At 55.7% G+C, this 914,751-nt stretch carries 838 protein-coding genes, 9 tRNA genes, 1 other RNA gene, 18 pseudogenes, 1 riboswitch and 2 other annotated features (2 of these 869 cut by a window edge); of the genes and pseudogenes, 373 read left to right on the top strand and 493 right to left on the bottom strand.

What is annotated here, in order from left to right:
- The 3 genes from AC1VYI_RS13270 to AC1VYI_RS13260 all read left to right on the top strand — a co-directional run.
- Positions 1–11, top strand: partial view of an Ig-like domain-containing protein gene (locus tag AC1VYI_RS13270; protein WP_482881730.1) — the final stretch only. The gene continues 17,995 nt to the left of window position 1, outside the view; 11 of the gene's 18,006 nt are visible here — the last part of the coding sequence; its start codon lies off the left edge, out of view; it ends in the stop codon at positions 9–11.
- Positions 12–187: 176 nt separating this feature from the next.
- Positions 188–2,368, top strand: a complete 2,181-nt coding sequence (locus AC1VYI_RS13265; RefSeq protein WP_134866291.1) for a type I secretion system permease/ATPase — start codon at positions 188–190, stop codon at positions 2,366–2,368.
- Entirely contained in the window at positions 2,365–3,540 is a 1,176-nt protein-coding gene (locus tag AC1VYI_RS13260) for an HlyD family type I secretion periplasmic adaptor subunit (RefSeq protein WP_048978818.1), read from the top strand. Before AC1VYI_RS13265 ends, AC1VYI_RS13260 begins: the two co-directional genes overlap by 4 nt.
- 35 nt (positions 3,541–3,575) lie before the next feature.
- On the opposite strand, the gene AC1VYI_RS13255 is transcribed toward AC1VYI_RS13260, so the two are convergent.
- The gene (locus AC1VYI_RS13255; RefSeq protein ID WP_032668361.1) at positions 3,576–4,460 is read right to left on the bottom strand and encodes a helix-turn-helix domain-containing protein; all 885 of its coding nucleotides are present in this window, start codon (positions 4,458–4,460) and stop codon (positions 3,576–3,578) included.
- A gap of 275 nt (positions 4,461–4,735) precedes the next feature.
- Between AC1VYI_RS13255 and AC1VYI_RS13250 the strand changes: the two genes are divergently transcribed.
- Positions 4,736–6,199, top strand: coding sequence for an EAL domain-containing protein (locus tag AC1VYI_RS13250; RefSeq protein WP_134866289.1), 1,464 nt, complete (start codon positions 4,736–4,738; stop codon positions 6,197–6,199).
- Between the two features lie 29 nt (positions 6,200–6,228).
- On the opposite strand, the gene AC1VYI_RS13245 is transcribed toward AC1VYI_RS13250, so the two are convergent.
- From AC1VYI_RS13245 to AC1VYI_RS13235, 3 genes are all read right to left on the bottom strand, one after another.
- Positions 6,229–6,501, bottom strand: a complete 273-nt coding sequence (locus AC1VYI_RS13245) for an ElaB/YgaM/YqjD family protein (RefSeq protein WP_023311651.1) — start codon at positions 6,499–6,501, stop codon at positions 6,229–6,231.
- Between the two features lie 119 nt (positions 6,502–6,620).
- A complete protein-coding gene (locus AC1VYI_RS13240; protein ID WP_023311652.1) occupies positions 6,621–7,289 on the bottom strand; it encodes an epoxyqueuosine reductase QueH in 669 nt (222 codons plus the stop codon).
- Between the two features lie 124 nt (positions 7,290–7,413).
- Positions 7,414–7,890 carry a GNAT family N-acetyltransferase gene (locus AC1VYI_RS13235; protein ID WP_023311653.1) on the bottom strand — a complete coding sequence of 159 codons (477 nt, stop codon included), beginning with the start codon at positions 7,888–7,890 and terminating at the stop codon, positions 7,414–7,416.
- A gap of 78 nt (positions 7,891–7,968) precedes the next feature.
- Between AC1VYI_RS13235 and AC1VYI_RS13230 the strand changes: the two genes are divergently transcribed.
- Positions 7,969–8,931 carry a LysR family transcriptional regulator gene (locus AC1VYI_RS13230; protein WP_134866286.1) on the top strand — a complete coding sequence of 321 codons (963 nt, stop codon included), beginning with the start codon at positions 7,969–7,971 and terminating at the stop codon, positions 8,929–8,931.
- On the opposite strand, the gene AC1VYI_RS13225 is transcribed toward AC1VYI_RS13230, so the two are convergent.
- On the bottom strand, positions 8,889–9,011 hold the full coding sequence (locus tag AC1VYI_RS13225) for a helix-turn-helix domain-containing protein (protein WP_126811362.1): 123 nt from the start codon (positions 9,009–9,011) through the stop codon (positions 8,889–8,891). The two genes, AC1VYI_RS13230 and AC1VYI_RS13225, sit on opposite strands and share 43 nt — an antisense overlap.
- A 59-nt stretch (positions 9,012–9,070) precedes the next feature.
- On the opposite strand from AC1VYI_RS13225, the gene AC1VYI_RS13220 reads away from it, so the two are divergent.
- Complete coding sequence (locus AC1VYI_RS13220; protein ID WP_045399165.1) at positions 9,071–9,964, top strand: LysR family transcriptional regulator; 894 nt, start codon at positions 9,071–9,073, stop codon at positions 9,962–9,964.
- A gap of 5 nt (positions 9,965–9,969) precedes the next feature.
- On the opposite strand, the gene AC1VYI_RS13215 is transcribed toward AC1VYI_RS13220, so the two are convergent.
- Positions 9,970–10,560: a LysE family translocator gene (locus AC1VYI_RS13215; protein ID WP_023311656.1), complete on the bottom strand. Its 591-nt coding sequence runs from the start codon at positions 10,558–10,560 to the stop codon at positions 9,970–9,972.
- 289 nt (positions 10,561–10,849) lie between these two features.
- Complete coding sequence (locus tag AC1VYI_RS13210) at positions 10,850–11,716, bottom strand: AraC family transcriptional regulator (RefSeq protein ID WP_045620237.1); 867 nt, start codon at positions 11,714–11,716, stop codon at positions 10,850–10,852.
- 224 nt (positions 11,717–11,940) lie between these two features.
- On the opposite strand from AC1VYI_RS13210, the gene AC1VYI_RS13205 reads away from it, so the two are divergent.
- Positions 11,941–12,246 carry a nitroreductase gene (locus tag AC1VYI_RS13205; RefSeq protein ID WP_134867377.1) on the top strand — a complete coding sequence of 102 codons (306 nt, stop codon included), beginning with the start codon at positions 11,941–11,943 and terminating at the stop codon, positions 12,244–12,246.
- 123 nt (positions 12,247–12,369) lie between these two features.
- Here the strand turns inward: AC1VYI_RS13205 and AC1VYI_RS13200 are convergent, their stop codons facing one another.
- A complete protein-coding gene (locus AC1VYI_RS13200; RefSeq protein ID WP_134866285.1) occupies positions 12,370–13,284 on the bottom strand; it encodes a LysR family transcriptional regulator in 915 nt (304 codons plus the stop codon).
- A gap of 169 nt (positions 13,285–13,453) precedes the next feature.
- On the opposite strand from AC1VYI_RS13200, the gene AC1VYI_RS13195 reads away from it, so the two are divergent.
- From AC1VYI_RS13195 to AC1VYI_RS13170, 6 genes are all read left to right on the top strand, one after another.
- Positions 13,454–14,776 (top strand): amidohydrolase family protein, encoded by a 1,323-nt coding sequence (locus AC1VYI_RS13195; RefSeq protein WP_134866283.1) that lies wholly within the window; start codon positions 13,454–13,456, stop codon positions 14,774–14,776.
- Positions 14,777–14,842: 66 nt separating this feature from the next.
- The gene (locus tag AC1VYI_RS13190) at positions 14,843–16,042 is read left to right on the top strand and encodes an arabinose transporter (protein WP_134866281.1); all 1,200 of its coding nucleotides are present in this window, start codon (positions 14,843–14,845) and stop codon (positions 16,040–16,042) included.
- Between the two features lie 55 nt (positions 16,043–16,097).
- Positions 16,098–16,868, top strand: a complete 771-nt coding sequence (locus tag AC1VYI_RS13185; RefSeq protein ID WP_134866279.1) for an SDR family NAD(P)-dependent oxidoreductase — start codon at positions 16,098–16,100, stop codon at positions 16,866–16,868.
- A gap of 101 nt (positions 16,869–16,969) precedes the next feature.
- Entirely contained in the window at positions 16,970–17,245 is a 276-nt protein-coding gene (locus AC1VYI_RS13180) for a metal/formaldehyde-sensitive transcriptional repressor (protein ID WP_003857256.1), read from the top strand.
- 31 nt (positions 17,246–17,276) lie between these two features.
- A complete protein-coding gene (locus AC1VYI_RS13175) occupies positions 17,277–18,395 on the top strand; it encodes an S-(hydroxymethyl)glutathione dehydrogenase/class III alcohol dehydrogenase (RefSeq protein WP_059445526.1) in 1,119 nt (372 codons plus the stop codon).
- 160 nt (positions 18,396–18,555) lie between these two features.
- Entirely contained in the window at positions 18,556–20,244 is a 1,689-nt protein-coding gene (locus AC1VYI_RS13170; RefSeq protein WP_134866277.1) for a methyl-accepting chemotaxis protein, read from the top strand.
- Between the two features lie 89 nt (positions 20,245–20,333).
- Here AC1VYI_RS13170 and AC1VYI_RS13165 read toward each other — a convergent pair whose 3' ends face one another.
- The 4 genes from AC1VYI_RS13165 to AC1VYI_RS13150 form a co-directional block, all read right to left on the bottom strand.
- The gene (locus AC1VYI_RS13165; RefSeq protein ID WP_155033215.1) at positions 20,334–22,715 is read right to left on the bottom strand and encodes a glucose/quinate/shikimate family membrane-bound PQQ-dependent dehydrogenase; all 2,382 of its coding nucleotides are present in this window, start codon (positions 22,713–22,715) and stop codon (positions 20,334–20,336) included.
- Between the two features lie 256 nt (positions 22,716–22,971).
- Positions 22,972–23,895, bottom strand: a complete 924-nt coding sequence (locus AC1VYI_RS13160) for a LysR substrate-binding domain-containing protein (protein ID WP_023311667.1) — start codon at positions 23,893–23,895, stop codon at positions 22,972–22,974.
- A 181-nt stretch (positions 23,896–24,076) separates the two neighbouring features.
- Entirely contained in the window at positions 24,077–24,961 is an 885-nt protein-coding gene (locus tag AC1VYI_RS13155; RefSeq protein WP_023311668.1) for an SDR family oxidoreductase, read from the bottom strand.
- A 64-nt stretch (positions 24,962–25,025) separates the two neighbouring features.
- Positions 25,026–25,415 carry a YdeI family stress tolerance OB fold protein gene (locus AC1VYI_RS13150; RefSeq protein ID WP_047174310.1) on the bottom strand — a complete coding sequence of 130 codons (390 nt, stop codon included), beginning with the start codon at positions 25,413–25,415 and terminating at the stop codon, positions 25,026–25,028.
- A 138-nt stretch (positions 25,416–25,553) separates the two neighbouring features.
- Here AC1VYI_RS13150 and AC1VYI_RS13145 point away from each other — a divergent pair, with 138 nt between their 5' ends.
- From AC1VYI_RS13145 to AC1VYI_RS13130, 4 genes are read left to right on the top strand one after another with little or no spacing between them, the layout of a single operon-like run.
- Positions 25,554–26,057 (top strand): hypothetical protein, encoded by a 504-nt coding sequence (locus tag AC1VYI_RS13145; RefSeq protein WP_134866274.1) that lies wholly within the window; start codon positions 25,554–25,556, stop codon positions 26,055–26,057.
- Between the two features lie 9 nt (positions 26,058–26,066).
- A complete protein-coding gene (locus AC1VYI_RS13140; protein ID WP_023311671.1) occupies positions 26,067–26,513 on the top strand; it encodes a DUF421 domain-containing protein in 447 nt (148 codons plus the stop codon).
- Positions 26,514–26,524: 11 nt separating this feature from the next.
- Positions 26,525–27,043 (top strand): 2-oxo-tetronate isomerase, encoded by a 519-nt coding sequence (locus tag AC1VYI_RS13135; protein WP_134866271.1) that lies wholly within the window; start codon positions 26,525–26,527, stop codon positions 27,041–27,043.
- A gap of 17 nt (positions 27,044–27,060) precedes the next feature.
- Positions 27,061–28,047 (top strand): SDR family oxidoreductase, encoded by a 987-nt coding sequence (locus AC1VYI_RS13130; RefSeq protein WP_134866269.1) that lies wholly within the window; start codon positions 27,061–27,063, stop codon positions 28,045–28,047.
- Here AC1VYI_RS13130 and AC1VYI_RS13125 read toward each other — a convergent pair whose 3' ends face one another.
- The 10 genes and pseudogenes from AC1VYI_RS13125 to AC1VYI_RS13080 all read right to left on the bottom strand — a co-directional run bounded on the left by AC1VYI_RS13125 (position 28,048) and on the right by AC1VYI_RS13080 (position 35,651).
- A complete protein-coding gene (locus AC1VYI_RS13125; RefSeq protein ID WP_134866267.1) occupies positions 28,048–29,673 on the bottom strand; it encodes an alpha-amylase family protein in 1,626 nt (541 codons plus the stop codon).
- An 8-nt stretch (positions 29,674–29,681) separates the two neighbouring features.
- A complete protein-coding gene (gene cydB / locus AC1VYI_RS13120) occupies positions 29,682–30,692 on the bottom strand; it encodes a cytochrome d ubiquinol oxidase subunit II (protein WP_134866265.1) in 1,011 nt (336 codons plus the stop codon).
- Positions 30,692–32,095 (bottom strand): cytochrome ubiquinol oxidase subunit I, encoded by a 1,404-nt coding sequence (locus AC1VYI_RS13115; protein ID WP_226483777.1) that lies wholly within the window; start codon positions 32,093–32,095, stop codon positions 30,692–30,694. The genes cydB (AC1VYI_RS13120) and AC1VYI_RS13115 overlap by 1 nt, the downstream gene beginning before the upstream one ends.
- 68 nt (positions 32,096–32,163) lie before the next feature.
- The gene (locus AC1VYI_RS13110; RefSeq protein WP_045354917.1) at positions 32,164–33,036 is read right to left on the bottom strand and encodes a manganese catalase family protein; all 873 of its coding nucleotides are present in this window, start codon (positions 33,034–33,036) and stop codon (positions 32,164–32,166) included.
- A 15-nt stretch (positions 33,037–33,051) separates the two neighbouring features.
- Positions 33,052–33,291: pseudogene (locus tag AC1VYI_RS13105) on the bottom strand (DUF892 family protein); the annotation flags it as partial.
- 53 nt (positions 33,292–33,344) lie between these two features.
- Positions 33,345–34,313, bottom strand: coding sequence for an IS5 family transposase (locus AC1VYI_RS13100; protein WP_016151349.1), 969 nt, complete (start codon positions 34,311–34,313; stop codon positions 33,345–33,347).
- Positions 34,314–34,345: 32 nt separating this feature from the next.
- A pseudogene (locus tag AC1VYI_RS13095) lies at positions 34,346–34,624 on the bottom strand (DUF892 family protein); the annotation flags it as partial.
- A 25-nt stretch (positions 34,625–34,649) separates the two neighbouring features.
- Positions 34,650–34,853, bottom strand: a complete 204-nt coding sequence (locus tag AC1VYI_RS13090; RefSeq protein WP_008502273.1) for a hypothetical protein — start codon at positions 34,851–34,853, stop codon at positions 34,650–34,652.
- A gap of 23 nt (positions 34,854–34,876) precedes the next feature.
- Positions 34,877–35,371, bottom strand: a complete 495-nt coding sequence (locus AC1VYI_RS13085; RefSeq protein WP_023311678.1) for a YciE/YciF ferroxidase family protein — start codon at positions 35,369–35,371, stop codon at positions 34,877–34,879.
- 94 nt (positions 35,372–35,465) lie between these two features.
- A complete protein-coding gene (locus tag AC1VYI_RS13080) occupies positions 35,466–35,651 on the bottom strand; it encodes a con-10 family general stress protein (protein WP_004150795.1) in 186 nt (61 codons plus the stop codon).
- A gap of 528 nt (positions 35,652–36,179) precedes the next feature.
- Here AC1VYI_RS13080 and hglS point away from each other — a divergent pair.
- Positions 36,180–37,523, top strand: a complete 1,344-nt coding sequence (hglS, locus tag AC1VYI_RS13075) for a 2-oxoadipate dioxygenase/decarboxylase HglS (RefSeq protein ID WP_134866262.1) — start codon at positions 36,180–36,182, stop codon at positions 37,521–37,523.
- A gap of 43 nt (positions 37,524–37,566) precedes the next feature.
- The gene (locus tag AC1VYI_RS13070; RefSeq protein WP_226483779.1) at positions 37,567–39,072 is read left to right on the top strand and encodes a carboxylesterase/lipase family protein; all 1,506 of its coding nucleotides are present in this window, start codon (positions 37,567–37,569) and stop codon (positions 39,070–39,072) included.
- Here the strand turns inward: AC1VYI_RS13070 and AC1VYI_RS13065 are convergent.
- Positions 39,059–39,901: a LysR family transcriptional regulator gene (locus AC1VYI_RS13065; protein ID WP_226483794.1), complete on the bottom strand. Its 843-nt coding sequence runs from the start codon at positions 39,899–39,901 to the stop codon at positions 39,059–39,061. The genes AC1VYI_RS13070 and AC1VYI_RS13065 overlap by 14 nt on opposite strands.
- 114 nt (positions 39,902–40,015) lie before the next feature.
- On the opposite strand from AC1VYI_RS13065, the gene AC1VYI_RS13060 reads away from it, so the two are divergent.
- From AC1VYI_RS13060 to rimL, 4 genes are all read left to right on the top strand, one after another.
- Positions 40,016–41,185, top strand: coding sequence for a pyridoxal phosphate-dependent aminotransferase (locus tag AC1VYI_RS13060; RefSeq protein ID WP_134866260.1), 1,170 nt, complete (start codon positions 40,016–40,018; stop codon positions 41,183–41,185).
- Positions 41,186–41,207: 22 nt separating this feature from the next.
- Entirely contained in the window at positions 41,208–41,981 is a 774-nt protein-coding gene (locus AC1VYI_RS13055; RefSeq protein ID WP_025756391.1) for a transporter substrate-binding domain-containing protein, read from the top strand.
- 242 nt (positions 41,982–42,223) lie between these two features.
- Positions 42,224–43,879 (top strand): glucan biosynthesis protein D, encoded by a 1,656-nt coding sequence (locus tag AC1VYI_RS13050; RefSeq protein WP_023311684.1) that lies wholly within the window; start codon positions 42,224–42,226, stop codon positions 43,877–43,879.
- A gap of 45 nt (positions 43,880–43,924) precedes the next feature.
- Positions 43,925–44,473 carry a 50S ribosomal protein L7/L12-serine acetyltransferase gene (rimL, locus tag AC1VYI_RS13045; RefSeq protein WP_134866257.1) on the top strand — a complete coding sequence of 183 codons (549 nt, stop codon included), beginning with the start codon at positions 43,925–43,927 and terminating at the stop codon, positions 44,471–44,473.
- Here rimL and ydcK read toward each other — a convergent pair.
- Positions 44,468–45,448: a YdcK family protein gene (ydcK, locus tag AC1VYI_RS13040; RefSeq protein WP_134866255.1), complete on the bottom strand. Its 981-nt coding sequence runs from the start codon at positions 45,446–45,448 to the stop codon at positions 44,468–44,470. The genes rimL and ydcK overlap by 6 nt on opposite strands.
- 133 nt (positions 45,449–45,581) lie before the next feature.
- Between ydcK and tehB the strand changes: the two genes are divergently transcribed.
- Positions 45,582–46,175, top strand: coding sequence for a tellurite resistance methyltransferase TehB (gene tehB / locus AC1VYI_RS13035; RefSeq protein ID WP_134866253.1), 594 nt, complete (start codon positions 45,582–45,584; stop codon positions 46,173–46,175).
- Here the strand turns inward: tehB and pepT are convergent.
- Positions 46,172–47,401, bottom strand: a complete 1,230-nt coding sequence (gene pepT / locus AC1VYI_RS13030) for a peptidase T (protein WP_134866251.1) — start codon at positions 47,399–47,401, stop codon at positions 46,172–46,174. The genes tehB and pepT overlap by 4 nt on opposite strands.
- A gap of 111 nt (positions 47,402–47,512) precedes the next feature.
- Between pepT and AC1VYI_RS13025 the strand changes: the two genes are divergently transcribed.
- The 5 genes and pseudogenes from AC1VYI_RS13025 to AC1VYI_RS13005 all read left to right on the top strand — a co-directional run bounded on the left by AC1VYI_RS13025 (position 47,513) and on the right by AC1VYI_RS13005 (position 51,504).
- Positions 47,513–49,108 (top strand): ABC transporter substrate-binding protein, encoded by a 1,596-nt coding sequence (locus AC1VYI_RS13025; RefSeq protein ID WP_134867376.1) that lies wholly within the window; start codon positions 47,513–47,515, stop codon positions 49,106–49,108.
- 135 nt (positions 49,109–49,243) lie between these two features.
- Positions 49,244–49,489, top strand: a pseudogene (locus AC1VYI_RS13020) (DUF3313 family protein); the annotation flags it as partial.
- Between the two features lie 70 nt (positions 49,490–49,559).
- Positions 49,560–50,680, top strand: a protein-coding gene (locus AC1VYI_RS13015) for an IS3-like element ISSen4 family transposase (protein WP_087451024.1) whose coding sequence is annotated in 2 segments (ribosomal slippage) — positions 49,560–49,818 and positions 49,818–50,680 — 1,122 coding nt in all. Because the reading frame shifts where the segments join, the coding sequence is not laid out codon by codon here.
- A gap of 71 nt (positions 50,681–50,751) precedes the next feature.
- Entirely contained in the window at positions 50,752–50,997 is a 246-nt protein-coding gene (locus AC1VYI_RS13010; RefSeq protein WP_134866180.1) for a hypothetical protein, read from the top strand.
- Between the two features lie 21 nt (positions 50,998–51,018).
- Positions 51,019–51,504 carry an Hcp family type VI secretion system effector gene (locus tag AC1VYI_RS13005; protein WP_023311839.1) on the top strand — a complete coding sequence of 162 codons (486 nt, stop codon included), beginning with the start codon at positions 51,019–51,021 and terminating at the stop codon, positions 51,502–51,504.
- 39 nt (positions 51,505–51,543) lie between these two features.
- Here the strand turns inward: AC1VYI_RS13005 and AC1VYI_RS13000 are convergent, their stop codons facing one another.
- A complete protein-coding gene (locus AC1VYI_RS13000) occupies positions 51,544–52,944 on the bottom strand; it encodes an MFS transporter (RefSeq protein WP_226483816.1) in 1,401 nt (466 codons plus the stop codon).
- A 117-nt stretch (positions 52,945–53,061) separates the two neighbouring features.
- Between AC1VYI_RS13000 and AC1VYI_RS12995 the strand changes: the two genes are divergently transcribed.
- The 11 genes from AC1VYI_RS12995 to AC1VYI_RS12945 all read left to right on the top strand — a co-directional run bounded on the left by AC1VYI_RS12995 (position 53,062) and on the right by AC1VYI_RS12945 (position 63,745).
- Positions 53,062–53,967: a LysR family transcriptional regulator gene (locus AC1VYI_RS12995; protein ID WP_134866181.1), complete on the top strand. Its 906-nt coding sequence runs from the start codon at positions 53,062–53,064 to the stop codon at positions 53,965–53,967.
- A gap of 382 nt (positions 53,968–54,349) precedes the next feature.
- Positions 54,350–54,877, top strand: a complete 528-nt coding sequence (locus AC1VYI_RS12990) for a fimbrial protein (RefSeq protein ID WP_047741878.1) — start codon at positions 54,350–54,352, stop codon at positions 54,875–54,877.
- A gap of 86 nt (positions 54,878–54,963) precedes the next feature.
- Positions 54,964–55,536 carry a fimbrial protein gene (locus AC1VYI_RS12985; RefSeq protein WP_134866182.1) on the top strand — a complete coding sequence of 191 codons (573 nt, stop codon included), beginning with the start codon at positions 54,964–54,966 and terminating at the stop codon, positions 55,534–55,536.
- Positions 55,537–55,538: 2 nt separating this feature from the next.
- Positions 55,539–58,043 carry an outer membrane usher protein gene (locus AC1VYI_RS12980; RefSeq protein WP_023311834.1) on the top strand — a complete coding sequence of 835 codons (2,505 nt, stop codon included), beginning with the start codon at positions 55,539–55,541 and terminating at the stop codon, positions 58,041–58,043.
- 59 nt (positions 58,044–58,102) lie between these two features.
- Positions 58,103–58,852, top strand: a complete 750-nt coding sequence (locus tag AC1VYI_RS12975) for a fimbria/pilus periplasmic chaperone (protein ID WP_047741876.1) — start codon at positions 58,103–58,105, stop codon at positions 58,850–58,852.
- Positions 58,853–58,930: 78 nt separating this feature from the next.
- Positions 58,931–59,467, top strand: a complete 537-nt coding sequence (locus tag AC1VYI_RS12970; protein ID WP_134866183.1) for a fimbrial protein — start codon at positions 58,931–58,933, stop codon at positions 59,465–59,467.
- A complete protein-coding gene (locus AC1VYI_RS12965; RefSeq protein ID WP_226483814.1) occupies positions 59,460–60,023 on the top strand; it encodes a fimbrial protein in 564 nt (187 codons plus the stop codon). Before AC1VYI_RS12970 ends, AC1VYI_RS12965 begins: the two co-directional genes overlap by 8 nt.
- Before the next feature lie 10 nt (positions 60,024–60,033).
- Positions 60,034–60,534, top strand: a complete 501-nt coding sequence (locus AC1VYI_RS12960) for a fimbrial protein (RefSeq protein WP_063409667.1) — start codon at positions 60,034–60,036, stop codon at positions 60,532–60,534.
- A gap of 9 nt (positions 60,535–60,543) precedes the next feature.
- On the top strand, positions 60,544–61,089 hold the full coding sequence (locus tag AC1VYI_RS12955) for a fimbrial protein (protein ID WP_134866184.1): 546 nt from the start codon (positions 60,544–60,546) through the stop codon (positions 61,087–61,089).
- Between the two features lie 48 nt (positions 61,090–61,137).
- On the top strand, positions 61,138–62,007 hold the full coding sequence (locus AC1VYI_RS12950) for a fimbrial protein (RefSeq protein WP_319003448.1): 870 nt from the start codon (positions 61,138–61,140) through the stop codon (positions 62,005–62,007).
- Between the two features lie 70 nt (positions 62,008–62,077).
- Positions 62,078–63,745: an O-antigen ligase family protein gene (locus AC1VYI_RS12945; RefSeq protein WP_134866188.1), complete on the top strand. Its 1,668-nt coding sequence runs from the start codon at positions 62,078–62,080 to the stop codon at positions 63,743–63,745.
- 171 nt (positions 63,746–63,916) lie between these two features.
- Here AC1VYI_RS12945 and AC1VYI_RS12940 read toward each other — a convergent pair whose 3' ends face one another.
- Positions 63,917–65,392: a Cu(+)/Ag(+) sensor histidine kinase gene (locus AC1VYI_RS12940; protein WP_134866190.1), complete on the bottom strand. Its 1,476-nt coding sequence runs from the start codon at positions 65,390–65,392 to the stop codon at positions 63,917–63,919.
- Entirely contained in the window at positions 65,382–66,065 is a 684-nt protein-coding gene (locus tag AC1VYI_RS12935; protein WP_023311824.1) for a copper/silver response regulator transcription factor, read from the bottom strand. Before AC1VYI_RS12935 ends, AC1VYI_RS12940 begins: the two co-directional genes overlap by 11 nt.
- 162 nt (positions 66,066–66,227) lie before the next feature.
- Between AC1VYI_RS12935 and AC1VYI_RS12930 the strand changes: the two genes are divergently transcribed.
- The 4 genes from AC1VYI_RS12930 to silA are packed head-to-tail and all read left to right on the top strand — an operon-like array spanning position 66,228 to position 72,396.
- A complete protein-coding gene (locus AC1VYI_RS12930) occupies positions 66,228–67,613 on the top strand; it encodes an efflux transporter outer membrane subunit (protein WP_226483800.1) in 1,386 nt (461 codons plus the stop codon).
- A 28-nt stretch (positions 67,614–67,641) separates the two neighbouring features.
- Positions 67,642–67,983, top strand: coding sequence for a cation efflux system protein CusF (gene cusF, locus AC1VYI_RS12925; protein ID WP_134866193.1), 342 nt, complete (start codon positions 67,642–67,644; stop codon positions 67,981–67,983).
- Positions 67,984–67,994: 11 nt separating this feature from the next.
- A complete protein-coding gene (locus AC1VYI_RS12920; RefSeq protein ID WP_134866195.1) occupies positions 67,995–69,245 on the top strand; it encodes an efflux RND transporter periplasmic adaptor subunit in 1,251 nt (416 codons plus the stop codon).
- Positions 69,246–69,255: 10 nt separating this feature from the next.
- Positions 69,256–72,396: a Cu(+)/Ag(+) efflux RND transporter permease subunit SilA gene (gene silA, locus AC1VYI_RS12915; RefSeq protein WP_134867371.1), complete on the top strand. Its 3,141-nt coding sequence runs from the start codon at positions 69,256–69,258 to the stop codon at positions 72,394–72,396.
- 42 nt (positions 72,397–72,438) lie between these two features.
- On the opposite strand, the gene AC1VYI_RS12910 is transcribed toward silA, so the two are convergent.
- Positions 72,439–72,927, bottom strand: a complete 489-nt coding sequence (locus AC1VYI_RS12910; RefSeq protein ID WP_332872521.1) for a hypothetical protein — start codon at positions 72,925–72,927, stop codon at positions 72,439–72,441.
- A 185-nt stretch (positions 72,928–73,112) separates the two neighbouring features.
- Here AC1VYI_RS12910 and AC1VYI_RS12905 point away from each other — a divergent pair.
- Positions 73,113–73,199, top strand: a pseudogene (locus AC1VYI_RS12905) (alpha/beta hydrolase); the annotation flags it as partial.
- 207 nt (positions 73,200–73,406) lie between these two features.
- Here AC1VYI_RS12905 and AC1VYI_RS12900 read toward each other — a convergent pair.
- A pseudogene (locus tag AC1VYI_RS12900) lies at positions 73,407–73,919 on the bottom strand (LysR substrate-binding domain-containing protein); the annotation flags it as partial.
- Positions 73,920–74,121: 202 nt separating this feature from the next.
- Here AC1VYI_RS12900 and AC1VYI_RS12895 point away from each other — a divergent pair.
- From AC1VYI_RS12895 to AC1VYI_RS12880, 4 genes are all read left to right on the top strand, one after another.
- A complete protein-coding gene (locus AC1VYI_RS12895; RefSeq protein WP_023311814.1) occupies positions 74,122–74,565 on the top strand; it encodes a PACE efflux transporter in 444 nt (147 codons plus the stop codon).
- Between the two features lie 37 nt (positions 74,566–74,602).
- Positions 74,603–75,031: a DUF4354 family protein gene (locus tag AC1VYI_RS12890; RefSeq protein ID WP_126795373.1), complete on the top strand. Its 429-nt coding sequence runs from the start codon at positions 74,603–74,605 to the stop codon at positions 75,029–75,031.
- 87 nt (positions 75,032–75,118) lie between these two features.
- Complete coding sequence (locus AC1VYI_RS12885; protein ID WP_023311812.1) at positions 75,119–75,490, top strand: VOC family protein; 372 nt, start codon at positions 75,119–75,121, stop codon at positions 75,488–75,490.
- Positions 75,491–75,639: 149 nt separating this feature from the next.
- Positions 75,640–76,002 carry a TIR domain-containing protein gene (locus tag AC1VYI_RS12880; protein ID WP_134866199.1) on the top strand — a complete coding sequence of 121 codons (363 nt, stop codon included), beginning with the start codon at positions 75,640–75,642 and terminating at the stop codon, positions 76,000–76,002.
- A gap of 38 nt (positions 76,003–76,040) precedes the next feature.
- On the opposite strand, the gene AC1VYI_RS12875 is transcribed toward AC1VYI_RS12880, so the two are convergent.
- A complete protein-coding gene (locus tag AC1VYI_RS12875) occupies positions 76,041–76,814 on the bottom strand; it encodes a DeoR/GlpR family DNA-binding transcription regulator (RefSeq protein ID WP_134867373.1) in 774 nt (257 codons plus the stop codon).
- Positions 76,815–76,900: 86 nt separating this feature from the next.
- Here AC1VYI_RS12875 and AC1VYI_RS12870 point away from each other — a divergent pair, with 86 nt between their 5' ends.
- Both AC1VYI_RS12870 and AC1VYI_RS12865 read left to right on the top strand, forming a co-directional pair.
- Complete coding sequence (locus AC1VYI_RS12870; RefSeq protein WP_045354996.1) at positions 76,901–77,485, top strand: NUDIX hydrolase; 585 nt, start codon at positions 76,901–76,903, stop codon at positions 77,483–77,485.
- A gap of 302 nt (positions 77,486–77,787) precedes the next feature.
- Entirely contained in the window at positions 77,788–78,480 is a 693-nt protein-coding gene (locus AC1VYI_RS12865; protein ID WP_023311808.1) for a helix-turn-helix transcriptional regulator, read from the top strand.
- Positions 78,481–78,494: 14 nt separating this feature from the next.
- On the opposite strand, the gene AC1VYI_RS12860 is transcribed toward AC1VYI_RS12865, so the two are convergent.
- The gene (locus AC1VYI_RS12860) at positions 78,495–79,133 is read right to left on the bottom strand and encodes an acyl-homoserine-lactone synthase (protein ID WP_155033125.1); all 639 of its coding nucleotides are present in this window, start codon (positions 79,131–79,133) and stop codon (positions 78,495–78,497) included.
- A 383-nt stretch (positions 79,134–79,516) separates the two neighbouring features.
- Between AC1VYI_RS12860 and tam the strand changes: the two genes are divergently transcribed.
- Positions 79,517–80,275 carry a trans-aconitate 2-methyltransferase gene (gene tam, locus AC1VYI_RS12855; protein ID WP_023311806.1) on the top strand — a complete coding sequence of 253 codons (759 nt, stop codon included), beginning with the start codon at positions 79,517–79,519 and terminating at the stop codon, positions 80,273–80,275.
- A 4-nt stretch (positions 80,276–80,279) separates the two neighbouring features.
- Here the strand turns inward: tam and AC1VYI_RS12850 are convergent, their stop codons facing one another.
- From AC1VYI_RS12850 to AC1VYI_RS12825, 6 genes are all read right to left on the bottom strand, one after another.
- Positions 80,280–81,470, bottom strand: coding sequence for a cytochrome c biogenesis protein/redoxin (locus tag AC1VYI_RS12850; RefSeq protein ID WP_047749468.1), 1,191 nt, complete (start codon positions 81,468–81,470; stop codon positions 80,280–80,282).
- A gap of 135 nt (positions 81,471–81,605) precedes the next feature.
- Positions 81,606–82,904 (bottom strand): ATP-binding protein, encoded by a 1,299-nt coding sequence (locus tag AC1VYI_RS12845; protein ID WP_134866203.1) that lies wholly within the window; start codon positions 82,902–82,904, stop codon positions 81,606–81,608.
- A complete protein-coding gene (locus AC1VYI_RS12840) occupies positions 82,901–83,641 on the bottom strand; it encodes a response regulator (protein WP_023311803.1) in 741 nt (246 codons plus the stop codon). Before AC1VYI_RS12840 ends, AC1VYI_RS12845 begins: the two co-directional genes overlap by 4 nt.
- A 44-nt stretch (positions 83,642–83,685) precedes the next feature.
- Positions 83,686–84,681 (bottom strand): alpha/beta fold hydrolase, encoded by a 996-nt coding sequence (locus AC1VYI_RS12835; protein WP_134866205.1) that lies wholly within the window; start codon positions 84,679–84,681, stop codon positions 83,686–83,688.
- A gap of 145 nt (positions 84,682–84,826) precedes the next feature.
- A complete protein-coding gene (locus AC1VYI_RS12830) occupies positions 84,827–85,267 on the bottom strand; it encodes a GNAT family N-acetyltransferase (RefSeq protein WP_023311801.1) in 441 nt (146 codons plus the stop codon).
- Between the two features lie 12 nt (positions 85,268–85,279).
- Positions 85,280–85,750: a GNAT family N-acetyltransferase gene (locus AC1VYI_RS12825; RefSeq protein WP_126787348.1), complete on the bottom strand. Its 471-nt coding sequence runs from the start codon at positions 85,748–85,750 to the stop codon at positions 85,280–85,282.
- Positions 85,751–85,867: 117 nt separating this feature from the next.
- Here AC1VYI_RS12825 and AC1VYI_RS12820 point away from each other — a divergent pair, with 117 nt between their 5' ends.
- Positions 85,868–86,416, top strand: coding sequence for a GNAT family N-acetyltransferase (locus tag AC1VYI_RS12820; RefSeq protein ID WP_045354973.1), 549 nt, complete (start codon positions 85,868–85,870; stop codon positions 86,414–86,416).
- Here the strand turns inward: AC1VYI_RS12820 and AC1VYI_RS12815 are convergent.
- The 9 genes from AC1VYI_RS12815 to sad form a co-directional block, all read right to left on the bottom strand.
- On the bottom strand, positions 86,404–87,318 hold the full coding sequence (locus tag AC1VYI_RS12815) for a bestrophin family protein (RefSeq protein WP_023311798.1): 915 nt from the start codon (positions 87,316–87,318) through the stop codon (positions 86,404–86,406). The two genes, AC1VYI_RS12820 and AC1VYI_RS12815, sit on opposite strands and share 13 nt — an antisense overlap.
- Before the next feature lie 200 nt (positions 87,319–87,518).
- A complete protein-coding gene (locus AC1VYI_RS12810) occupies positions 87,519–88,970 on the bottom strand; it encodes a tagaturonate reductase (protein ID WP_134866207.1) in 1,452 nt (483 codons plus the stop codon).
- A 118-nt stretch (positions 88,971–89,088) separates the two neighbouring features.
- Entirely contained in the window at positions 89,089–89,616 is a 528-nt protein-coding gene (locus AC1VYI_RS12805) for a GNAT family N-acetyltransferase (protein WP_134866209.1), read from the bottom strand.
- 82 nt (positions 89,617–89,698) lie between these two features.
- Positions 89,699–90,664, bottom strand: a complete 966-nt coding sequence (locus tag AC1VYI_RS12800) for a sensor domain-containing diguanylate cyclase (protein ID WP_023311795.1) — start codon at positions 90,662–90,664, stop codon at positions 89,699–89,701.
- 119 nt (positions 90,665–90,783) lie between these two features.
- Positions 90,784–92,223, bottom strand: coding sequence for a sensor domain-containing diguanylate cyclase (locus AC1VYI_RS12795; RefSeq protein WP_134866211.1), 1,440 nt, complete (start codon positions 92,221–92,223; stop codon positions 90,784–90,786).
- 113 nt (positions 92,224–92,336) lie between these two features.
- Complete coding sequence (locus AC1VYI_RS12790) at positions 92,337–92,693, bottom strand: DUF4186 domain-containing protein (protein WP_134866213.1); 357 nt, start codon at positions 92,691–92,693, stop codon at positions 92,337–92,339.
- Positions 92,693–93,619 carry a glutaminase B gene (glsB, locus tag AC1VYI_RS12785; RefSeq protein ID WP_226483798.1) on the bottom strand — a complete coding sequence of 309 codons (927 nt, stop codon included), beginning with the start codon at positions 93,617–93,619 and terminating at the stop codon, positions 92,693–92,695. The genes AC1VYI_RS12790 and glsB overlap by 1 nt, the downstream gene beginning before the upstream one ends.
- Positions 93,620–93,681: 62 nt before the next feature.
- On the bottom strand, positions 93,682–95,271 hold the full coding sequence (locus tag AC1VYI_RS12780; protein WP_134866215.1) for a methyl-accepting chemotaxis protein: 1,590 nt from the start codon (positions 95,269–95,271) through the stop codon (positions 93,682–93,684).
- A gap of 122 nt (positions 95,272–95,393) precedes the next feature.
- Positions 95,394–96,782, bottom strand: coding sequence for a succinate-semialdehyde dehydrogenase (gene sad / locus AC1VYI_RS12775; RefSeq protein WP_134866218.1), 1,389 nt, complete (start codon positions 96,780–96,782; stop codon positions 95,394–95,396).
- A 98-nt stretch (positions 96,783–96,880) separates the two neighbouring features.
- On the opposite strand from sad, the gene ptrR reads away from it, so the two are divergent.
- The gene (gene ptrR, locus AC1VYI_RS12770) at positions 96,881–97,759 is read left to right on the top strand and encodes a putrescine utilization regulator PtrR (protein WP_134866220.1); all 879 of its coding nucleotides are present in this window, start codon (positions 96,881–96,883) and stop codon (positions 97,757–97,759) included.
- Here the strand turns inward: ptrR and AC1VYI_RS12765 are convergent.
- The 4 genes from AC1VYI_RS12765 to dtnK form a co-directional block, all read right to left on the bottom strand.
- Positions 97,713–98,195: a GNAT family N-acetyltransferase gene (locus tag AC1VYI_RS12765; protein WP_024908460.1), complete on the bottom strand. Its 483-nt coding sequence runs from the start codon at positions 98,193–98,195 to the stop codon at positions 97,713–97,715. The genes ptrR and AC1VYI_RS12765 overlap by 47 nt on opposite strands.
- 80 nt (positions 98,196–98,275) lie before the next feature.
- Positions 98,276–99,037: a DeoR/GlpR family DNA-binding transcription regulator gene (locus AC1VYI_RS12760; RefSeq protein WP_023311787.1), complete on the bottom strand. Its 762-nt coding sequence runs from the start codon at positions 99,035–99,037 to the stop codon at positions 98,276–98,278.
- 1 nt (position 99,038) lies between these two features.
- Positions 99,039–100,025 carry a D-threonate 4-phosphate dehydrogenase gene (locus AC1VYI_RS12755; protein WP_023311786.1) on the bottom strand — a complete coding sequence of 329 codons (987 nt, stop codon included), beginning with the start codon at positions 100,023–100,025 and terminating at the stop codon, positions 99,039–99,041.
- Positions 100,018–101,235: a D-threonate kinase gene (gene dtnK, locus AC1VYI_RS12750; RefSeq protein WP_032668435.1), complete on the bottom strand. Its 1,218-nt coding sequence runs from the start codon at positions 101,233–101,235 to the stop codon at positions 100,018–100,020. Before dtnK ends, AC1VYI_RS12755 begins: the two co-directional genes overlap by 8 nt.
- Positions 101,236–101,408: 173 nt before the next feature.
- Here dtnK and AC1VYI_RS12745 point away from each other — a divergent pair, with 173 nt between their 5' ends.
- From AC1VYI_RS12745 to AC1VYI_RS12720, 6 genes are all read left to right on the top strand, one after another.
- A complete protein-coding gene (locus AC1VYI_RS12745; RefSeq protein WP_045354957.1) occupies positions 101,409–102,551 on the top strand; it encodes an iron-containing alcohol dehydrogenase in 1,143 nt (380 codons plus the stop codon).
- Between the two features lie 17 nt (positions 102,552–102,568).
- Positions 102,569–103,453 (top strand): dihydrodipicolinate synthase family protein, encoded by an 885-nt coding sequence (locus AC1VYI_RS12740; RefSeq protein WP_134866222.1) that lies wholly within the window; start codon positions 102,569–102,571, stop codon positions 103,451–103,453.
- A gap of 76 nt (positions 103,454–103,529) precedes the next feature.
- The gene (locus AC1VYI_RS12735) at positions 103,530–104,942 is read left to right on the top strand and encodes a sodium:solute symporter family protein (RefSeq protein WP_032640176.1); all 1,413 of its coding nucleotides are present in this window, start codon (positions 103,530–103,532) and stop codon (positions 104,940–104,942) included.
- Position 104,943: 1 nt separating this feature from the next.
- A complete protein-coding gene (locus AC1VYI_RS12730) occupies positions 104,944–106,107 on the top strand; it encodes a sialidase family protein (protein ID WP_134866224.1) in 1,164 nt (387 codons plus the stop codon).
- Positions 106,104–106,574, top strand: coding sequence for a NanQ anomerase/TabA/YiaL family protein (locus AC1VYI_RS12725; RefSeq protein ID WP_023311780.1), 471 nt, complete (start codon positions 106,104–106,106; stop codon positions 106,572–106,574). The genes AC1VYI_RS12730 and AC1VYI_RS12725 overlap by 4 nt, the downstream gene beginning before the upstream one ends.
- 1 nt (position 106,575) lies before the next feature.
- A complete protein-coding gene (locus AC1VYI_RS12720; RefSeq protein WP_023311779.1) occupies positions 106,576–107,253 on the top strand; it encodes an SDR family NAD(P)-dependent oxidoreductase in 678 nt (225 codons plus the stop codon).
- On the opposite strand, the gene AC1VYI_RS12715 is transcribed toward AC1VYI_RS12720, so the two are convergent.
- Positions 107,250–108,041 (bottom strand): PhzF family phenazine biosynthesis protein, encoded by a 792-nt coding sequence (locus tag AC1VYI_RS12715; RefSeq protein ID WP_134866226.1) that lies wholly within the window; start codon positions 108,039–108,041, stop codon positions 107,250–107,252. The two genes, AC1VYI_RS12720 and AC1VYI_RS12715, sit on opposite strands and share 4 nt — an antisense overlap.
- Before the next feature lie 27 nt (positions 108,042–108,068).
- Positions 108,069–108,857 carry a PhzF family phenazine biosynthesis protein gene (locus AC1VYI_RS12710; protein WP_134866228.1) on the bottom strand — a complete coding sequence of 263 codons (789 nt, stop codon included), beginning with the start codon at positions 108,855–108,857 and terminating at the stop codon, positions 108,069–108,071.
- Between the two features lie 177 nt (positions 108,858–109,034).
- On the opposite strand from AC1VYI_RS12710, the gene AC1VYI_RS12705 reads away from it, so the two are divergent.
- Positions 109,035–110,231, top strand: a complete 1,197-nt coding sequence (locus AC1VYI_RS12705; RefSeq protein ID WP_134866231.1) for a sugar transporter — start codon at positions 109,035–109,037, stop codon at positions 110,229–110,231.
- A 43-nt stretch (positions 110,232–110,274) separates the two neighbouring features.
- Here AC1VYI_RS12705 and AC1VYI_RS12700 read toward each other — a convergent pair whose 3' ends face one another.
- On the bottom strand, positions 110,275–110,940 hold the full coding sequence (locus AC1VYI_RS12700; protein ID WP_134866233.1) for a MarC family NAAT transporter: 666 nt from the start codon (positions 110,938–110,940) through the stop codon (positions 110,275–110,277).
- A 255-nt stretch (positions 110,941–111,195) separates the two neighbouring features.
- On the opposite strand from AC1VYI_RS12700, the gene marR reads away from it, so the two are divergent.
- Genes marR through marB form a run of 3 tightly spaced genes read left to right on the top strand, consistent with a single transcriptional unit; the run spans position 111,196 to position 112,282 of the window.
- Positions 111,196–111,630, top strand: coding sequence for a multiple antibiotic resistance transcriptional regulator MarR (gene marR, locus AC1VYI_RS12695; protein WP_008502236.1), 435 nt, complete (start codon positions 111,196–111,198; stop codon positions 111,628–111,630).
- A 20-nt stretch (positions 111,631–111,650) separates the two neighbouring features.
- The gene (gene marA, locus AC1VYI_RS12690; RefSeq protein WP_008502237.1) at positions 111,651–112,031 is read left to right on the top strand and encodes an MDR efflux pump AcrAB transcriptional activator MarA; all 381 of its coding nucleotides are present in this window, start codon (positions 111,651–111,653) and stop codon (positions 112,029–112,031) included.
- A gap of 32 nt (positions 112,032–112,063) precedes the next feature.
- Entirely contained in the window at positions 112,064–112,282 is a 219-nt protein-coding gene (marB, locus tag AC1VYI_RS12685; protein WP_023311774.1) for a multiple antibiotic resistance protein MarB, read from the top strand.
- Between the two features lie 32 nt (positions 112,283–112,314).
- Here the strand turns inward: marB and eamA are convergent, their stop codons facing one another.
- Complete coding sequence (gene eamA / locus AC1VYI_RS12680) at positions 112,315–113,220, bottom strand: O-acetylserine/cysteine exporter (RefSeq protein WP_134866235.1); 906 nt, start codon at positions 113,218–113,220, stop codon at positions 112,315–112,317.
- Positions 113,221–113,413: 193 nt separating this feature from the next.
- Between eamA and ydeE the strand changes: the two genes are divergently transcribed.
- Positions 113,414–114,607 carry an efflux MFS transporter YdeE gene (ydeE, locus tag AC1VYI_RS12675; protein ID WP_045354945.1) on the top strand — a complete coding sequence of 398 codons (1,194 nt, stop codon included), beginning with the start codon at positions 113,414–113,416 and terminating at the stop codon, positions 114,605–114,607.
- 46 nt (positions 114,608–114,653) lie between these two features.
- Here ydeE and zinT read toward each other — a convergent pair whose 3' ends face one another.
- The 8 genes from zinT to AC1VYI_RS12635 form a co-directional block, all read right to left on the bottom strand.
- Positions 114,654–115,295, bottom strand: coding sequence for a metal-binding protein ZinT (zinT, locus tag AC1VYI_RS12670; RefSeq protein ID WP_045399385.1), 642 nt, complete (start codon positions 115,293–115,295; stop codon positions 114,654–114,656).
- 52 nt (positions 115,296–115,347) lie between these two features.
- The gene (urtE, locus tag AC1VYI_RS12665; RefSeq protein ID WP_134867374.1) at positions 115,348–116,046 is read right to left on the bottom strand and encodes an urea ABC transporter ATP-binding subunit UrtE; all 699 of its coding nucleotides are present in this window, start codon (positions 116,044–116,046) and stop codon (positions 115,348–115,350) included.
- 9 nt (positions 116,047–116,055) lie between these two features.
- Positions 116,056–116,853 (bottom strand): urea ABC transporter ATP-binding protein UrtD, encoded by a 798-nt coding sequence (urtD, locus tag AC1VYI_RS12660; RefSeq protein WP_023311769.1) that lies wholly within the window; start codon positions 116,851–116,853, stop codon positions 116,056–116,058.
- Positions 116,853–117,926 (bottom strand): urea ABC transporter permease subunit UrtC, encoded by a 1,074-nt coding sequence (gene urtC / locus AC1VYI_RS12655; protein WP_134866240.1) that lies wholly within the window; start codon positions 117,924–117,926, stop codon positions 116,853–116,855. Before urtC ends, urtD begins: the two co-directional genes overlap by 1 nt.
- Positions 117,926–119,500, bottom strand: coding sequence for an urea ABC transporter permease subunit UrtB (urtB, locus tag AC1VYI_RS12650; protein ID WP_059445501.1), 1,575 nt, complete (start codon positions 119,498–119,500; stop codon positions 117,926–117,928). Before urtB ends, urtC begins: the two co-directional genes overlap by 1 nt.
- 22 nt (positions 119,501–119,522) lie before the next feature.
- The gene (gene urtA, locus AC1VYI_RS12645; RefSeq protein WP_023311766.1) at positions 119,523–120,794 is read right to left on the bottom strand and encodes an urea ABC transporter substrate-binding protein; all 1,272 of its coding nucleotides are present in this window, start codon (positions 120,792–120,794) and stop codon (positions 119,523–119,525) included.
- 201 nt (positions 120,795–120,995) lie between these two features.
- Entirely contained in the window at positions 120,996–122,099 is a 1,104-nt protein-coding gene (locus AC1VYI_RS12640; protein WP_047741843.1) for a cobalamin-independent methionine synthase II family protein, read from the bottom strand.
- Between the two features lie 156 nt (positions 122,100–122,255).
- Positions 122,256–122,669, bottom strand: a complete 414-nt coding sequence (locus tag AC1VYI_RS12635) for a rhodanese-like domain-containing protein (protein WP_047741842.1) — start codon at positions 122,667–122,669, stop codon at positions 122,256–122,258.
- 73 nt (positions 122,670–122,742) lie between these two features.
- Between AC1VYI_RS12635 and ftrA the strand changes: the two genes are divergently transcribed.
- Together ftrA and AC1VYI_RS12625 are read left to right on the top strand one after the other, a co-directional pair.
- A complete protein-coding gene (gene ftrA / locus AC1VYI_RS12630) occupies positions 122,743–123,750 on the top strand; it encodes a transcriptional regulator FtrA (RefSeq protein WP_047741841.1) in 1,008 nt (335 codons plus the stop codon).
- 40 nt (positions 123,751–123,790) lie between these two features.
- Complete coding sequence (locus AC1VYI_RS12625) at positions 123,791–124,327, top strand: dihydrofolate reductase family protein (protein WP_134866244.1); 537 nt, start codon at positions 123,791–123,793, stop codon at positions 124,325–124,327.
- Between the two features lie 163 nt (positions 124,328–124,490).
- Here AC1VYI_RS12625 and AC1VYI_RS12620 read toward each other — a convergent pair whose 3' ends face one another.
- Positions 124,491–124,853, bottom strand: coding sequence for a hypothetical protein (locus AC1VYI_RS12620; protein WP_023311761.1), 363 nt, complete (start codon positions 124,851–124,853; stop codon positions 124,491–124,493).
- Between the two features lie 243 nt (positions 124,854–125,096).
- Between AC1VYI_RS12620 and AC1VYI_RS12615 the strand changes: the two genes are divergently transcribed.
- Positions 125,097–125,327 carry a DUF2554 family protein gene (locus AC1VYI_RS12615; RefSeq protein WP_023311760.1) on the top strand — a complete coding sequence of 77 codons (231 nt, stop codon included), beginning with the start codon at positions 125,097–125,099 and terminating at the stop codon, positions 125,325–125,327.
- Here AC1VYI_RS12615 and AC1VYI_RS12610 read toward each other — a convergent pair whose 3' ends face one another.
- Both AC1VYI_RS12610 and AC1VYI_RS12605 read right to left on the bottom strand, forming a co-directional pair.
- Positions 125,328–127,292, bottom strand: coding sequence for a peptidase U32 family protein (locus AC1VYI_RS12610; RefSeq protein ID WP_023311759.1), 1,965 nt, complete (start codon positions 127,290–127,292; stop codon positions 125,328–125,330). It lies immediately after the preceding gene.
- Positions 127,293–127,372: 80 nt separating this feature from the next.
- A complete protein-coding gene (locus AC1VYI_RS12605; RefSeq protein ID WP_134866246.1) occupies positions 127,373–127,900 on the bottom strand; it encodes a helix-turn-helix domain-containing protein in 528 nt (175 codons plus the stop codon).
- A gap of 59 nt (positions 127,901–127,959) precedes the next feature.
- Between AC1VYI_RS12605 and AC1VYI_RS12600 the strand changes: the two genes are divergently transcribed.
- Positions 127,960–129,159, top strand: coding sequence for a benzoate/H(+) symporter BenE family transporter (locus AC1VYI_RS12600; RefSeq protein WP_134866248.1), 1,200 nt, complete (start codon positions 127,960–127,962; stop codon positions 129,157–129,159).
- Here the strand turns inward: AC1VYI_RS12600 and AC1VYI_RS12595 are convergent.
- A complete protein-coding gene (locus AC1VYI_RS12595) occupies positions 129,139–130,011 on the bottom strand; it encodes a helix-turn-helix transcriptional regulator (protein WP_032657103.1) in 873 nt (290 codons plus the stop codon). The genes AC1VYI_RS12600 and AC1VYI_RS12595 overlap by 21 nt on opposite strands.
- Positions 130,012–130,185: 174 nt before the next feature.
- On the opposite strand from AC1VYI_RS12595, the gene AC1VYI_RS12590 reads away from it, so the two are divergent.
- Positions 130,186–131,082 (top strand): DMT family transporter, encoded by an 897-nt coding sequence (locus tag AC1VYI_RS12590; RefSeq protein WP_045354932.1) that lies wholly within the window; start codon positions 130,186–130,188, stop codon positions 131,080–131,082.
- A gap of 34 nt (positions 131,083–131,116) precedes the next feature.
- Here AC1VYI_RS12590 and AC1VYI_RS12585 read toward each other — a convergent pair.
- The 6 genes and pseudogenes from AC1VYI_RS12585 to AC1VYI_RS12560 all read right to left on the bottom strand — a co-directional run.
- Positions 131,117–131,548: pseudogene (locus tag AC1VYI_RS12585) on the bottom strand (DUF3313 domain-containing protein); the annotation flags it as partial.
- A 31-nt stretch (positions 131,549–131,579) separates the two neighbouring features.
- A protein-coding gene (locus AC1VYI_RS12580; RefSeq protein WP_087451024.1) for an IS3-like element ISSen4 family transposase occupies positions 131,580–132,700 on the bottom strand; the annotation gives its coding sequence in 2 pieces (ribosomal slippage) (positions 131,580–132,442 and positions 132,442–132,700; 1,122 coding nt in all).
- Between the two features lie 199 nt (positions 132,701–132,899).
- Positions 132,900–133,292, bottom strand: coding sequence for a polymorphic toxin type 44 domain-containing protein (locus tag AC1VYI_RS12575; RefSeq protein WP_032668456.1), 393 nt, complete (start codon positions 133,290–133,292; stop codon positions 132,900–132,902).
- Positions 133,293–133,564: 272 nt separating this feature from the next.
- Positions 133,565–134,560 carry a DUF2891 domain-containing protein gene (locus AC1VYI_RS12570; protein WP_134866179.1) on the bottom strand — a complete coding sequence of 332 codons (996 nt, stop codon included), beginning with the start codon at positions 134,558–134,560 and terminating at the stop codon, positions 133,565–133,567.
- Between the two features lie 9 nt (positions 134,561–134,569).
- Positions 134,570–135,556 (bottom strand): DUF979 domain-containing protein, encoded by a 987-nt coding sequence (locus tag AC1VYI_RS12565; protein WP_047741882.1) that lies wholly within the window; start codon positions 135,554–135,556, stop codon positions 134,570–134,572.
- Positions 135,553–136,275 (bottom strand): DUF969 domain-containing protein, encoded by a 723-nt coding sequence (locus AC1VYI_RS12560; protein ID WP_045399817.1) that lies wholly within the window; start codon positions 136,273–136,275, stop codon positions 135,553–135,555. The genes AC1VYI_RS12565 and AC1VYI_RS12560 overlap by 4 nt, the downstream gene beginning before the upstream one ends.
- 200 nt (positions 136,276–136,475) lie before the next feature.
- Between AC1VYI_RS12560 and AC1VYI_RS12555 the strand changes: the two genes are divergently transcribed.
- A complete protein-coding gene (locus AC1VYI_RS12555; RefSeq protein ID WP_023311843.1) occupies positions 136,476–137,021 on the top strand; it encodes a winged helix DNA-binding protein in 546 nt (181 codons plus the stop codon).
- Positions 137,022–137,023: 2 nt separating this feature from the next.
- On the opposite strand, the gene glgX is transcribed toward AC1VYI_RS12555, so the two are convergent.
- Genes glgX through treZ form a run of 3 tightly spaced genes read right to left on the bottom strand, consistent with a single transcriptional unit; the run spans position 137,024 to position 143,367 of the window.
- A complete protein-coding gene (gene glgX, locus AC1VYI_RS12550; RefSeq protein WP_134866178.1) occupies positions 137,024–139,099 on the bottom strand; it encodes a glycogen debranching protein GlgX in 2,076 nt (691 codons plus the stop codon).
- Positions 139,100–139,114: 15 nt separating this feature from the next.
- Positions 139,115–141,583 carry a malto-oligosyltrehalose synthase gene (treY, locus tag AC1VYI_RS12545; RefSeq protein WP_134866177.1) on the bottom strand — a complete coding sequence of 823 codons (2,469 nt, stop codon included), beginning with the start codon at positions 141,581–141,583 and terminating at the stop codon, positions 139,115–139,117.
- A complete protein-coding gene (gene treZ / locus AC1VYI_RS12540) occupies positions 141,580–143,367 on the bottom strand; it encodes a malto-oligosyltrehalose trehalohydrolase (protein WP_332953977.1) in 1,788 nt (595 codons plus the stop codon). Before treZ ends, treY begins: the two co-directional genes overlap by 4 nt.
- Before the next feature lie 132 nt (positions 143,368–143,499).
- On the opposite strand from treZ, the gene AC1VYI_RS12535 reads away from it, so the two are divergent.
- The 4 genes from AC1VYI_RS12535 to AC1VYI_RS12520 all read left to right on the top strand — a co-directional run bounded on the left by AC1VYI_RS12535 (position 143,500) and on the right by AC1VYI_RS12520 (position 146,904).
- Positions 143,500–144,027 carry a GNAT family N-acetyltransferase gene (locus AC1VYI_RS12535; protein WP_029741295.1) on the top strand — a complete coding sequence of 176 codons (528 nt, stop codon included), beginning with the start codon at positions 143,500–143,502 and terminating at the stop codon, positions 144,025–144,027.
- A gap of 86 nt (positions 144,028–144,113) precedes the next feature.
- Positions 144,114–144,863 (top strand): 5'-nucleotidase, lipoprotein e(P4) family, encoded by a 750-nt coding sequence (locus AC1VYI_RS12530; protein ID WP_264181431.1) that lies wholly within the window; start codon positions 144,114–144,116, stop codon positions 144,861–144,863.
- A 141-nt stretch (positions 144,864–145,004) separates the two neighbouring features.
- Positions 145,005–145,991 (top strand): MBL fold metallo-hydrolase, encoded by a 987-nt coding sequence (locus AC1VYI_RS12525; RefSeq protein ID WP_047741889.1) that lies wholly within the window; start codon positions 145,005–145,007, stop codon positions 145,989–145,991.
- Position 145,992: 1 nt separating this feature from the next.
- Positions 145,993–146,904 (top strand): LysR family transcriptional regulator, encoded by a 912-nt coding sequence (locus AC1VYI_RS12520; protein WP_134866175.1) that lies wholly within the window; start codon positions 145,993–145,995, stop codon positions 146,902–146,904.
- Here AC1VYI_RS12520 and AC1VYI_RS12515 read toward each other — a convergent pair.
- The gene (locus AC1VYI_RS12515; protein ID WP_047741891.1) at positions 146,895–147,779 is read right to left on the bottom strand and encodes a LysR substrate-binding domain-containing protein; all 885 of its coding nucleotides are present in this window, start codon (positions 147,777–147,779) and stop codon (positions 146,895–146,897) included. The two genes, AC1VYI_RS12520 and AC1VYI_RS12515, sit on opposite strands and share 10 nt — an antisense overlap.
- 112 nt (positions 147,780–147,891) lie before the next feature.
- On the opposite strand from AC1VYI_RS12515, the gene AC1VYI_RS12510 reads away from it, so the two are divergent.
- Positions 147,892–149,379 carry a UbiD family decarboxylase gene (locus tag AC1VYI_RS12510; RefSeq protein WP_134866174.1) on the top strand — a complete coding sequence of 496 codons (1,488 nt, stop codon included), beginning with the start codon at positions 147,892–147,894 and terminating at the stop codon, positions 149,377–149,379.
- A 28-nt stretch (positions 149,380–149,407) separates the two neighbouring features.
- Here AC1VYI_RS12510 and AC1VYI_RS12505 read toward each other — a convergent pair whose 3' ends face one another.
- From AC1VYI_RS12505 to opgC, 5 genes are read right to left on the bottom strand one after another with little or no spacing between them, the layout of a single operon-like run.
- The gene (locus AC1VYI_RS12505; protein WP_047741893.1) at positions 149,408–149,833 is read right to left on the bottom strand and encodes an ATP-binding protein; all 426 of its coding nucleotides are present in this window, start codon (positions 149,831–149,833) and stop codon (positions 149,408–149,410) included.
- Positions 149,834–150,172 (bottom strand): STAS domain-containing protein, encoded by a 339-nt coding sequence (locus tag AC1VYI_RS12500; protein ID WP_023311854.1) that lies wholly within the window; start codon positions 150,170–150,172, stop codon positions 149,834–149,836.
- Complete coding sequence (locus tag AC1VYI_RS12495; protein WP_045356175.1) at positions 150,162–151,376, bottom strand: PP2C family protein-serine/threonine phosphatase; 1,215 nt, start codon at positions 151,374–151,376, stop codon at positions 150,162–150,164. Before AC1VYI_RS12495 ends, AC1VYI_RS12500 begins: the two co-directional genes overlap by 11 nt.
- Before the next feature lie 9 nt (positions 151,377–151,385).
- Entirely contained in the window at positions 151,386–152,285 is a 900-nt protein-coding gene (locus AC1VYI_RS12490) for a hypothetical protein (protein WP_226483830.1), read from the bottom strand.
- An 11-nt stretch (positions 152,286–152,296) separates the two neighbouring features.
- Positions 152,297–153,514, bottom strand: coding sequence for an OpgC domain-containing protein (gene opgC, locus AC1VYI_RS12485; protein WP_226483832.1), 1,218 nt, complete (start codon positions 153,512–153,514; stop codon positions 152,297–152,299).
- 280 nt (positions 153,515–153,794) lie between these two features.
- Between opgC and AC1VYI_RS12480 the strand changes: the two genes are divergently transcribed.
- From AC1VYI_RS12480 to AC1VYI_RS12440, 9 genes are all read left to right on the top strand, one after another.
- A complete protein-coding gene (locus AC1VYI_RS12480; protein ID WP_134866173.1) occupies positions 153,795–155,612 on the top strand; it encodes a glycosyltransferase family 2 protein in 1,818 nt (605 codons plus the stop codon).
- Positions 155,609–156,940, top strand: a complete 1,332-nt coding sequence (locus tag AC1VYI_RS12475) for a DUF3131 domain-containing protein (protein ID WP_023311859.1) — start codon at positions 155,609–155,611, stop codon at positions 156,938–156,940. The genes AC1VYI_RS12480 and AC1VYI_RS12475 overlap by 4 nt, the downstream gene beginning before the upstream one ends.
- The gene (locus AC1VYI_RS12470; RefSeq protein WP_134866172.1) at positions 156,937–158,484 is read left to right on the top strand and encodes a DUF3131 domain-containing protein; all 1,548 of its coding nucleotides are present in this window, start codon (positions 156,937–156,939) and stop codon (positions 158,482–158,484) included. The genes AC1VYI_RS12475 and AC1VYI_RS12470 overlap by 4 nt, the downstream gene beginning before the upstream one ends.
- Positions 158,469–159,863: a DUF3131 domain-containing protein gene (locus tag AC1VYI_RS12465; RefSeq protein WP_134866171.1), complete on the top strand. Its 1,395-nt coding sequence runs from the start codon at positions 158,469–158,471 to the stop codon at positions 159,861–159,863. Before AC1VYI_RS12470 ends, AC1VYI_RS12465 begins: the two co-directional genes overlap by 16 nt.
- Complete coding sequence (locus tag AC1VYI_RS12460; protein WP_226483834.1) at positions 159,860–160,285, top strand: globin family protein; 426 nt, start codon at positions 159,860–159,862, stop codon at positions 160,283–160,285. Before AC1VYI_RS12465 ends, AC1VYI_RS12460 begins: the two co-directional genes overlap by 4 nt.
- Positions 160,286–160,296: 11 nt before the next feature.
- Positions 160,297–162,963: a hybrid sensor histidine kinase/response regulator gene (locus AC1VYI_RS12455; protein WP_134866169.1), complete on the top strand. Its 2,667-nt coding sequence runs from the start codon at positions 160,297–160,299 to the stop codon at positions 162,961–162,963.
- The gene (locus tag AC1VYI_RS12450) at positions 162,960–165,131 is read left to right on the top strand and encodes a glycoside hydrolase family 2 protein (protein ID WP_134866168.1); all 2,172 of its coding nucleotides are present in this window, start codon (positions 162,960–162,962) and stop codon (positions 165,129–165,131) included. The genes AC1VYI_RS12455 and AC1VYI_RS12450 overlap by 4 nt, the downstream gene beginning before the upstream one ends.
- A gap of 93 nt (positions 165,132–165,224) precedes the next feature.
- Positions 165,225–165,512, top strand: coding sequence for a VF530 family protein (locus tag AC1VYI_RS12445; RefSeq protein ID WP_045399853.1), 288 nt, complete (start codon positions 165,225–165,227; stop codon positions 165,510–165,512).
- A gap of 7 nt (positions 165,513–165,519) precedes the next feature.
- Positions 165,520–166,812 carry a glycoside hydrolase family 10-like protein gene (locus AC1VYI_RS12440; protein WP_482881727.1) on the top strand — a complete coding sequence of 431 codons (1,293 nt, stop codon included), beginning with the start codon at positions 165,520–165,522 and terminating at the stop codon, positions 166,810–166,812.
- A gap of 39 nt (positions 166,813–166,851) precedes the next feature.
- Here the strand turns inward: AC1VYI_RS12440 and dsbG are convergent, their stop codons facing one another.
- The 15 genes from dsbG to AC1VYI_RS12365 form a co-directional block, all read right to left on the bottom strand.
- Positions 166,852–167,610 (bottom strand): thiol:disulfide interchange protein DsbG, encoded by a 759-nt coding sequence (gene dsbG / locus AC1VYI_RS12435; protein WP_023311868.1) that lies wholly within the window; start codon positions 167,608–167,610, stop codon positions 166,852–166,854.
- 41 nt (positions 167,611–167,651) lie between these two features.
- Positions 167,652–168,263, bottom strand: a complete 612-nt coding sequence (locus AC1VYI_RS12430; RefSeq protein WP_226483836.1) for a DsbA family protein — start codon at positions 168,261–168,263, stop codon at positions 167,652–167,654.
- A 7-nt stretch (positions 168,264–168,270) separates the two neighbouring features.
- On the bottom strand, positions 168,271–170,295 hold the full coding sequence (locus AC1VYI_RS12425; protein WP_226483838.1) for a protein-disulfide reductase DsbD family protein: 2,025 nt from the start codon (positions 170,293–170,295) through the stop codon (positions 168,271–168,273).
- Between the two features lie 47 nt (positions 170,296–170,342).
- The gene (locus AC1VYI_RS12420; RefSeq protein WP_134866167.1) at positions 170,343–170,714 is read right to left on the bottom strand and encodes a hypothetical protein; all 372 of its coding nucleotides are present in this window, start codon (positions 170,712–170,714) and stop codon (positions 170,343–170,345) included.
- A gap of 87 nt (positions 170,715–170,801) precedes the next feature.
- Complete coding sequence (locus tag AC1VYI_RS12415; protein WP_023311872.1) at positions 170,802–171,362, bottom strand: RNA polymerase sigma factor; 561 nt, start codon at positions 171,360–171,362, stop codon at positions 170,802–170,804.
- Positions 171,363–171,367: 5 nt separating this feature from the next.
- On the bottom strand, positions 171,368–171,787 hold the full coding sequence (locus AC1VYI_RS12410; protein WP_134866166.1) for a hypothetical protein: 420 nt from the start codon (positions 171,785–171,787) through the stop codon (positions 171,368–171,370).
- Positions 171,788–172,373: 586 nt separating this feature from the next.
- On the bottom strand, positions 172,374–173,843 hold the full coding sequence (locus AC1VYI_RS12405) for a YecA family protein (RefSeq protein WP_134866165.1): 1,470 nt from the start codon (positions 173,841–173,843) through the stop codon (positions 172,374–172,376).
- Between the two features lie 262 nt (positions 173,844–174,105).
- On the bottom strand, positions 174,106–175,656 hold the full coding sequence (locus AC1VYI_RS12400) for a methyl-accepting chemotaxis protein (protein WP_134866164.1): 1,551 nt from the start codon (positions 175,654–175,656) through the stop codon (positions 174,106–174,108).
- Positions 175,657–175,745: 89 nt separating this feature from the next.
- Positions 175,746–176,762, bottom strand: coding sequence for a LacI family DNA-binding transcriptional regulator (locus tag AC1VYI_RS12395; protein WP_047174371.1), 1,017 nt, complete (start codon positions 176,760–176,762; stop codon positions 175,746–175,748).
- Between the two features lie 28 nt (positions 176,763–176,790).
- Complete coding sequence (locus AC1VYI_RS12390) at positions 176,791–178,197, bottom strand: sucrose-6-phosphate hydrolase (protein WP_134866163.1); 1,407 nt, start codon at positions 178,195–178,197, stop codon at positions 176,791–176,793.
- Positions 178,197–179,567, bottom strand: coding sequence for a sucrose-specific PTS transporter subunit IIBC (locus AC1VYI_RS12385; protein ID WP_032656958.1), 1,371 nt, complete (start codon positions 179,565–179,567; stop codon positions 178,197–178,199). Before AC1VYI_RS12385 ends, AC1VYI_RS12390 begins: the two co-directional genes overlap by 1 nt.
- A gap of 66 nt (positions 179,568–179,633) precedes the next feature.
- Positions 179,634–181,151 carry a carbohydrate porin gene (locus tag AC1VYI_RS12380; protein WP_047741904.1) on the bottom strand — a complete coding sequence of 506 codons (1,518 nt, stop codon included), beginning with the start codon at positions 181,149–181,151 and terminating at the stop codon, positions 179,634–179,636.
- A gap of 173 nt (positions 181,152–181,324) precedes the next feature.
- On the bottom strand, positions 181,325–182,215 hold the full coding sequence (locus AC1VYI_RS12375) for an aminoimidazole riboside kinase (protein ID WP_134866162.1): 891 nt from the start codon (positions 182,213–182,215) through the stop codon (positions 181,325–181,327).
- A gap of 88 nt (positions 182,216–182,303) precedes the next feature.
- Positions 182,304–183,515, bottom strand: coding sequence for a diguanylate phosphodiesterase (locus tag AC1VYI_RS12370; protein WP_226483841.1), 1,212 nt, complete (start codon positions 183,513–183,515; stop codon positions 182,304–182,306).
- Positions 183,516–183,610: 95 nt separating this feature from the next.
- The gene (locus AC1VYI_RS12365; RefSeq protein WP_134866161.1) at positions 183,611–185,092 is read right to left on the bottom strand and encodes an alpha/beta hydrolase; all 1,482 of its coding nucleotides are present in this window, start codon (positions 185,090–185,092) and stop codon (positions 183,611–183,613) included.
- 266 nt (positions 185,093–185,358) lie between these two features.
- Here AC1VYI_RS12365 and AC1VYI_RS12360 point away from each other — a divergent pair, with 266 nt between their 5' ends.
- From AC1VYI_RS12360 to AC1VYI_RS12330, 7 genes are read left to right on the top strand one after another with little or no spacing between them, the layout of a single operon-like run.
- Positions 185,359–186,213: a MurR/RpiR family transcriptional regulator gene (locus AC1VYI_RS12360; RefSeq protein WP_109844120.1), complete on the top strand. Its 855-nt coding sequence runs from the start codon at positions 185,359–185,361 to the stop codon at positions 186,211–186,213.
- A 12-nt stretch (positions 186,214–186,225) separates the two neighbouring features.
- Complete coding sequence (gene ddpX, locus AC1VYI_RS12355; protein ID WP_023311885.1) at positions 186,226–186,801, top strand: D-alanyl-D-alanine dipeptidase; 576 nt, start codon at positions 186,226–186,228, stop codon at positions 186,799–186,801.
- Between the two features lie 15 nt (positions 186,802–186,816).
- Positions 186,817–188,349, top strand: coding sequence for an ABC transporter substrate-binding protein (locus tag AC1VYI_RS12350; protein WP_023311886.1), 1,533 nt, complete (start codon positions 186,817–186,819; stop codon positions 188,347–188,349).
- A 23-nt stretch (positions 188,350–188,372) separates the two neighbouring features.
- On the top strand, positions 188,373–189,395 hold the full coding sequence (locus AC1VYI_RS12345; RefSeq protein ID WP_032656950.1) for an ABC transporter permease: 1,023 nt from the start codon (positions 188,373–188,375) through the stop codon (positions 189,393–189,395).
- On the top strand, positions 189,392–190,285 hold the full coding sequence (gene ddpC, locus AC1VYI_RS12340) for a D,D-dipeptide ABC transporter permease (RefSeq protein WP_134866160.1): 894 nt from the start codon (positions 189,392–189,394) through the stop codon (positions 190,283–190,285). The genes AC1VYI_RS12345 and ddpC overlap by 4 nt, the downstream gene beginning before the upstream one ends.
- Positions 190,285–191,271 (top strand): ABC transporter ATP-binding protein, encoded by a 987-nt coding sequence (locus AC1VYI_RS12335; RefSeq protein WP_045399914.1) that lies wholly within the window; start codon positions 190,285–190,287, stop codon positions 191,269–191,271. Before ddpC ends, AC1VYI_RS12335 begins: the two co-directional genes overlap by 1 nt.
- Positions 191,264–192,193 carry an oligopeptide/dipeptide ABC transporter ATP-binding protein gene (locus AC1VYI_RS12330; RefSeq protein WP_045399916.1) on the top strand — a complete coding sequence of 310 codons (930 nt, stop codon included), beginning with the start codon at positions 191,264–191,266 and terminating at the stop codon, positions 192,191–192,193. The genes AC1VYI_RS12335 and AC1VYI_RS12330 overlap by 8 nt, the downstream gene beginning before the upstream one ends.
- Here AC1VYI_RS12330 and AC1VYI_RS12325 read toward each other — a convergent pair.
- Positions 192,190–192,939 (bottom strand): SDR family NAD(P)-dependent oxidoreductase, encoded by a 750-nt coding sequence (locus AC1VYI_RS12325; protein WP_023311891.1) that lies wholly within the window; start codon positions 192,937–192,939, stop codon positions 192,190–192,192. The two genes, AC1VYI_RS12330 and AC1VYI_RS12325, sit on opposite strands and share 4 nt — an antisense overlap.
- 133 nt (positions 192,940–193,072) lie before the next feature.
- Here AC1VYI_RS12325 and AC1VYI_RS12320 point away from each other — a divergent pair, with 133 nt between their 5' ends.
- On the top strand, positions 193,073–193,978 hold the full coding sequence (locus AC1VYI_RS12320) for a LysR family transcriptional regulator (RefSeq protein WP_045356126.1): 906 nt from the start codon (positions 193,073–193,075) through the stop codon (positions 193,976–193,978).
- Positions 193,979–194,001: 23 nt separating this feature from the next.
- On the opposite strand, the gene AC1VYI_RS12315 is transcribed toward AC1VYI_RS12320, so the two are convergent.
- On the bottom strand, positions 194,002–194,430 hold the full coding sequence (locus AC1VYI_RS12315; protein WP_023311893.1) for an OsmC family protein: 429 nt from the start codon (positions 194,428–194,430) through the stop codon (positions 194,002–194,004).
- Positions 194,431–194,545: 115 nt separating this feature from the next.
- On the opposite strand from AC1VYI_RS12315, the gene AC1VYI_RS12310 reads away from it, so the two are divergent.
- Complete coding sequence (locus AC1VYI_RS12310) at positions 194,546–195,505, top strand: hypothetical protein (protein ID WP_134866159.1); 960 nt, start codon at positions 194,546–194,548, stop codon at positions 195,503–195,505.
- 7 nt (positions 195,506–195,512) lie between these two features.
- Here AC1VYI_RS12310 and AC1VYI_RS12305 read toward each other — a convergent pair whose 3' ends face one another.
- A complete protein-coding gene (locus tag AC1VYI_RS12305; RefSeq protein WP_063409232.1) occupies positions 195,513–196,388 on the bottom strand; it encodes a LysR family transcriptional regulator in 876 nt (291 codons plus the stop codon).
- A 110-nt stretch (positions 196,389–196,498) separates the two neighbouring features.
- On the opposite strand from AC1VYI_RS12305, the gene AC1VYI_RS12300 reads away from it, so the two are divergent.
- The 12 genes from AC1VYI_RS12300 (at position 196,499) to AC1VYI_RS12245 (ending at position 210,796) form a co-directional block, all read left to right on the top strand.
- The gene (locus tag AC1VYI_RS12300) at positions 196,499–197,350 is read left to right on the top strand and encodes a Vmh family MBL fold metallo-hydrolase (protein ID WP_134866158.1); all 852 of its coding nucleotides are present in this window, start codon (positions 196,499–196,501) and stop codon (positions 197,348–197,350) included.
- A gap of 232 nt (positions 197,351–197,582) precedes the next feature.
- On the top strand, positions 197,583–197,798 hold the full coding sequence (gene bdm, locus AC1VYI_RS12295; RefSeq protein ID WP_013096534.1) for a biofilm-dependent modulation protein: 216 nt from the start codon (positions 197,583–197,585) through the stop codon (positions 197,796–197,798).
- A gap of 95 nt (positions 197,799–197,893) precedes the next feature.
- A complete protein-coding gene (gene sra / locus AC1VYI_RS12290) occupies positions 197,894–198,031 on the top strand; it encodes a stationary-phase-induced ribosome-associated protein (protein ID WP_008501714.1) in 138 nt (45 codons plus the stop codon).
- A 176-nt stretch (positions 198,032–198,207) separates the two neighbouring features.
- Entirely contained in the window at positions 198,208–199,905 is a 1,698-nt protein-coding gene (locus tag AC1VYI_RS12285; protein ID WP_023311897.1) for an NAD-dependent malic enzyme, read from the top strand.
- Between the two features lie 707 nt (positions 199,906–200,612).
- Positions 200,613–202,325: an ABC-F family ATP-binding cassette domain-containing protein gene (locus tag AC1VYI_RS12280; protein WP_134866157.1), complete on the top strand. Its 1,713-nt coding sequence runs from the start codon at positions 200,613–200,615 to the stop codon at positions 202,323–202,325.
- A 196-nt stretch (positions 202,326–202,521) separates the two neighbouring features.
- Positions 202,522–203,532 (top strand): alcohol dehydrogenase AdhP, encoded by a 1,011-nt coding sequence (adhP, locus tag AC1VYI_RS12275; protein WP_023311899.1) that lies wholly within the window; start codon positions 202,522–202,524, stop codon positions 203,530–203,532.
- Positions 203,533–203,681: 149 nt separating this feature from the next.
- On the top strand, positions 203,682–205,301 hold the full coding sequence (locus AC1VYI_RS12270) for a TIGR04028 family ABC transporter substrate-binding protein (RefSeq protein ID WP_226483845.1): 1,620 nt from the start codon (positions 203,682–203,684) through the stop codon (positions 205,299–205,301).
- A gap of 10 nt (positions 205,302–205,311) precedes the next feature.
- Positions 205,312–206,256, top strand: a complete 945-nt coding sequence (locus AC1VYI_RS12265; RefSeq protein WP_063409227.1) for an ABC transporter permease — start codon at positions 205,312–205,314, stop codon at positions 206,254–206,256.
- Positions 206,253–207,101, top strand: coding sequence for an ABC transporter permease (locus AC1VYI_RS12260; protein WP_047741919.1), 849 nt, complete (start codon positions 206,253–206,255; stop codon positions 207,099–207,101). The genes AC1VYI_RS12265 and AC1VYI_RS12260 overlap by 4 nt, the downstream gene beginning before the upstream one ends.
- Positions 207,101–208,708 (top strand): dipeptide ABC transporter ATP-binding protein, encoded by a 1,608-nt coding sequence (locus AC1VYI_RS12255; RefSeq protein ID WP_134866155.1) that lies wholly within the window; start codon positions 207,101–207,103, stop codon positions 208,706–208,708. The genes AC1VYI_RS12260 and AC1VYI_RS12255 overlap by 1 nt, the downstream gene beginning before the upstream one ends.
- Complete coding sequence (locus AC1VYI_RS12250) at positions 208,705–209,694, top strand: putative FMN-dependent luciferase-like monooxygenase (RefSeq protein ID WP_226483847.1); 990 nt, start codon at positions 208,705–208,707, stop codon at positions 209,692–209,694. Before AC1VYI_RS12255 ends, AC1VYI_RS12250 begins: the two co-directional genes overlap by 4 nt.
- 10 nt (positions 209,695–209,704) lie before the next feature.
- Complete coding sequence (locus AC1VYI_RS12245) at positions 209,705–210,796, top strand: alkylhydroperoxidase domain protein (protein WP_134867368.1); 1,092 nt, start codon at positions 209,705–209,707, stop codon at positions 210,794–210,796.
- Between the two features lie 6 nt (positions 210,797–210,802).
- Here AC1VYI_RS12245 and araJ read toward each other — a convergent pair whose 3' ends face one another.
- Together araJ and AC1VYI_RS12235 are read right to left on the bottom strand one after the other, a co-directional pair.
- Entirely contained in the window at positions 210,803–211,978 is a 1,176-nt protein-coding gene (gene araJ, locus AC1VYI_RS12240; protein WP_134866154.1) for an MFS transporter AraJ, read from the bottom strand.
- A gap of 120 nt (positions 211,979–212,098) precedes the next feature.
- On the bottom strand, positions 212,099–212,743 hold the full coding sequence (locus AC1VYI_RS12235; RefSeq protein ID WP_134867367.1) for a QnrE family quinolone resistance pentapeptide repeat protein: 645 nt from the start codon (positions 212,741–212,743) through the stop codon (positions 212,099–212,101).
- A gap of 179 nt (positions 212,744–212,922) precedes the next feature.
- On the opposite strand from AC1VYI_RS12235, the gene ppk2 reads away from it, so the two are divergent.
- From ppk2 to AC1VYI_RS12220, 3 genes are all read left to right on the top strand, one after another.
- Complete coding sequence (ppk2, locus tag AC1VYI_RS12230) at positions 212,923–213,765, top strand: polyphosphate kinase 2 (protein ID WP_045399953.1); 843 nt, start codon at positions 212,923–212,925, stop codon at positions 213,763–213,765.
- 102 nt (positions 213,766–213,867) lie between these two features.
- The gene (locus tag AC1VYI_RS12225; protein WP_023311934.1) at positions 213,868–214,056 is read left to right on the top strand and encodes a type II toxin-antitoxin system CcdA family antitoxin; all 189 of its coding nucleotides are present in this window, start codon (positions 213,868–213,870) and stop codon (positions 214,054–214,056) included.
- Positions 214,057–214,163: 107 nt separating this feature from the next.
- Positions 214,164–214,379 carry a CcdB family protein gene (locus tag AC1VYI_RS12220; protein WP_374114891.1) on the top strand — a complete coding sequence of 72 codons (216 nt, stop codon included), beginning with the start codon at positions 214,164–214,166 and terminating at the stop codon, positions 214,377–214,379.
- Between the two features lie 51 nt (positions 214,380–214,430).
- On the opposite strand, the gene fdnI is transcribed toward AC1VYI_RS12220, so the two are convergent.
- From fdnI to fdnG, 3 genes are read right to left on the bottom strand one after another with little or no spacing between them, the layout of a single operon-like run.
- Positions 214,431–215,087 carry a formate dehydrogenase-N subunit gamma gene (gene fdnI, locus AC1VYI_RS12215; protein WP_023311936.1) on the bottom strand — a complete coding sequence of 219 codons (657 nt, stop codon included), beginning with the start codon at positions 215,085–215,087 and terminating at the stop codon, positions 214,431–214,433.
- Positions 215,080–215,964, bottom strand: coding sequence for a formate dehydrogenase subunit beta (gene fdxH, locus AC1VYI_RS12210; protein ID WP_023311937.1), 885 nt, complete (start codon positions 215,962–215,964; stop codon positions 215,080–215,082). Before fdxH ends, fdnI begins: the two co-directional genes overlap by 8 nt.
- 11 nt (positions 215,965–215,975) lie before the next feature.
- Positions 215,976–219,023: a formate dehydrogenase-N subunit alpha gene (gene fdnG / locus AC1VYI_RS12205; RefSeq protein WP_148660536.1), complete on the bottom strand. Its 3,048-nt coding sequence runs from the start codon at positions 219,021–219,023 to the stop codon at positions 215,976–215,978.
- A gap of 221 nt (positions 219,024–219,244) precedes the next feature.
- On the opposite strand from fdnG, the gene yddG reads away from it, so the two are divergent.
- From yddG to AC1VYI_RS12190, 3 genes are all read left to right on the top strand, one after another.
- The gene (yddG, locus tag AC1VYI_RS12200) at positions 219,245–220,123 is read left to right on the top strand and encodes an aromatic amino acid DMT transporter YddG (protein WP_063409218.1); all 879 of its coding nucleotides are present in this window, start codon (positions 219,245–219,247) and stop codon (positions 220,121–220,123) included.
- A 620-nt stretch (positions 220,124–220,743) separates the two neighbouring features.
- Entirely contained in the window at positions 220,744–221,826 is a 1,083-nt protein-coding gene (gene ompC / locus AC1VYI_RS12195; RefSeq protein WP_023311940.1) for a porin OmpC, read from the top strand.
- Between the two features lie 77 nt (positions 221,827–221,903).
- Positions 221,904–222,344, top strand: a complete 441-nt coding sequence (locus tag AC1VYI_RS12190) for a GFA family protein (RefSeq protein ID WP_045399961.1) — start codon at positions 221,904–221,906, stop codon at positions 222,342–222,344.
- Here AC1VYI_RS12190 and AC1VYI_RS12185 read toward each other — a convergent pair.
- Entirely contained in the window at positions 222,334–223,278 is a 945-nt protein-coding gene (locus AC1VYI_RS12185; protein ID WP_045399962.1) for a LysR substrate-binding domain-containing protein, read from the bottom strand. The genes AC1VYI_RS12190 and AC1VYI_RS12185 overlap by 11 nt on opposite strands.
- Before the next feature lie 170 nt (positions 223,279–223,448).
- Between AC1VYI_RS12185 and AC1VYI_RS12180 the strand changes: the two genes are divergently transcribed.
- From AC1VYI_RS12180 to AC1VYI_RS12150, 7 genes are read left to right on the top strand one after another with little or no spacing between them, the layout of a single operon-like run.
- Complete coding sequence (locus AC1VYI_RS12180; protein WP_134866152.1) at positions 223,449–224,399, top strand: branched-chain amino acid ABC transporter permease; 951 nt, start codon at positions 223,449–223,451, stop codon at positions 224,397–224,399.
- Positions 224,400–224,407: 8 nt separating this feature from the next.
- Entirely contained in the window at positions 224,408–225,514 is a 1,107-nt protein-coding gene (locus AC1VYI_RS12175; RefSeq protein ID WP_226483849.1) for a branched-chain amino acid ABC transporter permease, read from the top strand.
- Entirely contained in the window at positions 225,511–226,278 is a 768-nt protein-coding gene (locus AC1VYI_RS12170) for an ABC transporter ATP-binding protein (RefSeq protein WP_039262838.1), read from the top strand. The genes AC1VYI_RS12175 and AC1VYI_RS12170 overlap by 4 nt, the downstream gene beginning before the upstream one ends.
- Entirely contained in the window at positions 226,271–226,990 is a 720-nt protein-coding gene (locus AC1VYI_RS12165) for an ABC transporter ATP-binding protein (protein WP_134866150.1), read from the top strand. Before AC1VYI_RS12170 ends, AC1VYI_RS12165 begins: the two co-directional genes overlap by 8 nt.
- A gap of 28 nt (positions 226,991–227,018) precedes the next feature.
- Positions 227,019–228,161 carry a branched-chain amino acid ABC transporter substrate-binding protein gene (locus AC1VYI_RS12160; protein WP_134866149.1) on the top strand — a complete coding sequence of 381 codons (1,143 nt, stop codon included), beginning with the start codon at positions 227,019–227,021 and terminating at the stop codon, positions 228,159–228,161.
- 18 nt (positions 228,162–228,179) lie between these two features.
- Positions 228,180–228,662: an L-2-amino-thiazoline-4-carboxylic acid hydrolase gene (locus AC1VYI_RS12155; protein WP_134866148.1), complete on the top strand. Its 483-nt coding sequence runs from the start codon at positions 228,180–228,182 to the stop codon at positions 228,660–228,662.
- Positions 228,659–229,885: a Zn-dependent hydrolase gene (locus AC1VYI_RS12150; RefSeq protein ID WP_226483851.1), complete on the top strand. Its 1,227-nt coding sequence runs from the start codon at positions 228,659–228,661 to the stop codon at positions 229,883–229,885. The genes AC1VYI_RS12155 and AC1VYI_RS12150 overlap by 4 nt, the downstream gene beginning before the upstream one ends.
- Before the next feature lie 39 nt (positions 229,886–229,924).
- On the opposite strand, the gene AC1VYI_RS12145 is transcribed toward AC1VYI_RS12150, so the two are convergent.
- The gene (locus AC1VYI_RS12145; protein WP_134866147.1) at positions 229,925–231,808 is read right to left on the bottom strand and encodes a potassium transporter Kup; all 1,884 of its coding nucleotides are present in this window, start codon (positions 231,806–231,808) and stop codon (positions 229,925–229,927) included.
- Positions 231,809–231,885: 77 nt separating this feature from the next.
- On the bottom strand, positions 231,886–233,373 hold the full coding sequence (locus AC1VYI_RS12140; RefSeq protein WP_134866146.1) for an MFS transporter: 1,488 nt from the start codon (positions 233,371–233,373) through the stop codon (positions 231,886–231,888).
- A gap of 116 nt (positions 233,374–233,489) precedes the next feature.
- Between AC1VYI_RS12140 and AC1VYI_RS12135 the strand changes: the two genes are divergently transcribed.
- Positions 233,490–234,083 carry a TetR family transcriptional regulator gene (locus AC1VYI_RS12135; RefSeq protein ID WP_045399983.1) on the top strand — a complete coding sequence of 198 codons (594 nt, stop codon included), beginning with the start codon at positions 233,490–233,492 and terminating at the stop codon, positions 234,081–234,083.
- A gap of 39 nt (positions 234,084–234,122) precedes the next feature.
- Here the strand turns inward: AC1VYI_RS12135 and nhoA are convergent, their stop codons facing one another.
- Complete coding sequence (gene nhoA / locus AC1VYI_RS12130; protein WP_134866145.1) at positions 234,123–234,968, bottom strand: N-hydroxyarylamine O-acetyltransferase; 846 nt, start codon at positions 234,966–234,968, stop codon at positions 234,123–234,125.
- A gap of 108 nt (positions 234,969–235,076) precedes the next feature.
- Between nhoA and AC1VYI_RS12125 the strand changes: the two genes are divergently transcribed.
- Positions 235,077–235,649, top strand: a complete 573-nt coding sequence (locus AC1VYI_RS12125) for a flavin reductase family protein (RefSeq protein ID WP_029741093.1) — start codon at positions 235,077–235,079, stop codon at positions 235,647–235,649.
- A gap of 34 nt (positions 235,650–235,683) precedes the next feature.
- On the opposite strand, the gene fusA is transcribed toward AC1VYI_RS12125, so the two are convergent.
- On the bottom strand, positions 235,684–237,783 hold the full coding sequence (fusA, locus tag AC1VYI_RS12120; RefSeq protein ID WP_023311955.1) for an elongation factor G: 2,100 nt from the start codon (positions 237,781–237,783) through the stop codon (positions 235,684–235,686).
- Positions 237,784–237,943: 160 nt separating this feature from the next.
- On the opposite strand from fusA, the gene AC1VYI_RS12115 reads away from it, so the two are divergent.
- Complete coding sequence (locus tag AC1VYI_RS12115; RefSeq protein ID WP_047174471.1) at positions 237,944–238,246, top strand: ArsR/SmtB family transcription factor; 303 nt, start codon at positions 237,944–237,946, stop codon at positions 238,244–238,246.
- Positions 238,247–238,315: 69 nt separating this feature from the next.
- Here AC1VYI_RS12115 and AC1VYI_RS12110 read toward each other — a convergent pair whose 3' ends face one another.
- Positions 238,316–238,771: a GNAT family N-acetyltransferase gene (locus tag AC1VYI_RS12110; protein ID WP_134866144.1), complete on the bottom strand. Its 456-nt coding sequence runs from the start codon at positions 238,769–238,771 to the stop codon at positions 238,316–238,318.
- Between the two features lie 164 nt (positions 238,772–238,935).
- On the opposite strand from AC1VYI_RS12110, the gene pdxR reads away from it, so the two are divergent.
- Positions 238,936–240,414, top strand: a complete 1,479-nt coding sequence (gene pdxR / locus AC1VYI_RS12105; RefSeq protein WP_134866143.1) for a MocR-like pyridoxine biosynthesis transcription factor PdxR — start codon at positions 238,936–238,938, stop codon at positions 240,412–240,414.
- A gap of 27 nt (positions 240,415–240,441) precedes the next feature.
- Here the strand turns inward: pdxR and AC1VYI_RS12100 are convergent, their stop codons facing one another.
- Together AC1VYI_RS12100 and AC1VYI_RS12095 are read right to left on the bottom strand one after the other, a co-directional pair.
- Positions 240,442–241,077, bottom strand: coding sequence for an ECs1377 family protein (locus tag AC1VYI_RS12100; RefSeq protein ID WP_059446785.1), 636 nt, complete (start codon positions 241,075–241,077; stop codon positions 240,442–240,444).
- Between the two features lie 121 nt (positions 241,078–241,198).
- A complete protein-coding gene (locus tag AC1VYI_RS12095; RefSeq protein ID WP_033145663.1) occupies positions 241,199–242,530 on the bottom strand; it encodes a 2-hydroxycarboxylate transporter family protein in 1,332 nt (443 codons plus the stop codon).
- Positions 242,531–242,934: 404 nt separating this feature from the next.
- On the opposite strand from AC1VYI_RS12095, the gene AC1VYI_RS12090 reads away from it, so the two are divergent.
- Positions 242,935–243,882 (top strand): AEC family transporter, encoded by a 948-nt coding sequence (locus AC1VYI_RS12090; RefSeq protein ID WP_023311961.1) that lies wholly within the window; start codon positions 242,935–242,937, stop codon positions 243,880–243,882.
- Positions 243,883–243,912: 30 nt separating this feature from the next.
- The gene (locus AC1VYI_RS12085; protein ID WP_094934992.1) at positions 243,913–245,598 is read left to right on the top strand and encodes an NAD-dependent malic enzyme; all 1,686 of its coding nucleotides are present in this window, start codon (positions 243,913–243,915) and stop codon (positions 245,596–245,598) included.
- A 45-nt stretch (positions 245,599–245,643) separates the two neighbouring features.
- Here the strand turns inward: AC1VYI_RS12085 and AC1VYI_RS12080 are convergent, their stop codons facing one another.
- The 11 genes and pseudogenes from AC1VYI_RS12080 to AC1VYI_RS12030 all read right to left on the bottom strand — a co-directional run bounded on the left by AC1VYI_RS12080 (position 245,644) and on the right by AC1VYI_RS12030 (position 256,047).
- Positions 245,644–246,645, bottom strand: coding sequence for a Kdo(2)-lipid IV(A) acyltransferase (locus AC1VYI_RS12080; RefSeq protein WP_134866142.1), 1,002 nt, complete (start codon positions 246,643–246,645; stop codon positions 245,644–245,646).
- Positions 246,646–246,836: 191 nt separating this feature from the next.
- Positions 246,837–247,067 carry a tautomerase PptA gene (pptA, locus tag AC1VYI_RS12075; RefSeq protein WP_023311964.1) on the bottom strand — a complete coding sequence of 77 codons (231 nt, stop codon included), beginning with the start codon at positions 247,065–247,067 and terminating at the stop codon, positions 246,837–246,839.
- Positions 247,068–247,104: 37 nt separating this feature from the next.
- A complete protein-coding gene (locus AC1VYI_RS12070) occupies positions 247,105–247,722 on the bottom strand; it encodes a glutathione S-transferase family protein (RefSeq protein WP_134866141.1) in 618 nt (205 codons plus the stop codon).
- A 166-nt stretch (positions 247,723–247,888) separates the two neighbouring features.
- Positions 247,889–248,776 carry an ABC transporter substrate-binding protein gene (locus AC1VYI_RS12065; RefSeq protein ID WP_023311966.1) on the bottom strand — a complete coding sequence of 296 codons (888 nt, stop codon included), beginning with the start codon at positions 248,774–248,776 and terminating at the stop codon, positions 247,889–247,891.
- A 9-nt stretch (positions 248,777–248,785) separates the two neighbouring features.
- On the bottom strand, positions 248,786–249,559 hold the full coding sequence (locus AC1VYI_RS12060; RefSeq protein ID WP_047060962.1) for an amino acid ABC transporter ATP-binding protein: 774 nt from the start codon (positions 249,557–249,559) through the stop codon (positions 248,786–248,788).
- On the bottom strand, positions 249,543–250,469 hold the full coding sequence (locus AC1VYI_RS12055; protein WP_023311968.1) for an amino acid ABC transporter permease: 927 nt from the start codon (positions 250,467–250,469) through the stop codon (positions 249,543–249,545). The genes AC1VYI_RS12060 and AC1VYI_RS12055 overlap by 17 nt, the downstream gene beginning before the upstream one ends.
- A gap of 9 nt (positions 250,470–250,478) precedes the next feature.
- The gene (locus AC1VYI_RS12050; RefSeq protein WP_008501765.1) at positions 250,479–250,988 is read right to left on the bottom strand and encodes a GNAT family N-acetyltransferase; all 510 of its coding nucleotides are present in this window, start codon (positions 250,986–250,988) and stop codon (positions 250,479–250,481) included.
- 9 nt (positions 250,989–250,997) lie between these two features.
- Positions 250,998–253,261, bottom strand: a pseudogene (locus tag AC1VYI_RS12045) (NtaA/DmoA family FMN-dependent monooxygenase).
- 16 nt (positions 253,262–253,277) lie between these two features.
- Positions 253,278–254,399: a M20 peptidase aminoacylase family protein gene (locus tag AC1VYI_RS12040; RefSeq protein WP_039262859.1), complete on the bottom strand. Its 1,122-nt coding sequence runs from the start codon at positions 254,397–254,399 to the stop codon at positions 253,278–253,280.
- Positions 254,396–255,397: an LLM class flavin-dependent oxidoreductase gene (locus AC1VYI_RS12035; protein ID WP_226483852.1), complete on the bottom strand. Its 1,002-nt coding sequence runs from the start codon at positions 255,395–255,397 to the stop codon at positions 254,396–254,398. The genes AC1VYI_RS12040 and AC1VYI_RS12035 overlap by 4 nt, the downstream gene beginning before the upstream one ends.
- Before the next feature lie 110 nt (positions 255,398–255,507).
- The gene (locus tag AC1VYI_RS12030; RefSeq protein ID WP_045354206.1) at positions 255,508–256,047 is read right to left on the bottom strand and encodes an AAA family ATPase; all 540 of its coding nucleotides are present in this window, start codon (positions 256,045–256,047) and stop codon (positions 255,508–255,510) included.
- A 345-nt stretch (positions 256,048–256,392) separates the two neighbouring features.
- On the opposite strand from AC1VYI_RS12030, the gene AC1VYI_RS12025 reads away from it, so the two are divergent.
- Positions 256,393–257,928 carry a methyl-accepting chemotaxis protein gene (locus AC1VYI_RS12025; protein ID WP_226483857.1) on the top strand — a complete coding sequence of 512 codons (1,536 nt, stop codon included), beginning with the start codon at positions 256,393–256,395 and terminating at the stop codon, positions 257,926–257,928.
- On the opposite strand, the gene AC1VYI_RS12020 is transcribed toward AC1VYI_RS12025, so the two are convergent.
- Positions 257,925–258,323: a (R)-mandelonitrile lyase gene (locus AC1VYI_RS12020; RefSeq protein ID WP_134866138.1), complete on the bottom strand. Its 399-nt coding sequence runs from the start codon at positions 258,321–258,323 to the stop codon at positions 257,925–257,927. The two genes, AC1VYI_RS12025 and AC1VYI_RS12020, sit on opposite strands and share 4 nt — an antisense overlap.
- Positions 258,324–258,435: 112 nt before the next feature.
- On the opposite strand from AC1VYI_RS12020, the gene AC1VYI_RS12015 reads away from it, so the two are divergent.
- Positions 258,436–259,350, top strand: a complete 915-nt coding sequence (locus AC1VYI_RS12015; RefSeq protein WP_045354159.1) for a LysR family transcriptional regulator — start codon at positions 258,436–258,438, stop codon at positions 259,348–259,350.
- 304 nt (positions 259,351–259,654) lie between these two features.
- Complete coding sequence (gene ansP / locus AC1VYI_RS12010; protein ID WP_023311978.1) at positions 259,655–261,151, top strand: L-asparagine permease; 1,497 nt, start codon at positions 259,655–259,657, stop codon at positions 261,149–261,151.
- Positions 261,152–261,202: 51 nt separating this feature from the next.
- On the opposite strand, the gene yncE is transcribed toward ansP, so the two are convergent.
- Entirely contained in the window at positions 261,203–262,264 is a 1,062-nt protein-coding gene (gene yncE / locus AC1VYI_RS12005; RefSeq protein ID WP_023311979.1) for a 7-bladed beta-propeller protein YncE, read from the bottom strand.
- Between the two features lie 242 nt (positions 262,265–262,506).
- Here yncE and pqqU point away from each other — a divergent pair, with 242 nt between their 5' ends.
- Positions 262,507–264,621, top strand: coding sequence for a TonB-dependent receptor PqqU (gene pqqU / locus AC1VYI_RS12000; protein ID WP_134866137.1), 2,115 nt, complete (start codon positions 262,507–262,509; stop codon positions 264,619–264,621).
- A 119-nt stretch (positions 264,622–264,740) separates the two neighbouring features.
- Here pqqU and AC1VYI_RS11995 read toward each other — a convergent pair whose 3' ends face one another.
- From AC1VYI_RS11995 to AC1VYI_RS11985, 3 genes are all read right to left on the bottom strand, one after another.
- Entirely contained in the window at positions 264,741–265,409 is a 669-nt protein-coding gene (locus tag AC1VYI_RS11995; protein WP_023311981.1) for a GntR family transcriptional regulator, read from the bottom strand.
- A gap of 254 nt (positions 265,410–265,663) precedes the next feature.
- Positions 265,664–266,704, bottom strand: coding sequence for an NADP-dependent oxidoreductase (locus tag AC1VYI_RS11990; protein ID WP_047741953.1), 1,041 nt, complete (start codon positions 266,702–266,704; stop codon positions 265,664–265,666).
- 65 nt (positions 266,705–266,769) lie between these two features.
- Positions 266,770–267,345, bottom strand: a complete 576-nt coding sequence (locus tag AC1VYI_RS11985; protein WP_023311983.1) for a helix-turn-helix domain-containing protein — start codon at positions 267,343–267,345, stop codon at positions 266,770–266,772.
- 148 nt (positions 267,346–267,493) lie between these two features.
- On the opposite strand from AC1VYI_RS11985, the gene AC1VYI_RS11980 reads away from it, so the two are divergent.
- Together AC1VYI_RS11980 and AC1VYI_RS11975 are read left to right on the top strand one after the other, a co-directional pair.
- Entirely contained in the window at positions 267,494–268,012 is a 519-nt protein-coding gene (locus AC1VYI_RS11980; RefSeq protein WP_134866136.1) for a GNAT family N-acetyltransferase, read from the top strand.
- A complete protein-coding gene (locus AC1VYI_RS11975) occupies positions 268,009–268,458 on the top strand; it encodes a DMT family transporter (RefSeq protein WP_045400041.1) in 450 nt (149 codons plus the stop codon). The genes AC1VYI_RS11980 and AC1VYI_RS11975 overlap by 4 nt, the downstream gene beginning before the upstream one ends.
- 3 nt (positions 268,459–268,461) lie before the next feature.
- On the opposite strand, the gene AC1VYI_RS11970 is transcribed toward AC1VYI_RS11975, so the two are convergent.
- Both AC1VYI_RS11970 and AC1VYI_RS11965 read right to left on the bottom strand, forming a co-directional pair.
- Positions 268,462–268,695 carry a YdcY family protein gene (locus tag AC1VYI_RS11970; protein WP_023311986.1) on the bottom strand — a complete coding sequence of 78 codons (234 nt, stop codon included), beginning with the start codon at positions 268,693–268,695 and terminating at the stop codon, positions 268,462–268,464.
- Between the two features lie 101 nt (positions 268,696–268,796).
- Positions 268,797–270,395: an ABC transporter substrate-binding protein gene (locus AC1VYI_RS11965; RefSeq protein ID WP_023311987.1), complete on the bottom strand. Its 1,599-nt coding sequence runs from the start codon at positions 270,393–270,395 to the stop codon at positions 268,797–268,799.
- Positions 270,396–270,678: 283 nt separating this feature from the next.
- On the opposite strand from AC1VYI_RS11965, the gene AC1VYI_RS11960 reads away from it, so the two are divergent.
- Genes AC1VYI_RS11960 through AC1VYI_RS11950 form a run of 3 tightly spaced genes read left to right on the top strand, consistent with a single transcriptional unit; the run spans position 270,679 to position 277,188 of the window.
- Positions 270,679–272,028 carry an SrfA family protein gene (locus tag AC1VYI_RS11960; RefSeq protein ID WP_134866135.1) on the top strand — a complete coding sequence of 450 codons (1,350 nt, stop codon included), beginning with the start codon at positions 270,679–270,681 and terminating at the stop codon, positions 272,026–272,028.
- 4 nt (positions 272,029–272,032) lie between these two features.
- Positions 272,033–275,014 (top strand): virulence factor SrfB, encoded by a 2,982-nt coding sequence (locus tag AC1VYI_RS11955; RefSeq protein WP_134866134.1) that lies wholly within the window; start codon positions 272,033–272,035, stop codon positions 275,012–275,014.
- On the top strand, positions 275,011–277,188 hold the full coding sequence (locus AC1VYI_RS11950; protein ID WP_226483861.1) for a virulence factor SrfC family protein: 2,178 nt from the start codon (positions 275,011–275,013) through the stop codon (positions 277,186–277,188). The genes AC1VYI_RS11955 and AC1VYI_RS11950 overlap by 4 nt, the downstream gene beginning before the upstream one ends.
- A 30-nt stretch (positions 277,189–277,218) precedes the next feature.
- Here AC1VYI_RS11950 and AC1VYI_RS11945 read toward each other — a convergent pair whose 3' ends face one another.
- From AC1VYI_RS11945 to ymcF, 9 genes are all read right to left on the bottom strand, one after another.
- Positions 277,219–277,974 carry an alpha/beta fold hydrolase gene (locus AC1VYI_RS11945; protein WP_134866133.1) on the bottom strand — a complete coding sequence of 252 codons (756 nt, stop codon included), beginning with the start codon at positions 277,972–277,974 and terminating at the stop codon, positions 277,219–277,221.
- 86 nt (positions 277,975–278,060) lie between these two features.
- Positions 278,061–278,234 carry a GhoT/OrtT family toxin gene (locus AC1VYI_RS11940; RefSeq protein ID WP_013096478.1) on the bottom strand — a complete coding sequence of 58 codons (174 nt, stop codon included), beginning with the start codon at positions 278,232–278,234 and terminating at the stop codon, positions 278,061–278,063.
- A 183-nt stretch (positions 278,235–278,417) separates the two neighbouring features.
- Complete coding sequence (gene patD / locus AC1VYI_RS11935) at positions 278,418–279,842, bottom strand: aminobutyraldehyde dehydrogenase (RefSeq protein WP_023311992.1); 1,425 nt, start codon at positions 279,840–279,842, stop codon at positions 278,418–278,420.
- Positions 279,843–279,866: 24 nt separating this feature from the next.
- Positions 279,867–280,673, bottom strand: coding sequence for an ABC transporter permease (locus AC1VYI_RS11930; protein WP_226483862.1), 807 nt, complete (start codon positions 280,671–280,673; stop codon positions 279,867–279,869).
- Positions 280,663–281,607: an ABC transporter permease gene (locus tag AC1VYI_RS11925; protein WP_023311994.1), complete on the bottom strand. Its 945-nt coding sequence runs from the start codon at positions 281,605–281,607 to the stop codon at positions 280,663–280,665. The genes AC1VYI_RS11930 and AC1VYI_RS11925 overlap by 11 nt, the downstream gene beginning before the upstream one ends.
- Position 281,608: 1 nt before the next feature.
- Positions 281,609–282,622, bottom strand: coding sequence for an ABC transporter ATP-binding protein (locus tag AC1VYI_RS11920; RefSeq protein WP_045354186.1), 1,014 nt, complete (start codon positions 282,620–282,622; stop codon positions 281,609–281,611).
- A 17-nt stretch (positions 282,623–282,639) separates the two neighbouring features.
- Positions 282,640–283,785, bottom strand: a complete 1,146-nt coding sequence (gene ydcS, locus AC1VYI_RS11915) for a putative ABC transporter substrate-binding protein YdcS (RefSeq protein ID WP_059446758.1) — start codon at positions 283,783–283,785, stop codon at positions 282,640–282,642.
- A 271-nt stretch (positions 283,786–284,056) separates the two neighbouring features.
- The gene (locus AC1VYI_RS11910) at positions 284,057–285,466 is read right to left on the bottom strand and encodes an aminotransferase-like domain-containing protein (protein ID WP_023311997.1); all 1,410 of its coding nucleotides are present in this window, start codon (positions 285,464–285,466) and stop codon (positions 284,057–284,059) included.
- 82 nt (positions 285,467–285,548) lie between these two features.
- Positions 285,549–285,737 carry a cold shock small protein YmcF gene (ymcF, locus tag AC1VYI_RS11905; RefSeq protein WP_023311998.1) on the bottom strand — a complete coding sequence of 63 codons (189 nt, stop codon included), beginning with the start codon at positions 285,735–285,737 and terminating at the stop codon, positions 285,549–285,551.
- A gap of 391 nt (positions 285,738–286,128) precedes the next feature.
- On the opposite strand from ymcF, the gene AC1VYI_RS11900 reads away from it, so the two are divergent.
- The 4 genes from AC1VYI_RS11900 to hslJ all read left to right on the top strand — a co-directional run bounded on the left by AC1VYI_RS11900 (position 286,129) and on the right by hslJ (position 289,233).
- The gene (locus tag AC1VYI_RS11900; RefSeq protein ID WP_045400073.1) at positions 286,129–287,529 is read left to right on the top strand and encodes a cytochrome ubiquinol oxidase subunit I; all 1,401 of its coding nucleotides are present in this window, start codon (positions 286,129–286,131) and stop codon (positions 287,527–287,529) included.
- A complete protein-coding gene (gene cydB / locus AC1VYI_RS11895; protein WP_023312000.1) occupies positions 287,529–288,539 on the top strand; it encodes a cytochrome d ubiquinol oxidase subunit II in 1,011 nt (336 codons plus the stop codon). Before AC1VYI_RS11900 ends, cydB (AC1VYI_RS11895) begins: the two co-directional genes overlap by 1 nt.
- Complete coding sequence (locus AC1VYI_RS11890; RefSeq protein ID WP_008501283.1) at positions 288,539–288,667, top strand: DUF2474 domain-containing protein; 129 nt, start codon at positions 288,539–288,541, stop codon at positions 288,665–288,667. The genes cydB (AC1VYI_RS11895) and AC1VYI_RS11890 overlap by 1 nt, the downstream gene beginning before the upstream one ends.
- Before the next feature lie 128 nt (positions 288,668–288,795).
- Entirely contained in the window at positions 288,796–289,233 is a 438-nt protein-coding gene (gene hslJ / locus AC1VYI_RS11885; RefSeq protein WP_023312002.1) for a heat shock protein HslJ, read from the top strand.
- On the opposite strand, the gene AC1VYI_RS11880 is transcribed toward hslJ, so the two are convergent.
- Positions 289,234–289,500 (bottom strand): putative hemolysin, encoded by a 267-nt coding sequence (locus AC1VYI_RS11880; RefSeq protein WP_023312003.1) that lies wholly within the window; start codon positions 289,498–289,500, stop codon positions 289,234–289,236. It lies immediately after the preceding gene.
- A 271-nt stretch (positions 289,501–289,771) separates the two neighbouring features.
- Between AC1VYI_RS11880 and nifJ the strand changes: the two genes are divergently transcribed.
- From nifJ to AC1VYI_RS11865, 3 genes and pseudogenes are all read left to right on the top strand, one after another.
- A complete protein-coding gene (gene nifJ / locus AC1VYI_RS11875; RefSeq protein WP_134866132.1) occupies positions 289,772–293,296 on the top strand; it encodes a pyruvate:ferredoxin (flavodoxin) oxidoreductase in 3,525 nt (1,174 codons plus the stop codon).
- 389 nt (positions 293,297–293,685) lie between these two features.
- Positions 293,686–294,795 (top strand): annotated as a pseudogene (gene ompC, locus AC1VYI_RS11870) (porin OmpC).
- 149 nt (positions 294,796–294,944) lie between these two features.
- Positions 294,945–295,070, top strand: a complete 126-nt coding sequence (locus tag AC1VYI_RS11865; RefSeq protein WP_258755365.1) for a hypothetical protein — start codon at positions 294,945–294,947, stop codon at positions 295,068–295,070.
- A 64-nt stretch (positions 295,071–295,134) separates the two neighbouring features.
- Here the strand turns inward: AC1VYI_RS11865 and AC1VYI_RS11860 are convergent, their stop codons facing one another.
- The 8 genes from AC1VYI_RS11860 to AC1VYI_RS11825 form a co-directional block, all read right to left on the bottom strand.
- Entirely contained in the window at positions 295,135–295,212 is a 78-nt protein-coding gene (locus tag AC1VYI_RS11860) for a hypothetical protein (protein WP_223239581.1), read from the bottom strand.
- A gap of 68 nt (positions 295,213–295,280) precedes the next feature.
- Positions 295,281–295,703 carry a GFA family protein gene (locus AC1VYI_RS11855; protein WP_023312006.1) on the bottom strand — a complete coding sequence of 141 codons (423 nt, stop codon included), beginning with the start codon at positions 295,701–295,703 and terminating at the stop codon, positions 295,281–295,283.
- A 3-nt stretch (positions 295,704–295,706) separates the two neighbouring features.
- A complete protein-coding gene (locus AC1VYI_RS11850) occupies positions 295,707–295,904 on the bottom strand; it encodes a hypothetical protein (RefSeq protein WP_023312007.1) in 198 nt (65 codons plus the stop codon).
- 90 nt (positions 295,905–295,994) lie between these two features.
- A complete protein-coding gene (locus AC1VYI_RS11845) occupies positions 295,995–297,026 on the bottom strand; it encodes a methyltransferase (protein ID WP_226483864.1) in 1,032 nt (343 codons plus the stop codon).
- Between the two features lie 261 nt (positions 297,027–297,287).
- Positions 297,288–297,737, bottom strand: a complete 450-nt coding sequence (locus tag AC1VYI_RS11840; protein ID WP_134866131.1) for a hypothetical protein — start codon at positions 297,735–297,737, stop codon at positions 297,288–297,290.
- Between the two features lie 143 nt (positions 297,738–297,880).
- Positions 297,881–298,225, bottom strand: a complete 345-nt coding sequence (locus AC1VYI_RS11835) for a DUF1294 domain-containing protein (protein ID WP_134866130.1) — start codon at positions 298,223–298,225, stop codon at positions 297,881–297,883.
- 497 nt (positions 298,226–298,722) lie between these two features.
- Positions 298,723–300,246: an EAL domain-containing protein gene (locus AC1VYI_RS11830; protein ID WP_226483876.1), complete on the bottom strand. Its 1,524-nt coding sequence runs from the start codon at positions 300,244–300,246 to the stop codon at positions 298,723–298,725.
- Between the two features lie 497 nt (positions 300,247–300,743).
- Positions 300,744–301,712 (bottom strand): IS5 family transposase, encoded by a 969-nt coding sequence (locus tag AC1VYI_RS11825; protein ID WP_165789347.1) that lies wholly within the window; start codon positions 301,710–301,712, stop codon positions 300,744–300,746.
- 387 nt (positions 301,713–302,099) lie between these two features.
- Between AC1VYI_RS11825 and AC1VYI_RS11820 the strand changes: the two genes are divergently transcribed.
- Positions 302,100–302,318, top strand: a complete 219-nt coding sequence (locus tag AC1VYI_RS11820) for a cold shock domain-containing protein (RefSeq protein ID WP_023312012.1) — start codon at positions 302,100–302,102, stop codon at positions 302,316–302,318.
- Between the two features lie 188 nt (positions 302,319–302,506).
- On the opposite strand, the gene AC1VYI_RS11815 is transcribed toward AC1VYI_RS11820, so the two are convergent.
- Entirely contained in the window at positions 302,507–302,671 is a 165-nt protein-coding gene (locus tag AC1VYI_RS11815; RefSeq protein ID WP_213751263.1) for a YnfU family zinc-binding protein, read from the bottom strand.
- Positions 302,672–302,767: 96 nt separating this feature from the next.
- Here AC1VYI_RS11815 and AC1VYI_RS11810 point away from each other — a divergent pair, with 96 nt between their 5' ends.
- Together AC1VYI_RS11810 and AC1VYI_RS11805 are read left to right on the top strand one after the other, a co-directional pair.
- Positions 302,768–302,995 (top strand): hypothetical protein, encoded by a 228-nt coding sequence (locus tag AC1VYI_RS11810; protein ID WP_045355860.1) that lies wholly within the window; start codon positions 302,768–302,770, stop codon positions 302,993–302,995.
- A 267-nt stretch (positions 302,996–303,262) separates the two neighbouring features.
- Positions 303,263–303,409, top strand: coding sequence for a YnaM/YnfT family protein (locus AC1VYI_RS11805; protein WP_409517032.1), 147 nt, complete (start codon positions 303,263–303,265; stop codon positions 303,407–303,409).
- 16 nt (positions 303,410–303,425) lie between these two features.
- Here AC1VYI_RS11805 and AC1VYI_RS11800 read toward each other — a convergent pair.
- Positions 303,426–303,650 (bottom strand): annotated as a pseudogene (locus AC1VYI_RS11800) (cupin domain-containing protein); the annotation flags it as partial.
- Between the two features lie 29 nt (positions 303,651–303,679).
- Positions 303,680–304,800, bottom strand: a protein-coding gene (locus AC1VYI_RS11795; protein WP_087451024.1) for an IS3-like element ISSen4 family transposase whose coding sequence is annotated in 2 segments (ribosomal slippage) — positions 303,680–304,542 and positions 304,542–304,800 — 1,122 coding nt in all. Because the reading frame shifts where the segments join, the coding sequence is not laid out codon by codon here.
- Between the two features lie 312 nt (positions 304,801–305,112).
- On the opposite strand from AC1VYI_RS11795, the pseudogene AC1VYI_RS11790 reads away from it, so the two are divergent.
- Both AC1VYI_RS11790 and ttcA read left to right on the top strand, forming a co-directional pair.
- A pseudogene (locus tag AC1VYI_RS11790) lies at positions 305,113–305,181 on the top strand (hypothetical protein); the annotation flags it as partial.
- A 35-nt stretch (positions 305,182–305,216) separates the two neighbouring features.
- A complete protein-coding gene (gene ttcA, locus AC1VYI_RS11785; protein ID WP_045400097.1) occupies positions 305,217–306,152 on the top strand; it encodes a tRNA 2-thiocytidine(32) synthetase TtcA in 936 nt (311 codons plus the stop codon).
- Positions 306,153–306,194: 42 nt separating this feature from the next.
- Here the strand turns inward: ttcA and dbpA are convergent, their stop codons facing one another.
- The 4 genes from dbpA to AC1VYI_RS11765 all read right to left on the bottom strand — a co-directional run bounded on the left by dbpA (position 306,195) and on the right by AC1VYI_RS11765 (position 310,333).
- Positions 306,195–307,568: an ATP-dependent RNA helicase DbpA gene (dbpA, locus tag AC1VYI_RS11780; RefSeq protein WP_134866128.1), complete on the bottom strand. Its 1,374-nt coding sequence runs from the start codon at positions 307,566–307,568 to the stop codon at positions 306,195–306,197.
- A gap of 27 nt (positions 307,569–307,595) precedes the next feature.
- Complete coding sequence (gene ynaL / locus AC1VYI_RS11775; protein ID WP_071786533.1) at positions 307,596–307,778, bottom strand: proline-rich small protein YnaL; 183 nt, start codon at positions 307,776–307,778, stop codon at positions 307,596–307,598.
- Between the two features lie 273 nt (positions 307,779–308,051).
- Positions 308,052–309,035, bottom strand: coding sequence for a zinc transporter ZntB (gene zntB / locus AC1VYI_RS11770; protein WP_023312017.1), 984 nt, complete (start codon positions 309,033–309,035; stop codon positions 308,052–308,054).
- A gap of 155 nt (positions 309,036–309,190) precedes the next feature.
- Positions 309,191–310,333 (bottom strand): methyl-accepting chemotaxis protein, encoded by a 1,143-nt coding sequence (locus AC1VYI_RS11765; protein ID WP_134866127.1) that lies wholly within the window; start codon positions 310,331–310,333, stop codon positions 309,191–309,193.
- Between the two features lie 456 nt (positions 310,334–310,789).
- Between AC1VYI_RS11765 and AC1VYI_RS11760 the strand changes: the two genes are divergently transcribed.
- From AC1VYI_RS11760 to AC1VYI_RS11745, 4 genes are all read left to right on the top strand, one after another.
- Positions 310,790–312,919, top strand: coding sequence for a bifunctional diguanylate cyclase/phosphodiesterase (locus AC1VYI_RS11760; RefSeq protein ID WP_134866126.1), 2,130 nt, complete (start codon positions 310,790–310,792; stop codon positions 312,917–312,919).
- A 92-nt stretch (positions 312,920–313,011) separates the two neighbouring features.
- Positions 313,012–314,244 carry a sensor domain-containing diguanylate cyclase gene (locus tag AC1VYI_RS11755; RefSeq protein ID WP_134866125.1) on the top strand — a complete coding sequence of 411 codons (1,233 nt, stop codon included), beginning with the start codon at positions 313,012–313,014 and terminating at the stop codon, positions 314,242–314,244.
- 74 nt (positions 314,245–314,318) lie between these two features.
- A complete protein-coding gene (locus AC1VYI_RS11750) occupies positions 314,319–314,459 on the top strand; it encodes an Ecr family regulatory small membrane protein (protein ID WP_032668497.1) in 141 nt (46 codons plus the stop codon).
- Between the two features lie 217 nt (positions 314,460–314,676).
- Positions 314,677–315,240, top strand: coding sequence for a DJ-1/PfpI family protein (locus AC1VYI_RS11745; RefSeq protein WP_023312022.1), 564 nt, complete (start codon positions 314,677–314,679; stop codon positions 315,238–315,240).
- 90 nt (positions 315,241–315,330) lie between these two features.
- Here AC1VYI_RS11745 and AC1VYI_RS11740 read toward each other — a convergent pair whose 3' ends face one another.
- Complete coding sequence (locus AC1VYI_RS11740) at positions 315,331–316,947, bottom strand: peptide ABC transporter substrate-binding protein (protein WP_047741805.1); 1,617 nt, start codon at positions 316,945–316,947, stop codon at positions 315,331–315,333.
- A 185-nt stretch (positions 316,948–317,132) separates the two neighbouring features.
- On the opposite strand from AC1VYI_RS11740, the gene mpaA reads away from it, so the two are divergent.
- The gene (gene mpaA / locus AC1VYI_RS11735; RefSeq protein WP_134866124.1) at positions 317,133–317,846 is read left to right on the top strand and encodes a murein tripeptide amidase MpaA; all 714 of its coding nucleotides are present in this window, start codon (positions 317,133–317,135) and stop codon (positions 317,844–317,846) included.
- Here mpaA and ycjG read toward each other — a convergent pair.
- Positions 317,837–318,802, bottom strand: coding sequence for an L-Ala-D/L-Glu epimerase (gene ycjG, locus AC1VYI_RS11730; RefSeq protein WP_134866123.1), 966 nt, complete (start codon positions 318,800–318,802; stop codon positions 317,837–317,839). The two genes, mpaA and ycjG, sit on opposite strands and share 10 nt — an antisense overlap.
- A gap of 107 nt (positions 318,803–318,909) precedes the next feature.
- Here ycjG and tpx point away from each other — a divergent pair, with 107 nt between their 5' ends.
- Entirely contained in the window at positions 318,910–319,416 is a 507-nt protein-coding gene (tpx, locus tag AC1VYI_RS11725) for a thiol peroxidase (protein WP_023335907.1), read from the top strand.
- 275 nt (positions 319,417–319,691) lie between these two features.
- A complete protein-coding gene (locus tag AC1VYI_RS11720) occupies positions 319,692–320,900 on the top strand; it encodes an aldose 1-epimerase family protein (protein ID WP_134866122.1) in 1,209 nt (402 codons plus the stop codon).
- A 37-nt stretch (positions 320,901–320,937) separates the two neighbouring features.
- On the opposite strand, the gene tyrR is transcribed toward AC1VYI_RS11720, so the two are convergent.
- From tyrR to AC1VYI_RS11705, 3 genes are all read right to left on the bottom strand, one after another.
- Complete coding sequence (gene tyrR, locus AC1VYI_RS11715) at positions 320,938–322,479, bottom strand: transcriptional regulator TyrR (RefSeq protein ID WP_023312028.1); 1,542 nt, start codon at positions 322,477–322,479, stop codon at positions 320,938–320,940.
- 112 nt (positions 322,480–322,591) lie between these two features.
- Complete coding sequence (locus tag AC1VYI_RS11710) at positions 322,592–323,644, bottom strand: YcjF family protein (protein WP_045355871.1); 1,053 nt, start codon at positions 323,642–323,644, stop codon at positions 322,592–322,594.
- Positions 323,641–325,038: a YcjX family GTP-binding protein gene (locus tag AC1VYI_RS11705; protein WP_023312030.1), complete on the bottom strand. Its 1,398-nt coding sequence runs from the start codon at positions 325,036–325,038 to the stop codon at positions 323,641–323,643. The genes AC1VYI_RS11710 and AC1VYI_RS11705 overlap by 4 nt, the downstream gene beginning before the upstream one ends.
- Positions 325,039–325,193: 155 nt before the next feature.
- On the opposite strand from AC1VYI_RS11705, the gene AC1VYI_RS11700 reads away from it, so the two are divergent.
- Positions 325,194–326,204 (top strand): LacI family DNA-binding transcriptional regulator, encoded by a 1,011-nt coding sequence (locus AC1VYI_RS11700; protein ID WP_023312031.1) that lies wholly within the window; start codon positions 325,194–325,196, stop codon positions 326,202–326,204.
- A gap of 34 nt (positions 326,205–326,238) precedes the next feature.
- Here the strand turns inward: AC1VYI_RS11700 and AC1VYI_RS11695 are convergent, their stop codons facing one another.
- From AC1VYI_RS11695 to pspA, 15 genes are all read right to left on the bottom strand, one after another.
- Positions 326,239–327,153 (bottom strand): OmpG family monomeric porin, encoded by a 915-nt coding sequence (locus tag AC1VYI_RS11695; RefSeq protein ID WP_023312032.1) that lies wholly within the window; start codon positions 327,151–327,153, stop codon positions 326,239–326,241.
- Between the two features lie 66 nt (positions 327,154–327,219).
- A complete protein-coding gene (locus AC1VYI_RS11690; RefSeq protein WP_063927776.1) occupies positions 327,220–328,302 on the bottom strand; it encodes an ABC transporter ATP-binding protein in 1,083 nt (360 codons plus the stop codon).
- Positions 328,303–328,312: 10 nt separating this feature from the next.
- Positions 328,313–328,981 carry a beta-phosphoglucomutase gene (gene pgmB, locus AC1VYI_RS11685; RefSeq protein WP_045355874.1) on the bottom strand — a complete coding sequence of 223 codons (669 nt, stop codon included), beginning with the start codon at positions 328,979–328,981 and terminating at the stop codon, positions 328,313–328,315.
- The gene (locus AC1VYI_RS11680; protein ID WP_482881538.1) at positions 328,971–331,250 is read right to left on the bottom strand and encodes a glycoside hydrolase family 65 protein; all 2,280 of its coding nucleotides are present in this window, start codon (positions 331,248–331,250) and stop codon (positions 328,971–328,973) included. The genes pgmB and AC1VYI_RS11680 overlap by 11 nt, the downstream gene beginning before the upstream one ends.
- Positions 331,244–332,302, bottom strand: a complete 1,059-nt coding sequence (ycjS, locus tag AC1VYI_RS11675) for a D-glucoside 3-dehydrogenase (protein ID WP_134866121.1) — start codon at positions 332,300–332,302, stop codon at positions 331,244–331,246. The genes AC1VYI_RS11680 and ycjS overlap by 7 nt, the downstream gene beginning before the upstream one ends.
- Positions 332,303–332,313: 11 nt before the next feature.
- On the bottom strand, positions 332,314–333,102 hold the full coding sequence (ycjR, locus tag AC1VYI_RS11670; RefSeq protein WP_023312037.1) for a 3-dehydro-D-guloside 4-epimerase: 789 nt from the start codon (positions 333,100–333,102) through the stop codon (positions 332,314–332,316).
- A 17-nt stretch (positions 333,103–333,119) separates the two neighbouring features.
- Complete coding sequence (ycjQ, locus tag AC1VYI_RS11665) at positions 333,120–334,172, bottom strand: D-guloside 3-dehydrogenase (protein ID WP_134866120.1); 1,053 nt, start codon at positions 334,170–334,172, stop codon at positions 333,120–333,122.
- A 28-nt stretch (positions 334,173–334,200) separates the two neighbouring features.
- Entirely contained in the window at positions 334,201–335,043 is an 843-nt protein-coding gene (locus AC1VYI_RS11660; protein WP_045400139.1) for a carbohydrate ABC transporter permease, read from the bottom strand.
- Positions 335,030–335,911 carry a carbohydrate ABC transporter permease gene (locus AC1VYI_RS11655; protein ID WP_023312040.1) on the bottom strand — a complete coding sequence of 294 codons (882 nt, stop codon included), beginning with the start codon at positions 335,909–335,911 and terminating at the stop codon, positions 335,030–335,032. The genes AC1VYI_RS11660 and AC1VYI_RS11655 overlap by 14 nt, the downstream gene beginning before the upstream one ends.
- A gap of 22 nt (positions 335,912–335,933) precedes the next feature.
- Positions 335,934–337,226 carry an ABC transporter substrate-binding protein gene (locus AC1VYI_RS11650; protein WP_134866119.1) on the bottom strand — a complete coding sequence of 431 codons (1,293 nt, stop codon included), beginning with the start codon at positions 337,224–337,226 and terminating at the stop codon, positions 335,934–335,936.
- A gap of 14 nt (positions 337,227–337,240) precedes the next feature.
- Positions 337,241–338,938: a sugar phosphorylase gene (locus tag AC1VYI_RS11645; protein ID WP_134866118.1), complete on the bottom strand. Its 1,698-nt coding sequence runs from the start codon at positions 338,936–338,938 to the stop codon at positions 337,241–337,243.
- Positions 338,939–339,135: 197 nt separating this feature from the next.
- Entirely contained in the window at positions 339,136–339,360 is a 225-nt protein-coding gene (gene pspD / locus AC1VYI_RS11640; RefSeq protein WP_023312043.1) for a phage shock protein PspD, read from the bottom strand.
- A gap of 12 nt (positions 339,361–339,372) precedes the next feature.
- Positions 339,373–339,732, bottom strand: coding sequence for an envelope stress response membrane protein PspC (gene pspC / locus AC1VYI_RS11635; protein ID WP_023312044.1), 360 nt, complete (start codon positions 339,730–339,732; stop codon positions 339,373–339,375).
- A complete protein-coding gene (gene pspB, locus AC1VYI_RS11630; protein ID WP_023312045.1) occupies positions 339,732–339,956 on the bottom strand; it encodes an envelope stress response membrane protein PspB in 225 nt (74 codons plus the stop codon). Before pspB ends, pspC begins: the two co-directional genes overlap by 1 nt.
- Before the next feature lie 49 nt (positions 339,957–340,005).
- On the bottom strand, positions 340,006–340,674 hold the full coding sequence (gene pspA, locus AC1VYI_RS11625; protein ID WP_023312046.1) for a phage shock protein PspA: 669 nt from the start codon (positions 340,672–340,674) through the stop codon (positions 340,006–340,008).
- Between the two features lie 166 nt (positions 340,675–340,840).
- Here pspA and pspF point away from each other — a divergent pair, with 166 nt between their 5' ends.
- The 7 genes from pspF (at position 340,841) to AC1VYI_RS11590 (ending at position 348,288) form a co-directional block, all read left to right on the top strand.
- Entirely contained in the window at positions 340,841–341,818 is a 978-nt protein-coding gene (gene pspF / locus AC1VYI_RS11620) for a phage shock protein operon transcriptional activator (protein ID WP_134866117.1), read from the top strand.
- Between the two features lie 88 nt (positions 341,819–341,906).
- Positions 341,907–343,547, top strand: coding sequence for an ABC transporter substrate-binding protein SapA (gene sapA, locus AC1VYI_RS11615; RefSeq protein ID WP_023312048.1), 1,641 nt, complete (start codon positions 341,907–341,909; stop codon positions 343,545–343,547).
- Positions 343,544–344,509 (top strand): putrescine export ABC transporter permease SapB, encoded by a 966-nt coding sequence (sapB, locus tag AC1VYI_RS11610; RefSeq protein WP_024907137.1) that lies wholly within the window; start codon positions 343,544–343,546, stop codon positions 344,507–344,509. Before sapA ends, sapB begins: the two co-directional genes overlap by 4 nt.
- Entirely contained in the window at positions 344,496–345,386 is an 891-nt protein-coding gene (gene sapC, locus AC1VYI_RS11605; RefSeq protein WP_032656751.1) for a putrescine export ABC transporter permease SapC, read from the top strand. Before sapB ends, sapC begins: the two co-directional genes overlap by 14 nt.
- On the top strand, positions 345,386–346,378 hold the full coding sequence (sapD, locus tag AC1VYI_RS11600; protein ID WP_008501228.1) for a putrescine export ABC transporter ATP-binding protein SapD: 993 nt from the start codon (positions 345,386–345,388) through the stop codon (positions 346,376–346,378). Before sapC ends, sapD begins: the two co-directional genes overlap by 1 nt.
- A gap of 1 nt (position 346,379) precedes the next feature.
- Positions 346,380–347,186: a putrescine export ABC transporter ATP-binding protein SapF gene (gene sapF / locus AC1VYI_RS11595; RefSeq protein WP_023312051.1), complete on the top strand. Its 807-nt coding sequence runs from the start codon at positions 346,380–346,382 to the stop codon at positions 347,184–347,186.
- A 160-nt stretch (positions 347,187–347,346) separates the two neighbouring features.
- On the top strand, positions 347,347–348,288 hold the full coding sequence (locus AC1VYI_RS11590) for an ATP-grasp fold amidoligase family protein (protein WP_134866116.1): 942 nt from the start codon (positions 347,347–347,349) through the stop codon (positions 348,286–348,288).
- On the opposite strand, the gene AC1VYI_RS11585 is transcribed toward AC1VYI_RS11590, so the two are convergent.
- Positions 348,269–349,333, bottom strand: a complete 1,065-nt coding sequence (locus AC1VYI_RS11585) for an ATP-binding protein (protein WP_045355882.1) — start codon at positions 349,331–349,333, stop codon at positions 348,269–348,271. The two genes, AC1VYI_RS11590 and AC1VYI_RS11585, sit on opposite strands and share 20 nt — an antisense overlap.
- The gene (locus tag AC1VYI_RS11580; protein ID WP_047741788.1) at positions 349,330–350,034 is read right to left on the bottom strand and encodes a response regulator; all 705 of its coding nucleotides are present in this window, start codon (positions 350,032–350,034) and stop codon (positions 349,330–349,332) included. The genes AC1VYI_RS11585 and AC1VYI_RS11580 overlap by 4 nt, the downstream gene beginning before the upstream one ends.
- Before the next feature lie 271 nt (positions 350,035–350,305).
- Here AC1VYI_RS11580 and crrC point away from each other — a divergent pair, with 271 nt between their 5' ends.
- From crrC to pdeR, 7 genes are all read left to right on the top strand, one after another.
- Positions 350,306–350,692 carry a colistin resistant protein CrrC gene (gene crrC, locus AC1VYI_RS11575; RefSeq protein WP_032668468.1) on the top strand — a complete coding sequence of 129 codons (387 nt, stop codon included), beginning with the start codon at positions 350,306–350,308 and terminating at the stop codon, positions 350,690–350,692.
- A gap of 126 nt (positions 350,693–350,818) precedes the next feature.
- A complete protein-coding gene (locus AC1VYI_RS11570) occupies positions 350,819–351,727 on the top strand; it encodes an ABC transporter six-transmembrane domain-containing protein (RefSeq protein WP_482883346.1) in 909 nt (302 codons plus the stop codon).
- A 4-nt stretch (positions 351,728–351,731) separates the two neighbouring features.
- A complete protein-coding gene (locus AC1VYI_RS11565) occupies positions 351,732–354,827 on the top strand; it encodes a multidrug efflux RND transporter permease subunit (protein ID WP_226483895.1) in 3,096 nt (1,031 codons plus the stop codon).
- 270 nt (positions 354,828–355,097) lie between these two features.
- A complete protein-coding gene (gene fabI, locus AC1VYI_RS11560) occupies positions 355,098–355,886 on the top strand; it encodes an enoyl-ACP reductase FabI (RefSeq protein ID WP_003856831.1) in 789 nt (262 codons plus the stop codon).
- 153 nt (positions 355,887–356,039) lie between these two features.
- On the top strand, positions 356,040–357,026 hold the full coding sequence (locus AC1VYI_RS11555) for a CMD domain-containing protein (protein ID WP_047741785.1): 987 nt from the start codon (positions 356,040–356,042) through the stop codon (positions 357,024–357,026).
- 88 nt (positions 357,027–357,114) lie between these two features.
- Positions 357,115–359,049 (top strand): exoribonuclease II, encoded by a 1,935-nt coding sequence (locus AC1VYI_RS11550; protein WP_482881445.1) that lies wholly within the window; start codon positions 357,115–357,117, stop codon positions 359,047–359,049.
- 323 nt (positions 359,050–359,372) lie between these two features.
- Positions 359,373–361,364 (top strand): cyclic di-GMP phosphodiesterase, encoded by a 1,992-nt coding sequence (pdeR, locus tag AC1VYI_RS11545; RefSeq protein ID WP_134866115.1) that lies wholly within the window; start codon positions 359,373–359,375, stop codon positions 361,362–361,364.
- Here the strand turns inward: pdeR and AC1VYI_RS11540 are convergent.
- Entirely contained in the window at positions 361,361–362,230 is an 870-nt protein-coding gene (locus tag AC1VYI_RS11540) for a crotonase/enoyl-CoA hydratase family protein (RefSeq protein WP_023312061.1), read from the bottom strand. The two genes, pdeR and AC1VYI_RS11540, sit on opposite strands and share 4 nt — an antisense overlap.
- Positions 362,231–362,423: 193 nt before the next feature.
- On the opposite strand from AC1VYI_RS11540, the gene AC1VYI_RS11535 reads away from it, so the two are divergent.
- The 3 genes from AC1VYI_RS11535 (at position 362,424) to osmB (ending at position 363,884) form a co-directional block, all read left to right on the top strand.
- Positions 362,424–362,606: a YciZ family protein gene (locus AC1VYI_RS11535; protein ID WP_029740522.1), complete on the top strand. Its 183-nt coding sequence runs from the start codon at positions 362,424–362,426 to the stop codon at positions 362,604–362,606.
- 43 nt (positions 362,607–362,649) lie between these two features.
- Positions 362,650–363,402, top strand: a complete 753-nt coding sequence (yciT, locus tag AC1VYI_RS11530; protein ID WP_063409339.1) for a DNA-binding transcriptional regulator YciT — start codon at positions 362,650–362,652, stop codon at positions 363,400–363,402.
- A gap of 263 nt (positions 363,403–363,665) precedes the next feature.
- Positions 363,666–363,884, top strand: a complete 219-nt coding sequence (osmB, locus tag AC1VYI_RS11525) for an osmotically-inducible lipoprotein OsmB (protein WP_008501216.1) — start codon at positions 363,666–363,668, stop codon at positions 363,882–363,884.
- 105 nt (positions 363,885–363,989) lie between these two features.
- On the opposite strand, the gene yciH is transcribed toward osmB, so the two are convergent.
- The 5 genes from yciH to pgpB all read right to left on the bottom strand — a co-directional run bounded on the left by yciH (position 363,990) and on the right by pgpB (position 367,640).
- Positions 363,990–364,316: a stress response translation initiation inhibitor YciH gene (gene yciH / locus AC1VYI_RS11520; RefSeq protein WP_134866114.1), complete on the bottom strand. Its 327-nt coding sequence runs from the start codon at positions 364,314–364,316 to the stop codon at positions 363,990–363,992.
- Positions 364,316–365,053, bottom strand: coding sequence for an orotidine-5'-phosphate decarboxylase (pyrF, locus tag AC1VYI_RS11515; protein WP_045355906.1), 738 nt, complete (start codon positions 365,051–365,053; stop codon positions 364,316–364,318). The genes yciH and pyrF overlap by 1 nt, the downstream gene beginning before the upstream one ends.
- A gap of 186 nt (positions 365,054–365,239) precedes the next feature.
- A complete protein-coding gene (gene lapB, locus AC1VYI_RS11510; RefSeq protein WP_023312066.1) occupies positions 365,240–366,409 on the bottom strand; it encodes a lipopolysaccharide assembly protein LapB in 1,170 nt (389 codons plus the stop codon).
- Between the two features lie 6 nt (positions 366,410–366,415).
- The gene (locus AC1VYI_RS11505) at positions 366,416–366,724 is read right to left on the bottom strand and encodes a LapA family protein (RefSeq protein ID WP_023335945.1); all 309 of its coding nucleotides are present in this window, start codon (positions 366,722–366,724) and stop codon (positions 366,416–366,418) included.
- Between the two features lie 148 nt (positions 366,725–366,872).
- Positions 366,873–367,640 carry a phosphatidylglycerophosphatase B gene (pgpB, locus tag AC1VYI_RS11500; RefSeq protein WP_023312068.1) on the bottom strand — a complete coding sequence of 256 codons (768 nt, stop codon included), beginning with the start codon at positions 367,638–367,640 and terminating at the stop codon, positions 366,873–366,875.
- Between the two features lie 197 nt (positions 367,641–367,837).
- Between pgpB and ribA the strand changes: the two genes are divergently transcribed.
- A complete protein-coding gene (ribA, locus tag AC1VYI_RS11495) occupies positions 367,838–368,428 on the top strand; it encodes a GTP cyclohydrolase II (protein ID WP_134866113.1) in 591 nt (196 codons plus the stop codon).
- Between the two features lie 37 nt (positions 368,429–368,465).
- Here the strand turns inward: ribA and acnA are convergent, their stop codons facing one another.
- From acnA to topA, 5 genes are all read right to left on the bottom strand, one after another.
- Complete coding sequence (acnA, locus tag AC1VYI_RS11490) at positions 368,466–371,141, bottom strand: aconitate hydratase AcnA (RefSeq protein WP_134866112.1); 2,676 nt, start codon at positions 371,139–371,141, stop codon at positions 368,466–368,468.
- Positions 371,142–371,302: 161 nt separating this feature from the next.
- Complete coding sequence (ymiC, locus tag AC1VYI_RS11485; RefSeq protein WP_032623144.1) at positions 371,303–371,401, bottom strand: small membrane protein YmiC; 99 nt, start codon at positions 371,399–371,401, stop codon at positions 371,303–371,305.
- A 311-nt stretch (positions 371,402–371,712) separates the two neighbouring features.
- Positions 371,713–371,853 carry a YmiA family putative membrane protein gene (locus tag AC1VYI_RS11480; protein WP_213327741.1) on the bottom strand — a complete coding sequence of 47 codons (141 nt, stop codon included), beginning with the start codon at positions 371,851–371,853 and terminating at the stop codon, positions 371,713–371,715.
- A gap of 338 nt (positions 371,854–372,191) precedes the next feature.
- A complete protein-coding gene (gene cysB, locus AC1VYI_RS11475; RefSeq protein WP_008502814.1) occupies positions 372,192–373,166 on the bottom strand; it encodes an HTH-type transcriptional regulator CysB in 975 nt (324 codons plus the stop codon).
- A gap of 187 nt (positions 373,167–373,353) precedes the next feature.
- Positions 373,354–375,951: a type I DNA topoisomerase gene (gene topA, locus AC1VYI_RS11470; RefSeq protein ID WP_045620487.1), complete on the bottom strand. Its 2,598-nt coding sequence runs from the start codon at positions 375,949–375,951 to the stop codon at positions 373,354–373,356.
- 399 nt (positions 375,952–376,350) lie between these two features.
- Between topA and AC1VYI_RS11465 the strand changes: the two genes are divergently transcribed.
- Positions 376,351–376,602 (top strand): YciN family protein, encoded by a 252-nt coding sequence (locus AC1VYI_RS11465; protein ID WP_023312072.1) that lies wholly within the window; start codon positions 376,351–376,353, stop codon positions 376,600–376,602.
- 34 nt (positions 376,603–376,636) lie between these two features.
- Here AC1VYI_RS11465 and sohB read toward each other — a convergent pair whose 3' ends face one another.
- The gene (sohB, locus tag AC1VYI_RS11460; protein ID WP_045355890.1) at positions 376,637–377,683 is read right to left on the bottom strand and encodes a protease SohB; all 1,047 of its coding nucleotides are present in this window, start codon (positions 377,681–377,683) and stop codon (positions 376,637–376,639) included.
- A gap of 251 nt (positions 377,684–377,934) precedes the next feature.
- On the opposite strand from sohB, the gene AC1VYI_RS11455 reads away from it, so the two are divergent.
- Both AC1VYI_RS11455 and cobO read left to right on the top strand, forming a co-directional pair.
- Positions 377,935–378,696, top strand: a complete 762-nt coding sequence (locus AC1VYI_RS11455) for a YciK family oxidoreductase (RefSeq protein ID WP_063409343.1) — start codon at positions 377,935–377,937, stop codon at positions 378,694–378,696.
- Entirely contained in the window at positions 378,693–379,283 is a 591-nt protein-coding gene (gene cobO / locus AC1VYI_RS11450; protein WP_226483908.1) for a cob(I)yrinic acid a,c-diamide adenosyltransferase, read from the top strand. The genes AC1VYI_RS11455 and cobO overlap by 4 nt, the downstream gene beginning before the upstream one ends.
- 35 nt (positions 379,284–379,318) lie before the next feature.
- Here the strand turns inward: cobO and rluB are convergent, their stop codons facing one another.
- From rluB to rnm, 8 genes are all read right to left on the bottom strand, one after another.
- Entirely contained in the window at positions 379,319–380,194 is an 876-nt protein-coding gene (rluB, locus tag AC1VYI_RS11445; RefSeq protein WP_023312076.1) for a 23S rRNA pseudouridine(2605) synthase RluB, read from the bottom strand.
- A gap of 350 nt (positions 380,195–380,544) precedes the next feature.
- Positions 380,545–381,665, bottom strand: a protein-coding gene (locus tag AC1VYI_RS11440) for an IS3-like element ISSen4 family transposase (RefSeq protein WP_087451024.1) whose coding sequence is annotated in 2 segments (ribosomal slippage) — positions 380,545–381,407 and positions 381,407–381,665 — 1,122 coding nt in all. Because the reading frame shifts where the segments join, the coding sequence is not laid out codon by codon here.
- A gap of 172 nt (positions 381,666–381,837) precedes the next feature.
- Positions 381,838–382,266 carry a hypothetical protein gene (locus AC1VYI_RS11435; RefSeq protein ID WP_134866110.1) on the bottom strand — a complete coding sequence of 143 codons (429 nt, stop codon included), beginning with the start codon at positions 382,264–382,266 and terminating at the stop codon, positions 381,838–381,840.
- A 215-nt stretch (positions 382,267–382,481) separates the two neighbouring features.
- On the bottom strand, positions 382,482–383,117 hold the full coding sequence (locus AC1VYI_RS11430; protein ID WP_134866109.1) for a DUF4145 domain-containing protein: 636 nt from the start codon (positions 383,115–383,117) through the stop codon (positions 382,482–382,484).
- Between the two features lie 17 nt (positions 383,118–383,134).
- Positions 383,135–383,416 (bottom strand): 7(1) septoil knot domain-containing protein, encoded by a 282-nt coding sequence (locus AC1VYI_RS11425; RefSeq protein ID WP_219284638.1) that lies wholly within the window; start codon positions 383,414–383,416, stop codon positions 383,135–383,137.
- A 5-nt stretch (positions 383,417–383,421) separates the two neighbouring features.
- Positions 383,422–383,574 carry a hypothetical protein gene (locus AC1VYI_RS11420; RefSeq protein ID WP_158513735.1) on the bottom strand — a complete coding sequence of 51 codons (153 nt, stop codon included), beginning with the start codon at positions 383,572–383,574 and terminating at the stop codon, positions 383,422–383,424.
- A 340-nt stretch (positions 383,575–383,914) separates the two neighbouring features.
- A complete protein-coding gene (locus AC1VYI_RS11415; protein ID WP_003856793.1) occupies positions 383,915–384,535 on the bottom strand; it encodes an L-threonylcarbamoyladenylate synthase in 621 nt (206 codons plus the stop codon).
- Positions 384,532–385,413, bottom strand: a complete 882-nt coding sequence (gene rnm, locus AC1VYI_RS11410) for an RNase RNM (RefSeq protein WP_134866108.1) — start codon at positions 385,411–385,413, stop codon at positions 384,532–384,534. The genes AC1VYI_RS11415 and rnm overlap by 4 nt, the downstream gene beginning before the upstream one ends.
- Positions 385,414–385,552: 139 nt before the next feature.
- On the opposite strand from rnm, the gene trpL reads away from it, so the two are divergent.
- The 6 genes from trpL to trpA all read left to right on the top strand — a co-directional run bounded on the left by trpL (position 385,553) and on the right by trpA (position 392,224).
- The gene (gene trpL, locus AC1VYI_RS11405; protein WP_071524153.1) at positions 385,553–385,597 is read left to right on the top strand and encodes a trp operon leader peptide; all 45 of its coding nucleotides are present in this window, start codon (positions 385,553–385,555) and stop codon (positions 385,595–385,597) included.
- Positions 385,574–385,667 (top strand) — a sequence feature (Trp leader region). Its footprint overlaps the gene before it by 24 nt.
- A gap of 24 nt (positions 385,668–385,691) precedes the next feature.
- The gene (locus AC1VYI_RS11400; RefSeq protein ID WP_134866107.1) at positions 385,692–387,254 is read left to right on the top strand and encodes an anthranilate synthase component 1; all 1,563 of its coding nucleotides are present in this window, start codon (positions 385,692–385,694) and stop codon (positions 387,252–387,254) included.
- Positions 387,254–388,849, top strand: a complete 1,596-nt coding sequence (gene trpD / locus AC1VYI_RS11395) for a bifunctional anthranilate synthase glutamate amidotransferase component TrpG/anthranilate phosphoribosyltransferase TrpD (RefSeq protein WP_023312079.1) — start codon at positions 387,254–387,256, stop codon at positions 388,847–388,849. The genes AC1VYI_RS11400 and trpD overlap by 1 nt, the downstream gene beginning before the upstream one ends.
- 3 nt (positions 388,850–388,852) lie before the next feature.
- The gene (gene trpCF, locus AC1VYI_RS11390) at positions 388,853–390,211 is read left to right on the top strand and encodes a bifunctional indole-3-glycerol-phosphate synthase TrpC/phosphoribosylanthranilate isomerase TrpF (protein ID WP_045355895.1); all 1,359 of its coding nucleotides are present in this window, start codon (positions 388,853–388,855) and stop codon (positions 390,209–390,211) included.
- Between the two features lie 10 nt (positions 390,212–390,221).
- Positions 390,222–391,415 carry a tryptophan synthase subunit beta gene (gene trpB / locus AC1VYI_RS11385; protein WP_134866106.1) on the top strand — a complete coding sequence of 398 codons (1,194 nt, stop codon included), beginning with the start codon at positions 390,222–390,224 and terminating at the stop codon, positions 391,413–391,415.
- Positions 391,415–392,224 (top strand): tryptophan synthase subunit alpha, encoded by an 810-nt coding sequence (trpA, locus tag AC1VYI_RS11380; protein ID WP_134866105.1) that lies wholly within the window; start codon positions 391,415–391,417, stop codon positions 392,222–392,224. The genes trpB and trpA overlap by 1 nt, the downstream gene beginning before the upstream one ends.
- Positions 392,225–392,357: 133 nt before the next feature.
- On the opposite strand, the gene AC1VYI_RS11375 is transcribed toward trpA, so the two are convergent.
- Positions 392,358–392,993, bottom strand: coding sequence for a response regulator transcription factor (locus AC1VYI_RS11375; RefSeq protein ID WP_134866104.1), 636 nt, complete (start codon positions 392,991–392,993; stop codon positions 392,358–392,360).
- A 618-nt stretch (positions 392,994–393,611) separates the two neighbouring features.
- Between AC1VYI_RS11375 and yedE the strand changes: the two genes are divergently transcribed.
- The 3 genes from yedE (at position 393,612) to AC1VYI_RS11360 (ending at position 395,518) form a co-directional block, all read left to right on the top strand.
- Positions 393,612–394,823: a selenium metabolism membrane protein YedE/FdhT gene (yedE, locus tag AC1VYI_RS11370; protein ID WP_134866103.1), complete on the top strand. Its 1,212-nt coding sequence runs from the start codon at positions 393,612–393,614 to the stop codon at positions 394,821–394,823.
- Positions 394,820–395,053 (top strand): sulfurtransferase-like selenium metabolism protein YedF, encoded by a 234-nt coding sequence (gene yedF, locus AC1VYI_RS11365; protein ID WP_003856774.1) that lies wholly within the window; start codon positions 394,820–394,822, stop codon positions 395,051–395,053. The genes yedE and yedF overlap by 4 nt, the downstream gene beginning before the upstream one ends.
- A 126-nt stretch (positions 395,054–395,179) precedes the next feature.
- The gene (locus AC1VYI_RS11360; RefSeq protein ID WP_047174179.1) at positions 395,180–395,518 is read left to right on the top strand and encodes a hypothetical protein; all 339 of its coding nucleotides are present in this window, start codon (positions 395,180–395,182) and stop codon (positions 395,516–395,518) included.
- Positions 395,519–395,564: 46 nt separating this feature from the next.
- On the opposite strand, the gene ompW is transcribed toward AC1VYI_RS11360, so the two are convergent.
- Positions 395,565–396,197, bottom strand: a complete 633-nt coding sequence (gene ompW / locus AC1VYI_RS11355) for an outer membrane protein OmpW (protein WP_023312086.1) — start codon at positions 396,195–396,197, stop codon at positions 395,565–395,567.
- Between the two features lie 282 nt (positions 396,198–396,479).
- Here ompW and AC1VYI_RS11350 point away from each other — a divergent pair, with 282 nt between their 5' ends.
- From AC1VYI_RS11350 to yciA, 4 genes are all read left to right on the top strand, one after another.
- Positions 396,480–396,884 carry a YkgJ family cysteine cluster protein gene (locus AC1VYI_RS11350; RefSeq protein ID WP_021240310.1) on the top strand — a complete coding sequence of 135 codons (405 nt, stop codon included), beginning with the start codon at positions 396,480–396,482 and terminating at the stop codon, positions 396,882–396,884.
- Between the two features lie 25 nt (positions 396,885–396,909).
- On the top strand, positions 396,910–397,653 hold the full coding sequence (locus AC1VYI_RS11345) for a YciC family protein (protein WP_023312087.1): 744 nt from the start codon (positions 396,910–396,912) through the stop codon (positions 397,651–397,653).
- A 56-nt stretch (positions 397,654–397,709) separates the two neighbouring features.
- Positions 397,710–398,249 carry a septation protein A gene (locus tag AC1VYI_RS11340; RefSeq protein ID WP_023312088.1) on the top strand — a complete coding sequence of 180 codons (540 nt, stop codon included), beginning with the start codon at positions 397,710–397,712 and terminating at the stop codon, positions 398,247–398,249.
- A 104-nt stretch (positions 398,250–398,353) separates the two neighbouring features.
- Positions 398,354–398,749, top strand: a complete 396-nt coding sequence (gene yciA, locus AC1VYI_RS11335) for an acyl-CoA thioester hydrolase YciA (protein WP_008502796.1) — start codon at positions 398,354–398,356, stop codon at positions 398,747–398,749.
- Positions 398,750–398,788: 39 nt separating this feature from the next.
- Here the strand turns inward: yciA and tonB are convergent, their stop codons facing one another.
- Entirely contained in the window at positions 398,789–399,511 is a 723-nt protein-coding gene (tonB, locus tag AC1VYI_RS11330) for a TonB system transport protein TonB (RefSeq protein ID WP_226484507.1), read from the bottom strand.
- 220 nt (positions 399,512–399,731) lie between these two features.
- Between tonB and AC1VYI_RS11325 the strand changes: the two genes are divergently transcribed.
- Positions 399,732–400,028 carry a YciI family protein gene (locus tag AC1VYI_RS11325; RefSeq protein WP_023312090.1) on the top strand — a complete coding sequence of 99 codons (297 nt, stop codon included), beginning with the start codon at positions 399,732–399,734 and terminating at the stop codon, positions 400,026–400,028.
- Between the two features lie 41 nt (positions 400,029–400,069).
- Here AC1VYI_RS11325 and AC1VYI_RS11320 read toward each other — a convergent pair whose 3' ends face one another.
- The 3 genes from AC1VYI_RS11320 to AC1VYI_RS11310 all read right to left on the bottom strand — a co-directional run bounded on the left by AC1VYI_RS11320 (position 400,070) and on the right by AC1VYI_RS11310 (position 402,035).
- Positions 400,070–401,023 (bottom strand): helix-turn-helix domain-containing GNAT family N-acetyltransferase, encoded by a 954-nt coding sequence (locus AC1VYI_RS11320; protein ID WP_134866102.1) that lies wholly within the window; start codon positions 401,021–401,023, stop codon positions 400,070–400,072.
- Between the two features lie 93 nt (positions 401,024–401,116).
- A complete protein-coding gene (leuE, locus tag AC1VYI_RS11315) occupies positions 401,117–401,752 on the bottom strand; it encodes a leucine efflux protein LeuE (RefSeq protein WP_023312092.1) in 636 nt (211 codons plus the stop codon).
- 109 nt (positions 401,753–401,861) lie between these two features.
- Positions 401,862–402,035, bottom strand: coding sequence for a YciY family protein (locus AC1VYI_RS11310; protein WP_086379783.1), 174 nt, complete (start codon positions 402,033–402,035; stop codon positions 401,862–401,864).
- Positions 402,036–402,179: 144 nt separating this feature from the next.
- On the opposite strand from AC1VYI_RS11310, the gene cls reads away from it, so the two are divergent.
- Both cls and AC1VYI_RS11300 read left to right on the top strand, forming a co-directional pair.
- Positions 402,180–403,640, top strand: a complete 1,461-nt coding sequence (gene cls / locus AC1VYI_RS11305; protein WP_008502791.1) for a cardiolipin synthase — start codon at positions 402,180–402,182, stop codon at positions 403,638–403,640.
- A 33-nt stretch (positions 403,641–403,673) separates the two neighbouring features.
- Positions 403,674–404,003 (top strand): HI1450 family dsDNA-mimic protein, encoded by a 330-nt coding sequence (locus AC1VYI_RS11300; protein ID WP_006810881.1) that lies wholly within the window; start codon positions 403,674–403,676, stop codon positions 404,001–404,003.
- A gap of 31 nt (positions 404,004–404,034) precedes the next feature.
- Here the strand turns inward: AC1VYI_RS11300 and AC1VYI_RS11295 are convergent, their stop codons facing one another.
- The 7 genes from AC1VYI_RS11295 to AC1VYI_RS11265 form a co-directional block, all read right to left on the bottom strand.
- Entirely contained in the window at positions 404,035–404,871 is an 837-nt protein-coding gene (locus AC1VYI_RS11295; protein ID WP_045355901.1) for an ion transporter, read from the bottom strand.
- Positions 404,872–404,917: 46 nt separating this feature from the next.
- Positions 404,918–405,922, bottom strand: coding sequence for a murein tripeptide/oligopeptide ABC transporter ATP-binding protein OppF (gene oppF, locus AC1VYI_RS11290; RefSeq protein WP_045355902.1), 1,005 nt, complete (start codon positions 405,920–405,922; stop codon positions 404,918–404,920).
- Positions 405,919–406,932 carry an ABC transporter ATP-binding protein gene (gene oppD, locus AC1VYI_RS11285; protein WP_023312095.1) on the bottom strand — a complete coding sequence of 338 codons (1,014 nt, stop codon included), beginning with the start codon at positions 406,930–406,932 and terminating at the stop codon, positions 405,919–405,921. The genes oppF and oppD overlap by 4 nt, the downstream gene beginning before the upstream one ends.
- Before the next feature lie 11 nt (positions 406,933–406,943).
- On the bottom strand, positions 406,944–407,852 hold the full coding sequence (gene oppC / locus AC1VYI_RS11280; RefSeq protein ID WP_023312096.1) for an oligopeptide ABC transporter permease OppC: 909 nt from the start codon (positions 407,850–407,852) through the stop codon (positions 406,944–406,946).
- A 14-nt stretch (positions 407,853–407,866) separates the two neighbouring features.
- Positions 407,867–408,787, bottom strand: coding sequence for an oligopeptide ABC transporter permease OppB (oppB, locus tag AC1VYI_RS11275; RefSeq protein WP_008502786.1), 921 nt, complete (start codon positions 408,785–408,787; stop codon positions 407,867–407,869).
- Between the two features lie 84 nt (positions 408,788–408,871).
- Complete coding sequence (oppA, locus tag AC1VYI_RS11270) at positions 408,872–410,503, bottom strand: oligopeptide ABC transporter substrate-binding protein OppA (protein WP_134866101.1); 1,632 nt, start codon at positions 410,501–410,503, stop codon at positions 408,872–408,874.
- Positions 410,504–411,273: 770 nt separating this feature from the next.
- Positions 411,274–411,921: a YchE family NAAT transporter gene (locus tag AC1VYI_RS11265; RefSeq protein ID WP_023312098.1), complete on the bottom strand. Its 648-nt coding sequence runs from the start codon at positions 411,919–411,921 to the stop codon at positions 411,274–411,276.
- Between the two features lie 478 nt (positions 411,922–412,399).
- On the opposite strand from AC1VYI_RS11265, the gene adhE reads away from it, so the two are divergent.
- A complete protein-coding gene (gene adhE, locus AC1VYI_RS11260) occupies positions 412,400–415,078 on the top strand; it encodes a bifunctional acetaldehyde-CoA/alcohol dehydrogenase (protein ID WP_045355904.1) in 2,679 nt (892 codons plus the stop codon).
- Positions 415,079–415,144: 66 nt separating this feature from the next.
- Here adhE and tdk read toward each other — a convergent pair whose 3' ends face one another.
- Positions 415,145–415,759, bottom strand: a complete 615-nt coding sequence (tdk, locus tag AC1VYI_RS11255) for a thymidine kinase (RefSeq protein ID WP_045355905.1) — start codon at positions 415,757–415,759, stop codon at positions 415,145–415,147.
- A 549-nt stretch (positions 415,760–416,308) separates the two neighbouring features.
- Between tdk and hns the strand changes: the two genes are divergently transcribed.
- Entirely contained in the window at positions 416,309–416,722 is a 414-nt protein-coding gene (gene hns, locus AC1VYI_RS11250; RefSeq protein WP_008502781.1) for a histone-like nucleoid-structuring protein H-NS, read from the top strand.
- A 201-nt stretch (positions 416,723–416,923) separates the two neighbouring features.
- Here the strand turns inward: hns and galU are convergent, their stop codons facing one another.
- The 3 genes from galU to rssA form a co-directional block, all read right to left on the bottom strand.
- Positions 416,924–417,832, bottom strand: coding sequence for a UTP--glucose-1-phosphate uridylyltransferase GalU (gene galU, locus AC1VYI_RS11245; protein WP_008502780.1), 909 nt, complete (start codon positions 417,830–417,832; stop codon positions 416,924–416,926).
- Positions 417,833–418,032: 200 nt separating this feature from the next.
- A complete protein-coding gene (rssB, locus tag AC1VYI_RS11240; RefSeq protein ID WP_023312101.1) occupies positions 418,033–419,046 on the bottom strand; it encodes a two-component system response regulator RssB in 1,014 nt (337 codons plus the stop codon).
- A gap of 91 nt (positions 419,047–419,137) precedes the next feature.
- Positions 419,138–420,040: a patatin-like phospholipase RssA gene (gene rssA / locus AC1VYI_RS11235; RefSeq protein ID WP_023312102.1), complete on the bottom strand. Its 903-nt coding sequence runs from the start codon at positions 420,038–420,040 to the stop codon at positions 419,138–419,140.
- A gap of 114 nt (positions 420,041–420,154) precedes the next feature.
- Between rssA and AC1VYI_RS11230 the strand changes: the two genes are divergently transcribed.
- The 5 genes from AC1VYI_RS11230 (at position 420,155) to AC1VYI_RS11210 (ending at position 422,040) form a co-directional block, all read left to right on the top strand.
- Entirely contained in the window at positions 420,155–420,613 is a 459-nt protein-coding gene (locus tag AC1VYI_RS11230) for a YchJ family protein (protein ID WP_032656686.1), read from the top strand.
- Positions 420,614–420,659: 46 nt separating this feature from the next.
- Positions 420,660–421,502, top strand: a complete 843-nt coding sequence (gene purU, locus AC1VYI_RS11225) for a formyltetrahydrofolate deformylase (protein WP_045908970.1) — start codon at positions 420,660–420,662, stop codon at positions 421,500–421,502.
- A gap of 157 nt (positions 421,503–421,659) precedes the next feature.
- A tRNA-Tyr gene (locus AC1VYI_RS11220) sits at positions 421,660–421,744 on the top strand.
- 35 nt (positions 421,745–421,779) lie between these two features.
- Positions 421,780–421,864 (top strand) — tRNA-Tyr (locus AC1VYI_RS11215).
- 45 nt (positions 421,865–421,909) lie between these two features.
- A non-coding RNA gene (locus AC1VYI_RS11210) (RtT sRNA) lies at positions 421,910–422,040 on the top strand.
- Between the two features lie 118 nt (positions 422,041–422,158).
- Here AC1VYI_RS11210 and AC1VYI_RS11205 read toward each other — a convergent pair.
- Positions 422,159–422,602 (bottom strand): Lrp/AsnC family transcriptional regulator, encoded by a 444-nt coding sequence (locus AC1VYI_RS11205; RefSeq protein WP_029740417.1) that lies wholly within the window; start codon positions 422,600–422,602, stop codon positions 422,159–422,161.
- 108 nt (positions 422,603–422,710) lie between these two features.
- Between AC1VYI_RS11205 and AC1VYI_RS11200 the strand changes: the two genes are divergently transcribed.
- A complete protein-coding gene (locus AC1VYI_RS11200; protein WP_134866100.1) occupies positions 422,711–423,607 on the top strand; it encodes a DMT family transporter in 897 nt (298 codons plus the stop codon).
- Here the strand turns inward: AC1VYI_RS11200 and narI are convergent.
- The 5 genes from narI to AC1VYI_RS11175 form a co-directional block, all read right to left on the bottom strand.
- Positions 423,604–424,281: a respiratory nitrate reductase subunit gamma gene (narI, locus tag AC1VYI_RS11195; protein ID WP_023312107.1), complete on the bottom strand. Its 678-nt coding sequence runs from the start codon at positions 424,279–424,281 to the stop codon at positions 423,604–423,606. The two genes, AC1VYI_RS11200 and narI, sit on opposite strands and share 4 nt — an antisense overlap.
- Positions 424,281–424,991 (bottom strand): nitrate reductase molybdenum cofactor assembly chaperone, encoded by a 711-nt coding sequence (narJ, locus tag AC1VYI_RS11190; protein WP_023312108.1) that lies wholly within the window; start codon positions 424,989–424,991, stop codon positions 424,281–424,283. The genes narI and narJ overlap by 1 nt, the downstream gene beginning before the upstream one ends.
- Positions 424,988–426,523 (bottom strand): nitrate reductase subunit beta, encoded by a 1,536-nt coding sequence (gene narH, locus AC1VYI_RS11185; protein ID WP_226483937.1) that lies wholly within the window; start codon positions 426,521–426,523, stop codon positions 424,988–424,990. Before narH ends, narJ begins: the two co-directional genes overlap by 4 nt.
- Positions 426,520–430,263: a nitrate reductase subunit alpha gene (locus tag AC1VYI_RS11180; RefSeq protein ID WP_134866098.1), complete on the bottom strand. Its 3,744-nt coding sequence runs from the start codon at positions 430,261–430,263 to the stop codon at positions 426,520–426,522. The genes narH and AC1VYI_RS11180 overlap by 4 nt, the downstream gene beginning before the upstream one ends.
- A 379-nt stretch (positions 430,264–430,642) precedes the next feature.
- A complete protein-coding gene (locus tag AC1VYI_RS11175) occupies positions 430,643–432,040 on the bottom strand; it encodes a NarK family nitrate/nitrite MFS transporter (RefSeq protein WP_482881160.1) in 1,398 nt (465 codons plus the stop codon).
- A 309-nt stretch (positions 432,041–432,349) separates the two neighbouring features.
- On the opposite strand from AC1VYI_RS11175, the gene narX reads away from it, so the two are divergent.
- Complete coding sequence (narX, locus tag AC1VYI_RS11170) at positions 432,350–434,146, top strand: nitrate/nitrite two-component system sensor histidine kinase NarX (RefSeq protein WP_023312112.1); 1,797 nt, start codon at positions 432,350–432,352, stop codon at positions 434,144–434,146.
- Positions 434,139–434,789, top strand: a complete 651-nt coding sequence (gene narL / locus AC1VYI_RS11165; RefSeq protein WP_008499531.1) for a two-component system response regulator NarL — start codon at positions 434,139–434,141, stop codon at positions 434,787–434,789. Before narX ends, narL begins: the two co-directional genes overlap by 8 nt.
- 3 nt (positions 434,790–434,792) lie before the next feature.
- On the opposite strand, the gene AC1VYI_RS11160 is transcribed toward narL, so the two are convergent.
- The 7 genes from AC1VYI_RS11160 to nasR all read right to left on the bottom strand — a co-directional run bounded on the left by AC1VYI_RS11160 (position 434,793) and on the right by nasR (position 447,107).
- On the bottom strand, positions 434,793–436,199 hold the full coding sequence (locus tag AC1VYI_RS11160) for a YchO/YchP family invasin (protein ID WP_023312113.1): 1,407 nt from the start codon (positions 436,197–436,199) through the stop codon (positions 434,793–434,795).
- 47 nt (positions 436,200–436,246) lie between these two features.
- On the bottom strand, positions 436,247–438,772 hold the full coding sequence (locus tag AC1VYI_RS11155) for a nitrate reductase (protein WP_226483939.1): 2,526 nt from the start codon (positions 438,770–438,772) through the stop codon (positions 436,247–436,249).
- A complete protein-coding gene (gene nirB / locus AC1VYI_RS11150; RefSeq protein WP_226483941.1) occupies positions 438,769–442,755 on the bottom strand; it encodes a nitrite reductase large subunit NirB in 3,987 nt (1,328 codons plus the stop codon). Before nirB ends, AC1VYI_RS11155 begins: the two co-directional genes overlap by 4 nt.
- 13 nt (positions 442,756–442,768) lie before the next feature.
- Entirely contained in the window at positions 442,769–443,557 is a 789-nt protein-coding gene (locus AC1VYI_RS11145) for an ABC transporter ATP-binding protein (protein WP_021240347.1), read from the bottom strand.
- 9 nt (positions 443,558–443,566) lie between these two features.
- Complete coding sequence (ntrB, locus tag AC1VYI_RS11140) at positions 443,567–444,445, bottom strand: nitrate ABC transporter permease (protein WP_109845039.1); 879 nt, start codon at positions 444,443–444,445, stop codon at positions 443,567–443,569.
- Positions 444,446–444,447: 2 nt separating this feature from the next.
- The gene (locus tag AC1VYI_RS11135; RefSeq protein ID WP_226483943.1) at positions 444,448–445,695 is read right to left on the bottom strand and encodes a CmpA/NrtA family ABC transporter substrate-binding protein; all 1,248 of its coding nucleotides are present in this window, start codon (positions 445,693–445,695) and stop codon (positions 444,448–444,450) included.
- A 227-nt stretch (positions 445,696–445,922) separates the two neighbouring features.
- A complete protein-coding gene (gene nasR, locus AC1VYI_RS11130) occupies positions 445,923–447,107 on the bottom strand; it encodes a nitrate regulatory protein NasR (protein ID WP_134866096.1) in 1,185 nt (394 codons plus the stop codon).
- A gap of 72 nt (positions 447,108–447,179) precedes the next feature.
- Here nasR and AC1VYI_RS11125 point away from each other — a divergent pair, with 72 nt between their 5' ends.
- From AC1VYI_RS11125 to AC1VYI_RS11115, 3 genes are all read left to right on the top strand, one after another.
- Positions 447,180–447,533 (top strand): DsrE/DsrF/TusD sulfur relay family protein, encoded by a 354-nt coding sequence (locus AC1VYI_RS11125; protein ID WP_134866095.1) that lies wholly within the window; start codon positions 447,180–447,182, stop codon positions 447,531–447,533.
- A gap of 106 nt (positions 447,534–447,639) precedes the next feature.
- Entirely contained in the window at positions 447,640–449,424 is a 1,785-nt protein-coding gene (locus AC1VYI_RS11120) for a methyl-accepting chemotaxis protein (RefSeq protein WP_134866094.1), read from the top strand.
- A 212-nt stretch (positions 449,425–449,636) separates the two neighbouring features.
- Positions 449,637–449,876, top strand: coding sequence for a DUF1883 domain-containing protein (locus AC1VYI_RS11115; protein WP_010432930.1), 240 nt, complete (start codon positions 449,637–449,639; stop codon positions 449,874–449,876).
- A gap of 30 nt (positions 449,877–449,906) precedes the next feature.
- Here AC1VYI_RS11115 and AC1VYI_RS11110 read toward each other — a convergent pair whose 3' ends face one another.
- Together AC1VYI_RS11110 and chaB are read right to left on the bottom strand one after the other, a co-directional pair.
- On the bottom strand, positions 449,907–450,602 hold the full coding sequence (locus tag AC1VYI_RS11110; protein WP_023312120.1) for a gamma-glutamylcyclotransferase: 696 nt from the start codon (positions 450,600–450,602) through the stop codon (positions 449,907–449,909).
- A 177-nt stretch (positions 450,603–450,779) separates the two neighbouring features.
- On the bottom strand, positions 450,780–451,010 hold the full coding sequence (gene chaB, locus AC1VYI_RS11105) for a putative cation transport regulator ChaB (protein ID WP_023312121.1): 231 nt from the start codon (positions 451,008–451,010) through the stop codon (positions 450,780–450,782).
- 270 nt (positions 451,011–451,280) lie between these two features.
- Between chaB and chaA the strand changes: the two genes are divergently transcribed.
- Positions 451,281–452,381 carry a sodium-potassium/proton antiporter ChaA gene (gene chaA / locus AC1VYI_RS11100; RefSeq protein WP_023312122.1) on the top strand — a complete coding sequence of 367 codons (1,101 nt, stop codon included), beginning with the start codon at positions 451,281–451,283 and terminating at the stop codon, positions 452,379–452,381.
- A gap of 94 nt (positions 452,382–452,475) precedes the next feature.
- Here chaA and kdsA read toward each other — a convergent pair whose 3' ends face one another.
- Genes kdsA through hemA form a run of 6 tightly spaced genes read right to left on the bottom strand, consistent with a single transcriptional unit; the run spans position 452,476 to position 457,779 of the window.
- Positions 452,476–453,330: a 3-deoxy-8-phosphooctulonate synthase gene (kdsA, locus tag AC1VYI_RS11095; RefSeq protein WP_024907070.1), complete on the bottom strand. Its 855-nt coding sequence runs from the start codon at positions 453,328–453,330 to the stop codon at positions 452,476–452,478.
- A gap of 36 nt (positions 453,331–453,366) precedes the next feature.
- Positions 453,367–454,176: an invasion regulator SirB1 gene (gene sirB1, locus AC1VYI_RS11090; RefSeq protein ID WP_023312124.1), complete on the bottom strand. Its 810-nt coding sequence runs from the start codon at positions 454,174–454,176 to the stop codon at positions 453,367–453,369.
- A 3-nt stretch (positions 454,177–454,179) separates the two neighbouring features.
- Positions 454,180–454,572: an invasion regulator SirB2 gene (gene sirB2 / locus AC1VYI_RS11085; RefSeq protein ID WP_134866093.1), complete on the bottom strand. Its 393-nt coding sequence runs from the start codon at positions 454,570–454,572 to the stop codon at positions 454,180–454,182.
- A complete protein-coding gene (prmC, locus tag AC1VYI_RS11080) occupies positions 454,569–455,399 on the bottom strand; it encodes a peptide chain release factor N(5)-glutamine methyltransferase (protein WP_134866092.1) in 831 nt (276 codons plus the stop codon). The genes sirB2 and prmC overlap by 4 nt, the downstream gene beginning before the upstream one ends.
- Complete coding sequence (prfA, locus tag AC1VYI_RS11075; protein ID WP_021240360.1) at positions 455,399–456,481, bottom strand: peptide chain release factor 1; 1,083 nt, start codon at positions 456,479–456,481, stop codon at positions 455,399–455,401. Before prfA ends, prmC begins: the two co-directional genes overlap by 1 nt.
- Positions 456,482–456,522: 41 nt before the next feature.
- On the bottom strand, positions 456,523–457,779 hold the full coding sequence (gene hemA / locus AC1VYI_RS11070) for a glutamyl-tRNA reductase (protein ID WP_023312127.1): 1,257 nt from the start codon (positions 457,777–457,779) through the stop codon (positions 456,523–456,525).
- A 201-nt stretch (positions 457,780–457,980) separates the two neighbouring features.
- On the opposite strand from hemA, the gene lolB reads away from it, so the two are divergent.
- From lolB to dauA, 4 genes are all read left to right on the top strand, one after another.
- The gene (gene lolB, locus AC1VYI_RS11065) at positions 457,981–458,592 is read left to right on the top strand and encodes a lipoprotein insertase outer membrane protein LolB (protein WP_023312128.1); all 612 of its coding nucleotides are present in this window, start codon (positions 457,981–457,983) and stop codon (positions 458,590–458,592) included.
- Complete coding sequence (gene ispE / locus AC1VYI_RS11060; protein WP_029741606.1) at positions 458,589–459,458, top strand: 4-(cytidine 5'-diphospho)-2-C-methyl-D-erythritol kinase; 870 nt, start codon at positions 458,589–458,591, stop codon at positions 459,456–459,458. The genes lolB and ispE overlap by 4 nt, the downstream gene beginning before the upstream one ends.
- A 125-nt stretch (positions 459,459–459,583) precedes the next feature.
- Positions 459,584–460,531: a ribose-phosphate diphosphokinase gene (gene prs / locus AC1VYI_RS11055; RefSeq protein ID WP_003856663.1), complete on the top strand. Its 948-nt coding sequence runs from the start codon at positions 459,584–459,586 to the stop codon at positions 460,529–460,531.
- A 124-nt stretch (positions 460,532–460,655) separates the two neighbouring features.
- Positions 460,656–462,335 (top strand): C4-dicarboxylic acid transporter DauA, encoded by a 1,680-nt coding sequence (dauA, locus tag AC1VYI_RS11050; protein ID WP_226483955.1) that lies wholly within the window; start codon positions 460,656–460,658, stop codon positions 462,333–462,335.
- 3 nt (positions 462,336–462,338) lie between these two features.
- Here the strand turns inward: dauA and AC1VYI_RS11045 are convergent, their stop codons facing one another.
- Both AC1VYI_RS11045 and ychH read right to left on the bottom strand, forming a co-directional pair.
- A complete protein-coding gene (locus tag AC1VYI_RS11045; protein ID WP_134866091.1) occupies positions 462,339–463,379 on the bottom strand; it encodes a MerR family transcriptional regulator in 1,041 nt (346 codons plus the stop codon).
- A gap of 120 nt (positions 463,380–463,499) precedes the next feature.
- A complete protein-coding gene (gene ychH / locus AC1VYI_RS11040) occupies positions 463,500–463,775 on the bottom strand; it encodes a stress-induced protein YchH (RefSeq protein ID WP_023312132.1) in 276 nt (91 codons plus the stop codon).
- A 274-nt stretch (positions 463,776–464,049) separates the two neighbouring features.
- Here ychH and pth point away from each other — a divergent pair, with 274 nt between their 5' ends.
- Entirely contained in the window at positions 464,050–464,634 is a 585-nt protein-coding gene (gene pth / locus AC1VYI_RS11035) for an aminoacyl-tRNA hydrolase (RefSeq protein ID WP_023336005.1), read from the top strand.
- A gap of 126 nt (positions 464,635–464,760) precedes the next feature.
- On the top strand, positions 464,761–465,855 hold the full coding sequence (gene ychF / locus AC1VYI_RS11030) for a redox-regulated ATPase YchF (RefSeq protein WP_010432886.1): 1,095 nt from the start codon (positions 464,761–464,763) through the stop codon (positions 465,853–465,855).
- Between the two features lie 54 nt (positions 465,856–465,909).
- Here the strand turns inward: ychF and AC1VYI_RS11025 are convergent, their stop codons facing one another.
- The 31 genes and pseudogenes from AC1VYI_RS11025 to AC1VYI_RS10875 all read right to left on the bottom strand — a co-directional run bounded on the left by AC1VYI_RS11025 (position 465,910) and on the right by AC1VYI_RS10875 (position 503,710).
- On the bottom strand, positions 465,910–466,212 hold the full coding sequence (locus AC1VYI_RS11025) for a YciI family protein (RefSeq protein ID WP_482881034.1): 303 nt from the start codon (positions 466,210–466,212) through the stop codon (positions 465,910–465,912).
- A gap of 392 nt (positions 466,213–466,604) precedes the next feature.
- A complete protein-coding gene (locus AC1VYI_RS11020; RefSeq protein WP_039263596.1) occupies positions 466,605–467,123 on the bottom strand; it encodes a hypothetical protein in 519 nt (172 codons plus the stop codon).
- A 410-nt stretch (positions 467,124–467,533) separates the two neighbouring features.
- A pseudogene (locus AC1VYI_RS11015) lies at positions 467,534–468,460 on the bottom strand (RHS repeat domain-containing protein); the annotation flags it as partial.
- A 134-nt stretch (positions 468,461–468,594) separates the two neighbouring features.
- Positions 468,595–468,951: an SMI1/KNR4 family protein gene (locus AC1VYI_RS11010; protein ID WP_045355831.1), complete on the bottom strand. Its 357-nt coding sequence runs from the start codon at positions 468,949–468,951 to the stop codon at positions 468,595–468,597.
- Between the two features lie 25 nt (positions 468,952–468,976).
- A complete protein-coding gene (locus AC1VYI_RS11005; protein ID WP_158513734.1) occupies positions 468,977–473,392 on the bottom strand; it encodes an RHS repeat-associated core domain-containing protein in 4,416 nt (1,471 codons plus the stop codon).
- 3 nt (positions 473,393–473,395) lie between these two features.
- A complete protein-coding gene (locus AC1VYI_RS11000) occupies positions 473,396–473,836 on the bottom strand; it encodes a DcrB-related protein (protein ID WP_023330599.1) in 441 nt (146 codons plus the stop codon).
- 75 nt (positions 473,837–473,911) lie between these two features.
- Entirely contained in the window at positions 473,912–474,988 is a 1,077-nt protein-coding gene (locus AC1VYI_RS10995; protein ID WP_134866090.1) for a hypothetical protein, read from the bottom strand.
- A 129-nt stretch (positions 474,989–475,117) separates the two neighbouring features.
- Positions 475,118–475,585: a hypothetical protein gene (locus AC1VYI_RS10990; RefSeq protein WP_482881012.1), complete on the bottom strand. Its 468-nt coding sequence runs from the start codon at positions 475,583–475,585 to the stop codon at positions 475,118–475,120.
- 55 nt (positions 475,586–475,640) lie between these two features.
- Positions 475,641–476,147 (bottom strand): hypothetical protein, encoded by a 507-nt coding sequence (locus AC1VYI_RS10985; RefSeq protein ID WP_223825968.1) that lies wholly within the window; start codon positions 476,145–476,147, stop codon positions 475,641–475,643.
- Position 476,148: 1 nt separating this feature from the next.
- Positions 476,149–478,734: a type VI secretion system Vgr family protein gene (locus AC1VYI_RS10980; RefSeq protein ID WP_134866089.1), complete on the bottom strand. Its 2,586-nt coding sequence runs from the start codon at positions 478,732–478,734 to the stop codon at positions 476,149–476,151.
- Between the two features lie 65 nt (positions 478,735–478,799).
- Positions 478,800–480,218 carry a serine/threonine protein kinase gene (locus tag AC1VYI_RS10975; RefSeq protein WP_047741747.1) on the bottom strand — a complete coding sequence of 473 codons (1,419 nt, stop codon included), beginning with the start codon at positions 480,216–480,218 and terminating at the stop codon, positions 478,800–478,802.
- 24 nt (positions 480,219–480,242) lie between these two features.
- Positions 480,243–482,858: a type VI secretion system ATPase TssH gene (gene tssH, locus AC1VYI_RS10970; protein ID WP_134866088.1), complete on the bottom strand. Its 2,616-nt coding sequence runs from the start codon at positions 482,856–482,858 to the stop codon at positions 480,243–480,245.
- A 38-nt stretch (positions 482,859–482,896) separates the two neighbouring features.
- Entirely contained in the window at positions 482,897–483,940 is a 1,044-nt protein-coding gene (tssG, locus tag AC1VYI_RS10965; protein ID WP_047741745.1) for a type VI secretion system baseplate subunit TssG, read from the bottom strand.
- Positions 483,937–485,808 (bottom strand): type VI secretion system baseplate subunit TssF, encoded by a 1,872-nt coding sequence (gene tssF / locus AC1VYI_RS10960; protein WP_023312147.1) that lies wholly within the window; start codon positions 485,806–485,808, stop codon positions 483,937–483,939. The genes tssG and tssF overlap by 4 nt, the downstream gene beginning before the upstream one ends.
- A 2-nt stretch (positions 485,809–485,810) precedes the next feature.
- The gene (gene tssE / locus AC1VYI_RS10955; RefSeq protein ID WP_023312148.1) at positions 485,811–486,374 is read right to left on the bottom strand and encodes a type VI secretion system baseplate subunit TssE; all 564 of its coding nucleotides are present in this window, start codon (positions 486,372–486,374) and stop codon (positions 485,811–485,813) included.
- Positions 486,367–487,179, bottom strand: a complete 813-nt coding sequence (locus tag AC1VYI_RS10950; protein ID WP_045404288.1) for a type VI secretion system accessory protein TagJ — start codon at positions 487,177–487,179, stop codon at positions 486,367–486,369. Before AC1VYI_RS10950 ends, tssE begins: the two co-directional genes overlap by 8 nt.
- Before the next feature lie 9 nt (positions 487,180–487,188).
- The gene (locus tag AC1VYI_RS10945; protein ID WP_047173189.1) at positions 487,189–488,187 is read right to left on the bottom strand and encodes a hypothetical protein; all 999 of its coding nucleotides are present in this window, start codon (positions 488,185–488,187) and stop codon (positions 487,189–487,191) included.
- 16 nt (positions 488,188–488,203) lie between these two features.
- Positions 488,204–489,001, bottom strand: a complete 798-nt coding sequence (locus AC1VYI_RS10940; protein ID WP_023336024.1) for a PP2C family protein-serine/threonine phosphatase — start codon at positions 488,999–489,001, stop codon at positions 488,204–488,206.
- Positions 488,998–490,761 carry a type VI secretion system-associated FHA domain protein TagH gene (gene tagH / locus AC1VYI_RS10935; RefSeq protein ID WP_482880972.1) on the bottom strand — a complete coding sequence of 588 codons (1,764 nt, stop codon included), beginning with the start codon at positions 490,759–490,761 and terminating at the stop codon, positions 488,998–489,000. Before tagH ends, AC1VYI_RS10940 begins: the two co-directional genes overlap by 4 nt.
- Positions 490,762–490,847: 86 nt before the next feature.
- Positions 490,848–491,201 carry a T6SS amidase immunity protein Tai4 family protein gene (locus tag AC1VYI_RS10930; protein ID WP_045908268.1) on the bottom strand — a complete coding sequence of 118 codons (354 nt, stop codon included), beginning with the start codon at positions 491,199–491,201 and terminating at the stop codon, positions 490,848–490,850.
- A complete protein-coding gene (locus tag AC1VYI_RS10925) occupies positions 491,198–491,689 on the bottom strand; it encodes a type VI secretion system amidase effector protein Tae4 (RefSeq protein WP_045355841.1) in 492 nt (163 codons plus the stop codon). Before AC1VYI_RS10925 ends, AC1VYI_RS10930 begins: the two co-directional genes overlap by 4 nt.
- 58 nt (positions 491,690–491,747) lie before the next feature.
- Positions 491,748–492,230: an Hcp family type VI secretion system effector gene (locus AC1VYI_RS10920; protein ID WP_008502640.1), complete on the bottom strand. Its 483-nt coding sequence runs from the start codon at positions 492,228–492,230 to the stop codon at positions 491,748–491,750.
- A 343-nt stretch (positions 492,231–492,573) separates the two neighbouring features.
- Positions 492,574–494,073: a type VI secretion system contractile sheath large subunit gene (gene tssC / locus AC1VYI_RS10915; protein ID WP_023336028.1), complete on the bottom strand. Its 1,500-nt coding sequence runs from the start codon at positions 494,071–494,073 to the stop codon at positions 492,574–492,576.
- A gap of 3 nt (positions 494,074–494,076) precedes the next feature.
- Positions 494,077–494,601, bottom strand: coding sequence for a type VI secretion system contractile sheath small subunit (gene tssB / locus AC1VYI_RS10910; RefSeq protein WP_008502644.1), 525 nt, complete (start codon positions 494,599–494,601; stop codon positions 494,077–494,079).
- A 75-nt stretch (positions 494,602–494,676) separates the two neighbouring features.
- The gene (tssA, locus tag AC1VYI_RS10905) at positions 494,677–495,693 is read right to left on the bottom strand and encodes a type VI secretion system protein TssA (RefSeq protein WP_134866087.1); all 1,017 of its coding nucleotides are present in this window, start codon (positions 495,691–495,693) and stop codon (positions 494,677–494,679) included.
- A gap of 11 nt (positions 495,694–495,704) precedes the next feature.
- Complete coding sequence (gene tagF / locus AC1VYI_RS10900) at positions 495,705–496,421, bottom strand: type VI secretion system-associated protein TagF (RefSeq protein WP_023312158.1); 717 nt, start codon at positions 496,419–496,421, stop codon at positions 495,705–495,707.
- A 16-nt stretch (positions 496,422–496,437) separates the two neighbouring features.
- Entirely contained in the window at positions 496,438–500,058 is a 3,621-nt protein-coding gene (gene tssM / locus AC1VYI_RS10895; RefSeq protein WP_134866086.1) for a type VI secretion system membrane subunit TssM, read from the bottom strand.
- Between the two features lie 2 nt (positions 500,059–500,060).
- Positions 500,061–501,299: a DotU family type VI secretion system protein gene (locus tag AC1VYI_RS10890; RefSeq protein WP_033145801.1), complete on the bottom strand. Its 1,239-nt coding sequence runs from the start codon at positions 501,297–501,299 to the stop codon at positions 500,061–500,063.
- A 17-nt stretch (positions 501,300–501,316) separates the two neighbouring features.
- Positions 501,317–502,660: a type VI secretion system baseplate subunit TssK gene (tssK, locus tag AC1VYI_RS10885; RefSeq protein ID WP_029740099.1), complete on the bottom strand. Its 1,344-nt coding sequence runs from the start codon at positions 502,658–502,660 to the stop codon at positions 501,317–501,319.
- Between the two features lie 28 nt (positions 502,661–502,688).
- Entirely contained in the window at positions 502,689–503,192 is a 504-nt protein-coding gene (tssJ, locus tag AC1VYI_RS10880; RefSeq protein ID WP_023312162.1) for a type VI secretion system lipoprotein TssJ, read from the bottom strand.
- A gap of 23 nt (positions 503,193–503,215) precedes the next feature.
- Positions 503,216–503,710: a hypothetical protein gene (locus tag AC1VYI_RS10875; protein WP_023312163.1), complete on the bottom strand. Its 495-nt coding sequence runs from the start codon at positions 503,708–503,710 to the stop codon at positions 503,216–503,218.
- Between the two features lie 1,001 nt (positions 503,711–504,711).
- On the opposite strand from AC1VYI_RS10875, the gene AC1VYI_RS10870 reads away from it, so the two are divergent.
- A complete protein-coding gene (locus tag AC1VYI_RS10870) occupies positions 504,712–507,000 on the top strand; it encodes an FdhF/YdeP family oxidoreductase (protein WP_134866085.1) in 2,289 nt (762 codons plus the stop codon).
- A gap of 22 nt (positions 507,001–507,022) precedes the next feature.
- On the top strand, positions 507,023–507,919 hold the full coding sequence (locus AC1VYI_RS10865; protein WP_023312165.1) for a LysR family transcriptional regulator: 897 nt from the start codon (positions 507,023–507,025) through the stop codon (positions 507,917–507,919).
- Here AC1VYI_RS10865 and AC1VYI_RS10860 read toward each other — a convergent pair.
- Both AC1VYI_RS10860 and AC1VYI_RS10855 read right to left on the bottom strand, forming a co-directional pair.
- Positions 507,898–508,656: a phosphate/phosphite/phosphonate ABC transporter substrate-binding protein gene (locus tag AC1VYI_RS10860; protein WP_482880916.1), complete on the bottom strand. Its 759-nt coding sequence runs from the start codon at positions 508,654–508,656 to the stop codon at positions 507,898–507,900. The two genes, AC1VYI_RS10865 and AC1VYI_RS10860, sit on opposite strands and share 22 nt — an antisense overlap.
- Positions 508,649–509,620 carry a fatty acid desaturase gene (locus AC1VYI_RS10855; RefSeq protein WP_134867365.1) on the bottom strand — a complete coding sequence of 324 codons (972 nt, stop codon included), beginning with the start codon at positions 509,618–509,620 and terminating at the stop codon, positions 508,649–508,651. Before AC1VYI_RS10855 ends, AC1VYI_RS10860 begins: the two co-directional genes overlap by 8 nt.
- 149 nt (positions 509,621–509,769) lie before the next feature.
- Here AC1VYI_RS10855 and AC1VYI_RS10850 point away from each other — a divergent pair, with 149 nt between their 5' ends.
- Positions 509,770–510,750 (top strand): GlxA family transcriptional regulator, encoded by a 981-nt coding sequence (locus AC1VYI_RS10850; protein WP_134866084.1) that lies wholly within the window; start codon positions 509,770–509,772, stop codon positions 510,748–510,750.
- A gap of 78 nt (positions 510,751–510,828) precedes the next feature.
- A complete protein-coding gene (gene gap / locus AC1VYI_RS10845; RefSeq protein ID WP_134866083.1) occupies positions 510,829–511,839 on the top strand; it encodes a type I glyceraldehyde-3-phosphate dehydrogenase in 1,011 nt (336 codons plus the stop codon).
- A gap of 47 nt (positions 511,840–511,886) precedes the next feature.
- Here gap and AC1VYI_RS10840 read toward each other — a convergent pair whose 3' ends face one another.
- Positions 511,887–513,074, bottom strand: a complete 1,188-nt coding sequence (locus AC1VYI_RS10840) for an MFS transporter (protein ID WP_033145809.1) — start codon at positions 513,072–513,074, stop codon at positions 511,887–511,889.
- A 115-nt stretch (positions 513,075–513,189) separates the two neighbouring features.
- On the opposite strand from AC1VYI_RS10840, the gene AC1VYI_RS10835 reads away from it, so the two are divergent.
- Together AC1VYI_RS10835 and AC1VYI_RS10830 are read left to right on the top strand one after the other, a co-directional pair.
- Positions 513,190–514,146 (top strand): AraC family transcriptional regulator, encoded by a 957-nt coding sequence (locus AC1VYI_RS10835; protein ID WP_134866082.1) that lies wholly within the window; start codon positions 513,190–513,192, stop codon positions 514,144–514,146.
- 102 nt (positions 514,147–514,248) lie between these two features.
- On the top strand, positions 514,249–515,934 hold the full coding sequence (locus AC1VYI_RS10830; protein ID WP_134866081.1) for an alpha,alpha-trehalase: 1,686 nt from the start codon (positions 514,249–514,251) through the stop codon (positions 515,932–515,934).
- Positions 515,935–516,422: 488 nt separating this feature from the next.
- Here the strand turns inward: AC1VYI_RS10830 and AC1VYI_RS10825 are convergent, their stop codons facing one another.
- A complete protein-coding gene (locus AC1VYI_RS10825) occupies positions 516,423–518,525 on the bottom strand; it encodes a TonB-dependent siderophore receptor (RefSeq protein WP_134866080.1) in 2,103 nt (700 codons plus the stop codon).
- 112 nt (positions 518,526–518,637) lie between these two features.
- Complete coding sequence (locus AC1VYI_RS10820) at positions 518,638–518,892, bottom strand: GlsB/YeaQ/YmgE family stress response membrane protein (protein WP_008502662.1); 255 nt, start codon at positions 518,890–518,892, stop codon at positions 518,638–518,640.
- A 208-nt stretch (positions 518,893–519,100) separates the two neighbouring features.
- Here AC1VYI_RS10820 and ycgR point away from each other — a divergent pair, with 208 nt between their 5' ends.
- On the top strand, positions 519,101–519,832 hold the full coding sequence (gene ycgR, locus AC1VYI_RS10815; RefSeq protein WP_023312174.1) for a flagellar brake protein YcgR: 732 nt from the start codon (positions 519,101–519,103) through the stop codon (positions 519,830–519,832).
- 37 nt (positions 519,833–519,869) lie between these two features.
- Here ycgR and emtA read toward each other — a convergent pair whose 3' ends face one another.
- On the bottom strand, positions 519,870–520,481 hold the full coding sequence (emtA, locus tag AC1VYI_RS10810) for a membrane-bound lytic murein transglycosylase EmtA (RefSeq protein ID WP_134866079.1): 612 nt from the start codon (positions 520,479–520,481) through the stop codon (positions 519,870–519,872).
- A gap of 107 nt (positions 520,482–520,588) precedes the next feature.
- On the opposite strand from emtA, the gene ldcA reads away from it, so the two are divergent.
- Positions 520,589–521,503 (top strand): muramoyltetrapeptide carboxypeptidase, encoded by a 915-nt coding sequence (gene ldcA, locus AC1VYI_RS10805; RefSeq protein ID WP_045356007.1) that lies wholly within the window; start codon positions 520,589–520,591, stop codon positions 521,501–521,503.
- 97 nt (positions 521,504–521,600) lie between these two features.
- Entirely contained in the window at positions 521,601–523,334 is a 1,734-nt protein-coding gene (locus AC1VYI_RS10800) for a potassium/proton antiporter (RefSeq protein WP_023312177.1), read from the top strand.
- Here AC1VYI_RS10800 and AC1VYI_RS10795 read toward each other — a convergent pair.
- The 3 genes and pseudogenes from AC1VYI_RS10795 to AC1VYI_RS10785 form a co-directional block, all read right to left on the bottom strand.
- A pseudogene (locus tag AC1VYI_RS10795) lies at positions 523,272–523,412 on the bottom strand (hypothetical protein); the annotation flags it as partial. The gene AC1VYI_RS10800 and the pseudogene AC1VYI_RS10795 overlap by 63 nt on opposite strands.
- A 14-nt stretch (positions 523,413–523,426) precedes the next feature.
- Complete coding sequence (dadX, locus tag AC1VYI_RS10790) at positions 523,427–524,497, bottom strand: catabolic alanine racemase DadX (protein WP_045356004.1); 1,071 nt, start codon at positions 524,495–524,497, stop codon at positions 523,427–523,429.
- Between the two features lie 9 nt (positions 524,498–524,506).
- Positions 524,507–525,805 (bottom strand): D-amino acid dehydrogenase, encoded by a 1,299-nt coding sequence (locus AC1VYI_RS10785; RefSeq protein ID WP_134866078.1) that lies wholly within the window; start codon positions 525,803–525,805, stop codon positions 524,507–524,509.
- Positions 525,806–526,126: 321 nt separating this feature from the next.
- Here AC1VYI_RS10785 and AC1VYI_RS10780 point away from each other — a divergent pair, with 321 nt between their 5' ends.
- Positions 526,127–527,659 (top strand): SpoVR family protein, encoded by a 1,533-nt coding sequence (locus AC1VYI_RS10780; RefSeq protein ID WP_023293929.1) that lies wholly within the window; start codon positions 526,127–526,129, stop codon positions 527,657–527,659.
- Between the two features lie 44 nt (positions 527,660–527,703).
- Here AC1VYI_RS10780 and fadR read toward each other — a convergent pair whose 3' ends face one another.
- Positions 527,704–528,423 carry a fatty acid metabolism transcriptional regulator FadR gene (gene fadR / locus AC1VYI_RS10775; protein WP_023312180.1) on the bottom strand — a complete coding sequence of 240 codons (720 nt, stop codon included), beginning with the start codon at positions 528,421–528,423 and terminating at the stop codon, positions 527,704–527,706.
- 200 nt (positions 528,424–528,623) lie between these two features.
- On the opposite strand from fadR, the gene nhaB reads away from it, so the two are divergent.
- Together nhaB and dsbB are read left to right on the top strand one after the other, a co-directional pair.
- Positions 528,624–530,162, top strand: coding sequence for a Na(+)/H(+) antiporter NhaB (nhaB, locus tag AC1VYI_RS10770; RefSeq protein ID WP_134866077.1), 1,539 nt, complete (start codon positions 528,624–528,626; stop codon positions 530,160–530,162).
- 143 nt (positions 530,163–530,305) lie between these two features.
- The gene (gene dsbB, locus AC1VYI_RS10765; RefSeq protein WP_023312182.1) at positions 530,306–530,836 is read left to right on the top strand and encodes a disulfide bond formation protein DsbB; all 531 of its coding nucleotides are present in this window, start codon (positions 530,306–530,308) and stop codon (positions 530,834–530,836) included.
- Positions 530,837–530,959: 123 nt separating this feature from the next.
- Here the strand turns inward: dsbB and AC1VYI_RS10760 are convergent, their stop codons facing one another.
- The 3 genes from AC1VYI_RS10760 to AC1VYI_RS10750 all read right to left on the bottom strand — a co-directional run bounded on the left by AC1VYI_RS10760 (position 530,960) and on the right by AC1VYI_RS10750 (position 532,476).
- On the bottom strand, positions 530,960–531,400 hold the full coding sequence (locus AC1VYI_RS10760) for a YcgN family cysteine cluster protein (protein WP_134866076.1): 441 nt from the start codon (positions 531,398–531,400) through the stop codon (positions 530,960–530,962).
- Positions 531,401–531,493: 93 nt separating this feature from the next.
- Positions 531,494–532,153, bottom strand: coding sequence for a fumarylacetoacetate hydrolase family protein (locus tag AC1VYI_RS10755; protein WP_029742142.1), 660 nt, complete (start codon positions 532,151–532,153; stop codon positions 531,494–531,496).
- A 47-nt stretch (positions 532,154–532,200) separates the two neighbouring features.
- On the bottom strand, positions 532,201–532,476 hold the full coding sequence (locus AC1VYI_RS10750; protein WP_059446849.1) for a YcgL domain-containing protein: 276 nt from the start codon (positions 532,474–532,476) through the stop codon (positions 532,201–532,203).
- 123 nt (positions 532,477–532,599) lie between these two features.
- On the opposite strand from AC1VYI_RS10750, the gene minC reads away from it, so the two are divergent.
- From minC to minE, 3 genes are read left to right on the top strand one after another with little or no spacing between them, the layout of a single operon-like run.
- A complete protein-coding gene (gene minC / locus AC1VYI_RS10745; protein WP_023312186.1) occupies positions 532,600–533,307 on the top strand; it encodes a septum site-determining protein MinC in 708 nt (235 codons plus the stop codon).
- 23 nt (positions 533,308–533,330) lie between these two features.
- Positions 533,331–534,143: a septum site-determining protein MinD gene (gene minD, locus AC1VYI_RS10740; protein WP_023312187.1), complete on the top strand. Its 813-nt coding sequence runs from the start codon at positions 533,331–533,333 to the stop codon at positions 534,141–534,143.
- A 3-nt stretch (positions 534,144–534,146) separates the two neighbouring features.
- Complete coding sequence (minE, locus tag AC1VYI_RS10735; RefSeq protein WP_008500504.1) at positions 534,147–534,416, top strand: cell division topological specificity factor MinE; 270 nt, start codon at positions 534,147–534,149, stop codon at positions 534,414–534,416.
- Between the two features lie 75 nt (positions 534,417–534,491).
- On the opposite strand, the gene rnd is transcribed toward minE, so the two are convergent.
- The 5 genes from rnd to yoaA form a co-directional block, all read right to left on the bottom strand.
- Complete coding sequence (gene rnd, locus AC1VYI_RS10730) at positions 534,492–535,619, bottom strand: ribonuclease D (protein WP_134866075.1); 1,128 nt, start codon at positions 535,617–535,619, stop codon at positions 534,492–534,494.
- A 71-nt stretch (positions 535,620–535,690) separates the two neighbouring features.
- On the bottom strand, positions 535,691–537,376 hold the full coding sequence (gene fadD / locus AC1VYI_RS10725) for a long-chain-fatty-acid--CoA ligase FadD (RefSeq protein WP_023312189.1): 1,686 nt from the start codon (positions 537,374–537,376) through the stop codon (positions 535,691–535,693).
- Between the two features lie 203 nt (positions 537,377–537,579).
- Positions 537,580–538,161, bottom strand: coding sequence for a Slp family lipoprotein (locus AC1VYI_RS10720; protein WP_032658483.1), 582 nt, complete (start codon positions 538,159–538,161; stop codon positions 537,580–537,582).
- 37 nt (positions 538,162–538,198) lie between these two features.
- The gene (tsaB, locus tag AC1VYI_RS10715; RefSeq protein ID WP_134866074.1) at positions 538,199–538,894 is read right to left on the bottom strand and encodes a tRNA (adenosine(37)-N6)-threonylcarbamoyltransferase complex dimerization subunit type 1 TsaB; all 696 of its coding nucleotides are present in this window, start codon (positions 538,892–538,894) and stop codon (positions 538,199–538,201) included.
- Between the two features lie 66 nt (positions 538,895–538,960).
- On the bottom strand, positions 538,961–540,871 hold the full coding sequence (gene yoaA, locus AC1VYI_RS10710; RefSeq protein WP_039263631.1) for a DNA repair helicase YoaA: 1,911 nt from the start codon (positions 540,869–540,871) through the stop codon (positions 538,961–538,963).
- A gap of 133 nt (positions 540,872–541,004) precedes the next feature.
- Here yoaA and AC1VYI_RS10705 point away from each other — a divergent pair, with 133 nt between their 5' ends.
- Entirely contained in the window at positions 541,005–541,349 is a 345-nt protein-coding gene (locus AC1VYI_RS10705; RefSeq protein ID WP_023312193.1) for a RidA family protein, read from the top strand.
- Between the two features lie 6 nt (positions 541,350–541,355).
- Here AC1VYI_RS10705 and AC1VYI_RS10700 read toward each other — a convergent pair whose 3' ends face one another.
- Positions 541,356–541,547, bottom strand: coding sequence for a YoaH family protein (locus AC1VYI_RS10700; RefSeq protein ID WP_033145823.1), 192 nt, complete (start codon positions 541,545–541,547; stop codon positions 541,356–541,358).
- 61 nt (positions 541,548–541,608) lie between these two features.
- On the opposite strand from AC1VYI_RS10700, the gene pabB reads away from it, so the two are divergent.
- From pabB to AC1VYI_RS10680, 4 genes are all read left to right on the top strand, one after another.
- The gene (gene pabB, locus AC1VYI_RS10695; RefSeq protein WP_134866073.1) at positions 541,609–542,934 is read left to right on the top strand and encodes an aminodeoxychorismate synthase component 1; all 1,326 of its coding nucleotides are present in this window, start codon (positions 541,609–541,611) and stop codon (positions 542,932–542,934) included.
- 6 nt (positions 542,935–542,940) lie between these two features.
- Positions 542,941–543,519, top strand: a complete 579-nt coding sequence (locus tag AC1VYI_RS10690; RefSeq protein WP_023312196.1) for a CoA pyrophosphatase — start codon at positions 542,941–542,943, stop codon at positions 543,517–543,519.
- Positions 543,520–543,703: 184 nt separating this feature from the next.
- Positions 543,704–545,068, top strand: a complete 1,365-nt coding sequence (sdaA, locus tag AC1VYI_RS10685; RefSeq protein WP_023312197.1) for an L-serine ammonia-lyase — start codon at positions 543,704–543,706, stop codon at positions 545,066–545,068.
- A gap of 130 nt (positions 545,069–545,198) precedes the next feature.
- Entirely contained in the window at positions 545,199–546,797 is a 1,599-nt protein-coding gene (locus AC1VYI_RS10680; RefSeq protein WP_196349797.1) for an EAL domain-containing protein, read from the top strand.
- Positions 546,798–546,803: 6 nt separating this feature from the next.
- Here AC1VYI_RS10680 and yoaE read toward each other — a convergent pair whose 3' ends face one another.
- Both yoaE and AC1VYI_RS10670 read right to left on the bottom strand, forming a co-directional pair.
- On the bottom strand, positions 546,804–548,363 hold the full coding sequence (gene yoaE, locus AC1VYI_RS10675) for a CNNM family cation transport protein YoaE (protein WP_045404368.1): 1,560 nt from the start codon (positions 548,361–548,363) through the stop codon (positions 546,804–546,806).
- Positions 548,351–548,509: a protein YoaL gene (locus tag AC1VYI_RS10670; protein ID WP_371287257.1), complete on the bottom strand. Its 159-nt coding sequence runs from the start codon at positions 548,507–548,509 to the stop codon at positions 548,351–548,353. The genes yoaE and AC1VYI_RS10670 overlap by 13 nt, the downstream gene beginning before the upstream one ends.
- Positions 548,510–548,826: 317 nt before the next feature.
- Here AC1VYI_RS10670 and manX point away from each other — a divergent pair, with 317 nt between their 5' ends.
- From manX to mntP, 5 genes are all read left to right on the top strand, one after another.
- A complete protein-coding gene (manX, locus tag AC1VYI_RS10665) occupies positions 548,827–549,792 on the top strand; it encodes a PTS mannose transporter subunit IIAB (protein WP_023312200.1) in 966 nt (321 codons plus the stop codon).
- 46 nt (positions 549,793–549,838) lie between these two features.
- On the top strand, positions 549,839–550,639 hold the full coding sequence (gene manY, locus AC1VYI_RS10660) for a PTS mannose transporter subunit IIC (protein WP_008500490.1): 801 nt from the start codon (positions 549,839–549,841) through the stop codon (positions 550,637–550,639).
- A gap of 12 nt (positions 550,640–550,651) precedes the next feature.
- Positions 550,652–551,503 (top strand): PTS mannose transporter subunit IID, encoded by an 852-nt coding sequence (locus AC1VYI_RS10655; RefSeq protein ID WP_006810994.1) that lies wholly within the window; start codon positions 550,652–550,654, stop codon positions 551,501–551,503.
- Between the two features lie 54 nt (positions 551,504–551,557).
- Positions 551,558–552,016, top strand: coding sequence for a DUF986 family protein (locus tag AC1VYI_RS10650; RefSeq protein WP_045404374.1), 459 nt, complete (start codon positions 551,558–551,560; stop codon positions 552,014–552,016).
- Positions 552,017–552,414: 398 nt separating this feature from the next.
- Entirely contained in the window at positions 552,415–552,981 is a 567-nt protein-coding gene (gene mntP, locus AC1VYI_RS10645; RefSeq protein WP_029741998.1) for a manganese efflux pump MntP, read from the top strand.
- Here the strand turns inward: mntP and rlmA are convergent.
- From rlmA to mgrB, 7 genes and pseudogenes are all read right to left on the bottom strand, one after another.
- Positions 552,978–553,793: a 23S rRNA (guanine(745)-N(1))-methyltransferase gene (gene rlmA / locus AC1VYI_RS10640; protein WP_134866072.1), complete on the bottom strand. Its 816-nt coding sequence runs from the start codon at positions 553,791–553,793 to the stop codon at positions 552,978–552,980. The two genes, mntP and rlmA, sit on opposite strands and share 4 nt — an antisense overlap.
- 65 nt (positions 553,794–553,858) lie before the next feature.
- The gene (gene ftsI, locus AC1VYI_RS10635) at positions 553,859–555,577 is read right to left on the bottom strand and encodes a peptidoglycan glycosyltransferase FtsI (protein ID WP_134866071.1); all 1,719 of its coding nucleotides are present in this window, start codon (positions 555,575–555,577) and stop codon (positions 553,859–553,861) included.
- A gap of 219 nt (positions 555,578–555,796) precedes the next feature.
- The gene (cspE, locus tag AC1VYI_RS10630; RefSeq protein WP_001062678.1) at positions 555,797–556,006 is read right to left on the bottom strand and encodes a transcription antiterminator/RNA stability regulator CspE; all 210 of its coding nucleotides are present in this window, start codon (positions 556,004–556,006) and stop codon (positions 555,797–555,799) included.
- Positions 556,007–556,019: 13 nt separating this feature from the next.
- A pseudogene (locus AC1VYI_RS10625) lies at positions 556,020–556,164 on the bottom strand (DUF2627 domain-containing protein).
- Positions 556,165–556,689: 525 nt separating this feature from the next.
- Complete coding sequence (locus AC1VYI_RS10620) at positions 556,690–557,679, bottom strand: MBL fold metallo-hydrolase (RefSeq protein WP_134866070.1); 990 nt, start codon at positions 557,677–557,679, stop codon at positions 556,690–556,692.
- A gap of 23 nt (positions 557,680–557,702) precedes the next feature.
- Positions 557,703–557,993: a YebO family protein gene (locus AC1VYI_RS10615; protein WP_023312206.1), complete on the bottom strand. Its 291-nt coding sequence runs from the start codon at positions 557,991–557,993 to the stop codon at positions 557,703–557,705.
- Between the two features lie 74 nt (positions 557,994–558,067).
- A complete protein-coding gene (gene mgrB / locus AC1VYI_RS10610; RefSeq protein WP_006175995.1) occupies positions 558,068–558,211 on the bottom strand; it encodes a PhoP/PhoQ regulatory lipoprotein MgrB in 144 nt (47 codons plus the stop codon).
- Positions 558,212–558,372: 161 nt separating this feature from the next.
- On the opposite strand from mgrB, the gene AC1VYI_RS10605 reads away from it, so the two are divergent.
- Positions 558,373–558,612, top strand: a complete 240-nt coding sequence (locus AC1VYI_RS10605; RefSeq protein WP_023312207.1) for a YobH family protein — start codon at positions 558,373–558,375, stop codon at positions 558,610–558,612.
- Positions 558,613–558,680: 68 nt separating this feature from the next.
- On the opposite strand, the gene kdgR is transcribed toward AC1VYI_RS10605, so the two are convergent.
- Positions 558,681–559,472 carry a DNA-binding transcriptional regulator KdgR gene (gene kdgR / locus AC1VYI_RS10600; RefSeq protein WP_134866069.1) on the bottom strand — a complete coding sequence of 264 codons (792 nt, stop codon included), beginning with the start codon at positions 559,470–559,472 and terminating at the stop codon, positions 558,681–558,683.
- 179 nt (positions 559,473–559,651) lie between these two features.
- On the opposite strand from kdgR, the gene AC1VYI_RS10595 reads away from it, so the two are divergent.
- Positions 559,652–561,025, top strand: a complete 1,374-nt coding sequence (locus AC1VYI_RS10595) for an MFS transporter (protein ID WP_059445104.1) — start codon at positions 559,652–559,654, stop codon at positions 561,023–561,025.
- 50 nt (positions 561,026–561,075) lie between these two features.
- Here AC1VYI_RS10595 and htpX read toward each other — a convergent pair whose 3' ends face one another.
- From htpX to AC1VYI_RS10575, 4 genes are all read right to left on the bottom strand, one after another.
- Positions 561,076–561,957, bottom strand: a complete 882-nt coding sequence (gene htpX / locus AC1VYI_RS10590; protein ID WP_014884290.1) for a protease HtpX — start codon at positions 561,955–561,957, stop codon at positions 561,076–561,078.
- A gap of 193 nt (positions 561,958–562,150) precedes the next feature.
- Positions 562,151–564,199, bottom strand: coding sequence for a carboxy terminal-processing peptidase (gene prc, locus AC1VYI_RS10585; RefSeq protein ID WP_134866068.1), 2,049 nt, complete (start codon positions 564,197–564,199; stop codon positions 562,151–562,153).
- Positions 564,200–564,218: 19 nt separating this feature from the next.
- Entirely contained in the window at positions 564,219–564,905 is a 687-nt protein-coding gene (gene proQ / locus AC1VYI_RS10580) for an RNA chaperone ProQ (RefSeq protein ID WP_014884292.1), read from the bottom strand.
- 96 nt (positions 564,906–565,001) lie between these two features.
- Complete coding sequence (locus tag AC1VYI_RS10575; protein WP_008500476.1) at positions 565,002–565,499, bottom strand: GAF domain-containing protein; 498 nt, start codon at positions 565,497–565,499, stop codon at positions 565,002–565,004.
- Positions 565,500–565,631: 132 nt separating this feature from the next.
- Here AC1VYI_RS10575 and yebS point away from each other — a divergent pair, with 132 nt between their 5' ends.
- From yebS to AC1VYI_RS10555, 4 genes are all read left to right on the top strand, one after another.
- On the top strand, positions 565,632–566,915 hold the full coding sequence (gene yebS / locus AC1VYI_RS10570; protein WP_023312213.1) for a membrane integrity lipid transport subunit YebS: 1,284 nt from the start codon (positions 565,632–565,634) through the stop codon (positions 566,913–566,915).
- On the top strand, positions 566,884–569,517 hold the full coding sequence (locus AC1VYI_RS10565; RefSeq protein WP_063408605.1) for a PqiB family protein: 2,634 nt from the start codon (positions 566,884–566,886) through the stop codon (positions 569,515–569,517). The genes yebS and AC1VYI_RS10565 overlap by 32 nt, the downstream gene beginning before the upstream one ends.
- A gap of 77 nt (positions 569,518–569,594) precedes the next feature.
- A complete protein-coding gene (gene rsmF / locus AC1VYI_RS10560) occupies positions 569,595–571,037 on the top strand; it encodes a 16S rRNA (cytosine(1407)-C(5))-methyltransferase RsmF (RefSeq protein ID WP_134866067.1) in 1,443 nt (480 codons plus the stop codon).
- 106 nt (positions 571,038–571,143) lie between these two features.
- Positions 571,144–571,383: a YebV family protein gene (locus AC1VYI_RS10555; RefSeq protein ID WP_008500472.1), complete on the top strand. Its 240-nt coding sequence runs from the start codon at positions 571,144–571,146 to the stop codon at positions 571,381–571,383.
- Positions 571,384–571,417: 34 nt separating this feature from the next.
- Here the strand turns inward: AC1VYI_RS10555 and pphA are convergent, their stop codons facing one another.
- Positions 571,418–572,062 (bottom strand): protein-serine/threonine phosphatase, encoded by a 645-nt coding sequence (pphA, locus tag AC1VYI_RS10550; protein ID WP_047173214.1) that lies wholly within the window; start codon positions 572,060–572,062, stop codon positions 571,418–571,420.
- Between the two features lie 165 nt (positions 572,063–572,227).
- On the opposite strand from pphA, the gene AC1VYI_RS10545 reads away from it, so the two are divergent.
- Positions 572,228–573,169: a VirK/YbjX family protein gene (locus tag AC1VYI_RS10545; protein ID WP_226483961.1), complete on the top strand. Its 942-nt coding sequence runs from the start codon at positions 572,228–572,230 to the stop codon at positions 573,167–573,169.
- Positions 573,170–573,576: 407 nt separating this feature from the next.
- Here AC1VYI_RS10545 and AC1VYI_RS10540 read toward each other — a convergent pair whose 3' ends face one another.
- The 3 genes from AC1VYI_RS10540 to yobA are packed head-to-tail and all read right to left on the bottom strand — an operon-like array spanning position 573,577 to position 575,174.
- Positions 573,577–573,915, bottom strand: coding sequence for a YebY family protein (locus AC1VYI_RS10540; RefSeq protein WP_023312219.1), 339 nt, complete (start codon positions 573,913–573,915; stop codon positions 573,577–573,579).
- A gap of 16 nt (positions 573,916–573,931) precedes the next feature.
- A complete protein-coding gene (gene copD, locus AC1VYI_RS10535) occupies positions 573,932–574,801 on the bottom strand; it encodes a copper homeostasis membrane protein CopD (RefSeq protein WP_134866066.1) in 870 nt (289 codons plus the stop codon).
- Between the two features lies 1 nt (position 574,802).
- Positions 574,803–575,174 (bottom strand): CopC domain-containing protein YobA, encoded by a 372-nt coding sequence (yobA, locus tag AC1VYI_RS10530; RefSeq protein WP_045355979.1) that lies wholly within the window; start codon positions 575,172–575,174, stop codon positions 574,803–574,805.
- Positions 575,175–575,310: 136 nt separating this feature from the next.
- Here yobA and AC1VYI_RS10525 point away from each other — a divergent pair, with 136 nt between their 5' ends.
- The 3 genes from AC1VYI_RS10525 (at position 575,311) to exoX (ending at position 576,989) form a co-directional block, all read left to right on the top strand.
- Positions 575,311–575,541 carry a DNA polymerase III subunit theta gene (locus AC1VYI_RS10525; RefSeq protein ID WP_013096102.1) on the top strand — a complete coding sequence of 77 codons (231 nt, stop codon included), beginning with the start codon at positions 575,311–575,313 and terminating at the stop codon, positions 575,539–575,541.
- Between the two features lie 110 nt (positions 575,542–575,651).
- Positions 575,652–576,302, top strand: a complete 651-nt coding sequence (locus AC1VYI_RS10520; protein WP_134866065.1) for a carbon-nitrogen hydrolase family protein — start codon at positions 575,652–575,654, stop codon at positions 576,300–576,302.
- A 24-nt stretch (positions 576,303–576,326) separates the two neighbouring features.
- The gene (exoX, locus tag AC1VYI_RS10515; protein WP_010432611.1) at positions 576,327–576,989 is read left to right on the top strand and encodes an exodeoxyribonuclease X; all 663 of its coding nucleotides are present in this window, start codon (positions 576,327–576,329) and stop codon (positions 576,987–576,989) included.
- On the opposite strand, the gene ptrB is transcribed toward exoX, so the two are convergent.
- Complete coding sequence (ptrB, locus tag AC1VYI_RS10510) at positions 576,986–579,046, bottom strand: oligopeptidase B (RefSeq protein WP_226483971.1); 2,061 nt, start codon at positions 579,044–579,046, stop codon at positions 576,986–576,988. The two genes, exoX and ptrB, sit on opposite strands and share 4 nt — an antisense overlap.
- Positions 579,047–579,131: 85 nt before the next feature.
- Positions 579,132–579,779, bottom strand: a complete 648-nt coding sequence (locus AC1VYI_RS10505) for a tellurite resistance TerB family protein (RefSeq protein ID WP_023312225.1) — start codon at positions 579,777–579,779, stop codon at positions 579,132–579,134.
- Positions 579,780–579,949: 170 nt separating this feature from the next.
- Between AC1VYI_RS10505 and purT the strand changes: the two genes are divergently transcribed.
- Complete coding sequence (gene purT, locus AC1VYI_RS10500) at positions 579,950–581,128, top strand: formate-dependent phosphoribosylglycinamide formyltransferase (RefSeq protein WP_023312226.1); 1,179 nt, start codon at positions 579,950–579,952, stop codon at positions 581,126–581,128.
- Positions 581,129–581,169: 41 nt separating this feature from the next.
- Here the strand turns inward: purT and kdgA are convergent, their stop codons facing one another.
- The 3 genes from kdgA to zwf form a co-directional block, all read right to left on the bottom strand.
- On the bottom strand, positions 581,170–581,811 hold the full coding sequence (kdgA, locus tag AC1VYI_RS10495) for a bifunctional 4-hydroxy-2-oxoglutarate aldolase/2-dehydro-3-deoxy-phosphogluconate aldolase (protein ID WP_014884307.1): 642 nt from the start codon (positions 581,809–581,811) through the stop codon (positions 581,170–581,172).
- Between the two features lie 39 nt (positions 581,812–581,850).
- The gene (edd, locus tag AC1VYI_RS10490) at positions 581,851–583,662 is read right to left on the bottom strand and encodes a phosphogluconate dehydratase (RefSeq protein ID WP_134866064.1); all 1,812 of its coding nucleotides are present in this window, start codon (positions 583,660–583,662) and stop codon (positions 581,851–581,853) included.
- Positions 583,663–583,894: 232 nt separating this feature from the next.
- Positions 583,895–585,370, bottom strand: coding sequence for a glucose-6-phosphate dehydrogenase (gene zwf / locus AC1VYI_RS10485; RefSeq protein ID WP_482880620.1), 1,476 nt, complete (start codon positions 585,368–585,370; stop codon positions 583,895–583,897).
- Between the two features lie 356 nt (positions 585,371–585,726).
- On the opposite strand from zwf, the gene AC1VYI_RS10480 reads away from it, so the two are divergent.
- The gene (locus AC1VYI_RS10480; protein WP_023312229.1) at positions 585,727–586,596 is read left to right on the top strand and encodes a MurR/RpiR family transcriptional regulator; all 870 of its coding nucleotides are present in this window, start codon (positions 585,727–585,729) and stop codon (positions 586,594–586,596) included.
- Between the two features lie 140 nt (positions 586,597–586,736).
- On the top strand, positions 586,737–588,179 hold the full coding sequence (gene pyk, locus AC1VYI_RS10475) for a pyruvate kinase (protein ID WP_134866063.1): 1,443 nt from the start codon (positions 586,737–586,739) through the stop codon (positions 588,177–588,179).
- 45 nt (positions 588,180–588,224) lie between these two features.
- Here pyk and lpxM read toward each other — a convergent pair whose 3' ends face one another.
- From lpxM to znuA, 3 genes are all read right to left on the bottom strand, one after another.
- Positions 588,225–589,196 (bottom strand): lauroyl-Kdo(2)-lipid IV(A) myristoyltransferase, encoded by a 972-nt coding sequence (lpxM, locus tag AC1VYI_RS10470; RefSeq protein ID WP_023312230.1) that lies wholly within the window; start codon positions 589,194–589,196, stop codon positions 588,225–588,227.
- 121 nt (positions 589,197–589,317) lie between these two features.
- On the bottom strand, positions 589,318–590,637 hold the full coding sequence (mepM, locus tag AC1VYI_RS10465) for a murein DD-endopeptidase MepM (RefSeq protein WP_023312231.1): 1,320 nt from the start codon (positions 590,635–590,637) through the stop codon (positions 589,318–589,320).
- 15 nt (positions 590,638–590,652) lie between these two features.
- Entirely contained in the window at positions 590,653–591,597 is a 945-nt protein-coding gene (gene znuA, locus AC1VYI_RS10460; RefSeq protein ID WP_045404493.1) for a zinc ABC transporter substrate-binding protein ZnuA, read from the bottom strand.
- A gap of 77 nt (positions 591,598–591,674) precedes the next feature.
- Here znuA and znuC point away from each other — a divergent pair, with 77 nt between their 5' ends.
- Positions 591,675–592,430 carry a zinc ABC transporter ATP-binding protein ZnuC gene (znuC, locus tag AC1VYI_RS10455; RefSeq protein WP_023312233.1) on the top strand — a complete coding sequence of 252 codons (756 nt, stop codon included), beginning with the start codon at positions 591,675–591,677 and terminating at the stop codon, positions 592,428–592,430.
- Positions 592,427–593,212: a zinc ABC transporter permease subunit ZnuB gene (gene znuB / locus AC1VYI_RS10450; RefSeq protein ID WP_029741768.1), complete on the top strand. Its 786-nt coding sequence runs from the start codon at positions 592,427–592,429 to the stop codon at positions 593,210–593,212. The genes znuC and znuB overlap by 4 nt, the downstream gene beginning before the upstream one ends.
- Before the next feature lie 57 nt (positions 593,213–593,269).
- Here the strand turns inward: znuB and ruvB are convergent, their stop codons facing one another.
- The 6 genes from ruvB to aspS form a co-directional block, all read right to left on the bottom strand.
- Positions 593,270–594,280, bottom strand: coding sequence for a Holliday junction branch migration DNA helicase RuvB (ruvB, locus tag AC1VYI_RS10445; protein WP_023312235.1), 1,011 nt, complete (start codon positions 594,278–594,280; stop codon positions 593,270–593,272).
- 8 nt (positions 594,281–594,288) lie between these two features.
- Positions 594,289–594,903 (bottom strand): Holliday junction branch migration protein RuvA, encoded by a 615-nt coding sequence (gene ruvA / locus AC1VYI_RS10440; protein WP_045355971.1) that lies wholly within the window; start codon positions 594,901–594,903, stop codon positions 594,289–594,291.
- An 80-nt stretch (positions 594,904–594,983) separates the two neighbouring features.
- Positions 594,984–595,505, bottom strand: a complete 522-nt coding sequence (ruvC, locus tag AC1VYI_RS10435) for a crossover junction endodeoxyribonuclease RuvC (protein ID WP_003859749.1) — start codon at positions 595,503–595,505, stop codon at positions 594,984–594,986.
- 34 nt (positions 595,506–595,539) lie between these two features.
- Positions 595,540–596,280 carry a YebC/PmpR family DNA-binding transcriptional regulator gene (locus AC1VYI_RS10430; protein WP_008500447.1) on the bottom strand — a complete coding sequence of 247 codons (741 nt, stop codon included), beginning with the start codon at positions 596,278–596,280 and terminating at the stop codon, positions 595,540–595,542.
- Positions 596,281–596,307: 27 nt separating this feature from the next.
- Positions 596,308–596,751 carry a dihydroneopterin triphosphate diphosphatase gene (gene nudB / locus AC1VYI_RS10425; RefSeq protein WP_008500446.1) on the bottom strand — a complete coding sequence of 148 codons (444 nt, stop codon included), beginning with the start codon at positions 596,749–596,751 and terminating at the stop codon, positions 596,308–596,310.
- Between the two features lies 1 nt (position 596,752).
- The gene (gene aspS / locus AC1VYI_RS10420; protein WP_482880562.1) at positions 596,753–598,525 is read right to left on the bottom strand and encodes an aspartate--tRNA ligase; all 1,773 of its coding nucleotides are present in this window, start codon (positions 598,523–598,525) and stop codon (positions 596,753–596,755) included.
- A 263-nt stretch (positions 598,526–598,788) separates the two neighbouring features.
- Between aspS and AC1VYI_RS10415 the strand changes: the two genes are divergently transcribed.
- The 5 genes from AC1VYI_RS10415 to cmoB are packed head-to-tail and all read left to right on the top strand — an operon-like array spanning position 598,789 to position 602,369.
- A complete protein-coding gene (locus tag AC1VYI_RS10415; protein WP_047061094.1) occupies positions 598,789–599,355 on the top strand; it encodes a hydrolase in 567 nt (188 codons plus the stop codon).
- Positions 599,352–600,170 (top strand): DUF72 domain-containing protein, encoded by an 819-nt coding sequence (locus tag AC1VYI_RS10410; RefSeq protein WP_134866061.1) that lies wholly within the window; start codon positions 599,352–599,354, stop codon positions 600,168–600,170. Before AC1VYI_RS10415 ends, AC1VYI_RS10410 begins: the two co-directional genes overlap by 4 nt.
- Positions 600,171–600,221: 51 nt before the next feature.
- Positions 600,222–600,617 carry an MAPEG family protein gene (locus AC1VYI_RS10405; RefSeq protein ID WP_021240443.1) on the top strand — a complete coding sequence of 132 codons (396 nt, stop codon included), beginning with the start codon at positions 600,222–600,224 and terminating at the stop codon, positions 600,615–600,617.
- Between the two features lie 40 nt (positions 600,618–600,657).
- On the top strand, positions 600,658–601,401 hold the full coding sequence (gene cmoA, locus AC1VYI_RS10400) for a carboxy-S-adenosyl-L-methionine synthase CmoA (protein WP_045355967.1): 744 nt from the start codon (positions 600,658–600,660) through the stop codon (positions 601,399–601,401).
- Positions 601,398–602,369 (top strand): tRNA 5-methoxyuridine(34)/uridine 5-oxyacetic acid(34) synthase CmoB, encoded by a 972-nt coding sequence (gene cmoB, locus AC1VYI_RS10395; RefSeq protein WP_023312242.1) that lies wholly within the window; start codon positions 601,398–601,400, stop codon positions 602,367–602,369. The genes cmoA and cmoB overlap by 4 nt, the downstream gene beginning before the upstream one ends.
- Before the next feature lie 262 nt (positions 602,370–602,631).
- Here the strand turns inward: cmoB and cutC are convergent, their stop codons facing one another.
- Together cutC and AC1VYI_RS10385 are read right to left on the bottom strand one after the other, a co-directional pair.
- The gene (gene cutC, locus AC1VYI_RS10390; protein WP_134866060.1) at positions 602,632–603,375 is read right to left on the bottom strand and encodes a copper homeostasis protein CutC; all 744 of its coding nucleotides are present in this window, start codon (positions 603,373–603,375) and stop codon (positions 602,632–602,634) included.
- Positions 603,376–603,453: 78 nt separating this feature from the next.
- Positions 603,454–604,014 carry a VOC family protein gene (locus AC1VYI_RS10385; protein ID WP_482880528.1) on the bottom strand — a complete coding sequence of 187 codons (561 nt, stop codon included), beginning with the start codon at positions 604,012–604,014 and terminating at the stop codon, positions 603,454–603,456.
- Positions 604,015–604,253: 239 nt separating this feature from the next.
- Between AC1VYI_RS10385 and argS the strand changes: the two genes are divergently transcribed.
- Complete coding sequence (gene argS / locus AC1VYI_RS10380) at positions 604,254–605,987, top strand: arginine--tRNA ligase (protein ID WP_047647442.1); 1,734 nt, start codon at positions 604,254–604,256, stop codon at positions 605,985–605,987.
- 35 nt (positions 605,988–606,022) lie between these two features.
- Here the strand turns inward: argS and bglB are convergent, their stop codons facing one another.
- From bglB to flhB, 5 genes are all read right to left on the bottom strand, one after another.
- Positions 606,023–607,162 (bottom strand): beta-galactosidase BglB, encoded by a 1,140-nt coding sequence (bglB, locus tag AC1VYI_RS10375; protein WP_134867364.1) that lies wholly within the window; start codon positions 607,160–607,162, stop codon positions 606,023–606,025.
- Positions 607,163–607,166: 4 nt separating this feature from the next.
- Positions 607,167–608,750 (bottom strand): MFS transporter, encoded by a 1,584-nt coding sequence (locus tag AC1VYI_RS10370; protein ID WP_134866058.1) that lies wholly within the window; start codon positions 608,748–608,750, stop codon positions 607,167–607,169.
- A 262-nt stretch (positions 608,751–609,012) separates the two neighbouring features.
- Entirely contained in the window at positions 609,013–609,405 is a 393-nt protein-coding gene (gene flhE, locus AC1VYI_RS10365) for a flagellar protein FlhE (protein WP_023312248.1), read from the bottom strand.
- The gene (flhA, locus tag AC1VYI_RS10360) at positions 609,405–611,483 is read right to left on the bottom strand and encodes a flagellar biosynthesis protein FlhA (protein ID WP_023312249.1); all 2,079 of its coding nucleotides are present in this window, start codon (positions 611,481–611,483) and stop codon (positions 609,405–609,407) included. Before flhA ends, flhE begins: the two co-directional genes overlap by 1 nt.
- Positions 611,476–612,624: a flagellar biosynthesis protein FlhB gene (gene flhB, locus AC1VYI_RS10355; protein ID WP_045355960.1), complete on the bottom strand. Its 1,149-nt coding sequence runs from the start codon at positions 612,622–612,624 to the stop codon at positions 611,476–611,478. The genes flhA and flhB overlap by 8 nt, the downstream gene beginning before the upstream one ends.
- 505 nt (positions 612,625–613,129) lie before the next feature.
- Here flhB and AC1VYI_RS10350 point away from each other — a divergent pair.
- From AC1VYI_RS10350 to AC1VYI_RS10335, 4 genes are all read left to right on the top strand, one after another.
- Positions 613,130–613,705 carry a fimbrial protein gene (locus AC1VYI_RS10350; RefSeq protein ID WP_045355959.1) on the top strand — a complete coding sequence of 192 codons (576 nt, stop codon included), beginning with the start codon at positions 613,130–613,132 and terminating at the stop codon, positions 613,703–613,705.
- Positions 613,706–613,842: 137 nt separating this feature from the next.
- Positions 613,843–614,535, top strand: a complete 693-nt coding sequence (locus AC1VYI_RS10345; protein ID WP_134866057.1) for a fimbrial biogenesis chaperone — start codon at positions 613,843–613,845, stop codon at positions 614,533–614,535.
- A 93-nt stretch (positions 614,536–614,628) separates the two neighbouring features.
- Complete coding sequence (locus tag AC1VYI_RS10340; RefSeq protein WP_226483975.1) at positions 614,629–617,085, top strand: fimbria/pilus outer membrane usher protein; 2,457 nt, start codon at positions 614,629–614,631, stop codon at positions 617,083–617,085.
- Between the two features lie 4 nt (positions 617,086–617,089).
- Positions 617,090–618,256, top strand: coding sequence for a fimbrial protein (locus AC1VYI_RS10335; protein WP_134866055.1), 1,167 nt, complete (start codon positions 617,090–617,092; stop codon positions 618,254–618,256).
- Positions 618,257–618,304: 48 nt separating this feature from the next.
- On the opposite strand, the gene cheZ is transcribed toward AC1VYI_RS10335, so the two are convergent.
- The 11 genes and pseudogenes from cheZ to AC1VYI_RS10280 form a co-directional block, all read right to left on the bottom strand.
- Positions 618,305–618,949, bottom strand: a complete 645-nt coding sequence (gene cheZ / locus AC1VYI_RS10330; RefSeq protein ID WP_023312251.1) for a protein phosphatase CheZ — start codon at positions 618,947–618,949, stop codon at positions 618,305–618,307.
- Positions 618,950–618,959: 10 nt separating this feature from the next.
- Positions 618,960–619,349: a chemotaxis response regulator CheY gene (gene cheY, locus AC1VYI_RS10325; RefSeq protein ID WP_008500431.1), complete on the bottom strand. Its 390-nt coding sequence runs from the start codon at positions 619,347–619,349 to the stop codon at positions 618,960–618,962.
- Between the two features lie 17 nt (positions 619,350–619,366).
- A complete protein-coding gene (locus tag AC1VYI_RS10320) occupies positions 619,367–620,416 on the bottom strand; it encodes a protein-glutamate methylesterase/protein-glutamine glutaminase (RefSeq protein WP_023312252.1) in 1,050 nt (349 codons plus the stop codon).
- A complete protein-coding gene (gene cheR / locus AC1VYI_RS10315; RefSeq protein ID WP_023312253.1) occupies positions 620,413–621,279 on the bottom strand; it encodes a protein-glutamate O-methyltransferase CheR in 867 nt (288 codons plus the stop codon). Before cheR ends, AC1VYI_RS10320 begins: the two co-directional genes overlap by 4 nt.
- A gap of 19 nt (positions 621,280–621,298) precedes the next feature.
- Entirely contained in the window at positions 621,299–622,900 is a 1,602-nt protein-coding gene (gene tap / locus AC1VYI_RS10310; protein ID WP_047741710.1) for a methyl-accepting chemotaxis protein IV, read from the bottom strand.
- Positions 622,901–622,944: 44 nt separating this feature from the next.
- Complete coding sequence (gene tar, locus AC1VYI_RS10305) at positions 622,945–624,612, bottom strand: methyl-accepting chemotaxis protein II (RefSeq protein WP_023312255.1); 1,668 nt, start codon at positions 624,610–624,612, stop codon at positions 622,945–622,947.
- A gap of 85 nt (positions 624,613–624,697) precedes the next feature.
- On the bottom strand, positions 624,698–625,660 hold the full coding sequence (locus tag AC1VYI_RS10300) for a Csu type fimbrial protein (protein ID WP_134866054.1): 963 nt from the start codon (positions 625,658–625,660) through the stop codon (positions 624,698–624,700).
- Positions 625,657–628,040 (bottom strand): annotated as a pseudogene (locus AC1VYI_RS10295) (fimbria/pilus outer membrane usher protein). The gene AC1VYI_RS10300 and the pseudogene AC1VYI_RS10295 overlap by 4 nt, the downstream one beginning before the upstream one ends.
- Positions 628,016–628,771: a fimbrial biogenesis chaperone gene (locus AC1VYI_RS10290; RefSeq protein ID WP_134866053.1), complete on the bottom strand. Its 756-nt coding sequence runs from the start codon at positions 628,769–628,771 to the stop codon at positions 628,016–628,018. Before AC1VYI_RS10290 ends, AC1VYI_RS10295 begins: the two are co-directional and overlap by 25 nt.
- Positions 628,772–628,787: 16 nt before the next feature.
- A complete protein-coding gene (locus AC1VYI_RS10285) occupies positions 628,788–629,336 on the bottom strand; it encodes a Csu type fimbrial protein (RefSeq protein WP_045356795.1) in 549 nt (182 codons plus the stop codon).
- Between the two features lie 12 nt (positions 629,337–629,348).
- Positions 629,349–629,921, bottom strand: coding sequence for a Csu type fimbrial protein (locus AC1VYI_RS10280; protein WP_023312260.1), 573 nt, complete (start codon positions 629,919–629,921; stop codon positions 629,349–629,351).
- 429 nt (positions 629,922–630,350) lie between these two features.
- Here AC1VYI_RS10280 and AC1VYI_RS10275 point away from each other — a divergent pair, with 429 nt between their 5' ends.
- Complete coding sequence (locus tag AC1VYI_RS10275; RefSeq protein ID WP_134866052.1) at positions 630,351–631,610, top strand: dicarboxylate/amino acid:cation symporter; 1,260 nt, start codon at positions 630,351–630,353, stop codon at positions 631,608–631,610.
- 104 nt (positions 631,611–631,714) lie between these two features.
- Here AC1VYI_RS10275 and cheW read toward each other — a convergent pair whose 3' ends face one another.
- The 6 genes from cheW to flhD form a co-directional block, all read right to left on the bottom strand.
- Positions 631,715–632,218, bottom strand: a complete 504-nt coding sequence (gene cheW, locus AC1VYI_RS10270) for a chemotaxis protein CheW (RefSeq protein ID WP_023312262.1) — start codon at positions 632,216–632,218, stop codon at positions 631,715–631,717.
- Positions 632,219–632,237: 19 nt separating this feature from the next.
- Entirely contained in the window at positions 632,238–634,274 is a 2,037-nt protein-coding gene (gene cheA / locus AC1VYI_RS10265) for a chemotaxis protein CheA (RefSeq protein WP_023312263.1), read from the bottom strand.
- 4 nt (positions 634,275–634,278) lie between these two features.
- Positions 634,279–635,208, bottom strand: coding sequence for a flagellar motor protein MotB (gene motB, locus AC1VYI_RS10260; RefSeq protein ID WP_008500418.1), 930 nt, complete (start codon positions 635,206–635,208; stop codon positions 634,279–634,281).
- The gene (gene motA, locus AC1VYI_RS10255; protein WP_008500417.1) at positions 635,205–636,092 is read right to left on the bottom strand and encodes a flagellar motor stator protein MotA; all 888 of its coding nucleotides are present in this window, start codon (positions 636,090–636,092) and stop codon (positions 635,205–635,207) included. Before motA ends, motB begins: the two co-directional genes overlap by 4 nt.
- A gap of 123 nt (positions 636,093–636,215) precedes the next feature.
- Complete coding sequence (flhC, locus tag AC1VYI_RS10250) at positions 636,216–636,794, bottom strand: flagellar transcriptional regulator FlhC (RefSeq protein WP_013096051.1); 579 nt, start codon at positions 636,792–636,794, stop codon at positions 636,216–636,218.
- 2 nt (positions 636,795–636,796) lie between these two features.
- A complete protein-coding gene (gene flhD, locus AC1VYI_RS10245) occupies positions 636,797–637,147 on the bottom strand; it encodes a flagellar transcriptional regulator FlhD (protein WP_226483977.1) in 351 nt (116 codons plus the stop codon).
- A 795-nt stretch (positions 637,148–637,942) separates the two neighbouring features.
- Between flhD and uspC the strand changes: the two genes are divergently transcribed.
- Positions 637,943–638,371, top strand: coding sequence for a universal stress protein UspC (gene uspC, locus AC1VYI_RS10240; RefSeq protein ID WP_023312265.1), 429 nt, complete (start codon positions 637,943–637,945; stop codon positions 638,369–638,371).
- 15 nt (positions 638,372–638,386) lie between these two features.
- On the opposite strand, the gene otsA is transcribed toward uspC, so the two are convergent.
- The 5 genes from otsA to araF all read right to left on the bottom strand — a co-directional run bounded on the left by otsA (position 638,387) and on the right by araF (position 644,342).
- A complete protein-coding gene (otsA, locus tag AC1VYI_RS10235; protein WP_029741334.1) occupies positions 638,387–639,811 on the bottom strand; it encodes an alpha,alpha-trehalose-phosphate synthase in 1,425 nt (474 codons plus the stop codon).
- Positions 639,786–640,589 carry a trehalose-phosphatase gene (gene otsB / locus AC1VYI_RS10230; RefSeq protein WP_047741689.1) on the bottom strand — a complete coding sequence of 268 codons (804 nt, stop codon included), beginning with the start codon at positions 640,587–640,589 and terminating at the stop codon, positions 639,786–639,788. The genes otsA and otsB overlap by 26 nt, the downstream gene beginning before the upstream one ends.
- 176 nt (positions 640,590–640,765) lie before the next feature.
- Positions 640,766–641,752: an L-arabinose ABC transporter permease AraH gene (gene araH, locus AC1VYI_RS10225; protein ID WP_023312268.1), complete on the bottom strand. Its 987-nt coding sequence runs from the start codon at positions 641,750–641,752 to the stop codon at positions 640,766–640,768.
- A gap of 14 nt (positions 641,753–641,766) precedes the next feature.
- Positions 641,767–643,281, bottom strand: a complete 1,515-nt coding sequence (gene araG / locus AC1VYI_RS10220; protein WP_047741688.1) for an L-arabinose ABC transporter ATP-binding protein AraG — start codon at positions 643,279–643,281, stop codon at positions 641,767–641,769.
- 71 nt (positions 643,282–643,352) lie between these two features.
- Positions 643,353–644,342, bottom strand: coding sequence for an arabinose ABC transporter substrate-binding protein AraF (araF, locus tag AC1VYI_RS10215; RefSeq protein WP_003859687.1), 990 nt, complete (start codon positions 644,340–644,342; stop codon positions 643,353–643,355).
- 787 nt (positions 644,343–645,129) lie between these two features.
- On the opposite strand from araF, the gene AC1VYI_RS10210 reads away from it, so the two are divergent.
- The gene (locus tag AC1VYI_RS10210) at positions 645,130–645,633 is read left to right on the top strand and encodes a non-heme ferritin-like protein (RefSeq protein WP_045356816.1); all 504 of its coding nucleotides are present in this window, start codon (positions 645,130–645,132) and stop codon (positions 645,631–645,633) included.
- A gap of 156 nt (positions 645,634–645,789) precedes the next feature.
- Complete coding sequence (locus AC1VYI_RS10205) at positions 645,790–647,133, top strand: anaerobic C4-dicarboxylate transporter (protein WP_023312271.1); 1,344 nt, start codon at positions 645,790–645,792, stop codon at positions 647,131–647,133.
- A 42-nt stretch (positions 647,134–647,175) separates the two neighbouring features.
- On the opposite strand, the gene AC1VYI_RS10200 is transcribed toward AC1VYI_RS10205, so the two are convergent.
- Both AC1VYI_RS10200 and azuC read right to left on the bottom strand, forming a co-directional pair.
- Positions 647,176–647,427 carry a DUF2766 family protein gene (locus tag AC1VYI_RS10200; protein WP_008500405.1) on the bottom strand — a complete coding sequence of 84 codons (252 nt, stop codon included), beginning with the start codon at positions 647,425–647,427 and terminating at the stop codon, positions 647,176–647,178.
- A 107-nt stretch (positions 647,428–647,534) separates the two neighbouring features.
- A complete protein-coding gene (gene azuC, locus AC1VYI_RS10195) occupies positions 647,535–647,618 on the bottom strand; it encodes a stress response protein AzuC (protein ID WP_014884364.1) in 84 nt (27 codons plus the stop codon).
- Between the two features lie 234 nt (positions 647,619–647,852).
- On the opposite strand from azuC, the gene yecR reads away from it, so the two are divergent.
- Both yecR and ftnA read left to right on the top strand, forming a co-directional pair.
- Positions 647,853–648,191: a YecR family lipoprotein gene (gene yecR / locus AC1VYI_RS10190; protein ID WP_023312272.1), complete on the top strand. Its 339-nt coding sequence runs from the start codon at positions 647,853–647,855 to the stop codon at positions 648,189–648,191.
- A gap of 204 nt (positions 648,192–648,395) precedes the next feature.
- Positions 648,396–648,893, top strand: coding sequence for a non-heme ferritin (gene ftnA / locus AC1VYI_RS10185; protein WP_014884366.1), 498 nt, complete (start codon positions 648,396–648,398; stop codon positions 648,891–648,893).
- Positions 648,894–648,929: 36 nt separating this feature from the next.
- Here the strand turns inward: ftnA and AC1VYI_RS10180 are convergent, their stop codons facing one another.
- Positions 648,930–649,271: a hypothetical protein gene (locus AC1VYI_RS10180; RefSeq protein WP_045404419.1), complete on the bottom strand. Its 342-nt coding sequence runs from the start codon at positions 649,269–649,271 to the stop codon at positions 648,930–648,932.
- A gap of 229 nt (positions 649,272–649,500) precedes the next feature.
- Between AC1VYI_RS10180 and tyrP the strand changes: the two genes are divergently transcribed.
- Entirely contained in the window at positions 649,501–650,712 is a 1,212-nt protein-coding gene (tyrP, locus tag AC1VYI_RS10175) for a tyrosine transporter TyrP (RefSeq protein WP_482880362.1), read from the top strand.
- Between the two features lie 317 nt (positions 650,713–651,029).
- Here tyrP and AC1VYI_RS10170 read toward each other — a convergent pair whose 3' ends face one another.
- The 3 genes and pseudogenes from AC1VYI_RS10170 to AC1VYI_RS10160 all read right to left on the bottom strand — a co-directional run.
- Complete coding sequence (locus AC1VYI_RS10170; RefSeq protein WP_134866050.1) at positions 651,030–652,205, bottom strand: hypothetical protein; 1,176 nt, start codon at positions 652,203–652,205, stop codon at positions 651,030–651,032.
- Positions 652,205–652,462: a PAAR domain-containing protein gene (locus AC1VYI_RS10165; RefSeq protein WP_134866049.1), complete on the bottom strand. Its 258-nt coding sequence runs from the start codon at positions 652,460–652,462 to the stop codon at positions 652,205–652,207. The genes AC1VYI_RS10170 and AC1VYI_RS10165 overlap by 1 nt, the downstream gene beginning before the upstream one ends.
- Positions 652,462–652,557, bottom strand: a pseudogene (locus AC1VYI_RS10160) (T6SS immunity protein Tli3 family protein); the annotation flags it as partial. The gene AC1VYI_RS10165 and the pseudogene AC1VYI_RS10160, both read right to left, overlap by 1 nt.
- 101 nt (positions 652,558–652,658) lie before the next feature.
- Between AC1VYI_RS10160 and AC1VYI_RS10155 the strand changes: the two are divergent.
- The gene (locus AC1VYI_RS10155; protein WP_000019450.1) at positions 652,659–653,639 is read left to right on the top strand and encodes an IS5-like element ISKpn26 family transposase; all 981 of its coding nucleotides are present in this window, start codon (positions 652,659–652,661) and stop codon (positions 653,637–653,639) included.
- Positions 653,621–653,806 carry a hypothetical protein gene (locus AC1VYI_RS10150; RefSeq protein WP_482880352.1) on the top strand — a complete coding sequence of 62 codons (186 nt, stop codon included), beginning with the start codon at positions 653,621–653,623 and terminating at the stop codon, positions 653,804–653,806. The genes AC1VYI_RS10155 and AC1VYI_RS10150 overlap by 19 nt, the downstream gene beginning before the upstream one ends.
- 273 nt (positions 653,807–654,079) lie before the next feature.
- Here the strand turns inward: AC1VYI_RS10150 and AC1VYI_RS10145 are convergent, their stop codons facing one another.
- Positions 654,080–654,748: a YecA/YgfB family protein gene (locus AC1VYI_RS10145; protein WP_134866043.1), complete on the bottom strand. Its 669-nt coding sequence runs from the start codon at positions 654,746–654,748 to the stop codon at positions 654,080–654,082.
- 422 nt (positions 654,749–655,170) lie between these two features.
- Here AC1VYI_RS10145 and AC1VYI_RS10140 point away from each other — a divergent pair, with 422 nt between their 5' ends.
- The 5 genes from AC1VYI_RS10140 to AC1VYI_RS10120 all read left to right on the top strand — a co-directional run bounded on the left by AC1VYI_RS10140 (position 655,171) and on the right by AC1VYI_RS10120 (position 660,177).
- Entirely contained in the window at positions 655,171–656,292 is a 1,122-nt protein-coding gene (locus AC1VYI_RS10140) for a branched-chain amino acid ABC transporter substrate-binding protein (protein ID WP_023312277.1), read from the top strand.
- Positions 656,293–656,391: 99 nt separating this feature from the next.
- The gene (locus AC1VYI_RS10135) at positions 656,392–657,306 is read left to right on the top strand and encodes an ABC transporter permease subunit (RefSeq protein ID WP_134866042.1); all 915 of its coding nucleotides are present in this window, start codon (positions 656,392–656,394) and stop codon (positions 657,304–657,306) included.
- An 11-nt stretch (positions 657,307–657,317) separates the two neighbouring features.
- The gene (gene livM / locus AC1VYI_RS10130; RefSeq protein ID WP_134867363.1) at positions 657,318–658,592 is read left to right on the top strand and encodes a high-affinity branched-chain amino acid ABC transporter permease LivM; all 1,275 of its coding nucleotides are present in this window, start codon (positions 657,318–657,320) and stop codon (positions 658,590–658,592) included.
- Positions 658,589–659,464, top strand: coding sequence for an ATP-binding cassette domain-containing protein (locus AC1VYI_RS10125; RefSeq protein WP_134866041.1), 876 nt, complete (start codon positions 658,589–658,591; stop codon positions 659,462–659,464). The genes livM and AC1VYI_RS10125 overlap by 4 nt, the downstream gene beginning before the upstream one ends.
- Complete coding sequence (locus AC1VYI_RS10120; RefSeq protein ID WP_134866040.1) at positions 659,461–660,177, top strand: ABC transporter ATP-binding protein; 717 nt, start codon at positions 659,461–659,463, stop codon at positions 660,175–660,177. The genes AC1VYI_RS10125 and AC1VYI_RS10120 overlap by 4 nt, the downstream gene beginning before the upstream one ends.
- 278 nt (positions 660,178–660,455) lie before the next feature.
- On the opposite strand, the gene AC1VYI_RS10115 is transcribed toward AC1VYI_RS10120, so the two are convergent.
- The gene (locus tag AC1VYI_RS10115; RefSeq protein WP_134866039.1) at positions 660,456–661,127 is read right to left on the bottom strand and encodes a DUF2076 domain-containing protein; all 672 of its coding nucleotides are present in this window, start codon (positions 661,125–661,127) and stop codon (positions 660,456–660,458) included.
- A gap of 710 nt (positions 661,128–661,837) precedes the next feature.
- Here AC1VYI_RS10115 and AC1VYI_RS10110 point away from each other — a divergent pair.
- On the top strand, positions 661,838–662,449 hold the full coding sequence (locus AC1VYI_RS10110; RefSeq protein WP_080262563.1) for a hypothetical protein: 612 nt from the start codon (positions 661,838–661,840) through the stop codon (positions 662,447–662,449).
- A 513-nt stretch (positions 662,450–662,962) separates the two neighbouring features.
- Here the strand turns inward: AC1VYI_RS10110 and AC1VYI_RS10105 are convergent.
- The 6 genes from AC1VYI_RS10105 to uvrY all read right to left on the bottom strand — a co-directional run bounded on the left by AC1VYI_RS10105 (position 662,963) and on the right by uvrY (position 666,500).
- Positions 662,963–663,049 (bottom strand) — tRNA-Leu (locus AC1VYI_RS10105).
- Between the two features lie 12 nt (positions 663,050–663,061).
- Positions 663,062–663,135: transfer RNA gene (locus tag AC1VYI_RS10100), tRNA-Cys, on the bottom strand.
- Positions 663,136–663,181: 46 nt separating this feature from the next.
- Positions 663,182–663,257: transfer RNA gene (locus AC1VYI_RS10095), tRNA-Gly, on the bottom strand.
- Positions 663,258–663,409: 152 nt separating this feature from the next.
- Positions 663,410–663,958, bottom strand: a complete 549-nt coding sequence (gene pgsA, locus AC1VYI_RS10090; RefSeq protein WP_023312285.1) for a CDP-diacylglycerol--glycerol-3-phosphate 3-phosphatidyltransferase — start codon at positions 663,956–663,958, stop codon at positions 663,410–663,412.
- A gap of 56 nt (positions 663,959–664,014) precedes the next feature.
- Positions 664,015–665,847 (bottom strand): excinuclease ABC subunit UvrC, encoded by a 1,833-nt coding sequence (gene uvrC, locus AC1VYI_RS10085; protein ID WP_226483991.1) that lies wholly within the window; start codon positions 665,845–665,847, stop codon positions 664,015–664,017.
- Complete coding sequence (gene uvrY / locus AC1VYI_RS10080; RefSeq protein WP_013096026.1) at positions 665,844–666,500, bottom strand: UvrY/SirA/GacA family response regulator transcription factor; 657 nt, start codon at positions 666,498–666,500, stop codon at positions 665,844–665,846. The genes uvrC and uvrY overlap by 4 nt, the downstream gene beginning before the upstream one ends.
- Before the next feature lie 372 nt (positions 666,501–666,872).
- Here uvrY and AC1VYI_RS10075 point away from each other — a divergent pair.
- Positions 666,873–666,941: pseudogene (locus AC1VYI_RS10075) on the top strand (hypothetical protein); the annotation flags it as partial.
- 25 nt (positions 666,942–666,966) lie between these two features.
- Positions 666,967–667,191 (top strand): DUF2594 family protein, encoded by a 225-nt coding sequence (locus AC1VYI_RS10070; RefSeq protein WP_008500345.1) that lies wholly within the window; start codon positions 666,967–666,969, stop codon positions 667,189–667,191.
- A 66-nt stretch (positions 667,192–667,257) separates the two neighbouring features.
- Here AC1VYI_RS10070 and sdiA read toward each other — a convergent pair whose 3' ends face one another.
- The 9 genes from sdiA to AC1VYI_RS10025 all read right to left on the bottom strand — a co-directional run bounded on the left by sdiA (position 667,258) and on the right by AC1VYI_RS10025 (position 675,168).
- Entirely contained in the window at positions 667,258–667,980 is a 723-nt protein-coding gene (sdiA, locus tag AC1VYI_RS10065) for a quorum-sensing transcriptional regulator SdiA (RefSeq protein WP_045356857.1), read from the bottom strand.
- A 221-nt stretch (positions 667,981–668,201) separates the two neighbouring features.
- The gene (gene tcyN / locus AC1VYI_RS10060) at positions 668,202–668,954 is read right to left on the bottom strand and encodes an L-cystine ABC transporter ATP-binding protein TcyN (protein WP_226483993.1); all 753 of its coding nucleotides are present in this window, start codon (positions 668,952–668,954) and stop codon (positions 668,202–668,204) included.
- Positions 668,951–669,619, bottom strand: a complete 669-nt coding sequence (tcyL, locus tag AC1VYI_RS10055; protein WP_014884380.1) for a cystine ABC transporter permease — start codon at positions 669,617–669,619, stop codon at positions 668,951–668,953. Before tcyL ends, tcyN begins: the two co-directional genes overlap by 4 nt.
- A 21-nt stretch (positions 669,620–669,640) precedes the next feature.
- A complete protein-coding gene (dcyD, locus tag AC1VYI_RS10050; RefSeq protein ID WP_064672745.1) occupies positions 669,641–670,627 on the bottom strand; it encodes a D-cysteine desulfhydrase in 987 nt (328 codons plus the stop codon).
- 106 nt (positions 670,628–670,733) lie between these two features.
- Entirely contained in the window at positions 670,734–671,534 is an 801-nt protein-coding gene (gene tcyJ / locus AC1VYI_RS10045) for a cystine ABC transporter substrate-binding protein (protein WP_023336163.1), read from the bottom strand.
- Between the two features lie 86 nt (positions 671,535–671,620).
- The gene (gene fliZ / locus AC1VYI_RS10040) at positions 671,621–672,172 is read right to left on the bottom strand and encodes a flagella biosynthesis regulatory protein FliZ (protein ID WP_008500339.1); all 552 of its coding nucleotides are present in this window, start codon (positions 672,170–672,172) and stop codon (positions 671,621–671,623) included.
- 54 nt (positions 672,173–672,226) lie between these two features.
- Positions 672,227–672,946, bottom strand: a complete 720-nt coding sequence (locus AC1VYI_RS10035; protein WP_014170714.1) for an RNA polymerase sigma factor FliA — start codon at positions 672,944–672,946, stop codon at positions 672,227–672,229.
- Positions 672,947–673,075: 129 nt separating this feature from the next.
- The gene (gene fliB, locus AC1VYI_RS10030; protein ID WP_134866037.1) at positions 673,076–674,281 is read right to left on the bottom strand and encodes a flagellin lysine-N-methylase; all 1,206 of its coding nucleotides are present in this window, start codon (positions 674,279–674,281) and stop codon (positions 673,076–673,078) included.
- Between the two features lie 62 nt (positions 674,282–674,343).
- Positions 674,344–675,168 carry a flagellin N-terminal helical domain-containing protein gene (locus tag AC1VYI_RS10025; RefSeq protein ID WP_023312294.1) on the bottom strand — a complete coding sequence of 275 codons (825 nt, stop codon included), beginning with the start codon at positions 675,166–675,168 and terminating at the stop codon, positions 674,344–674,346.
- 400 nt (positions 675,169–675,568) lie between these two features.
- Here AC1VYI_RS10025 and fliD point away from each other — a divergent pair, with 400 nt between their 5' ends.
- The 4 genes from fliD to amyA are packed head-to-tail and all read left to right on the top strand — an operon-like array spanning position 675,569 to position 679,338.
- Positions 675,569–676,993, top strand: a complete 1,425-nt coding sequence (gene fliD, locus AC1VYI_RS10020) for a flagellar filament capping protein FliD (protein ID WP_134866036.1) — start codon at positions 675,569–675,571, stop codon at positions 676,991–676,993.
- A 21-nt stretch (positions 676,994–677,014) separates the two neighbouring features.
- Positions 677,015–677,419: a flagellar export chaperone FliS gene (gene fliS / locus AC1VYI_RS10015; protein WP_023312296.1), complete on the top strand. Its 405-nt coding sequence runs from the start codon at positions 677,015–677,017 to the stop codon at positions 677,417–677,419.
- 5 nt (positions 677,420–677,424) lie between these two features.
- A complete protein-coding gene (gene fliT, locus AC1VYI_RS10010) occupies positions 677,425–677,799 on the top strand; it encodes a flagella biosynthesis regulatory protein FliT (RefSeq protein ID WP_023312297.1) in 375 nt (124 codons plus the stop codon).
- Positions 677,800–677,850: 51 nt separating this feature from the next.
- On the top strand, positions 677,851–679,338 hold the full coding sequence (gene amyA, locus AC1VYI_RS10005) for an alpha-amylase (protein ID WP_134867362.1): 1,488 nt from the start codon (positions 677,851–677,853) through the stop codon (positions 679,336–679,338).
- Between the two features lie 138 nt (positions 679,339–679,476).
- Here amyA and yedD read toward each other — a convergent pair whose 3' ends face one another.
- Together yedD and fliE are read right to left on the bottom strand one after the other, a co-directional pair.
- On the bottom strand, positions 679,477–679,890 hold the full coding sequence (gene yedD / locus AC1VYI_RS10000; protein WP_134867361.1) for a lipoprotein YedD: 414 nt from the start codon (positions 679,888–679,890) through the stop codon (positions 679,477–679,479).
- 74 nt (positions 679,891–679,964) lie between these two features.
- Positions 679,965–680,279, bottom strand: a complete 315-nt coding sequence (gene fliE / locus AC1VYI_RS09995) for a flagellar hook-basal body complex protein FliE (RefSeq protein WP_008500329.1) — start codon at positions 680,277–680,279, stop codon at positions 679,965–679,967.
- Between the two features lie 228 nt (positions 680,280–680,507).
- Here fliE and fliF point away from each other — a divergent pair, with 228 nt between their 5' ends.
- The 14 genes and pseudogenes from fliF to rcsA all read left to right on the top strand — a co-directional run bounded on the left by fliF (position 680,508) and on the right by rcsA (position 692,042).
- On the top strand, positions 680,508–682,187 hold the full coding sequence (gene fliF / locus AC1VYI_RS09990; protein ID WP_134865989.1) for a flagellar basal-body MS-ring/collar protein FliF: 1,680 nt from the start codon (positions 680,508–680,510) through the stop codon (positions 682,185–682,187).
- Positions 682,180–683,178 (top strand): flagellar motor switch protein FliG, encoded by a 999-nt coding sequence (gene fliG / locus AC1VYI_RS09985; protein ID WP_023312301.1) that lies wholly within the window; start codon positions 682,180–682,182, stop codon positions 683,176–683,178. The genes fliF and fliG overlap by 8 nt, the downstream gene beginning before the upstream one ends.
- Positions 683,171–683,878 (top strand): flagellar assembly protein FliH, encoded by a 708-nt coding sequence (fliH, locus tag AC1VYI_RS09980; RefSeq protein ID WP_023312302.1) that lies wholly within the window; start codon positions 683,171–683,173, stop codon positions 683,876–683,878. Before fliG ends, fliH begins: the two co-directional genes overlap by 8 nt.
- On the top strand, positions 683,878–685,248 hold the full coding sequence (gene fliI, locus AC1VYI_RS09975; RefSeq protein ID WP_023312303.1) for a flagellar protein export ATPase FliI: 1,371 nt from the start codon (positions 683,878–683,880) through the stop codon (positions 685,246–685,248). Before fliH ends, fliI begins: the two co-directional genes overlap by 1 nt.
- A gap of 21 nt (positions 685,249–685,269) precedes the next feature.
- On the top strand, positions 685,270–685,713 hold the full coding sequence (fliJ, locus tag AC1VYI_RS09970; protein WP_023312304.1) for a flagellar export protein FliJ: 444 nt from the start codon (positions 685,270–685,272) through the stop codon (positions 685,711–685,713).
- On the top strand, positions 685,710–686,942 hold the full coding sequence (gene fliK / locus AC1VYI_RS09965) for a flagellar hook length control protein FliK (RefSeq protein WP_134865988.1): 1,233 nt from the start codon (positions 685,710–685,712) through the stop codon (positions 686,940–686,942). Before fliJ ends, fliK begins: the two co-directional genes overlap by 4 nt.
- A 106-nt stretch (positions 686,943–687,048) precedes the next feature.
- On the top strand, positions 687,049–687,519 hold the full coding sequence (fliL, locus tag AC1VYI_RS09960; protein WP_023312306.1) for a flagellar basal body-associated protein FliL: 471 nt from the start codon (positions 687,049–687,051) through the stop codon (positions 687,517–687,519).
- A 4-nt stretch (positions 687,520–687,523) separates the two neighbouring features.
- Positions 687,524–688,528 carry a flagellar motor switch protein FliM gene (gene fliM / locus AC1VYI_RS09955; RefSeq protein ID WP_023312307.1) on the top strand — a complete coding sequence of 335 codons (1,005 nt, stop codon included), beginning with the start codon at positions 687,524–687,526 and terminating at the stop codon, positions 688,526–688,528.
- A complete protein-coding gene (gene fliN / locus AC1VYI_RS09950) occupies positions 688,525–688,938 on the top strand; it encodes a flagellar motor switch protein FliN (protein ID WP_023312308.1) in 414 nt (137 codons plus the stop codon). The genes fliM and fliN overlap by 4 nt, the downstream gene beginning before the upstream one ends.
- Positions 688,939–688,940: 2 nt before the next feature.
- Positions 688,941–689,315, top strand: a complete 375-nt coding sequence (fliO, locus tag AC1VYI_RS09945) for a flagellar biosynthetic protein FliO (protein ID WP_023312309.1) — start codon at positions 688,941–688,943, stop codon at positions 689,313–689,315.
- A complete protein-coding gene (fliP, locus tag AC1VYI_RS09940; protein WP_134865987.1) occupies positions 689,315–690,052 on the top strand; it encodes a flagellar type III secretion system pore protein FliP in 738 nt (245 codons plus the stop codon). The genes fliO and fliP overlap by 1 nt, the downstream gene beginning before the upstream one ends.
- A gap of 9 nt (positions 690,053–690,061) precedes the next feature.
- Positions 690,062–690,331 (top strand): flagellar biosynthesis protein FliQ, encoded by a 270-nt coding sequence (gene fliQ / locus AC1VYI_RS09935; protein WP_008500315.1) that lies wholly within the window; start codon positions 690,062–690,064, stop codon positions 690,329–690,331.
- 7 nt (positions 690,332–690,338) lie between these two features.
- Positions 690,339–691,131: pseudogene (gene fliR / locus AC1VYI_RS09930) on the top strand (flagellar biosynthetic protein FliR); the annotation flags it as partial.
- Between the two features lie 287 nt (positions 691,132–691,418).
- Entirely contained in the window at positions 691,419–692,042 is a 624-nt protein-coding gene (gene rcsA, locus AC1VYI_RS09925; RefSeq protein ID WP_008500313.1) for a transcriptional regulator RcsA, read from the top strand.
- A gap of 101 nt (positions 692,043–692,143) precedes the next feature.
- Here the strand turns inward: rcsA and dsrB are convergent, their stop codons facing one another.
- Positions 692,144–692,332 (bottom strand): protein DsrB, encoded by a 189-nt coding sequence (gene dsrB / locus AC1VYI_RS09920; protein WP_013097741.1) that lies wholly within the window; start codon positions 692,330–692,332, stop codon positions 692,144–692,146.
- Between the two features lie 129 nt (positions 692,333–692,461).
- Here dsrB and yodD point away from each other — a divergent pair, with 129 nt between their 5' ends.
- Both yodD and AC1VYI_RS09910 read left to right on the top strand, forming a co-directional pair.
- Positions 692,462–692,689 carry a YodD family peroxide/acid resistance protein gene (yodD, locus tag AC1VYI_RS09915; RefSeq protein WP_008500310.1) on the top strand — a complete coding sequence of 76 codons (228 nt, stop codon included), beginning with the start codon at positions 692,462–692,464 and terminating at the stop codon, positions 692,687–692,689.
- Between the two features lie 301 nt (positions 692,690–692,990).
- Positions 692,991–693,791 carry a mannosyl-3-phosphoglycerate phosphatase-related protein gene (locus tag AC1VYI_RS09910; protein WP_226483995.1) on the top strand — a complete coding sequence of 267 codons (801 nt, stop codon included), beginning with the start codon at positions 692,991–692,993 and terminating at the stop codon, positions 693,789–693,791.
- On the opposite strand, the gene dgcQ is transcribed toward AC1VYI_RS09910, so the two are convergent.
- The 3 genes from dgcQ to AC1VYI_RS09895 form a co-directional block, all read right to left on the bottom strand.
- Entirely contained in the window at positions 693,788–695,476 is a 1,689-nt protein-coding gene (dgcQ, locus tag AC1VYI_RS09905; protein ID WP_134865985.1) for a cellulose biosynthesis regulator diguanylate cyclase DgcQ, read from the bottom strand. The two genes, AC1VYI_RS09910 and dgcQ, sit on opposite strands and share 4 nt — an antisense overlap.
- Positions 695,477–695,549: 73 nt before the next feature.
- Positions 695,550–695,732 carry a YodC family protein gene (locus AC1VYI_RS09900; protein ID WP_023312315.1) on the bottom strand — a complete coding sequence of 61 codons (183 nt, stop codon included), beginning with the start codon at positions 695,730–695,732 and terminating at the stop codon, positions 695,550–695,552.
- A 78-nt stretch (positions 695,733–695,810) separates the two neighbouring features.
- Positions 695,811–696,722 (bottom strand): DUF808 domain-containing protein, encoded by a 912-nt coding sequence (locus AC1VYI_RS09895; protein ID WP_134865984.1) that lies wholly within the window; start codon positions 696,720–696,722, stop codon positions 695,811–695,813.
- Between the two features lie 178 nt (positions 696,723–696,900).
- Between AC1VYI_RS09895 and yedA the strand changes: the two genes are divergently transcribed.
- The gene (gene yedA, locus AC1VYI_RS09890; protein ID WP_134865983.1) at positions 696,901–697,815 is read left to right on the top strand and encodes a drug/metabolite exporter YedA; all 915 of its coding nucleotides are present in this window, start codon (positions 696,901–696,903) and stop codon (positions 697,813–697,815) included.
- Here the strand turns inward: yedA and AC1VYI_RS09885 are convergent.
- The 3 genes from AC1VYI_RS09885 to AC1VYI_RS09875 all read right to left on the bottom strand — a co-directional run bounded on the left by AC1VYI_RS09885 (position 697,787) and on the right by AC1VYI_RS09875 (position 700,437).
- Positions 697,787–698,278 (bottom strand): very short patch repair endonuclease, encoded by a 492-nt coding sequence (locus tag AC1VYI_RS09885; RefSeq protein ID WP_047173118.1) that lies wholly within the window; start codon positions 698,276–698,278, stop codon positions 697,787–697,789. The two genes, yedA and AC1VYI_RS09885, sit on opposite strands and share 29 nt — an antisense overlap.
- Positions 698,259–699,674, bottom strand: coding sequence for a DNA cytosine methyltransferase (locus tag AC1VYI_RS09880; RefSeq protein ID WP_134865982.1), 1,416 nt, complete (start codon positions 699,672–699,674; stop codon positions 698,259–698,261). The genes AC1VYI_RS09885 and AC1VYI_RS09880 overlap by 20 nt, the downstream gene beginning before the upstream one ends.
- Positions 699,675–699,735: 61 nt before the next feature.
- Entirely contained in the window at positions 699,736–700,437 is a 702-nt protein-coding gene (locus AC1VYI_RS09875) for a phosphohydrolase (protein ID WP_047741648.1), read from the bottom strand.
- Positions 700,438–700,721: 284 nt separating this feature from the next.
- Here AC1VYI_RS09875 and ompC (AC1VYI_RS09870) point away from each other — a divergent pair, with 284 nt between their 5' ends.
- A complete protein-coding gene (gene ompC, locus AC1VYI_RS09870; protein WP_134865981.1) occupies positions 700,722–701,897 on the top strand; it encodes a porin OmpC in 1,176 nt (391 codons plus the stop codon).
- 55 nt (positions 701,898–701,952) lie between these two features.
- On the opposite strand, the gene AC1VYI_RS09865 is transcribed toward ompC (AC1VYI_RS09870), so the two are convergent.
- Complete coding sequence (locus AC1VYI_RS09865) at positions 701,953–702,816, bottom strand: N-acetylmuramic acid 6-phosphate etherase (protein ID WP_134865980.1); 864 nt, start codon at positions 702,814–702,816, stop codon at positions 701,953–701,955.
- A 164-nt stretch (positions 702,817–702,980) separates the two neighbouring features.
- On the opposite strand from AC1VYI_RS09865, the gene AC1VYI_RS09860 reads away from it, so the two are divergent.
- Positions 702,981–704,597: a sensor histidine kinase gene (locus tag AC1VYI_RS09860; protein WP_045403177.1), complete on the top strand. Its 1,617-nt coding sequence runs from the start codon at positions 702,981–702,983 to the stop codon at positions 704,595–704,597.
- Positions 704,594–705,313, top strand: coding sequence for a two-component system response regulator DcuR (gene dcuR / locus AC1VYI_RS09855; protein ID WP_023312324.1), 720 nt, complete (start codon positions 704,594–704,596; stop codon positions 705,311–705,313). Before AC1VYI_RS09860 ends, dcuR begins: the two co-directional genes overlap by 4 nt.
- On the opposite strand, the gene AC1VYI_RS09850 is transcribed toward dcuR, so the two are convergent.
- A complete protein-coding gene (locus tag AC1VYI_RS09850) occupies positions 705,294–706,256 on the bottom strand; it encodes an FAD:protein FMN transferase (RefSeq protein WP_134865979.1) in 963 nt (320 codons plus the stop codon). The two genes, dcuR and AC1VYI_RS09850, sit on opposite strands and share 20 nt — an antisense overlap.
- 94 nt (positions 706,257–706,350) lie before the next feature.
- The gene (locus AC1VYI_RS09845) at positions 706,351–709,131 is read right to left on the bottom strand and encodes a flavocytochrome c (RefSeq protein WP_134865978.1); all 2,781 of its coding nucleotides are present in this window, start codon (positions 709,129–709,131) and stop codon (positions 706,351–706,353) included.
- Positions 709,132–709,735: 604 nt separating this feature from the next.
- Between AC1VYI_RS09845 and AC1VYI_RS09840 the strand changes: the two genes are divergently transcribed.
- The 4 genes from AC1VYI_RS09840 to AC1VYI_RS09825 all read left to right on the top strand — a co-directional run bounded on the left by AC1VYI_RS09840 (position 709,736) and on the right by AC1VYI_RS09825 (position 715,328).
- Entirely contained in the window at positions 709,736–711,244 is a 1,509-nt protein-coding gene (locus tag AC1VYI_RS09840) for an anion permease (protein ID WP_023312327.1), read from the top strand.
- Between the two features lie 53 nt (positions 711,245–711,297).
- On the top strand, positions 711,298–712,947 hold the full coding sequence (gene fumA / locus AC1VYI_RS09835; RefSeq protein WP_045356690.1) for a class I fumarate hydratase FumA: 1,650 nt from the start codon (positions 711,298–711,300) through the stop codon (positions 712,945–712,947).
- A 282-nt stretch (positions 712,948–713,229) separates the two neighbouring features.
- Positions 713,230–714,543 carry an MFS transporter gene (tcuC, locus tag AC1VYI_RS09830; RefSeq protein WP_134865977.1) on the top strand — a complete coding sequence of 438 codons (1,314 nt, stop codon included), beginning with the start codon at positions 713,230–713,232 and terminating at the stop codon, positions 714,541–714,543.
- The gene (locus tag AC1VYI_RS09825) at positions 714,540–715,328 is read left to right on the top strand and encodes a substrate-binding domain-containing protein (protein ID WP_023312330.1); all 789 of its coding nucleotides are present in this window, start codon (positions 714,540–714,542) and stop codon (positions 715,326–715,328) included. Before tcuC ends, AC1VYI_RS09825 begins: the two co-directional genes overlap by 4 nt.
- Here the strand turns inward: AC1VYI_RS09825 and psrA are convergent.
- From psrA to AC1VYI_RS09810, 3 genes are all read right to left on the bottom strand, one after another.
- Positions 715,303–716,202, bottom strand: a complete 900-nt coding sequence (psrA, locus tag AC1VYI_RS09820; protein WP_023312331.1) for an L-proline-binding transcription factor PsrA — start codon at positions 716,200–716,202, stop codon at positions 715,303–715,305. The genes AC1VYI_RS09825 and psrA overlap by 26 nt on opposite strands.
- Positions 716,203–716,294: 92 nt before the next feature.
- Positions 716,295–717,824, bottom strand: a complete 1,530-nt coding sequence (locus AC1VYI_RS09815) for a cryptochrome/photolyase family protein (RefSeq protein ID WP_134865976.1) — start codon at positions 717,822–717,824, stop codon at positions 716,295–716,297.
- Positions 717,821–717,967 carry a DUF2256 domain-containing protein gene (locus AC1VYI_RS09810; RefSeq protein WP_065454001.1) on the bottom strand — a complete coding sequence of 49 codons (147 nt, stop codon included), beginning with the start codon at positions 717,965–717,967 and terminating at the stop codon, positions 717,821–717,823. Before AC1VYI_RS09810 ends, AC1VYI_RS09815 begins: the two co-directional genes overlap by 4 nt.
- 215 nt (positions 717,968–718,182) lie before the next feature.
- Here AC1VYI_RS09810 and mtfA point away from each other — a divergent pair, with 215 nt between their 5' ends.
- Complete coding sequence (mtfA, locus tag AC1VYI_RS09805; RefSeq protein ID WP_023312333.1) at positions 718,183–718,980, top strand: DgsA anti-repressor MtfA; 798 nt, start codon at positions 718,183–718,185, stop codon at positions 718,978–718,980.
- Here mtfA and AC1VYI_RS09800 read toward each other — a convergent pair.
- Positions 718,977–720,188 (bottom strand): MFS transporter, encoded by a 1,212-nt coding sequence (locus AC1VYI_RS09800; protein WP_196350599.1) that lies wholly within the window; start codon positions 720,186–720,188, stop codon positions 718,977–718,979. The two genes, mtfA and AC1VYI_RS09800, sit on opposite strands and share 4 nt — an antisense overlap.
- Before the next feature lie 138 nt (positions 720,189–720,326).
- Between AC1VYI_RS09800 and AC1VYI_RS09795 the strand changes: the two genes are divergently transcribed.
- The 6 genes from AC1VYI_RS09795 to AC1VYI_RS09770 all read left to right on the top strand — a co-directional run bounded on the left by AC1VYI_RS09795 (position 720,327) and on the right by AC1VYI_RS09770 (position 728,533).
- On the top strand, positions 720,327–722,069 hold the full coding sequence (locus AC1VYI_RS09795) for an IucA/IucC family protein (RefSeq protein ID WP_134865975.1): 1,743 nt from the start codon (positions 720,327–720,329) through the stop codon (positions 722,067–722,069).
- Positions 722,069–723,016, top strand: coding sequence for a GNAT family N-acetyltransferase (locus AC1VYI_RS09790; protein ID WP_134865974.1), 948 nt, complete (start codon positions 722,069–722,071; stop codon positions 723,014–723,016). The genes AC1VYI_RS09795 and AC1VYI_RS09790 overlap by 1 nt, the downstream gene beginning before the upstream one ends.
- A complete protein-coding gene (gene iucC, locus AC1VYI_RS09785; protein WP_319003423.1) occupies positions 723,013–724,755 on the top strand; it encodes an aerobactin synthase IucC in 1,743 nt (580 codons plus the stop codon). The genes AC1VYI_RS09790 and iucC overlap by 4 nt, the downstream gene beginning before the upstream one ends.
- On the top strand, positions 724,752–726,077 hold the full coding sequence (locus tag AC1VYI_RS09780) for a lysine N(6)-hydroxylase/L-ornithine N(5)-oxygenase family protein (RefSeq protein ID WP_023312338.1): 1,326 nt from the start codon (positions 724,752–724,754) through the stop codon (positions 726,075–726,077). The genes iucC and AC1VYI_RS09780 overlap by 4 nt, the downstream gene beginning before the upstream one ends.
- Before the next feature lie 26 nt (positions 726,078–726,103).
- Positions 726,104–728,293: a TonB-dependent siderophore receptor gene (locus AC1VYI_RS09775; RefSeq protein WP_045356712.1), complete on the top strand. Its 2,190-nt coding sequence runs from the start codon at positions 726,104–726,106 to the stop codon at positions 728,291–728,293.
- 164 nt (positions 728,294–728,457) lie between these two features.
- Positions 728,458–728,533, top strand: a tRNA-Asn gene (locus AC1VYI_RS09770).
- Between the two features lie 83 nt (positions 728,534–728,616).
- Here the strand turns inward: AC1VYI_RS09770 and AC1VYI_RS09765 are convergent.
- Positions 728,617–729,006 (bottom strand): RidA family protein, encoded by a 390-nt coding sequence (locus AC1VYI_RS09765; protein WP_134865972.1) that lies wholly within the window; start codon positions 729,004–729,006, stop codon positions 728,617–728,619.
- Positions 729,007–729,147: 141 nt separating this feature from the next.
- Here AC1VYI_RS09765 and AC1VYI_RS09760 point away from each other — a divergent pair, with 141 nt between their 5' ends.
- Positions 729,148–730,068, top strand: coding sequence for a LysR family transcriptional regulator (locus AC1VYI_RS09760; protein WP_045403136.1), 921 nt, complete (start codon positions 729,148–729,150; stop codon positions 730,066–730,068).
- A 75-nt stretch (positions 730,069–730,143) separates the two neighbouring features.
- Here the strand turns inward: AC1VYI_RS09760 and AC1VYI_RS09755 are convergent, their stop codons facing one another.
- From AC1VYI_RS09755 to AC1VYI_RS09745, 3 genes are all read right to left on the bottom strand, one after another.
- Positions 730,144–730,446, bottom strand: a complete 303-nt coding sequence (locus AC1VYI_RS09755; protein ID WP_029741460.1) for a helix-turn-helix domain-containing protein — start codon at positions 730,444–730,446, stop codon at positions 730,144–730,146.
- Positions 730,447–730,450: 4 nt separating this feature from the next.
- Complete coding sequence (locus AC1VYI_RS09750) at positions 730,451–730,804, bottom strand: type II toxin-antitoxin system RelE/ParE family toxin (RefSeq protein ID WP_047744331.1); 354 nt, start codon at positions 730,802–730,804, stop codon at positions 730,451–730,453.
- A gap of 177 nt (positions 730,805–730,981) precedes the next feature.
- Positions 730,982–731,875: a LysR substrate-binding domain-containing protein gene (locus AC1VYI_RS09745; protein ID WP_134865971.1), complete on the bottom strand. Its 894-nt coding sequence runs from the start codon at positions 731,873–731,875 to the stop codon at positions 730,982–730,984.
- 170 nt (positions 731,876–732,045) lie between these two features.
- Between AC1VYI_RS09745 and AC1VYI_RS09740 the strand changes: the two genes are divergently transcribed.
- The gene (locus AC1VYI_RS09740) at positions 732,046–732,654 is read left to right on the top strand and encodes a glutathione S-transferase family protein (RefSeq protein WP_057060296.1); all 609 of its coding nucleotides are present in this window, start codon (positions 732,046–732,048) and stop codon (positions 732,652–732,654) included.
- A 43-nt stretch (positions 732,655–732,697) separates the two neighbouring features.
- On the opposite strand, the gene cbl is transcribed toward AC1VYI_RS09740, so the two are convergent.
- On the bottom strand, positions 732,698–733,648 hold the full coding sequence (cbl, locus tag AC1VYI_RS09735; RefSeq protein ID WP_010432106.1) for an HTH-type transcriptional regulator Cbl: 951 nt from the start codon (positions 733,646–733,648) through the stop codon (positions 732,698–732,700).
- Positions 733,649–733,744: 96 nt separating this feature from the next.
- Positions 733,745–734,662, bottom strand: coding sequence for a nitrogen assimilation transcriptional regulator NAC (gene nac, locus AC1VYI_RS09730; RefSeq protein ID WP_008499475.1), 918 nt, complete (start codon positions 734,660–734,662; stop codon positions 733,745–733,747).
- A gap of 320 nt (positions 734,663–734,982) precedes the next feature.
- Between nac and AC1VYI_RS09725 the strand changes: the two genes are divergently transcribed.
- Positions 734,983–735,058, top strand: a tRNA-Asn gene (locus AC1VYI_RS09725).
- Between the two features lie 157 nt (positions 735,059–735,215).
- On the opposite strand, the gene ldtA is transcribed toward AC1VYI_RS09725, so the two are convergent.
- The 3 genes from ldtA to AC1VYI_RS09710 form a co-directional block, all read right to left on the bottom strand.
- Positions 735,216–736,112, bottom strand: a complete 897-nt coding sequence (gene ldtA / locus AC1VYI_RS09720; protein ID WP_023312346.1) for a L,D-transpeptidase — start codon at positions 736,110–736,112, stop codon at positions 735,216–735,218.
- A 61-nt stretch (positions 736,113–736,173) separates the two neighbouring features.
- Positions 736,174–738,867 (bottom strand): cation-transporting P-type ATPase, encoded by a 2,694-nt coding sequence (locus tag AC1VYI_RS09715; protein WP_134865970.1) that lies wholly within the window; start codon positions 738,865–738,867, stop codon positions 736,174–736,176.
- Positions 738,868–738,914: 47 nt separating this feature from the next.
- On the bottom strand, positions 738,915–739,346 hold the full coding sequence (locus AC1VYI_RS09710) for a universal stress protein (RefSeq protein WP_063928012.1): 432 nt from the start codon (positions 739,344–739,346) through the stop codon (positions 738,915–738,917).
- Between the two features lie 395 nt (positions 739,347–739,741).
- Here AC1VYI_RS09710 and AC1VYI_RS09705 point away from each other — a divergent pair, with 395 nt between their 5' ends.
- The 3 genes from AC1VYI_RS09705 to AC1VYI_RS09695 are packed head-to-tail and all read left to right on the top strand — an operon-like array spanning position 739,742 to position 744,851.
- A complete protein-coding gene (locus AC1VYI_RS09705; protein ID WP_047741634.1) occupies positions 739,742–740,827 on the top strand; it encodes an efflux RND transporter periplasmic adaptor subunit in 1,086 nt (361 codons plus the stop codon).
- Positions 740,827–743,889 (top strand): efflux RND transporter permease subunit, encoded by a 3,063-nt coding sequence (locus AC1VYI_RS09700; RefSeq protein WP_059445025.1) that lies wholly within the window; start codon positions 740,827–740,829, stop codon positions 743,887–743,889. The genes AC1VYI_RS09705 and AC1VYI_RS09700 overlap by 1 nt, the downstream gene beginning before the upstream one ends.
- Entirely contained in the window at positions 743,886–744,851 is a 966-nt protein-coding gene (locus AC1VYI_RS09695) for an acyltransferase (protein ID WP_134865969.1), read from the top strand. The genes AC1VYI_RS09700 and AC1VYI_RS09695 overlap by 4 nt, the downstream gene beginning before the upstream one ends.
- Here AC1VYI_RS09695 and pagP read toward each other — a convergent pair.
- On the bottom strand, positions 744,848–745,423 hold the full coding sequence (pagP, locus tag AC1VYI_RS09690) for a lipid IV(A) palmitoyltransferase PagP (RefSeq protein WP_134865968.1): 576 nt from the start codon (positions 745,421–745,423) through the stop codon (positions 744,848–744,850). The two genes, AC1VYI_RS09695 and pagP, sit on opposite strands and share 4 nt — an antisense overlap.
- 255 nt (positions 745,424–745,678) lie before the next feature.
- Here pagP and shiA point away from each other — a divergent pair, with 255 nt between their 5' ends.
- The 3 genes from shiA (at position 745,679) to AC1VYI_RS09675 (ending at position 750,308) form a co-directional block, all read left to right on the top strand.
- A complete protein-coding gene (gene shiA, locus AC1VYI_RS09685; protein WP_134865967.1) occupies positions 745,679–746,995 on the top strand; it encodes a shikimate transporter in 1,317 nt (438 codons plus the stop codon).
- Positions 746,996–747,068: 73 nt separating this feature from the next.
- Positions 747,069–748,523, top strand: a complete 1,455-nt coding sequence (locus AC1VYI_RS09680) for an AMP nucleosidase (protein WP_047741631.1) — start codon at positions 747,069–747,071, stop codon at positions 748,521–748,523.
- A gap of 18 nt (positions 748,524–748,541) precedes the next feature.
- Positions 748,542–750,308 carry an aminopeptidase P family protein gene (locus AC1VYI_RS09675; RefSeq protein ID WP_134865966.1) on the top strand — a complete coding sequence of 589 codons (1,767 nt, stop codon included), beginning with the start codon at positions 748,542–748,544 and terminating at the stop codon, positions 750,306–750,308.
- 142 nt (positions 750,309–750,450) lie between these two features.
- On the opposite strand, the gene AC1VYI_RS09670 is transcribed toward AC1VYI_RS09675, so the two are convergent.
- Positions 750,451–750,526, bottom strand: a tRNA-Asn gene (locus AC1VYI_RS09670).
- Between the two features lie 103 nt (positions 750,527–750,629).
- Positions 750,630–752,084 (bottom strand): multidrug efflux MATE transporter EmmdR, encoded by a 1,455-nt coding sequence (gene emmdR, locus AC1VYI_RS09665; RefSeq protein ID WP_319003425.1) that lies wholly within the window; start codon positions 752,082–752,084, stop codon positions 750,630–750,632.
- 161 nt (positions 752,085–752,245) lie between these two features.
- Here emmdR and AC1VYI_RS09660 point away from each other — a divergent pair.
- Together AC1VYI_RS09660 and AC1VYI_RS09655 are read left to right on the top strand one after the other, a co-directional pair.
- Positions 752,246–752,321, top strand: a tRNA-Asn gene (locus AC1VYI_RS09660).
- Between the two features lie 53 nt (positions 752,322–752,374).
- A complete protein-coding gene (locus AC1VYI_RS09655) occupies positions 752,375–752,710 on the top strand; it encodes a gamma-glutamylcyclotransferase family protein (RefSeq protein ID WP_023312357.1) in 336 nt (111 codons plus the stop codon).
- 47 nt (positions 752,711–752,757) lie between these two features.
- Here the strand turns inward: AC1VYI_RS09655 and AC1VYI_RS09650 are convergent, their stop codons facing one another.
- From AC1VYI_RS09650 to dacD, 4 genes are all read right to left on the bottom strand, one after another.
- Entirely contained in the window at positions 752,758–753,093 is a 336-nt protein-coding gene (locus tag AC1VYI_RS09650; protein ID WP_008499467.1) for a DUF496 family protein, read from the bottom strand.
- 158 nt (positions 753,094–753,251) lie between these two features.
- Positions 753,252–754,310 (bottom strand): FUSC family protein, encoded by a 1,059-nt coding sequence (locus AC1VYI_RS09645; RefSeq protein WP_023312358.1) that lies wholly within the window; start codon positions 754,308–754,310, stop codon positions 753,252–753,254.
- A gap of 92 nt (positions 754,311–754,402) precedes the next feature.
- Entirely contained in the window at positions 754,403–754,876 is a 474-nt protein-coding gene (gene sbmC / locus AC1VYI_RS09640) for a DNA gyrase inhibitor SbmC (RefSeq protein WP_134865965.1), read from the bottom strand.
- Positions 754,877–754,995: 119 nt separating this feature from the next.
- Positions 754,996–756,162 carry a serine-type D-Ala-D-Ala carboxypeptidase DacD gene (dacD, locus tag AC1VYI_RS09635; protein ID WP_032646438.1) on the bottom strand — a complete coding sequence of 389 codons (1,167 nt, stop codon included), beginning with the start codon at positions 756,160–756,162 and terminating at the stop codon, positions 754,996–754,998.
- Positions 756,163–756,360: 198 nt separating this feature from the next.
- On the opposite strand from dacD, the gene sbcB reads away from it, so the two are divergent.
- The gene (sbcB, locus tag AC1VYI_RS09630; protein WP_406807672.1) at positions 756,361–757,797 is read left to right on the top strand and encodes an exodeoxyribonuclease I; all 1,437 of its coding nucleotides are present in this window, start codon (positions 756,361–756,363) and stop codon (positions 757,795–757,797) included.
- A gap of 118 nt (positions 757,798–757,915) precedes the next feature.
- On the opposite strand, the gene plaP is transcribed toward sbcB, so the two are convergent.
- The 4 genes from plaP to AC1VYI_RS09610 form a co-directional block, all read right to left on the bottom strand.
- Positions 757,916–759,274 (bottom strand): putrescine/proton symporter PlaP, encoded by a 1,359-nt coding sequence (gene plaP / locus AC1VYI_RS09625; protein ID WP_023312362.1) that lies wholly within the window; start codon positions 759,272–759,274, stop codon positions 757,916–757,918.
- Complete coding sequence (gene yoeI, locus AC1VYI_RS09620) at positions 759,264–759,326, bottom strand: membrane protein YoeI (RefSeq protein WP_099458931.1); 63 nt, start codon at positions 759,324–759,326, stop codon at positions 759,264–759,266. The genes plaP and yoeI overlap by 11 nt, the downstream gene beginning before the upstream one ends.
- A gap of 219 nt (positions 759,327–759,545) precedes the next feature.
- Positions 759,546–760,475: a LysR substrate-binding domain-containing protein gene (locus tag AC1VYI_RS09615; RefSeq protein WP_047173633.1), complete on the bottom strand. Its 930-nt coding sequence runs from the start codon at positions 760,473–760,475 to the stop codon at positions 759,546–759,548.
- Between the two features lie 41 nt (positions 760,476–760,516).
- Positions 760,517–761,341, bottom strand: a complete 825-nt coding sequence (locus AC1VYI_RS09610) for an SDR family oxidoreductase (protein WP_023312364.1) — start codon at positions 761,339–761,341, stop codon at positions 760,517–760,519.
- A gap of 175 nt (positions 761,342–761,516) precedes the next feature.
- On the opposite strand from AC1VYI_RS09610, the gene hisL reads away from it, so the two are divergent.
- The 9 genes from hisL (at position 761,517) to hisIE (ending at position 768,733) form a co-directional block, all read left to right on the top strand.
- Positions 761,517–761,567 carry a his operon leader peptide gene (gene hisL / locus AC1VYI_RS09605; protein WP_001364200.1) on the top strand — a complete coding sequence of 17 codons (51 nt, stop codon included), beginning with the start codon at positions 761,517–761,519 and terminating at the stop codon, positions 761,565–761,567.
- Positions 761,543–761,666 (top strand) — a sequence feature (His leader region). It overlaps the preceding gene by 25 nt.
- A 45-nt stretch (positions 761,667–761,711) precedes the next feature.
- Complete coding sequence (gene hisG, locus AC1VYI_RS09600) at positions 761,712–762,611, top strand: ATP phosphoribosyltransferase (protein ID WP_000886595.1); 900 nt, start codon at positions 761,712–761,714, stop codon at positions 762,609–762,611.
- A 5-nt stretch (positions 762,612–762,616) separates the two neighbouring features.
- Positions 762,617–763,921 carry a histidinol dehydrogenase gene (hisD, locus tag AC1VYI_RS09595; protein WP_482880049.1) on the top strand — a complete coding sequence of 435 codons (1,305 nt, stop codon included), beginning with the start codon at positions 762,617–762,619 and terminating at the stop codon, positions 763,919–763,921.
- Positions 763,918–764,979 (top strand): histidinol-phosphate transaminase, encoded by a 1,062-nt coding sequence (hisC, locus tag AC1VYI_RS09590; RefSeq protein WP_134865962.1) that lies wholly within the window; start codon positions 763,918–763,920, stop codon positions 764,977–764,979. Before hisD ends, hisC begins: the two co-directional genes overlap by 4 nt.
- Entirely contained in the window at positions 764,976–766,043 is a 1,068-nt protein-coding gene (gene hisB / locus AC1VYI_RS09585) for a bifunctional histidinol-phosphatase/imidazoleglycerol-phosphate dehydratase HisB (RefSeq protein ID WP_032636078.1), read from the top strand. Before hisC ends, hisB begins: the two co-directional genes overlap by 4 nt.
- Positions 766,043–766,633 carry an imidazole glycerol phosphate synthase subunit HisH gene (gene hisH / locus AC1VYI_RS09580; RefSeq protein ID WP_134865961.1) on the top strand — a complete coding sequence of 197 codons (591 nt, stop codon included), beginning with the start codon at positions 766,043–766,045 and terminating at the stop codon, positions 766,631–766,633. Before hisB ends, hisH begins: the two co-directional genes overlap by 1 nt.
- Positions 766,633–767,370, top strand: coding sequence for a 1-(5-phosphoribosyl)-5-[(5-phosphoribosylamino)methylideneamino]imidazole-4-carboxamide isomerase (gene hisA / locus AC1VYI_RS09575; RefSeq protein ID WP_047647359.1), 738 nt, complete (start codon positions 766,633–766,635; stop codon positions 767,368–767,370). Before hisH ends, hisA begins: the two co-directional genes overlap by 1 nt.
- Positions 767,352–768,128 (top strand): imidazole glycerol phosphate synthase subunit HisF, encoded by a 777-nt coding sequence (gene hisF / locus AC1VYI_RS09570; RefSeq protein WP_023330862.1) that lies wholly within the window; start codon positions 767,352–767,354, stop codon positions 768,126–768,128. The genes hisA and hisF overlap by 19 nt, the downstream gene beginning before the upstream one ends.
- Positions 768,122–768,733 (top strand): bifunctional phosphoribosyl-AMP cyclohydrolase/phosphoribosyl-ATP diphosphatase HisIE, encoded by a 612-nt coding sequence (gene hisIE / locus AC1VYI_RS09565; RefSeq protein ID WP_258755207.1) that lies wholly within the window; start codon positions 768,122–768,124, stop codon positions 768,731–768,733. Before hisF ends, hisIE begins: the two co-directional genes overlap by 7 nt.
- 40 nt (positions 768,734–768,773) lie before the next feature.
- On the opposite strand, the gene wzzB is transcribed toward hisIE, so the two are convergent.
- Complete coding sequence (gene wzzB, locus AC1VYI_RS09560; protein ID WP_258755205.1) at positions 768,774–769,754, bottom strand: LPS O-antigen chain length determinant protein WzzB; 981 nt, start codon at positions 769,752–769,754, stop codon at positions 768,774–768,776.
- Between the two features lie 192 nt (positions 769,755–769,946).
- Here wzzB and AC1VYI_RS09555 point away from each other — a divergent pair, with 192 nt between their 5' ends.
- The gene (locus tag AC1VYI_RS09555) at positions 769,947–770,951 is read left to right on the top strand and encodes an NAD-dependent epimerase (RefSeq protein WP_258755204.1); all 1,005 of its coding nucleotides are present in this window, start codon (positions 769,947–769,949) and stop codon (positions 770,949–770,951) included.
- A 52-nt stretch (positions 770,952–771,003) separates the two neighbouring features.
- Here the strand turns inward: AC1VYI_RS09555 and ugd are convergent, their stop codons facing one another.
- The 37 genes from ugd to AC1VYI_RS09370 form a co-directional block, all read right to left on the bottom strand.
- Positions 771,004–772,170: a UDP-glucose 6-dehydrogenase gene (gene ugd, locus AC1VYI_RS09550; RefSeq protein ID WP_059347010.1), complete on the bottom strand. Its 1,167-nt coding sequence runs from the start codon at positions 772,168–772,170 to the stop codon at positions 771,004–771,006.
- A 226-nt stretch (positions 772,171–772,396) separates the two neighbouring features.
- Positions 772,397–773,803 carry an NADP-dependent phosphogluconate dehydrogenase gene (gene gndA / locus AC1VYI_RS09545; RefSeq protein ID WP_024908082.1) on the bottom strand — a complete coding sequence of 469 codons (1,407 nt, stop codon included), beginning with the start codon at positions 773,801–773,803 and terminating at the stop codon, positions 772,397–772,399.
- A gap of 167 nt (positions 773,804–773,970) precedes the next feature.
- Positions 773,971–775,341, bottom strand: coding sequence for a colanic acid biosynthesis phosphomannomutase CpsG (gene cpsG / locus AC1VYI_RS09540; protein WP_258755203.1), 1,371 nt, complete (start codon positions 775,339–775,341; stop codon positions 773,971–773,973).
- A gap of 2 nt (positions 775,342–775,343) precedes the next feature.
- Positions 775,344–776,087 carry a glycosyltransferase family 2 protein gene (locus AC1VYI_RS09535; RefSeq protein WP_258755202.1) on the bottom strand — a complete coding sequence of 248 codons (744 nt, stop codon included), beginning with the start codon at positions 776,085–776,087 and terminating at the stop codon, positions 775,344–775,346.
- On the bottom strand, positions 776,077–777,504 hold the full coding sequence (locus AC1VYI_RS09530; RefSeq protein WP_258755201.1) for a mannose-1-phosphate guanylyltransferase/mannose-6-phosphate isomerase: 1,428 nt from the start codon (positions 777,502–777,504) through the stop codon (positions 776,077–776,079). Before AC1VYI_RS09530 ends, AC1VYI_RS09535 begins: the two co-directional genes overlap by 11 nt.
- A gap of 9 nt (positions 777,505–777,513) precedes the next feature.
- Positions 777,514–777,960 (bottom strand): GDP-mannose mannosyl hydrolase, encoded by a 447-nt coding sequence (locus tag AC1VYI_RS09525; RefSeq protein ID WP_258755200.1) that lies wholly within the window; start codon positions 777,958–777,960, stop codon positions 777,514–777,516.
- A gap of 9 nt (positions 777,961–777,969) precedes the next feature.
- On the bottom strand, positions 777,970–778,932 hold the full coding sequence (gene fcl / locus AC1VYI_RS09520) for a GDP-L-fucose synthase (RefSeq protein WP_374114827.1): 963 nt from the start codon (positions 778,930–778,932) through the stop codon (positions 777,970–777,972).
- 3 nt (positions 778,933–778,935) lie between these two features.
- The gene (gmd, locus tag AC1VYI_RS09515) at positions 778,936–780,054 is read right to left on the bottom strand and encodes a GDP-mannose 4,6-dehydratase (protein ID WP_252091710.1); all 1,119 of its coding nucleotides are present in this window, start codon (positions 780,052–780,054) and stop codon (positions 778,936–778,938) included.
- Entirely contained in the window at positions 780,051–781,085 is a 1,035-nt protein-coding gene (locus AC1VYI_RS09510; RefSeq protein ID WP_258755199.1) for a glycosyltransferase family 4 protein, read from the bottom strand. The genes gmd (AC1VYI_RS09515) and AC1VYI_RS09510 overlap by 4 nt, the downstream gene beginning before the upstream one ends.
- Positions 781,086–781,149: 64 nt before the next feature.
- A complete protein-coding gene (locus AC1VYI_RS09505) occupies positions 781,150–782,304 on the bottom strand; it encodes an EpsG family protein (RefSeq protein WP_309486628.1) in 1,155 nt (384 codons plus the stop codon).
- 29 nt (positions 782,305–782,333) lie between these two features.
- Complete coding sequence (locus tag AC1VYI_RS09500) at positions 782,334–783,236, bottom strand: glycosyltransferase family 2 protein (protein ID WP_258755197.1); 903 nt, start codon at positions 783,234–783,236, stop codon at positions 782,334–782,336.
- The gene (locus tag AC1VYI_RS09495; RefSeq protein WP_258755196.1) at positions 783,233–784,471 is read right to left on the bottom strand and encodes a flippase; all 1,239 of its coding nucleotides are present in this window, start codon (positions 784,469–784,471) and stop codon (positions 783,233–783,235) included. Before AC1VYI_RS09495 ends, AC1VYI_RS09500 begins: the two co-directional genes overlap by 4 nt.
- Positions 784,472–784,483: 12 nt before the next feature.
- Positions 784,484–785,032, bottom strand: a complete 549-nt coding sequence (gene rfbC, locus AC1VYI_RS09490) for a dTDP-4-dehydrorhamnose 3,5-epimerase (RefSeq protein ID WP_482879975.1) — start codon at positions 785,030–785,032, stop codon at positions 784,484–784,486.
- Between the two features lies 1 nt (position 785,033).
- Positions 785,034–785,912, bottom strand: coding sequence for a glucose-1-phosphate thymidylyltransferase RfbA (rfbA, locus tag AC1VYI_RS09485; protein ID WP_482883333.1), 879 nt, complete (start codon positions 785,910–785,912; stop codon positions 785,034–785,036).
- Positions 785,913–785,960: 48 nt separating this feature from the next.
- A complete protein-coding gene (gene rfbD / locus AC1VYI_RS09480; RefSeq protein WP_258755194.1) occupies positions 785,961–786,860 on the bottom strand; it encodes a dTDP-4-dehydrorhamnose reductase in 900 nt (299 codons plus the stop codon).
- Positions 786,860–787,945 (bottom strand): dTDP-glucose 4,6-dehydratase, encoded by a 1,086-nt coding sequence (rfbB, locus tag AC1VYI_RS09475; protein ID WP_482879966.1) that lies wholly within the window; start codon positions 787,943–787,945, stop codon positions 786,860–786,862. Before rfbB ends, rfbD begins: the two co-directional genes overlap by 1 nt.
- 358 nt (positions 787,946–788,303) lie before the next feature.
- Positions 788,304–789,200 (bottom strand): GalU regulator GalF, encoded by an 897-nt coding sequence (gene galF, locus AC1VYI_RS09470; protein WP_482879961.1) that lies wholly within the window; start codon positions 789,198–789,200, stop codon positions 788,304–788,306.
- Positions 789,201–789,376: 176 nt separating this feature from the next.
- Positions 789,377–790,768 carry a colanic acid biosynthesis protein WcaM gene (wcaM, locus tag AC1VYI_RS09465; RefSeq protein ID WP_482879956.1) on the bottom strand — a complete coding sequence of 464 codons (1,392 nt, stop codon included), beginning with the start codon at positions 790,766–790,768 and terminating at the stop codon, positions 789,377–789,379.
- Between the two features lie 12 nt (positions 790,769–790,780).
- Positions 790,781–792,001 carry a colanic acid biosynthesis glycosyltransferase WcaL gene (wcaL, locus tag AC1VYI_RS09460; protein ID WP_258755191.1) on the bottom strand — a complete coding sequence of 407 codons (1,221 nt, stop codon included), beginning with the start codon at positions 791,999–792,001 and terminating at the stop codon, positions 790,781–790,783.
- The gene (gene wcaK / locus AC1VYI_RS09455) at positions 791,998–793,278 is read right to left on the bottom strand and encodes a colanic acid biosynthesis pyruvyl transferase WcaK (RefSeq protein WP_024908095.1); all 1,281 of its coding nucleotides are present in this window, start codon (positions 793,276–793,278) and stop codon (positions 791,998–792,000) included. The genes wcaL and wcaK overlap by 4 nt, the downstream gene beginning before the upstream one ends.
- Positions 793,279–793,295: 17 nt before the next feature.
- Complete coding sequence (gene wzxC, locus AC1VYI_RS09450) at positions 793,296–794,774, bottom strand: colanic acid undecaprenyl disphosphate flippase WzxC (RefSeq protein WP_024908096.1); 1,479 nt, start codon at positions 794,772–794,774, stop codon at positions 793,296–793,298.
- 1 nt (position 794,775) lies between these two features.
- Entirely contained in the window at positions 794,776–796,170 is a 1,395-nt protein-coding gene (gene wcaJ, locus AC1VYI_RS09445) for an undecaprenyl-phosphate glucose phosphotransferase (RefSeq protein ID WP_482879944.1), read from the bottom strand.
- 46 nt (positions 796,171–796,216) lie between these two features.
- On the bottom strand, positions 796,217–797,587 hold the full coding sequence (gene cpsG, locus AC1VYI_RS09440) for a colanic acid biosynthesis phosphomannomutase CpsG (protein ID WP_148769850.1): 1,371 nt from the start codon (positions 797,585–797,587) through the stop codon (positions 796,217–796,219).
- A 111-nt stretch (positions 797,588–797,698) separates the two neighbouring features.
- A complete protein-coding gene (cpsB, locus tag AC1VYI_RS09435; RefSeq protein WP_482879935.1) occupies positions 797,699–799,135 on the bottom strand; it encodes a mannose-1-phosphate guanyltransferase in 1,437 nt (478 codons plus the stop codon).
- A gap of 3 nt (positions 799,136–799,138) precedes the next feature.
- Entirely contained in the window at positions 799,139–800,362 is a 1,224-nt protein-coding gene (wcaI, locus tag AC1VYI_RS09430) for a colanic acid biosynthesis fucosyltransferase WcaI (RefSeq protein WP_482879929.1), read from the bottom strand.
- Positions 800,359–800,838: a GDP-mannose mannosyl hydrolase gene (locus AC1VYI_RS09425; RefSeq protein WP_473721566.1), complete on the bottom strand. Its 480-nt coding sequence runs from the start codon at positions 800,836–800,838 to the stop codon at positions 800,359–800,361. The genes wcaI and AC1VYI_RS09425 overlap by 4 nt, the downstream gene beginning before the upstream one ends.
- A gap of 2 nt (positions 800,839–800,840) precedes the next feature.
- Complete coding sequence (gene fcl / locus AC1VYI_RS09420; RefSeq protein WP_024908102.1) at positions 800,841–801,806, bottom strand: GDP-L-fucose synthase; 966 nt, start codon at positions 801,804–801,806, stop codon at positions 800,841–800,843.
- Positions 801,807–801,808: 2 nt separating this feature from the next.
- Complete coding sequence (gene gmd / locus AC1VYI_RS09415; protein ID WP_014884502.1) at positions 801,809–802,930, bottom strand: GDP-mannose 4,6-dehydratase; 1,122 nt, start codon at positions 802,928–802,930, stop codon at positions 801,809–801,811.
- Between the two features lie 24 nt (positions 802,931–802,954).
- Positions 802,955–803,503, bottom strand: a complete 549-nt coding sequence (wcaF, locus tag AC1VYI_RS09410; protein ID WP_048224018.1) for a colanic acid biosynthesis acetyltransferase WcaF — start codon at positions 803,501–803,503, stop codon at positions 802,955–802,957.
- 15 nt (positions 803,504–803,518) lie between these two features.
- A complete protein-coding gene (gene wcaE / locus AC1VYI_RS09405; protein WP_290093374.1) occupies positions 803,519–804,265 on the bottom strand; it encodes a colanic acid biosynthesis glycosyltransferase WcaE in 747 nt (248 codons plus the stop codon).
- Between the two features lie 16 nt (positions 804,266–804,281).
- Positions 804,282–805,502, bottom strand: a complete 1,221-nt coding sequence (wcaD, locus tag AC1VYI_RS09400; protein ID WP_045908624.1) for a colanic acid polymerase WcaD — start codon at positions 805,500–805,502, stop codon at positions 804,282–804,284.
- Entirely contained in the window at positions 805,477–806,694 is a 1,218-nt protein-coding gene (gene wcaC, locus AC1VYI_RS09395) for a colanic acid biosynthesis glycosyltransferase WcaC (RefSeq protein ID WP_482879901.1), read from the bottom strand. Before wcaC ends, wcaD begins: the two co-directional genes overlap by 26 nt.
- Positions 806,691–807,182, bottom strand: coding sequence for a colanic acid biosynthesis acetyltransferase WcaB (gene wcaB, locus AC1VYI_RS09390; protein WP_023312402.1), 492 nt, complete (start codon positions 807,180–807,182; stop codon positions 806,691–806,693). Before wcaB ends, wcaC begins: the two co-directional genes overlap by 4 nt.
- Positions 807,182–808,024: a colanic acid biosynthesis glycosyltransferase WcaA gene (gene wcaA / locus AC1VYI_RS09385; RefSeq protein ID WP_023312403.1), complete on the bottom strand. Its 843-nt coding sequence runs from the start codon at positions 808,022–808,024 to the stop codon at positions 807,182–807,184. The genes wcaB and wcaA overlap by 1 nt, the downstream gene beginning before the upstream one ends.
- A gap of 151 nt (positions 808,025–808,175) precedes the next feature.
- The gene (wzc, locus tag AC1VYI_RS09380; protein WP_482879889.1) at positions 808,176–810,338 is read right to left on the bottom strand and encodes a tyrosine-protein kinase Wzc; all 2,163 of its coding nucleotides are present in this window, start codon (positions 810,336–810,338) and stop codon (positions 808,176–808,178) included.
- Positions 810,339–810,340: 2 nt separating this feature from the next.
- Positions 810,341–810,784, bottom strand: coding sequence for a low molecular weight protein-tyrosine-phosphatase Wzb (gene wzb / locus AC1VYI_RS09375; RefSeq protein ID WP_021241460.1), 444 nt, complete (start codon positions 810,782–810,784; stop codon positions 810,341–810,343).
- A gap of 6 nt (positions 810,785–810,790) precedes the next feature.
- A complete protein-coding gene (locus AC1VYI_RS09370; protein ID WP_008499413.1) occupies positions 810,791–811,930 on the bottom strand; it encodes a polysaccharide export protein in 1,140 nt (379 codons plus the stop codon).
- A gap of 683 nt (positions 811,931–812,613) precedes the next feature.
- Between AC1VYI_RS09370 and AC1VYI_RS09365 the strand changes: the two genes are divergently transcribed.
- Positions 812,614–814,197 carry a TerC family protein gene (locus tag AC1VYI_RS09365; RefSeq protein WP_482879879.1) on the top strand — a complete coding sequence of 528 codons (1,584 nt, stop codon included), beginning with the start codon at positions 812,614–812,616 and terminating at the stop codon, positions 814,195–814,197.
- A 90-nt stretch (positions 814,198–814,287) separates the two neighbouring features.
- On the opposite strand, the gene asmA is transcribed toward AC1VYI_RS09365, so the two are convergent.
- The 3 genes from asmA to udk all read right to left on the bottom strand — a co-directional run bounded on the left by asmA (position 814,288) and on the right by udk (position 817,475).
- Complete coding sequence (asmA, locus tag AC1VYI_RS09360) at positions 814,288–816,138, bottom strand: outer membrane assembly protein AsmA (protein WP_063436350.1); 1,851 nt, start codon at positions 816,136–816,138, stop codon at positions 814,288–814,290.
- A 22-nt stretch (positions 816,139–816,160) separates the two neighbouring features.
- Complete coding sequence (gene dcd, locus AC1VYI_RS09355) at positions 816,161–816,742, bottom strand: dCTP deaminase (RefSeq protein ID WP_023312408.1); 582 nt, start codon at positions 816,740–816,742, stop codon at positions 816,161–816,163.
- A 91-nt stretch (positions 816,743–816,833) separates the two neighbouring features.
- Entirely contained in the window at positions 816,834–817,475 is a 642-nt protein-coding gene (udk, locus tag AC1VYI_RS09350) for a uridine kinase (RefSeq protein WP_008500855.1), read from the bottom strand.
- A gap of 343 nt (positions 817,476–817,818) precedes the next feature.
- Between udk and AC1VYI_RS09345 the strand changes: the two genes are divergently transcribed.
- On the top strand, positions 817,819–821,148 hold the full coding sequence (locus AC1VYI_RS09345) for a diguanylate cyclase (RefSeq protein ID WP_134865939.1): 3,330 nt from the start codon (positions 817,819–817,821) through the stop codon (positions 821,146–821,148).
- On the opposite strand, the gene alkA is transcribed toward AC1VYI_RS09345, so the two are convergent.
- The gene (gene alkA, locus AC1VYI_RS09340) at positions 821,113–821,985 is read right to left on the bottom strand and encodes a DNA-3-methyladenine glycosylase 2 (RefSeq protein ID WP_045355492.1); all 873 of its coding nucleotides are present in this window, start codon (positions 821,983–821,985) and stop codon (positions 821,113–821,115) included. The two genes, AC1VYI_RS09345 and alkA, sit on opposite strands and share 36 nt — an antisense overlap.
- 130 nt (positions 821,986–822,115) lie before the next feature.
- Here alkA and yegD point away from each other — a divergent pair, with 130 nt between their 5' ends.
- The 7 genes from yegD (at position 822,116) to baeR (ending at position 834,618) form a co-directional block, all read left to right on the top strand.
- The gene (gene yegD, locus AC1VYI_RS09335) at positions 822,116–823,468 is read left to right on the top strand and encodes a molecular chaperone (protein ID WP_045355491.1); all 1,353 of its coding nucleotides are present in this window, start codon (positions 822,116–822,118) and stop codon (positions 823,466–823,468) included.
- A gap of 212 nt (positions 823,469–823,680) precedes the next feature.
- On the top strand, positions 823,681–824,883 hold the full coding sequence (locus AC1VYI_RS09330) for an MdtA/MuxA family multidrug efflux RND transporter periplasmic adaptor subunit (RefSeq protein WP_059444993.1): 1,203 nt from the start codon (positions 823,681–823,683) through the stop codon (positions 824,881–824,883).
- The gene (locus AC1VYI_RS09325) at positions 824,883–828,005 is read left to right on the top strand and encodes an MdtB/MuxB family multidrug efflux RND transporter permease subunit (protein WP_134865938.1); all 3,123 of its coding nucleotides are present in this window, start codon (positions 824,883–824,885) and stop codon (positions 828,003–828,005) included. Before AC1VYI_RS09330 ends, AC1VYI_RS09325 begins: the two co-directional genes overlap by 1 nt.
- On the top strand, positions 828,006–831,083 hold the full coding sequence (gene mdtC, locus AC1VYI_RS09320; protein ID WP_134865937.1) for a multidrug efflux RND transporter permease subunit MdtC: 3,078 nt from the start codon (positions 828,006–828,008) through the stop codon (positions 831,081–831,083).
- Positions 831,084–832,499: an MFS transporter gene (mdtD, locus tag AC1VYI_RS09315; protein ID WP_126303446.1), complete on the top strand. Its 1,416-nt coding sequence runs from the start codon at positions 831,084–831,086 to the stop codon at positions 832,497–832,499. It begins immediately after the preceding gene.
- A complete protein-coding gene (gene baeS, locus AC1VYI_RS09310) occupies positions 832,496–833,899 on the top strand; it encodes an envelope stress sensor histidine kinase BaeS (RefSeq protein WP_134865936.1) in 1,404 nt (467 codons plus the stop codon). Before mdtD ends, baeS begins: the two co-directional genes overlap by 4 nt.
- Positions 833,896–834,618: an envelope stress response regulator BaeR gene (baeR, locus tag AC1VYI_RS09305; RefSeq protein ID WP_023312418.1), complete on the top strand. Its 723-nt coding sequence runs from the start codon at positions 833,896–833,898 to the stop codon at positions 834,616–834,618. The genes baeS and baeR overlap by 4 nt, the downstream gene beginning before the upstream one ends.
- Before the next feature lie 40 nt (positions 834,619–834,658).
- On the opposite strand, the gene AC1VYI_RS09300 is transcribed toward baeR, so the two are convergent.
- The gene (locus AC1VYI_RS09300; protein ID WP_134865935.1) at positions 834,659–835,675 is read right to left on the bottom strand and encodes a PDDEXK family nuclease; all 1,017 of its coding nucleotides are present in this window, start codon (positions 835,673–835,675) and stop codon (positions 834,659–834,661) included.
- 337 nt (positions 835,676–836,012) lie between these two features.
- Here AC1VYI_RS09300 and trhP point away from each other — a divergent pair, with 337 nt between their 5' ends.
- Positions 836,013–837,374 carry a prephenate-dependent tRNA uridine(34) hydroxylase TrhP gene (trhP, locus tag AC1VYI_RS09295; RefSeq protein WP_023312421.1) on the top strand — a complete coding sequence of 454 codons (1,362 nt, stop codon included), beginning with the start codon at positions 836,013–836,015 and terminating at the stop codon, positions 837,372–837,374.
- A 161-nt stretch (positions 837,375–837,535) separates the two neighbouring features.
- Here trhP and AC1VYI_RS09290 read toward each other — a convergent pair whose 3' ends face one another.
- Positions 837,536–838,036 (bottom strand): 2-thiouracil desulfurase family protein, encoded by a 501-nt coding sequence (locus tag AC1VYI_RS09290; RefSeq protein WP_134865934.1) that lies wholly within the window; start codon positions 838,034–838,036, stop codon positions 837,536–837,538.
- Between the two features lie 141 nt (positions 838,037–838,177).
- On the opposite strand from AC1VYI_RS09290, the gene yegS reads away from it, so the two are divergent.
- Positions 838,178–839,077: a lipid kinase YegS gene (gene yegS / locus AC1VYI_RS09285; protein WP_134865933.1), complete on the top strand. Its 900-nt coding sequence runs from the start codon at positions 838,178–838,180 to the stop codon at positions 839,075–839,077.
- Positions 839,078–839,133: 56 nt separating this feature from the next.
- On the opposite strand, the gene fbaB is transcribed toward yegS, so the two are convergent.
- Entirely contained in the window at positions 839,134–840,186 is a 1,053-nt protein-coding gene (gene fbaB / locus AC1VYI_RS09280; protein ID WP_023312424.1) for a class I fructose-bisphosphate aldolase, read from the bottom strand.
- A gap of 250 nt (positions 840,187–840,436) precedes the next feature.
- Between fbaB and AC1VYI_RS09275 the strand changes: the two genes are divergently transcribed.
- From AC1VYI_RS09275 to AC1VYI_RS09265, 3 genes are read left to right on the top strand one after another with little or no spacing between them, the layout of a single operon-like run.
- Entirely contained in the window at positions 840,437–841,714 is a 1,278-nt protein-coding gene (locus AC1VYI_RS09275; RefSeq protein ID WP_482879818.1) for a nucleoside permease, read from the top strand.
- Entirely contained in the window at positions 841,711–842,715 is a 1,005-nt protein-coding gene (locus tag AC1VYI_RS09270; RefSeq protein ID WP_023312426.1) for an ADP-ribosylglycohydrolase family protein, read from the top strand. The genes AC1VYI_RS09275 and AC1VYI_RS09270 overlap by 4 nt, the downstream gene beginning before the upstream one ends.
- Complete coding sequence (locus tag AC1VYI_RS09265) at positions 842,712–843,665, top strand: PfkB family carbohydrate kinase (protein ID WP_134865931.1); 954 nt, start codon at positions 842,712–842,714, stop codon at positions 843,663–843,665. Before AC1VYI_RS09270 ends, AC1VYI_RS09265 begins: the two co-directional genes overlap by 4 nt.
- On the opposite strand, the gene AC1VYI_RS09260 is transcribed toward AC1VYI_RS09265, so the two are convergent.
- Genes AC1VYI_RS09260 through thiM form a run of 3 tightly spaced genes read right to left on the bottom strand, consistent with a single transcriptional unit; the run spans position 843,639 to position 845,995 of the window.
- A complete protein-coding gene (locus AC1VYI_RS09260) occupies positions 843,639–844,385 on the bottom strand; it encodes a GntR family transcriptional regulator (protein WP_023312428.1) in 747 nt (248 codons plus the stop codon). The genes AC1VYI_RS09265 and AC1VYI_RS09260 overlap by 27 nt on opposite strands.
- 42 nt (positions 844,386–844,427) lie before the next feature.
- Complete coding sequence (gene thiD / locus AC1VYI_RS09255; protein WP_023312429.1) at positions 844,428–845,228, bottom strand: bifunctional hydroxymethylpyrimidine kinase/phosphomethylpyrimidine kinase; 801 nt, start codon at positions 845,226–845,228, stop codon at positions 844,428–844,430.
- Complete coding sequence (gene thiM / locus AC1VYI_RS09250; RefSeq protein ID WP_134865930.1) at positions 845,225–845,995, bottom strand: hydroxyethylthiazole kinase; 771 nt, start codon at positions 845,993–845,995, stop codon at positions 845,225–845,227. Before thiM ends, thiD begins: the two co-directional genes overlap by 4 nt.
- A 35-nt stretch (positions 845,996–846,030) precedes the next feature.
- Positions 846,031–846,127, bottom strand: a riboswitch (TPP riboswitch).
- A 626-nt stretch (positions 846,128–846,753) separates the two neighbouring features.
- On the opposite strand from thiM, the gene AC1VYI_RS09245 reads away from it, so the two are divergent.
- From AC1VYI_RS09245 to AC1VYI_RS09230, 4 genes are all read left to right on the top strand, one after another.
- Positions 846,754–847,638: a YadA C-terminal domain-containing protein gene (locus AC1VYI_RS09245; protein WP_226484031.1), complete on the top strand. Its 885-nt coding sequence runs from the start codon at positions 846,754–846,756 to the stop codon at positions 847,636–847,638.
- 210 nt (positions 847,639–847,848) lie between these two features.
- Positions 847,849–848,283: a hypothetical protein gene (locus AC1VYI_RS09240; RefSeq protein WP_045402934.1), complete on the top strand. Its 435-nt coding sequence runs from the start codon at positions 847,849–847,851 to the stop codon at positions 848,281–848,283.
- Between the two features lie 313 nt (positions 848,284–848,596).
- On the top strand, positions 848,597–849,973 hold the full coding sequence (locus AC1VYI_RS09235) for a diaminobutyrate--2-oxoglutarate transaminase (RefSeq protein WP_014884533.1): 1,377 nt from the start codon (positions 848,597–848,599) through the stop codon (positions 849,971–849,973).
- 18 nt (positions 849,974–849,991) lie between these two features.
- Entirely contained in the window at positions 849,992–851,458 is a 1,467-nt protein-coding gene (locus AC1VYI_RS09230; RefSeq protein WP_023312433.1) for a pyridoxal phosphate-dependent decarboxylase family protein, read from the top strand.
- Between the two features lie 36 nt (positions 851,459–851,494).
- Here the strand turns inward: AC1VYI_RS09230 and AC1VYI_RS09225 are convergent, their stop codons facing one another.
- From AC1VYI_RS09225 to AC1VYI_RS09210, 4 genes are all read right to left on the bottom strand, one after another.
- Positions 851,495–852,010: a protein disulfide oxidoreductase gene (locus AC1VYI_RS09225; RefSeq protein WP_134865929.1), complete on the bottom strand. Its 516-nt coding sequence runs from the start codon at positions 852,008–852,010 to the stop codon at positions 851,495–851,497.
- Between the two features lie 76 nt (positions 852,011–852,086).
- Positions 852,087–854,267, bottom strand: a complete 2,181-nt coding sequence (locus tag AC1VYI_RS09220) for a polysaccharide biosynthesis tyrosine autokinase (RefSeq protein WP_134865928.1) — start codon at positions 854,265–854,267, stop codon at positions 852,087–852,089.
- Positions 854,267–854,716: an arsenate reductase/protein-tyrosine-phosphatase family protein gene (locus tag AC1VYI_RS09215; RefSeq protein WP_047749035.1), complete on the bottom strand. Its 450-nt coding sequence runs from the start codon at positions 854,714–854,716 to the stop codon at positions 854,267–854,269. Before AC1VYI_RS09215 ends, AC1VYI_RS09220 begins: the two co-directional genes overlap by 1 nt.
- Positions 854,716–855,855: a polysaccharide export protein gene (locus AC1VYI_RS09210; protein ID WP_134865927.1), complete on the bottom strand. Its 1,140-nt coding sequence runs from the start codon at positions 855,853–855,855 to the stop codon at positions 854,716–854,718. Before AC1VYI_RS09210 ends, AC1VYI_RS09215 begins: the two co-directional genes overlap by 1 nt.
- A gap of 487 nt (positions 855,856–856,342) precedes the next feature.
- Between AC1VYI_RS09210 and AC1VYI_RS09205 the strand changes: the two genes are divergently transcribed.
- Positions 856,343–856,675, top strand: a complete 333-nt coding sequence (locus AC1VYI_RS09205; protein ID WP_023336316.1) for an RcnB family protein — start codon at positions 856,343–856,345, stop codon at positions 856,673–856,675.
- Entirely contained in the window at positions 856,650–857,105 is a 456-nt protein-coding gene (locus tag AC1VYI_RS09200; RefSeq protein ID WP_226484046.1) for a GNAT family N-acetyltransferase, read from the top strand. The genes AC1VYI_RS09205 and AC1VYI_RS09200 overlap by 26 nt, the downstream gene beginning before the upstream one ends.
- A 95-nt stretch (positions 857,106–857,200) precedes the next feature.
- Here the strand turns inward: AC1VYI_RS09200 and apbC are convergent, their stop codons facing one another.
- Positions 857,201–858,310 carry an iron-sulfur cluster carrier protein ApbC gene (gene apbC / locus AC1VYI_RS09195; protein WP_023312440.1) on the bottom strand — a complete coding sequence of 370 codons (1,110 nt, stop codon included), beginning with the start codon at positions 858,308–858,310 and terminating at the stop codon, positions 857,201–857,203.
- A 166-nt stretch (positions 858,311–858,476) separates the two neighbouring features.
- Between apbC and metG the strand changes: the two genes are divergently transcribed.
- The gene (gene metG / locus AC1VYI_RS09190; protein WP_482879758.1) at positions 858,477–860,510 is read left to right on the top strand and encodes a methionine--tRNA ligase; all 2,034 of its coding nucleotides are present in this window, start codon (positions 858,477–858,479) and stop codon (positions 860,508–860,510) included.
- 106 nt (positions 860,511–860,616) lie between these two features.
- On the opposite strand, the gene AC1VYI_RS09185 is transcribed toward metG, so the two are convergent.
- The 3 genes from AC1VYI_RS09185 to AC1VYI_RS09175 are packed head-to-tail and all read right to left on the bottom strand — an operon-like array spanning position 860,617 to position 863,532.
- Positions 860,617–861,087, bottom strand: a complete 471-nt coding sequence (locus tag AC1VYI_RS09185; RefSeq protein ID WP_023312442.1) for a YehS family protein — start codon at positions 861,085–861,087, stop codon at positions 860,617–860,619.
- A 46-nt stretch (positions 861,088–861,133) separates the two neighbouring features.
- Positions 861,134–861,853 (bottom strand): two-component system response regulator BtsR, encoded by a 720-nt coding sequence (btsR, locus tag AC1VYI_RS09180; protein WP_134865925.1) that lies wholly within the window; start codon positions 861,851–861,853, stop codon positions 861,134–861,136.
- The gene (locus AC1VYI_RS09175) at positions 861,847–863,532 is read right to left on the bottom strand and encodes a sensor histidine kinase (RefSeq protein ID WP_023312444.1); all 1,686 of its coding nucleotides are present in this window, start codon (positions 863,530–863,532) and stop codon (positions 861,847–861,849) included. Before AC1VYI_RS09175 ends, btsR begins: the two co-directional genes overlap by 7 nt.
- A gap of 217 nt (positions 863,533–863,749) precedes the next feature.
- Between AC1VYI_RS09175 and mlrA the strand changes: the two genes are divergently transcribed.
- The gene (mlrA, locus tag AC1VYI_RS09170; protein ID WP_047741588.1) at positions 863,750–864,490 is read left to right on the top strand and encodes an HTH-type transcriptional regulator MlrA; all 741 of its coding nucleotides are present in this window, start codon (positions 863,750–863,752) and stop codon (positions 864,488–864,490) included.
- A gap of 69 nt (positions 864,491–864,559) precedes the next feature.
- Complete coding sequence (locus AC1VYI_RS09165) at positions 864,560–864,673, top strand: protein YohO (protein ID WP_008500895.1); 114 nt, start codon at positions 864,560–864,562, stop codon at positions 864,671–864,673.
- Here AC1VYI_RS09165 and AC1VYI_RS09160 read toward each other — a convergent pair.
- From AC1VYI_RS09160 to bglX, 5 genes are all read right to left on the bottom strand, one after another.
- A complete protein-coding gene (locus AC1VYI_RS09160) occupies positions 864,648–865,385 on the bottom strand; it encodes an ABC transporter permease (protein ID WP_047741587.1) in 738 nt (245 codons plus the stop codon). The two genes, AC1VYI_RS09165 and AC1VYI_RS09160, sit on opposite strands and share 26 nt — an antisense overlap.
- Positions 865,369–866,319 carry an ABC transporter ATP-binding protein gene (locus AC1VYI_RS09155; protein WP_226484049.1) on the bottom strand — a complete coding sequence of 317 codons (951 nt, stop codon included), beginning with the start codon at positions 866,317–866,319 and terminating at the stop codon, positions 865,369–865,371. The genes AC1VYI_RS09160 and AC1VYI_RS09155 overlap by 17 nt, the downstream gene beginning before the upstream one ends.
- Positions 866,312–867,469 carry an ABC transporter permease gene (locus AC1VYI_RS09150; RefSeq protein WP_134865924.1) on the bottom strand — a complete coding sequence of 386 codons (1,158 nt, stop codon included), beginning with the start codon at positions 867,467–867,469 and terminating at the stop codon, positions 866,312–866,314. Before AC1VYI_RS09150 ends, AC1VYI_RS09155 begins: the two co-directional genes overlap by 8 nt.
- 12 nt (positions 867,470–867,481) lie before the next feature.
- Positions 867,482–868,399, bottom strand: a complete 918-nt coding sequence (gene osmF, locus AC1VYI_RS09145; RefSeq protein ID WP_023312449.1) for a glycine betaine ABC transporter substrate-binding protein OsmF — start codon at positions 868,397–868,399, stop codon at positions 867,482–867,484.
- Between the two features lie 145 nt (positions 868,400–868,544).
- Positions 868,545–870,842, bottom strand: coding sequence for a beta-glucosidase BglX (bglX, locus tag AC1VYI_RS09140; protein WP_045355465.1), 2,298 nt, complete (start codon positions 870,840–870,842; stop codon positions 868,545–868,547).
- A gap of 189 nt (positions 870,843–871,031) precedes the next feature.
- Between bglX and dld the strand changes: the two genes are divergently transcribed.
- Together dld and AC1VYI_RS09130 are read left to right on the top strand one after the other, a co-directional pair.
- A complete protein-coding gene (gene dld, locus AC1VYI_RS09135) occupies positions 871,032–872,780 on the top strand; it encodes a D-lactate dehydrogenase (protein WP_047741585.1) in 1,749 nt (582 codons plus the stop codon).
- A 112-nt stretch (positions 872,781–872,892) separates the two neighbouring features.
- Complete coding sequence (locus AC1VYI_RS09130) at positions 872,893–873,447, top strand: GNAT family N-acetyltransferase (protein ID WP_023312452.1); 555 nt, start codon at positions 872,893–872,895, stop codon at positions 873,445–873,447.
- A gap of 93 nt (positions 873,448–873,540) precedes the next feature.
- Here AC1VYI_RS09130 and pbpG read toward each other — a convergent pair whose 3' ends face one another.
- Together pbpG and AC1VYI_RS09120 are read right to left on the bottom strand one after the other, a co-directional pair.
- On the bottom strand, positions 873,541–874,464 hold the full coding sequence (pbpG, locus tag AC1VYI_RS09125) for a D-alanyl-D-alanine endopeptidase (RefSeq protein ID WP_023312453.1): 924 nt from the start codon (positions 874,462–874,464) through the stop codon (positions 873,541–873,543).
- Positions 874,465–874,631: 167 nt separating this feature from the next.
- Positions 874,632–875,219 carry a Yip1 family protein gene (locus AC1VYI_RS09120; protein WP_023312454.1) on the bottom strand — a complete coding sequence of 196 codons (588 nt, stop codon included), beginning with the start codon at positions 875,217–875,219 and terminating at the stop codon, positions 874,632–874,634.
- A 157-nt stretch (positions 875,220–875,376) separates the two neighbouring features.
- Here AC1VYI_RS09120 and AC1VYI_RS09115 point away from each other — a divergent pair, with 157 nt between their 5' ends.
- Positions 875,377–875,949, top strand: a complete 573-nt coding sequence (locus tag AC1VYI_RS09115; RefSeq protein ID WP_023312455.1) for a DedA family protein — start codon at positions 875,377–875,379, stop codon at positions 875,947–875,949.
- Positions 875,950–876,023: 74 nt separating this feature from the next.
- On the opposite strand, the gene AC1VYI_RS09110 is transcribed toward AC1VYI_RS09115, so the two are convergent.
- Positions 876,024–876,788, bottom strand: a complete 765-nt coding sequence (locus AC1VYI_RS09110; protein WP_134865923.1) for an SDR family oxidoreductase — start codon at positions 876,786–876,788, stop codon at positions 876,024–876,026.
- A 50-nt stretch (positions 876,789–876,838) separates the two neighbouring features.
- Positions 876,839–878,257 (bottom strand): multidrug resistance outer membrane protein MdtQ, encoded by a 1,419-nt coding sequence (gene mdtQ / locus AC1VYI_RS09105; protein ID WP_226484051.1) that lies wholly within the window; start codon positions 878,255–878,257, stop codon positions 876,839–876,841.
- A 203-nt stretch (positions 878,258–878,460) separates the two neighbouring features.
- Between mdtQ and yohP the strand changes: the two genes are divergently transcribed.
- Complete coding sequence (gene yohP / locus AC1VYI_RS09100) at positions 878,461–878,544, top strand: small membrane protein YohP (RefSeq protein ID WP_015572324.1); 84 nt, start codon at positions 878,461–878,463, stop codon at positions 878,542–878,544.
- A 39-nt stretch (positions 878,545–878,583) separates the two neighbouring features.
- On the opposite strand, the gene AC1VYI_RS09095 is transcribed toward yohP, so the two are convergent.
- The 5 genes and pseudogenes from AC1VYI_RS09095 to dusC all read right to left on the bottom strand — a co-directional run bounded on the left by AC1VYI_RS09095 (position 878,584) and on the right by dusC (position 885,551).
- Positions 878,584–879,978, bottom strand: coding sequence for a glycoside hydrolase family 1 protein (locus tag AC1VYI_RS09095; protein WP_047174125.1), 1,395 nt, complete (start codon positions 879,976–879,978; stop codon positions 878,584–878,586).
- A 12-nt stretch (positions 879,979–879,990) separates the two neighbouring features.
- A pseudogene (gene bglF / locus AC1VYI_RS09090) lies at positions 879,991–881,957 on the bottom strand (PTS beta-glucoside transporter subunit IIABC).
- Between the two features lie 24 nt (positions 881,958–881,981).
- Positions 881,982–882,815 (bottom strand): BglG family transcription antiterminator LicT, encoded by an 834-nt coding sequence (gene licT, locus AC1VYI_RS09085; protein WP_032658940.1) that lies wholly within the window; start codon positions 882,813–882,815, stop codon positions 881,982–881,984.
- Between the two features lie 155 nt (positions 882,816–882,970).
- Positions 882,971–884,317, bottom strand: a complete 1,347-nt coding sequence (locus tag AC1VYI_RS09080; RefSeq protein ID WP_134865922.1) for a carbohydrate porin — start codon at positions 884,315–884,317, stop codon at positions 882,971–882,973.
- Between the two features lie 301 nt (positions 884,318–884,618).
- A complete protein-coding gene (gene dusC, locus AC1VYI_RS09075; RefSeq protein WP_045402866.1) occupies positions 884,619–885,551 on the bottom strand; it encodes a tRNA dihydrouridine(16) synthase DusC in 933 nt (310 codons plus the stop codon).
- Between the two features lie 167 nt (positions 885,552–885,718).
- On the opposite strand from dusC, the gene AC1VYI_RS09070 reads away from it, so the two are divergent.
- The 5 genes from AC1VYI_RS09070 (at position 885,719) to AC1VYI_RS09050 (ending at position 890,176) form a co-directional block, all read left to right on the top strand.
- Positions 885,719–886,114, top strand: coding sequence for a CidA/LrgA family protein (locus AC1VYI_RS09070; protein WP_023312463.1), 396 nt, complete (start codon positions 885,719–885,721; stop codon positions 886,112–886,114).
- Positions 886,111–886,806 carry a CidB/LrgB family autolysis modulator gene (locus AC1VYI_RS09065; RefSeq protein ID WP_029740398.1) on the top strand — a complete coding sequence of 232 codons (696 nt, stop codon included), beginning with the start codon at positions 886,111–886,113 and terminating at the stop codon, positions 886,804–886,806. Before AC1VYI_RS09070 ends, AC1VYI_RS09065 begins: the two co-directional genes overlap by 4 nt.
- A gap of 129 nt (positions 886,807–886,935) precedes the next feature.
- Entirely contained in the window at positions 886,936–887,820 is an 885-nt protein-coding gene (gene cdd, locus AC1VYI_RS09060; protein ID WP_029740399.1) for a cytidine deaminase, read from the top strand.
- A gap of 126 nt (positions 887,821–887,946) precedes the next feature.
- Positions 887,947–888,663 (top strand): outer membrane permeability protein SanA, encoded by a 717-nt coding sequence (gene sanA / locus AC1VYI_RS09055; protein ID WP_008500918.1) that lies wholly within the window; start codon positions 887,947–887,949, stop codon positions 888,661–888,663.
- Between the two features lie 124 nt (positions 888,664–888,787).
- Entirely contained in the window at positions 888,788–890,176 is a 1,389-nt protein-coding gene (locus AC1VYI_RS09050) for a glutamine synthetase family protein (protein ID WP_134865921.1), read from the top strand.
- Between the two features lie 49 nt (positions 890,177–890,225).
- Here AC1VYI_RS09050 and mglC read toward each other — a convergent pair whose 3' ends face one another.
- The 7 genes from mglC to AC1VYI_RS09015 form a co-directional block, all read right to left on the bottom strand.
- Positions 890,226–891,236 (bottom strand): galactose/methyl galactoside ABC transporter permease MglC, encoded by a 1,011-nt coding sequence (gene mglC / locus AC1VYI_RS09045; RefSeq protein ID WP_008500921.1) that lies wholly within the window; start codon positions 891,234–891,236, stop codon positions 890,226–890,228.
- Between the two features lie 15 nt (positions 891,237–891,251).
- Positions 891,252–892,772, bottom strand: coding sequence for a galactose/methyl galactoside ABC transporter ATP-binding protein MglA (gene mglA / locus AC1VYI_RS09040; RefSeq protein ID WP_023312467.1), 1,521 nt, complete (start codon positions 892,770–892,772; stop codon positions 891,252–891,254).
- A 79-nt stretch (positions 892,773–892,851) separates the two neighbouring features.
- Entirely contained in the window at positions 892,852–893,850 is a 999-nt protein-coding gene (mglB, locus tag AC1VYI_RS09035; protein ID WP_023312468.1) for a galactose/glucose ABC transporter substrate-binding protein MglB, read from the bottom strand.
- Between the two features lie 293 nt (positions 893,851–894,143).
- Complete coding sequence (gene galS / locus AC1VYI_RS09030) at positions 894,144–895,166, bottom strand: HTH-type transcriptional regulator GalS (RefSeq protein ID WP_045402849.1); 1,023 nt, start codon at positions 895,164–895,166, stop codon at positions 894,144–894,146.
- A gap of 155 nt (positions 895,167–895,321) precedes the next feature.
- Entirely contained in the window at positions 895,322–896,479 is a 1,158-nt protein-coding gene (gene yeiB, locus AC1VYI_RS09025) for a DUF418 domain-containing protein YeiB (RefSeq protein WP_047744322.1), read from the bottom strand.
- Between the two features lie 19 nt (positions 896,480–896,498).
- Positions 896,499–897,167: a GTP cyclohydrolase I FolE gene (gene folE / locus AC1VYI_RS09020; RefSeq protein ID WP_023312471.1), complete on the bottom strand. Its 669-nt coding sequence runs from the start codon at positions 897,165–897,167 to the stop codon at positions 896,499–896,501.
- Between the two features lie 102 nt (positions 897,168–897,269).
- A complete protein-coding gene (locus AC1VYI_RS09015) occupies positions 897,270–898,418 on the bottom strand; it encodes a YbfB/YjiJ family MFS transporter (protein WP_482879646.1) in 1,149 nt (382 codons plus the stop codon).
- A gap of 138 nt (positions 898,419–898,556) precedes the next feature.
- Here AC1VYI_RS09015 and fghA point away from each other — a divergent pair, with 138 nt between their 5' ends.
- Positions 898,557–899,384 carry an S-formylglutathione hydrolase gene (gene fghA, locus AC1VYI_RS09010; RefSeq protein WP_134867358.1) on the top strand — a complete coding sequence of 276 codons (828 nt, stop codon included), beginning with the start codon at positions 898,557–898,559 and terminating at the stop codon, positions 899,382–899,384.
- 111 nt (positions 899,385–899,495) lie between these two features.
- Here fghA and cirA read toward each other — a convergent pair whose 3' ends face one another.
- The 3 genes from cirA to yieE form a co-directional block, all read right to left on the bottom strand.
- Positions 899,496–901,466 carry a catecholate siderophore receptor CirA gene (gene cirA, locus AC1VYI_RS09005; protein WP_047174134.1) on the bottom strand — a complete coding sequence of 657 codons (1,971 nt, stop codon included), beginning with the start codon at positions 901,464–901,466 and terminating at the stop codon, positions 899,496–899,498.
- Between the two features lie 224 nt (positions 901,467–901,690).
- On the bottom strand, positions 901,691–903,160 hold the full coding sequence (locus AC1VYI_RS09000) for an amino acid permease (RefSeq protein WP_023312475.1): 1,470 nt from the start codon (positions 903,158–903,160) through the stop codon (positions 901,691–901,693).
- Positions 903,161–903,340: 180 nt separating this feature from the next.
- Complete coding sequence (gene yieE, locus AC1VYI_RS08995) at positions 903,341–904,207, bottom strand: DNA-binding transcriptional regulator YeiE (RefSeq protein WP_023312476.1); 867 nt, start codon at positions 904,205–904,207, stop codon at positions 903,341–903,343.
- A gap of 97 nt (positions 904,208–904,304) precedes the next feature.
- Here yieE and AC1VYI_RS08990 point away from each other — a divergent pair, with 97 nt between their 5' ends.
- A complete protein-coding gene (locus tag AC1VYI_RS08990; RefSeq protein WP_045402829.1) occupies positions 904,305–905,351 on the top strand; it encodes a YeiH family protein in 1,047 nt (348 codons plus the stop codon).
- A 64-nt stretch (positions 905,352–905,415) separates the two neighbouring features.
- Positions 905,416–906,273, top strand: a complete 858-nt coding sequence (nfo, locus tag AC1VYI_RS08985; protein ID WP_134867357.1) for a deoxyribonuclease IV — start codon at positions 905,416–905,418, stop codon at positions 906,271–906,273.
- A gap of 74 nt (positions 906,274–906,347) precedes the next feature.
- On the opposite strand, the gene fruA is transcribed toward nfo, so the two are convergent.
- Genes fruA through fruB form a run of 3 tightly spaced genes read right to left on the bottom strand, consistent with a single transcriptional unit; the run spans position 906,348 to position 910,118 of the window.
- Positions 906,348–908,033 (bottom strand): PTS fructose transporter subunit IIBC, encoded by a 1,686-nt coding sequence (fruA, locus tag AC1VYI_RS08980; RefSeq protein WP_023312479.1) that lies wholly within the window; start codon positions 908,031–908,033, stop codon positions 906,348–906,350.
- A 16-nt stretch (positions 908,034–908,049) separates the two neighbouring features.
- Complete coding sequence (gene fruK / locus AC1VYI_RS08975) at positions 908,050–908,988, bottom strand: 1-phosphofructokinase (RefSeq protein WP_023312480.1); 939 nt, start codon at positions 908,986–908,988, stop codon at positions 908,050–908,052.
- A complete protein-coding gene (gene fruB, locus AC1VYI_RS08970; RefSeq protein ID WP_134867356.1) occupies positions 908,988–910,118 on the bottom strand; it encodes a fused PTS fructose transporter subunit IIA/HPr protein in 1,131 nt (376 codons plus the stop codon). The genes fruK and fruB overlap by 1 nt, the downstream gene beginning before the upstream one ends.
- A gap of 361 nt (positions 910,119–910,479) precedes the next feature.
- Between fruB and setB the strand changes: the two genes are divergently transcribed.
- Positions 910,480–911,661: a sugar efflux transporter SetB gene (gene setB / locus AC1VYI_RS08965; RefSeq protein ID WP_134867355.1), complete on the top strand. Its 1,182-nt coding sequence runs from the start codon at positions 910,480–910,482 to the stop codon at positions 911,659–911,661.
- Here the strand turns inward: setB and AC1VYI_RS08960 are convergent.
- Entirely contained in the window at positions 911,658–911,912 is a 255-nt protein-coding gene (locus AC1VYI_RS08960; RefSeq protein ID WP_023312483.1) for a YkgJ family cysteine cluster protein, read from the bottom strand. The two genes, setB and AC1VYI_RS08960, sit on opposite strands and share 4 nt — an antisense overlap.
- A 164-nt stretch (positions 911,913–912,076) precedes the next feature.
- Between AC1VYI_RS08960 and yeiP the strand changes: the two genes are divergently transcribed.
- Positions 912,077–912,649, top strand: coding sequence for an elongation factor P-like protein YeiP (gene yeiP, locus AC1VYI_RS08955; RefSeq protein WP_008500940.1), 573 nt, complete (start codon positions 912,077–912,079; stop codon positions 912,647–912,649).
- A gap of 117 nt (positions 912,650–912,766) precedes the next feature.
- On the opposite strand, the gene uxuA is transcribed toward yeiP, so the two are convergent.
- The gene (uxuA, locus tag AC1VYI_RS08950; RefSeq protein ID WP_134867354.1) at positions 912,767–913,957 is read right to left on the bottom strand and encodes a mannonate dehydratase; all 1,191 of its coding nucleotides are present in this window, start codon (positions 913,955–913,957) and stop codon (positions 912,767–912,769) included.
- Between the two features lie 205 nt (positions 913,958–914,162).
- Between uxuA and AC1VYI_RS08945 the strand changes: the two genes are divergently transcribed.
- On the top strand, positions 914,163–914,751 hold the 5' end (the start) of the coding sequence (locus AC1VYI_RS08945; protein WP_226484061.1) for a mannitol dehydrogenase family protein. The gene runs 878 nt beyond the window's last position; the window shows 589 of its 1,467 coding nt (coding positions 1–589); the start codon lies at positions 914,163–914,165; its stop codon lies beyond the right edge, outside the window.

Genomic DNA, 914,751 nt, shown 5'->3' with positions numbered 1-914,751 from the left:
TAATTGCGTAAAACAACGCCGCGGGGAGCGATCCTCGCGGCCTTTTGCGTTTCTTTACATGAATAGCGATAACCCTATATTTCACAAGATTATTTTGCGGGCTCGTTTAGAGAGTGTTCGATTTTTAATCATTCCGTAAAGGTATCATTTCAGTGCGAAATTACCGCTCTGGACAGGACGTAGCATTATGAAGACACATCCACAGTACGAACCCTGGCTGCAGGGCATGCTCATCATCGCGAAGCACTACCGGCTGGATTTCTCAGCGGAGCATGTTCGGGTCACGATTAACCATGAAAGCCAGTCTCCGCGCCAGCTGGTGCTGGAGGAGATGGCGCGCCAGCTTGGGCTGGGGATGCGTATGGTGGCGGCTGAAGCGGTATCCCTCGATCCGTGGCGCCTGCCACTGCTGGCGGAATTCACCGGCGGACAAATCGCGGTCATTAACCGCATGGACAGCGAAGGCAACGTCAGCCTGCAGTTTAGCGGCGACGCGGGGCTGGAGACCACGCTGACGCGCGATGAGCTCGGGGCGCGGTTAAAAGGGCTGATGGTGCTGCGCCCGCTCGAGTCCACGCCGGATGCCCGCGTGGACGACTACATCAAACCCTATGAGAAAAACTGGTTCTGGCAGCTGGCGCTGAAGGACTGGCGACGCTACAGCGACATTATGCTGGTGGCGCTGGTTGCCAACGTGCTGGCGCTCTCCGGCATGGTTTTCTCCATGCAGGTGTACGACAGGGTGGTACCGTCGCAGTCGGAAGCCACGCTGTGGGTCCTGTTTGGCGGCGTGATGATTGCCATCGTGTTCGAATTCATCATGCGCATGCTGCGCGTGCATATTTCTGACGTGGTGGGGAAGCGCGCCGACCTGCGCATTTCTGAACGCGTGTTTGCCCACGCGCTGCGGATTAAAAACGGCGCGCGATCCAAATCAACCGGATCCTTTATCGCCCAGATCCGCGAGCTGGAGTCGGTGCGCGAGCTGATCACCTCGATCACCATTGCGGCGATTTCCGATCTGCCGTTCTTCCTGCTGTTCGTCTTTATTCTGTGGATGATTGGCGGCCCGCTGGTGCTGGTGGTCCTGCTCGCCGTGCCGCTGCTGCTCATCCCCGGCCTGCTGGTGCAGCGCCCGCTGGGGAAACTCTCCAGCGAAGGGATGCGTGAATCCGCCATCCGCAACGCCACGCTGGTGGAAGCGGTGCAGGGCATTGAGGACATCAAGCTGATGCGCGCCGAGCAGCGTTTCCAGAACCAGTGGAACAACACCAACGACGTCGCCGCCAGCGTCGGCATGAAGCAGCGCTGGCTGACGGGCCTGCTGCTCACCTGGACTCAGGAGGTGCAGTCCATCGTCTATGCGGTGGTGCTGCTGGTGGGCTGTTATCTGGTCATCAGCGGTGACATGACCACCGGTGCGCTGGTGGGAACCTCGATTCTGGCATCGCGCACCATCGCGCCGCTGTCGCAGATCTCAGGCGTGCTCTCGCGCTGGCAGTCGGCAAAGGTGGCGCGCAAGGGGCTGGACGACCTGATGCAGCGCCCGATTGACGATCCGCAGCACGGCAAGAAGGTGCATAAAGCCCACCTGCGCGGCGACTATAGCCTTGAGGACGTCGGGTTTTATTACGACGAGGAAGAGAAACTAACCGTGCTCAACATCAGCAAGCTGCAGATCCGCGCCGGAGAGCGCGTGGCGGTGCTCGGGCGCAACGGCTCCGGTAAAAGCACGCTGCTACAGCTTCTGGCGGGCATGCAGGAGCCGCAGCAGGGCAGCATCCTGCTCGACGATATCGCCCTCAATCATCTGGACCCGGCCGACGTGCGTCGCGACATGCAGCTGCTCAGCCAGCAGGCCCGGCTGTTCTTTGGCTCCGTGCGGGACAACATCCTGATGGGGAACCCGTTAGCCACCGACGATGAGATTCATCAGGCGCTGGTTAACAGCGGCGCGCTGGAGTTTGTGCGCAAGCAGAAAATGGGGCTGAACTACATCATCAACGAGGGCGGCGCAGGCCTCTCCGGCGGCCAGCGTCAGGCGCTGCTGCTGGCGCGTGCCCTGATTACCTCGCCGACTATCCTGCTGCTGGACGAGCCTACCGCCTGGCTGGACGAAATGAGCGAGAAGCAGTTTATTCAGCATCTTCACAAATGGCTGGGTAAACGCCGGACGCTGGTGGTGGCGACGCATCGCCTGCCGATTCTGGACCTGGTCGATCGCATCATCGTGCTGGAAAACGGCAAGGTGGTGATGGACGGCCCGCGCGATGCGATCCTGCACCAGCACGGCATGGCGCCGCAGAAAGCCGCGCAGCGTACGGTGACCATGAAGCCGGCGGCGGTTGCAGAGGAGGGCGCAGCATGAATGATTTCTCTCGTTTCAATAGCCGACTGAAGGAGCCGCGCCTGCCGCGCTCGTCGCTGGTGGCATGGTCCCTGTTCGCCCTGCTGGCGGTGTTTATCGCCTGGGCAAGCCTGTTCCATCTGGATGAAGTGACGACCGGCAGCGGCAAGGTCATACCGTCTTCGCATGAGCAGGTCATCCAGTCTCTGGAAGGCGGCATCATCCACAGCCTGATGGTGCGCGAAGGCGACATCGTGGAACGCGGCCAGCAGCTCGCGCAGCTTGACCGGACAAAAACCGAGTCGAGCGTGCTGGAGAGCGAGTCTCGCCTGAATGCGGCGCTGGCAACCGCTGCGCGCCTGAAGGCCGAGGTGAACGACACGGAGCTCGCGTTTCCGGACGAGCTGGATGACGACGTTGAGCTGGTCAAACAGGAAACGGCGCTCTATCAGTCCCGTCGTGAAAGTCTCGAAAAAGGGCTGGCCGGGTTGCGTCAGGGCGCCGAGCTGGTGCAGCGCGAGCTGTCGTTAACCCGACCGCTAGTGACCCAGGGAGCGGCCAGCAAGGTTGAGGTGTTACGTCTTGAGCGTCAAAAAAATGAGCTTGAGAATAAAATCACCGAGATGAAAAACCAGTATTACGTTCGCGCCCGTGAAGAGCTGGCAAAAGCCAATGCGGAGATTGAGGCCCAGCGTTCGGTGATGAAAGGGCGTGAGGACTCCCTGACCCGGCTGACCTTCAATGCCCCGGTTCGCGGGATCGTGAAGGATATTGACGTTACGACCGTGGGAGGCGTTATCCCGCCGAACGGCAAGCTGATGAGCCTTGTCCCGCTTGACGATCAGATGGTAGTCGAGGCGAAAATCTCGCCGCGCGATGTGGCGTTTATTCATCCTGGCCAGAAAGCGCTGGTGAAAATTACGGCCTATGACTACTCCATTTACGGCGGGCTGGAAGGGGAAGTGACCATGATTTCGCCGGACACCCTGCAGGATGAGGTGAAAAGGGATGTCTACTACTATCGCGTTTATATTCGTACCGACAGTAACCATCTGACCAATAAGCAGGGTCAGGAATTTCCGGTCTTTCCGGGCATGATTGCCACCGTTGATATTAAAACCGGCAGTAAAACCATCCTGGATTATCTGCTGAAGCCGCTAAACAAGGCGAAAGAGGCGCTGCGGGAACGATAGGGGAATGGCGTTCGGGACTCCGAACGCCTGCTGGATTATACGGTTGACGTCACGTTGTGAGCGTGGCGTCGCTCTTTAGGCACAACGTTGATGTAATGCGTAACATACGCAAAATATAAACCGGCATAATTTTCGACAAGGTCGATAAACGCCGGGTATATCGACATCCGACCATCACCACGATCTTTAAGATATCCCGCCTCTTGTGCCGATTTGATAATTCGGTTGACGTGGATGCGTGAAACAAAAAATTCTTTTGCGAGCGTGCTGGCTGAATAGTCAATGACCGCACCGTGAGCGGATTTATTTTTCATGGCCTGCAGATAGATATAAAGCATAATCATACGGCCGCCATCTTTATCAATAAATAATCCCACCTCAGGCAACACCTTTCTGAACGTTAATCCCCGAAAAAGATATTCAGCCGCGCGGCGGAAGAAGTTGTTTCTCAAAATATCATTATCCAGCAGATTAACATTAATATTAAATGCCGGATAAAGAATGCTGACGGGCAAAAAAGCGCCGGACATATAACGCTTAAGTTCATTGAGTCCTTTTTCAGTTGGCGCGATTCTCGTTTTGCGTCGATCATCCGTGCAGCGCCAGGTCCTGATGCGCCCGGTGGTTCTCAGTATCGTAATGATCGCAATCACGCTGTTGGGGCTGGCTATTTTATAGCGAGAGCATAGCTCTTTAATCTCTGAAACTGACTCGGCCTGATTTCCAAAAATAAAACAACACATGGAGAGAATAATGTTAAATCGTGATTCCTGCAGCATTGTCTTGTAGAACAAAGGTTGTTTTTTGTAGATGGTGTCATTAATTGTGTAGTGCTCTAATATTGCCTCACCGAATCGCGGATTGTTCTTTATAACATCCCTTCGATGTAGCAAGGCCCTGGATGAGATGTGATTATCCATAGCATTTTTCTCGTATTTGAATGAGCCGATAGATGAAGTGTCCACTCTTCTTTTCGGAATTTTCATTATACCCTGAGAATAAGATGTTTGCCGTTGTTATTTGCAAAGAAAAGTACATTTAAACGACGGTGATTAACGCAAAGATGTTCCTGTGAGTTCAGCTGATATCTGTTTCTTACCCTGAGGCGGTACTGTAAAATTAATGTTTATAACAGGTGCGTTAAATTTTACGTATTCACAAATGGAAATGGCGCCTTAGTGCCCAGGAGCAGTTTATGACCCACACAATTTCTCTCAGAAATGAGGCGTGCGATGAACATAAATTTGTCATCTCCGCCTGCGGTTTTACGTTCCAGGGATATCGTCTGATCCTTAACCAGTACGGAATACAGGCTTCGCATATTCACTTTGACGGGGATGAGGCATCCCAACAGGATCTGGAAAATATCCTTATAAATCAGAGTGCTCATATTGTGGTGTTTCTCGGAAAAGGTATCGTCAGTCTCCTGGAGAGCCTGAAGCGACTGGCATCCGTGCTCAATGCACTTCCCGTTATTCGACGCGTCACCCTGTATGGCGACATACCGGATGGCTGGCTATATCGCACCCTGGGCACTCTTTTAAATAATAGTTATCAATTATCATTGATTCGCATAGCCCGCGTTTCAGATGTCGTCACTGGTTCTCAAACGCACCATCATGTTTTTAAAGATCGTTCGTACTTATTACGCGATCGCTACAATAATAATTCTTCGCAAGACAACGTAAAATGGCTAACAAAAAGAGAGATTGACGTTTTATTAAATTTCTACCGCGGCATGTCCGTAAAAGAAATGTGCGATGAAATGGGGCTTTCTAATAAAACGGTTTATACGCACCGTAAGGAAGGCGTGCTGAAATTACGCTTAATTAAGCGGTGGTTACACGACTCGCACAATTTTAATGCGGAAAGAAGTATCAAGCGGCGGAGTCAAAATACGGAGTTTACGGATAAGGAAGCAGAGATTTTTAATGCATTATATAAAAAAGAGATCTTCCCTGCTTATCAGATCATTACCGATCGTGACAAAAAAGGCGTAGGCTTTGAGATACTGATCCGCTGGAATAAAAACGGTAAAATTGTCAAGCCGGCCAGTTTTCTCACGGATATTTCAAACCATGAGATATGGTTAAAAATAACGGCGTTAGTCATCCATGCCGCCGTGTCCGGGATTAATAAGTATAACGGTAAATACTATTTTTCTGTGAATATTCCGCCTCGCCTGGCTTCCGGGAATGCATTGCCTGATATGGCAAAGAAAGCTATCGACATGCTGCTCAAACCGCAGTGGGCCGAGAAGCTGGTCTTTGAATTCGCCGAAGATATTGACGTGACGAAGGACAAAAGGATCCCTGAAACCATGCGGCATTTGCGTAATACGGGGTGTCGATTGTTCCTGGATGACTGCTTCTCTAATCATCAAACTATGTTCCCGGTGCGACAGGTGCATTTTGATGGACTCAAGCTGGACCGGGACATCGTTGAGCATTTTGTGGCAAACGACAATGACTATAACCTGATTAAAGCGATACAGATTTACAGCGACATGACCGGAACGGACTGTATTGCCGAGGGGGTTGATAGTGAAGAAAAGTTTGAAAAATTAGTCGCGCTGGGCGTCAAAAACTTTCAGGGATATTATTTGTCGCGGGCCGTGAAAGAGGAAGAGTTAGATCGCATGGTCAGGATTTTTAGCTAATAAAAAATAAAGCCCCGAAGGGCCTTTTATTATTTTCGACCCAGCAGCAGGCCGAGAACAATACCTACCGCACCCGCTGCGACGAGGCCGGTGAGGGGATTATTTCTGACAGCTTCAGTAACGTCGGAAACGGCATCGCTGGCCTGTGCGGCATATTTTTTAGCCGCACCTTTTACCTGATGCTTTGGTGAATCGACGAATTCACCAAACTGCTGCTGCGCTGAACCTGCAAGCTCGTCAAATTTATTTTTTGCTTTATCTTCAGCAAACTGGGTGTTTTTATCAGTACCGAAATCAGACATTTTTACCTCCTTTTGTTGATAATTAAAGGATAGCCGCTCTTTCTGGATGTGGGAGACATAAGGCTAAATTCGGTACACGTCAGGGCTGTTTTCGGATATATCTCTATACCGGGAACCCGTTATTTCTCATTGTCATCCTGACCGTAATACAGTTTCCCGATGCGAATCAGCGGGCGTCCCTGAGACTTACGATGCAGGTTACTGTCCCTGAGTGAATAAACGCACCCGCAGTACTCCTGCTGGTAAAACTGCTCCCGCTTGCTGATCTCAATCATGCGAGAGGAGCCGCCCTGTTTACGCCAGTTATAGTCCCAGTAAACCATACCCGGATAGCGCGCGGCAGCACGCTGGCCGCAGTCATTTATCTGCTGCATGTTTTTCCAGCGGGAGATCCCCAGCGAGCTGCTGATGACGCTGAATCCATTTTCTGCCGCATAGAGCGCCGTACGCTCGAAACGCATATCGAAGCACATGGTGCAGCGGACGCCACGCTCGGGTTCCCATTCCATGCCTTTCGCGCGCTCAAACCAGTTATCGGTGTCGTAATCGGCATCAACAAACGGCACGCCGTGTTTTTCCGCAAACCGAATATTTTCCTCCTTCCGAATGAGGTATTCCTTCTGCGGATGGATATTGGGGTTGTAGAAGAAAATCGTGTAGTCAATCCCCGACGCCTGGATAGCCTCCATCACTTCACCCGAGCAGGGGGCGCAGCAGGAATGCAACAGCAGCCTGTCGGCACCGTCTGGCAGGGAAAGTTGTGGGCGGATAAAAGGGGCTGTCGTCATGGCGTTCTGCAATATGTTTATGAAATTTATGGAAGGGTAGCATAAATTCAGAATCTGTTGAGGCGGGATCAAGGCAGGACAGAGCGATCCCGCAGGGCGGGATCTTCTCCGGTACCACGTGTCGCTATTCGGCAAATTTCAGCAGCGCGTCGCTATCAAGACGATAGCGAACCCATTCGGACTGCGGCAGCGCGCCTATGCTCAGGTAAAAATCAATGGCGGGCTGGTTCCAGTCCAGAACGCTCCATTCAAGGCGGCCGCACTGCCGTTTTACCGCGAGCTGCGCGATATGTTTCAGCAGCGCTCTTCCCGCGCCTTTACCGCGATAATCCGGAGAAACGTACAGGTCTTCCATATAAATCCCGTTGCGTCCCAGCCAGGTCGAATAGCTGGTGAAGAACACGGCATAGCCGGCTATCTTGCCGTCAAACTCCGCGATCAACGCTTCGGTTTTTGTGCCTGCGCCAAAGAGCGTTTCGCGGATCTCCTCCGGCGTGGTAACCACTTCTTCCGGCGCTTTTTCATACACCGCCAGCTCGTAGATCATGGCGTATATTGCCGCTGCATCTTCGGGGCGGGCCTGACGAATGGTGATGCTCATTGTTTTTCCTGTGTTTCGATTGATGGCGTTAAGCATACGGAGTATTGTCCGAAGAATTAAGTGCAATGAAATCAACAAATGATGAATATTATGCATCCGATACTGAGGCGTCTTGATTTAAACCTGCTGCCCGTTTTCGACGCGATTTACCGCCACCGTTCCGTTCGGCTGGCCGCTGACGAGCTGGCGATGAGCACATCGGCACTGAGCCATGCGCTGTCGCGTTTGCGCATCACCCTTAATGACCCGCTCTTTTTTCGCGAAGGGCATCGCATGTCCCCCAGCGTGTATGCCACTCAGCTTGCGCCTTCCATTGCTTCCGCATTGTCGTTCCTCAATCATGAGCTGACCCCGCAGCCGGAGTTTGACCCGCCCAGCAGTACCGAAAGCTTACAAATTGGGATTACGGACTTTACCGCGCTGTGCATTTTCCCGGCGCTGATGCACAAACTGCAGCTTGCTGCCCCGGGTTTGCGTTTCGAATTGCGCTATCTGCCGCACAGCCCTGCGCTGACGGAACTGCTGGCGGGCGAGGTGGATCTCGCGCTGGGGTTCAGCACTCAGGATGATATCCGGCACCCGGAGCTGGAAGAGATCGACTGGTTTGAAGATGAGTATGTGGTCATCAGCAACGCGCGCCGGACGCGTCTCACGCTGGAGGAGTATCTCGCGGCCCGACACCTGGTGGTGACGCCATGGAATGAGAAGCAGGGCGTCCTGGACGTGCGGCTGGAACAACTGGGCTATACCCGACAAATCGCGATCAAAACGCCGTCGATGCTCAGCGCGCCGTTTATCGTTGCGGAAAGCGACCTGCTGATGGCGATCCCCCGTTTTGCCGCTGAGAAGCTGGCTGCGGCAGCGGACCTGAGAATATTTCCTTTACCGTTTTCGATACGCACGTTTGAGGTGAAAATTTACTCGCATAAACGCAGCGGCCAGCGGGGCGCAACGCGCTGGCTTAAGGAGGAGCTGCAAACGCTGGCGCAGGCGCGTCATTACGGGCTGTCCGGCTCCCAGGAGAGGATGTCGCCGGGTTGACACTGCAGCGCCTCGCAAAATGAGTAGGGCGCTAAAGTCCAAACGATAAAAAGAGATGCGACCGGAGAGGAAAGTACGATATCGTAACTCTATGATTAAACGCGTAGTTCGCAGGAACACCGTCGCGACAGGACGATAAATGATTGATGACATCCGTTATCTGATAGTGTTTGCAAAGATTGCTGAGGCAGGATCCATTTCAGGTGGGGCGGAAGCGTTAGGGCTTACAACCGCAACGGCAAGCGCGCATTTATCAAAGCTGGAAAAAAATCTTGGCTGCGCGTTACTGTACAGAAATACCCGTAAACTCTCTCTGACTCACGATGGCGCCAATTTGCTGGAAACGGCCAAATCGATGCTGGCGCTGTATGAGCAGGGGGTCATTGAATTTAAGCAGCGTTCGATCTCAACGGCGAATAAGCTGACTGTTTCTCTTCCTGCCGTTTTTCTGAAGAGTGCGTTTACCCGCCATCTGGCCGATTTTATAAAACGTCATCCGGGCATTTTACTGAATATCTCTTATAGCGATACGCGCAGAGATATTATTGCCGACGGTATCGATGTGGCATTTCGAATCGGCGAGCTTCCGGACAGTTCTCTTAAAGCGCGCCATCTTTTTGTGCTCCCGCGCCAGGTAGTTGCGTCCCGGGAATTGCTCAGCCATTACCCGACGATTACGCATCCTGATGACCTGGCGAAACTGCCATGGATTGGACTCAATATGAGGCAGAATAACCGGGAATTTCGACATAAAAATGGAGAAGTGGCCGTCGTAACGTATACGCCCACGGTGTATGTAGATAATGTCGAAGCCGCTTATGCCCTTGCCAGACAACAAATTGGTCTCGCAGCACCTCCTCGCTATTTAAGCGAAGAGGATGTTAAGCGCGGAGAAATGCAGGAAATACTTCCTGACTGGTCATTAGAACCGCTGAAAGTCTATGCCGTATGGCCTTCTAATATGTCGACCAGCAGTATTGCCTACAAATTGATTAATGATATTTATAACGCGATTGAGTTTCACGCGTTATAACGGGTTTAAAACGCTAAAAAGAGCATGTAACACGCCGTAATAAGCAACAGTCCGCCCATCAACACGTTAAACGTGCGGAGCTGCCGCGTGCTCCTGAGCAGCACAGATACTTTTTCTCCCATCAATGCCCATGCTGAAAGCGACATATAACAGACTAAAAAATAGACCGTGATAAAGACGAGAGCTGTCACAGGGCTAGAGGGTTCAGAAAACATCGCTGCCCCAGAGGCGCACGCGGTCCATGCTTTGGGGTTGATCCACTGCATGACAAAACCCTGAATAAAACCGGGTGAATCCGTTTTTGTTAATGACATATCGGACCGTGACGACGCTATCTTATAGCCCAGACACATGATAAATAAAGAACCGGCAATATTAAGATACCGGAAAAACACTGGATATTTTTCGATTGCAGCGTAAAAGCCGAAACATATAAAGATAAGTAATAACGTAAACCCTATCGTTGCACCGGAGACAAATGAGAAGGTCTTTCTAAAGCCGTGAACGGCACCAGACGATATAATCACCATATTAACGGGGCCAGGAGAAAAGGAAAGCGTCAGTGAAAATATAAACATTGTTAAAAATACCAGCATTTTATCTCCGTGGGTTGGTTTATCTGCATTAGAGGTACTACGACTATTAAGTCACAACTTTACTCGTCATGTGTCTGAATACTACCTGGGAACGTATGCCAGAATAAGTGGCCTTTATCTAAAGGTGTGTTTGATTTTTTGCACCGTTCGCGCAGGCGCGGATGGCCCATTAGTGACAGGGTTTCAGTTGCTATCTCAAGGAGGAACGGCAAACGCTGGCGCAGTTTGCAAGGGAGTCCTATGCCGGGCAAGCTCAGCGCTACCCGGAAAAGGTGGAAACAAGGGATAGTCAATTTAACGGCAGGTAGATATCCGTTTGCAGCGCATGTTCTGGCACCTCGTGAATGAAGTTGAGGTAGTGGAAAAATACCGGGGCATCGCGCAGCGTTTCGCCGCTGGCCGGTAGCCAGTCGCGAAACATCGCCCACACCGTGGCGGAAATGGTATCCAGAGAACCCGTGTGGCGGGCTACGGCGTAACGTCCACCGTCGATTTCACCACTGCAAACCCCGAATTCATTTTCTGGTATCGCTTCAGAGATACTGCCGCAGATATCGAAACGAAAGGCGTCTGCGGGTGTGGTTGCCGGGTCATCCCAGGCGATACCAAACGTGCTGCTTTCGTGTACTGGCGATAGGCCCGAGCTTTTACGCCAGGCAATAAATTTCGCCGCGCTGTCATTTACCCGATCCGGGTTGCCACGGTGCTGAAGCATTGCCACTTGGGTCTGTGGGAAATCGACAATCTTAATTTCCATCGTTTTTTGCTCCTGAAAGGTCATTTTCGGTACGCGCTGGTGCCAGTTCAGCCAGTCCGGCTGCTGCCGAAACTGACGCGGGCTTTTTCCAAACGCGTTTCTGAAGGCGCGACTGAACGATTCAGGGCTCTGGAACCCGGCATCGAGCGCAATATCAATCACCTTATCCTGAGGATTAAACGCCAGTCGCCAGGACGCATGACGCAGGCGCAGCCACTGAATATAGCGATACAAAGGCTGGCCGCTAAACGCCAGGAACTGCCGGTGAAAATGATAAGGCGAACAGCAGGCTAACGCGCTGAGCTTCTCCAGCGTGAGCGGTTCATCGAGATGTTGGGCGATATAGTCGCACACCGTCGTGAAGCGCTCGCGGTAAGCCGTTTTGATTGCATCGTTCATTGCATCCTCCTGATGACCTACTTTGCCTCACCGAACGGCCAAAATCCTGACCGATCTTGCTGATTATGGAGAGGTTATACTGGCGGTATATCGTTGTGCGACAGCAAACGTTCCGTCGTACCTAAGATACTGCTAAATGATGAATGAAGACTCACTTCCTGTACTTATATTAGGTTTGTCATAATCCAAATTTTCTTAGCTACAAAATTTTATGAGAGGTAATGATGGTAAAGGACTTAAAGCCAGAACAAATCGAAATCATAAACCGTATTGTATTTGAGCAAATCGAAAAGATGCAGGCCAGCGTGGCCAAAATTGTTGCTGAAACGGAGAGAACTACGCACCAGCAGCTGCAGGATAGCGGGATTGATATGATCGATTTTTATCCGGCTAATAAGGATTATTTGATGATGACTCTCGTTCAACACTTAATAAATCAAATACATGGCGGCAATATGGTTCTTGCCCAAAAAATGATATCCATGGAAGCAAAACGGCTGAACATCAGCGTACATGTTGAGGCAGATTAAATAATCTCGAATAAGGAATAAATTAATGGGGCCATGCTTGTGAGCAGACAAATTCTTTGATTATCGCTGAGGCTATCAGCTGCTCGCCGCTGAAGTGCGGCCAGCAGCTGATAGCTTCTTTTTTCAATTCGCTGCATGATTTGCGCAAATTTCAGCGCAAAATTCCATAAAGGCTTCGACAGTAGCGGGGGGCAGTCGACGAGATGGCCGCGTGATATACAGCGGATAGGTTTCGCCAGGCCATTCCGGAAAAAGTTCGACCAGCATTCCGTCAGCGATCAACTGCGTGACGCTGAGTGAAAGTACCTGGGCAATGCCAACACCACTTACGCAGGATTGCACCATCAGATCTACATCGGTTGTCGTCAAATGACCATGAGTATCAATAGCCAGTACTTCGCGATCACGACGGAATTCCCACTCAAACGGTTTCCCGCGGCGAGGATCGATATACTGAATGCACTCATGCGTGACTAGTTCTTCAGGATGCTCAGGTCGACCATGCCGTTTCAGATATGCCGGTGATGCCACAGTGAGTACGCGCGTCTGAAAGAGCAATTTCGAAGAAATAGTTGAGGGGAGTTGTGGCCCGAAACGCACCGCAACATCTATACCCTCTGTCACAAGATCCCCTACGTCAGGCTGCTGCACTACTGTAAGTTCCAGTTCCGGATGACGTTCGCGCAAAAGAGGCAGTTTCGGGGCCAAAATATAACGAGCAAAGATTGGATTAACGCTGACCCGTAATGATCCTCGTACAGCAATGGCGGCACCGGATACGTAGCTTGCCGCAACTTCAATCCCTTCAAGATGTGGCGAGGCGCGCTCATACAAAGCCCGGCCTTCGTTCGTCAGGTTCATCGTACGCGTCGTACGGTTTAGCAAACGCACACCGAGCCTCTCTTCAAGGCGATCTATCGATCTGCTCACGCCAGAAGCGGACAGTCCCAGCACCTCGCCAGCGCGACTGAAACTACCCGCCTCGACAACTGCGGCCAGCACGCTCAATCCTGACAGTAGCCTTCCGTCAAAACTCATAGAGACTCACCTTTGAATTTATTCAAATATAATTTGCATAAAACTACCTTTATCAAAAATGGTGCGCAACCTATTGTGTCAGCCAATTCGTTGCCAGGCGCTATTTTCCCTGTCCCCGGCTGGGCAAACCTCGCAACGAACTGCATCACTTAACCCTGAGGAATACGAAATGACAACGACGCGCACTCTTTTTAAAGGCGGCATCATCCTTACTTTGGATGCCGATATACCCAACCTCTCCGTGGGCGATGTTCTCGTCCATGGCGACCGTATCGCAGCTGTGGGTCCGGAACTGCAGGCGGATGATGCCCTGGTAATTGATGCAGCTGGCCATATCGTTATGCCCGGCCTGGTGGATGCTCATCACCATATGTGGCTTGGCGTAATGCGCCGCATGATGCCAAATGTCGACGATCTGTTTGATTACATTGATGTGGTCGCAGAGAAACTGGGCAAACATTATCGTCCCCTGGACATGTACCTGAGTACCAGTCTCACGGCACTTGCTTCACTGGATGCCGGTATTACTACCATCATTGATGCCTGCCACAACTCGCGCAGCCCCGAGCATACTGATGCAGCATTAGATGCTCTAAAGGAAAGCGGCATCCGTGCGTTACATATGGTCGGTGCAGCAATGGATAAAGAAGCTTCATCGGCGCATTTGCCTGCCGATTTGGAGCGACTCTCGCGAAGCTGGAATACAAGTGACAGCCTGGTGCACGTTGGTCTGTTTGGTCAGCTCAATCTTGACTGGTGGAAGGTCGCTCGCAAACTCGACATGCGCATTCTGACCGAATTCATCGGCGATCTCGCCAATCTAGGCCCTGAGTTTGCCACGCCGGGCGTACTGGGCACACATAACATCTTCAACCACTGTTCAAGGGTTCCTCAGGATACCTGGAAGCTCCTGGCCGATTCAGGAGTAAACATCACGGTCAATCCACGGTCGGATGCGCTATTTGGCTTCGACGATGAAAGTTTTGCCTACCAGCAGGCTGTCGATCGCGGCTTGACCCCGGCACTGGGCATTGACCTTGATACTGCCTTTGGCAGCGATATGTTCGGTGAAATGCATGCTCTGTTCGGGCAACAGCGATCGGCTATGCGCTACCGTCGCTTCCGTGGTGAGGACAATGTGCCGTCACCCATCACGGCCGAGGAGGTCCTGAAAGCGGCAACGGTTAATGGCGCGCGTGCGGCCGGTTTGGAGGATCAGATTGGCACCCTTACGCCAGGCAAGCAGGCCGACATTATCATGGTTCGCACCAGCGGAGCCGCTGTTTTCCCGGTAACCAACGTAATTGGTACCGTCGTGCAGGCGATAGAGCGGTCTGATGTGGATACCGTGATGGTGGCCGGCCAGCTTCGTAAACGTGCGGGCAAGTTGGTGGATATTGATCTGGCGGCGCTCAGTACAGAGATAACCGCTTCTCGTGATTACCTGCTCAACGCCAGCGGCTATCACATCGATCTTTTTAAAGCATCCTGATGACAGAGCGGCCTGATACACCGGGCCGTTCAACCCACTTAATCATATTTCATAAAGGATAATGACATGGGAGCCCTCGCCATTAAGCGGTTTGCGGAGGATAACACCCCGCGCGTCCTGCTTCCCCGCCCGGAAACGGGCGTTATTGCCGCACTTTTCTTTGGCTATCTGGCAGTCGGACTGCCACTGCCGGTGATTCCATTGTTCATCCATGGTCATCTCGGCTTCAGCAACCTGGTGGTGGGACTAGTGATCGGCATCCAGTTTCTGGCCACGGTGCTCACCCGCGGCTATGCCGGACGGGTTACGGACCAGCAGGGCGGTAAACGTTCTGCTCTGCAGGGAACAATCCTTTCAGCGATAGCAGGGGCGCTGTATCTGGTGGCTTCGGTAACGGATTTATCGCCTGCTGCAACCCTTTGCATTGTTATCGCAGGTCGTCTGATGGCCGGTTTTGGCGAAAGTCAGTTCGTGACGGGATGTGTGTCCTGGGCCATTGCCTCAGTTGGCCCTCAGCGCGCCGGTATGTCCATGTCCTGGACCGGCATCGCGATGTTCGCGGCGCTGTCGATTGGTGCTCCTGTTGGCATGGCGTTATATCAGCATTACAGCCTCACAATGGCGATGATTGCCTGTATTGCTGCACCGATGTTGGCCGCTCTGGTTGCATTTTGTACCACATCATATATATCGCCTGGAGGTCCGCGACTGCCATTCCATCGCGTAGTAGGGCGCATCTGGCGCGAAGGGCTGGGATTAATGCTGCAGGGCGTTGGGTTGTCAGGACTAACCGCTTTTGCCTCGCTGTACTTTGCGGCACATCACTGGCAGAACGCCGGCCTGGTGATGACTGCGTTTGGTCTGGGTTTTATTTTCATTCGCCTCGCCCTGGGGCATCTGCCAGACCAAACAGGCGGCTATCGCGTTGCGGTTTGGTCACTGGTGGTTGAAGCGCTTGGCCAGGCAATGTTGTGGTTGGGTTCAAACGAATGGATGGCACTAGCAGGTGCTCTGGTTACCGGACTGGGCTGTGCACTGGTTTTCCCCGCACTGGGCGTCGAAGCCTTGAGACGTGTTCCACAAGCCAACCGCGGCAGTGCAATGGGCGCATTCGTTGCATTTCTGGATGTCGCTTATGGAATCGCCGGGCCGGTAGCTGGCCTGATCGCCGGTCAGTTTAGTTATGCCGCTGTATATCTGTCTGGTGCGGCCTGTGCGCTGCTGGGGGCGCTGATTGCGAGCGCGTCTCGCATGCAGCAGTCCTGAATAAACATTCGAGCCGGCAGCCTTTGCTGTCGGTTTACTAATCTGGAGAAATTATATGTCACGCATTTTCATCTCCGGTTCGTCCACAGGCCTGGGTCTGATGGCGGCCGAACTGCTGGTTCAACAAGGACATCAGGTTGTGTTGCACGCGCGTAATGCGAACCGTGCAGAAGATGCGCAACGCGCCTTACCGCAGGCTGAAGCCGTCGTTGTCGGTGACCTGGAGGCAATTGAAGGTGCCAGGCAAACGTCATTACGTGTCAACGCCCTGGGACGCTTCGATGCCGTCATCCACAATGCTGCCGTTGGCTACAATGAAGCGTATCGCGTGACCTGCGACGGGCTGCCGCACGTTTTCGCGATCAACACGCTCTCGGCTTACATCCTCACCGCGGTGATTGAACGTCCGCATCGCCTCGTCTACCTGAGTTCGGGTATGCATCATCATGCCCGGGCAAACCTGGATGATATTCTCTGGCGCAAACGTCGCTGGAATGGGGCCGACGCCTATGCGGAGAGTAAATTGCACGACGCTATGCTGGCTTTTGCTCTGGCGCGTCGCTGGCGTGATGTGCGTAGTAACAGCCTCGAGCCTGGCTGGGTGCCGACAAAGATGGGGGGGCCGCATGCCCCGGACGATATGGACCAGGCGCACCTGACCCAGGCCTGGCTTGCCGCCAGCCGTGATACTGAGGCTGACGTAACGGGGAAATATTTCTATCACATGAAGCGCATGACGGCTAATCCGCAGGCGCACGACGTTGCATTGCAGGATCGTCTCATTAATATTTGTACTGAGATTTCAGGTATAGCGCTGCCGGAGTAATACGTAACGTTAATGAAATGCGCATTAACCATAAAAAACAGAGTGTTTACATATCAAGGATAAAATAGGTACCATACCCCCCTATAGTATCAGGAGGGCGTATGCCGCATTCACCCGAAGATAAAAAACGTATTCTTACTCGCGTCCGCCGCATTCGGGGCCAGGTTGATGCCCTTGAACGCGCGCTGGAGTCGGGCGACCCCTGTCTGGCCATCCTGCAGCAAATCGCCGCCGTGCGCGGGGCTGCCAATGGCCTGATGGGCGAAATGGTTGAAATTCACCTCAAAGATGAGCTGGTGACGGGGGAAACCACGCCGGATCAGCGAGCCGTACGCATGGCAGAAGTCGGCCATTTGCTGCGCTCTTATCTAAAATAAACCCACACACCTGACAAAAAGGGAAGACATGATGAAATCTCGCGCTGCAGTTGCATTTGGTCCCGGCCAGCCGCTGAAAATCGTTGAAATCGACGTGGCACCGCCGAAGAAAGGCGAAGTGCTGATCAAAATCACCCATACCGGCGTGTGCCATACCGATGCGTTTACGCTGTCCGGTGACGATCCTGAAGGCGTTTTCCCGGCGGTACTCGGCCATGAAGGCGGCGGGATTGTGGTGGAAGTGGGCGAGGGCGTGACCAGCCTGAAGCCGGGCGATCACGTTATCCCGCTGTACACCGCGGAGTGCGGCGAGTGTAAGTTCTGTAAATCCGGTAAAACCAACCTCTGCCAGGCGGTTCGCGCTACCCAGGGGAAAGGGCTGATGCCGGACGGTACCACCCGCTTCTCTTATAACGGTGAACCTGTTTATCACTACATGGGCACCAGCACCTTCAGCGAATACACCGTTTGCGCGGAGATCTCGCTGGCGAAGGTGAACCCGCAGGCGCCGCTGGATAAAGTCTGCCTGCTGGGCTGCGGCGTGACCACCGGTATCGGCGCGGTGCATAACACGGCAAAAGTCAAAGAGGGCGACACCGTGGCGGTGTTCGGTCTCGGCGGCATTGGTCTGGCGGTGATTCAGGGCGCGGTGCAGGCGAAGGCCGGTCGTATCATCGCGGTCGACACCAACCCGGAGAAATTCAAGCTCGCGGGTGAAATGGGCGCGACCGATTTCGTTAACCCGAAGGATCACGAAAAACCGATTCAGGATGTCATCGTTGAGCTGACCGACGGCGGCGTTGACTTCAGCTTCGAATGTATCGGCAACGTGAACGTGATGCGTTCCGCGCTCGAATGCTGCCACAAAGGCTGGGGCGAGAGCATCATCATTGGCGTGGCCGGCGCGGGCCAGGAGATTAAAACCCGTCCATTCCAGCTGGTCACCGGTCGCGTGTGGCGCGGTTCCGCGTTTGGCGGCGTGAAGGGCCGTACTCAGCTTCCGGGTATGGTTGAAGATGCTATGGTCGGCAAGATTCAGCTCGACCCGTTCATTACCCACCGTTTGCCGCTGGAGCAGATCAACGACGCGTTCGATCTGATGCACGAAGGAAAATCCATCCGTACCGTCATTCATTTCGGCGACAAGTAACTCTTCTGCCAGCGGTTTTTCACCGCTGGCGTTTCTTTAATAATCTTCTCTAAAGTGTGACCAGTGCGGCGTTTTTAGCCGTAATCTAAATCCCCACCGTGCCGATGACTATTTAACACGCATGTTTTTACGCATCTTACCTACAAGAGAGTCGACGGTCATGGACAACACTACTTCGATGCAGGCGCAGCGCAAGCTGAGCTTCTTGCATCACATCAGGCTGGTTCCGCTGTTTTCCTCCATTCTCGGTGGCATTATTCTTCTCTTCGCCTTGAGCTCGGGTCTGGCGGGGTATTTCCTGCTGCAGGCCGATAACGATCAGCAGGATGTCACATCCGAAATTCAGGTGCGTATGGGGCTGTCGAACAGCTCAAACCATCTGCGAACCGCGCGTATCAATCTGATCCACGCCAGTGCGGCAAGCCGCATCGCGGAGATGGATGCGATGAAGCAGAACATCAGCGAGGCGGAAAAGCGCATAAAGCAGTCCCAGGATAGCTTTACCGCCTATATGAACCGTACGGTGCGCACCTCTTCAGACGAAGCGCTGGACGCTGATCTGAAAGCACGCTACGAGGCTTATATCTCGGGCATGCAGCCGATGGTGAAATTTGCCAAAAACGGCATGTTCGAAGCGATTATCAACCACGAAAACGAAACGGCGCGCCCGCTGGATGACGCTTACAACGCCGTGCTGCTGAAGGCGATTAAGATCCGTACCGACCGTGCCAATGCGCTGACGGCGCAGGCGCACAGCCGCACGCAGCTGGGCCTGATGTTTATGGTGGGCGCGTTTGCGCTGGCGCTGGTGCTGACGGCGATGACCTTTGTCGTGCTGCGCCGTACGGTAATCAATCCTTTGCAGCGTGCAGCGAAACGTATCGAGAATATCGCCAAAGGCGACCTGACGATGCCGGACGACGTGGCCGGGCGCAGCGAAATTGGCCGCCTGACGCGCGATCTGCAAACCATGCAGCACTCGCTGGAAAACACCGTGGGCACCGTACGTCAGGGGGCGGAGGAGATCTACCGCGGCACCAGCGAGATTTCTGCCGGTAACACCGATCTTTCTTCGCGTACCGAACAGCAGGCTGCGGCCATTGAGCAAACCGCCGCAAGCATGGAACAGCTCACCGCGACGGTGAAACAGAACGCTGATAACGCCCATCATGCCAGCAAGCTTGCGGAAGATGCCTCCGGGAAAGCCAGCCGCGGCGGCCAGATGGTCTCCGGCGTGGTCAAAACCATGGGCAATATCTCCACCAGTTCGAAAAAAATCTCCGAGATCACCGCCGTCATCAACAGCATTGCGTTCCAGACCAATATCCTGGCGCTTAACGCGGCGGTAGAAGCGGCGCGGGCGGGCGAGCAGGGGCGCGGGTTTGCCGTGGTAGCAAGCGAAGTCCGAACCCTTGCAAGCCGCAGTGCGAATGCCGCAAAAGAGATCGAAAGCCTGATTAACGAATCGGTCTCGCTGATCGACCAGGGCTCCGGTGAGGTCGTGGCCGCCGGTAACACCATGAATGAAATCGTCGAAGCGGTTAAACGCGTGACCGACATCATGCTGGAGATTGCCGCCGCGTCCGACGAGCAGAGCCGCGGTATTGTGCAGGTTAGCCAGGCGATTTCTGAGATGGATAAAGTGACCCAGCAGAACGCCTCGCTGGTGGAAGAAGCCTCCGCGGCGGCGTCTCTGGAAGAACAGGGCGCGCGTCTGACCGAGGCGGTCGGGGCGTTTCGTCTGAGCGGTGCAAAGTCGGGCCGCGCGGTGACGTCTGCGCCAGCGGCGAAGAACGCGCCGTTGCGTCCGGCGGCGACGGTTTCCGGGGATAACTGGGAGACGTTCTGAGTTGTCGGCAGTGTCGGGTGGCGCTTCGCTTACCCGACCTACAAAATCTGACCTACAAAAAAGGGACCTTTCGGTCCCTTTTTCACATCTTATTGCTTATCGGGTAACGCGTACGCGATAACGTAATCCCCGCGATCCGGAGACTGGCGGGCGCCCCCGGCGTTAATGATGATGTACTGCTTACCGGTTTTCGGCGACACGTAGGTCATCGGGCCGGACTGGCTGCCGACCGGCAGGCGGTCTTTCCAGATCTCTTTCCCGGTGGCGGTATCAAACGCGCGCAGGTAGAAATCCTGCGTGCCGGCGAAGAACAGAAGGCCGGACTGGGTAGAGAGCGAAGCGCCCAGCGTCGGCATGCCGATTGGGATTGGCATGTGCATGCGAATGCCCAGCGGGCCGGTATCTTCCACCGTGCCGACAGGCACCTGCCACACCAGCTTGCCGGTTTTCAGGTCAACGGCCGACATGGTACCAAACGGCGGCTTCTGGCACGGAATGCCCAGCGGCGACAGGAAGCGTTCGCGCATTGCGCCGAACGGGGTGCCGTCCATTGGTACGATGCCCATCTCGATGCCGCTGGCGTTTTTCGCCACGTTAGCGCGCGGCACCATGTAGTTTGCCAGGCCCAGGCGCATATCGTTGACGAACATCAGGCTGTTGTTCGGGTCAACGGAGACGCTGCCCCAGTTCATCCCGCCGAGAGAGCCGGGGAACTGCAGGGAACGGTCGAGACCCGGCGGGGTGAAGACGCCTTGATGGCGCATCTCTTTAAACTGAATGCGGCACAGCAGCAGGTCGACAGGCGTCGCCCCCCACATGTCGGATTCGGTCAGCGTCTGGTTGCCAATCATCGGCATGCCAACGGAATACGGCTGGGTCGGAGAGTAGCGTTCACCCTCAACGTTACCTGCCGGAACGGGACGTTCTTCTACCTTCGCCACCGGCTTGCCGGTTTCGCGGTTAAGCATGAAGATCATGCCCTGCTTGCTGGTCTGCACCAGCACAGGCGTGGTGCCGCCTTTACCGTCAGGCAGATCGTACAGCAGCGGCTGGGAAGGCAGGTCGAAATCCCACAGGTCGTGATGGGTCGTCTGGAAATGCCAGCGCACCTGACCGGTGGTCGCGTCGACGGCGACGATGGAGGAACTGTACTTATCATCCAGCGCGGTACGTTCGCCCGCCCAGAAATCCGGGGTGGCGTTGCCGGTTGGCAGGTAGATCAGGTTCAGCTTAGCGTCGTAGGACATCGCTGACCAGACGTTCGGCGTGCCGCGGGTGTAGGTCTGGCCTTCCGGCGGCAGGCCGGTCAGGTTCGGATTACCCGGGTCCCACGCCCACGCCAGCTTACCGGTGTGCACGTCGTAGGCGCGCACCACGCCCGGCGGTTCGCCGGTTGAGTAGTTATCCGCGACGCGACCGCCGACGACGACAACATTGCCTGCGACCAGCGGCGTAGAGGTCTGCTGATAATATCCGGGCTTGATCTCGCCCATGCCGACGCTCAGATCCACGGTACCATGGTCGCCGAAATCTTCGCAGACCTTGCCGGTATCCGCGTTGATGGCAATCAGGCGGGCGTCGGTGGTCGGCAGGAACAGGCGGCGAGGGCATGCCGCAGGCTGTGTTTCTGCCTGTGACGTTGTCACGCTGGAATGATCTTCAAAATAGCCCAGACCGCGGCAGCGCTGCCAGTTAGGCGCCGTGGCTTTGGAATCGTAGCGCCATTTTTCTTTGCCGGAATCCACGTCCAGCGCCAGCACTTTACTGTATGGAGTACAGACGTACAGCGTGTCGCCAATCTGCAATGGCGTGTTCTGATCTTCCGCGCCGGAGCCGTTGCTCTGCGGAATATCGCCGGTGTGCGCAACCCAGGCGACCTTAAGGTCGCTGACGTTGTGCTTGTTAATCTGGTCCAGCGCGGCGAAACGGTCGCCGTGGGTGGTATTGCCCCAGTGCTCCCAGTTTTTTTGCTGCTCGCCGGGGGCGACGGGTTTCACCGGAACGGGCTCGTTCGCTGCCACGAGGGTCTGCGGCTTAAACATCCAGCCCAGGCTGACCAGCATCGCCACCGCGAGCACGGCCGCGACACCAAAAGCGGGAGCCTTGTTCGCGGCGCTGTGGTTTGCCGCGCGCAGGAAAGGCCAGACGATGGCGCAGAGGAAGGCCAGTACGGCAAAGGTAAACAGGCGAGAGAAGAGCGGCCAGAAATCCCAGCCCGCATCGCCTACCGCCCAGAACAGCGAGGCAATAAAGGCGATGCCGTAAAGCACGATCCCGCTGCTGCGATTGAGGAAAATCAGGATCGCGGCAATCACCATCACCACGCCCATTATCAGGAAGTATCCACTTCCGCCTACGGTGACGAGCTTAAAGCCCAGCCCGCCGACCGCCAGACCGATGAGCAACATCAGTCCGGCAAGAAGCCACTGCAGGATACGCGGTATCCCACGTGGCGCGCTGCCAAATGCCATTTCTGTCTCCTTAAGATCCCCCCGTCGTGCTGGGTATGTACCAGTTGGGTAATAAATGCGGAGGGAAGAATGATTAATACGGGTGAATTCGGAGTTACAAAATGCTTTGCGAACCATTTGGTGAATTCGCCGCTATGATAAAACTGTTAAATTGTTTTACGCAATTGTTAATGAATGATTTCGCATTAATTGATTAGGGCGCAGGACAATGCCCTCGCCCCGCTGGGGAGAGGGTTAGGATGAGAAGAGAAAGGTGTCAGACCGGCATTGATTTACGGATAGCGCTCAGCAGCGTCTGCGCGCCCGTTGAAAGCGGCGTGTCTACGCGGGTCAAAATGCCGATAGGTTCACCGGGGCCGGGGGAGGTAATCGGCAGGGCAATCAGCGTTCCCTGACGTAAATCATCTTTCACCGCGCCGGATGGGACGAACCAGACGTAGTCATAATCCAGCGTAAGCTGGCGCGAAAGCGAGGCCGACAGCGTTTCGATACATCCTGAGGGCAGCGTACACCCCTGCATTTGCAGCAAGGTTTCTGCGGTCTGGCGGGGAACTGTCCCTTTTGGGCAGACCACTACCGGCCACTCCATAACGCGGCTTAATGTGACTGTGTCCTGCAGCAGGGGGTGATCGGGACGAACCACCAGCTTCAGGGACTCCAGGAACAGCAGTTCATAGTTGAGGCCGCCCATCAGCTCAGGGTCGGACATGCGACCGATTCCGAGATCCAGTTCGCCCGATTTCAGCCCCGCGAGCAGCATAGTGTTATTCATGGTAGCGACCTGAATCGTGGTATGCCGCTGCTGCTTGTGGAACTGGCCGATAACGGGTGGAAGGATGCCCAGCGCCGCGGTAGGCAAAGCACCCACGCGCACCACCTCACTGGTTTGCTCTTCTTTTCTGTGCAGGGACTGGCCTGCGGTATTGAGCGCATCCAGCACTTTCACGGCGTGCGTGAGGAACTGTTCGCCCACGATGGTAAGCTGCGCCCCCAGCCGGCCGCGGTCAAAAAGACGGGCACCGGTCAGCTGTTCCAGCTCGTTGAGGGTTTTTGAGAGCGCAGGCTGGCTCAGGTTGAGAGTTTCAGCCGCACGCCCCAGCGTTCCCTGTTGAGCGACGGCCACAAATGTATGCAAATGGCGCAAGCGTATGCGCTGACTGAACAGACCATTTTTTTCCATAGGCGATGTTAAAAACAGAGCGATGCGGGTGACAAGTTAAGTTGTTTAATTTTGATAACCTGATAGCAAAATATTTTTAACATTTGATCTGTTTGAGTTACAACATGTTTTTTGGCGGGGGAATAAAAGCGAACATCCTTGTTCATTTATTGCTCATAGCGGAGGGGTATCGTTTAACGGTTTAGATCACGCCGTCACCGCCATCGGAACACCACACCTGGCCGGACGTGAATGAACATTCATCCGAGGCCAGCGTGACGTACAGCGGGGCAATCTCAACGGGCTGGCCCGGACGTCCCAGCGGGGTGTCGCCGCCGAACTCCTTCACTTTTTCCATCGGCTGCCCGCCGCTGGACTGCAGTACCGTCCAGTAAGGGCCAGGGGCAACCGCGTTGACGCGAATACCTTTCGGACCCAGCTGTTTGGCTAAGGATTTGGTAAACACCGCCAGACAGGCTTTCGTCTGGGCGTAGTCCAGCAGCACGGGGCTAGGCTTCACCGCCTGAACGGACGAGGTATTAATGATAACGGACGACGCTTTCAGGTGGCGCAGCGCCGCCTTGGTGATCCAGAAAGGGGCGTAAACGTTGGTTTTAAACGTTGCGTCAAAATCTTCCGTGGTCAGTTCCTCAAGCGATTCACGGAACTGCTGACGGCCGGCATTGTTGACCAGAATGTCCAGCCCGCCCAGTTTCGACACGGCTTCTTCGACCAGATTCTGACAGAAGGTTTCGTCCCGGACGTCCCCCGGCAGCGCGATAGCCTTGCGACCTTCGGCTTCAATCAGGTCGATGACCTCAGCGGCGTCTTTTTCCTCTTCGGGCAGGTAGTTAATGGCAACGTCAGCGCCTTCACGAGCATAGGCGATAGCGACCGCGCGACCAATACCGGAGTCACCGCCGGTAATCAGCGCTTTTTTGCCGGCCAGGCGGCCATGTCCTTTGTAGCTTGTTTCCCCGTGGTCGGGTACAGGCTGCATTTCGGATGCCAGTCCCGGCGGCGTTTGCGGCTGTTCCGGGAACGGGGGCTGCGGGTAAGCGTTCGTACGTTGTTTAGTATCACTCATAGCTGACTCCTTAAGCCAAGGGGTGAGATTTGATGGATAACTGCAGCGTTAACGCTTCGCTGAATTATTTCTGCAAACGATCGACACGGACGACGGCAGGAGATGATTTTTTATCAAGCGAACCGTTGATACTGATCATCTGGTCGGGTTTTACCGTTCTGCCGTCGAAGACTGCCTGGGGAATAATAACGTCGATTTTTCCGGTTTTATCCTGAAATATAAACTTATCGCCGCTACCGTCAATAAGATTACCGCGTAATGAAATTGTCGCGCCATCATGCAATTCTTTTGCCTGCTTGATGGTCATAATACGCGCGTCGTCGGTTCCGCGATATCCGCTATCAAGCGCGTGGGGAGGCGGTGGCGCTTCGCCTTTTTGTAACCCCCCGTTATTATCTGCCCATGCGGCCGGAACCAGAAATATCAATAAAGCGGAAATAAGTGATAATTTCATCCGATATCCTTCATTTTGCGTGTCTTGACTTATTAAGTATTGTTGCTATTCCTTTATGTGGCAAATGTGATAAGTCCTAAAAACATTCGCGTTAGAAATCAAAATTATCGGATAATAAGCGAAACGGTGACGATGGCCATGAAGCGTGAAAATGAAAAGTTACCCGGGATAGATGAGAGTTACCGTTTGCTGACGTTTGAATACGCGTTTCGTCAGGTGGGTTTTATTGTTCTGCTGGGTATTATCGTCGCGGCGATTGCCGGTTTTTTTTCCAGCGGAATGGTCAGCGACACGGTCAAAACGAATTCCGCTAAATCATTGACCATAAACTATGAACGCTTTGGGCGACGGGAGACAGAGACGCGGATGGCGCTCGCGTTTCCGGTGCAAACGGAGGGGAAGTATGTCCTCAGCATGGCCAGCGAGAGCAGCGATGCGTATGAGCCCGGCAGCGTCTGGCCGCAGCCGGATGCTATGTTCAGCCGCGGAAAGACCCTCTTTTTTGTCTATAACAACCTGAAAAAAACAGACAGCTTCTCCGTGTTACTCTTCACGACACCTTCCAGAGCCGGTAAATGGAACACCGTCTTCCGCGTCAACAGCGAGCCGGAAATTAACATCTGGCAATTTATTTACCCCTAGGAGGCTGATATGGATATGGTCTTTCGCGCGCTGGCTATTTATCTGTTTCTGGTGGTGGTATTTAAAGTGGCCGGGCGTCGCGCGCTGCTGCAGATGACCAGCTTCGATCTCATTCTGCTCCTTATAATTAGTGAAGCCACGCAGCAGGCGCTTCTTGGACAGGATTTTTCCGTGACCGGCGCGATGATAACCATTACCACGCTGGTGGTAGTGGATATTATTTTCGGGCTGATGAAGAAATATTTCTCGCCGGTTGAGAATATTCTGGATGGCACTCCTGTTATTCTTGTTGAGAACGGTGTGCCGTTAGCCGATAAACTGAAAAAAGTTGACGTGTCCTGTGATGATATTCTGGTGTCAGCGCGTCAAAATAATGGCATTACGGAAATAAGCGACATTAAATATGCCATACTTGAGCGCAATGGTCATATTTCAATCATTCCTTTCGAGAAATAAGAGGCGGCAAGATGAGCAATCTTTTTCACGACAGCAATAATACCGTGGGTGAACTGACGAAAAAACTGGCGAGCAAATTAACCGATCTCGGGCTTCGCTTAACCACCGCGGAATCCTGCACGGGCGGAAAGCTCTCGGTGGCGCTTTGCGCAGAGGAAAACACCGCCGAATTTTATGATGTTGGGCTGGTCGTGTTCAGCGATGAAGCCAAAGCGCGGATCCTCGGCGTGCACCCTGAGACGCTGGCGCGGTTTACTGCCGTGAGCGAGCAGACGGTAACCGAAATGGCCGCCAGTATCCGCGACATCGCCCAGGCGGATATCAGCATCGCCATCAGCGGCTACGCGGGCCCGGAAGGGGGCGACGACGGCACGGCGGCGGGGACGGTCTGCTTTGCGTGGAACATACGCGGCGAGACGAAGACCCGCACCGTGCTTTTCTCCGGTGACTGTCAGGACGTGGTCGAAAAAGCGGTGCATTACGCGCTGGCTGAACTGGTGACAACGTTGTCGGACGGGAATAACGAATAAACTCACGTGGAGGTTCTATGGCTGTCATAGTGATTACCGGCGGGACAGCGGGCGTGGGAAAAGCCACGGCGCTGCACTTTGCAAAGGCGGGTTACGACGTGGGGCTCATCGCCCGCGATGAAGCCAGCCTGCACTCTACCCAGGAGGAGCTACGGCGCTTTGGCGTTAATGCCCACGCCGTGCAGGCGGACGTCGCCGACAGCCAGGCGGTGGTGGATGCCGCTAACGAAATTGAGTATCGCCTCGGCGCAATTGATGTCTGGGTGAACAACGCCATGGGGGCCGTTCTGGCACCGTTCCGAACCCTCACGCCGGACGAGTTTCGCCGCGTGACTGAGGTGACGTACCTCGGCTACGTGAACGGCACTCGCGCCGCGCTCGAACTTATGGTTCCGCGCGACAGGGGCGTGATTATCCAGGTGGGGTCCGCGCTGGCCTACCGTTCCATTCCGCTGCAGTCAGCCTACTGCGGGGCAAAAGCGGCGATCCGCGGGTTCACCGACGCGGTGCGTACCGAGCTGATGCATGAGAACAGCCGGGTTCAGCTTTCGATGGTGCAGATGCCCGGGCTCAATACCCCGCAGTTCGAATGGGCGAGGAACAAGTTTGCCTGGGCGATGCGCCCGGTGCCGCCTGTCTTTGAGCCTGAGGTGGCCGCCAGCGCCATCTTCAGGGTGGCGCAAAAACCGGTTCGCGAGCTGTGGGTCGGCAGCAGCACCATCCAGTCAATTGTCGGGCAATTTTTCTTCCCCGGTTTTCTCGACCGGCTGATGGTGAAAAAGGCGTGGGAAGGCCAGATGACCGACGATCTCAACGCGCCGGATCGTCGGGACTACCTCGACCAGCCGGTTAACGATCTGCATAAAATCCATGGCCGCTTCACTAACGAGGCGAAAACCCGCGCACCGTCCGTCACCTCCGGCATGCCGGGTAAGGTGGCGCTGGGCGCCCTCGCGGTGGCGGGAATAGTGCTGACGCGTCTGATAACCCGCCGGAAACTGTAATCAGCGCAGCGCGCTACGGTGCGTCCAGAACCAGCGATAGCCGTAGCCGCCAAGACTGAGCTTTACGGTTTTACCGCAAATCAGCGCGTCATCGTAGCGCTTGTCCTCGAGACAGGCGGTCCAGGTGGCGTTGCGGATCCCTTTGGCGGTGAACTGCACCGGCTGGTTGCTGAAGTTGACGAAGGTCAGGATGCTGCGCTCGTCGGTCTCGTAATAGAGCCCCAGCACCGCGTCATCATCTATTGTGATAAGGCGAAAGGGCGCAACGGCAATTTCGGGGAACTCCGAGCGGGTGTTGGCAATATCGATGATCCGGTGCAGAAGCGAGTTGTGGTGAAGCAGCGAATCGGCGACGTTGACTTTCTGATAGCGGTAAGGGCCGTGGTCGATAATCGGTGCGATAAATTTTTCAGGGTCGGCTGCAGAGAAACCGCCTCCCTGTGACCCCGCCCACTGCATCGGGGTGCGGACGGCGTAGCGCTCCTCCAGATCCAGGTCGTCACCCATGCCGATCTCGTCGCCGTAGCGCATCACCGGGACACCCGGCAGGGAAAACAGCACCGCGTGGCAGAACGCCAGCCGCTTCCGATCGCCGTTGAGCATCGGGGCCAGGCGGCGGCGGATCCCGCGCTGATAGACGTTCATCTCCTCATCAGGGGCGAACGTGTCGAGGACAAACTGTTTGTCTTTCTGACTAATGCCTTCCAGATCCAGCTCGTCGTGGTTGCGCAGCCAGTTGGCAAAACAGCAGGAGTCAGGCGGGACGATCATCTTCTTCACCGCATTGCGCAGCGGGCGGGCGCTTTTGCGGGCCAGGCTGACGTAGAAATACTTGTTGAGCCAGAAGTTGAGCACCAGATTCAGGCGGTCGTTTTTGCCGAAGTAGTCTTTATAGGCCTCAACGTCTACGTCAACTTCGCCAAGCAGGATCGCGTCCGGATTGCGCTCTTCGATAAGACGCCGCATATGCTCGAGGATCCACAGACCCTTTTTTTCATCACCGTTCCCTGCCTGGGTGGTGAGGTGGGATGCGGCATCGAGGCGAAATCCCGACACGCCAAGCTTGAGCCAGAAGAGGATGATGTTTTCAATCTCTTTAAGCACCGCGGGCGAGGTGAGGTTTAGATCCGGCTCGTGGCGATAAAACATGTGTCGGTAGTATTGTCCCGCCTCGTCGTCCCAGGTCCAGATGCTCTTTTCCACGCCGGGAAACATGGGGGGCGTATCGTCCTCGTCGTTATCCGACCAGAGGTAGTAATCACGATAGGGTGACGCCGGGTTACGGCGGGCCTGCTGGAACCAGGGATGCGCGTCCGACGTGTGCTGGATCAGCAGCTCGATAATGACCTGCATGCCCAGCTCGCGGGCCTGTTCGATAAAAGCGATGATATCGGCCAGCTTTCCGAAGCGGGGATCCACCTGGAGGTGGTCGCTGACGTCGTAGCCTTCATCGAGAAAGGGCGTGAGGTAAAACGGGGTGATCCAGATGACCGTCGCCCCCATGCGGCGAATATAGCGCAGCTTGGCCGCGATCCCGGCGATGTCCCCGCAGCCATCGCCGTTCAAATCATAAAATAGCGCGGTATCAATCTGATAAATAATGGCTCGTGTATGCCAGTCGGTCATAGCGTTCCTCAGTGATAGCCTTCAGTATCCGACACTTTGCCCCGGAAGACGTAGTAGCTCCAGGCGGTGTACACCAGGATCACCGGAATAATCAGCAGCGTGCCTACCAGCATAAACAGCTGGCTGGCAGGCGGGGCCGCGGCTTCCCACAGGGTGATGCGCGGCGGAATAATGTTCGGCCAGAGGCTGATGCCGAGCCCGCTAAACCCGAGGAAAATAAGCCCCAGCGTCAGCAGGAAGGGGCGGGAGTGGCTGGCCGGGTTGCGGGTCAGGCGCCAGATCAGCACGCTGAAAAGCGCAACCAGCAGAGGCACCGGCAGGAACCAGAAGAAGTTGGGCAGGGTAAACCAGTGCTCGGCCACGTACTGCCAGCCGAGCGGCGTCCAGATGCTCACTACTGCAATAACCACGATCAGCGCCAGCAGCACGTGGCGGGTCAACTCGCGCATGCGGGCCTGCAGCGCGCCTTCACTTTTCATAATGAGCCAGGTGGTGCCCAGCAGCGTGTAGGCCACAACGAGACCGATACCGCAGAAGAGATTGAAGGGGGTGAGCCAGTCAAGCGCGGAGCCAACGAAACGCCGCCCCTCAACGTCGAAGCCGTTAATCACGGCGCCCACCACCACGCCCTGGCTGAAGGTCGCGAGCAGGGAGCCGCCGGCAAAGGAGTAATCCCAGAATTTGCGGTGCGACGGCGTGGCTTTGAAGCGGAACTCAAAGGCGACGCCGCGAAAGATGAGACCGATCAGCATCGCGGTGAGGGGGATCGTCAGCGCATCAATGATCACCGCATAGGCCAGCGGAAACGCGCCGAACAGACCCGCGCCGCCGAGTACCAGCCAGGTCTCGTTGCCGTCCCAGACCGGCGCCACGCTGTTGACCATCACATCGCGCTCCTTCGCATCGCCCACGAAGTTAAACAGCAGGCCGATGCCCAGATCAAAGCCATCCATGATGATGTACATCAGCGTGGCAAAGACGATGATGGCAAACCAGATAACTGAGATATCGACGCCCATCAGGTTCTCTCCTCTTCAGGAACAGACTCAGCGGCAGACAGCGGACGGGCGGGCGTGCCCGAGGTGTTTGACGTCAGCGTATCGACAGGCTGCGGTCCTTTTTTAATCAGCCGGATGAGGTAAACATAGCCCACCCCAAACACCGACGAGTAAACGACGAAGAACGCCAGCAGGCTGATGCTCATCTGCAGGGTGCTGTGCAGCGATACCGCGTCGATGGTGCGCAGATAGCCGTAAACCACCCACGGCTGGCGGCCCACCTCGGTGGTGACCCAGCCGGCGAGCAGCGCCAGCAGCCCGGCAGGCCCCATACAGAGGGCAAACAAGTGGAACGGGCGAGAGTGGTATAGCCGATGGCGATAGCGCAACCAGACGCTAATCAGCCCGAGGGTAATCATCAGCAGCCCCATCCCGACCATGACGCGGAACGACCAGAAAACGATGGTCGAGTTTGGCCGATCTTCTTTCGGAAAATCCTTCAGCGCCGGGACCTGCTTGTCCAGGCTGTGCGTCAGAATAAGGCTGCCGAGCGCGGGGATCTCCAGGCCGTATTTGGTGCGCTCCTCGTCCATATCCGGCAGGCCAAACAGCAGCAGCGGAGTGGCCTCGCCCGGCGGATTTTCCCAGTGTCCCTCAATGGCGGCAATTTTGGCCGGCTGATGCTCAAGCGTGTTCAGGCCGTGCATATCGCCCACGACCGCCTGGATGGGGGCGACCAGCAGCGCCATCCACATCGCCATGGAAAACATGGTGCGGACGGCGGGGGTATCGTTACCGCGCAGCAGGTGCCATGCGCCCGACGCGCCGACAAACAGCGCGCTGCTCAGAAACGCGGCGATAGCCATATGAATCAGGCGGTAAGGGAAGGAGGGATTAAAGACGATCGCCAGCCAGTCCTGCGGAATAACCTGTCCGTTTTCGATAGTGAAGCCCTGCGGCGTATGCATCCAGCTGTTGGACGCGAGGATCCAGAAGGTCGACATCAGCGTGCCGAGCGCCACCATGCAGGTTGAAAAGAAGTGCAGGCCAGGGCCGACCTTATTCCAGCCGAACATCATGACGCCAAGGAAACCGGCTTCAAGGAAGAAGGCGGTTAACACTTCATAGGTCAGAAGGGGGCCGGTAATACTGCCCGCGAACTGTGAGAACCCGCTCCAGTTGGTGCCAAACTGGTACGCCATGACCAGCCCGGAAACGACACCCATCCCGAAGTTAACGGCAAATATCTTGAGCCAGAAATGGTACAACGATCGCCAGACGTCGTTTTTGGTGCGCAGCCACATGCCCTCCAGCACCACCAGATAGCTGGCGAGGCCGATGGTGATCGCAGGAAAAAGGATATGAAACGAGACGGTAAAAGCGAACTGAATTCTGGCCAGATGGAACGCGTCGAGTTCGAACATGGTCCGTACCTCTGAAACGATGGGGCACGAGAATTGCCGGGCAGTTTATGGCTGCCCGGCAAAACCGATTACGTTTTAGTCTTACCGGCACCCAGCTCGGCACCGGTCAGCGGGTCAGAATGTGGATCGGACTTCGTGCGGGCAGACATCGCCTTGACCAGGGTTGCCTGTTCGGTCGTGAGCGTGACGCTTGCGCTGCCATCGCCGCCGTCAACCGCAGGCTGGGGGGACTCAACGTAATCGAAATGTTTATCGCTGTTCCAGCTTCCGCGAACCTCACCACCTTCAGACATATTGTAGTACTTGTTGGTGAATTCCTCGATTGGCGGCAATTTTCCCGGTGGGAAATTATTACGGATGGACTGCAGCGCCTTCTCAAAGGAGAGCTGGTGCGCCGCCTCGCGCGTCATCAGAAACGCCAGGGCATCCTTTACGCCGGGATCGTCGGTCACGTTGATCAGCCGTTCATAGATGATTTTCGCTCTGGCCTCTGCTGCCACGTTTGAGCGCAGGTCCGCCGTTGGCTCGCCGATGGTATCGACGTAGGCCGCCGTCCAGGGCACGCCCGCCGAGTTAGTGAGCGGGGTGCCGCCACCGTACAGCAGGGAGGTGATGTGGCTGTCATTGCCGTTTTCGGTCATGGAGCGATACAGCTCGGCCTCGTTTTCCACCCCTTCCGCCAGCGCGCCTTTGGCACCTTTATTAAGCATGCCGACCAGAGTACCGATGATTTCGAGGTGGCTTAGCTCCTCGGTCGCGATATCCATCAGCATATCTTTACGGCCCGGATCGTCATCGCTCAATCCTTGCGTAAAGTACCGGCAGGCGGCAGCCAGTTCGCCCTGAGGCCCACCGAACTGTTCCAGTAAAAGGTTGGCGAGGCCAGGGTTCGGTTCGGCAACGCGAACCGTGTATTGCAGCTGTTTGACGTGTCGGAACATGGCGATTCTCCCGGATTATTTTTTCGCTTCGACGCCCGATGCGTCTGAACGCAAAAGGAACTGTTCCGTGGTCTGCGGAATATGGCGGATCAGCCAGTCGGCCATTTCGCGCTCTTCCGCCAGAATCGTCTCGATGGCCGGCACCGAGGCGACGTCGCCTGCTTTCTTAGCCGCCGCGAGCAGGGAGGTATAACAGGCGATTTCAAACTGTTCGAAAACATAGCCGCTGATCGAGCCCTTTACGATCTCATCGGCTTTGTTGAATAAATCAGATTTCGGGTAAGTCTCCCCCGTAGCGGGTTGTGTTTTCAGGCAATACGCACGCTTTCAGGCATACCTGCTTTCGTCATTTTGTTCAGCGCTCGTACCAGGGCCATAGCCTCTGCAACCTGACCATCGTAGTCACGCAGTGTCAGTGAACCTCCGAACAGCTGTTTTACCCGGTACATCGCCGTTTCCGCTATCGAGCGACGGTTGTAATCTGTTGTCCATTTCCACCGCGCATTACTCCCGGTCAGCCGCTGATTCGCAACAGCACGGTTACGGTCTGCATATTCACCGGGCCAGTAACCCGCGCCTTTTCGGGGCGGGATAAGCGCGCTGATTTTCTTACGCCGCAGTTCATCGTGACAGAGCCGGGTGTCGTAAGCGCCGTCTGCCGATGCTGCCCTGATTTTTCTGTGAGTCTGCCGGATAAGACCCGGGAAGGCTTCTGAGTCCGTCACATTGTTCAGCGACAGGTCTGCACAGATGATTTCATGTGTGTTGCTGTCAACTGCCAGATGCAACTTTCGCCATATACGACGGCGTTCTTTGCCGTGTTTTTTGACTTTCCATTCGCCTTCACCAAAGACCTTCAGCCCGGTGGAATCAATCACCAGATGCGCGATTTCACCTCGGGTGAACGTTTTGAAACTGACATTAACCGACTTTGCGCGCTTGCTGACACTGGTGTAATCCGGGCAGCGCAACGGAACATTCATCAGTGTAAAAATGGAATCAATAAAACCCTGTGCAGCCCGCAGGGTCAACCTGAACACGCGTTTAATGACCAGAACGGTGGTGATGGCGAGATCAGAATAGCGCTGAGGTCTTCCCCGTGATGAAGGCGTTGCCGACTCATACCAGGCCTGAATAGCTTCATCATCCAGCCAGAAAGTTATGGAGCCACGGTTGATGAGGGCTTTATTGTAGGTGGGCCAGTTGGTGATTTTGAACTTTTGCTTTGCCACGGAACGGTCTGCGTTGTCGGGAAGATGCGTGATCTGATCCTTCAACTCAGCAAAAGTTCGATTTATTCAACAAAGCCGATCTCATCCGATGGGAACATGCCGCCAATGGACTGCCCGAGCGCCGCCATTTTGCTCATCGAATCTTTTAAAACCGAACGAGAAATATCATTACGGTCGAGGATTTCTTCCAGCAATGTAATTTGCCGTTTTGTCTCATTAATATGCTGCTCAATTCTGGCGCGAACATCAGGATAATTATCGATACGGCTGGCCATGGATTCCAGCATAGATTCGGCTTGCTTTTCCATCGCATGGGCATCGCGTAGCCAGTCATGGTAGTGTTCTACGTGATTCATCATTGTATCCTCATTAGGGGTTCGCTTATTTGGTCTCACTTTCAGCAGCCTGATCGGCACGCGCGGCACTGTAGCCAGATAAATGGCCGACAATATTGGCGTAAATACTGATGATAATGACCCATAGCACGCTATTCTTCCACCATATTACGGAGGGGATGGCGAGAATGAACCATATTATGGCTGCCGCTAAATGGCACCGTTTAATTGTCCTGGGACTGATGCTCATTTTATTTAACCTGTATTATTGCGTCATTTCTGCGCTTTTTGGTTAATATTTCCTACGGCCAGGTCGGTGAGTTTAAGGTCGGTCTCTTTTTCTTCTTCCAGCGTTTCGGCAAGAAGCTTAACGGCTTTTTTATAGCCCAGTTGCTCTGCTAATGTGGCAAGGGTACCGTAGCTCGCAATTTCGTAATGCTCGACTTTTTGCGCGGCGGCAATAAGTGCGGCATCACGTACTTCATTTTTTTCCGTACTTTCGATGACTTCGTTGGCTTCTTCAATTAAGCCTTCCATCGCCACGCACTTCATGCGTTTGATCTTAATACCGTCTTCCTGCTCAACGATTTGGTCAATACGTTCAATCTGACCCTGCGTCTCTTCCAGGTGGGCGGTAAAAGCTGCGCTCAGCTTCTCGCTGGAGGCGGCGCGGGCAAGCTTGCTTAACGCTCGGGTAAGCTGCTTTTCTGCGCTGTAGGTATCCGACAGAAGATGAATAAAGACATCCTCGACGCTTTTCATATTCATAATAATTACGCTCCGGTAAAATAAAGAAAGGGTACTGCGAGCTTTTCAGCCCGCAGCATGCTCTCTGGTTTTATTAAAAGAGTATTAAATAAGATCAGGAGTTATCAGATTTACGGCCTCCGCCGTGACTGTTCTGTCCCCCTTTCTTACCCGCTTCAGAAGCGCGTTGCGGATCGTTTTTAAAGTTCCCACCGCTATGCTGGCCACCTTTACGTCCAGCTTCTGATGCTTTTTCACGGTCTTCAGCGAAATTACCGGAACCACCACGATGCTCTGCCATATTAAACCTCATAGTCATATATTGGTTATGCCAGTACGATACGAAAATATTCCGTATCACTCGTCGTTCGAGTAATAACTCTAGTCGCTCTGCGGCATCCGTCAAATGCGTTTTGCTATTTGCGGTTGCGTTATTTTTAAATATTTGTAAATTTACGCTTCGCTTAGAAGGGAAATATGGATAGACAGGAAGGACTTGTAAACAGCCATTCAGATTAATCCTAACTTCGAGCTAAAAATTTGAAAGGTGAGGATAAAAATAATGGCTTACTCGAATTGGTTAATTGGCATTCAGGAGAGACCAAAAAAATACTCCTTTATAGCTAGAAAGCGGAACCCTAAATAATTATAAGGAAAATCCTGGATAAAAGCGTTCAGGTTTAAAGGGCGGTTCCGTTCGGCGCTGTTCAGGGACCAGTAGCACACGGTTTGACCACTGTCGTCTTAAGATCACAATTCAGAAATTCTTCCCCCCGGAAGGAACGGGTTTCTCTACACTCCAGGTAATATTCACTGGAGGCATGACATCATGGCGAACACCATCACGGCTGATGATATTCGGGAACACTTTTCGCAGGCTATGTCGGCGATGTACCAGCAGGAAGTTCCGCAGTACGGCACCTTGCTTGAACTGGTTGCGGACGTAAACCTGGCGGTTCTGGAAAATAATCCACTATTACATGAACAACTGGCTAACGCCGATGAGCTTGCGCGCCTGAACGTGGAGCGTCACGGGGCGATCCGCGTCGGCACGGCACAGGAACTTTCAACCCTGCGCCGTATGTTTGCCATTATGGGCATGTACCCGGTCAGCTATTACGATCTCTCTCAGGCGGGGGTGCCCGTCCACTCAACGGCGTTTCGTCCGATAGAGGATGCGGCGCTGTGCCGGAATCCGTTTCGTATTTTTACCTCGCTGCTGCGTCTTGATCTGATTGAAAACGTCGCGCTGCGCGAGCGTGCCGCGGAGATCCTGTCTCACCGCAACATCTTCACCCCGCGCTGCCTGGAACTGATCGACCTGCACGAGTCGGAAGGGGAGTTTTCTGACGCACAGGCCCATGAGTTTGTGCAGGAAGCGTTAGAAACCTTCCGCTGGCACCGTCACGCGACGGTCGATCGGGAGACCTATCTGGCCCTGAGCAACGAGCATCGCCTGATTGCCGACGTGGTCTGCTTCCCGGGCTGCCACATTAACCATCTCACGCCGCGCACGCTGGACATTGATCGGGTGCAGGAGCTGATGCCGAAGTACGGTATCGAACCAAAAATTCTGATCGAAGGGCCGCCGCGTCGCGAGGTGCCCGTTTTATTGCGTCAAACCAGCTTCAAGGCGCTGGAAGAGCCGGTGCTGTTTGCCGGTGAACATAAAGGCACCCACACCGCGCGCTTCGGTGAGATTGAACAGCGCGGCGTGGCGCTGACCCCGAAAGGCCGTGAACTGTACGATAGCCTCCTCGCCCAGGCCGGTACCGGTAAAGATAACCTGACCCATCAGCTGCATCTGCGGGAGATCTTTAGCGCCTTCCCGGATAGCGAAATGCTCATGCGCCGTCAGGAGCTGGCTTATTTCCGCTACCGCCTGACGCCAGCCGGGGAAGCGCATCGGCATGCGTTTCGTCCCGGAGACGATCCGCAGCCGCTGATCGAGCGCGGATGGGTGGTTGCCCAGCCCATCACCTACGAAGATTTCCTCCCGGTCAGCGCCGCGGGGATTTTCCAGTCCAACCTCGGGAACGAAACCCAGGCCCGCAGCCACGGTAACGCCAGCCGCGATGCATTTGAAGACGCGCTGGGATGCCCGGTGTATGACGAGTTTACGCTCTACCAGGAGGCTGAAACGCGCAGCAAACAGCGTTGCGGTTTGCTCTGAAATCGTTACTCTGCTGGGGTGTGATGGAAAAATTAAGGTCGTTATGCAAAATCCTTCCGCCCCTGTGGTTGAAACGCGCCAGGGCGCACTGTCTGGTTTAACCGATGAAAACGTTCACCTCTGGTGCGGTATTCCCTACGCCGCGCCGCCCGTGGGGGAGTGGCGCTGGCGCTCGCCCCGGCCGCCTGAACGCTGGGATGGCCTGCGCGAGGCCACGGCATTCTCGCCCTCAAGCTGGCAAAGCAGCGAGTATTGTCAGGAGCTAGGCGGCGGCGATCCGGGCCAATTTTCCGAAGATTGTCTCTACCTTAACGTCTGGTCCCCAACAGAGCGCGCCGAGCCGCTGCCGGTTATGGTCTGGCTGCACGGGGGCGGGTTTACGATTGGTGCCGGAGGCCTGCCGCCGTATAACGGCAAAGCGCTGGCCACGCGCGGCGTGGTTGTGGTCACGATCAACTACCGTCTCGGCCATCTCGGCTTTTTCGCCCATCCCGCGCTGGAAGGCGAGGAAGGGCGCGTGGTGCATAATTTTGCCCTGCTGGATCAGATCGCCGCGCTCGAATGGGTGCGGGATAACATCGCCGGGTTTGGCGGCGATCCCGCTAATGTGACCCTGTTTGGCGAATCCGCTGGCGCGCGCAGCGTGCTCTCGCTGCTGGCCTCTCCGCTGACAGCTGGATTGTTCCATAAGGCGATTGTACAAAGCGGTTACACCTTACCTGACACGCCGCGCGAGCTGGCACTGCAGAAGGGGGAAGCGCTGGCCGCCCATTTTGGCCTGGAAAATGCGACCGCCGAACAGCTGCGCGCGATCCCACCCGAGGCCTTTTGGCCGCTCACCGCGCCGCTGAACGTCGCCCCGGCGCCTATCGCTGGAGACTGTGTTCTGCCGGAAGCCATGCTGGACGTCTTTTTCGCCGCCCGTCAGCATCCGGTGCCGGTAATGATTGGCTCCAACAGCGATGAGGCCAGCGTGATGGCGGTGTTTGGCATCGATCTCGCCGGACAAATTCAGAAGCTTCGGCGCGAACGCCGCTTCGGGCTCGGGCTGATTAAATTGCTCTATCCGGGCGTGAAAGGCGATGAAGAGCTGGGCAGGCAGGTGTGCCGCGACATGGCGTTTACCACCATGGGCTACGTGGTGATGCAGGCCCAGCAGCGCGTCGGCGGATTGTGCTGGCGCTACTGGTTTGACTATGTCGCAGAGGCGGAACATGCCACGTACATCAACGGTGCCTGGCACGGCAACGAAGTTCCCTACGTCTTCGATACGCTCGGTCAGGTGGAGCCTTCGCGTCAGTACGTCAATGAGCGAGATCTGCAGTTTGCTGCCCACGTGGCGGATTACTGGGTGAGCTTTGCGCGTGACGCGGGTCCTCGCGACATCCTGCCCGGGCCGACGCACTGGCCCGCGTGCCGCAAAGGTCGGGACGTTCTGTTACGCATTGGCGTGAATAAACATGCAGCGTTCAGGCTTGAAAACCGCTTTATGCGCGCCCGCATGAGCCTCTTCAAGCGGGTAATGAAGCACCACGTCAGCCTCGATTAAGCAAACAGGCGCGAAACGCCGCGAGACCATTTTCCTCGTCTGGCGTTTCGCGCAGCACCAGCCGGTAGCTTGCGCCAGTTTTTATGCTTGTCTCATAGGGCCGTACCAGCCTTCCAGCGTGAATATCTTCTGCCACCAGCGTTTCGTCGGCGATGGCGACGCCCAGCCCCTGAATAGCGGCCGTAATGGCGAGATCCATCGTGTCGAAGTGTTGATTTTTGTGCATGGCAAAGCCCGGGCCTTCCTGTTTCGTCAGCCACAGCGACCAGTCCGTCTTATCCCTTGTGGGGTGAAGGAATGTTAACGAACCCAGCGCAACACCCGCCCGCACCGGGCTTATCACCGGGGTGAGCGCCTCTTCGAACAGCAGATCGCCTGCGCTCATGTGCGTGCCGAACACGATGGCCGCGTCGTAAGATTCGGTTTTGAAATTGACGTTGTGATCGGTGGTGGTGGTCAGCGCGATCTGCAGATCAGGATGCTCGCGCTCCACCTCCAGCAGGCGCGGCACCAGCCAGCGCATGGCGCAGGTGGGGGCCTTCAGCCGGATCACCCTGTGCTGGCTGCGGGCCTGGTCGGCCACGGACAGCAGCTGCTCGAAAGCGGACTGCAGCTCCGGAAGCAGGGCGCTACCCTGCGGTGAGAGGCGCAGCCCGCGCGCGTGGCGCTCAAAAAGCGGAAAGCCAAACCACGCCTCAAGGGAGGCTATCTTGCGGCTCACGGCCCCCTGCGTCAGACACAGTTCCGCGGCGGCATGGGTAAGATTGAGGTGACGCGCGGTGACTAAAAATGCGTCGATGGCATTAAGGGGGAGCGAACGGCGCGACATAAAAACACCTCAGCTATGCATTTTTCTCATGGCTATTATGACAACAATTCGATTGTCCCGACAGCACAGATGTTGTTTGAATAGTTATGCAATGTCCATGAGAAGGGAAAGAGGATGACTTTACGAACGCCAGTGCAAACGCGCTCCAAACTGCCGGATGTGGGAACCACCATTTTTACCGTTATCGGCCAGCTCTCGGCGCAGCATAACGCGATTAACCTTTCTCAGGGCGCACCGAATTTTTCCTGCGACCCGAAGCTGATTGCGGGCGTCACCCGCGCAATGGAGGCGGGGCATAACCAGTACGCGTCGATGACCGGTCTGCAGCCGCTCAAAGAACGTATTGCCGATAAAATTGCCACGCTCTACGGCACGCAGTACGACCCTGCCAGCGAGGTGCTGGTGACTGCCAGCGCCAGCGAAGGGCTCTATTCGGCGATTAGCGGGCTGGTGCACCCGGGCGATGAGGTGATCTACTTTGAGCCGTCCTTTGACAGCTACGCGCCGATTGTCCGTCTTCAGGGGGCAATCCCGATTGCCATCAAGCTCACCGTGCCGGATTTTGCCGTCAACTGGGATGAGGTTCGCGCCGCGATCACGCCGCGCACGCGCATGATCATCATTAATACGCCGCACAACCCGAGCGGTCAGGTCTTCTCCGCCAGTGACCTGCAGCAGCTGGCGGCGCTGACGCGCAATACCGACATCATTATTTTGTCTGACGAAGTGTACGAACACGTCGTTTTTGACGGCGAGCCACACCACGGGATGGCCACGCACCCGCAGCTGGCGGAGCGCAGCGTGATTATTTCCTCTTTCGGAAAAACCTATCACGTCACCGGGTGGCGCGTGGGTTACTGTGTTGCACCGGCGGTACTGATGGACGAGATTTGTAAAGTGCATCAATTTTTAATGTTTTCTGCCGATACGCCAATGCAGCACGCGTTTGCTGAGCATATGGTCGACCCGCAAACCTGGCTGTCGCTGTCGGCGTTTTACCAGCGCAAGCGCGATCTGCTGCACAGCCTGCTGGCCGATTCGCCGTTTACGCTGCTGCCGAGCGCTGGATCGTTCTTCATGCTGGCGGACTACAGCCAGTTCAGCGACGAGCGCGACAGTGAGCTGGTGAAACGGCTGATCGTTGAGTACGGCGTTGCCACCATTCCGCTGTCGGCGTTTTATGCGGACGGTACGGATAATAAATTGATTCGTCTCTCTTTTGCGAAAGATGAGGCGACGTTACGGGCAGGTGCCCAGGCCCTGTGTCGGGTTAAACCACGCTGAGATAGGCTCTGAGGAGTTGTAGATGAAATTACGCGCGTTAGTTGTCGGCATGGGATTGCTGTGTACTTTTTCTTCCTTTGCGGCTACCGAGCTGCGTTACGGGCTGGAAGCGGAATATCCGCCGTTTGAGAGCCGCAATGCGGCGGGCGAACTGGAAGGGTTTGACGTTGAACTGGGGAATGCCATCTGCAAAGCGGCAGCGCTGAAGTGCAGCTGGGTTGAAACCTCCTTTGATGCGCTGATCCCGGGCCTGGTGGCGAAGAAATTTGACGCCATCAACTCGGCGATGAACATCACCGAGCAGCGCCGCAAGAGCATTGATTTTACCCAGCCGATCTACCGTATTCCGTCGCAGCTGGTCGGCAAGGCAGGTACGGCGGTTGAGGCAACGCCTGAGGGGCTGAAGGGCAAAACCATCGGCGTGCTGCAGGGATCCATCCAGGAAACCTATGCCAAAGAGCACTGGGAAAAGCAGGGTGTCACCGTGGTGTCTTATAAAGATCAGAATATGGCCTGGGGCGATCTGCTGAATGGCCGTATCGACGCCTCGCTGGTCATGTCCGCGGCCGGGCAGGCAGGTTTCCTCAGCAAGCCGCAGGGGAAAGGGTTTGGCTTCATCGGCAAACCGGTGTCTGACGACACTATTCTCGGCAGTGGGATCGGTTTTGGGTTGCGTAAGGGTGACGAGGCCACCAAAAAGCAGCTTGATGCCGCGATCGATAAAGTACGTGCCGACGGCACGATCGCTAAACTCGCTGATAAGTACTTCCCGGGTATCGATGTCAGCGTAAAATAACCGCCTCATTAGCCCCGGCGAACGATGTCGCGCCGGGGCATTTTTCTACACATTTTCCAGGCTTTCTTTACACCACTTTCGGGCCGTTCTGGTCGACAGAAAATATTTCTCACTTTGTTCATATAATCACCGGCCAACAATTGGATTCTTAACCATTTTTGTTTAGGCTGTGCGTTCTTTCTTGCCGTCATTTCGCCGAGCGCGAAACACATTCACACGACCATAAGGACGTTTTTCCAGGCATGAATCGCAGACGTTTTCTAAAAGGCTCGCTGGCAGTGGCAGCCCTGAGCGGCACATCTGGCCTTGCTTCCCTGTTTTCCAAAGCGGCATACGCTGCCGACTCTGACATTGCTGACGGCCAGAGCCGTCGTTTCGACTTCTCCGTACTGCAATCCATGGCGCATGACCTGGCAAAAACCCCGTGGGGTGGCGCGCCGCGCCCGCTGCCGGAGACGCTGGCCACCATGACGCCGCAGGCGTACAACGCCATCCGCTACGATGAAAAACAGTCACTGTGGAACAACATAGAAGGGCGTCAGCTGGACGTGCAGTTCTTCCATATGGGGATGGGGTTCCGCCGCCGCGTGCGGATGTTCTCGCTGGACCAGTCGACCTCTATGGCGCGCGAGATCCACTTCCGTCCGGAGCTGTTCAGCTACGGCGAAACGGGTGTGGATACCAAACAGCTGGAAGGGCAAAGCGATCTCGGGTTTGCGGGCTTCCGCGCCTTTAAGGCGCCTGAGCTGGCGCGTCGCGATATCGTCTCCTTCCTGGGCGCGAGCTATTTCCGCGCGGTGGATGACACCTACCAGTACGGTCTTTCCGCGCGCGGTCTGGCGGTAGATACCTTTACCGACACCCCGGAAGAGTTCCCGGACTTTACCTCCTTCTGGTTTGAAACCGTCAAGCCAGGCGACACGACTTTTACCGTCTATACGCTGCTCGACAGCCCGAGCATCACCGGTGCCTATAAATTCGTGATCCACTGCGAGAAGAGCCAGGTGATCATGGAGGTGGAAAACCACCTCTACGCGCGGAAGGACATCAAGCAGCTCGGCATTGCGCCGATGACCAGTATGTTCAGCTGCGGCAATAACGAACGCCGCATGTGTGACACCATTCACCCGCAAATTCATGACTCCGACCGCCTGGCGATGTGGCGCGGCAACGGGGAGTGGATCTGTCGTCCGCTGAACAACCCGCAGAAGCTGCAGTTTAATGCCTATATGGACAAAAACCCGAAAGGGTTCGGTCTGCTGCAGCTCGACCGCGATTTCTCGCACTATCAGGACGTGATGGGCTGGTATAACAAACGCCCGAGCCTGTGGGTTGAACCGCGTAACGACTGGGGTAAAGGCGCGGTTGGCCTGATGGAGATCCCGACCACCGGCGAAACGCTGGATAACGTGGTCTGCTTCTGGCAGCCGGAAAAAGCGGTGAAAGCGGGCGACGAGCTGGACTTTAAATATCGTCTGTACTGGAGCGCCATGCCGCCGGTGCGCTCTCCGCTGGCCAACGTCTTCGCCACCCGTACCGGCATGGGCGGCTTCCCGGAAGGCTGGGCACCGGGGGAAAATTACCCGAAAGTGTGGGCCCGTCGCTTTGCTATCGACTTCGTCGGTGGCGACCTGAAGGCCGCTGCGCCAAAAGGCATCGAGCCGGTGATTACGCTCTCCAGCGGAGAAGCGAAGCAGGTTGAGATCCTCTACGTTGAGCCGTTTGACGGCTATCGTATCCTGTTTGACTGGTACCCAACCTCGGATTCGACGGAGCCGGTGGATATGCGCCTGTTCCTGCGCTGCCAGGGCGATGCCATCAGTGAAACCTGGCTGTACCAGTATTTCCCACCGGCGCCGGATAAACGTAACTACGTTGACGACCGGATAATGCGTTAACGATCGATTCCCTCTCCCTCCGGGAGAGGGTTAGGGTGAGGGGCAATGACCGCAGCAAAATCCGAAATTATCCCGGTATCTGACGCTCTCGAGCTTCGCGCCGTCGAAGAGCGCTACGCCGCCGATCTGCATAATCTCGTCGTCAAAAACAAAACCTTTCTGCAAACCGCCTTTGACTGGGCGCAGCACGTAGGCAGCGAGGACGATACCCGCCGCAACGTGCAGAGTAACCAGATGCTGCACCAGCGCGGCTACGCCAAAATGTTTCTGATCTTCAAGGATGATGCGCTGGTTGGCGTGCTGTCGTTCAACACGATTGAACCGACGAACAAGACCGGGTACATCGGCTACTGGCTGGATGAAGGCCACCAGGGGCAGGGGATCCTCTCCCGCTCACTGCAGGCGTTTATGCGCTACTACGCTGTACGCGGGGAGATCCGCCGTTTTGTGATCAAGTGTCGGGTGGCGAATCAGCACAGCAACGGCGTTGCCGTACGCAACGGTTTTACGCTGGAAGGGTGCCTGCGGGAAGCGGAATACCTGAATGGTCGCTTTGACGATGTGAACATCTACGGTAAGATCTACGCCCTATAACGCCCCCAGCAGCGGGGTGCGGGTGATGCGCTGGTCGCCGTTAATCACTTTTTCGCCGCGCAGGTGAATGCTCTCCCCGGCAAAGGCTTCGATGACCGCATCATCGGTGATTTCAACCCGGTGCTCGACGAGCACATCCCCGCTGATCCGCGCGCGTCCCTGGATCACCACCTTATCGTCCAGCATGATCGGCCCGCCGCGCAGCCAGGCCTGACCGCCAATCAGAACGTGGTGCTTGATGACGCAGTTTCCCTCGACCACGGCATTCTCCGCAATCTGCGAGCTGTAGCGCACCGTTGGGATGGCATCTTCATCAAAGCCGGCAATCACGCGGGCGTTACCATAGACCTTTGCGCAGTCGCACACCCACACGTTGTTGAGTTCGTTTCCCTCGAGGATGGCGTTGTCGAAGACTTCGGCGCGGTGCTCAACAAAGGCAAAATTCACCATCGCTTCGCCGTAGATTTGCGCCTGGTGCACAATGCGCGACTGGCTGACGGTCGCCTTATTGTAGATTTGCAGGATCTGGTCATGGTCCGGCGTCAGCCCTTTGGCGGCAATGATAACGCTATTGTGCAAAATGCGGGCGTCGCCGTAGAGATGGCACTCGCCCCGCACACAGGATTGCTGAATGGTGACGTTGTCACTTATTCGCGCCCCGTGGCTGACCTCTGCGCCGTCCAGCCAGCAGCTGTCACCGATACGGGCATCATGGCTCACGACGCACGGCAGGGTAAGACGCGCGTTGCCGGACACGGTCGCTCCGGCGAACACCACGCTGTTTTCGTCGTAGATCCAACAGTCGCCGTTCTGCGCGAGGGCGCGCTCATCGTCAATCCAGCCGCCTCTCGTCCCGACAGTCACGTCGTTAAAGTCCGCCGTGGCAATAATCTGCCGCAGCGTAGTGGCGTGGGTGGTTTCGCCATTTTTCCATTGCCAGAGGCGGGTCTCGTCGCTGAGGCGATATTTGTTCATCTTTATTTCTCTGATAAGCGTCTTAACTAAACGTAGCAAATTTTTCGATTTTCGAGCGGCTGGCAACCAGACGGTAAACGCCTTAAAATAGCATCCTGGATGCACTTTCACTTTATGAGAACGCAGGAAAACAATGACTGTCGATGAGAATTACTTCACAGAGAAATATGGCTTAACCCGTACCCATTCAGAAGTGCTGTACAGCGCGGAGATTGTGAAACCCGGTAAAACGCTGGATCTGGGCTGCGGCAACGGCCGCAACAGCCTTTATCTGGCGGCCAACGGTTACGAGGTGACCGCGTGGGATAAGAACCCGATGAGCATCGAGAATATCGAGCGCATTAAGGCGGAAGAAGGGATCGATAACCTCCACACGGCGATTAAAGATCTCAACAACCTGAGTTTTGACGGCGAGTACGATTTCATTCTCTCCACCGTGGTGCTGATGTTCCTGGAGTCAAAAACCATCCCGGGTCTTATCGCCAACATGCAGCGCTGCACCAAGCCCGGCGGCTACAACCTGATTGTTGCCGCGATGGACACGGTGGATTACCCGTGCACCGTCGGCTTCCCGTTTGCGTTCAAGAGCGGTGAGCTGAGCAACTACTATGAAGGCTGGAAGTTGCTCAAATACAACGAAGACGTTGGCGAACTGCACCGCACCGATGAAAACGGTAACCGCATCAAGCTGCGCTTTGCCACGATGCTGGCGCGCAAGCCCGCTTAACGGGCGGCCAGCAGGCAGATCTGCAGGGCCGTGTTGTAAGACGCTTCGAACGACGACAGCGGCAGGAATTCAAACTTCGAGTGGAAGTTATGCGCGCCGGTGAAGAAGTTCGGCGTGAGTAGCCCTTTTGCCGAGAGCGCCGCGCCGTCGGTACCGCCGCGCATGGGCGTCGGCTTCGGCGTGATGCCGAGCGATTCCATCGCCTCGAACATCAGATCGATAGCGCGCCGGTCCTCACCAATCGCATTGCTGATATTGCTGTAGGTATCTTCAATGCGATAGTCCACCCTGGCCGTTGGATACCGGGCGGCAACCAGCGCGGCTACGTCGGCAATCTGCTGCTTGCGGGCGGCAAAGCTGTCCTTGTCAAAGTCGCGGATATTGGCCTTAAGAATGGCCTCGTTTTGCCCGGCCTGAATGCCGTTAAACCAGATATAGCCCTCACGCCCCTCGGTGCACTCCGGCGTTTGCTGGCGGTCAAAATGGTTGATGTAGTCAGTCGCCATCAGCAGGGGGTTCACCAGCACGCCTTTGGCGGACATCGGGTGCGCCGTTACGCCGGTAAAGCGGATTTCAGCGGCTGCCGCATTAAAGTTCTCGTAGACAATTTCCCCCAGCTCGCAGCAGTCGATGGTCCAGGCGAAGTCGACGTCAAAGCGCTTAAGGTCCAGCGCTTTTGCCCCGTTCAGGCCGATCTCTTCGTCAGGCACAAACGCCACGACGATATCCCCGTGCAGATGTTCCGCCGTCAGGTTTTCCAGCACCGTCATGACCACCGTGACCGCCGACTTATTATCCGCGCCCAATACGCTGGTTCCGTCGCTGAAAATAATCTCCTCATTCGGATAAGCCAGAATTTCAGGGTGCTCGTTAACCCGCAGCCAGATGTCTTTCTCTTTATTCAGACAGAGATCTTCACCGGTAAACGTTAATATTTGTGGATGAATATCCGGTGATAATCCCACGTCCACGGTATCAATATGGGTTATAAAGCCGATGCGCGGCGCGCCGGGCACGTTGCCTTTTTTAACCGCCGTTACCGTGGCGAATTCATCAATCACAATATCGTCTAACCCCAGCTGTGCCAGCTCCTGCGCCAGCTCCCGCGCCATGTCGTGCTGGCCCGGCGTTGAGGGCAGGGTTTTGACTTTGGGATCGCTCTGGCTGGTGATGGCGAGATAGCGGAAAAAACGGTGCGTTAATTGTCTGGAAAGCGGCGAGCCCATAGTGATTTGTTCCTTATTTATTTTTCGGGTGTTTGCCACATCACTTTAATGTTATTTATGAAATGGCAAAAGAATTAATTAGCCGTCGAATTAAAAAGACAGGAATAAATGATGAAAAGCAAACTCACAACTATAACGCTGGCGCTCGCAGCACTCACGGTCAGTTCCACCGTCGCCGCGAAAACGCTGGTGTATTGCTCCGAAGGATCGCCGGAAAACTTTAATCCTCAGCTATACACCTCGGGAACCAGCGTGGACGCCAGCGCCGTACCGGTCTATAACAGGCTGGTTGATTTCAAACCCGGCACCACGGAGCTGGTGCCAAGCCTGGCGGAGCGCTGGGAGGTCAGCGACGACGGTAAGGTTTACACATTCCATCTGCGTAAGGGCGTTAAATTCCAGAACAATAAATCCTTCACGCCGACCCGCGACTTTAACGCCGACGACGTGATTTTCTCGTTTATGCGCCAGAAAGACGTGAATCATCCGTATCACAACGTCTCTAACGGCAGCTACTCCAACTTCGAAAGTCTGGAGTTTGGCAGCCTGATTACCGGCATTGATAAAGTTGATGACCACACCGTGCGCTTTACCCTGGCGCACCCGGAAGCGCCGTTTGTCGCCGATCTGGCATGGTATTTTGCCTCGATCCTGTCCGCGGAGTATGCCGACGCGATGCTCAAAGCGGGCACGCCGGAAAAGGTGGATATGGAGCCTATAGGCACCGGGCCGTTTAAGCTGGCGCAGTATCAGAAGGATTCGCGGATCCTGTTTACGGCGTTTGCCGACTACTGGCAGGGGAAATCGAAGCTGGATCGGCTGGTGTTTAGCATCACCCCGGATGCCTCCGTGCGGTTTGCCAAAATCGAGAAGAACGAGTGTCAGGTGATGCCGTTCCCGAACCCGGCGGACCTGCCGCGCATGAAGGCGAACAAGGACATCAACCTGATGAGCAAAGCCGGACTGAATACCGGCTTTCTGGCGTTCAATACCCAAAAGCCGCCGCTGGATAACGTAAAAGTCCGTCAGGCGCTGGCGATGGCCATCAATAAGCCGGCCATTATTGATGCGGTTTTCCACGGCACCGGCACTGCGGCGAAGAACCTGCTGCCGCCGGGCGTCTGGAGCGCAGACAGCGAGCTTAAGGATTACGATTACGATCCTGAAAAGGCGAAAGCGCTGCTGAAAGAGGCCGGTTTTGCCAACGGCGTGAGCGTCGACCTGTGGGCGATGCCGGTGCAGCGTCCGTACAATCCGAATGCGAAACGCATGGCGGAGATGATTCAGGCCGACTGGGCGAAAATCGGCGTACAGACCAAAATCGTCACCTACGAGTGGGGCGAATACCTTAAGCGCGTGAAGGGCGGGGAACACCAGGCCGCGCTGATGGGCTGGACGACCGCAACGGGCGATCCCGACAACTTCTTCGGTCCGCTCTTTACCTGCACCTCGGCAAACGGTGGCTCAAATTCGGCGAAATGGTGCTATAAGCCCTTCGATAAAATTATCGCGGAAGCAAAATCAACCACCGATCGCGATAAACGCGTGGCGCTGTATAAAGAGGCTCAGCAAATGATGCATGATCAAATGCCGGCGGTGATGATTGCGCATTCAACCATTTTCGAACCGGTGCGCAAGGAGGTGAAGGGCTATGAAATTGACCCGTTTGGCAAACATCTGTTCTGGCAACTGGATATAAATCAGTAATTTTTCACTGCCCGGCACGCCTCCGGGCAGTCTTTTCGCAATTTGTGCTCTCCGCATCATTTTTTGTCACAACAAACCCATCGGTCTTTTGCTATAACTTCAAATGCATACTTGCAGATAACATGGAAAACTATCATGCGTACTCAAACTTTTTTTAAAGTTGCAGTGCTTACTGGTCTGTTGGCGTTGGCGGGCTGTTCTTCAAAAGTTGCGGCTCCCGAACAATATTCTGGCTTTTTAAAAGACTATTCCGGCTTGCAGCAGACGACGTCTGCGACGGGTAAACCAACGCTGCGTTGGGTTGATCCTTCTTATAACGAAGCTAATTACGACAGTATTCTCTGGACGCCGATTACTTATTATCCTGCGCCTAAACCGACTGACCTGCCCCCCGTTGATTAGTACACCCCGATGTTAGTAATGTCTTCATAAGCCACATGAGGACATCCCCATGAAGAAGCGTTTTTCCGACGAACAGATCATCAGTATTCTCCGCGAAGCCGAAGCTGGGGTACCCGCCCGTGAACTCTGCCGCAAGCATGCCATTTCCGATGCCACGTTTTACACCTGGCGTAAGAAGTATGGCGGTATGGAGGTGCCTGAAGTTAAGCGCCTGAAGTCGCTTGAGGAAGAGAACGCCAGACTCAAGAAGCTGCTTGCCGAAGCCATGCTGGATAAAGAGGCGCTTCAGGTGGCTCTTGGGCGAAAGTACTGACGACAGACCAGAAGCGGGAAGCCGTGATGTTGATGTGTGATGCGACCGGTCTGTCGCAACGTCGTGCCTGCAGGCTTACAGGTTTATCCCTGTCGACTTGCCGCTATGAGGCTCACCGTCCGGCTGCTGATGCGCATTTATCAGGGCGCATCACTGAGCTGGCACTGGAGCGCAGGCGTTTTGGCTACCGTCGTATTTGGCAGTTGCTGCGCCGTGAAGGGCTTCATGTTAATCATAAGCGCGTGTACCGGCTTTATCACCTCAGTGGCCTGGGCGTAAAACGCAGAAGACGTCGTAAAGGGCTGGCAACAGAACGTCTGCCGCTGCTCCGTCCGGCGGCGCCCAATCTGACCTGGTCGATGGATTTCGTCATGGACGCACTTTCCACCGGTCGCAGGATCAAGTGTCTTACCTGCGTCGATGATTTCACAAAGGAATGCCTGACGGTCACTGTTGCCTTTGGGATTTCAGGCGTTCAGGTCACGCGTATTCTGGACAGCATTGCACTGTTTCGAGGCTATCCGGCGACGATAAGAACTGACCAGGGGCCGGAGTTCACTTGCCGTGCACTGGATCAATGGGCCTTTGAGCATGGTGTTGAGTTGCGCTTAATCCAGCCGGGCAAGCCAACGCAGAACGGATTTATTGAGAGCTTTAACGGACGATTTCGCGATGAATGTTTGAATGAGCACTGGTTCAGCGATATCGTTCATGCCAGGAAAATTATTAATGACTGGCGGCAGGATTATAACGAATGCCGCCCGCACTCCACGCTGAATTATCAGACACCGTCTGAATTTGCAGCGGGCTGGAGAAAGGGTCATTCTGAGAATGAAGATTCCGACGTTACTAACTGAGTGTTGTATCTAATCGTGGGGGCAGGTCAGTCACACTGTACATAACAAAGTATGATGACGGAGGAGCTACGGTGTCTGATGTTTACCGCTTCTATTTAGATAAAGACAACAGCGGGAACATTATAAAGGCCCTTAAAGATCGATCGCCGTTCCTTGAAGCCAATACAAGAAATGTTACAGCTTCTGCTTATGGGAACACGGTAAATATAAAAATCACAGGTAAGGTTTATTCATTCACTAATTCGGATCTGTTCTATGCAGATGGTGTAGCGATCATGCCTGTAATTAACCTCATAGCAAATGGAATAAGAGATTAATTAGCATAAGGAGTTTTAGAAATGGCTGTACCAGTACACCTCTTTTTGAAAGACGATGGTGGAGCAATGATCCGTGGCGGTTCTGATGTTGCAGACCGTGAAGGAAGTATAGAGCTTAGAGATCTGATCCATAACCTGAGCATTCCAACAGATGAGGCAACAGGTAAACTTACAGGTACAAGGCAACACTCAGCTTTCAGTTTAACAAAAGCAATTGATTCATCTTCACCCTATCTATACAAAGCAGTGGCTACAGGTCAAACGCTTCAAAGTGCTGAATTAAAGTTCTATCACATCAATGATGCTGGTCAGGAAGTGGAATACTTCAATATTCTTATGGAAGGTGTGAAAGTCATTTCAATAACTCCAGTTATGCATGATACAAGAGATTGTCCCGGTACTGGTCACCTGGAAAATGTATCTTTGCGATACGCAAAAATCACATGGAAAATCCTGGACGGAAATATTCAATACACTGATGCGTGGAATGAACGCCTTACAGCGTAGGCGTTATAAACGAGCAGCGCCGGAAGGCGCTGCAACAGTTTACGCTGATGCCCGAACTGCAGGGCGCAGCCGACTCACGCTAAATAACACCGATCCCGTTGAGGCTATCACGGCTATCCACAGCGCAAAATGCACGGCCCGGTCATGGTCTGATTCGGTCGTCGCCAACAGCACGCCCACCGCGGCGGCACCGAGACACTGGCCGAATGTCCTCACAATCGACAACACGCCGGAGGCGTAGCTGGCATATTCCCGCGCCACGTTAGAGAGCATCTCCCGGTTATTGGGGCTCTGGAAGCAGCCAAACCCAATCCCGCAAACCAGACTGCGCAGGCAGATATTCCATGCGGAAGGGCTTTCCGGCAACGTCGCCAGCAGGATCAGCCCACCGACAAAAATCATCAGCCCGATTGTCGAGATCAGCGGCGCGGAAATCGTATCTGCCCAGCGTCCCGCATGCGGTGCAATCAGCACGATGCCAATCGGCCACGGGGTGAACAGCAGCGCGGAGACCACAGGGCTGTAGCCATACACGCACTGAAACAGGAACGGCAGCGCGACAAAGGTGATGCCCTGACTGACAAACGAGGCCAGTGAGGTCAGCGCGGCGAGGGTGAAGCGCCCGTTGCTGAATATCACCGGGGGCAGTAACGGATGTTGCGCGCGCCGGATACGCCAGGTAAAGGCGAAGGCGCTGACCAGCGCGAGAACGCCCCAGAAGACGGCCTGCCGGTTAATGTGTTGCGTCACGTGCTGAAGGCTGTCGGCCAGCATGATCGCCGAACCTAACAGGACGGCGGAGAGCACGGCGCCCGGCGCGTCAAAGGGAGTACGGTCAACGGCCGATTCCCGCGGCAAGGCCCGCCATGCCAACAGCAGGGCGATGCTGCCCGGAATAAGGTTAATAGCGAACAGCCATTGCCAGCTCAGGGCGTCCAGTATTGTTCCGCCGAGTACCGGGGCTATCGCCGTGCTGGAGGCGATAAGCAGGGCGTGCAGCCCCAGAATACGGCCCAGCAGTCGCCCCGGAAAAACGGACCGCAGGATCGCCGGAGCGATACTCAGGGTCGCCGCGCCGCCGATGCCCTGCAGAATTCGCATCCCGGTTAACATTTCCGGCGTTGTTGCCAGCGCGCAGCCGAGTGAGGTGAGCGTAAAGGTGGCAAGCCCGGCAAGAAATACCCGGCGATAGCCCACGCGCGCCGCCAGCGCGGCGAAAATGGCCAGCGTCATCGCCGCTGACAGCAGATAACCGTTGGCGAACCAGACCGCCACGTTCGCGGGCACCTGCATCGCTCTTGCCATGGAGGGCAGCGCGATGTTGATCATGGTGCCGTCAAAGACGCCCATCAGCGTGGTTGTCATAACGGCGGCCAGGACCCGGGCGCGTTCATGCCCGGGTAAACCCTCATCGCCGGGCTGGTTTGAAAATAGCGTCATCGTCGTTACTCCGCATAAGAATCGTGATGACGAAACTATAATCATGCGGTATACAGGGCGGAAGACGCAGCATTTGCATTTAATCATTGCATATAACGCCATATCTGAGGAGCTACCGTGTCCGATCCTGATTTTAACCTTCTGGTTGCGCTCGACGTTCTGCTGGCAGAAGCCAGCGTGGCGGGCGCGGCGCGACGTTTGAACCTCAGTACCTCCGCCATGAGCCGCACCCTGAGCAGGCTGCGGGAGGTGACAGGCGATCCTATTCTTGTGCGGGCCGGTCGTCATATGGTGCTGACGCCCTGGGCCGAAGCCACGCGGGACCGCGCCAGAAGCGCCGTGCATGAGGCGAGGGCTGTGCTGCAGCCCTCCACCGACGCGCTGAAGGTAGAAAGCCTCGAGCGGCTGTTCACCATCAGAGCCAACGACGGTTTTGTGGTGGCGTTTGGGCCACTGCTGATTGCGGCGGTGGCGAGCGTTGCGCCCGGGGTGTGCATCCGCTTCTCGCCGAAACCTGAAAAAACCTCGCGCTATTTGCGTGAGGGGCTGGTCGACCTGGAGATCGGCGTGCAGAGCAATATGGGCCCGGAAATACGGCTGCAGCGGCTTTTCCAGGATCGGTTTGTTGGCGCGGTGCGCAAGGGACATCCGCTTTCATTACGGCCCGACGTCAGCCTTGACGATTATGTCGCGTGGGGCCATGTGGTGGCCTCGCCGGACGGATCGCTGCACGGGTTTGTCGATGACGCGCTGGCGGAACGGGGGATAAAGCGCAAGATCGCCAGCGTGGTGCCCGGGTTTCCGACGGCGTTATCCGTGGCGCTGGCCTCCGATCTGATTGCCATGGTGCCGGCGTTATACCTGCTCAATCAGCCGATGAACGAGCGCGTGCACGTCTTTGAACTGCCGTTTAAAACCCGGAGCATTACGGTGTCACAAATGTGGCATCCGCGCATGGAAAGGGATCCGGGGCATCGCTGGCTCAGGGAGAAGGTACTGGAGGTGTGCCGCGCTGTGCGCTGACGATGGGGTTCACGATGGCAAGTCCAATCGTGCTTTCCCCCGCGTGATGGTGGGATTATTCGGCGGTTAGCCAGCACGCCTGCGTATTGCGTCTTATTAAATTAACCACTAATATAAATAAGCCATATCAATTCCCCTGTAACTAAAATAACGTCAATTCTTTTTGTTCTTCTGAAATAAGCGGCCCGAGAACAGAGATGGATTGAAACCCTCAAGCCTGCATATCTTGCCATTATATAATCTTTTTTGAGTCTCATTTGACACTGTGTTGTTGTTGAAGCGACCCCATCGAAAGGAAAGAATATATACACATTGCTCTTGTCAGAAAACTGAGAAAGCAATGAACCCAAATGGGCAATATCTTATTGAAGAGAGTTCTTATATGAAGGCAAAGAAAATCGCTCTCGCGATTGCGATGATAGCTGGTGCTATGATCGCAAATGCGAATGCAAAAGATCAGGGACATGGTACCGTTACGTTTACGGGTTCTATTATTGATGCGCCTTGCTCCATTACACCAGACAGTGCTGACCAAACCGTTGATTTGGGTCAGATCTCTAACCTGGCGCTGGAAGATGGCGGCACATCTATTCCACAGGTTTTCGCTATCAAACTGCAACAGTGTGATACGACAACCAAAAAGACAGTGACCACCACGTTCTCTGGCACCGCATCTGCGGCTAACCCGGATCTGCTCGGTATTCAGGGCACCGCGAAAGGCGCTTCTGTTGCAATTACGACGGACACCGGTACTCCGATTAAACTGGGCCAGGCTTCTCCGGCGCAGGCACTGCTGAATGGTGATAACGACCTGACGTTTGCTGCTTTCCTTAAGGGTGATGGCGCGTCTGCGACAATCGTCCCGGGTAAATTCCAGGCTATTGCCAGCTTCGCACTGGATTACCCATAATCCCGGCATGACTTATTACGCAAGTAATTAACCCTGTTATTGTGCCGGTGATTAGTTAATTGTCTTAATCACTGGCACTTTTTTTCATGAAACCAGAGCGTATTTTAATGATTGTATTATCTGGACTTCGAGTGATTATATTTCCCTGTATATTGATACCGTGCGTGGCGGCGGCACATAACCCTCGCCATGCACAGGCCGATCAAGGCCACGGCATTGTCAATATGCAGGGAAGTATAATTGATACACCATGCGCTATCGCCACCGTCGATCGTGAGCAAAGCATTGAAATGATGACCACGACCGTGGGTGAAATTATTCACAATGGTCGTGGAAATAAAAATCCCTTTTCGTTAACGCTGGTCAATTGCAATCTGCATATAAATAAGGATGCGCAAACCCTGTCATCCCATTTCCAGACGACGTTTGATGGTCCATCTTCAGATGGACTTTTTTCCGTTGACGGCGCATCAGGCGTAGGGCTTGAAATTACGGATGTCGCCGGAAATGTGGCGCAACCAGGGAAAGCGCTCCCTCCGGGTACATTGAGCAACGGTTCACAAATTCTTAAATACCAGTTGCGTCTTATGGGTAATCGCGACCGCCTGAAAGCGGGTGAGTATACGGCCACGATACGTTTCAAAGTTGATTACTTTTGAAAATGAAAAAAGTCAATAAAACCATCTTTCTGGGCAAGTTACACCCTGTAGCGGTTGGTGTAATTCTTGCGTTTTTGGCAGTAAAAGGCGTTCACGCTGAAGATAATGTCGAATTTAATACTGATGTACTCGACATTAAAGAGCGGAATAATGTTGATTTAAGCCAGTTTTCCCGGGCGGGTTATTTAATGCCCGGCAAGTATCAGCTTACGCTAAAGGTCAATAAAACCGACATACCGGATCAGACGGTAGAGTATTTCCCGCCTGAAGATGATCCGAAAGGGAGCGAAGTTTGCCTCACAGCCGAGCATGTCTTACAAATTGGCCTGAAAGAGTCCATCGTTAAAGGTGTTTCATGGTGGCATAACGGACAGTGTCTGAATCTTCATTCTCTGGAAGGAATGGTAGCCAGAGCCGATCTGGGGACAAGTACACTCTATCTCAGCATTCCTCAGGCATACCTGGAGTATACGGCCGAAAACTGGGATCCGCCTTCTCGCTGGGATGAGGGAATTCCGGGCGTACTGTTTGATTACACCGTCAATGCAACGTCGTCGAAACAACAGGAACAACGTTCCAATTCCGTCACGGGTAACGGCACGACTGGCGCGAATCTGGGTGCCTGGCGCCTTCGGGGTGACTGGCAAGCGCAATACATACGCAACACAGGAAATGAGAGTCAAAAACAGCAAAGCTGGGACTGGAGCCGGGTTTATACCTATCGGGCCATCACCGCACTGCGGGCAAAACTGGTGCTGGGAGAAGACTATTTAAATTCCTCACTGTTTGACAGTTTCCGTTTTACCGGCGCCAGCCTGTCTACTGACGATAACCAGTTGCCGCCCAATCTTCGCGGATATGCACCGGAAGTGGTAGGTGTCGCGAAGACGAACGCCAAAGTGACTATCAGCCAGCAGGGCCGCGTGATTTATGAAACCACCGTCGCGCCAGGTCCGTTTCGTATTCAGGATCTCAACTCGGCCGTATCCGGAAAACTGGATGTCAAAGTGGAAGAGCAGGATGGCGCAACGCAAACCTTTCAGGTCGATACCGCCTCCATTCCTTATCTGACACGGCCAGGCCTGGTACGTTACCGGGTCGCTATGGGGAAACCCTCTGATTATGACCACCATTCTCAGGGGCCAAATTTTGCCACTGGCGAAGCATCATGGGGCGTGAATAGCGGCTGGTCATTATATGGCGGAACGCTACTGGCAGGGGACTATAACGCGCTCTCCCTGGGGGTCGGGCGCGATCTCTTGATGTTTGGGGCAATTTCCTTTGACGTCACTCAGTCCCGGGCCGCGATTCCGAATCAGGACACATTAAGCGGTAAATCATTTCGCGTCAGCTATTCGAAACGCTTTGATGAGTTTGATAGTCAGGTGACCTTTGCGGGTTACCGTTTCTCAGAACGTGACTTTATGAGCATGTCTCAGTATCTGGACCGCCGCTATCACAACGGCGATAACGGTGGGCGCGACAAAGAACTGTACACCATCACCATGAATAAACAGTTCCGCGAACAGAACATGAGCGCGTTTCTGAACTATAGCCACCAGACATACTGGGACAGGGAAGCGACGAACACCTGGAACGTTTCGCTATCGAACTTTTTTGACGTCAGTCGGTTTAAGAACATTAGCCTGACACTGTCTGCCTACAGAACAGAATATGACGACTCTAAAGATGATGGCGTCTATCTGAGCTTGTCTGTGCCGTGGTCCAACGGCGCAACAGTGAGCTACAACGGCCAGTACAGCGGAGACAGCAGTAGCAATACGGTGGGTTATTACCAGCGCATTGACGCCAACAATTATTACCAGGTTAATGCCGGCAGCACGACTGACGGCCGAGGTACCGGGAGCGGGTACTTTACTCATGATGGCGATAGCGCAAGTGTGACCGCCAATGCCAGCTATACCGGCAGCAAAACCAGCGCCGCAAGTCTGTCGCTACAAGGAGGCGTTACCGCTACCGCCAGGGGGGCGGCGCTACACAGAACCAATGCAACGGGAGGAACCCGAATGCTCGTCGATACGGCAGGAGTGGAAGGCGTTCCCGTGCAGGGCATGGCGGGGATCGTTCGTACCAATGCCTTCGGTAAGGCGGTCGTTGCGGATGTTAGCAGCTACTACCGAAGCAGCGTGAGCGTTGATCTGGACAGCCTGCCGGAAAACGTCGATGCCACACGTTCAGTTGTGCAGGACACGTTAACGGAAGGCGCTATTGGCTACCGTGCCTTTGGCATTCTCGCCGGGCAGAAGGGCATGGCGGTGATCAAACTGGCTGACGGCAGCGAACCGCCGTTTGGCGCAGAAGTACGCAATGGAGACAACATGACAACAGGGATTGTCGCCGAAAACGGCAGCGTCTGGCTTTCAGGTATACGTCCTGGAGAGCGCATGGACGTGTACTGGGGCAACGACGTGCAATGTTACATCGAGTTGCCGCCATCGCTGCCGGAAACAATCAAAAATCTGTTGTTGCCTTGCCTCTCACGCTGATCGTGGTGATGGGATCAGGCAAAACCGTCATTATCATTTTGTAATAAAGAGAGTGAGTTATGTGTTTTGTGCAGAAAAAGATCGGTCTAACGCTGGGTGTACTCGCACTGGCATTGGTCGCGCAGCAGGTAAATGCAGCCATTGCGCTGGATCGCACCCGGGTGATTTATAGCGGCAATCAGAAATCAATGAGTGTGACCGTAACGAATCAAAATAAATCCTTGCCTTATCTGGCCCAGTCCTGGATTGAGGACAGTAACGGCAATAAAACCGAGACGCCGTTTATGGCATTACCGCCGGTGCAACGCGTTGAGCCAGGCGCTAAAGGTCAGGTGAAAATTCAAGGTAATAACGCCCAGGCGTTACCGCAGGACAGAGAATCGCTGTTTTATTTTAACGTACGCGAAATTCCACCGAAGAGTTCTAAACCCAATACGCTTCAGCTTGCGTTGCAAACCCGCGTCAAACTCTTTTACCGCCCGGAAGCGTTGCAGTTACAAAACGGGATGGAGAACGAGGCCGCGAAAAAACTCACCTTAACTCGTCAGGGTGAAGGATTCCGGTTAAGCAATCCCACGCCTTACTACCTGACGATTGTCGCGGCAGCGACGTCAGAGAAGGGCGGTGATATCGAGAGTTTTAAACCTGTAATGGTCGCGCCTAAAGAAAGCATTGCGCTGGGCGCAACCGCGGCTTCACTGGGCGCACACCCGGTACTGACTTCCGTAAATGATTACGGTGGCCGGCCGAAACTTGTTTTTAACTGTGCGGGGAATACCTGTGCAGTGGACCATGTTAACGCGGGTTAAGGAGAGCAACCTGTGAACGGAAAAGCAATTTACCGCTACTCGCGCACGTGTGCGTTGAGTCTGCTTCTGAGCGGCAGCTTGGCGAATAATGCTCTGGCTGTCGATGACTGGAATGTCCAGGGTGAGAATGGTCAATTGCACGTTCATGGCGTTCTGCGTAACGGAAGTTGCCTGATCAGCATGCGTTCAAAGCTGCAGGATGTGGTAATGGATAACTCGGCGCTGGGGGCGATGAAACGTCCGGGCGATACCGGCAATCCGACACAAATCGTTTTTCGTCTTCTCGGTTGCGAAAGCACCGGTGGCCTGCAACGTCGCGGTCGAATAGGGCCATCGACATGGGATGAAACCCAACCGGTGGTCACCGTGAGCTTCATGGGCGCGACGGATCCTGACGATCCCACGTTATTACTGATCGCCGGAATGTCTGGCGTCGGCCTTCGCATTCTGGATAACAACGGCAGAATCGTTATTCCCGGGATGCGGGGCAAGCCGCAGTTTGTGACGACGGGCAGTGATGAGCTGACCTATACCGTTATCCCTGTTCGTACCATCGCCCCGCTGATTGCGGGAGAATTTCGCGCCTCAGTTGATTTCGGAATCAGTTATGACTAGTTCACGCGTGATGACGTTTATTCGCCTTGCCTGTACACCGCTCCTCGCACTGGTGCTGCTGGTCCCGACGGTAAGCCAGGCAAATAAAGGCGACACCTACTCATTAAACATCAATATCGATGGCACTCTGGTGGCAAACGGTTCTTGTCAGTTTAATCAGGGCGACAGCCTGACGGTCGACTTTGGTGATGTGAAATTGCTCCCGGAGGGGACGGACACCATGACGCTGGATGGGAATTACCGTAAATCGATTACCAGCGATTTTACCTGTACCGGTGATACCGCGGGGCTTCTTCAAATGCAATTGGCCAGTCTATCGGGCAGCTATAAAGCTTACAACGGAACCGACGTGATTGAGATAGACAAAGGGATGCTTGGTGTTGAACTGCTTGTGAATGGCGCCCCGCAGGCGTCGGGGAAGTGGTTCACCATCGACCAAAGCAAGCCACCCACGCTTGAGGCGCAGTTAGTACAAATCAGCACCACAAACAGTAAACAGGTGACAAATGGCGATACGTTCACGGCTTCTGCCACATTGCAACTTTCGTTTAATTGAACAGACGGTTATGAAGAGAATACTCCACATTGTCACCTTATCTGGTTTGCTGCTGACCGGGACGCCGCATGCCGCACAGGTTGGCGATCAGATGTCTGTCAATTTTAAAGGCACATTTATCATTACCACGCCCTGTACCGTTTCAGGCGATGAGGTGATCGATGTGTCGTTTGGCAGCATCAGCGTGGGTAAAGTGAACGGCATCGACAATAAACAGGACATTCCCTATACCGTTGACTGCCACGGCGCGCCGGATGATTCCGCACTCAATATTCAGGTGAGCGGGGTGGCCGAAATTTTCGATGACGCCGCCGTTACGACATCTGCTGACGGGCTGGGTATCCAGATTCAGGCTAACGGCGTGCCGATGAAGCTCAACCAGCCGCTGAAAACAACGCTTGGCGGCCTGCAATCCCTGGTGCTAAGCGCTGTACCGGTTAAAGATCCGAATAAAGTGCTGAGCGAACAGACGTTTACGGCCGTTGCGACATTAACCGCGGATTATTTCTGAGGCACAACCATGAACATTCGACTCGTGAAGGCGACAAGCCGGGGAATAGCGGCATTACTTGTCGCATCCGGCCTGACCATCACGCCCGCTCTGGCGATTGAGGATAACCTGCACTTTAGCGGGACATTGACCAGCGCGCCCTGCGGGCTGGACCCCTTAACTACCGATCTGAGCTTCGATTTTGACATGATCATGGAACCCGATTTGTATGCCTATGCCCGTACCAAAGGCGTACCGTTCACCATTACCCTGACGGACTGTGATTTATCGATAGCCAGTAAAGCCTCTATCACATTTAAAGGCACAGAGAGCACGGAACTGCCCGGACTGTTAGCGGTGACAGGGGAAGCTGCGGGGATCGCAATTGGTGTGGAGACCGAAGACGGTATCGCGGTACCGTTTAATAAACCGACACCGGAACATGTACTGAACAGCGGTGACAATACCTTCACCCTGATGGCCTATATTCAGGGGGAACCGACCCATCTGCGGCAGGAAACCATTACACCGGGGAATTTTACCGCGGTGTCTACCTTTATGCTAGCCTATCCTTAATGAAGAGAGATTAAAGTGAATATTCATAAACGGTGTCATCGCTATATTATGTCGATAGTAAATCTCTTCACCTTTGCCATGGTCATGCTGCTTAGCTCGGGTAGTGCGACTGCGACGATCATGGGCTTTTCTATCGATAACAATTGTGGTTTACCACGAAGTTATTCATACGATGCTCAGGAACACTCCTTACGGCAGGGGTACTGTTCCATAAAATTGGCATCAACGTTTTACGTACCAGTTTCCGGGTACTATACCATTGGAGCGAGAGGTGTTGACTCTAGTGGAAATATAGATTGTTGGGCAGTTTTCAGCAGCTATATTAACGCAACTCAACCATTAAATTCTCAGGATATTAATCCGGGGACGAATGGAGGGAGTCGGGTTTGTGGATGGCAACCGCGTTCTTCCTGGGATGCTTGCGATGTATTAAAAGGTACTGATGGAAAGATTTATTATTTAAACACTATAGGGCGATGTACTGGACAAATTCTGCCCCCAACGCCTGTAGTTAACACTTCATGTAGCATCAACAGCGGTAATGCTCTGAATGTATCCCTGGGCTCGCTGGATCGCGCTACGTTACCAACAACACCAAGCTCTGGCTCTGCAAACCATATTAAGATCCCGGTGAGTTGCACAGGTGGAGACGTCACCGTCTCAATGAATATCACCTATACGGCGATTACCATTGGCAGCACGCAGGCAGTAAAAACCTCAGCAAATGGGGTAGGCACGGCGATTATTTATAACAACGCTGCCGTATCCCCAACCAGCAAAGCCACAATTAACCTGAAAAGCGGATCGAATACGGTCGACCTCGGTTTTCAGGCTATTCGTGATTCAGCGGTGGCGGTGAAAGATATTCCCACCGGCGCGTTCACCGCCAGCGCGGTCATGGTCATGACCCAACAGTAATGCCCAAATAATCCTGCTTTCCTTTAACGGGGCGGAAATTTTTTCCGCCCCGATTTTTATGAAAATAGTCATGTTAAATATAAACTGTAATTATTATTCACCGCGCCGCGGTCTACTTTTTATCGCTGGCGTCTGGTTATGCGGTGGTCTGCTCTGGCTATTACCGAATCAGGGGGGCTCCGGACTGGCGTTACCCCAAAATCTGCTGGCCTGGTGCGCGATGGCGCTCATGGTGCTGTGGGGTTCACTCACCGAACGAAGGGTGAAATTTATTTATCCTGCTGGCACCCAACTGATTATAACGGGAGCCATTCTGTGGTCACTGCCGCTGCTATGGTCGCCGTCTTCCGCCTGGCAGTGGAACGCCGCGACGAAAGTGATGGCGCTGTGGGGGCTGCTCATCGTCTGGCTGGAACTGCTTAAAAGCCCCATAACGCCCATTATCAGACGTCACTGGCTGCTGATTATGGTGATATCGGCCTTTTTACAGACCATTTTCTGTCTGTATCAATTGACTGATATGGCGACGCTGCCCGGCGGACGCCCGTACGGCATCTTCCAGCAGGTAAACGTTCTGGCTTCTTTTTTAGCCACCGGCACGGTTTGTGCCCTTTGGCTTAATACAACGACGCGCCAGAAGTGGGTAACGCGTTTCTGTTCCCTGTCACTGTTTATGCTACCGGCCATGCTGGTGTTGTTGCAAAGCCGGGCAGGTTATCTTGGCGCTATCCTGGGCTGCCTGCTCGTGCTGGTAGCAGCAAACAAAACGCGCCGTCGCCACGGTTATGTTTCTCTGTTGCTGATGTTAGCGGGTATCGTTCTGGGTCTTGTCACGCTTCATGTTGGTCCACGGTTATTTCCTGGTTTTGCGCCTGGCGTGGTTGATAAAGGTGATTCCGATAGTCAACGCTGGTATATATTGCAATTGACCTGGCAGCTAATCCAGAACCATCCTGTCATCGGCAATGGCTACGGCAGTTTTGAAGCATTACTCGCCCAATTGGCGCAACAGGCGACTCGAGGACTGGAAAGCAAGACGATTCTCTATCCACACAATGAATTTTTCTATACATGGATGGAAGGGGGGCTCGTTGCCGTCGCGGGTGTGATTCTGATGATCGGCGGCATGCTGAAAAGGCTGTGGAGTCGGGGAGGGCGTCGATGGATTGGTCTGGCGATGTTATTACCCATTGCGCTACACATGAATCTGGAGTATCCGCTCTATCAATCAGTGACGCATGGTCTGGTTCTTGTCATCCTGCTGGGAATTAACGGCCCAACAGCGACGCCGGTTAAAAATGTCGGCCAGGGCAACATGATGACGGCCAACAGAATATTACGCGTTTTGGCCGCGAGTGCCGTTTTGATATTTATGGCAACCGGTGTCGTAACCGAAGTGCAAATGACCACTATTGAGCAACATGGGCTTGCACCGCTGGCCAGGGATGAAAGCACGGCTGTTGGAACATTACTCAATCCCTGGAGTCAACATGACAGGCTGGATTTTGACCGCCACGTAGCTCTGCTGCTGCGGTTCAATTTGACAAGAGATCCTGATTTATTAACTCGCTTCCAGTCCTGGGCCGAGCACTATCGGAAGGTTCACAATAGCCCTGATGTCAACTTCAGCCTGATGATGATCTACAGGGCGCAAAACAGCGAAAACGCTAAAGAGATATGTATGCAAAGCAACGCACTGTGGCCAGAGGATATCCGCTTTACGTGCGTGAAGTTATAGCGTCGCAATGAAAGGGTAAAAGCACGGATACAACAATCGCATTCAGCCTGCACTGATAATTCGGCGGTGCGCATCCGCCGATCTTCCTGATAAGTCGCACTGATTTTATCGAATGGCTTCTGTTTGCAGCATGACAGGCTAATGACATCTCTGTCATTTAAATATTTATTCTCAGTGTTGGGGATCCGGAATTATTTTCTCCAGTCTGGGTAGGGATAAAATAAAACGCGTCGAGCGTACATCCGATTCCACATACACTCTTCCGTGATGTGCTTCCACGATTGACTTCACAATCGCAAGACCGATGCCGCTGCCTTCTCCTTTTCGTTGTCTGGACGGATCCACCCGATAAAAACGGTCAAACAACTTTGATAAATGATCTTCAGGGATTGGTTTCCCCGGATTTTCAATCACAAGGTCAAAAAAGCTTCCCTGATTTCTTATTGAAACGGTGATTGCCTGTCCCTCAGGGGTATAACGCAGGGCGTTGGATAAAAGATTATTGATCGCTCTTCTGAACATTTGCGGATCTCCTTCAACCAGACAGGGCATTCCGTTAAATTTGAGCGCAATATTGCGTTCTTCGGCCCAGGCTTCGAAAAACTCGAAAACTTTTATGACTTCCGCTCTGAGGTCAAACATGACCCTGTCAGGTATCAGCTGATTATTATCAGCCTGTGCCAGGAACAACATATCGCTGACCATTTTGGTCATCCGGTTATACTCTTCAAGACTGGAATAGAGGACATCCTCAAGTTCCTTTTGTGTTCGATCCTGACTCAGTGCGATTTCAGTCTGCGTCACCAAATTGGTGATAGGCGTTCTGATCTCGTGCGCGATATCGGCAGAGAAATTGGCCTGGCGGGTAAAGACATCTTCAATCTTTTCGATCATATGGTTGAAGGAGATGACCAGTTGTTCCAGCTCAATCGGAACGCGTGTCGGCTCCAGTCGTGCATCCAGATTTTCGGAGGTGATGTTTTTAATGGCGTTGCTGACGTTACGCAGGGGCAAATGTCCCTGGCGCACCGCGATGCGGATAACAAGAATAATCAGCAGGCTGATAACGGCGGCAATCGCCAGAAGGTTTTTTTTCAGCGCCTCAAGGTAGTGGAGATGAAAATTAATGGAGAGCCCGATCAGCATAACGTAGTTCTGGGGTTTACCCTGAAGCGTCGCCGTGCCTGAGGAGGCGATAATCCGGTACGTTTCCATTTTCATGTTGGACCCGGCGTGCATGTTTTCGGCAGGGTCTTCAACCGTCCAGAGAAACACATCCTGCGCGCGGCGGTGTTCGCTAAAATCCGCCGTGTTCATCGCAGGGCGCAGTGTCGCCCCTTGCGCCGAGCTGAACAGGGTATTTCCCTGCGGATCCAGGAGCAGGACGACCACGTTGCGGTAGCTGGCCATCGACTCTTTGATTTTACTGATTTTCTTTTGGTCAGGATCGACCGGAGACTGCAGTATGCGGTGCATCGCGGTGCTGATTTGCTGCAGATCGCTGACATCCTGCTCGGCGAAATGCTTTTCAACGGAATGCAGCATAAACCAGGTAAAGGCGAAAAAGGCCAGTATCGTGGAGAGGCTGATGAAGAAGGTCAGCCGCAGGGCAAGTGAAAAAGGGCGCCTGGCAAGCTTAACGCGCATCCGGTACCTCCAGCATATAGCCCACGCCGCGCACCGTCTGGATCAGCTTCGGTTCAAAATCGTTATCGATTTTCGCGCGCAGCCGCTTTACCGCCACATCAATCGCGTTAGTGTCGCTGTCAAAATTCATGTCCCACACCTGGGAGGCAATCAGGGAGCGGGGAAGCACCTCACCCTGATGACGCATGAAAAACTCCAGCAGGCTGAACTCTTTGCTGGTTAACAGGATGCGGCTCCCGGCCCGGCTGACTTTTCTCGACACGAGGTCAACCGTCAGGTCAGCCACCTGAAGCTGGCTTTCCGCAATAACCGTATTTCCGCGCCTCAACAGCGTCCTTACCCGGGCAAGCAGCTCCGCAAAGGCGAAAGGCTTAATCAGATAATCATCCGCGCCCAGCTCAAGTCCTTTAACCCGGTGTTCAATCGTCCCGAGGGCCGTGAGTAACAGGATGGGCATCCCTTTACCGGCCGAGCGGAGCATGCGGACAATATCCCAGCCGTTCACATCGGGCAGCATGATATCCAGAATCAGCAGATCGTATTCCGCGGTCATAGCGAGATGGTAGCCGTTCAGGCCGTTATCCGCGTGGTCTACAACAAACCCCGCTTCCGTCAGCCCCTTACTCAGGTACTCACCGGTTTTCATTTCGTCTTCGACGATCAGTATTTTCATCGTGCTCCCCTGACTGGCTGCTGAGGACATTCTATGGCGCCCGCCACCGTTCACAATGACTTACGTTAAAAATGACAACATTGTCATTATCCTGTCACCCGTCAAACAGGATGCGTTGCGTAGAGTAGCCCTAAAACTACTCTGGACTTTATTTGAACCGTTATGTTCCTGTTAAAACGACTAAGCATCAGTACGGTATTTATTCTGGCAGGCTGCGTCTCGCTGGCTCCGGAGTACCAGCGGCCGGAAGCACCTGTCCCCCGGCAGTTTTCGCTCTCCCGTAACGGCCTGACGCCCGCGGCGGCTGGGTATCAGGACACCGGCTGGCGCAACTTTTTCGTCGATCCTCAGGTTGCCGGGCTGATTACGGAAGCCCTGAAGAACAATCGCGATCTAAAAATGGCCGCCCTGAAGGTCGAAGAGGCCCGGGCGCAGTTCAACGTGACGGATGCGGATCGCTATCCTCAGCTGAATGCCTCCTCGGGCATCACGTACAGCGGCGGGCTGAAAAGTGACAAACCCACCGCGCAGCAGTACGACGCGGGCCTTGCGCTTAGCTATGAACTCGATTTCTTCGGCAAGCTGAAGAACATGAGCGATGCCGACCGACAAAACTTTTTCGCCAGCGAAGAGGCCCGTCGCGCGGTGCATATCCTGCTCGTCTCTAACGTGTCGCAGAGCTATTTTAACCAGCAGCTGGCGTATAAACAGCTGCGCATCGCGCAGGATACGCTGACAAATTACCAGCAGTCTTATGCATTCGTTGAGCAGCAGCTGGTGACGGGCAGTACGAACGTCCTGGCGCTGGAACAGGCCCGGGGACAGATCGAAAGCACGCAGGCAGAGATTGCCAAAAGAGAGGGGGAGCTGGCGCAGGCCAATAATGCCCTGCAGCTTATCCTCGGCTCGTATCGCGCGCTCCCGGGCGACGGAGGCATGAACGCCAGCGATGTCGCCCCGGTAAAACTGCCTCCTCATCTTTCCTCCGCGATACTGCTGCAGCGCCCGGATATTATGGAAGCGGAGTATCAGCTTAAAGCGGCCGATGCGAATATCGGCGCGGCGCGCGCCGCCTTTTTCCCGTCCATATCTCTCACCAGCGGGCTATCAACCGGAAGCACGGAGTTGTCCAGCCTGTTCACGTCAGGGAGCGGGATGTGGAATTTTATTCCTAAAATCGAAATTCCCATTTTTAATGCGGGCAGAAATAAGGCCAACCTGAAGCTGGCCGAAATTCGCCAGCAGCAGTCGGTGGTTAATTACGAACAAAAAATTCAGTCCGCCTTTAAACAGGTTGCCGACGCGCTCGCGCTGCGGGACAGCATTAACCAGCAGCTTGCTGCACAACAGCGGTATCTGGATTCGCTCCGCATCACGCTTCAACGTGCCAGAGGGTTATATTCCAGCGGCGCGGTCAGCTATATCGAAGTGCTTGACGCGGAGCGTTCTCTTTTCTCTACCCAGCAAAATATTCTCGACCTTATTTATGCCCGGCAGGTTAATGAAATTAATCTCTTCACCGCGCTCGGCGGCGGTTGGGTCGAATAACGTAATTTAATTAAACAGGAAAATAACCATGCGCAATTCACTTAAGGCCGTTGTATTTGGTGCGATCTCCATTGTGTTTTCTGCCAGCCTCCAGGCTGAGGTTCATCAGCACGAGATGATGAGTGCTGCCAGCGAAGGGACCTCAGAGCAGGTCATCACGGGAACCGGCACCGTGAAGGACATTGATCTCACGAATAAAAAAGTCACGATTTCCCATGAAGCGATCCCGGAAATTGGCTGGCCCGCGATGACCATGCGTTTTACCTTTATTCAGGCTGACGAGAGTATTAATGCCTTAAAAGTCGGCAGCCACGTGAATTTCTCGTTTGTTCAGCAGGGCAATCTCTCTTTACTCAAGAGCATTAAATAGCGAGACGCGGCATGGCCTCATTAAAAATAAAATATGCTGCCGTGATAGTCAGCAGCCTTATTGCGGGAGGGCTGATATCGGTGACGGCATGGCAGGTTTTTCATTCATCTGAAAAAACAGAAAATAGCGTTTCTGAAAGAAAGGTGCTTTTCTGGTATGACCCGATGAAGCCAGACGTAAAATTCGATAAACCCGGTAAATCGCCGTTTATGGATATGGATCTGGTGCCGAAATATGCGGATGAAAACGACAATAAAAGCAGTGGCGGTATCCGTATTGATCCGACACAGGTTCAGAACCTGGGATTAAAAACGCAAAAGGTGACGCGCGGAACGCTGAACTATGCCCAGACCATCCCGGCCAACGTCAGCTACAACGACTATCAGTTTGTCATTGTGCAGGCGCGCGCGGAAGGCTTCGTGGAGAAAGTGTACCCGCTGACGACGGGCGATAAGGTGAAGAAAGGCACGCCGCTCGTTGATATAACCATTCCTGACTGGGTAGAGGCGCAGAGCGAGTTTCTGCTGTTATCCGGTACCGGCGGAACGCCGACGCAAATCAAAGGGGTTCTCGAACGGCTTCGGCTGGCGGGTATGCCGGATGATGATATTCAGAGACTGCGTGCGACCCGCACTATCCAGACCCGGTTTACCATCAGGGCGCCGATCGACGGAGCGATCACGGCCTTTGACCTGCGTACCGGCATGAATATTTCCAAAGATAAGGTGGTGGCGCAAATTCAGGGGATGGATCCGGTCTGGATCGGCGCGGCAGTGCCTGAGTCTATTGCTTATCTGCTGAAAGAGACCTCGCAGTTTGCGGTTTCGATACCGGCTTATCCGGATAAATCCTTCCCGGTTGAAAAATGGAGTCTTCTGCCGAGCGTGGATCCAACCACCCGTACGCTGCAGGTGCGCCTGCAGGTCGATAACAAGGATGAGCTGCTTAAACCGGGCATGAATGCCTACCTGAAGCTGAACACCCAAAGCCAGGAAATGCTGCTGATCCCCTCCCAGGCCGTTATCGATACCGGCAAAGAACAGCGCGTTATTACGGTTGATGCGGACGGGAATTTTGTCCCGAAAAGGATCCACGTTCTGCATGAATCTCAGCAGCAGTCCGGCATTGGTAGCGGACTGGAAGAGGGGGAGTCGGTAGTGGTCAGCGGTCTGTTCCTGATTGACTCGGAGGCCAATATTACCGGCGCGCTGGAGCGCATGCGTCACGCTGAAGCTGCTGGCGACGCGCACTCTGGCCATTAAGGAGACGATGATGATTGAATGGATTATCCGGCGGTCGGTCGCCAACCGTTTCCTGGTCATGATGGGGGCGCTGTTCCTCAGCGTCTGGGGCACCTGGACGATTATTAACACGCCAGTCGATGCCTTGCCCGATCTCTCTGACGTTCAGGTGATTATCAAAACCAGCTATCCCGGCCAGGCCCCGCAGATTGTTGAAAACCAGGTCACCTATCCACTCACGACCACCATGCTGTCGGTTCCCGGCGCAAAGACCGTGCGCGGTTTTTCGCAGTTTGGCGATTCGTACGTGTACGTCATTTTTGAAGACGGCACCGATTTGTACTGGGCCCGTTCGCGCGTGCTGGAGTATCTGAACCAGGTTCAGGGCAAGCTGCCTGCCGGTGTGAGCTCTGAAATTGGTCCTGATGCCACGGGCGTGGGCTGGATATTTGAGTATGCGCTGGTGGATCGCAGCGGAAAACACGATCTCGCTGAGTTGCGCTCATTGCAGGACTGGTTCCTGAAATTTGAATTGAAAACTATCCCGAACGTGGCCGAAGTGGCCTCCGTCGGCGGCGTGGTGAAGCAGTATCAGATCCAGGTTAATCCGTTAAAACTGGCTCAGTACGGCATTAGCCTGCCGGAGGTTAAGCAGGCCCTTGAGTCGTCTAACCAGGAGGCGGGGGGATCGTCAGTTGAAATGGCGGAAGCGGAGTATATGGTCCGCGCCAGCGGCTATCTGCAGACGATGGACGATTTCAATAACATCGTTCTGAAAACCGGCGAGAACGGGGTACCGATTTACCTTCGGGATGTCGCCCGCGTACAAACGGGTCCGGAAATGCGCCGCGGTATTGCCGAGCTGAACGGGCAGGGGGAAGTTGCGGGTGGCGTGGTGATCCTGCGTTCGGGCAAAAATGCGCGTGAAGTCATCACGGCGGTGAGAGATAAGCTGGAGACGCTGAAGGCCAGCCTGCCGGAAGGGGTTGAGATTGTGACCACCTACGATCGCAGCCAGCTCATCGATCGGGCAATCGACAACCTGAGTTCCAAACTGCTTGAAGAGTTTATCGTGGTGGCCATCGTCTGCGCCCTGTTCCTGTGGCACGTTCGATCTGCGCTGGTCGCGATTATCTCTCTGCCGCTTGGCCTGTGTATTGCCTTTATCGTCATGCATTTCCAGGGGCTGAACGCCAACATTATGTCGCTGGGAGGCATTGCCATTGCCGTCGGCGCGATGGTGGATGCCGCCATCGTCATGATTGAAAACGCGCACAAACGGCTCGAAGAGTGGGATCACCAGCATCCGGAAGAGCAGATTGATAACGCCACCCGCTGGAAGGTGATCACCAATGCCTCTGTCGAGGTTGGCCCGGCGCTGTTTATCAGCCTGCTGATCATCACCTTATCCTTCATTCCCATCTTTACTCTTGAGGGGCAGGAAGGGCGGCTGTTTGGTCCGCTGGCTTTCACCAAAACGTACTCCATGGCGGGTGCGGCTGCGCTGGCCATCATCGTTATCCCCATCCTGATGGGGTTCTGGATCCGGGGTAAGATTCCCGCTGAGACCAGTAACCCGTTGAACAGGCTACTGATTAAAGCCTATCACCCGCTACTGATTAAGGTGCTCCGCTGGCCAAAAACAACCCTGCTGGTTGCGGCCTTGTCCATCTTCACGGTGATCTGGCCTCTCAGCCAGGTGGGCGGCGAGTTCCTGCCGAAGATCAACGAAGGCGATCTGCTGTATATGCCGTCAACGTTGCCGGGCGTTTCTCCGGCAGAAGCGGCCGCGCTGTTACAGACCACGGACAAACTCATCAAAACCGTACCTGAAGTGGCCTCGGTGTTTGGCAAAACCGGCAAGGCCGAAACGGCAACGGATTCCGCGCCGCTCGAAATGGTGGAAACCACCATCCAGCTCAAGCCTGAGAATGAGTGGCGGTCCGGCATGACGATTGACAAGATTATTGACGAGCTCGATAAGACCGTTCGATTGCCCGGCCTGGCGAACCTCTGGGTTCCGCCCATTCGTAACCGCATCGATATGCTTTCGACCGGGATCAAAAGCCCGATTGGTATCAAGGTGTCGGGTACCGTTCTGTCGGATATCGACGCCACGGCGCAGAGCATCGAGACGGTAGCCAAAACGGTGCCGGGCGTGGTGTCTGCCCTGGCTGAACGTCTGGAGGGCGGGCGCTACATTGACGTCGATATCAACCGGGAAAAAGCCTCGCGCTATGGGATGACGGTGGGCGATGTGCAGCTCTTTGTCTCCTCGGCCATCGGCGGCGCGACGGTAGGGGAAACGGTGGAAGGCGTCGCCCGGTACCCGATTAATATCCGCTATCCTCAGGACTACCGGAACAGCCCGAGCACGTTAAAGCAGATGCCGATCCTGACGCCGATGAAACAGCAGATCACGCTGGGCGATGTGGCGGATATCAACGTGGTTTCCGGCCCCACGATGCTGAAAACGGAGAATGCCCGGCCTGCAAGCTGGATTTATATTGATGCCCGCGGCAGGGATATGGTGTCGGTGGTGAACGACATTAAGACGGCTATTAGTCAGAACGTAAAGCTGAGGCCGGGCACCAGCGTCTCATTCTCCGGGCAGTTTGAGCTGCTCGAACACGCCAACAAGAAACTGAAGCTGATGGTGCCGATGACGGTGATGATCATCTTTATTCTGCTGTATCTGGCGTTCCGTCGCGTGGATGAAGCGCTGCTGATCCTGATGAGTCTGCCGTTCGCCCTGGTCGGGGGAATTTGGTTCCTTTACTGGCAGGGCTTCCATATGTCTGTGGCAACCGGCACCGGTTTTATCGCTCTGGCCGGGGTGGCAGCTGAATTTGGGGTGGTCATGCTGATGTATTTGCGTCATGCCGTTGAGGCTCAGCCAGCGTTGTCCCATCGGGACACGTTCACAGAACAGGCGCTGGATGACGCCCTTTACCATGGCGCCGTGCTGCGCGTGCGGCCAAAGGCAATGACCGTCGCGGTGATCATTGCCGGTCTGCTGCCCATTCTTTGGGGGACGGGCGCAGGCTCAGAAGTCATGAGTCGGATAGCGGCACCTATGATTGGCGGGATGATCACGGCGCCGCTGTTATCGCTGTTTATTATTCCGGCGGCGTACAAGTTAATTTGGTTGCGCAGGCATAAAAAGCCATAAAAAAACCCGCCGGTAGCGGCGGGTTTTTTACGAGATGAACGCTTAGCGCGCTGTTTTAGCACGCGTCTGGCTGAGAAGCTTGCGCCAGGCACGATTATGTAGAGTAAACAGCAGCATCTTATAGAAGGGGGTGGAAAGGATACAGCTGCCGCTAAGCATTAGCATGACGATACTCACTAGCGCCGCGGTCAGACTGACGCCCGGAGCAGCGCTACCGCTCAGCGCGACCAGCAGATAGGCTGCCGTTAATACCAGGCTTATCACCGCCAGCGTAAGGTGTAACCGCACGGCGCGCATGCTGCCTTTGCCAATCATAAACATCGTCACGCCGTTAAGGCCAGCGAACAGAAGGGCGATCAGGACAACCCAGACGAATACGTGTTCCGCTGGCTGGTCGAGTCCAGCTAGTACGCCATACCCCAGCCACAGCTGAGGAATAGCGAAACTGACAATTACCCCGAGGGTACTGATCGCCGCTGGAATACCCATGGTGTGTAGACCTACAGGTTTGCCCATTTCGTCAGCCAACACAGTTTTTAGCTGTTGCAGCTGTGTCGGGGAGGCATTTTAAAGGTCCAAGTCAGAGAGGGGGTATCGACCCGTTACTAGTATTGTTAACGGAGCATGGTGCCAGACATCTCATCAACGAAATTGGTCTTTTGATGGAGCATGTTGATGACGGGATGGTAGTCTGTATACACCTTCATAGAGTTTCGATGTCCTTCATGAATTTCCCGCTGATGACTTACATTAAGGAAATTTCTCCGCGTCCAGTCCTGTTCATTCACGGCGAAAAAGCGCATATCAGGGTTTTGACTGAACGGTTTATGGCTTATTCTCTGATGCCCATATTCAATTTAACATAATATACATTATGCGCACCAATATGAGAACAGAAGGAATCTGGCATTTTATGGGCATCGTTGGGCGTTGGCCTGAATGCTAATGACCTCTGAGTGTATCTTCTCACGTGCTGCTATCGTCACGCTGATCGTCTCACAGTGCATGGCTTACCGTTTTGCCCTGTTGATATAAGCCTGTAAACCCTCAGCAAGAAAATCAAACACCGTTTTACAGGCCCGGCTTTGGCGTAAATCCTCATGCATCACCAGCCAGGTGTCCAGATGAAACGCAAAGTAATCAGGCATTATCCTCTGCAACGGCGGAGAAAAACCAGCCAGCTGTACCTGACGCATTCCGATACCAGCTCCTGCGCGAATAAGATTTAATTGTGCAATATCACTGTCGGACCGCACGGTAAACAGATCGCGGTTTAGCTGTGGGTATTGTTTAAGCGCCTGTAAAATAAAGGGCGTTAAATTATCGAAACCGACAAGCGTATGGGTTAATAACTCATCAATACTTTCCGGAGCACCACGCCGTGACAGATAGACTGGCGCGGCATGCAGACCTATTTCAACCCTTCCCATCCGACGTGCAATCAGTTGCTCCTGCACCGGCGTCGCCATGCATACGGCAATATCTGCCTCCCGATTCAGTAAATCCTGAACTCGATGGGAGATGCGCTATCTCTGGGAGCAGACAATAGAGATGGATAATGCAAAACTGATCGCCTTTTTAGGTCATGAACCGCAGACCCCCCTTACCGAGGCCGTGCGTTCTACATTAGCAGGCCTGGGGTGTATTTAACATAACCTGCACGTTTAGAAAAGGTTGAAAGACATCTGATATACTTCAGCTTTTGAAAAACGCTGCCGTAAGCAAATGGAAATTGAATTAAATAAGAGTGTTAAAGAGAGAGTTTTCCATGCTGTCATTTTTGAAGTGACGGCCAACGTTATCATCGCGCTGTCTCTCGCCTGGCTGATGAACGTGTCGGTACTCCAGTCAGGCTCGTTGTCCGTGATATCCGCCCTTACCGCCACGGTCTGGAATTTTATTTTTAATAAGCTCTTTGACTCCCTGCAGAAAAAACATCAGTTTCAGCGCACATTTCTCGTTCGCGCAATCCATGCGGTTGGTTTTGAAACGGGACTTATCATCTCCTTAATCCCTGTGGCAATGGTTATGCTGAACCTGACCGTGGCTGAGGCATTTTTTGTTGAGATTGGTCTGGTGCTGTTTTTCCTGCCCTATACGATGCTGTTTAACTGGCTTTACGACTACCTGCGCTGGACGTTCGTTGGACGAAAGCGTTCGGCGTTATAGCTAAGTGAATCAATGTAAAAAATGAAGAGGAAGAAAAATGCGAAGTCTCCTGACTAAAGGAATTTGTCTTGCGTTAGCGTTGTCCGCCGCCGGGACGGCGCTGGCCGCTCAGAAAGAGAGCCATGACGACAAGCTCAACGGGATAACCATTTTCGCTCAAAAAGAGTCTCAGGGAAGCCAATGGGACAGTACAACGGGCGAAGCAAAATATATGGTCAGCTATAAAGTTACGCTTGATAACGCGTCGGGTAAAAGTATTGAGCCGGGCAAAGATAATAAGATGTGTTTCTTCCTGTTTGATAAAAACGGAAAAACATTTATGAGCACCGGCATTGAGCTTGAGATGTTGAAAAAATACAACCCGCGGGACAACAGAACCGGATTGGTCTATTTTTCCAGCTCAAACCCTGACGTTTTAAATATGCCATTTGTCCGCTTCGGCATCGGAAAAGACTGCATAAATTGATGACTGTCTCATTGACACGTTCTTTCGTATGTTCGCCCCACTCTCCTTCTATACTGGTTATCTCTCCATCTCATAAAGGAAGGAACCATGTTCGATCATGTGAAATTCGGCGTCAGTGATTATGAAAAAAGTAAAACCTTCTTCCTCCATGCGCTTAAGCCGCTTGGTGTAGAACTCATTGATGAAGGCACGCCAGACTACGGTGTCGAAATGAGTTCAGGCGACGTTTCGCTTTGTCTTTTTCAGACAAATGATAAACCTGCTCCTCTGCATCTGGCGTTTGTGGCCGACACGCGCCAGCAGGTCGATGCATTTTACCATGCCGCCCTGCGCGCCGGCGGACGTGATAACGGCGGGCCGGGGTTGAGGTCATACGGTGAAAATTACTATGCCGCGTTTGTCATTTCGCCTGATGGCCATAATATCGAGGCGGTGTGCCATGCGCCGGAAAGTCTGTAGCTCAGCCCTTCTCTCAGAAGCGATTAAATGATCTGTCATGCATCTTTTTGCACGATAATGCACGAAAGTATTTCATAACGCGGCCACAATCCCGTATGGTATCGGTAGTAAACGTGCAACTTCATGCAATAACACTGACAGAGGTACCTATGACACAACAGCTAATTTTAATTGCCGGCCCCTATCGCAGCGGAACCGAAGGCGTTCAGGCACGTATTGATGAGAATCTGGCGCGTCTCGAAAGCGCAGCACTAGCCGTTTACCAGCGGGGTCACATCCCGGTCATTGGCGAATGGCTGGCTTTGCCGTTGGCAAAAGCCGCAGGATCGAAAGCGGTTGGTGATGAAATCAGTGAAGCGATGCTGTACCCCGTTGCTCACCGGCTAATAGCTAAATGTGATGCCATTTATCGTATTGCCGGTCCGTCTAAAGGTGCCGATATGGACATTGAGGTTGCCCGCAAACATGGCCTGAAGGTTTATACCGCACTTGAGAACATTCCTGAGGCTTAAGGCAGTCCGCCAGCCAGCCTGTGAGCACAGGCTGGCTATCAGAGAGTCTCACTCTCTGAGGTCAACACGACGGATACTCCCTTTTCCGATACCGCGCGGATCCACTCCTTATCGGTATTGTCTTCCACGACGATGGTATTCACCGACGACACATCGCCAATCACAAACGAAGACGCTGTGTTGATCTTTTCCGGAGAAGCCAGCACAACCGTCTCCGCGGCTCTGCCGGAAAATGCACGTTTGATGCACGCTTCTTCGAAATCGCCGGTTGTCAGCCCCGCCTCAGGATGGATCCCGGTCACGCCCATAAAGAACAGATCTGCATGAATATTTTCTATGCCTTCGATGGCCGCAGCGCCGACCGCAACAATGGAGTGCTTATACAAGCGACCGCCGATCAGAATCACCTCGATGGACGGATGATCCACAAGCCCCAGGGCGATGCTCGGACTGTGCGTAACCACCGTGATGCGCAGATCTGGAGGGAAAAACGTAATCAGCTCCGAAGTAGTCGTGCCACCGTCAACGATCACCACCTGGCCTGATGAAATCAGCTGCGCGCCTTTGCGGGCGACCCGTTTTTTCGCATCCATTTTCACGGATTGCCGTTCGGCAAAGGGAGCAATAGCAGAAGATGACGGCAGCGCGCCGCCGTGAACGCGCTGCAAACGCCCTTCTGCCGCCAGCTCGCGCAAATCACGCCTGATGGTGTCTTCAGAGACATCAAAGAACATGCTGAGCGCTTTTGACTGGACCTGGCCTTCGGTGCCGAGCTTTTCGAGGATCAATTGTTTTCGCTGACTGGTGAGCATCATGAATTCCTGATATTGCATGTTTTATCTTGAAGATGCACGATAATGCTGTTTATGATAATTACTCTACGTAAGGAGGAACAAACGTGCAATCAAAACGTGCAGATGTGCGCATCATTGACAGTGAAACCCTGTCAGATAACTGGTACAACCTTAAAAAGTACACCTTCGACCTGCAGCGCCGTGACGGCGAATGGCAACGACAGCAACGAGAGGTCTATGACCGTGGCAACGGCGCGACTATTCTTCTCTACAACCGTGAGAAAAAAACGGTGATCCTGACCCGCCAGTTCCGCTTCCCTGTCTTTATCAACGGCCATGAGGACGATTTAATCGAAGCCGCGGCGGGACTGCTGGACAACATGGATCCCGAAAGCCGCATAAAAGCAGAAGCGGAAGAAGAGACAGGGTTTCAGGTTTCGAGCGTGCAGAAAATCTTTGAAGCCTATATGAGCCCGGGCTCCGTCACGGAAAAACTTTATTTTTATCTTGCCGAGTACCAGCCGCAAGACAGAACCGGCGCAGGCGGCGGGATCAAGGCTGAGGGAGAAGATATCGACGTGCTGGAAATGACGCTCGAAGAGGCATTACGCGGCATTGAAACAGGCAAGATTGTCGACGGTAAAACCATCATGCTGCTTTATCATATTGCTCTTAAAGGCATTATGTAGACCGCGGGCTAAAATCCTGAATTTGAATCTGGGTCGGTACGCTTGTCCATTACTCAAATGTAAAGCGGAAAACCTCCTAAATTTTGCAGCCTACTATATTTAGTGAACTATTTCGGGATTTGACATAATCTTCTAAAATTCGCCGAGTCATCTGCATTTACCATTAGAAATGCCACACGTTGGCCAGGCTACCACTTGAGGTAGCCTGTCTTATCTGTTGGCTGGATTAAAATGCGACTCGCTACAGATAACGAAGCATATTATACTTGCTCCTCCACTCGAACAGGAGGCAAGCAACTCACGTGAAGGATACATATTACAACGACATAGCGATCAATACGCTAATTCAGAGTGAGCTGGACGCGTTTTTTGAGGATTTCAAAGGGATCGTCTTCGCCTACGCCATTATGAACAAGAAAGATCCTTCACAGATGCGGATAATCAATAACAGCCCCGAGTGGTTTGATATCTACCTCGACAGGAAATATCAGTTCATTGACCCTGTTATCATTCGGGCTTTGCGCTGTGTTGAAGATTTTTTCTGGGAAAGTGATGTCATCCTGTCTGATGGTTATAACCTGACGCGCATTTTCAACGAAAGCGTCCAGTATGATATCTACCAGGGGCAGACGTTCCCTCTGCATGACTATCTGAATAATCTTGTCGTCTTATCCGTCATCAGTCCTAAGCATTCTGGTATTGATATAGAAAAATATCGGCCACAATTTCTAAGCTTCCTTGTTCAACTGCATCAGAAGACACTCAATCTCTATAGCCAGCACCAACAGAAAAAGAATGTTTTTCTGTCGCCACGTGAGAGACAAATCCTTAAATGGGTCAGCGCCGGGAAAACCTACGCAGAAATTTCTGTTATTTTGTCTATTGCTGAACGCACCGTTAAATTCCATATGGGGAATGTAATGAAAAAACTCGGTGTGAATAATGCCAGACACGCAATTAAACTTGGAACAGAACTACGATTACTGGACGACTGAGCCTCAGCCACTGGTTATAAGTGGCGTAAATGCTCCAGCATTTCGCGAAGCCAGTGACTGGATTTATCTTTGCTAATAATGTCTTCAATAATGTTGATACTGGCAGGCATAAATATATAGTAAATAACCTCCCCTTTTTCAGACAAGCCGCGTTGAATAACTTCAACTTTCCAGTTTGCATGGCGAAAAATGGCATACATACCACGACTGACTACTGCGTACATTCCATGATACTTATTCTTAATGCAATAAATATTCATTGCAAGAAACAATGCCTTACTGGCGGGCACGCCCTGCAGACTTGAGGAGTCTCGTCTTTCTTTATCTAAAAATAAACGGCTAATTTCACAGCAGGGAACATCTGTCGGTAAAATAATGTTTTCGGCAAAATAATTGTGAAAAATTTCACTTATCATTGTCGGATGCGTCGAGTTAATGAATCGCGCGCCGCATAACAACTCTCCCTCATACATACCCAACAAGTATGTCGTGTTTGGGTTGTCAAATTGATCCTTTTCCATATCTTCAACGCATTCAACTTTCCAGTCGAGTCGGTCCCGAAAGGTTTTTCTCCTGAGCCGGAAGAGTTCGCGGGCTAATGCTGACGGTAAATCATCGTAATCATGCAAAAAAAACTCAATAACAGAATTCATTGCTCTTATTCCTGATAATAATACCTGAAACTATTATCCCCTGTCTTTTAGGACAGCTTTCATTGTGCATGGTATTCCTTATACTTGAAAAGTACCCGGCCACTAAGTCCTCGTGAAACTCAGTGGCCAGGAGGTCAAAGACCTACGAAACACCAGGGATATATCCATTCATGATTATCTAATATTTATAGTTTCGGGTACAGAGCGTAAGAAGCACTTAGCCGATAAAATATTAAAAAACGATAATTATAAAATAATTACAATTAAAGTATTGCCCCTTAAGAATTTAAGGGGTAATATTTCCTTTTTCTTATTTTTTCCCTATTATCTCTGTTCTTACTGCTGTGCTACTCTTGCAGAAGCATGCTAAACGGAGAACCAAAATGGCCGACTGGAATCCTTCTCTTTACCTGCAATACGGCGCGGAAAGAACGCGTCCTGCCGCAGAACTGCTCGCCAGAATTCCTCTGGATGAGGTCTCCACCATCGCTGATTTAGGCTGCGGGCCGGGAAACAGCACCGCGCTGTTGAAGCATCGCTGGCCTTCGGCGCACATTACCGGGGTCGACAACTCCCCTGCAATGCTCGAGGAAGCAAGAGCCGCATTGCCTGGCTGCCATTTTGTAGAGACCGATATCCGCCAGTACAAGCCTGGCCAGCCGCTGAGCCTGATTTATGCCAACGCTTCGCTGCAGTGGGTTCCTGACCACTACGATCTCCTTCCTCATCTCGTTTCTTTACTCACGCTTAACGGCGTATTAGCGATCCAGATGCCTGACAACTGGCTTGAACCCACTCACGTAGCGATGCGTGAAGTGGCGCTGGAGCAAGACTACCCTGACCGCGGCCGTGAACCTCTCCCGGGTGTGCATGCCTATTACGACATCTTGTCGGAGGCGGGCTGTGACGTGGATATCTGGCGGACAACCTATTTCCATAAAATGAGCTCGCACCAGGCCATTATTGACTGGGTAAGTGCCACCGGCTTGCGTCCGTGGCTCCAGGAACTGAACGAGAGCGAGCAGAAACGTTTCCTGAAACGCTACCATGAACTGCTAGAAGAGCAGTATCCGCTCCAGGAAAATGGGCAGATACTGCTCGCTTTTCCGCGGCTATTTATCGTGGCGCAACGCCAGCCCTGACGGGTTATGACCTGGCTTCTTTCAGCAGCTGCTGAATGATCTTTTCCTGCTGCGCATAATCTCCTTCGCCAAAGGCGGTATAGCGTAGCTGGCCTTTGGCATCGAAATAGTAATGCGCTGGCCAGTACTGGTTCCCGAAAGCGTTCCAGATTTGATAGTTGTTATCCGTCACCACCCGATACGGCAGCTGCCATTTCTCCACCGCGGTTTTTACCGACGAAAGCGGCTTTTCCCAGGGATATTCCGGCGTGTGAACCCCAATCACGACCAGCCCCTGAGACTGATACTTCGTGGCCCAGTCTTTCACATGGGGAAGCGTATGCTGGCAGTTAATGCAATCCCACGTCCAGAAATCAATTAATACCACCTTCCCTCGCAGAGATTCAGACGTGACAGGGTCACCGTTTATCCACCCTGTTCCCCCGCTTAACGAAGGCAGCTCGCTGCTGGGCTCTGTCATCACGACCGGCCGGAGCTTCACCGGCGCGGCAGTGGGTTTCGCCAGCGTCAAAAGTGTTGTCTCCAGACGATCCGCAACTCCATTTGCTCCTTTCAGAAGCGAAGTCATTCCTGTCGCGTTAAATACGACTGCCGCCAGCATCGCCACGCCAGCCCCCTGCCGCAGCCTTTCCATCAGCGCCGATTTTGCTCTTAACGGCGCAATCAGCGTGCGGCCGCCGAAAACGAGCAGGCTCAGCATCAGCGCGCATCCGATGCCGTAGGCCGCCAGCAGCGCGCCCGTCGTAATGGCCGAATGGCCCGCGATATTAATGCTGAAAATGGCGCCCAGTATGGGACCGGCGCAGGGAGACCAGAGCAGCCCCACCGCGAGCCCGGCCAGAAAAGCCGATACCATACCGCGCGTTTGCCCGCTTCGGGTGTTCAGGACATTTCCCGCGCTGACGGCCGGACCCGCAATACGCTGGGCGAATGACGGAAAAATTAAGGCCAGCGCGGCCGTGGCCAGAATGACTAGAGCGATCCAGCGCCCGACGATGGTTGCCTCTGCGATCCACTCGCTGGCGACGGTGACGGCCATCGCCACCAGGGTGAACATCACGATCATCCCCGCGAGCAGGGCCAGAATATGTCGTCGCTGTCCCTGAAAACCGGCGAACAGGAGCGGAATAACCGGGAGAGTACATGGGCTGAGCAGGCTTATCATCCCGCCCAGAAAAGCGATTACCAGAAACATAGACACCTCACAATACAAGTCCTGCGACGCTGCAGTGAGGCTATTTCATCGTGCGGATGTGTTCAGGATATGTGTAAAAAAGCAGGTTTTGTCTGACTCTGTATCACCCAGGCCGGGAGATACAAAGCCGTACAATTAACGGCGCGGTAGCGTAATGGAGACATCCAGTCCGCCTCCGGCCCGGTTCGTCAGGTTGAGCTTTCCTTCAAGCTGAGCGGTGAGCTGCGCGGCAATCGCCAGTCCGAGTCCTGTTCCGCCGGTATCGCGGTTGCGCGATGTTTCCACCCGGTAGAACGGCTGTAAAACCGCCTCAAGCTCGGCTTCAGGGATCCCCGGCCCGTCGTCCGTGATGTGGATAACCACCTCCCGGTCAGACGAATCATCGATGGCTATTACAGCGCGTTCGCCGAATTTGAGCGCGTTATCCAGCAGGTTAGTCATCACCCGGCGGAGCGCCTGGGGACGCGTAACGATTGGCAGGCGGGCATCGCTTGCCTGAAACTGCACGTTTTTACCGATGTCCTGATAATCGCAGGCGATGCTGTTGACCCAGGCGTTTAGCTCCAGCTTCAGCGGGCTCTCTTCCAGCGATTCTGATGACCGGGCATACGCAATCCCCTCCCGCACCAGACGCGTCATGTTATCAAGGTCGTTCAGAAGCTTGTCGCGAAGTTCTGGTTCCCCTGCCATTTCGACACGGAGCTTCATGCGGGTAATCGGGGTCTGGAGATCGTGAGAAATGGAGGCAAGGATCTGCGCGCGCTCCCTGAGATAAGACTGAATGCGTGCCTGCATTGCGTTGAAGGCATGCGCTGCACGCTGCACCTCAAGCGGACCTTTCTCCGTCATTGGCGTGCTGGCCGCCGGATCCAGCGAATCCACCGCGCGGGTAAATTGTGAAAAAGGCCGCACCACCTGCCGCACGGCAATCCAGGCGCACGCAGCCAGCAGCAGCAGCTGCAGGATCAGCACTACGGGCAACCAGCTGGCGACCGGCGGCATGCGCGGGATCAGGTCAATGGTCAGCGGCGCGCCGTCGCGCAGCGTCAGATGCGCCTGGATGTGTGAAACGGCACCAGGGACGGCGGTGAAGCTGAGCGGGTACTGTGTCGCGAGCGTCGCTTTTAAGGTTCGGATGGCGTCCTGCGAACGCCTATCAGTCGGCGCGTTGCCGGGCTCTCCCGGCCCCAGAATATAGCGATAGTTACCCCGTTCGAGGCGCGGAAGCCAGGCCGCGCGTTCGCTGGCCGGTAAGCGGTCTAAAATGGCGACGCTGGTTGCGACGTCGTTTTCCAGATTACCGAGCATCACCGTTCTGGCGCTGTGCATTCGTTCAATCATGACCAGCGTCAGGCTCAGGGCGTTGGCCAGCAGCAGACCGGACAGCACGACGAGCAGCAAGCGGGCAAGCAGCGAGCGTGGCCAGAACCTCATTCGTTAGCCTCTTTGATGGTGACCGGCATCGTAAAAACGTAGCCTTCGCTGCGCACGGTCTTGATATAGGCGGGCGTGCGGGCATCTTCGTTCAGGCGCTGACGGACCCGGCTAACCAGCAGGTCGATAGAACGTTCAAACAGCTCGGCGTCGCGCCCCTGCGTGAGGTTGAGCAGCTGATCGCGGGTCAGCACCCGCTGAGGATGGTCAAGGAAAACGCGCAGCAGGCGATACTCCGCCCCGCTGAGCGCCACGATCACCCCTTCCGGATCGATTAAGTGGCGGGCGACGGTATCAAGCTGCCATTCACCGAACATCACCAGCCGCCCGGCTTCTGTCACCTGCAGATTGGGCGGCATCGTGCGAAAACGTCGTAAAATCGCTTTGATACGCGCCAGCAGTTCGCGGGCGACAAACGGCTTCACCACGTAGTCATCCGCGCCCATCTCCAGACCCAGGATCCTGTCCGTCTCCTCATTGCGGGCCGTCAGCATCAGGATGGGCAGATCTTTATATTTCCCGACGCGTAGCTCTCGACACAGCGTAAGGCCGTCGTCGCCGGGCATCATGACATCCAGCACCACCAGGTCGATATGCTGTTTATCCAGCACGACGCGCATCTCTTTACCGTTGGCCGCGCCCGTCGCGCGATAGCCAGACTTACCGAGATAATCGACAATCAGTTCACGAATATCCCTGTCGTCATCGACGACAAGGATATGATCAATATGCTCCACCGAAATCTCCAGACCGAAGGTTAACGTACTGAAAATAGCACATTTCAGAGCTTGTCCGCGTCAACGACGGCCTTGACGAAATCCTGCGGATCTTCCTGAGGCGGATTGTGCCCCACGTTTGCCCCGAAGGTGCGGTGCTCATATTTACCGGTAAATTTACCCGCGTAGGCCTGAGGTGCCGGATGCGGCGCACCGTTGTTTCCGCCTTCGATGGTAATCGTTGGAACGGTGATATTCGGCAGCGTAGCGAGTTTTTGCTCGTAGCTGTCGTATTTACGCTCGCCTTTTTCCAGCCCTAAACGCCAGCGATAGTTGCTGAGCGTCACGGCGACGTGATCCGGGTTATCGAGGGATTTGGCGCTGGCGTTAAAAACAGTATCGCTAAATTTCCAGTCAGGCGAGGCCTGAGACCAGATTAAGCGCGCGAAGTCATGCGTGTTTTTGGCATAGCCCTCAGCACCGCGCGCGGTGGCGAAATAGAACTGATACCACCACTGCTGCTCCGCTTTTGGCGGCAGCGGCTGTTTGCCAATCTGCTGGCTGCTGATGAGATACCCGCTCACCGACACCAGTGACTTAACGCGCTCTGGCCACAGCGCCGCAACGATATCCGCCGTACGAGCGCCCCAGTCATATCCTGCAAATACCGCCTGCTTAATATTCAGGGCATCCATCAGGTTCACAATATCTTTCGCCATGGCTGAAGGCTGGCCGTTGCGCGGCGTTTTGGCTGAGAGGAAGCGCGTGGTGCCGTAGCCGCGCAGAGAAGGCACAATCACCCGATAGCCTTTTGCCGCCAGCGCGGGCGCAACGTCGGCGTAGCTGTGAATATCGTACGGCCAGCCGTGCAGTAAAATAACCGGCTGGCCATTTTTCGGGCCGATGTCGACATAACCGACATTCAGATCGCCGGCGTTAATTTGCTGTGGATGATCAAAGGCTGCCGCGAAATTTGTACCGGTGACTTCAGCCTGACAGGACATCACGGTGCCAAGAGAAACGGTCAGTGCGAGAGTTGAGTATGCGAATTTGCTAAACATGTTGGTATCTCCGGTTGAGTACAATTCACGGGGATATAACAACACGGCAATGTATAGCGGATATTTGCGAAAGCGGGTTTATTGCAAGCCTGTGTATGTATCCGGGACGCAGATACAGTGTGATACAAACACAGGCGTTGTCGCCTTAAAGGGAGAGGCGATAGCGGACGTAATCGTCAGCTTGACCGTATTTGTCATAGAGTTTACGCGCCGGGTTATTCTCACGGGTGACCCAGTACAGTTTTGACCACCCTTCGCGCTTGCCTTCCTCAATCAGAGCATCAATGAGCGCCTTACCGGCTCCCGCCCCGCGTTCGTCGGCATCAACAAACAGATCTTCCAGGTAGCAGACGGGGGCCGTTGACCAGGTTCCTTCATGCAGAATGCACATCGCGAAACCGATGACCTTTTGGTCCTTCTCGACCACCCGGCAGAACATCCGGGAATGCGCTGAGAGCGCCCTTTCCCATGTCGATGCGGTGACGGATTCCTCGAGGTAGCAATCATAAAAATGGGTATAGCCATCCCAAAGCGGTCGCCATTGGGAGTAATCGTCTTCGCATAGAGGTCTTACCGTGACAGCCATGTGTTCCTCACATTACAAATCGATCGCCATTTCGAAACAGCGTAAATCAGCCCCCGCCATACGCGAGTGATGATAGGTTTCGCTCAGCGTCACAAACCCCAGTTTCTGATAAAACGACTGGGCGTTAGGCGTTGCATCCAGCCTCAGGCGGGCTATCCCCCTGCTGCGGGCCTCATTTTTTAGCGCCTCGATAATCCGGGTCGCCATGCCTTTACCGGATGCAGCGGGCAAGGTGAATATCGCCTCCAGACAGTGGGTATCCAGATCCAGATAGCCGGTTGCCGCAATATCACCCTTTTCATCTTCCACCACGTAAAAAGGGTATTCAATGACCATCTGCCGATAGCGTTCTGGCATGAGATCCGGCGTCCAGCGCGCAATGACGTCGGCGCCGTAGCTGGTTTTACAGCCGTGACGAATCGCCTGATTGCGAATATTCCAGAGTATTTCGGCTTCCTGCGGGTTAGCCCGTCTTAATGCCATGATGACCTCTGCAATTCTTAGTAGTATGGGAAAAGAGCTCACTGGGATAGAGTGCCGTTAAGATGAAAATACCAGAACGCAAACAAAAGCATAACGCTTAAATATGGAGATCAGCGGATGACGATACCGACGCTCACGACAGAACGCTTACTGCTAAAGCCTCTGGTTGCTGAAGATGCGGCCCAGATACAAAAGCTTTATCCGCGCTGGGAGATTGTCCGCTATATGGTCTCTTCTGTGCCCTGGCCCTACCCGGACAACGGCGCAGAGAACTATGTCAACAACGTGGCGCTGCCGGATATGGCAAAAGGGATCGCCTGGTTCTGGAGCATCCGCCGTCGCGAGGTGCCGGATGAGTTGATGGGTATTATCTGTTTGTATGACGTCGAAGATAACAACCGTGGATTCTGGTTGGCCCCGGAGTTTCAGGGCCAGGGATACATGCGCGAGGCCAGCATTGTCGCGACGGATTTCTGGTTTAATACCCTAAACAAACCCGTATTGCGCGCGCCGAAAGCCGCCGCCAATAGCCGCTCCCGGCGTATTTCAGACAGTAGCGGCATGCGGCTTATCAGAACGGAACAAAAAGCCTACGTCAGCGGCATGCTGGATTCTGAACTGTGGGAAATCACCCGCGACGAGTGGAACGCCCGTCAGGTCAGCTGATAATGCTTATCCGGCATCAGCCTTTCCGGAATGTTCTCTTCATCGTTCATCTGCAGCAGATCGCGTTCCATCATGTTGCAGATGGCGTCCAGGGGCAGATCGTTATCTTCTGTGCCGAACGGGTCTTCCAGCTCTTCCGCCAGGGTGTCCAGCGAGATAAAGGTGTAGGAAATCAGGGCCGAGACAAAGGGCGTCATGTAGTGCAGATCTACAACCAGCGCGAACGGCAGCATGATGCAGAACAGATACACCGTGCGGTGCAGAATCAGCGTGTAGGCAAACGGTACCGGCGTTGTCGCAATACGCTCGCATCCAGAAAGGACGATGGACATATCGTTCAGACGGTTGTTCAGGCTATGGAACAGGATGTCTGAAAGCTGGCCGTTTCGTCGCCGCACGGCCAGCCACTCCCCCATGATCAGTAAAATACGGTTTGCCGGCGAATTGGCGCTCATCACCTGACGTAAATCATCCGGAGCAAGGTAGCGAGAGAGCTGTTCGGCGTTCAGCTCCCGGCGCAGGGTCATACGCAGACAGTTGGCAAAAGCTATCTGCAGGCGAACAAATTCCCCCAGATGCTTATCGTCAGGCAAGGTGTTTTTTACCTCGCGAAACAGCGAGCGTGCCGCTATCATCAGCTGCCCCCACAGCAGGCGAGCCTCAACGTAGCGTGAATAACAGGCGTTGTTTCTGAAACCGAGAAAGATTGCGATCGCCACGCCGAGAATGCTGAATGGCGCCACGGTAAATTTGATGCCCAGCGAGGTATACCACGGCAGCATCAGGATAACGGCGATAGAAAGCAGGAAGTTGAGCAGCAATCGGGTGTAGATTTTGGGAAGTACCGAACCGTGCCAGACAAAAATCAGTTGTAGCCAGTGCTGTTTAGGACGAACAATCATAGTGAGTTTCAAGCAGGAAAAGAGCGTGACTATTAAACGTGATCCCCCTCACGGTTGCAAGCATGTTAACGGAACATTGAATTTTATGACCTGCTTGGCGATAACTGCACGGTGTTGCATGTGGTTTTAAAAAAAGAGCAAATAGTATGTTGTAACTAAATTAAGATGTAATTAAACCCGGCCGAAGCCGGGTGACGTCATTAGCACAGGGGTTTCACCGCTGCACGCATTCCCTTCAGGAGAATGGCGTCAAGATCCAGTGTGACCTGGTCGACAAGTCCGGAGACCTGCGTGAGATCCTGTTCCCAGTGCTCGCTCAGGCTCAGCACAGATTGCACCAGCTCACGGGTGCTCAACTGCTGGTCGCGATGCTGTGCCCACAGCTGTTGATAACGTTCCAGCCAGAATGCATCATCCTGCACCGGATAGTTCTCCCCGTTACGCTCCCCGCGATAAAACGCTATCAATGCAGCCAGCGCGAACGTCAGACGCGCGGGCAGTTGTCCGCTTGCCTTCTGCCCTGCCAGCAGCTGCGGCAGTATGCGGGTGCGGTATTTCGTCATGCCGTTAAGCGCAATGGAGAGCAGCTGGTGTCTGATGTAAGGGTTGCGAAAACGCCCAGTTACCGCGCTGGCGAAAGATTCCAGCTCGTCACGCGGCAGATCGAGGACAGGAATAATCTCCTGATAAATCGCTTTTTCGACGAACGCGCAGATCTCTGCATCATTCATCGCCTCGCCCACCGTATCCAGCCCGGCCTGGAATGCCACCGGCACCAGCGCGGTGTGTGCGCCGTTCAGGATAGCGACTTTGCGCTCTTTGTAGGGCCTGATGTCGTCGACAATCAGCACGTTTAACGGATACTTATCCAGACGGAGTTCCTGTGCAAGGGATGCCGGCCCCTGGATAACGAACAGATAGAAATGTTCAGCCGTGTCCAGGAACCCATCGTGATAGCCCAGCTCGGCTTCCATCGTGGCCGCTTCGTCGCGCGGGTAACCGGTCACGATACGGTCGACCAGCGTAGAGCAGAAGCTGTTGGCGTCGTTTAGCCACCGGATAAAGGCCGCAGGCAGGGCCCACTCCCGCGCATAGCGCAGGACAAGTTCACGCAGCGCATCGCCGTTGTAGTCAATCAGCTCGCACGGAATGATGATCCAGCCTTTATCCGCTGCACCGTTGAAGTGGCTAAAGCGCTCAAACAGCAGCCGCGTCAGCTTCGCCGGGTAGCTTACCGCAGGGGCATCGTCGAATCTGTCCCCCGCGTGGTAGCTGATACCCGCTTCGGTGGTGTTTGAGAAAACAAAACGCATATCCGGATTGTGCGCCAGTTTCAGGAACGCATCATACTGGCCGTAGACGTCGATCTCCCGGTTAACCGATCGGATTAGACGGCTCTCGCTCACCGCTTCGCCCTGCCCGTTCAGGCCGCGAATGATAGTGGTATAGAGACCATCCTGAGTGTTCAGCGACGGCGGGAAGTCGCTCTGAATAGGACGAACGATAACCACACCGGCGTTAAGATCGGTATGTTCATTTAGCAGGTCAATTTGCCAGTCGACAAACGCACGCAGGAAGTTGCCTTCACCAAACTGAATAATGCGTTCCGGGTATTGAGCACCGGGAAAATCACGACGGTTGAGCGTGTTCACAAGAGGGTTCCTTTTATGATTAGTCATACAGCCTGATAAGATTGGTACGATAACTTATCAAAACTTAACGACCAGAAACCCTGTTTTGATCAATCCACGGTGTAGTTGTACAAAATAATCATAAGAACTTATAGAACACGGAGGTGGCCGTCATGGCGCCGTCCGGCATCAGGGCATAGCGCGGGACCTCCCCCACCTTTTGCCAGCCGGCGCGCTGGTAGAACGTCTCGGCGCCGCTGCCGGTGGAGGTATCGAGCACCAGAACCGAAATATCTCTGGCCCGCGCCTCCGCTTCAAGCGCTTCCATCAAGGCCATCGCGGCACCTTTCCGGCGCGCTTTCTCGTGAACCAGCAGCTTCGCCACATCGGCGCGATGCGGCTGGTTTTCCGGCTGGTCGACGATCAGCTGCACCGTTCCGATGACGCCGTCCTGCGGGTCGATACTGGCCAGGACGAGGCGCTCGTTGCGCCCTACGCTTTCAGCGATGCCGCGCCAGAACGAACGAGCCTTATCCAGACTAAAGGGAAGCATAAAGCTGACGGATGCCCCGCCGCTCACACAGTTTTCGAGGATCGCGGCCAGCGCATCAAGATGGGTGAGAATGTCGTCTCGGGTGAGGTTTTTAATTTGCAGTGAGGTATTCATTGTTTTTCCTTACGTTGAATACCGTCACTCTGCATTTAACATCTTCTTAACGCAAACGGATCGGACATACGCTTTTGTTATGTTACCGGGCGCGCTGGCGCTGCTGTTTCATGGCATACATCTTTTCATCGGCATCTTTTAACCACTGCTGCAGGTCGTTGCCGTTATGATCGAATTCACTGAGCCCCCACGAGAAATGGAGAGACCAGGGATGTAGCTTGCGGGCGTTATAGTTTTCTACCTGCTCGGCAAGATACTGCATGGCAATCCAGGCGCCCTGCTCATCCGTATCCGCGAACAGAACGGCGAACTCGTCCCCGCCAAAACGCACCAGCAGATCCGCCTCACGGAAAGAGGCGCGCATCAGCTGCGCCATCGCTTTCAGCGCCTTATCCCCCTCTTCATGCCCGAAGCGATCGTTAATTTCCTTAAAGCGATCCAAATCCAGCCAGCCGAGCGTGAGCGGCTCAGCGCGACGTCGGGCAACGGAAAGCGTGAACCGCACGAGCTGATTAAAGCCCCGACGGTTGAATAACCCGGTTAATTCATCCGTGGTCGCCGCGCTGATGGCAGCAAATTCATCCTCTGCCAGCGCGCCAAGGTCCCCCAGCACGGCGAGGTCGGCGGCAGAAAACTCACGGGGAGCGTAATCAATCAGGCACAGCGAGCCAACGCTTGCGCCGTCGCGCAGGCGCAGCGGGAAGCCCGCGTAAAACCGCACGCGAGGCTCACCGGCCACCAGCGGGTTATCCGCAAAGCGATCGTCCTGAAGCATATCCCCCACCACCAGCGGCGCTTCGGTGAGGATCGTATGCCCGCAAAATGAGATATTACGCGGAACGCTTCCGGGTGCCTGACCGTCGGCCGACTTAACGATCAGCGAATGCTCATCAATGAGATTGACCATCGCCAGCGGCACCTGGAAGAAGCGTTTTGCCAGACGCGTTAAGCGGTCAAACGCCGGGGAGCTGTCGATCTCAAGCAGACCTGATTCTCGTAGCGAGTTGAGTCTGTCTGTTTCATTTTCAGGGGTTGCAGGTGCTTTCATAATGTCTCCTGACGTAAAGCGTTACTAAAAGCGTAGCTTAAACAGAGACATTGTCAGTGTTCTGACGTCCTGTTAAGCCGCTTACTATTCACGTCAATGCCTTATGACGATTAACGCAGCTATGTTTCACTCCCGGAGGGCGCGGCAATCTGCTCGTCCGCCACCCGGGCGCTGGTACGGTTTCGACCCGCTTTTTTGGAACGATAGAGATGATCGTCCGCTTCGGCCATGAGCTTGTTGAAGACCTCGGTCAGCTGCCAGGACTCAGCCTTTCCGCTGCCGAGGCCAATGCTGACCGTCAGATAGAGCGTCTGGTGACGCCATGTAAAAGGATGACTGGCAACGGTGGATCGGATACGTTCAGCCAGTTCAAAACCATGCTGCGCGTCGCCTGAATTGACCACCACGGCGAACTCTTCCCCGCCCATGCGCGCCACCATGCCGTCTTCACCGACGACCTGCTGAACCTGTCGGGCAAACGACGCCAGCACGCGATCTCCGCACTCGTGGCCGTAGTTATCATTAATGCTCTTGAAATAATCAATATCCAGCAGCATGACGGTCAGAAAACGCGTATGCCGGTGCGTCTCTTCATGCTTTAACGCCTCATAAAGCCCGGAACGCGAGTAGACGTGCGTTAAAAAGTCATAATCCGCCCTCAGTGAAACCTGGCGGATCAGGGAATTAATCGCCGCCATGCTGACGGAAACCATCACCGGGCAGATCGCCATCGTGGCGATCCCCAGCCGGGCAGAAAACATCATTGGCGTCGTAAACGGCGTCGCCACGGCAATATTAATAATCGAGTTGGCGACCAGAATAATTTCAGCGGCGCCCGTGATAAACGTCAGCAGACAGGTTGCAGGCAACGAGTAACGAACCGCACACCAGATAAGCGCAGGCAGAGGAAACGAGAGGCTCCCCGCTCCGCCAATCACCACCGACGCGATCACCGAGACGATCAGCGCAATCACCGGCAGCAGCTGCTCCAGACGTAGCCTGAGCTCACGCCCGGGCATGCGTAACGTGAGCATACAGGGCACAACAAGCACGCCGGTTGAGAACTGCTCGCTAAACCAGTCGGCAAACAGCGGCCAGAAGGTATGACTGTCAATCCCGACCGACCCTACCGCGCCGAGCAAGGCGCAAAGCAGCGCGGCAATCAGACAGTAGTTAAACAGGCGTAATGCGTTAAGCGGATCGGGGGTTTTCTTCATCAGCCGCTTGTCGCGCTGAACCAGCACGGCGACGACGACGATAAAGATCATGTTTGACAGGTTGATCACTACGGAGGCCATACCCCAGTTGGTCGTTACCGCGTCGTACAACAGCATCGCGACATAACATACCGCATAGTAATGCAGGCGATTCAGGTAAACATAGCGGGCGAAGATCCCTGCCATGACGCCGTTCAGCGGCCAGAACAGAGACAGGGCCTCAACGAGCCGTAATTCCGCGCCCACAAAATAGAATAAGGTTGTAAGGATGAAGATCGTCGCTGCATTTCGCAGCGGCGTGTCAACCTGGAACGGCCTGAAAGCGGTAAGAGCAGAACGCATTAAATATCATTCCATATGAAAGCTTATGGCAATTATTGCGGTCGTCAGCATGATCGGGACTAACTTGGGATGCATCTATAACACAAATACCACGGGAGTATAACTCGTCAAATTTAGGCGTTCATCTGTAGCACCAGCCAGTGGTGGATGACGCTGACGATATAATTTTGTTGCTGCGCCGTGAGCGTTACGCCCTGTGGAATGTTATGCCATTTTGCCAGACAGCCCCGGCAACAGGTAGCGGTGGCATGCTGGGCGATAAATACCGGGTGACCGCGCATGGGCGTCTGTTTACCGTCGTTAGCGGGGTGCGCGGGCGCAAGGCGCTTTTCGACAAAATCCACGGCGTGCCGATCAATGGTTTCGGGGCCTTTGTCCCAGCAGTACTGTCTTTCCTTATCGCCTAAGCGAAAGCGCGAGCGAAATGTCGATCGCGCCAGGCGGGAAAAGAGAGGATCCAGATCGGACATCAGTATACGGAACGTCCCAGACGCTGGGTCAGTTTCTCCAGAACCGCCACGCCGGCAAGGGAATTTCCCGTTTCATCCAGTTCCGGGCTCCAGACGGCTATCGCCATTTCATGTGGCACAATCGCCACGACCCCGCCGCCGACGCCCGATTTAGCAGGAAGCCCAACGCGCCAGGCAAACTCACCGGCGTTTTGATACATCCCGCTGGTGGCCATCAGCGCGTTAACCTGCCGGGCCTGAAGCGGAGAAACCACCTCCTGATCGAGATGCGGCGCGTGCCCCTGGTGTGCAAGGAACAGGAACGTCTGGGCCAGCTCAACGCAGCTCATTTTCAGGGCGCAGTAATGGAAGTAGTTTTGCAGCACGGTCGCCACGTCGTTGTGGAAATTACCGAAGGATTTCATCAGCCACGCGATAGCCGCGTTACGGGCGGAGTGTTCAAACTCCGAGCGTGCCACCACCGCATCATAGGCAATATCGTCAACGCCAGAGAGCTGGCGAACAATCTCCAGCATTCGCTGACGCGGTGCGCTGAGGCGGCTTTGCAGCATATCGCAGACCACCAGCGCCCCGGCATTGATAAAGGGATTTCGCGGTTTACCCTGTTCAATCTCGAGCTGAAGCAGCGAGTTAAAAGGCTGGCCGGAAGGATCTTTACCGACACGCTGCCAGATCTCTTCTTCTTCATACTGGCGCATCGCCGCAACCAGACTCAGCACTTTCGAAATGGACTGAATGGAAAAACGCTCAGTCGCATCGCCTGCCTGGTATCGCTGTCCGTCGATGGTACAGATAGCAATCCCCAGCTTATTCCCGCTCACCGAGGCAAGGGCCGGAATATAGTCGGCAACCTTCCCCTTTCCAATTAACGGACGAACCTGCGCCAGAATCTCGTCCAACATGTCATTATGGATGACCGCAGCCACACTTTGCTCCTTGCCCTCAGGCTAAAACGGGCTGCGAGTATAACAGAGGCTTATGTATTGCGTCAGGCGCTAAGACGAAAACGCGAAACGGCCTGCAATAAAAGATCGGATTGCTTTTGCAGCCGCTCAGAGGCATCCGAGGCGTCTGAGACCAGAAGGTCCGTCTGACGAGAGACCTGATTCAGCGCCTGAAGCTGGCGCGTCATCTGGTGAATACTGTCTCCCTGGCTGAGCGTGGCGGTTGAGATCTCATTAAGCAAACTGCTTAAATTGCCTACCAGACTGGTGACCTGCTGCAGATTTTCTTCCATCAGGTTAACGGCAAGGGAACCGTCTTCAATACCCTGCAGCGAACGGTTGATCAGCTCCTGAATGGTCTGCGTCGAGTGGCTGCTTTTTCTGGCCAAAAGCCCGACTTCCCTGGCGACGACGGCAAAGCCGCGCCCCTGGTTTCCGGCATGGGCCGCCTCGATGGCCGCATTCAGCGCCAGAATGTTGGTCTGAAACGCCACGCTGTCGATCATCGCCACGATCCCGCGCATCTCAGAAGATCGGTCGACGATCGCCTGCATAGACGCATTCACGGTAGACATCATTCGGTCGCCGCCCACGGCCGCCTGACGCGCCTCATCGGCCCGCGAGCTGGCGAGCCTGGCATAGCCGGTATTCCCTTCCACATGGCTTTCCAGCGCCGCAATATGCGCCGTCACATCCTCAAGCTCTTTCGCCTGGCGCGCTGACTGCTGATACAGCTTCTGGTTACCCTGCGCAAGGGAGTCAATGTTCTCCACCATCGTGGCGGTGGCATGGCTGACCTGCGTCATCAGCTGCTGCAGACCGTGCTGCATAGTCGCTATACTGTCGCTAAGCTGACCTATCTCCCGGTTAAAGCGCATGACGTTCGGCGGGGTGCCAGAGAGATCCCCTGCCGCCAGCCGGTTAATATGCGCTATCAACCGACGCAGCGGCGTAATCACCCATCTGGACATGCCGAACCAGACGACAGCCGCGATGGCAAGCAACAGCACCGGCGCAAACAGGAACAACGTTTGCAGGCCGGAGAGCTGCGCCATTAAGCTCTGACGCCCCTGCATGGCCTGCTTCTCGCTTGCCTGCTGATAGCGCGCATAGTTGTCGTTAAAATCAGACTGAAACGCCTGAGCCGGTACGGCAAAAAACGCGTCGATGGTGTTGGTCTTAATCAAACCTTCAGCCTGCTCGTTGATCGCGCCGTAAAAAAGCTGATAGCTGTTCACCAGGGCGTCGTCTTTCGGCGGATTCAGCGCCAGCCAGGCCTTCCACGCCTGCTGAGAAACCGCCAGCGCCTTTTGCGCATCGTCCATCAGGCTGTGCCAGCTTCCGTCGGAGCCGGTCTCTTTATCCTGCATAAACCAGACGCCGGACCGGTTAAGCAGGTCGCTTGCCGCCAGCAGGGAAACACGGGCCAGATCCAGCTTGCTCTGCTGCTGCCAGGCGAGAAGGTTTTGCTGCTCGTTGCGCTGGGCGTCGTTCAGGGAAGCGTTAAGCAGGAATGAGGAGGAGAGCTGCAGCGCGGAGAAAAGGCCAATAATGCAAAAGATACCCGTCAGCAGGCCAAAGTGACGAGGGGTGAGACGCTGCGCAATACGGCGAAAAATTTGCGTTAGGTTCATAATTATCTTCATTAACAAGGCGTTAGACGCGTGCGAGTCTACGAAATGAAAATGACAGAACCATTGCAGATAAATGACAACGGCCCTCGTGATGAGGGCCGAAATCACAGGCGGGCGATAAATTACACGCGATCCTTCCAGACCGTCTGAACGTTGCAGAACTCGTGCAGCCCAAAGTGGGAAAGCTCGCGACCAAAGCCGCTTTTCTTCACGCCGCCGAAGGCCACGCGCGCGTCGCTGGCGCTAAAGCCGTTGATAAACACCCCGCCGCACTCCAGTTCGCGGGAGAATTTATCCGCCAGCGCTGCGTCAGCGGTGAAGACGGTAGCGGACAGGCCAAAGTCGCTGTCGTTGGCAAGCGTAAGGGCGTGCTCCGCGTCTGTTGCTACCGTAACGGCCGCGACCGGACCAAACAGTTCCTGGCGGAACGCCGTCATCGACGGGGTGACGTTGGTCAGCACGGTTGGCGCGTAGTAATTGCCCTCTCCGCTGATTTTCTCTCCGCCCAGCAGCAGCGTTGCCCCTTCGGCCAGGGTGGCCTGCACCTGCTGATGCAGCTCATCGCGCAGGCCAAAACGCGCCATCGGGCCCAGGTAGTTCTCTTCTTCTTCCGGCGGGCCCATCTTTAACGCGGCGACGGCGTCGACGAAGCGGCGGGTAAAGGTATCCGCAATCCCTTCTTCCACAATGAAGCGTTTGGCCGCCGCGCACACCTGCCCGGTATTCTGGAAGCGCCCCGCCACCGCCGCCTTCACGGCAAGATCCAGGTCGGCATCGTTAAGTACGATAAACGGGTCGGAGCCACCCAGCTCAAGAACGCATTTTTTCAGCGCGGCTCCTGCCTGCGCGCCAATGGCCGCACCGGCACGCACGCTGCCGGTGACGGCCACCGCCGCAATACGGCGATCGTTAATCGCCTGGCTTACGCCGTCATTGGTGGCGTTCACCCAGCCGAATACGCCTTCAGGGAAACCGGCATCCGCAAAGATCTGCCCAATAAGATCCGCAGAGCCGAGCACGTTTGGCGCATGCTTAAGCAGATAGCTGTTACCTGCCAGCAGGATCGGCACCGCGCCGCGCAGCACCTGCCAGAGCGGGAAGTTCCAGGGCATTACCGCGAGAATCGGCCCCAGCGGACGGTATTCAATAACAGCGTTGTGGTTTTCCACCAGCGTGGGTTCCGCACGCAGCATCGCCGGGCCGTGCTCGGCGTACCAGTCGCACAGACCGGCGGATTTTGCCACTTCCGCCCGCGCCTGCAGGATGGGTTTCCCCATTTCACGGGAGATGGTCTGCGCCATCTCTTCCGCGCGTTTTCGCAGCGCGGCGCCGAGATCCCGCAGCTTCTGCGCCCGATGGGACACGCTTTCGCGTCGCCACTGGCGATACCCCGCGTCTGACTGATAAATCGCGCGTTCAACCTCTTCCGGCGTCGCCCAGGCGAAGGCACCGAGGGTTTCCCCCGTTGCCGGGTTAACGGACAGGGCATGTGTAGCAGATGAATATTTCATGATGTTCTCCACGCATTTCGGTTGATTGATTGTGGCTCACTCTGCTATTTCTTAAAAATGAATAATACTAACCACCTTATTCACGAAACGAGAATGCTATGGACTTAACCCAGCTTGAAATGTTTAACGCCGTCGCGCTGACGGGCAGCATCACCCAGGCGGCGCAGAAGGTGCATCGCGTGCCGTCTAACCTGACGACCCGCATCCGCCAGCTGGAAGCCGATCTGGGCGTTGAGCTGTTTATTCGTGAGAACCAGCGTTTGCGTTTATCCCCGGCCGGGCATAACTTCCTGCGCTACAGCAAGCAGATCCTCGCGCTGGTGGATGAAGCGCGCATGGTTGTCGCGGGGGATGAGCCGCAGGGGTTATTTGCCCTCGGCGCGCTGGAAAGTACCGCCGCCGTGCGCATTCCGGAAACGCTGGCACAGTTTAACCAGCGCTATCCGCGCATTCAGTTTGCCCTTTCGACCGGGCCATCCGGGACGATGATTGATGGCGTACTGGAGGGAACCCTCAGCGCCGCCTTCGTCGACGGGCCGCTGTCGCACCCGGAGCTGGAAGGAATGCCGGTCTACCGGGAAGAGATGATGCTGGTCACGCCTGCCGGTCATGCGGAGGTCGCCCGCGCCACGCAGGTCAGCGGCAGCGACGTTTACGCCTTTCGCGCAAACTGCTCGTACCGTCGACATCTGGAAAGCTGGTTTCATGCGGACAGAGCCACGCCCGGCCGCATTCATGAAATGGAGTCCTATCACGGCATGCTCGCCTGCGTCATTGCGGGCGCGGGTATCGCGCTGATGCCGCGCTCGATGCTGGAGAGTATGCCGGGACATCATCAGGTTGAAGCCTGGCCGCTGGCGGAAAACTGGCGCTGGCTCACTACCTGGCTGGTGTGGCGGCGCGGGGCGATGACCCGCCAGCTGGAGGCCTTTATAGCGCTGCTAAACGAACGTCTTCAACCAGCGCCTTCTCCATAAACAGGCTGAGCGGATCATCAACGTACGGGGCAAACGCCGGGCGCAAATCGTATCCGCACTGTTCATAAAGACGCACCGCAGCATGCTGCTTGATGCCCGTCTCCAGCCGTACCGTATGGCAATGACGGCTCAGAGCTTCATCTTCCAGGGCAGCCAGCAGCGTCTCTCCCAGATGCTGGCCACGATGGGCCGGGTCAATATAGACCCGCTTCATCTCGCCCGTACCGTCGCCGTTGAGCACGATAGCGCCACAGCCAACGGCCTGAAGCTGCTGGTCGCGAATGATCATCAGGATCAGCGAGGCTTCCGGCAGCGCAGCCAGATCGAGCAGATGATTACTTTCAGCGGGATAGAGTTCGCTCTGATAGCGGTCAAGCGCCGCGATCAGGCTAAGAATGTCCGGGTGACGTGCAGATTCAGAGGTAATGGAATACATGGCAGGCTCCTTGCTTTTTTATGAGGCTAAATTTCAACATAGCGCAGGCCTGCCAGGGTGCTTCATAGTATTAACTTATGTCATGACGCCAGCGTCAACTGGACATCTAACGCCCTCAACCCGGCCTGTGTCGCTTCGTCCAGCCTGCTGTCCGTGACGATATCCGTCAGGGTATTAAGATGCGCCACGTTAAACAACGACCAGGCTCCGTACTTGGAACTGTCCGCCAGCAGCACGCGACGTTTTGCATTGGCAATCAGATCCCGCTTTAAGGCAGCCTTCTCTTCCGTTGGTGAGGTAATGCCGCGGGTGATATCCCATCCGTTACAGCTAACAAAAGCCACGTCTGGCCACACGTTCTGCAGCAAGCGACGCCCGTGCTCACCGATGCAGGACTGACTCGAATCATCAATACGCCCGCCAATTATCGTCACTTCAATCTGACGGAATTCCGAGAGAAACAGCGCGATGTGCAAGTCGCTGGTGATGACGCGAAGCGGCAGATGCGTAAGTTGGCGAGCGAGTTCAATCATCGTGGTGCCAGCATCAAGAACAATGGCGTCGCCCGCTTTAACAAAGCTTGCCGCCGCGCTGGCGATGGCGTGTTTTTCTGCCAGACTGCGCTGCATTTTTTCATGCGTTGTGGGCTGGGAAGGAATAAACCGGTTAAGGGTAACACCGCCATGGGTGCGGCTAATGACACCTTCCTGATCGAGCTTTATCAAATCCCTGCGGATCGTCGCCGGAGAGGCATCGGTAATTGCCACCAGCTGATCCACCGTCACCAGATTGTGCCCTTTCAGGTAATCCATTATCTGCTCTAACCGGTTATATCCCTTCATATCATTCCCGTGTAATTTGCATAGCCAACTGGATAGACACCGTCATGCTCTCAGACTTCGCTTTGCCGGTCCAGGCAATATCGAATGCGGTACCGTGGTCCGCAGAGGTACGGATAAACGGCAAGCCGGCGGTGATATTCACCCCGTCATAAAAGCCGAGTAATTTTAGCGGAATATGCCCCTGATCGTGATACATCGCAACGACCATGTCATACATTCCTTCGTGGCATTGCATAAATACCGTATCCGGTGGACACGGTCCGGTGACGTTTACCCCCTGCGCTTTCATCGCGTCGATAGCCGGGCCGACAATCTTGATCTCTTCATCGCCAAACAGGCCGTTTTCACCCGCATGCGGGTTAACGCCGGCAACCGCAATGCGCGGTTGTTGAAAGCCGACGCGTTTCAGGAATCTATCCGCAATCCCAATCACGGTTTTTACCCGATCCTGATTGAGCGTATCAAGGAATTTGCGCAACGCAATGTGGGTCGTGATGTGAATCACCTTCAGTTTGTCCGTATACAGCACCATGGCGTAATCTTTGCTGTCGGTCAGATGCGCCAGCAGCTCGGTATGACCCGGATAGAGATGCCCGGCCAGGTGCAGCGCCTCTTTATTCAGGGGAGCCGTTGCAATCGCCTTCACCTCACCCGCCATCGCCAGTTCGGTAGCACGCTTCACGCAGCGATAAGCCAGATCCCCGGCCTCAGCCTGAACGATACCCGGCTTCAGTGCATCAGGATCGGCCAGCGGTTCATCAAGCACGTTAATCACGCCAGCGGCAAAGCGCGCGCCGCTGACCGTTTCGATAGTGCGGATATCCGCCTGCCCGGTGATTCCTTTCTCAAGCACCCGCTGCAGCGTTCTGGCGCAGCCCACAACCACCACAGGCGCCCCTGACAACTCACCCTCGGTGAGGGATTTGATGATGATTTCCGGGCCAATGCCAGCCGGGTCACCCATGGTTACAGCAATAATTTTAGTCACTCAGTCTCTCCTCGATAAAATGCAACACCTCAAGCAGCGTCTCTTCGTTTCCGAAGCCCCCTGCTTTGGTCATTACCGGCTGCTGCCAGCCACAACCCAGAAATTTTCCGACTGGCACGCACTGTGCGACGCACCCGGTAATCTCAAACCCCCGAGCGTCCAGTGCCCTCGCGACAGCCATCGCCACGTCGCCACCGGAGACGTACAGCGCGTCAGGCGTCTGCGCCGCAAGCACCTGTCGGGTCAGTTCGCCTAAAAACGTACAGATTTTTTCGCCCAGGCCTGCGCGAGTGACACGATGCTGCTGGCAGAGTTGCTCGACCTGATGCCGGGCCTCGTGGCCCGCACAGGTATGCACAATGCAGTGATGGCCAGACTGAAGTACCTGCGCAATCTGTTCGAGATACCCGGACGTGTCTCCGCGCAGCGCGTCATTCACATCAATGAGTACCGACGAGACGTCCGCCTGGCTTACCGCCAGCGCAATCTGTCGTTGCGCGATCTCACTCATCGAGCCGACGACGGCCAGCAGTTGTTTACGCCGGACCGGGGCCAGATGACGGGCCAGCGCATCGCATAGTCCAGCAGAGCCCACCAGCAGCGGCGTCTGTGAGCAGGCCAACGCGGCATCGATAATGGCGTCCATCTCCTCATCGGTGTGCGCATCCACGATGAGCCATTCCGTTCCTCGGGCAAGTTCGGCAGTGAGCATTTTCACGGTCACGCTTTTAGCGCTCACCCCGGTAAACAGGTCAGCAATAGCGGCAGACGGGACGGGCGTTTTGGGATCGCTGGCAAATTCGGTTTCATTCACCGGAACGCCGTTTACCAGACACCTGCCGTACCGCGTGATCCGCCCTGCTGACGGGTATGCCGGCGCCACGATCACCTGCCGCCTGCCGCTTAATGCCTTAAGAACTTGAGATTCGGCTCCTGCGTTGCCGCGCAGCGTGGAATCCATCTTTTTAATGAGCCAGCGGGCATCCGCGATTTCAGCCCCGAGTGCGGCCACCCTTTCGGCCGCCTCCGATGCCTTCAGCGCCCGGGAGTCGGTGTTAACGATCAGCACATCGCTCGCCTGGGTAAACGGTGTATGAAACGCCACGCTGACTTTTTTGCCACACAGCGCCAGGCTGACACCGGCATCATTTGCGCCGGTAAAGTCATCGGCGACGACCACGACCACTCTGTTCACATTGCTCACTTTCATCCCCACTTCGGGTTAATCTTTCCCGTTAATGATTATATTCAATCATGATTGATTATATGTGAGCAAGATCAAGTTAATCAGTTTGCGAATAAATTATAAATTTAGCCACACGATGACCATGAAGCGTCTTGCTTGAGCGAAATCAATCATGGATACAGAGACAGGAGAAAAGCGTGGTTACGATCAACAGCACCCTGATTAGCGGGGCGAATGCCATCGCCGCCATCAGGCCATTACTTACTGATAAAACGCAGATCCTGCTGGTGACGGACGGCAATATTGCGCGTCTGGAGGCAGCAAAGCAGATCCGCGCGATCCTCGAAGAGGAGCAGCGCGGCGTCACAATTATCGACAATGTCCCGCCTGAGCCCACCCATCACGACGTGAACCAGCTGCTCTCGACGTTAAAGGGAACGTTTGGGCTGGTCGTCGGGCTCGGCGGTGGTAGCGTACTGGATGTAGCCAAACTGCTTTCAGTACTTTGTCACCCGCTTTCTCCGGGGCTGGACAACCTGCTCGCAGGCATAAAACCGGTGGCACGCATCGCGTCACTGCTGATCCCGGCCACTGCAGGAACCGGATCGGAAGCGACGCCGAATGCCATTCTGGCCATACCGGAGCAAAGCACGAAAGTGGGCATCATCTCCCCCGTCCTGCTGCCCGATTACGTCGCCCTGCTGCCGGAGCTGACGACCAGCATGCCCGCACACATTGCCTCATCCACCGGGATTGATGCCCTGTGCCATCTGATTGAGTGTTTCACCTCAACGGTCGCTAATCCGGTTAGCGATAACGCCGCGCTGATGGGCCTGTCTAAGCTGCTCAACAACATTGAAACGGCCTGCGCCGAACCGGGCAATCTGCTGGCGAAACTGGAGATGCTGTGGGCGTCTTACTACGGCGGGGTCGCCATTGCACATGCTGGCACGCACCTGGTTCACGCCCTGTCCTACCCGCTCGGCGGCAAATATCACCTGCCTCACGGGGTGGCCAACGCGATTCTGCTGGCGCCCTGCATGCGCGTGGTTCGTCCCCACTGCGTGACGAAATTTGCGCAAGTCTGGGATTTGGTGCCCGGCGCGGATACGTCGCTGTCAGACGAAGAAAAATCCCACGCTCTGGTGGAGTACTTTGCCGCGCTGGTTCGCAGACTCAACCTGCCGGATAACCTGGAGACACTGGGCGTACCGCGTGAAGATATCGCCTCCCTCAGTGATGCGGCCCTTAACGTTAAGCGGCTCATGAACAATGCACCCTGTCAGGTTAATCACGACGAGGTGCAGGCGATTTACCGGACACTGTTTCCCCAACATTAATAGCCAAGGAGTGTGTAATGCGTAACAACATCAGGGGCGTGCTAACGGCCGTTGTAACCCCCTTTGACACGGAAGGCGCGCTGAGCCTGTCGGGCCTGAAACGACAGATCGATCGTCAACTCAGTGCTGGCAACGGCATCTTCTGCGGCGGCACAAACGGCGAGTTCTTCGTGCTTAACGAAGAAGAAAAAATCGCCGTCACCCGCACCTGCGTGGAGACGGTGGCCGGGCGCGCACCGGTCGTGGCGCACATTGGGGAAATTTCGACCCGCGAAACCATCCGTCTGGGGAAACAGATCGCCTCGCTGGGCGTCGATGCCGTTTCCGTCATTACCCCTTACTTCGTTCCGCTGAAACAGTCTGAACTGGTCGCGCACTACACCGCTATCGCCGACGCGCTAGCCGTACCGGTATTTCTGTACAACATTCCAGCGCGTACCGGCAATACCATTGAACCCGCTACCGCACGCGCGCTGGCCGAACATCCCAACATCGTCGGTATTAAAGACAGTGCCGGGAGCTATGAAAGCCTGCGTGGATTCCTTAATGCGGTGAGGGACATGGATGGATTCGACGTGCTCAACGGCCCAGATTCGCTTATCCACCAGGGCTTCGTCGACGGATGTTCGGCCTGCATTTCCGGGCTGGCAAACGTGGCGCCGACGGCCATCAACGCTATCTGGTCACGCTTTAACGCGGGGGATATTGACGGTTCCCGCCTTGCGCAGGAGAGCGTCACCCAACTGCGCACCGAGCTGTACAACGTGGTGTTTTCCCCTGCCGCAGTCAAAAAAGCACTGCAGATCATGGGGGAAGACGTCGGTGAGAGTCGATATGCCGTGGCATTTAGCGAGCAGCAGTGCCAACAGATACGCCGAATAGTGACAACGTCACTTAACTAAACGGCGTTGGTTTCGTCAATAAGAATACCGGGTACCTGAGGTGCCCAGGATTCACTCGCCCTGAAGAGAGGCAAAGATGAATAATTTTACCGCTGAAGATACCCTAATCATTGTGGGCATTGTTATTGCTTACATCCTTTTCACCACCTGGCTGACCTTCCGGATCCGCAGTAAAAATTCCGGCGATTTTATGGAAGGCTCCCGCGCGATGCCGGCGTTTATTGTCGGGATCCTGCTGATGTCCGAGTATATCGGCGCTAAATCCACCATCGGCACCGCACAGGCGGCGTTTGAAGACGGCTTTGCCGCGTCATGGTCGGTCATCGGGGCCGCGATTGGCTTCCCGCTCTTTGGCCTGTTGCTGGTAAAACGCATCTACAACACCGGGAAAATCACTATCTCTGGTGCGATTGCTGAAAAATACGGTAACAGCACCAAAAACATTATCTCTGTCATCATGATTTACGCCCTGCTGCTGGTTAACGTGGGGAATTACGTCAGCGGCGCAGCGGCTATTTCCACCGTACTGAAAGTCAACCTGCCCGTTGCCGCCTTCATTACGGCCATCGTCAGTACCTTCTACTTCGCCTTTGGCGGCATGAAGGGGGTAGCCTGGGTGACCGTACTGCACAGCGCGCTGAAATACTTTGGTATCCTCGCTATCATGGGCTTTGCGCTCTCCAAAACCGGCGGCTTTACGCCAATGATTGAAAACATGCCGGCCTTCTACTGGACCTGGGACGGTAACATCGGTGCGTCGACCATTTTCGCCTGGCTCATCGGCACCATTGGCTCTATCTTCTGTACCCAGTTTGTAATCCAGGCAATCTCCTCCACCAAAGACGTGAAATCGGCCAAACGCTCTACCTGGGTCGCCTTCTTCTTCTGCCTGCCGATTGCGCTGGCCATTGCGGTGATTGGGGTGGCGGCAAAATACCTGCACCCGGAAATTAACAGCCTGTATGCAATGCCGATTTTCCTGCAGGACATGAACCCGTGGCTGGCCGGCCTGGTCACCACTTCTCTGGTGGCGTCTATTTTCGTCAGCGTCAGTACCGTGGCGCTGGCTATCGCCTCTCTGGTGGTAAAAGACTTTTACGTGCCGATGCGCAACCCAACGCCCGATCAGGAGTTTAAGGCCACCCGCTGGATCTCCCTGCTGATTGGTTTCCTGCCGCTGATTTTTGTTCTGCTGGTACCTGAAGTCCTGAAGCTCTCGTTCTTTACCCGCGCCATTCGCCTGTCGATTTCCGTGGTGGCCGTTATTGCGTTTTACGCGCCGTTCTTCCGCAGCACCCGCGGTGCCAATGCGGGCCTGATTGGCGCCTGCGTCGTCACCTCCGTCTGGTATCTGCTGGGCGACCCTTTCGGCATCAACAATATGTACATTGCCTTGCTGACCCCTGCCGTCATCATGGCGATCGATCGCCTCATTCCGGGAAAAGCGCAGGGTAAAGCGCCAACCCCCGCTCAAAATAATGGAGTCTGATATGTCTGTAACCGTAACCCGCGACGGGATTGTTCGACCACAACAGGATGCGCACGTGCAAACCGCCATGCTGCCCTCCTCTTGCCCACAAAACCACGCGGCGAATCTGCTGCCGCTGCCGGATGGCTCGCTGATGTGCGTCTGGTTTGGCGGCACTCAGGAAGGCATTGCCGATATCTCCGTGTGGGGGTCACGCCTGGCACCGGGCAGCCAGCAGTGGAGTGATGCGGTAAAACTGTCGGACGATGCCACACGTTCCGAACAGAACCCGGTTCTGTTCCTGGCCCCGGACAACGTCCTGTGGCTGCTGTGGACCGCGCAGATCTCAGGTAATCAGGATACGGCTATCGTTCGCTATCGCCAGTCCCGGGATCTGGGGAAAACCTGGGGGGAGATCGCTACCCTGCTCGATAAACCGGGCACGTTTATCCGCCAGCCGATTGTCGTGGTGGATAACGGTAACTGGCTGCTCCCGGTGTTTTATTGCCGTACCCAACCAGGTGAGAAATGGGTCGGAAACGACGATATCAGCGCGGTAAAAATATCCGGAGACGGCGGCAAAACGTGGCGCGATGTTGAAGTACCGGAAAGCCTCGGCTGCGTACATATGAATATTACCCGCCTGCTCAACGGCACACTGGTCGCCCTGTTCCGCAGCCGCTGGGCAGACAATATCTATTACAGCCAGTCAACGGATAATGGCGAAAGCTGGTCCGTACCGGAGCCCACGGATCTCCCTAATAATAACTCCTCTATCCAGGTGACCACGCTTGCGGGCGGTGAACTCGCGCTGGTCTTTAACCCCATTAGCGCCGACGGGGCGCGGGAACGTCGCGCCTCGTTATACGATGAAATTGACGATGGTGATGACCGCAAGGAGCCGGTTGTTACCCACGGTCGGGCGGCCTTCTGGGGCGCACCGCGGGCGCCGATGACCGTCGCCATTTCGCCTGACGGCGGAAAAAGCTGGTCGTGGCAGCGTCATCTGGACGAGGGGGATGGTTACTGCATGACCAACAACTCTTTGGAAAAGCTGAACCGCGAATTCTCCTATCCCAGCATCAAACAGGGGCCCGATGGCGCGCTTCATATCGCGTACACCTACTTCCGCCAGGCCATCAAATATGTGCGGGTGACCCCGGAATGGGTTAAGGAGTCCATATGATTATCGGTCATCTCAACGCCCTGCCGCTGGCAGGGCTTCCGTCGACGTTGTACGCCCTGCTATCCCGTCCGGACTGCACGCTGCAGGCGCTCAGCGAACGCGATGACGGGTGCTGGCAGCCGGAAAATGCAACCTGGTTTTGCCAGATTGGTCCGGCGCAGACGCAGCCACGTGCAGATCGGCATACGGAGTACCATCGCCAGTGGGCCGATATTCAGGTTGTACTGGCAGGAGAAGAACATATTTATGCTGGCGCACGCCCCACTGGCAAGCCGGAGGACGAAGAGCGTAAACCGGATCTCTTTATTACTTCACCCGCTGAACACAGCGTGAGGATCCGTCTTGCCGCAGGAGACTTTGCGGTCTTTTGTCCGGGAGAACCCCACCAGGCGCTGTGCGCCGCAGAGGCGCCGCTGACCGTTCGCAAAGCGGTATTTAAAATTCCCCGAGCGATGCTGGAGGTCTGACATGCGTCACGCCGTCGTCACCGGGGCCAGCTCCGGAATTGGTGAAGCCATCGTCAAGCGTTTACTGGCGGAAGGCTGGCAGGTCACCGGGCTCAGCCGCCGGGCAGTGATGCTGAATGCCCCTGGCTTCACGGGCCTGCGCGTGGATATCAGCGATCCTGCTGCGCTGTGCAGCGCCCTGCAAACCATCGCGACGCCCCAGGCAGTGATCCATGCTGCAGGGATGATGGCCGCTGCGCCCCTGGGCCAGCTCGAAAGCGATGTGAGCACCTCACTGTGGCAACTCCACGTCCGGGCCTGTGAGGCGTTGTTTAACCATTTTGCGCCCACAATGGCCGCAGGTGGACGGTTTGTGGCGATTGGCAGCAGAACCTCTCGCGGTGCAGCAGGACGATCGCAGTACGTTTCCACCAAAGCAGCAATGGTAGGGATGGTCAGAAGCTGGGCGGCGGAGCTGGCCCCGCGCGGGATCACCGCTAACGTGGTCGCGCCAGGGGCTACCCAAACGCCGATGCTCAGCGCACCGGGGAGAGAAACCTCGCCGCCGAAGTGTCCGCCAATCGGACGTCTGATCGCCCCAGAGGAGGTGGCGGGACTGGTGAATTTCTTACTTAGCAATGAAGCCGCCGCTATCACCGGTCAGGAGATGGTGATATGCGGCGGCGCCTCACTCGGCTAGCGCAGGAAAACACGCCCTTTCAGATACAGGGTGGCCTGACCGCCGATCAGCACGCGGTCGCCCTTCAGCTCGCAGCGCAGATCCCCGCCACGGTGTGACACCTGGCGGGCATTGAGTGACGTTTTACCCAGCTTTTCGCTCCAGTAAGGGATCAGCATGCTGTGGGCAGATCCGGTAACCGGATCTTCGGGCACCCCTTCGCCCGGGCAGAAAAAGCGGCTGACGAAGTCATATTTATCGCCCGGCGCCGTCACGCAGATCATTTTATCCAGCGGAAGCATTGCCCCAATATCCGGCGTTAACGCTTCTACCTGCTGCTGGCTCTCCAGCACCACCATGTAATCGCGTCCGACGCGCACCTCTTTTGCCGCGGTGATGCCCAGCGCGCTAAACAGCAGCGCAGGTGGGGTCTCGACAACCTCCGTCGACCACGCGGGGAAGTTCAGCGTCAGCCAGTCGCCGCTGCGTTTGACGGTCAGCTCGCCGACAAAGCGCGTGGTGAAGGTGATTTCGGTATTCGGGTAATCAAGGTATTCGAAAATGACGTGCGATGCGGCAAGCGTAGCGTGACCGCAGAGGTTAATTTCATCCAGCGTGGTAAACCAGCGCAGCTCAAACCCACCGTCGGTGCGCACGAAAAAGGCGGTCTCAGACTGGTTATGCTGCTGCGCCATTTTGAGCAGCGTCTCGTCCGGCAGCCACTCTTCCAGAGGACATACCGCTGCGGCGTTGCCGCCAAAGGTTTTGTCGCTGAAGGCATCCACCAGATAAAAATCAATTTCCTGCATTGTCTCTTCCTCTCTTGTTATGGGTTTTTAGCGCAGAAAAACTGTGCCTTTCAGATAAAGCGTGGCCTGCCCGCTCATCAGCACGCGCGAACCTTTCAGCTCGCAGCGTACATCGCCGCCGCGCGCTGAAACCTGACGGGCAAACATCGTGGTTTTGCCCAGCTTTTCGCTCCAGTAAGGGATCAGCATGGTGTGCGCGGAGCCGGTAACCGGGTCTTCCGGGACGGAAACGCCCGGTGAGAAAAAGCGGCTGACAAAATCATATTCCCCCTCACCGCGCGCCGTAACGCTCACCTTATGCTCGCCTGGCGTCATCGCCGAGAAGCGTGGCGCAAGCGCTTCAACCTGCTGGCGATTATCCAGAACGATCAGCCAGGCGCGCCCTTTACGGGCTTCAACGTAGCGGCTGATACCCAGCGCCGAGAGCATCTCCGGCGGGGGTGTCTCTTCATGGGTTGGACATGCCGGGAAATCCAGCGTCATCCACTCCCCCTCCCGGCTGACCGTCAGGCGGCCAGAGGCGGTATCAAAGTGGATCCGCAAATCCGGGTAATCCAGCTCGGTAAACAGCACGTGCGCGGCCGCAAGCGTAGCGTGGCCGCAGAGATTGACTTCGGTAAGCGTGGTAAACCAGCGTAGCTCAATGCCCCCTTTACTGCAGACGAAAAAAGCCGTCTCCGACTGATTATGCTGCTGCGCCATTTTCAGCAAGGTCTCATCGGGTAACCATTCCTTGAGCGGGCAAACGGCGGCCGGATTGCCGCCAAATGAGGTATCGCTGAACGCATCTACCAAATAAAAATCAATCTCCTGCATTGTCTTACCGCCTGTTTTTATTGTGTTGTTCTTTTATATTCAATGAAAACGGCGTTCCCGGCTACCGCTTTCATAAGGTAAATATTGAGATCTGCATCACATAATGGTTGAGTTTTCGCCGTTCAACGTTTTAAGATCGTCTCCTCTTCTTTTCAGCAACGAATCTCCGACATCCCTATGACAACGAACACAGTTTCCCGCAGGGTTGCGTGGCTACGCGTGGTCACGCTGGCCATTGCCGCGTTTATTTTTAACACCACAGAATTTGTTCCGGTTGGGCTGTTGTCTGACATCGCTGAAAGTTTCCAGATGGAAACGGCGCAGGTGGGCATTATGTTGACCATCTACGCCTGGGTAGTGGCGCTGATGTCCTTGCCGTTTATGCTTTTGACCAGCCAGATGGAGCGGCGCAGGCTGCTGATCGGTCTGTTTGTCTTGTTCATCGCGAGCCACGTGCTGTCGTTTATGGCATGGAATTTTACGGTGCTGGTCATGAGCCGTATCGGCATCGCCTTTGCCCATGCGGTGTTCTGGTCGATCACCGCGTCGCTGGCGATTCGACTCGCGCCAGCGGGTAAACGCGCGCAGGCGCTGAGCCTGATTGCCACCGGTACCGCACTGGCGATGGTGCTGGGTCTGCCGATTGGCCGCATCGTAGGGCAATACTTCGGCTGGCGTACGACGTTCTTCGCCATTGGTATGGGCGCGCTGGTTACGCTGGTATGCCTGATTAAGCTGCTCCCCGCGCTCCCGAGCGAACATTCCGGCTCGCTGAAAAGCCTGCCGCTGCTGATGCGTCGCCCGGCGCTGCTGGGTATCTACCTGCTTACCGTTATTGTGGTGACGGCCCATTACACGGCGTACAGCTACATTGAACCCTTTGTTCAGGTGGTGGCGGGCTTTAGCGCCAGCTTTGCCACCGTCCTGCTATTGATCCTCGGCGGAGCGGGCATTATTGGCAGCGTGCTGTTCGGTAAGCTGGGTAACCGGCATGCGTCGACGCTGGTGAGCTGCGCTATCGGTCTGCTGCTGGCCTGCCTGCTGCTGCTGATGCCTGCCGCAGGCAGTGAAAGCCAACTGGCGATCCTCAGCCTGTTCTGGGGCGTGGCGATCATGATTATTGGTCTGGGCATGCAGGTGAAGGTCCTGGCCCTGGCACCGGATGCAACGGACGTCGCCATGTCGCTGTTCTCAGGGATTTTCAATCTGGGGATTGGCGCGGGCGCGCTGGTGGGAAATCAGGTAATACTGCACGTATCAATGTCGGCGATTGGCTATCTTGGCGCCATTCCGGCTCTGGTGGCGCTGATCTGGTCGGTGCTCATCTTCCGTAAATGGCCGGTGGCGCTGGAGGAGCAGGGTCAGCACGGGTGAGCCTTCTTGCCGGGTGGCGGCTTCGCCTTACCCGGCAATCACATCAATGATAGGTCTTAATAATTTCCAGCACGCCGTTAATAATAAACTGCACGCCCATACAGACCAGTAAGAAGCCCATCAGCCGGGAAATCGCCTCGATACCGCCCTTGCCTACCCAGCGCATAATGGCGCCAGAACTGCGCAGCGACGCCCACACGATAACCCCGATAATCGCAAAAATCAGCGGTGGTGCAACCGTCAGCACCCATTCCGGGAAGGTTGCGCTGTCACGCACCGTTGAGGCGGAGCTGATGATCATCGCGATGGTACCCGGCCCCGCCGTGCTCGGCATGGCAATCGGCACAAAGGCGATATTCGCACTCGGTTCGGTTTCCAGCTCTTCCGATTTGCTGGCCGCTTCCGGCGACTCATGTGCTTTTTGCGCCGGGAACAGCATGCGGAAACCGATAAAGGCCACAATCAGCCCCCCGGCGATACGCAGGCCGGGGATGGAAATCCCGAAGGTGTTCATCACCACCTGTCCGGCATAGTAAGCCACCATCATGATGGCAAACACATACACCGAGGCCATCATCGACTGATGGTTGCGCTCGGCGCTGTTCATATTCCCTGCCAGCCCGAGGAACAGCGCCACCGTCGTTAACGGGTTAGCCAACGGCAGCAAGACCACCAGCCCAAGGCTGATTGCTTTTATTAAATCCAACATAGTGCGTTGTCGTCCTTATCCATATTTAACACAGCAATTATAGGGTGAAAGTGTGACATTGAGCCATGGGCGCAACGCAACGATTATTTCCGTCCTGGAAAGATAACTCACAGTTATCTATATGATTTGAAAGACCTCAAAAAAAGTTCATGAAACGTTTTAGCAATTCGTGGCATCGGCTGACTCATTCAGTTGACTTATACTTGCCTGAGCAATAATATCTGCCGTGACTAACTACTTGCCAGGGCAACCATTGTGAAAAGCACCAGTGATATCTTTAACGACGTTGTTCCGCTGGGTCGTCTTATTCATATGGTAAATCAGAAAAAAGATCGCCTGCTCAATGACTATCTGTCACCGCTGGATATCACCGCAACACAGTTCAAAGTGCTGTGTTCCATTCGCTGCGAAGTGTGTATTACACCGGTTGAGCTGAAAAAGGTGCTCTCTGTCGATCTGGGCGCGTTAACCCGCATGCTCGATCGTCTCGTCTGCAAAGGATGGATAGAACGAAGCCCTAACCCGAATGACAAACGCGGCGTACTGGTGAAGCTAACCAGCGATGGCGCGGCCATGTGCGAGCAATGTCATCAATTAGTAGGACAAACACTGCATCAGGAACTAACAAAAAACTTAACGGCAGATGAAGTGGCAACCCTTGAGCTTTTGCTCAAGAAAATACTGCCGTAAACAGAAAAAGAGGTATGACGATGTCCAGACGCAATACTGACGCTATCACCATTCATAGCATTTTGGACTGGATCGAAGATAACCTGGAATCGCCGCTCTCCCTTGAAAAAGTGTCAGAGCGTTCAGGTTACTCCAAATGGCACCTGCAACGGATGTTCAAAAAAGAGACCGGTCATTCATTAGGTCAATACATTCGCAGCCGCAAGCTGACGGAAATTGCCCAGAAACTGAAAGAAAGCAATGAGCCGATCCTTTATCTGGCGGAGCGTTACGGATTTGAATCGCAGCAAACTCTGACGCGTACGTTCAAGAACTATTTCGACGTGCCGCCTCATAAGTACCGAATCACCAGCGTGCCGGGCGAATCCCGCTACCTGTATCCGTTAAAACACTGTAGTTAATCATCGCCTGTAAAGACGTAACCGAGGAAATCATGAAAGTTACCGCCTCCGCCGCCCTCGCCTTGCTGGTGCTGTTCTCCAGCCAGACCTTCGCGGAGCAAACCCCTCGTGCAACGCAGCAAAATAATCCTGATACGATAATTTTGCCGTCCGCACATGACCAGTCGCCTTATGATTTCAATCATATGGGTGCTGGTAGCGACAAATCCGACGAATTAGGCGTGCCTTATTATAATCAGCACGGCCTCTGATTCGTTTTTGCCCCGCAGATGCGGGGCTTTTTTTATGCCTTTTCGCTTACCCGCGTCGCCCGACGAACCCGCAGACCAAACACGTTGATATACAGCCCGGCCATGATCAGCACGGCGCCAAACAGCTGCAGCGCGCTTAGCGTTTCACCCAGCAAAATCGCTGCGCTGGCCAGTCCCACCACCGGCACCAGCAGGGATAACGGTGCAACACGCCAGGTTTCATAGCGCCCCAGCAGCGATCCCCAGATCCCGTAGCCCACAATGGTGGCGACAAAGGCCAGATAGACAAGAGAAAGGATTGTGGTCAGATCGATTTCGACCAGACTGTTCAGCATCACATCCGGACCATCCAGAATAAACGACGCCGCCAGAAACGGGATTATCGGGATCAGCGCGCTCCAGACCACCAGAGACATCACCGCAGGGCGCGCCTCGTGCTGCATAATCAGCTTGTTGAAGATATTCCCGCAGGCCCAGCTCAGCCCCGCCGCCAGCGTCAGCATAAAGCCGAGCAGCGCCACATGCTGACCATTCAGGCTGGCTTCAATGAGCACCAGCACGCCGAACACCGCCAGCGTAATGCCCGCCAGCTGTTTGCCCTGCAGACGTTCACTAAATACGAAGGCGCCGAGAATAATGGTAAAGAACGCCTGCGCCTGCAACACCAGCGAGGCCAGACCGGCCGGCATACCGAACTTGATGGCGCAGAAGAGAAACGCGAACTGGCCGAAGCTGATGGTCAGACCGTAGCCCAGCAGCAGTTTAAAGGGGATCTTTGGACGCGCCACAAAGAAGATGGCCGGGAATGCGACCAGCAGAAAACGCAAACCGGCCAGCATCAGCGGCGGCATGTTGTGTAACCCCAGCTTGATGACCACAAAATTCAGCCCCCATACTATGACCACCAGCAACGCCAGCAGTCCGTCTTTACGCGTCATACCCTGCCCCTGAATTATTAATTATTTGTTAACAGTTCAAGGTAACAGAAAAAAGCGGGCGGCGAGAAGATCATTAATTCTGGCAGGCAGCTGAAGCACTTAGGGATAAATCAGGTGCTATACAAGCCCCTTATGTCGTGATACTCCTTTTAGGACACAACATAAAAAGCATAAGCAACTGTCGGGCAGGAATATGAAACCATCTCTCAGGCGCTCAACCGCAGCGCTGCTGGCATCGTCATTGTTATTAACCATTGGTCGGGGGGCAACGCTGCCGTTTATGACCATTTATCTCACGCGCGTCTACAGCATGAGCGTTGAGAATATTGGTTATGCCCTGACGATTGCGCTGACCATCGGCGTAGTGTTCAGCCTGGGATTTGGCATTCTTGCCGATAAGTTTGATAAAAAGCGCTACATGCTGATCGCGATCGTGGCCTTCATCGCCGGATTTGTCGCGATCCCGCTGGTCGATAACGTCACGCTGGTGGTACTGTTCTTTGCGCTGATCAACTGCGCCTATTCCGTCTTTTCGACGGTGCTGAAGGCCTGGTTCTCCGACGTGCTCACCACGAGCCAGAAAGCGCGCGTCTTCTCGCTTAACTACAGCTTCCTGAACATTGGCTGGACGATCGGGCCGCCGATTGGCACCCTGCTGGTGATGTACAGCCTGCAGCTGCCGTTCTGGCTGGCGGCCTTCTGCGCCGCGCTGCCGCTCGGATTCATCCATTTCTTCGTGCAGAAAAGCGTTGCGCTGGATACCGCAGAGGAGAAGATGCCCTGGCAGCCGTCGGTGCTGCTTAAAGACCGCGCGCTGTTCTGGTATACGCTCTCTGGCCTGCTCGCGTCATACGTGGGCGGATCGTTCGCCAGCTGCATTTCGCAGTATGTTCTGGCCGCCCATGCCGATAGCGATTTTGCGCAGAAGGTCGTTGCCGTGGTACTGCCCGTCAACGCCGCCGTGGTGGTGACGCTGCAGTACGCGCTGGGCCGCAAGATCTCTGCCAGCAATATTCGCCCGCTGATGACCCTCGCCACCCTGTTTTTTATCGTGGGGCTGGGGGGATTTATGGTCTCTGGAGAAAACCTGGTTTACTGGGGCATCGCTGCCGCCATATTTACCCTGGGTGAGATTATCTATGCACCGGGCGAATATATGCTGATCGACAACATTGCCCCGCCGGGAATGAAGGCAAGCTATTTCTCCGCTCAGGCGCTGGGCTGGCTCGGCGCGGCGGCAAACCCGATGATCACCGGTATTATTCTGACCAACCTGCCGCACTGGTCGTTATTTGTCATCATGATGGTCGCCATCGTCATTGCGTGGCTGATGATTTTGCGTGGGATGAGCGTGAAGGCGTGGTGCGAGTCACCGAAGGTGGCGTAGCGCTTCCAGGCCGGGTGAGGCGTAGCCGCCACCCGGCAATAAAGCATCAGTGGTGCAGCATTTCTTCTACCACCTGCTCTTTGTACATCTCATTCGGATAATAGGTCGGCCAGTTATCCATCTCTTTCAGCAGCGCCTCGTGGGAGGTGTTGCCCATGAAAATGTGGAAATGGGAAGAGGCCTTCGGCGCGATGGTGTGGTCGCTGAACTGAACAAACTTCGGCGCCTTGCTGCCGGCGTCCTTACATTCAAACAGATAGCGAACGCCTTTTTTGCCCGATGCGTAGGTCAGTATTTTGTAGCCGCTGTAATCATACTGACAGCGGCTGACCGCTTTGCCTTTATGAAATTCCATCACGTTGTTTTCGATGCCGATGGCATCCACGTCCGTTGCATATCCCTTACGGTAGTACGCTTTCACCTCGTCATAGGTTTTGCTTTTGTCCTTCTGCGCTTTCTGTTTAAACACCGGATCCAGCGAACCGTCCAGCAGGAACGGATAGACCGACTGCCAGGTCCCGTCCCAGTCTGACAGCGCTCTGTCCTTGACGTCCTTATCCTCAAACACGCCGTTTGCCGCCCGCTGTTCCGCTTCGGTCATCTGATGGCCGTGCGAGTGAGCAAACAGCTGGCCGCTGACCAGCAGCGCCCCCAGAGTCATGGCAAATTTTCCAATATGTGCAGCCAAAGTAACGCCCTCATTCCGTTTTATAAGAATGATAATGTTATAATATAACATTTCAAATCGCAACCAGGCCGCGCACGCCCTCCTGCTCCATGTTTTCGCCTCGCCCGCGCTGGATAATGGTGCCGCGGGACATCAGCAGGTAGCTGTCGGCCAGCTCGGCGGCAAAGTCGTAAAACTGTTCGACAAGCAGGATCGCCATGTCGCCTCGGTTCGCCAGGGTGCGGATCACCTGGCCGATCTCTTTGATCACCGACGGCTGTATGCCTTCGGTCGGTTCGTCCAGAATCAGCAGCTGCGGACGGCTCGCCAGGGCGCGGCCAATCGCCAGCTGCTGCTGCTGTCCACCGGAGAGATCGCCCCCGCGACGATGCTTCATCTCTTTAAGCACCGGAAACAGCTGCCAGATCTCATCCGGGACCTGCTTCGCCTCGCGGGCGGAAAATCGTGATAGCCCCAGCAGGAGGTTCTCCTCCACGGTCAGGCGCGGGAAAATCTCGCGGCCCTGCGGGACGTACGCCACGCCAGACTGCACCCGCTGGTGCGGCCTGCTGTGGGTGATCTTTTTACCCTGCCAGATGACGTCCCCGGTTTTCGCCGGGATCAGCCCCATCAGACACTTCAGCAGCGTGGTTTTCCCGACGCCGTTGCGCCCCAGCAGGCAGGTGACTTCTCCGGTGACGGCCTCAAAACTCACGCCGCGCAGGATATGGCTACCGCCGTAGTACTGATTCAGTTCGTTAACCTGTAACATCATCGCTCCTTAGCGCCCCAGATAGACCTCAATCACCTGCTCGTTGGCCTGCACCTCGCGAAGCGAACCTTCCGCCAGCACGCGTCCCTGATGCAGCACCGTGACGTGGTCGGCGATAGTCTCAACAAAGCCCATATCGTGCTCCACCACCATCAGGGAATGTTTACCCGCCAGCGTTTTGAACAGCTCGGCGGTGTATTCGGTTTCCGCGTCGGTCATCCCGGCGGCCGGTTCATCCAGCAGCAGCAGGTGCGGGTCCTGAACCAGCAGCATACCGATCTCCAGAAACTGTTTTTGTCCGTGCGAAAGTAGCCCGGCGCGGCGGTCGCGCTCGCTGCTAAGGCGCAGCAAAACCAGCATCTCATCAATGCGGTCGCGCTGTTCACCGTTGAGTTTTGCCCGCAGGCTCGCCCAGACGGATTTATCAGTTTTCATGGCGATCTCCAGGTTTTCCCACACCGTCAGCGCTTCAAAAACCGTGGGCTTCTGGAATTTACGCCCGATCCCCTGGCGGGCAATGGCCGCAGGCTCCAGCGCGGTCAGGTCGATGGACTGATCGTAAATCGCCCTGCCGCTCTTTGGCCGCGTTTTGCCGGTGATGACGTCCATCAGCGTGGTTTTACCGGCGCCGTTAGGGCCAATCACGCAGCGCAGCTCGCCCACGCCGATATTCAGCGAGAGATCGGTCAGGGCCTGAAATCCATCAAAATTGACGTTAATGGCCTCAAGCTGCAGCACCGGGTCGGTCTGTTCACGGTAACGATCGCCCGGCAACTGGCGGGTAAATAACCCTTCGGCTGGCTGCATTATTTCTCTCCCTTTCGAAACAGACCGTAGACGCCGCGCGGTAAAAACAGCGTGACGGCGATGAAAATCAGCCCCAGGAACAGCTGCCAGTATTCCGGCATCGCGACGGTGAAGAAGCTCTTGGCGCCGTTTACCAGCGCCGCGCCAATCACCGGCCCGACCAGCGTGCCGCGCCCGCCCAGCGCCACCCAGATCGCGGCTTCAATCGAGTTGGTCGGCGACATTTCGCCAGGGTTGATAATGCCCACCTGCGGGACGTACAGCGCCCCCGCCAGGCCGCACAGCACGGCAGAAAGCGTCCATACCAGCAGCTTGAACCCGCGCGGATCGTAGCCGCAAAACGTCAGGCGGTTTTCGGCGTCGCGAACGGCGGTCAGGATGCGCCCAAACTTGCTCTTCGCCAGGGCAAATCCGGTGCCCAACGCCAGAATCAGCAACAGCACGGTCGCCAGAAACAGCGCGATACGGGTGGTCGTTTCCGTCACCGAAAACCCGAGCAGCGTGGTGAAGCCGGTAAAGCCGTTATTGCCGCCAAAACCGGTTTCGTTGCGAAAGAACAGCAGCATGCCGGCATAGGTCAGCGCCTGGGTCATAATCGAGAAATAGACCCCTTTGATCTTTGAGCGGAAGGCGAACCAGCCGAACACCAGCGCCAGCAGGCCCGGTACCATCACAATCAGCACCAGCGCCCAGGCAAAATGCTGGGTTCCCCACCAGAACCACGGCAGTTCGCTCCAGGAGAGAAACGACATAAACGCGGGAAGACCTGCACCCGCGGCCTGGCGCATCAGGTACATGCCCATCGCGTAGCCGCCCAGAGCGAAGAAGATACCGTGCCCAAGAGAGAGCATCCCGGCGTAGCCCCACACCAGATCCAGCGCCACCGCAACGATGGCATAGCAGAGGATCTTGCCAATCAGCGTCAGCATCCAGGTCGACAGCGCCAGCGGATGCGTCGCAGGCAGTAAGGCGAAAAACGGTAATATCAGCAGACACACCACCAGCAGGCTGCCTGCAAGTTGCGTTGTGCGCGGCGCTTTGCGCGCCAGCGTTAAGGTCAGCGGCTGGCTCATCAGTCAATCACCCTCCCTTTCAGCGCAAACAGCCCCTGAGGGCGTTTCTGAATAAACAGCACGATCGCCACCAGAATCACGATCTTGCCCAGGACCGCCCCCATCTGCGGTTCAAGAATTTTATTGAAAATACCCAGACCAAACGCCGCAGCCACACTGCCTGCCAGCTGCCCTACGCCACCGAGAACGACCACGAGGAAGGAATCAATAATGTAGCCCTGGCCCAGCTCCGGCCCGACGTTACCGAGCTGCGATAGCGCCACGCCGCCTAACCCGGCAATCCCTGATCCAAGCCCAAACGCCAGCATATCGACGCGACCTGTCGGTACCCCGCAGCAGGCGGCCATGCTGCGGTTCTGCGTCACCGCGCGCACGTTCAGCCCCAGACGGGTTTTATTCAGAATGAGCCAGGTAAAGAACAGCACCAGCAGCACGAAGCCCAGCACCACGATGCGGTTCCACGGCAGCGTCAGGTTGGCAAAAACCTGCACCCCGCCGGACAGCCATGCCGGGTTGGCCACCTCCAGGTTCTGGGCGCCAAACGTCATGCGCACCAGCTGGATGAGCATCAGGCTGATCCCCCACGTTGCCAGCAGCGTTTCCAGCGGGCGACCGTACAAATGGCGGATCACGGTGCGCTCCAGCACCATTCCGATGCCCGCCGTCAGGCAGAACGCGACCGGAAGCGCGATAACGGGATAGAGCGCCAGCCACTGTGGCGCAAGCCCGGCCATCGCCTGCTGCACCATCCAGGTGGCATACGCCCCCAGCATCAGCATCTCGCCGTGCGCCATATTGATGACGCCCAGCAGGCCGTAGGTGATAGCAAGCCCCAGCGCTGCCAGCAGCAGCACCGACCCCAGGGAGAGCCCCATAAACGCCTGGCCCAGCAGATCGCCCCACATCAGTCGATGCTGGATCTGGCTAAGACTCTCCTGTGCGGCGGCGCGCACCCCGGCATCCGGCTCTGTCTGTGCCTGGGTAAACGGGGTAAGTCTGGACTCAACGTCCGGATCGTCGGACTGCCCTAATAATTCGACGGCCTTGCGGCGCACTTCTGCCTGCGGGCTGGAGAGCTGGAGATTCGCCACCGCCAGTAATAGCGCCTGACGTGCCACCGCGTCCGTTTCATCGTTTACCCGCTTTTCCAGAAAAGCGAGCATTCCGGGCTGGGCATCCCGCTGAAGCTGACGAGCCGCCGCCCGCCTTTCGGTGACACTGTCACTCACAAGCTGATGCGTAGCGATGGCCGTGGCGGCCAGCACACGCAGCCGGTTGGTCAAACGAACGGCTTTGGCTGCCCCTTCGATCGACTTAGCGTCACCGAGCGACACCATTTGACCGCTGCGCTGCGCAAAGGCGTGCTTTTGACTGTCGGTATAGAGATTTTCTTTTTGCAGTGCCTGCAGCAGCGGCAGCCTCGCGGCGTCCGGTGCTTCGGCCCACTGCGTCAGCAACTCCGCCTGCTGGCTGCGGCTGGCGGCAACAAAACGATCGGCATCCGATGCCTGCGCCATCCCTGGCAGCAGTCCGGAAAGCCATACAAGAGCGATGAACATGCGCATGGCGTTCATGACGTTTCTCCCTGGTGATGGCTTAGTTGCTGGCGGTTTTCATCGGCTGGTCGGGCTTTTTATCGTTTCCGGCGATGAACGGGCTCCACGGCTGGGCGCGCACCGGCTGTTCCGTCTGCCACACCACGTTGAACTGACCGTTGCCTTCGATTTCGCCGATCATGACCGGCTTATGCAGATGGTGGTTGGTGGCATCCATGGTGAGCGTGAAGCCTGACGGCGCCTTAAAGGACTGGCCGGCCATCGCCGCACGCACTTTATCCACGTCGGTAGTACCCGCTTTTTCCACCGCCTGCGCCCACATATGGATCCCCACGTAGGTAGCTTCCATCGGGTCGTTGGTCACCACGGTATCGGCATTCGGTAGCTTGTGCGCTTTGGCATAGGCTTTGTAATCCGCCACGAAGGCCTGGTTGGTCGGGTTATCCACGGATTCAAAGTAGTTCCACGCCGCGAGGTTGCCAACCAGCGGTTTGGTGTCGATCCCGCGCAGCTCTTCTTCTCCCACGGAGAACGCCACCACCGGCACGTCGGTCGCCTTCAGACCCTGGTTAGCCAGCTCTTTGTAGAACGGAACGTTGGAATCGCCGTTGATGGTCGACACCACGGCGGTTTTACCCCCCGCAGAGAATTTCTTGATGTTGGCGACGATGGTCTGGTAGTCGCTGTGACCAAACGGGGTATAAACCTCCTCGATGTCCTTATCCTCCACCCCTTTCGAATGCAGGAACGCGCGCAGGATCTTATTGGTGGTGCGCGGGTAAACATAGTCCGTGCCCAGCAGGAAGAAGCGCTTCGCCGCGCCGCCGTCTTCACTCATCAGGTATTCCACCGCCGGGATGGCCTGCTGGTTCGGCGCCGCGCCGGTATAGAAGACGTTTGGCGACATCTCTTCGCCTTCATACTGCACCGGATAGAACAGCAGACCGTTCAGCTCCTCGAAGACCGGCAGCACGGATTTGCGCGATACCGACGTCCAGCAGCCGAATACCACCGCCACTTTATCCTGACTTAACAGCTGGCGCGCCTTCTCGGCAAACAGCGGCCAGTTTGAGGCGGGATCCACCACCACCGGCTCCAGTTTTTTACCCAGCACGCCGCCTTTCGCGTTGATCTCGTCGATGGTCATCAGCGCGACGTCTTTCAGCGGCGTTTCGGAGATGGCCATGGTGCCGGAAAGAGAATGCATGATCCCCACTTTGATGGTCTCGGCCGCCTGCACGCCAAAACTCATTCCCATCGCCACGACGGACGCGGATAACGCAAAGGCTTTTAATAAGGTACGACGCTGCATATTTTCACTCCTGAAAAAGAACGCTGTGCGAAAACGTCCGTTACGGCGTGGACGCGGAAAAAATGTGTCAGCGAAGCAGGAGCAAAAAGGATGCCAGAATGAAGGAAGCGCTATTTCAGGAGGGGGAACGCAGGATGTAAAGAGAACGACTCAGAATGGCACAGCGCTGCACTTTTATAATGCAGCGCTGTGGAAGAGGCTTTACCAGACTTCGCTGGCGATCTGCGTGACCAGACGGACTTTGTCCCACTGCTGGGATTCACTCAGGCTGTTGCCCTCTTCGGTAGAGGCAAAGCCGCACTGCGGGCTGAGGCATATTTGCTCTTTTGCCACGTATTTTGCCGCCTCTTCCAGACGGGCTTTAATCCCCTCCGGGTTCTCCAGCTCACCGTTTTTCGTGGTGATAAGGCCGAGCACCACCTGCTGCTTGCCCGGGCGAATGAAGCGCAATGGCGCGAAATCACCGCTGCGGTCGTTATCGTATTCAAGGAAGAACGCGTCAACGTTGACCGTCCCGAACAGCACTTCCGCCACGGGCTCATAGCCGCCTTCGGAAATCCAGGTTGAACGGAAGTTACCGCGGCATACGTGCAGGCCGATGGTCAGATCTTCCGGCTTGCCTTCCAGCGCCTTGTTCAGGACGCGGGCATAGATGCGTGCCAGCTCATCGGCATCATCGCCGCGCTCGCGGATCTGACGGCGCTGGTCGTCCGAACAGAGATAGGCCCAGACGGTGTCGTCCAGCTGCAGGTAACGGCAGCCCGCGTCGTAAAATGCGCGGATGGCGTCGCGCCAGGTGGTCGCCAGATCGTCGAAATAGTCATTTAGATCCGGGTACACCGTCGCATCGATGTCTTTGCGCCCGCCGCGGAAATGGAGCACGCTGGGGCTGGGAATGGTCATCTTCGGCTGAGCATTGCCGCTGATGCTTTTCAGGTAGCGGAAATCTTCAAGCATCGGATGGTCGCCAAAGCCCAGCTTGCCGGTCACGCGCACGCCGTGGGCTTTGGTTTGTACCCCGTTGAACTGAATGCCCTGCTGCGAATCGTAACGCTCAACGCCCTGCAGACCGTCGAAGAAGTCGAAGTGCCACCAGGCACGACGAAATTCACCGTCGGTGACCACATGCAGGCCGCACGCACACTGCTGCTCAACGACGTGGCGGATGGCATCATCCTCTACCGCGCGAAGCTGTCCGGCGTCAATTTCGCCGCTGGCGAACTTCAGGCGAGCCTGTTTGATGGCATCCGGGCGTAAGAAACTGCCGACTACATCGGCGCGGTACGGGGCATGGTGTCGTTGCATGAAAATCTCCTCAGTCTGCCGGCGATAATTGCCAGCAGTGATAATTCATCATTTGAAGTTTTAGACTTCTGGATGTCTAAATGTCCAAAAACAATGTCATACCTCACTGGCGCCGGCAAACGAGAAAATTTCACGGGTGTTGAAAAAAATTCACGTTCACAGCGCGACGGCAGTTTCGCTGCTGGCAAAGGCGAACTTTTCATCCTCCCATCCGGTGATCCCCCCGAGCATGATTTTGACCGGCAGCCCGAGGCGCGCAAGCTTGAGCGCGGCTCTGTCCGCGCCGTTACAGTGCGGCCCTGCGCAGTAAACGACGAACAGCGTGCCTTCAGGCCATTCGGCCATGCGCTCGGCGGTAATCTGGCTCCGCGGCAGGTGCAATGCGCCAGGTACGTGACGGCGGGCAAACTGCTCCGGGCTCCCCACTACGTGCAGCAGCACGAAGTCCTGCTCATTATTGGCGATGGCATGGTGCACATCCGCGCAGTCGGTCTCAACGCTCAGGCGGCGCAGAAAATGGGTAACGGCTTCCTGCGGCTCGGCGGCCGGAAATTCAGTAACATAGCTCATGATCCTTCCTCATCTTTGGCGTTTGTGTTAACACTACTCTATCCACAAATTCAGCCCGTGAATGCGTTCGCTTATGCCAGAAAACAGCAAAAAGATGACAAACTTAAGACAAATTGCCCGCCCGCAGGTGGTGGTGCTGGCATATGACGGTCTGTGTACCTTTGAGTTTGGCGTGGCGGTGGAGATCTTCGGCCTGCCGCGTCCCGAGCTGGGCGATGAATGGTATCGTTTTGCCGTGGCGAGCGTGGACAGCGGTGAACTTCGGGCAACAGGCGGGATCCGCATCGTTACCGATGGTGATTTAAGCCTGCTTGCGTCTGCGGACCTGATTGTGGTTCCCGGCTGGCGGGGGATAGATTCACCGGTTCCGGACGCGCTCTGCGAGGCACTACGCCAGGCCAGCGCGCGAGGATGCCAGCTGTTCTCCATCTGCTCGGGAGTGTTTGTGCTGGCCGCAACGGGGCTATTGAACGGCCGCAAAGCCACGACGCACTGGCGCTACATTGACGCGCTGAAAGTCCGCTACCCTGACATCGACGTGGTTGAGGATGTACTCTACCAGGACGAAGGCGATATTCTGACGTCCGCTGGCAGCGCGGCGGGAATCGATCTCTGTCTGCACGTTGTGCGGCGGGATTATGGCATGGAAACAGCAAACAGCGTGGCGCGTCGGCTGGTCATTCCCCCTCACCGGGATGGTTCACAGCCACAGCAGCTGACCCGCCCGGTGGCGCAGCTGCGGGAAAGCCAGCGTCTCGGCCAGCTGTTTGATTTTCTGCACACGCATCTTATCGAGGCGCACAGCGTCGACTCCCTCGCGCGTCGGGTCGGAATGAGCCAGCGCACCTTCCTTCGTCGCTTCGAGGCGGCAACGGGGACGACGCCCGCACGCTGGTTAATCAATGAGCGCCTGCTGAGAGCAAAAGATTATCTGGAAAGCAGCCGGTTAAGCATCGACAGCATCGCTGAACAGACCGGGTTTGGTCAGGCGTCGACACTGCGTCATCATTTTCGCCAGCAGTTCGCGCTTTCCCCGGCTCAGTATCGCAAACAATTTTCACGTCCGGGTACTGCACGCTGAGGCGTCAGTTTAAGGGTTACACTGGCACACGGAGCACCTGATGGTCACTACACACGTTTTTATCGCGGTTAGTCTTGATGGTTACATCGCCCGACAGAATGACGATATCGACTGGCTGCTGCAGCGCGACGATCCGGCGGAAGATCATGGTTATGAGGCGTTCATCGCGGACAAAGACTGCATCGTGATGGGACGAGGGAGTTATGAGAAGGTACTGACCTTTGACGCATGGCCTTACGATCGTCCCGTGCTGGTGCTCTCGCGACGGCTTGCCGATACGCCCGTGCCGGAGGCGCTGAGGGGCAAAGTGCAGTTCTCATCCCGCACGCCAAAGGAGGTGCTTGACGAACTCGCTACGCAGAACGTTCATCGCGTCTATCTTGATGGCGGACAGGTGATCCAGTCGTTCCTGCGCGAAGGACTTGTAGCCGATATGGTGATCACGATCGTACCTGTACTGCTCGGGGAGGGAAAACCGCTGTTCGGAACGTTGTCCCGGGATATTGATTTGACACTGGTATCAAGCCGCAGCTTCCCTTCGGGCCTGGTGCAGTCGCATTATCGCCTGACGCCATAACCCTATCGCAACGGTCTGCGCAAAAAAAACCGCCAAAAAATGGCGGTAAATGCTTGCATGGATAGATTTGTGTTTTGGTCTCTACGTCCCGACACTCCATGGCCGAGCAGCGGATCTCACACAATCTAACACCTGTTGTCTTAACGAACGCTAAACAACCTTATTAACCAGTATGGGTATTGATCTGCAAATAACGCATAAGGCCCTGCTCAGCGCTCTGTTTTGCATCGTCATTAATGGCTTCCAGATAAAAGGAGCGAGCGACACCATAAGGTGCTTTTTCAGAGGGATACACCGCAAACTGGAATGTTTTTCCTCTCGCCTGATGAGTGCAGTCTAATTCCCAACGCTGATCGTTCACTTTTTTGCTGGCGCAGGCAACGCTACCATAATCGCTGGTTAAATAAGAACCAACGCGAATTTCTGCAGATTGAATATATTCTGGTTCGTCATTACCTGCATAACGAACCCCTGCAGCGGCTCCAACAGCCACTGCCAGAAGCGCAAGCGCTATTATTTTTTTCATTTATAAATGACCTGTTCCTTAGCCTAAGATTACTATTATATAAGATTAATCCGTAATGCATACCTCCAATTGTGGACCAGAAATGGTAGTTTACAAAGATTAAGATGTTTTTAGGAACTGTCCTAACCGCTATTTCGAACGCACATTATTTGACATTTTCTTTGCGCTAATTTTAATCATTGAATAATAACCCTAAGAAATAATCGACATGATTATTCCGCATTGTTTTTCAGCGGTGAATCCATGATTAAAAAAGGGTTATCTTTCGTCATGCTTATTTGTGCGCTGTTTTCAGGCCAGCTTATGGCCGGACACAAAGGACACGAATATTTATGGGTCAAGAATGTAGGGCATCAGCTTCGTCATGAAGCCGACAGCGATGAGTTGCGAAGCGCTGCAGAAGAGTCGGCGGAGGGTTTGCGCGAACACCACCTGTGGCAGAAGTCGCGCAAACCGGACACGCACGTTCGGTAATTAGCTGCCCTTGCGTTTTGGCAGGGTTTTCATCAGATCGTCCGGACTGACGGACGCCACAATACTGCCGGGCTGCGGCATTTTGAAGATGTGGTTTTTCATCTTGCCAATCACATGCATTTCGCAAGGACGGCAGTCGAACTTGAGGGTCAGAACTTCATCGCCGTTTACCAGCTGCATGGGGGTTGCCTTCCAGCTCTTAATATTCCCTTTTGCCTGCTTAGGACACAGGTTAAACGCAAAGCGCAGGCAGTGCTTGGTGATCATCACCGGCACATCGCCCTTCTCTTCATGCGCTTCATAGGCTGCGTCGATCAGCTGCACGCCGTGGCGATGATAGAATTCACGCGCTTTATGGTTATAAACGTTGGCCAGGAAGGATAAATGTGTCTCCGGGTATACGGGTGCAGGAACGGCTTCCGCTTTTCGGCTAGCGCGCGGATACTGTGCCAGGCGCGCGGCATCCAGCATCTCTGCCGTTTCACGACGGAACTGGTTAAGCAGGCTGTTTGGCACAAATAGCGCGTCTGGCAGATTCACGTCGATAGCGCGCGCGTAGTAAATCGTCTGGCCCAGCTTCGCCACGCCATCCTTCAGGCTGTTAAGCGCTTTTTCCGCGTTGTTTGCCACCTCGAAAAGGCCATCGAGCGTATGCGTCACGCTAATTCCGTCTTCGCAGGTCATCGTCAGAATCAGCTGCTCTTCCCAGCCGCCCAGCTCAATATCCACGGCGATACGGCGTTCGCTGGAGGTTTTCAGCAGCGCCTGCTGCCAGTTATGATCGAGGTTACGGTTAAGGGCCGCGTTCGGCCGCGCCTTGTAGAGATCGGCGGGCATTTCATTCGGCCAGACGCGGTAGCGGTTCTCGCCGGTTTTCTCGACCGTATTGGCACGGAAGCCCACGACCTCACGCTTAATCATCACGTTAAGGCCATCGCCGTTCGCCAGCGGTTCCGTCACTTCGACATCAAGGTGATCTTTCGCCACTTTCAGCACTTCGCCCACCGGTAAACCGATAAACTTCGGTGAGTCGAACGCGCCGATATCCCCTTTACGGGCATTCACAAAATAGTCCGTGCTGCCACGGTGGAACGTTTTGTCCGTCGACGGAATAAAGAAATGCTCGGTGCGGCCGGCCGACGCGCGCGCCAGGTCGCCGCGATCTTCGATAATGGCGTCCAGCATCTGGCGATAGTGCGCGGTGATGTTTTTCACGTAGCTCATATCTTTGTAGCGCCCTTCAATCTTAAAGGAACGCACGCCCGCGTCGATCAGCGCGCCCAGGTTGGCCGTCTGATCGTTATCCTTCATGGAGAGCAGGTGTTTTTCGAACGCCACAACGCGGCCCCGATCGTCTTTCAGGGTATACGGCAGACGGCAGGCCTGAGAACAGTCGCCGCGGTTGGCGCTGCGGCCCGTCTGCGCGTGGGAAATGTTGCACTGACCGGAGTAAGCCACGCACAGCGCACCGTGAATAAAGAATTCAATCGTCGCGTCTGTCGCCTGGTGAATATCGCGGATCTGATTCAGGTTCAGCTCTCGCGCCAGAACGATCTGCGAAAAGCCGACGTCGGAGAGAAACTTCGCCTTCTCGACCGTGCGGATATCGCACTGGGTACTGGCATGCAGTTCAATGGGCGGAATATCCAGCTCCAGAACGCCCATGTCCTGAACGATCAGGGCATCCACCCCGGCCTGGTAGAGATCGGTAATCAGACGTTGCGCAGGCTCCAGCTCATCATCATGCAGAATGGTGTTCAGGGTCACGAACACTTTCGCCCCGAAACGGTGGGCGAACGGCACCAGTTCAGCTATATCGCTCAGGCTGTTGCTGGCGTTATGGCGGGCACCGAAGCCAGGGCCGCCAATGTAGACGGCGTCAGCGCCATGAAGGATCGCTTCACGGGCAATGGCGGCGTCGCGGGCCGGGCTTAAAAGTTCAAGATGATGGGATTGCAGGCGCATACTTCGTCGTTATCCGTTATGGTCAAAATGGCGGCTATTGTAGTCAGAAGTATGCGTCAGCGAAACAGTTTTGCGTAGCGTCAGCGGGGATAATGAATCAGGGAGTGAAAATGCACCGTCCGGTCGCTGCTGTTGCGGTAGGCGTGCGGTTTATCGCCGGCGAAACGGACGCCCGAATCGGCAGAAATCGTCTGCCACGTGCCGTTAAGCTTCATCTCCAGCTCGCCGCTGACCACCACCACATGTTCAATCACCCCGGCCTCATGCGGCGTGGATTCACTGAGCGCGCCGGGTGCCAGGGTAATGGAGAAATAATCAAACCCGAGCGTCTCGTCCCACGGAAAGAGCGGTTTGACCACCATCGCCTGCTGCTGCGGGTCAAACACCGCCTGCCGGTCCGCCTCTGGCGTGATGAACGCGGAAAACGGCACGTTCAGCCCGGTGGCTATTTTCCACAGCGTCGACACCGTCGGGCTGGATTCATTGCGCTCGATTTGCCCCAGCATCGCTTTTGACACGCCGGTCTCGTCCGCGAGCTTCGACAAACTCCAGCCGCGCGCCTGGCGCAGCGTTTTCAGCGTTGTTGCAAGGTGTAGTGTGATGTCCATGGTCCCTCCTGATGGCGATCAGCATACCACTTGTACGCTATAGCGCACAGTGTTACCTTATGTTGGACGTTATAACGCACAACGGAGTTTTCATGCGCCCTTCCTCTCACCTTGTTCCAGTCGCACTGGCTGGATTTGTCGCCGTGCTGGTCGGTTACGCCAGCTCGGCCGCCATCATCTGGCAGGCCGCCGCGGCGGCTGGTGCCAGCGCACAGCAGATCGCAGGCTGGATGACCGCGCTGGGGATTGGGATGGGCGTCAGCACGCTGACGCTTTCCTGGTGGTACAAAGCGCCGGTACTGACCGCCTGGTCAACGCCCGGCGCGGCGCTGCTCGCCACCAGCCTGCACGGCGTGACGTTGCCGGAAACGATCGGCGTGTTCATCTTTGCTAATGCGCTCATTTTACTTTGCGGCATCACCGGGCTCTTCGCCCGTCTGATGAGGCTGATCCCCCATTCGCTTGCTGCCGCCATGCTGGCAGGCGTGTTGCTGCAGTTTGGCCTGCACGCGTTTGCGCACCTGGAGGGTCACTTTCTGCTGTGCGGCAGCATGATTGCGGCGTGGCTGTTGGCAAAAGCGCTGGCGCCGCGCTATGCCATCGTGGTCACGCTGCTGGTTGGCGGTATCGTGGCATGGGCGGGAGGTGACGTTGTCACTGATAAACTCGCGTTCTCCCTTGTGATGCCCGAGTTTATTGCGCCCACGTTCACCTTCACCAGCCTGGTGAGTATTGGCGTGCCCTTCTTCCTGGTCACCATGGCATCGCAAAACGCGCCGGGATTCGCCACGATGAAGGCCTCCGGTTACCCGCTGGCGGTCTCGCCGCTCATCATCGTTACAGGAGCGCTGGCGCTGCTGTTTTCCCCTTTTGGCGTCTTTTCTATCTGTATCGCAGCCATTACTGCCGCCATTTGTCAAAGCCCGGATGCGCACCCGGATCCCGCAAAACGCTGGCTGGCGGCCATCGCAGCCGGAGGATTTTATCTGCTGGCGGGGATTTTCGGCGGCTCGATTACCGGGCTGATGGCCGCTCTGCCGCTCAGCTGGATCCAGACGCTCGCCGGTCTGGCGCTGCTGGGCACCATCAGCGGGAGTTTATATCAGGCACTTAGCCATGAGGCGGAGCGCGACGCGGCCATCGTCACGTTCCTGATGACCGCGAGCGGCGTCACGATCCTGGGCATCGGTTCGGCATTCTGGGGGCTGGTGCTGGGCGGCGTGTGCTATGCCCTGTTTTCACGCGCTCGCCGCGCGTAGCTGCGAAGGCGTCATGCCCGTCGCGCTGCGAAAGCGGTTGCTGAAGTGGCTGGCGGAGTTAAACCCACAGGCAAGGGCGATGTCCGTCAACGGCGTCGCCGTGTTCTGCACCAGCGCCTTCGCTTTTTCCATTCTTCTCTGCATCACGTACTGATGCGGCGCCAGCCCCGTCGACTGGCGGAACATGCGGGCAAAATGGTATTCGCTGAGGGCGGCCTGCGCCGCCAGTTCAGCCAGCGTCAGGGGTTGCCCGAGGTTCTCTTCAATAAAGGCCAGCACGTTGCGCAGCACGAATGGCGATAGCCCGCCGGTGACGACCGGCAGCTTCCACTGAACGTTTGAGTAGTTTTGCAGCAGATGGGTCAGGAGCAGCGTAGAGGCCGTGCTCAGGGTGAGCTGGTTGGCGTGCTGCTGCCAGTCGCAGCCGAGCAAAAACTGGCGATAAAGCGCGGTGATCTTCGGATCGCTACCAAAAATGCGCTCGTCCAGCGTCAGCGAAAGCGGGCGCTTGTCCCAGATCTTTTCCCCCACGTCGCGCAGGTGTTCATCGGTGCAGTACAGATGCACAAACGACAGGTCGTCACGGATATCCCACGTCGATTCGCTCTCTTTTGGCATCAAGCAGAAGCGATCCGGCCCCCCGCCGTTCTTCCAGCCGCCCGGCGTTTTTTGATAGCTTTCGTAGCCATCCGCCACGTACAGGCTCAGGGTATGGTGGTTACTTTTTACCGTTATCGTATCGTGCTTGTTGTACCACGCTGCCAGCTGAATGCCCGAATTCAGCGAGACGGTTTCCCGCAGGACCGCATTCTGTTGGCAAAGCGTTTCAAAGGTATCGTAAGCGTGAGACATGACCGTAAGCGCGTGATTGACTGGAATATCAGTCTAAGAAGAGTTGTCTCCCGTTGCCAGCCCCCGGGAAAGAAAAAAGCGCAAGATTTTGCAAGTCGACCGCAAGCCGGTGAAAGCCCCTGACCGATCTCGGCGCCATACTGCGGGCTTCCGTGGTTTGAGAAGAGAAAAAGTATGAACGCATTATTATACGGACTGGTGGTGGTCATCTGGGGAACCACCTGGATTGCGATTTTCCTGCAGCAGGGTCCCGTAGCGGCGCCCGTCTCGATTTTCTGGCGTTTCGCCGTCGCCAGCCTCACGATGATGGTGGTGTTAATCGCCCTGCGCCGTCTGCGCAAGCTGGCGCTGCGGGATCACCTTTTTTGTATCCTCCAGGGATGCTGCGTTTTCTGCTTTAACTTCTGGTGTTTTTACGCCGCAGCCTCGCACATCAACACCGGGCTGGAATCGGTGATCTTCTCCATGGCCGTGCTCTATAACGCCATTAACAGCTTTATTTTCTTCGGGCAGCGCCCGCCCGCGCGTTTCTGGACGGCGGCAGCACTGGGCCTGACTGGGATCGTCACCCTCTTCTGGGACGATCTGCTGGCCAGCGGCTGGAGCGCGTCGCTCCTGACCGGGATTGGCCTCTCCGCGCTCGGCACCTACGGCTTCTCGCTGGGCAATATGATCAGCATGCGTCACCAGCGCAGAGGACTTGAAACCATGACCACCAACGCCTGGGCGATGCTCTACGGCACGCTGGTGATGGGCTGCATTGCCCTGTTCAGAGGCGACAGCTTCGCGCCAGAGTGGACCGTCAGCTACGTTGGCGCGCTGCTCTATCTGGCTGTATTTGGTTCGGTGATTGCGTTTGGCGCCTATTTCACGCTGGTGGGGCGCATCGGTCCGGGCAAAGCGGCCTACAGTACGCTGCTCTTCCCGCTGGTGGCGCTGACCATCTCCACGGTGTATGAAGGCTACGTCTGGCATATCAACGGTATCGTGGGATTAGTGCTGATTCTGGGGGGAAATATGGTGATGTTTACCAAACCAGAAACCTGGTTCAGACGCTTACGAATGGCGTAAATAAAAAGGCCTGCATTACGCAGGCCGTTTTATTTTATTTCGCGGTCTTTTTCACATCAAACATGGTGGCGTCCGTCGCCATGTCATCAACTACCTGCTTCAGCGTCGCAAAGGTCATCGGCGTACTTTCGTTGTTCAGATCTTTACCTTCGCCTTTACGCACCACCTTCATGACCGGTTTGTTGGTGGCCGCATCGATCAGCTCGCCTTCAAAGAAGAGATGCGTGTCCATGGTGCGATGCCCGGTTGCCATCTGCGTACCCGCTACTACCAGCGCGACCGGCACCACTTCATAGAACTGCAGACCCTCTTTCTGCGAACTCACCCCGGTAATTGCACCGCGGAAAATCAGGCTGTGTTTACCCGGCGTGGTCACAATTGGCTTACGGGTACCAATAGCGGTTTTCATTTTGTTATTGGTGTAATTCAACAGCTCATCAAGCGTTTTTTGACCAATTTGTGTGGTCGTGACCTGCCCCCACGATTAGATACAACACTCAGTTAGTAACGTCGGAATCTTCATTCTCAGAATGACCCTTTCTCCAGCCCGCTGCAAATTCAGACGGTGTCTGATAATTCAGCGTGGAGTGCGGGCGGCATTCGTTATAATCCTGCCGCCAGTCATTAATAATTTTCCTGGCATGAACGATATCGCTGAACCAGTGCTCATTCAAACATTCATCGCGAAATCGTCCGTTAAAGCTCTCAATAAATCCGTTCTGCGTTGGCTTGCCCGGCTGGATTAAGCGCAACTCAACACCATGCTCAAAGGCCCATTGATCCAGTGCACGGCAAGTGAACTCCGGCCCCTGGTCAGTTCTTATCGTCGCCGGATAGCCTCGAAACAGTGCAATGCTGTCCAGAATACGCGTGACCTGAACGCCTGAAATCCCAAAGGCAACAGTGACCGTCAGGCATTCCTTTGTGAAATCATCGACGCAGGTAAGACACTTGATCCTGCGACCGGTGGAAAGTGCGTCCATGACGAAATCCATCGACCAGGTCAGATTGGGCGCCGCCGGACGGAGCAGCGGCAGACGTTCTGTTGCCAGCCCTTTACGACGTCTTCTGCGTTTTACGCCCAGGCCACTGAGGTGATAAAGCCGGTACACGCGCTTATGATTAACATGAAGCCCTTCACGGCGCAGCAACTGCCAAATACGACGGTAGCCAAAACGCCTGCGCTCCAGTGCCAGCTCAGTGATGCGCCCTGATAAATGCGCATCAGCAGCCGGACGGTGAGCCTCATAGCGGCAAGTCGACAGGGATAAACCTGTAAGCCTGCAGGCACGACGTTGCGACAGACCGGTCGCATCACACATCAACATCACGGCTTCCCGCTTCTGGTCTGTCGTCAGTACTTTCGCCCAAGAGCCACCTGAAGCGCCTCTTTATCCAGCATGGCTTCGGCAAGCAGCTTCTTGAGTCTGGCGTTCTCTTCCTCAAGCGACTTCAGGCGCTTAACTTCAGGCACCTCCATACCGCCATACTTCTTACGCCAGGTGTAAAACGTGGCATCGGAAATGGCATGCTTGCGGCAGAGTTCACGGGCGGGTACCCCAGCTTCGGCTTCGCGGAGAATACTGATGATCTGTTCGTCGGAAAAACGCTTCTTCATGGGGATGTCCTCATGTGGCTTATGAAGACATTACTAACATCGGGGTGTACTAATCAACGGGGGGCAGGTCATGACGGTATCAGATAGTTTCTGTTTGCTGACAAAGCTATCGTGAGTAGGTGCATTAAAATAGTATTGATATGTCAGAAACCCACAAACAACGATCAATAAAATCGTTGTGAGTAAACAATGAAGCCGTTTAATAACCGTGTTTCTTTGCATATTCAATCCCTTGACTTATCCAAAACTGATCGTGAGGATCATCCCCATATGGCGGTTTTTGATACCAGTGTCCCCATTTCTTTTTGGAGGTTTTAGCTCTTTCCTGCGCCCATCCTGCCCCCATCAATAACGTTTCTGATGGTATCCCGGCAGCATAGCCAGCCGAACCATAATTGAAGTTCCCAAAGTTCGCTAACTCAGGGTGTCCCTGCTTGTAATCCCATGGCCCCTTATTTCTTACTTTTTGATAAAACCAAAGATAGGTTGTAGGAATAGCCATATTTCTACTCATACCATGCGCTCTTGCAATCCTCATGTTTGCTAATGCAAGCGCGATTCCTTCTTTTGGTAACAAAGGTATAACAGCCATATTAACCATTCTTTTCACAAGGATATATGACCGCGTATCGTACACTTTTGCGATAGTAAAAAAGATATCTGTTTCGAGACAAATGACTGAAAAATAACCGATTAAGATATTAACCGCATTAAAAATCAAAGAAATTTAGGCTGCGCCCTGCGGTTCGGGCATCAGCCTGATTCGCCCGGCGGCGCTACGCTTGCACGGGCCTACAAGGAAGCTTTGCACAATGTAGGCCGGGTAAGCGCAGCGCCACCCGGCAAGAAAGACGGTGCGTTCGTTTACTCCAGCGCCAGCAGCGCAAAGCTCGCCAGCCAGTGCCCGCCGCTGTAGTGGCTGCCGACCACATGCTCTACGCTTGCGGCCAGATGCTTCGTCACCGCCTCGCGCAGCGCTGGTTGTGCCGGATGGTTAACAGGGAGGGCTCTGGCAATATGCTTCATGCACCAGGCGCGGCTGAGGTTTAATCCGTCCAGATGGGCAATTTTCGGGTCGGTACGGTCGCTCACTTCCGCCGGGTTCATCAGTGCCGTAACGGCGCCCACCTCCGGGAGAAACGCGTCAAACCAGGCCGGGAAGCTCTCCGACACTTTGCTCATCAGCAGCGCCTCCGTCAGCCCCCCGGAAATATACTCATCACCGCCGGGCTCGTAGTGGGCCGGATAACGCGTGTCGGCGAGATAAAACCGCTCCGCCGCCGTCACAATCGCCTGTTCGAGCCCGCTGTCTTCCACGGCTCGCGCGTAATCGAGCGCCAGCGCCAGGGCAAACGCGGTGTTGTAGTGCGTCCCGACGCGGATCGGATAGGTGAGCTTGCCGAGATAATCCACCAGCCTGTCGCGAATATCCTGGGTTAAAGGCTCCAGCGTTTGATACCAGCCTGCGGCCTGCGGCAGCGACGACTGCTTTAGCTCCTGGGCCAGCGCCAGCAGCCAGCCGTAGCCATACGGGCGCTCAAACGAGGCGCGGAACGGCGCGGTGAAATAGGCCAGCTCCTTCGCCACGTTCTCTTCGGTCAGATGCTCGTCGACAAGCGCGACGATCGCGTCCCGGCACGGCAGCGCCGGGTAGAGGCGCACGCAGCGCAGCAGCAGCCAGTAGCCGTGTACCGCCGAGTGCCAGTCAAAACAGCCATAGAAAACCGGGTGCAGCTCGCGCGGCGGCAGAACGTCGCCATCATCATTCAGCAGGTGCATGATGTGGTTAGGGTATTCCTGGCGCAAATAGGTCAAAGGCATGCGGGCAAACGCGTCAGCCTGATGTTGCGTTAATTCCATAACAGCTCCTTAGCGAAACACGAGGAAATACATGAGGAACACGTTCACCACCAGCAGGGTTAACGCGGTCGGGATCTGGATCTTGATCACCTGATATTTGTCTTTCAGCTCCAGCAGCGCGGCGGGAACGATATTGAAGTTCGCGGCCATCGGCGTCATCAGCGTGCCGCAGTAGCCCGCGTACATGCCAATTGCCAGCAGCGGCGCCGGGTTGCCGTGATGCACGTTGATCAGAAACGGCAAGGCGATCCCCGCGCTCAGCACCGGGAAGGCCGCAAACGCATTCCCCATAATCATGGTAAACAGCGCCATCCCCACGCAGTAAATCACCACCAACATAAAGCGGTTATCCGGGTTAACGAACAGGCTCACCACCTTCTGCACCGAATCACCGGTGTTGGCCGCTACGAACACGCCGCCGAGCATGGCGAGCATTTGCGGCAGGATCACCGCCCAGCCGATGGTATCGACAAGACGACGAGACTGACGAATGGCGTGCAGCGGCGTGCCTTTGGTCAGCCACCAGCCGGTGAGGATCGCCGCGACGCAGGCCACGCACAGCGCCGCGAGGGTGAGCTGCTTCTGGTCGAGAAGATAAACGCCGCCAATCGACACGCCCTTCAGGAACAGCGTCCCGATAACCGTCACCACCGGGATCATCAGCGCGGGCAGAAATAGCCAGTTTTTAAGGCGGTTTGACGACGCGAGACGTTCGTCTTCGGTGGACATTTTATAGTGCCCTTTCCCGACGAGACCAAACCCCGCCAGCAGCGCGATAGCGATAACGCCCCCGCCGATAATCCGGTACGCCAGCGATTTGCCCAGCTCCTGAACCATCAGATCGCCAAACAGGAAGATCCCGCCGAATAAAAACCAGAACAGCGCCGTGGTAAAACGCTTCGGATTGGCGCGATCGCGCAGGGTCATCACAACCAGCAGCATCACGACGAAGCCGATCAGGTAGTACACGCGGTTAATGGTAATAAGCGTCATCATTGCGCGGCCTCCTGCGTGTCCTGCTCAGCACGCCAGGCCATCACGTCGCGACGGATGCTGGCATCGAGGCGCAGCAGGCGCGTCATATGAATAACCAGTGCCGCGATGGCGGTTGGGATAGCCCACAGACCGATATGCAGCGGTTCGATGCCCGGAATACCGTTTTCTTTCAGGAACGCGTCGATCAGCAGCACCGCCCCGAAGGCAATAAAGATATCTTCCCCAAAGAAGACCGCGATGTTGTCGCACGCGGCGGCATGGGCTTTGATTTTGTCGCGGATGTGCTGCGGCAGCTCGCCGTATTCGTTCAGCGCCGCTCCTTCGGCCATCGGCGCCAGCAGCGGGCGCACCGTCTGAGCATGACCGCCCAGCGACATCAGCCCCAGCGCGGCGGTGCCTTCACGGGCGACAAAATAGAGCATCAGAATTCGCGCCGAGGTGGCGCTGGCGATCTTCGCCACCCAGGCCTGGGCACGCTCCTTGAGCCCGTAATATTCCAGCAGACCAATCACGGGCAGGATCAGAATGAAGGTCGCCAGCGATCGGCTATTCACGAACTTTTCGCCAAAGGTCTCCAGCAGCATCCCGAAATCCATACCGACCAGCAGACCCGTTGCCAGCCCCGCCACCACGACCACCAGCAGCGGGTTGAAGCGCAGTGCAAAACCAATAACCACGATCGGTATCCCGATCAGCGGCAACAGCGTAGTACCGTCCATAACGTTTACCCTATCGAAAGTGAGCGTTGCGCGCCGACGGCTATTTTTTTAATTTGCGGCGAGCGATGTTGTGTTTTGTTGGCAGGCTTCACAAAACCTGCGCTAAAAAGCTATATCTGAACCTCAAAAACATGTAAACAAATTATCAATAAAATGTTCTTATTTTATCGATGAGTTTACATTTCTGGCTAAGGAACGTTATGACCTCGAAAAAGAGTGCTTCACCCGATCGCGACGATATCAACGATGGCCGGATCGTCTCTTCCCGCCATCTGGTGTCCGAGCGCTGCGCGGAGCTGTCAGAGCTGGAGTACGCGCTGATCATGACCAGCAACGCGTTCAATAAATGGATGGTGCGCTGCATGACGGCAGCCGGCGAACCCGATATGGGCGCATTTGACGTCTCGCTGCTGCATCATGTGAACCACCGCGACCGCAAGAAAAAGCTGGCCGATATCTGCTTCGTCCTCAACGTGGAAGATACCCACGTGGTGACCTATGCCCTGAAAAAGCTGGTCAAAGCGGGCTACGTGACGAGCGAGAAAGCGGGTAAAGAACTCTTTTTCTCTACCACGGAGGAAGGGAAAGCGCTGTGCATGAAGTACCGGGACGTGCGGGAAGCATGTCTGATTGCGATCCACGCGGAGAGCGGCATAGCCGGAAAGTCGATTGGCGAAACCGCGCAGCTGTTACGCACGATCTCCTCCCTGTATGACACCGCCGCCCGCGCGGCGGCATCACTCTAGGGCTAAGGACGTCTGAACAGCGTAATACTGCGTCCGGCCAGTTCGTACTCTACGGTTTCGGTGAACGCTGTCCCGGCGGCAGCGCCATCTGCCGTAGACAACTCCAGCACCCATCCCCCTTCGCCAAACTGCGGGATCTGGAAAGGCACGGTGCCTTCAAACGGGTTGAACAGCATCAGCACGTCGTGCCAGATACCGTCCTCCTGCCGCAGATCCGGCCTGCTGATGGAGACCCCAAGCGTCGAGTCTTCGTCCCACTGCTCGGCCTGCTGCGGACCGCCTCCGGCATTGAACCAGCGGATCTCCAGCCCGTCGCGCCAGCTCTCACGGCGCAGCAGCGGCTGCTGAGCGCGCAGGGCAATCAACCGCCGGGTAAACTCGCGCAGCGCTGCGTCGTTTTCGGATAGCCCCTTCCAGTCGATCCACGAGATCTCGCTGTCCTGGCAGTAACCGTTGTTGTTGCCCTTCTGCGTGCGGCCAAACTCGTCCCCCGCCAGCAGCATCGGCGTGCCGTGGGAAAACAGCAGCGTGGTCAGGAAATTACGCTTCTGTCGTTCGCGGGTAGCAATAATATCCGGGTTCTCCGTCGGCCCTTCTTCGCCATAGTTGTACGAGCGATTGTCATTATGCCCGTCGTTATTGTCCTCACCGTTGTCGGCGTTGTGCTTCTCGTTGTACGACACCAGGTCATTCAGCGTAAAGCCGTCGTGAGCGGTGATGAAGTTAACGCTGGCCCACGGACGACGCCCGCGCAGATCGTACAGATCCCCGGAGCCCAGCAGGCGTGCGGCAAAGTCGGTGGAGACGTTATCGCCCTTCCAGTACTCGCGTACGGTATCGCGGTATTTGTCGTTCCATTCACCCCAGCCCGGCGGGAAACCGCCGACCTGATACCCGCCGGGACCGATATCCCAGGGTTCACCAATCAGCTTGAGTCTCGATAACACCGGATCCTGCGATATGGCGTCGAAGAAACCGCCGCGCGGGTCAAACCCTTCCGGCTCGCGGCCCAGTATCGTCCCCAGGTCGAAACGAAAACCGTCAATGTGCATCGATTCCGCCCAGTAGCGCAGGGAATCCATCACCATCTGCAGCACGCGCGGGTGCGAGGTGTTGACCGTGTTTCCCGTCCCGGTGTCGTTGATGTAGTACCTGTGCTGGTCCGGCAGGGTGCGGTAATAGCTATAGTTATCAATCCCCTTAAACGAGAGTGTGGGGCCAAGCTCATTCCCCTCCGCCGTGTGGTTGTACACCACGTCCAGAATCACCTCGATGCCCGCATCGTGATACGCGCGTACCATGTCGCGAAAGCCCTGGATCCCCGCCGGGCCGTAGTAGCGCGACGCCGGGGCAAAAAAGCCGAGCGTGTTATAGCCCCAGAAGTTCTTCAGGCCGCGGTCGAGCAGGTGCTGGTCGTCGGGGAACCAGTGAACCGGCAGCAGCTCCACCGAGGTGATGCCAAGACTCTTGACGTAGTCGACCGAGGCTTTGTGTCCCATCCCCTCAAACGTCCCGCGCAGCTCGGGCGGGATGGCCGGGTTCATCTGGGTAAAGCCCTTCACGTGACTCTCATAGACGACGGTATGCGGCCAGGGCACGTTTGGCCGGTTGTTGTCCTGCCAGTCGAAAGCGTTCGGGTCGATAACCTTGCATTTCGGCGTGAACGGCGCGCTGTCACGCGTATCAAAGCTCAAATCTAACTCGTCATGCCCCAGCTCATAGCCGAAATGGGCGTCGTTCCAGTCGATATCGCCCACCAGTTCACGGGCATACGGATCGATAAGCAGCTTATGCGGGTTAAAGCGGTGACCGTTTTCCGGATCGTAGGGGCCGTAGACGCGATAGCCGTACAGCGCACCGGGTTTCAGGTCAGGCACATAGCCGTGCCAGACTTCATGGGTATACTCCGGCAGTTCCAGCCGGGCGATTTCCGTTTTTCCGGACGGGTCAAAAAGACAGAGCTCTACACGCTCGGCGTGAGCGGAGAACAGCGCGAAGTTAACCCCTTTTCCGTCATAATTCGCTCCCAACTGCTGACCATGACCGGCCCGAATTTCAAACGTTATATCCTTTGCCATTTTCGTTCTCCACGATTATTCGCAGGTAAGCAGAACCAGTACACATCCCTTTTCTGACGTTAAATCCAGCGTCTCTTGCAGAATGCGGCTTTCACCGCTGAACAGGTCCCGATAGCGCTTCCCGACCAGTTCGTCGGGTATCGCTACCGCGGTATTTACCCACAGCTGATGGTTATCGGTGATAGCAAAAGCCAGACGCGGCACGGCGACAATCAGCGCCTCCTCGTCCTCAACGCGCGCATAGACGATCAGGTTTTCCTCGCGCTCGCCGGAGACCTTAAGCGGAAGCCAGTCGCCGTAGCGGAATAGCGCGTCGTAGTGTGGTCGAAGCCGCAGCAGCGTGGCGGTAACGAACTGCTTAACGCGCCCGTCTCGCCAGCAGGCCGGGTTGTCAAACACCGTGGCATCCGCCGCGCTGAGGTTGTGCACCAGCGCGTTGAAGTCCGGCTCCCGTCGGTTATCCGGGTCGACAAGGCTAAAGTTAAGCGCCTCGCTGCCCTGATAGATATCCGGCACGCCGGGAGCCGTCAGCTTGATCACCGTCTGGCTGAGGCTGTTCATCAGCCCGGCCCGGATAAAGGGCTGCATCGCCTCGCTAAAATCATGCAGGAACAGCGCGTTGTCCGGCGAAAGCAGGTGCCGCGCGTAGCTCAGCACCACGCTCTCATAGCTCTCGTTGCTGTCGATCCAGTCGGTGCGCTGTTTTGCCTCGCGCAGCGCTTTCTCGAGGAAGCCGATAAAACGCGCTTCCAGTGATGCAAGCCCTTCAGCGTCGTCCGGAGACAGCGTGGCGGGCCAGACGCCCGCCAGCGCCTGATAGATCATCCAGGTATCGGCGGCGTTCGGCGCTGTGCCGTCATTGAGAAAACGTACCTGGGTCTGGTTCATCTGTCGCCAGCGGGCCAGGTTCTCACCCCAGCGTTCAGGCGCTTCCGTCAGGGTGTAGAGTCGCGCCCGGGCGTCTTCTCCGCGTTTGGTATCGTGCGTGGAGGTGCCCAGCAGCGCGTCGGGCTGTCGGGCCAGACGAATGCGCATCTCCTGGTGGAAGCGGGATAATGAAAACGCGCGCGGCGTCGGGTCGGTGCCCACTTCATTGAGCGCCAGCTCGAGGTTGTGGCGGAAGAACAGCGTATCTTCAACGGACTTCGCCATCAGCGGTCCGGTAAGCTGCTGGAAGCGGGTTCTGAAAAGCGCGGCGGACTCGCGACAATCTTCCGGCAGGTCGCCGGTAAGAATGCGCACAAGCAGGCTCAGCGCCGCTTCAGACGTCTCCACGCTGGCGACCACGCGGTTAAGCAGCACCACGTCAGGCGGGGTTAATCCCTCCCGGGTGCCGTAGGTGCGGTAGACCGGAAAGGCGATAAGCAGCTCGCGCAGCGCGTGGCGGATCTCCTCGCGCGGCAGCGCAACCTCATTGCGGCGGGCCAGATCGTCAGCAAGGTTAAGCAGCGTGGTGAACTCACCCTCAAAATTGCGATCGGTCATCAGGCCCTTGGCATCGCGCAGTTCCGCGTGGCGATCGACCGTTATCCCCAGCGTTTCGTCGTGGATGGTCTCCAGGCGCGACAGGTTATCATCGTCGACCAGCACTTCCGCCAGCGAGGCGATAAACTCGTAGCCGGTGGTGCCGGATACCGGCCAGTCGGCGGGGAGCTGTTCTCCCTTCGCGAGAATTTTTTCAACCGTGATATAGCAGTCGGGCCCGGTTTTCTGCCGCAGGCGCTGCAGATAGCCCAGCGGATCGGCCAGGCCGTCGACGTGGTCGATTCGCAGGCCGTCCATCACGCCCGCGTGGACCAGCTCCAGGATCAGCCGGTGCGTATCGTCGAAGACCGCCTCATCTTCTACCCGAACGCCGACCAGCCCGGTTATTTCAAAGAAGCGCCGCCACGACAGCTGCTTCGGCGCTTCCCGCCAGGACATCAGGCGCCAGCTTTGCGCGTCGTGCAGTTCGGCAATGCTTTTCTCCTCGCTGTACGTGCCGGGGTTGAGCGGGTACTCGGCGTCATAGTAAACCAGCGCGGCCTTACCTGTGACAGTGTCACGCTTTAGCGTGATTGCCCCCTTCTCCAGCTCCGCCTCAAAGGTGTCGCCGAGGAACGGCAGCGTTAGCGGGCGCGACCCGTCGATATCGAAATAGCGGAAATAGCGGCTCTGCTGGCCGTATTCAATTACGTCTCGCCACCAGGCGTTTTCCAGCGAGGTGGACATATGGTTCGGGACAATGTCCAGAATCAGCCCCATGCCGGCCTGCTTAAGCGCCGCGGCCATGCGGTCGAAACCGTCTCGTCCGCCGATCGCCGGGTCGATTTCATTCGGGTTGGTCACGTCATAGCCGTGGGTGGAACCCGCGGTGGCGGTAAACACGGGCGATGCGTAGAGGTGGCTGATGCCGAGATCTTTCAGGTATGGCACCAGCGCCGCAGCGCGGTCGAAGGTCATGCCGTTACGAAACTGGATGCGGTACGTGGCGGAAGGGATCATAACGATGCTTCTCCATCAGCAAAGCGAACGACAATACCGTTCGGGGGTAAAACGTCAGTGACTTCAGGCCAGGCAAAGCGCGTCTCACCCGCGAGATCGGGCAGCGCGGCGGGCTTATTACCGATATTCAGCGCCAGAGAGAGCGTCCCCGACGGGAAATGCCAGCTCACCGCCACCATGCCGGGCGCGGTCTTGATTACCTTGCCCTCAACGGCGCCGCCATGACGCAGAAGCGGAACGATATGGCGATGACGCAGCGTCAGCAGGTGGCGCGTGAAGCGCAGCCACGTTTTGCCTTCGTCGGTGGCAATCTTATTCCAGTCGAGTTTTGAACGGATGAAGGTGTTCAGGTCGTTCGGATCCGGGACGGTTTCATCGTGCCCGGCATGGCCGGTAAACTCTTTCGCGCGCCCTTCCCGCACCGCCTTTGCCAGATCGCCGTGAAAATCGGTGAAGAACAGGAACGGGTGCGTTTCACCAAACTCCTCGCCCATAAACAGCAGCGGGATATGGGGGGAAAGCAGCAGCGCTGCAAGCAGCACCCGCGTCTTGTCGGCACCGGCCAGGGCGATCAGCCGCTCGCCCTGGGCGCGATTCCCGGTCTGATCGTGGTTCTGAATAAAATCGACGAAGAACTGCGGCGGCTGCGTCTGGCACTCCACCCCGCGGGATTCGCCGGTTTGCAGCGAAATCTCGCCCTGGTAGACAAAGCCTTCCGCCAGCGCCCGGGCGAACTTTTTCTCCGGCTCAAAGGCAAAATCCTGGTAATACGCGTGGGTCTCGCCGGTGGCAAACACGTGGGCAGCGTTGTGGAAGTCATCATTCCACTCGGCGGTGAACAGCGGCGTGTTGCCCTGTTCATCGCGCGGATGCAGGAAAATCACGTTGCGGCTGTCTTCCGTGGTCAGGTGAACGTGGCGGTGCGGGATCGCCTCGCGGATTTTAGCGGCAATCTCCTCCAGAATGTGCGTCTCAGCGCTGTCTTTAATCTGGTCGATGGCGTCAAAGCGCAGGCCATCCAGACGATACTCCGTCAGCCAGTAGAGCGGCGCATCGGTGATGTACTGCCTCACCGGCTCGCGTTCGTAAGCGATGCCGTTGCCCCACGGCGTCATCCGATCTGCATCAAAGAACGCGGGCGACAGCAGAGGCAGATAGTTCCCCTCGGGGCCGAAGTGGTTAAGCACGATATCCAGCACCACGGAAAGCCCCAGCCCGTGCGCGGCGTCGATAAACGCGTGGAAATCCTCCGGCGTACCGTAGGCTGAGTGCGGGGCGTACAGCAGCACGCCGTCATACCCCCAGCCGCGGGTACCGCCAAACTGAGAGACGGGCATCACTTCAAGCTGGGTAATACCGAGCTCTGCCAGATACGGCAGCTTGTCGATGGCGGCCCGGAAGGTGCCCTCCGGGGTAAACGTGCCGATGTGCAGCTCGTAGATAACCGTGTCTTCCCACGGCCGCCCTGCCCAGTCCCGGTTGACCGGCTGATAGCGTTGGGGATCGATAACGATGGAGGGGCCGTTAACGTCGCCCTTTTGCGCGCGCGAGGCGGGATCGGGCACCGTCATGCCGTCCTGCAGAACAAATTGATATTCTGCACCGTGCGTGACGCCGGATATGTCTGCCTGAAACCAGCCGTCGCCAGCTGCCGTCATCGGCACGTCGCCGGCCGCCAGACGTAGCGTAAGTTCTTTCTGTCCTTCTGCCCAGACGCGAAAACGTACAGCGTCATCGGAAATAAACTCAGCACCCCACTGCTTTTGAAATGTCCTGAATTCCATTCATTGTCCTCGAATGACCCACATTTTACGCGGAACGAAGTACAAGCTTAGTTCAGGATTAAAAGTGTGTTAGGCCAGCGAATTTAACCGCTTCGTCTATTCTTTATGAAATTACTCACTACCGGGAATACTATGCAGATTCGAAAAGGACTCAGTACCGACCTCACGCGCCTTGAATGCTGTGACTTTTCTTTCACCATTAGCCACATTGCGCGAGAGCCCTTTATCCACTGCGATTTGCATATCGAAGCCGTCGCCGTGCCCTGGATTAAAACCTACGAGCTCGATATCCAAACCCTTGAAAACCACTGCGTTAATCCGGACGCCATATTTCTTATTGCCGAAACGGATGACGGGGAAATTGCGGGATTTATTACCGCGTCGATCGGCTGGAATAAGTTTATCTCGGTGGATTACATTGCCGTGGAACGCACGAAACGCAGAACCGGCGCCGCGCAAAAATTAATGGCCGCCGCGCACGTGTGGGCCCGCAGCGTAAACGCGCCGGGATTACGGCTTGAAACACAAAATGTGAACGTTTCTGCCTGTCTGTTTTACCGCAACTACGGGTTTACCCTGGGCGGATACGATCGTTATCTCTACAACGCCTTACCGGAAAAGGACGAGATCGCCCTGTTCTGGTATTACATGCTGGTCTAACGGCGCGGCCTTCATATTTCTGTCATTGAATTTCATTACGCTTTCGGGATTTTAACCACGGTGTTGAGGAAAGAAGTGTGAATTCAATGGCTAAGGCATTACTGCTGGCATTACCTGTTTTGAGTGCAACGGCAGCGGCGACGGCCGCCGGGGGCGAGCTGTGTGAACCCAAAGCGTATGAAATGGCGCTGCGCTATCAGCAGAAATCGGCAGAGATCGTGGCCCTTCAGCTGCAGACGTATCGGTTTGCCACCGAGCGTTTCAACGAAAAGGTAAAAGAGCTGAAAACGCCTGAAAATTACGCCGTGGTAATGGACCTGGATGAAACTGTGCTGGATAACACCCCTCTACTGGTGCGCGACGTGGAGCAGTGCCACGACTATACAAAATGGGACACCTGGAGCGACTGGGAGAAACAGGGAAAACCCGGCTTAATTCCGGGCGCAAAAGCGTTTCTTGACCATGTGAATCAAAGCAAGGTCCGTATCTATTATGTCTCGGACCGCATGCAGGAAAACAAAGCCGATACGCTCAGGACGTTAAAAGCTCTGGGACTTCCACAGGTGTCCGATGAAAGCGTGCTTCTGGACACGGTCAGCAAGGAAGAGCGTCGCCAGAGCATCCTCAAAAAGCAGCAGATCGTGATGCTTTTTGGCGACAGCCTGCCGGATTTCGCCGTTCAGTTTAAAAATAAAAAGCCGAGCGAGCAGCAGCGTGAGCTGGTTGAGGCCAGCGCGGAACACTTCGGTAACGACTGGATTGTGCTGCCAAATGCCGCTTATGGCTCCTGGTCCAAAGCCACGCCGGACAGCTGGAACGCACCTCTGAAAAAATAACGTGTTACGAGCCGGGAAAGGCAGCATCGCCACCCGGCTTCTGCGCTGTGCTATCCACTGCGTTTATAGGTCCTATCATTTCTGGGCAGGTTCTTATAATTTTACGAAGAAGTAAGATGAGCGCTTTCAAAGGAGACTCGTATGCTTACCGTGAAAAAACTTGCTCTTTCTACGCTGATTTCCAGTTCATTGCTTTTCTACCCTGCGCTGCAGGCGGCGGCAGAGACGCCCCAGCACGTCGTTAAACAACCGGCGGGCGGATACAGCGTTCAGGTCGGCGACGTTCTGGTCACCTCGTTTACGGACGGGACCGTCGCGCAGGATCTGCACAAGCTGCTGCGCCGGACAACGCCGCAAAAAATCGATGCGCTGCTCGCGAAAAATTTCCAGACCAACCCGCCTGAAGTGTCCATTAACGCGTTCCTGATTGCGATGCCCGGACATAAAATTCTGGTAGATACGGGCTCAGGCCAGCTCTTTGGCCCCGGCAACGGCGGACGTCTGATTGAGAGCCTCGCCACCCAGGGGGTAAAACCCGAGGACATTACTGAAGTCCTGCTGACCCACGCCCACTCCGATCACGCGGGCGGCCTGGTGAAAGACGGCAAGGTGGTGTTCAGCAACGCGCGCGTTTTCGTTGGTAAACCGGACGTCGACTTTTTCTTTAACGACGAGAATCAGAAAAAAACCGGCTACGGCAGGAACTACTTTGACGTCGCGCAGAAGACCTTAAAACCCTATCTTGACGCCGGTAAAGTGGTGCCTTTTAGCGGCACATCGGAGATTCTCCCGGGGCTGACCGGCACGGTTCATCCCGGCCATACGCCCGGCTCAGCCTTCTACACGCTGACGAGCAAAGGCGAGAAGATCACCTTTGTAGGCGACATCATTCATGCCGCGGCGGTACAGTTCCCGCAGCCTGACGTGACCATTACCTACGATGAAGATCAGAACAAAGCCGCAAGCGTGCGCGAACACGCGTTTGCCGACTTTGTGAAAAATAAAGACCTGGTCGCCGCGCCCCATCTGCCTTTCCCGGGTATCGGGTATGTCACCAAAGGCGAAAACGGCGGCTATGCCTGGGTCCCTGTGACCTATACCAACCGGGACGCCGGCAGCGCGAAATAAGATGACGCCCAGCCCTGACATGGACATAGACCTGATCCTGACCCTGGACGCCCTGCTTCAGGACAGGAATATCACCCATGCGGCCGCGCGGCTGGGCATCAGCCAGCCCGCGCTGTCCGCTCGTCTCGCGCGTCTGCGAACGCTGTTTGGCGAACAGCTGTTTATTCCTTCCCCACATGGACGTGGGGTGCTGCCCACGCCGCGAGCGGAAGCGCTTAAGCCTCAGGTGGAGAGCGTGCTGCGCGGCATCAGCGCGCTGTTTGCCCCCACTACGTTTGATGCCCAGACCAGTACCCGGACCTTTGTTATCGCCCTGCACGAAAACCCGGCGCTGATGCTGGGCACCGGGCTGCTTAACCAGGTGGGTACCGCTGCTCCCGATATTCGCCTGCGCTTCGCCCTGCCACAGATGTCCGAACTGGCGCAGCAGCTGGAAAACGGAGATGTGGATATCTACATCGGCGTAAGCGCGGGCGCCCATGACGGCTGGGTGAGACGCAAACTGCTCGACGATACGTTTGCCACCGCCCAGCGCAAAGGCCATCCGCGCGGGACCGGAGCGTTAGATCTGGAAAGCTACTGCGCGCTTTCTCATCTGGTGGTGTCATCGGCGGGAGATCCATTTACCGGCTTTGTCGATCAAACCCTGGCCGGGCTGGGCTACCAGCGGTACGTCGCGATGTCCACGCAGAGCTACGCCGTGGCGCCTGCGCTTGTTGCCGGTACCGACCTGGTGTGCACCCTGCCGGAACGGATGCTGAAACAGTTTGCCAGCACGCTGGATCTCTTTGCGCCGCCGCTGCCGCTCCAGCCGATTACCATCTACATGTACTGGCACCCGAAAAACAGCCAGGATCCGGCGAATGCCTGGCTGCGCGAGCAGCTGCTGCAGGCCGCCGGGCGTCAGGTCTGATCGAGGGTAATCAGGAATTTTTTAAGCACTTCTGAGCGAATAATCCGGTGGCAAACCAGCGTCAGCTCGCTTTCACGGAGCCGGTCGAGGATGTCCACGTAAACCACGTTCTCGACGCTCACCGCCTTTGCCGACGCGGGCAGCAGCGCCAGCCCAAACCCCGCCGAGACCAGGCTTATCACCGTGGGCACGTCGGTCGCGTTTTGTACCACGTCCGGCTGAAAGCCCGCCCCGCTGCAGGCGTCATAAAAATACTGTTCCAGCCCCATTCCCTCCGGGTCGCGCAGGGAGATCCACTTTTCGTCCTTCACCGACGAAAGAGTCAGCGCGGAAGATCCCGCCAGCGGATGCTGACGATACAGCGCCAGCACCGTTTTCTCTGACGTGAACGGGCGGCTTTGCAGATCGTCAGGCAGCGACGGCAGCGGCGCCCGGATAATAGCCACATCGAGCTGGTTGCTCTGCACGGCCGCGTAGAGCGTCTGCACGTTTCCCGTCACCAGCGACATGGTAATGGCCGGCCAGCGCGTATGCATCTGGCGCAGCGCGGCGGGCAGCCTGCCGTCAAACATCGCGCTCGACACGCACCCCAGATTTAATACCCCCTGCTCGCCCCTTGCCGTTTGCCTGGCGTCCAGAACCGCCTGCTCGGTGAGGGAAATGGCGAGCCTGGCTTTCACCAGAAACGCTTCGCCCGCAGGCGTCAGGGTTAAGCGGCGGTTCGCCCGGCTGAAAAGCGTGACGCCTAAACGTTCTTCCAGCGCCTTTATCTGCTGGCTCAGGGCCGGTTGCGCCATGTTCAGACGCTCAGCGGCCCGGTGCATGTGGAGCTCTTCGGCCACCACGATGAAATGGCGCATCTGACGAAACTGCACGGAACGCTTCCTTTTTTGATATGGATTTACTTATCAATTTAGCATTAACGATGCAATTGATGATATTGGTCATTGCCATAAAAATGGAGGTATTCAACCGAGGGAGTAAAATATGAAAAACAAGATTAACGATCTCCGCAGCGCCATCGCCCTGCTTCAGAGCCACGAAGGGCAGTATCTTGAAACTGATTATCCGGTCGATCCCAACGCGGAGCTGGCGGGAGTCTACCGCCATATAGGCGCGGGCGGCACGGTAAAACGTCCCACCCGTACGGGACCGGCCATGATGTTCAACAGCGTGAAGGGCTATCCGGGCTCCCGCATCCTGGTGGGCATGCACGCCAGCCGCGAGCGCGCGGCGCTCCTTCTGGGCTGCGAGCCCTCTGAGCTGGCAAAACACGTCGGCCAGGCGGTGAAAAAGCCGGTTGCGCCGGTTGTCGTTCCGGCCTCGCAGGCGCCCTGCCAGGAACAGGTTTTCTACGCAGACGATCCTGACTTCGACCTGCGCAAGCTGCTTCCGGCACCGACAAACACGCCGATTGATGCCGGCCCGTTCTTCTGTCTGGGGCTGGTGCTGGCAAGCGATCCGGAAGACAGCTCGCTGACGGATGTCACCATTCACCGCCTCTGCGTCCAGGAGCGCGACGAGCTTTCCATGTTCCTTGCCGCCGGTCGCCACATCGAAGTCTTCCGCAAAAAGGCGGAAGAGGCCGGAAAACCGCTGCCGGTGACGATCAATATGGGTCTCGATCCCGCCATCTATATCGGCGCGTGCTTTGAGGCGCCCACCACGCCGTTTGGCTACAACGAGCTGGGCGTCGCCGGGGCGCTGCGCCAGCAGCCGGTCGAACTGGTGCAGGGCGTGGCGGTAAAAGAGAAAGCGATCGCGCGGGCGGAAATCATCATCGAGGGCGAACTGCTTCCGGGCGTGCGCGTAAGAGAAGATCAGCACACCAATACCGGCCACGCGATGCCGGAGTTCCCGGGCTACTGCGGCGAGGCGAACCCGTCCCTGCCCGTGATCAAAGTGAAAGCGGTGACCATGCGAAACCACGCGATCCTGCAAACGCTGGTGGGACCGGGAGAAGAGCATACCACCCTGGCCGGTTTACCGACGGAAGCCAGCATCCGCAATGCCGTTGAAGAGGCGATTCCGGGCTTCCTGCAAAACGTCTATGCGCATACCGCGGGCGGCGGTAAATTCCTCGGGATCCTGCAGGTGAAAAAGCGCCAGCCGTCAGACGAAGGACGTCAGGGCCAGGCGGCGCTGATTGCCTTAGCCACCTATTCGGAGCTGAAGAACATCATTCTTGTCGACGAAGACGTGGATATTTTCGACAGCGACGACATCCTGTGGGCGATGACCACCCGCATGCAGGGCGATGTCAGCATCACCAATATTCCGGGGATCCGCGGCCACCAGCTGGATCCGTCCCAGTCGCCGGATTACAGCACTTCGATTCGCGGAAACGGCATTTCCTGCAAAACCATCTTTGACTGCACGGTGCCGTGGGCGCTGAAGGAACGCTTCGAGCGCGCGCCGTTTATGGAAGTGGATCCGCGTCCGTGGGCGCCGGAGCTGTTCGCTGATAAGAAATAGGGAAAGTTTCGGGCGTATGGCCAGCAGGTCATACGCTGATTTTCTTATCAAGCGTGGCAATATTTTTATCTGCCTTTCTCTCCACCGAGAAACGATCGACGCTCAGCAAAATGAGCATCAGCCCCCTGCCGCTCTCCAGTAACGGCGAGATTTCGCAGAAGCGGTCTCGTCGGGCGGCCTCAAGCCGCTCCAGCGGGAATGCATCGCCCGCGTCGGTAAAGACAACGCGGACATTATGGTCCCGGATGTCGAACTCTACGCTAAATGCGCGTGAGGCATCCTCATGCAGCGCGTGCCGGATAATATTCGTCGCCACTTCACAGACGGCCAGGTCGAGCGCGAAACGCCACTCATCGTCAACGGCAAGCGCGCTCAGACGGTCTCCCAGCCAGCCAGCAAGCGGCGTCAGGGAGCCGAGCTCCGCCGGAAATTCCGCATGCTCCGGCGTCTGCATCTACTGCCCCAGCTGCGCAAGCGCGCTGTTTTTATCCGGATAGATGCGGAAGATGCGATCCATTCGGGTCAGGGTGAACATATTCATGATCCCGGGATTCAGGGAGCACAGCGCCATTTCGCCCTTACCGTTCATCAGCTTAAACAACGACACCAGCATCCCCAGTCCGCTGCTGTCGATAAAGTCCACTTTGCTAAAATCGACAATTAAGGCTTTACGATCGTTGCCAATTTCTTCCGTGACAGTAGCCTTAAACGTCGCGGCAATGGACGCATCCAGCCGCCGGACCGCTGGCGTAAGAATGTTGGCATGCGGTAATCGTTCAGTGTTAATAATCATTCTGTTCTCCCTGACGCTCAATCGCTAACAGTGAAACGTCATCGGTTAAGGCGGTCGGTTCATGTCTATTTGCATTGCGCCAGCCGGTCAGGTGTTGGCCGAACCGCGGCAGGAGCTCGTCAACCGGCAGATGGGCATGCTCATGAAGCCAGCGTTCCAGACGTTGCGGGCCAAACTGCTCGCCATCGCTGTTCTCACACTCCGTGATGCCGTCACTGAATAAGCATAAGCGATCCCCTGGATTGAGGGTAAAAGCGACGTCCTCCCAGCTCAGGTCGGGCATCAGTCCGACAGGCGGTCCACCTTCGCCAACGTAAGTGACGGCACTCTCTGCGTTCACAATCACGGGAGTAGGATGCCCCGCCTGACACAACAGTCCCTGACCACTAACGGGGTCGATCACGCCGTAGATGATGGTGAAATAGCTGGTGATGTCGTTTTCTTCACTGCAAAAGCGGCTGTTCAGTATTCTGACGACCTCGGCAGGCGACTGAATTCCGCCCTCTGCGGTAAACAAAAAACGGTCCACCACCCGGCCGTGCAGGAACTGACGCGCCACGGCCAGGGACATCATCGCGGCCCCCACGCCGTGACCGGACACGTCCACGCAATAGAACCCCAGATGAGAGTCCAGAGGAAAAATATTGAAGACATCGCCCGATACCCAGGCAGACGGTAAGAAAAGCCAGTCGGAAAAGTAGTCCCCGAAGCGCAGGCGGTGTGAAGGCAGCACCGAGTGCTGAACGCGCGCCGCCAGTTCAAGATCCTGTTCAATCTGGCGTAACGCTTCACTCAGGCGCTTATTATGCGCCGCAAGGGTCGCTTCCAGCGTCAAAATACGTACCCCGGCATGGAGCCGCGCCCGTAGCTCAGCCTGTTCGACAGGTTTGCTTAAAAAATCATCCGCCCCGGCATCAAAACCCTGCGTTAAATCTCCTGCATTCTCGCGGGCCGTGAGCAGAATGATATACACATAGTGGCCAAACTGACGGCTGCGGATCGTCTGACAGAGCGTAAGCCCGTCCATTTCCGGCATCTCCCAGTCGCTTATCACCATGCTGATCGGCTGGCTGGACAATATTTCCAGCGCGGCGACGCCATTTTCCGCCTCGCTCACGATATACCCCCACTGGGTGAGCATTCGGGAGAGTAACCTACGATAAATCAGCGAATCTTCAACGATTAACACGTGCAGCGCTGACATGTATCCCTCCTATAGCGGTAAGAACCAGATGAGGCTCACGGTCCCTTCCCTGAATTTTGCGTTACCGTTGCCGTGCCCCGGATAGCGCGTCCCGGCATAGTTTGCGTACTGGATGGAGAACGAACCCGGCGTATAGCCCGCATAGCCAAAGCTGTAGCTGTAATCGCCGTTCCAGGGCTGCTGCTGGCTGCTGTCCGGGAACCAGAACGCCGTTGCGCGAACGAAGAAATGTTGTTTGAAGGTATAGCCGCAGCCGCCGAGCATGACGTTTTTATTTTTGCGGATGTCATCGCTGCTGAGGTCGTAGTAGCGCGGAACCCAGCTGTACCCGACCTGGCAAATGATAGAGTCGCCTTTATTAATCAGGAGCGAGTTTTCAACCGGTTTCGGTAGCGAAAACTTATAGGCCAGCGTAAAGGCGCCCTGCTCGAAATAGGTGTGTCTCCGACTACCCGACGTCCAGAAGTGGTTATCGCCGTAGTTGCCGTAGACCAGGCTGAACGTATTGGCATGCCAGTCGTCATAGCCGAAGCTGTAGCGAAAATCGGCGGTATAGCGGGTGGTATCTCTGACCGGCAACCGGGAGGTGATATTGGCAAACCAGAAGCTGTAGGGGGAATACTGCAGGCTAAGGTTCAGCGTCTGGTTAATTTTTTTCGCCTGAGCGGCACTATCCGAGCTGTTGGGCACGCTCACCATCTGCTCTTTCAGCCCAGAACTAAAGCTCAGGGCGCCTGAAAATTTCTTGTCATTTCCTGAGAACAGGCGCCCCCACCGGCTGGTAAATACGCCTGCCTGAACGGGCTCGCCGTTCTTATCGCGCAACGTCTCTTTCTCACTGCTTTGCGCCGCATCCGCCGCGGGTATTGCGGCGAGTAAGAAGCCCGCCAGGAGCCATTTTCCGCGCATAACCGCCATCCTTAGTTAGGTATCCAGCGTGCTGCGACGTTGTATTTTGCCATGAACCACAAAATGCCCAGTGCCGCAGCATGCACTAACGTATTTTCTATCCAGGCATGACGCCACAAATCGAAGGTGATGAACTGACTCACCAGCAGCACCACGTACACATGCAAAATGAAGGTATAAAGCGAGTGCTGGCCTAACGGAATAAGAAACCATCCCAGCAGGCGGTTGAGCGGCGTCCAGCAGTATGTCAGCACCAGATAGACGGTAACCATCAGGGCGATGTCGTTTAACACCCGCACCGGGCCCAGCCCATTTTTCGCCGCCCAGGTGTGATAAAAGGTGTTGAAGCTGTCAGGCGGAATCACGTGCATCAGCAGCGCGGGGGGCATAAACGGGTTGGTATGGTTCTGTGCTATGAACCCCAGAATGAGCGCCACTATCACCAGCGCAACCACCACCACTTTACCTGCAGGCGTGCGTGCGAAAGAGATCAGTTCGGCTTTATACCACCCGCTGGCCATGCCCAGAACAAAGATGAATTGCCAGGCCAGCAGCGGAAAGGCAAATTCGAATTCCGACGGCGTCAGCCGGAGCGGCCACCGCTGCCACAGGCCGTATACCAGCAGAGACGCCCCCAGCAGCCACCAGACGTTACCCTTCTGTAGCATCCCCAAAAATAGCGGACTCAGTAGCAGCAAAAAGATATACAGCCCCAGAATTTGGGTCTGATGGGGGCCAATCTGCAAATAGAGGATAATGTTGAACCAGGTCTCTTTTATTTGCGGAGTGACCGGATAAAGCGACCAGCTTTCACCCGAAAAGCGGTCGGTAAAATGAGTGACCTCGAAAAGATTAATATGCGGGATATAGGCCAGGAGAATAAACGACACTATGATAATGATATTTACACGATATATTTTCCACGCTCTGAGATAAAGCCCCCACGAAACCGTGAGTAATACAACCTTTTGCAGGCGAGCGCGATTCAACATCCCCAACATAAATCCCGAGAGAATGACAAAACCTTCTGCACCTGTGGTTAATCCAAAACGCTCCCAGGAGAATATATTAAATATCGACATGACCTCCGTATGCGCCACGACCATCATGACGAGAGCAATGCCGCGCATAAAGTCAATTCTCAGGTCCCGGGCACCTGCAATGGCATACCGCCATGATGTTGATTTTACTATATCCGCTTGCGCGATCGGCGGCGCAACATGGCTCATAGTGTGTCCTTTGCCTGAAAACGAAAATCAAGGTCTAAATAAAGTAGATAGACTAAAGGAATAGTAACTGCAATTTATCGCCGGCAGATGAGGTGTATTAAGTAGAATTAAATCCGAATTAACTGTTGCTACACATTAATAAAAACGGCGCTGGACACTTTTATTCGGCGTTCTACACTTATCTTAAATCTTGTTTAATCGCTATTTTCTTTCGCTTTTGGGCAACTGCGTGCGCAGCAGAATGGCTCTGCATATTCACGGAATCAGGAACGCCGGAACTATGGATTTTTATTTTTCCCGTTTTGAACATCGTCGACCTCCGGAACCGTTAAAAACGCCGCGCTGGGTAATGATGACCTGGCAGGTGTTAGCGGTCGCGGCGCTTATTCTGGGCGCAAATTATATTTACTGGCGCTGGACCGCTTCCCTGAATACGGACGCCTTATGGTACGCCATACCGCTGGTACTTGCCGAAACCCTGGCCTGGATCGGCACCGTGCTGTTCACCATCAACTTATGGAAAGAACAGGATCCTCCCCAGAGTCCGCCTCCGAGCGAGATTAACGACTGCCTGGCACCGGAGGAGGCCGTAGAACCCCGTCCCGTTAAGGTGGATCTTTTCATTGCCACCTACTCCGAAGACACCGAGCTGGTGAGGCTGTCCATTCGCGATGCCCTGAAGATGGATTACCCGTACCCGATTGACTACCGGATCCACGTCCTCGATGACGGCCGTCGCCCGGAGATGAAAGCCGTTTGCGATGAGGAAGGCGTCAATTACATCAGTCGCCAGACCAACATCGGCTTTAAGGCCGGTAATCTGCGCAATGGTCTTGAGCAAACCGACGGCGATTTTCTTGTCATCTGCGACGCCGATACCCGGGTATTTCCCACCCTTCTCAGCCATACGCTGGGCTATTTCCGCGACCCGGACGTGGCCTGGGTGCAGACGCCGCAGTGGTTCTTCGATCTCCCGGAAGGAGAAAGTTTGTCGCGCTGGGGCCAGCGGAAAGCGGGAAAAGTAGGCTATGGCCTGGGCTGGCTGATCCAAAAGTGTGTTGGCCCGGTCACGGTTGGCCGCGACCCGTTTTTTAACGATCCGCGCATGTTCTATGACGTGATCCTGCGGCGGCGCAACTGGGCTAACGCGGCGTTCTGCTGCGGCGCGGCGTCCATCCACCGTCGCGAGGCGGTTATGCAGGCCGCGCTGAGAAGCTACGTCTGGTCCGTCGAAGAGGAGATCCATCGCCATACCCGCGACATTCGCGATGACGAAACGCGGAGCGCGCTACAGGAGGCGATGCGCCCGCACGTGGCATTCGACACCGAACTCACGCCCTACAAGTTTCACGTCTCCGAAGATATTTACACCTCGGTGCTGCTGCACGGTGACGCCGCAAGACGCTGGCGTTCGGTCATGCACCCGCGCGTTGAGTCGAAGATGCTCTCTCCGCAGGATATGCTGACGTGGATGATCCAGCGCTTTAAGTACGCCGCCGGCTCGCTGGATATTTTATTCCATGACAACATCTTCAGCCGTCGTCGCTTCAGGCTTTCACTCCCCCAGACGCTGATGTATGCCACAACCTTCTGGTCCTATATGGCCTGCGTGTGGAACACGGTATTTTTGATCTCGCCCATTATCTATCTGTTCACCGGCATTCCGCCGGTATCGGCCTGGTCGACGCCGTTCTATCTCCACTTTCTCCCCTTTTTTATTTTCTCTGAACTGGCCTTTATGTTCGGGACATGGGGAATTTCGGCCTGGGACGGCAGGGCCTCCTACCTCTCCTTCTTTTCCATGAACCTGCGCGCGCTCAATACGGTGCTGCGGGGTGAACAGATCAAATTTCACGTTACGCCAAAAGAGAGGCAGACGGGCCGTTTTCTCTACCTGGTGAAGCCGCAGATTGCCATCGTGGTACTGACCCTCGCTGGGCTTATCTGGGGCGGCATTCAGGTTGCTCGGGGCCAGGTCGACGATCCTTCCGGCTACGTCATCAATATTTTCTGGGGAGGGGTAAACATCGCCGCCATGCTGCCGCTGATATTCGCAGCCATGTGGACGCCCGCCGAAGACGATGAGGTCACCCAATGAGAATACGTGATGCCCTGCTTTCCGCGCGCAGTTATCTCACTATTCTGCTGGGGTTCCTGCTCGGCTTTGCCATTGTGGTATGGGTTGAGAAACAAATGCCTTCGCGCGTGGAGAGCAGCGGCGGCATCGCGCTCAGTAAAGATTTCCCTCCGCTGCCCGCGAAACGCGAGCTGACCTACGACGAGGCCATCTGGGCGCGGGTGGCCTGGCAATACTATGTGAACAATACCCAGCCAAATGGCCTGGCAAATGCCAGCGACGGTGAGCCCTGGCTGAGCCTCTGGAGCGTAGGGAGCTACCTGTTTGCGACCGCCGCCGCAGAGCAGCTCAATATCATTTCCACCGATGAGTTTGACGAGAGGGTCAGCGCGGCCCTGTTTACGCTGGGGCAGCTGCCGCTCAATGAACAAGGCCTCCCTGCCGCGTATTACCATGCGGACACCCTCAAAATTCTGGGGAAACCCGACGCCTCTGCAATTGGGCTGAGTCGCATGCTGACGGCGCTGCAGACCATTCTGTGGCGCTATCCTCAGCACGCGTCCGCTATCCGCGATCTGTTTAGCGTCTGGCGCACCGGCGCGCTGATGGAAAACAGCACCCAAAGCCACGCGGCGGTACCGCTCCATCACTGGACGCTGGCTGCCGACGAGCAGCGAGATAGCTTTGGCTACCGGCTCTATGCCAGCCATACGCTGCGCTTGATTGACAGTGCGGCGGGACTGGCGGTCACCAATCCGCCCGAAGGGCAAAAGATGATCGACCTGGACGGGATCATGGTTCCCGATGAAGGGCTGCGCACGCCCTGGGGCAAGCAGACCTCTCTGATCAGTCTGCCCTATCTGCTAACCGGACTCGAACTGGGTTTTGACGCACAGAGCGCTGAAATTGCGTGGCGGATTATGCAGATCCAGCAGCGGCGCCACGGCCTGCGTTCACCAAAACCTCCCATCAGCACGGATTACGCCGAACCGGCACCGGATTACGTTACCGATCTGCCCAACAGGCAGCCGGTACAGGCGCGCGCCCTGCGTGACGAAGTGCCGGAGAAAGTCGCGATCGCCTCCACCCGCACCGCGTTTGCCTGGTATGCCCTGTTCCGCAACAGCTGGAGCGAGGCGCTGCGCCAGCAGGTTCTGCCGCTTCTGGTGCCGGGTAAAGGCTGGCAACGCGGCTTCAATCTTAATAACAGCGTTAATAGCGTCGTGGACGCCGACACCAACGCCATCGTGCTGGAAAGTCTGTCGTATATCGCGCACGGCCAGATGCTTTGTCTGGCCTGCTTCTCCACAGCCACTCATTCATCCACTCCCGCAGGAGCAACGCCATGAAGTCAAGATCCCCGATCCTTTTCCACCTGCTCACGGGAATAACGATCTGCTGGCTGGCGCTCTCGACCGCGCGCGCGGAAACCGGGCTGCCTGCATCAGGCTACGCCCCGCGCAGCGGCGAGCTGACGGCCCGAGAGATGACCATTGCGAAAAACGCCTGGCAGTATTTCGTCTCCAACTATCAGCCCACGACGGGGCTGGTGAATGCGGTCAACAAATATCCCTCCACCACCATGTGGGACAGCGCTTCCTATCTTGCCGCAATGACCGCAGCGCGCGAGCTAGGGATCATTGATAAAGCAGAGTTCGACCGCCGGATGCTGAAATTCCTCGCCACGCTTAACACCCTTGTGCTGTTCCGCAACGAGTTGCCCAACAAAGCCTATAACACCATCAGCGGCCAGAAGGTGGACTACACCAACAAGCCCGGCGAAATTGGCTTCTCGGCCCTCGATATCGGGCGAATGCTGGTCTGGCTGAAAATCATCAAAGAGCGTTACCCGGAATACGGCAACAGCGTTGATAACGTGGTGCTCGGCTGGGATTTCAGCCACGCGATCGACCCCTGCGGCACGCTGTACGGTGCCTATCTGGAGAACGGCCAGCCGAAGTATGTTCAGGAAGGCCGCCTGGGCTATGAAGAGTACGGTGCGGCAGGTTTCCAGCTTTGGGGGTTCAATACCTGTAAAGCCAGCCGTCCGCAGCCATACGAGCTGGCCGAGATTTACTGCGTGCTGGTTCCGTATGATTCACGCGACCCGCGCAATACGTCTCAGCATAACTACGTGGTGACGGAATCCTACCTGCTCTACGGTCTGGAGTTCGGCTTCGATAAGCCGACCGATCGGGATAACGCCCCGCGCGACTACTCCCTGACGTGGATGAAAAACTTTGCCGATCGCGTTTATCAGGCTCAGGAGAACCGCTATACCATCACCGGCGTCCTCACCGCGCGCTCTGAGCACCAGCTCGATAAAGCGCCATACTTCGTCTATGACACCGTCTTCAGCGACGGGTACAACTGGAACACCATTACCGACAAAGGACAATTCGTCTCTAACGCTGCTGCGATTTCACTGAAGGCGGCGCTGGGAATGTGGGTCCTGTGGAACTCGCCTTATACCGACCGCCTGCTGAATACCATTGAGAATGCCAACGAAGAGGGAAAAGGCTACTACGAAGGGCTGTATGAAAACGGCGACGGGCCGATCAAGGAGTTCACCGCGAACAATAACGGCATCATGCTGGAAGCCCTGCTGTTCAAAAAAGAGGGAAAACTGCTGGCCTTCAATACCGACAACCCGAAAAGCAAGGATTTTGCGCCGTCGCTGTGGGATCAAAAGCTGCTCGATCAGTTTGAAGAGAACAACGCCCTGCGCAGCCGCCCGTTCCTGACAAGCACGCCAGCCGTAAAAAGCTGGTGCGACCGGACCGGTGTCACGCAGCGCACCAAACCCGCCTGCCAGGCCTGTCAGTGCGCGTCATGCAGCGCGGACGAGCCGGTTAAACTGCCTCCGGTGACTGCGCAATGCTTAAAACCATAGCCAGAGGGCTCGCGGGATTACTCCTCGCAGGTGTGGTCATCTTTGCTCTGTTTGGCCATCAGGGGGCTGGCTGGCGTTGGCTAATCAATGGCGGCTGGCACTCCAGCGCGCGTATCGCTGCCCTGACGCCGGAAGAACAGAAATGGGCGGCGATCGCCTGGCGCTATTTCGTCAATAATACCCAGCCGCAAACGGGCCTGGTCAACGGAAACGACAAACAGCCACGCGTCACGCTCTGGCAAATGGGCGATACGCTTATCGCCCTGCTGGCGGCAAAAGAGCTGGGGTTGATTGATGAGGCCGAGTATGACGCCCGCCTGACGCGGCTGATGGGCACTCTCAACCGCCTGATGCTGACCGAGACCCGGACGCCAGGACGGCTCTATTCCAGCCAGACGGCGGCGCCGATCGACTTTGGCGGCAAGCCCGCTAAAAATGGCTGGTCCGCACGCGACATGGCTCGCCTGATGCTCGCCCTGCGCCTCACCGCTGAGCGGGAGCCGCAGTACAGCGAGTATCTGGATAAAATCATTCTGCGCTGGAACTTCTGTCCGGTCATCGATGGTGAAGGTGAACTGTGGTCCTCTTCCCTGCAAAACGGCCAGCCGGTGGTCCGTGAGGAGCTGCGCCTGGGCGAAAGCGAATATGCCGCGACGGCGTTTCATCTGTGGGGGTTTTCCCCGGATAAAGCGTTTACGCCCCCGGCGCACCACGTCATCATCGCCCAGCGGCGGCTTGCCGTGGACGCCCGCGATCCGCGTACCACGTGGCAGCCCTCCCTGATAACTACCCTTCCCTATATGCTGCCGGGCCTGGAGTTTGGCTGGGAGCCGGAAGGCGTTGCGGCCGATCTGCAAAAGCGCCTGCGCAAGCAGGCGGAAAACGTCTGGCTCAGCCAGAAAAGCCGCTGGGAGACCGATAAGATCCTGACGGCCAGAGCGGATTTTTCACTCCCTCAGGCACCCTGGCATATACAGGATACGGTCTGGGGAAATGGCTATGCCTGGAACTCTGTTGGCGATGATGGCCGGGATTACACCCGCTTCGCGCAGGTATCGACAAAAGCGGTTTTTGCGCTGTGGGCCTTGTGGGATACCTCTTATACCGACGTCCTGATGTCGGTCACCGAGCACCTTAACGATCCGCAGAAAGGCTGGTACGAAGGCCGCCTTGAAGCCACGGGCGATACCAACGCCTCCCTCACCCTTTCTACCAATGCCACGGTTCTGGAAGCCCTTTTCTTTAAGCACAACGCCGGGCCGCTGTTTGACGCCCGCCGGTCTAAGAAAGAGAGCTACTTTACGCGCCGTGTAGCAGAGGAATATACGCCAGTCGGACACTGTCTGCCGGGCGAAAACGCCGTAAGGAGGACGCCGTGAAGTTTTACCGCGATCTGTTTGAATCCAGTCTGAACCGCGTCTTTCCGGATAATGACAAAACAGCGTTTTTTCAGACGTTCTATGACGCCTTCGTCCATATGTCACCCGAGACGGAGCAGCATTTTTCTAGCCTGCCGGATCGTGAAGGTCAGCAGACCCTGTTTAAAAGTTTCTTCGCCATGCTTGCGGTAGACGGCGCCCTGATCGTCCCTGATTTTCTCGAGCGTCTGGCGCGGGAGCAAAACGACGACGGCCTGCACCTTCCCCCACGATTTTTCGCGCTCTGGCGCGAAGCGATGTTGAACGCGGTGAGCGAGCGCGATCCGCAGTGCGACGATGAGATCCTGACGGCCTGGGCGATGGCTATCGCGCCCGGGCTGGAATACCTGCGCCGACAGGCAGAACTGCACTACCGCGAGTAGGGAGGATCACGATGAGTTCATTCACGTACGATCTTAACGCGCTGCCGGCCGCCGTCATGATTTATGACTGCGATGAGCGCCTGCAGACCTGGAATGATAACGTGGCCCTTTTTTATCCAGTCATCACCCCCTGGCTGCAGGTGGGTATGCCCCTTGCTGAGCTGGCGGAACGCTTTATCGATGCTGTTTATAACGTCGACCCCGGCCTGCGCCAGACGCTGCGCGAGTCGGTCGTGCGCAACTGTCGGCAGGATAAACACTGTGAGGTGCGGCAAGTTGGCCAGCGGCGGATCTTCGTCCAGCATCAGCGCCTTGCGGACGGCGGTATTGTTAGCCTGCACAGCGATATTACGGAGCTGGATGAGGCGCAGCGCGCGCGCCACCAGCTGCATGACGATTTTTTGCTGACAGCGGAATCCATCCATATTGGGATCTGGGACTGGCAGGTTTCCGGCGACGCGTTACAGGTTAACGACACGCTGCTTGCCATGCTGGGTCAGTCGCGCACACAGTGGCGATATCCGGTTCGTTTTCTGCTCAATCAGATCCACGAGGACGATCGTGCAGCGCTGCGCGAGGCGCTGCACGCTTCGAAGCAGGATCATCGTCCGGTCTTTGAATGTGAAATTCGCGTACATCATCCTACCGAAGGACTGCGCTGGATGCTGCTGTCAGGCCAGGTGGTCACACTCTCCATTGAGGGAAACGCCGAGCGCGTTATTGGCACGCTGCAGGATATTACGCGGCGCAAAGAGGCTGAAATTCAGGCGTTCGCCTCGGCCCTTGAGGCACAAAAAGCCAATGAGGCGAAAAGCGCGTTCCTGGCGAACATGAGTCATGAAATCCGCACCCCGATGAACGGCATTATTGGCATGACCCAGCTGTGTCTTGACACAACTCTCAACGCCGATCAGCGCGATTACCTGACGCTGGTGATGAGTTCTGCCCAGTCTTTGCTGCATATCATCAACGATATTCTCGACTTTTCCCGTATTGAAGCTGGCAAAGTGGAGCTGGAGGCGGAACCAGTCCCTGTCCGCCCCTTTATCCAGTCGCTTATTCGCCCGCATATGCCGGGCGCAAGCGAAAAAGGCATCGAGCTTCTGGTTGATATTGCACCCGATGTTCCCGACGTGCTGCTGGTCGATGGTGCCCGGCTGCGTCAAGTTCTGACCAATCTGCTGGGTAATGCGCTGAAATTTACGCACCAGGGAGAAGTTATCCTGATCGTTGAATCCGGGGATGACCCGAATCACTGGCGTTTTCGGGTGCGCGACAGCGGTATTGGTATCCCGGCTGATAAGCAAAAGGCCATTTTTGAAGCCTTCAGCCAGGCGGATAACTCAACCACCCGCCGCTACGGCGGTACGGGGCTCGGGCTAACCATCTCTTCGCGACTGGTTGCGGCGATGGGCGGCGAGTTGACGGTCACCAGCGAGCCGGGGAAAGGCAGCGAATTTTCGTTCGTTCTGCCGCTTTCAACACAGTGTCTTATCCCTGAGGAACGCCCGCGTAGCCAGCGCTTTAACGGGGAACCCGTGCTGGTGGTTGATGACAACGAAACCAACCTTCGTCTGCTGGCCGCCATGCTGAGCCAGATGGGGCTAAAACCCACCTGCGTCAACAACGCCAGCGAGGCCATCAACCGGGTTAAAGCGAGTGCCTGGCCGCTGATCCTGCTGGATGCGCAGATGCCGGATATGGACGGCGTGTCTCTGGCCCTTGAGCTTTCGGTTCTGCCGCAGATTTCTGAAAGCCATATCATCATGCTGAGCTCCATGAGCCGACATTTTGACATCAATATGCTGAAGCGGATAGGCATCAAAAACTATCTGCATAAGCCTATCGCCCAGGACGAGCTGCATCAGGCGATTGCCGCGGCGTTTGAACGTGCGCCGAAGACCGTGGGGGAAACCGCGCCCGCCCCCGTCGCCGCCCCGGGCATTACGGTGCTGCGGATCCTGCTGGCTGAAGATAATCTGGTTAATCAGAAAGTTGCAGCGCGCCTGCTGGAACGCCTCGGCCATACCTGTCAGATCGTCGACAACGGCGTCGCGCTGCTTGAACGCTGGCGCACGGGCGTGTGGGACGTTCTGCTGATCGATCTTCAGATGCCCGAGATGGACGGCGAGACCGCCATTCGCCTGCTTCGCGAGGAGGAACGCTCCCGGCCCGGACCGGCTCAGCCTGCCGTCGCCATGACCGCACACGCCATGCAGGGGGATAAGGAGCGCTGCCTTAATATGGGCTTCGACGGCTACATTGCCAAACCCATCAGCCAGGAGCGCCTCGCTGAAGAGATTGCTCGCGTGCTCGAGCGTCATGATGATTCCTCCGTTTTTCCTGATGAAGCACGCCTGCTGAAACAGTGCGCTGACGACCCTGTCCTTGTACAGGAGCTGCTGGCCCTGTTTGGCGAAGGGCTGGAGGAGGCCATAAGAGCGATCGCCCTGGCTATCGACAACGATGACCGCGAAGCGCTGCGCCGCGCGGCCCACAAGCTGCGCGGAGAAGCCGTCACGCTGGATTTCGGGCTGCTCGCCCGTCAGCTGCAGGCGCTGGAGAACGAGGCGCACACGCAGGACAGGCAACAGCTTGCGACGCTAAACCGGCGTCTTCAAATGGAATCGCAGCGCCTGATGGCGTGGCTCAACGCGCGAGGGGTAAACGAACCATGACCCGTAGCTGCGCGCTGCTCTTTGCGCTGTTTATTCCACCGCTGGCGGCGAACCCGACACCGGTCAGCTGGTCACTTGCTGGCACCTGGCGGGTTCAGGATGCCAACGACGGCACGCCTCCTACCGCGTCAGGCTGGCGCGGGCTGAAAGTCCCTGCCAACTGGTACAGCGCGGGGTACGATCGTCAGGGCGCGCTGTGGTATAAGCACGCCTTTACGCTACCCCTTCAACCGCCCGACGTGATGAGCACCCTGGTGTTTGACGGCGTCGATTACCTTGCCGATGTGACGCTGAACGGCCAGCCGCTGGGCAAGCACGAGGGCTATTTTCAGCGCTTTTCGCTGGACGCCAGCGCCGCGTTACAACGTCACAACCAGTTAGTGGTTCGGGTGGATAGCCCTTACGAAGATCCGCACAAGGTCTGGCCGTTGCATAAAACGGTCATGAAGGGGATTCTTAATCAGCATGACACGCGTCCCGGCGGCGCCTGGTCGCCGGAAGGACAGGACGCCAACTCTGGCGGCATTTGGGCTCCGGTCAGGCTGCATCTGAGCCGGGGCGCCACCCTGGATGAAATCATCCTTCGGCCTGACTGGTCGCAGGGGCTGAAAAGGCCTGAACTGAAGGCTGAGATTCGCTATCGCGCGCTCGGTCAGGGCCCGGCAACCGCGCGGCTCACCGCCACACCTGCCAATTTCAACGGTAAGCGCTTCCAGGCAGATTTTCCGGTTAACCTGGAAAACGGCGCCCATTCCGCGCGTGTCACGCTGCCCATGCCTGCGGCAAAACTGTGGTGGCCGGTCGGCACCGGGAAACCCCATCTGTATACGGTTCGCGTCTCATTACGGGATGAAAAAGGGTTAATGGATACGGCGGTCACCCGCACCGGGCTGCGCAAGATCGTTGAGCAGCCAGACAACAAAGGCTGGCTCATTAACGACAGGCGCCTTTTTGTTAAGGGCAGCAATTACATCGGTTCTCCCTGGCTCGGCACCATGACGCGAGAAAAATATCGTCGCGATCTTCGTCTGGCAGAAGCCATGAATGCCAACGCCATTCGCGTGCACGGACACGTTGCCGGGCGCGCGCTGTATGACGTTGCCGATGAGATGGGAATGATGATCTGGCAGGATGTTCCGCTGCAGTGGGGCTATGACAGCAGCGACGCCTTTACCAAAAATGCGGTTCGACAGACGCGGGAGATGATCGAACAGTTTGGCAACTCACCCGCCATCATCGTCTGGGGCGGCCATAACGAACCGCCCTGGAATTCGCCGTGGATGGAAAAACGCTTCCCGGACTGGAACAAAAACCTCAACCGCGAGCTCACGCAGCGGGTAGCGGATACGCTTGCCGAAGATACCTCCCGCATCGTGCATCGCTTTTCCGCCGTTGAGGAGCACTACTGGGCGGGCTGGTATTTCGGTAGCGTACGTGACCTGCTGACGCCAGCTAAAACGGGGATCATTACCGAGTTTGGCGCGCAGGCGCTGCCCCGCTTGTCAACGCTAAAAACCATCATCCCGGCTGCGCATCTCTGGCCAAAAACCACCGCCGCTGATGATCCCGGCTGGAGCGTCTGGAAATACCATAACTTTCAGCCCTTCCAGACGTTTAAATTTGCCGGTATCCCGCGCGGAAACAACATTCAGGAAATGATCCGCAATACCCAGGCGTATCAGGCGCGGCTCGTCGCCACGGCTGCCGAGAGCTACCGCCGACAGCGCTACCAGCCGGTGACGGCCCTGTTTCACTTTATGTTTGTCGAGACCTGGCCCTCCATTAACTGGGGCGTGGTGGACTATCTCCGTAAGCCTAAAGCCGGTTTTTACGCGTTAAAACGCGCATACCAGCCGGTTCTGCCTTCTATTGAACCGGTCACCCCGCAGTGGAAATCCGGCACGGCGGCGACCGTGCGTCTCTGGGCCATCAACGACACCTGGAAACCGTGCAGCGAGTGCCGTCTGTCGTGGCGTATCACCCAGCGCGATAAGGTGCTGGCAAAGGGCATGATGACGATGACGATCCCAGCAGATTCGGGAAAGATGGTCAAAAAGCTGACGGCCACGCCCGTGGGTCAGGATGAGGTATCGATCGGGTTTACGATTGAAAACAGGGCGGGAAAAAGTGTTGGTGAAAATCAGCGCACGGAGTCCGTCATAAAATGAGCGAGAGAAAAGGAAAATTGCCGCTTCCCCTGCTTTCTTGTACCCTTTCAGGGGTTACCCCAATCCCCTAAAAATCGAGACATCCGGACACCTATGACTGCACATATTTCCAAAGATCCTTTGCATGGCGTAACGCTGGAGATGATGGTCAATGCCCTGGTGGCAAAATATGGCTGGAGCGAACTGGGCGACCGAATCAAAATTAACTGTTTCAGAAAAGATCCCAGCGTTAAATCGAGCCTGAAATTTCTGCGCCGCACCCCGTGGGCGCGCGCGGAAGTGGAAGCCCTGTATCTGGACTCCCTCAACGATGAGGTAAGCACAGAACAGGCGGAGCCCGCCTTTAATCCCTGGGCCAACAGTCGGATTATCAAGAGCTAATACGCAAATGACGCGACACGTAAAACGGATTGGTGCGCTGGCTGCCTGCGCGCTTTTACTTGTGAGCTGCTCCTCAAAACCACCCAAATCACTGGTTACCCCTCTCCCCACCGCGAGCAAACCGACGCAGCAGGCAAACGAGCCGATGCGCGGGATCTGGCTGGCAACCGTCTCTCGTCTCGACTGGCCGCCAGTAGCCTCGGTGAACGGCCGCAGCGCCGATCAGCGCATCGCGATGCAGAAGCAGGCGCTGATAAGCAAGCTCGACAACCTTAAGCACCTCGGTATTAACACTGTGTTTTTCCAGGTGAAGCCGGACAGCACGGCCCTCTGGTCATCAAAAATTTTGCCGTGGTCGGATATGCTGACGGGCAACATCGGCGAATATCCGGGATACGATCCGCTGCAGTTTATGCTGGATGAAGCGCACAAGCGCGGCATGAAGGTCCATGCCTGGTTCAACCCGTACCGCGTGTCGACCAACACCAAACCGTCAACCATCGCCGCCCTGAACCGGACTTCCTATCAGACTCCGTCCAGCGTCTATGTCCAGCACCCTGAGTGGGTGCGCATCTCGGGTGACCGCTTTGTTCTCGACCCCGGCATTCCGGAAGTGCGCGACTGGATAACCAAAGTGGTGACCGAAGTGGTGGCGAATTACGCGGTAGACGGCGTGCAGTTCGATGATTACTTTTACGCCGAATCTCCGGGGTCCGCGCTCAATGATTCGCAGACCTGGCGGCAATACGGCCAGGGATTTGCCTCAAAGGCCGACTGGCGTAGACACAACACGCAGCAGCTGATCGTCCAGGTTTCCCGCGCGATTAAACAGACTAAGCCCGACGTTGAGTTTGGCGTCAGCCCGGCGGGCGTGTGGCGTAACCGCTCCTTTGACCCGGCAGGCTCGGACACCCGCGGCGCCGCGGCCTACGATGAATCCTACGCCGATACGCGTCAGTGGGTTCAGCAGGGCCTGCTCGACTACATCGCTCCGCAGATTTACTGGCCCTTCTCCCGGGATGCCGCGCGCTACGACGTGCTGACCAAATGGTGGGCCGACGTCGTTAAGCCGACCCACACTCGCCTGTATATCGGCATTGCGTTCTACAAGGTGGGCGAGCCGTCGAGAAACGAGCCGGACTGGACGGTTCAGGGCGGCGTGCCGGAGCTGAAAAAACAGCTCGATCTCAACGATTCGCTGCCCAACGTGAACGGCACCATCCTGTTCCGGGAAGATTACCTGAGCCAGCCGCAGACGCAGCAGGCGGTGAACTACCTGAAAGGACGCTGGGGAAGCTAAATGCCATCAGGCAGAAACGCCCCGTTTCTGCCTGTTTTTTTACGGCTTCGGCCCGAACATCGCCTCAAGCTGCTGCGCGTCCGGCATACCGACCACCTGCTGCAGCTCATTTTCCGCATTCAGATAGTAAATGGCCGGCGTGGCGTTAGCGCCCAGGCTGTCCATCAGCGTCTGGTGCTTCTGCAGGATCTCAACCGTCTCACGGGAAGCCTCGCCCTCTGGCTTCGGTAATTTTTTCCCACCGGAAAGCTCGTATTCGCGCCACGCCGAAACCGGATCTTTCGCATTCAGAATCGCCGAGGCGTTACGCCCGCTGTTGGGGTTGAGAAACGCCACCAGCAGCGTGTTGAGCTGCACCTCGCCCGCCTTCACCCACGGCTGCGCTTCGGCCCAGAACTGCTTGCAGTACGGACAGAACGGATCGGCGAAAACAAAGACTTTACGCGGGGCGTTATCCGCCCCTTCCTTCAGGGGATGCGCCGCGTTGAGGTTCTTCCACATCTCGCGGCCCATCGGGGCGTAGATCTCTTTCTGGAAATAGCCTTCGCTGAGGTTTTTTCCTTTATCATCGTACAGATAGCCTGAAATGACGTGCTTGCCGTCCGGGGTTAAAAAGAGCGTCACGCCCATGTCCTGATACTGCCCCAGCCAGGCGGGCGCGCCGCCGGGCGCATCCAGCTTCTTGATGATTTTAATGTTCTGCTGCTCGCCGAAGTGCTTCACCACGTCCGGTATGGCTTCAGCGGCCTGCACCAGCCCTGACGTCGCCAGCGCTGAAAGTAACAGTAATTTTTTCATTTCCCTCTCCGGTTTGTCGGGGGCATTCCGCCCCCTTCAGGTTAGCGGTTTTTCAGTGCGTCACTGACCATTTCGTCGAACTGTTCAAACGGCACCCAGCCGGGCAACAGTTCCTCGCCGATGAGCGTGGCGGGCGTGCCCTGGATCCCCATTTTTTCCGCGACGATCAGGCTGCGCTTGATCGTCATCAGGCTCTCGTCATCCGGCGCGGTGACGCTCACGCCCGCCCGCTTTTGCGCCTCCTGAATGCTGGCGTCATCGTGGTACCCCTTTTTCGCCATCAGAGTGTGGTTCAGCTTCATAAACTGCTCAGGATGCGCACGCCAGAGGGTTAACGCGTCTCGTGCGGCGGTCAGCGAACTTTCCGAGCGGAAAGGTAAAAACTTAAAGACCACCGCCACGTCCGGGTGTTTTTCGACAATCTTCTCCAGGTACGGATCGAATTTTTTACAGTACGGGCAGTTGTAGTCGGTAAACACCACCAGGGTGAGCTTTGGGTTTTTCGCGCCGATGCGCGGGGAGTTCGGATCGTTAAACAGGAAATCAGCGATCATCTTCTGCGCACGCTGCTCCTGGTCCGGCGTCAGCGGCTGGGCAGCGAACACCTGAACCGGGGCCAGCAGGAGCAGAAGCGTAATAAGGATTTTTTTCATAACACAGTTAGCCTTTTGCGTTGTTCAGGGTGGTGATGAGGGTGCGCTTGTCCAGCAGCGGCGAGAGGATTTCGCCGTCAGACAGGCCGGGGCCATACACCGCGTTAAACGGAATAGCGTAACGGTTTCGCTTCGCCAGAAAATCCGCGATAAACGCGGACGGCTGGCTCCAGTCTCCGCGCAGGGCCACCACGTCCGGCTGGCGCAGCGCGGCAATGACGTCCGGCTGATTCAGCACCCGATGCTCGTTAACTTTGCAGGTCACGCACCAGTCCGCCGAGATATCCACAAACACCCGCTTCCCCTGCGCCAGCGCCTGCTGGATGGCCTCCTCGCTGAGCGGCTGCCACGGGATGGACTGAGCGGCATTCTGCGCCGGAGCGTCAGGCGGCGCGTTAAGCAGGCCGCGCGCCTGATACCCGCCGAGCGCCGACAGCGCGATAATCACGAGCCAGAACAGCGGTGAGGATTTTCGCCCCTTCAGGGCTAACAGCGCGAGCGCGACGGCGATGAGCACCAGCATCACAATCTGGCTGACCGCCTCGCCCAGATGCACGCTTAACAATGTCGCCAGCCACAGGCTGGAGGCGAGCATCATCAGGCCCAGAACGACTTTTAGCGTATTCATCCAGCGGCCGGGTTTCGGCAGCAGCATGGCCGTTTTCGGCACCAGAGCGACAAACAGCCACGGCAGGCTCATGCCCACGCCGAGCATCAGGAAGATCAGCCACAGGGAGTGCAGCGGTGCGCCAAGGGCAAAGGCGACCGCCGTACCGAGGAACGGCGCGGAGCACGGCGTCGCCAGCAGCGTGGCGAACATCCCTTCGCAGAAGCTGCCGCCAATCCCCGCGCCACCTGCCGTAGCCAACCGTCCCGTAGCGGCGGAAGGCAGCAGCATCTCAAACACGCCAAACAGGTTCAGCGCAAACAGGAAGGTGACGGCGACCATCAGGCCGATAAACCACGGGTTCTGGAACTGAATGCCCCACCCCAGCGACGCCCCGGCCAGCTTCAGCGCGGTCACCATTCCCGCCAGCAGCATAAAGGAGGTGAGGATCCCGGCGCTGGTGGCCAGAAAGCGCAGCCTGATGGCGCGCCTGTCCGATCCCGCCTGCAGGATGCTGTTAAGCTTCATCCCCATGACCGGCAGCACGCAGGGCATCAGGTTGAGGATCAGCCCGCCCAGCAGCGCAAAGAGCACCATTTTGCCCGTCCCTTCAGGCGCAGAGGGCGCTACGGGCGTCGCGCCAACGCTCATGGTGGTTTGCTGCGCGTGACCGCCACTGGTCAGCACAAACGACAGCCTCTTGCCCTCCAGCGAGGCGGGCTTGTCTCCCCATTCGTCGGTCACGGGTACCGTCACCCGAAGCGTATTGCCGTCGTGTTTGATGACCGGCTCGCCGGGAAGAATGTCACCCTCCAGCGGGTCAAAGTAGATCCCCGGGTTATCCCACTTCCCGTCCGTCGTGCCGGTAATCACCAGCTTGTCGCCAGCGAGCCAGGCGGAGAGATCCGCGGATACGCCTGACGTACCGGGCACGGCACGCATCGCCTGCGCGAACTCGCTGCGGAAGCCCTCGTCCACCGGCCGGGTAAAATCGAGATGCAGCGGGTAGTCCGTCAGCAGGCAGACGTTACTGCACGTCGAGAGCGTGAGCGTCCCGTCGAGCGTGTCGCCCTTAACCCCGTCGAGCGTAATCGGGATAGCGACCTTATCGTGATAGCCCTGCGTGGTCATGCCGGAGATATCGAAGCGCGACGGAACCGGCCAGGACCAGCTATCCGTTACGCCTTCCGGCCAGCTGATTTTTGGCGCGACGCCGCCCTCGCCCGGCGATCGCCAGTAGGTTTTCCAGCCGGGCTTTAGCTCAACGGTGAGCAGGCCTTTAACGTGCGTTTGCTCCCTCTCCGCCTGAAAGCGGATGCGGGCGTGATCGTTTTGTGGGGAAACCTGCCAGCCGGTGTCTGCCGCATGGACAATGCCGATGCAGGACAGCCACAGGAAGACGAATCCCCTGAAGAGGTTAACCATGTTTTACTCCGTGAACAGTGAAAATTATCGTGTGAGGACGATGATTTTCATTCACGGAAAACGCAGTTTTTCAGGTGTATTCGGGGAGGCGGTGCCTGAACGGGCTGTTCTGCGGGAGCCAATGCCCGCCCTTGCGTAAACAGCTGCAGCAGCGCGAAGAAGATAATAATGGCCGGTAGCGCGCCGTCGAAGAACAGCGGCTGGGCGCAAAGCAGCGAGTGTGCGCCAAGTTGGCAAGGCGACAGGCCGGGCTGTTCGGTGCTGCTGCTTTGAGCCGGGGCATCTGCACTCAGTGAAATTTGCGGATCCAGTCCCTGTAAAAAATGGTTGAGCATCACCGCACGCTGCACGAGGCAAAGCGCCATCGCTAGACAGGTGACGATCAAAAGCCATTTTCCGAGGAGCTGACGGTTGCGCATAACGTTCCAGAGTGACAAGACGCCCCGATCATAAACGATAGTGATGAATCTACAAGTGCCGGAAGTGTAAGGTTTTGTCTGTCGCCGCTATTCGCCCGTCAGCGCGTCATAGACGTCCCGCAGCCGCGTGCGCAGAAACAGCACCGCCTTGTGCTTGCGGGATAACAGCGCCTGCTCGCTGGCGCCCGTCTCCTCTGCCAGCATTTTAATGCTGTAGCCGTGGAGTTCGGTCTTTTCAAACACCTCGCGCTGCGGCGGCGGGAGTTCAGACAGCGCCTGCCCAAGCTCTTCCCACAGCAGCGTCTTGAGGTACTCCTCTTCCGGCGTGTGCGGTACGCCGAACAGGGTTTCGGCCAGCTCGTCTTCCGGGAAACCGTCGTCGTCTTCGCCCGTAAAATAACCGGAGAGCGACACCTCACGCTTTTTACGCGCCCGGTCGGTCATCTCGTTACGCGCCGCGCGGAACAGCCAGGCGGCGACGTTTTCGACCGGCTGCTCCACTTTCATCAGCTGATAGGTGACTTCCTGCAAAATGTCGTCGGCATCATCGCGAACGGAGGTCCGTCCGCGAATGAAGGCTGTCAGCCGGGCGCGGCAGGCATTGAGCGCCGACATCAGCATGGATCCGCCCGCCTCCCCGGCTTTCATTTCGCTCACTCTGCTTCCGGCGCTTTTGGCGTGGCGTCGTCGCGCTTATCGTCACGATGACCGTGCCAGCCGCAGTGGCCGCGACCGTGGCGACCAAACCCTTCGCGGCGCTGCTGAATAAACGCCTCGCGCTGTTCGGGCGTCATGTTCATCCAGCGCTCGTGCATGCGGCGGTGCGCGCCAAACATCCCCGGGCGGAAACCTAACCCGCCAAACAGAATGCGGCTCAGCACCAGAATGCCCAGCGCCTGCCAGAAGCCAATAGCCTTAACGCCGAGAATGGTCGGGAGCAAGGCGTTCCACAGGGTCATCACCACCAGGCCGAGCACGATGAAAATCACCGCGCCGATGACTAAACCCTTACCCATACGGTGGCGACCGAATCCGCGCCCGTGACCTCTGCCGTGCAGTTCAAAATCTCTCATGGTGTTTACCTCGTGTGCAGTAACTGATTATGGCATGTGATGAGGTAGACGGATGTGGGAGGGAAATATTGCTGTAGAAATTCAAATTTGCATGTATACGTAATGTGAAAATCATGCGCGATACTCATAACTGAATGATATTTATAACGTTATTGATGATAAATTATAACCATTAGCAATCTATATTTTTGTGAAGCAATGAAAAACTTAATCAATGGTCATGAATACGTCAGGATAAGTTCCCGCCATGGGATTATAAAAGCCAACAGATATCTTTGGTAGATTTAAATAACATAGTAAAATAAAAAAATATGGTATCAAGCATATTCAACCAAATGATGTAAGTAAAAACACCGCATAAATATGAATATCAAATAGCATATAACTTTATCACCGATAAATTTTACTAAGATGCTCCCTCAAATAATATAGGTTCTGATACTCCAAGTTAAATTCAAAGTTAATTAAACCTAAACATACATTGCAATGTACATGACATAAAATAATAACTCCAAAGGCCGCCCATGATTTCATCAAACAAAAACCACATTTTTATCTATAAACAATATATGACCGAGAAAAAATCTCATTGTAGATAATGACATTTTTTGTATTTTTTACCTGATCCACATGGACAGAGCTCATTTCGCCCCACTTTGTTATCACGATCGTTCGGAGTAACAGGTCTATAACTATCATAATTATTACTTATAAAGCTATCAAGTATTTTATCCTCTCGCATTAACTTCTGCGCAAGCAATCTTTTTTCCCTGTTCAGTTTCTCACTAAAATCAAATGCAATTATATCTTCCGATCGTCCCTCAGAATATTTAGTTTCTGTGGCAATAACTATTAACTTCTTGATTTCACGATATTTATACTGAGCCACTAAAGAATAGGAATGAATATAATCGACCCGTTCTTGTCTATATTCTTCATAACTCTGACCATTTGTTCGAGGGATAAATAAAAAGAGAAAAAACTTCCCTTTATTATCTATAGACTCCACTATCCTAGCGCTACGGCGCCCCGATGGCACCTGTTTGATTTTTTCAATAAAATTCTTCGATAGCATATATCGAGAAGCTCGCCCTTCAGAAGCTAATTCTCGCAAAGCCATTTCATGCGAATGGAAATCATTTTCCTGACCCAGACCAACATTTGCTTCTAAGATACATGATGAAAAACTTTGGATTAATCTATCCCAAAAAAAACTACCTTTATGAAAAGCATTATTTAACTCAGCAATCTCAGAGCATATATATTCATTCCACATATATTCATGTATGACGAACTTGTTACCTGTTTTTTTTACAGAGTCATTAATTAACTTTTCATTATTTAGCAGATAAAGAGCCAAAGTCGATTCCTCCCCCCCACTGCCAGCTAAGCCTTCAAGTCTAATAGCTTTTTCTTTCTCCGATAAGTATTTGACGAAATCTGTAATCGTGGTAACATGTTCAAATATCAAACTAAGATTTTCTTCATCAAAAACATGAACAAAAGTCTTCTTAGGATAAAGGTCTCCAATGACGAAAGGCTTAGTTAAACACTCATTCGCATCCAAAAAAAATTCATTCATTAAAGAACCTGAACTTCCTGGCTCATAAGAGTCATAATATTTCCTAGCTGACTCACCAGTATTCCCAGTAATAGCCACTAAAAAAAACCTCATGTCATTTGTTAATTTGACGGGAAAGGCTATTTTACATTCTTTATCTACATACAATCTTTCAGGGAAATTCTTGATGAATTTTTCTGCGCCAAAAAGTTGCTTACATGAATCTAATACAGAACTTTTAAACCATCGCCCCCAAGCGACCTTGACATCCACTCTATCATTAAAGAAATTGTTCTTATCAGAAAAAATAACCACATTATTTTCAAACACGACTAATAAATCACAAACTTCTTTCCCTATCCTTTGTTTATTAATGCCTTCATCGCTATAAATGTTTGGATAAGACCAAAGATCAAGAAAGGTTTGACTCGCAATTTTTATTAATTTAGCCTCTGAATTGTTTGCACCTTCACTTTTTATTATTTTACTTAACATAACGCCCCTCATTTAAGAAATATAATATTAGAAATTAATATTAAAAAAACTGCAATCATTTAATTGAAAACTAAACACAAACTAAGGCATTCTATTTATAGACGAATTAAATCATTGTGTTCCACTAGGTGGAATCCAACCTTACAGGTTGTTATGTCGACTAAGGCTCACAAGCTATTACGTTTTTCATGGGATTTCAAGCCATAAAATACTAACTATATCAGACACTATTAAGGCTCCTTCAGGAGCCTTCTACCATCAATTAAGCCTGCACCGGCAAACTAAAACTCGAAATACTCCGCGAAAGCTGCTGCGCCTGCTCTTCCAGCGATGCCGCTGCCGCAGCGGACTGCTGCACCAGCGCGGCGTTCTGCTGGGTGACGCCGTCCATCTCGGTCACCGCCTGGCCGACCTGGCTGATCCCGCGGCTCTGCTCTTCGGAGGCGACGGAGATCTGCTCCATCAGCGTATTCACTTTATTCACTGACGAAATAATCGAGTCAATCACCTCGCCCGAGCGGCTCACCAGCTCCGCACCGTTTTTCACGCTGGAAACCGACTGCGCAATCAGGCTCTCGATGTCCTTAGCCGCCACCGCGCTTTTGTGCGCCAGGGTGCGTACCTCGCTGGCCACGACCGCAAAGCCGCGTCCCTGCGTACCGGCGCGCGCCGCTTCAACGGCCGCGTTCAGCGCCAGAATGTTGGTCTGGAAGGCGATGCTGTTAATCACGCTGGTAATGTCTTCGATGCACTTCGAGTTCGCCGCGATGGTGTTCATCGTGTCGATCACTTCACGGGTCACCGCTTCACCGGTGTGGGCATTTTTCACCGCGTCCTGCACCAGTTTCCCGGCCTGATAAACGTTGTCGGTATTGTTCGCCACCGTCGCGCTCAGCTCTTCCATGCTCGCTGCCGTCTGGGTCAACGCGGAAGCCTGCTGTTCGGTACGTGACGCCAGGTCGATATTCCCGGAGGCAATCTCCTGCGCTGCGTGCGTTACGGTATGGCTCGCATCGCGCACCTGGGCGATGGTCGCCAGCAGCGCCTGACGCATCTGCTCCATTGAGCTCATAAGATGATCGATTTCGTTATGTGCGCTCCCCTTGACCGGTACCGGAACGTCCAGCTTGCCCGCCGCAATCTGGCTGCAGTGCTCGCGCGCCAGGTTTACCGGCGCAAAGACAAAGCGCTTCATCAGCAGGCTGACGGCGACAATCACCACCACAAACAGGCTGGCGATAGCGGCAATGATCGCCAGGCCGGAGACGAAATTGCTGCTCGCATCCTCGTTCAGGCTTTTGGCGTATTTCTGGTGGACGGAAAGGACCTGGTCGAGAACGATCTCGTACTGGCGGTCGAGGCGGGAGACTTCCGGGATCAGCGCGTTAAATTTGGCCACATCGTGCGCCTCGGCGGCATCGATCAGCGGCGCCAGCCCCTGGTTGCGGTAGTTTTGCCAGGCGTCCTGATAGGCAGTCACCAGCGGCGCTTCATCCGTCAGACGCGGCGAAGCCATAAAGGCCGCAAAGGCGTGGTCCGCTTTGGTCAGCGCCTCTTTCACGGCGGTTAGCTTTGCAGCCCCGTCTGCCGAGTTGCCCGCTTCCACCATCTTCACATACTCCATCACCCGCACGCGCAGCGTACGGCTGTGGTTGATGGGGTCAATAATAGACAGCACAACCTGGATTTCTTTATTGACGTTATCCAGGGAATTATTACTTTTTATGATGAGGCCAACGCTGGTGACAATGCTGACAACAAAGAAGAAAAGCAGCGAGAACAGGACGATCAGGGACGACTTTTTCAACGACATAAACCAATACCTCAAGGAGAATTATTCCTTATGGTTATCGGCCATTCCAAAACTTAAATTAATTAAAGTTATTGAAGTATCGAACCGGGCTATTTCGCTGGCTTATAGCGTCGCTGCAGGGTGGCATTGAGCTTGCGCTGCAACGGCTGCGGCGTCTCCCCTTCGATCAATTTGCTAATCAAATCAAAGCAGTGCCACGCCAGCTGGCGGTTATCCTGACGAATAGTATCCACCGGGATCGTCAGCGAATCGTAGAGATAGTGATCGTCAAAACTGGCTAATCTGATATCACTTTGCAACAGGTTGTGCTGGCCCATATAGCGCAGCACCCCTTCCAGCAGCCCGCAGGCGGCGGCGAACAGCGCTTTCGGCGGACGCCCCAGACGGGCGCAGAGTTCAGCAAACATCTCGTAACCGGAGCTCGGGTGATAGTTGCCGTGAATGATCCACTCCGGGCGCAGCTCCACGCCGGCCTCTCGCAGACCTTGCTTAAACCCTTCCAGACGATCGCGCGTCGGAGAAAGGCGCGGCTGGCCGCCGAGAAAATAGAATTCATCAGGATGCTGGCGCGCAATGTCGGCCACCAGTTCCGCCGTCGGGGTAATGGAGTCGGTGATCACCAGCGGCAGCGCGCTGTCGTTGATGTGGCGGTCAAACAGGACAACGGGCAGCTGCTCGCTCAGCTTGTGGTAGTCCGCATCGTTAAGCATGCTGGAGGCCACAATCAGTCCGTCAACCTGACGCGCCACCATGTTGTTCACCACCACCGTCTCCTGCCCCGGGTTTTCATCGCTGCAGGAGATCAGCAGCTGAACCCCCGCCTCGCGGCACAGCGTTTCCAGCTCGTGAGAAAACACGGCAAAACCGTAGTTGGTGATCTCCGGAACCACCAGACCAATGGTGTGGCTGCGGTTATCGCGCAGCGACCGGGCGTGAATGCTGGGCTGATAGTGGTGCTCTTTTGCAATCGCCAGCACGCGCTCGCGCGTCTCTTCCGCCACGCGAAGCTCTTTGCTGCGCCCGTTGAGGACCAGGCTGGCGGTGGCTTTTGACACGCCCGCCAGCTCCGCGATGTCTTTAATGGTGACGCGTTTTGTTTTTCTCACAACGACTTAGATCCGGCTGCCAAAACCCTCATTCTATCATGCAGGCGCGCAGCGACCAGTAGCGTAATGTGATATCGGACGCACCTTCGAATCGCACCCGGGCCGGATGGTCAGGAAAATAGCGGCTGCTCATCACCCCTTCACCGTGATTGATGAAGATTTCAACGCTGGAGCGGTCGCAGAGAACGCATAAATGAGTGACGTCGCCCTGCCAGTAGCGGGTCAACGTTTCACCGGTTTTCAGACTCGCGCGTTCAAGACGTATACCCTGCTCATCGACCATGAGACGCAGCGCGCCGCCAAAATCGACGTTCACCTGCGCTGCGCTCAGCTCGAACTCCAGGCGCGTCGCGTCCAGGTCCGGTGCCTCGCTGGCGCGCCCCTGCCAGCGCTGTTCATCTTCACGCAGCGCAGTCAGCTCGCGAGCCGGGGTCTGCCAGAGCCTGCCGTCGCGATAGCGTAATTCACGCGGGCAGGTCATCTGGTGCATCCAGCCGTGTGTCCGGGTTGGCTGAAGCATCTCTTCCCCGTCCGGTACGCCCATCCAGCCGATCAGAATGCGTCGTCCGTCCTCCGCCAGGGTCGTTTGGGGTGCGTAAAACTCAAAGCCCGCGTCCAGCTCGTGCAGCTCGCCGTGATCGAATGCGGCGTTTTCATAGTCAAACGCCCCGCTCATCCAGGTAGCCGGATAGGTGTTGAGATAGCGATGCGGCTCGCGCGCCAGCCCCTGCGGACAGCTGATCAGGACGTGCGTTCCGTCGAGCGCGAACAGGTCCGGACACTCCCACATATACCCCGCATCCGTCAGGCCGTTGACCCCGTGACCGGCGATTTCCCCGCAGGACGCCCAGGCGTGCAAATCGGCTGATTTAAACAGCAGCACCTTGCCGCGCTTTTGCACATCCTGCGCGCCGAGCACCATGTACCACTCCCCGTCGTGCTGCCACACCTTCGGGTCGCGCACGTGGCCGGTGTAGCCTTCCGGCAGCGCCAGCACCGGCCCCAGCTTCTTAAAGGTCCCGTCCGGCTGTTCCACGGCGAGGCACTGCCAGGCCGTGCGGCTGCCGTCATCGAACTTGACGTTGCCGGTGTAGCACAGGGTCAGAACGCCGTGATTGTCCACGGCGCTACCGGAGTAGCAGCCGTTGCGGTCATACTCTTCATCCGGCATCAGCGCCAGCGGCTCATGCTGCCAGTGCACCAGGTCCGCAGAGCTCCAGTGCCCCCAGCATTTAAACCGATGCTCGCAGTCCAGCGGGTTCCACTGATAGAACAGGTGGTAGCGCCCGGCAAACCAGATGAACCCGTTGGGATCGTTCATCAGCCCCGTCACCGGCGCGGGGTGCCACTGCGGATAGTGGCTATCCGCCAGCGCCCGCGGCTGACCTTTCATAACGGCCTGCAGGATCGCAGGCCAGCGGGAAGGTAACGTCATTATTCAGAGTCCGTTTTATATTTCAGCAGCAGTGAGACGGTAAACGCCACGCCGAAGGCAATCACCATACCGATAATATAGTTGAGCAGCGAGCTGGCCTGCACGATGGCCATGCCCGGAATAGCGGTCAACCCAACGGCGGTCATGTAAACATGAACAGATACCACCCAGGCCCCGCCCACCGCGCCGCCGATCAGCGCGGCGATAAACGGTTTCACGAAGCGCAGGTTGATACCAAAAATAGCCGCTTCGGTGATGCCCAGCATCGCAGAAAACGCCGACGGTAAGGTAATGGCTTTAATTTTGGCATCTTTGGTTTTGAACCACACCGCCAGACAGGCGCCGCCCTGCGCCACGTTCGCCATGGCCCAGATCGGCAGCAGGAAGTTCACGCCAATCGACGGGTTGCCCAGCAGACCGGCTTCAATCGCGTGGAAGCTGTGGTGAATACCGGTGATCACAATCACCGAGTAAAGCCCACCGAACAGCAGCCCGGCCAGCCAGCCCGCGTGTTCAATTAACGTGCTCAGGATAAAGGAGATGCCGTCGCCCAGGGCGCGCCCCGCCGGGCCGATAATCAGCAAGGCGATAAAGCCGGAGATAACGACGGTGAGGAACGGCGTCAGGATCAGATCTAACGCGTCCGGGATCGCGCGGCGCAGATTTTTCTCCACGATGCTCATAAACCAGACGGCCAGCAGCACCGGGAACACCGTGCCCTGATAGCCAATCATCGCGATCTCAAGGCCGAAGAAGTTCATGGTGTGGAATCCGGAGGCCACGCCCCAGGCGTTGGTCAGCGCCGGGTGGGTCAGAATGCCGCCCAGCGTCGCGCCGAGATACGGGTTACCGCCAAATTCCCGCGCGGCGGTAAAGCCGATCAGAATAGGCAGAATGATAAACGCCGCGGAGCTGCACATGTCAAGCATGATGTAGAGAGCGTTATCCGCATTGACCCAGCCGTAGGTTTTCACCATGCCGAGCAGGCCCATCAGCAGGCCGGAGGCCACAATCGCGGGAATGATCGGGACAAAGATGTTGGAGAGCAGACGGGCAATGCGCTGGAACGGGTTCAGCTTGCGCGCCGCCAGATCCGCGGCCTCAGATTTACTGGATTCGCTAATCCCCGCAGCCTGAATAAACGCGGCGTAGACCTTGTTGACCACGCCCGTGCCAAAAATCACCTGCATCTGTCCGGCGTTACGAAAACAGCCTTTTACGCCGTCGACCTTGCCGATCGCCTGCTGATCGGCAAGCGCGTCATCGACCAACACCAGACGAAGACGCGTTGCGCAGTGCGCCGCGCTGGCGATATTTTCCTTGCCACCGAGCAGCGGAATAAGCTCGCGGGCGATTTGATTAAAATCCATAGATACCTCTGCCTGACTTCTTTTTATGATGTGCGAAACGCTCCCGCCAGGCGGGAGCGTGATGGGTTAAAACCAGGTTTCCATCTGGACCCCAAAGTTCCATTCCCCGCCGGCGTTGAAGCCGCTGCTGCCAAAGGCATCATCGCTGGCGTAATGATCCAGTTTGCTGCTCCAGTCCATCCAGGTGGCAAACAGGCGCAGCTCCGGACGGCTGAAGAAATCGCCGATTTTGCTCGCTTTTAACGTCGGCGCAAAGGTCAGCTTGTAGAAACTGCCGTTGACGGCGTTGCGGTCCTTATAGCCTTCCGGATTTAAATCCATGTACTGATAGCTTCCCTCAAACGCCAGGGCGAAGTTCTGCGTCACCTCTTTAATCAGGCGGGTGTTGAGCGTCACCCACTCATAGCTATCGCCCTTGACGTAGCGATCTTTACTGCTCTGCGCCAGGACGGCGGGCGCAACGCTCCAGCCGCCGCCGACAGGCGTGACACCGTAACTTGCGAAGCGCCAGGTATCCGCCTCAGACAGCAGCGCGCCGTCGGAACCGATGCTTTTCACTTCCGCACCCAGCCCGTGACCGTACAGCAGCGCCGTTTTGGCTGTCCCTTCCCGCAGGCCGTAAAAGCTCTCATTATGCAAGCCGACCAGGGCATGAACGCCGGTATTGGCGGCGTCGGTTTTGATGAGATCGCCGTTGGTGTCTTTACGGTCGTCGTTATCCTTCGCACGCAGGCCGCTCACCATCAGCTGCAACGGTCCTGCGAAGTGGTTCATGCTGAGGATATAGTTCTGAACGTTATTGTCGGTCTGCTCCACGCTGCCGAAGTTGCGGCCGTAGATGGAGAAGTTGCTGCGCAGCGAATCGTTCCATTTCACGTCGTAGACGCCGCCGCCGGTACCGGCGAGGAACACCACGTCGGAGTCCAGCCAGTGAATATCAAAGTTGTCGCGGTCGAAGCGTTTACCCGCCCAGAAGGTGCTGCCCTTCAGCGCGCCGGTAAAATCAGGCAGGTTGCCCAGCTCCGCGAAGGCCTGGCGAATATTGAGATCGCTGGTATCGGCTGACCAGTCGTTATAGGTTCTCTGACCGTCGGCCAGCATCGCTTTGAAGCGCGTGGTGGCCCCGTTATCCAGAGTTTGCTTGTGCTCCAGGTTCAGCTCGACGTAGGTGTCGGCTTCGTTACCCAGACGCCCTACCGCGCCGCCGGTTTCTCCGGCCGGGGTCAGATAAGGACCGCTTTTGCTGCTGGAGGCCGCATCGTTCATCAGCAGGCCCGAACGGGCGTAGCCGTGGAACTCAAACCCGCTGCTTTGATCCGCCTTCTTCTCCAGCGCGGTGGTGCGCTGCGCCACCGCCTGGGTGGTCGTTTGCGTCTGCTGCTGCGCGGCAACCAGCTGCTGCGTTTTTTGTTCCGCATCCGTGGCGCGTTTCTCAGCCACCTGCGCACGCGTTTCCGCCGCCTGGAGGCGCTGCTCCATCGCGGCAAGACGCGCTTCGATACTTGTCATATCCGTTTGGGCAAAAACAGAGGTACTTCCGGCCAGCATGCCTATCATCACGGCAAGTCTGCGTTTTTTATACATTTTGTCGCATCCCTAAAAGAAGTCATTAAACGTGCTAAATTGCTAAACCGGTTTAGGTTGCTGATACTAAACCTCTGCATTTTGGATCGGCAATCTTTTTTGCTAAACCGTTTTAGTAAGTGTGATCGAGGCGACAATTCAGGCCGCCGGATGGCGGCCAGTGGAGGAAGGTATTACAGATCGTGCTGCCAGGGCAATGCGGTCATCGCCCCTTTGGCCGTGGTGGCTAATGCGCCGCAGCGCTGGGCTAAGGCGATGACCGGCGTCAGGTCCTGCCCGGCAGCCAGCCCGTAGAGCAGCCCCGCCACGAAAGCATCGCCCGCGCCGGTGGTATCGACACACTCAACGGGCGTTGCCGGATAGTGCTCCACGGCGCCGTCATGCCAGGCGATCACCCCCTCTTTTCCCTGGGTGACCAGCACCAGATGCGCCGGGCAGCGCGCCATCAGCGCGTCCAGACCGACGTTTACCTCGACATGTCCGGTTAGAAACGCCAGTTCTTCAACGGAGAGTTTCACCACGTCAGCGCTCTGCAGGGCCAGCTCCAGGCAGCGGCGTAGCGCGATCTCATCCGGCCAAAGGTCTGGGCGAATATTGGGGTCGAAGCTGACGTAGCCGCCCGCCTCGCGAATGGCGGCCATCGCCTCAAACGTCGCAGAACGGCTCGGCTCTGCGCTTAACGCGATGGAACAGACGTGCAGCCACTCCCCGGCGCTGAACGTCGGCAGATCGGCGGATTCGAGAAACAGATCGGCGCTCGGGCGCACCATAAAGGTAAACGAGCGTTCGCCCAGGTCATCCAGATCGACCACCACCGTTGAGGTGCGGTGCGCCGGGTCAAGGCGCAAAAACTTCACATCGACCCGCTCGTCAGCGAGAGTTTTCGCCATAAAGCGCCCGAAGGGATCGTCGCCAACCCTGCCGATAAAGGCGCTCTGGCCGCCCAAGCGGGCAATACCGACCGCAACGTTTGCCGGTGCGCCGCCGGGACACTGCAGCAATCTGCCTTCTCCATCGGGCAGCAAATCCACTACCGCATCGCCAAGTACCCAGATTTTTTTCATGCTTTCCTCGTAGCTAAACAATGTTAAACCGTTTTAGCTATTTAAGCACAGGCAGTGCGAAGGGGAAATAACGCGGGAGGAAAATTGGCTAACGCACCAGATGCGGCCAGTGAATATCACCGACGCCATTAAGCTGCGGGCGGGCAAACAGAAAGCCCTGGAAGCGGCGGATCCCGGCAGACTCGAGCCAGCACCACTCCTCTATCTTCTCGATCCCTTCCGCCACCAGGGTAATTTCGAGATCGGAGCAACAGCTGACGATGGAGCGCACAATCGCCTGCTTCGGGCCGCTGAGGTGGATATCGCTGACTATCTCCCGGTCGATCTTAATTTTATCCGACTGGAAGCGGGTCAGCAGCGAAAGACCGGCATAGCCGGAGCCGAAATCATCGATCGCCAGGCCAATCCCCTCACCGCGAAGCTGCTTGATGGCGCTATTAAACTGGTTGAAGCCGGAGATCATCTCGTTTTCCGTCACTTCAATGACCACCTGCTCCGGCTGAAGGCCATGTTTTTTTATCTCGCTGACCAAAAATTCCACGGCGTTGGGGACATTCACCAGCGACATCGGCAGCAGGTTTACCGCAATCTTATGGCTGCCAATGCCCAGCTTTTCCGCGAGAGCAAAGGCATACGCTTTCGTCTGGAGATCGACTTCGTAGATTTTGTCCGGGTCAAGGGCGCTGAAGAAATGCTCCGGGCTGCCGCCTTCGTTGCCGCGAATGAGGGCTTCAAGCGAACTGATCTTCCCTTCCGAGGGCTCAACGATGGGCTGGAGCGCAAACTGACAGGTTTGGTTGGCCATCAGCCCCAGGTGTTCGCCAAAGGGCAACGCCTCGGATGAAAGCGTCCATTTTTCAGGTACGTAGCGTGCACCCGACAGGGCCGGACGTTTGCCTGTGATAAACGTCTGGATAAATTTGAACACCCGGTCATCGGATGTGAGATAGCTTTCCAGCTTGCTGTAATTCAGAACCGACTGCAGCACCTCTTTCGGTGACTGCGTCTGCAGATCGAACAGCAGCATACCGACGTGTTCGAAGCGCCTGCGCGGGCCATAGTCCCGCATCAGCTCAACCACTCCACTGTGCCGCTTGTCGTCACGGATTTTATGGAACAGCTTGAGCACGCTCTCTTCCGACCCTTCGAGTATTTGCAGCACATCGCTGCCTTTTGCGAGCAGAACCCCGGTGATATTCAGACTGGCATTGCGGATCCGGGCGCGCTCCACCAGTTCCCGCAGCTCGGTGGAGGGGCGGGATAAATTCAACTGGCTTCGGTAAATCAGAGTCGTCAGCACAAAAATGGGTTCCGATGAGAAAGTGAGGTGCCTTGAAGCTACTATTTAACATACTTAATCAATGCGACCTAACATATTCACACCACAGGGGAACGTTACTTTTCCCCGTTGCCAATTCGGCTGTCGATCCTCTCCTGCATATAGTCGTAGAACGGATTCGAGGTGACCCGCATCAGCGCCTCTTTTCCGACGCTCAACACGGAGGTTTCGCCCCAGAGCGCAATCGTCCCCAGGCTGATGCCGTAGCGGTTTTTCACCGCAGGCTCACGGCCATAGAGATCGTCATCCGGCGGGAACGGCACCGCAACATGCGACAGGGAATAGACATCCTGCGGCCAGGCCTGCGCCAGCGGCACGACCGTCTCCCGGGTGCTGCCTGCCGGAGTGATTTTCGCCACAGTCGAGAAACTGTGCTCGCTGGCATTGGTAATAATCGTGACACCGTAACGCCTCTGCGCAACCGGCAGCAGCGCCGAAGTTGCCGTCCACGACGACGGTTTGAACAGCGGACGGAAGCTCGCCGCCTGGTTGATGTCAAACACCACCAGCTCGCTGCCGTTTGCCGGAAGCTGGTCAAACAGGCCGGTCACCACCGCGCGGGTGCTGACCGTGGAATCCATGACCGACTGGAACGCCAGGATCGGCGGCAAATTCGCCAGCCTGTTCTCCCGCGCCTCGCGGCCGATTTGCTCCTGCAGGGCCTTCGTCAGAAGCCATGACTGGCGGGCGGCGTTCACCGGGAACGAGTTATATTTGTACGGGTTATATTCCGGAGAGATATTCAGCCACGCCGCTTTGGCAAACGCCGGCAGCAGCGCCGGTAACCCGGCGAAACCGGCAAACCGCGCAAAGGCCGTCACGCCGATCATCGGTGAGAGCAGTATCACCTGCTGCGGTTTACGCAGCGAAGGCGCGTCCAGCGCATCGAGGGCATATTTCATCGCCAGCGCCCCGCCGTTGGAGTAACCCACCAGATGCAAAGGCGCAGCCTCGCCCGCCAGACGCGTGGCCTCCCGCACCGCAAGACGCGTCGCCGCGAGCCACATTTCCCAGTCGACGTCCGTCAGCGCGCCGGGCGCGGTGCCGTGCCCGGGCAGGCGCGGGACCACGGCCACAAAGCCGTGCTGTTGATAGTTCACCGCAAGGCGCCTGACGCTGTAAGGCGAGTCCGTCAGACCGTGCAGCAGCACCACCGCGCCGCGCGGCTTTCCGGCAGGCATCAGCACAAAGGAGCGGTTGGCATCGGGCGTAAACTGTCCCGGCCACACCAGGCTCTGGCGATAATAGCGGTTTAACGGCGTACGTTCCTCGCCCTCTGTTTTCGCCGTCACCGCATTATCAAGATCGGCGAAAATGGCGTTTTCCCGGGCGATATACCGGGCAAAATCGGCGTTATTCATCTCGCGCACGGACATCTCATCGGCCCGCCAGGTATGCCAGAGGTGCAGTTCCGGTCCCTGCTGCGAGAGATAGACCCGAACCGCCAGCAGGACGACCAGTACGATCCCAACGACCATCCCTATTTTCTTTGCAAGCGCCATCAGGCGCACGCTGACTCGCCAGGGCAAATTTGCCATGCCGGGATCCCTTTTATATTCACAGTACATCTATCTTATCAAAAATGTGAACGGACTGACGTATTCACCAAATTCATATGTGCCGCGTCAGACAGTGCACCAAAAGTGAACTACGCTGCACAAATGTTGATCATTGGTTAAACAAATATTGCATGAAGTTTACTGCACAGCGGGTTTCACCCGCCCTGTGAACATGGCACGCGTCATGCATTGTTAACCCGGTAACAAAAATTCGGCCTTTGACAGCCTGTTAACAGCGAGGCGGTATGACGACGAAACCGGAGATGTTGAGCCGTATCGAAGCGACGTTCAGCCAGCTCACGCCCAGCGAAAAGCGGGTCGGAAGCTGGCTGCTGGCGCACGCCGCGCAAATCCCGTTTGAAACGGCGGAGAGCATCGGTCAGGCAAGCGGGACCAGCGGAATTACCGTCGGACGCTTCCTGCGCAAGCTGGGGTATCGCAACCTGGAGGATGCCAAAAAGAGCCTGCGCGATCCGTATCAGCCCTGGGGCATGAACGAGCGGCTGGACTCCTGGCAGCAGCAGCGCCCCCTTTCCAGCCGCCTTCAGCACGCCCTGTCGCTGGAAGTGGATGCCATCACGCAGGTGTACCAGCTGGCGCAAACGGACGCCTTTCGTCAGGTGGTGCACAACCTCGCCCACGCCGACGCGGTGTTTGTGCTGGGGATCCAGTCCACGCGCGGGATTGCCAACGCCTTCTTCAGCCACCTTGAATACCTCCGCCCGCGCGTGAGCTATTCGGAGGGCGCTTCCGGCAGCTGGGTGGAATCCCTCAACTCGGGTTTTTCGCACCCGTACGTCGTGCTGACCGATACGCGCACCTACTCCACGATGGCCCGCCAGTACTGCCGCGTCGCCAGCGAGAAAGGCATTCCGCTGGCCTTAATCACCGATATCTGGTGCCCGTGGGCGCGGGATTACCCGATGGATTTACTGCAGGTGAAAACCGATACCGGTCACTTCTGGGATTCGCTTGCCCCCGTGAGCTGTCTGTTCAACCTGCTGCTGTCGGGCGTGGTGGAAGCGCTTGGTGATGCGCTCCCGGCGCGTCTGGCGGTCAACCGACAATTACAACAAGAGTTTGGTCAATTCGAACGCTAAAGGAGCGGAGCTATGCCCGAAGAGAGTGAACTGATTGATGTGGCGAAGACGTTTCCCACGCTGCATATCGATCTGAAGTACGCCACCGCCGACAACATCACCGGCCGTCCGATCTATCAGGAGGCGCTGTGCCTGCTGCATACCGACGCGGCCACCGCGCTGGCAAAAGCCATCAGCATTGCCTCGCTGGCCGGGCTGAAGCTGGTGGTGTACGACGCCTATCGGCCGCAGCAGGCGCAGGCCCAGCTGTGGGATGCCTGCCCGAACCCGGAATACGTGGTCGACGTGGCGATTGGCTCCAATCACAGCCGCGGTACGGCCATCGACGTCACCCTGATGGATGAACATAACGCCGTGCTGGATATGGGTGCCGGTTTTGACGAAATGCACGACCGCTCGCATCCGTATCACCCTTCCGTGCCGCCGCACGCCCAGCGCAACCGTCTGCTGTTGAACGCCATCATGTTCGGCGGTGGTTTTGTCGGTATCAGCAGCGAATGGTGGCACTTCGAACTGCCGAACGCCGCCAGCTACCCGCTGCTTGACGACCGTTTTGCCTGTTTTCCCCTGACGCACACTTCTCTTTAAACCTGGAGCACTGCCATGAAAACATCGCTTGTTTCGACCCTGATCGCCGCCACGCTGGCCCTGAGCGCCCCGCTGGCGCTGGCTGCCGTTCCGAAAGACATGCTGGCGATCGGCAAAGCCGCCGACCCGCAAACGCTCGATCCTGCCATCACCATTGATAACAACGACTGGACCGTCACCTATCCGTCCTACCAGCGTCTGGTCAAGTACAAGCCGGGCTCTACCGAGGTGGAAGGCGATCTGTCGACGGGCTGGAAGGCGTCTGAAGACCAGAAAGAGTGGACCTTTACCCTGGCGGATAACGCGAAATTTTCCGACGGCACGCCGGTCACCGCCGAGGCGGTAAAACTCTCCTTTGAGCGCCTGCTGAAGCTCGGCCAGGGGCCGTCTGAAGCCTTCCCGAAAGATCTGAAAATTGATGCCGTCGATGACCACACGGTGAAGTTCACCCTCAGCCAGCCCTTCGCGCCTTTCCTCTACACGCTGGCAAACGACGGGGCGTCCATCATTAACCCGGCGGTGCTGAAGGCCAATGCGGCGGACGATGCGCGCGGTTTTCTGGCGCAAAACACCGCCGGTTCCGGGCCGTTTATGCTGAAAAGCTGGCAGAAAGGCCAGCAGCTGATTCTGATCCCTAACCCTCACTGGCAGGGTGAAAAGCCGCACTTTAAGCGCGTATCGGTGAAAATTATCGGTGAGAGCGCCTCGCGCCGACTGCAGCTTTCCCGCGGCGATCTGGACATTGCCGACTCCCTGCCGGTCGATCAGCTCGCAGCGCTGAAGCAGGAAGGTAAAGTCGCCGTCGCGGAATACCCGTCCCTGCGCGTGACTTACCTCTATCTCAACAACGGTAAAGCGCCGCTCAATCAGGTGGATTTACGCCGGGCCATCTCCTGGGCGACGGATTACCAGGGGATGGTGAAAGGCATTCTGAGCGGCAACGGCAAGCAGATGCGCGGCCCGATCCCGGAAGGCATGTGGGGCTTTGACGCCACGGCAATGCAGTACAGCTTTGACGAGGCCAAAGCCAAAGCGGCGCTGGAGAAGGTCAAAGACAAACCCGCCAGCCTGACCTTCCTCTACTCGGACAACGATCCGAACTGGGAGCCTATCGCCCTCTCCACTCAGGCCAGCCTTGGCAAGATCGGCATTAACGTCAAGCTGGAAAAACTGGCCAATGCGACCATGCGCGACCGCGTCGGAAAAGGCGATTACGACATTGCCATCGGCAACTGGAGCCCGGACTTTGCTGACCCGTACATGTTCATGAACTACTGGTTCGAATCGGACAAAAAAGGGCTGCCGGGCAACCGCTCGTTCTATGAGAACAAAGAGGTCGATTCCCTGCTGCAGGCCGCGCTGAAAACCACCGACCAGGCAGAACGCACCAAAGATTACCAGCAGGCACAGAAGGTGGTTATCGACGAGGCGGCCTACGTTTATCTGTTCCAGAAAAACTACCAGCTGGCGATGAACAAAGAGGTCAAAGGCTTCACCTTTAATCCGATGCTCGAGCAGGTGTTCAACATCGCCACCATGAGCAAATAACGGTTCTCGCCGGGGGAAAGCGTATGACGTTCTGGAGCATAGTGCGCCAGCGCTGCTGGGGGTTAATCCTGGTGGTGGCCGGTGTCTGTATTATCACCTTTATTATTTCACACCTGATCCCCGGCGATCCGGCCCGTCTGCTGGCCGGCGACCGTGCCAGCGACGAAATCGTGCAGAACATCCGCCAGCAGCTAGGGCTGGATCGGCCGCTGTATATACAGTTTGGCCGCTACGTGGACGCTCTGGCCCATGGTGATTTAGGCACGTCCATCCGTACCGGACGCCCGGTCGCGGAAGACCTGAAGGCCTTTTTCCCTGCCACGCTGGAGCTGGCCTTTTGTTCTCTGCTGCTGGCGCTGGTCATCGGCGTGCCTCTGGGGATTTTGTCCGCGGTGTACCGCAACCGCTGGCTGGATCACCTGGTGCGTTTAATGGCGATGACCGGGATCTCCACGCCGGCCTTCTGGCTCGGGCTGGGCGTCATCGTGCTGTTCTACGGGCACCTGCAGATCCTCCCGGGCGGCGGCAGGCTGGACGACTGGCTCGATCCGCCGACGCACGTCACCGGCTTTTATCTGCTGGACGCGCTGCTGGAGGGCAACGGTGAGGTCTTTTTCAACGCGCTTCAGCACCTGATTTTACCCTCGCTGACGCTGGCGTTTGTTCACCTGGGGATCGTGGCGCGCCAGGTCCGTTCGGCGATGCTGGAGCAGCTCAGCGAGGACTACATCCGCACCGCGCGCGCCAGCGGACTGCCCGGCTGGTACATCGTCCTGCGCTACGCCCTGCCGAATGCGATGATCCCGTCCATTACCGTGCTCGGGCTGGCGCTGGGCGATCTGCTTTACGGCGCCGTGCTGACCGAAACCGTCTTTGCCTGGCCGGGCATGGGCGCCTGGGTGGTGACGTCCATTCAGGCGCTCGATTTCCCTGCCGTGATGGGCTTTGCCGTCGTCGTTTCGCTGGCCTACGTGCTGGTTAATCTGGTGGTCGATCTGCTTTACCTGTGGATTGACCCGCGAATCGGGCGCGGAGGTGCCGAATGATGTTAACGCAGGAAACGCCCGTCCCGGCTAAAACCGCCGGACAACGCATCAACTGGGCAAAGCTGTTCTGGATGCTGCGTCAAAGCCCGCTCACGATCGTTGGCGGCATCATTATGATTGCGATGCTCTTCCTGATGGTGGCTTCGCCGTGGATCGTGCCGAATGACCCGAACGCGCTGGATCTGACTGCCCGCCTGCAGGCGCCGTCTGCACAACACTGGTTTGGTACCGATGAGGTGGGACGCGACCTGTTCAGCCGCGTGCTGACGGGCAGCCAGCAGTCGATTACCGCCGGGCTGGCGGTGGTGGCGATTGCGGGCGGCATTGGCTCACTGCTGGGCTGTTTTTCCGGCGTGCTGGGCGGGCGCGGCGACGCCATCATCATGCGGGTGATGGATATCATGCTCTCCATTCCCTCCCTGGTGCTGACCATGGCGCTGGCCGCCGCGCTCGGGCCGAGCCTGTTCAACGCCATGCTGGCGATTGCGATTGTCCGCATCCCGTTTTACGTCCGCCTGGCGCGCGGGCAAACCCTGGTGGTGCGCCAGTTTACCTACGTTCAGGCCGCCCGCACGTTTGGCGCCTCCCGCTGGCATTTGATCCGCTGGCATATCCTGCGCAACGCCCTTCCGCCGCTAATTGTGCAGGCTTCACTGGACATTGGCAGCGCCATTCTGATGGCCGCCACGCTGGGGTTTATCGGCCTGGGCGCGCAGCAGCCGACCGCCGAATGGGGCGCGATGGTGGCCGTTGGCCGTAACTACGTCCTGGACCAGTGGTGGTACTGCGCCTTTCCCGGTGCGGCAATTTTGATTACCGCCGTAGGCTTTAACCTGTTTGGCGACGGTATCCGCGATCTGCTGGATCCGAAATCGGGAGGAAAACAGTGATGACCGAACCGGTATTACGTATTGAGGACCTGCACCTGAGCTTCCCGATTTTTCGCGGTGAGGTCCACGCGCTGAACCACGTCTCGCTGGAGATCGGCAGGGGCGAAATTGTCGGCGTGGTGGGCGAGTCGGGATCGGGTAAATCCGTGACCGCCATGCTCGCCATGCGGCTGTTGCCGGAAGGGAGCTACCGCATTCATAACGGACAGGTGAAGTTACTCGGCGAAAACGTCCTGACGGCGTCCGAGAAGCAGCTTCGCCAGTGGCGCGGTGCCCGAGTGGCGATGATTTTTCAGGAGCCGATGACCGCCCTCAACCCGACGCGGCGGATTGGCAAACAGATGGTGGAAGTGATCCGCCAGCATCAGCCGCTTTCGCGGCGCGAGGCGCAGCAGAAGGCGATTGCCCTGCTGGAAGAGATGCAAATCCCGGACGCGAAGCAGGTCATGGAGCGTTATCCGTTTGAACTCTCCGGCGGCATGCGCCAGCGGGTGATGATCGCCCTTGCCTTCTCCTGCGAGCCGGAGCTGATTATCGCCGACGAGCCGACCACCGCGCTGGATGTCACCGTCCAGCTCCAGGTGCTGCGCCTGCTGAAGCACAAGGCGCGGGCCAGCGGGACCTCGGTGTTGTTTATTAGCCACGATATGGCCGTGGTGTCGCAGCTCTGCGACAGGATGTACGTGATGTATGCCGGGAGCGTGATCGAGAGCGGTGCCACGCAAACGCTGATCCACCGACCCGTGCATCCCTACTCCATCGGCCTTCTGCGGTGCGCGCCGGAAAACGGCCAGCCGCGCGACCTGCTTCCCGCCATCCCCGGCACGGTGCCCAACCTCAGCCAGCTTCCGCAGGGATGCGCCTTCCGCGAGCGCTGCTTTGCCGCCGGGGCGAAATGCAGCGAAACGCCGCGCTTACAGCCCAACGGTGCAGAGGGCCAACAGGCTGCCTGCTGGTATCCACAACGGGAGAAACACCATGTCTGATGTACTGCTGGAACTGGATAGCGTGCACGTGAACTTTGCGGCGCGCAAAAACTGGCTGGGCCGCGTGACGGAACAGGTCCATGCCCTCAACGGGCTCGATCTGCAGATCCGCCGGGGGGAAACGCTGGGCATTGTCGGTGAATCCGGCTGCGGGAAAAGCACGCTGGCCCAGCTGCTGATGGGCATGCTTAAGCCCAGCGCCGGCGCGTGCCAGCGGGCTCACCACGCAGGCGGCATGCAGATGGTGTTTCAGGATCCGCTCTCGTCGCTCGACCCGCGATTGCCGGTCTGGCGCATCATCACCGAGCCGGTGTGGGTGCAAAAACGCAGCAGCGAGCGCGAGCGCCGTCAGCTGGCGGAGGATCTGGCGCTGCAGGTGGGCATTCGCCCGGAATACCTCGACAGGCTTCCGCACGCCTTCTCCGGCGGGCAGCGCCAGCGCATCGCCATCGCCCGGGCGCTCTCGTCCGATCCCGATATTATCGTGCTTGATGAACCCACCAGCGCGCTGGATATCTCCGTGCAGGCGCAAATCCTCAACCTGCTGGTGAACCTGCAACAGCAGCGTAATCTGACCTACGTGTTAATCTCGCATAACGTCTCGGTGGTCAGACACATGAGCGACCGGGTGGCGGTGATGTACCTCGGGCAGATTGTGGAGCTGGGCAGCGCCGCGCAGGTGCTTGGCGAGCCGCGCCATCCCTATACCCGTCTGCTGCTCGACTCGGTTCCCCGCACCGGTGAACCGCTGGATGAAAATCTGGCGTTACGCAAAACGGAGCTTCCCGGCAACCGTCACCTGCCCGAGGGCTGTTTTTTCCGCGACCGTTGTCCGATGGCAACGCAGGGGTGTGAACGTCCCCAGCCGCTACAGCCCTCACGCGAGGGCCGTAACGTCCGCTGCTGGCGCAGTCTGGATTAGATTTGCGCCATTCCGCCGTCCACAAACAGCTCGATGGCGTTAATAAAGCTGGCCGCGTCGGAGGCCAGAAACGCCACCGCTTTACCCACCTCGCCCGGCGCGCCTAAACGCCCCAGCGGTACCTGGGCGGCCAGCGCGTCGTACAGCCCCTGACGGTGTTCTTCCGGCACCAGATCGCCGAGACCTGGCGTTTTGATCGGGCCCGGGCTCACCACGTTGACGCGGATCCCGCGGCCCTGCAAATCCAGCGCCCAGGAGCGGGCAAAGTTGCGCACGGCGGCCTTGCTGGCGCTGTAGACGCTGAAGTTGGCCGTCCCTTTAACGGAGACCGTCGAGCCGGTCAGAATAATCGACGAGCCGGCGGAGAGCAGCGGCAGCGCCTTCTGCACCGTAAACAGCACCCCGCGGACGTTGGTGCCGAAAATACGGTCAAACTGCTCTTCGGTGATCGCGCCCAGCGGCAGCATATCGCCGCCACCGGCATTGGCGAACAGGATATCAAGACGGCCTTCATCTTTGGCTATCCGGGCATAAACCTCATCCAGATCGGCAAGCTTTGAAACGTCCGCGCGAATGCCCACGGCGTCAGAAGCAATTTCTGCTACCGCGGCGTCCAGTTCGGCCTGACGACGACCGGTGATGTACACCTTCGCGCCCTGCGCCGCCAGCTCCTGCGCCGTGGCAAGACCAATACCGGTGCTGCCGCCGGTGACCAGTGCGATTTTTCCTGAGAGAGTCGTGTTCATGTCATTTACCTTTTGTTGGGTTTGCGGTGCGCGCTTTCGCTCGCGTTGAACAAACTTTAGCCCTTGCGGCATTAGTGAAAAACAGGCAAAAATGAAAATGACTATTCACATACAGAAATAATCAGAGGTCATCATGGACCAGCTCATGGCGATGCGCGCCTTTACGCGGGTCGTGGAGTCCGGCAGCTTTACCCGCGCGGCGGACTCGCTGAATATGCCGATCGCCACGCTGAGCAAGCTGGTCAAATCGCTTGAGTCGCACCTGGAGATACGCCTTCTGCACCGGACCACTCGCCGGGTGGTCGCGACGCCTGAAGGGATGGAATATTATGAAAAAGCGCTCAGGGTGCTGATTGATATCGAAGATATCGACACCTCGTTTCGCGTTTCCCGCGCGACGCCAAAAGGGCATTTGCGGGTTGACGTGGGCGGCTCCACCGCCCGGGACGTGCTCATTCCCCTGCTTCCGGAATTTATGCAGCGCTACCCTGAGATCCGCATCGATCTTGGCGTGGCCGACCGGCCGGTCGATCTCATCAGCGGTAACGTAGACTGCGTGATCCGCGGCGGTCCGCTGGACGACTCAACCCTCATCGCCCGTCATCTCGGTAACGCCGAAATGGTCACCTGCGCGACGCCGGGTTACCTGAAAAATCACGGCGTCCCGGCCTATCCGCAGGAGCTGCGCAACGGCCACAAGCTGATTAGCTATCTCTCGCCCGTCACCGGACGGCCGTTTCCGTTTCGCTTCCGGCAGAACGGCGAGGCGCTGGAAATCAACATTCCGCACTATCTCGGCGTCAATGAAAGTAATGCCCATCTGGCGGCTGCCGCGGCGGGGCTGGGGATCGTTCAAACCTTTGAGTATTCGGCAAAGGCGTATTTGCAGGCGGGAACGCTGGCGGCGATCCTGGGCGGATGGCGCCCTGCCGCGTATCCGTTTCATGTGGTTTACCCGCAGAACCGGCATTTGACGCACAGACTGAAGGTATTTATCGCCTGGCTGGCGGAGGTGTTCCCCGCCGCGCTGAAGGGGTAGCCGGGCGCAAACCCGGCTGGGGCTTAATTGAGCTTATAGTCCAGCGTAATCTCAGCTTTCAGGAGCTGCGAGACCGGACAACCCGCTTTTGCTTTCTGAATAATGCCGTCGAACTGCTGCGGGGCGATGCCTGGAACGGTCACCTTGCTTTTCAGGGCAACCTTAGTGATGGCAAAGCCGCCGTCGGTTTTATCCAGAGAGACGTCCGCCGTGGTATCAATGGAATCGGCGGTATAGCCCGCTTCGCCGAGCATCAGCGACAGCGCCATTGAGAAGCAGGCCGCATGTGCCGCGCCAATCAGCTCTTCGGGGTTGGTCCCCTTTTCGCCCTCAAAGCGGGTATTGAAACCATAAGGCTGCTGATTGAGAACGCCGCTCTCGGTGGAAACCGTTCCTTTTCCGCGCTTAATGTCGCCAGACCAGTGTGCCGAACCGTGCTTATGAATAGTCATTCTTGCTCTCCTTTTGGCTTACAAAGGGTTAAGTATAGACTACGCATCTGCCCCACCCTGGAACACAGACAATTCCGGGACTTTCACCTGCTGTACCGACAAAAAGGATAATGATATGGCGCTAAAAATCAGGATGGCCGTTGCCGTCACCACGCTGGCTCTGTCGCTCTCTTCACTGGCGAAAACGCCGGAGAACTTTATCTATACCAGCTCGGGCGATCTCGACGCGGCGTTTCCGCTCGTTGCGCGAAGCGATATCGGCGGCGTGCAGATCGTTTACAACTGGCGCCTGCTGGAACCCGAGAAGGACAGCTATGACTTCTCGCGGATTGAACAGGATCTGGCGCGCGTTAAGGCCGCCGGAAAAAAGCTCTTTATTCAAATCCAGGATCGTTTCTTTGAGCCGGACGCCCGCTACGTTCCGGACTATCTGATGCACGACACGCAGTACGGTGGCGGGATTGCGCCGCAGTTCGATAACCCCGGCGAAGGCAAGCCGGTCGGTTCAGGGTGGGTGGCGCGTCAGTGGGATCCTGCCGTGCGCCAGCGCTACCAGGCGCTGCTGGCCGCCCTCGCGAAACGCTTTGATGGAAAGGTGTATGGGGTAAACCTGCCCGAAACCGCCATTGATATCGACGAAAAAAATCCGCCCGCCGGATTTACCTGCGACAGCTATTTCGCGGGTGAAATGGAAAACCTGGCCTTTGCGCGAAAGGCTTTTCAGAAATCACGCGTGGTGCAGTACGTGAACTTCTGGCCGTGCGAATGGGATAATGACCACAACTACATGGGGAGACTGTTTGCATATGCCAGCGCCAACAACATCGGCCTGGGTGGGCCGGACATTGTTCCCAACCGCAAGGCACACATGAAGAATGCCTATCCCTTCTTCCATAAAAATAAACAGACGCTGCCGCTCATCGCCATGGCGGTTCAGGAACCGACCCTGACCTATAAGAATCCTCAGACCGGAAAACCGTTCACCAAAGCGGAATTTGTCCGCTTCGGCGAAAGTTATCTCGGTGCCGATATTATTTTCTGGAGCACGACGTCTCCCTGGCTAAAGGTGAGGTAATGCCTTCTTATGCCAGGTAGCGCGACAGTTCGTCAAGGAATACGCGCAGCGCGGCAGGCTGGTATTCCCGGGACTGATAAATGCCATGGATGGCAAGCGGTTTCGGCTCAAGCGCCTCCAGCACCGGCACCAGTAATCCCTGTTCCAGCGCGGCAGACGCTTCGCGCTCCGGCAGCATGGCAATACCGCAGTGCTTGATCGCCGCGTCCATCAACAGTGAAGAGATGCTGGCGCTCAGGTTGCCGCTGACGGCCACGCTCAGGCTTTCCCCTTCCGGCGTCAGAAAGTGCCAGGACTGCCCGGCAAAAAAGCTGTAGTGCAGACAGTTGTGCTGCGCTAATTCTTCAGGGCTGACGGGGATACCGTGCTGTGCCAGATACGCCGGCGAGGCGCAGAGCACCGAGCGACATTCCCCCAGCCGGCGGGCAATCATGCCGGGTTCGGGGTTGTCGGTAATGCGCACGGCGACATCAATGCGCTCTCCCACCAGGCTGACCGGGTGGTTGTTCACGTCCAGCTCAATGCGGAGCTGCGGGTAGCGCGAGAGCAGCTCAGGCAGGACCGGCGCAATCAGGTGCATGGCGGTAAAATGGGCGCAGGCCACCCGCAGCGTGCCGGAGGGCAGATCTTTCTCCGACTGGCCCTCGATTTCCTGCGAAATCTGCGAGAGCGTCCGCGTTTTTTGCAGCACCTTTTCCCCTGCCGCGGTCAGCGTCAGCTTGCGCGTGGAGCGGTTTACCAGCCGCGTCCCCGCCCATTTCTCCATTTGTTCAAGGTAGCGGCTCACCATCGGTCGGGAAATGCCTAACGCGCGGGCCGCCGCGCTCAAACTGCCCAGCTCGCATATCCGGTTGTAGACCTGAGCGGCAATAACGCGATCCATAAAAGCTCCATCTGCTCGATTTATGAAACTAAGCATGTCTTGTTTCAGGAATTCTGGCAAATGCGAATATCCGTACAATAGACACATTCCTGAACAACAGAGACAACAGCATGAAATTCACTCACCTTGCCCTGCTTTCCACCCTTTTAACACCGGCTGTTTTTGCCGCGCCGTTAACCATTGATACCTGGAACCCGCAGGAAAAAGGCATTTTCCCGGTCTCCTCCACGCTGGTTTCCGGTCCGAAAGAGGCGGTGCTGTTTGACGCGCAGTTCAGCGTGAAGGATGGCGAAGCGCTGGTAGAAAAAATCCGCCGCAGCGGTAAAACCCTGAATAAGATTGTGATCACCTCCGGCGATCCGGATTTCTATTTTGGCCTGCAGCCGCTGGTCAAAGCCTTCCCGAATGCCAAAGTGGTGGCCACGCAGCATGTGGTTGACCATATTAAAGCCACCAAAGATGCCAAGCTCGCCTTCTGGGGGCCGCAGATGAAGGACGGCGCGCCAACGGAACTGGTTGTCCCGCAGGTTCTTGCCTCCACCACGTTCATGGTTGACGGGGAAAAGGTCGATATCGAGCAGTCAGACAGCTACGCGGCCTATGTGTGGATCCCCTCAGCAAAAACGATCCTCGGCGGCACCGGGGTAGCCTGGGGCATTCACGTCTGGACGGCAGACACCCAGACGCCGGAAAGCCGCAAGCAGTGGCAGGAAACGCTGGAGCATATGGCCGCGCACAAACCTGAGCGCGTGATCCCGGGCCACTACCTGGGCACTCCTCCAGCGGGCACTGGCGCGATTGATTTTACCCGCGACTATCTGCAGCGCTTTGAAAAGGCTTTAGCCGCGCATAAAGATTCCGCAGGCGTTATCAATACCCTGAAAAAACAGTATCCGGGACTGGCTGATGAAAGCTCGCTGGAATTAAGCGCCAAAGTGAATACTGGCGAAATGAAGTGGTAATTTAAAAACGGCTCCTGCTATATTTCCGCGATAGCAGGAGCCCCGCCAAAATATCCCCGCCGTTACCCGTCGATATAGCCACACCTTTCAAAAGTGCATAAAAGCATGCACTTATGTCATTTTTATTTCTAAGATGAATCTGAACCACAACCGGGAAAATATTTGCCACTCTGTTTATGAATTAAATTTTTTGCGAGCCGTACCATTAAACAGACAACGACACGGAGGCAGCATGTTTACTTATTACCCGGCTAATACCGCAGCAGCACAACCTGAACTCGTTAACGCGATTGCGCAGGGTCTTCACGCCGAGCACGGTGCTGTGACTGAAGATGACATTTTGATGGAACTAACCAAATGGGTGGAATCCACGGATAATGACATCCTCAGTGACATCTACCAGCAGACTATTAACTACGTCGTCAGCGGGCAAAACGCACCCTTGTAAAAACCTGCTAAGCTGGATCTGCAACCTAAGGGGTTACATTTCGTTTGCGTAAGCAAACTGGTCCTTAAAACTATCAACAGGATTGAGGAGTTAACATGAAATCGAACCGTCAGGCACGCCATATTCTGGGACTGAACTACAAGCTTTCAAATCAGCGTAAAGTGGTGATTGAAGGCGACCACGAAACGCAGGTCACGCACGCCACCGGCAGAAAACGCCACGCCGGCAAGTAAGTTCCAGACTCAGATCCAGAACACCATCGGTAATCCCGATGGTGTTTTTGTTTATGTGTTGCGGTAATTAATATTTAGCTCCTTTATAATACCGCCTGACCGCACCCCATCGCACAGGCCAGAAAGATGACAAACAGCAGTGTCAGGGACGGATCTTCATAAAAAGAGTGAGTGACATGGACAACAAACTGAAAAAACATCGTTCCTTATACATCCCATACGCCGGACCGGTTTTACTCGAATTCCCCCTGCTCAACAAAGGCAGCGCCTTCAGCATGGAAGAGCGCAGCAGCTTTAACCTGCTGGGTTTACTGCCCGAAGTGGTTGAAACCATTGAAGAACAGGCGGAGCGCGCGTGGATCCAGTATCAGGGTTTCAAAACCGAAATCGACAAGCACATCTACCTGCGTAACATTCAGGACACTAATGAAACCCTCTTCTATCGCCTGGTGCAGAACCATCTCGAAGAGATGATGCCGGTGATCTACACCCCGACGGTGGGTGCGGCCTGCGAGCGTTTCTCAGAGATCTACCGTCGTTCACGCGGTGTTTTCATCTCCTATCAGAACCGCCACAACATGGACGATATTCTGCAGAACGTGCCGAACCACAATATAAAAGTGATTGTGGTGACCGACGGCGAACGTATTCTCGGCCTCGGCGACCAGGGCATTGGCGGGATGGGGATCCCAATCGGTAAACTCTCTCTCTACACCGCCTGCGGCGGCATCAGCCCGGCGTATACCCTGCCGGTGGTGCTGGACGTCGGGACCAATAACCAGCAGCTGCTCAACGATCCGCTCTATATGGGCTGGCGCCATCCGCGCATTACCGACGACGAGTACTATCAGTTTGTCGACGACTTCATCCAGGCCGTGAAGCACCGCTGGCCGGACGTTCTGCTGCAGTTTGAAGACTTCGCGCAGAAAAACGCGATGCCGCTGCTGAACCGCTATCGCGATGAGATCTGCTCTTTTAACGACGACATCCAGGGCACCGCAGCCGTGACCGTGGGTACGCTTATCGCCGCCAGCCGCGCAGCCGGCAGCCAGCTGAGCTACCAGAAAATTGTCTTCCTGGGCGCAGGCTCTGCGGGCTGTGGTATCGCCGAGCAGATCATCGCCCAGACGCAGCGCGAAGGCTTAAGCGAAGAGCTGGCCCGCTCCCGCGTCTTTATGGTTGACCGTTTCGGCCTGCTGACCGACGCTATGCCGAACCTGCTGCCGTTCCAGAACAAGCTGGTGCAGAAGCGCGAGAACCTGAAAAACTGGGATACCGACAACGAAGTCCTTTCCCTGCTGGACGTAGTGCGCAACGTGAAGCCGGATATTCTGATCGGCGTTTCCGGGCAAACCGGCCTCTTCACCGAAGAGATCATTCGCGAGATGCACAAGCACTGCGAGCGCCCTATCGTGATGCCGCTTTCCAACCCGACCTCCCGCGTGGAAGCGACGCCGCAGGACATCATCGCCTGGACCGAAGGTAACGCGCTGGTCGCCACCGGCAGCCCGTTCGACCCGGTGGTGTGGAAGGATAAAACCTATCCGATCGCCCAGTGCAACAACTCCTATATCTTCCCGGGCATTGGTCTGGGCGTGATCGCCTCCGGCGCGTCCCGCATTACCGATGAGATGCTGATGTCGGCGAGCGAAACACTCGCGGGCTACTCGCCGCTGGTCAACAACGGTGAAGGACTGGTGCTGCCGGAGCTGAAGGACATTCATAAGGTGTCGCGCGCTATCGCGTTCGCGGTAGGTAAAATGGCGCAGCAGCAGGGCGTGGCGGTGAAAACCTCTGCCGACGCGCTGCAGCAGGCTATCGACGACAACTTCTGGAAACCTGAATACCGTAGCTATCGCCGTACCTCGATTTAATTCTGCCTTCCGACCATTCCCTCTCCCTTTGGGAGAGGGAACCACAGTAATTTCTCTACCCGAAGCGATGGATCTTGCTTCCGGAAAATAGATGACTTACAGCGATACCCTGGTCCGGCTGTAAATCGCTGAGGCGTTTCCTGCAGGCCGGGGCGAGGCGCAGGGATGCGCCGAGAGGGCGGGCTTTACAGAGACGTTACCTCCGCCCGTACCCGATAAGCCGGAAGGAATAAGCCGAGGGCACCGCGAAGCGGCGATTTACCGCCGGGAGCCCGGGTCGCCAGGGTGGTGGCGACTGAGCCACCCTGGCACGTTCACAGGTCATGTCGTTACAGAGTAGCAAGGAACATAAAGTGAACGGAATGACCACTACAGCCGTATGTTCCCCTCACCCTAACCCTCTCCCAAAGGGAGAGGGAATTAGATTCGCCCCCCACTAGCCAAACCCCTTTTCCCCCGCTACACTCCCTTCATCCATTAACCTACTGAATATATAAGGAGGCCAATTATGCTGTATCGTGAAATTTTCAATGTTTCACATACATTTGGTGATCGCACCAGCTCAAGCGTTATCGGTATCGTGCTGCGATAACTTCTGCTTGAGCGAAGACACCAACCCCTGAAATCCCTTCTCTCGGGCTTACTGAGTTATCGTCAGCGATGTTTGACGAGGCATAAACATGCCTGTAACTCTTGGGTAAGCAACAATGAGCACTTTACTCACTGCACAATCTTTACGCGTTGATACGGCGTTTGGCACGCTCTTCGACTCACTCTCCTTTACGCTGAAAAAAGGCGACCGCATTGGCCTGCTGGGCGACAACGGCTGCGGCAAAAGCACGCTGCTGAAGGTGCTGGACGGCACTGACTCCCCCGCCGCCGGAACGGTCGCGCTGGCCGGGCACTGCCTGATGGCGCGCGTGGAGCAACATCTCCCGGACGCCATTTTCCCGCTGACCATGCTGGATGCAGTACTCGCACAGTTGCCTTTAGCCGAGCGCGACAGCCTGCGCTGGAAAGCCGAAACGCTGCTGGCAGGCATGGGCTTCACGCCTCAGGATATGGCGCTGCAATCAGCCACGCTGAGCGGCGGGCAGCACACCCGCCTGCTGCTGGCGCGGGCGCTGATTCACGACCCGGATCTGCTCCTGCTCGATGAACCCAGCAACCACCTTGATTTGCCGACCATGCTCTGGCTGGAACACTTCCTGCAGAACTGGTCAGGCAGCTTCGTGCTGGTCTCCCATGACCGACAGCTGCTGGATGCCGTCACCAACGGCAGCTGGATCCTGCGCGATAAAACGCTGCACTACTTCGCCCTTCCCTGCACGGCCGCCCGCAAGGCGCTTGAAGCGAAGGATGAAAGCGACGCGCAGCGCCACAAGGCGGAGCAAAAGGAGATTGACCGCGTGACCGCCAGCGCGAAGCGGCTGGCGACCTGGGGCAAGGTTTACGACAACGAAGACCTGGCCCGCAAAGCCAAACAGATGGAAAAACAGGTCGAACGGCTGAAGGAGAGCCAGACGGCGCTCACGGCAGGCAGCCAGTGGACGTTAACCCTGCGCGGCGACGCGCTGCGGGCCGACCGTCTGCTGGAGATGGAAAACCTCAGCGTCCCGCCTGCGCCCGGGCTACCGCCGCTGTTTAACATCGAAATGGCGCGGCTAAAAAGCGGCGATCGCGTGGCGATTGTCGGTCGTAACGGCTGCGGCAAATCGTCGCTGATGAGGCTTATCTGGCAACAGTTTGCCGATGAGTCCGCAGAAAGCGGGTTGAAAATCCATCCGCGCGTGTCGCCAGGCTATTACGACCAGACGCTTAATCAGCTGCCGGATGACGCCACGCTGCTCGACGCGCTGGAGCCTTTTGCACCGGATCCGCAGAACCGCAAAATGGCGCTCATCAGCGCCGGGTTCCCGTGGTCCCGCCATGGGCAGAAAATCAGCACGCTCAGCGGCGGCGAACGCTCGCGCCTGCTGTTCGTGGGCCTGACGCTTGCCCGCTACAGCCTGCTGATGCTGGATGAGCCCACTAACCACCTGGACATGGAAGGCAAAGAGGCGCTGGCGCAAACCCTTCAACAGTTTGAAGGCGGCGTGCTGCTGGTCAGCCACGACCGTCAGTTAATTAGCCAAAGCTGCAACCGTTTCTGGCTGATTGAAGAGGGAAAGCTGAGCGAGTGGCACGATGCAGAAGCGGTGTTTGAGCGCCTGCGTGAAAGCGCGGGGCTGGCGACATCCACCGCGCCCGTCATCGACGCTGCGACGGTTCAACCCTCGCCGTATGACGATCTGCTCGAACGGCTGGTCGCGCTGGAAACGCTGCTGGAAGACGATCTGGCGCGTAAGCCGAAGCATCAAAAGCCGCATCTTCAGGCGCAATGGCGTAAAGAGATAGAGAAGATAGAGGCACAGCTGTAAGTCTGCGCCCGGCGAGTCTCTCGTCGGGCCAGTATTTTCCCCCTAAATTATTAGAGGAACGCCGTATTCTTATTCTGAAAATGGATTAAATAATGACATTATGTTGCCGTTGCCTTGCATTACAGCGCCAAACCACTAATCCTTGAGGAGTATTACACCTGCTATGCAGATACTCATCATGAACAAGGAGATACACATGAAGGCTGCTGTTGTCACTCAGGATCATCAGGTTAATGTCACCGAAAAAACCTTACGCCCGCTAAAGCACGGGGAGGCCCTGCTGAAGATGGAATGCTGTGGCGTATGCCATACCGACCTCCACGTGAAGAACGGTGATTTTGGCGATAAAACCGGGGTTATCCTGGGCCACGAAGGGATTGGTATCGTAAAAGAAGTCGGCCCCGGCGTGAAGTCGCTGAAAGTCGGCGATCGCGCAAGCGTGGCCTGGTTTTTTGAAGGCTGCGGCCACTGCGAATACTGTAATACCGGCAACGAAACCCTGTGCCGCGACGTGAAAAACGCCGGTTACTCCGTCGACGGCGGGATGGCGGAAGAGTGCATCGTCACCGCTGACTACGCCGTAAAAGTGCCAGACGGTCTGGAATCCGCTGCGGCCAGCAGCATCACCTGCGCCGGCGTCACCACCTATAAAGCGGTGAAGGTGTCGGGTATTAAACCGGGCCAGTGGATCGCAATCTATGGTCTGGGCGGTCTGGGCAACCTTGCGCTGCAGTACGCCAAAAACGTCTTTAACGCCAAAGTCATCGCTCTCGACGTTAACGACGAACAGCTGAAGCTGGCGGCCAGCATGGGTGCGGATTTAACCATCAACTCCCGCAGCGAAGACGCCGCAAAAATTGTGCAGGAGAAAACCGGCGGCGCGCATGCAGCAGTCGTTACTGCCGTCGCCAAAGCGGCCTTTAACTCAGCCGTTGACGCCGTGCGTGCCGGTGGCCGCGTGGTCGCGGTTGGCCTGCCGCCGGAAGCGATGAGCCTCGACATTCCGCGTCTGGTGCTGGACGGCATCCAGGTGGTAGGTTCCCTGGTCGGCACCCGTCAGGATCTGCAGGAAGCCTTCCAGTTCGCCGCAGAAGGTAAGGTGGTGCCGAAAGTCACGATGCGTCCAATCGAGGACATCAACGCCATCTTTAAAGAGATGGAACAGGGCCAGATCCGCGGCCGTATGGTGATCGACCTACGTTCATAATCGTTCATTTTTCATTACCGCTCCTCGCTGGGGCGGTTTTTTTATAGCCATTTTCCGGCAATCCTTATCTTAATTCCTTTGTTCCCTTGTTTTCCCCCGCGCCCGATGATGAATCCGACGCTAACAAGAAGATAACAAAGGAATTCACCATGCAAACCCCATTTCGTCTGCCGCTGCTGACGGCGCTGATTCTGGCGACAACCGCAGCCTGGGCAGCAGATGCGCCCGTCAAAGGCGGCACGCTGATTTATCTGGAGCAACAGGCGCACACCAACCTCTATCCGCCTGCCGGTGGCTTTTACCCGAACGGCGGCATTCTGAATCAAATCACCGACAAACTGACATGGCAGAACCCAAAGACGCTGCAGGTCGAACCCTGGGTGGCCGAAAGCTGGACCACCAACGCCGATAAAACCGAATACACCTTTAAGCTTCGTCCCGGCATCACCTTCTCCGACGGCACGCCGCTGGACGCCAACGCCGTGGCGAAAAATTTTGATACCTACGGTTCAGGCAATAAGGCGCAGCGCCTGCCGGTGTCAGAAGTGATTAATAACTACGATCGCAGCGAAGTCATCGACCCGCTGACCGTGAAGTTCTACTTCAAAAAACCGTCGCCGGGGTTCCTGCAGGGCACCGCCACCATTGGCTCGGGTCTGGTCTCGCTCAGCACGCTAAAGCGCAACTTCGAAGAGCTGGGAGATGCCCGCCATATCATCGGTTCCGGCCCGTTTGTGGTGAAGGACGAGAAGCTGGGACGTGAAGTGACGCTCGAAGCGCGCAAAGACTACCAGTGGGGGCCGAAAAACCTGGCGCAGCAGGGGCCCGCTAATCTCGATGGCATCAAGTTTATCGTGACCCAGGAAGACAGCGTGCGCGTGGGGGCCCTGCTGGCCGGTCAGGCCGACTTTATTCGCCAGGTGCAGGCGTATGACGAAAAGCAGGCGACAGACCAGGGCTATAAGATATACGCCGCCCCGACCCGCGGGGTGAACGACAGCATCAGCTTCCGCCCGGATAACCCGCTGGTCGCCGATGTTCGCGTTCGCCAGGCGCTGCTGCATGCCACCAATGCAAAACAGGTGGTCGAGACCCTCTTCTCGGCCAACTATCCGCAGGCGAAGTCCGTGATTGCCGGTTCCGCCGCAGGCTTTGTCGATCTCAGCGACAAATTGACCTTTGACCCGGCAAAAGCCAACCAGCTGCTGGACGAGGCGGGCTGGAAAGCAGGCAGCGACGGGATCCGCGCCAAAGACGGCCAGCGTCTGGCGCTGACGGTGTATGAATCCCTGCCGCAGCCGCAAAACAAAGAGGTTCTGCAGCTGGTTGCCCAGCAGTGGCGACAGGTGGGCGTGGCGCTGAGCGTCAAAGCCGGAGATGCAGGCAGCCGCACGCTGGATAACCTTGATCCGCTGAAAACCCCGTTAACCGTCTCCGAAGTGGGCCGCGCCGATCCGGACGTGGTGAAAAGCATGTTCTACCCGGCTAACCGCGACGCGCTGCTGCAAAAAGGCGGATCCAGCGACAAGGTCAAAAACTTCCGTGACGACAGGCTGAATGAACTGCTGGTGAACATTTCGGCTGAGGTCGACCCGCAAAAACGCCTGCAGCTGGCGGGGGACGCGCAGCGCTACCTGCTGGATAACGCCTACGTCATTCCGATTTTCGAGGAGCCGCAGGTCTTTGCCGGCGCGCCGTGGCTGAAAGGCGTGAATTTCGAAGCGGTTGGCCGCCCGTCGTTCTACGGCGCGTGGATTGAGAAACACTGAGGAGCTGACGATGCGCCACGCACTTCTTCAACGTTTAGGGCACGGGCTGCTGGTACTGTGGGCCGCCTTTACCCTCTCGTTCGTGTTGCTCCAGGTGCTGCCGGGCGACGCGGTGCTGATTAAATTTCAGAACCCGGATCTGGGCTTAAGCCCGGCGCAAATCGAGGAGATGCGCGTGGCCTACGGCGCGGACAGCCCGCTGTGGCAGCAGTACGGCCACACGCTGCTGGCGATGCTGCGCGGGGATTTCGGCTATTCGCTACAGGCCGGCGTGCCGGTCAGCGAGCTGATTGCCAGCAATCTGCCGGATACCCTGAGCCTCGCCCTGCCCGCGTTTGTGCTCGCGGTCCTGCTGGCCTTTGCGCTGGCCTTTGCATCACGTCTGCCGGGTCTGCGCTGGCTGAGCAATACCCTTCAGTCTCTGCCGGTCCTGTTTATCTCCTTACCGACGTTCTGGCTGGGGATTGCCCTCATCCAGCTTTTTTCTTTTCAGCTGCGGCTGATCCCGGTGATTAACCCGACGCCGCTGCAGGGGCTGCTCCTGCCGATCGTGACCGTCGCGATCCCGATCTCCGCCCCGCTGGCGCAAATTCTGATGCGCAGCCTGGACCAGGTGGCGACGCAGCCATTTGTCGCCGTCGCCCGTGCCAAAGGGCTGAGTGAAACCGCCGTCCTGTGGCGTCACGTGACCGGCAACGCCCTGCTGCCGGTCCTGAACATTGCCGGGCTGCTGCTGGGCGAGCTGATTGCCGGGGCGCTGATCACCGAAACCGTTTTTGGCCGCAGCGGGCTCGGGCAGCTGACCCAGCAGGCGGTGAATAATCAGGACATCGCCGTGCTTCAGGCGGTGGTTATGATTTCCGCCCTCGGTTTTGTCCTGATCAATCTGCTGGTGGATCTGCTGATGCCGCTGCTGGATCCCCGTCTGCAAACCGTTACCGGAGGTGCATCATGAGTCTGGTCGATTACGCGGCCGCCGCGCGAAAACGCGTTCCTGCCTGGCAGGGCGTGGAATGGCAGCCGGGACTGTGGCTGGCATGGGGGGTGATTATTCTCGCCGCTTTTGCCGCCGTGGCACCCGGCCTGTTAACCCACTACAGCCCGATTGAGGGCATCGCCGGGGCACAGCGCCTGGCGCCGCAGGTGGGACACTGGCTTGGAACCGATCAGCTTGGCCGGGATGTTTATACGCGTATCGTTTATGGCGCCTCCCATTCCCTGAGCGCGGCGCTGGCCGCCGTGACGATGGGTCTGGTGGTAGGCACCGGTTTAGGGGTGATTGCCGGGGCGTTCGCCGGACGCGTCGAGTCTCTGCTGATGCGCTTCGTCGACGTGCTGCTGTCCATCCCGTCTCTGCTGCTCTCGCTGACGGTGATTATTCTGCTCGGGTTTGGCACCGTTAACGCCGCGATTGCCGTAGGCGTTGCCTCCATTGCCAGCTTCGCCCGCCTCGCGCGCGGTGAAGTGGTGCGCATCCGCCACACGGATTACGTCGAGGCGGCGTTCGGCAGCGGCGGGACGTTTTTCGCCGTGCTGTGGCGACACATCCTGCCCAACGCGTTAACCGCCGTCCTCGCCTTTGCCACGCTGCAGTTTGGTCAGGCCATCCTGGCGCTCTCCACGCTGAGCTTTCTCGGTTACGGCACCCCGCCGCCGGTGCCGGAATGGGGCTTACTGATTGCCGAAGGCCGTAACTATCTCTCTACCGCCTGGTGGCTCACCACCTTCCCCGGCGTCGTCGTCATCGCCGTGGTGCTGGCCACCAACCGCATCAGCCAACAGTTCAGCGGAGGTCGCTAATGACCGTGCTCTCAGTGGAAAATTTGACGATCAGCTACCGTACCGCGCGCCAGTGGCGAGAGGTGGTGCATAACGTCAGCTTCACGCTCGGACGAGGGGAAATGCTGGCGTTTGTCGGCGAATCCGGGTCCGGCAAGACGACCACGGCGCAGGCGATCATTGGCCTGCTGGCCGATAACGCCCGGCGCGATGCGGGAAAAATATCGCTCAACGGCGAGGAGATTAGCCGATGGTCCGCAAAGCGTCTCGATACCCTTCGCGGGGCGCGAATTAGCCTGGTTCCGCAGGATCCGGGTAATTCGCTCAACCCGGTGAAAACCATCGGTGTGCAGGTCGGAGAAATTATTCAGCTACACCAGAAGGTGACCCGCGCCGAGCGCGACGAGCAGGTGCTCGCCCTGCTGACAAAGGTCGGCCTGAGCCACCCCGAACAGCGCATGACGCAGTATCCCCATCAGCTCTCCGGCGGGATGAAACAGCGCGTGCTGATTGCCATCGCCATTGCCCTGCGTCCGGACGTGATCGTTGCCGATGAGCCCACCAGCGCGCTGGATGTGACGGTGCAAAAACGTATTCTCGATCTGCTGGATATCCTGCGCCGGGAATCGGGTACCGCCGTTCTGTTTGTCACCCACGATCTGGCGCTGGCCGCACAGCGCGCGGACAGGCTGCTGGTGTTTCGCGATGGCGAGGTTCAGGAACAGGGCAACACCGCCGATATCGTCCGCACGCCGCAGCACGCCTACACCCGTCAGCTGTTGAGCGATCTCCAGGGCCAGCGCCTGACCATCGCCCCGGTGGCCGGTCGCCCGCTCGCGTCCCCGGCCATTCGCGCCCGCGGCATCAGCAAGCAATTCTCCCTGGGCAAAGGTCATCAGCTTCAGGCGCTGGATGGGGTAACGTTTGACGTCAGGCGCGGCAGCACGCATGCGCTGGTCGGTGAATCCGGCTCCGGGAAAACCACCCTCGCCCGTATTTTGCTGGGTTTTGAACAGGCCGACAGCGGACAGGTCATCATTGATGATATTGAAGCCACCGCGCTCAGCCGCGAGGCACGCCGTCAGCTGCGCCAGAAGATCCAGTTTGTCTACCAGAATCCGTTTGCCTCTCTCGACCCGCGTCAGACGCTGTTTGACATCATCGAGGAGCCCCTGAAGAACTTTTCTCGCCTCGGTAAGGCGCAGCGAAAGCCCCGGGTGGAGACGGTGGCGCAGCGGGTTGCCCTGCCCGTCGAACTCCTGACCCGCACCGCCCGGGAGCTTTCAGGCGGACAGCGGCAGCGCGTTGCCATCGCCCGGGCGCTGATCCTGGAACCGACCATTCTGGTGCTGGACGAAGCCACCTCCGCGCTGGACGTCACCGTGCAGGCGCAGATTCTGGCTCTGCTTCAGCAGCTGCAGCAGCAGCTGGGATTGACCTACCTCTTTATCACGCACGATCTGTCTACCGTCCGCCGGCTCGCCCACAGCGTCACGGTGCTGCGCGGCGGTCAGGTGGTCGAACAGGGTGATGTCGGAACCTTATTCGCGTCGCCGCAGAACGACTATACCCGCGAGCTGATTGACGCCATTCCCCATTTTTCACCCGCTACGGAGGAGTTCGCATGACGCGAAAACGCCTGGGATTTTTCACCCGCCTGCTTGACGACGCTACGCCGAAGGAGCGCTATCGTCTGGCAACTGAACAGATCCGCCACGCCGAACGCCACGGTTTTGACAGCGCCTGGATTGCCCAGCACCACTTCCACGAAAGTGAAGGCGGCCTGCCGTCGCCGCTGCTGTTTCTGGCGCACGTAGCCGCGCATACCGAAACCATCCGACTGGGCACGGCCATCATCACCCTGCCGATGGAAAACCCGCTGCGCGTCGCGGAAGATGCCGCCGTGCTCGATTTACTCGCCGATGGCCGTCTTGAGGTCGGTTTTGGTTCTGGCGGCACGCCAACCTCTTTCCTGCCGTTCGGCCTGACGTTTGAGGAGCGCGGCGCGGCCTTTGCTGACCATTTGCATGTGATCCAGAGCGCCTGGCGCGGGGATTCGCTGACCCATCCGGATAACCACCTTTACCCGCCTGCGCCGCAGCTGGCCGACCGTATCTGGATTGCCACCTTCTCTGTTGAGGGAGCCGTTCGCGCCGCCCGGGCCGGACACGGTTTAATGCTCTCCCGCACGCAGCCGCGCCCGGCAGATCGGCTGGATTTAACGCTCGACGAGATCCAGAACCCGATTGTGGATGCCTACCTCGATGCGCTGCCTGCGGGCATCGCACCGCGCATTTTGGCCTCCCGTACGGCGTTCGTCGCCGACAGCGACGACTATGCGCTCAGGGTCGCGACGCCGGGCCTCACGAAACAGGCCCAGCAGCATCGCGCTGCCGGGCACGTGGTTAAAGGTGACAACGTCACAGATTATCGCCGCCAGTTTGACGCCCATATTGGTTCGCCCGATACGGTGCTGAATTCTCTGAATGCTGACTCCATTCTCAGGCGCGCCACGGATATCTCATTCCAGGTCCATTCGGTCGAACCCACGCATCGCGACACGCTGCGGTCCATCGCACTGATCGCCGAACGTATTGCCCCCCACATCCTTTGAGGAGACACCTATGTCGTTAAGTCAGGACATTCTCGCCGAGCTGGCGGAAATTAAACCCGGTTCCCCTCTGGCAGAGGCGCGCGCCACGCGTGATGCCGCCACGCGCCACGCGCAGGGCAGCTACGAAATTCTCTTTAGCCAGCAGGATGCTGATTTTGCACTGGACGAGCGCTTCGCCGTAGCGGCAAAAGTCGCCAGGTGGCACAGCGCGGAGGCGCTGGCCGCGCACTATGCGGGGTTTGGCCTGGCCGATCCCACCTCAGAACGCCTGACCCCGGCGCTGAACTTCGCGCGCCTGCTGACGTTCTCCCCCGTCGAAGCGACGCCCGCAGCGTTAAGGGCGCTGACTCAGGCGGGATGGAGCAAGGAAGGCATTGTTACCCTGGCGCAGCTTATTGCGTTTGTGAGCTTCCAGAGCCGACTCATCACCGGGCTGCGGCTGCTGAACGACAGGCCCGTCGCCAAAAGCGATGCGCCGGTGGCGGCAGGCATCTGGCACACGACCGCAACAACGGTCACCGGGAAGGCGGCCCCCGTCGCGTTTACCCAGCAGGAGCTGGGATGGGAACCGTGGATAGCGGCCAAACCGCTGGCGGACTTCGGTGACGATGAGGTTGCCATTCTGGCGAAATTTGGCCATACCGATTCCGACTACTTCCGCCTGCTGGGGCGCAACCTGCCGGTGCTTGAACAGCGCACGTTAACGGATAAAGGAATTTTTTATACATCGGGGGGATTGCCGCGCGCCGAGCGCGAGCTGGCCGCAACGGTCGCCAGTAAAATCAACGGCTGCATTTACTGCGCATCTGTCCATGCGCGTAAAGCCAGCCAGCTGTCAAAGGATGACGCGGCGGTAGAAGCCCTGCTGGCCGTGAGGCCGGGGCGGTCCCTGAGCGAGGGGCAATCCGCACGCTGGCAGGCGGAAATCGATTTTGCGGCGGCGCTGTCGGTCACGCCGCCTGCCGCCACGCCGCTGCACCTTGCCGCGCTGGAAAAAGAGGGGCTGGATACCTTAGCGCAGCTTGATCTGGTGCAGTCCGCCGCGTTCTTCGCCTGGGCCAACCGCCTGATGCTGACCCTGGGTGAGCCCTGGCTTGCCTGAAATCTGTCAGGCTAGCGCGCGAGCGTTAGCCTGAGCCCGTCTGGCCCGCAGGTGACCGTAGATCAGCAGTGCGCTCATGGCCGAGAAAGAGAGTATTGCTGCCGGCAGCGTGACGTAACGCCAGCTAAAGCCGAGGACAATCATCATCCCGCCAAAGTACGCGCCAATCGCACTGCCGAGATTAAACGCCATCTGTCCCCCTGCCGCCCCCAGCATCTCACCGCCCTTCGCATTTTGCAGAAGCAGAATTTGTAGCGGCGCAGAGAGCGCGAACAGCCCGGCGCAGCAGATAAAGCCCATGACCAGCGAGGCCGTTTTCAGTTCACCAAAGGCGAAAAGCAGCAGCAGCGAGGCGACAATCACCATGTCGGTGGTGGCCGCAATGCGCAGCGGGCTAAAACGCCCCGAGAGCTTACCGCTCAGCAGGTTGCCCAACACCATGCCAAGCCCCATCAGCATCATGATGGCCGTCATCATCCCTTCTGAATAACCGGAGACGTTAAACATAAACGGCTTAACGAAGCTGAACCATGCGAACACCCCGGCGTTGCCAAACATGGTGGCGGCAAAAATCAGCCAGGGTTCTGGTTTTTTTAGAAAGTGGAACTGCTCGGTCAATTTGATTTCTGAAGTGTCGCGGATGTCCGGCACCCAGAGCAGAACCGAGAGGATCACCAGCGCATCGAACACGGCAATCAGAAAAAAGGTATAACGCCAGCTGAACTGATGTCCGAGCCAGGTCCCCAGCGGAACGCCCATCAGGTTGGCCACGGTCATACCGGCGATCATCCCTGCCACCGCGACCGTCACCCTACCCGGTGGCGCAATTTTAGACAGGATAATCGCCCCGACGCCAAAAATAGCCCCGTGAGGAAAGCCGGAAATCAGCCGCCCCACAGCCAGCCAGAGATAGGACGTGGAAAACGTGAACAGGGCATTGCCGACAGCGGACATCGCTACCAGAAACAACAGCGTGGTCTTTAACGAAAACTTGCCTGAGAACAGCGCCACAATCGGGGCGCCAATAACCACGCCGAACGCATAAAACGAGATCATATTCCCGGCGGAGGGAATCGAAATACCGGTGTCATGTGCCAGCTCGGTTAACACGCCCATAATGCCAAATTCGGCCATTCCGAGGCCAAATGTGCCAAGCGCCAACGAAAAAATTGTCTTTTTCATACTTCAACCACTGGTTAATCACACGCGACGGACATTATTGAATAATCTTGTATGGTGAGCCAGCTCAAATCCGTTGGCTGGCAGGTTAATCCATTAATTCAGGTAAGGTTGTGAATACCGCTAGCCCAAAACCACGATGCCAAGCCGCTCCATCAGCTGGGCAATCTGATAGCTGTCCAGTTTGACACCCTGCAAATCAATACCGCGCACGTCCAGTTCACCCAGTTCTGAGTTGGTCAGATCGCAGTGGGTAAAATTGGCTGCTCGCCAGTCAAAAGAGGGGAACTCGCCCCCCGACAGATCCGAGCCGCTGAAGGTGGCACCGAGTATTTGCGCACCGTTCCAGCGGTTTTCCCACAACTCGCATTTTTCCAGAACCACCTTCGAAAAATTGGCATAGCTCAGGTTGCTTTTTGTTATGTAAGCACTGCAAAACCAGGTACGCGTAGTGATCATGTTCATAAAACTGGTCCCGCGAAAATCAGCCCCTTGCGCCCTGCATTCACGAATTTCGATGCCTAATGCATTCGAATGCCTGAAATCCGCCATCGATAAATCGCAGCTTTTGAAAATAGCATCTTTAAGCTGCGCCCGAGTAAACTTACCGCCCTGCTGGCTTTCCCGGTCATAGAACTGACAGCCAATAAACTCCGTGCTGGTTAAATCCGTGCCGGAAAAGTCGCAGTTACGAAAGATTGCATTCTCTATTTTCTCGCCGGTAAAACGAGTACGACCGATTTTTTCGCCCTCAAAAATCAATGCCATCACACCAACCTGTTTATTCATACAGTACCTGTCACCATTCTAACCCGTTACCTGCAGAAGAGAAACACGCTTATCTGACACACATGTCAAAAATTCCCGCGAAGGTTGCAGGCCAGCATTACACTTCAAAGTGTTAGTTCCTTCTAAGCACATCACCCGATCCGGAGATGAGAATTATCATGGGAAACGCAAAGCAGAATAAAACCAAAGCAGCGACCGTGACCAAAGCGAGCGTAGATAGCCTGGTTAAACCCGTGCTGAAGACCAAAGAGTATGAAAAAGAGCTACGTCGCCTCCACGTTGAACTGGTTAAGCTCCAGCAGTGGGTCGTCGCAAAAGGGCTAAAAGTGTGTATTGTTTTTGAAGGACGCGACGGTGCCGGTAAAGGCGGCACCATTAAAGCGATAACCGAGCGCGTCAGCCCTCGCGTGTTTCGCGTTGTTGCCCTCCCTGCCCCCACCGAGAAAGAGAAAACCCAGCTCTATTTTCAGCGTTATGTTCCCCATCTGCCTGCCGCCGGAGAGATCGTCATATTCGACCGCAGCTGGTACAACCGCGCGGGCGTCGAGCGGGTCATGGGATTCTGCACCCCCGAGCAGGTTGAGAAGTTTCTTGATGGTGCGCCGGTGATGGAAAAAGCGATGGTGGATGCCGGGATTATCCTGCTGAAGTACTGGCTGGAGGTCACGCCTAAAGAGCAGGAGCGCCGCCTGCGCGACCGTATTAACGATGGTCGTAAAATCTGGAAGCTATCGCCGATGGATATTAAGTCCTTTAACCTGTGGGACGAGTATACCCTCGCGCGCGACGCCATGTTTGAAGCGACAGATACCGCATGGGCGCCGTGGTTTGTGGCACGTTCAGAAGATAAAAAACGCGTGCGCCTGAATATTATTTCGCACCTGCTCACCCAAATTCCTTATAAAGAAATTCACGTCGAAAAGGTGGATTTACCGAAACGTAAAATTGGTAAAGTCAAACCCACAAAATATCCGTTCCGGTATGTGGAAGAGCGGTTCTGAAATTACTGGAATACGCCTCGCAGAATGTAGATTACCAGGGGATACGGTATTGTTTTTTGTTGGCTGCGGTTGATAATGACCGCACCAACAAAGGAGCTGAAAATGAAGCCAAACCGTAACAAAGACTATGGCAAAAGGGAGAGCATGGCGAGTGGAGTCTCCCGCGAGGCCCGTACACCAGAGGCGCGAAGACAAGAGCATCAGCAAGATAAAGAATTCATAAAAGCCATGAATGAATTTACGGCTAAAGCGGGATTATTATCAGACGATCCTTTCTTTGGAGGGATTTAATGTGCTTTCAGTTTGACGTTTACCGTAACCCTTCAGAAAGAACACGGGACTACCAGCCTTATTTTATGATAATTCAACATGACTATTATGATGATTTATCAACATGACTGATTATTCCATTAAGCTACCATAGCTATCTATGTGGACATATCAATGCCGCGATGCCTTTAGTGAATATTGATTTCGAGCGATATTTCCTTAACACCGCTGGCATAACACACGTGGAGAAACAGAAACTAAATAATAAAGATTATGTATGTAATCTTCGCAGCGCGAGAAGTACTGTTATCGCGGCGATAGATGCGTTAGTGACCAATACATAACGTAGGCCAGCGCAAGCGCAGCGCCGCCGGGCAAAGCCGACGGCGCAGGTCTTACTTCATTCCTTCCGTACTTTCCTGTTTCGCTTCCAGTCGCTCCACATCACGATACCAGCGCGGGTGGTGTTTCTGCGCCCAGCGGCGGCTCACCTTCCCTTCAATCATCCCTTTAATCGATCCTTTTACCCAGAACGCCATATACATATGGATCAGGATGGCGTGGATAAGGATGATGGCCGACGTGGCGTGGATCAGCAGCGCGTAGCGAATCACCTGAATCGGGAAATAGTGCGCAAAATACGGACGCCAGATAATCACGCCGGTCACCAGCAGCACAAAAATCATGCTCATGATGGTCCAGAACATCATCTTCTGTCCGGCGTTGTATTTCCCCACCTTCGCGACCTTATGTTCGTTGCCCTTCAGGACTTCGACGATCCCTTTCAGCCACGGGATATCCTGCTTGTCCGGGATGTTATGGTGGACAAAGCGCACGAACATAAACATCAGCACCACGAAAATCAGCACGCCAAAGAACGGATGCAGAATGCGCCCCATCTGCGGCGTGCCGAAGGTTTCGGTCAGCCACTGCAGCGTCGGGAAGAAGAACGAAATCCCCGACACCGCCACCAGGAAGAAACAGATCACGACCGTCCAGTGACAGGCGCGGTCAACAAACTTAGTGCGCACTATCATTTTCGATTTACTCATGATGATCCTCCTCGTCGTCATCCACCTCTTTGTTCGGCCCGATTCCGATGTAGTGATAAATCAGCCCGGCAAAGGTGGCGATAAAGCCCGCCGCCGAAAGCGGCTTAAGCGCACCTTTCCACAGGTTGATGGAGGTATCGATCGCCGGATCCTTCGGCAGGTTGTGGTACAGCTCCGGCTGGTCGTTATGGTGCAGCACATACATCACGTGCGTACCGCCCACGCCCTGCGGGTTATAAATGCCCGCATTCTCGTAGCCGCGCGCTTTCAGCTTGTCCACGCGCGCCTGCGCCACGTCAAGCATCTCTTTTTTAGTGCCGAAGTGGATCGCCCCTGTCGGACAGGTTTTCACACAGGCAGGCTCCTGCCCGACGCTGACGCGGTCCACGCACAGGGTGCATTTGTATACCCGGTTATCCTCTTTATTGAGTCGCGGGATATTAAACGGACAGCCCGCGATGCAGTACCCGCAGCCGATGCAGTTGTCCTGCTGGAAGTCGACAATCCCGTTGGCGTACTGAATAATAGCGCCGGCAGACGGGCACGCCTTCAGGCAGCCCGGATCTTCACAGTGCATGCAGCCGTCTTTGCGAATCAGCCACTCCAGCCTGCCGTTCTGCTCGGTTTCGCTAAAGCGCATTACCGTCCAGGATTTGGCGCTCAGATCCGCCGGATTGTCGTAGACCCCCACGCAGTGCCCCACCTCGTCGCGGATATCGTTCCACTCCGAGCAGGCCACCTGGCAGGCCTTACAGCCTACGCAGGAGGAGACGTCGATAAGCTTAGCGACCTCTGCCTTGTAGTCCCGCGCGCGGGGCGCGGGGGTAATCGGGTTGGTCGCGGAGCGTTTGATAACGTCTTGTGTTTCCATCGCCATTTAATCGCTCCTTACGCTTTCTCGATGTTGACCAGAAACGCCTTGTACTCCGGCGTTTGCGAGTTGGAATCGCCGACGTTTGGCGTCAGGGTGTTGGCGATGTAGCCTTTCTGCGCCACGCCCTCAAAGCCCCAGTGCAGCGGGATCCCGACGGTTTCCACCTGCTGGCCGTGCACGTTCAGGCTTTGGAGACGACGCGTCACCACCGCCACCGCGCGAATAAAACCGCGCTTGCTGCTCACCGTCACACGGTCGCCGTTGGCGATGCCTTTCGCCTTCGCCAGCGTCTCGCTCATCTCCACAAACTGTTCCGGCTGCGCGATAGCGTTAAGCCGCGCGTGCTTGGTCCAGGTATGGAAATGCTCGGTCAGGCGGTAGGTCGTCCCCACGTACGGGAACTTGTCCTTTTTACCCAGCCGCAGCACGTCCTCTTCGTAGATGCGCACCACCGGGCTGGAGATGACGTTTGGATGCAGCGGGTTGGTGCCGAGCGGCGTTTCCATCGGCTCGTAGTGTTCCGGGAACGGCCCTTCCGCAAGCTTGTTGAGGGCAAACAGGCGTCCCAGCCCTTCCGGCTGCATGATGAACGGCCCGGTGTTGCTGCCCGGCTGGGCGGTGTTGTAGTCCGGGATATCGTTCCCCGTCCACTTCGCCCCGTTCCACTGAATCAGCATGCGTTTGGGATCCCACGGCCTGCCGTTTACGTCTGCAGACGCGCGGTTGTAAAGCACGCGACGGTTCAGCGGCCACGCCCATGCCCAGCCCAGCGTATTGCCCAGCCCGGACGGGTCGGCGTTATCGCGGTTGGCCATCTGGTTACCCTGCTCCGTCCAGCTGCCGGTATAGATCCAGCAGGACGACGCCGTCGTGCCGTCGTCGCGCAGCAGCGCGAAGCTGTTCAGCAGCTGGCCTTTCTTCGCCACCAGGTTGCCGCTGGCGTCATAGAGATCCGCCAGCGCCACGCCGTTGTTCTCCTTCGCGACTTCCTCTGACTCAGGACGATCCGGCTGCTTGTAGTGCCAGCCCATTTTCAGCAGCGGCTCAGCGCCTTTGCCGCCTTCGGTGCGGTACATCTCGCGCAGGCGGTGGTAAATCCCGGCGAGGATCTCACCGTCATTACGCGCTTCGCCCGGCGCATCCTGACCTTTCCAGTGCCACTGCAGCCAGCGGCCGGAGTTTGCGATGGAACCGTCCTCTTCCGCAAAGCAGGTGGACGGCAGGCGGAACACTTCGGTCTGAATCGACGCCGGGTCGACATCGTTCGATTCCCCGTGGTTCTGCCAGAAGGTGGACGTTTCGGTCACCAGCGGATCGATAACCACCATGTACTTCAGCTTGCTCAGGCTGCGAACGACTTTGTTCTTGTCCGGGAAGGAGGCCACCGGGTTAAAGCCCTGGCAGATATACCCCGTGACGCTGCCCTTATCCATCATGTTGAAGTACTTGATGACGTCGTACGCCTGGTCCCACTTCGGCAGCCACTCAAAGCCCCAGTCGTTCTCCTTCTGCGCCGCGTCGCCGTAGAAGGATTTCATCAGGCTGACGTAGAACTTCGGATAGTTGCTCCAGTAGTTCACCTGGTCCGGCAGCGTCGCTTTCGGCGTATTGGCCTCAAGATACGTTTGCAGATCCGCCTGCTTTTCAGACGGCAGCGTCAGGTAGCCCGGCAGGCTGGTTGACAGCAGGCCAAGGTCGGTGAGCCCCTGAATATTTGAGTGACCGCGCAGCGCGTTCACGCCGCCTCCCGCCATCCCCATGTTGCCGAGCAGCAGCTGGATCATCGCCATGGTGCGGATGTTCTGCGCGCCGACGGTGTGCTGCGTCCAGCCCAGCGCGTAGAGGAATGTTGTGGTTCTGTCGGCGGCGCTGGTGGAGGCCAGCACTTCACACACCTTCAGGAAGTCCGCTTTCGGCGTGCCGCAGATGTTTTCCACCACGTCCGGCGTATAGCGGGAAACGTGCTGCTTCAGCAGGTTCCATACGCAGCGCGGGTGCGTCAGGGTTTCATCACGCAGCGCGTAGCCGTTTTCATCGAACTGATAGTTCCAGGACGTTTTATCGTACTGGCGTTTTTCGGCGTCATAGCCGCTAAACAGCCCGTCATCAAAGGCAAAATCATCCCGCACCAGCAGGTTTGCATTGGTGTAGTGCTTAACGTATTCCGCGTTGATTTTGTTGTTTTCGATCAGGTACAGCAGCACGCCGGACAGGAACGTAATGTCCGTACCGGAACGGATTGGCGCATAGATATCGGCCACCGATGCCGTGCGCGTAAAGCGCGGATCGACGACGATAAGCGTCGCATCGTTGTTGTTTTTCGCCTCCATCGCCCAGCGGAACCCCACCGGATGGGCTTCCGCGGCGTTTCCGCCCATCACCACCACGACGTTAGCGTTTTTGATATCAACCCAGTGGTTGGTCATCGCACCGCGACCAAATGTTGGAGCAAGACTTGCTACCGTTGGTCCGTGTCAGACGCGCGCCTGGTTGTCTACCGCCAGCATGCCGAGAGAGCGCACAAATTTTTGCGTCAGCATGCCGGTTTCATTACTCGCCGCCGAGGCGCACAGCATGCCGGTGGATAACCAGCGGTTAACCGTTACGCCCTGGGCGTTCTTTTCAATAAAGTTAGCGTCGCGGTCGGCTTTCATTAATTTGGCAATACGGGAGAAGGCCTCATCCCAGGAGATACGCTGCCATTTATCAGAACCCGGTGCGCGGTATTCCGGGTAGCGCAGGCGGTTTTCGCTGTGTACATAGTCCAGCAGCCCCGCCCCTTTCGGGCAAAGTGCGCCGCGGCTTACCGGATGATCCGGATCCCCTTCAATATGGTAAATCGCTTCTCTGGCGTTCTTCGCGCCATCGCCCAGGCTATACATTAAAAGCCCACAACCTACGGAGCAGTATGTGCAGGTGTTACGGATCTCTTTTGCGCGCAGCAGCTTATAGTTGCGTGCCTGAGCCAGCGCCATTTTGGGAGCAAATCCCAGCATGGCTGCCGTTGTTCCGGCCATACCGCCCGCGCAGATTTTGAAAAATTGTCTGCGGCTGACGTCCATTGTTGTCCTCGTTATCTGAAAAGACTTCGCGCCGCAAACTAACAGCAAAGCCCCTAATTTTTTTGCGTCAAATCAAGGTCATCTGCCTTCCCCCCCTTAATAGTCACCCCCGGAACCGTTAAATACTCCCTTTTGATTAACGGTTTAAGAGAATAATTGGCGACAGCGTCAGGATGAATGCGATACATTTTTCCTTTGATTGTTATTACAATGGCGAAGTAATGGACAGAAAAAGAGCAACGCTTATTGGGCTGGCGGCAATACTGTTATGGAGCACCATGGTCGGCCTTATTCGCAGCGTGAGTGAGGGACTGGGCCCGGTAGGTGGTGCGGCGATGATTTACACCCTCAGCGGATTACTGTGTCTGGTGACGGTAGGATTTCCTGATATCAGGCGGTTTTCACCCCGCTATCTTATTGCCGGCAGCGTTTTATTTGTCAGCTACGAAATATGCCTGGCGCTGTCGCTGGGCTATGCCGCAACGCGATCGCAGGCGATTGAAGTGGGCATGGTCAATTACCTTTGGCCAAGCCTGACCATTGTTTTTGCCATCTTGTTCAACGGGCAGAAATCGACCCTGTTGGTGATCCCCGGCTTAGCCGTCTCATTGCTGGGTGTCTGCTGGGTATTGGGCGGTGAACAGGGTTTACATCTTGATGAAATAACCCGCAATATCGTTTCCAGCCCGCTGAGCTACGCGCTGGCGTTTGCCGGGGCATTTATCTGGGCCGCCTACTGCACGGTCACCAGCAAATTTGCGAAAGGACAAAACGGCATCACGCTGTTTGTTTTGCTGACCGCGCTGAGCCTGTGGGTGAAATATTTCCTGAGCGATCAGCCTGAGATGGTGTTTACGCTTCCGGTGATAGTGAAACTCGTCATGTGCGGTATTGCGCTTGGGTTTGGTTACGCCGCATGGAATATTGGCATCCTTCACGGTAACGTCACGGTACTCGCTGCCGTATCCTATTTTACCCCTGTCCTCTCCGCCGCGCTTGCCGCCGCAGTGCTGAGTTCGCCTCTCTCATTCTCGTTCTGGCAGGGCGCGCTGATGGTCTGTGCCGGGTCGTTGCTCTGCTGGTACGCAACAAGACAATAATGTCGGTTTTGCTGTCGAGGAATATTTATCCCGACAGCAAATAATTAACATAAATTTAATATGTGAGCGCACGCCAAAATATTCATATGAACAGTAGAGCACGTGTTTAGATTCTGTTTATATTCCACCCCCTTTCGTAAATTCCGGCCCTCCCGCATTGACATAAATTGACACCGGCGGGTGATTAATACTGTCCAAATACTCACAGGATTAATAGCACAAAGTGCAATAGTATGTTTCTGTTTATTTCATCCTTCAGAACGGAAATTCCGTGCATTAAAGCTATAAAACAAGGTATTACGGCTATAAAGACCATTCGCCCCTCAAAAATGAACGGAAATACCGATAATTACCACTTTTTATAAAACCATAAAGAAACTATATCCACAGCAATCAACCCGGCAATTAATTGATTAAATGCTAATCATTTGACGCTATTTCATCGTCATTTACCCGATCTCGATCACACTAAATGAAATTATTGCTAATAATTTGAAACTTATTATTGAAATAGGACTACAAGATTTTTAAAAATAGCATGCCATTGACGATCAGCCTCGTTTAGAAATCGTTCAAAGTGGCTCAGGAAATACCAAAGAAAATTATAAGGAACATTTAAGATGAAACTTAAATTAGTTGCAGTGGCAGTGACTTCCATGTTGGCAGCAGGCGTTGTAAACGCGGCTGAAATTTATAACAAAGACGGTAACAAGCTGGATCTGTACGGTAAAGTAACAGGTCTGCACTATTTCTCTGATGATACTGATAACGACGGCGATAAAACTTACGTTCGTCTGGGCTTCAAAGGCGAAACCCAGATCAACGATCAGCTTTCCGGTTACGGCCAGTGGGAATATGAGTTCAAAGGCAACCGTTCTGAATCACAGGGCTCTGACGGCAACAAAACCCGTCTGGCCTTCGCGGGTCTGAAATTCAACGAATTCGGTTCATTCGACTACGGTCGTAACTACGGTGTTGCTTACGACATCGGCGCGTGGACTGACGTTCTGCCAGAGTTCGGTGGTGATACCTGGACTCAGACCGATGGCTTTATGACTGGCCGTACGACTGGCGTTGCAACCTACCGTAACACTGACTTCTTCGGTCTGGTTGACGGTCTGAACGTTGCCGCTCAGTACCAGGGTAAAAACGACCGTAACGACATCACCGAAGCGAACGGTGACGGCTGGGGTCTGTCTTCTACCTATGAAATGGACGGTTTCGGTGTCGGTGCAACCTACGCGAAATCTGACCGTACTGACCGTCAGGTTGCTGCAGGTCGCGTCGCTAACACCGTTAACGCTGGCGGTGAGAACGCAGAAGTATGGGCTGCTGGCCTTAAATACGATGCGAACAACATCTATCTGGCAACCACCTACTCTGAAACCCGCAACATGACCAACTTCGGTGACGGTTATATCGCGAACAAAGCTCAGAACTTCGAAGTTGTTGCTCAGTACCAGTTCGACTTCGGCCTGCGTCCATCCATCGCTTACCTGAAATCCAAAGGTAAAGACCTGGGTTCATACGGCGACCAGGATCTGGTTGAATACGTTGACGTTGGCGCGAGCTACTACTTCAACAAAAACATGTCTACCTATGTTGATTACAAAATCAACCTGGTTGACGACAACAGCTTCACCAAAGCAACTGGCGTTGCTACCGACAACATCGTAGCTGTAGGCCTGACCTACCAGTTCTAAGATTTGTCACGATAAAAGGCCAGCCCATGCGGCTGGCTTTTTTTATACGGATTTCTGGCGTCAACAAGGAGTACGCCATGCACATATTCAAAGGACGCTGCTTGTGCGGAATGAGTCAGTTCAGCGTGAGCCTCAATAATTTTGACGTATACGCATGTCACTGCACCCAATGCCAGAAGTGGTCGGGCGGCATTGCCATGTATCTTGAGCCGCAGGGCGAACCGCTTCTTGAGCAAGACTCTATCGCCCCTTCTCATTTCGCGTCATCGGCGCGCGGTGAACGCTGGTTCTGTCCCGGCTGCGGCTGCCCGCTGTGGTTCAAACTGACCTCCACGTCGCGCTATTTCATTCCCTGGACGCTGCTTGAGATGGGCGAAGATGAGCGACGCCGGCTGGTGCTCGCCGCGGAAATCTACACCGAAACCCAGCCCGCTTTTTTTGGCCTGACCGGGCAATACGCACGCTACAGCGGTTCGGAAATTGAAGCGCTTGATAAGCACTGCCTGCTTACGCCGTAAGCGGTTCGACGCCTGCAGCCCGACGAAGCCAGTTTTGCAGCAGCTTACCGTCCTCGGTCATCTCTGAATCGGCACGCGTGCAGAGATAATAGTCGCGCCCGTCGTCAATGGGTAAGTCAAATATCTTAACCAGCTCGCCGCTCTCAAGATAAGGCGCGATCAGCGGCTCGCGCATCAGCGCGCAGCCCAGCCCGGCCTGTACGCCCGCCAGCGTCAACAGTCCGTCTTCAAACAAAGGGCCGCTGCGCCGCAGAGATCGTTTTACCCCCTGCAACTGAAACCACTGCGGCCAGCTGGTGCGCTCCTCATCATGCAGCAGCGGCATTTGCAGCAGTTGCTCAGGCGTATCGATATGGCCATGAATGCGCAAAAACGCGCGGCTGCACACCGGCACCATCTGTCCGGAAATCAGCTTTTCGCTCTGATAGCCCGCCCACTGGCCGTTACCAAAACGAATCGACATATCCGACGCATCGCTCAGATAGTTACGATGGTTGGCATACACAACGTTGATCTCGGTCTGCGGGTTGGCACGCATAAAATCAGGCAGACGCGGGATAAACCACCCCATGCCAAAAAGCGGGATCAGGCTGATGGTGACCTGACGCGTTTGCGCCTGCTCGGCCAGATGCTCCGTTGCCTGGCGCAGCACGTTAAACGCAGCACGGATCGAGCGGTAATATTCACGTCCGTGCTGGCTCAGCACCAGCCTGCGCCCCTGACGTTCCGTCAGCGGCATTTGCAGATACCCTTCGAGGACCTTGAGCTGATGACTGACCGCCGACGGTGAGATATCCAGTTCCTGCGCGGCCAGCGTGACGCTGCCCAGCCGGGCGATGGCCTCAAAGGCCCGGACGGCGCGAAGCGGCGGGTCGTTTGCCAGACGGCTGTCTGCATACGCAGACAAAGCTGACGATTGTTCTGTTTTATTCATATGTTGATTTCTTTAGGCTTTTTACCTGAAAATACCATTGCTTTATCTTTATATAAATCATAAAGATAAAGCAATAGCGGTTTATCATAAGAAATAATATATGTGTATTTTACAATTTAATTCATTTATCGGATGGTAGCCGCAGAAAAAAGACTTTGCGGGAACAGACGTTGGATACACTCATACAACAACTGATCAACGGTGTGATGCTGGGCAGCATTTACGCGCTGATCGCGCTGGGCTATACCATGGTGTATGGCATCTTGCGCATTATTAACTTTGCTCACGGCGATATTCTGATGGTCGGTGCGCTCACCACCCTTTCCTCCATTAACGCCCTGAACGCCACTTTCCCTCACATGCCGCTGCTGTTGCAGCTTGGCGTTGCCCTGGTGATTGCCATGGCCGTTTGCGCCCTGCTGGCAATGGCCGTGGAGCGCTTTGCCTATCGTCGACTGCGCAACGCCCCGCGCCTGGCGCCGCTTATCTCCGGCATCGGCGTTTCGGTCCTGCTACAAACCGTGGCGATGATCATCTGGACGCGCAACCCGCTGATGTTCCCGCAGATCCTGCCCATGGAACCGATCGCCGTGACGTCAGGAAGTGACATACATCCCCCTGCCATTGTCACTGTCACGGGTATCGTCACCGTTGTCCTGGCGCTGGCGGTGATGACCGGGCTGTGGCTATTGGTGGAATACACCCGCCTGGGCCGGGGCATGCGCGCCGTGGCGGAAAACCCGCGCGTTGCCACGCTGATGGGGGTTAACCCCAATGCCATTATTACCCTGACGTTCGCCATTGGCGGCGTGTTCGCCGCGCTGGCAGGCGTCATGATGGCGAGCAACTACGGCAACGCCAGCTTCTCGATGGGCTTTTTGCCCGGGATCAAAGCCTTTACCGCCGCCGTGCTGGGGGGCATTGGCAACATTCGTGGCGCCATGATTGGCGGGATCCTGCTCGGCATTATCGAAGCGCTGGGCGCAGGTTACCTGGGTGAACTGACCCACGGCGTCTTCGGCAGCAACTATCAGGACGTCTTTGCCTTCATGGTTCTGATTCTGGTGCTGGTCTTCCGTCCGGCAGGCCTGCTGGGCGAGCGCGTAGCGCACAGGGCGTGAGGGAAACAATGACAACGCTTCAACTACAAACCCCGGCGGCGACGCGCAAATTCTGGTCAGGCATGACGCTTTTTTGCCTCGCGCTGCTGGTTGCGCCCGTGGTGGCCACGCAGCTTGGCGGCAACTACTGGGTGCGTGTTATCGACTTCGCCCTGCTCTACATCATGCTGGCGCTGGGGCTCAATATTGTGGTGGGCTATACCGGCCTGCTGGACATGGGCTTTATCGCCTTTTACGCGGTCGGCGCCTATCTCGCCGCGCTGTTGGCCTCGCCGCACCTGCTGGAGGTGTTTCCGATCCTCAACGTCTGGTTCCCGGACGGGCTGCACACCTCATATCTGCTGATTATTCCGCTGGCGGCGCTCGTCGCTGCGGTCTGCGGCATTTTACTGGGCGCTCCCACGCTGAAGCTGCGCGGGGACTACCTGGCGATAGTGACCCTCGGCTTTGGCGAAATCATCCGCATCCTGATACGCAACCTCGACCGTCCGGTGAACATCACCAACGGTGCGAAGGGCATTACCGGGGTGGATACGCTGAATCTGTTCGGCCTGAAGTTTAGCGGCGTATACCACTGGTTAGGTTTCAAAGTGCCCGCCCTGTGGCTGTGGTACTACCTGCTGATGCTGGTGATTGTGGCGATTATTTTTGTCTGCCTGCGTCTGCAGCATTCCCGTATTGGTCGCGCCTGGCACGCCATCCGTGAAGATGAGGATGTGGCCCGCGCGATGGGCATCAACGTGCGTAACTATAAGCTGCTGGCCTTTGCGATGGGTGCCTCTTTTGGCGGCGTGGCGGGTGCCCTGTTCGGCGCGTTTCAGGGCTTTGTCTCCCCGGAGTCCTTCACGTTACAGGAATCCATTGCCGTGCTGGCGATGGTGGTGCTGGGCGGGATGGGACACATTCCGGGCGTGATCCTCGGCGCGGTACTGCTTACCGCCCTGCCGGAACTGCTGCGCAGTCAGGCAGCTCCGGTTCAGCAGGCGCTGTTCGGTACGGTACTGATTGACCCGGAAGTGCTGCGTCAGCTGTTCTACGGCCTGGCGCTGGTGCTGGTCATGCTGGTGCGTCCTGCCGGGATCTGGCCGGTACGCCACAAGGAGGTGAATACATGAGTCTGTTAACCGTACGCAACATGTCCAAACGCTTCGGCGGGCTTACCGCCGTGGATGACGTTTCGATCGCCGTGAACAAGGGCGAGATCTACGGCCTGATTGGTCCTAACGGGGCGGGAAAAACCACCTGTTTTAACCTGATCACCGGGCTTTATCCGGCGGACAGCGGTGAATTTTCAATTGCCGACAAGCCCTATTTCCCAAAGCACATTGAGAAAGTCACCGCCGCCGGGATCGCACGCACCTTCCAGAATGTGCGCCTCTTTAACGACATGTCGGTGCTGGAAAACGTGATGGTGGGCCGCCACGTGCGCACCCGTAACGGCCTGTGGGCCGCGCTGAGCCGTCACAAACGAGCTCGCGAAGAAGAGAAACAGACTCGAGAACTGGCCTGGCACTGGCTGGAGTACACCGGCATTGCGAAGTTCGCCCACTACCGCGCCTGCGATCTGGCCTATGGTCATCAGCGCCGTCTGGAGATTGCCCGCGCGCTGGCAACAGATCCGCTGCTGCTGGCGCTGGACGAACCCGCCGCCGGGATGAACGCGGCGGAAAAAGTGGCGCTCGGCGAGCTGCTTATCCGACTGCGCGATGACGGCAAAACCCTGCTGATGATTGAACATGACGTCAAGCTGGTGATGGGCATCTGCGATCGCCTGACGGTGCTTGATTACGGCAAAACGCTCGCCAGCGGCACGCCGGAGAGCGTGCGTCGAGACCCGGCAGTGATCGCCGCCTGGCTTGGAGGCAACGCCCATGTCTGAATTACTGAAGGTGGAACGTGTGGACGTGCATTACGGCGGCATTCAGGCCGTACGCGATGTCTCTTTTACCCTGCACGAGGGCGAACAGGCTACGCTGATCGGCGCGAACGGCGCGGGGAAAAGCTCCACCGTGCGCGCCATTACCGGGCTGGAAAACTTTAGCGGCCGTATTGAATTCAACGGTAAAGCGGTGCGTAAACAGAGCCCGGAGACCCTGCTTCGCGACGGGCTGGTGATGGTCCCGGAAGGCCGGGGGATCTTCTCCCGAATGACGGTGCTGGAAAACCTGCAGATGGGTGCCTGGCTCAGGCGTGACACTGTCACCGTCAGGCGCGAGATGAACGAGATCTTCGAGCGCTTCCCGCGCCTGGGCGAGCGCCAGCATCAGCTTGCCGGGCTGCTGTCCGGCGGCGAGCAACAGCTGCTGGCCCTTAACCGCGCCCTGCTCAGCCGCCCGCGCCTGCTGATCCTCGACGAACCCTCGATGGGCCTCGCGCCGAAGATGGTTGAAAACATTTTTGCCGTCATTGCCGGCCTGCGCGAGCGCGGCGTTGCCCTGCTGCTCATCGAACAAAACGCCCGTCTCGCGCTGGAAGTCACCGACAGCGCGTGGGTGATGGACAGCGGCAGCATTGTTCATCATGGCGAATCGAAAGCGCTGCTCAATGACGACCAGATTGCACAGATTTATTTGGGCGAAATGCCCGTTTAACCACACCAGCCAACATCAGGGAAATACAATGAAAACAGTAAAAATCAGTGCGCTCAGCGCCGCTATCCTCCTCGGCAGTTTTGCCTCGACGGCCGCGTGGGCCGCTGACAGCGAAACCGTGGTTATCGGTCTCGCGGGCCCGCTCACCGGCCCGTCTGCCCGTATCGGTAAGGATCTGGAGAACGGCGCGCAGCTGGCCATTGACGACATTAACAAGCAGCACCCGACCATCGGCGGCAAAGCGGTGACCTTCAAACTACAGTCCGACCCGCGCACCGCCGTGGCCGTTGCGCAGCGTCTGGTAGATAGCGGCGTGGCGGGCGTTGTCGGCCACTGGAACACGGGCACCAGTATTCCAGCCGCACGCGTCTATCACGATGCGGGCATCGCCCAAGTGGCACCGGTCGCGACCGGTCACGCCTATACCAAACAGGGTTTTGATACCAGCTTCCGCGTGATGGGCCACGACGACGACGGCGGTCAGCTAGCCGGTCAGTACGCGGTTAATACGCTGAAAGCCAAACGCATTGCGGTGATCGACGACCGTACCGCCTTTGGTCAGGGACTGGCGGACCAGTTTATTAAATCGCTTGAAGCGCAGGGCGTGAAGGTTGTCGATCGTCAGTACGTTGATGACAAAACGGTGGACTTCAGCGCCGTGCTGACCGCCATCCGCAGTAAAAACGCCGATCTGATCTTCTTCGGCGGCGTCGACAGCCAGGCCGCACCGCTGGCGCGTCGTATCAAACAGCTGGGCACGAACGCCACCCTGATGGGCGCAGGCGGATTTGTCAGCCAGACGTTCCTGCAGCTGGCGCAGAAAGAAGGCGAAGGCGTGGTCGCGCTGGAGCCGGGTCTGCCCGTTGACCAGATGCCGGGTGGAAAGGCATTCGAACAGGCCTACCAGTCGCGCTACCACACCCATATCGAACTGCACGCCCCGTTCGCCTATGACGCCACCCGCGTGCTGGTTGCGGCGATGGAAAAAGCAGACTCCGTTGAGCCGTCCGACTATCTGCCCGCCCTGCGCGCCATCAGCTACTCCGGCGTCACCGGCCAGATCGCGTTTGATAAAGAAGGTAACCTGAAATCGCCGTCCTTCACCGTTTACAAAGTTGTCGACGGCAAATGGCAGCCGCAAACCGTGCTGGGTGGCGCAAAAGCGAAGTAACGCAGCGAGGGCAATGTGATGAGTGATAATAACGAGCTGGGCATTCTCGCCCGCCGCAAAATTGAAGCAGAAATTATAAAGCCAATTTATGAAATCCTGGTGCGCGAGATAGGGAAAACCCGCGCCCAGGCGGTCATTGGCGAGGCCATTGAGCAGGCCGCGATTGACGCTGGCAAAGCGTTTGCCAGCAAAGAACCCAACGGCACGGACGTAAAGAGCTTCATCGCCCTGCAGTATCTGTGGGAAAAAGATAACGCGCTTGACGTGAAGGTGATCGACGCCGACGACCAGCAGTACAACTACAACGTGACCCGCTGTCGCTACGCGGAGATGTACCACGAAATGGGGCTGGGCGAGATTGGTCATCTGCTCTCCTGCGCGCGGGATGAAAAATTCATCGTTGGCTATGCGCCGGACGTTGAGCTAACCCGCACCACCACCATCATGCAGGGCGGTGCGTGCTGTGATTTCCGCTACCGCAGCAGCAAGGACAAGCCATGATCCGCGTCAACGCCGAACGGCTGTGGTCAACGCTTGAGATGATGGCGCAGATCGGCGGCACGCCCGCCGGCGGCGTGACCCGTCTGGCGCTGAGCGAGGAAGATCGTATTGCGCGTAACCTGCTGCGCGACTGGGCGCTGGACGCGGGTTTCACCTGCGACGTCGACAGCATGGGCAATATGTTTATCCGTCGCGCGGGGAAAAACCCGCAGCTTGCCCCGGTCATGACGGGTTCACATGTGGATACCCAGCCGCTGGGCGGTAACTACGACGGGGTTTACGGCGTGCTGGCCGGGCTGGAGCTGCTGCGAACCCTTAACGACCATAACGTTGAAACTGAACGTGACGTTGTGCTGGTGAACTGGACTAACGAAGAAGGCGCGCGCTTTGCGCCGGCCATGCTCTCTTCAGGGGTCTGGACGGGACAGTTTAGCGAAGCGTACGCGCATGCCCGCGCGGATAACGAAGGCACTACCGTGGGCGAAGCGCTGGAGAGCATTGGCTACCGGGGTGAAACCCCTGCCCGTTCGTTTCCCGTTCACGCCTGCTACGAACTGCACATCGAACAGGGTCCGATCCTGGAAGATGAAGCCATCGATATCGGGTTAGTCCGCGCGGCAATGGGCCAGCGCTGGTTTACCCTGACGCTGGACGGATTTGCCGCCCATGCAGGAACGACGCCGATGCACAGCCGCCGCGACGCGCTGACCGCCTTTGCCGAGCTGGCGCTGAAGGTAGAAGAGATTGGCTACCGGCATGCGCCGGACGGACGCGCGACGATCGGTATGGCGAAGGTTACGCCAAACTCGCGCAACGTCGTGCCGTCTCGCGTGGAATGCAGCGTTGAGTTTCGCCATCCGGCGCAGGCGGCTCTGGAAGCCATGGAAGCGGCGCTGCATAAGGTTGCTGAAAGCCTCAGCCTGCGCGGCGTCGCTGCTGCCGTTGAGCGCATTTTTGACTACGCACCCATCGCGTTTGATGCCGAATGCCTGGCGCGTTCGGAGAAGGCCGTGGCGGAACTGGGCTATTCGTCGAAACCGATGGTCTCCGGTGCGGGACACGACGCCTGCTATGTCAGCAAAATGGCGCCCGCCAGCATGATCTTTATCCCCTGCGTGAAAGGCATCAGCCATAACGAAGCGGAGAGGATCCTGCCGGAGTGGTCGGAGAAAGGGGCGAATGTGCTATTGCATAGCGTCCTGTCCGCGGCCCTTGAGAAATAGAACGGTGCGAAAGCAGACGAGCTCTGCTTTCGCCAGAATCTACACGGCAACGCGTCGGCTGATTTCGACAACCCGATCGCTGGGAAGGTGATAGTGGTTAATGACGTGCGTACAGTTGCGCTTCATGAACGCAAAGATGTGCCGTTGCCAGGCCGCCATGCCTCCCTCACCCTCGCCTGCCACAATGGTTTCATGCCCGACATACCAGGTGGCGTCGTCCGTGGCAAAAAGCGCGTTAATCTCGCTGACCCCCTGCAACAAACGCGGGATGTCCGGATGTTCCATAAAACCATACTGCGCCACGCCGTGCCAGTAGCCCGGCGCACGCTGCTCTACCCTGATGCGTTGTTCTTCCCCCACGTAGGGAACATTCAGAATATCAATGGTAAGCGACAACACGTCCTGCTGAAGCGCCCGGTTTCGCGCGACGTGCCAGCGCATGACCGGCGGAATATTGTTCTGTGTCCGGGTCAAAAAGACGGCGGAGCCAGCCACTCTTGGCACCGTCTTTTGCTGAAGCTGGGCAAAGAACGCATCCACGCTGACGCCCTTCTCGCCCACCGATGCGGATACCGCCTTAACGCCGCGGTGCCAGATCAGCATCACCGTACAAATCGCTGCGGCCATCAGCAGCGGAATATAGCCGCCCTCCAGGACCTTAATCAGATTGGCAAATAAGAAGGTGGCATCAATCACCAGGAAGCAGAGGGCAATCACCGCGCTGCTGGCCAGGCTCCAGCGCCACACTTCGCGCATTGCCACAAACAGCAGCCCCGTGGTCATCAGCATGGTTAACGACACGGCAATGCCGTACGCGGCGGCGAGCTTATCGGAGGATTTAAAGAACACCACCAGCCCGATGGTTACCCCCATCAGCAGCCAGTTGATTATCCCGATATAAATCTGACCGTAGCTTTCCGCCGCCGTCTGCTTGATGCGTAATCGGGGTAACCAGCCAAGCTGTATGGCCTGGCGCGTCATGGAAAAAGCGCCGGTGATAATCGCCTGACTGGCGATTATCGTCGCCAGCGCGGCAAGAATGATGAGCGGAACCTGGAGCACAGGCGGACAGAGCGTGTAGAAAAGGTTTTGCTTGCTGTCGGCACCGGCCAGAATCAGCGCTGACTGGCCGGCATAGTTGAGCAGCAGCGAAGGAAAGACGATGCCGTACCAGGCAAGCCAGATGGGCTTTTTGCCAAAATGCCCCATGTCTGCATACAGGGCCTCGGCACCCGTCACGCAGAGAAAAACGCCGCCCAGGACCAGAAAACTGGTGTACCCGTTCGAAAACAAAAACGCGATGCCGTACGCAGGGTTGAGGGCCAGCAATACCGAGGGATGTTGAACGATCCCCCGCACGCCCAGCGCAGCAATCGCCAAAAACCAAACCGCCATAACCGGGCCAAATATTTTCCCTATGCGAGCAGTACCAAAAGGCTGAAGAAGAAACAGCGCCAGCAGGACCGCCACCGTCAGGGGCAATATGTACGGCTGAGATTCAGGAATGACCATCTCCAGCCCTTCAAGAGCAGAAAGCACGGAGATTGCCGGGGTTATCGCGCCGTCACCGTAAATCAGCGCTGCGCCAATCAGGGCGGCAAAAATAACCCAGCGCCCGCCTTTGCCTTTCTCCACCAGAAGCGACATTAAGGCCATGATGCCCCCCTCGCCATGATTATCAATTCGCATGGCAAAGGCGGCATATTTTATGGACGTTACCAGGATGAGTGTCCAGGTAATCAGGGAGAGCAGGCCCAGGATGACGCCGGGCGTAGGGTCATGCTCAGAGAGCGACAGCACCGTGCGGAAGGTATAGAGCGGGCTGGTGCCGATATCACCAAAAACGACGCCCAGCGCGCCTCCTGCAAGCAGGGTTAACCGGGAGAGCGGTTGGGACGGTTCACTGCTGTGGCGAGGGCTCATATTTTCCAGCAAGAGTCAGATAATCCTTTAAAAAACATAGCCCATCTGCCCCACCCGCGCCAACCGCGCGCCCTGTATTACTGCGGCTTGGCCTTCGCCAGGCTAAACCAGATCCCCACTGCCAACAGCAGCAGCATTCCGCCCGCGCAGCCCAGCGCCACGCTGTGCGAAGTGATAAACGCGCTTTTCGCCGCCTCAATCACCGACTCCGCCAGCGTCGGGGTCAGATCCTGCGCCACCTTCATCGCCTCACCAATGGATGACGAGGCTTTATCTGCGAGCGAGGCGTTCAGCCCCTGCGGCAGGTCAATCGACGCCGAGAAGCTGCGGGTCAACAGCAGACCAAAGATGGCGATCCCCAGCCCGGCGCCCAGCTCATAGGACATGGTTTCAATCGCCCCTGCCGCGGCGGCCTTCTCTTTCGGCGCAGCGGCCATAATCGCCGAGGTCGAGGCCAGCAGCGCGCTGGCGGCGCTGAAGCCGAGCAGAACCATCAGGGCAGAAGCCAGCAGCTGCTGCGTGCTGAAGTCGAGCATCGACAGGCCGATAAAGCTGACGGCGCTGAGCCCCATTCCGCCAGCCGCCACAATGCGCAGACCGAGACGACCCACCAGCACACCCGCGATCGGTCCGCTAAACCCGCTCGCCACCATCAGCGGCAGCATGAACATTCCCGCTTCAAACGGCGTAAAGCCATGAACAAACTGCAGCTCCTGGGCCATCAGCAGCTCAAACCCGACCAGGGCAATCATGGCGGTCATCGCCATCACCACGCCGCTTAAAATGATGCGATGGCAGAACAGACGCATGTCGATCATCGGCACGCGGGCGCGGAGCTGAATACGCACGAAGATAAACAGCAGCACCGAGCCGGTCACCAGCGCGGACGCGACCACCCACGGTGACAGAACGCCTTTTAGCGCGGTTTTCGCACTGTAGACCAGCAGCAAAATCGCCACAATCAGCATAATGGCATGGCTGATATTCAGCGGCTGCTCCTGACGCCCCTTCTGAGGAGGCACCAAACGCGCTGCCAGCGAAACCACCACCAGCACGATCGGCACGTTGATTAAAAACACCGATCCCCAGTAAAAATGCTCGAGCAGCATACCGCCAATCAGCGGGCCAAACGCCGCGCCACCGGAGCCCACCGCAGCCCAGACGCCGAGCGCAATGTTACGATCCCGCGCGTCGATAAACAGCGTGCGGATGCCAGCCAGCGTGGCCGGAATAATCATCGCCGCGCCGATTGCCAGCGAGGCGCGCGCCGCAATCAGCCACCCTGCTGACGGGGCAAACGCTGCCGCCAGCGACGACAGGCCAAACAGCGTGCTGCCAATCATGAGCAGTCGTTTAAAACCAATGCGGTCACCCAGGGCGCCCATCGGCAGCACCATTCCCGCCATCACCAGCGAGTAAATATCGATGATCCACAGCAATTCATTGCCGCTGGCGCCCAGCGTCATGCTCAATGTCGGCGCCGCCACGTGCAGCACCGTCGCGTCGATCGCCACCGGGATATACACCAGCACGATAATCACTAACGCTAACCACTGACGAAACATAAATTTCCTTTTCTTTTAAAACATGGACACATGTCCAGGATGCGATCCTACGTAAAGTTGAACGCATGTCCAGCTTTTTGTTACACTCGTTTCATTCCCATTGAGAGTGAGTAAACATGCGATACCTGAGCAAGGATGAACGGCGGGAAGCCATCTTACAGGCCGCCATGCGCGTGGCGCTGGCTGAAGGACTGGCGGCAATGACGGTACGCCGTATTGCCGCCGAGGCCGGAGTCGCCACCGGCCAGGTACATCATCATTTTACGTCCGGCGGCGAACTAAAATCGCTGGCCTTCGTACGGCTAATTCGCGAGCTGCTGGATGCGGATGTCGCGGGTAAACAGGCCGGCTGGCGGGAACAGCTTCATGCCATGCTCGGCAGCGATGACGGGAGGTTTGAGCCCTATATTCGCCTGTGGCGTGAGGCGCAGATCCTGGCCAGCCGCGATGCCGACATCAAAGGCGCCTATGTGATGACCATGGAGATGTGGCACCAGGAAACGGTGGCGCTTATCAAAGCGGGAACGGAGGCCGGGGCATTAAATCCGGGCGATCGGGCGGAAAATATTGCCTGGCGCTTGATTGGTCTGGTGTGCGGTCTTGACGGAATGTATATCTTAAACATGCCCGAAATGGACGAAGCCGCCTTTAACAACCATCTTGATAAATTAATCACGCTCGAGTTGTTTAATACGCCGTCTAAGCAGTGATGTTGCCGGGTAGCGGCGACGCCTTACCCGGCCTGCGTATTATTTCCCGGCCTGAGGATGTGTATCAAACCCTGCCATCACCGCCGTCAATTCTGACAGTGTAAAGCCGTGCTTCGGATCGTCAACCCCAAGACCAAAGCGCTCCTGCATTAGCTGGTATAGCGCCGCAGCGTTGGGAAGATGGATCTGCTCCTCCACATGGCCATTCTGCCAGTGGGTAAAGTTGAAGTTGGTTAGCGTCAGCTTGCCGCCCTCCGGCAGATGGCGACACATCAACAGATGATGGCGGAAATGCGACTGCGGCCAGTGCGCCGACCAGAAGTTCCCCATCACGTAATCGCTGAAATACTGCGTCGTCAGGTCAAACTGGTACATCGACTGCCAGTGCTCGTGGTGCCGGAACTGCAGCACCCAGTCGTTCCCCTCGCTCAGCAGACGATACAGCCCGTGCGGCGTCTCCTGTTCTTCATTAGCGAGCAAGCGAATCGGCGCCGTCAGCGTCTGGCCTCCAAAGCCGACGTCGGCAATCCAGCGCTCACCGTTAAGCTCAACCAGCAGCAGGCGGTGCGTGCGCGGCGGCATTTGCGGCGGATTCGCTAATACCACGCGCCCCAGCACGCTACGCACCGTAAACCCGACTTCACGCAGGACGCGCTCGAACAGGCCGTTTTGCTCAAAGCAGTACCCTCCGCGACGTGCGGTGACCAGCTTGTCGACCAGGCACCGATCGTCAAGCTGGATTTCGCGAGGCAGAACAACATCAATATTCTCAAAAGGGATCGCACAGTTGTGATGTAAATGCAGCGCGCGCAGGGTATCGATATCCACCCGCGTCGGTTGCGCCCAGCCGGTGCGGGCAAAATAGGCGGTCAGAAATGGGGACATGCATCAGTTTCCTTTGATTGAGATGTTCTGTTTATAAACTAATTTTACGCATCCACTTTGATTTACGTGCTTTTTCGTCATACTCATCGGTGTAGATGAGGAGATCCTATGAGCCACTTTCGCCCTGTTGAATTACGTCATGCCAGCCGTCTGCTGAACCACGGCCCTACTGTGCTTATCACCAGTCGGGATGAAAGCCTCGACAGACGCAACGTGATGGCCGCCGCATGGTCAATGCCCGTTGAGTTTGAACCGCCGCGCATCGCAATAGTCGTGGATAAAAGCACCTGGTCGCGCGAGCTGATTGAGCGCAGCGGGAAGTTTGGCATCGTCATCCCCGGCGTGGCGGCGGCCAACTGGACATACGCGGTCGGTAGCGTCAGCGGGCGCGATGAGGACAAATTTAACTGCTACGGGATCCCGGTCGTGAACGGTCCTGAACTTGGCCTGCCGGTGATAGAAGAAAAATGTCTGGCGTGGATGGAGTGTCGGTTATTACCCGTCACCTCAGCGGCAGAAAAATACGATACGCTGTTTGGTGAAGTGGTTTCAGCGGCAGCCGATGAACGCGCGTTTATCGCCGGGCGCTGGCAGTTTGACGGGGATAAGCTGAATACGCTGCATCATCTTGGGGCCGGGACGTTTGTGGCGAGCGGAAAAATGGTGAAGGCACCGGATTGAGAAACCCTCCCCCTACAGGGAGAGGGTAACCGTATTACTTCGCACGCCGCGCAATAATCTCATCCGCAACATTCCGCGGGGCTTCCGCAAAATGATGGAACTCCATCGTATACGTCGCGCGTCCCTGGGACATCGAGCGCAATGTCGTGGCATAACCAAACATCTCTGCCAGCGGCACGTCAGCGCGAATAATCTGGCTTCCGTACTGTTCCGCCATCCCCTGCACCATGCCGCGGCGGGAAGAGAGATCGCCCATGATGTTACCGGCGTACTCTTCCGGCGTTTCCACCTCCACGTGCATGATCGGCTCAAGGATCACCGGGTCCGCCCTGCGGGCGCCCTCTTTAAAGCCGAGGATCGCCGCCATGCGGAACGCCATCTCCGAGGAGTCGACGTCGTGATACGAGCCAAACGTCAGCGTCGCTTTGACATCAACGACCGGATAGCCCGCCAGCACGCCGCTGTTCATCGCTTCCCGCAGCCCTTTCTCAACGGACGGGATGTACTCGCGCGGCACCACGCCGCCCTTGGTGGCATCTTCAAATTTAAAGCCACTTCCGGGCTCCAGCGGTTCCAGGCTCAGCACCACATGGCCGTACTGCCCTTTACCGCCGGACTGACGAACAAATTTACCTTCGATATCCTTCACCGTTTTACGCAGGGTTTCACGGTAGGTTACCTGTGGGCGGCCAATATTGGCCTCGACGCCAAACTCACGCTTCATGCGATCGACGATGATCTCAAGGTGTAGCTCACCCATCCCGGAGATAATGGTCTGGCCGGACTCTTCGTCAGTATGCAGGCGAAACGATGGATCTTCCGCCGCCAGACGCTGCAGCGCGATCCCCATTTTCTCCTGATCGGCCTTAGTTTTCGGCTCGATCGCCAGCGAGATAACCGGGTCCGGGAACTCCATGCGTTCAAGCGTGATCACGGCATTAGGATCGGTGAGCGTGTCGCCGGTAGTCACATCCTTCAGCCCAACGCAGGCCGCGATGTCTCCGGCGCGCAGTTCGTCCACCTCGTGACGATCGTTGGCATGCATCAGCACGATACGCCCGATGCGCTCTTTCTTCCCTTTCACCGGGTTGTACACCGCGTCGCCTTTGCGCAGCACGCCAGAGTACACGCGGATAAAGGTCAGTTGCCCGACGTACGGATCGCTCATCAGCTTGAACGCCAGGGCCGAGAACGGCTCATCATCGCTCGGATGACGCTCCGCGTGCTGCCCTTTTTCATCCACGCCATCAATGGCCGGCACGTCCAGCGGCGACGGCATGAGCTCAATGACCGCATCGAGCATGCGCTGCACGCCTTTGTTTTTGAACGCGCTGCCGCACAGCATCGGCTGAATTTCACCCGAGATGGTGCGAATACGCAGCCCTTTGATAATTTCCGCTTCCGTCAGGTCGCCCGTTTCCAGGTACTTATCCATCAGTTCATCGCTGGCTTCCGCCGCCGCAGAGACCATTTTTTCCCGCCATTCCTGGGCGGTACTGACCAAATCGTCCGGCACGGGCGCATAGGTAAACACCATGCCCTGCGTCGCGTCGTCCCACAGAATGGTGCGCATCTTGATGAGATCCACCACGCCGGTGAAATGATCTTCTGCGCCCACCGGGATGACAATCGGCACCGGATTGGCCTTCAGGCGCTCCTGCATCATCCGCACGACGCGGAAGAAATCGGCACCCGCACGGTCCATTTTGTTGACGAAGGCCAGTCGCGGAACGTGATATTTATTGGCCTGACGCCAGACGGTTTCCGACTGCGGCTGCACGCCTCCCACGGAGTCATACACCATCACGGCGCCGTCGAGTACGCGCATGGAACGTTCCACCTCAATGGTGAAATCCACGTGCCCCGGGGTGTCGATGATGTTAATCCGGTGCGGCTCATAGCCTCTGTCCATACCCGGCCAGAAGCAGCTGACGGCTGCGGAGGTGATGGTGATCCCGCGCTCTTGCTCCTGCGCCATCCAGTCAGTGGTTGCCGCGCCATCGTGTACTTCACCCAGCTTGTGGCTCATCCCGGTGTAAAACAGGATGCGCTCAGTGGTGGTGGTTTTACCGGCATCGATATGCGCGGAGATACCGATGTTGCGATAACGTTCGAGTGGGATGGGTCGGGGCATGATATTTCCTTAAGTCTTATGACTTGTCTGTGACGACCAGGATGGTCGTGCATTCGTTCGTTTGCTATAATAGTCCTATTGTACGAGTATTATCGAACTATTTTTTAACGGTTGACCTATTGTTGATATAGCTCAATCTGACGCCAAACGCAGGAAAACGATGATCCCAAACCACCCTGAAACTGAACAAATACTGCTGGAAAATGTGCTGTTTGCCCTCGGCAATCCGCTCCGGCTGTCGATTATTCGCCGGCTCGCCGATGGCAGCGAACTCAGCTGTAACGCGCTGCGTCCGGAAGACGTGGTGAAGTCCACGATGACACACCACTGGCGCGTTCTGCGCGACAGCGGCGTTATCTGGCAGCGCCCGCAGGGGCGGGAGAACATGATTTCGTTACGCAGAGACGATCTGGATGCCCGCTTTCCGGGGCTGATGGAGATACTTTTACAGGCTAAATCATAAGGACATGCCTGTTTTTTCCTGAAAAATGCCCCGTACATATTTGAGGGGGCATTACGTCAGCGAAGGGATTTATCTAACCTGCATACGATATTCAATCATTCCACTTTTCTTCGCAATCCAGTCGTACAATCGTTGCCCGCGATAGTTGGCTTCATGCGTATGCCAGTAAAGGTGGCTGGCGTGATGTTTTCTCGCTTCTCTCTGAACATATTCTATTAGCTGTTTACCGATGTGTTTGCCCCTGACAGTTTCACAGACGTATAAATCTTCGAGGTAGCAGTAATCGCTCTCAGCCCAGGTCGAGCGGTGAAAAAGATAATGCGCAAAACCCACTATGTCTCCATTACATCGTGCTACCACGCAGAATAGCGGCTCAACGGGGCTGAAAAATCGCTGCCAGGTTCGTTGAGTGACGGCCCCAGAGAGATCGACTTTATAAAATTCCTGGTATTTACTCCACAGTGGCATCCAGCTTTCAAAATCATGTTCTTTAACTGACTCAATTGTCACGCTCGTATTATTCATATTGCCTCTTTGGTCACCCGTTTATTCGTTTCAGGAAGAGTGTATTCGCTGAATGGCACGTTTTGTCCCGCCAATTCTCGCCATCAAGGCAGACCAATTTTTCATCCTTCTGCATGCAATATTGCTTTAGAATCAAAAGACACACAGGAAAAGTGGACAACGTAATGTTTAAGCACGCACAGCTTGAAACGGTTAAGGCATGGATTATCGACCCCGCTAACGGATCGCTACCGCTTCATGAAAGGATCCAGAGAGCAATACGGACGCTGATACTGGAAGGGGTATTATCTCACGGTAAGGCCCTTCCTGCCTCACGCGCTCTGGCAGCTTCTCTCAGCGTTTCCCGGGATACCATTGAAGCGGCCTACTCCAGCCTGCATGCCGAAGGTTTTATTGAGAGACAAACAGGCAGAGGGAGCTTCGTCTCTTCCAGCGCGCGTTTTTTAAAACCCCGTCCTCGACAGCATCAGCCAACCGCTGAGATACGAAAAGCAAAACTCAGCGTCCGGGGAAAGATCGTTTATGAAAGCGGCGGGATCCGAGAATTTTCCTCCCCTCGCCCCCTTGCGCCCGGCATTCCTGAAACCCGCATGTTTCCCATTCCGATCTGGGAGCGTCTTCAGCGAGAGGTCCTGAAGGAGTTTCAGCATCAGGCATTAGAGCAAAGTCCCCCACAGGGTATAGAGCGCCTGCGACGGGCAATTGCGGAATACGTCAATCTTGAGCGCGGAACGCGTGCGAGGGCAGAACAGGTCATCGTTCTGACAAGTTCTCAACAGGCGCTTGCGCTCTGTTCCCACGTGCTGATGGACGCCGGTGATGGCATTGTCATTGAAGATCCCTCCTATCAAGGGGCGCACAAAGCGTTCAACGCTGCAGGGCTTCGCTGTATTCCGGTTCCTCTTGATGAAAAAGGCATCTCGGTTGACGGTCTTAATTCTCTGACCGAGCCTGCCAGGGCGATCTACCTTACGCCTTCTCATCAGTACCCTACCGGGGTGACGCTCTCTCTTGACCGACGACTGGCAGTTGTTAAATGGGCAAACCGTTACGGAGCCTGGATTATTGAGGATGACTATGACAGCGAGTTTCACTACGAAGGCAAGCCAATGGCCAGTCTTCAGGGGCTTGATACTTCCAACCGGACAATTTATATCGGCACGTTCACCAAGTCTCTGTTCCCTGGGCTACGTATTGCCTACACCATTGTTCCCTCAGAACTGATAGAGCCCTTTACCATGGCGAGGACATTAATGGATGGTCACACCGCCTCAATAACCCAGCTGACGCTGGCTAAATTTCTGGAGGGAGGCCATTTTGGCGCCTATGTTCGTAAGATGCGGAGTATTTATGTTGCTCGTCGCGACGCGCTGGCAAGCATGATGGACGAATATCTCTCCGAATATGTTACCTGTGAAACGCCTGCGGGGGGAATGCAAATGCCTTGTCACCTGAAGCACGGCATATCCGAGAAAGAAATAGCCACCGCCGCCCGCCGCGCGGGTGTTGATATACTTGGTCTTACCAATTTATATGCAGGTCCTCCCGCGTCCACCGGTTTTTTGATGGGATTTGCTGCTTACACGGAAAGGGAGATAGAAGACGCTGTAAAAAAACTGGCCGCAATTTTCCGTCATGTTTGATGCCGTCGACCGGTCAGCGGCGAATACTCATTCCGGGCGAGCAAGGCTATAAACAGGGATCCGCCGGGTTGTTTTGGTGAGCGTATCAAACACCTCGGCGTCGGACGTCACGATCCTCATCCCCGTTTTGCGTAATCTCTGCACATCGGCCGCGATGCGCTGAATGCCAAACCAGAAAAGCCCGTCGAGTGCCGTTATCGCTAACCCATTTTCCAGCGCCAGCTTAAGTCGTTCGCGGGGGGCTTTAACCTGCTGGGCAATTTGCCGGTAAGGCGCTTCATTGCATCCTGTCGCGTCACTGCGCTGGATACGCGTTTTCAGCTGATAGGTAAATTCGTCAGGTATTCCGTCGAGATCCCTTTTCAGGCTATAGACGCAGCCAAAGCGCTTGCCGTTAAACAGAACATTTTTCTGACTGAGCTGAAGCTCTTTTCTGACAATGTCTATCAGCTGGGGCGCACGGGTAAGGAGCAGTCTGAAGGGCAGCTCGAAGCTGGTGACGTAATCCACATTAAGCAACGCGAGGCGCAGCCGCTCCTCAGCACCGGACTTTTGCTCACGACACTCCTCCATCACCTCTGCCCACTGGCGCGTCAGGCGCTCCGGTTCGGAGGCTTCAGTAAGGAGGTATTTTTCAATCTGATAATCAACTCTTCCGGTCATCGTGTGGTATCCCGTCACTGTGGATGCGGTAATTCTATACAGCGCGGTGAGTTTTATAAAGGACTGAACCGCAGCGGCACCCTGAAAATGTCGTTGCGATTCAGCATCCTGACGTTTCGGATCAGTGCGCCATAATCCACCCCATCAGCAGCGTGGCGAAAATCACCGTCGACGCGCCGCCGATGCGGGTGGCAATCTGCGCGAACGGCATGAGCGACATCCGGTTAGACGCGGACAAAATGGCCACGTCCCCCGTTCCGCCCAGCCCGCTGTGGCAGCAGGTCACAATGGCCGCTTCCACAGGATACATATTCAGTCGCGACGCGATAAAGTAGCCGCTCAGCGCCATCGCAATCACGACCGAGCCGCATACCACCACGTATCCCACCGAGAAGACCGACACCACGCTCTCAAGCGGCACGTATAACATCCCGAGGCCGATCATCAGCGGCCAGACCAGCGCAGCCGAGACGAATTTATAGCAGCTGTGCGCGCCCTGCTCCATTGAGGCCGGGATCACCCTGAAGTATTTACACAGAACGGCAATCAGGATCATCAGCACCGGGCCGGGAATGTGTACCAGTTTTTCAAACAATCCGCCGACGATGAAAAACGCGCACACCATCAGCAATCCGCCCCCCATCAGATGAAAATCCGTCTGCTGCGTGCTCTGCGCCCCGGCAAACAGGCTGGCGTCGTCTTTACTCCGCGTAAGCATGCCATTTCCCGAAAGCGCAGGACGTTTCGCGCCGAGACGCGCCAGCGAGCCCGCACAAATAATGGCGAAGATATTCCCGACGACCGCAGCGGGTGCCAGCTGCGCAACGTAGACGTCCGGCGTCTGCCCCAGTATTGCCGAATAGGCCAGGGAAAGCGGCAAAATCCCCTCGCCGATCCCGCCGCCGATAATAGGCACAATGATGAAGAAGAAGGTGTGGTAAGGCGTATAACCAAACAGTGAGCCCACAATGAGGCCGCTCAGCACGGCCATGCATGTTCCCGCCACCAGCGGAACAAACATGCGCATCATCCCCTGGATCAGCAGCACCCGGTTCATCCCCAGAATGCTGCCGACCACCAGGCAGGCGATGACGAAATAGAGCAGATTCGCCTCTTTCATCAGCAGATGCACGGTATCAAGGGTATGTTTCCCGAATACGCCAAAATAGACCAGCACGGAGGGGACCATCAGGCACAGGATCGCCGGGCCGCCGATATCTTTCAGCACCGGGATTTGACGCCCGACTTTGGCAAAGGCGAAACCGAGGGTCATGATGACCGCGAGTCCACCTATCATATTTTTCGGCAGCAGCCCTGCCCAGGCGGACGTCGCCACAATCGCGGCAATCCCGACGAACAGCATCAACGGGACCGTGCCCACCTCGGTATTATTGAGCCCAAAGGCAAAACGCGAGGTCGACAGTTCTGAAGTCGGTACAGGATTATCTTTCATATAATCACCTGAATTTATGTTCGGATAAACAGAGAAAGGAATAACTGAAACTATTCCTGATACGAATAAATGTTCTTAAATATAAATAAAGACTTAGATGGCCTTTTCTAAAAACAGGCTCACGATGAAATTATCATGGACCTGCGGGTAGAAATGTGAACAATCTGGCCCTTTGCTTTTAAATAACTTAATTCAGCATTAAGTAACTAAAGTTATTTATAACGACTAATGTTGCTTTCTTGCGTCTTATCAATATTTGACGAAAGTATTAGTTATCCAACTAATGCAATCTTTTTGAAATTAATAAAACCAGAGAGAGTGTGACCCTTGTCACTCCTGCCCTGCTTTCTAAGCGCTAGATTAGCGCTGCAATAAAACACATAAAATACCCTACAGGAAATACTATGCCTTCATTACTATTACAGTCACTGTTTCCGCTCGTCTTTATAATGTTACTTGGATGGCTAAGCGGAAAGCTGGGATATTCCCGGCGTGAAGATGCAAACGTCATGGCAACCGTGGTGATTCGTTTCGCCCTTCCTTTCCATCTTTTTATCGGTGCATTGCATACCGATCCCAATAAAATTAAGAACCTGACCTTTATGGCCGTTTTAGTTGTCGGTTTAATGGGGTCGTATTTACTGACGCTATTTATTTCGCGCTACGTTTTTCGCCACGATATCAAAACCAGCGCCATTCAGTCTCTGGTTTGCGCCTTTCCCGATATGGCCTACTTTGGCGCACCGGTCCTGGCGGTCTTGATTGGGCCGGAAGGATTTATCGGCGTGCTGATTGGCAATATTATTACCAGCGTTATCATGATCCCTCTGACTATCGTCCTGATTCGTATGGGTGATAAAAACGGTCAAGATGGCCTGGAGGCGCTGCACCCGGGCGCGATGATCGTGCAAAACCTCATCAAGGCGGCACGCAATCCTATCGTCTGGATCCCGGTCTCCGGCGTATTGCTCAGTCTGGCCGGTGTGCAAATCCCTTCTATTCTCAGCATGCCTATCGAAATGGTTGGCAAAGTTTCAGGCGGACTGTCCCTGTTTGCCCTCGGCCTGTTGTTTTACGGTGAACGTCCAAAACTGAACGTGCAGACGTTTACCAATATCAGTATTAAAAACCTTATTCAGCCGGCAATGATGGCCGCCGCGGGGATCGCCTTTGGCCTGAGCCATACCTTACTGCAGCAGGTCGTGATTATTGGCGCAACGCCTTCCGCTATTGCCGCGGGGATGTTTGCCTTACGCAGCGATACCTATATTGATACAGCATCCTCTTCCATATTAATTGGCACTGCCGTCGGGGTCGTGACCGAAGGCATTATGATCTATTTTATTTCTTAATCTGCTTTATATAAAATTCAGGAGTTAACCATGTCCCGGAAAGAAGTTCTGTACACCCCCTATAACGGGGCCGTATTGCTGGAAAATCCGCTGCTAAATAAAGGGCTCGCATTTATTAAAGAAGAGCGTGACAATTTTAATCTGCATGGGTTATTGCCGCACAACGTTGAAACGATTGAGGAACAAACCGAGCGCGCCTGGGTGCAGTTCTGTCATTTTAAAAGCGATATTTCGCGTCATGTATACCTGCGAAATATTCAGGACACCAATGAAACTCTTTTTTATAACCTCCTGCGTTCGCACCTGAAAGAGACGTTACCGATTATCTATACCCCGACGGTCGGTGAAGCCTGCGAGCATTTCTCCACGATATATCGACGAGCGCGCGGCCTGTTTATTTCATGGCCGAATCGCCATCGTATTGATGAGATGCTGCAAAGCTTTTCGCGCAACGACGTTCGCGTGATTGTGGTGACAGACGGGGAACGTATTTTAGGGCTTGGCGATCAGGGTATCGGCGGAATGGGCATCCCAATTGGCAAGCTGTCGCTGTATACCGCCTGTGGGGGGATCCATCCGGCCTCTACCCTGCCGATTATGCTGGATGTCGGCACCAATAATCAGCAACACCTCGACGACCCGATGTACATGGGCTGGCGCCACCCGCGCATTAGCGACGACCAGTACGCTGAGTTTATGGATATGTTTGTCAGCACCGTTAAAGCGCGCTGGCCCAATGTGCTCCTGCAATTTGAAGACTTTGCGCAGAAAAACGCTACCAGGCTGCTCCAGCGCTACCGCGACCAGCTGTGCTGCTTCAATGATGATATACAGGGCACGGCCGCCGTCACCGCCGGTACGCTGATGGCGGCGGCGCATGCGGCGGGCACGCGAATTCGCGACCAGCGCGTGGTCTTCCTGGGCAGCGGCTCTGCCGGATGCGGGATAGCTGAAAAAATTGTGGCGCTGATGGTGGATGACGGCCTGACCGAGCCGGAAGCGCGCAGCCGGATCTTTATGGTCGATCGCTTCGGCCTGCTGACCGACGACATGACCAACCTGCTCGATTTCCAGAAAAACCTGCTTACCGCGCGCGACGCCGTTTGCAGCTGGCAGGTAGACTCGCAAAATATTTCCCTGCTGGACGTGGTGAAGAACGCGCATCCCACGGTGATGATCGGCGTTTCAGGCCAGCCGGGGCTGTTCAGCGAAGAGATTGTCAAAGAGATGCATCGCCACTGTCCGCGCCCAATCATCATGCCGCTCTCGAATCCGACCTCGCGGGCGGAAGCCCAGCCGCAGGATCTTATCGCCTGGACCCAGGGTGCCGCGCTGGTGGCCACCGGCAGCCCGTTCGCCCCGGTATTCTGGGAGAATGAACACTACGAGATCGCCCAGTGTAACAACGCCTATATTTTCCCGGGCCTGGGGCTGGGCGTGCTGGCCTGCAACGCGCGCCGGGTGACGGAAGAGATGCTGATGGCAGCAAGCCGCAGCCTGGCCGCGCAGTCTCCGCTGGTCACCACGGAAAAAGGCGGATTGCTGCCGCCGGTAGATCAGATTGAAACGGTTTCACGCCAGATTGCCGTCGCCGTCGCCCGGGCCGCGATTGAACAGGGCGTGGCTCCGGCGATAGATGATGAGACGCTGATGGCGCGTATTGAGAAGACCTGGTGGCAGGCGGACTATGCGCCGTACCGCCGGTCTGCGCTGTAAGCCTCGATTCTGCCCTCACTGCACGGTGAGGGCGGAATCGCTGCCTCAGTGCTGGACGCCTGACCGATCGGAGAGATCGGCGGCGGACAGGATATCAGACCTTGATGCCACGCTCTTGCGGCGGGCATACCGGTCAGGCTGACCTTCAGGTCGCGTTTTGAAGCGACGGTGCAGCCACATATACTGTTCTGGCGCCATCCGTACCGCCTGTTCAATCGCCCTGTTCATCTGCGTCGCCACGGCTTCTTTATCGCCGCCCTGCAACGCCTCACTGATATCTTCCAGAATGATCAGCTCGTAACCGGTGCCATCCGCCCTGCGCCGCGGCACAAAGGGAATGACGGCAGGCTTAGCGCTTTTGACCAGCATATAGCTTCCAGCGGTCGTGGCGGCATCCGGAACCGCAAAGAACGGCACAAAGACGCTATTGGTTTTACCGTAGTCATGATCCGGGGCATACCACAAAATCTCATTCTGCTTCAGCGAGCGGATCATGCCCTTTAAATCATGACGATCGAGCATGGTTTTATTGGAGCGCAGGCGTCCGCGCGTCTGAAGCCAGTCCAGCAGCGCGTTATTATTCGGACGATACACCCCAATGCCGGGATTAAGCATGCCAAAGATCCGCGCGCCCAGCTCAAGGGTGAGAAAATGCATGCCAACGAGCACCACGCCATTACCCTTTGCCCGCGCCTTTTCCATGTGCTCATACCCCTGCACGGTAAAGCATTTCTTCACCCGCCACGCGGGCCAGAACCATGCCATCCCGGTTTCGATTACCCCCATTCCTACCGATTCAAAATTACGCTGCAGCAGTGACTCGCGTTCATCCTTTTTCATCTCCGGAAAACAGAGCTCCAGGTTTCGGCGGGCTATCTCGACGCGACGAGGAAGCAGGCGCATCGCCAGCCGACCAAGGCCATGACCGATTCTGAACAGCAGCGGATAAGGGAGCAGCATGATGAGCCACAGTGCGGCAATGCCGGCCCAGCTTAGCCAGTAACGGGGATGAAGAAAGGCGAGTGAAAAGCGGGGTAATTTTGTCATGGGAAAATTATCCTTTAACGTGTCTGTCCTTAATTGATTCTGTTGAAGATCTTTCCTAAGGATTAATAATGTGTCAGTCAGAAACGTAAAGTGTAACGGATAAGATAAAACGCATTTTTATCGATTTTTGCGAAAAAGCGGGAAGACGAGACGGGAAAACCGGGGAGGAGAATTCCCCCCGGCAAGTGCGCTTACATTGAATAGCCGGGCTTTTTAATTAACTCGTCCAGCTTCGGGCCTATTTCCGTATCCCAGACCTGCGCTTTCCAGTCCTCCTGGTTCACCTGATTCAACGCAACGGAGACAGAGCTGTCTTTGCTGTTGAAATGGCGAATAATGACCTCAGCAATATCCTCGGCCAGTGCGGCTTTTTGTTCGTCGTTCAAATCGCGGGGAAAACATTTGATATCTACGTGTGGCATATGCAGGCTTCCAGTTGTGAGTCAGGGCTCCACGTTATCAGATAATACCGTTGGCCTTTAACACCTTGTGCAGTTCCGGCAGCTGGCATACGGTGTCCGCAATAGCCGTAAACCTCGGCGTATTGGTCGCAAACCAGTCATGGCGTGGCCCCCAGGTTCGCGCCACCGCGATATACACATCCAGCAGCGTCAGCCGTTCCCCCAACGCAAACGGGGCGGCCTTGAGCTGAGTTTCGAACCACAAATAGAGGGACTTCCGGTATTCGATGCAGTTTTTCTGCAGCTGTTCAGGCGCATCCGGCGCCCAGCGTTCGGGATAGTCTGCATACGTAAACGTGGGATAGACGTTAGCCACAAACCAGATCAGCAAGCGCTGAAACTGCTGGCGTTCGGCCTGCCCCACGGGCGGCGCGAGATCGGGGCATCTGTCGAGCACCATCAGGGCAATCGCCGCCGTTTCGGTCATAATGGCGCCATTTTCCAGCTCCAGCGTGGGCACCTGACACAGCGGGTTGAGCTTTTGCAGCAGCTCGCGCTGCGGACCGGGCTGGTCAAACCCGTCCACGTCGATAAATTGATAGGGGATATCGGCCAAGGTTAGCATCACTTCACCGATCGCCGAGCCCCAGCCGGGTACGCCATAGAGTTTAATCATGTTGCCTCCTCAGGGATGAAAACCCTAAGTGTATACCCGTCATACTTCAAGTTGCAGGTGCGTTGGCTGCACTCACTCACCCCAGTCACGTACTAGTGTACGCTCCCGGGGATTCGTTCCCTTGCCGCCTTCCTGCAACTCGAATTATTTTGGGTATAGAGCACCATTAGTAGGTTATCCCTGGCGGGTTGACCTCCGACTGCGCCACCGCTTCGCCCTGCTCGCCCCAGCGCGCCAGCACCTTCTGATAATCACCTCGCTTAATCGCGCCGTCCAGCGCGGCCTGCAGCGCGTACACCAGCTCATTGCCCTTTTTGGTGGTGGTCGCGACATAGGCTTTTTTCGGCCCTAAACCGACGACGCGGGTTTTGCCCGTGAGCGCTGCCTTATAGGCCGATACCGACTGCGGACCAAAGAACACGTCCGCCCTGCCGGACTGAATATAGAGATTGCCCGAGGCATCGTCGTGGAGATAGACCGGCAGCGCAGGCGCCCTTCCCGCCTTTTTGTTCTCTTCGTTCCAGCCCAAAAGGATGCGTTCCTGATTGGTACCAGAGCCGACAATCACCTTCTTCCCGGCCAGATCTTCCGCGCTTTTGATTGACTGGATCTCGCTGGTGGATTTCACCGAAAACGCCAGCGAATCGACGCGGTAGGTCGCAAAATCAAACTTCTCTTTACGCTGTTCGGTCACCGCAATGTTCACCAGCGCCACGTCGTAGCGCCCGGAGGCGATCCCCAGCGGCCAGTCCTCCCATGCCGTCGGCACCAGCTTCAGCTTTAATCCCAGGCTGCCCGCCAGCAGGCGGGCGATATCCGGGTCGCTACCGATGCGCGTGCGGTTATCGCTGGCCAGCAGCGCCAGCGGCGGAGAATTCAGCGCCGAAACGGCGACCGTGAGCGTACCCGGCTCAACGAATTTGTAATTGGCGGGGATCTTCGCCACGGCCTGCCGATCCACCGTCACCGGCAGAGGCTGCTCGTTGGCTTTCAAATCAATACTGGCGTGGCTCGCCGTCGTGAAGACCAGCCCCGCCAGAAGTCCATATTTCATTGGCGCTCCTTACAGCACTTTTGACAAGAACTGGCGCGTTCGCGCATGTGACGGACGGTTTAATACCTCGTCACTGCTTCCCTGCTCGACGATTTTTCCGTCGACCATAAACACCACCTGATCCGCCACTTCCCGGGCAAAGCCGATCTCGTGGGTCACTACCACCAGCGTGGTGCCGGACCGGGCCAGCTTTTTGATCACGTCCAGCACTTCCCCTACCAGTTCCGGGTCCAGCGCCGAGGTGGGCTCATCAAACAGCATCACGCGGGGACGCAGCGCCAGCGCGCGGGCAATGGCAATACGCTGCTGCTGACCGCCGGAAAGATGGCGCGACCAGGCATCGGCTTTATCACGCAGCCCGACCACGTCCAGCAGGCTGTACGCCCTTTCCACCGCCTCTTTTTTGCTGAGCTTTTTATGCGCGATGGGCGCCTCAATCAGGTTTTCCAGCACCGTGAGGTGCGGAAAGAGATTGAAGTTCTGGAACACGTAGCCCACGTTGACGCGCTGTTTGAGGATCTCCTTCTCCTTCAGCTCATAGAGCCTGTCGCCCTGACGGCGATAGCCAATGTAGTCCCCGTCGATCTGGATAAAGCCTTCGTCAACGCGCTCCAGGTGGTTAATAGTGCGCAGCAGCGTCGATTTACCGGAGCCGGACGGCCCGAGGATCACCGTCACGGACCCGGGCGGGATCTCCAGCGAAACGTTGTCGAGCGCCTTATGGCGACCGAAATACTTGCTGACGCCGGTAATCGAAATATGTCCTTCAGGAGAGGCTTGCATGGATAGGCTCCTGTGCTGGCGTGGTGGTGACGGAACGGGTACGACGGGTGGCACGGTTCTGGTTAACGGCAGAGCGGCGTTCGCTGCGGGCAAGCGCGCGCTCGACGCCATACTGGATAGCGGACAGGACGGTGGTGATCGCCAGGTACCAGGCGGCACCGACCATCAGCAGCGGGATCACCTCCTGCGTGCGGTTGTAGATCATCTGGATGGTATAGAACAGCTCCGGCATCGCCAGGACATACACCATCGCCGTGCCCTTGGCGAGGCTGATGATTTCATTGAACCCCGACGGCAGAATGGTGCGCAGCGCCTGAGGCAAAATGATGCGCACCGTGCGGCGCCAGGCCGGCAGACCGAGCGCGGCGGCGGCCTCATACTGGCCGTGATCGACCCCGAGGAAACCACCGCGAACGATCTCGGCGGTATAGGCGCTCTGCACCAGGGTGAGCCCCACCACGGCGGTAGAGAACTGCCCCAGCACGTTGATGGTTTCAAAACTGCCCCAGGTGATGCCGGTGAACGGCACGCCGAGCGAGAGCGTGTCGTAGAGATAGGAAAAGTTGTAGAGAATGATCAGCACCACGATCAGCGGCAGCGATCGAAACAGCCAGATATAGGCCCACGCCAGGCTGCTCAGCAGCCAGGATGAAGAGAGTCTCGCCAGCGCCAGCATGCCGCCAAACACCACGCTCAGCGCGGTGCCGATCAGCGTCAGCAGCAGGGTCTGCCCGACACCTTCAAGGATCACCGGGTCAAAGAACCAGCGGGCAAACACCGCCCACTCCCAGCGCGGGTTAAAGGCCACGGACTGAATCACGACCGCCAGGACAAACAGCGCCACCGCGGCGCCGACGGCCCGCAGCGGATAACGCGCCGGGACCACCTTAATGGTTTCAACGTTGCTCATCGTCGTTCCTCATGCGGTTTTACTGAACGCTTCGCGTACCAGCGTTTTGGTGAAGCGCAGCCGGCCGTCAAACGGCGGCTGGCTGTACTCTTCCGGATCGCGGTTCAGATCGAACTGCGGCTGGTAGCCCTGGCTGAGATAGAGCCTGACCGCTTCCGGCTGGCGAAAGCCGGTTGTCAGATAAATTTGGCTGTATCCTGCCAGCACCGCCCTGCGCTCGAGCTCCTGCACCACGCGCCCGGCAAGCCCCTGCTGACGCAGGGTTTTGTCCGTCCAGATGCGTTTGATTTCCGCGGTGCGTTCGTCGAAAGGTTTGTACGCGCCGGTGGCGATAATCTTCCCGTCGCGCTCCAGTACGATAAACAGCCCCTGCGGCGCTAAATACCATTCGGTGAGCTCAACCTCCGCGTCTTTGGAGAAGTAGTCCCCGTAGCGGGCGGCATATTCACCGAACAGCCCTTCGATAATGGGCTGAAGCTCGGCGTCTTCCGGGGAAACATCACGAAATCGTTCGCTCATCACGCCTCCTTAATCGCCCAGGCCAGCCGGGTTCACTTCTGACTGAGGAATACGCTCAACGCCTTCCCCCCAGCGGTTCAGCACTTTGTCGTAGTCGCCGTTTTTGATGACCCCGTTCAGCGCGGTTTGCACCGGCTCAACCAGCCCGCTGCCTTTCTTCAGCGTGACCGCAATGTGCGCCGCCTTCGGCCAGCCGCCGTCGACGCTACCCACCAGTTTGGTTTTCCCGTTCAGCGCCGCTTTCCAGGCGCCAATCACGTTCGGACCAAAGTAGGCATCCGCGCGCCCCGACTGCAGCGCCAGCGTTTGTGCCGCATCGTCTTTGGTGTAGATCGGGGTAAAGGGCTTCAGGCCCTTCTTCAGATTTTCGGCATTCCAGGCCAGCAGGATGGACTCCTGGTTGGTGCCGGAGCCGACGATAATCCGCAGCCCGGCGATGTCTTCCGCCTTCTGCAGCGACTTGATCGGGCTGGTTGATTTCACGTAGAACCCGAGGGAATCTTTGCGGTAGGTGGCAAAGTCAAATTTCTCTTTACGCTCTTTGGTGACGGTAATGTTGCTGATGGCGGCATCATATTTCCCGGAGGCCACGCCCAGCGGCCAGTCTTCCCAGGAGGTCGGCACCACGTTTAGCTCCAGCCCCAGGCTGTCAGCGACCAGACGGGCGACGTCCACTTCACTCCCTAACAGCGTTTTGTTGTCATCGGAAAACACCGTCAGCGGCGGTTGATTGAGGCCCGCCACCGCCACGGTAAATTTCCCCGGGACGGCAAAGCGATAGTCTTTCGGCAGCTGTGCCACCGCATCATTGTTTTTAGCGGTATTAACCGGCGTTTTATTGGCCTCGATGCTCACGCCGGTGCCGTTAATATTCACATTCTCTGCCCAAACGGCAGGGGAAAAGGCCAGCGCGAGCGCCAGAATAAGCGTTGTTTTCTGCATAGAGGGGTTCTCTTTTATTGTTGTGTGTATTGGTTTTTAGGTTCGTCTAAACCCAGACTTTCGCGCAGCGTGGTGCCCGGGTAGTCGGAACGGAACAGGCCGCGCGCCTGTAAAACAGGCACCACCTGGTCAACAAAGCGCGGGAAGGTGTCCGGCGTGCCGCCCTGAATGATGAAGCCGTCTGCGGCATAGCCTTCAAACCAGGCCTGCAGACCGTCGGCCACCTCTTCCGGCGTACCGGAAAAGCGCGGGCGAGGCGAAGCGGCTTCAAGCGCCACCTGACGCAGGGTTAAGCTGCGCTCGCGGGCGTTACGCTTAATTTCATCGGTGGTGCTGCGGAAGTTGTTTTTGCCTAAGTCGCCGATATCCGGGAACGGCTCGTCGAGCGGATACTGGCTGAAATCGTGATGCTCGAAATAGCGTCCGAGGTAGTTGAGGGCATCGTTAATCGACACCAGCGCCGCCGTGGTCTGATACTGGTTTTCCACGTCATCGGCGTCTTTACCCACAATCACGCTGACGCCCTGGAAAATATGTAAATCTGACGCGCGGCGTCCGTTACTTTCCAGCTGCTGCTTCACGTCGCGGTAAAAGGCTTTCGCTTCGTCGAGCGTTTCGTGATGGGTAAAAATGGCGTCGGCATGTTTCGCCGCCAGCTTTTTCCCGTCGTCCGACGCGCCTGCCTGAAAGACAATCGGCCGCCCCTGTGGCGTTCGCCCAATATTCAGCGGACCGGCGACCTGGAAGAAATCACCGCGGTGGTCCAGGGTATGCAATTTTGCCGGGTCAAAAAACTGACCGCTGTCTTTATTGCGCACAAAGGCGTCGCCCTCCCAGGAATCCCACAGCCCTTTCACCACGTCGAGATACTCATCCGCAATGCGATAGCGCAGCGCGTGCTCGGGGTGTTTTTCGCGAGAGAAGTTCTTTGCTGATCCTTCCAGCGGGGAAGTCACCACGTTCCAGCCCGCGCGCCCGTTGCTCAGGTGATCGAGGCTGGCGAACTGGCGCGCCGTAGTGAAAGGCTCGCTGTAGGAGGTGGATAAGGTTCCCACCAGCCCCAGGCGCGAGGTGATGCTGGCGAGAGCGGATAACACCGTCAGCGGTTCAAAGCGATTTAAAAAATGCGGGATCGATTTCTCGTTGATATAGAGACCGTCGGCAACGAATAAAAAATCGAGTTTGCCCTCCTCCGCCTTTAACGCCGTCGCTTTGACGAAATCAAAATTGATGCTGGCATCGGCGACGGCCTCAGGGTGACGCCAGGCGGACATATTTCCGGATGCACCATGCAAAATGGTCCCGAGCCGCAGTTGACGATGTGCAGACATATTCACCTCTTAAGAATTAAACGTGTTGCAGGGCTTTTTCCGCAAGCTGTGCAAAATAGCGGGCAGCGGGCTCAATTAATGCTTCATCCGGATTGAATGCCGGATGGTGTAAACCGTACGGGCTGTTGCTGCCGATGCTGACAAATGCCCCCGGGATCTGCTGCAGATAGACCGCGAAATCTTCCCCGCCCATATGCAGCTCGGCGTGCCGGGTTTCATAGCCTGCTTCTCTGGCGACCGAGGTGGCGAAATCGGCCCAGCGCTCGTCGTTCACCAGCGCGGTGGGCCCGGCATACCAGGTGATGTCAATCTGCGCGCTAAAGGCGCTGGCAAACCCGGCGGCGATTTCGCCCACGCGGGCCTTCACATTCTGCTGCACTTCCGTGCGGTGGGTGCGCAGCGTGCCTTCCAGCTCGACGCTTTCCGGCAGCACGTTCCAGGTGTTACCGCCTGCAATGCGCGTCACGCTCAGCACCACCGAGTCCAGCGTGTTGACGTTGCGGCTGGCGACGCTTTGCAGCGCCGTTACCAGCTGGCTCGCCAGCACGATGGCGTCGTTGCCTTCGTGCGGACGTGCGGCGTGCGCGCCCTTACCGGTAATGCGGATCACGAAGCGATCGACGTTGGCATAAAACGGCCCGCCGCGGGTAGCGAACTCACCGACCGGCAGGCCGGGCTCGTTATGCATGCCGAAGATAGCGCTGACGTCACGCAGGGCACCGGCCCGCACCATGCTCTTCGCACCGCCAAAGTTCTCTTCGGCAGGCTGAAACAGGATCCGCACCCGGCCGTTAAGCGACGCTTCCCGCTCTTTCAGCTTTAACGCGGCGCCGAGGATCACGCTGGTGTGGATATCGTGTCCGCAGGCATGCATTACGCCTGCACGCTGGGAGCTAAACGGCACGCCGCTGCGCTCTTCAATCGGCAGAGCGTCGATATCCGCGCGCAGCGCAATCAGTTTGTTGCCCGAGCCGATTTCCGCCACCAGCCCGGTCGACAGGTCGTAAGGCTGCGGGGTAATCCCGGCATTCGTCAGCCACTGGCGCAGGCGCGTTGTGGTCTCCACTTCCTGGCCGGATAGCTCCGGGTTCTGGTGCAGCTCGCGACGCCAGGCAATCAGCTGTTCGCCAAAGCTCATACGGTGACCTCCTTGTTAAGACGCGCCTCGGCAAGCAGGCGCAGCGACGCGACGCGCGCTGCCCCCTCCGCTACCGGCGTGTCGATGATAAATTCGTCAATACCCCATTTTTCATGCAGGGCGTTGAGCTGTTCGAGCACCGACTCAGCCGTACCCGCCAGCAGCGACTGCGCCCGACGTGCAATGCGCACTGGCTCGCTGCCCGCCTGGCGCGCAAAGGCGTAGGCCTGCTCTTCGCTGGCCACGGTGACACGCTGGCCGTTTGCCAGCTCAACGCCCCACACTTCAACCTTCTGCGCCAGGGCTTCCGCCTCTGCCTGCGTCGGGGCAACAATCGCCTGTACCGCCACAATCACGTCCCGCGTGCTGTTCTTACGCCAGGTCGAGACCACCTCGCGCAGCAGCTCAGGGTCACCGTTCAGATGCGCGGCAAACACAAAGTGCCAGCCGAGCCCGGCGGCCAGCAGCGCGCTATCGATACTCGCGCCCAGCAGGAAACCCTCTGCAGGCAGCGGCGGCAGCGGCGTGGCGCGAACGGCCTCTTCATGAGACTGATGCTCAGGACGGATCCAGCGATCGAGCTGGGCCAGCTGTTCGGCGAAGCTGCCCTTTTCCAGTTGATTCAGACCCTGCTGAAGCGCGCGGGTTGAGAGCGGCAGCCCGCCGGGGGCTTTTCCGACACCGAGATCCACGCGGCCGGGCGCCAGCGCGGCCAGCACGTTAAAATTCTCGGCGACTTTATAAGGGCTGTAGTGCTGGAGCATCACGCCGCCGGATCCGACGCGGATGCGCGTTGTCTGCCCAAGGATCCAGGCAATCAGTAGCTCCGGCGAGGGGCTGGCAAGATGGGGAGTGTTGTGGTGTTCGGCAATCCAGAAGCGGTGATAGCCCAGATTTTCTGCCTGCTGCGCCAGCGCCAGCGTACGCGCCAGTGCATCGGCAGCCGTTTCGTTTTCAGCGATGGGGCTTTTATCCAGAATGCTGATTCGCCATGACATGTTGCGTTCTCGTTTGACTTAACATGTCGACATTATTAAAGGCGCATTTCACCACTGAGAAACAATTAATTTACATTTAGTTTGCCGGAAATCAGATATATAAAACCATGCTAAGAATAAGACTTTAAGTCGGAGATCAGCGTTTTCCCCTGCTCGCGCCGGGTAATGCGGACGAAGCGAATATGCCCATACTGCGGGTTTTGCAGATCGGCTTCATAGCGCGTGCGGTTGTTACGCCAGGTTTTCATCGTCCAGATGAGAATGGACTCTCTGCTGAAGAACGCGCGCCGGAAACTCTCTTTGTTCCCGGTTCCGGGCCAGAGCTCTTGTTTATGCCAGGCGCGTTTGACTGCCCTGTTGACGGCCTGCCAGAGGGTGCGTGCAAAGCCATAATCGACCCATACCACAACGTCGACGTCACGCCATTTAACCGGGCGCGTGCGGTTATAGTTGCCGTCAAGCACCCAGTCTGGCGAAGCCTGTAGCGCCTGCTCCAGCTTTTCCTGAAACACATCGTCCGGCGTTCCCTGCCAGTCAGGCCGCCAGTAGAGTCTGTCCATCTCGATATAGGGAATAGCCAGTTCGGTCGCAATCTGCTTCGCCAGAGTGCTTTTTCCGCTCCCGCTGGTTCCGATGATGTTAATTTTCACCTCAGCCTCACTGTAATAACGAAAACTGACCAAATCATAGCGTTTTCATCCTGTTAACGAAACGCTATTTCAGCATGGCAATTTATCCTGAGAGACGATCTCCCTCTTTCAGTTTGGGTTATGTCGTTTATTTGCAGCGACGCCAGAATACGCCCCTGAAAATATTTTCATTTTTATTACATTCGCCAGCATTAACAGATTAAAAATAATGAACAACGGGTATTTCAGGCAGTCATAATTTCAGACAGAATATGCAGCAGAGCGTTATATAAAAATAATCACATTAATCTTGCCGGAGCTTTTTTCGGGCATTTTTTATTCTTGCACATCATCATGGAGTTACTCATGAGGCGTAACAGTCCCGTTACACAAAACGAGTATTTACTTAACGATGGTTCGACGTTAATGTCGACCACCGATACCAAAAGCCATATTACCTATGCTAATTCCGCTTTTATTGAAGCCAGCGGATATAAAGAAGAACATCTTCTGGGTGAGCCGCATAACCTCATCCGCCATCCCGACATGCCTGCCGAAGCGTTTGGCGACATGTGGTATACCCTGCAGCAGGGTGAGACCTGGACGGGGCTGGTGAAGAACCGTCGTCATAATGGCGACCACTACTGGGTGCGGGCTAACGTAACGCCGGTCTGGCAGAGTGGATCCCTGACGGGCTATATTTCCGTGCGAAATATACCCGCACGGGAAGAGATTGCGGCCAGTGAAAAACTGTATGCAAAAGTGCGTAATAACGAATTAAAACATTACCGCTTTTATAAAGGGTTACTGGTTCGGCGCGGTTTATTTTCGTTTATGTCGCTCTTTAAATGTCTCAGCACCAGTAAACGCATCCACCTGGGTATTGCGACGACGGCGTTACTCTCCTGCCTGGCGGTGTATTTATTCCCTGATAAACTTATGCAGTCGGTAAGTCTGGCGCTGCTGTTTATTGCCCTGACCTATTATCTTCATGCGCAGATCGCCCGTCCGGTAAAATCTATTGTGCAACAGATGCAGCGCGTGGTTTCAGGACGTAAAACGGACTATTACCATTTTGACAGGATCGACGACATCGGGCTGATGATGCGCCTGGTGAATCAATCAGGCTTGAACCTGAATTCGCTGGTTGACGATGTCGGGGCGCAAATCAGCGGGATTGGCACCATCAGCCAGCAGGTCGCGAAAGAAGGTGCGGCGCTGCAAACGCGTTCAGAAGAGACCGCAGACTTTCTGCAGCAAACCGCGTCAGCGGTGGAAGAGATCGCCAGCGCGGTGGAGCAGACGGCAGAAACGGCTAAAGAAGCCACGGAGATGGCGGATCGCACCCGCGACAGCGCCCACCGCGGTGAAGCGATGATGAAAGAGACCATCGGTATGATGCAATCCGTGTCGCAGGATAACAGCCAGATCGTCGATATTATCAGCGTTATCGATCGTATCGCCTTCCAGACCAACATTCTTGCGCTGAATGCGGCCGTGGAAGCAGCGCGTGCGGGTGAAGCCGGGCGCGGTTTTGCCGTGGTGGCGGCTGAGGTGCGCAATCTTGCGCAGCACTCCGCGACGGCGGCGAAAGAGATCAAAGCGCTGATTGAGAAAAACGTCGCCAGCGTCAACTCTGGCGTGGAGAAGGTAGAACAAACCGAAACGCAGCTGACGGTCATGATCGACAACGTGCTGCGGGTCTCCTCCCTGATTAAGGAGATCGGCCACGCCACGCAGGAGCAAACCCAGGCGCTGACGCTCATCAACGCATCCATCTCCCGTATCGGCGCAATGACCCACAACAATACGGGGATGGTGGATAACGTCACTCACGCCGCGAATCACCTGACGCAGCGCACCACGCGCCTGCAGCAGGCGATTGCCGTTTTTGGCGGTTAGCCGTTCGGATACTGCTCGTCGGTGACTTTTTCCAGCCATGCAACCGGGCTGCCGTTAACGGATTCGGCGATGGCAATATGCGTCATCGCCGTTTGCGCGCTTGCGCCGTGCCAGTGCTTTACGCCGGGTGGGATCCAGGCGATATCGCCCTGATTCAATGTTTCCGCCGCTTTGCCCCACTCCTGTAACCAGCCGCGACCCTGCGTCACAATCAGCGTTTGCCCAAGGGGATGCGTATGCCACGCGGTGCGCGCGCCCGGCTCAAAGGTCACGGTTGCCCCGCCGACGCTGGCAGGTTCGCTCGCCTGAAATGGCGCGTCAATGCGGACGGTGCCGGTGAACCAGGCTTCCGGCCCTTTTGCTGAAGGTAATGATCCGCTGCGAATAATTTTCATCTTATGCTCCTCGTTTACTGTTGGGTTAACAGTAGCGCAAAGCAATCCGGAGCATTAGCGTGCATAATCAGATAGGAAATATGATTGAAATTCATAAATAGAGGCAATCGCGATGCTAAAAGATAATTTCAACGACCTCCTCTCTTTTATGGTAGTCGCCCGCGAGCGCAGCTTTACGCGCGCGGCGGCGCAGCTGGGCGTCTCGCAATCGGCGCTGAGTCATGCGATGCGCAAGCTTGAAGCGCGGCTCGACGTTCGCCTGTTAACCCGCACAACCCGCAGCGTGGTTCCGACACCCGCGGGTGAGCAGCTTTTTACGCGCTTAAGCCCGCATCTGCTGGAGATCGAACAGGAACTCACGGCGCTTCGCAGCGCACGCGACAAACCCGCAGGCGCTATCCGCATCGTCGCCGGCGAACACGCGATGGACGCCGTGCTCTGGCCGGTCCTGAAGGCGTTTATGGTGCAGTATCCTGACATTAACGTCGAAGTGACGGTCGACAATGGCCTGACGGATATCGTCGATGGCCGTTTCGACGCGGGAGTACGCCTGGGTGAACAGGTGGCAAAAGATATGATTGCGGTACGGATAGCGCCGGATATGCGCATGGCCGTGGTCGGTTCCAGGGATTATCTGGCTCGCTTTGGCGTGCCGCAGACGCCGGAGCAGCTCGCTGACCACCGCTGCATCAACATGCGCCTGCCCACGCGCGGCGGACTGTATCACTGGGAATTTGAACGCGACGGGCGCGAGCTTCGCGTGCGGGTTGAGGGGCAGCTTACGCTGAGCAGCCTGCCGCAGCGTATCGACGCCGCTGAGAATGGACTCGGATTAGCCTACGTGCCGGAGGCGTCGGTTCTGGAGGCGCTTAATCACGGACGGCTGGTCAGGGTCCTTGAATCGTGGTGCCCTACTTTCGAGGGGTATCACCTTTATTATCCGAGCCGTCGCCAGCACACTACCGCTTTCAGGTTACTGTTAGATGCTCTGCAGCAGTCAAAATCTTTACCACCTGGTAATAATTAAGAGATTCTGATGATTAAATAATCAACCCGCCGCATGTTTTGTCTAAAAACTCACCACGATTCAGCGTGTTGTGATCGCCGTCTGCTCTGACCACACGATTTCCTTCGACGTGCATCACTTTCGGCACGGTTATATTTTGCGTCGCTTATGAATTGCAGGTAGGATGCCTCGCCATGTTTCGCCTTATCCATACGCAGAATGACTGGGAAGGCGACATGTGTTTGCGCAGAAGCAATCGTTTGTATTGCGCTCTGCCAGGCAGGACTATCACGATAATGGTTCAGACAGGCAAACAGGTAACTCAATGAAAACAAGCAATAAAAGCGCAGCCGATCATCATGCTGCTAAACGTCGCTGGTTGAACTCCCACGAAGAGGGCTACCACAAAGCGATGGGCAACCGTCAGGTTCAAATGATCGCCATCGGCGGCGCTATCGGAACGGGTCTGTTTTTAGGTGCGGGTGCGCGTCTGCAAATGGCTGGCCCTGCTCTCGCCCTGGTCTATCTGGTGTGCGGGATCTTCTCTTTCTTTATTCTTCGTGCGCTGGGCGAACTGGTACTGCATCGCCCTTCCAGCGGAAGCTTCGTCTCTTACGCCCGTGAATTCCTCGGTGAAAAAGCGGCCTACGTTGCGGGCTGGATGTACTTCGTCAACTGGGCGATGACCGGTATTGTCGATATCACCGCCGTTGCGCTGTATATGCACTACTGGGGCGCGTTTGGCGATGTGCCGCAGTGGGTCTTTGCGCTTGGCGCGCTGGCGATTGTCGGCACCATGAACATGATCGGCGTGAAGTGGTTCGCGGAGATGGAGTTCTGGTTTGCGCTGGTTAAAGTGCTGGCCATCGTGGTGTTCCTGGTCGTGGGTACCGTCTTCCTCGGCAGCGGCAAGCCGCTGGACGGCAATGCCACCGGCTTCCACCTGATAACCGATAACGGCGGGTTCTTCCCGCACGGTCTGCTGCCTGCGCTGGTCCTGGTTCAGGGCGTGGTGTTCGCCTTCGCCTCCATCGAACTGGTGGGTACCGCAGCAGGTGAATGTAAAGATCCGCAGACTATGGTGCCAAAAGCCATTAACAGCGTGATCTGGCGTATCGGTCTGTTCTACGTCGGTTCCGTGGTGCTGCTGGTTCTGCTGCTCCCGTGGACTGCCTATCAGGCCGGTCAGAGTCCGTTTGTGACCTTCTTCTCTAAGCTGGGCGTGCCTTACGTTGGCAGCATCATGAACATCGTGGTCCTGACCGCGGCGCTCTCCAGCCTGAACTCCGGTCTTTACTCTACCGGCCGTATCCTGCGCTCCATGTCGATGGGCGGTTCTGCGCCGAAGTTCATGTCGAAAATGAGCAAGCAGCAGGTTCCCTATGCGGGGATTCTGGCAACGCTGGTGGTTTACGTCTTTGGCGTGTTCCTGAACTATCTGGTGCCGTCCCGCGTATTTGAGATCGTTCTGAACGTGGCTGCACTGGGGATTATCGCCTCCTGGGCTTTCATTGTGGTCTGCCAGATGCGTCTGCGCAAAGCGATCAAAGAAGGCAAAGCGGCTGATGTGAGCTTCAAGATGCCGGGCGCACCGGTGACCTCCTGGCTCACCCTGCTGTTCCTGTTCAGCGTGCTGGTGCTGATGGCGTTCGACTACCCGAACGGTACCTACACCATCGCAACGATTCCGCTGCTGGCGGTACTGCTGATTGCCGGCTGGTTCGGCGTGCGTAAGCGCGTTCACGAGATCCACAGCACCGCGCCGGTTCATCACGACGATGAAAAACACGACGCACCGCTGGTGGAAGAAACCTCGCGTTAAGCATCTGGTAAGCATTAAAAAGGGAAGGCAAATGCCTTCCCTTTTTTTATCTTACAGCGCGATACGAATTACGTCGTCAGGCTGAGTGGCTTCCTGCTGGCGAGTGGATTTTTGTTTCACCGTCACGTACAGGGTTTTGCCATCCGCAGAGAGCGCCAGGCTGTTCGGGTAAACCGGCGTGTCGAAGGTTTTTGTGACCTTATACGTTTTCGCGTCAATCACGCTCACCTTACCGGCTTCACGGTGCGTCACGTAAACCTCATTGCGCGTTGGGTTAAACAGGACGGCCAGTGATTCAGGCGCGGCAATCTTCTCCATCACGCTGCCGTCTTTCAGGCTCACCACCAGCACTTCCGGCTGTTTTGAATCGGTCAGGAACGCGCGCTGGCCGGCGGTATCGAGGCTGATGTTCAGGTAGAAGTGCTCTTTGCCGTCATCCTGCACCTTTTTGCGGCTCAGGATTTTATTGGTCGCCGTATCAATGGTTACCAGCTCGCCGTCCGCATTCGTGGTGTACAGACGTTTTGCCTGCGCATCCAGCGCCAGGCCGGTGCTGTACGTACCGGTATTGGCAATGGTCTCTTTCAGCTTCAGCGTTGCGCCATCCACCACCCAAATCACGCTCTCTTTGCCGACACCGGTGATGTAAATCGTGTTGCTCGCGTCATCCGCCACCAGCTGGCGCGGCTGCAGCGGTTTGACGGTTTCACTGCGCTGGCGATTATCGAGCACCAGTCGCCCTTTCACGTCGCCCGTTTTCGCATCGATGGCCGTCACCGCGCCGTTGAGGGTGTTGCCAAACCACAGGGTTTGCGTCGCGCCGTCGAGCGTGGCGCCAAAGGGTTTGAGATCGCTGTGAATCGCCTGCGTCACGTCCAGCGTAACCGGATCAAGGCGATAGATCACTCCGCCCTTATCGGTTTTGCGGCTTTGCGAGGTCGCCACCCACAGCGCATTCTCCTGCTGGCTGACCGCCATTTCATACGCCCCTTTGCCCACCGCTTTACGCAGCACCTCTTCGGCGGCATGCACCTGGAACGTCCCGGCAAGCAGTAAAGTGGCAGACAGCAGTGACAGGCTCAGACGCGGCGAGCACAGATGACGTAAAGACATAACAATTCCTTTTCTGAAAAGAGGGGTTTGGGCTGACATCACTTCCGGCAGACAACGTCATGGCATTGTCTTTTGATAATGAGAATAGTAATCATTATTGGACTGAATGTGGAGTTTTTCTTTCGCGCTTCGCCTTTCATTAACGCAATGTGCGGTTATAGTTTTCAAAACATTTACAAAACCTTTAACATGTATGGACATGTTCCATTTGGTTCGTTTATACACCACAACCGGTTTTATTCATGAAAATCATTTCTGCCCGTAAGGCTTCTCTCCCGCTGCTGCTGGTTCCCGTTATTTTCGCGCCGCTAACTGCAATGAGCGCGGAAGAACAAACCATGATCGTCAGCGCCACGCCGCAAACCGTATCGGAGCTCGATACCCCGGCCGCTGTCAGCGTCGTTAACGGCGATGATATGCGCCAGGCCGCGCCGCGCATCAACCTGTCTGAATCCCTCGGCAGCGTCCCGGGACTGCAAATTCAGAACCGCCAGAACTATGCCCAGGATCTCCAGCTTTCAATGCGTGGGTTTGGTGCCCGCTCAACGTTTGGCGTGCGCGGTATCCGTATGTACGTCGACGGTATCCCTGCCACCATGCCGGACGGACAGGGCCAGACCTCCAACATCGATCTCTCCAGCGTGGAGAGCGTTGAAGTGCTGCGCGGCCCCTTCTCGGCCCTGTACGGCAACGCCTCCGGCGGCGTGATTAACATCAACACCCAGACCGGGCAGCAGCCGCCAACCATTGAAGCCAGCAGCTATTACGGCAGCTACGGGACCTGGCGCTATGGCATGAAAGCCACCGGCGCGATGGGTGACGGCACCCACGCCGGGGACGTGGATTACACCGTCTCCACCACCCGTTTCACCACCAAAGGCTACCGCGACCACAGCGGCGCGCGGAAGAACCTCGCTAACGCCAAGCTGGGCGTGCGCATTGACGACGTCAGCAAGCTGACGCTGATCTTCAACAGCGTGGACATGAAGGCCAACGATCCGGGCGGTCTGAGCTATCAGGAGTGGCAAAATAACCCGCGTCAATCTCCACGCGGCGATCAGTACAACACCCGCAAGACCATCAAGCAGACCCAGGCCGGCCTGCGCTACGACCGCCAGCTCAGCGCTCAGGACGACCTCAGCGTAATGATGTACGCCGGCGAACGTGAAATGACGCAGTACCAGTCGATTCCGTATCAGCCGCAGCTAAAACCCTCCCACTCCGGCGGGGTGATTGATATGCAGCGTCATTATCAGGGCATCGATACCCGCTGGACGCACCGTGGCGAGCTGCTGGTGCCGGTGACCTTTACTACCGGCCTGAACTACGAAAACCTGAGCGAAGATCGTCGCGGATACGAGAACTTCGTGATGAACAACGGCGTGCCGGATTACGGCGTGAAGGGTGATAAGCGTCGAAACGAACGTAACCTGATGTGGAACGTCGATCCTTACCTGCAAAGCAGCTGGCAGCTGACGCAGAAGCTGTCTGTGGATGCGGGGGTGCGCTACAGCTCGGTCTGGTTTGATTCCAACGACCATTACGTTACGCCGGGCAACGGCGATGACAGCGGTGACGCGAGCTATCACAAGTGGCTCCCGGCCGGTTCCGTGAAGTATGCGGTGACGGACGCATGGAACCTCTACGCTGCCGCAGGGCGTGGATTCGAAACGCCAACCATCAACGAGCTTTCCTATCGCGCCGATAACCAGGGCGGCCTTAACATCGGCCTGCAGCCGTCCACCAACAACACGTATGAAGTGGGCAGCAAAACCCGCATCGGCAATGGCCTGCTGACCGCGGCGCTGTTCCGCACCGATACGGATGATGAGATCGTGGTGGATGCCAGCTCTGGCGGGCGTACCAGCTATAAAAATGCCGGTAAAACCCGTCGTCAGGGGGTGGAAGTCTCCCTCGACCAGCAGTTTGCAGAGAACTGGAAGCTGAAGATGGCATGGACGTATCTGGATGCCACCTACCGAACTAACGTCTGCAGCGACGCAGACTGTAACGGTAACCGGATGCCGGGCATTGCCCGCAACATGGGTTACGCCTCGTTTGGCTGGCAGCCGGAAGAAGGCTGGTACGCGGGCTCTGACGTGCGCTACATGAGCGATATCATGGCCGACGACGAGAATACGGCGAAAGCGCCGTCGTATACTGTGGTCGGGCTGAACACCGGGTACAAATTCAACTACGGCAGCTGGGGCATGGATGTCTTTGGCCGCGTCGATAACCTGTTCGATAAAGAGTACGCGGGCTCGGTTATTGTCAACGAGTCTAACGGTCGTTATTACGAGCCAGCACCGGGCCGTAACTACGGGGTCGGGCTGTCGGTCTCTTATCGCTTCGAGTAAGCGAAAAGAAAAGTTTATCTTATTAATGAAATAACGCTCCTGATGGCAATAAACCATCAGGAGTTATTCACCAGATAAATAATTAGGGGCGGAATATAGTCGCTCTGCTAAATAATCTCTTAGTTAAAATATTGTCGCTGTAAAAGCAAATTCGCTTCATCAATCACCTTATCAATCGCCTTCTGGCAGGCAACAACATCTCTTCGCTCAAGGGCGGAAAGCAGTTCGTCATAGTGATATGTCGAGGCTTTGATGTCGTTAAGCTCCTGATGCAGATAGTTCATACAGGGCCCGATGCGCACCCAGAGCTGCTCAATTAAGGCATTAAGCGTTGGCATTTCTGCGTACTGATAAAGCGTAAACCGGAAGACGCGATTCGCATGCAATGCCTGCTGGACGTTCCCGTTGCGCATGGCCTCATGAAAGGCATCCGACAATTTGCGCAACGCCTCCAGTTTGCTATCAGACATATTCTGACAGGCCGCGGCGACCGCCATCGGCTCAAGCTGCTTGCGGATGGCGTTAATCTCGTTATAGCGCTCCAGCGTGACCTCCGGAACCAGAAATGCCTGCGCCGGCGTGGCGTGTAACGCCCCTGATGACACCAGGCGCAACAGCGCCTCGCGAACAGGGGTAATACTGGTTCCTAATTTATCGGCGATCTCTTTCGTAATCAGTCGTGCCCCAGGTTTGAGTGAGCCTGTAATTAACGCTCCTTTCAAACTGTGTTCAACTTGCATGGTAAGACTGACCCTTTGGGCTTTTTCTAAGTGGTCCAAATCAAGCATGTTCAATTCCTGTAGCTAAAACTTAATGCTATTTTTAAACGCCAGTTTTAATAAAACGACGCCGGTCCGATATATCCTGTATCGTCATGCCTGGTGGTGGGAAGTACGTAAAAACATCAAAAAAGCAAAATTTGTTTTTTTATTGGTTTCGGGCCCATCCGGGATGCGGACGCGAAATGCCATGTCCGTTAATTAAAGACAATATATCGTATCTTCACAAATAAATATGGCGGGAAACCCCGCCATAGTGCCGTTTATTTATTGTCACTCGCGACGCGAATCACGACTTTGCCGAAGTTACGCCCTTCAAGCAGGCCAATCAGCGCCTCGGGCGCGTTCTCCAGCCCGTCCGTTATCTGTTCGCGATAGTGAATTTTGCCCTCCTGCACCCAGCGTCCCATCGCTTCCTGGAACTCCTTAATGCGGTGACCGTAATCCTGCCCGATGATAAAGCCCTGCATACGAATGCGTTTCTTCAGGATGGTCGCCATCAGGAGCGGCAGGCGATCCGGCCCCTCGGGCAGGCCCGTCGCATTGTAGCCGCTCACCAGACCGCACACCGGCACGCGCGCGGAGGTATTCAGTAACGGCAGCACGGCGTCAAATACTTTCCCGCCGACGTTTTCATAATAGACGTCAATCCCGTTCGGGCAGGCGCGTTTCAGCTGTTCGGCAAAGTCGGCCGCGTGGTGATCCAGACAGAGGTCAAACCCGAGGACCTCAACGGCATGGCGGCATTTTTCAGCCCCACCGGCGACGCCGACTACCCGGCAACCTTTAATTTTACCGATCTGCCCGACGGTCGCGCCAACCGGGCCTGTCGCCGCGGCGACCACCAGCGTTTCGCCCGCTTTTGGCTGCCCGATATCCAGCAATCCCATATAGGCGGTAAAGCCCGGCATGCCCAGAATACCCAGCGCCCAGGAAGGATGTGACGGATTTTCGCCCAGCTTCACCAGGCCGCTGCCGTCCGAGAGTTCATACTCCTGCCAGCCGCTGTAGCCCAGCACCCACTCACCGGCTTTGAAGTCGGGATGATTTGACTGCTCAACGCGGCTAACCGTTCCCCCCACCATCACCGCGCCCAGCTCAACCGGTGGTGAATAGGATGGCGCATCGCTCATGCGCCCCCGCATGTAAGGGTCCAGCGACAGCCAGACGGTGCGCAGCAAAAGCTGTCCCTCAGCGGGGGCGGGAACAGGCTGCGTTTCGAGACGAAAATTTTCCGCGACCGGCGCACCCTGAGGACGAGAGGCCAGTACCCAGCGGCGATTTTGCGAAACAGGTTGATTCATCGGGATCTCCTTCTGGTACAAATGTCATTACAGCCTGGCTCACGATCGGCGTTATCGCATTAGCATTACGAGGCAGACTGGTTAAGCCGTACAACCAGATAGATGCAGGTTTCATTCGTTTCGTTGATGAACCTGCAGTCATTTGGCGGCCCCAGCTCGAGACAGTCTCCGGCGTGCATTTCGTGGCGCGTATCGCCCTCCTGAAACACCAGCTCGCCGGACTGGAGCCAGATAAGCTGACGTGCCAGCGCGTAAGAAGATGCAGGCATCGGAACATCGCTGCCCGCGGGCAGTTCAACCTGAACAAGGTCGATGGGCAGATCGGTGCGGGGAGAAACATGGCGGCGGAGATAGTGCGTCTGCGGATCTCGCCAGACGGGCTGGTTTGCAAGGCGCAGCAGCTTGCCCTCCTGCATTTCGGCCCGGGCAATAAGCGTTGACATGCTGATGCCAAACGCGCCGGACAGGCGAGCAAGCAAGGTGGCTGTCGGGCTGCTGTCTCCGCGTTCAATCTTGTGGATCATCGCGCGCGAGACCCCTGCCCGGTCAGCAAGCTCGCTCAGGGACCATCCGCGAGACTCGCGTTCAAGGCGAATTCTTGCGCTAATCCGTTGATTCATCGTGTCTGTTATGGTGTTCATGACGTCATACTATAGTGTATGAAAGGCATTTCAATGTGCTTTTGATAACAAAAAAATATGGCTTATGCCGTAGCGTTCGGGCTATACGGTTGTGTAATATCGTAGGAATAACGTAACACTATAGTGAACAACACACAGAGGGTTAATCATGATCGTTCGTCATGCCTGCAAGGAAGACTGCGCTGCGATAGGCGAAATCTACAACCATGCGGTGCTGCATACTGCCTCGATCTGGAACGATAAAACCGTCGATACCGATAACCGAATCGCCTGGTTTGAGGCGCGCACGCTCGCGGGTTACCCGGTTCTGGTGAGCGAGGAAAACGGCGTTATCACCGGTTACGCCTCTTTCGGCGACTGGCGCGCCTTCGACGGTTTCCGTCATACGGTTGAGCATTCGGTCTACGTCCACCCGGATCATCAGGGACAAGGCATTGGCCGCACGCTAATGGTCGCGCTGATTAACGAGGCCCGCGCCATCGGTAAACACGTAATGGTGGCCGGTATTGAAGCGCAAAACCATGCCTCGATTCATCTCCATGAAACGCTTGGTTTTGTCACCACGGGGCAGATGCCGCAGGTGGGAACCAAGTTTGGCCGCTGGCTGGACTTGACCTTTATGCAGCTGCAGCTGGACGAGCGCAGCGATCCGGACGCTATCCCATGAATCAGTCACTGACGCTGGCGTTTCTGGTGGCGGCGGGAATTGGACTGGTATTGCAAAATACCTTAATGGTGCGTATCACCCAGTCTTCCTCCACCATTCTTATCGCGATGCTGCTGAACTCTCTGGTCGGCATTGTGCTGTTTGTCAGCATTCTGCTGCTGAAACAGGGCGTCGCCGGATTCAGCGAGCTGGCCGCAACGGTACGCTGGTGGACGCTTATTCCGGGGCTGCTGGGGTCGTTTTTCGTGTTTGCCAGCATCAGCGGGTATCAGAACGTTGGCGCGGCGACGACTATCGCCGTGCTGGTAGCAAGCCAGCTGATTGGCGGGCTGGTGATGGACGTGCTGAGAAGCAACGGCATTCCGCTGCGCGCCCTCATTGGCCCGGCGTGCGGCGCGGTGATGCTGGTCATCGGGGCCTGGCTGGTGGCGCGACGCCAGTTTTGATCGTTACAGTATGGTGCCGCCTTTGGTCAGCTGTTCCTCACGCGCGTCCAACTCCTCTTTATGCTGCTTACCATGGTGCGAAATCGCGGTACGCAGACGCTGCTGCTGGGTGTAGCGATCTTCACGGCTGAGCTCAGCGTCATCGCTTAATTCGATCAGCAGTTCATTCATATGGGTAATCACGCTCTCTTCGATAGCGGCATCCACACGGGCGGTAACTTCGCTTAAATGTGACATTGTCACTCCTTGTCATGTGCCCGGTGGCGCTACGCTTGCCGGGCCTACGGGTGCCAAATGTAGGCCGGGTAAGGCGTAGCCGCCACCCGGCGATAAAACGCTTAGTTCAGCTTCGCTTTGGAGAAATCGCTGCCCATCAGGCTCACGCTGTATCCGGTCACGTTGCTGCGGGTCGCATAGAACGTTTTCCCGTTTGCCAGTGCGATCCACGGCGCCTGCTGGTAGAAGATCTCCTGCGCCTGGCCGTAGAGTTTCGCGCGCTCGGCCGGGCTGCTGGTCAGCTTCGCTTTTTGCACCAGAGCATCATAACCCTTATCGCACCAGCGCGCGGCGTTTGATCCGGTTTTAATGCTGTTGCAGCCCAGCAGCACGTCGGCAAAGTTATCAGGGTCACCGTTATCGGACATCCAGCCAAACAGCGCGGAGTCATGTTCGCCTTTACGCATTCCGGAGAGATATTCACCCCACTCGTAAGAGACAATTTTGGCCTTCACGCCGACTTTCGCCCAGTCGCTCTGGATCATCTCTGCGATACGGCGCGAGTTCGGGTTATAAGGACGCTGAACCGGCATTGACCACAGCGTGACTTCCGCCCCCTTCTCCAGCCCCGCCTGCTTCAGCAGCGCTTTCGCTTTTTCAGGATCGTAGCTGTAGTCCTTCAGGTCTTTATTAAAGCCCAGCATATTTGGCGGGATCGGCGATTTTGCCACCGTACCGGATCCCATAAAGACCGCATTGACGATCGCCTTCTTGTCGGTCGCGTAGTTAAGCGCCTGGCGCACCAGCACGTTATCAAACGGTTTTTTCTCGGTGTTGAACGCCAGATAGCCGACGTTCAGCGCATCGACCGAGTGCAGAGTCAGGTCTTTGTTGTTCTTGATGGCGTCAAACTGAACCGGGGACGGTGCAGGAATGATCTGGCACTCGTTGGTCTGCAGCTTCGCCAGACGGGTTTCCACATTCGGCGTGATGGAGAAGATGAGATGCTTCGTCGGCACTTCGCCTTCCCAGTAGTTCGGGTTCGCGACGTAGCGGATCAGCGAATCCACCTTGTACTGCTGCAGGACATAAGGCCCGGTACCAATCGGCCAGGTGTCAACGTTTTCAGGCGTGCCTTTTTTCAGCATCGCGTCGGCGTATTCGGCGGAGAGAATGGAGGCGAAATCCATCCCCCAGTCGGCCAGAAACGCGGCGTTGGGTTCGCTGAGGGTGAACTGGACGTGATAATCGTCGACCTTTTTAACGTCCTGGATCAGCTTATCGAGACCGACATCGTTAAAGTATTCGTAGTTGCCCTGCGACACGTTGTGATACGGGTGTTTAGGGTCTTTCTGACGCAGAACCGAGAAAATAACGTCATCGGCGTTAAAGTCGCGCGTCGGTTTGAAGTATTTATTGCTGTTGAACTTCACCCCTTTGCGCAGGGCAAAGGTATACGTCTTACCGTCCGGCGAAATCGTCCAGGACTCCGCCAGCGACGGAACCGGGGTGTTTTTCACCGGGTCAAAATTGATCAGACGGTTGTAAAGCACCTGAGAGCTGGCCACAAAAGACGGGCCAGAGCTGGCGATTTGCGGGTTGAAGGACTCGGGAGACGCTTCAGAACAGTAAATAAGGGTGTCGTTGTTTGCCGCCCATGCGGCACCGGCTGGTAACAGCGCGCTCAGCGCAAGGGCGAGCAGTGTTTTCCCTGTAGACATGGTTATAACCCTGACAGTTTTATTATATAAGACAGTAATAACAGCACAGGCGATATGACCTGGCAAATAACGAAACACTATCAGGTTATTCTAAAGCCGCGTTTTTTGCTGTTTTAACAGCCAGCGCCCCAAAAGGTGATTCTCCTTAAGGGCCATTATTCGTCAAGCACAACCGTCACTTTCTATGCCGCAAGAAATCGGTCCTTTTAGCGTCTCTTCCCCCGTTTGGTTGCTTCCTCGTTTCGTTAAAGTAACGGTGTGAAGAAGTATATGGGATCAAATCGTGGCAAAAACTCTTTTACGCAGCGGTAACCTGGATGACTTTCAGGCCGTTGGCGGCGGCGGACAAGCCGTTTTTGAATCAGCGTTACAAATCCGGGAAGCGCTCCGGTTGCGCAAACAACAGGCCATCGTCGACTGTCTGGCTATTCCTCAGGTCAACGACAGCGGTGACCGCGTGGACTGGTATTCCCCCGTTGAAGGGAGCGTAACCAGCTGGAAAGCGGCCGATGAAGATGACCGTTATCGCGCCCTGCGCTATCTGGAAAACACGCTAGCCAGCGTTGAGTCGTTAAGCAAGAAATGCCTCCAGTCGCCCAAAACCGCACAGCAGCTTTTTGGTTCTCTGCTGTCAAAGGCGTTTCAGTTCCCGGGTGAAAACTTCCTTTTCCTGGTGGACGGAAAGCCGGTCATCAGCTTCTGGGGGTTTGTAAACCTGAATGAAAATGCGCGCGACGATGTCCTCGACTGCCTGCGTGAATCGCTGGTCCCTGAGCCTGCCCCCGTTGTGATTGAAGATCCTGAACCCGAGCCTGAGCTAGAACCGGTTGTGGCCTTCGAACACGCCGACGAACCGCTGATCGCCCCTTCCACGGTGGTGCGTATCACGCCGGAAGATCTGTATGAGCCTGAGCCGGCACAGGCCGTTGCGCAACCCGTTCAGGAACTGGCTGTGCCGATCGTCGCGAAAAAGCGCCGCGTTCCCCTGTGGACGCTGCCGGTTGCCGTCGCGATCGTTGCCGCCATTGCCGCACCGCTGCTGTGGCCAAAACAGTCGCCTTCCGCTGAGCCCGCCCCGGTGCCCGCCCCTCAGCCCGTAGAGATTGCGCCAAAGCCGATCAAAGCGGTTGAGCCGCTGGCCATGAAATTACCGCTGCATCAGGCAGAGGTCGTGGCCAGCAAAGAAAAAGAAGCAGCTCCGGCCGCTCCTGCGCCACAGCCCGCTCCGGTGGTGATTGTCGCCATCCCGAAAGACGCCATGGTGATGGAAGCGAATCAGGTGAAAGCGGGATCGACGCGTTTCCTGAACGGCACCTGGCGTGCGGTTCTGGACGTGAAAGATCCGGTCACCGGCAAGCCACCGTCAATGCGCTATCAGATCCAGAACAATAAAGGCTTCGCCCGGGTTGTCCATGGCGACAACGTTGTCTGCCGCGCGGAGGTCTTCTCCGGCCTGCACAGCAACGGCGAGCTGATGATTAAAAGTCGCGGTACTGCCCGCTGCACCGACGGCTCCCGCTACCCGATGCCGGAGGTTGCCTGTAAAGCAGGCGCCAGCGATATCGCAGAATGTCGCGCCCGTTATGATGCCAATACCGTCGTTCCCCTGACGTTCAAGAAAGCAGGTGCCTGATCCTATGCTGGTAAATCTTTGCGACTATAAACAAAGCGTCACGCTTATTGCCAACAGCGGCGTGCAGTTCCTTGATTTCGGTCTGACGCCGCAGGATACCGCCAGCAACGGGCGCTTCGTACGTAAAACCGCGAACGGCCCGCTGCTGCGGCTCGATTTCGACCTGGTTAACGGGCGCTATACCGTGCCTGGGACGAACGGCGGGCAGCCTGAAGTAGTTAAGCCGGAAACCACCATCCCGCTGCATCAGTCCCTGGCGGTGCTGGACGGCGTCTGGCTCCCGGTTCCGTTCCTGCGCTTCAACCCGCCGCGAACCTTCGTTGAGGGGCCGGATAACTGGGCCCGCGTTCAGGTGCGCAGGCTGGATACACCCGACACGGCAGGCAATACGCACCGCGTCACGCTCGCCCTTGACAGCCAGATTGCAGAACACGCCACGTCCGCCCTGTCCCCGGTTGAAAACGATATTCTCAACGGGACCCGATTCGCGCTGGCCTGGCGAGACAACGAAGTTGAAAGTTTCCTCGACCAGACCTGGATTGACGGCTGGCTGCGCGAGGCGTTTACCCAGTATGCCGACGGCGTTGAGAACCGCTCTGAACGCGACCTGCAGCAGGCGATGCGCAGTTTTGAATATCAGGCCCACTGGCTTAACCTGCTGACCATGCTCGGTGAACAGCTCACCGTACCGGAAGTGAAATTTGTCACCCATACGCTCAGCACGCCAGCCATTCCGGTCGACCTGATCCTCGACGTGGGCAATACCCACACCTGCGGCGTCATTATTGAAGACCACGGCGACGCCAACGATGGCCTGCGCCAGACCGCCGAGCTGCAGGTCCGCTCGCTAAGCGAGCCGCAGTTCCTGAATGCGCCCCTGTTCACCAGCCGTCTTGAGTTTTCGGAAGCGCGCTTTGGCAAGCAGCACTTCTCGGTTGAAAGCGGTCGCGAAGATGCCTTTGTCTGGCCGTCAATTGTTCGCGTGGGCGATGAAGCCCGCAAGCTGGCGATGCAGCGTCTGGGGACCGAAGGCAACAGCGGCATCTCCAGCCCGCGTCGCTACCTGTGGGATGAAACGCCGGTCGTGCAGGACTGGCGCTTTAGCCAGATGAACAGCAAAACCCAGCGCGAGCCGCTTGCCACCGCGTTTCCGCTGATGAACCTGATGAACGACGACGGCGAGCCGCTCTTCACGCTGCCGCAGGACGAGCGCCTGCCGGTCTTCTCGCCGCAGTACAGCCGCAGTACGCTGATGACGCACATGCTGTGCGAGCTGCTGGCGCAGGCGCTGGGGCAGATCAACAGCGTCGCCACGCGCCTGCGTCTGGGCTTCCCGGCGTCGCCGCGCCAGCTGCGCACCCTGATCCTGACCCTTCCCTCGGCCATGCCAAAGCAGGAGCGCGAAATTTTCCGTCGCCGCATGTTTGAAGCCATCGCCATCGTCTGGAAAGCGATGGGGTGGCACCCGCAGGATGAGGATTTTGTCACCCGCAAACAGCAGGATAAAAGCGTGGTGCCGGTTCCTGAAATCCAGATGGAGTGGGATGAAGCCAGCTGCGGTCAACTGGTCTGGCTGTATAACGAAGCAATCTCACGCTTTGGCGGTCAGACCGAAGCTTTCTTCGCCTCCCTGGCCCGCCCGGACCGTGAGCCTGAGCCGGGTAGCCAGCCGGGCCGCGCGCTGCGCGTTGCCTCCATCGACATCGGCGGCGGCACAACGGATATGGCGATCACCCATTATCAGCTGGATGACGGCTCCGGCAATAACGTCAAAATCACCCCGCAGCTGCTGTTCCGTGAAGGCTTTAAAGTCGCGGGCGACGACACGCTTCTGGACGTGATTCAGCGCTACGTGCTGCCCGCGCTGCAAACGCAGCTGCAGAAGTCCGGTATCGCGGACGCTTCGCTGCTGATGGCGTCGCTGTTCGGCGACTCCGGGCGCATCGATACCCAGGCGGTACTCCGTCAGCAAACGGCGCTTCAGCTCTTTATGCCGATTGGCCACGCTATTCTTGCCGCGTGGGAATCGAGCGACGTTGACGATCCGCTGGCCGGTCTGCATGCCACCTTTGGCGATCTCCTGCCGCAGAAACCGACCCGCAACGTAATGAATTATCTGCAGCAGGCGATCGACCATGCCCTGCCTGCGGGTTCAGACGCGTTTGACCTGTTCGCGGTGCCGCTGCATGTGAACTTCCGCGAAATGCAGGATGCAATGCTGGCCGGGCAGTTTACGCTGGCCTCGCCGCTTCACGCGGTGTGCGAGGCGATATCCCATTACAGCTGCGATATTCTGCTGATCACCGGACGCCCCGGCTGCCTGCCTGGCGTTCAGGCGCTGATTCGTCATCTGCAGCCGGTGCCTGTAAACCGTATCGTCTGGCTGGATAAATACCAGGTGCACGAGTGGTATCCGTTCAGCCAGCAGGGGCGCATTGGCAACCCGAAATCGACGGCCGCCGTGGGGGCCATGCTCTGCAGCCTGGCGCTGGACCTGCGTCTGCCGCGCTTCAACTTTAAAGCCGCGGACATTGGCGCGTATTCAACCGTGCGGTATCTCGGCGTGCTGGATAACACCGTTAATACCCTGCGCGAGGAAAACGTCTGGTATCAGGATATCGACCTCGATAAGCCGGGCGCGAAGCTCGACGCGCGTCTGCACTTCCCGCTGCGCGGTAACGTTACCCTCGGCTTCCGCCAGCTGGCGAACGCGCGCTGGCCCGCCACGCCGCTCTACACGCTCAGCATCAACTCGGCTGAACTGGCGAAAGCCATTGCCGGTGACGGCGTGCTGAACGTGCGGCTGAAGCTCTGCGGCGGCAGCAAGCAGGAAGGTCCTGAGGCCTTCGAGCTGAGCGATGCCTGGCTGCAGGACGGCACGCCGGTTGCCCCTGACGCATTAACCTTCAAACTGAATACCCTGGCCGATCGCCGACATAGCGGTAGCCACTACTGGATCGACAGCGGGAGCGTATACCTGAAATGACAGCGACGACGACCACCACTCAGGCCTTAATCGGGTGGATTAATGAGACGCGCCTGAACGCCCCTGTGCTGGATAACGATGCTGACGCCCTGCTTGCTCGCATCAACGCGGCGCAGGCGCGGGAGCAGGCCATTGAACGCGCCATGACGCGCCAGAGCAGCATTGGGCTTTACGGTCATTCGCAGAGCGCGAAAGCCCATCTGCTGTTATCCCTGTGCGGCAGCGGTAATGGACGCCTGAACGTGACGCCGGGCCAGCGCACCTTTGACTATTTTTCGCATATCAATCCGGGACATGCCCTGACCAACATGGCCGTCCGCTTCACCCGGCAAAGCCCGGAGGTGGCGGATGAGGCGTTCCCGCTGCGTCTAAGCCTGGTCACCGAGGCCGAGCTGGTACAGCTGTTTATTGCCCGCTCGACGCTGCATCCGCAGATGCGCGCGGTAGATAAGGCGGTCATTGAGACACGTCTGGAGAAATGGCGCGGGCTGCGCCAGCCGCAGGGCGTGCCCGGTATCACGGCTCAGGAAGTGGGTGCGATAGCCCGCTTCTGGCAAAGCACCGTACCCGCCGCTAAGCAGCAAATTGATGATGCCCTGTGGCATGAGTTCGCCCGGCTGGTGCCTTCTCTCGATCTCAGCACGCGGGCCAGCGTCTGGTCGCTGCTGTGGGGCGAGCAGCAGGAGTTGACCCAGCAGTGGTTAAAACTGGCCCATGTGCTGCACCAGACCAGCCATGCCGGCGAGCTTGCTGCCCCGCTTAGCCTGCTGGTGGACAGCTTTGGCCTGCCGGGTGAAGGGTTCCTGACGCACGACGGCACGTTAGATCTTCAGGACGCGCAGGAGACGCTGCTTCATCCGCTGAATAGCGGTGAAATGCTAAACGCCATCAGCATCCCCGTCGACGTGCTGGCCTTCCTGACCCGCGAGCTGGTGCTGCCGGTTGAGAACGGCGCGCTGGATAACGTCGATATTATTGATATTCCGGTTTTTGAAGATAACCGTGCCGACCCGCTACGCCAGGCGAAGTCCCAGTGGCTGCTCGAGCATTACCGTCAACAGCTTCAGCCGGATGTGCTGGTGATTTGCAACGCGACGGCGCAGCACGAACACACGGCAAAAAAAGCAAAAGTGTTGATGAACTGGGTCAAGGAGACGCAGCCTGCTGAAGAATCGGCCCTGCCGGGGCTGGTGTGGGCGATTACCCCTCACGACGCCCGCTTTACCACCCGACAGAATCTCGATGAAGCTGTACAGCATCTGCTTGGAAAGCCGGGTTTACGCTGGGGCACGCTGCAGGCGCTGGACAGCCACAGCATGCAGCGCGTCATTGAGTGGCTCTCTCAGGCCACGCTGCCCGCGCAGCGACAGAAGCGTCTCGGCACGCTGAAAGGCTTGCTGCGACAGGAGCTCTCATCGCTGATGCAGAGCTATCTGGCACCGCTGGTTGAAGAGCCGGGGACAAGACGCGCTCAGGCCGAAAACATGGTGCGCACGCTGCAAAGCAGCGCCGCCCGCCACGGCGAACTGCTTGAAGGCCTGCTGCCGCCGCTGAAAGCCTTTGAAACGCTGCTCGCCGTTCAGCAGCCGCGCGAGGAGCAGGTGAACGGGCTGTTTACGGACACTATTGACCTGTTTGCCGAGAATACCCAGGAAAGCAGCGGCCTGTTCCAGACAAAAGACAAAGCGCGTCTGGCGCACAGAGTCTGGATAAATCATCTGCGTCAGTGGAGCCGCAATGAGGCAACGGCCGCGCGCCTTGGGCTGGAGCCTTCGGTATTACAGCAAATCGCGGATGTGCTGGTGGTCACCAGCTACCGGCTTGATCTGCCTCAACAGCTTCAGCGTATCGTCGAAGCGGATAAAAGCAGCGCGGCACAGCTGCATGCCGTGATGGGCAATTTCATTGGCTGGCTGGGTTACGACCAGACGCCTGTGGCAACACGTCCGGCAAGCCGCATCCGCAAGGGGCAGGCCATCTTCGTTACGCCAGTGGTCAGCAGCGCCGAGCCTCGCTTGACGCGACTGGGAGAACAGCCTGTGCATGCGGCCACCTCGTACGTATACGACTGGCTGGTCGCACTCTATAGCCGCGCGATAGAGAACATTGATTACCAGCATCCGCATGATGTTCAGCCCGGTGCTCGCCGGGCTTTACAGGCGTTATTGCGCTGAGATGTCGGCCCGCAGCCATGCGGGCCATTTTCACCGCGCCATACAGCCAACGATCGTCTGCGCCAGCGCAGAAGGGTTTTCCCACGACATTGAATGCCCTGCCGCAGGAATGATTTTCACCTCGACGCCCTTTTGCTTCAGACTTTCCACATCGTCATCCGGAAGAGAATGCTCGCCGAAAATCAACGTTACCGGGCAAGGAAGTGACAGAAACTGCGCTTCCCATTCCGGTTCAACGCCCGCCACCAGGCTCGATGCGCCCCGCCAGACGGCATATGGCGCATTGCTCTGCAGACATCCCGCCCACGCCGTTTTTTCCGCGCTGAGCATGGCGTCATAGCCCTGCGTTAGAAACTGCTGCTCGGTTTGCGCCGCAATAGACCGGCTGAACATGCCCCCGCCCGCGTGAAAATTAGGCTCTGACACCATCAGGCCCTTCACTCGTGACGCCAGCAGCCCCGCCGTTTCGATAGCAATGCTGCCGCCCATGCTGTGGCCGTATAACCAAAAGGACTCCAGCTCTAGATGGTCAATCAGTTCCGCCACAACGTTCGCCTGGTCGGTGGTTTTATAGCTGTAGTGCTCAGGCTTGTCGCTGTAGCCGCTGCCGGGCAAATCGATGAGAATCGCTCTACGCGCGCCAAACTGCGGGTCATGAACGACACGGGGATATTCATAGGAAGAGGCGCAGCCCAGCCCGTGAATGAACACCACGGGATCGCCGGTGCCGGGCAGGTCATGCCAGCGCACGGTACAACCGGCCTGCTGCGAGTAAAAACTGTTCATAAGCACTCCTTTTACGATGCACTGTTTATTTATACAGTTACCGTATCTGGAATGCCATATTCATCTTTTAAAAATGGAAGCGTGCTTCAGAAAAGCGAGACCAGCAGCGCAACGGGAAAGCTCATTGGCCAGGTTGACCCCACCAGAAAAGCGCTGAGCAGGCGGATACGTTTGCGGTCTTTAGAAAGGAACCAGGTAATTAATGCGCAGATGGAAGCCATGATTGCGTAAAAAACCAACATCTTTTGATACAACGTCATTCTGTATACCAGAGCCGAAAAAATAACCGCACGCAATATGCGTCATATGTTGATACAGATCAAGTTTTTTCGTTACAGAATAACCACTTAAAGATTATGGACAATAACAATTGAGTATCTTACGTAACACTCATGGCGGGCGCGGGGAACGCCTGGCCGCGCATGCGGCCAGGCGTGGCGGGCTTAGTGTTTGATCATGACATGCCGCACGACCGTATAATCCTCAAGCCCGTAGACCGACATATCTTTGCCGTAGCCGGATAATTTCATGCCGCCGTGCGGCATTTCGCTCACCAGCATAAAATGGGTATTCACCCAGGTGCAGCCGTACTGCAGGCGCGCGCTCAGACGATGGGCGCGGCCCACGTCTTTGGTCCAGACCGATGACGCCAGGCCATACTGCGAATCGTTCGCCCAGGCCAGCACCTGCGCTTCGTCGTCAAACTCGGTAACGCTCACCACCGGGCCAAACACCTCCCGCTGAACGATGGCGTCGTCCTGCTTCGCCCCCGCCAGCAGGGTTGGCTGGAAGTAGTAGCCTGCCCCCTCTTTTTTGGTCCCACCGGTGACAACGCGGATGTGGCCGAGCGCTTTCGCCTCATCGACCGCCTGACAGACGCGTGAAAGATGGGCGGCCGAGCTGAGCGGTCCCAGTTCGGTAGAGTCATCCTCCGGCGCCCCCATTTTGAGGCTGGCGACCGCTGCGCCCAGCTTTTCCACCAGCGCGGCATAGATGCCCTTCTGGGCATAAATCCGGCACGCCGCCGTACAGTCCTGCCCGGCATTGTAGAAACCAAACGTCCGCACCCCTTCGACAACCGCATCCAGGTCAGCATCATCAAAGACGATAACCGGCGCTTTACCGCCCAGCTCCATGTGGGTGCGTTTAATGGAGGACGCGGTATGGCCGATGATATGTTCCCCGGTAGCAATCGAACCGGTCAGCGAGACCATACGGACTTTTTCATGCCCGGTCAGCGGATCGCCGACCGTTTTCCCCCGGCCAAACAGGACGTTCAGAACGCCTGCCGGGAAGATATCTTTAGCCAGCTCTCCCAGCTTCAGCGCGGTCAGGGGCGTGATCTCTGAGGGCTTAATCACCACGCAGTTCCCTGCCGCCAGCGCGGGGGCCAGTTTCCAGGCCGCCATCATCAGCGGATAGTTCCAGGGGGCAATAGAGGCAACCACGCCCACCGGATCGCGGCGGATCATCGACGTGTGGCCGTCAAGGTACTCCCCGGCGGCCAGCCCGTTCAGACAGCGGGCGGCCCCGGCAAAGAAACGGAAAACGTCGACCACCGCCGGAATTTCATCACCCAGAGCACAGTGCAGCGGCTTGCCGCAGTTGAGGGATTCGAGCCGGGCAAAGTCCTCCCCATGCGCTTCAATCGCATCCGCCAGCTTCAGCAGGCACTCGGCACGGGTTTTCGGCGTGGTTTGCCCCCACTCAGCAAAAGCACGGTCGGCCGCCTGAACCGCCGCGTCGACCTGAGCCGCTGACGCCTCGGCAATCTCCAGCAGGAGTTCTCCAGTGGCCGGGTTATAGACCGGCTGTTTTTCTCCCTCTCCGGTTACCAGTTTTCCCTCTATCAGCAGTTGTGTTTGCATAGCATTTTCCTGTTGAATTCACTGTTATTTCCCGCTGCCGGCGATGTTCTCACCGTCGCGGGTTAGCCACCAGGCTCCCAGAATGGGGATAGTTGTCACCAGCATCACCAGCAGTGCTACGACGTTGGTGACCGGAACGTCGCGCGGACGACCGAGCTGATTGAGCAACCACAGCGGTAACGTGCGCTCGTGTCCCGCCGTAAACGTTGTGACGATTATCTCGTCAAACGACAGGGCAAACGCCAGCATTCCCCCGGCCAGCAGCGCTGAACCCAGATTTGGCAGCACCACATAGCGGAAGGTTTGCCATCCGTCAGCCCCGAGATCCATCGACGCTTCCACCAGGCTCCAGGAGGTGCGTCTGAACCGGGCAATCACGTTGTTAAACACCACCACCACGCAAAAGGTGGCGTGTCCGACCACGATGGTGGAAAACCCAGGCTCAAGGTCGATCGTTTTGAATGCCGTCAGCAGTGCCAGACCGGTGATGATCCCCGGCAACGCAATCGGCAACAGCAGCAGCAGCGAGATCGCATCCTTGCCAAAAAACTCGCTTCGCCACAGCGCCGCTGCAGCAAGCGTGCCAAGCACAAGGGCAATCGCGGTGGAGAGCGCGGCAATCTGAAGTGACAACGTCACGGATTCAATAATATCGCCGCGCCCCGCCGCCACGCTGAACCACTTCAGAGTCAGCCCCTGCGGCGGAAAGCTGAAGGCCGCGTCTTCGGTATTAAAGGCATAGGTCGCGATAATCAGCAGCGGGAAGTGCAGGAAGATGACGCCTCCCCAGGCTGCCACTTTCAGGAACAGCGGTGCGCGTTCAGAGTGCATCGAATGCTCCCAGACGTTTCACGAACGCCAGATAGAGTGAAATCAGCACGATGGGCACCAGCGTGAACGCGGCGGCCATGGGCATATTGCCAATGGCGCCCTGCTGCGAGTAGACCATGTTACCGATGAAGTAGCCCGGCGGCCCCACCAGCTGCGGAACGATGAAATCTCCCAGCGTCAGGGAAAAGGTGAATATTGAGCCCGCGGCAATACCCGGGATCGCCAGCGGCAGAACGACGTAGCGAAAGGTCTGGCGAGGGCGCGCGCCGAGGTCGGCTGAGGCCTGCAGTAGCGAGGCCGGCAGGCGTTCCAGAGCCGCCTGGACGGGCAGGATCATAAACGGCAGCCAGATATAGACGAAGACCAGAAACCGTCCCAGCCCGGAGGTGGACAAGGTGTTGCCGCCAATCGCCGGGAGCGTAAGGAGTGAGGTCAGGATCGGCTCCAGCCCCATATGGTTGAGAAACCACTGCGCCACCCCATCCTTCGCCAGCAGCAGCGTCCAGGCGTAGGCTTTGACGATGTAGCTCGCCCACATTGGCAGCATCACAGCGATATAGAAAAACGCTTTCCACTTGCCGCGGGTGTATCGCGCCATGTACCAGGCCATCGGGAATGCCAGGATGGCGCTGGCAATCGTCACCGCAATCGCCATGGTTAACGTGCGCAGGATAATGTCGTAGTTTGCCGGGTTGAAAAGCGCCTGAATGTTCGCCAGGGTCAGATCCGGCGTGACGGCCATGGTGAAATCGTCAAAGGTGTAAAATCCTTGCCACAGCAGGGTCAGAAGCGATCCTAAATAGACGATGCCAAACCACATGAGCGGCGCGAGCAGAAGCAGGAACAGACCGAGCGACGGTTTACGCCAGAACAGCGCCGTCATGCGGCTTAAGCGGCCGTGCGAGGCGGGAGGATGCGCGACACTCATAGACATTTCACCTCTCCTCGTGCAGGCGAATCATCGCCTCGCGTGACCACGACGCCATCACCGCCTGCCCCGGCGCAATGCCGCTCAGCGACGAGGTTTCACTGAGATTGGCCTGGCTCACCAGCAGTTTGGCGCCATCGGCAAGTTTCAGCTCCAGCCGCGTGGCCGCCCCCTGATACTGAACGGCCTGCACGATGCCCTGAACCTGAACGTCTCCGCCCTCATTAAGGCGAATATGTTCCGGGCGCAGGGAATAGCTGCCTTCCATGCCGCATATTTTCTGCGCAAGGCCAGCATCAAAGACGTTGGACGTGCCGACAAAACCGGCGACAAACGGCGTGCGCGGACGCATGTAGAGATCGCGAGGAGTATCCACCTGCTCGATGCGCCCGTTATTGAACACCGCCACCCGGTCTGACATGGAAAGGGCCTCGCCCTGATCGTGGGTGACAAAAATAAAGGTGATGCCGAGTTCCTGCTGAAGCTTCTTTAGCTCGAACTGCATTTGTTCACGCAGTTTGAGATCGAGCGCACCTAAGGGTTCATCCAGCAGCAGGACGCGCGGCTCATTGACCAGCGCCCGGGCGATGGCGACACGCTGCCGCTGGCCGCCGGAAAGTTGTGAAGGTTTGCGGGCTATGGCAAAGCTCAGGCCCACTTTTTCCAGGGCATCACGGGCCTGCGCATGACGTTTTTTCTTGTCGATGCCTTTGACCATCAGCCCGTAGGCAACATTGTCGAGGATCGACATATGCGGGAACAGCGCGTAGTCCTGAAAGACGGTATTCACATCCCGCTCCCAGGGAGGCAGTTCGCTCGCCTCTTTGCCGAAGATAGAAATTGTGCCGCCTGACAGCTGTTCAAAACCCGCGATCAGACGCAGGCAGGTGGTTTTGCCGGAGCCCGAAGGCCCCAGCATGGAGAAAAATTCTCCGTCACGAATAGCAATGGTGACCCCATCCACCGCCCGTACGTCGCCGTACAGACGGGAAACGTTGTTAAACTCTACCGCGTACGTCATGTTCTGCTCCCGGGCAATTAACGACCGCCCATGATGGCGATGTAATCCTGCGTCCAGCGGCTGTAAGGGACAAATTTGCCGCCTTCGGCGATAGGGGTTTTCCAGAACATGATTTTGTCGAACTCGTTATAACCGTTTGTTTCGCAGCCTTTATCACCCAGCAGCGTGCTGGCCTTACACCCTTCAGCAACCACGGGCAGGGAGCCAAACCAGGCCGCCAGATCGCCCTGCACTTTCGGCGTCAGCGACCAGTTCATCCATTTGTAGGCGCACATCGGGTGTTTTGCCTGCGCGTGCAGCATGGTGGTATCCGCCCAGCCGGTCACCCCCTCTTTCGGGAAGACGGTGGAAATGGGCTGGTTCTCGGCCTTCAGGGCATTCGCCTGATACGGCCAGGCGCTGGAGGCCACGACGCCTTCATTTTTGAAATCGCTCATCTGAACCGTGGTGTCATGCCAGTAGCGGTGGATCAGCGCGTGCTGGTCGCGCAGCACTTTCAGCACGGCGGCATACTGTGCTTCGGTAAGCTGGTAAGGGTCTTTGATCCCCAGCTGCGGCTGGGTAGCTTTGACGAAGAGCGCCGCATCGGCGATATAAATCGGGCCGTCATACGCCTGAACGCGTCCCTGATTGGTTTTACCGTCCGGCAGATCCTGTTTGGTAAAGACCACGCTCCAGCTGTCCGGCGGCGTCGGGAAGGTTTTGGTGTTGTACATCAGCAGGTTTGGCCCCCACTGATATGGCGTGCCGTAGACTTTCCCGCCGACGTTAAACCATTCCCCTTTCACAATCCGCGCGTCGAGGGTTTTCCAGTTGGGGATGAGGTCGGGGTTAATGGGCTGAACGCGTTTCCCCATGATCAGGCGCAGAGAGGCGTCACCCGAGGCGGTGACCAGGTCATATCCCCCTTTCGCCATCAGGCTGACCATTTCATCCGACGTGGCCGCCGTCTTGACGTTGACCGCACACCCGGTCTCTTTTTCAAACTGGGTGACCCAGTCGTAGTTTTTATCCGTCTGTCCGCGTTCGATGTATCCCGGCCAGGCGATAATATCCAGTCGACCTTCCCCGTCGCCGATGGCCTTTGGTGGTTCTGCGGCTTGCGCTGTCATGATAGTCATGCCGAGCGCGCACAGGCTGCTGCGGGCAAATTTTTTGCTCATAAGGGTTACTCCTGTCGCAATGAAATTTAGCGGCAGCCGTGCCGTAAAAATATCTCCCTTATTAAACGTAGACCGCGCAAATGCGCCGCACCGTACGGCTTCAGGAAATTTCATCAAGGTGTGACCGAGGGCGCATTCCCCGTTAACTGGATTATAGACAAGGAGTTAGCCGCGAGAGACGGTATGCAGATTTCCTATGACAGGGCACCGCGAAATATTCGCAGCGCCGTCATCAGGATAAGAATTGATTATTTAAATAACGGAGAAAAGTTTATTCCAGCATCGTGCTAATTAATTTTCCTAACTGAATGACCGCCTGCTCTTCTCGCTCTCCCCACGCCCAGGAGGTATTAAACCGGAAGAACGGTGTCCACGCGTCGGAGGTGGAAAACATCTTTCCGGGCGCAATGCTGATGTGGTGCGTTAAGGCTTTTTCGCTGAGCAGCCCCGCATCCAGCTGCGCCGGAAGCTCCAGCCATAAAAAGTAGCCGCTGTCGTTATGGTGGATTTTGACGCCGGCAGGCATATGGCGCAAAAGGGACTGCCAGGCCTGCTGTTTTCGCTCGGCGAGCGTACGCCGCAGCCGGCGCAGATGGGCGTCGTAGCGTTTCGTCGCCAGGTAATCCACCAGCGCCAGCTGCACGGGTGAGCTGGTGGAGAGCGTGCTCATCAGCTGCAGCTGCTGAATGCGTCTCGCGTGTTTTCCTGCCGCAACCCAGCCGATGCGAAAACCGGCTACCAGACATTTTGAAAAGGACGAGCAGTGAAGCGTCATGTCCTGGCGATCCCATGCTTTCGCCGGGAGCGGCTTTTCGCGGCCAAAATAGAGCTCGCTGTAGACATCGTCTTCAATCAGGGGGACGTTGTGTTGCGTTAACAGCGCGACAAGCTGCGCTTTTTTCTCCGCGCTCAGCGTGAAGCCAAGCGGGTTTTGACTGTTGGTCATGATCCAGCAGGCCTTAACCGGGTACTCCTTCAGCGCCTGTTCAAGGGCATTCAGGTCAATCCCCTCGCGGACATCCGTCGCAATCGACAACGCTTTGAGCTTCAGGCGTTCCAGCGCCTGCAGCGCGCCGTAAAAACACGGGTTTTCGACTATCACCCAGTCGCCCGGCTCGGTTACCGCCTGCAGGCTGAGATTGAGCGCTTCAAGCGCGCCTGCGGTGATCACGATCTCTTCCGGGGAGATATTCATCCCCTGCTGCGCGTAGCGACGGGCAATGGCGTGGCGGAGATCGACGTTACCCGGGGGCAGGTTCTCAATCACGCTCATCGCCGTCGCGGTTTTGCTGACGTTCGCCAGCGAGCGGTTGAGCTGCTGCAGCGGGAAAAGTCGGGGATCGGGAAACGCGGAGGCAAAAGGAACAACGGACGGGTCGCGGCTGGCCTGTAAGACGTCGAAGATGTAGGTATTAATATCCACCACTTCGTCACGCATCACCTGGGCAGGTGGAGCAGGCTGATGTGCGGTCGGGCGCGAGGCAACGTAATAGCCCGACTGCGGTCTGGCGACAATGCGCCCCTGACTTTCCAGCATCTGATACGCGTGGCCAACGGTCATAAAACTCATGCCGCTGCTCGCCACCTGCTCTCGCAGCGAAGGCAGCTTATCGCCCGGCAGCCATACGCCAAGCTCAATCTGCGAGATAATTTGTTGCGCCAGACTCTGGTATTTTTTCATCAAATTCTCCTTGTGACCGACAGTGTATATCAGCAGGAGAAAAAGAGAAGATTTAGCTAACTGTTATGGTTCTTGAAACGAATTACTTACGGTACTCGGTAATGTGGCTTTGCGCCTGGCGCGCGGCGGCCAGGTGATCGAGCGTAATCATCGACGATTTGCAAAAGATGCATTTCGCGCCGAGTGGGTTTTTCTCGGACATATCAAAGACTGAGGTACGGTACTGCGAGCCATGACAGCATGGGCAGCGGAAATGAATATAAGAAGTCATAGGATTCTCCTGTGAACGTAAAAACGTAAATTACTAATGGGCCGATTGGGCAATAATGGTTTTAAACAAAACGAATCGGAAAGTAGATAAAGACCCAAGAGAGGCTGCGGAGAGGCACAACGTGATGAGAACTGCTTTATAAAACTACGTCAGATATTTATTTGGACTCAAAACCAGAGGGTCATTAACGCACGGCGCAGACGACAAGGCAAGCAGTTTTATGCGTAAAATTCATAAAAAGACGGTTTTTATACCTCACGCGAGGTATATCAGATGGTTAAAGCATGAGTTTTAAGCCAACTGTTATGGTTAAAAATCACTTTTCTGCGTCTGATAGTCCGAACGTTGCCCCTATACCATAACAGCACACCGTTTGACATTGAGGCTGTGCATGTTTGGTTTAGATGCTTTTCACCTTGCACGGATACAGTTTGCCTTTACCGTATCCTTTCACATTATTTTCCCAGCGATCACCATCGGCCTGGCAAGCTATCTTGCCGTACTCGAAGGGCTGTGGCTGAAAACCAAAAATCCGGTCTGGCGTTCGCTGTACCATTTCTGGTCAAAGATTTTTGCCGTCAACTTTGGCATGGGCGTGGTCTCCGGGCTGGTGATGGCCTACCAGTTCGGCACCAACTGGAGCGGATTTTCACAGTTTGCGGGCAGCATTACCGGCCCGCTGCTGACGTATGAAGTGCTGACCGCCTTCTTCCTCGAAGCCGGGTTCCTCGGCGTGATGCTGTTCGGCTGGAACAAGGTCGGGCCGGGACTGCACTTCTTCTCCACCTGCATGGTGGCGTTGGGCACCATTATCTCCACCTTCTGGATCCTCTCGTCGAACAGCTGGATGCAGACCCCGCAGGGCTATGAGATCGTCAACGGTCAGGTCGTGCCGGTGGACTGGTTCGCCGTGGTGTTTAACCCCTCCTTCCCTTACCGCCTGCTGCATATGTCGATAGCCGCATTCCTGAGCAGCGCCCTGTTTGTGGGCGCATCCGCGGCATGGCATCTGCTGCGCGGGAATAATACCCCTGCCATACGGGCAATGTTTTCGATGGCGCTGTGGATGACGCTGATTGTCGCCCCCATCCAGGCCATGGTTGGCGATATGCACGGGTTGAACACCTTAAAGCACCAGCCCGCCAAGATTGCCGCCATTGAAGGCCACTGGGAAAATCCGCCGGGTGAGCCTACCCCGCTACTGCTGTTTGGCTGGCCGGATATGGAACAGGAGCGCACCCGCTTTGGGCTGGAGATCCCGGCGCTGGGGAGTCTTATCCTGACGCACAGTCTGGATAAACAGGTTCCGGCCCTCAAAGAGTTTCCGAAGGAAGACCGTCCGAATTCCACCATCGTCTTCTGGTCATTCCGCATTATGGCGGGCCTGGGCATGCTGATGCTGCTGCTCGGGGTAACGGCACTCTGGCTGCGCTACAAAAAACGCGTGTATTCGTCGCGCCCCTTCCTGTGGTTTGCGCTGCTGATGGGGCCAACCGGGCTGATTGCCATCCTGGCCGGGTGGATCACCACCGAAGTGGGCCGCCAGCCGTGGGTGGTCTACGGACTCCAGCGAACGAAGGATGCGGTATCTGCCCACGGTGACCTGCATATGAGCGTGAGCCTGCTGGCCTTCTTCGTCGTCTATACCTCGGTATTCGGCGTGGGTTACAGCTATATGGTGCGCCTCATCCGAAAAGGCCCGCAGCCGCATGAATCTTTCGCCACCGAGTCCGACGGACGTCCGGCGCGCCCGCTTTCTGCCGTCACAACTGAACATAAGGAGCAGCCATAATGGGTATCGATCTTTCCATTATCTGGTTTGTCATCATCGTCTTCGCCACGCTGATGTATATCGTGATGGACGGTTTTGATCTGGGGATCGGTATTCTGTTCCCGGCCACGCAGAACGCCGACGATCGCGACGTGATGGTCAACAGCGTCGCGCCGGTCTGGGACGGAAATGAAACCTGGCTGGTGCTTGGCGGTGCCGCCCTGTTCGGCGCATTCCCGCTGGCCTATGCGGTGATCGTTGATGCCCTGACCATTCCGCTAACATTAATGCTGATCGGACTTATTTTCCGCGGGGTGGCATTTGAGTTTCGCTTTAAAGCCACGCCGGCCCACCGCCCCTTCTGGGATAAGGCGTTTATTGGCGGTTCCATTCTGGCAACGTTCACCCAGGGCGTGACGGTAGGCGCCGTTATTAACGGCTTTACCGTCACCGGCCGGGCCTATACCGGCGGCCCCTTTGACTGGTTTACCGCGTTTAACCTGTTTTGCGGCGCGGGGCTGGTGGTGGCTTATGCGCTGTTAGGCTCTACCTGGCTGGTGATGAAAAGCGAAAACGCGCTGCAGGAGCAGATGCGTGAGGTGTCGAAAACGCTGTTAATCGTGCTGCTGGCGTTTATTGCGGCGATCAGCCTCTGGACGCCGCTGGCGCAACCGGCCATCGCCGCGCGCTGGTTCACGCTGCCGAATCTGTTTTACCTGCTGCCGGTCCCCGCTCTGGTGGTGATTTTTAGCCTGTACCAGTGGCGCTGCCTGAATAATCCCGCCAGCCATAGCCGTCCGTTTATCCTGACGCTGGGGCTGATATTCCTCGGCTTTAGCGGGCTTGGGATCAGCATCTGGCCGCATATTATTCCACCGTCGATCACCCTGTGGCAGGCCGCCGCCCCGACGCAAAGCCAGGGCTTTATGCTGGTGGGCGCGCTGTTGATCATTCCCGTTATTCTGGTCTACACCTTCTGGAGCTACTACGTGTTTCGCGGCAAAGTTCAGCATGGGGAGGGTTATCACTGATGCAACAACCGGTATGGAAAAGATTACTGTGGCTGGCCATTATCTGGGGCGGCAGCGTACTGGCGCTGGCTGCTGTCAGTATGCTCTTCCGCATGCTAATGACGGCGGCAGGATTTAAATCGCATTAACGTCATTCCGGGCAACCGCTGCGTTGCCCGGTACTTCTCCCCGCACTTTCAGATAAACCCCATTAACGCACGGCAGAGTATCGTTACACTGGAAAAAGATTCACGGTATTTATAGTTTGAGAAGAAAAATGAAAAAGCTCATTGCGTTAAGCGTTATTAGTTTTGTCCTTACCGGCTGCGTTAATCCGGGTAAAGCCTCCGTACAGCCGGAGCAACTTAAAAACCACCGCTTTGTGCTGGAAAACGTAAACGGTAAGGCCGTGAAGACCGCGACAACGCAACCTGAGATCGGTTTTAGCGCGCTGCCAGATATCAGCCTGGTTAATAACATCAGCGTTTCTGGCCAGATGTGTAACCGCTTCAACGGACAGGGGAAATTGTCCGAAGGCGAGCTTAAGGTTAAAACGCTCGCCATGACGCGCAAGCTCTGTACCGAGCCGCAGCTGAATGAGCTGGATCAGGCCATCGGCGACATGCTGCGCAAAGGGGCGCAGGTCGACCTGACTGAGGACCAGTTAACGCTGGCGACAGCCGATAAAACGCTGATGTTTAAGCGTGTAGAATAATCAGTAGTTACCGCAGCTTCCAACGGCAAGCGACTGTTCGCTACAGCGTTTGCCGTTTGGCAAGGCGCACATCCCAATAGCAGAACCATCAAGCTGGCGGGCGACAGACAGCGAACCGCCAATCATCGCGCAGTTGGCCTGACCTGAACTGGACATTGCCGCTTTCATTCCCGGCGCCACGTGGGCTGCCGTTGCCTGCTGGACTGGCTCACTGCTACATGCCGACAACAATAACGCGGCACACCCTACCCAAAATGCTGAACGCATGCTCTCTCCCCCATGAATAATGCGAAACCTATGCATAATAGGCATCACATCCCGTGTCGTCGAGAGCGGAAGTGCGTATTTATGCGCTTCAGAAACAATTTCTCGCAATTTTTTCGCTAAAAGTTTGATCTACTCATTGATGGCAAGAATACCAAGGACACAAAAGCGAAAATCGTAAAATCCCCCGTTTGCTAGAATACACAGATAATATTCAGGGTTTGTTGCCGTAATACAGACCCCTATTTTTTGCGCAATGTAAGGGTGTTGTCCTATGCAAACTATTGACGGTAATGGTGCAGTTGCCTCAGTCGCGTTTCGCACCAGTGAAGTTATCGCCATCTACCCGATTACGCCAAGTTCTACCATGGCCGAGCAGGCGGATGCCTGGGCGGGTAACGGGTTAAAAAACGTCTGGGGCGATGTCCCGAGAGTGGTTGAGATGCAGTCCGAAGCCGGTGCGATTGCCACGGTACACGGCGCCCTTCAGACCGGCGCGCTTTCCACGTCGTTTACCTCCTCACAGGGATTGCTGTTAATGATCCCTACGCTTTACAAACTCGCCGGTCAGCTGACGCCATTCGTTCTGCACGTTGCCGCGCGTACCGTTGCCACCCACGCGCTCTCTATCTTTGGCGACCACTCCGACGTGATGGCCGTGCGCCAGACCGGCTGCGCGATGCTGTGCGCCAGCAGCGTTCAGGAAGCCCAGGACTTTGCCTTAATTTCGCATATCGCCACGCTCAAAAGCCGCGTGCCGTTTATTCACTTCTTTGATGGTTTCCGCACCTCTCACGAAATTAATAAAATCGTCCCGCTGGCCGACGATACTATCCTGAATCTGCTACCGCAGGCGGAAATCGACGCGCATCGCGCCCGGGCTCTTAATCCTGAACACCCGGTTATTCGCGGGACATCGGCGAACCCGGATACCTATTTCCAGTCCCGCGAGGCCACGAACTCCTGGTACAACGCGGTTTACGACCATGTTGAACAGGCAATGAATGACTTTGCCGCCGCAACCGGCCGGGAGTACAAACCGTTTGAGTACTACGGACATCCGCAGGCGGAACGGGTGATCGTGCTGATGGGGTCAGCCATTGGTACCTGTGAAGAGGTGGTTGACGAGCTGCTGACGCGCGGCGAAAAAGTTGGCGTGCTTAAGGTGCGTCTCTATCGTCCGTTCTCGGCTAAACATCTGCTTTCGGCTCTCCCTGAAAGCGCCCGCGCTGTGGCGGTGCTCGACCGTACCAAAGAGCCGGGCGCGCAGGCGGAACCCCTCTATCTGGACGTAATGACCGCCCTGGCAGAAGCCTTTAATCAGGGCGAACGTGAAACGCTGCCGCGCGTTATCGGGGGGCGCTATGGTTTGTCCTCCAAGGAGTTTGGGCCGGACTGCGTGCTGGCGGTATTCAACGAGTTAAGCGAAGCGAAACCCAGGCCGCGCTTTACCGTCGGCATTTATGATGATGTGACCAACCTGTCCCTGTCGCTGCCGGAAAATACCCTGCCCTCGACCGCCAAACTTGAGGCGCTGTTCTATGGTCTGGGCAGCGACGGCAGCGTCTCCGCGACCAAAAACAACATTAAAATCATCGGCAACTCAACGCCGTGGTACGCCCAGGGATACTTCGTCTACGACTCCAAAAAAGCAGGCGGCCTGACCGTTTCCCACCTGCGCGTGAGCGAACAGCCCATCCGCTCCGCGTATCTTATTTCTCAGGCTGATTTTGTTGGCTGCCACCAGCTGCAGTTTATCGATAAATACCAGATGGCCGAGCGCCTGAAGCCCGGCGGTATTTTCCTCCTCAATACGCCGTACGGCGCAGACGAAGTCTGGGGGCGCCTGCCGCAGGAAGTTCAGGCGGTGCTGAACCAGAAAAAAGCCCGTTTCTACGTGGTCAACGCCGCAAAAATTGCCCGCGAATGTGGCCTGGCTGCGCGTATTAATACCGTTATGCAGATGGCCTTCTTCCATCTGACCAACATCCTGCCGGGCGACAGCGCGCTGGCGGAACTGCAGGGCGCGATTGCCAAAAGCTACAGCAGCAAGGGCCAGGAGCTGGTCGAACGCAACTGGCAGGCGCTGGCGCTGGCACGCGAATCGTTGTTTGAGGTTCCGCTGCAGCCGGTGAATGCGACAAGCCCGAACCGCCCTCCGGTGGTGTCCGATGCGGCGCCTGATTTCGTTAAGACCGTGACGGCGGCGATGCTGGCCGGTCTGGGCGATGCCCTGCCCGTCTCTGCGCTACCGCCGGATGGTACCTGGCCGATGGGCACCACGCGCTGGGAAAAACGCAACATTGCCGAAGCGATCCCCATCTGGAAAGAAGAGCTGTGTACCCAGTGCAACCACTGCGTTGCGGCCTGCCCGCACTCTGCCATTCGAGCCAAAGTGGTATCACCGGAAGAGATGGAAGCCGCGCCGGCCAGCCTGCATTCGCTGGATGTGAAATCTCGCGATATGCGCGGACAGAAATACGTTCTGCAGGTCGCGCCGGAAGATTGCACCGGCTGTAACCTGTGCGTCGAGGTCTGTCCGGCGAAAGACAGGCAGGATCCGGAGATCAAAGCCATCAATATGATGTCGCGTCTGGAGCACGTTGAAGAGGAGAAGGTCAACTATGACTTCTTCCTGAATTTGCCGGAAATCGATCGCAGCAAACTGGAACGTATTGATATTCGTACGTCACAGCTGATTACGCCGCTGTTTGAGTACTCTGGCGCCTGCTCCGGCTGCGGTGAAACGCCGTATATCAAGCTGCTTACCCAGCTGTACGGTGATCGGATGCTGATTGCCAACGCTACCGGCTGTTCGTCCATCTACGGGGGCAATTTGCCTTCTACGCCGTACACCACCGACGCGAATGGGCGCGGTCCGGCGTGGGCAAACTCGCTGTTCGAGGACAACGCCGAATTCGGCCTGGGCTTCCGCCTGACAGTCGACCAGCACCGCGCGCGCGTGATGCGCCTGCTGGAGCAGTTTGCCGGACAGATCCCCGCGGAGCTCAATGACGCGCTTCACGCGGACGCGACGCCAGAAGAACGTCGTGAGCAGGTTGCTGAGCTGCGCCGCGCGCTGCAGGGGGTGACGGGGGCTGAACAGCTGCTGACCGACGCTGACGCCCTGGTCGAAAAATCAATCTGGCTGATTGGCGGCGACGGCTGGGCTTACGATATCGGCTTTGGCGGGCTGGATCACGTGTTGAGCCTGACCGAAAACGTCAACATCCTGGTTCTGGATACGCAGTGTTATTCCAACACCGGCGGCCAGGCGTCGAAAGCCACGCCGTTAGGCGCGGTAACGAAATTCGGCGAACACGGTAAACGCAAGGCGCGCAAAGATCTCGGCGTGAGCATGATGATGTACGGTCACGTTTACGTCGCGCAAATCTCGCTGGGTGCCCAGCTTAACCAGACGGTGAAAGCGATTCAGGAAGCGGAAGCGTATCCTGGCCCGTCGCTGATCATTGCCTACAGCCCTTGTGAAGAGCATGGCTACGATCTGGCCCTCAGCCACGACCAGATGCGTCAGCTGACAGCGACCGGCTTCTGGCCGCTTTACCGGTTCGACCCGCGTCGTGCTGACGAGGGTAAATTACCGCTGGCGCTGGATTCGCGTCCGCCTTCGGACGCACTGGCCGAGACGTTAATGCAGGAACAGCGATTCCGTCGCCTTAACGCCCAGCAGCCGGAAGTGGCTGAACAGCTCTGGAAAGATGCCGCTGCTGATCTGCAAAAACGCTATGACTTCCTGGCGCAGATGGCGGGTAAAGCCGAAAAACCGACCAGCGACTAGTTACCCTGCCCGGCTTGTCCGGGCATTTTTTTGCCATAAAAAAAGCCCGGCGTATTCACACCGGGCGAATCCAGATAATCATTGAATATCTATTTAGTTTCCTTAATAGCATTCACGTTAATTATGGATGAATCATCTTACAGGCATATAACGCCGGCTAGATTAGCTTAATTAACGCCTGATTTATAATTTAAATTTAATATAGTTACTTTTAAATCATTCATCAAACCAATGACCATTTCCGCCGTTTTATTCGGTTTAGATTTTACTTAGTTCGTAACAATTATATTTTATTACTCTTACACGGGAGTGATTTAGCATGAGACAACTTTCTCATTTTGAAAGTTCAACAGGTAATTAAATAAAAACAACTGCAAAGGAATATCACAATGCAAAGAAAAGTACTGGCTCTGATGATTCCGGCTCTGTTAATGGCTGGTTCTGCACATGCAGCAGAAATTTATAATAAAGACGGTAACAAATTAGATCTGTATGGAAAAGTAGATGGTCTGCACTACTTTTCCGATAACAAAGGTGCTGACGGCGATCAAACCTATATGCGTCTGGGTTTCAAAGGTGAAACCCAGATCAACAACACAATGACCGGCTATGCGCAGTGGGAATACAACATTCAGGCTAATAACACGGAAGGGTCTGATAATCAGTCCTGGACCCGTCTGGCCTTCGCCGGTGTAAAAGTGGGTGACTAAGGCTCCTTCGATTACGGTCGTAACTACGGTGTCCTGTACGACGTGGAAGGCTGGACCGATATGCTGCCTGAGTTCGGTGGCGACTCCTACACCAAAGCCGACAACTTCATGACCGGCCGCGCCAACGGTGTGGCAACCTACCGTAACACCGACTTCTATGGTCTGGTGCAGGGCCTGAACTTTGCGCTGCAGTACCAGGGCAAAAATGAAGACGCCAGCAACAACCAGGAAGGCACCAACAACGGTCGCGACACGCGTCACGAGAATGGTGATGGCTTTGGTATCTCCACAACCTATGACTTCGGCATGGGAATTACTGCAGGGGCCGCGTATACCTCTTCTGACCGCACCAACGAGCAGGTCATGAATACCACAGCGGGTGGAGAAAAGGCTGATGCATGGACGGCGGGTCTGAAGTATGACGCCAATAACATCTATCTGGCGGCAATGTATTCTGAAACCCGCAATATGACACCGTATGGTGATAATACCGACGCCGTGGCGAACAAAACCCAGAACTTCGAAGTGACCGCGCAGTACCAGTTCGACTTCGGCCTGCGTCCGTCCCTTTCCTACCTGCAGTCGAAAGGTAAGGACCTGGGCAACGGCCAGGGCGACCAGGATCTGGTTAAATACGCTGACGTAGGGGTCACCTATTACTTCAACAAAAACATGTCCACCTACGTTGATTACAAAATCAACCTGCTGGATGAAGATGACAGCTTCTACAAAGACAACGGCATCAGCACCGATGATGTTGTAGCGTTAGGCCTGGTTTACCAGTTCTGATGGTCAGAGCCCGCATAATCATGCGGGCTCGCTTGTTTTTTTGAAGTTCGTCACAATAGACAGCTTAAGAAAGGGGTTGGTTGAGGGAAAGTTGAAAGTAAGCTGGTTAAACTGCGGTGATAGCCCTTTTATCACTAAGGATAACAACGTTGTTTGCTCGTGTATCCCTTGCCGTACTTACCCTTTTAGCATTGCTGTGGATGGCGTTAATTTTTGATTTTGGTGATATCGTCGGGCATCTCGGCGCGCTGTTAAACCATCTGGATGGCAGTTAACAGGGTTGCCTGGGAAATAAAAAGCCACCAGCAGTGCCGGTGGCGGGTAAACGCGTATGTCGCGTTATTTTTTCACAGGTTGAGGCTTTTTATCACCTGATTCAGGGGCCTCACGCGGATCGTCTTTTTCAACACAGAGCATAGTTTCTCCTGTTTCAGTTACCCACTGCCTACTATAGCCGGAGGAGTAAAAGAGTGGCCAGGCGGCAATCATGCCTGCTCTTCACCTTTCTCGCGAAAAGAAAGATATCCAAATACCCCACTTTCCCCATCCATGGGATGGTTAACGCCGTCCATCACCTTCACCTCTGGAAAATCAAAAGGTGAAACGTTTTCAAAACAGGCGACATTAACGCCATATTCGTTTGGGTTAGAACGTCGCTGATGGAACGTGTAAATCCCGCACACCGAGCAGAAGAAATGCCGTGCCGTTCCCGTGTTAAAGCGGTACTCGGTGAGCTTATCTTCACCTTTGGTCACCTTAATGCCTGACAACGGCGCAGAAACGACGACCGCGCCCCGCATACGACAAAAGGAACAGCTGCAGCGCCGGGCGGTGTTCAGCCCATCGGTAAGCTCAACGGTGAACGCCACCGCGCCGCAATGGCACTTCGCATTTCGTCTTTCAGACATGGGCTATACCCCTTTTCTCACCAGCTCGGCAGCCTTAACGAAAACCTCATCTTCTACGCCATCGCCTTTTTGCCTGCCGAGCCTGACCAGTTCATCGACAATGCTGTTGCGATGGATCGGTTTTTGCGCTGAAACCAGCCCAATAACGGCGGCCCCAATCGCCAGCCCCACTAATCCGGTTTGTTCATCTTTGTTTTTCATATTCATGCTCCTGGTACAACAAACAAGCGTAGCAGGAATACGGTAAAACGAAATGCCGGACAGATGCTCTGTGATTGTTATTTAAACAGTTCAGAGAGGTACGACTTCCAGAATCGACAGATACGAACGGGTGTCTATTATTTTGTTCAGCTTCAGATTGCTCTGTTCAAACAAGGCCTGATACTCAGACTCTGTTCGTGCTCGTCCTCCATCAAAGCTTGTTAACAGAAGAAGGTCAATTTCAAATCGTCCCTGTTCATTATTTTCTTTTTTAATAAGCGGTTCAAAAATTAATAAGCGGGAGTTATCTTTCATTGCATTTCTGCAGCACTGAAGTATCTGTACCGCCTTCTCATCAGGCCAGTCCATGAGGATATACTTAAGCAGATAAATGTCCGCTGCAGGACAGGCTTCAAAAAAGCTCCCATTAACGGTTTCCCATCGACGATTATCATTTAACAGGTGCAGTCGATTTCGCTCAAGCATATCTTTTTGATCAAAAAGGATCCCCGTCAGGGTCGGATTTCGACGTAAAACAGCCAGCAATAAGTTACCCAGCCCGCCGGCGATATCGGCAACCACGGCGTTTTGCGGGAACGAATAGCTATCTGCGATGATTTCATTTTCTACGGATGACATAGAGGCCATACCCGCATGAAAAACGTTGCTGTCAGTCATCGTGTCGTCATGCTGCCAGTATTCGTAAAAAGGCTTGCCAAACAAATCATTAAAAACAGGTTTGCCGTGCAATATCTCATCCATTTTAGCCGCTGGCTGCCAGAATGTTGGGTCTGTCAGCATGAGCACCGCCGCACGCAAGGAAAATTCATGCTCAGAACAGAGGAATTGCGCTGAATGGCTAAGACTGTATTCAGCCTCAGATAATTCGTTGAAAACTCCACGAGAGGACAATAAGCGCATGATTCGATGAAGATAGTTAACGTCTACATTCAACTCCTTCGCCAGTTGCTTGACGGATTTTTTTCCTTCAACCAGACGATCTGCGACGCCTAATACCGCGACGGCTCGAAGTGCTGCCTGCCAGACAAAACCCATGCTTTGCTCTAACAGACACATTCCTTCTTTACGGCTTAGTAAATCCAGACTATTACGTTGCGACATTTTCTGCTCCTTACCAGTAAAGATGTGTTGAACAACTAAAACGCCGCTAGCAAGCGTAAGTCTGGTAATGAGCTTTATCCATAACGTCAGAAAGGATTATTTATGCGGTTTTGTACCGTTTAGCATACAGTCCGTTTAAATACGTAAAAAACCAAGGCCACTTACCTTTAATATTTAATAGTAATGCATTACAACTATTAACTTAAAAATGATTGCGTTACATCCTAAAAAAATGCCTGTCGTAATACAGGCATTTCATAGTTAGAATCTCGGCGCCAGTCCATATTTTGGCGTTTTGATATTTGCCGCCCAAATTTTGATATCGTTTTGCAGGAGAATAGTGAAATCAGATCTCAGGTGCATCACCATGCCATTGACGCTTTCCGCGTCCACCACTGAAAAATGTTCAATTCTGTTTTTCCCTATCTGGACACAATTATATTTTGCGGGCAGCACTTTACCGTTCACATTAAGCGGCAGATTATTCTCACCACAGCTGCCTTCAGTAATATAAGATACCAGTAAATTAGCGGATTTTCTCCCAGGCTGGGAGACGCTCACCATGACAGGGAAACCTTCCGATGTCTGTGTCATATCATAAAGGACCGCATTTTTTATATACCAGGTATTATATTCCCGCTCCTGAAAAGCAGACCAGGAAGGCGCAGAAAAGAGCACCAGCACTGCCAGGATAAGAGATTCTATTTTCATGGGGTGTTGTCGTCCGTGTTGTTGCACGTATTATTCAGATTGTGCAAAAAACAGCAACCACTTAAGAATAGTCCTACTACTATTGGCAGTGATGAAGGAATGAATTAAAGATATGCCTTACCGTCAACGGTCCCTGCCAACGCTCATAAAAGAGAATAAGAAGAAAAATGATAAACGGCCGCCATCATGGCGATGCTGACGACGACGCTGATGAAAAAGTAGCTTTTGAAGGGCTGCTTTTCGGTTTTATGGCGAAAGAGCTGTTGGCCGACAATGGCGCCAGGCCAGCCACCTGTCACGCCAAATACCAGCAATGTCGCTTCCGGAACCCTGCGCATCCCCTTCCTCGCCGCCATTTTATCGGCGCCATACATGACCAACGTCATCACGTTGATCGCCAGAAACCACATGAACAGAGGATGGGTGGTAAGAAGGCTGCCGATCGCAGCGAAAATCAGAAGTAAATAACAAAAGCGATTAAGGGTCATAGCACCAGTCACGGGGTGTTTAGCAGTTTTGGATGACGCATTATACGCTAGCTGACGAAAATCTCAGAGTGAGACGGCTATTCTAAAAGCAAACTGCGCCCCGGGCCTTTACTGGTTAACATTTAAACTGCGGTAATAAGTAAGCATTATTTCATTTTGCTTTAGCGGCCAGCATTTTTTTCTTAAAAAATTAACCTGAAACATCTTACGTCGAAAACACAGCGTAAGCGCATTGTTTTAACAAAACAACAAGTATTGCATCCATTAATCTTAAGAGGGGTGCGACAATATTGACTAGAATCAACTTAAACGTTAGGCAGCTAATATTCAAGTTCGCCCATCCGCTTCATATTTTCAAAAACAATGTTGAAAACAATTAATTTGACCATTCGGTCAATGCATAACAAAATATTGTCGTGGTTAAAGCAATAATGGTCTGCATTTTTTGGGGGATGATGTCCCCCCTTTTTATTTTCTCAGAAACAACTAAACAAACATTATTCCACCCTGATCTTAACTTTTGGCTTCGACAAGAGAACTTTGACCAGTTCCTTGAAAGGAAGAGGTTTGTAAAAGAAATACCCCTGTAAAAACCGGATATGATTGCGTGTGAGGTAATCGAGCTGCTCTTCTGTTTCAACGCCTTCCGCCACGATGCTAATTGAGAGTTTTTTGGCCAACTCCAGTACCGAATCAAGGATTAGCGTTGAGTCCTCATTCGCGTTAACCCTGGCAACAAAGCTCTGGTCGATTTTAATGTAATCAATATGCAGATCCTGCAAATAGGACAGGCCGGAATAACCCGTACCAAAGTCATCCAGCGCAATGGCAAATCCATTGTTATGTAACTCATTCAATGTATTAACGAGATGTGCATCAATGTCGAGTGGTTCACGCTCCGTCACTTCAACGACAAGGTTAAGATCCTGTTGAGTAAAGCTGCGCTTGTAGTGGAGACACTCTTCAACAAAGGTGGACGCAACGATATGAGAAGCGCTGAAGTTAATCCCTACGTGAAACCCTTCAGGCAGCAATGTCGCAATAGCATTCATGTGTATTGCAACCTGCCTCATTAAGCTCTGAGTCAAAGGAATAATTAAACCGGATTTCTCAGCAAGAGGAATGAAGGATGCGGGAGAAATAAACCCTGATTGAGGATGCTTCCATCTGGCCAGCACTTCCACACCCCGTAAGGTTCCCTCTTTGCCGCTCACAACGGGTTGGTAATACGGAATAATTTCATTTCTGTAAATGGCGATGCGCAGTGACTCTTCGGGTGAGACATCCTTAGAAATATAGCGTTGAAGAATATAAGCAGAGAGAGACGATATTATCAGCAGGAATAGCACCACGCCTCCGGCTCGATTGAATAATCTCTTAAGGCTAAAAAGAGGTGGAGAGTTAAATTGAACCGAGAATGGATAACCAGAGGCTTTTACCGTTAATAGCTGTTTCTTCGTAGGGTCTGCCGTCGTAACATCGCCTGTCAGGCCTAAAAGGTTATTGCCTACTCTCAGGGAATATTCAACGCCATTTAATGGCATATCCAGCGCATCACGGATATGGCTATCGCTGATGCTAACGATGATTCGGCTTCCGGCGTGAATTGTCTGGTATAAGAGAACCGGAAGACCGTTGACGGTACTGGCCGAAGGGACGAGGAGCAATGATGACTCAGGCAGGATTGAGCTGTTGACCAACAATACGCGGTTTCCCGGTAACGAGGAGCACCAGACCGCATCATTTTTCAGAATAACGATCGTTCTCAGGTGAGGCTGTAATGCCGCCTCGGTGCCCAGCCGATATTGCCCTTCAGCATCACACTCATTCTCGGCAAGTTGCATTGCCATCTCAGTCGCATGACGAGCTTCTTTAAGAATAACATTCATGTTCCGCACGACGTAGTGCGCCTCTGCCAGGCTATCAGCCCGTGCAGAATACCAGACCTGTAAATTGATGATAAAAACGCCGAGCAAGAACATTGTTGTGGCTGCAGCTACGGGGATAGATGCATGGCGCATTTAGGCTTCTCGATTTAAGTGAAGTAGCCGCTTCAACGATGGTGAAGTGATTGAATTGTCATTGTCTTAAGCATGGTCGATAACGTAATAATTGCCATGCCAGGCGTCAGAAATATTCTTGCCAGCCAGATTGAGGGGAAACAAAAGGCCGCCGAACGGCAGCCCTGGTGGATAAGTGTCTATTAATATCGCTTTATTGTATTGATCGGGGTTCTTTCTGACCAGTCTGGTCTTTCGCCGGCCATGATTGCACGCTGTTGCGTTGGCGTCACAGACTGGGTTATTTCAGGCATTGACTTGTATTCGGGTTGTTTAGGTGGACTGAGAACCAGATCGGAGCTACAGCCTGACAGCAGGAAAATAGCCAGTAGAGATGAGCTAAGCTTGAACACGTTAAACCCTTCCAATGGGATAAAATTTTAAGAAAAAGCGTGGTGCTGAGGCTTTGTTGAATAAATCAGATTTCGGGTAAGTCTCCCCCGTAGCGGGTTGTGTTTTCAGGCAATACGCACGCTTTCAGGCATACCTGCTTTCGTCATTTTGTTCAGCGCTCGTACCAGGGCCATAGCCTCCGCAACCTGACCATCGTAGTCACGCAGCGTCAGTGAACCCCCGAACAGCTGTTTTACCCGGTACATCGCCGTTTCCGCTATCGAGCGACGGTTGTAATCTGTTGTCCATTTCCACCGCGCATTACTCCCGGTCATTCGCTGATTAGCCACTGCACGGTTACGGTCTGCATATTCACCGGGCCAGTAACCCGCACCTTTTCGGGGAGGGATAAGGGCGCTGATTTTCTTACGCCGCAGTTCATCGTGACAGAGCCGGGTGTCGTAAGCGCCGTCTGCCGATGCTGCCCTGATTTTTCTGTGAGTCTGCCGGATAAGACCCGGGAAGGCTTCTGAGTCCGTCACATTGTTCAGCGACAGGTCTGCACAGATGATTTCATGTGTTTTGCTGTCAACTGCCAGATGCAACTTTCGCCATATACGACGGCGTTCTTTGCCGTGTTTTTTGACTTTCCATTCGCCTTCACCAAAGACCTTCAGCCCGGTGGAATCAATCACCAGATGCGCGATTTCACCCCGGGTGAACGTTTTGAAACTGACATTAACCGACTTTGCGCGCTTGCTGACACTGGTGTAATCCGGGCAGCGCAACGGAACATTCATCAGTGTAAAAATGGAATCAATAAAACCCTGTGCAGCCCGCAGGGTCAACCTGAACACGCGTTTAATGACCAGAACGGTGGTGATGGCGAGATCAGAATAGCGCTGAGGTCTTCCCCGTGATGAAGGCGTTGCCGACTCATACCAGGCCTGAATAGCTTCCTCATCCAGCCAGAAAGTTATGGAGCCACGGTTGATGAGGGCTTTATTGTAGGTGGGCCAGTTGGTGATTTTGAACTTTTGCTTTGCCACGGAACGGTCTGCGTTGTCGGGAAGATGCGTGATCTGATCCTTCAACTCAGCAAAAGTTCGATTTATTCAACAAAGTCTGGTGCTGAACATACATAGCCTAATCCAAATATATTCACAAGGTCAATGCGCACAACCCTTTTTCCTGCCCCGGACTCGCAGAGGCGAACATCAAGCCGACGACTTTTTATCGAAAATTGACAGCAGATTCAACGTGACCGGAAATGCGCCGCGAAAGCCATCCGGATGGCTAAAATAACATTTGCTTATCAACTCAGTCCGTGCCTTAATGATTTAGTTGGTTCGATGTAATACCGAATACAATATTTTACCACGCAGTCCTCATAACCAGGCGCTATCGCTGATATCCCCTCCTTTTGAGTCCATACGTTTTAGTCATTTCTTATCATTTAAAGTGTCTTTAAAGGAGTATTTATGCCTTCACGAATTCAAGGTCTGGTTAAGTGGTTTAATGAAGATAAAGGCTTTGGCTTTATCTCCCCCCTTGATGGCAGTAAAGATGTTCTTGTTCGTTTCTCTGCCCTGCAGGGAGAAAGGTTTAATACACTATTTGAAGGTCAGAAAGTCGAATTTGCGATTCTAAGCGGCGATAAAGGCCCTTCTGCTGCAAATGTAATTCTTTTAGATAGATAAGTTTATCAATGGCCCGTGATTACCAACAAGGTTTCCTGAGTAAACGGGCCCTGGATTATAAGACTGTTATTGATAGCAACAGTCAGCATATTTTCTTAACGAGTACGCTAACCAATGTGATGAAGTGCAGAACTGCTGCATGAATGGTCTAAAACTCAAAGTTAACTCATTTTGTCAACAACTTTGGTTTAGAATCGTTGGGTAGATTTAAACAAAACGTGGCAGTACGGGCAGACAAGTTGAGCGCCCTTTTGCACGCGATTAAAACTATGCTCTGAATCTTTAGAGCAATTTGGGCATGAACATTTGACTAAATGATTTCGATGGGATTGTGTTTTTTTACGTCCAGACATAGGCATCTCCTGATTTTACGGAGTGCCACCATACACTTTAAAGCTAAGCAATGCTTGCTTTAGTTTTGGAAAGATCTCAAAAACACAGGGTGGTTTATGAAGAATGTAATCGTTTTTTTCAATGGGAAACCAGGTAAAGTTGTCACAGTGCAACAAGCAACTACGTCCGTAAGACAAGAATATCCGGACGGTGAAGAAATACACCTTCAGATTATGTCTGCCGGTTTCCCGTCTTTAACCGGCGATCGCAGCTTTGTCTACGTTGCCTCTGATAGAGAACTCACCTCTCAGAAGATACTTGATGCCGCAAAAATCCATTTGTAATCAGCATTTCCGGCTAGTTCTCTGTACTTCACAAAAGGAAAGATAAAACCTCAGTAAAATCACCAGTATTTTCAGTGAGCGTTTTTAGGCTTTATCTATTGAATTAAAAAAATAAAAATGCCTTACTATTAAAGCCTGCTAAATGCAGGCGTTTTTTTATAAAACCTGCAAATATAACCCTCTCATCTTTATTTAAACAACACAGACTAAAACTCGACACTTCTTTTCATTAAAATTTTGCTTTTTGCAGGAACTAATGCAAAAGAAATGAGTCAAATGAAGACCCTTACCAGAAAAGATTATTTTATGACATCTTATATTGTAGTAACCACTGTTGCCGTTGTGATGGGGTTGATAACGTTTAGTCTGATTAAAGTTTGGATTAGCACATCGAACAATCCTGACAATCTGTGACCTTATCGCAAGCCGCTTAAAGCGAGGCCACTTCCGTTTCTGGTAAATCAATGATAACCAGTGTACCAAAACTGCCTGTTTCTACAGTATGGGGAGTGCCAGCTTTAGCGATATAGAGCTGTCCAGCCGTTACAGAGATTTTTTTACCCTTCACGCCCAGCTCCAGACGTCCATCAATGACCAGTAACCCCTCGTCATACTCATGTACCTCTTCAATCACTGAGCGTTCATCCATTCGTAATGACCTGCCCCCACGATTAGATACAACACTCAGTTAGTAACGTCGGAATCTTCATTCTCAGAATGACCCTTTCTCCAGCCCGCTGCAAATTCAGACGGTGTCTGATAATTCAGCGTGGAGTGCGGGCGGCATTCGTTATAATCCTGCCGCCAGTCATTAATAATTTTCCTGGCATGAACGATATCGCTGAACCAGTGCTCATTCAAACATTCATCGCGAAATCGTCCGTTAAAGCTCTCAATAAATCCGTTCTGCGTTGGCTTGCCCGGCTGGATTAAGCGCAACTCAACACCATGCTCAAAGGCCCATTGATCCAGTGCACGGCAAGTGAACTCCGGCCCCTGGTCAGTTCTTATCGTCGCCGGATAGCCTCGAAACAGTGCAATGCTGTCCAGAATACGCGTGACCTGAACGCCTGAAATCCCAAAGGCAACAGTGACCGTCAGGCATTCCTTTGTGAAATCATCGACGCAGGTAAGACACTTGATCCTGCGACCGGTGGAAAGTGCGTCCATGACGAAATCCATCGACCAGGTCAGATTGGGCGCCGCCGGACGGAGCAGCGGCAGACGTTCTGTTGCCAGCCCTTTACGACGTCTTCTGCGTTTTACGCCCAGGCCACTGAGGTGATAAAGCCGGTACACGCGCTTATGATTAACATGAAGCCCTTCACGGCGCAGCAACTGCCAAATACGACGGTAGCCAAAACGCCTGCGCTCCAGTGCCAGCTCAGTGATGCGCCCTGATAAATGCGCATCAGCAGCCGGACGGTGAGCCTCATAGCGGCAAGTCGACAGGGATAAACCTGTAAGCCTGCAGGCACGACGTTGCGACAGACCGGTCGCATCACACATCAACATCACGGCTTCCCGCTTCTGGTCTGTCGTCAGTACTTTCGCCCAAGAGCCACCTGAAGCGCCTCTTTATCCAGCATGGCTTCGGCAAGCAGCTTCTTGAGTCTGGCGTTCTCTTCCTCAAGCGACTTCAGGCGCTTAACTTCAGGCACCTCCATACCGCCATACTTCTTACGCCAGGTGTAAAACGTGGCATCGGAAATGGCATGCTTGCGGCAGAGTTCACGGGCGGGTACCCCAGCTTCGGCTTCGCGGAGAATACTGATGATCTGTTCGTCGGAAAAACGCTTCTTCATGGGGATGTCCTCATGTGGCTTATGAAGACATTACTAACATCGGGGTGTACTAATCAACGGGGGGCAGGTCAGTAAAACTTTAAGATTTGCAGTTCCAATGCGGCCCAATACACGAGAGTGCCAGGTCTCCGGTAAGGCAAGTGCTTCTGTTTTGAGGTCATAAAGCGACATAAAGTCATTCCTTTTTATGTTCATTTAACGCTCTTATGCCATATAAGTTCCCCTCGGTCATATAACAAATATGGAAAACTAACACGAGTAAAATGCTATATGAGGTCCTTAAATCACACCGCACGCTAACGGCGTTGCTGCGCCAGTTATAACCCCGCAGTAAAACGTGCTGGCATTCGCCGCCGGAATCCGTACCATACGCGGCATACAATGTTTGCCCCTGCTGGCTCCGAAGGTAGTACTAAATGCAAGAAAATCAAGAGATTAACAAAAAAGAGCAATACAACCTGAATAAACTGCAAAAGCGACTGCGCCGTAACGTGGGCGAAGCCATTGCAGACTTCAACATGATTGAAGAAGGTGACCGCATCATGGTCTGCCTGTCAGGGGGTAAAGACAGCTATACCATGCTGGAGATCCTGCGTAATCTTCAGCAAAGCGCACCGGTGAAATTTTCCCTGGTAGCGGTCAACCTTGACCAGAAACAGCCGGGCTTCCCGGAGCACATTCTGCCGGAATACCTCGAGAAGCTGGGCGTTGAGTATAAAATCGTCGAAGAAAATACCTACGGTATTGTGAAAGAGAAAATCCCGGAAGGGAAAACCACCTGCTCACTCTGCTCTCGCCTGCGCCGCGGCATTTTGTATCGTACCGCGACGGAGCTGGGCGCGACCAAAATTGCGCTGGGCCATCACCGCGACGATATCCTGCAAACGCTGTTCCTCAATATGTTCTACGGGGGCAAGATGAAAGGCATGCCGCCTAAGCTGATGAGCGATGACGGCAAGCACATTGTGATCCGCCCTCTCGCCTACTGCCGCGAAAAAGACATTGAGCGTTTTTCTCAGGCTAAAGGTTTCCCGATCATTCCATGTAACCTGTGCGGCTCTCAGCCGAACCTGCAGCGTCAGGTAATTGGCGACATGCTGCGCGACTGGGATAAGCGTTATCCGGGGCGTATCGAAACCATGTTCAGCGCGATGCAGAACGTCGTCCCTTCCCATCTCGCGGACGTGGAGCTGTTCGACTTTAAAGGCATCAATCACGAGTCAGAAATTGTGAACGGCGGGGACCTGGCGTTTGATCGGGAAGATATTCCCATGCAGCCAGCGGGCTGGCAGCCGGAAGAAGATGACAATCAGTTTGAAGAGCTGCGTCTCAACGTGCTTGAAGTGAAGTAAGCGATTAGCGTCTCAGAAACACCGTCTGAGACGCTTCATTCTTTATTTCAGCAGACGTACGCGACAGGTTTTACCCTTAATTTTCCCGTTTTGCAGCTGCTTCCATGCCTTATGGGCAACCGCCTGGCGAACCGCTACGTAGACATGCGCCGGATGGACCGCAATCTTGCCGATATCCGCCCCGTCCAGACCCACATCCCCGGTCAGCGCCCCTAATACGTCACCTGGACGCATCTTGGCTTTTTTACCGCCATCAATGCACAGCGTCGCCATTTCAGCCTCCAGCGGCACTACGCTGACGCTGGCCGGTGCATTCATCCAGTTCAGCTTAATCTGCAGCATCTCAGAGAGAATGTTGGCGCGCTGCGCCTCTTCCGGCGCGCAGAAGCTGATCGCCAGACCGCTGTTTCCCGCGCGCGCGGTACGACCAATACGGTGCACGTGCACTTCAGGGTCCCACGCCAGCTCAAAGTTCACCACCAGCTCAAGGGATTTAATGTCCAGACCGCGCGCAGCGACGTCGGTTGCGACAAGAACGCGGGCGCTGCCGTTAGCGAAGCGGACCAGCGTCTGATCGCGATCGCGCTGCTCCAGATCGCCATGCAGAGACAATGCGCTCTGGCAGGCAGCATTCAGGGCGTCACAGACCGACTGACAGTCTTTTTTGGTATTACAGAACACCACGCAGGACGCAGGCTGATGCTGGCTCAGCAGTTTCTGCAGGAGCGAAATTTTCCCCTGCTGCGAGGTTTCAAAGAACTGCTGCTCGATAGCGGGCAGCGCGTCTACGCTGTCGATTTCAATGGTGAGCGGATTTTTCTGCACGCGCCCGCTGATGGCGGCGATGGCCTCCGGCCAGGTCGCGGAGAACAGCAGCGTTTGACGATCGGCCGGGGCGAAACGGATCACCTCGTCAATCGCATCGCTGAAGCCCATATCCAGCATCCTGTCTGCCTCGTCCATCACCAGCGTTTGTAACGCATCCAGCGAGACGGTGCCTTTTTGCAGGTGATCCAGCAGGCGGCCGGGCGTTGCGACAATAATGTGCGGCGCATGCTGAAGTGAATCACGCTGCGCGCCGAACGGCTGTCCGCCACAGAGGGTTAAAATCTTGGTGTTTGGCAGGAAACGCGCCAGGCGACGCAGTTCACCCGCGACCTGGTCCGCCAGTTCGCGGGTCGGGCACAGCACCAGAGACTGGGTCTGAAAAAGCGCCGCATCGATATGCTGCAACAGGCCAAGGCCAAATGCCGCCGTTTTCCCGCTGCCCGTTTTCGCCTGCACGCGCACGTCACGGCCCTCAAGGATGGCGGGCAACGCGGCCGCCTGAACAGGCGTCATCGTGAGGTAACCCAACTCGTTGAGGTTATCGAGCTGGGCGGCGGGCAGAACATTCAGGGTAGAAAAAGCGGTCACAGTAGTCTCTCGTGGTCATCTTTGCGGTCAGATGGCGCGTATCCTCGCAGATCTCGCGGTTCGATGCGACAATTTAATCGGTTCTTGATCTGGCGGCGGGTCGGGCATCGGCTGCGGACGCGGGATGGGATCGGGCATTGGCACCGGATCGGTGGGGACGGGATCGGATTGACGTGATTGTTGCAGTAGCAGAGCGTTCAGGATGCTCATCATTCCCTCCAGAATTTGCTGTCGTCCCTTTTAGGGTAGACGCTGAGAATCAGGAGGCAAAAAAAAGCCGACTATGAAGTCGGCGTCGTACGAATCAATTGTGCTATGCAGTAATTCAAAAAAGGAAGTAAGACAATATGGAGCGCAACGCCCATCGCTTGACGTTGCATTCACCTGCGGGAGTAATATTGCACCTTACGGGATAGATGTTTATTGACTTCGCTCAATTAAAAGAGCGTTTTGATCCCGTTAAAAACTGAAAAAAGCGTAAATTTACAGCCATTTACTACGATGCAACCACCATGCAACACCACCAATCAAAACAACTAACATCACGCAAAACGCGGTAAAGCCGTAGCGATAAGCGCCACCCGGAATTCCCCCCAGGTTCACGCCAAACAGCCCGGTAAGAAACGTGCTGGGTAAAAACACCATCGCCATCAGAGACATCGTATAGGTTCTTCTCGCCAGCGACTCCTGCATCACCTGCGCGATTTCGTCCGCCATCACCGCCGTTCTGGCAATACAGGAATCAATCTCGTCCAGCCCGCGCCCCAGCCTGTCGGCAATATCCTGCATTCTGCGCCGCTGATCGTCATTCATCCAGGCGAGCCTTTCGCTGGCAAGACGCGCATACACGTCGCGCTGCGGCGTCATGTAGCGGCGCATCACAATCAACTGCTTACGCAATAAGGCCAGAAAACCGCGGGGCGGGATCTGCTGATCGAGCAGGTTATCTTCCAGGTCGATGATTTTGTCGTGCAGCTCTTCAATAAATTCACTCGCATGATCGGTTAGGGCGTCACAGACGTCCACCAGCCAGCTGCCGCAGTCGACCGGCCCGGTGCCTTCTTTCAGATCGTTGACGATGTCATCCAGCGCCAGAACTTTTCGCTGCCGGGTCGACACAATGAGCCCGTCGTCCATGTAGACACGCATCGCAACCAGCTGATCCGGGCGTTCATCCGTGCTGCCGTTAATGCAGCGCAGGGTGATTAGCGTCCCGTCACCCATTCGGCTCACGCGGGGCCGCAGGCTTTCACCCGCCAGGGCATCGCGCACGTTATTGGGCAACAGCGGCGTCGAGGCCAGCCAGTCAGCGCTGTCCGGGTGGGTGTAGTTCAGATGTAGCCAGCAGGGATGCGCACTATCGATCGCATCATTATCTTCCAGCGGTCGCGCACCGCCGCGGCCATCCAGCACCCACGCAAAAACTGCGTCTGGAACGTTTAGTTCAGATCCTTTAATGCTTTCCACAGCGCCTCCACCTTTTTACCTCTTTCGGTGTCAGTCTAGCTTTCATCAGGTGTTAAGCAACAACTATGTATCCCATCGCGCTGAAATCGCTCAGGAATTGTACATTCTGGCCGGGGGCATTAAAAAAGCCTGGCATGCCAGGCTTTACGGTACTGTCAGAGAGAGTGTTCTGGCCGCTGAAGGAAGGATGGCGAGCCGCCTGATAATAAGGAAGGAGAGCCCTGGTCAAGTCTGAAATTACGCGTTCGGGTCTGCAGCTCAATCACCTGATTACGCAGTACATCAGACGAACCGTTGAGTTCCTCTGCCATTGCCACGTTACTTTGCGTGACCCGCTCCAGCTCCGATAGCGCCAGGGTAATCTGAGAAATACCTTTCTCCTGCTCTGACGTTGATGCGGAAATTTCGTCCATTAAGCGGCTGACATTCCCCGAGCCCGTCACGATTTCATGCATATTTTTCTCTGCCTGTGACACAACGCTGGCTCCCTGCGTGACGTTACTGCTGGTGACTTCAATCAGCGTTTTGATATTCTTCGCGGCCTCCGCGCTGCGGTGTGCCAGGTTTCTTACCTCTTCCGCGACGACAGAAAACCCCTTTCCGTGATCGCCCGCCCTTGCCGCCTCAACGGCCGCGTTGAGCGCCAGGATATTCGTCTGGAACGCAATGCCGTCAATCAACGAAATAATCTCCGTCATCTGCTGCGCGCATTCGGTAATGGACTGCATATTGCTGGCGACCTGCCCCATGAGCTCACCGCCCTTGCGCGCCTGTAGCGTCGCCACATTTGCCTGCTCGCTCGCCAGGCGGGTGTTATCGGCATTGTTTTTGGTGCTCGCGGCCATTTGCTCCATGCTGGCTGCGGTTTGCACCAAAGACGCAGACTGCTGCTCGGTTTTAACCGATAGCTGAGCGCTACGTGCCGAGAGTTGGTCCGATAAGGTCATAGCAGTTTGCGATGATGCCCTGATCTCCCGCACCAGCGTCGCAATATTGCCGGAAAGGCTGTTTATACCGGGGATGAGTCGTCCCGCGCAGTTATTGCCAAATTCAGGGATAGATACGCCAAGGTTACCTGCGGTCACCTCCTCAATACTCCTCTTCACCGTATTGATCGGCGTCACAAGATACTTCGTCATATAGACCCAGAGCAAAAATAGCGCAACGAAATTGATGACATTAAGCGAAATAAAGAGAGACGTATTGCTGGAAAATAGAACAACGACACCCGCACTTACCAAAAAAAGAGAGAAAAGGAACCCGATAATAAAGGTCCTGACACTAATATTTTTTAGCATGATAATACCCACGTTTTATATTTTGGTCGGCACTTAGACTTATAGCATTGGCCCGGAAGTTTTTCATCGCAAACAACGCTTGTTTTTTGTTTCGCCGTTAGCATCCTGAGATTTGTCTTAAGTCAGATAAAAAAAGCGTATTAGTGAAAATGTTTTGCTCAGCATGCTGTGATACTGGTTTCCCGCCATCTTAAGCGATAGTATCGCCCGCGGTAAGACGATACGATCGCCTTCCTATTTAAGGAGCTTTGCTACTGTTATTCGTTCTTGTTTAGCAATGCTTAATATATTAACAAGAGAATATATTTTATATTCTTAATAAGTTTTAGAGTATTAATATGACTGGTCATTTTTCACGATAAATAACTAATATGGTTTAAATGCGCATGTTCGTTGCCCGACAAAGATGTACCCGGCAGGCGAAATCGGTAACCCTCTCAGACGTGGGACTGCATAATGCTCAATATATCGTGGGACCCTGTGTTAATCGCTATCTCTTATCTGGTGGCGTTTATCGCCTCCTTTGTGGCGCTGGACAGCGCCGGAAAGATCCCCCTCTCCAGCCGAAAGGCTGCCCTCTTCTGGCGTATTGCCGGTGGGGTCACGCTGGGCATTGGCATTTGGTCGATGCACTTTATCGGCATGCTGTCGATGCAAATGCCCATGATGATGAGCTACGACCTCTGGTTAACCCTTGCGTCACTGGGCGTCGCGGTGGTTGCATCGGCCACGGCACTTAATATTGCCGTCGCGGGCAAAAAACTTTCTCCCTTTCGACTGATCTTTGCCACGGCGATCCTGAGCGCTGGCGTGGTGTCGATGCACTACATCGGTATGGCGGCCCTGATGCTGGATGGCAGCATCATCTGGGATCGCCGCCTCGTGGGGTTGTCCGTGGTTATTGCCGTTGTTGCCTCCGGTACGGCGCTGTGGCTGGCTTTTCGTCTGCGGGATAAACGCAAAGGCGTTTTTATCGATCGCATTATCGCGGCTTTCGTCATGGCTGCCGCGATTTGTGCGATGCACTATACCGGCATGAGTGCCGCGCAGTTTCAGGAAATGGCGCATACCCTCCCGGGCGGGATCGGCGAGCTGGGGTTATCCATCTGGGTTTCAGTCACCACGCTCTGCCTGCTCGGGGTGATGTTAATCATCTCACTTATCGATTCCCACCGGCGCACCAGCCGGCTGACGGATAATCTGCATCAGCTCAACCGCCAGCTTGAGCTACAGGCGCGGTTTGACGCGCTCACCGGGCTCGCAAACCGCCACCAGATGGATCTCCGCATGCAGGACTGTCTGCGCAGCGCGCTGCTGAGCAAAAAGCCCTTTGCGGTTATTTTCCTGAACGTCGATCACTTCAAACGCGTTAACGATACATGGGGTCATGGGGTCGGTGATGAGCTATTGATCGCGGTCGCGCAGCGCATCACGGCCTGGCTCACGCGTGAGATGACCCTGGCAAGGCTGGGAGGCGACGCCTTTATCCTGCTGGTGCCGGAATGTGACGACGACAGGCTCAACGCCCTGGTCACCGCGCTGCTTGAAGACGTGCGACGCCCTCTTTCTGTCTGTGGGCACACGCTAAGCACAACGATCAGCGCGGGCGTAAGCCTCTATCCTCAGGATGGCGAAACGCTGCACGAGCTAAAGCTCAAGGCGGATGCAGCCCTACATCGCGTCAAAGAAGAGGGCCGCAACGGCTGGGCGATTTACCGGGCCGAGATGTCAACGGCGATCCCGGCAAAACCCGGTTTCCTGCAGGAGCTTTCGCAGGCGCTTGAACGCGATCAGTTTGAGCTGTGGTACCAGCCAACCTGGCATGCGGGAGATAAAACCATTCACGGTTTTGAAGCCCTTCTGCGCTGGCGGCATCCTGAGCAAGGGGTTGTACTGCCCAATCTGTTTATCCCCTCCCTGGAGCAAACGGGTTTAATTATTCCGGTAGGTAACTGGGCCATTGAAGCGGCATGCCGACAGCTTCATTTCTGGACTGAGCAAGGTTTCAGCCAGTGGACGCTGTCGCTCAACCTATCCCCCATCCAGTTTGAACAGCCGGATATTTTCCAGATCGTTTCGTCGTTGCTGGAAAAATATAGCCTGTCTCCGTCCCGGCTGATCCTGGAGGTAACGGAAAGCACCGCGCTTAAAAATCTCGACCGCAGCATTGAGTTGCTCAATGCGTTTAATCACGCGGGGATCGTTGTCTCGATTGATGATTTTGGGACGGGCTATTCCAACCTTCTGATGCTGAGCGTGCTTCCGGCAAAAGAGCTCAAGATCTACAGAAGCTTTGTCACGTCGATGCTGGAAAATGAAAAAAGCTACAAGCTGGTTGAAACCATTATCAGTATCGCCCGGACCATGGAGATGAACGTGGTGGCAGAAGGGATCGAGACGGAAGAACAGCAGGCGGTTCTCACCCGTCTCGGCTGCGATTACCTGCAGGGTTACCTTTTCTCCCGGCCCTTACCTGCCGAGCAGGTACCGTGGCTACTGCTGCAGATAAACTCAGACAAACAGATTATACCCATTAATAAAATTCAAACGGACCCCGCATTTATTTCTCAAAAAAATCATGCCTGACGGGGTTAAGTGGAGTATGTTTCAAGGGAGTACACGCGAGTCAATTCTGTCATGATTGTCAGGCACATGTTGTCGATGAACAGGAAACGCCTATGTCGCAACCTTGTTTTGATGCGTTGAATGTAATTAAAACACCCGTGTGGCTCGTTTCACCCGTGTCGGAAAAGATCATTTTTGCGAATGTGTCCGCAACGCAGATCATGGGGGATAAAACGCTCGATGACCTGCGCAAAGGGATCTACTCTGCCAGTGCGCAAACCGTCCTGTCGATGTATGTATCTGAACTGAAAACAGAGCAGGAGATCGTCGAAATCTGGACAACGAGCCGGGATGGACAGGATACGCCGTTAAGCTGTCGCCTCTCGCTTGCCCACTACGCGCCCTGGGGCGATGTGATTGTTTTCGAGGGCATCTCCCAGCAAATACTCTCAGGATTGAAGGCCAGCCGTTCCGCTACCTACCGGCGGAAAAAGCAGGGTTTTTATGCGCGCTTTTTTCTGACCAACAGCGCCCCGATGCTGTTAATCGATCCGGCCCGCGACGGTCAAATCGTCGATGCGAATCTGGCCGCGCTCAATTTTTATGGTTATTCACATGATGACATGTGCAGTAAGCATACCTGGGAAATCAATACGCTGGGGCGAGATGTGATGCCCATTATGACTGCGATTGCCGCGCTGCCCGGTGGTCATAAGCCGCTCAATTTTGTTCACCGCCTTGCCGATGGATCCACCCGCCACGTTCAGACGTATGCCGGGCCCATTGAGATCTACGGTGACAAGCTGATGCTGTGCATCATCCACGATATCACCGAGCAAAAAAGGCTGGAGCAGGAGCTGGAACATGCGGCGTTACGTGACTCCATGACGGGGTTACTCAACCGGCGCCAGTTCTACTCGATTACCGATCAAAGCAACCTGAATACACTTCCCGCGCAGCAGCAATTTAGCCTGCTGCTGGTGGATACCGACCATTTCAAAAACATTAATGACCTGTTCGGCCATCTGAAAGGCGATGAGGTGCTTATCGCCCTTTCCCGGACGCTGGAAGGCTGTAGTCGGGAGGGCGATATGGTGTTCCGCTGGGGTGGCGAAGAGTTCGTTATCCTGCTGCCTCGCACCTCTCTCGACACCGCGATGCAGATTGCCGAGTCAGTCCGCGCAGCCGTTGCCCGCATTACGATCCCCGGCCTGCCGCGGTTTACCGTCAGCATTGGCGTAGCGCGGCACAATCAGGGTGAGAGTATTGACGAGCTGTTTAAGCGTGTGGACGATGCGCTGTATCGCGCTAAAAATGACGGACGCAATAAAGTGCTTGCGGCATGAAACTGGAGTATCCGGAAAAGCCCCGCTACAATGCCCACCTCGAATCAATTAGCGTCAGGTGGGTAAAAGCCGCAATGGGAAAAACAGAAATAATACTCACCTTAATTATTTTACTCCTTATTATATTTGGCTTCTGGTTTATTTTTAGCGGTGAGATCTGGCATCTCGTCGAATTTCTTGAAAATAGCCTTTACCCGACCTTCGACGCACCGTAACGCACGATTAATCGCTTGTTTCACCTACCGAATATGTCAGGTATCTGCTTCCCTTACAGCCGCGTAAAATACGCGGCGTTATCCTCCAACAACGTTGATAACGAATCACTTATTCATTTGCTTATGTTGCCCGTGCTCTGACGGGCTTTTTTATTTCCGGCAATTCAGCCACGCCAGGCTATATCTTAATCATCTTTATTGATAGAGGTGAGGAAAGATGAGCAAGAAGATCCTAATGCTGGTTGGCGATTACGCCGAAGATTACGAAACCATGGTGCCTTTTCAGGCGTTGCAGATGATTGGCCATCAGGTAGATGCGGTCTGCCCCGACAAAACGAAAGGCGATTACATCATGACGGCAATCCATGACTTTGACGGCGCCCAGACCTACAGCGAAAAGCCCGGTCACCGCTTTACCCTCAACGCCGATTTTTCAGCCGTAAAGGAGCAGGACTACGACGCGCTGCTCATCCCCGGCGGGAGAGCCCCCGAGTATCTGCGGTTAAATGAGGACGTCTTAAAGCTGGTACAGGCATTTGACGCCGCGCGTAAGCCGATTGCCGCAGTGTGCCACGGCCCGCAGCTGCTTGCTGCCGCGGGGATCCTGAAAGGACGAACCTGTAGCGCCTACCCGGCCTGCGCGCCTGAGGTCCGTCTCAGCGGCGGACACTACGCCGCTATCGGCATCGATCAGGCCCATGTAGACGGTAACCTGGTGACGGCTCCCGCCTGGCCCGCGCATCCGCAGTGGCTGGCGAAGTTTAATGCGCTATTAGAATAACAGGGACCCGGCATTGGGCCACGCATAGCGGATGAAACCGTACCGCGTATTGCAGACCTGGCGCATTCCCGCGCCGGGTCTCATAAAACATCAGTGCTTCTCGATATACATCGTCCGGCTATACGCCACGTCTTCCGGGTTATTAATAGGGTAGCCTTTCACCCAGGGCTTAATCAGACGACCATTGGTGTACTGGTAAATGGGCGCGATAGGCGCTTTCTCCATGAGGATTTTCTCCGCCATGTTGTAGTCCGTATTACGCGCTTTCGCCGTGGTTTCCAGCGTTGCCTGGTGGATAATTTTATCGTAGGCCGGGTCGTTGAAACGCGAGATATTACCGCTGTGGGTTGAGGTCAGCAGAGACAGGAAGGTCGACGGCTCGTTGTAATCGCCTACCCATGACGCGCGGATCACGTCAAAATTGCCGGTATTACGGCTGTCGATATAGGTTTTCCACTCCTGGTTTTGCAGTTTGACGTCCACACCGAGATTTTTCTTCCACATGGACGCCACCGCAATGGCGATTTTCTGGTGGTTTTCCGAGGTGTTATACAACAGTGTCAACTTCAGCGGACGCTGAGGACCGTAACCTGCGGCCTGGAGCAACGTTTTCGCCTGAGCGTTCAGCTCCTGCTGGGACATCTGCTCGAACGGTGAAGGCTCTGGGGTGAAACCCGCCGTCACGTCAGGGGTGAAATGCCAGGCCGGCTTCTCGCCTGTACCTAATACCTTTTCTGCCATAATGCGGCGATCGATAGTCATGCTCAGCGCAAGACGAACCCGGGCATCGGCCGTCGGGCCCTTTTGCGTGTTAAATGCGTAGTAATAGGTTCCGAGCTGAGGCGGCGTATACACCTGTCCCGGAATGTCCTTCAGGAGCTTCTGATACATGTTTTTCGGGAACGATTCGGTGATATCAATATCACCCGCCAGATAGCGCTTAGTGGCGGACGATTCCTGATTAATCGGAATGAAGGTCACTTTTTGCAGGACAGTTTTCGCGTTGTCCCAGTAGTGCGTATTCGGCACGACAACCAGTTTTTCATTCACCACGCGGTCGTTCAGGACGTACGCACCGTTACCCACCAGGGCGCCCGGACGCGTCCACTCTTTCCCGCTTTCAACGTTCGCTTTTTGCACCGGATAGAAGGCGAAGTTCGCCGTCAGGTTGCTAAACCACGGGAGCGGTTTGTCCAGCTGGACGCGTAAGGTTCTGGCATCCACCGCCGTCACGCCCAGGGTATCTGGCGCCGCTTTGCCATCAATAATGGCCTGCGCGTTGTTGATGCCTGCCAGCGCCGCAAACCAGGCAAACGGAGACGTGGTTTTCGGGTCAACCAGACGCTGCCAGCTGTAGACAAAATCCTGCGCGGTGACGGGCGTACCGTCTGACCATTTCGCGTTATCGCGCAGGGTAAACGTCCAGATACGGTTATCGTTGCTCTGCCAGCGCGTCGCCACGCCCGGGGTCAGCTCCCCTTTCTCGTTCTGATTCACCAGCCCTTCGAAAAGATCGCGAATCACCTGAATCTCGGGTAATCCCACAGCTTTTGCCGGATCGAGCGAAGCAGGCTCGTCTTTAATATGCCTGACCAGCTCCTGTTTTTGCGCCAGTACCGTGCCCTGGGGCACATCAGCAGCGTACGAGAGTGTAGAGAGTCCGCACAGGTACAGTGCAGCGCAGAGACGCGAAACAGGATGCTTCATATGATCCCCTTTAATAAATTCAGGTAACAAGCAGATGCGTAATTATTTGTTTCGAAACAGAGAAATGCAAATACCTTACGCCTGAATAGTGATTTAAGGCAATTCTCAACCGTTACGGAAACTATTTGATTAACAGCGAGTTTTGCACAACACTGCCAGTAGAGACTTCTTTATCAGGATTTCGTATGGCAATCACCCGACCACGAGCGGAGCGCGGAGCCTTTCCGCCGGGCGCTGAGCAATATGGCCGCTCATTTTTAGGCGCATCGCTGATCTGGTTCCCGGCACCCGATGCCGATCGCAGCAGCGGTTTGATCATTGCCGGCACGCACGGAGATGAGAACTCGTCCATCGTCACGCTTTCCTGCGCGCTGCGGACGCTGACGCCTTCATTGCGACGTCACCACGTGATTCTTGCCGTCAATCCGGACGGCTGTCAGCTTGGTTTACGGGCGAATGCGAGGGGAGTCGACCTGAACCGTAATTTCCCGGCGGCAAACTGGCGCGCCGGCGAAACGGTTTATCGCTGGAACAGCTCCGCCGAGGAGCGGGACGTGGTGCTGCTGACGGGAGACAAGCCCGGCTCCGAGCCGGAAACGCAGGCGCTGTGCCAGCTTATCCATAAGATCCACCCCGCATGGGTTATCTCCTTCCACGATCCGCTGGCCTGCATTGAAGATCCGCGTCACTCCGACCTGGGCGCGTGGCTGGCGCAGGCTTTCGCCCTGCCGCTCGTCACCAGCGTGGGCTATGAAACACCCGGATCGTTCGGTAGCTGGTGCGCCGATTTGAGCCTGCCCTGCATCACCGCTGAATTCCCGCCGATTTCCTCCGACGAAGCCAGCGAAAAATACTTAAACGCGATGATGGAGCTTCTGCGCTGGCAGCCTCAGAGATGAAGCACGCCGCTGGTAAAATTAAGCGCCGGTGAAACGTCAACCGCCAGCCACGTCGGGCCATCCAGATCGGCGAAACGGACCTGATTGACCAGCGGCAGCGCCGCGCCGATCGCCCGGGATGTGCAGAGCATGCATCCCAGCATCAGGGAAAAGCCCTGCGCCTGCGCTTCCGCCGCCAAGGCCAGCGCCTCTGTCAGCCCGCCGGTCTTGTCGAGCTTGATATTGACCATCTCATAGCAGCCCTTTAGCGCGCTCAAATTCTCGCGGGTATGACAGCTTTCATCCGCGCAGACGGGCAGCGGATGGATAAAATTCTTCAGCGCCGCATCATCCTTCGCTGGCAGAGGCTGCTCCAGCATCGCCACGCCCAGGTCAGCCAGCAGCTGGCATCGGGCGGCAAGCCCCTCGGGATGCCACGACTCGTTGGCGTCAACAATCAGCGTGGCCGAGGGAACCGCCGAGCGAATGGCGACCATCCGCTCGCTGATCAGGCGATCGTCGAGCTTCACTTTTAACAGCGTGGCCCCGGCGTCATAGAGCGCTTTTGCGCTGGCGGCCATCTGCTCCGGCTCACCAATCACGACCGTTTGCGCCGTCACGACGGACTCCGGCAGCGCCGCTCCCAGCAAGGACGTCAGCGATTGCTGCTGCCTGGCGGCCTCAAGGCTCCAGAGCGCGCAGTCGATAGCATTACGTGCTGCCCCGGCGGGTAAACGCTGCTGTAACGCCTCGCGCGTGAGCCCTTTTTGCAGATCTGGCACCAGGGTCATGATATGCGCCATCACCGACGCAGGGCTTTCTCCATAGCGCGGGTATGGCGTACATTCCCCAACGCCTTTAAACCCCTCTTCTTCGATTTCGACTACGACCACGCTGGCTTCACTTCGACTGCCGCGGGAGATCACAAACGGGGTATGCAATGGCCAGGCTTCTTCATAGACCTTAACGCTTCTCATCACTGACTCCTTGCAGCCCGGAAAGGCGAAAAATTTGGTTTGCCGTGTTATCCGCTGATGGCATACACTAGCCCCGACGTTAACTATATGTAAACAGGAAGATATCTATGTCACAACTCGTTCATTTCCAGGGCAACCCGGTTGCTGTTGCAGGTTCCATTCCGCAGGCTGGCAGCAAAGCGCAGGCTTTTACCCTGGTGGCTAAAGATCTGTCTGACGTCACACTGGCTCAGTTTGCGGGTAAACGCAAAGTACTGAACATTTTCCCAAGCATTGACACCGGCGTTTGTGCCGCGTCCGTGCGTAAATTCAACCAGCTGGCGACTGAAATGGACAACACCGTTGTGCTGTGCATTTCCGCTGACCTGCCGTTTGCCCAGTCCCGTTTCTGCGGTGCCGAAGGCCTGAGCAACGTTATTACCCTCTCCACCCTGCGCAGCGCAGATTTCCTCGAGAAATACGGCGTCAGCATCGCGGAAGGCCCACTGAAAGGTCTGGCAGCACGTGCCGTACTGGTTCTGGATGAAAACGACACCGTTGTCTTCAGCGAACTGGTTAACGAAATCACCACCGAGCCGGATTACACTGCCGCGCTGGACGTGCTGAAAGCATAATAAGTACTTAGCATTCTATACAACTTATTCTCAACCTCGCCGCGGCGGGGTTTTTTATTGCGCCAAAGCTGAATCGTTAAAGCACAAATGCACACAAATCACATTAATCATGCAATAACTTAGACAATATGTAACATGAGCGTGATCAACAACGCATAATAATCGTTAAATTCCCCTATTTTCATCCCCAGTGAAGCACATCACATTTCCCTTTTTGTCTAAACATTAGATTTGCTTACGAAAGAAAATAATCGTTTCAGCAAAAAGGATAATATATGAAGATTAAATTCGCTTTTACGCTCCTTGCGGTACTGATTTCTGGCCATGCAGCGGCTAAAACCTGGGTGCTGACAAGCGCTGAAAGCAGCGTAGAGAAAGGAAACTGGAAGATTTCCAGTGATGAGCTGAAAGTTAAAAATCAAACGTTCAGCATTGAGCAAAAAGTCTTACACGGTGGTAAACAGGAAGGCAGCAAAGTCATCATAATTAGCAGTAAAGATGGCCTGACGATTACCCTGAGCCCGACCCGCGGGATGAACCTTCTCCATGTTGAAGGCTTTGGCACCCGACTGGGGTGGAATTCGCCCGTTAAAGAGGTTGTTAATCCGGCCTACATCAACCTTGAAAGCCGCAACGGTCTCGGCTGGCTGGATGGTTTCAACGAGATGATGGTGCGCTGTGGCTATGAGTGGACAGGACATCCGGTCACCGCTGACGGGCAAATTTACACCCTGCACGGCAGGGCCGGTAATACCCCTGTTTCGCAGGTCGAGGTTGAAATCGCGGATGCCGCCCCGCATGAGATCCGCGTTCGCGGTTTGATCAAAGAGAGCACGTTTAAAAAATCGGATCTGCAAACCATGACCGAACTGCGTTACGTTCCCGGAACCAACCAGTTCAGCCTGCATGATGTTCTGACCAACCATGCGGATTACCCTCATGATTACCAAATCATCTATCACAGCAACTTCGGCACGCCGATCCTCGAAGAAGGCGCCCGTTTCCTTGCGCCGGCGGCGAGCGTGAGCCCATTCAATGACTACGCCAAAGCGGGGGTTAACGACTGGCAAACCTATGCCGGGCCGACAAAAGGCTTTGATGAGATGGTCTTTAACATTAAACCGCTCGCGGACAGTAACCACGAAACGCTTGCGGCGGTGGTCAATAAAGCCGGAGATAAAGGCGCGTCAATCCAGTTTGATACCCGCCAGCTGCCCGTGCTGACCATATGGAAGAACACCGACACGCTGAAGCAGGGCTACGTCACGGGCATTGAGCCGGGCACCAGCTACGCCTACCCCGTTACGATTGAACGCGAGCAGAAGCGGGTTAAGCAGCTGCAGCCCGGTGCCAGCGCGCAGTTTGACCTGACCTATACCCTGCTGCACAGCCCGCAGCAGGTGAAAGAGGTCGAAAACAGGATTGCATCGATTCAGGGAGAGACAAAAACAGAAATCGTTAACACGCCCATGGCGAAGGAATAACCATAAAGCAAAAAGCCTCTTTACAGAGGCTTTTTTGTTATTCGTCGCCTTTCTTATGATTCAAACCGTACTCGCGCAGCTTGTTGGCGATCGCGGTGTGCGAGACTCCAAGGCGTTTTGCCAGCTTGCGGGTGCTGGGATAGCTGCGGTACAGCTGCGTCAGCACTGAGCGCTCAAAACGGCTGGTAATATCGTCCAGCGAACCTTCCATCGCCTCTTCGCCGACCGATACCGTCCCCGCGTCGTAATCAGGCAACAGAATATCCTGCGGACGCAGTTCATAACCTTCCAGCTGGGTCAGCGCGCGATAAACGGCGTTTTTAAGCTGGCGAATGTTGCCCGGCCAGCCGTAGCGCATGAGCACCGTGCCGAGATCGGCAGACAGCTTCGGACGCGGCACCCCCTGCTCGTCGGCAAAGCGGGCGACGAACAGTTCCGTTAGCGGCATGATGTCCTGCGGACAATCGCGCAGCGGGGGAATATTCAGCGTCAGGACGTTGAGGCGGTAATAGAGATCCTCGCGGAAGATCCCCTTTTGCACCAGCTCAACCAGGTTTTTCTGGGTGGCGCAAATGACGCGCACGTCCACATGCACTTCGTGATCCTCACCGACGCGGCGGAAGGTTCCGTCGTTCAGGAAACGCAGCAGCTTAGCCTGCATGCGCGGCGACATTTCGCCGATTTCGTCCAGCAGCACGGAGCCACCGTTAGCCTGCTCGAAGAACCCTTTCTTGCCTTCCGGCGCGTGGCCAAACAGCTCGCTTTCAACGGCATCTTCCGGAATAGAGGCGCAGTTAAGTGCCAGATAAGGCTTAGCCGCACGCGGGCTCGCCAGGTGCACCGCGTGAGCCAGCAGGTCTTTCCCGGTGCCGGTATCCCCGGTAATCAGCAGCGGTGCGGTCAGGCTTGCGAGCTTGCGCGCCTGATCAACCACATGGCGCATTTTCGGGCTGACGGCAATAATCTGGCTGAACGCGCCGACATCCTGACTGGAGAGGTTTTGCAGCTGGCGACCCATGCGTAACGTCGAGCGCAGCATGATCACCGCCCCGGTCAACACGCGGGTATTCCCTTCCCCTTTCAGATAGACCGGCGTGATCTCCATCAGGAAATTCTGCCCGTTAATCACCACATGCTCGCTAAGCGTGTTCTGCGGATTGCTGTCCAGCCAGCGCTGGAAGTTAAAACCGGGGATCAGCTGCGCGGCGTTATGATTGCTGAGCTTCTCCTGGCTCTGCGCGAAAAGCTGGCAGCTCGCGTGGTTAACGCGCTCAACTTTGCTTTTCAAATCCAGGGAGAGGAACGGCTCCGGCATGGCCTCCAGCAGCGCGCTCAGGGCCAGGTGCTCACGCTCAGAGGGCATCCAGGGAATGGTGCGTACATCCGTAACGCCAGCGATACGGCGGATTTCCGCCATCAGGCTGCTGAAGGTGTTAAATTCAATTTCGGCAAAATTGAGGTAAATTCGCCCGACAGGATCGATCTCAATGCCACGTAAATCAATGCTACGTAAAACAAGAAGATCGAGTAATTCGCGGGTCAGACCGAGACGGTCTTCACAGAAGACTTCAAGACGCATGGGAAATTCACCGTTTTAAGCCAATAACAGTAAAATGATATGTCAGAACACGGTGATCGGGAAGATGGCTGTCAACAAATATTGACAGCCAGCACGATAAGTGAACAAAACCTCACGGAGCGGGTTTCTTATTGAGCGTCTCTTTGAGCTGACCGATCAGTTCGCGCCTGAAATCTCCCAGACGGGGCTTATCGCCATCGATCCACGGCAGCGGACGGCAGACCTCCATCGCTTTAATCCCCAAACGCGCCGTCAACAATCCCGCACCGATACCCTGCGCCGCACGGGCAGAAAGACGCGCCGCCAGATCCTGCGACATCCAGTCCATGCCCACTTCGCGCACCAGCTCACTCGCACCGGCAAACGCGATATTGAGCAGGACCAGTTTGAACAATCTGAGCCGACTGTAATAACCCAGCTCTATGCCGTAAAGGTTCGCGATACGGTTGATCAGGCGCAGGTTACGCCAGGCGATAAAGGCCATATCGACCAGCGCTAGCGGGCTGACGGCAATCATCAGGGTGGATTCCGCCGCAGAGCGGCTAATCTCGCGCCGCGCCTGGGCATCCAGTACCGGCTGAACCATATGGGAATAAAGCGTCACTACTTCCCGGTCATTCTGGGTTTCATGGATGGCGGCATACCAGCGCTGAAGCGCCGGATGCGACTGATCGATTCCGGCCTGGCTGGCCAGCTTTTCACAGAACGCGCGGCCTTTGCCGGTGCCGTGACTGTGGAGCAGATCCCGCGCTTCATCACGCTCGTGCGCGCGCTGGCGCAAACGCCAGAGCCGCCGCCACTCGGTGGCAACCGACCCGATACCCGCCCCCACAATCAGCGCGCCTGCGGCACATCCGCCCAGCGCGACCCAGTCCTGAGTTTGCCAGGCATTCATCGTCCACTGCACGCCTTGACCAACCACGCTTACGCCAAACAGCGCCAGCCCGGCGGTGACCATCCTGCGCCACAGGCTGCGCTTTGGACGCAGGGCGGCTTCCACAACCGCCTCTGCCGGACCTTCCTCAACGCCGGGCTCCTCGATCAGGGCCGGGGAAAAGTTATCAGCCTGCGTGCCGCTGAAGGTCTGCGCGGTTTTAAACGCCTCCTGAGGATCCTGCTCAAGCGTTCCGGTAAAGTCTATGCGCGGTTTTAACGGTTCCGTCATCGCAATTTATCTCCAATCAAAAACTCCAGCGCCGCATCCAGACGGATGTGTGGTAATGGCCGATCGACGCTCATTGCCTGCGGGCGGAAGGCTTCAAACTGGAAGCCCTGGTTCTGCCAGAAGGCCTGACCCGGCAGCCGCGCAGGCACTTCCCCCGGATAGACGGTAAGCGGTTCACCGTCGCTGAGCCGGTTCCCGCGTAATGCCGGTATTTTCTCGCCGTTAAGATCGATCAGCCCGCTTTGCGTTGCCTGCACGGACGCAAGCCCAAGGCAATCCATGCCGATCCCTTCGAAGGCGGCGTTTTGCCAGGCGTCCTGCACCAGCTGCTGCAGCAGCGATACCATATTGGCATGCTGATCGACCGTGACGTGATCGGCCTTTGTGGCCGCAAAAAGCAGTTTGTCGATTACCGGAGAGAACAGACGGCGAAACAGCGTCCTCTGCCCGTAGTGGAAACTTTGCATCAGCTGCGTCAGGGCAAGGCGCATATCGTTGAAGGCCTGCGGCCCGCTGTTGAGCGGCTGCAGACAATCCACCAGCACAATCTGACGGTCAAATCGCAAAAAGTGGTTTTTATAGAATCCCTTAACCACTTTTTCACAGTAGTAATTGTAACGCTCGCGCAGCATCCCGGCGTTAGTGTGCCTGTCGGCCTGAGCCAGCTTCGACTCGCCCACCCCGTCCACGTCTGGCCAGGGGAAGAACTGAAGCGCAGGCGCGCCCGCTAAATCACCCGGCAGGACAAAGCGACCCGGCTGAATGAAGTGCAACCCTTCCTGCTTGCACTGATGCAAATACGCCGTCCAGGCTTCGGCAATGGCCGCCAGACGGTTTTCATCGGCCGGTGCAAGCGGATCCAGGCCTTCGCACAGCTGTCGCCATTTGGCCGACCACCCGGCGCGCTGCCCCTGCAACAACCCCGTCATCTGGCGGGACCAGCTGAGGTAGTCCTGCGCCAGCATCGGCAGGTCGAGCAACCATTCACCGGGGTAATCGACGATTTCAAGGTACAGCGTAGAAGTATCCTTGAAGTGGCGCATCAGGGATTCATTCGAGCGAAAGCGCAGCGCGAGGCGAATCTCACTCACCCCTCGCGTCGGCGTCGGCCACGTGGGCGGATCGCCGTAGAGCTGCGCCAGCCCTTCGTCATAGGTAAAGCGTGGAATACCAAAATCACGCTGAGGGACGCGCTTCACGCCCAGCAGGCGTTCTTCCCGCACCGCGCTGAGCAGCGGCAGACGCGCGCCGGCGTGCAGGTTCAGGAGCTGGTTTACCATCGCGGTGATAAACGCCGTCTTACCGCTGCGGCTAAGCCCCGTCACGGCCAGACGCAGATGGCGGTCAACGCCACGGTTCACCAGTGAATTGATTTCGTTTTTAAGTCGCTTCATCGCCGTCCTTCGTTGCCTGGAAGCCTTGAATGCATGGCTTCAGAATACAATAAATGGGGGCAGATCGTTGATTATCAATTCTTATTTATTGCTATTGCCGTTTTCTCTCCAGTAAGATGAACGACATTGCTGTCAGTCCGGAGTGAGTAAGGTGTATGTCACCCACCATCTATGATATCGCACGGGTTGCGGGCGTATCGAAATCAACCGTTTCCCGCGTTCTGAATAAACAAACGAATATTTCTCCCGAAGCGCGTGAAAAAGTGCTGAAGGCGATTGACGAATTAAATTATCAGCCCAACAAACTGGCCCGCGCCCTGACCTCTTCAGGCTTCGATGCCATTATGGTTATTTCGACCCGTTCAACCAAAACCACTGCCGGAAATCCTTTTTTCTCAGATGTCCTGCATGCCATTACGGCAAAAGCGGAAGAAGAAGGATTTGACGTTATTTTACAAACGTCAAAAAGCAGCGAAGACGATCTGCTGAAATGCGTGAATAAAATAAAACAGAAGATGATCAAAGGGATCATTATGCTGAGCTCACCGGCAAATGAATCCTTTTTCACCACGCTGGATGCGTATGGCGTACCGGTAGTAGTTATCGGCAAAGTCGAAGGTGAGTTTCAGAATATTTATTCCGTCGACACGGATAATTTCCATGACAGCGCCACGCTGACCGAAACCTTTATTAAAAACGGACGCCGTAAAATTGCCTGTCTGCATGCCCCGCTTGATTATCATGTTTCGATCGATCGTCTTGCGGGCTATAAAGCCAGTCTGGAAAAGTACCATATTGCCCTCAACCCGGACTGGATCAGGGATGGCGGTTATACCCATGAGAGTGCGCTTACGGCGGCGCTGGAATTGTTGTCTTCACCCACGCCGCCTGATGCAGTATTCGCTACCGACAGCATGAAGTTACTTAGCCTCTATCGCGCGGCGGATGAGTTGAATCTGATGATCCCGGAGCAGGTGGTCATCGCCGGATACAGTGACCCGATGCTGTCTCTCATTTTAACGCCCGCACCTGGCGGCTTCGATATCCCGACCCGAAAACTGGGCGAAGAGAGCTGCGATCTTCTTTTCAGGCGTATTGCGGGTCAGCCCGCACCGCAAAAAGTTCTCGTTGATACCCACTTTTTACTGGCGGCCTCGCTGCGCTAAAATCAGGGGCTTAGCGCCCCTGGCGTGCCCTCGGTCAGAACGCGTAATTTACCCCAACGCCCGCATAGTGGAAGCGGTCGTTTTTACCTTCGTCATGGTTTTCCCATTCATAGGCGTATTCAAGCGTCATGGATAAACCGTTGTTGAAGTCATAGGCATACTGCATACCCAGGCGGTTGAAATCATGTCCTTCACGCTCAGGATCGTCCTGCCAGTCCCAGTTCGACCAGCGATCGAGCCCCAGTCGGGTATAAGGCGTTAAGGTCGTCTGGCCCAATGAAATAGGCAGGTAGGCGCGAATTTCCTGGGTGGAGAATTCGCCGTTATTACGCGAACCGTTCATATTGAAACCGCGCTCTAAATAGTAATTCACTTTAGCCGCAAAGGTTTCGTTAATGGTCCAGGTAAAGCCCGTTTCGGTTTCAACGCGGCTATCAGAATAACCGGTTTTCTCCAGATCGTTGGCAAACTGATACATGGCAAACCAGCCGCCAAAGCGCCAGTCATCGGTTAATTTAATATCCCAGTCAGGTTGAACTTTGTAGCGCTGCATATTCGCGCTGCCGTCTTTGGCTCCGTGTTCATCTTTAAAGTGGTAGCCATAATTACGGAAACCACCGGTCAGACCGAAAGTAAAATCATCGGTTCCGATAAAGCGATAGCGTAATTCAAATTCAGGACGGTCGAAATAGGTTCCACGGGTCATACTGCTGTAATCAACCGGCCCCTCCTGATACATCGCCAGCGAAATAGTCCACGCATCCCAGGTTGCATTAAACCACACGGAAGGTTCATATAATCCATCTTTATCGTCGCCCTGCCCCTCAACGTTTTCGATTTCATACATCGCGCCGATATTAAATTCCCACTGTTTCGCTGTTTCTGATGCTTGTGCACAGCTAACCCCTGCGCACAGCACGAGCGCAGCACTTCTTAGTAGAGTACTCATTTAATTTTCCCTTTATAAGTAACAAACAAAAAAACCGGAAATTTGCATTTCCGGCGAACACCTTTCTTATCTAATAGCCGCTTCGGTTTCAGCGTCGAAGAAATGGCACTTGTTCATATCGAACTGGATGTCGATATTATCCCCAGAGGCATAATCATTCGCAGCGCCAGCGCGCACAACCAGCTCATGGCCGCCAACGGTGGCGTAAAGCATGAACTCCGCGCCGGTCAGTTCGGCTACGCTGACTTTCGCCGCGATATTCTCACCTCGACTCTGCAGCGTGAGAATATCTTCCGGGCGGATCCCAAAGACCACGGCTTTGCGCTGATACCCTGCGGCATTCAGTGAAGCGAGCTTGTCCTCCGGGATCGCCAGACGCAGCGTTTCCGTAACAAAATAGCGATCGTCGATAGCGCCGCGAATAAAGTTCATGGCTGGCGATCCAATAAATCCTGCAACAAACATGTTTGCCGGTTCGTTGTACACCTGCTTCGGTGCACCGACCTGCTGAATAATGCCGTCTTTTAAGATCACGATGCGGGTCGCCATGGTCATGGCTTCCGTCTGATCGTGGGTCACGTAAATCATGGTGGTGTTGAGCTTCTGGTGCAGCTTGCTGATTTCAGCCCGCATCTGCACGCGAAGCTTGGCATCGAGGTTAGAGAGCGGTTCATCCATCAGGAACACCCCCGCCTCGCGCACGATCGCCCTGCCCAACGCCACGCGCTGACGCTGGCCGCCGGACAGCGCGCCGGGTTTGCGCTTGAGGTACTCGCGTAATCCGAGGATCTGTGCCGCCCAGTTAACGCGGTCTTCGATAACCGCAGGCGCAATTTTTTGCATCTTCAGACCAAACGCCATGTTGTCGTAGACCGTCATATGCGGATAAAGCGCATAGTTCTGGAAGACCATCGCAATATCGCGAGACTTGGCGGGCACGTCATTCATGCACACCCCGTCAATAATCAGTTCACCCGCGCTGATCTCCTCCAGACCGGCAATCATTCGCAGCGTGGTGGATTTACCGCAGCCCGAAGGCCCAACGAAGACGATGAACTCCTTGTCTTCGATTTCGAGATTGAAATCCTTAACCACGTGGACCTGGTTATCATAGATTTTCTGAATGTGTTTCAGGGACAGTTGAGCCATTGTTAATTCCTTAGCAATACGTCCGGGATGCCCAAAACTCGGTCAGGCATTTCCAGGTCAATTCCCGCGTTGAATGAAGTTGTAATCCCGCATGGTTCAGGCCAGCTCCAATCCCAACCGATAGCAATCCCGCCGCGTTGATCGCCTCAACGCCTGCAGGTGCATCTTCGATACCTATAGCCGCGTCAGGACGCACATTCAGGCCTGCACAGGCGGCGAGGAAGATCTCCGGGTCTGGTTTTGAGCGGCGAATACGGGAAGCATCGGCGCAAAAATCGAAGGCCTGATCAATGCCAAGCGCGTGCAGGATCCCCGGGGCATTCAGGGAAACGGAGGCGAGCCCAATTTTGACCTTCGCCGCACGGATATCCGCCAGCACGTCGCGAATACCGGGAAGCAGTGAATCCTCCGTCAGCGACGCCAGAGACTGGACATAGAGCGCGTTTTTCTTCGTCGCCAGCGCGAGGCACTGCTCATCGCTAAACGTCCCCTCTTTCCCGCCATGCTTCAGGATGCGCTGAAGGGAATCCATGCGGCTAATGCCCTTCAGCTGTTCGTTAAACGCTTCGTCGAAGGTGATGCCGATTTCATCCGCCACTGCACGCCAGGCCAGAAAATGGAGGTGTGCGGTATCGGTGATCACTCCGTCCAGATCGAATACAACAGCCTTAAGCATCATGGCTCCTCTCCGTGGTAGCGGTCCCATTCACAGGTGTAAGAAAATCCTTATAAGCGCAAATTTTCCGCCCCGATACATGTAGCGTTTTGCCCCACAGCGTCAGCGTGGCAGGTGCCGAAGCTTCTATGGTTAACACCTCATTTTCATAGGTGAAGTGCAGCGTCGCGTTCCGCCAGCGCAGAGGGAATGTGAGTTTTTGCCAGTGAGCTGGCAGTTTCGGCGCAAGATGCAGCTCCCCTTCTACAATCTGCACACCGGCAAAGCCCTGAATGACGCCGGACCAGATAGCGCCGGTCGCAGCGGCGTGAATTCCGTCATCGCAGCTGTGCGGGTCGTCCCCAAGATCAATGGCGACGCCATCGCGCCAGAAGGCGTAGGCACCCTCGACGTCACCACAGCGGGCAGTCACAATGCCGTGAATGGCCTTGCTCAGCGAAGAATCATGGATCGTGCGGAGCTCGTAGAACGCCAGATTGGCGGCGCACTGCTGCGGGGTAAACCGCTCCGGCAACAGGTAGGTAAGCATCACCACATCGGCCTGCTTAAGGATCTGCATGTCGTTGACTTCCGCGCGTGAATAATCGAGCAGAATGGTCTGCTTACCCGCTTTGGCTTTGTAGCGGCTCAGATCGATGGCAGGTTTTGCCATAAAGGTATCATCCTGCGGGATCACACCGTCTGAATTGGCCTCCGGCAGCCATAAGCGCGCCAGGAACCGTGTCGCTTTCTGCGTAAAACCTTCATCCTCGCGCCCAAACATCGTCATAAACTGACGAGCGCAGGCGACGTTGTGCCAGGCCAGATAGTTGGTATAAGCGTTGTTGTTCACATGCTCGGTGTATTCGTCAGGTCCGATAACGTCATGGATTTCGAGACGACCATTAATTTCCGTCGCGCGGCCCATCCAGAACGCAGCGGTTTCCATCAAGAGCGTCAGACCTTCATTCCGCATAAAGGTCTCATCGTGCGTCGCCTGCCAGTAAGCGACGACGGCCCAGGCGATGTCCGCCACGATGTGGTGTTCCGCCAGCGCGGAGGCCACCTTCTGACGCGTGCCGGTTCGGATGTTGATAGCCGCGAACTCCGGCGTCTCTTCCAGCCCGCTGGCGGCGCTTTCCCATGGAAACAACGCGCCGGGCCAGCCGTTGCGACGGGCTTTTTCCCGCGCCCCGGCCAGGTTGAGCCAACGATAGCGCAGCAGGCTACGGGCGGTCTGGGGACGCGTGAAGAGATGGAAAGGCAGCAGGAAAATTTCGGTATCCCAAAAGACGTGGCCTTTATACCCCTCGCCCGTCAGCCCTTTGGCGGCGATACTGCTTCGCTCATCATGGGCTGGCGTCATGGTCGTCAAATGCCAGACGGCGTAATCCAGCGCCATCTGATCCTGATGTTCCGTAGAGTCAACCTCCACCCGAGCGTTACGCCAGACCTCTTGCCAGGCACACGCCGAACTCTCAAGCAAGGCGTCGTAGCCTCTTGCCGCATAGACTTTGAGATCGGCCAGCGCGTTGCGAGCGAAAGAGGCCTGCGACAGTGCCTTATCACTGCGATGTGCAACCCAGACGATTTTTTCAAGCGTGACAGTGTCACCCTTCGCAATCGTCAGCGAATGATGGGCGCTGAGACGACGATTTTTGGCGGTGAAACAGCTGTCGCTCTTCGCTGAGAGCTGACAATAAGCTGAAACAGCAATCTCAGACGTGCGGTCCTGCGTTTCATATACGCCCTGCATGTATTCCTGATCGAACACTCTGACCGACACTTCATCAAGATGCTGTCTGCCGCTGTTCGTTTGCGTTGCGTCAATGCCGGTTTGCAGCACGGCGTGCGCGACGGCATCGAGCGGCGTGATGGAAAGCTGCATGGCCACTAAGGGCAACTGGACCAGCGACACAAAACGACGGCTCTCCAGACGATAGCGCTTCCCGTCAGACGAGCGCCAGACGACGCTGCGACGAAGTTCGCCATTGGCAAACGCCAGCTCGCGCTGCCACTCGAGGATTTCGCCTGACAGGAGTGTGAAATTGACGCCATCCAGCTCAACATCAATACCGATGATATCCGGCAGATTGACCAGCTCAGTGGTCTCGTTGCGACCAGCACGATGATAGAGACCCGCAAGATACATGCCTCTGGTTTGCTGGGTGTAATCTTCTTCGTGCGTAGCGCGGATCCCCATGTAGCCATTACCGCAGGCCATGATGGAGGCATATTTATTCAGGCTGTGTGGACAAAAGCCCGGGTCGGTTAATACAGACACGTTTAGCATAACGTCACGCTTTCCCCTGTTTCTGCAGATTCATACAGCGCGGCGACAAGCTGCTGGATAACCAGCCCCTGCTCTGCATCAGCGATCATGACGGGCTCTCCATGCACATGCCGCACAAAGGCATCCATACTGCGCATATGACGCCGATCGTCAGCCTCTTCACGCTGCGTGAGGGTGACTAAAGTCCCGGCTTCGTCGTTGTAGATGTGCGCCGGGAACAGCATGGCGCCCGCCTTTTCACCGCAAAATGCGACGTTCATGATGGATTGTTCACGGATATTGAGCGCAAACGACGTGTCCAGACGCAGAATGCCGCCGTTGCAAAATTCAATGGTGCCAAACAGGGCATCTTCAACGGTAAACTGCGTGGGATCCCACGCGCCAAACTGGCCGCTGCTTTTACGGTTTCCCAGCCTCTGGAAGCTGTGTGCCGTCACCTTTTTTACCGCCGGGAACCCCAGCACGTACATCGCGGCATCGAGCATATGGATGCCGATATCAATCAGCGGCCCACCGCCCTGTAGCGTTTTGTTGGTAAAGACGCCCCAGCCGGGAACCCCGCAGCGGCGTAGCGCCTGCGCAGTGGTGTAATAAATTTCTCCCAGCGCCCCCTTCATCACAGCCTCACGCAGCAGTTGCGTATCGAGAGCAAAGCGATGGTGAAAATCATACGCCAGCACTTTTCCCGCCTTGCGCGCGGCCATGCGCATCCGATCGGCCTCCTGCGGCGTCATAGCAGGTGGTTTTTCACACATCACGTGGCAGCCAGCTTCCAGCGCTGCCATGACGTGCTCGAAATGGAACCGGTTAGGCGAACAGACGCTCACCACATCCGGCTTAACCGCCTCGAGCATGTCTCGCGCATCCTGCCATACGGAGGAAATACCATGACGTTCCGCAAACGCCAGAGCCTGTTCAGGATGGCTGTCCATGACAGCCACCATCTGAACATCACTGCGCGTGGCGTAATACGAGGCATGCACTTTATCCGCGACCTGCCCGGCGCCAATGATGGCAACGCGCAGAGGCGAAGGTGTAGAAGCACTCATCACGCTCGTCATCCTTAGCATTCACGCAAGTAAGTGAGCGAATCCCGGTATGCCTGAGCCGGATCCTCGGCGCGAACACGGCACTCATACACCACGTAACCCTGGTAGTTATCGGCACGCAGCTGATCGAACAGGCTGGCAAAATCGAGGCTACCGCTGCCCGGCTGGTAGCGGTGGTTATCTGCAATGTGCACATGGCCCAGCAGATCGCGGTGCTGATGCAGCGCATCCGTCAGCGAGTCTTCTTCGATGTTCATATGATAGAAATCGCCGATGATCTGCACGTGCTTCAGACCGTTCTCTTCGATATAGCGACGCGCGTCAGCCAGGGTGTTGATCATGTGATCCTGATAGCGGTTCAGCGGCTCCAGGTAGACGGTTGTTCCGGTGCGCGCCGCCACCTCATCCAGCCAGCGCAGGGAGGCGCTTACGGCTTTGCGGTCACCGTCCAGGCTGCGTGGAGAGGTCATTGGTGGCAGACGGAAGGTGAACATCCCCCAGGCAGCAGGCACGATAATGCCCTTTCCGCCGACTTCCGCCAGCGCTTCCAGAATGCGTTCGATCTGCTGTAACCCGTTCAGACGGCGTTCTTCGATGAAATCACCGATCCAGCCATCGTATCCGCCACATGCTGTCGTCACCGGCAGACCGGTAGCTTTGATGGCCGCTTTCACTTCATCGAGGTTTTCCACCAGCAGGCGGCCGTCAATTTCGTAGCCATCAAAACCCATTGCTTTGATGTACTCGAATTTCTCCATGATGCTGGTCGGGAAAAAGGCCTGGTTTTGTGTTGCGATCTTCATGATTTGCTGTCCTTAGCTTAAAAAGTGACGCCCATTTTGATACTGAGTTCCGGGTGCTGATCGACATACTTCATATAGCTTTCCGGGGTGGTGTCGAAGGCCACGACCGGGTCGATCAGATCTTCACAATTCAGATAACCGTTCATCAGCAATTCCCAGCAGGTCTCTTCAATACGCTTGCGGCTCCAGCGCGGGTAGTCCGGGTTGGGTTCGCTGCAGGCGCGGGAGAAGACAATCTTCGCGTTATTGAAATGCGCTTCGCGGCCGAGGTTAAAGCCTTCCGCGAACGGTTTTGCGAAAGCTACATAGGAGATGATGCCGCCGTAGGCAAGTCCGCGCAGCGCGGACTGCAGCGCATCTGCAAAGCCGCTGGTTTCGATGATCGCGTCCGCGCCCTGCTTCCCGGTCAGCTTTTTGATTTCCAGACCGACATCAGTGCCTATTGGGTTCAGACAGTGGTCTGCCCCATGACGACGGGCGATCTCACAGCGGTGTTCGATTGGATCAACGCCGATAACCACTGACGCACCGGCTTTTTTCGCCAGCTGAATCGCAATCTGCCCAATGGCTCCCAGACCGACCACGACCACAAAGTCGCCCACGCGGACGTTGGCATCACGCACGCCGCTCATGGCGAACTGCGCCGGATCGTAGCAAACGGCGTTTTTCCAGGACGCACCCTGCGGCATTTTGCGCAGCTTGTAGTTGTTCACCGCGTTAACGATCACCGTTTCCTGCAGCGGGCCGTAGCAGCAGACGCTGTCGCCGATCTGATATTCAGTGACGTCATCACCGCATTCGATAATCTCGCCAACAATCATGTTGCCCAGCTGGAACTTACCGAATTCGATCCCGCGGGCCGCCCCTTCTTCACGCGGCGTGAACATCTGCCACTCCGCGTTGAACTCTTCGTCAATAAACGGGCTTGCCGCGCGGAAATCCACGACTTCAGTGCCGTGCTTTGGCGCGCCAAAGCGTGCACGAATTTTCACTTCATGTGCTCCCACAGCACGATCTTCATATTCCACCAGCGCCGCCACGCGTGGCGCTGTCGCTACTAATTTTTTCATGACTGACTCCTTGTTAAAATTGGCCGCCTCAGCCCTTCACGCCACCGGCGGTCAAACCACTTTTAATAAAACGTTCAGACAGGGCGTACATGATGACCACCGGAAGCGCCGTCACCAGCGATGCCGCCATCATGCGACCCCAGATGTAATCTGGCGTGCTAAAGAGCGTGTTCAGCCCGACCGGCAAGGTGAAATTGCTGGCGCTGGACAGGAAAATGGACGCAAACAGATAGTCGTTCCACGCCACCATGAAGCAGTAGACAAACACCGATACGAGCCCGGAAATCGCCAGCGGCACGGTGATGCGGAAGATGATTTGCAGGCGGTTAAGGCCGTCCATCATCGCGGCTTCTTCGATTTCGTCCGGGATGGTGTCGAAATAGCTGCGCAGCATGAACACCGCTGTCGGTAACGTTTGGGTCACCATGGTGATAATCAGCGCCAGCTCGGTGTCGTAGATCCCAAGGGCAGTGATGATTTTGAACAGCGGCACCACCAGCAATATTCCGGAGAACATGTAGACGGTGTAAAAACTCGCGTTGATCGTCGTGCGGCCTTTAAAACGCAGTTTGGACAAGGCGTAAGCCCCCAGCGTGCCGAGAAACACGGCAATCACCGAGGAGATCAGCGACACCACCATGCTGTTTTTGAAATAGTCCACAAACGGGAAAATCAGCGGGTTAAAGATGTCGACGTAATGCTGCAGCGTCCACGCCTGCGGCAAAATGGTCGGGTTAAGCGATATGGCCTCTTTCGCGCTCTTGAATGACGTCATCAGCATCACGAAGAACGGGAATAGCGTGATGACCAGGAACACCGCCAGACCGAGATAAAAACCAATACGGCTCAGTACGCGCTTATTTGTTGCCATTGAGGTTTACCCTTTTTCTGGTCAGCAGAATCACCGCGAAGATGATCACGAACAGCACGACGGAGATCGCCGCAGCCTTACCCAAATCGTTGAAAGCGAATGCCGTTTTGTAGAGGTAGACGCCCAAAATATCGACCTTGGTCGTCAACAGATAGACATCCGCAAACATGTAGAACATCCAGATAGTGCGGAGCGTCACTACCGTTGCCAGCACCGGCATAATCGCGGGCAGCGTAACGATTCGAAAACGCTGCCAGGCATTCGCGCCGTCCATTTCCGCCGCTTCATACAGCGACTTATCAATGGTCTGCAAAATCGCGAGGAACGAAATGAACGCGTACGGGAAGTAGCGCCAGATGGCGAACAGCACCACCAGCACAAAGCTGCTGCCAGGATTGTCGAACCACAGGGGGGCCTGGTCATACAGATGCAGCAGGTCAACGCCCAGATAGTTCACAATGCCGTAGCCGTTGTTGAACATGTATTTCCATGCAAACACCAGCGAAATGGACGGGGTGACGTAGGACAAAATCACCAGTGAACGTGCCGTTTTCCGCAGACGGAATTCACGGTTAAAGAAGATCGCAACCGCCAGACCCAACCCCGTGCTGCCGATCACCACCAGCGCGGTGTACCAGAACGTCATCCACAGCGAGTGCCAGAATGCTGCATCACTGAGAATGCGAATGTAATTATCCAGCCCGACAAACACAGCGCTAATGCGCGGGTTAAGCGGCAGACGTAAGAAACTGATTTCAATATTGGAAATCATTGGCCAGGCCACCAGGCCCCCCAGCAAAATCAGGCTGGGGGCCAACAGCAGCATGGCGAAAGGCATATCTGAACGACCAGAAAACAACGTCTTCATAATTTCCTTCCGCAGAGCGCTCCTATCGTTGTGAAATCAGATCGGTCAGACGCTTCTGGCTGTTACTAAGCGTGTTGCTGAGATCTTTTTTCCCCACCGTGACGTTATGCACCATGGAACTGATGATGCCGGACCCGGTAACATCGCCCATGCGTGTGAAGTTTTTGTCCCCCACTGCGCCAAACACCTGCACATTCGGGAACTGCGCAATCAGTTCGTAAGGCAGTTGTCCAAACGCTTTAATCACATCGTTGTTTTTCCAGGTATCGGTGCCCACCACCAGCTTGTTCACCGGCAGTGCCGCGCCGGGCGACATCATGACCCAGTCGGTTGCGTTTTGAGCCTGCTCCATCCAAGTCACAAATTTCTCAGCCGCCTGAGTCTCATCTTCAGTTTGACCGGTGGTAATCGTCAGCGACGTGACCATGCCGTAAACAGCAGAATAGGTTTCTGTTGGGACGACGAAGCCCAGATTGGCAGGTTTTCCGTCCTGGAATACCGCCGGAAGGATGTAGGTGGAGTACACCGCCATCGGCGCAGAACCGTTCATGAAGGCATCTTTGATCTCCATGACGTCGTTTGAACCCGGCATGGTGGTCGCGGCCAGATCTTTATAAAACGCCAGGGCTTTTGCCATTTCAGGGGTATCGATGTCGACATTCCCTTTGGCATCAAAAACGTTCGCGCCGCCGGAAAGCGCAAACTGGGAGAATGCCTGCTCCGTCATCACGCTTTCGGCGGTGGGCAGCGCAATGCCGTAATGTTTTTTAGCCGGGTCGTTGAGCCTCTGGCTGGCTTTCAACAGCTGTTCCCAGTTATGCGGCTCCTGGATACCCGCCGCAGCAAGCGCATCTTTGTGATACCAGACGCCGGATAGCCAGGCGCTGACTGGCACTCCCGTCCAGGCAGAACCATCTTCCGTACGAACAACACGCAAAATGCCGTCATAGAAGGTGTCCTCGCCTACCGCTTTAATGGCTTCGCCGATAGCTTTGCGATCCAGCAGTTGTTCCTTGTCCATAACTTTCGCGTAGTCATGGCTGACCTCAATCACCTCTGGCAGCGCGCCCGTTCTGGCGAGCGTAATGACCTTGGTGTTGTAGGCATCCTCTTCGACCGGCACCTGTTTCACCGTGATGCCGGGGTTCTCTTTCTCGAACTTTTCGATAAGCTTCGTTATAACCGCCTGGCGCTCCTGCTCGACTGACGAGTGCATAAACTCAATAGTGACAGCAGTCTTTTTGTCGTCCTTGCAGCCTGATAACAAGGCGCACGAAACCAGTGCTGAAATCAGCACGATTCTGGGCATTTTCATTTTTAAGGTCCTTTTTAGTTTTCTTTAATCCACAACACCTGCCATGGATATAGGGTCAGTTTTTTGTCTGTAATATCGTTTCCGGTGATCAAGTCATTTCCGGATTGAATATCGGATTCCACCGTTTGAATGCCGTCACTGAAATTAAACAGCGCCGTTATTTTTTCACCACAACCCGCCACGCGAACAATTTTTAAAACATGTTCACCTGACGCGCTAAAAAAAGCCTCACTGTCAGGGTGAAATGCTTTCTCCGCCCGACGCAGCGCGATTAACTGGCTTAACGAGCAATAGACCTGAGAACGCAGGCTATTTTTATCTTCAAGCTCGCGATCAATTTGCCCTGCCGTGTATTTCTCTCGATTAATCGCACGGTTGTATCCCAGGCGCTCAACACCTGCATAATCATTACGGGAACCGAGAATGCTCTGGATATAAACCGCAGGCACGCCGGGGAAGCTTAAAAGGACGGCATGCGCCAGAATAAAACGGGCAATCCGTTGGCTGTCAGGACTGTTACGCGTACTTAATGCATCCAGATAGGTCACATTAATTTCATAAGGACTGCGTGTGCCATCCGGGTTATTTTTCCAGTTAACCAACGCCCCTTCAGCCTGAAGTTTTTCCACAAGCGAGAGGATTTCCGGCTCGGGTAAAATTCCGCGTAACGGATTCAGACCAATCCCGTCATGCGAGGCCAGGAAGTTAAACCAGGTGGTTTTCGTGGAAGGCAACGTCAGCGACGCCGCCCACTGGCTCAGCGTCCGGACGTTCTGACAATGCACCGCATGCAGCACCAGCGGGGGCAAAGAGAACTGGTAAACCATCTGCGCTTCATTTTCACCGTCACCAAAGTAAGCAATGTTATCTTTATGCGGAACGTTCGTCTCGGTGATAATCACCGTTCCCGGGGCGACAGCCTCGGTAATGGCGCGGAAAAGCTGGATGAGCTGATGGGTTTGCTCAAGATGGATGCAGTTTGTTCCGGGTAGTTTCCACATGAAGCCTACAGCATCCAGACGAATGTATCGCGCCCCTTCAATAAGGTAATGCAGCAGTACGTCGACCATCGCGATCAGCACCTGCGGAGAGGCGAAATTGAGATCAACCTGGTCCTCGCTGAAGGTGGTCCACAGGTGTCGCACGCTGCCGTCATGCAGCGTGAAAGGCGTAAGAAGCGGTAAAGCACGCGGACGCGTCACTGCGGATAAATCTGTTTCAGGATCGACAGAAATAAAGAAATCGCTATACCCAGGAATTTGCTTCAGGTAATTAGCGAACCATTTACTTTTGGCTGACATATGGTTACAGACGAAATCAAACATTAAACTGGCTGACTTTTTTAATTCGGCAACGTCTCGCCACGTTCCGGTTTCCGGTGCAACCTCATGATAATCAATAACAGAAAACCCGTCGTCCGAAGACCATGGATAAAAAGGCAAAAGATGGACATGAGAAAAAGAATGAGAAAGCCACCTGTTATAAAAACGTGTAAAAACAGGCAGCGCCTTCTCCCCTTTCGCTGAAAACTGATCGGCATAGGTGATCAGGACAACGTCTTTTTCATCCCAACCCGTTTTACGTTTTTCCGTAATAACAGAAGCGGCCTTTGCAATATTTTCCAGCAGCACATTAAGATGGGCTTCAGAAAACGTTTCCCCGTAAACAAAATTAATGATCTCTTTAATTTTTGTATCCATTTCATTTTCCATGGTAGCGGTCCCACGGAGTGGCAATCTACTCCCATGAAAAATATCTGTCAACGGACCAGAAAGGAGAAAAAGGTGATTGCAAAGCAGCTCAGCGCAATATTGTGAGCTGCCGCAAAGAAAGAACGGGGAAAAGAGGAAATGCGGTTAACCGTCGCCAGTCCCTCCCCCGTCAGGGAAAGGGCTAACGCCAACGGGAATTATTGGGATAAGTAGCGGCGAGAAAGCCGTTTTGCCACCTTTTGCAACAGCGGTTCGAGCGCCACGGCCAGCACCATTCTGACCGGCTTGCGGGCAACGGATTTAATTGCCCAACCTGCCACACCTGCCGGGCCGAACCGTAACGCGGTCAGCAGGACCAGTTTACCTGCGATTTTCAGGCCGGGTTTTACCTTCTGACCGGCCTGTTGCCAGTGTTGTTTCATCTCATCTCTCTCTTAAAGCTGACGAAAGCGACTTCTCAGCGTAAAGGTATCCGACGTGACATAGCGTTCCATTTCCCGTAGCCGCTTCTCACCGGCGGCGAGTTGCTCATCAACGGCATTGAGAAGATCGCTGCTGGTCGGGGCTCCCTCCGCAGCCAGTTCTCCTTCCGGCATCGGGTCAAGAACAAACGACAGGACGATGTATGCCACCAGGGTAATAAACGCCAGGCCGAAGAAGATCGATAGCACCGCGACCACGCGGACAAGTTTAACCGGGACATCAAGATAGTGAGCCAGCCCGGCGCAAACGCCGCGCACCATGCCCTGCTGTGGAATTCGCCACAGCTTTTTGTTCAGATTCAGTCCAGACATTAACGGTCCCTCCAGTTTGGATGCTCAGCATCCAGGATGGCTTCCAGCGCCTGAATGCGTTCGCGCATTTTGTTCGCCTCGTCGGAGAGCTGCACCAGACGCTGTTGTTCACTCTGGGAGAGTTCGCCCCGAGAAGAACGGTTGCTGTAGTGCAGCCATAGCCAAATCGGCAAAACGAACAGCACGAAAATTGTCAGGGGAATGGCCAGAAAAAGCGCGCTCATGTGTACTCCTTGTCTTATGATGCGGCACGCTCAGGTGCCGCAGGAATTATTATTGGTTGTCTTGCTTCATTTTGGCTTTCAGTGCCGCCAGCTGCTCGCTGATTTCATCATCAGCCTTCAGATCGGCGAACTGTTGATCCAGCGACTTCTGCTTGCCGATGCCGTGGCTTTCGGCTTCCGCTTCCATGTGGTCGATACGACGTTCAAACGATTCAAAACGCGCCATCGCTTCATCGAGCTTACCGCTGTCCAGCTGACGACGCACGTCGCGGGAGGAGCTTGCCGCCTGGTGACGCAGGGTCAGCGCCTGCTGACGCGCGCGGGTTTCGCTCAGTTTGTTTTCAAGCTCACCAATCTCTTTCTTCATACGGTTGAGCGTGTCGTCCACCAGCGTCACTTCATGCTCGAGCGTCGCGACCATATCGGCCAGCTTCTGTTTTTCGATCAGCGCCGCACGGGCCAGATCTTCTTTATCTTTGCGCAGCGCAAGTTCCGCTTTTTCCTGCCATTCGTTCAGTTGAGCGGTAGCTTGTTCAATGCGACGCGTAAGCTGTTTTTTCTCCGCCAGCGCGCGGGCGGAGGTTGAACGCACTTCAACCAGCGTGTCTTCCATCTCCTGAATCATCAGACGTACCAGCTTCTGCGGATCTTCCGCTTTCTCAAGCAGTGAGTTGATGTTGGCGTTCACGATGTCGGCAAAACGAGAAAAAATACCCATAATCTGATCCTCATAGTTCTGTTATCGGGCGATGCCCTGCTGTACTGATAATACAAACATCATGCCATGTTTTTATCTTATTGATTTTACTAAGCATGATTGCTTTTTGCTCAGTGAAGAACTATTCTTCCCTGGTGAATATCGCTAAGGAGTGGTTAATTTCATCATGCCCGGATACAAAGACAATTTACTCGGCGAAGCAAACAGCTTTCTCGAAGTGCTGGAACAGGTCTCTCGCCTGGCGCCGCTCAATAAATCGGTGCTGATCATCGGTGAACGTGGAACGGGGAAAGAGCTGATAGCCAACCGTCTGCATTACCTGTCCGGGCGCTGGGATGGCCCATTTATTTCCCTTAACTGCGCGGCGCTGAATGAAAACCTGCTCGACACCGAGCTCTTCGGCCATGAAGCGGGCGCGTTTACCGGTGCCCAGAAACGCCATCCCGGACGCTTTGAGCGCGCCGACGGCGGTACGCTTTTTCTGGATGAGCTGGCCACCGCCCCCATGCTGGTGCAGGAAAAACTGCTGCGCGTGATTGAGTACGGCGAACTGGAGCGCGTCGGCGGTAGCCAGCCGCTGCAGGTTAACGTGCGCCTGGTGTGCGCCACTAACGCCAACCTGCCGGAGATGGTGGCGGAGGAGAAATTCCGTGCCGACCTCCTTGACCGCCTGGCCTTTGACGTCGTTCAACTTCCTCCGCTGCGCGAGCGCAGAAGCGACATCATGCTGCTGGCAGACCAGTTTGCGATTCAGATGTGCCGCGAACTCGGACTGCCGCTGTTCCCAGGCTTCAGCGATTATGCACAGGAGACGCTGCTCGCTTACCACTGGCCGGGAAATATCCGTGAACTGAAAAACGTCGTGGAGCGCTCCGTCTATCGTCACGGCAGCAGCGAGACGGAGCTGGACAACATCATTATCGATCCTTTTCAGCGCAGCGCGCCGTCGCTACCCACACCAGCGTCTTCAGGCTATGCCCCTACTCTCCCCCTTGATTTACGCCAGTTCCAGAACGAACAGGAGAAACAGCTGCTGGAGCAAAGCCTGAAGACGGCGAAATATAACCAGAAACGGGCGGCTGAACTGCTGGGTCTGACCTACCATCAGTTAAGGGCATTGCTCAAAAAGCATCAAATGCGCTGACAATATCAGCACTTACCTGCAGACATTTTTACGAAGCATGCGTAAGTGCGATACACTTTGCAGATCAAACCTAAAAACCTTAAAAATTATGCGTCTGGTTTTATCGTCCTTTTTTGCTCTCGGTCTGTTTAGCAGCCTGGCCTTTGCCGCGCCCGGGCTAACTCCGCAGCCTGACATTCGTGACAGCGGCTTCGTCTATTGCGTAAGCGGCCAGGTGGACACCTTCAATCCGCAAAAAGCGGGCAGCGGCCTGATCGTGGATACCCTGGCCGCGCAGCTTTACGACCGTCTGCTTGATGTTGATCCGTACACCTACCGTCTGGTGCCTGAGCTTGCGGAAAGCTGGGAAGTGCTGGATAACGGCGCAACCTACCGTTTTCATCTGCGCGATGACGTCGCATTTCAACGCACGCCGTGGTTTACCCCCACGCGCAAGCTGAACGCAGATGACGTGGTCTTTACCTTCCAGCGCATCTTTAACCGCAACCACCCGTGGCATAACGTTAACGGCAGCAACTTCCCCTATTTCGACAGCCTGCAGTTTGCCGACACCGTCAAGAGCGTGCGCAAGCTGGACAACCGCACGGTTGAATTTACGCTGACGCGCCCGGATGCCTCCTTCCTCTGGCACCTGGCGACCCACTATGCGTCAGTCATGTCCGCTGAATACGCGGCGAACCTGACAAAAAAAGATCGTCAGGAGTTGCTCGATCGTCAGCCGGTTGGCACCGGTCCGTTCCAGCTCGCCGAATACCGCGCCGGGCAATATATTCGTCTGCAGCGTCATGAGCATTTCTGGCGCGGCACTCCGCTGATGCCGCAGGTGGTGGTCGATCTCGGTTCAGGTGGGACAGGACGTCTGTCAAAACTGCTCACCGGGGAGTGCGACGTACTCGCCTGGCCCGCGGCCAGCCAGCTCACCATTTTGCGCGACGATCCGCGCCTGCGCCTGACGTTACGCCCGGGCATGAATATCGCCTATCTGGCCTTTAACACGGATAAGCCGCCGTTGAATAACCCTGCCGTACGTCACGCTCTGGCGCTGGCGATTAACAACCAGCGTTTAATGCAGTCGATCTACTACGGCACGGCGGAAACCGCCGCCTCAATTTTACCGCGCGCCTCGTGGGCCTATGACGGTGAAGCTAAAATTACGGAATACAATCCGGCAAAAGCGCGTGAACAGCTGAAGGCGCTGGGGGCGGAAAACCTCACGCTGCAGCTTTGGGTGCCAACCAGCTCCCAGGCGTGGAACCCGAGCCCGCTCAAGACCGCCGAACTGCTGCAGGCAGATATGGCGCAGGTGGGCGTCAAAGTCATCATCGTACCGGTTGAGGGCCGTTTCCAGGAGGCGCGCCTGATGGACATGAATCATGATTTAACCCTGACCGGCTGGGCGACCGACAGTAACGATCCGGACAGCTTCTTCCGGCCGCTGTTAAGCTGTGCGGCGATAAATTCGCAGACCAACTACGCCCACTGGTGTAACCGGGAGTTTGACGCCGTGCTGCAAAAAGCGCTGGCTTCCCAGCAGCTGGCCTCGCGCATCGACGCCTATGATGAAGCGCAGAAGATCCTTGCCCAGGAACTCCCGGTGCTGCCGCTGGCCTCTTCCCTGCGCCTTCAGGCCTATCGTTATGATATTAAAGGCCTGGTGCTGAGCCCGTTCGGCAACGCCTCGTTCGCCGGCGTGTCGCGTGAAAAAGAACAAGAGGTGAAAAAACCATGATTATTTTTACCTTACGTCGGCTCCTTTTGCTGCTGGTGACGCTCTTTTTCCTGAACTTTGTCGGCTTCAGCCTGAGCTATTTCACGCCCCACGCCCCGCTCCAGGGGTCGTCGCTATGGGATGCCTGGCTGTTCTGGTTTAACGGGCTGCTGCACTGGGATTTCGGCGTGTCCAGCATTAACGGGCAGCTGATTTCCCAGCAGCTGAAAGAGGTGTTCCCGGCCACGATGGAGCTGTGCATTCTGGCCTTCGGTTTTGCCCTGATGGTCGGCATCCCTGTGGGCATGCTGGCCGGGATCTATCGCAATAAATGGCAGGATAAGTTTATCAGCGCCCTCGCCCTGTTCGGCTTCTCCATCCCGGTTTTCTGGCTGGCGCTGCTGCTAACGCTGTTCTTCTCGCTGACGATGGGCTGGCTGCCGGTTTCGGGTCGTTTTGACCTGCTCTATACGGTTAAAACGGTGACGGGCTTTGCCATCATTGACGCGTGGCTGTCCGATTCGGTGTGGCGCCATGAAATGATCGTCAGCGCCCTGCGCCATATGGTATTGCCGGTGCTGACGCTGGCGGTTGCGCCAACCACCGAAGTGATCCGCCTGATGCGCCTGAGCACCATTGAGGTATTTGACCAGAACTACGTCAAAGCCGCGGCCACGCGCGGGCTGTCGCGCCTGACCATCCTGCGCCGCAACGTCCTGCACAACGCGCTGCCGCCGGTAATTCCGCGTCTGGGATTACAGTTTTCCACCATGCTGACGCTGGCCATGATCACCGAGATGGTCTTTAGCTGGCCGGGCCTGGGGCGATGGCTGATTAACGCCATCCGCCAGCAGGACTACGCCGCTATTTCTGCCGGCGTGATGGTGATTGGTTCGCTGGTGATTATTGTTAACGTGTTGTCCGATATTCTGGGTGCCATGGCTAACCCATTGAAGCATAAGGAATGGTATGCCTTACGATAGCGTATACAGTGAAAAGCGCACGCCCGGCGTGCTGCGTACCGTGTGGCGTAAGTTCTATGGTGACACCACGGCAATGATCGGCCTTTACGGCTGCGCCGGCCTGGTGTTGCTGTGCGTCTTTGGCTCGTGGTTTGCGCCGTACGGCATCGACCAGCAGTTCCTTGGCTATCAGCTGCTGCCACCGTCCTGGTCGCGCTACGGTGAAGTCTCTTTCTTCCTGGGAACGGACGACCTCGGACGTGACGTGTTGAGCCGCCTGCTGAGCGGTGCAGCCCCGACGGTGGGCGGCGCATTTGTGGTGACGCTCGCGGCTACGATCTGCGGGCTGGCGCTCGGTATTTTTGCGGGATCCACCCATGGCCTGCGTTCGGCGGTCCTTAACCACATTCTGGATACGCTGCTGTCGATTCCGTCCCTGCTGCTGGCGATCATCGTTGTTGCCTTTGCCGGTCCGCACCTGTCGCACGCCATGTTCGCCGTCTGGCTGGCTATCCTGCCCCGCATCGTGCGCTCGGTTTACAGCATGGTGCATGATGAACTCGAAAAAGAGTACGTCGTTGCCGCGCGTCTGGACGGCGCGACGACCTTCAACATTCTGTGGTTTGCCGTGCTGCCCAACATCGCCGCCGGGCTGGTCACAGAGATCACCCGCGCCCTGTCGATGGCGATCCTGGACATCGCGGCGCTCGGCTTCCTCGATCTCGGTGCACAGCTGCCGTCGCCCGAATGGGGTGCGATGCTCGGCGACGCGCTGGAGTTAATTTACGTGGCGCCGTGGACGGTCATGCTGCCGGGTGCGGCCATTATGGTGAGCGTGCTGCTTATCAACCTGCTGGGCGACGGTATTCGCCGTGCAATTAACGCGGGGGTGCAATAATGCCGCTTCTTGATATTCGCAACCTCACCATCGAATTCAAAACCGGTGAAGGCTGGGTTAAAGCCGTCGATCGCATCAGTATCACCCTCGCGGAGGGTGAAATTCGCGGGCTGGTGGGGGAATCCGGCTCGGGAAAAAGTCTGATTGCCAAAGCTATATGCGGCGTGGCGAAAGACAACTGGCGCGTGACGGCAGACCGTATGCGTTTTGACGATATCGATCTGCTGCGCCTCTCCCCCCGCGAGCGGCGTAAGCTGGTCGGGCATAACGTCTCGATGATTTTCCAGGAGCCGCAGTCCTGTCTCGATCCGTCCGAACGCGTGGGTAAACAGCTCATGCAGAACATTCCCGGCTGGACCTATAAAGGCCGCTGGTGGCAACGCGTTGGCTGGCGCAAGCGCCGCGCCATCGAGCTTTTACACCGCGTCGGGATCAAAGACCACAAAGATGCGATGCGCAGCTTCCCTTATGAGCTGACCGACGGCGAATGTCAGAAAGTGATGATTGCTATCGCGCTGGCAAATCAGCCGCGCTTGCTGATTGCGGATGAGCCCACCAACGCGATGGAACCCACCACGCAGGCGCAAATTTTCCGCCTGCTGTCGCGTCTCAACCAGAATAACAACACCACCATTTTGCTGATCAGCCATGACCTGCAAATGCTCAGCAAATGGGCGGATAAAATTGACGTGATGTACTGCGGACAAACGGTCGAAACCGCGCCGAGTGAAGATCTGATCACCGCGCCGCACCACCCGTATACGCAGGCGCTTATTCGCGCCATTCCAGATTTTGGCAGCGCAATGCCGCATAAGAGTCGCCTGAATACCCTGCCGGGGGCGATTCCGCTGCTGGAATCCCTGCCGATAGGCTGTCGTCTGGGGCCGCGGTGTCCCTATGCTCAGCGTAAATGTATCGAGACGCCACGCCTGACCGGGGCCAAAAATCATTTATACGCCTGTCATTTCCCGCTGAACATGGAGAGAGAGTGAAATGGTCGAAACCTTACTGGAAGTCCGCAACCTGAGTAAGACCTTTCGCTACCGCACTGGGCTGTTTCATCGTCAAACTGTCGACGCGGTGAAGCCGCTGAGCTTTACGCTGCGTGAAAAACAGACCCTGGCGATCATTGGCGAGAACGGTTCCGGGAAATCCACCCTGGCGAAAATGCTCGCTGGCATGGTTGAACCGACTGCAGGCGAAGTGTTGATTGACGATCATCCTCTGACCTTCGGCGACTACTCTTTCCGCAGCCAGCGCATCCGCATGATCTTCCAGGATCCGTCTACCTCTCTTAACCCGCGCCAGCGCATTTCGCAGATCCTCGATTTTCCGCTGCGTCTGAACACCGACCTGGAGCCAGAGGCGCGCCGTAAGCGCGTATTTGAAACCCTGCGTATGGTTGGGCTGTTGCCGGATCACGAAAGCTACTACCCGCATATGCTGGCACCAGGCCAGAAACAGCGTCTGGGTCTGGCGCGTGCGTTGATTTTGCGGCCAAAAGTGATCATTGCGGATGAAGCGCTTGCCTCGCTGGATATGTCGATGCGCTCGCAGCTAATTAACCTGATGCTGGAATTGCAGGAAAAACAGGGGATCTCGTATATCTACGTCACCCAGCATCTGGGAATGATGAAGCACATCAGCGATCAGGTGATGGTCATGCACCAGGGTGAAGTGGTAGAGCGCGGCAGCACCGCGGATGTGATGGCCTCTCCGCTTCATGAACTGACAAAACGGCTGATTGCCGGTCATTTCGGTGAAGCATTAACCGCCGATGCGTGGAGAAAGGACCGCTAAGCGCGACGCTTCACAAAAACTACCCCATTAAATTAAGGATTAAATAGTCTGCGTGCGCTATTTAATCCTTTAATTTTCGTCTCCATCCCTGCTCCATATTTTAAGCAATATCAATCAACAGTTCTTCTCCAGAATATCCGGACATTACGGAGGAGAAGAAATGAACACCGCCACTTACGTTTTAAAATACACAGAGTATCTCATCAGAAAATGCCGCTCATTTTTAATGACGGACCTGCATTTTCATACCGTGAGGCTTAAAAAATCAACCGGGGAAACTCCTGACATTAACTCGCCCACGACGTTGAGTGAAAAAATATGTCATCGTCTGGTCTATGACCATAATAACTTCTACACGATGCTTGCGGATAAACTCGCCGTTCGGGCATACGTTTCCTCCAGAACAACGCGCGTGAAAACGGTGCCATTAATTGGCGTTTATACCCGGCCGTCGCAGATTGATTTTTCAATTCTTCCTGACAAATTCGTCCTTAAGTGCAACCATGACAGCGGCAGCACAATAATATGTACAAACAAAGCGCAATTTAATGAAAAAGAAGCGTGTAAAAAGCTGAGCCTCGCGTTAAAGAAAAATCTTTACTACACCACGCGCGAATGGCAGTACAAAAACATTACGCCGAGCATACTTTGCGAGCCGTTTGTCGATCTCTTCGACGATGCTGACAGAAACACGACACCCGAAATGCTGAGGATCCACTGTTTTCATGGCGTTGCCCACTATGTAGAAGCAGATTTTACGGATGATAACGGCAAAGGGTTTATCAACGTTTATGACAGGCAGTGGAACTTACAACCCTTCCGGATGGAATATCCGAATACTTCAGCAACGCCTGGCGAACCGCTCTTGTTCCGTCAGGCACTGTTGGCCTCCCAGGAGCTGGCGGATGGAATTGACTACTGCCGCGTTGACCTTATGCTAAAAAAAGATGAAATCTATTTCAGCGAAATAACCTTAAGCCCAAGACGCGGTAAACTGACGATTACCCCGCAGGAATGGGATGCTAAGTTAGGAAAAATATGGCATTTATCGCCGGCAGGCAGATTTGACCTGCCGCTGAAGCTCACGAGTCGGGCCAGGTGAGCTTAAATATCGAGTGGTTTTGCGTCGATAAGGTATAGGAAACATCGCCACCATGAGCCAGCATGATGGCTTTTACCACCGACAAGCCCAAGCCACAGCCTTCCGGGTTCACATGTCTGGCGCCATTATCGCGCTGAAAGGGCTGAAACAGGAAATCATGAAACTCTCTGGGGATGCCCGGTCCCCCGTCCTGAATAAGGATATAATTGCCTTTATCAGAAACGCCATTTTTCACGATGAGCGTGCGCGAGGTTGAATAGTGTAAGGCATTATCAAATAAAACGGTCAGACACTGATTGATGCGTAATGGATCGAATACGCACTGCTGCTCCCTCAGGTCTGTATTGACGGTAAACGCCTTACGGCTGAACTCGGGCATGAACGTATCGAGTGCGTTCTGTATTGTCCCTTTTAGATCCGTTCTTGACTGGCATAACGTGTATCCCGCCCCGCCATTCGAACTGACAACCCGGAGATCTTCAATCAGGCGGGTTAACCCTTCCGTCTGTTTGAGAAGATTATTAAACAGCACCGGATCCGGGGTAAAAACGCCGTCAACCAACCCCTGAAGCCGTCCGCGTAAGATCGTGACCGGTGTTCTCAGCTCATGCGCGATAGCGGCATTCCAGGATTTCCTCTGAATATCCAGCGTCTGCAATTTTTCCGCCATTTCATTGAAATCCGTCACCAGGTGATTGATCTCACCCAGCCGGGAACTGGCGCAAAATGCCCTGGCGTCCAGATCGCCCTGAGAAATCTTTTTCAGGCTGGACGCTACCGCGTTTAGCGGGGTGAGTATCCGCGATGAAAGTTTGACCGTGAAAAAGAGGGCAATAATCATACTGATCGTAGTCGCGGTCCCAATCCATGCCCAGTCCCACATCGTCATCTGCTCGTCATCGCCCGCAGCAGGGCCGCCCGGGAGGTGATCCAGAATAAAGGAGTAAAAAAACCAGGAGCCGAGTATGGCGATGGCAATGATCGTAAACGTCAGCAACAGCATATACGTTAAGATCTGACGACTCAGGACAGACTCTTTGTTCATTTCTTTTCCCCAAGCCGGTAACCCATGCCTCTGATGCTCTCGGGAACACCGTATAGGCCGGCCAGCTCCAGTTTTTTACGCAACTTGCTCATGTGGCTATCGACCGTTCTGTCGAGTGTATCCCCTTCCGGCAGACACGCGTTGAGTAGCTCTTCGCGTGAGCAGACCTTTCGCGGATATCTCACCAGGTATGTGAGCAATTTAAATTCGGTCGTCGTTAATACCGGGGAGACAACCTCTGCCCCCACGGTGACTTCCACGTAGAAGTCATCCGGGTAGACCGTAATAAATGGCGTTCTGAGCGGCTGGGAACCCGCCTGCTGAAGCGCGGGTTTTGTCCTGCGCAGCACTGCCTCAACCCGGGCGACGACTTCAGAAGGGTTGAAGGGTTTGATCACGTAATCATCCGCGCCCAGCCTCAGCCCCATGAGCTTATCGACATCCTGATCGAGAGCGGAAACCATAATGACGGGGACAGCGCTTTCCTGACGAAGCGTGGTAAGTACGCTCCAGCCGTCACATACGGGCAGGTGAATGTCCAGCAATATGAGATCCGGTTTATGGAGGCGATTGAGCGCTATGGCCTGTTCGCCCTGCCTGGCTCGGAGCGTTTTCATTCCCGAACGCTCTAAGTAGCTCATCAGTATATCGGCGATTTCGTCTTCATCTTCAACAATAAGGATCAGCGTATTTTTGTGCATTTTATCTCCGTGGGTGAAATCCCTTTGAGCACGCTATCAGATATCTTTAGCACAATAAGACACAGCCTCCGCGAAAAAGTGCCGTGGTCACGAAAATTTCCCGGTTGATTTAAATGCCCGGTTATTTCTCCACACAGCCTACACATTCAGTCAATAAAGACTCGACAATGTCCGCGCATAATCGCTATTGAGGCATAGTCCTTTGTGCATTGCGCGTTGCAAATTACCACTGTTTCTTAAAGATTTTATGAAGTTGGCTGAAATAATGAACATGGAACTTTCTAAATATTTCTCTCCTAAAAAACTGGGTATATATTCCCTGTTCCTGCTGCTGTCGTGGGGATTACTTTATACCTGGCTGGTACTGGTGCACAGAATGGATGAAAAAGTCGCCTCGACGCTGCTCTCTTCACCCATTATCTATGGCTGCATCGCATTATCAGTGGTCTCTCTGATGATCCAAAATAAAGCCGGCGCGTTGACTGAGCTACTCGTCGTCGCCTTCTGGCTGATGATGATTTTTGTCTATCTCATTATTACGTTCACCGTACTGTTAAACGCGATGCCCGATATCGAAGATCTGATCTTTTACTACGAGTGTTATTTGATCATTTTTTTTGGCGGAGCACCGCTGTACCTCATTATGAGAATGATTTGAGCCGCTGCTCCACACGTCCTCCATAAACCGCCCATGTCCGCTAAACAGGAGCGCGGTAGAGTCTCTACCTCACTCTTTCACACAAAAATAACTCACTGAAAAGTCTGACATGACTTACCCATAATGATGAACAGTAATAATAATTTTCGTTCTTCTGAACCTGCAGGTATGATGCGCTCGCTTAAAAAACTCGCGATACGGCACCGGAAAAAACTGGCTGTCACTTTCTTCCTGGTGGTGGCCGAAAACGTGACGTTTTTACTTTATCCCGTTCTGGCTGGCATCGCGATAAATGCCATCCTCGCCGGTGAAACGCTTAACGCCGCGCTGTATGGCCTCATGGTGCTTTGCATGTGGTTCATCGGTGCGGCCAGACGAAGCGTAGACACGCGCACGTTTGCACGCATTTATGCCGGACTCGCGGTTTCCGTCGTCCTGGCACAGCGCAAATACCAGCTTAACCATTCGGCGATCGCCGCCAGGGTAACGCTCTCGCGCGAATATGTGGATTTCTTTGAAATGCACCTTCCCCTGCTTATTACCTCGCTGAGCTCACTTTTTGGTGCCGCAATTATGTTGCTGTTTATTGAATTTTGGGCCGGCGTCATGTGCTTTGCGATTGTATTTATCCTGCTCGGATTTGTCTCAGGATATGCCCGTAAAAATGAATGGTTGTTCATGCGCCTGAATAATCGGCTGGAAAAAGAAGTGGATTATGTCCATAAGGAAGGCACGGCCACGCTTCACCGACATTACTCCACGCTGGCGCGTTTACGTATCGCATTATCTGACCGCGAGGCGTGGGGCTATTTGTGGGTTGGCGTGCTTGTTGCCGCGCTTTTTACGCTGACCATCGTCTGGATGACGCGCTCAACCGGCATCACCGCCGGACATATTTACTCGGTGATGACCTATATGTGGATGTTCGCAACGAGCCTCGATGACGCGCCGCAGCTTCTTGAGAAATTTTCGCAGCTCAGGGATATCGGCAAGCGCGTATCCACTGATGATGAAATTCACGTAACCGGACGTTAATTTAATGCCGCATTTTTTTATTGAACGCCCCGTTTTCGCCTGGGTAGTAGCGCTTTTTATCGTTCTGGCAGGACTCCTGTCTATTCCCCGTTTACCGGTTGCGCAGTATCCGGCGGTAGCACCGCCTGGAATCATTATTTCCGTCAGTTATCCGGGGGCCAGTCCCGATATCATGAACACGTCGGTGGTATCGTTAATCGAGCGCGAAATCTCTGGCGTAGATAATTTGCTCTACTTTGAATCATCCAGTGACACAACCGGTTCGGCATCGATTACCGTCACGTTTAAGCCGGGCACGGACATCAAGCTGGCGCAGATGGATCTGCAAAATCAGATTAAGATCGTCGAGCCTCGTCTACCTCAGGCGGTAAGGCAAAACGGGATTAACGTCGAGGCCGCTAACTCTGGCTTTTTAATGATGGTGGGGCTTAAGTCCGCGACGGGTCAATTTGAGGAAGCCGATTTAAGCGACTATTTTGCCAGAAACGTCAGTGACGAGCTTCGTCGCGTGCCCGGCGTAGGGAAAGTTCAGCTGTTTGGCGGCGAAAAAGCGCTGCGCATCTGGTTGGATCCCATGAAGCTCCACGGCTACGGGCTTTCGGTAAGCGATGTTCTTACCGCCGTTGGCCAGCAAAATGCCCTGGTTTCGCCCGGCAAAACGGGAGATGAGCCCGCCGCTGCAGGACAAGGGGTGACGTATCCCATCACAGTGAAGGGACAGCTCTCCTCGGTAGAGGCGTTCAGGAATATCACCCTGAAATCTGACTCATCCGGCGCCCGCCTGAAACTGTCCGACATTGCGCGGATTGAATCTGGTCTGCAAAGCTACGCTTTTGGTATCCGCGAAAATGGCGTGCCCACAACGGCGGCGGCAATCCAGCTCTCGCCTGGCGCCAACGCAATGAGTACGGCTTCCGGCGTACGGGCTCGCATCGACGAACTTTCCCGGGTGTTACCCGAAGGAATGGCGTTTACGATCCCCTTCGATACCGCGCCGTTTGTGAAACTTTCTATCATGAAGGTTGTTCAGACATTTGTGGAAGCGATGGTCCTGGTCTTCCTGGTTATGCTGCTGTTTCTGCACAAGATACGCTGTACGCTTATCCCGGCGATTGTTGCTCCCGTCGCCCTTCCTGGCACCTTCACCGTGATGCTGTTGAGCGGCTACTCCATCAATATTCTGACGATGTTCGGCATGGTGCTGGCGATAGGGATTATCGTTGATGATGCCATTGTGGTCGTAGAAAACGTCGAACGTCTGATGGAGGAAAAAAGCCTGTCCCCGCGTGACGCCACGCGGCAAGCCATGCAGGAAATCACCCCGGCGATTATTGGCATCACGCTGGTGCTGACCGCCGTCTTTATCCCCATGGGGTTTGCTGAAGGATCCGTCGGGATTATCTACCGACAATTTTGTATTTCCATGGCGGTCTCCATACTGCTGTCCGCGTTTCTTGCCCTGACGCTGACGCCTGCCCTGTGCGCAACGTTACTCAAGCCGCATAAGGCAGGAAAGAGCGGAGGCGGAAGGTTCGCGGTCGGGTTTAACGTGCGCTTTCGTTCGCTCACCGCCTGTTACGAAGCCGGGCTGGGTGCCGTTCTGAAGCGAACCGGGCGTATGCTGCTCCTGTACGCTGCGCTTTGTGCAGCGCTGTTTCTGGGATTGTCTTCGCTACCGTCGTCTTTTCTGCCGGACGAAGATCAGGGCTACTTTATGTCCTCAATCCAGCTGCCTTCTGATGCCACGATGCAGCGCACCCTCAACGTGGTTAAAAAATTTGAAGAGGAAATTGCGGCCCGGCCGGATATTGAAAGCAACATTATGATCCTGGGCTTTGGATTTTCAGGTTCAGGGCCAAACTCGGCTATGGCCTTCACCACGCTGAAGGACTGGAAAGATCGGCAGGGCTCGACGGCCCAGGGGGAAGCCGACCGGATACAGGCCAGCATGGCAAACGTCTCTGATGCCGTCACGATGAGCCTGCTCCCGCCGGCCATTTCGGATATGGGCACCTCGTCGGGCTTCACCTGGTACGTGCAGGACAGAGCGGGACTGGGCTACGAGGCGTTAAAGCGCGCTGCCGACGCGCTGGTCCTGCAGGCCAACCAGCGCCCTGAACTGAGTGACGTGTATATAGACGGTCTGCCGGAAGGAACAAACCTTGCGCTCCAGGTGGACAGAGAAAAGGCGGAAGCAATGGGCGTCTCGTTTGATGAAATCAACCAGACGCTCTCCGTCACCCTGGGCTCAAATTACGTTAATGACTATACGAACAACGGCCGCGTTCAGCAGGTGATTATTCAGGGCGATGCGCCCTACCGAATGCAGCCTGAGCAGATACTGACATTATCAGTGAAAAACCGGATGGGGCAGATGGTGCAGGTATCAACGTTTGCCACGCTTTCCTGGCACGTTGCGCCGCAGCAGTTGACGCGTTATCAGGGATATTCGGCTATTCGCATTACCGGAAATGCGGCGCCGGGAGAGTCCAGCGGCACCGCAATGAAGGTTATGGAGAGTTTGTCCAGAGATTTACCTCAGGGCATGGCGGGCGAGTGGGCAGGGAGCTCATTGCAGGAGAGAAAATCGGAATCTCAGCTTCCGGGCCTTATCGTCCTGTCGATACTGGTCGTGTTTATGGTGCTGGCCGCCCTGTATGAGAGCTGGTCTATTCCATTTGCGGTCATGCTGGTCGTTCCGCTGGGCCTTATCGGCGCGGTGATAGCGGTGTCCGTTGCCGACATGACGAATGACGTTTTCTTCAAGGTCGGCCTGATTACGCTTATCGGCCTGTCGGCCAAAAACGCCATTCTGATTGTTGAATTTGCGAGGCAGCTCCATCGCCAGGGGCAGCCCCTGCTGGCGGCAACCATTCATGCCGCCGGCCAGCGCCTGCGCCCTATTCTGATGACGTCGTTAGCCTTCACCTTAGGGGTTGTTCCGTTGATGCTGGCCAATGGTGCGAGCGACAGTACGCAGCATGCCATCGGTACCGGCGTATTTGGCGGGATGATTAGCGGTACGCTTCTCGCCATTTTCTTCGTACCGGTTTTCTTTATCGTCATCGCGCGCTTCATCGACAACCTCAGGAAAGCGTGAATACCCTTGCGGGATCGCGCTTCCTCGCTGGTTGGATGAGGCGAAGCTGTTGCCGGGTGATATACTGGACGAATGCTGAAATTTTGAGCCCCCGCGAGTCCGCGGCGCATTCTTCGGAGCAAGCGTCTTCGGAGAACAGCGAGAAATATCGTGACACAAGGGGCTGTGAGTGGGCTATAATTTCGAGCTAATTTCGAATGATTTTGAAATACTGCCTGTAACGCTATGAATTACAAGGCAAAATTAGCAATGAATATAAGGATTAAAGCTATGGGTTTTCTTTCCGGTAAGCGCATTCTGGTGACTGGCGTTGCCAGCAAACTGTCCATCGCATACGGCATCGCACAGGCAATGCATCGCGAAGGCGCTGAGCTGGCGTTCACCTACCAGAACGACAAGCTGAAAGGCCGTGTTGAAGAGTTTGCCGCGCAGCTGGGTTCCAGCATCGTTCTGGAATGTGACGTTGCACAAGACGAAAGCATCGACGGCATGTTTGCTGAACTGGCAAAAGCATGGCCGAAATTCGACGGTTTCGTTCACTCCATTGGCTTCGCTCCTGGCGACCAGCTGGACGGCGACTACGTGAACGCGGTTACCCGTGATGGCTTCAAAATCGCTCACGACATCAGCTCCTACAGCTTCGTTGCGATGGCGAAATCCTGCCGCGCGATGCTGAACCCGGGCGCAGCCCTGCTGACTCTGTCCTACCTGGGCGCTGAGCGTGCTATCCCTAACTACAACGTTATGGGCCTGGCGAAAGCCTCTCTGGAAGCCAACGTACGCTACATGGCGAACGCAATGGGTCCTGAAGGCGTGCGCGTTAACGCCATCTCTGCAGGTCCTATCCGCACCCTGGCAGCTTCCGGTATTAAAGATTTCCGTAAAATGCTGGCACACTGCGAAGCGGTTACCCCGATTCGTCGTACCGTTACCATTGAAGATGTGGGTAACTCTGCAGCATTCCTGTGCTCTGACCTTTCCGCTGGTATCTCCGGCGAAGTAGTTCACGTTGACGGCGGCTTCAACATCGCTGCAATGAACGAGCTGGAAATTAAATAAGCTGTGACTCTCTTCCCGCACGGGAAGAGAGTTTCTCCCCCGCACCGCCCCTTCGTTATTCCGTTCTGCTATTTGTTATCACCTAACAATATTTTTCCCTTTATCTGCCTTACGCCAGGATATTGATCGCCATTTTGAGATCAAGGAACGCACATGGAACAACGCCGTTTTTCCGGCAAAGGCCACTGGTATCACGAGACCCAGTCGAACCACGCGCAGACAGATGTTCTGCCTCTGGTGCCCGAAGCCGCTAACGTCGACGATCGTTTTTTGCTCGATTTAGCCCTGCCTGATGAGATTGTCGCCGCCTGTTCTGGCTGGCTTACCCCTGCCAGAGCCTTGTGCCACCAGCTGTTTCCGCTCTCGATTCCCGTGAACCGCCTGCATACGCTCAGCGCCTACGATCGGCTCAGCACCGCGCTAACGGTCGCCCAGGCCTGTGGCGTTCAGCGGCTTTGTAACCATTACGCCGCCCTCCTCGCCCCGCTTCCCGGCCCGGACTCCTCGCGTGAAAGCAACCGACGTCTGGCGCAAATTACGCAGTATGCCCGCCAGCTCGCCAGCTCCCCTGATGTCATTGATGATAAAGCGCAGAACCAGCTTGATGAGGTTGGCCTGTCAATATATGACATTGTGGTGATTAACCAGATTATCGGTTTTATTGGTTTTCAGGCGCGCGTGGTCGCGGTTTTTCAGGCGTTGTTAGGACACCCCGTTCGCTGGTTGCCAGGCCATCATATTCAGCCGCACACGCTGCCCGCGAGCCACGCCGCCTGGGTGCCGCTGTTGCCCGTCGTCGAGCTGCGCTATGCGAGTGCGCATCAGCTTGAGTCGCTGTCCCGCTGGCAGGCAGAACCCGCGCTGGAGGCACTGACGCCGGTCCTTTGCCACGAGCCGTCGCTGCTCGACCTGACCGGAGAAATCCTGTTAAACACCCGCGAAGCGATCCCGCTGACGTCCCCCGCACTTTCGGCGGCGGTCGAACTGCTGACGCGCTCTCCGGACCGCTTCAGCGCCGCGCAGTTTACCCCTCTCACGGATCAAGGACTCCCCGGTGAACATGCCATCATGCTGCTTACCCGGAGCGCGTTTGATGGCTGGCTCAATCGTTTGAAAGTCGCGTTTGGTAAAGAGGAATAACCATACTAATTACCCAAAGAGCGCTTGCTGAGACAGTGAGAATCGCGTAAAACTGTCAGCCGCTCAATGGCTACGAAAATAGAACATTATGTTTCAGGACAACCCGCTGCTAGCGCAGCTTAAACAGCAACTGCATTCCCAGACGCCGCGTGCAGAAGGGGTCGTAAAAGCCACGGAAAAGGGCTTTGGCTTCCTTGAGGTTGACGCGCAGAAAAGCTACTTCATTCCGCCTCCGCAGATGAAGAAAGTGATGCATGGCGATCGCGTCATGGCCGTCATTCATACCGAGAAGGACCGCGAGTCTGCCGAGCCGGAAGAACTGATCGAACCGTTCCTGACCCGTTTTGTGGGTAAGGTGCAGAGAAAAGACGATCGTCTTGCTATCGTGCCGGATCATCCCCTGCTGAAAGATGCCATTCCCTGCCGCGCCGCCCGTGGCGTTGAGCATGATTTTAAAGAAGGTGACTGGGCCGTAGCAGAAATGCGCCGTCATCCCCTGAAAGGCGATCGCGGTTTTTATGCTGAGCTTACCCAGTTCATCACCTTTGGCGCCGACCATTTCGTACCATGGTGGGTCACGCTGGCACGCCATAATCTTGAAAAAGAAGCGCCGAACGGCGTAGCGACCGAGATGCAGGACGAAGGTTTGACGCGCCGCGATCTCACCGCGCTGGAGTTTGTCACCATCGACAGCGCCAGCACGGAAGATATGGATGACGCGCTGTACGCTGAAGAAGGCGCCGATGGCAAACTCCATCTGACCGTCGCCATTGCCGATCCAACCGCCTGGATTGCCGAAGGCAGCAAGCTGGATGACGCCGCGAAAATCCGTGCGTTCACCAACTACCTGCCGGGCTTCAACATTCCGATGCTGCCGCGCGAATTGTCAGACGATCTCTGCTCGCTGCGTCCAAATGAAGTGCGCCCGGTCCTTGCCTGCCGCATGACGATCGCCGCAGATGGCGCGATTGAAGACGATATCGAGTTCTTTGCCGCCACCATCGAATCGAAAGCCAAGCTGGCCTACGATAACGTCTCCGACTGGCTTGAAAATACCGGTAGCTGGAAACCTGAATCGGACGCCATTGCCGCGCAAATCCGTCTGCTGCATCGCATCTGCCTCAACCGCGGCGAATGGCGTAAAACCCATGCGCTGGTGTTCAAAGACCGCCCGGACTATCGCTTTGTTCTGGGCGAGAAAGGCGAAGTGCTGGACATCGTGGCCGAACCGCGACGCATTGCGAACCGCATCGTTGAAGAGGCGATGATTTCCGCCAACATCTGCGCCGCACGCGTGCTGCGCGACAAGCTGGGCTTTGGCATTTACAACGTCCACACCGGTTTTGATCCGGCGAATACCGAAGCGCTGGCGGCCCTGCTGAAGACTCACGATGTGCACGTTGATCCGGAAGAAGTGCTGACGCTGCCGGGCTTCTGCAAGCTTCGCCAAGAACTGGACGCGCAGCCGTCGGGTTTCCTGGACAGCCGCATTCGTCGCTTCCAGTCCTTCGCGGAAATCAGCACCGAGCCTGGCCCGCACTTTGGCCTTGGCCTCGAAGCTTACGCCACCTGGACATCGCCGATCCGTAAGTATGGCGATATGGTTAACCACCGTCTGCTGAAAGCGATTATCAAAGGTGAAACCATTGCTCGTCCTCAGGAGGACACCACGCTGCAGATGGCCGATCGCCGCCGCCTGAACCGCATGGCGGAACGTGACGTTGGAGACTGGCTGTACGCACGCTTCCTGCAGGATAAAGCCGGTACGGATACCCGTTTCGCCGCAGAGATCATTGATATCAGCCGCGGAGGTATGCGCGTCCGCCTGGTCGATAACGGTGCTGTCGCGTTTATTCCTGCGCCGTTCCTGCATGCGGTTCGTGACGAAATGGTCTGTAGCCAGGAAAACGGTACCGTGCAAATTAAAGGTGAAACAGTTTACAAAGTCACCGACGTGATTGACGTTACTATCGCCGAAGTTCGCATGGAAACCCGCAGTATTATCGCGCGCCCTGTCGCCTGATAACCGGTTCAATTGTCGGCCATTTCCTTTCCGGAAGGGCCGACAATTTTTCTTTTTATCCCCGCCACAAAATCATTATTTTTCCTTACTATTTTCAGTATCCCTTCGCCCAAAATGGCCATAATTATCTACAGTAAAAGAGTGTTGTTATATTCGGTTACGTGAATTTCTATACGCTCAGTATCCTTTTTCACCTGGCTCGTTTTATTATAAGAAAGCAGGGAAAAACAACAGGTTCACTTCGGTTTTGCCGCTGTTTCTCAACGGAAAAGTCGACAGCAAATGAATAATTTGTGCGCTAATGAACAGCTGCGGGAGAAAACATGATGGACGATCTGGAGCAGAATTTGCTGTTTCGCTACATGGGGACTCATAGCCCGTGGTGGCGCCTGTCAGCTGACAGCAACGCTCTGCACCTTTCCACCAGCGAAAATGCCGATGTCACTCAGGTCGTGGCGCTGGACGATGAACAGGCCGATCTCATCCGTCATTTAACCGTTATTACCTCCAGCATTTCCATGTCGCTCTCCCTGTACGGGGAAGATGTCCCGGTTCATCTTGTGGGCCGTAAAATTACCCGCAACGAGTGGGCAGGCACCGCTTCCGCCTGGAATGATACGCCCTCCGTGGCGCGCGATCTGGCTCAGGGGCTCTCTTTTGCGGAACAGGTTGTCTCCGAGGCCAACTCCGTCATTGTTATCCTCGATCAGCACGGCAATATTCAGCGTTTTAACCGGCTTAGCGAAGAGTACACCGGCCTGAAAGAGCAAGAAGTCATTGGTCAGAACGTATTTAAGCTGTTTATGAGCCGCAGCGAAGCGGCAGCCTCAAAGCGCAATATTACCGGTTTTTTTCGCAACGGCAGCTCCTACGAAGTCGAACGCTGGATCAAAACGCGTAAAGGGCAGCGGCTGTTTCTGTTCAGAAACAAATTCGTTCACAGCGGCAGCGGTAAAAATGAAATTTTCCTCATCTGTTCCGGGACAGATATTACCGAGGAGCGCCGCGCTCAGGAGCGGCTGCGCGTGCTGGCCAATACCGATACCATCACAGGCCTGCCAAACCGCAATGCGATCCACGATCTCATTTCTGACGCCATCGACAACCGCGGCGACACGCAGGTGGGCGTGGTGTATCTCGATCTGGATAACTTTAAAAAAGTCAACGACGCTTACGGGCATATGTTTGGCGACCAGCTGTTGCAGGCTGTCGCCCTCGCCATTTTGAGTTGTCTGGATGAAGAACAGGTGCTGGCGCGACTTGGCGGTGATGAGTTTATCGTCATGGCCACCAATACCTCTCAGGGCTCTCTGGAGGCGATGGCATCGCGCATTTTAACCCGCCTGCGCCAGCCGTTCCGCATTGGTCTGATTGAGGTTTATACCGGCTGCTCTCTGGGTATCGCCCTCGCCCCGCAGCATGGGAACGACCGGGAAAGCGTCATTCGTAACGCCGATACCGCCATGTACACCGCCAAAGAGAACGGCCGGGGCAAGTTCTGCGTCTTCTCGCCCGAGATGAACCAGCGCGTATTTGAGTATCTCTGGCTGGATACCAACCTGCGTAAGGCCCTCGATAACGATCAGCTTTTGATCCACTATCAGCCGAAAATAACCTGGCGCGGAGAAGTCAGAAGCCTTGAAGCGCTGGTCCGCTGGCAATCACCAGAACGCGGCTTGATCCCGCCGCTGGAGTTTATCTCTTATGCCGAGGAGTCGGGGTTGATTGTGCCGCTGGGCCGCTGGGTGATGCTCGATGTGGTTCGCCAGGTGGCGAAATGGCGTGATAAGGGAATAAACCTGCGCGTGGCGGTGAACGTCTCTGCGCGACAGCTGGCAGACCAGACTATCTTCAGCGACTTAAAGCAGGCGCTGAAGGATCTGAATTTTGAATACTGCCCTATCGACGTCGAATTAACCGAAAGCTGTCTTATCGAGAACGAAGAACTGGCGCTGTCCGTTATCCAGCAGTTCAGCCGGCTCGGGGCGCAAATTCATCTGGATGATTTTGGCACCGGTTACTCTTCTCTTTCGCAGCTCGCCCGCTTCCCGATCGACGCCATTAAACTCGATCAATCTTTCGTCAGGGATATTCATAAGCAGTCTATTTCCCAGTCACTGGTGCGCGCTATCGTCGCGGTGGCGCAGGCGTTAAATCTGCAGGTGATTGCCGAGGGTGTGGAAAATGCAAAAGAAGACGCCTTTCTGACCAAGAACGGCGTCAACGAACGGCAGGGTTTTCTGTTTGCTAAGCCGATGCCCGCTGCCGCATTCGAGCGATGGCTAAAACGATATCAAGCGCGAAATCAACGTTAACTGGCTTTACGCAGGCCCGCCGCGTGATGGCGGTTTTGCAGCGTGACCAGACGCTCCATGTAGGTGATATCTTTCGGCTCCAGGCAGAAAGCGGCATCAACCCAATCTTCCGTGATGTCCATCAGTTCACTGCGGGGCAATTGCAGAACGCGCGTACGGGCGCGCAGCATCGCCCTTACGCCATTCAGTTTTGGCCGCAGCGTATCGATGAAGGTTCGGGTAGAGACATAGCTTTGTCCCGGTTCAAACAGGACATCCACCAGCCCGTGCTGTTCGTACCATTCAGCCGTATGGGATTCCCCTTTGTAGATGAGTTCCTCCGCCAGCTTCATGCCTGCACGGCGTGCAACCAGGGAATATCCTCCCATACCCGGAAACAGGTTGAAGGCAATTTCAGGGAAACCTAAACGGGCATCGCGCTGAGCCAGGACGAAATGGTGCGCCAGAGCGGCCTCAAACCCGCCCCCTAACGCACTGCCTTCGACCATTGCCAGAGTGATGGCTCCCGTATCAAACCCTCGCGAGGCCGCATGGACGCAATCAACGCAGGCGCGAGCGTACGCCCGTAACGCTTCCCGACGTCCGTTCTGAATGCACTCGACGAAGAACTGTAAATCACCGCCCGTATTGTACATCTCGGGAACCAGCGATCCGGTTACCCAAAAATCAACCGCAAACCCGGACTGGCGAACCAGCCATGAAAAGTTCATGATCTCCTCTATTAACGCATGGTTAAAGCAAGGACGTGGCTGAGCCCGCAGCATCATCCAGACCGTGTGACGCTCCGCCTCGTAATACCCTGACAGCTGCGTGAACCGTTCAGTATCGGTAAACAGTGTGCAGGTAGGCTGATTGATAACTGTCATAGTCTAATTCCTCTTATAAAAAAGCGCCTTGCGCGCAGTTTTAGACTAATCCACTCATTAAGCCTGCTGCATGAGGGGGAATAAATTTATCACTTACGTTTATGTAATTTAGTTATTGCATTTTTTCCCTTCTCTTTTGATCCTATTTTCTGCATCATTGAAAATATTAACTTTTCGCGCCTGGGGTGAGATTATGTCGACTATTGACGCACAAGCTGTAGCACAACGAATTGATACCGTGCTGGATATCCTGGTGGCGGGCGATTATCACTCTGCTATCCGTAATCTCGAGATCCTGAAGTCTGAACTTCTTGCTCAGAATGGTGCCGACAATGCGCCAGAAAACGGACAGCCAAAAGCGCCGTGGGAAGTTTAATCCCACCGTCTCCGACCTCGTTTCGCTTTATTAAATGGATGCTATGAATTCCCGACAACAACTCATTTTGCAGATGGTCATCGATCAGGGACGCGTAAGCGTAGTCGATCTCGCTAAAACCACTGGCGTGTCTGAAGTCACCATTCGTCAGGATCTTAATCTGCTGGAAAAACAGAGCTACCTGCGTCGCGCGCACGGATATGCTGTCCCGCTGGACAGCGATGACGTTGAGACGCGCATGATGAATAACTACGCGCTCAAACGTGAACTGGCGGAATTTGCCGCGTCCCTGGTGAACAACGGCGAGACCGTTTTTATTGAAAACGGCAGCAGTAATGCCCTGCTGGCGCGCACGCTTGCCGATCAAAAAGACGTTACCATCATCACCGTCAGCAGCTATATCGCGCATTTGCTCAAAGAGACGCGCTGCGAGGTGATTCTGCTGGGCGGTATTTACCAGAAAAAAAGTGAAAGCATGGTTGGCCCGCTGACCCGTCAGTATGTTCAGCAGGTTCATTTCAGCAAGGCCTTTATCGGGATTGACGGCTGGCAGCCTGAGACAGGTTTTACCGGCCGGGATATGATGCGCTCTGACGTCGTGAATGCCGTGCTGGAAAAAGAGTGTGAAGCCATTGTATTGACCGACAGCTCTAAATTTGGCGCCGTTCACCCTTATACGATGGGCCCGGTTTCACGCTTTAGCCGCGTGATTACCGATGAACGGTTGAGCGACGCGCACCGTAATAAACTGGAAGATGACGGGCTGATCGTCAATATTATTAAAATGACCGCCTGAGTTCCCTCCGCGCCCGAATTTCGGGCGCATACGCCCTTCTTTCTCTGAGATGATTCCTGGTACTTCTTTAAGAGTTTTTACCTGTTTAACCTGCATTAAAGTCGTAAAATTAATGTTAGCGATATAACAGGAAGTGACTATCACCTGCGTGATTACGTAACGCCTGCGCGACCAGCTTTCACGGAGAACAGAATTAAGTATTCGATTCGTCTATACTTAACGTGTACATCTTTCCGTGAATCGATAATTCAGGAGAAAGTATTATGACCTTAACCAGCAAAAAATTAGCCGCCGCTGTTCTGGCAATCACTGTAGCAATGTCCCTGAGCGCGTGCTCTAACTGGTCTAAACGTGACCGTAACACCGCTATTGGTGCCGGTGCCGGTGCTCTCGGTGGTGCAGTATTAACGGATGGTAGTACGCTGGGTACATTAGGTGGCGCTGCTGTCGGTGGTATTATCGGTCACCAGGTTGGCAAATAATTATTATCTAAGCCTTCCCCGGTATTGCGATATTTGAACGCATTTCAGGTCTGACATACGCACGTATATAACACGAGCCACGGCATTTGCCGTGGCTCATTTATTTTAACCGCCTGCCAGTTTGACTTTCATCCCTTTGGCTTCCAGCAGAGATTTTATTAAATCGCGCTTATCTCCCTGGATTTCAATAATGCCGTCTTTCACGGCGCCGCCGCAACCACATTTCTTTTTCAACTCGGCCGCCAGCTTTGCCAGTTCAGCATCATCCAGGTCAATGCCGGAGATAAGGCAAACCCCTTTCCCTTTTCGTCCACTGGTCTGGCGCTGGATCCGAACGATGCCGTCCCCCTTCGGACGTTCCACTTTCGCTTTCGGCTCGTCTATACGCCCGATGTCGGTTGAATAGACCAGACGGCTGTTGGAATCGGTCATTACGCCCCCTTTTTCAGTGATGCGTTGATAGCCTTAAGCGTCTCAGCCGGGTTGGCAGACTGCGTTACCGGACGCCCGATGACCATGTAGTCAACGCCAGCAGCCAGCGCCTGCTCAGGCGTCATAATACGGCGCTGATCGCCCACTTCGCTGCCTGCAGGACGGATACCCGGCGTAACCAGTTTAAAATCCTGGCCCAGCGCTGATTTGAAACGTACCGCTTCCTGCGCGGAGCAGACGACGCCATCCAGGCCGCAATGCTGCGTCAGACGTGCGAGACGTTCGGCATGCTCGGCGGGTGACAACGTCACGCCCAGGTCGCGTAGATCGTTTTCGTCCATACTGGTCAGAACGGTGACCGCAATCAGCAACGGTGCATCTTTACCGAACGGCAGGAGCGCCTCACGGGCGGCCGTCATCATTCTTGCCCCACCCGATGCATGGACGTTGACCATCCATACGCCCAGCTCTGCGGCTGCGGCAACGGCGTGCGCCGTGGTATTCGGGATATCATGGAATTTCAGATCGAGGAAAACGTCAAAGCCGCGCTGCTGCAGATCGCGAACGATTTGCGGTCCAAACAGCGTGAACATCTCTTTGCCAACTTTCAGACGGCAGTCGCGAGGGTCGATGCCGTCGACAAACGCCAGTGCAGCGTCACGCTTATTGTAATCAAGCGCAACAACAACAGGAGAATCCGTAATTACGCGGGAAGTGGAGGATGTAACAGACGTCATGACCAGCCCTTTTCGTCTATGGGCGCGCAGCGGCGCGGAACAGATAAACGGCCAGCATTCTACCTGCCGACGTCGCAAATTGACAGGATCCATTTACGCGCCTGCCAGGCCGACAAACCGCACGGAGTTCAGGATATGGGAAAAACGATCAGTATGTTGTAACTAAAGTGGAGTGTTTTAAAAAAATTACTGCCCGTCCAGACCGCGGATTGGCTTGATGGTGGACCAGGCGCGGCAGGAAGGACAGTGCCAGTAGAGCGTATACGCGGTAAAACCACACTTCTGGCAACGATAGCGCGGCTTGCTGCGCACCTGTTCGCCAACCATGTCGCGCAGCACCATCAGGCTCTCTTTGGCGCGCCCTTCTTCAGCGTCGTTCAGGTGGTAATCCATCAGCTTATGGAACACCCGCATGGTCGGATGGCGCTGCAGCTGACGCGTAATATAAACCTGCGCGGTGTCGCTTCCCTCATACTGCTCAACGACGTCTGAGAGCATCAGTTCAGCGGTGGCACCGGTATTTTCTTCCACGCAGCGACGCAGGAAAGCTACCCACTCTTCCTGCTTGTCCAGCTGTTGATAGCAGGTTTGCAGCATTTCCAGCGTTTCACTGACCAGCTCTTTGTCCTGGTCGATAACCCGCAGCAGGCTTTCAACGGCTTTGGCGTAGTCGCCACTCGCCATAAAGACGCGCCCCATCATGATGGAGATTCGCGCGCTGTTGCGGTCCGCGGCGGCGCCTTTCTTCAGCAGCGCCATGGCTTTATCCATGTCGTCGTTGCCCATCTGCTGAAGAGCAAGCTCACAGTAGAAATGGGCGATCTCAACGCGCTGCTTATCTTTACCCAGCTTCACCAGACGTTCCGCGGTATCAATGGCTTTCTGCCAGTCGCTGGTGGCCTGATAAATCTGCAGGAGCTGCTGCAGCGCGCCGATGCGGAAATCTGTTTCGTCCACCAGCTGCGCGAACATATCTTCTGCGCGATCGTACAACCCTGCGGCCATGTAATCCCGCCCCAGCTGTTGCACCGCAAGGAGACGTTGATCGTAGGTCAGCGAGGCGCTTTCCATCAGGGTCTGGTGAATACGAATGGCACGATCGACCTCGCCGCGCGAGCGGAACAGGTTGCCCAGGGTGAGATGCGCTTCAACCGTCCCCGTATCCTCTTTAAGCATATCGAGGAACAGGTCTACCGCTTTGTCCTGCTGATTGCTCAGGAGGAAGTTCACCCCCGCAACGTAGTCGCGGGAGAGCCGGTTGGCCTCATCCTGTTTTGTTTGTTGCGCACTTCTGCGGCCCATATACCAGCCATAGGCTGCGGCTACAGGCAAAAGCAGAAACAACAACTCCAGCATAGTCGATTATTCCTTCACGACCGGCACACCAGAGTTTTCCGGGATGTCAGACGCAGGGGCAATGTTATTTTCGAGTCGCTTAATTTTACGTTCAGCGCGCGCAAGAGAGACACGGACTTTAAGCCAGAACAGACCGCAAACCAGCCAGCCAATGGCAAATCCGGCAGCAAATAAGACCGCCAGCAGGCTCGAGACGCGATACTCACCCTGAGCCAGCAGATAGTTAAACGTCACCTGCTGATCGTTTTGTGCACCCAACGTGACTGAAATGACAAAAATCGCCAATACCAGTAAGAAAATGAGTAAATATTTCACATTACTTCCCGTTATGTGGTTCAAGCGAATAAAGTGTGTTCAATTCACCGCAATCAGCCTTATAAACTACCATTTTAGCGACGAGCGCGAAACGGAAAAAGTGACGCGCAGGTCATGGATCTATGGGCAAAATGCGGAATATCAACCGTCAGGCGTCTGTCTGGTCCCTTTCGGCAATTTCTTCTTTCTCTTCTGGCGGTGGCGTTAGCGGGCCACAGAATCGTTCAGTGAGCCAGGTCGCCAGCACGATCAGCAGCCATGAGATGAGCGTGGCGACGACCAGGTCGCGCGGCCAGTGCATCCCCAGCAGCAGGCGGCTGCCCATGACTCCCGTCGCCCAGACCAGTAAAATCACGATAGTGATCGTTCGGCGCCTTGGCCAAAGCAGCCCAACCCCCAGCAACGCCCAGCTGGCCGCAAACATGGTGTGACCGGAAGGAAACGCGAACCCGGTCTCTTTCTGCCAGTGTTTACGCAAGAATTTCGGGATATCCTGCTGTTCCGAAAGCTGTTCTTTCACCAGCGCGCCACGATCTTTTCGCTTTAAATTGTAGAACTCATCCACCGGAACATGATGCGTTTTTTCCAGCCAGACGACAAAAGGACGCGGTTCCTGAACGCGATCTTTAACCCAGGACTTTACGCCCTGGCCGACAAGGATAGCGCCCCCGAGGATCGCAAAGAGCATCAGCGCCGCGCGCAAACGAAAGCGCAGGCACCACAGAAACCAGGCGCAGAGGAGTACGTGGGTAATAATCCCCCACGGCTGGGTGACCGTTTCCGTTATCCAGTATAACGTTTTCAGCCACGTGGCATTATGCCCGGGCTGCCACATCCAGCCTGAAAGCCATACGGCCAGAGGCATAATCAGTAAAATGGCCGCACCTGCTGCCGTACGTCTGGCGATTGAAAGCATGTCTTCTCCTTTTTCGCTAACGGTCACAATCATAACTGAAATTAATCATCCTGGTGGATATGTCGGATCGTGCGTTTAACGTTCATATAGCATGGTGCCCATTAGGCGAACCTGCTGAGCTTGTGGCAAAATGAACTGATACAGAAAGCAAAACAGGGCAAAGGCACGAAACGTGTCAGCCTACTCTGGAGAATCACATGCAGCTTAAACGTGTGGCAGAAGCCAAACTGCCAACCCCATGGGGCGATTTCCTGATGGTGGGTTTTGAAGAACTGGCAACCGGACAGGATCATGTCGCGCTGGTTTATGGTGACATTTCAGGGCAGATACCGGTTCTGTCCCGCGTCCATTCAGAGTGTCTTACCGGCGACGCGCTGTTCAGCCTGCGCTGTGATTGTGGTTTCCAGCTGGAAGCCGCCCTGTCTCATATTGCAGAAGAAGGCCGCGGTGTGCTGCTTTATCACCGTCAGGAAGGTCGTAATATTGGTCTGCTGAATAAAATCCGCGCCTACGCGCTTCAGGACCAGGGCTACGATACGGTTGAAGCAAACCATCAGCTTGGCTTTGCCGCTGACGAACGCGACTTCACCTTATGCGCCGATATGTTCAAGCTGCTGGGCGTGGACGAAGTTCGCCTGCTGACCAATAACCCGAAAAAAGTGGAGATCCTGACCGAAGCGGGGATCAACATCGTCGAGCGCGTACCGCTGATTGTCGGCCGTAACCCGAAGAACGCCCACTACCTGGATACCAAAGCCGCCAAAATGGGTCATCTGCTGAAAGAGTAATGCTAAAAAGCCCGGCACGGGTGCCGGGCTCGTTTCATCAATCCAGCATCTTACGAATCACATAATGTAAAATACCGTCGTTCTGGTAATAGGTCAGCTCGGTTGCCGTATCAATACGGCACCGGCAATCCAGCACCTCGATTTTCCCGTCTGCCCGCGTTAACTTCACCGGCACCGTTTTCCCCGGCTGCAGGTTTTGCAGACCGCTAATCTCAATCTGCTCTTCCCCGGTCAGTCCCAGCGTTTTACGCGTCACGCCCTGCGGAAACTCGAGCGGCAGGATCCCCATACCAATCAGATTCGAGCGGTGAATACGTTCGAACGATTCGGCGATGACCACGCGAACGCCAAGCAGACGCGGACCTTTCGCCGCCCAGTCGCGGCTGGAGCCGGAACCGTACTCTTTCCCGGCGATCACCGCCAGCGGCGTACCTTCCTGTTGATATTTGACCGCCGCATCATAAATCGAAACCACTTCCGTCCCCGGCAGATGGCGCGTCATGCCCCCTTCTACGCCCGGGACCATTTCGTTACGAATGCGGATGTTGGCAAAGGTCCCGCGCATCATGACCTCATGGTTGCCGCGACGCGAGCCGTAGGAGTTAAAATCGCGGCGTTCGACGCCCCGGCTCTGCAGATAACGGCCTGCCGGGCTATCGGCTTTGATACTCCCCGCCGGAGAGATATGGTCGGTCGTGACGGAATCCCCCAGCATCGCCAGTATGCGCGCGCCGTGGATATCCTTAAGCGGTGCCGGCTCGGCCAGCATCTCATCAAAGAACGGCGACAGACGAATATAGGTCGAGTCATCCTGCCAGTCGTAGGTATCTGAGCCCACGACGTTGATGGTTTTCCACTCCGGCGTGCCTTCAAAGACCTCCGCATACTCTTTGCGGAACATCTCGGTTGAGACCTTTTCAACGGCCAGCGCGATTTCACGCGAAGATGGCCAGATATCTTTCAGGTAGACAGGGTCATTCTTGCGATCGTGCCCAATCGGATCGGTCGCCAGGTTGATATTCATGTTGCCTGCAAGGGCATACGCCACGACCAGCGGCGGCGAGGCAAGCCAGTTGGTTTTCACCAGCGGGTGAATACGCCCTTCAAAGTTTCGGTTACCGGACAGGACCGCGCCTACCGTCAGGTCGCCCTGCTTAATCGCCGTTTCAATCGGTTCAGGCAGTGGACCGGAGTTACCAATGCAGGTCGTACAGCCGTAGCCCACGAGGTTAAACCCCAGCTCGTCAAGGTACGGCGTCAGTTTGGCCTGCGCCAGGTAATCCGATACCACTTTGGAACCCGGTGCCAGCGAGGCCTTGACCCATGGCTGAGGTTTTAGCCCAAGCTCTACCGCCTTTTTAGCCAACAGACCGGCCGCCATTAATACACTGGGGTTCGAGGTGTTGGTGCAGGAGGTAATGGCCGCAATAACAACCGCGCCATCCGGGAGCTGATACTGATGTCCGTTCAGGACATAGTCGACTGGACGGTGGTCTTTCTGCGCCACGTTCACTTCCAGGGCATTGCTGGCGGCAAAGGCTTTTGGCACGTCACTCAGCGCAACCCGATCCTGTGGACGTTTCGGCCCGGCGAGGCTCGCCTCGACGCTTCCCATATCGAGTTCAAGCGTGCTGGTGAAGACCGGTTCATCGCCCGGGTTTCGCCACATGCCCTGCGCTTTGGTATAGGCCTCCACCAGCGCGACCTGCTCTTCGCTGCGCCCGCTAAGGCGCATGTATTCCAGCGTGACGTCATCGATGGGGAAAAAGCCGCAGGTTGCACCGTATTCAGGCGCCATATTGGCAATGGTGGCACGGTCGGCAAGCGGCAGCGAATCCAGACCATCACCGTAGAATTCTACAAACTTGCCCACCACACCATGCTTACGCAGCATCTGGGTGACGGTGAGCACCAGATCGGTGGCGGTAATGCCTTCAAACAGCTTGCCGGTGAGCTTGAAGCCCACCACGTCAGGGATAAGCATGGACACTGGCTGGCCGAGCATGGCCGCTTCCGCTTCGATACCCCCGACGCCCCAGCCCAGCACGCCCAGACCGTTGATCATGGTGGTATGGGAGTCCGTGCCCACCAGCGTGTCCGGATAGGCGACCCACTCTTTATCCTGCAATTCACTCCAGACGGCTTTACCCAGATATTCAAGGTTCACCTGGTGACAAATACCGGTACCCGGCGGGACCACGCTAAACCGGCTGAACGCCTGCTGCCCCCACTTAAGAAACACGTAGCGCTCGTGGTTGCGTTCCATCTCCAGACGCACGTTCTCGCCAAAGGCGTCGTCATCACCAAAGCGGTCAACGGTTACGGAGTGGTCAATGACGAGGTCAACGGGGGAAAGCGGATTCACTTTTGCCGTATCTCCGCCGAGACGCTTAACGGCCTCGCGCATCGCGGCTAAATCAACGACGGCCGGGACACCGGTAAAGTCCTGCATCAGCACCCTGGCCGGGCGGTAGGCGATTTCTCTGTCGGCATGGGCATTTTCCAGCCACCCTGCCAGCGCCTTGATATCATCGAGGGTGACAGAGTCACCGTCCTGCCAGCGCAATAGGTTTTCCAGTAAAACTTTCAATGACTTGGGTAAACGCGAAATGTCCCCAAGCGTTCTGGCAGCCAGCGGCAGGCTGTAGTAATGCCAGGTTTTATTTTCTGCCTGTAACGTATCCTTACTGGCTTCGCGTAGGGTTAACGACATAAGCTCCTCCTTAATCACAGAGATGCCCCGACAATCATCAGGGCCGTAATTAAAGATAACACAAAGATGTCGTAACGTTTTGATAACAACCCAAATTGATAAATTTAGGATTGGTCCAGAAAGGAAAAACAAAAAACCCCGCCGTAGCGAGGTTTTACAATTTAGTGGAGGGCCAACCAGATGAGCTGACTCCAGAACAGAATCGACACGGTAAAAACGCCGATCCATGACCAGTATTTGTGAGACGTCATGTTATTCATCATAGGGACACCAGGCATTATTTATTAAAAGTTCCGAGGTAAGTCCTCAGTGCTATATTGCTGATGTGTATTTATTAAAGAGTACGAAAGTGCAGAGTCGATATTCAGACTATTTGCATCATTACGCAATTAACTAAATTATTGTTTTTTGGGTTCGTCTTCTGCGAACACATCAATAAACGCTTGCTGCTGCGGCGTTAGTTTCCAGGACGCGGGTACAACAGTCGCAGGTGCTTTACGCCCTCTGTGGCCGTTGTCACGATGCTGACACATCTGTTTTACCGTTTCTGTACGTACCGTCACTGCCATATTTAACCCCAATATTTCCAGGCCAGGAGAGCAACCACCACCCAAAACAGGGTAGAGACGAGAAAGACCGCCAGCCAGGCTTTACGCTTGAGCGCAGGATCCCTTTGCGGTTCTTCACTTCCTGAAGGCATTGCTAACCTCATACAATCGACATCGCTTATCATTTAGGACCAAACAATTGGTACAATTAATCATCTGTTGAGATAAATCCTAAAGAAACTTTAGCCGAAAAGCCAGTGAATTTACGCACCGGAAGGTATGAAATATTCAATCTTTTGACCAGAAATAAATAATTGAAAAGAAAAATTTGCGAAGGCGTAAATTAGTTTCTACTTTTGTCGCCAATTCACGACATTATAACCTTACAAATTAAATGGATAATGACATTATATGACAGGGGATGCGTAGATGATGATAATTCTAATTTAGCTTTGAGGCGTTATTTCGGTATCTTTCCCTAAGGGAAAGATACCGGGTGTGATTATTTTTCGGGGAGTTTGATGTCTTTAAACATCTCTTCAATATCTTCATTTGAGCGTAATGCAACGGCGGTATCAACCACGTCACGCGTTAAATGAGGGGCAAAGCGCTGAATAAAATCATACATATAGCTGCGCAGGAAGGTGCTGCGACGGAAGCCAATCTTTGTGGTGCTATGACTGAAAACATCATGCGCATCAAGACGCACCAGGTCAGGGTCTGACACTGGATCCACCGCCATGCTGGCAATAACGCCCACCCCCAGACCAAGCCGCACATAGGTTTTAATCACGTCGGCATCCGTCGCGGTAAAGACAATGCGCGGCGTTAACCCTGCCCGGTTAAAGGCCGTATCAAGCTCGGACCGTCCGGTAAAGCCAAACGTATACGTCACCAACGGATATTGAGCCAGCTCTTCGATAGTGACCGACCCTTTACCCGCCAGGGGGTGATCGGGGGTCACCACGATAGAACGGTTCCAGTGATAGCATGGAAGCATCACCAGATCGTCATACAGATGAAGCGCTTCGGTGGCGATGGCAAAGTCCGCATTCCCCTTGGATACGGCTTCAGCAATTTGCGTTGGCGAGCCCTGGTGCATATGCAAAGAGACGCGAGGATAACGCTCGATAAAGCCTTTGATCACACCGGGTAGCGCATAGCGCGCCTGGGTGTGCGTCGTGGCAATATACAGCGAACCTTTATCCGGCCAGGTGTGTTCACCCGCCACAGACTTAATTGCGTCGACTTTAGAGAGGACTTCCCGCGCAATGCGGATGATTTCCTGCCCCGCAGGCGTCACCTGAGTGAGATGCTTACCGCTGCGGGCAAATATCTGGATACCTAACTCGTCCTCCAGCATACGAACTTGTTTGCTGATGCCCGGTTGCGAGGTATACAACCCCTCGGCGGTAGAAGAGACGTTAAGGTTATGATTCACCACCTCAACGATATAACGAAGCTGCTGTAATTTCATGCCAGACCATCCGATTTAGCGCATGCGGTCAATCGCTTAAGACGATTTAATAATAAGAAACAGGTTAACTATAACCACTATATCATTTATAGCCTGACTGTATAGTACGGAACAAAAAATAATAACAAGGTAATAAAAAAGGGCCGGAAATCCGGCCCTTTTACAGGTAAGTTACGGTAAGGGAAGATTATTTCTTGCCTTCAACCCATTTGCCATCGACAAAGAAGGCTGACCATCCGGTCGCTTTACCCTCTTTCTCTGCCGCAACATACTGCTGCTTAGTCTTACGGCTAAACCGTACCACGGTTTTGTTGCCTTCCGGATCCTGCTGTGGCGCATCGGCCAGATAACGCAGTTTCTCAGGCAGACGATCGCGGAAGCGATGCAACTCTTCCACCAGCGGCGCGCGCGTTTCACGCGATTTCGGGAAGGTGTTGGCGGCCAGGAAGACACCTGCAGCACCATCACGCAGCACGAAGTACGCGTCTGATTTCTCGCACGGCAGTTCTGGCAGCGGAACCGGATCTTCCTTAGGAGGAGCCACTTCGCCGTTACGCAGAATTTTGCGCGTGTTTTTACACTCGTCGTTGGTACAGGCCATGTACTTACCGAAACGCCCCATTTTCAGGTGCATTTCAGAACCACACTTCTCGCATTCCACAATCGGGCCGTCATAGCCTTTAATGCGGAACTCGCCCTCTTCGATCTCATACCCGTCACACGTTGGGTTATTACCGCAAACGTGCAGCTTACGTTTTGGATCGATCAGGTAGCTGTCCATTGCCGTGCCGCATTTCTTGCAGCGGCGTTTGGCACGCAGAGCGTTAGTTTCCGCATCGTCACCCTCCAGCACGTTGAGAACTTCGTTCTCAGGCACCAGGTTGATGGTGGTTTTGCAGCGCTCTTTTGGTGAAAGCGCATAGCCGGAGCAGCCAAGGAACACGCCTGTGGTTGCGGTGCGGATCCCCATCTTGCGGCCGCAGGTTGGACAGTCGATGCTGGTCAGAACCATCTGGTTAGGCAGCATGCCGCCCTCTTCAGGGTCTTTCTCCGCTTTTTCAAGCTGGTCGGTAAAGTCGCTGAAGAAGCTGTCGAGTACCTTTTTCCATTCCGCCTGATGGCTGGCAACCTGGTCGAGGCTGTCTTCCATTTGCGCGGTGAAATCGTAGTTCATCAACTCGCGGAAGTTTGCTTCCAGACGGTCAGTGACGATCTCACCCATTTTTTCCGCATAGAAACGGCGGTTTTCAACGCGCACGTAGCCGCGGTCCTGAATGGTCGAGATGATGGACGCGTAGGTCGATGGACGACCAATACCGCGTTTTTCCAGCTCTTTCACCAGGGACGCTTCACTGAAGCGCGCAGGTGGCTTGGTGAAGTGCTGTGCCGGAACCAGATCGACAAGCGACAACTCGTCACCTTTATTAACCGCAGGCAGCGTTCTGTCTTCATCGCCTTTACGCAGCGCAGGCATCACCTTCGTCCAGCCGTCGAAGCGCAGAATACGACCGCGCGCCTTCAGGCGGAAATCACCCGCGCCGACGGTCAGCGTGGTGGAGTCGTACTGCGCTGGGGTCATCTGGCACGCCACGAACTGGCGCCAGATCAGCTGATACAGTTTCTGCGCGTCAGCTTCCATGTCTTTCAGCGATTCCGCTAACACCGAGACGTCAGAAGGACGAATCGCTTCGTGAGCTTCCTGAGAGTTCTCTTTGCTGGCGAACTGGTTAGCGCTTTCCGGCAGGTATTTCTTACCGAAATTGTCACTGATGTAGCCGCGGACCATGTTGACCGCATCCTGGCTCAGGTTGGTTGAGTCGGTACGCATGTAGGTGATGTAGCCCGCTTCATACAGGCGCTGCGCCATCATCATGGTCTTCTTCACGCCATAACCCAGACGCGTGCTTGCAGCCTGCTGCAGCGTAGAGGTAATAAACGGCGCACCCGGCTTGCTGCTGGTCGGTTTGTCTTCACGTTCCAGCACCTGATAGCGTGCTTTTTCCAACAGCGCTACGGCGGCCATGGTCTGGTCGCGGTTTTCCGGACGGAAAGGCTTGTCGTTGTGATGGCTCACCTGCAGCGGCAGAGCGTCACCGCCCGGCGTGGTCACATTGGCATCGACTTCCCAGAACTCTTCCGGCACGAAGGCTTTAATTTCGCGCTCACGCTCAACGACCAGACGCACGGCGACGGACTGCACACGCCCTGCGGACAGGCCACGGGCAATCTTCTTCCACAGCAGTGGAGAGACCATGTAGCCCACAACGCGGTCCATAAAGCGACGTGCCTGCTGTGCGTTTACGCGGTCAATATTCAGCTCGCCCGGCTTCTCAAACGCCTGACGAATCGCATTCTTCGTAATTTCGTTAAACACTACACGGCTGTAGCGTTTGTCATCACCACCGATCACTTCCCGCAGGTGCCACGCAATGGCTTCCCCTTCGCGGTCAAGGTCGGTTGCGAGATAGATGTGGTCTGCTTTTTCAGCAAGCTGCTTCAGTTCGTTAACGACTTTTTCTTTACCGGGCAGCACTTCATATTGTGCATCCCAGTTATGCCATGGGTTAACACCCATGCGGTTGACAAGCGCGCTACGTTCATCCTTTTTAGGCTTTTTAGCCCCTTTGGTGGAGGTAGAGTCTGCGCTCTTTTTGCTGGCTGAGCCACTGGTCGGCAAATCGCGGATATGACCCACGCTGGACTTAACCACGTAGTCATTACCCAGATACTTATTGATCGTTTTGGCTTTTGCCGGGGACTCAACGATGACGAGAGCTTTACCCATATTCACCTTTACCTAATTTAATTCTTCCAGGAATACGCCGCACGTTGATTTCCCTTCCGCTGACGACGAGCCAATGATATTGCGACTGCGTCAGGAGATATCAACCCCTTTGTCTTACCGGACGTTAATGAGAAGACGCCCAGGTGATTGAGTTTTCGGGTATTTTTCTCACATCTCGTGTAATTCGTGACGAATTCCCGGTTGAATGTCAAGCAATTCTGTTGCCAGAATGACGAAAGCGCACACTCTACCTGATAAAATTCGTTACGCAACTTTATTAGCATGCAAAAGCAGATCCCGCCAGCCAGGACCCTGCACCTTATCCCCTCACATTACAGGGAAAATTTGCCCCCAAAGCGCCCTCGGCGTAGACTATTGTCACTGTTTAAGGAGTGGATTATGCAGAATACGACCCAACCTATTGACCGAGCCTCTCTGCTTATCGAAGCAAACAAGCTTATCCGTGACCATGAAGATACGCTGGCGGGCATTGAAGCCACCGGCGTAGAGCAGCGTAATGGCGTGCTGATTTTCAGCGGCGAATACTTCCTTGACGAACAGGGTTTACCGACCCCGAAAAGCACCGCCGTGTTTAACATGTTCAAATACCTGGCGCATACGCTTTCAGAGAAATATCACCTGGTCGATTAACGCAAAGCGCGAGGCATATGCCTCGCGTTTTTGTTTACAGCAGCGGTTTTTGTCCGCGCTGTAGCCAGCGCAGCAGCAGGCGGTCCGCGCTTTCTGCGGCACTGTTGGTAAAGCGGTCAAGGAGTCGCTTACGCTGGGTAAAGCGCACGCCCACCAGTTCCCGACCTTCCATCAGATTGAGCAGCAGATCGTCGCTGGTTCCAACTTCATCCACCAGCCCTTTCTCCTGCGCCTGGACGCCGTACCAGTGCTCGCCCGTCGCGACCTGTTCAATATCGAGCGTTGGGCGCATACGGTGTACAAAATCTTTAAAGAGATGATGCGTTTCATTGAGATCTTCGCGGAATTTTTGACGTCCTTCTTCCGTGTTTTCCCCCAGTAGCGTCAGAGTACGTTTGTACTGACCCGCCGTGTGAAGTTCGATATCGATCTCTTTATTTTTCAGGAAGCGGTTAAAGTTCGGAATCTGCGCGACCACGCCGATCGAGCCAATAATGGAGAACGGCGCGGCAACAATTTTGTCCGCCACGCAGGCCATCATGTAGCCACCGCTCGCCGCCACTTTATCCACGGCCACGGTCAGCGGGATCTGTTTTTCACGCAGGCGCTGCAGCTGTGAGGCGGCCAGTCCGTAACCGTGAACCACCCCGCCCGGGCTTTCAAGACGCACGACAACCTGATCCTGCGGTGTCGCCACGGCCAGAACGGCAGTCACTTCCTCCCGCAGAGAAGACACTTCATGCGCATCCATACTGCCTTTAAAATCGAGCACATAGACGAGCGGCGTGGCCTTATCCTGCGGCGCATTGAGCTTTGCTTTTGCCTTTGCCGCTTTGGCTTCCTGTTTATGCTTTTTCTTCTGCGCTTTCAGCCAGAGTTTCTGTTGATGACTATCAAGCAGCGCCAGAGACATCTCTTCCTGCATCTCTTTATACTGCTCGCTCAGGCGGGTGATGCGTAACTCCCCACGCTGACGCTTGCGCTGCGTCAGGTTGACAATCAGAACGGCTACCACCGCAATGGCAATCACCACCGTCGCGATTTTGGCCAAAAACAACCCATATTGAGAAAGTAATTCCACGCGTTCCACCTTGATTTAACCACGAATCTTTCACGGCAGTGTACAACAGCCCTGCCCATGCGTCTCGCTCGCGACATTACCTCTGCGAGGCGCCTTCAGGAATCCCCGGACCGGAGATTAAATATTTGCAAAATGTTAATTTTACAGTAATGCGTCCTGTAGACTGATTGAATTATCAGGCGAATTCGGGCATAAAGCCGAAAAGTCATTATAAAGGCACCATTGCGTCACCGGTCGCCAGAGGAGTCACCGTGCATTATCAACCGCAAAAAAATCTGCTGCACAACCGGATTATTCTTGTCACCGGTGCCAGCGACGGGATTGGCCGCGAGGCGGCCCTGACATACGCCGAATATGGCGCGAACGTCATTCTGATCGGCCGCAGCGAAGAAAAACTGCAAAACGTCGCTCAGGAGGTTGAGGCTAAATGCGGCACGCCTGCCCCGTGGTATACACTCGATTTACTGACCTGCACGCCCGCGGTGTGCCAGGAATTAGCCCAGCGCATCAGCGCTCACTATCCGAGACTTGACGGCGTGTTGCATAACGCCGGTTTGTTAGGCGAGGTTCGTCCGATGGATGAACAGGATCCTGATATCTGGCAGCAGGTGATGCAGGTCAACGTCAACGGCACGTTTTTCCTGACACAGGCATTGCTTCCTTTATTACTCAAATCCGAGTCCGGGTCCCTGGTCTTTACCTCGTCCAGCGTTGGCCGTGAAGGACGCGCAAACTGGGGAGCCTATGCCGTATCAAAATTCGCGACCGAAGGCATGATGCAGGTGCTGGCGGAGGAGTATCAGAGCCGCCATCTGCGCGTAAACTGCATTAACCCGGGCGGTACGCGCACCAAAATGCGCGCCAGCGCGTTCCCGAGCGAAGACCCGCAGAAGCTGAAAACCCCGGCAGACATTATGCCGCTCTATCTCTGGCTGATGGGCGACGACAGCCGCCGCAAAACCGGGATGACCTTTGACGCCCAGCCGGGACGTAAACCAGGAATTTCGCAATGAGTGAAGAACGTCATCAGCAGCGCCAGCAGCGTCTGAAAGAACAGGTCGATGCACGCGTTGCCGCAGCCCAGGACGAACGTGGGATCGTCATCGTTTTTACCGGCAACGGAAAAGGGAAAACCACCGCCGCATTCGGCACGGCGACGCGCGCCGTCGGACACGGGCAAAAAGTGGGCGTCATCCAGTTTATCAAAGGCGAATGGCCCAACGGTGAGCGGAATTTGCTTGAGCCTCACGGCGTTGAGTTTCAGGTGATGGCGACCGGTTTTACGTGGGATACTCAGAATCGGGAAACGGACACCGCAGCCTGTCTCGCCGTCTGGGAGCATGCAAAGAGAATGCTGGCCGATCGCTCGCTGAATTTGGTTCTGCTGGATGAGATCACCTATATGGTCGCCTACGACTACCTGCCGCTGGAAGCCGTGCTGGATGCTCTAAAGAATCGTCCTGTACACCAGACGGTTATCGTCACGGGGCGCGGGTGTCATCGGGATATTCTGGAGATGGCCGATACCGTCAGCGAGCTGCGTCCGGCCAAACATGCGTTTGATGCAGGCATCAAAGCGCAAATTGGAATTGATTACTAAAGAAAAAAGCCCGGTGCGTTCACCGGGCTTTTATATTAACCGTTGTTGTTACGGCTCCCGGAGCGGCGGCTGCTGCTCACCTGGCTGTGGCGCTTCACCGCGCGACGGATCTGATTCGCCTTCATGCGACGACGATCTTTTTCCACCGCCACTTTTGAGGTGGTTTCCGGCGTCAGGCCAACCAGCTCGCGCAGGTAGTTGGTTTGGGTCAGATCCAGTTCGGTATAACCCCCGCGCGGCAGACCTTTCGGCAGCAGAATGTCACCGTAACGAACGCGGATCAGGCGGCTCACCTGGACGCCTACCGCTTCCCAGAGACGACGCACCTCGCGGTTACGGCCTTCGGTCAGGGTCACGTTGTACCACTGGTTAATGCCTTCCCCACCGGTAAATTTGATGGTTTTGAACGCCGCAGGACCGTCTTCAAGCTGAACGCCACGCGACAGATCGCGCAGTTTATTTTCGTCAACCTGGCCAAATACGCGCACCGCGTATTCACGTTCCACTTCACGGCTTGGGTGCATCAGACGGTTTGCCAGTTCACCATCGGTGGTGAACAGCAGCAGACCGCAGGTGTTCACGTCCAGACGACCGACGGCAATCCAGCGAGCGCCACGCAGTTTAGGCAGACGGTCAAACACCGTCGGACGACCTTCCGGGTCGTTGCGGGTGCACAGCTCGCCTTCCGGCTTGTAGTAAGCCAGCACGCGGCAGATCTGTTCAGCGGACTCTTTCACGGAGATGAGGTGACCGTCGATGCGGATCTTCAGCCCCGGTACGATTTCAACGCGGTCACCCAGCGTGGCGATTTTACCGTCCACACTCACGCGACCCGCTTCAATAATGGCTTCGATTTCACGGCGTGAGCCGTGGCCGGCGCGCGCCAGCACTTTCTGTAACTTCTCGCTCATTGAGCTTCCTCAGGTGTCGCCTTCACAGGCGTCTGGTATACTTTCTAAAACAACGAGTTAGCTAATAAATCGACTTAACTCACTGATCTGTAACTATTTCATGGTACACAGCATGGCAAACAACATGTCACACAAGCTGTCACACACAATGATTCGTGGGCGCACATACTACACTAACTTTAGACTAAATGATTCAACAAGTTTTGTGCGTCTGAGTCTCGGTACTGATAGCCGAAAGCAAGCAGAAGTGATCATGAATCAGATCCGCCCTTTCATTCCCCTTGTGCAGAATGGAACGATGAGCCTCGAAGAGTTTAAACGTGACCTGCCCCCACGATTAGATACAACACTCAGTTAGTAACGTCGGAATCTTCATTCTCAGAATGACCCTTTCTCCAGCCCGCTGCAAATTCAGACGGTGTCTGATAATTCAGCGTGGAGTGCGGGCGGCATTCGTTATAATCCTGCCGCCAGTCATTAATAATTTTCCTGGCATGAACGATATCGCTGAACCAGTGCTCATTCAAACATTCATCGCGAAATCGTCCGTTAAAGCTCTCAATAAATCCGTTCTGCGTTGGCTTGCCCGGCTGGATTAAGCGCAACTCAACACCATGCTCAAAAGCCCATTGATCCAGTGCACGGCAAGTGAACTCCGGCCCCTGGTCAGTTCTTATCGTCGCCGGATAGCCTCGAAACAGTGCAATGCTGTCCAGAATACGCGTGACCTGAACGCCTGAAATCCCAAAGGCAACAGTGACCGTCAGGCATTCCTTTGTGAAATCATCGACGCAGGTAAGACACTTGATCCTGCGACCGGTGGAAAGTGCGTCCATGACGAAATCCATCGACCAGGTCAGATTGGGCGCCGCCGGACGGAGCAGCGGCAGACGTTCTGTTGCCAGCCCTTTACGACGTCTTCTGCGTTTTACGCCCAGGCCACTGAGGTGATAAAGCCGGTACACGCGCTTATGATTAACATGAAGCCCTTCACGGCGCAGCAACTGCCAAATACGACGGTAGCCAAAACGCCTGCGCTCCAGTGCCAGCTCAGTGATGCGCCCTGATAAATGCGCATCAGCAGCCGGACGGTGAGCCTCATAGCGGCAGGTCGACAGGGATAAACCTGTAAGCCTGCAGGCACGACGTTGCGACAGACCGGTCGCATCACACATCAACATCACGGCTTCCCGCTTCTGGTCTGTCGTCAGTACTTTCGCCCAAGAGCCACCTGAAGCGCCTCTTTATCCAGCATGGCTTCGGCAAGCAGCTTCTTGAGTCTGGCGTTCTCTTCCTCAAGCGACTTCAGGCGCTTAACTTCAGGCACCTCCATACCGCCATACTTCTTACGCCAGGTGTAAAACGTGGCATCGGAAATGGCATGCTTGCGGCAGAGTTCACGGGCGGGTACCCCAGCTTCGGCTTCGCGGAGAATACTGATGATCTGTTCGTCGGAAAAACGCTTCTTCATGGGGATGTCCTCATGTGGCTTATGAAGACATTACTAACATCGGGGTGTACTAATCAACGGGGAGCAGGTCATCTGCTCTATAGTCTTCTACTGAAACCTTTTTAACTTCCATAATAACCTCTTTTGCTATGTTAGTAATGAACAAAGGGAAATATGATTTAAGTGATAGCCATTACCTTAGATAATAGTTTGATTGGCAGTTTCTACAGTTCCAGTGCTCACTTATATTCCAGTTACGGTCGGCTTCAACAAACCTTAAATGGAATACCAATGAGTCTTTCTCATAGCATTTAGTACAATATGGTGTTTTATCTCCTTCCAGCCAATAAATCTTGCCATCGAAACGAAGTTTATTCTTTCCTTCAAGCTGTGCTTTAAGAGATTGGATCTCTTCTTCCTTACTTAGCAAAACAGCTTTAAGGCTGACGAACTCACTTTTTACTTCTACCAAATCATCAAGCAAATCGATCAACGTATTACGCATTTCTGCGGCATTAAGTTCGTCATCCCCTTTCTTACGAAGATTACGCACTAAGTCAACGGATTTGTTAACAAGTTCTAGAGTGCCTGAGATAGCAGCAATAGAAGCCGGATCAGCCATTGAAAAGTCCCTTACTAAAAAATCAAAGTGAGCAGATTATAACCTTACCCTTAGACGAAACAAACGACTAACAAAGAAAAATCCCACTTAACTCGTAAACAATATATCCGTTTATGCAGTTTACAAATTAAACCAGTGGAAGGGATGCTTAGTTATTCTTTAAACTCGATTTCCTGGTGATCAAGTTCCCCATTACTATGGGGCGCAATGCCCCTTTATGCCTTAGCTTTATCTCTACCTTCAATCCCTTTAAGGGCATTTGCAGGTAGATTTTGGAACATAGCATCGATTTCTTTATGACGAGTTATCTGCTCTGACACAATGATATTGAGCAACCTAAATAAGCTTTGCGCCAGTTGTGGATCATCATCCAAGCTTATTTCCCCAGGGTGAACCGCCTGATTGCCTACTATTCGACAAATGTCAGCAGCTTTTTGCACTAAAGGCGGCAACCCTTTGGCAACAAGTGATTGGATGTCTTCATTGATATTTTTTCCTGGTTCACCTAAATGAATCATTAACTTTTGAAGACAAAGACGCAGAAGAGCGGCAGCCCCTTTAGGGGATAAACTAACAATGTCCCTGGCTTCCATATAGTCCACTTTGCAGTTTTCGGGCATATCAGGATTGGGCATTTCAATCGTTGAACTCCGTGGAACAATCAGTTTCTCATCATGCCAGTGGCTATATTTCTCACAACATGAACATATGCTCAGCTCCATATCACCCTTGATCTGATGGCCATACCTCACAAAGATGAGGCTATACCATTCCTGCTTAGCATACGCATCACAGTGAGGGCAATTGAAAGCTTCTTCACGGTACGTTGGAGCTTTGTACGGAGTTCCCATTTCTAACTTCCCTTTAGTCAAAGTTTACCTTTCAGTGGATGTTCTCTCGTCCATCCAGCAACACTACGTGATGTCACATAACAAATAAGTAAATCAGCGGAAGAGCGCGAAGTGACAAACTTAACTTTCGATGAAGCAACACTTCGAGACGTTACCTCACACCATAACCCATCCATACCTTGAGACACACTTCGAGACTCAACTCTACAAACCAACAGATCGGCTACTGATCTTGAACCGACCACACAAACAGCAATATCGGCAGCACTACGGCTGCCCACTTCACAGATCCACGCCATAGACATTACTCCTGTTTGTTTTTATCCCCGTTATCTTGCCGCATGGATTCTATAAACTCCCGCTGCTCTTGCGTGAATGCAAGCTCATCCAGCAAGCGATCTAACTCTTCTTTGGGTGATTCCTTTTGAATCTGTCTGTTCCCGATCGCCATGCTCACCCTTGATTCATTAGGATTAATCTTAGGTTAACCAGGGTACATACAATGCGCAACTAACAGATTTTGGAAATGAGAAGTCATAAACCCTCGGTATTGATATCCAGAAAAGACTTGTACCAGGGAAGACATTAACGGCAGGGAAAGGTGTACATACATGATGAGTGTCGCGATGTGGCTAATGGCTGTCACACAAGCTGGTAACAACCATTACCCGAGACATATTAAATCATTGATTATAAATGATTTAATATTTATCTTGTGCGCCTTCACAGGCGTCGAATCAGGTCAAAAGAGGGCTGAGCCCTGCTTTGATGGCCGCGTAGTATATCTGCTTATACCTTTACAAGAAAGGCTTTACGTCACCCACGCCTTCACGAATCACTTCCGGTGCATCTTCGGTTAAGTCGACCACTGTGGTCGGCTGCTGGCCGAGATAGCCGCCGTGAATAATCAGCTCGACCACCTTCTCCAGACGATCTTTGATCTCTTCCGGATCGGACTCGGTAAACTCACTTCCGGGCAGCATCAGCGAGGTAGAAAGCATCGGTTCGCCGAGGGTTTCCAGCAGCGCCTGCGCAATCGGGTTCGACGGCACGCGCATACCGATGGTTTTGCGTTTCTCCTGCAGCAGACGACGCGGTACTTCCTTCGTGCCCTTCAGGATGAAGGTGTAGTTGCCCGGCGTGTTGTTCTTAATCAGGCGAAACGCCACGTTATCAACATACGCATAGGTCGACAGCTCAGAGAGATCGCGGCACATCAGAGTAAAGTTATGGCCGTCCGGCAGCTGGCGAATACGGCAAATGCGCTCCATTGCCCCTTTATCTTCAATTTTACAGCCCAGCGCATAGCCTGAATCGGTCGGGTAGACAATCACGCCACCTTTGCGGACGATCTCCACGGCCTGGTTGATCAGACGTGGCTGCGGGTTATCCGGATGGATATAGAAAAACTGACTCATACTTCCCTCTCTTCAATTTGCTGCGGCTGTTCCCAGAGCTGCCAGACCGGCTCAACGCCAGCGGGCAACCAGAGCTTGCGCCCCAGTTCGATCCACGCGCAGGGCTGATGGAAATCAGAGCCCTGTGACCCAAGCAGGCCGAACTGGCGGGCATAGGTCGCGAGCTGCGCGCGCTCGTTGGGCGCCTGCTGACACTGGGCGACTTCCATCGCCTCGCCACCGCATTCGGCAAAGTGTGCCAGCAGCCTTTTCAGCCATTTAGCAGAAAGATTATACCGCCCAGGATGGGCCAGCACGGCCTTACCGCCAGAATGATGAATCACATCAATAGCTTGTTTTATTGTACACCACTGTGGCGGAACGTATCCGGTTTTACCGCGTGCCAGATACTTTTTAAAGACGTCCGCCATGTTCGTCGCTTTGCCCGCCTCGACCAGAAAACGGGCGAAATGACCGCGGGTGACCGCCCCGCCGTTCGCCATCTTTTGCGCGCCTTCCAGCGCGCCCGGAATATGCGCCTTTTCCAGACGCTCGCCGATCATCTCTGCGCGCTGATTGCGGCGCGTTTTTTGTTCTTGCAAAAATGCCGTAAGTGCCGGATGGTCTATATCGATGTTCAGGCCAACAATATGAATCTCATGGTTTTCCCAGACGGTCGAGATCTCGACGCCGGACACCAGATTCAGCGCCAGCCCGCTGCGGGCAATCTCTGCGCGCGCCGCCGGAATGGCATCAGTGGTATCGTGATCGGTTATCGCCAGCGTGCCGACGCGCATTTCAACGGCGCGATGAACCAGGGCTTCGGGTGTCAGCAGGCCGTCAGAGGCCTGAGTATGGCTGTGTAAATCATAAATAATGGCGTAGGTGGTATCGCTCAAAGCACTTCCCATAACAGGTTGGAGACATCCGAAAACACCATGATACCGACTTAACGCGAAATTCTGAAATCAAGGGTTGACAACTTGCCATCGAACTAGTTAACTAGTACGCAAGTTCACACGAGAAAGGTATCTGAAAATGACAGCACATTTCGCTCTTCACGGCTGGTGGCGCACTTCCTGATCTTCGGGCAGTGTCACGCGTCTGCGAAATGCAAACAGATACCCGCCCGCTACCCAGCGGGCTTTTTTTTTGAACAAAATATGAGAACAACAACATGCAAACAGCCAAACCTCATCTCGAACTGCTGACCTGCGAGGCGGCCTATCGCCACAACCCGACCGCGCTGTTTCATCAGGTGTGCGGGGCACGTCCGGCAACGCTGCTGCTGGAATCGGCGGATATCGACAGCAAGGACGATCTCAAGAGCCTGCTGCTGGTCGACAGCGCGCTGCGCATTACCGCTTTAGGTGACACTGTCACCATCAAGGCATTATCAGACAATGGCGCATCGCTGCTGCCGCTGCTGGATGCCGCCCTGCCGTCGGGCATTGAAAATGAACGTCATCCAGAAATGCGCATTCTGCATTTCCCGCCGGTGAGCCAGCTGCTGGACGAAGACGCGCGCCTCTGCTCCCTGTCCGTTTTCGATGCCTTCCGCCTGCTGCAGAATCTGGTCACCGTGCCGGAAGACGAGCGTGAGGCGATGTTCTTCGGCGGGCTGTTTGCTTACGACCTGGTTGCCGGTTTTGAAGATTTGCCGGAAACCGAGCAGGGCAATCGCTGCCCGGATTATTGCTTCTATCTGGCTGAAACGCTGCTGGTGATCGACCACCAGAAGCAATACACCCGCATCCAGGCAAGCCTGTTCACGCCCTCTGCCGCTGAGAAAAACCGTCTTGAGCACTGCATCGCTCAGCTGCAGCAGCAGATGACGGAAGCACCACCCGCGCTGCCGGTGCAGCGCGTGGAGAAAATGACCTGCGACGTTAACCAGACTGACGATCAGTACGGCGCCGTGGTTGGCCAGATGCAAAAAGCGATTCGCGCCGGGGAAATTTTCCAGGTCGTGCCGTCCCGTCGCTTCTCGCTGCCCTGCCCGTCGCCGCTCGCAGCCTACGACGTGCTGAAAAAGAGTAACCCAAGCCCGTACATGTTCTTCATGCAGGACAACGAATTCACGCTGTTCGGCGCCTCGCCGGAAAGCTCGCTGAAATACGACGCCACCAGCCGTCAGATTGAGATCTACCCGATTGCCGGTACCCGTCCGCGCGGACGCCGCGCCGATGGCTCGCTGGACCGCGATCTGGACAGCCGCATCGAGCTGGAGATGCGCACCGACCATAAAGAACTCTCCGAGCACCTGATGCTGGTTGACCTGGCGCGTAACGATCTGGCACGCATTTGTACTCCCGGCAGCCGCTACGTGGCGGACCTGACCAAAGTCGACCGCTATTCGTTCGTGATGCACCTGGTCTCCCGCGTGGTCGGCGAGCTGCGCCACGATCTCGACGTGCTGCACGCCTACCGCGCCTGCATGAACATGGGCACCCTCAGCGGCGCGCCGAAAGTACGCGCCATGCAGCTGATTGCCGCCGCCGAAGGACGCCGTCGCGGCAGCTACGGCGGCGCGGTGGGCTACTTCACCGCCCACGGTGACCTCGACACCTGCATCGTAATCCGCTCCGCCTACGTTGAAGACGGTATCGCCACCGTTCAGGCGGGTGCCGGGATTGTTCTTGATTCTGTTCCGCAGTCTGAAGCTGACGAAACGCGCAGTAAAGCCCGTGCGGTCCTACGAGCCATTGCTACCGCACACCATGCACAGGAGATTTTCTGATGGCTGACATTCTGCTGCTCGATAATATCGACTCCTTTACCTATAACCTGGCAGATCAGCTGCGTGCGAATGGCCACAACGTCGTTATCTACCGCAACCACGTTCCGGCGCAGACCCTGATTGACCGTCTGGCCACCATGCAAAACCCGGTGCTGATGCTCTCCCCGGGGCCAGGCGCGCCGAGCGAAGCGGGCTGTATGCCGGAGCTGCTGACCCGCATGCGCGGGAAACTGCCGATCGTCGGCATCTGCCTCGGCCATCAGGCGATTGTTGAAGCCTACGGCGGCTACGTTGGCCAGGCGGGTGAGATCCTGCACGGTAAAGCGTCCAGCATTGAACATGACGGCCAGGCGATGTTTGCCGGGCTGCCGAACCCGCTCCCGGTCGCGCGCTATCATTCGCTGGTTGGCAGCAATATTCCCGCCGGGCTGACGATCAACGCCTCGTTTGAAGGCATGGTGATGGCGGTGCGCCACGATGCGGACCGCGTCTGCGGCCTGCAGTTCCACCCGGAATCAATCCTGACCTCCCACGGCGCCCGCCTGCTGGAGCAGACGCTCGACTGGGCGTTACAGAAGCTGGAGCAGACCAACACCCTGCAGCCGATTCTGGAAAAACTGTACCAGGCGCAGACCCTGAGCCAGCAGGAGAGCCATCAGCTCTTCTCCGCCGTGGTTCGCGGTGAGCTGAAGCCTGAGCAGCTGGCAGCCGCGCTGGTGAGCATGAAGGTGCGCGGCGAAAGCCCGCAGGAGATCGCTGGTGCCGCCACGGCACTGCTGGAAAATGCCGCCCCGTTCCCGCGCCCGGACTATCAGTTTGCGGATATTGTCGGTACCGGCGGTGACGGCAGTAACAGCATCAATATCTCCACCGCCAGCGCCTTCGTGGCGGCGGCGTGTGGTTTGAAGGTCGCGAAGCACGGCAACCGCAGCGTGTCCAGCCGGTCAGGTTCTTCCGATCTGCTCGCCGCATTCGGTATTAACCTCGATATGAACGCCGAGCGTTCCCGTGAAGCGCTGGATGACCTGGGCGTCTGCTTCCTGTTTGCGCCGAAGTACCACACCGGTTTCCGCCACGCGATGCCGGTTCGTCAGCAGCTTAAAACCCGCACGCTGTTTAACGTGCTCGGCCCGCTGATCAACCCGGCCCACCCGCCGCTGGCGCTGATTGGCGTTTACAGCCCGGAACTGGTTCTGCCGATTGCCGAGACGCTGCGCGTGCTGGGTTATCAGCGTGCCGCCGTAGTGCACAGCGGCGGTATGGATGAGGTTTCTCTTCATGCGCCAACGCTGGTGGCCGAACTGCGCGACGGTGAAATCCTGAGCTATCAGCTGGAGGCTGCCGACTTCGGCCTTGCGCCATACCATCAGGAGGCGCTGGCAGGCGGTACGCCGGAAGAAAACCGTGACATTCTCACGCGCTTATTACAAGGTAAAGGAGAGGTCGCCCATGAGGCCGCCGTTGCTGCCAACGTCGCCATGCTGATGCGTTTGCACGGTGAGGAAGACCTGAAGGCCAACGTTCAAAAAGTTCTGGATGTACTGCGCTCCGGTGCAGCTTACGATCGCGTTACCGCACTTGCGGCAAGAGGGTAAAGAATGCAGACCGTTTTAGCGAAAATCGTTGCCGATAAGGCCATCTGGGTGGAAGCCCGCAAGCAACAGCAGCCGCTTGCCAGTTTCCAGAATGACGTCGTCCCGAGCAGCCGTCGTTTCTATGACGCCCTGCGGGGTACGCGCACCGCGTTTATTCTTGAGTGCAAAAAAGCGTCCCCCTCCAAAGGCGTTATTCGTGACGATTTCGACCCGGCGCGTATTGCCGGCATTTACAAGCATCATGCTTCAGCCATCTCCGTGCTGACGGATGAGAAATATTTTCAGGGCAGCTTCGATTTTCTGCCCATCGTCAGCGGCATCGCGCCGCAGCCGATCCTGTGCAAAGACTTTATTATCGACCCATATCAGATCTGGCTGGCGCGTTTTTACCAGGCCGACGCCTGCCTGCTGATGCTCTCGGTGCTCGACGATGAGCAGTATCGCCAGCTTTCCGCCGTGGCGCACAGCCTGAATATGGGCGTGCTGACCGAAGTGAGCAACGAAGAGGAGCTGGAGCGCGCGATTGCGCTGGAAGCCAAAGTGGTCGGCATTAACAACCGCGATCTGCGCGACCTGTCCATTGACCTTAACCGTACGCGTCAGCTGGCGCCGCGTCTGGGGTCTGGCGTCACGGTGATCAGCGAATCCGGCATTAACAGCTACGCCCAGGTGCGCGAGCTGAGCCACTTCGCCAACGGTTTCCTGATTGGCTCCGCCATGATGGAACATGACGATCTCAATGCGGCTGTGCGTCGCGTGCTGCTGGGTGAAAACAAAGTCTGCGGCTTAACCCGCGAACAGGATGCTCAGGCCGCGTATGAAGCCGGGGCGATTTATGGCGGGCTGATCTTTGTGGATTCCTCTCCTCGCGCGGTCAGCGTAGAGCAGGCGCGTAAGGTCATCGCAGCGGCTCCGCTCAGCTACGTGGGCGTTTTCCGCAATGCAGATATTGCAGACGTTGCGGCAAAAGCCGACGCGTTATCCCTGAGCGCGGTGCAGCTCCACGGCGATGAAGACCAGATCTATATCGATGCCCTGCGCGCCGCGCTGGCACCACAGGTGCAGATCTGGAAAGCGCAAAGCGTTGGCGATACGTTGCCCTCGCGTAACCTGAACCACGTGGATAAATACGTCCTCGATAACGGCCAGGGCGGTACCGGCCAGCGTTTTGACTGGTCGCTGCTGAACGGCGCAAAGCTGGACAACGTCCTGCTGGCGGGTGGATTAGGCCCGGATAACTGCGTAGAAGCCGCTAAAACCGGCTGCGCAGGCCTCGATTTCAATTCAGGCGTAGAGTCCCAGCCGGGTATCAAAGATGCCAGCAAGCTGGCCTCGGTTTTTAAAACTCTGCGTGCATATTAAGGAAGAGAAGATGACGACATTACTTAACCCGTATTTTGGTGAGTTCGGCGGGATGTACGTCCCGCAAATCCTGATGCCCGCGCTGCGCCAGCTGGAAGAAGCGTTTGTCAGCGCGCAGAAAGACCCGGCGTTTCAGGCTGAATTTACCGACCTGCTGAAAAATTACGCCGGTCGTCCGACCGCGCTGACCAAATGCCGCAACCTGACGGAAGGCACCAAAACCACGCTGTATCTGAAGCGTGAAGACCTGCTGCACGGCGGCGCGCATAAAACTAACCAGGTGCTGGGTCAGGCGCTGCTTGCGAAGCGTATGGGCAAAACCGAAATCATCGCCGAAACCGGTGCGGGTCAGCACGGCGTGGCCTCTGCGCTTGCCAGCGCCCTGCTCGGTCTGAAATGCCGCATCTATATGGGAGCAAAAGACGTTGAGCGTCAGTCTCCGAACGTCTTCCGTATGCGTCTGATGGGAGCAGAAGTGATCCCGGTGCACAGCGGCTCCGCGACGCTGAAAGACGCCTGTAACGAAGCGCTGCGCGACTGGTCTGGCAGCTATGAAACCGCACACTATATGCTCGGTACCGCGGCTGGCCCGCACCCGTTCCCGACTATCGTGCGCGAATTCCAGCGCATGATCGGTGAAGAGACCAAAGCGCAGATCCTCGAAAAAGAGGGTCGCCTCCCGGATGCGGTGATCGCCTGCGTCGGCGGCGGCTCCAACGCCATCGGTATGTTCGCAGACTTTATCGACGACACCAGCGTGGGCCTGATTGGCGTCGAGCCTGCCGGTCACGGCATTGAATCGGGTGAACACGGCGCGCCGCTGAAGCATGGCCGCGTGGGGATCTACTTCGGGATGAAATCCCCGATGATGCAAACCGAGGAGGGTCAGATTGAAGAGTCTTACTCTATTTCTGCCGGCCTCGACTTCCCGTCCGTCGGGCCGCAGCATGCGTATCTGAACAGCATCGGCCGCGCTGACTATGTCTCCATTACCGATGACGAAGCGCTGGAAGCCTTCAAAATGCTGTGCCGCAGCGAAGGGATCATCCCGGCGCTGGAGTCTTCGCACGCGCTGGCGCACGCGCTGAAAATGATGAAAGAAAACCCGGAAAAAGAGCAGCTACTGGTGGTGAACCTTTCCGGACGCGGTGACAAAGATATCTTCACCGTTCACGATATTCTGAAAGCACGAGGGGAAATCTGATGGAACGCTATGATAACGTATTTGCAGAGCTGAAATCGCGCCAGGAAGGCGCGTTCGTTCCCTTCGTCACCCTGGGCGATCCGGGCCCGGAACAGTCGCTGAAGATTATCGACACCCTGATTGAATCCGGGGCCGACGCGCTGGAGCTGGGTATTCCGTTCTCCGATCCGCTGGCGGATGGCCCGACCATCCAGAATGCGACGCTGCGCGCATTCGCCTCCGGTGTGACGCCAACCCAGTGCTTCGAGATGCTGGCGGCGATTCGCCAGAAGCACCCGACCATTCCGATCGGCCTGCTGATGTACGCCAACCTGGTCTTTAACCGCGGTATTGATGAGTTCTATGCCGAGTGCGCGCGCGTGGGCGTCGACTCCGTTCTGGTGGCAGACGTGCCGGTTGAGGAGTCTGCGCCATTCCGTCAGGCAGCGATGCGCCATAACGTCGCCCCGATTTTCATCTGCCCGCCGAACGCCGATGACGAACTGCTGCGCCAGATTGCCTCTTACGGACGCGGGTATACCTACCTGCTCTCCCGCGCGGGCGTGACCGGTGCCGAGAATAAAGCCGCCCTGCCGCTGCATCATCTGGTGGAGAAGCTGGACGAGTACCATGCCGCGCCTCCGCTGCAGGGGTTCGGGATTTCATCCCCGGATCAGGTCACCGCAGCGATTGACGCGAAGGCGGCTGGTGCCATCTCCGGCTCCGCGATTGTGAAGATCATCGAAAAGAATGTGGACAAGCCCGAGCAGATGCTGGCCGAGCTAAAAGCGTTTGTAACCGCAATGAAAGCGGCGACGCGTAAAGCATAACCTCTCTACCGTCTGGCTTCCTGCCAGACGGTTCCCCTTCCTGGTTATCACTCTTCATGCTGCTGACGTGCGGGCTGCTATTTAAGAACGCAATTGACAGGCCAGTAATGATGAATGCCTCAATTATGCTTTATTAATAACGTTTCCGGGGCGGGCATCGGGACTTACCAATTTGTAAAGTACCGGCAGCATGGACCAAATCAGCTAAAGTACGAACCTGCATTTTATCCATAACCCGACGTCGATGGACCTTCACGGTAATTTCTGATATGCCCAGTTCAGACGCAATTTGTTTGTTTTGCAGGCCATTAATCGCCAACTCAAAGGTCTGCTTCTCGCGCCGTGTCAATGCCTGATAGTTTTTACAAAGCTCGAATATTCTTTGCTGCTCTAAAAAATTATTAGTCGCTTCGATTAGCACATCTTTCACGACATTGATAAATTGTTCCGGTTCGACTGGCTTAGTCAAAAAGTCCCGAACACCTGCTTTCATCGCTTGTACGCAGAGTGGGATTGAGCCGGCCATAGTCAGGATAATTATCGGTATTGTACAGCCCCGTTCCTTCAGGGCATCTATCACATCGAAACCGTTAGTGTCTGGCATGTTAATTTCAAGTATTAAGCATGAGGGATGATCAACTATGGGGCAGGAGAGAAATTCTTCGGCATTTTTGAAGTCAAAAGTTTGATAACCTTTCGCCATTAACAATTTAACCACAAACAGCCTATATGCATCATCATCATCGATAACATAAACAACATCTTCCATAACACTCTCTCCTCACCAGGCCTTCGACGTACATAATACGAGCGGAGGCGTCCATTCACAAAAAATTTTAGAATTGCCAGCTTCTATGTCTGATATCGTTTAATAACCGGAAGTAACAAAATCAAAGACTAACAGTCCATATGCGAATATTCTAATTTAGCAAAGGTAATTAGCATGAGGATATTCTGAAAAAAAGATTCATATAATAGTCGTTTTTGAGCAGGGGTACTGTTAAAACTCATCCGTCAAGCAAACCCTTTTGTATATATTTGACTCATATCGCGGGAATTACCTTAGCCCTGTCGTTTTAAGGTGCAGTTTTTATATCTGCCAGGTGGTTAGCTGAATAAGAGTGCGTTTTTGGTGTTAACGCCGATTCGGGATCCACCCGCACTCCGCCAGAGTCTCTGTCAGAACATCAGGTATATCAACGGCTCTTGCTTCTCTGAATTCCGCAGCCGTACCGAGAATCCAAACGCAGCACGGTTTAATGACTAAGGTCATAAAAAGAGGCGGTATTTTGCAGAAAAGGTTTTGAGAGGTTTTGAGGCAAACGAAAAAGATATATATTCCAGTCCGTTAAATTCACTTACACCTTCTGAGTTCAGAGGCTTATTCATGTCATGGCACGCCTTCAAACAGACTTACCTGGTTAAGTTCTGGTCACCTGTTCCGGCCGTTATCGCGGCAGGCATTCTCTCTACCTACTATTTCGGCATCACCGGCACCTTCTGGGCCGTGACCGGCGAGTTCACCCGCTGGGGTGGTCAATTGCTACAGCTCGCTGGCGTGCATACCGAAGAGTGGGGTTACTTTAAACTCATTCATCTGGACGGCACGCCGCTCACCCGCATCGACGGGATGATGATCGTCGGCATGTTCGGCGGCTGTTTCGCGGCGGCGCTGTGGGCAAACAACGTTAAGTTGCGGATGCCCAAAAGCCGTATTCGCATAATGCAGGCGGTGGTCGGCGGTATCATTGCCGGGTTTGGCGCCCGCCTGGCGATGGGCTGTAACCTGGCCGCTTTCTTTACGGGGATTCCTCAGTTTTCGCTTCACGCCTGGTTCTTTGCCGTCGCCACGGCCATCGGCTCTTACTTCGGTGCCAAATTCACCCTGCTGCCGCTGTTCCGCATTCCGGTGAAAATGACAAAAGTCAGCGCTGCGTCACCGTTAACCCAGAACCCAGACCAGGCGCGTCGCCGTTTCCGCCTCGGTATGCTGGTCTTTTTGGCTATGGTCGCCTGGGCGCTTTGCACTGCAATGAATCAGCCCAAACTCGGCCTGGCGATGCTGTTCGGCGTGGGTTTTGGTCTGCTCATTGAACGCGCGCAGATCTGCTTTACCTCCGCGTTTCGCGATATGTGGATCACCGGCCGTACGATGATGGCAAAGGCGATTATCGCCGGGATGGCGGTCAGCGCCATCGGTATCTTCAGCTATGTTCAGCTCGGCGTCGAACCGAAAATCATGTGGGCCGGTCCTAACGCGGTCATTGGCGGCCTGCTGTTCGGCTTCGGGATCGTGCTGGCTGGCGGGTGTGAAACCGGCTGGATGTACCGCGCCGTTGAAGGTCAGGTGCATTACTGGTGGGTGGGCCTGGGAAATGTTATCGGCTCGACGATCCTGGCTTACTTCTGGGACGATCTGTCTCCGGCGCTTGCCACGAGTTGGGACAAGGTAAACCTGTTGAACACCTTCGGGCCTCTCGGTGGCCTGCTGGTCACCTACGCCCTGCTGCTGGTCGCTTTTTTACTGGTTGTCGCGCAGGAGAAACGCTTCTTCCGTCGCGCGAGTGTTAAAACAGAAACCCAGGAGAATGCTGCATGAAAGAGATCGTGCCCGATTACCGTCTGGATATGGTCGGTGAACCCTGCCCTTATCCGGCTGTTGCCACGCTTGAAGCCCTACCGCAGCTCAAAAAAGGGGAAATTCTGGAAGTGGTCAGCGACTGTCCGCAGTCCATCAACAACATTCCGCTGGATGCGAAAAACCACGGCTACACGGTGCTGGATATCCAGCAGGATGGCCCGACCATTCGCTATTTGATTCAAAAATGATCGCTAAGGGCCTCGCGAGGGGCCTTTATCGTATTGAATTATAAGACATCTTGATCCACGGCAAAAACGCGTTTTTTGACTTAAGTAAAATCTCACTTCCCTTTTGAAGGAGGTTTTCGCGGTTTGATGTATTTACGAGCTTTACTGGTTTTCGCCTTATTGATTCCCTTCCATGCGCTGTCCCTGAATTTCTCTTCTACCTTCCTGCGCCTTAATTGTCCGCAAAGAGGACTTGTCGAGGTCATTCTGCACGTTTATGACCATACCCAGGAACGATGGCACGGCCATTTTGAAACCGGCGCGGGACATAAACGTGCAGGTGATACCGAAATCATCCCGTTTGCCAACGGCGATATTCTCTTTCATTCCCTGTCCAGCGACGCTTTCAGCTATTTATATGATGGAGAAAATATCCTGAGGCACTGCGTAAAGCTTGATGAGCGGCCGGTTTATCCGTCGTTTTGAAGTGAGCAAAGCAAACTGGCCACCCTGTGGCCAGTTTGACGGGGGATTAGAAACGATAACCCGCAGAGAACATAAACACCCACGGATCCAGGCGAGTATTGATACTTTGCTGCTGACCGCCCGCTTTGAAGCGTACGTCCGTATCAATATCCATGTACCAGACCGAGGCGTTAATCAGCCAGTCGCGGTTAATTAGATAATCCAGACCGACCTGCCCCGCCATACCCCATGAATCTTTCAGGCTGAGGTCAGTCAGACCGGCCTCTTTACCGGTATCGTTAAACTTCTCGTCGAAGAAAGTGGTGTAGTTCACACCGGCACCAATATAAGGACGCACCTTGCTGCTGGCATCACCAAAGTACCATTGCGCCATCAGCGTTGGCGGTAAATGGTGAACCGTAGCGATATCACCGGTTGCGCCCAGACCTACGCGATGACGGAACGGCGTTGCAGCCAGAAGCTCAACACCAACGTTTTCCGTCGCCATATAGGTGAACGTTAACCCTAACTGGGTGTTATTACTGACGTTAAAACCGCCCATACCCAGCACGTTATCCGATCCTTCAGTCGGGCGAACCGTAGCCGAACCGGCACGAATAAAGAATTCGCCTGCTTCATGCGCATACGCGCCGCCAGAGAGACTGCTTAATACAAGGGCTGCCACCGCTAATTTTTTCATATCCGCTCCATCGTTGTGGTTTTAATCGCGGATGAGAATATACTCACAAATGAGTAATAAGTGATCTGCTACAGATCACATTAAAACCAGTAACTTAACATTCATTGATCTGGATTAATTTTTTGTTGCACATCCAAAAGCGATAAGTTGTTTCCATGTCAATTTTTGGCATTTCACGGTTACAAAATTTTCCCTTTTCCCCCTCTTGCTCTTCCTCTGGCGGCTGGATAATTTATCGCTCTCACAAGTTGATTTGATGCGTTCTTCTTTAGCAGGTGTGCCATGAGTGATATCAACCCGTGCATGACGTGCGGAGCCTGTTGTGCGTATTTTCGAGTCTCTTTCTACTGGGCCGAAGCCAGCGATGGCGGCGGTACCGTTCCGGTTCATCTCACAGAGCCGCTAACGCCTTTTCTGCGCTGCATGAGTGGCACAAACCAAAAGCAGGCCCGCTGCGTGGCGCTACAGGGCGAGCCCGGGGTCTCTACCAGGTGTTCCATCTATGAGGATCGGCCCAGCCCGTGCCGGGAATTTGCCATGTCGGGGGAGGATGGGCAGGTCAACGAAGCCTGCAATCGCGCCCGGGCGCGCGTTGGATTACCTCCGCTTTACAAAGATATGCTTTTCCATACAAGCCTTGATGCTGCCACAGCAGGTGCATCCGGTGTACAATTGCCGGCTAATTAACACCTGCAATACTCAAGGAGAGTGCATGTCTATCACGGCGAAGTCTGTCTACCGTGACACGGGAAACTTTTTCCGCAATCAGTTCATAACCTTTTTACTGATCGCGTTGCTATGTGCCTTTATCACGGTGGTGCTGGGCCATGCCTTCTCACCGAGTGATGAACAGATTGCCAGCCTGAGCCAGGGCGACCACCTCGCCGGAAGCGTGGGGCTGTTTGAACTGGTGCAAAACATGACGCCGGAGCAGCAACAGATTCTGCTGCGGGCGTCTGCCGCGTCAACGTTCTCAGGCCTGATTGGTAATGCGGTTCTGGCGGGCGGCGTTTTGCTGATGATTCAGCTGGTCTCGGCGGGTCACCGGGTCAGCGCCTTACGGGCGATTGGTGCGAGTGCGCCAGTCTTACCTAAGCTGTTTATCCTGATCTTTTTAACCACCATGCTGGTGCAAATGGGAATTATGCTGGTCGTGGTGCCGGGTGTTTTACTGGCTATCGTGCTTTCATTTGCGCCTGTGATGGTGGTGCAGGATAAGATGGGGATTTTTACCGCGATGCGCAGCAGCATCAGACTGGCATGGGCGAATATGCGTCTGGTGGCTCCCGCCGTGATCGGCTGGCTGCTCGCCAAAACGCTCCTGCTGTTGTTTGCACCGAATTTTGCGGTATTAACGCCGAACGTTGGCGCGGTAGTGGCGAATACGCTGAGCAATCTGATTTCAGCGGTACTGCTGGTCTATCTGTTCCGCCTGTATATGTTAATTCGTCAGTAATCCTGAGGCGGGCGGCATCGCTGCCACCCGCCCCGTTCAGAAGATGGAATCACAGAATGAAGCAGTTTCTTGATTTTTTACCGCTCGTGGTCTTTTTTGCTTTTTATAAGCTGTATGACATTTATGCCGCGACCACTGCGCTGATCGTTGCAACGGCTGTTGTTCTGATCTACAGCTGGGTTCGCTATCGTAAAGTCGAAAAGATGGCGCTGATAACGTTCGTCCTGGTCGCCGTGTTCGGCGGGCTTACGCTGTTCTTCCACAATGATGAATTTATTAAGTGGAAAGTGACCGTCATTTATGCGCTGTTCGCTGGTGCACTGTTAATCAGCCAGTGGGTGATGAAAAAACCGCTGATCCAGCGCATGCTGGGCAAAGAGCTGACGCTGCCTCAGGAAGTCTGGTCCCGTTTGAATATCGCCTGGGCGGTCTTCTTTATTCTCTGTGGTCTTGCCAATATCTATATCGCCTTCTGGCTGCCGCAGAATATATGGGTCAACTTCAAGGTCTTTGGCCTGACTGCGCTGACCCTTATCTTCACGCTGTTAAGCGGCGTATACATCTATCGCCACATGCCGCAAGACGACAAGCACTGATTAATGACTGATCAGAACGTCAACGACAGGCGTTCTGGTCTATTCTCTCCACTGTAAAATCATAGTAGCATCCCGCCTGAAGTCTTCCGTTACGAGTTAAAACAATGACAACAACTAACGCCCCGCAGGGCGAACTGGTTTTACGCACACTGGCAATGCCCGCTGACACCAATGCCAATGGCGATATTTTTGGCGGCTGGCTGATGTCGCAGATGGATATGGGCGGCGCAATTCTGGCAAAAGAGATTGCCCACGGGCGCGTGGTGACTGTGCGAGTGGACGGCATGACCTTCCTGCGCCCGGTTGCGGTGGGAGATGTGGTTTGCTGCTACGCGCGCTGCGTCAAACGCGGCAACACCTCTATTTCAATCAACATCGAAGTATGGGTTAAGAAAGTCTCTTCTGAACCTATTGGGCAGCGTTATAAGGCCACCGAAGCGCTGTTTATTTATGTTGCAGTGGACAGCGAGGGCAAACCTCGTCAACTTCCGCAGGCCTGATTGACAGGCAAAAAAAAAGCCTCCATCAGGAGGCTTTTTTTATTCCATTTGCGCCCCGCCATTCAGGCGGAAAACTATATTCACAATCAGTCCGTTGCCCGGTTTCCCGGCCTCATAGCGCCATCTGCGCATCGCCGATTTCACTTCGCGCTCAAACATATTAGAAGGCTGAGCGGACAATATTTCCACGTTGTCCACGCGGCCATCGGCAGTAACGTCAAATTTAACCCGTACGCGGCCTTCAATACGCAAGGCCTGCGCTCGCGCCGGATACTGAGGCTGGTTGCGACTCAGCGCGCGCGGACCCGCAGGGGCACTGACTGTCGGCTTAGGCGCGGCTGCGGTGTTATTCATCACCGGACGCGAAGGCGCCGCATTCTCCACCGTCTGGGTCGCGCGCGGTTCAACCGGACGTTCCTCGCGTTTCGGACGCTCCTCGACCTTCTTCACCGGCTTTGGCTTCGGCTTAGGTTTTGGCTTCGGTTCAGGTTTGTGGATCACTACCGGGGCTTCCTTCGGTGGCTCCGGAACGGGCTCGGGTTCTGGCTCAGGCTCTGCCACCGGCTGCGGCGGCGGAGGGGCAACCTGCGGCGGCTCGAGATCCGCTGGCGATACCATCGTCACCGAAACCGGCTGCGCGGGCGCGGGCATTTCAATAACCTGATGAACCGAGGTATACAGCAAACCCGCCACAACGGCACCGTGAATCACGACAGAAAGCAGCGTCGGCCAGGGAAAGCGGCGAGGTAAATCAAGGGTCATCGAAGTCATATTCATCAACGTTAAAAAACCGAACCCTGATTTTAAATGCAAATAGCAATCATATTCAATAAGACACTTTGTTCTGGCGCAACTTTAGCGCCTGAGAGGCCAAAAAAGGCGCATTCAGATCAGGGTATTAACATTGTTTTTATTTTACATTGCAGTCGTTTGCCCTTTCACATAACGTAACTGACACTTTTACCGGTTAAGGAGCTTCGCCGTGTTTTACGTGATTTACTCTGAAGATGTTGCTGATTCGCTCGAAAAACGCCAGTCTGTGCGCCCTGCGCACCTTGCACGTTTGCAGCTGCTCCAGGATGAAGGCCGTTTACTGACCGCTGGCCCCATGCCCGCAGTAGACAGCAACGATCCGGGCGCCGCCGGTTTTGCCGGCTCCACTGTGATTGCTGAGTTTGAATCTCAGGAAAGCGCTCAGGCATGGGCTGACGCAGATCCGTATGTTGCCGCAGGTGTGTATGCGAAAGTAACGGTCAGACCGTATAAGAAAGTGTTCTGATACCAAAGCGGCTCCGAAAGGAGCCTTTTTCATAGTAGAGGTTACGCGTCTCTGCGCCGGGTAAACTGTTGCTCCGTTATAAGGGTTCCCCACTGATCGCCCTCCCACTCTTTGGCGAGCGTAAATCCAAACGATTCGTATAAACGTCGTGCCGCAGTCAATTTATTGAATGTCCAGAGATGCACGGCAGAAAAACCCACGCTGTCGCAAAAACGCATCGCTTCGGTCAGCAATTTTTTCCCCACCCCACGTCCCCGGCAGCCATCGTCAAGAATAAACCAGCGAAGATGGGCTTCACCCGGCGCTAAATCCTCGCCGTCTATCGCCACTGACCCCATTATCCTGCCGTTCATCACCGCCAGCCAGATCTGGTTGCATGGCTTATCCAGGCGGTCACTAAATTCTGCAACCCCTGCGGCCACTTTGGCTTCAAAAAAGCGGCCAAAATGGTGCTCGCGCGCGTAATAAACCCCATGCATCTCCGCGACACGGCCAATCATGCCGGGAATATACCCCTTAACTATCGTGAGTTCGTCGGGGCGCGTGGCGTTGCCCTTTTCACGGCACGCCAGCAGCGCGTTGGCATAAAGGGAGAGTCCTTCAGAAATGGTCTGCTGCTGGGCAGGAACAAGACTCTTTATTGCTGAGACTACGCGCTCGTTGCTAAAGGTATTAATTTTACTGACCGTCTCATGACCTTTCGCGGTCAGCCTGAGACTCTTCGCTCTCGCATCTTCAGCTGAAATAACCTCCTCGAGCTCACCCGCGGCAATCAGACGAGCAAGCATACGGCTGACGCTGGACTTATCCAGCCCCAGCAGCTGCACCAGCTGACTCGCCGTCATCTCTTTGCGTAGGGCTATTTCGACCAGGGTATGGACGGCCGACGGTGAGTAATTCGTTGAGGCCAGGGTCGAGGCCATAAAGCCTAATTCTCGCACCATCAGGCGCGAGGAACGTCGAATAACACTGACTAGTGGAGTTTCGCTGTGCATGTTGTGCCCTCATCGGTTAGTTGCACTATACAACTAACAGTTGAGGTGTTGTCAAACATAATAAAAAGGCTCCCTCAGGAGCCTTTCAAACCATCAATGTAGCGACGCTAGCCTCGCCGCAAACCCGACAAACAGCAGCCCTATGAGCCCGTTCCCCAGCTTTGCCAGTTTCTTTTTCGTTTTCAGATAACGCGTCACAAACGCGCCGGAGAAGATCAGGAAGCTCATGTACATAAAGCTTATTAACTCCAGCGTCGTCGCGAGGATCAGGAAAGAAGTGCCGGTGCTCTGTGCATTCACGTCAATGAACTGAACGAAGAACGATACGTAGAACAGAATCGCTTTGGGATTGGTCAGGCTTAACACCAGCGAACGTTTCATGATCATACTGGCCGGTTCAGGGCCGCTCTCATGCGCATTTTTCTGGCGGTTCACCACTGACCAGAGCATTTTGCCGCCCAGCCAGAGCAGATAGAAGGCCCCGAGATAGCGCACGATATTAAACAGTACCGGCGTGGTCTGGATTAATGCCGCGACGCCCGCCCAGGCCAGAAACATCAGCACCGCATCGCCGATAAATACGCCCGTGGCGGCAAGATACCCTTTTTTAACGCCGTGACCGATCCCGGTTTTTAGCACAAACAGGGTATTCGGCCCTGGCACCAGCACGATAAAAAATGCGCCGACAACATACGTCCAGAAATTCAGAACGCCAAACTCCGCAAACACTTCTCCCTCCTTTTGCTAAACACAACAGGAATATCGCTGCAAATACGCTATTCCTAAAAAATCAGACGCTATAAAATCAGCGGGCACCCGTTACGGTGCCCTCATGGTTTCAGATATCCTGGACTGCGAACAGCAACGCGTTGCGGTGCCTGGTCAATCCACATTTTCTGATGGCGTGAATACGCATATTGCGGCGGGATTGAGCTTCCAGCCAACGAGCCTTGCGACGACTCACCTGTCGCAACATGCGCCAGCGCCCTACTTCTGTTCTACTGCGCTTCATGTCTACAACTCTTTAACTAACAGAGTCGCCATTATAAACCCAACCCGGCAGCAAACCAGCGCTTTTACCTGGCGTTTTTATTTGCCAGATGAATCCTGATGCGTACACTCATAACAATACGCTTTCAAAAGGATTTTTTTACCTATGACAACCTTCTACACCGTGGTGAGTTGGCTGGTCATTTTGGGATACTGGCTGTTAATCGCGGGTGTGACATTACGCATCCTGATGAAGCGCAGAGCCGTACCCTCTGCCATGGCCTGGCTTCTGATCATTTATATCCTCCCGCTGGTGGGAATTATTGCCTATCTCTCTTTCGGCGAGCTTCATCTGGGTAAACGCCGCGCCGAGCGGGCCCGCGCCATGTGGCCCTCCACCGCGAAGTGGCTGAACGACCTTAAAGCCTGCAAACATATTTTTGCCGAGGAGAACAGCAGCGTCGCCTCCTCACTGTTTAAGCTGTGCGAGCGCCGTCAGGGGATTGGCGGCGTCAAGGGCAATCAACTGCAGCTGCTGACCTCGTCCGACGACGTCATGCAGGCGTTAATCCGCGATATTCAGCTGGCGCGTCATAATATCGAGATGGTTTTTTATATCTGGCAGCCCGGCGGGATGGCTGATCAGGTCGCCGAGTCGCTGATGGCCGCCGCGCGGCGCGGCATTCATTGCCGCCTGATGCTCGACTCCGCGGGTAGCGTGGCATTTTTCCGTAGCCCCTGGGCGGGCATGATGCGTAATGCCGGGATCGAAGTGGTTGAGGCGTTGAAAGTGAATCTCCTGCGCGTATTTCTGCGCCGGATGGATCTTCGTCAGCATCGCAAAATGATCATGATCGATAACTATATTGCCTACACCGGCAGCATGAATATGGTTGACCCGCGCTTCTTCAAACAGGACTCGGGCGTAGGTCAATGGGTTGATTTGATGGCGCGAATGGAGGGGCCGATTGCCACCTCGATGGGCATCGTTTATTCCTGCGACTGGGAAATAGAAACCGGCAAGCGTATTCTGCCACCACCGCCGGACGGCAATATTATGCCGTTTGAAGAGGCCAGCGGTCACACCATTCATACCATTGCTTCCGGGCCGGGCTTCCCGGAAGACTTAATCCATCAGGCGCTGCTGACGGCAACCTACTCGGCGCGTGAATATCTGATCATGACGACGCCCTACTTTGTCCCCAGCGACGACCTCCTGCATGCGATCTGTACCGCCGCGCAGCGCGGTGTCGATGTGAGCATCATTTTGCCACGCAAAAATGACTCCCTACTGGTGGGCTGGGCCAGCCGGGCATTCTTCAGCGAACTGCTGGCCGCAGGGGTGAAAATTTACCAGTTTGAAGGCGGATTGCTCCACACCAAGAGCGTTCTTGTCGACGGTGAGCTGAGCCTGGTGGGAACGGTCAACCTGGATATGCGCAGCCTGTGGCTAAACTTTGAAATCACGCTGGTCATTGATGATGCCGGCTTTGGCGGCGACCTTGCGGCGGTGCAGGATGATTATATCTCCCGCTCGCGGCTGCTGGATGCCAGACTGTGGGTAAAACGACCGCTGTGGCAGAGAATTGCCGAACGACTGTTTTACTTCTTTAGTCCGTTGCTGTAAAACGTGCCCAACGATGTTAAACAGGTAGTCATCATGGAAATGGATCTGAACAATCGCCTGACCGAAGACGAAACGCTCGAGCAGGCCTATGACATTTTTCTCGAACTGGCGGTTGATAACCTCGATCCCGCAGACGTGATCCTCTTCAATCTGCAGTTCGAAGAGCGCGGCGGCGCTGAATTGTTCGACCCTTCAGAAGACTGGGCTGAGCATGTGGATTTCGACCTGAATCCTGACTTCTTTGCCGAAGTGGTGATTGGGCTGGCCGATGAAGACGGCGGCGAAATTAACGATATTTTCGCCCGCGTTCTGCTCTGTCGGGAAAAAGACCACAAGCTGTGCCATATTCTCTGGCGTGAATAATAAAAAAGGCTGCGATTGCAGCCTTTTTTATTTACTCCGGCAATTCACTGCCGCAGCGGTGACAAAACCGCGCGTCGTGTTCATGTTCGCCCTGCTGGCAATGAGGACATTTGCGCTGCTGCTTGCGGCTCTGAAACGCGCTGCTCATGTGTGTGGTAATAAGTCCCGTCGGGATGGCAATAACCGAATAGCCAATCAAAATCAGCACGGACGCCACGATGCGCCCCAATGGCGTATGGGGAGTAATATCACCGTAACCCACGGTCGTGACGGTCACAATGGCCCAGTAGACGGACGCATTGAGCGTCGTAAAGCCATATTTAGGCCCTTCTATTAAATACATCAGCGCGCCAAAAACAATCATGACGATGGCAATAAACGAGTAGAACAAAATAAGCTGATGGCGGGCGCTGACGATCGCACTCCAGAACACGCGTAATGACGGCATAAAACGCAGTAATTTCAGAATACGTAATACCCGAATCACGCGCATCGCTCGCCAGGCAAAGACATAACTCAGGCTAATCTCGGGCCACAGCCACATAACATAGAGCGGCAGGATGGTGGCTAAATCGATAAACCCCCAGAAGCTGAAAACATATCTGGCCGGGTTGGGCCAGGCTATTACCCGCAGGAGATATTCAGCGGTAAAAACCAGGGTAATCGCCAGCTCAAGCCAGACAAAGATATGCCATTCGTCAAACGTCAGGTGGTATTGCGTCCCGGCACCCGATTCAATAAAGATGACAACCACGCTGAGGAGCGCAAATAAACCGCACAGACCTTCAAAGCGTCGCCCGGAAACCGTTTCAGGATCGAATAAAAAATGATATAGCCGCCGACGGGCTAACGTGAATAAACGCGACACAGTTACCTCGCAAAAATAAGGGCTGACATCATGTCAGCCCTTGCGATTATAACGGGTCTACTTTCAGGCAGGAAACCGCATGTCGGAAGCTGCCTTCGAGAACCGGTCGCGTTTGAGCACATTCCGGCCCGGCCATCGGGCAGCGCGTGCGGAAGACGCAGCCTGACGGCGGGTTAATCGGCGAAGGTAATTCCCCTTCCAGAAGCTGGATGGTTTTATTCTTTTCCAGATCCGGATCGGGGATCGGCACCGCGGACATCAGCGCTCTGGTGTATGGGTGCAATGGATTATGGTACACCTCGTCATAGGTGCCCAGCTCCACGGCATGCCCCAGATACATCACCAGCACGCGGTCAGAGATGTGTTTCACCACGGCCAGGTCATGCGCGATGAAGATCAGCGACAGCCCCATTTCGCGCTGCAGCTTCTGCAGCAGGTTAACCACCTGCGCCTGAATGGAAACGTCCAGTGCGGAAACCGGCTCATCGCAGATAATCAGCTTCGGTTCGAGGATCAGCGCACGGGCAATACCAATACGCTGGCACTGACCGCCGGAGAACTCATGCGGATAGCGGTTGATGAGGTTTGGCAACAGGCCGACTTTCATCATCATCGCCTTCACGCGGTCGCGCACTTCCTGACGAGACATCTTTGGATGATAGGTCCGCAGCGGCTCGGCAATAATCTCGCCGATGGTCATACGCGGGTTTAATGATGCCAGCGGATCCTGGAAAATCATCTGGATATCGCTGCGCACCTCGCGCCACTCGTCGGGCTTCATGCCCAGCAGATCTTTACCCAGCCAGGCCACTTTACCGTCGGTGGCTTTGACCAGACCGATAATGGCTCGCGCAAAGGTCGATTTACCGCAGCCGGACTCTCCCACCACGCCCAGGGTTTCCCCTTCGTACAGGCGCAGCGTGACGCCGTCCACCGCTTTCAGGGTCTTCGGTGGCTGCCAGAACCACTGTTTGCCGTCTTTGATGTCGAAATGCACTTTAAGATCGGCGATTTCGAGCAGCACGTTGCGTTTTTCATCTAATGCGTTCATACCAGCTCCTCCTGCGGCTTAAAGCAGGCGCGCAGACGGCCTGGTGCAAACTCTTCCAGCGGCGGAGCGCTGTTACAGATTTCCATCGCGTGCGGGCAGCGCGGCTGGAACGGACAGCCTTTCGGCAGACGCAGCAGGTTTGGCGGGTTGCCCGGAATGGTGAGCAGGGATTCCCCTTCCGCATCAAGACGGGGTACCGCGTTCAGCAGACCAATGGAGTACGGGTGCGCAGGCTGATAGAAGACATCGCGCGCTTTGCCATATTCCATGGTACGACCGGCATACATCACCAGCACTTTGTCGCAGATGCCTGCCACCACGCCCAGGTCGTGGGTGATCATGATAATCGCCGTGTTGAACTCGCGCTTCAGCTCGTTCAACAGGGTCATGATTTGCGCCTGAACGGTAACGTCCAGCGCGGTGGTAGGTTCATCGGCAATCAGCAGCTTTGGCCGGCACAGCAGCGCCATCGCAATCATCACGCGCTGACGCATACCGCCAGAAAACTCGTGCGGGAACATGCGCATACGCTTACGCGCTTCCGGCATTTTCACCGCGTCCAGCATTTTGACCGACTCTTCAAAGGCTTCCGCTTTGCCCAGGCCTTTGTGCAGCATCAGGACTTCCATCAGCTGCTCGCCTACGCGCATATACGGATTCAGCGAGGTCATCGGATCCTGGAAAATCATCGAGATCTGTTCGGCGCGCAGCTTGTTCAGCTCGTGCTCCGGCAGGTTAAGGATTTCACGACCGTTGAATTTCGCAGAGCCCCCAATCACGCCGTTTGCTGCCAACAGGCCCATTAACGCAAAGGCGGTCTGAGATTTCCCGGATCCGGATTCACCGACGATGCCGAGCGTTTCACCCGCGCGCAGGTTGAAGTTGAGATCGTTGACGGCGGTAACATCCCCGTCCGGCGTTTTAAAGGTCACGCGGAGGTCTTTCACATCCAGCAAAAGGTTATTCTGCTGTTGCGCCTGTGGCGCAGTGGCCGTTTCAATAATTGTCATGACGGCGCTCCTTAACGGTCTTTCGGGTCGAGGGCATCACGCAGGCCATCGCCGATAAAGTTAAAACAAAACAGGGTAACGACCAGGAAACCCGCCGGATAAAGCAGCAGCCACGGTGAAACTTCCATCGAGTTTGCGCCATCGCTCAGCAGCGCGCCCCAGCTGCTCAGAGGCTCTTGTGTGCCGAGACCCAGGAAGCTCAGGAAAGATTCAAACAGGATCATGCTTGGTACCAGCAGTGAGGCATAAACCACCACCACGCCCAGCACGTTAGGAACAATATGGCGAACCACGATATTCCCGGTGGACACACCGCCTACCTGCGCCGCTTCGATAAACTCTTTGCGTTTGAGGCTCAGCGTCTGGCCGCGAACAATACGCGCCATATCCAGCCAGGACACCATCCCGATGGCCACGAAGATCAGCAGGATATTCTGGCCGAAGAAGGTCACCAGCAGGATGACGAAGAACATAAACGGGAAGGAGTTCAGGATTTCCAGCAGACGCATCATTACCGAGTCTATTTTGCCGCCGAGGTATCCGGAAAGTGAGCCATAGAGCGTACCCACGATCACCGCGACCAGCGCGGCAGCAATACCGACCATCAGCGAGATACGGCCACCGATAGCGACACGCACCAGCAGGTCGCGTCCAGAGGAGTCCGTGCCAAAATAGTGGCCTGATTCCATATCCGGCGCGCTGGACATCATGCCCCAGTCAGTGTCGAAATAGGTAAATTGCGACAGCATCGGCGCCAGGGTTACAAACAGCGCGATGATCACCAGAACAACCAGACTGGCAACCGCTGCACGGTTGTGCATAAAGCGACGGCGCGCGTCCTGCCAGAGGCTACGACCTTCTACTTCCAGTTTTTCACTGAAGTTTTCCAGCGCCTCGCTGTTTTTCTTACTCAACATCATGGCGTGCTCCAGCGTTAGTAACGAATTTTCGGGTCGATGACGGCATACAGCACATCGACGATAGCGTTAAAGAGAATGGTCAGCGCACCGACGAGAATCGTCAGGCTCAGCACCAGCGAATAGTCGCGGTTGAGCGCACCGTTAACGAACAGCTGACCAATGCCGGGCAGGCCGTAGATTGTTTCGATAACCATAGAGCCGGTGATGATCCCGACGAATGCCGGTCCCATGTAGGAGAGCACGGGCAACAGCGCCGGTTTGAGCGCGTGGCGGAAGATAATCCGACGCATCGGCAGTCCTTTAGCGCGCGCGGTACGAATGAAGTTCGAGTGCAGCACTTCGATCATTGAACCACGGGTGATACGCGCGATGCTGGCGATGTACGCCAGAGATAATGCCACCATCGGCAATATCATGAACTTCAATGCCCCGCCGTTCCAGCCGCCACCAGGCAGCCACTTCAGCGTAATGGCAAATATCATCACCAGTAATGGCGCGACAACGAAGCTGGGTATCACTACCCCGGTCATTGCCACCCCCATTACGGCATAATCCCATTTGGTATTTTGTCTGAGCGCGGCGATAACGCCCGCAGTGACACCGAAAACGATGGCCAGAATGAATGCCGCAGCACCCAACTTAGCCGAAACCGGGAAGCTGGACGCGACCAGGTCGTTAACGGAATAGTCTTTATATTTAAATGACGGTCCAAAATCACCGTGCGCCAGCTGCTTCAGGTAGTTGAAGTACTGGGTCGAGATAGGATCGTTTAAGTGGTATTTCGCTTCGATATTCGCCATGACTTCAGGCGGCAGCGTACGCTCACCGGTAAATGGACTTCCCGGCGCAAGGCGCATCATGAAGAAGGAAATCGTGATGAGAATAAATAGCGTTGGAATCGCTTCAAGACAGCGACGTAGGATAAATTTCAACATTGCCCGTACCTTCTGGCGTGTGCCTATATTATGTGACGTTGGTTAGACACCGTGGGGCGAGCATGCCCGCCCCACTCATTGCCATTAATGCTTGATAATATACAAGTTTTTAACGTAGATATTATCCATCGGGTCTTTACCGGTATACCCACCTACCCACGGTTTCACCAGACGGGCGTTAACGTAGTAGTAAACCGGAACGATCGCGGAATCTTTATCCAGCTGCTGCTCGGCTTGAGAGTACAGTTCTTTACGCTGTGCTTCGTCAGTGGTCTTCAGCGTGTCGGCGATCAGCTTGTCGAACGCTGGGCTCTTATAGTGAGCGGTGTTGTTCGAGCTGTCGCTCAGCATGGTGTTCAGGAAGGAGGTCGGTTCGTTATAGTCCGCACACCAGCCAGCACGAGCTACATCAAAGGTGCCCTGATGACGGCTGTCGAGGAAGGTTTTCCACTCCTGGTTCTCCAGCTTGACGTTCGCCCCCAGGTTCTTTTTCCAGATTGAGGCAACGGCGATAGCCAGTTTTTTGTGCAGATCGGAAGTGTTGTAGAGCAGGCTGAAGGTCAGCGGCTTATCTGCGGTGTAGCCCGCTTCGGCCAGCAGTTTCTTCGCTTCCGCGTTACGCTGTTCCTGAGTCTGTTTGAACCACTCTGGCTCGGTCAGTTTTGCGCCATCGGTGTATGGAGGGGTATAGCTGTACGCCGGCAGATCGCCCTGGTTTTTCACTTTGTTCACGATGATATCGCGATCCAGAGCCAGCTTCAGCGCGGTACGAACACGTACGTCGGTAAACGGTGCTTTCTGGTTGTTGATTTCATAGTAATAGGTGCACAGGTACGGATCGACGTGAACTTCTTTAGGAATCTCTTTTTTCAGTTTCTGGAACAGTTCAATCGGCATGTTGTTATAGGTCATGTCGATTTCACCGCTGCGGTAGCGGTTAACGTCAGTCACTTCGGAAGAGATTGGCAGGTAGGTCACCTGGTCAATTACGGTTTTCGCGTTATCCCAATACTGCGGGTTACGGTCAAGCACCATACGTTCGTTGACCACCCAGTCTTTCAGCTTATAGGCACCATTGGTGACGATATTGGCAGGCTGCGTCCATTTCTCACCAAATTTTTCCACGGCGGATTTTGGTACCGGAGAAACGGACGGGTGAACCAGCAGCTTATAGAAGTACGGAACAGGTTCGCTCAACGTCACTTCAAAGGTATTGGCATCGATCGCTTTTACGCCCAGGTCGGTAACAGGTTTTTTGCCCGCGATGATGTCATCAATATTGGCAATATGGCCATATTGCAGGTAGCTCGCATACGGAGAGGCGGTATTTGGATTCGCCAGACGCTGCCAGCTATAAACGAAATCTTCGGCCGTAACCGGTGTACCGTCGGACCATTTCGCATCTTTACGCAGATGGAATGTCCAGACTTTGAAATCTTTGTTTTCCCATTTTTCTGCTACACCCGGTGCCGGGTGGCCGTCTACGTCTGTCACCAGCAGGCCTTCGAACAGGTCGCGGTTAACGTTAGACTCAGGGACACCTTCAATTTTGTGCGGGTCAAGAGACTGAACTTCCGCACCGTTGTTACGCACCAGCGTCTGTTTCTCCGCCAGTTGAACACCTGCAGGAACGTCCGCAGCCATTGCAGCGTTGCCCGCGATTAGCGCAGTTAAAATCCCCGCCGCTACCAGATTTTTTTTTGTGATGATGGACATTGTGTTGGTACTCCACTCATTATAATGACTGGCCTTCGCCAGCTGTGTAATCCCCTGTTGGGGCCTGTACAGCGCAGGAGTTTTTTTTGCTGCTGTCAGGTTCTTCTTTTACTGCTTGCTATCACCGACTTTTTTATTACTGACCGCTCGTATGGCCGTCTTGCGTCGATTCGTTACAGGCCTCCCCTGTTTGAGACCTGCGCTGGATATCTGAGAAGAGAACCATATGAAAATAATTCTCATCTGCTTGTTTTATGCTGCAAAATATTAGGCCGGAAAGTATCAAATGGCGTAAACGCGCGCCAATACATTTTGCAAATTTGTTAAGCAATTCTCTTTTACGGTGAGTACCGCATCGTTGAGGGCAGCCTTGCCGGACATCGAATGTCACTAAAAAAACATGATATTCAATAGGATAGAGAAAATTTTCTCTACAAGCGCGTCGCTGCGCTATCATCGAGTGATTTTGTACAAAAATTTAACAACTGGTTATTATTTAGCACATTCATCTAGGGGAATGTTGAATTTACTAATATCATTTCGGTTATCTCTCAGCAAGCCCCAGAGTATCATGTGAGTAAAATAACAGTTCGATCGAAGGTTTTCTGCGCAGGCGGGTTTGGCGGGAATTAATAACTCATTGAAATACAACCAATGAACATTATTAGTAGAATTTATTATGATATGTGAGCATTTCAACTTTAGTTATAGGATTTACTGATAATGACGTAAAAAAACGGAGCCGTGGCTCCGTTCTTTCATACGAAATATCAGTGCAGCAAACCGGGGAAAATGCTTTTAATTCCTGTAACGATGAATTCAATCCCTAACGCCATCAACAGCAGGCCCATAATACGCGTTATGACGTTAATGCCCGTCTGCCCCAACAGTCGCACCAGCCAGGGTGCCATGCGGAATACTCCCCAACAGCACAGCGCGAAAAGTGCAATGGCAACGGAAAAGCCAATCAGGTGCATCAGGCTATGGTAACGCGTGCCCCAGACAATGGTTGAACTGATGGCGCCAGGGCCAGCCATGAGCGGTAAGGCCAGCGGCACCACGCCAATACTTTCGCGGATGGCAGTTTCTGACTTCTCCTGCTTGTTTTGTTTATCCTCGCCCAGCTTACCGCTGATCATTGACATGGCGATGGTCACGACCAGGATCCCACCCGCTATGCGGAACGAGTCAATCGAAATCCCGAAGAGCTGGAGAATGGCGTCACCCAGGAAAAGGGAGGTGAGCAAGATGATAGCTACTGACAGGTTAGCGGTGAGGTTGGTCTTATTCCTGGCCGCCGCCGTCTGATAACTCGTCATACTAATGAAGACAGGAATGATCCCCACCGGGTTGACCAGGGCAAACAAACCAATAAAAAATTTAAAATACGTTGGAAAATCAAAGAGCGTTTGAATCACGTTTTGCTCCGCTTATACACATGCCCGGGACTGACAATTTGTCATGAGAAATCGCGCTGAAGATACCCTTTTTATTAGCATACTTCACTCGAAATCTGCGGCAAAACGTTACCATTTCAGGATGTTAAATATATGTATAATCAATGGCAGCGCCACTTCCATTACTTACGTAATTATTTAACACTTGAAAAACCTCAACGAAATAACCCTGCTGAAAGGTATCAGCTTGGGGGAAAATTGACGCAGATCATGATTTCCGTACTCAGAAGTGAGTAATCTTGGTTACGCCCCCAGGGAGATCACCTGACAAAAAGGGATGATGCTAAGGTAAGGCTCTTTTAGTAAATTAGTGTGCTGACGCATAAAGTAACTCTTTGTTTTACTTTGTGTTACGCAAGTCGTATCGGCTCTGTCTATACTGTGTGACGTATCGAGCGCTGGTTTACTAAAAGAGTTTAAACATTATCAGGAGAGCATTATGGCTGTTACTAATATCGCTGAACTGAACGCCCTCGTCGAGCGCGTTAAAAAAGCCCAGCGTGAATATGCCAATTTCACCCAAGAACAGGTTGATAAAATCTTCCGCGCGGCCGCACTGGCTGCTGCAGATGCTCGAATCCCTCTCGCTAAAATGGCCGTTGCCGAATCCGGCATGGGTATCGTGGAAGATAAAGTGATTAAAAACCACTTTGCTTCCGAGTATATCTACAACGCCTATAAAGATGAGAAAACCTGTGGCGTCCTGTCCGAAGACGACACCTTCGGTACCATCACCATCGCTGAACCTATCGGCATCATCTGCGGTATTGTTCCGACAACTAACCCAACGTCTACAGCTATCTTCAAATCACTGATTAGCCTGAAGACTCGTAACGCAATCATCTTCTCTCCACACCCACGTGCGAAAGACGCTACCAACAAAGCGGCAGATATTGTCCTGCAGGCGGCGATCGCTGCTGGCGCACCAAAAGATCTGATTGGCTGGATCGACCAACCTTCCGTTGAGCTCTCCAATGCGCTGATGCATCACCCGGACATTAACCTGATCCTGGCGACCGGTGGTCCTGGCATGGTTAAAGCCGCATACAGCTCCGGTAAACCAGCAATCGGCGTGGGCGCGGGTAACACCCCTGTTGTTATCGACGAAACCGCTGACATCAAACGTGCCGTTGCGTCTGTACTGATGTCTAAAACCTTCGATAACGGCGTGATCTGTGCATCTGAACAATCTGTTGTTGTTGTTGATTCCGTGTACGACGCTGTTCGTGAACGTTTCGCCAGCCACGGCGGCTACCTGCTGCAGGGCAAAGAGCTGAAAGCCGTTCAGGACATTATCCTGAAAAATGGCGCGTTGAACGCTGCCATCGTGGGTCAGCCGGCTTACAAAATTGCTGAACTCGCAGGCTTTACCGTTCCGGCAACAACCAAAATCCTGATCGGTGAAGTGAAAGTTGTCGACGAAAGCGAGCCGTTTGCACATGAAAAACTGTCTCCAACGCTTGCCATGTACCGTGCGAAAGATTTCGAAGACGCGGTAGAGAAAGCCGAGAAACTGGTTGCCATGGGCGGTATCGGTCACACTTCTTGTCTGTACACCGACCAGGACAACCAGCCAGAACGCGTTGCCCACTTCGGTCAGATGATGAAAACTGCACGTATCCTGATTAACACCCCTGCTTCTCAGGGTGGTATCGGTGATCTGTACAACTTTAAACTCGCACCTTCCCTGACTCTGGGTTGTGGTTCCTGGGGTGGTAACTCCATCTCTGAAAACGTTGGTCCAAAACACCTGATCAACAAGAAAACCGTTGCTAAGCGAGCTGAAAACATGTTGTGGCACAAACTTCCGAAATCTATCTACTTCCGCCGTGGCTCACTGCCAATCGCGCTGGATGAAGTGATTACTGATGGCCACAAACGTGCGCTCATCGTGACTGACCGTTTCCTGTTCAACAACGGCTACGCTGACCAGATCACCTCTGTACTGAAAGCGGCGGGCGTTGAAACTGAAGTGTTCTTTGAAGTTGAAGCTGACCCTACCCTGAGCGTTGTGCGTAAAGGTGCTGAACTGGCTAACTCCTTCAAACCAGATGTGATTATCGCACTGGGTGGTGGTTCCCCAATGGACGCCGCGAAAATCATGTGGGTCATGTACGAGCATCCTGAAACCCACTTCGAAGAACTGGCGCTGCGCTTTATGGACATCCGTAAACGTATCTACAAGTTCCCGAAAATGGGCGTAAAAGCGAAAATGATCGCGGTAACCACCACTTCCGGTACCGGTTCAGAAGTTACGCCATTCGCAGTAGTAACGGACGATGCAACAGGTCAGAAATATCCACTGGCTGACTATGCACTGACCCCAGACATGGCTATCGTTGATGCGAACCTGGTCATGGAGATGCCGAAATCACTGTGTGCGTTCGGTGGTCTGGATGCGGTAACTCACGCCCTGGAAGCTTACGTTTCTGTGCTGGCATCTGAGTTCTCTGACGGTCAGGCTCTGCAGGCTCTGAAACTGCTGAAGGAAAACCTGCCAGCGTCCTACAACGAAGGCTCTAAAAACCCGGTAGCACGTGAACGCGTTCACAGTGCAGCAACCATCGCCGGTATCGCGTTTGCGAACGCCTTCCTGGGTGTTTGCCACTCTATGGCGCACAAGCTGGGTTCTCAGTTCCACATTCCTCACGGTCTGGCGAACGCCCTGTTGATCAGCAACGTTATCCGTTATAACGCTAACGACAACCCAACCAAGCAGACTGCTTTCAGCCAGTATGACCGTCCGCAAGCGCGTCGTCGTTACGCTGAAATCGCAGACCACCTTGGTCTGAGCGCACCGGGTGACCGTACTGCTGCGAAGATTGAGAAACTGCTGGCATGGCTGGAAAGCCTGAAAGCTGAGCTGGGTATTCCTAAATCTATCCGTGAAGCAGGCGTTCAGGAAGCTGACTTCCTCGCTCATGTAGATAAGCTGTCTGAAGATGCATTCGATGACCAGTGTACTGGTGCTAACCCGCGCTACCCACTGATCTCCGAGCTGAAACAGATTCTGCTGGATACCTTCTACGGTCGTGAGTTCAAAGAAGGTGACGTTGCCGCTGTGAAAACAGAAGCTCCTGTCATCAAAGCTGACAAGAAAGCGAAGAAAAGCGCTTAATTGAAAGTAGAAGAAAAAACCCGCCTTTATGGCGGGTTTTTTTATGTCTGTATAACAAGGCCGGCGTTATTTCCTGTTGTCGTGCTGAATCGCCGTCAGCGAGCCTACAGACAACGCTTCTTTATAATGCTTACGACAGACTGAAACATAGCGTTCATTACCGCCTATCACCACCTGCTCGCCATCTGCATAAGGTTTCCCGGCCTGGTCGAGACGAAGCACCATGCTGGCTTTGCGACCGCAGAAGCAGATTGTTTTCAATTCGACAAGCTTATCCGACCAGGCGAGCAAGTACTGGCTACCGGCAAAGAGCTCACCGCGGAAATCCGTACGTAGGCCATAACACAGCACGGGAATATCAAGCTCATCGACCACCTCTGAAAGGGCATGAACCTGTTCACGCGTCAGAAACTGGCTTTCATCTACCAGAACACAGTGAATGGGCTGCAAAGCATGTTCTGTACGAATGTCCTCAAACAGATCGGTTTTCGGGTTAAACAGTCTGGCAGGCGACGAGAGCCCTATTCTTGAGCTCACCTTCCCTGCGCCAAAGCGATCGTCAATTTCAGCCGTATAAACAACGGTACGCATCCCGCGCTCCTGGTAATTGTACGAGGATTGCAGCAACGCGGTGGATTTCCCGGCATTCATTGCCGAATAGTAGAAATAAAGTTGTGCCATTGGCCGTAAAACCCTAATCAATGTGTAATATTCCCGATGATTCATTGTACCATAATTTGTCTGGTCATCAGCGATGCAGCACACAGAGGAAGCGTTTCAGCGCGGAGTTCACGACCTTCTTTTCATGAAAATAGCCCGTTAAAACATGAAGTAAACTCCTTCTGCCCGGCCAATATGTTATATGTTCAGCCAAACATAACACTGCTTTTTATAGTGGAATCCCCGTTCTTTAAAATTCACTATTTATTAACTATTACAGTCTTAACATCACGGTGGGGAACTAATACAAAAGGCTGATATTTCTCCGCCGCAACTATAATTCCTGCGGTAAATGTCACAAAAAAAAGATGCAATCGACCGGGTCCAGCCGGGTTAGCTGATAACAAACGAGACTGTTGGGTGATGAAATTTAAGTTAGCGTAATTAATAATAGCGGCATTATTTAGTATTTTTTGAATTCCTTACATTCCTGGCTATTGCACAACTGAATTTATGGCTCTATTATTAGGTCAACAAACCACCCCCCATTATAAGTTTGAGATTACTACAATGAGCGAAGCACTTAAAATTCTGAACAACATCCGTACTCTTCGTGCGCAGGCAAGAGAATGCACCCTCGAAACGCTTGAAGAAATGCTGGAAAAATTAGAAGTTGTAGTTAATGAACGTCGTGAAGAAGAAAGCGCAGCTGCTGCTGAAATCGAAGAACGTACTCGTAAACTGCAGCAATATCGTGAAATGCTGATTGCTGATGGTATCGATCCAAATGAATTGCTGAACAGCATGGCTGCAGCTAAAACCGGTACTAAAGCCAAGCGTGCTGCTCGTCCTGCTAAATATAGCTACGTTGACGAGAACGGCGAAACTAAAACCTGGACTGGCCAGGGCCGCACTCCTGCTGTTATCAAGAAAGCCATGGACGAACAAGGCAAACAGCTGGACGACTTCCTGATCAAGGATTAATCCAACCGTATTCAGAAAAATCCCGCGTAATGCGGGATTTTTTTTAACCTAAATTTGTCGCAAACAACCCCTTACACTCTGTCATAAAGCATTATTTGGCAATTTTAATAACTGTACTTAGAGACAGGTTTCAGAAGTGTTTAGGGCATAAAAAAACCGGTGGGCAGCGCCTCACCGGTTTCGGACATATGTAACCGTGGCTTATTTCTTAATACCTACGCTCTCTTTGAGCCAGGTTTTAAATTCTTCACCAAGAGTATTGTGGCGAATACCATATTCAACGAACGCCTGCATATAACCAAGCTTATTACCGCAGTCATGGCTCTTACCTTTCATATGGTAAGCCTCAACGGTCTCTTTCTCGATCAGCATATCAATGGCATCCGTCAGCTGAATCTCATCCCCCGCTCCTGGAGGCGTTTTCGCCAGCAGAGGCCAGATTTCAGCGCTCAGGACATAGCGACCTACAACGGCCAGGTTTGAAGGCGCTACGTCGGCTTTAGGCTTCTCTACCACGCCAACCATTGGCACGCTTTCGCCCGGTTCAAGGTTAACGCCTTTGCAGTCAACCACACCGTATGCCGTCACGTCTTCAACAGGCTCAACCATGATCTGGCTGCTGCCGGTTTCATCGAAACGTTTGATCATCTCAGCAAGGTTATCCTGAGAAAGATCGGATTCGTATTCGTCCAGAATTACGTCAGGCAGAATTACCGCTACAGGCTCATCACCTACAACAGGATGTGCACACATCACAGCGTGGCCCAGACCTTTAGCCAGGCCCTGACGAACCTGCATAATGGTAACGTGCGGCGGGCAAATAGACTGAACTTCTTCTAACAGCTGACGCTTAACACGCTTTTCCAGCATGGCTTCAAGTTCAAAGCTTGTATCGAAATGGTTTTCGATAGAGTTTTTTGATGAATGCGTAACCAGCACAATTTCAGTGATGCCGGCTGCGATACATTCATTAACGACATACTGGATTAATGGCTTATCAACCAGAGGCAGCATCTCTTTAGGAATTGCCTTAGTTGCTGGTAACATCCTGGTCCCCAATCCCGCTACCGGGATGACGGCCTTTCTGACTTTCGAATTTAGGGCAGCCATTCAAATTCTCCTGAGCTGTTCAAGTTTTGAACTTTTATGCAATAAATAACGCGTTGAGTATATCAGCCTCGCCCCGCAGTTCGGGTCTGAAAAGAACGCGTTGCCGATCAATTAGGATAAATACGCATGAAACTGGGCAGCGATAGTAGCACTCCCCGTAAAACACAGGTAAAGCAATCTTAAAATTAAGATCCAATTGCTTATTCCGTGGACAACATTAAGCGTAGCCGTCCCCCGGCGCCCCAAATTTGGCACTGCCAGGAGGAACAGCGGTGGCTAATTTGATTAAGATACGCCGTACCCAATGTCCCAAGAGGCACACCGTTGCTCACCTCAATATGATGTTCACCGGTATTCAGTGAAGCGTTGAGACCCGCTGAGACGAGGATCAGATTCTTTAAACCGCTGTGATAATAACCGACCAGCAGCGGGAACTGTCCGGGCAAATTAGCCTGACGAAAAAGCTGGTTTACCTGTTTGAGCAAACTGCCTAACTCCGGCAGTCGTTGTCCCTGATGCGATAACTGTTCCTGCAGCAAACCATTAAATAGCGCGCGAAGAAGCAACGCGGCTAATACGCCATTATCCCCCGCACGAGTGACATCCAGAGAATAAAACGCAAGGTCGGAATCAGATAATGGTGCAATATCCAGTACCAGTCCCGGCTGATCAGCCGCCACCAGCTGGCGATAATTTACGCGGCAGTGTGAAATAGTTTGCTGTACAGGCGGCTGAAGTTCTTGCAACAGTTTCGCCGCAGCAGGAGGATCACTCACCAGTGCATCCCAGTCCTGGAAAAGACGCTCCTCTTCCTCTACCCGGGAATTAAACATATTCGGATAAAGGCACGCTAAGACCGTTTCTCGCAGCCGGTTCAGATCCTTGACCGGCTTAAGCAGAATATCCTGGACGCCAAGACGCAATGCTTTGGCGATATCCGCCATATTCTCTGTGGCAGAGATCACCAGAATCGGCGTCTGGTTGCCTTCGTTCCGCAGATGTTCAACCAGCTTCAGTCCATTCATGCGCGGCATCTCAATGTCGCAAATCATCAAATCGGGCGTAATGCTGATCATTTTTTCCAGGGCGTCGATACCATCTTCAGCGAGTGAAGTGATTGCTCCCAGCGAGGATAACCACGAATCCAGTAGCGATCGGAAAACGGGCTCGTCTTCTACAATCAAAATGTGTTTTCCGGCCAATGGCTGCGTCATGGTTCCTCCCCTGGCTGACAGTAACTAAATAGTGGCATGCGATCGGCACTATCGCCTGTCAGATTTTGCTGAAGTAGTCAAAAAAAGGTGCTTAACGTGCTGTTTGCACAAAAGGCAACAATTCGTCCATTTTCTTTTCGACGGCTAACGAGCCCGCTGCGATGGCGGCCTCAGCCCGATGGAAATCAAGAGTAGAGATTTGCGGACAGTAAGGCTGAATAAGAATATCTGGCGGATCGCCTGCCATACGATTGCGCTTAAGGCGGTTCTCCAGAACCTGGATTGACGTGGTCATGATTTCTATCGCCGTCGGCGCGGCAACCGAGCGTCGCGCGGCCATGCGCCCGATTCTGCCGCGCAGGCGCTCATGCCAGGCCAGTTTCTCGCCCTCGGCATCTTCGCTCTGGAGATTGACCGGCATGAGGTCCTGTTGCATCAGGTGGGCGTCGTGCTGCAGGTCGACGGCAATTACGATATCCGCCCCCATTGCACGGGTCAGAGAGATGGGAACCGGATTCACGACGCCACCGTCAACAAGCCAGTAACCGTTGTGTGGGACAGGCGCCATGAGCCCCGGCATGCTGCAGGAGGCGCGCACGGCAAGATGGATATCCCCTTCGGTTAGCCAAAGCTCGCGTCCCGTGCTGAGGTTCGTCGCGACGGCGCCGAAGGGCATCTGACAATCAGTAAAGTCTTCGAGAGGCATCACCTGGCGGAACTGGTTAAAGACGCGTTCGCCGCGCAACAGCCCACCCCGCTGCCACGAAAGGTCCATCAGACGCAGGACGTCCCAGTAGCTGAAGGAACGCACCCAGGTCTCGAGTTCCGGAAGCTTCCCGCACGCGTAAGCGGAGCCGACAAGCGATCCTATTGAACAACCTGCGACAATATCTACGTTAATGCCCATCTTGTTTAAGGCATTAATCACGCCGATGTGCGACCATCCCCGGGCTGCACCTGAGCCCAGCGCCAGTCCAATTTTAACCTTTCTCATTAGCCCTGTTTTACTTCCCCTGGATTCCTGACATAGCGTCAACGCAACAGCTCAGTTAACATAGTGCTACCCGAAGCGTTTTACGCCTTTATTATTTGTCCCAGGAAGAGAATCGTGTCTCAACTCTGCCCTTGTGGTAGCGCTCTGGAGTATAGCCTATGTTGCCAGCGATATCTGTCTGGCGATCAGGTTGCACCAGACCCGTCACACCTCATGCGTTCACGTTACACTGCTTTTGTGATCAAAGACGCAGACTACCTGATTAAAACCTGGCATCCCTCCTGCCAGGCTGCCGAATTCAGACAGGACATCGAAGCCGGCTTCGCGAACACGCAGTGGCTCGGCCTTACCGTCTATGAATCCTCAACGGGCAGCCATGTTGATGAAGGTTACGTCAGCTTTGTTGCTCGTTTTACCGAGAATAATAAACCTGGCGCCATTATCGAGCGTTCCCGGTTCTTAAAGGAAAGCGGGCAGTGGTATTATATTGACGGAACGCGCCCACAGTTTGGTCGTAACGATCCCTGCCCGTGTGGTTCAGGTAAAAAATTTAAAAAGTGTTGCGGGCAGTAATGCCTGACAACCCAGACTTCGCAAATACAAACAGGATTTCCCGGCGATGCAATCATTACAACGTAAAGTTCTGCGCACCATCTGTCCCGATCAAAAAGGACTGATCGCACGAATTACCAACATTTGCTACAAACATGAACTGAATATCGTGCAGAACAACGAGTTCGTTGACCACCGTACCGGCCGCTTCTTTATGCGTACCGAACTCGAAGGTATTTTCAACGACACCACCCTGCTTGCCGATCTCGACAGCGCGCTTCCGGAAGGTTCCGTACGCGAGCTGACCCCAGCCGGTCGACGCCGCATCGTGATCCTGGTGACAAAAGAAGCACACTGTCTGGGCGACCTGCTGATGAAAGCAAACTACGGCGGTCTGGACGTGGAAATAGCTGCCGTCATTGGCAACCATGAGACGCTGCGCACGCTGGTCGAGCGTTTTGATATTCCGTTTGAGCTGGTTAGCCACGAAGGTCATTCCCGTGAAGAACACGACGATCTGATGGCCCAGGCCATTGAAGCGCATAACCCGGACTACGTGGTACTGGCGAAATATATGCGCGTACTCACGCCTTCATTCGTGGCGCGTTTCCCGAACAAGATCATCAACATTCACCACTCGTTCCTGCCAGCCTTTATTGGCGCGCGTCCCTACCACCAGGCGTACGAGCGCGGCGTGAAGATCATCGGTGCAACCGCACACTACGTGAATGACAACCTGGACGAAGGTCCAATCATCATGCAGGACGTGATTCACGTGGATCACACCTACACGGCCGAGGACATGATGCGTGCAGGGCGTGACGTTGAGAAGAACGTGCTGAGCCGTGCGCTGTATCAGGTACTGGCGCAGCGTGTCTTTGTCTACGGCAACAGAACCATCATTCTTTAATCTTTCGGAAAATGAATTGATTAGCTTTGCGCCTTTACGGATAAAAAGCAGGCAAACAGCTTCATTTCCCTAAAGGAATGCTTTACAGGGGCGCCTCATTTGATATGATGCGCCCCGCTTCCAGCAGGAAGCAGGCCAGTAAAAAGTATTACCCCGTGGTGGGGTTCCCGAGCGGCCAAAGGGAGCAGACTGTAAATCTGCCGTCATCGACTTCGAAGGTTCGAATCCTTCCCCCACCACCATCTCTCAGCATGACCTCAAAATTTGAATTACCCCTGGTGGGGTTCCCGAGCGGCCAAAGGGAGCAGACTGTAAATCTGCCGTCATCGACTTCGAAGGTTCGAATCCTTCCCCCACCACCATCACTTTCAAATGACTCTGAATCTCCTTTTTGCACCAGGCATCATGCATTTCTGTAACGGGGAAGGATGAGAAGCTTCGATTAAGGTTCGATTCGAGCGTAGCGAGAAAGCGTTGCCGCAGGCAACGACCCGAAGGGCGAGGCGCAACGCGCCGAGTAATCCTTCCCCCACCACCATCACTTTCAAATAACTCCAAACTTTCTGTTCGCACCACGCATCATGCATTTCCGTAACGGGGAAGCCTTTGTAGGCCGGGTAAGGCGCAGCCGCCACCCGGCGACAGAAGCCAGAAGCCTACATCGGCGGCAAACGACGCTTCACCGGCGAACTCTTCACAATCGACGTATTGCACTGGGCATGCTCCGCCAGGCCGTCCAGCAACACATCCAGCTGCTCTATCGATCGCACCACCAGCCTAATCACAAAGCAATCTTCCCCGGTGACTTTGTCGCTCTCAATACACTCCGGCATCGCCTGAATGTATTTATCCACCTTATGCAACAACCCCGGCAAAGGCCGCACGCGCACCAGCGCCTGCAGCGTATACCCCAGCGCCGCCAGATTCACCCGTGCGCCATACCCCTGAATCACACCGCGCTCTTCCAGCCTTTTCAGGCGTTCTGCCGTGCTGGGGGAAGTCAGACCGATGCGTCCGCTGAGCACCTTCAAAGACATGCGCGCATCTTCGACCAGACAGGCTAAAATTTGTCGGTCGATATCATCGAGAAGGTATTCCATCCTTTTCACCTAATTTTAAAAAGCCATCACTGCATTTCACCTTATCTCATCCCTGTAAAACCCGACAGCTATTTTCGACAATAGCGTCATACAATCAGGAGGTGGATAATGCGTGATTTCCATAAAGGCGTCTGGCAAATGAGCCTGGCGATGTTAATTTCCGGCTCTATCGGTGCGTTTGTTTTACTCAGCGGTCTGCCGGTGACGGAAGTGGTGTTCTGGCGCTGTCTTATCGGGGCAATGGCGCTTTTTATTTTTATCCGGGTAAGTCAAAAGCCCTTCAGTCCCCTCACCCGCACCACGCTCCTGCTGGCCATTCTCGGTGGCGTAGCGCTCGTAGTGAACTGGCTGCTGCTCTTCGCAGCCTATGAGCGGATCTCCATTGGTCTTTCGACGGTGGTCTATAACACCCAGCCGTTTATGCTGGTCCTAATGGGAATGTTTTTAGGTGAACGCGTCAGCCTCGTGAAATGGGGCTGGCTGTTCCTCGCCTTCGGCGGCGTGGTGATCTTGCTCTCCAGCGAGCTGACCGGCGCGCACGGCAGTGAATGGCTCGCCGGAATCGGCCTGGCGATGGCCGCGGCTTTCTTCTATGCGGTCACGGCCATTATTGCCCGCAAGCTCAGATCCGTTGCGCCGCAGCATATTGCCTTTATCCAGGTGCTGACGGGCGTCGTGATGCTTTTGCCGTTTGCCAGCATGCCGTCATTTTCCGGTGATTTCCCCTGGTCGATCCTGCTGACGCTGGGCATCGTCCATACCGGCATTATGTACCAGCTGCTCTACAGCGCGATCCAGAAGCTGCCTACGCCCATTACCGGCTCCCTGTCGTTTATCTATCCGGTGGTGGCGATCGTTGTCGATAATCTGATGTTCGGACACTCGCTGAACCTGACGCAGCTCGCGGGCGGCGCGCTGATCCTGTTTGCTGCCGCGGGCAATAACCTGGGCTGGGGCGAAAAAAAACCCCGCGAGTGCGGGGTTGGTATCAAAACGGCGAATTAGCGACGGGCGCGCACAATCTGGTATTTGCGCGTCAGGTACTCCACCGGCGCGCTCCAGATATGCACCAGACGAGAGAACGGGAACAGCACAAACAGCGTCATACCCAGCACCAGGTGAACGCGGAAGATAAACGCCACGCCGTCCAGATGCGCGGATGCTCCGCCGTGGAAGGTCACCACGGACTGCGCCCAGCCGACCAGCTTCATCATTTCGCTGCCGTCCATGTGCTGCGCCGAGAATGGAATGGTCAGCAGGCCCAGCGCACACTGCACCATCAGCAGGGAGAGGATCAGGATGTCCGCTGCGGTGGTAGTGGCACGCACGCGCGGGCTGAACAGACGACGTTTCAGCAGCAGCAGGCCACCGACCAGAGTCATCACGCCGCAGGCACCGCCGGCGATCATCGCCATCTTCTGCTTCACCTCAATCGGCAGCCACGCTTCATACATCCAGTGCGGCGTCAGCATCCCCAGGAAGTGACCGGCAAAAATCCCCAGAATACCGATGTGGAACAGGTTAGAGCCCACATGCATCCCTTTGCGATCCAGCATCTGGCTGGAGGCCGCACGCCAGGTGTACTGGCCGTAGTCGTAACGCAGCCAGCTTCCCACCAGGAACACGGTGCCCGCGATATACGGGTAAATGTCAAAGAAGAACATATTCAGGAAGTGCATTAGTGCCGTCCTCCGTTAGAGATATTCAAATATTGCGGGGCAACCGCGCCGGAAAAACGACGCTGGTGAGCGGAGATTTCAGACTCGCCGCAGTTCTGGTCAGCAAAGAATTTCACCTGCTCTTCTTCCCAGACCGCATCCAGCGCTTGTGGCGTATCATCGCGGGCTTCATCCGCAATTTTCTCCGCCACTTTTTCACTGTCGACCGAGGCGTTGGCCAGCTTCACCAGCAGATCGAACAGCACCGCATAGCGGCTCTCCCGCTGCTGAAGACGCGCGCCGAGCAGCGCCAGGATCGGCGCGATATCCTGCAGACCGCCCAGCGCCTCTTCTTTCGGCAGCTGCGCCAGGTACTCCAGATACAGCGGCAGATGATCCGGCAGCTCGCGGCTGTCGAGCTGCAGGCCGTGCTGTTCGTACTGGGCCATCAGGTCCACCATCGCCTGACCGCGGTCACGGGATTCACCGTGAACGTGTTCAAACAGCAGCAGCGAGGTCGCACGCCCCCGGTCAAACAGCTGGCTGTAGTCCGACTGGGCATCCAGAAGGTCGCGCGCCAGCAGATCGCGGAGGAAAACACCAAGCCGCTGGGCATCGTCTTTATCCAGGTTTTCAGATGACGCGAGTGCATCAAAGAGTTCCTGCTGATGCTGCGCAAGCGCAGCATCCGGGTACTCGAGCAGACGCGAAACAATGACGAGTTCAATCATTGGTGCGGCTCCGTTTTGCTGGTCACATCCATGGCATCGATGCGGCGGCTGTTGAACAGGTTGAATTTGCTGTCTGACCCGTGGCAGCCGTCGCCAAAGGTAAAGCCACAGCCATTTTTTTCCGGGAAGGCTTCGCGGGCCAGCTCGCGGTGGCTGCTCGGCACCACGAAACGGTCTTCGTAGTTGGCAATCGCCAGATAGCGGTACATCTCCTGCGCCTGCGCTTCGGTCAGGCCAACCTCTTCCAGCGCGCGGGTATCGGTCACACCGTCTACGGTTTCCGCACGTTTGAAGTGACGCATCGCCAGCATACGCTTCAGCGCGCGCAGTACCGGCTGGGTATCCCCTGCGGTCAACAGGTTCGCCAGGTACTGAACCGGAATACGCAGGCTTTCCACGTCCGGCAGGATGCCGTTGCTGCCCAGTTCGCCTGCGTCAGCCGCGGACTGAATCGGCGACAGCGGCGGCACGTACCAGACCATCGGCAGGGTGCGGTATTCCGGGTGCAGCGGCAGCGCGAGCTTCCAGTCCATCGCCATTTTGTACACCGGTGACTGCTGCGCCGCGTCAATCACGCTCTGCGGCACGCCGTCTTTCAGCGCCTGCTCAATCACCCTCGGATCGTTCGGATCGAGGAACACGTCCAGCTGACGCTGATACAGATCTTTCTCGTGCTCGGTGCTCGCGGCGTTTTCAATCGCGTCCGCGTCATACAGCAGCACGCCGAGGTAGCGAATACGGCCTACGCAGCTTTCTGAGCAGACGGTCGGCATTCCGGCTTCAATACGCGGGTAGCAGAAGATGCACTTCTCAGATTTACCGCTCTTCCAGTTGAAGTAGATTTTTTTGTACGGGCAGCCGGTGATGCACATGCGCCAGCCGCGGCACTTGTCCTGGTCAATAAGCACAATGCCGTCTTCTTCACGCTTGTAGATGGCGCCGCTCGGGCAGGTCGCCACGCACGCCGGGTTGAGGCAGTGCTCGCACAGGCGCGGCAGATACATCATGAAGGTATTTTCGAACTGGCCGTACATCGCCTTCTGCATGTTCTCGAAGTTCTGGTCTTTGGCGCGTTTTTCGAACTCGCCGCCCAGAATCTCTTCCCAGTTTGGACCGCTGGTAATTTTGTCCATGCGCTGACCGGTGATCAGCGAGCGAGGACGGGCGATCGGCTGGTGCTTGCTTTCCGGCGCGTTGTGCAGGTTCTGGTAGTCGTAGTCAAACGGCTCGTAGTAATCGTCGATGCCCGGCAGATGCGGGTTAGCGAAGATTTTACCCAGCAGCATCGCGCGGTTGCCCATGCGCGGCTGCAGCTTGCCGTTGATTTTGCGGATCCAGCCGCCCTTCCACTTCTCCTGGTTTTCCCAGTCGGTCGGGAAGCCGGTGCCCGGCTTGCTTTCCACGTTGTTGAACCAGGCGTATTCCATACCTTCGCGGCTTGTCCAGACGTTTTTACAGGTGACCGAGCAGGTATGGCAGCCGATGCACTTATCCAGATTCAGCACCATGCCGACTTGTGAACGAATTTTCATTTTACGCTCTCCTGTACCTGGTCATTACCTTCGCCATCTAACCAGTTAATATTCTTCATCTTACGTACCACCACGAACTCATCGCGGTTCGATCCTACGGTGCCGTAGTAGTTAAAGCCGTAGGCCAGCTGCGCATAGCCACCGATCATGTGGGTTGGCTTCGGCGTAATACGGGTCACGGAGTTGTGGATCCCGCCGCGCTGCTCGGTAATTTCTGACCCCGGCAGGTTAACGATACGTTCCTGCGCGTGATACATCATGGTCATCCCGGCTGGTACGCGCTGGCTCACCACCGCACGCGCCGTCAGGGCACCGTTGCTGTTGAACACTTCGATCCAGTCGTTATCTTCAATACCCAGATCTTTGGCATCCGTTTCGCTCATCCAGACAATCGGACCGCCGCGCGACAGCGTCAGCATCAGCAGGTTGTCGCTGTAGGTGGAGTGGATACCCCACTTCTGGTGCGGCGTCAGGAAGTTCAGCGCCTTCTCTGGGTTACCGTTCGATTTCGCGCCCATAACTGCGGTTACGGAGCGAGTGTCGATTGGCGGACGGTAGACCAGCAGGCTTTCACCGAAGTCGCGCATCCACTGGTGATCCTGATACAGCGACTGACGGCCGGACAGGGTGCGCCATGGGATCAGCTCGTGAACGTTGGTGTAGCCCGCGTTATAGGACACATGCTCATCTTCCAGGCCGGACCAGGTCGGGCTGGAGATAATCTTGCGCGGCTGGGCCTGAATATCGCGGAAGCGGATTTTCTCTTCCTCTTTATTCTTCGCCAGGTGCGTGTGATCGCGTCCGGTAAACTCGCTCAGTGCCGCCCAGGCTTTCACCGCGACGTGGCCGTTGGTTTCCGGGGCCAGGGTCAGGATCATCTCTGCCGCATCAATCGCCGTGTTCAGCATAGGCTGGCCTTTCGCCGGGCCGTCCGCTTTGGTGTAGTTGAGCTTGCGCAGCAGATCCATTTCGCTCTGGGTGTTCCAGGCGATCCCCTTCCCACCGTTACCGATTTTCTCCATCAGCGGGCCGATAGAGGTAAAGCGCTCGTAGGTTGCCGGGTAGTCGCGTTCAACCGGAATAATGTGCGGCGCGGTTACGCCCGGGATCAGGTCGCATTCCCCTTTTTTCCAGTCCTTCACGTCCAGCGGCTGCGCCAGCTCGGCGGCGGAGTCGTGCTGGATTGGCAGCGTCACCACGTCGGTCTCTTTGCCGAGGTGCCCTACGCAGACTTCGGAGAATTTCTTCGCGATGTCTTTGTAGATATCCCAGTCGCTTTTTGATTCCCACGCCGGGTCAACGGCCGCAGACAGCGGATGAATAAACGGATGCATATCCGAGGTATTCATGTCGTCTTTTTCGTACCAGGTCGCGGTTGGCAGCACGATATCGGAGTACAGGCAGGTGCTGGACAGACGGAAGTCGAGCGTCACCACCAGATCCAGCTTGCCGTCGAGACCGTTGTCTTTCCACTCCACCTCTTCCGGCTTCACGCCGCCCTGCTTGCCAAGATCTTTCCCCTGGATGCCGTTTTCGGTACCGAGCAGGTATTTCAGCATGTACTCGTGGCCTTTACCGGACGAGCCCAGCAGGTTGGAGCGCCAGATGAACAGGTTGCGCGGGTGGTTTTTACCGTTCTCCGGCTGTTCCGCCGCGAAGCGGATTGAGCCATCCTTCAGCGATTTCACGGTGTAATCCACCGGAGACATGCCCGCCTGCTTCGCCGCTTCCGCAATGCGCAGCGGGTTAGTGCCCAGCTGCGGCGCCGACGGGAGCCAGCCCATGCGTTCCGCACGCACGTTGAAGTCAATCAGGTGGCCGCTGTAGCGGGATTTATCCGCCATCGGCGACAGCAGCTCCTGCGCGGTGACCGTTTCGTAGCGCCACTGGCTGGAGTGGTTATAGAAGTAGGAGGTGCTGTTCATATGGCGTGCCGGACGCTGCCAGTCGAGGGCAAACGCCAGAGGCTGCCAGCCGGTCTGCGGACGCAGTTTCTCCTGGCCGACGTAGTGCGCCCAGCCGCCGCCGCTCTGACCGACGCAGCCGCAGAAGATCAGCATGTTGATCAGACCGCGGTAGTTCATATCGAGGTGATACCAGTGGTTCAGACCCGCGCCGACGATGATCATCGAACGCCCGTGCGTCTTGTCCGCATTTTCTGCAAACTCACGTGCGATACGGGTAATGTGCGCGCGAGGCACGCCGGTAATCTGTTCCGCCCAGGCCGGAGTGTAGGCCTTCACGTCGTCATAGCCGGTTGCGCAGTTTTCATCGCCCAGACCGCGCTCCAGACCGTAGTTCGCCATGGTCAGGTCATAAACGGTGGTGACCAGCACGGTAGAGCCGTCGGCCAGCTGCAGGCGCTTAACCGGCAGCTTGTGCATCAGGACGTTTTTCAGTTCAACCTTGTTGAAGTGCTCGGAACCTTCACCGCCGAAGTACGGGAACCCGACCTCGGCGATCTCATCCTGGCTGCCCAGCATGCTGAGGCGCAGCTCAGTCTCTTCGCCGGTGGTGCTGTTACGTTGCTCAAGGTTCCACTTGCCCTTCTCGCCCCAGCGGAAGCCGATAGAGCCGTTTGGCGCCACCAGCTCGCCGTTGCTGTTATAGGCAACGGTTTTCCACTCAGGATTATTTTCCTGGCCCAGCGAATCCACCAGATCGGCTGCGCGCAGCGTGCGGCCAGCGGCATAGTAGCCCTCACGCTCTTCCAGCATGACCAGCATTGGCATATCGGTGTAGCGGCGAACGTAGTCGGTAAAGTACTGGCTTGGCTGATCAAGATGGAATTCGCGCAGCATGACGTGGCCCATCGCCATCGCCATCGCGGCGTCGGTACCCTGTTTCGGTGCCAGCCACAGATCGCAGAGCTTGGCGATTTCCGCGTAGTCAGGGGTTACCGCCACGGTTTTGGTGCCTTTGTAACGGACTTCAGTAAAGAAGTGCGCGTCCGGAGTACGGGTCTGCGGCACGTTAGAGCCCCAGGCGATAATGTAGCTGGAGTTATACCAGTCCGCGGATTCCGGCACGTCTGTCTGCTCGCCCCAGGTCTGCGGAGACGCCGGCGGCAGGTCGCAGTACCAGTCGTAGAAGCTCAGGCAGGTACCGCCGATAAGTGACAGATAGCGCGCGCCGGAGGCGTAAGAGACCATCGACATCGCCGGGATCGGCGAGAAGCCCGCGACGCGGTCCGGACCGTAGGTTTTAACGGTGTAGACGTTGGAGGCGGCAATCAGCTCGTTTACCTCTTTCCATGAGGAGCGAACGAAACCACCGCGACCGCGAGCCTGCTTGAAGCTTTTTGCTTTGTCAGCGTCTTCTATGATGGACGCCCATGCATCCACCGGATCGCTGTGCTGCACTTTCGCCTCACGCCACATTTTCATCAGGCGTTTGCGCATCAGCGGGTATTTCAAACGGTTAGCGCTGTAGAGATACCAGGAGTAGCTGGCACCGCGCGGGCAGCCGCGCGGTTCGTGGTTTGGCATATCCGGGCGGGTGCGCGGATAGTCGGTCTGCTGCATTTCCCAGGTTACCAGACCGTTTTTTACGAAAATCTTCCAGCTGCATGAGCCAGTACAGTTCACGCCGTGGGTCGAACGGACGACTTTGTCATGCTGCCAGCGCTGGCGGTAACCGTCTTCCCAGTCCCGGTTGGTATCCAGAACCTGGCCGTGCCCATCGGCAAAAGTTTCACCCTTCTGTTTGAAGTAGCGAAACCGGTCCAAAAATTTGCTCATCGGGTATCTCCTGTGTGGAGCCTGTGGCTCTCTAAATCGACATTGCTGATTTGCAGCGAAGGTAACGCCCTGAAAGAGGGGGAGAATTGATAACGATCAAGACGAGGAGGGACTTTTCGGGGAGGGGTTATACCAAATACCACCAAAGCGGTATCTTCAAAAAATTCATATCAATATGAAATATATAGTTATTTTTAATTTATCGTACAAAAAACCAGTCAACATTTAACATCTCAGGTATTAAGGGGTAGACCCACCTGCAAAGCGATGGCGATCACAGTGCCGCCGCAGGCGTCTGCCGTAAAAGCCGTAAGTATGTTGTAACTATTATGCTGGAAAAAAAACGCGGCCCGAAGGCCGCGTAAACGGATAATCACACTTACTTATTTTTCTTGGTATTACGGCCATATACCAGCCACGTAATCACGACGCAGGCGATATAGAAGACGAGGAAAACTTTCATGGCGCCGGCCGGTGAGCCGGTCAGATCCAGAGAGATACCGAACGCTTTCGGGATAAAGAAGCCGCCAATCGCGCCGATGGCAGAGATAAAGCCCAGCGCTGCGGCCGTATCCGTCGCCGCTTCGCGCATGGCCTGCTCTTCGCTCCCGCCCTGCGCCTTCACGCGATCCATGGTCAGCTTACGGAAGATCACGGAGATCATCTGGAAGGTGGATGCACTCCCCAGCCCGGCCGTCAGGAACAGCACCATAAATACGCCGAAGAAGGCGATGAAGTTACCACCCTGTCCGTCGGCGGGCAGCGTCAGGAACAGCAGCGCGCAGAAGACTGCCATCACGACGAAGTTGACCAGCGTCACGCGGGTACCGCCCAGGCGGTCAGAGACCATGCCGCCCAACGAGCGAGCAAGGGCGCCAATAAATGGACCGAAGAAGGCGAACTGCAGGATCTGCACGTCCGGGAACTGCGTTTTCGACAGCATCGCGAAGCCCGCCGAGAAGCCGATAAACGAACCGAAGGTTGCCAGATACAGCAGCGCCATCACCCAGAGGTGTCCACGCTTCAGCACCGGAAGCTGCTCGCTCAGAGACGCTTTCGACGCGGACAGGTCATTCATAAAGAACCAGGCTGCGAGGGTGAAGATCACCAGGAACGGCACCCAAATCCACGCTGCGTTTTGCAGGTACAGATAAGAACCATTCGCCTGTTCAACGCCACCGCCGCCAAAGGCCGCAAAAATGGAGACCGAGATCGCCAGCGGGGCAATGAGCTGCATCACGCTAACGCCCATATTCCCCAGGCCGCCGTTAATACCCAGCGCGCCGCCCTGCTTCGCTTTCGGGAAGAAGAAGCTGATGTTCGCCATGCTGGAGGCGAAGTTCGCGCCCGCAAAACCGCACAGCAGGGAGATAATCACAAATACGCTAAACGGCGTAGAGGTATCCTGCACCGCGAAGCCGAGCCACACGCAGGGGACGATCATGATGCCCGTACTGAACGCCGTCCAGCGACGACCGCCAAACACCGGCACCATAAACGCGTAAGGTACACGCAGCAGCGCGCCGGACAGCGACGGCAGCGCGGTCAGCATGAACAGCTGATCGGTCGTAAACGTGGAGCCGACTTTCGGCAAGTTTACCGCCACCGCGCTAAACAACATCCATACGCAAAACGCTAATAACAAGCACGGCACGGAAATCCACAGATTCCGGCTGGCTACACGATGGCCGCGCTGTTGCCAGAACGCCGGATCCTCTGGACGCCAGTCAGTAATAACGGCACCATTTTCCCTTTCGGGAGCGGATGAGTGACTCATAGACACCTCTGATTCTCGAATGATGCTGCAAACATTAGGGTTTTAGGGCGGCGGTAAGTTGATATAAATCAAAGGAAAAGTGGGAGGATTTGCGGCGCAAAAAAAGGTCTTATCCTTAGTGAGTAGGCAAATTCGGTAAAAAAGACGTGGTTTTTCACGGCACTGAAGGTTCCTGGCTACCTCCACCTCCTTCCCCCTACTCCGTTGGCAATTTAGGGGTAATCCTTTATTGGTATGGGTATACTCCAGGGTATGCACCAGAATAGCGCCATTCCTGCAAGCAGGCCACGTCAGGAGCACGCCACCTCTATGTTAAAAAGATGTTTATCTCCGCTGACGCTCGTGAATCAGCTCGCTCTGATTGTTTTGCTGTCCACCGCCATCGGCGTGACCGGCATGGCGATCTCCGGCTGGCTGGTACAGGGCGTACAGGGTAATGCGCATGCCATCAACGAGGCAGGCTCGCTACGCATGCAGAGTTATCGCCTGCTGGCGTCGGTCCCCCTGACGCAGGACGATCGGCCCCTGATTGATGAGATGGAGCGCACGGTCTTCAGCCCCGAGCTGGAAAACGCCGCCATCCGCGCCGGTCAGCAATCCCAGCTTAACGCCCTTCAGGGCTACTGGCACACCCAACTGCAGCCCGGGCTGAAACAGGCGCGAAGCACAGAAACCGTTGCGCAAGACGTCGCGGGGTTCGTCTCACGTATTGATGCGCTGGTCTCCGCTTTTGACCAGACAACCGAATTACGCATCGACCGGGTGGTGATGGTGCACCGCGCAATGGCGCTGTTTATGGGGCTGCTGCTGATCTTCACCATCGTCTGGCTGCGCGCGCGGCTGCTGAACCCGTGGAAACAGCTGCTTGCAATGGCCCGCGCGGTGACCGCACGCGATTTTACCCAGCGCACGCACATCAGCGGGCGCAACGAGATGGCCATGCTCGGCCAGGCGCTCAACACCATGTCGGCAGAGCTCTCCGAGAGCTACGCGGTGCTGGAACAGCGCGTTCAGGAAAAAACGGCCGGACTGGAGCAGAAAAACGAGATCCTCTCCTTCCTGTGGCAGGCCAACCGTCGTCTGCACATGCAGGTGCCGCTCTGCGAGCGCCTCTCTCCGGTGCTGAACGGCCTGCAAAATCTGACCCTCCTTCACGACCTTGAGCTGCGCGTCTACGACGTGGAAGACGAAGATAACCATCAGGAATTTACCTGTCAGTCGGATATGTCCTGCGATGACAAAGGCTGCCATCTTTGCCCTCGCGGCCTGCCGCCTCTGACGTCCGGCGGCACCACTCTCAAGTGGCGTCTGACCGACAGCCACACCCAGTACGGTATTCTGCTGGCAACGCTGCCAGCCGGGCGTCACCTGAGCCACGACCAGCAGCAGCTGGTTGATACGCTGGTCGAACAGCTCACGGCCACGCTGGCGCTCGACAGGCATCAGGAAAAGCAGCAGCAGCTGATCGTCATGGAAGAGCGCGCGACCATCGCCCGCGAGCTTCACGACTCGATTGCCCAGTCGCTCTCCTGTATGAAAATGCAGGTGAGCTGCCTGCAGATGCAGGATGCGGAGATGCCCGAAAGCAACAAGCAGCTGCTGAGCCAGATCCGCAACGAGCTGAACACCTCCTGGATACAGCTGCGCGAGCTGCTGACTACCTTCCGTCTGCAGCTGACCGAGCCGGGGCTGCGCCCGGCGCTGGAATCCAGCTGCCAGGAATTTAGCGCCCGGCTTGGCTTCCCGGTGAAGCTGGATTACCAGCTGCCGCCGCGGCTTGTCCCTTCCCATCAGGCGATTCATCTGCTGCAGATCGCCCGCGAAGCGCTGAGCAACGTGCTTAAACACGCTGAAGCAACAGCGGTCACGGTCACCGTCAGCCAGCACGACAATCAGGTCAAACTGACGGTTCACGACAACGGCCGCGGCGTGCCGGAAAATGCCGAACGCACTAACCACTATGGTTTAATTATTATGCGAGACCGCGCCCAAAGCCTGCGCGGTGATTGCCAGGTTCGCCGGAGAGAGACGGGCGGCACGGAAGTTGTTGTCACCTTTATTCCCGAGAAACCGCTTACAACTGCTCAAGGAGAAACCCATGACTAATCAGGAACCGGCATCCATCCTGCTGATCGACGACCATCCGATGCTGCGTACTGGCGTGAAACAGCTGGTCAGCATGGCGCCCGATATCACCGTGGTGGGCGAAGCCAGCAACGGTGAACAGGGCATTGAGCTTGCCGAATCCCTCGATCCCGACCTGATCCTGCTCGATCTGAATATGCCCGGCATGAACGGTCTGGAAACCCTCGACAAGCTGCGGGAAAAATCGCTTTCCGGGCGCATCGTCGTCTTTAGCGTGTCGAACCATGAAGAGGATGTGGTCACGGCGCTGAAGCGCGGGGCGGATGGTTATCTGCTCAAGGATATGGAGCCGGAAGACTTGCTTAAGGCGCTGCAGCAGGCCGCGGCGGGCGAGATGGTTCTCAGCGAAGCCTTAACGCCGGTGCTGGCCGCCAGCCTGCGCGCCAATCGCGCCACCTCTGACCGCGACGTCAGCCAGTTAACGCCGCGCGAGCGCGATATTCTCAAACTCATTGCCCAGGGGCTGCCTAACAAGATGATCGCCCGCCGCCTGGACATCACCGAAAGCACGGTCAAAGTGCACGTGAAGCATATGCTGAAGAAAATGAAGCTTAAATCCCGCGTTGAAGCCGCGGTGTGGGTGCATCAGGAACGCATTTTTTAAGGATTACTCCTCCGGCAGAAGCTTCCAGCGCGGGTCGTTGTCGGGCAATGCGACCAGCGGCTGCACGACTGTCAGCACGATCTCATTGGACGAGACGCGCTGGCCTTTCTCATCTTCCACCACCGCCGACAGGTGCCAGCGGTTTGTTGCCCCTTCACCGTCATTCCAGGCAGGCATAATCACACTCCAGCCGTCGCTGCTGTTGCTTTTGGCCGGCGACGTCAGGCTCAGCGCCTGCGTATCCCCCTGCCAGTGGATCTGACGAATGCCGTTCGCGCTGCGAACCTGAAGCTTCAGCATAACGGTCTCGCCCCCTTTCAGATCCCACGGCGGCGTTGCCAGCCAGACGGACAGCGTTTTACGCTGGCGGAACTCCATTACCGGCAGGCTATTGCGCTCCGGCGAGTCGTAGCGGCTTCCGCGCAGGGAGCGCGTGGCGGCGACTTCACCGGCGGAAAGCTGCTTCACCAGCGGCACGCCAAAGCGATAGTTGAGCTTCAGCCCGAGGTTATTCTGGCTCTCGCCACTTTCGCCCTGCTTGTGCGCGGCGGTCAGGGTGACCAGCGGAACGGGGGTATAGTTAAGCCCCAGATTCACCGCCACCGGATTGTGATAGCCCGTTCCGCTGTTGAAGAGATCGACGTTATCGCCAAAGTATTGCTCGAAGCTCACGCTGGTATTCAGATGATGGAACCACGGCAGCCAGGCTTTAGCGGTGACGTCATATCCGCGCGCCATACGCTGCTCCTGGACGTCGGAGCGGTCGCGCCAGCCGGCAAAGGGCTGATAATAGTTCGCTGACAGGCGCAGATTTTCCCCCCACGCTTCCGCGCCCAGCCCGGCACGCTGCAGGTTTTCATCCAGGAGGTTATCGTAAAAGGTGTTGTAACCCAGCAGCCATTTCCCGGCGATCCAGCGCTGACCAATTCCTGCGTTACTGACCAGGCCATCCGTCTGCTGGGTCAGGCCAAGCTGGCTCCAGCTCAGATAACGGTTGTTATCGTTCCAGGGGATAAACCAGCTCCCGCTGCTGCCGTTAAATTTGCCATCGTTATCCACCAGTAGGTTCACGCTGGCGTTCCCCCAGGGCGAAAGCCAGGATTCAATCTGCTGGTTCACTTCGCCGCTTACCGCGTCGCGCACCTGACCAAACGCGAACTGACGCGCCTGCTCGCCCGTTGTCAGGCCATTGTCGGTCATGCTGGCTTCACCAAAGGCTTTCGCCATTTCGGCCAGGTGTTTTTCCCCCTCCCCGGTTGGGGCGGCCATACCGAGGTCAGGCAGATTATCCCCGTCATTATCAAAGGGATTTTGTGCCTGCTGGATAAAGGAATTCGGCGCACCGTGAACGGCTCCGACCGTAAGAAGGGGGAGTAAAAACAGCAAACGAATGCGGGACGATACAGCCATCAACGTCGTCAATAAGAACCTGTGTTTATGAATAAACTCTTATTATGTTAACGCGATAAGCCCTGAAATGCAGTCCTGGCGGACATTTCAGGATTATCCTGAAACAGCCCTTTCAGCTCCGGCACGCAGGAACCACAGTTCGTACCACAGCGCAGCTTCGCCCCCAGCGCGGTTACGGAATCACACCCGCCAACGATCGCCTCCCGTATCGTATTCTCCCCGACGCTGAAACAGCTGCAGATGATGCGTCCCGGATCCGCTTCCTTCCCGACGCTCTGTCCGTTCAGCAAGGCGTGACGTTCTGAGGCCAGCACGGGTGGGGATTGAAAAGCGGCTTCAATCACCGTATGCGCCAGCGCCGGTAACGCAGTGCCCTCCCAGAAGCCCAGCATCAGCTGGCCTTCATGCCAGGCCAGCACGCTGCTGCGTTCGCCGGTTTGCGCAACCTGCAGCTGCCAGCCCCGGACGCCGGCGTAATCCATTACCCACGACAGCAGCGGTTGATCGCCCGCCACCGTCAGGCGTGAGGCTTTACGCCACCAGTAAGCCGAAGAGGGCATTTCCGGCCATTCCCGGGCATAGAGTTCCCCCTGCCAGGCGGGCTGCCACGGCAGAATTCTGACCGCGGTTTGTTTACTCTCCGGCTGGCCAGAAACCGGATCGCAGCGCCCTTCCACCAGCGCATTCACCTTTCCCTGGCGGGAAAACTCAGCGTTCCAGTGCATCGGGGCAAACGCCTCGCCTTCCCGTATCCCGTCATTGATTCGTACTCTGACGACCATCACGCCGCGCGGCGAGCTGATGCGCGCCAGCTGGCCGTCGCACAGGGAAAACCGAACCGCGTCTGCGGGGCAAACCTCAACAAACGGTTCGGCGATATGCTGCATCAGTCTGGCCACGTATCCCGTTCGGGTCATGGTATGCCACTGATCGCGTATGCGCCCCGAGTTGAGAATCAGCGGGTACAACGCGCTGACCGTCGCACCGTGCGACAGAGGGTTAACGGGAACGATGTTTCGGCGCGGAAAATTCCCCGTCGGCCACTGATAAGGCTCAAGCTGATCCCACTCCTCACGGGTTAGCGCAGCCAGTTCATGAAGATTAAATGCCCGCGCGCCGTCATTTTCAAAGGCCGTCAACGCTGCATGTTCGCAAAAAATCTCGTGCGGATGTTGCCAGGCAAAGGCCTCGCCGTAGCCCAGCCGTTTCGCCATCTGCGCGACGATCCACCAGTCCGGCTTCGCTTCGCCCGGCGCAGGCAGAAACGCGCGCTGGCGCGAAATGCGACGCTCGGAATTGGTCACCGTCCCGTCCTTCTCTCCCCAGCCCAGCGCCGGAAAACGGATATGGGCGAACCGGCTGGTATCTGTATCGTTCATCACCTCAGAGACCATCACCAGCGGGCAGCCCGCCAGCGCCTGACACACCGCGTGGCTGTCCGGCAGCGACACGGCAGGGTTGGTGCCCATAATCCACACCGCCTTCACCTCACCGCGGGCAATGGCGTCAAACAGCTCCACCGCCATCAGGCCCGGCGTCTGCGCCAGCCGTTCCGTTCCCCAGAAACGCGCCACCCGCGAAAGATCGTCCGGCTCAAAGTTCATGTGTGCCGCCAGCTGGTTCGCCAGTCCGCCAACTTCCCGTCCGCCCATCGCGTTTGGCTGTCCGGTCAGCGAAAACGGGCCGCAGCCCGGACGGTTGAACTTCCCGCTGGTAAGATGAACGTTAATGATGGCGTTACACTTGTCGCTGCCGCTGGTGGACTGGTTGATCCCCATGGTGTAGAGCGTGATGGCCCGGGGCGCTGTCATAAACCAGTCGTAAAAGGTGCCAATATCCTGCGGCGAGAGGCCGCAAAACGCCGCCACGCGCTCAACAGGCCACTCATCCGTTCCCTGAATCACATTAAGCAGACCGACAAACAGCCCGGCGTCGCTGCCGGGGGCGAGCACCAGATGCAGGTCAGCAATATCACATGTGGCGGTTCTGCGCGGATCGATTACCACCACCTTCATCTGCGGGTTGTTGCGCTTCGCCTGCACCAGCCGCTGATAGAGCACCGGATGCGTCCAGGCCGCGTTCGAGCCAGCCAGCACCACCAGATCGCTGTTTTCCACATCCTCATAGCTGCACGGCACCACGTCTTCGCCAAAGGCGCGCTTGTAGCCCACCACCGCCGAGGACATACAGAGCCGGGAGTTAGTATCGATGTTTGCCGCACCGATAAACCCTTTCATCAGCTTGTTGGCGGCGTAGTAGTCCTCGGTAAGCAATTGTCCGGAGGCGTAAAACGCCACCGCCTGCGGTCCCCATGTGTCGATAATCTCCCGCAGACGCTCCCCCGCCGCGTTCAGCGCCTGCGCCCAGTCCACCTCAAGGCCGTCAACGACCGGGCGCAAAAGCCGCCCCTGTAAGCCCGTCGTTTCCCCCAGGGCCGATCCTTTCACGCACAGGCGACCCAGGTTCGCTGGATGGGTTTCATCTCCCCGAACGCTAACCGCTTCACCTTCCATGCGCGCGACCACGCCGCAGCCGACCCCGCAGTAGGGGCACGTTGTCCGGGTTTCCGTCATGAGGCCTCCGCACGCATTACCAGGGCGTCGCTGCCAACCCACACCTTGCCGTTTTCAATTTTCACCGGCCAGGCGCGCACCGCGGGTTCGCCGTTCTCTGCCTGACAGCCGTCGCGCAGGCGAATGCGCTGCTTGTAGAGCGGTGAAATCACCACCGGCTCGCCCGCCGCATCGCCAAGAATGCCGCGTGAAAGCACGTTCGCCTCGCCGCCCGGCTCCCGATCGTCGAGGGCGTAAACGGTTTTGCCAAAGCGGAAGAGCGCAATCGGCTTACGTCCAAGCCGCGCGCCGATGCCCGCCTGCTCGGGGATATCGTCGATGCCGCAGATTTCCTGCCAGCGCTTGCTTTCATCCGGCGCGGTCTCGTTCACCGTCGTGCGGAACAGCGCCAGACGGTTGGGATCGCTGAGCGTGGTTTGCCATTCGCACTGATAGGTTTCCACCACCCGGGCCATCTCCTGCTCCAGCTCGTGGGCGATGCCGAGGCTGTCGTTGAGGATCACCTCGCGCAGATAGTCGAGGCCGCCCTCAAGGTTGTCCATCCAGGTGCTGGTGCGCTGCAGGCGATCCGCCGTGCGGATGTAAAACATCAGGAAACGGTCGACGGTGCGGATCAGCGTTTCGTCGTCCAGATCGCTGGCGAAGAGATCCGCGTGGCGCGGCTTCATCCCGCCGTTGCCGCACAGATAGAGGTTCCAGCCTTTATCGGTGGCAATCACCCCCACGTCTTTGCTCTGCGCCTCCGCGCACTCGCGGGTGCAGCCGGAGACCGCCATTTTGATTTTGTGCGGCGCGCGCAGCCCCTTGTAGCGGTGCTCAAGCCTGACCGCGAGGCCGGTGGAGTCCTGCACCCCGTAGCGGCACCAGGTTGAACCGACGCAGGATTTCACCGTGCGCAGGGATTTCCCGTAAGCGTGCCCGGTTTCAAACCCGGCCTCGACCAGCGCCTGCCAGATCTCAGGCAGCTGTTCCAGAGTGGCGCCGAAAAGGTCGATTCGCTGTCCGCCGGTAATTTTGCTGTACAGGCTGTAGCGTTTCGCAATCTGGCCGATGGCGATCAGCCCGTCGGCGGTCACTTCCCCTGCGGGTATGCGCGGCACGATGGAGTAGGTGCCGTCCTTCTGGATGTTGGCGAAGTAGCGGTCGTTGGTGTCCTGCAGCGGCAGGTGTGCCGGTTTCAGCAGATACTCGTTCCAGCAGGAGGCGAGCACCGATCCCACCAGCGGCTTGCAGATCTCACATCCGTGCCCCTGTCCGTAGCGGCTGATAAGCTGGTCAAAGGTGCGGATATGGTTGACGCGCACGAGGTGGTAAATCTCCTGGCGCGAGTACGGGAAGTGCTCGCAGATGTCCTTTTTCACCTCCACGCCCTGCTCCGCCAGCTGGAACTCCATCACCTGCTTCACCAGCGCGCTACATCCCCCGCAGCCGGTCGCCGCTTTGGTGCACTGCTTAACGGCGCCGATATCCGCCGCGCCCGAGCTCACCGCCCGGCAGATATCGCCTTTGCTGACGTTATGACACGAACAGATTTGCGCGCTTTCCGGCAGCGCCGCCACGCCGAGCGCTTTCGGCGCGCTGCCTGACGACGCGGGTAAAATGAGCGTTTCCGGCTCTTTCGGCAGGCTGATGCCGTTAAGCATCATCTGCACCAGCGTGGCGTATTCGCTGGCGTCACCCACCAGCACGCCGCCGAGCAACGTTTTGCCGTCGTGGCTGACCACGATTTTCTTGTAGATTTGCTGCGGGCCGTGCGTCCACTGATAGCTCAGCGCCCCCGGCGTGCGCCCGTGGGCGTCGCCGAACGAGGCCACGTCCACGCCGAGTAGCTTGAGTTTGGTGCTCATATCCGCGCCGGTGAAGGTTTTATCCTCTCCCGCCAGCGCGGCGGCGGCCACCCGCGCCATTTGATAGCCGGGCGCAACCAGCCCGAAGATTTTCCCCTCCCACAGGGCGCATTCACCAATGGCCAGCACGTCCGGATCGGAGGTGCGACAGCCGTCGTCAATGCAGATCCCGCCGCGTTCGCCGATAGCCAGCCCGCTGCTGCGCGCCAGCGCGTCCTGCGGACGAATGCCGGCAGAAAAGACCACCATGTCCGTTTCCAGCTGTTCGCCATCGGCAAAGCGCAGCACCAGCCCGCTGTCCGCCGTGGCGATCTCCGTTGTCGCTTTACTGGTGTGAACGCCGACGCCCAGCGCCTCAATTTTCTTGCGCAGCATCGCCGCGCCGTCGTTGTCGAGCTGGACCGCCATCAGGTTGGGCGCAAACTCAACCAAGTGGGTTTCCAGCCCGAGCTGCTTCAGGGCATTCGCCGCCTCCAGCCCGAGCAGGCCGCCGCCAATCACCACGCCGCGGCGCGAGCCCGCCGCATGTGCAGCAATGTTGTCCAGGTCGTCAAGGGTGCGGTAGACAAAACAGCCCGGCAAATCGTTGCCCGGCACGGGCGGCACGAACGGGTATGAGCCGGTCGCCAGCACCAGCTTGTCCCAGTGGGTTTCGTGCCCGCTGGCGGTGCGCACCACGCGCGCGTCGCGATCGATAGCGACGACCTGCTGCGACAGGCGCAGCTCAATGCCGTTGTCGACAAAGAAATCCTCCTCCACCAGCGAAAGCGACGCCGCGCTGCGGCCGCCAAAATATTCCGACAGATGCACGCGGTCGTAGGCGGCATAGCGCTCCTCGCCAAAGACAACGATCTGATACTGCTGATGCAGATTGCGGTTAACGCAGTCTTCGAGAAAATGATGGCCGACCATACCGTGCCCAACCACCACCAGAGTAGGTTTTGTCATAGCATTCTGTCCTGCAACCTGCGGTTGCGTAGTGAAACGATCGAACAGCCAGTCCGCGTGCGCGGGCGCAGCCGTTGCCAGTAAATCGGTAAATGTTGCCGCGCTGCGGCAGTCGCCCATCAGCAGTACGCCAGCCAGCGCCCCTTGATTGATCAGTAAACGGCGATAGTGACGGGTCAGCGGATCCCATGCGCTCCAGACCACGTCGCCCTCCTGCTCTGCCGCGCGACCGAGACTGAACAGCTCCACGCCGGTCACCTTGAGGCGCATCCCGCTGTCGGTCAGGGTAAACGGCGCGGTGACGTCTCCGGCCAGCCGGGCGGCAAGGATATCCGCCTGCGCCAGACAGGGGGCGACCAGGCCAAACGTCTGACCGTCAATTTCGCAGCACTCGCCAATGGCGTAGACGTCCGGCTCGGAGGTTTGCATCTGGCGATCCACCACGATGCCGCGCGCGCAGCGAATGCCGCTGGCCTGCGCCAGCGTGACGCTGGGCTGCACGCCGGTCGCTAGCACCACGCGCGCGGCGGCGATTCTGCGTCCGTTCAGCAGCGTCACGCTATTCCCGTCAATCGCCGCGATGCCAGAGGCGAGCTCACAGCGCACGCCCCGCGCCGCCAGCGCCTCTTCCAGCAGCACGCCCGCCTGCTCATCCAGCTGCTGCTCCATCAGCCACGGACCGCGATGAACAAGCGTGACCTCGTCACCTGAACGCGCCAGCGCAGCCGCCGCCTCAACCCCGAGCACGCCGCCGCCCAGCACCACCGCCGGACCGGCGATCGCCTGAATGGCCCGGGTATCTGCCAGGGTACGGAACGTGAACACATGCGGCGCATCGCAGCCGCGAATTGGCGGAACAAAGGGCGTTGATCCGGTGGCAAACACCAGCGCATCCCAGCCCAGCGTGCGGGCAGTGGTTTGCACTTCCCGCGCGTCCACGTTCACGGCGAGCGCCTTTTCGCCCCGCAGCACCGTCACGCCCCGTTCCTGGTACCAGTCGTCATTCTGAAGACTGATGCCCGCCGCCGTTTTTTCACCGCCCAGCACCGGCGAAAGCTGGATGCGGTTATAGGCATGCTCCGGCTCATCACCGATGACGGTAATTGCGAAACGATCGGCAGCACGCCCGGTGAGCGAGGCAATCAGCCGCGTGGCCGCCATGCCATTTCCGATAATGACCAGTCGCATCAAAGCCCCCTCGCTACGCCGCTTTCGGCTGCTTTTCATAGAGGAAATGCAGGATCTGCTGGCGCATGTGGTGATAGCGGCTGTCGTCAGCCAGCTGCACCCGGTTACGCGGGCGCGGCAGGTCAACGTGCAGGATCTCCCCGACGGTCGCCGCCGGGCCGTTAGTCATCATCAGCACGCGATCGGAGAGCAGCACCGCCTCGTCCACGTCGTGGGTAATCAGCACGATGGTGGTGTTCAGCGCCTGCTGGATCTGCATCACCGAGTCCTGCAGATGGGCGCGCGTCAGCGCATCCAGCGCGCCGAAGGGTTCATCCATCAGCAGGACTTTCGGCTTCATCGCCAGCGCGCGGGCAATCCCGACGCGCTGCTTCATGCCGCCGGAGATCTCCCCCGGGCGCTTGTGCAGGGCGTGCCCCATCTGCACGCGGTCGAGGTTGTGCTCAATCCACTCCCGGCGCTCCGCCTTGCTCATGCTGTGGCGAAACACGTGATCGACCGCCAGGGCCACGTTGTCGAAGCAGGTGAGCCACGGCAGCAGCGAATGGTTCTGGAATACCACCGCGCGCTCCGGGCCCGGCCCGGCAATTTCGCGGTTGTCGCAAATCAGCCCGCCTTCCGTCGGCAGCGTGATCCCAGCGATAAGGTTAAGGAGCGTCGATTTACCGCAGCCGGAGTGCCCAATCAGGCTGACGGTTTCGCCCTCATGGATATCAAAGGAGACGTTCTGCAGCGCCAGAAATTCGCCGCTGGCGGTGGAAAAACGCTGGCTCACGGCCTGGACCTGGATTAATGGTTTCATGTTCGCTCCTTATTTTTCCTGCCAGCTAAAGCGACGGGCGATCAGCATCAGCCCCTGCTCCAGCAGCAACCCGACCACGCCAATGATGACGATGGCGATGAGAATGTTTTCGACGTTGAGGTTGTTCCACTCGTTCCAGATCCAGAAGCCGATCCCTAAACCGCCGGTGAGCATCTCGGCGGCGACGATCACCAGCCAGGCGATGCCGATGGACAGACGCACCCCGGTCAGCACCGCGGGCAGCACCGCCGGGAAGAGAATGCGGCGCATGATGGTCCACTCGGAAAGCTGCAGCACCCGGGCGACGTTAAGGTAGTCCTGCGGAATACACCGCACGCCTTCGGCGGTGTTGATCACCATCGGCCAGATGGAGCAGATAAAAATGGTCCAGCTCGACGCGGGCTCCGCTTTCTGAAACAGCAGCAGGCCGATGGGAAGCCAGGCCAGCGGGCTAACCGGGCGTAACAGCGCGATCAGCGGGCCGAACATGCGAGAGAAAAAGGTGAAGCGACCAATCAGGAAGCCGAGCGGGATCCCGGCGAGCGCGGCCAGGCCAAACCCCACCGCCACGCGCTGTAATGAGGCGAGCACGTTCCAGCCGATGCCCATGTCGTTTGGCCCGTCGCGATAAAACGGATCGGCAAACAGGGTGATGGCGGAATCGAGCGTGCTGAGCGGCGTCGGGAAACCTTTGCTGTTAATCGCCGCCAGCTGCCAGAGCACCACCAGCAGTCCCAGACCGAGAAACGCCGGGATGATGCGCTGAAGGATCGCATTAATCCGACGCGCAAACGTCGGCGTACGGCGGCGAACCTGCACCGGAGGCAGGAGAATCACCTCTCCACTCTCCGGCGTCTCGTGTGAATTCGTCTTTTGCAGATGCTGCATAATCAGGCCCCTTTACGGTGAATAGCGAAACGGCTGGCGTATCCTTCCGGATCGGTACCGTTCCAGACGGTGCCGTCCATCAATGTGCTGCTGCGTAATGGTGAAGTCGGTGTGCTGATGCCCCCCACCGCCGTGGCGGCATCCTGCCAGACCGCGGTCTGGTTAATGCGCTGTGCAATACCCGCGTAGTCCGGCGCGGATTTGAGCAAGCCCCAGCGGCGGAACTGGGTTAAGAACCACATGCCGTCTGAGAGATATGGGTAGCTGACGGCCCCCTCGTTGAAGAAGCGGATCGGGTGCGCGTCCTGCCAGCGCTGGCCCAGGCCGTTGTCGTACTCGCCGAGCATGCGTCCGGTGAGATACTGTTCCTTGCAGTTGAGCCACGCCCGGCGGGAGAGGATCTGCGCGGTCTCGCGTTTGTTTTCCGGGGAGGCTTCGATCCAGCGCGCCGCCTCCAGTATCGCGCTCACCAGCGCCCGCGCGGTGTGCGGGTTTTTCTCCACCCAGTCGCGACGCGTGCCGAGGATTTTTTCCGGATGATCGGCCCAGATGGACTGCGACGTGGCGGCGGTAAAACCGATGCGGTCGTTGATGGCACGTGCGTTCCACGGCTCGCCGACGCAAAAGCCGACCATGTTGCCAATGCGCATGTTCATCACCATCTGCGGCGGCGGCACCACTACCGTGCGCACGTCGTCAAAGGGGTTAATGCCCGCGCTGGCCAGCCAGTAGTACAGCCACATGGCGTGCGTCCCGGTCGGGAAGGTGTGCGCGAAGGTGTAGGTGCCGGGCGCCTGCTGACCAATCAGCTTTTTCAGCCCGTCAAGGTCTCGAACGCCCTTCTCCGCCAGATCGCTGGAAAGCGTAATCGCCTGGCCGTTCTGATTAAGCGTCATCAGGTTTGCCATCTGCTGCGGCTTGCCGGCAATGCCCAGCTCCAGGCCGTACAGCAGGCCGTAGAGAATGTGCGCGGCATCAAGCTCGCCCGCCACCAGCTTGTCGCGCACCGCCGCCCAGCTCGCCTCTTTGGTGGGCACGATGGTAATGCCGTATTTTTTATCAAAGTCTTTCAGCGCTGCGATAACCACCGGGGCGCAGTCGGTCAGCGGGATAAACCCGATGCGCACCGTTTCCTGCTCCGGTTTATCCGAGCCTGCCGCCCATGCGGCCTGCATGATACCCGGTAACAGCATTGCACCACTGGCCAGCACGCTGGCCTGCAAAAAACGCCGTCTCGACAAATCCGCCATGACCACTCCTGAATAAAAACCAAAAAAAAGCGCCCACGATGCCGAAGCACCAGTGGACGCCTTTATCCCGAAGACGCATGCACCGCCGTTGGCGCATCGTCAAAAATGGTTAATCTGATAATGCAAAGTGAATGCCAGGTTTTAACCCGCTTTTTCCGGGGCGCTAACCGAACTCCCCTCGCCTGCACGCACCTTAATCAGGCATAAAATGCCCGCTGACCGTGCAGCTACTCCTTTGGTATTATCTGCCATAAATTCTTCACCATCAGCAGCGCGCGGGCGATATCCACCATCCTTTGGTTCTTGTCCATCGCCATTTTGCGCAGCGCCGTCCAGGCCTGTTCCTCACTCATATTCTGGTGGGTCATCAGCAGGCTTTTCGTTTTATCAATGACTTTGCGCTCTTCAAGCGTGTCGCGCAGCGATGCAAGCTGGCGCGAGAGCTGTTCTATCTCGCGCGCCTGCTGGCGCACCAGGGTGAGCAACGGTTTTTCCGGATACTGTATCAGCGGATCGTCCTGCTCATCGGCGGGAGGCACGTACTCATCGTTACGGTAAATACGCTCGTCCACCGCCGTCATCAGATCGGCGATGAGCGTCTCCTCCAGCGTGCGCAGATGCTCAAGGCGCGCGGTTTGCAGAGCAAACCAGGCCAGAGCGGTAAGGCCGTTATCGGCGGCGGGCTGGCGGGTGCAGGCCACCCTTCGTAGCTGCTCCGTTTCACGATCGGGCTGACAGTGCAGGGAAAAGGTGGTCTGGACATCAGCAGAGCTGTGTGAGAGAAAAATTTCAAAGCAGGCCTGCTGCCCGTCGATGCGGTCAACCAACCTCTGGCGAGTCACATCATCGAAAAAGCCCTGCGTGAAGCCAATCGCTCCCAGGGCCCGTTCCTGTCCCGCCAGCTCTTTCCCCTGCATCAGGCTATAAAGGGCAACAAAACGCCCGGCGATTTGCGGATCGTCAATGCTGTCATTGAGCTGCGGTACGATACTGAGCAGATGGCGAAGCATGCGGGAGTAGTGTTCCATCGCCTGCGGCGCCGTTACCGTTTGCTGAATAACACCGTCGCGCAGCGCGGGAAGCATATCAAGGCTCAGGAGCGCGCCGCCGATGCGTTCACAGACCGTACTTCCCGGGATCGGCGACTGTTTTTCAAGAATGTCATAAAGTGCAGCGAGGTTTTCATCCACCAGCGCCCGGCTGGCTTTGCATTCAGGAGCGTAGAGCTTACCCTGTGAACAGAGCCAGACGTTGGACGCCCCACGCTCGCACTGTAACATATGCACCAGTTGGCTAATGCCGTGCACAAGCACGCCAAGCTGTGCCAGCTTGCTGAGCTGCTCCCGGCGCATCATCCTTGCGCGCTCGAGCCATTCGCCAGCGCCTGGCGAAATGCCAGCCATTAATGTCATGCTTACTCTCCAGAACAGCGAAACTTGGAAAAGCTAAGCAATATTCGTGCCTTTATAAGAACAGGAGTCAACATGCAAAAGATTGTGATCGTCGCCAACGGTGCGGCTTACGGCAGCGAATCCCTTTTCAACAGTCTGCGCCTGGCGATTGCGCTGCGTGAAAAAGAGAGCGACCTGGCGTTAAGACTCTTTTTAATGTCGGACGCGGTCACCGCGGGGCTGAAGGGTCAAAAACCGGCAGAGGGCTATAACATTCAGCAGATGCTGGAGATCCTCACCGCGCAAAACGTGCCGGTGAAGCTGTGCAAGACCTGCACCGACGGCCGCGGCATTACCGGTCTGCCGCTGATTGCTGGCGTAGAGATTGGTACGCTGGTTGAGCTGGCCGAGTGGACGCTGTCCGCCGATAAAGTATTAACTTTTTAATAATAAACCCATAAAAATATTATTTTCTTATGGACGCGGTTTCAGCATCAAGTTTACCTGCGGGGTTGCCGATAGGCATGGAAACAACACAGCAGGTATTTCACTTATGTTCAGATCGATTCGTGCACGCATCATCGCGGCGACGGCAGGCTGTCTGGTCGTCGCCCTTCTCCTTAATACCGTTATCAACTTCCAGGTCACGCGCCAGGATAACCAGCAGTCCCAGCGCGATATCCTGACCAGCACCAGCGCCAGCCATAACATGGCGATTGCCGACTGGGTAAAAAGCAAGATGACGGTGATCGCCTCCGCGCAGACCGTTGCGCTGAGTGACGACCCGGTTCCGGTGTTTAAACAGCTTGCTCAGGCGGGTGGATTCACCAACGTCTATGTTGGCTACGCCAGCAAAACGGCGAAATTCTCTGAACCGGCGGGCGTTCCGGCGGACTATGACCCGACTATTCGCCCGTGGTATCAGCAGGTGGTCAGCACGGACGGTCCGGTTGTCACCGCGCCATACGTTGACGCGGGGACCGGTAAACTGGTGGTTACCTTCGCCGTGCCGGTGAAAGAAAATGGCACGCTCAAAGCGGTCGTGGCGGGCGATGTAGCGATGGACAGCGTGGTGGCTAACGTGCGCGGGATCCATCCAACCCCGGCCAGCAGCGGGTTGCTTCTGAACAGTGACGGCAGCGTGATTGCCGCTAACGATCCTGCCCTCACGCTGAAACCGTTTGCTGAGACAATCAAGGGCATTGATTTTGCTGCGCTGAAAAGCGGTAACCCCGTCGACGGAACGCTAAACGACGCTGAAAAAACCTTCGTGGCGACAGCCGTGCCGGGCACAAACTGGCTGTTAGTCGTCGCGCTCGACAGCGGTGACGCCACCTCCGGCATGCGTTCCCTGCTTAAAGCCTCGGGGATTTCGCTGGTGATCCTCGCACTGCTGAGCGCCGCCATTGTGCATTTCCTGATTGCCCGCCTGCTCAAGCGTTTGTCCGACATTCGCGACGCGATGCACAACATTGCTAACGGCACTAACGATCTGTCCCAGCGCCTGCCGGACAGCGGCGAGGACGAGGTCGCGCAAATTGCCCAGGCCTTTAACGCCTTCAGCGATAAACTGTCGGTGGTGATGGTGCAGCTCCGGGATGCCAGTGAATCGGTGAAAAACGCGGCGCAGGAGATAGCCGCAGGTAACCAGGATCTTTCCGGACGTACCGAGCAGGCGGCATCCAGCCTACGCGAGACGGCCAGCGCCGTGGAGCAGATCACCGCCTCCGTGACGCAGTCGAATGAATCGGCGGCAGAAGCCAACGACCAGGCGAGCAAGGCCTCAGCGGCCGCGGCGCGCGGCGGCGAGGTGGTATCGCAGGCGATCAGCACCATGCAGTCTATTGAAGTCGCGTCGGCAAAAATTGGCGATATCACCAGCGTGATTGACGGCATTGCTTTCCAGACCAACATTCTGGCGCTGAACGCCTCCGTCGAGGCGGCGCGTGCGGGTGAGCAGGGGCGCGGGTTTGCCGTCGTAGCAGGCGAAGTGCGTAACCTGGCGAGCCGTAGCGCTCAGGCGGCGAAAGAGATCAAATCCCTGATTGACTCCACCACCGACAGAGTGGCAACAGGCTCCCGCTACGTACATCTGGCGGGGGAAAGCATGGATGAGATCCGCTCCAGCATCGGCAGCGTCTCTGGCATCATGCGCGAAATCTCCATCGCCACCAGCGAGCAGATGAAAGGGATTCATGAGATAAACCACGCGGTGACCCATCTCGACAGAATGGTTCAGCAGAACGCCGAACTGGTGGTGGAATCCGCCGCCGCCGCGGGTGCCCTGCAGAGCCAGGCGGGCGACCTTGCTGAAACAGCCGGGCATTTCCGCATTTAATCTTCTTCCGGAGCGCGTTTAGCGGGTAAAACGCGCGCCAGCCTAAATTTTGAGGAATTTTGTCATTTTTGTTTAATCGTTATGCCATTTTTTGATCAAAATCAGCATCCCACCCCCTCCCCTTTGGTGTTATGCCATGAGTGAATTGTGAACAACATCACGCTCGGATATGGCAGCACGGAGAGCGTTGTTTAAGACTACGGGGTAAAAAAATGGCACTGGTAAAAACAAGTTTGAAACTGTTTGGCGGGGATACGGTAGTGGTGCGTTGCTCAGAACGCTGTCGTATTCATCTGATGAGTTCGAAAGCGCAAAAACAGTCCCAGGCGGATATTCTCACCGTACAGGACGATAAGGCCTGGCTTACCGTGCCGTATACCGGGACGTGGGATGTGCTGATCGATAGCCACAGCCAGTCGCTGGAGCATTCCGTCAGCTACGTGGCAGCATAAGTTTAAACGCCCGGCAAGCCGGGCGTATTGTCAGGCAAAACCCTGTCGCAGCGTGCTGTTGAGCGGGTTCCCTTCCAGCAGCGCCTTCACCTTCACCACCAGCTCATTCAGACAATCGTCCTTCATGCCGAGGCGTGTCAGCTCCTGATCGAGGGAGAACAGATACTGCGCGTTGGTGCCCAGCGGCCCGCTGGCGGCGGCAATCAACGGGGCAATCACCTGCGTGCGGGTATCCGCTTCATACAGCGGATGGCGCGGATCCATAATAAACACCAGCGCGTTGACGGTGCGTCCGTCGTCCAGTTCCAGCTTGCACCAGCTCGGCATATAGCAGCCGGTGATCATCTCGCGCTTCCAGAGCAGCGTGAGCTCCTCTTCCAGCGTGGCATCCGGCAGGCGATACGCCACGCCCGTGGTGCGCCCGCCCTCTTTCAGTGCAAGCATGCGCCCGGGCTGGCACGCGCTGCCGCGTCCGGCCGTCAGGCGCAGGCAAAACGCGCGATGCCAGCCAGGCAGCGTTCCCGTTGCCGATTCGACAAATTCCAGAGCCGGGTTCCACATCAGGGAGCCGTAGCCAAAAATCCATACCGGGCCATCATCCGGGCGGCAGGCAAGCGTGGCAGCGAGTGACGCCGCACGTTGTTCAGCTGACCAGAGAAGCGATTCCTCAATAGCACCAAATGCCGTCTTACAATCTGCCTTCATTAAGAAATCACGCGTTAACACTTTCCACCTCCGCCACTGCATGCTTCCTTGCGACATCTGTAATTCGCTTTCCCGGCATTCTGTGCTGGTCATTTTGCCAGCAGTCGAATAACGATAAGCAATTAGCGGACCAGTTGCAATACAACGGAAGTTCAACCGCCTGAAAAGTCAAAATGAAGGCAGCGAATCATTTCACGACTATTTCTTTTTATGCCATTTATCGTCGTCTCCTTTCTCATATTCATGTTTTACTGCGGCCCAGGCGACTTTGTGGGCCGTCTCTTCACGGCTGGCATCATCCCGGCGATCGTCCTTGTCTTTGTACTGATCCCAGGCGCTGTTGAACGCCTCTTTGTAGATATCCTGCGCGTGGGCGGGCAGCACGTTTTGCACGTTATCCGGTAATTCACGTTTCGCTTTATAGGGCATCACTAACCTCTCTTTTGGTTAAAGAGATAAGTGTGGACGACGATATGCCATGGTGCCACCCGACAATAATTTATGACTGCATTATATTTTTAATTGACTGTTATTTAATGAGTATTCGACAAAAACACGGCATTATGGACATCAGAAATGCAAATAAAGAAAAAGGGTAAAATTAAGTAAAAAACAAAGGGTATTTAACAGAGTTCTGTTAATTTAATGACCTCAAAAATCTATCTATAATTACAAGCACCTGCATTGATGGAGAAGCACATGACAGCAACACACGAGGCGGTAAAGACCCGCCACAAGGAGACGTCACTCATTTTCCCGGTTCTGGCACTGGCTGTGCTGCTCTTCTGGGGAAGCAGTCAGTCACTGCCAGTGGTGGTTGGTATCAATATTCTGGCCCTGGTCGGCATCTTAACCAGCGCGTTTAGCGTCGTTCGCCACGCGGACGTCCTGGCCCACCGTCTGGGCGAGCCTTACGGATCGTTAATTCTCAGCCTTTCCGTTGTTATTCTCGAAGTCAGCCTGATTTCCGCCCTTATGGCGACCGGCGATGCCGCGCCGACGCTGATGCGCGACACGCTCTATTCGATCATTATGATTGTAACGGGCGGCCTGGTAGGCTTCTCTCTGCTGCTGGGCGGGCGCAAATTTGCGACCCAGTATATGAACCTGTTCGGCATTAAACAGTATTTGATCGCCCTCTTCCCGCTTGCGATTATCGTGCTGGTCTTCCCGATGGCGCTGCCGGGTGCAAACTTTTCCACCGGGCAGGCGCTGCTGGTCGCACTGATTTCCGCCGCCATGTACGGCGTGTTCCTGTTGATTCAGACCAAAACGCACCAGAGCCTGTTTGTGTACGAGCATGAAGATGACGGCGACGATGATGACCCGCACCACGGCAAGCCGTCTGCCCACAGCAGCGCGTGGCATACGGTTTGGCTGATCGTGCATCTGATTGCGGTGATTGCCGTCACCAAGATGAACGCTAACCCGCTGGAGACGCTGTTAACCGAGCTGAACGCGCCGGTGGCGTTTACCGGCTTCCTGGTGGCGCTGCTGATCCTGTCGCCGGAAGGGCTGGGCGCGCTGAAAGCGGTGTTGAATAATCAGGTGCAGCGCGCAATGAACCTGTTCTTCGGCTCCGTACTGGCGACGATTTCACTCACCGTACCGGTGGTGACGCTGATTGCCTTTATGACGGGCAACGAGCTGCAGTTTGCGCTGGGCGCGCCGGAGATGATTGTGATGGTCGCCTCGTTGCTGCTGTGCCAGATTTCGTTCTCAACCGGGCGTACCAACGTGCTGAACGGCGCGGCGCATATGGCCTTGTTTATTGCGTATCTGATGACGATATTTGCGTAATTTTATCCGGTGCGGGCTGATGCCCTCACCCCAACCCTCTCCCCCAGGGAGAGGGAGAAAGCATAAAAAAAACCCGCCGAAGCGGGTTTTTTTATTAGTTGCTGGTATCCAGCTCGTCGAAGCTCTTCACCAGATCGTCAATCGCTTTGATCTGCTTCAGGAACGGCTCCAGCTTGTCCAGCGGCAGCGCGGATGGGCCGTCGCATTTTGCGTTATCCGGATCCGGGTGCGCTTCAATGAACAGGCCGGCCAGACCGGTTGCCATGCCGGCGCGCGCCAGCTCGGTCACCTGGGCACGACGGCCACCGGACGCGGCGCCGAACGGGTCGCGGCACTGCAGGGCGTGGGTCACGTCGAAAATCACCGGAGACTGGCCGGAGACATTTTTCATCACGCTGAAGCCCAGCATGTCGACAACCAGGTTGTCGTAGCCGAAGTTTGCGCCACGGTCACACAGAATGACCTGATCGTTGCCGCCTTCGATAAATTTATCGACGATGTTTCCCATCTGCCCAGGGCTGACGAACTGTGGTTTCTTCACGTTGATAACGGCACCGGTTTTCGCCATCGCCGCAACCAGGTCGGTCTGGCGAGCCAGGAATGCCGGGAGCTGAATCACATCCACCACGTCTGCCACCGGCTGCGCCTGAGAGGCTTCATGCACGTCGGTGATCACTTTTACGCCAAAGGTCTGCTTCAGCTCCTGGAAAATTTTCATTCCCTCTTCCAGGCCCGGGCCACGGTAAGAGTTGATGGAGGAGCGGTTGGCTTTGTCAAAAGAGGCCTTAAACACGTACGGGATACCCAGCTTCTGGGTCACGGTCACGTAGTGTTCGCAGATACGCATAGCGAGATCGCGGGATTCCAGCACGTTCATGCCGCCAAACAGTACGAACGGCAGATCGTTTGCTACCTTGATATCACCAATGCTAACCACTTTTTGTTTCATAGGATCGCCTTATTCAGGTGTGAATCGGAATTAAGATTAATGCAGTGTAATTTGTTTGTGCGAGATCGCGTTGATCTGCGCACGAATCATTTCGCTAATGGGGTCTTCCGGACACTGCTCGACGAAATAATTCAAATCATTCAGCGCCACGTGTTCACAGTCGAGCTGCGCGTAGATCAACCCGCGATCGCGAATTTCGTACGGATCTTCCGGGTTGAACTGCAGCAGCACTTCGCTGGCGCGCAACGCCAGCTCCATCTGACGCTCTTCCATTAACGCAGACTTCAGCGTATCCAGCAGCTTGCGGATCACTTCTGCGTTATCCGCCTCGTCGAGATCTTCGTTGAAGAGTTCAGCCACCGGGCTGATATTGCCTTTCAGCCACACGTCCAGCGTATGTTCATCCAGCGTGTCGCCGTTGAAGGGATTAATGAGCCACATTTCACCGTCCAGCCACTCAGCGCGCAGGATCATCTGCGTCGGGAAAATGACCGGGACTAGCGGAATATCCAGACGGTGCGCGACCCACAGCAAAATAGAACCCAGCGCCACGGCGCTGCCCTGACGATTTTTTAAGACCTGGTCCAGCCATAATGCGTCAGACAGGCGATACACGCCCCGCGTGTCGCAGAAACCCCATTCGCCGTAGAAAAGCTCCAGCAGCTTCTCTAATTGCCAGTCTTGCGGGCGAGCCTGATTAATCTCTTCACGCGCCAGGCTGACCAGATTCTCCAGCTCATCGTAGACAAACTGCGACGTAAAATCGTCGCGAATCATCTCAGAAATCAGGATCATGCCATCGCAAAGCGGCACTTTATTAAATTCGAAATCGGCTAAGGACCTCATGACTTACCCCAGTAACGGTATTCTTGTGGTGGCGAGTTTAATGATGATGTACAGCACCACCAGACCCAGCAGAAAGGCGATAAACCCGACCTGCTGGCTGCGCGGACGACGACGCCCAAGCGCGATAAAACCCAAAACGATGTAGATGATAACGCCAAACAGCTTTTCAGTCAGCCATGCACCTTTATCAGTAAATGGCAGATAGCCGGTCTTCCACATGAGCCCGGCACCGGAAAGGAGCAATAGCGTGTCGATGCAGTGCGGCGCGATACGCACCCAGCGGGCATCCGTCAGCGGATTGTTGCTGTAGCGCCACCAGTAACGGACGATGAAAAAGCTGATGGTCAGCGCAAAGGAAATGAGGTGGACGGTAATGAGCACGGTAAAGAGGCTCATAGCCACTGCCCCAGCGTCAGACGTTCATTGCCGCCGTAGTCGCGGCAGGTTTCGACAGCGGCGTAGCCAGCTTGCGTAAACAGTGCCCGCACGGCTTCTCCCTGCGTCCAGCCATGTTCCACGAGCAGCCAGCCGCCGGGAAGCAAATGTTTTCGTGACATTGTCACAATGTGATCGAGATCGGCTAATCCTGCGTTGCCGGCCACGAGCGCCGTCAGCGGTTCGAAGCGCACGTCTCCCTGCGCAAGGTGCGGGTCATGTTCGTCGATGTAGGGAGGATTGCTGACAACCATCGCAAATGAGCGATTCTCCAGCGCGGCAAACCAGCTGCTTTGCAGCACCGTCACGTTGCAGAGCCCGTGACGTTCCACGTTACGCTGCGCCAGCGCCACCGCATCGGGCATTACGTCCACCGCCGTCACCGCGCAGTCGCGCCGCTCGGTAGCGAGCGCCAGCGCGATAGCCCCTGTCCCGGTACCGAGATCGAGAATGCTGCAGGCCGCCGCCGGTAAACGCGCCAGCGCCTGCTCTACAAGACACTCGGTGTCCGGACGCGGGATCAGCGTCGCCGCCGAGACGTAAAGCGGTAACGACCAGAACTCACGCTCACCGACAAGGTGCGCCACCGGCTCGCCGGTTTTACGGCGGGCAAGCAGCGCGGCGAGCTGCGCTTCCTGTTCCGCGGTCAGTTCGGTTTCGCCAAAAGCCAGCAGATACGTGCGGGCTTTACCCGTCACATGCTCAAGCAAAATTTCGGCGTCGCGTTTCGGGCTTTCGCTTTCTGAAAGCTCACCGGCCGCCTCACGTAACCAGCGCTGAAAATCCATTATTCCTGCTCGGACAGCGCCGCCAGCTGGTCGGCCTGGTATTCCTGCACGATAGGCTCGATCAGCATATCCAGCTTCCCTTCCATCACCTCGTCCAGACGGTACAGCGTCAGGTTGATGCGGTGGTCGGTTACGCGCCCCTGAGGGAAGTTATAGGTGCGGTTACGGTCGCTGCGATCGCCGCTGCCCAGAAGGTTACGGCGCGTAGAGGCTTCCGCCTGCTGGCGTTTCGCCATTTCGGCTGCGTGGATACGCGCGCCCAGCACGGACAACGCTTTGGCTTTGTTTTTGTGCTGTGAACGCTCGTCCTGACATTCAACGACGATGCCGGTCGGCAGGTGGGTAATACGGATGGCGGAATCGGTGGTGTTAACGTGCTGACCGCCCGCGCCAGAGGAGCGGAACGTATCAATACGCAGGTCCGCCGGGTTGATATCCGGCAGTTCAGCCTCCGGCAGCTCCGGCATCACCGCAACCGTACAGGCGGAGGTGTGAATGCGGCCCTGAGATTCGGTGGCCGGTACGCGCTGCACGCGGTGACCGCCGGATTCAAACTTGAGACGACCGTACACGCCGTCGCCGCTGATCTTGGCGATAACCTCTTTGTAGCCACCATGTTCGCCTTCGTTGGCGCTCATGATCTCCACTCGCCAGCGACGCGATTCGGCGTAGCGGCTGTACATGCGGAACAGATCCCCGGCAAACAGAGCCGCTTCGTCACCGCCGGTACCGGCGCGCACTTCCACAAACGCGTTACGCTCATCGTCTGGATCTTTCGGCAGCAGAAGCACCTGAAGCTGCTGCTCCATCTCTTCAGAACGCGCTTTCGCATCCTGCAACTCTTCCTGCGCCATCTCGCGCATTTCAGGATCGTCGAGCATCATCTGCGCGGTTTCGATATCTTCCTGAACCTGTCGCCAGTCGGTAAAGCATTTAGAAACATCACTTAACTGCGCGTATTCACGCGAGAGCGCGCGAAAACGTTCCTGGTCCGCAATGGTCCCGGCATCCCCGAGCAGCGCCTGTACTTCTTCATGGCGCTCGTGCAGAGCTTCCAGTTTAGCGACGATAGAAGGCTTCATAGGCGTAAGTGCACCTTGTCTTAGAAAATGGGTATAGGGCGCTATTCCAGCCCGAGGCTGTTGCGCAGAATAGTCAGGCGTTCATCATCCCCGTCACGGGCAGCCTGCTGAAGAGATTTGGTTGGTGCATGGATCAGGCGGTTGGTCAGTTTCCACGCCAGATCCTGCATAATCGCATTTGCGTCGCCGCCCTGTTCAAGGGCCGCTAACGCTTTGGCAGTCAGGTCATCACGCACCTGCTCCGCCTGCCCGCGGTACTCGCGGATGGTCTCGCTGGCGCTTTGCGCGCGAAGCCAGGCCATAAACTCACTGGTTTCCTGCTCGACGATGGTTTCCGCCTGAACCGCCGCCGCTTTACGCTGGGCGAGGTTGTGCGAAATGATGCTTTGCAGGTCATCCACGCTGTAGAGATAGGCGTTAGGCAGCTTGCCCACTTCCGGCTCAACATCGCGCGGGACGGCGATATCCACCAGCAGCATCGGCTGATTACGGCGGGACTTGAGCGCACGCTCCACCATCCCTTTTCCGATAATCGGCAGCGGGCTGGCGGTTGAGCTGATGATAATGTCCGCCTCTTTCAGGCGTTCATCGATGTCGCTCAGGGCAACCACCTCTGCACCCACTTCATCCGCCAGCACCTGCGCGCGTTCGCGGGTGCGGTTTGCGATAATCATCTTTTTCACTTTATGCTCGCGCAGATGGCGCGCCACAAGTTCGATGGTTTCGCCCGCGCCCACCAGCATCACGGTGACGGTAGACAGGGATTCAAAGATTTGGCGTGCAAGGGTGCAGGCCGCGAAAGCAACAGAAACCGCACTGGCACCAATGTCGGTTTCGGTTCGCACACGCTTCGCCACGGAGAACGACTTCTGGAACATGCGCTCCAGCTCGCTGGCCTTCAGATGCCCTTTTTGCGAATCCGCAAACGCTTTTTTCACCTGCCCCAGAATTTGCGGCTCGCCCAGCACCAGTGAATCCAGCCCGCTGGCGACGCGCATCAGATGGCTGACGGCATCGTTGTCCTGATGCCAGTACAGGCTGTTGCGCAGCTCGTCTTCATTGAGATTGTGGTAGTCGCATAGCCAGCGAATCAGCGCTTCGTGCAGGTTGTCCTGCTCTTCCACGCTTAAATACAGCTCGGTACGGTTGCACGTCGAGAGCACCACGCCACCCTGCACCATAGGCTGTGCAAGCAGGCTGTCCAGCGCCAGGTCAAGCGTATCCGGCGAAAACGTCACGCGTTCTCGCAGCGAAACCGGAGCCGTTTTGTGGTTGATGCCGAGTGCTAATAGGGTCATGTTGAGCGGGAGTAGTACCAGCGTTAATAAGGTTAGCAGAACGCATCATACAGGATGCGCGAGATCAATAAAAGGGACTGCCCCCTTTCGGAGTAATAGGTTACACAACCCTTTGAGATAATTTGAACGTAGACGGTAGCCCCCTTCGACGCTAGCATTAACAGTTATAACTGCAACGTATCTCAAGGATTTGTCCTCATTATGACCCGACTGATTCGCCTGCTGCCGCTGGCAGCACTGGTTCTGACCGCGTGTACCGTCACCCAACCAAAAGGCCCGGGCAAAAGCCCTGATTCACCGCAGTGGCGTCAGCACCAGCAGGACGTCCGTAATTTGAACCAGTACCAGACCCGCGGCGCTTTCGCTTATCTCTCTGACGAACAAAAGGTTTATGCCCGCTTCTTCTGGCAGCAGACGGGGCAGGACAACTACCGCCTGCTGCTGCTGAACCCGCTGGGCAGCACCGAGCTGGAGCTTATCGCCAAGCCGGGCGAAGCGCAGATCACCGATAACAAAGGCCAGCACTATACCGCGACCGATGCCGAAGAGATGATTGGCAAGCTGACAGGGATGCCAATCCCGCTCAACAGCCTGCGCCAGTGGATCCTTGGCCTGCCGGGGGAGGCAACTGACTACACCCTTGACGACCAGTACCGTCTGAGCCAGGTGAACTACACCCAGAACGGCAAAACCTGGAAAGTGGTGTACAGCGCCTATGACAGCAAGAGTAAACCGTCGCTGCCATCAAACATGGAGCTGACCCAGGGCAGCCAGCGTATCAAGCTGAAAATGGACAACTGGATCGTTAAATGATGACCCACTGGCCCTCTCCGGCAAAGCTGAACCTGTTTTTATACATTACCGGCCAGCGTGCTGACGGGTACCACACCCTGCAGACGCTGTTTCAGTTTATTGACTATGGCGACACGATCTCTATTGAACTGCGCCAGGACGGGCAGATTTGCCTGCTAACGCCGGTCGAAGGCGTGGCGCATGAGGACAACCTGATCGTGCGCGCCGCGCGTCTGCTGATGAAAGCCGCGGCGGAATCGGGCCGTCTGCCCGCGGGAAGCGGTGCGGATATCCGTATCGAGAAACGCCTGCCGATGGGCGGCGGTCTGGGCGGTGGATCATCCAACGCCGCCACCGTGCTGGTTGCGCTGAATCACCTCTGGGGCTGCGGGCTGTCGAAGGACGAACTGGCAGCCCTGGGCCTGACGCTGGGGGCGGATGTCCCGGTGTTTGTGCGCGGTCATGCGGCCTTTGCTGAAGGCGTGGGTGAGATTCTCTCCCCGGCTGAACCGCCGGAGAAGTGGTATCTGGTTGCCCACCCTGGCGTGAGTATTCCGACCCCGGTCATCTTTAAAGATCCTGACCTGAAAAGGAATACCCCGGTTAGGTCAATAGAAACGTTATTAAATTGTGAATTCAGCAACGATTGCGAGGATATCGCAAGAAAACGTTTTCGCGAGGTTGATGCGGTGCTTTCCTGGCTGTTAGAATACGCGCCGTCGCGCCTGACTGGTACAGGGGCCTGTGTCTTTGCTGAATTTGACACCGAATCCGCCGCTCGTCAGGTGCTTGAGCAAGCGCCGGTTTGGCTGCATGGTTTTGTAGCACGTGGGATGAACACCTCCCCCCTACAGCAGACCATTCTGGCGCAGACTGAGTTTCGGTGACAACGTCACCCTGTTCCAGACGTTGCATCGCGCTCTTTAATACACCGCCTGGATAGCCTTCGCCTGGCCCGCACAGTTTGCGGCGAACGCTATCCACCACTGGACGCATGCCTGAGGTTCTTCTCGTGCCTGATATGAAGCTTTTTGCTGGTAACGCCACCCCGGAACTAGCACAACGTATTGCCAACCGCCTGTACACTTCCCTCGGCGACGCCGCCGTAGGTCGCTTTAGCGACGGCGAAGTCAGCGTACAAATTAACGAAAATGTACGCGGTGGTGATATTTTCATCATCCAGTCCACCTGTGCTCCAACAAACGACAACCTGATGGAACTGGTTGTTATGGTCGACGCCCTGCGTCGCGCTTCCGCAGGCCGTATCACTGCTGTAATCCCTTACTTCGGCTATGCCCGTCAGGACCGTCGCGTCCGTTCCGCGCGTGTGCCAATTACCGCTAAAGTTGTCGCTGATTTCCTGTCCAGCGTCGGCGTTGACCGCGTACTGACCGTTGACCTGCACGCAGAGCAGATCCAGGGCTTCTTCGACGTTCCGGTTGATAACGTATTCGGCAGCCCAATCCTGCTGGAAGACATGCTGCAGCTGAACCTGGATAACCCAATCGTGGTTTCTCCGGACATCGGCGGCGTGGTACGTGCCCGTGCTATCGCTAAGCTGCTGAACGATACCGACATGGCTATCATCGACAAACGCCGTCCGCGCGCAAACGTTTCTCAGGTGATGCACATCATCGGTGACGTTGCTGGCCGTGACTGCGTGCTGGTTGACGACATGATCGATACCGGCGGTACGCTGTGTAAAGCAGCTGAAGCGCTGAAAGAGCGTGGTGCCAAGCGCGTGTTCGCTTACGCGACTCACCCGATCTTCTCCGGTAATGCGGTAAACAACCTGCGCAACTCCGTCATTGACGAAGTGGTGGTATGCGATACCATCCCACTGAGCGACGAGATCAAAGCACTGCCAAACGTGCGTACGTTGACCCTGTCCGGGATGCTGGCCGAAGCGATTCGTCGTATCAGCAACGAAGAATCCATCTCAGCAATGTTCGAACACTAATCGAACACGGCCGAAAAACCCGCTGCGGCGGGTTTTTTTGTCTCCGGGTTTTATTTGTATGATTAATGCCTCCTTCACCTGCCATTCATATGACAGATGATGCGCATACGGATGATAGATAATTGTGAAAAACGTAGCCTCCTCACATGTTCTGCCCTTTCGCGCCCTCATCGACGCCTGCTGGAAAGAGAAGTACACCTCGTCACGCTTTGTCCGTGACCTGATTGCCGGGGTCACCGTCGGCATCATCGCCATCCCGCTGGCGATGGCGCTGGCGATTGGCAGCGGCGTTGCGCCGCAGTACGGTCTGTACACCTCGGCCGTTGCCGGGATCGTCATTGCCCTGACGGGCGGTTCGCGCTTCAGCGTCTCCGGCCCGACCGCCGCCTTCGTGGTGATCCTCTACCCGGTTTCGCAGCAGTTTGGTCTGGCAGGCCTGCTGGTCGCCACCCTGATGTCGGGCGTATTTTTGATTTTGTTTGGTCTGGCCCGCTTTGGTCGCCTGATTGAATATATTCCCCTTTCCGTGACGCTGGGGTTCACCTCGGGGATTGGTATTACCATCGGAACCATGCAGATCAAAGATTTCCTCGGCCTGCAGATGCCCCACGTACCGGAGCACTATCTGCAAAAAGTGGGGGCGCTGTTTATGGCGCTGCCGACGGCCAACCTGGGCGACGCCGCCATCGGGATTGTGACGCTGGGCACGCTGATCGTCTGGCCTCGCCTCGGTATTCGTCTGCCGGGCCATCTGCCCGCGCTGCTGCTGGGCTGCGCGGTGATGGCGATCGTCAATATGCTCGGTGGTCACGTCGCGACTATCGGCTCGCAGTTCCACTATGTTCTGGCGGACGGTTCACAGGGTAGCGGTATTCCGCAACTGCTACCGCAGCTGGTGCTGCCGTGGGACATGCCCGGCTCCAGCTTCACCCTAAGCTGGGATTCCCTGCGAGCCCTGCTTCCCGCCGCGTTCTCTATGGCAATGCTGGGGGCGATTGAATCCCTGCTCTGCGCCGTCGTTCTGGACGGCATGACCGGCACCAAACACAAAGCCAACAGCGAGCTGGTCGGTCAGGGATTAGGCAACCTCGTCGCGCCGTTCTTCGGCGGTATTACCGCAACGGCAGCCATCGCCCGTTCTGCGGCCAACGTCCGCGCAGGTGCGACCTCACCGGTTTCGGCGGTTATCCACTCCGTGCTGGTGATCCTCGCCCTGCTGATCCTCGCCCCGCTGCTCTCCTGGCTACCGCTTTCCGCCATGGCCGCCCTGCTGCTGATGGTGGCATGGAACATGAGCGAGGCGCACAAGGTGGTGAACCTGCTTCGTCGCGCGCCGAAAGACGACATCATCGTGATGCTGATCTGCATGTCGCTGACCGTGCTGTTCGATATGGTTATCGCCATCAGCGTCGGGATCGTGCTGGCTTCCCTGCTGTTTATGCGCCGTATCGCGCAGATGACGCGCCTTTCCCCGGTTAACGTCGAGGTGCCTGACGATGTGCTGGTGCTGCGCGTGATTGGCCCGCTATTCTTCGCCGCGGCGGAAGGTCTGTTCAGCGATCTGGAGTCCCGCATCGCGGGCAAACGGGTTGTGGTGCTGAAATGGGATGCCGTACCGGTGCTGGATGCAGGCGGCCTGGATGCCTTCCAGCGCTTTGTGGCACGTCTGCCGGAAGGCTGTGAGCTGCGGGTGAGTAACCTGGAGTTTCAGCCGCTGCGCACCATGGCGCGCGCGGGCGTGCAGCCTATCCCTGGCCGACTCTCCTTCTACCCTAACCGTGAAGCCGCGTTAGCGGATCTGTGAGTCTCATGATGCAGAGAAACGTCTCTGCATCATCACCCCGATCGCCTGCTGGAGCCATGCAAGCACGGCAGGCGTCATCCAGGTTCCTTTCATCAGGTGCGGCTCCTGCTGCATGGCTGCGCGAAACTTTTGCTGAGTTTCCGGGCTGGTGCCCGCGTAAGACTGGAACAATGCCAGCCAGTTTTCAGCCAGCTTTTGCGCCTCCTCCGAGGCGGGATCGATATTTTCCCGCTGCGCCTGATGCAGTTTCGCCACCAGCGGCGGCCACTCCATCATGCGGTCAAAGTAGTGTGCCCGGGTAAAGGCCATCTCCTCGGCAGTGAGATACTTCTCCCATATGCAGAGCTTAGACTCAGCAAACGCGCGCGTGATGTAATCCGTCATCTCCGGCGTGATGCCGGTCTGCGCCTGCATCTGCGGTTCAACGCTGTGCATCTCGTTCAGCCGGGTGAGAAACTCCGGCTTGCCCGCCGTGTCCTGCTCCAGGCGTTCCATCCAGCGCGTCGCCAGATCCATCGCCCGCGCGTCAGTCGCGGGTATATGTTGCTGCAGAAGCGTCTTAGCCTCTGCAACCAGCCCTGACCAGATAGCCGCCAGCGCATCCTTCTGCACCGCAAACGGCAGCTGCTGTAACTCTTCTTTGCTAAACCAGCGATCGTACATGTTCATTAACTCCAGAGTCTGTAGCCAGGATTCCAGATCCGGCGTCGCATCGTCGAGAAGCCCGCTCCGCAGTTCCACCAGCCGGTCGCGCAGCGTATGTATGCTGCGCAGCTGTTTATCCAGCAGCGTGATTTGCGCATCGAGTAGCTCGGTTAACGACAGCGACTCCTGTTCCAGGAAATCCCTGATTTCAGCAAGTTCCAGCCCCGCTTTTGCCAGCGCCTGGATCATGTGCAGACGCTGGACATCCGCCAGGTTGTAAAGCCGGTAACCTGCCGCGCTTCTGGCAGAAGGCAGCAACAACCCTGTTTGCTCATAGTGGTGCAATGTCCGCACGGTGATCCCGGCGCGTTTCGCCAGCTCACCCACCTGAATCAACATAACTGCTCCTTTTTCTTTGCCAGTGGCGCCACTCTGGAGCCTTACGTTACGTGAGGGTCAATCCTTGATGCAAAAAAAAACGACTCCCGCGGGAGCCGTTTCGGCGTTCTTTATCAGGCACTAGCTGTGCTTATGCTGATCGCGACGACAGCGTTTGTCGTAGTGGCGCACCCACCAGTATTTATCGCAGACCTCCTCATGTCCGCTCACGCGCGCCCCGGCGAGCCACAATACCGCACCAACGAAGATGCTCAATATCGCGCCATGCGCGAAGTATTGCGGGAGGTCAATCTGAGGTAACTGGTTTAAAATGGAATAACCTACGCCGGCTACCATCACGAACAGCCCCAACCCCATCAGCACGTTACCGAGTAACGAAGCGTTTTTGCGTTTCATGTGTCACCTCCGGAACTTTGGGTTGTCAGGGGAAAAGCCCCTAATCCTTGTGTGTAAAGTATAGACAACGCCCCTTTTATGAGTTGCGTGAATGATCACAATTACAGATAAGTCCCAAACAAAAGTTTACAAATAAGGCTTTGAACAGCTTGAAATTCTAATTGTTCAAATCAGAAATTATTCGTATTTCGCCGAGAAGATCGCAGAATTTTGTCAAGCGGCGCGCCAGACAGTAAACTACGCGCCAGATCTGGAACCCATTAGGAATTGAATCGTGACGATTAAACTGATTGTCGGCCTCGCCAACCCGGGCGCAGAATATGCGGCCACCCGCCATAACGCCGGGGCATGGTACGTCGATCTGCTGGCCGAGCGGTTACGTGCTCCCCTGCGTGAAGAACCTAAATTCTTCGGGTATACCTCACGTATCAATCTTGCTGGCGCGGATGTTCGCTTACTGGTGCCCACCACCTTTATGAACCTGAGCGGTAAAGCGGTGGCAGCAATGGCAACGTTTTATCGCATCAATCCGGATGAAATTCTGGTCGCACACGATGAGCTGGATCTCCCGCCTGGCGTAGCAAAATTCAAGCTGGGCGGCGGGCACGGCGGCCACAACGGCCTTAAAGACATCATCAGCAAGCTGGGCAATAACCCGAATTTCCACCGTTTGCGCGTAGGAATCGGCCATCCGGGCGATAAAAACAAAGTTGTCGGTTTCGTACTCGGTAAGCCCCCGGTTTCTGAGCAGAAACTGATTGACGAGGCGGTAGACGAAGCGGCGCGCTGCACCGAAATCTGGCTGAAAGATGGGTTAACCAAAGCGACAAACCGCTTACACGCTTTCAAAGCGCAATAATCCGCCCGATCCGGCTTTTTTACCGCGCGTCATGCGGGTTACGTGTATAATAGGCGTAGTTATTTACTTTTCATCAGTCGGTTATCGTTAACGGATTGATTATCAAGATATTAAGGTGATTTAGAAATGGGATTCAAATGCGGTATCGTCGGTCTGCCAAACGTGGGCAAATCCACCCTGTTTAACGCGCTTACCAAAGCGGGTATCGAAGCGGCGAACTTCCCGTTCTGTACCATCGAACCAAACACCGGCGTTGTGCCAATGCCGGACCCGCGTCTGGACCAGCTTGCGGAAATCGTGAAGCCGCAGCGCATTCTGCCAACCACCATGGAATTCGTGGACATCGCGGGCCTGGTAAAAGGCGCATCCAAAGGTGAAGGCCTGGGTAACCAGTTCCTGACCAACATTCGTGAAACCGAAGCGATCGGCCACGTTGTGCGCTGCTTCGAGAACGACAATATCATCCACGTTAACAACAAAGTGGATCCGGCTGACGACATCGACGTCATCAACACCGAGCTGGCGCTCTCTGACCTCGACACCTGCGAACGCGCGATTCACCGCGTGCAGAAGAAAGCCAAAGGCGGCGACAAGGACGCGAAAGCGGAACTGGCTGCGCTGGAAAAATGTCTGCCGCAGCTGGAAAACGCGGGCATGCTGCGCGCGCTGAAAAACCTGACTGAAGAAGACAAGGCGGCGATCAAATACCTGAGCTTCCTGACCCTGAAGCCAACCATGTACATCGCCAACGTTAACGAAGACGGTTTCGAGAACAACCCGTACCTGGACAAAGTGCGTGAAATCGCAGCGGCTGAAGGTTCTGTGGTTGTGGCGGTTTGCGCTGCCGTTGAATCCGACATCGCCGAGCTGGACGACGCTGACCGTGAAGAGTTCATGGCCGAGCTGGGTCTGGAAGAGCCGGGCCTGAACCGCGTGATCCGCGCAGGCTATGAGCTGCTGAACCTGCAGACCTACTTCACCGCTGGCGTGAAGGAAGTGCGTGCGTGGACGATTCCTGTAGGTGCGACTGCGCCTCAGGCGGCTGGTAAGATCCACACCGACTTCGAGAAAGGCTTTATTCGTGCGCAGACTATCGCGTTTGAAGACTTTATCACCTACAAGGGTGAGCAAGGCGCGAAAGAAGCAGGCAAGATGCGTGCGGAAGGGAAAGATTACATCGTTAAAGATGGCGATGTGATGAACTTCTTGTTTAACGTCTGAGTTGTTTTTAATGAAAAAAATCCACGCCCTGGCGTGGATTTTTTTATTGCGGGGTTAAAACACATTTTCTAATAGTTCTGTTTTCATGCTGGGTTCAAAGGGAATGATTTCAACAGTCGCAAGCTTTAACGTCTGAAAAGGATCCTCGCGTAAGCGCTCCTCAAGAGAGGCAAGACTCTCACATTTCGCGAGAATGACCCCACCGTTTCTTGGGCTCCGTCTACCGGACGCCAGAAAAATCCCCTCTGCATACCCCTTTTTTAGCCACTCAACATGAGCAGGTATCGCTGCATCGATTTCATCGATTTCATCGAGTGGTTTTATATAGGTCAAAATGACAATGTAAACCGTGGTCATCCTTTGCCTCTCAGCTAGGTTTTATACCTTTTGTTGGAACTGCTTATGCAGCTCCTCTTTTGTCCCCCGGTATTGTTATAACGTTTATGTGTATTTTAAACTTAATAAGCGGGTCCGGATTGGGACAACACGTTATGCATCATAGGAAAAAACCAATCATGCCAGCCGTTTTTTACCGCATAGCTACAGACAATGACGACTTCCCTTGGAAGAGTGAGTGTTAAGCAATAAAAAGTCCCTTTAGGAGGTGCAGACAAATATACTTTTTCACAGATTGCATGGAAGTTTGTCAAAACGGCTGATAACGGTTTTTTTTCATTTAATACAAGGACTAATTAACGTGTTGAATCTAACATTACATAGTATAAAAATGATATGCCGAAAGTATATTTTTACCCTTTAGCGATCACAACGCTCCTATAATCTGTTTCATTTTTTATCCAGAACATTTCATCTTGAGGTAACGATCCATCACTGCAGAAATCAACAAGTTCGCCGAACCAACCATCAGGAACATATTTGTGGTAATGCATACTCTCAACATATTCAGAATATAATCGCTTACTTTCAAAGTCTATAAATAAATCCGGCATTAGATCATAAATATCCCACCAGGTTGTTTTTTCTGACAGCCTATTGTAAAACGCCTCAGCTATATCATCCTTATCGTATAAATAACCATCTTTAATTAAGTTACCAATGAATATCTGTGCGTTTTTTTCATTTACTACTGGTATGTCATATCTTTCCTTATGGATATCCTGAAGGTTTATTTCCACCCCGTTTTTCACAAAATCGTCTATCCATTTAACTCTGTCCAAAACCCACATTTCTTTAAAGGCAACGAACCAATAAAATCTTCCTTCGTTCTTTACTATTACAAGGAGTTCATCATCTTTATTAACGTTCATATAGTAACCTATTTTACATTCCCCGAGCCTGGAATCGCTACTTCTTCAAGCCATTCTGCCCATATTGATGGTAATTCATACGATCTACCTGGCGTTGTCGGATCGACACGCTTAGGAGCTAACCCACCTTGATTTAACGGATTAGTACGATAACCGGCCTGAGGTATTGCACTTTCTTCTATGAAATCCGCCATCCACTTAGGAACTTTAAAGGAGACAATTTCTGCATTACCACCTCTAATATCAAGGAAATGCTGAGCATGCGAGCTATCTCCAATACTGATATTTAAGGTTCCACGTTGAATTTTTGGGTTATTAGCAGAATCTAATTTGATTCTGACCCGACTTGCATTTGGTGGAGTTCCCCCTTGAACCCTAAAGATAGACTCAGTTGCATAGGGATCCCCTCTCTTACATAGACCAAGCGGATCTATCCAACCTAATGGGTTAGGAGCATAGCTGTAAAGATTTAACCCACCATATAGCCCTATCGGGTCCTGCTGCGTAAACCTTCCGCAGTCCGGGTCATAATACCGGAACAGATTGTAGTGCAGCCCTGTCTCACGGTCCAGGTATTGCCCCTGCATGCGCAGGTTCTGAGAATATCCTGATACCTGCGTCTCGCTTTCACGCAGCAGCTTGCCCCAGGCACTGTTCACCCCCTCCCAGCGCACCTGCCCTTCACTATCCGTCATCCGCTCCGGCGTGCCGTTGGGCTGGCAGTGGAACCAGAAGATCTCTGGAGCATTAACGCCATCAATACGTGCCAGCGGATCGTAGCTGTCCTGGTCGCTGTAGACGTAGGTCAGCGGCACATCCCCGTGCACCTCCTGCAGCAGGCGGAACCCTTCCCAGACAAATCGGGTTGTGACCGGCTTGCCGGTTGGCTGTCCGCCCAGCATCTGGCGTCGCGTTTTGCTGATGCGGCGACCGAGCGGATCGTAGCGGAAGCTGACCTGCGTCTGCGGTTTATTGCGGTCCCGCGGCTGGCTGATGACCTCCGTCAGGCGATGTTCGCCGTCGTAGCGGTAGTGCCAGCGGGTCTGGCCGTTATCTTTCTCCACGGTGCGGCCGTGGATGTCATAGCGCCAGCGAATGCCGTTCAGCTGCGTCAGGTGGTTGTGCGTGACCTTCTCAGCAGATCCTTCGAGCGGGTTACCGGCAGCGTCCCAGCGCCACTGCTCCTGGCCGGGCAGCGTGCCGTCCTGAACGAGCAGGCGCCCGGCGCTGTCGTACTGCCAGCGGTACCAGCTGAAGGGGTTATCGTCCCGCTCTTCCCTCACCAGGTTATTGCGGTAGTCGTAATGCGAGCGGAGAGACCAGCGGCGCAGTGCTGGGGCGGAATGTAAAGATTACATCATTAAAAATTGCAATATGATGAACTTCTTTTTATGTTTAATTTCTTTTGAAAGAAAATATTCACGATTTGGTGTGGATTTTCCCAAAACATTGATCTAGTTTTAAAAAAACATTATAGCGTAAATATGCTATCACTTTCTTTATCCATGTCTAGGCTTCCTAACGCTCCAAGATCTAAAGAATAAATCTCATCAGAACCTTTGCGCAAATTTAAGAAGTACCCAAGATCACCATCTTGACCAATCAATAAAACGTCGGGCTCAACTTCTTGAATTGCATAGGTATTATTTCTTTCAAGTAAATCAAAACAATTGAAAACATAAAGTTGATCACCATTCGCTCGTTGAATTTCATACGAGTCAGTGTCCTTGACGTTCTCAATCATAAAGCGCTTATATTTAGAAGGTAAAGGCATGTGCATGAATTTTTCAATTTCATTTAACTGATCGATTAAATCTTGTTTTTCCATATCGGATTACCTATAAATTAATAAGTTATATATCAAAATAAACATTACTACTATTTAACTCTCTTAACTGGTCAAAATATTTATAAGAGTCACTAATCGATTTCCTAGCCTGCTGCTTTGGAACACCTGCATCAATCATTTCTTTGTAACTGATATGAAACTCTTGTTTCAATGTTGTATCCCAACCTCCCGGCAAAGCTCTACGAGTTCGTTGAGCAGAACTTATATTCGCGTGCGGACTGCCTGATGCGGACTTAAGTAACGTAGCAGGTGCAGTATTTCTCTGGTAACCGTTTATTCTTTTCTTAGCCCAAGCGTCCTGTATTGGGTGGTGACTTTGTACAAACCCATCATTTTTACTATTTGTATGACCCGATGCTCTGTTTACACCAGGCGAAAGATTACCATGTGGATCAACATCACCAGTTTTATATCCGTTCGGTGCTTTACATCTCGACAACCCCCACGGATCCACCCACCCCAGCGCATTCGGCGCATACTGGTAAAGGTTTATCCCCCCCGCCAGCCCTATCGGGTCCTGCTGCGTAAACCGTCCGCAGTCTGGGTCGTAATACCGGAACAGATTGTAGTGCAGCCCTGTCTCACGGTCCAGGTATTGCCCCTGCATGCGCAGGTTCTGAGGATATCCTGATACCTGCGTCTCGCTTTCACGCAGCAGCTTGCCCCAGGCACTGTTCACCCCCTCCCAGCGCACCTGCCCTTCACTATCCGTCATCCGCTCCGGCGTGCCGTTGGGCTGGCAGTGGAACCAGAAGATCTCCGGAGCATCCACGCCATCAATACGCGCCAGCGGATCGTAGCTGTCCTGGTCGCTGTAGACGTAGGTCAGCGGCACATCCCCGTGCACCTCCTGCAGCAGGCGGAACCCTTCCCAGACAAACCGGTTGGTGACCGGCTTGCCGGTTGGCTGTCCGCCCAGCATCTGGCGCCGCGTTTTGCTGATGCGGCGACCGAGCGGATCGTAGCGGAAGCTGACCTGCGTCTGCGGTTTGTTGCGATCCCGCGGCTGGCTGATGACCTCCGTCAGGCGATGTTCGCCGTCGTAGCGGTAGTGCCAGCGGGTCTGGCCGTTATCTTTCTCCACGGTGCGGCCGTGGATGTCATAGCGCCAGCGAATGCCGTTCAGCTGCGTCAGGTGGTTGTGCGTGACCTTCTCAGCAGATCCTTCGAGCGGGTTACCGGCAGCGTCCCAGCGCCACTGCTCCTGGCCGGGCAGCGTGCCGTCCTGAACGAGCAGGCGCCCGGCGCTGTCGTACTGCCAGCGGTACCAGCTGAACGGGTTATCGTCCCGCTCTTCCCTCACCAGGTTATTGTGGTAGTCGTAATCCCAGCGGCGGGACCAGCGGCGCGGCGACGGGCGCTGCGCATTGCCGGTAAAGACGTCCCGGCGATGCAGTCGCCCAAGACGATCGTATTCGCTGCGGGTGGTCAGCAGCCCCTGAGTGCGGCTGGTCTCCCGGTGGAGTTCGTCGCGGGTAAAGTCGGAGACCGACAGCCTATCAAGAGCAATGCTGAGCAGATGCCCGCTGCCGTAGTAGAACTGCTTCAGCTCGCGGCCGTCGGGAAGCGTGACGGAGGTGCGGTTGCCCAGCGCGTCATACTCCCAAGCCAGCTCGCCGAGCTCGCCCGCTTCGCGCGTCACGCGACCGAGCGCGTCATAGTCAAAGGCGAGCTCCTGCTCTGCCTCGGTGGTCCACGCGTCGGCTGCAAGCGCAGGATGCAGACCAATTCGGCTTAACAGTCCGGACGGCGTGTAGTGGTAGCGGGTCTGCCCCTCCGGCGTGGTGCGGGCGACCAGCTGGCCGCTCGCGCTCCAGGCGAAGGCGTGGGTGATGGCCTCCGGATGACCGGCGGCAAACGTGCGTGCTATCGTGCGTCCGCAGGCGTCATAGCGATACTGCGAGGCTACGCCATCCAGCCCCACCTCTTCCAGCAGCAGCGAGTCCGCGCCCCAGCGGAACTGATACGCTTCGCCGTTTTCGTTTTCCAGGGCAATCAGACGCCCGCGGCTGTCCCAGCGGCGACGGACCTCTTCACCCTGGGTATTACGGGTGGCGGTTAAGCGCCCCGCCTCATCGTATCTGAACTCACTCTCTTTCCCGTCGGCGCCCGCGTGCTTCACCGGCAGGCCACGTTCGTTCCATTTGAGCGATTCCGTCCAGCCTTCCGGACGGTCGAGCTGCACCGGGCGCCCCGCGGCGTCGTAGCGATATCGCGTCTCTTCCCCGTCGGCGCCAGTCTCGGCCACCAGCCAGCCCAGCGGGTGATAGCGGTAGCGGGTAATACGCCCGGAACAGTCCGTCGAACGAACGATCTGCCCGGCCTCGTTGTACTCCTGGTAGCGGCTGTTTCCGGCGGCATCAACCTCTTCAACGACCTGGCCGAACTCGTCCCGGCGCAGCTGCGTGGTCTGCCCCATCGGGTCCACCACGCGCTTAAGGCCGTGATGTTCGTCGTACCAGAACCGGGTGGTGCTGCCTTCGGCTTCAATTATGGCCGCAGGAAGCGCGCGGTGCTCCAGCCAGGTGGTAGTGCGGGTATTGCCGTCGGGGTCGATCTCCTGAACCCGGTTGCCCATGTCGTCGTAGACGAAGGTAACGGCATTGCCGAGCGGATCGATGCGACGCGTCAGAAGCTCGTTCTCGTCCCACTCGTAGAGCCAGTTTTCACCGCGCTCGTCAACGTAGCGGACAATCAGGTTTTGCGCGTTCCAGTAGTGGCGGCGCGTCTGGCCGTCGTAGTGCTCAACGGTCGTCAGCCCGGTGGCTAAATCGTAGCTAAAGCGGCACCCGTCGCCGGTGCTGGTGCGGTTTTCCACCACGCGCCAGTGATCGAATTTTTTCCAGCGGTATTCGCTCTCCAGACCGCCCGGCATCCGGTGCCAGACCATCAGCCCGTGCTCGTTATAGCGGTATTCACGCGTCACCACGCCGGAGGCGTCCGTCGCGCTCGCCAGCTGGCCGCGCGCGTCGTAGCCCCACTGCATCAGCGGCCATGTATGGCTGCCGTCGAAATGGCTGGCAGCGGTAACGCGCTGCGGGAAACGTTCATCGTCATAGCGCAGGGTGACGTCTATCGCCCGCGGCTCGTCGTGAAGACCAACCAGCCTGCCGTGCTCGTCCCACTCCGTCAGCAGCGCGTTGCCGTATTCATCGCTGAGGGAGGCCAGACGCAGGATAGATGGATTCGCCCGGGTCGGTTTATACAGACGCCACACCGCGCCGTCATCGTCGGCAATCGCCACGTCGCCGTTCTCATTGCGGCGGATGATAATGCCTTCGCTGATGCTGTAAAACGCGCGGTCGACAGGGGGCAGCTCGAAGCTCAGCTCGCGCCCGGTTTCGTCGAACCAGGTGGCGTTGTTGTCCTCCAGCGTGAGATAGCTGTCAAAGGTCGTTGCCCAACCCAGACCGAACAGCCCTTCCCGGGTGGTCAGACTGTTGTAGCTGCGCTGCCAGCGAAGCGGAAAGCGCCCCGGCAGCGAGAAGTCGAGCTCGTCGTCGTCATTCAGCACCTTCACGCCGGTGGCGGCGTGAACCGGGTGCGAGGAGCCAAACACGGCATTCACCGCCATATCGGCCAGCATCCCGCCGCCGGCTGCCGCCAGCGCGCAGGGCATGTTTTTCAGGATCTTGCCCGGACGCCCGCGCAGCAGGGAGAGCGCAATCATCCCCAGCGCCAGACCCGGCGTTTTACCGCTTTTGATATCGCGGACCGTGAGCGTGTCGCCGCCGATGATCACGTTCGGGGAGACGTCGTCAGAAACGGTGCCTTCGCAGGTGGTGCGATCTTTGGCACGCACCGCAGGCTGCCCGTTGATGAAGACGCTTTTAGAGCCTTCCGCCAGATACTGCGGTCCGGAGTGCTTTTCGCACGCCACCTTGTCTTCTTCCAGCGGCGAGGTTCCCGCGGCGGCAGAGGCCACGCTCGGCTGCCACATTTCGCTACCAAACTGACCGGCTGCGGATAGCAGCATGCCCGCGTAATCGGCAAAGCTGCCCGGCGACTGCGGCTCAGGAGACGGCGTATCGGCGGGCGTCAGCGTGCCTGCCGCGCGCGCGGCGGGGATTGCGTTGGTGAGAACGTTACTGGAACCGGTAGTGATTTTACCCGCAGGCGACGGCGGGAAAAGCGCATTGCCTAACCCCTCAGCGGCGTTGCTAATATCGTCGGTAATACCCGCCACGTTCGCCAGCACGCCACCGATAATCCCGCTTAACAGACAGCTGGATCCTATTGCCGCTACGCCCGCAGCGGCCGCCCCTGCGCCCAGCAATGGCGCTGCTACGGTTGCAGCTGCGCCTACCGCCGCGCCGATCACAGCATAGGCGGCACCTTCCGCCACAATGCTGGTGATGTCAGCAAAAATGCTGGAGTGAATAATCTCGTCGCCCTTACGGGCCGCGTTGTTATCGCTCATGCCTTACACATTCCGGTTGTCGTTTAGCGTCAGACTCTGCTTAAGCGCGCTCCAGCGCACCTCGTCCTCTTCGGTAAAGGCTCTGAGTGCCGAGAGGGTAAAAATCATCAATACCGGTTTGCCCGGCGTTTGAACGGCCAGCTGTTTTTGCCACAGGCGCTGCCCGTTACGGTCAAAGGTGGTCTCAACTTCCAGCCCGTTAATTTTTCCGTCAGGCCCGGCTTTTACGTTCCGGAATTCGCTCTGGGCAATTTCACCCATCTGAGGACGCAGCACATCCCACTGGCGGTGAAACTCTTGTTCGTAGTCGCTGCCATCGGGAATCACGCCGCGGCTGACCACCACGGACAGCCCGCTTTCGTCATCGCGAATAATATTCATGCTGTTATCCTGCCAGGCAGCAGGAAAAAGGGAAAACGAACCTTCCTGGAGGGTGTATTTCATAAGTGAACTCGGGATGATTAATATTGTGAGAAACAAAAAGGCCAATCCATGCTGGCCCTTTGGCTGGCTGTTTTATTATTTACGCCATTGACCTGACTGTTCGACTAAAACCTGGCTGCCTTTGCTGACAACCAATTTCGCGGGCTCATACGTCACGGTATAAACGATCTCGCCATTCTTGTACGTTGAGCCGATTATTTTACCTGCGGAATCGTGCAACGTTTTTCCCTTTAAGGAGATCGTACTGTTATCACTTTTGCGCACGCCGAGATAAACCATCTGGTCACATTCACCCTCGAAACGCCCGCACTTGTTTATCAGAGAGATAGTGAACTTTTCGGTGTCCAGTTTTCTGGTTTCAGCGTGATGAACCGAAGCGGCTTTACGTAACGTATAACTCAGCGGAGTATAATCATTTCCTTTTTGTGAAGGCGTTACCAGACGCCATTCCATTTCACTCTCCTTTATTGCCAGAACAGCACGTCCGCCTGGGCCGCCAAACGATGAGTTGAATTCAATATTGGCACGATTGCCAGCGATAGTACCGGTAAGATTACGCTCATCATCTTCCGGGCAATCTATGCGGTTTCCTTTCTGGGATATATAGCAATAAGACCCAGTGATACGGTTGCCTGATTCAGCTAACCGCATGGTTAACGTCGAGTCGCTCCCGGATTCTCCAGCCCACTCCCCGTCAAACGCGAGGCCTGATTGGCTGCTTTTTGCAAACTGCATCGTATTGAATCTGGCGGCCCATTGCTGAATATCGGCATGAATAACCGGGCTATTATCAGATGACCGATATTGTATAACGTCCGACTCCGGAACCACCCAGGCCGCAAAGATTTTGCCGTCAGGATTGATGACCAGCGCTGACGCATTCTCCTGGTAGAGATCCTTTAGCCAGCCTTCAACAAACAATCCGCCGCCTGCCGCGGTATGCGGTTCACCGAAGACATCAAAGTTATCAATAAAGGTCTGGTAATGATTTCCCAGCAGCGTCCTGAGACTGTCTGTCACTTCGCTGTCGTTAACGATGCGGCTAACCGTATCGAGCTTATTGTATTGCGATAATTCAAGCGCCGATGACGTTTCAACAACGCCTGTCAATAAAGCGGTGAACAATACGGCTGCCAGATACTTTTTGGTCATAAATTATTCTGAAGAGCCATTGTTGTAATTCATGGTTATTTTCAAAACGTTGCCGTCTTTCATCTCAAACGAGAGCGCTTTTTTACCCAACTCGTAGGTAATCCACTGTTCCCCCGAATCATTGTCGACCTAACCGGTACCGTATGCGCTGTTCAATTCCTCTCTCGTTGAACCCACATGGATACCACGCGGCGTTGCGAAGCCTTCGGCAGTCACCGTAATTTGAGACACGATATAATCATCAACGCTTCTTTCCGCTTTATCCCACCAGAGATTAGAACTGAATATTTCTAACCCAGCCCTTTGATGCTGGAAGAATTTATAATTAGTTCCGTCAAAAGGAACCTCACCGGTAAAACTGCCTTCCACCGGCACGTCAAATTTAAGCGCGATATTAGAAGCCCATCTGTCGCCCAGGGAGATGGACTGGTCTTTGACCTTCACGGAAAAATCCTGTTTTGTCAGAACGGGCGGCATAGCCTCTGCCAAAACCACAATACTACTCAGACAACTAAACATCAGGGAAAAACAAAGAAATATAGGCGTGTGTTTTTTCACGTTTATCGTCACTAACTTGATGTAAATTACGCTTTTCACGAATACTGCAAACCGGCAGCGAAATACCCGTGCCGGCATGAAAACACAACACTTATTAACGATCGTAACGCGACATAACGACTCTATTTAGGCATTCCTGGTTCATTACCGGAAAACTAAATGCCCATGCAAGTCCTCTCTCATCAGCAACGGTTCGGTATCCAACTGATTGTCCTGCGGTATTCCCACGAGGAATGTTAGAAATTTTAACATCAGGGAAATGAGTTTTGACTTGTTCGAGCGTAATGCAAGGCTGTTCGATTACAAACGAGACAAGTGAAACACTATTATCTCCGTTTCCCCATAAACGAACATCTAAATCGCTGATACGTGTTCCATCAGATAATGTGAATGGAACTGACGTATAACGGTCTTTCACTTCTGGATTTTTTTGGACCAGTGGTTGATGGAAAAGTTTACTGACATCCTCGGTCTGTTTTCCCCAGACTGTTTTGAGTTCTTTAACAATATGCCATAACGAATCTTGGTTCATGTTTGTTTGTCCTGCGTAAGAAAAAGATGAAAATAGTGGGAGCAAAAAGAGGATGGTATTTTTTGTCATTCTACTTACCATAGAAACCCCCGTAATAATCGCTGTAATTGAGATCGGTACCCGAAGCTATTTCGCCTTTACCGTAGACTTTACCTATAGCTTTTGCAGCGTCAACCCGCGACAGCTCTCCATTTACCATTTTATCATAGGCTGCATTGTAAGCTTTGAGATTTTCCGGGCTTCCTGCTATATCAATATCAATACCGCCATTTCCCAGAATTTCACGCTGTATTTTGATATTATTCAAGGTTGCACCACCTTCATCCATAAGCTGGCTGTTAACGAAATTTTCTTTACTAGAATAGTCCGCTGCAACAGGATATGTTGCATGCCCTGCTTCATGAGCCAGTGTTTGTACTGTATTGGCCGTGTCTTCCATGTGTTCGGGATCCATAACGATCAGTTTATTATCCGAATCAGTATAACTTCCCCCTCCAGTCGCACCTGGTTGAATCGCCCATCCCTTGTCTTTCAAATCTTTTAGCTGAGTTTGAAGGGTCGGTGACTTGTTGATTTGTTTAACAACATCATCATTGAAAGGCATAACGTCTGAGCTATTCGGATTATTTTTATAAACATAATTCCCTTTCAAAGGCGGGGCTGTTGTTGACGCCGAAGCTGGAGCAGGTTTCGATTGGCCTGCTGCTGGAGCCGCAGCAGGGGCAGGACGACTAGCGCTCTCTTGCGGTGAAAACTTCGCCTGCACCGCCGCATTAATATCCCCTTTATGCCCTGATCCCGGCGCCGTTGTGCCCGGCTTGGTGCCAGAGGTATTCAGATGCAGCTTACCGCCCGTGGTGATATAACCATCCCCTTCCACGAAGAAGTTAAACTCTTTGCCGATGAGGTTAATCTTGCCGTTAGCATTCAGCTCAATGGCACTCTCACCGGAGACCAGCCGCAGCTTCGTCCCGGAAGCAATAACGTACTGCTCCACCGCCGCGTCCAGCTTGCCTTTCCCCGTCAGGATCTCGGTTCCACCTTTCACGGCCTGAGTCTGGTTCGCTTCCACGCGATGCAGCTCGTTTTTCTTCACGTAATGGCTGCGCGCCCCGCCGACGCTGTGCGTTTCATCGTTCTTAACGCTGGTGTCCATATTCCGCTCGGCCTGGATCCACACCTGCTCTGCGCCCGCCTTGTCCTCAAACCGCAGGGCGTTGGCATTGTCGACGGAACCGTCTTTCGTGCGGCTCATAAAGCCCATCTGCGTCGCCGCCGCCGGCAGCGCCCACGGCGGCATGCTCGCGTCGTTGTACACGCGCCCGGTGATAATCGGACGGTCCGGGTCGCCGTTGATAAAGTCCACCACCACCTCGTCTCCGACGCGCGGGATTTGCACCCCGCCGTAGCCCTGGCCCGCCCACGCGCTCGACACGCGCACCCAGCAGGAGCTGGTGTCATCGCCCTTCGCCAGCCGATCCCAGTGGAACTTCACCTTCACGCGACCGTATTTGTCCGTCCAGATACTCTCGCCGTTCGGCCCCACCACCTTCGCGGTCTGCGGGCCGTAGGTGCGCGGCCACGCCGTGGTCTGCGCCGGACGGTACACCACCGCCGACGGGATGACCGTAAAATCGGTGCGGTGAATGGTTTCCCCCTCGCCGCTGGCGTAGCGGTTCTCTTCGAAGTGATAGCCCGCCGCCGTCACCAGATACTCGCCGTTGTCGCTGAAGAACGGCGCGTTAGTTAAGGTGAAGGTGTGGCCCGGCGCAATCCCCGCCGCCGTGGCGGTGGCCTGAATCTGCTGATGCTCAACCTGCCAGCGCTCCTGGCGGATACGGGCATAAAACTCCCCGTGGCCTTTGTCCACAAAGCGCCCCGGCCAGTCGTACACGTCAATGCTGCCCGGCTTCGGCGACGCCGGGTTCTGCTGGGCCTGGAACAGCCACGCGTTCGGCTTGCGGAAGTCATAGTCGTCGAGGCTGTAAATCCCCGGCGTCACGCTGTCCTCCAGCGCCCACTGGCTGATGCCCTCTTCGTCCGTACTGCCGCCGGACGGCGTCTGGTGGTAAGGAATGACCTCATAGCCGCTGAACGGCTGATGCTGGGTGGCGGCATCGGTCAGTACCAGGGTGTGTTTGTCGGCCTCGTGGCTGAAGTGATAGGCAATCCCCTCCAGCTCCATCAGGCGGCTGATGAAGTCCAGGCTCGACTCCTGATACTGCACGCAGTAGTCCCACACCCGGTAGCTGCCGGTGAGTTTATCCTCAACGTTGACCTGATGCTCACCCAGCAGGGTTTTGACAATCTGCGGCACCGTCTGCCCCTGGAAGATACGCAGGTTACGGTCGCGCTTCATCGGCCACAGGTCCGGCTCCACCGTCATCTGGTACACCGCATAGCGGGTGCCCGTCAGTTCGACGGCGCTGACCGCCACGCGGGTAATCTTGCCGTTAATATAGCGGGACGTCAGCAGGTTCTGCGTCGGGATGGTCACCGTGACCGGCTGGCCCAGCAGCTTACTGCGGTCGATGCGCGCGTCCGTGCCGAGCACGGTCAGCGTCAGCGCGAACGACTCGGACATCGCCTCGCGGCCCGTCAGTTTCCAGAACAGAAGCCCCTCCACCGGGAGCTGAACGGTAATTCGGTTGAGCATAATCTTTATTCCATCTAGCTTATGCGATGCAGAAAAGAGGTTCGCATCTGTGACTGAACGTAATTCTAAGGGTTCACCAGCCAGGTGCCCGGTTTGGTGATATCCAGCGTCTGGCCACGCGTTCTTCCGTTGCCCTGCAGTTCAATCTTCACCTCACCGGCCGGCAGCTTGAGCGATGCATAGCCGTTGGTCGCCGGACGCAGCGCTTTTGGCTCGCCGTTCACTTTCAGCGTTTCGCCGTCGAGGATGCGGATATAGACCAGCGCAACAGGGCTCTCGACAGGCGGCGGAGTCTGCTGGGCCGTCGCCTGCTCGTTAACCTTCGCCGTTTCCGGCTTCACATCCGGCGTGTTAGCGGCGGTTTCAGTCGGACGCGTCTCTGCCGGTGGCTGTGCAGCCTGCTCGGGAGCATCATTACCGCTGCTGAACAGCATCGCCCCGGCGACAACGCCCACCAGCACGCCTGCGGCAACCATGCCCGGGATCTTATAGCGACGCCAGTCGAGCAGCGAAGCCGGCTGTTCCTCCTCCACCGGTACCAGCATCGTGCCGGGCTTTTTCGCCGTCAGCACGTCGTTGATACCGGCGACCGGCATCTCAATCAGCGCGGCGAACTCGTCGATGGACTGCGGACGGTCCTCCATGTGCAGCGCCAGCGCGCGGTCGATGGCCTGGAGCAGCGGAATGGAATAGCCCTGCGGCATGATTTCCACCAGCGGTTTGCAGGTATCCTGAATTGAGCGCACCACGCTGACCGGCGGCGGAGAGCCCACAATCAGGGTACGCAGCACCGCGCCGAGGGCGTAAATATCCGTCCACGGGCCCTGCTCGCTTTCGTTGTCGTCGGTGTACTGCTCGATCGGCGCAAAGCCCGGGCGCAGCATGGTTTCCGTTTCGTCGGAGAGGTTACCGATGGTGCGGCGCGCGGAGCCGAAATCAAGCAGCACCGGCAGGCCGTTATCCTGAATCTGAATGTTATCCAGAGAGATGTCGCGGTGCAGATAGCCTTCGTTGTGGATGGTCTTGATCGCACCGAACAGCATCGGCAGCGTGCGGCGGATCCAGGCCTCGTTGATCAGCTCCGGCTTTTCCTCACGCAGGCGCGAAAGCGTGGTGCCGCTGTAAAACAGCGTCCCCATGTAGGCCGTGTCGTTTTGCACCCAGAAACGCAGGACGTGCAGCAGGTTCGGGTGGTTAAAGCGCGCCAGCAGACGGGCTTCCTGAATAAAGCTGTTCAGGCCCGCGGAAAATGCTTTGCCAAAGCGCTCGCTGCGCAGCACCAGGGTCATATCGTCGCCGCGCACGGCGAGCGAGGAAGGCATAAATTCTTTGATAGCGATAGTGCGTTCGAGCTGGTGATCCCACGCGCGATAGACGATGCCAAAACCGCCGCCGCCGATCACCTCTTTGATTTCAAACTCGTTGAAGCGGTACCCGACCGGGAGCGCGTTTGGGACAGTCCGATTGTTATCATTATCCGTCATCTTTTACAGTTCTCTTGATGATTATTACGCGGCAAACTGACAGTGAAACTCGCCCTGCTCGCAGGTGACGTGCAGACGTCGGTACTGCTCGTCGCTGCGGCTGGCGGTAAGTAAGATCTGGCTCATCTGAGGCAGCAGGGTGTTGGTCAGAATAGCATCCACCATGCGGCCGCCGGACTCCACCTCGGTACAGCGCTGAACAATCTGTTCCACCACGCTGTCGTCAAACTCAGAAATAATGCTGTGATTCTCTTCCAGACGACGCTGAATGCGCCTGAGCTGCAGGCGAACAATCTGCCCCAGCATCTCGTCGCTGAGCGGGTAGTACGGCACCACCAGAAGGCGGCCCAGCAGCGCCGGTGGGAAGACCTCCAGCAGCGGCTGGCGCAGGGCGCCGCTTAACGCGTCAGGCTCCGGCATCAGCTCCGGATCGGCGCACATGGCGCTAATCAGGTCGGTGCCGACGTTGGAGGTCAGGATAATAATGGTGTTACGGAAATCGATGTGGCGCCCCTCGCCGTCTTCCATCCAGCCTTTATCAAAGACCTGGAAGAAGATCTCGTGGACGTCCGGGTGCGCTTTTTCAATTTCGTCCAGCAGCACCACGCTGTACGGACGGCGGCGGACGGCCTCGGTCAACACGCCACCTTCACCATACCCTACGTACCCCGGAGGCGCACCTTTTAAGGTGGAAACGGTGTGCGCTTCCTGGAACTCGCTCATGTTGATGGTGATAACGTTCTGCTCGCCGCCGTACAGAGACTCGGCGAGCGCCAGCGCGGTTTCAGTTTTACCAACCCCGGACGGGCCGCACAGCATAAAGACGCCCACCGGTTTGTTGGGATCGTCCAGCTTCGCACGCGAGGTTTTCACGCGGCGGGCAATGAGGTCCAGACCATGACGCTGGCCGATAACGCGCTGGTTCAGCGTGTCGGCGAGGTTGAGCACCGCGTCGATCTCATTTTTCACCATCCGGCCCAGCGGGATCCCGGTCCAGTCAGAGACCACCGCGGCAACGACGTTTTCATCCACCGCCGCAAACAGCAGCGGCTCATCGCCCTGCAGGGCGTTCAGCGCCTGCTGCCGTTCCGCCAGCTGGCCGCGCAGCTCGGTGCTATCCTCATCGCCCGCCGCGAACAGCGCCGCGCGCAGGCGAATAATCTCCTGCACCAGGCTGCGCTCTTCTTCCCAGCGCAGGGCCAGGGCTTCGCGTTTTGTTTCATACGCGTCGCGTTCGGCGAGTAAAGCGGTCACGCGATCGGCGTCACCGGCTCCCACGCGCGCTTCGCGCTCAGCGATTTCAATTTCCACGTCCACCGCGGCAAGGAGGCGCAGGCAGTCTTCCAGCTGCGCGGGCGGCGCGCTCTGGCTGACCGCGACGCGGGCGCAGGCGGTGTCGAGCAGCGCAACGGCTTTGTCCGGCAGCTGACGCGCCGGGATGTAACGATGCGACAGCTTCACCGCTGCGCTGACCGCTTCGTCGAGCAGCAGGACCTGGTGATGCGTCTCCAGCGGCGACACGGTGCTGCGCAGCATCAGAATGGCTTTCGCTTCGTCCGGCTCGTGGACCTGCACCGTCTGGAAACGACGGGTCAGCGCCGGGTCTTTCTCGATGTACTTTTTGTATTCCGCCCAGGTGGTAGCGCCGATGGTGCGCAGCTGTCCGCGCGCCAGGGCAGGCTTCAGCAGGTTCGCCGCATCGCCGGTCCCCTGCTGGCCGCCTGCGCCAATCAGGGTGTGGATCTCATCGATAAACAGAACGATCGGCGTGGCGCTGGACTGGACTTCATTAATGAGCGCCTGCAGACGGGCCTCGAACTCGCCTTTCATGCCTGCGCCAGCCTGCAGCATGCCGATATCCAGCAGCCACAGCTGAATATTTTGCAGCGGCTCCGGAACGTCGCCGTCGGCGATACGCAGCGCCAGCCCTTCCACCACCGCCGTTTTCCCGACCCCGGCTTCCCCGGTCAGCAGCGGGTTGTTCTGGCGGCGACGCATCAGGATATCCACCATCTGGCGGATCTCCTCGTCGCGCCCGACAACCGGGTCAATCTTCCCTTCGCGGGCGCGGGCCGTCAGGTCCTGGCCGTACTGGGCCAGAGTCCCCTGCGCCGCCGGTACCGTACCCGCCGGTGCGTCTGCGGCGGCAGCGGCCTGCTGCGTCTCTTTGCTGTTGGCGCAGATAGCGTCGAACTGCTCAATCAGCACCTCGACGTTAAGGCGGGTGAACTGCGACGAGATGCTTTTCAGCACGTTAGCCAGGTTCCAGGTTTTAAGCATGCCGATCAGCAAATGGCCGCCGCGAATACGGCTGACGCCAAACTTCAGCGATCCAAACACCCAGGCGCGCTCCACGGCGCTATCGATATGTTCAGAAAGATCGGAAACGGAACTGGCGCCACGCGGAAGGACGTCCAGCGCGGCCACGATATCGCGCGTCAGCTGCTGTTCATCAAGGGCAAAGTGGCGGATGACCTGCTGCAGATCGCCATCCTGCTGCTGCATCAGCTGATGCAGCCAGTGCACCAGCTCAACGTACGGGTTGCCGCGCAGCTTGCAGAACGCAGTGGCGCTTTCCAGAGAGGTAAATAACAGCGTATCCAGTTTGCCGAAAAGCACGGCACGGCTAATTTCTGACATGTTAGTTTCCATTAACAATGATTCGGTATACGGAAGGATTACCGCTCTGCGCGATACACCAGATCGCCACGCGGGACAGGCTGCGGCTGAAGGCCCAGCCAGGTGTTATAGCCTAATCGCCCATTGCTGCCGAGCGTGGTGCCCTGCACCGCGTCTTCACGCAGGATCACCCGCGTTTCCCATTCAAACTCCACCCCGGCGTACTGACGCACCCAGTCGCGCAGTTCGGTGACCCAGGCTTCACCCGGCAGAAAACGGTTGTACTCCTCCGCGCTTAGCGGGCCAATTTCGATGCGAAACTTGTGCTGCACGTCGCGGACGGCGACGCCGAGAAACGCGGACTCCCCCATGCGCGGCATGCGGCGTCGTGCTCCCAGCTGCGCCTGCTCGCGCTCGGAAAGCGGCATCCACTGCGGCACGTTGCTCACCAGCTTAACCGGCGCTTTAAAATAGTTGCGCAGGATCTTCTCCAGCCCCTCCGGATCCCGCCCGTGACGGGTCAGGTGTCCGGCGTGGGTAAATCGCGCATGCGAGCTCAGGCTGCCTTTGTTCATCTGCCCCGGCTGGCCCATGCCAATCAGCGATGCCAGATACCCCTCAAAGCGCCTGTTGTCTGCGCGGTCCAGAGAGACGGTCGGCTGCGCATCCGCCCAGGCGCGGTAAAACAGCAGCGCAAGGCGGTGATGGAACAGATCGGCAAACGCGCTGAGGCTGGTGTCCTGATGATGATAAATACGCTCGCGGGCGTATTCGGTCATGTGGACCGGCAGCGGGCCGTTCGGGCCAAACAGGCCGAAGCTGAGGATAGACACCTCATGCAGCCCGCTTTCTTCGCGCTGGCGTACCTGAGCCAGCGTCGACGGCGCAAAACTCATCGACGGCTGCTGGCCGATGCGCAGCGGCTCAAATTTCGGCAGCGGCGCGCGTCCCAGCGGGTAGCGCTCGCCGCCCTGGGCATCAATGCGCCTTAACAGCTGAAACAGATCGTAGCGCCAGGGCGTCTCGCGAACCCCTTGCCAGAACGCGTCCGGCAGCCGGGTCAGGCGATGCACGCGCAGCGGTGCAGTGGCAGCGTCACTCATATCAGCGCCCTTTTACCCATGCGCGGCGCCCAGTAGCCAATCTCGCCGCGCTGCTGACTTTTCAGGGTGAACTCCGTAAAGCTGTTGATTGACACCAGGCGGGCAAAGAGGCGCTCCATCACGCTGCCGAAAAGCCACGGGCTGGCGCCGGAAAAGGCTCGCTCATCCACCGTCAGGGTGATGCCGATCCCGCGGGCGAAAACGACCGGGCCGGGTTCAGGCACGCGGCGGTGAACCGGCTCCAGCACGCAGTGGCGTACCCCCTCCACCTGACGCGCAACGGGCGTTTCTGCCAGGTTGGCGTACAGCCCTAACAGCTGGCGCAGCGCGGCCGCGCCGTCTTCGTTTTCGCTGTCCATCAGGCTGAGGTAGTTCATCTGCAGCTGGCTGATGAGTCGCCAGGTGCTGAACCCTTCCGCCAGCGCCGGGCGCGGCGGCGTCGGGCCTTTGCGCAGGGTGAGGGATTTCACCGGCATGGAGTCGGCCATAATGAACTGCCCGAGCTCCTGCTGCAGCATCAGCGGCAGGTCGCGGCTGGTGCACAGCACCTCGGCAGAGATATAGCGCAGGTTTTCCTGCCACGGGGCGTGCTGTTCATCCACCAGCGAAACAAACACCTCTGAACCGATATAGCCGGTACGGGTGCCGTAGCGCAGGGCGTGCTCGGACAGCACGCGCTGTTCGCGGCGCAGGGAAAAATAGGCCCCGTAGTTGCCCGCATCGCCGCTCCAGGTACTCCAGAAAGGACGAAACGTCTGGTCATCGCGCTGGCCGTCCGCGCTGCCATAGATTTTTTTGACCGCGTAAATTTCATAATCCAGAGGACGAATGTTATCGACCACCAGATGGTATTCATGCTGGCCTTCATTCAGCTTCTGACGCGCCGCGACCTTTGGGAAAAGGTTGATGACCGGGGTACAGTGCAGCGCCAGATGGCTGGCATCGACCACGCGCTCCAGCTGTTCATCCGACTTATCCAGCAGAATGAAGATGTCGAAGGCTTTTTCGCCTTCACAGCGTTCGATAAGCGTGCCCAGACCGCTCAGGCTGATGAAGCGGAAGCGGGCCGGAAAGGCGAAATACTCCTGCAGCAGGCGGTAGCCGTCAAAGTTGCGCAGATCGTCGGGAAGCAGAGCCTGGTCAGGCTCAAAGCCCTCCTGGCGCAGCGCGTCCGAGGCCAGCAGCTGTCGCTGCGGCTGCGGGCTGACCGTCTGGCAGACGATCCCGGCGTGGTGCTCCATCACCAGCTCCAGCAGCTTCAGCGCTTCAATATCCGGACCGCCGAGGAAAAATTCCAGGCGGTCGAAATCCAGGTGTCCGAGGTTTTGCGGGCCGTCGCAGGCGATGCGGATCCTTAAGGCGCTGCCGATCTGCCGCTGGCTCAGCCCCAGCTGCGCCAGCGGCAGATCGGCGGGCACGCCGCCCAGCTCGACCTTGTCGATTTTCAGCGGCAGCAGGTTGACCTCGTGCGCCGTGGTATAGCTGCAGGTCACGCCGGTTTTTTTCAGCGCCAGGCTGTCCATCATTGTGCCGCGCGGCACAATGAAGCCCTTGCTCAGATCGCCCCGGCTGCTGTCGGGCTCAATCTCCGCGATCGCCATCGACGGCGTGGGCGCGAGATAGTTAGGCGCAATCATCTCCAGCAGACGCTGGGAGAAGCGCGGAAACTCCGCGTCCATTTTCATCTGCACGCGGGAGGTCAGGAAGGCGAAGCCCTCCATCAGACGTTCGGTATACGGGTCCGCCACTTCGATGCCGCGCATGCCCAGCCGTCCGGCGACTTTTGGGTAGCGTTCGGCAAACTCGGCCCCCATTTCGCGCAGATAGGCCAGCTCGCGGTTGTAATATTCGAGCAGTTTACTTTCCATGATTACCCCGCATCTTTCAGTTCAAAATGGCCGTTTTCCAGATCGACATCGGTACGAAACAGAAACTCCAGCGGGTACGGCACACACCACAGACGCCCTTTGATCTCGATGGAGAGCACATTGTGCAGATCCAGCGAGGAGGTATCCGACACGCAGCGGACCTGCAGCCCCTGCGGCAAAATGCGCGGCTCAAAATTGATGATGGCCTCGGTGAGCTTGCGTTGAATGTCGTGCCATTCGATATCCGACATCCTTTTCCCGGCCAGCGGCGCGACGCCGAAGTTGACCACCGAGCGCTTCACGTGCGGCAAGGCGCTCAAGTCGCCGGAGGCATCGTGGTTGATGGTGTTAAACAGCCACTGCAGATCGCGCAGGACGTTGCGGCGCAGGGCGGCGTGGGTGATCAGATTGCTGTTGGCCGACTCGCGTTTTTTTTCCGGGTCGTTATCGGTGAGACGATCCAGCAGCGAGGGCTGCATTTTGTCACGCGCCCCCACCTTCTCCTGCCTGCTGCGGGCTTGCCAGCCGCTGCGCAGCAGATCGCCTTCGCCAGCGGGATTACTCATCGGCTCCATCCGTCGCAAACGTCACGAGGCTTAATGACAGCAGCGGGTATTCGCTTTGCTCGCTCAGCCAGGCTTTCTGGCCCCTGCCTTCGTAAAGGGTGCCGTCTTCGTCGAGCGGCTGCCATTCGGTGGTGCGGCCCAGCCTGACCGCATCGGTGGCATCGGCAGCAAACGGGTAACGCGCCGGGATCTGACACACCTGCTCCGTACCGTCGGTCAGGCGCACCAGGGCGTGACGCCAGACCAGATCGGTCACGCTGGCGGGCGCCTGGAAACGGATCTCCGCGATGGCGCTGAACGGCAGCCAGAAATAACGGCCGTTCACGATGGTTTCGCAGACCGGGCCGAGACGGGCATCGCCGTCCATCAGCCACTCGAAAGCCTGCGTCTCCTCGTTTTCGAGTGTGATGTGACCCGCAGTGGCCTGCGCCTGTTCGAGGGCTTCAAGACGCAGTTCCCGGGCGCGCTCGCCCTCCTCGCTCAGCGCCGCGGCCAGGGTCGTCAGCCACGGCCACTGGGTTTCAGGCATAGCCGGACGCGCCTGTCCCGCCATCACCTGCGCGCGCTGCAGTTCGCCCTGAATGGATTGCTCCAGCAGCGTGACGGTGGGCTTCGCCTGAGGCTTCAGCGCCAGCCAGCTTTTCAGCTGGGTCAGCGCGCGCGTCCAGTTGCCGCTGAGGGTTAAAAACTGCACGAACGCGGCGCGGAGGTCGGCATCTGCCGGACGGGCTTTGATTTCAGCTTCAAGGCGCGCCAGCGCGTCGCTGAGCGACTCGCCCGCCAGGTGTTGATAGAGCGTATTCATAGACACTCCTTAATTCGCCGCGCGCCATGCGCCAACGGCCGGATCGCGCAGCTGAGGACGCAGGGTGTCAATCAGCACGATATTCAGCGGCGTGCCGGGTGCGACCCAGGCGCTCCAGGTTTTTTTCACCGCCGCAATACGCGCCTGCAGTTTTGCATCATCGCTGGCAATTTCACGGGAGATCTCCACCGCTACGGTGCCGTTGCTTTTCCAGCTGTTCAGGGCGCTATCGTAAGGCAGGATCATCCAGCTCTGGTCGCTGTCTGGGGTGCTGAATACCATGCGCTCTTTGTTGACGGAGGTGATCAGCGCGTTTTCAGGATCGGCGCTTTGATTCAGACCCGCCACCGGGAAGCCATGGATGTAGGTCACCGCCATCTCTTTCTGTCCGCCGTTGCGGGACTGCGAAACCACGGTGTGTCCGCTCAGCCAGCTGCCGTTACCGCAGCGGGTGGTGTCAGAATCCGGAATAAAGAGCGCCGGAGCGGAAGCGCCCCCTTCCCAGAAGGTGCGCAGGTGGCAGCCGTCCTGCAGGGTAAATTCCTGCCACGGCGTGCGGTCAGCCGCGACGGTGCGGGAAGCCACGTTCTGGTCCGGCGGCAGCAGAGCGCCGCTGGCTGGGGTTGCGGTGACGGTCGCAGCAGGCGCGGCCTGCTCCTGTTTCACCACCAGCGCCCAGTCCTGCGCTTTGCCTGCCGTACCCTGCGCCAGCGTGGTACCCGCCGGATCGTTGAGCGTCCAGCTAAGCTTATTCACTTTGCTGCACTGGTGTTCCAGCAGGGAGCCAAGACGCGGCACAAAATTCTCCAGCACGGAGACGTCTTTCTTACCATTCGCCACAATGCGCAGCGCCACCTCAGGCTTACACCAGCTCTGCGGCGTGTTGTCTTTAATGTTGTCGATCCAGATATCCAGCTTCTGCGCAGGAGACTGCACGATGCGGAAATTCTCAGCCTGCGCGGTGGAGGTGACCGCCAGAAGTGCCAAACCCGATAGCCAAAGTTTCATATCGTTCCTTGTGTGTCTAATCAGTTCCGCAGGGAAGAAATTGTGCTGCGTCAGAGAGGGTGTGCAGCAAAGTGGTGTCCTGAGGGTTGCCCATCCATACCGCCAGGGCAGTATAGTTATCCTGAGCATTCCCCTCCTGTTCGCCATTCTTTTGAATGATTTGGTTCATTAAGGTCAGCCACTCCTGCGGCGTATTGACCATATGCAGCGACTGCTTCATTTGCTCTTCGCTAACGCCGTGCCAGAACCCGTCGGTGCAGAGTAAGAATGCATCGCCGTCTTCAACCTGCACCACGTCGCTGTAGCTCGCTTCCGGCCCGCCGTTTTCAATCCCCAGCGCGAGGTACAGCAGATTGCTGTTGAGATCGTCGGTCTGGTGCCCGGCGTCTTTCATCTGCTGCACCAGGCTGTGGTCGGTGGTCACATGCCACAGCCATCCCCGGCGAAACAGGTACAGGCGGCTGTCTCCGGCGTGCGCCCAGTAGGCCAGACCGTAATCACGGTCAATGAACAGGCTGACCAGCGTCGTGCCCATCCGGCGATAGTCCTGAACGGCCTGCTGTTCGCTGAGGATGGTGCGGTTCGCCGTCTGCACGTAGTCGCGGATATGCTGCGCATTAAGATGTTTGTCGCCATCGAAGCGGGAGATAATGCTGTTGCGGGCCAGCTCTGCAGCCACCTCACCGCCCGGCAGGCCCGCGATGCCGTCGCAGACGACAAAGCAGGCTGAACGTTCCCCTATGGTTTCTCCCGTCTGATCCTGGTTGCTGGCGCGCGTCCCCTGGCGGGAGAGAGAAGCCGTTGCGATATTCATTTGTCTTCCGATCCGCTCTGTGAGTCTTTGTACTGATTCACCTCCATGTCGTAGGCATGAAGGAAGGCTTCGCCGAACAGGGTGTGGAAGTCATCCTCTATTTCGCCCGCCGTCTCGCCATAGCTGCGAACAAAATAGTCCCACAGGGCGGCTTTGCGGCTGCCCGGCAGCGCCAGACGAGAGGTCATCCCGTTCTGCTTCGCCTGCTCTTCCAGCTGTTCCGGGTTAAAGGACTGCAGCATCGCGGCAATGATGGCGCGGATACCGGAGATCATGCCCAGCTGGTGCGCCTGCAGATCGATAAGCGCGTCGCGCACGGATTTGGTCGGCGGCATAAAGCCCGGCATCGGGGTGCCGAACATCTGGATCAGCACGGTTTTGCCGGTCGGCAACAGCTTGAACGGGTTGTTGGCATCGTCCAGCACCATGGTCATATCGGCCTTCACGCCACGCTTGAGAATGGAACGCGAGGAGAGCAGCGCCACGGTCCCCTGAGAGAACATACCGAGGATTTGCCCGAGCTGACGCATATTTTCCCGGTCAAACTGCGGGATGGGCTGCATTTCGCTCAGACCCATGCCTTCCAGCAGCGCCTCCAGCAGCTCGCCCTGCAGCACTTCGCCCTTCTCACCGCTGTTCGCCGTAGCGGTTGGGGCGGCGGCGTTATTGACCGGGTCGATGCGCAGACGGCCCTTCGGGGCCTGAGCGCTGCTGCGCGCAACGGCCTGTGGCGTAGGCATGGTGAAGCCTGCGTAATCCGGTCGCGCGGGCTCTTCTTCAGCACGCGGTTCTTCCTGCGGCTCAGGGGCGAACAGCGGAGAATCGGCCAGCACGTCCTCTTCCTGCTCGGGTTCCGGCACTGGCGCAGGCTTTTCGGCAAGAATGTCATCCGGATGGGTTAACGGCGCGCCGCCCATCAGCCCGAGCGGGTCGTCATTACGCGCGGCTGGCGCGCTGGCCTTACCGCCAAACAGGGCCAGCGGATCGAGTTCGTCCGTCGCCTCGTCTTCTGGCTTGACGGGGGTCGTCTCGCCCGGCGGCACCAGCGTTGACGGGGTGACGTCGTCAAAAATACTCTCTTTTTTGAACAACGCTTCGTCGCTGAACAGCGTGTCCGGGTCAACGTTCTTACGCTCGAGCTTTGGATCGCTGTCGTTGAACATCGCCAGCGGATCTTCAGCGTTACGCTCCGGGGCCGAAGGCTGGGAGAACGGATCGTGCGATGCAGCAGGCTGCGGTTTTGTACGGTTGCTGGAGATGCTGTCGGAGATGGAGAACTCCTGCATCAGGCTATCCCAGATCTCCGTTGGCACGGCGGTTGGCTCGGCCTTCCCGCGCGGTGCGGCGCTCGCCGGCTTCGGTTGCGCAGCGGGCGCGGGTGCGGCTGCCGGACGCGCCTGCTGATGCATGCTGGCCGCCATACGGCTCACGGGCTGCGTATCGTGGATCAGTTCGGACACTTCGATACGGTAGTCATCAATACCGAGAATGTCGCCATCCTGCAGCTCAACCTGACGCCCTCGCTCCAGCGGAATGTCATTTAATACCACGCGGGTGACGCTGCCACGGTTGGTCACGCGGCATTCGCCCTGGGCGTCAACGTGAACAATCGCCTGCAGACGAGAGATGGTGCGGTCATTGTCCGGCAACACCAGATTGTTATCCGTACCGCGCCCAATGGTGCCGCCCGGGGCGTAAAAATCACAGCTGCTTTGCGGCGGCTGATGACCGGGTTTCGTAGAAATAATCGTGAATCGCATGGCGTATTCCTGCTGGTATGATTAGCGCTCAAACGCTGCCGCTCTCGGGGCGAGAACGGCGGCGTTTGGGGGCGATTCCATTGCTTCTATTTTGCGGTTTTGAGCGGACGAATCGCGTCGCTGTTGGCGATTAAGCTGCACTTTAAAACCTGATATTGACCCGGTTCGGTACCGCCTACTTTCTCTTTCAGTAAAGAAACAATCACCTTGTCAGCTTTTTCAAAATTCTCAGCAGGGAGATTGCTTGCTTCCAGCCATGCGGCTGCACTGGCCTCTGCATCATCTTTGAGACTTTTACTGTCCGCAATCTTACTGATGCATCGATTTTGCACCCAGTTTTCAAAGATTTGTTGCTGAGAAAAAGCGCTAACATCAGGCAGGGTTTGGGCATAAACAGCAGGGGCATTTATAGCCAGGATCAGCAGTAATAAACGTTTCATTTCAGGCTCCAGAATGTTGCGTTGGTCGGAATAAATGAACCATTACCCGGTGAGCCCAGAAAATGGCAATCATCAGAGCAAATATTTCCATTCCAGAGTGTGACATGCCCGGTAGCGTCGCTCCAGCCGTGCCCGGTGAAGATGATAATGCCCTGTTTGCCTGCAAATTGCGCAGGAGTAGGAGAAGAGACAGACATATCGGCATTGCCCAGTACCGTGGGTAGAAATGCAATCATATCTTTAACGCGGAACATATAGCGCTTTTTGTCGTTTCCGGTCACTGTCGCATATTTACTGTTAGAAGGAATCGGAATGCCACAGTAATTTAAAACGTAGCTCATACGAATTGGGCAGGCATTTTTAAAAATACCGGCGTCGATATTATGCTGAACTTTTCCACCCAACAATTTGCCAACCTGTTCTACGCTTATGTTCACTTCTCTGAATCTGTTCCAGGCGGCACCAAAAGCAGGACGCATTTGAGACATCTTGTTTCTCCTTGATAAGAAGCTCAGGATAAAGTGAGCCCTTTCGGGCCCACTATTATTACGCTTCTTTGTTCTCTTTGATGTTCCAGCCAGCGCTGCTTTCAGCGCCTTTACCACCAGACGTGGTCTGCTCCCAGTACTGCTGTTTCACTTTCGCAGCCTGGAATGCATAGGTCACACCAACGGTATCGCCGTTGTCAGCACCGGTGTACTGAACAGAGGTGACCAGCACATCTTCCAGCGTGATGCGGGAGTATTCCACCTGCTGGCCGCCGGCTTTACAGACGGACAGCTCAACTTTGGTCAGGTGTTTACCGCTGGCGCAGTGTTTCAGGATAGCGGTGGTGGATTTGTCGATCAGCGCGTTAACGTGCAGGTCGTTAAAGTTAACTTTACCGGCACCGCCGCCACCGCCAACGCTCATATTACCTGGCTGGGAAGCGCCCCAGGAGAAGGAGGTAATATCAGTCCAGCCGGTGTGGTTAGAATCTTTAGATTCGCCCGTAACACCCTCGACCTTCAGAAACATATCAATAGCCATAATATCTACTCTTCGTGGATGAACAATATTGCTTTCGAAAAAGCACTTATATGGCAAACAGGAAAGCATGGGGCTGAATAAAACCGTCCATATTTTACCTCTGCCTCACATCAAATGACCCGTGTCATTTGACAGTCTTACATTCCTTCGAAATAACGGAAGGAATGTGAAGTCATTATTACCGTGCGTTATTCTGGAACCGAATAAGCCCGGCATTACCGGGGATTAATTTTTGAATTCTTACGGACAGTGATGTTTGAGGAAAACTGAATAACCACCGCAGCGGTATTTTCCCCCTCACCCCCGCCCTCTCCCTCAAGGGAGGGGGGCGTCCGTGTCTTCATCACGCGTCTTTCGTCTTCAGCGACGGCAGTTTAGAAACCAGACGCAGGGAAACGGTCAGACCTTCCAGCTGGTAGTGTGGACGCAGGAAGAACTTCGCGGCGTAGTAGCCCGGGTTATCTTCAATCTCCTGCACCTGCACTTCCGCAGCGGCCAGCGGTTTGCGGGACTTGGTCTCCTGAGAGGAGTTCGCCGGGTCACCGTCGACGTAGTTCATGACCCAGTCGTTCAGCCAGCGCTCCATCTCTTCGCGCTCGCGGAAGGAGCCGATTTTGTCGCGCACGATGCACTTCAGGTAGTGGGCAAAGCGGCAGCAGGCGAACAGGTAAGGCAAACGAGAGGCCAGACGCGCGTTGGCGGTGGCATCCGGGTCGTGGTACTCGGCCGGCTTCTGCAGCGACTGCGCGCCGATGAAGGCGGCAAAGTCGGAGTTTTTGCGGTGAACCAGCGGCATAAAGCCGTTTTTCGCCAGCTCGGCTTCGCGACGGTCGCTGATAGCGATCTCGGTCGGGCATTTCATGTCCACGCCGCCGTCATCGCTCGGGAAGGTGTGGCACGGCAGGTTTTCCACCGCCCCGCCGGACTCCACGCCGCGAATCGAGGTGCACCAGCCGTACTCTTTGAAGGAGCGGTTGATGTTGGCGGCCATCGCATAGGCGGCGTTCGCCCAGGAGTAGCTGTTGTGGTTCGCGCCGTCGGTCTGCTCTTCGAAATCAAAGCTGTCGACCGGGTTGGTGCGAATGCCGTACGGCAGGCGCGACAGGAAGCGCGGCATCACCAGACCCAGATAGCGGGCATCTTCGGATTCACGCAGCGAACGCCAGGCGGCGTATTCGGTGTTCTGGAAGATCTTGGTCAGGTCGCGCGGGTTAGCCAGCTCCTGCCAGGACTCCATCTGCATCACGCCCGGTGCGGTACCGGTGATAAACGGACAGTGCGCCGCAGAGCCGATGCGCGCCATTTCGCCCAGCAGCTCAACGTCCTGCGGGCTGTGGTCGAAGTAGTAGTCGCCGACGATGCAGCCAAACGGCTCGCCGCCGAACTGACCGTACTCCTGCTCGTAGATTTTCTTGAAGATCGGGCTCTGGTCCCAGCCCACGCCCTTGAAGCGCTTCAGGGTGCGGCCCAGCTCCTGCTTGGAGATGCTCATAAAGCGGATCTTCAGCATCTCGTCAGTTTCAGTGTTGTTCACCAGGTAGCTCAGACCGCGCCAGGCGCTCTCCAGCTTCTGAAACTCGTCGTGGTGAATGATCTGATTCACCTGCTGCGACAGCTGCTCGTCAATACCGGCGATCAGGTTCTGAATGGTGCGGTAGGTGTCGTTGGAGAAAGTGACGGTGTTTTCCAGCGCCTGCTGCGCCAGAGTTTTAACCGCGCTTTCTACGGCTGAACGGGCCTGATCGGTTTTTGGGCGGAACTCTTTGTTCAGCAGCGCGCTGAATTCATCCTGGCTGAACGCCTGACCCGCCTGCTGCTCGTGTTGTTGAGTCTGGTTGCTCATCGATTATTCCTCGCTACCTTTCGCGCTTTCGTCATTTTTCGGCAACTGGCTCAGGGATTTGAGCAGCGTCGGATCCTGCAGAATTTTAGCGATCAGCTCTTCCGCACCGTTTTTGCCGTCCATATAGGTCAGCAGGTTGGAGAGCTGGGTACGCGCTTCCAGCAGCTTATTCAGCGGCTCGACCTTGCGGGCCACCGCATCCGGCAGGAAGTCGTCCATGCTGTCAAAGGTCAGATCCACGTTGAGCTTGCCTTCGCCGGTCAGGGTGTTATCCACCTGGAACGCCACGCGCGGCTTAAGCGCCTTCATGCGTTCGTCAAAGTTGTCGATGTCGATTTCGAGGAATTTACGCTCGTCGACGGCCGGCAGATTTTCAACCGGTTTGCCGACCAGATCGGCCATGACGCCCATCACAAACGGCAGCTGAATCTTACGTTCTGCACCGTAGATCTCTACGTCGTACTCGATCTGCACGCGGGGGGCACGGTTACGTGCGATGAATTTCTGCCCACTGTTACTCATTGCCATGATGTTCTCCATCAAAGATGCGCGGTGAAGGTGAAACGGCAGGCTCCATGCCTGTCGTCATAATGCCTGGACGCGTTATTCGCGGCGCCCAAAGATGTTTTCAAGTTGGTTAACGCCGTCTGGCGCCAGGTCGCGAATAATGTCCATAAAGTTAAGTTCTGACAGCCGCTGCACCCGTTCAATCATCAGCGGTGCGGGGTGGCTCGGTTCGTACTGCGCAAAATACTGCTTCGCTTTTTCCAGCATCAGCTGCGCGTCGGCGCGGCTGGTGACCTGAACGCTGCGCCAGTCGGTGACCGGCTGAGCGGGCTGCGTTGCCGCCGACTGCTGCTCGGCCTGGGGTTCTGCCTGCGCCTCACGGTTCGGTAGCAGCTTGCTGATGTCGGTTACCTGACACGCGCTGGCGACCAGCCCCACGGTTTTCAGCAGCTGCTCCATCTCGGGCACGCCGCTTTCACCGAGATGCCCGGTGAGCAGCTCGCGAATCGCCAGCAGACGTTCGTTAATGACGATAACCGCGGCGGTTCCCGGCTGGTCGCCGCGGGCCAGCTCGTCAATCAGCCGTGGACGGCCGCCGGGATAGTCCGGGCATTCCGTCTTGCTGCCGTCCAGCAGGGCCTGAGCATCCCGGAGCGAAATTTCATCGCCGTTTGAACGCAGCAGCGAGGCGTTTCGCACGGCGACGGTGAGGTCGGATTTATCGCTCAACCCTGCCAGGGCGTTAATGCGATAAAACGGATCGGTTTCGCCATACTCTTCCAGCAGCGGATAGAGCGTCTCCCAGTAACGGGCGATCGCCTCCTGCACCAGCAATAATCCGTCCGCGTAGCCCGCAAGCCCGCGGCGGCGCGTCCAGGCATGGGTTAACGCCAGCAGTACGCGAAGATCTTTGGTGCGGGTCAGCAGGCTGGTGGCGTATTTTTCCACCGTGTTCCAGTCAGCGGGCTCTGCCGGGATAATGGTGTCGCCAAACTGCTGTTCCGCTTTGCCCTGACTGGCCTGATTCATGATCTGGAAGTCGGCGTCGTACTCCAGGTTTTCGCCGCAGGGTTTTTCGGGGCTTATTGGCGCGAGAAATTCTTCGATATTCATGAGATCCCTGCTTATTCAAACATGGGCGGATAAAGACCGTGACGCCCCGGACGGGCGCCCCCTGCCGGGTCGAACAGCAGGGTGAAAAGCTGCCCGGTAAAGTTACCGCTGTGCACGTGGGTGTACAGCGGGTAGCCGTCGCAGCGGTTGGTCCACCAGTAGCTGGTCTGGCGCAGCGGATCAAAACACTCAGCCGCCTGAGGCCAGCCCAGCGTGCTCTGGCCGTCCTCGTCATAGCCAATCACATCAAGGATGTCGGAACGCTTTTGCGGCTCGACGGGCTGCGGCGCAGGGATGGTCATCAGCATCTCATCCAGCTGCGAGGCGGAAAAACTGTTGCGCACCGCGTGCAGCCCCAGGCGCCCAATCTGCTGGTACCAGCTTTCGGCCTGGCTGAGCAGGCTGGTCGACCACTCTGACGGGGCGAAGCTCAGCTGAAGGCAAACCGGGTACTGGCGGCCAACGCTGTCGCGGCCCGGCAGCAGGCAGCCCATCTGGATCATCTGGCTGCCCAGCATGGGCGGTACCACAAAATTCCAGACTGGCGCTTTGTGAAACTGGCGCTCGCCGCTGCGCTGCTCTTCCTGCTGCCAGGCCAGCAGACCGACCTGGAACCAGTGTGACCACTGGCGCTGTAAAGTGTCAGGAAAGCGACGCTGCAAAAAATCTCCGGCGCTGGGTAACTTGCCATACCAGCTGTAGCGGTTCATCGCAGGGGTATTCGTCATACGGCTGTCCTTGCGGTTATGGGCATGAGAAACGGGGAAGCTGGAACGGGTTACGAATGCTGTTAGGCGCAAACTCCAGCGTGACCTGATGTCCGTCGACGTTGAAGGTGGCCTGACGGCTCAGGCTACCCGCGCCCGGGCTGGTGCTCGCTTTATCAAAGAAGCGGTTGAGCGCCCAGGCGCCGTTGGTGACCAGCGTCGCCGTGCTGCCGTTCGCCAGCCCCAGCTGCATGCGTACCTGGTTGGTGCCGCCCGGCCCCGGCCAGTTCATGATCTGCACGGCCTGCGGGCCGTGGCTGTAGCGCAGCAGCTGGCCGTCGACGTCCAGCGTCAGGTTCAGAATGGAGTTATCCATTCGCACGGTGCGAACCGTCACCTTGAAGGACGGCGTCGTGGCGCCATTAGCAAAGAAAGCGTCGCGAATCGACTGGGCCTGTTGGAACGGTCTCAGCAGCCCTTCGCTTCCCGGCAGCGTTTTACCGTCGATGCCCGGCATAAAGCGCCAGTTTGCCTGCGTGGTATCCACTTTATTGGTCAGATTGTCGCGGAAGAAAGCGTCCATCAGCCCGGTTCCCGGCGCAAACATGCGCGCGAGATCGTCAGGGGTGACCTCGGTGCTGGCGCTGCGCACCAGCGGGTAGCGACCGGCGATCGCCTGACGGCAGAATCCTCCCACCTCAACGTTAATACGCTTCCGCACGTTTTCGAGGTCGCGGCGCTGGGTATCGCTGCTGGCGCCCACCGCCATATTGCTGAACATAGTTTGTAGCCCGCCCGGCAGGCGACCGGCGCTGGCCTGCAGGCGGCTGATCGCCTCTCCGCCCGGTGCCGGCATACCGCTGTTGGCCGCGTCCTGAACCGCGGTCAGGTAGCGATAGAGCTCATCCACCTGCTTGAGAAAATCATCAAACACGATGGTCTTCCCGCCCTTCTCCAGCGGCTGCGCCAGCTCAATCATCGGTGCGTAGTGGTCGGTGACCAGCTGTTCCGGCGCCTGGGTGACCACGGCGCCCTGGGTCGGCGCAGCGTCATTGTTGCTGAACAGCGCTTCCAGCGTGCGGGTGGCGCGGTTGCTCTGCGCCTGCGCTTTATCCGCATCTTCCGGCGCTGGCGCATTGCGTGACAGCGTCAGGACCTGGCTCAGGTTCTGCACCAGGCGGCGCAGCGGCGAGTTTGCGCCGGAGAGCAGGCGCGCGGTGTTGATGCGCTGGGAAAGATCGGCGCTGTTATTGAGCTGAATGTCGGCGAGGAAGCGATCCCAGTTCGCGATAAAGTCGCGCATGTAGAGCTGGCGCACGGCGTTATCGATCTGCTGTTTATCCTCCTGCGCCGTCGCGGCCCCCAGCACCCAGGCGTCGTCTTCATGAAGAGCGGTGGTTACGCTGTCAATCTGGCCGTTAAAGCTTTTCCAGTAACCGTCCGGCGTATACAGACCCGGCACGCCTTCGCTCACCGGTTTGCCGCTTTTGCGTGAAAACACCAGCTCGCTCTGCGGTCCGCCCAGGTCGGAAAGGGAGACCGGCTTGAGGTTGTCATCATGCTCCAGCAGGCGTTTGAGGCGACCGTATACGCGCGTGGAGAGCGGCTGCTGATTGATCATCGCTCTTTCGCGGGCCACCAGAGATTCATCCTGCGCATACGGTGAGGCCTGAATTTTCGGTTCCAGCAGCTGCGTCAGGTGCCATTCAAGCTGCTGCAGCTGCGCCTTCGTGACGTTCTGCGGAAGATTTCGCTGCAGGTTGAGCATCACCCACGAATGCAGGAATTTGCCGTCGTAGTGCTTCGGCTGATACAGCATCTGATAGGCTTTCAGCGCTTCATAGCTGTATTCCACGTCGCTACCGTTGTCGTTGCGCAGCCAGGTGGTGATGTGCATGGCAACGGCAGGCAACAGCATCTGATCCAGCGCTTTCTGGTACAGCGACTGCGAGGCATCGCTGACGTCATCTCCGCGATAGAGCCCCATACGGCGGGATACGGGCGGATCGTTCACATCAAACGCGTCGCTTTTCGGCAGATCCACCAGACCGTTCAGCAGCGGCAGCAGATCGAACAGGTCACGCTGGGTCTGGTTCTGCAGCGACTTGCTCTGCTGGTCCAGCAGCGGCACCTTCGCATCCACCTCTTCCAGATAGGCCTTGTTTTTGGCATAGCTGGTCAGCCACAGACCGCCGAGGATCACCAGCAGGGCCAGCAGCGCCGCGTAGCCGGACCAGATCACCGCCCGGTTGCGCAGCTCCCACCAGCGGTTTTCGCCCGCGATCCCGGCTTCCTGGAAGATGACGTTTTGCAGGAGGTTCTTAATGAAGAAACTCTGACCTTTTGCCCCCGGGATCGGCGCTTCTTTGCTGACCGAATCCCAGTTATCCGCCTCTCCCCCTTCCGGCAGCGACAGCGCGCGGTTCAGTTCGCCCATCACGCGGTCGAACGGCATGCCTTCCTGAGTCCCGCTGGCGAAGTAGATCCCGCGCGGAGAGAACTCGGTTTCGAAGTTGGAGCGGGCGAAGACCGTGCTCAGGTAATCCGCCAGCAGCGGACGCAGCGCGGCGAACTCCTGCGGGAAGAGATACGCTTCGGCGCGGGTTTTCGCGTCGTGCTCTTTCAGCATGGTTTCCGGCAGCCCGGCATCGAGGCGCTGCTGCAGCAGAGAAAACTCCTGCTGGAAGTTGCCCATCAGGTCGTAATCGGCGTGTTTGGTTTGCTCCCACGGCAGCGTAAAGCCCCAGATCTGGTCGCGCTGCGCTTTGTCGTAGTCGGCAAACCAGGCGCGGAAGCCTTTAAGCAGGTCGGCCTTGGTCACCATCACGTAGACAGGGAAGCGAATACCCAGCTGTTCATGCAGCTCGGACAGACGCTGGCGCAGGTTTACCGCCTGCTGGCGGGACGCCTCGGCGGACTGGGTGAGCAGGTCAGAAATGCTGATGGTGATGATGACGCCGTTGATCGGCTGGCGGCGGCGATACTTACGCAGCAGGTTGATGAACTCCAGCCATTCGCCGGCGTCCTGTACCTGCTCGCTCTCCTGGGTGGTATAGCGGCCCGCCGTGTCCAGCAGCACCGCCTCATTGGTAAACCACCAGTCGCAGTTACGCGTGCCGCCAATGCCCCGCAGCGCGGTCTTACCGAAGCGATCGGCCAGCGGGAACTGCAGCCCGGAGTTAACCAGCGCCGTGGTTTTACCGGAGCCCGGCGCGCCGATAATGACGTACCACGGCAGCTGATAGAGATATTGCGTGTTGAAGCGCTGCGTCCACTGCGCGCCCTGGCCCGCTTTGCTGAAGTGCGCTTTTTTCAGCATCTGCGCGGCTTCATCAAAGCGGCTGGCGAGGATCTGCTCCTCGCTGTTCAGCCGCTTCTGCGGATCCGCCGCTTCCGGGCTGGCGGTGTTCTCCTTGAGCTTGTCCATCAGCTTGCGGTTAAGCCAGGCATTGTACAGGCGCGGCAGAATGTGGCCCTGCGCCCAGAGCAGATAGACCACGGCGATGCTGATAATGCGGTTCTGTTCAGACTCAAGCGGTCGGGTGTCCACGATGGACAACAGGGGACCAATCATCCAGATCACCGCCGCAAGCGCCGTTACGCCGAGGAAGCTCCACAGAATGCGGTTGGTCAAGATGGAAAGAAGTGTAGTCAGCATCCTTAGTTTCCTTGCGGCAATCCGTTCAGCTCGGCCTGAGTGTTTTCAGGCGACACCAGCAGAGTAATTTCCACACGGCGGTTACGGGCGCGGTTTTCAGGCGTCGTGTTCGGCGCCACCGGGTTAATCTCGCCCCGCCCTTCCGCTTTCACGCGGCCAGGCTGAGAGAGGCTTCCCTGCAGCATTTTCTGTACCGAGCGGGCGCGTTCCAGAGAGAGTTCATAGTTCGAGGCAAAGCGCGCGCTGCGGATCGGCACGTTGTCGCTGTAGCCCACCACCAGAATTTTGCCGCTGACGTTATTCATCGCCTGCGCAATGCGGTTGATGACCGGTTCATAGCGGTCACGCACGACGGTAGAGGCAGAGGCAAACAGCCCGTCGCCCTTCAGGATAACGACGCTGCGATCCGCTTCGTCTTTCACCGCGACCAGGCCAGCCTCGATTTCAGGCTTCAGGAAGCCGCGCAGGTTCAGCACCGCTGGTAGCTGACGGGCCGGCTGCTGAATAGTGGTTTCCGGCAGCTGGGACTGGTAAATCTTCGCCAGCACCGGGTTGGTGTTATCGCCAAGGCGCCAGTTAAGCACGATATAAAACAGACAGGCGATAAACCCGGCCAGCGCCACGCAGGCCCACAGGGGAACCATCGGCCGCCAGAGCTTGCGCAGCACCGGACGATCTTCCGGATGGGGAGAAAGCGGCGGCGGATAGCTGCCGCGCACGCCGCGGATCATCTGCCACAGCCGCTGCTTGATGGTTTCAAGCTGCGTGCGGCCATTATCCAGTACCCGATAGCGTCCTTCGAAGCCCAGCAGCAGGCAGTAGTTGATCATCTCCAGCAGCAGAATATGCTCGCGCGGGTTCTGCGACAGGCGCGCCAGCAGCTGGAAGAACTTCTCACCGCCCCAGGTTTCGTTATGGAAGGTCACCAGCAGACCGTTGCTTGACCAGACGCCGCTGCTGCCCCAGGGGGTGAGCGCGGCGGCCTCATCGAGCGCCGTACACAGGCAGTAACGCGCCCCGACGATCACTTCGTAGGGCAGCCCCGCCTGCTGGCAGCGGACTTCGAAACGGCGAATCTCATCGATCAGGCGCTGGCGTAACGCCACCTGATCGTCATGGGAGACCGAATGACGGATCTGCGGAATCGCGTTGAGCAGCGGATTGGCGGCCGCCACCAGCTGATTGTTGCTACTGGCCCCGGTAAACGCGGCATCACTGCCGGTGTCCTGTCGTTCCTGCATATTAAGCGCTCGCTTTATTATTCTGTCGGGCTACGGATGGCCCAAAACTCCATATCCAGCCCCGGGAACTCCCCTGCAAGATGCAGGGCGAATGCGCCGGACTTATCCATCTCGTGCCACAGCTCGCTGCCCTTCTCCAGTTCAAAGTAGCTGTAGCCGGCATGCCACGGGATCTGCGGCGGCGCGACCGGCATGGCGCGCAGCATAATGCCCGGCAGCTGAAGCTGAACCAGATCGCGGATTTTCGAGACCGGCGCGACCTTCATCTGCGCCGGGAAATGGGTTTGCAGATGTTCGCCTGGCACATTGGCTTTTACCGCCAGCACGAAGCCGAACTCGCGCACCATGCTGGTTTCAGGCACCGTAGCGATGTTCAGGCCATGGGAGCGTTCGTTCAGCGGCAGCTGAATCGCGTGGTCTTCCATCACCAGCGACAGCCCCTGACGCAGCATCAGCATCAGTTTGCTGAAGCAGTTTGCCAGATCGTCATGATCGTAAATCGGCAGCACGCTTTCGGCGGTACGCTGCGACGTCCAGGTGGCTAGCTCGGTCGCAAACGGCAGCCAGCTGCGCCAGAGCGTTTCGGGATGCAGCAGCGGGAGGGTTTTTAAATGAGATACTTCGCCCAGATGACGGTTAACCAGCGACAGCAGCGTGAACTCAATCAGTTCGGAGGTGTTAAAGCGGCCAGGCTGGCGCAGACGACCGCCAATTTGCTGGCTGCGCTGGACCAGCAGACCGTGCAGATCGTTGATCATGCTGTAGATCTGCGGGCTGTTGTTGGCGTTGAGCATCGGCGGGATGTAGCTGTTGTCGAGCCGCACGTGGTTGTCGTTACGTTTCTCCGTCACAAACGCCACGCCGATGGCGGTCCATTCCGCCGTGAGGTCTTTTTCCAGCATCAGGGTCAGACGCAGGCGGCCAAACTGGACGGTGGCATCCCCCACCGACATGGCGTTGTCGTCTTCCACCTCTTGCTCGAAAGCGATGAAGCGCGCCAGCGAGGCCGGCTCTTCGCTAAAAATCACCTCTTCTCTCTCGCCGCGACGAACAGGCAGCGCGAGCACCACCTTTTCGTTGGTGAGGTTGTCAGGAATTTTCAGCGGTACAGGACCGTTGCGCCCGTTACGCACCTGGAAAAAGGTGCCGTCCGGCAGCAGGCCACTGCAGTAGCTCAGGGCAATGCATCCCTGACGAAGCATCGCTTCATCCAGTTCAACGTCAAGAAAGCCCCAGAGATACGACCGCTGTAGCGCGCCCCATTCACGAACATGGTTGAGCAGATAGCTTTCAGTCCGCTGAAAATGGTGTGGACGCAGGAACATGCCTTCGGTCCAGACGACCTTTTCTGCTTTCGTCATGATGATGTGTTTCCTGTGTTGAAGCGCGTTACTGGCTGATGACCCGAATGCCGTTCACGTCGAGAAAAACGTTGGCCTGAAGTTCATCCGCGGACCATTTCCAGAACTGGTAGATATGATTTTCGCCAGGCACAGGCAGAGGGAGTGAAACGCGCCATTTTTTGCCATCCAGCATCTGATACTCCGCCATCACGCCGATGTAGCGGGCCTCCGGAGAGCTTTGCCCGCTGAGGGTTTTGGACAGCTGTCCCGGCATCAGGAAGAACACGTCGCTGTTCAGCAGATTCGCGCCAAGCGTGGCTGACGCGTTGTTCTGCAGGGAGTAGAAGTCGCTGGACATGAAATCCGCATCGGATTTCAGCAACAACACCCGAACCTTAAGCGGCGCAGATTCGTTGATTTGTGGATGAGCCTGAAACTGCAGATTGTAGCGGGAGGGGTCGCTGTGTGAAGACGACGTACAACCACTGACCAGGGCGAAAATCACCGCGTAAAAGAATAACCACAGCTTATGAAAATTTTTATTATTCATAAAAATGCGCTCATGCAAGCCGTTTAGTTCAGGATCCAGGTACCGTTAGCGCTGTCTTTGCAGGCTTTGCTGTTGCCATCGACGTCGACACAGGTCGCTTTTTTACGCGCCTTCGGACGAATGGCCTGTTTACGCACGGCGGCGTCGTACAGGTCGGCCTTGATCACGGCGCGCATCGGGACGTAACCAATCAGCTGATCGTTACCTTCATCGGCAAGCGCCATCCAGTAGTGTTCAACCTGACCCAGCACCACGTAGGTTTTTCCGGTGTCGAGAGTACGGATAACTTTGCCGCCGAAGTCAGGACGGCTCATCAGGGAGGCCGGATACATGGCGCGATACGGTTCGTTGACCGGGTTGAACTCCGCAGGCGGCGCCACAGCGTGACGGTGGGTTAAGGTCACGCCGTTGACCTGGCTGGTCTCGATCGTATCGTCGTTGATCACAGGTTTCTGCGGCGCTTTACAGCCCGCCACCGCCATTACAAACAGAAGTGAAAACAGTACGCGCATTTTCATATGCTTTTCCGTAGCGATATTTCGATGATGAAGATAAGGGGGTGAAGTTTGACTTAGGTGCTATTGTTAAAATAGCCAGGATATTTTCGGGGCGTTACTATTTTAAGGGCATAGCTACCGCACGAGCCCTTCAGAATAAGGCCCAGTGTCTTCCTGACATATTTTGACAAACGGTAAACAAGTTTACATGAGCTTCGTCTCAATTCAATATTTACCGGTACGTAACTGTTGGTAAATGAAGCAGTCGGAAAATTATAGGATTAATCCTATGAAAAAACCCGATACGACCTACGCCCTTTTATTTTTTAGCCACACAACATTATAACCACATGTTTTATATACGGAAAATACAAAAGAGAACCACTTTCATTAACGCAATACGGCTATTATCGCCACTACCATAATTAGTAGAATTCGCGTATTGGTGAGGTCAGCAGAATATATGAACCATGAATTATTTGTTGCACTAAAAGGGTATCTTTAATATTGAATGCACGCGACAACGTGAAGGTAACTATTTCACTTATGTTGCACGACGTTAATTTCACGACTCAAAATAACTTTATATTTCGCGTTGCGACAATTACTCCGTCAGGCCTGAATTTTAATCGTCAATCATTAAGCCTGAGTTAACCATCCTGACATTAACGCAGCAGAAAATGCTCGCAATAGCCCGCCAGCTGCGAACATTGTTTATTGCTGCCGCCCACAGGCTTCATTCGAAATTTTATTGCTGCTACATCCTCTCCTGCTCGCCCCATCTATCTTGCCTACCGTTTGATAGATAAGATTTATTATTAAAATGATAAAATTTCGTTATAATTTCTTTAAATATTTAAGCATCAGATCCGATAAAACTCTGTAATAAAACGAATTTAAGATAAAGCATTTTTCCACACCGCATGCGCATAGCCATCCGGTCGTCATTGCTTTCACTTATTGTCCGTTGCGGCGTTTATATGGGTTCAGACGTTGTGTGACCGAAGAAATCAGGAGTGGGTATGAATAAGAAAAGACGCTCGGTGCCGGGTATCAGACACTATGACGGTCCTGCCGGAGGCTGGGGCGCGTTAAAAGCGACGGCCATCGCGGTACGTACCCAAATGGATACCTTTGATGCTCCCGCCACGCTTCTGCGCACCAACCAGCCTGACGGTTTTGACTGCCCGGGCTGCGCGTGGCCGGATAAAGAACACAAGTCGACGTTCCAGTTCTGTGAGAACGGCGCCAAAGCCGTAACCTGGGAAGCCACCAGCAAACGCGTTACCCCCGCGTTTCTGGCTGAGAACAGCGTCTCCTCGCTGCTGGCAAAATCGGACTTTGAACTGGAAGGCTACGGTCGGCTGACGCATCCCCTGCGCTATGACCAGGCAAGCGATACCTTCCGGCCCGTCGACTGGGAAGAGGCGTTTCAACGCATCGGCGAAGTATTGCGCGGGCTCGAACCGGACCAGGTCGAGTTCTATACCTCCGGACGCGCCTCTAACGAAGCGGCGTATCTTTTCCAGCTCTTCGCCCGCGAATACGGCACCAATAACTTCCCCGACTGCTCGAATATGTGTCACGAGGCCACCAGTGTCGGTTTGCCGCGTTCGATTGGCATCGGGAAAGGCACAGTCTCGCTGGACGACTTCGATAAGACCGAGCTGGTGATTTCCATCGGCCACAACCCCGGCACCAACCATCCGCGAATGATGGGGACTCTCCATGAGCTGGCCCGTCGCAACGTGCCGATTATCGTCTTTAACCCGCTGCGCGAGCGCGCCCTCGAACGCTTCGCCGACCCGCAAAGCGTGATTGAAATGGCGACCTACGGCTCAACGGATATCGCCTCGACCTATTTCCAGGTGAAGGCCGGGGGCGATGCCGCCGCGCTGAAAGGCATTGCCAAACATCTGCTGGAAATGGAGGCCGAACGGGGTGACGTGCTCGACCATGCGTTTATTGCCGAACACACCCAGGGCATTGAGGAATTCGCCGCCGATATCGCGCAAACCCGCTGGGACGAGATCGAGCGCGAGTCAGGCCTGAGCCAGGCGGCGCTCCAAAAGGTGGCCGACGCCTATGCGAAATCAAATGCCACCATCATTACCTACGGGATGGGCATTACCCAGCACAATAAAGGTACGGCAAACGTCCGCCTGATCGCCGATCTGCTGCTGCTGCGCGGGAATATCGGCAAGCCCGGCGCGGGTATCTGCCCCCTGCGCGGCCACTCAAACGTTCAGGGGAACCGGACCGTCGGGATTAGCGAGAAGCCTACCCCGGCCTTCCTGAACCGTCTGAAGGACGTTTTCGGCTTTGAGCCGCCGTCTCAGCACGGACACGATGCGGTGCAGGCCACGCAGGCGATGATCGACGGCCGCGCGAAGGCGCTCATCTGCCTCGGGGGTAATTTTGCCGTCGCGATGCCCGATCACGAGCGGGGTTTTCCGGCGATGGGCAACCTGGATTTGAGCGTGCACGTCGGGACCAAGCTCAACCGTACCCATCTGCTGGTGGGCAAAGAGACCTTTATCTTTCCGTGTCTCGGCCGCACCGAGCTGGATCTCCAGGCCACCGGCCGTCAGTCCATTACCGTCGAAGACTCCATGTCGATGGTCCATGCCTCGTCCGGCAAGCTGAAGCCCGCCTCGCCGTTGCTCCTCTCGGAACCTGCTATCGTCGCCGGCATGGCGAAAGCCACGCTGCCGGAAACCCGCGTGGACTGGCTAACGCTGGTTGAGGATTACGACCGCATCCGCGATCTGATCGAGCAGACCATTCCGGGCTTTGAGAACTACAACGCGCGGATCCGCGTTCCCGGCGGCTTCCGCATGCCGCTGCCGCCGACGCAGCGCATCTGGCCAACGGCGACGGGAAAAGCGATGTTCTCGGTGTTCGACGGCGTTCACGAGAACGCCAGCGGCGAAGGTGAGCATGTTCTGCGGTTAATCACGCTGCGCAGCCACGACCAGTACAACACCACCATTTACGCTCTGGACGACCGCTACCGCGGCGTGTTTGGCCGCCGCGACGTGCTGTTTATGAACGAAGACGATATGGCGCAGTCAGGCCTGGAACACGGCGACCGCGTGGATATCGAAACCGCCCTCCCCGGCAGCGTTCAGCGTCTGAAAGACATTACCGTGGTGGCGTACAACATCGCGCCGGGCACCGTCGGCGCCTATTACCCGGAGGCCAACGTGCTGGTGCCGCTTGATTATCTGGATAAGGACAGCGGTACGCCGTCGTATAAATCCGTTCCGGTTCGCATCACCCTGCGCTCGAAAGAGATCCGCATGCTGTAAGGCTGCTCGCGCAGAGATAATGATGGATATTAAACAGTTAAAATATTTAATCGCGCTCGACGAGACCCGCCACTTTGGTAAAGCGGCCTCGCAGTGCAACGTCACCCAGCCGACCCTCTCCATGCGCATCCGCAGCCTGGAAGAGGAGCTGGGGCTGGTGCTGATCGTGCGCGGGCAGCGCTTTGAAGGGTTTACGCCGGAGGGTGAACGCATCCTCGCGTGGGCCCGTGCCCTGCTTGCCGCGCACGACGGGTTACAGGCGGAAGCCGCGCTGTGTAAAGGCCAGGTGGTGGGCGAATTACGTCTGGGGATGGTGCCGCTGGCGAGCGTGGATCCGATGATCTTTATTCGCCTGCTGACGCGAAAATACCCGGAGCTGACCTACAGCCTCTATTCCATGTCCTCAGCGCAGATTGCCGACGGCGTCAGCCGCAATCAGCTTGAGCTGGGAATTTGCTACCTCAACAGCATCGACACCAGCCTGTTTGACGTTATCCAGCTGCCAAAAACCAAGATGGGCCTGCTGCACGACGTCCGCCATTTTCAGCTCGGCCAGGCAACGCTGACGTGGCACGACCTGACGGATTTTCCGCTGGGGTTCCTGACCAAAGGGATGCATTACCGGGCGCATATGGAGGCCAGCTTTAAATCTGCAGGCATCGAACCGACGTCCGTTTTCGAGAGCGACTCGACGTTCCAGATCATTCAGGCGGTTCAGAGCGGCGTGTGCTGCGCCGTCATGCCGCTGAACAACGGGCTGGAGGCGCTGAACAGCAACTTCAGGATTGTCCCCATCGCCGACGCGAACATTGAGGCTCCCGTCGGCCTGATTATGCGCAGGCAGAAGCCGGTCTCCTCGCTGGCGCTGCGCTGCTTTACCGACGCGCAGGAGATTTATCACGCGGACAATGAGGCGTAGGCCTCGCGCGTCACCTCGCTAAAACCGTCGATCAGCACCGCGTCGCGCACCTCCCGGTATTCCGGCGCATCCACCAGCTCGTGAAGCGCATCGCGAATAGCGTTAAGCGTTTCAGGCGAGGTGTTATGCGAGGTAATCAGCGGCAGTCCCGGCGTCAGCGGTGTGCGGTCAATGACCGCCAGTCCCGCAAGGCGTTCCGGCTCATGGCGCTGCAGCAGTGCCCAGATCACACAGTCGATGGCCGCGATATCCCCCGCCCCGCGTTTCACATCAATCAGCGACTGGCGATGGCTGCCGCTAAACGACGTTTGCGCAAAAAATTGACCGCCGCTCGCAAGGGGAGCCACTTTTTTTCGCAGCGCATTGTAGCCGGACTGAGAATCCGGGGAGTTACAGACCGCCCGACGTCCGCGAAAATCCGCCAGCGTGAGGTGCCGATCTTCCTCGCGCACCGTCAGAAAGCTGCGGTACTGGATCCCTTCGCAGCCCGGTGCCGCGTAGTGAAAACAGCCGACCACCTGCACGTCCGGGAGCTGCGTGACCAGCGGATAACCGCAGGTCTGGCTGAGGATAAGCGCAGGCTGTTGCCAGTGGGTCAGCAGGTCGGACTCCGGCCAGCCGGGATCGCGATCGACGGTCACACCGCGCGCAGCCAGCAGCCCCTTTACCGCCACCCAGAGCGCGCGGGTATTGGCGCGATCCACGGCATACATGGGAAACGCCAGCAGCTTACTCATACCCTTCCCCCTGTTGTTTTGCGGGATGAACGGTGACGTCGACGGGCCTGGCCCAGAACTGACGCAGCCATTCGCCATAGCCCCTGACGAGAAAACCGTGGTTTCGCTGCTGGTACGCCTCCCGGTTTTGCTCGTAGATGGCCTTCAGCCCGTACCAGGGAACGCCCGGCAGATCGTGATGCACTGAATGGTAGTTGAGATTCAAAAACAGCACCCGCCAGAATAACCCGGCCTCGTTAATGACGGAGCGCGCCAGCGGGTCGTCCGCCGCGCGATGTTCGAAAAACGATCGGACCTTGGTCAGCGCCAGCGCCGGATAGCTGACGGCCAGCACAAACCAGACGGGTGAAAAACCGGTACGCGTCATCCAGGCGAAGAGCGCCACCAGCAGCAAAACGTGAACCAGCCACATCGCCATCGCCCTCAGGTGAAGGTGGCGAAATGCCGCCACGGCGCTGCCCAGCGTCTGAAGGATATCCAGCAGCGGTGCCAGCATCAGCCGTCCGGCAAAGGTATTCCGGGCCCTGATAAGCCGTTTCTGCCAGGGAGAAAAGCGCGCCCAGCTCTCGTCGGTAAAATAGTACGACTCCGGGTCATCCACCGGATGGGTCAGGCTATGGTGCCGATGATGGGCGAGATGGGAGTCCCGGTACAGGCCGTACGGATACCAGACCGCCAGCGGGAGCGTGCCAAACAGCTGGTTCAGCCAGGCAAAACGGGTGGGATGCCCGTGGATCAGCTCATGCTGCAGGGACATGTACCAGGCGGTAAACCCGATGAGCAGCAGCGTGGCGGGCAGCAGGCCGAGCGTTTGCCAGAACGCCAGCGTGGCAAACCAGCCCGCATAAATCGTGAACATTAACAGCCAGGTGGGCAGTTCGCTTCGCCATAAGAAACCCGATGCAAGGTGGCGGATTTGTTCGCGTTGTTGCGGATGTAAATAGAGGGAGCTTCGTTGACTCATTCCTTCAGACGCCGTTTCGCCAGAGATAATTCTCTGACGATCGGGGATAACGCCTGAAATAACAAAGAACTTAAATCGCATTGCTTTGCCAGAAACGTGGAGCACACGCGCTGCTTGACTTATTCTGTGATAAAGGTACTTTTCAGGACATGAAGAAGATCCTGATTATTGTTCCCGACGGCGGCATGCTGTTCGAGGCCGCCGGTATCGCCGATATTCTGATGCAGGCCAACCGGCTGCATCCGGAAGGGCTTGCGCAGCCGCGCTACCGGATTATCATCGCCACCACCCAGCCTCACCAGGTAATCCACGGCCAGTCCGGCCTGAATCTGCTGGCGGACTATCGCCTGCCGGAGCTGGATCCGCGTGAACCGCTGGACACCATTATTATCACCGGACGCGGCATGAACGAGCAGGAGAGCACGGCGGTGGTGGACTGGCTGCACCTCGCTGCGCCGCACGCCCGGCGGGTAGCCTCTGTTTGCGGCGGCGCGATGCTGCTGGCCCAGACCGGCCTGCTGGACGGTCGGCGCGCGACCACCCACTGGCGGCTGCTGGAGACGATGCAAGCCCAGTACCCGGCTATCCGCGTCGAAGGCGGTCCGCTGTATATTCAGGATGGCCCCATCTGGACCTCCGGCGGCGTGAGTTCCGGGTTCGATCTGACCCTGGCGCTGGTGGAAGACGACTACGGATTTACCCTCGCCCGCGACGTAGCGCAGGATATGGTGATGTATCTGCGCCGTCCCGGCGGCCAGCTGCAGTTCAGCCGTTACAGCCTGAAGCAGCCAGGCACAGCAGGGCCGATAGGCGAGGTGCAAACCTGGATCCTGCAAAACCTCACCGCCGACCTGTGCGTGGAAAATCTGGCCGAGAAAGCGGCAATGAGCCCGCGTAATTTCACCCGCGTGTTTACCCGCGACGCGGGAGTTTCTCCGGCCCGCTACGTGACCGAAGCGCGTCTGGCCGCGGCCCGCCAGCTGCTTGAGCAGACCCATGACTCCCTTGAGCGCGTTGCCGAGCAAAGCGGGTTTGGTACCAGCATTAACCTGCGCCGCATCTTTGAGAAACAGCTTCACCTCACGCCCGGCGAGTACCGTCAGCGCTTCCACTGCCGCAAGATGGCGTAATCTGATCCTTTTTTGTCGTTTACGCCAACCGGCCTGACGCCTACAGTGACTCCAGACAACAGAGATAAGGAGTGCACCATGGTTAAGGTCGGTATTAACGGTTTCGGCCGTATCGGACGTAATTTCCTGCGCGCGGCGCTGGGCAACCCGGATCTGCAGATTGTGGCCATTAACGATCTGACGGACAGTAAAACCCTCGCCCACCTGCTGAAACATGATTCCCTTCTGGGCACGCTTCCCGCGCCCGTTGAAGCGGCAGACGGCGCGCTGCAGGTAGACGGGCAGCGAATCGCCGTATTTAGCGAACGCGATCCGGCGAATATCCCGTGGCGTGACGTCGGCGTTGACGTGGTGATTGAGGCCACCGGATTCTTTACCGAGCGGGAAAAAGCGGCGGTGCATATCACCCACGGCGGCGCCAAGCGCGTCATCATTTCCGCCCCCGGGAAGAACGACGACCTGACGATTGTGCTGGGGGTTAATCACGAGCAGTACGATCCAGCCCGTCACGCGGTGGTGAGTAACGGGAGTTGCACCACGAACGGCCTGGCGCCTGCCGCTCAGGTGCTGCATCAGCAGTTCGGGATTGAGCATGGCCTGATGAACACCACGCATGCCTACACCAATAGCCAGGCGCTGCACGATCAGCCGGAGAAAGATCTGCGCGGCGCGCGCGCGGCGGCGCTGTCGATTGTTCCTTACTCAAGCGGCGCGGCAAAAGCGCTGGGGAAAGTGATCCCATCCCTTGACGGCAAACTGACCGGGTACTCCCTGCGCGTGCCGGTGCCGGTGGTGTCGATTGTGGATTTAACGGTAACGCTGAGCCGTAACGTAACCGCCGAAGAGGTGAACGAGGCGTTCCGCAACGCGGCCGCCAGCGGGCCACTGAAAGGTATTCTGGGCTATAGCGACGAACCGCTGGTCTCCAGCGATTACCAGGGCGACCCACGCTCCTCGATTATCGACGGGCTTTCCACGCTGGTGATTGGCGGGAACATGGTGAAGATCCTGGCGTGGTACGACAACGAGTGGGGCTTCTCTAACCGTCTGGTTGATCTGGCGGTGTGGATGGATAAGAAAGGGCTGTAAGTCTTACCGTGATGCCGGGTGGCGCTTGCGCTCACCCGGCAAATAATTCACTCCGCCTTCACTTTTACTCCCATAAACACAATTACCATCGCCGTTACCAGCAAAAGACCGCTGCCCGCGAATACGCCGCTGGCACCGTTGAGGTCAAATACCGCCCCGCCCCCGGCCGCACCGGCACTGATTGCCAGCTGAATTGAGGCCACCAGCAGCCCGCCTGCACTTTCGGCTTCATCCGGAACGGTGGTAGCAAGCCAGGTTGACCAGCCCACCGGAACCAGACCAAATGCAAAGCCCCACAGCGCGACCAGGAACCCGTCCAGCATCGCCAGATGACCAAACGCCACCATCGTGAGCGCGAGAACGCCCATTGCGAACGGCACCAGCGCCAGCGTCAGGCGCAGATTGCGTGCCAGCAGATGCCCGGCAACGGAGGTGCCGACAAAGTTGGCCAGCCCAAAGCCGAGCAGGATCAGCGAAATGGTCTCAACGCTCGCCTGCCCCACCGTTTCCAGGAACGGGCGCAGGTAGGTAAAGAAGGCGAAATGGCCGCTGAAGATCAGGATGGTCGCCAGCATGCCGCCGATCATCCCCGGACGACGCAGCACGCGGAACAGCGTACTCAGGCTGCCGCTGCTCTCCGGCTTCATGGACGGCAGGACCCAGAGCTGCCACAGCAGCGCCAGCATGCTCGGCAGGATGCAGAGAACAAAGACGTTGCGCCAGCCGATCAGGCTGCCCAGATAGCTGCCGAGCGGCGCCGCGACCACCGTGGCTATCGATACGCTGGAAAATATCACCGCCAGTGCCTTCGGCACTTTATCCGCCGGAACCAGACGCATCGTGGTCGCCGTCGACATCGCCCAGAATCCCCCGATGGCGATCCCCAGCAGCAGGCGGCCCATCAGCAGGACGTGCAGGTTGGGCGCAAAGGCTACCAGCAGGCTGGAGATAATTTGCAGCACCGAGAAAAACATCAGCACCCAGCGGCGGTCGATGCTTTTGGTCGCCGGCGTAATCAGCAGTCCGGTCACCAGCGCCACCAGCGCGGTGGCGGTGACGGCCTGTCCGGCCATTCCCTCACTCACGCCCAGGCTCGCGGCCATCGGCGTTAACAGACTGGCGGGCAGAAATTCTGCCGTAATCAAACCAAACACCCCCAGCCCCAGTGAATAGACGGCCCGCCAGGCGGGTTTTGCAGGCGCTACCGCCTCGCTCGCCGCGACACATGAATTCATCTGTTTTTCTCCCGTTATAAAAATGTGACAACTGTCGCAAAAGCATAGAAGGTTCACCCTGGACGATCTATGACATATAATCTCCACTTATTGATTATTCGTCCGGAGTTGCGCCATGACCGTACAGTCACCCGATCTGATCAGCGAACTTTTACGCGGCATGCGTCTGTCAGGGGTGAAATACCGGCGGATCCAGGCCAGCGCGCCGTTTGGCGTCGCCTTCCATCAGGCGCCCGGCAAAGCGCAGTTTCATTTCGTGAGCCACGGCAGCGCCCTGCTGCGAATGGAGAGCGGTGCGGCCTTTCAGCTGAGCAGCGGAGACGCCCTCTTTATTCCAGGCGGCAATTCCCATGCCCTGCTCTCCGACGAGCGGGCCACCATTACCCCTGTCAGCGACTTTCCCAGCGAGCCTATCTGCAGCTCGGTGTGTGCCATCACCTGCGAGCCCTGCCCTGAGAGCGAGAACACCCTTATCTTTAGCGGGTGCATGGATTTTGAGCTGGGCGGAATGCAGCCGCTGATCAAGGCGATGCCGGAAGTGATGATGGTCAGCCGGCTGATGTCTACCTGGCCGGAAATTCATCCGCTGCTGGCGGCGATGGAGCGGGAATCCGCGGCGCGTCAGGCCGGGTATGCCGGGATCCTTGCGCGGCTGGCGGACGTGGTGGCGGCGTTAATCGTGCGGGGCTGGGTTGAAGGCGGCTGTGGTAAATCCACCGGCTGGGTGCAGGTTCTGCGTGACCCGCGCCTGAGCCGGGCCATTTACGCCATGCACCAGCAGCCCGGCCTGAACTGGAGCGTGGCGGATCTGGCAAAAGAAGCGGGCACGTCCCGTTCCGTGTTCGCCGAACGGTTCCTGGCCGCGACGGGAACCACCCCGGCAAAATATCTCAGCGAGCTGAGAATGCGGCTGGCCATCCAGTACATTCGCCACGAAAATCAGCCGATTGAAACCGTCGCGCTGCGGCTGGGGTACGGCTCTCTGGCGGCGTTTAGCCGGGCATTTAAGCGCATCATTGGACAGGCGCCGGGCACGCTGCGGGAAGCCAGCCAGACGCCGGAAGAGGTCTGACGGGCAGGCAATTATTAACGCGAAGCGGGCAATATTCGTCTAAGGTTTTCAGGTGATTGACAACAGCGGTCACGCTGTTTAGTGAAGACAGGAGACGAACTGATGATAAGACCTCGTACACTACGCCCCGCATTCTTGCCCCTTGCGTTAGGAGGCGCGCTGCTCGGCGTCACTACTTTCGGTTATGCCGACGATAGCCCCGCAGCCCAGACAACCTCACCCGATATTTTGCTGGGCCCGCTGTTTAACGATGTGCAAAGCGCCAAACTGTTTCCCGATCAGAAAACCTTCGCGGATGCCGTCCCCAAAAGCGACCCGCTGATGATTCTGGCGGATTACCGGATGCAGCACACGCAGTCCAGCTTTGACTTACGCCACTTTGTCGAGATGAACTTTACGCTCCCTGCGGAAGGGGAAAAATATGTTCCGCCTGCTGGACAAAGTTTACGTGAGCACATCGACGATCTCTGGCCCGTGCTGACGCGCACCACGGATAAAGCCAGCAACAAATGGGATTCCCTGCTGCCGTTACCCAAACCTTACGTTGTGCCCGGCGGTCGTTTCCGCGAGGTCTACTACTGGGACAGCTATTTCACCATGCTGGGCCTGGCAGAGAGCGATCACTGGGACAAAATCAGCGACATGGTGGATAACTTTGCGTATGAGATTGATACCTTCGGCCACATTCCCAACGGCAACCGCAGCTATTACCTGAGCCGCTCCCAGCCGCCGTTTTTCTCAATGATGGTTGAACTGCTGGCGACCCACGACAGCGATGCGCTGAAGAAGTACCGCCCGCAGATGGAGAAAGAGTATGCCTACTGGATGGACGGCGTCGACGCCCTTCAGCCGGGGCAGGCTAACAAACGCGTGGTGAAGCTGGACGACGGCGCTATCCTCAACCGCTACTGGGACGACCGCGACACCCCGCGCCCGGAGTCCTGGCTTGACGACGTGAATACCGCCAAAAGTAACCCTAACCGGCCTGCGACCGAGATCTACCGTGATTTGCGTTCCGCTGCGGCCTCGGGCTGGGACTTTAGCTCCCGCTGGATGGACGATCCGCAAAAGCTCGGCACCATCCGAACCACCAGCATTGTCCCCGTGGACCTGAACGCCCTGATGTTCAAGATGGAAAAACTGCTGGCGCGGGCAAGCCAGGAGGGTGGCGACGCCGCCAGCGCAAGCAAATACGAGGCGCTGGCGACGGCGCGTCAGAAAGCCATCGAGAGCCACCTGTGGAATGATAAAGAGGGCTGGTACGCGGATTACGATCTGAAAAGCAAGAAGGTACGCAATCAGCTCACGGCGGCAGCCCTGTTCCCGCTTTACGTGAAGGCGGCGGCGCAGGATCGGGCCGATAAAGTCGCCGCGGCAACTTCATCGCACCTGTTGAAGCCGGGCGGTATTGCGACCACCACCGTCAATAGCGGCCAGCAGTGGGATGCGCCAAACGGCTGGGCCCCGCTGCAGTGGGTGGCCGCTGAAGGGCTGCAGAATTACGGACAGGAGAAGGTCTCAATGGACGTGACCTGGCGCTTCCTGAAGAACGTTCAGCATACTTACGACCGCGAAAAGAAACTGGTCGAGAAGTATGACGTGTCGACAACCGGTACGGGCGGCGGCGGCGGTGAGTATCCGCTGCAGGACGGCTTCGGCTGGAGCAACGGCGTGACGCTGAAAATGCTGGATCGGGTCTGTCCGAAAGCAAAACCGTGCGACAGCGTGCCGGAGAATCAGCCTGCGGCGAATGATGAGGCTGCGCCGGTGAAAGCTGCTGCACAGTGAGGGTATTGCCGGGTGTCGGCTACGCCTTACCCGGCCTGCGTGCTGTCTCTCTCCCTCCGGGAGAAGGTTAGCCAGTAAGTTTTGAGCAGAAGCAATAACGTTGTTTCAGAACGCCTGAACGCTTTCAGCGATGCCATGGTCCGGCTGTAAATCGCTGAGGCATTTCCTTCCGGCCGGGGCGAGGCGCATGGATGCGCCGAGAGGGCAGGCTTTACAGGGATGTTACCTCCGCCCGTCCCCGATAAGCCGGAAGGAATACGCCGAGGGCACCGCGAAGCGGCGTTTTACCGCCGGGAGCCCGGGTTGCCAGGGTGGCGGCGACTGAGCCACCCTGGCACGTTCAACGGTCACATCGTTACAGAGTAGCAAGGAACATAAAGTGAACGGAATGACCACCACAGCCGTATGTTCCCCCTCACCCCAGCCCTCTCCCTCAAGGGAGAGGAGGCAGTCCGATTGCGCATTTTTGACGGGGTTTCCCTGGTTCCTTAGAAACTATAACTCGCCCCTAACTGATACGTCCTGTCACGCCCAATCCAGCAGTTGGTCGCGTCGTAGCAGGTCAGCGTCTCTTTGTTGGTGATATTCTGCGCGCTGGCTTTGAGCGTTAACCCTGCCAGCGAGGGCAGGATTTCGCCCATCCGGTACGAGGCCGCCAGATCGTACTGCGTAGTGCCGCCCAGTTTTCCCGCATCGTTTGCCGGAGAGATTTCCATCGGCCCGGTGTAGCGTGCGCCCGCTCCCAGCATCAGTCCTTTCAGCGGCGTATTTTCAAAGGTGTAATCCCCCCAGAGGTTGAAGGCATTCTCCGGGACCTGCGTTGGACGTTTACCTTTGTACTTGTCATCTTCCCGGTTTATCGCGTGTGTGTACGCATAGTTGGCAATCAGCGTCAGGCTGTCCGTCGGACGGCTGATGGCGGACAGCTCTGCCCCTTTGGATTCCACTTCCCCGGTCTGACGATAGTTCAGGAAACCCGGGTCGGAGGTGACGACATTTTTCTGCCGGATGTTAAACACCGAGGCGGTAAAGGTGGTGGCGTAGTCGGCCAGCAGATATTTCACCCCGCCCTCCACCTGCTTGCTGGTGGTCGGTTTGACGTCTTTCGCCACGAGCGTGCCCTGCGGTGAGACCGGCGCAAAACCTTCTGAATAGCTGATAAACGGCGACAGACCGTTATCGAAGGCGTAAAGCGCGCCCAGGCGTTTGGTGACGCGATCCTGCGACACCCAAGCTTTATCACCGTTTTGCAGGTAGTTGGTAGTGACGGAGCGGTAATCGTCGTAGCGCAGGCTGCCCAGCAGGTTGAGGCCGCCAAATTCAACCTGATCCTGCAGGTAGTAACCGTTTTGCTGGTAGCTGAGACGGTTTTTCTGGGCGGTATAGAGCCCCAGCGCGCTTTCCTGGATCTGCGAATAGTCAGGATGCCGCATATCGATACCCGGCGTGGCCGACGCGTAGCGATAGTGGAAATGGGAGTTCAGCTTCTGATAGTCAAACCCGGCCAGCAGGTGGTGTTTCCACTCGCCCAGCGCAACGGTTTTGGTCACCTGGTTATCGATGTTGAAGCTCTTAAGGTCTTCATCGGTGGTGTAGGCAAAGCGGTTGAGCTGATACACCTCGCTTCCCGTCCCTGTCGCGTAGACGCTGCGCTGGTGGGTATCGACGTCGAAATAGCGCGCCTTCTGGTTAAAGCCCCAGCCGCTGTCAAACTCATGTTCAAAGCTGTAGCCCAGCATCCACTGACGCTGCTTAAACCCGCTCCACTCATCTCCGGCGTAATCGCGCTTGCCCGCATATTTCGAGCGCAGGTAGGCGAGCGGCAGCGGGTTAGACGGCGTCAGGCTCGGGGTGTTTTGCGCCAGCGCGTCCAGGGTGAGGCGGGTTTTGCTGTCCGGCTGCCAGGTGACGGACGGAGCAACCAGGTAGTTTTCATACCGGGTGGTGTGCGGCTGATCGTCGTTTTCCGTGGCTTTGCCCAGCAGACGGTAGTTCCAGTCGCTGTCGGCAATCTGCCCGGTTGAGTCGAGATAGCCCTCTTTCAGATTACGGTTTCCGGTGTTAACGCCGATCTCCGTCCGCGCTTCCCGCTGCGGTTTTTTACTTTGAATATTCACCAGCCCACCCGGCGAACCGCCGCCGTAAAGGACCGATGAGGGGCCTTTCAGGATATCAACGCTGTCAATCAGCAGCGGATCGATGCGCGCTTTGGTATTGCCGGTGACGTTATAGGGCAGCTGCAGCCCGTTGTAGAACTCCTGGTCAACGGTAAAGCCACGAATTTTATATTCGCTCATGTAGGAGGTATTTCCCCGCACCTCGGTTGAGACGCCCGGGGCATAGCGCAGGATTTCATTCACCGAATTCGCGTGACGCTTTTCAATTTCCGGCGCAGAGAGGGTCGTGATGACCTGCGGCGTTTTACTTTCAGCAACGGCCGATTTCGTGGCGCTGTTCGTCCAGGCCGGCAGCGCGCTGCCCTGCTCTGAACCTGTGACGACGATGGTGGATTCTTCGGCGAACGCCGGGACCTGCAATGCCAGCGTGACGGCCCCTGCCAGGGCGCAAAGCGTAAAACGTGAGGTATTCATAATGTCGTCTTGTTGTTAGATGCAATACGGAACGACAATTATTATCATTTAGATTAGCAAATCAATACTCCGGCAAAAAAACGGCCCTCCGCAGAGAGCCGTTCATGTCAATTTATGCTCGTCGCAGTAACCTGAATATGCCCAGCACCACAATGGCACCCACGACAGCGACCAGAAAACTGTGCAGGTCGAAACCACTTATGTTGCCTCCAAAGCCAAACATCGTCGCCAGCCAGCCGCCCACAACCGCACCAACGACCCCGAGTACACAGGTCAAAATAAAGCCGCCGCCATCGTTTCCCGGCATGATCAGTTTAGCGATAGCGCCAGCAATAAGACCAAAGATAATCCAGGCGATGATACCCATAGCGATGCCCTCTTGCAGGTTTAACGCGTGCGCAGAAAACCTTCTGCACAGCTAACTTAAGTATAGGTCATCGCCGGAAAACCATTTTCATCTCACCGACTTATCTTTGGTTAAACAGGCAAAAAAAACTCACCGGTTTGTATTAAGTTTCATTGCAGATTGCCGATAACGCTAAGACAGTCCGTCATCTATCAAGGAGCCATCCGGCGTGAGTCATTACAGTGAGCAGTTCCTCAAGCAAAATCCGCTGGCTGTATTAGGGGTATTACGCGACCTGCAAAAAGGTGAAGTGCCGCTGCGCATCAGCTGGTCGAATAATCAGTTCATCAGCAAGATCCTTGACGCCTCGCAGGATCGGCTGGTGATTGATTTAGGCAGTCAGGAGTATGAAAACCGCGCGGCGCTAAAAGCGGAGAATATCGCGGTGATGGCCGAAACGCAGGGCGCCAAAGTGGAATTTGTCCTGTCGCGGCTGGAACTGAGCGAATATCAGGGACTGCCGGCTTTTGTTACCCCGCTTCCGACGAATCTCTGGTTTGTTCAGCGTCGTGAATATTTCCGCATCAGCGCCCCGCTTCACCCCGCCTATTTTTGTAAGGCCAAAATGCCGGACAAAAAAGAGATCCGCTTCCGCCTCTTCGATCTGTCGCTCGGCGGCATGGGCGCGCTGATGGATACGCCGAAACCGGACGGGCTGGTAGAGGGCATGCGGTTTACGCAAATTGAACTGGATATGGGGGGCTGGGGTCGCTTTTATTTCGATGCGCAGCTGATTGCCATCAGCGACCGCACCGTCGTGGACAGCAAAAATGAAACTATCACCACGCCGCGTCTGAGCTTCCGTTTCCTCAACGTCGGGCCCGGCGCAGAGCGTGAGCTTCAGCGTATTATCTATTCCCTGGAGCGGGAGGCGCGGGAACGCGCAAATAAAGTTCTGTGAAGAAATCGGGCAGCGTGACCGCCGCCCGTCTGCGGCATTACATGGCATCCATCGCTTTCTGTACTTTCCAGATATAACGAGGCGCCTGTGGTGCCGGGTGATTTTTCGCCACATGCTCAAAGAATTCGTCTTTGTCCATGTCGTTAATCTCTTCTATCGCCTCTTTGCGGTCAGAGGAGAAGGTTCTGAGCAACGCGCCGGCACCGTTAACGTAAGACACCACCAGCGCGTACTGCATCACCTCCGGATCCTTAATCCCCTTCAGCACGCCATGCTCCATAATGCTCAGATAGGCCGTGCCCATTGAAATGTTGCGTTCCGGTTTTTTCAGCTCGCTGGTCGACGGCTGGCCGCTCCAGCCCATGTAGCGGTAAACCTCTCTCCCCGCCGTTGACGCTTTAAGCTGCATCAGCCCCACCGCATTGGATTTGCTGACAAGCGTGGGATTACCGCCGGACTCCACCGCGATGATCGCCGTGATGAGACGCGGGCTTACGCCCCAGGCCTTCCCGGCTTGCTCACTGATCGGCATCCACTGCATGGCCCGTTTCACCGGCACTTCCGGGTTCCAGGGCGGGTTTTGATAATCATGTTTGGTACTACAGCCAGCGAGCAACACAATCAAAAAAGCAAACCATCTCAATTTCACGTCATCTATCCTTATAGCCGGTCATCGCGGTGCGCCGCCTCTTGAAGCAGGCAGCGTATAAGCGGCATGATATAGACAATTAGTTTCTCATTCAGCAAGGAATTGCCATGTCTCAGTTTCATCTTATCGCGCCGTCGGGCTACTGCATTAACCAGGACGCGGCGCAGCGGGGCGTTCAGCGTTTGCTGGAATCTGGCCATCAGGTAGAAAATCAGACGATTATCCCCCGCCGCCAGCAGCGTTTTGCCGGTACCGAAGCGCAGAGGCTGAATGATATCAATAGTCTGGTGAACCTGACGGGCGAAAACCGGGTTGTGCTTGCGGTGCGTGGCGGATACGGTGCGAGCCGGCTGCTGGAGAGCATTGACTGGCAGGGGCTGGCGCTGCGCCAGCAGCAGGATCCGCTGCTGATCTGCGGCCACAGCGATTTCACCGTCATCCAGCTCGGGCTGCTGGCCCTGCATAACGTCATCACGTTTAGCGGCCCGATGCTGGCCGGTAACTTCGGCGCACCGGAGCTGGACGCGTTCACCGTGGAACATTTCTGGCGCGCGCTGCGTAACCCTACCTACAGCGTGGAGTGGCAAGGCAATGGACCGCACTGGGAGTGTGAAGGCCAGCTCTGGGGGGGTAACCTGGCGATGCTGGTCTCGCTCATCGGCACGCCGTGGATGCCACAAATCGAGGACGGCATTCTGGTGCTGGAAGATATCAACGAACATCCGTTCCGCGTCGAGCGCATGCTATTGCAGCTTTATCATGCCGGTATTCTTGAACGCCAGTCCGCGGTTGTGCTGGGCAGCTTCAGCGGCTCTGCCCCGAATGACTATGACGCGGGTTACTCCCTTGAGACCATGGTCGACTTCGTTCGCTCGCGGCTGGATATTCCGGTCATCACCGGTCTCGATTTCGGCCACGAGCAGCAAACCGTGACCCTGGCGCTGGGGGCGCACGCCACCCTGATCCACAATGATTCCGGCAGTCGGCTGACCATCAGCGGTCATCCTGTCATAAAGGCATAAAAAAGCCGTTATACCCCCTTAATAAAACGCTGTTGCCGTTGTTAATATGTTAGGGTTTTAGTAACAGCGTTAACATTGAGGTGGGAGTAAGAGAACATTGGATGCCGCAGCGATAATCAGCCTTTTCATTTTGGGTTCCGTCCTTGTAACCAGCAGTATTTTATTAAGTTCATTTTCATCGCGTCTCGGCATACCTATTCTTGTCATTTTCCTCGCCATCGGCATGCTGGCCGGCATTGATGGCATTGGCGGTATCCCTTTCGATAACTACCCCTTCGCCTACATGGTGAGTAACCTCGCGCTGGCGGTGATCCTGCTGGACGGCGGGATGCGCACCCAGGCAAGCTCCTTCCGCGTGGCCTTAGGGCCTGCGCTGTCGCTCGCCACGGTCGGCGTGTTGATTACCTCCGGCCTCACCGGAATGATGGCCGCGTGGCTTTTCCACCTCAATATCATGGAAGGTTTGCTGATTGGCGCCATCGTGGGCTCAACCGATGCGGCAGCGGTGTTTTCCCTGCTCGGCGGAAAAGGGCTTAACGAACGCGTTGGCTCCACGCTTGAGATTGAATCCGGCAGTAACGATCCGATGGCGGTATTTCTCACCATTACGCTTATCGAGATGATTCAGCAGCATGAAAGCGGGCTGAGCTGGATGTTTGCGTTACATATCCTGCAGCAGTTCGGTCTGGGGATCGTCATCGGCCTGGCGGGGGGATACCTCTTACAGCAGACGATCAACCGCATCTCGCTGCCCGCGGGGCTTTACCCCCTGCTGGCGCTGAGCGGCGGCATTCTCATTTTTGCCGTCACCACCGCAGTGGACGGCAGCGGTATTCTCGCGGTCTATCTCTGCGGGTTCCTGATGGGCAACCGCCCTATTCGCAACCGGCATGCCATTTTGCAGAACTTCGACGGTCTGGCGTGGCTGGCGCAAATCGGCATGTTTCTGGTGCTGGGCCTGCTGGTTACGCCATCGGACCTGCTGCCGATCGCCGTTCCGGCGCTGCTGCTGTCCGCGTGGATGATCTTCTTCGCCCGTCCGCTGTCGGTATTTGCAGGCCTGCTGCCGTTTCGCGGCTTCAACCTGCGCGAGCGGGTGTTTATCAGCTGGGTGGGCCTGCGCGGCGCGGTGCCGATTATCCTTGCGGTGTTCCCGATGATGGCCGGTCTGGATAACGCGCGGCTGTTCTTTAACGTGGCGTTCTTCGTGGTGCTGATTTCCCTGCTGTTCCAGGGAACCTCGCTCGGGTGGGCGGCGAAAAAAGCCAAAGTGGTGGTCCCGCCCGTGGGCTGGCCGGTCTCCCGCGTGGGGCTCGATATTCATCCGGAGAACCCGTGGGAACAGTTTGTCTATCAGCTGAGCGCCGACAAATGGTGCGTGGGAGCCTCGCTGCGCGATTTGCACATGCCGACCGAAACGCGCATTGCCGCCCTGTTCCGCGATAATGTCCTGCTGCACCCTACCGGCAGCACCCGCCTGCGCGAGGGGGATATTCTTTGCGTGATTGGTCGCGAGCGTGACCTGCCGGCGCTGGGCAAGCTGTTCAGCCAGTCGCCTCCGGTGGCGCTGGACCAGCGCTTCTTCGGCGATTTTATTCTGGAAGCCAGCGCCAAATTTGCGGATGTCGCGCTGATTTACGGCCTGGATGAAGGTGCTGAAGACGGTGATAACCCGCAAACGCTGGGCGAAATCATCCAGCAGCGGCTTGGCGCTGCCCCGGTCGTGGGGGATCAGGTAGAGTTTGCCGGGATGATCTGGACCGTTGCCGAAAAAGAAGATAACGCGGTGCGGAAAGTCGGTTTGAGGCCGATGGAAGAGGAAGCGGAGTAGTTTTTTTGCCGGGTGGCGGCTTCGCCTTACCCGGCTTACAAAACCCTCGAACGTAGGCCGGGTAAGGGTTAGCGCCACCCGGCTGACATAAGTTACACCGTCACAACCGGCACTCTTGGTGCCAGTGCGCACATCAATTCATACCCCACCGTGCCCGCCGCGGCAGCAACGTCGTCAATCTTAACTTCGTTACCCCACAGCTCGACGGGTGAGCCAATGCCCGCCTGCGGGCATGGCGTCAGGTCAACGGCCAGCATATCCATAGATACGGTGCCCACCGTTCCCGTGCGGACCCCATCGACCCAGACCGGCGTGCCGGTCGGCGCGATGCGCGGGTAGCCGTCGGCATAACCGCCCGCCACGATGCCAATCCGCTGCTCGCCCTTTGCCCGGTAGCGGCTGCCGTAGCCCACCGTGTCCCCGGCCTTCAGCGTCTGCACGCCAATGATTTCACTGCGCAGGGTCATGACCGGCTTAAGGCCGCTGTTGGCGATATCCTGCCACTGACCAGAGGGAGACGCACCGTAGAGAACGATCCCCGGACGCACCCAGTTATAGTGCGCCTCGGGATGCCACAGCGTGGCCGCCGAGTTCGACAGCGAGCGCGGGCAATCCAGCCCTTCTGCCGCCTGCTCAATGCGGACCATGGCATCGGCAATGCCGTCGGGTTTTTCCGCGTCGGCAAAATGCGCCATCAGCGTCATTTCGCCCACGTTTTTCATGGCGCGCAGCTGCTGCCAGACCGTATGCACCCGCTCAGGCTGAAAGCCCAGGCGGTTCATGCCGCTGTTCACCTTGAGGTAGATATCCAGCGGAGCATGGAGCTTCGCATCCTGGATCGCCTTAATCTGCCAGTTGCTGTGAACGCTGGTGGTCAGCCGGTACTTATCCAGCAGCGGCAGATCGTCCGCATGGAAGAACCCTTCCAGCAGTAGAATCGGCCCTTTCCAGCCGCGCTCGCGCAGCAGAATGGCCTCTTCCAGATTCAGGAGCGCAAAACCGTCGGTCGCGCTCAGCGCGCTCCAGATACGGTCGATACCGTGGCCGTAGGCATTCGCTTTCACCACCGACCAGACGCGCGAACCCGGTGCCGCCCGACGAACAATTTGCAGATTATCCTTCAGGGCCTGCAGGTTCAGCTGGGCCAGAACAGGACGGGACATGACAACTCCTTAGCTATGCGCGCCGTGCAGGTGCTGTGGACGCGAAGGCGTAAACCCCGATTGATAGCGTGCGGCGCTTAAATCGTCAAACGGAATTGCCGGCGTGCGCCCGGAAATCAGGTCGCTCAGCAGCTGGCCCGATCCGCAGGCCATCGTCCAGCCGAGCGTGCCGTGTCCGGTATTGGTCCACAGGTTTTTGAACGGCGTGCGGCCTACGATCGGCGTGCCGTCCGGGGTCATCGGACGCAGGCCGGTCCAGAACGTCGCCTGCTCAACAAAACCGCCGCGCGGGAAGAGATCGCCCACGACCATCTCCAGCGTTTCACGACGCGGCTTCAGCAGCTCGGTGTTGAAGCCGACAATTTCCGCCATGCCGCCTACGCGAATGCGGTTGTCGAAGCGGGTAATGGCGATTTTGTAGGTTTCATCCAGAATGGTCGAGACAGGTGCGCCGCTCTCTTTTTTCACCGGAATGGTCAGCGAGTAGCCCTTCAGCGGATAAACCGGAATGTCGAGAATGCCTTTCAGCATGGCGGTGGAGTACGAACCAAACGCCATCACGTAGGCATCGGCTTTGATCACCTCGTCGCCGCACTTCACGCCGTAAATTTTTTCGCCTTCCGACAGCAGCTTGTCGACGGAGGTGTTAAAGCGGAACTTCACCCCCGCCTGCTCGCACATTTGCGCCAGACGTTGCGTAAAGAGCTGGCAGTCGCCGGTTTCGTCATTCGGCAGGCGCAGGCCGCCGGTCAGCTTGTGCGCCACTTCCGCCAGCGCCGGTTCAACCTGGCCAAGCTGGCAGGCTTCAAGGAGCTGGTACGGTACGCCCGCATCTTCCAGCACGGCGATATCGCGGGTGGCATTCTCGTACTGTTGCTCGGTGCGGAACAGCTGCAGCGTCCCGCCCTGACGGCCTTCGTACTCAATCCCCGTCGACGCTCGCAGCGCTTTCAGACAGTCGCGGCTGTATTCCGCCAGGCGCACCATGCGCCCTTTGTTCTCCATGTAGTGGCGGGTGTCGCAGTTGCGCAGCATCTGCCACATCCACTTCAGCTGGAACTGCGTGCCGTCAAGGCTGATGGCCAGCGGCGCATGGCGCTGGAACATCCATTTAATCGCTTTCAGCGGAACGCCCGGCGCAGCCCACGGCGCCGCATACCCCGGAGAGATTTGCCCGGCGTTCGCCGCGCTGGTTTCAAGCGCGGGACCGGATTCACGATCGATAACGGTTACGTCATGTCCCGCCTGACTTAAATACCAGGCGCTGGTTACCCCAACGACACCACTTCCCAGTATGACAACACGCATAGCCACTCCATTATGTGCAAAAGAACAATCTTCTAATTACAGATTGATAACCTAGTTGAAAATATTATTCAACATACGACTTTTTTATGGTGACTTACCTCACACATCCCCCAGCATCAGGGGATAGTGCTAATTTGGGATCTCCTGCTGCGCGTTATTTTTAACCAGCATAATATGCTGAGGCATACCGTTTTTTTGCCGTATCAAAAACGCGAAATCGCAAAGAAAAAATTTCTGCCCCAGCACGCTTTTTAACACGTTGATCTATGCTTGAAAGGAGGCTCTCCAGACAGAGAGAGCACCCACAACGAGGGCGCGCTAATGGCTACTATTGATTCCCTGAACAAGGACAACACACGTCTGAGCGATGGACCCGACTGGACCTTCGAGCTGCTGGATGTTTACCTCGCCGAAATCGACCGGGTCGCAAAGCTGTATCGTCTGGATACCTATCCCCATCAGATTGAAGTCATTACGTCCGAACAGATGATGGACGCCTACTCCAGCGTCGGGATGCCGATTAACTATCCGCACTGGTCGTTTGGTAAAAAATTTATTGAAACGGAACGGCTGTATAAGCACGGCCAGCAGGGGCTGGCGTATGAGATTGTGATTAACTCCAATCCGTGTATTGCCTATTTAATGGAAGAGAACACCATTACCATGCAGGCGCTGGTGATGGCGCATGCCTGCTACGGGCATAACTCATTTTTCAAGAATAACTACCTGTTCCGCAGCTGGACGGACGCCAGCTCCATCGTCGATTACCTGATCTTCGCCCGTAAATACATTACCGACTGCGAGGAGCGCTACGGCGTGGACGAAGTGGAAAAACTGCTCGACTCCTGCCACGCGCTGATGAACTACGGCGTGGACCGCTATAAACGCCCGCAGAAAATCTCCCTGCAGGAGGAGAAAGCCCGGCAGAAAAGCCGCGAAGAGTACCTGCAAAGCCAGGTGAACATGCTGTGGCGAACCCTGCCGAAGCGTGAGGAGGAAAAAACGATCGCCGAAGCGCGTCGCTATCCGTCCGAGCCGCAGGAAAACCTGCTCTATTTTATGGAGAAGAACGCCCCGCTGCTGGAGCCGTGGCAGCGTGAGATCCTGCGCATCGTGCGCAAGGTGAGCCAGTATTTTTACCCGCAAAAGCAGACGCAGGTCATGAACGAAGGCTGGGCGACCTTCTGGCACTACACCATTCTTAACCATCTGTACGACGAGGGAAAAGTGACCGAGCGGTTCATGATGGAATTCCTCCACAGCCATACCAACGTGGTGTTCCAGCCGCCCTACAACAGCCCGTGGTACAGCGGGATTAACCCGTATGCGCTTGGCTTCGCCATGTTCCAGGATATTAAGCGCATCTGCCAGTCGCCGACGGAAGAAGACAAGTACTGGTTCCCGGATATCGCCGGTTCTGACTGGCTGGAAACGCTGCACTTTGCGATGCGCGACTTTAAGGATGAGAGCTTCATCAGCCAGTTTATGTCGCCGAAGATCATGCGTGATTTCCGCTTCTTCACCGTGCTGGACGATGACCGCAACAACTATCTGGAGATTTCCGCTATCCATAACGAAGAGGGATACCGTGAGATCCGCTCTCGCCTCTCTTCCCAGTACAACCTGAGCAACCTTGAGCCGAATATTCAGGTGTGGAACGTCGATTTGCGCGGCGACCGCTCCCTGACGCTGCGCTATATCCCGCACAATCGCGCGCCGCTGGATAAAGGGCGTAAAGAGGTGCTGAAGCACGTGCATCGCCTGTGGGGTTTTGACGTGCAGCTGGAGCAGCAGAATGAAGACGGGAGCGTCGAGCTGCTGGAACGTTGCCCGGCGCGGTTGAATACGCTGTAGCGCCACCGGGCGAAAAAAAACCTCTCGTATGAGAGGTTTTTCTTTTAGCGGGTCTGAATCGCTAAATCACCCGGCAGCGTTTTCTGCATACGGTGCCAGATTTCACCGGAATCGTGACCGTAGCGGCGCACCGTCTCATAAACCTGATCGTGCAGGCCTTCGGTACAGAGCTTGCTCAGCTTATGGTAGAAGCCCAGCGCCAGGCTACGCGCTTCCGGATTGGCAAAGTAGTGGCGGCCAATGCGGGTATAAAGCCCTTTCATACCGTTGAGGATCAGGCCATACACCGGGTTGCCGGAGGCAAACGCCAGGCCGCGAAACACGTTGTAATCGAGGGTGGCAAAAGCATCGGCGTGATCTTCCACCTCGTTTGCTGTGGCCAGCACCGCAAGGGCGTCTTCCGGATGCTGACGGAAAGCGGTACGAATAAAGATCGTCGCGATGTTGGTGCGAACGGAGAGCAGATTATCAATGAGCTGCGGCACGCTTTCATGGTCGAGACGCGCCAGCGTTTCAAGAATGTTCAGCCCGGACGTTTCCCAGAAGTTGTTTACTTTCGTAGGCTTACCGTGCTGGATCGTCAACCAGCCATCGCGCGCCAGCCGCTGAAGCACTTCACGCAGCGTGGTGCGAGTGACGCCAATCAGTTCAGAGAGTTCGCGTTCAGCCGGAAGAATGGACCCCGCAGGGAAACGATTATTCCAGATGCTTTCAATGATGTACTCTTCCGCGAAACCCGCCGGGCTCTGCGCCTTAATGACCATAGTGAGATTTCCATTACACAGCTTTAGCAAATTGGACTCATCATACCAGAGGCACGCAGTAGCAGGTAGCGCGGCAAAGAGAGAAAAGAGGGATCGCCGTTTCATTTTTGTGAAATTTACAATGCAGCCTTATCCGCCTCCAGGCCGTGATTTTTGCGTATACTGATGTTTTGTCTTACTTGACGGGAAGGACGTCTGTTGTGGAAATTTCTTTTGGGCGCGCACTATGGCGCAATTTTTTAGGCCAGTCTCCTGACTGGTATAAACTGATACTGTTGGTTTTCCTGGTCGTTAATCCCATCATTTTTAGCGTGAATCCCTTTATCGCCGGCTGGCTGCTGGTGGCGGAGTTTATCTTCACCCTGGCCATGGCGCTGAAATGTTATCCCCTGCTGCCGGGCGGTTTGCTGGCGTTTGAAGCCGTCGTCGTCGGTATGACCAGCGCCAAGCATGTCAAAGCAGAGCTGGCGTCTAATCTCGAAGTGCTTCTGCTGCTGATCTTTATGGTGGCGGGTATCTACTTTATGAAACAGCTGCTGCTGTTCATCTTCACGCGCCTGCTGCTCAGCATTCCGTCGAAAATGTTCCTCTCGCTGGCGTTTTGCCTTGCCGCCGCCTTCCTGTCGGCCTTCCTCGATGCGCTGACGGTCGTCGCGGTAGTGATCAGCGTCGCGGTTGGGTTTTACGGTATATATCACCGCGTGGCCTCCTCTCGCCCAAATGAGGACCTGCAGGATGACAGCCACGTCGAGGCGCATAACCGTGAGGTACTGGAACAGTTTCGCGCCTTCCTGCGCAGCCTGATGATGCATGCCGGCGTCGGTACCGCCCTGGGTGGCGTGATGACCATGGTGGGCGAGCCGCAAAACCTGATCATTGCCAAAGCGGCGGGCTGGCATTTCGGTGATTTCTTCCTGAGAATGGCCCCGGTGAGCGTTCCGGTGCTGATCTGCGGGCTGGCGACCTGTCTGCTGGTGGAGAAGTTTCGCCTCTTTGGGTACGGGGCGCAGCTCCCGGAGCCGGTACGTCAGGAACTGCATAAATTCGACGTGCAGAGCCGAAGCCAGCGGACGCGCCAGGAGACGCTACGACTGATTGCTCAGGGGATCATCGGCGTCTGGCTTATCGCGGCGCTGGCGTTCCATCTTGCTGAAGTGGGGCTGATTGGCCTGTCAGTCATTATTCTCGCCACCACCTTTACCGGCGTGACGGACGAATATGCCATCGGCAAGGCGTTTACCGAAGCCCTGCCGTTTACCGCCCTGCTGGCGGTGTTCTTTGCCGTCGTGGCGGTGATTATCGACCAGCACCTGTTCGCGCCGATTATTGCCTTTGTATTACAGTCGTCACCGGATGCTCAGCTCTCGCTGTTTTACCTGTTTAACGGCCTGCTCTCGTCGATCTCAGATAACGTCTTTGTCGGGACGGTCTACATCAACGAGGCCAAAGCGGCCATGGAGCAAGGCGTTATCAGCGCCGGACAGTTTGAGCTGCTGGCCGTGGCGATCAACACCGGTACCAACCTGCCGTCGGTAGCGACGCCAAATGGCCAGGCCGCCTTCCTGTTCCTGCTGACCTCCGCCCTCGCGCCGCTCATACGTCTTTCTTATGGCAGGATGGTGTGGATGGCACTGCCCTATACGCTGGTGCTCACGATCGTCGGATTGCTTTGCGTCAAAATTACCCTCATTCCCTGTACGCAATGGCTGGTACAAGCGGGTATACTTGCGGCGCAGTAAACTACGCATCTCGGGCAGTTCGCTGCCCGTTTGCCTTTTCGCACGATAAACATCCAATTACGTTTTATTTCGCCAGGTACAGGTGGCGCGAAAAACGAATTCGTTTACACTGCGCTTTCTAAGCATGTTCCAGGGAAATGATTATGTTGAGATTTTTAAACCAGTGCTCCCGCGGTCGCGGAGCGTGGTTGTTAATGGCCCTGACCGCCTTTGCGCTGGAAATGGTCGCGCTGTGGTTCCAGCACGTAATGGGACTGAAACCTTGCGTACTGTGTATTTACGAACGCAGCGCGCTATTCGGCATTATGGGTGCGGGCCTGGTGGGCGCGATTGCCCCAAAATCGCCGCTTCGCTATGCCGGTATTGCCATCTGGATCTACAGCGCCTGGAAAGGAATTGAACTCTCCTGGCAGCACACCATGATGCAATTGCATCCGTCACCGTTTATGACCTGTGATTTTGCCGCCCGCTTCCCGAGCTGGCTGCCGCTGGACAAATGGCTGCCGCAGGTGTTTGTTGCATCCGGTGACTGCTCCGTTCGTCAGTGGGAATTCCTGACGCTGGAGATGCCGCAGTGGCTGGTGGGTATTTTTGCCGCCTACTTCGTCGTGGCGCTGCTGGTGCTGATTGCCCAGCCGTTCAAACCGAAGAAACGCGATCTGTTCGGAAGGTAAAAGCAAAACGGCAACCGAGGTTGCCGTTTTTAGTGCTTGCGCCCTCTCCCGTGGGAGAGAGTTGGGGTGAGGGCATCAGGCCGCACAAGCACAAAAAAACCCGCCTCGGCGGTTTTTTTAATCTCAACGGGTCGGGTGATTCATGATGTGGTCTTCCCAGTCACGCACCTCGGACTCTTTCACAGCAATGTGGCGCACAGAGATACGTTCACCGTGCATCGCCGCTTTTGAACCGGTTAACAGCGGATGCCAGTCAGGCAGACCTTTCCCTTCCGCCAGCAGGCGATACGCGCAGGTATGCGGCAGCCATTCAAACGTCGGCAGATTATCCCGGGTTAACTTGATGCAGTCAGGCTCAAATTCAAACCGGCGCTCATAGTTGCGGCACTGGCAGGTTTTAATGTTTAACTGCTTGCAGGCAACGTTGGTGAAGTAGATTTCATCCGTATCTTCATCCATCAGCTTGTGCAGGCAGCACTGCCCGCAGCCGTCACACAATGATTCCCATTCCGAGTCAGTCATGTCGTCGAGAGTTTTGCTTTGCCAGAAAGGGATGTTGTTCATCAGGATGTCCACACGTCAAAAGAAAGCGCACCTTATAACGAGTCTGGCACGTTGTTGCAAGTTTTGCCGCCCTCTTCAGGCGGCAAGATGGGGTTACAGCACGCGAGTTTTCAGCGACAGGCCGTTAAAACCGACCTCAAGCTCGTCACCGCTGAGTAGCGGGCCAACGCCTTCTGGGGTTCCGGTCAGGATCACATCGCCTGGTTTAAGGGTAAAGAAGCGGCTCATGTAGGCGATCAGGGGCACAATCTTATGGATCATGTCTGCCGTGGTGCCCTGCTGGCGGATCTCGCCGTTAACCTTCAGGCTAAGCGGCGTGTCCTGGGGATCGCCGGTAAATTCGCTCACCGGCACAAACGCCGAAATCGGGCAGGAATTATCAAACCCTTTGGCTTTTTCCCACGGCTGCCCTGCTTTCTTCATTTTGCCTTGAACGTCACGCAGGGTCAGATCCAGCGCCACGCCGTATCCGGCAATCGCTTTTTTAACATGTTCTTCTGAGGCCTGGCGCAGCGTCGCGCCGATCAGCACGGCAAGTTCAACTTCGTGATGCACCGAACCCAGCCCCTGGGGCAGCGCCAGCGGCTGGCGGATATCGCAAAGCGCCGTTTCAGGCTTAATAAACAGGACCGGCTCTTCTGGCGTCGCGCTGCCCATCTCCTGAATATGTTTTGCGTAGTTGCTGCCCACGCAAACCACTTTGCTGACGGGATAATCCAGTAATGCACCTTGCCAGTTATGATGTTGATACATGGTCGACCCCTAAACGGTTGATGTGTTGTGCCCAAAAACAGTTGAGACTATTTTTTAACGTTCGCCTCAAGATGCTGTTTTAATAAATTCTCGGGTGGCGGTGGAAGCTGTAAATAATAGCCTTGCTCGGATAAGGCCGTTTTCACTTTATCCAGATCGGCGTTAATCAGTTTCTTACGACCATCGAGCGGCAACAGCATCGCCAGCTGTGGTCGGCCAAAGTTCTTCATTAATTCTTCAGGCACGCGTGAAAAATCGTCTTTCTTTTCGACATAAAGATAGGTCTGGTCACGGCTTGTACTTCTGTAGATCACACAAAACATGTTTTTACTCTGAATTAATGGGTGGTTGCTTGCCTCAATATACTCCTGACTATAACATGCCTGATACTCTTCGGAATATCGCAGCGAGTGGTTGCGGTTAATAGCAAATTGAGTAAGGCCAGGATGTCAAACACGCCCATCGAGCTTAAAGGCAGTAGCTTCACCTTATCAGTGGTACATTTGCATGATGCAAAACCCGAGGTTATTCGTCAGGCGTTAGAAGACAAAATCGCCCAGGCTCCCGCCTTTCTGAAGCACGCCCCTGTTGTTATCAACGTCAGCGGTCTTGAGGCTCCGGTTAACTGGAAACTTCTCCAGCAGGCCGTCTCCTCGACCGGACTGCGTATCGTGGGCATCAGCGGCTGCAAAGATACTGAGCTGAAAGCGGAAATTGAGCGTGCGGGGCTGCCTCTTCTGAATGAGGGCAAAGAAAAAGCCTCGCGTGCGGCACCCGTTGCCGTGCAAACGCCCCCTCCTGCGGTGCAAAACGTTACTACCGTCACAAAAACGCGAATGATTGATGTGCCGGTTCGTTCCGGTCAGCGCATTTATGCACCAAACTGTGATCTGATTGTTACAAGCCACGTCAGTGCTGGCGCTGAGCTGATTGCAGATGGCAATATTCACGTATACGGTATGATGCGTGGACGTGCGCTCGCCGGTGCAAGTGGCGATCGAGATGCGCAAATATTTTGTACTCACCTGACGGCGGAACTGGTGTCCATCGCAGGTGAATATTGGCTGAGCGACAAGATCCCAGCCGAATTTTATGGCAAAGCGGCTCGCCTGCTTCTGGCAGACGACGCGTTGACCGTTCAACCGTTGAATTGATCCCTTTTTAACAAGGAATTTCTATGGCACGCATTATTGTTGTTACTTCGGGTAAAGGAGGCGTTGGCAAGACCACCTCCAGCGCGGCCATCGCTACTGGTTTGGCCCAGAAGGGAAAGAAAACCATCGTTATCGACTTCGATATCGGTCTGCGTAACCTCGACCTCATCATGGGATGTGAGCGTCGCGTCGTGTATGACTTCGTGAACGTCATTCAGGGCGATGCCACGCTTAACCAGGCGATGATCAAAGACAAGCGCACCGAGAACCTCTACATTCTCCCGGCTTCTCAGACGCGTGACAAAGACGCCCTGACCCGTGAAGGCGTGGAAAAGGTGCTCGACGATCTGAAAAAAATGGATTTCGACTTCATTGTCTGCGACTCCCCTGCCGGCATCGAAACAGGTGCCCTGATGGCGCTCTACTTCGCGGATGAAGCGATCATCACCACCAACCCTGAAGTTTCATCCGTGCGTGACTCAGACCGCATTCTGGGCATCCTCGCCTCTAAATCCCGTCGTGCGGAAAATGGCGAAGACCCGATTAAAGAACACCTGCTGCTCACCCGCTACAATCCGGGCCGCGTGAACAAAGGTGACATGCTGAGCATGGAAGACGTGCTGGAGATCCTGCGCATTAAGCTGGTGGGCGTTATCCCGGAAGATCAGTCCGTGTTACGCGCCTCTAACCAGGGCGAGCCAGTGATCCTTGATACAATGGCAGATGCAGGTAAAGCTTACGCCGATACCGTTGACCGTCTGCTGGGAGAAGAACGTCCTTTCCGCTTCATTGAAGAAGAGAAGAAAGGTTTCCTCAAACGCCTGTTCGGAGGATAAGTTATGGCATTACTGGACTTTTTTCTCTCGCGGAAAAAGAACACCGCCAACATCGCAAAAGAACGTCTGCAAATTATCGTTGCGGAGCGTCGCCGTAGCGACGCCGAGCCTCACTACCTGCCGCAGCTGCGCAAGGACATCCTGGAAGTGATCTGTAAGTATGTGCAGATTGACCCGGAGATGGTCACGGTGCAGCTGGAACAAAAAGACGGGGATATTTCGATTCTGGAGCTGAACGTTACGCTCCCGGAAGCGGAAGAGTCGCGTCCGTAGGTTTGTGTTTTCGTCGCCCCGGTAAGCGCAGCGCCACCGGGGAAATATGCCGGGTATATCGCCCGGCATATTTTTTTATCGCGGATAACCTTCCAGCAGCGTATTCAGGCGATCGGCCATCAATTCCCCGCGCCATCCCGCCATCATCTCCGGCACGCCACTCTGCGGCTTCAGCTTCCAGTGCCAGTTCAGCAGCTGGTTAATCTGACGACGTGAGGCGAGCAGTTCCGCACTCAGCTTGCTTTCCGTTGCAACTGCCTGCACCAACGCTTTGATATCCTTAAACGCTTTGCGATAGCCCGGCATGTCCATCAGGTTCAGCAGCGGTTCCGGCAGCGCATCTTCCGGCAGCTCCTGCGCTTTGGCGACCAGCGCCAGCAGGGTTTTACCGTGGAAGCGGATCTCGCTGCCCGAAAGGCCAATACTGTCCAGCTCGCCCAGGCTGCCCGGCATATAGCGCGCGACTGCCCAGAGATGCTCTTCGCGAACCACAAAGTTAACGGCCAGATCGCGCTCGCGCGCTTTACGCAAGCGCCAGTCTGCCAGCAGCTGCAGGCATGCCAGCTGACGCGTACGCAGCTGCCAGGCGTTGCTGATATCGCGCCAGGCCTCTTTCGGGTCAACCACTTCCTGACGACGCTGCTGGGTCATACGGCATTCGTCCAGCGCAGCAGCGAGCCAGCCGGAGGCTTCTGCCTCTTTCATCAGCTGTCCGGCAATCGGCAGCAGGTAAAACACGTCTGCCGCCGCGTATTCCAGCTGACGCTCGGTAAGGGGGCGCGCCAGCCAGTCGGTACGGGATTCGCTTTTATCCAGCGTCAGACCCGTATACTCCTCCACCATGGCGGCAAAGCCCCATGAGAGCGGTCGACCGCTGAACGCCGCGAGGATCTGCGTATCAATCAGCGGCTGGGGCATGATGCCAAAGGTGTTCAGAAAGACTTCCAGATCTTCACTGCCTGCGTGCAGGTATTTCGTCACGGCGGTATCGAGCAGCAGGTCACGCATCGGCGTCCAGTCGGTAATGCCGAGAGGGTCAATCAGCGACACGTGTTTACCGTCGTACATCTGAATCAAACCCAGCTGCGGATAATAGGTCCGGGTACGAACAAACTCGGTATCCAGGGCAATGGCAGGAAAGTCGCGCGTCACTTCGCACAGCGAAGCCAGCTCGTCGTTGGTCGTGATCATCTGGTAATTCAAAACGGGTTCTCTTTTGTTTGCGCCCATAAAAAACGCCGGCTTAACCGGCGTCTGGGCGATTAGCGTGAAGCTCAGGCCTTATTGTCTACTTTGCCACGGGCTTCGTCACGTAATTCTCGTCGTAATATCTTCCCGACGTTGGATTTTGGCAGCTCGTCGCGGAATTCCACCAGCTTCGGCACTTTATAGCCCGTCAGCTGACGACGACAAAACGTTACCAGCGCTTCCTCCGTCAGGGAAGGATCTTTTTTGACCACAAATATCTTCACCGCTTCACCGCTGCTGCCGGAAGGGACGCCGACAGCCGCCACTTCAAGTACGCCGCTGTGCTGCATAACCACGTCTTCGATCTCATTCGGATAGACGTTGAAGCCGGAGACCAGGATCATGTCTTTCTTGCGATCGACGATGCGCAGGAAGCCCTCGTCATCCATTACCGCAATATCACCGGTGTGCAGCCAGCCGTCTTTGATGATTTCGTCGGTCGCATCGGGACGCTGCCAGTAACCCAGCATCACCTGCGGACCTCTGACGCAAAGCTCACCCGGCTCGCCCGGCGCGACTTCGTTATCGTTATCATCGACCAGTTTGGCCTCTGTCGAAGGAACCGGCAGACCAATGCTTCCACTGTGATAGTCGATATCGTGTGGGTTCACGCTGACCAGCGGAGCACATTCCGTCAGCCCATAGCCTTCCAGCAAATACTGGCCGGTGAGCTTCACCCAGCGCTCGGCGACCGCCTGCTGAACCGGCATGCCGCCGCCCGCAGAGAGGTGCAGCGTGGAGAAATCCAGCTGCTGGAACTCTTTGTTATTAAGCAGCGCGTTAAACAGGGTATTAACCCCGGTCATGGCGGTGAACGGATATTTCGCCAGCTCTTTCACCAGGCCCGGGATATCGCGCGGGTTGGTGATGAGGATGTTCTGACCACCCAGTTCAATAAACAGCAGGCAGTTCATGGTCAGCGCAAAGATGTGATACAGCGGAAGCGCGGTGATCACCACCTCTTTGCCCGGATGCAGCAGCGGCCCGTAGGTGGCGTTCACCTGTTCAAGGTTTGCCAGCATATTGCGGTGGGTAAGCATGGCCCCTTTGGCGACGCCGGTAGTCCCGCCCGTGTATTGCAGAAACGCAAGATCTTCCGCGACCACTTCGGGTTTAACATACTGCATACGGTAGCCCGCATGCAGCGCGCGGCGGAAGGAGATGGCGTCCGGCAGGTGGTATTTTGGCACCAGGCGCTTGACGTATTTGACGACAAAGTTAACCAGCGTGCCTTTGGCGGTGGAGAGCTGATCCCCCATGCGCGTCAGGATGACGTGTTTAACCTGGGTTTTGTCGACCACTTTTTCCAGCGTATGGGCGAAGTTGGACACAATGACAATCGCGGCCGCGCCGCTGTCGTTCAGCTGATGCTCCAGCTCGCGCGGGGTGTACAGGGGGTTGACGTTGACGACAATCATCCCGGCTCGCAGGATACCGAACAGCGCCACCGGGTATTGCAGCAGGTTCGGCATCATCAGCGCGACGCGGTCCCCTTTTTGCAGCCCCAGCCCTTCCTGCAGATACGCCGCAAACGCGCGGCTACGCTCCTCAAGCTTACGGAACGTCATGACCTCGCCCATATTCACGAATGCGGGCTGGTCCGCGTAGCGCCTTACCGAGTGCTCAAATAATTCCACCAGGGATTGATAACGGTCAGGATTGATCTCAGCAGGAACATCTGCGGGATAACGGTTAAGCCAAACCTTCTTCAATGCATCACCTCTGAAATGAGTGTTCGTCGTCATCACAACCCCGATAATAAACAGTTTGTTAACATTATATTAACTCAGCGTACCAGTTTATTAATTGTTCACATTTAAGGTTGCGAAGCGCGTCACTCTTTTTTTTCGTTTTATCCGTAAAAAAACAGAGACAGCGGCTGAGCCGCTGTCTCTTTTCTAACAATAACAGTAAGTTACTCAGTAACGATCGTCTGAACCTGTGCAGGGCCCGGGTTATACCAGCCCCAGCCCGGGTAGCCGTAACGATAAGGATGTGGACCCCACATCCACGGATCCATCGGCTGAGGCGGCATGATCACCTGCTGTGCCAGCCGCCAGCGTTTATACCCGTTGACCTGCATGGTCATAAATTTATACGGCGTGCTGCCGATTTTGCCCTGCACGGCGCCGGTAATCGGCCCGACGACGGTCACCAGCTGCCCGCGAAAATCGACCGGATCGAGGAAACCGCTGACGTCCGCATAGATACGCCCGCGGGAGGCCTCACCCAGTACCGGCCGCGCGCCGCTGTCCAGCGGAACGGTCGCGATCTCCAGACGGGTTTTCCCCTGCTGGTTTTGTACGTCGATGACCTTACCGCCAAAGCGCGCTTCCTGGCCGACGTAAAGCTCAGGCGCATTCATCACTCGCACCAGATCCTGCTGTGGCGTCGGGCTGCTGCCCTTAATCGCATCAGGAACGGAAACGCATCCGCTCAGTGCTATGGCAACCGCGCCTGCCATAATAAGGCGTACTACTTTAGTCTGAACCGCCATGATGCGACTCCTTTTTCTCAGTTCCTGTTACTGAGATTCACTCGCGGCCCGGAAGTTTCTTCCACGCGACGGTGTTTCGCAAATAAACCGGCTCCGCGTGTTCAACGGCAACGGTTTTTCCTGCTGCGAGCAGCTGACAGGCAATCGGAAGCATATCTTCCGCAGCCGGCAGCAGCATGTTGCCGTCCACCAGCGTCACCCCGGTGTCGTTTGCCATGTCAGGCCACGCCTGCCAGCCGGTGCCGACGGTTGCCCACTCACCGGAGAGCTGCTGCAGTCGTTCAGTGACCGCTTCCGGCTTGAGCACGGCTTCCGTCTCTTCGCCGTACCACACGCCCTGCTCGTCGCGGGTGTATTCGGCCCAGTAAACTTCGCCCATGCGGGCATCAATCGCGGTCAGCACGCGCGTTGCACCGGTCATGCGCCATGCGCCCTGCGCCATCGTGGCAAGGGTAGAGACGCCGATCATCGGCAGTTCGGCGCCCAGCGCCAGCCCCTGCGCAATGCCGATCCCGATACGTACGCCCGTAAAGCTGCCGGGGCCGCGGCCAAAGGCCAGCGCATCGAGGTCGGTTAAGGAGGTGTTGCCCTGGGTTAAAATGGCTTTTACCAGGGGCAGAATGCGTTGGGTGTGTTCCCGTGGGCACTCTTCGAAATGAGCAGAAACAGCACCGTCGTTCAACAGAGCGACAGAGCAAGCCTCTGTCGCGGTATCAATAGCCAGAATTCGCATCAGTCGTCGCGCTCTCGCAAGGGTCAGTCACAAAATGGCGCGCATCTTAGCATACTCCGGGGTAAATTACTCCGCCGTTGGGTTTGCCAGGAAGCGCACCGCGCGTTTTATGTCCCGCGTCCGCGGCGCGGGCGGCAGGCTGGCAAGGAAGGTCGCCCCGTAAGGGCGCATCACCAGCCGGTTATCGCAAATGACCAGCACGCCGCGATCGGTGACGTCGCGGATTAATCGCCCTACCCCCTGCTTGAGGGTTATCACCGCGTCCGGGAGCTGTACCTCGTCAAACGGATCGCCCCCGCGCAGACGGCAGTCTTCCATGCGCGCCTTCAGCAGCGGATCGTCCGGAGAGGTAAACGGCAGCTTATCAATGATCACCAGCGAGAGCGTATCTCCCCGCACGTCCACCCCTTCCCAGAAGCTGCTGGTTGCTACCAGCAGGGCATTTCCGGCGCTGACAAACTGCTGTAACAGCTGGCCTTTGCTGGTTTCTCCCTGCAGCAGCACCGGCAGCGTCATGGTGGCGCGGAACTGCTCGGCGAGATCGCGCATCATGGCGTGAGAGGTGCAGAGCATAAAGCAGCGGCCGTTGTTGGCCTCGATCATCGGTTTTAACATCGCGGCCAGATGGCGCGCCGCACCCGGCTGGTTCGGCAGCGGCAGATTACGGGGAACGCAGAGCAGCGCCTGTTTTTCGTAATCGAACGGGCTCGGCAGGAGCAGCGATTCTGCATCCTCAATGCCGAGACGTTCCGTGAAGTGATGCAGATCGTCATTCACCGACAGGGTTGCCGAGGTGAAGATCCAGCTTCCCGGTTTTTGCGCCATCACCTCTTTAAATTTATCCGCCACCGTCAGCGGCGTGAGCGCCAGCGTGAAGTGCCGCGAAGTGCACTCATACCAGTAGCTGAACCCCGGCTGGTTAATCTCTTTCAGCCGTTTGAGCCGCCCGCGATAGAGCGTGGCGCGTTCGAAGGCCGCATCCAGCAGCGCGGAGCGACCGAGGGACAGTTTTGCCACGTCGTAGCAGAGTTCGAGGGCATCATCGAGCAGCAGCAGCGCGCGCTGGATGTTTTTGTCCGCCAGAAGCTCGCGCAGGTTACCGCGATAGCCCGGCTCGCCGAGCTGTAAGCGGAAATCCTGCGCGCTTTGCGCCAGACGGTCAGCGCACTTCTGCAGCTGCTGGGTATCTTTGAGTTCGGTCCGGTAAGCGATGGTGAAATCTTTCGCCAGATCCTGCAGCTGGCGGCTGGAAAGCGACTGGCCGAAGTACTGGCTGGCGATGTCCGGAAGCTGATGGGCTTCGTCGAAGATCATCACGTCCGCCTCCGGGATCAGCTCGCCGAAACCGCTGTCCTTGACGACCATATCCGCGAGGAACAGATGGTGGTTCACCACCACCACATCCGCGTCCATCGCCGTTTTGCGCGCTTTCACCACAAAGCAGTCTTTATACAGCGGGCAGTCGCTGCCGAGGCAGTTGTCGTTGGTGCTGGTCACCAGCGGCCAGGCAGGCGAGTCTTCCGGCACGCTCGCGCAGGTGCTGATATCACCCTCTTCGGTCTGGTTCGCCCAGGCGCGAAGGATAATAACGTCGCTGAGGGTTTGCACCGGCAGGTCGCCGCCCGCCAGCGCCTGCTGCTCAAGACGTTCCAGGCAGAGATAGTTAGAGCGCCCCTTCAGCAGGGCCAGACGCCCCTTATATTTCAGCGCTTTCGCCACCGTGGGCAAATCGCGGCTGTAGAGCTGATCCTGCAGCGCCTTCGAACCGGTGGAAATAATCACCTTCTTCTTCGCGCGCAGCGCCGGAGCAAGGTAAGCATACGTTTTACCCGTGCCGGTTCCGGCTTCGACCACCAGCGGCTGAGCCTTATCGATGGCGCGTGCAACGGCGTGCGCCATCTGGCGCTGAGGCTCACGGGGCTTGAAGCCGGGAATAGCCTGCGCTAATTGACCTTCAGGGGAAAAATCGTCTGCCACGGTGCTCTCTCACTGTATTTTTGCACAGGGATTATGTCAGCCCATCCTCTCCTGTGCCACCCCAAATAGTGACGACAGGAGAACAATATGGCAGTCTTGCCGCCTGACGACGAAAAATAACGAGGAAACGTTTATGACAATTGTGCGCATTGATGCCGAAGCCCGCTGGTCTGATGTGGTGATCCATAATCAGACGCTCTACTACACCGGCGTACCGGCTAACCTGGACGCGGATGCGTTCGAGCAGACGGCTAACACCCTGGCGCAGATTGACGCGGTGCTGGAAAAACAGGGCAGCGACAAATCCCGCATTCTGGATGCAACGATTTTCCTGGCAAACAAAGAGGATTTCGCGGCGATGAACAAAGCCTGGGATGCATGGGTAGTGGCGGGTCACGCGCCTGTACGCTGTACCGTACAGGCCACGCTGATGAAGCCGGAATATAAGGTAGAGATTAAGATTATCGCGGCGGTGTAGGCCCGATTACTCTTCTGGATCTTCATCTTCATCTTCGAAACGCGCCACGATCCGCTCGCCGGAATGACTGGCGCGAATCTCCTCTGCGACAACGGTAATCGCCTGTCCGCTGCTCATCCCCTGGGACATCAGTTCCTGAATTCGCTCAACCGCTTTCTGCTGCTGTTCATGGCTCAGAGAAGGTAAACCTGCAAACATCGTCAACTCCTGCTAAATTATTCGCGCTAATTATTTCACGCTGCCCGGTAGTATGCCACACATGAACATGCGCTTCCCCACTGTTATTACCTTGCCCTGGCGTGCAGACGCCGCTGAATTCTGGTTTGCCCGCCTGAGCCATCTTCCGTTTGCGATGCTGCTGCATTCCGGCCATGCGGACCATCCCTATAGCCGCTTCGACATTCTGGTGGCCGATCCGCTAAAGACGCTGACAACCGATGACCTGTCGTTAACGGACGATCCGCTGGTACAGCTTCAGCACGCCATTAACGCGCTGGGCTTATCTGCCGCGCCGAACCCGGACCTCCCTTTTCAGGGGGGCGCGCTGGGCCTGTTTGGTTACGATCTGGGTCGCCGTTTCGAAACGCTGCCGGAGCATGCGCAGGCTGATATTCCCCTGCCCGACATGGCCGTGGGGCTGTATGACTGGGCGTTAATAGTCGATCACCAGAAAAAAACGGTTTCCCTGTTGAGCCATCATGACGTGCAGGCGCGTCTGGCGTGGCTTGAGGCGCAACAGCCTGCACCGGCACAGACGTTTACGTTGACCTCAGGCTGGCGCTCAAATATGAGCGCAGCGGAGTACGCCGAAAAATTCGCGCGCGTTCAGGCGTATCTGCAAAGCGGTGACTGCTATCAGGTTAACCTCGCCCAGCGCTTCCAGGCGACATACCGTGGAGATGAGTGGCAGGCGTTTACCCGTCTTAACGCCAGCAACAAGGCGCCGTTCAGCGCGTTTGTCCGTCTGGAACAGGGGGCCATCCTCAGCCTGTCACCCGAGCGCTTTATTCATCTGGCCGAGGGCACGATTCAAACCCGTCCGATTAAAGGCACTCTGCCGCGTCTTGCCGATCCCGACGCCGATCGCCAGCAGGCGGAAAAACTCGCCGCCTCTCCGAAAGACCGCGCCGAGAACCTGATGATTGTCGATCTGATGCGTAACGACATTGGCCGCGTCGCCGAACCGGGCAGCGTGCGCGTGCCGGAACTGTTTGTCGTCGAGCCTTTCCCGGCGGTGCATCATCTGGTCAGTACCATTACCGCGCGTCTACCCGCCTCTCGCACCGCCTGCGATCTGCTCCGCGCCGCGTTTCCGGGCGGCTCCATCACCGGCGCGCCGAAAGTGCGGGCAATGGAGATCATTGATGAGCTGGAGCCGCACCGCCGCAACGCCTGGTGCGGCAGCATCGGCTATATCAGCCTGTGCGGCACCATGGATACCAGCATTACCATTCGCACGCTGACGGCCTGCGACGGAAATCTTTACTGTTCGGCCGGGGGCGGCATTGTTGCCGATAGCCAGGTCGATGCGGAATATCAGGAAACCTTTGATAAAGTTAACCGTATCCTGAAACAACTGGAGTAATCACGGGTGGAAAAAGAGAACCTGACGCTGGACGATTTTTTATCTCGCTTTCAGCTATTACGACCGCAGGTCAACCGCGAAGCGCTGAACCAGCGTCAGGCGGCCGTGCTGATCCCGGTCGTGCGTCGCGCGCAGCCGGGCCTGCTGCTCACCCAGCGTTCTCCCCATTTACGTAAGCACGCGGGTCAGGTCGCCTTTCCGGGTGGCGCAGTTGACAGCTCCGACGCCTCGCTGATTGCCGCCGCGCTGCGGGAAGCGCAGGAAGAGGTTGCCATTCCGCCGGAGGCTGTGGAGGTCATCGGCGTGCTGCCGCCCGTCGACAGCGTCACCGGTTTTCAGGTCACGCCGGTGGTGGGCATTATCCCGCCTGGCCTGCAGTATCACGCCAGCGTCGATGAAGTGTCCGCGGTGTTTGAAATGCCGCTCGAAGAGGCGCTTCGGCTAAGCCGTTATCATCCGCTGGATATCCATCGTCGCGGGCATGACCATCGGGTCTGGTTGTCCTGGTATCAGCATTATTTTGTCTGGGGCATGACGGCGGGCATCATTCGTGAACTGGCGCTGCAGATCGGCCTGAAACCTTGACTATACTTTACATTCCACCCTTTTTCGCAGGTTTGCGATCCGCGTCGCGCTATTAGCAAAACCCATCGTTAACCATTAGTTTAATTCATGTGAATAGTTAAGCCGAGGTCGGTGTTCCCTCTTACACTATGCGCAGTTATAACATCGTTACTGGAACCCCGGTAACCCTGTCAGGAGTGTGAAAGTGATTAGTATATTCGACATGTTCAAAGTGGGAATTGGCCCTTCGTCTTCCCATACTGTTGGCCCGATGAAGGCCGGTAAACAGTTCGTCGATGATCTGGTCGAAAAAGGATTACTGGAAAGCGTTACCCGTGTCGCCGTGGATGTTTACGGCTCGCTGTCATTAACGGGTAAAGGCCACCACACCGATATCGCCATTATTATGGGTCTGGCAGGCAATATGCCGGATACCGTTGATATTGATGCCATCCCGGCATTCATCCGCGACGTGGAAACACGCGGCCGCCTGCTGCTGGCAAACGGCCAGCAGGAAGTCGATTTCCCGCAGGATGACGGCATGCGTTTTCGCAGCGACAACCTGCCGCTGCACGAAAACGGCATGACCATTCACGCTTACAGCGGTGAAAAAGAGATTTACAGCAAAACGTACTACTCCATCGGCGGTGGCTTCATCGTGGATGAAGAGCATTTTGGCAAAGACAGCGTCGGCGACGTCAGCGTACCGTACCCGTTCAAATCGGCTACCGAGATGCTGGGCTACTGCAAAGAGACCGGTCTTTCACTGTCCGGCATGGTGATGCAGAACGAACTGGCCCTGCACAGCAAAAAAGAGATTGAAGACTATTTTGCGAACGTCTGGCAAACCATGCGCGCCTGTATCGACCGCGGGATGAACACCGAAGGCGTTCTGCCGGGTCCACTGCGCGTACCGCGTCGTGCCTCTGCCCTGCGCCGTATGCTGGTGACCACGGACAAGTTCTCCAACGACCCGATGAACGTGGTCGACTGGGTAAACATGTTTGCCCTGGCGGTTAACGAAGAGAACGCCGCCGGTGGCCGCGTCGTGACGGCGCCAACCAACGGTGCGTGCGGTATCGTTCCGGCAGTACTGGCCTACTACGATCACTTTATTGAGCCCGTGACGCCGGACATCTATATCCGCTATTTCCTGGCGGCAGGTGCCATTGGTGCGCTGTACAAAATGAACGCCTCCATCTCCGGTGCGGAGGTGGGCTGTCAGGGTGAAGTGGGCGTTGCCTGCTCCATGGCGGCGGCCGGTCTGGCAGAGCTGCTGGGCGCAAGCCCTGAGCAGGTCTGCGTGGCGGCGGAAATCGGTATGGAACATAACCTCGGTCTGACCTGTGACCCGGTCGCGGGCCAGGTTCAGGTGCCGTGCATCGAGCGTAACGCGATTGCCTCGGTGAAAGCCATCAACGCCTCACGGATGGCGATGCGCCGTACCAGCGAACCTCGCGTATCGCTGGATAAGGTGATTGAAACCATGTACGAAACCGGAAAGGACATGAACGCGAAATACCGCGAGACGTCCCGCGGTGGCCTGGCCATTAAGGTGCAGTGCGACTAATACTGCCTTTCGCCCATCTGCAACGGATGGGCGAATTTCCCTCTTCTTTCTCGTCTCCTTCTGCTTTCCCCACTACACTTTTACTGTTGCGTCCGGCTTTTGTGGCTGGTGGCTTATCAGGCGACCGTTCATGCAAACTGCACAAACGATCATTAAAAACTATCGCCGAAAACGCGCTATCGTCTGTGTGACGGTTGCGCTCCTCACGCTCATCCTGACGTTAGGCATTCGCTTTATTTCACAGCGCAATGTTAACCAACAGCGGATCCTCGATTTTACAAGCCACACCGTTCGCGCCCTTGATAACGTCCTGCTTTCTTTAGAGAACCGCCGCAGCGTGCTGCAGCCCCTGGTGGGGCAGCCCTGCCCGCAGGCGCACCTGGCGCTGCGAAAGCAGGCCGCCATTTTGCAGACGGTACGCTCCATCGCCCTGATTAACGACGGAATCCTGTACTGCTCGAGTATTTTCGGGAGCCGCAATGTGCCCGTTCGCGACTTCCTGAAAGAATTACCCGCCAGCACGGCGAAGCTGATTTTATCGAGCGACCAGTGGCTGCTTAAGGGTAGCCCGATATTGATCCAGTGGTATCCCGTCTCTCAGGACGGTGAAGCTGGCGTTATCGAAATCATCAATATCGATCTGATTGCCAAAATGATCCTTGAGCCCCAGCGCCCGCTTATTAATGACGTGGCGCTAACCGTAGGCGATCGCTTTCTGCGCTATGGACAACGCGTCAGCGACAGCCTGACGTTTGATGAGGAGGGCTCTCTTTTCCGGCAATCGTCAACCCGAAACCCTTTCACCATTACGGTCAGCGGGCCAGGGCCTGGAGAATTAGCCTTAAAAAGCCTGCCAGCCCAGCTGCCGCTGGGACTCATGCTCAGCCTGCTGCTGGGCTATCTCGCCTGGCTGGCAACGGCAAACCGGATGAGCTTTACGTGGGAGATCGATATGGGCATTGCGGCGCGGGAATTTGAGCTTTTCTGCCAGCCGCTGGTGAATGCCCGTACCCAGGCGTGCACCGGCGTGGAGATCCTGCTGCGCTGGAATAACCCCCGTCAGGGTTGGATCACCCCGGAGGTGTTTATCCCCCTGGCAGAAGAACATAACCAGATTGTCCCCCTGACCCGCTACGTCATCGCCGAAACGGTGCGCCAGATAGGCTACTTCCCTTCCAGCGCCGGTTTTCACATCGCTATTAACGTCGCCGCCAGCCATTTCCGTCACGCGGTGTTGATACAGGACCTGAACCGCCTCTGGTTCAGCGCCTGTCCGCGCCAGCAGCTGGTGATTGAACTCACGGAACGGGATGCGCTGCTGGATGCGGATTATCGCATCGTGCGCGAACTGCATCGCAAAGGGGTGAAGCTGGCCATCGACGATTTTGGTACCGGGAACAGCTCCCTCTCCTGGCTTGAAAAGCTTCACCCGGACGTGCTGAAAATCGACCAGTCGTTTACCACCGCCATCGGCACCGACGCCGTGAACTCGACGGTGACGGATATGATTATTGCGCTGGGACAGCGGCTGAATATTGAACTGGTGGCTGAAGGGGTCGAGACGGAGGAGCAGGCGCGCTATTTGCGCCGCCATGGCGTACCTGTCCTGCAGGGGTTTTTCTATGCGCGGCCCATGCCGCTACGGGATTTTCCGAAGTGGCTGGCGGGAGGCGCGCCCCCGCCAGCGCATCATAACGGGCACATCGTGCCCTTAATGCCGCTGCGCTAAGCCGGCTTACTCATCTTCGTCGTGGGCTGATTGTTCTTTAACAATGCGAACCATATCAACGCGATAGTCGTTGGCTTCAACGATCGTAATGTGCAGCGGTGCCAGCTCGATAACATCTCCGACGCGCGGGATTTGCCCATTAACCGCGATAACCAGACCGGCAACGGTCGCGATGTCTTCTTCATCGTTGATGACGTTTTCCAGGCCCAGCGTGTGCGAGAGCGCGTGCAGGTCGGTGGTACCTTTAACCAGCCAGCCTTCACCGTCGGCAACGATCTCTGGCGTTTCGTCGGCATCCGGGAATTCACCGGCAATCGCTTCCAGCACGTCCAGCGGCGTGACCAGCCCCTGCACCACGCCAAACTCGTTGGTGACGATAACAAAGCTACCGCGCGCGCGGCGCAACACCCCGAGCAGGTTGATCGGATCCAGCGTTTCCGGCACGACAATCGCAGGCGACGCCGCAGCAACGGCTTCCACATTGACGCCCTCTTCCAGGGCCACCAGCATCTCTTTCGCCCGCACCACGCCGATGATCTCATCCAGCTCACCGCGGCACACCGGGAACAGGCTGTGCGGAGAAGAGAGCAGCTGCTGGCGAATTTCATCGACGCTCAGGTTTGCATCGACCCAGCTGATCTCCCCGCGCGGCGTCATGATGCCGCGCAGCGAACGGGAGGCCAGGGATAGCACGCCGTTAATCATGTAGCGCTCTTGTTCCACAAACGCCCCTTCCGGGACCGGAACCGGGTTATGGTTTTCGGAATCAGACTGGACGTTCACCTGACGACGACCGCCCATCAGGCGCAGAATCGCGTCTGCGGTACGGGCGCGCAGCGGCTGATTCGACTGCTGCTTAATAAAGTTACGGCGCGCAATCTGGTTGAACAGCTCGATCAGAATCGAGAAGCCAATCGCGGCGTACAGGTAGCCTTTCGGAATATGGAAGCCAAAACCTTCCGCCACCAGGCTCAGACCAATCATCAGCAGGAAGCTCAGACACAGCACGACCACCGTTGGATGCTGGTTAACGAAGCGCGTCAGCGGCTTCGAGGCCAGCAGCATGACCGCCATCGCAATAACGACAGCCGCCATCATTACCGGCAGATGATTCACCATGCCGACCGCCGTGATCACCGCATCCAGCGAGAAGACCGCATCAAGCACCACGATCTGCAGCACCACCACCCAGAAGCTGGCATAGCCTTTACCGTGCCCGTCATCGTGCTGACGGTTTTCCAGCCGCTCGTGTAGCTCCGTCGTCGCTTTGAAAAGCAGGAATATCCCCCCGATCAACATGATTAAATCACGCCCGGAGAAGGTGTAGTCCATGATGGAGAATAGCGGTTTGGTCAGCGTGACCATCCAGGAGATGACGGAAAGCAGTCCCAGTCGCATAACCAGCGCCAGCGAGAGACCAATCAGACGCGCTTTATCACGCTGTTTTGGCGGCAGTTTGTCCGCAAGGATGGCGATAAACACCAGGTTATCAATGCCGAGAACAATCTCCAGCACCACCAGCGTGAGCAATCCCACCCAGATTGACGGGTCCATTAAGAATTCCATGACAAGCTCCTGCTAAAGGAATGACGAAACGGTGCCCCACTCAACGTGGGCAAAACTGAGGCAAACAGAGTCGATACGTGGCGAGGATCGCCGGTGAATATGGCGCGAAATGGCCTGGCAGATGACTGACGTCGGTGACGGTCCATATAGTGGGCTGTAGCCCTATACTCCTGAACGATTAAACGGAGGCTAAACATATCAGAGACAATGTGTTTTTAGCAAAGATTTACGTTCCTTTGCAAAGTTCTGTAACACAGCGGCTTTACGCTACAGATAAATCTGTCACGCGTGGCTAAATTACGGATCTTCATCACATAAATTATTTTTTCACTATCTAAAATAATTCGCGGAAGTCTTAGTTTTTTTGAACTCTAACCCTTATCTGAATCGATTCGGTTCGCCAATACGATTCTCAGTACGGCTGCCTGGCAGGCGTATTAATGATAATAAAAGGAGGTAGCAAGTGACCATTGCTATTGTCATAGGCACACATGGTTGGGCTGCTGAGCAGCTACTCAAAACGGCAGAGATGCTGTTGGGCGAGCAGGAAAACGTCGGCTGGATCGATTTCGTTCCCGGTGAAAACGCCGAGACGCTGATAGAGAAGTACAACGCTCAACTCGCGAAGCTGGATACCAGCAAAGGCGTGCTGTTTCTCGTTGATACATGGGGCGGCAGCCCATTCAATGCCGCCAGCCGCATTGTCGTCGATAAAGAGCACTATGAAGTTGTCGCCGGGGTTAATATTCCCATGCTGGTGGAAACCTTCATGGCGCGCGACGACAATCCGGCGTTTGATGAGCTGGTGGCGCTGGCCGTTGAAACCGGTCGCGAAGGGGTAAAAGCCCTGAAGGCACAGCCGGTTGAAAAACCTGCCCCTGCGCCTGCAGCGGCACCAAAAGCGGCAGCACCGACAAAACCGATGGGCCCGAACGATTACATGGTCATCGGCCTGGCGCGTATTGATGACCGCTTAATCCACGGCCAGGTCGCGACGCGCTGGACCAAAGAGACCAACGTTCGACGCATTATCGTGGTCAGCGATGAAGTTGCCGCCGATACCGTACGTAAAACCCTTCTGACTCAGGTTGCTCCTCCTGGCGTTACCGCGCACGTCGTGGATGTCGCCAAGATGATCCGCGTTTACAACAACCCGAAATATGCGGGTGAACGCGTAATGCTCCTGTTCACTAACCCGACAGACGTTGAGCGCATTGTTGAAGGCGGCGTGAAAATCACCTCCGTGAACATCGGTGGTATGGCATTCCGTCAGGGCAAAACGCAGGTCAACAACGCCATTTCAGTCGATGCGAAAGATATCGAGGCATTCAACAAGCTGAATGCGCGCGGTATTGAACTGGAAGCCCGTAAGGTTTCTACGGATCAAAAACTGAAAATGATGGATTTGATCGGCAAAGTTGGGAAATAAGCCCGCGCCGGTTCTCATATAAAGTTTATGTAATAGGAGAAGTGCAATGGAGATTACCACTCTTCAGATTGTGCTGGTGTTCGTCGTCGCATGTATTGCGGGTATGGAATCCGTACTTGATGAATTTCAGTTCCACCGCCCTCTGGTGGCCTGTACGCTGATTGGGGCCGTTCTGGGTGACATGAAAACCGGTATCATCATCGGTGGTACCCTGGAAATGATCGCCCTGGGCTGGATGAACATCGGCGCGGCGGTTGCGCCCGATGCCGCGCTGGCCTCTATCATTTCGACCGTTCTGGTTATTGCTGGTCACCAGAGTATTGGTGCCGGTATCGCGCTGGCGATCCCGCTGGCTGCAGCTGGCCAGGTTCTGACCATCATCGTTCGTACTATCACCGTTGCCTTCCAGCACGCGGCGGATAAGGCGGCCGAAAACGGCAACCTCACGGCACTGTCGTGGATCCACGTTTCATCCCTGTTCCTGCAGGCGATGCGTATCGCGATCCCGGCGGTTATCGTGGCGATCTCTGTTGGTACCAGTGAAGTGCAGAGCATGCTGAACGCCATTCCAGAAGTGGTCACCGGCGGTCTGAACATCGCGGGCGGCATGATCGTGGTCGTCGGTTATGCGATGGTCATCAACATGATGCGCGCAGGCTATCTGATGCCGTTCTTCTACCTCGGCTTCGTGACCGCTGCCTTCACCAACTTCAACCTGGTTGCATTGGGTGTGATTGGTGCGGTAATGGCGATTCTCTACATCCAGCTCAGCCCGAAATATAACCGCGTCGCGGGTGCCCCAGCGCAGGCTGCTGGTAACAACGATCTCGATAACGAACTGGACTAGCAGGTGAGCGAAATGGTTGATATGACAAAAACTACCACCGAGAAAAAACTCACTCCGGGTGATATTCGTGGCGTGTTCATCCGTTCTAACCTGTTTCAGGGTTCATGGAACTTCGAACGTATGCAGGCGCTGGGCTTCTGCTTCTCCATGGTGCCGGCGATCAAACGCCTGTACCCGGAAAACAACGAAGCGCGCCGTCAGGCGATCAAGCGTCACCTGGAATTCTTTAACACCCATCCTTACGTAGCGGCTCCGGTTCTGGGCGTAACGCTGGCGATGGAAGAACAGCGTGCGAACGGCGCAGAGATTGACGACGGTGCCATCAACGGTATCAAAGTCGGCCTGATGGGCCCGCTGGCCGGCGTCGGTGACCCAATCTTCTGGGGTACCGTGCGTCCGGTCTTCGCGGCGCTGGGTGCCGGTATCGCGATGAGCGGCAGCCTGCTTGGCCCGCTGCTGTTCTTCATCCTGTTCAACGCCGTGCGCCTGCTGACCCGTTACTACGGCGTGGCCTACGGCTACCGTAAAGGGGTGGACATCGTTAAGGACATGGGCGGCGGCTTCCTGCAAAAACTGACTGAGGGGGCGTCAATCCTCGGCCTGTTTGTCATGGGGGCGCTGGTTAACAAGTGGACGCACGTGAACATCCCGCTGGTGGTATCGACCATCACCGGTCAGGATGGTCAGACCCGCGTCACCACCGTGCAGACGATTCTGGACCAGCTGATGCCTGGCCTGGTACCGCTGCTGTTGACCTTTGCCTGCATGTGGCTGCTGCGTAAGAAAGTGAACCCGCTGTGGATTATCGTTGGCTTCTTCGTCATCGGTATCGCGGGCTACGCTGTCGGCCTGCTGGGTCTGTAAGTTTCAATGCTATAGACCGGGGGCTTCCCCCCGGTTTTTTTATCTGGAGGATGAATGACTGTCACGGACATCGTACTGGTTTTATTTATTGCTGCCCTTCTGGCTTACGCGATCTATGACGAATTCATCATGCCCCGCCGTCACGGCGAGACGCTGCTCTCCCTTCCCCTTCTGCGACGCGGGCGCGTGGATGCGTTTATCTTCGCGGGTCTCATCGTTATTCTTATTTACAATAACGTCACTAGCCATGGTGCAATATTAACCACATGGTTATTATGTGCGCTGGCATTAATGGCGGTTTATCTGTTCTGGATCCGCACGCCGAAAATCATTTTTAAATCCCGCGGATTTTTCTTCGCCAATGTGTGGATAGAATATAACCGTATTAAAGAGATGAATTTATCCGAAGACGGTGTGCTGGTGATGCAATTAGAACAACGCCGCCTGCTTATTCGGGTGAAGAATATTGACGACCTGGAAAAGATATACAAGTTACTTGTTAAAACTCAATGAGTTAAATATATAGCACTGGCTATATTCTGTGTTTATCTTGCGCAAGAAATATAGCCAAAGCTATATCCCTTTCGTTAATTTGTGCTCTGTTTGTTAACGATATTTTCACGCTTAAAGACAAATGAAAATCGTTATCACCAAGCATTTTAAATAATGCCTCTTCGTTGTTGTTTTATATTCTCAAAATATGTTAAGGTTGCGCCCGTCGTTGGGGAGTAGCCGATTTCCTGCTCGCAGGAAATGTACGTGTCAACATACTCGTTGAAAAACGTGGCGCGTACGGATCGCTGACAGCACATCTTATGTGCAGCGCGATCAGGCGAGACCATAGATACATTAACTGCTGTTTACTGGGGGCAGTGATGTGTCATATGGATATCCCCGGTCTGGACCCTGTTATGAATATCTCCGCTACGATCCTCCTCGCTTTTGGCATGTCCATGGACGCTTTTGCGGCTTCCATCGGAAAAGGCGCCACGCTCCACAAACCTAAGTTCTCAGAAGCCCTGCGTACCGGCCTCATTTTTGGCGCTATCGAAACGCTGACGCCGCTTATCGGTTGGGGACTTGGCATGCTCGCCAGCCAGTTCGTGCTGGAGTGGAACCACTGGATTGCCTTCGTACTGCTGGTGTTTCTCGGTGGCCGAATGGTGATAGAAGGTTTTCGCGGCGGTGATGATGAAGACGAGGAACCGCAGCACCGCCACGGGTTCTGGCTGCTGGTCACCACGGCAATTGCCACCAGCCTTGATGCGATGGCCGTCGGCGTCGGTCTGGCATTCCTGCAGGTCAATATTATCGCCACCGCGCTGGCCATCGGCTGCGCAACGCTGATCATGTCCACGCTGGGCATGATGGTCGGACGGTTTATCGGCCCGCTGCTGGGTAAACGCGCCGAGATCCTGGGAGGAATTGTGCTGATTGGCATTGGTGCCCAGATCCTCTGGGCACACTTCGCCGGTTAATCTTCGCGCTGCCAGACGTGGATACTGAAATCCGTCTGGCAGTTAAATATTGATTGTAGAGCTAACGCTTCCCACACTTCCGGTTTTGCCCGCCACGCGAACGGCGTCATCTGCAGCAGCGCGGTTGCTTCTTCCCCTTTAAGCGTCATTTCATACGCCACGCTTTGCTCCTGCTTCAGGTTAAAACCGGCCAGCTGTTCAGAATGAGGGGCATGCAGTCGCACTTCGTCGTAGATCAGCCCTTTCAGCTCCATCAGATGACGCGGGCCCGGCGTCACGGTGACTACCCATCCGCCCGGTTTCACCACGCGAGCCAGCTCTTCCGCCTTGCAGGGCGCGTAAATGCGGATAACCGCATCCATGCTGGCATCGTCAAACGGCAGCCGGTGGCTGGATGCCACGCAGAACGTCACGTCCGCGTAACGCTTTGCCGCCGCGCGAATGGCCACTTTCGACACGTCCAGACCGAATGTCAAGGCGCCCTTCTCGCGTGCGATCCCGGCAAACCGTGCGGTGTAGTACCCTTCCCCGCAGCCGATATCGAGCATGGCGGTGGCTGAACCCGGCAGGATGTCATTCAGCATCTGCGCGACGGTCTCCCGCAGCGGCAGATAGTGCCCGGCATCCAGAAACGCACGACGCGCCTGCATCATCTCTGCACTGTCGCCTGGATCGCGGGAGCGCTTATGCTGCACCGGCAGAAGATTCACGTAGCCTTCTTTTGCCATATCAAACTGATGCCCCTGCGGACAGGTATAGCTTTTATCTGAATGCGTCATGGGGGCGTGGCAAAGGGGACAGCTGAAGGACATGGTGACTCCGGAGCATAATCAAAGGGCGAAGTGTACCGCTATTCGCCCTGGTTATAAACGCCCGGTTAACGCATAACGATAAGGTGGTCAGAACCCGCCGGTAACCCGTCAGGTTTTACATTCTCCAGACGCAGCACGTTACCCATAATCTCGCTGAAAACAGGCGCGGAAACGGCACCGCCGTAGTAGGCGCCATTTTGCGGATCGTTAATGACCACCACCAGGGCAAAGCGCGGATCGCTGGCGGGCGCAACGCCGGCCGTATACGCAACGTATTTATCAACGTACTTTCCGCTGTCGTCAATTTTCTTCGCCGTGCCGGTTTTCACCGCCACCCGGTAATCGCGAACGGCGGCCTTAACGCCCCCGCCGCCGGGCAGCGCAACGCTCTCCATCATGTGTTCCACCTCGTGTGCGATCTCTTCCGGCATGACCCGGTGCCCGATAACGGGTGGATCGATACGCGTAATCGAGAGAGGTCGCTCGAGCCCGAAGCCGCCGATCGTGGCGTAGACGTGCGCCAGTTGGAGCGGCGTCACCATCAGCCCGTAGCCGAAGGCAAAGGTCGCACGATCGAGTTGGCTCCAGTATTTACGATTTGGCAACAGCCCCGCGCTCTCGCCCGTTAAGCCAAGCCCCGTATTCGTGCCAAACCCAAAGTTTCGATAGGTATCAATAAGATGCTGGACAGGCATTGCCAAGGAGAGTCGGGATACGCCGGTGTCGCTCGATTTCTGCAGGATCCCGGTCATCGTCAGTTCAGGATAATAGCCCACGTCGCGGATACGATGCCCGTCAAGGGTATACGGGTGAGTGTCAATCACGCTGTCCGGCTGGACCAGGCCCTGCTGCAGGGCCGTCATCAGCACCAGCGGCTTGACCGTCGAACCGGGTTCGAACGTATCGCTGATCGCGCGATTACGAAAATCGTTTATCGTCGCGCCTTCCCGATTATTGGGGTTGAAATCCGGATAGCTCGCCATGGCGAGTATTTCCCCGGTTGGGATATTTATTAGCACCGATGCGCCAGACTCGGCCTTGTTCCAGGCCACAGCATTATCGAGTGCATCTTCGGTGATGGTTTGCAGCCGCTCGTCGATACTTAACTGGATGTTATGCGCCGGCGCGGGCGCCACTTCCGTCAGGTTTTCAACCACGCGACCGTAGCGGTCTTCCCTTACCTGCCGCACTCCGGCCTTGCCGGTCAGCTGCGCGTTAAAGCTTTTTTCCACACCTTCAATGCCCTGCCCGTCAATATTGGTGAAGCCAATCAGGTTCGCTGCCACATGGCCGGCAGGATAAAAACGGCGGGATTCATCGCGTAAATTGATACCGGGCAGATTCAGCTTATCGATCCACTTCGCCTGTGCGGGATCGACCTGACGGGCAAGATAAATAAAACGCCCCTGCGGGTTGGCGTTGATTCGCGCCGAAAGTGTGCCCAGGGAGAGATGCAGCGCGTTTGCCAACGCCTGCCAGCGTTCGTCAATGCCAACGCCCCCTTTTGCCAGCGCCGTTTTAGGATCGGCCCAGACGGCCCGGACGGGCACGCTCACCGCCAGGGGGCGACCTTCGCGATCCATTATCATGCCCCGCGGCGCATCAATCGCCAGCTGGCGGAGGGATCGCATATCTTCCTGCTTCACCAGATTGTCAGGCTTGATGATTTGCAGCCAGGCAACGCGGCCCAGCAAAAAAGCCAGACTACAAAAAATAGCTAAACAGAGCAGCACAAAACGCGCTGGCGTGAAATTGCCAGCGGTGGTTATCAATTTCTTCTTCACCTGAACCCCAGGACTGTTAAACAACGCCCTGATTTAACGGGAAAAGATGGGTTTAAGGTGGCAAAACAGTGCTACTAACCTCGCAGCTTTGCAACAAGTTACTAACAAGACCGCCAATGGTAATATTTTGAAAGATAAGGGACATAAAAAAGCCCCGCATTATGCGAGGCTTTATGTCTGAGATTGAAGTGCTAAGCGCTTCAGTCAGCAGCGGTTCGATCAGATAGCAGTTACGTTAACTGCAGCTGGGCCTTTCTGGCCGTCCTGAATTTCGAACTCAACGTTCTGGCCTTCAGCCAGAGTTTTGAAGCCGTTACCCTGGATTGCAGAGAAGTGTACGAACACGTCTTTGCTGCCGTCAGCAGGAGTAATGAAACCAAAACCTTTAGACTCGTTGAACCACTTAACTTGACCTTTAATCTTTGCCATTTTGCAAAATTCCTTAGAGTGTTTTCTTAGCCCGCAGGCATTAACTGAGATAAAACTGAGACATTACTGCATGAGGCACTAATATAAGGTTCGGCAGAGAAGCGGTATTCAACGACAACGTGTTTACTCAGGACTTCTTTACTGAAAATGCCACACATAAACAGAACTGTACCTCGTTTGACCCAAAACGTGTTATCACACACTATGTTTAATATGGCAAGCCATTTTTAAACATGTCTCGATCCGCCGCACAAATTCGAACAGTGCCTGTCAGGTTTTGCACAATTATGCGCATCACTTACAGACAGCTCTGCTGCGTAACAAAGACCCAGCGTTGCTTTCACAAGCGCTGTAATCTAAGACTTTTTTAACATAGCTCAATCATTACGAAGCGTCCAGCAAACGCGAAAAGAAATCTTACGTCCTGATTGAGTTAGAACAATTTGTGAAAACTTATGCTTAAATCATTGTAACGCGACCAAATTGTTTCAGAGAAAAAACACTGTTAATAACCCGCGCCGAACTGTATTAAAATGCACCAACTAATAAACAGTGTTATGCACCAAAATAATGAAATTTTTATGACTCTGCATCAAAAGAAGGCAAGCAAAACGTTTCGATAAAAATAAAACATTCCTGCACGCGTTTACATACAGAATATATGCACTACGTTATCGCTTCGCTTATAAGGATAAATACTCACCAACTTTCAGTACCCTGAAAGAATGATTAACTGGTGCTAAATTATCTAGCGCGTCAGTTAACTCCCGCACAGGTTCATCAAGGGCTTCATCTGCCAGTTCAAACACGCCCCAGTGAATGGGAAACGCCAGAGGACAACCCAGCTGCTGCCACAATGCCACCGCAGATTGCGGATCCATATGATGGACAGCCATGAACCATCGTGGGGCATAGGCACCTATTGGTAACGCGGCAGCATCGATATGGCCAAGGCGTTCAGGTATCAATAGCAGTTCAGGCGAATACCCCGTATCTCCGCTGAACCAGAAACGATGATGTCGACCTTCCATAACCCAGCCGCACCATAATGAGCGATTGCGGTTCCATGGCGTGCGCATACTCCAGTGCTGTGCCGGTACGGCGGTCAGCGTCATCCCCTGCCAGGTGAAGCTCTGCCACCAGTCGAGCTCAACCACGCGTTTTGCCCCCCGGCGGCGAAACCAGTCGGCCAGGCCCAGCGGAACAAAAAAACTGACCTCGGGGAAGCGCTTGAGAATACGGCGAATGGTCGCATCATCAAGATGATCGTAATGATTATGGGAGATGACGACCGCATCAAGCTGATTGAGTTGACAGACTGACAGCGCGGGAGGCGTTTTGCGCTGGGGTCCCAGGAAAGGGAGTGGAGAAGCGCGCTGTGAAAAAACCGAATCGGTAAGGATGATATTGCCGTCCAGCTGCAGCATTACGCTCGCGTGTCCCAGCCACCATACCCCATCTTCATGAGGTTGCGTAAGCTCAACCGGTTGCCACCACTGTTGGATAAAGTCTTCATAGCCCAGCGCGGGTGGCTTCGGTAAACCGGCCTCTTTACGCGCTTTGCGCCAACGGTCAAGATCGCCGGGTTGATGTCCGACAGGATCGGTATTACGAAAACCGTTCGGGGTGTGATGTTTCAGGGAGGGGTCATACCAGGGATTTTTCCAGACCACAGCCACCTCCCAGCATAAAAAGATTAACGCTCAGCCACCAGGCGGATAAAGTCGTCTTCGTCTTTGCTTTCTTCAGCGACCGCGTCTTTCGGCGCGTCTTTCTCTTCCGGTTCGTTAGCCTCACACAGACGGCGTAGCAGCGCATTCTGACGTTTTTGCTGATCGAGCAGCGCTTCCAGCAGTTCAATCTGCTCGTTAGTACGAGAGCTGGCGCGGTTCACAAAAAACCAAATGACCAGGCCCACAAGCAGAACAACCAAAGAAATCATCAGGGATGCCATATTCAGCAGCCCTGAATTCAGTAACTCACCCATTTCACCACCTCAATAAAAACGTCTATTTTACCACTGGCGCGAAGGAAGGAAATCACCTTGAGAAAAAATGCGTATTACCACGGAATAAACTTATTGATTGCGCAAACGCCGCTAAAAAACTGTACATCCTGATCGCACATCACATTGATCGTCTGCGTCCATAACACCACGCACGCTATCAGCACGATAATCAGAATTACCCAGCGTATTTTTTTCACTCCACACTCCGTCTAAAAACCTGATGTAACGAGGTTAACACGCTTATCTTAAACAAGGACTAACTGTACCGCCATCGCACTTTTTTCAGAATCCTGCACTTGTTTCATCGTGTAAACCGTTTACGCTAGCTTTATGATAACAACGACAAAAGAGGTTAATGATGCGCTTCATTATTCGAACAATTATTGCACTGGCTATCGTCTGGATTGGCCTTCTGCTCACGGGTTATGGCGTGCTTGTGGGAAGCACCGAAAACGCAGCCGGGTTAGGGATTCAATGTAAATATTTAACGGCACAGGGCGTGAGCACTGCGCAATATTTGCATACTGACAGCGGGATCGTTGGCTTGACCAACTGTCCGGTCCTGCGAAAGACATCCGTCGTGATTGATAATGGCTAATCAGCCGGTGACATGACTAATATAAAAAACGCCGCAGCAGATGCGGCGTTTTTTTATGCGAGCATAGATTAAAACGGGTAGTCGTGATAACCCATTTGTTCAGAAATCTTACGTGCGGCAGTGTGCAGAATAGCCACATACTCATGCAGGCGCTCTTCGGAGAAGCGTAAGGTTGGGAAGGAGATACTTAAGCCCGCGATTACTACGCCAAAGCGGTCAAACACCGGAACGCCGATGCAGCGCAGCCCCTCTTCCTGCTCTTCGTTATCTTCGCCATACCCCTGCTCGCGTACGCGATCGAGCACCGTTAACAGCGCGTTTGTGCTGGTAACGGTTCGCGAGGTACTTTGCTTGTATTCCACGCCTTCGAGGATCTGTTTCACTTCCTCACGATCGCGCCAGGCCAGCAGAACCTTACCAATCGCGGTGCTGTAGAGCGGGTTGCGACGACCAATGCGCGAGTACATGCGCAAATTGTACATGGAGTCGATTTTATGGATGTAAACAATGCTGTCTTCATCCAGCGCACCGAGATGGATGGTCTCTTTGGTCAGGCGAGAGATTTCACGCATCTGGATATCAGCGCTGCGGATCAGGTCAACATTTTGCAGCGCACGAGCGCCCAGCTCAAACAGCTTAAGCGTCAGAGAGTATTTTTCAGATTCGCCTTCCTGGGCAACGTAGCCCAGCGACTTCATGGTTTGTAAAAAGCGATATACGGTGCTTTTAGACATCATCACGCGCTGCGACAACTCTGTAATACCTATTTCACGCTCTTCCCCCAGCGCCTGTAAGATGCCAAACACCTTCAGCACGGAAGAAACAGAATCTGGCTGTTTATCCAAATCCGCAATAGCCATTTACCACCTCATAGAGAGTGTTTTATAAAAATCAGAACCGGTTTTTATTATAAGTTCCCGTCATGTCACCTGCAATCAATCCGCGTTTACTTCGTTACAAATCTGCGACATATCGCGGCTGTAACAATGCTAAAATAGTTATCCTGAGAATAATTTCACGCTGAGCTTTTTTAATCCTAATGGAAAAGACCCTTTCCGATGGCCTGCCTTTACCCCAGCGGTATGGCGCTATAGCGACCATCATTATCGGTATCTCAATGGCCGTCCTTGACGGCGCAATCGCGAACGTTGCTCTGCCAACCATCGCCAGCGACCTGCATGCCTCTCCCGCCAGTTCGATATGGATCGTTAACGCATATCAGATTGCGATTGTGGTTTCCCTGCTCTCGTTCTCTTTCCTGGGCGATATGTTCGGTTACCGTCGGGTGTATCAGTGCGGTCTGGTGGTTTTCACCTTCACGTCCTTGCTATGCGCCCTTTCAGATTCGCTGCATACCCTGACGCTTGCCCGCATCGCGCAGGGTTTTGGCGGCGCGGCGCTCATGAGCGTAAACACGGCGTTGATCCGCTTAATTTATCCCCAGCGTCATCTGGGGCGCGGCATGGGGATAAACTCGTTTATTGTCGCTGTCTCTTCCGCCGCCGGGCCAACTATTGCGGCGGCGATCCTTTCCGTTGCGTCATGGCAATGGCTGTTTGCTATTAACGTGCCGCTGGGCATTGTCGCTATATTCTTTGCCCTGCGCTTTCTTCCCGCTAACGGCCCTAAAAGCACCATGCCGCGCTTTGATGTGGCGAGTGCGGTGATGAATGCCCTGACCTTTGGCCTGCTGATTACGGCGCTGAGCGGCTTTGCGCAGGGACAGTCTCTGATGCTTACCGGCGCGGAGCTCATTGCCCTGCTGGCGATCGGCTTCTTCTTTGTTCGCCGTCAGCTCACTCTCCCCGTGCCTTTACTGCCGGTCGATCTGCTGCGTATTCCCCTTTTTTCCCTCTCCATTTGCACGTCTGTCTGCTCGTTCTGCGCCCAAATGCTGGCTCTGGTATCTTTGCCCTTCTTTCTGCAGAGCGTGGTCGGCCGTTCAGAAGTGGAGACCGGCCTGCTGTTAACCCCCTGGCCGCTGGCGACCATGGTGATGGCGCCGCTGGCAGGTTACTTAATTGAACGCGTCCATGCCGGTTTACTGGGAGCATTGGGGCTTGCGGTGATGGCGACAGGCCTTTTCGCGCTGGCTCTGCTACCGTCATCGCCAACCGATCTGGACATCATCTGGCGCATGATCCTGTGCGGCGCTGGGTTTGGCCTGTTCCAGTCCCCTAACAATCACACCATCATCACTTCCGCGCCGCGCCATCGCAGCGGTGGTGCCAGCGGCATGCTGGGGACCGCGCGCCTTCTGGGACAAAGCAGCGGCGCAGCGCTGGTCGCCCTGATGTTTAACCTCGCCGGGCAAAACGGCAACCATGTTGCGCTTCTCACCGCGGGAGCCCTTGCCTCGCTCGCGGCGGTCGTCAGCGGACTGCGCGTGACCCAGCCCAGGGTTCAGGCATAAAAAAAGCCGGGCGGAGTGTTCTCCTGCCCGGCTTATTAGAGTTCTTAGCGTTACTTCAGATATTCCCCACTGCGCAGCGCTTCGATACGTTTATCCAGCGGCGGGTGAGACATAAACAGCTCGCTCAGCGATTTGGATTTACCGTTAATGCAGAAGGCCATCATGCTGTTCGCTTCCTGCGGCTCGTAGCTTGTTTTCAGACGCTGCAGCGCGGCAATCATCTTCTCACGACCAACCAGCTTCGCCGAGCCGGCATCCGCGTGGAATTCACGGTGGCGGGAGAACCACATGGTGATGATGCTGGCCAGAATACCGAATACCAGTTCCAGAACCATCGAAACGGCGAAGTAGATCAGCGGGTTGCCGTTGCTCTCTTCACCTTCATCACGGTTTCCGCCCATAAAACCTGCCGCGATCTGCGCCAGAATACGGGAGATGAAGATCACGAAGGTGTTCACCACGCCCTGAATCAGGGTCATGGTCACCATGTCACCGTTGGCGATATGGCTGATTTCGTGGGCAATAACCGCTTCGGCTTCGTCACGGCTCATGTTCTGCAGCAATCCGGTGCTGACGGCAACCAGTGACGCATCGCGACGGGCGCCCGTGGCGAAAGCGTTGATGTCCGGGGCATGGTAAATCGCCACCTGCGGCATGGCGATCCCGGCCTGACGGGATTGCTGAGCCACCGTGTTCATCAGCCACTGTTCCATATCGTTACGCGGCTGTTCAATAACCTCACCACCCACCGATTTCAGTGCCATCCACTTCGACATCAGCAGGGAGATGAACGAGCCACCAAAACCAAACAGCAGCGCCATAATCAACAGACCCTGAACGCTGCTCGACTGAATTCCTGTCAGGCTTAGCACGAGCCCGAAAACCACCATGACCGCCAGGTTGGTGAGCAGGAAGAGCGCGATTCGCATCATAATTTTCTTTTTACCTCAGTTTAACAAAACGCACTATGCGATTACCCACATCGTATGGGTATTGCGGCTATTTTCAAGCATCCGGCGGGCGTAAGTCACCAGAAAGACACAACTTTACACAATTGGAAATCTGACTGACGGAAGGATGCAGAACAAAAAGAAACAGGCACAATTTCTTGTGCCTGTTGGGAGGTTATTTTGCCGGAGCGGGCTGTACGGCTGGTTTCTCTTTTTCCTGATTCGCCAGGTCTAGAGCGATATGCACCGTCTCGTCCAGATACGGATCCGGCTCCTGGTAATCTTTTGGCAGATCGTCCAGTTTCTTGAGCAGAGGCTTGCCTTCGCGCTTGAAGCGATCGTTGATACGCGCCAGGCGGGTTGCATCATCCTCGTTGTTCTCTTTCTCACGCTGCGCATAGTTCAGAGAAACGATATTCCGCTTATCTTTCAGGGCATTGAATCGTGCAATGTCCTTCATGATGTACTGGAACTCCGGATCTTTCGCGATGCGGTCGTTATGCGCTTTCAGCAGTTCTGGGCCAAATTGCGTCATATCACCCGCTTTCACGTAGGTCGCGGCATTGATGCTGTCCCACGGCAAAGCGTTATCTTCAAACTTCTCGCCGGTTTCCGTCTCTTCCGTGCCTGTCGGCATCATGATGTCCGGCGTTACGCCCTTACGCTGCGTACTGCCGCCGTTCACGCGGTAGAATTTCTGAATGGTGTACTGAACCGAGCCCAGCGCAGGCCATTCCGGACGCAGCATCTGATCGTAAATACGATTCAGAGAGCGATACTGCTGAACGGTACCTTTCCCGAAGGTTGGCTCACCGACGATCAGCGCGCGGCCATAGTCCTGCATTGCAGCGGCAAAGATTTCAGACGCCGAAGCACTGAAACGGTCAACCAGGACCACCAGCGGGCCTTTGTAGTAGACCACACCGTCGTTGTCGGCATCTTCACGCACTTTACCGTTGTTATCGCGCACCTGAACCACCGGGCCAGATGGAATGAACAGACCGGAGAGTGAAACCGCTTCTGTCAGCGCCCCGCCGCCGTTACTGCGCAGGTCGATGATAATGCTGCTGACGTTCTGCTTCTCAAGCTTCTGCAGCTGAACTTTCACATCGTCAGTCAGCCCTACGTAGAAGCCAGGAATATCCAGGACACCGACCTTCTCTTTACCCACGGTTTTCACCGACATTTTCACCGCGCGGTCTTCCAGACGGATACGCTCGCGGGTCAGGGTAACGATACGGGTTTTAGTGCCTTTACCGGCAGGCAGAATTTCCAGACGAACCTTGCTGCCTTTCGGACCTTTGATCAGCGCAACCACGTCATCGAGACGCCAGCCGATCACGTCGACCATGTTCTGGCCTGTTTGTCCTACACCCACAATGCGATCGCCTACGCTAATCGCTTTGCTTTTGGACGCCGGGCCACCCGCGACCATGGAATTGATCACCGTGTAATCATCGTCCATCTGCAGCACCGCGCCGATACCTTCCAGAGACAGGCTCATCTCGGTATTGAACTGTTCGGTGTTGCGTGGAGAGAGATAGTTGGTGTGCGGATCAATTTCGTGCGCAAAGGCGGTCATCGCGAGTGAGAAAACATCCTCACTGTTGGTCTGCGCCAGACGACGAATGGCAAATTTGTAACGACGCGTCAGCGTGTCACGGATCTCTTTTTCGTCTTTGCCGGTCAGCTTAAGGCTCAGTTCGTCGTATTTAACTTTACCGTCCCACAGCGCATTCAACTCGGCTTCATCTTTCGGCCAGGGTGCTTTACTGCGATCCAGGTTAAAGGTGTCAGTGCCGGTGAAGTCCATCGGACGTTCCAGCACTTTCAGCGCGTACTGATAGCGTTCAAAGCGGCGCTTTTGCGACAGGTTGTAGAGATCGTAAAACAGATCCAGCTTGCCTGAACGCAACTCATCACCCACCTCGGATTTGCGCTTAGCGAACTGCTCGACATCGCTGGCGAGCAAAACGTTATGGCTGTAATCCAGCAAGTTCAGATAGCGGTCAAAGATTTTGGCCGAAAAGGCCTGATCGAGATCGAACTGACGATAGTGCGAGCGGGTAAAACGTGAGGTCACGCGCTCGCTCACCGTCGCATGTTGCGTCTCTTCCTTGAGTACCGGAATTTGATCAACACGCGTGATATCGTCCACTGCAAAAGCGTGACCTGTTATGGCAAACAGGCCCACCAGCGCGGTGAGCTTAAAAAAAGTGTTCATGCCAGGCTTGGCCTCCGTTTCAGAACAACAAGTGTTCTGCGCGTACAATCATTGACATACCAGAAGTCAGCTGTACACGAACGCCATCTTTGGTGATTTCCAGTACGGTGGCGTCCATAGCATTGTTACCCGCTTTTACCTTCAGTGCCTGACCTACGCTCAGGGCGTTAATGTCAGAAACCGGCGTATGGCGCGGCTCTTCACGAGGGGCACGCGGGGCTTTTGCTGCTGGTTTGTCTGCACGCGGTTTGCGATCGTTATTATCGTGACGGCGCGGCGCAGGGCGTGGTTTACGCTCACGACGAGGCGCTTCTTCCTGGCCGTTTGCCGCTGCGGCTTCGCGTTTTTTCGCCTGCTGTTCTGCACGTTGTGCCTGAACGCGTGCTTTGGCTTCTTCAAGCTGCTTGCGCGCGTGCTCAACGTGCTGCTCGTCCAGCTCACCGCAAGGGTTGCCGTCGAGGTCCACGCGGGTCGCGCCTGGTTTGATACCGTACAGGTAACGCCAGCTCGAAGTATAAAGACGTAAGGCGGAACGCAGCTGAGTTTTGCTGAGGTTCATTTCCCCTTCAACACGCGCCACCAGATCCTGAAAAATACCGACTTTCAGGGGACGAGCTTCACCTTCCGCGCTGAAGCACTGCGGGAAACGCTCGGCCAGAAATGCGATAACTTCTTTACTGCTATTCAACTTAGGTTGATTTTCCATGAAATTTCCTGATTACAACGGACGTTGCCAACAAGCGCAGGCATGAACAGGCGTCATTATAATGACGCTATCAGTAAATGCTACGTTATCCGTTGATTATCCTGCGACGCTCGCAAAGAATTTTTGATAATCGGTTGCAGCGAGTACGTTTTCCAGATTCGCCACCAGCTCGCGTAGCCCCTGTTCGTCCTCGGTTGTAAAGCGACTGAAGACCGTACTGTCGATATCCAGAACGCCAATAATCTGATTTTTTACCACCAGCGGCAGAACGATTTCAGAATTACTGGCAGCATCACAGGCAATATGCCCGTCAAACGCATGAACATCTTCCACACGCTGGACCTGATTTTCGGCCACCGCCGTGCCGCATACGCCACGCCCTACCGGAATACGCACGCAGGCCAGTTTGCCCTGGAACGGGCCGAGCACCAGCGTTTCACCTTCCAGGAGGTAAAAGCCGGCCCAGTTCACGTCAGAGAGACGTTCAAACAGCAATGCGCTAGTATTTGCCAGAGTAGCTAAGAAGCTGGTCTCACCCGCCATCAATGCCTTAAAATCGCGGTTCAGATCCGCGTAGAATTCTGTTTTGTTCATTATTCAATCACTTAGTTGTCTTACAAATTTACCGCATAGCCTATTAAAATAAGCATTAAATGCGCTCATGCTCAAGATGAATCCGTTCATGAGTTATTATAACTTTCAACAATACTTATTTGTGCGCAGCTGATGGCCTTAAAAACAACCAAAATTACGCCGACAAGAAAGATAACTGTCCATACGGTAAGCGAAGCTTTGCCACGTGCACATTATCAGCGTTGCCCCCAGTGCGATACGCTTTTTATGTTGCCGAAGATGAAATCGCACCAAAGTGCCTTTTGTCCCCGCTGCGACGCCAAAATTCGCGATGGCCGCGACTGGTCGCTCACCCGCCTCGCCGCCATGGCCGTCACCATGCTGCTACTGATGCCCTTCGCCTGGAGCGAACCGCTGCTGAAACTCTACCTGCTTGGCGTGCGCATTGACGCCAACGTGCTGCAGGGTATCTGGCAGATGACCCGTCAGGGGGATCCCATCACCGCTGCCATGGTGCTGTTCTGCACCGTTGGCGCGCCGCTGGTGCTGGTCGCCGCCATTGCCTATCTGTGGTTTGGCAATATTCTCGGTATGAACCTTCGCCCGGTGCTGCTGATGCTGGATAAGCTCAAAGAGTGGGTGATGCTGGATATTTATCTGGTGGGCGTGGGCGTTGCGTCGATAAAGGTACAGGACTACGCCTTTTTGCAGCCCGGCATCGGACTCTTTGCTTTCATCAGCCTGGTATTGCTGAGCATACTGACGCTTATCCACCTGAACGTTGAACAGCTCTGGGAGCGATTTTACCCTCAGCGCCCCGCCACGCGTCCTGATGAAAATCTGCGCGTCTGTCTGGGATGTCACTATACCGGCTTGCCCGACGCGCGTGGTCGCTGCCCGCGGTGCCACATTCCGTTGAGGCTGCGGCGCAACAACAGCCTGCAAAAATGCTGGGCCGCGCTGATCGCTTCCCTGGTGTTTCTGATCCCAGCCAACATGCTGCCGATTTCCATCATTTACGTGAATGGCGGGCGTCAGGAGGATACTATCCTCTCCGGGATTATCTCCCTTGCGCACAGCAACGTCGGGGTGGCGGCGATCGTCTTTATTGCCAGTATCCTGGTTCCCTTTACCAAAGTGGTGGTGATGTTTACCCTGCTCATCAGCATTCACTTTAAATGTGAACAAGGCTTACGGACCCGCATTCTGCTGCTGCGGTTCGTCACCTGGATTGGCCGCTGGTCAATGTTAGATCTGTTCGTGATATCGCTGATGATGTCGCTCATCAATCGCGACCAGCTACTTGCTTTTACAATGGGACCCGCGGCTTTTTATTTCGGCTCTGCGGTGATATTGACTATTCTTGCTGTGGAATGGCTGGATAGCCGCTTACTTTGGGATGCACATGAGTCAGGAAACCCCCGCTTCGCCGACTGAAGCGAGAATTAAAACAAAACGCCGCATTTCGCCATTCTGGTTGCTGCCCGTCATCGCCCTGATGATTGCTGGCTGGCTTATCTGGACGAGCTATGAAGATCGCGGGAGTACCGTCACCATTGATTTCCAGACCGCCGACGGCATCGTCGCCGGGCGAACGCCCGTTCGCTTCCAGGGGGTTGAAGTGGGTACGGTTCAGGATATCTCCCTTGGAAAAGGGCTGAACAAGATTCAGGTGCGGGTCAGTATTAAATCTGACATGCAGGATGCCCTGCGCAGCGAAACGCAGTTCTGGCTGGTGACGCCAAAAGCGTCTCTGGCCGGCGTGTCAGGGCTGGATGCGCTCGTGGGCGGTAACTATATTGGCATGATGCCGGGTAAAGGTGAGCCGCAGGATCACTTTGTTGCCCTGGATACACAGCCCAAGTACCGCCTCAACAACGGCGATTTAATGATCCATCTGCAGGCGCCGGATCTCGGTTCTCTGAACAGCGGTTCGCTGGTCTATTTCCGCAAAATCCCGGTTGGCCGCGTGTACGATTACGCGATCAACCCGAATAAACAGGGCGTCACCATAGACGTGCTGATCGAGCGTCGTTTCACCAATCTGGTGAAAAAAGGCAGCCGCTTCTGGAACGTCTCCGGCGTGGATGCGGACGTCAGCCTGAGCGGTGCGAAAGTGAAGCTGGAAAGTCTGGCCGCGCTGGTGAATGGTGCCATTGCCTTTGACTCCCCGGAAAACTCAAGCCCCGCCACCGCGGATGACTCATTTGGATTGTACGCTGACCTGGCGCACAGCCAGCGCGGCGTGCTCGTTAAACTCGCCCTGCCCGATGCTAAGGGGCTAAAAGCGGGTTCGACGCCGCTGATGTATCAGGGGTTGCAGGTTGGTCAGCTCACCAAAATGACGCTCAACCCGGGCGGCTCGGTCACCGGCGAAATGACTGTCGACCCGAGCGTGGTCGATCTCCTGCGCGAGAAAACGCGTATCGAAATGCGCAGTCCAAAGCTCTCTCTGAACGATGCCAGCCTCAGCACGCTGTTGACCGGCAATACGTTTGAGCTCATCCCCGGCGAAGGTGAACCCAGCAATAGCTTCGTGATTGCCCCGGCGGATAAATCCCTGCTGCAAAAGCCGGGCGTAGTGACCGTCACCCTGAATGCGCCAGAAAGTTACGGAATCGAAGCCGGTCAGCCGTTAATTTTACACGGCGTGCAGGTCGGTCAGGTGCTGGAGCGTAAGCTCTCCGCGAATGGCGTGACCTTCTCGGTCGCCATCGATCCGCAGTACAGCGACCTGGTGCACGGTGACAGCAAATTCGTGGTGAACAGTCGCGTCGATGTGAAGGTGGGACTGGACGGCGTGGAGTTCCTCGGCGCCAGCGCCAGCGAATGGGTTAACGGCGGCATCCGCATTCTGCCCGGCGATAAAGGCCCCGTTCGCGACAGCTATCCGCTGTATGCCAACCTGGAGAAAGCGGTTGAAAACAGCCTGAGCGATCTCCCTACCACCACGCTGACGCTAAGCGCCGAGACGCTGCCGGACGTACAGGCGGGCTCCGTGGTGCTCTACCGCAAGTTTGAGGTCGGGGAAGTTATCACCGTTCGCCCGCGTGCGGATGCGTTTGATATCGAACTGCATATCAAGCCGGAGTACCGCAAGCTGCTGACGCCAAACAGCGTCTTCTGGGCCGAAGGCGGCGCGAAAGTTCAGCTTAACGGTAACGGGCTGACCGTGCAGGCCTCCCCGCTCTCACGCGCGCTGCGCGGAGCGATTAGCTTCGATAATCTCAGCGGCGCGGGCGCGAATCTGCGCAAAGGCGATAAGCGTATTCTCTTCCCGTCCGAAACCGCCGCACGCGCCGTGGGTGGACAGATTACCCTGCACGCGTTCGATGCCGGCAAGCTGGCGGAAGGCATGCCAATTCGCTATCTCGGCATTGATATCGGGCAGATCCAGAAGCTGACGCTGATTACCTCGCGCAACGAGGTGCAGGCCACCGCCGTGCTGTACCCGGAATATGTGCAGACCTTCGCCCGCACGGGTTCGCGCTTCTCGGTGGTCACGCCGCAGATCTCGGCCGCGGGCGTTGAGCATCTCGACACCATCCTGCAGCCGTACATCAACGTTGAGCCGGGCCAGGGCAATGCCCGTCGTGATTTCGAGCTGCAGGAAGCCACGATCACCGACTCGCGCTACCTTGGCGGCCTGAGCATCGTGGTGGAAGTACCGGAAGCGGGCTCGCTGAGCATCGGCACCCCGGTACTGTTCCGCGGCATTGAAGTGGGTACGGTCACGGGCCTGACGCTCGGTACGCTCTCCGACCGCGTAATGGTGGCGTTACGCATCAGCGAGCGTTACCAGCACCTGGTCCGTAATAACTCGGTATTTTGGCTGGCGTCCGGCTATTCGCTGGACTTTGGCCTGACGGGAGGCGTGGTGAAAACCGGCACCTTCAACCAGTTCATTCGCGGCGGTATCGCGTTTGCCACGCCGCCGGGCACGCCGCTGGCGCCAAAAGCGCAGCCGGGTAAACACTTCCTGCTGCTCGAAAGCGAACCGAAAGAGTGGCGTGAATGGGGAACCGCCCTGCCGCGTTAATCTGACAGGCTCCGGTGTCAACGCACCGGAGCCTTTATGTTACACTGCGCACCTGAACTTTTCCCTGTGGTGTGCCCGTGGCTCAAAACTCCGTATTTCTTCCTGAACAATTCCTGGCGCAGATGCGCGAGGTGCTTCCCTCTCACCTGTCGTTAGACGATTTTATCGCCGCCTGCCAGCGTCCGTTACGCCGAAGTATTCGCGTCAACACGCTGAAAATCAGCGTCGAGGATTTTCTGGCGCTGGTCTCGCCGTACGGCTGGCAGCTTACGCCGGTCCCGTGGTGCGCCGAGGGTTTCTGGATCGAACGCGATGACGAAGCCTCGCTGCCGCTGGGCAGTACCGCTGAACATCTGAGCGGTCTGTTCTATATTCAGGAAGCCAGCTCGATGCTGCCGGTGGCCGCCCTGTTCGCCGATGGCAATGCGCCTGAACGCGTGATGGATGTTGCCGCAGCGCCCGGCTCAAAAACCACGCAAATTGCCGCCCGGATGGGTAACCACGGGGCGATACTCGCCAACGAGTTTTCCGCCAGCCGCGTGAAGGTGCTGCATGCCAACATCAGCCGCTGCGGTATTCATAATGTTGCCCTGACGCACTTTGACGGACGCGTGTTTGGCGCCGCCTTACCGGAAGCCTTCGATGCCATTCTGCTGGACGCCCCCTGCTCCGGCGAAGGAGTGGTGCGTAAAGATCCCGATGCGTTAAAAAACTGGTCCGTGGAAAGCAACCTTGAGATCGCCGCCACGCAGCGCGAGCTGATCGAGAGCGCATTTCACGCGTTGCGCCCCGGCGGCACGCTGGTCTATTCAACTTGCACCTTAAACCGCGATGAAAACGAAGACGTCTGCCTGTGGCTGAAAGCGAACTACCCGGATGCCGTGGAGTTTCTGCCGCTTAACGATCTGTTCGCCTCGGCACAGGAGGCGGTCACGCCGGAGGGTTTCCTCCACGTGTTCCCGCAGATTTACGACTGCGAAGGGTTCTTTGTGGCGCGTCTGCGTAAAACGCAGGCGGTTGCTCCCCTGCCCGCGCCTAAATTTAAGGTCGGCAACTTCCCGTTTGCTCCCCTTAAAGGTCGCGATGCAGCACAGCTTGAAGCCGCCGCCAAAAAGGTTGGGCTGGTCTGGGATGAGAGTCTGCACCCCTGGATGCGTGATAAAGAGATATGGCTGTTCCCGGCACAGATCGAGCCGCTCATCGGAAAGGTCCGTTTTTCGCGAATCGGGATCCGCCTGGCGGAAGTGCATAACAAAGGCTATCGCTGGCAGCATGAGGCCGTTATCGCCCTTGCCGGATGCGGGAATACCTTTGCCCTGACGCATCAGGAAGCCGAAGAGTGGTACCGTGGCCGCGATGTCTATCCGGACAGCACGCCGTCAGGCGATGAAGTGATCGTAACGTATCAGGGATATCCGCTGGGGCTGGCAAAAAAAGTCGGCTCAAGGCTGAAAAACAGCTATCCGCGCGAGCTGGTTCGGGATGGCCGTCTGTTTACCGGTAACGATCGCACAGCCTGAAAAAAAGCGCATTTTTTTACTGGCGATTTTGCTCTCCTTGTCTACGATCAAAAATGGGTGATCGCACTGGTCATACCAGATTTTGACAACCGACCCGGAGAGCACTATGACGAAAACCAGCGTGCGTATTGGCGCTTTTGAGATCGACGACGCAGAGCTGCGCGGCGAAGCACAAGGCGATCGAACGTTAAGTATTCCCTGCAAATCCGACCCGGATTTGTGCATGCAGCTCGATGCATGGGATGCAGACACCAGCGTCCCGGCAATACTTGATGGCGAACATTCTGTCCTTTACCGTGAGCATTACGATAGTAAAACCGATGCCTGGGTCATGCGTCTTGCCTGACCTAAAGAGAACCCGCCCGAAGGCGGGTTATTTATTACTGCAGCTGCGCCAGCGTGAAGTAACCGTCGAACACAGCCCCCGTATCAATGTAGTGAAGATTATTAAAATCGTATCTTCTGTCGAGGGGCGTATGCCCAAACCAGAAATGATCCGCGCCGCTGATGCCCTCTCCTTTGCCCACCATAAATCCCATCAGCCTGTCGCGGTTCCATAAGACGCGCTGGGCGCTAACCGGTTTTTGCCAACAGTATTCCGCGGCCGGATAATCCGCATGGGCAATCACATTCAGACCGTTCGCACAGGTTATCTCGATGATATGCGGTAAATCGCGACAGGCGTCGAGCAACGACAGGGCAAGCTGTTGCTGGTCGCGTTCAAGATGCGAAAACCATATTCCACCATTCATCGTCCAGAGAGAAAAATCGTTATTATCCAGACTGTCAAGAGCCATTTGCTCATGGTTTCCACGCACGGCACGAAACCATTTTTCATGAATTAACTGCAGGCATTTAACGCTATCAGGGCCACGATCGATCACATCCCCGACTGAAATAAGTAAATCCTCATATGGGTTAAAATGACGGCGTTTAAGCTCATCCATAAGCCACTGGTAACAACCGTGTATATCGCTGACAACCCAGACGTGACGCCACATCCCACCTTCAATTCGCTGATACATAGGACCTCCTTTAAACAGTATAGCCGCCGCAGAAAAGGCAACAGACAGGCGCGGTCATCACGAAGTCAAACAAACGGTAAACCAAACAGAAATAAAGATCCTCGCGCTATTAATCCCTTTTTATTGGCTCTTTAGAATAAGGGTATAAAAAAAGAGGGTCTTCACGTGTCTAATACGCACCTGCATAACGATGTTTTTTATCCGCATCGCACAAATATTATTTCCGAGCTGGTGAACGGCAAACGCGTGCCGGGTCCGATCTGGCGCAAACGCGAATATCGTCTGAAGTTCCTTTTACGCTCGCTTCTGTTCTGGTCCTCCACCCATCGCATGCTGGACGCCCTTTCGGGTCGCGACGATTTCGACAGGCTGCTGGCCTCTCAAATTACGTTGCCCAGCAAGACCCACCGACAATATCTGATGCGCGGCCTGACGGCTAACGATCGCGCCGACGCTATCGTCAACCATTACTACTGGATTGATAGCCTGAAAGAGAACGGCCTCGCTCAGGCCCTGACGAGCCAGCAGGAGCAAACCGTTGTGCAGTTCGATGCTAAAGACGGCGTAACCTATACGGTCAATGCTTCCTCTGCGGGAAAAGCCGAGCGCGAAGGAGAAAGCACGCTGTGGCTACACGACAACGAGGATACGCTGCTGGCCAGCCTGACCTTTAGCGTCGCGCGCAGCAACGGTCAACAAGTCATGGTCATTGGCGGGCTTCAGGGGCCCCGTCGCTGCGTATCGCGAGACGTCATTAAACAGGCCACCCGCGCCTGTCACGGCCTGTTCCCTAAGCGCGTGTTGATGGAAGTTCTTTTTCAGCTGGCTGCGCAGTCATCTGTCCGGGCGATTTTTGCCGTCAGCGACGAGGGGCACGTTTTCCGCGCGTTGCGATATCGCCTGAGCAAAGGCCGCCATTTCCACGCCAGCTATGATGAATTTTGGGCATCTCTGGACGGTAAAAAGCTTTCGGCCTTCTGCTGGCAGCTGCCGCTGCAAATGGAGCGTAAATCTCTTGAAGAGATTGCCAGTAAAAAACGTGCCGAATACCGCCGTCGCTTTGAGCTGCTTGATGAAATAGAGGCATCCGTTAAGTCCCGCTTTTAACGATGGCTCTTGCTTTATCCGACTGCACACGAAAATTTAACAAAACAGACAAAAAGGGCTGGACTTCGGCATGCTGTGTTGTGTTATGTTTTAGCAGGACGTACAGGATGTACGCACTGTATGAGAAAGATTGCGTTGGGATTACGCGTTTACTTTCATACAGATAAAAAGAGACCGAATACGATTCCTGTATTCGGTCCAGGGAAATGGCTCTTGGGAGAGAGCCGTGCGCTAAAAGTTGGCATTAATGCAGGCTAAGTCGCCTTGCCTTTTAAGAATAGATGACGACGCCAGGTTTTCCAGTCCACAGCTAAAGCGGTCGGAAAAAAAGCGCCAGAGCATCATTAAATGTGAAAAACCGCAGTGCTTTCGCAAGCATCTGCGGTTTTTTATTGGAAACCCGAACGTTAGCAGAGCTTGTCGGCGCGCTCGATAAACGGTGCCAGACTCATTTTTTGTCCCGGATGCGACGGGTCATCGATTTGAATAATGCTAATCGGCTGGCCGCTGCTCTTGCCGCTGGCTACCTGCTGCTCTGCGGTATCATTCAGGGGGTATTGCACCAGCGTGCTCGGATTGATGACATACAGCGCATGGCCTGGACGGCAGGTCAGCATCACTTCTTCGCGATTGAACGCCCATTTGTCCTTACCCACTTCGAAACGGCTCACGGTGATGACCTGCGGTGCGGCAAACGCGCTCCCTGTACAGGCCAGCAATATGAGAGAAAGTACTGTCTTTTTCATATGATATTTAACCTTGTCAGAAGGTTTCCCAGGTGGCGAACAGACTGACCGTTGCCAGCACCAGCGCTCCCAGCACCACTTCTGCCTGTGTCATCCTGATAAAAATCTGTTGTGCTCGTCCGCTCTCCGGACGAAACCGTGGCACCAGAAAATACCGATTTGCCAGCGCAATTACCACCATCAATGCCACCAGCGCACATTTGAACAACAAAAACTGCACGTAGCCAGCCTGCCAGGGAATATCGAGGCCCAGTATCATGAGTGCATTTATTACCCCGGAGAGCAGCACGCCCGCAACGGCGTAATGCCCCACGCGCGAGAAGCGCATCATGGTAAAGATGGCGGCATTCTGCCAGCGCCCTTTCGCCAGTCGCATGCAGAACAGCAGGGGCAGTAATCCGCCAAGCCAGGTGGCGGCACAGACCAGGTGAAAAGCATAATTAAGACGCTGCAGCGCCCCCATCGGACCGTCGTTCATCGCCGCGTGACCTACCCCAGCCAGCAGGATAAGCTGGCCCATTGCGAGCAGCAGCAGACGCGAACCTCTCAGCGGCGCGAGCCATGCGGCACTGACAGTTATCGCAGCGAGGATCATTTGCCACAGCCAGACGCCGCCAAACCGGGTTCCCATCACGCTGAACCAGACCTGTGGCGCAAACACATCTCCCCAGCCGTTGCCCATCAATCCACCCTGCAGCATAAACATCAGGACCGCAGCCGCCAGGCTCACTAGGGCCGCCACTTTCTGCTGCGACTGAAAACGCCGGGACAGCAGACGGTGGAGAGAGGAAGGCGCAAACCAGACGCTATAAAGCGCATTGCCAAACACCAGCATCAGCGCCCCGAAATGGATAAAGCGTAACCCGACATAACACAGCGCCAGCATGCTATTTCACGCTAAAGTGATAGCTGCCTTTGGTTTTATGGCCGTCTACGGAGACCACGTGCCAGTCCACCTGGTAAGTTCCCGCTGCCAGCGTTTGTTCCAGCGGCACGGTAAGCTGAGCTTTGTTCTTTTCGTCGCGCGTAACGGTTCCCGTTTTGATGACCTGATTTTGCGCATCCGTTACCACCACACCGCTAAAACCAGGTTCGATACCTTCCGAAAAATTCAGCGTAAGTGCCTGAGGTGCGGTCACCACGCTGTCTGCTGCCGGGACCTGCTGGTTAAGATGCGCATGTGCAAGCACGGAGGGCGTCATCATTGTCGAGGCCACAAAAACCAGTGCGCATACTGCGCGGGAAGCGGAGAAACCCATCCAATCATTCCTTTTTGTTATGTCTGTATGCTAAAGAATAACGCTGTATAATAAACGAGTCGAGGATCATCCTGCCTCCGCTTGTCATCATCGTGCAATCGCGGTAACGTTGCCGCCGCATAAAAAGGAGAAGGTAATGAAGATCAATCTGGCCGCCCTTCCGCAGGACGAGATGGATAAAGTGAATGTCGATCTCGCTGCCGCTGGCGTCGCGTTCAAAGAGCGTTACAACATGCCCATCGTGGCTGAAGTCGTGGAACGGGAACAGCCCGCCCATCTGCGCGACTGGTTCCGCGAAAGACTCATCGCCCACCGTCTTGCCTCGGTCAATCTCTCCCGTTTACCGTACGAGCCTAAAGTTAAATAAGCTTAACGAGTCGTTACACTTCCTTACGCGTAATCTGGCAGGATAAGAAAACCCTGATAAATATGGGTCTATTCTTAAATCTCTGCGACTCAGTGTATAAGGAAGTCACGATGTCACATTGGAATATAGCGGCAGCCCAGTATGGCGGGCTGCATCAGACCGTAGATGACCATGTTACGCACCACCTGCGCTTCATCGCCGAAGCAGCGCGGCAGCGGTGCGAGCTGCTGGTTTTCCCTGAACTCTCATTAACGGGCTCTGGCGCGCCGACGTTACCTCCTCCGCCCGATGACGCGCAGCTGGAGCCGCTGCTCAACGCGGCACATCTACACCAGATTACCGTTATTGCCGGGCTCCCCCTGGAACAGAATGGCCAGCGCCAGAAAGGCCTTGTGCTGTTTTCGCCCGCTCGCCATCGCATTTTGCGCTATCCTCAAGGGCGCGGAGCGAGCCTGGTGCCGGGGGATAGACACCTTAGCATCCTTGATGCACATCCCGATTCGCCCAATCTCGATCCCCGGGCAACGCTTGTTACCAGCTGCCAGTCGGTGGGGGATAATCGCTGGCGGCAGTCCATCAGTAACCTGCAGCGCTTCGCGCATAAATATGCCATTGCGGTGCTGATGGCGAACGCCTGCGGCGGCAGCGCGCTGTGGGATGAAAAAGGCCAGCTGGTCGTGCGCGCGGATAAGGGCGAGCTTCTGGTGACCGGCACGCTCGGCGGAGAGGGTTGGCAAGGCGATATCATTCCTTTAGGCTAGGCGTTTTAAGCTCAGGAGTTTTCAATGCTGCGCGTCATCGATACCGAAACTTGCGATCTTCAGGGCGGAATAGTGGAAGTGGCCTCTGTCGACGTGGTTGATGGTAAAATCGTCAACCCCATGAGCCATCTGGTGCGTCCCGATCGCCCCATCAGCCCCCAGGCGATGGCTATCCATCGCATTACCGAATCGATGGTGGCGGATAAGCCGTGGATCGAAGAGATCATCCCTCACTACTACGGTAGCCCGTGGTACGTCGCGCATAACGCCAGCTTTGACCGCCGGGTGTTGCCTGAAATGCCGGGGGAATGGATTTGCACCATGAAGCTGGCGCGTCGTCTGTGGCCGGGGATTAAATACAGCAATATGGCGCTGTACAAGTCACGCAAGCTCAGCGTTCGTACCCCTGAGGGGCTTCACCATCACCGCGCCCTGTATGACTGCTATATCACCGCCGCGCTGCTGATTGATATTATGAATATTTCTGGCTGGACGCCGGATGACATGGCGACGATCACCGGACGTCCCGCGCTGCTGACCACGTTTACCTTTGGTAAATATCGCGGGAAGCCGGTGTCCGAGGTGGCGGATAAAGACCCGGGCTATTTGCGCTGGCTGTATAACAACCTCGACAGAATGAGCCCGGAACTGCGCTTAACGCTGAAACATTATCTGGGCGACGCTTAACGCTCCGCACGGCCTGGCAGCGTTTCCTGCGCCAGGCCTATTAAAAAGGCATATTCCAGGGCAACGCCTTCGTACGATTTAAATCGCCCTGATTTCCCTCCGTGTCCGGAATCCATATCGGTACACAGCAGCAGCAGATTGTCATCGGTTTTCAGCTCCCGCAGCTTTGCCACCCATTTTGCCGGCTCCCAGTACTGCACCTGAGAATCATGCAAACCGGTGGTGACCAGCATGTGCGGGTAGGCTTTCGCCTCAACGTTATCGTACGGGCTGTACTCTTTCATATAGCGGTAGTACATCTCATCCTGCGGATTCCCCCACTCCTCAAACTCCCCGGTGGTAAGAGGAATGGATTCATCGAGCATGGTCGTGACCACATCGACAAACGGTACCTGTGCGACAATCCCCTTAAAACGGTCGGGACGCTGGTTGATCGCCGCCCCCATTAGCATGCCGCCCGCGCTGCCCCCCATCCCAAAGCAGAGCTGCGGAGCGCCGTAGCCCTGCTCAATCAGCGCATCGCAGACGTCGAGGTAGTCATTGAAGGTGTTTTTCTTTTTCAGGAATTTCCCGTCTTCATACCAGTTCTGGCCCAGCTCACCGCCGCCGCGAATATGGGCGATGGCGAAAACAAAGCCGCGATCGAGCAGGCTTAACCGGCTGCTGCTGAAATCGGCATCCATGCTTGAGCCATACGAGCCGTAGCCGTACACCAGGATCGGGTTTTTGCCTTTCTGGAAATGGCCTTTGTGATAGACCAGCGAGACCGGCACCTCCACACCATCACGGGCGGTGACCCACAGATGCTCGCTGCGGTAGTTTTCGGACTCAAAACCTTTTACCTCGGTCTGTTTAATCACCTGGCGCTGCCCGGTATCCATATCCAGCTCAAACAGGGTGTCCGGCGTGGTCATGGAGGAGTAGCCGTAGCGCAACCGCGACGATTCGGGTTCAGGGTTGAACCCAATCCACGTCACGTAGGCCGGGTCATCAAACGCAATCCCCACCACTTCCCGGGTTTTACGGTTGATTTGCCGGATACTGGTCAGCCCGCGCTGACGCTCTTCCACCACCAGCCAGTCGGTAAACAGGGTGAACCCTTCCAGCATCACCTGATCCCGCGCGGGGATAAGCACCTCCCACTTGCGCTCATCGCGCACTTTGGTTTTATAGAGACCAAAGTTTTTGCCCTCGCGATTGGAGCGCAGATAAAAGCTGTGCTGGAAGTGATCCAGGCTGTACTCGTGATCCTTACGGCGCGGCAGGAAACAGAGCGGCTGGGCATCGGGCAGTTCGGCATCCAGCAGCAGAACTTCCGACGTCGTCGCGCTGGCAAGGAAGATAATCACATAGTGGCGTGAGGAGGTTTTATGCAGGCTGACATAGAACGTTTCGTCTTTCTCTTCATAAACCAGCTCGTCGTCAGCGGAGTCTGTTCCCACGGTATGTCGCCACACCTGGTAAGGCAGCAGCGTCGACGCGTGCTTTTTGACGTAGTAGACCGTCTCGGAATCATTCGCCCAGACAAAATCCGGGGAGACATTTTCCAGCATTTCCGGATACCAGTTGCCGGTCTCCAGATTGCGAAACCGCAGGCCGTACTGGCGGCGGGAGAGATAATCCTCCGCCAGCGCCATCACCGCGTTGTCAGGGGAAATGGACATGCCGCCCAGGGTATAAAACTCGCTATGGGCGGCCCGCTGGTTGGCATCGAGCAGAATATCCCACTCATCCCATTCGGCGCTTAACACCGACTGACGCTGGTAGATGGGATACTCATTGCCGGGCTCGTAAATATGGCGATAGCGATAGCCGTTTTTGGTCCAGGGCGCGGAGATATCGCGCTGGGGAATACGCTGCACCATTTCTTTCAGCAGCTGGTCCTGAAGCGTCTGCTGGCTGGACATGACCTTGCGGCCATAGTCGTTTTCCTCGTGCAGGTAGTCGAGTACCTCTGGCCGGGAGCGAGAATCGTCCCGCAGCCAGTAATAGTTGTCTATACGCGTATCGCCATGCGTGGTGATCGCATAAGGAGTACGTCGGGCTTTCGGTGGCATGTCATCATTCTTTTAAGTTTTACACCCTATAAGGTTGGCAAAACCCACGCATGATGCAAGCGAAACAGCGTCGCGACGGCGACGGCTATCCCTGTAACGCCTGTTTTTGCTCCCGGATATCCCGCTCAATACCCTCGCGCACGTCCTGAGGGATCTTTAACGCATCGCCCAGAGCGTTAAGGTAGCTGCGCTCCATAAAGTGATCGATATCGATGGCGGCGCAGCTGAGGAAATAAAGCTCCAGCGCCTCTTCCTCATTTTTCACACTTTGCGCAAGACGCTGCGGCTCGAGCGGCTGTTCTATCGCCTGCGCCACCAGCACTCTTCCCTTCTCTTCAACACCGGCCTCGCGCAGCTGCTGCTCGATCGCCGATCGTTCCTTATCGTCAATATGCCCGTCGCTTTTCGCGGCAAAGACCAGCGCAAGAATGAGCCGTTCGGTACGCAGATCCAGCGGCGAGGTGTGCTCGCCGTAATGCGGTTCATCGCTGTGCGCGGTCCGTACCCTGTCCTTGTATTTATTCCACAGCACGGTGCCCGCGATGGCGCCGCCGCCGGCCAGCAGCGCGCCTGTACCATACTTTGCCAGCAGCTTGCGTGAGGATTTATTCGCGACCAGCAGGCCTGCCAGCCCGCCGAGCGCCCCGGGTACCAGCAGTTTGCTGAGGTCCCGTTCGCCAGACGATGTTTTCTGCCCTAACAGGGATTGCAATTGATTTAACCAGCCAGACATGGTTTCCCTCACTTAACGGTGAACATGTTCCACAGCGTAAGCGAGCGGGCGTCAGGAAATGTCTGGTCGGGCTAAAGAAGCGCAAATTTCTGCCCTCGCGTTTATCCCTGCGCAAGACAGACGCAAACGTTTTCGTTTATACTGCGCGCAACTTTTTCAGGGGGATTGTTATGATTCGTTTAGGAACTGCGCTGCGACCTGCGGCGACGCGAGTGATGCTGTTGGGATCGGGCGAGCTGGGAAAAGAGGTCGCCATTGAGTGCCAGCGTTTAGGTGTGGAAGTCATTGCCGTAGACCGTTACGCCGACGCACCCGCCATGCATGTCGCCCATCGTTCTTATGTGATTAACATGCTGGATGGCGATGCCCTTCGTGAGCTGATTACGCGCGAAAAACCCGATTTTGTCGTGCCGGAAATTGAGGCCATCGCCACCGATACGCTGATCGCCCTGGAGCAGGAAGGCCAGCGCGTAGTGCCCTGTGCGAAAGCCGCAAAGCTGACCATGAACCGCGAAGGCATTCGTCGCCTGGCGGCGGAAGAGCTGGGATTGCCCACCTCGAGCTACCGTTTTGCTGGCGATAAGGCCGCGTTCATGCAGGCCGTTGAGGAGATTGGCTACCCGTGCATCGTTAAGCCGGTGATGAGCTCCTCCGGAAAAGGGCAGAGCTTTATTCGCGACAGCGGCACCCTGGATAACGCGTGGGATTATGCCCAGCAGGGCGGCCGTGCCGGAGCCGGTCGCGTAATCGTCGAAGGCGTCGTGAAGTTTGATTTCGAAATCACCCTGCTGACCGTCAGCGCCGTTGACGGCGTCCATTTCTGCGACCCGATTGGCCACCGTCAGGAGGATGGCGATTACCGCGAATCCTGGCAGCCGCAGCAGATGAGCACCCTGGCGCTGGAGCGTGCTCAGGAGATCGCCCGTAAAACCGTCCTGGCGCTGGGCGGCTATGGCCTGTTCGGCGTGGAGCTGTTTGTGTGCGGTGATGAGGTGATTTTCAGCGAAGTCTCCCCTCGCCCGCATGACACCGGCATGGTCACGCTGATTTCGCAGGATCTCTCCGAGTTCGCCCTGCACGTGCGCGCGTTCCTCGGCCTGCCCGTCGGCGGTGTTCGTCAGTATGGCCCGGCCGCCTCGGCGGTGATCCTGCCGCAGTTAACCAGCCAGAACGTCACGTTTGATAACGTCGACGGGGCGGTGGGTGCAGGATTGCAGGTACGTCTGTTCGGCAAGCCGGAGATCGACGGAACCCGCCGTCTTGGCGTGGCATTAGCCACCGGGGATAACGTTGACGACGCCGTGGCGAGAGCGAAAGCGGCCGCTGCGAACGTCAAGGTTGCAGGATAAAAAAACGGGCCGTAAGGCCCGTTTTTCATGCGGCGAGTGGCTTACTGCTTCGCACCTTCAACCGCTTCGCGAGCCAGTTTGGTGATGCGATCCCAGTCGCCCGCTTCCAGCGCATCCGCCGGAACCAGCCATGAACCGCCGATGCAAAGCACGCTTTTCAGCGCCAGGTAGTCACGGTAGTTGGCAGGAGAGATACCGCCCGTCGGGCAGAAGCGCACCTGAGAGAATGGACCCGCAATCGCCTGCAGCGCTTTGGTGCCGCCGTTCGCTTCAGCCGGGAAGAATTTAAACTCTTTCAGACCGTAGTCCATGCCCAGCATCAGTTCAGAGACGGTGCTGATGCCAGGGATCAGCGGAATGGTACCTTCGGTGGCGGCTTTCAGCAGCGGCTCGGTCAGGCCAGGGCTGATGGCGAACTGCGCGCCCGCTTCGGTCACTTCCGCCAGCTGCTGCGCGTTGAGAACGGTACCCGCACCGATGATGGCGTCCGGCACTTCTTTGGCGATAGCGCGGATAGCATCCATCGCGCAGGCGGTGCGCAGGGTCACTTCCAGAACGCGAACGCCGCCCGCAACCAGCGCTTTCGCCATCGGTACAGCGTGCTCCAGCTTGTTTACCACGATAACCGGCACGACAGGGCCAGTGGTCAGGATTGCTTCTGCACTTGTTTTCCAGTTTTTCATCAGAGTTTTCTCTCGCCAGATCGTTAAAATCAAGTCGTCTTAAAACGTAATACAGGTTGCGCCCTGCTCCGCACCGGAGAGTTTCTCACGCAGCGCGCTGAACATTTCGCGTCCGGTCCCCACGCGCGATGCGCTCAGGTCAGGAATATGGGGCTGACGTGCAGCCAGCTCGGCGTCATCGACCAGCAGGGTTAACTCGCCCGTCTGGCCGTTCACGCGGATCATGTCACCATCGCGTACTTTCGCCAGTAAACCGCCGTCGTAGGCTTCCGGCGTCACGTGGATGGCTGAAGGCACTTTACCGGATGCCCCGGAGAGGCGTCCATCGGTTACTAACGCAATTTTGAAACGGCGGTCCAATAATACACCAAGTGGTGGCATAAGTTTATGTAATTCTGGCATCCCGTTAGCTTTAGGCCCCTGGTGACGCACCACCACCACGCAGTCTTTATCAAGCAGACCGGCGTCAAAGGCGGGTAATACGTCGTGCTGGCTTTCAAATACCACCGCCGGCGCTTCGATAACCTGGTTTTCTTCCGGTACGGCAGAGGTCTTCATTACCGCGCGACCGAGGTTGCCGCTCAGCACTTTGGTGCCGCCATGAGGAGAGAACGGTTTGTCGATAGTGGCAATCACCTGCGCATCAAGGGACGCGCTCGCCCCTTCACGCCAGTCCAGCTCGCCGTTGTTCAGCCACGGCTCCTGGGTGTAGCGCTGAAGGCCAAAGCCAGCCACGGTATTTACGTCTTCATGCAGCAGTCCGCCTTTCAGCAGCTCGCGCATCAGCAGCGGTACGCCGCCTGCAGCCTGGAAGTGGTTAATATCCGCCGGACCGTTCGGGTACAGGCGCGCCATCAGCGGCACTACACAAGAGATCTCGGAGAAGTCATCCCAGTTAATCAGAATGCCCGCCGCACGCGCCATGGCCACCAGATGCATGGTGTGGTTAGTTGAGCCCCCGGTTGCCAGCAGCGCGACAATACCGTTAACAATGACTTTTTCGTCAACCATTTTACCCATCGGCATCCATTCGTTGCCGTTGCCGGTCATACGCGTGACCTGACGGGCCGCGGCCTCGGTCAGCGCCTTGCGCAGCGGTGCATCCGGCTGGATGAAGGACGAGCCCGGAAGCTGCATCCCCATAAACTCCACCACCATCTGGTTAGTGTTAGCCGTACCGTAGAAGGTACAGGTCCCCGGCGCATGATAGGACGCAGCTTCCGCCTCCAGCAGCGCCTGACGGTCTGCTTTTCCTTCCGCGTACAGCTGGCGAATACGCACTTTTTCTTTGTTCGGCAGACCGCTCGCCATTGGGCCGGACGGGACGAAGATCGCAGGCAGATGCCCAAACGACAGCGCCGCCATCACCAGGCCCGGGACAATCTTGTCGCACACGCCGAGGTACAGCGCGCCATCAAACATATTGTGTGACAGGCCCACCGCGGCAGACATCGCAATCACTTCGCGGCTCAGCAGGGACAGCTCCATGCCGTCCTGCCCCTGCGTCACGCCGTCGCACATGGCAGGTACGCCGCCCGCCACCTGGCCCACCGCATTCACGCTGTGCAGCGCGTTACGGATGATAGTGGGATAGACCTCATAGGGCTGATGGGCGGAAAGCATATCGTTATAGGAGGTAATAATGGCGATATTGTTACGCAACATGCTTTTCAGCGACGCTTTATCATCAGGCTGGCAGGCGGCGAAGCCGTGCGCCAGGTTCCCGCAGGCCAGCTGAGATCGGTGGACGGTGCTGCTCTTTGCCTGTTCAATCCGGGCGAGGTAGGCCGAACGGGTCTCTTTCGAGCGCTCGATAATGCGCTGTGTTACGCGTAACAATGTCGGATTCATAAAAGCTCCTCTAAATTATCTGTCCGGCTCGGGAGTTTACAAAGTCGCTGGCAGTTGTTAACAACGCTGAAACGCTTGCTGTCCGGAGCTCAGGGGCAAAATCACTTCCGGCAGTGTAATAAAAAAAGCTCCGCGGGTGAATCCACGCGGAGCTTAAAAGTTGAAAATTGTGCCACTAGCTGTGTTAGATCATGTTACCGGTAAAATAACACTTTCGAGCTAGAGGATTATCTTACTCAAACTCGTTCCAGGAGCGGCCATCGCGGGTGATCATCGCCACCGACGCGACAGGTCCCCAGGTTCCCGCCTGATACGGTTTTGGCGCATCCTGATCGGCAGCCCAGGCTTCGGTGATGGAGTCGACCCATTTCCACGCCTCTTCCACTTCGTCGCGACGCACGAACAGCGCCTGGATACCGCGCATGGTTTCCAGCAGCAGACGCTCGTAAGCATCGGCCAGGTGCGTCTGGTTGAAGGTTTCGGAGTAGCTCAGATCCAGCTTGGTGGTCTGCAGGTTGTGTTTATGATCCAGCCCCGGCACTTTGTTCAGGATCTGGATATCCACCCCTTCGTCCGGCTGCAGACGAATGGTCAACTTGTTCTGCGGCAGTTCCTGCCAGGACTCTTTGAACAGGTTCAGTTCCGGGTTTTTGAAGTAAACAACCACTTCGGAACATTTGGCCGGCAGACGTTTACCGGTGCGCAGGTAGAACGGAACGCCCGCCCAACGCCAGTCGTCGATATCCACGCGGATCGCCACGAACGTCTCGGTGTTGCTGGACTTGTTCGCGCCCTCTTCTTCCAGGTAGCCCGGCACTTTATTGCCTTGCGCAAACCCGGCGGTGTACTGACCGCGGACGGTCTTCTCACGCACGTTGGAGCGGTCGATGCGGCGCAGTGACTTCAGCACTTTCACTTTTGCGTCACGGATGCTGTCAGCCGTCAGGTCAGACGGTGGAGACATGGCAATCATGCACAGAATTTGCAGCAGGTGGTTCTGGATCATGTCGCGCATCTGGCCGGCCTGGTCAAAGTAACCCCAGCGACCTTCAATCCCCACCTCTTCCGCCACGGTGATTTCCACGTGGTCGATAGTGCGGTTGTCCCAGTTATTCACAAACAGGGAGTTAGCGAAACGCAGCGCCAGCAGGTTCAGAACGGTCTCTTTACCGAGATAGTGGTCAATGCGGTAGACCTGGCACTCTTCAAAGAACTCGCCAACCTGGTCGTTGATTTCACGCGAGGTTGCCAGCGACGTACCCAGCGGCTTCTCCATCACGACGCGCGCCGGTTTGGCGTTCAGTTTGGCTTCGCCCAGACCTTTGCAGATGGCGCCGAAGGTGCTTGGCGGCATGGCGAAATAGTTAATGGTGACACGGTTTTTCTGATCCAGCATCGCGCCTAAGCGGGTAAACGCGCTGACGTCGTTGACGTCCAGGTTGCAGAAATCGAGGCGTCCACTCAGGGTATCCCACAAACTTTCATCAATTTTTTCTTTCATGAAAGTTTCGAGCGCCTCGCGGACGACTTTGGTATAAGCGTCCTTGTCCCAGTCAGCGCGCCCGACACCCAGGATACGGGTATCCGGATGAATTTGGCCCGCTTTCTCCAGTTGATACAGGGAAGGCAGCAATTTTCGGCGTGCAAGGTCGCCTTTCGCGCCGAAAATGACCAGGTCACATGCCTGGGCTGTTTGCGTTACCGCCATGTCATTCTCCTCAGTTGGATCACCTGGTACTTCTGCCAGGTATCGTTGTAATTTTATTACAATGCACTGTACTGCTTTTACGTCATTCCCGAAACCATTAGCGCTTATCGTCGCGTGCGATACCGCGATTTTTCACCATCTGGGTGATTACGACGGCGTAATGACGCAACAATCGTCGTTTCTTTGCGCAACAGGGTCACAGCAAAACCCGACACCGATCAAGTAATGAAAAAAAACAACAACATTATCTTGTCGATTGTTACCCTTAATGGAAGCCACAGGGGTAATATCGGCTAAATCGAATCACGGTTTCATCAATTTATGAAATCGTTTACACCCATGAGCATCCTGTTAACATGAACATGCTGGAAAAAATCCAGTTTCAACTGGAACACCTTAGCAAATCCGAGCGAAAAGTGGCCGAGGTCATTCTCGCCTCTCCCGCTCAGGCGATTCATTCAAGCATCGCCGCTCTGGCACAGGAAGCGGGTGTTAGCGAACCCACGGTCAATCGCTTTTGCCGTAGCCTGGAAACGCGCGGCTTTCCTGATTTTAAACTGCATCTGGCACAAAGTCTGGCTAACGGCACCCCATATGTTAATCGTAATGTGGATGAAGACGACAGCGTTGATGCCTATACCGCGAAAATTTTTGAATCGGCCATGGCTTCGCTTGACCACGTGCGCCAGTCTCTGGACATGAGTTCCGTGAATCGCGCGGTGGATTTGCTCACCCAGGCCAAGCGGATTGCGTTCTTTGGTCTCGGGTCGTCGGCAGCCGTGGCGCATGACGCCATGAACAAATTTTTCCGCTTTAACGTCCCGGTTATTTATTCCGATGACATTGTGCTGCAACGCATGAGCTGTATGAATTGCAGTGAAGATGACGTCGTGGTACTGATTTCGCACACCGGCCGCACCAAGAGTCAGGTAGAGCTGGCACAGCTGGCCCGTGAAAACGATGCCATGGTGATTGCCCTCACCACGGCAGGCACGCCGCTGGCGCGTGAGGCGACGCTGGCGATCACCCTCGACGTGCCGGAAGACACCGACATTTATATGCCGATGGTTTCCCGACTGGCGCAGCTTACCGTGATTGACGTGCTGGCAACCGGTTTTACCTTACGTCGGGGCGCAAAATTCCGGGATAACTTGAAGCGGGTCAAGGAAGCGCTGAAGGAATCGCGTTTTGATAAAGAATTGCTTATAAAGAGCGATGTTCCCTGATAGTTGATAACGAAGACGTAACCAATAATTACGATGTAACGATTTACGGCATTCGGTCCACTCTCCGCTGCCTTGCAGCAGATGAAGGCCGATTCAATGTTCACGCAACACCAAAGTTGTTTCAGTCAACGGAGTATTACATGTCCAGAAGGCTTCGCAGAACCAAGATCGTAACCACCTTAGGCCCGGCCACCGATCGCGATAATAATCTTGAGAAAATTATCGCTGCCGGCGCCAACGTGGTGCGTATGAACTTCTCTCACGGTACGCCAGAAGACCATAAGTTACGTGCCGATAAAGTGCGTGAAATCGCAGCCAAACTGGGCCGCCACGTTGCTATCCTCGGCGATTTGCAGGGTCCAAAAATCCGCGTATCGACCTTTAAAGAGGGTAAAGTTTTCCTCAATATCGGCGACAAATTCCTGCTGGATGCCAACCTGGCCAAAGGCGAAGGCGATAAAGAGAAAGTCGGTATCGACTATAAAGGCCTGCCGGCTGACGTTGTGCCAGGCGATATCCTGCTGCTCGACGACGGTCGCGTACAGCTGAAGGTGCTGGAAGTTCAGGGCATGAAAGTGTTCACCGAAGTCACCGTCGGCGGCCCGCTCTCCAACAATAAAGGCATCAACAAACTGGGCGGCGGCCTCTCTGCAGAAGCGCTTACCGACAAAGACAAAGCGGACATCGTCACTGCCGCGCTGATCGGCGTTGACTACCTGGCGGTCTCCTTCCCGCGCTGCGGCGAAGATCTGAACTATGCGCGTCGCCTGGCTCGTGATGCAGGCTGCGATGCTAAAATCGTCGCGAAAGTTGAACGCGCGGAAGCCGTTTGCGATCAGGATGCCATGGACGATGTGATCCTCGCATCCGACGTGGTGATGGTTGCGCGTGGAGACCTGGGCGTGGAAATTGGCGACCCTGAGCTGGTAGGGATCCAGAAAGCGCTGATTCGTCGCGCACGTCAGCTGAACCGCGCGGTGATCACCGCCACTCAGATGATGGAATCGATGATCACCAACCCAATGCCAACCCGTGCAGAAGTTATGGACGTGGCTAACGCCGTGCTGGACGGTACCGATGCGGTGATGCTCTCTGCGGAAACCGCTGCAGGCCAGTATCCGGCAGAAACCGTGGCCGCCATGGCGCGCGTCTGCCTGGGCGCTGAAAAGATCCCAAGCATTAACGTTTCTAAACACCGTCTGGACGTGCAGTTCGACAACGTGGAAGAAGCGATAGCGATGTCTGCGATGTACGCGGCAAACCATCTGAAGGGCGTTACCGCGATCATCACCATGACCGAATCTGGCCGCACCGCGCTGATGACCTCTCGTATCAGCTCTGGTCTGCCGATCTTCGCCATGTCCCGTCACGAACGTACGCTGAACCTGACCGCGCTGTACCGCGGCGTGACGCCGGTTCACTTCGACAGCACCAACGACGGGGTAGCTGCGGCGCACGATGCCGTAAACCTGCTGCGCGACAAAGGCTATCTGGTATCCGGTGATATCGTCATTGTGACCCAGGGCGACGTGATGAGCACCATCGGCTCAACCAACACCACGCGCGTTATGACCGTCGAGTAATAACGTCTGTGTTAAAAAGCCCTCTCCAGATGGAGAGGGCTTTTTTTATTTCCTCGGATAAAGCTCTTTACGTTTATAGGGCTCTGTTTCACCCGGTTTCCGCGTTTTAAGCAGCTTCAGTATCCACGTATACTGTTCGGCATGCGGCCCCACCAGTATCTCCACCTCTTCGTTCATTCGACGCGCGATGGTGTGGTCGTCTGCGGTCAGCAGATCATCCATCGGCGGACGAACCTCAATACTCAGGCGATGCGTTTTGCCGTCATAGACTGGGAACAGCGGGATCACGCGGGCACGACAGACTTTCATCAGGCGACCAATCGCGGGGAGCGTCGCTTTATAGGTCGCAAAGAAATCGACAAACTCGCTGTGCTCGGGGCCGTGGTCCTGATCCGGCAGATAGTATCCCCAGTACCCCTGACGCACCGACTGAATGAAGGGCTTAATGCCATCGTTACGCGCATGCAAACGTCCGCCAAAACGACGGCGCACCGTATTCCAGACAAAATCGTAGATTTTATTTCCCTGGTTATGGAACATCGCCGCCATTTTCTGGCCCTGAGACGCCATCAGCATCGCCGGAATATCAACACCCCAGCCGTGGGGGACAAGGAAAATGACTTTCTCGTCGTTGCGGCGCATCTCCTCGATGATGTCCAGCCCTTTCCAGTCAACGCGATCGACGATTTTATCCGGCCCTTTCAGCGCCAGTTCAGCCATCATCGCCATTGCCTGCGGGGCGGTGGTATACATCTCATCAATGATTGCCTCGCGCTCGGCGTCGCTTTTCTCAGGAAAACAGTAGTAAAGGTTGATCTGCGCGCGGCGGCGGGCGCTCTTGCCCAAACGCCCGGCCAGACGGCCAATTTTACCGAGAACGGGATCGCGAACAGAGGCAGGCAGCATCGCCATCCCCGCAAAGGCGTAAACACCAAGCCAGGCGCCCCAGTTGCGCGGATGGCGGAAGGATTTTTCAAACTCAGGAATGTATTCAATATTGTTTTTTTTGGTTTCCATGCTGGATCCAGGGTCTGATGACGCAAAATTTTATTCAGATAGTGTAGCGAGGCAGTCGTCCACGCACAAAAGAAAAAGCCGGCGTCAGTGTGCGCCGGCTTTTTTAACAAAAACAGAGGGCTTAGTTTAAGCTCAGCTGCGGCATCACCTCTTTCACCTGCGCCAGATAATCAGTACGATCTTTACCTGTCAGGCCTTCGGTACGCGGCAGTTTCGCCGTCAGCGGGTTCACGGCCTGTTGGTTGATCCACACTTCATAGTGCAGGTGCGGGCCGGTAGAGCGTCCGGTATTGCCGGAGATCGCGATACGGTCACCACGCTTCACCTTCTGGCCCGGTTTGACCAGCAGCTTACGCAGGTGCATGTAGCGGGTCGTATAAGTGCGGCCATGACGTACCGCGACATAATATCCGGCGGCACCGCTACGCTTGGCCACCACCACTTCACCATCTCCAACCGCCAGTACCGGCGTGCCCTGCGGCATGGCAAAGTCAACGCCACGGTGCGGCGCGACGCGCCCGGTTACCGGGTTCAGACGACGCGGGTTAAAGTTAGAGGAGACGCGGAACTGTTTTGCCGTCGGGAAGCGCAGGAAGCCTTTTGCAAGGCCCGTACCGGTACGGTCATAGAACTTGCCGTCTTCGGCACGAATCGCGTAGTAATCTTTGCCCTCGGAGCGCAGACGTACGCCCAGCAGCTGGCTTTGCTCGCGCTTGCCGTCCAGCATTTCGCGGGACATCAGGACGGAGAACTCATCGCCCTTCTTCAGCTTGCGGAAATCCATCTGCCACTGCATGGCTTTGATCACCGAGCTGATTTCAGCGCTGGTCAGGCCTGCATCGCGCGCGCTGGAGACAAAGCTCGCGCCCACGGTGCCTTTCAGAACGCTGTTAACCCAGTCACCCTTCTGCATTTCGCTGGTCATCTTGAAACCGTTTGCAGTGCGATCGTAGGTGCGGGTTTCGCGGCGGGACATTTCCCAGGTCAGACGCTGGAGATCGCCATCCGCCGTTAAAGTCCAGGAGAGCTGCTGTCCGATTTTCAGGTTGCGAAGATCTTTATCCGCAGCCGCCAGCTGGCTGATATTGCCCATGTCGATGCCGTACTGGTTCAGCACGCTGCTCAGCGTATCCCCGGTAGAGACAACATATTCGTGGATACCCGCCTCGTTCTCGGTTTTATCGTCCAGCTCATCCTGCGGGATAGCTTCATCTTCCTGAGCCGCCTGGTCGATAGGCTCACTGGCTTCAGGCAGCAAAGAACGGATTTCGCTCTTTTCAAGCTCAATGGTTTTAATGATAGGGGCAGAACTCGGGTGGTAAACATAGGGCCGCCAGACGGCGACCGCTAAGGTGAGAACTGTAAGCGACCCCAGCATAACGCGGTGGGGTCGTGGCAGATTGTTAAATGCCAGGGCGACAGAGCGGGCTATCTGTTGCACGTATTCACTTCCTCGTTAATCTCCTTTCAGGCAGCTCGCATACTGGTTCGCCAGTTGGCTGAGGAACTGCGAATAGCTCGCTTTGCTCAACTGGATATTCGTACCTAGCGGGTCAAGGGTTCCCATGCGCACGGATGTTCCCCTGGCCACGGCTTCTACGACCGCTGGCCTGAACTGTGGCTCAGCAAAAACGCATGTCGCTTTTTGCTCAACCAACTGTGTTCTGATTTCATGTAAACGCTGCGCACCAGGCTGAATTTCAGGGTTGACGGTGAAGTGGCCCAGTGGGGTCAAACCGTAGTGTTTTTCGTAATAGCCGTAGGCGTCATGAAAAACGAAATACCCTTTACCTTTCAACGGTGCGAGCTCATTACCAACCTGCTTATCGGTTGCGGCTAATTGTGCCTCAAAATCCTTCAGGTTGGCGTCTAGTTTGGCTCGACTTTGCGGCATAAGTTCCACTAATTTGTCATGGATTGCAACCGCTGAAAGCCGCGCTATCTCTGGGGATAACCAAAGATGCATGTTGTACTCGCCGTGATGGTGATCTCCATCACCTTTTTCGCCGTCTGCGGCATGATGGTCATGTTCGTCGCCGTCGTCATCCGCCCCTTTCATGAGCAACGGTTTCACGCCGGAGAGTTCGGCAATCGCGACCTGTTTTTCGCCAGCAACCTGTTTTGCTGACTTTTGCATAAACGCTTCCATTTCAGGACCAATCCAGACGACTAAGTCCGCGTTTTGTAAGCGTTTTACATCCGACGGGCGCAGGGAATAGTCATGCTCGGATGCACCATCAGGGAGCAGAACCTGGGTTTCCGTTACCCCGTCTGCAATGGCGGACGCGATGAAACCGAGTGGTTTAAGCGAAGCGACAACCGCAGCGTTAACATCTTGTGCGGTTGTACCCCAAAGGGCAGCGGATAATGCTGCGAAAAGAAGCGTATTTTTATGTAACATAATGCGACTAATCATCGTAGTGAATGCGTGGAATGTGATATTATAACATTCGTTGACTTCTTCAAGCTTAAAATGACATGACGACATTGGTTTCTCTTGAAAATATCTCGGTCTCATTCGGCCAGCGCCGCGTCCTCTCTGACGTGTCGCTCGATCTGAAGCCCGGCAAAATTCTGACGCTGCTCGGTCCCAATGGCGCAGGCAAATCCACCCTGGTGCGCGTGGTGCTGGGTCTGGTCGCACCCGATGAAGGCGTGATTAAGCGCGAGGAAAAATTGCGTATTGGCTATGTGCCGCAAAAACTTCACCTCGACGCCACGCTGCCGCTGACGGTCAGCCGTTTCCTGCGTCTGCGCCCCGGCACCCGTAAAGCCGATATTCTCCCGGCGCTGAAACGCGTGCAGGCGGGCCATCTTGTCGATGCGCCGCTGCAAAAACTGTCCGGCGGTGAAACTCAGCGTGTTTTACTTGCCCGCGCGCTGCTGAGCAGCCCGCAGCTGCTGGTACTGGATGAGCCAACTCAGGGTGTGGATGTGAATGGGCAGGTTGCGCTTTATGATTTGATCGACCAGCTCCGTCGGGAGCTTGATTGCGCCGTGCTGATGGTGTCTCACGATCTCCATCTGGTGATGGCAAAAACCGACGAAGTGCTGTGCCTCAACCACCATATCTGCTGCTCCGGTACGCCTGAAGTGGTGTCAATGCATCCGGAGTTTATCTCCATGTTCGGCCCCCGCGGCGCTGAACAGCTGGGTATTTACCGTCATCATCATAATCATCGCCATGATTTGCAGGGACGAATCGTACTGCGTCGGGGAAATGGACACTCATGATTGAACTGTTACTGCCCGGCTGGCTGGCCGGGATTATGCTTGCCTGCGCCGCGGGTCCACTCGGCTCGTTTGTTGTCTGGCGCAGAATGTCCTATTTTGGCGATACCCTGGCGCACGCGTCTCTGCTGGGCGTTGCCTTTGGTCTGCTGCTGGATGTAAACCCCTTCTACGCGGTGATTGTGGTCACGCTGCTGCTGGCCGCCGGTCTGGTCTGGCTGGAAAAGCGCCCTCACCTCGCCATTGATACGCTGCTTGGCATTATGGCGCACAGTGCCCTGTCTCTGGGCCTTGTGGTGGTCAGCCTGATGTCGAACATCCGCGTGGATCTGATGGCCTACCTCTTCGGCGACCTGCTGGCCGTGACGCCGGAAGATCTCATCGCTATCGCCGTTGGCGTGGTGGTGGTGCTCGCTATTCTGCTCTGGCAGTGGCGGAATTTACTGGCCATGACCGTCAGTCCTGATCTGGCATTTGTCGACGGCGTGAAGCTGCAGCGCGTAAAACTGCTGCTGATGCTGGTGACGGCGTTAACGATTGGTGTCGCAATGAAGTTTGTCGGCGCGCTGATTATTACGTCGCTGCTGATCATCCCTGCCGCCACGGCGCGTCGCTTTGCCCGTACGCCGGAGCAGATGGCCGGCGTAGCCGTGATTATCGGAATGATTGCGGTAACGGGTGGGTTAACCTTCTCGGCGTTCTATGACACGCCTGCGGGGCCGTCAGTGGTGCTGAGTGCGGCGGTGCTGTTTATCTTCAGTATGATGAAAAAGACCGCGAATTAACATGGAGGGCGCAGAAGCCCTCACCGGCCCTCTCCCTCGGGGAGAGGGAACACAACATTACGGCATTGCCGGTGGCGTAATGCCGAAATGATTCCACGCCCGCACCGTTGCCATACGTCCACGCGGGGTACGCTGCAGGAAGCCCTGCTGGATCAGATACGGCTCCAGCACATCTTCAATCGTCTCACGCTCTTCCCCAATAGCCGCAGCCAGGTTATCCAGCCCGACCGGGCCGCCAAAGAACTTATCCAGCACCGCCAGCAGCAGTTTACGGTCCATATAGTCAAAGCCTTCGGCATCGACGTTCAGCATATCCAGCGCCTGAGCGGCGATCTCCGCGGAAATCGAGCCATCGTGCTTCACCTCGGCAAAGTCACGCACGCGACGCAGCAGACGGTTGGCGATACGCGGCGTACCGCGGGAACGCTTCGCCACTTCAAACGCGCCCTCTTCGCTCATTTCGAGCCCCATATAGCGGGCGCTACGGCCAACGATGTGCTGGAGATCCGCCACCTGGTAAAACTCAAGACGCTGCACGATGCCGAAACGGTCGCGCAGCGGAGAGGTCAACGACCCGGCGCGGGTGGTGGCGCCAATCAGGGTAAACGGCGGCAGATCGATTTTGATGGAGCGCGCGGCCGGGCCTTCACCGATCATGATATCCAGCTGGTAATCTTCCATCGCCGGATAGAGCACTTCCTCCACCACCGGCGACAGGCGGTGGATCTCATCGATAAACAGCACGTCATGCGGCTCGAGGTTGGTCAGCATCGCGGCGAGATCGCCCGCCTTCTCCAGCACGGGGCCGGAGGTGGTGCGCAGGTTGACGCCCATTTCATTGGCGACGATATTCGCCAGCGTGGTTTTCCCTAAACCGGGAGGGCCAAAAATCAGCAGGTGATCGAGCGCATCGCCGCGCAGCTTTGCCGCCTGGATGAAAATCTCCATCTGGGAACGAACCTGCGGCTGGCCGATATACTCATCAAGCAGCTTAGGGCGAATCGCGCGATCCACCACGTCATCTGCCTGAATAGTGCCTGCCGACACCAGGCGGTCTGCTTCAATCATCCTTTACCTCACAATGCAGCGCGCAGCGCTTCACGAATCAGGGTTTCACTGCTGGCGTCCGGTTTGGCAATTTTGCTCACCATACGGCTGGCCTCCTGAGGTTTATAGCCCAGCGCCACCAGCGCGGCAACCGCTTCCTGCTCGGCGTCATCATCCGTCGCAGGGCCGCCAGGTGAGGTCAGTACCAAATCGGCAGCCGGAGTGAACAGATCGCCATGCAGACCTTTAAAGCGGTCTTTCATTTCGACAATCAGGCGCTCGGCGGTTTTCTTACCAATGCCCGGGAGCTTAATCAGCGCCGCAGGATCTTCACGCTCAACGGCATTCACGAACTGTGGTGCCGACATGCCGGACAAAATCGCCAGCGCCAGCTTCGGCCCAACGCCGTTGGTTTTAATCAGCTCGCGGAACAGGATCCGTTCCTGCTTGTTATTGAAGCCGTACAGCAGCTGGGCATCTTCACGCACCACAAACTGGGTAAAAACAATCGCCTCTTTGCCCGCGTCCGGCAGCTCGTAGAAGCAGGTCATCGGCATATGGACTTCATAGCCCACGCCACCCACTTCCAGCAGCACTAACGGGGGTTGTTTTTCAATGATGATGCCTCTGAGTCTGCCTATCACGTGACGCTCCTGCGTTCTGGGAGAATTTAACTGTCGACATAATAAAAAAAGGCTGGATGTTTATCCAGCCTGATTTCTCATTATCGTAACCTGCCTCGCGCCAGATTGAGCCGCGACTCGCTCATTTGCATCGCATTCTGGCTGACGTGACAGTGGGTAATCGCAATAGCCAGCGCATCGGCGGCGTCGGCCTGCGGGTTCGCGGGAAGCTTCAGCAGGGTACGCACCATATGCTGTACCTGACTTTTCTCCGCGCTACCAATCCCCACCACCGTCTGTTTGACCTGACGGGCCGCGTATTCAAATACCGGCAAATCCTGGTTCACGGCAGCGACGATGGCGACACCGCGCGCCTGACCGAGCTTTAGCGCTGAATCGGCGTTTTTCGCCATAAAGACCTGCTCGATGGCGAAATAGTCCGGCTGAAACTGGGTGATGATCTCCGACACGCCCGCATAAATGAGCTTCAGGCGCGAAGGAAGATCGTCCACTTTGGTGCGAATACAGCCGCTGCCCAGGTAGGTTAACTGGCGTCCCACCTGACGGATAACGCCATAACCGGTGACGCGTGAGCCTGGGTCAATCCCGAGAATAATCGACATCACGCGTCTCCCGTAAAGGGTTTACAGGCTCTCATCAGAGAGTCGCTGCAACCTCATCAGAGATTTCACCGTTATGGTACACTTCCTGCACGTCGTCGCAGTCTTCGAGCATGTCGATCAGACGCAGCAGTTTTGGTGCCGTTTCCGCATCCATGTCCGCTTTGGTAGACGGGATCATGGACACTTCAGCGTTGTCCGCTTTCAGGCCAGCCGCTTCCAGCGCGTCGCGCACGGCACCCATCTCTTCCCACGCGGTATAAACGTCGATAGCGCCGTCATCGAAGGTCACTACGTCTTCCGCACCGGCTTCCAGCGCCGCTTCCATGATCGCATCTTCGTCGCCTTTCTCGAAGGAGATGACGCCTTTTTTGCTGAACAGGTAAGCCACGGAACCGTCAGTGCCCAGGTTGCCACCGGTTTTGGTGAACGCGTGGCGCACTTCCGCAACGGTACGGTTACGGTTGTCGGACAGGCACTCAACCATCACCGCCGTACCTCCAGGACCGTAACCTTCATAAATGATGGTTTCCATGTTCGCGTCTTCATCACCGCCCACGCCACGTGCGATAGCACGGTTCAGGGTGTCACGCGTCATGTTGTTAGAAAGCGCTTTATCCACCGCCGCGCGCAGACGCGGGTTAGAAGCCGGGTCGCCGCCGCCCAGACGCGCTGCTGTCACCAGCTCGCGAATGATTTTGGTAAAGATCTTACCGCGCTTGGCATCCTGTGCCGCTTTGCGGTGTTTGGTGTTGGCCCACTTACTATGACCTGCCATAAAAAGTTCTCCAAAAATCGCGCCTTCTCAGGCTGCGTTAATTACAAATTCTTCAATCGCCTGCCGGTTGCTCCACGACTTGGTCAGTGCGGCGGCGTCCGCCGCATTCACCCAGCGGTAGGTCAGGTGTTCGGTAAACACGATCTCCCGTTCATGGGGGAGAGCGAGACAGAACCACGACTCCGTATTGCGCTCGGTACCCGGCGCGTAGCGATGACGTAAATGGCTAAAAATTTCGAACTCCACCGTGCGCTGACAGTCCTTCAGGGTCAGTTGCTCGCGGGCAACGTCAATGGCGACCTCTTCCTTTACTTCACGCGCGGCGGCCTGCGGCGCGGTCTCCCCCTCTTCCAGACTGCCGGTAACCGACTGCCAGAATTCAGGGTCATCGCGCCGCTGCAACATCAGCACCCGCTTCGTGTCTTCTGCATAAATGACCACCAGGACCGAAACGGGGAGCTTATATGTCATATCAGTTTTTCTCTTCCTTCTTCACCACATCAATGCCCAGTTCGGCCAGTGCGGCCGGGTTGGCAAAGCTTGGCGCTTCGGTCATCAGACACGCTGCGGCAGTGGTTTTCGGGAAGGCGATAACATCACGGATGTTATCGGTGCCGGTCAGCAGCATGGTCAGACGGTCAAGACCGAAGGCCAGACCCGCGTGCGGCGGCGTACCGTATTTCAGGGCGTCCAGCAGGAAGCCAAACTTCTCGCGCTGCTCCTGCTCGTTGATGCCCAGAATGCCGAACACGGTCTGCTGCATTTCGCCGCTGTGAATACGCACGGAACCACCGCCCACTTCGTAGCCGTTGATAACCATGTCATAAGCGTTCGCGACCGCATCTTCCGGTGCCGCTTTCAGCTCTGCCGCCGTCATCTCTTTTGGCGAGGTGAACGGGTGGTGCATTGCGGTCAGGCCACCTTCACCGTCGTCTTCAAACATTGGGAAGTCGATAACCCACAGCGGCGCCCATTTGTTTTCGTCGGTCAGGCTCAGGTCTTTGCCGAGCTTCAGACGCAGCGCGCCCATCGCATCCGCCACGACTTTCTTGTTGTCTGCGCCGAAGAAGATCATGTCGCCGTCCTGCGCGCCGGTGCGCTCAAGGATCGCTTCCACGATGTCCGCGTTCAGGAATTTCGCTACCGGGCTGGTGATGCCTTCCAGACCTTTCGCACGCTCGGTAACTTTAATATAGGCCAGACCTTTCGCGCCGTAGATCTTGATGAAGTTGCCGTAGTCGTCGATCTGCTTGCGGCTCAGGGCAGCACCACCCGCTACACGCAGCGCTGCTACGCGGCCTTTAGGATCGTTAGCCGGGCCAGCGAATACGGCAAACTCAACGCCTTTCACCAGGTCTGCTACGTCCACCAGCTCCATCGGGTTACGCAGGTCTGGTTTGTCAGAGCCGTAACGACGCTCGGCTTCAGCGAAGGTCATGATAGGGAAATCGCCCAGCTCAACGCCTTTCACGTCGTTCCACAGGCTACGCACCAGAGCTTCCATCACTTCACGCACCTGCTCGGCGGTCATGAAGGAGGTTTCCACATCGATCTGGGTAAATTCTGGCTGGCGGTCAGCGCGCAGGTCTTCGTCGCGGAAGCATTTAACAATCTGATAGTAGCGATCGAAGCCGGACATCATCAGCAGCTGTTTGAACAGCTGTGGAGACTGCGGCAGCGCGTAGAATTTGCCTTTATGAACGCGGGATGGAACCAGGTAATCGCGTGCGCCTTCCGGCGTGGCTTTGGTCAGCATCGGGGTTTCGATGTCGAGGAAACCGTGGTCATCCATAAAGCGGCGCACCAGGCTGGTGATTTTCGCACGGGTTTTCAGGCGCTGAGCCATTTCCGGACGACGCAGATCCAGGTAGCGGTATTTCAGACGCGCTTCTTCAGTGTTGACGTGGTTGGAGTCCAGCGGCAGCGCATCTGCACGGTTGATGATCACCAGATCGGACGCCAGCACTTCGATGGCACCCGTCGCCATGTCGGCGTTGACGTTTTTCTCGTCACGCGCGCGCACTGTGCCGGTAACCTGAATGCAGAACTCATTACGCAGCTCAGAGGCCAGCTTCAACGCATCTGCGCGATCCGGATCGAAGAACACCTGAACGATACCTTCGCGGTCGCGCATATCGATGAAGATAAGGCTACCAAGATCACGACGACGATTGACCCAACCACACAGGGTTACCTGCTGTCCGACGTGGGACTGACGCAGCTGCCCGCAATATTCTGTACGCATGAGATATCCCTTAATTAGCCGCAGGCTAAATGTCGCCTGGTATGCAGGCTACTATGTCGCAGCTTTCTGTATGTCACAACTGGATGAAAAAAGGCGGCTATTATACTGGAAATTCCGCCGGACGATAAGAGCGAACCACGGCCAGGCGGTCGTTTGCTGCACTCTTATTGCGCATTCTCACAAAAATTAACAAAATTATCCGCCCAGGAACAGGCCATCACGTCGTATGGTGTCTGGAAGTGATTCATTTAACGGGAGTAACGATGTTAACACTTGATGCCAGTAAAACCGCACTTGTTGTGATTGATTTACAGGAAGGCATTCTGCCCTTCGCCGGTGGCCCGCATACTGCGGATGATGTGGTCAACCGCGCTGCTCGCCTGGCGGAAACATGTCGTGCCAGCGGTGCGCCTGTTGTCATGGTGCGCGTCGGCTGGTCCGCTGATTACGCCGAAGCGTTAAAACAGCCCGTTGATGCCCAGGTTCCTGCACGCGCCCTGCCGGAAAACTGGTGGACGTACCCGGCAGCACTCGGCAAACGCGACAGCGATATTGAAGTGACCAAACGCCAGTGGGGCGCATTTTACGGTACCGATCTCGAACTGCAGCTCCGCCGTCGCGGCATCGACACCATCATCCTGTGCGGCATTTCCACCAACATCGGCGTGGAGTCTACCGCCCGCAACGCGTGGGAGCTGGGCTTTAATCTGGTGATCGCCGAAGATGCCTGCAGCGCGGCCTCAGCGGAACAGCACCAGGGCAGCATGACCCATATCTTCCCGCGCATCGGCCGCGTGCGCAGCACGGATGAGATTGTCAGCGCGCTATGATGTACGTGGGCCTGCCCCAGTGGTCGCACCCGAAATGGGTGCGCCTTGGCATCACCAGCCTTGAGGAGTATGCCCGGCACTTCAACTGTGTCGAGGGTAACACCACCCTGTATGCGCTCCCCAAAGCCGAGATTGTTGCGCGCTGGCGGGAACAAACCACCGACGACTTCCGCTTCTGCTTTAAGTTTCCGTCCACCATTTCCCACCAGGCCGCGCTGCGCAACTGCGGTGATTTGACCGAAGAGTTTTTTACGCGCATGTCGCCGCTCGCGAACCGCATCGGTCAGTACTGGATCCAGCTACCCGCCACGTTTGGCCCGCGCGATTTGCCTGCGCTCTGGCAGTTCCTGGATGCCCTGCCCCGCGAATTCACCTACGGCGTTGAAGTCAGGCATCCTGAATTTTTTGCGAAGGGCGAAGCAGAAAAAGCGCTCAATCGCGGCCTGCTTGAGCGTTCCGTTAACCGGGTGATCCTCGATAGCCGACCGGTGCACAGCGCTGTCCCCCATAGCGAAGCCATCGTTGAAGCTCAGCGTAAAAAACCGAAAGTGCCGGTCCACGCCATCGTGACCGCGCATAACCCAATGGTCAGATTTATCGGCAGCGACAACATGCAGCAAAACCAGGCGATGTTCGCCGTCTGGCTGGAAAAACTGGCCTCGTGGGAACACGCCACCACGCCGTATCTCTTTTTGCACACGCCGGATATTGCCCAGGCCCCCGAACTGGTCGATGCTCTTTGGCAGGTCTTGCAGGCTGCGGTGCCGTCCGTGGGCAGCGCCCCTTCCATCCCACAACAATCTTCTCTTTTCTGATATCACCCCCTATCATAGTGAAGTGCCATCTGCCAAAAACAGGGAGTTTGTATGGTCAGCGCGCTGTATGCGGTGTTAGGTGCATTACTGCTGATTAAGTTTTCATTTGATGTTGTGCGCCTCAGAACGCTGTACCGCGTCTCTTACGGTGACGGCGGATTTTCCGAGCTACAAAGCGCTATCCGCATTCATGGCAACGCGGTCGAATACATCCCCGCAGCCTTAATCCTGCTGCTGTTTATGGAGATGAATGGCGCAGAAACCTGGATGGTGCACATCTGTGGCCTGCTTCTTATTGCTGGCCGCCTGATGCACTATTACGGTTTTCACCACCGCTTAATCCGCTGGCGTCGTTCCGGCATGAGTGCGACCTGGTGTTCGCTTTTGCTGATGGTGCTGGCTAACCTGTGGTATATGCCGTGGGAGTTGGTTTTCTCCCTCCATTAGCGCACAATACGCCACTTTATTTTTCCCGGATTTTTACGTTATGTCAGATCGCGACACGCTTTTTTCCGCGCCTATCGCCAGCCTGGGCGACTGGACCTTCGATGAACGGGTAGCCGAAGTCTTCCCGGATATGATCCAGCGCTCTGTTCCCGGTTATTCCAATATTATCTCTATGATCGGCATGCTGGCTGAGCGCTTCGTTCAACCCGGCACGCAGGTCTATGACCTGGGCTGCTCGCTCGGCGCGGCAACGCTGTCGGTTCGTCGTAACGTTCACCACGAAGGCTGCCGAATCATTGCCGTCGATAACTCCCCGGCTATGGTTGAGCGCTGCCGTCGCCACATTGACGCTTACAAAGCCCCTGTTCCGGTAGACGTGGTGGAAGGCGATATCCGCGATATTGAGATCGATAACGCCTCGATGGTGGTGCTGAATTTCACCCTGCAGTTCCTGGTGCCTGAAGACCGTCAGCTGCTGCTGGACAAAATTTATCAGGGGCTGAATCCCGGCGGCGCGCTGGTGCTCTCGGAGAAATTCAGCTTCGAAGATGCCGAGGTTGGCGAACTGCTGTTCAATATGCACCACGATTTCAAACGGGCGAACGGCTACAGCGAGCTGGAGATCAGCCAGAAGCGCAGCATGCTCGAAAACGTGATGCTGACGGATTCCGTAGAAACCCACAAAGCGCGCCTGCGCAAAGCCGGATTTGAGCACAGCGAACTGTGGTTCCAGTGCTTTAACTTCGGCTCTCTGGTGGCGTTGAAAGCGGGAGAATCCGCATGATCGAATTCAGTAACTTCTATCAGCTGATTGCCAAAAACCAGCTCTCCCACTGGCTGGAAACCTTGCCCGCGCAGATTGCCGCCTGGCAGCGCGATCAGCAGCACGGCCTGTTAAAGCAGTGGTCAAATGCGGTGGAGTTTCTGCCCGAACTGACCCCGCATCGTCTGGATCTTCTCCACAGCGTAACCGCCGAGAGCGAAGAGCCGCTTCCGGCCGGACAGATCAACCGCATCGAAACGCTGATGCGTAACCTGATGCCGTGGCGCAAAGGGCCGTTTTCACTTTACGGCGTGAACATCAATACCGAATGGCGCTCGGACTGGAAATGGGATCGCGTTCTGCCTCACCTTTCCGACCTGACCGGACGTACCATACTGGACGTGGGCTGCGGCAGCGGTTACCACATGTGGCGCATGATTGGCGCGGGCGCGCATCTGGCGGTCGGTATTGACCCGATGCAGCTGTTCCTGTGCCAGTTTGAAGCGGTGCGCAAGCTGCTGGGTAACGACCAGCGCGCGCACCTGCTGCCGCTGGGCATTGAACAACTCCCTGCCCTGAAATCCTTTGATACCGTCTTCTCCATGGGCGTGCTGTACCACCGTCGTTCCCCGCTTGAACACCTGTGGCAATTGAAGGATCAGCTGGTCAGCGGCGGCGAGCTGGTGCTGGAAACGCTGGTAATTGAAGGCGATGAACATGCCGTTCTTGTGCCGGGCGATCGCTACGCGCAGATGCGCAACGTTTACTTCATCCCTTCCGCGCTGGCGCTGAAGAACTGGCTGGAGAAGTGCGGGTTTGTGGATGTGCGGATTGCCGACGTCAGCGTGACCTCGCTCGAGGAACAGCGCCGCACCGACTGGATGATCACCGAATCGCTGGAGCAGTTCCTCGACCCGGCCGACCACAGCAAAACCATCGAAGGCTATCCGGCTCCAATGCGTGCGGTGTTGATTGCGACCAAGCCGTAGCCTTTTAGCCGGGTGGCGGCTACGCCTTAACCGGCCTACTCTTAGCACGTTTTCTCCGAAATAGTTCAGGTTGCAGCAAGGCGGCTACGCAGCGAATCCCCGGGAGCTTACATCAGTAAGTGACCGGGGTGAGCGAGGCGGCCAACGCAGCTGCGGCTTGAAACATGAAAGACAAAAAAAGGCCCCTGTTGAAATTGCAGGGGCCTGGTACAAGCAAGCATCATATTGGGCGACATGATGCGCGGTAAAAATCGGTACGTTGCTACACGTGATGGCGCTCAATCAGCGACTTCATTTCCGCAACCGACTCTCCCTCTACGCCATAGCGTGAATACTCATCCGCTTCAGCATCCGTCGACATTGACAATCCTGTATTGCGATAACGCATGGGCGAAGGTATCCATTTACCCGCGGAGCTGTGCAGCTCTTCTACCCCGGCGTTTAAAAACCGTTCCAGATTGCTGGCGCGGACTCCCGCACCCGCCATTATTATTGGAACACCGGAATGTGCTTTTAGTTCCGTAATTAATTGCAGTCCTTTTTCAGCTGACGCCTGCTGACCCGATGTCAGGATGCGCGCCACGCAAAGTTCTCCAAGCGTTTCAAAGGCCTGAAGCGGATCTTTACACATATCAAATGCGCGATGAAAAGTGACGGCCAGCCCCTGCGCGGCGCTCATAATCTGACGCATGCGCGGTATATCGATATTGCCATCTTCATCCAGCAGGCCGGTCACCAGCCCTGGAAACCCGAGGTCCCGAACGAGCGCGATATCATCAAGCATGGCATTGAACTCGCCCGCCGTGTAACAAAAATCACCGCCGCGCGGACGAATAATCGGGTGAACGGGAATGGTGACGGCCTGACGAGCAGACTTCAACACGCCGTAAGACGGCGTCAGCCCGCCCTCTTTGGGTGCCGCGCACAGTTCAATGCGGTCAGCCCCGTGCTTTTGCGCGGTCACGGCACACTCCACGCTGTAACAACAAATCTCCAGCAGCGCCATTTAATCCTCCTGAAATTCCACTAAACGAAATATCATGACACGCCGTCCGTTTTCAGTCCCGGCGTGAACTCACATCTCTTACGCTTCGCTGGCAACGATCTGCTCAATGGTCCACGGATGAAACTTCACCGTGACCTGTCCGTCAGTGACGGCCAGCGTCGGGTTAGGTAACCGCTCGCGCTCGCCTTTGGGTGAACTCGTCTTCACAAAAATTCCCGGCTTGCTTAAGCCTTCGTCGGAAAGGAGGGCCAGCGCGCGCGCGTTCAACGTTACCGGCTCACCCGGCAGGACAATTTCGATATGCTCCCAGCCTTCGTGCGGATAGCGTTTCTCGCCCGGCCACGGCAGTTCAACCACGGTGAATTGCCAGTGCGCCACGTTCACCGGTTCATGCAATTTGAACAGGCAAATGGGGCGACCATTGATGATGTTCTTGGAGAGCAACTCGCCGCACCGTTCGAACCCGCGACGCCAGCGCTCGGCCGTGGCATTCTGATGACAGCGCAAAGAGATGTGATCGGCCTCAAGCGGCGCGATATCCAGACCAAGACGGGTGGCAAGATCTGTGAACGCCTGGGTGAAGCGCGGTAAATCTGCGGAAATATCATGCAGTTCGTCAATGGATTGCCAGTTCGCCATAAGTCACTCTCTTTTCATGTCGCAAAGCCGCTAATTTACTCTGTTGCCCTGTTTTGACCAACCGCAGAATCTGGCTTTTTGCGACTGCATGATTATGCACACCTTCACCGCCTGGATTCTGAGCAATCTTCAGGCCCCGCAATGCTGACGCCAGAGGGCATTTGCAGTATACTCCCGCCCTAAATTCTTTAACTGGCGCGGGCGGTTGTAAGCCCGCATCAAAAACGTAAGGTATCCAGGTGAATATTCAGGCTCTTCTCTCCGAAAAAGTCAGTCAGGCACTGATTGCCGCAGGCGCGCCTGCGGATTGCGAACCGCAGGTTCGTCAGTCAGCAAAAGTACAGTTTGGCGACTATCAGGCTAATGGCGTGATGGCAGTGGCTAAAAAACTGGGCATGCCGCCGCGACAGCTCGCTGAGCAGGTACTGACGCATCTGGATCTTTCCGGCATTGCCAGCAAAACCGAAATCGCCGGTCCGGGCTTTATCAACATCTTCCTTGAGCCTGCATTCCTGGCAAGCCACGTTGACGCGGCGCTGAAATCTGACCGTCTGGGCGTTTCCCAGCCGGAGGCGCAGACCGTCGTGATCGACTACTCTGCCCCGAACGTTGCGAAAGAGATGCACGTTGGCCACCTGCGCTCCACCATCATCGGTGATGCCGCGGTGCGCACGCTAGAATTCCTCGGTCACAAGGTGATCCGCGCGAACCACGTGGGCGACTGGGGTACCCAGTTCGGCATGCTGATTGCTTACCTGGAAAAACAGCAGCAGGAAAACGCAGGTGAAATGGCGCTGGCGGATCTGGAAGGGTTCTACCGCGAAGCCAAAAAGCACTACGACGAAGACGAAGCCTTTGCCGAGCGCGCGCGCAGCTATGTGGTAAAACTGCAGGGCGGCGACCAATACTTCCTCGAGATGTGGCGCAAGCTGGTCGACATCACCATGTCTCAGAACCAGCTGACCTATAACCGTCTGAACGTCACCCTGACCCGTGACGACGTGATGGGCGAAAGTCTCTACAACCCAATGCTGCCCGGCATTGTGGCTGACCTGAAAGCGAAAAACCTGGCGGTAGAGAGCGAAGGCGCAACGGTGGTGTTCCTTGATGAGTATAAAAACAAGGAAGGCGAACCGATGGGCGTGATCATCCAGAAAAAGGATGGCGGCTATCTCTACACCACCACAGACATCGCCTGTGCGAAATACCGTTACGAGACGCTGCATGCCGATCGCGTGCTGTACTACATCGACTCCCGTCAGCACCAGCACCTGATGCAGGCGTGGACTATCGTGCGTAAAGCCGGTTACGTGCCGGATTGCGTTCCGCTGGAACACCACATGTTCGGCATGATGCTGGGCAAAGACGGCAAGCCGTTCAAAACCCGTGCGGGCGGTACCGTGAAGCTGTCCGACCTGCTGGACGAAGCGCTGGAACGCGCCCGCCGTCTGGTGGCCGAGAAGAACCCGGACATGCCTGCCGATGAGCTGGAAAAACTGGCCAATGCCGTGGGTATCGGTGCGGTGAAATACGCGGATCTCTCCAAGAACCGTACCACCGACTATATCTTCGACTGGGATAACATGCTGGCGTTTGAAGGCAACACGGCGCCTTACATGCAGTACGCCTACACCCGCGTGCTCTCGGTGTTCCGTAAGGCGAACATTGATGAAAGCGTACTGGCGAATGCGGCAGTGACCATCACGGAAGATCGTGAAGCACAGCTGGCGGCGCGCCTGCTGCAGTTTGAAGAGACGCTGACGGTTGTCGCGCGTGACGGTACGCCGCACGTGATGTGTGCTTACCTGTACGATCTGGCGGGTCTGTTCTCCGGCTTCTACGAACACTGCCCTATTCTGTCTGCGGAAAACGAATCGGTCCGCAACAGCCGCCTGAAGCTGGCGCAGCTCACGGCGAAGACCCTGAAGCTGGGTCTGGATACCCTGGGTATCGAAACCGTAGAACGCATGTAATACAAAAAACCCGGCAAGCGCCGGGTTTTTTCTTATCAGAAATACTTCCGTAAATATTCCGTCAAACAGAGAATCGCCATCGCCTGTCCGTACGGCATAGACGTCAGCGGGATCTGGCGATAAAACTCAAGATCGCTGCCCATGCCCGTGCCGAACGACGTTTGCAACAGCTCGCCTTCCGCCGAAATATTTTTGACGATACCGCGAATCGCTTTTTCTGCCACTTCGACATACTCCGCGCCAACGTAGCGCTTGCGCACGGCTTTCAGAATGCCGTAGGCAAACCCTGCCGTGGCGGACGCCTCAAGATAAGAATGTGGATCGTCGAGCAGCGTATGCCATAGCCCGCTGTCGTCCTGATATTTCGCCAGCGCGGCAATCTGCGCATTCAATACCTGCACCAGGTAGCGGCGCACCGCGTTGCTTTCCGGCAGATCCACCAGCTCAAGGAAGTCCGGGATGACGATGGTGAGCCAGCTGTTGCCGCGCGCCCAGCGGGCACGGGCAAAGTTATGATTACCGTCATAGCTCCAGCCGTGGAACCACAGCCCGGTCTCCCGGTCCATCAGGTTCTGCACGTGCAGCAGGAACTGATAGACCGCCTCTTCAACGTACTCCGGCTTATTGAGCAGCTTGCCGATTTTCGCCAGCGGCAGCACCGTCATCATCAGCGTGTCATCCCACATCTGTTGATGGTTTTCTTCCGCCAGGGTGATGTGCTGCATCCCGCCGTGTTCCGTGCGCGGCATCTCGGCCATCGCCCATTCCGCCCAGCTTTCCAGCCACGGCAGCCAGGCCTGATTTTTGGTCTCTTCGTAGCGATATGCCAGCGTCAGGAACGGCGACATGGTATTCACGTTTTTGGTGGTCGCGCCTTCCGCAAAGCGGTCGGCAAACCAGCTGTCGATAATGTCTCGCATACTTTCATCGCCGGTCTGGCAGTAATACTGCCAGATACCGTACAGGCCAACGCCGTGCGTCCACTCCCATCCGGCCCAGCCTTTGGTGTCGATCACGCGCCCGTCGTCCAGCCGCAGCAAAAATTCACCCGTTTTGTCGTGGATATTGACCAGGCTATGCGTCACCTTTTGAATCAGCGATTTCAGCTCGTCCCGGGCGATAAAGCGCTCTGGCTGACGCAGTAACGGGCTATGTTTGACAGGCCAAACTTTCATCATCTTAACCTCTGTTGTATGTCGAATTCAGTACCGCGCGCTCTTTCAGAGAGGGTGCCGCTGGCTTGTTGCGATTCAGATAACCGATGTTGTTATTGCCCCACAGTGACTCATAGGGCATACCGGCCAGCATCTCGACGGTGGCGCGGGCGTGTGGCGTCGCTGACTCAGGCATCGCATGACCACACTCGCGCATTTTCGCGGTCTCCTCGCGCAGCGTGCTGTGGGTCTGCAAATTGAGCCTGAAGCGCAGGGAAACGAGGAAGCCGCAGAACAGCACCAGGATGGTGCCCACGCTCAGGATCGTCAAAATGGTGTGGCTCACTTCCGCAGGCTGTACTTTCTGACCGCTGACAAAGCCGGACATCTGCATCACAATGCCCACCAGCATCACCGCACCGGCCTGTGACGCCTTACGGGTCAGGGTCATGATGCCCGCGAAGATCCCTTCGCGGCGCTGGCCGGTGATCGCCTCATCCACGTCAGCAATGTAGGTGTAGGTGTTCCATGGCACGTAGTTGATCCCGCCGCGCCCCAGCCCAGCCACCGCAGAGATCAGCAACAGCAGAGCGTAAACGTCGCTCAGGCCCGCGTAATAGAGCACGGCGTAGGAAATTGACGCCAGGCCAAACAGCACCACCACCATGCGGTAGGACGGCGCAGGCCCGAAGCGGATACACAGCGGGATCATGGCGATAACTGCAAGGAACTGGAAGATGGCCATCGTGCCCAGCAGACTGGACGCCACTGACGCTTCCTGCATCAGCACGAACACTACGTAGTAGGTGAATACCGCGTTAAACACGTCCTGCGCGATATAGCCGCCGAGGTACATGCCCAAATGCTGACGGAAAATCTTGATGCGCAGCGTGGAGCTGAGCTCAACGATCAGGCGGTTGAGGCTTTGCCCTATCGTCAGCTTCTTCTTCTCTTCTTCAGCACGCAGTGCCGCTTCAGACCACTCTTCGCGCGGACGTTCCCAGGTGAAGAACCAGACGAAGGTCAGCATCAGCGCGCAGAGCACGGAGAAGACCAGGCTTGCGTAGAAGAAGGAAACCGCGTTGTCTTTCCCGAACCAGGTCAACAGGATCCCCGGCAGGAAGGAAGCGAGAATGGCAGACATCTGGGCCATAGCGATACGCGCCCCGGAGAACTTGGTTTTCTGCTTAAAGTCATCGGTCATTTCCGGCACCAGCGTTTCGTACGGCACCAGAATCATGGTGTAAACAATATCAAACAGCAGATAGGTCAGCAGGTAGTACCCGAAGCTCATGTCCCCAACCCACATCAGCGAGTAGCTGAACACGCACGGGATCCCCAGCAGAATAAAGAACTTACGGCGGCCAAAGCGCTTACCGAGCCAGGTCGTACCAAAGTTATCGGTTAAAAAGCCCATCAACGGGCTAACGACGGCATCCAGCACCCTTGCCGCGGCAAAGATGAACGTTGCTTCGATCGGTGAAAGCCCGCAGAAGGTGGTATAAAAATATAAAAGCCAGGCCGCCGTCAGGGCGGTGGTACCCGCCCCGAGAAAATCACCTGACCCGTAAGCAAGATAATTCGCGAGTCCAATTTTACGTGTTTTCATTGCCGTCAACCCTAATCAGTTTCAGGAGACTCCCTGCAAGCACGCTTCGTCCGGGAGCTTTTATACGGCTACAGTAAATGCATCGACCTGTTGATACCTTTCTGTTTCTGCCACTCCTGAGAGGGTGCATGGCAAAAATACAAAGAGTAGGGTCACGCGCGTCACTGATTTATAAAACAGCGTTTCCATTTGATCAAAAGGAGAGGTCAGTTTTGAGAGCCAGCCATCAGAATGGCCTGATGGCTGGTGAAAAGGCAGGGTGTTAGCGATAGTTCACGATGACGGAATTACTCTGGACTTTCAGCGCCGGGATTAAGCGCCCCCCGCCCGGCACTTCCCAGATGAAACGCAAAGGTTCAATGGCCGGTACGCCGTTGAACGCCTGCGTCGTGCCATTTTCACCGTCGATTTCCGTGCAGCGCGTCTGAGAGCAGAGGCGCACCCGCAGCCCTGCGGGCGTTGGGCCAATCAGCCGGTAATTCCAGACCACAAGGCCCATCAGACCGGAAACCTCTTCAGCAGGCGCCAGCGGGTTAGATGACATGGCAACACCCCGGTTGCTGAGGGTCACCCCCATGCTGCTTGCCTGCCAGGTGCCCTCCCCGGCAGCGTACGCCGCCAGCGGGAAGAGCAAAATCCAGAGCCATTTACGCATTATTTTCCTCCAATCGTCGCGGTCATGCGGATATGACGGTTATCCGACAGCTCCATATTCGACAGCACGACCAGCTGATTCAGGCTACGACGCAGGAAACGCGACAGCAGCGGACGCAGCGCATGATTAACCAGCAGCACCGGCGGTGCGCCCAGCATCTCCTGGCGCGCCAGCGCCTCCTGCGTTTGCGCCAGCAGACGGTCCGCCAGCCCCGGCTCCAGGCCGCCCCCGCCCTGCAGGGCCTGCAGCAGCAGACGTTCAAGCGGCGTATCGAGGCCAATAACCTGCACTTCTCCGGTTCCCGGGAACCACTGCTGGGTGATCGCACGACCCAGCGCCACGCGTACCACCGCCGTCAGCTCGTGCGGATCGTTTTGTATCGGCGCATGCTCGGCAAGGGTTTCCAGAATAGTGCGCATATCGCGGATCGGCACTTTCTCTTCAAGCAGGTTTTGCAGCACCTTGTGCAGCGTGGTTAAGGTCACCACGCCCGGGACCAGATCTTCCGTCAGCTTCGGCATCTCCTGCGTGACGCGGTCCAGCAGCTGCTGCGCCTCCTGACGGCCAAACAGCTCTGCCGAGAATTGCCCAATCAGGTGATTAAGATGGGTCGCCACCACGGTACTGGCTTCAACAACCGTATACCCCTGAATTTGCGCCTGCTCTTTCAGGGCACTTTCAATCCAGATAGCGGCCAGGCCAAAGGCCGGGTCGATAGTTTGCTCGCCCGGAAGCGTGCCTGCGGCGGTGCCCGGGTTAATCGCCAGCCAGCGGCCCGGATAGGCATCACCGCTGCCAATTTCGACACCTTTCATCAGAATGCGATAGCGCGCGGGCGGCAGGTCCATATTGTCGCGGATGTGAACAACCGGCGGCAGGAAGCCCATATCCTGCGCGAATTTTTTACGGATACTGCGGATACGGCCAAGCAGCTCGCCATCCTGCTGGAAATCGACCATCGGAATCAGGCGATAGCCCACTTCCATTCCCAGGGAATCTTCCAGCTGAACGTCGTTCCAGGTCGCTTCGACGGCCTGGGTATTCTCCGGCATTTTTACCTGAACAGGCTCCGCTGCCGGTTTGGTTTCACGACCGCGCATCCACCAGGCAAGCCCCAGCAGACCCGCCGTAAACAGCAGGAAGACGAGGTTTGGCATCCCCGGGACCAGGCCGAGCAAACCCAGAACGGCAGCGGCCAGCAGCATCACGCGCGGGTTGCTGAACAGCTGGCCCACCATCTGCTCGCCAACGTCCTGATCGGTACTCACGCGGGTCACAATCACACCCGCCGCAGTAGAGATAACCAGCGCCGGGATCTGCGCGACCAGACCGTCACCAATGGTCAGCAGCGTATAGCTTTCCGCCGCGTGGCCCATGTCCATCCCGTGCTGCAATACCCCCACCAGCAGGCCGCCGACCACGTTAATCACCATGATCAGAATGCCCGCGATGGCGTCACCGCGCACAAACTTGCTCGCACCGTCCATGGAGCCGTAGAAGTCCGCTTCCTGCGTCACTTCCGAACGGCGTTTTTTGGCTTCATCTTCGGCGATAAGACCGGCATTCAGGTCGGCATCGATCGCCATCTGTTTGCCCGGCATCCCGTCCAGCACAAAACGCGCGCCCACTTCCGCAATACGCCCTGCACCTTTGGTGATAACCATAAAGTTGATAATAACGAGGATAACGAACACCACGATACCGATAGCGAAATTGCCGCCCACCAGGAAGTGGCCGAACGCTTCAACCACTTTACCTGCCGCTGCCGCACCGGTGTGACCTTCCATCAGGATGATACGCGTGGACGCGACGTTCAGCGCCAGTCGGAGCAAGGTGGTAAACAGCAGAATGGTCGGGAATGCGGCAAACTCCAGGGTACGCTGGGTGAACATCGCCACCAGCAGCACCATAATGGACAGCGCAATATTGAAAGTGAAAAGCAGATCGAGGATGAACGCCGGGAGCGGCAGTACCATCATCGACAGAATTAGCAGGATCAGAATCGGCCCGGCAAGGATTTGCCATTGGGTCGATTTCAGGTTGCCGGGCAGGCGCAACATTGCCACCAGATTAGCCATCAGTGTCCTTCTCGTTCATAAAATCCAGCGCGGCAGGCACCGGAAGGTTTTCAGGTTTTACAGGCCGCTGACCGCCAGCCAGACGCCAGCGCTTCAACTGCCACACCCAGGCCAGCACTTCCGCCACGGCGGCGTAGAGTTGTCCCGGGATCTGTTGTCCGATATCCGCATGGCGGTACAGGGCACGCGCCAGCGGAGGGGCTTCCAGGATCGGCACGCGGTGTTCTGTGCCAATTTCCCTGATACGGAGTGCGATCAGCCCCGCCCCTTTAGCAACGACTTTCGGCGCGCTCATTTTGTTTTCGTCATAGCGCAGCGCAACGGAATAGTGCGTTGGGTTGGTAACAATGACGTCGGCCTTCGGCACATCGTCCATCATGCGGCGACGGGCGGCGGCACGCTGCATCTGGCGGATACGCCCTTTTACGTGCGGGTCACCTTCCATCTGCTTATATTCGTCACGGATATCCTGACGCGACATGCGCAGCTTTTTGAAGTGGGTATAAAGCTGGAAGATCACGTCAAAACCCACCATCGGGATAATGCTGAGCACCACAAGCAGCGCGCAGAGCCCGACCAGATTCAGCGCGTTGCTCATCGCGGTGAGAGGCGATTCGCTGATAAGACGCATCATTTCTGGCCAGTGGTACCAGAGGTAAAAGCCTGCGGAACTGCCCATCAGCACCGATTTGAGGACGGCTTTGAGCAGCTCAGCCCCGGTCTGCGCAGAGAACATTTTCGCAATACCCGGCAGCGGGTTCAGTTTGGAAAATTTCGGTTGCAGCGATTTGGCACTGAAAACCAGACCGCCGAGCATCACCGGAGAGACCAGCGCGACCAGCACGACCCCGGTAATCAGGGGCAACAGCGCGACCATGGCCCCCTTAATAAGCTGAATAATCTGGCTGAGGATCAGATTCGGATCGTTGACCATGCTGTGGTCAAAACGTAAGCCGGTGGACAACATTCCCGCTAGCCTGCGGGCGAGCGACTCCCCGCCCCACCAGATAATGCACACCCCTACGATAAGGATCAGCAGGGAGGTTAATTCTCGGGATCGGGGGATCTGCCCTTCCTCACGCGCTTTTTCTAGCCGGTGGGGTGTGGGGGCTTCCGTTTTGTCGTCGTTCTCTTCTGCCACAGTGCATGCTCAGCCCATTACGTCACGGGTATCATGCCAGCACCGCCTTTCATCAATGGGCTGATAAACCCCTATAACCGGGTCTTTTTATCCAGTTTAAAACGCCACTCCGTACATTGGGCAAGCGAAGAGAGGACACGTTATGTTCGAACAAACATTGTTCCGGCTTTTGTGATGCGCTTCATATCACAAAATGAATTAAGCGAAGTTTTAAAATGTTTATTCAAAAAATATCCCGAAAGAAAATTAACATAGTCGTCGATTTTAACCACTTAATATTGCAGGAATGATATAAGTATGTAAATTCAATAATTCAGACCAATTAAAAATCTATTTATCCATTACCGGAGAAAATCCAAAAATGGATTAATCATTATAACATTAGTCCTGAAGCTCACTTACCAGAAGAAATTTAAATGTTATAATTTCGCGTGACATAATTTACTTTTCACGAGAAAGCAAATTATATGCCAGATATTACTTTTTATTTAAAGGAAGATTTAAGATGGATTTGAAAAAGCATATTATTGCAGGCTTAACCCTTGCAACACTGTCAATGAATGGTTTCGCCGCAGAAATGAATGCCGGCACTATTCATTTCACGGGTGAAATTATCGAATCAAGCTGTACGATTCAGGGGGACGATGGCACGGACAGTACTATCCCGCTGGGTACCTATCCTATATCGTTGTTTACTGATGTTGGAACGGAAACCGCACTTATGCCCTTCTCCGTTACGCTAGCGAACTGCCCGTTGAAAAGCGATGGGCTTCCGGCTGTACAGCTGACCTTTAACGGCCCAACAACCCTGACCGGGACCAATACGCTGCTGGACGTCAGTAAAATTACCACCACGGGCGATACCGCGGCTACAGGTATCGGCGTTGCCGTCAGCCTGGCGGGTAAAGATGATAAGCTCATCACGATGGACGGCGCCGAAGGGCAGGTCTATATCGAACTGGCGTCAAAACCCGAAGATACGATTAAAGCTGATTTTAATGCTCGCTATAAATCATTTGCAGCTGCGGTTACGGCCGGTCCGGCAGATGCTGATATGACGGTAAACATTCTTTACCGTTAATAAACACACTGCTGACATTCATAATATAAATAGATTTAGGCCTCATGACGTTTAAGGAGTCATGCTCTGATAATAGTCCGAATCCGGATTCGGACTATTATCATTCCCCTTCAATCTCCTTTATTAAAGGTTTCACCATGCGCATTTTACTCCAGGTCTTATTATGCATTCCTGTTATTACGAGCACCTTTTGTCACGCAGCAGGTATTCAGATCGGTCGCACACGCATAATCTACGATGCCGCGAAAAAGGAAGTTGCCCTGCCCTTACAAAATAATGATAAAGAGCTTCCATGGTTAATACAGTCATGGACGGATACGGGCGATGGTAAAACGCACGGACCGTTTATCGTAACTCCGCCTCTCTTTCGGCTCGATCCGCAAAAAGAGCAAAGCCTGCGCATTACCTGGAACGGGACAGCCTTAGCAGGGGATAAAGAGTCGCTGTTCTATATGAACGTGCGAACCGTTCCTGCCACGGCTACAGATGAGGGTGACAAAAACGTCCTGCGGTTAATCTATAAAACGCGTCTGAAACTGTTCTGGCGCCCTGTAGGTCTGAGCGGAACACCCTCTGAAACCTGTAAAAACCTGCGCTTCGCTCGTCATGGTCAGCAGCTCACTGTCATCAACGCGGGGGCGTTCTACAGCGTCTTTGATTCACTTGCGCTGGGCTCGCACAAAGTGGAGAAAGCAGATATGGCTGCCCCTAAATCCCGCGTTGACATTCCTCTCCCTGACAATGCTCAGGGGACGAGCGTCACCTGGCGCTGCATCACCGATTACGGCAATGCTTCAGAAAAATACACTTCCACACTGGCGCAGGATTAAAAGACCGCGATGATGACAGGACGTATTGATTTGTCATACGGGCGGCTCTTTAGACTGAATCCGCTTCTTCGCTGCCTTGGTGGTGTCTTGCTCATGGCGAGCTTCTCGACGCTGGCCCGTGAGTATCGTTTCTCTCCCTCATCGCTTGAAGGAGACATGCTGGCACAGCAGGATATCGACCTTTCACTCTTTTCAAAGTCGAATGCTCAGCTACCCGGCACCTATTCTTCACGAGTGCAGGTGAACGAACGCCGCCTGAGCACCACCAATATCGCTTACGTCAGCTCGCCGGAAGGGTCACTGATACCGCAGCTCACACCGGATATGCTGCGGGCATGGGGGATTGCTATCGATCGGTATCCCGCCTTGCTTGCATTACCCGCCAATAAGGCTTTGCCCAAAGATATCAGCAACTATATTCCCCAGGCCTCCGCGCGGCTTGATTTTTCAACCATGACATTAGCGTTGAGTATTCCTCAGGCCGCGTTAAGTGGGACCGGTCACGATTACATCGATCCCTCGCGCTGGGACGACGGTGTTCCCGTGTTGTTCAGTGACTACGCTTTTTCAGGATCAAAAAATAAGGACAGCGGCGTCAGCAGCGCCACCAGTCAGTATCTGAATTTGCGCACCGGCGCCAACCTGGGTGGCTGGCGAGTGCGCAACTATTCTACGTGGAGCAATTCAGAGAGTGAAAACCAGTGGGAAAATATCAATACCTTCCTGCAGCATGACGTTGACGCCCTCAAGGCGCAGTTCACGGCCGGGGAAAGCAGCACGCGTGGCGAGGTATTTGATAGCTTACAGTACCGGGGCGTCAACCTTGCGTCAGATGAAGAGATGCTTCCCTATAGCCAACGCGGCTATGCCCCTGTCATACGCGGCATCGCCAGTTCAAATGCAGAAATCTCGGTGCGCCAGAACGGCTATCTCATCTATCAGCAAAATGTCGCGCCGGGCGCGTTCGAAATCAACGATCTCTACTCCACGACCAACAGCGGCGATCTGGACGTTACGGTGAAAGAGGCTGACGGCACCGAGCATCGCTTTACGCAGCCCTACTCCAGTATCGCGGTTATGCTGCGGCCAGGGCGTATGAAGTATGAAATGACCGCAGGCCGTTATCGTGCTGAAAGCGGGAGCGACCAAAAGGAACCCGACTTTTTCCAGGGAAGCATGATTTACGGTTTAAATAACCTTCTCACCTGGTTTGGAGGGCTGACCCTCTCGAAAGACTATAACGCCGCCAATACCGGAGCCGGTCTGGCGCTCGGGCCGCTGGGCTCGCTGTCGGCTGACGTTACCCTGGCCGACACCCGGCTAGACGACAACAGCCAACATACCGGCCAGTCATGGCGTCTGCTTTATACCGGTAAACTGGATTCGACCAATACCAACTTCAGCCTCGGCAGCTACCGATACACCAGCCGCGGGTATTACAGCTTTACCGACGCCAATCAAAAGCGTGACGGTCACGAAGACGATCTGCTGTTTCGTTACAATAAACGCAACCGCATTCAGGCCAGCGTGAGCCAAACCGTTGCTGGGGTGAGTCTGTATCTTAATGGTTATCAGCAGGATTACTGGGGCACCTCTAAAAAAGAGTGCAGCCTGTCGGTTGGATTAAATACCGTTGTTGCCGGCACGAGTTATCACGTGGCCTATACGTACAGCAAAACCAACGACGAAGAGTCTGACAGAATGGTCTCTTTAGGGTTTAGCATTCCTCTCGCCAGATGGCTGCCACGCGCCTGGAGTAGCTATAACATCAGCAATACTAAAAATGGCTATACGCGGCAAAACGTGGGCCTCAGCGGTACGCTGCTGGACGACGAGCGTCTGAGCTACTCGTTACAGCAGAGCCATTCCAACCACGACGGGGAAGATATCAGCAGCGTCTACGGCAGCTACCGCTCGCAATACGCCAACCTGACCGCAGGCTATTACGCCTCCACTGATAACTCTCAGCAGCTTAACTACGGCATTAGCGGCGGTATTGTTGCCCATCCTCAGGGCGTCACGCTGGCTCAACCTTTAGGCAGCCAGTTTGCTATCGTCAACGCCAACGACGCGTCTGGCGTCCGTTTCCTGAACCAGCGGGGTATTCAGACCGACTGGCAGGGTAACGCAGTCATTCCATCGCTCACTCCGTACCAGGAGAACAATATTCGTATTGATACCGCGAGCCTGCCGGAAAATGTGGACAGCAGCGATACCGCCATCACCGTCATTCCCTCGCGCAACGCGGCGGTGCTGGCCAGATTTGACGCCCGCACAGGCTATCGGATGCTGATTACCCTGAAGCGTCCAAACGGCCTCCCCGTTCCGTTCGGCGCCATCGCGACCAGTAGCGACCCGGTGATGAGCGGTATTGTCGATGAAACCGGCACCGTCTATCTGGCAGGCATTGGAGAGACCGCGCAGATCACCGTGAAATGGGGCAACGGCACGGGCCAACAGTGCCGCGCCAGCATTACGCAACAGTCAGCCAACCAAACCGAAAGCCCTAACGGTATTCGCTCGGTTAGCGAGCTTTGTCAGCAGGAATAAGCACATGAAAACTATACACACGAAACGGGCCGTCTGGGCTTTATTGACTACTGCATTGAGCCTGACCGCAACCAGCCCGTGCAGGGGAGCCGTGACTTTACTTCGTAACTGCTTCGGTGCGCCGCAAGCCTACACCACGTCGTTCGATCATGAGTTTTCGTCCAGCGAAAATATTGCCAATCATGACTATGATGTGCCAAATCATCTGGTCGGCAATGGACCGGTGATAGTGGCCAACTGCAGCTGTCCCGGAAATATGTTTTCTTCGAGCATGGTCTATGAAAAAACGTTTGCCGGGAGCCCGCTGAATCCGGGAACAAACGGATACGGCTATTTGACCGATAAGATCGATGCCGATATCACCGCCTACGCGGATGCAATCAACTCTCCGGACGGTACTTCTCTGAACCCGTTAGCTATCAATGAATACCCGACGTCCAGAGCTAATATGCGTAACACTACCGAGAATGCACTCGCCAAAACGGAGGGGGATGCCAACGTTTGCAGTAGTGGCACCCAACCGAGCAACGCCGCTACAGTAAAGCGTAATTTCCGCTGGAACGTCGTTGCGATCCTGCTTCACGTTAAAAAACCCATCCTGGGTCAAGAGGTTATCCCTTCGACGATCGTCGCGCAAAACTATGCCTGTCTTTATTTCGGCACGGGGGGAAGCTGCGATTCAGGACAGGCAGAACAGGTCTCTGATATCTGGTTTAGCGGCACGCTTTCTGCGCCGCTAAGCTGCGTTATCAACGAAGGCAGCACCATAGAGGTTGAGTTCGGCAGCATCGTCAGCAAGCAATTCGTCATCAAAGGGCAACCGCCAAAACGTTATGCCATCAAAAACGTTGATATTGCCTACCACTGTGATGATAACGCAGTGGGAAACACGGACCGGATAAAGCTCACGCTGACAGCAGATCAGGGCGTGGCGGATAGCAGTACGCCGTACATTGCAAAACTTCTGGACAGGGACGATCTCGGGGTGCGCGTATATGATGAAAACAGTCAGAACGTTGCGCTGGATGGTACCTATGAGTTTCCGGTAACAATGGACGAGCAGGGAAATGGTGTGGTCAAAATTCAGGCTGTACCGGTCAGCACGACGAATGCCCCCCCGGCCCCGGGCCGCTTTGAAGGTAACGTGACGGTGAAGATGGATCTTCGCTAACCGAAATACCCTCAGGCTGACGCCGCAGCCTGAGGGTAATCAGAACAATCAGAAGCCGAGGCTGTCCAGCAGATCGTCAACCTGATCCTGGCTTGCCACAACGCCCGCCTTGCTGGCGTCGAGCTGTGGACCATTGAGCAGGCTTTCGTTCTCGCGTTTTGGACGGGCTGCCGGTTCCGGAATGTTCTCCAGCAGAACCATCAGCAGCTGACGCTCAATCTCCTGGATAACATCCATCATGCGCTTGATCACCTGACCGGTGAGGTCCTGGAAATCCTGCGCCATCATGATGTCCAGCAGCTGGGCGTTGGTGAAGCTGGTGTGGCCCGGCACATCACCCAGGTACTGACGGGTATCCGTCACCAGCTCGCGGGCATCCGCCAGCTCGATAGGATTCTCAAACCACTCGTCCCAGCGTTTGCTCAGCGCTTTCGCCCCCTTTTCCATCGCATCCTGGTGCGGCTGTGACGCTTCAACGCTGTTCAGCGCACGTTCCGCGGCCTGAGCGGTCATCTGCACAACATAGTCCAGACGATCGCGGGCATCAGGAATGGCTTCCGCCGCTTCGGCAATCGCCTGATCCAGACCCAGCTCGCGCAGGCTGTCACGCAGCATGCGCGTCAGGCTGCCGATGCGGACGATAATATCGCTCGGCGAGTGTTCTTCAACGGGTTTCATAGCAGGTTGCAACATTTCCATCACCTCACATGCCGAGTTTCTCGAAGATCTTACCGAGCTTCTCTTCCAGGGTTGCCGCGGTGAATGGCTTCACCACATAGCCGCTTGCGCCCGCCTGTGCAGCGGCAATGATGTTCTCTTTTTTCGCTTCTGCAGTAACCATCAGAACCGGCATAGACGCCATTCCCGCATCGGCACGAATGGTTTTCAGCAGTTCCAGACCGTCCATGTTAGGCATGTTCCAGTCGGAGATAACAAAACCAAACCCGCCAGCCTGCAGTTTGTTCAGCGCATCAACGCCGTCTTCTGCTTCTTCAACGTTGTTGAAGCCCAGCTCTTTCAGCAGGTTGCGCACGATGCGACGCATGGTGGAAAAGTCATCCACAACCAAAAACTTAAGCTCTTTATCCGCCATAAAATAATACTCCTGAGTCAAATACGTATTGCCTGTCCGGCACTGATTTTCGCCAGCATCTGCTGGCTTACCTGGCTAAGATCGACCACTTCGCTCACGCCACCCATATTGATGGCCTCGCGCGGCATGCCGAACACCACACAACTTGCTTCATTCTGCGCAATCGTCCAGGCGCCAGCCTGGTGCATTGCAAGCATTCCGGCGGCACCATCGTTGCCCATCCCCGTCAGGATCACCCCAACGGCGTTGCGCCCCGCATGTTTCGCCACCGAATGAAACAGCACATCCACCGACGGACGGTGCCGGTTGACCGGCGGTCCGTCATGAATTTTGATTTGATAGTTAGCGCCGCTGCGCGCCAGCTCCATATGCTTGTCGCCCGGGGCGATATAGGCATGTCCCGGGAGCACGCGCTCGCCGTCTTCCGCCTCCTTCACGCTGATCTGGCACAACTTGTTCAGGCGTTCGGCGAACGAACGGGTAAAGCCTGGCGGCATATGCTGAGTGATCAGAATACCCGGACTTGAAAGCGGCAATGGCTGGAGTACATGACGAATTGCCTCTGTTCCTCCGGTTGACGCCCCAATGACCAGCAGTTTTTCCGAGCTGAGTAAGGGACCGGCCTTCAGGGTCGCAGGCGCGGCCAATGGCGTATGGGCAGCAAGCTTCGCACGCGACGCGGTGCGGATCTTCTCCGCGATCATTTCGCTGTAGGCCAGCATCCCTTCGCGTATGCCGAGCTGCGGTTTGGTGACAAAATCCACCGCCCCCAGCTCCAGCGCGCGCAGGGTGATTTCCGATCCTTTTCCGGTCAGGGAGGAGACCATCACCACCGGCATGGGCCGAAGCCGCATTAATTTTTCGAGGAAATCTATGCCATCCATGCGCGGCATCTCGACATCCAGCGTTAGCACGTCGGGGTTATATTTTTTAATTAAATCCCGCGCTACCAGAGGATCGGGCGCAGTGGCCACCATCTCCATGTCGCTGTGGCTATTGATAATTTCAGTCATGATCTGACGCATCAGCGCTGAATCATCGACAGACAACACCCTGATTTTACTCATGCTTTTTCCTTACTCAGCGCATATACCGTTTGCCCACGCAGGCTAAACTCACGCGCGAGGTTGCTGAAGTTTTCCGAGTGCCCGGCAAACAGTAAACCGTCAGGCTTGAGCAACGGAACAAACCGACGCAGAATGTCCTGTTGCGTCGTTTTATCAAAATAGATCATAACGTTACGGCAAAAAATGGCGTCGAACGGCCCCGGCACGTTGTACTGCTTATCCAGCAGGTTAACGGGCGCGAATTCGACGCAGTTCGCCAGCTCCTGGCGTACGCGCACCAGGCCTTCATGCGGGCCCGTGCCGCGCATGAAATAACGCTGCAGCTGCTGCGGCGACAGCGTTTTCAGTTCATCCTGGCGATACACGCCGTTACGCGCCTTCTCCAGCACCTCGGTATCGATATCGCTGGCGTAGACTTTCCAGCGTCCGGGCGTCATGCCCAGGGTGTCGGCAAGGGTGATCGCCAGGGAGTACGGCTCTTCACCCGTCGAGGCAGCCGCACTCCATACGCGATATTCCCCGGTGCGACGGCGGGCGTGCTCGGCCAGAACCGGGAAGTGGTGAGCTTCACGGAAAAACGCCGTCAGGTTGGTGGTTAATGAGTTAATAAAAGCCTGCCACTCTGCGCTGTTCTGGTTCGCCTCGAGCATGCTCAGATAGCGGCCAAAATCATCCAGCCCCAGCGTACGCAAGCGCCGCACCAGACGGTTGTAGACCATGTCCCGCTTATGATCCGCAAGCACGATCCCCGCACGCTGGTAGATTAACTGACATATCCGACGAAAATGCGCGTCGGACAGCGCGAGGCGCTGTGTCATCTGCAACAATAATGACGTTTGCCCAGGGGGCATTGGTGATGTCATAGCGCCTTCTTAATTACATTCAGGATACAACTGGCACGGCCTGCGACCGCCCGACTTCTGTTACTGTTTCAACGTGCTCTTTCACATTAAATACCGCGACCAGTCCGGTCAGACGATCCGCCTGGCTGGCCAGCTGATCGGTTGCCGCTGCCGCTTCCTCAACTAACGAGGCGTTCTGTTGCGTCACCTGATCCATCTGGCTGACGGCCTGGGCAACCTGCTCAATGCCGCGGCGCTGTTCGTCCGACGCCGAGGCAATCTCGCCCATGATGTCGTTCACCCGCGTCACGGAGGTGACGATCTCGTGCATGGTTTTCGCCGCCGTATCCACCAGCGTTGAGCCCTGCTGAACGCGCGAGACCGACTCTTCGATCAGCACCTTAATTTCTTTCGCCGCGTTGGCGCTGCGGCTCGCCAGGTTACGCACTTCCCCCGCCACCACCGCAAATCCACGCCCTTGCTCACCGGCGCGCGCCGCTTCCACGGCGGCATTCAGGGCCAGAATGTTGGTCTGGAACGCGATACCGTCAATCACGCTGATGATGTCGCCAATTTTCTGCGAGCTGGTGGCAATCTCCTGCATGGTGCTGGCGACATGGGACGCCTGGTCACCGCCTTTCTTCGCCGTCATCGCCGCCTGTTTTGACAGATCTGAAGCCTGACGCGCGTTATCGGCGTTCTGGCCTACCGTCGCGGTCAACTGCTCCATGCTGGCCGCCGTCTGCGCCAGCGAGGCCGCCTGCTGCTCGGTGCGGGACGAGAGATCGTTGTTCCCCGCCGCAATCTCAGAGATCCCGGTGTGCATGGCATAGCTGCCCTGCCGCACGTCGCTCACCGTTTCCCGCAGCGATCCCTGCATCGCCTTCAGGCTGGCAAAGATCGCCGAAATTTCATTCTTGCCGAACACCGCCACCGGACGCGCCAGGTCCCCTTTCGCAATACTGTCGAAGTGGCTGCTGATAATCGCCAGCGGCTGCACGATCATCCTGCGTGACCAGAGCAGCGCCCCGCCGGTCAGCAGCCCTGCCAGAATCACCACCACCGCAAAGATGATGCCCGACATGTGATAGCTTTGACGGCTCTGGTCACCGGCACGCTGAACAGACTGGTTAATATCCTGCTGCCACGCGTTAAAGCTGCCGTCAAACGCCGCCTGAGACGCCTGAACCGGTGCGGTCATAAAGTCCGAAAGCTGGTTGTTCTCAAGCCACGTCGCCTGGTGGTCCAGATCGCTATACCACTGTTCAAAGTTCGTCTTCATGGCGGCCTTCAGCGCTTTCTCTTTCTCGCTGTCGGCGGCCTGCGCCGTAAAGGCTTTAAACTGTGCGTCAGCCTGCTTCAGGCTGTCGCGCGCGGTCGCCATCAGCGCTTTAATGTCATCCGGCGGATAACTCAGCGCGGTTAAGGTTCCCGCCTTGTTCAGCGCAGTGCTTGCCTGCAACAGCACAGCACGCGTTTGTGCCAGTGCGGAGCGCTGCTGATTACTCGCCTCAACTTCCTGCAAATTCTGATAGCCATCGCGAAACGCCCAAAAAGACAACCCGTTACTGCCAACCTGCAACACACCGCAAAGGATCAGAATCAAAAACAGTGTGGTCGAGATACGAATACGATTTAACATCCACGCTCCCATCAAGCGGCAAGCAGCCGCGGTTTAATTGTCAGTCAAAATGTTTCCCAGTTTTCATCTTGTCCGGTCGTCGCGGTGCGCGTACGGTTTGCAGCCGATTCAGCGGCTGGCGCGCGATACGTCGCCTGCGGGGTGACCGAGTTTCCAGCGAGTGAAGCGAGACGAAACGCCGAGACGGCCATCTTCAGACGGCTCGCCTGGTCTTCCAGAGCAGCGGCCGCCGCAGCGGACTCCTGCACCAGCGCGGCGTTTTGCTGTGTCACGCGATCCATTTCCGATACCGCCAGGGCAACCTGGTCGATACCACGACTCTGCTCATCGGACGCAGAGGCGATTTCACCCATGATGTCCGTCACGCGGGTGACGGCATTCACGATGTCATTCATGGTCTCCCCGGCGCTTTCCACCAGCACGGAGCCGGTATCCACGCGGGAGACGGAATCTTCAATCAGGGACTTGATCTCTTTGGCCGCGTTGGCGCTGCGGCTGGCCAGGTTGCGTACTTCCCCGGCCACCACGGCAAACCCGCGCCCCTGTTCGCCCGCGCGCGCCGCTTCCACGGCGGCGTTCAGCGCCAGAATGTTGGTCTGGAAGGCAATGCCGTCGATGACGCTGATGATGTCGGCGATTTTCTTCGAGCTGTCTGCGATTTCGTGCATGGTTTTCACCACGCCATCCACCACGCGTCCGCCGCGCTGCGCCGTCTCGGAGGCGCTTTCTGCCAGCTGAGACGCCTGGCGGGCGTTATCGGCGTTCTGCTTCACGGTCGCGGTGAGCTGCTCCATGCTGGCGGCCGTCTCTTCCAGGGCGGAAGCCTGCTGCTCGGTTCGGGATGAGAGATCGTTATTCCCCATCGCAATTTCGCTGGTGCCGGTATAGATAGCCTCCGACCCGTTGCGCACGTTGGCGACGGTTTCGATTAACGAACGCTGCATATGGTCAACGCTGTTTGCCAGCTCGGTGATCTCATTGCGCCCGGAGACGGTCAGCGTTTTGGTCAGGTCACCGCCGGCAATTTCGCGAATGTGGGCAATGACGCGGCCGAGAGGGTTCAGCAGGATATGGCGAATGCCGTACCAGACCGCAACCAGCACAATAACCAGCGCCAGCGCCATCACCGCCATCTGCCATTTCGCAAAGCGGTAGTCATTCTGGCTTTCCGTAAAGGCCGAGTGATAGAGATCGCCGCTGGCCTTCGCGTATTCCCCCAGCGCCGCGCCGAGTGCGTTTTGCATCCCCTGCGTCGGCTGCGCGAAATAGGCGTCCATATTGCCGCTCTCCAGGAACTGAATCAGCTCTGCCAGACCGGCATGATAGGCGTTGTATTTTTCGTCAATGTTCTGGCTCACCTGCTCCATTGCAGGCTGTGGGGTAATCTTTTTAAAGGCGTCGTAATGTTTAGCGGCATCAGCGAGGGTGGCACGGGCATTTTTCAACAGATCGGTTTTCGCGCTGCTCTGCTGATTGTTAGGGTCCATCATCATGCGCGCGGACGAGCGGCTCAGGTTGATGCGCGTTTGCAGCATCAGATCCCACGTCGACGTGAGCTCACTCTGCTGCAGGCGGAGATCGTTCGAGGCCGCGAAGCTGTCCTGGTTCTGTTTTAATGACGAGAAAAAAAGCCCGCCGGAGATGAGCTGAAGAAGTGCGAAAATGACCAGCACCATCATGAGCATTGTGACAACGCGGATACGGTTCAACATACAACACCTTCTCATAGATTTATTAACGGTGTTATCGGCACAGCCCACAGGAACTTTACATTTGCGAAAGGGAAAAGCGCGGGGGTTAAAACGCCACGTCGACAATCAGCGTGTCGGTGTAGGTTCCGGCGGGCGGCGTGGCCTGATTGGTCAGGACTTTAGCGGTGTAGTTGTAGGTGCGCAGTAAACCGTCGCTACTGACCTGGGACGATACCGCGCTGGACCAGCGCTCGCTGCCGCTGACGCCCCAGCGGTTACCGGTGGCTTCCTTATAGATGTCGTAGCTCATGGCGTTGCTGCCGCTCACCATCCGCCGCACGTTGTTCAGCGCGTTGGCGCCGTTATTAATGCCGATGGTATACGAACTTCCTTTGGTACAGGTGACGGCAATCGCCTGCGAGACGGTGGGGAAACTTTGCACCAGCGGCGCGCTGTTGAAGTTCACATCTGGCGTGGTCATGGCGCTGCAGTCGTTGGTGACGGTCATATCGAGCAGGATGGTGGTTGTCGCGGTTCCCGTCTGATTGATTGTGCAAACGCCGAGCGCGCCCACGGAGCACACGCTGTAGTTAATACTGAAGGTTAACTGCACCTGATATGGCCCGGCAGTGACGTTTTGCCCGGCGACGGTGCGGAAATAGAGCGGAATGTTGTACTGCTTTGACCCCAGCAACCCCAGCAGGGTATTCCCGCTCCAGGTATACGATTTACTAATCTGTACCTCGCTGCTGCTCGCGCATCCTGATAACCCGCACAGCCGGGTGGGGATGACGTCGGTGATGGCCGCATTATCCGTGCGTTTCATCGTGGCGCGGCTGCTGCCCGAAACCGATGCCGCGGTGTAGGTCAGCGTTACCGAGTCGCTAGTCAGCAGATTCAGCACGGCATCGCAGGCCACCACCAGCGTGCCGGTGGTTTGAACTTCCCCAGTTCCGCTGAGCGCGAACGAGGTGACGCTGCCAAACGACGCATTAACCGTGCTGACAGTACACGCCCCCCAGCCGCCGCCGGAGAACAGCAGCAGGATCAACAGCAGCAGGCGCGTCATGGCGCCTCCCGGCAAATCAGCGGCCCGTAGGTTCTCAGCTTATGCTCCGGATTGGCCTCCACGGTCAGGGTAGTCTTGCAGCGCCTCCCGTCAGGTGCGATCACCTCCAGCGGGTTCACGTCGCTGAGATTTTCCAGCCAGGCGATGCCGTCATACCCCACCACCGCATTGCTGCGCGAGGCGCGTCGAACCTGACTTCCCACCGGCAACGCCTTCCCGTTCGTATCATGCAGAATAACGCTTGCCACCCGCTCCTGCTCCATCGGGAAATCGACCAGATAGCCGCTGTGACGCTGAATCGCGATCCGGCGTTCGGTCTCTTTCAGACGGGTATCCGCCGGCAGATTCAGAGTATCAATCCGGTAGCTTGCGGGTAATACGCCGACACCCCGCTCACCAGCAGGTAGCCGTTGTTATTGGTTTTACCGACGGGCTGGTTCTCATAGCTGACGGGCACGTCAGGGTGGCCGTCGGTACTGATGACCACAAACGCATCGTTGATCTTATTCGCCGCGAACAGCTCGCCGTCCATAAGCACAATGGCGCCCATCGCCTCGCCCCACCAGGTCATGGTATCCCTTTCGCCATAGCCGCCGCCCTGCAGCTCGATATTGTTATTGCGCCAGCCCAGCGTACCCTGTTGATAATCACTGGATCTCGACTGGTTGGCCCAGGCCATGTTCCAGCTGAACCCACCGTCAGAAGGCATGGAGTGGTTGTAGTTAATGCGCTGGGTACTGCCTGCATCCGGAGTGTTTTCGACGGTGACGGCAGCGCTGTCGCGTGCCCCCAGCGGCACCTGCAGCGACAGCGCGACCGTCCAGTCTCCCCGCTGCCGATCCCGGCTGCCGGCCAGATAAATGCTGCTCGCCCCCCACAGGTTGCGGCTCCAGGAGAGATTAAGCAGCTCGGTTTTTTGGCTGTCAAAACTCTCCACGCCGATCCAGGCTGCACCGATGTTGCCGTACCGTCCCAGATTGAAGGTCAGCGAATACTGGTCCGTATTACGGCTAAAGCTGGCGATGGGCTTATCGTTTTCGTCATACACCGTCGGCTGGTCGTAAAGGGCGAGATTGCCAAAGCCGCGGTCGCGACGCGTGTGCTGGGTGGCGACGCTAAACTCGCTGGTACTGTACTGGTAACCCCAGTTGATTTGCCCGCCCGCATCACCGCGCATGCGGCTTTGCGAGTAAGAGGTGTTCACCACGCCAAACTGGCCGAGTTTTATCACCGTCCCCGCGCCGCCCAGCGCCAGCTCCTGCGCCCCTTCCGCGTGGCCCTCGAGGGTTAGCCAATCCGTCATTCCGTAGCGATACGAGCCGCTGCCGGCTGCCGGACCGTAGTCAAAATTCTTGATACCGTAATTACGCCGCAGGCTGCCGAGCGTCACGGCGCCGTCGCTCAGCCCTTGCTTAAGCAGGTCGCTGGTGACGTAAAACGGTAGCGTGGTGCTTACCTGGCGCCCCAGCGCATCCGTTGTGACCAGTACCGCATCCCCGGCCCCGTTGATATAGGGCAGATTGGTCAGGGTGAAAGGCCCCGGCTGAAGCTGGGTTGAACCGGAGCGATAGCCGTTGATAAAGAGATCGACCGAAGTGGGTACCGCAGCTTCCCCCGCGAACTCGGGCAGCGGCCATGTCACCAGGTCAGGACGCAGGGAGAAATCCCGCCCGACGCTTATCCCCCCCATTCGCACGCTGGAGCTCCAGCTCAGGGCATCGCTGATCACGTCCCCGGCGCTCCAGCTCATCGCGTCATCTTCGTTGGTGAACAGCAGGGTCGTGTCATAGCGGACATACCCTTCCTGCTGGCCGTCGTTACCGGTGAAATTTTCCCGCGCGTAACCGGTCGAGGAAAACGAGCCGTTTTCGTTGAAGTAGCGGAACTCATGCCAGATCGACGCCTGGCCGCCGATATGTTCCGTGTGGTTGGTGTAGAGATCGTAATTCAGCAGCGCCCCGCGCCCATAGTGAGGTTTGGCCTGCGCCGCTTGCGCGCTGAAAGGCGTCACGCGGGCCGTCACCCAGTCGCGGGGAACGGTCAGCAGCAGGCGCTGCGCGGCGCTGTCGTACTCCACCCGAACCTGAGCAAGCGAGGAGAGATTTACCTCGCCGGTGGGAACGTGCGCCGGGGGCAGCCCCGCGCGCAGCAAATCGGCGCTGGAGATAAAGAAAGCGCCTTTACGCTGCGTCACGGGCACGACCAGGCCGGTGTCGTAGTGATTGACCACGATGGCCAGCTGGAAAACCGCTTCATCATTTATCGCCTGTGCCTGGGGAGGCGGCGGTAAACTGTCGTCGCCGGGTCCGGCCAGTGTCGCGGAACTGACGCATAGCAGTATCATCATCGCCGGCTTCAGTTGACGGGCGTCGACTGCCATTGTTCGTCCCTGGCATTAATCTGCGCGCTCATCCGCTCTGGCTGACGAACGCCAGCGGGTATAGGCCAGCTGCGGGTGCTGCCCGGCAGGACGTAACCCAGCAATCCCTCCGCCACCGTGCGTTTCTGACCTCCCTGCTCCAGCGCCACCTGGCTCAGCCTGACGTGGACATTACCCCGATTTTTGACCTCCAGCGCAGGCTTCCCCTCCGCCTGCGTCACCCGCCAGCTCAGGTTTTGGGTCTCCGCCAGCGCGTGATGCGCGCCCTCTTTGATAGTCGGGATCCCCTGTCCATATACGAACAGAGGGATGGAGTAACGCATCTGCAATTTCAGGCCGATGGCGGGTTCGGCTTTGGCATCTGGCTGGGGGATTTCATCGACGATAATGCGATAGGCCTGTTCGACCCCTGCAGGAACCGTAGCCTGTTTGATAAGGCGAATGAGCTGCTTGCTGCCCGTGCCAATCGTGACGATGGGCGGGCTGGCGACCACGTCCTGCTGCGCGGTAAAGCGCTCGTGTCCGTCCTCCTGCTTCCAGCGCACGATGCGGACCTGCATCGTCGTGGCGCTGTTTCCCTGGTTCTGGATCCACAGTTCCGTGGCGTTGGCGTCCGCCGCAAGCCAGGGATCGATGGGCCAGAGCAGGATGGTGGCAGCCGCCTGCGCCTGGCCAGCAACCGCCATACCCAACGCGCCCGCCAGACAAACCGGTCTGAAAAATGGCTTCATCAACACTCCCCCTTTATTACCATGACAAGGTCACGGTGAGCTGATCGGAATAGGTTCCCGCCGGGCTAAACCCGGTCAGTAGCGCCACGCCAAAAAGCGGCAGCGCGATGTTATTGCTGTTGGTATAGGTCACCGCTATCGCCTGGTTGACGCCAATTTCGCTGTTCGCGGCCAGCGAGCTGCTGCTGTAGAGCCGGTATGGCACCATATCGACGCCGTTCGCGCGCTTCATGCGACGAACGGATGAATAATTTTGACCGCCATTAATGCTCATGCTCAGCGCCACGCCTGGCGTACAGGCAATAGACAACGCCCCGTTTGGCACAAAGCTGGTGCTGACCGGCGCGCTCTCGACGCCGTTATGGCTGCCAAAATCCAGCGTACCGAGAAGCCCTCCGCTACCGGTGGCCACCGCGCATCCCGGCACAATCGTCGCGCTGACCTTAAAGGACTGGGATGTCACCGCATCCGCCGTGGGCATCATGAGCAATCCGACGATCATCGCGAAAAAAGGCTGCACGCGTCCCTCTGCGCATTTGCGCAGACCTGTGAGAGATGCCTTCATGGCGGTTCGGGACTAGTAGGTGACGCTGACGTTAATCGTGTCGGTGTAGGTCCCCGGGACGACCGTCACGCTGTTACCGCCGCCGGTAATCCGTCCGTACAGGGTGTAACTGTCCACCCCGCCTGCCGTGGACGCGATCGGCAGCGCGGCGTTATTGGCAATCACGGTGTTAAACCCGCTGTCGCTGTACAGGCTGTAGGCCACGCCCTGTGCCGCGTTGGCCGTATTCACCAGATAGCGTTCAGGCGTACCCGGCGAACCGACAACCGAGCCGGGCGCGGTGGAGTGGGTATTACCTGTGATCGCGACCGTATAGCTGGCGGTCGTACATTGAATGGTGAAGGTGTTTCCGCCGCTGGCGCCGCTCAGCTGCGTCGTAAGCGTGGAAAAGGTTGCCGGATGGGTACCGAAATCGAGCGTACCGAAGTTAATGCCACTTTGTGCGGGCGAGCCGTTTATCAGACACCCGTTTGTCAGCGTCAGCGTTGCACCGATGGTGCCGCTGCTGGTGACGGCCAGCGCCTGATGAGCCGTTGTCGCAGCCAGTAAGGTGCCTGCGCAGATCAAAAGAAGTTTTCTTTTCATTTACCACCCTCCAGAAGACGTCTCCATTCCCTTGCCACATTTTATTTTTGTCGTTCAAGATGTTAGCCCCGCTTAACGTTCCTCTGAGGGGGTTATTGAGAATTTAGTTTACGGATATCGCTTCGACCACCTGACCCTTAACGCATAAGGCATATGTCTTATTGACTCAATTTTCTTATAAATAACAGAAAGTTAAATTAATTCAGGCAGCAATTTTATTCTATCCGGGGAGAATATATCCATTAAAGTGTGACAGCGATCACAATATATCGTCGACGCATTAACAACAAAATTAATAAAACTTAAAAAGGAGTTGTATCCCCCTACACTTTGCGTCAATTTATGTGCCGAATAATTTCCCGCATCGTAATAAAAAATTTATATGTATCGATGCGGGCTACATCTGAAGCGCATAGAGGGTCTTTTTTCGTGGCAAGTGCAAACAAACTCACACTCTTCATCGTGATATTCATGCTGGCGGGTATTCTTTCAGGGGCAGCAATTCATGAGTATGCATCTGCGGATGCCATCACAGCCTGGTCGGATAATATTACCCTTCTGACCGATATTTTCCTCCGTCTAATCAAAATGGTCATTGCACCGTTGGTCTTCAGCACGCTCACCGTCGGCATTATGAAGCTGGGCGAAACCTCCACCATTGGCCGCGTTGGCGGCAAAGCGATGGTGTGGTTTTTCAGCTCATCCGTGCTCTCAATTCTGGTTGGCCTGTTCATCGTCACGCTGGAGCATCCGGGAAGCGGTCTGAACCTGACGGTTCCGACAGAAGCGGTAGATACCGGCCTGGCCGTTGGCGGCATGACGCTGAAAGCGTTCCTGTCGCACACCATTCCGACCAGTATCGCGGGGGCGATGTCGAACAATGAGATCCTGCAGATTGTGGTGTTCTCGATGTTCTTCGGCATCGGCGGCGCGTCGCTGGGGCAGAAATTCAACGCGCCGCTGGTGGCCGCGCTGGATGTGGTTTCCCATATCATGCTGAAGGTAACGGGTTACGTGATGTACGTTGCTCCACTGGCCATTTTCGCGGCGATTTCATCCGTCATTGCCACGCAGGGTCTGGGCATTCTGCTGAACTACGCCTCCTTTATTGGCGGCTACTATGTTGCCATTCTTCTCACCTGCATGGTGCTGCTGGCCGTGGGCTACATGGTGCTGAAAAAAGAGGTGTTTCGCCTGGTCAGCATGCTGAAAGACCCGGTCCTGGTGGCGTTTACCACCAGCAGCTCTGAAGCCGCCTACCCGAAAACGCTGGAGCAGCTGGAGCGCTTTGGCTGCTCGCGCAACATCGCCTCTTTCGTTCTGCCGATTGGCTACTCCTTCAACCTGGTGGGTTCGATGGTGTACTGCTCTTTCGCCTCGATGTTTATCGCTCAGGCGTACAACATTCACCTGAGCTTCTCTGAAGTGACGGTGCTGATGCTGACTCTGATGCTGGCGTCGAAAGGGATTGCGGGCGTACCGCGTTCATCCCTGGTGGTGCTGGCAGCAACCATTCCAAGCTTTAACATTCCGGTGGCGGGTATTCTGCTGCTGATGGGGATCGACCACTTCCTGGATATGGGCCGTTCCGCAATTAACGTGCTGGGGAATGGGATCGCGACCGCGATGCTGTCCCAGAATGAAGGCGCGCGGGAAGCTGAAGCTGAACTGGTAAAGCAGGAAGCGTAAGGTGAAAAAAAGGGTGAGGCCTGATGCCCTCACCCCAGCCCTCTCCCACAGGGAGAGGGTGCAAACACAAAAAACGGCAACCTGGGTTGCCGTTTTGCATTTACCTACGCTACGTGACTCGCGGCGATATCCAGTAGCGCCATCTCATCGCTGTTCAGCAACTTCTCAATGTTCACCAGGATCAGCATACGCTCGCCGAGCGCGCCCAGGCCGGTCAGGTATTCGGTCGACAGCGTGACCGCAAACTCCGGCGCAGGACGAATTTGGTCAGAGGTCAGGGAAAGCACATCAGATACGCCGTCCACCACGATACCTACCACGCGCTGCCCCAGATTCAGAACGATCACCACGGTGTTGTCGTCGTAGTCAACGTCGCCCTGGCTGAACTTCACGCGCAGGTCCACGATTGGCACAATGACGCCACGCAGGTTGGTGACACCTTTAATAAAAGCAGGCGTGTTAGCGATGCGGGTAACCTGGTCGTAACCACGGATTTCCTGCACTTTCAGGATATCGATGCCGTACTCCTCATCGCCTAAAGTGAATACCAGGAATTCCTGCCCTGATGGCTCGCCCGCCAGTTTCGTTACATTACTCATACCGGTCATGTTATTACCTTCTACTTAATCAGGCGGCTGTGTACGCCACACGTTGTTCACGATTTAAACCCTGAAGCGCCGACACATCGACGATCAGCGCCACGCTACCATCACCCAGAATGGTGGCGGCAGAAATACCCGGCACTTTGCGGTAGTTGCTTTCGAGGTTCTTCACTACCACCTGGTGCTGGCCAATCAGCTGATCGACCAGCAGCGCGTAGCGACGGCCCGCGCTTTGCAGGATCACAACGATGCCCTGCGTGGCCTCTGTCTTCGCCCCGTCCACTTCGAACACTTTCCACAGTTCCACCAGCGGCAGGTATTCACCGCGCACTTCGAGGACGCGCTCGCCGCCCGCCAGCGGATGCAGATCTTCTTCACGCGGCTGCAGGGATTCCATCACGGCGTTCAGCGGCAGGATAAAGACTTCGTCCGCCACTTTGACAGACATGCCGTCGAGGATCGCCAGCGTCAGCGGCAGCAGAATGCGAATGGTGGTGCCGGAACCCTGTTTAGACTGGATCTCAACGTGGCCGCCCATCTCCTGGATGTTACGTTTCACCACGTCCATGCCTACGCCGCGCCCGGAGACGTCGGTCACCTGCTCTGCGGTAGAGAAGCCCGGCGCGAAGATGAGCATGCCCACTTCTTCGTCGGTCATGTTTTCATTGACCGCCATTCCCTGCGAAATCGCTTTTGCCAGGATGCGCTCGCGGTTAAGACCCGCGCCGTCGTCGGTCACTTCGATGCAGATGTTTCCGCCCTGGTGTTCCGCAGAGAGGATCAGGTTGCCGACCGGGGATTTACCGGCGGCAATGCGGTTTTCCGGCAGTTCGATACCGTGGTCGAGACTGTTACGCACCAGGTGCGTTAACGGGTCGATAATGCGCTCGATCAGGCTTTTATCCAGTTCGGTTGAGCTGCCCATCAGGGTCAGTTCAATCTGTTTATTCAGCTTGCTGGCAAGGTCGCGGACCAGACGCGGGAAGCGGCTGAAGACATATTCCATCGGCATCATACGGATGGACATGACCGATTCCTGCAGGTCGCGGGCGTTACGCTGCAGCTGGCCCATGCTGGTGATCAGATCGCCGTGCGTGACCGGGTCCAGTTCGTTAGAACGCTGGGCCAGCATCGACTGGGTGATCACCAATTCACCCACCAGGTTAATCAGCTGGTCGACCTTCTCAACGGCAACGCGGATACTGGTTGACTCGCTGGAGCGCGCGGCAGGCTTTTCACCACGGCCAGGTGCCGCGGCCTCTTTTGGCACGGCCTTCAGCGCCGGAGCCGCAGGAGCCACAGCCGGTGCGGCGGCCTGAGCGACAGAGGCCACCTCTTCCGCAGCGGCAGGGACGTCAACCGCAGCCGTTTCGGTTTCGAAGGCGATCTGGTCAGCTTCGATAACAAAGCACAGTACCGCCACGATATCGTCCTGGCCAATACCGTCATCAAGCGTCGCGGCAAGGCTGTCTTTGCCTTTTACCACGTTGCTTAATTTCGCCAGGTTACCCAGCTCTTCTTCCAGCAGGTTAACTTCATTCTCTTTGAGACGTGACAGCACAACGCGCAGTTTGCCCGCTTGTGCAGCGGCTGGCGCGGCCTCGTCGGCAGCAACCGCATCGACAACGCTCAGTTTCGCCGCAGGGACAACGGCTGCTGCGACCTCACCTTTTGCTTCCAGGGCGAGCTGGCGCAGCGCGTTACAGATGTATTCAAAGCTGGCGGCATCAGGCTCTGCCGAACTTTTATAGGCGTCGAGCTGTTCCTGCATAATATCTTTGGTTTCCAAAAACAGGTTGATAATGTCGGTATTGAGCTGCATCTCACCGCGTCGTGCTTCATCAAGCAGGTTTTCCATTAAATGGGTCGTTTCCTGCAGGATGGTAAATCCAAAGGTTCCGGCTCCGCCTTTAATAGAGTGCGCCGCACGGAAGATGGCATTGAGCTGCTCGGAGTCCGGTGCTTCGGGCACCAAATCGAGCAAGTGTTGCTCCATATCGGCCAACAATTCGTCGGCTTCATCAAAGAATGTCTGGTAAAAATCGCTAATATCCATGCTCACGCTATCACCTCGGATTGGCTGGTGGCGATGTTGGAACGGCAGCCGAAGGAACGGCCCCAGGCTGTTTTAAATCGTCCAGTGACTCATTCTGACTTTCGGCGTTTTCATGCAGGATGGCCTGCTCCGCCTGCTGGTTCAGCACTAAAAGACTGATACGACGGTTGATGGCATCATCCGGCCCGCGGTCGGAAACGCGCATGGTTGCGGCCATGCCGACTACGCGCAGTACCTTGCCATCATCAAGCCCACCTGCCACCAGCTCGCGACGCGAGGCGTTGGCACGATCGGCAGAAAGCTCCCAGTTGCTGTATCCCTTCTCCCCACTGGCGTACGGGAAATCATCCGTGTGTCCTGACAGGCTGATTCGGTTAGGAATGCCGTTCAGCACCGGTGCAATGGCACGCAGAATGTCGCGCATGTACGGTTCGACTTCCGCACTCCCGGTTTTAAACATTGGGCGGTTCTGGCTGTCGATAATCTGAATACGCAGCCCTTCCTGCACCAGGTCGATCTTCAGATGCGGGCGCAGCGCGCGCAGCTTCGGATCCGCCTCAATCAGCTGATCGAGATCGCCACGCAGTTTCTTCAGACGCGCCTGCTCCATCTTTCTTTTCAGCTCGTCGATGTTCGGCTCTTTTTTCACCTCACCCTTCTGCTGGGTGTAATCATCGCCGCCGCCCGGGATCGGGCTTTCGCTGTTAGAGATACGCGGCCCACCGGCCACCGCCGTTGCCAGCGGCGTACGGAAATATTCGGCAATCTGGATCAGTTCTTTTGGGCTGGAGATGGAGATCAGCCACATCACCAGAAAGAACGCCATCATTGCGGTCATAAAGTCGGCGTACGCAATTTTCCACGAGCCGTGCGCGCCATGCCCGCCGCCCTTGTGCTTGCGTTTTTTTACGATGACGATCGGATGGGACTGGTTTTTCATGCGTCCTCAGTTGTCGTCTGTTGGTTTGGGTTTTTCACCGCACGCACGTGTTCTTCAAGTTCGATAAACGACGGACGCTCGCTGGAGTAAAGCGTTTTACGGCCAAACTCAACCGCGATGGGTGGCGCGTAACCGTTGAGGTTAGAGAGCAGCGTGATCTTCACGCACTGCATCATTTTGGTGGTTTCCGCGCTCTTCTGGCGCAGAACGCTCGCCAGCGGCGAAATGAAGCCGTACGCCAGCAAAATACCGAGGAAAGTTCCCACCATCGCGTGGGCAATCAGCGCGCCCAGCTCGGCTGCCGGACGGTCCGCCGAGGCCAGGGCGTGAACCACGCCCATTACCGCGGCAACGATACCGAATGCCGGAAGCGAGTCGCCGACCAGCGCCAGGCTGTTGGCCGGCACTTCAGATTCGCTTTCGTGGGTTTCAATCTCTTCGTCCATCAGCGCTTCGATTTCGAAGGTATTCATGTTGCCGCTGATGATGAGTCGCAGATAGTCGACGATGAAATCCAGCATCATGGCGTCAGCAAGAATTCGCGGATAGCTGGCAAAAATTTCGCTTTCTTTCGGGTTTTCAATATCCCGTTCAAGCGAGAACATGCCCTGCTGACGCGACTTCGCCATCAGGCGATAGAGCAGTGCCAGCAGATCCATATACATACTTTTGGTGTATTTCGAGCGACGGAACAGCAACGGAATCGCTTTCAGCGTGCCCTTGATCGATTTACCGTTGTTACCAACGATAAAAGCCCCTACCCCTGCGCCGCCGATGATAATAAGTTCAGCCGGTTGATAGAGTGCTCCAAGGTGCCCGCCGGTCATCATGTAACCGCCGAAAACTGTACCGAGAACTACCAGGTAACCTAATAAGATAAGCACGACATCATCCTTCCGCTAGTGACTATGGCAAGGACGTCCAGCTCGCAGCGTTTACCGTTTGCGGGGTAAAAAAAAGCAGCGGTAATTGCTTACCGCTGCTGGAATCTTTCCCACACGTTCGGGTTAAACAGCTTGTTCGATCTGTTCATCCAGCAGTTGTGGAATAATATCGGCAGCATCCCGGGAAAGTTTACGTCTTTTTACTGCGCGGGATGGAGGCTGACATAAACTACAGGCGAAGCTGCCTGCAGGCTGATGAGCATGGGTAATAAAATTGCCGTCGCAGCAGTTGCAGCGCGACAGTTCAAGCATTCCGCTCTCAACAAAACGCACCAGCGTCCATGCGCGGGTCAGCGCCAGCAGAGGGCCTTCTTCCTGCTGTGGGCATTGTTCAAGGTAAAGTTTGTACGCTTTGATCACGGCGTCAACGCCGCTGCACAAACCGGTTTTGAGAAGATACTGCCAGGCATTACAGAACATGGAAGCATGAATATTCTGCTCCCACGTCATAAACCAGTCGGTAGAAAACGGCAGCATGCCTTTCGGCGGGGGACTACCACGTAACTCTTTGTACAGCTTGATGAGACGACCACGGCTCAGCTGAGTCTCGCTTTCCAGCATTTGTAAACGAGCACCCAGCGTAATCAGTTCCATGGCCAACTGTATGTCACGCGCTTCCTGAACAATGCTTTTCTCGCTCATTGCTAGGCCCTTTTCTTACGGGCTGCGTCATCAGACTGGCTGATTTCGTTAAGCAAGCGAGTGGAAAGAAGAATACCGGTATGGATCTGTTGGAGATCGTCCACACGGGATTCCTGCGTCAGACGCGTTATTGTCTGCGAATCATCGAAACGGAACTGGCAAACCAGTTGATTCGTTTCAGCCAGTTTAACCATCTGCGGGAGGGTTAAGCCGCCCAGCATGGTTGCCATTTCTTCGTTAATACCCAGACGAAACATCGCGGACGCCTTGTCCTGACTAATCAAACGCTGCGCGAGCAGTAAATACGACAAATTGATGTCATAGATATGTTTTAGCAACTCGGATGTATGCATTGTTCCCATCCCGAATAACCAACTATTATTTTTATGCGGAAAGACCGCACCCCGTGATGTCGCCGGGAAATCACCCGGTATAAAAAAGAAAAGGCTAAATGCATAGTTGAATTTAGGTTTGTATTCACTGAAACCGTAAGAGAGAAACCGCGAATGCGTCTCTTACATGATTTATCATTTCTTACAAATAACTAAGATTTTTCCTAATTCGACGCAAACTCTACTCGTCAGTTTTGACACATACAATCCAGCCACCCTCAAATTTAAAAAAAAATGTGATCCACGTCACACAATTTAAGTGAATATGACCCATAAATCCATCAGTATGACTTGTAATTTGTTCAATATTTAGACAATCAGTACTGTTTTGTATTCTTAATTGACGAATACTCATGCAGAAGGGTGATCCGAACTGGCATGCAACGTGCTTTTCCTGCCGTAAGCGCCGCGCGGAAACATTTACATCAGGCCCCTCTCCTGGAAACATTTTTCTTACCGTGAAAAAACATATAGTTATGCAGCTAGTACAAAAAATTTGTTTCAGGGAGTGATCATTCGAAATGAGTTTGTAACGCATCAAAACGATTTAACAGTCCAAGCGTGGATTTGTGTGATTTACGTTAAGTTGTTAATTTTTTTCATTTAGGCGCATTTTTCAGTTATTCTTCTTATAAGAATAATTAATGAATAATTATGATAAGCTTCACACTAATGTCGTAATCTGCTCTTGCAGAACCGGAGATTTCGCGGTAAAGGTGGTTAAACGCTGTCTTTCAGACATCCAAGGAGTGCGCCATGAGTTACTCCCATCTTCTTGTTTCCGTTGCAGTTTCCCCCGAAAGCCATCAGCTCGTCGCCCGGGCAGTTTCCATTGCCAGACCCCACAATGCCCGCATCAGCCTCATCACGCTCGCTGCCGAGCCGGAGATGTATAATCAGCTGGCCGCCCCCATGCTGGAGGATATTCGCGAGGTTCTGCAGGAAGAAACGCAGCAATTTCTGCGCGAATTAGTAGAAAAGGCACAATATCCTGTTTATGAGACCGTTATTGCGACCGGGGAACTTAACGCCCATATTCTCGATATGTGTCGTAAACAAAATATTGATTTAGTGATTTGCGGGAACCATAACCACAGCTTTTTATCGCGGGCAGCCTGCGCGGCGAAATCTATTGTCGCGTCGAGCCAGGTCGATGTGCTATTAGTGCCGCTTGGGGGGCATTAACCCCCCAGCAGTAAATCAGGCGAGTTTAGGGAAGGTCGCGATCTTTTTTTGCAGATCGCCTTCATGACTTTGCGGAGCGATATCCCGGAGATCCTGAATAAAACGCGCCTGCCAGTGGTTAATATCGTTCTTCCGGATTGTTTCCATCATGTCAGCATGGCGGGAAATACGTTCCGTGAGCGGCATTGTCAGGGCGCGATTCAGCGCGTTAGCCACGTCATCCCTGTCGTAAGGGTTAACGATGAGCGCCGACGTGAGCTCATTTGCGGCCCCGGCAAACTGGGAAAGCACCAGAACACCCGGGTCGGCAGGGTCCTGGGCAGCCACATACTCTTTCGCCACCAGGTTCATCCCGTCGCGCAGCGGCGTGACTAGCCCAACGTCCGCATAGCGGAAGACCTTCATCAGGATCTTACGGTCAAAGTGTTGATTCAGGTAAAACAGCGGCGTCCAGCCCAGCTGGCCGTAGCGGCCATTAATGCGCCCTGCTTCTGTCTCCAGCTGATGGCGAATATCCTGATAGGCCTGAACCTCACCGCGCGACGTCGGCGCGATCTGGGTATAGCGGATTTTCCCGTGATGCTGCGGGTATTTATCCAGCAGCGTTTCATACGCCAGGAAGCGTTCCGGCAGCCCTTTGGAATAATCAAGACGCTCAACCGAGAAGATATTTTTCACGTGCTTGAGTTCATTCTTAAGCTGCGCCAGCTTCGGCGGCAGCGGGCCGGAAGCCTGCTCCGCGATTTCGTCAGGTTCAATCCCTATTGGATAGACCTCGGTGTGGAAAGTTTTCCCCCACGCCGTATGGGTTTTCCCGCCTTTGGTCACCAGACGCGCTTTGCCTGACACGGAGTCAAGGAACGCGAGGCGGTCATTTTCGGTCTGGAAGCCCAGCAAATCGTAATCGCACAGCGCCTCCAGCAGCTCTTCATGCGGCGGCAGCGCGGTAAAAATTTCCGGCGTAGGGAACGGGATGTGCAGGAAGAAGCCAATGCGGTTATTTACCCCTCTTTTTCGCAGCTCGCGCGCGAAGGGCAACAGGTGATAATCGTGGATCCATAAAATATCGTCTTCTTCGATTAATGGCAGCAGTTTATCCGCCAGCAGCGCATTCACGCGCGAGTAGCCTTCGAAGGATTCACGCTGGAATTTGACCAGGTCAAGACGATAGTGGAACGCAGGCCACAGGACGGCATTTGAGAACTGCGAGTAATACTCGTCATAGTCTTTCTCTTTCAATGCAAATGAAGCCCACGTAATGTTTCCGCGCGTCACCTTTTTGAGCGGTTTCTCTTCTTCACTGATTTCTCCACTCCAGCCAAACCACAGCCCGCCAGCGGCTTTTAAGGCACCTAACACCCCTACCGCCAGGCCACCTGCACTGGCTTTTTTATCGTCAGGCGGTGCGATTCGGTTAGAGACGACGACTAAGCGACCCATAATGGTTTCCCCCTTTGCTTTGCGCTATTTGTTGTTGTTGCTGGTTAGCGATGTCAGATATCCACTGCCAGACGCTGGCGACATCCGCCAGTCGCCATTCGGCAACGGTTTCACCAGGCCCCACCTTGACGGCGATCCCTTCGGCCTGATTCACCACGCGAAACCCGGCCTCGTCGGTCAGGTCATCGCCAATAAATACCGGTGTACGTCCCTTAAATGGCGGTTCCGCCATAAACGCCGCAATAGCAGCACCTTTATTAATCCCCTCAGGTTTTATCTCAACGACGCACTTCCCCGGCTGCAGCGCGAGCTGCGGGTGTGCATCGGCCACGCTGCGAGCAATCGCAAAGACCGCCGCCTCGTGATGCGGTGCCTGCCGATAGTGCAAAGCGAAAGCCATGCCCTTCTCTTCCAGTTCAGTGCCCGGAAGCGACTCAAGCGCCGAGGAGAGTTGAGTGTGTAACGCCTTAATTAAGGTCTCAGGAAGTGATACAACGTGCAGTTGATCATGGATATCGCGGCGCTCCGCTCCGTGTACACCGGCTAGCGGAAAGTGGTAAGGACTGGCGAGCACGTCCAGCTCGGCCATTGAGCGCCCTGAAATCAATGCCAATGCGCCCTCGTTCAGTCTTGAGAGCTGCTGCAAATTCTCTAGCACCGTATCCGGGACGACCACGTCGTCAGGATGCGGCTGGATCCCGGCGAGCGTCCCGTCGAGGTCAAAAAAGAAAGCATATTTTCCGGGCAGTACAGGCGGTGCGGTTAACAAGTCAGCCACCCTTTTCCTCCTTACGGTTTACGAGAGGTAAACGCCTTTACCTCTTTCATAGCCATGTAAGTATAGACAGTGTGACGTGGCTCGCCATTTGACAACCGCCCCGCCAGTATTACTGGCGAGGCGGTTAAGGGGTCAACTATGGTTATAAGTTGAGCAATAAAAGGTGGGGAAAAGGACTAAACGGTACGCTTCGCTTTTTGCTTGTAACGGTCGAAAATCACCGCTGCCAGCAGGATCAGGCCACGCACCACGTACTGCGAGAATGGCGAAATATTCAGCAGGTTCATGGCGTTCTCTACCGTGCCTAAAATCAGGATACCGGCCACCACATATGAGATTTTTCCGATGCCGCCCTTGAGGGAAACTCCCCCTAAAACGCAGGCCGAAATGACGATCAGCTCGTAACCAATAGAGGTCATCGGCTGGCCGCTGGTCATGCGCGACGCAAGAATAATTCCCGCAGCGGCAGAAACCAGCCCTGAGAGCACAAAGATAATAATCTTGGTTCGCACTACCGGCACCCCGGCCAGACGAGCGGCCTCTTCGTTACCGCCAATCGCCAGCGTATTGCGGCCAAAGGTGGTCCGGTTGAGCAGGAAGCCGAACAGGATCAGGCAGGCCACGGTCAGCCAGATTGGCGCAGGCAGCCCCAGCCAGTTGGCGTAACCCAGGGTAAAGAAGCGCTCGTCTTCAATCCCCACAGCTTTACCGTCGGAGATGATATAGGCCAGCCCGCGGACAATTTGCATTGTCGCAAGCGTGGTGATCAGGGCGTTAATCTTCAGGCGTGCGATAACAAACCCGTTCACCAGACCGCTGATGACGCCGAGTAGCAGACCGGCCAGAACGCCAATCCACAGACTCTCCGTCATGTTGATCACCACTGCCGTCGTGACGCCCGCACAGGCAATCACCGACGCTACCGACAGGTCAAAATCGCCGGAGGCCAGACAGAACAGCATCCCGCAGGCCACCATCCCGGACATGGAAATGGCCAGCCCCAGCCCCTTCATATTAATGAAGGTGGCAAAGTTAGGAACAAAGATCGCGCAGGCGAGGAACAGCGCGGCAAAGACCACAAGCATGCCGTACTGATCCCAGATACGTCCAAAACTCAGCGCCGACTTCGACTTAGGCGCTCCGGATGTAGTAACAGAGGACATCATTAACTCCTTACTCAGGCGACAGCCTGGCTGACTTTAGGCATGGCGAGGTTCAACGCCTGTTGTTCATTCGCCTGTTCATGAAGTAATTCACCGGCAATTTCGCCTTCACGCATCACCACAATGCGGTCGGCCACGCCAAGCACCTCCGGCAGATCGCTGGAGGCGAAGAGCACCGCCACGCCGCGTTTTGCCAGCTCATAGATCACGTTATAAATCTCGTGTTTTGCCCCCACATCGATACCGCGCGTCGGCTCATCCAGCAAAATGACCTTCATATCTTCGGACAGCCAGCGGCCTAAAATCGCCTTCTGCTGGTTTCCGCCTGACAGATTCATGATCAGCTGTTCCGGACCCGGCGTTTTAATATTCAGAGAGCGAATATGGTGGTCGGCATTGCTCGACTCCCAGCCATCGTTTATCAGGCAGCCTGCGCGAATAAACTTGCGGCGAGCGGAAATATTGATGTTGTCGCGTACCGAATGCACCGGAATAATCCCCTCGGCTTTACGGTCTTCCGGGCAGAGCATCATGCCCGCCCCGATCGCGTGGGCCGGTTTCTGGATATCGACCCGTTCACCATCAATAGAAACCAGCCCATCGGTAATGCGGGTACCACCGAACAGGCCTTTCATTAATTCACTGCGCCCCGCCCCCACCAGACCAAACAGGCCGACAATTTCGCCGCTGCGAACGGATAACGAAATAGGCGTGCGCACGCCCGGCGCTTTGACGCTGTCCAGGCGCAGGCGTTCAGGGCCATACTGACGCGGCTGCCAGTGATAAATATCACCCAGCTCGCGTCCGACCATCGCCTGAACAAGCTGGTCATGGTTAACCTGCTGCATGTCGGTAAAGGTGCGCACATAGCGCCCATCTTTAAAGACGGTGATGGCGTCGCTCAGGGCAAATATCTCTTCCATGCGGTGCGAGACATACAAAATCGTACGGCCTTCCTGACGCAATTCGCGGATCACGCGGAACAGATTTTCTATTTCACGCGCAGAGAGCGAACTGGTGGGCTCATCGAAGGCGATAATTCTGGCGTTACGCGCCAGCGCCTTGGCAATTTCAACCATCTGCCACTGGCCGATGGAGAGATATTTCAGCGGCGTCTGGGGATCGACGTCCAGACCAAGATGTTTAAGCTGCAGCCCCGCTTCATAATTAAGTAGCGAACGATTTACCACGCCGCCTTTGTGCGGGAGCTGTCCTAAATAGATGTTTTCCGCCACGGTCATCTCAGGAATGAGGTGCAGCTCCTGATAGATGATCGCAACCCCGGCATTGAGCGCCGCCGTGGTATCGGCAAACGCCACCTCTTCGCCGCGAATGGCCAGCGTGCCGGTCGTAGGCGCATAGTTGCCGCTGAGGATCTTCAACAGCGTGGATTTCCCCGCGCCGTTTTCCCCCATCAGGGCGTGAACCTGGCCGGCATAGCAGTCGAAGCTGATATCGGTCAGCGCGTTAACACCGGGGAAAGTTTTCCCGATGCCGCGAAAAGAGAGATACGGATCAGACTGTCGCATAACGTCTCCGTGATTCCTGTAGTGTGTACGTCTGGCCCCTCACGAAGCATGAGGGGCACAATCACCGCGTATTACTTACCGCCCAGCCCTTTTTTCGCCAGCTCCTCTTTGAAGTTGTCGCGGGTAATCAGCACCACGTCGGTCACTTCGGTAAATTTCGGCGGTTCGGCCCCTTTGGTTACCCAGTTGTAGAGCATCTCACTGGATTTGTAGCCGTGAACGTCCGGGCTCGGCAGCAGAGAACCGTAGAAGCCGGTAGCCTGCGCTTTGGACAGCTCGCTGACGGCGTCAACGCCGTTGATGCCAATCCCGATCACGTCAGGCGCCTTGAAGCCCTGGCCTTCCGTCGCGCGTACCCCGCCCAGCACGGTGTTGTCGTTCATGCCGACCACCAGCCAGTGTTTGACCTCCGGATGCTGGACCAGCATAGAGTTCGCGGCGTCGAAAGCGCCCGGGATATCGTTGGATTTGGTTGGGACTTTATAGATCTGTTTTTCCGGGAAGCCGGCCGCTTTCAGCGCATCCATTGAACCGGTAGTACGACGACGGGCGGTGTCCAGCTCGTCAGCCGTGATAGCCATTACCGCGGTCTCTTTGACATCCCAGCCGCGCTTTTGCATCTCTTTATAGAGTTCCTGGCCCTGGCGTTCGCCGATTTTGGTCGCCGCCATCATGACCAGCGGGACGGTGTCCATCGGCTTGCCTTTGGCGTTAACGAACTGATCGTCAACCGCGATGACCTTCATATCGTAACCGCGCGCTTTCGCCGCGATTGCCGACCCCAGCTTTGGATCCGGGGTACAGATAACGAAACCTTTTGCACCGCTGGCCGCCAGGCTGTCGATGGCGTTCAGGGTTTTTTCGCCGTCAGGCACGGCGATTTTAATGACTTCAAAACCTAAATCTTTCCCGGCTTTATCTGCGAATTTCCACTCAGTCTGGAACCAGGGCTCTTCGGGCTGTTTTACCAAAAAACCGAGTTTTAAATTCTCAGCGATAGCGGATTGTGACATAACGGCAGCCAGACCGATGGCCGCCAGCGCTTTAGTAAATTTGTGCATGGTAAACTCCAGCTTTAGCATTCTTTTCTGTAGGGAATAAGTGCGTGCTTCTTATTTAATCGGACTTAAAACAAGGCATTAGCGCTTACCTCGTCATAAGCGTTATTGCTGGTGATAGTTTTAGCGGGAAATTAATCATCCATAAGAGAGCCCCATCACACCGCAGAATTACAGTAATTGCGTACATAAATTCAGCGAAAAATGACATAAAAAAGGCGGGATTTGTCAGACAAATAGAAAGGGGTTAAGCAGAATTATCCATAAGATTAGCCAAGATATCCCTGATGCCCCTCAGCGGGCAAAACGCAGCTGGCGTTAAAGGGGTTCAACATGTTTTTCATCAAGGATGTACAACGCACCTGTAAAAACGTTATTTCGCAGAAATTGATTTAGCGCAATTTTATTGGCACATCATATATTCGAAACGATTAAACCGTATTTCTCTTTTTCTCGGAGTAATATTCCAACTTAATATCCCCGAAAGAGTAACAGTGTGCCTTAATGGTAAAAATCCATAATTATTAGCTTATTAAGTCACATTCAATTCATGGCGAGCTAATTGTATTTATGTACTATATTAAACTTTGTAATGTATGGTAAATACAGCCTGATTAAGAGTTTTCTTAGACTCAAGACAAGGGTATGCTTATTTATATCGAACACAGGAAGTGAATTTCGGTCGACTTCGGTCACGGCAGAATGTCTATTTCTGCTCTTTTCTTCGTATTTGCCTGGCGCTCAGGTTAAGCAACGGACATCACGTCCCACAGTCAATAAGGATATGAGTATGGCTACCCAAACGATGATGCAAAAACTTAACGCGCAGATGAACCTTGAGTTCTACGCCTCGAACCTGCACCTTCACTTAAGTGCGTGGTGTGCCGAGAATAGTCTTACGGGGTCTGCTACATTCTTTCGCTCGCAGGCGCAAAGTAACGTCACCCATATGATGCGTGTCTTCAATTTTCTGAAAGCCGCAGGGGCAAATCCTGTCGTTAAAGCCCTTGATGGGATCAACGAAAACTACTCCTGCCTGGAAGAACTGTTTCAGAAAACGCTTGAAGAGTACGAGCAACGTTGCAGTACGCTCAGCAAACTGGCCGATGAAGCCAAAGCGCAGCAGGACATTACGACGCTCAAATTCTTACGTGATATGGACAAAGAGCAGCAGCAGGATGGCATGCTGCTGAAGACGCTGGCGGATGAGATCCATCATGCGCAGCAGGCGGGTTTATGTCCTGAGCAAACCGACCGTCATCTGCTCGACATTGTGGCGGTACAGCACCACTGAGTTTTTGGCCTGCTTCCGTCCCGGGGAGCAGGCCCCCATCCCATCTCCAACCTTCTGCTTTTCCTGAAATTTAACAAATCAGATCTGGCTCCCAATGATTAACCACACAACGTGTGATGATTTATTTAGTTACATAATCATTGACGAGGGAGCATCATGATCACCATTGAGTTTGTTGTCATTCTCCTCTGCCTGCTGACGGGTACGCGTTTCGGCGGTATGGGGCTGGGGTTAATCAGCGGCATTGGTCTTTTTATTTTATGTTTTGTCTTTGGTCTGCAACCGGGTAAACCGCCGGTTGACGTTATGCTGACCATCCTTGCGGTGATAGGCTGTGCGGCTACGCTGCAGACTGCGGGCGGCCTCAACGTCATGATGCAGTTTGCTGAACGCCTGCTGCGCAAACACCCGCAGCACATCACCCTGCTCGCCCCTTTCACCACCTGGATGCTGACCTTTCTGTGCGGCACCGGCCATGTGGTCTACACCATGTTCCCCATCATTGCGGATATCGCCCTGAAAAAAGGGATCCGCCCGGAGCGCCCCATGGCCGTGGCCTCGGTGGCATCACAGATGGCGATTACGGCATCCCCCGTTTCCGTTGCCGTTGTGTCGCTGGTGTCCATCCTGGCGGCCCAGCATGGGATCGGCCACGCGTGGGGGATCCTGGAAATTCTCGCCGTGTCGGTTCCCGCTTCGCTTTTCGGCGTAGCCATTGCGGCCCTGTGGAGTTTACGCCGTGGGAAAGATTTGGCTGACGACATAGAGTTTCAGGAAAAGCTGAAAGATCCTAAGCAGCGCGAGTTTATCTACGGCGGTACGGAGACGTTAATGAATCAGCGTTTCCCTAAACAGGCCTACTGGTCCACGTGGATTTTCTTTGCCGGTATTGCGGTGGTCGTTTTGCTGGGGGCATTCCCTGAACTGCGCCCCGCCTTTGAGGTGAAAGGCAAAATGACGGCGCTGTCGATGAACCTTGTCATTCAGATGATGATGCTAATTGCGGGCGCCGTGATGCTGATGGCCTGTAAGGTTAATGCGTCGGCGATTTCCAACGGCGCGGTGTTCAAGGCCGGTATGGTCGCGATCTTCTCGGTGTTCGGCGTGGCGTGGATGAGCGATACCTTTTTCCAGGCGCATCTCGATGAGTTAAAGCTGGCGCTGGAAGGCGTGGTGAAGAGCCACCCGTGGACGTATGCCATTGTGCTGTTTCTGGTGTCAAAACTGGTGAACAGCCAGGCGGCTGCGCTGACGGCCGTTGCGCCAATGGGCCTCATGCTGGGCATCGACCCGAAAATGCTGATCGCCTTTTTCCCGGCGTCCTACGGCTATTTTGTCCTGCCAACCTATCCCAGTGATTTGGCCTGCATCGGCTTTGACCGTTCAGGCACCACCCGCATCGGCAAATTTATCATCAACCACAGCTTTATTCTGCCTGGGCTGATTGGAGTAAGCTGCGCGTGCGCGGCGAGCTACCTGCTGGTCCAGACGTTCTTTTAACAGCATCAAAGGGCGACACGTGCCGTCGCCCCTTTCCCTGCTTTAGTGGGACTCACCCTGCGGCGTGAATCGCAGCTCAATCAGCGCGATGGCTTTCTGGATCGCACGAAGCGTAACCGGGTCAGCGGCAGCAGGATGGCTGGCGAAATCGATGTTTTTCAGCTGCGTAGACATCTTCTCGCGCACTTCAACCGGCGCAATCACGTCCAGAACATCAAGGATTTGTTTGATAACCAGCTGACAGGCGACAACGTCAGAGACCAGTTCCTGATCGGCGCTCAGGTTTTGTGACATGGGTTTTCTCCTTATTTAAAGGCCGCCATAGTAGCAAAACACGCCCCCTGACATCTTCCCTTCATCGCCTGCAGGTACAAAAAAACCCGCCGAAGCAGGTTTTTTTATCAGAACATGGCGCCTGGCGGCACGTCTTTGAACGTGCGGCAGTAATTGGCCCACATGCTTTTCAGGATTTTGCGCAGTTTCACGATGATGCTCCATTAACTTGTTATACAACTTTATTGTCAACGTGCTTATAATATGACCACCATCACAAAAATCAATCTTTTTGTGATACTCATCACATTCTTATCAGGATTTGGCCTGATAGCGCTCCCCTCTCACCCGTTGCGAAGAGTGAGGGCAGATTGTCCGGCTATTCCAGGCATTGCAGCGGGCATCTGCGGGTACGATAAGGTATTTCCATCCACTCAGAGCGAACCATGAAAAGAGTCATTGTAGCCGGCACAATCCTGCTGCTCGCGGGGTGTAGTATCAACCGCCAGGCTGAAGTCAGCAGCCGCGACGCGCCGAACGGCATCGTCCGCCTCGACTACGGCCAGGCAGCGCTGCAAAATGCGTATTCCGATGAGTATGTTAATAACGGCACTGCGGCAAAAGCGTGTCAGAGCATGGGGTATGCCACTGCCTCAGCCTATGGTCAGCCCATTAAAACCTGCACCCTGACGAGCGGCTCTTTGTGCCTGAACGAGAGCGTGACTATCCAGTATAAATGTATGGGTTACGCCGTTAACCCTAAGACAAATAATCCCTGGTATTAATCAACGCTGCCAGCGTTTGCTGGCAGTTTATTTCATTACGAACAAAAACAATTCTCATTAATAAATTATAAAAATCGCCAATGCGTTTTATTCCCATTCGTATTTTAAATAAATAAAATAAAAAATTTACGTTTTGCAAATAATTAAATAACAAATTATAGTGTCGCTCATTGTGAACCAGAAATAATAATCCGGAGCGTCACCATGCTGAAAACTGAAATGATCGACAAGCTCAACGCACAAATGAACCTTGAGCTTTTTTCATCCCTGCTCTACCAGCAGATGAGCGCCTGGTGCAGCTATCACAGCTTCGAAGGTGCGGCCGCGTTTTTGCGTCGTCACGCTCAGGAAGAGATGACCCACATGCAGCGTCTGTTTGATTATCTTACGGATACGGGCAGCCTGCCGCGCATTGAAACCGTGGCTTCACCTTTTGCTGAGTATAATTCTCTCGATGAACTCTTCCGCGCCACCTACGAGCACGAGCAGCTGATCACGCAGAAAATTAACGAACTGGTCCACGCCGCGATGACCAGCCAGGATTATCCAACCTTTAATTTCCTGCAGTGGTATGTCGCTGAACAACACGAAGAAGAGAAGCTGTTTAAATCCGTACTGGATAAATTGTCTCTGGTAGGGAAATCCGGCGAAGGTCTTTACTTTATTGATAAAGAACTTTCCACCCTCGATACGCAGAATTAATTTCAGCGCGGTGCCGAAAACCGGCACCGCGCTAATTTACATACACCCCGCACAGCTGGTGCAGCGCCAGTCATGAGGATTCACCGCCTGGTAAAAATAGCGGTAGCTGGACGTCTCCAGCGGAATACCCACCTCGAAGAACATATCCGTTAACCAGTCGACATTCTCAACGATCCACTCATCTTCCTGTAAGCCTTGTGCAAAGGTTTCATCTTCAGGATCGATAACCGAATAGATTGCCCAGGTGCCCATATCCTTTTCGCGGCGGGACTCGGGAAGTATCAGGGGTTGGTTCTGCCAGCTGATTATCCAGTGCCCATGGCACAACAGGTTACCTCCCCGACTCCATGCCGCGGTGAAGGGATTCTCTCCAGCCATAAAACCCTCACTTAATTTGATAATTTATATTTATTGTTTACGTTACGCCGGTATGTCGCCCAGCAACATTGCCCTTATGAAGTAGGCATCCGCCTAAAAAGGATCAGAGCGCCAACAATCCGTAAATTATTCGTTACACTACTTGTAACGGTGATTTGACGAATTACGGCTTTTCCCTTACTCTGCGCCGCAGATTTTGTCGCGGTTAAGCATTGTTGTAGAGGAAAGCGTGAAAAACAGAACCCTGGGAAGTATTTTTATCGTCGCCGGAACGACGATTGGCGCAGGAATGCTGGCCATGCCGCTGGCAGCCGCGGGCGTGGGATTTGGCATGACCCTGCTGCTGCTGGGTACGCTCTGGGCGCTGATGTGCTACACCGCCCTGCTGCTGCTTGAGGTTTACCAGCACGTCCCCGCCGACACCGGTCTGGGTTCGCTTGCGTCGCGCTATCTGGGACGCTACGGCCAGTGGATAACCGGCTTTAGCATGATGTTCCTGATGTACGCCCTGACCGCCGCCTATATCAGCGGCGCCGGGGAACTCATCGCCTCCAGCGTCAACGACTGGTTTGGCTCTGACATTACCCCGGCGACGGGGGCTATCTTCTTTGCGCTCATCGGCGGCGGCGTGGTCTGCGTGGGGACATCGCTGGTCGATCTGTTTAACCGCTTTCTGTTCAGCGCCAAAATTCTCTTCCTGATTATCATGCTGGTGCTGCTGGCCCCGCACGTGCACAAGGTCAACCTGCTGACGCTGCCGCTGGAAAAAGGGCTGGCGCTTTCCGCGATCCCGGTCATTTTCACCTCGTTTGGCTTCCACGGCAGCGTGCCGAGCATCGTCAGCTATATGAACGGCGATATCCGCAAGCTGCGCCGCGTCTTTGTTATCGGCAGCGCGATCCCGCTGATCGCCTATATTTTCTGGCAGCTGGTGACGCTGGGCAGCATTGACTCTTCGACCTTTATTGGGCTGATGTCGCAACACGCTGGCCTGAACGGTTTTCTGCTGGCACTGCGCGAGGTTGTTACCTCCCCGCACGTGGAGCTGGCGGTACACCTGTTTGCCGACCTGGCGCTGGCAACCTCGTTCCTGGGCGTGGCGCTCGGCCTGTTTGATTATCTGGCCGACCTGTTCCAGCGTCGCAATACCGCGGCCGGACGGTTGCAGACGGGGGCCATCACCTTCCTGCCGCCGCTCGCTTTTGCGCTGTTTTACCCACGCGGGTTTGTGATGGCGCTGGGCTATGCGGGGGTGGCGCTCTCTATCCTGGCCCTGCTGCTCCCTTCCCTGCTGGCATGGAAGAGCCGCCAGCAGCATCCGCAGCAGGGTTACCGCGTGGCGGGGGGAAAACCGCTGCTGTGCGTGGTGTTTTGCTGTGGGGTGGTGATTATTCTGGTGCAGGTGTTGATTGCAGCCGGGATGCTGCCGGAAGTGGGATAACAAAGGTTTAAGGGGAAACTATCCGCTTTCATAGGGAAAGATTCCCCTTTAATAAATCCCTTATATCCTGATCATAACCATCCAGTGTGCTGTCGTTAAAATCATTTGTTCATTCATCATCACATCCCCATGTGCTCATAAGCTTTGTCACCATAATACCAGGTAAACAATGCCCCCATCCCAATGAATAAACTTATTAACAGAACCGCCATTATCGTTATAAACCAGCCGGACAGAGTTTTACCGTCGTCACCAGCGCTGGCAATGATTAACATCAGCCCAAAAAACAACATCAGACCGCCAATCCCGCCAGCTTGCTACGGCAACGTATATCTTTTTTCTTCGGGGTAATCGGGTTGGCAGGTCAACCGGGAGGATAGCGCGGCCATGGCAAAATCGTTCTGTGCGGACGCGGCCACAAGCTGATCGCCCTGCCCGTACATAATCGCATCAGCGGCCAGCGTCAGCATCAGCCACTGATAACCGGCAGAGCGCTCACCGAGCGAAGCCTCAAGCTCCAGCCTGTCCGGCACCGCTTTGTTCTCGTCCAGCACTTCCAGCAGCGGATACTTCTCTGTGCGGGATAACCCGGTATACCAGAGTTGCTTAGGCTTGCTGACGGTTTCTGTCCTCAGATAAACGGGCATTTTACTTTCTACGTCTGTGACACCCGTCATCGGCTGATAAAAATAAACCGGTTTTTCTCCTGCTGTTTTGACGTAGTCGTTCGTGAAGAAAAGTGCCGTAACATTTTCCATCTGTTTAGATGCTTCTTCGTCAGAATGCAGATCGACACAGATAAGCAGCCGTTGAACGACGTAGCTTTTCGACAGATTTATCCATTCCGTGACTTGCGTATAGTCCGGGCATTCAGGTAAAAAAGTGATTTTCTTCGTCGCGATCGCAGAACGTTCAAGCACGCGCCGGAGTTCATCGCTACAGGATTCATCCCCGCCCCGAACCCACACCAGCGCTTCAATCTGCTGGTACCGAGAAAGTTTCCCTGCCGTGGGCTCCAGAACGCGGGATACTGCCTGCCCGGCCCTCGTGAAATCGAACGATTCTTCCAGCTCGATTTTCAACGGCATTTTAGCGGCCAGCGGAAACTCTCCCTCAAGTTTCAGCATTCTCAGTGCCAGTTCCTTTGTTGCCTTTGGTGGAGTGAGTACGGACCAGCCAGCAAGGGTAATATTCCCCCTGGCAAAGCTGACAACCTTGTATTCCTGCCGGGCGGCAATCAGCAGCCTCGTTTCCATGTAGTGCCTCATGCCGTGATACACGACAGACCACATCTGAACGAACCCCGTCAGAAAAACAACCGGAATAACCACGGACTGGGCAAGAAAATCGAGATCAACATGTTTATTACCCGGCCAGGTGACTGCCCGAACAGCAATACCGATAATCACGACGATCACATATAGGATAAAAACTGCCAGATAGGGGTAGTCTTCTTTAAATTCGTCCTGTTCAGGATACAACCACCAGTTCATCACACAGCCCCCGCAACAGGTAGCGTGGTCCGGATAGCACAACCACACGCCGCTTTACAGCCGTCCACGACCACACCGCGGCCGTTCATCGTCCAGGTTGGGTTACAATCATTAATAGGGAACGTCCCTTTATGCTCCGTACACGTCACTTCATCGCCTTTCAGAGCCACGGGCAGGCCCATAAATTGCGCGCCTGACGCCTTAATTACTTTCCCGCCGCTCACCAGCGGGTCATTGAGTCGAATTACGCCGTTCATTAGTATCCTTTCCTTCCTGCATCCATATCGCAACGCATGTGGTCCCAGCCGGTATAGCCTTTTACTTCCGGAACCTTATCGGGCAGCCCCTGATATTTTTTCATTTCTTTTAAGCCTGTTTGGTCTAAGGAAGGTGCGAACAAGTTCCTGATATGAGATCATCATATTCATCCGGAGCGCATCCCAGAGGGACATCATGAGCCATCAACTCACCTTCGCCGATAGTGAATTCAGCACTAAGCGCCGTCAGACCCGAAAAGAGATTTTCCTCTCCCGCATGGAGCAGATTCTGCCATGGCAGAATATGACCGCTGTCATCGAGCCGTTTTATCCCAAGGCGGGCAATGGCCGACGGCCCTATCCGCTGGAGACCATGCTGCGTATTCACTGCATGCAGCATTGGTACAACCTGAGCGACGGTGCCATGGAAGATGCCCTGTACGAAATCGCCTCCATGCGCCTGTTTGCCCGATTATCCCTGGATAGCGCCCTGCCGGATCGCACCACCATCATGAATTTCCGCCACCTGCTCGAGCAGCATCAACTGGCCCGTCAATTGTTCAAGACCATCAATCGCTGGCTGGCCGAAGCAGGCGTCATGATGACCCAAGGCACTTTGGTGGATGCCACCATCATTGAGGCACCCAGCTCGACCAAGAACAAAGAGCAGCAACGCGATCCGGAGATGCATCAGACCAAGAAAGGCAATCAGTGGCACTTTGGCATGAAGGCCCACATTGGTGTCGATGCCAAGAGTGGCCTGACCCACAGCCTGGTCACCACCGCGGCCAACGAGCATGACCTCAATCAGCTGGGTAATCTGCTTCATGGAGAGGAGCAATTTGTCTCAGCCGATGCCGGCTACCAAGGAGCGCCACAGCGCGAGGAGCTGGCCGAGGTGGATGTGGACTGGCTGATCGCCGAGCGTCCCGGCAGGGTAAAAACCTTGAAGCAGCATCCGCGCAAGAACAAAACGGCCATCAACATCGAATACATGAAAGCCAGCATCCGTGCCAGGGTGGAGCACCCGTTTCGCATCATCAAGCGGCAGTTCGGCTTCGTGAAAGCCAGATACAAGGGGCTGCTGAAAAACGATAACCAACTGGCGATGTTATTCACCCTGGCCAACCTGTTTCGGGTGGACCAAATGATACGTCAGTGGGAGAGATCTCAGTAAAAACCGGAAATAACGCCAGAAATGGTGGAAAAAATAGCCTAAATAGGCTGATTCGATGTGTTTGCGGGAAAAAAATCGGCCCAGATCCGCGAAATTTTAATCAGCGAGTCAGCTTGGGAAGAAATGACCTGCTTATTCGCACCTTCCCTAAGCCCTTCAGGGTATAGAGATCAATGGTATTCGATGAGCAACAATAAACATTGCGCTTATTCACGGTCTGATATGCCTGGCCATATATATATCGTTTACGGCAAAGTTCAGAGAGTTATCATTACCTGAAGGCAGAAGGTTGGGAGGTAAGCGCAGTGCGAAGCATCGATTTTCCGCGGAGCCGGGAGGATTGATAAGGGGCCTCGACGGCCCCTTATCTCGTTCACAGGTTAAGAACGTATTATTTTCTACTGGTCTTAAGGTGAACGAAGCAAAGCCACAAAAATGTTTCAGTGCAAACAGCAGCTCTTAAATTTCTTCCCGCTGCCGCAAGGACACGGATCGTTACGCCCGACCTTCGTGCCGTTCACCGTCGGCTTCTTCGCTTCCGGCTGCTGCGGGTTGTTTACCCAGTAGTTATACAGGCGCAGCGCCGCAGGCTGGATGCTTTCGATGCTGGAGATGTACTCCTCTTCGGACAGTTCATCCAGCTTTTCGCTGTTCTCTTCCGTCCCGTGCAGCGCAATCACGTCAAGATCGGCCTTCAGGGCTTCCGGCAAGGCTGACCAGTCCGTCAGCGCCACGCCGCGCATGTAGCCATAACACCACTCTTCCACCACGGTATAGCTCTCACCGTCCACGTCGTTATAGCCGAACATAGGTTCAAACTGATCCGGGTACTCGCTCAGGCGCTCGGCAATATCGTTCATATGCTTAAAGCAGAGATCGATAAAACGGTTCATTTCCCGATCGTTTTTCCAGCGCGGGATATATTTCTCGCCGCCCCACACCGCCACCAGCCAGGCATCTGGCTCAACGACAACAGGACCGGAAAGCACCGCGGTTAGCATGCCGTCCAGTTCGGACACGTCAATCACGGACGCATCATCATGACCGTAAGACATTAACGTCTCTTCAAGCCACGCCATTTCGCTTTCATTCAATGGGCCTTCAGTCATCGCTGACACTCCTGCAAAAGGAAACGATCCTAACACATATCTCACGCCTCTCCGGGCTGAAGTTTAGGTCTTTATTGCTGCAAAAACGTGCAAATCGTGACCTTTGCACAACTTATGGGCTTTATTGTTAACGATATGTGATCTCCGCTGTAATTTCTTCTCCTCCCGCAAGGCGGCATAACGCGGCGCTCTATACTCAGACATGTCACAAGCCCGTCAAAGGGTTAACCATTCTGGCAACGTTTTTGCTTAATGTTCTTCGCGCGACGCTGCGCAGGGATACCTCGCCGTACATGCAGGATGCCGTCTGTATCTTGTTCGTTTAGTGCATTTTGTTCTTGCTCGTGTTTCGGATTGGCTGCGCCGTCGGGCGTTCGGGTTTACGCCGTGGTGCAAAAACCTCTTTGCTAAGGAACATAATAATGTCGCTGAAATTTATCAGAACTCCTCTTTCTCTTGTGTTGGCCGGTTGCCTGGTGACGGCGTTTTCCGCCCGGGCAGATATTGTGATTGGCGTGGCCGGGCCGTTCACGGGTCCCAATGCCACCTATGGCGATCAGTACTGGCATGGCGCAACGCAGGCTGCTGAAGACATTAATGCCGCAGGCGGCATTAACGGCGAGAAGATCAAACTGGTTCAGGGGGATGATGCCTGCGAGCCCAAGCAGGCCGTCGCCGTCGCCAACCGTTTAGTTGACCAGGATAAAGTCAACGCCGTGGTCGGCCATTTCTGCTCCTCTTCCACAATGCCCGCCTCCGAGGTGTATAGCGACGCGGGCATTATTGCGATTACCCCCGGCTCAACTAACCCGCTGATCACCGAACGCGGCATGAGCGATATGTTCCGCATGTGCGGCCGCGACGATCAGCAGGGTCAGGTTGCCAGCGACTTCATCATCGACAAGCTGAAAGCCAAGCGCGTGGTGATTATTCACGATAAAGACACCTATGGTCAGGGTCTGGCTGACGCCACCAAAGCGGCGCTGGCGAAACGCGGGGTTCAGGATGTGATGTACGAGGGGTTATCCCGCGGTGAAAAAGACTTTAACGCGCTGGTGACGAAGATCGGCGCGCAAAAACCGGACGTCGTGTTCTTCGGTGGCTGTCACCCGGAAGCCGGTCCGCTGGTTCGCCAGATGCGCGAACAGGGCGTGCAGGCGAAATTCTTCTCCGGCGACTGTATTGTCAACGAAGAGATGGTGACCGCCGCGGGCGGCCCGCAGTATACCAATGGCATTTACATGACCTTCGGTAAAGACCCGCGCCTGATCCCGGACGGCAAAGCGGTTATCGAGAAATTCCGCGCCGGTAAATTCGAGCCGGAAGGTTACACCCTCTACTCCTATGCCTCCGTACAGGCTATTGCCGCAGCCTTCAAGGCCACCGGCGGCAAGGACTCGGCCAAAGCCAGCGAGTGGCTAAAGGCCAATTCCGTCGACACGGTGATGGGCAAAAAAGCCTGGGACAGCAAAGGCGATCTGAAAGTGTCTGACTACGTGGTTTATCAGTGGGACGACAAAGGAAAATATAAGGAAGTGCAGTAACGGGACGGAGTCACGCTCAACGTCGGCGGGCCTGCCCGTCGGCGCGTAATAAACATCCGGCTGCGCGCATCGCGCAGCCTATAAAACGAGCGCGCTAAGATGAGTACATTCTTCCTGCAACAGTTAATCAATGGCTTAACGCTGGGCTCCGTCTACGGTTTAATCGCCATCGGCTACACCATGGTGTACGGCATTATCGGGATGATCAATTTCGCCCACGGCGAAGTGTATATGATTTCCGCGTATCTCTGCGCCATCGGCCTGGCGCTGCTCTCGTTCTTCGGTCTGCAGTCGTTCCCACTGCTGATCCTCGGGACGCTGGTGTTCACCATTGTAGTAACCGGGGTGTACGGCTGGACCATCGAGCGTATCGCCTACAAGCCGCTGCGCAACTCCACGCGCCTGGCGCCGCTGATCTCCTCCATCGGCATGTCGCTTATCCTGCAAAACTACGCTCAGCTGAGCCAGGGTCCGCGTCAGCAAGGAGTGCCGACCATGCTGGACGGCGTGATTCGCCTGCATCTGGGCGACGGGTTCGTACAGATAACCTACACCAAAGTGTTTATTCTGGTTGCCTCGTTTGCCGGCATGCTGATGCTCACCTGGATTATCAACCATACCCGGCTGGGCCGGATGTGCCGCGCGGTACAACAGGATCGTAAGATGGCCTCCATTCTGGGCATTAACACCGACCGGATCATTTCGCTGGTCTTTGTGATCGGCGCGGCGATGGCCGGTCTGGCGGGGGTGTTGATCACCATGAATTACGGCACCTTTGATTTCTACGTCGGGTTCGTGATCGGCATTAAAGCCTTTACTGCAGCGGTACTCGGCGGCATCGGCTCCCTCCCCGGCGCCATGCTCGGCGGCCTTATCCTGGGCGTGGCGGAAGCCCAGTTCTCAGGCATGGTGAACTCGGACTATAAAGATGTCTTTTCGTTCGGCCTGCTGGTCATGATCCTTATTTTCCGTCCCCAGGGCCTGCTTGGGCGCCCGATTGTGGCCAAAGTGTGAGGGAGAGAATGATGACATCACACGGTTTTTCACTTAAACGCTGCATGCTGGACGCGATTTTTTCCGGACTGATTGCGCTGATTATTTTCGGCCCCATTGCGGGCGTGGTGCTGGACGGGTACAGCTTTAACTTCGCCGGGCAACGGCTGGCCTGGATGGTTGGCATCGTCATGTTCGGGCGTTTTCTGTTGAGCGTCTTTTTAGGTACCGCCGCGGGCGCCCGTTTCCAGGCGCGCTTCGAAGCCGATAGCGCGGGCGTATATGTCCGGCCACCGGAATATAAAAGCCGCATGCGCTGGATTATTCCTTTGGTAATTGCCCTTGCGATTTGCTTTCCGTTTGTCGCCACTAAATATGTGCTGACCGTCGCCATTCTCGGGCTGATCTACGTGCTTCTCGGTCTGGGGCTGAATATCGTCGTGGGTCTGGCCGGCCTGCTGGATTTGGGATATGTCGCGTTCTACGCAATTGGGGCGTACGGTCTGGCGCTGGGATACCAGTATCTCGGCTTAGGCTTCTGGAGCATGCTGCCGCTGGCGGCAATCATGGCCGCCGCCGCAGGCGCCCTGCTCGGTTTCCCGGTACTGCGCATGCACGGTGACTACCTTGCCATCGTCACCCTCGGGTTCGGGGAGATCATTCGCCTGATACTGAACAACTGGCTGACCTTCACCGGCGGCCCAAACGGCGTCTCGGCCCCTCCCCCCACCTTTTTCGGCCTGGAATTTGGACGACGCGCGAAAGAAGGCGGCGTGCCCTTCCACGAATTTTTCCACCTGACCTACAACCCGAACATGAAGTTTATTTTTATCTACGCGGTTCTGTTCCTGGTGGTAATGCTGGTGCTCTATATCAAGCACCGCCTGACGCGGATGCCGATTGGTCGGGCGTGGGAAGCGCTGCGTGAAGACGAAATTGCGTGCCGCTCGATGGGGCTGAATCATGTTCTGGTTAAGCTCTCCGCCTTTACGCTGGGCGCGTCGACCGCGGGCATTGCCGGGGTGTTCTTCGCCACCTATCAGGGGTTCGTGAATCCCACCTCCTTTACCTTCTTTGAATCGGCGCTGATCCTCGCCATTGTGGTGCTGGGCGGGATGGGCTCGACGCTTGGCGTGGTGCTGGCCGCCTTTGTGCTCACGGTAACGCCGGAACTGCTGCGCAGTTTTGCCGAGTACCGCGTCCTGCTGTTTGGCATGCTCATGGTGGTGATGATGATCTGGCGTCCGCGCGGTTTGATCCGCATTAACCGCAGCGGGTTTGCCGTGCGTAAGGGCGTCGCGCCATGAACGGAACGATATTACGCGTTGAACATCTGATGATGCACTTCGGCGGGATTAAGGCGCTAAACGACGTCAACCTGGACGTGCAGCGTGGCTCAATTACCGCCCTGATTGGGCCAAACGGGGCGGGGAAAACAACCGTGTTTAACTGCCTGACGGGCTTCTACAGGGCCTCCGGCGGCAACATTTTATTTAATACCCGCCATAAAACGACCAACGTTATTCAGGTGCTCGGACAAAAATTCCAGCCGGGAGACTGGATTAACCCCGCGCAGTTCGGGCAGCGTCTTTTCTACAAAATGTTCGGCGGAACGCATCTGGTCAACCGCGCAGGGCTGGCGCGCACGTTTCAAAATATCCGTCTTTTTCGCGAGATGTCTGTCGTAGAAAACCTGCTGGTTGCGCAGCATATGCGCGTTAACCGCAATCTGCTTGCCGGGATCTTAAATACGCCGGCATACCGGCGGGCGGAAAGCGACGCCCTGGACAGGGCCTTCTACTGGCTGGAAGTGGTGGATCTGGTGGAGTGCGCCAATCGCCTGGCGGGAGAGATGTCGTACGGCCAGCAGCGGCGTCTGGAAATTGCGCGAGCAATGTGCACCGGGCCGGAAATGATCTGTCTGGATGAACCCGCCGCCGGGCTGAACCCGGTTGAAACGCATAAGCTCAGCAGCATTATTCGCTTTTTGCGGGATCATCATGACATCACGGTACTACTGATTGAGCATGATATGGGGATGGTGATGGAGATTTCGGACGACATTATCGTGCTCGACCACGGTGATGTCATCGCCAGAGGTAAACCCGAGCAGATCCAGCATGATGAAAAGGTTATTGCCGCCTATCTGGGTACGGATGAAAGCGAGGTCAACCAATGAGCGAACCGCTGCTGGCATTTCGCGAGGTGGACGTGTTCTACGGCGTCATTCAGGCGCTTAAACAGGTTTCCCTCGAGGTCAATAAGGGTGAAACCGTGGCGCTGATTGGCGCAAACGGCGCGGGTAAATCGACACTACTGATGTCCATCTTTGGCCAGCCCCGTATTCGCAGCGGACAGATCCTTTTCGGCGGCGAAGATATCAGCCATAAATCCACCCACTACGTCGCGTCCGGAGGCATTGCGCAGGCGCCGGAAGGCAGACGAATCTTCCCGGATATGACCGTTGAAGAGAATCTGCTGATGGGGACCATCCCTCTCGGCAGCCAGTTTGCCGCTGAGGATATGCAAACCATGTTCGACCTCTTCCCGCGCCTCAAGGAGGGACGCAAGCAGCGCGCGATGACCATGTCCGGCGGGGAACAGCAGATGCTGGCGATCGCCCGGGCGCTGATGAGCCGTCCGAAGCTGCTGCTGCTGGATGAGCCCAGCCTGGGCTTAGCCCCGATTGTGGTGAAACAAATCTTCCAGACGCTGCGCGAGCTGGCCCGCAGCGGTATGACTATTTTTCTGGTGGAGCAGAATGCGCATCACGCGCTGAAGCTTTCCGACCGCGGGTATGTGATGGTTAACGGACAGATCCGGCTGAGCGGCAGCGGTGAAGAGCTGCTGGGGAATCAGGAGGTGAGGAAGGCGTATTTAGGTGGGGTGTGATTTGATATCTGCCAAATGGGCTGATTCCGTGATGGATCATTTCGGCACATATGGGATAGAAGAACTGGAGTATACGTTAGTCGATATCGCCTCTTTGTTTGGATTGCTTCCGGCAATTCTTACAGGTTTGTTAGTAAGAAACGTAGTAAAAAGAATGTGATTTATGAGCCTTCAGACTTAGCCGCGAAGGCTTTTTTGACCCGGAAACGCAAAACCCCGAAAGTTGGATACCTAACTTTCGGGGTTCACTTCATTTCGGTGGTTACACGATAACGTCGTTAAATAAAACTATCGTCGTCATTGCTGTAGTCGTCATCTACATCGTCATTCTGCCAGACGTCGTTATTACTGCCTAACGGATCGTTCTGGTTGAGGAAACGGGTGTCAGAGATGTTATTAACGTCGCCGTATTGATTACCGACAAACGGTTCGCCACCGACGGGCATTGTCGGTTCTTCGATGATGTTCACGATCTCTTCCGGCCGCGACTGATGGAACATGCTGGTAAGCATCTCGGCAAGCGCTATGCCACCGGCCACGCCAGCGGCTGTCTGGAGCGCGCCAGCCATAAAACCGCCGCCGCGAGTAGCTGGCGCCCGAGAGTAATCCTGCGCCGGTGGCTGTTGCGGCTGGGCATTCCAGCTGTTGTCAGGCTGCGGGTTACTTTTCCCGCCACCAAACAGGCCGCCGAGGAAACTGCCGCCCGTCGAGGGTTTGCTTTTTTGCGCGGCTAATTCGCTTTCAAGCTCCTGAACCCGGGCCTGTAGGCGTTTCAGCGCCGCTTCCTGAATCAAAATCGACTGCGCCATATAGTAGGGGGCCGCAGGCTGCTGTCTGACAAATTCAGCGATCTGACGCTCTGCATCTGCATCCCGTTGGCTGTTTTGTTGTCCGGTCTGTTTTAGACGCTCGAAAAGGCCGTTGATAAGCTGCTGTTCTTCATATTGCATGACAATAACCTTCCGCTCTCCAGGGTGGATACCAACCAGTTTATCAGCGGCGGCAACCTGTGTCTGGCGAGTGAAATGTTTGTTTAAGATTGGTTGCAGGTTAGCTGAAAATCGCCCTGCTTTCTGGGCTTGTTATTAGAGAGTCAGGCTTAACCTTCTGGTATAACAGCAAATTCTCGGGCACAGCAGGATCGGGACGATGATGAGATACGATCACTTCGCCCTAAGCCAAAGGCACAAAAAAACCACCTTTCGGTGGTTTCACGACACTGCTTATTGCTTTGATTATTCTTTGTTTCCCATGGTACCCGGAGTGGGACCTGAACCCACACAGCGCGAACGCCGAGGGATTTTAAAAACTATAAGAGAGCCTAACGTATCATAAGCTCATGATACGTAGGGCTCTTTTATATGGTAATCGCAGGTAATCACTGGTGATGGTTGCACTTCTGCTGCCACTATTTTCGAAGAGCTAAATCCAGTTTTTCTCACAATCCAGCGGAAGATCAAGCGTTTGAATGGCTGCTTCAAAATCAGCGTCTACATGGCGTCGACGCTTCGACAAAAGTGTAACTCTACAATTCACCATCAACTCGGTGGGGCTTTTGCATTTTCTTTTTCGTAGTATCCTCATTATCATTCTGTCTGTTTCACAAGCAAAACCATAAGGAAGGTTTGAATAGGACAGCGCGAAATCTCTGGCAAAAAGGATGCTGAAAAGTCTGGATGTTGGCGATTCCGGTTTCCTGGCTTCTGTAGCCCAAGGAATGCTCTCTTTCCCGGTCAGTATGTATTACCTCGGATATGACTTCATGGACACGACTCATCGTCATTCTAATTTTGATGATCGAGTGAGGATGGCTAACATGCTCAAACGAGGGATATCGGTTCATCAGGAAGCTCAAAAAATAGTTAATGCCGTAATCAGAGAGTTCATGTCAAAAGTTAACATGGACAGTATTCAGGGTATTGCACAAAATTTTACAGGCGTAATGGCTGGTAAATTCATATTCGCTGAGCTAACCGGAGTAAAGCTAGGTGCTGCCGTATCGACACGTATTATGACCTCGTTCGCCGCTGGCGTAGTCATCGGAAGTGCTCTGACGATTGGCGCAGAAACATCAAGAGCTATCTATACGGCCAGAAAGCTTGAAAACCAAAACCCTGCACTCTACTACCGACTTAAGAGTATGGGTGATTTGGATCTTCTGTATTTTCTTGTTGAAGATAAATTGAAACCTTTTCTTGACGCATGCAGCGTAGCAGATGTAAACAAGCATGAATTTAACGAAGTATGTAAATACTTTTTTGGTGGATTATGAACACTCAGGACATTATCAAACTAATAGCATCCAGAATTCTGCGCGGGTTGGGGATGGGAATTGCTTCTGCGGGCCTATTGTCCTGTATTTATTTCTTTTCATTTTCAAAAGACGAATCCCGTTTTATCTGGGGCGCAGCGTCTGGTGCTCTCATTGTACTTGGTTACTTTATATACCGAATTGCGATACTCAAGGTTTTTGACGAACGTTGAAGACCTCAATTGCTCTTACTCCAGCAAAAAGCCCACCGATTGGTGGGCCTGGCGTTAGAGGGTCAGGCTTGACTGCTTCCTGCCATAATTAGATCATGGAAAAGCATCGGATGGGATGAAATCAGCTGGTAACCTATAGCGTGGTACGCGTTTGGTTGGTGTTCGAGGGGCAGTAATACCCTCTTTCTCTGGCGAAGCCGAATGGCGAAACAATGGCAATGGCGAAAAACAGATAATAAAAAACCACCTTTCGGTGGTTTATACGACACTGCTTATCATTGATTTTATTCTAGTTTTCCCATGGTACCCGGAGTGGGACTTGAACCCACACAGCGCGAACGCCGAGGGATTTTAAATCCCTTGTGTCTACCGATTCCACCATCCGGGCTCGGGAAGAAAGTGGAGGCGCGTTCCGGAGTCGAACCGGACTAGACGGATTTGCAATCCGCTACATAACCGCTTTGCTAACGCGCCGTAAAACTTTTTAAAGTGACACCCGCTACTGCGCATGTCTTTAATCTGGAGCGGGAAACGAGACTCGAACTCGCGACCCCGACCTTGGCAAGGTCGTGCTCTACCAACTGAGCTATTCCCGCAGAACATCAAGTAAACATCTAACCACTTGATTTCATTATCGTCCGGCTGACTGTGCCGCCGTTCGATGCGTTGCATTCTACTGATATGACGTTATGAGTCAACGTTATTTTTTGCATCCCCGGATCGTTTGCTGAAAATTACGGCGAAACGATCACTGATCAAGCAAATCCCCGCGCGCCGCGTTCAAATATTGCAGCATGGACCACAGCGTCAGCACTGCCGCCACCCACAGCAGACCAATTCCCGCCCATTCAACCCAGGCGTTCGGACGCCAGAGCATCCAGACCAGCGCCGCCATCTGCGCCGTCGTTTTGACTTTACCAATCCACGAGACCGCCACGCTGCTGCGTTTACCCAGTTCCGCCATCCACTCGCGCAGCGCAGAGATAATGATCTCACGGCCGATCATGGTTGCTGCAGGCAGCGTTACCCACCAGGTGTGATAGTGCTCGGCCACAAGCACCATGGCGATAGCGACCATCACTTTGTCTGCCACCGGATCGAGGAAGGCACCGAAACGGGTGCTTTGATTCCAGCGACGGGCCAGATAGCCATCAAACCAGTCGGTGACCGCCGCGATCAGAAAGAGCAATGCGCAGGCGAAAGGTGCCCAGACGACCGGCAGATAAAACGCCAGTACAAAGAACGGGATGAGTACAACACGAAAGAGAGTGAGCAACGTAGGGATATTAAATTGCATAATGACGGTAACTGTTTGTTGTCAGTAAAATTTAGCTCTATGTTGCTACAGAGCCCTCAATGTTTCAACGAGTAGTAGATCTTTTCTGCCAGCCCTTGCGAAATACCCGGCACTTTTGCAATTTCCTCCATGCTGGCGTTGAGTAATCCTTGCAATCCGCCCATATATTTCAGCAGCATCTGCCGACGTTTTGGCCCCACGCCTTCGATCGTTTCCAGGCTACTGGTGTTTTTTACCTTCGCCCTTTTTTTGCGGTGACCGCTGATGGCATGATCGTGTGATTCATCGCGAATGTGCTGGATGACGTGCAGCGCCGGGGAGTCCGGCGGCAGGCTGAAGCCCTCGCCTTCCGGCTCGAAGAACAATGTCTCCAGACCGGCCTTACGATCGGCCCCTTTTGCAACGCCAAGCAGCAGCGGATGGTTTTTATCCCAGCTGACATCAAGCGATTCAAATACCGCTTTTGCCTGGCCGAGCTGCCCTTTCCCGCCGTCAATCAGGATCACATCCGGGATTTTGCTCTCTTCTATGGCTTTACCATAGCGACGACGCAGCACCTGATTCATCGCCGCATAGTCATCGCCCGGCGTGATCCCGGTGATGTTATAGCGACGATACTCGGCGCGCAGCGGGCCGTTAGCATCGAACACCACGCAGGAGGCCACCGTCTGTTCCCCCATCGTATGGCTGATGTCGAAACACTCCATCCGTTTCACTTCCGGCAGTTTCAGCAGCGTCGCCAGAGCCGCTAAGCGCTGGTTCACCGTCGACTGCTGCGATAGCTTAGTGGTGAGCGCCGTCGCCGCGTTGGTGCGTGCCAGCTTCAGATAACGCGCACGATCGCCGCGCGGTTTGGTTTGTACATTGACCCGACGCCCCGCCAGTTCAGAGAGCGACTCGCCCAGCAGGGTTTTATCGTCAAGATTAAAATCGAGCAGGATCTCAGAAGGCAGCGTGCGCATCTGGCTCCCCTGCAGATAGAACTGGCCGACAAAGGTTTCCACCACTTCACCCAGTTCGGTACCGCCAGGCACTTTCGGGAAATAGCTGCGGCTGCCGAGCACTTTGCCCTGGCGAATAAACAGCACGTGCACGCAGGCCATCCCGGCGTCAAAGGCTACGCCGATAACGTCGAGATCGTCACCGGTATTCGAGACAAACTGTTTCTCAGTGACTCTGCGCACCGCCTGGATTTGGTCGCGGATCCGTGCGGCCTCTTCAAACTCAAGTGCGGCACTGGCTTTTTCCATGCGCGCAATCAGCTGCGTTAAGACCTGATCGTCTTTTCCGGCTAAGAACAGGCGCACATACTCCACCTGCTGGGCATACTCTTCTTCACTCACCAGCCCGGCCACACACGGCCCCAGGCAGCGCCCAATCTGGTACTGCAGGCACGGGCGCGAGCGGTTACGGTAAACGCTGTTTTCACACTGGCGGATCGGGAAGATTTTTTGCAGCAGCGCCAGCGTTTCTCGCACGGCATAGCCGTTAGGGAACGGCCCGAAATATTCGCCCTTAGCGTGTTTTGCACCGCGGTGCATGGCGAGGCGCGGATGGGTGTCGCCGCTCAGAAAAATAAACGGGTAGGATTTATCATCACGCAGCAGGACGTTATAGCGCGGCTGGTAGAGCTTTATATAGTTGTGCTCAAGCAGCAGCGCTTCTGTCTCGGTGTGCGTGACGGTGACATCAATATTCTGAATGAGTGAGACCAGCGCTTCGGTCTTACGGGAGGCCAGGTTACTGCGAAAATAGCTGGAGAGGCGTTTTTTTAGATCTTTTGCCTTCCCCACGTAGATAACCGTACCGCCAGCGTCATACATGCGATAGACGCCAGGCTGGCTGGTAACGGTTTTCAGAAATGCTTTTGAATCGAACACATCACTCACTGACTTAACAACGTCTCCGCATTACACAAACCGTGCCGGATGGCCAGGTGCGTCAGTTCGACGTCACCATGAATGTTCAGTTTACTGAACATCCGGTAACGATAGCTGTTCACCGTTTTCGGGCTGAGATTCAGCTGTTCCGAGATCTCATTCACCTTCTGACCTTTGGTGATCATCAGCATAATCTGCAATTCACGCTCGGACAAACTGGCAAACGGTGATTCGGTTTTCTCGGGCTCGATCTGACTCAGCGCCATCTGCTGGGCAATGTCGGAAGCAATGTAGCGCTGTCCGGCAAACACGGAACGGATTGCATTGACGACTTCCTGCGGCGCAGCACCTTTACTCAGGTAGCCCGCTGCGCCCGCCTGCATCACTTTCGCGGGCAGTGGGTTTTCGGTATGCACGGTCAGCATGATGACTTTTGTATCGACAAAGGTACGCGCGATTTTGCGTGTTGCTTCAAGACCACCGATACCGGGCATATTCATATCCATCAATACCACATCGGCCGAGTTTGTGCGGCACCATTTTACCGCATCTTCGCCGCAGCACGCCTCACCGGCAACTTTAATACCTTTAATATCTTCAAGAATGCGTCGTATCCCTGCGCGCACCAGTTCGTGGTCATCAACAAGAAGGACGTTGATCAAAGGAAATGTCTCCAGAATAGGGATAACGCTACTGAGTGATAATTTGGTTTATATTAACGGTTTTCCTCACAAGATTAAAACGTTAAAAAACCGGCTATTCGATTTTGCTCTCGTTTTTGGAAATTAGGCTGTACAGTCCGTGGAAAGAGAGACCATGCATTCAGGGCTTTTGCAGCTTTTTTTAAGCATCTGTATTCAAAAAGTTACAAAAAACTTGCAGGCTTTTCCTGCAAAAAAACAGATCTCAAATTTTTGTAACAATAATTAACGGCAAGCGAACCGGGCATAAACAATTAATAGCCTTTGACGACGGTACAGTTTACCGGTACGTTCTGTTTACGCAATTAAACATCCACGTAAAAGTACAAAAAACAACCGCTGCATTTTTTGCTTCAGCTTGTGGTATACTCCGCCGCCTTGACTTTCGTCGTCGCGCTTTAGCGCCGTTAAATAATGAGGAAAATAAATGAGCACACCTGAATTTGCCACTGCGGAGAATAACCAGGAACTGGCACAGGAAGTAAACTGCCTGAAAGCACTGCTGACGCTGATGCTGCAGGCGATGGGCCAGGCGGATGCCGGTCGTGTGATCATTAAAATGGAAAAACAAATCGCGGAGATGGAAGACCAGGCTGAATCTGCGGTATTTGCTAACACCGTTAAGCAAATCAAACAAGCCTACCGCCAGTAACAAAAAACGGCTGGATGCAGTGCATTCAGCCGTTTGTTCGTCTGTCACGCAGAACGTATTATCCTGTCAGATCAGTCCCGTTGCCGCCGCGTAGCAAGCAATCTGGGTTTTGTTGGGCGCGTTGAATTTCTTCTGCATATTTTTCTGATGGAAGTTAACGGTATTCTCAGAGATAGAGAGAATGATCGCTATTTCCGCTGACGTCTTCCCTTCCGCAGTCCATTTCAGAATTTCGCGCTCGCGTTTGCTGAATTTCATTTCGGGTGGCATTACCATCCCATCTTCGAAACGCATCAGAGAAGTTAAGGCCATTTGCACCAGCATTTGCAGCCGCAGTTCTATTTCCTCACGGGCAAAAGGCCCTTCCTGTACACTAGTACGAGAAACAGACAGGAAGCCAAGCGCATGATTAGGCAGCATCAGGCACTGCGTTATTCCCGCGCGTAAACCGTGGTCCTGGGCGCTATGCCATAATTCCTGCGCCTCGGCAAATAATGCGTCTGTCCAGGGCAAATGACCCTGGATGAAATTTTCCGCTTTTAAAACAGGATCGATAGCGAAATAGTTCGCGGATTGATATTGCGCCATCCACGGCTTTGGATAAGTGGTCTGCAAAGAGATTTTAGGGCGCGTAAAGGGCACGGGATGCCGCACGCAGAGCGCGTAATAATCGAATTCCAGCGCCTGAGTTTGCCGCTCTAGCTCCCGATATACCTCATCGGTATTCGTCAATTCCTGAAACCGGAGGGAGCAATCCCGTCGCCAGGTGAAAAAGTCTGAATCCTTCATACTTACTAAATGAAGCCTCTGAAAAGATAATCATTATTATGGTGAATATAACCTAACACATAAATCTTTTTTCTAACTACAAAATATCGGCATTAGCACAATTAACTTTACTATTGATAAGGTTTATCCGGGCCGGATGGAATAAAAAAACAAACGACTGCCCCCGAAGGGAGAATAATTTGCTCCAGCCTAACTTTCTGGAGCAAATTAGTGCAAAAATTCTACTGCATAAGGAATTTTTCAAGGAACTGACGGGTTCGGGGCTGTTGAGGGTTAGCGAACAGGCTTTTCGCTGGCCCCTGCTCCACAATCCGCCCCTGATCCATGAAGATGGCTCTGTCAGCAACATCGCGTGCAAAGCTCATTTCATGCGTCACGATCACCATCGTCCGTTTTTCCTGCGCCAGCTGGCGAATGGTGTTCAGCACCTCACCCACCAGTTCCGGATCGAGCGCAGAGGTCGGTTCATCAAACAGAATCACGTCAGGACGCATCGCCAGCGCGCGCGCTATCGCCACGCGCTGCTGTTGCCCTCCCGACAGACGGCGAGGATAGCTGGTCTCTTTCCCCGCCAGCCCGACTTTGGCGAGCAGTTCGCGCGCGCGCGCCGTCGCGTCCTCTTTCGATTCACCTTTTACAATGACCGGTCCTTCAATAATGTTCTCCAGAACCGTACGGTGAGGGAAGAGATTGAAGTTCTGGAATACAAAGCCGACATGCTGGCGCAGGCGGCGAATTAACCCTTTCTGCTGGCTGATGGATTTCCCGGTATCAATCGTGATATCCCCAACCCGAATGGTGCCGCCTTCCGGCTGTTCAAGCAGGTTAATACTACGCAGCAGCGTCGTCTTTCCCGAACCGCTTGGTCCGATAATTGCCACCACTTCACCCTGCTCTACGTCAAGATCGATCCCGTGGAGCACCGTTTGACCGTGGAATTTTTTCACCAGGTTTTTGACGTCGATAGCACTCATTTTGGATCACGCTCCTGGCGGTTAAGCTGGTTTTCGAAGTAGTTTTGCAGAGCAGAAAGCACCGTCGCCATCACCCAGTAAATCAGCGAGGCGGCCAGATACATGGTAAAGACTTCAAGCGTGCGCGAAGTAATGAGCTGCGCCTGACGGAACAGTTCCGGTACCTGAATCGTTGCCGCAAGGGAGGTATCTTTCACCAGACTGATGAAGCTGTTGCTGAGTGGCGGAAGCGCCACGCGTGCCGCCTGCGGCAGAATGGCCCGACGCAGCGTCTGCCATGGCGTCATCCCGATACTGGCAGCTGCCTCCCACTGCCCTTTGTCAATGGAGGAGATCGCCGCTCGCAGGGTTTCTGACGTGTACGCCGCGGTATTGAGCGACAGACCAATCATCGCTGCGGGGATCGGATCCAGCTCGATACCAAACTGCGGCAAGCCGTAGTAGATCATAAAGAGCTGGGCGATAAGCGGCGTGCCGCGAAATACGGAGATATAAAAGCGCGCCAGCCAGCGCACCGGCAGGATGGGTGACATGCGCATTAATGCCAGCACAAATCCCAGCACCAGCCCGAAGAACATCCCGCCGATACTGAGCTGTAACGTAAATACCGCACCTTTCAGCAGATACGGCAGAGAATCAATAACCAGTTGAATACTTTCTTGCATTATTATTTTTCGACCTGATTTTTAGACATGAGGATGGTAGGCAAACAGCGCAGGCGCCCCGCCGGTATGGACAAATAAAATCGGCCCTTCATCCTTAAAGCGTTTCTGCGCAATGCCGTCAATCAGTCCGGCCATCGCTTTGCCGGTATAGACCGGATCGAGCAGTATCCCCTCGAGGCGCGCCAGCAGCTTCACCGCTTCCATGCCCTCTTCGTTAGGCGTACCATAACCCGGCGCAAAATAGTCGTCCCAGAGCAGAATATCGGCCTTTGCCTTCAGCTCCAGCTGCGCGGCTACCGCCTGCTGTAAAGTGACCACTTTTGGCTTCTGGTCCGCGACGCTGCGGGACACCGTCACGCCAATCAGCTCGACGTCCGGCAGCAGCTGCTCCAGCCCCACCGCCAGCCCGGCATGCGTGCCCGCGCTGCCGGATGCGACAACCACGGAGGAGAGGCTCACCGCGCCCTCGCACTGCTGCGCGATTTCCAGCGCACTTTCCACATACCCCAGCGCGCCCAGCGCGTTCGAACCGCCGACGGGGACAACGTAGGGGCGGAACCCCTGCGCTTCCAGACGCGTCGCCAGCTCGTCGAGCTGGGCGGTCGGGTCAGTCAACGCATCCACCATCTCGACCTGCACGTTAAACAGGTCCAGCAGCAGACGGTTGCCGTTGGTGAGATAGTTTTCTGCCCGCGTGCCAATCGGGTTTTCCAGCAATGCCACGCAGTGGAGCCCGAGCTTTGCCGCCACTGCCGCCGTCTGACGAACGTGGTTGGACTGGATAGCCCCGGCGGTAATGAGCGTATCCGCGCCTTCGCGCAGTGCATCAGCCGCCAGAAACTCCAGCTTGCGCAGCTTATTGCCCCCCATCGCCATCGGCGTCACGTCGTCACGCTTGATAAAAATATCGCGCCCTAAATAATCAGAAAATCGCGGCAGATACTCCAGCGGCGTCGGCGCGCCGATGAACTCCAGGCGGGGAAAGCGCGTTAAATTCTGTAGTGACATGGGTTCTCCGGTAACTCTGACAAAATGTGATATTTTTCATTATGCACGCAGACGCGAAAGAAATAAAAAAGGCGCTTTTAAAAGCGCCTTTTTTTACGGCAGAAGCTTATTTCGTGACGTCTGCACCGAACCACTTCTCGGAGAGCGCCTTCAGACTGCCGTCTTTTTGCATGTCGGCAATCGCGGAATCAATCGCTTTGACCAGGTCTTCGTTACCTTTACGAACGGCAACGCCTGATTCCTGACGAGAGAACGCATCACCCGCTACCGCCAGGGTATTGTTGGTTTTCTTCACCAGATCCAGCGCGGCCAGGCGGTCAACCAGAATGGCGTCGATACGGCCCACGCGCAGATCCTGGTATTTCGTTGGATCATCATCATAAGTGCGGATATCCACGCCCTGCACGTTCTGGCGCAGCCACTCTTCGTAGTTGGTACCCAGACCGACACCGACTTTCTTCCCTTTCAGGTCCGCGGCAGTTTTAATTCCGCCTTCGTTGCCTTTCTTCACCAGCGCCTGAATACCGGACACGGTGTACGGCGTAGAGAAGTCATATTTCTTCTTACGCTCGTCAGAAATGGTCACCTGATTAATCACCACATCAATACGTTTGGAATCCAGCGACGCCAGCATACCGTCCCATTTGGTCGGTTTCAGTGACGCTTTAACGCCGAGGTGCTTCGCCAGTTCTTCAGCAAACTCCACTTCAAAACCGGTCAGCTTACCGTCATCGCCCTGGAAGCTGAACGGAGGATAGGTTCCTTCCAGCCCGACCAGCAGCGTACCGCGCTCTTTTACTTTATTCAGCAGGTTTTCTGCGGCGAACGTTTTCACGCTCATGCCCGCAACCAGCGCAACGGCCATAACACCCATCAGCGCCTGACGACCCAGAAGTGCAAATTTCATAAATACCCCGATATAGTGGAATTTTTACGTAGTGTAGAGAAATCGCCTGCCACGTCAAAGGCGACTGCGCTACATCTTATTCTTTTTTAATATATATCAGAAGTTGTTCCGGCGTGGGCTTTCTGCTTTATGGCACCCGGCATTTGCACCTTGTATTGCGCATACTTGCGCAGCGCAATTCGGTAGTTATTGGTGCTGGTCGCAGGCAGCCACGGCTCCAGATTTTCATCCAGATAACCGGTTTTCAGCAGATCGCGAGAAATATTGTTTACGGTCAGATGTTGCCCAAGGCGGCGCAGGCGAACGACATATTCGCGAACGGTGCCGTGGCTCATCTCCGTTTGTTCAAACAGGAACTGCTTGAAGCCGATAATATCGAAGAAGTCGCTTTGCTCTTTGCAGTGGAGATCCCCACAGAAACGGCAAAGCGCCACCCACTCTTTTTGCTCTTCGAGCCATGCTGCTTCGTCCATCAACGTGTCGAGACGCGAAATCGCAATCTTATTGACGATTTCGCCCCGGCGAACCAGCGTGATACGATCGAGTAACTTGTTACAGTGGGCGCAATGCGTCTGGCTGTGTTTAAAGTCTTTCAGGTAGCGGCTTAAAGGCCGTCTTTTAGATTGCTGCACCGTCATGATAACTCCTGGTTGTCAATACGTTGTGCGGCATTTTTAAGGTGAATCAATCACCTATAACTTACCCAGCTTGGTTCGTAAGCGTTTAATGGCCTGGCTGTGCAGCTGGCTCACCCGCGACTCTCCCACCTCCAGAACAGCGCCAATCTCTTTGAGGTTAAGCTCTTCCTGGTAATAAAGGGTCAATACCAGCTGCTCGCGTTCAGGCAGAGCTTCAATAGCCTCCATGACGCGCTGGCGTAAATTCCCTTCCATTAAATGGTGTAACGGGTTTTCCTGCTGGTGCTCGTCCGTCACCAGCTCAATGCTATCGCCATGCTCTTCTCGCCACTCGTCATATGAGAAGAGTTGGCTATTATTGGTATCGAGCAACATCTGACGATACTCTTCAACAGCAATGCCAAGACGTTCCGCCACTTCGGTTTCCGTTGCGTTACGTCCCAGTTCCTGTTCCAGCTGCCCCATCGCATGCGCCACTTCGCGCGCGTTGCGGCGAACGCTGCGCGGCACCCAGTCGCGGCTGCGCAGCTCGTCCAGCATCGCACCACGAATACGCTGAACTGCGTAAGTCGTAAATGCCGTTCCTTGCAGAGCGTCGTATCGGTCAACTGCATTCAATAACCCGATACCGCCCGCCTGTAGCAGATCGTCGAGTTCCACGCTCGCCGGCAAGCGCACCTGGAGGCGCAATGCTTCGTGACGCACCAGCGGGACATAACGCTGCCACAGCGAGTGTTTATCCATTACACCTTCAGCGGTATAGAGTGAATTCACGATAAACAGCCCTGCGTTAGTTGAGTTATCGGCATGATTATCCGATTCTGCAGGGCGTTCAATTGGATGAAAAAGGGGGATAAAGTGAGGTTATTCTGAGGTTGCCCACAACAGGGGCAACTTTTCTGGCTAAATTAACAGTTGTAACAATGAAAGATCGTCGCCCAGTTTGACGCTATCTATATGTTGATGAAAGAGCTTTCCCGCTTCCTGATTATGCTGGCTAAGGGAGTGAAAGCTGTAAATAACATCAATAATATTATCTTGTTCAATTTTCCCCGCCACGATCGCCTGACCGGCAAGTAACGTTTTAAGGAAATAGAACTCCGCAACGATTAAATAAAGATTATTCAACATGCTGCGGCCATTGTTCTGCGGGAAGCCCTGCTCCCAGAGTTTGTATTTAAAAAAGTTCTTAAATAAATGGTCATTGGTCGCCAGGTAACTGCCCGCCACATCGCGCCAGACAGACTCGATGTTCTCCATGACCTTCTCAGCCGGGACGGTGTCGCCCGCAGACTCAAATTGTTGATAAAGCTGGGTAAAATAACGGTTTAATACCGCACCGCCGCGGGCTGTCACTTTCTTCGTGAAGTAGCTCTGGATGAGCGAAATTAACGCGAATTTCAGGCTGTAGTTCTGATTAAATCCGCCTAATTCCGTTTTGATTTTACCGCTCACCAGCTCGTTAACCAGCGAGAAATAGACCGTTTCGAGCGTGCCGATATTCTCTGCGATGTTATCGAGCTTTTCAGCCACCATGAGGAATTTCACTACGGCGTAAACCTGCTCTTCAACGCTGACGCCCTCAACGCTGAAAATATTCTGGCAGAAGAGATTGATGACCTTGGCCTTCAAATCAATCATCGGCGCATTATTGACGTCCTGCTGGACGCTAATGGATTCCATTATCGACATAGACTCTCGATCGTTCAACAGAAGTCGGGTCACTTCCGGACACGAGAGGTTCAGCGATTTTTCGATTTCATTTTTATAGACCCGGTTTGTCCGCGGGAACGACGAACAGGTTGGGCTTAAGGCCTGGGCGCCCATGGCGCTATGAATAGAACAGAGTTTTTCCGTATCCATAAACGGGCAGTTTTTACTTTCCGTATGGAAAATCACCTCGCCCCAGTTGCCATACTGCTTTTTGGTGACTTTTATCGCCGTTTTCGCCGTCTGACGAATGGCGGCATTTTTACTGTTCAGGTAGCGGTTAACGGAGGATTTATCAAACGCGATGGTCCAGCCCTGGCAACAATGTTCACGGCATTCCCCACCGACACATGAAAAATCTGCGACCAGCTTTGGTTGAGTGACACTGATTTGTTTCACAGGCGGATTCTCAAATAGCAGAGATAAAAAAACCCCGCCGAAGCGGGGTTTCACGCGTAAAATTAACGCAGCAGAGACAGAACGGTCTGTGGAACCTGGTTTGCCTGAGACAGAACAGAAGTACCAGCCTGCTGCAGGATCTGCGCGCGGGACATGTTGGAAACTTCAGTTGCGTAGTCAGCGTCCTGGATACGGGACTGAGCAGCAGACAGGTTGTTAGAGGTGTTGTTCAGGTTGTTGATTGCAGAAGTGAAACGGTTCTGCACAGCACCCAGACCAGAACGTGCTTTATCAACGGTAGCGATAGCTTTGTCGATGGTGTTCAGGTCGGTAGCGGTCATTGCTTTCAGGTCGATAGCGTTCACGCCCAGAGTAGTAGAGTCAGCTTTAGCGCCGCTCAGATCCAGGTTGATGGTGTCGCCGTCGTTAACGCCAACCTGAATTTTAACCACACCAGCAGTACCTGCAGTGCCGTCCAGCAGTTTGATGCCGTTGAAGTCAGTTTTGCCCGCAACGCGGTCGATTTCAGCCAGACGAGCGGTAACTTCATCCTGCAGAGAAGCCAGGTCAGATGCGCTGTTGGTGCCGTTGCTTGCCTGAACAGCCAGTTCACGAACGCGCTGCAGGTTGTTGTTGATTTCGTTCAGAGAACCTTCAGCAGTCTGCGCCATGGAGATACCGTCGTTGGCGTTACGCGCTGCCTGAGTCATCCCTTTGATCTGAGCGGTCATGCGGTTTGCAATCGCCTGGCCAGCAGCATCGTCTTTCGCGCTGTTAATACGCAGACCGGAAGACAGACGCTCGATAGCAGTGCCCAGAGAAGACTGAGATTTGTTCAGGTTGTTCTGAGTGGTCAGGGACAACAGGTTAGTATTGATAACTGCCATAATTTTGTTTCCTTCAAAAATTGGGTTTTAGGTCCGGTGCCTAACACTCACAGCGTCTCTCACCGTCAACAAGGTTATCGACGGGTCCCCAAAAGACTTTAGAATCAATTTTGAAAAAATTATAACATACTAATTATTAATGATTTTATTTTTAAAAAATCAATTAAGGTCTGCCAGAGGCTTATTATTTACGCTTTTTTAACGCTCAAAGAGATGACAAAAAAGGCACACACTTTTTCATGTTTTCAATGCGCTGATAATGACACTAAAGTGCAATCCTTTCATTTACCCCGCCAGGACGCGCCTATTCTTTGGATTATTTTTTTCTCACGATCGTAAACTTTTACTTTAAGAGGCCGATAAGAGTCCTGAACTACTTTCGTATTTAAGGAAAATATGCATGGCTACTATCAGTAACCTCGGGATAGGTTCTGCAGGACTCGGGGATTTATATAATCAGTTGGAAGCGGCAGAGAAAACCAAGCTGACGACGATTACTTCCCAGCAATCAACGTATAACGCACAGTTAAGCGCTTACGGCAAACTGCAGAGCGCCATGACATCGCTGCAGACTGCCACGGCTGCACTGGGTAAAGCAACCACCTGGAACTCAACGTCCGTTAGCAGCACCAACACGGCCTTTACCGCCACGACAACGGCTGACGCGTCCGTGGGTTCCTTTGTTGTCAACGTTAACCAGGTTGCAAAGGCGCAGGCACTCACTACCGGCTCTTATGCAAACAACACGGATCTGCTGGGCGATACGACAGGTACAACGCGTAAAATCACCATCACCCAGCCGGGCACGAAAACGCCTTTAGAGGTCACCCTGGCGGATGGCGATACGTCGCTGGCCGGCATCGCGAGCGCCATTAATAAAGCGAACGGCAACGTCACCGCCAGCGTCATTAAAGCGAAAGACGGTGATTACCGCCTGATGCTGTCATCCAAAACCACCGGTACGGATGGTGCGATGACGGTAAGCGTTACCGGCGACGCCAAGCTGCAAAGCGCCATTGGTTATGATTCAACCACCAAAACGGGCGCGCTGACGGTCAACACCGACGCGCAGAACGCGATTGTGGTGGTGAACAACATCTCCATCGAGCGCCAGTCGAATACCATTACCGATGCGCTGCCTGGGGTGACCTTCTCGGTGAAGGCCGAGAGCAAAGCCGATGAAACTCTTGAGGTTTCACGCGCAACGGATGCGAACCAGAAGGCGATCACCGACTGGGTCACGGCGTATAACTCGCTGCAGTCCACCATTAACAGCCTGACGAAGTATGTTCCGGTTGATGCAGGCGCCGGCAGCCAGTCTACCAGCAACGGTGCGCTGGTCGGTGATGCGAACGTGCGCGGGGTTCAGTCCCAGCTGCGCGGCCTGCTGACCGAAGTGCAGACCGGCTCCATTCAGATCATGGCCCAGCTGGGGATCACCCAGGACCCGGTGAAAGGCTCGGACGGTACCGTCGGTAACCTGAAAGTCGATACCGATAAGCTGAAAAAAGCGCTGACCGACAACCCGAACGCCGTACAGCAGTATTTTGTCGGTGACGGAAAGAAAACCGGTATGGCGACCCAGATGAACAACACGCTGACCACTATGCTCAGCACCAGTACCGGCAGCGCCGGGGTGATCCAGAACGCGAAAGACGGGATCAACAAAACGCTGAAAACGCTGGGCGAACGTTACGATGCCATGGATGCTCAAATTGAAGCCACCATGGCGCGTTACAAAACCCAGTTCACCAGTCTGGACGTATTAGTCACCAAAATGACCAGTACAGCCAACTACCTGACCCAACAGTTCTCACAAAAGTAGTCGTAGCCTTCAGGAGTGGATATGTATAAGACCTCTGGTGTTCAATCCTATCAGCAGATAGGAGTAGAAAGCGCAGTCATGAATGCCAGTCCACACCAGCTGATTGTCATGTTGTTCGACGGGGCGCATAGCGCCCTTGTTCGCGCGCGTTTGTTCATGGAAGCCGGACAAATTCGCGAGAAAGGCGAAGCCTTATCCAAAGCCATCAACATCATCGACAACGGTTTGAAAGCAGGACTGAACATGGAGGTTGAGAGCGAATTGTCCGGTAATCTTGCCTCCTTGTACGAATATATGGTTCGACGTTTGTTGCTGGCGAATGTCAGTAACGACGTAGACGCAATTGTTGAAGTCGAGGGTTTATTAAACAACATTGCGGATGCGTGGAAGCAAATCGGCCCCAATGCGTCCTCTATTTCAGGATAATTTTGATGAATAATCCCAGCGCAGCGCTTAGCCACTGGCAGGCGCTACATGCTCAGAGCATTGCTATGCTAAATCTCGCACATTCTGGTCAATGGGATGCGCTTATCGAGCAGGAAATGCATTACGTTCAACTGGTGGAAAAGATTTCTCAAACGCCCATCATGTCATGCCCTCCGGCTCAGGTTGAGCAAGCGCGTGCGCTGCTGGAAATGATCCTTGAAAATGAGAATGCGCTAAAGGCACTGCTGAAAGTCCGCATGGACGAACTGCGCAATCTGATTGATCAAACCGGTAAACAGCAATCCATCACGTCTACCTATGGAAAGCTGTCAGGGAATATTCTTTATCCAGAAAGTTTTACCCGCGACACACAACTATGATTTCTTCATCCATACTCCAGAAGTCTGCCAATGGCTTCTGGAGCAAGGATGATGAAAAACCCCACCCTGTTACAATGTTTTCACTGGTACTACCCTGCTGGCGGTGAATTGTGGCGAGAGGTCACGGCGTTAGCTCCCAATCTTAACGAAATCGGCATCAACATGATCTGGCTGCCGCCAGCCTGTAAAGGGGCATCCGGCGGGTATTCTGTCGGCTATGACACCTATGACCTGTTCGATCTTGGCGAGTTTGACCAGAAAGGCAGTATCGCCACGAAATACGGCGACAAGGCGCAGCTGCTGGAGGCCATTGATGCCCTCAAAAGTAACGACATTGCCGTACTGCTGGACGTGGTGGTCAACCACAAAATGGGCGCCGATGAAAAAGAGCCCGTGCGCGTTCAGCGCGTGAACGAACAGGACCGCACGCAAATCGATGACGAGGTCATTGAATGCGAAGCCTGGACTCGCTACACCTTCCCTGCCCGGGCCGGGCAGTACTCACAGTTTATCTGGGACTACAAATGCTTCAGCGGCGTCGACCATATTGAAAACCCCGATGAAGACGGCATCTTTAAAATCGTCAACGACTACACCGGCGAAGGCTGGAACGATCAGGTTGATGATGAGATGGGCAACTTCGATTACCTGATGGGCGAAAATATCGACTTTCGCAATCACGCCGTGACCGAGGAGATCAAATACTGGGCCCGCTGGGTCATGGAACAGACGCGCTGCGACGGTTTTCGTCTGGACGCCGTCAAGCATATTCCCGCCTGGTTTTACAAAGAGTGGATTGAGCACGTCCAGGAAGTCGCCGACCAGCCGCTGTTTATCGTGGCGGAATACTGGTCCCATGAGGTGGATAAACTTCAGGCCTATATTGACCAGGTCGAAGGCAAAACCATGCTGTTTGATGCCCCTCTGCAGATGAAATTCCACGAGGCGTCACGTCAGGGCCGGGATTACGACATGGGCCAAATCTTCACCGGCACCCTGGTAGAAGCCGATCCGTTTCATGCGGTCACCCTCGTCGCGAACCATGACACCCAGCCTTTGCAGGCGCTTGAAGCACCGGTCGAGGCCTGGTTCAAGCCGCTGGCCTACGCGCTGATCCTGCTGCGGGAAAATGGCGTGCCGAGCGTCTTTTATCCGGACCTCTTCGGCGCCAGCTATGACGATGCGGGAGGAGACGGTGAAACGTACCATATTGATATGCCGGTGATTGAGCAGCTTCACGAGCTGATCCTCGCGCGCCAGCGTTTTGCCCACGGCGTGCAGACGCTGTTTTTCGACCATCCAAACTGCATCGCCTTCAGCCGCAGCGGTACGGAAGACGATCCCGGCTGCGTGGTAGTGCTGTCGAACGGGGATGATGGTGAAAAAGTGATTTGTCTTGGGGAAAACTACGGCAACAAAACGTGGCGGGATTTTCTCGGCAATCGCGAAGAAACCATCACCACGGCGGCGGATGGCGAAGGGACGTTTACCTGTAATGGGGGAAGCGTCAGCGTTTGGGTGATAGAGGATGCGTTGTAGTACTGGCAAAGTGCGGCCTGATGCCCTCACCCCGTCCCTCTCCCATGGGGAGAGGGCGCAAACACCAAAAACGGCAACGAGGTTGCCGTTTTGCTTTTAACCGCAGGGTAAGCGTCAGCGCCACCCGGCAATAAACGGCTACGGTAGTTTACTCTCGAGCGGATTCTTGCTCAGGTAATCGGTACACTCAACCGTTGGGCGGTCGACCTTCTGCAGCTCCAGCCCGTCATACTCAAGCGTGGAGCCATCGCGCTCCAGCGGGTAGATATCCAGCTTACGCGTCACGTTGTAATAACTGTCTGAACGCAGCATGATTTTACCCGGCACGGCAATCACGCGCTGCCACTGACGGCAGTCCAGCGTATCGCCCTCTTCCGTCACCACCAGCGTGGCAATCGCCTTCGGGCTGACCATGTTGCTTTGCGGCCCTTTCGACTGCCAGTATCCCGCCAGATGCGCCGGGACAGGATGCTTGATCACGTCGTTATAGTTATCGACCTGAACGCACCCGGTCAGTGCCAGCAGCGCGCCAGCAATTGCTATTTTTTTCATCATCTTTCCTGCATTCGAAGAAAAAAATATTGTGGCATTAAAGCGCTGCGGCTGCCAGCGAAGATCGACAGGTCTTAAACCTGCATCCCCATGACTTCCTGATACGCAGACACCAGCTTGTTACGCACCTGGATCCCCATCTGCAGGGAAACCGAGGCTTTTTGCAAATCGGTCATCACATCATTCAGCGCCACGCCCGGCTCACCGAGGGTAAACTTTTCGGCCTGAGTGCGCGCGGCGGTCTGGGTATCACTGATACGGTCAAGAGCGGCATGCAGTTGCCCCGCGAAGCTGATGCTCGGCTGCTGATCTGCCACATTCTGATTACGGGCCGTCATCGCCGTTGCCTGCAACTGACTGATTACCCCTTCAATGCCCTGTATAGCCATGACTCTCCCCTGGATGGTTTTTTACGCGGTCAAGACTAACAGCTTGTCAATAAGATAATGGCGGTAAATAGCATGAAAAAACCAGGTTATTTGACGCATAGAAAATCACGAATCATCAAATAATGGCAGGGCCATCAATATGGAACTTTTGTCGTGTTTGCCGACCCGGGAGTCAGTTTTGTTTCTCTACACGAATAACGTAAACCACCAGGATTTAAGAGGTGCGCAATGAGTGCAACAGCATCGACAGCGCCGCAGAATAAATCACTCGAGTGGATGAACCGCCTTCGCGCGAATCCTAAAATCCCGTTGATCGTGGCAGGCGCTGCCGCAATTGCGATCCTTGTAGCGATGGTCCTGTGGGCGAAAAGCCCTGATTACCGGACGCTCTACAGCAACCTTTCCGATCAGGATGGCGGCGCCATCGTCACCCAGCTTACCCAGATGAACATCCCTTATCGCTTTGCCGATAATGGCGGTGCGCTTGAGGTCCCGGCTGATAAGGTGCACGAGCTGCGTCTGCGTCTGGCTCAACAGGGGCTGCCGAAGGGCGGTGCGGTTGGCTTTGAGCTGCTGGATCAGGAAAAATTCGGTATCAGCCAGTTCAGCGAGCAGGTGAACTACCAGCGTGCGCTGGAAGGTGAACTGGCCCGCACCATTGAAACATTAGGCCCGGTGAAGAGTGCCCGCGTGCACCTGGCGATGCCTAAACCTTCTTTATTTGTCCGCGAACAGAAATCACCTTCAGCTTCCGTTACCGTGAACCTTGAACCCGGCCGCGCGCTGGACGAAGGGCAAATCAGCGCGGTGACGCACCTCGTCTCCAGCGCCGTCGCCGGTCTGCCGCCGGGCAACGTGACGCTGGTCGACCAAAGCGGTCACCTGCTGACGCAGTCCAATACCGCCGGTCGCGATCTGAATGACGCGCAGCTGAAGTATGCCGCCGATGTCGAAAGCCGTCTCCAGCGCCGTATTGAAGCCATCCTCGGCCCGGTAGTGGGCAACAGTAACGTGCACGCGCAGGTAACCGCCCAGATCGACTTCGCGAATAAAGAACAAACTGAAGAGCAGTACAGCCCGAACGGCGATCCGGCTCAGGCGGTGATGCGTTCACGCCAGATCAATTCGAACGAACAGGTCGGCGGTGCCTACCCAGGCGGCGTGCCGGGCGCGCTGTCTAACCAGCCTGCCCCGGCTAACGCGGCACCGATCTCTACGCCGCCGGCCAATCAGCAGAACGGTCAGCAAAATAATCAGCAGACCACCTCAACGACCAGTAACGCCGGTCCGCGCACCAGCAGCCGTAACGAAACCACGAACTACGAAGTGGATCGGACGATTCGCCACACTAAACTGAACGTGGGCGATATTCAGCGTCTTTCCGTTGCGGTAGTGGTTAACTACAAAACGCTGGCGGACGGCAAACCGCTGCCGTTGACCGCCGAGCAGATGAAGCAGATTGAAAACCTGACCCGTGAAGCGATGGGTTACTCCGAGAAGCGCGGCGATACCCTCAACGTGGTGAACTCACCGTTCAACTCGGTTGATGAGGCCGGCGGTGAACTGCCTTTCTGGCAACAGCAGGCGTTTATCGACCAGCTGATGTCCGCAGGACGCTGGCTGCTGGTGCTGATTGTCGCGTGGCTGCTGTGGCGTAAGGGCGTTCGTCCGCAGCTCCAGCGCCGTGCTGAAGCCGAAAAAGCGGCTCGCGAGCAGATGAATGCGCGCCAGGAAACGGAAGAAGCGGTTGAAGTGCGCCTCAGCAAAGATGAACAGTTGCAGCAGCGTCGTGCTAACCAGCGCATGGGCGCTGAGGTGATGAGCCAGCGCATTCGCGAAATGTCAGATAACGATCCGCGCGTCGTAGCGCTGGTCATCCGCCAGTGGATGGGTAACGAACATGAGTAATACGCTTACGGGCACCGATAAAAGCGTCATCCTGCTGATGACCATTGGCGAAGATCGTGCGGCAGAGGTGTTTAAACACCTCTCCCAGCGAGAAGTGCAAATTCTCAGTGCGGCCATGGCCAACGTGCGTCAGATCTCCAACAAGCAGCTGACCGAAGTGCTGGCAGAGTTTGAACAGGAAGCCGAACAGTTTGCCGCGCTGAACATCAACGCCAACGACTACCTGCGCTCCGTGCTGGTCAAGGCGCTGGGCGAAGAGCGTGCCTCCAGCCTGCTGGAAGACATTCTGGAAACGCGCGATACCGCCAGCGGTATCGAAACGCTCAACTTTATGGAGCCGCAGAGTGCCGCCGACCTTATCCGCGACGAGCACCCGCAGATTATCGCCACCATCCTTGTCCACCTCAAACGCGGTCAGGCGGCAGATATTCTGGCGCTGTTCGAAGAACGCCTGCGTCACGATGTGATGCTGCGTATCGCGACCTTCGGCGGCGTCCAGCCGGCCGCGCTGGCGGAGCTGACCGAAGTGCTGAACAACCTGCTCGACGGTCAGAACCTCAAGCGCAGCAAAATGGGCGGCGTGAGAACGGCGGCGGAAATCATCAACCTGATGAAAACGCAGCAGGAAGAGGCCGTCATTACGGCGGTTCGCGAATTCGACGGCGAGCTGGCACAGAAAATCATCGACGAGATGTTCCTGTTCGAAAACCTTGTCGAAGTGGACGACCGCAGCATCCAGCGCCTGCTCCAGGAAGTGGACTCCGAGTCGCTGCTTATCGCCCTCAAAGGCGCCGAGCAGCCGCTGCGCGAGAAGTTCCTGCGCAACATGTCTCAGCGTGCGGCCGATATCCTGCGCGACGACCTTGCCAACCGCGGCCCGGTTCGTCTGTCTCAGGTGGAAAACGAACAGAAAGCCATTCTGCTTATTGTTCGTCGTCTGGCGGAAACCGGCGAGATGGTGATTGGCAGCGGAGACGACACCTATGTCTAATGAGCTGCCCTGGAAGCGCTGGACGCCGGACGATCTGGCGCCTCCCCTCTCCGAGTTCACGCCGGCCGTCATCGCAACCGAAGAGCTTGACCCGGACGTCGAGCAGCCCGAGCTGACCGAAGAGGAGCAGCAGGCCCAGATGCTGGCGCAGCTGCAAATGCAGGCGCACGAGCAGGGCTATAACGCCGGTCTGAACGAAGGCCGCCAGAAAGGCCACGAGCAGGGGTATCAGGAAGGTCTGGCGAAAGGGTTAGAGCACGGTATCGATCAGGCGCGCCAGCAGCAGGCGCCGATCCATGCCCGCATGCAGCAGCTGGTCAGCGAGTTTCAGCACACCCTGGACGCGCTGGACAGCGTGATTGCCTCGCGACTGATGCAGATGGCGCTGGAAGCCGCGCGTCAGGTCATCGGCCAGACGCCCGTGGTGGATAACACCGCGCTTATCAAACAAATTCAGGGTCTGCTTCAGCAGGAGCCGCTGTTCAGCGGGAAACCTCAGCTGCGCGTCCATCCGGACGACCTGCAGCGCGTTGAAGAAAGCCTGGGCGCGACGCTTAACCTGCACGGCTGGCGTCTGCGCGGCGACCCGTCGCTACATCACGGCGGCTGCAAAGTCTCTGCCGATGAAGGCGATCTGGATGCCAGCGTCGCCACCCGCTGGCAGGAACTGTGCCGCCTGGCGGCACCGGGAGTCGTCTGATGACCGCGCGCCTCACCCGCTGGCTCACCACGCTCGACAACTTTGAGACGAAGATGGCGCTACTGCCATCCGTTCGTCGTTATGGGCGACTGACGCGCGCCACCGGCCTGGTTCTCGAAGCCACCGGCCTGCAGCTTCCGCTGGGCGCGACCTGCGTCATTGAGCGTCAGGATGGTCTGGAAACGCGTGAAGTTGAAAGCGAAGTGGTCGGATTTAACGGCCAGCGCCTGTTCCTGATGCCGCTTGAAGAGGTGGAAGGCATTCTGCCCGGCGCGCGCGTGTATGCCAAAAATATTTCTGGCGACGGGCTGCAAAGCGGGAAACAGCTGCCGCTTGGCCCTGCCCTGCTGGGCCGCGTGCTGGACGGCAGCGGGAAACCGCTCGACGGACTGCCCTCCCCGGACACCACCGAAACCGGCGCGCTGATCACCCAGCCGTTCAACCCCCTGCAGCGTACCCCTATCGAGCATGTGCTGGACACCGGCGTGCGCCCGATTAACGCCCTGCTGACCGTGGGACGTGGACAGCGTATGGGCCTGTTCGCCGGCTCAGGCGTAGGCAAATCCGTCCTGCTCGGCATGATGGCGCGCTATACCCAGGCCGACGTGATCGTCGTGGGGCTGATCGGCGAACGTGGTCGTGAAGTAAAAGACTTTATTGAAAACATTCTGGGTGCGGAAGGCCGCGCCCGCTCGGTGGTCATCGCCGCACCGGCAGACGTGTCGCCGCTGCTGCGCATGCAGGGTGCCGCGTATGCCACCCGTATCGCCGAAGATTTTCGAGACCGCGGCAAGCACGTGCTGCTGATCATGGATTCCCTGACCCGTTACGCGATGGCGCAGCGTGAAATCGCGCTGGCCATCGGTGAGCCACCGGCGACCAAAGGCTACCCGCCTTCGGTCTTCGCCAAACTCCCTGCGCTGGTGGAACGCGCGGGGAACGGCATCAGCGGCGGCGGCTCCATCACCGCGTTCTATACGGTACTGACGGAAGGCGATGACCAGCAGGACCCGATTGCCGATTCCGCGCGCGCGATCCTTGACGGTCATATTGTGCTGTCGCGTCGTCTGGCCGAAGCCGGACACTATCCGGCCATCGATATTGAAGCCTCTATCAGCCGTGCAATGACGGCGCTGATAACCGAGAAGCACTACGCCCGCGTGCGTAACTTCAAACAACTGCTTTCCAGCTTCCAGCGCAACCGCGATCTGGTCAGCGTGGGGGCGTATGCCAAAGGCAGCGACCCGATGCTCGACAAGGCGATTAGCCTGTGGCCACAGCTGGAGGCATTTTTGCAACAAGGCATTTTTGAACGCGCCGACTGGGAAGATTCAATTCAGGCACTGGAGCTGATTTTCCCGCAGGTGTAACACAGGTGGAGGGCGAAGGTCATGGCGCAAAACAGCGCGTTATCAACGCTGAAAGATCTGGCTGAAAAAGAAGTTGATGATGCCGCATTGCAGCTAGGCGCAATGCGACGCGGGTGCCAGCAGGCTGAAGAACAGTTGAAGATGTTGATCGACTATCAGCATGAATATCGCACCAACCTCAATACCGATATGACACAGGGCATTGGCAGCCAGCGCTGGATTAACTATCAGCAGTTTATCCAGACGCTGGAGAAGGCGATAGATCAGCATCGCCAGCAGCTTAACCAGTGGACCCAGAAAGTCGATACCGCGCTCAATTTCTGGCGCGAGAAGAAGCAGCGGCTGCAGGCCTGGCAGACTTTACAGGACCGACAGATCGCGGCAACGACCCTGGCGGAAAACCGTCTGGATCAGAAGAAAATGGATGAGTTTGCCCAGCGCGCATCAATGAGGAAACCGGAATGATCACACTGCAACAACTGCTGATGAGCGACAGCGACCTGTCAGGCGGCACGCAAACGGGGAAAGGCGCCGACGGTGCACAGGACTTTCTCTCTCTGCTGGCGGGCGCCCTCTCGGACGCAACGGGCAAGGGCAAAGATGCGCCGCTAACCCTGGCCGATCTGAAAGCCGCCGGCAGTAAGCTGTCAAAAGTGGCACAGGACGCCAAAGGTGATACCACCCTGCAGGCAAAAATTGCCGACCTGCTCTCAAGCCAGCCCGCGCTGAAAGGCGATGAAACGTCGCCGATCGCGTCGCTTGATACGCTGGTTTCCGGGCTGGTGCCGCTGTCTAAGGGCGACGCGCTGAAGACGCTCAATGCGGCAAACGGCAAAGATGACGGTAAGAGCGAGCTGAGCGAAGAAGAGCTGGCCGGATTAAGCGCGCTGATGGCGATGCTGCCGCACCAGCAAACGACCGCCTCTCACCAGGCAGGCAGCGACGGCGTTTCCGCCAACTCAACCCTGGGTTCAGCAACGCTTTCGCAAAACGGCCCGGGCCAACCGTCTCTGAACGCGTCAGCGGGAAGCCACGATAAAGCGCAGAGTTCTACGCCTTATCAGAGCCAGGTGAAAAATAACGAGCCGGCCCTGCAGGGCAACGCGCCGGCCACACCGGCCGTGGCCGCGGCGACAGAGAAGCAGGAGCTCGCCAGTTCGTCTTCTTCATCATCGCCGACGGCTACCCTGGCACCGATTATGTCCAGCCATGCGACCAGTCAGACGGCCGCCACCGTTGCCATCGCGCCGGTGTTAAGCCAGCCTCTGGGGACCCACGAATGGCAGCAGTCCCTGAGCCAGCATATCACCCTGTTCACCAAACAGGGCCAGCAGACGGCCGAGCTGCGCCTGCATCCGGAAGATCTGGGTCAGGTGCAAATTTCGCTTAAGCTGGATGATAACCAGGCCCAGCTGCAGATGGTCTCTGCACACAGCCACGTTCGTGCGGCGCTGGAAGCCGCGCTGCCGGTACTGCGGACCTCGCTGGCGGAAAACGGCATTCAGCTTGCGCAGAGCAGCGTCAGCAGCGAGAGCTTTGCCGGGCAGCAGCAGTCCTCATCCCAGCAGCAGCACCAGGCTTCGCGTTCCGGCAACAACGGCGGTTTTACTGAAGAGAGCGATGAGTTGCTGCCTGTCCCTGCCGCCCTGCAGTCCGCAGCGCGCGGTAACAGTGCCGTAGACATCTTCGCCTAAACGCCAGAGGTAGCGTGATTATCCCCGTCTTTTCCACGCTTTGACGACAGCAGGACACGGGATAATCACCTTATTAAGCTGTACCGAAACAGGAAGCTCGTATCAGATGACTGACTCCGCTATCACCAAAAAAAGTAAGCGTTCCATCTGGATCCCGCTGCTGGTGTTGATCACGCTCGCCGCCTGCGCTACCGCGGGCTATAGTTACTGGCGTATGCAGCAGGAACCGACCACCGCTGCAGCCAAAGCTGAAGCACCTCCTCCGCCGGCTCCAGTGTTCTTCCCGCTGGATACCTTCACCGTCAATCTGGGTGATGCGGATCGCGTGCTTTACGTTGGCATTACGCTGCGCCTGAAAGATGAAGCCACCCGTTCACGTCTGAACGATTACCTTCCTGAAGTGCGTAGCCGCCTTCTGCTGCTGTTCTCTCGTCAGGACGCTTCGGCGCTGGCTACCGATGTTGGTAAGCAAAAGCTGGTCGACGCCATTAAACAAACGCTGGCGACCCCGCTGGTAAACGGCCAACCTAAGCAGGAAGTCACTGACGTTCTGTATACAGCATTCATTCTGCGGTAACGACATGGGCGACAGTATTCTTTCTCAGGCAGAAATCGATGCGCTGCTCAACGGCGACAGCGATAACAATGATGATCCGCAACCGGGTATTGGCGGCGATAGCGATATTCGTCCCTATGACCCGAATACCCAGCGTCGCGTGGTACGTGAACGTCTGCAGGCGCTGGAGATCATTAACGAACGTTTTGCACGTCAGTTCCGTATGGGGCTGTTTAACCTGCTGCGTCGTAGCCCGGATATCACGGTCGGTGCGATCCGCATTCAGCCGTACCATGAGTTTGCCCGCAACCTGCCGGTGCCAACCAACCTTAACCTGATTCATCTGAAGCCGCTGCGCGGCACCGGCCTGGTGGTGTTTTCGCCAAGCCTGGTGTTCATCGCGGTGGATAACCTGTTCGGCGGCGACGGGCGTTTCCCGACCAAAGTAGAAGGTCGCGAATTCACCCACACCGAACAGCGCGTCATTAACCGCATGCTGAAGCTGGCGCTGGAGTCTTATAGCGACGCGTGGAAAGCGATTAACCCGCTGGAAGTGGAGTACGTCCGTTCTGAGATGCAGGTGAAATTTACCAATATCACCACCTCCCCGAACGATATCGTCGTTAACACGCCGTTCCACGTGGAGATCGGTAACCTGACCGGCGAGTTCAACATCTGCCTGCCGTTCAGCATGATCGAACCGCTGCGCGAGCTGCTGGTGAACCCGCCGCTGGAGAACTCCCGCAACGAAGACCAGAACTGGCGTGAAAACCTGGTCCGCCAGGTCCAGCATTCGCAGCTTGAGCTGGTGGCGAGCTTCGCCGATATCCCGCTGCGGTTATCTCAGATCCTGAAATTACAACCCGGCGATGTTTTGCCGATAGAAAAACCCGACCGCATTATTGCCCATGTGGATGGTGTCCCCGTGCTGACAAGCCAGTACGGCACGATTAACGGTCAGTATGCGTTACGCGTTGAGCACTTGATCAACCCGATTTTGAATTCGCTGAATGAGGAACAGCCCAAATGAGTGACATGAACAATCCGTCCGATGAGAACAGCGGAGCACTGGACGATCTGTGGGCTGACGCGTTAAACGAGCAAAAAGCACCCCCGGCCAAAAGTGCAGCGGATGCCGTATTCCAGCAGCTCGGCGGCGGTGACGTCAGCGGCACGCTGCAGGATATCGACCTGATTATGGATATCCCGGTTAAGCTGACCGTTGAGCTGGGACGCACCCGCATGACCATCAAAGAACTGCTGCGCCTGACGCAGGGTTCCGTGGTGGCCCTTGACGGTCTGGCCGGCGAGCCGCTGGATATTCTGATCAACGGTTATCTGATTGCCCAGGGTGAAGTGGTGGTGGTTGCCGATAAATACGGCGTACGCATCACCGATATCATCACCCCGTCTGAACGTATGCGTCGTCTGAGCCGTTAAGCATGAAAACCCAGGCAACAATATCACAGCCTTCTGCCGTTCCCGGCTCGCCTCTGCTCCAGGTGAGCGGGGCATTGTTCGGTATTATTGCCTTTATTCTTATCGCCGCATGGCTGGCGAAGCGCTTTGGCCTGGCGGGTAAAACCGCCGGTGCCCGCGGCCTGAAGGTCAGCGCCAGCACCACGCTGGGTCCACGCGAGCGCGTGGTCATCGTCGAGGTAGACGATGCGCGCCTGGTCCTGGGCGTCACGGCCTCAAACATCAGCGTATTACACAAGCTGCCGCCCGCCCCTGTTGTGGTGGACGAGCGCGCAGACGCCCCTGCGGATTTTCAGTCCGTCATGAAGAGTTTGCTTAAGCGTTCCGGGAGATCCTGATGCGCCGTTTGTTATCCCTGACGCTTGCGGGCGTTGGCCTGTTTGCTCCCGCGGTTTATGCACAGCTGCCCGGCCTGGTCTCCACCCCTCTCGCGGGCGGCGGACAAAGCTGGTCGCTTCCGGTGCAGACGCTGGTGTTCATCACCTCGCTGACGTTTATTCCGGCCATCCTGCTGATGATGACCAGCTTCACCCGCATCATCATCGTCTTTGGTCTGCTGCGAAACGCGCTGGGAACCCCTTCCGCGCCGCCAAACCAGATTCTGCTGGGACTGGCGCTGTTTTTGACCTTTTTCATTATGTCGCCGGTTATCGACAAGATTTATACCGACGCCTATCAGCCGTTCAGCGAAGACAAAATCTCCATGCAGGAGGCGCTGGATAAAGGCGCCCAGCCGCTGCGAGAGTTTATGCTGCGCCAGACGCGAGAAGCCGACCTGGCCCTATTTGCCCGCCTGTCCAACACCGGCGAGCTGCAGGGACCGGAAGCGGTGCCAATGCGTATTCTTCTGCCTGCCTATGTCACCAGCGAGCTGAAAACCGCGTTCCAGATCGGCTTTACCATCTTTATTCCGTTCCTGATTATCGACCTGGTGATCGCCAGCGTCCTGATGGCGCTCGGGATGATGATGGTGCCGCCCGCGACCATTGCCCTGCCCTTTAAGATCATGCTCTTTGTACTGGTCGACGGCTGGCAGCTGCTGGTCAGTTCGCTGGCGCAGAGTTTCTACAGTTAAGGAACGGCAATGACACCCGAATCGGTCATGATGATGGGCACGGAAGCGATGAAAATCGCGATTGCCGTTGCCGCGCCCCTGCTGCTTGTTGCGCTGGTTACCGGTCTGATTATCAGTATCCTGCAGGCCGCCACGCAGATTAACGAAATGACACTGTCGTTCATCCCGAAAATCATCGCCGTGTTCGTGGCGATTATCGTGGCCGGGCCGTGGATGCTGAACCTGTTGCTGGACTATATGCGCAACCTGTTTACCAATCTGCCGTACATCATCGGCTGACCTGACGATGCTGCACTTCACCAGCGACCAGTGGGTTCAGTGGCTCGGCGTCTATTTCTGGCCGATGCTGCGCATCATGGCGCTGATATCCACCGCCCCCATTCTCAGTGAGAAATCGATACCCAAGCGGGTCAAGGTGGGGCTGGGCATCATCATCTCCATTATCGTTGCGCCCTCTCTTCCCCCCGTGGATATTCCGATCTTCTCAGCGAATGCGGTGTGGGTGGCCCTGCAGCAGGTGATGATTGGCGTCGCCGTCGGCTTTACCATGCAGCTCGCCTTTGCCGCGGTGCGTACCGCTGGGGAACTGATCGGCCTGCAGATGGGGCTATCGTTCGCCACGTTTGTCGATCCCGGCAGTCATCTCAACATGCCCGTGCTGGCGCGCATTATCGATCTGCTCGCCATGCTGCTGTTCCTGTCGTTCAACGGCCATCTGTGGCTTATCTCCATGCTGGTAGATACGTTCCATACGCTACCGATTGGCGAAAATCCGGTGAACAGCAACGCTTTTCTCGCGCTTACTCGCGCTGCGGGGCTGATTTTCCTCAACGGGCTGATGCTGGCGCTGCCGATCATCACCCTGCTGCTGACCGTCAACCTGGCGTTAGGTTTACTCAACCGAATGGCGCCGCAGCTTTCAGTGTTTGTCATTGGTTTTCCGCTGACGCTGACGGTTGGGATTTTATTAATGTCATTAATGATGCCACTTATCGCTCCCTTCTGTGAACATTTATTCGGCGAGATATTCAACCTGTTAGCGGATATTGTCAGCGAGCTGCCACGCAAATAATAGCCCTCACTGTTGCTATTGTCTTTCTGAGGATATTCCTAAAATAAAACACGTAAAACATCTTCCAGGATATATCTGACGCGGTTTAATTGTTTCTAACCATCTCACAATACTTAATATTTACTTTACTTTAAGAAGATTCCTGGCAAATTATACGTAACTTTACGGGATAGTGAGTCCGCCTGAAAGTCTTTGTCATGCTCACAGGTTTATTATTTTTTTCCATCCCGTATGGCTGTTTTGAGCTCTCAGGCAGATGGTGAATTATCGTTACGCATTGAGTGAGGGTATGCCATGTCAACGATCATTATGGATTTATGCAGCTACACCCGGCTAGGGTTAACCGGGTACCTGGCAAGCAGAGGGGTAAGAAAGAGAGACATCAACGATGCACACACCGTTGACGAACTCGCAGCCGCTTGTGACGAACTAAAACCAGGCGTGGTGTTTATTAATGAGGACTGTTTCATTCACGATCCAGCCAACAGTCAGCACATTAAGCAAATCATTAATCAGCATCCAAAAACCCTGTTTATTGTTTTTATGGCGATCGCGAATATCCATTTCGATGAGTATTTGTTGGTCCGTAAAAATTTATTGATCAGTTCTAAATCGATTAAACCCGAGTCGCTGGATGACATTCTGGGTGATTATTTGAATAAAGAAGTTAAAAATGTAGGAGCGGTTAACTTACCCACCCTATCATTAAGCAGGACTGAATCAAGTATGCTGCGAATGTGGATGGCGGGACAAGGAACTATTCAGATCTCTGACCAGATGAATATTAAAGCGAAAACCGTTTCGTCACACAAAGGAAATATTAAAAGGAAAATTAAAACGCATAATAAGCAAGTGATCTACCACGTGGTACGCCTGACCGATAATGTGACGAACGGGATTTTCGTTAACATGCGTTAGTCGCTTAAGACCTGTGCACCCTACCTTTGATCTCTGGCCTGGCCAGAGATTTTTGCTTCTGGAGAGGTTGTCGGGCACGCGATGTGCTACCCGACGCCGTGCTACTCCGCCTTCTCGACAAAAATACCGTCCGGATGCCCCAGTTCGTTAAAAAACCAGATGCCGAGCGGGTAGTCTTCAAGCGATACCAGGTACATTGTGCCTTCGCTAAACTCTTCAATTGCCAGCACCACACCCGGGCGGCGCGGCCCACCGTCCGTTTTAACGGTTACCCGATCGTTGACCTTCATACATTCCTCCTCTGGTTTTGAGCCAGTGTAGAACAAAACGCAAAAACGCACATCGCCGCCCGGTGTGAATGGCGTTTTTATGCACAGTCTATACTTACCGTTGGACACGGTTGAATGAGGAACCCCGTAATGAAGACCGATAAAGAGTACAGCGACACCATCAAGCGCGAAGTCGAGGTGGATGTCGATGCCCTGCTGGCCGCCATCAATGAGATCAGTGAGTCAGAAGTCCGCCGGTCGGACGATAATTCGGACCGCGTCATTGTCAACGGAAGGGATTATCACACCTATCGCGAGCTGGCGGAGGCCTTCGAGCTTGATATTCACGACTTTAGCGTGTCTGAAGCCAATCGGTAGGGCGAAAAAAATCCCGGTCATGGGGATGACCGGGATCAAAACTTGCTTATGCAAGAAGCACTTGAAAATTCGTTACACCAGGAAATCTGATGTACATGCCACACTATCCCCAACGAATTTGGCTGACAAGCATATATTCTTACGATGAATATAATATTTTTAACATAATGCTTTTTGTTATGAGCAATAACACACGCCGAATGCGGGTTTGCCAGGGGCACCCCTCTTACCTCCGGTTTTCGCCTCAATCATTTTTTAGGAATTTTCTTAGGTCGAAACGCATCTGTTACCAGGAGTCGCTATGCCTTCACTGCGGGATACATTGCTGATTTTCTCTGACCTGGATGGTTCACTGCTGGATATTCACACCTATGAGTGGCAACCCGCCATGCCCTGGCTGGACAGGCTGATGGATAATCAGGTTCCGGTCATTCTTTGCAGCAGCAAGACCGCGGCAGAGATGCTGGATCTCCAGCTGGATCTGGGGCTTGAAGGCTTGCCTTTTATTGCCGAGAACGGCGCGGTGATTCAGCCTGACGTACGCTGGGATAAGATTCAGCGCCAGATCAGGGGGATGACGCACCGGGATATTCGCCCGCGAATCGAGCAAATACGCCTGCAGACGGGCTATAAATTCACTACCTTTGACGACGTGGATGAGCGCGTTATCAGCGAGTGGACCGGATTGTCGCGCTACCGTTCGGCGCTTGCCCGCAAGCATGAAGCGTCCGTCACGCTCATCTGGCGCGATACCGACGAGAAAATGGTTCAGTTTGAAGAAGAGCTGGCGAATGTCGGACTGAAATGCCTGCAGGGCGCGCGCTTCTGGCATGTGCTGGACGCCCGCTGCGGCAAAGACGTTGCGGTAAACTGGCTGATTGAGCAATACCGCGAGCTGGAAGAGATTGAACCCACCACGCTGGGGCTCGGCGACGGTCCCAATGATGCGCCGCTGCTCGACAGCGTTGACTTCGCGGTAGTGATTAAGGGCATTAACCGTGAGGGCATCACGCTACGGGACGATAACCCCGCCCGGGTTTATCACACCCGACAGCCCGGCCCGGAGGGCTGGCAGGAGGGGCTGGATCACTTTCTCTCTTAATCGCGCCAGACGACCCGGTTACGCCCGCTCTGTTTGGCCTGATACAGCCGGACGTCCGCCACGGACTGCAGCTGTTCAAACTCGTAGTTTCCCGCTTCATCCGCGCTGCTGACCCCCAGCGACGCGCTGACGCGCAGGGTCGTGCTCTTCTTCACCAGGATCTCCTTACTGTTGATGCGGCAGCGAATACGGTCCGCAACGCTTCTCGCCTCCTCCAGGCCGATCCCCGGCAGGACGACGCAAAACTCTTCCCCGCCTACGCGCCCTGCCACATCATTCTTGCGTAACGCGCTGGCAATCAGCCCTGCCGTGTGGGAGAGCACCTTATCCCCGGCCTGATGGCCGAAGCGGTCGTTGATGTTTTTAAAATGGTCGAGATCGATCTGAATCACCGAGAACGGCAGCGACTGCTGGCGACAGGTTTCCGCCAGCAATTTTGCGCGGTCGAACAGCGCGCCGCGATTATTCAGCCGGGTAAGCGGGTCATGCCAGGCCTGCCACTGGAGCGAGTGCTGAAGCGTGTACATGTTACTCACCATGCGGCGGATCACCAGCCACGAGATCAACAGCATGGCGGTAAAGAGCGCCCACATCAGCGCCAGCACGATACTGATGCTGCCGAAGTCGTCCTGTACCCCTTCGTGCAGGGTGTGGATCCGCAGGACAACGCCGTCGAAGTGATCGAGCCGCTCCCAGCTCACAAAACGACTTCCGAGGCGGATCCCGCCGCCGGTAGCGTGCTCAATCGCCTGCGCAATCTGCGCCGTTTCGCGTTCGTCAAAATGGTTAACCGCGTTTTCCGTATGGGCAGAGGTGGCAATCATATTGAGCCGGGTATCGTACAGCTGATACTCCCCTTCCGTTCGGTCTTCCGTCGCATCGGCCAGCAGACGCTGCATGGTGCCCAACGTAAAATCCATCGCCACGACGCCATACCAGTAACGATCGAAATAGATGGGAACGCTGGCGGTGATCGTACGTTCATCATTGGTCCAGGATGACGGGGTAGAGATAAACCAGCGCACCGCGCGAGCGCGATTGTTCTGCTCTGACTGCTGGGTAAACCAGGGCTGCGTGACCAGATGGTAATAGCGGGAGGTAATATCCCCCGCCTGGTCCAGCGTATCCGTGGAAAGGAAAAAACCGGCACGAGAGACGTAGATCACCCGCGCTTCCGTTTGTGCTCTCGACGACGCCAGCCTGAGAAGATACCCCACTTCGAGCGCGGCAGAAATTTCATGACTGATGCGCTCAGCGTCCCGATTCAGAAGCGTGGTTTTATCCACGAACACATCCGAGACCCCGTTTATGGGAAGCGTGCGCTTTTTATCAACGGCAATCTGCCAGGTTGGGAGCATGCGGACGGTATTAAAGCGTGATACCGCATCCTGTAAGACTTCAAAGGCCAGCGGCGTCTCGATCGCATCATGCATGCCCTGACGGAAAAACAGCATCCTGTCCACGCTGTTCTGCAGCTGCCGGTCCAGAGAACTTGCCACCGTATCCAGATGATTGCGCTGGCTGGAGATGTAGGCCTCTTCCAGTACCACCACCTCGCGCCAGGTCAGTAGAGTGGAAAATACCAGAACCACCAGAAAACAGAGATTAACAATCAACCCCGGATTGCTACGCTTATGCAGCCATTGCAAAAAGGATTCTCTTACAACAAAGGTATCGCGCTGCACACACACTCCCTGATCGCTGCCTTACACCCGGTACTGGAGATAAAAACGCCCGGCAAAGCCGGGCGTTATGTGATTAAGCCTTGTCCCGCTGGTGCTGCCCGTCCCCCGGCTGAAGCTCATCTTCACGAAATGCTTCCCGCTTGATGCCATAGCCATCGTGCCACCGACATTCCACCATTCCGCTGGAATACCCGGTCACAATCATACGTGGGCCGCCCTTCTTAGGCTTAACTTCATCACTGACCAAAAAGACCATACCTGCCTCCTGTATCAGGGTGAAACTGTTTCAATTTAGACGAGGAATGGTCTTTTTGCATCCCACAACGGGTAACAATTAGTGCGACGTGCCGCGTATTTTTTCAACCAGCTTAACTGCCGCAACCACGATAGCGCCAATGATAAAGCCCAGCACCAGATTCAGCAGCGTGGGCAGAATTGCAGCAACAAGAGCCCCCTGCGCCGAGGAGAAATGTTCGATAGCATGGTGCAGCGGCGCGATACCGTGAACCACGATCCCGCCGCCCACGAGAAACATCGCCAGCGTGCCTACCACCGACAAACTCTTCATCAGCCACGGGGCCAGTACCAGCAGGCTTTTGCCGATGCCTCTTGCCACCGCGCTCGTTTTCTCTTCCAGCCAGTAGCCAATATCGTCCAGCTTGACGATCAGTCCCACCAGGCCGTACACGCCCACGGTGACCAGAATGGCGATGCCGGAGAGGATCAGGACCTGATTCAGGAGCGGCGCGTCAGACACGATGCCCAGCGTGATGGCAACAATCTCCGCAGACAGGATAAAGTCGGTCCGAATAGCGCCTTTGACCTTATCGCGCTCGAAGGTTTTCGGATCCTGCGCGGCCAGCGCTTCAAGACGCTGCCGGCGCACCTCCGGTGTATCGCTCTGCTTGCGCGCGCTAAAGGAGTGCAGCACCTTCTCCACACCCTCGAAGCAGAGAAACGCCCCGCCAATCATCAGCAGCGGCGTGATGGCCCAGGGAATAAACGCGCTGATCAACAGCGCCAGCGGCACCAGAATCACCTTGTTCAGGAAGGAGCCTTTCGCCACGCCCCACACCACCGGCAGTTCACGGTTAGCCCTCACCCCACTCACCTGTTGGGCGTTAAGCGATAAATCATCTCCCAGCACGCCTGCGGTTTTTTTCGCCGCCAGTTTCCCCATCACTGAAATGTCATCCAGTAAGGTCGCAATATCATCCAGCAATGTTAATAAGCTACTTCCTGCCAAAATCTTAATCCTTCATTTTTTGGTAATTAAGTGAATAGTATGGAGCAAAAGCGCAAACCCGGAAACACCCACCTCACGTCAACAAAAAATTCACATCAGCTACACAATTAAAGGGCTCGCCAGCGCGATAGTTTTCGCGTTTACTATCAGCGACCTTTTTATTTCGTCGTGAGGGATTATGCGTTTCCGGCAATTGCTACCGCTCATTGGGGCACTCTTTTCGCTGTACATCATCTGGGGCTCAACCTACTTTGTCATTCGCATCGGCGTGGAAAGCTGGCCGCCACTGATGATGGCTGGCATCCGCTTTCTCTCGGCTGGCGTGCTGCTGCTGGCCTTCCTGCTGCTGCGCGGGCATAAACTTCCCCCGCTGCGCCCGATGATGAATGCCGCCCTGATCGGCCTGCTGCTGCTGGCGGTGGGAAATGGGTTTGTAACGATTGCCGAGCACCAGAACGTACCGTCCGGGATCGCCGCCGTGGTCGTTGCCACCGTACCGCTGTTTACCCTCTGCTTTAGCCGCCTTTTTGGTATCCACACCCGCAAGCTGGAATGGCTGGGGATTGGTATTGGCCTTGCCGGCATCATTCTGCTGAACAGCGGCGGTAACCTGAGCGGGAATCCGTGGGGCGCAATCATCATCCTGATTGGCTCGATGAGCTGGGCGTTTGGTTCCGTCTACGGTTCGCGTATCGAACTGCCGACCGGCATGATGGCGGGGGCGATTGAAATGCTTGCCGCCGGAATTGTGCTGCTGCTCGCCTCCACGCTGACGGGAGAAAAGCTGACGACCCTGCCGCCTCTGTCGGGCTTTCTGGCGGTAGGCTACCTGGCGCTGTTTGGTTCCATCATCGCCATTAACGCCTATATGTTCCTGATCCGCAACGTCTCCCCGGCTGTCGCGACCAGCTATGCCTACGTCAACCCGGTCGCGGCCGTGCTGCTCGGAACGGGATTGGGGGGAGAAACGCTCTCACCTGTGGAATGGATTGCTTTAGGGATCATCGTGTTTGCCGTCGTGCTGGTCACCCTGGGCAAATATTTATTGCCCGCAAAACCTGTGGTCACGCCTTGCGAGGTGGAGAAACCTTAAGCAGGTGAATACCCTGCGTGTCGATCTGCGCGGTCTGGCCGCCGCCGCAGATCCACTCTTCCAGCCGTTCGGTCAGATCGGTATCGTTCAGTTTTAATCTGCCTCTCAGCGCGCACTCCCAGACGATCAGCACCCGCCAGCCCTGCGCAATCAGCGCGCTGAGATCCCGGCGGTCGCGCTCGACGTTCTTGCCAATTTTATCCAGCCAGAAATCGGTGCGCGTCGCGGGGACCTTAAACAGGTAGCAGTCGTGGTGATGCCAGAAACAGCCGTGGGTAAAGATGATGCACTGCCAGGCGTCGATGACGAAATCCGGGCGACCCGCAAGCGCGGGATCCTGCACGCGAAAATCAAACCCCGCCTGCGTCAGCAGCCCGGCCAGGCGCTTTTCGATGGCGGTGTCACGCGTGCCGATGGCACGCATATTTTTGCTGCGCGTGGCCTTATCGTGCACATCCGTCATTGACGGCCTCACCCTGACGGAGTGCCACCGCCTGTCTGATGCGCGAGGCCAGCAGTTTTGCCACGGCCGCGAACGCGGGAACCACCACCGAATTACCAAACTGGCGGTACGCCTGAGTATCCGAAACCGGAATGCGGAAGCGGTAGCCCTGCAGGGTCTCAAATCCCATTAACCGGGCGCATTCCCGCGGCGTTAAGCGTCGCGGACGGTGACGCTGGTTGTGCGGATCGTCGAAATCTTTTTCACCCAGCGCCTTGTCCCAGCCTCGGTCGATCAAAATCTCTGCCCCGTCCTTATAGTATCGAGCGGACAACGTGCGGGTCACGCTGTGCGGATCGTTGGGGTTTACCATTCCAAAACCGAAGCCGTTGCCCTTCGCCTGATGTTTCTTGGCATAGCGGTAGAGGTATTTCCACAGCACCGGGGTAAGAATAAATTTCGCGTCAACGACAGGTTCCAGCAGATCGGCCACGGTAGGACGACGCTCGGGATACAGAGACGGGATATCCCGCAGGGTGAAATCCCCCTTGAGATTGAGATCGCGGCGGAAACCCACCAGCACGATACGTTCGCGATGCTGGGGCAGAAAATGTTTCCCATCAATGATTTTGGGATCGTCCGCGCCCATGTCCTGCGAGTCGGCCACGTCATAACCCAGCTCATCCAGGGTCTGCATGATAATGCGGAAGGTTTTTCCGCCGTCGTGGCTCTTTAGATTTTTGACGTTTTCCAGCACAAAGATGGCCGGGCGGCAGGCATCGATGATGCGCGCCACATCAAAAAACAGCGTTCCCTGGGTATCGCAGGCAAAACCGTGGGCGCGTCCGAGTGCATTCTTTTTGGAGACACCGGCCAGCGAGAAGGGCTGACAAGGGAAGCCGGCCAGCAGCACGTCATGCGCCGGGATCGTCTGGCGAATATGCTCGGCGGCCTGTTCATCGCTCACGCCGCTTTTATGGCTCAGGGTCACATCGCGGATATCCGCGTTGAAATGATGCTCGTGCGGATCGCAGTACCAGTTGGCCTTGTAGGTCCGGACGGCATGCTTGTTCCACTCGCTGGTAAACACGCACTGTCCGCCGATAGCTTCAAAACCGTGTCGGATACCGCCGATACCGGCAAACAGATCGATAAAGCGGAAGGCATAGTTCGGATGCGCGGCAGGAGGACGCGGAAGCAGGTTTTGCAGATAACGAAACTCTCCTTCGCTCAGGCGACGCCCTGCGCGTTCGCTGGTCAGCAGACGCTTAAGGATCGCCGGGCTCCAGTGGCTCTCGCCGTGCGCCACCAGCATATTGGCCAGCGTTTTAGCATCATAGATATCCAACAGCTGGTGCAGCAACGCCTGCACCGTTGCCGTTGATTTCTCAGCCTGCTCGGGCGCGGGCTCTGTCACTGATAGATTTTCCTGCATTCTTTTAACCGGAGAGTAAAGACTGGGAACAGATTACCACAGTTCAGTTGCGCAAACTGCGACGGAAGCGGCTCAACACCTGGCTATCCAGCCCGATGCAGTCACCGTGTAATTCGGCACTGAGTTTCGCCATAAACTGGATCAGGAAATCGGCATTGTGACGTGCCAGCTCGCGGCCCATTTCCGTTTGCATTGTATCAGGCAATCGCAGCAGCTTGGTCTGAAAATGGTCCAGGGCAAACGCGCGGTCGTCAAGGATACGCGCATCGGCAAAGGGATCGTCAGCATCAAAAAGCGGCACGCCCAGCGCGCCCGAGACGGCAAAGACGCGCGCCAGACCGATAGCGCCTAACGCTTCCAGCCGGTCTGCGTCCTGCACAATTTTGGCTTCCATGCTCTGCGGCGCAATCCCGGCGCTGAAGCTGTGCGCCTCAATCGCGTGCGCGACGCTGGCTGCGTGCTCTGGCGGAAAATCAGGGAAGTCGCGGCGCAGAATGTCACACGTCCTGCGCGCTGCCATCTGGGATGACCGGCCGCGTTCGGGATGGTTTTTCGGCAGGCTGACAATATCGTGGAAATAGCATGCGGTCAGAATCACCAGCGGCTCCACCGCCTGGTCAGCCATGATTTTTTGCGCCGTCATCCAGACCCGACGAAAATGCGAAATATCATGTGCGGTATCGTCGGTGCTGTGGTTTTCCTCGAGCCAGCGCTCAAATCGCTGCTGCCACCGGACAAGTTCCATCGTCATATCCTGTTGTTTAAAAGTGCATGAATTATAACATAGACGAATTAAATCAATTTAAAAATAGAATCACGAAATACTTAATAATAATTACACCATATAAATTCAATGAATTAATTCACAGGAAAAATAAAGAGATTAATAGAAATATCTGGAAATGTTTATTAGAATTTAATTACATTTATTCTCGAAACTAAATAACATTCCCTGGAATAGTATCAAGCCTGTAATTACGGAGGGTGATTACATATATTCATGTAAATTATATTTAAAGGGAATATATAATGAAAAGAAAAGTTCTGGCAATTCTGGTACCCGCATTATTAATGGCAGGCGCAGCCAATGCGGCTGAAATGTACAACAAAAACGGCAACAAAGTTGACCTGTACGGCAAAGTCGACGCGCGTCATGCCTTCTCTGACAACCCCGGCGACGACGGCGACGAAACCTATGTGCAGGTTGGCTTCAAAGGCGAAACCCAGATCGCTAACGACCTGATCGGTTACGGTCAGTGGGAATACAAAACCTTCGCTAACGATACCGAAGGCGCGGGTAACAAATCGTTCAACCGCCTGGCGTATGCTGGCCTGAAATATGGCGAATACGGCTCATTTGATTATGGTCGTAATTACGGCGTCGTGTACGACGTTGAAGCCTGGACCGATATGCTGCCTGTATTTGGCGGTGACTCTTACACCTGGACCGATAACTTTATGAACGGTCGTGCTAACGGTCTGGCCACCTACCGTAACCAGGATTTCTTCGGTCTGGTTGAGGGTCTTAATTTCGCGCTGCAGTATCAGGGTACGAACGAAGGCCAGGATGCAACAGAAGATCAGGAAGGCACGAAAAACGGCCATGACGATGTTCGTTTCCAGAACGGCGACGGCTTCGGTATGTCTACCTCCTATGATTTTGACTTCGGTCTGAGCCTGGGTGCGGCATATTCATCTTCCGACCGCACGAACACACAGGTTGCATACGGTGCAGGTAACGACAACCGCTACAGCCCATATGCAGGAGGCGAACGCGCTGAAGCCTGGACCATTGGCGCAAAATATGATGCGCAGGGTGTTTACCTGGCCATGATGTATGCGGAAACCCGCAATATGACGCCATTTGGTAGCGGTGAGACGGTTGGTATCGCCAACAAAACGCAGAACTTTGAAGCCGTAGCGCAGTACCAGTTCGACTTCGGCCTGCGTCCGTCTCTGGCATGGGTTTACTCCAAAGGTAAAGACATTGGCGGCAATGATTACAACCCAGGTAATACTTACAACTATGTTGATCAGGATCTGGTGAACTATATCGATCTCGGTATGACCTACAGCTTCAACAAAAACTTCTCGACTTACGTTGATTATAAAATCAACCTGCTGGACAACGACGATCGCTTCTACGAAGCCAATGGCATCTCAACAGATGACATCGTTGGCGCAGGCATGACCTACCAGTTCTAATTCCCCAAAAAACCAAAGGCCGCGATTGCGGCCTTTTTACTTCTTCACGGGAATATTACGGCGCTTCCTGCAGCGCCACGCGAATAAACCCGTTATTCTGCGCCAGCAGCTCATGGGCTTTCCATGCATCCAGCCCTGTCAGCACCATCAATACCGCCGTTTTACAGTTATGGTTACAGCTCGCCAGCGCGGATTTTGCCTCGGCCCGAGTGCATCCCCCCGCTTCCATTACAATCGCAATTTGCCGTTCAGCCCATTTGGTTGTGCCTGCCTCAAGATCCACACGCAGGTTGCTGTAAACCCGTCCGGTGCGGACGGCCAGCCCGGTGGCGATCATCGAGAGGATCATTTTTTGCGCGATCCCCGCTTTAGTGTTGATATAGCCTGCGACGACATCGGCCCCCAGCTCCGGAGCGATAACCATGCTTGCCAGCTGCGCGGCTTCGCTTTGCGCATCACCGGTAACAATGGCGACCGGTGAACCCAGCGACCACGCATGGCGCATTGCCCCCCAGACCCACGGCGTTTTTCCGCTGACGGTCACGGCCAGCATCATATCGTGTTCAGCAAACTTGATGGCCTGCAGATCGGCAACGCCGCGCTCGTAGCTCCCTTCCCCTTCTTGTGCCGTAACGGCCATAACAGGAGTTTTGCCCGGCGCATATTCATCGGCAACCTGTTGCGCTACGCGCCCTGACGGCCCCGCGCCAACAACAATCAGGCGACCGCCGTGGCTGAGCGTCGCGGCGGCGTTGTCCACCACGCGGGCAATAGCATCTAGACAGGGGGTAATAGCAGCAGAAATGAGTGCATCATCCTGGTGAATGACTTTCAGCATGTCCAGCGTGGACAATCTATCAATATTCATCGTGCTGGCGTGCCGTCTTTCCTTGACCGAACCGGTAAGCATAACGCTCATAAACAGCCTCCTTATTATGAGTACCCACACACTATAAAGTGTTTTATATAGACGACCTGCGAGGAGGGTCACGAAAAGGGGACCAAATCCACGCCTTTACATGGCTTTAAGAAAAGCGCGTCATCGGCGATAATTACCCCTTTCTTAATTATCGCGGAGTGTTGATGAGCGATTTGCAGCCTTTCCTTACGACGCGTAAGCGCCCCATGAAGCTGAACACCCTGGTCACGCTGATGGTGTGCGCGATTATTGCCTCTGTGCTGCTGGTGGTTTTTGCGCTCTACTCCGTGCAAATCACCCGGGCGACCCGCGATGATGTTAAAGATACGGCTCTGGGTATCGCCAGAACGCTGGCCAACAGCCCGGAGATCCAGCGCGGCCTGATGCAGCCACCCCAGGCGGACATCATTCAGCCCATCGCCAAAGCCGTCACCCAACGCAACGATCTGCTGCTCACCGTGGTGACCGACATGCGGGGAATTCGCTACTCGCACCCGAACGAAGCCCTCATCGGCCTGCACTTTATTGGCAACGACCTGGAACCTGCGCTGGAAGGTAAAGAGAATGTCTCCGTAAACCGTGGCGCCCTCGCCGAAGCGCTTCGCGTCTTCACCCCCGTTTACGACAGCCAGCACGACCAGATCGGCGTGGTGGTAGTCGGTATCTCCCTCAAAAAAGTGGAAGATCAGATTGCCCGCGGACGGCTCAACGCCGTCTGGACCATTTTGTTCAGTATATTTATGAGCTCCATGGCGATTTGGGGTCTGGTGCGGGTACTGAAACGCATCCTGTTCGGGCTCGAACCTTACGAAATTTCCGCCTTGTTCGAACAGCGTCAGGCGATGCTGCAGTCGCTTCGCGAGGGGGTGCTGGCCGTCGATATTCACGGGCGCGTGACGATGATCAACCAGACCGCCAGAGAAATATTGCTTCTCCCTTCCGGCAAGCAGACCGAAAACGCCAGCGCCCCCCTGCTGGCCAGCCTGCGCGAAGTCTCAAAGACGGGCGCCGCGCGCCAGGATCAGGAGATCAGCTGTAACGGGCGTCTATTGCTGTGCAATATGGTGCCCGTTAAAAGCCAGGATCGGGTGATCGGCGCCATCACCACCTTCCGTGATAAAACGGAAATCAGCCAGCTGATGCAGCGTATTGATGGCATGGTTAACTACGTCGATGCCCTGCGCAGCCATACGCACGAGTTTATGAATAAACTGCATGTGATCCTGGGCCTGCTGCACATGAAGCGCTACGACAAGCTGGAAGAGTACATCATCCAGACGGCACATAATTACCAGACGGATATCGGTACGATACAGAGCAAGGTAAAATCCCCGGTTATTGCCGGGTTCCTGCTGGGTAAAATCAATCGGGCGAAAGAAGCGGGCGTCACCCTGACGCTGGCGGATGAATGCCAGATACCGGATACCGCGAGCGAAGAGCAGGTCGCGGTGCTGATCACCGTGCTGGGTAACCTCATTGAAAACGCGCTCGACGCGATGGAAGGACAGCAGGAAGGTGAGATCGGCCTGCTGCTGCATTATCAGAACGGCTGGCTCAGCTGCGAAGTGAGCGACGATGGCCCCGGCATTGATCCCGCTCAGCTGGAGGCTATTTTTACAAAGGGCTTCTCAACAAAAGGTGAAAACCGCGGCGTTGGGCTGTTCCTTGCGCGCCAGCAAATCCAGAACCTCGGCGGCGATATCACCGTCGAGTCTGAGCCCGGCGTTTTTACCCAATTTTTTGTTCACATCCCCTGGGATAGCGAGAGGAATATCGCGTGATAAATGTATTAATTGTCGATGATGACGCCATGGTAGCCGACCTCAACCGTCTGTATGTCAACCGTGTTGAAGGTTTTAGCTGCTGCGGCGTCGCCTCCACGCTAAACCAGGCCGAGGCCATCATTAATAACCCCGGGCACCCTGTCGATCTGGTGCTGCTGGATGTCTATATGCAGCAGGATAACGGGCTGGATCTGCTGCCCGTTATTCGCGCATCCGGGCGCCCAATCGATGTGATTATGATCTCGTCGGCTGCCGACGCCGCCACGATCCAGACCTCTATCCATTACGGGGTGGTGGATTATCTGATCAAGCCGTTCCAGTTCCCGCGCTTTGAAGAGGCGCTGAACGGCTGGAAGGCAAAGCACAGCCTGATGGGTTCGCACCAGTATTATGAGCAGGCCGACGTCGACCGGCTGATCCACGGTGGGGCGCCGGAACTGGCGGACAGTAAAAAGCTGCCGAAGGGGTTAACGCCGCAAACGCTGCGCACGATTTGCCAGTGGATTGACGCTCACCCGGAGACGGAATTTTCTACCGATGACCTGGCTAACGCCGTCAATATCTCCCGCGTATCCTGCCGTAAATACCTGATTTGGCTCGCGCAAATCAACATTCTGTTCACCAGCATTCATTATGGTGCCACCGGGCGTCCGGTGTATCGCTATCGTCTCCAGCCGGAGCAGACCGGCCTGCTCAAGCAATACTGTCAGTAACGCGGTAGTCATTATCCAGCAGGGTAAAACGGAAGTGGTGCATCGATGAGATCACCACTTCTTTTGTTTTGGTCACAAAAATCGCTTCGATATCAGGGCGAGAGCGCAGCACAGCGCAGCCCTTCTCTACCCCCATGCCGTACATGAGCGTAGTCCAGATATCGCCGTCGATAGAGTCTTTCGAAACAATCGTCACGCTGTCCAGCTCGTTGTCCAGCGGATAGCCGGTGCGCGGATCGAGAATATGGTGATAGCGCTTGCCGTTTTGCTCAAAGTAGCGCTCGTAGGTTCCAGACGTCACGACGGAGAGGTTCTCTACGGTCATCGTGCCGATCAGCGCGTCACCGGCGAACGGTTTTTTCAGCCCCACGCTCCAGCCCCCTTCCGGCGAGCCTAACGTCTGAATGTTTCCACCGAGGTTGATCAGCCCCAGCTCAGCGCCCTCTTTATGCAGGTAATCACGCACCCTGTCGGCGATATAGCCTTTGGCAATGGCCCCCAGATCGATCTCCATCCCCGGTCTGGTCAAAAACACACTGCTGCTGGCCTCATCAAGAAGGACATCTTCAGGACGGGTTATCGCCAGCAGCGACGCGATTTCCTCCGCCGGCGGAACGCTGTCCCCCTGAAAGCCAATTTTCCAGCGCTTCACCAGCGGACCTATCGCCAGGTTAAAGGCGCTGTCCTTGAGCAAACTTGCCGCTTTTGCACAGCGGATCAGATCAAACACTGGTCGACTGACGGTAACCGGATGCTGACCCGCCGCATGGTTAATGTCCATCACCTGCGAGTGCGCGCGGTTAACGGTGAGCAGATCTTCGTACTGTTTGATCAGGCGAAACACGCGGGACGCGAGGGCTTCGTCGTGGGAGAAGAGTTTCAGGAGAATGGGTGAGCCCATCAGGACGGCGGAATAACTGTAAACGCGATGGTCATCAGGCATGACTGGAGTCCTCAGATGTAGCCCCGGCAGGCACCGCGCCGCCGGGGAAAATGCCGGATAACGCTGCGCGTATCCGGCCTACAACACAGGGGCCTTACTGCTTTTTCGAACGCATCGCCGCCTGATGTCCTGCAAGGGTACCAAAAATAATGATATCCGCCACCGCGTTACCCCCGATACGGTTGCCGCCGTGGATCCCCCCGACCACTTCACCGGCCGCAAACGCGCCTGGCAGCACGTTGTGGTTGCTGTCCAGCACGCAGGTTTCGGTGTTTATGGTCACGCCGCCCATGGTGTGGTGCACGCCCGGTGCAATCTGAATGGCGTAGAACGGCCCTTCATTGATAGGCGCGCGCAGCGCGGTGGTACGACCAAAATCGTCATCATGCTGTTTTTCAACGAAGCCGTTGTAACGTTCCAGCGTCGCGAGGAAAGCGTGGTAATCCATACCCAGCGCTTCAGCCAGGGCTTTTGGCGAGCTGGCGCTGGTCACGAAACCTTTTGCGATGTACTCATCCGCGGCTTTGTTTTTGGCACGTACGTGCTCGTCAAAGACGATGTATGCGTATTTCTCCGGCAGCGCGATGATTGACGCCGAGACCTTATCGCGGGTCGACATTTCGTTGTAGAAGCGCTCCCCTTTCTGATTGACCAGAATCGCCCCGCCGCCGCGAATGGATTCGGAAATCAGGTACGAGGTGTTCTGCTCAACGGTTGGGTGAATTTGAATTTCGCCCATATCCACAGTACCCGCCCCGATGCGCTCCAGCAGCGCGATGCCGCCGCCGGTTGCCCCTTTGTGGTTGGTGGTGACGAACCCTTCCAGATCCGGACGGTATTTCACCACCATCTGGCTGTTGGCGCTGAAGCCGCCGGTGGCAACAATCACGCTTTTGGTTGCCACGGTGACGGTTTCGTTCTCTTCGGTGGTCAGACGTACGCCGGTCACTTCGCCGTTCTCGAAGATGATGTCGCTGACGGAGGTATCCAGCATCACCTCGATGTTGCGTTTGTTGACGTTACGCACCAGGCCGCTGATCAGGTAGCCGCCCACCGCAGAACCGTCTTTTGGACGGTGAGTACGATCGATGCTCATCCCGCCGGTGGTGGTGATGTCGTTCAGCATGATGCCGCGCGTTGCCAGCCACTCAATTGCCTGCGGCGCGTTTTCGACGAAGCGACGCAGCAGTTCCGGGTTGTTCTTGTTGCCGCCGCCTTTCAGGCTTTCCTGATAGAACAGCTCCTTGCTGTCATGAATGCCCTTCACGCGCTGGAAGCGGGTTTCGGCGGCGTTCATACCGGCAGAGGCTTTAATGGTGTTCCCGCCGATGGTCGGCATTTTCTCGACAATCAGCACGCTCGCGCCTTCGTCGTGAGCCTGGATCGCTGCCGCCAGACCGGCGCCGCCGCTGCCGACAACGACCACGTCCACGCTGCGGGTTTCGTTCGGGTCGACGCCCTCTTCCGCGGCCAGCGCTTTGCTGGATTTCAGCATCGCTTTAGAGACCGCTTTCTTCACCGCTTCACTCTGGCTGGTTGCGCCGGTGATGGCATCCACGTGCGGGGTGTTGGCATCCAGAATGCGGGTACGGATCTCTTCAAAGCTGGTCACAAACTCAACGTCTTCGCTCGGGCCGGAGGCCAGCTCAATGTCCGCAATGCGGTCGGTTTCCAGACTGACGTTAATCACCAGTTCGTTAGCGTCATCCTGCACTTTCTCAGCAAAGGTACCCGGTTTGAATTTGGATTCGCCCATGCTCATGTCGCGGATCATCGCTTCTACCAGCGAGAAGCGCCACAGCGGTTCAGGAATGCTGAGCTCTTCGCGTTTGGTGCTGTCCATAAACAGCTCCAGGCTTTCCCCGGCCGCAATGCGGTCTGTCCAGTCCGGATAAGCGATGGTGGCGCGGCCAACGGCAATCAGGTCGTAACCGTGATCCAGCGCTTCATTCACATCGGAAGCATTCACCACGCCGCCCACGCCCATGACCGGAACCTGCGCCAGCGTTTCAGAACGCATCGCGCAGTATTTTTCGATAAGCGGAGTTGGATCCTGAGTGTCGACAATGGAAGGACGCAGGGTCGCGCCGACGGAGAAGTGCAGATAGTCCACGCCGCGCGCCGCCAGTTTTTCCAGCAGGTACATGGTGTCGTCAAAGCGGATGCCCGGGACTTCCATCTCTTCAGGGGAGAAGCGGTAGCCAATAATAAACGCGTCGTCCGCGTACTGGCGCACCATTTTGTGGGTAATGTCCAGCACGGCCAGCGGGAACTTCGCGCGGTTATCGCGGCTGCCGCCCCACTCGTCATCGCGCTGGTTTGAATTCGGTGAGTAGAACTGCTGAATCAGATAGGTGTTTGCCCCGTGGATTTCCACGCCGTCGAAACCGGCCTGGATGGCGCGACGCACCGCCTCACCAAACTTGCCGATCATGCCTTCCACTTCTTCTGCGGTCAGAGCAACCGGCGTTGCGGCACCTTCACGCGGCGCGGCTACGGCGCTCGGGCCAACCGGGGTGCGGCCACCAATCAGTTTTGGGTCGACCATGCGGCCGCCGTGGTAGATCTGCAGCAGCGCCTTAGATCCTTTGGATTTAATGGCCTCTGCGATTTTCGCCAGCCCGGCAACTTTCTCATCATTATCAATACCGATGGCACCCGGGAAGGCGAGACCGAGATCGTCGACGAAGCAGCATTCCACAATGATGGTGCCAATGCTGCCGGAACGGGCACGATAGTACTCCACCAGCTCGCTGGTGACGGTGCCGTCAAAATAGCCGGTACAGGTTGTCATAGGGGCCATTAACAAACGGTTTTTCAGTTCAGTACCATTCGGTAATGTGAAAGGGCTAAGAATGCGTTCGTTAGTGCTCATAATAGAAACTCCAAACTTTTAAAAATTAAGAATTCGTTATCGGATTGATTTTTTATTTCGTCGTTATTTGCCGATGTCATGATATTAATATAATGATTTTTTTAGTTTCTAAAGTTATTACGTTAGTTAAAAAACTATTTAATCCCTTCGATAACACAAATAACACATTGGTGTTAGCGATTGTAATTCAGCCATTCACAATAATTTAAAATTCGTTAAATGATTAATGGTAAAACCAATTCACCAAAACAAAATTAAGATCAATAAAAACAATGCACTAAAAACACACCACAATCTTACCTGTTAAAAAAATGATAAAAAATATGCCAAAAACAGGCAATAACCACATACGCCAGAGTGGTTATTAATAAAAGCATAAAAATAACGCTGCAATTCTATTTTTTTGATCGCGATCAATAGTTATGGCATTCAAAAGAGCAATATAAAAACATCATCATTTTTTAATTTAGCGCACACGAAAACGCGTTAAATCGCTATTACTGAAAATACAAGAAAGCACCTTTAATAACTAAAAAAAGCAAAGAAACTAAATAAAGTGCTTTTTCATTGTGACCGAATTTTTGACAACTTAAGACGTGAAACTATGAATACAAAAACTGCTGTAACGCCCCCTGTGGCGAACCAGGCATCGAATGGAAACGCAAAACGATTGCTGATGATGGCGCTACCCGTCATCGTCGCCGTACTGCTGCTGTTTGTTCCCGTTCCTGAAGGCTTGCCGCCTTACGCATGGCACTACTTCGCCATCTTTGTCGGCGTGATCGTCGGTCTGATCTTCGAACCGCTGCCGGGTGCGGTGATCGGCCTGACCGGCGTGGTCGCCATCGCCCTGTGCAGCCAGTGGGTGCTGTTCAGCCCCGATCAGCTGGCTGACCCGAAATTCAAACTGGCGGGCGCCTCCTTTAAATGGGCGGTGAGCGGGTTTGGTAACTCTACCGTCTGGCTGATTTTCGGTGCCTTTATGTTCGCCGCAGGCTATGACAAAACCCGCTTCGGCCGCCGTCTGGCGCTGATTCTGGTGAAGTACCTCGGCCGTCGCAGCCTGACGCTCGGTTACGCCATTACGTTTGCTGACCTGCTGCTGGCACCGTTCACCCCGTCCAACACCGCGCGCAGCGGCGGAACCATCTACCCGATTATCGCTAACCTGCCGCCGCTGTACGGTTCAAAACCTAATGACCCAAGCGCGCGTAAGATTGGTTCATACCTGATGTGGGTGGCGATCACCGCCGCCTGTATCACCAGCTCAATGTTCCTCTCCGCCCTCGCGCCAAACCTGCTGGCCCTGGCGCTGGTGAAAAGTACGGTTGGGATTGATATCTCCTGGGGCACCTGGTTCCTCGCCTTCCTGCCGCTGGGTATCCTGCTGATTCTGACCATGCCGCTGCTGGCCTACTGGTTCTACCCGCCAGAAGTCAAAGTGAATAACGAAGTGCCGCTGTGGGCGACCCGCGAGCTGGAAAAACTCGGCAAACTGTCCCGCAACGAAATTCTGCTGCTGGTGTTCGTTTGCTGTGCTCTGCTGATGTGGATCTTCGCCGCCGCGTGGATTGAGCCTGCCATGGCGGCCCTGCTCATCGTCGGTCTGATGCTGTGGACCGGCGTGCTGGAGTGGAACGATATCACCGGTAACAAGGCCGCATGGAACACCTTCGTCTGGTTCGCTACCCTGGTGGCACTGGCGGATGGCCTCTCCTCTACCGGCTTTATCAGCTGGTTAGGTAAAGAAGGCGGTCTGCTGATGAGCGGTATCTCTCCGGGCGTGGCGACCATCGTTCTGCTGCTGGCGTTCTACCTGCTGCACTACCTGTTTGCCAGCACCACAGCGCACACCACGGCGCTGCTGCCAGCGATGCTGACCATCGCCTCCACCATCCCTGGCATGAATATGGAAGTGTTCGTTCTGCTGATGGTGACTTCGCTGGGCGTGATGGGGATCATCACCCCATACGGTACTGGCCCAAGCCCGATTTACTACGGCAGCGGCTACCTGCCAACCAAAGACTACTGGCGCCTCGGCACCATCTTCGGTGCCATCTTCCTGGCGGCCCTGCTGCTGATTGGTTATCCGTGGATGTCCATGATGTTCTGATTCCTGACCGCCGGACGTTTCCTCCGGCGGTTTTATTTTTGTGGAGCAATACTATGTCGAATAAACCGTTTTTTTATCAGAACCCCTTCCCTCTTTCCCATGACGACACCGAATACTACCTGCTGACCAAAGAGCACGTCTCCGTTGCCGAATTCGACGGTCAGGAAGTGCTGAAAGTGGAGCCGGAAGCCCTGACCCTGCTGGCGCAGCAGGCCTTCCATGATGCCGCGTTTATGCTGCGTCCTTCCCATCAGAAGCAGGTTGCCGCCATTCTCAACGACCCGGAAGCCAGCCAGAACGACAAATACGTTGCCCTGCAGTTCCTGCGTAACTCTGAAATTGCCGCAAAAGGCGTTCTGCCAACCTGCCAGGATACCGGCACCGCGATCATCATGGGCAAAAAAGGCCAGCGCGTCTGGACCGGCGGCGGTGACGAAGCGGCGCTGAGCCAGGGCGTGTATAACACCTACATTGAAGATAACCTGCGCTACTCGCAGAATGCGGCGCTGGACATGTATAAAGAGGTGAATACCGGCACCAACCTGCCCGCGCAGATCGATCTCTACAGCGTGGACGGGGACGAATACAAATTCCTGTGCATGGCAAAAGGCGGCGGTTCTGCCAACAAAACCTACCTCTATCAGGAAACCAAAGCGCTGATCACCCCGGCGAAGCTGAAAAACTACCTGGTTGAGAAGATGCGCACCCTGGGCACTGCGGCCTGCCCGCCTTACCATATCGCGTTTGTGATTGGCGGTACGTCAGCGGAAGCCACGCTGAAAACCGTGAAGCTGGCTTCCACGCGCTACTACGACGCGCTGCCGACGGAAGGTAATGAACACGGCCAGGCGTTCCGCGACGTTCAGCTCGAACAGGAACTGCTCCAGGAAGCGCAGAACCTCGGCCTCGGCGCGCAGTTCGGCGGTAAATACTTCGCCCACGATATCCGCGTGATCCGCCTGCCGCGCCACGGCGCCTCCTGCCCAATCGGCATGGGCGTCTCCTGCTCCGCAGACCGCAACATTAAAGCGAAGATCAACCGCGACGGGATCTGGATTGAGAAGCTGGAACACAACCCGGGCCAGTATATTCCTGAATCACTGCGCCAGCAGGGCGAAGGCGACGTGGTGAGCATCAATCTGGACAAGCCGATGAATGAGATCCTGGCGCAGCTTTCCGCGCACCCGGTCTCTACCCGCCTGTCGCTGAACGGTACCATCATCGTGGCGCGCGATATTGCCCACGCGAAGCTGAAAGAGCTGCTCGACAACGGTGAAGAACTGCCGCAGTACGTTAAAGATCATCCGATTTACTACGCAGGCCCGGCCAAAACGCCGGAAGGCTACGCGTCCGGCTCACTCGGCCCGACCACGGCTGGCCGTATGGACTCGTATGTGGACTTACTGCAATCCCACGGCGCGAGCATGATCATGCTGGCGAAAGGCAACCGCAGCCAGCAGGTAACCGACGCCTGCCATAAGCACGGCGGCTTCTACCTGGGCAGCATTGGCGGCCCGGCGGCGGTGCTGGCGCAAAACAGCATTAAGAGCCTGGAATGCGTCGCGTATCCGGAGCTGGGAATGGAAGCCATCTGGAAAATTGAAGTCGAGAACTTCCCGGCGTTTATCCTGGTGGATGACAAAGGCAACGATTTCTTCCAGCAGATCCAGAACAAACAGTGCGCGGGTTGTTCACAGCGCTAGGTCGAGACAGTCCGGGTGGCGCAACGCTGCCCGGCAGTCGCAGAAAGACATGCGCCTGCGTCATGTCACAAAACCGTGATATCAGCCACTTAGCAAAACGTGGTGAATAAAAAATCAATTAATTGTTAAGTTATTGTTGTCATTAATTGTATTTATCCCGCGAAGGCTATTCATGCAAAAAGTGCATCAGCCGATGCGGCATTTGCGCTTATCTATTTCCTCATCCTGATCCAGTTTTCAAAAACAGACGCGTAAAACGTCAACAATAAACTGGAGATAACCATGTTTTCCTCAACCTCACCTGCAACCGTACGCTCGAAAGCGGGCGCCATACTTCGCGTGACGTCCGGCAACTTTCTTGAGCAGTTCGATTTCTTTCTTTTCGGCTTCTATGCCACCTACATCGCCCACACGTTCTTCCCGGCAAGCAGTGAATTTGCGTCGCTGATGATGACCTTCGCCGTCTTCGGCGCGGGCTTTTTGATGCGTCCAATAGGCGCCATCGTGCTTGGCGCATATATCGACAAGGTGGGGCGCAGAAAGGGGCTAATCGTCACGCTTTCCATCATGGCGGCGGGGACGTTCCTGATCGTGCTTATCCCCTCTTATCAAAGCATCGGTCTGTGGGCGTCGCTGCTGGTGCTGACGGGCCGTCTGCTGCAGGGCTTTTCCACCGGTGCGGAGCTTGGAGGCGTCTCGGTTTATCTGGCTGAAATCGCCACGCCGGGGCGCAAAGGGTTTTACACCAGCTGGCAGTCCGGCAGCCAGCAGGTCGCCATTATGGTCGCCGCGGCGATGGGCTTTGCCCTGAATGCCCTGATGGAGGAGAGCGCCATTCGCGAATGGGGCTGGCGCATCCCGTTCCTGTTCGGCTGCTTAATCGTGCCGTTTATCTTTTTCCTGCGCCGCAAGCTGGAGGAGACGGAAGAGTTCAGCGCGCGCCGCCAGCATCTGGAGATGCGTCAGGTCTTTAAAACGCTGCTCGGCAACTGGCAGGTGGTGGTCGCAGGCATGCTGATGGTGGCGATGACCACCACCGCGTTCTACCTGATCACCGTCTACGCCCCCACTTTTGGCAAAAAGGTGCTGATGCTCAGCGCCTCGGACAGCCTGCTGGTCACGCTCCTGGTGGCGATTTCTAACTTCATCTGGCTGCCGGTGGGCGGCGCGCTGTCGGATCGCTTCGGGCGCAAGCCGGTGCTGATTGCCATGGCCCTGCTTGCGCTGGCGACCAGCTACCCTGCCCTGACGCTGCTGGCGAGCGCGCCCAGCTTCTCCATGATGCTGATCGTGCTGCTGTGGCTCTCCTTCCTCTACGGCCTGTACAACGGCGCGATGATCCCGGCCCTGACGGAGATTATGCCTGCTGAAGTGCGCGTGGCGGGGTTCTCTCTGGCTTACAGCCTGGCAACGGCGGTCTTTGGCGGCTTTACCCCGGTCATGTCCACCGCGCTGATTGAATACACCGGTGACAAAGCCTCGCCTGGCTACTGGATGAGTTTCGCTGCCGTGTGTGCCCTGCTGGCCACGCTCTACCTCTACCGCCGCCGCGCGGTATCGCTGCAAAACACCGTCAAGTCACAGGGGGCAGTATGAAACGCACCTATCGTTTTACCGCCAGCGCGCTGGTGCTGGCGCTCCTGAGCGTTAATGCCTGTGCCCAGGACGTGAAGGTCATGATTTCAGGCGGCTTCAAGGCCGCCCTGGAAAAGCTGGCCCCGGACTATGAACGCCGGACCGGGGATAAAATCGTGATTATTCCCGGACCCTCAATGGGCGCTACGCCGCAGGCGATCCCAAACCGACTGGCGCGCGGCGAGAAAGCCGACGTGGTGATTATGGTGGGCGATGCGCTGGAGAAGCTCGAAAAAGCCGGCCAGACCCAGCCGGGTTCGCGAACGGAACTCGCGGACTCCCCCGTTGGCATGGTGGTAAAAAAAGGGGCGGATGTCCCTGATATCAGCAGCGAGGCGGCTCTGCGTAAAACGCTGCTGCAGGCCAGCTCCATCGCCTACTCTGACAGCGCCAGCGGCAGGTACGTCAGCCAGACGTTGTTCAAAAAGCTGGGGATTGAAAAGGAAGTGGCGGATAAAGCGACAATGGTCGAGCGTATCCCGGTCGCCTCAGAAGTGGCGAAAGGAAAATACGCCGTCGGTTTCCAGCAGGTGAGCGAGCTGCTGCCGGTTCAGGGCGTCACCTTTATCGGGAAAATCCCGGATAATCTGCAGTACATCACGCGCTTCGCGGGTGCGGTCACCCGTCACGCAGAATATCCCGCGGAGGGGAAAGCGCTGCTAACCTATCTCGCCTCACCGCCCTCCAGGGACGTCATCCAGAAGACGGGAATGATCCCCGTTACGTCCGGCGATACTGCTCGGTGATCTGTTTTTCCAGTTCAGCCGCAATGTAGGACTGGATGCGCCCCCGGCGCCGGATAAGCCCCACGGTGCGTTTCACTTCCGGCGCCACCAGCGGCAGATGCGTCAGCAGCGTGTGCTCTGACGTCGGCATCGACATGGCGGGAACGGCAGCAATGCCGATCCCCGCCTCTACCATACCGAGCATCGTGGTAACGTGGCGCGTTTCGCAGACGCTGGGGCGTTCGGGAACGATATCCCCCAGCATCCGATCGAGCAGGTTACGGTTACCTGACGTTTTATCGAGGGAGATATAATCCTGCTGGTAAAAGGCCTGCCACGTCAGATGACTCTTCTGCGCCAGCGGGTGATCCTTTCGGCACGCCGCAACATAAACATCCTCCACCAGCGGGAAAAATTCGATGTCAGACGGCAGGTTTCCTGCGAAGCTGATACCAAAATCCGCCTGGCTTCGGGCCACGGCGTCAATCACATTCCCCGCGCTGCTGTCGATGAGCTTAATGCGAACGCGCGGATAGCGAGACTGAAAACGACGGATCACATCGGGCATAAAGTAACAGGCCGCGGACGGTACCGTGGCAACCGTGATCAGCCCCGTCCGCTCTTCGCTGACCTTATCGACATCCGCCAGCATTGACTCAACGTTGTCGAGCAGCTGCGCGGAGCGTTCAGCAAAGTTTTGCCCGTATAGCGTCAGGGCCACGCGGCGGGTGGTACGGTCAAACAGCCGGTTTCCCAGCGCGGCTTCCAGCTTTTCAATCCTGCGGCTCAGCGCCGACTGGGATAAGCAGATAGATTCAGCAGCGACACGGAAGTTACCGTATTCCACTAACGCTCTGAAAGCATAAAGATCGTTAAGGTCAAAATTCACGGGCATAGCGTCTGGATGTCCTGTCGGGGAATACGCAGCAAAGTCAAAAATAATAGCGTCTTATTGACCCACCGCAACCGGCGCGGTGTTGAAATACGTCAGAGCTCGTTGAGATGCAGGCGAACATACCCGGCGCGATCGGCAATGGCCTGCCGCTCCTCTTCCTTCATGTCCGCAAGCTGTTTAAAGACGATGCCCAGGCGGGGATTGTTACCCAGACGCGCCTGGTTGCGCGCAAAGAAATCCCAGTAAAGGGCATTGAAGGGGCACGCCAGCTCTCCGGTACGCTGGGTGTGCTGATACCGGCACCCCTGACAGTAATTACTCATCTTGTGAATGTACGACGCGCTCGAAACGTAGGGCTTACTGGCCAGCAATCCGCCATCGCCAAACTGGCTCATCCCGAGGGTATTGGGCAGCTCTACCCATTCAAAGGCATCAATGTAGACACCCAGATACCATTCATGAACAGCCTGCGGCGACAGGCCGCTGAGCAGGCTAAAGTTCCCGATGACCATCAGGCGCTGGATATGGTGGGCGTAAGCCTCGGTGAGCGACTGTCCAACGGCATGCGCCAGGCAGCGCATCTGCGTCTTGCCGGTCCAGAACCAGTCCGGCAGCGGGGCGTGCTGGTCTAAGGCATTCAGCTCCCGATAGCCCGGCATCTGCGACCAGTAGATCCCACGCACGTATTCCCGCCAGCCGAGAATTTGTCGGATAAACCCTTCAACGGCAGGCAGCGGCGCATGGCCCGAACGCCATGCCTGCTGGGCGGCAGCTACCACTTCCCGCGGATTAAGCATTTTGGTATTCAGCGCGAATGAAATTAACGAGTGGAAAAGAAAAGGTTCCTCAGCGTGCATCGCGTCCTGCCAGGCGCCGAACTGGGGGAGCACGTGAGCGATAAATTCATCCAGCCTGGCTTTGGCTTCCGAACGGTTGAGCGGCCAGCGAAAATTCCCGGCCTGCGGTTCGCCGAAGGTCTTTACGCCGCAGCGCTGGATCTCCGCCCATAAGGCTGAATAATCGTGGCGCGGACGCGAATCCTCCGGCGCGGGCGGCTCGCCGGACCAGCGTTTGCGGTTTTCGGCATCAAAATTCCATTTTCCCCCTTCCGGCTCGCCTTCTGAGGTTAACAGTACACCGTGCTGACGACGCATTTCCCGGTAAAAGTACTCCATTCGCCAGCTTTTGCGCGTCGCAAAGAACGCGCTCACCTGTTCACGGGTAGTGAAGAAATGCTCGCTGCTGACGCAGGCCGTTTCGACGGACGCCGCTTTCGCCCACGCCTGCAGCTGCGTATCCAGGCGCCATTCGTCGGGCTCCTGCCATATCACCCTGTCGGCGCCGTAATGCGCGACAAGCGCGTTGAGATTGTCTTCCAGCGCGCCGCGGTTTGAGTCGTCAGAGAGCCGGACATACCTCACCCGATGCCCCTTCTCCTTTAACGCAGTGGCAAACGCGCGCATGGCCGCAAAAATGGCGATCACTTTCTGAGCGTGATGAAGCACGTACGCGGTTTCTGCCCGCAGCTCCAGCATCACGTAAATGACATTTGGATTGCAGGCATCAAACCAGCTGTGGTGCGGATTAAGCTGATCGCCGAGGATCAGGCGCAGTTCGGTCAACGGTGGCTCCTGCGACAGCGCTCGGAACAGTATTTGACCTCATCCCAGCATTTCGCCCATTTCTTGCGCCACGTCATAGGCCGCTGGCAGTGCGCGCACGCACGGCTGGGCAGGCTCTGCTTGTTACCTTTGAAATCGCTCATCTTTTCAATACCGTACTGATTTCTTCACTGAACCTGTGGGTTAAGGCTACGACAGACTTCACAAAATGAAGGTGATGCCCGTAAACCGCTACCCACCGCTACGTACGAATGATAGTTTATTCAGGCTGGAATTGTCGCAGTGAGCGATTTTCTGGCATCTTAACCAAACCTGACTTTCCCATTTTTGTTCAAGTGACGAGTTTGCGAGCAAAGCGATGATAAAGTGGCCCTGGAAAACGAATGAAGCTGGCCGGGATATGGCGCTGCCATGGGATGACGCGCTGACGATCCCTGTTCTGGCTAATCTTAAGCCGGATGAACAAGCGAAACTGGTTCAGCTGGCGGATCGTTTTTTACAGCAAAAACGTCTGGTTCCACTGCAGGGTTTCGAACTCGATCCCCTGAAAAACGCGCGTATCGCCCTGCTTTTCTGTCTGCCGGTGCTTGAGCTCGGCATTGAGTGGCTGGACGGTTTCCACGAGGTGCTTATCTATCCTGCGCCGTTCGTGGTGGATGACGAATGGCAGGACGATATCGGGCTGGTGCACAACCAGCGCGTGGTGCAGTCCGGACAAAGCTGGCAGCAGGGGCCGATTATCCTGAACTGGCTCGACATTCAGGACTCGTTCGATGCGTCCGGTTTTAATCTGGTTATCCATGAAGTGGCGCATAAGCTCGATACCCGCAACGGCGATCGCGCCAGCGGAGTTCCGCTGATCCCGCTTCGCGAGGTGGCGGGCTGGGAGCACGATCTGCACGCGGCGATGGATAACATTCAGGATGAAATAGACCTGGTGGGCGAAAGCGCGGCCAGCATTGACGCCTATGCGGCAACCGACCCGGCCGAGTGCTTTGCGGTGCTGTCGGAATATTTCTTTAGCGCGCCCGAGCTCTTCGCGCCCCGTTTCCCGGCGCTGTGGCAGCGTTTCTGCCAGTTTTATCAGCAGGATCCGCTCCAGCGTCTGCGGCAAAATGAGGAGTCTGGCGGCCATTCCTCCCGCCAGATCCATTAAGGCTTTTCAGAAGGGGTCCGCTCGGTTGACCGTACCCCTATGCTCAACGCTAAAAACAGCACTGCCATTCCCCACGCGGCCACCGTCAAAGACTGCTCGCCGTAAAAGCGCGTCACCACGGGCACCAGCAGCGCGCTGACGCCGTAGCCTAACGTGTGGCTGGTGGCGATGACGCCCGCCCCTTTCCCGGTGGTCAGCCTGTCGTTCAGCAGAAGCTGGTAGCCCGGCGTGGCCATCGCCGCCCCGAGTGAAGTGATAACAATCCCCACGTAGAACAGCGTTAAACCCGCGACGGTCATCAGCCCAAGCCCGGCCACCATCAGCACCGCCGCGATGCAGAGCAACGTCACCGGGGTGAAATGCTGCGGGCGGACCACCAGAAACTGCGCCGCGAGCGTGGCCAGCGCGGCCAGGCTAAGCAGAAGCGCAACATGATGGCTGATCTCCCGGGCGTTGCCCTCCAGCAGGGGGCTAAGATGCGGTGACAGGCCAAGCTGCATCAGGCTCACCAGCGCCGCCAGCAGCAGCGCCAGCAGCAGGAACGGCAGCATCGAGGCCTGCAGGCGGGTCGCCTGGTGCGCCACTGGCGGCAGCGGCGGGTCTGCGGCTTCGCGAAGCACCAGCAGCAGCGCGATTAACGGCGCGATCGCCATTAGCCAGAGCGGCGCCACCGGGCTGACGCTGAGCATTAGCGCTGCCAGCGGCGGGCCGAGCAGACGTCCGCAGCTGAGGCCGGAGCTTATCGTCGCCAGCGCCGCCATTCTTTTCTCCAGCCCCGCACGCTGAATAGCCCACGTCTGGGCCGCAGGCACCAGCCCCGACACAGTCAGTCCGTAAAGCAGACGCGAAAGAATCAGTCCCGCCAGTCCCCAGACGGTATCCAGCCTTCCGGCCGCCATCGCCCAGACCACCAGCGCCATAACGGCGAAACTGGCCAGATAGCCGCTCAGCGAGGCCAGCATCACGGCCTTACATCCCCGCCGCTCGCTCTGGCGTCCCCACCAGGGCGAGGCCGGTAAAAAGAGCATGGATCCGAACATCAGCAGACCGGCCCAGACCGAGAGCGACAGCCCGGTCAGGGTCACCAGCTGCGGGAGCATCACCAGCAGGCCGTTTTGCCCGATACCTAATAAACCCGCACATAACGCCAGGGGCCAGTTGGCTTTTGAGGCGGCGTTTTCGGTCAATGTTTCTGAGTCAGCGCGCATGAGAATGTGAACATAGTGTCAATAAATGTGTGGAAATTATGAAGTTTATGAAAACAAATATTGCAAAAATGGTTGCGACTGTAAACAGAATGAATATCATAACGAGAATTATTATCAATCATGGAATGAGGTACATCTATGCGTGCTCTGCCCCGCTCTGCCGGTACAGACGTTGCAGCCCAGTGTTTTTTAAACGCCCTGTTGCGCGAAACGAAGGACTGGCGCTATCTCCCCGCTACCGCTGCGGATGCGTTACCGAACATTCATATCCCGCTGTCCCAAACCCAGGCGCTTCGGGTTCCGGTACGCTATTTCTCTCCCACCCAGCATCATCAGTACCGTTTCCCGGCAACGCTTATTCAGAGCAACAGTGATGACGGTGACGCCGTCACATTTGACCAACTGGTTGATTTAATTCTTGAAAAACCATCAGTTAAAGGATCGCTGGATGCCGATACGCTGGCGCGTTTTAAGCAGCGCGTTCTCGAAAGCCATGCGCACACCTGGCAGGCGATCGATCTGCGCCACAGCTGGGCAAACCTGCGCGATAAGCCGCTGACGTTTGCCGACGCGGAACAGGCGCTGCTGGTCGGCCACGCGTTTCACCCTGCACCGAAGTCGCACGAGCCGTTCAACGAAACCGAGGCGCGTCGCTATCTGCCCGATTTCGCCTCCCGCTTCCCGCTGCGCTGGTTTGCCGTTGAGAGCACGCTCGTTGCCGGCGACAGCCTGAACGTCTCCCTGCGCGAGCGTCTGCTGCGCTTCGCGGCCCAGAGCGCGCCTGAGCTGCTCGGCCACTTCACCGACACCCGCTGGCTGCTGCCGATGCATCCATGGCAGGCCGACTATCTGCTGGAGCAGGACTGGTGCCAGCGTCTGGCGGAAAACGGTTCATTGCAGGATCTGGGCGAAGCGGGCGCGCAGTGGCTGCCTACCAGCTCCTCCCGCTCGCTGTACAGCGAAACCAACAGCGACATGATTAAGTTCTCCCTCAGCGTGCGCCTGACCAACTCCGTGCGCACTCTGTCGGTCAAAGAGGTTAAGCGCGGAATGCGCCTGGCGCGCCTGGCGAAAACGGAACGCTGGCAAGATTTACAGGCTCGCTACCCAACCATGCGCGTGATGCAGGAGGACGGCTGGGCGGGGCTGCGTGACGAAAGCGGCGTTATTCAGGAAGAGAGCCTGATGGCCCTGCGCGTCAATCTGCTGTTCGATACGCCAGACACCCAGACCAACGTGCTGGTGAGCCTGACCCAGGCCGCGCCGGACGGCGGCGACAGCCTGCTGGCTTCCGCGGTGCGCCGTCTGAGCCAGCGTCTGGATTTACCGCTCGCCCGGGCCGCCCGCTGCTGGCTGGACGCCTATTGCGACCGCGTGTTGCTCCCGCTGTTCAGCGCCGAGGCGGACTACGGTCTGGTCCTGCTGGCGCACCAGCAAAATATCCTCGTTGAGATGCAGCAGGATTTCCCCGTCGGGCTGATCTACCGCGACTGCCAGGGCAGCGCGTGGACCGAAGGGGCCGACGCGTGGCTGAAAGAGGCGGGCGAAACGGAGGTGGAAAACCGCTTCGGTGAGAGCCAGCTGCTGCGCTACTTCCCTTATTACCTGCTGCTGAACTCTACCCTTGCCGTCACCGCCGCCCTCGCCGCTGCCGGTTTTGACAGCGAGGAGAACCTGATGTCCCGCGTGCACGACGCGCTGGCCGAACTGCGCCGCACGGCAAAGCAGACCCGCTGCCTCGACTACGTGCTCGACAGCCCGACCTGGAACTGCAAAGGCAACTTCTTCTGCTACCTGCACGATCGCAATGAAAACACCATCGCCGATCCGGCGGTGATCTATTTCGACTTTAGCAACCCGTTTTACAAGGAGAAGGCGTAATGGCAATCGCGAATATCGTCCATTCCGGCTACGGCTTTCGCTGCACCGCAACGGATCGCGCGCTGCCGCTGACGTTGGGTCTCGACGGCAGCGCGGTGCTGGAGCGTCTGAATGGGCTCCCGGACGGCTGGCTGGTCGAAGCCCTGGATCAGCTGTTTGTTGCCGCACCCGCGCTGACCGGCATTACCCTGCCCTGGGCGACCTGGCAGGATGCCCCCCAGGCGCAGGCGCTGTTTAGCCTGGCCCACGGGGACTATCTGGCACGCGAAACCTTCTGGCAGCTGCCGCTGTGGCTGAAAGGCGAACGGCCGCAGGCCAGCGGCGGGATGCAGTTTGATGAGAGCCGTCAGCTGTATTTCCCGCTGCGTCCTCACCGCCCGCAGGGCGAAGTGTACCGTCGCTACGATCCGCAAATTAAGCGCACCCTCAGCTTCCGCGTGGTCGACGTGGCGCTGGACGGCGAGCGCTTTACCCAATGGATGAACAACCCGCGCGTGAACGCCTTCTGGGAGATGGCAGGCCCGCAGGCCGAGCAGGAAAGCTACCTGCGTCGTCAGCTTGACTCGACCTACTGCTACCCGGTTATCGGCTGCTTCGACGACCAGCCGTTCGGCTATTTTGAGCTCTACTGGGCGGCGGAAGACCGCATTGGCCGCCACTACCGCTGGCAGCCGTTTGACCGCGGCCTGCACATGCTGGTGGGCGAAGAGAACTGGCGCGGCGCGCAGTACATCCGCAGCTGGCTGCGCGGCCTGAGCCACTATCTGTATCTCGATGAACCGCGCACCGCGCGCATCGTGGCCGAGCCGCGCTTCGACAACCAGCGCCTGTTCCGCCATCTGGCCTCCGCCGGTTTCGAGACGGTGAAAGAGTTCGACTTCCCGCACAAGCGCTCGCGCCTGATCATGAGCCAGCGCCACCGCTTCTTCAGCGAGGTGGAACTGTGAACGCGCTCTGGCAGAAAGTGAACCGCGAGATGGTGGCGAAGATCCTCGCCGAGCTGGAGTACGAACGCACCCTGCGCGCTGAGCCGGTTTCGTCGGACGTCTGGCGCATCGCCATAGGCAACGAGTCCTGGCAGTTTCGCGCCGCGCGCGGGATCTGGGGCTGGCTGCATATCGACCCGGACAGCCTGATCGCCGCCAGCGGCGATGCCGTCGAAGCGGAAAGCGCGCTGCTGCAGCTGGCGACGGTGCTGGAGATGAGCGACGCGCAAACGGCAGAGCATATGGAAGATCTCTACGCCACGCTGCGCGGCGACATGCAGCTGCTGCAGGCGCGTGAAGCGCTGGACGCGGACGCGCTGATCCACCTCGACCCGGACGAATTACAGTGTCTGATGAGCGGTCACCCGAAGTTTATTTTCAACAAAGGTCGCCGCGGCTGGGGCCTGGACGCGCTGCGTCAGTACGCGCCCGAGTATCGCGGACGTTTTCGTCTGCACTGGGTTGCCGTTCAGCGGGAGCATCTGGTCTGGAGCAGCGACGCCGATTGCGAGATCAACGCTCTGCTGGCGAGCGCCATGGACAACGCCGAGCGCGCCCGCTTTGACGCCCGCTGGCAGGCGCTGGGTCTCAACGACGGCTGGCTGCCGGTGCCGCTGCACCCGTGGCAGTGGCAGCAGAAGATTGCCATTCATTTCCTGGCGCAGCTGGCGCGCGAAGAGATGGTTGAGCTGGGCGAATTTGGCGACGAGTATCTGGCGCAGCAGTCCCTGCGCACGCTCACCAACGCCAGCCGTCGCGCGCCGTATGACATCAAGCTTCCGCTGACCATCTACAACACCTCCTGCTATCGCGGCATTCCGGGCAAATACATTGCCGCCGGGCCGCTGGCCTCGCGCTGGCTTCAGCAGCAGTTTGCCACCGACGCCACGCTTGCCCGCTCCGGCGCGCAGGTGCTTGGCGAACCCGCTGCCGGATATCTGTCGCATCCGGGCTATGCCGCATTGCCGAAAGCGCCCTACCGCTATCAGGAGATGCTGGGGGTGATCTGGCGCGAGAATCCGTCCTGTTATTTAGAAGACGGTGAACAGGCGGTGCTGATGGCCGCGCTGATGGAAACCGACAATGCCGGGCGCCCGCTGATCGACGCGTGGATTAAACGCTCGGGGCTAAGCGCCGACGCATGGCTGGAAAAGCTGTTTGAGGCAACGGTGATCCCGTTCTATCACCTGCTCTGCCGCTACGGCGTGGCGCTGATCGCCCACGGCCAGAACGTGACGCTGGTGATGAAGGATTACGTCCCGCAGCGCATCCTGCTGAAGGATTTCCAGGGCGATATGCGCCTGGTTGATGAGGATTTCCCGCAGGCCCAGAGCCTGCCGGAGCAGGTGAAGGCCGTCACGGCGCGCCTGAGCGCGGATTACATCATTCACGACCTGCAAACCGGCAACTTTGTGACGGTGCTGCGCTTTATCTCGCGCCTCACCCTGCAATGCGGCGTGAGCGAAACGCGCTTCTACCAGATTCTGGCCGGGGTATTACGGGGTTATATGGCGGCGCACCCGGATCTGGCAGAGCGCTTCGCCAAATTCGATCTCTTCAAGCCGCAGATTATTCGCGTGATCCTCAACCCGGTCAAACTGACCTTCTCCGAACACGACGGCGGCAGCCGCATGCTGCCGAACTACGTCACCGACCTTGATAACCCTCTTTTTCTCGCCTCCCGGGAGTCAGCGCAATGAAAACCTATGATTTCATCGGCATTGGTATTGGCCCGTTTAACCTCAGCATCGCCGCTCTGGCCGAAGGGCTGGACGGCTTTAGCTCGCTGTTCCTTGAGCGTAAACCGCACTTCTCCTGGCACCCGGGAATGATGGTGCCGGACTGCCACATGCAAACCAGCTTCCTGAAGGATCTGGTCAGCGCCGTGGAGCCGACCAACCGCCACAGCTTCCTGAACTACCTGGTGCAGCGCAAAAAGTTCTATCGCTTCCTGACTACCGAGCAGCGCACCGTCTCCCGCGAAGAGTTTGCGGACTACCTGTGCTGGGCGGCGGAAAACCTCACCAATCTGTCCTTCAGCCAGCAGGTCCAGCAGGTGAGCTTTGATGAGAAAAGCGGCCTCTTTGAGGTGGTGACCCAGCGCGACCGCTTCCTGGCGCGCCACGTCTGCGTGGGTATTGGCAAACAGATCAACCTGCCTGACTGCGTTACGACGCAGGACGATACCTGTTTCCACGCCAGCGAGATGATGCTGCGCACGCCGGATCTCACCGGCAAGCGCGTCACCGTCGTCGGCGGCGGCCAGAGCGGGGCCGACCTTTTCCTGAATATCTTCCGCGGCGAATGGGGCCAGCCGCTGAGCCTGAACTGGGTATCGCGCCGCAATAACTATAACGCGCTGGATGAAGCCGCCTTTGCCAACGAGTATTTCACGCCGGAGTACGTGGACAGCTTCTCCACGCTGGGCGAAGAGGCCCGACGTCAGATGCTGCACGAGCAGAAGATGACCTCCGACGGCATCACCACCGAGTCCCTGCTGGCGATTTACCGCGCCATGTACCACCGCTTCGAAGTGCTGCGTGAAAAACCCTGGGCGCACCTGATGCCGTCCCGCTCGGTGACGGCCCTGACGCGCCAGGAAAACGGACATCGCCTGAGCATTCAGCATCACCTCGACGGCGGCCGCGAGCAGCTGGATAGCGACGTGGTGATTTTCGCCACTGGCTACCGCGCCGTGCAGCCCGCGTTCCTCGCGCCGCTGTCTCACCGCCTGCATCTGGACACGGACGAAGCCTTCTGCATTAACAATGATTTCACTCTCGAATGGGACGGTCCGCAGAGCAACCGCCTGTTCGCCGTGAACGCCGGGATGCACCGTCTCGGCATTGCCGAACCCCAGCTCAGCCTTATGGCCTGGCGCGCGGCGCGAATTCTTAATCGCGCGCATGCCGACGAGCCGTTTGAGCTGGCCACCACACCCGGCGTTATCCACTGGCGCACCACCACCAGCCCGGACAGCAGCCCGGTTTTTAAATCATTAGCAAAAACCACCGAGTACTGACACACACAATCAGGATCAACATAACAATGAAACGTTCTCATCTTTGGGTTTTAAATCCTTGCTTGCTTGCAATGCTTTCTACCTCTGCGTGGGCGGAAGAACAAAAGGAAGAAAATATCGTTGTCTCCGCCAGCCGCGCGCACCGCAGCGTGGCCGAGATGGCGCAGACCACCTGGGTCATCGAGCGAGCTGAAATTGAGCAGCAGGTTCAGGGCGGGAAAGAGATTAAAGAGGTGCTGGCGCAGCTGATCCCGGGCATGGACGTCAGCAGCCAGGGCCGTACCAACTACGGCATGAACCTGCGCGGCCGCTCCATGATGGTGATGGTGGACGGCGTTCGCCTGAACTCGTCCCGCAGCGACAGCCGCCAGCTGGACTCTATCGATCCGTTCAACATTGACCGTATCGAAGTGATCTCCGGCGCCACCTCGCTCTACGGCGGCGGCAGCACCGGCGGCCTGGTGAACATCGTCACCAAAAAGGGCCAGCCGGATACCGAGGTTGAGTTCCAGACCGGGGCAAAAAGCGGGTTTAACAGCCACAACGATCACGATGAGAACGTGTCGGCAGCCGTAAGCGGCGGCAACGACAACGCCTCCGGTCGTCTGTCGGTGTCCTATCAGCGCTACGGCGGCTGGTATGACGGCAAAGGCAACGAGGTGATTATCGATAACACCCAGACCGGCCTCCAGTATTCCGACCGTATTGATGTAATGGGCACAGGCACCATCAACATTGACGATCGTCAGCAGCTGCAGCTGACGACGCAGTACTACAAGAGCGAGTCCGACGGCAAGCATGGGCTGTATCTCGGGAAGAACTTCTCGGCGGTAACGGGCGATGCGACCGCGTACAACAAAGATAATCTCGATTCTGACCGCGTACCGGGTACCGAGCGCCATCTGATTAACCTGCAGTATTCCAATACCGACTTCTGGGGCCAGGATCTGGTCGCGCAGATTTACTATCGCGACGAGAGCCTGACCTATTATCCGTTCCCGACCCTGACCAAAGGCGTGGTGAGCAGCATCGGCGCGTCCCAGCAGAAAACCGATTTTTACGGCGGCAAGCTGACGCTGAACAGCAAGCCGGTGGACGATTTGACGCTGACCTGGGGTGTGGATGCCGACCACGAAACCTTCGATGCCAACCAGCAGTTCTTTAACCTGAGCAAGGCTGCGGCGAGCGGCGGCATGGAGCTGGATAACGCCTACAACGTGGGCCGTTACCCGGGCTACAGCATCACCAACCTCGCCCCGTTCCTGCAGGCCAGCTACGACATTGACGCCATCACCCTGAGCGGCGGCGTGCGTTATCAGTACACCGAGAACAAGGTGGACGACTTTGTCGGTTATACCCAGCAGCAGGCCATCGCCACCGGGAAAGCCACCTCCGCCGACGCGGTGCCGGGCGGGAAAACCGATTACAATAACTTCCTGTTTAACGCCGGGATCCTCGGTCGCCTGACCGAACAGCAGCAGCTGTGGTTTAACTTCTCCCAGGGCTTCGAAATTCCGGACCTGGCGAAGTACTACGGCTCCGGCACCTATCAGCTCAGCAACGGTCACTATCGCCTGCTGAACAGCGTCAACGTGAACGACTCGACGCTGGACGGTATCAAGGTCAACGCTTATGAGCTGGGCTGGCGCTACACCGGCGATAACCTGCGCACGCAGGTCGCGGCGTATTACTCGCTCTCGGATAAAACCATCACCATCAACAAGACGGATATGACCATCAACCTGGAAGACGACAAGCGTCGTATCTACGGGGTGGAAGGTCAGGTGGACTATTTCTTCACCGACAGCGACTGGAGCACCGGTGCGAACTTTAACGCTATCAAGTCTGAAACGCGCGAAAACGGCAAATGGGAGAAGCTGACGGTCGACAGCGCCAGCCCGTCGAAAGCCAGCGCATGGGTCAACTGGGCGCCGGGCGACTGGACCCTGCGCGTACAGAGCACGCAGACCTTTGACGTGTCAGACTCCGACGGCAAGAAGATCGATGGCTATAACACGGTCGACTTCCTGGGCAGCTACGCCCTGCCGGTGGGTAAGGTCAGCTTCAGCGTGGAAAACCTGCTGGACAAAGACTACACCACCGCCTGGGGCCAGCGCGCACCGGGGCTGTATAGCCCAACCTACGGTGCGCCGGGGCTGTATACCTATAAAGGCCGCGGACGTACCTTTGGTCTGAACTACTCCGTACTGTTCTGATCCTGAGCGCCGCCTGCGGGCGGCGCATTTTGCTGTGTAATTTCAACGCGAATTTGCTATAAAATCAGCGATTTGCTGAAATTGTCGGCAAACGAAACAAAAGTGCGTTTTCACCCTTTGACAAGGCGTACCGAGGTCGCTACTATGCGCCTCGTTCACACGATTCCTCTGTAGTTCAGTCGGTAGAACGGCGGACTGTTAATCCGTATGTCACTGGTTCGAGTCCAGTCAGAGGAGCCAAATTTGAAAAGCCTGCTTTTAAAGCAGGCTTTTTGCTTTTCTGCGTTCGGATAATTTGCCGTATGGCAAAAAGCTCCTGTCGCTTAGGGCAGCCTGGCAATCACCTTAATCTCAAACTGGAATCCGTACAGCCACGTCACGCCGATCCCAGTCAACGTAGGGTAAGGCGCTTCCCCCCAATATTCTGGCAGGATACTCCAGATTGCGTCGAGGTTTGACTCGGGATCGACGACAAAGAGGGTAACGTCAACCACGTCATCGAACGTGCAGCCCGCAGCTGCGAGAACAGCATTAAGGTTATCGAATGCCAGCCGGATCTGCGCGTTGAGATCCTCTTCAGGCGAACCATCCTCCCGGCTACCTACCTGTCCCGAAACAAACAGGAAGCCGTTAGATTTGATGGCGGGTGAATAGCGATTACGCTCGAAGAGCGCCTGCCGTCCTAATGGAAAAACTGCTTCGCGTGTTGTCATGTTTGTGCCTCTGTAATGGGGCGAAATCTGCCCGGTGAACATAAAGACACTTTACAGGTGCCAGATCGGGCGGATAAACAAGCGACTTTGTTCATCATTGTTTGTAATATCCAAACAATCTGCGAAAAGAGAGGACCTGGGATGGATCGTTTCGATGCGATGCGCGCCTTTGCTCGCGTGGTGGAGGCTGGCAGTTTCACCAAGGCTGCCCAAACGCTTCATATGAGCAAAACCACGGTGACGCAGCTTATTCAGCAGCTCGAAGCTCGCCTGCGCGTAAAGCTGCTCCATCGCACCACCCGCAGGCTCGGTGTGACTCCTGATGGCGCGGTCTACTACGAGCGCGTCATCCGCCTGCTGGCGGACATGGAAGATGCTGAAAACAGCCTGTCCAGTGCGGCAATTACGCCCAGAGGACGGCTACGGGTAGATGTGCCCACTCCTCTCGCCCGCCTGGTGCTGGTGCCCGCGCTACCGGCTTTTCACGTGCGCTACCCTGATATCCAGTTCGACATGGGCGTGAGTGACCGGGTGGTGGATCTGATCGGCGACAACGTGGATTGCGTCGTGCGCGGCGGGGGAATCAATGACCAGTCCCTGATCGCACGCCATGTTGGCGATTTGCAAATCGGTGTTTACGTCGCACCGAGTTACGTGGAACGCCTCGGCGCCCCTGCGCACCCGCGAGAGCTGGAAAACACGGACCATCGCATAGTGGGATTCTTGTCCTCACGCACCGGTAAGATTGATCCTCTGGTACTGAACGGTGAGAGTGTACGTATTGAAATCACGGGAAGCTATGTGCTTGCAGTGGATGATGGCAACGCCTACCTCGAAGCCGGGCTCGCGGGATTAGGCGTGATTGCGCTACCCGTCTATATGGCGGCAGCGCATCAGGCATGTGGTTCCTTGATTCCGCTATTTGAAGACTGGCGTATTGATCCAATGCCCCTGTATCTGGCATTTCCGCCGAACCGCCACGTTAACGCCAAACTGCGCGTTTTTATCGATTGGATCGTTGAATTGATGCAGCAGCATGTCCCCACTTCTACCCATAAGTAACTGCATCTATTCGTTCATCACCGCGAGTGACGGTCATGCTGGCGGTTTTGAAGCAGGTTTTTTTGCTTTTCTGCCCTACAGCACAAACTCATAGTGCGAGCCATCCGGCAGCTCCACATCAAGCCGCAGCTTTCCGCCCGCCGCCTCAACGTAGCGCTTGAGAGAAGAGAGTTTCAAATCGCGCCCGGGCTTTTCCATTACCGCAACGGTAGGTTGCCTGATACCCAACGCCTGCGCCATTTCTACCTGCGTTTTTTGTACTTTCTCGCGTAACTCAGCAAGATGAATGTTGAGCAAAATATCCGTTGCTATCGCCTGAGCGCTGGCGACAACCTCCGGCTTTTCATCCGCTATAAGCTGCTCAAGGGTTCTTCCCATCGCGCTATTCCCTCTCTTTTAATGTATTCAGCCAGTGAGTGAATTCCCGGTCAGCAACGAGAAGCATCTCATCGTAGAATCGCCTTTCATTGCCGACCTTATTACCCGCACAAAGCACGATACCCGTGCGGTTTGGATCAAAGGCGAAAAACGCCCGCAAGGGATCGCCATTACTCTGAATACGTAGCTCTTTCATGTTGCTGTGACGAAAGCCTTTAAGCGTATCAGCGTAGGGTCTCGATAAACCCGGCCCCTTCTCTCGCAAAACAAGCAGTGCTGCAAGTACGCTGGCGCGTTCGGTATCGTCAAGCGAAGTGAACCAGCGATCAAACCTGTCCGTCGTGTTAATTGCCCACACAAGGCCTCCCATCCAATATAGATCAAAATCTATATATATGCAAAGCTATAGCGATGATTATGCAGAGATGGAAAAGCAGAATCTTGTGGGGTTACGGAAATACTGAACGCGTGCCGGAGTAATTCTGTGTATCCCTTGTTGGATATTCATCTTGTTACGAGCAGCATCGAAAAAAGTTCAGCAGCCCGTCAACTGCCGCCAGGCCGCCACCTCCTCATCCAGCCATGCGACAAATAGAGCCACCTCCGGCTTCGTCTCCGTTGACCGCGCTGTCACAAGCCAGTAAGGCCAGGGATACGGCGCGGTAATGGAGGTTAGCTGGACCAGTTCACCCCGGGTGATGGCATCCTGAACCAGAGAGCGGCGCTCCAGCGCGATCCCTTTCCCGAGCCGAACAGCTTCGATAATGATATTTGAGTCGTTAATGCATAAACCGCCAGGCACGATCTCTTTCTCCAGCCCCGCATTCACGCACCACGTTTTCCACGACTCCATGGAAAAAATAATATGACTTTTTGCAATCTCAGCCGGCGTAGCGGGCAACACACCGTCGTTATAGCCAGGCGCGGCCACCACAATGAGTTCATCGGAAAAAAGGTACTGGCTTTCACTCCCTTCCCAGTTTCCTTTCCCCATCCGTATCGAGATGTCTATCCCCTCCAGCTGCAGGCTGGTGACCGTCAGGCTGGCCTGGATCCGAAGGGTGATAAGCGGATATTTCGCCCGAAAGCGTTCCAGACGCGGCAACAGCCAGTGGCATCCAAAAGACGGCACCATCGCCAGCGTCAGCTCCTGCTTTCTCGGCTTCACCTGTACAAGCCGGGTGGCATCCGCAATATGGTTCAACGCCTCGCGTACCTGTAAGGCATATAGCCGCCCTTCTTCGTTGATCTGCACCCCGCGTCCCTGACGGATAAAGAGCTTAACGCCCACCATCTCCTCCAGCAGTTTGATCTGCTGGCTGATTGCGGAATGGGTAACGTGGAGTTCTTTCGCCGCCAGCGTCACGCTGCCAAGACGGGCGACGGCTTCAAAGCTTCGCAAACTGGCAATGGGTGGAAAATCCGACATGAAAGCACTCCTTTATCCGCGCTGGATGTATAACGGCAACTTGCCCACATGTCAGTAATACTAACCTTTACGGTAAGATACGGAAGATATTCGCCAGGAAGTTTGTATTGTACTGTCTGTTCATCCTCTTCAATGACGCGTTATTTCACAGAGACAGGAAAACGGGAACGATGATTAAGCTTGTTGGCATGATGGATTCACCTTATGTACGGCGCGTGGCGATCTCCCTTGAGCTTTATGGCGTTGAGTTTGAAAGCCAGCCGCTGTCGGTCTTTAGCACTTTCGAAGCGTTCTCCCGAATTAACCCCGCGGTAAAAGCGCCGACGCTGATTCTGGATAACGGAGTACGTTTGATGGATTCGTCGCTGATACTGAATTATTTCGAGGCTCAGGCCGCACCCGAGCGGAGGCTCCTGCCCGTCGCGCCGGATGCGCTGGCAAACGATCTTCAGACGCTGGGCTTTATCCTCGCTGCCGCTGAGAAAGCCGTGCAAAATGTGTATGAACACCACCAGCGCCCGTTGGAAAAGCAGCACGCTTTATGGGTCGAACGCATTACAACCCAACTGCTGGCGGCCTGCAGGGAATGGAATGCCTTGCTGAAGACGCGTCCGGCCTCCGCCGATCCCGATCAGGTTGCCGTCACGAGCACGGTTGTCTGGACGTTTATTCAGTCGATGATTCCGCACGTCGTTAACGCAGCGGATTTTAGAGAGATTCAGGCGGCTGCCGAATCATTTGAATCACAGGCGGTCTTTAAAAAATATCCGTTCAACTAAGCGATGAGCCCGGTCAGCGCAGCGCTACCGGGCAAACCAGCGCCTAAATCTGATAATCAATCGCCACTTCTTCCGGTTCCATCACCTGGCGTTTAATCTCATCCACCGACAGCCCGGCGTTGCAGAGCTCGATAAAGCGCCACACGTAGTTGCGCTGCAGCTGCCCGCGCTTCAGGCCAAGCCATACGGTGTTAGCGTCAAACAGGTGACGCGTATCAAGACGCACCAGGTTCCCGTCCTCGCGTTCTCCGCTGGACTGTTCCGCCACCAGACCAATGCCCAGACCCAGCTCGACGTAGGTTTTGATCACGTCAGAATCCTGCGCGCTCAGCACCACGTCCGGCGTTAACCCTTTGCGGTTGAAGGCTTCATCAATACGCGAGCGTCCGGTGATCCCCTGGCGGTAGGTAATGAGCGGCCATTTCGCAATGTCTTCCAGCGTCAGGGGAGAGACCTGATTGAGCGGATGATCGACCGGGAGTAATAAGCTGTGGTACCAGCGGAACCAGGGGAACGCCACCAGCAGCGGGTCGTTGCTCAGGCGTTCGCTGGCTATGCCGATATCCGCCCCACCGTTTTGCAGCAGCACTTCAATTTCCTGCGGCGTGCCCTGGATAAGCTCCAGACGGACGTCGGGGAAAAGTTCGCGGAACGCTTTAATCACCGGCGGCAGGCTGTAGCGCGCCTGGGTGTGGGTGGTAGCGATGGTGAGTACGCCCGAGGCGTCATTGGTAAAGAGATCCGCCAGACGACGCACGTTGCTGGCCTCGTTGAGGATCCGCTCTGCGATGGTGAGCAGAGCCTTACCCGGCTCCGTCATGCCGAGCAGCCGCTTGCCGCGACGGATAAAAATCTCTATGCCCAGCTCCTCTTCCAGCTCGCGGATATGGCGGCTGACGCCGGACTGAGAGGTATAAAGCATATTGGCGACCTCGGTCAGGTTGTAGTCCCGCCTGGCCGCCTCACGGATAATTTTAAGTTGCTGGAAATTCACGATTCACTCCGGCGCATCTGACATAGCTCTATTGTTAGAGTCAGCCGCGCTGCAGAACAAATAATAAAAACCAGCATCTTATGCTTTTATGGAATATCAGCTCACGAGCTGGAGTTCACGGTTCTCAAGCGACGGCTTGCTGACCAGCGACATCAAAATCTCTTTTACCGCCTGCGCCTGCGGCGACAGCGAACCGCGTGCAGACATGTTCAGCGACAGCGGCAGGCTCATCGAAGGCGTGGTGATACGCGCCATCCAGCCGTTCGCCGCGCTGCACAGCGAGCGGGCTGCGGATTCCGGCAGAACCGTCACGCCCATTCCGCTGGCAATGGCCGCGGTGAGCGTGGAGATTGAGTCAATTTCACCGATGATTTTGGCCGTCAGGCGGCGCAGTGAGAACGCTTCGTCCACGCGCACGCGCACGGCGCTGTAGTCTCGCGGCAGATAAAGGTTCATCTCTGCCACGGCGGTAAGGTCTACGCTCTGGCCCGGACAGTCTCGTGTCCCCACGAGGTAGAGATCTTCTTTCAGCAGCGGCTGGCTGGTGATGCCGGCGACCGGGGAGCGATCGTAAAGGACCGCCATATCCAGCTGGCCGTTGAGCAGTTTGTCATTCAGCACGGAGCCGCTGTTTTCGTGCAGGTAGACCAGCACCTCAGGCAGCTCGGCGCGAACGGCCTGCAGCAGCGGCATGGTAATAGAGGACGCGGCAGTTCCCGGCGCCAGGCCGATAGAAACGTGTCCGCTCAGGGTCTGGCCCACGTTATTCACCGCCAGCTGCGCCTGTTCACACTGGCGAAGGATGGTGCGCGCATGGGTATACAGGATCTTGCCTGCTTCCGTTGGCGTGACGCCGCGTTTGGTGCGGATCAACAGCTGCTGATCCATCTCGCCTTCCAGAGTAGCCACCTGCTGGCTCAGCGCAGGCTGCGCGATATGCAGCACTTCTGCCGCTTGAGTCAGGCTGCCGATATCGACGATTTTTACGAAGTATTTCAGTCGTCTTAAGTTCATTTTGCCCCCTGTTCGAAATGCTGTGCCGGAACCGGCTGTCGTTGTTGAACAGGTTTTGCAATATGAATGCCACTTTTACCAGGCGGTCTAAATTGTTCGCTAAGCGCCTGAAAATAAGGAAACCTAATTACAGAGGGGGGTTTTATTACCGAAACAGCAGTTTATGATCTGCCCCATTAGGGGTATACCCGCACCATGACGGTGCATTCCGCTGTCAAAAACATCACTTTGCCGATTTTGTCAGCAAACGATCAAAAGGCGTTGATCCACCCTTTGACAAGGCGAACGCAGGTCGATAATATGCGCCCCGTTCACACGATTCCTCTGTAGTTCAGTCGGTAGAACGGCGGACTGTTAATCCGTATGTCACTGGTTCGAGTCCAGTCAGAGGAGCCAAATTTGAAAAGCCTGCTTTTAAAGCAGGCTTTTTGCTTTTCTGCATCTCGAAAAATTGTCGGGTGGCGGCTTCGCCTTACCCGACCTACGGGGCTCGTGTGTGCCCCCTCTCCCGTGGGAGAGGGTTGGGGTGAGGGAACCAGTCCGCACTATGCCTCTACATGCCAAGCTTCACCGGCATCCCCGACCGCCGTTCCAGCTCAGCGCCCGCGCCCTCGTTTATCAGCTGCGTTCGCTGCGCGGCTGAAATAGGCAGCGGCACTTTCCGGGTTGACTCAAACTCCGCGCGGTTACGTGATAATGGCTCGTGAACTTCCACCCAGCGGCTGCCGTCCGGCTCGGTGGTGACTTTAACCGGCCTGTCGATAAGCTGCACGCGGGTGCCTACGGGAACGTTATCGAAAAGATACTTGATGTCGTTATTACGCAGACGAATACAGCCCTGACTTACCCGCAGCCCGATGCCGAAATTCGAGTTTGTGCCGTGAATGGCATACAGCCTGCCGATATAAATGGCATACAGCCCCATCGGGTTATCCGGCCCGGCGGGTACGAATGCCGGAAGCGTTTTCCCTTCTGCCGCATAGGCACGGCGCGTGTTCGGCGTCGGAGACCAGGTTGGCCCCTCCTGCTTACGCTCAACGGCCGTCACCCAGTTACGCGGGGTTTCGCGTCCGGCCTGACCTATGCCGATGGGCAGAACTTCAACGGTATTACCGCCAGGCGGATAATAGTAGAGACGCATTTCCGCAGCATTCACGATAATGCCCTCGCGGACGGTGTCGGGCAAAATCAGCTGCTGAGGGATCACCAGCCGGGTGCCGGATTTAGGCAAAAAAGGATCTACGCCCGGGTTCGCTTCCAGCAGATTGCTCAGCCCCTGCCCGTACTGCGCGGCAAAGGCTTCCAGAGGCAGCGTGTTACCTTCAGGAACGGTGATGATAATCGGGGTTCCCACCAGACGACTGCCTTCCGGCGGAAGCGTATAGGTTACGGCAAACGCACCGGGTACAGCGGCACACAGCGTAAGGACGAACCAGGTAAGTCGAATCATAGTTTTCTGCGCTCAAAAAAGAGAAAGCCCGGACTCAGGCAGGCTTTCTCAGTTTACGCTATTACGCTTCGGTTTTGCGCCACCTGCGCGTCAGCACTTTCTCCGCCTCGACAATAAGGAACATCACAAAACCAATCAGGAAGGTGATGACCCAGTAGCGGAACGGCAGCGCTTCGGTGCCAAACAGCATCTGCATGAACGGTGCGTAAATGATAAGAAGCTGTAGCGCCAGCAGTACGCCGCTCACGATCCAAATCCCTTTATTCGCCAGCAGGCCTTTGCTCAGCGAGAAGCCGTCATTCACGCGGCAGTTAAGCATGTAGAACCACTGCGCGGTCACCAGGGTTTGCAGCAGCACGGTGCGGATAAATTCCGCCGAATAGCCGCGCGGCTGTAGCCAGGCTTCCAGCACGAAGGCGCTAATGGCAATCATCAGACCGACAAACACCACGCGCCAGATGGCATAGCCGTCCATCACATGGAGATTAGCCTTGCGCGGTGGCCGGTTCATGATGTCTTTCTCACCCGCTTCAAACGCCAGGCCAAACGACAGCGTTGCTGACGTGGCCATGTTCATCCACAGGATCAGGACCGGCGTCAGCGGGATCAGGTTCCCCGCCAGCAGCGCGATGATGATCAGCAGAGCCTGCGCGATGTTGCTGGGGATAACGAACAGAATGGTCTTTTTCAGGTTGTCGTAAACCCGGCGTCCCTCGTGCACCGCGCTGGCAATGGTGGCAAAGTTGTCGTCCGTTAACACCATGTCGGCGGCTTCCTTGGTTACTTCGGTTCCCTTGATTCCCATGGCGATACCCACATCCGCCCGCTTGAGCGCCGGGGCATCATTTACGCCATCCCCGGTCATGCCCACGACTTCCTGCTTACTTTGCAGGGCCTGCACAAGGCGGAATTTATCCTCCGGGCTGGTTCGGGCGAAAATATCGTACTGCTGCGCGGCGTCACTCAGCTGAGGATCGTCCATCGCTTCCAGCTCACGTCCGGTGATAGCGCTTGCGGCGTTACCAATCCCCAACATTTGCCCAATGCTCATGGCCGTTTGCGGGTGGTCGCCGGTGATCATTTTCACGCGGATCCCGGCCTGCAGACAGTCGGCAATGGCGGTAATGGCCTCCGGACGCGGCGGATCCATCATTCCAGCAATACCCAGCAGGATCACGCCATCATGCAGGTCCGGGTGATCCAGCTCGCGTTGCCCCTCGCGGGCAGGTTTCCAGGCCGCGGCCACCATGCGCAGACCTTCCCGGGCATATTCTTCAATCTTCCCTTCCCAGTAAGGCTGATCGAACGGCTGCAGCCCGTCATTCGTCTGCTGGTACTGGCAGAGGCGGAACAGGACGTCCGGCGCGCCGGTGATTAAAATCACCTCTTCATCACCCAGCCGGTACAGGGTGGACATGTATTTATACTGTGAATCAAACGGGATTTTGCTGCGCATTTCGGTATCGAGCGGTGGGAGCGGGATTTTCGCCGCCAGCACCTTCAGCGCGCCCTCGGTTGGGCCCCCGGTGATTTTCCACAGCCCCTGCTCGTCTTTGATCAGCTGGCTGTCATTACAAAGGTCAATGGTGCGCAGGTAGCGTTCCAGCAGGGAACCCTGCGTCACGCTGACGGGCGTTGGGTCATCTACGGGGTGAATATTCCCCACCGGTTCGTAGCTGTCGCCCTCCACGCGATAGGTCGTGTCAGCGGTAATCACCGCTTTGACCGTCATTTCATTCATCGTCAGGGTGCCGGTTTTATCCGAACAGATGACCGTCATCGCCCCCAGCGTTTCAACCGTAGGCAGCTTGCGAATGATGGCCTTGCGGCGCGCCATGGCCTGTACGCCAAGCGAAAGGATGATGGAGATGATGGCCGGCAGGCCTTCCGGCACGGCGGCAACGGCGAGGCTGATAAGCGACAGCACCAGTTCAGAAACCGGCATATCCCGGAACAAGAGGCTAAAGACAAACAGCGCCACCATCATCACCAGGATAGTGATGAAGATGGTCTTACCGAGCTTGTCCATCTGCACCATCAGCGGCGTGCGGTGCTTTTCAATGTCGGACATCATCTGATTGATGTGGCCCAGCTCGGTCTCACCCCCGGTTGCTACCACCACGCCTTTACCGCCGCCGGAGCTGACGGTGGTGCCCGAGTAGAGCAGATTATACCGGTCACCTAAGGGCAGTTCCCCGCTTAACGCATCGCTGTTTTTCTCAACAACGGTGGATTCGCCGGTCAGGATGGCCTCCTCCACGCGAAGGTTATGCGCTTCAATCACGCGCAGGTCCGCAGGGATACGATCTCCGGCGCGGATCACCACGATATCTCCCGGGACCAGCGCCGTGGTGGGGATCGTTTCATGATTCCCCTGTCGTACCACTACGGCTTCGCTGGAGAGCATATTGCGAATGCTCTGCAACGATTTTTCAGCATTGCTCTCCTGGATATGGCCAATCAGCGCGTTAATGATGGCAACCCCAAGGATCACAAACATGTCTACCCAGTGGCCCATAAAGAGCTTAAGCAACGCGGCCACCAGCAGAACGTAAATCAATACGTCGTTAAAATGCGCCAGGAAGCGCAGCCAGGCGGGTTTGCCCTTTTTTTGCGGCAACGCATTCTCACCATGCTGCTGAAGTCGGGCTGATGCCTCAGTGCCGCTAAGTCCTTCCAGAGTGGAGTGGATATTCGACAGGGTTTCGTCAACGGTTTGTTGATAATACGGACGTTCAGGTTTTCCTGTTTTCATCGTTCCTTCCTCAGGTTCTATTCAGAAATCACCTTGCTTTCATGTAATTAACGAATAACGAAAACAGGAACATGGGCGTAACGGACAATACTTGCCGCCTCCGAACCTAACAAATGGGTTTGAATATTTGGATTTCGCGAGCCGACAATAATCGCGCCGACGGTAAGTTCATCCGCCAGCTTAATAACCTCATCACGAACATTTCCGCTACGAACATGGAGATGAACACGATCTTCCGGCAGATTCAATTTTTTGACCAGGTCAGACAGCTTTTCTTTCGAATTATTAATCATATATTCATCCATCTTGCGCGCATCTGAAATAAAACCGCGCGTCAGTTCGGCTGAAAATTTGGGCATGACGTGCAGTAAATGAATGTCACCCGATGCGCTTTGCGCCAGAAACTGTGCATGCTGCAACGCTTTATCCGCCAGGCTTGTCTCGTAGACATCCACCGGAACGAGAATGTTTTTATACATATCGAGCATCCTTTTTATAACCAACACGAGAGTGAATGAAGCAAAAAACGCATTAAATGCAGGGGGTTGCCCTTAATGCCAGTTACGGTAAAAAGAGATGGATGATATTAAACGTAGCACAGGAATATCAGGTTTAGCGCTTGCCCACTGATAATGGTTATTTAACATTTATCTTTTCGCAGACTATGCTCATAGTCAGCCACCGCTTCCGGCTCATGGAGGAATTTATGTATGGTTTAAGCCTGATCCGCCTGGGTATGTTTATCGCGCTTGCTATTATCGCCAGCACGGCGATTGGTTTATTTACCTATATGGTCGTCACTGTTCTGGCTGAATAGTGTCACCCCTGTCCAGGTTATGGAATAAATAAAACAGTTATTTATTAGGGGAATACAGTGAACCGCTACCTCTCTCTTTTACCGTTCGTTTTGTTAACGCTCACGGCGTGCGACCCGAAACCCAAGCAAGCATCCCCCCTGCCCAGGATGGTAAAAGTGGCGGAGGTGACGGCTCCCGGTCACGCCCAGCAGCGCGTTTTCCCCGCCCGCATTGAATCGGGCGATGCCACAGACCTTTCCTTCAAGCGCGCAGGCCAAATTGAAGCGCTCGATGTTCGTCAGGGCGCAGCCATCAAACAGGGGCAACAGCTTGCCAGACTGAACGCCAGTGAAGCCCAGCAGCGGGTTAACGACAGACAAACGGCGGCGACGCTGGCCCAGAGGCAATTCGATCGCTTCCAGACGCTGGCGGGCCGCCAGGCGATTTCGAAAGCAGAAATGGACGTGCAGCGCGCGAACCGCGATTCGGCGAATGCGGCGCTACAAATTGCTCGGGAAGAGCTGAATCAGATGACGCTCGTCGCCCCCTTCAGCGGGACGGTGGCCAGCGTACATGTCCGAAACCATCAGGTGGTGTCCCCCGGTCAGCCCATTGCCACGTTAACCCGCACCGACCTGCTGGACGTGGTGTTCAGTATCCCTGAAAACCTCTTTAAGGCCTTTGATATCCGCAACGCGCAGTATCGCCCCGTGGTGAAAATTAACGCCATGCCGGATCGGGAATTTACCGCCGTCTACAAAGAGCACTCGGGCAGCAGCGACAGTAATACCCTGACCTGGCAGGTGATACTGACCATGCCGCGCCCGGATGATTTTCCCGCCGTCGGTGGCGTAAGCGGTACGGTGACCATCAATTTAACCAACCTTCCGGCGGGCGCGGACGCTCAGGCGCTGGTCGTACCGGTTGAGGCAGTCTTTAACCCGAACAACAGCCCGCGCAACGAGCCGCACGTCTGGGTCGTAACGGGCGAAGGCGACGCGCTCCATCTCGAAGACCGCAAGGTCAGCGTGGGGCAAGTGAGCACCGAAGGGGTGGTGATTACCAGCGGGCTTAAGGCAGGCGAACGCGTGGTGGCCGCGGGCGTTGGGGAGCTCCATGCTAACCAGCCGGTACGTATCTGGACGCGTGAACGGGGACTGTAATGGATATCTCTCGTCAATTTATCAATAACCCTGTTCGCGTCTGGCTAACGATCCTGCTGCTGGGCATCGGGGGTATTTTCGCCCTGTTGAATATCGGCAGGCTGGAAGATCCCGCCTTTACCATCAAAACCGCAGTGGTGGTCACCCACTACCCCGGCGCATCCGCTCAGCAGGTTGAAGAGGAGGTGACGCTTCCGCTGGAGAATGCCCTTCAGCAGCTGCCTTATCTGGACAACGTGAGCTCCATCTCTTCAAACGGTCTGTCGCAAATCACCGTTAACATCGCTTCACGCTATCACTCGAACGAGCTGCCGCAGATTTGGGATGAACTGCGCCGCCGCGTGGGCGATGCCTCGCGTCAGTTCCCGCCCGGCGTCGTCACGCCCTTTGTGAATGACGATTTCGGCGACGTGTTCGGCTTCTTCTTCGCCATTTCCGGAGATGAATTCAGTAATCCTGAACTGGTGAGATATGCGGAGCAGCTGCGCCGGGAGTTAATTCTGATACCCGGCGTCGCGAAGGTCGCCATCGGCGGGGCGATTAGCCAACAGGTCAATATCGATATCTCCCTAACCAAAATGGCCGCGCGCGGCATTACGCTGAACCAGCTTTCCGCCCTGCTCAGCAGACTTAACGTCGTTTCCAGCGCAGGAGAAATCACCTCCGGCACCGAATCCATTCGCCTGCACCCGACCGGTGAGTTCGAGAATCTTGATGAACTGGCGGATATCATCATCACGCCTTCCGGCACCGGGGCGGCGACGCGTCTGCGGGATATCGCCACGCTGTCGCGCGGGCTGAACGAATCGCCGGCCAGTATCTACCATGCCAACGGTAAAAAAGCCGTCACCATGGGCGTCTCGTTTATTCCCGGCGTGAACGTTATCGACGTGGGCCACGCGCTGGAGGCGAAGCTAAGCCAGATGTCGGCGGAAAAACCGGCAGGCATACAGATAGATCTGTTTTACGATCAGGCAGCCGAAGTGGGCCACTCCGTTAACGGTTTTATTATTAACTTCCTGATGGCGCTGGCGATTGTCATCGGCGTGCTGCTGATCTTTATGGGCGTACGCAGCGGGATCATCATTGCGGTTTCTCTCGCCCTTAACGTGCTGGGCACGCTGCTGATTATGTATCTGTGTGGCATTGAGCTACAGCGCATCTCGCTCGGGGCGCTGATTATCGCCCTCAGCATGCTGGTGGATAACGCCATCGTGATTGTCGAAGGGGTGTTGATTGCCCGACAGCAGGGCTCGCCTCTGCTGACCGCCGTGAACTACATCATCCGCCGCTCCGCCCTGCCGCTGCTGGGGGCGACGGTGATTGCCATCCTGGCGTTTGCCCCTATCGGGCTGTCGCAGGATTCCACCGGGGAATATTGTAAATCCCTGTTCCAGGTGCTGCTGATTTCCCTGATGCTGAGCTGGTTCTCTGCGCTCACCCTCACCCCGGTGCTGATTAAGTGGTGGTTGTTTAAAAACGACAGCGCGCCCGATAAAACCGACGAGTCAGATCCTTACGACAAACGCCTCTACCGCGCCTACCAGCGCCTGCTTAACGCGCTGCTGCACCATAAGGCACCGACGCTCATTGTGATGGCTGCGCTGCTGGCAGCCTCTGTCTGGGGCTTCGGCGCCGTGCGGCAAAACTTTTTCCCGTCGTCTAATACGCCGATTTTCTTTGTCGACCTGTGGCTACCCTACGGCACCGATATCAAGTGGACTGAGAAAATGACCAGCGATATTGAAAAGACGATCAATGGCCAGCCGGGCGTGGAGACCACCGTCTCAACCATTGGTCAGGGAAGTATGCGCTTCATTCTGACCTACAGCGGACAGCGCCAGTACAGCAACTATGCGCAGATCATGGTGCGCATGGACGACCAGCGCAACATCTCCGCCCTGACGCGCCACGTGGACGAGTACATCGCGCGAAACTATCCGCAGGTCAACGCCAGCACCAAGCGCGTGATGTTTGGCCCCTCCGGCGACAGCGCCATTGAGGTGCGCATTAAAGGCCCCGACCCTGACAGGCTGCGCCTGATTGCCAGCCAGGTGGACGACATCCTCACCCGCGACCCGGCCACGGGCAGCGTCAGGAACGACTGGCAAAACCGCAGCAAGGTGATCCGCCCACAGTACGTTGCCGCCCTGGGCCGCGAGCTTGGCGTAGATAAGCAGGACGTTGATAACGCGCTGGAGATGAACTTCTCCGGCAGCCGGGCTGGGCTGTACCGGGAAGGCAGCGACCTGCTCCCGGTCGTGGTGCGCCCGCCTGAGAGCGAACGGCTGGACGCCAATCACCTGAACAACGTGCTGGTGTGGAGCCAGACGCGGCAGCAGTATATCCCGCTGAGTAACGTCGTCAGCCGCTTCTCACTGGAGTGGGAAGATCCGCTCATCCTTCGACGCGACCGCTCGAGGGTGCTGACGGTGCAGACGGACCCGGACCCGCTGAGCCAGCAAACCTCCGGGGACATTCTCGCCCGCGTGAAGCCGCAGATTGATGCCCTTAGCCTGCCACACGGCTACAGCATCGAGTGGGGGGGCGACGCGGAAAACTCCAGCGAAGCGCAGCAGGGGCTATTCACTACGCTACCTCTCGGGTATCTGGTGATGTTTGTTATCACCGTACTGATGTTCAGCTCGGTAAAAAATGCCGTCGCCATCTGGCTGACCGTGCCGCTGGCGTTGATTGGCGTCACGCCTGGATTCTTGATTACCGGTATCCCGTTCGGCTTTATGGCGCTGATTGGCCTGCTGAGCCTGAGCGGCATGCTCATCCGTAACGGCATCGTGCTGGTGGAAGAGATCGAACAGCAGAAAACGCAAAAGGACCAGCACGAGGCGATCGTGTACGCCGCCACCTCGCGCCTGCGCCCTATCCTGCTCACCGCTTTCACGACCGTACTGGGCCTGGCTCCGCTGCTGCTGGACGTTTTCTTCCAGAGCATGGCCGTTGTCATTATGTTTGGACTGGGATTTGCTACAATCCTGACGCTGCTGGTACTCCCCGTGATTTATGCGTGTTTCCATCGTAAGGACGAAGCCAAACAACAATGAATGCGACAGGGCTGAACATTATCAAAACGCAGGGCTGTATGACGGCGGTCACCTTCTTCACCATCTATAATACCTGGGATCTTTATGATTATGACTATCACTGGATCCTGGGGTTTTTAACCTTTATCTCGACGATTGCCACGCCGCTGTTTTTTGTGGTTGCGGGCTATCTCGACGGACAATCCCGGCACGGCACCCGCTGGCAGTTGGGTAAAATTAAAAGCCTGGTGATTGTTTTTCTGTTCTGGATAACGATCTACTACCTGTGGGAGCCCTATCAGCGCGGGTATTTAATCCAGCCCTGGTTCGTGTTTGCGTTTGTGGTGATTTACACCTTCCACCCGGCGGTGGAGTGGCTCAGCCAGCGGCGAGCGCTGTTCTGCGGCGCGATTGCCGCCCTACTGCTCTTTTCCTACGGATACGATCTGCTATCGGCGCTCTATCCTGAGGCGCACGCCCTTTCTCTTTCACCACAGTATCGGCTGTGGACGTGGCTGCTGTTTTATCTGACGGGGCAACTCTTCTGCGACCCGAAAGTCGCCGAGTGGATTAGCCGCAAAAATGTGGTCAGGGCGGCGGTTGTCGCCATCCCGTTTATCTACCTCTTCACCTGGTTTTACGAGCGCCACTTCTTCTTCGCGCTGTTCAAGGCGGACAGAAACGCCTTTATTCTCACCGGCTCTCAAATTTACATTTTGATCATCGCGCTGGTGATTGCGGCAAACGGCGTGCGCTTTCGCCGCAATGCTGAATTTAAAGAGTCCATTCTGGCCGCTATCAGCAAAACGATGACCGGCGTGTACATTGTGCATTACTCGGTGTTTCATCTCCTGACGGCGCTGATACCGGTGACCTCTCTCGGTATGAAGCTGGCGCTGATTGTGCTCACTTTCATTACCTCTGTTCTCTTCTCCATGCTGATATTGTCTAACGCCGTGGCAAAAAAGGTGATCACCCTTTAAAAGCCTAAGCGCAGCCAGGCAAAGAGCACGTTACCGTTGTTATAAGTCCCGGGAATGTAGGTGAACTGGACGGTAACGCGCTTATACCCGGCCGAAAAAAGTGGGAAGATGAACGGTAGCGGGACATAGTTTGCAAAATCATCTCGCGCCGTGATGCCCGCCGCGGCACCGAGCCCGAGGCGGAAATCTTTGGCATTATCCAGATACCAGCCCTTCTCCCAGCCATAGCCCATCGCGGGCTGCCATTCGTTGTGCGAGTCCTTGAACATCATCGCGAACAGCGCGCTCCAGTTGCCCTCTTCGTTATAGCGGGAAACGCCCAGCCCGCCGCCCCACGGCATTTCATTGTAATTGTCCGTTTTTTCCTTGTCGTACATAAAGCGGGCGTGCCAGCTCAGGAACGGCAGGTACAGATCGTAACGTTGAGGCTCTTCCCAGGTCCGGGAGATATCATCCGTCAGCGCATTCCACCAGCCGCTGATACGCTGTTCACCATAGACGTTGGGCTCCGCATGAAGCGGTGCGACGAATAAAAACAGGACCATCAAGAATGCCAAAAAGGTGCGTTGCATCGTTATTCCCTCAGCTTAACTCGCGCAGCAGTCACTATTACTGTAAACCATTCAGCACTTAACGGAGCCGGGAAGACATAATTATACGGCGCAGGTGTAGATGAAATTTATTTATTCAGCGCCTTCCGGAAAGATAAAAACGTTTTCTCAGGCGTTTTGTCGCGGTAGTCTCATAGGTTCCGTTTATATGGCGGCTGCTTTGTGAGTGACCTTTTCTTATACCAATAATTAAAAATCAGTACGGACAGGACAACTATGGACTCCACCCTCATCTCCGATCGTCCCAACGAGGAGACACCTTCGCTCAATCGTGCCCGCCGCGCAGCCTTAGGCAGCTTCGCGGGTGCCGTCGTCGACTGGTATGATTTTCTGCTTTACGGCATCACTGCCGCCCTGGTGTTTAACCGCGAGTTTTTTCCTCAGGTCAGCCCCGCGATGGGCACGCTCGCCGCGTTTGCCACCTTCGGCGTCGGCTTTCTGTTTCGCCCGCTGGGCGGTGTGATCTTCGGCCACTTCGGCGACCGCCTGGGCCGCAAGCGCATGCTGATGCTCACCGTCTGGATGATGGGGATCGCCACCGCGCTTATCGGTATTCTCCCCTCGTTTGCCTCTATCGGCTGGTGGGCACCGGTACTGCTGGTCACCCTACGCGCCATCCAGGGCTTCGCCGTAGGCGGCGAATGGGGCGGTGCGGCGCTGCTGTCCGTTGAGAGCGCGCCGAAGCACAGAAAAGCGTTTTACAGCAGCGGCGTACAGGTCGGGTACGGCGTAGGCCTTCTGCTTTCCACCGGGCTGGTATCGCTAATCAGCCAGCTTACTACTGACGAGCAGTTCCTGAGCTGGGGCTGGCGCATTCCGTTCATCTTCAGCATCGTGCTGGTCATCGCCGCGCTGTGGATCCGCAACGGGATGGAAGAGTCCGCGGAATTCGAACAGCAGCAGCGGGAAAAACCGCTCGCCAAAAAGCGTCTGCCTGTGATGGAAGCGCTGGTTCAGCACCCTGGCGCTTTTCTGAAAATTATCGCCCTGCGCCTGTGCGAGCTGCTGACGATGTATATCGCCACCGCGTTTGCCCTGAACTACTCGACGCAGAATCTCGGTCTGCCGCGCGAGCTGTTCCTGAATATTGGCCTGCTGGTCGGCGGGATCAGCTGCCTGACAATCCCCTGCTTCGCGTGGCTGGCGGACAGGTTTGGCCGCCGTCGCGTTTACATCACCGGGGCGCTGATTGGCACCCTCAGCGCCTGGCCATTCTTTATGGCGCTGGAGGCGCAGTCGATCTTCTGGATTGTCTTCTTCGCCATCATGCTCGCCAACATCGCTCACGACATGGTGGTGTGCGTGCAGCAGCCGATGTTCACCGAGCTGTTTGGCGCAAGCTACCGCTACAGCGGCGCGGGCGTGGGCTACCAGGTCGCAAGCGTGGTCGGTGGCGGATTTACGCCGTTTATTGCCGCCGCGCTGGTGACCTTCTCCGGCGGCAACTGGCACAGCGTGGCGATTTATCTGCTCGCCGGCTGCCTGCTGTCGGCGGCAACGGCGCTGCTGATGAAAGAGACGAGCCACGGCTGATCTCCCTTTTGTTTCACAGGCGTGTGACATACTATCGGGTAGAGTCGCACACCTGTGGAACAAGGAGACAGAGATGAATAATAAGGGCTCCAGCCTGACCCCGGCTCAGGCGCTGGAAAAACTCGACGCGCTGTATGAACAGTCCGTCAACGCGCTGCGCAGCGCCATCAGCGAATATATCGAAACAGGGAAACTTCCCGACCAAAAGGCCAGAACCGAGGGCCTTTTTGTTTATCCATCGCTCTCTGTGACCTGGGACGGCAGCGCCAGCAGTAATCCCAAAACCCGCGCCTACGCGCGTTTTACCCACTCCGGCTGCTACAGCACCACCGTCACCCGCCCTGCGCTGTTCCGCCCGTATCTTGAAGAACAACTCACGCTGCTGTACCAGGATTACGGCGCGCACATTGCCGTTGAGCCCTCCCAGCATGAGATCCCGTATCCCTACGTGATTGACGGTTCGGCGTTAACCCTTGACCGCTCCATGAGCGCGGGGCTGACCCGCCACTTCCCGACCACCGAGCTTTCCCAGATTGGCGATGAGACGGCCGACGGGATTTATCATCCGGCAGAATTTTCTCCCCTGTCGCATTTTGATGCCCGCCGGGTCGATTTCTCCCTGGCGCGCCTGCGCCACTACACCGGTACGCCAGTCGAACATTTCCAGCCGTTCGTGCTCTTTACCAACTACACCCGTTACGTCGATGAGTTTGTCCGCTGGGGCTGCAGCCAGATCCTCGACCCGGAAAGCCCGTATATCGCGCTGTCCTGCGCGGGCGGGATCTGGATCACCGCTGAAACCGAAGCGCCCGAGCAGGCCATTTCCGACCTGGCGTGGAAAAAGCACCAGATGCCCGCCTGGCACCTGATCACCGCCGACGGTCAGGGCATCACCCTGATCAACATCGGCGTTGGCCCGTCAAATGCCAAGACCATCTGCGACCATCTGGCGGTACTGCGCCCGGACGTATGGCTGATGATTGGCCACTGCGGCGGCCTGCGCGAAAGCCAGCTGATTGGCGACTACGTGCTGGCTCACGCCTATCTGCGCGATGACCACGTGCTTGATGCGGTGCTGCCGCCGGATATCCCAATCCCGAGCATCGCCGAAGTACAGCGCGCGCTGTATGACGCTACCAAAGAGGTCAGCGGCATGCCGGGCGAAGAGGTTAAACAGCGCCTGCGCACCGGTACGGTCGTCACAACGGATGACCGCAACTGGGAGCTGCGCTACTCCGCCTCCGCGCTGCGGTTCAACCTGAGCCGCGCGGTGGCGATCGATATGGAGAGCGCCACCATCGCCGCGCAGGGGTATCGCTTCCGCGTCCCTTACGGCACGCTGCTGTGCGTCTCCGATAAGCCGCTGCACGGCGAAATTAAGCTGCCGGGCCAGGCCAACCGTTTCTATGAAGGAGCTATCTCAGAGCATCTGCAGATTGGTATTCGTGCGATTGATTTACTTCGCGCGGAGGGCGACAAGCTGCATTCGCGCAAGCTGCGCACCTTCAACGAGCCGCCGTTCCGCTAATAACGATAAGGAAAAACAATGTCCAGCACATCACCGCTCTCTGCCCTGCGCCACTGGCTTGAGGCCAGCCATCTCGACGGGATGATCGTCCCGCGAGCGGATGCCTGGCAGAGCGAATACTGCGCGCCTTACGACGAAAAGCTGGCCTGGCTGACGGGCTTTGACGGCTCGGCCGGCGTGGCGCTGGTGCTGAAAAACAAAGCGCTGCTGTTCGTCGACGGGCGCTATCAGGTTCAGGCACGCGTTCAGGTCAATACGGATGAGGTTGAGATCCACCACCTTCACAACGAGCCGCTGGCAGAATGGCTGGCAGAAAACGTTGAGGCAGGAACGCGCGTCGGTTTTGACGCGCTGCTGATGACCAATTCAGAGTTTGAGCAGCTGTCAGCCACGCCGTGCGAGCTGGTGCCTCTGAAGGCCTCGCCGTTTGACACGCTATGGACCGATCGCCCTGCCGCACCGGCGGGGCTTATCCGTGAAATGCCGGTTGAACACAGCGGTGAACGCAGCGCGGACAAACGTCAGCGCGTCGCCGCCGTGCTGGCAGAACACAATGCTGATTTCCTCGCCGTGACGCTGCCGGATAACATCGCCTGGCTGCTAAACGTGCGTGGATCAGATATCCCCTTTAGCCCGGTTCCTCTTTCCTTCGCGCTGCTCAGCCGTGATGGTAGCGTTGAGTGGTTTGTTAACGACAATAAGCTCAGCGCACTGCCTGACGGTGTGCGCAGTGCGTTCGCCGTTGCCCCGCAGGATACCTTTATTGAACGCTGCCAGCAGGTTGCTGAAGGCAAACGGGTGATGATTGATGCCGATTCCGCGCCGGTGGCCCTGCGCTTCGCCGTTGAGCCACGGGGAGAAATTGTCTGGCGGACTGACCCCATCACCCTGATGAAAGCGACTAAAAATCCGGTCGAGCTGGCAGGCTATCGCGAGTGCCATCACCAGGACGGGGCCGCGTGGGTCAACTTCCTCGCCTGGCTGAGCCGTGAAGTGCCGCGGCGCGAGGCGGCAGGAAAACCGCTCACCGAGCTGGACGCGCAGGCGCAGCAGCTTGCGTTTCGTCAACAGCAGCCCGGGTTCATCGAGCAGAGTTTTGCAACCATCTCCGCCTCTTCGAGCAATGCGGCGATGTGCCACTATCACTCGAGCGAGGCCAGCAATCAGCCCATCGGCCATGACCATTTTTACCTGAACGATTCCGGCGGCCAGTATGTTAACGGCACCACCGACGCCACGCGTACGCTGGCGTGGGGGAAAGTCGATCCGCAGCAGCGCCTGCACTACACCGCCGTGCTGAGAGGCTTTCTGTCGCTCATTACCCTGCAGTTCCCTTCCGGGACTCAGGGGCATCAGCTGGATGCGTTTGCGCGTCGCCCGCTGTGGGAGATGGGGCTGGATTACGATCACGGTACGGGACACGGCGTGGGGCACCAGCTGCTGATCCACGAGAACCCGCATCGCATCGCCAAAAAGGTCAATCCGTGGCCGCTGGTGGCGGGCAATATCATGACTATCGAGCCGGGCTACTATCTGGGCGACAGCCACGGTATTCGTATTGAAAACCAGGTTGAGATTGTGGAGAGCCGTCCGGGGTTCTGCAAATTTGCCTCGCTGACGCTGATCCCGATCGACTTAAGTCAGGTTGAGCTGCATCTGCTGAGCGAGCAGGAAAAGCAGTGGCTGGATGCGTATCACCGGCAGGTACGCGAGGTGCTTTCACCTCTGGTGAATAGCGATGCGCGTCCGTGGCTGGTGGAAGCGACAGCGCCGATTGGTGTGTAATTTCGTGCGGTCTGGTGCCCTCACCCCAACCCTCTCCCACGGGAGAGGGTGCACACACTAAAAACGGCAACAAGGTTGCCGTTTTGCATTTACCTTGCGCAGAAAAGCAAAAAGCCTGCTTTAAAAGCAGGCTTTTTAAATTTGGCTCCTCTGACTGGACTCGAACCAGTGACATACGGATTAACAGTCCGCCGTTCTACCGACTGAACTACAGAGGAATCGTGTGAACGGGGCGCATATTATCGATGCTCCCCCATGATGTCAAAGGCAGAATGCACATTTCCGATCGTTTGCCGAATTATTCTCCACTTCGCGCAATTGTCAGGCATTTTTTCGCGGATATTTCCACAGCCAGCGCCCGCTGACCATCCGCCAGTAGAACAGCGCGCCCCGCACGGCCCAGTCGAGGAACATCCCCAGCCAGACGCCGACCACCCCCCATCCGAGCATCACCCCGAGTGTATACCCCGCGACAACGCGACATCCCCACATGCCGAGCATCGATACCCACATCGCAAAGCGGGCATCGCGCGCTCCTTTCAGCCCGGCGGGCAATACCCATGAGGCCGCCCAGATGGGCATAAAGGCCGCGTTGAGCCAGATGAGGATCTTAACAACCTCTTTAACGTCGTCTTCGTGGGTATAGAACGAGGCCATCAGCCCGGCAAACGGCGCGGTTCCCCAGGCGATCAGCGTCAGCCCAATGGTCGACAGCCAGAACACGTGCCGCAGCTGCCGCTCCGCCTGGCCTATCTGCCCTTTCCCGAGCCGCTTACCCGTAATAATGGTCGATGCCGAACCCAGCGCGTTACCCGGCAGGTTAATCAGCGAGGCAATAGAGAAGGCTATAAAGTTACCGGCGATAACGTCGGTGCCCATCCCGGCGACAAACATCTGCGTGAGCAGCTTCCCGCCGTTGAATAACACCGATTCAATGCTGGCGGGAATGCCGATCCCCATCACTTCCCAGATAATGGCGAAATTAAAGGAGCGGAAATAGCTTTTTAGCGTCAGACGCAGGGAGGGGGTAATCCCCGCCATCAGTACCCCGATGATGGCTGCCGCACCGATATAGCGTGAAATGGTTAATCCCAGTCCGGCACCGACGAACCCCAGCCCCTCCCACGAGAACACGCCATAGATCAGCACGCTGCTGATAATGATATTCAGGATATTCATCCCGCCGTTGATCAGCAGCGGAATTTTGGTGTTGCCCGCCCCGCGCAGCGCGCCGCTGCCAATCAGCGCAATGGCCGCCGCCGGATAGCTTAAGACGGTCATTTCCAGATAGGTCAGCGCCAGGTCTTTAACCTCGTTCGTGGCCTCCCCGGCGACAAAATCGATAATCTCTTTACCGAAATAGTGGATCACCGCCGCCAGAACGATCGAAAAAATGGTCATGATCATCAGCGACTGGCGGGCCGCCTCGCGTGCACGTTTGGGATCAAGCTTGCCGAGGCTAAAGGCCACCACCACCGTCGTCCCGAGGTCTATGGCGGCAAAGAACGAGATCACCACCATGTTAAAGCTGTCCGCTAGCCCAACCCCAGCCATCGCCTCTTTTCCCAGCCAGCTCACCAGGAAGGTGCTCAAAACCCCCATCAGCAGAACGCAGGTATTTTCCAGGAAGATAGGCACGGCAAGAGGGGTGATTTCACGCCAGAACAGGACACGATAGCTTTTACGTTTTGCATACCATGGCGTGCGAGTTATCGCCTGGCGTAAGGAGGCAGTGACGTTCAAAATGGACCTTAGCGAGAAAAGTTGAAACTCCATTTCAAATGATGGGGGACAAATGCTAATCCTGCAAAGTATTTTCCAGAAAAAGATGTGTGGATTTACAACAAACTGACGACAGAATCAGCAATCAGTCGATTTTCCCTAAGATCAGGTTTGACAAAACTTTTTTCGCCGCTAAGATAAGCCTCCACAACGATTCCTCTGTAGTTCAGTCGGTAGAACGGCGGACTGTTAATCCGTATGTCACTGGTTCGAGTCCAGTCAGAGGAGCCAAATTTAAAAAGCCTGCTTTTAAAGCAGGCTTTTTGCTTTGCGGATGAGGGAAAATGAACGCTCTGTTTGTCTACGGCACGCTGCGCCCGGGCCACTCTAATGCGCATATTCTTGAAAACATCGGCGGCGAATGGCTGGCCGGTTCCGTATCCGGCACGTTTTACGAACGCGGCTGGGGCGCCGCGGCGGACTTCCCGGGAATTGTGCTCCACCCTGACGCCCCCCGCGTCGAAGGCTATCTGTTTATCTCGGATAACCTTGCCGCAAACTGGCAAATGCTGGACGAATTTGAAGACGGCTACGATCGGGTTGAGGTCACGGTGACCACTCTTGAAGGCAAGCAGGTTCAGGCCTGGATTTATCAGCTACAGCCGCGTTCTGAATCATAAAAAAAGGCTCTCTGTCACCAGAGAGCCTTTTTCACTATTCGCTGCGATTACTCGCTTTTTGCTTCGCCGTTTTTGATTTCGCCCATCACTTTCAGCTTTTTAGAGATGTCACGACGCTCTTTGGACAGCTCAGCATTTTTGATGATGTAGTCATCAACGCGGTCTTCATAGTCGCTCTTCATGCTGGCGATGATGCCCTGAATAGCTTCAACGCTCATACCTGGCTTGATGTAGTCGCTCAGGTTGTCGAGCAGCAGAACACGTTTCTGGTTGTCACGGATCTTCTTCTCAACGTCCTGGATTTCACGCTGCAGCTTGTTTTTGCGGCGGAACAGGCGGACGAATTCCAGAACATCCTGGAACGAAGGCTTGGTAGTTTCCATTTTTACACCCCTGATAATGTGAGATTCGGATTCGTTAAGGCAACCGTTGTAACAATAACCTTACTGACAGCGGCTGCGAATGACAATGAGTATATCGTTTAAAGCTATCATAACCCCAATTGCTGCTGAATCGAAGCAGCAGGCGTCACATAAGCCTTTTATTTGCGCAGCGCCCGGCAAATAAGGTGCGATAACAGCTCAAGCTGCCGCGCCAGCTCCATGCTCAGCCAGACGTAGCCATGAATAGGCGTTTCCGCCACGTTATCGCTCTGGCGTTCATTGATTAACTGCTTCAGCTCCGCGACTATCTCATTCAGCCGCTCGCTGTTGGCCAGTATCGGCTGCGGGTTCCCTTCATAGAGCGCATGGGCAATGGTCAAGAGCGTTTGCTGCGTCATCTGCTGGGTCTCTTTCAGGGTTTGCGCGTTCAGCATTAACAGATGGCTGGGACGCGAGGCCCAGTGCGCGTTGATCTGCAGTTCAAGCATGCAGACCAGATTGCGGCTTACCGTCTGGATGGCTTCGAAAATCGATTTCTGAATATGGGTTTCTTTGCTGGCAGGCGTGATCAGGCCGCGCATTTTGACCACATCGTTGAGGATCGTTTGCAGATGCTTTTCCAGCCGGGGACGTTCGACCAGATTCGGGGAAAAACCGGCCTGATAGACGCGGTTAAAGGCGGTGACGTAGTTCGCCATCTGAATACGCCAGTGCAGAAAAGCCCGCTGCGGCCAGATACCGGTGAAGAGCATGGCCAGCAGTGACCCCAGGATGACATCCCCGCTTCGCCACAGCGCCGTGGTCATATCCCCGGCGGGCGCACCGACAACCACCGCGAGAGTAATCCCAATCAGCAAGGCCTGATACGGTCTTTTGCCCAACGCCAGCCAGCCGCACAGGAACATGGCGGCACCGCACCATGCCAGCATCACCGGAAACGAGATAAGCTCCAGCTTAAGGGCAATAAGCCCAAGGGCCGAGCCTAAAACCGTCCCGCCAATTCGCTCGAAGGCGCGCGGAACAACGTTCCCCCAAAACGAGATGGGCCCCATTACCACTACCAGGGTGATCAGCGGCCACGTCCCTTCCGGAACATCCAGCAAACGGACCAGCACAAACGTCAATACGAAAGCCAGCGCGATGCGACACCCGTGCACCACGCGGTAATGTTTGTACAACCGAATTTCAAAAGGGGTTAATGATTTGTCGGGACGCACACCCGCTCTCCAGCTACACGGCAAATCACAATTGTACTGTGTTTTCAGCCGGGCGGATCGCTCCCGGCTGAAAAACCCTTCATTTAGCAGGCTTAAGCCGTTTTATGCTCTACCGCGATATACATTTCGATATCCCAGTAGCCGTCTGCATTGCCGTCATTAAGATAGCGCTCGAAGCAGGGTTTGAGCGCCATCTGGTACTTATTGTCCTGCAGCAGGGAATTGAAGAACTGATACCACGGCGTGGCGAAGTCGTAGTTTTCCACGCGCGCCGTCGCCACGGCATAATCCCCGGCCGCGATTTCCGTCATCATGACGCCTTCGCTGTTTTCCGGGATGACGAAATCATCCGGTACCGTCACGGCCGTATCACAGCGTAGTTTTTCTGCCGGGACTTCATCCGGGTTATCGTAATAGACTGCCACCCACTCCAGCGGCTCAATGTGACGCCCGTCGACCCACATGACCAGCTGTTCAAAGCCCTGTTTTACCGTGTGTTCCCACGGGCCGACCAAATGAAAACCGGCAATCTTACGTTTCTGTTGCTGCGTAATGCTGTAGTCCATACTGCCTCCGCTCATCACTGTATATTTATACACTATAAAACGGGATTATGATTATCAGCAAACGAGGAGTGTTTATTATGTGAGCAGACTCGCAACCCTGCCAGTCTGCTCAGCAGCAGTTAAAGCGTGTGATGCAGATAATCGCTCAGACGAGAGAACAGGCCGCCTTTATCAACGGCTTCCAGCGTGACCAGCGGCCAGTGGGCTACCACCTTGTCGCGGTCATAGAGCTGAATCTCCCCGACCCGCTGATGCGCAGCAATCGGCGCTTCCAGTTCTTTTTTATCCAGCACGTACTTGGCTTTGATATTGGGAACCTCTGCTTTCGGCAAGGCCAGCCAGAAGTCCTGATCGGTGCCCAGTTTCACCTGCTCCTTATCGCCGTACCAGATACGCTCTGTCCCCACTTTTTTACCGCTATGCAGGATCTGCACCGTATCGAAGTTCTGCTGCCCCCAGTGCAGCAGTTTCCGGGCCTGGTCCTCACGCCCTTTCGGGCTATCCGCCCCCATCACCACCGCGATTAACCGGCGCTGGCCGTCTACGGCAGACGCAATCAGGTTAAAACCGGCCCCTGAGGTATGCCCCGTTTTCAACCCGTCCACGTTCATGGTCTTATCCCAGAGCAGGCCGTTACGGTTTTGCTGGGTGATTCCATTCCAGGTCAGGCTCTTTTCGCTGTACATATGGTAAAACTCAGGCTCGCCGTGAATGATGGCCCGGGAAAGTACGGCCAGGTCATAGGCCGAGCTGTGCTGGCCCGGCGCGTCCAGCCCGTGGACGGTTTCAAAGTGCGTATCGCGCAGGTTCAGCTTCTGCACGTAGTCGTTCATCATCTTCACAAACTGCGGCTGCCCGCCCGCCACGTGATCGGCCAGCGCCACGCAGGCGTCGTTGCCGGAATCGACGATCAGACCGCGGCTTAAATCACGCACCGAGACGCGATCGCCCTCTTTCAGAAACATCAGCGACGAGCCGTCAAAAACCGGGTTGCCTTTTGCCCAGGCATCACGTCCTACGGTGACGATGTCATCCGGGGTAATGCGGTGGCTATCAATGGCCCGATCCACTACATAGCCCGTCATCAGCTTTGTCAGGCTCGCCGGATTACGTTGTTGATGTTCGTTGCCCGCCGTTAAAATCTGACCAGTCGTGTAATCCATCAGCACCCAGGAGCCAGCCTGAATGGCCGGAGGCTGCGGCGAAAAATCCAGTGGTTCGGCCGCAAAAGCAGATGAGACACTCGAAGCGAGTAAAGAAACAGCAATAAACAGACGGCGTTTCAACGGTATATCCTCAGGTCATTAAAAATCGATGACCTTTTTACGGGAGTTCTGATGTCGTTACCTGGCTTAATTGCAAAAAAATGTGACAAAACGCAGATTTTTCTCTGAAGCTGGCGCGCAAATTTGCGTCACGGCGGTGCTTTTTATTCGGTCTGAACCGCACGATCGTTTACCATAGTGACGTCATTTTTTAACAGGATGGTATTACTGGTGTCTGACTCTGCCGCTCGCCCGACTTTTTTGTTCCACGATTACGAAACCTTTGGCACGCACCCGGCGCTGGACCGACCGGCGCAGTTTGCCGCCATCCGTACCGACGACGAATTCAACATCATTGGCGAGCCCGAGGTCTTTTACTGCAAGCCTGCGGATGACTATCTGCCGCAGCCCGGCGCGGTCATGGTCACCGGGATCACCCCTCAGGAAGCGCGGGAAAAAGGCGTTAACGAGGCAGAATTCGCCCGACGCATCCACGACTTGTTTACCGTCCCCAACACCTGCGTGGTCGGTTACAACAACATCCGCTTCGATGACGAAGTGACGCGCAACATCTTCTATCGTAACTTCTACGATCCCTATGCCTGGAGCTGGCAGAACCGCAATTCGCGCTGGGATTTGCTCGACATCATGCGCGCCTGCTACGCCCTGCGTCCTGAGGGCATTCACTGGCCGGAAAATGAGGAAGGGCTGACCAGCTTCCGGCTGGAACACCTGACGCGCGCCAACGGCATTGAGCACAGCAATGCCCACGACGCGATGGCGGACGTCTATGCCACCATTGCCATGGCGAAGCTGGTGAAAAGCGCGCAGCCACGACTGTTCGAGTATCTGCTCAGCCATCGCAGCAAGCAGAAGCTTATGACCCTTATCGACGTACCGCAGATGAAACCCCTGGTGCATATTTCCGGCATGTTTGGCGCATGGCGCGGCAATACCAGCTGGGTCGCGCCGCTGGCGTGGCATCCGGACAACCGTAATGCGGTCATCATGGTGGATTTGGCGGGCGATATTTCACCGCTGCTGGAGCTCGACAGCGATACCCTGCGTGAACGGCTGTACACGCCGAAGAATGAACTCGGCGATCTGCCTGCGGTGCCGGTCAAACTGGTGCATATCAATAAATGTCCGGTACTGGCGCAGGCGAATACGCTGCGCCCGGAAGATGCGGACAGACTGGGCATTAACCGTCAGCACTGCCTCGATAACCTGAAAGTGCTGCGCGAAAACCCGCAGGTGCGCGAGAAAGTGGTTGCTATCTTTGCCGAGGCGGAGCCGTTCGTGCCGTCTGAAAACGTGGATGCCCAGCTCTACAACGGCTTCTTCAGCGACGCCGACCGCGCGGCGATGAATATCGTTCTGCAAACCGAGCCGCGTAACTTACCGGCGCTGGATATTACTTTCGCCGATAAACGCATCGAAAAGCTGATGTTTAACTACCGCGCGCGTAACTTCCCCGGCACGCTGGACGAGGCAGAGCAGGATCGCTGGCTGCAGCATCGTCGCAATGTCTTTACCCAGGAGTTTCTTAACAGCTATGCCCAGGAGCTGGAAAAGCTTTATGGCCAGTATGAAGGAAATGCTGAGAAACAGGCGCTGTTGAAATCCCTGTTCCAGTACGCTCAAGAGATTGTCTGAGCGAGAGGTATAAAAAAAGCCGGAGGCGATGTCTCCGGCTTTTTTTTGCCCGCTGGCACAGGCCTACGGGTGTGTCGTTTTGTAGGCCGGGCAAGCGCTAGCGCCACCCGGCGAGTCATTACGCGACGTCTTCGTACTGTGGAACCGGGTTACGGAAGCTCTTCGTGACGCAGGCCAGGTAAATCAGGCCGATACCCGCCCAAATCAGGCCAAGCACCATAGAGCTCTCTTCCAGGTTAACCCACAGCGCGCCCACGGTCAGGGCACCGCACATCGGCAGGAACAGATACTGGAAGTGATCTTTCAGCGTCTTGTTACGCTTTTCACGGATCCAGAACTGAGAGATAACCGACAGGTTAACAAAGGTGAACGCCACCAGCGCACCGAAGTTAATCAGCGCCGTTGCCATCACCAGGTCAAAGTTAATCGCCAGCAGCGCAATGGCACCGACCAGGATGATGTTCATCGCCGGGGTACGCCAGGTTGGATGAACGTAGCCGAAGAAGCTTTTCGGGAATACGCCATCGCGGCCCATCACGTACATCAGACGCGCAACGCCTGCATGCGCGGCCATACCGGACGCCAGTACGGTAATGGTGGAGAAGATCAGCGCGCCAACCTGGAACGCTTTACCCGCCACATAGAGCATGATTTCCGGCTGAGATGCATCCGGATCCTTGAAGCGGGAGATATCCGGGAAGTACAGCTGCAGGAAATAGGTCGAGAAAATAAAGATCAGACCACCAATCAGCGCTGTCAGGAAGATTGCACGAGGGATCACGCGCTCTGCATCTTTCGTTTCTTCAGACAGGTTGCTGATGCCGTCAAAACCGGTAAAGGAGAAGCACAGAATGGTTGCCCCGGTAATCATCGGGATCACATGCGCATCACCAGACCAGAACGGTTTGCTGCTCGCCAGCGTACCAGCGCCTTCGCCGTGGAACACGCCATAGATCACCATGCCAAGAATAACGGCAATCAGGACAACCTGAAGCACAACGATAACGGAATTAAAGTTGGCAACGGACTTAATGCTGCGCAGGTTAAAGGCAGTCATAAAGGCCACCAGCGCAACGACGAACATCCAGGACGGAATCGACGGCACCAGCGCTTCAAAATAAATTTTTGCCAGCAGAATGTTGATCATCGGCGCGAACAGATAGTCGAGCAGCGAAGACCAGCCCACCATAAAGCCAACTGTCGGGCTGATGGATTTCTGGGCATAGGTGTAGGCGGAACCGGCAGACGGATAGCGACGCACCAGTTTACCGTAGCTCAGCGCGGTAAAGAGGATCGCAATCAGCGCGAAGCCATAAGCCGTCGGCACATGACCATCTGTGAGGCCTGATACGATACCGAATGTATCGAACAGCGTCATCGGTTGCATATAGGCAAGGCCCATCATAACAACCGGAATCAACGTAAGCGTTTTACGTAATTCCACGCGAGAGGTGTTTGGAGTTGCGTTATGCGACATAGTTATTCTCCTTTACGGTGATAACCGCCACGTAAGCGAAAAATTGCCCCATTTCTTTCTTCCTCAGCGACAACAACTGTCGGATTTTAGTAAATATCTATCCGGTACGAAGCCCGGCCTCTTGGTTTTTAGTTTCGTTTCGTACATGCAAAAAAAAATAACCGACGCCTTTTATATCGTCGATTATTCATTTGGTTGCAGCGGCCGCATTTTGCCCCACATCGGATACAAAAGGCAATACTTTGCAAAGCATGGGACAATTTTCTTTTTACTAACTGGCTGATTTCTGGACGCCGGGCTGAGAGTAAACGGCGGCGATAGCACTATTTGCTAAAATCTCGTCTCGCCACCAGGCGCTTGCAAGCCCGGCAGTTTGTTCATTCCAGCCTACCCACACCGATTCATTACTGCTTTGAGCAAGTACCTGTTTTTCAACAAGCGCGCCGCTGTCAATAAACCGCTGCGCCAGATAGCGAGGTAAATAGCCGCAGCCCAGGCCGCTTATTTGCAGTTCCAGCTTGGTTTTAAAGTCGAAAACGGTAATGGCTTCCTGCTCATCAAGCAGCTGCGAGGAGACCGAGCATTCCGGACGAGAGCTGTCCCCGACCACGATGGCGCGGTAGCCTTTAATCACGCGACGGTTAAGCGGCTCGGGTTCCTGAGCCAGCGGGTGATGGGGTGCCACGGCAAATACCTGCTCGAGCACGCCCAGCCGGGCAAAACCAAAATCACTCAGCTGGGGAGGCTCATGGAGTGCACCGACGAAAATGTCCGCCCTGCCCTGCGTCAAGGCTTCCCAGGAGCCACCCAGCACACCGTTGATAAAGATAAGCCGGGTCACGCTGTGGTGTTGATAGAAGGCTTCAATCAGCGGCGTCAGGAGTGAAAACGGAAAGGTATCATCCACGCCAATAACCAACTCGTTTTCCCAACCCTGATGGAGTTTTACGGCCTGTTTTTCGAGCTCACGAACGGTATGGAGGACTTCACGGCCTTTTTCCAGCAGCATCTGTCCGGTACGGGTGAAACGTGCGCGGTGTCCGGAGCGATCGAGGATCTGGATATTGAGGTCGCTTTCCAGTTTTTGAACGGTATAGCTCAGCGCAGATGGGGTTTTGTAGAGCTTTGCTGACGCAGCGGCAAAGCTCCCCTCTTTTTCCAGAGCATCCAGAATAATAAGAACATCCAGCAGCGGTTTCATGCTCGCCCCCTTCTGGTGCGCGATCGTCTCCGCTGCGGGTCTTATTCCATTGGCATCACCAGCGGATCGGGATACTGATACTCAAACCCCAGCTCATGACAAATGCGATTGCCATCAACAATTTTGCCTTTACTGTCATCCTTTGCCTCACCGAAAACCGGCGCCGCCAGGCCCAGCTGACGTGCCATCAGCGGGTAAAACGTGCTGCGCGCCGGATGAGACGGTGCACATATATTATAGATGTGTCCACCTTTCGGAGCCTGTAAGAGTAGCTCAATCGCGCCTACAACATCGTCAAGATGTACAAGATTGACGACATGCTGGCCGTCTGGCGCAGACTTACCGGCAAAAAAGCGTCCCGGATGGCGGCCTGGACCCACCAGCCCCGCCAGACGTACAATATCGACCTGCGTGCCGGGAAGATTATGCAGCCAGTCTTCCAGCTCTTTCAGAACCTGACCGCTCGCCGTCACTGGACGGCGCTCGGAACTCTCTTTCACCACGCCCTCAACTTCGCCATACACCGACGTCGAGCTGGTAAAAATGATACGCGGAACATGGTGCGCCAGCGCGCTGTCGACGATCTCCTGCATCGCCTGCAGATAAAACGACTCGCCCGGGCCACTGCGCCGCGCGGGGAGCGTGATCACCAGCGCATCGACGTTCATCAGCGTGTCCAGATCGTCAGCATCACACACCAGCTCCGGTTCAAGGCGCAGCTCAACGCCGTCAATACCGCACATGCGCGCTGCCTCTACCCCATCCGCCGTGGTTTTGCTCCCGGTCACCTGCCAGCCTTTCGCGGCTAATGACATCGCCAGCGGCATTCCCAGCCATCCTAAACCGACAATCGCGACCTTTTTCATGCGAATTCTCCTGACTCTTACTCGTCTTTTATAAGGCTACGCCAGCCCGGAAGAACACACAATTCATAGCATCAATATGAAATGAATTAATGATCAAAAAAAGCCCTTGCAATATGTCGTACAACTGGTTTAGGTTAAAAGACATCAAATGAATAAGCATTCATCGAGAATTTATATGACACGCGTTCAATTTAAACACCACCATCATCACCATCATCCTGACTAGTCTTTCAGGCGATGTGTGCTGGAAGACGTTTGGATCTTCCAGTGGTGCATGAACGCATGAAAAAGCCCCCGGAAGATCTTCTTCCGGGGGCTTTTTTTTGGACCGAATTCAGACAGGTTAAAACAGGTTAACGAGGAATAAAGAATGTTAGATAACTCACGCTTACGCATAGCTATTCAAAAATCAGGCCGTTTGAGCGACGATTCACGCGAACTGCTGGCCCGCTGCGGGATTAAAATTAACCTGCACACCCAGCGCCTGATTGCTCTGGCTGAAAACATGCCCATCGACATTCTGCGCGTGCGTGATGACGATATTCCCGGCCTGGTCATGGATGGCGTCGTTGACCTCGGCATTATCGGGGAAAACGTGCTGGAAGAAGAGCTGCTGACCCGCCGCGCGCAGGGCGAAGATCCGCGTTACTTCACCCTGCGTCGTCTGGACTTCGGCGGCTGCCGCCTGTCCCTGGCTACGCCGGTTGACGAAGCGTGGGACGGCCCGGCCGCGCTGAACGGCAAACGTATTGCCACCTCTTACCCTCACCTGTTAAAGCGTTATCTCGACCAGAAAGGCGTGCAGTTTAAATCCTGCCTGCTGAACGGCTCCGTTGAAGTGGCGCCGCGTGCGGGTCTGGCGGACGCCATCTGTGACCTCGTCTCTACCGGGGCGACGCTGGAAGCGAATGGTCTGCGCGAAGTGGAAGTGATCTACCGCTCTAAAGCGTGCCTGATTCAGCGTGACGGCGAGATGGCCGACGCCAAACAGCAGCTGATCGACAAATTGCTGACCCGTATTCAGGGCGTGATTCAGGCGCGTGAGTCTAAATACATCATGATGCACGCCCCAACCGAGCGTCTGGATGAAGTGATTGCCCTCCTGCCGGGCGCTGAGCGCCCAACCATCCTGCCGCTGGCGGGCGATCAGCAGCGCGTGGCGATGCACATGGTGAGCAGCGAAACCCTGTTCTGGGAAACCATGGAAAAACTGAAAGCGCTGGGCGCAAGCTCCATCCTGGTGCTGCCTATTGAGAAGATGATGGAGTAATGGCCATGAGCTTTAACACAATCATCGACTGGAATACCTGTAGCGACGCACAGAAGCGCGAGCTGCTGATGCGTCCGGCGATTTCCGCCTCAGAAAGCATCTCACGCACCGTGGCGGAGATCCTGGATAACGTCAAAGCCCGCGGCGATGACGCGCTGCGTGAATACAGCGCGAAGTTTGATAAGACGGAAGTCGGTGCATTACAGGTTACCGAGCAGGAAATCATTGATGCCAGCAATCGTCTGGGTGACGACATCAAGCAGGCCATGGCTGTTGCGGTGAAAAACATTGATACCTTCCACAACGCGCAAAAGCTGCAGACCGTGGATGTTGAAACCCTGCCCGGCGTGCGATGCCAGCAGGTCACGCGCCCGGTTGTGTCCGTCGGCCTCTATATTCCCGGCGGCTCTGCGCCGCTTTTCTCCACCGTACTGATGCTGGCGACTCCCGCGCGGATTGCCGGGTGTCAGAAAGTGGTGCTGTGCTCGCCGCCACCGATTGCCGACGAGATCCTCTACGCGGCGAAGCTGTGCGGCGTGCAGGCGGTCTATAAAGTGGGTGGGGCGCAGGCGATTTCTGCCCTGGCGTTCGGCACGGAATCCATTCCTAAGGTCGACAAAATTTTTGGTCCGGGCAATGCGTATGTAACCGAAGCCAAGCGCCAGGTCAGCCAGCGTCTGGACGGCGCGGCCATCGATATGCCTGCCGGTCCGTCTGAGGTTCTGGTGATTGCTGACAGCGGCGCAACGCCGGACTTCGTCGCCTCCGACCTGCTTTCTCAGGCGGAACACGGTCCGGACTCGCAGGTCATCCTGCTGACGCCGGATGCCGATATGGCGAAACGCGTGGGCGAAGCCGTGGAGCGTCAGCTTGCCGACCTGCCCCGCGCCGACACGGCACGCCAGGCGCTAGCGGCCAGCCGCCTGATTGTGGCGCGCGATCTGGACCAGTGTATTGCGATCTCCAACCAGTACGGCCCGGAGCACCTGATCATTCAGACCCGCAACGCGCGCGATCTGGTTGACAGCATTACCAGCGCGGGCTCGGTGTTCCTCGGTGACTGGTCACCGGAGTCCGCGGGCGATTACGCCTCCGGCACCAACCACGTGCTGCCCACGTATGGCTACACCTCTACCTGTTCGAGCCTGGGCCTGGCTGATTTCCAGAAACGCATGACCGTGCAGGAGCTCTCCCGAGAAGGTTTTGCGTCACTGGCGTCTACTATTGAAACCCTGGCCGCCGCCGAGCGGCTGACCGCCCACAAAAATGCCGTTACGCTGCGCGTTGCAGCCCTGAAGGAGCAAGCATGAACATTGAAGAGTTAGCCCGCGAAAATGTCCGTCGCCTGACGCCTTATCAGTCCGCGCGTCGTCTCGGAGGCAAAGGAGATGTCTGGCTGAACGCCAACGAATTCCCGACGGCGGTGCAGTTTGAGCTGTCGCAGCAAACGCTGAACCGCTATCCGGAGTGTCAGCCGAAGGCCGTGATTGAAAACTACGCGCACTATGCGGGAGTGAAGCCGGAGCAGGTGCTGGTCAGTCGCGGCGCTGATGAGGGCATTGAACTACTGATCCGCGCCTTCTGCGAACCGGGCAAAGATGCGGTGATGTACTGCCAGCCGACCTACGGCATGTACAGCGTCAGCGCGGAAACCTTCGGCGTGGCGTGCCGCAACGTGCAGGCGCTGGAGAACTGGCAGCTGGATTTGCAGGGCATTGCCGACAATCTCGATGGCGTAAAAGTTGTCTTTGTCTGTAGCCCGAACAACCCGACCGGACAGATTATCAACCCGCAGGATATTCGCACCCTGCTGGAGATGACGCGCGGTAAAGCGCTGGTTGTTGCCGACGAAGCCTACATCGAGTTCTGCCCGCAGGCGACGCTGGCTGGCTGGCTGGAAGAGTATCCGCACCTGGTCGTGCTGCGTACGCTGTCAAAAGCCTTTGCCCTTGCGGGTCTGCGCTGCGGATTCACCCTGGCGAATAAAGAGGTCATCGACCTGCTGCTGAAAGTGATCGCCCCGTACCCGCTCTCCACGCCGGTTGCCGATATTGCGGCACAGGCGCTGACGCCACAGGGGATCAACGCGATGCGCGAGCGCGTGGCGCAAATTCTGGAGGAACGTCAGTATCTGGTGGCCGCCCTGAAGGATATCCCTTGCGTGGAGCAGGTATTCGACTCGGAAACTAACTACATCCTGGTGCGCTTCACCGCATCGAGTGCCGTATTTAAATCTTTATGGGATCAGGGCATTATCTTACGAGACCAGAATAAACAACCTTCCCTGAGCGGGTGCCTGCGCATTACCGTAGGCACACATGCAGAGAGCCAGCGCGTGATTGACGCCCTGAAAGCGGAGAAAGTATGACCCAGAAGATCCTTTTCATCGATCGTGACGGCACCCTTATTTCGGAGCCACCAGCCGATTTTCAGGTCGACCGATTCGACAAGCTGGCTTTTGAACCGGACGTGATCCCGGTGCTGCTCAAGCTTCAAAAAGCAGGCTTTAAGCTGGTGATGATCACCAACCAGGACGGTCTGGGTACCGACAGCTTCCCGCAGGCAGACTTTGACGGCCCGCATAATCTGATGATGCAGGTGCTGACCTCTCAGGGCGTGGTATTTGATGAAGTGCTGATTTGCCCGCACATGCCGGCCGACGAGTGCGACTGCCGTAAGCCAAAGGTGAAGCTGGTAGAGCGCTATCTGGCTGAAGATGCGCTGGATAAAACCAACAGCTATGTCATCGGCGATCGCATCACCGATATTACGCTGGCGGAAAACATGGGCATCGCGGGGCTGCGCTACGACCGTAACAACCTTAACTGGGCGAAGATTGGCGAACAGCTGACAAAACGCGACCGCTATTCCCACGTTGAGCGCAACACCAAAGAGACGCAGATTGACGTGAAGGTCTGGCTGGACCGTGAAGGCGGCAGCAAGATCCACACCGGCGTCGGTTTCTTCGACCACATGCTGGACCAAATTGCTACCCACGGCGGTTTCCGCATGGAAATTACGGTAAAAGGCGATCTCTACATAGACGATCACCACACCGTAGAAGATACCGGCCTGGCGCTGGGTGAAGCCCTGAAGCTGGCGCTCGGCGACAAGCGCGGCATTAACCGTTTCGGCTTTGTCCTGCCGATGGATGAGTGTCTGGCGCGCTGCGCGATGGACATCTCCGGTCGTCCGCACCTGGAGTATAAAGCCGATTTCACCTACCAGCGCGTGGGCGATCTGAGCACCGAAATGGTGGAGCACTTCTTCCGCTCACTGTCCTACACCATGGGCCTGACGCTGCACCTGAAGACCAAGGGCAAGAACGACCACCACCGCGTGGAGAGCCTCTTCAAAGCCTTTGGCCGTACCCTTCGTCAGGCAATTCGCGTAGAAGGTGACGCCCTTCCCTCGTCGAAAGGAGTGTTGTAATGAACGTGGTCATTCTGGATACCGGATGCTCCAACCTGAACTCCGTCAAATCGGCGATTGCGCGCCACGGCTATGAGCCGATGGTAAGCCGTGACCCGGACGTGGTGCTGCGCGCCGACAAACTCTTTTTACCGGGCGTGGGCACCGCGCAGGCGGCGATGGATCAGATTCGCGAACGCGAGCTGGTCGACCTGATCAAAGCCTGTACCCAGCCGGTGCTGGGCATTTGTCTGGGCATGCAGATCCTGGGCCGTCGCAGCGAAGAGAGCAACGGCGTTGACCTGCTGGGCATTATTGACGAAGACGTGCCGAAAATGACCGATCGCGGCCTGCCTCTGCCGCATATGGGCTGGAACCGCGTTTACGCCAAAGCGGGCGACCGGCTGTTTCGCGGCATCGAAGACGGCGCGTATTTTTACTTCGTGCACAGCTACGCCATGCCGGTGAACGTGAATACGATCGCTCAGTGCACCTACGGTGAGGCGTTCACGGCGGCCGTACAGAAAGACAATTTCTTCGGCGTGCAGTTTCACCCGGAGCGCTCTGGCGCCGCGGGCGCGCAGCTGCTGAAAAACTTCCTGGAGATGTGATGATTATTCCCGCATTAGATTTAATTGACGGTACGGTTGTCCGTCTGCATCAGGGCGATTACGGCCAGCAGCGCGACTACGGAAACGACCCGCTGCCGCGTCTGCAGGATTATGCCGCCCAGGGTGCGCAGGTACTGCACCTCGTGGATTTGACGGGCGCGAAAGACCCGGCGAAACGCCAGATCCCGCTGCTTAAACAACTTGTTGCGGGTGTTGATGTGCCCGTCCAGGTCGGTGGCGGCGTGCGTACGGAAGATGACGTCGCGGCGCTGCTGGACGCTGGCGTGGCCCGCGTGGTGGTGGGTTCAACCGCCGTGAAAGATCCTGAGACCGTGAAAGGCTGGTTCCGCCGCTTTGGCGCCGATGCCCTGGTCCTGGCGCTGGACGTGCGTATTGATGAACAGGGTAATAAGCAGGTGGCCGTTAGCGGTTGGCAGGAAAATTCCGGCGTGACGCTGGAAGAGCTGGTCGATATCTATCTTCCCGTTGGTCTGAAGCACGTGTTGTGCACGGACATCTCCCGGGACGGAACGCTCGCGGGCTCCAACGTCTCGCTGTATGAAGAGGTCTGCGCGCGTTATCCGCAGGTAGCGTTCCAGTCTTCTGGCGGTATCGGTGATATAGAGGACGTGGCCGCGCTACGCGGTACCGGTGTTCAGGGTGTGATTGTGGGCCGGGCCCTGCTGGAAGGTAAATTTACTGTGACGGAGGCGATTCAATGCTGGCAAAACGGATAATCCCTTGCCTGGACGTACGCGATGGTCAGGTCGTGAAAGGCGTGCAGTTCCGCAACCACGAGATCATTGGCGACATCGTCCCGCTGGCAAAACGCTATGCCGATGAAGGCGCCGACGAGCTGGTCTTTTATGATATCACCGCTTCCAGCGATGGCCGCGTGGTCGACAAAAGCTGGGTGGCACGCGTGGCGGAAGTGATCGACATTCCATTCTGCGTGGCGGGCGGGATTAAGTCCGCTGACGACGCCGCCAAAATTCTCTCCTTTGGCGCCGACAAGATTTCTATCAACTCCCCTGCGCTGGCCGACCCGGAGCTCATTACCCGCCTTGCAGATCGTTTTGGCGTGCAGTGCATTGTGGTTGGGATCGACACCTGGTATGACGCCGCAACGGGCAAGTACCACGTAAACCAGTACACCGGGGATGAAAGCCGCACGCGCGTGACGCAGTGGGAAACGCTCGACTGGGTGCAGGAAGTGCAGAAGCGTGGCGCGGGCGAGATTGTCCTCAACATGATGAACCAGGACGGCGTGCGTAACGGGTATGACCTCGAGCAGCTGAAAAAAGTCCGTGCGGTCTGCCACGTTCCGCTGATTGCTTCTGGCGGCGCGGGCACCATGGAACACTTCCTGGAAGCCTTCCGCGATGCCAACGTGGACGGTGCGCTGGCCGCGTCCGTTTTCCACAAACAGATTATTAATATTGGTGAGTTAAAAACGTACCTGGCCGACCAGGGCGTGGAGATCAGGGTATGTTAACAGAGCAACAACAGGCGCAGCTGGACTGGAAAAAAACGGACGGATTACTGCCGGTAGTTGTCCAGCATGCCGTCTCAGGGGAAGTGCTGATGCTGGGGTATATGAACCAGGACGCGCTTGCAAAAACGATCGACAGCGGCAAAGTCACGTTTTTCTCGCGCACGAAACAACGTTTGTGGACCAAAGGGGAAACCTCGGGTCATTTCCTGAATGTGGCCAGCATAACGCCTGACTGCGATAACGATACCCTGCTGGTGCTGGCCAATCCGATCGGACCGACCTGTCACAAAGGCACCAGCAGTTGCTTCGGTGAGACGAGCCACCAGTGGTTGTTCCTGTATCAACTGGAACAGCTGCTTGCAGAGCGTAAATCGGCGGATCCTGAAAGCTCCTACACCGCGAAGCTGTACGCCAGCGGAACCAAGCGTATCGCACAGAAGGTAGGAGAAGAAGGCGTTGAGACCGCGCTGGCCGCGACGGTGCATGACCGCGAGGAACTGACGAATGAAGCGTCTGATTTGATGTATCACCTGCTGGTGCTGCTGCAGGATCAGGAGCTGGATTTGACGGCGGTGATTGAGAATCTCCGCAAACGTCACAAATAAAAAAACCGGGGATATACCCCGGTTTTTTTTAATCTGCAAATCAGGCTTTTGGTTTGTAGTTTCGTAAGGCGTTACGGCCAAGTACCACACCTGAACCAATCATTCCACCCAGCAGAACGGCAAGAACCAGAATCACGGCTTTTTTCGGGCTGTCACGGCGAACAGGAAGATCCGGCTTCATGACGTAACGGTAAACGTGGATTGTGTCCGGGTTTACGTTCAGATTCTGGATGTCCAACAGATTTCGCTTGGTCTGGTAATAGGCCGTTGAGAAGACCAACGGACGAGAAGCCTCATTGTCAATCATCGACTTCAGACCTTCGCTTCCCAGCAGGAACAATGTTTCCTGCGTGACATCCTGGGTTTGCTGGAGCTGTGGAGAGGTAATTTTCGCGGCCTCAGCGTTCTTCAGCGCCTCAGCAATCTGTTTGATACGAAGATCTTTTTGTTCCTGCGCGACCTTCTCCTGGTTTTGAAGTGAATCATTCAGAGTCTTGATCTGCTCCTTAATATTGTCCTTAAGATCCAGGGCCAGTTCTTTTGCGGTCTGCTCATCGACTTGCTGAATGTACTGCGCCAGCTGCTTTTGAGCCGCTTCTGCAGAGGTACTGGTGTAGGAAACACTTAGCGGTAGCGGCTGTGCAGTCGAGGTCGGAGTGATGGTCAGTTTTTCAGGATCCTCCTGATTCTCAAGCGCCTGAGATAATGCCGAGAACGAAGAATTAAAACGGCCAATCGCGCGCGTTTGAATGTCGAGCATCGAGGGTGCAGCACTACCGTAGAGAATGTTCAATGCATTTGAATAGGTCGCTATCTGGGCAGCGTCAGGCTGCGCAATGATCGCACTGGAGGTCCATTTCTCCTTTGCGACCGATAAATATCCAATTGCCAGGGCGATAAAAACAACAACAAAGGTTGCTATCATCCACTTCCCACGCCACAGCTGCAGCATTAAATCAAGTAAATCAATTTGCTCAGGGTCATTGCTTCGACTGACCTGGCTATTGTTGTTTTGTGTCATACAATCCCTAACAGATGAAAAAGGGCAAACAGAATGATGTCTGCATAGTTTATCTGTTACTGGCGATTTTTCTATAAGAATCCGATGAGTTAAATCGGAAAGATGGGTTATGTAACTTCGACCCTTCGCGCTATCATAGGCACCATGTGATGCGTTATGGCATCTGTAAGAAAAAGGTTTATGAGGGAAGCTATGAAATTTTTGGTCACGGGCGCTGCAGGTTTTATCGGTGCGAATGTCAGCAAACGCCTCCTTGAGGCCGGTCATCAGGTTGTTGGTATCGATAACCTCAATGAATACTACGATGTCAACCTGAAGCTGGCACGCCTGGAACTGTTAAAATCTGAGGGTTTCACCTTTCACAAGCTGGAATTAGCTGACCGGGAAGGTATGGCCACGCTTTTCGCCGGTGAGAAGTTTGATCGTGTGATTCATCTGGCCGCTCAAGCGGGTGTGCGCTACTCCCTTGAAAACCCTCACGCGTACGCGGACGCCAACCTTATCGGCCATCTCAACGTGCTGGAAGGCTGCCGCCATAACAACGTTCAGCATCTGCTGTATGCCTCATCCAGCTCCGTATATGGCCTCAACCGCAAGCTGCCTTTCTCCACTGACGATTCCGTGGACCACCCGGTTTCACTCTATGCCGCGACCAAAAAAGCCAATGAACTGATGTCGCATACCTATTCGCATCTCTACAATCTGCCGACCACCGGCCTGCGCTTCTTCACAGTTTACGGTCCGTGGGGACGCCCGGACATGGCCCTGTTTAAGTTTACAAAGGCGATGATTGAGGGCAAAAGCATTGATGTCTATAACTACGGTAAGATGAAGCGCGACTTCACGTATATTGATGACATCGCTGAAGCGATTATTCGCCTGCAGGATGTTATTCCCCAGCCTGACTCAAACTGGACCGTTGAGACCGGGTCACCTGCAAGCAGCTCAGCGCCTTACCGGGTTTACAACATCGGCAACAGTTCACCAGTAGAGCTGATGGACTACATCACCGCTCTGGAAGAGGCCCTGGGTAAAAAAGCGGAAAAAAATATGATGCCACTCCAGGCCGGGGATGTCCTGGAAACCAGCGCCGATACCCAGCCACTTTATGACGCGATCGGATTTAAACCACAAACCTCGGTAAAAGATGGGGTGAAGAACTTCGTTGACTGGTATCGCGATTTCTACAAAGTCTGAAAATAAAAAACCCGGCAACTCAGCCGGGTTTTTTACAGGATAAAGCAGAGAATCAGTCGCTACCAAACAGATCGCGGGTATAAACCTTATCCGCTACATCAGCCAGCTCTTCCGCCATGCGGTTTGAAATGATGACATCGGCTTCTTTCTTAAAGGCATCCAGATCGCGGATCACCCGGGAATTGAAGAACTGATCGTCCGGCATGGCAGGCTCATAGATGACAACCTCAACCCCTTTCGCCTTAATGCGCTTCATGATCCCCTGAATGGAAGAGGCGCGGAAGTTATCGGAGCCACTCTTCATGATCAGACGGTACACACCAACAACTTTCGGTTGACGCGCAAGGATGGAATCGGAGATGAAATCTTTACGTGTACGGTTAGCGTCAACAATCGCTGAAATCAGGTTATTTGGCACAGCCTGATAGTTTGCCAGCAGTTGCTTCGTGTCTTTTGGCAGGCAATAGCCACCGTAGCCAAATGACGGGTTGTTGTAGTGGTTGCCAATACGCGGGTCGAGACACACCCCTTCAATAATCTGGCGAGTATTCAGGCCAAGACTTTCTGCGTAGCTGTCGAGCTCATTGAAATAAGCTACTCGCATTGCCAGATAGGTATTAGCGAAGAGCTTAATCGCCTCAGCTTCAGTGGAGTCGGTAAACAACACCTGAATATCTTTCTTCACTGCGCCTTCCTGCAGCAGTGCGGCAAAACGTTCAGCGCGCTCAGAACGTTCGCCAATAACGATACGCGAAGGATGAAGGTTATCGTAAAGCGCTCTCCCCTCACGCAGGAATTCCGGCGAGAAGAAGATATTATCAATACCGAACTTTTCTTTAATGGATTTGGTAAAACCGACAGGAATGGTCGATTTAATGACCATTACCGCATCAGGGTTGATCGCGATAACGTCTTTGATCACCGCCTCTACCGTTGAGGTGTTGAAGTAGTTGGTTTTAGGATCGTAGTCAGTAGGCGTCGCAATGATGACGTAATCCGCATCGCGGTATGCATCTTCTTTATCTGTCGTGGCGCGGAAATTCAGCGGTTTATTGCTGAGATAGTCCTGGATTTCTTTATCCACAATCGGCGATTTTTTCTGATTGAGCATATCCACTTTGGCCTGCACGATATCCAGCGCAACCACTTCATGATTCTGAGCAATCAGAATGCCGTTAGAAAGACCGACATACCCTGTTCCGGAGATTGTTATTTTCATTCGCTAATGACTTCTGTGAGTTAACTGTACTGATGGCCGCCAGACCATCGCGATAAACATAACTGTTGGGCTTTGTACCTCCTGGCAAACTGAACTGTCAAGGCAAACCAGGAGTAATCACGACGAGCGGGGCGAGATTCAGACTACTTCGAATAACAGGCGACATTTTTTGTATAAAAAAACCCGGAGACTGGCTCCGGGTTTTGATTACAGCGATTAGGTTAACTTATTCCATCCATTCGGTATGGAACACGCCTTCTTTATCGGTACGTTTGTAAGTATGTGCACCAAAGTAGTCACGCTGTGCCTGAATCAGGTTAGCAGGCAGAACGGCCGCACGGTAGCTGTCGTAGTAGGCTACTGCGGCAGAGAAGGTCGGAACCGGGATCCCGTTCTGGACAGCGTAGGCAACCACGTCACGCAGCGCCTGCTGATATTCATCCGCAATCTTTTTGAAGTACGGTGCCAGCAGCAGGTTGGCGATACCAGCGTTTTCAGCATAGGCATCGGTGATTTTCTGCAGGAACTGCGCGCGAATGATGCAACCCGCACGGAAGATCTTCGCGATTTCACCGTAGTTCAGATCCCAGTTGTTCTCGTCTGACGCCGCACGCAGCTGAGAGAAGCCCTGCGCGTAAGAAACGATTTTACCCAGATACAGGGCACGACGCACTTTTTCAACGAATTCGGCTTTATCACCTGCTGGTTTAGCCTGTGGGCCAGACAGCACTTTAGACGCCGCAACGCGCTGCTCTTTCAGAGAAGAGATGTAACGCGCGAAGACAGATTCGGTGATCAGAGACAGCGGTTCGCCCAGATCCAAAGAGCTCTGGCTGGTCCATTTACCGGTACCTTTGTTCGCTGCTTCATCCAGAATCACATCAACCAGGTATTTACCCTCTTCATCTTTTTTCGTGAAGATATCTTTGGTGATGTCGATCAGGTAGCTGTTAAGCTCGCCTTTGTTCCACTCGGTGAAGGTTTCAGCCAGCTCTTCGTTAGAGAGGTTCAGACCGCCTTTCAGCAGTGAATAAGCTTCAGCGATCAGCTGCATGTCGCCGTATTCGATACCGTTGTGCACCATTTTCACATAGTGACCTGCACCGTCCGCACCGATATAGGTTACGCAAGGCTCACCATCTTCAGCCACGGCTGCGATTTTGGTCAGGATAGGCGCAACCAGTTCATACGCATCTTTCTGGCCGCCAGGCATGATGGATGGGCCTTTCAGCGCGCCCTCTTCACCACCGGAAACACCGGTACCGATGAAGTTGAAGCCTTCTGCGGACAACTCACGGTTACGACGAATGGTGTCCTGGAAGAAGGTGTTACCGCCATCAATGATGATGTCACCTTTTTCGAGGTAAGGTTTCAGGGAGTCGATAGCTGCATCGGTACCTGCGCCCGCTTTCACCATTAACAGGATACGACGAGGCGTTTCCAGAGACTCAACGAACTCTTTCACCGTATAGAAAGGAACCAGTTTCTTGCCCGGGTTCTCGGCAATGACTTCTTCGGTCTTATCACGGGAGCGGTTGAAAACGGAGACGGTATAACCACGGCTTTCGATGTTGAGCGCCAGGTTGCGCCCCATCACTGCCATACCGACAACGCCGATCTGTTGCTTGGACATTACATACTCCTGTCAGGTGTGGTCACCACGGCTTATGCGCGGCTTGAAATGTGGTTGAGATGTTAACTCAGTATTAGGTGACATGAATAGCTTTTGCTGATCTATGTCACACTGATTGCACAATCCAGGTACAGTCAAGCCGCCAGATATACGCTGGCGGCAGACCCTCACTTCCGGAGCAAAGCCAGAATTTCTTGCGTCTTCTCTTCCATCAGCGCGGTGTCAGCACGGGACTCCACGTTCAGACGCACCACCGGCTCGGTGTTGGACGAGCGCAGGTTAAAGCGCCACTGCGGGAACGCCATGCTGATGCCGTCCGTACGGTCAATTTCCAGCGCGTGAAGCGCAAAGTGCTGCTCCACGCGGGCAATGGCCTCGGCCGGCTGCGCCAGCTTGCTGTTGATCTCCCCGCTCGCCGGGAACGCCGCCATGCGGTCGCGCACCAGCTCGCCCAGCGTCTGCCCCTTCAGGCACAGCAGCTCGGTGACCAGCAGCCACGGGATCATCCCGCTGTCGCAGTAGGCAAAATCACGGAAGTAGTGGTGGGCGCTCATCTCGCCGCCGTAGATGGCGTCTTCTTCGCGCATGCGCTCTTTGATGAAGGCGTGGCCGGTTTTGGACATCACCGGCGTGCCGCCTGCCGCGGACACCACGTCGACGGTGTTCCATGACAGACGCGGGTCATGAATGATTTTCGCGCCCGGGTTTTTCTCGAGGAACGCTTCCGCCAGCAGGCCGACAATGTAGTAGCCCTCGATGAACTGCCCTTTCTCGTCGAACAGGAAGCAGCGGTCGAAGTCACCGTCAAAGGCGATACCCATGTCCGCACCGTGCTCAATCACCGCGTTGCGGGTGTCGTCGCGGCACTCCGGCAGTAGCGGGTTAGGAATACCGTTCGGGAAGTTGCCGTCCGGGGTGTTATGCACTTTGACGAAGGTCACCGGCACGTTCAGTGCCTTAAAGCGCGCTTCCAGCGCATCCACCACCGGGCCAGCTGCGCCGTTACCGGAGTTGATCACCAGCTTCAGCGGCTTGAGGTTCGCCACGTTGATGTAGCCCAGCAGGTGGTCGATGTACTCTTTTTGCAAATTGATCTGCTTGTAGCTGCCGCGCTTCGCGTCGTTCACCGGCGGGAAGTCGTTGGCTTCCGCCAGACGCTGCACGTCGCGCAGGCCGGTGTCGCCGCTGATAGGGCGTGCGCCCTTGCGCACCAGCTTCATGCCGTTGTAGTCCATCGGGTTGTGGCTGGCCGTCACTTCGATACCGCCGTCCACGCCCAGGTGGAAGGTGGCAAAGTAAATCTCTTCGGTGCCGGAAAGACCGATGTCCAGCACGTCCACGCCCGCGTCCTGCAGCCCTTTCGCCAGGGCCAGCTTCAGGGATTCGCTGGTCAGGCGCACGTCGCCACCCAGCACGATGGTCTGCGGTTTTAAATATTCGCCGTATGCGCGGCCAATGCGCCACGCAATGTCTTCATTCAGCTCTTCGCCCAGCTTGCCGCGAATATCGTAGGCTTTAAAACAGGTTAGTCTTTTCATAATTATTTAAGAAACTGTGGAAGTTTAGAAAAATTTTTACAAACTAGAACAATAGGCCATAACAATCCATTATTGCGCATAACCTTAATATCTTCTTTGGATTTTTGAACAATATTAGCAAAAGAGCGGTTACTCATCCCGCCTACGCGCATCTTTGTAAGGACTTTAGGTAAATAGCTCACGGATGCACTGTTCACCCACAAATATCTAACCAATGAGTCGTAGTCTGCTGATATTTTATATTGCAAATTGAAAGCCCCCCACTTCAAATAAAGTTCTCGCTTCATATAGAAGCTAGGATGTGGAGGCATCCAACCTAACTGCATTTTAAATCGTTTAAAAACACCACTATTCCAGCGACGGACAACATTATTAACATTGTCCTTCGATACATACTCTAAATCACCATATACTGCATCACATTGGCTTTCTTTAAATTTACCCACCACATCAGTAATTACATCTGGATAGGCTAGCAAATCATCCGAATGTAAGAAACCAATAATATCCCCGGTCGCAGCCTGAATTCCTTTATTAAGAGCATCATAAATACCTTTATCAGGTTCACTTATGATTTTAGTGACTCGACGAGATGTATTATGAATCAATTCAATAGTTGAGTCGCGGGAGGCTCCATCAATGATTATATACTCAATATCATCATATGTTTGTGAATCCAAAGATAATAAAGTATCTGATATGGTTGCCACACTATTATAAGTTGCTGTGATAATGCTAACTTTCATGATTATTACCGTGAGTGTATTGTTCTAGTCGCACTATGTCATCATCTTCCAGGTAAGCTCCTGTTCTAACCTCTATAATCTCTAAAGGAATCTTGCCAGGATTTTCAAGAGAGTGCGATACACCTACTGGAATATAGGTGGATTCATTTTCGGTCAGTAACTGCGTTTTATCAGCATAATATACTTTAGCAGTACCCGTCACAACAATCCAATGTTCCGCACGGTGGTAGTGAATTTGGGTTGCAGTTCGTTCTCCCGGCTTCACTGTGACTTTTCGGACATGGTAACGACTTCCTTCAGAAACAGCATCTGATGTTCCCCAGGGGCGATATAATTCTCTATGTTGCAGATGTTCATTGCGCGAACGCGACTTAAGCGTATTAACCACATTTTTTACAGATTGTACTTTGTCTTTATGTGAAACAAGAATAGCATCTTTGGTTTCAACGACAACCACATCTTCCAAACCTACCGCGCTGATTAATCTATGTTGTGAATAAAGATAACTACGCTGTGTATCAATAGCAATCACATCGCCATGAATAACATTCTGATTATTATCTTTAGAATCTACTTCCCAAAGAGCCGCCCATGAGCCAACATCACTCCAGTTAGCATCGAGCGGGACAACCACAGCGTCGGATGTCTGCTCCATTACTGCATAATCAATTGATTCATCGGGACATTGGGTAAAAGAGTTTGTGCAAAGTCGAGTAAAATCAAGATCAAGAGAAGCACCATCAAGTGCTTTGACACAAGCATCCAGAATATCAGGTCTATACAGCTTTAATTCATCAATATAGCGTGATGCTCTGAATATGAACATCCCACTATTCCAATAATATGTTCCTTCATCAAGATATCTTTTTGCCGTATCCAAATCAGGTTTTTCGACAAATTCTGATACTTCAAAAGCGTGTTTTGAAACCGGCTTACCTTGCTTTATATAACCATACCCTGTCTCCGGTTTATCAGGAACTATACCGAAGGTTACAAGTTTACCTTCAACAGCAAGATCCAAAGCATTTTCAACCGCTGCAAGAAACGCAGAATTATCCTGGATAACATGATCCGCTGCTAAGACTAAAAGAATTGGGTCATCTTGATTTTTGATAGCATGTAAGGCTGCAAGTGCAATCGCAGGAGCCGTGTTTCGACCTACAGGCTCCAAAATGATACCACTATGTTGTAACTCAAGTTGTCGAAGCTGCTCTGCAACAATAAATCGATGTTCTTCATTACAAATAATCAGAGGGTCTTCATGTTCAACCCCATTCAAACGCATAATTGTCTCTTGAAGCATTGATGAAGAAGACGTCAATGTTAGAAATTGCTTTGGATATAAAGTCCTGGAAAGAGGCCATAACCGACTTCCTGTCCCACCGGCCATTACTACGGGAAGAATGGTGTTAGACATTTTAACCTTCTAGCTAAAGTATTGCTTAGTATAATAGTGGACACAAGGATGATTCCTGATGTGTTCAACCGTCATAAAGGAATATTCATTGTGTTGAGCAGAGGGTAGGTTCAACAACTCTGTATCTATACAAATCTCAAATGCTAATACAACATAATGTGTACTAATATTCTGCCCAACAAAAGCATCAGAATAAAAATGCTCGTATACACCATGAAGTTTCGCGGAGGAATATTCAACGAACTGGCCTAATTCAGAGTGACAGATTCGATGAAAAGCATCAGCGATCTTCTCATCCTTATATATTCTCCCACCAGGTACAAAATAATAATTCTGTGCTGGCGGATTCACTCTTTTGCCAAGTAATACATCTGACTCATCATTATAAACAATAAGATCAATTGATATGAGTGGAGTATGTTCTACAATCGTTTTGAATAATGCAAAATCAAGCATTTGTGGACCCTATTTTCTAAAGGTGTTTTGATTATTCAAAAACCACTCATAGGTTAATGTTAGACCCTCATGTAATGATGTCGACCATCTCCACCCCATATTGCTGAGACGTTCAACATCCATTAATTTTCGAGGAGTCCCGTCCGGTTTACTGGCATCGAAAACAATCTGACCTTTAAAGCCAATGACTGATGCGATTGTTTCTGCCAGTTCACGTATAGTGCAATCAATGCCAGTGCCCACATTAATATGAGAAAGCATTGGCGATGTATTTTTTACATAAGTCTCTGCCGGCAGATTCATTACATAAATCGAAGCCGATGCCATATCGTCTACAAACAAAAATTCACGCTTAGGTGTACCACTTCCCCATACGGTAACTGAGTCTTGGTTTTCAATCTTAGCATTATGGAAGCGTCTTATCAGTGCCGGAACGACATGAGAGTTTTCAGCATGAAAATTATCATTATAACCATATAAATTTGTCGGCATCACACTACGGTAATCACGTCCATACTGACGGTTATACGATTCACACAGCTTTATACCCGCAATTTTCGCGATAGCGTATGGCTCGTTCGTACTTTCCAAAATACCGGTCAAAAGTGCATCCTCGCGCATGGGTTGAGGAACTTCTCGCGGATAAATGCAGCTGGAACCTAAAAACAGCAATTCATTAACATCATTAATATGAGCAGCATGAATGATATTGCTTTCAATCATCAAATTTTGATAAATAAAATCAGCTGGGAAAGTATTATTTGCATGTATACCACCTACTTTAGCTGCAGCCAAATATACCTGATCAATTTTCTCATTTTTGAAAAAATCATTCACTGCTTGCTGAGAAAGAAGATCAAGCTCATCGCGGTTTTTAGTGATGACTTCATTACCCCGCTGCTGGCTAAGTTTTCTTACCAGAGCAGACCCCACCATACCATTATGTCCTGCGACAAATATTCTCTTACCCATGATTTAATTCTCTAATGAGATGGACACATCGAAACCGTTCGCTTTCAAAAGAGCATGCTGCTTAGCCTTTTGTAGGTCACTTTTGACCATCTCCTTACACATCTCTTCAACAGTAATTTCAGGAACCCACCCTAATTTTTCTTTTGCTTTAGTCGGATCGCCAAGCAGCGTCTCAACCTCAGCGGGGCGGAAATAACGAGGGTCGACACGGACAATTACATCTCCGACTTTCACTGCCTGTGCACAGTCACCTGTTACGTTTAGCACAGTGGCTATTTCATCAACTCCTTCACCGCTAAACTGAAGCTCAATGCCTGCTTCAAGCGCAGACATTCGCACAAATTCGCGGACAGAGATTTGTTTCCCTGTAGCAATAACAAAGTCTTCAGGCTGCTCTTGCTGCAGCATCATCCACTGCATTCTTACATAATCTTTAGCATGGCCCCAATCCCTTAGAGAATCCATATTGCCAAGGTATAAGCACTTCTCCAGGCCCTGAGCAATGTTGGCAATAGCTCGGGTAATCTTGCGAGTTACAAAAGTTTCACCACGGCGGGGGGATTCGTGATTGAACAAAATCCCGTTACAGGCATACATACCGTAAGACTCACGGTAGTTTACAGTGATCCAGTAGGCATACAGCTTCGCCACTGCGTACGGAGAGCGCGGGTAGAAAGGGGTAGTCTCTTTCTGCGGAATTTCTTGCACCAGACCGTACAGTTCAGAAGTAGACGCCTGATAAAAACGAGTTTTCTTTTCAAGTCCCAGGAACCGAATCGCTTCTAATAGACGCAATGTCCCCATAGCATCAACATCTGCAGTGTATTCTGGCGACTCAAATGAAACAGCCACATGGCTCATAGCACCCAAGTTATAGACTTCATCCGGCTGAACTTCGGACAAAATGCGGGTCAGGTTAGAGGTATCGGTCAGGTCACCGTAGTGAAGATGGAATTTTGGATTATTAGTATGCGGGTCCTGATAGATGTGATCGACACGTTCAGTATTGAATGAAGAGGCCCGGCGTTTGATACCATGGACTTCATAGCCTTTTTCCAGGAGAAACTCTGCCAAGTAAGATCCGTCCTGCCCAGTGATACCAGTGATTAAAGCAACCTTCATTTTTTACCTCTTACGCTGTTGTAAAAATCTAGAGTTTCTAACGCCATTTTATTCCAAGAAAACCTTTCAGCGTTAGCTAGTCCTAACGTTATTATTTGCCTGCGAACAACAGGATCCTTAAGTTTAATAAGACTCTGCGAGATCTTTTCTGCTGTAATGTTTTCAATTAAAACAGCTGCATCACCCGCAATCTCTTGTACCGAAGATGATTTAGATGCAATAACAGGGCATCCACACTTCATCGCTTCAATTACCGGAATACCAAACCCTTCGTAAAACGAAGGGTAAACTAATGCAAGTGCATTTTGATAAATACTCTCTAACTCATTTTCTGAAATGAACCCTGTATGTTCATAGCGACGAGGTATTTTATCATCTAATAGTCTCAACTCGTTATCAGTAAACCGCCCACCACCAACAACGATAAGTTTTATTTCAGGTGTATATTGTAAGGCAGAAACACACATTTCAAAATTTTTATAACCTTCCCTGGCACCAATAAATACTACATATGGTTCAAATAACTCATTTGTATTGCGGCATGAATAGTCAGCAACGCCATTATAAATAACGCGGGTTTTAATATTTACTGATTCAGGTATGAAATGATGCATATCCCTTTTCGTGTTTTCAGATATACAAATTATCCCATCACTATTTAATATCGCTTTTCTTTTTTGAGCATTAAGAATTTTTGAATTAAGACCTCTGGGATATAAATTCTCTGTGAAATCATGGACAGTTGTAATTACCTTTCCCGAAAATTTTTTTGAGGGCAGTCTATAATAACTTGAGTGAAAAATATCATTTACCCCTCCATTGATTGCTACTCGTCTAAATCTTTCAAAATTCACACCCCAACGAAAGTTTTTATTTACACGTAATTCCTTTGTGTAGCTACTCTCATTTTCATATAATAAATGGAAAACTTCTTCAGGTTGCCTTGATAAATAGCGAAGAAGCTCATCAAAATATACAGAAATCCCACCTGACTTTTGCAATGAGAATATAATACCATCAATAATAATCATTTTGGCCTCGTTATAAATCTACTGTGGATGCTATTTACTTGGTTATACACAAGTAAAATTGCATTCAAATACTACATAAATAACCGTAGCCCATATGCGTTAGAATTAAACATTTATTCCTGGCCGCTTCTCTTAGAGAAATATCATCTAGCGCATCAATATTCTGGAATATAGTCTGTTGATGTAAAATATTGTAATTACTATATTCATATGTGAATGGCCTAATAATTTGCAATCCAAAAAACATATATATCAAGTACTTGCTCAAACTGTTTCTTACTGCTTTAGTGTATTTTTTATAATAAAATGATTCACCAATATTCACATAAAGCACAATTAATACAAACGGCATTCCATACCAACCAATACGTGTCATAACCGGCATCATTTTGCCTATAAAAATAGCAAAGGAAATATATAAGCAACTCCCCAGCAGCATGACATTATTTAGATGATCATGTTTCGATAGCGAATTTTTTTTAATCCGATAAAAACTTACAGCTATCAGAACCATTAATAAGATATCTAATAATGTGCCAGAACCTACAGATAATAATGGTTTATATTGTTCAGAATTTAAGTAAAAATTTAACTTTTGACTAGCAATTGAATCAGCAGGTAAAATCAGCAGTGCCAAATTCAATAAAGTTGTTGATAAGAAGAAAAATAGCCCTCCTGAAATTAACAAGCCGTAACCTATTATTTTTGTGAACACTCGTGAGTATATTGGAATTAAAAATATTAAAGCAATCACCGCAGTTGTGTGAAACGTTGAAGCTAATAGAACTAATAAAATATATTTTTTTGTATTCTTGCAAATTAAATGATTAATCGAATACATTATTATGGACATCGCTATTGCTTGCCTAATAGCTTCTATATACACACTCCATAGAAACATGCTCATAATAGCAATAATAATATAGCACCCATGTTCGAAATATTTCGCATATTGATATAACAACAGTATGTTTATTAAAGCAATAAACACTATAATTGACTGATAGCCCAATATTCCTACTGTATAAACAATAAGCTCATATCCTGGTTCAAATAAAACAAATCCGGGTTCACAGATGTTATTTACATTACAGTCATAATTAACAAAATATCCAATCCAGTCCCCTCCGGCAGGGTAACTTAAAGCGACAAACAAAAATGTTATTGTCGTTGCAACAAAGAGCGCCTGTTTTCTATGAGTTAAAAAGGCATAGATCATAAAAAGACTCAAAAAATATAATAGATATATCATCTTTTTATCATTAACCCTATAAATATTAATAGAGAGAAAATTTTTCGATTACCTGAAAAGACTGAAGGTAAAACCTCTTTGAATGCAAATGACGAAACAATAGAATGGATATGGTGTTCTTCGTGGGTCTTATTTGCTTCATGCTTAAGACATGCTATTGTATTATCAATGTTTTTAGATATTGTTTTAAGATTTTTCTTTAAGCTTTTGGTTTTTTGTAACCAACTTTTCTTTCTTCCTCCGACAACATTACCTGTATGTTGCCGATAAAGAACTGAAGGGTACTCCAGATAATAAAGGCCTTCGCTTCGACTTGCATTTAGTGCCAACCACTGATCATGCATGTGAGCAAATTCTGGGATGGGTAGTGATGCATTAAGTAATTTTCGGTTCAGAATAACCGAGCATCCATATACGCTTGAATTCCAGAATAATTTACTTTGCTTAAGGTTACTCTCTGGATTAATTTCATTAATCGTATAAAAACTTTCCGAAATGATGTTATTTTTTTCATCTATGAGACATAAATCCGTAAATATCATGATTTCCGAATTAACTTTTTCACTCTCGATGCAAGATAATTCATTAACAAGTTTTGATAAGCGTTCTGAAGGCCATATATCATCCTGGTCACAAAGAAGTATATATTCTGCAGTAGTATGCATCAGAGCCTTATTAAAATTTTTTATGACCCCTCCCTGCCTGGAATCATTGACAATGTTAATACGGCTATCACTTTGCATTAATTCTTTTATAATGCTTATGGTAGAGTCAGTTGAACCATCATCACTTATCAAGAGTCGCCAGTTAGAGTAACTTTGTTTTTGTATTGACTCAATCTGTTCACGAATGAATCGTTCCCCATTATAAGTAGCTAATGCTATGTCAACTTGTTTCATTTTCTTCCCGACAATATAATCAATAGTATCAAATCACAGAAAGTCCTCACCGACCAGGCAATAGCTGTTCCTATTATTCCGAATTTTACTGTCAGTACGGATAACAATGAAAGGTAAGGTATTAATTCTATTAAATGCAATGCTGCTGTCGTTTTTGCTTTGCCAAGAGCCTGAAGGCTAACATAGGGTATTTGAGCTAACGCATTAAAATAAAAACCGACTAAAAGTATCTGTAAAACATTAGCAGCCAGATGTGTATATTCCTCCCCCATCCATACCCCCATAATCAGCGACGAGAATAAAACACCAACTATGACGATAGGTAAACATATTACACTTATAATAATATAACTTCTGAATTGGAGAGATCTTCGTTCTTTTTTATCAGAACAATATGCCAGTTTTGGGAAAAGAGCCCTTGCTAATGCATAAGGTATATTAATCAAGCGTGATACACCTTCAGCTGGAGCGGTGTAAAATGCTATTTTTGATGCCCCCATCAAATGCGAAATAATAAAACGATCGAAATATGCCATTATCGGGCTGATAATATTACTAACGGTAATCCATCCGCCAAAGGAGACAAGCCTTTTTAAGGTCTTAAAATTACATGCAAATCTTGAACTATAAATGATTTTTTTACAAATAAAGGCAGTAAGTAAGAATGAAATTATCCGCCCCAGAATTAATCCGTATGCGGCATATATAAGCGTCGGCTTGATTAAACACATTAAGGCTGGCAATAATGCCAGGCAAGTACTCGAAATTACTCGTTGGATATTGATATTAGCAAACTTTTCCAATCCTTCGAGATAACCTAGCCAGACCTGATTTAACAAATAGAAAGGTATTATAAATGAAACTAACATAAATGTTTTTACAGCTTCACTCATCAGATTCGGAGTAACATTTAGTAACTCAACAATCTTTGTAGCCGAGAGAACCATTATGAGCAATGCAATTGAACCTAGTATTATAACAACCACGCTCGCGGTAGATATAATATTCTTCTGTTCTTCAGCATTCTCTCTATTTAGTGATATTTCTCGTATAACTGCACGACTTATTCCTGCATCAAAAATACTTGCGTAACCAATTAATGCAAAAACTAATGTGAATAATCCAAAAGCCTCAGGTCCTAATAATCTGGCCAAGAGTCCCAAAGCTGGAATGGCGACTACCGTAGGGATCGCAAAACCAGCCAAATTATAGATACTGTTTCTTATCAAACTCATGTAAATGAACTTTTAAAATAACTGACATTCATTAAGAGAAAGACCTTTTTTATCTTTCTCAGATATAATAGGTTCAATACCCTCTTGTATTGGCCAGTTTATCCTAATTGATTCATCATTCCAGGCTAATGAATGTTCAAAAGCAGGGTTATAATAATCAGTACACTTGTAAACGAATTCTGTATTATCCTCCAAAACATAAAATCCATGAGCAAAACCTTGCGGAATCCACAATTGTTTTTTATTATCAGCGGAAAGTTCAACTCCAACCCAGCGACCATAATTTTCTGAGGTTTTACGTAAATCTACAGCCACATCAAAAACTGCCCCAGCGGTCACGCGTACTAATTTCCCTTGGGTATTTTGTGATTGAAAATGCAAACCTCTTAGAACATTTTTTGCTGACTTTGAATGATTATCCTGTACAAAGTTCACTTCTCTACCAAGAATTTCATTAAAGGCTTTCTGGTTAAAACTCTCGAGGAAAAAACCTCTGTTATCACCAAATACTTTTGGTTCAAGGATTAATACATCAGGAATTTCAGTCATTGTTACGTTCATTTCACATCCCTTCAACCAATTTAAGCATATACTTGCCATAAGCATTCTTCGACAATGGTATAGCCAGTCTCTTTAGCTGTGCAGCGTCAATAAAACCTTTTCGATACGCAATTTCTTCAGGACAAGAAACCTTTAATCCCTGACGTTCCTCAATAGTCGCAATGAAATTACTCGCTTCGATCAAACTTTGATGTGTACCAGTATCCAGCCATGCGTACCCACGCCCCATCATCGCAACAGACAGACGCCCCTGCTCAAGATAAATACGGTTAATATCTGTAATTTCTAACTCACCACGTGCAGATGGCTTCAGAATTTTTGCCATTTCAACCACGTCATTATCATAGAAATACAGCCCTGTAACGGCGTAATTGCTCTTCGGTTCTAACGGCTTCTCTTCCAAACTAATTGCGGTGCCGCTCTTATCAAATTCAACTACACCATAGCGCTCAGGATCATTAACATGATAGGCAAAGACTGTAGCACCTTCGTCTTTATTTACTGCTGCTTCGAGTTGCTTCGGCAGGTCATGTCCGTAGAAGATATTGTCACCCAACACCAAAGCGCAGCTGTCATCGCCGATAAACTCTTCACCGATGATAAATGCCTGTGCCAGGCCATCTGGACTTGGCTGTACTTTATATTGCAGATTCAGTCCCCACTGGCTTCCATCACCCAGCAATTGTTCAAAACGTGGTGTGTCTTGTGGAGTACTGATAATAAGAATATCTTTTATCCCTGCCAGCATGAGTGTTGACAGCGGGTAGTAAATCATTGGTTTGTCATAAATTGGCAGTAGTTGTTTGCTCACCGCCATGGTCACAGGGTACAGACGAGTGCCAGAACCACCGGCCAGAATAATACCTTTACGCGTAGCCATCATTTTTCTCTATAAAAACCAAATGCCCATATAAGGGCATTTATCTCATTAAATTGATTGAGTCGTAAAAAGCTCAGTGAGCATCCGTTTTACGCCAATATCCCAGGAAGGCAGTACAAGACCAAAATTCGCCTGAAACTTCTCTGTGTTTAAGCGTGAATTATGCGGTCGACGGGCAGGAGTCGGGTAAGCCGATGTTGGAACAGCATTGAGTTTTTCAATAACCAACTCAACACCCGCTTTTCTGGCCTCATCAAACACCAGGGCTGCATAGTCATACCAGGTGGTCGTATTCGACGCGACCAGATGGTAGAGACCAGCAACTTCAGGCTTCATCATTGCGACACGAATAGCATGCGCTGTACAGTCTGCTAGCAACTCAGCGCCCGTTGGGGCACCAAATTGATCGTTGATTACGGAGAGTTCCTGACGCTCTTTTGCGAGCCGCAACATCGTTTTAGCGAAATTGTTGCCCTTCCCCGCATATACCCAACTGGTACGGAAAATAAGATGCTTAGGACAATGCGCCTGTAATGCCTTTTCACCTTCAAGCTTTGTCTCACCGTATACATTCAGCGGCGCAGTCAAATCCGTTTCACGCCATGGCTTTTCACCATCACCGGGGAACACATAGTCGGTAGAGTAGTGAATAACCCATGCGTCTATTTTTGCGGCTTCTTTAGCTATCGCTTCAACGCTTGTTGCGTTGAGGAGTCTGGCAAAATCCGGCTCAGATTCAGCCTTATCAACGGCTGTATGTGCCGCCGCATTGACAATGACATCGGGTTTAATTGCACGAACGGTTTCAGCGATCCCTTCCGGATTGCTAAAGTCCCCGCAATACTGTTCCGAATGAACATCTACCGCAATCAAATTACCTAATGGAGCAAGCGCACGCTGGAGTTCCCACCCCACCTGCCCTGTTTTACCGAACAGAAGAATATTCATTATGAACGTTCCCCGTAGTTCTGTTCGATCCAACTTTTATAAGCACCGCTTTTCACGTTGTTAACCCAGTTCTGATTGCTCAGATACCATTCCACCGTCTTCCGAATTCCACTTTCGAACGTCTCCTCAGGCTTCCAGCCCAGTTCAACGCCAATTTTATGTGCATCAATCGCATAGCGACGGTCATGCCCCGGACGGTCAGCCACATACGTAATCTGATCGCGATAAGACCCCTCTTTAGGCACAATCTCATCAAGCAGATCGCAAATCGTATGCACTACGTCCAGGTTCTGCTTCTCGTTATGGCCGCCAATGTTGTACGTTTCACCCGGTTTCCCTTGAGTGACAACGGTGTAGAGTGCACGTGCATGATCTTCTACATACAACCAGTCACGAATCTGGTCACCCTTCCCGTAAATAGGCAGTGCTTTACCGTCCAGCGCATTCAGGATAACCAGCGGGATCAGTTTTTCCGGGAAATGGTACGGGCCGTAGTTATTTGAACAGTTGGTGACAATGGTCGGGAAACCGTAGGTACGCAGCCAGGCACGCACGAGATGGTCACTGGAGGCTTTCGACGCTGAATACGGGCTGCTTGGTGCATACGCGGTAGTTTCAGTGAAGAGTGGCAGCTCAGTTGATGCCGGATGCTCATCCGGATGCGGTAAATCACCATACACTTCGTCGGTAGAGATGTGATGGAAACGGAAGGCTTTCTTCGCCTGCTCATCCAACGTTGACCAGTACGCACGAGCGGCTTCCAGAAGCACATAAGTGCCGACAATATTCGTTTCGATAAACGCTGCCGGGCCAGTAATAGAGCGATCGACGTGACTTTCAGCGGCCAGGTGCATCACCGCGTCAGGCTTATGCTTTGCGAAAATACGATCCATGGTATCTTTGTCACAAATATCCGCATGCTCAAAAACATAGCGGTCGCTATCGCTGACTTCACTAAGCGACTCAAGGTTGCCGGCATAGGTCAGCTTGTCCACGTTGACGACGTCGTCCTGGGTATTTTTAATAATATGTCGTACAACCGCTGAGCCGATAAAGCCGGCCCCGCCCGTCACAAGAATTTTCACGTTATCTGTTCCGTATGTTGGAAATGTCTGGATACTGCCGCTCTGAAACCTGAGCACTTATTAACTGACGGTTTCAGAAATTGAGCACGCTACCGCCCCTGGCTTAACAGCTACCAGTGCACTGAGCGATATTTGATTAAATGATTTTTCTTGTCTGGATACAGACAAAAAACTGGCGTTAATTGTCGTCCTAAACGACCTCAGAAACAAGCACAAATCGCTACAAAGCGGTCGAGATTTAAATCAGATAACCCTATGTAATCATTACATTAATAACAAAAAACGGCAGCCATCATTTTGGTTATAGATCAACACACCAAAATAATGACTGCCGTTTGTTCAGATCGAGGCTGAAATATCAGTCGTTAGCCAGCAATTTCTCAATCCGGTTTCTGAACTTCGCCCCTTCCTTCAGGTTGCGCAGCCCATAGTTCACGAACGCCTGCATATAGCCCATTTTCTTACCGCAGTCATAGCTATCGCCGGTCATCAGCATCGCGTCAACAGACTGTTTTTTCGCCAGTTCGACAATCGCGTCGGTCAACTGAATACGGTCCCAGGCGCCTGGCTCGGTTTTTTCCAGTTCCGCCCAGATGTCGGCGTTCAGAACATAGCGACCAACCGCCATCAGGTCCGAGTCCAGCGTCTGTGGCTGATCCGGTTTTTCGATGAACTCAACGATGCGGCTCACCTGCCCTTCCGTCTCCAGCGGCTCTTTAGTCTGAATAACGGAGTACTCGGAGAGGTCGCCCTTCATACGTTTTGCCAGCACCTGGCTACGACCCGTTTCATTGAAACGTGCCACCATTGCCGCCAGGTTGTAACGCAGCGGATCGGCAGAAGCGGTATCGATAATAATGTCCGGAAGAACAACGATAAACGGATTGTCACCCACAACCGGACGAGCACACAGAATTGAGTGACCCAGACCCAGCGGCTGCGCCTGACGCACGTTCATGATGGTCACGCCAGGCGGACAAATAGACTGTACTTCCGCCAGCAGCTGGCGTTTGACGCGCTGCTCCAGCAACGCTTCGAGTTCGTAAGAGGTGTCGAAGTGGTTTTCTACCGCATTCTTAGAGGAGTGCGTAACCAGTACGATTTCTTTGATCCCTGCAGCAACAATCTCGTCAACAATGTATTGAATCATTGGCTTGTCGACGATCGGCAGCATCTCTTTAGGAATGGCTTTTGTGGCTGGCAGCATATGCATGCCCAGGCCTGCTACCGGAATGACTGCTTTCAAATTAATCATTATTTCTTCCACCTTAAAATGGTTGACGAATTATAGCTCTTAAACCTGTTTTCGCCAGCATGATTTGCCGTAATCCAGAGGCAATGTTACGCCTTCGCATCACCAATTTCTGTAGTTGTACTCTGATTCGATCACGTTTTTATGCCAGGAATAGTCTCAAAACTGACGATTGTCTATTATCTGTGCGGAAGCGCAAAGTTCAGCCTTTCCACATTCACCACCTGCTGGTCGACCCGGTCAATATCCACCGAGCTCTGCCCCTTCTCATTGACTGCTTTTATGTTCGCCAGCGACAGCAGCGTCTCGTCTTTCGCCATAAATTTACCCCGCACATCCTTGCGCAGGTCGAAGTTGATCTTCAGGGCGGGCCCTACAGCGGCTTCCTGCATCACATTGATGTTGCGTAAAAAAAGATGTTGCGGCTTGTTGTGTAATTCAAGCGTAGCACGCTGCATATCCACGTTGGTTATCGCCACAAACGAGGTCGCGTTACCGGATGAAATCTGTATTCCGCGCAATTTATAGGCAAGCTGGCGGTTATCGAGGTGAATATTGTTGAGCTTGAAGTTCTGCGGGATGGACAAATAATCGCCTTTTATCACCCCATAGCCAATTAACATTCCGGCACTGTTCACCATATCGACATTATCAATAATGAAATTATCACAGCCATAAATGGCCACCGTGGCATTGTCTATTCCCGCCTTTTTACTGAAGTCGGGAGTAATATTTTTGGCCTTAATATTGCGGATAACAAAGTGTTTCCCGTTTTCCACGTGCACCAGCTGGCGACAGTTGCTGCCGGTAATGTTGGCCACCACGAAGTTCTTGACGGTTTGCTTCTCCGGATAGTCATTATCGTAGGTGCTGCCGGCGAGGCCAATGCCGATGCCCCAGTTGATCTTGCCGTTGGTGCAGTTGATGTTGTCGATGACATGATCGGAGATCAGGATATTGCGATCGTTGATGGCGACGTTCCACTCGATCGCATCGCCCTGCAGGTGACTAAATTTGCTGTTGGTGATGCGCGCTCCGTCCACCTGGTTATGGAAACCCTGGCGCAGGATGGCGTAGTTGGCCTGACTCACGCTGATGTTATCAATCAGCAAATTGCGCATCACGCTGGGTTTCTTGCCGCCGATGTAGATCTGCGTCACCGGGCCAAACCCGCTCATAGCCAGCCCTTTAATAACGCAGTCAGAGCCACGAACGTCGAGCGTAATGTTCTCCGTGCGGCCCGCACCTTCACCTATCACTTTGCTGCCTTCCTGCAGAACAAAGCGGCCGCGCCCGTTACCGGTTAACGCCCCGCGGATCAGCAGCGTTTTACCGTCGGGAATGAAAATGCCCGTATTGATGTTTTCGCAGGTGAGCCCGGCAGGGACCACAACCGTGTCGCCATCAGTAAACGCCTGCTTAAAGGCGGCGATCCAGTCGTTGTTATTGTACTGATTAACAGAGACCGTTTTTCCAGCAGTCGCTCGCGCAATGCGTGACGACAGAAGCGGCGTGGCTGCCAGAACGGACAGAGAAGAGACAAAGGTGCGTCGGGTAATCTTTTTCAGCATACATCCTCGGCGTTACAACGTTTGCAGCAGGCTCGCTAACTGGCGATTAATCACCTGCTGGTTAAAATCAGTTTCAACTTTTTGTCGGGCATTCTGGAGCACTGGCTCCAGCGCCTGCTGGTCGATGTCGCTGAAGGCAGCTAATCGATCGGCGAGCGCCATGGCGTTATTCTCCGGCACCAGCCAACCGGAATGGTCCGACTTAATTAGCTCCGGGATCCCGCTGTGCAGGGTCGATACCACCGGTATACCCACGGCCATCGCCTCCATCAACGCCACCGGAATGCCTTCCATATCACCATCGGCGCCCGTCACTGAGGGCAGCAGGAACACATCCGCCTCATCGAGCATGGCCTTGACCTCGTGGCTCGGCTTGAAGCCGGGCATCTCTACGACATCTTCCAGCTGATACTGTTCGATAAGCGTGCGCATACGACGCTCCCACGGCCCAATCCCGAGAATGCGGTAGTGGAAATCCACCCCGCGCGCTTTCAGCTGGCGGCAGGCTTCAATCGCCACATGCAGCCCTTTCTTCTCGGTCAGACGCGCGACGGAGATGATCTGCAGCGGTGTTCCCGGCACCTTTACAGGACGACGCGTGAAGCGCGTTAAATCCACGCCCATACGCGAAACGGCAATTTTCTCTCCCGGACAGCCCATGTTTTTCAGCCGTCCGGCCCACAGGTCGCTGATCGGCAGCATCATGTCGCCGCGTCGGAAAAGCTGCTGATACTCCGGGGTGTAGTGGTTAAGCACTTCACGGCTGGAGATGTCGATACCGTGGAAGATGGTCGCAATTTTACCGTCAATCACCCCCAGTTCGCGCAGCTTCGCAGCGGTGACGCCCGCCGGGCCAAAGTGGGCGATAAACACGTCGGCACGATACGGCTGCGCCGTTTGCCCGCAGATGGCCGACAGGATCAGATTGCGTGACTCCGCCCCATAGCGGGAAACATTCAGCGCCCGCCACGTCGACGCGCGGTGGATCCCGCGTAAGGTCTGGCTGGCCCGGCGGCGCAGCTTGCTCAGCTTCCCGGACGGCTCATCCTGCAGCCAGCGGGTTTTCGCCTCCAGCCCATACTGGGTATACGCCGCATGGGTGTTTTGGGTATCGCCCTTTTGCAGGGCGATAATCTCCACGTCATATCCCATATCGATAAACGCGGTGATTTGGTTCAGAACAAACGTTTCGGACGACAGCGGAAATTTCAGTAAGAAGAAACCAACCTTCATTTCCCCTCCCGTACGCGATCGAGTACCGATTTCACCATCCCAATGCCCTTCTCGCGCTCGGCTTTCACCGCCACCGCCAGACGTTCATTGATAGCAGGCAGTTGGCCGAGCGTGTCCCCCACCATCGCCCCGAGCGATCCGTCCAGCAGATGACGAATATCCACCGCCATTTCCGGCATACCGAGCTGCTGCATAATCCCGGCGGACTTGTGCTCATAGTTAATGGCAATGGCCGGCGTGCCGAAGTTCATGGAGATAATGGCGGAGTGCAGACGGGTGCCCACCGTCAGGTCGCAGGCGGAGAGCAGCTTGCCCATCTCCAGGTCGTTCAGTTCATCCATCACCACGTGATAGCGGGACGGATCGTTCACAAGATTACGCAGGTTCAGCGCCACCATACGGTCGTCTTTGTTGTAACTGTCGATACCGGTGCAGGTTGAGAGCGCCAGCACCTGGTAACCGCTGTCCAGCACGCGGTTCACCACGTCGGCGAAGGCTTTCTCATACGCCGCCTGCGTCGTGCCTAAACGTTTATCAAAGGGCGCCAGCTCACGCAGGGTTATTGCGACGGTTTTCTGTTTCGCCGCCACGTCGAGCCAGTGCTGCACCGCGTAGCTCGCCTGGAAGCTGTCGTCCTGATGATCCACCAGCCAGGCGGTATCCACGCCGTGCTCAACTTTTGAGGTGTCAATTTCGCTGCGCTTCATCATGTCGAGGCTGACCGACTCGCGCAGGATCAGCGCATCGCAGTGGCCAAACACATAGTTCGCCAGCTGGTTAAACTGCGGATCCTGGAAAGGCCCCACGCTGTGGCCGATCATAAACAGCGGCTTTTTCGCCATGAACGTGCACAGCGCATGCTCAAACTGCGGCACGCCGTAAAGATCGACAAAGAACGAACCGCCGACCTGGATAATGGCGTCATAGCCGGACAGCAGGCGAACAAAGTCGGTAAAGCCCTGCGCGATCGCGATGTTGCGCAGCTTGCCGGTATCGGTCACACGGGAAAGCAGCACCTGATGCTGATAGCGACGACGCAGCACTTTCTTCACGCGGCCCATCACGCCCGCGGCGTTGTTATGCTGTTTCATCTGGCTGTAGAGCGGGTCGCCCATCACCGGGCGGTTCAGTAACCAGGATGAGCTGACCGGATAACGGCTCATCACGTCCACTTCGGTCTCAGGCTTAAGGGTGTTAATTGCATCCAGTAAACCGCGCAGGATGGCGCTGTCGCCACGGTTGCCGCAGGTGTGGTTGCCAAGAATTAATAATTTCATAATGGCCTCTTAAATAACTAGCCTGCGCGAAGCAGCGTTTTCATTTTTTCGTTACGGCAAAATTGGCGCTTCATCTCAACGACCAGCGCATTGCGAGAAAGTACGATCATCACGACGAAGGCCAGCGCCCCCGCGGCAACCTGCACCGCCAACAGCGCGGCCAGCGGCAGATGGCCGCTGAGGATAATGCCCAGGCCGTAGCTCACCGCCAGGGTTGGCAATGAGAGATAGAACGGCAGCCACAGGCTCAGGATGTACTGACGGTAGCTGGAACCCAGCACCGGCTTGATCATGATGAAGTAACTCAGAACGGTATTGACGATCTGCACCAGCAGGAAGCCCAGCGTCACGCCGATGGCGCCCGCCATATGCCCGCCGACGATAATCGCCGGAATAAACAGGAAGGTTTTGAACACGTTGAACTTAAAGCTGATGTCCACGCGCGCTTTTGCCATCAGCAGGGACCCAATCGGATTCCCCACGGAGCGCAGCAGCCCTACTACGCACAGCAGCTGCAGGATCGGAATGATGCCGTTCCACTTTTCACCAAACACCAGCGGCACGAAGTTGCTGGAAACCACCATCAGCCCCAGCAGCACCGGGAAGTTAATAATCCCCACCACGGAAAGCAGCTTGTAGAAGTTGACGCGCAGCTTCTCGGTGTCGTCCTGGATCTTGGCAAACGCCGGGAACAGGACGCGGGTGATAATCGGGTTCAGCTTCATCGGCGGCACCACCGCGACGTTGTAAGCCAGGTTGTAGCCCCCCGCCACGCTTGCGCCAAGAATACGCGCCAGCACCAGCGTCGAGAGGTTGGTGTTCACGTAGTTGATAATGCTGTCCGCCGTCAGCCATGCGCCAAAGCGCAAGTTGGACGAGACGGACGCCAGCGAGAAATGCAGTCCCGGACGGTAAATTTTACGTCCAAAGTAGCCGAACAGCAGCGTACGCACGGCCGAGTTCACCAGATAACCAAGGATAGCGGTCATCGCCAGCGGCCAGAAATGGGCACTCACCACGGTGAAGGTAAAGCCCGCCAGAACGGCGCTGGTCTCAATCATGCCGATCTTGTTGAACTCCAGCTCTTTCTGCATCAGCGCGCGGAACTGCTGTCCGTGCGGGATCACCACGAAAGCAAAAGACAGCGTGCGCATCAGCGGAGCGAGATCCGGGTTGTGCAGCACGCTGGCGATGGTATCGCTCAGTAGAAACACCAGCACAAACACGAAAATCCCCAGCCCCACGTTCAGCCAGTAGAGCGTGGTCAGCTCCAGATGGCTAATCTCTTTGCGCTGGATAATCGAGTTGGCGATACCAAAATCAGACAGCGTATCGGCCAGCGCGATAATCACCAGCGAGACGGTCAGCAGGCCGAACTGGTGATTATCAATAATGCGCGCCAGCACGGTCATCTGCACCAGACCGAGGCCAATGATGACGATGGTCGCCATCGCTGACCACTTCGCCCCGCTGATGGTTTTTTCACGTAAGCTCATCTTAGTACGCCGCTTTGTTCACGAAACCTTTGAAGATGGTCAGAAAAACGATCTTGATATCGAACCAGATACTCCATTCGCGGATGTACTCCAGATCGAATTCGATACGTTTTTCCATTTTTTCCAGCGTGTCGGTTTCGCCGCGCCAGCCGTTGATCTGCGCCCAACCGGTGATGCCCGGCTTCACCTTATGGCGCAGCATGTAGCCCTCAATCAGCGAGCGATACTGCTCGTTGTGCGCCACCGCGTGCGGACGCGGGCCAACAATCGACATGCCGCCGGTAAAGACGTTGATAAACTGCGGCAGTTCATCCAGCGAGGTGCGGCGCAGGAAGTTCCCCACGCGGGTCACGCGCGGATCGTTCTGCGTTGCCTGGGTCACCACCTTGTCGTTTTCCATCACCTTCATGGAGCGGAATTTCCACACCATAATCGGCTTGCCGTCCATACCGTAGCGGGTCTGGCGGAAGATAACCGGGCCGGGAGAGCTCAGCTTCACCGCCAGGGCAATGCAGCACAAAACAGGCGAAATCAGCAGCAGGATCAGTGAAGAGAGCACGATATCTTCCACGCGCTTCAGCACGCGGTTAATACCCGACAGCGGCGTGTCGTATAGCGGTACCACCGGCACGCCGTTCACCTCTTCAATACGGGAGTGAAGGATGTTGAAGGTAAACACGTCCGGGATCAGGATCACGGAGCAGGTGGTGTCCGCCAGCTCGCGCATCAGTTGCTTAATGCGGGATTCGTCTCTCATCTGCATGGCAATGTAGACGTTGTGAATTTTGCCGGCTTTCGCGTCTTCAATAAGCTGGTCGTAATTACCCGCCCAGTCCGCAGGCACTCCGCCCGGCTTCGCGTCGTGATAGATCCCCACCACTTCCAACCCTAACCACGGCTCTTTGCGGAAGCTGTCGAGCAGCACCTTCCCGACCGGCAGATCGCCCGCCACGGCAACGAAGCGACGGTTATAACCCCGGTTACGCAGCCAGCCCGCACCAAAGCGGATCAGGGAACGGCACACCACCATGCCGACGCTGGTTAACAGATACCAGCAGAGATAGGTGACGAGGCGATTGTCAAAATCATGGCTGAATGCCACCAGGCCTGCGCTGAAGATCAGGCTCAAGGTCCAGTTCTGCAGCAGCAGCATCAGTTCGGTGGTCATTTTGACGCCGCGCCACGAGCGGTAGAAATCGGTCATTCCGCCGATCATTTGAAACACGACCAGCGCAATCAGGGCCATCAGCAGATGCATATATAAGAACGGCAGCTCGCTGATCCGACACACCGCCCACAATCCACCGACCATGATGGTGATATCAGAAAAACGCTGCACCATAGAGATTAACGATGCATTCGTTCTCGCTCGTTCGCGTTTTTTTAGATTCGTCATCGTTGTTCCTGTATTCGGTTCCCCCTCCCACCGGGAGGGGCAATTATTACTGATTCAACAGCGCCAGAATGTCCTTCGTTCGGGCTTCCATCAGCGCCGTATCAGCACGGGACTCCACGTTCAGGCGCACCACCGGCTCGGTGTTGGACGAGCGCAGGTTAAAGCGCCACTGCGGGAACGCCATGCTGATGCCGTCCGTACGGTCAATTTCCAGCGCGTGAAGCGCAAAGTGCTGCTCCACGCGGGCAATGGCCTCGGCCGGCTGCGCCAGCTTGCTGTTGATCTCCCCGCTCGCCGGGAACGCCGCCATGCGGTCGCGCACCAGCTCGCCCAGCGTCTGCCCCTTCAGGCACAGCAGCTCGGTGACCAGCAGCCACGGGATCATCCCGCTGTCGCAGTAGGCAAAATCACGGAAGTAGTGGTGGGCGCTCATCTCGCCGCCGTAGATGGCGTCTTCTTCGCGCATGCGCTCTTTGATGAAGGCGTGGCCGGTTTTGGACATCACCGGCGTGCCGCCTGCCGCGGACACCACGTCGACGGTATTCCATGACAGGCGCGGGTCATGAATGATTTTCGCGCCCGGGTTTTTCTCGAGGAACGCTTCCGCCAGCAGGCCGACAATGTAGTAGCCCTCGATGAACTGCCCTTTCTCGTCGAACAGGAAGCAGCGGTCGAAGTCACCGTCAAAGGCGATACCCATGTCCGCACCGTGCTCAATCACCGCGTTACGGGTGTCGTCGCGGCACTCCGGCAGCAGCGGGTTAGGAATACCGTTCGGGAAGTTGCCGTCCGGGGTGTTATGCACTTTGACGAAGGTCACCGGCACGTTCAGTGCCTTAAAGCGCGCTTCCAGCGCATCCACCACCGGGCCAGCTGCGCCGTTACCGGAGTTGATCACCAGCTTCAGCGGCTTGAGGTTCGCCACGTTGATGTAGCCCAGCAGGTGGTCGATGTACTCTTTTTGCAGGTTGATTTTTTTGTAGCTGCCGCGCTTCGCCTCGTTCACCGGCGGGAAGTCATTGGCTTCCGCCAGACGCTGCACGTCGCGCAGGCCGGTGTCGCCGCTGATAGGGCGTGCGCCCTTGCGCACCAGCTTCATGCCGTTGTAGTCCATCGGGTTGTGGCTGGCCGTTACTTCGATACCGCCGTCCACGCCCAGGTGGAAGGTGGCAAAGTAAATCTCTTCGGTGCCGGAAAGACCGATGTCCAGCACGTCCACGCCCGCGTCCTGCAGCCCTTTCGCCAGGGCCAGCTTCAGGGATTCGCTGGTCAGACGCACGTCGCCGCCCAGCACGATGGTCTGCGGTTTTAAGTATTCGCCGTACGCGCGGCCAATGCGCCACGCAATGTCTTCATTCAGCTCTTCGCCCAGCTTGCCGCGAATATCGTAGGCTTTAAAACAGGTTAATTTTTCCATGATGACCCCTTTTTCAGGCAACAGTCGGCCCTGACCACTAAATGGCCAAATTAATTTTTTTGTCATTCGTAGGCCCGGTAAGCGCAGCGCCACCGGGCATAATGCAGAGTGCTACACCCGCCCGTAGCGGTCCCGGAAGCGCACGATATCGTCCTCTTCCAGATACGAGCCGGAACGCACCTCAATTAAGTCGAGAGGAATTTTCCCCGGGTTCTCCAGACAGTGCGTCGCCCCCAGCGGAATATAAATGGACTCGTTTTCACCCAGCAGTTTGACTTCACCGTCGATAGTGACTTTGGCGGTACCCGCCACCACCACCCAGTGCTCGGCGCGGTGATGGTGCATCTGTACCGACAGCCCCTCGCCCGGCTTCACGGTGATGCGTTTCACCTGATAGCGGTCACCGGAGTCAATGGAGTCATATTTTCCCCACGGACGGTACACTTCGCGGTGAATATGGTGCTCGTGGCGACCATCCGCCTTGATCTTCTCCACCACTTTTTTAACGTCCTGCACGGCGTTACGGTCGGCAATCAGCACGGCGTCTTTAGTCTGGACAACCACCAGATCTTTCACCCCGACCGTGGTGACCAGGCCGGACTCGGCGTAGACGTAGCTGTTTTCCGTTTTGTGGCTAATGACATCGCCATGATGGACGTTACCCTCCGGGGTATGGGCGCTGATCTCCCACAGGGAGGACCAGGAGCCCACATCGCTCCAGCCCGCATCCATCGGCACCACAACGGCATCTGCCGTGCGCTCCATCACCGCGTAGTCAATGGACTCTTCCGGGCAGGCGAGGAACGCCTCTTCATCCACGCGAATGAAGTCGAGATCCGGGTCCACCACCGCCATCGCTTTCTCGCAGGCGTTCAGAATATCCGGGCGGTATTTGCGCAGTTCTTCCAGATAGCGTCCGGCGCGGAACAGGAACATCCCGCTGTTCCAGTAATACTCACCGCTGGCAACGTAGGCCTGCGCAGTTTCAAGATTCGGTTTTTCGACAAACTGCGCCACGTCAAACGCCACGCTGTCGCCTTCACCCGGCGCCACGCTGCCGCGACGGATGTAGCCGTAGCCGGTTTCCGGCAGATCCGGCACTATGCCGAAGGTCACCAGCTTGCCGCTTTCGGCGTAAGGAATAGCCGCACGCACCGCGTCGCGGAATGCGTCTTCCTGCTGGATAACGTGGTCTGCCGCCAGAACCAGCATCAGCGGGTCACAGTCCGGGCTGCTGCGTTTTGCCGCCAGCGCCGCCAGGGCGATCGCAGGCGCGGTGTTACGACCGGCAGGCTCCAGGATGATGTTTTCAGTAAGTTTGTTCAGCTGGCGCAGCTGCTCGGCAACAATAAAGCGGTGCTGTTCGTTACAAATCACCACCGGGCTTTCACACTCCACGCCGTGCAGACGGTTTACCGTCGTCTGCAGCATGGTGAGATCCCCTTTCAGACAGAGGAACTGTTTTGGATAGAGCACGCGGGACAGCGGCCACAACCGGCTACCAGAGCCACCAGCCATCACAACCGGATACAAAGTGGTTTGACTCATGATTTATCCCCGTATATCTGCAATAAATTGGCTCAGCACGTTCTCTTTCTCGAGCGTGCGTTCGGCATATTCACGTGCCACCGTGTTCATTTTTGGCATGGCAAGTGCCTGTTCAATGCCGGTTACCAGCGCCGGGACCGATTCCGGCTCCACGCACACGGCAATGCCCGGATAGCTGTCACACAGCTGGCCTAATTCTGTTTCGGCTTCTGCCGTAATCACCGCGTTGCCGCCCACTGCCAGAATGTTGGTCAGCTTGGACGGCAGCACCGCATCCGCGGCACCGCGTTTTTGCACCACCAGATGGCAGTCGCCCATCTTCAGCAGCGCAGGCAGTGCCTCGTAAGACTGAAGCGGGAAAAATTTCACGTTGGTCAGGCCGCGTTCGCCGACCATTTTTTCCAGCCGCGCTTTTCCACCACCCTGCCCGACAATCACAAACGTCCACGGATGTTGGTTCAGCAGTTGGGCTGCTTCAATCACGCTCTCCAGCCCCTGCTTTTCGCCGATGTTGCCTGAGTAAAGAATGATTTTTTGATCTTCAGGCAAACCAAGCTGCGCGCGCAGCGCCTGAGCGTCTTGCTCAGTCACGTCGCGAAAACGCGCCACTTCGGACCAGTTCGGGAAGAAGATCACCTTCTCCGCCGGGACGCCCTTCTCCTGCGCCTTGTTCATCATCGAGCGCGAAATCGTTGAGACGTAATCCACGTTGTGTAAACCACTGCGCTCAAACGCGCTGGCGAGCTTAGCCACCTTGCCGCCTTTGCCTTTGCCTGCCATCCCCAGGCCCAGCATGGCGTCAACTTCATAATCCTGAATGTGCAGCAGGGTGCGCGCGCCGGAGAGTTTGCCCAGCAGGCGCATGCCCGGCGTGCAAAACAGCGTTGGCACCACGCCGATGATGCGATCCGGCTTCCAGCGACGCTGTGCCATCAGCGGGAAGAAACTGCTCAGGGCAAAGCTGCCGAGATGAATCAACCGTTTCAGCGTCGAGGGCTGCTTAGGCACATACAGCGGGCAGCGCCAGACGGTCGCTGCACCCTCTTCGCGACGGTAGCGCCAACTTGAGTAGCGCTCCCCGACTTTCCATTCCGGGTAGTACGGCGGCGCGGTAATGACCCGCACGTCATGTCCCTGGCTCGCCATCCACTCGACCATCTCGCCCGTGTACTTCCCGATGCCGGTTAGCTCCGGCGAGTAGTTGATTCCGTACACTAAAATTTTCATAAGCCCGGCACTCCGGACTGACGATCGGCCAGGAAATAGGCACGGCTGTTGTCGTGCACATTGTCGCTGGCCAGCAGCGCCTCTGGCGTCTGCCAGCGGTAGTCGTCATGCTGAGAATCAGGCAGACGCAGGTCTGCCTCACTCACCTTCAGGCGGAATCCCAGCACGATGTAGTGCGTGGTGAACCCGGTGCCTGAAAAGTTATCGTCATAGAAGTGCTGCCAGACCCCGTAAAACTGGCCCGCCGCCATCGGCAGCTGCAGGCCCAGTTCCGCCAGAGTGAGACGCTTAAACGCATCGCTCAACGTCTCATCCTTCTGCACGCGCCCGCCGGGCACGAACCAGAAGCCCTGTGCAGGACGGTTGGTTCGTTTCCCCAGCAAGAACTCGCCGCGTTCGTTCTCCACAATCAAATCAATTGAGATGAGCGGAGTGGAACGCACTACCGTGGCAAAATCTTCCTGACTTAAAAACATCGTTACCCCCGGAAGCGGTGCTGGTTTTCCAGGAACCACTGGTAGGTACTGGCCAGTCCCTGCTCCAGTGACACCTCGTGATACCAGCCCAGCTGATGCAGACGGGTCACGTCCAGCAGCTTGCGCGGCGTACCGTCCGGTTTTGTGGCGTCAAACACCACGCGACCTTTGTAACCCACTACCTGCGCGATGGTTTGCGCCAGCTCGCGAATGGTGCAGTCCACACCGGTACCGACGTTGATATGCGACAGCATCGGCTCGGTATTCTCCTGCCACACCTCGCGATCCAGCTCCATCACGTGAATGCTGGCGGCAGCCATGTCGTCCACGTGCAGGAATTCACGCATCGGCGTACCGCTGCCCCACACCACCACGTCCGGTGCGTTCTCGGCGGTCGCCTCGTGGAAGCGGCGCAGCAGCGCCGGGATCACGTGCGAGTTGCTCGGGTGGAAATTGTCGTGCGGTCCGTACAGGTTGGTCGGCATCACCGAACGATAGTCGCGGTTGTACTGACGGTTGTAGGACTCGCACAGCTTGATCCCGGCAATCTTGGCAATCGCGTACGGCTCGTTGGTTGCTTCAAGCGTGCCCTGCAGCAGCTCGCTTTCGGCGATCGGCTGCTTCGCCATTTTCGGGTAGATACAGGACGAGCCGAGGAACAGCAGCTTGTTCACGTTGTGCAAATGCGCCGCGTGAATGATGTTGCTCTCGATCATCATGTTCTCGTAGATGAAATCCGCCGGGTAAGTGTTGTTGGCAACAATGCCGCCCACTTTCGCCGCCGCCAGATACACCTGGTCAATGCGTTCGTTAGCAAAGAAGTCCTGTACCGCACGGCTGTCGAGCAGGTTCAGCTCGTCGCGGGTGCGGACAATCACTTCTACGTCACCGCGCTGCTCGAGCTGGCGCACAATCGCGGAACCCACCATTCCGCGATGACCGGCGACAAAAATACGTTGTTTTGTCATTCTCAGGACTCCAGCGCGATGGCAACCTCGTAGCCATGAGACTTGAGCAGGGAGTGTTTTTTCGCTGCTTCAAGATCTTTGGCAACCATCTCGGAAACCATCTCCTGCAGAGTGATTTCTGGTTTCCAGCCCAGCTTCTCGTGCGCTTTGGTTGGGTCACCCAGCAGGGTTTCTACTTCAGCAGGACGGAAGTAGCGCGGGTCAACCTGCACAATCACGTCGCCTGGCTTCACGCCCGGTGCATCGTGGCCGGTCACGGACACAACGATACCTTTCTCTTCCACGCCGGTACCTTCAAAGCGCAGTTTGATGCCCAGCTGTGCCGCGGCCATTTCAACGAACTGACGTACGGAGTATTGCACGCCGGTCGCAATTACGAAGTCTTCTGGCTGTTCCTGCTGCAGCATCATCCACTGCATTTTCACGTAGTCTTTGGCATGGCCCCAGTCACGCAGGGAATCCATGTTGCCGAGGTGCAGGCAAGACTCCAGACCCTGCGCGATGTTGGCGATAGCGCGGGTGATTTTGCGGGTCACGAAGGTTTCGCCACGACGTGGAGATTCGTGGTTGAACAGGATGCCGTTACAGGCGTACATACCGTAGGATTCACGGTAGTTCACGGTGATCCAGTAGGCGTACAGTTTTGCTACCGCATACGGAGAGCGTGGGTAGAACGGTGTGGTCTCTTTCTGTGGGATTTCCTGCACCAGACCGTACAGCTCAGAGGTGGATGCCTGGTAGAAGCGAGTTTTCTTCTCAAGGCCGAGGAAGCGGATCGCTTCCAGCAGACGCAGCGTACCCATGGCATCAACGTCAGCGGTGTATTCCGGAGACTCGAAGGAGACCGCTACGTGGCTCATCGCGCCCAGGTTGTACACTTCATCCGGCTGCACTTCCTGCAGGATACGGGTCAGGTTGGAGGTATCGGTCAGGTCGCCGTAGTGCAGGTGGAATTTCGGGTTCGCCGCGTGAGGATCCTGATAGATATGATCCACACGTTCGGTGTTGAAAGAAGACGCACGACGTTTAATACCGTGCACTTCATAACCTTTTTCCAGCAGAAACTCTGCCAGGTAAGAACCATCCTGCCCGGTAACGCCGGTGATGAGAGCGACTTTAGACATGTTTATATTCCTCTACTTATGAATTTAATCAGTTTCAACGCGTTCGCGTATCACCACTGCGGGGTTGCCACGGCAAACTTTATTTGCCGGTAGCGATTTAAAAACGCTGCTGCGGGCACCGACTACCGTGCCATCGCCAACAGAAACACCCGGTGCAACAAAAACATCCGTTGCCAGCCAGCATTTTTCGCCAATCACAATAGGCGAAGCGGTAATATCAAAATGCTGACTCATAAAATCGTGGCTGCCGGTGCACAAATAACATTTCTGTGAAACCACCGAATTTGCGCCAATCGTAATCTCGCCCAGGGTATATAACACCGCGTCATCCCCTACCCAGGCGTAATCCCCAAGCGTTAATTTCCACGGATAGGTAATTTTTACCGAAGGTCGGATGACTACGTTTTTTCCTATTTTTGCGCCAAACAGGCGCAATAAAAATGCTCGCCAGCGGTACAGTATTTGCGGTGACCAGGCAAATAAGGTGGCCTGAACGGCCCACCACAGCTGCACTTTAATACCGCCCGCGCCCCGAAAACCTTTCGGTACGGAGAAACCTTTCAGATCCTGCATTACTTTTCCTTATATTCAGGCTTTGTTATATAAGGCTTTCGTTTTACCCGTGGTGCGCACGCGTAATAAATAAGACAATTCCGCCCAGAATGCCGGCACGCGTAATATTTTACGCTGTACTTTTTTGGCATCCTGGCACAATTCCAGATTATTAGACGTTGACACGCCGCCCATTGAGAATTCAGATACCAGCCCTTTAATTCGACGGAACGGGTAACCTGATTTATACAGGCTGGCAGCCAGTGCATAATCCGAAGACACTTTATACTGCAAATCGTAAGGCTGTTTTTTCAGACCTTTTACCGGGAAGAAAATGGCCTGATGGCTGGCCGGTAAACTGTGATAGATATACCAGCCAGGCTTCGCGCTGCGGCACACTTTATGTCCGTCGCCAAAATCGAGCAGCGCATCGCCAATATACATGGCATCCTCTTTCTGACGCGCCAGTTGACGGGCAAACAGCGCCACGTCATCATGGAAAATGTCACCCGAATTCAGGAAGATGGCATAACGGCCTTGTGCCATGTTGATGCCTTTATTCATTGCATCGTAGATGCCTTTATCTTTCTCGCTGATGTAGCGTAAGTTGAACTCACCGTTGAGTTTTTCCAGAAACTCCGCCGTGCCATCGTTCGAGCCGCCGTCGACCACAATCCACTCAAAGGTGAGGCTTGGATCGCGCGCCAGGTTGCGCAGCGAGCGCCAGGTTTTTACCACCCCTTCGTAATTACGAAAAGCGACAGTAATGACGCTAAGAAACATAAATCACCTCATTTCGTCATACGTTCGTAATATTAAGCGCCTTGCGCAGAATAAACGGACAGACAATCAAGAAAGCATATTCCGGGCTAAATATTGACCCGGTAAAAAACAGCGACACCGGAGTAAAAAGATAAAGCTGAACGCGAAAGTTCTGGTTATCACCAAACGCGTTAATCATCATTTTGAAAACTTTAAACAGATACCACAGGGTCAACAGTACGGCGAACCACGAAAAATAAATAATTAACAGATACAGACCATTGTCTATGGTTTTACCGACATCCGCACCGTTAAAGATTCCGAATGATGCAACATATTCGTAAAGTGAGCCGAATCTTACTACCCCATCAATATGGGTTAAGGAATAACCCACCATCACCAGTGGCCCAATGATGCGATAATAGGACGAAGACCCTTCCGTTCCCAAATCACCCAAACGTTCTGAGATGTACGGGAAGGCAAATATCACGCCTACCATAAATACCGTCAGAGAGATAATCGCCAGCGGCAGTTTTTTCTTAATCGCATCTTTGTTCAGGTACTGGAACGCCCACTCCAGCAGGTAAAACAGGATAAATGTCATTACCCCTGAGAACGATCCAGACAGAACAATTCCTGCAAGAATCATAGCATCGGTCTTAGGCGTTTTGATACCAAACTGTTTGATGCTGAGCCAAATTGAGATTAACGCCAGAGCGAAAAACGCCGGTTCAAAATAGAGGGCTGTAGTACGCTTCCCGCCAAACTTGATGAAGTTCAATACATAGCTGTTACTGTAAATGAGATATTTCGAAATTATCTCCATCAGGCTGCTGCCACCGGTCAGAATAATTTGCGCCATCTCCATGGCAGCAAGCATAACAATTAACGCAACGGCAATATAAAAGAACCTGAGGATTTTCCGATAATTGTGCGGAGAAATCGTTTTAAAGCGAATACTCCAGACCATGCCGATAATAATGACAATATAAACAAACAGCATGGTCGAGGTGACGTATTTACTGGCATCCAGCGACTGGCCGAAGATATAGTTAAAAAGCGTCAGGCCCGTACCCAACCCTAACGCAATCATCAGCTTCTTCAGGTTGATTTTATCGACATACAGCAGAAGCAGAACGGGCAAGAAGGTGACGATGGTTATCGGGAAGCTTTCGCCGAGCTGGGCAATCTTAACGTTGACCAGCAGGTAAATCAGCGGCAGCAGCAGATAACTACAGATTCTGATAGAACGAGACATACTCCTCCAGCATCTGTTGTCCACTGTAGGCCTTGCGGCTGCGGTTGCGGAACGATTCCAGGTCGGTGCCAAAAACGGCCTGAGCGATCTGCGCCTTCGGCAATTGCACCAGCGGCAGAACCTCCTGCTCCGCAAAAGTTTTCCCGCCGGATTTTTCCAGCACTTCACGTGCCGCATCGCTGTGGGTGGCAATCACCGGCACGCCGATTGAGAGCGCTTCGCAGAGGATCAGCGGGTAGTTATCCACGCGGGAGCTGAACACCAGCGCGTCCATTTCATTCAGCGCGCTCATCAGCTTGCGCTTGTCGGTTTCAAACCCGTGGTTCACCACGTTGGCCCCTTCGAACGGTGAAAACTTGCCGAAGGTATGAAGCTCTATCTTGTCCCCCAGCGCCATCATGTCGCGCACCAGCTGCTGGTTGGTTTTACCGTCGTAGCGCAGGTCATGCGCAACGATAGCGATTTTCGGTTTGCCTGCGGTTTCCGCCACCGGGGTCAGCTCCGCAAGAATGGCTTCCGTCGCCACGTCGATGCCGTTGTTGATAATCTGACAGCGCCCTGCCCCGTACAGGCTGTTGAAGGCATCGGCCACGTGCTGGCTTGGAGAGATAAACGTACAGCCGAGCGAGAGCATGTCGCGGAACAGCTGACGCTTTCCGGCCACCAGCTGATGCGCGCGATCCACCTTCACCGGCGGATAGTTGCTTAACGTCGGGCACTTCTGGCAGTTATCTTTCCAGCCTTCGCAACCGTCGGTAAACGCGCAGCGCCCGGTTACGCTCCAGTGATCGTGCAGCGTCCAGACGAAACGGGTGTCAGGCTTGTGGGCCTGCACCTTCTGACAAAACGCCACCACCTCTTCCAGATTCAGCCAGTAGCTGTGCAGCACGTGAAAATGCAGCACAACCGGGCCCGTGATGCGGGTCACCGTGCGGTAAAGCGTGTTCAGGTTGCCAAACAGATCGCGGTTAAACAGGCGGAACAGCGCGATGTTGGCAATCGAGGTCAGACGCGGCGTGTGCTTGTGCACCTGCGGGAAGTTATCGTGGCTGACGCTTTTCTTGCCGCCTTTGCCGTAGCCATAAATAAAACGCGACTGAAGTCCTTTTTGCAGCGCGCGCTGGTGCAGATCCAGGGCTACGCCTGCCGCTCCGCCTTCTGCGAGGCGTACGTTAAATTGCAGAATGTTCATTTAATCACCTTCACGCGGGCTTTTTCTCCCACCACCAGCGCGTTATCCGGAATGCTGTCCAGCACCACGCTGCCAGCACCAATCGTGACGTTATTACCAATCGTGATGTCACCGATGATCACCACGTTAGCCCCCAGCTCGACGTTATTGCCGATGACCGGGCAGGCCAGGCTGTCAGGCCCACGGTTGCCAATGGTGACCGCATGACGAATGGTGAAATCATCCCCGGCGACCACGAACTTGTTGATCACCACCGCATAGCCGTGGTGGATGGTAAAGCGGCGGCCTATGGTGGCAGCGGCCTGGATTTCATAGCCAAAAAAGCATTCGGTGATGATGCGGTACAGCACCAACACGGGTGCCGCCCAGATATTGTTCAGTACGTTTTTCTTACGCCACACCGAGCAAAAGTGCGCGATGCGGTACGCCAGAACCATGCAGCACGGACGCAGGCTCCAGCTGTTAGCGCGGCAATCTTCCAGAAACATTATTTCCCCCGAAGCCCGTCAGCCAGGCGCTTGCCGTTACGCACGGAAAGCAGCGTCAGCAGCGTGCGCCAGTTCATGCGCTTATTGCGGATCTGATAGAGGGTAAAGAGCTGATATTTACGGCTGGCACGGTCAAACTTGTCCTTGTGCTTGCGGTAAAAATGGAAGTAGCCGGAGAACTTTTTCGGCGAGGAGGTGATTTGCATCTCCCCGTGGTTGATGTGCAGGATCTGCGTGGCCTCTTCCACTTTCCACGGTTCACCGTATTCCACCACCATGCGCAGGAAGATATCGTAATCCTGCGCGGCCTTGAGTTCGGTATCGAACAGGCACTCTTTGAAACGCCACGCCCAGGTGAAGACCTGGTTACCAATAATGTTGCGCTTGTAGAAAAGGCGGCGAGAGTATGGTGATTTCGGATACAGCGGCAGACTGGCGGGCTGCGAGTAAACTTCGCCCTGGCAGACATAGTCGTTGGCATACAGGAAAGCGTGCGTAACCAGCTGTTCTTTATGCGACAGGAAGATAGACAGGCGGTTCGGCGTCCATTCGTCATCGTCGTCGATACCGGTCAGATACTGCCCTTTGGCCTGCATAATCGCCTGATTACGCACCGCGCATGCGCCGGAGTTAATGGCGTTATGCGTATAGACCACCCGCGGGTCGTTGAGGTCAGTCACAAACTTTTGCAGCTGTTCATACGAGGAAGAGCAGTCATCAACGATGATCAGCTCCCAGTTATCGTAATCCTGACGTAACACCGACTTGATTGCGCGGATCGCCAGCTGCTGACGATTCCATGTCGGCATATAGATTGAAACTAAAGGGCGTTGTGTGGTCATTTTTTCCCCTCACCCCGGCCCTCTCCCCAAAGGGGAGAGGGTGAAAGGCAGCCAGTGGTTATCATTACGTTCGTCCCCCAAATCCAGCACCGAACAGTCCCCTCTCCCCTTTGGGGAGAGGGTTAGGGTGAGGGGTGTGGGGTGTGTTTTTTTATTTACTGTCAGACTTATATTCGTACTCGTAATACCCGTAATCCTGGTACCCGGTCGCGCGGCGGAAGATGGAGTTCAGGATCACCCCTTTCACCTCAATGCCGTTCTGCTCGAAGCGGCTCAGGCTGGTTTCCACCTCTTTCAGGGTGTTCACCGCGTAACGCGCTACCATCAGCGTGGTGCCCGCATGGCGGCCAACAACGGCCGCGTCGGTCACGGCCAGAATTGGCGGCGTATCGATCAGCACCAGGTCGTAGTTTTTGCTCGCCCACTCCACCAGCTCGGTGAAGCGTTCGCTCATCAGCAGCTCGGACGGGTTAGGCGGCACCTGACCGCGTGGGATCAGGTCAAATTTCGGCACCGTTGTTGGTTTCGCGCTCTGGCTAATGTCGCCTTTGCCGAGCAGGATTTCCGACAGGCCGTTAACGTTGTTGGTGCCCAGCAGTTCGTGGGTATAGCCCTTGCGCATATCACAGTCGATCAGCAGCACGCGCTTGTTGGTCTGGCTGACCACCGCCGCCAGGTTGGCGCAGACGAAGGTTTTACCGATTGACGGGCTAACGCCGGTTAACATCAGGACGTTATTTTTGGCCTGCATCATGGCGAAGTGCAGACTGGTACGCAGGCTACGGATCGCTTCGATAGCGAGGTCGGTCGGGTTACCCACCGCCAGCAGCTGGCTCTGTTTGTAACGCTTAACGCCCTTGATGGTTTTGACGCTGTCGCGGGATTTTTGCCACTCAGACAGCGGAATGCTGGCATAGACGTTGATACCGCTCTCTTCCAGAACCTGCGGGCTTTCGATGCTGCGGTTGAACAGCGAACGCAACAGTACGCCCACGATGGAGAGCATCAGGCCGAGAATAATGCTGCCGAGAATAATCAGCGCTTTCTTCGGCTTCAGTACGCCAGGCTGGGTAATGGCCGGGTCGACGATGCGCACGTCACCGACGGTACTGGCTTCGGTGATTTTCAGCTCCTGCTGCTTGTTCAGCAGCTGCATGTAAACCTGCTGTCCTGACTCCACGTCGCGGGTCAGACGCACGATCTCCTGCTGCGTTTTCGGCATCGCGGTCACACGGTCATTGAGCTTCGCCTTCTCCTCTTCCAGCGTGCGGCGTTTCTCCAGCAGCGTGCGGTAGGCCGGGTGACGTTTGGTGTAAAGCTTGGAGATCTCCGCCTCTTTGAAGGTCAGCTCGTTGAGCTGAGCGTCAATGTTGACCATCGAATCGAGGACCGATTTCGCCTCCAGCGGCAGGTCGACAGAGTCTTTATCCTGGCGGTAGGCGTTCAGCTTGTTCTCGGCATCATCCAGTCGGGCGCGCACTTCCGGGAGCTGTTTCGACAGGAACGCCAGGCTTTTCGCCGCTTCAGCCGACTTACGCTCAACGTTCTGCTCAAGGTAGTTGCGGGTAATGCTGTTCAGGATGTCGCGGATCTGATCCTTATCTTCCCCGGTAAAGGTCATGCTCAGCACGCCGGTGTCCTTACCGTTTTCGGTGACGGTCAGGTTGTTTTGCAGGTTGTTGATCATCCCCAGCGTGGAGAATTTGGTGACGGTAAACTCCCCGCCCTCCTCGGCGTTGATCGCACTGACCATCATGCTGACGCCGTCTTTGCTCAGCATCTGTCCGACTTCACCGCGCGCGCTAAAGCCCGCGTCGCTGGTCAACTGATACTGTTTCGGGCCAAGCACCGTCAGGGTAAAGGTCTGATCGGCTGCCCCTTTTGGCAGCACGAAGTCAGTGACTTTCACCGTGTCGTTGCTTCTGCCCATCAGCCGATCCCAGCCCGCACCAAAGATTGGGAAGGTATTTTTGGTGACGGGGATATCGAGCCCAAGGTCGTGAACCGTTTTACCCAGCACCAGACGTGACTGGATGAGCTGGATTTCAGCGTCAGAGGCCGGCGGCTTGTTCGCCAGCGCGGAGCCAATGTCCTGCACCAGCGAGTTACCGGTATTCTGCTCGATCTGCACCAGCGCATCGGCGCTGTAGATAGGGGTGGCGAACAGCGTATAGACGACGGCCGCCGCGGCAAACACGGCGGTAATGCCCAGCACCCACCACTTTGCCTCGATAACCGTGCCAACCAGGCGCCCAATATCAATTTCATCACTGCCCGAAGTCGGGGCGGCAGAAGGTTTTGTTTTTTCTGTCATTGTTATCCCTGCTGAGCTTTCAGTGCCTGCGCCCACTGTTGGGCAGACTGGTCAAGTAAGGTGTAAACCGCCTCGAAAGCCTCATGGCTTTTGCGATATGGATCGGGGATTTCACGTTCATTGTCCCAGTGTCCAAACAGCATCACCTTACCGCGCATCTCCGGAGCGATATCGCACAGCGCTTGAATATGGCGTTTTTCCATCGCCAGAATCAGGTCATACTCACGGCACATGCGGCCAGTGACCTGGCGGGCAACATGCCCGTCGAGAGAGAGGTGATGGTCCCGCGCCACGCTCATTGCGCGCTCATCGGCACCTTTACCGACCAGTGCACCCAGCCCTGCCGAATCAACGGTCAGTTCGGGCTGGTAGTGTTTCAACAACCGTTCAGCCGTAGGGGAACGGCAAATGTTCCCCACGCATACCACCAGAATTTTGTTAAACATCGCGGATTACCAGGTATGAATGTCGCGCGCCGTATCCGTCATGTAGCGAACGCCACTGATGGTTGGCAGCAACTGGTTGATCAGACGGTTCCAGCGGGCAACCGGTGCGGTAGTGACATACACCACGTCGTATGGCTGGAGACGGAACTCCGTCGCCATCACCAGAGAGGTCGCATCGGACATATCCAGCTGGTAGATGTTGGCAATCTTGCCTTTCGCGCTGCCCTCACCTTTCAGCGGACGGATCACGAAGATACCGGTCGCGTTAGAGGTCGTCAGATCGATACCCTCAGCATTGCCCAGCGCTTCGGTCAGCGTCATACCGCTGAAGTCCATCTTGAGGGTGCTCTGTTTCTTCACTTCACCCATCACGAAGACTTTAAGATCGTCATTGCGTGGTACATAGAGGATGTCGCCCGGATAAAGCAGGCGGTTCTGGGTCAGATCGCCGTTTTGCATCAGCGCCTGCAGCGAAATGCGCTGCTCTTTCCCGTTGTGGGTCAGTACCACGTTGCGCCAGTCGGCGCCGTCGGTTAACCCGCCTGCGGCGTTAATGGCGTCCAGCACGGTCAGAGGAACGTTGGTGATGGCCTGCTGACCAGATTTGTTCACCTGGCCGGAGATATAGGCTTTTTGCGAGCGGAATGCGGCGATATTAACGTCCACCTGCGGATCGGCGATGTACTGCGCTAAGCGGCCGGTAATATCACTGCGGATCTCGGCAAGCGTTTTCCCTGCTACATGGACTTTACCAATGTAGGGATAGAACATGGTGCCATCTGACTGCACCCAGTTACCGGTGTCGCTTGAGCTGCGGTACTGGCCCGCTGGCGTGGTCAGTTCGGGGTGATCCCAGACGGTCACGTTAATGACGTCTCCAGGCCCTACGCGATACTGGTAGGAAGCAATTTCCTGGTCCAGTGACATATTTGGCTGGGCAACGTTTGGACGTGGGCGTAATTGTTCGACCAGACGAGGCGTAAGTGGATAAACATTCACCATTTTGTCGAGATCAAAATCGGCATCCTGTTGCTTGATCACATCCTTGCCCATTGTAGACATATTGCTTCCGGGAAAGACCGTGCAACCGCTCATCAAAGTCACAGACACCAATAATGGCATCAATTTCATTTTGGAGTTCATCATTGATTATTTATCACTTTGGCAGAGTAATTATCCTGTGCAATTTAAATACGTGTGAATCTAAAATGCATTAAGAATGTAGCTAATTAAATAAAAATATAAGTGGCATCATTCCTAAAAAAAACGCTATTTGGCCAGTCACTGTTGACAACGTAATCATGGCCCACCCACACACATTCAGGCACGCTACCGCCCTTGGCTTCCAGCTACCAATACGCTATAACACAATGAATTACAGGCAAAAAGCCGCAAGAATTTTTTGCTGGTGAAATAAATGAAGCATTCAAAATACGCAGGCACTATTTCGTTAATCGCCAAAAAAAAAATCAATCTTTAACGGGAGATATCCTTTTTTAGGCTAATAATCTTGTAACAGTTAATCCCAAAACAGGCAAGAAAACGGGGTCCTAACGTCAACTTTTAAGAATTTATTTAGAAATGCACTTTATTTTTAAGAATTTCTTTATGTTGACAGCGTTATGATTGAACATCTTTTAATGCGATATTTCTTAATTTTGTTATTTCGGATAAATACCGATTTTCTGGATATATTAAAACTATTATACCCGCCAGTTTTAATTTAATGATTATTGAGAGAAATCTCATACTGACATTGCATTTTCCCACAGCTTTATCCATGATCGAATTGTGTCATTAGTCATATTACAGAAGGTATTGCTACTACTATGGAATGGATTGCCGATCCCTCAATCTGGGCCGGGCTGGTTACGCTGGTTGTCATCGAGCTGGTGCTCGGGATTGATAATCTGGTTTTTATCGCCATCCTCGCTGAAAAACTGCCTCCTTCCCAGCGCGATCGCGCGCGCGTAACGGGGCTGCTGCTGGCGATGGTGATGCGCTTACTGCTGCTGGCCTCTATTTCCTGGCTGGTCACGCTCACTCAGCCTCTGTTCTCCATTCACGGTCTGAGCTTTAGCGCCCGCGATCTGATCATGCTCTTCGGCGGGCTATTCCTGCTGTTCAAAGCCACCGTGGAGCTCAACGAGCGGCTGGAAGGCAAAGACAGCGAGAACCCGACCCAGCGCCGCGGAGCAAAATTCTGGCCGGTGGTCGCGCAAATCGTGGTGCTGGATGCGGTCTTCTCCCTGGACTCGGTGATCACCGCCGTCGGGATGGTGGACCACCTTGCGGTGATGATGGCCGCGGTCATTATTGCCATCACGCTGATGGTCATGGCCAGCAAGGCACTGACCCGCTTCGTGAACAGTCACCCGACCATCGTTATCCTTTGCCTGAGCTTCCTGCTGATGATTGGCTTCAGCCTGGTGGCCGACGGTTTTGGCTTCCATATTCCGAAAGGCTACCTCTATGCCGCCATCGGGTTCTCCGTCATGATTGAAGCGCTTAACCAGTTGGCGATATTCAACCGCCGTCGCTTCCTTTCCGCCAATCAGACTCTGCGTCAGCGCACAGCCGACACGGTCATGCGTCTGTTAAGCGGCAAGAAAGAGGATGCGGAGCTGGACGCCGAATCCTCCGCCATGCTGGCCGACCACAGCGACGGGCAGATCTTTGACCCGCAGGAACGACGGATGATTGAGCGAGTGCTCAATCTGAACCAGCGTACGGTCAGCAGCATTATGACGACGCGGCATGACATTGAGCATATTGACCTGACGGCCCCGGAAGCGCACATTCGCGCCCTGCTGGATAAAAACCAGCACACCCGGGTGGTGGTGACCGGCGGGGAAGCGGAAGAGGAGCTGCTGGGCGTGGTACACGTCATTGATCTGCTCCAGCAGCAGCTCCACGGTGAGCCGCTCAATCTCCGCGCCCTGGTTCGCCAGCCGCTGGTCTTCCCGGAGGGGCTGCCGTTGCTTTCCGCCCTTGAGCAATTCCGTAACGCGCGCACCCACTTTGCCTTTGTGGTGGATGAGTTTGGTTCGGTGGAAGGGCTGGTCACGCTCAGCGACGTGATGGAAACCATTGCCGGTAATCTGCCAAACGAGGTGGATGAGATAGACGCCCGCCACGACATTCAGAAAAACGCCGACGGCTCGTGGACGGCTAACGGCCATATGCCGCTGGAAGACCTGGTGCAGTATGTGCCGCTGCCGCTGGATGATAAACGGGAATACCACACCATTGCCGGTCTGCTGATGGAGTATTTGCAGCGTATCCCACAGCCGGGGGAAGAGGTTCAGGTCGGCGACTATCGGCTTAAAACGCTCCAGATTGAAAACCATCGCGTGCAGAAGGTTCAGCTGATACCGCTGCGGGAAGAGGAAGAACTGGATTTTGAGGTGTAAAAAAGCCGGGTGGCGTTTCGCTCACCCGGCCTGCGGTGTTCGGTTTTTGTAGGCCGGGTAAGGCGAAGCCGCCCCCCGGCGCAACAGGCATCAAAGCTTATCCAGCAGCTTCTTCACATCCTTGCCGTCCTGTGAATCTTTATTACGATCCGCCCAGCCGCTGAGTCGACGTTTCGCTTCATCCTGCAGATGCTTACGCAGGATCTGATCCACCTGCAGACTGTAATTCAGGGCCTGCCATTTGCCGTATACGCTCAATGGGACCGGCGTCTCTTTCAGGAAGTCGATGAGCTTGCTTTCCCCCTGCCAGCCGGAAAGTACCCGCACGTTAAAGCGCGTGTCCGCCGTCTCTTTGACCAGATCCAGCTTACCCTCGCCCGTTACTGATAAGAGTGAAGAGGTACCCTGCATTCCGTCGAGAGAGAGTTGTCCGTTGTTCAGCGTCAGGTCCGTGGTGAAGCTGTCGAGGCGCGTGGCACTGTCGTAGTTCTCCTGGGCCTTCACATCGCTGCTGCGCTCTACCGCCTGCTGCACCAGTTGCTGGAAGTTAAGCCCTTCCATACGGGAGTTTTTCAGATCAAGATGCGCCTGCCCTTGCCACTCGCGGCGGAAAGCATCGGCATCAATTTTCGTGCCGGAGAAATCCCCCGCCAGCGTCAACTGCCCCGTCAGAGAGATCGGGTAGTTAAACGCGGTCAGGATGGTGCCTATCTCAACGTTATCGAGACGCGGCTGGAATTCGGCGCTGGCAACGTCTTTACGGACATCCAGCGTGCCGGGCAGTGAGAGGTGTCCTGCGCCCATCTTGCCGCTCAGTTCGGAGATCACCAGCAAACCGTTATGGTTAAACATCTGGCTGCTCACGTCGGTAAAGTCCATGCCGCGCCAGCGCAGGCTGGTGGCTTTCAGCAGAATATCCGCCGTGAATCCGCGCAGAGCGTTATAGTCAGGTTGATCGAGATTCGACGAAATAACCGGACGTGATACCGGTGCCTGGCTTTGCCCCGTCTGCGTCGCCTCGCTGTCCGTGGCGCTGGCTGGCAGAGGTGGCAACAGGTTTTCCAGGTTGAGCTTGTCAAATTGCAGATTCAGCACCCACTTCGGCTTCTCTTCAAAGGTGACGCTCGCCTGCCCCTTAAGGCTACTGTCGTTTGCCTGCAGGTTGAGATTATCCAGCTCCAGCTGTTTTTGTTCCTCACGCCACACGGCCTGCAGCGTTCCCTGACCGGCGATCCCCTGGGTGGGCAGATTGGCCCCCGTCAGCTGCCAGTTAAGCTGCTGGATGTTCGCCGTGAGCTGATGCGGATAGTCTGACGCATTCACATTAGCATTCAACGACAGCGTCAGATCCCGCTGATCGCGGTTCACGCGCCCGCTAAATTCCACCGATGCAAGATGGTGCTCATCCTGTTCCATCTGCAGATTAATGTTGCGAACGGTGACCAGCTCTTCGTGCTCATGCTGGAAAACCAGCACGCTATCGGCCACTTTCAGTTTGCCAATATCAAAGGACCAGCCAGTATCAGACGGTTCATCAGGCAGGGTATTTTCACGCGGTGCCACCGGCGCGTTGGCATCACGGACAGCTTCAGTTTGTGGGGTGAGCTGAATCACCGCGCCTTTCAGCATCACCTGATTCACCTGCAGCTGATGGGAAATGAGCGGGATCAGCGCCACATCAAGGCGCATGTTGTCTGCGGACACCAGCGGCTGGGACGCCCCCGGCGCCGTGAGCGACATGCGGCCAGAGAGAATGCTGAGCTGCGGCCAGACGTGCCAGCGCAGCGGCCCGTCCAGCTTCAGTTGATAACCACTGCGTGCCTCAACCTGCCGCACCATATACGCGCGGAAGTCGTTAGGGTTAACCAGCAGAACCAACGCCGAAAGGCCAGCCACCAGCACCACCAGCAAAATCATCAGCGTTGTCAGAACTCTTCTCATGGCATCCTCAATGGACTAACGATCAGTCTTTATCAATACGGCTGGCAACCGCGCCCTGCTGGTCGCGATATTTTGCGTCCTGCCGACGGTTGTAAGGACGATCTGCCGGGCCTGACAGAGGTTCAAAGCTCAACGCGCCGATCATCATGCCCGGGCGCAGCGCCAGCGGCAATTTACCGGCATTGAAGAATTCCAGCACGATACGCCCCGACCAGCCAGGATCGATACGGTGCGCGGTCACGTGAACCATCAGCCCCAGTCGCGCCAGCGAAGAACGGCCATCAAGCCAGCCAACCAGATCCGGAGGCAGGGTGACGGATTCAAACGTCACCGCCAGGGCCAGTTCACCTGGATGCAGATAAAAAGCTTCGCCTTCATCGATTACGATTTCGTCACTCATCACGCGATCGAGCGCGGCGCTGACTTCGTCCTTCGGCCCGCTAAGGTCAATGAACGGTGCTGTATGGCCGCTAAAGGTACGGAATTTATTGCCTAACCGCACATCAACGGTCACGCCATTGATACGCTCAACGGGTGGACGCGGGGTAATAGACAAACGGCCTTCATCCAGCCAGGCTTCTATATCGCGATCACAAAGACGCATGGCACTTTCTCCTTTCATGCATCGTACCCTGAGGCGTTAAGCGCTCAGGGTAAAACCAGGTTATCTCTGAACGGTACACAATTCGCGCGGCTTATTCAAAAAACTGGCTGATTTTCGCTTTTAAGATATCAATAGCAATGCGGTTTTTACCCCCGCGCGGCACGATGATATCGGCGTATTGTTTGGATGGCTCAATAAACTGCAGGAACATCGGGCGGACCGTTTTCTGGTATTGCGCCATGACGGAGTCCATCGAACGGCCGCGTTCATTCACGTCACGCTTGATGCGGCGCATCAGGCAGATATCCAGCGGGGTATCAACGAAAATCGAGAAGTTCATGGATTCGCGCAGGCGGGCGTCGGTCAGCAGCAGAATGCCTTCAAGGATAATGACCTTTTTCGGCTCGATGCGGATGGTTTCCTGGGTGCGGGTGTGTTCTACGTAACTGTAAACGGGCAGCTCAATCGCCTGGCCGCTCTTGAGCGCTTCTAAATGCTGGAACAGCAAGCTGTGATCCATTGCATTTGGGTGGTCATAGTTGGTTTTGACGCGCTCTTCCATCGACAGATGGGATTGATCTTTGTAATAGCTGTCTTCGGGAATGACGCCGATATGCTCATCACCTACTTGTTCACGCAGTTCGCGATAAAGCGTACTGGCAATTAGACTTTTACCTGAAGCCGATGCGCCGGCGATGCCTATAATGACGCACTGATGAGACTTATCAGTCATAAATTTAGCGACCTGATTAACCTGGATGTTAAGGAAGGACGACGCCGGAGCGTCAAACGCGGCAATTATAGGGATTTCGCGGGCGTGATACCAGTCGAAAGCACAGGTTCTGCGAGACTGGCCGAAAAGTGGCGCTTTATTCCCTGAGTGAAATTTAAATGAACGTTTTTTCAGCGTTTAACCGTTTTTTTTCACGGAGCCTCTATTTAATAAGTCTGTGGTGTCAAATTCTGAGCGGTCACCATATGAATTGTAAATTGTTTGTACTAGCATAAACCAAATTATCTAATTCACGCGTTCGGACATCTTCCCTGACGGCATGGCGTCTCTGGATAAAGCGGTAATGAATAAACAATACCAGCGGGTTTTGGTTACCACCCCACATCCTTTAATACGACTTGTCTGTCTGGGCCTGGTCACCTTTATCTTTACCTTATTTTCCCTGGAGCTCACCCGGTTCGGCACCCTGCTGGCCCCGCTCTGGTTCCCCACCGCCATTATGATGGTGGCGTTTTACCGCCATGCAGGAAAAATGTGGCCGGGAATCGCCCTGGCCTGTTCGTTTGGCAATATTCTGGCCACCTGGATGCTGTTTTCGTGGGGATCGATAAGCCTCACCTACACCTCAATTAACGTGGTTGAAGCTTTTACCGGTGCGCTATTACTTCGCAAATTGCTCCCGTGGTACAACCCGCTTCAGAATCTGAATGACTGGATCCGCGTGGCCATCGGCAGCGCAGTGATACCGCCGCTGGTGGGCGGAGTCCTGGTGTCTCTGCTGGCGCCCGGCCCTGAACCCCTGCGTAATTTCTTCGTCTGGGTGTTGTCCGAAGCGATTGGCGCACTGGCGGTGGTTCCGTTGGGGCTGTTATTTAAACCGCATTATCTGCTGCGCCACCGTGACCCGAGACTGCTGCTGGAAACCCTGACCACGCTGGCCGTAACGCTGGCCCTCAGCTGGGCAGCCATCACCTGGCTGCCGTGGCCTTTCACCTGCGTTATCGTTTTGCTTATGTGGAGCGCCGTGCGCCTGACGCGAATGGAAGCGTTCCTGGTGTTTCTGGTCACCGTGATGGTTGTGTCGCTGATGATTGCCCAAAACCCGGTGGCGCTGACAACCCAGCACGTCGGGGCGATGCTGAACGCCCCCTGGCTGCCGTTCCTGATGCTGCTCCTGCCTGCCAACGTGATGACCATGGTGATGTACGCCTTCCGCGCAGAGCGCAAGCACATCACCGAAAGCGAAGAGCGCTTCCGCAATGCGATGGAGTATTCCGCCATCGGTATGGCGCTGGTCAGCATTGAGGGCAAATGGCTGCAGGCTAACAAGGCGCTGTGCAATTTCCTCGGTTACAGCCAGACGGAGCTCCAGTCGCTGACCTTCCAGCAGCTCACCTGGCCGGAAGATCTGCACACCGACCTGGAACAGCTCGAACAGCTGGTCAACGGCGACATCAATACCTATACCCTCGAGAAGCGCTATTACACCCGCAACGGGGAAGTGGTCTGGGCGCTTCTTGCCGTCTCCGTCGTGCGCCATGCCGACGGCTCGCCGCTCTATTTTATCGCCCAGATTGAAGACATTAACGACCTGAAGCAGACCGAGTGGGTCAACAAACGCCTGATGGAGCGCATTACGCTAGCTAACGAAGCGGGCGGCATCGGCATCTGGGAGTGGGATCTGGAGCCAGACATTATCAGCTGGGACAAGCGGATGTTTGAGCTATATGAAATCCCGCCGCACATCAAGCCTACCTGGCAGCTCTGGCACGACACGATGCTGCCGGAAGATCGTGCCCACGCCGAGCAGGTGCTGCGGGACTCGCTGATTTCCCGCCTGCCGTTTAAGCTGGAATTCCGCATCCGCGTGAAGGAAGGCGTGCGCCATATTCGCTCCCTGGCAAACCGGGTGCTCAATAAGCAGGGTGAAGTCGAACGGCTGCTCGGGATCAACATGGATATGACCGAGGTGAAGCAGCTCAACGAGGCCCTCTTCCAGGAAAAAGAGCGTCTGCACATCACCCTCGACTCCATCGGTGAAGCGGTGCTGTGTACCGATATCAACATGAACGTCACCTTTATGAACCCGGTGGCCGAGAAAATGAGCGGCTGGCTGCAGACCGAGGCTATCGGCCAGCCGATCCTGAAGGTGTTGCACATCACCTTTGGTGAAAAAGGGCCGCTGATGGAGAATATTCACAGCGGCGATATGTCCCGTTCCGATATCGATCAGGACGTGGTGCTGAACTGCCGTACCGGCGGTAATTTTGATATTCACTACAGCATTACGCCGCTCAGCACGCTGGACGGGCAGAATATTGGCTCGGTTATCGTGATTCAGGACGTGACCGAGTCGCGCAAAATGCTGCGTCAGCTGAGCTACAGCGCCTCCCACGACGCCCTGACCCATCTGGCAAACCGGGTCAGCTTCGAAAATCATCTCAAACGCCTCCTGCAGACCGTTCGCGAAACGCGCCAGCGTCATGCCCTGGTCTTTATCGATCTCGATCGCTTCAAAGCCGTCAACGATACGGCTGGCCATGCGGCGGGCGATGCCCTACTGCGGGAACTCTCTTCCGTGATGTTGACCATGCTTCGCTCCAGCGACGTGCTGGCGCGTCTGGGTGGGGATGAGTTCGGATTACTGCTGCCGGACTGCAATATTGAAAGCGCGCGCTATATCGCCGGGCGCCTGATCCACACGATCAATGACTATCACTTTATGTGGGAAGGCCGCCTGCACCGGATCGGCGCCAGCGCAGGCATCACGCTGATTGATGAAAATAACCATCAGGCGTCGGAGGTGATGTCGCAGGCGGATATTGCCTGTTATGCCTCGAAAAACAGCGGGCGCGGCATGGTGACGGTTTACGAACCCCAGCAGGAGCGGGATCACAACACGCGCAGCATGATGTCGCTTGATGAACAGTGGCACATGATTAAAGACAATCACCTGATGATGATTGCCCGCAGCGTCGCCTCCCCGCGCATCCCGGAAAGCAGTAATTTCTGGCTGCTGTCGTTACGCCTGTGGACCAGCCAGGGCGAAGTCCAGGAGGAGCATGCCTTCCGCTCGGGCCTGGCAGAGCCTGAGCTTTTACATGCCCTCGACAGACGGATCTTTAGCGAGTTTTTCCGCACCTCAGCCGCCCAGATCGCCAGTAAAGGCATGGGAGTGGCGCTGCCGCTCTCTGAGGCCGGTTTAGCCAGCGTAACGCTGGTCGATGAACTTCTCGACCTGCTGGATAAAAGCCCGATGCCGGGCCGTCTCCTGCATCTGGTTATCTCTGCCGACGTGGTGTGCAGCCCGGATAAAAACCTGCAGCGGAGTCTGCAAAAGCTTCGCCAGGCGGGCTGCCGCGTGATCTTCAGCCAGGTGGGTCGCGACATGAACGTCTTCACCCACCTGACCGCCAATATGGCCGACTATCTGATGCTGGACGCGGAGGTGGTAAGCAACGTGTATGGCAACCTGATGGACGAGATGATGGTGACCATTGTGCAGGGCCACGCCCAGCGTCTGGGGATGAAAACCATCGCGGGCCCGTGCAACCAGCCCATCATGATGGATACGCTCTCCGGCATCGGCATTGATTTTATCTATGGCGACACCATCGCCGAGCCGCAGCCGCTGGATCTACTGCTCAACACCAGCTATTTCGCCATCAACTGACGGTGCCCAGCCGTCGGTGTACCAGATGTGCAGCAGCGCGTAAGAGCGCCACGGCTGCCAGCGTTCGGCATAACGACGAATTTGCGCGGGCGTCATCCCGGCAAAGCGTTGCTTAATCAGATAATCATCAGGCAGAAAGACATCTTTCGCCTGCCAGCCTCGCAGGGCCAGGTAGTTTGCCGTCCAGCGCCCTATCCCCGGCCGCTGCTGTAGCGCCTTCATCCCGGCCTCAATATTCTCGGGCGGGAAAAGCGGAAACGTCCCGTCGATGACCGACTGCGCCAGATGAATTAACGACTCCGCGCGTTTTACCGGCATGCCCAACGCTTTCAGCGCCAGCGGGTCCGCTGCCGCCAGCGCGTCCGGCGTGGGGAAACAGAGATACCCCGGACAATCCGCGATCGGCTCACCGCACAGCGCCACCACGCGCGACGTCAGTTTCGCCGCCATCGCCACGCTCACCAGTTGCCCGAGGATCGCCCGTACGCCCTGCTCGTACGCGTCCATCGCCCCCGGCAAACGCAAGCCCGGCCGGGCAGCACCGAGATCGCCCAGCGTATCCGCGATGTGCTGCGGGTTGCAGGCGAGATCGAACAGGCGCTCGATGCGTTCAAGGCACGTCTGCGCAACCGGAACTAACCCCGGACTGAGCGTCACGGTCAGCGTATGGGTGGCTATATCCGGCGTTACGCGAAATATCCCCTGATGCCCTTCACAGGCAAAACTGCGCTCGTAGTAGTCGCGTGTGACGGTTTCAATGCCCGTCACAGCACGCGCGCCGAGAAAGCCAAACATCCACTGCCAGTCGTAAGGGGGTTGCCAGTTCAGGGTGTACATCGTCTCTCCTTTTGGGTTCTCCACAGCATAAACGGAAAGGTCCTGTTTCGCCTTGCTTTCATATTCCTGTTGTCGCCATGAAGACATTTCGTTAAAGTCTCGCCCCTTCTCACTGGCATGGGGATTCATCGTGTTTATTGGATTCGACTACGGTACGGCAAACTGCTCGGTTGCGATTATGCAAAACGGACAGCCACAGCTTCTGAAAATGGAAAAAGAGAGCACGCTGCTGCCGTCAATGCTCTGCGCGCCGACGCGTGAAGCGGTAAGCGAATGGCTGTTCCGCCACCATCAGGTTCCGGCCACGGCGGCGGAGACCCAGGCGCTGCTGCGCCGGGCGGTCAGCTTTAACCGTGAGGAAGACATCGACGTTTCGCCGTCCAGCGTGCAGTTCGGCCTCTCTTCGCTCGGGCACTACATTGAAGATCCTGAAGAGGTTTACTTCGTTAAGTCGCCAAAATCCTTCCTCGGTGCCAGCGGACTGAAGCCGCAGCAGGTGGCGATGTTCGAAGACCTGGTGTGCGCGATGATGCTGCATATTCGCAATCAGGCGCAGACGCAGGTTTCCGATGCGATTACCCAGGCGGTCATTGGCCGCCCGATCAACTTCCAGGGGCTGGGCGGCGACGAGGCCAACCAGCAGGCGCAGGGGATCCTTGAACGCGCGGCGCACCGGGCAGGCTTTCGCGACGTGGTGTTCCAGTACGAGCCGGTTGCCGCGGGGCTGGATTTTGAAGCCACGCTGACGGAAGAGAAGCGCGTATTAGTCGTGGATATCGGCGGGGGCACAACGGACTGCTCGCTGCTGCTGATGGGGCCGCAGTGGCATAACCGACGCGATCGTGAAAATAGCCTGCTCGGGCACAGCGGCTGTCGCGTAGGCGGTAACGATCTCGATATCGCGCTGGCATTCAAGAGCCTGATGCCGCTGCTCGGCATGGGCGGTCAGACGGAAAAAGGCATCGCCCTGCCGATCCTGCCGTGGTGGAACGCGATTGCCATTAACGACGTGCCTGCGCAGAGTGATTTTTACAGCACCGCCAACGGCCGCTTCCTTAACGATCTGGTGCGCGACGCGCAGGACGCCGAAAAAGTCGCCCTGCTGTATAAAGTGTGGCGTCAGCGCCTGAGCTACCGCGTGGTGCGCACTGCCGAAGAGAGCAAAATAGCCCTTTCCGACCGCGCTGAGCATGCGGTCTCCTTGCCGTTTATCAGCGACGATCTGGCCACCGCGATTTCGCAGGACGGGCTGGAGACGGCGCTCGCGCAGCCGCTACAGCGTATTCTGGAGCAGGTGCAGCTGGCGCTGGAGAACGGCAAAGAGAAGCCGGACGTGATTTACCTGACCGGGGGAAGCGCCCGCTCGCCCCTGATCAAGAAAGCGCTGGCGGAACAGCTGCCGGGCATTCCCATTGCCGGTGGGGATGACTTTGGCTCCGTCACCGCAGGCCTGGCACGCTGGGCGCAGGTGATGTTTAGCTAGCATTGTTGCGGTGCGGTCTGGTGCCCTCACCCCGGCCCTCTCCCACAGGCAGAGGGCGAAAACACCAAAAACGGCAACGGATGTTGCCGTTTTGCGTTTACCTCCATTCAGACCATTCCTGACAGTCTTCCATATTTCCTCCATTTTTCCGCTGTGTTAGCTGACTAAACTAGTATCATTCCCCGAAGTCTTCAGGATGAGAACGTATAACGATGAAAGGCAGTAACAAATCCCGCTGGGCAATCGCCGCTGGCATCATTGTGGTGGTCCTTGCCGCCGCCTGGTACTGGCACAGTCAATCCGCGAACTCCGCAGCCCCCGCGGGTGCAAATAGTCAGGCACAGCGCCCGGCAGGCGGAGGGCGTCACGGCATGCGCGGCGGCGCGCTGGCGCCGGTACAGGCGGCGACGGCAGTGAATAAAGCCGTTCCTCGCTATCTTACTGGCCTTGGGACCATTACCGCCGCCAACACCGTGACGGTGCGTAGCCGCGTCGACGGCCAGCTGATGGCCATTCACTTCCAGGAAGGTCAGCAGGTTAAAGCGGGCGATCTGCTGGCCGAAATAGACCCGAGCCAGTTTAAGGTCGCCCTCGCCCAGGCGCAGGGGCAGCTCGCGAAAGACAAAGCCACGCTCGCCAACGCCCGCCGCGATCTGGCCCGCTACCAGCAGCTTGTGAAAACCAACCTCGTATCTCGTCAGGAGCTGGACACCCAGCAGTCGCTGGTCAGCGAAACGCAGGGCACCATCAAAGCCGACGAGGCCGCCGTGGCCAGCGCCCAGCTGCAGCTGGACTGGAGCCGCATCACCGCGCCGATTGACGGACGCGTGGGCCTGAAGCAGGTCGATATCGGCAACCAGATCTCCAGCGGCGACACCACGGGCATCGTGGTCATCACCCAGACCCACCCGATTGATTTAGTCTTTACCCTACCGGAAAGCGACATTGCGACCGTGGTGCAGGCGCAAAAATCCGGGAAGGGGCTGGTGGTGGAAGCCTGGGACCGCAGCAACAAGCAGAAGCTGAGCGAAGGTTCCCTGCTCAGCCTGGATAACCAGATCGACACCACCACCGGCACCATCAAGCTGAAGGCGCGCTTTAACAATCAGGACGATGCCCTCTTCCCGAACCAGTTCGTCAACGCGCGTATGCTGGTCGCGACCGAAGAGAACGCGGTAGTGATCCCCACCGCTGCGCTGCAGATGGGTAACGAAGGTAATTTCGTCTGGGTACTTAACAGCGACAATAAGGTCAGCAAGCACCTGGTGAAAACCGGTATCCAGGACAGCCAGACGGTGGTCATCGCCGCCGGCCTTTCCGCAGGCGACCGCGTGGTCACCGACGGCATTGACCGTCTGACCGAAGGGGCCAAAGTGGAAGTGGTTGAACCTGCGAAACAGGGAGCGAAATCCTGATGCAGGTGATGCCCCCAGGCTCTACAGGCGGGCCTTCACGCCTGTTTATCCTCCGTCCTGTCGCCACCACGCTGCTGATGGTGGCGATCCTGCTCGCTGGGATTATCGGCTATCGCTTCCTGCCCGTGTCGGCGCTGCCGGAGGTGGATTACCCAACGATTCAGGTTGTCACTCTCTATCCCGGAGCCAGCCCGGACGTGGTGACGTCCGCCATTACCGCTCCGCTGGAGCGCCAGTTCGGCCAGATGTCCGGGCTAAAACAGATGTCCTCCCAGAGTTCCGGCGGGGCATCCGTCGTTACGCTGCAGTTCCAGCTGACGCTGTCGCTGGACGTCGCCGAGCAGGAGGTGCAGGCCGCCATCAACGCCGCCACCAACCTGCTGCCGTCAGACCTGCCCAACCCGCCGGTCTACAGCAAGGTGAACCCGGCCGATCCGCCAATCATGACGCTTGCCGTCACCTCCTCCGCCATGCCGATGACCCAGGTCGAAGACATGGTCGAAACGCGCGTGGCGCAGAAAATTTCACAGGTCTCCGGCGTCGGCCTCGTCACGCTGGCGGGCGGCCAGCGCCCCGCCGTGCGCGTGAAGCTTAACGCGCAGGCGATTGCCGCGCTGGGCCTGACCAGCGAAACCATCCGCACCGCCATCAGCAGCGCCAACGTTAACTCGGCAAAAGGCTCGCTGGACGGCCCCACCCGCGCCGTCACGCTCTCGGCGAACGACCAGATGCAGTCCGCCGACGAATATCGTCAGCTGATTATCGCCTACCAGAACGGCGCGCCGGTGCGTCTTGGCGACGTGGCGACCGTAGAACAAGGCGCGGAAAACAGCTGGCTAGGGGCCTGGGCCAACAAGCAGCAGGCGATCGTGATGAACGTGCAGCGCCAGCCGGGCGCAAACATCATTGAAACCGCCGACAGCATCCGCACCATGCTGCCGCAGCTGATCGAAAGTCTGCCGAAATCGGTCAGCGTGAAGGTGCTTTCCGACCGCACCACGAATATTCGCGCGTCGGTCACAGACACTCAGTTCGAGCTGATGCTGGCGATTGCGCTGGTGGTGATGATCATTTATCTGTTCCTGCGCAACGTTCCGGCGACCATTATTCCCGCCGTCGCCGTACCGCTCTCGCTGGTCGGCACCTTTGCGGTGATGGTGTTCCTCGATTTTTCGATTAACAACCTGACGCTGATGGCGCTCACCATCGCCACCGGGTTCGTAGTGGATGATGCCATCGTGGTCATCGAGAACATCTCGCGCTACATCGAGAAAGGAGAAAAACCGCTGGCGGCCGCGCTAAAAGGTGCGGGCGAGATCGGCTTTACCATTATCTCGCTGACCTTCTCATTGATTGCGGTGCTGATCCCGCTGCTGTTTATGGGCGATATCGTCGGACGTCTGTTCCGCGAGTTTGCCGTGACGCTGGCGGTCGCCATTTTGATCTCCGCCGTGGTGTCGCTGACCCTGACGCCAATGATGTGCGCCCGCATGCTGAGCCACGAGTCCCTGCGCAAGCAAAACCGCTTCTCGCGCGCCTCCGAGCGCATGTTCGAGCGGATTATTGCCGCCTACGGACGCGTGCTGGCGAAAGTCCTTAACCATCCGTGGGCCACGCTCGGCGTAGCGCTGGGAACCCTGGCGCTCAGCGTGATGCTGTGGATTTTCATTCCGAAAGGTTTCTTCCCGATCCAGGACAACGGCATTATTCAGGGCACGCTTCAGGCCCCGCAGTCGGTCTCCTTCGCCAGTATGGCCCAGCGCCAGCAGCAGGTGTCCGAAATCATCATGAAGGATCCGGCGGTCGAGAGTCTGACCTCCTACGTGGGCGTCGACGGCACCAACCCGTCGCTCAATAGCGCGCGTCTGCAGATCAACCTTAAGCCGCTGGATGAACGCGACGATCGCGTCAACGCCGTCATTGAGCGTCTGCAAAACGCCGTCGCGCGGGTGCCGGGCGTTGAACTTTACCTGCAGCCGATTCAGGATTTGACCATTGATACTCAGGTCAGCCGCACGCAGTACCAGTTCACGCTGCAGGCCACCTCGCTGGACGCGCTCAGCACCTGGGTGCCGCAGCTGGTGAACAAGCTTAACACCCTGCCGCAGCTCGCCGACGTCAGCAGCGACTGGCAGGACAAAGGGCTGGCGGCGTACGTGAACGTCAACCGCGATACCGCCAGCCGTCTGGGCATTACCATGTCAGACGTGGACAACGCCCTGTACAACGCCTTCGGTCAGCGCCTGATCTCCACCATCTACACTCAGGCCAACCAGTATCGCGTGGTGCTGGAGCACAACACGGACAACACGCCTGGCCTGGCGGGGCTGGACTCGGTGCGCCTGACCAGCAAAGACGGCGGCATTGTGCCGCTGAGCGCTATCGCCACGGTGGAAGAACGCTATACCCCGCTGTCGATCAACCATCTGGATCAGTTCCCGTCCACCACCATTTCCTTCAACGTGCCGGACAATTATTCTCTCGGCGAAGCGGTGGAGGCCATTCAGGCTGCTGAAAAAGAACTCAGCTTCCCGTCCGATATTCAGACCCAGTTCCAGGGCAGCACGCTGGCGTTTCAGGCCGCGCTGGGTAACACCATCTGGCTTATCGTCGCGGCGGTCGTGGCGATGTACATCGTGCTTGGTGTGCTGTACGAAAGCTTTATCCACCCGATCACCATCCTCTCTACCCTGCCGACGGCGGGCGTGGGAGCGCTGCTGGCGCTGATGCTGGCGGGCAGCGAGCTGGACGTCATTGCCATCATCGGCATTATCCTGCTTATCGGGATCGTGAAGAAAAACGCCATCATGATGATCGACTTCGCCCTGGCCGCCGAGCGCGAGCAGGGCATGTCGCCGCGCGACGCCATCTTCCAGGCCTGTCTGCTGCGTTTCCGTCCGATCCTGATGACCACGCTGGCCGCCCTGCTGGGCGCGCTGCCGCTGATGCTCAGCACGGGCGTCGGCGCGGAGCTGCGCCGTCCGCTGGGTATCGGCATGGTCGGCGGTCTGCTGGTGAGCCAGGTGCTGACCCTCTTCACTACGCCGGTGATCTACCTGCTGTTTGACCGTCTGGCGCTGTGGACCAAAAGCCGTTTCCCGAAACGTGAAGAGGAGGCATAAGTGAAGTTTTTCGCCCTCTTCATTTATCGCCCGGTGGCGACGATATTAATCTCGCTCGCCATTACCCTCTGCGGCGTGCTGGGCTTCCGGCTGCTGCCGGTAGCGCCCCTGCCGCAGGTGGATTTCCCGGTGATCATGGTCAGCGCCTCGCTGCCGGGCGCGTCACCGGAGACCATGGCCTCGTCGGTTGCCACGCCGCTGGAGCGTTCGCTCGGGCGAATTGCGGGGGTCAACGAGATGACCTCCAGCAGCTCGCTGGGCAGCACGCGCATCATTCTGGAGTTCAGCTTCGACCGGGATATCAACGGCGCGGCGCGCGACGTGCAGGCGGCCATCAACGCCGCACAAAGCCTGCTGCCGAGCGGGATGCCGAGCCGCCCAACCTACCGCAAGGCCAACCCGTCCGATGCGCCGATCATGATCCTGACGCTGACCTCGGATACGTACTCGCAGGGGCAGCTTTACGACTTTGCGTCTACCCAGCTGGCGCAGACCATCTCACAAATTAACGGCGTCGGTGACGTGAGCGTCGGCGGGAGCTCCCTGCCCGCCGTGCGCGTCGGCCTAAACCCGCAGGCGCTGTTCAACCAGGGCGTGTCGCTGGATGACGTGCGCTCCGCCATCAGCACGGCCAACGTCCGCAAACCGCAGGGGGCGATTGAGGACGGCAGCCACCGCTGGCAGATCCACACTAACGACGAGCTGAAAACCGCCGCGGAATATCAGCCGCTCATTATTCACTACAACAACGGCGCGGCGGTGCGCTTGAGCGACGTTGCCAGCGTTACCGACTCGGTGCAGGACGTGCGCAACGCCGGGATGACCAACGCGAAACCGGCCATTCTGCTGATGATCCGCAAGCTGCCGGAAGCGAACATTATTGAGACGGTGAACAGCATTCGCGCCCGTCTTCCGGACCTGCAGGAGACCATCCCGGCAGCAATCGATCTGCAAATTGCCCAGGATCGCTCCCCGACCATTCGCGCCTCGCTTGAAGAGGTGGAGCAAACGCTGATTATCTCCGTCGCCCTGGTGATCCTGGTGGTCTTCCTGTTCCTGCGATCCGGCCGCGCGACGCTTATTCCGGCGGTGGCCGTGCCGGTCTCGCTGATCGGTACCTTTGCCGCCATGTACCTGTGCGGATTTAGCCTCAACAACCTGTCGCTGATGGCCCTGACGATAGCGACGGGCTTCGTGGTGGATGACGCCATCGTGGTGCTGGAAAACATTTCCCGCCACCTGGAAGCGGGCGTGAAGCCGCTTCAGGCCGCGCTGCAGGGCACGCGCGAGGTGGGCTTTACGGTGCTCTCCATGAGCCTGTCGCTGGTGGCGGTATTCCTGCCGCTGCTGCTGATGGGCGGGCTGCCGGGCAGGCTGCTGCGCGAGTTTGCCGTCACCCTCTCCGTCGCCATCGGCATTTCGCTGGCGATCTCCTTAACGCTGACGCCGATGATGTGCGGCTGGATGCTCAAGCGCAGCAAACCGCACTCGCAGCCTCGTCGCAAAGGTTTTGGTCGCTTCCTGATGGCGATGCAGGAAGGCTACGGCAAATCGCTGAAGTGGGTGCTGAACCATACGCGGCTGGTTGGCCTGGTGCTGATCGGCACCATCGTGCTCAACGTCTGGATGTACATCACCATCCCGAAAACGTTCTTCCCGGAGCAGGACACCGGCGTGCTGATGGGGGGGATTCAGGCGGACCAGAGCATTTCGTTCCAGGCGATGCGCGGCAAGCTGCAGGACTTCATGAAGATCATTCGTGAAGACAAAGCCGTGGATAATGTCACCGGCTTTACCGGCGGGTCACGCGTCAACAGCGGGATGATGTTTATTACCCTGAAACCGCGCGGCGAGCGCAACGAAACCGCCCAGCAGGTGATTGACCGCCTGCGGGTGAAGCTCGCCAAAGAGCCGGGGGCAAACCTGTTTTTGATGGCCGTTCAGGATATCCGCGTCGGCGGCCGTCAGGCGAACGCCAGCTATCAGTACACGTTGCTCTCGGACGATTTAGCCGCCCTGCGGGAGTGGGAGCCGAAGATCCGCAAGGCGCTGGCCGCCCTGCCGCAGCTGGCGGACGTCAACTCCGATCAGCAGGATAACGGCGCCGAGATGGCCCTGACCTACGACCGCGAAACCATGTCGCGGCTGGGCATTAACGTTGAAGCCGCCAACAGCCTGCTGAACAACGCCTTCGGCCAGCGCGAGATCTCCACCATCTACCAGCCGATGAACCAGTACAAGGTGGTGATGGAGGTCGATCCGCGCTACACCCAGGACATCAGCGCTCTGGACAAAATGTTTGTGATTAACAACGACGGCAAGGCGATTCCGCTCTCCTACTTTGCCAGCTGGCAGCCGGCCAACGCGCCGCTGTCGGTGAACCACCAGGGGCTATCGGCGGCGTCGACTATCTCCTTTAACCTGCCCGCCGGTTCGTCGCTTTCTGAAGCCAGCGACGCAATTAACCGCGCGATGACGCAGCTTGGCGTGCCGTCCACCGTGCGCGGCAGCTTTGCCGGCACCGCGCAGGTGTTCCAGGAGACGATGAATTCACAGGTGATTTTGATTCTGGCCGCCATCGCCACGGTTTATATTGTGCTGGGCGTGCTGTACGAGAGCTACGTTCACCCGCTGACCATTCTCTCGACGCTGCCGTCGGCGGGCGTTGGGGCGCTGCTGGCGCTGGAGCTGTTCAGCGCGCCGTTCAGCCTGATCGCGCTCATCGGAATCATGCTGTTGATCGGCATCGTGAAGAAAAACGCGATCATGATGGTCGACTTCGCGCTGGACGCCCAGCGCAACGGCAATCTATCGCCGGAAGAGGCCATCTTCCAGGCCTGCCTGCTGCGTTTTCGTCCGATCATGATGACCACCCTGGCGGCGCTGTTTGGCGCGCTGCCGCTGGTTATCTCGGGCGGCGACGGCTCCGAGCTGCGCCAGCCGCTGGGGATCACCATTGTCGGCGGCCTGGTGATGAGCCAGCTGCTGACGCTGTACACCACGCCGGTGGTCTATCTGTTCTTCGACCTCCTGCGGCTGCGCTTCTCGCGTAAAAACAGAACCACGGTGACCGAGTAAATGACCGATCTCCCCGCTAACGTTCGCTGGCAGCTATGGATAGTCGCTTTCGGCTTCTTTATGCAGTCGCTGGATACGACCATCGTCAACACCGCCCTCCCCTCCATGGCAAAAAGCCTGGGGGAGAGCCCGCTGCATATGCACATGGTGATTGTCTCCTACGTGCTGACGGTAGCCGTCATGCTGCCCGCCAGCGGCTGGCTGGCGGATAAAGTGGGCGTGCGGAATATCTTCTTTACCGCCATCGTGCTGTTTACCACCGGCTCGCTGTTTTGCGCCCAGGCCAACACCCTCGACCAGCTGGTGATGGCGCGCGTGCTGCAGGGCGTCGGCGGGGCGATGATGGTCCCTGTCGGGCGGCTAACGGTGATGAAGATCGTGCCGCGCGAGCAGTACATGGCGGCGATGACCTTTGTGACCCTACCCGGTCAGGTGGGGCCGCTGCTGGGCCCGGCGCTCGGCGGCATTCTGGTGGAGTACGCCTCCTGGCACTGGATCTTCTTAATCAATCTTCCTGTTGGCATCATCGGCGCCATCGCCACCCTGACGCTGATGCCGAACTACAAAATGCAGACGCGGCGCTTTGATTTCTTTGGCTTTATCCTGCTGGCGGCGGGCATGGCCACGCTTACCCTGGCGCTCGACGGGCAAAAAGGGCTGGGGATTTCGCCCCTGACGCTGGGGATGCTGGTCGTTATCGGCATCACCGCCATTCTGTGGTATCTGCGGCATGCCAGAGGTAACGATAAGGCGCTGTTCAGCCTGAGCTTGTTTAAAAACCCTACCTATCGCCTTGGCCTGTTCGGCAGCTTCGCCGGGCGCGTCGGCAGCGGCATGCTGCCGTTTATGACGCCCGTTTTCCTGCAAATCGGAATGGGATTTTCGCCGTTCCACGCGGGCCTGATGATGATCCCGATGGTGCTCGGCAGCATGGGAATGAAGCGCATCGTGGTACAGGTGGTGAACCGCTTTGGCTATCGTCGCGTGCTGGTGACCGCCACGCTGGGGCTGGCGCTGGTGAGTCTGCTGTTTATGGCCGTGGCGCTGATGGGCTGGTACTACGTTCTGCCGCTGGTGCTGTTCTGCCAGGGGATCGTCAACTCCATGCGCTTCTCGTCGATGAATACCCTGACGCTGAAGGACCTGCCGGACGATCTGGCAAGCAGCGGCAACAGCCTGCTGTCGATGATCATGCAGCTTTCGATGAGCGTCGGGGTGACCATCGCGGGTTTACTGCTCGGCATGTACGGCCAGCACCACCTCAGCGTCGACACGCCGGTGGCGCATCAGGTCTTTTTGTATACCTATCTCAGCATGGCGGTCATCATCGCCCTGCCCGCTTTCATCTTCGCCAGAGTGCCGGATGATACCAGCAAGAACGTCGTGATTAGGCGCGGCAAAAGGAGTGGTTCATGAAATTCTGGCGTCCGGGCATTACCGGCAAGCTCTTCGTGGCGATATTTGCCACCTGTATCGTCCTGCTGATCACCATGCACTGGGCGGTGCGGATCAGCTTTGAGCGCGGTTTTATTGATTACATCAAGCATGGCAATGAACAGCGTTTACAGGGCTTAAGCGATGCGCTGAGTGAACAGTACGCCCAGCACGGCAACTGGCGTTTTCTGCGCAATAACGATCGCTTTATTTTCCAGATCCTGCGCTCGCTGGAGCACGATACCGGTGACGATCGCCCGGGGCCGGGCATGCCGCCGCACGGCTGGCGCACCCAGTTCTGGGTGATTGATCAGGACATGCGCACTCTGGTGGGTCCGCGTGCGCCGATACCGCCGGACGGCACCCGTCGTGCGATTAAAGTCAACAATGCGACAGTCGGCTGGGTTATCGCCTCTCCGGTGGAGCGCCTGACGCGCAACACCGACATCAACTTTGACCGCCAGCAGCGCCGGACAAGCTGGCTGATTGTCGCCCTCTCCACCCTGCTCGCCGCGCTCGCTACCTTCCCGCTGGCGCGCGGCCTGCTCGCCCCGGTGAAACGGCTGGTGGAAGGCACGCACAAGCTGGCCGCCGGGGATTTTACCACCCGCGTCGATACCCGCAGCCAGGACGAACTGGGCAAGCTGGCGCAGGATTTTAACCAGCTCGCCAGCACGCTGGAGAAGAACCAGCAGATGCGCCGCGACTTTATGGCCGATATCTCCCACGAGCTGCGCACGCCGCTGGCGGTGCTGCGCGGCGAGCTGGAGGCCATACAGGACGGCGTGCGCCAGTTTACGCCCGAATCGGTGGCCTCTCTGCAGGCGGAGGTGGGCACGCTCACCAAGCTGGTGGACGATCTCCACCAGCTCTCCATGTCCGACGAAGGCGCGCTGGCCTACCAGAAGGCGCCGGTAGACGTGATTAACATTCTGGAAGTGATCAGCGGCGCGTTCCGCGAGCGGTTTGCCAGCCGCAACCTGAAAATCGACCTCTCCCTGCCGGACAGAGCGGTGGTGTTTGGCGACAAGGACCGGCTGATGCAGCTATTCAATAACCTGCTGGAAAACAGCCTGCGCTACACCGACAGCGGCGGCAGGCTACATATCTCCGGCAGGCAGGAAAACGGGCGCTTTGCCCTCACCTTCGCGGATTCCGCCCCCGGCGTGCAGGACGCGCAGCTGGAAAAATTGTTTGAACGTTTTTACCGTACCGAAGGCTCCCGCAACCGCGCCAGCGGCGGTTCCGGCCTGGGGCTGGCGATTTGCGTTAACATCGTTGAGGCGCATAATGGCACGATCCGCGCCGCCCATTCGCCTTTTGGCGGGGTTAGCATTACAGTAGAGTTACCTCTGGAACGGGATTTATCGAGAGAAGTATGACCGAGTTACCGATTGACGAAAACACGCCGCGCATTTTGATCGTGGAAGACGAGCCGAAGCTTGGGCAGCTGCTGATCGACTATTTACGTGCGGCCAGCTACGCTCCATCGCTAATCAGCCACGGCGACCAGGTGCTGCCATACGTGCGCCAGACCCCGCCGGATCTGATCCTGCTTGATTTAATGCTGCCGGGCGTTGACGGGCTGACCCTGTGCCGGGAAATTCGTCGCTTCTCCGACGTGCCGATCGTCATGGTCACCGCCAAAATTGAAGAGATTGACCGCCTGCTGGGGCTCGAAATTGGCGCGGATGATTACATCTGCAAGCCCTACAGCCCGCGTGAAGTGGTCGCCCGCGTGAAAACCATTCTCCGCCGCTGCAGGCCGCAGCGCGAGCTTCAGGTGCTGGACGCCGAAAGCCCGCTGATTGTCGACGAAAGCCGCTTCCAGGCGAGCTGGCGCAGCAAGCTGCTGGACCTGACCCCTGCGGAGTTCCGCCTGCTGAAAACCCTCTCCCACGAGCCGGGAAAAGTCTTCTCCCGCGAACAGCTGCTAAACCACCTGTATGACGATTACCGCGTCGTGACCGACCGCACCATCGACAGCCATATCAAAAACCTGCGCCGCAAGCTGGAGGCGCTGGACGCCGAGCAGTCGTTTATTCGCGCGGTGTATGGCGTGGGGTATCGCTGGGAAGCGGATGCATGCAGGATAATGTGAAAATAGTGCCCGCCGCACGGCGGGGCAGAGACGCCAGGCATCAAAACTGTGGGCTTACCGGGAAACGAAAAGGTGTAGCATAAGCAAAAAGTCGCGCTAATACGTCGCGACGCTCGGTGCCTGTTATCATCGCCAGGAAAGCGAAGCCAGTAACATTCAAATCTTGCTGAGAAGGATGTTTATGCATTTTCTTCAAAATAGCATTAACCTTTTCCTCATCAACAAAACTCCAGATAGCCAAAAGTGCCCATCGTTTCCCCGCGGATAACTTTATTATATCGCCTGATGTATTCCAGTCCGGTGGTAATTCATTAATATTGCTTACACTGTCAATACCAGCCGCAGGAATAATAAAATAGTCTGAAAACATATGGACGGCATCTTTCCATGCCTGCAAGAACATCGGTTCATGGATATCATTCATCGCCTTTTCATTTGCATACTGTGCTGCCAAAACAGCATTACAGGCGTAGACCCGAGGTTCATCGTCACCATAAACCTCCGGGACTATCCAACCTGAAGAGTAATGTTCTGCATCATGGGATGTGAAGGTGGGCAGTAGGGCAATAAACTGTGGTAATATATTTTGTAATGAACGAGGAAAAAAACGCTTTGCTAACTGAAAGCCCGCGTGATTTTCCAGTAACAAGGTTTCAATATCCTCTGAATTATAAATCTGGTACAAAATCCCTTTTTTATCTTTCAGTCGCTCAAGTTTTTGCTCAAGTCCGGACGATGCAATGGTGGAATAGAATCCAACAAACTCATCACATTCAAATTCAGCAAGTCTGTCCTGAATGTCTTCTTCATCACTGCGGCCAACGGACTTTTTAGACGGAGCATAGTGTTTGCAGCTAACCAGTTTGGCAATGCGACGTCCGGCAATATCAAACTCAACCCGTATATCTATGCCGCCGTCCGCCCCCCGGCTTGGGCCTTTAGTTACAACCCCTCCCAAAATTTTTTCCATGAATATCTTTGCGAATTTCTCAAATTGGTCGCTATCCGCAGTATCTGCGCTTGCAGAAGCAAGCTCACAGAAATCCAGCCTCGCCATACTTTTCCCCTGATAAATGGTAACGGTTCATAAACAGATTCCGTCTTTTTCTCTGCATTAATCAAGCTACGTGTTCGGATAGGTGCCTGAACAGCCGACTTGACGACGCTCAATAGTGATATACGACTCCACTATCAGCGAGTTTTCCTGTATCTGGTTGATTCGAATTAAGCAAAAGCAGTGGCGTTCAGTCGGCGCCGGATGAGCGGTGATACGACCCCGCGCTTTACCTCCCTGCCCCGCAGCGCTACAATGCCCGCCCTTAAAGTGGGGGATCTCCCCTTACCGCTGCACCTGGTGCACGCGGATCTGACCTGTCATCAGAACGAGAACAAACATGTTTAAACCGGAACTCCTTTCCCCGGCGGGAACGCTGCAAAATATGCGTTACGCTTTCGCCTACGGTGCCGACGCCGTTTACGCGGGCCAGCCGCGCTACTCGCTGCGCGTGCGTAACAACGAATTCAACCACGAGAACCTGCAGCTCGGCATCAACGAAGCGCATGCCCTGGGCAAGAAATTCTACGTGGTCGTGAACATCGCGCCGCACAACGCCAAGCTGAAAACGTTCATCCGCGACCTGAAGCCGGTGGTGGATATGGGGCCGGACGCGCTGATCATGTCGGACCCGGGTTTAATCATGCTGGTTCGGGAGAACTTCCCGGAGATGGATATTCACCTCTCCGTCCAGGCTAACGCCGTCAACTGGGCGACGGTGAAGTTCTGGAAGCAGATGGGGCTGACCCGCGTCATTCTGTCCCGAGAGCTTTCGCTGGAAGAGATCGAAGAAATCCGCACCCAGGTGCCGGATATGGAAATCGAAATCTTCGTTCACGGCGCGCTGTGCATGGCCTACTCCGGCCGCTGCCTGCTCTCCGGCTATATCAACAAGCGCGACCCGAACCAGGGCACCTGCACCAACGCCTGCCGCTGGGAATATAACGTCCAGGAAGGCAAAGAGGATGACGTCGGCAACATCGTGCATAAGCACGAGCCGATCCCGGTGACCAACGTCGAGCCTACGCTGGGCATCGGCGCGCCAACCGACAGCGTGTTTATGATTGAAGAAGCCAAACGCCCGGGCGAGTACATGACCGCCTTTGAAGACGAGCACGGCACCTACATCATGAACTCGAAAGATCTGCGCGCCATCGCCCACGTTGAGCGTCTGACCCAGATGGGCGTGCACTCCCTGAAGATTGAAGGCCGCACCAAATCCTATTACTACTGCGCGCGCACCGCGCAGGTGTACCGCAAAGCCATCGACGATGCGGCGGCCGGTAAACCGTTCGATACCAGCCTGCTGGAAACTCTGGAAGGCCTGGCGCACCGCGGCTATACCGAAGGCTTCCTGCGTCGTCATACCCATGACGACTACCAGAACTACGAGCACGGCTACTCCGTTTCCGAGCGCCAGCAGTTTGTCGGCGACTTCACCGGCGAGCGCAAAGGCGCGCTGGCGGCCGTGGCGGTGAAAAACAAATTCACCAAAGGCGACAGCCTGGAGCTGATGACCCCGCAGGGCAACATGAACTTTACGCTGGAACATCTGGAAAACGGCAAAGGCGAAGCGATTGACGTGGCGCCGGGTGACGGTCATACCGTCTGGCTGCCGGTTCCGGAAGAGGTGGAGCTGAAGTTCGCGCTGCTGATGCGTAACTTCAACGGTGAAAGCACCCGAAACCCACACGGCAAATAGTTAATCAGGGAAATTTTTTCGCGCTGGGATAATTCTTAGAATCGGATCACATACCGCTTCGTTCAATACGGGTATTATCCCCCCGCTGAAAAACATAACCCATAAATGCTAGCTGTACCAGGAACCACCTCCTTAGCCTGCGTAATCTCCCTTACGCGGGCTTATTTTTTGCCTTCTCTCTCCTCAACCCAGGCAATCAGTTCGTCGATTTGCCCCTCCGAGAACACGGCTATCCCATGCTCTGCGAGCAACGATGCAGCAACACCCCTCCCCGCTTTATGTATCCCGCGAAAAGATCCGTCATAAATAAACTGACTGCCGCACGTTGGGCTGCCATCGGTTAATAGTGCTGCGCTACACCCCGACTCCTGAGCAGCGCGTAGCGCGAGCCAGGCTGCAAGCTGATACTGCTCAGTCACATCCTGCCCTGTATTTTCACTAATTCTGGCTTGCCCGTGCATTACGTCTTTGCCATCAGCGGACATAATCTCTGCCGGAGGACGAGGTACAGTCAGCCCGGCCGCAAGTTCAGGGCAGTGGATAACCAGACGCTGTTCCTGCTGCCAGCGAGCGAGCAGCTCGTTCATTCGCGCTTTTTCACTTCCGTTGTAACGAACCTTTAAGCCCATCAGGCACGCGCTTACCAAAATTTTATTCATCATCACTTTCCTGTGATTACGTTACTATCATCGCTGGAGTGTAACGCGCTTTCGGGCATATTTTGTTCCTTTCATCCTGTTCTTACCCGCTTTTTTCCTCTCTGCTATACACTCTTACTAACGCTAAAAAAGGGAGCAGCGCGGATGGCAACCTATCCAGACAGTTTATTGATTCTCAATGGCAAAAGTGCGGGCAACGATCTGCTGCGTCAGGCCATCATAGGTTTGCGTGACGATGGCGCGCGCATTCACGTTCGGGTGACGTGGGAAAAAGGCGACGCGGCACGCTATATCAATGAAGCTCTCGGGCTTGGCGTCAGCACCATCATTTCCGGGGGCGGCGACGGCACCATCAATGAGATTGCGTCAGCGCTTATCGACCTGCCCCCGGCAAACCGGCCGATGATGGGTATATTACCGCTCGGCACAGCCAATGATTTTGCCACCAGCGCCGGGATCCCGGAAGAGCTGGAGAAGGCGCTCCAGCTGGCGATCCTCGGCAAAGCCACCGCTGTGGATATTGCGCAGGTAAATGATAAAACCTGCTTTATCAATATGGCGACCGGCGGGTTTGGCACGCGCATCACCAGCGAAACGCCGGAAAAGCTGAAGGCGGCGCTGGGCGGCGTGTCATACCTGATCCACGGTCTGATGCGCATGGACACCCTCAAGCCTGACCACTGCGAAATTCGCGGCGAGGATTTTCAGTGGCAGGGTGACGCGCTGGTAATTGGGATTGGCAACGGACGTCAGGCGGGCGGCGGACAGCAGCTGTGCCCGGAGGCGCTGATTAATGACGGTCAGCTCCAGCTGCGTATTTTCACTGGCGACGGCCTGCTGCCCGCGCTGTTTACCACGCTGACGCAGCCGGAAGAGAGTCCAAATATCATCGCCGGGAAATCAGCGTGGTTTGAAGTGAATGCTCCCCACGGGATGACCTTTAACCTCGACGGAGAGCCGCTGAGCGGGACGCAGTTCCGCATTGAGGTGTTGCCCGGCGCGCTACAGTGTCGGCTGCCGCCGGACTGCGTGCTTTTGCGCTGATGTTTCGCACGGTGCGCGATGATGCCCTCTCCCACCGGGAGAGGGAGATGGAGCCGTCAGGCAATCGTGACTTTGCTATCCAGATAGACGTCCTGAACCGCATTGATCAGCTTCACGCCGTCGGCCATCGATTTCTTGAACGCCTTGCGGCCAAGGATCAGCCCCATGCCGCCCGCACGTTTGTTGATCACCGCCGTACGCACCGCGTCTGACAGGTCGGTATCACCGCCCGCCGCGCCGCCTGAGTTAATCAGCCCCGCGCGGCCCATGTAGCAGTTCGCCAGCTGGTAGCGCACCAGGTCGATCGGGTTATCGCTGGTCAGCTTGCTGTAAACGCGATCGTCGGTGTAGCCAAAGTTCACCGCTTTATAGCCGCCGTTATTCTCGGCCATTTTCTGCTTCACAATATCCGCGCCGATGGTCGCCGCCAGGTGGTTCGCCTGCCCGGTCAGGTCGGCGGATACATGGTAATCCACGCCGTCTTTCTTGAACGCGTTGTTGCGCAGATATGCCCACAGTACGGTGACCATTCCCAGCTCGTGCGCACGCTCAAACGCCGCGGAGATCTCTTCAATCTGACGACGGGACTGTTCGGAGCCGAAGTAAATCGTCGCCCCTACCGCCACCGCGCCCATGTTGAACGCCTGCTCGACGCTGGCGTAAAGGGTCTGGTCATACTCGGTTGGGTAGCTAAGGGTTTCGTTGTGGTTCAGCTTCACGAGGAATGGAATGCGGTGGGCATAGCGACGCGAAACCGAGGCCAGCACTCCGTAGGTCGACGCCACGCAGTTACAGCCCGCCTCAATCGCCAGCTCAACAATGTTCTTCGGATCGAAGTAGAGAGGATTCGCCGCAAAAGAGGCGCCCGCAGAGTGCTCAACGCCCTGGTCCACCGGCAGGATTGAGAGATACCCGGTGCCGCCGAGCCGCCCGGTGTTGTAAAGCGTCTGCATATTTCGCAGGACCGCAGGCGGACGGTTGTTATCGATCATCACGCGGTCAACGTAGTCGTGACCAGGCAGATACAGCTGGTCGGCTGGAATGGTCATACAACGATGCTGTAAAAGGCTGTCGGCGTCTTTGCCAAGCAACTGCGCAATATCAGTCATGTGATACTCCCGTAAGTCCGACGTCGTGTCGGTGTGTGTTTATCCAGTCCCATCTTTTATGGGCAGACTAAGCCTGGTACCGACTTAACAGATTTTCCACCTTTTGCATTTTTTTTCAGCACAATCTGCTGGCTCGATTCGTGTACAACAAAACTGTTACATTGATCAAACAATCGCCACAAAGGTATTTAAAAGGTATTATTGAGTGGTATGTTAAAGGCGTACCCTCTCTGACATGCAGGATTGAAAAATGAAAACGAAAGTCCAACTGTCATTCATGATGTTTGTTGAATGGTTTATCTGGGGCGCGTGGTTTGTGCCGCTGTGGCTGTGGCTGAGCAAAAGCGGTTTTACCGCCGGGGAAATCGGCTGGTCTTACGCCTGTACCGCCATTGCCGCGATCCTCTCCCCGATTCTGGTCGGCTCGCTGACGGACCGCTTCTTCGCCGCGCAGAAAGTGCTGTCAGCGCTGATGTTCGCCGGTGCGATTCTGATGTACTTCGCCGCACAGCAAACCCAGTTCAGCACCTTCTTCCCGCTGCTGCTGGTTTACTCCCTGACCTATATGCCAACCATCGCGCTGACCAACAGTATCGCCTTTGCCAACGTGGACGACGTCGAGGCCGATTTCCCGTGCATCCGCGTGATAGGCACCATCGGCTGGATCGCCTCCGGTCTTGCGTGCGGGTTCCTGCCGCAGATGCTGGGCTACAGCGATATTTCCGACACCAACATCCCGCTGCTGATGACGGCAGCCAGCTCCGCCCTGCTCGGCGTCTTTGCCCTGTTCCTGCCGAATACGCCGCCGAAAAGTACCGGCAAGCTGGATTTCAAAGTGATGCTCGGGCTGGACGCGCTGATCCTGCTGCGCGACAGAAACTTCCTGGTGTTCTTCTTCTGCTCGTTCCTGTTCGCCATGCCGCTGGCCTTCTATTACATCTTCGCCAACGGCTATCTCACCGAAGTGGGGATGAAAAACGCCACCGGCTGGATGACGCTCGGCCAGTTCTCCGAAATCTTCTTTATGCTCGCCCTGCCGTTCTTTACCAAACGCTTTGGTATTAAGAAGGTCTTACTGCTGGGTCTGATTACCGCCGCCATCCGCTACGGGTTCTTCATTTACGGCGGAGCGGAACAGTACTTCACCTACGCCCTGCTGTTCCTCGGCATTCTGCTGCACGGCGTAAGCTACGACTTTTATTACGTCACCGCGTACATCTACGTGGACAAAAAAGCGCCGGTGCACATGCGCACCGCCGCGCAGGGCCTGATTACGCTGTGCTGTCAGGGCTTTGGTAGCCTGCTGGGTTACCGCCTGGGCGGCGTGATGATGGAAAAAATGTTCGCATACAAAGAGCCGGTGAATGGGCTGACCTTCAACTGGGCCGGAATGTGGACGTTTGGTGCAATCATGATTGCCGTGATTGCCGTGCTGTTTATGCTGTTTTTCCGCGAATCGGATAAAGAGATCGCCGCAATTGAGGTGGTTGATAGCGATGCCGCGCTGACACAAGGGGAAGTTAAATGAAACAAGAACGTGTTCTCGGTGCCCTTTACGGGCAGGCGTTAGGCGATGCGATGGGCATGCCGTCGGAGCTGTGGCCGAGAAAGCGCGTCAAGGCGCACTTCGGCTGGATCGACCGCTTTTTACCCGGCCCGGCAGAGAATAATGCGGCCTGCTATTTCAAACAGGCAGAGTTCACCGACGATACCTCAATGGCGCTGTGCCTGGCGGACGCGCTCATCGAGTGCGACGGGGAGATTAACGCGGACGTTATCGGCAAGCATATTCTGCGCTGGGCGCTCGATTTCGACGCGTTTAATAAGAACGTGCTCGGCCCGACCTCCAAAATCGCGCTTAATGCGATTCGCGACGGCAAGCCGGTTAGCGAACTGGACAACAACGGCGTAACCAACGGGGCGGCGATGCGCGCCTCCCCGCTGGGCTGCCTGCTCCCGGCCACGCGTCTGGAACACTTTGTTGAGCAGGTGGCGCTGGCCTCCAGCCCGACCCATAAATCCGACCTCGCTATTGCCGGCGCGGTGGTGATTGCCTGGGCGATTTCCCGCGCCGTCGACGGCGAAAGCTGGCAGAACATCGTCGATGCGCTGCCGGGTATCGCCCGCTACGCGCAGGAGGCGAAAACCACCACCTTCAGCGCGTCGCTGGCGGCACGTATTGAGCTGGCGCTTAAGACCGTACGGGAAGCCAACGGGGTTGAGTCCGCCAGCGAGCAGGTTTACCAGCTTGTGGGGGCCGGAACCAGCACCATTGAGTCCGTTCCGGCGGCCATTGCGATGGTCGAACTGGCGGGAACCGACCCAAACCGCTGCGCCATTTTATGCGCCAACCTGGGCGGCGATACCGACACTATTGGCGCGATGGCGACGGCCATCTGCGGCGCGCTCCATGGCGTGCAGGCGATTGACCCGGCGCTCAAAGCCGAACTCGACGCCGTCAACCGGCTCGATTTCGGCCACTATAGCGAGAAACTGCTGCACTACCGGGAGCAAAGGGAGGGCGTATGAGTTCATTTGCCCAACGTCTCGACACCCTGCACGCCACGCGCCCGGTGACGGTGCTGGGCGCGGCGGTGATAGACGTCATCGCCGACGCCTACGCCCTGCCCTGGCGCGGGTGCGATATCGAGCTCAAACAGCAGGGCGTGAATATTGGCGGCTGCGCGCTGAATATCGCCATCGCCCTGAAGCGGCTCGGCATTACAGCGCAAAACGCCCTGCCCGTTGGTCACGGGGTATGGGCGGACATCATCCGCAACGCCATGGCGAAGCAGGATCTGCACAGCGCCATCGAGGCCGAAACCGGCGATAACGGCTGGTGCCTGGCGCTGGTGGAGCCAGACGGCGAGCGCACCTTTATGTCCTTTAGCGGCGTGGAGAACCAGTGGCAGCAGCGCTGGCTTGATGTGCTTAACATCCCGTCGAAGAGCCTGGTCTACTTATCCGGCTACCAGCTGGCCTCGCCGTGCGGCGAGCTGCTGACACGCTGGCTGGAGGGGTTGCGGGACGTGACGGCGTTTATCGATTTCGGCCCTCGCATCGCGGATATCCCCGACGCGCTGATGGCGCGGATTATGGCCTGCAGGCCGATCGTGTCGCTCAATCGTCAGGAAGCGGAGATCGCAGCCGAACGACTGGGCGTAGCGGCTGAAAACCTGGGTGCGGAGTGGCAGCAGCGCTTCGGCGCCGCGCTGATTGTGCGGCATGATAAAGACGGCGCCACATGGTATGACGGTGACGTCTCGGGCGTTGTTCCGGCGTTTCCGGCGACGGTTGTGGACACCATTGGCGCTGGCGACAGCCACGCGGGCGGCACGCTTGCCGGGCTGGCGGCGGGATGGTCACTGGCAGACGCCGTTCTGCTGGGGAACGCTGTGGCGTCCTGGGTAGTCAGCCACCGCGGCGGGGACTGCGCCCCGACTCGCGACGAATTATTCCTCGCACACAAAGACGTATAGATCGCTGCGACAGTAGCTGATGCTGTACTCAATCGGCCGGTGCTGTTGGTCAAGCGCAACCTGCTTGATCACCAGCACCGGTATTTTTTCGTCCATCTTAATGTGCGCCTGAAACTCGCTGTCCGGCATGCGGGCGCTAACCCGTGAACGGGTGCGCTGCGGGAAGATATTCTGGCTGCGGAAGTAGTCGTACAGCGAAATGCCAATCGCATCCGGATCGGGAATGAGGCCAACCGGCACCCAGGACTCTTCAATCGACACCGCATCGTCATCCACATAGCGAATGCGCTTGAGCAAAAAGACCTCGCTGTCCGGAGGAATCGACAGGTGGTTTGCGACCTCTTCCGGGCACTTCACCACCCGCTTGTTGACCCACAGCGTATTAGGCTTTTGGCCGCGCAGCACTACCTGCTGGGAAAAACCGCGCGCCTCTTTCAGCGAATATTCAAAGATATTGTTGATTTGCGTGCCATAGCCACGGGAGCGCGTCACCACGCCCTCTTCCTCCAGCGCCTGCATCGCCTTTCGCACAGTGATGCGCGACACCCCGGTTAACTGGCTCAGATCGCGCTCGCCGGGCAAAATATTCCCGTGCTCCAGCACCCCGCTGCGCACCGCGTTTTTTACCGTTTCGGCAAATTTCAGGTACAGCGGCGTGTTGTCAGGCGCGGCGATCCGTTCATTCAGTTGAGCGATTAACCGGGTATGCGCTTGTTCCATCTCTGTTTTCTCAGGCGTGGTGTTTCCTGCCAGTATACTGGGTTACCACCATGCATGAAAATGATGAACCGGCCCAATACCGTGACCCACTTCCAGAGTATCGGCTTTTGCCAGCGCCGCCGAGAGCCAGGTTTTCGCTTCGCGCACCGTATCGGCCCAGCCGTCATGCCGCGGGCGCAGCGCCGCCAGCGCGGCGGAGAGCGTGCAGCCCGTGCCGTGGGTGTTTTTGGTCTGCACGCGCGGCGCGGTAAAGCGTACTTCGCCGTCGCGGGTAAACAGCCAGTCCGGGCTTTCGGCATCATCCAGGTGCCCGCCTTTCATCAGCACCGCGCCGCAGCCCATTGCCAACAGCGCGTTTCCCTGCGCTTTCATCTCGCGTTCAGTTTGCGCATGCGATGTGCCTAACAGCGCGGCGGCTTCCGGCAGATTTGGCGTGATAAGCGCCACCTGCGGCAGTAGCTTTGTACGCAGCGTCTCCACGGCGGAGGCGGAGAGCAGCGGGTCGCCGCTTTTCGCCAGCATGACGGTATCCAGCACCACGTTTTGCACCTGATAGCGTTTAAGCCGCTCGGCCACCGCTTCCACAATATCCGTCTCGGCCAGCATGCCGATCTTGGTGGTATCGATGCGCACGTCGCTGAACACAGAATCCAGCTGCGCGGCAACAAAATCCGGCTCGATACGATAGACCGACTGCACGCCGCGCGTGTTTTGCGCCACCAGCGCGGTAATGACCGAGCAGCCGTACGCGCCAAGGGCCGAGAAAGTTTTGAGATCGGCCTGGATACCCGCGCCGCCGCTGGGATCGGTGCCGGCAATGGTCAGGGCGTTAATCCGTTTCATGCCTGCTCCTCCAGCGTATAGAGCGCATCCAGAAACGCGCTGGCAAAACTGCCAGGCCCACGTGACTGCGCAACGGCCACCGTTCCGGCTCGCTTCATCCATCCGCAGGCGGCAGCGACGTTATCCATCCGGTCGCCAGGCAGCGAGCAGCTCGCCGCCACAACGGCAGAAAGCGCGCATCCGGTTCCCACTACGCGCGTCATCAACGGATCGCCGCCCGTTATCGTGCGGGTGCGTTGCCCGTCAGTGATGTAATCCACCTCGCCGGTGACGACCACAACGGCATTGGTCTGGCGAGCCAGCGCCTGTGCGGCGGGCACCGCGCTGGCTGCGGTATCGGTTGTATCAACGCCGCGCCCGCCCGCGCTCATTCCGGCAAGGGCAAGAATTTCGGAGGCATTGCCGCGAATGGCAGCCGGTTTCAGGGCAAGGATTTGATGGCAAAAACGGGTGCGGAACGTCAGGGCACCCGCGGTAACCGGGTCCAGCGTCCAGGGCTTGCCTGCAGCCACCGCGCTTTCTATTGCCCGACGCATCGCCTGGGCACGCGGCGAGGTCAGCGTACCAACGTTAATCAGCAGCGCATCGGCGATGCCGGCAAACTGTTCAGCCTCTTCGGCCTCAATCACCATCGCGGGTGATGCGCCAAGCGCCAGCAAAACGTTGGCCGTGAAGGTCTGTACGACATCGTTGGTCATACAGTGGGTCAGCGGAGAACGGGTTCGGAAGTAGTGTAAAACGCGTAAATTGAGCAGGTCAGGCTGCATGGTTTCGCTCCTGCCTTGCGTGAAGAAGCGATGACCGGGAAGGCATCTGACTTCCCTACGCTGGCATTATCCAGATCAGGTAATACGGGTATTTCTCAGCCTTCACAAAGAAGGGCACCCCGAGTCAAAATACTTTTAAAACAGTGAGTTATAAAACTCATTAACGTTATGTAGTGTAACCGCGGCCCCAGGCCAGGCGCAAGGAGTTTCGATTTATCACGCCGTTTGTCACAGCGGAAATCTCCAGACGCTCTTTCCCGTCATTTGCCAACATTTATTACGCTTTAGTTAATTCTGGTTCAGTAATTGTTAATACGTTATTGAAAAACTTTATTACGTACTTTTGCTGAGACTATTATTTTTTATTACGTGCTCATTCCGCTTTTATAAGATAGATAAACTTCTTTCGCATGAAAGAATAAGAAAGTACTAATTTATTTAACTCTATTAAACATTTGTACTTTCATCAATAGCTTAACGCTTCCCTTGATTTATCGCACAATCCATAAGTTAATGTATACATTAAATAAACCTCCTCGATACAGCCCCCTGCCCTTTCATTTATTCATATCATTTATGATTTAGATCAAAATCATCAATTTGGGTTTAATCGATAGTTTATTCACGCTACTAAAAAAGGTCCGGGCATCGAATATCCAGTATTTACATACGGAAATACAGATATCCACATGCCACTAAAGCCAAAACTGTTCTGCTTAATTTTGTTTTTTTATACATTAATGATGTGAGTCCTTCGAATGAAACTTTTCAATAAATCTGTTATTCCTGTTTTTGTATTTGGGGTGGTCGCCGGTAGCGCCATGAATATTACCAACGCTGCTGCTGCCGTTTGGGATGACGCATCAATCACAGATATTGTGAATGACCATCAAGACCAAATTACGCAAAACAGGGTCGATAGTATTGCTCGCGATCTCTCAACTGAAAATCGCTTAACGCAGGTGGATAGCGACCTTCAATCCACTAAATTAGGTGTTTTGGTTATTGAGCAAGCCACAAATGACGCTTACCAAAAAGCCTTGCTTGCTGGCGCGCTTGCAGATACTGCCAATCAAAAAAGCGATGCGGCTTTACAGGGCGTTATGACGAACGGCACAGAAATTATCAATATGGAAAACGTTAACAAAGTGCAAGATAACCGTCTTGACAGCCTGGAAAATGCCCCTAAACCCACTAACGGCGTAGATGGTAAAGATGGTAAAGATGGCGTGACGACCACCGTGACGCACATGCAGGTAGACGCAGCAACGCAAACTAAAGTGGCTAATAATACCCAGGCTGTTACCGCCACCGCTCAGGAACTTCAGGCAACAAAGCAGACGTTACAGGCAATGAATAACAACACCAATCAGCAATTCAAATCATTGCATGACGAAGTGGATAATAATAAGAAGCAGGCCAACGCCGGTATCTCGGGCGCCATGGCGATGGCAGGTTTACCGCAGGTACAAACGAATCAGCATGTTATGTTCTCTGCTGGCGGTGCATCGTACAATAATGAAAGCGCCCTTGCCGTCGGGGCATCCGTTAACTTTAGTTCACATGTCATCGCGAAAGTGAGCTTCTCTGATGATACCGCCAATAATATGGGGGCGTCAGTTGGCGTCGGAATGGGCTTTTAACTAAATACAACTTAAGCATTATTAACTGACGCCGTTAAGTTAATAACCCGCTTGCCTCCGGCAAGAATAGCGATGACAGAAAAAACATGCTCAGACATATCATTATTTCAGCGACCCTGTATCTGATGCTCATTGGTGTCGGTATTTGGATCGGCATGATGTACGTCTCTTATTATCTGTGCGTTTTATAAGGTGGACAAAAGTTTAGCCATGAAAACTCAATTAATATGGATTGCACTGATATTGACGGTAGCGACAACACCGGCTCATGCGATTAACGCGCACTATCGTGCTCAATTAGAACGTTCAGGATGTACTGAGATGAACGCGAATGACGGCTCTTGTGATATTCACAAAACAAAAGCCCAAAATGCGGCACAGCACACAACAGCTGCGGTCCACGACCCTTTGCGTGAAGCCACTTTCACATCGGATGCGGTTAACGCCACGATTTCAAATGGCTTTTTTAACGCCACCATAAACGGCAAAAAGGCCATCGTGAAACGTCTGAATGCTCATTTCTATGAGATTCACGGTAATGGTTTTGTTATATCGCTAAGCCTTGATGAGAACGGCATTACGGCGGCGTCCTGGAATAAGACGACGGGGCGTAACCACGGCATTTTGCAGGTGTCGCAGAAATAAAGCTAACAAGGAGGCTGTCTGCCTCCTTTTTGGTCAGCGAATGGCACGATTTGTCACACTCTTTTTTATGAATTTACAGTCGGGGCAGAACACACGTAACAGTCTGTTTTTCTTTATCATAAAGCGCAATTTTCTTTCTTAAAAAGGGGATATCCCTTCCCCTGAGCGCCATGTCACAAAACAGTAAACAAATTAACCATTGAGCCCCGTGGCAAAAGGCTCTATATTGGCGGCGTTTTTTTCAGGCCCCCATCTGTTTTTTAACTTTTTATTCAATCGTGGCTCATAACGAAGCGGCGGTTGTAGGAGTGATATGATGACGGATAAAGTCCGTATTGACACCGTAGATGCCCACAAAAGCAACGAAACCTATCTGGCCCGTCAGGCCGAGTTTGAATCTAACGTCAGGAGTTATCCGCGCAAACTGCCTTTAGCCATCACTAAAGCAGAAGGCGTGTGGATCACCGATGCAGATAATAAAGAATACCTTGACTGTTTAGCAGGCGCGGGGACCCTTGCGCTTGGCCATAACCATCCTGATGTGCTGAAAAGCATCCAAAATGTCATTACCAGCGGCTTGCCGTTACATACCCTGGATCTGACTACGCCTCTGAAAGACGCGTTTTCTGAATACCTGCTCTCTCTGCTGCCTGGTCAGGGCAAAGAGTACTGCCTGCAGTTCACCGGTCCATCCGGTGCTGACGCCGTTGAAGCGGCGCTGAAGCTGGCGAAAAAAGTGACCGGTCGTAGCGGTATCATCAGCTTCTCTGGTGGTTACCACGGTATGACCCACGGCGCGCTGTCCGTGACCGGTAACCTGTCTCCGAAAGAAGCGGTTGACGGTATGATGCCAGAAGTGCAGTTCATGCCTTACCCGCACGAATACCGCTGCCCGCTGGGTATCGGTGGTGAAGCGGGCGTGAAAGCGCTGACTTACTACTTCGATAACCTGATCAACGACGTTGAAAGCGGCGTGCGTAAACCTGCTGCGGTGATTCTGGAAGCCGTTCAGGGCGAAGGCGGCGTGAACCCGGCTCCGGCTGAGTGGCTGCAGCGCATCCGTAAAGTGACTCAGGAACACGGCATTCTGCTGATCCTCGACGAAGTTCAGGCTGGCTTTGCCCGTACCGGTAAATTCTTCGCCTTCGAACACGCGGGCATTGAGCCAGACATCATCGTGATGTCTAAAGCCGTAGGTGGCGGTCTGCCGCTGGCCGTGCTCGGTATCAAAAAGCAGTTCGACGCATGGGCGCCAGGTCACCACACCGGTACCTTCCGCGGCAACCAGCTGGCGATGGCAACCGGTCTGACGACGCTGAAAATCCTGAAAGACCAGAACATCGCAGGCAAAGTGGCTGCACAGGGCGAATGGCTGAAAGGCCAGCTGAAAGAGATGGCGAAACGCTATCCGGTTATCGGCCACGTGCGCGGCCTGGGCATGATGATCGGTATTGAGATCGTTAAGCCACACGAAGCCGCTGACCACATGGGCTGCTTCCCGGGCGACGGCGAGCTGTCTGCACTGATTCAGAAGAAGTGCTTCGAAGCCGGTCTGATTCTGGAGCGCGGTGGCCGTAACGGTATCGTTCTGCGTCTGCTGCCGTCTCTGCTGATCAGCGACGAAGAGCTGAAAATCTTCCTGGATAAATTTGAGCAGGCACTGCTTGCTGCGGGCGTTCGCCCGGCGTAACCGGAGTTATTGATTACGATGTCTGATTCAAACCCAATTTTGTTCTCCTCTGCGCAGAGCATTGAAGCTTATCAGCAGGCGATCGAACAAAGCACTCAGGCTGTGATGCAGTGGCTGAAACAGCCTGAGATGTACCAGGGCAAAACGGTCGCAGAACTGCGCGACCGTATTAAGCTGGATTTCAACCCGAAAGGGCTGGGCAACGAAGCGGCGATTGAACGCGCCGTGGAGTTCTTCCTGAAAGACAGCCTGTCCGTTCATCACCCGCAGTGTGTGGCGCACCTGCACTGCCCAAGTCTGGTGGTAAGCCAGGCGGCGGAAGTGCTGATCAACGCCACTAACCAGAGTATGGACTCCTGGGATCAAAGCCCGTCCGCAACCATTATTGAGATCAAGCTGATCGAGTGGCTGCGTACCCGCGTGGGTTATCAGGCCGGCGACGCAGGTGTCTTCACCAGCGGCGGTACCCAGAGCAACCTGATGGGCCTGATGCTGGCTCGCGATGCGTTCTTCGCGCGTCAGGGTCACTCCGTTCAGCAGGACGGTCTGGTGGGAGATCTGCGCAAAATTCGCGTGCTGTGCTCCGAAAACGCACACTTCTCCGTGCAGAAAAACATGGCGCTGATGGGTCTGGGCTACCAGTCCGTGGTGCAGGTGAAAACGGACGAATTTTCCCGCATGGATCTGACCGATCTGGCGGCGAAAATTGAGCAGTGCAACGCGAACGGCGAGCAGATTCTGGCGATCGTCGCAACGGCAGGTACAACCGATGCCGGTGCTATTGACCCGCTGCGTGCAATTGCAGAGCTGGCCGCTAAGCAGAACATCTGGGTACACGTTGATGCGGCCTGGGGCGGCGCGCTGCTGATGTCTGAGCAGTATCGTCACTACCTGGACGGCATCGAGCTGGTGGATTCCGTCACCCTGGACTTCCACAAGCAGTTCTTCCAGACCATCAGCTGCGGCGCGTTCCTGCTGAAAGAAGCGCGTCACTACGAGCTGATGCGCTATCAGGCGGCCTACCTGAACTCTGAGTTCGACGAAGAAGCGGGTGTGCCTAACCTGGTGTCCAAATCTCTGCAGACCACCCGTCGTTTTGACGCGCTGAAGCTGTGGATGAGCCTGGAAGCGCTGGGTCAGGAGCAATACGCGGCGATCATCGATCACGGCGTGACCCTGGCGCAGCAGGTTGCGGCCTACGTGAAAGAGCAGCCTGCTCTGGAACTGGTCATGCAGCCACAGCTGGCAAGCGTTCTGTTCCGCTTCCGCGGACAGGTTCAGATGGATGACGCGGGCATCGCCCTGCTGAACCAGAAAATTGGTGATGCGCTGCTGGAATCCGGCCGTGCGAACGTTGGTGTGACCGAGCACAACGGCGTCACCTGCCTGAAGCTGACGCTGCTGAACCCAACCGTGACGCTGGAAGATATTAAAATCCTGCTGTCTCTGGTTGAGCGCACCGCGCAGGAAGTTCTGGCTAAGTAATACAGCACCCCTCTTCCGCCGGGAGAGGGGTTATTTTTATACGCCTGCCCACCACATCCTTAATTTTAATCCCCAGTAGCTCGTCCAGCCCGTCGTGGTGCTGACCACATTCCCCTTCGACACAATGACCAGCGTCGGCGTCACGCTCACCTGCCACTGCTGCGACAACGCACCGTTTTCATCATTTATCACCGGCATTTTCAGCTGTTTCTTTTCAACCCAGCGCTCAAGCTTTGTGTTATCACCGGAACGCATGGCAATGCTCACCACGTTCCCCCCCTCTTCTGCCAGCTGATTAACGGAAGGCGTCGTGTAACGGCATATGCTGCACCAGGTGGCCCAGACGTAAATCAGCAGCGGGCGTTCCTGACTCAGGGCCGAGATATCGTGAATGTTACCGTCGATGCTCTGCATTGGTGTTGCGCTAAAACTGGCGGGGAGTGTCGGTTTTCTATATTGATCAACGCCCCACACCACGACCAGCGTCAGCAGAACGAGAATAATCCCTTCCCGCGCCCAGCGGCGCAGTCGGTTGATTTTGCGGTTATCCATTGTGACCTCATGTTTTAATGAAGGTCATCTTAACGGGCAATACGCCTTCTCGCTGTAAAGAAGTGTCGCGTCAGGTTTATTCCTGGGTATAACCGTAGTCGTAATGGCTATATCCCGAGTTGTAATAAAGCACGGCAGATTTCACGATATCATTGAGGATCGCGCCATTCACCTGCACGCCCATTTGCTGCAGACGCTTCAGGCAGTTCTCGATCTCCTTGACGTTAGTTTTACCAAAGCGGGCGACCAGCAGCGTGGTCGCCGCTGCTCGGGCTATCAGCAAGGCATCCGTTACGGCAAGCACAGGTGGGGTATCGACAATCACGATGTCATACAGTTTATCTATCTCTAACATCACGGCCTGGAAGCGTTCACTCATGAGCAGCTCAACGGGATGTGAAGGTTGCGGTCCGCAGGTCAATACATCAAAACCGCCTTTCTCAACGCGTTGAACAGCCGCCTGCCATTCAACATCTCCTCCGAGCACGCAGGATAATCCCCGATGATTGCTCAGTTTGAACACATTGTGGACATATCCCTTGCGCATATCCGCATCTATAAATAGTACTCGCTGTCCGGCCTGAGCGGCAATCGACGCCATTGAAGTGCTGACCAGCGTCTTTCCGCAGTCCTGCGTGGGTCCAGACACCACGACGACCCGGTTTGTGGCATCCATCATGGTAAAATGCAGACTGGTGCACAGCCCGCGTACCGCCTCGACAAACATATCTGCCGGGCGGTCAACGGGCAGAAAAGGGACGTTCAACGTCCTGTGCTTCCAGTGGGACGCAAACAGGGTTCTCCTGCGCAGGTGCGTTTTTTTCCAGAGCCATACCGAGCGCGGAAGCGTCGCCAGAAGCGGTATCCCCTGCACTTCCAGTTGTTCAGACGAGGTAATGCCCCGCTTAAAGGCTGAACGTACTAAAACCATTCCGGCAGAGAGCATCAACCCCATCAGCATACCCAGTACGATAATGAGCGCTTTGTGCGGTTTGATCGGATCTGGCTTCGCTATGGCCGGGTCAATAATCCGCACGTTCCCGATAGTGCTGGAACGCGAAATACTCAGCTCTTGCTGACGCGTCAGCAACTGCAGGTATATAGTACGCCCGGATTCAACGTCACGACTCAGCCGTAAGATTTCCTGCTGCGTGGAAGGCATGGTTGAGACGCGATTATTCAGGCGCGCACGCTCGCGTTCAAGCGTTTGTTTTTTCTCCAGCAGGGCACGGTAGGTGGGATGGTCCTTTTTAAAAAGTTGTGAAACCTCTGCTTCGCGGAACGTCAGCTCATTAAGCTGGTTTTCCACGTTAACAACCTGATCAAGGACTGACTTTGCTTCCAGAGATAAGTCGACAGAATCGCGTTGCTCTCTGTAGGCATTCAGACGCGCTTCAGCTTCATCCAGTTCCCGGCTGATCTTAGGTAATTGCTCCTGTAAGAACGTGAGGCTACGGGAATCTTTCGCTTCCTGGCGCGCAATATTCTGGCTGAGAAAATTTTCAGCAATGGTATTAAGTACCGTGGCGATCCTGGCGGGGTCTTCACCCATTAACGTTAATGCGATCATACCGCTCTGTTTCGCCGACTCAACAACCGTAAGCCTGTTCTGAATGGAGCCGATCGCGTCAAGCCTTGTAACTGCTTCGAGGGTAAACTGGGTGCCTGGTTCCGCGCTGAGGGATGTCACCAGAAGCGACATTCCGTCTTTAACCAGCGTTTTCCCCACGATGCCTTCTGCTTGAAGCGTTTTTCCCTCAAGACGATACCGCCCTTTTCCCTGTACGGTGAGTAAAAGCGTTTGTGGCTTACCTTCCAGAAGGGGAATAGTCAGCGCGCCGATCGTTATTTCATCGGATTTACGTCCCCGCACGTGTTCCCACAAAGACCCAATGACAGGAAAAACGCGTCGCCTGGCGTTGTACGTCAGCCCTAATTGATCAACGGTCTCTCCCAGAATCATCCGTGATCTGAGGAGTAAAAGTTCCGGCGCAACATCTGGCGAGAGTTCAGACTCGAACGGGGTCAGGTTCTTGAGCAGCGAGTTATTCTGCTTCGCCTCTACCTGTACCAGGGCATCAGCCTGATAAACTGGCGTGGCGCTGAACGCGTAGATACCCGCGCATACCGTGAACAGGAGCGTGACACACGCAATCGTCACCCGGTTGTCAAACATCTCAGCAAGCAACTGAAGAAGATCGATTTCATTATTCTGCGGTGTCGCAGCACTATATTTATCTGATTTAGAAGACGACATTACGGCTTCATTCCTTGTTGACTCAAACGACGAGCCCATTCCTGACTGGCTTTACCCAATTGCTCGAAAACATATTCATAAACTTCGCGACTTTTGTGATACGGGTCGGGAATGTCCCTGGTTTCCAGCCATTGTCCAAAGAGCAGCGATTTTCCCCGGTTCTCCGGAGTCATTGCGGCAATAAAACGGAGGTGTGTTGGCTCCATTACCAGAATCAAATCGGATTGTTGCAGCAGGCTGCGCGTCACCTTTCGGGCAACATGCCCTTCCAGCGAAACGCCATGACGCCAGGCGACAGCCTGCGCAGCCGCATCCGCCGGGCGTCCTTCAAGTCCAAAAATACCTGCTGAGGTCACCTGCTTGCCGGGTAATTGCTGACGCAACAGCCGCTCACCAATCGGTGAACGGCAAATATTGCCAGTGCAGACCACTAAGATTGACTGAAACATTACTGCGGCCACGATCTGATGTAACGAACGGTTTCGGTCAGGTCATGGACGCCGCTGATGGTAGGCACCAGCTGGGTGATCACGCGATTCCAGCGTGATAACGGTGCCGTAGTGACGTAAACGATGTCATACGGCTCCAGCTGGAATTCCGTACCCAGCACCATGGCTGACGCATCTTCCGCATTCAGTTGATAGATATTGGCAATTTTGTCCGTGTCGCCTTTTTTGGATACCTGCCGAATAACAAAAATGCCGGTTGCATCGGCCATATTTTGGTTAAGTCCACCAGCATTTCCCAGGGCTTCGGCCAGCGTCATGCCGCTACGATCCATCTTAAGCGTACTCTGCTTGACCACTTCGCCCATCACGAACACTTTCAGCGCGTCGTTCCGGGGAATAAACAGGATATCGCCCGGATAAAGCAGCTTATTTTGAGTCAAATCGCCATGCTGCATCAGCGCATAGAGCGAAAGGCGGGCGTCCTTGCCATCATGCGTGAGCACGACGTTACGCCAGTCGGCATCCGCAGAAAGACCGCCAGCGGCGTTAACCGCATCCATCACCGTCAGTGGAATATTCGTTATGGGTTGTTGGCCCGATTTTTCGACCTCTCCGGTGACATAGGCTTTTTGCGAACGGAAGGCGGCAATGCTGACGTCCACCTGCGGGCTCTCAATGACTTTATCCAGTCGCTCTGTAATCTCTTCACGTACCTGTGAAACCGTTTTTCCCGCCACCTGCAGCTTACCGACGTAGGGATAAAAGAGAGTACCATCGGCGTTGACCCAGTTGCCTGCATCGCTTGCGCTACGATATTGTCCCGCGGGCGTCGTTAATTCAGGGTGATCCCAGACGGTGATCGTCAGGATGTCGCCTGTGCCAATACGGTATTCCCAGTTTTTGATCTGCTCATCCAGATTAGGATTTGCCTGAGATTTCGATACGGTCGGACGCAGCTTTTCAATCAATCCCGGCGTTAATGGGAAAATTTCCACGCGCTTATCAAGATTATAATTAACGTATTCCGCCGCAATGACCTTTTTCCCGGACACACTTAAGTTCTGGCCGGGGGCAAATACACACCCCGTTAACTGACTAACGGTGAGAAATAACAGCGAAAATGCAGTTGTACTTTTCATTTGTATAAATATTTCTTTTTAACGTTGCGCTTATCGTTAATCTTGCAAAGAGATCAAATCTAACACCATGAAATTTAATTGATTATTTTCATGAAATATGAAATTCTGATATTATAAAACGTGGCCAAACCGCTCTCTAAAACACGAAAGCAATACTCAAACCTGTAACAAAAAAGGAAGTAAGCCCGCTTCACCTGAAGGCAATATTAAATCGTCTTCATAGGGAAAGCATTCACACATCAGTCCAATTTTGACGTCAAAAGTTATTTTCAGAATTAATTAGTGAAATAATAAATTTTAAAAATATAAGGAGCAGGCAATATTCACCACAGTGATAAACATCATCCCATTCGACTACACAAAACCGTCCACTTTTGTTACATTTTTTTTCAAACATACCCTGCGTTGATACTTAAAATGGACTGTCTGCTCCGCTTTGCACGACCTGCAGACGAAAAGTATCTGTAACGATATCACTGGAGAAAAAATGGCTAAGCGTAAATTGCTGCTTCTGGGTGTATTACTGTCTCTGGCGGGATCCGCATTCGCTGCCCCGCAAACGGCCGCTGCGCCATCCGGCATCAAGGCCTATGAAGAACAAGAGTTCATCGCTGACTTTACGAAATTCAAGATTGGCGACACGGCGCCGGCGCAGTATCAAACGCCAGAGTACACCATCAAACAGTACCAGTTACGTAACCTGCCGGCTCCGGATGCCGGAACCCACTGGACCTATATGGGTGAGAACTACGTGCTGATCGGCGATGCTGATGGCAAGATCTACAAAGCCTACAATGGAGATATTTTCTATCACCGCTAACGCAATTGTGATTCGCCCCTGGCAGGAAAGTGACCGCCCTTTCCTGCGCACGCTCTACCTCCACGCCCGGCGTGAAGCCTGGCCATGGCTGGACAGTGCAGACTGGCAGCTTGAAGACTTTGACGCGGCAACCCGTGACGAAGTGATTTGGGTTGCCACGCAGAACGGTCATCGCCTGGGTTTTGCCTCCGTCTGGACGAACGATAATTTCCTGCACAACCTGTTTGTCGATCCGCAGTATCAGAGCATGGGCGTCGGGCATGAGTTACTTGAACACCTACAGGAAACGTTTACCAGTACGGGTTCGCTTAAGTGCCTGGTGAAGAATGCGCGGGCTGTCGCGTTTTACCAGCGACACGGCTGGCACATTGAGGCTACGGGTGATTCTCCGGACGGAGAGTATTATTTGATGCACTATCGGTTGGGTTAAAGTCGGGTGGCGGCTTCGCCTTACCCGACCTACGTGATAGTGCCAGTTGTAGGCCAGGTAAGCGAAGCGCCACCCGGCAATTCAACGCGAAGGCGTTACACCGCGCGGAACGCGATTTCGCCCGGGATCACTTCGCCCTGCCAGTAAAGCTGCGCCGCAACGCGTCCCGCCAGCTGGCGATACATTTCCGCGAATTCGCTGTCTGGGCGGCTGACCACTGTCGGCTTTCCGCTGTCCAGATCTTCACGGAGGGTAATGTGCAGCGGCATCTGCCCCAGCAGCTGAGTGTGATACTTCGCAGCCAGTTTTTCTGCACCACCCGTACCGAAGATAGGTTCGTGGTGACCGCAGTTGCTGCAGATGTGCACGCTCATGTTCTCGACGATACCGAGCACCGGCACTTCCACCTTCTCGAACATCACGATGCCTTTTTTGGCGTCGATCAGCGCAATATCCTGCGGCGTAGTCACGACGACCGCCCCCGTGACCGGAATGTTCTGCGCCAGCGTCAGCTGAATGTCACCGGTGCCCGGCGGCATGTCCAGCACCAGATAATCCAGATCCGGCCACATCGTCTCCTGCAGCATCTGTAGCAGCGCTTTGCTGGCCATCGGGCCGCGCCAGACCATGGCGTTATCGTCGGTCACCAGGTAACCGATCGAGTTGGTCGCCAGACCGTGAGCCATAATTGGCGCCATGTGGGTCCCGTCCGGCGAGGTGGGGCGCTGGTTTTCCGCGCCCAGCATGTTCGGAATAGACGGACCGTAGATATCCGCATCCAGAATACCGACCTTTGCCCCTTCCGCTGCCAGCGCGAGCGCCAGGTTAACGGCGGTAGAAGATTTCCCTACCCCGCCCTTGCCCGAGCTGACGGCAATGATATTTTTCACGCCGTTTACGCCAGGCTGGTTTTTCACGCGCTTCAGCGTGGCGATGCTGTGGCTCAGCTTCCAGTCGATCGCCTTCGCACCGGTAATGCGCAGCAGCTCAGAGCTGGTCTGCTCTTTCAGCGCGTCAAAGGCGCTGGTCCAGACGAACGGCATCTGCAGCTCAATGTGCAGGGTATCGTCCAGCCAGGCAACGTGGTGTAACGCTTTCAGCGTAGTGAGATTGTGCTTCAGGGTTGGATGCTGAAAGTTAGCCAGCGTCCCGGCGACCATTGCTCGTAAGGCTTCCGGTGATTTGGCCTGGGATAGAGAACTCATCCCGACTCCTTTGTAGTTGTTCTGAAAAAAGACGTGTAATTACCAAGTTTACCCCAGAGGTAACAATTATTCATTTATGGATTAATGCCCTTATCACTTGGCGTAGTTATTACCTTTCGGGTAACATCAAAAACCCTTTTCACAGTTAAAAGAAGTAATGCCTACTATGACTCAAGTCGCGAAGAAAATTCTGGTAACGTGCGCACTGCCGTACGCCAACGGCTCAATCCACCTCGGCCACATGCTGGAGCATATCCAGGCTGATGTCTGGGTCCGTTACCAGCGAATGCGCGGCCACGAGGTTAACTTCATCTGTGCGGACGATGCTCACGGCACGCCGATCATGCTGAAAGCGCAGCAGCTGGGGATCTCCCCGGAGCAGATGATTGCCGAAATGAGTCAGGAGCATCAGACCGATTTTGCTGGCTTTGACATCAGCTATAACAACTATCACTCCACGCACAGCGACGAAAACCGCGAGCTGTCGGAGCTGATCTACACCCGCCTGAAAGAGAACGGTTTTATCAAAAACCGCACCATCTCTCAGCTTTACGATCCGGAAAAAGGCATGTTCCTGCCGGACCGTTTCGTCAAAGGTACCTGTCCGAAATGTAAATCCCCGGACCAGTACGGCGATAACTGCGAAGTGTGCGGCGCGACCTACAGCCCGACCGAGCTTATCGAGCCGAAATCCGTGGTATCCGGCGCCACGCCTGTGATGCGTGACTCCGAGCACTTCTTCTTCGACCTGCCGTCCTTCAGCGAAATGCTGCAGGCGTGGACCCGCAGCGGCGCGCTGCAGGAGCAGGTGGCGAACAAAATGCAGGAGTGGTTCGAATCCGGCCTGCAGCAGTGGGATATCTCCCGCGATGCGCCGTACTTCGGCTTTGAAATCCCGAACGCGCCGGGCAAATACTTCTACGTCTGGCTGGACGCGCCAATCGGCTACATGGGCTCCTTCAAGAACCTGTGCGACAAGCGTGGCGACACCGTCAGCTTCGACGAATACTGGAAGAAAGATTCCACGGCAGAGCTGTATCACTTTATCGGTAAAGACATCGTTTATTTCCACAGCCTGTTCTGGCCGGCGATGCTGGAAGGCAGTAACTTCCGAAAGCCAACCAACCTGTTCGTACATGGCTACGTGACGGTGAACGGCGCGAAGATGTCCAAGTCTCGCGGGACGTTCATTAAGGCCAGCACCTGGCTGAACCACTTCGACGCGGACAGCCTGCGCTACTACTACACCGCGAAGCTCTCTTCCCGCATCGACGACATCGACCTGAACCTGGAAGATTTCGTGCAGCGAGTGAACGCGGACATCGTCAACAAGGTGGTGAACCTGGCCTCCCGTAACGCGGGCTTTATTGCCAAACGTTTTGACGGCGTGATGGCGGCTGAACTGGCCGATCCTGACCTGTACAAAACCTTTACCGACGCGGCAGCCACCATTGGCGACGCGTGGGAAACCCGTGAGTTCGGCAAAGCGGTGCGCGAAATCATGGCCCTGGCTGACCTGGCGAACCGCTATGTGGACGAGCAGGCACCGTGGGTTGTCGCGAAACAGGAAGGCCGCGATGCCGACCTGCAGGCCATCTGCTCCATGGGCATCAACCTGTTCCGCGTGCTGATGACGTACCTGAAGCCGGTTCTGCCGCAGCTGGCAGCCCGCGCCGAAGCGTTCCTGAACACCGAACTGACCTGGGATGCCATGGCGCAGCCGCTGCTCGGCCACAAGGTGAACACCTTTAAAGCGCTGTACAACCGCATCGAGATGAAGCAGGTTGAAGCCCTGGTGGAAGCGTCTAAAGAAGAGGTGAAGGCGGCTTCGGCACCGGTCACCGGCCCGCTGGCAGACGATCCGATTCAGGAGACCATTACCTTTGACGATTTCGCCAAAGTTGACCTGCGCGTGGCGCTGATCGAAAACGCGGAATTCGTGGAAGGATCTGACAAGCTGCTGCGCCTGACGCTGGATCTGGGCGGGGAGAAGCGTAACGTCTTCTCCGGCATCCGTTCAGCCTACCCGGACCCGCAGGTGCTGATCGGTCGTCAAACCGTGATGGTGGCGAACCTTGCGCCGCGCAAAATGCGCTTCGGCATCTCTGAAGGGATGGTAATGGCCGCAGGCCCTGGCGGGAAAGATATCTTCCTGTTAAGCCCTGATGAAGGCGCGAAGCCTGGGCAGCAGGTGAAATAACAAAAAAGCCGGAGATTGTCTCCGGCTTTTTTTATGGCGTTTTGTTTTCTCCCTCTCCACGTGGGAGAGGGTCGGGGTGAGGGCATCAGGCCGCACCCTACCGCCTTTACGCCTTGGGGTGATGCACCCGGTGGGTCAGCCCGCGCAGGAAATTTCGCAGAAACTGGTCGCCGCACTCGCGGTAATTTTTATGATCCGGCGCGCGCATCATGGCGGTCACTTCCGGCACGGATACGCGGTATTTTTGCTCCGTCATGATCGCCACGATATCGTCCGTTTTCAGCGAGAACGCGATGCGCAGCTTTTTCAGTACCGTGTTGTTGTTCACGCGACGCTCCAGTGCCAGTTCTGGCGCAGCCGGATCTTTGCCACGCTTATCGTAAATCAGGCCGTTCAGGAAACCCGACAGAATAATGTCCGGGCAGCGAACGAAGCCCTCTTCGTCTTCTTTGGTCATCCAGGTATCGAAACCTGCAGACGTGGATTCCATGTCCGACAGCGCAAGAATGCGCACCATGTCGTTATTGTTTGCTTTCAGGGTGTAGCGCAGGCTACGAAGAATGTCGTTACTTAGCATAGAGCCTTCGAATGTCGATGATGCAATGGCGCGCAGTGTACCAGTTTTACAGCCCAATCGCCTCTTTCAAACTCTTGAGATAGCGACGGCTGACGGGTACCGTTTGCCCGGCACGCAGCACCAGCTCGGCCTGGCCGTTATCTTCCAGGCGAATCTCCTTCAGGTGCGCCATGTTCACCAGATACTGGCGATGGCAGCGGATCAGCGGCGTGCGGCTCTCCAGCGTGCGCAGGGTCAGCTCGGTAAATCCTTCATTCCCTTCCGCGCTGGTGGCAAACACCCCGCTCAGGCGGCTGCTGACAAACGCCACATCATCCATTTGCAGAAGATAAATCCGGCTGTGCCCGGTGCAGGGGATAAACTTCAGCGGCTGCTGGTTTTCCGGCAGCAGCGTGACGTCCTGTACTGTTCGCTCCTGGCGTAAACGGGTGAGCGTTTTTTCCAGACGCTTCTCTTCAATCGGCTTGAGTAAATAGTCAAACGCGTGCTCCTCAAAGGCCTTAACGGCATATTCGTCGAACGCCGTCAGAAACACGATATAGGGGCGATGCGCCGGGTCGAGCATGCCGACCATCTCCAGCCCGCTGATGCGGGGCATCTGAATATCGAGGAACAGCACATCCGGGCGCAGCTTGTGCACCGCGCCGATGGCCTCAATGGCGTTCGCGCACTCACCCACAATCTCAATATCTGGCTGCTCCTGCAGCAGAACGCGCAGGTTTTCTCGTGCCAGCGGCTCGTCATCCACGATCAGCACTCTTAACATGCGTTTTCCTCCAGCGGCAGTCGTACGGTAATACGGGTAAATCGGTCTGGCTCACAGGCGACGGTAATCCCACAGTCGTCGCCAAAATGGGCGCGCAGGCGTTTATCCACCAGGCTCATCCCCAAACCGCCGGAGGCGGAAGGCTGATAAAGCCCGGCATTATCTTCAATATCCAGCACCAGATGATGGTTGAAACGGCTGGCGGCAATGGTTATCTCCCCCGTTCCCAGAAGCTGTGACGTGCCGTGTTTAATGGCGTTTTCGACTATAGGCTGCAGGGTAAAGGCAGGGAGATGCTGATACGCCAGCTCGTCCGGAACGGAGAGCGACACCTGCAGGCGCGACTGGAAACGCGCCTGCTCGATCTGCAGATACGCATTCACGTGCTCAATCTCATCGGCGAGGGTCACGATCTCGGACGGCCGTTTCAGGTTCTTACGGAAAAAGGTCGACAGAAACTGCACCAGCTGCGCGGCCTGATCGCTGTCGCGGCGGATCACCGCTTTGAGCGTGTTGAGGGCATTAAACAGGAAATGCGGGTTGACCTGGGCATGCAGCAGCTTAATTTCGGACTGCGTCAGCAGGGCTTTCTGCCGTTCATACTGCCCGGCCAGGATTTGCGCGGACAGCAGCTGGGCTATCCCCTCCCCCAGCGTGCGGTTGATGGAGCTGAACAGACGGTTTTTGGCCTCATACAGCTTAATAGTCCCCATCACCCGCTGATTTTCCCCGCGCAGCGGAATTACCAGCGTGGAACCCAGCTTGCACTGCGGATGCAGCGAACAGCGGTAAGGCACTTCGTTACCGTCGGCATACACCACCTCACCGGTTTCGATGGCGCGCAGCGTATAGGCTGAGGAGATCGGTTTACCCGGCAGATGGTGATCGTCCCCGGTGCCGGTAAAGGCCAGCAGCCGCTCGCGGTCGGTTATGGCCACCGCGCCGATATCCAGCTCCTTGTAGAGCACCTGCGCGACCTTCATGCTGTTTTCTTCGTTAAACCCCTGGCGCAGGATCCCTTCGGTCGAGGCGGCGACCTTCAGCGCCGTGGCGGAAAACGCCGAGGTGTACTTCTCAAACATGGCGCGCTTGTCGAGCAGAATGCGCATAAACAGCGCCGCACCCACGGTGTTGGTGACCATCATCGGGGCGGCAATACTGCTGACCAGGTGCAGCGCATCCTCAAACGGACGGGCAATGAGCAGAATGATCGCCATCTGCGCCACTTCGGCCACAAAGGTAATGGCACCGGCGGTAAGCGGGCTAAAGACTTTATCCGGGCGGCCGCGTTTGATCATGTAGCTGTGCACCAGCCCGCCGAGCAGCCCTTCCACGATCGTCGAGATCATGCAGCTGAGCGCCGTCATCCCGCCCATGGAATAGCGATGCAGCCCCCCGGTTAAGCCGACAAGCCCACCGACGACGGGACCGCCCAGCAGCCCGCCCATCACCGCGCCGATAGCGCGCGTGTTGGCAATAGAGTCTTCGATATGGAGACCAAAATAGGTCCCCATAATGCAGAAAATAGAGAAGGTAACGTAGCAGAGCAGCTTATGCGGCAGGCGTACGGTAACCTGCATCAGCGGGATAAACAGGCGCGTTTTGCTCATCAGCCAGGCTATGACCAGAAACACGCACATCTGCTGAAGCAACAGCAGCACCAGATTAAACTCGTACATACTCAAAACCGCACACGCTAAAAACGCGTAACATACACTGATGCGGGTTTACTTTCTTTGAAGCATCCCAAAAAAGCGCAAAATCGTGTCCGTTATCACACCTTTTTCTGAATATCGCGCATGCTTCGCATTGTTTGTTCAAAAATCAATCAATCCTTCCTGGTTCGTCAAAGTGGGTCTACAGTTAAGCTGGCAACGCGTAAGCCAGGGGGCGAATATGGCGCTTTACACGATAGGTGAAGTGGCACTCCTTTGTGATATCAATCCCGTTACCCTACGGGCGTGGCAGCGACGGTATGGATTGCTTAAACCGCAGAGGACCGACGGTGGGCATCGCCTTTTCAATGAGGCCGATATCGACCGCATCCGCGAAATTAAAAGCTGGATCGACAACGGAGTGCAGGTCGGCAAAGTGAAGTCCCTGCTGAGCCATGATGACCCGGACACGCAACACCTCTGGCGCGAACAACAGGAAACATTGTTGAGACTCCTCCAGGCGGGCAATCTTCAGCGCCTGCGCGCATGGATAAAAGAGCAGGGCCGCGACTATCCGGCACAGACGCTGATCAGCCATCTTTTCATTCCGCTCCGGCGACGCCTGCAGTGCCAGCAGTCCACCCTGCAGGCGCTGCTCAGCATGCTCGACGGCGTGCTGATCAACTACATTGCCGTCTGCCTTGCCTCAGCGAAGAACAAGGCCGGAAAAGATGCGCTGGTTGTCGGCTGGAACGTGCACGATACCACCCGCCTGTGGCTGGAAGCGTGGATTGCGACCCAGAAGGGCTGGCGCGTGGATGTTCTGGCGCACTCGCTGGCGCAGCTCAAACCTGAGTTTTTCGACGGCCAGACCCTGCTGGTCTGGTGTGGAGAAGTGCCCTCCGCCTCGCAGCAGCAGCTGCTGACGGAATGGCGTGAGAATGGTTACCCGGTCTATTCCCTTGGCCCGGATGAGCCATAACGGCATTTAATGGTTCATTAACAGCTGCGCTTCACCGTATAATTGTTCCGTTAACAACAGGAGCACATGATGAAGGCAACCAAACTGGCCATTATTACCCTTTTTGTCCTGATGGCCGTGAGCGGTATTGGCGGCGTGATGCTGGCAGGATACTCGTTTATTGTTCGCGGCGGTGTCGGCTGAGGTACAGAGCCAGCCGCTCAAAAAGGCGATCGACGACGATTGCCGCCAGCGCGACCAGCACCGCCCCCTGCACGATATAAGCCGTATTAAACCCGCTCAGGCCGATAATAATCGGCGTTCCCAGCGTATTGGCACCGACCGTAGACGCAATGGTCGCCGTCCCGATGTTAATAATCACCGACGTGCGGATCCCGGCAATGATAACCGGCGCCGCAAGCGGCAGTTCAACCTTGCGCAGCCGCTGACCGCGACTCATCCCCATCCCTTCTGCCACGCTCAGCACTGACGCCGGTACCGCAGCGAGGCCCGCCAGCGTGCCCTGCAGCACCGGCAATACGCCGTATAAAATCAGCGCAATAATGGCGGGCTGCTGGCCAAAACCCATCACCGGAACCGCTATCGCCAGCACCGCCACCGGGGGAAACGTCTGGCCAATCGCCGCTATCGTCTCCACCAGCGGACGAAACTCCTTGCCCGCAGGCCGCGTAACCGCGATACCTGCCCCAACCCCCAACACAACCGCGATGGCGCTTGAGAGCGCCACCAGCCAGAGATGCGCCAGGGCGAGATTAATAAAGCTCTCCTGCTGATAAACCGGCCGCGGCAGCCCCGGAAAAAGAGTGTTAAACAGCGCCGCGCTGTGGGGCATCAGAAACAGTAAGGCGACAAAGAGCGCTACCAGCCAGAGGAGCGGATCACGCAGTGCCTTCACGCGTCACCTCCCCGGCTAGCAGATCGCGAAAATGTAAGGTTCCGCATGGCGTACCGCGCGAGTCCGAGACGGGCAATACCTCGCACTGGCGCGCGACAAACGCCGAGAGGGCATCCCGCAGGCTCATCTGCGCCTGCAGCGGTTCGCCGCTGACCGGCGCCTCCTCCCGACGCATATAGTCGCTGACCGTCCGCAGGGAGAGCAGCCTCACGCCCAGCTCGCTGCGGCCAAAAAACTCGCGCACAAAGTCGTTCTTCGGCCATGTTAATAGCTTAAGCGGCGAGCCCTGCTGCACCACTTCGCCATGATCCATCAGCACCAGATGGTCGGCCAGGCGCAGAGCTTCATCAATATCGTGCGTCACGAGAACGATCGTGCGCCCGAGAATGCGGTGAATGCGGGTCATCTCCGCCTGCAGCGCGCCGCGCGTGACCGGATCCAGCGCACCGAAGGGTTCATCCATCAGCAGCACCTGTGGGTTAGCCGCCAGCGCGCGCGCCACGCCCACGCGCTGCTGCTGGCCTCCGGAAAGCTGGTGCGGATAGCGATCGCGCAGCGCGGGCTCCAGCCCCAGGAGCGACATGAGTTCATCCACCCGGTCGGCGATTTTCGCCCGCGCCCATTTCTCCAGCTGCAGCACGGTGGCGATGTTCTGCGCCACCGTCCAGTGCGGAAACAGGCCGATAGACTGAATGGCATAGCCCATCCGGCGGCGCAGCTCCAGCACCGGCAGGCTGCGGATCTCTTCTCCGGCAAAGCGGATCACCCCGCTGTCATGCTCAACCAGGCGGTTGATCATCTTCAGGGTGGTGGATTTTCCCGAGCCCGAGGTGCCAATCAGCACGGAAAAAGCCCCCTCGGCAAAGTTCAGGTTCAGATGGCTCGCCGCCGGGCGACCGGCAAAGGTTTTACTGACATCATGAAATTCAATCATTGGCTCTTCTCCTGAGCAGCGCGAGCCATAAGGCAAACAGCGCGTCGACGACAACCGCCAGCGCAATCGTGGGCACCACGCCCAGCAACACCAGATCGAGGGCACTGCTGAGCAGCCCCTGGAACACCAGTGCGCCAAAGCCGCCCGCACCAATCAGCGCCGCTATCACCGCCATGCCGACGGTTTGTACCGCCACCACCCGCAGGCTGCGCAGCAGCAGGGGCAGCGCCAGGGGGAGCTGAATTTTCCAGAAACACTGCCGCGCGCTCATCCCCATCGCATGGGCGCTTTCAAGCACATCCGGCGCGACCTGGCCCAGGCCCGCGACCACGCCGCGCACCAGCGGCAGCAGCGCATACAGCACCAGCGCGATAAGCGCGGGCGTTAACCCCGTTCCGGCTATGCCAAGCGTTCCCAGCACCGGAAATGACTTCACCAGCCCCGCCAGCGGGGCAATCAGCAGGCCAAACAGCGCGACGGAAGGTATGGTCTGGATCACGTTGAGTACGGCAAAGATCCCGTCCTGGCGTGAAGGATGACGATAGCACCACATGCCGAGCGGTATCCCGATCAGCAGAGCCGGGATCAGCGTGCCAAAAAGGATCGTCAGGTGTTGCGCAAGGGCATCATCAAACACCTCCTGACGGTTGGCGTACTCTTTCAGCAGCGAGAGATTGTTCAGTTCACCGCTGAACAGCAGGAACAAGGGAATACACCATATCTGCGCGTTGAACACCCAGCGCCAGACGGCGCTGGAGATGAGTCGACGAATGGCGTCGCTGCTGGCCAGCAGACACAGCGCCAGCCACAGCCAGAGGCCGCTGCCCACCGTGGTTCTCGCCAGCGGGCTTTCCGCCGAAGCCATATGCGTCGCCGCCTGCCCGGCTCCCCAGAAAAGGAGGATAAACAGCCCTTCAGCAAGGAGCAGCGTCAGCCACTGCGCCGTGCGCCCTTGCCAGAGCGATAGCGCAACCCACGCGCCCAGCGCCGCGGCCAGCCACCACGGCGTGAACGCCCATACTTCCCAGAGATAGCGCCCTTCCCCTGACATCAGACGGTTAGGTGCGACATTCACAAACGGCAGCGCGACCGCCGCGATGGCCACGCAGGCCAGCAGCATCAGTACGCGGTTATGACATTTTATTGGCACAGCCCTTTCCCGTTACTTCACAAGCCCTTGTTGTTTCAGGAAGTCGGCGGCCACTTTTTTGGCATCCAGCCCCTCGACGGCAATGCTGGCATTCAGCTGCTGCAGCGTTTTTTCATCCAGCTTTTCGAAGACCGGTTTGAGCCAGTCTGCAATCTCCGGATAGGCTTTCAGCACCGACTCACGTACGACCGGGGTCGGAGCGTAAATCGGCTGTACGCCTTTTGGATCGGTCAGGGTTTGCAGGCCGAGCGCCGCAACCGGGCCGTCGGTGCCGTAGGCCATTGCCGCGTTAACGCCGGAAGTTTGCTGCGCCGCCGCCTTGATGGTTACCGCCGTATCCCCGCCCGCCAGCGAGAGCAGCTGCGCCTGGTCGAGCTTGAAGTCGTAGGCTTTTTCGAACGCCGGGAGCGCGTCAGGACGCTCGATAAACTCCGCGGACGCAGCCAGCTTAAAGTCGCCCTTCTCTTTCAGATAGCGGCTGAGATCCGCCAGAGACGTCAGCTTACCTTTCTCCGCCACGTCCTTGCGCACGGCGATAGTCCAGGTGTTGTTGGCCGGGGCCGGCGTCAGCCAGACCAGCTTGTTCTGTTCCGCGTCGAGTTTTTTGACTTTCTCATACCCGGCTTTGGCGTTTTTCCATGCCGGATCGTTTTCATCTTTGAAGAAGAATGCCCCGTTGCCGGTGTATTCCGGATAGATATCCAGCTCGCCGGAGGTGATCGCCCCGCGCACGACGGGCGTGGTGCCGAGCTGAACTTTATTGACGGTTTTCACGCCGTGGCTTTCCAGCACCTGCAAAATAATATTGCCGAGCAGCGCGCCTTCGGTATCGATCTTTGAGCCCACTTTTACCGGCTCCGCCGCCTGTAACGGCAGGCTTAGTGCCGCCAGCAGCACCGCAGATCCCAACATCCCCTTTGCAATCGTCATTCCGCTATCCTCATTTTTTTATCGCCTTTTTCAGAGGCTTGAGAGAAAAGCGTAGCTTAAAACAGCGGATTTACCCGGCAAAATGCCTTTTTAGCATAACGTAAGACGCATCCCCCGGAAGTCGGGGGATGCAAAGGAGGGAAGGTTACAGCAGCTCGAACTCGCCTTTATTCACGCGGGCGGAATCCACCCCGATAAAGACGTTAAACTTGCCTGGCTCCGCATCGTATTTCATCTGCTGGTTCCAGAACTTCAGCGCCTCCACGTCAATCGGGAAGCTGATGGTTTGGGTTTCGCCAGGCTTCAGATTGACCTTCTCGAAGCCGCGCAGCTGCTTAACAGGACGGCTCATCGAGGCGGTGACATCCTGGACGTACATCTGAATTACCGTTGCCCCTTCGCGCTTGCCGGTGTTGGTCACCTCAACGCTGGCGGTAACTTTGCCGTCACGCTTCAGGGTCGGCGCCGACATTTTCACGTCAGAAACCTTGAAGGTGGTGTAGCTCAGGCCGTAACCAAACGGATACAGCGGGCCGTTAGCTTCGTCGAAGTAACGGGACGTGTACTTGTTCGGCTTATCGGCGTTATACGGGCGACCGGTGTTCAGGTGGCTGTAGTAGACCGGGATCTGCCCGACGGAGCGCGGGAAGGACATCGGCAGCTTGCCCGACGGGTTGTAATCACCAAACAGCACGTCGGCGATGGCGTTACCGCCTTCGGTACCGGCAAACCAGGTTTCCAGAATGGCGTCAGCCTGCTGGTCCTCTTTCACCAGCGCCAGCGGACGACCGTTCATCAGCACCAGCACCAGCGGCTTGCCGGTGGCTTTCAGGGCGGCGATCAGATCGCGCTGGCTCTGCGGGATGGTGATGTCGGTACGGCTGGAGGCCTCGTGCGCCATACCCTGCGCTTCGCCCACAACTGCGACAACGACGTCAGACTGTTTCGCGGTATTCACCGCCTCGTCGATCATCTCCTTCGGCGTGCGCGGATCGACCTTCACCGCTTCCTCGTACTGGTTGAGGAAGGTGACGATGTCTTTGTCGTTGGTGACGTTCGCCCCTTTGGCGTACACCACTTTCGCGTTATCACCCACGGCACTCTTAATCCCGGTCAGCACGGTCACGGACTGATCGGCCACGCCTGCCGCAGACCAGCTGCCCATCACGTCGCGCTTGCTGTCGGCCAGCGGGCCCACTACGGCAATGGTGCCAGATTTTTTCAGCGGCAGCGTGTCGAGGCGGTTTTTCAGCAGCACCAGGCTTTCGCGCGCCACGTCACGCGCTTCTTTGCGGTGCAGGCGGCTTTCGGCGTTGGTATCTGCCGGGTCAGAATCCTTCGGCCCCAGATGGCTGTACGGATCGTTAAACAGCCCCATGTCGTATTTCACGTTCAGCACGTGGCGCGCGGCATCGTCCAGCTCCGCCATCGTTACCTTGCCGCTCTTCACCAGCCCCGGCAGGTATTTGCTGTAGTACTCGTCGCTCATGCTCATGTTGATGCCGGACTTGAGCGCCACGCGCACCGCGTCTTCCGGATCGGAGGCGGTACCGTGTTTAATCAGCTCTTTAATAGCGCCGTGGTCGGAAACGGTGATGCCCTTAAAGCCCCACTGGTCGCGCAGCACGTCTTTCAGCAGCCAGGAGTCAGAGGTCGCAGGCGTGCCGTTCAGCGAGTTCAGCGCTACCATCACTGCGCCGCTGCCCGCATCCAGCCCCGCCTTGTACGGCGGCATGTAGTCGTTGAACAGGCGCTGCGGGCTCATGTCGACGGTGTTGTACTCTTTTCCGCCTTCGACTGCGCCATAGGCCGCGAAGTGTTTGACGCTGGTCATCACCGAGTAGCGGTCCGCCGGGCTTTTGCCCTGCATCGCTTCCACCATGGTTTTACCCATCGTGGAGGTTAAATACGTATCTTCACCAAAACCTTCCGAGCCGCGCCCCCAGCGCGGATCGCGCGAAACGTCCACCATTGGCGCCCAGGTCATGTTCAGGCCGTCGTCCGCCGCTTCATAAGCCGACACGCGCCCAACGGTTTTCACCGCGTCGAGGTTAAAGGAAGAGGCTAAACCGAGGCTAATCGGGAAAACGGTACGCTGGCCGTGCACCACGTCATAGGCAAAGAACAGAGGAATTTTCAGGCGGCTGAGATCCATCACCTGATCCTGCATCTTGCGGATATCCTGGCGGGTGACGGTATTAAAGATGGCCCCTACCTGCCCGTCTTTGATCATCTCGCGGATGGCCTCTTTCGGGTTATCCGGACCGACGCTGATAAGACGCAGCTGGCCGATTTTCTCATCAACCGTCATTTTCTTGAGCAATTCCGTGACAAACGCGTCCCGTGCTTCAGGCGTGAGCGGGTGATTACCAAACAAATCCTCTGCCAGCGCAGGTTGCAGCGCCAGGCTGACGGCGACACCTACAGAACATAGCCATTTCATGTCGTTTTACTCTCTCATCAATAACCGCCGGACGATCTCGGCCATACCGTGCGAAAAGCGCAGTGTGCCACAAACCCTCGAAACGTTGCAGGGTTATTCTCTGATTTTTCTCGTGAATACTCGACCGCTTAACAGTTAATCGCGCTATGCTTTACAGCGAGAAATTTGCCCCACCACAAGGAGTGGAAGATGTCTTCTGTTCGAACAAACGATAACACGGCTTTTATTAACGAACTGTCGCGCCTGGTTGGCTCCTCTCACCTGCTTACCGACCCGGCCAAAACCGCCCGCTACCGCAAAGGTTTCCGCTCCGGTCAGGGTGAGGCGCTGGCGGTGGTCTTCCCCGGCACGCTGCTGGAGCTGTGGCGCGTGCTGAGCGCCTGCGTCGCCGCCGACAAGATTATTTTAATGCAGGCCGCCAATACCGGCCTGACCGAAGGCTCCACGCCGAACGGCAACGATTACGATCGCGACATCGTGATTATCAGCACCCTGCGCCTCGACAAGCTGCACCTGCTGGATAAAGGCGAGCAGGTGCTCGCATTCCCCGGCACGACGCTCTACTCCCTGGAAAAAGCGCTTAAGCCGCTGGGCCGTGAGCCGCACTCGGTGATTGGCTCCTCCTGTATTGGCGCCTCAGTGGTTGGCGGGATTTGCAACAACTCCGGCGGCTCGCTGGTGCAGCGCGGCCCGGCCTACACCGAGATGTCGCTGTTTGCCCGTATTGACGAAAACGGCAAGCTGACGCTGGTGAACCATCTGGGGATCGATCTCGGCGTGACGCCAGAGCAGATTCTCAGCAAGCTTGACGACGATCGCGTGAAGGACGAAGACGTGCAGCACGACGGCCGCCACGCGCACGATCACGACTACGTGACCCGCGTGCGGGATATCGACGCCGATACGCCGGCGCGCTACAACGCCGACCCGGACCGCCTGTTTGAATCCTCCGGCTGCGCCGGGAAGCTGGCCGTGTTTGCCGTGCGTCTGGATACCTTCCCGGCGGAGAAAAAGCAGCAGGTGTTCTACATCGGTACCAATCAGCCTGAGGTTCTGACCGAAATTCGTCGTCATATTCTGGGCGAATTTACCCATCTGCCGGTGGCGGGCGAGTACATGCACCGGGACATTTACGACATCGCCGAGCGTTACGGCAAAGATACGTTCCTGATGATCGACAAGCTCGGCACCGACAAAATGCCGTTCTTCTTCACCATGAAGGGACGCACCGACGCGATGCTGGAGAAAGTGTCGCTGTTCAAACCCCACTTCACCGACCGCTTTATGCAGAAGCTGGGCAACGTTTTCCCGGCGCATCTGCCGGAGCGAATGAAAACCTGGCGCGATAAGTACGAGCATCACCTGCTGCTGAAAATGGCCGGGGACGGAATTGCCGAAGCGCAGTCCTGGCTGACCGAATTCTTCAAAACCGCCGAAGGGGATTTCTTTGCCTGTACGCCTGAAGAGGGCAGCAAAGCGTTCCTGCATCGTTTTGCCGCCGCAGGCGCCGCCATCCGTTATCAGGCGGTGCATTCCGAAGAGGTGGAAGATATTCTGGCGCTGGATATCGCCCTGCGACGTAACGACACCGAGTGGTTTGAGCACCTCCCGCCGGAAATCGACAGCAAGCTGGTGCATAAGCTCTATTACGGCCACTTTATGTGTTATGTCTTCCATCAGGATTACATCGTCAAAAAAGGGGTCGATGCGCACGAACTGAAGGAGCAGATGCTCGCCCTGCTGCGTGAACGCGGCGCACAATATCCTGCGGAACATAACGTCGGGCATCTTTATAAAGCCCCTGACGCACTTAAGCAGTTTTATCGCGAGAATGACCCTACAAACAGCATGAACCCCGGCATTGGTAAAACAACGCGGAAGAAATACTGGAAAGAAGAGGCAGATGCGGAGCAGCGCGTAACGCAAGCGTCTGATTAATTCCTACAGCCAAATTTGAGAGATTGTTTAGCGTGCCTTAATCGTAATAGAGTGACGCTCTGACGCCGGAGGAACGTTTCTCCGGCATTCTATAACGAGGAGCAGGCACATCATGTCGGCTATTGATGTTTTATCCGAGACCGAACTGGAAGTGCGCGATGCCCTTCCCGATGATGTGCATGCCATCACCGCCATCTATGCCTGGCATGTGCTGCACGGGCGCGCGTCATTTGAAGAAGTCCCCCCTACCATCGACGAAATGCGTCAGCGTATGAAAAGCGTGGCTGAGAGCGGTTTGCCGTGGCTTATCGCGCTGTATCGCGGCATCGTGGTGGGCTACTGCTACGCCACGCCTTACCGCCCGCGACACGCCTACCGCTATACCCTGGAAGAGTCGATTTACGTGGATGCCAGCATCACCGGGCGCGGTTTTGGTTCGGCATTAATGGATGCGCTAATCGCCCGCTGCGAGCAAGGCCCGTGGCGGCAGATGATTGCCGTTGTGGGAGATGGCAACAATAATTCCGGCTCGCTGCGGCTGCATAAAAAACATGGCTTCGTGATTGTCGGTCAGCTGCGCAGCGTAGGCTATAAGAAAGGTGACTGGCGGGATACGGTGATTATGCAGCGCTCGCTCAACGATGGGGACTGGACGCTGCCGGAATAAACGCAAAACGGTAACTGGGTTACCGTTTTTTGTGTTTTCTCCCTCTCCCTGTGGGAGAGGGTCGGGGTGAGGGCATCAGCGCGCACAAACGACTCAATCGTTCTGCGCCGTCGCCATCTGTTCCGCTTTCTGCTTTTTATACGTCAATGCTGCGGCCGGAACGGGCTGCACTTTCCCGGTTTCAATCCAGGTACGCAGGCGGCTCGCGTCCGCGAAGTGGGTATATTTGCCGAAGGCATCCATCACCACCAGCGCCACCGGTTTACCGTTAAACACGGTGCGCATCACCAGGCAGTGTCCTGCCGCGTTGGTAAAGCCGGTTTTGGTTAACTGAATATTCCAGTTATCGCGGTATACCAGATGGTTAGTGTTGCGGAACGGCAGCGTATAGGCCGGGTTCGCAAAGGTCGCCATCTCTTCACGGGTGGTGCTGAGCTGACCAATCAGCGGATACTGTTTGCTGGCAATCAGCAGTTTCGTCAGATCGCGGGCCGTGGAGACGTTGTTGATCGACAGTCCCGTCGGTTCAACATAATGCGTATTGGTCATTCCCAGCGCTTTGGCTTTCGCGTTCATCGCGCGGATAAAGGCGTCGTAGCCGCCCGGATAGTGGTGCGCCAGGCTCGCCGCCGCACGGTTTTCAGACGACATCAGCGCCAGCAGCAGCATATTTTTACGGCTGATTTCACTGTTCAGACGCACGCGGGAGTAAATCCCCTTCATCTCCGGCGTGTGGCTGATATCCACTTTCAATTTTTCGTCCAGCGGCAGATGTGCATCAAGCACCACCATCGCGGTCATTAATTTGGTAATCGAGGCGATCGGGCGCACCAGGTCCGGATGGCTGGCGTAGATCACCTTATTGGTGTTGAGATCGACAATCATCGCGCTGCCGGACGCAATTTGCGGCTGAGCAGCAGCGGCGGTCACCGCAGGCGTTTTAGCGACGGCCGGCACGGCAGCGGACGCGCCCAGCAGCAGCGCCAGGCTAAGTAAAGAGACTCGGAATTTCAGCATGGTGAGACTTCTGATAATTATTCACGCACGTCATGACGTACACCGCCTGTATCAACGGATAAACACAGGCTGGCTTCGGCATCATAGCGGTCACCGGGCGTTGTCGCCAGCGGATAATCGTGAACAGATGCTGCATTGCTGGCATTTACGCCAGCAATGCAGTGAACTCAGAAGAGACGGTATCCGTAACCCCAAAGAATAACCGTCAGCGCCAGTAGCGCCTCCAGCACCAGCACCCCAATAGCGAGTGTTGAACTGGAAAAACTCAGGCCTTCTTCTTTATTGATATTCAGGAAGGTTGGAACCCCCAGGTACAGCAGATACCCGGTGTAAAAGAGGGCAATAGTACCGATCAGCGCGCACAGCCAGACCAGTGGATAGAGCGCAACAATACCGCTTAAGAACAGCGGGGTCGCGACATATCCGGCAAAGACCATACAGTGCGCCAGCGATGGACGTTGCGGGTAGTTACGCGCCATCCAGTGAATGACGCGCCCCATTACCGCCACACCCGCCAGCATCAGGCCATAAAAAACGATGGCCAGATAGAGCCCGGTAAACCAGGAGAGCTGAACAACGGTGCCGTCACCGAAGTTCCAGCCGATTTGTGTTGTTCCGATAAAGGCGCATATTACCGGCACCGCAGCCATCAGCAGCACGTGGTGCGTGTAATGATGCGAGACCGTTTCGTTCTCACTTTTAATGACATGCATCTCACGATCGGGATGGGAGAAAAGTCCCCAGACATGGTTCATAGCGCCCCCTTGTTGTCGGCCCGTCAGCGATACCTTAAGTATAATGCAGGCTTTAGATTATTTTCTGTACAGTGGGAAATTTCCGTTGATTTCCCCGCTGTTGATTCATGAGGTATATGATTAAACGAGGTAAGCAGAGGGAGATAACATTTACGTAATGGATATTAACGCACTCATTGAACAATATGGATATGCCGCGCTGGTCGTCGGTAGCGTGGCAGAAGGTGAAACCATCACGCTGTTAGGCGGCGTCGCCGCGCATCAGGGATTGCTGAAATTCCCGCTGGTCGTCGCAGCGGTCGCACTCGGTGGAATGATTGGCGATCAGCTGCTCTACTTTCTCGGGCTGCGCTTCGGGCCCACGCTGCTTAAGCGTTTCGCAAAGCATCAGAAGAAAATCCGCCGCGCTCAACGGCTCATTCAACGTCATCCCTATCTGTTCGTCATCGGCACGCGCTTTATGTATGGCTTTCGCATTATCGGGCCGATACTGATTGGCGCCAGCCATCTGCCGCCAAAAATTTTCCTGCCGCTCAATGTTCTTGGTGCGATTGCCTGGGCGATGATCTTTACGACGCTCGGCTACGTAGGGGGCGAAGTGATTGGCCCGTGGCTGCATAATCTCGACCAGCATCTGAAGCACTGGGCGTGGCTGATTCTGGTGGTGGTGGCGGTGATTGGGGTCAGGCTGTGGCTGAAGCATCGGGAAAAGACGCGGGATGAGGAGTAGCCGGGTGCGTCACCCTAACCCTCTCCCACAGGGAGAGGGAACTAAAAACACCCTCTCACAGGGAGAGGGGAAAACTACCCCTCCGGCTTAAACTGCGGGTTCGCCAGCATAAAGCCCCCGTCAACAATAAACGATTGCCCCGTCGTGTAGCTGGCGTCGCTGTCGCACAGCCATGCCACCAGGCTGGCTATCTCTTTGGTGTGGCCCGGCCGCGCCAGCGGGATTTCCGGCATTGAACCCTCCTTCACTTCGCTGTCGTCCATGTCGTTCATCGGTGTGGCAATGGCGCCCGGCGCGACGGCGTTCACCAGAATGTTGTGCTTAACCAGTTCCATCGCCATGGATTTGGTTAACCCGCCGAGCGCGTGTTTTGCCGCCGTGTAGGCGCTCGCCTCTGGCAGCGGCGTGTGCTCATGCACCGAGGTAATGTTCACAATCCGCCCCCCTTCCGCTTGCTTCACCATCTGGCGGGCGGCAATTTGTGAACAGAGAAACGCGCCGTCCACGTCCACGGTGAAAATGTTCCGCCAGTCGTCAAACGGCATCTCAAGGAACGGCGCTTTGGTCATCGCACCCGCATTGTTGACCAGCACGTCCAGCCGACCAAAACGCGCAATCAGCGTTTCAATACCCTCTGCGCCTTCCGGCAGCGTGCTTAAATCAAGATGGATAGCCTCTGCGCGCTGCCCCTGCGCTTCAACTTCGCGGCAGGTTTCCAGCGCCCCTTTTTCATCCGAGTGCCAGGTGACGCCAATATCAAACCCGCGCCCTGCGAGCATCAGCGCCGTGGTTTTACCAATCCCGGAATCCGATGCGGTCACTATCGCTACTCTGGTCATACTCACCTCCTGAAAAACTGCAAAGAGGTAAGTATAGATAATGACCATTTTTAGCCATGATGATAACCGCCGCCCAGCGCCGAGGTGAGCTGCAGCGTGGCGTCGACATACTGGCCTTTCAGCAACAATCCGGCGAGGTCTTCCCTGAGGGCCGGGATCCTGGCTTCACTGACCCGCGAGCCCGCAACGATCCCCGCGCTGAAACGCGCCTGCGCCAGCGCCACAACCCGCGCCGCATCTTTTTCAACCTGCTGCTGATGGCGGTTCTTCGCCGTCAGCGTTTCGACTTCGCTGGCCGTGCGCGCCACCTGATTGACCGCTTCGACCACCGCTTTGTTGTAGTTTGCCACCGAGAGATTATTTTGCGCCTGGGCGATATCCAGACTGGCGTTCAGCCTGCCGCTGTCGAAGATCGGCAGCGTCAGCCCGGCGGTCACGCCCATCTGCTGCGCTGAAGCGCGAAACAGATCGCTCAGATGGAGGGCATCCTGCTGTAGGAACGCCATCAGGTTCACGTCAGGATAGAAAGCCGCTCTCGCGGCCTCCACCTCGCTCATAGAGGCTTCGATATACCAGTGTGCCTCCTGAAGATCCGGGCGGCGTGCCAGCAATTCATAACCGAGCGTCGACGGTAGCGCGGCGTCGACCGTCGGCAGCGTATGCCGCGTAAGCGTTACGGAGGAAGAATTCGTCAGCGCGACCAGACGCGCCTCGACGGCTTTCATCTTCCCGTTGACTTCTGCCAGCTGCTCTTCGGTTTTGTTGGCGTTGATATCAGTTTCCACCCCCTCCACGGAGGAGGTGATCCCATGCTGATACAGTTCGCGATCGGCACCAATGATGTTGTCCTGCTCATGTTTGATCTGCGCGAGAACCTCCCCCGCGGCGGCCTGAGTTTGCCACTCCCAGTAGAGCCGCGCCACGCTGCTGGCCAGCAGCTGGCGGGTTTGCTCCAGCTCCGCTTTTTGCGCATTCACTTTGCCAATCCGGGCCTCGACCCGGGCGCGATTTTTTCCCCACAGATCGAGTTCCCAGCCTGCGGTCAGGCCAAAGGTGCCGTTGGTGTACCACGGCCCGGTGGTGCCTGCCGCCGGGTCGGTAAGGGCAAAAGGCCCCATCAGCCCTTCGGCGGACATTTTCTGGCGTTCCGCATCGGCGGAAAAATCAATCTGCGGGCCGTCAGCGGCCATTGCGGCTTTGGCCTGTGCTTCGGCAAGCATAATGCGCTGACGGGCAATCTTCATATCCGGTGCATCGCTCAACGCTTTCGCAATCAGCCCATTAAGCTGGGGATCGTTATACGCTTTCCACCACTCATTTTTCGGCCAGTTCTGATGATTCAGAACCGTATTCACCGACGCCGCAGCGGTTTGCGTTTTAAGGGGAGATACCGTGGCATGTTCAGGCGCACAGGCTGCCAGAATAAAAGCGAAGGGAGCACTCAGAGATAAAATAAGAGAACGTTTCATTACGCCATACACTCAAAAAATAAAGGCGCACGTTACGCTCGATATCGTTCATTTTTTTAGTAACGCGTGGCAATCCGCAAATTGTCATACATTTTAATACCCGGAAATTTATTCCCAAAGAGAATGATTAAATCCAATGCATTCACGCCAAATATAAATACGCTGCTACACTTATTCAGGACATACATGAGCGGGAGAAAGGAATGAAAATATTACTGTGGGTTATTTTAATTATATTTCTGATAGGGCTCTTAGTGGTCACCGGCGTATTCAAGATGATTTTCTGATCTATTTGCCCGGCTCTGCGCCGGGCAACGTTCCCGATATCAGACTTTCAGCGAAGCCCCTTTCGTAGCAATAACCTCTTTATACCAGTAGAAACTTTTCTTACGGCTGCGCGCCAGCGTGCCCTTTCCGCTGTCATCGCGATCGACGTAAATAAAGCCGTAGCGCTTGGAGAGTTCAGCTTTAGACGCGCTCACCAGGTCGATTGGCCCCCAGCTGGTATAGCCCATCACCTCAACGCCGTCGTCAATTGCTTCACGCACCTGCACCAGGTGGTCATTAAGGTAGCTGATGCGATAGTCATCCTGCACCACGCCGTTCGCATCCGGTTTATCCTTCGCCCCCAGGCCATTTTCAACGATAAACAACGGCTTCTGATAGCGATCCCAGAGCACGTTTAGCAGGGTACGCAGGCCGATGGGGTCAATCTGCCAGCCCCATTCGGAACTTGCCAGATGCGGGTTAGGCACCATGCTCAGGATGTTGCCGCGCGCCTGCTGGTTGAGGGCCTCATCCGCGGTGACGCAGCCCGTCATGTAGTAGCTGAAGGAGATAAAATCGACGGTCGATTTCAGCGCCTCGCGGTCGGCATCCGTTACCTCAAGCTGAATACCGTTGTCGCGGAAGAAGCGCTGCATATACCCCGGATAGGCGCCACGGCACTGCACGTCGCCAAAGAATTGCCACGCGCGGTTTTCCTGCAGCGTCTCCAGAACATCTTCCGGTTTGCAGGTCAGCGGGTACATCAGGCCGCCCAGCAGCATGTTGCCGATTCTGGCATCCGGGATAATCTCGTGGCAGGCCTTCACGGCCAGCGCGCTGGCCACCAGCTGATGGTGGATCGCCTGATACACCTCTCCTTTGCTGCTGGTTTCCGGCAGGCCCACGCCGGTCATCGGCGCGTGCAGAGACATATTGATCTCGTTGAAGGTCAGCCAGAGCTTCACCTTCTCCTTGTAGCGCGCAAACACGGTGCGGGCGTAGCGCTCGAAGAACCCAATGGTCTGGCGGCTGCCCCACCCGCCGTACTGCTTCACCAGCCCCCACGGCATTTCGTAATGCGAGAGCGTCACCAGCGGGGTAATGTTGTGCGCGGCCAGCTCGTCAAACAGCCGGTCGTAAAACGCCAGCCCCGCTTCGTTAGGCTGCTGCTCGTCGCCGTTCGGAAAAATACGGGTCCAGGCAATGGAGACGCGCAGGCAGCTAAAGCCCATCTCAGCGAACAGTTTGATGTCTTCCGGGTAGCGGTGATAGAAGTCGATGGCGACGTCCTTGATGCCGCTGTCGCCCGCCACGCGCTCAACCACCGGGCCGAAGACCCCCTGCGGCTGAACGTCTGAGGTGGACAGCCCTTTCCCCTCCTCCAGATACGCGCCTTCTACCTGATTCGCGGCAACCGCGCCGCCCCATAAAAAATCGTCTGGGAAAGTTTTCATCACGTTCTCCTGTTATTGATGGCTTACGCTGAGTAACGGCGCACCGGCACTGACGGACGTTGCCGCCACGGTCACCACGTCACGATACTCATCACTGTTACTGATAATGATCGGGGTCGCCAGGTCGTATCCGGCATCGATAATCGCCTGTCGGTCAAACTCCAGCAGCAGATCGCCGGGCTGCACCCTGTCGCCCACCTTCACGTGGGCGGTAAACGGCTTGCCGTCGAGCTTCACGGTGTCGATCCCCACGTGGATTAACACTTCAATACCGCTGTCGCTGAGCAGGCCGATGGCGTGTTTGGTCTGAAACAGCGAGGCCACCACACCGGCAAACGGGGCCACCACTTTGTTATCGGAGGGAATAATCGCGGCACCGCTGCCAAGCAGGCCGCTGGCAAACGTGGTATCCGTCACCTGGTCGAGCGCCAGAACGGTGCCGTTCATCGGTGCCAGCACATCGTTTTCACCCGCTGGCACAACCGCCTCGGGCGCTGCGCGTCCCGGCATGCCCGCCACCAGCGTCAGGCCGCAGCTCAGCACCAGCGCTACCGCGGTGCCGATCACACCGCCCCACAGCGTGGCATTTACCCCGCCCGGCGGAATCATCTGGGCGATGGTAAAGATATTGGCGAAGCCGAAGGAGTAAACGTGGGTATCGCTGAAGCCGACAATCGCGCCGCCGATAGCTCCCGCCACGCAGCCAAAGATAAACGGGCGGCGCAGCGGCAGGTTTACCCCATAAACGGCCGGCTCGGTAATACCAAATATCCCTGCCGTTACCGATGAACCCGCCAGCATTTTCTGACGTGCATCGCGGGTACGCAGGAAGATCCCCAGCGCCGCCCCCACCTGACCAAACACCGCGGGCAACAGCATCGGCAGCATGGAGTCATGCCCCAGCACCGCCAGGTTGTTAATCATCAGCGGCACCAGCCCCCAGTGCAGGCCAAAAATAACGCAGACCTGCCACAGCGCGCCCATCGCCGCGCCCGCCAGCCACGGTGCCAGAACGTAAATACTCTGATAGCCGTTCGCCAGCATCTGGCTCAGCCAGGTCGCCAGCGGCCCGATAACGAGGAAAGTCAGCGGCACGGTCACGCCCAGACAGATCAGCGGCGCGAAGAAGTTTTTCATCGAGGACGGCAGCAGCCTGGTGCTCAGTTTTTCCAGCCAGCAGCTCACCCACGAGGCGAGAATAATCGGGATCACCGACGAGCTGTAGTTAAACCAGGTGACAGGAATGCCCAAAAAGGCGTCCGATACCGCGCCCGGCTGCTGGCTGGCGTTAAACGCCGCAATCATCATCGGATGAGTGAGCGCCCCGCCGATCACCATGGTAATAAACGGGTTGCCGCCGAATTTTTTCCCGGCGGTATAGCCCAGCACCAGCGGGAAGAAGAAGAACAGCGCGTCGCTGGCGGCGAACCAGATTTTATAGGTGCCGCTTTCGGTGGTGAGCCAGCCGCAGACAACCGCCAGCGCCAGCAGCCCTTTCAGAATACCGGAGGCCGCGAGAATGCCGATAAACGGGGTGAAGATCCCGGAGACGATGTCAATCAGGCGGCCCAGCAGATTCCCTTTTTCTCCCTTCTCTTCCACGACGGGCGCGTCATCGGTAAGGCCTGCCTCATTGCGCACCGCCTGCCAGACGTCGTGGACGTGGTTGCCAATAACTACCTGAAACTGGCCGCCGCTTTCCACCACCATGATCACGCCCGGGTTTTTCTTCAGCCCTTCCGCATCCGCCCGTTGATTCTCTTTCAGTTTGAAGCGAAGCCGGGTCGCGCAGTGTACAAGACTGACGATGTTCTCTTTTCCGCCAACGTGGCCGAGAATATCCTTCGCTAAAGCCTGGTATTCCATCTCGATTTCCTTACATCCGATGCCTGCGGGCACCTGTTGACTGAGTACAAAAAATAAAAAAACCCGAGAACGTCCTTCTTACGAAGGCCGCGCTCAGGTTTTGCCTGCGTGATGCAGTAACAATCCTGTTTTGAGGCTTAACGCCCCTCTTTTCTCACCCGCTCGATATGAATGGCGAGGAACATAATTTCTTCGGTCGTCAGCTCACGCTGATAGCTTTTGTTCAGGTGCTGGGCGATTTTCTCGGCGCATTTCCACGCTTTCGCGTAGTTGTCTTTTACCGCCGTATGCAGCGAGACGTCGTCATCTTCCACCACGGTGCGGGTGAGCATCCGCTGGGCAAAAAACTTCAGGTGGGTGACGAAACGCTGATAGCTGAGCGAGTCTTCATCGTACTCAAGCTGCAGCTGATACTTCACCAGCTGCAGGATCTCCTGCATCACCCGCGTAACGTGCATCACTTCCGGCATTTCGCTGTTCAGCTGCGCGGTGACCAGATGCAGCGCGATAAACCCGGCCTCATCCTCCTCCAGCTCGACGTTCAGGCGTCTGGCGATAATGGCCCGCGCCTCCTGCCCTAATTCGAACTCCTTCGGATACAGCCGTTTAATATCCCACAGCAGCACGTTTTTGATGGCCAGCCCGTTCTTCTGCCGCTCAATCGCAAAGTAGCAGTGGTCGGTGAGGGTGATATACAAACTCTCCTGCAGCTTGCCCAGCCGCTGCGCCGCCAGCCCGATGATGCGGTCGCAGGTGGTCATTACCTCCAGCGGAATTTGACTCAGCAACTCCCCGAGTCGACGCACCAGTTCATCGCTTTGTAACGCAAACACCTTTTCAACCAACGCGGTATCCAGCGCTTCACCGACGCGCTTCTGAAAGGCCAGCCCACGGCCCATCACCACCTGTTCGCGCCCGCGCTCATCCTGAACAACCACCACGTTATTATTGAGTATCTTGGCGATTTTCATCTGAACCCCAGAAACAAAAAAACCTGACCTCCGGCAGATGCCAGAAAATCAGGTTTTGCCTGCCTAAGCAGTAACAATCCAGTTCTGGCACTCTATCAGTTTCATTCATAGCCTCAATGCATCACGCATCAGAAACGTGACGCGGATCGACATTGCTAGAACGTCACGACAGTTTTCAGCTCCGTCACCCAGGCATCCTGCGTCCGGGATACGCCGCCGGGATGGTGCCAGTACTGAATGCCCGGCTGCAGTTCAAGCCACGGCACGGGACGAAAACGGTAGTAAAACTCGCCGTTCAGGGAATGGCCCGGCACCGGATGATACGCCGGATTGGTGTAATCGCTAACGCCGCTCAGGCTGTTCAGGTAACGCTGATTGCGGGCGTACTGGCTGCTCATATCAATCCAGGTCAAGCCAAAGCCAATCCAGTCTTCCGGTCGCGCGTCAAACAGCCCGCGGTAGCGCAGCGAGGCGGCGTAAACCTGGTGCATGTAGTTGGTACTCTGATCCGCAAGGCTCATGCTGAAAGAGGTGCTCAACCCGCGATTCGGGTCATCCTGATGCTGCGTAAGCTGCTGGTTCAGCCCGGCGTACATGAACCAGGTCCGGCTGTGGGTATCAAAGCCGTTCGGGTCCGTCGCGCCCGCACCGCCGGATCTGCCGCGATAGAGATCGGTTTGCGGCGCGTTGGTAAACACCACGCCCAGGTTGTACGCGCCCGGCAGGCCGTTAATCAGCGGGCGCGCTTCGATTTCAACCGGCAGTAAGACCCCTTTGCTGCCCTTCGTCGACCAGCTCCAGGCGTGGCTGCGGCTGGAGGCCTCGGGATTTTGCTCCATCACGCCACCTTTTAAGGTCAGCGTCGGCGTTAATTTATACGCAAGCGTGGTGCCCCAGGTGTGAACGTTCCAGTTGTTCCACGTCAGCGAGTTGGCTGACTTGCCGCCGCACTGCGAAAGCAGCTGGAAATCACAGGGGATGATTTGATCGAAGGTTTGCACCTTGTTCATCATCCCGATGCGCCAGGTCAGACGCCGGTCGTCAAAGCTGCGGGCAAAGGTCAGCCAGCCCAGGCGGGTAATGGACTGTCCGCCCCAGCTCTCCTGGGTCAGATCGTTAAAGTTAACGCGCGGGTCCTGCACGCGTTTGGTGGTGAGGTCGTCATTGTGGTTACGGTTGACGATGTTCCCTTCGATACGCGCGTCCGGGATACCGGTCCAGCGCTCAAGATCCTGGTTGAAGGTCAGCGCAAACTGGTCAATATAGGCCACGTGGGAGTCGTGGTTATAGCCACCGCCTCCGTTCCAGCCAATTTCATTCAGATATCCGAGATTCCAGGTAAAACCGTTATCGTTGAGGATTTTACGTATGCCGAGCATTTCGCCCAGAACAGGCTCCGGAGGAGCTTCAAATCCTAATACCGTTCCGTTCCAGTCCTGCGCCACCGACAGCGGGGATATCGTCAATAAGGCGAGCGCATAGAGTTTATTTTTATATGCCATGATAACAACCTGTGATTGAGTATTTTGTGCGTAACCGGCCGCAGGAAATTTTTCTATTTCCTGTCGATATTTCATTTTTTAAAATCAGTAAAAAGCGCTAAGCCAAATTTCTCTCCTGAGTAAACGAGAGGCAAAAAAAAACCTAAGCGCTCCACAGCGAAAATGCTGTGAAACGCTTAGGTTTTGCCTGTTAGCCAGTAACAATCCTGCGTTGAAAACAGTGGCACCTTAACACCGTCGCGCCACGTTGAAAACCAGAACTGTTTTCTGCTTTAAAAAAGTGTGAGCAATTTAACGCTTATTATTTTGACTGAATCACCCGGGCAATATCAGACGAAGTCTGTAATGTCCGAATCTCCTGAAATAATCCCAGCGCTTCATCGTACTCTTTGCGTAAATAACTCAGCCACTGTTTAATTCGCGCGACGTGATACAAACCGGTATCGCCCTGCTTTTCCAGTCGGCTGTATTTTTGCAGCAGCGTAACGACGTCTGCCCACGGCATTCGCGGCTCGTTATATTTCACCACCCGGCTGAGGTTCGGCACATTCAGGGCGCCGCGACCGATCATCACCGCATCGCAGCCGGTGGCCTGCAGACAGGCCTGCGCGCTCGCGTAGTCCCAGATTTCACCGTTGGCGATCACCGGAATGGAGAGGCGCTTGCGGATCTCGCCGATCGCCTGCCAGTTAATGCGCTCGGCCTTGTAGCCATCTTCTTTGGTGCGGCCATGCACCACCAGCTCGGTGGCCCCGGCCTGCTGCACCGCATCGGCGATTTCAAACTGCCGCGCGTCGCTGTCCCACCCCAGGCGCACCTTCACCGTCACCGGCAAATGCGAAGGCACGGCCTCACGCATGGCCTTCGCGCCGCGGTAAATCAGCTCAGGATCTTTCAACAGGGTCGCCCCGCCGCCGCTGCCGTTAACCAGCTTCGACGGACAGCCGCAGTTGAGATCCACCCCGTAAGAGCCCAGCTCAACCGCGCGGGCGGCGTTCTCCGCCAGCCATTCGGGATACTGGCCGAGCAGCTGAATACGCACCAGCGTACCGGAAGAGGTCCGGCTCTGGTTGTGCAGCTCGGGGCACAGGCGGAAGAAGGATTTTACCGGCAACAACATATCGACCACGCGCAGAAATTCCGTCACGCAGAGATCGTAATCGTTCACCTCGGTCAGAAGCTCGCGCACGAGGGAGTCGAGCACGCCTTCCATTGGGGCCAGTAAAACACGCATAGCAGTACCTGTGGAAAAAGACGCGCTATAGTATCTGCTCTGTATGTATGTGGAAAGCGCGACTTTCCATTCTGGAATGTCTGGTATGCTCAAATTTCATGATGTGATCCGTGGCACATTTTTGAGTTTAATTGTATGATGAATGCGTTTCAGCAAGGACTATCACCATGAGCAAATCATTGAACATTATCTGGCAATATCTGCGCGCATTCGTCCTGATTTACGCCTGCCTGTATGCCGGGATTTTCATCGCGTCGCTGCTGCCGATCGTCATTCCCGGCAGCATTATCGGTATGCTGATCCTCTTTGTTTTGCTGGCGCTGCAAATCCTGCCCGCAAAATGGGTCAATCCCGGCTGCTTCGTCCTTATTCGCTATATGGCGCTGCTTTTCGTGCCTATCGGCGTCGGGGTCATGCAGTATTTTGATTTGCTCAAGGCCCAGTTCGGCCCGATTGTGGTCTCCTGCGCGGTCAGTACGCTGGTGGTTTTCCTGGTTGTGAGCTGGAGTTCGCATCTGGTGCATGGCGAACGTAACGTGGTCGGGGAGAAAACAAAAAAATGATGGCCAATATCTGGTGGTCGCTGCCGTTAACCCTGGCGGTGTTCTTCGCCGCGCGCAAGCTTGCCGCACGTTTTAAAATGCCATTGCTGAACCCGCTGCTGGTGGCAATGGTGGTGATTATTCCGTTCCTGCTGCTCACCGGCATTCCCTACGAACGCTACTTTGCCGGCAGCAAAATTTTAAACGACCTGCTGCAGCCTGCCGTTGTGGCGCTCGCCTTTCCTTTATATGAACAGCTCCACCAGATCCGCGCCCGCTGGAAATCCATCATTACCATCTGTTTTGTGGGCAGCCTGGTAGCGATGATCACCGGCACGTCGGTAGCGCTGTTGATGGGGGCCTCTCCGCAGATTGCGGCGTCGATCCTGCCTAAATCGGTAACCACGCCTATCGCGATGGCGGTCGGTGGGAGCCTCGGCGGGATCCCGGCCATCAGCGCGATGTGCGTCATTTTCGTCGGTATTCTCGGGGCGGTGTTTGGTCACACATTGCTGAACGGGATGCGTATTCATACTAAAGCGGCACGGGGGCTGTCGATGGGGACCGCCTCCCACGCCCTGGGCACCGCCCGCTGTGCGGAGCTGGATTATCAGGAAGGGGCGTTTAGCTCCCTGGCGCTGGTGATCTGCGGGATTATCACCTCCCTGCTGGCCCCGTTCATTTTCCCGCTGATTCTGGCGGTGATGGGCTAAAATTTGCGATGCGTCGCGCAAATTTCATTTTGATTTCATAAGTTGCATACATAATGAGAAGTGGATCACATATAAAGCCCTGACGGCTCCGTAAACTACCGATCCATTAACCTTTATGAGGCATACGCCATGCACCCACGTTTTCAAGCTGCTTTCGCCCAGCTTGCAGAGAATTTGCAGTCAGCCCTGGCTCCCGTTCTGGCAGATGCACACTTCCCCGCCCTGCTGACCGCGGAGCAGGTCACGATGCTGAAACAAGCAACGGGACTGGACGAAGACGCGCTGGCTTTCGCACTGCTTCCCCTGGCTGCCGCCTGCGCGCGGGCCGATCTCTCCCACTTTAACGTCGGGGCCATTGCGCGCGGCGTCAGCGGAACCTGGTACTTCGGTGGCAATATGGAGTTCCTGGGCGCGACCATGCAGCAAACGGTTCACGCCGAGCAGAGCGCCATCAGCCACGCCTGGCTGCGCGGTGAAAAAGCCCTGAGCGCCATTACCGTTAACTACACCCCCTGCGGCCACTGCCGTCAGTTTATGAACGAGCTGAACAGCGGGCTGCAGCTGCGCATCAATCTGCCAGGCCGCGCGCCGCACACGCTGGGGGATTATCTGCCTGACGCGTTTGGCCCGAAAGATCTGGAGATCAAAACGCTGCTGATGGACGAGCAGGACCACGGTTACGCCCTGTCCGGCGATGACCTGAGCCAGGCGGCCATTCGCGCGGCGAACAAAAGCCACACGCCGTACAGCAAGTCCCCGAGCGGCGTGGCGCTGCAGTGCCGCGATGGCCGGATCTTTAGCGGCAGCTACGCGGAAAACGCCGCGTTTAACCCAACCCTGCCACCGCTGCAGGGCGCGCTTAACCTGCTGAGCCTGAACGGCTATGACTATCCGGACATTCAGCGCGCTATTCTGGCAGAAATTGCCGATGCGCCGCTGATTCAGTGGGATGCGACCGCCGCGACGCTTAAAGCGCTGGGCTGCACGACGATTGACCGCGTACTGCTTGCGTAATCCTTCCGGCGGGCAGAAATGCCCGCCAGTTTGCTGAAAAACCCCTCAGTTGAGTCGCTGTTTCTTGCGCTAACCAGGCGGGTAAAGTAGCCTGAGTTAAATTTCATCCACGAACGAGCCATCTCCATGTTAAAGCGCGTTTTTTACAGCCTGTCTGTCCTGGTCGGCATACTGCTGTTGATCGTGCTGGGTCTTGACCGCTGGATGAGCTGGAAAACCGCCCCCTACATCTTTGATGACCTGCAGGACCTGCCCTATCGTCAGGTTGGCGTGGTGCTCGGCACCGCCAAGTATTACCGCACCGGCGTGATCAACCAGTATTACCGTTACCGCATTCAGGGCGCGCTGAACGCCTACAACAGCGGCAAGGTGAACTACCTGCTGCTGAGCGGCGATAACGCTCTGCAAAGCTACAATGAACCGGTGACGATGCGTAAGGACCTGATTGCCGCGGGCGTGGACCCTGCCGATATCGTGCTCGACTACGCCGGATTCCGCACCCTGGACTCCATCGTGCGCACGCGTAAAGTCTTCGACACCAACGACTTCATCATCATCACCCAGCGCTTCCACTGCGAGCGCGCGCTGTTTATCGCGCTGCATATGGGCATTCAGGCGCAGTGTTACGCGGTGCCGTCGCCAAAGGACATGCTGAGCGTGCGCGTCCGTGAGTTCGGCGCGCGCTTTGGCGCCCTGGCCGATCTGTATATCTTCAAACGCGAACCGCGCTTTTTAGGCCCGCTGGTGCCGATTCCGGCGATGCACGAAGTGCCGGAAGACGCGCAGGGTTACCCGGCCGTCACGCCCGAGCAGCTGCTTGATATGCAGAAAAAAGAGAAATAACAGGACCGCCTTTATACTTTCTTTACGCCGGGCCTGACGCTTTTTACCTCCCCTTTACGTCGGCTCTTTTAAGCTGAGTTCACTGCCGCTACGGCTTCATTGAAGAATGACTATGAACTCAATAATGAATGCGTTTTTCCTCAAAAGTCTCCGTCCGTATTTTAACTTTCCCGGTTTATCACTTCCTGGCGCACTCAATTCCGGTCTCTGGCTTGATGAAAAAATTGACGCCCTGCAGCACAACATTTCAGTGGAAGTGGCAGATTATCTGGAACGTTACCCGCAGACGAAACATGTAGACGTTTACCTGAACGATATCAACGGCACGATGCGCGGCAAGCGTCTGTCGGTGGAGAGCATGCTGAGCCTGGAAAAAGGCTGTTATTTTCCCCTTTCGGTCTACTCGATGGATCAGAAAGGAAAAATCGCCGCCCCGCTTCATGATGAGCCGGACCGACTCTGCGTTCCTGTCGCCGGCTCCCTGCGCCCCTGCCCGCAGGATCCGCAGCACAACGCGCAGATCCTGCTGACGATGAAAGACAGCGACGATACCCCCTGCCCGCTTGAGCCGCGCGTGATACTGCAGAAGGTGCTGGCCCGCTTCCACCAGCACGGCCTCTTCCCGGTGATTGCCCCGGAAATCGAATTCTATCTGACGGGGCATGACGATCGGGATCCGCAAAATCAGGGCTGTTTTCATATGGATACTACGACGGCCCATGCGGCACTGTTTGACGAGGTGGAACAGCTGGCGCACCTGCAGCGCATCCCGCTGTCCGGGATCGTGGCAGAAGCCGAGTCCGGTCAGTACGAATTAAACCTGAAGCACAGCCATCGCGTGGTTGAGGTCTGCGATAACGTGCTGGCGCTTCGTCGCCTGACCCGTTACGTTGCCGAAAAGCACGGCCTGCAGGCCAACTTTATGGCTAAACCTTTCAGCCAGCTGTCCGGCAGCGGCCTGCACTTCCATTTCAGCCTGAACAATCGTCACGGCGAAAACGTCTTTGCTTCCCCGGTGAACGCGCTTAACAGCATGATGCGTTTATGCATCGCGGGGCAGCTGGCGCTGATGCCCGCCTCTGTCGCCATTCTTGCGCCGGGCGTTAACGCGTTTCGTCGCCTGCGTAAAAACCTGACGGAGCCCGTATTTAACTCCTGGGGCTATAACACCCGCTCCGCCGCCCTGCGTATTCCCTGCTCTGATGACCACAACCGTCGTATCGAGTACCGGCTGGCCGGGGCCGATGCCAATCCGTATCTGGTGGCAGCCACTATCCTGACCGGTATGCTGTACGGGCTGGAAAACACCGACGACGAGGATTTGCCCGAACCGCAGCACGATCGTCCCGAGCTGCCGCTGTTTCAGCAGGAGGCGATTGAGGCCTTTGCCCGCTGTCAGTACCTCACCGACAGCCTGGGCGACGCCTTTTCTGAACAGTGGGTCGCCTGCAAACTCTCTGAACTCGACTGGTTTGAGCGCATTGTGACCCGAGAGGAGTCACAGCTGGCATAAGGCATAAAAAAGCCCGCTCGGTGAGCGGGCTGGATAACGCGAGGAGCAATTACTTCTTACGCGCGTACTTCAGTGAATCCAGCGCAACCGCGAAGATAATGATGGCGCCTTTGATGATGTACTGCCAGTACGGGTTCACGCCGATATAGGTCAAGCCGTAGTTGATGACGGTGAAGATGATCACACCGGTCACCACACCCAGTACCGTACCCACGCCGCCGCTGAAGGAGACGCCGCCCACCACGCAGGCTGCGATCGCATCCAGCTCGTACATGAAGCCAAGGTTGTTGGTTGCAGAGCCGATACGACCCGCTTCCAGCATCCCGCCGAAGGCGTAGAACACGCCGGACAGGGCATAAATGATGAGCAGGTTCAGGGCAACGTTCACGCCGGAGACTTTCGCCGCTTCCGGGTTACCGCCGATTGCGAAGATGTTTTTACCAAAGCGCGTTTTGTTCCACAGGATCCAGACGAAGGCCACCGCAATCAGCGCATAGAAGGTGATATACGACAGGCGGAAGCTGCCCAGCGCGATGAACCCTTGCGTAAAGGTCGAGAAGCCGCTGTCAAAACCCGAGATTGGGGAAGCACCGACAAAGTCGTAGTACAGGGAGTTGATACCGTAAACGATGATCATCGTACCCAGCGTGGTGATAAACGGCGTCACGTTCAGGTAGGCGATGATAATACCGTTGATCAGACCAATCACCGCACCGATGGCGCAGACAATCAGGATCACCACGAAAATCGGCATGGTGGCCATTTCCGGGAAGACCTTGTTGGCGTTTTCCATCGACTGCAGCAGGGTTGCCGCGATAACCGCCGCCAGCCCCACCTGACGACCGGCAGAAAGGTCCGTCCCCTGGGTTACGATCAGGCCCGCCACGCCCAGCGCAATGATAATACGCACGGAGGACTGGGTCAGAATGTTACTCAGGTTCAGCAGGCTTAAGAACGTAGGGTCCTGGAAAATGATGATAGCCAGCAGTACTAAAAGAACAACGTAAATACCGCCTTCTTTCAGGTAAGTGAGAAAACTTTTTTTATTTAACGCACTCATGAGGAGCCCCTGATCTTAAAGGTGCAAAGACGCAAGACGCAAAATTTCGTTTTGCGTTGTCGTTTTGGTGTCAACAATACCGGCAACGAGACCATTGCTCATAACCAGAATACGATCCGTGATCCCTAACAATTCCGGCATTTCGGAAGAAATAATAATGATCCCTTTATTCTTTTTCGCCAGCTCGGCAATCAGCTGATAAATTTCAAACTTCGCGCCGACGTCAATACCGCGGGTCGGTTCATCCAGCATCAGAATTTCTGGCTGGGTTAATAACCAACGTCCGATAATGACTTTCTGCTGGTTACCGCCTGACAGCGAACCAATTTGGGTGCGGTGCCCTGGCGTTTTCACGCGCATGGAGTCAATAACCCATTGGGTATCGCTCTTCATGCGGGAGTTATCCAGCAGTCCGACTTTGTTTTTGTAATTGCGAATGTTAGAAATTAACGAGTTAAAGTTAATATCCAGATAGGCATAAATACCGGTCGAACGACGCTCTTCCGTCACCAGCGCAAAACCATTATTAATGGCTTCGTTGGCGTTGTGGTTGTTAATTTTCTTACCGTGCAGCGTAATAGTGCCTTCGGCTTTTTCACGGATACCGAACAGGGTTTCCACGATGTCGGTACGTTTTGCCCCGACCAGACCAGCAATCCCCAGGATTTCGCCCTTATGCAGGTCGAAGGAGACATCGCGAATAGACGGCTGACGTAACGAGGTCAGATTACGCACTTCCAGGATCACTTCGCCCGGCTTGTTTTCTTTGTCCGGGAAGCGCTGGTTCAGGGAACGGCCGACCATCATGGCGATGATCTTGTCCATGTCCAGCCCTTCCAGCGGCTGCGTGGCAATCCACTGACCGTCGCGCAGGATGGTAATCTCATCGCACAGCTGGAAGATCTCTTCCATTTTGTGGGAGATATACACAATGCCGCAGCCGCGATCTTTTAGCTTACGAATAATGGTAAAAAGGTGATTAACCTCTTTTTCCGTTAATGACGATGTCGGTTCGTCCATGATGACGATTTTCGCATCATAGGAAAACGCTTTGGCGATTTCGATCATCTGCATCTGGGAGACGGATAATGTTCCCACGCGGGCGCGCGGATCGATATCAATATCCAGCTCGTCAAAAATCGCTTTGGTGTCGCGATACATTTTGTCCTGATCGACAAAGACACCCTTGGTTGGATAACGCCCCAACCACATGTTATCCATGACTGAACGCTGCAGCACCAGGTTTAATTCCTGGTGAACCATCGAGATACCGTTTTCCAGTGCTTCTTTCGCTGAATGGAAATCGATCTCTTTCCCCTGAAAAAGAATGCTGCCAGAATCTTTTTGATAGATCCCAAAAAGACATTTTAATAATGTTGATTTACCCGCACCGTTCTCCCCCATCAGGGCATGAATAGAGTGAGGACGAACTTTTAAATTAACATTATCGAGTGCCTTAACGCCGGGAAATGACTTGTTGATACCGCTCATTTCCAACAGGTATTCACCGGATGACTGAGTATTTGTGCTGACCATAATTATACCTTGTTGGCCTCGCATATCGCGTTATAAAAGGGCGCAACGAATTGCGCCCAGTGGAGACAGTACCGCTAACTTATTTACCGATAAACTCAGCCAGGTTGGACTGGTCTACGCCCACGTAAGGTACGCGAACGATTTTGTTTTCAATTTTCCAGCTGGTGCCATCAGCCGCGCCTTTGCCATCGGCCAGGTTTTTCGCCAGATCGAAGGTCGCTTTCGCCTGGTTGTTGGCATCGTTCAGAACGGTACCGGCCATCGCACCGGATTTAACCAGCGCCAGCGCTTCTGGCAGTGCATCTACGCCGAATACCGGGATGGAGGATTTGTTGTGTGCTTTCAGCGCTTCTACCGCACCCATTGCCATCGCATCGTTGTTGGCGATAACCACTTCGATTTTGTTCGCGTTAGGGCCGGACAGCCACGCGTCCATCTTATCTTTCGCCTGAGCGGTATCCCACATCGCGGTATCTAACGCCAGCTGCTGGGTTTTCAAACCCTTGTCGTTCAGCTCTTTGATAACGTAAGTGGTACGGGCTTCAGCATCCGGGTGGCCTGGTTCGCCTTTCAGCAGCACGAACTGAATCTGACCGTCTTTGTTCAGGTCCCAGTTCGGGTTCGCCGCCCAGTGTTTCGCGATCAGATCGCCCTGAATAATACCGGACTCTTTGGAGTCGGTACCGACGTAATACGCTTTGTCGTAGCTATCCAGCGCCTTACGGGAAGGTTCTTTGTTGAAGAAGACGATTGGCACGTTCTGGCCGCGCGCTTTTTCAATAACCGTGCCTGCTGCAGCCGGGTCAACCAGGTTGATGGCCAGGGCTTTCACGCCTTTCGCCAGCAGAACGTCGATCTGGTCGTTCTGTTTGGACTGGTCGTTCTGGGAGTCGTTCATCAGCAGCTGAACGTCTGGCGCTGCTTTCGCATCTTTCTCAATCGCTTTACGTACAACAGACATGAAGTTGTCGTCGTATTTATAGATGGTCACACCAATACGGGTATCCGCAGCGTGCGCTGCTGCACCAAAAAGCATGCTTGCCATTACGGCAGACAGGGTCAACACCTTCTTATTCATGGTATCTCCGGTTTTTTATGCAGGGTAGTTCTTGTGAATAACGATCGGCGGGCAGGTGTTAATAAAACGTTACTGACAGCCGAAGTTCACTTATAAAATTTCTATCTTCCGTGTTCGGTAACGCTCCAGAAATGCGTTTTATTCGTTGTTTGCGGCACATTGGCTATAGTGAAAGTGAATAATCACCGTTACATAGCGTTTCAGCCCCTAAAACGCTGACATCATAGTCAGCGCCTTGTTAAGATACTGTGAATTTACTCACAGATTGAAAACGGTTACATCACCTGATGTAATCAGTTAGTGATCGGAACCACAATTTGCCGGGCCGCGACGGAGTGCCGACGCACTAAAGTCGGCATGAAACAGTGCGTTGCGCCCGGATCCAGCAGCCCTGCCGCCCCCTGTAACGCCAGCTCAGTCGCCAGTTTCGCCATAGAGGCAATGGGGTAACGCACCGTTGTCAGCTGCGGGTCGGTGTAACGGGCAATCGGAATATCATCAAAACCAATGAGTGATAAATGCTGTGGCACCGCAATGCCGTTATCTTTCAGCGCCGCCAGGGCGCCTGCCGCCATGCTGTCGTTATAGGCAAACACCGCAGTAAGCTGCAGATTGCGGCCCAGCAGCTCCACCATTGCCGCCTCGCCGCCCTGCATGTCCGGCGTACCGGTGCCCGTCCAGCTTTCTGACGGCGTAATGCCGTGCTCTTTCAGGGCGTTTTGCCACCCCTCGCGCCGCAGGTCGTCATCTTCAATATGATGGCTGGAGGCCAGATAACCGATCCGCTGATGCCCGTTGTTGATGAGCATTTTCGTCGCCATCATGGCGCCGCTGACGTTATCCAGCCCGACGCAGCGGTGGGCATAGCCGGGGACGATGCGGTTGATCAGCACCATGCCCGGGATCTGATCCATAAAGCCGGTTAGCTCTTCATCGCTCAAAGCTTTTGAGTGGACAATCAAGGCGTTACAGCGCTGGCGGATCAGCACTTCAATGGCATGTCGCTCCTTTTCCGCCTCATGATAGCTATTGCCGATCAGGACATATTTCTGATGCTGCTGGGCCACCACGTCGACCGCTTTGACCAGCGCGCCGAAAAAGGCATCCGAGACGTCCATCACCACCACGCCGATGGTGTCGCTGACCTGCGTCGCAAGCGCCTGGGCATTGGCATTTGGCCGGTACCCGAGCTGGGTCACGGCTTTCATTACGATTTCACGGGTTTCAGGGCTGACCAGCGCGCTATTGTTCAGCACGCGTGAGACGGTAGCCACAGAAACGCCCGCCTGACGGGCGACGTCACGAATGGTGATCATATTCACCATCCTTCAAAGGATTGCAGCAACTCACAGACACCCCCTGTGTTTAGCAAGGTGGCTATTTTGGCAGCGAGAGAGAGGGGACTACGTGAAGAAGCTCACACTCATGAAAACGCTTACATCCGTTTTGTTAATGATTGTGATCCAGATCGTTATCTGGATGTGTTCCTCAATGATACCCCTGAAGCATGTGCGGTTAACTGACGCCACACCCACTCCAGCGGTCCCTGGCGGAAATAGCGTAGCCAGAGAACAGAAAACGCCAGGTTAATCACCCAGACCGGAATAACAAACGCCAGCAGCGTGAGGCGGTCGAATTTCATAAACAGGCCAAATCGATAGAAAAGCGTGGTGCAGAGAAGCGTTTGCAGGAGGTAATTGCTCAACGCCATGCGGCCCACGCAGGCAATAGCGCTGACGATCCACAGGCGGGAAAGCGTTGGCCAGAAGCCATAGATCAGCGCCGCGTAGCCGATGGTCTGGAACGGCGCGCTCAGTTCGCGCGGCACCTGGAGCAGGAACGCGCACCAGCGGTAATCCCAGTGGATGTGCCACTGCGTGATTATCGCCGGGAGGTTAATCAGCACGCCGATCAGCACCAGCCCGACACCCGTTCGCCGATAGTGACGCAGGCTGAACTCCCCTTTCAGCCAGCCGGTGCGCATCAGTGACGCGCCCATCAGCATCATGCCCGCCAGCTGCCAGCCGTATTGCGCCCCCAGCGCAAGGAGGTTATCCCCCAGCATATCCGCGCGGTTGCTTATCGCTTCCGTACCGCCCTTCAGCTTCCAGTACTGTTCGTACTGCAGGTTAGCGGCATCCGGGATCCAGGAACGGTTCGTCGCTTCGCCGGAGATCGTCCCCAGCAGCAGCAGGACCCCAAGCCCCATGACGTAGAGCATCACGCCGGTGTTAAACAGGCTTTTTACGCTGTGCGCATCGCGAATCAGACGCCAGCAGATGAGCCCGACTAACCCATACGCGAGAAGAATATCGCCGTCCCAAAAGAACAGGCCGTGGATAAAACCGAGGAGAACCAGCAGAGTCAGGCGCGACTGGATCCAGCGCGTACCGCGTTTGAGGAGGAGTTGCAGACCTGCACCAAACAGCAGGGCAAACAGCGTGAGGAATTTAACCTGCGCGAAGAGATCGAGGACAGCCCAGGTCCAGGCATCGCTGCGCGTGATGTCGCCATACCAGGCAGGATTGAGGTAAGCCGCCTTCGGCAGGCCGAAGGCGCTGATATTAAGCAGCAGGATACCGAGAATGGCGACGCCGCGAACAAAATCGAGCGTGACGTTTCGCTCCATGGTTCCTGCCCTGTAAGACTTAGTTGTGGTGACGTACGGCGCGCAGGAACTCCTGGCGGGTATTCTGGCTAGATTTAAACAGGCCGCCCAGCGACGTCGTGGTCGTTGCACTGGTCGCATCACGCACGCCGCGCGCCTTCACGCAGTAGTGAACCGCATCGATAGAAACGGCCACGTTATTGGTGCCCAGCAGCGTTTGCAGCGCGGTCAGGATCTGCTGCGTCAGACGCTCCTGCACCTGCGGACGCTGGGCAAAGAACTGCACGATGCGGTTGATCTTCGACAGGCCAATCACCGTATCTTTTGGGATATACGCCACGGTCGCTTTACCGTCGATGGTCACGAAGTGGTGTTCGCAGGTGCTGGTCAGCGTGATATCGCGTACCGTCACCATCTCGTCCACTTTCATCTTGTTTTCAATGACGGTGATTTTCGGGAAGTTGGCGTAATCCAGCCCGGAGAAAATTTCGTCGACGTACATTTTCGCGATGCGGTGCGGCGTCTCCATCAGACTGTCGTCACTCAGATCGAGATTCAGCAGCTCCATGATCTCGGTCATATGACCGGCAATCAGACGCTTGCGGGTTTCATTGTCCAAATCCTGTACGGGCGGACGCAGTGGCGTTTCAAGACCGCGCGCAACCAGGGCTTCGTGGACCAGGGCAGCTTCTTTACTGAGTGATGACATTTTGTTCTCCTGCAGGTGTGGCGTCTTTTGCCCTCGTTGTGGCAAAAGTATGCGCTCATTGTGCGTGAGGCGGCGCACATAATCCAGTATTCACGACGATAATTATTGCAATTGCTGTTGCCTTTCAGCGTGACGATTCCAGACCAGCGCTCCGCCGACGAACAGCGCAACACCCGCCAGCCCCAGCGCGGGCTCCAGCCGGTGGGTAAGCCAGGTTGATAACGCCGAGGTCATCGGGCCAATCAATTGACCAATCGCATACCCGGTGGTGAGCAGGCCTGCCATATAGCGCGTATGGTTTGGCGCCAGCTCGCGGCCGTATAAAAGAGAGAGCTGCACGGCACACAAAAAACCGCCGCCCACCAGCAGCCCGCCCGTCAGCAAACCGCCAATCCCCGGCAGCAGCCAGGCCGCCAGCACGCCAGCCCCCTGTAACCACAGCACGATAGCCAGCCTGCGGTTAGCCGTTGAGGTGTGGCGTAAAAGAATACTGAGCGCAATGCCCACCACGGCGGCGATACCAAAAATCGGCCAGACAAACTGGGCAAACAGGCTGCCGGGAAAACGCACCGCCGCCATTTGTGACAGGAATGTCGCCGGGAGGATATAGCCAAACCCGGCCAGGCTGTAGCTCCAGACCAGGCGCTTTAAATCCGCCGTCAGCACCAGCGGCTCCGGCGCGGTGCCGGGGCGATGGAGCTGCCCGGATCGCGGCAGGTAGCGCGCCACCAGCGCAATCAGCACCAGCGCCAGCACGCCGTAGATTTGCCATGCCGCCCCGGCCGAAAGGGATTTCGCCTGGATATAGACGGCGAGAAGCCCGCTCAGAGCAATGCCCGCTCCCGGTCCGGCAAACACGGCGGCGCTCAGGCCCGGTTTACCCAGCAGCCCCAGCCGCTCGTTCGTCCAGGCAGCAATGAGTACCATCGACCAGCCGCTCATGCAGCCAATCACGAAGCGCAGCAGGCCGTGCATAACGGCGTTATCCGCCGCCGCGGAGAGCAGCGTCAGCGCAACCGCGCCGGTGATGCCAAGCCAGAGGCGCGTTTCCACAAAGCGGTGCGCGCGCATTGCATCCCATGCGCCCACCAGATAGCCCAGATAGTTCATCGCCGCCACCAGACCCGCGCTGGTCAGCGTAAGCTGTCCGGCAGCAATCATGAGCGGTACCTGAGGCGTAAAGGCAAAGCGCCCTATCCCCATCGCCACCACCAGCACGACAAACCCACTGAGCGCAATACGCAGCGCCATGACCGCTCCAATTGTTAAAGAAAAGTAAATTTATGATGCAGCATCTGGGCGTCAGGCGAAAGTGAAAGTTGCTCACAGGTCAATGAAAAGGCTGTATTATGGTTTTTATGAATACGCATTCTCATAAAGGAGCCCTGCATGGAACTGCTCGAGGAGCACCGTTGTTTTGAAGGTCGACAGCAGCGCTGGCGGCATGACTCCACCGTCCTGAACTGTGCGATGACGTTCAGCATTTTCCTGCCGCCGACGGAAAATCCGCCGGTTCTGTTCTGGCTTTCAGGCCTGACCTGCAACGACGAGAACTTCACCACCAAAGCGGGCGCGCAGCGTATTGCCGCCGGGCTGGGCATTGCGCTGGTGATGCCTGACACCAGCCCGCGTGGCGATGATGTGGCCGACGATGCCGGATACGACCTGGGCAAAGGCGCCGGGTTTTATCTCAATGCGACCGAGCAGCCCTGGGCGCACCATTACCGCATGTATGACTACATTCGCGACGAGCTGCCCGCGCTGATTCAGTCCGGGTTTGCGGTAAGCGACCGCTGTGCCATCAGCGGACATTCTATGGGCGGTCACGGGGCGCTGATCATGGCGTTAAAAAATCCGGGAAAATACGTCAGCGTGTCGGCATTTTCGCCAATTGTGAACCCAACGCAGGTGCCGTGGGGGCAAAAAGCCTTCACGAACTATCTGGGTGAAGATGAAGCAAAATGGCAGGAATGGGACAGCTGTGCGCTGATGCTGGCCAGCTGCTCGGCAAATGCGATCCCGATGCTTATCGATCAGGGCGATGCGGACCAGTTCCTCGCCGGACAGCTGCAGCCTGCGGTGCTGGCAGAAGCGGCACGCCAGAAGGACTGGCCGCTGACGCTGCGCATTCAGCCGGGGTATGACCACAGCTATTACTTCATCGCATCCTTTATTGAGGATCATCTCCGCTTTCATGCGGAGCATTTGTTTGGGTAAGTGCGGCTGCGGGCGCTCTGATGCCCTCACCCTGGCCCTCTCCCAAAGGGAGAGGGAACAAACACTAAAAACGGCAATTTACGTTGCCGTTTTGCTTTTACCCTGGCCGCATCAGAACTTATAATCCACGCCCACAAAGTAGCGACGGCCGTCTTCCGTATAGCTGTAATCGTCGCGGCTCAGATCTTTATCCAGCAGGTTCTGCACGCCCGCACGCAGCTTCACGCTTTTCGTCGCCTGCCACGCGGCGCCGGTATTCCAGATGACATAGCCACCCGGCGTTGGTGCACTGCTGGTCAGCGCGCGTTTCTCACCGGTGTAGTTGCCCTGAACGTAGAACGACCAGTCCTGCGTTGCCTTCCAGTCAACGGTACCGTTGGCGGTGTGGAACGGCAGATCCGACAACGGCTTGTTGCCGCCGTTGCTGATATCACGACCGTCGTTATAGGTATAGTTAAGGGTCAGTTTCCAGTCGTCAGCCAGCGGGAATTTCAGCTCGGTTTCCACCCCGCGGATGCGCGCCTTGTTAACGTTGTAGTAGCGGAAAATTGGTTCTCCGTCCGCATTCAGTCCAACGTAGTTAGGGTAGCCCTGGGCCTGTTTTGCATTGGCCGTACGGCTGATGCTGATGCGGTCATCCACGTTATTCTGGAAGGTGGTGACGCTGGCCTGCACGCCCTCTAACCAGCCCTCTTCCCCGCTATAGTACAGTCCGAATTCGAAGCTCTCGCTGGTTTCCGGTTTCAGATCCGGGTTACCGACTATCTCACAGGCACCGCGACACGAGCCGGTGACCCAGTCCGGGCTAAGCTGGAGCAGCGACGGCGCTTTAAACGCGGTGGCCCAGCCCCCTTTCACCGTTACGGTATCGGTCGCGTTGTAAACCAGATAGGCGCGCGGGCTCCAGTGATCGCCGTAGGTATCATGGTCATCCATACGGATGCCGGTGGTCAGCGCCAGAGGTTCAAAGATACGCCACTCATCTTCAAGGAACAGGGCATACTGGCTTGTCGACGTACTGCTGCTGGAACCGCCCGTCAGGTTGACAGGATCCTTCAGCTTATCGTGACGCCATTCGCCGCCGAAGGTCATCAGCTGGTTGATTTCGCCCAGCGGCAGCACGTATTTTCCGTCCACCGCGTTGCTCTCGGAGGTTATAGGATTGCTGTTGCCGGGGTTTTTGTTATCCACCTTTTCGCCGTAAACCTTCAGCTCGCTGTTGCCGACGCCCCAACGACCGTTGTGGCTGAGAGAGTAGTTCTGACGCTCAAGGCGGTTTTTGTCGAGGGAATCCGAGTCACGGTCCTGACGGTCGAAACCGTAGCCCGCCGTAAAGTCATGATTTTCAGACGGCGTCCAGGCGAACTCCACATTCGCATCGCGGCTGGTGAAGCCCTCAATGCGCGGCGTTTCACCGCTCGCCGTGGTAGAGGATTTCTGCTGACCGTCTTTCTCACGCTTCGCGAGGCTACCGTAGGCTTTCAGCCCCAGCAGGCCGTCAACCAGCGGACCGCTGGTATAGAACTGGCCGTTGTACGTGTCTCCACGGTCGCGGTGTTCCTGAATCGTGGAATCGGCGCTCAGGGTGCCCGTCCATTTCTGGCCGATTTTTTTGGTGATAATGTTCACCACCCCGCCCAGCGCATCGGAACCGTACAGAGAAGACATCGGTCCGCGCACCACTTCGATGCGTTCGATGGCGTCAACCGGCACCCAGTTGAGGTCGAAATCATTATGGCGGAATACCGCGTTACGCGAGTTAACGCGCTTGCCGTCGATCAGGATCAGCGTATAGCTGCTGTCCAGTCCACGAATACTTACCCCTTTACGGTTGTCCCCTTCGCTCGTGAGCTGAACGCCCGGCACCTCCCGTAACACATCTTTCAGATTCTGAACGGGTTTGCGCTGCAAATCTTCCTGGGTAATTACGCTGATGCTTGCCGGTGCGTCTTTCAGGTTTTGCTCGGTCGCGGAGGCCGTTACAACCATTGTGTCGCCGGATTCCGCTGCGATAACAGGCAGGGCCAGGGACATTGCGGACGCACAAAGTCCTCCCCTGACGAAGGGATTCAACCTAAACATTCCATATCTCCATGAGGTAAATACAACTAAATCAAATCATCATTGCTCACAGCGTCTTCCTTTCCGCCCACATCTGCGGTGGGTCGGTGACACGCTTATTTTTGATAACGATAAAGCAAACGATAATTATTATCAATTAAATTGTTAAGAAATATATCTTTGTTTCAGGATGCGGGCATAAAAAAACCCGCTCGAATGAGCGGGTTAAAAGAGAGGAAGTGCGATTATTGTTTAAACCGTTCCGGGAATTCCATTTCACTGTAGCGAACGAATTTTGTTCCTTTCGTCAGCTTGTAGCCAAACCAGATGACGAGGAAAAGCGGAATACCAATGTAGGTCGCCGTCACGGCGCCCCAGTCAATGGTGTCCGCCAGGAACGCTTCATAGTTCTGTCCCAGCGTAATGATCAGGCACAGAATGAAGGCGAAAATAGGCCCCAGCGGGAAGAAGCCGGAGCGATACGGCAGCGAGTTAACATCGTGACCCTGCTTGACGAAGCCGCGGCGGAAACGGTAGTGGCTAATAGCAATCCCCAGCCAGGCAATAAAGCCCGTCATCCCGGACGTGTTAAGCAGCCACAGGTACACCGTCTGGTTGCCAAACATAGAGGTCAGGAAGCACAGACCGGCAATCACCGTTGTGGCATACAGCGCGTTACGCGGTACGCCGCCACGGGACAGCTTCGCGAAGATACGCGGGGCTTTACCGTCGCATGCCAGCGTGTAGAGCATACGGGTGGACGCGTACATCCCGGAGTTACCGGCTGAAAGCACAGCGGTCAGGATAACGGCGTTCATCACTGCCGCAGCTGAAAGCAGACCGGCGTGCTGGAAGACCAGCGTGAACGGGCTGACGCTAATGTCTTTTACGTCATTACGCAGCAGGCTTGGATCGGTGTACGGGATGATCAGGCTGATAATCAGGATCGCGAACACATAGAACAGCAGGATACGCCAGAATACCTGACGGACCGCACGCGGAATATTTTTCTCCGGGTTCTCTGACTCACCGGCGGCGATACCAATCAGCTCAGTCCCCTGGAAGGAGAAGCCGACAATCATCGCCACGCCAATCATCGCCGAAAGGCCACCGGCAAACGGCGCATCGCCTATCGCCCAGTTACTCCAGCCCGCAGGTTCTGCGCCTTTGAAAATACCAACGATCATCGCCACACCGACGACGATAAAGATGATGACGGTTGCCACTTTGATCAAAGAGAACCAGTATTCCGCCTCGCCGAAACCGCGCACGGAGATGTAGTTCAGCAGGAAGATGACGGCCAGGAACAGGGCGCTCCAGATCCAGCCCGGCGTATCCGGGAACCACCAGTTCATCACCAGCTGTGCGGCGACAAGGTCAACGGCGATGGTGACCGCCCAGTTGTACCAGTAGTTCCAGCCCAGCGCGAAGCCGAAGCCTTCTTCAACGTATTTTTGACCGTAGGTCGAGAACGAACCGGATACCGGCATGTACGCGGCCAGTTCGCCGAGACTGGTCATCAGGAAGTACACCATCAGGCCAATCAGGATATAAGAGAAGAGCGCCCCACCCGGGCCTGCTGCCGAAATCGTTGCGCCAGAGGCAACGAAAAGACCTGTACCGATTGAGCCGCCAATGGCGATCATCGTCAGGTGACGCGCCTTGAGTTCACGACGTAGCGTGGGCGCTTCTGTGGTTTTAATTTCTGAAACCATATGAAAATGCTGTCCATTTAATAAATGAGGCGCGATTGTAGCAGACGATCCGCGTTCCTTCCGGCAGAAATACTCAGTTATAAGAGAGCTTCATGACTCGGCCAGGATTATAAGTAAAGCATAAAAATGTGGGGTGACAGGCGCGCGTAGCCCCGGTAAGCGAAGCGCCACCGGGGAACGTTAAATGGCGCAGTAGCGCAGAAAACGCTGCAGAGAGCTGGAAAGGTGTTTCTGACGATGATGGATGCACCATAGCGTGCGCACTAGCTTCGGCAATGGAACCGGAATTTCAACCAGCGACCCCGTTTCAAGCTGTTCGGCAATGACGCGCCGGGAAAGACAGCTGATTCCCAGGCCGTGACGCACCGCGTGCTTGATGGCCTCAGAGTTCCCCAGCTCCATCCCTAGCTGGAAATGCGGCAGATGGGAAAGCAGCAGATAATCGACAATTTCACGCGTGCCGGAGCCCTGCTCGCGCAGGATCCACTGCGCCTGCGCCAGGCGCTCCAGCGTCACCTCGCCCTGCAATAACGATGAGGCCGGGGACGCAAACACCACCAGCTCATCCTCCAGCCAGGGCTCGGCAATGATATCGACGTTATGGCAGGGCCCTTCGATGAGGCCGATATCCACGCGGAAATCGATCACCGCGTTGATAACGTCCTGACTATTGCCCACGCTCATCTCCAGCGGCAGGGTCGGGAAATCCCGGCGGTAGCGCGCAATCACTTCCGGCAGAATGTAGTTCCCAATGGTGCTGCTGGCATAGACGCGGATCGCGCCGTTGTCTTCGCGGAACAGCTGTTCGATTTCGATAGCCTGCTCCAGCAGCGCCAGCGCGCGTGGATAAAGAAGACGACCGTGCTCGTTGACCACCAGACGCTTCCCTACCCTGTCGAACAGCTGCACGCCCAGCTGTCCTTCAAGATCGGTCAACGCCGCGCTGACCGCAGACTGCGAGAGCGCCAGCATTTGTGACGCCTGGGTCGTCGAGCCGCTTTTCAGCACCTCGGCAAACACTTCCAGCTGACGCAATGTAATGTGCATGGTTGCTTACCACTTATATAGATTGATTATAAGTATATAATCAATTTTATTTTTAAGCCAGAGCGCCGTAACCTTTAGCCAGACAAAGGAGAAGGTTATGTCAGAAATCACCCTACAACATCATCGTACAGTGTGGCACTTCGTGCCGGGCCTCGCGCTTAGCGCAGCAGTGACCGCCGTAGCATTATGGGGCGGCAGCATCCCGGCTATCGCAGGCGCAGGTTTTAGCGCGTTGACGCTGGCTATTTTGCTGGGCATGGTCGTGGGAAATACCGTTTACCCACACATCTGGAAATCCTGCGACGGCGGCGTGATCTTTGCCAAACAGCACCTGCTGCGTCTCGGGATCATCCTTTACGGCTTCCGTCTCACCTTTTCGCAGATTGCGGACGTGGGCGTGAGCGGAATTGCCATCGACGTCCTGACCCTGACCAGCACCTTTTTACTGGCCTGCTTTATCGGCCAGAAAGTCTTTGGCCTGGATAAGCAAACCAGCTGGCTGATCGGTGCCGGGAGCAGTATCTGCGGGGCCGCGGCGGTGCTGGCAACAGAGCCCGTCGTTAAAGCCGAAGCCAGCAAGGTGACAGTGGCGGTGGCGACGGTGGTGATCTTCGGTACGCTGGCGATCTTCCTCTACCCGGCCATGTATCCGCTGGTTGCCCACTGGTTTAGCCCGGAAACCTACGGCATCTATATCGGTTCGACCATGCACGAAGTGGCCCAGGTGGTGGCGGCAGGACATGCTATTAACCCTGAAGCCGAAAACGCGGCGGTGATTGCCAAAATGCTGCGCGTGATGATGCTGGCGCCGTTCCTGATTTTCCTTGCTGCGCGGGTTAAACAGCTTGCACCGGCGGACAGTAATCAGAAAAGTAAAATCACCATTCCGTGGTTTGCGATCCTGTTTATCGTGGTCGCTATCTTTAACTCCTTCCACCTGCTGCCCAAATCGGTAGTGGATATGCTGGTGACGCTGGATACCGTACTGCTGGCGATGGCCATGGCGGCCCTGGGGGTGACTACACACGTTAGCGCGCTGAAAAAAGCCGGTGCGAAGCCGCTGCTGATGGCGCTGGTACTCTTCATCTGGCTGATTGTCGGCGGCGGTGCGATTAACCTCGCGGTCCATAGCCTGATGGCATAAACCATCTCGTCCTTCTCCTGCTAACCCGCTATCATAAGCGTTTCGGGTTAGCAGGAGTTTTTTTATGAAATATGTTGGAGCGCACGTCAGCGCTGCAGGCGGCCTTGCGAATGCCGCCATTCGCGCCGCCGAAATCGAGGCGACCGCTTTCGCCCTGTTCACCAAAAACCAGCGCCAGTGGCGCGCCGCGCCGCTCACCGCTGACGTGATTGATGATTTTAAAGCCGCCTGTGAGAAGTATCACTATGGGCCAGGCCAGATCCTTCCCCACGACAGCTACCTGATCAACCTCGGTCACCCGGTTGAAGAGGCGCTGGAAAAATCCCGCGAGGCGTTTCTTGATGAAGTACAGCGCTGCGAACAGCTGGGGCTGACGCTGCTGAACTTCCATCCGGGCAGCCATCTGATGCAAATCGATGAAGATGCCTGCCTGGCTCGCATTGCCGAGTCCATCAACATCACGCTGGACAAGACCAAAGGCGTCACCGCGGTGATTGAGAATACCGCAGGTCAGGGCAGCAACCTCGGCTTTAGGTTCGAACATCTGGCGGCGATTATCGACGGCGTGGAGGATAAATCCCGCGTTGGCGTATGCATTGATACCTGCCACGCGTTTGCCGCCGGATATGACCTGCGCACCACCGAAGCAACGAAACACACGTTCGATGAGTTCGAGCGCATAGTGGGCTTTAAGTACCTGCGCGGAATGCACCTGAACGATGCGAAAAGCGCGTTCGGCAGCCGCGTTGACCGCCACCACAGCCTGGGCGAAGGTAACATCGGCCACGATGCGTTTCGGTTTATTATGCAGGACGCCCGCTTCGACGGTATTCCGATGGTGCTGGAAACCATCAATCCGGATATCTGGGCAGAAGAGATAGCCTGGCTGAAGGCACAGCAAACCGCTGAACAGGCGGCATAAAAAAAGCCGGGTGCATAATGCAACCCGGCTTTTTTATAGGTCGGGTAAGGCGAAGCCGCCACCCGACACCTTGTTTACGCTGCTTTCGCCACAACTTCCGCTTCAGGACGTTTCAGCACTGCGTATGACAGACCCGCCACCAGCGTACCGGCAACGATGGCCAGCAGGTAGCCCAGGACCGGGGTGATGGCGCCTGGGATCAGCAGGACAAACAGACCGCCGTGTGGTGCCATCAGCTTCGCGCCAATCGCCATGGAGATCGCACCCGTCACTGCACCACCCGCGATACAGCACGGCAGTACACGCATTGGGTCACGAGCCGCGAACGGAATCGCCCCTTCGGTAATGAAGCACAAGCCCAGAACCAGCGCCGCTTTGCCGCCTTCCTGCTGCGCTTTATCGAACTTACGACGGGCAATAATCGTCGCCAGGCCGAGCGCCAGAGGAGGTACCATACCTGCCGCCATGATCGCCGCCATTGGCGCGTAGGTCTGGGTACTCAGCAGGCCAACACCAAAGGCGTACGCCGCTTTGTTCACCGGCCCCCCCATGTCGGTACACATCATGCCGCCGAGGATTGCACCCAGCAGAACCGCGTTCGCGGTACCCATGGTTTGCAGCCAGTGGGTCAGACCCGCCAGAATGCCCGCAACCGGCTTACCAATCAGGTAAATCATCGCCAGACCGACCACCAGGCTGGAAATCAGCGGGATGATCAGAATAGGTTTCAGCGCTTCCATACTCTGAGGCAGCTTGAGCTTCGAGCTGATGAGCTTCGCGACGTAACCGGCCAGGAAGCCCGCGATAATACCGCCGATAAAGCCAGAACCGGTGCTCACGGCCAGCATACCGCCGATAAGGCCCGGCGTCAGGCCAGGACGGTCAGCGATGGAGAAGGCAATAAAGCCTGCCAGAACGGGGACCATCAGCGCGAACGCGGAGCCGCCGCCAATCTGCATTAACGCAGCGGCCAGCGTGCCTTGCTCTTTAAACGCGGTAATACCAAATGCGAACGAAAGGGCGATACACAGACCACCCGCAACCACCATCGGCAGCATGTAAGACACACCGGTCAACAGATGGCGATAGGCGCCTGCAGACTCTTTCTTACCTTCCGTCGCGGTTTGACGCGCGCCGGTTGCCTGATACGGCTTCGCTTCCACCAGCGCTTTATCAAACTCCTGCGCGGTCTTTTTCAGCGCCAGGCCGGTAGACGTGCGGTACATTGGCTTACCGGCAAATTTTGCCAGGTCCACTTCGATATCCGCCGCCACGATAACCAGATCGGCTTCAGCCACTTCTTCAGGGGTGATCGCGTTGCCGGCACCGACGGAGCCGCGCGTTTCAACTTTTACCCACCAGCCGCGTTTTTTCGCTTCGGTTTCAATGGCTTCAGCCGCCATAAAGGTGTGAGCCACGCCCGTCGGGCAGGCCGTCACCGCAACAATGCGTTTCGGACCCGTGGCCGCAGCCGGTGCCGTCGCGACAGGCGCGCTGTAGACAGACGCGTGCCCTTTCGCTTCGCTCAGGAACAGTTCCGGGTGTGCCACCGCGCGATTAATATCGCCCAGCCACACTTTCTTGCCGTTCAGCGCACTGTCAGCCGGGATTTTGTCACCCAGGACAATGGCCAGTTCTGCATCGCCTGGATTATCGATAATGTCCAGATGTGCTTTTTGTGCCGCCGCGCCCAGCAAGGTCTTCGCCATATAGGCGCGGGCCTGTCCGAGACCGGAGTCAATGATCAGCAGCGTTTTCATTATTCCTCTCCTGCTGTTAGTTAAAAGGTTTTAAGTCAACGCGCGCCATCATCGCGGCTAACTGGGTACGATCGGTAATACCGACATTGCTCTGGCTTACGGCCAGGGCAGCAACGGCGGTGGCAAGACGTAAGGTATGTTCACTGGATTCACGCATCAGCAGACCATAAATCAGGCCGCCAACCATGGAATCCCCTGCGCCAACGGTACTCACAACTTCCATTGACGGCGGTTTGGCGATCCATTCGCCAGACGCGTTAACCCACAGCGCGCCTTCTGCACCAAGAGAGATCACCACGTGAGCGATACCCTGCTCGCGCAGCGCATGGGCAGCGTCAATCACATCTTTTAATTCTGGCAGCTTACGACCCGCCCAGATCTCCAGCTCGCGGCGATTCGGCTTAACCAGCCACGGAGAGGCTTTCAGACCCGCAACCAGCGCGTCGCGGCTGCTGTCAAAAATGATGCACGGGCACTGGCTGCGCAGGCGCGTCATCCAGTCGGTAAACGCTTCCGGGCTGACGCCGGACGGCAGGCTGCCGCTGACGCAAACCATGTCAAACTGACCGAGCCAGGTCAGAGAGTCGTTAACAAAACGCTCCCAGTCCGACGGCGTCACTTCGAAGCCAGAGAAGTTCAGATCGGTCACTTCACCGTCTTTCTCCGTCAGCTTGACGTTGATGCGGGTACGGCCCTGAACAATCTGAAAACGGTTGGCAATGCCCAGCTCGCTGAACAGCTGCTGAAAACCATCCTGGTTATCTTTACCGAGGAATCCACCCACGGTGACGTCGATACCGAGATCCTTGAGCACTTTCGCGACATTAATCCCTTTACCCGCAGCATGCAGGCCAGTGGTACGCACGAGGTTGACTTCGCCGCGCTCAATTTCCGGGCAAAATCCTACCAGGTCATAAGCCGGATTCAGCGTAATAGTCGCAACACGTCTGCTCATTATGCGCCCTCCCCCAGACCCGCCGCGATGGCGTCGCCAATCGCTTTCAGCGCCTGTTCAGCATCGGCACCCTGTGCGGTGAAACGCAGACGATGTCCTTTCTTCACGCCCAGCGCGACAACTTTCATCAGACTACGGCCGTTGGCCGGTTTGCCCGTGCCATCAAGATTCGCCACGGTGATCTCACTCTCGAATTGTTTAATGGTATTCACCAGCATGGTGCCCGGACGGGCATGCAGGCCGTGCTCGTTGCGTACCACGAACTCAGCGGTCTGCACGTCTTCGGTCGGCGCTTCATCACTGGTCAGAAGTGCCAGCACGGTGGAGGCATCAGCGTTCAGCAGTTTTTCAGCTTTGTTGTTCAGCAGCAGATCGCCCAGACGCTTCAGCACGGAAACCGGCTGATCGTCGTTCATCGCCACGGTCACCAGCATGGCCGCACGCTCGCCTTCCACGTCAAACGCATTGGCCGCGCGGCTCACGGCGATAGCGCTGCGCAGGTTGCCTTCAGCACTGTCGTTCAGCCAGATACCCTGACCCAGATTCAACGGCTTATCGTTAATCGCGCGCGTCACAAAGGTGGCATCCGCCGCGCCGGCTTCTTTCAGACGACCCGCGTTCAGCGCCTGCAGCGTCACCAGATCGGAGGCAATCACGTCCAGCGTCAGCGTTTCATTATCCAGTTTCAGCGCTTCGCTCTGTTTTTCGCCCATCAGCAGGGCGCGCAGCTCTTCAGCTGTGGTAGCGGACTTGAGCTGCTCAGCCACGTCGTCATCGCTCAGGACATGCGTCAGCTGACGCAGCAGGCCTAAGTGTTCGTCGCTGCTGGCCGCGATACCGATAGCCACATACGCCACCTGACCGTCGCCCCAGAGCACGCCCTGCGGGAATTGATAAACCTGAACGCCGGTTTTCAGCACCTGATCGCGGGTGTCGGTTGTACCGTGCGGAATGGCAATGCCATTGCCGAGGAAGGTTGAGGTCTGCTGCTCGCGGGCCAGCATGCCGTTTACATAGCCGTCCGCGACGTTACCCGCCTGCACAAGCGCAGCGGCAACCTGGCGAATAGCCTCTTCTTTATCCCCGGCCTGAGCGCCCGGGTGGATATCCTGAACAGATAACTGGAACATGGTTCTCCACTCCTGCTGAACTTGAATCGTTTCAGCTTTAATGAGAAAAAATGCGCTAGCCTGCTCCGTTTGTTAAAACAAGATAGCGCTGAAACGTTTCAAAAAGTCTTGCGCTTTCTGCAATGTCTTGCAAGTAAACTCGTATTTCTGATATCAGAATTTAGAGATACAGCACATTTCTTCTTCATTGAGCTGAATTTTGCTGAAGTTCAGCAAGTCAGTTTCAGCTAAGGTCAGCCGACGAGGATGCAAGATGAAATGCCATTTTGATTTTTCGTGGCATCATTGACCGCACCCACTGTTTATTTTTTAGCTGACGGCGTACACTCCGCCCCTCTCTGCTACTCGCTAATTATAAAACATGCATAACACCCCTGCGGCCGTCTCGCCGAAGCCCTTTGACTTGACCTCAGCGGCCTTCCTGACTGTTGCCTTTTTCACGGGCATTGCCGGCGCGTTACAGACGCCGACGCTGAGCTTATTTCTGACCAATGAGGTTCATGTTCGTCCGGCAATGGTCGGCTTCTTTTTTACCGGAAGCGCCATCATCGGCATCCTGGTCAGCCAGTTTCTGGCGGGACGATCCGACAGAAAAGGCGATCGTAAAAGCCTGATCGTTTTCTGCTGTCTGCTGGGGGTCATGGCCTGCGTTCTGTTCGCCTGGAACCGCAACTATTTCATTCTGCTCTTCGTCGGGGTATTCCTGAGCAGCTTTGGCTCAACGGCGAACCCTCAGCTGTTCGCCCTTGCCCGCGAACACGCCGACCATACTGGGCGTGAAGCGGTGATGTTCAGCTCTGTCCTGCGTGCTCAGGTGTCGCTGGCGTGGGTGATTGGTCCGCCGCTGGCCTACGCGCTGGCGATGGGTTTTGGCTTTACGGTGATGTACCTGAGCGCGGCAGTCGCGTTTGTGGCGTGCGGCGCGCTGGTGTGGTTCTTCCTGCCGACCATGCGCAAAGAGCCGAAAGTGACAACGGGCGTGCTGGAAGCGCCGCGCCGCAACCGCCGCGATGCCCTGCTCCTGTTTGTTATCTGTACGCTGATGTGGGGCACCAACAGCCTGTATATCATCAATATGCCGCTGTTTATTATTGATGAACTGCACCTGTCGGAAAAGCTGGCGGGCATCATGATGGGCACCGCGGCCGGGCTTGAGATCCCGACGATGCTCATTGCGGGCTATTACGCAAAGCGCTTCGGAAAGCGTTTTTTAATGCGCATCGCCGCCGTCGCCGGTCTGCTGTTCTATATCGGTATGCTGACGGTAAATACGCCGGGGCTGTTGCTGGCTTTACAGCTGCTGAACGCCATCTATATTGGCATTCTCGCCGGGATAGGTATGCTCTATTTTCAGGATCTGATGCCGGGCCAGGCAGGCTCTGCCACTACGCTTTATACTAATACCACCCGCGTGGGCTGGATTATCGCGGGCTCAATGGCCGGTGTCGTTGCAGAAATCTGGAACTATCACACTGTGTTCTGGATTGCGCTGTTGATGTGTACCCTGACGATCGGCTGTCTGGCGAGAATTAAAGACGTTTAGGGCGCGGTGAGCGCTTCCAGCTCAAGAAGGTACGTCATCGCCTGCCCTCGCGTGCTGCCACACATTTCGGCAGTGGGCTGAAGCCCGGAGCACACTTTCGGGCGCAGCGGTGAGCCAAAGATCATGCACAGGTTCGTTTCCGAGAGCTGAACGCAGCGGGTATTGGCAGGCTTGCCCTCCGGCATTCCTGGAATGGGGCTTGAAATGGACGGTGCAGTACAGCACGCGCCACAATCGGGACGGCAATCCATAAATGCTCTCTTTCGCTGACGATCGCCCGCGCAGTCGGGCATCGCGCGCACAGTAACACCTTTTGCGTATTGATAGCAAAAGCCACGAATTCCTCTTGCCTGAAAGGCCGCGCGCGAGTAATTTGGCGCGATATTTTTTACCTCCCGTAAACAGGATTACTGCAATGCCAAGAGCGAACGAAATAAAGAAAGGTATGGTGCTGAATTACAACGGCAAATTGCTGATTGTGAAAGATATCGATATTCAGGCACCCAGCGCCCGTGGTGCAGCAACGCTGTACAAAATGCGTTTCGCCGATGTGCGTACCGGCCTGAAGGTGGAAGAGCGCTTTAAAGGTGACGATATCGTCGATACCGTGACCCTGACCCGTCGCTACGTTGATTTCTCCTACATTGACGGCAACGAATACGTGTTCATGGATAAAGAAGATTACACCCCGTACATCTTCACCAAAGATCAGATTGAAGAAGAGCTGCTGTTCATCCCTGAAGGCGGCATGCCTGACATGCAGGTCCTGACCTGGGACGGCGTGCTGCTGGCGCTGGAGCTGCCCCAGACCGTCGATCTGGAAATCGTTGAAACCGCACCTGGCATCAAAGGCGCATCCGCAAGTGCCCGCAACAAACCGGCTACCCTGACGACCGGCCTGGTTGTGCAGGTGCCGGAATACCTCTCCGCTGGCGAGAAGATCCGCATCCATATCGAAGAAAAACGCTATATGGGCCGCGCCGACTGATTGCGGCATTTGTCGGGTGGCGGCTTCGCCTTACCTGACCTGCAAAAACAAAAAAACCGGCTCTCAGGCCGGTTTTTTTGTAGGCCTCGTAAGCTTAGCGCCACCGGGCAACAGCGCTTACAGAAGCTCCGGATACTTCGTCATCTTCAGCGCCAGCTCGACGCCGCGCACTTCCGCCATCCCTTTAAGACGGCCAATCGCCGAATAGCCTGGGTTGGTTTTCTTACTCAGATCGTCCAGCATCTGGTGGCCGTGGTCAGGACGGAACGGAATAGGACGCACATCGCCAATCTGCTTGCGACGCGCCTCTTCCGCCAGAATGGCGTCTACCACCGCCACCATATTCACATCGCCGCCCAGGTGCGCCGCCTCGTGGAAGGTTTTTGGGTTCTCCTCGCGGCAGGTCGCACGCAAGTGCGTGAAATGAATGCGATCGCCAAAGGTTTCAATCATCCGCACCAGGTCGTTATCCGCCCGCACGCCGTAGGAGCCGGTACACATGGTGAAGCCGTTATAGATGCTGTTTACCGTCTCTTTCAGCCACTGCATATCTTCAATTGTGGAAACAATGCGCGGCAGGCCGAGGATAGGACGCGGCGGATCGTCCGGGTGCACGGCGAGGCGTACACCTGCCTCTTCAGCAACCGGCACGATAGCGCGCAGGAAATACGCCATGTTTTCACGCAGCTGCTGCTTATCAATATCGCCGTATTCCGCCAGGCGCGCGCGGAACTGATCCAGGGTATACCCCTCTTCAGCTCCCGGCAGGCCCGCAATAATATTACGGGTCAGCTTTTCGATGTCCGCGTCGCTGGCGGCGTTAAACCACACAAGCGCCTGCTGCTGCTCTTCCGCGGTGTAATCCGCTTCGGCACTGGGACGTTTCAGAATATGCAGCTCAAACGCCGCGAAGGCGATCTGGTCGAAACGCAGCGCTTTCGAGCCGTCCGGCATCTGATATTCAAGATCGGTTCGCGTCCAGTCGAGGATGGGCATGAAGTTATAGCAAACCGTATCAATGCCGCAGGCCGCCAGGTTGCGAATGCTTTGCTGATAGTTAGCAATCCAGGTCTGGTACTCCCCGGAATGGGTTTTGATGTCTTCGTGAACCGGGATGCTCTCTACCACAGACCAGGTTAACCCCTTCTCCGCCAGCAGCGCCTGACGCTGTTGAATTTCTTCAACCGGCCATACCTGACCGTTAGGAATATGATGCAGCGCCGTGACGACACCCGTTGCGCCAGCCTGGCGCACATCATCAAGAGAAACCGGATCGTTCGGCCCGTACCAACGCCAGGTTTGTTCCATTGCCTCACCCTCTAAAGTTGTTATACCAATATGCGTTACTGCAATGACGACTACCATACATGTTTGCCGCCAGGGGTCAATATACCGCCTCACATTGATTGATCAAACTCACAGAACGGGGATATTTACGGCTCACCAATTTTATTTGCTGTCATATAACTTTACACTGGCATTGTTAATTAATGGTTAATCAGGTGTGTATCTCATGAAGACAATTGCCTCCACCGCCCTTCCTGCCCGGGTTCAGCAACCTCGCTACGATCGCGCGCAATTACGCTCACGCATCGTCCATTTTGGCTTTGGCGCGTTCCACCGTGCGCACCAGGCATTGTTAACAAATCGGGTGCTGAATGAAAAAGGCGGCGACTGGGGTATTTGTGAGATTAGCCTCTTCAGCGGCGACGTGCTGATGAGCCAGCTGCGCGCGCAGGATCACCTGTTCACCGTGCTGGAGAAAGGGGCAGAAGGCAATGAGGCGATTATCGTCGGTGCCGTCCATGAATGCCTGAACGCAAAGCTGGACTCTCTGCCCGCCATTATTGAGAAATTTTGCGAACCTCAGGTTGCGATTGTGTCGCTCACCATCACGGAGAAAGGCTATTGCATCGATCCCGCGACCGGGAAACTCGATCTGCACAACGCCCGGATAATCCATGACCTAGAAAACCCCTCAGAGCCACATTCCGCACCCGGGATCCTGGTCGAAGCGCTCCACCGCCGCCGCGAGCGCGGCTTGCCTGCGTTTACCGTGCTCTCCTGCGACAATATCCCTGATAACGGGCACGTGGTGAAAA

This window comes from Enterobacter sp. QK-SA4 (assembly GCF_056856775.1).
This window is presented reverse-complemented; position numbering and strand designations above follow the sequence as displayed.

What these genes read in the sequence shown, in the direction of transcription:
- AC1VYI_RS13265 (WP_134866291.1), top strand. Translation starts at nt 188, where the DNA reads ATGAAGACACATCCACAGTACGAACCCTGGCTGCAGGGCATGCTCATC.
- AC1VYI_RS13260 (WP_048978818.1), top strand. Translation starts at nt 2,365, where the DNA reads ATGAATGATTTCTCTCGTTTCAATAGCCGACTGAAGGAGCCGCGCCTG.
- AC1VYI_RS13255 (WP_032668361.1), bottom strand. Translation starts at nt 4,460, where the DNA reads ATGGATAATCACATCTCATCCAGGGCCTTGCTACATCGAAGGGATGTT.
- AC1VYI_RS13250 (WP_134866289.1), top strand. Translation starts at nt 4,736, where the DNA reads ATGACCCACACAATTTCTCTCAGAAATGAGGCGTGCGATGAACATAAA.
- AC1VYI_RS13245 (WP_023311651.1), bottom strand. Translation starts at nt 6,501, where the DNA reads ATGTCTGATTTCGGTACTGATAAAAACACCCAGTTTGCTGAAGATAAA.
- AC1VYI_RS13240 (WP_023311652.1), bottom strand. Translation starts at nt 7,289, where the DNA reads ATGACGACAGCCCCTTTTATCCGCCCACAACTTTCCCTGCCAGACGGT.
- AC1VYI_RS13235 (WP_023311653.1), bottom strand. Translation starts at nt 7,890, where the DNA reads ATGAGCATCACCATTCGTCAGGCCCGCCCCGAAGATGCAGCGGCAATA.
- AC1VYI_RS13230 (WP_134866286.1), top strand. Translation starts at nt 7,969, where the DNA reads ATGATGAATATTATGCATCCGATACTGAGGCGTCTTGATTTAAACCTG.
- AC1VYI_RS13220 (WP_045399165.1), top strand. Translation starts at nt 9,071, where the DNA reads ATGATTGATGACATCCGTTATCTGATAGTGTTTGCAAAGATTGCTGAG.
- AC1VYI_RS13215 (WP_023311656.1), bottom strand. Translation starts at nt 10,560, where the DNA reads ATGCTGGTATTTTTAACAATGTTTATATTTTCACTGACGCTTTCCTTT.
- AC1VYI_RS13210 (WP_045620237.1), bottom strand. Translation starts at nt 11,716, where the DNA reads ATGAACGATGCAATCAAAACGGCTTACCGCGAGCGCTTCACGACGGTG.
- AC1VYI_RS13205 (WP_134867377.1), top strand. Translation starts at nt 11,941, where the DNA reads ATGGTAAAGGACTTAAAGCCAGAACAAATCGAAATCATAAACCGTATT.
- AC1VYI_RS13200 (WP_134866285.1), bottom strand. Translation starts at nt 13,284, where the DNA reads ATGAGTTTTGACGGAAGGCTACTGTCAGGATTGAGCGTGCTGGCCGCA.
- AC1VYI_RS13195 (WP_134866283.1), top strand. Translation starts at nt 13,454, where the DNA reads ATGACAACGACGCGCACTCTTTTTAAAGGCGGCATCATCCTTACTTTG.
- AC1VYI_RS13190 (WP_134866281.1), top strand. Translation starts at nt 14,843, where the DNA reads ATGGGAGCCCTCGCCATTAAGCGGTTTGCGGAGGATAACACCCCGCGC.
- AC1VYI_RS13185 (WP_134866279.1), top strand. Translation starts at nt 16,098, where the DNA reads ATGTCACGCATTTTCATCTCCGGTTCGTCCACAGGCCTGGGTCTGATG.
- AC1VYI_RS13180 (WP_003857256.1), top strand. Translation starts at nt 16,970, where the DNA reads ATGCCGCATTCACCCGAAGATAAAAAACGTATTCTTACTCGCGTCCGC.
- AC1VYI_RS13175 (WP_059445526.1), top strand. Translation starts at nt 17,277, where the DNA reads ATGAAATCTCGCGCTGCAGTTGCATTTGGTCCCGGCCAGCCGCTGAAA.
- AC1VYI_RS13170 (WP_134866277.1), top strand. Translation starts at nt 18,556, where the DNA reads ATGGACAACACTACTTCGATGCAGGCGCAGCGCAAGCTGAGCTTCTTG.
- AC1VYI_RS13165 (WP_155033215.1), bottom strand. Translation starts at nt 22,715, where the DNA reads ATGGCATTTGGCAGCGCGCCACGTGGGATACCGCGTATCCTGCAGTGG.
- AC1VYI_RS13160 (WP_023311667.1), bottom strand. Translation starts at nt 23,895, where the DNA reads ATGGAAAAAAATGGTCTGTTCAGTCAGCGCATACGCTTGCGCCATTTG.
- AC1VYI_RS13155 (WP_023311668.1), bottom strand. Translation starts at nt 24,961, where the DNA reads ATGAGTGATACTAAACAACGTACGAACGCTTACCCGCAGCCCCCGTTC.
- AC1VYI_RS13150 (WP_047174310.1), bottom strand. Translation starts at nt 25,415, where the DNA reads ATGAAATTATCACTTATTTCCGCTTTATTGATATTTCTGGTTCCGGCC.
- AC1VYI_RS13145 (WP_134866274.1), top strand. Translation starts at nt 25,554, where the DNA reads ATGAAGCGTGAAAATGAAAAGTTACCCGGGATAGATGAGAGTTACCGT.
- AC1VYI_RS13140 (WP_023311671.1), top strand. Translation starts at nt 26,067, where the DNA reads ATGGATATGGTCTTTCGCGCGCTGGCTATTTATCTGTTTCTGGTGGTG.
- AC1VYI_RS13135 (WP_134866271.1), top strand. Translation starts at nt 26,525, where the DNA reads ATGAGCAATCTTTTTCACGACAGCAATAATACCGTGGGTGAACTGACG.
- AC1VYI_RS13130 (WP_134866269.1), top strand. Translation starts at nt 27,061, where the DNA reads ATGGCTGTCATAGTGATTACCGGCGGGACAGCGGGCGTGGGAAAAGCC.
- AC1VYI_RS13125 (WP_134866267.1), bottom strand. Translation starts at nt 29,673, where the DNA reads ATGACCGACTGGCATACACGAGCCATTATTTATCAGATTGATACCGCG.
- cydB (WP_134866265.1), bottom strand. Translation starts at nt 30,692, where the DNA reads ATGGGCGTCGATATCTCAGTTATCTGGTTTGCCATCATCGTCTTTGCC.
- AC1VYI_RS13115 (WP_226483777.1), bottom strand. Translation starts at nt 32,095, where the DNA reads ATGTTCGAACTCGACGCGTTCCATCTGGCCAGAATTCAGTTCGCTTTT.
- AC1VYI_RS13110 (WP_045354917.1), bottom strand. Translation starts at nt 33,036, where the DNA reads ATGTTCCGACACGTCAAACAGCTGCAATACACGGTTCGCGTTGCCGAA.
- AC1VYI_RS13090 (WP_008502273.1), bottom strand. Translation starts at nt 34,853, where the DNA reads ATGAGCATCAGTCCCAGGACAATTAAACGGTGCCATTTAGCGGCAGCC.
- AC1VYI_RS13085 (WP_023311678.1), bottom strand. Translation starts at nt 35,371, where the DNA reads ATGAATATGAAAAGCGTCGAGGATGTCTTTATTCATCTTCTGTCGGAT.
- AC1VYI_RS13080 (WP_004150795.1), bottom strand. Translation starts at nt 35,651, where the DNA reads ATGGCAGAGCATCGTGGTGGTTCCGGTAATTTCGCTGAAGACCGTGAA.
- hglS (WP_134866262.1), top strand. Translation starts at nt 36,180, where the DNA reads ATGGCGAACACCATCACGGCTGATGATATTCGGGAACACTTTTCGCAG.
- AC1VYI_RS13070 (WP_226483779.1), top strand. Translation starts at nt 37,567, where the DNA reads ATGCAAAATCCTTCCGCCCCTGTGGTTGAAACGCGCCAGGGCGCACTG.
- AC1VYI_RS13065 (WP_226483794.1), bottom strand. Translation starts at nt 39,901, where the DNA reads ATGTCGCGCCGTTCGCTCCCCCTTAATGCCATCGACGCATTTTTAGTC.
- AC1VYI_RS13060 (WP_134866260.1), top strand. Translation starts at nt 40,016, where the DNA reads ATGACTTTACGAACGCCAGTGCAAACGCGCTCCAAACTGCCGGATGTG.
- AC1VYI_RS13055 (WP_025756391.1), top strand. Translation starts at nt 41,208, where the DNA reads ATGAAATTACGCGCGTTAGTTGTCGGCATGGGATTGCTGTGTACTTTT.
- AC1VYI_RS13050 (WP_023311684.1), top strand. Translation starts at nt 42,224, where the DNA reads ATGAATCGCAGACGTTTTCTAAAAGGCTCGCTGGCAGTGGCAGCCCTG.
- rimL (WP_134866257.1), top strand. Translation starts at nt 43,925, where the DNA reads ATGACCGCAGCAAAATCCGAAATTATCCCGGTATCTGACGCTCTCGAG.
- ydcK (WP_134866255.1), bottom strand. Translation starts at nt 45,448, where the DNA reads ATGAACAAATATCGCCTCAGCGACGAGACCCGCCTCTGGCAATGGAAA.
- tehB (WP_134866253.1), top strand. Translation starts at nt 45,582, where the DNA reads ATGACTGTCGATGAGAATTACTTCACAGAGAAATATGGCTTAACCCGT.
- pepT (WP_134866251.1), bottom strand. Translation starts at nt 47,401, where the DNA reads ATGGGCTCGCCGCTTTCCAGACAATTAACGCACCGTTTTTTCCGCTAT.
- AC1VYI_RS13025 (WP_134867376.1), top strand. Translation starts at nt 47,513, where the DNA reads ATGAAAAGCAAACTCACAACTATAACGCTGGCGCTCGCAGCACTCACG.
- AC1VYI_RS13005 (WP_023311839.1), top strand. Translation starts at nt 51,019, where the DNA reads ATGGCTGTACCAGTACACCTCTTTTTGAAAGACGATGGTGGAGCAATG.
- AC1VYI_RS13000 (WP_226483816.1), bottom strand. Translation starts at nt 52,944, where the DNA reads ATGACGCTATTTTCAAACCAGCCCGGCGATGAGGGTTTACCCGGGCAT.
- AC1VYI_RS12990 (WP_047741878.1), top strand. Translation starts at nt 54,350, where the DNA reads ATGAAGGCAAAGAAAATCGCTCTCGCGATTGCGATGATAGCTGGTGCT.
- AC1VYI_RS12985 (WP_134866182.1), top strand. Translation starts at nt 54,964, where the DNA reads ATGAAACCAGAGCGTATTTTAATGATTGTATTATCTGGACTTCGAGTG.
- AC1VYI_RS12980 (WP_023311834.1), top strand. Translation starts at nt 55,539, where the DNA reads ATGAAAAAAGTCAATAAAACCATCTTTCTGGGCAAGTTACACCCTGTA.
- AC1VYI_RS12975 (WP_047741876.1), top strand. Translation starts at nt 58,103, where the DNA reads ATGTGTTTTGTGCAGAAAAAGATCGGTCTAACGCTGGGTGTACTCGCA.
- AC1VYI_RS12965 (WP_226483814.1), top strand. Translation starts at nt 59,460, where the DNA reads ATGACTAGTTCACGCGTGATGACGTTTATTCGCCTTGCCTGTACACCG.
- AC1VYI_RS12960 (WP_063409667.1), top strand. Translation starts at nt 60,034, where the DNA reads ATGAAGAGAATACTCCACATTGTCACCTTATCTGGTTTGCTGCTGACC.
- AC1VYI_RS12955 (WP_134866184.1), top strand. Translation starts at nt 60,544, where the DNA reads ATGAACATTCGACTCGTGAAGGCGACAAGCCGGGGAATAGCGGCATTA.
- AC1VYI_RS12950 (WP_319003448.1), top strand. Translation starts at nt 61,138, where the DNA reads ATGTCGATAGTAAATCTCTTCACCTTTGCCATGGTCATGCTGCTTAGC.
- AC1VYI_RS12945 (WP_134866188.1), top strand. Translation starts at nt 62,078, where the DNA reads ATGTTAAATATAAACTGTAATTATTATTCACCGCGCCGCGGTCTACTT.
- AC1VYI_RS12940 (WP_134866190.1), bottom strand. Translation starts at nt 65,392, where the DNA reads ATGCGCGTTAAGCTTGCCAGGCGCCCTTTTTCACTTGCCCTGCGGCTG.
- AC1VYI_RS12935 (WP_023311824.1), bottom strand. Translation starts at nt 66,065, where the DNA reads ATGAAAATACTGATCGTCGAAGACGAAATGAAAACCGGTGAGTACCTG.
- AC1VYI_RS12930 (WP_226483800.1), top strand. Translation starts at nt 66,228, where the DNA reads ATGTTCCTGTTAAAACGACTAAGCATCAGTACGGTATTTATTCTGGCA.
- cusF (WP_134866193.1), top strand. Translation starts at nt 67,642, where the DNA reads ATGCGCAATTCACTTAAGGCCGTTGTATTTGGTGCGATCTCCATTGTG.
- AC1VYI_RS12920 (WP_134866195.1), top strand. Translation starts at nt 67,995, where the DNA reads ATGGCCTCATTAAAAATAAAATATGCTGCCGTGATAGTCAGCAGCCTT.
- silA (WP_134867371.1), top strand. Translation starts at nt 69,256, where the DNA reads ATGATTGAATGGATTATCCGGCGGTCGGTCGCCAACCGTTTCCTGGTC.
- AC1VYI_RS12895 (WP_023311814.1), top strand. Translation starts at nt 74,122, where the DNA reads ATGGAAATTGAATTAAATAAGAGTGTTAAAGAGAGAGTTTTCCATGCT.
- AC1VYI_RS12890 (WP_126795373.1), top strand. Translation starts at nt 74,603, where the DNA reads ATGCGAAGTCTCCTGACTAAAGGAATTTGTCTTGCGTTAGCGTTGTCC.
- AC1VYI_RS12885 (WP_023311812.1), top strand. Translation starts at nt 75,119, where the DNA reads ATGTTCGATCATGTGAAATTCGGCGTCAGTGATTATGAAAAAAGTAAA.
- AC1VYI_RS12880 (WP_134866199.1), top strand. Translation starts at nt 75,640, where the DNA reads ATGACACAACAGCTAATTTTAATTGCCGGCCCCTATCGCAGCGGAACC.
- AC1VYI_RS12875 (WP_134867373.1), bottom strand. Translation starts at nt 76,814, where the DNA reads ATGCTCACCAGTCAGCGAAAACAATTGATCCTCGAAAAGCTCGGCACC.
- AC1VYI_RS12860 (WP_155033125.1), bottom strand. Translation starts at nt 79,133, where the DNA reads ATGAATTCTGTTATTGAGTTTTTTTTGCATGATTACGATGATTTACCG.
- tam (WP_023311806.1), top strand. Translation starts at nt 79,517, where the DNA reads ATGGCCGACTGGAATCCTTCTCTTTACCTGCAATACGGCGCGGAAAGA.
- AC1VYI_RS12850 (WP_047749468.1), bottom strand. Translation starts at nt 81,470, where the DNA reads ATGTTTCTGGTAATCGCTTTTCTGGGCGGGATGATAAGCCTGCTCAGC.
- AC1VYI_RS12845 (WP_134866203.1), bottom strand. Translation starts at nt 82,904, where the DNA reads ATGAGGTTCTGGCCACGCTCGCTGCTTGCCCGCTTGCTGCTCGTCGTG.
- AC1VYI_RS12835 (WP_134866205.1), bottom strand. Translation starts at nt 84,681, where the DNA reads ATGTTTAGCAAATTCGCATACTCAACTCTCGCACTGACCGTTTCTCTT.
- AC1VYI_RS12830 (WP_023311801.1), bottom strand. Translation starts at nt 85,267, where the DNA reads ATGGCTGTCACGGTAAGACCTCTATGCGAAGACGATTACTCCCAATGG.
- AC1VYI_RS12825 (WP_126787348.1), bottom strand. Translation starts at nt 85,750, where the DNA reads ATGGCATTAAGACGGGCTAACCCGCAGGAAGCCGAAATACTCTGGAAT.
- AC1VYI_RS12820 (WP_045354973.1), top strand. Translation starts at nt 85,868, where the DNA reads ATGACGATACCGACGCTCACGACAGAACGCTTACTGCTAAAGCCTCTG.
- AC1VYI_RS12815 (WP_023311798.1), bottom strand. Translation starts at nt 87,318, where the DNA reads ATGATTGTTCGTCCTAAACAGCACTGGCTACAACTGATTTTTGTCTGG.
- AC1VYI_RS12805 (WP_134866209.1), bottom strand. Translation starts at nt 89,616, where the DNA reads ATGAATACCTCACTGCAAATTAAAAACCTCACCCGAGACGACATTCTC.
- AC1VYI_RS12800 (WP_023311795.1), bottom strand. Translation starts at nt 90,664, where the DNA reads ATGAAAGCACCTGCAACCCCTGAAAATGAAACAGACAGACTCAACTCG.
- AC1VYI_RS12795 (WP_134866211.1), bottom strand. Translation starts at nt 92,223, where the DNA reads ATGCGTTCTGCTCTTACCGCTTTCAGGCCGTTCCAGGTTGACACGCCG.
- AC1VYI_RS12790 (WP_134866213.1), bottom strand. Translation starts at nt 92,693, where the DNA reads ATGTCCGATCTGGATCCTCTCTTTTCCCGCCTGGCGCGATCGACATTT.
- AC1VYI_RS12780 (WP_134866215.1), bottom strand. Translation starts at nt 95,271, where the DNA reads ATGAACCTAACGCAAATTTTTCGCCGTATTGCGCAGCGTCTCACCCCT.
- sad (WP_134866218.1), bottom strand. Translation starts at nt 96,782, where the DNA reads ATGAAATATTCATCTGCTACACATGCCCTGTCCGTTAACCCGGCAACG.
- ptrR (WP_134866220.1), top strand. Translation starts at nt 96,881, where the DNA reads ATGGACTTAACCCAGCTTGAAATGTTTAACGCCGTCGCGCTGACGGGC.
- AC1VYI_RS12765 (WP_024908460.1), bottom strand. Translation starts at nt 98,195, where the DNA reads ATGTATTCCATTACCTCTGAATCTGCACGTCACCCGGACATTCTTAGC.
- AC1VYI_RS12760 (WP_023311787.1), bottom strand. Translation starts at nt 99,037, where the DNA reads ATGAAGGGATATAACCGGTTAGAGCAGATAATGGATTACCTGAAAGGG.
- dtnK (WP_032668435.1), bottom strand. Translation starts at nt 101,235, where the DNA reads ATGAAAGTGAGCAATGTGAACAGAGTGGTCGTGGTCGTCGCCGATGAC.
- AC1VYI_RS12740 (WP_134866222.1), top strand. Translation starts at nt 102,569, where the DNA reads ATGCGTAACAACATCAGGGGCGTGCTAACGGCCGTTGTAACCCCCTTT.
- AC1VYI_RS12735 (WP_032640176.1), top strand. Translation starts at nt 103,530, where the DNA reads ATGAATAATTTTACCGCTGAAGATACCCTAATCATTGTGGGCATTGTT.
- AC1VYI_RS12730 (WP_134866224.1), top strand. Translation starts at nt 104,944, where the DNA reads ATGTCTGTAACCGTAACCCGCGACGGGATTGTTCGACCACAACAGGAT.
- AC1VYI_RS12725 (WP_023311780.1), top strand. Translation starts at nt 106,104, where the DNA reads ATGATTATCGGTCATCTCAACGCCCTGCCGCTGGCAGGGCTTCCGTCG.
- AC1VYI_RS12720 (WP_023311779.1), top strand. Translation starts at nt 106,576, where the DNA reads ATGCGTCACGCCGTCGTCACCGGGGCCAGCTCCGGAATTGGTGAAGCC.
- AC1VYI_RS12715 (WP_134866226.1), bottom strand. Translation starts at nt 108,041, where the DNA reads ATGCAGGAAATTGATTTTTATCTGGTGGATGCCTTCAGCGACAAAACC.
- AC1VYI_RS12710 (WP_134866228.1), bottom strand. Translation starts at nt 108,857, where the DNA reads ATGCAGGAGATTGATTTTTATTTGGTAGATGCGTTCAGCGATACCTCA.
- AC1VYI_RS12705 (WP_134866231.1), top strand. Translation starts at nt 109,035, where the DNA reads ATGACAACGAACACAGTTTCCCGCAGGGTTGCGTGGCTACGCGTGGTC.
- AC1VYI_RS12700 (WP_134866233.1), bottom strand. Translation starts at nt 110,940, where the DNA reads ATGTTGGATTTAATAAAAGCAATCAGCCTTGGGCTGGTGGTCTTGCTG.
- marA (WP_008502237.1), top strand. Translation starts at nt 111,651, where the DNA reads ATGTCCAGACGCAATACTGACGCTATCACCATTCATAGCATTTTGGAC.
- marB (WP_023311774.1), top strand. Translation starts at nt 112,064, where the DNA reads ATGAAAGTTACCGCCTCCGCCGCCCTCGCCTTGCTGGTGCTGTTCTCC.
- eamA (WP_134866235.1), bottom strand. Translation starts at nt 113,220, where the DNA reads ATGACGCGTAAAGACGGACTGCTGGCGTTGCTGGTGGTCATAGTATGG.
- ydeE (WP_045354945.1), top strand. Translation starts at nt 113,414, where the DNA reads ATGAAACCATCTCTCAGGCGCTCAACCGCAGCGCTGCTGGCATCGTCA.
- urtE (WP_134867374.1), bottom strand. Translation starts at nt 116,046, where the DNA reads ATGTTACAGGTTAACGAACTGAATCAGTACTACGGCGGTAGCCATATC.
- urtD (WP_023311769.1), bottom strand. Translation starts at nt 116,853, where the DNA reads ATGCAGCCAGCCGAAGGGTTATTTACCCGCCAGTTGCCGGGCGATCGT.
- urtC (WP_134866240.1), bottom strand. Translation starts at nt 117,926, where the DNA reads ATGAGCCAGCCGCTGACCTTAACGCTGGCGCGCAAAGCGCCGCGCACA.
- urtB (WP_059445501.1), bottom strand. Translation starts at nt 119,500, where the DNA reads ATGAACGCCATGCGCATGTTCATCGCTCTTGTATGGCTTTCCGGACTG.
- urtA (WP_023311766.1), bottom strand. Translation starts at nt 120,794, where the DNA reads ATGCAGCGTCGTACCTTATTAAAAGCCTTTGCGTTATCCGCGTCCGTC.
- AC1VYI_RS12640 (WP_047741843.1), bottom strand. Translation starts at nt 122,099, where the DNA reads ATGCAACGACACCATGCCCCGTACCGCGCCGATGTAGTCGGCAGTTTC.
- AC1VYI_RS12635 (WP_047741842.1), bottom strand. Translation starts at nt 122,669, where the DNA reads ATGAGCTATGTTACTGAATTTCCGGCCGCCGAGCCGCAGGAAGCCGTT.
- ftrA (WP_047741841.1), top strand. Translation starts at nt 122,743, where the DNA reads ATGCCAGAAAACAGCAAAAAGATGACAAACTTAAGACAAATTGCCCGC.
- AC1VYI_RS12625 (WP_134866244.1), top strand. Translation starts at nt 123,791, where the DNA reads ATGGTCACTACACACGTTTTTATCGCGGTTAGTCTTGATGGTTACATC.
- AC1VYI_RS12620 (WP_023311761.1), bottom strand. Translation starts at nt 124,853, where the DNA reads ATGAAAAAAATAATAGCGCTTGCGCTTCTGGCAGTGGCTGTTGGAGCC.
- AC1VYI_RS12615 (WP_023311760.1), top strand. Translation starts at nt 125,097, where the DNA reads ATGATTAAAAAAGGGTTATCTTTCGTCATGCTTATTTGTGCGCTGTTT.
- AC1VYI_RS12610 (WP_023311759.1), bottom strand. Translation starts at nt 127,292, where the DNA reads ATGCGCCTGCAATCCCATCATCTTGAACTTTTAAGCCCGGCCCGCGAC.
- AC1VYI_RS12605 (WP_134866246.1), bottom strand. Translation starts at nt 127,900, where the DNA reads ATGGACATCACACTACACCTTGCAACAACGCTGAAAACGCTGCGCCAG.
- AC1VYI_RS12600 (WP_134866248.1), top strand. Translation starts at nt 127,960, where the DNA reads ATGTTGGACGTTATAACGCACAACGGAGTTTTCATGCGCCCTTCCTCT.
- AC1VYI_RS12595 (WP_032657103.1), bottom strand. Translation starts at nt 130,011, where the DNA reads ATGTCTCACGCTTACGATACCTTTGAAACGCTTTGCCAACAGAATGCG.
- AC1VYI_RS12590 (WP_045354932.1), top strand. Translation starts at nt 130,186, where the DNA reads ATGAACGCATTATTATACGGACTGGTGGTGGTCATCTGGGGAACCACC.
- AC1VYI_RS12575 (WP_032668456.1), bottom strand. Translation starts at nt 133,292, where the DNA reads ATGGCTGTTATACCTTTGTTACCAAAAGAAGGAATCGCGCTTGCATTA.
- AC1VYI_RS12570 (WP_134866179.1), bottom strand. Translation starts at nt 134,560, where the DNA reads ATGGAATTAACGCAACATCAGGCTGACGCGTTTGCCCGCATGCCTTTG.
- AC1VYI_RS12565 (WP_047741882.1), bottom strand. Translation starts at nt 135,556, where the DNA reads ATGATGACGCTTATTACCATTAACCGCGTGTACTACCTGATCGGCTTC.
- AC1VYI_RS12560 (WP_045399817.1), bottom strand. Translation starts at nt 136,275, where the DNA reads ATGGACGGTACTACGCTGTTGCCGCTGATCGGGATACCGATCGTGGTT.
- AC1VYI_RS12555 (WP_023311843.1), top strand. Translation starts at nt 136,476, where the DNA reads ATGACCTCGAAAAAGAGTGCTTCACCCGATCGCGACGATATCAACGAT.
- glgX (WP_134866178.1), bottom strand. Translation starts at nt 139,099, where the DNA reads ATGGCAAAGGATATAACGTTTGAAATTCGGGCCGGTCATGGTCAGCAG.
- treY (WP_134866177.1), bottom strand. Translation starts at nt 141,583, where the DNA reads ATGATCCCTTCCGCCACGTACCGCATCCAGTTTCGTAACGGCATGACC.
- treZ (WP_332953977.1), bottom strand. Translation starts at nt 143,367, where the DNA reads ATGGAATTCAGGACATTTCAAAAGCAGTGGGGTGCTGAGTTTATTTCC.
- AC1VYI_RS12535 (WP_029741295.1), top strand. Translation starts at nt 143,500, where the DNA reads ATGCAGATTCGAAAAGGACTCAGTACCGACCTCACGCGCCTTGAATGC.
- AC1VYI_RS12530 (WP_264181431.1), top strand. Translation starts at nt 144,114, where the DNA reads ATGGCTAAGGCATTACTGCTGGCATTACCTGTTTTGAGTGCAACGGCA.
- AC1VYI_RS12525 (WP_047741889.1), top strand. Translation starts at nt 145,005, where the DNA reads ATGCTTACCGTGAAAAAACTTGCTCTTTCTACGCTGATTTCCAGTTCA.
- AC1VYI_RS12520 (WP_134866175.1), top strand. Translation starts at nt 145,993, where the DNA reads ATGACGCCCAGCCCTGACATGGACATAGACCTGATCCTGACCCTGGAC.
- AC1VYI_RS12510 (WP_134866174.1), top strand. Translation starts at nt 147,892, where the DNA reads ATGAAAAACAAGATTAACGATCTCCGCAGCGCCATCGCCCTGCTTCAG.
- AC1VYI_RS12505 (WP_047741893.1), bottom strand. Translation starts at nt 149,833, where the DNA reads ATGCAGACGCCGGAGCATGCGGAATTTCCGGCGGAGCTCGGCTCCCTG.
- AC1VYI_RS12500 (WP_023311854.1), bottom strand. Translation starts at nt 150,172, where the DNA reads ATGATTATTAACACTGAACGATTACCGCATGCCAACATTCTTACGCCA.
- AC1VYI_RS12495 (WP_045356175.1), bottom strand. Translation starts at nt 151,376, where the DNA reads ATGTCAGCGCTGCACGTGTTAATCGTTGAAGATTCGCTGATTTATCGT.
- AC1VYI_RS12490 (WP_226483830.1), bottom strand. Translation starts at nt 152,285, where the DNA reads ATGCGCGGAAAATGGCTCCTGGCGGGCTTCTTACTCGCCGCAATACCC.
- opgC (WP_226483832.1), bottom strand. Translation starts at nt 153,514, where the DNA reads ATGAGCCATGTTGCGCCGCCGATCGCGCAAGCGGATATAGTAAAATCA.
- AC1VYI_RS12480 (WP_134866173.1), top strand. Translation starts at nt 153,795, where the DNA reads ATGGATTTTTATTTTTCCCGTTTTGAACATCGTCGACCTCCGGAACCG.
- AC1VYI_RS12475 (WP_023311859.1), top strand. Translation starts at nt 155,609, where the DNA reads ATGAGAATACGTGATGCCCTGCTTTCCGCGCGCAGTTATCTCACTATT.
- AC1VYI_RS12470 (WP_134866172.1), top strand. Translation starts at nt 156,937, where the DNA reads ATGAAGTCAAGATCCCCGATCCTTTTCCACCTGCTCACGGGAATAACG.
- AC1VYI_RS12465 (WP_134866171.1), top strand. Translation starts at nt 158,469, where the DNA reads ATGCTTAAAACCATAGCCAGAGGGCTCGCGGGATTACTCCTCGCAGGT.
- AC1VYI_RS12455 (WP_134866169.1), top strand. Translation starts at nt 160,297, where the DNA reads ATGAGTTCATTCACGTACGATCTTAACGCGCTGCCGGCCGCCGTCATG.
- AC1VYI_RS12450 (WP_134866168.1), top strand. Translation starts at nt 162,960, where the DNA reads ATGACCCGTAGCTGCGCGCTGCTCTTTGCGCTGTTTATTCCACCGCTG.
- AC1VYI_RS12445 (WP_045399853.1), top strand. Translation starts at nt 165,225, where the DNA reads ATGACTGCACATATTTCCAAAGATCCTTTGCATGGCGTAACGCTGGAG.
- AC1VYI_RS12440 (WP_482881727.1), top strand. Translation starts at nt 165,520, where the DNA reads ATGACGCGACACGTAAAACGGATTGGTGCGCTGGCTGCCTGCGCGCTT.
- dsbG (WP_023311868.1), bottom strand. Translation starts at nt 167,610, where the DNA reads ATGAAAAAATTACTGTTACTTTCAGCGCTGGCGACGTCAGGGCTGGTG.
- AC1VYI_RS12430 (WP_226483836.1), bottom strand. Translation starts at nt 168,263, where the DNA reads ATGAAAAAAATCCTTATTACGCTTCTGCTCCTGCTGGCCCCGGTTCAG.
- AC1VYI_RS12425 (WP_226483838.1), bottom strand. Translation starts at nt 170,295, where the DNA reads ATGGTTAACCTCTTCAGGGGATTCGTCTTCCTGTGGCTGTCCTGCATC.
- AC1VYI_RS12420 (WP_134866167.1), bottom strand. Translation starts at nt 170,714, where the DNA reads ATGCGCAACCGTCAGCTCCTCGGAAAATGGCTTTTGATCGTCACCTGT.
- AC1VYI_RS12415 (WP_023311872.1), bottom strand. Translation starts at nt 171,362, where the DNA reads ATGAAAGCCGGGGAGGCGGGCGGATCCATGCTGATGTCGGCGCTCAAT.
- AC1VYI_RS12410 (WP_134866166.1), bottom strand. Translation starts at nt 171,787, where the DNA reads ATGAGAGATTTTGAACTGCACGGCAGAGGTCACGGGCGCGGATTCGGT.
- AC1VYI_RS12405 (WP_134866165.1), bottom strand. Translation starts at nt 173,843, where the DNA reads ATGTTAAGTAAAATAATAAAAAGTGAAGGTGCAAACAATTCAGAGGCT.
- AC1VYI_RS12400 (WP_134866164.1), bottom strand. Translation starts at nt 175,656, where the DNA reads ATGTCGTTGAAAAAGTCGTCCCTGATCGTCCTGTTCTCGCTGCTTTTC.
- AC1VYI_RS12390 (WP_134866163.1), bottom strand. Translation starts at nt 178,197, where the DNA reads ATGACGTTACCTTCCCGCTGGCCTGCGATCCTGCAGGCCGTTATGAAA.
- AC1VYI_RS12385 (WP_032656958.1), bottom strand. Translation starts at nt 179,567, where the DNA reads ATGGATTTTAATCAAATCGCCCGCGAGCTTATTCCGCTGCTCGGTGGC.
- AC1VYI_RS12380 (WP_047741904.1), bottom strand. Translation starts at nt 181,151, where the DNA reads ATGTATAAAAAACGCAGACTTGCCGTGATGATAGGCATGCTGGCCGGA.
- AC1VYI_RS12375 (WP_134866162.1), bottom strand. Translation starts at nt 182,215, where the DNA reads ATGAAAAAAATCTGGGTACTTGGCGATGCGGTAGTGGATTTGCTGCCC.
- AC1VYI_RS12365 (WP_134866161.1), bottom strand. Translation starts at nt 185,092, where the DNA reads ATGGCAAATTTGCCCTGGCGAGTCAGCGTGCGCCTGATGGCGCTTGCA.
- AC1VYI_RS12360 (WP_109844120.1), top strand. Translation starts at nt 185,359, where the DNA reads ATGACGACGAAACCGGAGATGTTGAGCCGTATCGAAGCGACGTTCAGC.
- ddpX (WP_023311885.1), top strand. Translation starts at nt 186,226, where the DNA reads ATGCCCGAAGAGAGTGAACTGATTGATGTGGCGAAGACGTTTCCCACG.
- AC1VYI_RS12350 (WP_023311886.1), top strand. Translation starts at nt 186,817, where the DNA reads ATGAAAACATCGCTTGTTTCGACCCTGATCGCCGCCACGCTGGCCCTG.
- AC1VYI_RS12345 (WP_032656950.1), top strand. Translation starts at nt 188,373, where the DNA reads ATGACGTTCTGGAGCATAGTGCGCCAGCGCTGCTGGGGGTTAATCCTG.
- ddpC (WP_134866160.1), top strand. Translation starts at nt 189,392, where the DNA reads ATGATGTTAACGCAGGAAACGCCCGTCCCGGCTAAAACCGCCGGACAA.
- AC1VYI_RS12335 (WP_045399914.1), top strand. Translation starts at nt 190,285, where the DNA reads ATGACCGAACCGGTATTACGTATTGAGGACCTGCACCTGAGCTTCCCG.
- AC1VYI_RS12330 (WP_045399916.1), top strand. Translation starts at nt 191,264, where the DNA reads ATGTCTGATGTACTGCTGGAACTGGATAGCGTGCACGTGAACTTTGCG.
- AC1VYI_RS12325 (WP_023311891.1), bottom strand. Translation starts at nt 192,939, where the DNA reads ATGAACACGACTCTCTCAGGAAAAATCGCACTGGTCACCGGCGGCAGC.
- AC1VYI_RS12320 (WP_045356126.1), top strand. Translation starts at nt 193,073, where the DNA reads ATGGACCAGCTCATGGCGATGCGCGCCTTTACGCGGGTCGTGGAGTCC.
- AC1VYI_RS12315 (WP_023311893.1), bottom strand. Translation starts at nt 194,430, where the DNA reads ATGACTATTCATAAGCACGGTTCGGCACACTGGTCTGGCGACATTAAG.
- AC1VYI_RS12310 (WP_134866159.1), top strand. Translation starts at nt 194,546, where the DNA reads ATGGCGCTAAAAATCAGGATGGCCGTTGCCGTCACCACGCTGGCTCTG.
- AC1VYI_RS12305 (WP_063409232.1), bottom strand. Translation starts at nt 196,388, where the DNA reads ATGGATCGCGTTATTGCCGCTCAGGTCTACAACCGGATATGCGAGCTG.
- AC1VYI_RS12300 (WP_134866158.1), top strand. Translation starts at nt 196,499, where the DNA reads ATGAAATTCACTCACCTTGCCCTGCTTTCCACCCTTTTAACACCGGCT.
- bdm (WP_013096534.1), top strand. Translation starts at nt 197,583, where the DNA reads ATGTTTACTTATTACCCGGCTAATACCGCAGCAGCACAACCTGAACTC.
- sra (WP_008501714.1), top strand. Translation starts at nt 197,894, where the DNA reads ATGAAATCGAACCGTCAGGCACGCCATATTCTGGGACTGAACTACAAG.
- AC1VYI_RS12285 (WP_023311897.1), top strand. Translation starts at nt 198,208, where the DNA reads ATGGACAACAAACTGAAAAAACATCGTTCCTTATACATCCCATACGCC.
- AC1VYI_RS12280 (WP_134866157.1), top strand. Translation starts at nt 200,613, where the DNA reads ATGAGCACTTTACTCACTGCACAATCTTTACGCGTTGATACGGCGTTT.
- adhP (WP_023311899.1), top strand. Translation starts at nt 202,522, where the DNA reads ATGAAGGCTGCTGTTGTCACTCAGGATCATCAGGTTAATGTCACCGAA.
- AC1VYI_RS12270 (WP_226483845.1), top strand. Translation starts at nt 203,682, where the DNA reads ATGCAAACCCCATTTCGTCTGCCGCTGCTGACGGCGCTGATTCTGGCG.
- AC1VYI_RS12265 (WP_063409227.1), top strand. Translation starts at nt 205,312, where the DNA reads ATGCGCCACGCACTTCTTCAACGTTTAGGGCACGGGCTGCTGGTACTG.
- AC1VYI_RS12260 (WP_047741919.1), top strand. Translation starts at nt 206,253, where the DNA reads ATGAGTCTGGTCGATTACGCGGCCGCCGCGCGAAAACGCGTTCCTGCC.
- AC1VYI_RS12255 (WP_134866155.1), top strand. Translation starts at nt 207,101, where the DNA reads ATGACCGTGCTCTCAGTGGAAAATTTGACGATCAGCTACCGTACCGCG.
- AC1VYI_RS12250 (WP_226483847.1), top strand. Translation starts at nt 208,705, where the DNA reads ATGACGCGAAAACGCCTGGGATTTTTCACCCGCCTGCTTGACGACGCT.
- AC1VYI_RS12245 (WP_134867368.1), top strand. Translation starts at nt 209,705, where the DNA reads ATGTCGTTAAGTCAGGACATTCTCGCCGAGCTGGCGGAAATTAAACCC.
- araJ (WP_134866154.1), bottom strand. Translation starts at nt 211,978, where the DNA reads ATGAAAAAGACAATTTTTTCGTTGGCGCTTGGCACATTTGGCCTCGGA.
- AC1VYI_RS12235 (WP_134867367.1), bottom strand. Translation starts at nt 212,743, where the DNA reads ATGGCATTGATTTTTGAGGGCGAAAAAATCGGTCGTACTCGTTTTACC.
- ppk2 (WP_045399953.1), top strand. Translation starts at nt 212,923, where the DNA reads ATGGGAAACGCAAAGCAGAATAAAACCAAAGCAGCGACCGTGACCAAA.
- AC1VYI_RS12225 (WP_023311934.1), top strand. Translation starts at nt 213,868, where the DNA reads ATGAAGCCAAACCGTAACAAAGACTATGGCAAAAGGGAGAGCATGGCG.
- fdnI (WP_023311936.1), bottom strand. Translation starts at nt 215,087, where the DNA reads ATGAGTAAATCGAAAATGATAGTGCGCACTAAGTTTGTTGACCGCGCC.
- fdxH (WP_023311937.1), bottom strand. Translation starts at nt 215,964, where the DNA reads ATGGCGATGGAAACACAAGACGTTATCAAACGCTCCGCGACCAACCCG.
- yddG (WP_063409218.1), top strand. Translation starts at nt 219,245, where the DNA reads ATGGACAGAAAAAGAGCAACGCTTATTGGGCTGGCGGCAATACTGTTA.
- ompC (WP_023311940.1), top strand. Translation starts at nt 220,744, where the DNA reads ATGAAACTTAAATTAGTTGCAGTGGCAGTGACTTCCATGTTGGCAGCA.
- AC1VYI_RS12190 (WP_045399961.1), top strand. Translation starts at nt 221,904, where the DNA reads ATGCACATATTCAAAGGACGCTGCTTGTGCGGAATGAGTCAGTTCAGC.
- AC1VYI_RS12185 (WP_045399962.1), bottom strand. Translation starts at nt 223,278, where the DNA reads ATGAATAAAACAGAACAATCGTCAGCTTTGTCTGCGTATGCAGACAGC.
- AC1VYI_RS12175 (WP_226483849.1), top strand. Translation starts at nt 224,408, where the DNA reads ATGACAACGCTTCAACTACAAACCCCGGCGGCGACGCGCAAATTCTGG.
- AC1VYI_RS12170 (WP_039262838.1), top strand. Translation starts at nt 225,511, where the DNA reads ATGAGTCTGTTAACCGTACGCAACATGTCCAAACGCTTCGGCGGGCTT.
- AC1VYI_RS12165 (WP_134866150.1), top strand. Translation starts at nt 226,271, where the DNA reads ATGTCTGAATTACTGAAGGTGGAACGTGTGGACGTGCATTACGGCGGC.
- AC1VYI_RS12160 (WP_134866149.1), top strand. Translation starts at nt 227,019, where the DNA reads ATGAAAACAGTAAAAATCAGTGCGCTCAGCGCCGCTATCCTCCTCGGC.
- AC1VYI_RS12155 (WP_134866148.1), top strand. Translation starts at nt 228,180, where the DNA reads ATGAGTGATAATAACGAGCTGGGCATTCTCGCCCGCCGCAAAATTGAA.
- AC1VYI_RS12150 (WP_226483851.1), top strand. Translation starts at nt 228,659, where the DNA reads ATGATCCGCGTCAACGCCGAACGGCTGTGGTCAACGCTTGAGATGATG.
- AC1VYI_RS12145 (WP_134866147.1), bottom strand. Translation starts at nt 231,808, where the DNA reads ATGAGCCCTCGCCACAGCAGTGAACCGTCCCAACCGCTCTCCCGGTTA.
- AC1VYI_RS12140 (WP_134866146.1), bottom strand. Translation starts at nt 233,373, where the DNA reads ATGTTTCGTCAGTGGTTAGCGTTAGTGATTATCGTGCTGGTGTATATC.
- AC1VYI_RS12135 (WP_045399983.1), top strand. Translation starts at nt 233,490, where the DNA reads ATGCGATACCTGAGCAAGGATGAACGGCGGGAAGCCATCTTACAGGCC.
- nhoA (WP_134866145.1), bottom strand. Translation starts at nt 234,968, where the DNA reads ATGTCCCCATTTCTGACCGCCTATTTTGCCCGCACCGGCTGGGCGCAA.
- AC1VYI_RS12125 (WP_029741093.1), top strand. Translation starts at nt 235,077, where the DNA reads ATGAGCCACTTTCGCCCTGTTGAATTACGTCATGCCAGCCGTCTGCTG.
- fusA (WP_023311955.1), bottom strand. Translation starts at nt 237,783, where the DNA reads ATGCCCCGACCCATCCCACTCGAACGTTATCGCAACATCGGTATCTCC.
- AC1VYI_RS12115 (WP_047174471.1), top strand. Translation starts at nt 237,944, where the DNA reads ATGATCCCAAACCACCCTGAAACTGAACAAATACTGCTGGAAAATGTG.
- AC1VYI_RS12110 (WP_134866144.1), bottom strand. Translation starts at nt 238,771, where the DNA reads ATGAATAATACGAGCGTGACAATTGAGTCAGTTAAAGAACATGATTTT.
- pdxR (WP_134866143.1), top strand. Translation starts at nt 238,936, where the DNA reads ATGTTTAAGCACGCACAGCTTGAAACGGTTAAGGCATGGATTATCGAC.
- AC1VYI_RS12100 (WP_059446785.1), bottom strand. Translation starts at nt 241,077, where the DNA reads ATGACCGGAAGAGTTGATTATCAGATTGAAAAATACCTCCTTACTGAA.
- AC1VYI_RS12095 (WP_033145663.1), bottom strand. Translation starts at nt 242,530, where the DNA reads ATGAAAGATAATCCTGTACCGACTTCAGAACTGTCGACCTCGCGTTTT.
- AC1VYI_RS12090 (WP_023311961.1), top strand. Translation starts at nt 242,935, where the DNA reads ATGCCTTCATTACTATTACAGTCACTGTTTCCGCTCGTCTTTATAATG.
- AC1VYI_RS12085 (WP_094934992.1), top strand. Translation starts at nt 243,913, where the DNA reads ATGTCCCGGAAAGAAGTTCTGTACACCCCCTATAACGGGGCCGTATTG.
- AC1VYI_RS12080 (WP_134866142.1), bottom strand. Translation starts at nt 246,645, where the DNA reads ATGACAAAATTACCCCGCTTTTCACTCGCCTTTCTTCATCCCCGTTAC.
- pptA (WP_023311964.1), bottom strand. Translation starts at nt 247,067, where the DNA reads ATGCCACACGTAGATATCAAATGTTTTCCCCGCGATTTGAACGACGAA.
- AC1VYI_RS12070 (WP_134866141.1), bottom strand. Translation starts at nt 247,722, where the DNA reads ATGATTAAACTCTATGGCGTACCCGGCTGGGGCTCGGCGATCGGTGAA.
- AC1VYI_RS12065 (WP_023311966.1), bottom strand. Translation starts at nt 248,776, where the DNA reads ATGAAATATGGACTTCTGGCGGGGCTGGTCTTCACGACGGCGAGCCAC.
- AC1VYI_RS12060 (WP_047060962.1), bottom strand. Translation starts at nt 249,559, where the DNA reads ATGCAAGCCTCTCCTGAAGGACATATTTCGATTACCGGCGTCAGCAAG.
- AC1VYI_RS12055 (WP_023311968.1), bottom strand. Translation starts at nt 250,469, where the DNA reads ATGAGCAACGTTGAAACCATTAAGGTGGTCCCGGCGCGTTATCCGCTG.
- AC1VYI_RS12050 (WP_008501765.1), bottom strand. Translation starts at nt 250,988, where the DNA reads ATGAGCGAACGATTTCGTGATGTTTCCCCGGAAGACGCCGAGCTTCAG.
- AC1VYI_RS12040 (WP_039262859.1), bottom strand. Translation starts at nt 254,399, where the DNA reads ATGAGCTTTGGCGAACAGCTGATTGCCTGGCGTCGCGAGCTGCACCAG.
- AC1VYI_RS12035 (WP_226483852.1), bottom strand. Translation starts at nt 255,397, where the DNA reads ATGTCATGGCGAATCAGCATTCTGGATAAAAGCCCCATCGCTGAAAAC.
- AC1VYI_RS12025 (WP_226483857.1), top strand. Translation starts at nt 256,393, where the DNA reads ATGAGGCGTAACAGTCCCGTTACACAAAACGAGTATTTACTTAACGAT.
- AC1VYI_RS12020 (WP_134866138.1), bottom strand. Translation starts at nt 258,323, where the DNA reads ATGAAAATTATTCGCAGCGGATCATTACCTTCAGCAAAAGGGCCGGAA.
- AC1VYI_RS12015 (WP_045354159.1), top strand. Translation starts at nt 258,436, where the DNA reads ATGCTAAAAGATAATTTCAACGACCTCCTCTCTTTTATGGTAGTCGCC.
- ansP (WP_023311978.1), top strand. Translation starts at nt 259,655, where the DNA reads ATGAAAACAAGCAATAAAAGCGCAGCCGATCATCATGCTGCTAAACGT.
- yncE (WP_023311979.1), bottom strand. Translation starts at nt 262,264, where the DNA reads ATGTCTTTACGTCATCTGTGCTCGCCGCGTCTGAGCCTGTCACTGCTG.
- pqqU (WP_134866137.1), top strand. Translation starts at nt 262,507, where the DNA reads ATGAAAATCATTTCTGCCCGTAAGGCTTCTCTCCCGCTGCTGCTGGTT.
- AC1VYI_RS11995 (WP_023311981.1), bottom strand. Translation starts at nt 265,409, where the DNA reads ATGCTTGATTTGGACCACTTAGAAAAAGCCCAAAGGGTCAGTCTTACC.
- AC1VYI_RS11990 (WP_047741953.1), bottom strand. Translation starts at nt 266,704, where the DNA reads ATGAATCAACCTGTTTCGCAAAATCGCCGCTGGGTACTGGCCTCTCGT.
- AC1VYI_RS11985 (WP_023311983.1), bottom strand. Translation starts at nt 267,345, where the DNA reads ATGAACACCATAACAGACACGATGAATCAACGGATTAGCGCAAGAATT.
- AC1VYI_RS11980 (WP_134866136.1), top strand. Translation starts at nt 267,494, where the DNA reads ATGATCGTTCGTCATGCCTGCAAGGAAGACTGCGCTGCGATAGGCGAA.
- AC1VYI_RS11975 (WP_045400041.1), top strand. Translation starts at nt 268,009, where the DNA reads ATGAATCAGTCACTGACGCTGGCGTTTCTGGTGGCGGCGGGAATTGGA.
- AC1VYI_RS11970 (WP_023311986.1), bottom strand. Translation starts at nt 268,695, where the DNA reads ATGTCACATTTAAGCGAAGTTACCGCCCGTGTGGATGCCGCTATCGAA.
- AC1VYI_RS11965 (WP_023311987.1), bottom strand. Translation starts at nt 270,395, where the DNA reads ATGTCTACAGGGAAAACACTGCTCGCCCTTGCGCTGAGCGCGCTGTTA.
- AC1VYI_RS11955 (WP_134866134.1), top strand. Translation starts at nt 272,033, where the DNA reads ATGCTGGTAAATCTTTGCGACTATAAACAAAGCGTCACGCTTATTGCC.
- AC1VYI_RS11950 (WP_226483861.1), top strand. Translation starts at nt 275,011, where the DNA reads ATGACAGCGACGACGACCACCACTCAGGCCTTAATCGGGTGGATTAAT.
- AC1VYI_RS11945 (WP_134866133.1), bottom strand. Translation starts at nt 277,974, where the DNA reads ATGAACAGTTTTTACTCGCAGCAGGCCGGTTGTACCGTGCGCTGGCAT.
- AC1VYI_RS11940 (WP_013096478.1), bottom strand. Translation starts at nt 278,234, where the DNA reads ATGACGTTGTATCAAAAGATGTTGGTTTTTTACGCAATCATGGCTTCC.
- patD (WP_023311992.1), bottom strand. Translation starts at nt 279,842, where the DNA reads ATGCAAACACAACTGCTGATAGAGGGAAAACTGGTAACCGGAGAGGGA.
- AC1VYI_RS11930 (WP_226483862.1), bottom strand. Translation starts at nt 280,673, where the DNA reads ATGCACTCTGAACGCGCACCGCTGTTCCTGAAAGTGGCAGCCTGGGGA.
- AC1VYI_RS11925 (WP_023311994.1), bottom strand. Translation starts at nt 281,607, where the DNA reads ATGTCTATGAGTGTCGCGCATCCTCCCGCCTCGCACGGCCGCTTAAGC.
- AC1VYI_RS11920 (WP_045354186.1), bottom strand. Translation starts at nt 282,622, where the DNA reads ATGACGTACGCGGTAGAGTTTAACAACGTTTCCCGTCTGTACGGCGAC.
- ydcS (WP_059446758.1), bottom strand. Translation starts at nt 283,785, where the DNA reads ATGAGCAAAAAATTTGCCCGCAGCAGCCTGTGCGCGCTCGGCATGACT.
- AC1VYI_RS11910 (WP_023311997.1), bottom strand. Translation starts at nt 285,466, where the DNA reads ATGAAAAAATACCAGAGTCTGGCGCAACAAATTATCTCGCAGATTGAG.
- ymcF (WP_023311998.1), bottom strand. Translation starts at nt 285,737, where the DNA reads ATGACTTCTTATATTCATTTCCGCTGCCCATGCTGTCATGGCTCGCAG.
- AC1VYI_RS11900 (WP_045400073.1), top strand. Translation starts at nt 286,129, where the DNA reads ATGTTTGGTTTAGATGCTTTTCACCTTGCACGGATACAGTTTGCCTTT.
- cydB (WP_023312000.1), top strand. Translation starts at nt 287,529, where the DNA reads ATGGGTATCGATCTTTCCATTATCTGGTTTGTCATCATCGTCTTCGCC.
- AC1VYI_RS11890 (WP_008501283.1), top strand. Translation starts at nt 288,539, where the DNA reads ATGCAACAACCGGTATGGAAAAGATTACTGTGGCTGGCCATTATCTGG.
- hslJ (WP_023312002.1), top strand. Translation starts at nt 288,796, where the DNA reads ATGAAAAAGCTCATTGCGTTAAGCGTTATTAGTTTTGTCCTTACCGGC.
- AC1VYI_RS11880 (WP_023312003.1), bottom strand. Translation starts at nt 289,500, where the DNA reads ATGCGTTCAGCATTTTGGGTAGGGTGTGCCGCGTTATTGTTGTCGGCA.
- nifJ (WP_134866132.1), top strand. Translation starts at nt 289,772, where the DNA reads ATGCAAACTATTGACGGTAATGGTGCAGTTGCCTCAGTCGCGTTTCGC.
- AC1VYI_RS11860 (WP_223239581.1), bottom strand. Translation starts at nt 295,212, where the DNA reads ATGCTCTGTGTTGAAAAAGACGATCCGCGTGAGGCCCCTGAATCAGGT.
- AC1VYI_RS11855 (WP_023312006.1), bottom strand. Translation starts at nt 295,703, where the DNA reads ATGTCTGAAAGACGAAATGCGAAGTGCCATTGCGGCGCGGTGGCGTTC.
- AC1VYI_RS11850 (WP_023312007.1), bottom strand. Translation starts at nt 295,904, where the DNA reads ATGAAAAACAAAGATGAACAAACCGGATTAGTGGGGCTGGCGATTGGG.
- AC1VYI_RS11845 (WP_226483864.1), bottom strand. Translation starts at nt 297,026, where the DNA reads ATGTCGCAACGTAATAGTCTGGATTTACTAAGCCGTAAAGAAGGAATG.
- AC1VYI_RS11840 (WP_134866131.1), bottom strand. Translation starts at nt 297,737, where the DNA reads ATGAAAATAGAATCTCTTATCCTGGCAGTGCTGGTGCTCTTTTCTGCG.
- AC1VYI_RS11835 (WP_134866130.1), bottom strand. Translation starts at nt 298,225, where the DNA reads ATGACCCTTAATCGCTTTTGTTATTTACTTCTGATTTTCGCTGCGATC.
- AC1VYI_RS11830 (WP_226483876.1), bottom strand. Translation starts at nt 300,246, where the DNA reads ATGCGCCATGCATCTATCCCCGTAGCTGCAGCCACAACAATGTTCTTG.
- AC1VYI_RS11820 (WP_023312012.1), top strand. Translation starts at nt 302,100, where the DNA reads ATGCCTTCACGAATTCAAGGTCTGGTTAAGTGGTTTAATGAAGATAAA.
- AC1VYI_RS11815 (WP_213751263.1), bottom strand. Translation starts at nt 302,671, where the DNA reads ATGTCTGGACGTAAAAAAACACAATCCCATCGAAATCATTTAGTCAAA.
- AC1VYI_RS11810 (WP_045355860.1), top strand. Translation starts at nt 302,768, where the DNA reads ATGAAGAATGTAATCGTTTTTTTCAATGGGAAACCAGGTAAAGTTGTC.
- AC1VYI_RS11805 (WP_409517032.1), top strand. Translation starts at nt 303,263, where the DNA reads ATGAGTCAAATGAAGACCCTTACCAGAAAAGATTATTTTATGACATCT.
- ttcA (WP_045400097.1), top strand. Translation starts at nt 305,217, where the DNA reads ATGCAAGAAAATCAAGAGATTAACAAAAAAGAGCAATACAACCTGAAT.
- ynaL (WP_071786533.1), bottom strand. Translation starts at nt 307,778, where the DNA reads ATGAGCATCCTGAACGCTCTGCTACTGCAACAATCACGTCAATCCGAT.
- AC1VYI_RS11765 (WP_134866127.1), bottom strand. Translation starts at nt 310,333, where the DNA reads ATGCTAAAAAATATTAGTGTCAGGACCTTTATTATCGGGTTCCTTTTC.
- AC1VYI_RS11760 (WP_134866126.1), top strand. Translation starts at nt 310,790, where the DNA reads ATGCTCAATATATCGTGGGACCCTGTGTTAATCGCTATCTCTTATCTG.
- AC1VYI_RS11755 (WP_134866125.1), top strand. Translation starts at nt 313,012, where the DNA reads ATGTCGCAACCTTGTTTTGATGCGTTGAATGTAATTAAAACACCCGTG.
- AC1VYI_RS11750 (WP_032668497.1), top strand. Translation starts at nt 314,319, where the DNA reads ATGGGAAAAACAGAAATAATACTCACCTTAATTATTTTACTCCTTATT.
- AC1VYI_RS11745 (WP_023312022.1), top strand. Translation starts at nt 314,677, where the DNA reads ATGAGCAAGAAGATCCTAATGCTGGTTGGCGATTACGCCGAAGATTAC.
- AC1VYI_RS11740 (WP_047741805.1), bottom strand. Translation starts at nt 316,947, where the DNA reads ATGAAGCATCCTGTTTCGCGTCTCTGCGCTGCACTGTACCTGTGCGGA.
- mpaA (WP_134866124.1), top strand. Translation starts at nt 317,133, where the DNA reads ATGGCAATCACCCGACCACGAGCGGAGCGCGGAGCCTTTCCGCCGGGC.
- ycjG (WP_134866123.1), bottom strand. Translation starts at nt 318,802, where the DNA reads ATGAGAAGCGTTAAGGTCTATGAAGAAGCCTGGCCATTGCATACCCCG.
- tpx (WP_023335907.1), top strand. Translation starts at nt 318,910, where the DNA reads ATGTCACAACTCGTTCATTTCCAGGGCAACCCGGTTGCTGTTGCAGGT.
- AC1VYI_RS11720 (WP_134866122.1), top strand. Translation starts at nt 319,692, where the DNA reads ATGAAGATTAAATTCGCTTTTACGCTCCTTGCGGTACTGATTTCTGGC.
- tyrR (WP_023312028.1), bottom strand. Translation starts at nt 322,479, where the DNA reads ATGCGTCTTGAAGTCTTCTGTGAAGACCGTCTCGGTCTGACCCGCGAA.
- AC1VYI_RS11710 (WP_045355871.1), bottom strand. Translation starts at nt 323,644, where the DNA reads ATGACGGAACCGTTAAAACCGCGCATAGACTTTACCGGAACGCTTGAG.
- AC1VYI_RS11705 (WP_023312030.1), bottom strand. Translation starts at nt 325,038, where the DNA reads ATGAAGCGACTTAAAAACGAAATCAATTCACTGGTGAACCGTGGCGTT.
- AC1VYI_RS11700 (WP_023312031.1), top strand. Translation starts at nt 325,194, where the DNA reads ATGTCACCCACCATCTATGATATCGCACGGGTTGCGGGCGTATCGAAA.
- AC1VYI_RS11695 (WP_023312032.1), bottom strand. Translation starts at nt 327,153, where the DNA reads ATGAGTACTCTACTAAGAAGTGCTGCGCTCGTGCTGTGCGCAGGGGTT.
- AC1VYI_RS11690 (WP_063927776.1), bottom strand. Translation starts at nt 328,302, where the DNA reads ATGGCTCAACTGTCCCTGAAACACATTCAGAAAATCTATGATAACCAG.
- pgmB (WP_045355874.1), bottom strand. Translation starts at nt 328,981, where the DNA reads ATGATGCTTAAGGCTGTTGTATTCGATCTGGACGGAGTGATCACCGAT.
- AC1VYI_RS11680 (WP_482881538.1), bottom strand. Translation starts at nt 331,250, where the DNA reads ATGCTAAACGTGTCTGTATTAACCGACCCGGGCTTTTGTCCACACAGC.
- ycjR (WP_023312037.1), bottom strand. Translation starts at nt 333,102, where the DNA reads ATGAAGATCGCAACACAAAACCAGGCCTTTTTCCCGACCAGCATCATG.
- ycjQ (WP_134866120.1), bottom strand. Translation starts at nt 334,172, where the DNA reads ATGAAAAAATTAGTAGCGACAGCGCCACGCGTGGCGGCGCTGGTGGAA.
- AC1VYI_RS11660 (WP_045400139.1), bottom strand. Translation starts at nt 335,043, where the DNA reads ATGGCAACAAATAAGCGCGTACTGAGCCGTATTGGTTTTTATCTCGGT.
- AC1VYI_RS11655 (WP_023312040.1), bottom strand. Translation starts at nt 335,911, where the DNA reads ATGAAGACGTTGTTTTCTGGTCGTTCAGATATGCCTTTCGCCATGCTG.
- AC1VYI_RS11650 (WP_134866119.1), bottom strand. Translation starts at nt 337,226, where the DNA reads ATGAAAATGCCCAGAATCGTGCTGATTTCAGCACTGGTTTCGTGCGCC.
- AC1VYI_RS11645 (WP_134866118.1), bottom strand. Translation starts at nt 338,938, where the DNA reads ATGGAAAATGAAATGGATACAAAAATTAAAGAGATCATTAATTTTGTT.
- pspD (WP_023312043.1), bottom strand. Translation starts at nt 339,360, where the DNA reads ATGAAACAACACTGGCAACAGGCCGGTCAGAAGGTAAAACCCGGCCTG.
- pspC (WP_023312044.1), bottom strand. Translation starts at nt 339,732, where the DNA reads ATGTCTGGACTGAATCTGAACAAAAAGCTGTGGCGAATTCCACAGCAG.
- pspB (WP_023312045.1), bottom strand. Translation starts at nt 339,956, where the DNA reads ATGAGCGCGCTTTTTCTGGCCATTCCCCTGACAATTTTCGTGCTGTTC.
- pspA (WP_023312046.1), bottom strand. Translation starts at nt 340,674, where the DNA reads ATGGGTATTTTTTCTCGTTTTGCCGACATCGTGAACGCCAACATCAAC.
- pspF (WP_134866117.1), top strand. Translation starts at nt 340,841, where the DNA reads ATGCCCGGATACAAAGACAATTTACTCGGCGAAGCAAACAGCTTTCTC.
- sapA (WP_023312048.1), top strand. Translation starts at nt 341,907, where the DNA reads ATGCGTCTGGTTTTATCGTCCTTTTTTGCTCTCGGTCTGTTTAGCAGC.
- sapB (WP_024907137.1), top strand. Translation starts at nt 343,544, where the DNA reads ATGATTATTTTTACCTTACGTCGGCTCCTTTTGCTGCTGGTGACGCTC.
- sapC (WP_032656751.1), top strand. Translation starts at nt 344,496, where the DNA reads ATGCCTTACGATAGCGTATACAGTGAAAAGCGCACGCCCGGCGTGCTG.
- sapD (WP_008501228.1), top strand. Translation starts at nt 345,386, where the DNA reads ATGCCGCTTCTTGATATTCGCAACCTCACCATCGAATTCAAAACCGGT.
- sapF (WP_023312051.1), top strand. Translation starts at nt 346,380, where the DNA reads ATGGTCGAAACCTTACTGGAAGTCCGCAACCTGAGTAAGACCTTTCGC.
- AC1VYI_RS11590 (WP_134866116.1), top strand. Translation starts at nt 347,347, where the DNA reads ATGAACACCGCCACTTACGTTTTAAAATACACAGAGTATCTCATCAGA.
- AC1VYI_RS11585 (WP_045355882.1), bottom strand. Translation starts at nt 349,333, where the DNA reads ATGAACAAAGAGTCTGTCCTGAGTCGTCAGATCTTAACGTATATGCTG.
- AC1VYI_RS11580 (WP_047741788.1), bottom strand. Translation starts at nt 350,034, where the DNA reads ATGCACAAAAATACGCTGATCCTTATTGTTGAAGATGAAGACGAAATC.
- crrC (WP_032668468.1), top strand. Translation starts at nt 350,306, where the DNA reads ATGGAACTTTCTAAATATTTCTCTCCTAAAAAACTGGGTATATATTCC.
- AC1VYI_RS11570 (WP_482883346.1), top strand. Translation starts at nt 350,819, where the DNA reads ATGAACAGTAATAATAATTTTCGTTCTTCTGAACCTGCAGGTATGATG.
- AC1VYI_RS11565 (WP_226483895.1), top strand. Translation starts at nt 351,732, where the DNA reads ATGCCGCATTTTTTTATTGAACGCCCCGTTTTCGCCTGGGTAGTAGCG.
- fabI (WP_003856831.1), top strand. Translation starts at nt 355,098, where the DNA reads ATGGGTTTTCTTTCCGGTAAGCGCATTCTGGTGACTGGCGTTGCCAGC.
- AC1VYI_RS11555 (WP_047741785.1), top strand. Translation starts at nt 356,040, where the DNA reads ATGGAACAACGCCGTTTTTCCGGCAAAGGCCACTGGTATCACGAGACC.
- AC1VYI_RS11550 (WP_482881445.1), top strand. Translation starts at nt 357,115, where the DNA reads ATGTTTCAGGACAACCCGCTGCTAGCGCAGCTTAAACAGCAACTGCAT.
- pdeR (WP_134866115.1), top strand. Translation starts at nt 359,373, where the DNA reads ATGATGGACGATCTGGAGCAGAATTTGCTGTTTCGCTACATGGGGACT.
- AC1VYI_RS11540 (WP_023312061.1), bottom strand. Translation starts at nt 362,230, where the DNA reads ATGACAGTTATCAATCAGCCTACCTGCACACTGTTTACCGATACTGAA.
- AC1VYI_RS11535 (WP_029740522.1), top strand. Translation starts at nt 362,424, where the DNA reads ATGTCGACTATTGACGCACAAGCTGTAGCACAACGAATTGATACCGTG.
- yciT (WP_063409339.1), top strand. Translation starts at nt 362,650, where the DNA reads ATGAATTCCCGACAACAACTCATTTTGCAGATGGTCATCGATCAGGGA.
- osmB (WP_008501216.1), top strand. Translation starts at nt 363,666, where the DNA reads ATGACCTTAACCAGCAAAAAATTAGCCGCCGCTGTTCTGGCAATCACT.
- yciH (WP_134866114.1), bottom strand. Translation starts at nt 364,316, where the DNA reads ATGACCGATTCCAACAGCCGTCTGGTCTATTCAACCGACATCGGGCGT.
- pyrF (WP_045355906.1), bottom strand. Translation starts at nt 365,053, where the DNA reads ATGACGTCTGTTACATCCTCCACTTCCCGCGTAATTACGGATTCTCCT.
- lapB (WP_023312066.1), bottom strand. Translation starts at nt 366,409, where the DNA reads ATGCTGGAGTTGTTGTTTCTGCTTTTGCCTGTAGCCGCAGCCTATGGC.
- pgpB (WP_023312068.1), bottom strand. Translation starts at nt 367,640, where the DNA reads ATGCTTTCAATCGCCAGACGTACGGCAGCAGGTGCGGCCATTTTACTG.
- ribA (WP_134866113.1), top strand. Translation starts at nt 367,838, where the DNA reads ATGCAGCTTAAACGTGTGGCAGAAGCCAAACTGCCAACCCCATGGGGC.
- acnA (WP_134866112.1), bottom strand. Translation starts at nt 371,141, where the DNA reads ATGTCGTTAACCCTACGCGAAGCCAGTAAGGATACGTTACAGGCAGAA.
- ymiC (WP_032623144.1), bottom strand. Translation starts at nt 371,401, where the DNA reads ATGAATAACATGACGTCTCACAAATACTGGTCATGGATCGGCGTTTTT.
- AC1VYI_RS11480 (WP_213327741.1), bottom strand. Translation starts at nt 371,853, where the DNA reads ATGAGGTTAGCAATGCCTTCAGGAAGTGAAGAACCGCAAAGGGATCCT.
- cysB (WP_008502814.1), bottom strand. Translation starts at nt 373,166, where the DNA reads ATGAAATTACAGCAGCTTCGTTATATCGTTGAGGTGGTGAATCATAAC.
- topA (WP_045620487.1), bottom strand. Translation starts at nt 375,951, where the DNA reads ATGGGTAAAGCTCTCGTCATCGTTGAGTCCCCGGCAAAAGCCAAAACG.
- AC1VYI_RS11465 (WP_023312072.1), top strand. Translation starts at nt 376,351, where the DNA reads ATGCAGAATACGACCCAACCTATTGACCGAGCCTCTCTGCTTATCGAA.
- cobO (WP_226483908.1), top strand. Translation starts at nt 378,693, where the DNA reads ATGAGTGAAGAACGTCATCAGCAGCGCCAGCAGCGTCTGAAAGAACAG.
- rluB (WP_023312076.1), bottom strand. Translation starts at nt 380,194, where the DNA reads ATGAGCGAGAAGTTACAGAAAGTGCTGGCGCGCGCCGGCCACGGCTCA.
- AC1VYI_RS11435 (WP_134866110.1), bottom strand. Translation starts at nt 382,266, where the DNA reads ATGGCTGATCCGGCTTCTATTGCTGCTATCTCAGGCACTCTAGAACTT.
- AC1VYI_RS11430 (WP_134866109.1), bottom strand. Translation starts at nt 383,117, where the DNA reads ATGGGAACTCCGTACAAAGCTCCAACGTACCGTGAAGAAGCTTTCAAT.
- AC1VYI_RS11425 (WP_219284638.1), bottom strand. Translation starts at nt 383,416, where the DNA reads ATGGCGTGGATCTGTGAAGTGGGCAGCCGTAGTGCTGCCGATATTGCT.
- AC1VYI_RS11415 (WP_003856793.1), bottom strand. Translation starts at nt 384,535, where the DNA reads ATGAGTCAGTTTTTCTATATCCATCCGGATAACCCGCAGCCACGTCTG.
- AC1VYI_RS11400 (WP_134866107.1), top strand. Translation starts at nt 385,692, where the DNA reads ATGCAAACAGCCAAACCTCATCTCGAACTGCTGACCTGCGAGGCGGCC.
- trpD (WP_023312079.1), top strand. Translation starts at nt 387,254, where the DNA reads ATGGCTGACATTCTGCTGCTCGATAATATCGACTCCTTTACCTATAAC.
- trpCF (WP_045355895.1), top strand. Translation starts at nt 388,853, where the DNA reads ATGCAGACCGTTTTAGCGAAAATCGTTGCCGATAAGGCCATCTGGGTG.
- trpB (WP_134866106.1), top strand. Translation starts at nt 390,222, where the DNA reads ATGACGACATTACTTAACCCGTATTTTGGTGAGTTCGGCGGGATGTAC.
- trpA (WP_134866105.1), top strand. Translation starts at nt 391,415, where the DNA reads ATGGAACGCTATGATAACGTATTTGCAGAGCTGAAATCGCGCCAGGAA.
- AC1VYI_RS11375 (WP_134866104.1), bottom strand. Translation starts at nt 392,993, where the DNA reads ATGGAAGATGTTGTTTATGTTATCGATGATGATGATGCATATAGGCTG.
- yedE (WP_134866103.1), top strand. Translation starts at nt 393,612, where the DNA reads ATGTCATGGCACGCCTTCAAACAGACTTACCTGGTTAAGTTCTGGTCA.
- yedF (WP_003856774.1), top strand. Translation starts at nt 394,820, where the DNA reads ATGAAAGAGATCGTGCCCGATTACCGTCTGGATATGGTCGGTGAACCC.
- AC1VYI_RS11360 (WP_047174179.1), top strand. Translation starts at nt 395,180, where the DNA reads ATGTATTTACGAGCTTTACTGGTTTTCGCCTTATTGATTCCCTTCCAT.
- ompW (WP_023312086.1), bottom strand. Translation starts at nt 396,197, where the DNA reads ATGAAAAAATTAGCGGTGGCAGCCCTTGTATTAAGCAGTCTCTCTGGC.
- AC1VYI_RS11350 (WP_021240310.1), top strand. Translation starts at nt 396,480, where the DNA reads ATGAGTGATATCAACCCGTGCATGACGTGCGGAGCCTGTTGTGCGTAT.
- AC1VYI_RS11345 (WP_023312087.1), top strand. Translation starts at nt 396,910, where the DNA reads ATGTCTATCACGGCGAAGTCTGTCTACCGTGACACGGGAAACTTTTTC.
- AC1VYI_RS11340 (WP_023312088.1), top strand. Translation starts at nt 397,710, where the DNA reads ATGAAGCAGTTTCTTGATTTTTTACCGCTCGTGGTCTTTTTTGCTTTT.
- yciA (WP_008502796.1), top strand. Translation starts at nt 398,354, where the DNA reads ATGACAACAACTAACGCCCCGCAGGGCGAACTGGTTTTACGCACACTG.
- tonB (WP_226484507.1), bottom strand. Translation starts at nt 399,511, where the DNA reads ATGACCCTTGATTTACCTCGCCGCTTTCCCTGGCCGACGCTGCTTTCT.
- AC1VYI_RS11320 (WP_134866102.1), bottom strand. Translation starts at nt 401,023, where the DNA reads ATGCACAGCGAAACTCCACTAGTCAGTGTTATTCGACGTTCCTCGCGC.
- AC1VYI_RS11310 (WP_086379783.1), bottom strand. Translation starts at nt 402,035, where the DNA reads ATGAAGCGCAGTAGAACAGAAGTAGGGCGCTGGCGCATGTTGCGACAG.
- cls (WP_008502791.1), top strand. Translation starts at nt 402,180, where the DNA reads ATGACAACCTTCTACACCGTGGTGAGTTGGCTGGTCATTTTGGGATAC.
- AC1VYI_RS11300 (WP_006810881.1), top strand. Translation starts at nt 403,674, where the DNA reads ATGGAAATGGATCTGAACAATCGCCTGACCGAAGACGAAACGCTCGAG.
- oppF (WP_045355902.1), bottom strand. Translation starts at nt 405,922, where the DNA reads ATGAACGCATTAGATGAAAAACGCAACGTGCTGCTCGAAATCGCCGAT.
- oppD (WP_023312095.1), bottom strand. Translation starts at nt 406,932, where the DNA reads ATGACAATTATTGAAACGGCCACTGCGCCACAGGCGCAACAGCAGAAT.
- oppC (WP_023312096.1), bottom strand. Translation starts at nt 407,852, where the DNA reads ATGATGTTGAGTAAGAAAAACAGCGAGGCGCTGGAAAACTTCAGTGAA.
- oppB (WP_008502786.1), bottom strand. Translation starts at nt 408,787, where the DNA reads ATGTTGAAATTTATCCTACGTCGCTGTCTTGAAGCGATTCCAACGCTA.
- oppA (WP_134866101.1), bottom strand. Translation starts at nt 410,503, where the DNA reads ATGTCCATCATCACAAAAAAAAATCTGGTAGCGGCGGGGATTTTAACT.
- adhE (WP_045355904.1), top strand. Translation starts at nt 412,400, where the DNA reads ATGGCTGTTACTAATATCGCTGAACTGAACGCCCTCGTCGAGCGCGTT.
- tdk (WP_045355905.1), bottom strand. Translation starts at nt 415,759, where the DNA reads ATGGCACAACTTTATTTCTACTATTCGGCAATGAATGCCGGGAAATCC.
- hns (WP_008502781.1), top strand. Translation starts at nt 416,309, where the DNA reads ATGAGCGAAGCACTTAAAATTCTGAACAACATCCGTACTCTTCGTGCG.
- galU (WP_008502780.1), bottom strand. Translation starts at nt 417,832, where the DNA reads ATGGCTGCCCTAAATTCGAAAGTCAGAAAGGCCGTCATCCCGGTAGCG.
- rssB (WP_023312101.1), bottom strand. Translation starts at nt 419,046, where the DNA reads ATGACGCAGCCATTGGCCGGAAAACACATTTTGATTGTAGAAGACGAG.
- rssA (WP_023312102.1), bottom strand. Translation starts at nt 420,040, where the DNA reads ATGAGAAAGGTTAAAATTGGACTGGCGCTGGGCTCAGGTGCAGCCCGG.
- purU (WP_045908970.1), top strand. Translation starts at nt 420,660, where the DNA reads ATGCAATCATTACAACGTAAAGTTCTGCGCACCATCTGTCCCGATCAA.
- AC1VYI_RS11205 (WP_029740417.1), bottom strand. Translation starts at nt 422,602, where the DNA reads ATGGAATACCTTCTCGATGATATCGACCGACAAATTTTAGCCTGTCTG.
- AC1VYI_RS11200 (WP_134866100.1), top strand. Translation starts at nt 422,711, where the DNA reads ATGCGTGATTTCCATAAAGGCGTCTGGCAAATGAGCCTGGCGATGTTA.
- narI (WP_023312107.1), bottom strand. Translation starts at nt 424,281, where the DNA reads ATGCACTTCCTGAATATGTTCTTCTTTGACATTTACCCGTATATCGCG.
- narJ (WP_023312108.1), bottom strand. Translation starts at nt 424,991, where the DNA reads ATGATTGAACTCGTCATTGTTTCGCGTCTGCTCGAGTACCCGGATGCT.
- narH (WP_226483937.1), bottom strand. Translation starts at nt 426,523, where the DNA reads ATGAAAATTCGTTCACAAGTCGGCATGGTGCTGAATCTGGATAAGTGC.
- AC1VYI_RS11180 (WP_134866098.1), bottom strand. Translation starts at nt 430,263, where the DNA reads ATGAGCAAATTTTTGGACCGGTTTCGCTACTTCAAACAGAAGGGTGAA.
- AC1VYI_RS11175 (WP_482881160.1), bottom strand. Translation starts at nt 432,040, where the DNA reads ATGAGTCACTCATCCGCTCCCGAAAGGGAAAATGGTGCCGTTATTACT.
- narX (WP_023312112.1), top strand. Translation starts at nt 432,350, where the DNA reads ATGTTAAAAAGATGTTTATCTCCGCTGACGCTCGTGAATCAGCTCGCT.
- narL (WP_008499531.1), top strand. Translation starts at nt 434,139, where the DNA reads ATGACTAATCAGGAACCGGCATCCATCCTGCTGATCGACGACCATCCG.
- AC1VYI_RS11160 (WP_023312113.1), bottom strand. Translation starts at nt 436,199, where the DNA reads ATGGCTGTATCGTCCCGCATTCGTTTGCTGTTTTTACTCCCCCTTCTT.
- AC1VYI_RS11155 (WP_226483939.1), bottom strand. Translation starts at nt 438,772, where the DNA reads ATGACGGAAACCCGGACAACGTGCCCCTACTGCGGGGTCGGCTGCGGC.
- nirB (WP_226483941.1), bottom strand. Translation starts at nt 442,755, where the DNA reads ATGCGACTGGTCATTATCGGAAATGGCATGGCGGCCACGCGGCTGATT.
- AC1VYI_RS11145 (WP_021240347.1), bottom strand. Translation starts at nt 443,557, where the DNA reads ATGAAACCATTAATCCAGGTCCAGGCCGTGAGCCAGCGTTTTTCCACC.
- ntrB (WP_109845039.1), bottom strand. Translation starts at nt 444,445, where the DNA reads ATGCAGCATCTGCAAAAGACGAATTCACACGAGACGCCGGAGAGTGGA.
- AC1VYI_RS11135 (WP_226483943.1), bottom strand. Translation starts at nt 445,695, where the DNA reads ATGGCGGATTTGTCGAGACGGCGTTTTTTGCAGGCCAGCGTGCTGGCC.
- nasR (WP_134866096.1), bottom strand. Translation starts at nt 447,107, where the DNA reads ATGACATTAATGGCTGGCATTTCGCCAGGCGCTGGCGAATGGCTCGAG.
- AC1VYI_RS11125 (WP_134866095.1), top strand. Translation starts at nt 447,180, where the DNA reads ATGCAAAAGATTGTGATCGTCGCCAACGGTGCGGCTTACGGCAGCGAA.
- AC1VYI_RS11120 (WP_134866094.1), top strand. Translation starts at nt 447,640, where the DNA reads ATGTTCAGATCGATTCGTGCACGCATCATCGCGGCGACGGCAGGCTGT.
- AC1VYI_RS11115 (WP_010432930.1), top strand. Translation starts at nt 449,637, where the DNA reads ATGGCACTGGTAAAAACAAGTTTGAAACTGTTTGGCGGGGATACGGTA.
- chaB (WP_023312121.1), bottom strand. Translation starts at nt 451,010, where the DNA reads ATGCCCTATAAAGCGAAACGTGAATTACCGGATAACGTGCAAAACGTG.
- chaA (WP_023312122.1), top strand. Translation starts at nt 451,281, where the DNA reads ATGACAGCAACACACGAGGCGGTAAAGACCCGCCACAAGGAGACGTCA.
- kdsA (WP_024907070.1), bottom strand. Translation starts at nt 453,330, where the DNA reads ATGAAACAAAAAGTGGTTAGCATTGGTGATATCAAGGTAGCAAACGAT.
- sirB1 (WP_023312124.1), bottom strand. Translation starts at nt 454,176, where the DNA reads ATGAGGTCCTTAGCCGATTTCGAATTTAATAAAGTGCCGCTTTGCGAT.
- sirB2 (WP_134866093.1), bottom strand. Translation starts at nt 454,572, where the DNA reads ATGAGCCTCTTTACCGTGCTCATTACCGTCCACCTCATTTCCTTTGCG.
- prmC (WP_134866092.1), bottom strand. Translation starts at nt 455,399, where the DNA reads ATGGATTTTCAGCGCTGGTTACGTGAGGCGGCCGGTGAGCTTTCAGAA.
- prfA (WP_021240360.1), bottom strand. Translation starts at nt 456,481, where the DNA reads ATGAAGCCTTCTATCGTCGCTAAACTGGAAGCTCTGCACGAGCGCCAT.
- hemA (WP_023312127.1), bottom strand. Translation starts at nt 457,779, where the DNA reads ATGACCCTATTAGCACTCGGCATCAACCACAAAACGGCTCCGGTTTCG.
- lolB (WP_023312128.1), top strand. Translation starts at nt 457,981, where the DNA reads ATGACCCGACTGATTCGCCTGCTGCCGCTGGCAGCACTGGTTCTGACC.
- ispE (WP_029741606.1), top strand. Translation starts at nt 458,589, where the DNA reads ATGATGACCCACTGGCCCTCTCCGGCAAAGCTGAACCTGTTTTTATAC.
- AC1VYI_RS11045 (WP_134866091.1), bottom strand. Translation starts at nt 463,379, where the DNA reads ATGTTGATTCAGGTGGGTGAGCTGGCGAAACGCGCCGGGATCACCGTG.
- ychH (WP_023312132.1), bottom strand. Translation starts at nt 463,775, where the DNA reads ATGAAACGCAAAAACGCTTCGTTACTCGGTAACGTGCTGATGGGGTTG.
- ychF (WP_010432886.1), top strand. Translation starts at nt 464,761, where the DNA reads ATGGGATTCAAATGCGGTATCGTCGGTCTGCCAAACGTGGGCAAATCC.
- AC1VYI_RS11025 (WP_482881034.1), bottom strand. Translation starts at nt 466,212, where the DNA reads ATGACCACGGTTTACATTGTCATTTTGACCTATATAAAACCACTCGAT.
- AC1VYI_RS11020 (WP_039263596.1), bottom strand. Translation starts at nt 467,123, where the DNA reads ATGAACGTTAATAAAGATGATGAACTCCTTGTAATAGTAAAGAACGAA.
- AC1VYI_RS11010 (WP_045355831.1), bottom strand. Translation starts at nt 468,951, where the DNA reads ATGGAAAAACAAGATTTAATCGATCAGTTAAATGAAATTGAAAAATTC.
- AC1VYI_RS11005 (WP_158513734.1), bottom strand. Translation starts at nt 473,392, where the DNA reads ATGAGCGATAACAACGCGGCCCGTAAGGGCGACGAGATTATTCACTCC.
- AC1VYI_RS11000 (WP_023330599.1), bottom strand. Translation starts at nt 473,836, where the DNA reads ATGAAATACACCCTCCAGGAAGGTTCGTTTTCCCTTTTTCCTGCTGCC.
- AC1VYI_RS10995 (WP_134866090.1), bottom strand. Translation starts at nt 474,988, where the DNA reads ATGACCAAAAAGTATCTGGCAGCCGTATTGTTCACCGCTTTATTGACA.
- AC1VYI_RS10985 (WP_223825968.1), bottom strand. Translation starts at nt 476,147, where the DNA reads ATGACAAAAAATACCATCCTCTTTTTGCTCCCACTATTTTCATCTTTT.
- AC1VYI_RS10980 (WP_134866089.1), bottom strand. Translation starts at nt 478,734, where the DNA reads ATGCTCAACCGAATTACCGTTCAGCTCCCGGTGGAGGGGCTTCTGTTC.
- AC1VYI_RS10975 (WP_047741747.1), bottom strand. Translation starts at nt 480,218, where the DNA reads ATGACGGATAATGATAACAATCGGACTGTCCCAAACGCGCTCCCGGTC.
- tssH (WP_134866088.1), bottom strand. Translation starts at nt 482,858, where the DNA reads ATGTCAGAAATTAGCCGTGCCGTGCTTTTCGGCAAACTGGATACGCTG.
- tssG (WP_047741745.1), bottom strand. Translation starts at nt 483,940, where the DNA reads ATGAGTGACGCTGCCACTGCACCGCTGCGCGTGCATCGCCTGACCCGG.
- tssF (WP_023312147.1), bottom strand. Translation starts at nt 485,808, where the DNA reads ATGGAAAGTAAACTGCTCGAATATTACAACCGCGAGCTGGCCTATCTG.
- tssE (WP_023312148.1), bottom strand. Translation starts at nt 486,374, where the DNA reads ATGAGTAATCCCGCTGGCGAAGGCGATCTGCTGCGCAGCGGCTGGCAA.
- AC1VYI_RS10950 (WP_045404288.1), bottom strand. Translation starts at nt 487,179, where the DNA reads ATGAATACGCTCTATCAACACCTGGCGGGCGAGTCGCTCAGCGACGCG.
- AC1VYI_RS10945 (WP_047173189.1), bottom strand. Translation starts at nt 488,187, where the DNA reads ATGAAACTTTGGCTATCGGGTTTGGCACTTCTGGCGGTCACCTCCACC.
- AC1VYI_RS10940 (WP_023336024.1), bottom strand. Translation starts at nt 489,001, where the DNA reads ATGAATATCGCAACGGCTTCTCTCTCCCGCCAGGGGACGCGCGCCAGC.
- tagH (WP_482880972.1), bottom strand. Translation starts at nt 490,761, where the DNA reads ATGCGATTCACGATTATTTCTACGAAACCCGGTCATCAGCCGCCGCAA.
- AC1VYI_RS10930 (WP_045908268.1), bottom strand. Translation starts at nt 491,201, where the DNA reads ATGAAACGTTTATTACTGCTGATCCTGGCTATAAATGCCCCTGCTGTT.
- AC1VYI_RS10925 (WP_045355841.1), bottom strand. Translation starts at nt 491,689, where the DNA reads ATGTCTCAAATGCGTCCTGCTTTTGGTGCCGCCTGGAACAGATTCAGA.
- AC1VYI_RS10920 (WP_008502640.1), bottom strand. Translation starts at nt 492,230, where the DNA reads ATGGCTATTGATATGTTTCTGAAGGTCGAGGGTGTTACGGGCGAATCT.
- tssC (WP_023336028.1), bottom strand. Translation starts at nt 494,073, where the DNA reads ATGAGCAACCAGACTCAACAACACGAGCAGCAGGCGGGTCAGGCGTTC.
- tssB (WP_008502644.1), bottom strand. Translation starts at nt 494,601, where the DNA reads ATGGCAATGAGTAACAGTGGGCAGAAATTCATCGCACGTAACCGTGCC.
- tssA (WP_134866087.1), bottom strand. Translation starts at nt 495,693, where the DNA reads ATGAATATCGAAGAATTTCTCGCGCCAATAAGCCCCGAAAAACCCTGC.
- tagF (WP_023312158.1), bottom strand. Translation starts at nt 496,421, where the DNA reads ATGACGAATACCCCTGCGATGAACCGCTACAGCTGGTATGGCAAGTTA.
- tssM (WP_134866086.1), bottom strand. Translation starts at nt 500,058, where the DNA reads ATGCTGACTACACTTCTTTCCATCTTGACCAACCGCATTCTGTGGAGC.
- AC1VYI_RS10890 (WP_033145801.1), bottom strand. Translation starts at nt 501,299, where the DNA reads ATGCAGGAACGACAGGACACCGGCAGTGATGCCGCGTTTACCGGGGCC.
- tssK (WP_029740099.1), bottom strand. Translation starts at nt 502,660, where the DNA reads ATGACGAAAGCAGAAAAGGTCGTCTGGACCGAAGGCATGTTCCTGCGT.
- tssJ (WP_023312162.1), bottom strand. Translation starts at nt 503,192, where the DNA reads ATGAATAATAAAAATTTTCATAAGCTGTGGTTATTCTTTTACGCGGTG.
- AC1VYI_RS10875 (WP_023312163.1), bottom strand. Translation starts at nt 503,710, where the DNA reads ATGAAAATGCGCGTACTGTTTTCACTTCTGTTTGTAATGGCGGTGGCG.
- AC1VYI_RS10870 (WP_134866085.1), top strand. Translation starts at nt 504,712, where the DNA reads ATGAATAAGAAAAGACGCTCGGTGCCGGGTATCAGACACTATGACGGT.
- AC1VYI_RS10865 (WP_023312165.1), top strand. Translation starts at nt 507,023, where the DNA reads ATGGATATTAAACAGTTAAAATATTTAATCGCGCTCGACGAGACCCGC.
- AC1VYI_RS10860 (WP_482880916.1), bottom strand. Translation starts at nt 508,656, where the DNA reads ATGAGTAAGCTGCTGGCGTTTCCCATGTATGCCGTGGATCGCGCCAAT.
- AC1VYI_RS10855 (WP_134867365.1), bottom strand. Translation starts at nt 509,620, where the DNA reads ATGAGTCAACGAAGCTCCCTCTATTTACATCCGCAACAACGCGAACAA.
- AC1VYI_RS10850 (WP_134866084.1), top strand. Translation starts at nt 509,770, where the DNA reads ATGAAGAAGATCCTGATTATTGTTCCCGACGGCGGCATGCTGTTCGAG.
- gap (WP_134866083.1), top strand. Translation starts at nt 510,829, where the DNA reads ATGGTTAAGGTCGGTATTAACGGTTTCGGCCGTATCGGACGTAATTTC.
- AC1VYI_RS10840 (WP_033145809.1), bottom strand. Translation starts at nt 513,074, where the DNA reads ATGAATTCATGTGTCGCGGCGAGCGAGGCGGTAGCGCCTGCAAAACCC.
- AC1VYI_RS10835 (WP_134866082.1), top strand. Translation starts at nt 513,190, where the DNA reads ATGACCGTACAGTCACCCGATCTGATCAGCGAACTTTTACGCGGCATG.
- AC1VYI_RS10830 (WP_134866081.1), top strand. Translation starts at nt 514,249, where the DNA reads ATGATAAGACCTCGTACACTACGCCCCGCATTCTTGCCCCTTGCGTTA.
- AC1VYI_RS10825 (WP_134866080.1), bottom strand. Translation starts at nt 518,525, where the DNA reads ATGAATACCTCACGTTTTACGCTTTGCGCCCTGGCAGGGGCCGTCACG.
- AC1VYI_RS10820 (WP_008502662.1), bottom strand. Translation starts at nt 518,892, where the DNA reads ATGGGTATCATCGCCTGGATTATCTTTGGTCTTATTGCTGGCGCTATC.
- ldcA (WP_045356007.1), top strand. Translation starts at nt 520,589, where the DNA reads ATGTCTCAGTTTCATCTTATCGCGCCGTCGGGCTACTGCATTAACCAG.
- dadX (WP_045356004.1), bottom strand. Translation starts at nt 524,497, where the DNA reads ATGTCCCGTCCTGTTCTGGCCCAGCTGAACCTGCAGGCCCTGAAGGAT.
- AC1VYI_RS10785 (WP_134866078.1), bottom strand. Translation starts at nt 525,805, where the DNA reads ATGCGTGTTGTCATACTGGGAAGTGGTGTCGTTGGGGTAACCAGCGCC.
- AC1VYI_RS10780 (WP_023293929.1), top strand. Translation starts at nt 526,127, where the DNA reads ATGGCTACTATTGATTCCCTGAACAAGGACAACACACGTCTGAGCGAT.
- fadR (WP_023312180.1), bottom strand. Translation starts at nt 528,423, where the DNA reads ATGGTCATTAAGGCGCAGAGCCCGGCGGGTTTCGCGGAAGAGTACATC.
- dsbB (WP_023312182.1), top strand. Translation starts at nt 530,306, where the DNA reads ATGTTGAGATTTTTAAACCAGTGCTCCCGCGGTCGCGGAGCGTGGTTG.
- AC1VYI_RS10760 (WP_134866076.1), bottom strand. Translation starts at nt 531,400, where the DNA reads ATGAACAACATCCCTTTCTGGCAAAGCAAAACTCTCGACGACATGACT.
- AC1VYI_RS10755 (WP_029742142.1), bottom strand. Translation starts at nt 532,153, where the DNA reads ATGTATCAACATCATAACTGGCAAGGTGCATTACTGGATTATCCCGTC.
- AC1VYI_RS10750 (WP_059446849.1), bottom strand. Translation starts at nt 532,476, where the DNA reads ATGTTTTGTGTGATCTACAGAAGTACAAGCCGTGACCAGACCTATCTT.
- minC (WP_023312186.1), top strand. Translation starts at nt 532,600, where the DNA reads ATGTCAAACACGCCCATCGAGCTTAAAGGCAGTAGCTTCACCTTATCA.
- minD (WP_023312187.1), top strand. Translation starts at nt 533,331, where the DNA reads ATGGCACGCATTATTGTTGTTACTTCGGGTAAAGGAGGCGTTGGCAAG.
- minE (WP_008500504.1), top strand. Translation starts at nt 534,147, where the DNA reads ATGGCATTACTGGACTTTTTTCTCTCGCGGAAAAAGAACACCGCCAAC.
- AC1VYI_RS10720 (WP_032658483.1), bottom strand. Translation starts at nt 538,161, where the DNA reads ATGGCGGTTCAGACTAAAGTAGTACGCCTTATTATGGCAGGCGCGGTT.
- tsaB (WP_134866074.1), bottom strand. Translation starts at nt 538,894, where the DNA reads ATGCGAATTCTGGCTATTGATACCGCGACAGAGGCTTGCTCTGTCGCT.
- AC1VYI_RS10705 (WP_023312193.1), top strand. Translation starts at nt 541,005, where the DNA reads ATGACAATTGTGCGCATTGATGCCGAAGCCCGCTGGTCTGATGTGGTG.
- AC1VYI_RS10700 (WP_033145823.1), bottom strand. Translation starts at nt 541,547, where the DNA reads ATGTTTGCAGGTTTACCTTCTCTGAGCCATGAACAGCAGCAGAAAGCG.
- pabB (WP_134866073.1), top strand. Translation starts at nt 541,609, where the DNA reads ATGAACATGCGCTTCCCCACTGTTATTACCTTGCCCTGGCGTGCAGAC.
- AC1VYI_RS10680 (WP_196349797.1), top strand. Translation starts at nt 545,199, where the DNA reads ATGCAAACTGCACAAACGATCATTAAAAACTATCGCCGAAAACGCGCT.
- yoaE (WP_045404368.1), bottom strand. Translation starts at nt 548,363, where the DNA reads ATGGAATTCTTAATGGACCCGTCAATCTGGGTGGGATTGCTCACGCTG.
- AC1VYI_RS10670 (WP_371287257.1), bottom strand. Translation starts at nt 548,509, where the DNA reads ATGGACCGTCACCGACGTCAGTCATCTGCCAGGCCATTTCGCGCCATA.
- manY (WP_008500490.1), top strand. Translation starts at nt 549,839, where the DNA reads ATGGAGATTACCACTCTTCAGATTGTGCTGGTGTTCGTCGTCGCATGT.
- AC1VYI_RS10655 (WP_006810994.1), top strand. Translation starts at nt 550,652, where the DNA reads ATGGTTGATATGACAAAAACTACCACCGAGAAAAAACTCACTCCGGGT.
- AC1VYI_RS10650 (WP_045404374.1), top strand. Translation starts at nt 551,558, where the DNA reads ATGACTGTCACGGACATCGTACTGGTTTTATTTATTGCTGCCCTTCTG.
- mntP (WP_029741998.1), top strand. Translation starts at nt 552,415, where the DNA reads ATGAATATCTCCGCTACGATCCTCCTCGCTTTTGGCATGTCCATGGAC.
- rlmA (WP_134866072.1), bottom strand. Translation starts at nt 553,793, where the DNA reads ATGTCCTTCAGCTGTCCCCTTTGCCACGCCCCCATGACGCATTCAGAT.
- cspE (WP_001062678.1), bottom strand. Translation starts at nt 556,006, where the DNA reads ATGGCAAAGATTAAAGGTCAAGTTAAGTGGTTCAACGAGTCTAAAGGT.
- AC1VYI_RS10615 (WP_023312206.1), bottom strand. Translation starts at nt 557,993, where the DNA reads ATGGGTGAGTTACTGAATTCAGGGCTGCTGAATATGGCATCCCTGATG.
- AC1VYI_RS10605 (WP_023312207.1), top strand. Translation starts at nt 558,373, where the DNA reads ATGCGCTTCATTATTCGAACAATTATTGCACTGGCTATCGTCTGGATT.
- kdgR (WP_134866069.1), bottom strand. Translation starts at nt 559,472, where the DNA reads ATGGCTATTGCGGATTTGGATAAACAGCCAGATTCTGTTTCTTCCGTG.
- AC1VYI_RS10595 (WP_059445104.1), top strand. Translation starts at nt 559,652, where the DNA reads ATGGAAAAGACCCTTTCCGATGGCCTGCCTTTACCCCAGCGGTATGGC.
- htpX (WP_014884290.1), bottom strand. Translation starts at nt 561,957, where the DNA reads ATGATGCGAATCGCGCTCTTCCTGCTCACCAACCTGGCGGTCATGGTG.
- prc (WP_134866068.1), bottom strand. Translation starts at nt 564,199, where the DNA reads ATGAACACTTTTTTTAAGCTCACCGCGCTGGTGGGCCTGTTTGCCATA.
- proQ (WP_014884292.1), bottom strand. Translation starts at nt 564,905, where the DNA reads ATGGAAAATCAACCTAAGTTGAATAGCAGTAAAGAAGTTATCGCATTT.
- AC1VYI_RS10575 (WP_008500476.1), bottom strand. Translation starts at nt 565,499, where the DNA reads ATGAACAAAACAGAATTCTACGCGGATCTGAACCGCGATTTTAAGGCA.
- yebS (WP_023312213.1), top strand. Translation starts at nt 565,632, where the DNA reads ATGGCCTTAAAAACAACCAAAATTACGCCGACAAGAAAGATAACTGTC.
- AC1VYI_RS10565 (WP_063408605.1), top strand. Translation starts at nt 566,884, where the DNA reads ATGAGTCAGGAAACCCCCGCTTCGCCGACTGAAGCGAGAATTAAAACA.
- AC1VYI_RS10555 (WP_008500472.1), top strand. Translation starts at nt 571,144, where the DNA reads ATGACGAAAACCAGCGTGCGTATTGGCGCTTTTGAGATCGACGACGCA.
- pphA (WP_047173214.1), bottom strand. Translation starts at nt 572,062, where the DNA reads ATGTATCAGCGAATTGAAGGTGGGATGTGGCGTCACGTCTGGGTTGTC.
- AC1VYI_RS10540 (WP_023312219.1), bottom strand. Translation starts at nt 573,915, where the DNA reads ATGAAAAAGACAGTACTTTCTCTCATATTGCTGGCCTGTACAGGGAGC.
- copD (WP_134866066.1), bottom strand. Translation starts at nt 574,801, where the DNA reads ATGCTGGCGCTGTGTTATGTCGGGTTACGCTTTATCCATTTCGGGGCG.
- yobA (WP_045355979.1), bottom strand. Translation starts at nt 575,174, where the DNA reads ATGGGTTTCTCCGCTTCCCGCGCAGTATGCGCACTGGTTTTTGTGGCC.
- AC1VYI_RS10525 (WP_013096102.1), top strand. Translation starts at nt 575,311, where the DNA reads ATGAAGATCAATCTGGCCGCCCTTCCGCAGGACGAGATGGATAAAGTG.
- AC1VYI_RS10520 (WP_134866065.1), top strand. Translation starts at nt 575,652, where the DNA reads ATGTCACATTGGAATATAGCGGCAGCCCAGTATGGCGGGCTGCATCAG.
- exoX (WP_010432611.1), top strand. Translation starts at nt 576,327, where the DNA reads ATGCTGCGCGTCATCGATACCGAAACTTGCGATCTTCAGGGCGGAATA.
- ptrB (WP_226483971.1), bottom strand. Translation starts at nt 579,046, where the DNA reads ATGCCACCGAAAGCCCGACGTACTCCTTATGCGATCACCACGCATGGC.
- AC1VYI_RS10505 (WP_023312225.1), bottom strand. Translation starts at nt 579,779, where the DNA reads ATGTCTGGCTGGTTAAATCAATTGCAATCCCTGTTAGGGCAGAAAACA.
- purT (WP_023312226.1), top strand. Translation starts at nt 579,950, where the DNA reads ATGATTCGTTTAGGAACTGCGCTGCGACCTGCGGCGACGCGAGTGATG.
- kdgA (WP_014884307.1), bottom strand. Translation starts at nt 581,811, where the DNA reads ATGAAAAACTGGAAAACAAGTGCAGAAGCAATCCTGACCACTGGCCCT.
- edd (WP_134866064.1), bottom strand. Translation starts at nt 583,662, where the DNA reads ATGAATCCGACATTGTTACGCGTAACACAGCGCATTATCGAGCGCTCG.
- zwf (WP_482880620.1), bottom strand. Translation starts at nt 585,370, where the DNA reads ATGGCGGTAACGCAAACAGCCCAGGCATGTGACCTGGTCATTTTCGGC.
- AC1VYI_RS10480 (WP_023312229.1), top strand. Translation starts at nt 585,727, where the DNA reads ATGAACATGCTGGAAAAAATCCAGTTTCAACTGGAACACCTTAGCAAA.
- pyk (WP_134866063.1), top strand. Translation starts at nt 586,737, where the DNA reads ATGTCCAGAAGGCTTCGCAGAACCAAGATCGTAACCACCTTAGGCCCG.
- lpxM (WP_023312230.1), bottom strand. Translation starts at nt 589,196, where the DNA reads ATGGAAACCAAAAAAAACAATATTGAATACATTCCTGAGTTTGAAAAA.
- znuA (WP_045404493.1), bottom strand. Translation starts at nt 591,597, where the DNA reads ATGTTACATAAAAATACGCTTCTTTTCGCAGCATTATCCGCTGCCCTT.
- znuC (WP_023312233.1), top strand. Translation starts at nt 591,675, where the DNA reads ATGACGACATTGGTTTCTCTTGAAAATATCTCGGTCTCATTCGGCCAG.
- znuB (WP_029741768.1), top strand. Translation starts at nt 592,427, where the DNA reads ATGATTGAACTGTTACTGCCCGGCTGGCTGGCCGGGATTATGCTTGCC.
- ruvB (WP_023312235.1), bottom strand. Translation starts at nt 594,280, where the DNA reads ATGATTGAAGCAGACCGCCTGGTGTCGGCAGGCACTATTCAGGCAGAT.
- ruvC (WP_003859749.1), bottom strand. Translation starts at nt 595,505, where the DNA reads ATGTCGATTATTCTCGGGATTGACCCAGGCTCACGCGTCACCGGTTAT.
- AC1VYI_RS10430 (WP_008500447.1), bottom strand. Translation starts at nt 596,280, where the DNA reads ATGGCAGGTCATAGTAAGTGGGCCAACACCAAACACCGCAAAGCGGCA.
- nudB (WP_008500446.1), bottom strand. Translation starts at nt 596,751, where the DNA reads ATGACATATAAGCTCCCCGTTTCGGTCCTGGTGGTCATTTATGCAGAA.
- aspS (WP_482880562.1), bottom strand. Translation starts at nt 598,525, where the DNA reads ATGCGTACAGAATATTGCGGGCAGCTGCGTCAGTCCCACGTCGGACAG.
- AC1VYI_RS10415 (WP_047061094.1), top strand. Translation starts at nt 598,789, where the DNA reads ATGTTAACACTTGATGCCAGTAAAACCGCACTTGTTGTGATTGATTTA.
- AC1VYI_RS10410 (WP_134866061.1), top strand. Translation starts at nt 599,352, where the DNA reads ATGATGTACGTGGGCCTGCCCCAGTGGTCGCACCCGAAATGGGTGCGC.
- AC1VYI_RS10405 (WP_021240443.1), top strand. Translation starts at nt 600,222, where the DNA reads ATGGTCAGCGCGCTGTATGCGGTGTTAGGTGCATTACTGCTGATTAAG.
- cmoA (WP_045355967.1), top strand. Translation starts at nt 600,658, where the DNA reads ATGTCAGATCGCGACACGCTTTTTTCCGCGCCTATCGCCAGCCTGGGC.
- cmoB (WP_023312242.1), top strand. Translation starts at nt 601,398, where the DNA reads ATGATCGAATTCAGTAACTTCTATCAGCTGATTGCCAAAAACCAGCTC.
- cutC (WP_134866060.1), bottom strand. Translation starts at nt 603,375, where the DNA reads ATGGCGCTGCTGGAGATTTGTTGTTACAGCGTGGAGTGTGCCGTGACC.
- AC1VYI_RS10385 (WP_482880528.1), bottom strand. Translation starts at nt 604,014, where the DNA reads ATGGCGAACTGGCAATCCATTGACGAACTGCATGATATTTCCGCAGAT.
- bglB (WP_134867364.1), bottom strand. Translation starts at nt 607,162, where the DNA reads ATGAAAGTTTGGCCTGTCAAACATAGCCCGTTACTGCGTCAGCCAGAG.
- AC1VYI_RS10370 (WP_134866058.1), bottom strand. Translation starts at nt 608,750, where the DNA reads ATGAAAACACGTAAAATTGGACTCGCGAATTATCTTGCTTACGGGTCA.
- flhE (WP_023312248.1), bottom strand. Translation starts at nt 609,405, where the DNA reads ATGCGTAAATGGCTCTGGATTTTGCTCTTCCCGCTGGCGGCGTACGCT.
- flhA (WP_023312249.1), bottom strand. Translation starts at nt 611,483, where the DNA reads ATGGCTAATCTGGTGGCAATGTTGCGCCTGCCCGGCAACCTGAAATCG.
- AC1VYI_RS10350 (WP_045355959.1), top strand. Translation starts at nt 613,130, where the DNA reads ATGGATTTGAAAAAGCATATTATTGCAGGCTTAACCCTTGCAACACTG.
- AC1VYI_RS10345 (WP_134866057.1), top strand. Translation starts at nt 613,843, where the DNA reads ATGCGCATTTTACTCCAGGTCTTATTATGCATTCCTGTTATTACGAGC.
- AC1VYI_RS10340 (WP_226483975.1), top strand. Translation starts at nt 614,629, where the DNA reads ATGGCGAGCTTCTCGACGCTGGCCCGTGAGTATCGTTTCTCTCCCTCA.
- AC1VYI_RS10335 (WP_134866055.1), top strand. Translation starts at nt 617,090, where the DNA reads ATGAAAACTATACACACGAAACGGGCCGTCTGGGCTTTATTGACTACT.
- cheZ (WP_023312251.1), bottom strand. Translation starts at nt 618,949, where the DNA reads ATGTTGCAACCTGCTATGAAACCCGTTGAAGAACACTCGCCGAGCGAT.
- cheY (WP_008500431.1), bottom strand. Translation starts at nt 619,349, where the DNA reads ATGGCGGATAAAGAGCTTAAGTTTTTGGTTGTGGATGACTTTTCCACC.
- AC1VYI_RS10320 (WP_023312252.1), bottom strand. Translation starts at nt 620,416, where the DNA reads ATGAGTAAAATCAGGGTGTTGTCTGTCGATGATTCAGCGCTGATGCGT.
- cheR (WP_023312253.1), bottom strand. Translation starts at nt 621,279, where the DNA reads ATGACATCACCAATGCCCCCTGGGCAAACGTCATTATTGTTGCAGATG.
- tap (WP_047741710.1), bottom strand. Translation starts at nt 622,900, where the DNA reads ATGTTAAATCGTATTCGTATCTCGACCACACTGTTTTTGATTCTGATC.
- tar (WP_023312255.1), bottom strand. Translation starts at nt 624,612, where the DNA reads ATGTTGAACCGTATCCGCGTTGTCACAATGCTCATGATGGTGCTGGTC.
- AC1VYI_RS10300 (WP_134866054.1), bottom strand. Translation starts at nt 625,660, where the DNA reads ATGACGCGCCTGCTGCTGTTGATCCTGCTGCTGTTCTCCGGCGGCGGC.
- AC1VYI_RS10290 (WP_134866053.1), bottom strand. Translation starts at nt 628,771, where the DNA reads ATGAAGCCATTTTTCAGACCGGTTTGTCTGGCGGGCGCGTTGGGTATG.
- AC1VYI_RS10285 (WP_045356795.1), bottom strand. Translation starts at nt 629,336, where the DNA reads ATGAAGGCATCTCTCACAGGTCTGCGCAAATGCGCAGAGGGACGCGTG.
- AC1VYI_RS10280 (WP_023312260.1), bottom strand. Translation starts at nt 629,921, where the DNA reads ATGAAAAGAAAACTTCTTTTGATCTGCGCAGGCACCTTACTGGCTGCG.
- cheW (WP_023312262.1), bottom strand. Translation starts at nt 632,218, where the DNA reads ATGACCGGTATGAGTAATGTAACGAAACTGGCGGGCGAGCCATCAGGG.
- motB (WP_008500418.1), bottom strand. Translation starts at nt 635,208, where the DNA reads ATGAAAAACCAGTCCCATCCGATCGTCATCGTAAAAAAACGCAAGCAC.
- flhC (WP_013096051.1), bottom strand. Translation starts at nt 636,794, where the DNA reads ATGAGCGAGAAAAGCATTGTTCAGGAAGCGCGTGACATACAGTTGGCC.
- flhD (WP_226483977.1), bottom strand. Translation starts at nt 637,147, where the DNA reads ATGCATACATCCGAGTTGCTAAAACATATCTATGACATCAATTTGTCG.
- uspC (WP_023312265.1), top strand. Translation starts at nt 637,943, where the DNA reads ATGAGTTACTCCCATCTTCTTGTTTCCGTTGCAGTTTCCCCCGAAAGC.
- otsA (WP_029741334.1), bottom strand. Translation starts at nt 639,811, where the DNA reads ATGGGTCGCTTAGTCGTCGTCTCTAACCGAATCGCACCGCCTGACGAT.
- araH (WP_023312268.1), bottom strand. Translation starts at nt 641,752, where the DNA reads ATGTCCTCTGTTACTACATCCGGAGCGCCTAAGTCGAAGTCGGCGCTG.
- araG (WP_047741688.1), bottom strand. Translation starts at nt 643,281, where the DNA reads ATGCGACAGTCTGATCCGTATCTCTCTTTTCGCGGCATCGGGAAAACT.
- araF (WP_003859687.1), bottom strand. Translation starts at nt 644,342, where the DNA reads ATGCACAAATTTACTAAAGCGCTGGCGGCCATCGGTCTGGCTGCCGTT.
- AC1VYI_RS10210 (WP_045356816.1), top strand. Translation starts at nt 645,130, where the DNA reads ATGGCTACCCAAACGATGATGCAAAAACTTAACGCGCAGATGAACCTT.
- AC1VYI_RS10205 (WP_023312271.1), top strand. Translation starts at nt 645,790, where the DNA reads ATGATCACCATTGAGTTTGTTGTCATTCTCCTCTGCCTGCTGACGGGT.
- AC1VYI_RS10200 (WP_008500405.1), bottom strand. Translation starts at nt 647,427, where the DNA reads ATGTCACAAAACCTGAGCGCCGATCAGGAACTGGTCTCTGACGTTGTC.
- yecR (WP_023312272.1), top strand. Translation starts at nt 647,853, where the DNA reads ATGAAAAGAGTCATTGTAGCCGGCACAATCCTGCTGCTCGCGGGGTGT.
- ftnA (WP_014884366.1), top strand. Translation starts at nt 648,396, where the DNA reads ATGCTGAAAACTGAAATGATCGACAAGCTCAACGCACAAATGAACCTT.
- AC1VYI_RS10180 (WP_045404419.1), bottom strand. Translation starts at nt 649,271, where the DNA reads ATGGCTGGAGAGAATCCCTTCACCGCGGCATGGAGTCGGGGAGGTAAC.
- AC1VYI_RS10170 (WP_134866050.1), bottom strand. Translation starts at nt 652,205, where the DNA reads ATGAACTGGTGGTTGTATCCTGAACAGGACGAATTTAAAGAAGACTAC.
- AC1VYI_RS10165 (WP_134866049.1), bottom strand. Translation starts at nt 652,462, where the DNA reads ATGAACGGCGTAATTCGACTCAATGACCCGCTGGTGAGCGGCGGGAAA.
- AC1VYI_RS10155 (WP_000019450.1), top strand. Translation starts at nt 652,659, where the DNA reads ATGAGCCATCAACTCACCTTCGCCGATAGTGAATTCAGCACTAAGCGC.
- AC1VYI_RS10145 (WP_134866043.1), bottom strand. Translation starts at nt 654,748, where the DNA reads ATGACTGAAGGCCCATTGAATGAAAGCGAAATGGCGTGGCTTGAAGAG.
- AC1VYI_RS10140 (WP_023312277.1), top strand. Translation starts at nt 655,171, where the DNA reads ATGTCGCTGAAATTTATCAGAACTCCTCTTTCTCTTGTGTTGGCCGGT.
- AC1VYI_RS10135 (WP_134866042.1), top strand. Translation starts at nt 656,392, where the DNA reads ATGAGTACATTCTTCCTGCAACAGTTAATCAATGGCTTAACGCTGGGC.
- livM (WP_134867363.1), top strand. Translation starts at nt 657,318, where the DNA reads ATGACATCACACGGTTTTTCACTTAAACGCTGCATGCTGGACGCGATT.
- AC1VYI_RS10125 (WP_134866041.1), top strand. Translation starts at nt 658,589, where the DNA reads ATGAACGGAACGATATTACGCGTTGAACATCTGATGATGCACTTCGGC.
- AC1VYI_RS10120 (WP_134866040.1), top strand. Translation starts at nt 659,461, where the DNA reads ATGAGCGAACCGCTGCTGGCATTTCGCGAGGTGGACGTGTTCTACGGC.
- AC1VYI_RS10115 (WP_134866039.1), bottom strand. Translation starts at nt 661,127, where the DNA reads ATGCAATATGAAGAACAGCAGCTTATCAACGGCCTTTTCGAGCGTCTA.
- AC1VYI_RS10110 (WP_080262563.1), top strand. Translation starts at nt 661,838, where the DNA reads ATGCTGAAAAGTCTGGATGTTGGCGATTCCGGTTTCCTGGCTTCTGTA.
- pgsA (WP_023312285.1), bottom strand. Translation starts at nt 663,958, where the DNA reads ATGCAATTTAATATCCCTACGTTGCTCACTCTCTTTCGTGTTGTACTC.
- AC1VYI_RS10070 (WP_008500345.1), top strand. Translation starts at nt 666,967, where the DNA reads ATGAGCACACCTGAATTTGCCACTGCGGAGAATAACCAGGAACTGGCA.
- sdiA (WP_045356857.1), bottom strand. Translation starts at nt 667,980, where the DNA reads ATGAAGGATTCAGACTTTTTCACCTGGCGACGGGATTGCTCCCTCCGG.
- tcyN (WP_226483993.1), bottom strand. Translation starts at nt 668,954, where the DNA reads ATGAGTGCTATCGACGTCAAAAACCTGGTGAAAAAATTCCACGGTCAA.
- tcyL (WP_014884380.1), bottom strand. Translation starts at nt 669,619, where the DNA reads ATGCAAGAAAGTATTCAACTGGTTATTGATTCTCTGCCGTATCTGCTG.
- dcyD (WP_064672745.1), bottom strand. Translation starts at nt 670,627, where the DNA reads ATGTCACTACAGAATTTAACGCGCTTTCCCCGCCTGGAGTTCATCGGC.
- tcyJ (WP_023336163.1), bottom strand. Translation starts at nt 671,534, where the DNA reads ATGAAATTTGCACTTCTGGGTCGTCAGGCGCTGATGGGTGTTATGGCC.
- fliZ (WP_008500339.1), bottom strand. Translation starts at nt 672,172, where the DNA reads ATGACGGTGCAGCAATCTAAAAGACGGCCTTTAAGCCGCTACCTGAAA.
- AC1VYI_RS10025 (WP_023312294.1), bottom strand. Translation starts at nt 675,168, where the DNA reads ATGGCAGTTATCAATACTAACCTGTTGTCCCTGACCACTCAGAACAAC.
- fliD (WP_134866036.1), top strand. Translation starts at nt 675,569, where the DNA reads ATGGCTACTATCAGTAACCTCGGGATAGGTTCTGCAGGACTCGGGGAT.
- fliS (WP_023312296.1), top strand. Translation starts at nt 677,015, where the DNA reads ATGTATAAGACCTCTGGTGTTCAATCCTATCAGCAGATAGGAGTAGAA.
- fliT (WP_023312297.1), top strand. Translation starts at nt 677,425, where the DNA reads ATGAATAATCCCAGCGCAGCGCTTAGCCACTGGCAGGCGCTACATGCT.
- amyA (WP_134867362.1), top strand. Translation starts at nt 677,851, where the DNA reads ATGAAAAACCCCACCCTGTTACAATGTTTTCACTGGTACTACCCTGCT.
- yedD (WP_134867361.1), bottom strand. Translation starts at nt 679,890, where the DNA reads ATGAAAAAAATAGCAATTGCTGGCGCGCTGCTGGCACTGACCGGGTGC.
- fliE (WP_008500329.1), bottom strand. Translation starts at nt 680,279, where the DNA reads ATGGCTATACAGGGCATTGAAGGGGTAATCAGTCAGTTGCAGGCAACG.
- fliF (WP_134865989.1), top strand. Translation starts at nt 680,508, where the DNA reads ATGAGTGCAACAGCATCGACAGCGCCGCAGAATAAATCACTCGAGTGG.
- fliG (WP_023312301.1), top strand. Translation starts at nt 682,180, where the DNA reads ATGAGTAATACGCTTACGGGCACCGATAAAAGCGTCATCCTGCTGATG.
- fliH (WP_023312302.1), top strand. Translation starts at nt 683,171, where the DNA reads ATGTCTAATGAGCTGCCCTGGAAGCGCTGGACGCCGGACGATCTGGCG.
- fliI (WP_023312303.1), top strand. Translation starts at nt 683,878, where the DNA reads ATGACCGCGCGCCTCACCCGCTGGCTCACCACGCTCGACAACTTTGAG.
- fliJ (WP_023312304.1), top strand. Translation starts at nt 685,270, where the DNA reads ATGGCGCAAAACAGCGCGTTATCAACGCTGAAAGATCTGGCTGAAAAA.
- fliK (WP_134865988.1), top strand. Translation starts at nt 685,710, where the DNA reads ATGATCACACTGCAACAACTGCTGATGAGCGACAGCGACCTGTCAGGC.
- fliL (WP_023312306.1), top strand. Translation starts at nt 687,049, where the DNA reads ATGACTGACTCCGCTATCACCAAAAAAAGTAAGCGTTCCATCTGGATC.
- fliM (WP_023312307.1), top strand. Translation starts at nt 687,524, where the DNA reads ATGGGCGACAGTATTCTTTCTCAGGCAGAAATCGATGCGCTGCTCAAC.
- fliN (WP_023312308.1), top strand. Translation starts at nt 688,525, where the DNA reads ATGAGTGACATGAACAATCCGTCCGATGAGAACAGCGGAGCACTGGAC.
- fliO (WP_023312309.1), top strand. Translation starts at nt 688,941, where the DNA reads ATGAAAACCCAGGCAACAATATCACAGCCTTCTGCCGTTCCCGGCTCG.
- fliP (WP_134865987.1), top strand. Translation starts at nt 689,315, where the DNA reads ATGCGCCGTTTGTTATCCCTGACGCTTGCGGGCGTTGGCCTGTTTGCT.
- fliQ (WP_008500315.1), top strand. Translation starts at nt 690,062, where the DNA reads ATGACACCCGAATCGGTCATGATGATGGGCACGGAAGCGATGAAAATC.
- rcsA (WP_008500313.1), top strand. Translation starts at nt 691,419, where the DNA reads ATGTCAACGATCATTATGGATTTATGCAGCTACACCCGGCTAGGGTTA.
- dsrB (WP_013097741.1), bottom strand. Translation starts at nt 692,332, where the DNA reads ATGAAGGTCAACGATCGGGTAACCGTTAAAACGGACGGTGGGCCGCGC.
- yodD (WP_008500310.1), top strand. Translation starts at nt 692,462, where the DNA reads ATGAAGACCGATAAAGAGTACAGCGACACCATCAAGCGCGAAGTCGAG.
- AC1VYI_RS09910 (WP_226483995.1), top strand. Translation starts at nt 692,991, where the DNA reads ATGCCTTCACTGCGGGATACATTGCTGATTTTCTCTGACCTGGATGGT.
- AC1VYI_RS09900 (WP_023312315.1), bottom strand. Translation starts at nt 695,732, where the DNA reads ATGGTCTTTTTGGTCAGTGATGAAGTTAAGCCTAAGAAGGGCGGCCCA.
- yedA (WP_134865983.1), top strand. Translation starts at nt 696,901, where the DNA reads ATGCGTTTCCGGCAATTGCTACCGCTCATTGGGGCACTCTTTTCGCTG.
- AC1VYI_RS09885 (WP_047173118.1), bottom strand. Translation starts at nt 698,278, where the DNA reads ATGACGGATGTGCACGATAAGGCCACGCGCAGCAAAAATATGCGTGCC.
- AC1VYI_RS09875 (WP_047741648.1), bottom strand. Translation starts at nt 700,437, where the DNA reads ATGGAACTTGTCCGGTGGCAGCAGCGATTTGAGCGCTGGCTCGAGGAA.
- ompC (WP_134865981.1), top strand. Translation starts at nt 700,722, where the DNA reads ATGAAAAGAAAAGTTCTGGCAATTCTGGTACCCGCATTATTAATGGCA.
- AC1VYI_RS09865 (WP_134865980.1), bottom strand. Translation starts at nt 702,816, where the DNA reads ATGAGCGTTATGCTTACCGGTTCGGTCAAGGAAAGACGGCACGCCAGC.
- AC1VYI_RS09860 (WP_045403177.1), top strand. Translation starts at nt 702,981, where the DNA reads ATGAGCGATTTGCAGCCTTTCCTTACGACGCGTAAGCGCCCCATGAAG.
- AC1VYI_RS09850 (WP_134865979.1), bottom strand. Translation starts at nt 706,256, where the DNA reads ATGCCTGATGACCATCGCGTTTACAGTTATTCCGCCGTCCTGATGGGC.
- AC1VYI_RS09845 (WP_134865978.1), bottom strand. Translation starts at nt 709,131, where the DNA reads ATGAGCACTAACGAACGCATTCTTAGCCCTTTCACATTACCGAATGGT.
- AC1VYI_RS09840 (WP_023312327.1), top strand. Translation starts at nt 709,736, where the DNA reads ATGAATACAAAAACTGCTGTAACGCCCCCTGTGGCGAACCAGGCATCG.
- fumA (WP_045356690.1), top strand. Translation starts at nt 711,298, where the DNA reads ATGTCGAATAAACCGTTTTTTTATCAGAACCCCTTCCCTCTTTCCCAT.
- tcuC (WP_134865977.1), top strand. Translation starts at nt 713,230, where the DNA reads ATGTTTTCCTCAACCTCACCTGCAACCGTACGCTCGAAAGCGGGCGCC.
- AC1VYI_RS09825 (WP_023312330.1), top strand. Translation starts at nt 714,540, where the DNA reads ATGAAACGCACCTATCGTTTTACCGCCAGCGCGCTGGTGCTGGCGCTC.
- psrA (WP_023312331.1), bottom strand. Translation starts at nt 716,202, where the DNA reads ATGCCCGTGAATTTTGACCTTAACGATCTTTATGCTTTCAGAGCGTTA.
- AC1VYI_RS09810 (WP_065454001.1), bottom strand. Translation starts at nt 717,967, where the DNA reads ATGAGCGATTTCAAAGGTAACAAGCAGAGCCTGCCCAGCCGTGCGTGC.
- mtfA (WP_023312333.1), top strand. Translation starts at nt 718,183, where the DNA reads ATGATAAAGTGGCCCTGGAAAACGAATGAAGCTGGCCGGGATATGGCG.
- AC1VYI_RS09800 (WP_196350599.1), bottom strand. Translation starts at nt 720,188, where the DNA reads ATGCGCGCTGACTCAGAAACATTGACCGAAAACGCCGCCTCAAAAGCC.
- AC1VYI_RS09795 (WP_134865975.1), top strand. Translation starts at nt 720,327, where the DNA reads ATGCGTGCTCTGCCCCGCTCTGCCGGTACAGACGTTGCAGCCCAGTGT.
- AC1VYI_RS09790 (WP_134865974.1), top strand. Translation starts at nt 722,069, where the DNA reads ATGGCAATCGCGAATATCGTCCATTCCGGCTACGGCTTTCGCTGCACC.
- AC1VYI_RS09780 (WP_023312338.1), top strand. Translation starts at nt 724,752, where the DNA reads ATGAAAACCTATGATTTCATCGGCATTGGTATTGGCCCGTTTAACCTC.
- AC1VYI_RS09775 (WP_045356712.1), top strand. Translation starts at nt 726,104, where the DNA reads ATGAAACGTTCTCATCTTTGGGTTTTAAATCCTTGCTTGCTTGCAATG.
- AC1VYI_RS09765 (WP_134865972.1), bottom strand. Translation starts at nt 729,006, where the DNA reads ATGACAACACGCGAAGCAGTTTTTCCATTAGGACGGCAGGCGCTCTTC.
- AC1VYI_RS09760 (WP_045403136.1), top strand. Translation starts at nt 729,148, where the DNA reads ATGGATCGTTTCGATGCGATGCGCGCCTTTGCTCGCGTGGTGGAGGCT.
- AC1VYI_RS09755 (WP_029741460.1), bottom strand. Translation starts at nt 730,446, where the DNA reads ATGGGAAGAACCCTTGAGCAGCTTATAGCGGATGAAAAGCCGGAGGTT.
- AC1VYI_RS09745 (WP_134865971.1), bottom strand. Translation starts at nt 731,875, where the DNA reads ATGTCGGATTTTCCACCCATTGCCAGTTTGCGAAGCTTTGAAGCCGTC.
- AC1VYI_RS09740 (WP_057060296.1), top strand. Translation starts at nt 732,046, where the DNA reads ATGATTAAGCTTGTTGGCATGATGGATTCACCTTATGTACGGCGCGTG.
- nac (WP_008499475.1), bottom strand. Translation starts at nt 734,662, where the DNA reads ATGAACTTAAGACGACTGAAATACTTCGTAAAAATCGTCGATATCGGC.
- ldtA (WP_023312346.1), bottom strand. Translation starts at nt 736,112, where the DNA reads ATGATTCGACTTACCTGGTTCGTCCTTACGCTGTGTGCCGCTGTACCC.
- AC1VYI_RS09715 (WP_134865970.1), bottom strand. Translation starts at nt 738,867, where the DNA reads ATGAAAACAGGAAAACCTGAACGTCCGTATTATCAACAAACCGTTGAC.
- AC1VYI_RS09710 (WP_063928012.1), bottom strand. Translation starts at nt 739,346, where the DNA reads ATGTATAAAAACATTCTCGTTCCGGTGGATGTCTACGAGACAAGCCTG.
- AC1VYI_RS09700 (WP_059445025.1), top strand. Translation starts at nt 740,827, where the DNA reads ATGGATATCTCTCGTCAATTTATCAATAACCCTGTTCGCGTCTGGCTA.
- AC1VYI_RS09695 (WP_134865969.1), top strand. Translation starts at nt 743,886, where the DNA reads ATGAATGCGACAGGGCTGAACATTATCAAAACGCAGGGCTGTATGACG.
- pagP (WP_134865968.1), bottom strand. Translation starts at nt 745,423, where the DNA reads ATGCAACGCACCTTTTTGGCATTCTTGATGGTCCTGTTTTTATTCGTC.
- shiA (WP_134865967.1), top strand. Translation starts at nt 745,679, where the DNA reads ATGGACTCCACCCTCATCTCCGATCGTCCCAACGAGGAGACACCTTCG.
- AC1VYI_RS09680 (WP_047741631.1), top strand. Translation starts at nt 747,069, where the DNA reads ATGAATAATAAGGGCTCCAGCCTGACCCCGGCTCAGGCGCTGGAAAAA.
- AC1VYI_RS09675 (WP_134865966.1), top strand. Translation starts at nt 748,542, where the DNA reads ATGTCCAGCACATCACCGCTCTCTGCCCTGCGCCACTGGCTTGAGGCC.
- emmdR (WP_319003425.1), bottom strand. Translation starts at nt 752,084, where the DNA reads ATGGAGTTTCAACTTTTCTCGCTAAGGTCCATTTTGAACGTCACTGCC.
- AC1VYI_RS09655 (WP_023312357.1), top strand. Translation starts at nt 752,375, where the DNA reads ATGAACGCTCTGTTTGTCTACGGCACGCTGCGCCCGGGCCACTCTAAT.
- AC1VYI_RS09650 (WP_008499467.1), bottom strand. Translation starts at nt 753,093, where the DNA reads ATGGAAACTACCAAGCCTTCGTTCCAGGATGTTCTGGAATTCGTCCGC.
- sbmC (WP_134865965.1), bottom strand. Translation starts at nt 754,876, where the DNA reads ATGGACTACAGCATTACGCAGCAACAGAAACGTAAGATTGCCGGTTTT.
- sbcB (WP_406807672.1), top strand. Translation starts at nt 756,361, where the DNA reads ATGGTATTACTGGTGTCTGACTCTGCCGCTCGCCCGACTTTTTTGTTC.
- plaP (WP_023312362.1), bottom strand. Translation starts at nt 759,274, where the DNA reads ATGTCGCATAACGCAACTCCAAACACCTCTCGCGTGGAATTACGTAAA.
- AC1VYI_RS09615 (WP_047173633.1), bottom strand. Translation starts at nt 760,475, where the DNA reads ATGAAACCGCTGCTGGATGTTCTTATTATTCTGGATGCTCTGGAAAAA.
- AC1VYI_RS09610 (WP_023312364.1), bottom strand. Translation starts at nt 761,341, where the DNA reads ATGAAAAAGGTCGCGATTGTCGGTTTAGGATGGCTGGGAATGCCGCTG.
- hisG (WP_000886595.1), top strand. Translation starts at nt 761,712, where the DNA reads ATGTTAGATAACTCACGCTTACGCATAGCTATTCAAAAATCAGGCCGT.
- hisD (WP_482880049.1), top strand. Translation starts at nt 762,617, where the DNA reads ATGAGCTTTAACACAATCATCGACTGGAATACCTGTAGCGACGCACAG.
- hisC (WP_134865962.1), top strand. Translation starts at nt 763,918, where the DNA reads ATGAACATTGAAGAGTTAGCCCGCGAAAATGTCCGTCGCCTGACGCCT.
- hisB (WP_032636078.1), top strand. Translation starts at nt 764,976, where the DNA reads ATGACCCAGAAGATCCTTTTCATCGATCGTGACGGCACCCTTATTTCG.
- hisH (WP_134865961.1), top strand. Translation starts at nt 766,043, where the DNA reads ATGAACGTGGTCATTCTGGATACCGGATGCTCCAACCTGAACTCCGTC.
- hisA (WP_047647359.1), top strand. Translation starts at nt 766,633, where the DNA reads ATGATTATTCCCGCATTAGATTTAATTGACGGTACGGTTGTCCGTCTG.
- hisF (WP_023330862.1), top strand. Translation starts at nt 767,352, where the DNA reads ATGCTGGCAAAACGGATAATCCCTTGCCTGGACGTACGCGATGGTCAG.
- hisIE (WP_258755207.1), top strand. Translation starts at nt 768,122, where the DNA reads ATGTTAACAGAGCAACAACAGGCGCAGCTGGACTGGAAAAAAACGGAC.
- wzzB (WP_258755205.1), bottom strand. Translation starts at nt 769,754, where the DNA reads ATGACACAAAACAACAATAGCCAGGTCAGTCGAAGCAATGACCCTGAG.
- AC1VYI_RS09555 (WP_258755204.1), top strand. Translation starts at nt 769,947, where the DNA reads ATGAAATTTTTGGTCACGGGCGCTGCAGGTTTTATCGGTGCGAATGTC.
- ugd (WP_059347010.1), bottom strand. Translation starts at nt 772,170, where the DNA reads ATGAAAATAACAATCTCCGGAACAGGGTATGTCGGTCTTTCTAACGGC.
- gndA (WP_024908082.1), bottom strand. Translation starts at nt 773,803, where the DNA reads ATGTCCAAGCAACAGATCGGCGTTGTCGGTATGGCAGTGATGGGGCGC.
- cpsG (WP_258755203.1), bottom strand. Translation starts at nt 775,341, where the DNA reads ATGAAAAGACTAACCTGTTTTAAAGCCTACGATATTCGCGGCAAGCTG.
- AC1VYI_RS09535 (WP_258755202.1), bottom strand. Translation starts at nt 776,087, where the DNA reads ATGAAAGTTAGCATTATCACAGCAACTTATAATAGTGTGGCAACCATA.
- AC1VYI_RS09530 (WP_258755201.1), bottom strand. Translation starts at nt 777,504, where the DNA reads ATGTCTAACACCATTCTTCCCGTAGTAATGGCCGGTGGGACAGGAAGT.
- AC1VYI_RS09525 (WP_258755200.1), bottom strand. Translation starts at nt 777,960, where the DNA reads ATGCTTGATTTTGCATTATTCAAAACGATTGTAGAACATACTCCACTC.
- fcl (WP_374114827.1), bottom strand. Translation starts at nt 778,932, where the DNA reads ATGGGTAAGAGAATATTTGTCGCAGGACATAATGGTATGGTGGGGTCT.
- gmd (WP_252091710.1), bottom strand. Translation starts at nt 780,054, where the DNA reads ATGAAGGTTGCTTTAATCACTGGTATCACTGGGCAGGACGGATCTTAC.
- AC1VYI_RS09510 (WP_258755199.1), bottom strand. Translation starts at nt 781,085, where the DNA reads ATGATTATTATTGATGGTATTATATTCTCATTGCAAAAGTCAGGTGGG.
- AC1VYI_RS09505 (WP_309486628.1), bottom strand. Translation starts at nt 782,304, where the DNA reads ATGATCTATGCCTTTTTAACTCATAGAAAACAGGCGCTCTTTGTTGCA.
- AC1VYI_RS09500 (WP_258755197.1), bottom strand. Translation starts at nt 783,236, where the DNA reads ATGAAACAAGTTGACATAGCATTAGCTACTTATAATGGGGAACGATTC.
- AC1VYI_RS09495 (WP_258755196.1), bottom strand. Translation starts at nt 784,471, where the DNA reads ATGAGTTTGATAAGAAACAGTATCTATAATTTGGCTGGTTTTGCGATC.
- rfbC (WP_482879975.1), bottom strand. Translation starts at nt 785,032, where the DNA reads ATGAACGTAACAATGACTGAAATTCCTGATGTATTAATCCTTGAACCA.
- rfbA (WP_482883333.1), bottom strand. Translation starts at nt 785,912, where the DNA reads ATGGCTACGCGTAAAGGTATTATTCTGGCCGGTGGTTCTGGCACTCGT.
- rfbD (WP_258755194.1), bottom strand. Translation starts at nt 786,860, where the DNA reads ATGAATATTCTTCTGTTCGGTAAAACAGGGCAGGTGGGGTGGGAACTC.
- galF (WP_482879961.1), bottom strand. Translation starts at nt 789,200, where the DNA reads ATGATTAATTTGAAAGCAGTCATTCCGGTAGCAGGCCTGGGCATGCAT.
- wcaM (WP_482879956.1), bottom strand. Translation starts at nt 790,768, where the DNA reads ATGCTGAAAAAGATTACCCGACGCACCTTTGTCTCTTCTCTGTCCGTT.
- wcaL (WP_258755191.1), bottom strand. Translation starts at nt 792,001, where the DNA reads ATGAAGGTTGGTTTCTTCTTACTGAAATTTCCGCTGTCGTCCGAAACG.
- wcaK (WP_024908095.1), bottom strand. Translation starts at nt 793,278, where the DNA reads ATGAAATTATTAATTCTTGGCAACCACACCTGCGGCAACCGTGGCGAC.
- wzxC (WP_024908096.1), bottom strand. Translation starts at nt 794,774, where the DNA reads ATGAGCTTACGTGAAAAAACCATCAGCGGGGCGAAGTGGTCAGCGATG.
- wcaJ (WP_482879944.1), bottom strand. Translation starts at nt 796,170, where the DNA reads ATGACGAATCTAAAAAAACGCGAACGAGCGAGAACGAATGCATCGTTA.
- cpsG (WP_148769850.1), bottom strand. Translation starts at nt 797,587, where the DNA reads ATGGAAAAATTAACCTGTTTTAAAGCCTACGATATTCGCGGCAAGCTG.
- cpsB (WP_482879935.1), bottom strand. Translation starts at nt 799,135, where the DNA reads ATGAGTCAAACCACTTTGTATCCGGTTGTGATGGCTGGTGGCTCTGGT.
- wcaI (WP_482879929.1), bottom strand. Translation starts at nt 800,362, where the DNA reads ATGAAAATTTTAGTGTACGGAATCAACTACTCGCCGGAGCTAACCGGC.
- AC1VYI_RS09425 (WP_473721566.1), bottom strand. Translation starts at nt 800,838, where the DNA reads ATGTTTTTAAGTCAGGAAGATTTTGCCACGGTAGTGCGTTCCACTCCG.
- fcl (WP_024908102.1), bottom strand. Translation starts at nt 801,806, where the DNA reads ATGACAAAACAACGTATTTTTGTCGCCGGTCATCGCGGAATGGTGGGT.
- gmd (WP_014884502.1), bottom strand. Translation starts at nt 802,930, where the DNA reads ATGTCTAAAGTCGCTCTCATCACCGGCGTTACCGGGCAGGATGGTTCT.
- wcaF (WP_048224018.1), bottom strand. Translation starts at nt 803,503, where the DNA reads ATGCAGGATCTGAAAGGTTTCTCCGTACCGAAAGGTTTTCGGGGCGCG.
- wcaE (WP_290093374.1), bottom strand. Translation starts at nt 804,265, where the DNA reads ATGTTTCTTAGCGTCATTACTGTCGCTTTTCGTAATTACGAAGGGGTG.
- wcaD (WP_045908624.1), bottom strand. Translation starts at nt 805,502, where the DNA reads ATGTCTCGTTCTATCAGAATCTGTAGTTATCTGCTGCTGCCGCTGATT.
- wcaC (WP_482879901.1), bottom strand. Translation starts at nt 806,694, where the DNA reads ATGAACATTCTGCAATTTAACGTACGCCTCGCAGAAGGCGGAGCGGCA.
- wcaB (WP_023312402.1), bottom strand. Translation starts at nt 807,182, where the DNA reads ATGTTTCTGGAAGATTGCCGCGCTAACAGCTGGAGCCTGCGTCCGTGC.
- wcaA (WP_023312403.1), bottom strand. Translation starts at nt 808,024, where the DNA reads ATGACCACACAACGCCCTTTAGTTTCAATCTATATGCCGACATGGAAT.
- wzc (WP_482879889.1), bottom strand. Translation starts at nt 810,338, where the DNA reads ATGACAGAAAAAACAAAACCTTCTGCCGCCCCGACTTCGGGCAGTGAT.
- wzb (WP_021241460.1), bottom strand. Translation starts at nt 810,784, where the DNA reads ATGTTTAACAAAATTCTGGTGGTATGCGTGGGGAACATTTGCCGTTCC.
- AC1VYI_RS09370 (WP_008499413.1), bottom strand. Translation starts at nt 811,930, where the DNA reads ATGATGAACTCCAAAATGAAATTGATGCCATTATTGGTGTCTGTGACT.
- AC1VYI_RS09365 (WP_482879879.1), top strand. Translation starts at nt 812,614, where the DNA reads ATGGAATGGATTGCCGATCCCTCAATCTGGGCCGGGCTGGTTACGCTG.
- asmA (WP_063436350.1), bottom strand. Translation starts at nt 816,138, where the DNA reads ATGAGAAGAGTTCTGACAACGCTGATGATTTTGCTGGTGGTGCTGGTG.
- dcd (WP_023312408.1), bottom strand. Translation starts at nt 816,742, where the DNA reads ATGCGTCTTTGTGATCGCGATATAGAAGCCTGGCTGGATGAAGGCCGT.
- udk (WP_008500855.1), bottom strand. Translation starts at nt 817,475, where the DNA reads ATGACTGATAAGTCTCATCAGTGCGTCATTATAGGCATCGCCGGCGCA.
- AC1VYI_RS09345 (WP_134865939.1), top strand. Translation starts at nt 817,819, where the DNA reads ATGAATAAACAATACCAGCGGGTTTTGGTTACCACCCCACATCCTTTA.
- alkA (WP_045355492.1), bottom strand. Translation starts at nt 821,985, where the DNA reads ATGTACACCCTGAACTGGCAACCCCCTTACGACTGGCAGTGGATGTTT.
- AC1VYI_RS09330 (WP_059444993.1), top strand. Translation starts at nt 823,681, where the DNA reads ATGAAAGGCAGTAACAAATCCCGCTGGGCAATCGCCGCTGGCATCATT.
- AC1VYI_RS09325 (WP_134865938.1), top strand. Translation starts at nt 824,883, where the DNA reads ATGCAGGTGATGCCCCCAGGCTCTACAGGCGGGCCTTCACGCCTGTTT.
- mdtD (WP_126303446.1), top strand. Translation starts at nt 831,084, where the DNA reads ATGACCGATCTCCCCGCTAACGTTCGCTGGCAGCTATGGATAGTCGCT.
- baeS (WP_134865936.1), top strand. Translation starts at nt 832,496, where the DNA reads ATGAAATTCTGGCGTCCGGGCATTACCGGCAAGCTCTTCGTGGCGATA.
- baeR (WP_023312418.1), top strand. Translation starts at nt 833,896, where the DNA reads ATGACCGAGTTACCGATTGACGAAAACACGCCGCGCATTTTGATCGTG.
- AC1VYI_RS09300 (WP_134865935.1), bottom strand. Translation starts at nt 835,675, where the DNA reads ATGGCGAGGCTGGATTTCTGTGAGCTTGCTTCTGCAAGCGCAGATACT.
- trhP (WP_023312421.1), top strand. Translation starts at nt 836,013, where the DNA reads ATGTTTAAACCGGAACTCCTTTCCCCGGCGGGAACGCTGCAAAATATG.
- AC1VYI_RS09290 (WP_134865934.1), bottom strand. Translation starts at nt 838,036, where the DNA reads ATGATGAATAAAATTTTGGTAAGCGCGTGCCTGATGGGCTTAAAGGTT.
- yegS (WP_134865933.1), top strand. Translation starts at nt 838,178, where the DNA reads ATGGCAACCTATCCAGACAGTTTATTGATTCTCAATGGCAAAAGTGCG.
- fbaB (WP_023312424.1), bottom strand. Translation starts at nt 840,186, where the DNA reads ATGACTGATATTGCGCAGTTGCTTGGCAAAGACGCCGACAGCCTTTTA.
- AC1VYI_RS09275 (WP_482879818.1), top strand. Translation starts at nt 840,437, where the DNA reads ATGAAAACGAAAGTCCAACTGTCATTCATGATGTTTGTTGAATGGTTT.
- AC1VYI_RS09270 (WP_023312426.1), top strand. Translation starts at nt 841,711, where the DNA reads ATGAAACAAGAACGTGTTCTCGGTGCCCTTTACGGGCAGGCGTTAGGC.
- AC1VYI_RS09265 (WP_134865931.1), top strand. Translation starts at nt 842,712, where the DNA reads ATGAGTTCATTTGCCCAACGTCTCGACACCCTGCACGCCACGCGCCCG.
- AC1VYI_RS09260 (WP_023312428.1), bottom strand. Translation starts at nt 844,385, where the DNA reads ATGGAACAAGCGCATACCCGGTTAATCGCTCAACTGAATGAACGGATC.
- thiD (WP_023312429.1), bottom strand. Translation starts at nt 845,228, where the DNA reads ATGAAACGGATTAACGCCCTGACCATTGCCGGCACCGATCCCAGCGGC.
- thiM (WP_134865930.1), bottom strand. Translation starts at nt 845,995, where the DNA reads ATGCAGCCTGACCTGCTCAATTTACGCGTTTTACACTACTTCCGAACC.
- AC1VYI_RS09245 (WP_226484031.1), top strand. Translation starts at nt 846,754, where the DNA reads ATGAAACTTTTCAATAAATCTGTTATTCCTGTTTTTGTATTTGGGGTG.
- AC1VYI_RS09240 (WP_045402934.1), top strand. Translation starts at nt 847,849, where the DNA reads ATGAAAACTCAATTAATATGGATTGCACTGATATTGACGGTAGCGACA.
- AC1VYI_RS09235 (WP_014884533.1), top strand. Translation starts at nt 848,597, where the DNA reads ATGATGACGGATAAAGTCCGTATTGACACCGTAGATGCCCACAAAAGC.
- AC1VYI_RS09230 (WP_023312433.1), top strand. Translation starts at nt 849,992, where the DNA reads ATGTCTGATTCAAACCCAATTTTGTTCTCCTCTGCGCAGAGCATTGAA.
- AC1VYI_RS09225 (WP_134865929.1), bottom strand. Translation starts at nt 852,010, where the DNA reads ATGGATAACCGCAAAATCAACCGACTGCGCCGCTGGGCGCGGGAAGGG.
- AC1VYI_RS09220 (WP_134865928.1), bottom strand. Translation starts at nt 854,267, where the DNA reads ATGTCGTCTTCTAAATCAGATAAATATAGTGCTGCGACACCGCAGAAT.
- AC1VYI_RS09215 (WP_047749035.1), bottom strand. Translation starts at nt 854,716, where the DNA reads ATGTTTCAGTCAATCTTAGTGGTCTGCACTGGCAATATTTGCCGTTCA.
- AC1VYI_RS09210 (WP_134865927.1), bottom strand. Translation starts at nt 855,855, where the DNA reads ATGAAAAGTACAACTGCATTTTCGCTGTTATTTCTCACCGTTAGTCAG.
- AC1VYI_RS09205 (WP_023336316.1), top strand. Translation starts at nt 856,343, where the DNA reads ATGGCTAAGCGTAAATTGCTGCTTCTGGGTGTATTACTGTCTCTGGCG.
- AC1VYI_RS09200 (WP_226484046.1), top strand. Translation starts at nt 856,650, where the DNA reads ATGGAGATATTTTCTATCACCGCTAACGCAATTGTGATTCGCCCCTGG.
- apbC (WP_023312440.1), bottom strand. Translation starts at nt 858,310, where the DNA reads ATGAGTTCTCTATCCCAGGCCAAATCACCGGAAGCCTTACGAGCAATG.
- metG (WP_482879758.1), top strand. Translation starts at nt 858,477, where the DNA reads ATGACTCAAGTCGCGAAGAAAATTCTGGTAACGTGCGCACTGCCGTAC.
- AC1VYI_RS09185 (WP_023312442.1), bottom strand. Translation starts at nt 861,087, where the DNA reads ATGCTAAGTAACGACATTCTTCGTAGCCTGCGCTACACCCTGAAAGCA.
- btsR (WP_134865925.1), bottom strand. Translation starts at nt 861,853, where the DNA reads ATGTTAAGAGTGCTGATCGTGGATGACGAGCCGCTGGCACGAGAAAAC.
- AC1VYI_RS09175 (WP_023312444.1), bottom strand. Translation starts at nt 863,532, where the DNA reads ATGTACGAGTTTAATCTGGTGCTGCTGTTGCTTCAGCAGATGTGCGTG.
- mlrA (WP_047741588.1), top strand. Translation starts at nt 863,750, where the DNA reads ATGGCGCTTTACACGATAGGTGAAGTGGCACTCCTTTGTGATATCAAT.
- AC1VYI_RS09165 (WP_008500895.1), top strand. Translation starts at nt 864,560, where the DNA reads ATGAAGGCAACCAAACTGGCCATTATTACCCTTTTTGTCCTGATGGCC.
- AC1VYI_RS09155 (WP_226484049.1), bottom strand. Translation starts at nt 866,319, where the DNA reads ATGATTGAATTTCATGATGTCAGTAAAACCTTTGCCGGTCGCCCGGCG.
- osmF (WP_023312449.1), bottom strand. Translation starts at nt 868,399, where the DNA reads ATGACGATTGCAAAGGGGATGTTGGGATCTGCGGTGCTGCTGGCGGCA.
- bglX (WP_045355465.1), bottom strand. Translation starts at nt 870,842, where the DNA reads ATGAAATGGCTATGTTCTGTAGGTGTCGCCGTCAGCCTGGCGCTGCAA.
- dld (WP_047741585.1), top strand. Translation starts at nt 871,032, where the DNA reads ATGTCTTCTGTTCGAACAAACGATAACACGGCTTTTATTAACGAACTG.
- AC1VYI_RS09130 (WP_023312452.1), top strand. Translation starts at nt 872,893, where the DNA reads ATGTCGGCTATTGATGTTTTATCCGAGACCGAACTGGAAGTGCGCGAT.
- pbpG (WP_023312453.1), bottom strand. Translation starts at nt 874,464, where the DNA reads ATGCTGAAATTCCGAGTCTCTTTACTTAGCCTGGCGCTGCTGCTGGGC.
- AC1VYI_RS09120 (WP_023312454.1), bottom strand. Translation starts at nt 875,219, where the DNA reads ATGAACCATGTCTGGGGACTTTTCTCCCATCCCGATCGTGAGATGCAT.
- AC1VYI_RS09115 (WP_023312455.1), top strand. Translation starts at nt 875,377, where the DNA reads ATGGATATTAACGCACTCATTGAACAATATGGATATGCCGCGCTGGTC.
- AC1VYI_RS09110 (WP_134865923.1), bottom strand. Translation starts at nt 876,788, where the DNA reads ATGACCAGAGTAGCGATAGTGACCGCATCGGATTCCGGGATTGGTAAA.
- mdtQ (WP_226484051.1), bottom strand. Translation starts at nt 878,257, where the DNA reads ATGAAACGTTCTCTTATTTTATCTCTGAGTGCTCCCTTCGCTTTTATT.
- yohP (WP_015572324.1), top strand. Translation starts at nt 878,461, where the DNA reads ATGAAAATATTACTGTGGGTTATTTTAATTATATTTCTGATAGGGCTC.
- AC1VYI_RS09095 (WP_047174125.1), bottom strand. Translation starts at nt 879,978, where the DNA reads ATGAAAACTTTCCCAGACGATTTTTTATGGGGCGGCGCGGTTGCCGCG.
- licT (WP_032658940.1), bottom strand. Translation starts at nt 882,815, where the DNA reads ATGAAAATCGCCAAGATACTCAATAATAACGTGGTGGTTGTTCAGGAT.
- AC1VYI_RS09080 (WP_134865922.1), bottom strand. Translation starts at nt 884,317, where the DNA reads ATGGCATATAAAAATAAACTCTATGCGCTCGCCTTATTGACGATATCC.
- dusC (WP_045402866.1), bottom strand. Translation starts at nt 885,551, where the DNA reads ATGCGTGTTTTACTGGCCCCAATGGAAGGCGTGCTCGACTCCCTCGTG.
- AC1VYI_RS09070 (WP_023312463.1), top strand. Translation starts at nt 885,719, where the DNA reads ATGAGCAAATCATTGAACATTATCTGGCAATATCTGCGCGCATTCGTC.
- AC1VYI_RS09065 (WP_029740398.1), top strand. Translation starts at nt 886,111, where the DNA reads ATGATGGCCAATATCTGGTGGTCGCTGCCGTTAACCCTGGCGGTGTTC.
- cdd (WP_029740399.1), top strand. Translation starts at nt 886,936, where the DNA reads ATGCACCCACGTTTTCAAGCTGCTTTCGCCCAGCTTGCAGAGAATTTG.
- sanA (WP_008500918.1), top strand. Translation starts at nt 887,947, where the DNA reads ATGTTAAAGCGCGTTTTTTACAGCCTGTCTGTCCTGGTCGGCATACTG.
- AC1VYI_RS09050 (WP_134865921.1), top strand. Translation starts at nt 888,788, where the DNA reads ATGAATGCGTTTTTCCTCAAAAGTCTCCGTCCGTATTTTAACTTTCCC.
- mglC (WP_008500921.1), bottom strand. Translation starts at nt 891,236, where the DNA reads ATGAGTGCGTTAAATAAAAAAAGTTTTCTCACTTACCTGAAAGAAGGC.
- mglA (WP_023312467.1), bottom strand. Translation starts at nt 892,772, where the DNA reads ATGGTCAGCACAAATACTCAGTCATCCGGTGAATACCTGTTGGAAATG.
- mglB (WP_023312468.1), bottom strand. Translation starts at nt 893,850, where the DNA reads ATGAATAAGAAGGTGTTGACCCTGTCTGCCGTAATGGCAAGCATGCTT.
- galS (WP_045402849.1), bottom strand. Translation starts at nt 895,166, where the DNA reads ATGATCACCATTCGTGACGTCGCCCGTCAGGCGGGCGTTTCTGTGGCT.
- yeiB (WP_047744322.1), bottom strand. Translation starts at nt 896,479, where the DNA reads ATGGAGCGAAACGTCACGCTCGATTTTGTTCGCGGCGTCGCCATTCTC.
- folE (WP_023312471.1), bottom strand. Translation starts at nt 897,167, where the DNA reads ATGTCATCACTCAGTAAAGAAGCTGCCCTGGTCCACGAAGCCCTGGTT.
- AC1VYI_RS09015 (WP_482879646.1), bottom strand. Translation starts at nt 898,418, where the DNA reads ATGGCGCTGCGTATTGCGCTCAGTGGGTTTGTCGTGCTGGTGGTGGCG.
- fghA (WP_134867358.1), top strand. Translation starts at nt 898,557, where the DNA reads ATGGAACTGCTCGAGGAGCACCGTTGTTTTGAAGGTCGACAGCAGCGC.
- cirA (WP_047174134.1), bottom strand. Translation starts at nt 901,466, where the DNA reads ATGTTTAGGTTGAATCCCTTCGTCAGGGGAGGACTTTGTGCGTCCGCA.
- AC1VYI_RS09000 (WP_023312475.1), bottom strand. Translation starts at nt 903,160, where the DNA reads ATGGTTTCAGAAATTAAAACCACAGAAGCGCCCACGCTACGTCGTGAA.
- yieE (WP_023312476.1), bottom strand. Translation starts at nt 904,207, where the DNA reads ATGCACATTACATTGCGTCAGCTGGAAGTGTTTGCCGAGGTGCTGAAA.
- AC1VYI_RS08990 (WP_045402829.1), top strand. Translation starts at nt 904,305, where the DNA reads ATGTCAGAAATCACCCTACAACATCATCGTACAGTGTGGCACTTCGTG.
- nfo (WP_134867357.1), top strand. Translation starts at nt 905,416, where the DNA reads ATGAAATATGTTGGAGCGCACGTCAGCGCTGCAGGCGGCCTTGCGAAT.
- fruA (WP_023312479.1), bottom strand. Translation starts at nt 908,033, where the DNA reads ATGAAAACGCTGCTGATCATTGACTCCGGTCTCGGACAGGCCCGCGCC.
- fruK (WP_023312480.1), bottom strand. Translation starts at nt 908,988, where the DNA reads ATGAGCAGACGTGTTGCGACTATTACGCTGAATCCGGCTTATGACCTG.
- fruB (WP_134867356.1), bottom strand. Translation starts at nt 910,118, where the DNA reads ATGTTCCAGTTATCTGTTCAGGATATCCACCCGGGCGCTCAGGCCGGG.
- setB (WP_134867355.1), top strand. Translation starts at nt 910,480, where the DNA reads ATGCATAACACCCCTGCGGCCGTCTCGCCGAAGCCCTTTGACTTGACC.
- AC1VYI_RS08960 (WP_023312483.1), bottom strand. Translation starts at nt 911,912, where the DNA reads ATGGATTGCCGTCCCGATTGTGGCGCGTGCTGTACTGCACCGTCCATT.
- yeiP (WP_008500940.1), top strand. Translation starts at nt 912,077, where the DNA reads ATGCCAAGAGCGAACGAAATAAAGAAAGGTATGGTGCTGAATTACAAC.
- uxuA (WP_134867354.1), bottom strand. Translation starts at nt 913,957, where the DNA reads ATGGAACAAACCTGGCGTTGGTACGGGCCGAACGATCCGGTTTCTCTT.